This is a genomic window from Pseudomonas graminis, from assembly GCF_013201545.1.
Taxonomy (GTDB): domain Bacteria; phylum Pseudomonadota; class Gammaproteobacteria; order Pseudomonadales; family Pseudomonadaceae; genus Aquipseudomonas.
This window is the reverse complement of record NZ_CP053746.1, coordinates 2,487,170-3,357,500: the sequence shown is the minus strand read 5'-3', so window position 1 is coordinate 3,357,500 and position 870,331 is coordinate 2,487,170. Positions and strand designations below refer to the sequence as shown.

712 protein-coding genes, 16 tRNA genes, 3 rRNA genes, 13 pseudogenes and 1 riboswitch (2 of these 745 cut by a window edge) are annotated in these 870,331 nt (G+C 60.5%); of the genes and pseudogenes, 307 read left to right on the top strand and 437 right to left on the bottom strand.

The genetic code is table 11. The features are described 5' to 3' along the window. Nucleotides 1-1,342: the 5' portion of an aminopeptidase P family protein gene (locus FX982_RS14925; protein WP_172611442.1), read on the bottom strand. It extends 467 nt beyond the left edge of the window; 1,342 of the gene's 1,809 nt are visible here — the first part of the coding sequence; the start codon lies at nt 1,340-1,342; the stop codon falls past the left edge of the window. A 912-nt stretch (nt 1,343-2,254) separates the two neighbouring features. Here FX982_RS14925 and FX982_RS14920 point away from each other — a divergent pair. The 17 genes from FX982_RS14920 to ssuE all read left to right on the top strand — a co-directional run bounded on the left by FX982_RS14920 (nt 2,255) and on the right by ssuE (nt 21,803). Continuing rightward, nucleotides 2,255-3,040, top strand: a complete 786-nt coding sequence (locus FX982_RS14920) for a hypothetical protein (protein WP_172611441.1) — start codon at nt 2,255-2,257, stop codon at nt 3,038-3,040. A gap of 101 nt (nt 3,041-3,141) precedes the next feature. Beyond that, entirely contained in the window at nt 3,142-4,263 is a 1,122-nt protein-coding gene (locus tag FX982_RS14915; protein ID WP_172611440.1) for a DegT/DnrJ/EryC1/StrS family aminotransferase, read from the top strand. Between the two features lie 53 nt (nt 4,264-4,316). After that, nucleotides 4,317-5,831 carry a lipopolysaccharide biosynthesis protein gene (locus FX982_RS14910; RefSeq protein ID WP_172611439.1) on the top strand — a complete coding sequence of 505 codons (1,515 nt, stop codon included), beginning with the start codon at nt 4,317-4,319 and terminating at the stop codon, nt 5,829-5,831. A gap of 17 nt (nt 5,832-5,848) precedes the next feature. Then, nucleotides 5,849-6,778, top strand: coding sequence for a glycosyltransferase family 2 protein (locus FX982_RS14905; RefSeq protein ID WP_122624811.1), 930 nt, complete (start codon nt 5,849-5,851; stop codon nt 6,776-6,778). Next, the gene (locus FX982_RS14900) at nt 6,768-7,220 is read left to right on the top strand and encodes a low molecular weight protein-tyrosine-phosphatase (RefSeq protein ID WP_172611438.1); all 453 of its coding nucleotides are present in this window, start codon (nt 6,768-6,770) and stop codon (nt 7,218-7,220) included. The genes FX982_RS14905 and FX982_RS14900 overlap by 11 nt, the downstream gene beginning before the upstream one ends. Next, nucleotides 7,221-9,437 carry a polysaccharide biosynthesis tyrosine autokinase gene (locus FX982_RS14895; protein ID WP_122537786.1) on the top strand — a complete coding sequence of 739 codons (2,217 nt, stop codon included), beginning with the start codon at nt 7,221-7,223 and terminating at the stop codon, nt 9,435-9,437. It abuts the gene before it with no gap. A gap of 27 nt (nt 9,438-9,464) precedes the next feature. Beyond that, entirely contained in the window at nt 9,465-10,265 is an 801-nt protein-coding gene (locus FX982_RS14890) for a WbqC family protein (protein ID WP_172611437.1), read from the top strand. A 5-nt stretch (nt 10,266-10,270) separates the two neighbouring features. Then, nucleotides 10,271-10,795 carry a transcription/translation regulatory transformer protein RfaH gene (gene rfaH / locus FX982_RS14885; RefSeq protein WP_172611436.1) on the top strand — a complete coding sequence of 175 codons (525 nt, stop codon included), beginning with the start codon at nt 10,271-10,273 and terminating at the stop codon, nt 10,793-10,795. 106 nt (nt 10,796-10,901) lie between these two features. After that, nucleotides 10,902-11,903 carry a glycosyltransferase gene (locus FX982_RS14880; protein ID WP_172611435.1) on the top strand — a complete coding sequence of 334 codons (1,002 nt, stop codon included), beginning with the start codon at nt 10,902-10,904 and terminating at the stop codon, nt 11,901-11,903. Further along, entirely contained in the window at nt 11,900-13,153 is a 1,254-nt protein-coding gene (locus tag FX982_RS14875; protein WP_172611434.1) for a glycosyltransferase family 4 protein, read from the top strand. The genes FX982_RS14880 and FX982_RS14875 overlap by 4 nt, the downstream gene beginning before the upstream one ends. A gap of 100 nt (nt 13,154-13,253) precedes the next feature. Next, the gene (locus tag FX982_RS14870) at nt 13,254-14,576 is read left to right on the top strand and encodes a hypothetical protein (RefSeq protein WP_172611433.1); all 1,323 of its coding nucleotides are present in this window, start codon (nt 13,254-13,256) and stop codon (nt 14,574-14,576) included. 123 nt (nt 14,577-14,699) lie between these two features. Continuing rightward, a complete protein-coding gene (locus tag FX982_RS14865; protein ID WP_122537780.1) occupies nt 14,700-15,821 on the top strand; it encodes a glycosyltransferase family 4 protein in 1,122 nt (373 codons plus the stop codon). 9 nt (nt 15,822-15,830) lie between these two features. Next, nucleotides 15,831-16,871, top strand: a complete 1,041-nt coding sequence (locus tag FX982_RS14860) for an acyltransferase family protein (RefSeq protein WP_122537779.1) — start codon at nt 15,831-15,833, stop codon at nt 16,869-16,871. Nucleotides 16,872-16,966: 95 nt separating this feature from the next. Continuing rightward, a complete protein-coding gene (locus FX982_RS14855; protein WP_172611432.1) occupies nt 16,967-18,190 on the top strand; it encodes a glycosyltransferase family 4 protein in 1,224 nt (407 codons plus the stop codon). A gap of 13 nt (nt 18,191-18,203) precedes the next feature. Continuing rightward, the gene (locus tag FX982_RS14850) at nt 18,204-19,616 is read left to right on the top strand and encodes an undecaprenyl-phosphate glucose phosphotransferase (RefSeq protein WP_172611431.1); all 1,413 of its coding nucleotides are present in this window, start codon (nt 18,204-18,206) and stop codon (nt 19,614-19,616) included. A 164-nt stretch (nt 19,617-19,780) separates the two neighbouring features. Continuing rightward, nucleotides 19,781-20,863, top strand: a complete 1,083-nt coding sequence (locus tag FX982_RS14845) for a polysaccharide biosynthesis/export family protein (RefSeq protein WP_122537776.1) — start codon at nt 19,781-19,783, stop codon at nt 20,861-20,863. A 358-nt stretch (nt 20,864-21,221) separates the two neighbouring features. Continuing rightward, nucleotides 21,222-21,803, top strand: a complete 582-nt coding sequence (ssuE, locus tag FX982_RS14840; RefSeq protein WP_172611430.1) for an NADPH-dependent FMN reductase — start codon at nt 21,222-21,224, stop codon at nt 21,801-21,803. Nucleotides 21,804-21,812: 9 nt separating this feature from the next. Here ssuE and FX982_RS14835 read toward each other — a convergent pair whose 3' ends face one another. The 3 genes from FX982_RS14835 to FX982_RS14825 all read right to left on the bottom strand — a co-directional run bounded on the left by FX982_RS14835 (nt 21,813) and on the right by FX982_RS14825 (nt 24,878). After that, the gene (locus FX982_RS14835; protein WP_122537774.1) at nt 21,813-22,088 is read right to left on the bottom strand and encodes a hypothetical protein; all 276 of its coding nucleotides are present in this window, start codon (nt 22,086-22,088) and stop codon (nt 21,813-21,815) included. 342 nt (nt 22,089-22,430) lie between these two features. Beyond that, a complete protein-coding gene (locus FX982_RS14830; protein WP_172611429.1) occupies nt 22,431-23,801 on the bottom strand; it encodes a GntT/GntP/DsdX family permease in 1,371 nt (456 codons plus the stop codon). 153 nt (nt 23,802-23,954) lie between these two features. Continuing rightward, on the bottom strand, nt 23,955-24,878 hold the full coding sequence (locus FX982_RS14825) for a LysR family transcriptional regulator (protein WP_172611428.1): 924 nt from the start codon (nt 24,876-24,878) through the stop codon (nt 23,955-23,957). A 130-nt stretch (nt 24,879-25,008) separates the two neighbouring features. Here FX982_RS14825 and FX982_RS14820 point away from each other — a divergent pair, with 130 nt between their 5' ends. The 3 genes from FX982_RS14820 to FX982_RS14810 all read left to right on the top strand — a co-directional run bounded on the left by FX982_RS14820 (nt 25,009) and on the right by FX982_RS14810 (nt 28,095). Then, the gene (locus FX982_RS14820; protein ID WP_172611427.1) at nt 25,009-25,710 is read left to right on the top strand and encodes a CoA transferase subunit A; all 702 of its coding nucleotides are present in this window, start codon (nt 25,009-25,011) and stop codon (nt 25,708-25,710) included. Nucleotides 25,711-25,801: 91 nt separating this feature from the next. Beyond that, nucleotides 25,802-26,458 carry a CoA transferase subunit B gene (locus FX982_RS14815; RefSeq protein ID WP_172611426.1) on the top strand — a complete coding sequence of 219 codons (657 nt, stop codon included), beginning with the start codon at nt 25,802-25,804 and terminating at the stop codon, nt 26,456-26,458. 218 nt (nt 26,459-26,676) lie between these two features. Further along, nucleotides 26,677-28,095, top strand: coding sequence for a short-chain fatty acid transporter (locus FX982_RS14810; protein ID WP_065986241.1), 1,419 nt, complete (start codon nt 26,677-26,679; stop codon nt 28,093-28,095). Nucleotides 28,096-28,248: 153 nt separating this feature from the next. On the opposite strand, the gene FX982_RS14805 is transcribed toward FX982_RS14810, so the two are convergent. Next, nucleotides 28,249-28,953, bottom strand: coding sequence for a CTP synthase C-terminal region-related (seleno)protein (locus tag FX982_RS14805; protein WP_172611425.1), 705 nt, complete (start codon nt 28,951-28,953; stop codon nt 28,249-28,251). A gap of 29 nt (nt 28,954-28,982) precedes the next feature. On the opposite strand from FX982_RS14805, the gene FX982_RS14800 reads away from it, so the two are divergent. Further along, nucleotides 28,983-29,921, top strand: coding sequence for a LysR family transcriptional regulator (locus FX982_RS14800; protein WP_172611424.1), 939 nt, complete (start codon nt 28,983-28,985; stop codon nt 29,919-29,921). 183 nt (nt 29,922-30,104) lie between these two features. On the opposite strand, the gene FX982_RS14795 is transcribed toward FX982_RS14800, so the two are convergent. The 4 genes from FX982_RS14795 to FX982_RS14780 form a co-directional block, all read right to left on the bottom strand. Further along, entirely contained in the window at nt 30,105-31,007 is a 903-nt protein-coding gene (locus FX982_RS14795; RefSeq protein WP_172611423.1) for a helix-turn-helix transcriptional regulator, read from the bottom strand. A 96-nt stretch (nt 31,008-31,103) separates the two neighbouring features. Then, nucleotides 31,104-31,793 carry a fumarylacetoacetate hydrolase family protein gene (locus FX982_RS14790; RefSeq protein ID WP_172611422.1) on the bottom strand — a complete coding sequence of 230 codons (690 nt, stop codon included), beginning with the start codon at nt 31,791-31,793 and terminating at the stop codon, nt 31,104-31,106. A gap of 120 nt (nt 31,794-31,913) precedes the next feature. Next, a complete protein-coding gene (locus FX982_RS14785) occupies nt 31,914-32,678 on the bottom strand; it encodes an SDR family oxidoreductase (protein WP_172611421.1) in 765 nt (254 codons plus the stop codon). Nucleotides 32,679-32,722: 44 nt separating this feature from the next. After that, nucleotides 32,723-33,655 (bottom strand): 2-hydroxyacid dehydrogenase, encoded by a 933-nt coding sequence (locus FX982_RS14780; RefSeq protein WP_172611420.1) that lies wholly within the window; start codon nt 33,653-33,655, stop codon nt 32,723-32,725. A 366-nt stretch (nt 33,656-34,021) separates the two neighbouring features. Between FX982_RS14780 and FX982_RS14775 the strand changes: the two genes are divergently transcribed. Beyond that, the gene (locus FX982_RS14775) at nt 34,022-35,161 is read left to right on the top strand and encodes a glycerophosphodiester phosphodiesterase (RefSeq protein WP_254074798.1); all 1,140 of its coding nucleotides are present in this window, start codon (nt 34,022-34,024) and stop codon (nt 35,159-35,161) included. A 264-nt stretch (nt 35,162-35,425) separates the two neighbouring features. Here FX982_RS14775 and FX982_RS14770 read toward each other — a convergent pair whose 3' ends face one another. Next, entirely contained in the window at nt 35,426-36,757 is a 1,332-nt protein-coding gene (locus FX982_RS14770) for an IS110 family transposase (protein ID WP_172611418.1), read from the bottom strand. A gap of 336 nt (nt 36,758-37,093) precedes the next feature. Then, the gene (gene pyrF, locus FX982_RS14765) at nt 37,094-37,792 is read right to left on the bottom strand and encodes an orotidine-5'-phosphate decarboxylase (RefSeq protein WP_163022158.1); all 699 of its coding nucleotides are present in this window, start codon (nt 37,790-37,792) and stop codon (nt 37,094-37,096) included. A 175-nt stretch (nt 37,793-37,967) separates the two neighbouring features. On the opposite strand from pyrF, the gene FX982_RS14760 reads away from it, so the two are divergent. After that, nucleotides 37,968-38,135, top strand: coding sequence for a DUF2897 family protein (locus FX982_RS14760; protein WP_122537759.1), 168 nt, complete (start codon nt 37,968-37,970; stop codon nt 38,133-38,135). A gap of 134 nt (nt 38,136-38,269) precedes the next feature. On the opposite strand, the gene FX982_RS14755 is transcribed toward FX982_RS14760, so the two are convergent. Then, nucleotides 38,270-39,100: a substrate-binding periplasmic protein gene (locus FX982_RS14755; RefSeq protein ID WP_172611417.1), complete on the bottom strand. Its 831-nt coding sequence runs from the start codon at nt 39,098-39,100 to the stop codon at nt 38,270-38,272. Between the two features lie 455 nt (nt 39,101-39,555). On the opposite strand from FX982_RS14755, the gene FX982_RS14750 reads away from it, so the two are divergent. Further along, entirely contained in the window at nt 39,556-40,098 is a 543-nt protein-coding gene (locus tag FX982_RS14750; protein ID WP_172611416.1) for an exonuclease domain-containing protein, read from the top strand. A gap of 90 nt (nt 40,099-40,188) precedes the next feature. Next, entirely contained in the window at nt 40,189-40,476 is a 288-nt protein-coding gene (locus tag FX982_RS14745) for a pyrimidine/purine nucleoside phosphorylase (RefSeq protein WP_172611415.1), read from the top strand. Between the two features lie 21 nt (nt 40,477-40,497). Here the strand turns inward: FX982_RS14745 and FX982_RS14740 are convergent, their stop codons facing one another. Next, a complete protein-coding gene (locus FX982_RS14740; RefSeq protein WP_172611414.1) occupies nt 40,498-42,276 on the bottom strand; it encodes an ABC transporter transmembrane domain-containing protein in 1,779 nt (592 codons plus the stop codon). A gap of 172 nt (nt 42,277-42,448) precedes the next feature. Here FX982_RS14740 and FX982_RS14735 point away from each other — a divergent pair, with 172 nt between their 5' ends. Both FX982_RS14735 and FX982_RS14730 read left to right on the top strand, forming a co-directional pair. Further along, entirely contained in the window at nt 42,449-42,625 is a 177-nt protein-coding gene (locus FX982_RS14735) for a PA1571 family protein (protein ID WP_172611413.1), read from the top strand. 164 nt (nt 42,626-42,789) lie between these two features. After that, a complete protein-coding gene (locus FX982_RS14730) occupies nt 42,790-43,770 on the top strand; it encodes a zeta toxin family protein (RefSeq protein WP_172611412.1) in 981 nt (326 codons plus the stop codon). Nucleotide 43,771: 1 nt separating this feature from the next. Here the strand turns inward: FX982_RS14730 and pdxB are convergent, their stop codons facing one another. After that, nucleotides 43,772-44,920, bottom strand: coding sequence for a 4-phosphoerythronate dehydrogenase PdxB (pdxB, locus tag FX982_RS14725; RefSeq protein WP_172611411.1), 1,149 nt, complete (start codon nt 44,918-44,920; stop codon nt 43,772-43,774). A gap of 89 nt (nt 44,921-45,009) precedes the next feature. Then, nucleotides 45,010-45,264, bottom strand: a complete 255-nt coding sequence (gene tusA / locus FX982_RS14720) for a sulfurtransferase TusA (RefSeq protein WP_065986265.1) — start codon at nt 45,262-45,264, stop codon at nt 45,010-45,012. A gap of 271 nt (nt 45,265-45,535) precedes the next feature. Between tusA and FX982_RS14715 the strand changes: the two genes are divergently transcribed. Genes FX982_RS14715 through FX982_RS14690 form a run of 6 tightly spaced genes read left to right on the top strand, consistent with a single transcriptional unit; the run spans nt 45,536 to nt 51,620 of the window. Next, nucleotides 45,536-48,478 (top strand): monovalent cation/H+ antiporter subunit A, encoded by a 2,943-nt coding sequence (locus FX982_RS14715; protein ID WP_172611410.1) that lies wholly within the window; start codon nt 45,536-45,538, stop codon nt 48,476-48,478. Beyond that, nucleotides 48,478-48,822, top strand: coding sequence for a Na+/H+ antiporter subunit C (locus FX982_RS14710; protein WP_065986226.1), 345 nt, complete (start codon nt 48,478-48,480; stop codon nt 48,820-48,822). Before FX982_RS14715 ends, FX982_RS14710 begins: the two co-directional genes overlap by 1 nt. Next, the gene (locus FX982_RS14705) at nt 48,819-50,498 is read left to right on the top strand and encodes a monovalent cation/H+ antiporter subunit D (RefSeq protein ID WP_172611409.1); all 1,680 of its coding nucleotides are present in this window, start codon (nt 48,819-48,821) and stop codon (nt 50,496-50,498) included. The genes FX982_RS14710 and FX982_RS14705 overlap by 4 nt, the downstream gene beginning before the upstream one ends. After that, nucleotides 50,495-50,983 (top strand): Na+/H+ antiporter subunit E, encoded by a 489-nt coding sequence (locus FX982_RS14700; RefSeq protein ID WP_172611408.1) that lies wholly within the window; start codon nt 50,495-50,497, stop codon nt 50,981-50,983. The genes FX982_RS14705 and FX982_RS14700 overlap by 4 nt, the downstream gene beginning before the upstream one ends. Then, nucleotides 50,980-51,258, top strand: coding sequence for a K+/H+ antiporter subunit F (locus FX982_RS14695; RefSeq protein WP_172611407.1), 279 nt, complete (start codon nt 50,980-50,982; stop codon nt 51,256-51,258). Before FX982_RS14700 ends, FX982_RS14695 begins: the two co-directional genes overlap by 4 nt. Continuing rightward, nucleotides 51,255-51,620, top strand: coding sequence for a Na+/H+ antiporter subunit G (locus FX982_RS14690; protein ID WP_172611406.1), 366 nt, complete (start codon nt 51,255-51,257; stop codon nt 51,618-51,620). The genes FX982_RS14695 and FX982_RS14690 overlap by 4 nt, the downstream gene beginning before the upstream one ends. A gap of 105 nt (nt 51,621-51,725) precedes the next feature. Here the strand turns inward: FX982_RS14690 and FX982_RS14685 are convergent, their stop codons facing one another. After that, nucleotides 51,726-52,193 (bottom strand): hypothetical protein, encoded by a 468-nt coding sequence (locus FX982_RS14685; RefSeq protein ID WP_172611405.1) that lies wholly within the window; start codon nt 52,191-52,193, stop codon nt 51,726-51,728. A 451-nt stretch (nt 52,194-52,644) separates the two neighbouring features. Between FX982_RS14685 and FX982_RS14680 the strand changes: the two genes are divergently transcribed. Continuing rightward, nucleotides 52,645-52,881, top strand: a complete 237-nt coding sequence (locus tag FX982_RS14680) for a DUF2789 domain-containing protein (RefSeq protein ID WP_172611404.1) — start codon at nt 52,645-52,647, stop codon at nt 52,879-52,881. A gap of 91 nt (nt 52,882-52,972) precedes the next feature. Here the strand turns inward: FX982_RS14680 and FX982_RS14675 are convergent, their stop codons facing one another. The 12 genes from FX982_RS14675 to FX982_RS14620 form a co-directional block, all read right to left on the bottom strand. Further along, nucleotides 52,973-54,445 carry a T6SS phospholipase effector Tle1-like catalytic domain-containing protein gene (locus FX982_RS14675; RefSeq protein WP_438826284.1) on the bottom strand — a complete coding sequence of 491 codons (1,473 nt, stop codon included), beginning with the start codon at nt 54,443-54,445 and terminating at the stop codon, nt 52,973-52,975. Nucleotides 54,446-54,723: 278 nt separating this feature from the next. After that, nucleotides 54,724-56,211 carry a methyl-accepting chemotaxis protein gene (locus FX982_RS14670; RefSeq protein WP_254074930.1) on the bottom strand — a complete coding sequence of 496 codons (1,488 nt, stop codon included), beginning with the start codon at nt 56,209-56,211 and terminating at the stop codon, nt 54,724-54,726. Nucleotides 56,212-56,529: 318 nt separating this feature from the next. Beyond that, the gene (locus FX982_RS14665; protein WP_122537744.1) at nt 56,530-56,934 is read right to left on the bottom strand and encodes a TraR/DksA family transcriptional regulator; all 405 of its coding nucleotides are present in this window, start codon (nt 56,932-56,934) and stop codon (nt 56,530-56,532) included. A gap of 346 nt (nt 56,935-57,280) precedes the next feature. Further along, on the bottom strand, nt 57,281-58,303 hold the full coding sequence (locus tag FX982_RS14660; RefSeq protein ID WP_172613062.1) for an ABC transporter permease: 1,023 nt from the start codon (nt 58,301-58,303) through the stop codon (nt 57,281-57,283). Between the two features lie 82 nt (nt 58,304-58,385). Continuing rightward, complete coding sequence (locus FX982_RS14655; RefSeq protein ID WP_172611401.1) at nt 58,386-59,948, bottom strand: sugar ABC transporter ATP-binding protein; 1,563 nt, start codon at nt 59,946-59,948, stop codon at nt 58,386-58,388. Nucleotides 59,949-60,033: 85 nt separating this feature from the next. Further along, entirely contained in the window at nt 60,034-60,960 is a 927-nt protein-coding gene (locus FX982_RS14650; protein WP_172611400.1) for a sugar ABC transporter substrate-binding protein, read from the bottom strand. Between the two features lie 523 nt (nt 60,961-61,483). Next, on the bottom strand, nt 61,484-62,527 hold the full coding sequence (locus FX982_RS14645; protein WP_172611399.1) for a Gfo/Idh/MocA family protein: 1,044 nt from the start codon (nt 62,525-62,527) through the stop codon (nt 61,484-61,486). Nucleotides 62,528-62,558: 31 nt separating this feature from the next. Then, on the bottom strand, nt 62,559-64,490 hold the full coding sequence (iolD, locus tag FX982_RS14640) for a 3D-(3,5/4)-trihydroxycyclohexane-1,2-dione acylhydrolase (decyclizing) (RefSeq protein ID WP_172611398.1): 1,932 nt from the start codon (nt 64,488-64,490) through the stop codon (nt 62,559-62,561). A gap of 110 nt (nt 64,491-64,600) precedes the next feature. Next, on the bottom strand, nt 64,601-66,100 hold the full coding sequence (locus tag FX982_RS14635; RefSeq protein ID WP_172611397.1) for a CoA-acylating methylmalonate-semialdehyde dehydrogenase: 1,500 nt from the start codon (nt 66,098-66,100) through the stop codon (nt 64,601-64,603). A gap of 27 nt (nt 66,101-66,127) precedes the next feature. After that, entirely contained in the window at nt 66,128-66,937 is an 810-nt protein-coding gene (gene iolB, locus FX982_RS14630) for a 5-deoxy-glucuronate isomerase (protein ID WP_172611396.1), read from the bottom strand. Nucleotides 66,938-66,939: 2 nt separating this feature from the next. After that, the gene (iolE, locus tag FX982_RS14625) at nt 66,940-67,893 is read right to left on the bottom strand and encodes a myo-inosose-2 dehydratase (RefSeq protein WP_254074797.1); all 954 of its coding nucleotides are present in this window, start codon (nt 67,891-67,893) and stop codon (nt 66,940-66,942) included. Between the two features lie 60 nt (nt 67,894-67,953). Beyond that, nucleotides 67,954-69,891, bottom strand: coding sequence for a bifunctional 5-dehydro-2-deoxygluconokinase/5-dehydro-2-deoxyphosphogluconate aldolase (locus FX982_RS14620; RefSeq protein WP_172611395.1), 1,938 nt, complete (start codon nt 69,889-69,891; stop codon nt 67,954-67,956). A gap of 246 nt (nt 69,892-70,137) precedes the next feature. Here FX982_RS14620 and FX982_RS14615 point away from each other — a divergent pair, with 246 nt between their 5' ends. The 3 genes and pseudogenes from FX982_RS14615 to FX982_RS24815 all read left to right on the top strand — a co-directional run bounded on the left by FX982_RS14615 (nt 70,138) and on the right by FX982_RS24815 (nt 72,548). Continuing rightward, on the top strand, nt 70,138-71,064 hold the full coding sequence (locus FX982_RS14615) for a MurR/RpiR family transcriptional regulator (RefSeq protein WP_172611394.1): 927 nt from the start codon (nt 70,138-70,140) through the stop codon (nt 71,062-71,064). Between the two features lie 170 nt (nt 71,065-71,234). Further along, nucleotides 71,235-71,963 (top strand): annotated as a pseudogene (locus FX982_RS24820) (PAS domain-containing protein); the annotation flags it as partial. Next, on the top strand, nt 71,946-72,548 hold the full coding sequence (locus FX982_RS24815) for a methyl-accepting chemotaxis protein (RefSeq protein ID WP_438826329.1): 603 nt from the start codon (nt 71,946-71,948) through the stop codon (nt 72,546-72,548). The pseudogene FX982_RS24820 and the gene FX982_RS24815, both read left to right, overlap by 18 nt. Before the next feature lie 618 nt (nt 72,549-73,166). On the opposite strand, the gene FX982_RS14605 is transcribed toward FX982_RS24815, so the two are convergent. The 8 genes from FX982_RS14605 to FX982_RS14570 all read right to left on the bottom strand — a co-directional run bounded on the left by FX982_RS14605 (nt 73,167) and on the right by FX982_RS14570 (nt 83,209). Continuing rightward, nucleotides 73,167-74,168, bottom strand: a complete 1,002-nt coding sequence (locus FX982_RS14605; protein ID WP_172611392.1) for a lysylphosphatidylglycerol synthase domain-containing protein — start codon at nt 74,166-74,168, stop codon at nt 73,167-73,169. Then, the gene (clsB, locus tag FX982_RS14600) at nt 74,165-75,397 is read right to left on the bottom strand and encodes a cardiolipin synthase ClsB (RefSeq protein WP_241043632.1); all 1,233 of its coding nucleotides are present in this window, start codon (nt 75,395-75,397) and stop codon (nt 74,165-74,167) included. The genes FX982_RS14605 and clsB overlap by 4 nt, the downstream gene beginning before the upstream one ends. Before the next feature lie 23 nt (nt 75,398-75,420). After that, complete coding sequence (locus FX982_RS14595; protein ID WP_438826283.1) at nt 75,421-76,215, bottom strand: endonuclease/exonuclease/phosphatase family protein; 795 nt, start codon at nt 76,213-76,215, stop codon at nt 75,421-75,423. Then, the gene (locus FX982_RS14590) at nt 76,212-77,129 is read right to left on the bottom strand and encodes a DUF72 domain-containing protein (protein WP_172611391.1); all 918 of its coding nucleotides are present in this window, start codon (nt 77,127-77,129) and stop codon (nt 76,212-76,214) included. The genes FX982_RS14595 and FX982_RS14590 overlap by 4 nt, the downstream gene beginning before the upstream one ends. 142 nt (nt 77,130-77,271) lie before the next feature. Continuing rightward, the gene (locus tag FX982_RS14585; RefSeq protein WP_172611390.1) at nt 77,272-77,907 is read right to left on the bottom strand and encodes a CGNR zinc finger domain-containing protein; all 636 of its coding nucleotides are present in this window, start codon (nt 77,905-77,907) and stop codon (nt 77,272-77,274) included. A 116-nt stretch (nt 77,908-78,023) separates the two neighbouring features. Further along, the gene (locus tag FX982_RS14580; protein WP_254074928.1) at nt 78,024-81,443 is read right to left on the bottom strand and encodes a PAS domain S-box protein; all 3,420 of its coding nucleotides are present in this window, start codon (nt 81,441-81,443) and stop codon (nt 78,024-78,026) included. 270 nt (nt 81,444-81,713) lie between these two features. Beyond that, entirely contained in the window at nt 81,714-82,622 is a 909-nt protein-coding gene (gene glsB, locus FX982_RS14575; protein WP_172611387.1) for a glutaminase B, read from the bottom strand. 287 nt (nt 82,623-82,909) lie between these two features. Next, nucleotides 82,910-83,209 (bottom strand): DUF1330 domain-containing protein, encoded by a 300-nt coding sequence (locus tag FX982_RS14570; RefSeq protein WP_254074796.1) that lies wholly within the window; start codon nt 83,207-83,209, stop codon nt 82,910-82,912. Between the two features lie 481 nt (nt 83,210-83,690). Here FX982_RS14570 and paoA point away from each other — a divergent pair, with 481 nt between their 5' ends. Genes paoA through FX982_RS14550 form a run of 4 tightly spaced genes read left to right on the top strand, consistent with a single transcriptional unit; the run spans nt 83,691 to nt 88,510 of the window. Continuing rightward, nucleotides 83,691-84,359: an aldehyde dehydrogenase iron-sulfur subunit PaoA gene (gene paoA, locus FX982_RS14565; RefSeq protein WP_438826282.1), complete on the top strand. Its 669-nt coding sequence runs from the start codon at nt 83,691-83,693 to the stop codon at nt 84,357-84,359. Continuing rightward, nucleotides 84,356-85,303, top strand: coding sequence for an FAD binding domain-containing protein (locus tag FX982_RS14560; RefSeq protein ID WP_172611385.1), 948 nt, complete (start codon nt 84,356-84,358; stop codon nt 85,301-85,303). Before paoA ends, FX982_RS14560 begins: the two co-directional genes overlap by 4 nt. A gap of 52 nt (nt 85,304-85,355) precedes the next feature. Next, nucleotides 85,356-87,566: an aldehyde oxidoreductase molybdenum-binding subunit PaoC gene (gene paoC, locus FX982_RS14555; RefSeq protein WP_172611383.1), complete on the top strand. Its 2,211-nt coding sequence runs from the start codon at nt 85,356-85,358 to the stop codon at nt 87,564-87,566. A 29-nt stretch (nt 87,567-87,595) separates the two neighbouring features. Continuing rightward, nucleotides 87,596-88,510: a LysR family transcriptional regulator gene (locus FX982_RS14550; protein ID WP_172611381.1), complete on the top strand. Its 915-nt coding sequence runs from the start codon at nt 87,596-87,598 to the stop codon at nt 88,508-88,510. 4 nt (nt 88,511-88,514) lie between these two features. Here FX982_RS14550 and FX982_RS14545 read toward each other — a convergent pair whose 3' ends face one another. Both FX982_RS14545 and FX982_RS24550 read right to left on the bottom strand, forming a co-directional pair. Further along, nucleotides 88,515-89,303, bottom strand: a complete 789-nt coding sequence (locus tag FX982_RS14545) for a carboxymuconolactone decarboxylase family protein (protein WP_367948759.1) — start codon at nt 89,301-89,303, stop codon at nt 88,515-88,517. Then, nucleotides 89,300-89,425, bottom strand: a pseudogene (locus FX982_RS24550) ((R)-mandelonitrile lyase); the annotation flags it as partial. The gene FX982_RS14545 and the pseudogene FX982_RS24550, both read right to left, overlap by 4 nt. A gap of 265 nt (nt 89,426-89,690) precedes the next feature. Between FX982_RS24550 and FX982_RS14540 the strand changes: the two are divergent. After that, on the top strand, nt 89,691-90,461 hold the full coding sequence (locus tag FX982_RS14540; protein ID WP_172611378.1) for an SDR family NAD(P)-dependent oxidoreductase: 771 nt from the start codon (nt 89,691-89,693) through the stop codon (nt 90,459-90,461). A 67-nt stretch (nt 90,462-90,528) separates the two neighbouring features. On the opposite strand, the gene FX982_RS14535 is transcribed toward FX982_RS14540, so the two are convergent. The 10 genes from FX982_RS14535 to FX982_RS14490 form a co-directional block, all read right to left on the bottom strand. Continuing rightward, nucleotides 90,529-91,329: a hypothetical protein gene (locus FX982_RS14535; protein WP_172611376.1), complete on the bottom strand. Its 801-nt coding sequence runs from the start codon at nt 91,327-91,329 to the stop codon at nt 90,529-90,531. 199 nt (nt 91,330-91,528) lie between these two features. Continuing rightward, nucleotides 91,529-92,392: an alpha/beta fold hydrolase gene (locus FX982_RS14530; protein WP_172611374.1), complete on the bottom strand. Its 864-nt coding sequence runs from the start codon at nt 92,390-92,392 to the stop codon at nt 91,529-91,531. Nucleotides 92,393-92,493: 101 nt separating this feature from the next. Next, nucleotides 92,494-93,612 (bottom strand): MFS transporter, encoded by a 1,119-nt coding sequence (locus FX982_RS14525; protein WP_254074795.1) that lies wholly within the window; start codon nt 93,610-93,612, stop codon nt 92,494-92,496. A gap of 105 nt (nt 93,613-93,717) precedes the next feature. Further along, nucleotides 93,718-94,416: a haloacid dehalogenase type II gene (locus FX982_RS14520; protein ID WP_172611370.1), complete on the bottom strand. Its 699-nt coding sequence runs from the start codon at nt 94,414-94,416 to the stop codon at nt 93,718-93,720. A gap of 369 nt (nt 94,417-94,785) precedes the next feature. Then, nucleotides 94,786-95,391 carry an adenylyl-sulfate kinase gene (cysC, locus tag FX982_RS14515; RefSeq protein ID WP_172611368.1) on the bottom strand — a complete coding sequence of 202 codons (606 nt, stop codon included), beginning with the start codon at nt 95,389-95,391 and terminating at the stop codon, nt 94,786-94,788. Nucleotides 95,392-95,416: 25 nt separating this feature from the next. Further along, the gene (locus FX982_RS14510; protein WP_172611367.1) at nt 95,417-96,199 is read right to left on the bottom strand and encodes a class I SAM-dependent methyltransferase; all 783 of its coding nucleotides are present in this window, start codon (nt 96,197-96,199) and stop codon (nt 95,417-95,419) included. Then, the gene (locus FX982_RS14505) at nt 96,168-97,370 is read right to left on the bottom strand and encodes a hypothetical protein (RefSeq protein WP_254074794.1); all 1,203 of its coding nucleotides are present in this window, start codon (nt 97,368-97,370) and stop codon (nt 96,168-96,170) included. Before FX982_RS14505 ends, FX982_RS14510 begins: the two co-directional genes overlap by 32 nt. A gap of 45 nt (nt 97,371-97,415) precedes the next feature. Continuing rightward, nucleotides 97,416-98,171: an SDR family NAD(P)-dependent oxidoreductase gene (locus tag FX982_RS14500; RefSeq protein WP_172611365.1), complete on the bottom strand. Its 756-nt coding sequence runs from the start codon at nt 98,169-98,171 to the stop codon at nt 97,416-97,418. Beyond that, on the bottom strand, nt 98,168-98,905 hold the full coding sequence (locus FX982_RS14495) for a sulfotransferase family protein (RefSeq protein ID WP_172611364.1): 738 nt from the start codon (nt 98,903-98,905) through the stop codon (nt 98,168-98,170). The genes FX982_RS14500 and FX982_RS14495 overlap by 4 nt, the downstream gene beginning before the upstream one ends. Continuing rightward, nucleotides 98,902-100,005, bottom strand: a complete 1,104-nt coding sequence (locus tag FX982_RS14490; protein WP_172611362.1) for a transaldolase family protein — start codon at nt 100,003-100,005, stop codon at nt 98,902-98,904. Before FX982_RS14490 ends, FX982_RS14495 begins: the two co-directional genes overlap by 4 nt. A 736-nt stretch (nt 100,006-100,741) precedes the next feature. Here FX982_RS14490 and FX982_RS14485 point away from each other — a divergent pair. Further along, nucleotides 100,742-101,224: a cytochrome b gene (locus tag FX982_RS14485; protein WP_438826328.1), complete on the top strand. Its 483-nt coding sequence runs from the start codon at nt 100,742-100,744 to the stop codon at nt 101,222-101,224. A gap of 10 nt (nt 101,225-101,234) precedes the next feature. On the opposite strand, the gene FX982_RS14480 is transcribed toward FX982_RS14485, so the two are convergent. The 4 genes from FX982_RS14480 to FX982_RS14465 all read right to left on the bottom strand — a co-directional run bounded on the left by FX982_RS14480 (nt 101,235) and on the right by FX982_RS14465 (nt 106,861). Further along, nucleotides 101,235-102,467, bottom strand: coding sequence for a cytochrome c biogenesis protein DipZ (locus FX982_RS14480; protein ID WP_172611359.1), 1,233 nt, complete (start codon nt 102,465-102,467; stop codon nt 101,235-101,237). 237 nt (nt 102,468-102,704) lie between these two features. Then, complete coding sequence (locus FX982_RS14475; protein WP_254074926.1) at nt 102,705-103,820, bottom strand: HlyD family secretion protein; 1,116 nt, start codon at nt 103,818-103,820, stop codon at nt 102,705-102,707. Nucleotides 103,821-103,927: 107 nt separating this feature from the next. Next, nucleotides 103,928-105,607, bottom strand: coding sequence for an MFS transporter (locus FX982_RS14470; RefSeq protein WP_172611355.1), 1,680 nt, complete (start codon nt 105,605-105,607; stop codon nt 103,928-103,930). Between the two features lie 81 nt (nt 105,608-105,688). Beyond that, entirely contained in the window at nt 105,689-106,861 is a 1,173-nt protein-coding gene (locus tag FX982_RS14465) for an XdhC family protein (protein ID WP_172611353.1), read from the bottom strand. A 459-nt stretch (nt 106,862-107,320) separates the two neighbouring features. On the opposite strand from FX982_RS14465, the gene egtB reads away from it, so the two are divergent. From egtB to FX982_RS14450, 3 genes are all read left to right on the top strand, one after another. Then, entirely contained in the window at nt 107,321-109,468 is a 2,148-nt protein-coding gene (gene egtB, locus FX982_RS14460) for an ergothioneine biosynthesis protein EgtB (protein WP_172611351.1), read from the top strand. A gap of 168 nt (nt 109,469-109,636) precedes the next feature. Then, a complete protein-coding gene (locus tag FX982_RS14455; protein WP_172611349.1) occupies nt 109,637-110,734 on the top strand; it encodes an enoyl-CoA hydratase/isomerase family protein in 1,098 nt (365 codons plus the stop codon). Between the two features lie 3 nt (nt 110,735-110,737). Beyond that, nucleotides 110,738-111,889 (top strand): acyl-CoA dehydrogenase family protein, encoded by a 1,152-nt coding sequence (locus FX982_RS14450; protein WP_172611347.1) that lies wholly within the window; start codon nt 110,738-110,740, stop codon nt 111,887-111,889. A gap of 81 nt (nt 111,890-111,970) precedes the next feature. Here the strand turns inward: FX982_RS14450 and FX982_RS14445 are convergent, their stop codons facing one another. Continuing rightward, the gene (locus FX982_RS14445) at nt 111,971-117,268 is read right to left on the bottom strand and encodes a dermonecrotic toxin domain-containing protein (RefSeq protein ID WP_172611345.1); all 5,298 of its coding nucleotides are present in this window, start codon (nt 117,266-117,268) and stop codon (nt 111,971-111,973) included. 226 nt (nt 117,269-117,494) lie between these two features. Further along, nucleotides 117,495-118,058, bottom strand: a complete 564-nt coding sequence (locus tag FX982_RS14440) for an NADPH-dependent FMN reductase (protein WP_172611344.1) — start codon at nt 118,056-118,058, stop codon at nt 117,495-117,497. Nucleotides 118,059-118,396: 338 nt separating this feature from the next. Between FX982_RS14440 and FX982_RS14435 the strand changes: the two genes are divergently transcribed. Next, the gene (locus FX982_RS14435) at nt 118,397-118,609 is read left to right on the top strand and encodes a hypothetical protein (protein ID WP_172611342.1); all 213 of its coding nucleotides are present in this window, start codon (nt 118,397-118,399) and stop codon (nt 118,607-118,609) included. Between the two features lie 62 nt (nt 118,610-118,671). Here the strand turns inward: FX982_RS14435 and FX982_RS14430 are convergent, their stop codons facing one another. The 4 genes from FX982_RS14430 to FX982_RS14415 all read right to left on the bottom strand — a co-directional run bounded on the left by FX982_RS14430 (nt 118,672) and on the right by FX982_RS14415 (nt 121,671). After that, on the bottom strand, nt 118,672-119,259 hold the full coding sequence (locus FX982_RS14430; RefSeq protein ID WP_438826280.1) for a GNAT family N-acetyltransferase: 588 nt from the start codon (nt 119,257-119,259) through the stop codon (nt 118,672-118,674). Nucleotides 119,260-119,453: 194 nt separating this feature from the next. Beyond that, nucleotides 119,454-120,206: a DNA polymerase III subunit epsilon gene (gene dnaQ / locus FX982_RS14425; protein ID WP_172613058.1), complete on the bottom strand. Its 753-nt coding sequence runs from the start codon at nt 120,204-120,206 to the stop codon at nt 119,454-119,456. Between the two features lie 208 nt (nt 120,207-120,414). Continuing rightward, nucleotides 120,415-120,867: a ribonuclease HI gene (gene rnhA, locus FX982_RS14420; protein ID WP_172611340.1), complete on the bottom strand. Its 453-nt coding sequence runs from the start codon at nt 120,865-120,867 to the stop codon at nt 120,415-120,417. 45 nt (nt 120,868-120,912) lie between these two features. After that, nucleotides 120,913-121,671 carry a class I SAM-dependent methyltransferase gene (locus tag FX982_RS14415; protein WP_065986459.1) on the bottom strand — a complete coding sequence of 253 codons (759 nt, stop codon included), beginning with the start codon at nt 121,669-121,671 and terminating at the stop codon, nt 120,913-120,915. A gap of 99 nt (nt 121,672-121,770) precedes the next feature. On the opposite strand from FX982_RS14415, the gene gloB reads away from it, so the two are divergent. From gloB to fabI, 9 genes and pseudogenes are all read left to right on the top strand, one after another. Beyond that, entirely contained in the window at nt 121,771-122,550 is a 780-nt protein-coding gene (gene gloB / locus FX982_RS14410; RefSeq protein ID WP_172611338.1) for a hydroxyacylglutathione hydrolase, read from the top strand. Between the two features lie 99 nt (nt 122,551-122,649). Then, a pseudogene (locus tag FX982_RS24810) lies at nt 122,650-122,761 on the top strand (lytic transglycosylase domain-containing protein); the annotation flags it as partial. Between the two features lie 65 nt (nt 122,762-122,826). Beyond that, nucleotides 122,827-124,263, top strand: coding sequence for a LysM peptidoglycan-binding domain-containing protein (locus FX982_RS14405; protein WP_438826327.1), 1,437 nt, complete (start codon nt 122,827-122,829; stop codon nt 124,261-124,263). Nucleotides 124,264-124,384: 121 nt separating this feature from the next. Further along, the gene (locus tag FX982_RS14400; protein ID WP_172611334.1) at nt 124,385-126,214 is read left to right on the top strand and encodes an extracellular solute-binding protein; all 1,830 of its coding nucleotides are present in this window, start codon (nt 124,385-124,387) and stop codon (nt 126,212-126,214) included. Then, nucleotides 126,211-128,121, top strand: a complete 1,911-nt coding sequence (locus FX982_RS14395; protein ID WP_172611332.1) for an extracellular solute-binding protein — start codon at nt 126,211-126,213, stop codon at nt 128,119-128,121. The genes FX982_RS14400 and FX982_RS14395 overlap by 4 nt, the downstream gene beginning before the upstream one ends. A 1-nt stretch (nt 128,122) precedes the next feature. Then, nucleotides 128,123-129,196 (top strand): microcin C ABC transporter permease YejB, encoded by a 1,074-nt coding sequence (locus FX982_RS14390; protein WP_172611330.1) that lies wholly within the window; start codon nt 128,123-128,125, stop codon nt 129,194-129,196. Between the two features lies 1 nt (nt 129,197). Beyond that, the gene (locus FX982_RS14385; RefSeq protein ID WP_172611328.1) at nt 129,198-130,217 is read left to right on the top strand and encodes an ABC transporter permease; all 1,020 of its coding nucleotides are present in this window, start codon (nt 129,198-129,200) and stop codon (nt 130,215-130,217) included. A gap of 1 nt (nt 130,218) precedes the next feature. Beyond that, on the top strand, nt 130,219-131,829 hold the full coding sequence (locus FX982_RS14380) for an ABC transporter ATP-binding protein (RefSeq protein WP_172611327.1): 1,611 nt from the start codon (nt 130,219-130,221) through the stop codon (nt 131,827-131,829). Between the two features lie 19 nt (nt 131,830-131,848). Continuing rightward, the gene (gene fabI, locus FX982_RS14375; protein ID WP_037013635.1) at nt 131,849-132,643 is read left to right on the top strand and encodes an enoyl-ACP reductase FabI; all 795 of its coding nucleotides are present in this window, start codon (nt 131,849-131,851) and stop codon (nt 132,641-132,643) included. Nucleotides 132,644-133,620: 977 nt separating this feature from the next. On the opposite strand, the gene FX982_RS14370 is transcribed toward fabI, so the two are convergent. From FX982_RS14370 to FX982_RS14330, 9 genes are all read right to left on the bottom strand, one after another. Further along, nucleotides 133,621-135,495: a SurA N-terminal domain-containing protein gene (locus tag FX982_RS14370; protein ID WP_172611325.1), complete on the bottom strand. Its 1,875-nt coding sequence runs from the start codon at nt 135,493-135,495 to the stop codon at nt 133,621-133,623. Between the two features lie 239 nt (nt 135,496-135,734). Then, nucleotides 135,735-136,007: an HU family DNA-binding protein gene (locus tag FX982_RS14365; RefSeq protein WP_003183171.1), complete on the bottom strand. Its 273-nt coding sequence runs from the start codon at nt 136,005-136,007 to the stop codon at nt 135,735-135,737. A 135-nt stretch (nt 136,008-136,142) separates the two neighbouring features. Then, a complete protein-coding gene (gene lon / locus FX982_RS14360) occupies nt 136,143-138,539 on the bottom strand; it encodes an endopeptidase La (protein WP_122537615.1) in 2,397 nt (798 codons plus the stop codon). A gap of 201 nt (nt 138,540-138,740) precedes the next feature. Then, entirely contained in the window at nt 138,741-140,024 is a 1,284-nt protein-coding gene (clpX, locus tag FX982_RS14355; protein WP_037013640.1) for an ATP-dependent Clp protease ATP-binding subunit ClpX, read from the bottom strand. Between the two features lie 115 nt (nt 140,025-140,139). Beyond that, nucleotides 140,140-140,781: an ATP-dependent Clp endopeptidase proteolytic subunit ClpP gene (gene clpP / locus FX982_RS14350; protein ID WP_122537614.1), complete on the bottom strand. Its 642-nt coding sequence runs from the start codon at nt 140,779-140,781 to the stop codon at nt 140,140-140,142. A gap of 91 nt (nt 140,782-140,872) precedes the next feature. Next, nucleotides 140,873-142,183 carry a trigger factor gene (gene tig / locus FX982_RS14345; protein WP_172611323.1) on the bottom strand — a complete coding sequence of 437 codons (1,311 nt, stop codon included), beginning with the start codon at nt 142,181-142,183 and terminating at the stop codon, nt 140,873-140,875. A gap of 373 nt (nt 142,184-142,556) precedes the next feature. Next, a tRNA-Leu gene (locus FX982_RS14340) sits at nt 142,557-142,641 on the bottom strand. Between the two features lie 57 nt (nt 142,642-142,698). After that, a tRNA-His gene (locus tag FX982_RS14335) sits at nt 142,699-142,774 on the bottom strand. 59 nt (nt 142,775-142,833) lie between these two features. Beyond that, a tRNA-Arg gene (locus FX982_RS14330) sits at nt 142,834-142,910 on the bottom strand. Nucleotides 142,911-143,220: 310 nt separating this feature from the next. Between FX982_RS14330 and folD the strand changes: the two genes are divergently transcribed. Further along, complete coding sequence (folD, locus tag FX982_RS14325; RefSeq protein ID WP_133776580.1) at nt 143,221-144,075, top strand: bifunctional methylenetetrahydrofolate dehydrogenase/methenyltetrahydrofolate cyclohydrolase FolD; 855 nt, start codon at nt 143,221-143,223, stop codon at nt 144,073-144,075. A gap of 91 nt (nt 144,076-144,166) precedes the next feature. On the opposite strand, the gene FX982_RS14320 is transcribed toward folD, so the two are convergent. Genes FX982_RS14320 through FX982_RS14295 form a run of 6 tightly spaced genes read right to left on the bottom strand, consistent with a single transcriptional unit; the run spans nt 144,167 to nt 150,194 of the window. Further along, nucleotides 144,167-145,939, bottom strand: coding sequence for an ABC transporter substrate-binding protein (locus FX982_RS14320; RefSeq protein ID WP_172611321.1), 1,773 nt, complete (start codon nt 145,937-145,939; stop codon nt 144,167-144,169). 59 nt (nt 145,940-145,998) lie between these two features. Next, a complete protein-coding gene (locus tag FX982_RS14315) occupies nt 145,999-146,271 on the bottom strand; it encodes a DUF2160 domain-containing protein (protein WP_065986436.1) in 273 nt (90 codons plus the stop codon). Between the two features lie 11 nt (nt 146,272-146,282). Beyond that, the gene (locus tag FX982_RS14310; protein WP_074892149.1) at nt 146,283-147,083 is read right to left on the bottom strand and encodes a carbohydrate ABC transporter permease; all 801 of its coding nucleotides are present in this window, start codon (nt 147,081-147,083) and stop codon (nt 146,283-146,285) included. A gap of 27 nt (nt 147,084-147,110) precedes the next feature. Beyond that, a complete protein-coding gene (locus tag FX982_RS14305; protein WP_065986434.1) occupies nt 147,111-147,977 on the bottom strand; it encodes a carbohydrate ABC transporter permease in 867 nt (288 codons plus the stop codon). Beyond that, nucleotides 147,970-149,100, bottom strand: coding sequence for an ABC transporter ATP-binding protein (locus FX982_RS14300; RefSeq protein ID WP_172611320.1), 1,131 nt, complete (start codon nt 149,098-149,100; stop codon nt 147,970-147,972). The genes FX982_RS14305 and FX982_RS14300 overlap by 8 nt, the downstream gene beginning before the upstream one ends. Continuing rightward, the gene (locus FX982_RS14295; RefSeq protein ID WP_074892082.1) at nt 149,100-150,194 is read right to left on the bottom strand and encodes an ABC transporter ATP-binding protein; all 1,095 of its coding nucleotides are present in this window, start codon (nt 150,192-150,194) and stop codon (nt 149,100-149,102) included. Before FX982_RS14295 ends, FX982_RS14300 begins: the two co-directional genes overlap by 1 nt. 355 nt (nt 150,195-150,549) lie before the next feature. Between FX982_RS14295 and FX982_RS14290 the strand changes: the two genes are divergently transcribed. Continuing rightward, nucleotides 150,550-152,409, top strand: a complete 1,860-nt coding sequence (locus tag FX982_RS14290; protein WP_172611318.1) for a sigma-54-dependent Fis family transcriptional regulator — start codon at nt 150,550-150,552, stop codon at nt 152,407-152,409. A gap of 409 nt (nt 152,410-152,818) precedes the next feature. On the opposite strand, the gene cysS is transcribed toward FX982_RS14290, so the two are convergent. Together cysS and FX982_RS14280 are read right to left on the bottom strand one after the other, a co-directional pair. Further along, nucleotides 152,819-154,201 carry a cysteine--tRNA ligase gene (cysS, locus tag FX982_RS14285; protein ID WP_172611316.1) on the bottom strand — a complete coding sequence of 461 codons (1,383 nt, stop codon included), beginning with the start codon at nt 154,199-154,201 and terminating at the stop codon, nt 152,819-152,821. A gap of 10 nt (nt 154,202-154,211) precedes the next feature. Further along, nucleotides 154,212-155,909 (bottom strand): glutamine--tRNA ligase/YqeY domain fusion protein, encoded by a 1,698-nt coding sequence (locus FX982_RS14280; RefSeq protein WP_172611315.1) that lies wholly within the window; start codon nt 155,907-155,909, stop codon nt 154,212-154,214. Between the two features lie 273 nt (nt 155,910-156,182). Here FX982_RS14280 and FX982_RS14275 point away from each other — a divergent pair, with 273 nt between their 5' ends. Further along, nucleotides 156,183-156,686: a peptidylprolyl isomerase gene (locus FX982_RS14275; RefSeq protein ID WP_172611313.1), complete on the top strand. Its 504-nt coding sequence runs from the start codon at nt 156,183-156,185 to the stop codon at nt 156,684-156,686. Continuing rightward, a complete protein-coding gene (locus tag FX982_RS14270; protein WP_172611311.1) occupies nt 156,683-157,408 on the top strand; it encodes a UDP-2,3-diacylglucosamine diphosphatase in 726 nt (241 codons plus the stop codon). Before FX982_RS14275 ends, FX982_RS14270 begins: the two co-directional genes overlap by 4 nt. A gap of 166 nt (nt 157,409-157,574) precedes the next feature. Here the strand turns inward: FX982_RS14270 and FX982_RS14265 are convergent, their stop codons facing one another. From FX982_RS14265 to FX982_RS14235, 7 genes are all read right to left on the bottom strand, one after another. Further along, nucleotides 157,575-159,107 (bottom strand): DHA2 family efflux MFS transporter permease subunit, encoded by a 1,533-nt coding sequence (locus FX982_RS14265; protein WP_172611309.1) that lies wholly within the window; start codon nt 159,105-159,107, stop codon nt 157,575-157,577. A gap of 69 nt (nt 159,108-159,176) precedes the next feature. Continuing rightward, the gene (locus FX982_RS14260; RefSeq protein WP_172611308.1) at nt 159,177-160,460 is read right to left on the bottom strand and encodes an HlyD family efflux transporter periplasmic adaptor subunit; all 1,284 of its coding nucleotides are present in this window, start codon (nt 160,458-160,460) and stop codon (nt 159,177-159,179) included. 10 nt (nt 160,461-160,470) lie between these two features. After that, entirely contained in the window at nt 160,471-161,967 is a 1,497-nt protein-coding gene (locus FX982_RS14255; protein ID WP_172611306.1) for an efflux transporter outer membrane subunit, read from the bottom strand. Beyond that, complete coding sequence (locus tag FX982_RS14250) at nt 161,964-162,437, bottom strand: MarR family winged helix-turn-helix transcriptional regulator (protein ID WP_172611304.1); 474 nt, start codon at nt 162,435-162,437, stop codon at nt 161,964-161,966. Before FX982_RS14250 ends, FX982_RS14255 begins: the two co-directional genes overlap by 4 nt. A gap of 302 nt (nt 162,438-162,739) precedes the next feature. Next, nucleotides 162,740-164,071 (bottom strand): IS110 family transposase, encoded by a 1,332-nt coding sequence (locus FX982_RS14245; protein ID WP_172610219.1) that lies wholly within the window; start codon nt 164,069-164,071, stop codon nt 162,740-162,742. Between the two features lie 400 nt (nt 164,072-164,471). Beyond that, nucleotides 164,472-165,080: a tRNA-(ms[2]io[6]A)-hydroxylase gene (locus FX982_RS14240; RefSeq protein WP_122624818.1), complete on the bottom strand. Its 609-nt coding sequence runs from the start codon at nt 165,078-165,080 to the stop codon at nt 164,472-164,474. A 119-nt stretch (nt 165,081-165,199) separates the two neighbouring features. Next, nucleotides 165,200-165,673: a DUF1289 domain-containing protein gene (locus FX982_RS14235; protein ID WP_122537601.1), complete on the bottom strand. Its 474-nt coding sequence runs from the start codon at nt 165,671-165,673 to the stop codon at nt 165,200-165,202. 427 nt (nt 165,674-166,100) lie between these two features. Here FX982_RS14235 and acnB point away from each other — a divergent pair, with 427 nt between their 5' ends. Further along, a complete protein-coding gene (gene acnB / locus FX982_RS14230; protein ID WP_172611302.1) occupies nt 166,101-168,701 on the top strand; it encodes a bifunctional aconitate hydratase 2/2-methylisocitrate dehydratase in 2,601 nt (866 codons plus the stop codon). Nucleotides 168,702-169,383: 682 nt separating this feature from the next. Further along, entirely contained in the window at nt 169,384-169,887 is a 504-nt protein-coding gene (locus FX982_RS14225; RefSeq protein WP_172611300.1) for a GNAT family N-acetyltransferase, read from the top strand. Between the two features lie 401 nt (nt 169,888-170,288). Here the strand turns inward: FX982_RS14225 and FX982_RS14220 are convergent, their stop codons facing one another. After that, complete coding sequence (locus FX982_RS14220; protein ID WP_172611299.1) at nt 170,289-175,145, bottom strand: NAD-glutamate dehydrogenase; 4,857 nt, start codon at nt 175,143-175,145, stop codon at nt 170,289-170,291. Nucleotides 175,146-175,683: 538 nt separating this feature from the next. On the opposite strand from FX982_RS14220, the gene FX982_RS14215 reads away from it, so the two are divergent. After that, the gene (locus FX982_RS14215) at nt 175,684-176,043 is read left to right on the top strand and encodes a hypothetical protein (protein WP_172611297.1); all 360 of its coding nucleotides are present in this window, start codon (nt 175,684-175,686) and stop codon (nt 176,041-176,043) included. Here the strand turns inward: FX982_RS14215 and FX982_RS14210 are convergent. The 3 genes from FX982_RS14210 to FX982_RS14200 all read right to left on the bottom strand — a co-directional run bounded on the left by FX982_RS14210 (nt 176,040) and on the right by FX982_RS14200 (nt 189,815). Further along, on the bottom strand, nt 176,040-180,584 hold the full coding sequence (locus FX982_RS14210; protein WP_172611296.1) for a neuraminidase-like domain-containing protein: 4,545 nt from the start codon (nt 180,582-180,584) through the stop codon (nt 176,040-176,042). The genes FX982_RS14215 and FX982_RS14210 overlap by 4 nt on opposite strands. 61 nt (nt 180,585-180,645) lie before the next feature. Next, the gene (locus tag FX982_RS14205; protein ID WP_172611294.1) at nt 180,646-184,818 is read right to left on the bottom strand and encodes a neuraminidase-like domain-containing protein; all 4,173 of its coding nucleotides are present in this window, start codon (nt 184,816-184,818) and stop codon (nt 180,646-180,648) included. Between the two features lie 38 nt (nt 184,819-184,856). Beyond that, a complete protein-coding gene (locus FX982_RS14200; RefSeq protein ID WP_172611292.1) occupies nt 184,857-189,815 on the bottom strand; it encodes a Tc toxin subunit A in 4,959 nt (1,652 codons plus the stop codon). A gap of 399 nt (nt 189,816-190,214) precedes the next feature. Here FX982_RS14200 and FX982_RS14195 point away from each other — a divergent pair, with 399 nt between their 5' ends. The 10 genes and pseudogenes from FX982_RS14195 to FX982_RS14150 all read left to right on the top strand — a co-directional run bounded on the left by FX982_RS14195 (nt 190,215) and on the right by FX982_RS14150 (nt 203,280). Then, a complete protein-coding gene (locus FX982_RS14195) occupies nt 190,215-191,174 on the top strand; it encodes an AAA family ATPase (RefSeq protein WP_037013687.1) in 960 nt (319 codons plus the stop codon). A 4-nt stretch (nt 191,175-191,178) separates the two neighbouring features. Beyond that, complete coding sequence (locus FX982_RS14190) at nt 191,179-192,123, top strand: DUF58 domain-containing protein (protein ID WP_172611290.1); 945 nt, start codon at nt 191,179-191,181, stop codon at nt 192,121-192,123. Then, entirely contained in the window at nt 192,120-192,611 is a 492-nt protein-coding gene (locus tag FX982_RS14185; RefSeq protein WP_172611288.1) for a DUF4381 domain-containing protein, read from the top strand. Before FX982_RS14190 ends, FX982_RS14185 begins: the two co-directional genes overlap by 4 nt. Next, nucleotides 192,604-193,671 (top strand): vWA domain-containing protein, encoded by a 1,068-nt coding sequence (locus FX982_RS14180; RefSeq protein WP_172611287.1) that lies wholly within the window; start codon nt 192,604-192,606, stop codon nt 193,669-193,671. The genes FX982_RS14185 and FX982_RS14180 overlap by 8 nt, the downstream gene beginning before the upstream one ends. Next, nucleotides 193,668-195,036, top strand: a pseudogene (locus FX982_RS14175) (tetratricopeptide repeat protein); the annotation flags it as partial. The gene FX982_RS14180 and the pseudogene FX982_RS14175, both read left to right, overlap by 4 nt. A 361-nt stretch (nt 195,037-195,397) precedes the next feature. Continuing rightward, nucleotides 195,398-197,083 (top strand): BatD family protein, encoded by a 1,686-nt coding sequence (locus tag FX982_RS14170; protein ID WP_172611283.1) that lies wholly within the window; start codon nt 195,398-195,400, stop codon nt 197,081-197,083. 68 nt (nt 197,084-197,151) lie between these two features. Next, nucleotides 197,152-198,390, top strand: coding sequence for an exonuclease SbcCD subunit D C-terminal domain-containing protein (locus FX982_RS14165; protein ID WP_172611281.1), 1,239 nt, complete (start codon nt 197,152-197,154; stop codon nt 198,388-198,390). Beyond that, entirely contained in the window at nt 198,387-202,034 is a 3,648-nt protein-coding gene (locus FX982_RS14160; protein ID WP_172611280.1) for an AAA family ATPase, read from the top strand. The genes FX982_RS14165 and FX982_RS14160 overlap by 4 nt, the downstream gene beginning before the upstream one ends. A gap of 104 nt (nt 202,035-202,138) precedes the next feature. Then, nucleotides 202,139-202,648, top strand: a complete 510-nt coding sequence (locus tag FX982_RS14155) for a peptidylprolyl isomerase (RefSeq protein ID WP_172611278.1) — start codon at nt 202,139-202,141, stop codon at nt 202,646-202,648. 5 nt (nt 202,649-202,653) lie between these two features. Beyond that, a complete protein-coding gene (locus FX982_RS14150; protein ID WP_172613057.1) occupies nt 202,654-203,280 on the top strand; it encodes a glutathione S-transferase in 627 nt (208 codons plus the stop codon). 35 nt (nt 203,281-203,315) lie between these two features. Here the strand turns inward: FX982_RS14150 and FX982_RS14145 are convergent, their stop codons facing one another. The 8 genes from FX982_RS14145 to FX982_RS14110 form a co-directional block, all read right to left on the bottom strand. Further along, on the bottom strand, nt 203,316-203,546 hold the full coding sequence (locus FX982_RS14145; protein ID WP_172611276.1) for a hypothetical protein: 231 nt from the start codon (nt 203,544-203,546) through the stop codon (nt 203,316-203,318). Beyond that, nucleotides 203,543-203,734, bottom strand: a complete 192-nt coding sequence (locus FX982_RS14140) for a hypothetical protein (RefSeq protein ID WP_172611274.1) — start codon at nt 203,732-203,734, stop codon at nt 203,543-203,545. Before FX982_RS14140 ends, FX982_RS14145 begins: the two co-directional genes overlap by 4 nt. A gap of 563 nt (nt 203,735-204,297) precedes the next feature. Continuing rightward, complete coding sequence (locus FX982_RS14135; protein WP_065986171.1) at nt 204,298-204,480, bottom strand: hypothetical protein; 183 nt, start codon at nt 204,478-204,480, stop codon at nt 204,298-204,300. Between the two features lie 183 nt (nt 204,481-204,663). After that, entirely contained in the window at nt 204,664-205,833 is a 1,170-nt protein-coding gene (locus FX982_RS14130) for a lactonase family protein (protein WP_172611273.1), read from the bottom strand. Nucleotides 205,834-206,103: 270 nt separating this feature from the next. Then, the gene (locus FX982_RS14125) at nt 206,104-206,403 is read right to left on the bottom strand and encodes a DUF5629 family protein (RefSeq protein WP_172611272.1); all 300 of its coding nucleotides are present in this window, start codon (nt 206,401-206,403) and stop codon (nt 206,104-206,106) included. Between the two features lie 83 nt (nt 206,404-206,486). Beyond that, on the bottom strand, nt 206,487-207,812 hold the full coding sequence (locus FX982_RS14120) for an MFS transporter (RefSeq protein ID WP_172611270.1): 1,326 nt from the start codon (nt 207,810-207,812) through the stop codon (nt 206,487-206,489). A 216-nt stretch (nt 207,813-208,028) separates the two neighbouring features. After that, nucleotides 208,029-209,021 (bottom strand): AraD1 family protein, encoded by a 993-nt coding sequence (araD1, locus tag FX982_RS14115; RefSeq protein ID WP_172611269.1) that lies wholly within the window; start codon nt 209,019-209,021, stop codon nt 208,029-208,031. A 51-nt stretch (nt 209,022-209,072) separates the two neighbouring features. After that, a complete protein-coding gene (locus tag FX982_RS14110; RefSeq protein ID WP_172611267.1) occupies nt 209,073-210,389 on the bottom strand; it encodes an MFS transporter in 1,317 nt (438 codons plus the stop codon). A 230-nt stretch (nt 210,390-210,619) separates the two neighbouring features. Here FX982_RS14110 and FX982_RS14105 point away from each other — a divergent pair, with 230 nt between their 5' ends. Together FX982_RS14105 and FX982_RS14100 are read left to right on the top strand one after the other, a co-directional pair. After that, nucleotides 210,620-212,362, top strand: coding sequence for an IlvD/Edd family dehydratase (locus FX982_RS14105; RefSeq protein WP_172611265.1), 1,743 nt, complete (start codon nt 210,620-210,622; stop codon nt 212,360-212,362). 333 nt (nt 212,363-212,695) lie between these two features. Beyond that, nucleotides 212,696-213,418, top strand: a complete 723-nt coding sequence (locus tag FX982_RS14100) for a FadR/GntR family transcriptional regulator (protein ID WP_172611263.1) — start codon at nt 212,696-212,698, stop codon at nt 213,416-213,418. A gap of 74 nt (nt 213,419-213,492) precedes the next feature. Here the strand turns inward: FX982_RS14100 and FX982_RS14095 are convergent, their stop codons facing one another. Together FX982_RS14095 and FX982_RS14090 are read right to left on the bottom strand one after the other, a co-directional pair. Next, nucleotides 213,493-214,185 carry a sensor histidine kinase gene (locus FX982_RS14095; protein ID WP_172611262.1) on the bottom strand — a complete coding sequence of 231 codons (693 nt, stop codon included), beginning with the start codon at nt 214,183-214,185 and terminating at the stop codon, nt 213,493-213,495. Further along, nucleotides 214,182-215,786 carry a response regulator gene (locus FX982_RS14090; protein ID WP_172611260.1) on the bottom strand — a complete coding sequence of 535 codons (1,605 nt, stop codon included), beginning with the start codon at nt 215,784-215,786 and terminating at the stop codon, nt 214,182-214,184. The genes FX982_RS14095 and FX982_RS14090 overlap by 4 nt, the downstream gene beginning before the upstream one ends. Before the next feature lie 309 nt (nt 215,787-216,095). Between FX982_RS14090 and FX982_RS14085 the strand changes: the two genes are divergently transcribed. The 4 genes from FX982_RS14085 to FX982_RS14070 all read left to right on the top strand — a co-directional run bounded on the left by FX982_RS14085 (nt 216,096) and on the right by FX982_RS14070 (nt 222,157). After that, nucleotides 216,096-217,736, top strand: coding sequence for a methyl-accepting chemotaxis protein (locus FX982_RS14085; RefSeq protein WP_172611258.1), 1,641 nt, complete (start codon nt 216,096-216,098; stop codon nt 217,734-217,736). Nucleotides 217,737-218,114: 378 nt separating this feature from the next. Beyond that, nucleotides 218,115-219,755 carry a malate dehydrogenase (quinone) gene (gene mqo / locus FX982_RS14080; protein WP_172611257.1) on the top strand — a complete coding sequence of 547 codons (1,641 nt, stop codon included), beginning with the start codon at nt 218,115-218,117 and terminating at the stop codon, nt 219,753-219,755. Nucleotides 219,756-219,960: 205 nt separating this feature from the next. Beyond that, nucleotides 219,961-220,557, top strand: coding sequence for a chemotaxis protein CheB (locus FX982_RS14075; RefSeq protein WP_172611255.1), 597 nt, complete (start codon nt 219,961-219,963; stop codon nt 220,555-220,557). Nucleotides 220,558-220,579: 22 nt separating this feature from the next. Beyond that, nucleotides 220,580-222,157 carry a sensor domain-containing diguanylate cyclase gene (locus tag FX982_RS14070; protein WP_172611253.1) on the top strand — a complete coding sequence of 526 codons (1,578 nt, stop codon included), beginning with the start codon at nt 220,580-220,582 and terminating at the stop codon, nt 222,155-222,157. An 86-nt stretch (nt 222,158-222,243) separates the two neighbouring features. Here FX982_RS14070 and FX982_RS14065 read toward each other — a convergent pair. Continuing rightward, a tRNA-Arg gene (locus FX982_RS14065) sits at nt 222,244-222,315 on the bottom strand. Nucleotides 222,316-222,601: 286 nt separating this feature from the next. Here FX982_RS14065 and FX982_RS14060 point away from each other — a divergent pair. The 3 genes from FX982_RS14060 (at nt 222,602) to FX982_RS14050 (ending at nt 223,875) form a co-directional block, all read left to right on the top strand. Further along, nucleotides 222,602-222,850 (top strand): hypothetical protein, encoded by a 249-nt coding sequence (locus FX982_RS14060; RefSeq protein WP_172611252.1) that lies wholly within the window; start codon nt 222,602-222,604, stop codon nt 222,848-222,850. Nucleotides 222,851-222,922: 72 nt separating this feature from the next. Next, the gene (locus tag FX982_RS14055; protein WP_122537563.1) at nt 222,923-223,120 is read left to right on the top strand and encodes a PA3371 family protein; all 198 of its coding nucleotides are present in this window, start codon (nt 222,923-222,925) and stop codon (nt 223,118-223,120) included. Nucleotides 223,121-223,548: 428 nt separating this feature from the next. After that, a complete protein-coding gene (locus FX982_RS14050; RefSeq protein WP_065986187.1) occupies nt 223,549-223,875 on the top strand; it encodes an Arc family DNA-binding protein in 327 nt (108 codons plus the stop codon). A 125-nt stretch (nt 223,876-224,000) separates the two neighbouring features. On the opposite strand, the gene mgtE is transcribed toward FX982_RS14050, so the two are convergent. Next, complete coding sequence (mgtE, locus tag FX982_RS14045) at nt 224,001-225,443, bottom strand: magnesium transporter (RefSeq protein WP_122537562.1); 1,443 nt, start codon at nt 225,441-225,443, stop codon at nt 224,001-224,003. A gap of 321 nt (nt 225,444-225,764) precedes the next feature. On the opposite strand from mgtE, the gene FX982_RS14040 reads away from it, so the two are divergent. Then, the gene (locus FX982_RS14040) at nt 225,765-226,250 is read left to right on the top strand and encodes a DUF4124 domain-containing protein (RefSeq protein WP_172611250.1); all 486 of its coding nucleotides are present in this window, start codon (nt 225,765-225,767) and stop codon (nt 226,248-226,250) included. Nucleotides 226,251-226,291: 41 nt separating this feature from the next. Here the strand turns inward: FX982_RS14040 and FX982_RS14035 are convergent. The 7 genes from FX982_RS14035 to ltaE all read right to left on the bottom strand — a co-directional run bounded on the left by FX982_RS14035 (nt 226,292) and on the right by ltaE (nt 232,302). Then, nucleotides 226,292-226,368, bottom strand: a tRNA-Arg gene (locus tag FX982_RS14035). A gap of 139 nt (nt 226,369-226,507) precedes the next feature. Continuing rightward, a tRNA-Arg gene (locus tag FX982_RS14030) sits at nt 226,508-226,584 on the bottom strand. A 107-nt stretch (nt 226,585-226,691) separates the two neighbouring features. Beyond that, nucleotides 226,692-226,782 (bottom strand) — tRNA-Ser (locus FX982_RS14025). Nucleotides 226,783-226,844: 62 nt separating this feature from the next. Next, entirely contained in the window at nt 226,845-227,033 is a 189-nt protein-coding gene (gene csrA / locus FX982_RS14020; protein WP_122537560.1) for a carbon storage regulator CsrA, read from the bottom strand. Between the two features lie 180 nt (nt 227,034-227,213). Further along, nucleotides 227,214-228,446, bottom strand: a complete 1,233-nt coding sequence (locus FX982_RS14015) for an aspartate kinase (protein WP_065986190.1) — start codon at nt 228,444-228,446, stop codon at nt 227,214-227,216. A 90-nt stretch (nt 228,447-228,536) separates the two neighbouring features. Continuing rightward, nucleotides 228,537-231,155, bottom strand: a complete 2,619-nt coding sequence (gene alaS / locus FX982_RS14010) for an alanine--tRNA ligase (RefSeq protein WP_172611248.1) — start codon at nt 231,153-231,155, stop codon at nt 228,537-228,539. Between the two features lie 142 nt (nt 231,156-231,297). Further along, complete coding sequence (gene ltaE, locus FX982_RS14005) at nt 231,298-232,302, bottom strand: low-specificity L-threonine aldolase (protein ID WP_172611247.1); 1,005 nt, start codon at nt 232,300-232,302, stop codon at nt 231,298-231,300. A 183-nt stretch (nt 232,303-232,485) separates the two neighbouring features. Continuing rightward, nucleotides 232,486-232,645, top strand: a riboswitch (FMN riboswitch). Nucleotides 232,646-232,771: 126 nt separating this feature from the next. On the opposite strand from ltaE, the gene FX982_RS14000 reads away from it, so the two are divergent. Continuing rightward, the gene (locus FX982_RS14000) at nt 232,772-233,266 is read left to right on the top strand and encodes a 6,7-dimethyl-8-ribityllumazine synthase (RefSeq protein WP_172611245.1); all 495 of its coding nucleotides are present in this window, start codon (nt 232,772-232,774) and stop codon (nt 233,264-233,266) included. Between the two features lie 191 nt (nt 233,267-233,457). Here the strand turns inward: FX982_RS14000 and astE are convergent, their stop codons facing one another. The 15 genes from astE to acs form a co-directional block, all read right to left on the bottom strand. Continuing rightward, on the bottom strand, nt 233,458-234,465 hold the full coding sequence (gene astE, locus FX982_RS13995; protein ID WP_172611244.1) for a succinylglutamate desuccinylase: 1,008 nt from the start codon (nt 234,463-234,465) through the stop codon (nt 233,458-233,460). 21 nt (nt 234,466-234,486) lie between these two features. Further along, on the bottom strand, nt 234,487-234,780 hold the full coding sequence (locus FX982_RS13990; RefSeq protein WP_065986195.1) for a topoisomerase II: 294 nt from the start codon (nt 234,778-234,780) through the stop codon (nt 234,487-234,489). Between the two features lie 76 nt (nt 234,781-234,856). After that, entirely contained in the window at nt 234,857-236,203 is a 1,347-nt protein-coding gene (astB, locus tag FX982_RS13985) for an N-succinylarginine dihydrolase (protein ID WP_172611242.1), read from the bottom strand. Nucleotides 236,204-236,273: 70 nt separating this feature from the next. Next, nucleotides 236,274-237,743: a succinylglutamate-semialdehyde dehydrogenase gene (gene astD, locus FX982_RS13980; protein WP_172611241.1), complete on the bottom strand. Its 1,470-nt coding sequence runs from the start codon at nt 237,741-237,743 to the stop codon at nt 236,274-236,276. After that, nucleotides 237,740-238,765: an arginine N-succinyltransferase gene (gene astA, locus FX982_RS13975; RefSeq protein ID WP_065986198.1), complete on the bottom strand. Its 1,026-nt coding sequence runs from the start codon at nt 238,763-238,765 to the stop codon at nt 237,740-237,742. The genes astD and astA overlap by 4 nt, the downstream gene beginning before the upstream one ends. A 123-nt stretch (nt 238,766-238,888) precedes the next feature. Further along, on the bottom strand, nt 238,889-239,920 hold the full coding sequence (gene aruF / locus FX982_RS13970; protein WP_172611239.1) for an arginine/ornithine succinyltransferase subunit alpha: 1,032 nt from the start codon (nt 239,918-239,920) through the stop codon (nt 238,889-238,891). Nucleotides 239,921-240,134: 214 nt separating this feature from the next. Next, on the bottom strand, nt 240,135-241,355 hold the full coding sequence (locus tag FX982_RS13965) for an aspartate aminotransferase family protein (RefSeq protein ID WP_172611238.1): 1,221 nt from the start codon (nt 241,353-241,355) through the stop codon (nt 240,135-240,137). A 224-nt stretch (nt 241,356-241,579) separates the two neighbouring features. Next, nucleotides 241,580-242,563, bottom strand: coding sequence for a transcriptional regulator ArgR (gene argR / locus FX982_RS13960; protein ID WP_172611236.1), 984 nt, complete (start codon nt 242,561-242,563; stop codon nt 241,580-241,582). 149 nt (nt 242,564-242,712) lie between these two features. Next, a complete protein-coding gene (locus FX982_RS13955; protein ID WP_122537825.1) occupies nt 242,713-243,477 on the bottom strand; it encodes an ABC transporter ATP-binding protein in 765 nt (254 codons plus the stop codon). Nucleotides 243,478-243,498: 21 nt separating this feature from the next. Continuing rightward, complete coding sequence (locus FX982_RS13950) at nt 243,499-244,611, bottom strand: succinylglutamate desuccinylase/aspartoacylase family protein (protein WP_172611235.1); 1,113 nt, start codon at nt 244,609-244,611, stop codon at nt 243,499-243,501. Between the two features lies 1 nt (nt 244,612). Beyond that, entirely contained in the window at nt 244,613-245,311 is a 699-nt protein-coding gene (locus FX982_RS13945) for an ABC transporter permease (RefSeq protein WP_122537547.1), read from the bottom strand. Beyond that, nucleotides 245,308-245,997 (bottom strand): ABC transporter permease, encoded by a 690-nt coding sequence (locus tag FX982_RS13940; protein ID WP_172611233.1) that lies wholly within the window; start codon nt 245,995-245,997, stop codon nt 245,308-245,310. Before FX982_RS13940 ends, FX982_RS13945 begins: the two co-directional genes overlap by 4 nt. 91 nt (nt 245,998-246,088) lie before the next feature. Then, nucleotides 246,089-246,865 (bottom strand): ABC transporter substrate-binding protein, encoded by a 777-nt coding sequence (locus tag FX982_RS13935; RefSeq protein ID WP_172611232.1) that lies wholly within the window; start codon nt 246,863-246,865, stop codon nt 246,089-246,091. A 1,024-nt stretch (nt 246,866-247,889) separates the two neighbouring features. Beyond that, the gene (locus tag FX982_RS13930; protein ID WP_172610027.1) at nt 247,890-248,885 is read right to left on the bottom strand and encodes an IS110 family transposase; all 996 of its coding nucleotides are present in this window, start codon (nt 248,883-248,885) and stop codon (nt 247,890-247,892) included. A gap of 594 nt (nt 248,886-249,479) precedes the next feature. Beyond that, the gene (acs, locus tag FX982_RS13925; RefSeq protein WP_172611230.1) at nt 249,480-251,435 is read right to left on the bottom strand and encodes an acetate--CoA ligase; all 1,956 of its coding nucleotides are present in this window, start codon (nt 251,433-251,435) and stop codon (nt 249,480-249,482) included. A 448-nt stretch (nt 251,436-251,883) separates the two neighbouring features. On the opposite strand from acs, the gene FX982_RS13920 reads away from it, so the two are divergent. Continuing rightward, the gene (locus FX982_RS13920; RefSeq protein WP_122624628.1) at nt 251,884-252,150 is read left to right on the top strand and encodes a DUF2790 domain-containing protein; all 267 of its coding nucleotides are present in this window, start codon (nt 251,884-251,886) and stop codon (nt 252,148-252,150) included. A gap of 124 nt (nt 252,151-252,274) precedes the next feature. Here FX982_RS13920 and FX982_RS13915 read toward each other — a convergent pair whose 3' ends face one another. Next, complete coding sequence (locus FX982_RS13915) at nt 252,275-253,828, bottom strand: sigma-54-dependent transcriptional regulator (RefSeq protein WP_172611228.1); 1,554 nt, start codon at nt 253,826-253,828, stop codon at nt 252,275-252,277. 279 nt (nt 253,829-254,107) lie between these two features. Between FX982_RS13915 and phhA the strand changes: the two genes are divergently transcribed. The 5 genes from phhA (at nt 254,108) to FX982_RS13890 (ending at nt 258,279) form a co-directional block, all read left to right on the top strand. After that, nucleotides 254,108-254,896 (top strand): phenylalanine 4-monooxygenase, encoded by a 789-nt coding sequence (gene phhA / locus FX982_RS13910; protein ID WP_172611226.1) that lies wholly within the window; start codon nt 254,108-254,110, stop codon nt 254,894-254,896. A gap of 50 nt (nt 254,897-254,946) precedes the next feature. Further along, nucleotides 254,947-255,303, top strand: a complete 357-nt coding sequence (locus FX982_RS13905; protein ID WP_074890313.1) for a 4a-hydroxytetrahydrobiopterin dehydratase — start codon at nt 254,947-254,949, stop codon at nt 255,301-255,303. Next, on the top strand, nt 255,304-256,500 hold the full coding sequence (locus tag FX982_RS13900; RefSeq protein ID WP_172611225.1) for an amino acid aminotransferase: 1,197 nt from the start codon (nt 255,304-255,306) through the stop codon (nt 256,498-256,500). It begins immediately after the preceding gene. Nucleotides 256,501-256,680: 180 nt separating this feature from the next. After that, the gene (locus tag FX982_RS13895; protein WP_163023151.1) at nt 256,681-256,818 is read left to right on the top strand and encodes a hypothetical protein; all 138 of its coding nucleotides are present in this window, start codon (nt 256,681-256,683) and stop codon (nt 256,816-256,818) included. Nucleotides 256,819-257,064: 246 nt separating this feature from the next. Next, on the top strand, nt 257,065-258,279 hold the full coding sequence (locus tag FX982_RS13890) for an MFS transporter (RefSeq protein WP_172611223.1): 1,215 nt from the start codon (nt 257,065-257,067) through the stop codon (nt 258,277-258,279). A gap of 15 nt (nt 258,280-258,294) precedes the next feature. On the opposite strand, the gene arfB is transcribed toward FX982_RS13890, so the two are convergent. Beyond that, nucleotides 258,295-258,708, bottom strand: coding sequence for an alternative ribosome rescue aminoacyl-tRNA hydrolase ArfB (gene arfB, locus FX982_RS13885; protein WP_172611221.1), 414 nt, complete (start codon nt 258,706-258,708; stop codon nt 258,295-258,297). 53 nt (nt 258,709-258,761) lie between these two features. Beyond that, entirely contained in the window at nt 258,762-260,186 is a 1,425-nt protein-coding gene (locus FX982_RS13880; protein WP_172611219.1) for an amino acid permease, read from the bottom strand. A 484-nt stretch (nt 260,187-260,670) separates the two neighbouring features. On the opposite strand from FX982_RS13880, the gene FX982_RS13875 reads away from it, so the two are divergent. Then, complete coding sequence (locus FX982_RS13875; RefSeq protein ID WP_163022139.1) at nt 260,671-260,808, top strand: hypothetical protein; 138 nt, start codon at nt 260,671-260,673, stop codon at nt 260,806-260,808. Between the two features lie 69 nt (nt 260,809-260,877). Next, complete coding sequence (locus FX982_RS13870) at nt 260,878-261,846, top strand: leucyl aminopeptidase (RefSeq protein WP_172611217.1); 969 nt, start codon at nt 260,878-260,880, stop codon at nt 261,844-261,846. Nucleotides 261,847-261,929: 83 nt separating this feature from the next. On the opposite strand, the gene rluB is transcribed toward FX982_RS13870, so the two are convergent. The 6 genes from rluB to FX982_RS13840 all read right to left on the bottom strand — a co-directional run bounded on the left by rluB (nt 261,930) and on the right by FX982_RS13840 (nt 266,772). Continuing rightward, nucleotides 261,930-263,162: a 23S rRNA pseudouridine(2605) synthase RluB gene (gene rluB / locus FX982_RS13865; RefSeq protein ID WP_172611216.1), complete on the bottom strand. Its 1,233-nt coding sequence runs from the start codon at nt 263,160-263,162 to the stop codon at nt 261,930-261,932. Between the two features lie 213 nt (nt 263,163-263,375). Beyond that, complete coding sequence (locus FX982_RS13860) at nt 263,376-263,564, bottom strand: DUF1289 domain-containing protein (protein WP_163022138.1); 189 nt, start codon at nt 263,562-263,564, stop codon at nt 263,376-263,378. A 53-nt stretch (nt 263,565-263,617) separates the two neighbouring features. Further along, nucleotides 263,618-264,409 carry an SMC-Scp complex subunit ScpB gene (gene scpB / locus FX982_RS13855; protein ID WP_172611214.1) on the bottom strand — a complete coding sequence of 264 codons (792 nt, stop codon included), beginning with the start codon at nt 264,407-264,409 and terminating at the stop codon, nt 263,618-263,620. A gap of 17 nt (nt 264,410-264,426) precedes the next feature. Continuing rightward, nucleotides 264,427-265,125: a segregation and condensation protein A gene (locus FX982_RS13850; RefSeq protein ID WP_172613056.1), complete on the bottom strand. Its 699-nt coding sequence runs from the start codon at nt 265,123-265,125 to the stop codon at nt 264,427-264,429. A 140-nt stretch (nt 265,126-265,265) separates the two neighbouring features. Then, nucleotides 265,266-265,898 (bottom strand): L-threonylcarbamoyladenylate synthase, encoded by a 633-nt coding sequence (locus FX982_RS13845; protein ID WP_108121457.1) that lies wholly within the window; start codon nt 265,896-265,898, stop codon nt 265,266-265,268. A 13-nt stretch (nt 265,899-265,911) separates the two neighbouring features. Continuing rightward, nucleotides 265,912-266,772 carry a PHP domain-containing protein gene (locus FX982_RS13840; RefSeq protein ID WP_122537532.1) on the bottom strand — a complete coding sequence of 287 codons (861 nt, stop codon included), beginning with the start codon at nt 266,770-266,772 and terminating at the stop codon, nt 265,912-265,914. A gap of 65 nt (nt 266,773-266,837) precedes the next feature. Here FX982_RS13840 and FX982_RS13835 point away from each other — a divergent pair, with 65 nt between their 5' ends. From FX982_RS13835 to FX982_RS13815, 5 genes are all read left to right on the top strand, one after another. Next, nucleotides 266,838-267,446, top strand: a complete 609-nt coding sequence (locus tag FX982_RS13835; protein ID WP_172611213.1) for a septation protein A — start codon at nt 266,838-266,840, stop codon at nt 267,444-267,446. A gap of 1 nt (nt 267,447) precedes the next feature. Next, nucleotides 267,448-267,747, top strand: coding sequence for a YciI family protein (locus FX982_RS13830; RefSeq protein WP_122537530.1), 300 nt, complete (start codon nt 267,448-267,450; stop codon nt 267,745-267,747). Between the two features lie 272 nt (nt 267,748-268,019). Next, on the top strand, nt 268,020-268,697 hold the full coding sequence (locus tag FX982_RS13825) for a response regulator transcription factor (protein ID WP_122537529.1): 678 nt from the start codon (nt 268,020-268,022) through the stop codon (nt 268,695-268,697). 257 nt (nt 268,698-268,954) lie between these two features. Then, nucleotides 268,955-269,398, top strand: coding sequence for a Spy/CpxP family protein refolding chaperone (locus tag FX982_RS13820; RefSeq protein WP_172611211.1), 444 nt, complete (start codon nt 268,955-268,957; stop codon nt 269,396-269,398). A gap of 93 nt (nt 269,399-269,491) precedes the next feature. Then, complete coding sequence (locus FX982_RS13815; RefSeq protein ID WP_172611210.1) at nt 269,492-270,832, top strand: sensor histidine kinase; 1,341 nt, start codon at nt 269,492-269,494, stop codon at nt 270,830-270,832. Nucleotides 270,833-270,968: 136 nt separating this feature from the next. Here the strand turns inward: FX982_RS13815 and FX982_RS13810 are convergent, their stop codons facing one another. Continuing rightward, entirely contained in the window at nt 270,969-271,529 is a 561-nt protein-coding gene (locus tag FX982_RS13810; protein WP_172611209.1) for an NAD(P)H nitroreductase, read from the bottom strand. Nucleotides 271,530-271,703: 174 nt separating this feature from the next. Here FX982_RS13810 and FX982_RS13805 point away from each other — a divergent pair, with 174 nt between their 5' ends. Then, nucleotides 271,704-273,158, top strand: a complete 1,455-nt coding sequence (locus FX982_RS13805; protein WP_172613055.1) for a TrkH family potassium uptake protein — start codon at nt 271,704-271,706, stop codon at nt 273,156-273,158. Between the two features lie 108 nt (nt 273,159-273,266). Beyond that, the gene (locus tag FX982_RS13800) at nt 273,267-273,578 is read left to right on the top strand and encodes a DUF962 domain-containing protein (protein ID WP_172611208.1); all 312 of its coding nucleotides are present in this window, start codon (nt 273,267-273,269) and stop codon (nt 273,576-273,578) included. 67 nt (nt 273,579-273,645) lie between these two features. Here FX982_RS13800 and FX982_RS13795 read toward each other — a convergent pair whose 3' ends face one another. The 5 genes from FX982_RS13795 to recQ all read right to left on the bottom strand — a co-directional run bounded on the left by FX982_RS13795 (nt 273,646) and on the right by recQ (nt 280,093). Then, nucleotides 273,646-274,464 (bottom strand): UDP-2,3-diacylglucosamine diphosphatase, encoded by an 819-nt coding sequence (locus FX982_RS13795; RefSeq protein WP_172611206.1) that lies wholly within the window; start codon nt 274,462-274,464, stop codon nt 273,646-273,648. Nucleotides 274,465-274,582: 118 nt separating this feature from the next. Continuing rightward, complete coding sequence (locus FX982_RS13790; protein ID WP_172611205.1) at nt 274,583-274,879, bottom strand: SelT/SelW/SelH family protein; 297 nt, start codon at nt 274,877-274,879, stop codon at nt 274,583-274,585. A gap of 3 nt (nt 274,880-274,882) precedes the next feature. Beyond that, entirely contained in the window at nt 274,883-277,168 is a 2,286-nt protein-coding gene (locus FX982_RS13785; RefSeq protein ID WP_254074793.1) for a FimV/HubP family polar landmark protein, read from the bottom strand. A gap of 185 nt (nt 277,169-277,353) precedes the next feature. After that, on the bottom strand, nt 277,354-277,788 hold the full coding sequence (locus tag FX982_RS13780; RefSeq protein ID WP_122537522.1) for a MarR family transcriptional regulator: 435 nt from the start codon (nt 277,786-277,788) through the stop codon (nt 277,354-277,356). Nucleotides 277,789-277,966: 178 nt separating this feature from the next. Continuing rightward, nucleotides 277,967-280,093 (bottom strand): DNA helicase RecQ, encoded by a 2,127-nt coding sequence (gene recQ, locus FX982_RS13775; RefSeq protein WP_172611202.1) that lies wholly within the window; start codon nt 280,091-280,093, stop codon nt 277,967-277,969. A 210-nt stretch (nt 280,094-280,303) separates the two neighbouring features. Here recQ and FX982_RS13770 point away from each other — a divergent pair, with 210 nt between their 5' ends. Continuing rightward, the gene (locus FX982_RS13770; RefSeq protein WP_172611200.1) at nt 280,304-280,891 is read left to right on the top strand and encodes a YecA family protein; all 588 of its coding nucleotides are present in this window, start codon (nt 280,304-280,306) and stop codon (nt 280,889-280,891) included. 65 nt (nt 280,892-280,956) lie between these two features. On the opposite strand, the gene pap is transcribed toward FX982_RS13770, so the two are convergent. Together pap and FX982_RS13760 are read right to left on the bottom strand one after the other, a co-directional pair. Next, nucleotides 280,957-282,459, bottom strand: coding sequence for a polyphosphate:AMP phosphotransferase (gene pap, locus FX982_RS13765; RefSeq protein WP_172611198.1), 1,503 nt, complete (start codon nt 282,457-282,459; stop codon nt 280,957-280,959). 157 nt (nt 282,460-282,616) lie between these two features. Continuing rightward, entirely contained in the window at nt 282,617-286,915 is a 4,299-nt protein-coding gene (locus FX982_RS13760) for a dermonecrotic toxin domain-containing protein (protein WP_172611197.1), read from the bottom strand. Between the two features lie 136 nt (nt 286,916-287,051). Here FX982_RS13760 and mnmC point away from each other — a divergent pair, with 136 nt between their 5' ends. The 9 genes from mnmC to FX982_RS13715 all read left to right on the top strand — a co-directional run bounded on the left by mnmC (nt 287,052) and on the right by FX982_RS13715 (nt 299,385). Next, nucleotides 287,052-289,070, top strand: coding sequence for a bifunctional tRNA (5-methylaminomethyl-2-thiouridine)(34)-methyltransferase MnmD/FAD-dependent 5-carboxymethylaminomethyl-2-thiouridine(34) oxidoreductase MnmC (gene mnmC, locus FX982_RS13755; RefSeq protein WP_172611195.1), 2,019 nt, complete (start codon nt 287,052-287,054; stop codon nt 289,068-289,070). Nucleotides 289,071-289,219: 149 nt separating this feature from the next. Beyond that, the gene (locus tag FX982_RS13750; protein WP_172611193.1) at nt 289,220-289,888 is read left to right on the top strand and encodes an ABC transporter ATP-binding protein; all 669 of its coding nucleotides are present in this window, start codon (nt 289,220-289,222) and stop codon (nt 289,886-289,888) included. Nucleotide 289,889: 1 nt separating this feature from the next. Next, the gene (locus FX982_RS13745; RefSeq protein ID WP_172611191.1) at nt 289,890-292,370 is read left to right on the top strand and encodes an ABC transporter permease; all 2,481 of its coding nucleotides are present in this window, start codon (nt 289,890-289,892) and stop codon (nt 292,368-292,370) included. Next, the gene (locus FX982_RS13740; protein WP_172611189.1) at nt 292,360-293,457 is read left to right on the top strand and encodes a lipocalin-like domain-containing protein; all 1,098 of its coding nucleotides are present in this window, start codon (nt 292,360-292,362) and stop codon (nt 293,455-293,457) included. The genes FX982_RS13745 and FX982_RS13740 overlap by 11 nt, the downstream gene beginning before the upstream one ends. 135 nt (nt 293,458-293,592) lie before the next feature. Then, nucleotides 293,593-293,820: a hypothetical protein gene (locus tag FX982_RS13735; RefSeq protein ID WP_172611188.1), complete on the top strand. Its 228-nt coding sequence runs from the start codon at nt 293,593-293,595 to the stop codon at nt 293,818-293,820. A 433-nt stretch (nt 293,821-294,253) separates the two neighbouring features. After that, a complete protein-coding gene (locus FX982_RS13730) occupies nt 294,254-296,026 on the top strand; it encodes an N-acetylglutaminylglutamine amidotransferase (protein WP_172611186.1) in 1,773 nt (590 codons plus the stop codon). A 3-nt stretch (nt 296,027-296,029) separates the two neighbouring features. After that, complete coding sequence (gene ngg, locus FX982_RS13725; RefSeq protein WP_172611185.1) at nt 296,030-297,778, top strand: N-acetylglutaminylglutamine synthetase; 1,749 nt, start codon at nt 296,030-296,032, stop codon at nt 297,776-297,778. A 127-nt stretch (nt 297,779-297,905) separates the two neighbouring features. Beyond that, entirely contained in the window at nt 297,906-299,090 is a 1,185-nt protein-coding gene (locus FX982_RS13720; protein ID WP_172611183.1) for an osmoprotectant NAGGN system M42 family peptidase, read from the top strand. 64 nt (nt 299,091-299,154) lie between these two features. Further along, the gene (locus tag FX982_RS13715; RefSeq protein WP_122537509.1) at nt 299,155-299,385 is read left to right on the top strand and encodes a YheU family protein; all 231 of its coding nucleotides are present in this window, start codon (nt 299,155-299,157) and stop codon (nt 299,383-299,385) included. Nucleotides 299,386-299,391: 6 nt separating this feature from the next. On the opposite strand, the gene csrA (FX982_RS13710) is transcribed toward FX982_RS13715, so the two are convergent. From csrA (FX982_RS13710) to FX982_RS13700, 3 genes are all read right to left on the bottom strand, one after another. Next, nucleotides 299,392-299,589, bottom strand: coding sequence for a carbon storage regulator CsrA (gene csrA / locus FX982_RS13710; protein WP_172611181.1), 198 nt, complete (start codon nt 299,587-299,589; stop codon nt 299,392-299,394). 202 nt (nt 299,590-299,791) lie between these two features. Next, nucleotides 299,792-300,124, bottom strand: a complete 333-nt coding sequence (locus tag FX982_RS13705) for a YnfA family protein (protein WP_172611179.1) — start codon at nt 300,122-300,124, stop codon at nt 299,792-299,794. A 77-nt stretch (nt 300,125-300,201) separates the two neighbouring features. Beyond that, nucleotides 300,202-301,008: an SDR family oxidoreductase gene (locus tag FX982_RS13700; RefSeq protein ID WP_172611177.1), complete on the bottom strand. Its 807-nt coding sequence runs from the start codon at nt 301,006-301,008 to the stop codon at nt 300,202-300,204. 447 nt (nt 301,009-301,455) lie between these two features. Here FX982_RS13700 and FX982_RS13695 point away from each other — a divergent pair, with 447 nt between their 5' ends. After that, nucleotides 301,456-301,614, top strand: coding sequence for a DUF3309 family protein (locus FX982_RS13695; protein WP_092410703.1), 159 nt, complete (start codon nt 301,456-301,458; stop codon nt 301,612-301,614). A 193-nt stretch (nt 301,615-301,807) separates the two neighbouring features. Then, entirely contained in the window at nt 301,808-302,932 is a 1,125-nt protein-coding gene (locus FX982_RS13690) for an IS481 family transposase (RefSeq protein WP_172611176.1), read from the top strand. A 563-nt stretch (nt 302,933-303,495) separates the two neighbouring features. Here the strand turns inward: FX982_RS13690 and FX982_RS13685 are convergent. The 4 genes from FX982_RS13685 to FX982_RS13670 form a co-directional block, all read right to left on the bottom strand. Further along, on the bottom strand, nt 303,496-303,765 hold the full coding sequence (locus FX982_RS13685; protein WP_172611174.1) for a hypothetical protein: 270 nt from the start codon (nt 303,763-303,765) through the stop codon (nt 303,496-303,498). A gap of 556 nt (nt 303,766-304,321) precedes the next feature. Beyond that, complete coding sequence (locus FX982_RS13680; RefSeq protein ID WP_172611171.1) at nt 304,322-305,980, bottom strand: cation acetate symporter; 1,659 nt, start codon at nt 305,978-305,980, stop codon at nt 304,322-304,324. Then, nucleotides 305,977-306,288, bottom strand: coding sequence for a DUF485 domain-containing protein (locus FX982_RS13675; RefSeq protein ID WP_074890233.1), 312 nt, complete (start codon nt 306,286-306,288; stop codon nt 305,977-305,979). Before FX982_RS13675 ends, FX982_RS13680 begins: the two co-directional genes overlap by 4 nt. A 219-nt stretch (nt 306,289-306,507) precedes the next feature. Then, nucleotides 306,508-307,365, bottom strand: a complete 858-nt coding sequence (locus FX982_RS13670) for a glycine betaine ABC transporter substrate-binding protein (RefSeq protein WP_122537502.1) — start codon at nt 307,363-307,365, stop codon at nt 306,508-306,510. Nucleotides 307,366-307,726: 361 nt separating this feature from the next. Here FX982_RS13670 and FX982_RS13665 point away from each other — a divergent pair, with 361 nt between their 5' ends. After that, nucleotides 307,727-309,325, top strand: coding sequence for a glycosyl hydrolase family 17 protein (locus FX982_RS13665; protein ID WP_172611170.1), 1,599 nt, complete (start codon nt 307,727-307,729; stop codon nt 309,323-309,325). 606 nt (nt 309,326-309,931) lie between these two features. Here the strand turns inward: FX982_RS13665 and FX982_RS13660 are convergent. Continuing rightward, entirely contained in the window at nt 309,932-310,297 is a 366-nt protein-coding gene (locus FX982_RS13660; protein ID WP_172611168.1) for a hypothetical protein, read from the bottom strand. Nucleotides 310,298-310,518: 221 nt separating this feature from the next. On the opposite strand from FX982_RS13660, the gene FX982_RS13655 reads away from it, so the two are divergent. The 3 genes from FX982_RS13655 (at nt 310,519) to FX982_RS13645 (ending at nt 313,848) form a co-directional block, all read left to right on the top strand. Then, the gene (locus tag FX982_RS13655) at nt 310,519-311,817 is read left to right on the top strand and encodes a serine/threonine protein kinase (protein WP_065986875.1); all 1,299 of its coding nucleotides are present in this window, start codon (nt 310,519-310,521) and stop codon (nt 311,815-311,817) included. After that, nucleotides 311,810-312,613, top strand: a complete 804-nt coding sequence (locus tag FX982_RS13650; RefSeq protein WP_172611166.1) for an MlaA family lipoprotein — start codon at nt 311,810-311,812, stop codon at nt 312,611-312,613. Before FX982_RS13655 ends, FX982_RS13650 begins: the two co-directional genes overlap by 8 nt. Nucleotides 312,614-312,993: 380 nt before the next feature. After that, nucleotides 312,994-313,848 (top strand): pirin family protein, encoded by an 855-nt coding sequence (locus FX982_RS13645; protein WP_172611165.1) that lies wholly within the window; start codon nt 312,994-312,996, stop codon nt 313,846-313,848. A gap of 30 nt (nt 313,849-313,878) precedes the next feature. Here the strand turns inward: FX982_RS13645 and FX982_RS13640 are convergent, their stop codons facing one another. Together FX982_RS13640 and FX982_RS13635 are read right to left on the bottom strand one after the other, a co-directional pair. Further along, entirely contained in the window at nt 313,879-315,111 is a 1,233-nt protein-coding gene (locus FX982_RS13640) for a patatin-like phospholipase family protein (RefSeq protein WP_172611163.1), read from the bottom strand. Nucleotides 315,112-315,130: 19 nt separating this feature from the next. After that, nucleotides 315,131-316,063 (bottom strand): lipid A biosynthesis lauroyl acyltransferase, encoded by a 933-nt coding sequence (locus tag FX982_RS13635; RefSeq protein ID WP_172611162.1) that lies wholly within the window; start codon nt 316,061-316,063, stop codon nt 315,131-315,133. Between the two features lie 142 nt (nt 316,064-316,205). Between FX982_RS13635 and minC the strand changes: the two genes are divergently transcribed. From minC to FX982_RS13605, 6 genes are all read left to right on the top strand, one after another. After that, complete coding sequence (minC, locus tag FX982_RS13630) at nt 316,206-316,952, top strand: septum site-determining protein MinC (protein WP_122537815.1); 747 nt, start codon at nt 316,206-316,208, stop codon at nt 316,950-316,952. Nucleotides 316,953-317,153: 201 nt separating this feature from the next. After that, nucleotides 317,154-317,966, top strand: coding sequence for a septum site-determining protein MinD (gene minD, locus FX982_RS13625; protein ID WP_037013830.1), 813 nt, complete (start codon nt 317,154-317,156; stop codon nt 317,964-317,966). Then, a complete protein-coding gene (gene minE, locus FX982_RS13620) occupies nt 317,966-318,220 on the top strand; it encodes a cell division topological specificity factor MinE (protein WP_037013831.1) in 255 nt (84 codons plus the stop codon). The genes minD and minE overlap by 1 nt, the downstream gene beginning before the upstream one ends. A 151-nt stretch (nt 318,221-318,371) precedes the next feature. Continuing rightward, complete coding sequence (locus FX982_RS13615) at nt 318,372-319,007, top strand: RluA family pseudouridine synthase (protein WP_172611160.1); 636 nt, start codon at nt 318,372-318,374, stop codon at nt 319,005-319,007. Nucleotides 319,008-319,825: 818 nt separating this feature from the next. Continuing rightward, the gene (locus tag FX982_RS13610; protein WP_108122029.1) at nt 319,826-321,115 is read left to right on the top strand and encodes a M18 family aminopeptidase; all 1,290 of its coding nucleotides are present in this window, start codon (nt 319,826-319,828) and stop codon (nt 321,113-321,115) included. 202 nt (nt 321,116-321,317) lie between these two features. Continuing rightward, complete coding sequence (locus FX982_RS13605; RefSeq protein ID WP_254074792.1) at nt 321,318-323,507, top strand: mechanosensitive ion channel domain-containing protein; 2,190 nt, start codon at nt 321,318-321,320, stop codon at nt 323,505-323,507. Nucleotides 323,508-323,513: 6 nt separating this feature from the next. Here the strand turns inward: FX982_RS13605 and FX982_RS13600 are convergent, their stop codons facing one another. Then, entirely contained in the window at nt 323,514-324,233 is a 720-nt protein-coding gene (locus FX982_RS13600) for a UTRA domain-containing protein (RefSeq protein WP_172611159.1), read from the bottom strand. A 360-nt stretch (nt 324,234-324,593) separates the two neighbouring features. Here FX982_RS13600 and FX982_RS13595 point away from each other — a divergent pair, with 360 nt between their 5' ends. From FX982_RS13595 to FX982_RS13560, 8 genes are all read left to right on the top strand, one after another. Then, a complete protein-coding gene (locus tag FX982_RS13595; protein ID WP_172611157.1) occupies nt 324,594-325,661 on the top strand; it encodes an ABC transporter substrate-binding protein in 1,068 nt (355 codons plus the stop codon). Between the two features lie 148 nt (nt 325,662-325,809). Beyond that, nucleotides 325,810-326,616 carry an alkaline phosphatase family protein gene (locus FX982_RS13590; RefSeq protein WP_172611156.1) on the top strand — a complete coding sequence of 269 codons (807 nt, stop codon included), beginning with the start codon at nt 325,810-325,812 and terminating at the stop codon, nt 326,614-326,616. Next, nucleotides 326,613-327,455 (top strand): ABC transporter permease, encoded by an 843-nt coding sequence (locus tag FX982_RS13585; protein WP_172611154.1) that lies wholly within the window; start codon nt 326,613-326,615, stop codon nt 327,453-327,455. The genes FX982_RS13590 and FX982_RS13585 overlap by 4 nt, the downstream gene beginning before the upstream one ends. After that, on the top strand, nt 327,442-328,239 hold the full coding sequence (locus FX982_RS13580) for an ABC transporter permease (RefSeq protein WP_122537490.1): 798 nt from the start codon (nt 327,442-327,444) through the stop codon (nt 328,237-328,239). Before FX982_RS13585 ends, FX982_RS13580 begins: the two co-directional genes overlap by 14 nt. 1 nt (nt 328,240) lies before the next feature. After that, on the top strand, nt 328,241-329,227 hold the full coding sequence (locus tag FX982_RS13575) for an ABC transporter ATP-binding protein (RefSeq protein ID WP_172611153.1): 987 nt from the start codon (nt 328,241-328,243) through the stop codon (nt 329,225-329,227). Between the two features lie 133 nt (nt 329,228-329,360). Continuing rightward, a complete protein-coding gene (locus FX982_RS13570) occupies nt 329,361-330,014 on the top strand; it encodes an HAD family hydrolase (RefSeq protein WP_172611151.1) in 654 nt (217 codons plus the stop codon). A 131-nt stretch (nt 330,015-330,145) separates the two neighbouring features. Further along, nucleotides 330,146-333,235, top strand: a complete 3,090-nt coding sequence (locus tag FX982_RS13565; RefSeq protein WP_172611149.1) for a hypothetical protein — start codon at nt 330,146-330,148, stop codon at nt 333,233-333,235. A 258-nt stretch (nt 333,236-333,493) separates the two neighbouring features. Next, a complete protein-coding gene (locus FX982_RS13560) occupies nt 333,494-339,145 on the top strand; it encodes a hypothetical protein (protein ID WP_172611147.1) in 5,652 nt (1,883 codons plus the stop codon). A 61-nt stretch (nt 339,146-339,206) separates the two neighbouring features. Here the strand turns inward: FX982_RS13560 and FX982_RS24805 are convergent. The 4 genes and pseudogenes from FX982_RS24805 to FX982_RS13540 all read right to left on the bottom strand — a co-directional run. Then, nucleotides 339,207-340,580 (bottom strand): annotated as a pseudogene (locus FX982_RS24805) (autotransporter outer membrane beta-barrel domain-containing protein); the annotation flags it as partial. A gap of 2,121 nt (nt 340,581-342,701) precedes the next feature. Then, entirely contained in the window at nt 342,702-344,720 is a 2,019-nt protein-coding gene (locus tag FX982_RS13550; protein WP_172611145.1) for a hypothetical protein, read from the bottom strand. A gap of 60 nt (nt 344,721-344,780) precedes the next feature. Continuing rightward, nucleotides 344,781-346,205: a hypothetical protein gene (locus tag FX982_RS13545; protein WP_172611144.1), complete on the bottom strand. Its 1,425-nt coding sequence runs from the start codon at nt 346,203-346,205 to the stop codon at nt 344,781-344,783. An 88-nt stretch (nt 346,206-346,293) separates the two neighbouring features. Beyond that, nucleotides 346,294-347,256, bottom strand: coding sequence for an NAD(P)H-quinone oxidoreductase (locus FX982_RS13540; RefSeq protein ID WP_172611142.1), 963 nt, complete (start codon nt 347,254-347,256; stop codon nt 346,294-346,296). A 145-nt stretch (nt 347,257-347,401) separates the two neighbouring features. Here FX982_RS13540 and FX982_RS13535 point away from each other — a divergent pair, with 145 nt between their 5' ends. Both FX982_RS13535 and FX982_RS13530 read left to right on the top strand, forming a co-directional pair. After that, the gene (locus FX982_RS13535) at nt 347,402-349,483 is read left to right on the top strand and encodes a carboxy terminal-processing peptidase (protein WP_172611140.1); all 2,082 of its coding nucleotides are present in this window, start codon (nt 347,402-347,404) and stop codon (nt 349,481-349,483) included. Between the two features lie 119 nt (nt 349,484-349,602). After that, complete coding sequence (locus FX982_RS13530; protein WP_172611139.1) at nt 349,603-351,393, top strand: bifunctional diguanylate cyclase/phosphodiesterase; 1,791 nt, start codon at nt 349,603-349,605, stop codon at nt 351,391-351,393. 310 nt (nt 351,394-351,703) lie between these two features. On the opposite strand, the gene FX982_RS13525 is transcribed toward FX982_RS13530, so the two are convergent. The 5 genes from FX982_RS13525 to FX982_RS13505 form a co-directional block, all read right to left on the bottom strand. Then, nucleotides 351,704-352,078 carry a hypothetical protein gene (locus FX982_RS13525; RefSeq protein ID WP_172611137.1) on the bottom strand — a complete coding sequence of 125 codons (375 nt, stop codon included), beginning with the start codon at nt 352,076-352,078 and terminating at the stop codon, nt 351,704-351,706. Next, nucleotides 352,075-352,431 carry a helix-turn-helix domain-containing protein gene (locus FX982_RS13520; RefSeq protein ID WP_172611135.1) on the bottom strand — a complete coding sequence of 119 codons (357 nt, stop codon included), beginning with the start codon at nt 352,429-352,431 and terminating at the stop codon, nt 352,075-352,077. Before FX982_RS13520 ends, FX982_RS13525 begins: the two co-directional genes overlap by 4 nt. 144 nt (nt 352,432-352,575) lie before the next feature. Continuing rightward, entirely contained in the window at nt 352,576-353,025 is a 450-nt protein-coding gene (locus FX982_RS13515; protein ID WP_122537479.1) for a YkvA family protein, read from the bottom strand. Between the two features lie 415 nt (nt 353,026-353,440). Then, nucleotides 353,441-354,226 carry an FKBP-type peptidyl-prolyl cis-trans isomerase gene (locus tag FX982_RS13510; RefSeq protein ID WP_122537478.1) on the bottom strand — a complete coding sequence of 262 codons (786 nt, stop codon included), beginning with the start codon at nt 354,224-354,226 and terminating at the stop codon, nt 353,441-353,443. A gap of 192 nt (nt 354,227-354,418) precedes the next feature. Next, nucleotides 354,419-358,225, bottom strand: coding sequence for a bifunctional nitrate reductase/sulfite reductase flavoprotein subunit alpha (locus tag FX982_RS13505; protein ID WP_172611134.1), 3,807 nt, complete (start codon nt 358,223-358,225; stop codon nt 354,419-354,421). A gap of 592 nt (nt 358,226-358,817) precedes the next feature. On the opposite strand from FX982_RS13505, the gene nirB reads away from it, so the two are divergent. Together nirB and nirD are read left to right on the top strand one after the other, a co-directional pair. Continuing rightward, nucleotides 358,818-361,379 carry a nitrite reductase large subunit NirB gene (nirB, locus tag FX982_RS13500; protein WP_172611132.1) on the top strand — a complete coding sequence of 854 codons (2,562 nt, stop codon included), beginning with the start codon at nt 358,818-358,820 and terminating at the stop codon, nt 361,377-361,379. Continuing rightward, nucleotides 361,376-361,753, top strand: a complete 378-nt coding sequence (nirD, locus tag FX982_RS13495) for a nitrite reductase small subunit NirD (RefSeq protein ID WP_172611130.1) — start codon at nt 361,376-361,378, stop codon at nt 361,751-361,753. The genes nirB and nirD overlap by 4 nt, the downstream gene beginning before the upstream one ends. Nucleotides 361,754-362,367: 614 nt before the next feature. On the opposite strand, the gene FX982_RS13490 is transcribed toward nirD, so the two are convergent. Together FX982_RS13490 and FX982_RS13485 are read right to left on the bottom strand one after the other, a co-directional pair. Further along, nucleotides 362,368-362,444 (bottom strand) — tRNA-Asp (locus FX982_RS13490). A 19-nt stretch (nt 362,445-362,463) separates the two neighbouring features. Next, a tRNA-Val gene (locus tag FX982_RS13485) sits at nt 362,464-362,539 on the bottom strand. A 159-nt stretch (nt 362,540-362,698) separates the two neighbouring features. On the opposite strand from FX982_RS13485, the gene rdgC reads away from it, so the two are divergent. Next, nucleotides 362,699-363,619, top strand: a complete 921-nt coding sequence (rdgC, locus tag FX982_RS13480) for a recombination-associated protein RdgC (RefSeq protein WP_065986824.1) — start codon at nt 362,699-362,701, stop codon at nt 363,617-363,619. Nucleotides 363,620-363,762: 143 nt separating this feature from the next. Continuing rightward, nucleotides 363,763-364,725 carry a bile acid:sodium symporter family protein gene (locus FX982_RS13475; protein WP_172611129.1) on the top strand — a complete coding sequence of 321 codons (963 nt, stop codon included), beginning with the start codon at nt 363,763-363,765 and terminating at the stop codon, nt 364,723-364,725. A gap of 236 nt (nt 364,726-364,961) precedes the next feature. Here the strand turns inward: FX982_RS13475 and FX982_RS13470 are convergent, their stop codons facing one another. Both FX982_RS13470 and FX982_RS13465 read right to left on the bottom strand, forming a co-directional pair. Beyond that, nucleotides 364,962-366,833 (bottom strand): MFS transporter, encoded by a 1,872-nt coding sequence (locus FX982_RS13470; protein WP_172611126.1) that lies wholly within the window; start codon nt 366,831-366,833, stop codon nt 364,962-364,964. Nucleotides 366,834-366,975: 142 nt separating this feature from the next. Then, entirely contained in the window at nt 366,976-368,118 is a 1,143-nt protein-coding gene (locus tag FX982_RS13465; RefSeq protein ID WP_172611124.1) for a TDT family transporter, read from the bottom strand. A gap of 248 nt (nt 368,119-368,366) precedes the next feature. Here FX982_RS13465 and FX982_RS13460 point away from each other — a divergent pair, with 248 nt between their 5' ends. Beyond that, nucleotides 368,367-371,840, top strand: coding sequence for a hybrid sensor histidine kinase/response regulator (locus tag FX982_RS13460; protein WP_172611122.1), 3,474 nt, complete (start codon nt 368,367-368,369; stop codon nt 371,838-371,840). 855 nt (nt 371,841-372,695) lie between these two features. Here FX982_RS13460 and FX982_RS13455 read toward each other — a convergent pair. The 5 genes from FX982_RS13455 to cysK form a co-directional block, all read right to left on the bottom strand. After that, on the bottom strand, nt 372,696-373,550 hold the full coding sequence (locus tag FX982_RS13455; RefSeq protein ID WP_172611120.1) for a DMT family transporter: 855 nt from the start codon (nt 373,548-373,550) through the stop codon (nt 372,696-372,698). 411 nt (nt 373,551-373,961) lie between these two features. Further along, nucleotides 373,962-375,371 (bottom strand): alginate export family protein, encoded by a 1,410-nt coding sequence (locus FX982_RS13450; RefSeq protein ID WP_172611119.1) that lies wholly within the window; start codon nt 375,369-375,371, stop codon nt 373,962-373,964. A 3-nt stretch (nt 375,372-375,374) separates the two neighbouring features. Further along, nucleotides 375,375-376,232 carry a glyoxalase gene (locus FX982_RS13445; RefSeq protein ID WP_172613052.1) on the bottom strand — a complete coding sequence of 286 codons (858 nt, stop codon included), beginning with the start codon at nt 376,230-376,232 and terminating at the stop codon, nt 375,375-375,377. 209 nt (nt 376,233-376,441) lie between these two features. Further along, complete coding sequence (locus tag FX982_RS13440; protein WP_122537467.1) at nt 376,442-377,380, bottom strand: aspartyl/asparaginyl beta-hydroxylase domain-containing protein; 939 nt, start codon at nt 377,378-377,380, stop codon at nt 376,442-376,444. 158 nt (nt 377,381-377,538) lie between these two features. After that, complete coding sequence (gene cysK, locus FX982_RS13435) at nt 377,539-378,513, bottom strand: cysteine synthase A (protein ID WP_172611117.1); 975 nt, start codon at nt 378,511-378,513, stop codon at nt 377,539-377,541. Between the two features lie 126 nt (nt 378,514-378,639). On the opposite strand from cysK, the gene FX982_RS13430 reads away from it, so the two are divergent. Then, a complete protein-coding gene (locus FX982_RS13430; RefSeq protein WP_172611116.1) occupies nt 378,640-379,713 on the top strand; it encodes a DUF748 domain-containing protein in 1,074 nt (357 codons plus the stop codon). A 154-nt stretch (nt 379,714-379,867) separates the two neighbouring features. Here the strand turns inward: FX982_RS13430 and FX982_RS13425 are convergent, their stop codons facing one another. After that, complete coding sequence (locus FX982_RS13425; RefSeq protein ID WP_172611114.1) at nt 379,868-380,380, bottom strand: DUF2442 domain-containing protein; 513 nt, start codon at nt 380,378-380,380, stop codon at nt 379,868-379,870. Continuing rightward, nucleotides 380,377-380,607 carry a DUF4160 domain-containing protein gene (locus tag FX982_RS13420; protein ID WP_172611112.1) on the bottom strand — a complete coding sequence of 77 codons (231 nt, stop codon included), beginning with the start codon at nt 380,605-380,607 and terminating at the stop codon, nt 380,377-380,379. Before FX982_RS13420 ends, FX982_RS13425 begins: the two co-directional genes overlap by 4 nt. A gap of 207 nt (nt 380,608-380,814) precedes the next feature. Between FX982_RS13420 and FX982_RS13415 the strand changes: the two genes are divergently transcribed. Further along, nucleotides 380,815-381,660, top strand: coding sequence for an AAA family ATPase (locus FX982_RS13415; RefSeq protein WP_122537462.1), 846 nt, complete (start codon nt 380,815-380,817; stop codon nt 381,658-381,660). A 45-nt stretch (nt 381,661-381,705) separates the two neighbouring features. Next, nucleotides 381,706-382,884, top strand: coding sequence for a vWA domain-containing protein (locus tag FX982_RS13410; RefSeq protein WP_122537461.1), 1,179 nt, complete (start codon nt 381,706-381,708; stop codon nt 382,882-382,884). A gap of 130 nt (nt 382,885-383,014) precedes the next feature. Here FX982_RS13410 and FX982_RS13405 read toward each other — a convergent pair whose 3' ends face one another. The 6 genes from FX982_RS13405 to FX982_RS13380 all read right to left on the bottom strand — a co-directional run bounded on the left by FX982_RS13405 (nt 383,015) and on the right by FX982_RS13380 (nt 387,609). After that, the gene (locus tag FX982_RS13405; protein ID WP_172611109.1) at nt 383,015-383,935 is read right to left on the bottom strand and encodes a biotin-dependent carboxyltransferase family protein; all 921 of its coding nucleotides are present in this window, start codon (nt 383,933-383,935) and stop codon (nt 383,015-383,017) included. Beyond that, nucleotides 383,932-384,636: a 5-oxoprolinase subunit B family protein gene (locus tag FX982_RS13400; RefSeq protein ID WP_172611108.1), complete on the bottom strand. Its 705-nt coding sequence runs from the start codon at nt 384,634-384,636 to the stop codon at nt 383,932-383,934. Before FX982_RS13400 ends, FX982_RS13405 begins: the two co-directional genes overlap by 4 nt. After that, on the bottom strand, nt 384,633-385,397 hold the full coding sequence (locus FX982_RS13395) for a 5-oxoprolinase subunit PxpA (protein ID WP_172611106.1): 765 nt from the start codon (nt 385,395-385,397) through the stop codon (nt 384,633-384,635). Before FX982_RS13395 ends, FX982_RS13400 begins: the two co-directional genes overlap by 4 nt. A gap of 345 nt (nt 385,398-385,742) precedes the next feature. Next, nucleotides 385,743-386,267, bottom strand: coding sequence for a DUF2937 family protein (locus FX982_RS13390; RefSeq protein ID WP_172611104.1), 525 nt, complete (start codon nt 386,265-386,267; stop codon nt 385,743-385,745). A gap of 13 nt (nt 386,268-386,280) precedes the next feature. Further along, nucleotides 386,281-387,054, bottom strand: coding sequence for a class II glutamine amidotransferase (locus tag FX982_RS13385; protein WP_172611102.1), 774 nt, complete (start codon nt 387,052-387,054; stop codon nt 386,281-386,283). Between the two features lie 51 nt (nt 387,055-387,105). Next, nucleotides 387,106-387,609 (bottom strand): MFS transporter, encoded by a 504-nt coding sequence (locus FX982_RS13380; protein ID WP_254074790.1) that lies wholly within the window; start codon nt 387,607-387,609, stop codon nt 387,106-387,108. Between the two features lie 151 nt (nt 387,610-387,760). On the opposite strand from FX982_RS13380, the gene FX982_RS13375 reads away from it, so the two are divergent. Both FX982_RS13375 and FX982_RS13370 read left to right on the top strand, forming a co-directional pair. Further along, nucleotides 387,761-389,818: a S9 family peptidase gene (locus FX982_RS13375; RefSeq protein WP_172611101.1), complete on the top strand. Its 2,058-nt coding sequence runs from the start codon at nt 387,761-387,763 to the stop codon at nt 389,816-389,818. A gap of 116 nt (nt 389,819-389,934) precedes the next feature. Then, complete coding sequence (locus tag FX982_RS13370; RefSeq protein WP_172611099.1) at nt 389,935-390,417, top strand: Crp/Fnr family transcriptional regulator; 483 nt, start codon at nt 389,935-389,937, stop codon at nt 390,415-390,417. Nucleotides 390,418-390,429: 12 nt separating this feature from the next. Here the strand turns inward: FX982_RS13370 and FX982_RS13365 are convergent, their stop codons facing one another. Beyond that, entirely contained in the window at nt 390,430-390,717 is a 288-nt protein-coding gene (locus FX982_RS13365) for a hypothetical protein (protein ID WP_122537453.1), read from the bottom strand. 111 nt (nt 390,718-390,828) lie between these two features. Here FX982_RS13365 and FX982_RS13360 point away from each other — a divergent pair, with 111 nt between their 5' ends. The 4 genes from FX982_RS13360 to FX982_RS13345 all read left to right on the top strand — a co-directional run bounded on the left by FX982_RS13360 (nt 390,829) and on the right by FX982_RS13345 (nt 393,116). Next, the gene (locus FX982_RS13360) at nt 390,829-391,515 is read left to right on the top strand and encodes a spermidine synthase (RefSeq protein ID WP_122623072.1); all 687 of its coding nucleotides are present in this window, start codon (nt 390,829-390,831) and stop codon (nt 391,513-391,515) included. A 70-nt stretch (nt 391,516-391,585) separates the two neighbouring features. Next, nucleotides 391,586-391,957 (top strand): YajD family HNH nuclease, encoded by a 372-nt coding sequence (locus FX982_RS13355; protein ID WP_074890657.1) that lies wholly within the window; start codon nt 391,586-391,588, stop codon nt 391,955-391,957. A gap of 212 nt (nt 391,958-392,169) precedes the next feature. Next, nucleotides 392,170-392,658, top strand: coding sequence for an RNA methyltransferase (locus tag FX982_RS13350; protein ID WP_065986778.1), 489 nt, complete (start codon nt 392,170-392,172; stop codon nt 392,656-392,658). 86 nt (nt 392,659-392,744) lie between these two features. Beyond that, complete coding sequence (locus FX982_RS13345; RefSeq protein ID WP_108122086.1) at nt 392,745-393,116, top strand: YgaP family membrane protein; 372 nt, start codon at nt 392,745-392,747, stop codon at nt 393,114-393,116. 62 nt (nt 393,117-393,178) lie between these two features. On the opposite strand, the gene FX982_RS13340 is transcribed toward FX982_RS13345, so the two are convergent. Continuing rightward, entirely contained in the window at nt 393,179-393,628 is a 450-nt protein-coding gene (locus tag FX982_RS13340; protein WP_172611098.1) for a YcgN family cysteine cluster protein, read from the bottom strand. Between the two features lie 303 nt (nt 393,629-393,931). On the opposite strand from FX982_RS13340, the gene FX982_RS13335 reads away from it, so the two are divergent. Further along, the gene (locus tag FX982_RS13335) at nt 393,932-394,525 is read left to right on the top strand and encodes a nitroreductase family protein (protein WP_172611096.1); all 594 of its coding nucleotides are present in this window, start codon (nt 393,932-393,934) and stop codon (nt 394,523-394,525) included. A gap of 158 nt (nt 394,526-394,683) precedes the next feature. On the opposite strand, the gene FX982_RS13330 is transcribed toward FX982_RS13335, so the two are convergent. The 5 genes from FX982_RS13330 to FX982_RS13310 form a co-directional block, all read right to left on the bottom strand. Next, nucleotides 394,684-395,616, bottom strand: coding sequence for a D-2-hydroxyacid dehydrogenase (locus tag FX982_RS13330; protein ID WP_172611094.1), 933 nt, complete (start codon nt 395,614-395,616; stop codon nt 394,684-394,686). A gap of 131 nt (nt 395,617-395,747) precedes the next feature. Further along, nucleotides 395,748-396,041, bottom strand: a complete 294-nt coding sequence (locus tag FX982_RS13325) for a YcgL domain-containing protein (RefSeq protein WP_122537448.1) — start codon at nt 396,039-396,041, stop codon at nt 395,748-395,750. Further along, nucleotides 396,038-397,171, bottom strand: a complete 1,134-nt coding sequence (gene rnd, locus FX982_RS13320) for a ribonuclease D (RefSeq protein WP_172611093.1) — start codon at nt 397,169-397,171, stop codon at nt 396,038-396,040. The genes FX982_RS13325 and rnd overlap by 4 nt, the downstream gene beginning before the upstream one ends. A 147-nt stretch (nt 397,172-397,318) precedes the next feature. Beyond that, nucleotides 397,319-397,978: a class I SAM-dependent methyltransferase gene (locus tag FX982_RS13315; RefSeq protein WP_172611091.1), complete on the bottom strand. Its 660-nt coding sequence runs from the start codon at nt 397,976-397,978 to the stop codon at nt 397,319-397,321. Next, complete coding sequence (locus FX982_RS13310) at nt 397,971-399,620, bottom strand: phosphoethanolamine transferase (protein WP_172611089.1); 1,650 nt, start codon at nt 399,618-399,620, stop codon at nt 397,971-397,973. Before FX982_RS13310 ends, FX982_RS13315 begins: the two co-directional genes overlap by 8 nt. 152 nt (nt 399,621-399,772) lie before the next feature. Here FX982_RS13310 and FX982_RS13305 point away from each other — a divergent pair. Beyond that, nucleotides 399,773-399,967, top strand: a pseudogene (locus FX982_RS13305) (toxin); the annotation flags it as partial. Continuing rightward, on the top strand, nt 399,964-400,281 hold the full coding sequence (locus FX982_RS13300; RefSeq protein ID WP_122623063.1) for a helix-turn-helix domain-containing protein: 318 nt from the start codon (nt 399,964-399,966) through the stop codon (nt 400,279-400,281). The pseudogene FX982_RS13305 and the gene FX982_RS13300, both read left to right, overlap by 4 nt. Nucleotides 400,282-400,306: 25 nt before the next feature. Here FX982_RS13300 and FX982_RS13295 read toward each other — a convergent pair whose 3' ends face one another. Continuing rightward, the gene (locus tag FX982_RS13295) at nt 400,307-401,983 is read right to left on the bottom strand and encodes a GMC family oxidoreductase (protein ID WP_172611085.1); all 1,677 of its coding nucleotides are present in this window, start codon (nt 401,981-401,983) and stop codon (nt 400,307-400,309) included. Between the two features lie 131 nt (nt 401,984-402,114). Then, nucleotides 402,115-403,803 carry an NAD-dependent malic enzyme gene (locus tag FX982_RS13290; protein WP_172611084.1) on the bottom strand — a complete coding sequence of 563 codons (1,689 nt, stop codon included), beginning with the start codon at nt 403,801-403,803 and terminating at the stop codon, nt 402,115-402,117. A 397-nt stretch (nt 403,804-404,200) separates the two neighbouring features. On the opposite strand from FX982_RS13290, the gene FX982_RS13285 reads away from it, so the two are divergent. Then, nucleotides 404,201-404,431: a DUF6555 family protein gene (locus FX982_RS13285; protein ID WP_122623060.1), complete on the top strand. Its 231-nt coding sequence runs from the start codon at nt 404,201-404,203 to the stop codon at nt 404,429-404,431. Between the two features lie 113 nt (nt 404,432-404,544). Here FX982_RS13285 and FX982_RS13280 read toward each other — a convergent pair. From FX982_RS13280 to dapA, 5 genes are all read right to left on the bottom strand, one after another. Next, nucleotides 404,545-404,634, bottom strand: a tRNA-Ser gene (locus FX982_RS13280). Nucleotides 404,635-404,738: 104 nt separating this feature from the next. Continuing rightward, complete coding sequence (purC, locus tag FX982_RS13275) at nt 404,739-405,452, bottom strand: phosphoribosylaminoimidazolesuccinocarboxamide synthase (protein ID WP_122623059.1); 714 nt, start codon at nt 405,450-405,452, stop codon at nt 404,739-404,741. Between the two features lie 61 nt (nt 405,453-405,513). Then, complete coding sequence (locus FX982_RS13270; protein ID WP_172611082.1) at nt 405,514-406,272, bottom strand: MBL fold metallo-hydrolase; 759 nt, start codon at nt 406,270-406,272, stop codon at nt 405,514-405,516. Next, nucleotides 406,273-407,388: an outer membrane protein assembly factor BamC gene (bamC, locus tag FX982_RS13265; RefSeq protein WP_122537439.1), complete on the bottom strand. Its 1,116-nt coding sequence runs from the start codon at nt 407,386-407,388 to the stop codon at nt 406,273-406,275. A 17-nt stretch (nt 407,389-407,405) separates the two neighbouring features. After that, on the bottom strand, nt 407,406-408,284 hold the full coding sequence (gene dapA / locus FX982_RS13260) for a 4-hydroxy-tetrahydrodipicolinate synthase (RefSeq protein WP_122623058.1): 879 nt from the start codon (nt 408,282-408,284) through the stop codon (nt 407,406-407,408). 313 nt (nt 408,285-408,597) lie between these two features. Between dapA and FX982_RS13255 the strand changes: the two genes are divergently transcribed. Together FX982_RS13255 and FX982_RS13250 are read left to right on the top strand one after the other, a co-directional pair. Further along, nucleotides 408,598-409,161 (top strand): glycine cleavage system protein R, encoded by a 564-nt coding sequence (locus FX982_RS13255; protein WP_037014004.1) that lies wholly within the window; start codon nt 408,598-408,600, stop codon nt 409,159-409,161. A gap of 10 nt (nt 409,162-409,171) precedes the next feature. Beyond that, on the top strand, nt 409,172-409,645 hold the full coding sequence (locus tag FX982_RS13250; RefSeq protein ID WP_172611080.1) for a peroxiredoxin: 474 nt from the start codon (nt 409,172-409,174) through the stop codon (nt 409,643-409,645). Nucleotides 409,646-409,757: 112 nt separating this feature from the next. Here FX982_RS13250 and FX982_RS13245 read toward each other — a convergent pair whose 3' ends face one another. After that, complete coding sequence (locus tag FX982_RS13245) at nt 409,758-410,828, bottom strand: AI-2E family transporter (protein ID WP_172611078.1); 1,071 nt, start codon at nt 410,826-410,828, stop codon at nt 409,758-409,760. 37 nt (nt 410,829-410,865) lie between these two features. After that, nucleotides 410,866-411,117 carry a sulfurtransferase TusA family protein gene (locus tag FX982_RS13240; RefSeq protein ID WP_172611077.1) on the bottom strand — a complete coding sequence of 84 codons (252 nt, stop codon included), beginning with the start codon at nt 411,115-411,117 and terminating at the stop codon, nt 410,866-410,868. Between the two features lie 146 nt (nt 411,118-411,263). On the opposite strand from FX982_RS13240, the gene FX982_RS13235 reads away from it, so the two are divergent. Then, complete coding sequence (locus FX982_RS13235) at nt 411,264-412,700, top strand: M48 family metalloprotease (protein WP_172611075.1); 1,437 nt, start codon at nt 411,264-411,266, stop codon at nt 412,698-412,700. A gap of 221 nt (nt 412,701-412,921) precedes the next feature. On the opposite strand, the gene nadA is transcribed toward FX982_RS13235, so the two are convergent. Next, nucleotides 412,922-413,980 (bottom strand): quinolinate synthase NadA, encoded by a 1,059-nt coding sequence (nadA, locus tag FX982_RS13230; RefSeq protein WP_172611073.1) that lies wholly within the window; start codon nt 413,978-413,980, stop codon nt 412,922-412,924. A 252-nt stretch (nt 413,981-414,232) separates the two neighbouring features. Here nadA and FX982_RS13225 point away from each other — a divergent pair, with 252 nt between their 5' ends. The 5 genes from FX982_RS13225 to FX982_RS13205 all read left to right on the top strand — a co-directional run bounded on the left by FX982_RS13225 (nt 414,233) and on the right by FX982_RS13205 (nt 420,414). After that, nucleotides 414,233-416,092, top strand: a complete 1,860-nt coding sequence (locus FX982_RS13225) for an ABC transporter ATP-binding protein (RefSeq protein ID WP_122623054.1) — start codon at nt 414,233-414,235, stop codon at nt 416,090-416,092. Between the two features lie 141 nt (nt 416,093-416,233). Next, nucleotides 416,234-416,836 carry a TetR/AcrR family transcriptional regulator gene (locus FX982_RS13220; protein WP_172611072.1) on the top strand — a complete coding sequence of 201 codons (603 nt, stop codon included), beginning with the start codon at nt 416,234-416,236 and terminating at the stop codon, nt 416,834-416,836. Between the two features lie 218 nt (nt 416,837-417,054). Continuing rightward, a complete protein-coding gene (locus FX982_RS13215; protein ID WP_172611060.1) occupies nt 417,055-417,828 on the top strand; it encodes an alpha/beta fold hydrolase in 774 nt (257 codons plus the stop codon). A 111-nt stretch (nt 417,829-417,939) separates the two neighbouring features. Further along, the gene (locus tag FX982_RS13210; protein ID WP_172611051.1) at nt 417,940-418,629 is read left to right on the top strand and encodes a type 1 glutamine amidotransferase domain-containing protein; all 690 of its coding nucleotides are present in this window, start codon (nt 417,940-417,942) and stop codon (nt 418,627-418,629) included. A 282-nt stretch (nt 418,630-418,911) separates the two neighbouring features. After that, nucleotides 418,912-420,414, top strand: coding sequence for a M10 family metallopeptidase C-terminal domain-containing protein (locus FX982_RS13205; RefSeq protein WP_172611049.1), 1,503 nt, complete (start codon nt 418,912-418,914; stop codon nt 420,412-420,414). Nucleotides 420,415-420,531: 117 nt separating this feature from the next. On the opposite strand, the gene FX982_RS13200 is transcribed toward FX982_RS13205, so the two are convergent. The 4 genes from FX982_RS13200 to FX982_RS13185 all read right to left on the bottom strand — a co-directional run bounded on the left by FX982_RS13200 (nt 420,532) and on the right by FX982_RS13185 (nt 425,857). Then, on the bottom strand, nt 420,532-421,929 hold the full coding sequence (locus FX982_RS13200; RefSeq protein ID WP_438826326.1) for an NAD-dependent succinate-semialdehyde dehydrogenase: 1,398 nt from the start codon (nt 421,927-421,929) through the stop codon (nt 420,532-420,534). Between the two features lie 105 nt (nt 421,930-422,034). Beyond that, nucleotides 422,035-422,844 carry a helix-turn-helix transcriptional regulator gene (locus FX982_RS13195; protein WP_172611046.1) on the bottom strand — a complete coding sequence of 270 codons (810 nt, stop codon included), beginning with the start codon at nt 422,842-422,844 and terminating at the stop codon, nt 422,035-422,037. 53 nt (nt 422,845-422,897) lie between these two features. Next, nucleotides 422,898-424,925, bottom strand: a complete 2,028-nt coding sequence (locus tag FX982_RS13190) for a methyl-accepting chemotaxis protein (RefSeq protein ID WP_172611044.1) — start codon at nt 424,923-424,925, stop codon at nt 422,898-422,900. Nucleotides 424,926-425,071: 146 nt separating this feature from the next. Continuing rightward, on the bottom strand, nt 425,072-425,857 hold the full coding sequence (locus FX982_RS13185; protein WP_172611042.1) for an NAD(P)H-dependent oxidoreductase: 786 nt from the start codon (nt 425,855-425,857) through the stop codon (nt 425,072-425,074). 85 nt (nt 425,858-425,942) lie between these two features. On the opposite strand from FX982_RS13185, the gene FX982_RS13180 reads away from it, so the two are divergent. The 3 genes from FX982_RS13180 to FX982_RS13170 all read left to right on the top strand — a co-directional run bounded on the left by FX982_RS13180 (nt 425,943) and on the right by FX982_RS13170 (nt 428,526). Next, on the top strand, nt 425,943-426,863 hold the full coding sequence (locus tag FX982_RS13180; protein WP_172611041.1) for a LysR family transcriptional regulator: 921 nt from the start codon (nt 425,943-425,945) through the stop codon (nt 426,861-426,863). Nucleotides 426,864-426,996: 133 nt separating this feature from the next. Next, nucleotides 426,997-427,311: a DUF7693 family protein gene (locus FX982_RS13175; protein ID WP_172611039.1), complete on the top strand. Its 315-nt coding sequence runs from the start codon at nt 426,997-426,999 to the stop codon at nt 427,309-427,311. 117 nt (nt 427,312-427,428) lie between these two features. After that, on the top strand, nt 427,429-428,526 hold the full coding sequence (locus FX982_RS13170; RefSeq protein ID WP_172611037.1) for a hypothetical protein: 1,098 nt from the start codon (nt 427,429-427,431) through the stop codon (nt 428,524-428,526). A gap of 109 nt (nt 428,527-428,635) precedes the next feature. Here the strand turns inward: FX982_RS13170 and FX982_RS13165 are convergent. The 17 genes from FX982_RS13165 to FX982_RS13085 form a co-directional block, all read right to left on the bottom strand. After that, nucleotides 428,636-428,711, bottom strand: a tRNA-Lys gene (locus FX982_RS13165). A 63-nt stretch (nt 428,712-428,774) separates the two neighbouring features. Next, nucleotides 428,775-429,449: a 7-cyano-7-deazaguanine synthase QueC gene (queC, locus tag FX982_RS13160; protein WP_172611036.1), complete on the bottom strand. Its 675-nt coding sequence runs from the start codon at nt 429,447-429,449 to the stop codon at nt 428,775-428,777. 15 nt (nt 429,450-429,464) lie between these two features. After that, a complete protein-coding gene (gene queE, locus FX982_RS13155; protein ID WP_172611034.1) occupies nt 429,465-430,112 on the bottom strand; it encodes a 7-carboxy-7-deazaguanine synthase QueE in 648 nt (215 codons plus the stop codon). A gap of 179 nt (nt 430,113-430,291) precedes the next feature. Continuing rightward, the gene (ybgF, locus tag FX982_RS13150) at nt 430,292-431,110 is read right to left on the bottom strand and encodes a tol-pal system protein YbgF (RefSeq protein ID WP_172611032.1); all 819 of its coding nucleotides are present in this window, start codon (nt 431,108-431,110) and stop codon (nt 430,292-430,294) included. A 6-nt stretch (nt 431,111-431,116) separates the two neighbouring features. Continuing rightward, nucleotides 431,117-431,620, bottom strand: a complete 504-nt coding sequence (gene pal, locus FX982_RS13145) for a peptidoglycan-associated lipoprotein Pal (protein ID WP_065989719.1) — start codon at nt 431,618-431,620, stop codon at nt 431,117-431,119. Between the two features lie 53 nt (nt 431,621-431,673). Further along, on the bottom strand, nt 431,674-432,954 hold the full coding sequence (tolB, locus tag FX982_RS13140; protein WP_172613050.1) for a Tol-Pal system beta propeller repeat protein TolB: 1,281 nt from the start codon (nt 432,952-432,954) through the stop codon (nt 431,674-431,676). A 17-nt stretch (nt 432,955-432,971) separates the two neighbouring features. Next, nucleotides 432,972-434,063 carry a cell envelope integrity protein TolA gene (tolA, locus tag FX982_RS13135; protein ID WP_172611030.1) on the bottom strand — a complete coding sequence of 364 codons (1,092 nt, stop codon included), beginning with the start codon at nt 434,061-434,063 and terminating at the stop codon, nt 432,972-432,974. Next, nucleotides 434,063-434,527, bottom strand: a complete 465-nt coding sequence (gene tolR, locus FX982_RS13130; RefSeq protein ID WP_037014073.1) for a protein TolR — start codon at nt 434,525-434,527, stop codon at nt 434,063-434,065. Before tolR ends, tolA begins: the two co-directional genes overlap by 1 nt. A 14-nt stretch (nt 434,528-434,541) precedes the next feature. After that, nucleotides 434,542-435,237: a protein TolQ gene (gene tolQ, locus FX982_RS13125; protein ID WP_122537415.1), complete on the bottom strand. Its 696-nt coding sequence runs from the start codon at nt 435,235-435,237 to the stop codon at nt 434,542-434,544. Next, nucleotides 435,227-435,697, bottom strand: coding sequence for a tol-pal system-associated acyl-CoA thioesterase (gene ybgC / locus FX982_RS13120; protein ID WP_074893268.1), 471 nt, complete (start codon nt 435,695-435,697; stop codon nt 435,227-435,229). Before ybgC ends, tolQ begins: the two co-directional genes overlap by 11 nt. A 137-nt stretch (nt 435,698-435,834) precedes the next feature. Then, on the bottom strand, nt 435,835-436,890 hold the full coding sequence (gene ruvB, locus FX982_RS13115; RefSeq protein ID WP_172611028.1) for a Holliday junction branch migration DNA helicase RuvB: 1,056 nt from the start codon (nt 436,888-436,890) through the stop codon (nt 435,835-435,837). Continuing rightward, nucleotides 436,891-437,499 (bottom strand): Holliday junction branch migration protein RuvA, encoded by a 609-nt coding sequence (ruvA, locus tag FX982_RS13110; protein WP_122537412.1) that lies wholly within the window; start codon nt 437,497-437,499, stop codon nt 436,891-436,893. It lies immediately after the preceding gene. 61 nt (nt 437,500-437,560) lie between these two features. Beyond that, on the bottom strand, nt 437,561-438,085 hold the full coding sequence (gene ruvC, locus FX982_RS13105; RefSeq protein ID WP_065989739.1) for a crossover junction endodeoxyribonuclease RuvC: 525 nt from the start codon (nt 438,083-438,085) through the stop codon (nt 437,561-437,563). Nucleotides 438,086-438,209: 124 nt separating this feature from the next. Further along, a complete protein-coding gene (locus tag FX982_RS13100) occupies nt 438,210-438,956 on the bottom strand; it encodes a YebC/PmpR family DNA-binding transcriptional regulator (protein WP_172611027.1) in 747 nt (248 codons plus the stop codon). Nucleotides 438,957-439,103: 147 nt separating this feature from the next. Then, on the bottom strand, nt 439,104-440,879 hold the full coding sequence (gene aspS, locus FX982_RS13095) for an aspartate--tRNA ligase (RefSeq protein ID WP_172611025.1): 1,776 nt from the start codon (nt 440,877-440,879) through the stop codon (nt 439,104-439,106). A 259-nt stretch (nt 440,880-441,138) separates the two neighbouring features. Then, complete coding sequence (locus tag FX982_RS13090) at nt 441,139-441,486, bottom strand: ribbon-helix-helix domain-containing protein (protein ID WP_122537410.1); 348 nt, start codon at nt 441,484-441,486, stop codon at nt 441,139-441,141. Between the two features lie 408 nt (nt 441,487-441,894). After that, nucleotides 441,895-442,368, bottom strand: a complete 474-nt coding sequence (locus FX982_RS13085; RefSeq protein ID WP_074893279.1) for a Dps family protein — start codon at nt 442,366-442,368, stop codon at nt 441,895-441,897. A gap of 425 nt (nt 442,369-442,793) precedes the next feature. Between FX982_RS13085 and FX982_RS24800 the strand changes: the two are divergent. Together FX982_RS24800 and FX982_RS24795 are read left to right on the top strand one after the other, a co-directional pair. Further along, nucleotides 442,794-443,069: pseudogene (locus FX982_RS24800) on the top strand (cold shock domain-containing protein membrane protein); the annotation flags it as partial. A gap of 108 nt (nt 443,070-443,177) precedes the next feature. Next, on the top strand, nt 443,178-443,399 hold the full coding sequence (locus FX982_RS24795) for a cold shock domain-containing protein (protein ID WP_004667445.1): 222 nt from the start codon (nt 443,178-443,180) through the stop codon (nt 443,397-443,399). 74 nt (nt 443,400-443,473) lie between these two features. Here the strand turns inward: FX982_RS24795 and FX982_RS13075 are convergent, their stop codons facing one another. Both FX982_RS13075 and FX982_RS13070 read right to left on the bottom strand, forming a co-directional pair. Next, a complete protein-coding gene (locus tag FX982_RS13075) occupies nt 443,474-443,680 on the bottom strand; it encodes a SlyX family protein (RefSeq protein WP_172611023.1) in 207 nt (68 codons plus the stop codon). A gap of 2 nt (nt 443,681-443,682) precedes the next feature. Next, nucleotides 443,683-444,108 (bottom strand): HIT domain-containing protein, encoded by a 426-nt coding sequence (locus FX982_RS13070; RefSeq protein ID WP_172611021.1) that lies wholly within the window; start codon nt 444,106-444,108, stop codon nt 443,683-443,685. 988 nt (nt 444,109-445,096) lie between these two features. Here FX982_RS13070 and FX982_RS13065 point away from each other — a divergent pair. The 3 genes from FX982_RS13065 (at nt 445,097) to FX982_RS13055 (ending at nt 449,369) form a co-directional block, all read left to right on the top strand. Then, the gene (locus FX982_RS13065; protein WP_172611019.1) at nt 445,097-446,440 is read left to right on the top strand and encodes an OprD family porin; all 1,344 of its coding nucleotides are present in this window, start codon (nt 445,097-445,099) and stop codon (nt 446,438-446,440) included. 173 nt (nt 446,441-446,613) lie between these two features. Beyond that, complete coding sequence (locus FX982_RS13060; RefSeq protein ID WP_172611018.1) at nt 446,614-448,329, top strand: proline--tRNA ligase; 1,716 nt, start codon at nt 446,614-446,616, stop codon at nt 448,327-448,329. A gap of 83 nt (nt 448,330-448,412) precedes the next feature. After that, the gene (locus FX982_RS13055; protein ID WP_172611016.1) at nt 448,413-449,369 is read left to right on the top strand and encodes a hypothetical protein; all 957 of its coding nucleotides are present in this window, start codon (nt 448,413-448,415) and stop codon (nt 449,367-449,369) included. 2 nt (nt 449,370-449,371) lie between these two features. Here FX982_RS13055 and dinB read toward each other — a convergent pair whose 3' ends face one another. After that, nucleotides 449,372-450,430, bottom strand: a complete 1,059-nt coding sequence (dinB, locus tag FX982_RS13050) for a DNA polymerase IV (protein WP_122623036.1) — start codon at nt 450,428-450,430, stop codon at nt 449,372-449,374. A 238-nt stretch (nt 450,431-450,668) separates the two neighbouring features. On the opposite strand from dinB, the gene FX982_RS13045 reads away from it, so the two are divergent. The 4 genes from FX982_RS13045 to FX982_RS13030 all read left to right on the top strand — a co-directional run bounded on the left by FX982_RS13045 (nt 450,669) and on the right by FX982_RS13030 (nt 455,354). Further along, nucleotides 450,669-450,745: transfer RNA gene (locus tag FX982_RS13045), tRNA-Met, on the top strand. 268 nt (nt 450,746-451,013) lie between these two features. Continuing rightward, nucleotides 451,014-451,090: transfer RNA gene (locus tag FX982_RS13040), tRNA-Met, on the top strand. A gap of 329 nt (nt 451,091-451,419) precedes the next feature. Then, complete coding sequence (mprF, locus tag FX982_RS13035) at nt 451,420-454,062, top strand: bifunctional lysylphosphatidylglycerol flippase/synthetase MprF (RefSeq protein ID WP_172611014.1); 2,643 nt, start codon at nt 451,420-451,422, stop codon at nt 454,060-454,062. Beyond that, nucleotides 454,062-455,354 carry a virulence factor family protein gene (locus FX982_RS13030; RefSeq protein ID WP_172611012.1) on the top strand — a complete coding sequence of 431 codons (1,293 nt, stop codon included), beginning with the start codon at nt 454,062-454,064 and terminating at the stop codon, nt 455,352-455,354. Before mprF ends, FX982_RS13030 begins: the two co-directional genes overlap by 1 nt. A 346-nt stretch (nt 455,355-455,700) precedes the next feature. Here the strand turns inward: FX982_RS13030 and FX982_RS13025 are convergent, their stop codons facing one another. Further along, nucleotides 455,701-457,599, bottom strand: coding sequence for a potassium transporter Kup (locus tag FX982_RS13025; RefSeq protein WP_172611011.1), 1,899 nt, complete (start codon nt 457,597-457,599; stop codon nt 455,701-455,703). Between the two features lie 270 nt (nt 457,600-457,869). Here FX982_RS13025 and rimO point away from each other — a divergent pair, with 270 nt between their 5' ends. Next, nucleotides 457,870-459,207, top strand: a complete 1,338-nt coding sequence (gene rimO, locus FX982_RS13020; protein ID WP_065989766.1) for a 30S ribosomal protein S12 methylthiotransferase RimO — start codon at nt 457,870-457,872, stop codon at nt 459,205-459,207. A gap of 121 nt (nt 459,208-459,328) precedes the next feature. Next, the gene (locus FX982_RS13015) at nt 459,329-459,781 is read left to right on the top strand and encodes a GNAT family N-acetyltransferase (protein WP_172611009.1); all 453 of its coding nucleotides are present in this window, start codon (nt 459,329-459,331) and stop codon (nt 459,779-459,781) included. 12 nt (nt 459,782-459,793) lie between these two features. Here the strand turns inward: FX982_RS13015 and FX982_RS13010 are convergent, their stop codons facing one another. Continuing rightward, nucleotides 459,794-460,789: an alpha/beta fold hydrolase gene (locus FX982_RS13010; RefSeq protein ID WP_172611007.1), complete on the bottom strand. Its 996-nt coding sequence runs from the start codon at nt 460,787-460,789 to the stop codon at nt 459,794-459,796. A 162-nt stretch (nt 460,790-460,951) separates the two neighbouring features. On the opposite strand from FX982_RS13010, the gene FX982_RS13005 reads away from it, so the two are divergent. The 3 genes from FX982_RS13005 (at nt 460,952) to tsaA (ending at nt 462,919) form a co-directional block, all read left to right on the top strand. Next, a complete protein-coding gene (locus FX982_RS13005; RefSeq protein WP_172611005.1) occupies nt 460,952-461,662 on the top strand; it encodes an rRNA pseudouridine synthase in 711 nt (236 codons plus the stop codon). 70 nt (nt 461,663-461,732) lie between these two features. Beyond that, nucleotides 461,733-462,194 carry a DUF1456 family protein gene (locus tag FX982_RS13000; protein ID WP_172611003.1) on the top strand — a complete coding sequence of 154 codons (462 nt, stop codon included), beginning with the start codon at nt 461,733-461,735 and terminating at the stop codon, nt 462,192-462,194. 17 nt (nt 462,195-462,211) lie between these two features. Continuing rightward, nucleotides 462,212-462,919, top strand: a complete 708-nt coding sequence (tsaA, locus tag FX982_RS12995; protein WP_122623032.1) for a tRNA (N6-threonylcarbamoyladenosine(37)-N6)-methyltransferase TrmO — start codon at nt 462,212-462,214, stop codon at nt 462,917-462,919. A 165-nt stretch (nt 462,920-463,084) separates the two neighbouring features. Here the strand turns inward: tsaA and fpr are convergent, their stop codons facing one another. Beyond that, complete coding sequence (fpr, locus tag FX982_RS12990) at nt 463,085-463,864, bottom strand: ferredoxin-NADP reductase (protein WP_065989778.1); 780 nt, start codon at nt 463,862-463,864, stop codon at nt 463,085-463,087. Between the two features lie 122 nt (nt 463,865-463,986). Here fpr and FX982_RS12985 point away from each other — a divergent pair, with 122 nt between their 5' ends. Continuing rightward, nucleotides 463,987-464,913, top strand: a complete 927-nt coding sequence (locus tag FX982_RS12985; protein ID WP_065989779.1) for a LysR family transcriptional regulator — start codon at nt 463,987-463,989, stop codon at nt 464,911-464,913. A 29-nt stretch (nt 464,914-464,942) separates the two neighbouring features. On the opposite strand, the gene FX982_RS12980 is transcribed toward FX982_RS12985, so the two are convergent. Both FX982_RS12980 and erdR read right to left on the bottom strand, forming a co-directional pair. Further along, a complete protein-coding gene (locus tag FX982_RS12980; RefSeq protein WP_172611002.1) occupies nt 464,943-465,311 on the bottom strand; it encodes a diacylglycerol kinase in 369 nt (122 codons plus the stop codon). Between the two features lie 106 nt (nt 465,312-465,417). Further along, nucleotides 465,418-466,065 carry a response regulator transcription factor ErdR gene (erdR, locus tag FX982_RS12975; protein ID WP_122537393.1) on the bottom strand — a complete coding sequence of 216 codons (648 nt, stop codon included), beginning with the start codon at nt 466,063-466,065 and terminating at the stop codon, nt 465,418-465,420. A 175-nt stretch (nt 466,066-466,240) separates the two neighbouring features. On the opposite strand from erdR, the gene FX982_RS12970 reads away from it, so the two are divergent. Further along, nucleotides 466,241-467,125 carry a DMT family transporter gene (locus FX982_RS12970; RefSeq protein WP_172611000.1) on the top strand — a complete coding sequence of 295 codons (885 nt, stop codon included), beginning with the start codon at nt 466,241-466,243 and terminating at the stop codon, nt 467,123-467,125. Between the two features lie 58 nt (nt 467,126-467,183). On the opposite strand, the gene FX982_RS12965 is transcribed toward FX982_RS12970, so the two are convergent. Beyond that, complete coding sequence (locus FX982_RS12965) at nt 467,184-467,915, bottom strand: tRNA-uridine aminocarboxypropyltransferase (RefSeq protein WP_172613048.1); 732 nt, start codon at nt 467,913-467,915, stop codon at nt 467,184-467,186. Nucleotides 467,916-468,133: 218 nt separating this feature from the next. Here FX982_RS12965 and FX982_RS12960 point away from each other — a divergent pair, with 218 nt between their 5' ends. Further along, nucleotides 468,134-468,559, top strand: a complete 426-nt coding sequence (locus tag FX982_RS12960; protein WP_172610999.1) for a quorum-sensing-regulated virulence factor family protein — start codon at nt 468,134-468,136, stop codon at nt 468,557-468,559. Between the two features lie 377 nt (nt 468,560-468,936). Continuing rightward, on the top strand, nt 468,937-470,052 hold the full coding sequence (locus FX982_RS12955) for an LOG family protein (protein ID WP_172610998.1): 1,116 nt from the start codon (nt 468,937-468,939) through the stop codon (nt 470,050-470,052). A 48-nt stretch (nt 470,053-470,100) separates the two neighbouring features. Here the strand turns inward: FX982_RS12955 and recX are convergent, their stop codons facing one another. The 3 genes from recX to FX982_RS12940 all read right to left on the bottom strand — a co-directional run bounded on the left by recX (nt 470,101) and on the right by FX982_RS12940 (nt 472,227). Then, complete coding sequence (gene recX, locus FX982_RS12950) at nt 470,101-470,568, bottom strand: recombination regulator RecX (RefSeq protein ID WP_172610996.1); 468 nt, start codon at nt 470,566-470,568, stop codon at nt 470,101-470,103. An 8-nt stretch (nt 470,569-470,576) separates the two neighbouring features. Continuing rightward, complete coding sequence (gene recA / locus FX982_RS12945; protein ID WP_065989790.1) at nt 470,577-471,641, bottom strand: recombinase RecA; 1,065 nt, start codon at nt 471,639-471,641, stop codon at nt 470,577-470,579. An 85-nt stretch (nt 471,642-471,726) separates the two neighbouring features. Beyond that, a complete protein-coding gene (locus FX982_RS12940; RefSeq protein ID WP_172610994.1) occupies nt 471,727-472,227 on the bottom strand; it encodes a CinA family protein in 501 nt (166 codons plus the stop codon). Between the two features lie 496 nt (nt 472,228-472,723). Here FX982_RS12940 and mutS point away from each other — a divergent pair, with 496 nt between their 5' ends. Then, nucleotides 472,724-475,291 carry a DNA mismatch repair protein MutS gene (gene mutS, locus FX982_RS12935; protein WP_172613047.1) on the top strand — a complete coding sequence of 856 codons (2,568 nt, stop codon included), beginning with the start codon at nt 472,724-472,726 and terminating at the stop codon, nt 475,289-475,291. 239 nt (nt 475,292-475,530) lie between these two features. Beyond that, the gene (fdxA, locus tag FX982_RS12930; protein WP_065989796.1) at nt 475,531-475,854 is read left to right on the top strand and encodes a ferredoxin FdxA; all 324 of its coding nucleotides are present in this window, start codon (nt 475,531-475,533) and stop codon (nt 475,852-475,854) included. Nucleotides 475,855-476,431: 577 nt separating this feature from the next. On the opposite strand, the gene rpoS is transcribed toward fdxA, so the two are convergent. The 8 genes from rpoS to FX982_RS12890 all read right to left on the bottom strand — a co-directional run bounded on the left by rpoS (nt 476,432) and on the right by FX982_RS12890 (nt 483,713). Continuing rightward, a complete protein-coding gene (gene rpoS, locus FX982_RS12925; RefSeq protein WP_122537386.1) occupies nt 476,432-477,436 on the bottom strand; it encodes an RNA polymerase sigma factor RpoS in 1,005 nt (334 codons plus the stop codon). Nucleotides 477,437-477,539: 103 nt separating this feature from the next. Then, a complete protein-coding gene (locus FX982_RS12920) occupies nt 477,540-478,433 on the bottom strand; it encodes a peptidoglycan DD-metalloendopeptidase family protein (RefSeq protein WP_172610993.1) in 894 nt (297 codons plus the stop codon). A gap of 178 nt (nt 478,434-478,611) precedes the next feature. Next, complete coding sequence (locus FX982_RS12915; protein WP_172610991.1) at nt 478,612-479,247, bottom strand: protein-L-isoaspartate(D-aspartate) O-methyltransferase; 636 nt, start codon at nt 479,245-479,247, stop codon at nt 478,612-478,614. 41 nt (nt 479,248-479,288) lie between these two features. Then, nucleotides 479,289-480,038, bottom strand: coding sequence for a 5'/3'-nucleotidase SurE (surE, locus tag FX982_RS12910; RefSeq protein WP_172610990.1), 750 nt, complete (start codon nt 480,036-480,038; stop codon nt 479,289-479,291). Then, the gene (gene truD / locus FX982_RS12905; protein ID WP_172610988.1) at nt 480,026-481,084 is read right to left on the bottom strand and encodes a tRNA pseudouridine(13) synthase TruD; all 1,059 of its coding nucleotides are present in this window, start codon (nt 481,082-481,084) and stop codon (nt 480,026-480,028) included. Before truD ends, surE begins: the two co-directional genes overlap by 13 nt. After that, complete coding sequence (gene ispF, locus FX982_RS12900; RefSeq protein ID WP_122622973.1) at nt 481,081-481,554, bottom strand: 2-C-methyl-D-erythritol 2,4-cyclodiphosphate synthase; 474 nt, start codon at nt 481,552-481,554, stop codon at nt 481,081-481,083. Before ispF ends, truD begins: the two co-directional genes overlap by 4 nt. 106 nt (nt 481,555-481,660) lie before the next feature. Continuing rightward, entirely contained in the window at nt 481,661-482,506 is an 846-nt protein-coding gene (gene fghA, locus FX982_RS12895; protein WP_172610986.1) for an S-formylglutathione hydrolase, read from the bottom strand. 94 nt (nt 482,507-482,600) lie between these two features. Beyond that, nucleotides 482,601-483,713: an S-(hydroxymethyl)glutathione dehydrogenase/class III alcohol dehydrogenase gene (locus FX982_RS12890; protein ID WP_122622971.1), complete on the bottom strand. Its 1,113-nt coding sequence runs from the start codon at nt 483,711-483,713 to the stop codon at nt 482,601-482,603. 103 nt (nt 483,714-483,816) lie between these two features. On the opposite strand from FX982_RS12890, the gene FX982_RS12885 reads away from it, so the two are divergent. Next, complete coding sequence (locus tag FX982_RS12885; RefSeq protein ID WP_172610984.1) at nt 483,817-484,713, top strand: LysR substrate-binding domain-containing protein; 897 nt, start codon at nt 483,817-483,819, stop codon at nt 484,711-484,713. Between the two features lie 5 nt (nt 484,714-484,718). On the opposite strand, the gene ispD is transcribed toward FX982_RS12885, so the two are convergent. The 23 genes from ispD to rpsB all read right to left on the bottom strand — a co-directional run bounded on the left by ispD (nt 484,719) and on the right by rpsB (nt 510,895). Then, on the bottom strand, nt 484,719-485,429 hold the full coding sequence (gene ispD, locus FX982_RS12880) for a 2-C-methyl-D-erythritol 4-phosphate cytidylyltransferase (RefSeq protein WP_172610982.1): 711 nt from the start codon (nt 485,427-485,429) through the stop codon (nt 484,719-484,721). Nucleotides 485,430-485,439: 10 nt separating this feature from the next. After that, nucleotides 485,440-485,718: a cell division protein FtsB gene (gene ftsB / locus FX982_RS12875; protein WP_037014212.1), complete on the bottom strand. Its 279-nt coding sequence runs from the start codon at nt 485,716-485,718 to the stop codon at nt 485,440-485,442. A gap of 159 nt (nt 485,719-485,877) precedes the next feature. Continuing rightward, a complete protein-coding gene (eno, locus tag FX982_RS12870) occupies nt 485,878-487,164 on the bottom strand; it encodes a phosphopyruvate hydratase (RefSeq protein ID WP_122537377.1) in 1,287 nt (428 codons plus the stop codon). A 170-nt stretch (nt 487,165-487,334) separates the two neighbouring features. Continuing rightward, on the bottom strand, nt 487,335-488,180 hold the full coding sequence (gene kdsA, locus FX982_RS12865; protein ID WP_122622970.1) for a 3-deoxy-8-phosphooctulonate synthase: 846 nt from the start codon (nt 488,178-488,180) through the stop codon (nt 487,335-487,337). Between the two features lie 15 nt (nt 488,181-488,195). Continuing rightward, on the bottom strand, nt 488,196-489,827 hold the full coding sequence (locus FX982_RS12860) for a CTP synthase (protein ID WP_122537375.1): 1,632 nt from the start codon (nt 489,825-489,827) through the stop codon (nt 488,196-488,198). Nucleotides 489,828-490,098: 271 nt separating this feature from the next. Next, complete coding sequence (tilS, locus tag FX982_RS12855; protein ID WP_172610980.1) at nt 490,099-491,436, bottom strand: tRNA lysidine(34) synthetase TilS; 1,338 nt, start codon at nt 491,434-491,436, stop codon at nt 490,099-490,101. Nucleotides 491,437-491,516: 80 nt separating this feature from the next. Further along, nucleotides 491,517-492,464 carry an acetyl-CoA carboxylase carboxyltransferase subunit alpha gene (locus tag FX982_RS12850; RefSeq protein ID WP_172610979.1) on the bottom strand — a complete coding sequence of 316 codons (948 nt, stop codon included), beginning with the start codon at nt 492,462-492,464 and terminating at the stop codon, nt 491,517-491,519. Between the two features lie 128 nt (nt 492,465-492,592). Continuing rightward, a complete protein-coding gene (dnaE, locus tag FX982_RS12845; RefSeq protein ID WP_172610977.1) occupies nt 492,593-496,114 on the bottom strand; it encodes a DNA polymerase III subunit alpha in 3,522 nt (1,173 codons plus the stop codon). Between the two features lie 71 nt (nt 496,115-496,185). Continuing rightward, entirely contained in the window at nt 496,186-496,827 is a 642-nt protein-coding gene (gene rnhB / locus FX982_RS12840; protein WP_172610975.1) for a ribonuclease HII, read from the bottom strand. 11 nt (nt 496,828-496,838) lie between these two features. After that, complete coding sequence (lpxB, locus tag FX982_RS12835) at nt 496,839-497,975, bottom strand: lipid-A-disaccharide synthase (protein ID WP_172610973.1); 1,137 nt, start codon at nt 497,973-497,975, stop codon at nt 496,839-496,841. Between the two features lie 2 nt (nt 497,976-497,977). Beyond that, a complete protein-coding gene (gene lpxA, locus FX982_RS12830) occupies nt 497,978-498,754 on the bottom strand; it encodes an acyl-ACP--UDP-N-acetylglucosamine O-acyltransferase (protein ID WP_122537369.1) in 777 nt (258 codons plus the stop codon). Then, nucleotides 498,751-499,191 carry a 3-hydroxyacyl-ACP dehydratase FabZ gene (gene fabZ / locus FX982_RS12825; RefSeq protein WP_037014232.1) on the bottom strand — a complete coding sequence of 147 codons (441 nt, stop codon included), beginning with the start codon at nt 499,189-499,191 and terminating at the stop codon, nt 498,751-498,753. Before fabZ ends, lpxA begins: the two co-directional genes overlap by 4 nt. 112 nt (nt 499,192-499,303) lie before the next feature. Then, a complete protein-coding gene (gene lpxD / locus FX982_RS12820; RefSeq protein ID WP_172610971.1) occupies nt 499,304-500,359 on the bottom strand; it encodes a UDP-3-O-(3-hydroxymyristoyl)glucosamine N-acyltransferase in 1,056 nt (351 codons plus the stop codon). Nucleotides 500,360-500,363: 4 nt separating this feature from the next. Then, nucleotides 500,364-500,867: an OmpH family outer membrane protein gene (locus FX982_RS12815; protein ID WP_037014235.1), complete on the bottom strand. Its 504-nt coding sequence runs from the start codon at nt 500,865-500,867 to the stop codon at nt 500,364-500,366. A gap of 46 nt (nt 500,868-500,913) precedes the next feature. Beyond that, entirely contained in the window at nt 500,914-503,292 is a 2,379-nt protein-coding gene (bamA, locus tag FX982_RS12810; RefSeq protein WP_172610970.1) for an outer membrane protein assembly factor BamA, read from the bottom strand. Between the two features lie 75 nt (nt 503,293-503,367). Then, nucleotides 503,368-504,720: an RIP metalloprotease RseP gene (gene rseP, locus FX982_RS12805; RefSeq protein ID WP_172610968.1), complete on the bottom strand. Its 1,353-nt coding sequence runs from the start codon at nt 504,718-504,720 to the stop codon at nt 503,368-503,370. Nucleotides 504,721-504,807: 87 nt separating this feature from the next. After that, nucleotides 504,808-505,998, bottom strand: a complete 1,191-nt coding sequence (gene ispC / locus FX982_RS12800) for a 1-deoxy-D-xylulose-5-phosphate reductoisomerase (protein WP_172610966.1) — start codon at nt 505,996-505,998, stop codon at nt 504,808-504,810. Next, a complete protein-coding gene (locus FX982_RS12795) occupies nt 505,995-506,813 on the bottom strand; it encodes a phosphatidate cytidylyltransferase (protein ID WP_172610965.1) in 819 nt (272 codons plus the stop codon). Before FX982_RS12795 ends, ispC begins: the two co-directional genes overlap by 4 nt. After that, a complete protein-coding gene (uppS, locus tag FX982_RS12790) occupies nt 506,813-507,568 on the bottom strand; it encodes a polyprenyl diphosphate synthase (protein ID WP_074891303.1) in 756 nt (251 codons plus the stop codon). Before uppS ends, FX982_RS12795 begins: the two co-directional genes overlap by 1 nt. Nucleotides 507,569-507,584: 16 nt before the next feature. After that, on the bottom strand, nt 507,585-508,142 hold the full coding sequence (gene frr / locus FX982_RS12785) for a ribosome recycling factor (protein WP_122537363.1): 558 nt from the start codon (nt 508,140-508,142) through the stop codon (nt 507,585-507,587). Further along, on the bottom strand, nt 508,139-508,882 hold the full coding sequence (gene pyrH, locus FX982_RS12780; RefSeq protein WP_037014256.1) for a UMP kinase: 744 nt from the start codon (nt 508,880-508,882) through the stop codon (nt 508,139-508,141). Before pyrH ends, frr begins: the two co-directional genes overlap by 4 nt. 221 nt (nt 508,883-509,103) lie before the next feature. Continuing rightward, on the bottom strand, nt 509,104-509,967 hold the full coding sequence (tsf, locus tag FX982_RS12775; RefSeq protein WP_172610963.1) for a translation elongation factor Ts: 864 nt from the start codon (nt 509,965-509,967) through the stop codon (nt 509,104-509,106). A 187-nt stretch (nt 509,968-510,154) separates the two neighbouring features. Next, nucleotides 510,155-510,895 (bottom strand): 30S ribosomal protein S2, encoded by a 741-nt coding sequence (gene rpsB, locus FX982_RS12770; RefSeq protein ID WP_037014262.1) that lies wholly within the window; start codon nt 510,893-510,895, stop codon nt 510,155-510,157. Nucleotides 510,896-511,234: 339 nt separating this feature from the next. Between rpsB and map the strand changes: the two genes are divergently transcribed. From map to dapC, 3 genes are all read left to right on the top strand, one after another. Continuing rightward, a complete protein-coding gene (map, locus tag FX982_RS12765; RefSeq protein WP_108120923.1) occupies nt 511,235-512,017 on the top strand; it encodes a type I methionyl aminopeptidase in 783 nt (260 codons plus the stop codon). An 84-nt stretch (nt 512,018-512,101) separates the two neighbouring features. After that, on the top strand, nt 512,102-514,801 hold the full coding sequence (locus FX982_RS12760; RefSeq protein WP_172610961.1) for a [protein-PII] uridylyltransferase: 2,700 nt from the start codon (nt 512,102-512,104) through the stop codon (nt 514,799-514,801). 96 nt (nt 514,802-514,897) lie between these two features. Next, complete coding sequence (dapC, locus tag FX982_RS12755) at nt 514,898-516,094, top strand: succinyldiaminopimelate transaminase (RefSeq protein ID WP_172610960.1); 1,197 nt, start codon at nt 514,898-514,900, stop codon at nt 516,092-516,094. Nucleotides 516,095-516,124: 30 nt separating this feature from the next. On the opposite strand, the gene FX982_RS12750 is transcribed toward dapC, so the two are convergent. Next, nucleotides 516,125-517,771, bottom strand: a complete 1,647-nt coding sequence (locus FX982_RS12750) for a Na+/H+ antiporter (protein WP_172613046.1) — start codon at nt 517,769-517,771, stop codon at nt 516,125-516,127. A gap of 253 nt (nt 517,772-518,024) precedes the next feature. On the opposite strand from FX982_RS12750, the gene FX982_RS12745 reads away from it, so the two are divergent. The 4 genes from FX982_RS12745 to FX982_RS12730 all read left to right on the top strand — a co-directional run bounded on the left by FX982_RS12745 (nt 518,025) and on the right by FX982_RS12730 (nt 521,125). Then, nucleotides 518,025-518,387, top strand: a complete 363-nt coding sequence (locus tag FX982_RS12745) for an ArsC family reductase (protein ID WP_133772712.1) — start codon at nt 518,025-518,027, stop codon at nt 518,385-518,387. 31 nt (nt 518,388-518,418) lie between these two features. Continuing rightward, nucleotides 518,419-519,453: a 2,3,4,5-tetrahydropyridine-2,6-dicarboxylate N-succinyltransferase gene (dapD, locus tag FX982_RS12740; RefSeq protein WP_122622956.1), complete on the top strand. Its 1,035-nt coding sequence runs from the start codon at nt 518,419-518,421 to the stop codon at nt 519,451-519,453. A gap of 65 nt (nt 519,454-519,518) precedes the next feature. Then, nucleotides 519,519-520,724, top strand: a complete 1,206-nt coding sequence (locus FX982_RS12735; protein ID WP_172610958.1) for an aminotransferase class V-fold PLP-dependent enzyme — start codon at nt 519,519-519,521, stop codon at nt 520,722-520,724. Further along, entirely contained in the window at nt 520,721-521,125 is a 405-nt protein-coding gene (locus FX982_RS12730) for a SufE family protein (protein WP_172610956.1), read from the top strand. Before FX982_RS12735 ends, FX982_RS12730 begins: the two co-directional genes overlap by 4 nt. 86 nt (nt 521,126-521,211) lie before the next feature. Here the strand turns inward: FX982_RS12730 and tcdA are convergent, their stop codons facing one another. Further along, nucleotides 521,212-522,018 carry a tRNA cyclic N6-threonylcarbamoyladenosine(37) synthase TcdA gene (tcdA, locus tag FX982_RS12725; protein ID WP_172610954.1) on the bottom strand — a complete coding sequence of 269 codons (807 nt, stop codon included), beginning with the start codon at nt 522,016-522,018 and terminating at the stop codon, nt 521,212-521,214. Between the two features lie 233 nt (nt 522,019-522,251). On the opposite strand from tcdA, the gene FX982_RS12720 reads away from it, so the two are divergent. The 7 genes from FX982_RS12720 (at nt 522,252) to FX982_RS12690 (ending at nt 531,112) form a co-directional block, all read left to right on the top strand. Then, nucleotides 522,252-524,840 carry a glycosyltransferase family 2 protein gene (locus FX982_RS12720; protein ID WP_172610952.1) on the top strand — a complete coding sequence of 863 codons (2,589 nt, stop codon included), beginning with the start codon at nt 522,252-522,254 and terminating at the stop codon, nt 524,838-524,840. Between the two features lie 102 nt (nt 524,841-524,942). After that, nucleotides 524,943-526,094: a succinyl-diaminopimelate desuccinylase gene (gene dapE, locus FX982_RS12715; RefSeq protein WP_172610951.1), complete on the top strand. Its 1,152-nt coding sequence runs from the start codon at nt 524,943-524,945 to the stop codon at nt 526,092-526,094. Continuing rightward, nucleotides 526,094-526,903: a putative RNA methyltransferase gene (locus FX982_RS12710; protein WP_172610949.1), complete on the top strand. Its 810-nt coding sequence runs from the start codon at nt 526,094-526,096 to the stop codon at nt 526,901-526,903. Before dapE ends, FX982_RS12710 begins: the two co-directional genes overlap by 1 nt. A 65-nt stretch (nt 526,904-526,968) precedes the next feature. Beyond that, on the top strand, nt 526,969-527,346 hold the full coding sequence (locus FX982_RS12705) for a hypothetical protein (protein WP_172610947.1): 378 nt from the start codon (nt 526,969-526,971) through the stop codon (nt 527,344-527,346). A gap of 97 nt (nt 527,347-527,443) precedes the next feature. Further along, nucleotides 527,444-529,936, top strand: a complete 2,493-nt coding sequence (gene plsB, locus FX982_RS12700) for a glycerol-3-phosphate 1-O-acyltransferase PlsB (protein WP_172610945.1) — start codon at nt 527,444-527,446, stop codon at nt 529,934-529,936. A gap of 48 nt (nt 529,937-529,984) precedes the next feature. Further along, entirely contained in the window at nt 529,985-530,383 is a 399-nt protein-coding gene (locus FX982_RS12695) for a YbaY family lipoprotein (protein WP_122537349.1), read from the top strand. A gap of 39 nt (nt 530,384-530,422) precedes the next feature. Then, nucleotides 530,423-531,112 carry a DUF4197 domain-containing protein gene (locus tag FX982_RS12690; protein WP_172610944.1) on the top strand — a complete coding sequence of 230 codons (690 nt, stop codon included), beginning with the start codon at nt 530,423-530,425 and terminating at the stop codon, nt 531,110-531,112. A 24-nt stretch (nt 531,113-531,136) separates the two neighbouring features. Here the strand turns inward: FX982_RS12690 and FX982_RS12685 are convergent, their stop codons facing one another. Together FX982_RS12685 and FX982_RS12680 are read right to left on the bottom strand one after the other, a co-directional pair. Further along, nucleotides 531,137-534,217: an efflux RND transporter permease subunit gene (locus FX982_RS12685; protein ID WP_172610942.1), complete on the bottom strand. Its 3,081-nt coding sequence runs from the start codon at nt 534,215-534,217 to the stop codon at nt 531,137-531,139. 4 nt (nt 534,218-534,221) lie between these two features. Then, nucleotides 534,222-535,322 (bottom strand): efflux RND transporter periplasmic adaptor subunit, encoded by a 1,101-nt coding sequence (locus tag FX982_RS12680; protein ID WP_172610940.1) that lies wholly within the window; start codon nt 535,320-535,322, stop codon nt 534,222-534,224. A gap of 106 nt (nt 535,323-535,428) precedes the next feature. Here FX982_RS12680 and FX982_RS12675 point away from each other — a divergent pair, with 106 nt between their 5' ends. Next, nucleotides 535,429-536,061 (top strand): TetR/AcrR family transcriptional regulator, encoded by a 633-nt coding sequence (locus tag FX982_RS12675; protein WP_172610938.1) that lies wholly within the window; start codon nt 535,429-535,431, stop codon nt 536,059-536,061. 90 nt (nt 536,062-536,151) lie between these two features. Here FX982_RS12675 and FX982_RS12670 read toward each other — a convergent pair whose 3' ends face one another. Next, nucleotides 536,152-537,240 carry a catalase family protein gene (locus FX982_RS12670; RefSeq protein WP_172610937.1) on the bottom strand — a complete coding sequence of 363 codons (1,089 nt, stop codon included), beginning with the start codon at nt 537,238-537,240 and terminating at the stop codon, nt 536,152-536,154. A gap of 128 nt (nt 537,241-537,368) precedes the next feature. After that, nucleotides 537,369-538,160, bottom strand: coding sequence for a class I SAM-dependent methyltransferase (locus FX982_RS12665; protein ID WP_172610935.1), 792 nt, complete (start codon nt 538,158-538,160; stop codon nt 537,369-537,371). Between the two features lie 98 nt (nt 538,161-538,258). Here FX982_RS12665 and FX982_RS12660 point away from each other — a divergent pair, with 98 nt between their 5' ends. Next, entirely contained in the window at nt 538,259-538,888 is a 630-nt protein-coding gene (locus FX982_RS12660) for an energy transducer TonB (RefSeq protein ID WP_172610933.1), read from the top strand. Between the two features lie 45 nt (nt 538,889-538,933). Here the strand turns inward: FX982_RS12660 and FX982_RS12655 are convergent, their stop codons facing one another. The 6 genes from FX982_RS12655 to ppc all read right to left on the bottom strand — a co-directional run bounded on the left by FX982_RS12655 (nt 538,934) and on the right by ppc (nt 545,509). Further along, on the bottom strand, nt 538,934-539,632 hold the full coding sequence (locus FX982_RS12655; protein WP_172610931.1) for an extensin-like domain-containing protein: 699 nt from the start codon (nt 539,630-539,632) through the stop codon (nt 538,934-538,936). Between the two features lie 49 nt (nt 539,633-539,681). Beyond that, on the bottom strand, nt 539,682-540,554 hold the full coding sequence (locus tag FX982_RS12650; RefSeq protein ID WP_438826278.1) for a DUF72 domain-containing protein: 873 nt from the start codon (nt 540,552-540,554) through the stop codon (nt 539,682-539,684). After that, entirely contained in the window at nt 540,551-540,841 is a 291-nt protein-coding gene (locus tag FX982_RS12645) for a hypothetical protein (RefSeq protein ID WP_172613045.1), read from the bottom strand. Before FX982_RS12645 ends, FX982_RS12650 begins: the two co-directional genes overlap by 4 nt. A gap of 334 nt (nt 540,842-541,175) precedes the next feature. Next, nucleotides 541,176-541,850 (bottom strand): tRNA (adenosine(37)-N6)-threonylcarbamoyltransferase complex dimerization subunit type 1 TsaB, encoded by a 675-nt coding sequence (gene tsaB / locus FX982_RS12640; RefSeq protein ID WP_172610927.1) that lies wholly within the window; start codon nt 541,848-541,850, stop codon nt 541,176-541,178. A gap of 90 nt (nt 541,851-541,940) precedes the next feature. Then, complete coding sequence (gene adk, locus FX982_RS12635) at nt 541,941-542,588, bottom strand: adenylate kinase (protein WP_172610925.1); 648 nt, start codon at nt 542,586-542,588, stop codon at nt 541,941-541,943. A gap of 284 nt (nt 542,589-542,872) precedes the next feature. Then, nucleotides 542,873-545,509, bottom strand: coding sequence for a phosphoenolpyruvate carboxylase (gene ppc, locus FX982_RS12630; protein WP_172610923.1), 2,637 nt, complete (start codon nt 545,507-545,509; stop codon nt 542,873-542,875). A 243-nt stretch (nt 545,510-545,752) separates the two neighbouring features. Between ppc and FX982_RS12625 the strand changes: the two genes are divergently transcribed. The 3 genes from FX982_RS12625 (at nt 545,753) to FX982_RS12615 (ending at nt 547,633) form a co-directional block, all read left to right on the top strand. Beyond that, nucleotides 545,753-546,088 (top strand): pilin assembly protein, encoded by a 336-nt coding sequence (locus tag FX982_RS12625; protein WP_122537336.1) that lies wholly within the window; start codon nt 545,753-545,755, stop codon nt 546,086-546,088. Nucleotides 546,089-546,376: 288 nt separating this feature from the next. Further along, entirely contained in the window at nt 546,377-546,802 is a 426-nt protein-coding gene (locus tag FX982_RS12620; protein WP_074893253.1) for a DUF4398 domain-containing protein, read from the top strand. Nucleotides 546,803-546,850: 48 nt separating this feature from the next. Further along, complete coding sequence (locus tag FX982_RS12615; RefSeq protein WP_172610922.1) at nt 546,851-547,633, top strand: OmpA family protein; 783 nt, start codon at nt 546,851-546,853, stop codon at nt 547,631-547,633. A gap of 231 nt (nt 547,634-547,864) precedes the next feature. On the opposite strand, the gene FX982_RS12610 is transcribed toward FX982_RS12615, so the two are convergent. The 14 genes from FX982_RS12610 to FX982_RS12545 all read right to left on the bottom strand — a co-directional run bounded on the left by FX982_RS12610 (nt 547,865) and on the right by FX982_RS12545 (nt 564,037). After that, nucleotides 547,865-548,776, bottom strand: coding sequence for an alpha/beta hydrolase (locus tag FX982_RS12610; protein WP_172610920.1), 912 nt, complete (start codon nt 548,774-548,776; stop codon nt 547,865-547,867). Between the two features lie 27 nt (nt 548,777-548,803). After that, on the bottom strand, nt 548,804-550,081 hold the full coding sequence (locus FX982_RS12605) for a flavohemoglobin expression-modulating QEGLA motif protein (RefSeq protein WP_122535091.1): 1,278 nt from the start codon (nt 550,079-550,081) through the stop codon (nt 548,804-548,806). A 26-nt stretch (nt 550,082-550,107) separates the two neighbouring features. Beyond that, on the bottom strand, nt 550,108-550,665 hold the full coding sequence (locus FX982_RS12600) for a cache domain-containing protein (RefSeq protein ID WP_172610918.1): 558 nt from the start codon (nt 550,663-550,665) through the stop codon (nt 550,108-550,110). An 18-nt stretch (nt 550,666-550,683) separates the two neighbouring features. Beyond that, nucleotides 550,684-551,415, bottom strand: coding sequence for a TetR/AcrR family transcriptional regulator (locus FX982_RS12595; protein WP_172610917.1), 732 nt, complete (start codon nt 551,413-551,415; stop codon nt 550,684-550,686). A gap of 71 nt (nt 551,416-551,486) precedes the next feature. Further along, a complete protein-coding gene (gene lysS / locus FX982_RS12590; RefSeq protein ID WP_122535100.1) occupies nt 551,487-552,989 on the bottom strand; it encodes a lysine--tRNA ligase in 1,503 nt (500 codons plus the stop codon). A gap of 114 nt (nt 552,990-553,103) precedes the next feature. Then, nucleotides 553,104-554,199 (bottom strand): peptide chain release factor 2 gene (prfB, locus tag FX982_RS12585; RefSeq protein ID WP_108120905.1). Its coding sequence is split into 2 segments (ribosomal slippage): nt 553,104-554,126 and nt 554,128-554,199, totalling 1,095 coding nucleotides; the frame shifts between segments, so codons are not numbered across the junction. Nucleotides 554,200-554,359: 160 nt separating this feature from the next. Next, nucleotides 554,360-555,364 (bottom strand): response regulator, encoded by a 1,005-nt coding sequence (locus tag FX982_RS12580; RefSeq protein ID WP_172610915.1) that lies wholly within the window; start codon nt 555,362-555,364, stop codon nt 554,360-554,362. 45 nt (nt 555,365-555,409) lie between these two features. Beyond that, a complete protein-coding gene (locus FX982_RS12575) occupies nt 555,410-556,420 on the bottom strand; it encodes a chemotaxis response regulator protein-glutamate methylesterase (protein ID WP_172610913.1) in 1,011 nt (336 codons plus the stop codon). Further along, a complete protein-coding gene (locus FX982_RS12570; protein ID WP_172610911.1) occupies nt 556,417-558,753 on the bottom strand; it encodes a hybrid sensor histidine kinase/response regulator in 2,337 nt (778 codons plus the stop codon). Before FX982_RS12570 ends, FX982_RS12575 begins: the two co-directional genes overlap by 4 nt. Continuing rightward, on the bottom strand, nt 558,750-559,433 hold the full coding sequence (locus tag FX982_RS12565) for a chemotaxis protein CheW (protein ID WP_122535085.1): 684 nt from the start codon (nt 559,431-559,433) through the stop codon (nt 558,750-558,752). The genes FX982_RS12570 and FX982_RS12565 overlap by 4 nt, the downstream gene beginning before the upstream one ends. Continuing rightward, nucleotides 559,430-560,770, bottom strand: coding sequence for a CheR family methyltransferase (locus FX982_RS12560; RefSeq protein ID WP_172610909.1), 1,341 nt, complete (start codon nt 560,768-560,770; stop codon nt 559,430-559,432). The genes FX982_RS12565 and FX982_RS12560 overlap by 4 nt, the downstream gene beginning before the upstream one ends. Further along, nucleotides 560,767-561,303 (bottom strand): chemotaxis protein CheW, encoded by a 537-nt coding sequence (locus tag FX982_RS12555; RefSeq protein ID WP_172610908.1) that lies wholly within the window; start codon nt 561,301-561,303, stop codon nt 560,767-560,769. Before FX982_RS12555 ends, FX982_RS12560 begins: the two co-directional genes overlap by 4 nt. Before the next feature lie 9 nt (nt 561,304-561,312). Continuing rightward, nucleotides 561,313-562,935, bottom strand: a complete 1,623-nt coding sequence (locus FX982_RS12550) for a methyl-accepting chemotaxis protein (protein WP_172610906.1) — start codon at nt 562,933-562,935, stop codon at nt 561,313-561,315. A 340-nt stretch (nt 562,936-563,275) separates the two neighbouring features. Next, entirely contained in the window at nt 563,276-564,037 is a 762-nt protein-coding gene (locus tag FX982_RS12545) for a tellurite resistance TerB family protein (RefSeq protein WP_172610904.1), read from the bottom strand. Nucleotides 564,038-564,298: 261 nt separating this feature from the next. Between FX982_RS12545 and ydcS the strand changes: the two genes are divergently transcribed. The 6 genes and pseudogenes from ydcS to FX982_RS12520 all read left to right on the top strand — a co-directional run bounded on the left by ydcS (nt 564,299) and on the right by FX982_RS12520 (nt 568,747). After that, nucleotides 564,299-565,450: a putative ABC transporter substrate-binding protein YdcS gene (gene ydcS, locus FX982_RS12540; RefSeq protein ID WP_172610902.1), complete on the top strand. Its 1,152-nt coding sequence runs from the start codon at nt 564,299-564,301 to the stop codon at nt 565,448-565,450. Between the two features lie 3 nt (nt 565,451-565,453). Continuing rightward, nucleotides 565,454-566,491 (top strand): ABC transporter ATP-binding protein, encoded by a 1,038-nt coding sequence (locus FX982_RS12535; protein ID WP_172610900.1) that lies wholly within the window; start codon nt 565,454-565,456, stop codon nt 566,489-566,491. A gap of 1 nt (nt 566,492) precedes the next feature. Further along, the gene (locus FX982_RS12530; protein WP_172610898.1) at nt 566,493-567,443 is read left to right on the top strand and encodes an ABC transporter permease; all 951 of its coding nucleotides are present in this window, start codon (nt 566,493-566,495) and stop codon (nt 567,441-567,443) included. Further along, nucleotides 567,433-568,242 (top strand): ABC transporter permease, encoded by an 810-nt coding sequence (locus FX982_RS12525; RefSeq protein ID WP_172610896.1) that lies wholly within the window; start codon nt 567,433-567,435, stop codon nt 568,240-568,242. Before FX982_RS12530 ends, FX982_RS12525 begins: the two co-directional genes overlap by 11 nt. 86 nt (nt 568,243-568,328) lie before the next feature. Further along, nucleotides 568,329-568,424: pseudogene (locus FX982_RS24790) on the top strand (type II toxin-antitoxin system HicA family toxin); the annotation flags it as partial. Then, on the top strand, nt 568,421-568,747 hold the full coding sequence (locus FX982_RS12520) for a type II toxin-antitoxin system HicB family antitoxin (RefSeq protein WP_172610895.1): 327 nt from the start codon (nt 568,421-568,423) through the stop codon (nt 568,745-568,747). The pseudogene FX982_RS24790 and the gene FX982_RS12520, both read left to right, overlap by 4 nt. Before the next feature lie 49 nt (nt 568,748-568,796). Here the strand turns inward: FX982_RS12520 and FX982_RS12515 are convergent, their stop codons facing one another. The 3 genes from FX982_RS12515 to FX982_RS12505 form a co-directional block, all read right to left on the bottom strand. Next, nucleotides 568,797-569,903, bottom strand: a complete 1,107-nt coding sequence (locus tag FX982_RS12515) for an NADH:flavin oxidoreductase/NADH oxidase (protein ID WP_172610893.1) — start codon at nt 569,901-569,903, stop codon at nt 568,797-568,799. Nucleotides 569,904-570,203: 300 nt separating this feature from the next. Then, entirely contained in the window at nt 570,204-571,913 is a 1,710-nt protein-coding gene (gene recJ, locus FX982_RS12510) for a single-stranded-DNA-specific exonuclease RecJ (RefSeq protein WP_172610891.1), read from the bottom strand. A gap of 101 nt (nt 571,914-572,014) precedes the next feature. Then, nucleotides 572,015-572,557: a YaeQ family protein gene (locus FX982_RS12505; RefSeq protein ID WP_065989944.1), complete on the bottom strand. Its 543-nt coding sequence runs from the start codon at nt 572,555-572,557 to the stop codon at nt 572,015-572,017. 238 nt (nt 572,558-572,795) lie between these two features. On the opposite strand from FX982_RS12505, the gene FX982_RS12500 reads away from it, so the two are divergent. Further along, nucleotides 572,796-573,653 carry a TIGR02285 family protein gene (locus FX982_RS12500; protein WP_172610889.1) on the top strand — a complete coding sequence of 286 codons (858 nt, stop codon included), beginning with the start codon at nt 572,796-572,798 and terminating at the stop codon, nt 573,651-573,653. A 193-nt stretch (nt 573,654-573,846) separates the two neighbouring features. Here FX982_RS12500 and FX982_RS12495 read toward each other — a convergent pair whose 3' ends face one another. The 11 genes and pseudogenes from FX982_RS12495 to ffh all read right to left on the bottom strand — a co-directional run bounded on the left by FX982_RS12495 (nt 573,847) and on the right by ffh (nt 585,098). After that, entirely contained in the window at nt 573,847-574,143 is a 297-nt protein-coding gene (locus FX982_RS12495; RefSeq protein WP_122535073.1) for a DUF3509 domain-containing protein, read from the bottom strand. 213 nt (nt 574,144-574,356) lie between these two features. Next, nucleotides 574,357-576,441, bottom strand: a pseudogene (locus FX982_RS12490) (transporter substrate-binding domain-containing protein); the annotation flags it as partial. Nucleotides 576,442-576,600: 159 nt separating this feature from the next. Next, nucleotides 576,601-578,010, bottom strand: coding sequence for a threonine synthase (gene thrC, locus FX982_RS12485; protein ID WP_172610887.1), 1,410 nt, complete (start codon nt 578,008-578,010; stop codon nt 576,601-576,603). Between the two features lie 150 nt (nt 578,011-578,160). Further along, entirely contained in the window at nt 578,161-579,465 is a 1,305-nt protein-coding gene (locus FX982_RS12480) for a homoserine dehydrogenase (protein ID WP_172610885.1), read from the bottom strand. 132 nt (nt 579,466-579,597) lie between these two features. Further along, nucleotides 579,598-580,338: a bifunctional protein-disulfide isomerase/oxidoreductase DsbC gene (gene dsbC, locus FX982_RS12475; RefSeq protein WP_122535070.1), complete on the bottom strand. Its 741-nt coding sequence runs from the start codon at nt 580,336-580,338 to the stop codon at nt 579,598-579,600. 167 nt (nt 580,339-580,505) lie between these two features. Next, nucleotides 580,506-581,402 (bottom strand): site-specific tyrosine recombinase XerD, encoded by an 897-nt coding sequence (gene xerD, locus FX982_RS12470; RefSeq protein ID WP_172610883.1) that lies wholly within the window; start codon nt 581,400-581,402, stop codon nt 580,506-580,508. Nucleotides 581,403-581,531: 129 nt separating this feature from the next. Beyond that, nucleotides 581,532-581,882 (bottom strand): 50S ribosomal protein L19, encoded by a 351-nt coding sequence (gene rplS, locus FX982_RS12465; RefSeq protein WP_037012438.1) that lies wholly within the window; start codon nt 581,880-581,882, stop codon nt 581,532-581,534. 43 nt (nt 581,883-581,925) lie between these two features. Beyond that, a complete protein-coding gene (gene trmD, locus FX982_RS12460) occupies nt 581,926-582,678 on the bottom strand; it encodes a tRNA (guanosine(37)-N1)-methyltransferase TrmD (RefSeq protein ID WP_172610881.1) in 753 nt (250 codons plus the stop codon). A gap of 3 nt (nt 582,679-582,681) precedes the next feature. After that, the gene (rimM, locus tag FX982_RS12455) at nt 582,682-583,218 is read right to left on the bottom strand and encodes a ribosome maturation factor RimM (RefSeq protein ID WP_037012440.1); all 537 of its coding nucleotides are present in this window, start codon (nt 583,216-583,218) and stop codon (nt 582,682-582,684) included. Between the two features lie 5 nt (nt 583,219-583,223). Beyond that, a complete protein-coding gene (gene rpsP / locus FX982_RS12450) occupies nt 583,224-583,475 on the bottom strand; it encodes a 30S ribosomal protein S16 (protein ID WP_037012442.1) in 252 nt (83 codons plus the stop codon). 246 nt (nt 583,476-583,721) lie between these two features. Further along, entirely contained in the window at nt 583,722-585,098 is a 1,377-nt protein-coding gene (ffh, locus tag FX982_RS12445; RefSeq protein WP_172610879.1) for a signal recognition particle protein, read from the bottom strand. Nucleotides 585,099-585,388: 290 nt separating this feature from the next. Between ffh and FX982_RS12440 the strand changes: the two genes are divergently transcribed. The 3 genes from FX982_RS12440 to FX982_RS12430 all read left to right on the top strand — a co-directional run bounded on the left by FX982_RS12440 (nt 585,389) and on the right by FX982_RS12430 (nt 589,076). Beyond that, nucleotides 585,389-586,201: a cytochrome C assembly family protein gene (locus FX982_RS12440; RefSeq protein WP_122623423.1), complete on the top strand. Its 813-nt coding sequence runs from the start codon at nt 585,389-585,391 to the stop codon at nt 586,199-586,201. Between the two features lie 12 nt (nt 586,202-586,213). After that, on the top strand, nt 586,214-587,452 hold the full coding sequence (locus FX982_RS12435) for a CNNM domain-containing protein (protein WP_172610877.1): 1,239 nt from the start codon (nt 586,214-586,216) through the stop codon (nt 587,450-587,452). 301 nt (nt 587,453-587,753) lie between these two features. Next, nucleotides 587,754-589,076: an MFS transporter gene (locus tag FX982_RS12430; protein WP_172610876.1), complete on the top strand. Its 1,323-nt coding sequence runs from the start codon at nt 587,754-587,756 to the stop codon at nt 589,074-589,076. Nucleotides 589,077-589,156: 80 nt separating this feature from the next. On the opposite strand, the gene purT is transcribed toward FX982_RS12430, so the two are convergent. The 4 genes from purT to FX982_RS12410 all read right to left on the bottom strand — a co-directional run bounded on the left by purT (nt 589,157) and on the right by FX982_RS12410 (nt 591,903). Beyond that, entirely contained in the window at nt 589,157-590,338 is a 1,182-nt protein-coding gene (purT, locus tag FX982_RS12425; protein WP_172610874.1) for a formate-dependent phosphoribosylglycinamide formyltransferase, read from the bottom strand. 117 nt (nt 590,339-590,455) lie between these two features. Continuing rightward, the gene (locus tag FX982_RS12420; protein ID WP_172610873.1) at nt 590,456-590,719 is read right to left on the bottom strand and encodes a DUF1289 domain-containing protein; all 264 of its coding nucleotides are present in this window, start codon (nt 590,717-590,719) and stop codon (nt 590,456-590,458) included. Beyond that, a complete protein-coding gene (locus FX982_RS12415) occupies nt 590,719-591,243 on the bottom strand; it encodes a gamma carbonic anhydrase family protein (RefSeq protein WP_172610871.1) in 525 nt (174 codons plus the stop codon). The genes FX982_RS12420 and FX982_RS12415 overlap by 1 nt, the downstream gene beginning before the upstream one ends. Before the next feature lie 48 nt (nt 591,244-591,291). After that, the gene (locus FX982_RS12410; protein WP_172610869.1) at nt 591,292-591,903 is read right to left on the bottom strand and encodes a CoA pyrophosphatase; all 612 of its coding nucleotides are present in this window, start codon (nt 591,901-591,903) and stop codon (nt 591,292-591,294) included. A gap of 154 nt (nt 591,904-592,057) precedes the next feature. On the opposite strand from FX982_RS12410, the gene FX982_RS12405 reads away from it, so the two are divergent. Both FX982_RS12405 and FX982_RS12400 read left to right on the top strand, forming a co-directional pair. Continuing rightward, nucleotides 592,058-592,609, top strand: coding sequence for an NUDIX hydrolase (locus FX982_RS12405; protein WP_172610868.1), 552 nt, complete (start codon nt 592,058-592,060; stop codon nt 592,607-592,609). Nucleotides 592,610-592,659: 50 nt separating this feature from the next. Beyond that, nucleotides 592,660-593,223 carry a L,D-transpeptidase family protein gene (locus FX982_RS12400; protein ID WP_074892288.1) on the top strand — a complete coding sequence of 188 codons (564 nt, stop codon included), beginning with the start codon at nt 592,660-592,662 and terminating at the stop codon, nt 593,221-593,223. 54 nt (nt 593,224-593,277) lie between these two features. Here FX982_RS12400 and FX982_RS12395 read toward each other — a convergent pair whose 3' ends face one another. Both FX982_RS12395 and purL read right to left on the bottom strand, forming a co-directional pair. Next, a complete protein-coding gene (locus FX982_RS12395) occupies nt 593,278-593,589 on the bottom strand; it encodes a Nif3-like dinuclear metal center hexameric protein (protein WP_172610866.1) in 312 nt (103 codons plus the stop codon). 6 nt (nt 593,590-593,595) lie between these two features. Further along, nucleotides 593,596-597,495 carry a phosphoribosylformylglycinamidine synthase gene (gene purL / locus FX982_RS12390; RefSeq protein WP_172610864.1) on the bottom strand — a complete coding sequence of 1,300 codons (3,900 nt, stop codon included), beginning with the start codon at nt 597,493-597,495 and terminating at the stop codon, nt 593,596-593,598. Nucleotides 597,496-597,707: 212 nt separating this feature from the next. On the opposite strand from purL, the gene mltF reads away from it, so the two are divergent. After that, nucleotides 597,708-599,168, top strand: a complete 1,461-nt coding sequence (gene mltF / locus FX982_RS12385; RefSeq protein WP_163022058.1) for a membrane-bound lytic murein transglycosylase MltF — start codon at nt 597,708-597,710, stop codon at nt 599,166-599,168. Between the two features lie 32 nt (nt 599,169-599,200). On the opposite strand, the gene tadA is transcribed toward mltF, so the two are convergent. After that, complete coding sequence (gene tadA / locus FX982_RS12380; protein WP_172610862.1) at nt 599,201-599,683, bottom strand: tRNA adenosine(34) deaminase TadA; 483 nt, start codon at nt 599,681-599,683, stop codon at nt 599,201-599,203. Then, the gene (locus FX982_RS12375; RefSeq protein ID WP_172610861.1) at nt 599,683-601,056 is read right to left on the bottom strand and encodes a multicopper oxidase family protein; all 1,374 of its coding nucleotides are present in this window, start codon (nt 601,054-601,056) and stop codon (nt 599,683-599,685) included. Before FX982_RS12375 ends, tadA begins: the two co-directional genes overlap by 1 nt. A 171-nt stretch (nt 601,057-601,227) precedes the next feature. Here FX982_RS12375 and FX982_RS12370 point away from each other — a divergent pair, with 171 nt between their 5' ends. Continuing rightward, on the top strand, nt 601,228-604,161 hold the full coding sequence (locus tag FX982_RS12370; protein ID WP_172610859.1) for a membrane-targeted effector domain-containing toxin: 2,934 nt from the start codon (nt 601,228-601,230) through the stop codon (nt 604,159-604,161). Between the two features lie 96 nt (nt 604,162-604,257). Here FX982_RS12370 and guaA read toward each other — a convergent pair whose 3' ends face one another. The 3 genes from guaA to FX982_RS12355 form a co-directional block, all read right to left on the bottom strand. Then, nucleotides 604,258-605,835: a glutamine-hydrolyzing GMP synthase gene (gene guaA, locus FX982_RS12365; protein WP_172610857.1), complete on the bottom strand. Its 1,578-nt coding sequence runs from the start codon at nt 605,833-605,835 to the stop codon at nt 604,258-604,260. Nucleotides 605,836-605,933: 98 nt separating this feature from the next. Continuing rightward, nucleotides 605,934-607,403 carry an IMP dehydrogenase gene (guaB, locus tag FX982_RS12360; RefSeq protein WP_172610855.1) on the bottom strand — a complete coding sequence of 490 codons (1,470 nt, stop codon included), beginning with the start codon at nt 607,401-607,403 and terminating at the stop codon, nt 605,934-605,936. Nucleotides 607,404-607,529: 126 nt separating this feature from the next. Further along, nucleotides 607,530-608,078 carry a sugar ABC transporter ATPase gene (locus tag FX982_RS12355; RefSeq protein ID WP_172610854.1) on the bottom strand — a complete coding sequence of 183 codons (549 nt, stop codon included), beginning with the start codon at nt 608,076-608,078 and terminating at the stop codon, nt 607,530-607,532. A 136-nt stretch (nt 608,079-608,214) separates the two neighbouring features. On the opposite strand from FX982_RS12355, the gene xseA reads away from it, so the two are divergent. Beyond that, nucleotides 608,215-609,594 (top strand): exodeoxyribonuclease VII large subunit, encoded by a 1,380-nt coding sequence (xseA, locus tag FX982_RS12350; protein ID WP_172610852.1) that lies wholly within the window; start codon nt 608,215-608,217, stop codon nt 609,592-609,594. Nucleotides 609,595-609,642: 48 nt separating this feature from the next. Further along, the gene (locus FX982_RS12345; protein WP_172613043.1) at nt 609,643-610,440 is read left to right on the top strand and encodes a peptidoglycan DD-metalloendopeptidase family protein; all 798 of its coding nucleotides are present in this window, start codon (nt 609,643-609,645) and stop codon (nt 610,438-610,440) included. Nucleotides 610,441-610,523: 83 nt separating this feature from the next. Here the strand turns inward: FX982_RS12345 and FX982_RS12340 are convergent, their stop codons facing one another. Beyond that, nucleotides 610,524-610,844, bottom strand: a complete 321-nt coding sequence (locus FX982_RS12340) for a peptide ABC transporter substrate-binding protein (protein WP_172610850.1) — start codon at nt 610,842-610,844, stop codon at nt 610,524-610,526. A 382-nt stretch (nt 610,845-611,226) separates the two neighbouring features. Between FX982_RS12340 and leuA the strand changes: the two genes are divergently transcribed. Then, nucleotides 611,227-612,909 carry a 2-isopropylmalate synthase gene (gene leuA / locus FX982_RS12335; protein ID WP_172610849.1) on the top strand — a complete coding sequence of 561 codons (1,683 nt, stop codon included), beginning with the start codon at nt 611,227-611,229 and terminating at the stop codon, nt 612,907-612,909. Between the two features lie 92 nt (nt 612,910-613,001). Here the strand turns inward: leuA and FX982_RS12330 are convergent, their stop codons facing one another. From FX982_RS12330 to trmJ, 23 genes are all read right to left on the bottom strand, one after another. Further along, nucleotides 613,002-613,409: a hypothetical protein gene (locus tag FX982_RS12330; protein WP_172610847.1), complete on the bottom strand. Its 408-nt coding sequence runs from the start codon at nt 613,407-613,409 to the stop codon at nt 613,002-613,004. Between the two features lie 125 nt (nt 613,410-613,534). Further along, a complete protein-coding gene (locus tag FX982_RS12325) occupies nt 613,535-613,966 on the bottom strand; it encodes a hypothetical protein (protein ID WP_172610845.1) in 432 nt (143 codons plus the stop codon). Nucleotides 613,967-614,024: 58 nt separating this feature from the next. Next, a complete protein-coding gene (locus FX982_RS12320) occupies nt 614,025-614,816 on the bottom strand; it encodes an amidohydrolase (protein ID WP_172610844.1) in 792 nt (263 codons plus the stop codon). Continuing rightward, a complete protein-coding gene (locus FX982_RS12315) occupies nt 614,804-615,952 on the bottom strand; it encodes a pyridoxal phosphate-dependent aminotransferase (RefSeq protein WP_172610842.1) in 1,149 nt (382 codons plus the stop codon). The genes FX982_RS12320 and FX982_RS12315 overlap by 13 nt, the downstream gene beginning before the upstream one ends. Before the next feature lie 117 nt (nt 615,953-616,069). After that, a complete protein-coding gene (der, locus tag FX982_RS12310; RefSeq protein ID WP_172610840.1) occupies nt 616,070-617,551 on the bottom strand; it encodes a ribosome biogenesis GTPase Der in 1,482 nt (493 codons plus the stop codon). Between the two features lie 149 nt (nt 617,552-617,700). Next, the gene (bamB, locus tag FX982_RS12305; RefSeq protein ID WP_122535029.1) at nt 617,701-618,852 is read right to left on the bottom strand and encodes an outer membrane protein assembly factor BamB; all 1,152 of its coding nucleotides are present in this window, start codon (nt 618,850-618,852) and stop codon (nt 617,701-617,703) included. Further along, nucleotides 618,845-619,486: a tetratricopeptide repeat protein gene (locus FX982_RS12300; RefSeq protein WP_172610838.1), complete on the bottom strand. Its 642-nt coding sequence runs from the start codon at nt 619,484-619,486 to the stop codon at nt 618,845-618,847. Before FX982_RS12300 ends, bamB begins: the two co-directional genes overlap by 8 nt. A 38-nt stretch (nt 619,487-619,524) precedes the next feature. Next, nucleotides 619,525-620,814, bottom strand: coding sequence for a histidine--tRNA ligase (gene hisS, locus FX982_RS12295; protein WP_122623406.1), 1,290 nt, complete (start codon nt 620,812-620,814; stop codon nt 619,525-619,527). Nucleotides 620,815-620,835: 21 nt separating this feature from the next. Beyond that, on the bottom strand, nt 620,836-621,945 hold the full coding sequence (ispG, locus tag FX982_RS12290) for a flavodoxin-dependent (E)-4-hydroxy-3-methylbut-2-enyl-diphosphate synthase (RefSeq protein ID WP_065990008.1): 1,110 nt from the start codon (nt 621,943-621,945) through the stop codon (nt 620,836-620,838). 3 nt (nt 621,946-621,948) lie between these two features. Next, the gene (locus FX982_RS12285; protein ID WP_172610837.1) at nt 621,949-622,983 is read right to left on the bottom strand and encodes a RodZ domain-containing protein; all 1,035 of its coding nucleotides are present in this window, start codon (nt 622,981-622,983) and stop codon (nt 621,949-621,951) included. Beyond that, the gene (pilW, locus tag FX982_RS12280) at nt 622,983-623,741 is read right to left on the bottom strand and encodes a type IV pilus biogenesis/stability protein PilW (RefSeq protein WP_122535025.1); all 759 of its coding nucleotides are present in this window, start codon (nt 623,739-623,741) and stop codon (nt 622,983-622,985) included. The genes FX982_RS12285 and pilW overlap by 1 nt, the downstream gene beginning before the upstream one ends. Before the next feature lie 26 nt (nt 623,742-623,767). Next, nucleotides 623,768-624,916 (bottom strand): 23S rRNA (adenine(2503)-C(2))-methyltransferase RlmN, encoded by a 1,149-nt coding sequence (gene rlmN, locus FX982_RS12275; protein ID WP_172610835.1) that lies wholly within the window; start codon nt 624,914-624,916, stop codon nt 623,768-623,770. 27 nt (nt 624,917-624,943) lie between these two features. After that, a complete protein-coding gene (gene ndk, locus FX982_RS12270; RefSeq protein ID WP_007916882.1) occupies nt 624,944-625,369 on the bottom strand; it encodes a nucleoside-diphosphate kinase in 426 nt (141 codons plus the stop codon). A gap of 90 nt (nt 625,370-625,459) precedes the next feature. Continuing rightward, nucleotides 625,460-625,660, bottom strand: a complete 201-nt coding sequence (gene iscX / locus FX982_RS12265; RefSeq protein WP_172610833.1) for a Fe-S cluster assembly protein IscX — start codon at nt 625,658-625,660, stop codon at nt 625,460-625,462. A 13-nt stretch (nt 625,661-625,673) separates the two neighbouring features. Then, on the bottom strand, nt 625,674-626,015 hold the full coding sequence (gene fdx / locus FX982_RS12260; RefSeq protein ID WP_065990018.1) for an ISC system 2Fe-2S type ferredoxin: 342 nt from the start codon (nt 626,013-626,015) through the stop codon (nt 625,674-625,676). A gap of 3 nt (nt 626,016-626,018) precedes the next feature. Then, nucleotides 626,019-627,881 (bottom strand): Fe-S protein assembly chaperone HscA, encoded by a 1,863-nt coding sequence (hscA, locus tag FX982_RS12255; RefSeq protein WP_172610832.1) that lies wholly within the window; start codon nt 627,879-627,881, stop codon nt 626,019-626,021. Nucleotides 627,882-627,929: 48 nt separating this feature from the next. Beyond that, entirely contained in the window at nt 627,930-628,448 is a 519-nt protein-coding gene (hscB, locus tag FX982_RS12250; protein ID WP_172610830.1) for a co-chaperone HscB, read from the bottom strand. Nucleotides 628,449-628,456: 8 nt separating this feature from the next. Further along, nucleotides 628,457-628,780 carry an iron-sulfur cluster assembly protein IscA gene (gene iscA, locus FX982_RS12245; RefSeq protein ID WP_065990022.1) on the bottom strand — a complete coding sequence of 108 codons (324 nt, stop codon included), beginning with the start codon at nt 628,778-628,780 and terminating at the stop codon, nt 628,457-628,459. A 51-nt stretch (nt 628,781-628,831) separates the two neighbouring features. After that, on the bottom strand, nt 628,832-629,218 hold the full coding sequence (gene iscU, locus FX982_RS12240; RefSeq protein ID WP_062383507.1) for a Fe-S cluster assembly scaffold IscU: 387 nt from the start codon (nt 629,216-629,218) through the stop codon (nt 628,832-628,834). Between the two features lie 89 nt (nt 629,219-629,307). Next, entirely contained in the window at nt 629,308-630,522 is a 1,215-nt protein-coding gene (locus FX982_RS12235; RefSeq protein WP_172610828.1) for an IscS subfamily cysteine desulfurase, read from the bottom strand. Nucleotides 630,523-630,566: 44 nt separating this feature from the next. Further along, the gene (iscR, locus tag FX982_RS12230; protein WP_172610826.1) at nt 630,567-631,058 is read right to left on the bottom strand and encodes a Fe-S cluster assembly transcriptional regulator IscR; all 492 of its coding nucleotides are present in this window, start codon (nt 631,056-631,058) and stop codon (nt 630,567-630,569) included. 168 nt (nt 631,059-631,226) lie between these two features. Beyond that, nucleotides 631,227-632,009: a serine O-acetyltransferase gene (gene cysE / locus FX982_RS12225; protein WP_172610818.1), complete on the bottom strand. Its 783-nt coding sequence runs from the start codon at nt 632,007-632,009 to the stop codon at nt 631,227-631,229. Further along, on the bottom strand, nt 632,009-632,782 hold the full coding sequence (trmJ, locus tag FX982_RS12220; protein ID WP_122623401.1) for a tRNA (cytosine(32)/uridine(32)-2'-O)-methyltransferase TrmJ: 774 nt from the start codon (nt 632,780-632,782) through the stop codon (nt 632,009-632,011). Before trmJ ends, cysE begins: the two co-directional genes overlap by 1 nt. A 235-nt stretch (nt 632,783-633,017) precedes the next feature. Between trmJ and suhB the strand changes: the two genes are divergently transcribed. Beyond that, entirely contained in the window at nt 633,018-633,833 is an 816-nt protein-coding gene (gene suhB / locus FX982_RS12215) for a type III secretion system regulator SuhB (protein ID WP_065990032.1), read from the top strand. Nucleotides 633,834-633,875: 42 nt separating this feature from the next. Here the strand turns inward: suhB and FX982_RS12210 are convergent, their stop codons facing one another. Continuing rightward, nucleotides 633,876-634,805, bottom strand: a complete 930-nt coding sequence (locus FX982_RS12210; RefSeq protein ID WP_172610817.1) for a LysR substrate-binding domain-containing protein — start codon at nt 634,803-634,805, stop codon at nt 633,876-633,878. 129 nt (nt 634,806-634,934) lie between these two features. Here FX982_RS12210 and FX982_RS12205 point away from each other — a divergent pair, with 129 nt between their 5' ends. Next, entirely contained in the window at nt 634,935-636,179 is a 1,245-nt protein-coding gene (locus tag FX982_RS12205; protein ID WP_172610816.1) for a cation:dicarboxylate symporter family transporter, read from the top strand. Nucleotides 636,180-636,256: 77 nt separating this feature from the next. Here FX982_RS12205 and FX982_RS12200 read toward each other — a convergent pair whose 3' ends face one another. The 8 genes from FX982_RS12200 to queA form a co-directional block, all read right to left on the bottom strand. Continuing rightward, a complete protein-coding gene (locus FX982_RS12200; protein WP_172610815.1) occupies nt 636,257-637,855 on the bottom strand; it encodes an argininosuccinate lyase in 1,599 nt (532 codons plus the stop codon). Nucleotides 637,856-637,921: 66 nt separating this feature from the next. After that, nucleotides 637,922-639,163 (bottom strand): OprD family porin, encoded by a 1,242-nt coding sequence (locus FX982_RS12195; protein ID WP_172610814.1) that lies wholly within the window; start codon nt 639,161-639,163, stop codon nt 637,922-637,924. A 250-nt stretch (nt 639,164-639,413) separates the two neighbouring features. Continuing rightward, nucleotides 639,414-639,959 (bottom strand): glycine zipper 2TM domain-containing protein, encoded by a 546-nt coding sequence (locus FX982_RS12190; RefSeq protein WP_172610813.1) that lies wholly within the window; start codon nt 639,957-639,959, stop codon nt 639,414-639,416. 118 nt (nt 639,960-640,077) lie between these two features. Beyond that, nucleotides 640,078-640,989: a protein translocase subunit SecF gene (gene secF / locus FX982_RS12185; protein WP_172610812.1), complete on the bottom strand. Its 912-nt coding sequence runs from the start codon at nt 640,987-640,989 to the stop codon at nt 640,078-640,080. Nucleotides 640,990-640,998: 9 nt separating this feature from the next. Beyond that, nucleotides 640,999-642,867, bottom strand: a complete 1,869-nt coding sequence (gene secD / locus FX982_RS12180) for a protein translocase subunit SecD (protein ID WP_122535015.1) — start codon at nt 642,865-642,867, stop codon at nt 640,999-641,001. A 62-nt stretch (nt 642,868-642,929) separates the two neighbouring features. After that, nucleotides 642,930-643,268, bottom strand: a complete 339-nt coding sequence (gene yajC, locus FX982_RS12175) for a preprotein translocase subunit YajC (RefSeq protein WP_037012510.1) — start codon at nt 643,266-643,268, stop codon at nt 642,930-642,932. Nucleotides 643,269-643,321: 53 nt separating this feature from the next. After that, nucleotides 643,322-644,437 (bottom strand): tRNA guanosine(34) transglycosylase Tgt, encoded by a 1,116-nt coding sequence (tgt, locus tag FX982_RS12170; RefSeq protein WP_163022061.1) that lies wholly within the window; start codon nt 644,435-644,437, stop codon nt 643,322-643,324. A 14-nt stretch (nt 644,438-644,451) separates the two neighbouring features. Further along, nucleotides 644,452-645,531 (bottom strand): tRNA preQ1(34) S-adenosylmethionine ribosyltransferase-isomerase QueA, encoded by a 1,080-nt coding sequence (gene queA / locus FX982_RS12165; protein ID WP_172610811.1) that lies wholly within the window; start codon nt 645,529-645,531, stop codon nt 644,452-644,454. Between the two features lie 108 nt (nt 645,532-645,639). Between queA and FX982_RS12160 the strand changes: the two genes are divergently transcribed. The 4 genes from FX982_RS12160 to FX982_RS12145 all read left to right on the top strand — a co-directional run bounded on the left by FX982_RS12160 (nt 645,640) and on the right by FX982_RS12145 (nt 649,996). After that, nucleotides 645,640-645,724, top strand: a tRNA-Leu gene (locus FX982_RS12160). Between the two features lie 338 nt (nt 645,725-646,062). Then, a complete protein-coding gene (locus FX982_RS12155; protein WP_172610810.1) occupies nt 646,063-647,511 on the top strand; it encodes an OmpA family protein in 1,449 nt (482 codons plus the stop codon). A gap of 24 nt (nt 647,512-647,535) precedes the next feature. Then, on the top strand, nt 647,536-649,158 hold the full coding sequence (locus FX982_RS12150) for a hypothetical protein (protein ID WP_172610809.1): 1,623 nt from the start codon (nt 647,536-647,538) through the stop codon (nt 649,156-649,158). Between the two features lies 1 nt (nt 649,159). Continuing rightward, the gene (locus tag FX982_RS12145) at nt 649,160-649,996 is read left to right on the top strand and encodes a hypothetical protein (protein ID WP_172610808.1); all 837 of its coding nucleotides are present in this window, start codon (nt 649,160-649,162) and stop codon (nt 649,994-649,996) included. A gap of 199 nt (nt 649,997-650,195) precedes the next feature. Here FX982_RS12145 and FX982_RS12140 read toward each other — a convergent pair whose 3' ends face one another. After that, nucleotides 650,196-650,939 carry an SDR family oxidoreductase gene (locus FX982_RS12140; protein ID WP_122535009.1) on the bottom strand — a complete coding sequence of 248 codons (744 nt, stop codon included), beginning with the start codon at nt 650,937-650,939 and terminating at the stop codon, nt 650,196-650,198. Between the two features lie 136 nt (nt 650,940-651,075). Between FX982_RS12140 and FX982_RS12135 the strand changes: the two genes are divergently transcribed. The 4 genes and pseudogenes from FX982_RS12135 to FX982_RS12120 all read left to right on the top strand — a co-directional run bounded on the left by FX982_RS12135 (nt 651,076) and on the right by FX982_RS12120 (nt 654,441). After that, entirely contained in the window at nt 651,076-651,963 is an 888-nt protein-coding gene (locus tag FX982_RS12135) for a LysR family transcriptional regulator (protein WP_254074901.1), read from the top strand. A 143-nt stretch (nt 651,964-652,106) separates the two neighbouring features. After that, a pseudogene (locus FX982_RS12130) lies at nt 652,107-652,552 on the top strand (DedA family protein). A 67-nt stretch (nt 652,553-652,619) separates the two neighbouring features. Then, nucleotides 652,620-653,405 (top strand): transporter substrate-binding domain-containing protein, encoded by a 786-nt coding sequence (locus FX982_RS12125; RefSeq protein ID WP_172610806.1) that lies wholly within the window; start codon nt 652,620-652,622, stop codon nt 653,403-653,405. 49 nt (nt 653,406-653,454) lie between these two features. Then, on the top strand, nt 653,455-654,441 hold the full coding sequence (locus FX982_RS12120; protein ID WP_172610805.1) for an ATPase: 987 nt from the start codon (nt 653,455-653,457) through the stop codon (nt 654,439-654,441). 79 nt (nt 654,442-654,520) lie between these two features. Here the strand turns inward: FX982_RS12120 and cyoE are convergent, their stop codons facing one another. The 7 genes from cyoE to hmpA form a co-directional block, all read right to left on the bottom strand. Then, nucleotides 654,521-655,411, bottom strand: coding sequence for a heme o synthase (cyoE, locus tag FX982_RS12115; protein WP_122623309.1), 891 nt, complete (start codon nt 655,409-655,411; stop codon nt 654,521-654,523). Nucleotides 655,412-655,421: 10 nt separating this feature from the next. Next, complete coding sequence (gene cyoD, locus FX982_RS12110; protein WP_122535004.1) at nt 655,422-655,769, bottom strand: cytochrome o ubiquinol oxidase subunit IV; 348 nt, start codon at nt 655,767-655,769, stop codon at nt 655,422-655,424. After that, entirely contained in the window at nt 655,770-656,402 is a 633-nt protein-coding gene (locus FX982_RS12105; protein ID WP_074886388.1) for a cytochrome o ubiquinol oxidase subunit III, read from the bottom strand. Between the two features lie 3 nt (nt 656,403-656,405). Continuing rightward, complete coding sequence (cyoB, locus tag FX982_RS12100) at nt 656,406-658,424, bottom strand: cytochrome o ubiquinol oxidase subunit I (RefSeq protein WP_172610804.1); 2,019 nt, start codon at nt 658,422-658,424, stop codon at nt 656,406-656,408. A 3-nt stretch (nt 658,425-658,427) separates the two neighbouring features. Then, the gene (gene cyoA, locus FX982_RS12095) at nt 658,428-659,363 is read right to left on the bottom strand and encodes a ubiquinol oxidase subunit II (protein WP_122535002.1); all 936 of its coding nucleotides are present in this window, start codon (nt 659,361-659,363) and stop codon (nt 658,428-658,430) included. A 469-nt stretch (nt 659,364-659,832) separates the two neighbouring features. Next, the gene (locus FX982_RS12090) at nt 659,833-660,342 is read right to left on the bottom strand and encodes a disulfide bond formation protein B (RefSeq protein WP_172610803.1); all 510 of its coding nucleotides are present in this window, start codon (nt 660,340-660,342) and stop codon (nt 659,833-659,835) included. A 336-nt stretch (nt 660,343-660,678) separates the two neighbouring features. Next, complete coding sequence (hmpA, locus tag FX982_RS12085) at nt 660,679-661,860, bottom strand: NO-inducible flavohemoprotein (protein WP_172610802.1); 1,182 nt, start codon at nt 661,858-661,860, stop codon at nt 660,679-660,681. Nucleotides 661,861-662,148: 288 nt separating this feature from the next. On the opposite strand from hmpA, the gene FX982_RS12080 reads away from it, so the two are divergent. The 4 genes from FX982_RS12080 (at nt 662,149) to FX982_RS12065 (ending at nt 664,990) form a co-directional block, all read left to right on the top strand. Further along, nucleotides 662,149-663,045 (top strand): chemotaxis protein CheV, encoded by an 897-nt coding sequence (locus tag FX982_RS12080; protein ID WP_172610801.1) that lies wholly within the window; start codon nt 662,149-662,151, stop codon nt 663,043-663,045. Nucleotides 663,046-663,086: 41 nt separating this feature from the next. Further along, entirely contained in the window at nt 663,087-663,548 is a 462-nt protein-coding gene (locus FX982_RS12075) for a GNAT family N-acetyltransferase (RefSeq protein WP_172610800.1), read from the top strand. Between the two features lie 48 nt (nt 663,549-663,596). Next, complete coding sequence (locus tag FX982_RS12070) at nt 663,597-663,923, top strand: hypothetical protein (protein ID WP_172610799.1); 327 nt, start codon at nt 663,597-663,599, stop codon at nt 663,921-663,923. Nucleotides 663,924-664,027: 104 nt separating this feature from the next. Then, on the top strand, nt 664,028-664,990 hold the full coding sequence (locus FX982_RS12065; protein WP_172610798.1) for a GlxA family transcriptional regulator: 963 nt from the start codon (nt 664,028-664,030) through the stop codon (nt 664,988-664,990). 49 nt (nt 664,991-665,039) lie between these two features. On the opposite strand, the gene FX982_RS12060 is transcribed toward FX982_RS12065, so the two are convergent. From FX982_RS12060 to FX982_RS12030, 7 genes are all read right to left on the bottom strand, one after another. Next, complete coding sequence (locus FX982_RS12060; protein WP_172610797.1) at nt 665,040-665,273, bottom strand: hypothetical protein; 234 nt, start codon at nt 665,271-665,273, stop codon at nt 665,040-665,042. 110 nt (nt 665,274-665,383) lie between these two features. Beyond that, nucleotides 665,384-666,376 (bottom strand): fimbrial protein, encoded by a 993-nt coding sequence (locus tag FX982_RS12055; RefSeq protein WP_172610796.1) that lies wholly within the window; start codon nt 666,374-666,376, stop codon nt 665,384-665,386. Between the two features lies 1 nt (nt 666,377). Further along, nucleotides 666,378-667,151, bottom strand: coding sequence for a fimbrial biogenesis chaperone (locus tag FX982_RS12050; protein WP_254074900.1), 774 nt, complete (start codon nt 667,149-667,151; stop codon nt 666,378-666,380). After that, entirely contained in the window at nt 667,148-669,574 is a 2,427-nt protein-coding gene (locus FX982_RS12045; protein ID WP_172610795.1) for a fimbria/pilus outer membrane usher protein, read from the bottom strand. Before FX982_RS12045 ends, FX982_RS12050 begins: the two co-directional genes overlap by 4 nt. A gap of 288 nt (nt 669,575-669,862) precedes the next feature. Then, complete coding sequence (locus FX982_RS12040; protein ID WP_172610794.1) at nt 669,863-670,606, bottom strand: fimbrial biogenesis chaperone; 744 nt, start codon at nt 670,604-670,606, stop codon at nt 669,863-669,865. Between the two features lie 72 nt (nt 670,607-670,678). Continuing rightward, nucleotides 670,679-671,263 (bottom strand): fimbrial protein, encoded by a 585-nt coding sequence (locus FX982_RS12035; RefSeq protein ID WP_172610793.1) that lies wholly within the window; start codon nt 671,261-671,263, stop codon nt 670,679-670,681. A gap of 338 nt (nt 671,264-671,601) precedes the next feature. Next, nucleotides 671,602-671,931, bottom strand: a complete 330-nt coding sequence (locus FX982_RS12030; protein WP_172610792.1) for a hypothetical protein — start codon at nt 671,929-671,931, stop codon at nt 671,602-671,604. A gap of 297 nt (nt 671,932-672,228) precedes the next feature. On the opposite strand from FX982_RS12030, the gene FX982_RS12025 reads away from it, so the two are divergent. From FX982_RS12025 to FX982_RS12010, 4 genes are read left to right on the top strand one after another with little or no spacing between them, the layout of a single operon-like run. Continuing rightward, a complete protein-coding gene (locus FX982_RS12025; RefSeq protein WP_172610791.1) occupies nt 672,229-673,389 on the top strand; it encodes an efflux RND transporter periplasmic adaptor subunit in 1,161 nt (386 codons plus the stop codon). Then, a complete protein-coding gene (locus FX982_RS12020; RefSeq protein WP_172610790.1) occupies nt 673,386-676,526 on the top strand; it encodes a multidrug efflux RND transporter permease subunit in 3,141 nt (1,046 codons plus the stop codon). Before FX982_RS12025 ends, FX982_RS12020 begins: the two co-directional genes overlap by 4 nt. Before the next feature lie 53 nt (nt 676,527-676,579). Beyond that, nucleotides 676,580-677,257: a heavy metal response regulator transcription factor gene (locus tag FX982_RS12015; RefSeq protein ID WP_122534987.1), complete on the top strand. Its 678-nt coding sequence runs from the start codon at nt 676,580-676,582 to the stop codon at nt 677,255-677,257. Further along, nucleotides 677,247-678,611: a heavy metal sensor histidine kinase gene (locus FX982_RS12010; RefSeq protein ID WP_122623292.1), complete on the top strand. Its 1,365-nt coding sequence runs from the start codon at nt 677,247-677,249 to the stop codon at nt 678,609-678,611. Before FX982_RS12015 ends, FX982_RS12010 begins: the two co-directional genes overlap by 11 nt. Before the next feature lie 84 nt (nt 678,612-678,695). Here FX982_RS12010 and FX982_RS12005 read toward each other — a convergent pair whose 3' ends face one another. After that, entirely contained in the window at nt 678,696-679,037 is a 342-nt protein-coding gene (locus FX982_RS12005; protein WP_065990097.1) for a zinc ribbon domain-containing protein YjdM, read from the bottom strand. Between the two features lie 152 nt (nt 679,038-679,189). On the opposite strand from FX982_RS12005, the gene FX982_RS12000 reads away from it, so the two are divergent. Then, on the top strand, nt 679,190-679,612 hold the full coding sequence (locus FX982_RS12000; RefSeq protein ID WP_172610789.1) for a DUF1810 domain-containing protein: 423 nt from the start codon (nt 679,190-679,192) through the stop codon (nt 679,610-679,612). A gap of 24 nt (nt 679,613-679,636) precedes the next feature. Here FX982_RS12000 and FX982_RS11995 read toward each other — a convergent pair whose 3' ends face one another. The 5 genes from FX982_RS11995 to pmbA form a co-directional block, all read right to left on the bottom strand. After that, nucleotides 679,637-680,524, bottom strand: coding sequence for a ZIP family metal transporter (locus tag FX982_RS11995; protein ID WP_172610788.1), 888 nt, complete (start codon nt 680,522-680,524; stop codon nt 679,637-679,639). Between the two features lie 29 nt (nt 680,525-680,553). Continuing rightward, nucleotides 680,554-681,165, bottom strand: coding sequence for a superoxide dismutase (locus FX982_RS11990; protein ID WP_172610787.1), 612 nt, complete (start codon nt 681,163-681,165; stop codon nt 680,554-680,556). A 1-nt stretch (nt 681,166) separates the two neighbouring features. Then, nucleotides 681,167-681,628, bottom strand: coding sequence for a hypothetical protein (locus tag FX982_RS11985; RefSeq protein WP_172610786.1), 462 nt, complete (start codon nt 681,626-681,628; stop codon nt 681,167-681,169). An 11-nt stretch (nt 681,629-681,639) separates the two neighbouring features. Further along, on the bottom strand, nt 681,640-682,071 hold the full coding sequence (locus tag FX982_RS11980; RefSeq protein WP_254074899.1) for a FagA protein: 432 nt from the start codon (nt 682,069-682,071) through the stop codon (nt 681,640-681,642). Nucleotides 682,072-682,237: 166 nt separating this feature from the next. Continuing rightward, nucleotides 682,238-683,584 carry a metalloprotease PmbA gene (pmbA, locus tag FX982_RS11975; protein WP_172610785.1) on the bottom strand — a complete coding sequence of 449 codons (1,347 nt, stop codon included), beginning with the start codon at nt 683,582-683,584 and terminating at the stop codon, nt 682,238-682,240. A 93-nt stretch (nt 683,585-683,677) separates the two neighbouring features. Between pmbA and yjgA the strand changes: the two genes are divergently transcribed. Further along, the gene (gene yjgA / locus FX982_RS11970) at nt 683,678-684,199 is read left to right on the top strand and encodes a ribosome biogenesis factor YjgA (protein WP_065990105.1); all 522 of its coding nucleotides are present in this window, start codon (nt 683,678-683,680) and stop codon (nt 684,197-684,199) included. A 48-nt stretch (nt 684,200-684,247) separates the two neighbouring features. On the opposite strand, the gene tldD is transcribed toward yjgA, so the two are convergent. From tldD to mreB, 8 genes are all read right to left on the bottom strand, one after another. Next, nucleotides 684,248-685,690: a metalloprotease TldD gene (tldD, locus tag FX982_RS11965; protein ID WP_122623286.1), complete on the bottom strand. Its 1,443-nt coding sequence runs from the start codon at nt 685,688-685,690 to the stop codon at nt 684,248-684,250. A 2-nt stretch (nt 685,691-685,692) separates the two neighbouring features. Beyond that, nucleotides 685,693-686,544, bottom strand: coding sequence for a carbon-nitrogen hydrolase family protein (locus FX982_RS11960; protein ID WP_172610784.1), 852 nt, complete (start codon nt 686,542-686,544; stop codon nt 685,693-685,695). Between the two features lie 257 nt (nt 686,545-686,801). Further along, a complete protein-coding gene (locus FX982_RS11955; protein WP_172610783.1) occupies nt 686,802-690,617 on the bottom strand; it encodes a YhdP family protein in 3,816 nt (1,271 codons plus the stop codon). Between the two features lie 190 nt (nt 690,618-690,807). Then, complete coding sequence (rng, locus tag FX982_RS11950) at nt 690,808-692,265, bottom strand: ribonuclease G (RefSeq protein WP_037012596.1); 1,458 nt, start codon at nt 692,263-692,265, stop codon at nt 690,808-690,810. Further along, on the bottom strand, nt 692,262-692,873 hold the full coding sequence (locus FX982_RS11945) for a Maf family protein (protein WP_172610782.1): 612 nt from the start codon (nt 692,871-692,873) through the stop codon (nt 692,262-692,264). Before FX982_RS11945 ends, rng begins: the two co-directional genes overlap by 4 nt. Nucleotides 692,874-693,145: 272 nt before the next feature. Next, the gene (gene mreD / locus FX982_RS11940; protein ID WP_065990112.1) at nt 693,146-693,637 is read right to left on the bottom strand and encodes a rod shape-determining protein MreD; all 492 of its coding nucleotides are present in this window, start codon (nt 693,635-693,637) and stop codon (nt 693,146-693,148) included. Next, nucleotides 693,637-694,779, bottom strand: coding sequence for a rod shape-determining protein MreC (gene mreC / locus FX982_RS11935; protein WP_254074923.1), 1,143 nt, complete (start codon nt 694,777-694,779; stop codon nt 693,637-693,639). The genes mreD and mreC overlap by 1 nt, the downstream gene beginning before the upstream one ends. A gap of 222 nt (nt 694,780-695,001) precedes the next feature. Continuing rightward, nucleotides 695,002-696,039 carry a rod shape-determining protein MreB gene (gene mreB / locus FX982_RS11930; protein ID WP_020292894.1) on the bottom strand — a complete coding sequence of 346 codons (1,038 nt, stop codon included), beginning with the start codon at nt 696,037-696,039 and terminating at the stop codon, nt 695,002-695,004. Between the two features lie 207 nt (nt 696,040-696,246). Here mreB and gatC point away from each other — a divergent pair, with 207 nt between their 5' ends. The 5 genes from gatC to FX982_RS11905 all read left to right on the top strand — a co-directional run bounded on the left by gatC (nt 696,247) and on the right by FX982_RS11905 (nt 701,110). Then, nucleotides 696,247-696,534 carry an Asp-tRNA(Asn)/Glu-tRNA(Gln) amidotransferase subunit GatC gene (gene gatC / locus FX982_RS11925; RefSeq protein WP_172610781.1) on the top strand — a complete coding sequence of 96 codons (288 nt, stop codon included), beginning with the start codon at nt 696,247-696,249 and terminating at the stop codon, nt 696,532-696,534. 15 nt (nt 696,535-696,549) lie between these two features. Next, nucleotides 696,550-698,001, top strand: coding sequence for an Asp-tRNA(Asn)/Glu-tRNA(Gln) amidotransferase subunit GatA (gene gatA / locus FX982_RS11920; RefSeq protein WP_172610780.1), 1,452 nt, complete (start codon nt 696,550-696,552; stop codon nt 697,999-698,001). Between the two features lie 11 nt (nt 698,002-698,012). Beyond that, on the top strand, nt 698,013-699,458 hold the full coding sequence (gatB, locus tag FX982_RS11915) for an Asp-tRNA(Asn)/Glu-tRNA(Gln) amidotransferase subunit GatB (protein ID WP_172610779.1): 1,446 nt from the start codon (nt 698,013-698,015) through the stop codon (nt 699,456-699,458). Nucleotides 699,459-699,637: 179 nt separating this feature from the next. Continuing rightward, nucleotides 699,638-700,012 carry a septal ring lytic transglycosylase RlpA family protein gene (locus FX982_RS11910; RefSeq protein ID WP_172610778.1) on the top strand — a complete coding sequence of 125 codons (375 nt, stop codon included), beginning with the start codon at nt 699,638-699,640 and terminating at the stop codon, nt 700,010-700,012. Nucleotides 700,013-700,057: 45 nt separating this feature from the next. Beyond that, a complete protein-coding gene (locus FX982_RS11905) occupies nt 700,058-701,110 on the top strand; it encodes a calcium/sodium antiporter (protein WP_172613040.1) in 1,053 nt (350 codons plus the stop codon). A gap of 193 nt (nt 701,111-701,303) precedes the next feature. Here the strand turns inward: FX982_RS11905 and FX982_RS11900 are convergent, their stop codons facing one another. The 5 genes and pseudogenes from FX982_RS11900 to ptsP all read right to left on the bottom strand — a co-directional run bounded on the left by FX982_RS11900 (nt 701,304) and on the right by ptsP (nt 709,906). Beyond that, on the bottom strand, nt 701,304-702,245 hold the full coding sequence (locus FX982_RS11900; protein WP_122534970.1) for an AEC family transporter: 942 nt from the start codon (nt 702,243-702,245) through the stop codon (nt 701,304-701,306). A 101-nt stretch (nt 702,246-702,346) separates the two neighbouring features. After that, nucleotides 702,347-703,909 (bottom strand): annotated as a pseudogene (locus FX982_RS11895) (alkaline phosphatase D family protein). Between the two features lie 450 nt (nt 703,910-704,359). Further along, on the bottom strand, nt 704,360-706,090 hold the full coding sequence (locus FX982_RS11890) for a PTS fructose-like transporter subunit IIB (protein WP_172610777.1): 1,731 nt from the start codon (nt 706,088-706,090) through the stop codon (nt 704,360-704,362). A gap of 16 nt (nt 706,091-706,106) precedes the next feature. Beyond that, complete coding sequence (gene pfkB / locus FX982_RS11885; RefSeq protein WP_172610776.1) at nt 706,107-707,045, bottom strand: 1-phosphofructokinase; 939 nt, start codon at nt 707,043-707,045, stop codon at nt 706,107-706,109. Continuing rightward, nucleotides 707,045-709,906 carry a phosphoenolpyruvate--protein phosphotransferase gene (gene ptsP / locus FX982_RS11880; RefSeq protein WP_172610775.1) on the bottom strand — a complete coding sequence of 954 codons (2,862 nt, stop codon included), beginning with the start codon at nt 709,904-709,906 and terminating at the stop codon, nt 707,045-707,047. Before ptsP ends, pfkB begins: the two co-directional genes overlap by 1 nt. A 384-nt stretch (nt 709,907-710,290) precedes the next feature. Between ptsP and cra the strand changes: the two genes are divergently transcribed. From cra to FX982_RS11865, 3 genes are all read left to right on the top strand, one after another. Then, nucleotides 710,291-711,286 (top strand): catabolite repressor/activator, encoded by a 996-nt coding sequence (gene cra, locus FX982_RS11875; protein WP_172610774.1) that lies wholly within the window; start codon nt 710,291-710,293, stop codon nt 711,284-711,286. A 5-nt stretch (nt 711,287-711,291) separates the two neighbouring features. After that, nucleotides 711,292-712,071, top strand: coding sequence for a TatD family hydrolase (locus FX982_RS11870; RefSeq protein ID WP_172610773.1), 780 nt, complete (start codon nt 711,292-711,294; stop codon nt 712,069-712,071). Nucleotides 712,072-712,161: 90 nt separating this feature from the next. Further along, entirely contained in the window at nt 712,162-712,590 is a 429-nt protein-coding gene (locus FX982_RS11865) for a low affinity iron permease family protein (protein WP_172610772.1), read from the top strand. Nucleotides 712,591-712,751: 161 nt separating this feature from the next. On the opposite strand, the gene garD is transcribed toward FX982_RS11865, so the two are convergent. The 7 genes from garD to FX982_RS11830 form a co-directional block, all read right to left on the bottom strand. Next, on the bottom strand, nt 712,752-714,305 hold the full coding sequence (gene garD, locus FX982_RS11860) for a galactarate dehydratase (RefSeq protein WP_172610771.1): 1,554 nt from the start codon (nt 714,303-714,305) through the stop codon (nt 712,752-712,754). A 12-nt stretch (nt 714,306-714,317) separates the two neighbouring features. After that, nucleotides 714,318-715,688 (bottom strand): MFS transporter, encoded by a 1,371-nt coding sequence (locus FX982_RS11855; protein WP_172610770.1) that lies wholly within the window; start codon nt 715,686-715,688, stop codon nt 714,318-714,320. A gap of 175 nt (nt 715,689-715,863) precedes the next feature. Next, entirely contained in the window at nt 715,864-716,775 is a 912-nt protein-coding gene (gene kdgD / locus FX982_RS11850) for a 5-dehydro-4-deoxyglucarate dehydratase (protein WP_122534960.1), read from the bottom strand. A 448-nt stretch (nt 716,776-717,223) separates the two neighbouring features. After that, entirely contained in the window at nt 717,224-717,973 is a 750-nt protein-coding gene (locus FX982_RS11845) for a FadR/GntR family transcriptional regulator (RefSeq protein WP_108120830.1), read from the bottom strand. A gap of 120 nt (nt 717,974-718,093) precedes the next feature. Continuing rightward, on the bottom strand, nt 718,094-719,830 hold the full coding sequence (locus tag FX982_RS11840; protein WP_172610769.1) for an ABC transporter ATP-binding protein/permease: 1,737 nt from the start codon (nt 719,828-719,830) through the stop codon (nt 718,094-718,096). Nucleotides 719,831-719,929: 99 nt separating this feature from the next. Then, nucleotides 719,930-720,490 (bottom strand): response regulator transcription factor, encoded by a 561-nt coding sequence (locus FX982_RS11835; protein ID WP_065990162.1) that lies wholly within the window; start codon nt 720,488-720,490, stop codon nt 719,930-719,932. Next, nucleotides 720,487-721,743, bottom strand: a complete 1,257-nt coding sequence (locus FX982_RS11830) for an ATP-binding protein (protein WP_172610768.1) — start codon at nt 721,741-721,743, stop codon at nt 720,487-720,489. Before FX982_RS11830 ends, FX982_RS11835 begins: the two co-directional genes overlap by 4 nt. A 207-nt stretch (nt 721,744-721,950) precedes the next feature. Between FX982_RS11830 and FX982_RS11825 the strand changes: the two genes are divergently transcribed. The 11 genes from FX982_RS11825 (at nt 721,951) to FX982_RS11775 (ending at nt 737,844) form a co-directional block, all read left to right on the top strand. Beyond that, nucleotides 721,951-722,667 (top strand): SIMPL domain-containing protein, encoded by a 717-nt coding sequence (locus FX982_RS11825; RefSeq protein WP_172610767.1) that lies wholly within the window; start codon nt 721,951-721,953, stop codon nt 722,665-722,667. Between the two features lie 248 nt (nt 722,668-722,915). Continuing rightward, on the top strand, nt 722,916-725,087 hold the full coding sequence (locus FX982_RS11820; RefSeq protein WP_172610766.1) for an HET-C-related protein: 2,172 nt from the start codon (nt 722,916-722,918) through the stop codon (nt 725,085-725,087). Between the two features lie 112 nt (nt 725,088-725,199). Then, nucleotides 725,200-726,798 (top strand): ABC transporter substrate-binding protein, encoded by a 1,599-nt coding sequence (locus FX982_RS11815; RefSeq protein ID WP_172610765.1) that lies wholly within the window; start codon nt 725,200-725,202, stop codon nt 726,796-726,798. Nucleotides 726,799-727,081: 283 nt separating this feature from the next. Then, nucleotides 727,082-728,710, top strand: coding sequence for an ABC transporter substrate-binding protein (locus FX982_RS11810; protein WP_172610764.1), 1,629 nt, complete (start codon nt 727,082-727,084; stop codon nt 728,708-728,710). 340 nt (nt 728,711-729,050) lie between these two features. Further along, nucleotides 729,051-730,652, top strand: a complete 1,602-nt coding sequence (locus FX982_RS11805) for an ABC transporter substrate-binding protein (RefSeq protein WP_172610763.1) — start codon at nt 729,051-729,053, stop codon at nt 730,650-730,652. Between the two features lie 156 nt (nt 730,653-730,808). Next, entirely contained in the window at nt 730,809-732,188 is a 1,380-nt protein-coding gene (locus FX982_RS11800) for an OprD family porin (RefSeq protein ID WP_122623265.1), read from the top strand. Nucleotides 732,189-732,285: 97 nt separating this feature from the next. Next, nucleotides 732,286-733,893 carry an ABC transporter substrate-binding protein gene (locus FX982_RS11795; RefSeq protein WP_172610762.1) on the top strand — a complete coding sequence of 536 codons (1,608 nt, stop codon included), beginning with the start codon at nt 732,286-732,288 and terminating at the stop codon, nt 733,891-733,893. Nucleotides 733,894-733,957: 64 nt separating this feature from the next. Further along, entirely contained in the window at nt 733,958-734,968 is a 1,011-nt protein-coding gene (locus tag FX982_RS11790) for an ABC transporter permease subunit (protein ID WP_065990182.1), read from the top strand. Nucleotides 734,969-734,979: 11 nt separating this feature from the next. Then, the gene (locus tag FX982_RS11785; protein ID WP_122534949.1) at nt 734,980-735,891 is read left to right on the top strand and encodes an ABC transporter permease subunit; all 912 of its coding nucleotides are present in this window, start codon (nt 734,980-734,982) and stop codon (nt 735,889-735,891) included. Between the two features lie 10 nt (nt 735,892-735,901). After that, nucleotides 735,902-736,870 carry an ABC transporter ATP-binding protein gene (locus tag FX982_RS11780; protein ID WP_172610761.1) on the top strand — a complete coding sequence of 323 codons (969 nt, stop codon included), beginning with the start codon at nt 735,902-735,904 and terminating at the stop codon, nt 736,868-736,870. Continuing rightward, nucleotides 736,870-737,844 (top strand): peptide ABC transporter ATP-binding protein, encoded by a 975-nt coding sequence (locus FX982_RS11775; RefSeq protein ID WP_122534948.1) that lies wholly within the window; start codon nt 736,870-736,872, stop codon nt 737,842-737,844. The genes FX982_RS11780 and FX982_RS11775 overlap by 1 nt, the downstream gene beginning before the upstream one ends. A 199-nt stretch (nt 737,845-738,043) precedes the next feature. On the opposite strand, the gene FX982_RS11770 is transcribed toward FX982_RS11775, so the two are convergent. Continuing rightward, a complete protein-coding gene (locus tag FX982_RS11770; RefSeq protein ID WP_172613039.1) occupies nt 738,044-740,599 on the bottom strand; it encodes a sulfite reductase flavoprotein subunit alpha in 2,556 nt (851 codons plus the stop codon). A 253-nt stretch (nt 740,600-740,852) separates the two neighbouring features. Next, nucleotides 740,853-743,105 (bottom strand): TonB-dependent receptor, encoded by a 2,253-nt coding sequence (locus FX982_RS11765; RefSeq protein WP_172610760.1) that lies wholly within the window; start codon nt 743,103-743,105, stop codon nt 740,853-740,855. Nucleotides 743,106-743,300: 195 nt separating this feature from the next. On the opposite strand from FX982_RS11765, the gene FX982_RS11760 reads away from it, so the two are divergent. The 6 genes from FX982_RS11760 to FX982_RS11735 all read left to right on the top strand — a co-directional run bounded on the left by FX982_RS11760 (nt 743,301) and on the right by FX982_RS11735 (nt 749,377). Beyond that, nucleotides 743,301-743,981, top strand: a complete 681-nt coding sequence (locus FX982_RS11760; protein ID WP_172610759.1) for a Fe2+-dependent dioxygenase — start codon at nt 743,301-743,303, stop codon at nt 743,979-743,981. A 3-nt stretch (nt 743,982-743,984) separates the two neighbouring features. After that, nucleotides 743,985-744,779 (top strand): tetratricopeptide repeat protein, encoded by a 795-nt coding sequence (locus tag FX982_RS11755; RefSeq protein ID WP_172610758.1) that lies wholly within the window; start codon nt 743,985-743,987, stop codon nt 744,777-744,779. 258 nt (nt 744,780-745,037) lie between these two features. Beyond that, a complete protein-coding gene (locus FX982_RS11750; protein ID WP_172610757.1) occupies nt 745,038-746,225 on the top strand; it encodes an alpha-xenorhabdolysin family binary toxin subunit A in 1,188 nt (395 codons plus the stop codon). Between the two features lie 2 nt (nt 746,226-746,227). Further along, complete coding sequence (locus FX982_RS11745) at nt 746,228-747,226, top strand: alpha-xenorhabdolysin family binary toxin subunit B (protein WP_172610756.1); 999 nt, start codon at nt 746,228-746,230, stop codon at nt 747,224-747,226. A gap of 131 nt (nt 747,227-747,357) precedes the next feature. Further along, the gene (locus FX982_RS11740; protein WP_172610755.1) at nt 747,358-748,503 is read left to right on the top strand and encodes an alpha-xenorhabdolysin family binary toxin subunit A; all 1,146 of its coding nucleotides are present in this window, start codon (nt 747,358-747,360) and stop codon (nt 748,501-748,503) included. A gap of 97 nt (nt 748,504-748,600) precedes the next feature. Further along, complete coding sequence (locus FX982_RS11735) at nt 748,601-749,377, top strand: hypothetical protein (RefSeq protein ID WP_172610754.1); 777 nt, start codon at nt 748,601-748,603, stop codon at nt 749,375-749,377. Between the two features lie 51 nt (nt 749,378-749,428). Here FX982_RS11735 and FX982_RS11730 read toward each other — a convergent pair whose 3' ends face one another. Further along, entirely contained in the window at nt 749,429-750,592 is a 1,164-nt protein-coding gene (locus FX982_RS11730; RefSeq protein WP_122534941.1) for a type III PLP-dependent enzyme, read from the bottom strand. 854 nt (nt 750,593-751,446) lie between these two features. Between FX982_RS11730 and FX982_RS24535 the strand changes: the two genes are divergently transcribed. The 3 genes from FX982_RS24535 (at nt 751,447) to FX982_RS11715 (ending at nt 753,956) form a co-directional block, all read left to right on the top strand. After that, entirely contained in the window at nt 751,447-751,617 is a 171-nt protein-coding gene (locus tag FX982_RS24535; protein ID WP_254074898.1) for a hypothetical protein, read from the top strand. A 3-nt stretch (nt 751,618-751,620) separates the two neighbouring features. Then, entirely contained in the window at nt 751,621-752,955 is a 1,335-nt protein-coding gene (locus FX982_RS11720; protein WP_172610753.1) for an N-acetylmuramoyl-L-alanine amidase, read from the top strand. Between the two features lie 83 nt (nt 752,956-753,038). Then, nucleotides 753,039-753,956, top strand: coding sequence for a hypothetical protein (locus FX982_RS11715; protein ID WP_172610752.1), 918 nt, complete (start codon nt 753,039-753,041; stop codon nt 753,954-753,956). Nucleotides 753,957-754,016: 60 nt separating this feature from the next. Here the strand turns inward: FX982_RS11715 and FX982_RS11710 are convergent, their stop codons facing one another. Genes FX982_RS11710 through FX982_RS11695 form a run of 4 tightly spaced genes read right to left on the bottom strand, consistent with a single transcriptional unit; the run spans nt 754,017 to nt 757,558 of the window. After that, a complete protein-coding gene (locus FX982_RS11710; protein WP_172613037.1) occupies nt 754,017-755,186 on the bottom strand; it encodes an osmoprotectant ABC transporter ATP-binding protein OsmV in 1,170 nt (389 codons plus the stop codon). Nucleotides 755,187-755,197: 11 nt separating this feature from the next. Continuing rightward, entirely contained in the window at nt 755,198-755,851 is a 654-nt protein-coding gene (locus FX982_RS11705) for an ABC transporter permease (RefSeq protein ID WP_065990219.1), read from the bottom strand. Further along, the gene (locus FX982_RS11700) at nt 755,848-756,816 is read right to left on the bottom strand and encodes a glycine betaine ABC transporter substrate-binding protein (protein ID WP_122623251.1); all 969 of its coding nucleotides are present in this window, start codon (nt 756,814-756,816) and stop codon (nt 755,848-755,850) included. The genes FX982_RS11705 and FX982_RS11700 overlap by 4 nt, the downstream gene beginning before the upstream one ends. A gap of 28 nt (nt 756,817-756,844) precedes the next feature. Then, a complete protein-coding gene (locus tag FX982_RS11695; RefSeq protein ID WP_172610751.1) occupies nt 756,845-757,558 on the bottom strand; it encodes an ABC transporter permease in 714 nt (237 codons plus the stop codon). Nucleotides 757,559-757,891: 333 nt separating this feature from the next. On the opposite strand from FX982_RS11695, the gene FX982_RS11690 reads away from it, so the two are divergent. Continuing rightward, a complete protein-coding gene (locus FX982_RS11690; protein ID WP_172610750.1) occupies nt 757,892-759,475 on the top strand; it encodes a peptide chain release factor 3 in 1,584 nt (527 codons plus the stop codon). A gap of 135 nt (nt 759,476-759,610) precedes the next feature. Here FX982_RS11690 and ggt read toward each other — a convergent pair whose 3' ends face one another. Continuing rightward, nucleotides 759,611-761,278, bottom strand: a complete 1,668-nt coding sequence (gene ggt / locus FX982_RS11685) for a gamma-glutamyltransferase (RefSeq protein WP_172610749.1) — start codon at nt 761,276-761,278, stop codon at nt 759,611-759,613. A gap of 122 nt (nt 761,279-761,400) precedes the next feature. After that, nucleotides 761,401-762,363 carry a DMT family transporter gene (locus FX982_RS11680; protein WP_172613036.1) on the bottom strand — a complete coding sequence of 321 codons (963 nt, stop codon included), beginning with the start codon at nt 762,361-762,363 and terminating at the stop codon, nt 761,401-761,403. A gap of 118 nt (nt 762,364-762,481) precedes the next feature. On the opposite strand from FX982_RS11680, the gene FX982_RS11675 reads away from it, so the two are divergent. After that, on the top strand, nt 762,482-763,360 hold the full coding sequence (locus tag FX982_RS11675) for a LysR family transcriptional regulator (RefSeq protein ID WP_172610748.1): 879 nt from the start codon (nt 762,482-762,484) through the stop codon (nt 763,358-763,360). A gap of 4 nt (nt 763,361-763,364) precedes the next feature. Here the strand turns inward: FX982_RS11675 and FX982_RS11670 are convergent, their stop codons facing one another. From FX982_RS11670 to FX982_RS11660, 3 genes are all read right to left on the bottom strand, one after another. Next, complete coding sequence (locus FX982_RS11670; protein WP_172610747.1) at nt 763,365-764,261, bottom strand: LysR family transcriptional regulator; 897 nt, start codon at nt 764,259-764,261, stop codon at nt 763,365-763,367. Between the two features lie 152 nt (nt 764,262-764,413). After that, the gene (locus tag FX982_RS11665) at nt 764,414-764,998 is read right to left on the bottom strand and encodes an NAD(P)H-dependent oxidoreductase (protein WP_172610746.1); all 585 of its coding nucleotides are present in this window, start codon (nt 764,996-764,998) and stop codon (nt 764,414-764,416) included. A 212-nt stretch (nt 764,999-765,210) separates the two neighbouring features. Next, nucleotides 765,211-765,975: a sulfite exporter TauE/SafE family protein gene (locus FX982_RS11660; protein ID WP_172610745.1), complete on the bottom strand. Its 765-nt coding sequence runs from the start codon at nt 765,973-765,975 to the stop codon at nt 765,211-765,213. Between the two features lie 261 nt (nt 765,976-766,236). Between FX982_RS11660 and argH the strand changes: the two genes are divergently transcribed. After that, nucleotides 766,237-767,664 carry an argininosuccinate lyase gene (gene argH, locus FX982_RS11655; RefSeq protein ID WP_172610744.1) on the top strand — a complete coding sequence of 476 codons (1,428 nt, stop codon included), beginning with the start codon at nt 766,237-766,239 and terminating at the stop codon, nt 767,662-767,664. Between the two features lie 179 nt (nt 767,665-767,843). On the opposite strand, the gene mmsB is transcribed toward argH, so the two are convergent. The 3 genes from mmsB to FX982_RS11640 all read right to left on the bottom strand — a co-directional run bounded on the left by mmsB (nt 767,844) and on the right by FX982_RS11640 (nt 771,799). Continuing rightward, nucleotides 767,844-768,734, bottom strand: coding sequence for a 3-hydroxyisobutyrate dehydrogenase (gene mmsB / locus FX982_RS11650; protein WP_172610743.1), 891 nt, complete (start codon nt 768,732-768,734; stop codon nt 767,844-767,846). Nucleotides 768,735-768,886: 152 nt separating this feature from the next. After that, nucleotides 768,887-770,413 carry a CoA-acylating methylmalonate-semialdehyde dehydrogenase gene (locus tag FX982_RS11645; protein WP_172610742.1) on the bottom strand — a complete coding sequence of 509 codons (1,527 nt, stop codon included), beginning with the start codon at nt 770,411-770,413 and terminating at the stop codon, nt 768,887-768,889. A 57-nt stretch (nt 770,414-770,470) separates the two neighbouring features. Continuing rightward, nucleotides 770,471-771,799 carry an MFS transporter gene (locus FX982_RS11640; protein WP_172610741.1) on the bottom strand — a complete coding sequence of 443 codons (1,329 nt, stop codon included), beginning with the start codon at nt 771,797-771,799 and terminating at the stop codon, nt 770,471-770,473. A gap of 186 nt (nt 771,800-771,985) precedes the next feature. Here FX982_RS11640 and FX982_RS11635 point away from each other — a divergent pair, with 186 nt between their 5' ends. From FX982_RS11635 to FX982_RS11615, 5 genes are all read left to right on the top strand, one after another. Next, entirely contained in the window at nt 771,986-772,933 is a 948-nt protein-coding gene (locus FX982_RS11635; RefSeq protein WP_172610740.1) for a LysR family transcriptional regulator, read from the top strand. Nucleotides 772,934-773,347: 414 nt separating this feature from the next. Next, nucleotides 773,348-774,199 (top strand): sugar phosphate isomerase/epimerase family protein, encoded by an 852-nt coding sequence (locus FX982_RS11630; RefSeq protein WP_172610739.1) that lies wholly within the window; start codon nt 773,348-773,350, stop codon nt 774,197-774,199. A 13-nt stretch (nt 774,200-774,212) separates the two neighbouring features. Further along, nucleotides 774,213-775,277 carry an isopenicillin N synthase family dioxygenase gene (locus tag FX982_RS11625; protein WP_172610738.1) on the top strand — a complete coding sequence of 355 codons (1,065 nt, stop codon included), beginning with the start codon at nt 774,213-774,215 and terminating at the stop codon, nt 775,275-775,277. Between the two features lie 73 nt (nt 775,278-775,350). Next, a complete protein-coding gene (locus FX982_RS11620) occupies nt 775,351-776,169 on the top strand; it encodes an ABC transporter substrate-binding protein (RefSeq protein WP_172610737.1) in 819 nt (272 codons plus the stop codon). A 168-nt stretch (nt 776,170-776,337) separates the two neighbouring features. Further along, entirely contained in the window at nt 776,338-777,888 is a 1,551-nt protein-coding gene (locus FX982_RS11615; protein WP_172610736.1) for an amino acid ABC transporter permease/ATP-binding protein, read from the top strand. 3 nt (nt 777,889-777,891) lie between these two features. Here FX982_RS11615 and recD read toward each other — a convergent pair whose 3' ends face one another. The 10 genes from recD to FX982_RS11565 all read right to left on the bottom strand — a co-directional run bounded on the left by recD (nt 777,892) and on the right by FX982_RS11565 (nt 796,052). Then, complete coding sequence (recD, locus tag FX982_RS11610; protein WP_172610735.1) at nt 777,892-779,979, bottom strand: exodeoxyribonuclease V subunit alpha; 2,088 nt, start codon at nt 779,977-779,979, stop codon at nt 777,892-777,894. Further along, nucleotides 779,976-783,674 carry an exodeoxyribonuclease V subunit beta gene (recB, locus tag FX982_RS11605; RefSeq protein ID WP_172610734.1) on the bottom strand — a complete coding sequence of 1,233 codons (3,699 nt, stop codon included), beginning with the start codon at nt 783,672-783,674 and terminating at the stop codon, nt 779,976-779,978. Before recB ends, recD begins: the two co-directional genes overlap by 4 nt. Further along, nucleotides 783,671-787,156 carry an exodeoxyribonuclease V subunit gamma gene (gene recC, locus FX982_RS11600; RefSeq protein ID WP_172610733.1) on the bottom strand — a complete coding sequence of 1,162 codons (3,486 nt, stop codon included), beginning with the start codon at nt 787,154-787,156 and terminating at the stop codon, nt 783,671-783,673. The genes recB and recC overlap by 4 nt, the downstream gene beginning before the upstream one ends. A gap of 208 nt (nt 787,157-787,364) precedes the next feature. Next, nucleotides 787,365-787,480, bottom strand: a 5S ribosomal RNA gene (gene rrf / locus FX982_RS11595). Nucleotides 787,481-787,626: 146 nt separating this feature from the next. Beyond that, a 23S ribosomal RNA gene (locus FX982_RS11590) occupies nt 787,627-790,515 on the bottom strand. Between the two features lie 233 nt (nt 790,516-790,748). Beyond that, nucleotides 790,749-790,824, bottom strand: a tRNA-Ala gene (locus FX982_RS11585). A 10-nt stretch (nt 790,825-790,834) separates the two neighbouring features. Next, nucleotides 790,835-790,911: transfer RNA gene (locus FX982_RS11580), tRNA-Ile, on the bottom strand. A gap of 121 nt (nt 790,912-791,032) precedes the next feature. Next, a 16S ribosomal RNA gene (locus FX982_RS11575) occupies nt 791,033-792,569 on the bottom strand. The 16S, 23S and 5S rRNA genes sit together here with 2 tRNA genes alongside, the layout of an rRNA operon. 575 nt (nt 792,570-793,144) lie before the next feature. Beyond that, nucleotides 793,145-794,638: a CoA-acylating methylmalonate-semialdehyde dehydrogenase gene (locus FX982_RS11570; RefSeq protein ID WP_172610732.1), complete on the bottom strand. Its 1,494-nt coding sequence runs from the start codon at nt 794,636-794,638 to the stop codon at nt 793,145-793,147. Between the two features lie 67 nt (nt 794,639-794,705). Beyond that, nucleotides 794,706-796,052 (bottom strand): aspartate aminotransferase family protein, encoded by a 1,347-nt coding sequence (locus FX982_RS11565; RefSeq protein WP_172610731.1) that lies wholly within the window; start codon nt 796,050-796,052, stop codon nt 794,706-794,708. 141 nt (nt 796,053-796,193) lie between these two features. On the opposite strand from FX982_RS11565, the gene FX982_RS11560 reads away from it, so the two are divergent. The 6 genes from FX982_RS11560 to FX982_RS11535 all read left to right on the top strand — a co-directional run bounded on the left by FX982_RS11560 (nt 796,194) and on the right by FX982_RS11535 (nt 802,860). Then, the gene (locus FX982_RS11560; RefSeq protein ID WP_172610730.1) at nt 796,194-797,114 is read left to right on the top strand and encodes a LysR family transcriptional regulator; all 921 of its coding nucleotides are present in this window, start codon (nt 796,194-796,196) and stop codon (nt 797,112-797,114) included. Between the two features lie 174 nt (nt 797,115-797,288). After that, nucleotides 797,289-798,680 carry a uracil-xanthine permease family protein gene (locus FX982_RS11555; RefSeq protein ID WP_172610729.1) on the top strand — a complete coding sequence of 464 codons (1,392 nt, stop codon included), beginning with the start codon at nt 797,289-797,291 and terminating at the stop codon, nt 798,678-798,680. 84 nt (nt 798,681-798,764) lie between these two features. Further along, complete coding sequence (locus FX982_RS11550) at nt 798,765-799,424, top strand: TetR/AcrR family transcriptional regulator (protein ID WP_122536703.1); 660 nt, start codon at nt 798,765-798,767, stop codon at nt 799,422-799,424. Between the two features lie 33 nt (nt 799,425-799,457). Next, nucleotides 799,458-800,045 (top strand): IMPACT family protein, encoded by a 588-nt coding sequence (locus tag FX982_RS11545; protein WP_172610728.1) that lies wholly within the window; start codon nt 799,458-799,460, stop codon nt 800,043-800,045. 602 nt (nt 800,046-800,647) lie between these two features. Then, nucleotides 800,648-801,334, top strand: coding sequence for an SDR family oxidoreductase (locus FX982_RS11540; RefSeq protein ID WP_172610727.1), 687 nt, complete (start codon nt 800,648-800,650; stop codon nt 801,332-801,334). A gap of 170 nt (nt 801,335-801,504) precedes the next feature. Then, the gene (locus FX982_RS11535) at nt 801,505-802,860 is read left to right on the top strand and encodes an 8-oxoguanine deaminase (protein WP_172610726.1); all 1,356 of its coding nucleotides are present in this window, start codon (nt 801,505-801,507) and stop codon (nt 802,858-802,860) included. Nucleotides 802,861-802,934: 74 nt separating this feature from the next. Here the strand turns inward: FX982_RS11535 and FX982_RS11530 are convergent, their stop codons facing one another. Next, nucleotides 802,935-804,026, bottom strand: coding sequence for a calcium:proton antiporter (locus FX982_RS11530; protein WP_172610725.1), 1,092 nt, complete (start codon nt 804,024-804,026; stop codon nt 802,935-802,937). 327 nt (nt 804,027-804,353) lie between these two features. On the opposite strand from FX982_RS11530, the gene FX982_RS11525 reads away from it, so the two are divergent. Beyond that, nucleotides 804,354-805,307: an adenosine deaminase gene (locus FX982_RS11525; RefSeq protein ID WP_172610724.1), complete on the top strand. Its 954-nt coding sequence runs from the start codon at nt 804,354-804,356 to the stop codon at nt 805,305-805,307. A gap of 55 nt (nt 805,308-805,362) precedes the next feature. Here FX982_RS11525 and FX982_RS11520 read toward each other — a convergent pair whose 3' ends face one another. Then, nucleotides 805,363-806,055, bottom strand: a complete 693-nt coding sequence (locus tag FX982_RS11520) for an ArsR/SmtB family transcription factor (RefSeq protein WP_172610723.1) — start codon at nt 806,053-806,055, stop codon at nt 805,363-805,365. A 707-nt stretch (nt 806,056-806,762) separates the two neighbouring features. After that, nucleotides 806,763-807,971 (bottom strand): multidrug effflux MFS transporter, encoded by a 1,209-nt coding sequence (locus FX982_RS11515; RefSeq protein WP_172610722.1) that lies wholly within the window; start codon nt 807,969-807,971, stop codon nt 806,763-806,765. A gap of 224 nt (nt 807,972-808,195) precedes the next feature. Between FX982_RS11515 and FX982_RS11510 the strand changes: the two genes are divergently transcribed. Further along, nucleotides 808,196-808,555 (top strand): hypothetical protein, encoded by a 360-nt coding sequence (locus FX982_RS11510; protein WP_172613035.1) that lies wholly within the window; start codon nt 808,196-808,198, stop codon nt 808,553-808,555. Nucleotides 808,556-808,640: 85 nt separating this feature from the next. After that, entirely contained in the window at nt 808,641-809,135 is a 495-nt protein-coding gene (locus FX982_RS11505) for a GreA/GreB family elongation factor (RefSeq protein WP_172610721.1), read from the top strand. A 74-nt stretch (nt 809,136-809,209) separates the two neighbouring features. Here the strand turns inward: FX982_RS11505 and ettA are convergent, their stop codons facing one another. Beyond that, complete coding sequence (gene ettA, locus FX982_RS11500; RefSeq protein WP_065987538.1) at nt 809,210-810,874, bottom strand: energy-dependent translational throttle protein EttA; 1,665 nt, start codon at nt 810,872-810,874, stop codon at nt 809,210-809,212. Nucleotides 810,875-811,288: 414 nt separating this feature from the next. Here ettA and FX982_RS11495 point away from each other — a divergent pair, with 414 nt between their 5' ends. Then, nucleotides 811,289-815,110: a sensor domain-containing protein gene (locus tag FX982_RS11495; RefSeq protein ID WP_438826325.1), complete on the top strand. Its 3,822-nt coding sequence runs from the start codon at nt 811,289-811,291 to the stop codon at nt 815,108-815,110. A 210-nt stretch (nt 815,111-815,320) separates the two neighbouring features. Continuing rightward, nucleotides 815,321-816,574, top strand: a complete 1,254-nt coding sequence (gene glyA, locus FX982_RS11490; protein WP_172610719.1) for a serine hydroxymethyltransferase — start codon at nt 815,321-815,323, stop codon at nt 816,572-816,574. Nucleotides 816,575-816,760: 186 nt separating this feature from the next. Here the strand turns inward: glyA and yjiA are convergent, their stop codons facing one another. The 3 genes from yjiA to FX982_RS11475 all read right to left on the bottom strand — a co-directional run bounded on the left by yjiA (nt 816,761) and on the right by FX982_RS11475 (nt 820,159). Continuing rightward, nucleotides 816,761-817,732: a GTPase gene (yjiA, locus tag FX982_RS11485; protein WP_172610718.1), complete on the bottom strand. Its 972-nt coding sequence runs from the start codon at nt 817,730-817,732 to the stop codon at nt 816,761-816,763. 133 nt (nt 817,733-817,865) lie between these two features. Then, nucleotides 817,866-818,063 carry a YbdD/YjiX family protein gene (locus FX982_RS11480; RefSeq protein ID WP_065987541.1) on the bottom strand — a complete coding sequence of 66 codons (198 nt, stop codon included), beginning with the start codon at nt 818,061-818,063 and terminating at the stop codon, nt 817,866-817,868. A gap of 26 nt (nt 818,064-818,089) precedes the next feature. Then, nucleotides 818,090-820,159: a carbon starvation CstA family protein gene (locus FX982_RS11475; RefSeq protein ID WP_172610717.1), complete on the bottom strand. Its 2,070-nt coding sequence runs from the start codon at nt 820,157-820,159 to the stop codon at nt 818,090-818,092. A gap of 152 nt (nt 820,160-820,311) precedes the next feature. Here FX982_RS11475 and FX982_RS11470 point away from each other — a divergent pair, with 152 nt between their 5' ends. Continuing rightward, nucleotides 820,312-820,680 carry a PilZ domain-containing protein gene (locus FX982_RS11470; RefSeq protein WP_172610716.1) on the top strand — a complete coding sequence of 123 codons (369 nt, stop codon included), beginning with the start codon at nt 820,312-820,314 and terminating at the stop codon, nt 820,678-820,680. Between the two features lie 40 nt (nt 820,681-820,720). Here the strand turns inward: FX982_RS11470 and FX982_RS11465 are convergent, their stop codons facing one another. The 3 genes from FX982_RS11465 to radA all read right to left on the bottom strand — a co-directional run bounded on the left by FX982_RS11465 (nt 820,721) and on the right by radA (nt 823,506). Beyond that, entirely contained in the window at nt 820,721-821,302 is a 582-nt protein-coding gene (locus FX982_RS11465) for a hypothetical protein (RefSeq protein ID WP_172610715.1), read from the bottom strand. Nucleotides 821,303-821,318: 16 nt separating this feature from the next. Beyond that, nucleotides 821,319-821,927 carry a hypothetical protein gene (locus FX982_RS11460; protein ID WP_172610714.1) on the bottom strand — a complete coding sequence of 203 codons (609 nt, stop codon included), beginning with the start codon at nt 821,925-821,927 and terminating at the stop codon, nt 821,319-821,321. Nucleotides 821,928-822,135: 208 nt separating this feature from the next. Continuing rightward, a complete protein-coding gene (radA, locus tag FX982_RS11455) occupies nt 822,136-823,506 on the bottom strand; it encodes a DNA repair protein RadA (protein ID WP_172610713.1) in 1,371 nt (456 codons plus the stop codon). Nucleotides 823,507-823,705: 199 nt separating this feature from the next. Here radA and mscL point away from each other — a divergent pair, with 199 nt between their 5' ends. Then, on the top strand, nt 823,706-824,155 hold the full coding sequence (gene mscL / locus FX982_RS11450; RefSeq protein WP_172610712.1) for a large-conductance mechanosensitive channel protein MscL: 450 nt from the start codon (nt 823,706-823,708) through the stop codon (nt 824,153-824,155). A gap of 235 nt (nt 824,156-824,390) precedes the next feature. Here mscL and FX982_RS11445 read toward each other — a convergent pair whose 3' ends face one another. Next, complete coding sequence (locus FX982_RS11445) at nt 824,391-825,167, bottom strand: ferredoxin--NADP reductase (protein WP_172610711.1); 777 nt, start codon at nt 825,165-825,167, stop codon at nt 824,391-824,393. Nucleotides 825,168-825,487: 320 nt separating this feature from the next. Between FX982_RS11445 and FX982_RS11440 the strand changes: the two genes are divergently transcribed. Both FX982_RS11440 and FX982_RS11435 read left to right on the top strand, forming a co-directional pair. Further along, nucleotides 825,488-825,736 (top strand): helix-turn-helix transcriptional regulator, encoded by a 249-nt coding sequence (locus tag FX982_RS11440; protein WP_254074896.1) that lies wholly within the window; start codon nt 825,488-825,490, stop codon nt 825,734-825,736. Between the two features lie 146 nt (nt 825,737-825,882). Beyond that, nucleotides 825,883-827,007: a methyltransferase gene (locus FX982_RS11435; RefSeq protein ID WP_172610710.1), complete on the top strand. Its 1,125-nt coding sequence runs from the start codon at nt 825,883-825,885 to the stop codon at nt 827,005-827,007. An 82-nt stretch (nt 827,008-827,089) separates the two neighbouring features. Here FX982_RS11435 and FX982_RS11430 read toward each other — a convergent pair whose 3' ends face one another. From FX982_RS11430 to FX982_RS11395, 8 genes are all read right to left on the bottom strand, one after another. Continuing rightward, a complete protein-coding gene (locus FX982_RS11430; RefSeq protein WP_172610709.1) occupies nt 827,090-827,290 on the bottom strand; it encodes a DUF2474 domain-containing protein in 201 nt (66 codons plus the stop codon). A gap of 57 nt (nt 827,291-827,347) precedes the next feature. Beyond that, nucleotides 827,348-828,355: a cytochrome d ubiquinol oxidase subunit II gene (gene cydB, locus FX982_RS11425; protein WP_122536680.1), complete on the bottom strand. Its 1,008-nt coding sequence runs from the start codon at nt 828,353-828,355 to the stop codon at nt 827,348-827,350. A gap of 3 nt (nt 828,356-828,358) precedes the next feature. Beyond that, the gene (locus FX982_RS11420) at nt 828,359-829,798 is read right to left on the bottom strand and encodes a cytochrome ubiquinol oxidase subunit I (RefSeq protein ID WP_122536679.1); all 1,440 of its coding nucleotides are present in this window, start codon (nt 829,796-829,798) and stop codon (nt 828,359-828,361) included. A gap of 335 nt (nt 829,799-830,133) precedes the next feature. Continuing rightward, a complete protein-coding gene (locus FX982_RS11415) occupies nt 830,134-831,069 on the bottom strand; it encodes an alpha/beta hydrolase (RefSeq protein ID WP_172610708.1) in 936 nt (311 codons plus the stop codon). Between the two features lie 39 nt (nt 831,070-831,108). After that, complete coding sequence (gene choX / locus FX982_RS11410) at nt 831,109-832,050, bottom strand: choline ABC transporter substrate-binding protein (RefSeq protein WP_172610707.1); 942 nt, start codon at nt 832,048-832,050, stop codon at nt 831,109-831,111. Nucleotides 832,051-832,356: 306 nt separating this feature from the next. Further along, on the bottom strand, nt 832,357-834,525 hold the full coding sequence (locus tag FX982_RS11405) for a xanthine dehydrogenase family protein molybdopterin-binding subunit (protein WP_438826324.1): 2,169 nt from the start codon (nt 834,523-834,525) through the stop codon (nt 832,357-832,359). 47 nt (nt 834,526-834,572) lie between these two features. Further along, a complete protein-coding gene (locus FX982_RS11400; protein ID WP_172610705.1) occupies nt 834,573-835,559 on the bottom strand; it encodes an FAD binding domain-containing protein in 987 nt (328 codons plus the stop codon). Then, a complete protein-coding gene (locus FX982_RS11395) occupies nt 835,556-836,080 on the bottom strand; it encodes a (2Fe-2S)-binding protein (protein ID WP_122536674.1) in 525 nt (174 codons plus the stop codon). The genes FX982_RS11400 and FX982_RS11395 overlap by 4 nt, the downstream gene beginning before the upstream one ends. Nucleotides 836,081-836,387: 307 nt before the next feature. Here FX982_RS11395 and FX982_RS11390 point away from each other — a divergent pair, with 307 nt between their 5' ends. The 5 genes from FX982_RS11390 (at nt 836,388) to FX982_RS11370 (ending at nt 842,382) form a co-directional block, all read left to right on the top strand. Further along, entirely contained in the window at nt 836,388-837,680 is a 1,293-nt protein-coding gene (locus FX982_RS11390; RefSeq protein ID WP_122536673.1) for an NCS2 family permease, read from the top strand. Next, on the top strand, nt 837,677-838,762 hold the full coding sequence (gene trmA / locus FX982_RS11385; protein ID WP_172610704.1) for a tRNA (uridine(54)-C5)-methyltransferase TrmA: 1,086 nt from the start codon (nt 837,677-837,679) through the stop codon (nt 838,760-838,762). The genes FX982_RS11390 and trmA overlap by 4 nt, the downstream gene beginning before the upstream one ends. Nucleotides 838,763-838,980: 218 nt before the next feature. Beyond that, the gene (locus FX982_RS11380; RefSeq protein ID WP_172610703.1) at nt 838,981-840,273 is read left to right on the top strand and encodes an MFS transporter; all 1,293 of its coding nucleotides are present in this window, start codon (nt 838,981-838,983) and stop codon (nt 840,271-840,273) included. A 221-nt stretch (nt 840,274-840,494) separates the two neighbouring features. Further along, nucleotides 840,495-841,388: a KPN_02809 family neutral zinc metallopeptidase gene (gene ypfJ, locus FX982_RS11375; RefSeq protein WP_172610702.1), complete on the top strand. Its 894-nt coding sequence runs from the start codon at nt 840,495-840,497 to the stop codon at nt 841,386-841,388. A gap of 4 nt (nt 841,389-841,392) precedes the next feature. After that, a complete protein-coding gene (locus FX982_RS11370; protein WP_172610701.1) occupies nt 841,393-842,382 on the top strand; it encodes an alpha/beta hydrolase in 990 nt (329 codons plus the stop codon). 169 nt (nt 842,383-842,551) lie between these two features. On the opposite strand, the gene FX982_RS11365 is transcribed toward FX982_RS11370, so the two are convergent. The 3 genes from FX982_RS11365 to FX982_RS11355 form a co-directional block, all read right to left on the bottom strand. Continuing rightward, entirely contained in the window at nt 842,552-843,151 is a 600-nt protein-coding gene (locus FX982_RS11365; protein WP_172610700.1) for an HAD family hydrolase, read from the bottom strand. Further along, the gene (tesB, locus tag FX982_RS11360; RefSeq protein ID WP_172610699.1) at nt 843,148-844,017 is read right to left on the bottom strand and encodes an acyl-CoA thioesterase II; all 870 of its coding nucleotides are present in this window, start codon (nt 844,015-844,017) and stop codon (nt 843,148-843,150) included. The genes FX982_RS11365 and tesB overlap by 4 nt, the downstream gene beginning before the upstream one ends. A 128-nt stretch (nt 844,018-844,145) precedes the next feature. Continuing rightward, a complete protein-coding gene (locus FX982_RS11355) occupies nt 844,146-844,709 on the bottom strand; it encodes a GNAT family N-acetyltransferase (protein ID WP_172610698.1) in 564 nt (187 codons plus the stop codon). Nucleotides 844,710-844,837: 128 nt separating this feature from the next. Here FX982_RS11355 and FX982_RS11350 point away from each other — a divergent pair, with 128 nt between their 5' ends. Then, a complete protein-coding gene (locus FX982_RS11350) occupies nt 844,838-845,755 on the top strand; it encodes a histone deacetylase family protein (protein WP_172610697.1) in 918 nt (305 codons plus the stop codon). Nucleotides 845,756-845,980: 225 nt separating this feature from the next. Further along, nucleotides 845,981-847,219 (top strand): TIGR03862 family flavoprotein, encoded by a 1,239-nt coding sequence (locus FX982_RS11345; protein ID WP_172610696.1) that lies wholly within the window; start codon nt 845,981-845,983, stop codon nt 847,217-847,219. A 23-nt stretch (nt 847,220-847,242) separates the two neighbouring features. Here the strand turns inward: FX982_RS11345 and FX982_RS11340 are convergent, their stop codons facing one another. Further along, complete coding sequence (locus tag FX982_RS11340) at nt 847,243-848,418, bottom strand: acyltransferase family protein (RefSeq protein WP_172610695.1); 1,176 nt, start codon at nt 848,416-848,418, stop codon at nt 847,243-847,245. Between the two features lie 404 nt (nt 848,419-848,822). On the opposite strand from FX982_RS11340, the pseudogene FX982_RS24785 reads away from it, so the two are divergent. From FX982_RS24785 to FX982_RS24775, 3 genes and pseudogenes are all read left to right on the top strand, one after another. Beyond that, nucleotides 848,823-849,164, top strand: a pseudogene (locus FX982_RS24785) (hypothetical protein); the annotation flags it as partial. Nucleotides 849,165-849,601: 437 nt separating this feature from the next. Further along, nucleotides 849,602-850,699: pseudogene (locus FX982_RS24780) on the top strand (methyl-accepting chemotaxis protein); the annotation flags it as partial. After that, nucleotides 850,685-851,602 (top strand): methyl-accepting chemotaxis protein, encoded by a 918-nt coding sequence (locus FX982_RS24775; RefSeq protein WP_438826323.1) that lies wholly within the window; start codon nt 850,685-850,687, stop codon nt 851,600-851,602. The pseudogene FX982_RS24780 and the gene FX982_RS24775, both read left to right, overlap by 15 nt. On the opposite strand, the gene FX982_RS11325 is transcribed toward FX982_RS24775, so the two are convergent. Beyond that, on the bottom strand, nt 851,587-851,841 hold the full coding sequence (locus FX982_RS11325; protein ID WP_172609164.1) for a hypothetical protein: 255 nt from the start codon (nt 851,839-851,841) through the stop codon (nt 851,587-851,589). The genes FX982_RS24775 and FX982_RS11325 overlap by 16 nt on opposite strands. Here FX982_RS11325 and FX982_RS11320 point away from each other — a divergent pair. Continuing rightward, the gene (locus FX982_RS11320) at nt 851,776-852,567 is read left to right on the top strand and encodes a substrate-binding domain-containing protein (protein ID WP_172610693.1); all 792 of its coding nucleotides are present in this window, start codon (nt 851,776-851,778) and stop codon (nt 852,565-852,567) included. The two genes, FX982_RS11325 and FX982_RS11320, sit on opposite strands and share 66 nt — an antisense overlap. A gap of 138 nt (nt 852,568-852,705) precedes the next feature. Here FX982_RS11320 and FX982_RS11315 read toward each other — a convergent pair whose 3' ends face one another. Beyond that, entirely contained in the window at nt 852,706-853,173 is a 468-nt protein-coding gene (locus tag FX982_RS11315) for a metallophosphoesterase family protein (protein WP_172610692.1), read from the bottom strand. Nucleotides 853,174-853,176: 3 nt separating this feature from the next. Further along, nucleotides 853,177-854,382 carry an MFS transporter gene (locus FX982_RS11310; protein WP_172610691.1) on the bottom strand — a complete coding sequence of 402 codons (1,206 nt, stop codon included), beginning with the start codon at nt 854,380-854,382 and terminating at the stop codon, nt 853,177-853,179. Between the two features lie 395 nt (nt 854,383-854,777). On the opposite strand from FX982_RS11310, the gene FX982_RS11305 reads away from it, so the two are divergent. Both FX982_RS11305 and FX982_RS11300 read left to right on the top strand, forming a co-directional pair. Then, a complete protein-coding gene (locus FX982_RS11305; RefSeq protein WP_172610690.1) occupies nt 854,778-855,461 on the top strand; it encodes a hypothetical protein in 684 nt (227 codons plus the stop codon). A 189-nt stretch (nt 855,462-855,650) separates the two neighbouring features. Next, the gene (locus FX982_RS11300) at nt 855,651-856,667 is read left to right on the top strand and encodes a LacI family DNA-binding transcriptional regulator (RefSeq protein ID WP_172610689.1); all 1,017 of its coding nucleotides are present in this window, start codon (nt 855,651-855,653) and stop codon (nt 856,665-856,667) included. A 495-nt stretch (nt 856,668-857,162) separates the two neighbouring features. Here FX982_RS11300 and FX982_RS11290 read toward each other — a convergent pair whose 3' ends face one another. The 6 genes from FX982_RS11290 to FX982_RS11265 form a co-directional block, all read right to left on the bottom strand. Further along, the gene (locus FX982_RS11290) at nt 857,163-857,900 is read right to left on the bottom strand and encodes an SDR family oxidoreductase (protein WP_172610688.1); all 738 of its coding nucleotides are present in this window, start codon (nt 857,898-857,900) and stop codon (nt 857,163-857,165) included. Nucleotides 857,901-857,902: 2 nt separating this feature from the next. After that, nucleotides 857,903-859,435: an FGGY-family carbohydrate kinase gene (locus FX982_RS11285; RefSeq protein ID WP_172610687.1), complete on the bottom strand. Its 1,533-nt coding sequence runs from the start codon at nt 859,433-859,435 to the stop codon at nt 857,903-857,905. Nucleotides 859,436-859,585: 150 nt separating this feature from the next. Continuing rightward, entirely contained in the window at nt 859,586-860,674 is a 1,089-nt protein-coding gene (locus tag FX982_RS11280) for an alcohol dehydrogenase catalytic domain-containing protein (protein ID WP_172610686.1), read from the bottom strand. 266 nt (nt 860,675-860,940) lie between these two features. Then, the gene (locus FX982_RS11275; protein WP_172613032.1) at nt 860,941-861,900 is read right to left on the bottom strand and encodes an ABC transporter permease; all 960 of its coding nucleotides are present in this window, start codon (nt 861,898-861,900) and stop codon (nt 860,941-860,943) included. 4 nt (nt 861,901-861,904) lie between these two features. Next, on the bottom strand, nt 861,905-863,416 hold the full coding sequence (locus tag FX982_RS11270; protein ID WP_172610685.1) for a sugar ABC transporter ATP-binding protein: 1,512 nt from the start codon (nt 863,414-863,416) through the stop codon (nt 861,905-861,907). Between the two features lie 98 nt (nt 863,417-863,514). Next, a complete protein-coding gene (locus FX982_RS11265) occupies nt 863,515-864,462 on the bottom strand; it encodes a substrate-binding domain-containing protein (protein WP_172610684.1) in 948 nt (315 codons plus the stop codon). Nucleotides 864,463-864,972: 510 nt separating this feature from the next. On the opposite strand from FX982_RS11265, the gene FX982_RS11260 reads away from it, so the two are divergent. The 6 genes from FX982_RS11260 to FX982_RS11235 form a co-directional block, all read left to right on the top strand. After that, nucleotides 864,973-866,229, top strand: a complete 1,257-nt coding sequence (locus FX982_RS11260) for an OprD family porin (RefSeq protein WP_172610683.1) — start codon at nt 864,973-864,975, stop codon at nt 866,227-866,229. A gap of 373 nt (nt 866,230-866,602) precedes the next feature. Next, nucleotides 866,603-867,427, top strand: a complete 825-nt coding sequence (locus FX982_RS11255) for an NAD-dependent epimerase/dehydratase family protein (protein WP_172610682.1) — start codon at nt 866,603-866,605, stop codon at nt 867,425-867,427. Between the two features lie 66 nt (nt 867,428-867,493). Continuing rightward, on the top strand, nt 867,494-868,381 hold the full coding sequence (locus FX982_RS11250) for an SMP-30/gluconolactonase/LRE family protein (RefSeq protein ID WP_172610681.1): 888 nt from the start codon (nt 867,494-867,496) through the stop codon (nt 868,379-868,381). A gap of 82 nt (nt 868,382-868,463) precedes the next feature. After that, nucleotides 868,464-869,447: a TRAP transporter substrate-binding protein gene (locus FX982_RS11245; RefSeq protein ID WP_172610680.1), complete on the top strand. Its 984-nt coding sequence runs from the start codon at nt 868,464-868,466 to the stop codon at nt 869,445-869,447. 63 nt (nt 869,448-869,510) lie between these two features. Next, nucleotides 869,511-870,038, top strand: coding sequence for a TRAP transporter small permease (locus FX982_RS11240; protein ID WP_172610679.1), 528 nt, complete (start codon nt 869,511-869,513; stop codon nt 870,036-870,038). Continuing rightward, nucleotides 870,038-870,331, top strand: partial view of a TRAP transporter large permease gene (locus FX982_RS11235; protein ID WP_172613031.1) — the 5' end (the start) only. The gene runs 987 nt beyond the window's last position; only the first 294 of its 1,281 coding nucleotides appear in the window; the start codon lies at nt 870,038-870,040; its stop codon lies beyond the right edge, outside the window. Before FX982_RS11240 ends, FX982_RS11235 begins: the two co-directional genes overlap by 1 nt.

The following is an 870,331-nucleotide window of genomic DNA, read 5'->3' as shown; positions in this document are numbered from 1 at the left end:
GAAAGTGCGCACGAGACAACGCGATGACGCCCTTCAGAACGCGCGTGCAGTCGCGCTTCTGCTCAGCCGTCGGCGTGCCGATGGGTACCATGCGGGTGATATCGGTCGTGCCGCCCAGGTATTGGCCGCCGGAATCGATGAGCAGCAAGCCATCACCTTCGATTTGCGCGTGCTCTTCTTCGGTGGCGCGGTAGTGAGGCATCGCCCCGTTACCGTTGAAGCCGGCAATGGTAGCGAAACTCTGGGACACGTAGCTCGGACGACGGGCCCGCGCCGCGCTGAGCTTCTCGTCGATGGTCAGTTCGCTGACGGGCTCGTTACCCAGCGCTGAATCCAGCCAGGCGAAGAACTCGCACAGCGCCGCGCCGTCCTGCTCCATCGCCTGGCGGATATGCCGGGTGTCGGCAGCACTCTTCTGCGACTTGAACAGCGTGGTCGGGTTCAAACCTTCGACCAGCGTGACTTCGCTGTCCAGGTAATCCAGCAGGCCACAGGTGACCCGCGCCGGATCCACCAGCAATCGGGCGTCCTTGGGCACGTTGCGCAACGCAGTGCCGATGCGCGTGTATTCATGCAGGGTGATGCCTTCTTGCTCCAGCGTGCTTCGCAGCGCGGCATCGACTTTTTCTGATGCGACAAACAGATTGATGCTGTTCGGGCCGATCAGGGCGAAGGAGATGAACACCGGGTTGTAGGAGACATCGGCGCCACGCAGGTTAAACAGCCAGGCGATGTCGTCCAGCGTCGCGAGGAAATGCCAGTCTGCGCCGCGCTCGGCCATCACTGTGCGCAGTCGAGTGAGTTTGTCGGTGCGGGTTTCGGTAGCGTGGGGCGCCGCGTGCTCATAGACAGGCTGGGCCGGCAACGCAGGCCGGTCGTTCCACAGCTCCGTTAAAGGGTCGAGGTCGGTGCGAAGCCGCGCGCCTTTTTCGTACAAGTTGGCAGCCAACGTACGCGACGACGCTACGGCTAATACCGCACCATCCACAGCGACGACGGAATCCGCCTTTGCCTGGCCAGCCAGCCATTCAAGTGGGCCGGTCTGGCCGGGCTGCAGCTTGACCAGTTCGATACCGCTGCCTGCCAGTTCCTTGCTCGCCTGCTCCCAATAACGGCTGTCTGCCCAGAGGCCGGCGAAGTCCTGGGTGATGATCAAGGTGCCGACGGAACCGTGGAAGCCGGACAGCCACTGCCGCCCTTGCCAGTAACCCGGCAGATATTCAGAGAGATGAGGGTCGGCCGACGGCACCAGCCAAGCGTCGATGCCTTCACGGCTCATCAGGGCGCGCGCCTGCGCAAGGCGTTGCATCGCCACTCCAGTGGTTTTCGACTGCGTATTCATTGAATCTCCTGGTGACCCGAATTGTTTGCATCGCAGACCCGGATAATGGAGCAGCGATCAAAGCTGAGCAACCGCAGCGCCGCCTCCACTGTCGGGCGCAGTAATGGCACGTAGGGTCCACTGCCTGGCGCACTGATGAAAGCTTCGTCATATCAATCACTTCACCCGCCTCGATTTATATATAACCGAACACAGTTCCATCTATAAAACTGCAACACCGCTGTGGTCGCTTAATTACACACTTACCGCTCAGTGGATTAGTTACTCAACCGCACCATTACGTTTGTATGACGGGATTCAATCCTTGAGCGCCATAAAACCGTTAACCCCACCCGCGCCCAAGTTCTGACGTTGGAAAAACGTCTTCCCGGTTATTTTTGACGGCCAGTTGGGTGGTCGTCAGGAGTGCCTAAAAAGCGTCGCGCACCACGACGGGGCAATGATGTTTTATTGACTCCAAATAAAATCAATGACTTAGCGATGCTGACGGCCCGCCTATCAAAAAACTAACAGAATGATGGCGAAATAATTTGACAGAAACTCCGCCTCCGTCGATATATAGGCACGTCCAATGTTTTCCCGTTTTTGCAGTGCGGCCCTAGAGCTGTGCGCCGAGAGCATTCCGACTTAATTACCCTGCGACTGCCCAAAAAGTTGACGATTCAAACGGTATGAAATCAGCGCCGGTGGGCAGTTTTTGGTTCAAAGAAAGGTTTTTTCGAATTACTGAATTTGCTCGGTGGGGCGGTAGCTTTGCCCAACGCTTTAGTCAGCCAGTGCTGAATAAGGCCGCCGTTTGAATGCACGCCTAATTAATACAACGGCAGGATCTGCAGATTCGGGCGGTAGCGTGCCTGAAGCGCAATCTACCCCCTGCCCTGCACTCCTCACTCTCTCCGAGGGCCTGATGCAATGCCTTTATCTTTCGACATGGATGAGCAGCTGGTTCAGCGACTGGCTGACGAAATCGATACCAACGGCTTTGCAAAACTGAACGCGGCCGTTCCGGACTCGGACCTGCAGCAGCTACAGGCCTGGACTGACGAGCAGGCGCAGAAACACCGGGGCGAATACTTTGCCTACCACGGCGAAGCTGCACTGAGCGAAAGCCTGCTGGCGAGCTACTGGTCTGACCCGCGTTTCAAGGCGCTGCTGGGTCGTCTCTATAAGCATGCAGCCCGCCGCGACGCTGCGAGTGACCGCATCTTCCCGGTCCTGCGCTGCGTGCAGGGCAATCAGGGCAAGCGCGAATCCAACAGCTTCCATTACGACGCCAGCCTGGTGACCGCGCTGATCCCCGTGTTTATCCCCAGCGAAGGCGAAGGACGCGGCGATCTGATGCTGTTTCCCAACATCCGTCGGGTGCGCTCATGGGTGTTGTTCAACGTGATCGAGAAAGCTCTGCTGCAGAACAAGATCACCCGCGGCTGGATCATCAAAGGCATGCAGCGCAACTGGCTTAAGCCATATGTCCTGCGCCTGGAGCCGGGCAGCGTTTATTTCTTCTGGGGTTATCGCAGCCTGCACGCCAATCAGGCCTGCCGGCCGGACGTGAAGCGCGCCACCGCGCTCTTCCACTTCGGTGACCCCCATACCGGCAGCCTGGCCACCCGGTTGATCCTGAAAATCAATCAAGGCCGCGCGCGGCGGATGAGCAACAAGGCAGGCAACCCGCCGCCGGCATCCACCCCCAACTGATTCCCCTTGAACCTGGCGTTGACGGCCCGGCGTCAGACCGGCGCCACCGCATCACTGCCCAAAAGCCTTTTAAAAGCTTTGCATCTGAAATGGAGAATTCGATGATCAACGTCACCAAGACTTACCTGGGCGATATCGACAAGTTCAAGGGCTACGTCGAGGGCATTTATGCGCGCGGCTGGCTGACCAACCACGGGCCGCTGGTGTGCGAGCTCGAACAACGCCTGAAAGAATATCTGGGCGTCAAACACGTCATCCTCACCAACAACGGCACCCTCGCCCTGCAGGTCGCTTATCGCGCGCTGGGCCTGAGCGGCAGCGCAGTGACCACGCCGTTCAGCTTCGTCGCGACCAGCAGTTCGCTGCAGTGGGAAGGCATTCGACCGATCTTCGCTGACATCGACGCCCAGACCTGGAACATCTCGCCCGACCACATCGAAAGCCGCATCGTCTCCGACACCACTGCCATTGTCGGCACCCACGTGTTCGGCAATCCGTGCGCTGTCGAGCGCATCGAAGAGATCGCCCGTCGGCGCAATCTGAAAGTCGTGTACGACGGCGCCCATGCCTTCGCCGTGCGCCACGCTGGCCAGTCGGTGCTCAACTGGGGCGACATCAGCACCCTGAGCTTCCACGCCACCAAGCTGTTTCACACCATCGAAGGCGGCGCGATCATCACCAACGATGACGAAACAGCGCGCCGGGTTCACCTGCTGTGCAACTTCGGCATCGTTGACGTCGACAAGATCGAAGGCATCGGCATCAACGCCAAGCTCAACGAATTCTCCGCCGCGATGGGCCTGTGCATTCTCGACGACATCGAGAACATTCTTCAGGAACGTGCCGAAATCGCTGACCGCTACACCACCCGCCTGGGCGATTACGTCGACCTGCAGCGGCCGGAAAACAACAGCCAGCTCAATCACAGCTATTACCCAATCGCCCTGAGCGACGAACAGCAACTGCTGCGTTTGCGTTCAGCGCTGAACACCAACGGGATCAACCCGCGTCGTTACTTCTATCCCTCGCTGGACACCCTTGAGTACTTGCAGCCGCAAGCGGCACAAACCGCTTCGCGTTCATTGAGCGAGCGCGTGCTGTGTCTGCCGATTTACCCAGGCCTGCTGCGCGACGATCAGGACCGCGTGATCAGCACGGTGATCGCCGAAACCAGCGGCGCCCACTCGCCCTACCGTGTGCCGTCCCTCGCGCAGGTCATGTAACACCGCCGGGCCAGCCATTGCGCCATTCACCTGTTTCGCCGGAAGGACTTTCGATGCAAACCAAGCGCTCAGTCATACGCAACACTGCGTTGAGCTATGCAGGCCAGGCCTACACGCTGCTCGTAGGGATCCTGATCATGCCGTTCTATCTCGGCCACATGGGCGCCGAGGCATACGGGCTGATCGGGTTCTTCTCAGTGCTGCAGGCCTGGCTGCAATTGCTGGATGCGGGGTTGTCGCCAAGTCTGGTCAGGGCAGTGGCGCATCGACAAGGCAGTGAGGGACTGGATCGCTACACAGGCCGCCTGCTGCGCTCGTTCGAAATCATTTTCCTGCCACTGGCGGGGTTCTGCTGCGTGGCGATGTACGCCGGCAGCGAATGGATCGCCGTGCACTGGCTCAATGCTCAGCAATTGTCGACCGAAACGCTGGTGCAGTGCATCGGGCTGATGGGCATCGTCATCGCCCTGCGCCTGTTTTCAACGCTCTATAAAAGCGGGATTCAAGGCCTTGAGCAGCATGCATGGCTGAACATCGCCAACGTTATCATCGCCACGCTGCGCTACTTCGGTGGCCTGCTGCTGGTGAGCACGATTTCCCACGACCCGGTGCACTTCTTCGAATTCCAGGCGCTGGTGGGCCTGATCGAAGCTGTGATCTTCGCGGCCCGTGCCTATCAGCAGATGCCGACGCCATCGCCGCTGACCGGTTTTGACTGGGATCTGGTCAAGCCGATCATCCCGTTCGCGGCGAGCATGTCCGGCACCGCGGTGCTGTGGATCGTGCTGACCCAGATCGACAAGGTGCTGCTCTCCGAGCTGCTGCCGCTCAATGAATATGGTTACTTCTCGCTGGTGGCGCTGATCACCACCGGGATCATGATGCTCTCCAACCCGCTGGCGCAGACGCTGCTGCCCCGCCTCACCGTTTTGATGGCCGAAGGGCGCCGGGACGACATGCATCAGCTGTATCTGGCGGCTAACCGGTTTGTGTGCACGTTCCTGTTCCCGCTCGCGGCGCTGATCGCGCTGCACGCCGACGAAATGGTCTTTGCCTGGTCGGGGGATCGCCCTGCTGCCGACTGGAGCCGAACGATTCTGCCGTGGTACTCGCTGGGCAGCGCCATCATGGCCGTCAGCGCTTTCCAGTTTTACCTGCAATACGCCTACGGGCGCATGCACCTGCATGTCTGGTACAGCATCGTTTCGGCGCTGATCACGGTGCCGGTGATGTTTCTGGCGATTCGTGGCTATGGCGCTTACGGCGCGGCGATCGCCTGGTTCGTGTTGCGCGTCGTGTCCTTCGCCGTCTGGCCGGTCATCGTCCACCAGCGCCTGGCCCCGGGCATTCACAGCCAATGGCTGCGCGACATCATCCGCATCAGCGTGATGACCGGCGTGGGCCTTGCGATCACCGAGCCCTTGCTACGCCTGATCGCCAATGAAAACCGCATCAGCATCTTCTTGGGTCTGGCCGTCAGCGGCCTGCTCACGCTGCTGATTGTGGCCGCCAGCTACAAGCCGCTAGTCATGAAGATTTCCGTTCTGTTCAGCAAACCCAGTGTTTAACTCCGAGTACCCAAGCCATGGATGCTAATAGCAATAAGACGAGCACCTCGCCGTCCGCCGCGCCCTTGGTCAGCATCGTCTGTCCAGCCTACAACCAGGAAGCCTACGTCGCCCAGACGCTGGAAGGCTTCCTGATGCAGCAAACCACGTTCGCCTTCGAAATCCTGGTGAACGACGATGCCTCCACGGATGGTACTGCCCGTATCATTGCCGATTACGCCAAGCGCTTCCCGACGCTGATCCGGCCCTTCTATCACGAGACCAATCAGTACTCGCAGAACAACCCGCCGGTGCCGCGCCTGTTCGGCGAAGCGCGTGGCCGCTACATCGCTTACTGCGAAGGCGACGATTACTGGACTGACCCGCGCAAGCTGCAGATCCAGGTGGACTTCCTCGAAAACAACCCGGATTACGTGCTGACCTACCACGACGCGATCCCCTTCGACATCAGCGGCCAGTACCCTATCCAGCTGCAAGGCAAGCTGCGCGGGGATGCCACGGCGCTGGAGCTGCAGAAGGCGCGGCCGATCTCGACATTGACCACGGTATTCCGCAACGTCTTCGATTCGTTGCCGCCCGAGCTGCGCGCCGCGCCACTCAATGATCTGGTCTGGTGGTCGCTGCTCGGTGCCTACGGCAAGGGCAAATTCATGGGTGAGGTCAAGCCGGCGATGTATCGGTTGCACCCGGGAGGCGTGTTTTCCATGCGCTCCAACAAACGCAAGCTGCACATGGCGCTGCAGACCTCCGGCGCCCTGGCCAACTACTACAACCGACTCGGTAATCAGGAGCTGTATGAGCACTTCCTGATGGAGCTGGTCGAGTACTCGCTGTCGGCGATTACCCCGAAGCGCAAGATGCAGACGCTCCTGGCGGTCGGGCAGAACTTCAGCACCAACATCAGCAAGAGACTGATGACGAGCCTCAGCAAAGGTCATGTTCAGTAACGTACTGGTGGTCTGCGTCGGCAATATCTGTCGCAGCCCCATGGCCGAAGCCATGTTCCGACAACGGGTGCCGAACGCGCGCGTCCAGATCTCGTCGGCCGGGACCCACGCCATGCTCAGTTCCACCATTGACCCGCTGGCTCAGGCCGTGCTGCTGGTCAATGACGTCCCCGCCCACAAACATCGAAGCCGTCAGATCGATCGGCAGATGCTCCACGAAGCAGAGCTGATTCTGGTCATGGAGCATCGTCAGACCCAGAGCGTCCTCAAGCTGGCCCCCGAGGTACGCGGCAAGACGTTTCTGATTGGCAAATGGCAACACGCGCTGGAAATCGCCGACCCCTACCGGCGCCCGAAACTAGCCTTTGAACAGACCTACGAGCAGCTTTCGCGTTGCGTCGACGACTGGCTTCCTTATCTTCAGTCAGGAGATCCAAGATAAATGACCGCTATGAACCGTACTTCTCTGGACGAGGTCCAGGACTCCCGGATCGATCTGGCGACTATCTTGCGCACACTTTTCGATCACAAAGGATTGATTGCGTCGATTGTCGGCATCTGCGTCCTGCTCGGCGCCACCTACGCCATTCTCGCCACGCCGATCTTCCAGGCCAACGCGATGATTCAGATCGAGCCGCGCAAAGTCGGCATCGAGGGCCGCACCGAAGTCTCCAGCAAGCCGCTGTCGGTTTCCCAGGCGACCACCGAAATCGAGCTGATCAAATCCCGCGCGGTGCTGGGCAAGGTCGTTGATGACCTCAAGTTGTACATCGTGCAGAAGCCCAAATACATCCCGGGGCTGGGCAGCTACATGGCGCGTCGGTTCAAGCCCGAGCGTGAAGGCGCGCTGGCTGATCCGATGTTCGGCCTGAACAGCTACGCCTGGGGCGGCGAAAAAATCGACGTCTTTCAGCTAGACGTGCCGGACGCACTGCTTGGCGAAAAGATGACCATGGTGGCGGGCAAACCGGGCACCTTCACCCTGTATGACGAAGACCGTAACAAACTGCTCAGCGGCCCTGTCGGTCAGACGGTCGAAGGCAGCGGCATCAAAATCCAGGTGGCTGCGCTCAACGCCCGTCCGGGCACCGAGTTCACCGTGGTGCGTCAACGCACCCTGACCGCCGCGCTGGATTATCAGGACCGTCTGAAAATCATGGAAGCGGGCAAGGACTCCGGGATCGTCTACCTGTCGATTCAGGACCCCGACCCGGCACTGGCCAAGCGCATCCTCAACGAAGTCAGTCGCCTGTATGTGCGCCAGAACGTCGAGCGCAGTTCGGCCGAAGCCGCCCAGCGTCTGGAATTCCTGCGTTCGCAACTGCCTGCCGTGCGCAAGCAGCTGGAACAGTCGGAAATCGCGCTGAACAACTTCCAGATGGGCGCCAAGTCGGTTGACCTGAGCGTTGAGACCAAATCGGTTCTGGATCAGGTGGTCAAGCTGGAAGGCACCCTGTCGGACCTGAAAATGAAGCGCGTCGACGTCGAGCGTCTGTACACGCCGGAGCATCCGACCTACCGAGCCCTGATGACTCAGATCGGCCAGGTTGAGGCACAGAAAACTGCGCTGCTGAAGAAGATCGAAGCCCTGCCTGCCACGCAACAAGAGCTGCTGCGCCTGAACCGTGACATGCAGGTCACCTCGCAGACCTACACCCTGTTGCTGGACAAGAGCCAGGAGCAGGACATTCTGCGCGCCGGCAGCATCGGCAACGTTCGCATCATCGACAACGCAGACGCCAACGTCGAAGAGCCGGTCAAGCCGATGCGCAAAATCATCGTGCTGGTCGCCGCCCTGATCGGTTTGCTGCTGGCCGTTGCCACCGTGTTTGTGCGCCAGGCGTTCTATCGCGGCGTGGACAACCCGGAAGTCATCGAAAACCTCGGCATGCCGGTGTACGCGTCGCTGCCGTATTCGCGACTGCAGGAACGCATGGAAAAGGCCGCCCAGAGCCGTTCGACAAGCAAGGAGCCACGCCTGCTGAGCGTCAGCGCGCCGACGGAACTGGCGATCGAAGCATTGCGCAGCCTGCGCACCAGCCTGCACTTCGCCATGCTCGAAGCCCGCAACAACGTGCTGATGATTTCCAGCCCGACGCCGGGCGTGGGCAAGTCGTTCGTCTCCAGCAACCTGGCGGTGATCATTGCGCAGACCGGCAAACGCGTGTTGCTGATCGACGCCGACATGCGCAAAGGCTACCTGCACAAGATGTTCAACCTGACGCCCAAGCATGGTTTGTCGGACACCCTCGCTGCGCGTCTGGGCAGCAAGGAAGTCATCAACCACACCGAAGTGCGGAACCTGGATTTCATCTCCTGCGGTTACGCGGCGCCGAACCCGTCCGAGCTGTTGATGCACGACAACTTCAACAAAATGATCAGCGAGCTGTCGCCGCTGTATGACCTGGTGATCATCGACACCCCGCCGATTCTGGCCGTGACCGATGCCACGCTGGTCGGCCGTCAGTCCGGCACCTGCCTGCTGGTGACCCGCTTCGGCCTGAGCACCGCCAAGGAAATCGAAGCGTGCAAACGCCGCCTGATGCACAACGGCATTCTGATCAAGGGTGCGATTTTCAACGGCGTCCTGCGCAAGGCGTCGACCGCCGACTACGACTGCGCCGCATACGGTTACGACTACACCACGGTCCGCAAGTAAATCGACACGCACGCCAAGGAGAAACACATGGCCAGGACCCTTGCAGTGATGCAGCCCTACTTGTTCCCGTACCTGGGCTACTTTCAGCTCATCGCTGCTGCAGACGTCTTCGTCCTGGGAGATGATCTGCAGTATGTGCGGTCCGGCTGGGTCAATCGCAATCGCATCCTGCACAACGGCGCGGCCAGGCTGATCAGCTTCCCGTTGAAGAAAGACCGCTTTCAGCTGCAGATCAATCAGCGTCAACTGTGTGAGCACTTCAGCGATGAAGCGCCACGGCTGATCGATCTGCTCGCCGAGAGCTACCGAGAGGCGCCCTACTTCGCGCAGGTCATGCCGCTGCTGGAACGGTTGATCCGTTTCCCCCAGCAGAACATCGCGCTGTATGCCGAACACGCCATCCGTGAAATGTGTGCTTATCTCCACATCGTAACGCCGATCCTGCGCAGCTCGGACCTGATATTAGGTAGCGCTGCGGACAAGCAAGAGCGCATTATCCGCATCGCTCACACGTTTGAAGCCACCACGTTCATTACCCCGGAAGGCGGCTCGGTGCTCTACGACCGTGATCACTTTGCCCGCAACGGTTTGCTGGTGCGGTTTTTCCGGATGAACCCGGTGGTGTATCGGCAGTTCAGGCAACCTTTCGTCGCCAACCTGTCGATCATCGATGTGCTGATGTTCAACTGCGTCGAGCAGGTGCAGCAACTGTTGACCGAATACGGGCTGGACAAAAATCCACCCTGCGCAAGGCCCGTCATGATGCACGGGCTGGCGCAAAAACCTGACGTTGTCCTGACCGGGTCGCACCGGATCGCAGTGGAGTGAAGTGTATGTCTGAAGTCGTCAATAGCTCCGGTGGCTCCGCACGCTGGTACCTCATCCAGACCAAACCCCGTCAGGAAGCACGTGCCGCAGAGCACCTGCAACGTCAGCAGTTCGAGTGCTACCGCCCGGTCAAGCGCGGTGAGAAAAAACGCGGCTCACGGGCGCCAGCCGAAGAAGAGCTGTTCCCCGGTTACCTGTTCATCCACATGGACCAGGCCAGCGACAACTGGTACCCGATCCGCTCGACCCGGGGCGTGGCGCGCATCGTTACGTTCGGCGGCATGCCGGTTCCGGTGCAGGATGCGTTGATCGAGCAGATTCGCCAGCGTCTGTTGGCGCCGCCGGCCAGGGTCGCCTTTCAAGAGGGCGAAACGGTGCGGGTCACGGCCGAGGGCTTCAACGACGTCGAAGCGATCTTCCTGGCTGCCGACGGTGATGAACGTGCGGTGATTCTGCTCAACCTGCTGCAACGCGAGCAAAAGGTCACCCTGCCGGTCAGCAGCCTGTCACGGATGCAAGCGCGGGCGTGAGCCGTTAGCGTTGTCCGTGCTGATCCACACATTTTGACCCACACATCCTGATTCCCACGGGGCTGATGCTTTCAGCCTCTTGACCCCCCTTCGCCCGGAACTCGCCATGACCCAGAAAACCACGCTGGTGACGCTCACCTATGGTGATCGTTTCAACTACCTGCACACGCTGGTCAGCCGCTCGCTGGAAAGCCCGCTGATCGACCGTGTGATCATTGTCAGCAACGCATCCACCGCGCCGCTGGACACCCTGCGCCGCAACTGGCCGAACCAGGTCAGCGTGATCTACATGCATGAGAACACCGGTTCGGCGCGGGGCTATTCGGTGGGGATTCAGGCCGCGCTGGACGCCGGGGCCGAGCACATCTGGCTGATGGACGACGACAACGCGCCGACCATCAACGCCATTGCCACGCTGCATCAGGTGCTCGAAGAACGTAAACGCGTCGACGGCGAAGACAAGGCCGCCGTACTGGGCTTTCGTCCGACCCATCAGGCGGATATCGCCGCCGGCGTGCCGAATCGCTTCGCCATCCAGCGCCGTTCGAGCTTTTTCGGTTTTCACATCGCGCAGCTGCCGTACAAGGTCTGGCGTCGCCTGCCGTGGGGCGCGCCGCAAAGCCCCCATCGCAAACTGCCGATGGTGCAATTGCCATTCGCTACCTACGGCGGCCTGCTCGCCCATCGCAACCTGTATCGCCGCATCGGCCTGCCTCTGGATGCGTTGATGCTCTATGCCGACGACAGCGAATACACCTTTCGCATCACCGCCGGTGGCGGCCGGATCTTCCTGGTGCCGGATGCCTTGCTCGATGACCTGGAAAGCTCGTGGAACATCAAGGCGCGCACCAACAACATCTACGAGAGCTTCCTGCTGGGCGGCTCGGACTTGCGCGCCTACTACGGCGCGCGCAACCAGGCCTGGTTCGACAAGAACATCTGGGCCAATTCGTCGCTGCTGTACGGCCTCAACCGCTGGGTGTTCTTCCGCCTGCTGCGGCTGATCGCCAAGCGACGCGGTGCCGAGGAACGCCTGGGCCTGATCGAAAAAGCCATCCGTGACGGTGAGTCCGGGGTACTGGGTCTGAATCAGTCGTATCCATTATGAAAATACTGTTCATCAGCAGCCTGTATGCCCCTCACATTGGAGGCGGCGCGGAAATCATTCTTCAGCGTACCGTCGAAGGCCTGCAGCAGCGCGGCTGTGAAGTCAGCGTGCTAGTGACCGGCCCCGACGCAGGTTTGAGCGTTGAAGCGGTGAACGGCGTCAAGGTCTACCGCGCCGGCCTGCGTAACTTCTACTGGCATTTCGGTGCGCAGCGGCCTGGCCGTCTGGCGCGCCTGGGCTGGCATCTGCGCGACCGCTACAACGGCGCGATGCGCAGCTACGTTAAAAAGGTCATCGGCAACGCGCAGCCGCAACTGGTGGTCTGCCATAACCTGGCCGGCTGGTCGGTGTCGGTCTGGGACGAGATCACCGCTGCAAAGCTGCCGATCGTCCAGGTGCTGCATGACATGTACCTGATGTGCCCGAGCAGCAACATGTTCAAACGCGGCCAATGCTGCCAGCAGCAATGCGGCAGCTGCCAGACCTTTCGCAAGGGCCACGATGTTCGGTCAGCGCAGGTCGCGGCGGTGGTCGGGGTCAGTCGATTCATTCTTGAAAAGCTGCAGTTGCGCGGATATTTCAGCAACGCCAGCCCGTACGTCGTGCACAACGCCAGCCCGTTCACCCCGCCGACCGCCTCGCCCCATCAGCGGCGGCAAACGGATCTCGCAGTGAAAAAAGCGCCGTTGCGCTTCGGCTACATGGGCACGCTGTCCCATCAGAAAGGCGTGGCCTGGCTGATCGAGCAATTTCAGCGACTGCCCTTCGACGCCACGCTGCAGATCGCAGGACGTGGCCAGACGGATGACGAAGCCACGTTCAAGGCCCTGGCGAATTCGTCGAAGATCAGCTTCGTCGGTTATCAGACGCCTGAAACGTTCTACCGCCAGATCGATGTCGCCGTGGTGCCTTCGCTGTGGAACGAGCCGTTCGGCATGGTTGCCGTCGAAGCCTGCGCCCACTCGGTGCCGGTGATTGCCAGCCGCATGGGCGGTTTGCCTGAAATCATTCAGGACCCGCTAAACGGTTTGCTGTGCGACCCGCAGGATCCCGACTCACTGGGCCAGGCGATGTTGCGGTTGCACCAGAACCCGGAATTACTGGCGCGTCTGAGCGGTGAGGCGCGGGTCAGCGTGGCGTCGTTACTGAACCTGGAGCTGATGCTCGACAGTTACCAAAGTATTTTCGACCAGACGCTGCTGGACGATGTCGCCCAGCGCAACCGGCAGACACTGCCGCACCCCGTTTGAACACAGCGGCATGCCTGTACGCGATGCCGACATTACCGCCGACGGCCCGCGACCTACCTGAGCAAGCGCTCCGGACCGTGCCTCTTCATTGAGACAAGCCATGTTTATCCCTTACCTGCCCCGGTTACGACGACCCTCGGCGGTCCTGTTGCTAGGGTTGTTGATCAGCTGCATCACGCGGGCGGACGAAGCGTTCATCATCGGCGTGGACACGCACTTGATGAACAAGCCCGGCACCTCCGTCCGCGCGTTGCAACTGCTGAAAGCGGCGGGTGTCGACTCGGTGCGCGACGATGCCTATTGGTCCAGCGCCGAGCCCCGACGAGGGTCGTTGAAGATCGAGCCTTCGTGGCAGTCATTCCTGAGCGCCGCCCAGGAAAACCGTTTGCGACCGCTGTTGGTGCTGGGCTACGGCAACCCGTTTTACGAGAACTACGCCAAACCGCGAAAACCCTCGGTGCGCGATGCTTACGGCAACTACGCCAGCTTCGTCACCCGCCAGCTCACCGACAGCGTGGACTTCTACGAGATCTGGAACGAGTGGGACAAGGAAAACCCGGTCGACCCGGCGTTCGCCAGGGACTACAGCCTGCTCATCGAGCAAACGGCCAAGCGCATTCGCGCCAACCAACGGCCGATGGTGATTCTGGCCGGCGCCGTGACCAGTCAGGGCATGGACCTGGGATTCGCCGACCGGCTGGTGGAATCGGGGCTGCTGAACCATGTCGACGGGTTGTCGCTTCATCCGTATGTGTATTGCCGTTCGGATGAGCGCAATACCCCGGAAAACTGGATTGCCTGGCTGCGACGAATCAGCGAGGACCTGACGGACAGGAACCGCAACAAAGGCCCGGTGCCGCTGTACCTCACCGAGATGGGCTGGCCCAGCAACGACGGGCGTTGCGGCGGTGACGAGAAGACCCAGGCAGCGTTCCTGGCGCGCAGTTTCTTCCTTGCGCAGACGATGCCCAACATCAAGGGCATGTGGTGGAACGGCCTGCTCAACGACGGTCCCGACGGCACTGATCCTGAGCAGAACTTCGGCCTGCTCAATCAGGACCTGAGCATCAAACAGGCGTACCTGACGTTGAAGGCCATCAGCCCGACGCTGCATCAGTTCCGCTACGACGCTGAAAAGAGTCGCGAAATCGACTCGCAATACCTGCTGCGATTCGCCAAGGGGTCAGAGCAGATCATGGTCGCCTGGACCGCCGGGCTGCCGCGATCGATCAAGGTCGACGCCAGTAGTGTGCTGCGCGGCAACGTGCAATACATCGACACCCGCCAGCCACAACGGGGGCAGGTCGACAGCGGTATCCCGTGGAACTGCAACGACGGGCGTTGCTCGGCGCAAGTGCCGATTGATGACTTCCCGAAAATAATAAGCCTGGGCACACGCCCGGCACTGTTTGCCTTGCCCTGAATTCTGCCTTTTTTTTGGCCCGCCTTTCGAGCGCCCCTTCATTCAGGGTGCTGACGGCTCTTGACTGAGCGCGCTGAAGGCGCCTGCGCACGACCCCTTTATCTCTTCTACAGGTCGACCACAATGATTGTGATCAATGCACGTTTCCTGACCCAGGAATTGCGTGGCGTTCAACGCTTCGCCGAACAGATCTGCCTGGCCCTCAAGCAACTGCGCGACGACGTGGTGTTTGTGGCCCCCCACGGCATTCAGATGCACGAGAGCGCCAAAGCCCTCGACGTGCAATGCATCGGCAGTCACAGCGGCCACCTGTGGGAGCAACTGGACCTGCCGCTGTACCTGCGCCGTCAGGGCAACCCGCTGCTGATTTCGCTGTGCAGCACCGCGCCGCTGCTGTACGGCAATCAGATCGCGACCCACCACGACGTCACCTATGTGCGTCACCCGGAAAGCTACACGCGCACCTTTCGCCTGCTCTACCGGACCATGACGCCGATCATGCTGTCGCGGATCAAGTCGCTGCTGACGGTGAGCGCCTTCTCCAAGGGCGAGATCTCGCAGTTCTACAAATTCCCGGAGAAGAAAATTTTCGTGGTGCCCAATGCCGTGAGCGGTGCGTTTCAACCGGGGCCGCCCCTTAAAGAGCAACAGGATTACTTGCTGGCGGTGTCTTCGCCCAGCGCCCACAAGAATTTCAGCCGGATGATTCAGGCGTTCCTGCTGCTGCGCGGCCACGATGATCTGCAGCTGCGCATTGTCGGTGGCGCCAGCGGGATTTTCAGCGACGACAACCTGCAACGCCTGGCCAGTCGTGACCCGCGCATCCGCTTTCTGGGTCGCCTGAGCGATGACGAACTGATCAGCCAGTACCAGGGCGCAACGGCGTTTGTGTTTCCGTCGCTGTACGAAGGCTTCGGCATTCCGCCCCTGGAAGCACAGGCCTGTGGTTGCCCGGTGCTGGCGGCCAACGCGGCGTCGATCCCTGAAGTGCTGCAGGCCAGCGCGCTGTATTTCGACCCGCTGGACATTGAGCACATGGCCGCCGCCATGGAACGCATCCTGACGGACATGCCGCTGCGCCAGTCGCTGCGTCGGCGCGGACTGAACAACGTAGCGCGGTTTTCCTGGGAAGAGTCGGCACGCCAGGTTTCCCAACGCATCGACGCGCTGCTGAGTCCGGCCAGAGACCGGCGCAGCAGCCAGGGCAGCGATGCCCTGGGTCGCGAATCTTCCAGCAAGCTCTGAGGCATTGCCATGAAACGCCTTGCCTATCTCGACGCATTGCGCGGCATCGCCGCCTTGATGGTGGTTTTCACCCATTTGTATGCACCGGTCATTGGTCACGTCTGGGTGCTGGATTACCTGATCGACCCCGGCAAGTTGGGGGTGTTGTGGTTTTTCATGATCAGCGGCGTAGTGATTCCCTACAGCCTGAAGCCGGTCCCCGATGGCGCCCGGCGTTTTCTGATCTCACGCTTCATGCGCTTGTACCCGGCCTACTGGCTGTCACTGGTGCTGTTTGTGCTGATGCTTCAGTTGAGCGGCGCGCCGTTGCCGTCCTGGCCGCAGATCGTCGCGAACCTGACCATGGTGCAGGCGGCGCTGGGCTTCGACGACGTGGTCGGCCTGTACTGGACGCTGTTCATCGAACTGGTGTTCTACGGCCTGTGCCTGGCGTTGTTTATCGCCGGCAAGCTGTATGACCTGGCGTTCCGGGCGCGCTGTTCGCTGGTGTTTCTGCTCGCAGCGCTGGCGATGAGCGTGGCCCGCGCGCTGACTGAACACAAACTGCCGGTGGCCCTTCCGCTCGCGTTGTCGCTGATGTTCTTTGGCTCCGTGTGGCGCCAGTGGTTGCTGGCGGAACACAGCCCGGCGCTGACGCGGAACCTGAAAATGCTGTTCGTGGCCTTCGCCGTGCTGTTACCGCCGACGCTGATCATGGCTTACAGCAAGGACATGGGCACCGGCGAAACCTGGGGCCGTTACTGCTTCACCTACGCGGTGGCCATTGTCAGCTTCGTGCTGCTGACCCGCAGTGTGCGTCTGAACCACCCGGCGCTGGTCTGGCTGGGCGCAGTGAGTTACTCGCTGTACCTGCTGCACCCGTCGATGGGCATGCTCAGCGAATTCCTGCTGCGCGGCACCGACGCGCCGGGCCTGCTGGTGGCGATGGTCGCGACAGTGCTGACCCTGGGCGCTGCCCATCTGTGCTTCCGCTACATCGAACACCCTTTCATACAGCTCGGAAAACGCCTTAATAACCGCAACGCCGAGACGCAGCCTGTCAGCGTCTGATTTAGCGCCTGCGCACATGGATAGGCATGGGATGGCCCTCGCGAGCCTGGCTCGACGTATCGGGCGTCCCTCAGCCGTTAATGCAGAGAATTTCAATGAAGATTGCAATCGTCCACGACTGGTTGGTGACGTACGCCGGTGCCGAAAGGGTTTTGGCATCGCTGATCAAAATCTGGCCCGAGGCGGATCTGTTCTCCGTCATCGATTTCCTCAGCGACCAGGACCGCGCACAGCTGGGCGGCAAAGTCGCGAAGACCACGTTCATACAGCGCCTGCCCAAGGCCAAAACCAAATACCAGCGCTACCTGCCGCTGATGCCGATGGCCATCGAGCAACTGGACCTGTCCGGTTACGACCTGATCATCAGCAGCAGCCACGCGGTGGCCAAAGGCGTCCTGTGCGGCCCGGACCAGTTGCACGTCAGCTACGTGCACTCGCCGATCCGCTACGCCTGGGACCTGCAGCATCAGTACCTCAAAGAGGCGAACCTGAGCACAGGCCTGAAAGGCAAAGTGGCGCGGATGATCCTGCACTACATGCGCATGTGGGATCAGCGCACGGCCGCAGGCGTCGATGACTTCATCGCCAACTCGCACTTCATTGGCGCGCGCATCACCAAGGCCTACCGCCGTGAATCCACGGTGATCTACCCGCCGGTGGACACCCGGGGTTTCGCCCTGCAGGAAGAGAAGCAGGATTACTACTTCACCGCCTCGCGCATGGTGCCGTACAAGCGCATGCCGATGATCATCGAAGCCTTCGCGGCCATGCCGGGCAAGCGTCTGGTGGTGATCGGCGACGGTCCGGAAATGGAAAAGGCCAAGGCCGCTGCGGTCAACGCGCCGAACGTCACCCTGCTGGGTTATCAACCGTTTGCGGTGTTGCAGGAACACATGAGCAACGCCAAGGCGTTCGTGTTTGCCGCCGAAGAAGATTTCGGCATCAGCCCGGTGGAGGCCCAGGCCTGCGGCACGCCGGTCATCGCGTTCGCCAAGGGTGGCGTGGTGGAAACGGTTTGCGGGCTGGATCATCCGCAGCCGACCGGGGTGCTCTACCCGGAGCAAAGCGTGGCGTCGCTGATGGCCGCCATCGAGACGTTCGAGATCAACGGTTCACGCATCACCGCACAAGCCTGCCGGACCAACGCCGAACGCTTCAGCGAAGCCCGCTTCGAACTGGAAATGCGCCAGTTCGTCGAGACCCGCCTGAGTGCAGCTCGTCAAAGCCGCCAGCCTGCGCACATCCGGCCGGTCCAGACCGCGCCGACACTGGTCAGCAACGACCTTTCCGCCCGCGTTGTTCCGATCAAATCCGTCTGAGCGAGCCCAGCCTATGCGCACTCCATTAAGGGGCATTCTGCATGCCCATTCATCGTCGCTGTCCGTCGCTCACCGGTTGCTCGATCTGGCGGTCATCGCGGTCGGCGGTTACGGCGTCAACCTGCTCACCGGTATGCCGATGAGCAGCGAAGCCTGGATGCAGATTCTGCTGGCGGCGGTGGCCTTTCACTGGCTGGCCGAATACCACCAGTTGTACGGCTCGTGGCGTGGCGAGCGCATTGCGCGCGAGCTGCTGAAGGTCGCCAATTACTGGGGCCTGGCCTTCGTGCTGCTGCTGTTCGTCGACTACCTGCTGTTGCAGCCCGACGATCTGGCGGACAACAGCCAGATGGCCTGGTTTGCCGTCGTGCTGGTGGCATTGTGTGGCTATCGCCTGGCGATCCGCAGCGTGCTGCACACCTTGCGCGCCCAGGGTTTCAACACCCGCCGCGTGGCGATTGTCGGCACCGGCCATTGCGGCGAACGCCTGGCAATGTCCATCGAACGCGCGCCGTGGATGGGCCTGAACCTGCTGGGTTTCTATGACGAAGCGCCGCAGCAGATCGACCTGGCGCGCATCGGCCGACGCATTTCGGTGCTGGGCGATCTGGATCAACTGATCCAGGACGCCCGCGACGGCAAGATCGACAAGGTGTACATCACCCTCGAACTGGGCGCGCAGGCGCGTCTGCAGGAGTTGATCAAAGGCTTGAGCGACACCACCGCGTCGGTCTACGTGATCCCCGACGTGTTCATGTTCGAGTTGCTGCACGCCCGCAGCGAGAGCATCAACGGTTTGCCGAGCATCAGCATTTTCGACTCGCCAATGGATGGCGCGTGGAGCGTGGTCAAGCGTCTGGAAGACATCGTGCTGTCGAGCCTCATTCTGACGATGATCGCCCTGCCGCTGATGCTGATCGCTCTGGCGATCAAGCTCACCTCGCCAGGCCCGGTGCTGTTCCGTCAACGCCGTTATGGGCTGGACGGTCGGCCGATCATGGTCTGGAAATTCCGCAGCATGAGCGTGCAGGAAAACGGCGCCGTGGTGACCCAGGCCACGCGCAACGACAGCCGCATCACGCCGCTGGGCGCTTTCCTGCGTCGCACTTCGCTGGACGAGCTGCCGCAGTTCTTCAATGTGCTGCTCGGCGATATGTCCGTCGTCGGCCCGCGCCCCCATGCCGTGGCGCACAACGAGCAATACCGCAAGCAGGTGTCGGGCTACATGCTGCGGCACAAGGTCAAGCCGGGCATCACCGGCTGGGCACAGATCAACGGCTGGCGTGGCGAAACAGACACGCTGGACAAGATGCAGAAACGCGTTGAATTCGACCTGCAGTACATCGAGCACTGGTCGGTCTGGCTGGACTTGAAAATCATCCTGCTGACGCTCTTCAAAGGCTTCGTCAACAAGAACGCCTTTTAAAAAAAATCTGCCAATTACAACAAACATGGCCAAGGGCTAGTAAGCTCGGCGGGAGGTGCACGGGTGCATGAGCGAATGTGATCCGATGTTCGGTGTAAGTAAGGGATGCAAAGAAATCACTGCGGTGCCAGTACGCACCTATTAGGATTAGAAGGAACATTCATATGAAAGTAACGTTAGCGGTCGTGCTGCTTTCCAGTCTGGTGTTGCAAGGCTGCGCATTCGCCCCCGGTCAGTACATGTCTTACAGCGATGTCACCGACAAAGACCCCGACGGTCCCGAGGTCACGCTGATCAACATCACCCCCGCCACGCTTGCGCAGCAGCAGAAAACCGCGGACGCAGCGGCCAAACCGCTGCCACCAGAATTGCTGAGCTACAAGACGCCTGAATACGTCGTAGGCCCCGGCGACGCCTTGCTGGTGACCGTGTTCGAACACCCTGAACTGACCGCGCCGGGCTCCCAGGAACAACTGGATGCCAACAGCCGCGAAGTGCTGAACGACGGTACCGTGTTCTTCCCGTACGTGGGCCGTATCCAGGCCGCCGGCAAGACCGTTTCACAGATCCGCGACCAACTGCGCATGGGTCTGGCACCGCAGTACACCGAAGTGAAAGTCGACGTCAAAGTGCTGCGTTACAACAGCCAGCGCGTTCTGCTCTCGGGTGCCTTCAAATCGGCGGGCCCGCAACCGATCACCAACATTCCGCTGAGCCTGGTTCAGGCCATCAGCCAGGCCGGTCTTGATTCGACCGACGCCAACCTTGCCGGTCTGACCCTGCGTCGCGACGGCAAGGATTACGTGATCGACGTTGACTCGCTGAACCGCAAGGATTCGCAGATCAGCAAGATCTTCCTGAAGGACGGCGATTACCTGCACCTCAACAGCAACTCGAAGAACAAGATCTACGTACTGGGCGAAGTTCAGCGCCCACAGGTGATCTCGTTCAGCACCACCAGCGTGACGTTGCTGGAAGCCCTCGGCACCTCCGGCGGCCTGAGCCCCGATGCGGCAGATGGCGACGCGGTGTATGTGATTCGTGCACAGGATGCCACCCACGGTGCGACGGTTTTTCACCTGGCGGCGAAGAAGCCGACCAGTTATGCGCTGGCGAAAGGCTTCGAGCTGGCGGCTCAGGACGTGGTGTTTGTCGGCCCGGCCAACATCACTCGCTGGAGCCGTTACGTGAGCCAGTTGCTGGGCTCGAACAACATCATCCAGACGGGTGCGATGTTCAGGAATTGATAGGGCAGGCAGCTTCAAGCGGCAAGTGTGAAGCTTCAAGCTGACAGCAGAGCAACAGAGAAATCCCCGCAGTGGTCCGACTGCGGGGATTTTTTTTGGGCTTGATTTGATGAGGGCAAGTGTCGCTGGGGAAACAGTGGATCAACAGTCGCTTGCGCCTGGATCAACAGTTTGGGGTGGTTGGCAGGATTGCAGCTGTGGGTGCTCGCTGGATTGACGGGGGCGGCGGGCGATGGAGAGCGCTGGCACGCATGCTGCTTCAGTCCTGGCAAAGGGTCTTCACGCCCATTACTTTCGCGTTGAACGCGGCCTGCTCGGTGCCTTGCACCTCGGGTGACTGACCCTAAGGAAACAACCCATGTTAGTAGTCTCGATTTCAGGTAGCCCGTCCACCCGATCGCGCTCGGGCGTAGTGCTGCAACATGCCGCGCACTGGCTCAAGGACCGTGGCGTGGACGTGAACGGTGTGCGCATTCAGGATTTTGCTGCCGAGGATCTGCTCTACGCAAAATTCGACAGCCCGCAGGTCGTGGCTTTCATCGAAGCGGTGGCGAAGGCCGACGGCTTGCTGATCGGCACGCCAGTGTACAAGGCGTCGTTTTCGGGGGCGCTGAAGACGTTGCTCGACCTGCTGCCGGAGCGTTCGCTGCACGGCAAAGTGGTTTTACCGATCGCCACGGGCGGGAGCATCGCCCACATGCTGGCGGTGGACTACGCACTTAAACCGGTGCTGTCCGCGCTGAAATGCCAGGAAGTGCTGCATGGCGTGTTCGCCATCGACAGCCAGATCAGCTACGGCGAAAACGCGTTGGGCGGTGAGTTGGATGAACTGCTGACCCAGCGTCTGCATGACGGTCTGGATCACTTCTTACTGGGCCTGCAACACCGGACCCAGGCGCGTCACAAGGAAGCGGGCGGGCATTTGAAGCTGGCGTTGTAAGCCTTCGACTTAACCCTGACGTGCTTTCGAAGGGAGGCTGACTTCGGCGTTCACTTCGCCACGGTTATCGAACTCGTGGGCGCGTTGCAGCTGTGGCTGTTCCATCAGTTGGGCTTTGCGGGCCTGAAATTCGTCGTAGGACAAGCCGCGACGGTTAAGGTCTTCGAGGGCCAACTGGTGGGTTTCCTCTGCGCTATAGGGGCGCAGTTCAGGATGATTGCCAGCGGCACAACCGGCGAGAACGGAGGCGGAGAGTAACAGGGAGAGGGCAAGAAGACGGTTCATTGGGAGCCTCCATTCGGCTCGTTTCTGGAATGAAGCCAAGGCTACGCGCCGGGCCTTTCCAGCAGAAATCAGTCGTCTTGATAGTGGCTATCGGGTTTGGCGCGTATGCGGGGTTGCCCCGGCGCATCTGCCTGCATAGAACCTGCGGGCTCTGATCATAATCACACCGAAGATGTATCTGACGGCGCAGATCCTGTGGGAGCGAGCTTGCTCGCGCATGCATTCTGCCTGCGACGAATCAATCGCCTGACACGCCACCTTCGCGAGCAAGCTCGCTCCCACATCTACAGTGTTCGCACGACGGGGATCCCCCCCATGGATCTGCGTGAGACCGGAAGATCGTCAGACCAGGAAATGCCACAACAGCGACGTACCGATCAGCCCCACCACCGAGACAATCGTCTGCAGCACCGACCACACCCAGATGGTCTGCTTCAGTTGCAGGCCGAAATACTCGCGGACCATCCAGAACCCGGCGTCGTTGACGTGGCAGAAGAACACCGAGCCTGCGCCGATCACCAGCGCCACCAGTGACGCTTCAACCGGCGCCAGCCCGGCCATCATCGGCGCGAGAATGCCCGCCGTGGTGGTAGTAGCAACGGTGGCCGAGCCGGTCGCCTGCCGCAGCGCGACCGCAATCAACCACGCCAGCAGCAGATACGGCATGTGCGCGCCTTCGGCCACTTTACTGATGGTCTGGCTGACACCGGCGTCCAGCAGCGTTTGCTTCAAGCCGCCGCCGGCGCCGATGGTCAACAGCAGCACGGCAATCGGCGCCAGGCTTTTACGCAGCGTGCCGCCCACGTGCTCGCGGGAAATGCCGTTGGCCCAGCCCAGACACACTGTCGCGGCCAGCACCGCAATGCCCAGCGCCACCAGCGGTTCACCGAGGAATTTCAGGGTCAGCGCGATGTTGCTTTCCGGCTCCATGGCGATTTTCGCCAGGGTGCTGCCGAGCATCAGGATCACCGGCAGCAGAATGATCAGCAATGAGATGCCGAAACTCGGCTGGCGCATGGCACTGGGTTTGGCCGAGAACAGTTCGCCCAGCTCCGCCGGCTCCTCAATGTGCATGCGCTTTGACAGCCAGTTGCCGTACAGCGGACCGGCCAGAATCACCGCCGGCACTGCCACGCAGAAACCCAGCAACATGGTCAGGCCGAGATCGGCGTGTAACGCGCTGACAGCGATCAGCGGCCCAGGGTGCGGCGGCATCAGGGCGTGCAGCGTGGTCATGCCGGCCAACGCCGGAATCGCGATTTTCAGCAGCGGCTGATTCGACTGGCGGGCCATGACGAAGATGATCGGCACCATCATCACCAGACCCACTTCGAAGAACAGCGGCAGGCCGATGACCATGGCCACCAGGGCCATGACCCACGGCAGCGCCTTGCCCTTGCCCAGCCCCAGCAGCGTCGACGCGATGCGGTCCGCCGCGCCCGACTCGGCCATCAGCGCACCAAGCATGGCGCCCAGGGCAATGATGATCCCGGCCTCACCGAGAATCCCGCCCGCGCCCTTGCTGAACGCCTTCGCCACTGCCTCCGCTGGCAACCCCGCGCCTATGCCTGCGATGAATGTACCCACCAGAATCGACAGAAACGGCGGAAGTTTGGTAGCGCTGATCAGCACGATGATGGTGGCAATGGCGATCAGGCAGCAGATGATCAGACGAGTGTCATGAAACACCCAGGCAGCAGACGACAGATCCAACGCGGAACCCCTTATCGTTCGGTTTTTATTTCAGGAAGGTTTGAAACAATATGTTTCAACCGGCCGAACCATACCGGATGCGGCATTGCGTCGCAGTTAAATTTTTCACAGGATCTGGCCGTTTCGCCACCGGTCCCTACTTGAAACGCGGCATCATCCTGTGGGTGCGAGCTTGCTCGCGAAGGCCGCATTTGAGTCACGCGCGCATTCGATCAGAACCTCGCGTAACCCCTGAGCGGCTGCCGACAACTGGTGGTCCGCCTGGGTCATCAAGCCAATACGACGCTCGATGCGCGGGCCTTCCAATGCGATGCAGCGGGCGCCGAGTTCTTCCATCTGCGCGATGCACAGCGACGGCACCGCGCTGACGCCCAGGCCATTGGCGACCATGCGTCCGACCGTCGACAGCTGATGGCTTTCAAACGCCACCGAGAGTTTGCCGTGCTGGCTTTGCAGGTCCTGCTCCAGCAGCAAGCGCACGGCGGACGGGCGTTGCAGGGTGATGAAGTCGTGACGCAGCAGCTCGTCCCAACTCATTTCGCGGCGTTCGGCCAGTGGCGAATCCTTCGGCACCACCGCTACAAAACGATCCATGTAAAACGGCGTGAAGATCAGGTTGTTGCCCGCTTCGGGCTCAAAGCCGATGCCCAGCTCGACGCGCCTATGCCCGACCATTTCCACCACCTGCTCGTTGATCACGTCGTGCACCGCGACGTTTACCCGAGGGTAGCGCTCGCGAAAAATCTTCAGCGCGATCGGCAGCGAATTGCCCGCGTAGGACGGCATGGCGGCCACCGACACTTTGCCCATCTGCAGGGTGAAACGCTGTCGCAGCAGCTCTTCGGTGTTGTCCCAGTCGGCGAGCAACTGCCGGGCCAGCGGCAGCAAGGCCTCGCCCTCGGGCGTCAGGCTGACATTGCGCGTGGTACGGGTCAGCAACTGCCCGCCCAGGTCTTCCTCCAGCGCCTTAATGGTCAGGCTTAATGCTGGTTGCGACACATGCAGCCGTTCGCCGGCCTGAGCGAAACTCAAGCACTGCGCCACTGCCAGAAACGCGCGAAGCTGTTTCACGTTCATATATTTGGATTACTTATCAATCGAATAAAAAAACAAAATTAACAAATCAGTGCACGCGAGAGAAGATGCGGCCAACGCTCTCCGATGCTTACATTGTCGGACACAACTACAAATAAGGCGGGATCTCACCATGGCTGGACTCGACAAACGCGTGGCAACCTACGCTGAAGCCCTCGCCGGGCTGACTGACAACATGACGGTGCTCTCCGGCGGCTTCGGACTCTGCGGCATTCCCGAAAACCTCATCGCCGAAATCAAGCGCATGGGCGTGAAAGGCCTGACGGTGGTTTCCAACAACTGCGGCGTCGACGGATTTGGCCTCGGCATCCTTCTGGAAGACCGGCAGATTTGCAAAATGGTCGCGTCCTACGTGGGCGAAAACGCCCTGTTCGAGCGCCAGTTGCTCAGCGGCGAGCTGGAAGTCGAGCTCACCCCCCAAGGTACCCTGGCGGAAAAAATGCGCGCAGGCGGCGCCGGCATTCCTGCGTTCTACACCGCCACCGGCTACGGCACCCCCGTTGCGGAAGGCAAGGAAACCCGCCAGTTCAATGGCCGCAACGTGATCTTGGAAGAAGCCATCACCGGCGACTTCGCTATCGTCAAAGGCTGGAAGGCCGACCACTTCGGTAACGTGGTCTACCGTCACACCGCACAGAACTTCAATCCGGTCGTGGCCACCGCCGGCAAGATCACCGTGGTGGAAGTCGAAGAAATCGTCGAGCCCGGCGTGCTGCTGCCCACCGAGATCCACACCCCCGGCATCTATGTCGATCGCGTGATCCTGGGCACGTTCGAGAAGCGCATCGAGCAGCGAACCGTCAGAAAAGCCTGACGTCAGCGTCGTACTCGAACCGATTTCCCCCTTTGTATCTCCGGCGCCGGGGCTTCCCACGGACCGGACAGAATAAAAGAGACCCAAGACCATGGCACTCTCCCGCGAACAAATGGCAAAGCGCGTCGCGCGCGAACTGCAAGACGGCTTCTACGTGAACCTGGGCATCGGCATTCCCACCCTGGTCGCCAACTACGTCCCGGACGGCATCGACGTGATGCTGCAATCGGAAAACGGCCTGCTCGGTATGGGCGCCTTCCCGACTGAAGAGACTATCGACGCCGACATGATCAACGCCGGCAAACAAACCGTGACCGCGCGCAAGGGCGCGTCGATTTTCTCATCCGCCGAGTCCTTCGCCATGATCCGTGGCGGCCACGTCGACCTGACCGTGCTCGGCGCCTTCGAAGTGGACGTCGAAGGCAACATTGCCTCGTGGATGATCCCCGGCAAGCTGGTCAAGGGCATGGGTGGCGCGATGGACCTGGTGGCCGGCGCCGAGAACATCATTGTCACCATGACCCATGCGTCCAAGGACGGCGATTCCAAGCTGCTGTCGCGCTGCAGCCTGCCGTTGACCGGCGCCGGCTGCATCAAGAAAGTGCTGACCGATCTCGCCTACCTGGAGATCGAAAACGGCGCTTTCGTGCTGCGCGAAACCGCACCGGGCGTGACCGTCGACGAAATCATCGCCAAGACTGCCGGCAAACTGATCGTGCCGGATGACGTGGTGGAAATGACGTTCTGATCAGCCCGGCAATGGCGCGGTTCTGCAGGATCCGCGTCATGCCCCACGTTGCCGCCACGGCTTAAGCGTTTGCCACACCCGCACCTTTCGTCAGACCACCCTGCCCCTTCAGCGATGAAGGGGCTTTGCTGTATCTGAAGCGGTGCTTTTCGCGTCACCGTCAACACTTGAAACCGCCGTCCAAAAAACCTGAACAATAACTAAAAGAGGTAACACACGTGGCCGCCGACATCGAAGAAAGCCGCTCCGCCCGCTTTGCCCTGCGTTGCGCCAAATGGGCGGAACGCTGGTTCCCGGACTCGTGGGTATTCGCCGCCCTGGCCGTGGTCATCGTCACCCTCGCCACGCTGGTCATCGGCGCCAAACCCGCCGACACCGCCAAAGCCTTCGGCGACGGCTTCTGGAGCCTGATCCCGTTCACCATGCAAATGGCCTTCGTGGTCATCGGCGGCTATGTCGTCGCCAGTTCGCCGCCGGCGGTCAAGCTGATCGACCGCCTGGCCCGCCTCCCGAAAAACGGCCGTTCGGCCGTGGCCTGGGTCGCGCTGATCAGCATGGTGGCGTCGCTGCTCAACTGGGGCTTGTCGCTGGTCTTCGGCGGCTTGCTGGTGCGTGCCCTCGCCCGGCGTACCGATCTGAAAATGGACTACCGCGCCGCCGGTGCCGCCGCTTATCTGGGCCTGGGCGCGGTGTGGGCCTTGGGCCTGTCGTCGTCCGCCGCGCAGTTGCAAGCCAACCCCGCGAGCCTGCCGCCGTCGATTCTGGCGATCACCGGGGTGATTCCGTTCACCCAGACGATCTTCCTCTGGCAGTCCGGCGTGATGCTGCTGGCCTTGGTGGTGGTCTCGATCATCGTCGCCTACGCCACGGCGCCCGGTCCGGCCAACGCCCGCGATGCCAAGGAGTGCGGGATTGACCCGAGCTTCAGCCTGCCACCGTTGCCGCCGCGCACCCGCCCGGGGGAATGGCTGGAGTACAGCCCGCTGCTGATCATTCTGATGGTCGCGCTGGCGTCCGGCTGGTTGTACAACGAATTCAGCACCAAGCCGGCGATTACCGCGATTTCCGGCCTGAACACCTATAACTTCCTGTTCATCATGGTCGGCGCGCTGTTGCACTGGCGTCCGCGCAGTTTCCTCGACGCCGTGGCTCGCGCCGTGCCGACCACCACCGGCGTGCTGATCCAGTTTCCGTTGTACGGCTCGATCGCCGCGCTGCTGACCACGGTCAAGGGCGGCGATGCGCAAACCGTCGCGCACCACATCTCGACGTTCTTCACCAGCATCGCGTCCCATGACACCTATGCGCTGCTGATGGGTGTGTACTCGGCGATTTTGGGGTTCTTCATTCCGTCCGGCGGCGGCAAATGGATCATCGAAGCGCCGTACGTGATGCAGGTCGCCAACGATCTCAAATACCACCTCGGCTGGGCGGTGCAGATCTACAACGCCGCCGAAGCCCTGCCGAACCTGATCAACCCCTTCTACATGCTGCCGCTGCTGGGCGTGCTCGGCCTGAAAGCGCGGGATTTGATCGGTTTCTCGTTCGTGCAGTTACTGGTGCACACGCCGCTGGTGTTGTTTCTGCTGTGGGTGCTGGGCACGACGTTGGCGTACATCCCGCCGGTCATGCCTTGATTGGATAAGTAGGACCGGCTTTAGCCGGGAAGACGTTAATGGTCACACCATGAGACTGATGGTGCCGACACCGGCCCCTTCCCGGCTGAAGCCGGTCCCACTCACAGGGCCTTCGCGAGCAAGCTCGCTCCCACAGGAACGGCGTTTACGGCGTTAGATTGCCGCGCAGGCCAGGACAAACGCTTTCACCAGTGGCGGGGTGCTGCCCTCCAGCGCGGCGCGTTCCGGTTGAAACAACGTCGCGACGAAGAACGGATGACCGTCGAGCTCCATCGCGCGGACCTCGTCGTCTTCGTCATAGCCCGACACTTTAAGCGGGCCGGCAAACACGTCGGCCTCCAGTTCCTTGCGCAAACCATAGCGGCAGCGGTAGCGCTCCTGCGTTTCCAGCGCGTCGTAAGCGGCGGCAACCCGCGAACCCGGCCGCAGACGGATCGGCGCGAAGGCTTCGACCAGCGAGCAACTCAAGGGCGTGATGATGGCGTTCTCCGATTCCGGCGCAGTCTCGGCGTGCTCGGCATCGGCCCAACCCAGATAATTGCGCGCGTACTCCAGCAACGCATGCTGAAAGCCGCCGCATGTGCCGAGGAAGGGAACCTGCCGCTCGCGGGCGAAACGAATTGCCGTCAGCGCGCCGTCCATGTTGCGGTAGGGGCTGGCCGGCACACACCAGATGCCATCGAACGCCTGCAAGCCCACACCATCCCCGATCTCCGTCGTCGGCACCCACGTTGCCTGAACGTTGAGCCCGGTTTCGCTCGCCACCCTGTCCAGCGCCACCGGTATCGCCTGATGCGCTGGCACACTCGGTTCGTAGTCACCTACCAACGCGATCTGGATTTTTTGCCCTTGAGTCATGTGTGCTCCCTGATATCAAAACGCTTTGCATGAGGTCCGGGGGCGACTATAAGCTTGTCGTTCTGCAATCAGAATTGGCGTCCAGGCAAGTGATCAATGCAGCCGCGCACTATCGAATCAATCATGCCGACCTCACCCTCATCCTCGCGCTGGTGCGTGGGCGGACGCTGGCCAAGGCCGCTGAGCTGCTGAAGGTCGATGTCTCGACGGTATTCCGCGCAGTGCGTCGGATGGAGAAAGCGGTGGGCACGGCGCTCTTCGACAAGAGCCGCGCGGGGTATGTGCCGACCAGCGCAGCCCTGGCGCTCGCCCAGCAGGCCGAAAGCGCCGAGAACGCCCTGGCGCTGGCGCAATTGAGTCTTGAGCAGGGCCGACAGGTTGTCAGTGGCACCGTGCGGCTGACCTGCACGGAAGCCGTATTGCAAAGCCTGCTGCTCCCCGCCTTGAGCCGTTTCATGCCGGATTACCCGGGCCTGCGTCTGGAGCTGAACACCTCCAGCACCTTCGCCAACCTGAGCCGCCGCGACGCCGACATTGCGCTACGGCTGACCAACACACCGCCTGAGCATCTGGTTGGCACTCGACTGGGCACGGTTGCGTATCGGATCTGTTCGAGCGCGGCCTACGCGGGACGCATCGGTGATCTGGCCCTCGACGACATGGCCTGGATCGCCCCCGACGATTTCCTCCCTGATCACCCGACCGTGATGTGGCGGCGGCAGCAGCTGCCCGGCGTGAACCTCGCCTACCGCTGCAGCTCCATGCTGGCCGTGGCCCAACTGGTGCGCGCAGGCATGGGCGTAGCAGCCCTGCCGGATTTCATGCTGAAGGACAGCGAGGTTCAGCCCATCAGCGAAGCAATCGAAGGGCATGACACCGGGCTGTGGCTGCTGACGCGGCCGGATTGCCGGGCGCTACGCTCGGTGTCGGCGTTGTTCAGCGAACTGACCAGGGCGATTGAGCTGTAAAAAGTGTCTCGCGCCTGCGAAACAAAAACCTGTGAGAGTGAGCTTGCTCACGAAGGGGCCGGTACATCTGCTAAATCACTGGCGGATGGAAGGCAGCCTTCGCGAGCAAGCTCTCTCCCACAAGGGCCGCGTTCGCTGAAGATAGATGTGGAGTGGAACCGATCAACAACTCGTCAACCCCGTTCAACCACCCCGCCGCTCCCGGCGAAACTGCCCCGGCGGCATGCCGTGGGCTTTGCGGAAGCGCCGCGAAAAATACGCTTCGTCGGCAAACCCGCAGATCTCGGCGATGTGGCTCAAGGGTTTGCTGCTCATCAAATGCGTCCGCGCCAGCCGCATACGCCGCTCCAGGACCAGTTCGGAAAAGGTGCTGCCGGTTTCCTTGCGTAGCAGGTGGGTCAGGTAATTGGGCGACAGAAAGGCCGCCGCCGCCGCATCGGTAAGGGTCATGGCCGGATCGGCGATGTGTTCGCGAATGTAGTCGGTCACCCGGCTCATCGCGTCGCGCCGTCCACGCCGCTCAGCCTTGTTCGCCGACAGCGCCAGCAACTGCGCTTCGTAGCGATTGCACACCGTGCCGATCAATTGCAGCAGGCATCCCCGCAGGATGGCGCCTGAGCCCAATTGCCTGGCGCGATCCATCTCGCGCATCTGCGCCAGCAGCGCGGTCACTTCGGCGAAGTCGGTGTCATCGAGGGTGAAATCCAGATGTTCCTGAAAGCGGAACGGCGCCAGTTCAGGCGCCTCGGCGACGGGCACGTCTTCAATGTCCATCGGGTCGCACTGCAGGTGTTGCAGGAGAAATTCCTGAGAAAAGTTGATGACGACAAAATTGCCTTCTTCCGGGTGCGGAATCACATGCAGGCGATGGGGCAGGATGAACGCCAGGGTGTTGCGCGGAAACGGCCTGACCGCGCCACCGATGTGCTGCACGGTGTCGCCACCGAGGTTGATCTGGATCTGGAAATATTCGTGACGATGGGGCGCGGTCAGCGCGGGTCGGGCGGACTTGTCACGGATGTAGAAATCCATGCGGTCGCTGCGCTGCTGCATGCCATAGGTCTGGATGCGGGAGGGATGGGCCATCGCTGAAACACCTGAAATCGCCGGTTCGGACTGCCCCATGGTAGGGCAACGACGGCAGCCGAACCAAAGGATTCTCAGGCGGGCTTGAACCTGGACTCAGCCAATCGTCACACTCAGTTCGGCAAGGCCTTCGATCCCGGCGCTGACCACATCGCCGCGCTGCAACGCGCCCACCCCGGCTGGCGTTCCGGTATAGATCAGGTCGCCCGCCTTGACCCCGACCGACTGCGACAGGTACGCGATCACGTCCCTGACCGCCCAGATCTGGTCAGACAGATCGCCACGCTGGCGGCGCTCGCCATTGACGTCGAGCCAGATCGCACCGGCTTCCGGGTGGCCGATCTCGCTGACCGGGCGCAGCGGCGTGGCGGGCGCGGAGGCGTCGAATGCTTTGGCCCACTCCCACGGCCGGCCCATTTTCTTGGCCTGCGCCTGTAAATCGCGGCGGGTCAGGTCCAGACCGACGCCGTAGCCCCAGACGTGGGTCAGGGCGTCCTGCGGGTCGATGTTCACACCGTCCTTGCCGATCGCAACGACCAGCTCAATCTCGTGATGCAGGTCCTCGGTGAGCGGCGGGTAAGCGATGTAGCCTTCGGCGGGCACCACGGCGTCGGCCGGCTTCATGAAGAAGAATGGCGGCTCGCGGTCAGGGTCATGGCCCATTTCCCGGGCGTGATCGGAGTAATTGCGGCCGACGCAGAAAACCCGACGAATCGGAAAGCGGCTGGCAGTCCCGGCAACGGCCAGGGACGGTGTGGCAACGGGGGCGATAACGAACTCGGTCATGGCGGTGTCCTCGATTCAAGGTGGCTCGGCATGGGTTGAGTGTGGCGATTGATCGCTTAGCCAGGTTGGACGGATCCCACCAGGTTTTGGACAAAACAACGCAACCACTTGAACCGATGATCAGCCGCGGCCCACAAACGGCATGCCGCTGGCCATGACGGTCATGTTCAGCACGTTGGCGGACAATGGCAGCCCGGCCATGTAGCTCACCGCGTCGGCCACATGCTGCACGTTCATGGTCGGCTCGACCTGCAGATCACCGTTGGGCTGCAACACGCCTTTGGTCATGCGGTCGGTCATTTCGGTGAGGGCGTTGCCAATGTCGATCTGGCCGCAGGCGATGTTGAACTGCCGACCGTCCAGCGCGGTACTTTTGGTCAGGCCCAGCACGGCGTGTTTGCTGGACGTATAAGGCGAGCTGAACAACCGGGGCGTGTGCGCCGAAATCGAGCCGTTGTTGATGATCCGGCCACCTTGAGGCACCTGACGCCGCATCAAGCCGAACGCGGCGCGCACGCACAAAAACATCCCGGTGACGTTGGTGTCGATGACGTTCTTCCACTGCTCGACCGACAACTCGTCCATCGGCACGGCCGGTGCGCCAATGCCGGCGTTATTGAACGACATGTCCAGTCGACCGAACGTGCTTTCAATGGTCGCGAACAGCGCTTCGACGCTGGCCGGGTCGCGCACATCCGTCGGCACCGCCAGCGCCTGCTGTCCGGCAGCCTCGGCCTGATCGACCAACGCCTGCAATGGCTCGGGCCGACGTCCGGCCAGCACCACGGCAAAACCGTCAGCCAGCAGTTGCAGCGCCACGGCACGGCCAATGCCACTGCCGGCGCCCGTCACCAGAGCGACTTTCAACACCGAAGATCGAGACATACGCGGTTCCTTGTTCTTGTCAGGGAGGGTTCTGTGGTTAATCGTCAGCTGTGAACAGGGGTCAACACCGGCTGCCCGGCGTAAAACGCCAGCAGGTTGTCGGCGACCATTTTCACGGTGTCGCGCGACGCTTCCGGCGACAACCCCGCCAAGTGCGGCGTGAGAACCACGTTGTTCAACGCTTTCAGGGCATCGGGGACGTGGGGCTCGTCGTCGAATACGTCCAGGGCCGCCCCGGCCAGGCGCCCCTGTTTGAGCGCATCGATCAGCGCATCGGTGTCGACGACGCTGGCCCGCGCGATGTTGACGAGGAAGCCCTCGGCGCCCAGCGCTTCGATGGCCGCCTTGTCGATGAGGTGCCGCGTCGACCCGCCGCCCGGCGTCGCCACCACCAGAAAGTCCGACGCTTCGGCCAGTGCCAGCGGGGTCGCGCAATAGTTGAAATCCACGCCCGCGCGCGGCGAGCGGCTGTGATAGTGGATGACCATGTCAAACCCCAGCCCGCGCTTGGCGATGGCCATCCCCACCGAACCAAGACCGAGAATGCCCAGGCGTTTGCCGGCGAACGAGGGCCGTGTGACCTTGCGCCATTCGTTGCGGCGCACCGACACGTCGGCCTGAGGAATGTCGCGAACCGCCGCCAGCAGCAAGGCCATCGCGTGGTCCGCCACCGTCGGGGCATTCACCCCTGCCCCGTTGGTCACCACGATGCCCCGCGCCTCGGCGGCTTCGAGGTCGACACGTTCGTAGCCCGCGCCAATCACACAGATGATGCCGAGCTTCGGCAGCGCGGCCATTTCCTCGGCAGTGAACCCCAGAGGCCCGCGGGTCAGCACGGCGTCAATCTCCTCGCCCCCATTCGCCACCGCCTCGGCACGCATCGCCGGCGTCGGCGCCAGAATCAGGCGAAAGCCGCTGCTTTCCAAGATCGGCAAATACATGTTCACGCTTTCAACCAGCACCAACACCGTCTTCATCATCCCTCCGCCAGGCAAAATTCGTGGTGCTGACAGTAGCGCGAGTGAGAGCGGTTGGGCAGAGGCTGACATGAAAATCCAGTGTCCTGACAAAACGCGTTAGCCCGGCAGACCCATTAACGTCACAAGGCACGCGGACACTTTCACGCACCCGATACCGAATGAACGGAGCAGCCGAGGCCTTTACGATCTCCTTCAAAACGACAGCAATCCCCCTCGCAACGACAATCCCGGTTGCCCGAGACGCGCTTTGCTGTTTAAGGTCTGAGCCCTGCGACACCTGATTTTTCACCACAAAACGATGTGCCACGCGGTGCGGCAACGGCTGCGCCATGAACGGACATGCAGAAAAGGAACGTCAGAACCATGTTGAAAGGATTATCCAGAACGATTAGCGGCGCCGCGATTGCCGGTGTGTTGTTGTCATCCGCCGTGGCCCTGGCCGCCGCTGACACCGGCAAGGAACCGGGTCGGGCGCTGGCGGCGAAGATCGGCGTGCCGTGGCCGGCAGTGATCGCCCATCGTGGCGCATCGTTCAATGCACCCGAAGAAACGGTTCCTTCCTACACCCTGGCTCGCGAGCTGGGCGCGGATTACCTGGAGATGGACATCCAGCGCACCAAGGACGGCGTGCTCATCGCGCTGCACGACAACACGCTGGAGCGCACGACGAATATCGCGGAGGTCTACCCGCAACGTGCCAAGGACCCGCTGAATACTTTTACGCTGGAAGAAATCAAGCGCCTGGACGCTGGCTCCTGGTTCAACAAGGCCTACCCCGATCGCGCCCGCGCCACCTACGCCGGGCTGAAGATTCTGACGCTGGACGAGGTCATCGACATCGCCGAACGCGGCAAGAACAAGCCCGGTCTGTACATCGAAACCAAAGTGCCGGCGCAGTTTCCGGGCATCGAGGAAGATTTGAAGAAAAAGCTCGATCAGCGCGGTTGGCTGACCCAGCGTCCTGCCGCCGAGAAAGGCTACGTCAACGTCGCCCACATGCCAGGCCGCGTGGTGCTGCAGACCTTTGAAAAACCAAGCCTGGAACTGCTGCAGAAGAGCATGCCCGACACGCCGAAAGTCCTGCTGCTGTGGCTCGGTGACGGCTCCATCGAAACGGCGTCGGGCAAGACGTTCAAGGATTCGGGGGCCAAGGACAAAGCCAGCTTTTACGCCAGCCAGCAGGTGAAATCCAAAGAAGAGTTTGCCGCCTGGATGGATTGGGCCAAAGCCCACGGCGCCGTAGGGACCGGGCCGTCGGCAGCGCTGAAGAACGGCGGTGACCAGAGCTACAGTGACTTGGTGCAGCCGTGGATGAACAAGATGGCCCATGATCGCGGGATGATCGTCCACCCGTACACCGTCGATGACGCGGTGGATTTCAAAGCGATCAGCGAACAGGGCGTGGACGGGTTCTTTACCAACCGTGCTTCGGAACTGCTGAAATTCTACGGTCGACCGTCGAAGGAAAGCATGGACTCGATCCTGAAACGCAGCGGCTTTTGAGCTAGAGACCGCAGCGTGATTTGTAAAGCGCGCGGCAGTGGGAGTGACCGTGTTTAATTCCCGGCCGCGCGGCGTCTGCGCGATGGTTCTCTCATACGACTTGACGCTGCTTGCCGATATTTCACGCCGATCAAAACTGTGGGAGTGAGCTTGCTCGCGAAGAGTCCGGTATGGGCGCTAAATATTCAGCGGCCGAAATACTGCCTTCGCGAGCAAGCTCACTCTCATCAAACAAAAAATAAGCCTTTGATTTTGTTGCACAATTCAAGAGGCCTTCACCAAGTCTAATCCCAGTTTTCGTGCCTTGCGCAGCAAGGCACGAAACTGCTTTTCTTTGCTCCGTTCTTCAAACGCTTCGATCCCCTGCTCAACATATGGCTGGCCCTTGGTCAACATGGCGTAGATCAGCCGTGCAAGCTGATGAGCCGTGGCCTTGATCGCGCAACTGGTGTCCATCCGCGCCAGTCGGGCTCTATGGCTGGCGCCGATGAAGCTTTTATCGTTTCGCGCGTTGGAGGCCGCCTGCTTGAGCGCCTGAGCTGCGTTATTGCGGGTTTTCTGACTTTTACCCGACAGTTGGCGACCACCAGAAATCCGTGTCGGTGGCGCCACACCTAGCCATGAGCAGAAATGCTCCATCGTAGGAAATCGGGACAAATCCGGGCCAATTTCGCCGGCAATGATCAGGGCCGTATCGACGCCTATGGTTGGTATGGCGGTGAGATCAACGCCCATGACGCGCCAAAGTGACTGATGTAGGGCCGCCTGATCTGCTGCGCAGCGGTGAGGGCTACGCAGGATTTTTCGTGAGGGTTGCGGGGCTTCTTCGCGCTCGGGCAACTGACTCAGCGCGTCCGTAATTGCCTTGTCGCACGCGCCAATCTGCTGTTCAAAAAAGTCGTAGCACTGCACTTCTTGCTCAAGCGCATGTAGATGTTCCAGGCGCCAATTACCGTGCAGGCTGCGGGCGATGGTCTCTTTGCTGGCCTTGATACGCCGATCAGTCAACTCGGCCAGAGCAGCCGGATCGCGCTCGCCGGCAATAATTGCACGAAGGATTTTCATGCCGGTCACGCCCGAAATATCGCTAATGACGTTGGCGAGCTGAATGTTCATCTGGCTCAGCGCTTTTTGCATACGGTTCAATGTCTGGGCCTGATTGCGAACCTTGCCGGCTCGTTGGCGAATGAGCGCCCGCATGGAACAGATGGCATCGTCAGGGCGAAAGGCTCCGCGTAGCAGGCCATGGCTCATCAGTTGACATATCCACTGGCAATCGAGGACATCGGATTTACGACCGGAAATCTGCCGAGTTGCGCGTGAGTTGACCAGATAGACCTTGAAGCCTCGCGCATCAAGAAGCTCAAACAGTGGAATCCAGTAGACGCCGGTGGCTTCCATGGCCACGACCTCTATCTTCAGACTTTCAAGCCAGTCGGCCAGCTTGATGAGGTCGTCGGTGAAGGAGGAAAAGCTGCGTACCGATTGCTTGTGGTCACGATCAACGGCGACCCAATGCTCACGGCTGCCGATGTCGATACCGGCACAATGCGGATGGACCCGTTCAAAACGCTGTCTGGATTGCTTGCGCGCCATGCTAATTCCTCGCAGGATGATGGGCGCGCGGGGCACACGGTGGCGAAAGGGTTCACTCTCTCATACGTGGTCACGGCTAGCCGTGCCGACAAGGACTCCACGCCGATACCGTGCGGGCCACTCTCCCACGCGGGTGCTGTCCACACCAATGTGAGTACCGGCCTCTGTCCCGCGCTCCTGAATCCTAGAAAAGCACAGAGCGGCTGCCCCTGAGGGGGCAGCCGCTCTGTGCTTTTCAAAGTATCAGCGTCACAACAGGGATGAGTCGAGCACCCAGTTTGCTGCGCGACAGCGCGGCGCGTAGCGGCGGGACGACTCCCACAAGGCTCGACGTTCTTACGCCAGCTCTGCCACCACCGCTGCCAACGCTTTCGCCGGATCGGCCGCCTGGCTGATCGGGCGGCCGATGACCAGATAGTCGGAGCCTGCATCCAGCGCCTGGCGCGGCGTCAGAATGCGGCGCTGATCGTCCAGCGCGCTGCCGGCGGGGCGAATGCCCGGGGTGACCAGTTGCAGCGACGGATGCGCGGCTTTCAGCGCCTGAGCTTCCAGCGCGGAACACACCAGACCGTCCATCCCGGCTTTTTCCGCCAGCGCCGCCAACCGAAGCACCTGCTCCTGGGGCTCGATGTCCAGACCGATCCCGGCCAGGTCTTCGCGCTCCATGCTGGTCAGCACGGTGACCCCGATCAACAGCGGCTTGGGGCCGGTACGCTGATCCAGCACGTCACGGCAGGCCGCCATCATGCGCAGGCCGCCGGAGCAATGCACATTGACCATCCAGACGCCCATTTCAGCGGCAGCCTTGACCGCCATCGCCGTGGTATTGGGAATGTCGTGGAATTTGAGGTCCAGGAACACCTCGAAGCCTTTGGCGTTGAGGGTTTCAACGATGTCCGATGCGCAGCTGGTGAACAGCTCTTTGCCTACTTTGACCCGGCACAGTTTGGGGTCCAGTTGATCAGCCAGGTTCAACGCGGCTTCGCGGGTCGGAAAATCCAGGGCGACGATGATGGGGGTCTGGCAGGCGGACATGAGCGGGTTCTCTGGCAAGTCGAAATCGGCGCGCATTGTAGCCGAACATCCCGCAGGGCGGGACCCGGCAATCGGTAAATGCCTGCCCCATGCGCGCCAGGCGTCGGGCATCTCCTACAATTGAACCACTGGACAGCGTCGCTGCTCCAACCCTTATCACAAGAAGGAGAGCGTTATGCCCTGGTATGCCTGGTTAATTCTGCTCGTTGCAATCGGCTCGATCGTCGGCGGTCTGCTGATGCTCAAGGATTCAGCGAAGAAACTGCCCCTGACCGATGAACAACTCAAACGCGTCCACGAGCGCAATGCCGAGATGGACGCAAAAGAAGCGCGAGATCGCTGAGTCACTTTGGCGACGCTGACCAACATCGTTCAAGCACTTGGTGGGAGCGCGCATTCAGCGCGCTCCCACCAAGTGCTCGCCAATCATCCGCGAATCACCCGCCGCGCGTCCCCAGTCGGTAATGCGTGCCTTCATCAGTCCCTTTCCCGATCTTCGCCCTGAGCCACCGCGTGATGAGTTGCCTGCGGTGTCACAGCGATCCGAAACGGCTGGAAGATCTTGAACATTTCCCCGTTCTCCCGAAGCTGCCGGAGCAATTCGCTGAAGCGCTCGCCGCTAATGGGTGCATCCGGGCGCAGCAGCGCATAGTGCCGATACACCTGGTCCACGCGGTCCGAGACCAGGAACTGTTCGGCGTCCTGCGGGTTGTTCGACATGAACGTGCTCAGATAGGAGCGCGTCACCAGCGCGATGTCCGCACGGTCACGCAGCACCATCAGCAGGTTGCTGTCGTGGGAATAGGTCAGCGTGGCGTTGTAGTTATCGGCCAGAAATTTAGGGTCGGCGTCGAAGCGCGCGAACGCGTAGTGATAGCCGCTGAACAGCGCGAGGCGCTTGCCGTGCAGCTCATCGAAATACGTCTGGGTCCTGCCCTGCAAGCGGTGGGCGACAAACACTTCGGCGTCTTCGAGACCCATGTCGACATCTTGATGGGGAATGCCTTTCCAGCCCCAGGCGGGGTTTTCGAAAATGGCCATGTCGAAGCGCGCCTGCTGGAAATCGCGAAACCGGCGGGGGATGGAAGTGGGCACTGCCTCGAAGCGGTAGTCGTTCTGCATTGCGTTCAGTGCGCTGATCATCTGCGGCAGCAATCCAGTGTCTTCGCCGCGCTCGGGACGAATCGTATACGGCGGAAAATGCGCCGCACCAATGCGCACGATCTGCGTCGCACCCGCCTGCCAGGCCCACAGTGTGGTGGTCGTGAACAGCAGGGTTTTAAAAGCCATCCGCATCGGCGTGGACATCAAGACAGGGCACCTCAGGCGAAACGGAGTGCGTAAGCTATGCGTTCGCGATCAATTAGACAACGGTCAAACGGAAGCTAGATCGCCTCTCGTTCCAATTCTCGCCCTCCTTGCGCCTTGCTGCCCCCTTTCCCTTGCGGCCTTTCCGGCCCTTTCCCGGCTGAAGCCGGTCCTGCCAAAAGCGCTGAAGCTGTCCGTGTCCTTTGCGTTATCGACCGCGCCGCGCTTTATATGAGGACCGGACGCACATGCAATTTATGCCGAGCCGCGTTGGCCAGGCAAGCGCTGTCCCGGCCATATGCGGGTCAGGGGCTACAAAAGACGCTGCGCCTGCAAACCTTCCGGCATGTCACGAGTCCCAATCATGGATCATCTGCGCCGGGCAGTTGGACGTGACGGCCGTCATCTGGCTACGCTCCAGGGCGCTGCCGCAGGTTACGAAACAGGAGTTGAAGATGTCCTACTGGCTGGTGATAGACCTGGAGGCCACCACCGAAGAGGGCGGATGGCCGGTGGCGGAGATGGAAATCATCGAAATCGGTGCGTCACTGGTCAATCAGGACGGGCGGGAAATCGATCATTTCGAACGTTTCGTGCGGCCCGTACGCCGGCCCTTGCTGACGCCCTTCTGCCGTGAGCTGACGCACATTCAGCAGAGCTTCATCGACAGCGCCTCGACGCTGCCCGCTGTATGGCCACAGTTCGAACGGTGGATTGCTCAACACCGGGAGCGGCTGGTCGCCTGGACAAGCTGGGGGGATTACGACCGTCAGCAGCTACAACAGGATTGGCGTCAGCACCAGCTCACCAGCGAACTGGCTACCCTGCCCCACATCAACCTGAAACAACGTTTCGCCAAAGCACGTCACCTGCAAAAACCCTGCGGCCTTAACGCCGCGCTGCAACTGGCGGGAATGCATTTCAACGGTCCGCAACACCGGGCACTGTCGGACGCGCGCAATACCGCACGCTTGTTACCGCTGGTGATGCCAGGCTGAAGGGTGGCGCATTTACCAAAGCGGATGACGGCCTTTTGTACGTTCGGCATACTGTCCGGCCTTTTCCAGCCCTTTCCAAGGAGATCAGCCATGTTCAAGGTCAACGAGTATTTCGACGGTACCGTCAAATCCATCGCCTTCAAGCAAGCAGAAGGCGACGCGACCATCGGCGTCATGGCTCCCGGAAAATACAACTTCGGCACCAGCGACCGAGAAATCATGCATGTGATTTCAGGCGAGCTGAAGGTGCTGCTACCGGGCGCTGATGATTGGGAAACCTTCGAAGCCGGCACGGATTTCAAGATTCCGGCGAACGTCAAATTCGACGTCGAAGCGACCGAAGAAACCGCCTACCTCTGTGAATACCGCAAGGACTGATACGCAGATGCAGGTCGGCACTCAGTCGACCTGCTCCACCCCGGCATTGAACTGCAAGGCGGCCAGCCGCGCGTACAGCGGGTTGCTGGCAATCAGCCCACGGTGGGTTCCCACCGCGACCAATTTCCCCTGATCCATCACCGCAATGCGGTCTGCGTTCTGCACCGTCGCCAGCCGATGGGCGATCACCAGGGTCGTGCGGCCCTTCATCAACGTCGGCAGTGCCTGCTGAATCAGGTACTCGCTCTGGGCATCCAGTGCGCTGGTGGCTTCGTCGAGCAGCAGAATCGGCGCATCGGCCAGCAAGGCCCGAGCAATCGCCAGACGTTGACGCTGCCCGCCCGACAAGCCCATGCCGCCGTCCCCCAGATGGGTCTGATAACCCTGTGGCAGCAGCTGAATGAACTCATGGGCATGGGCAATCCGCGCTGCCGCTTCCACTTGCTCGACGCTGGCCGCCGGGTTGCCGTAGCGAATGTTGTCCTCCACCGAGCCGAAAAACAGCGCGGGGGTTTGCGACACCCAAGCGAAGCAACGGCGCAAGTCCAGCGGGTCCAGGCGTTCGGCGGGGATGCCCTCGATCAACACGCGTCCCTGCTGCGGGTCGTAAAAACGCAGCAGCAGGTCGAATAGCGTCGACTTGCCCGCACCTGAAGGCCCGACCAGCGCCAGGGTTTCCCCCGCTTCGACGGTCAGGCTCAAGCCGTCCACCGCATTGCGCTCCGGCCGTGAGGGGTAGGCGAAACTGAGGTTTTCCAGCGCCAGGCGACCACTGATGCGTTCGGGCAGCGTAAGCAGATCGCTGGCGGGCGCGGTGATTTCGCTGCGCGCCTGCAGCAATTCGGTGATGCGCTCTGCTGCGCCCGCTGCCCGTTGCATCTCACCGATGACCTCGCTGAGGGTGCCGAACGCGCTGCCGACGATCAAGCTGTAGAACACGAACGCCGCCAGCTCGCCGCCTGAGATACGGCCGGCAATCACATCCATGCCGCCGACCCAGAGCATCACGCCGACCGCGCCCAGCACCAGCACGATCACCAGGGTAATCAGCCACGAGCGCTGCAGAATCCGTTTGCGCGCCGTCTCGAACGCGTCTTCGGCGGTCTGCGCGAAACGCTGACGATCCTGCTCCTGATGGTTGTAGGCCTGAACGGTCTTGATTTGCCCCAGCGCCTCGGACACGTAGCTGCCGACGTCCGCGACGCGGTCCTGGCTCTGCCGCGACAGGCTGCGCACACGGCGCCCGAAAATCAGGATCGGCGCGATCACCAGCGGCAACGCCACGACCACGATGCTGGTCAGCTTGGGGTTGGTGAAGAACAGGAGAATGATGCCGCCGATGACCATCAGCGCGTTACGCAGGAACATCGACAGCGACGAGCCGATCACCGATTGCAGCAGCGTGGTGTCGGCCGTCAGGCGCGACTGGATTTCCGAGCTGCGATTGTTCTCGTAGAAACCGGGATGCAGGCTGACGAGGTGGTCGAACACCTGCTTGCGCAAATCGGCGACCACCCGTTCGCCAATCCACGACACCAGATAAAAGCGCGCGAAGGTGCCGACCGCGAGGGCGACCACCAGTCCCATGAACAGGCCGATGGTTTCATTGAGCAGGGTCGGTGAACGGGTCATGAAGCCCTGATCGACCATCAGCCGGATACCTTGCCCCATGGACAGCGTGATGCCCGCAGTGACCACCAGTGCGAGCAACGCGCCGATGGCTTGCTTGCGGTACGGCGCGATCATGCGCAGGGCAAGACGAATGGCATGCCGCTGACGGCCGGAAAAGACTGAAGCCATGGAAGACACCCGGTAGACGAATCAGCCGCAGAGCCTACACCTCCCTCCCCGTGTACGCTCGTCAGCTTTCGCTGAACTCTGCAGGCGGGTTTCAGTCAAGGAATGCTGTCACGGCCTGGTCATGCAGCCGTGATTACTATCGACGCGCACGTACCTGATGAGGAGACAGGCCATGACCTTGCACAGCAGCAGCAATCAAGAACCCGTGTTCCGCCCTCAGCCCGAGCTGCAACTGGGCGGCGCGATTCTCGATAGAAACGGGCAGGAAATCCTGATCACTGAAGAAATGGTTCTGGCAGCCTGCCAGGAATGCGAGAAGTACTGGGTGCAGCCCGACAAACAAGATTGATGTGCAGATTTGCTTGAAACCCGGCCACCGCGCCGGGTTTTTTATGGGCGTATTAAACATCCTGCAATACACAGTGCGTTTATCCCCATTGCCTATCCACTACTGCTCCTATTACGTCCTTGAGACTTCAACAGTCAATCTGACTTCACTCAAGGAAACTTCGTATGCGCGCTACCCATTACAACTACACCCCACAAGAACTTGAATCCGTATTCCAGGCCATCGTGACGACAATGTTCGATGTTCCGAAGGACATCGCAGACGACGGAAGTCCCGCCCCGAAAATTCTCGTAGTCGCCGGCGTGCAGGGTTCCGGCAAAACGTACATGCTCAACAACACGCTGCTCAAAACCCCGGGCTACGGCAACTACGTGCATCTATACCAGGAGAATTTCCGCGAGCTGCACCCTCGCTACGCGGACTTCGCCGATCAGGACGTGACGCGCCGCTACAAACACACGGAGACGTTCATCTGGGAGCTGTGCAGCCGCATCTTTGCCTACGCCCACAGCAACAAGTTCAACATCGTGATGGAAACCGCGCTGGACACCAAAGCATTCGCCACGGTGATCTCAGGCCAGGAGCTGGCTGACTACCAGTTTGACGTTCACCTGATCGGCTGCAAGAAGGACTTCGTTCATCTTTCAACCATCAAGCGGGCATTTGACGCGCTGGAAGCCGGGACTCTGGAGCGCTTTGTCGATATCGCCACGATCGAAACGAGCATCGAAAACGCCGAGGTGATTCTCAACGCGTTCGAAGAGGCCTGTATGAGGGTCAGCGGCTCCACTATCAGCCTGTACGAGCGAGGTTTCGGTGAACTGAGGAACCGTAAAAAACTGTGCAGCAGCCGCTGTGACCGGGTCAGTTCGCTGACCCCATACGTGTTCACCGACGAACAAGGCGTGGCGATCACCGTGCAGGAACAGGTGCACCGGATCGAGCGCAGCGAAGCATTGCCGATCCCTTGCAGTTTCGCCAGCTTCATCGCGCTGATCGAAGCCCCTGTCACCCGCGCTGAAGATCGCGAGGAGGCCTGGCGAGAGGCCTATAACGCACTCCCGAGAATGCGCCGATTCTGGCAGCACGTTCCGCAACGACTGCCCGAGACCTTGTGGTCTTACATCAAGAAATACACCGTGTGAATCAATCGGCGATCAACGTTGCGCCGAGGGCCTCGACGATCTGACGCAGGGCCGCCGACTCGCCGTTGATCCGAACCTGCAGGCCGTCGATTTCCCGACGCGGCGGGTAATGCTTGCGCAACGCATCGAAGGCCAGCCGCTGGCTCTCGGCATCGCCCACCAGACTGCGGCGGAAATCGGCGTCGTCGCGGCGAGGATCGTACACGCCGCGACACAGCGTATTCAGCGCCCACACCGGGTCGGTGGCGACATCCAAAGTGACCTGCGCCAGCCAAGGCTTGGGCAGCAGGTCTTCAAGCCTGATGCTCGCCGGTTGGCCGAGGTGCGCGCACAGGGCCTGATAGATCTGCGCCGTACCGCGCTGGCGCCCGTCGAGGCTGTAGCCGGCGATGTGCGGCGTGCCGATGACGCACAGCTCGGCCAGTTCGACGTCGACCGCCGGTTCTTTCTCCCAGACGTCCAGCACCGCTTGCAGGTCTTCACGTTCCAGCAGCACTTCGCGCAGGGCGCTGTTGTCGACCACCGGGCCGCGCGCGGCGTTGATCAGCCAGGCACCTGGCTTGAGCTGCTGCAAACGGACGCGGTCGAACAGGTGCCAGGTGGGCGTGTCGCCGGTTTTATCCAACGGTGTGTGCAGGCTGATCACATCGCAACGGGCGATGATCTCGTCGAGGCTGACGTAATCGCCGCCTTCGCTGGCCTGTCGGGGCGGGTCGCAGACCAGCACGTTCCAGCCCAGGCCGCGCAAGACCTTGATCAAGCGACCGCCGACCTGCCCCGCCCCCACGACGCCGTAGGTGCGGCTGGCAAGCTCGACGCCTTCGATTTCCGCCAGGGTCAGCAGGCTGCCCAGCACGTAGTCCACCACGCCACGGGCGTTGCAGCCCGGGGCGCTGGACCATTGAATGCCGGCTTCCTTGAAGTAGTCGAGGTCGAGGTGATCGGTGCCGATGGTGCAGGTGCCGACAAAGCGCACCGGCGTCCCTTCGAGCAATGCCCGGTCGACCCGGGTCACCGAGCGCACCAGCAGAATATCGGCCTCGGCGACGGCAGCGCGGTCGAGCGTACGGCCCGGATAACGCTGGATATCACCAACGCCTGCGAAAAAAGCATCGAGCAAGGGAATGTTTTCGTCGGCAACTATGCGCATGTCAGGGCTCCTGGAGTGGCCGCAGTGTAGGCGCCAGCGCCCCGACGAGCCAGCGGGATGCGAAACGCGTCAGCGGAGGCAGAACCTGATCAGTCGAGCTTTTTGCGAATCCAGTAGAGGAACTCACCGTCACCGGCCTGTTTGTCCACCAGCTCGTGGCCGAGGAACACACAGAATTTGGGGATATCGCGCTGTGTGGACGGATCGGTGGCGATCACTTTCAGCAAGCCGCCGGGCGGCAGGTCACGCACCTTCTGGTGCAGCATCATCACCGGCTCGGGGCAGTTGAGGCCGGTGGCGTCGAGGACGGCATCGACGGCGGGGCTTTCAATGGGATCAGACATGGGGGTGATCGAATCAGACATGAGGGGGGCTCCGAAAACAGGCCGGCATTGTCGCCTAATCGGTACAGGTCGCCAATCGGCACTTTGCCCCGGCCCCTTCGCGAGCAAGCTCGCTCCCACGGTAGGGCAGATAGCCGCCAACGTTACGCGACACAGACTGTCAACTACGCTGCTGCCTACAAACTTTGTAGGATTCTGCGACATCTTGGCGTTTGGTCATCCCGGACCCGGCACGTATGATCCTTGACATTTCTGCGCAGATTAGAAACCTATGTCCCTGATAGTTCTACTGCTTCTGCCTTTCATCGGCAGCTGTCTGGCGGCGCTTTTGCCGCACAACGCACGCAACAGTGAATCCCTCCTCGCCGGCCTGATCGCCTTGATCGGCGCGGTGCAGGTGGCACTGTGGTATCCACAGATCGCCCACGGCGGGGTCATCCGAGAAGAGTTTTTCTGGCTGCCCAGCCTGGGCCTGAACTTCGTCCTGCGCCTGGACGGCTTTGCCTGGCTGTTCTCGATGCTGGTGCTGGGGATCGGCGCGCTGGTGTCGCTGTATGCGCGTTATTACATGTCGCCGGACGACCCGGTGCCGCGCTTCTTCTCCTTCTTTCTGGCGTTCATGGGCGCCATGCTCGGGCTGGTCATGTCCGGCAACCTCATTCAGATCGTGTTTTTCTGGGAGCTGACCAGCGTTTTCTCGTTCCTGTTGATCGGCTACTGGCACCACCGCGCCGACGCCCGGCGCGGCGCTTACATGGCGTTGATGGTCACCGGCGCCGGCGGCCTCGCGCTGCTGGTGGGGATGATGCTGCTCGGGCACGTCGTCGGCAGCTATGACCTTGATCGCGTGCTGGCGTCGGGCGATGCGATTCGCGCCCACGCGCTGTACCCGGTGCTGCTGACGCTGATCCTGATCGGCGCGCTGAGCAAGAGCGCGCAATTCCCCTTCCATTTCTGGCTGCCCCACGCCATGGCGGCGCCGACGCCGGTGTCGGCGTATCTGCACTCGGCGACGATGGTCAAGGCGGGGGTGTTCCTGCTCGCGCGCCTGTGGCCGTCGTTATCGGGGAGCGAACAGTGGTTCTGGATCGTCAGCGGCGCAGGGGCCGCCACGCTGGTCATCGGCGCTTATTCGGCGATGTTTCAAAACGACCTCAAGGGCCTGCTGGCTTATTCCACCATCAGTCACCTGGGGCTGATCACTCTGCTGCTGGGCCTGAACAGTCCCCTGGCCGCCGTCGCTGCCGTGTTTCACATCCTCAACCACGCCACGTTCAAGGCGTCGCTGTTCATGGCAGCGGGCATCATCGACCACGAAAGCGGCACCCGCGACATCCGCAAACTCAGCGGGCTGATCAAGCTGATGCCGTACACCGCAACGCTGGCCATGGTCGCCAGCGCGTCAATGGCCGGGGTGCCGCTGCTCAACGGTTTCCTGTCCAAGGAAATGTTCTTCGCGGAAACGGTGTTCATCACCTCGACCGACTGGGTCGAGATTGCCCTGCCGGTGATCGCCACGATCGCCGGGATCTTCAGCGTGGCCTATTCCCTGCGCTTTACCGTCGACGTGTTCTTCGGCCCGAAAGCCACGCGCCTGCCCCATACGCCCCATGAGCCGCCGCGCTGGATGCGCCTGCCGGTGGAACTGTTGGTGCTGGCCTGTCTGATCGTCGGCATTTTTCCCACGCACTCCGTTGGCCCGTTGCTGGCCGCTGCGGCACAGCCGGTGGTGGGCGGGGAATTGCCCGAATACAGTCTGGCGATCTGGCACGGGCTGAACGCGCCGATGGTCATGAGCCTCATTGCCATGGCGGCTGGCATCGTTCTGTATCTGTTGCTCCGCGGCCCGATCAAGCGCAAGCAAGTCAATGGGCCGCCGCTGATGTGGCGTCTCAACGGCAAGCGCATGTTCGAGCGCGTGCTGGTGTGGAAGATGCGCGGCGCCCGCCGACTGATGAGGCTGCTGACCACACGCCGTTTGCAGGCGCAGCTTTTCCTGATGGTTCTGGTCGCGCTGGTCGCCGGTTTCGTGCCGATGTACGAGAGCGGGCTGAGTTGGGGTGATCGACCGAAGATCCCCGGTTCCGGCGTATTTGTGATGCTCTGGCTGATCGCGATTGCCTGCGCCGTCGGCGCTGCGTGGCAGGCCAAATATCACCGGCTGGCGGCCGTGACCATGGTCAGCGTCTGTGGGCTGATGACCTGTGTGACCTTTGTCTGGTTCTCCGCGCCGGACCTGGCACTGACCCAACTGGCGGTGGAAGTCGTCACCACGGTGTTGATCCTGCTGGGCCTGCGCTGGCTGCCGCGGCGCAACGAAAACGTGCCGCCACCGTCCCAGGCGCGACGCCGGGCCAAGGTGCGGCGGATCCGCGATTTCGTCCTGGCTGTGGCGGTGGGCGGCGGCATGGCGGTGTTGTCCTACGCGATGCTGACGCGGCCGACGCCGAACGCCATTTCCGAGTTTTACCTGAGTCGCGCCCTGGCCCAAGGCGGCGGCACCAATGCCGTCAACGTCATGCTGGTGGACTTCCGTGGCTTCGATACTTTCGGCGAGATTACCGTGCTGGCGTTAGTGGCGTTGACCGTCTTCGCGCTGCTGCGCCGCTTCCGTCCGCCGAAAGAGAGCATTGCCCTGCCAGCTCAACAGCGCTTGCTGGCCCGTGACGTCGTCACCGATCTGGTCAACCCGCGTCACGCTGCCGACACGGCACTGGGCTTCATGATGGTGCCGGCGGTGCTGGTGCGCCTGTTGCTGCCAGTGGCTTTCGTGGTGTCGATGTACCTGTTCATGCGCGGGCATAACCAGCCGGGTGGCGGTTTCGTCGCCGGGCTGGTGATGTCGGTGGCGTTCATCCTGCAATACATGGTCGCCGGCACCCAGTGGGTCGAGGCCAACATGAGCCTGCGGCCGTTGCGCTGGATGGGCACCGGTCTGTTCTTCGCGCTGGCGACGGGGCTGGGTTCGATGGCCCTCGGTTATCCGTTCATGACCACCCACACCGCCCATGTGGTCCTGCCGATACTGGGTGACCTGCACATCGCCAGCGCCCTGTTTTTCGACATCGGCGTGTACGCCGTGGTGGTCGGCTCGACCCTGTTGATCCTCACGGCGCTGGCTCACCAGTCGGTGCGCAGCCATCGCCCGACGTCACTGCCGCAGCCCATTGAACCGGTCCCGGCCGATAGCCCGATTTCACAAGGAGCCATCTGATGGAAGAAGTCATCGCCATTGCCATCGGCGTGCTCGCCGCCTCCGGCGTCTGGCTGATCCTGCGTCCACGGACCTTTCAGGTCGTCATGGGCCTGTGCCTGCTGTCCTATGGCGTCAATCTGTTCATCTTCAGCATGGGCAGCCTGTTCATCGGCAAGGAGCCGATCATCAAGGACGGCGTGCCCCAGGACCTGCTCAACTACACCGACCCCCTGCCCCAGGCGCTGGTGCTGACGGCCATCGTCATCAGCTTCGCCATGACCGCGCTGTTTCTGGTGGTGCTGCTGGCGTCGCGCGGCCTGACCGGCAACGACCACGTCGACGGCCGGGAGCTGGGTGAATGAGTGTGATGAATCAACTGATCGTCGCGCCGATCCTGTTGCCGGTGCTCACCGCTGCGCTGGTGCTGTGGCTCGGCGAGAAACACCGCCCGCTGAAAGCGCGGATCAACCTGTTCTCCACCGGCCTTGGCTTGGCGATCGCCATCACGCTGATGATGTGGGTGCAGAAAACCGGCACCACCGGTTCCATCGGCGTGTACCTGCCGGGCAACTGGGAAGCGCCGTTCGGCATCGTGCTGGTGGTCGATCACTTGTCAGCATTGATGCTGGTGCTGACCGGCATCGTCGCCTTCAGCGCGCTGCTCTTCGCCCTCGCCCGCTGGGATCGCGCCGGCGCCAGCTTCCACGCCCTGTTTCAGATTCAGCTCATGGGGCTGTATGGCGCGTTTCTCACCGCCGACCTGTTCAACCTGTTCGTGTTCTTCGAAGTCCTGCTGGCCGCATCCTACGGCCTGATGCTGCACGGCTCGGGACGGGCGCGGGTGTCGGCGGGCCTGCATTACATCACCATCAACCTGCTGGCCTCGTCGCTGTTTCTGATCGGCGCGGCGCTGATCTACGGCGTCACCGGCACGCTGAACCTGGCCGACCTGGCGGTGAAAATTCCTCAGGTGCCGGACGGCGATTTGGGCTTGCTGCACGCAGGCGCGGCCATTCTGGCGGTCGCGTTTCTGGCCAAGGCCGGCATGTGGCCGCTGAATTTCTGGCTGGTGCCGGCGTATTCCGCTGCCAGCGCACCGGTGGCGGCGCTGTTCGCGATCATGACCAAAGTCGGCTTCTACACCCTGCTGCGGTTGTGGACGCTGCTGTTTTCCGGTCAGGCCGGCGCCTCGGCGTTCTTCGGCGGGGACTGGCTGATCTGGGGCGGCATGGCGACCGTTACTGTGGCGGCGATTTCCGTGGTGGCTGCCCAGCGCTTGGAGCGCATGGCCAGTCTGAGCATTCTGGTGTCGGCGGGCATTCTGCTCTCGGCGGTCGGTTTCGCGCAGCCGAGCCTGACCGCTGGCGCGCTGTTTTATCTGGTCAGCTCGACATTGGCGCTGAGCGCGCTGTTCCTGCTGGCGGAGCTGATCGAACGCTCGCGCTCGGCCAACGACATCGCCCTCGACGACGACGCCGACCAGTTGCCCAAGGCGCTGGAGTCGCTGCACCCGGTGCCGGGCACGAACCTGGATGACGAGCAGAAAGCCGTGGTCGGCCACGTGATCCCGTGGACCATGGCGTTTCTGGGCTTGAGTTTCATTGCCTGCGCGCTATTGATCATCGGCATGCCGCCGCTGTCGGGTTTCCTTGGCAAGCTGACGCTGATCAGCGCCCTGCTCAATCCGCTGGGCCTTGATGTGGCGAAGGCCGAAGCCATTCGCGGTGACAGTTGGACGCTGGTGGCCCTGCTGATTATTTCCGGCTTGACGTCGCTGTTTGCGTTTGTGCGTGTAGGCATCAAGCGTTTCTGGACGCCTCAGGAACACGCGGCGCCGCTGCTGCGGCTCAACGAATGCCTGCCGATCGCCTTGCTGGTGGGTTGCGCCATTGTGCTGACGTTCAAGGCTCAAGCGCTGTTGCACTACACCCAGGACACCGCACAGGCGCTGCATGATCCGCAGCAATACGTGCTGTCAGTCAAGGCAGCCAGACCGATACCGGGGCCTGCTTCGGCAGCGGCGGAGGTGCAGCCATGAAGCGCCTGTTTCCCGCGCCGCTGTTATCGCTGTGCCTGTGGGGTTTGTGGCTGTTGCTCAATTTGTCCCTGAGCCCGGGCAACCTGCTGCTGGGCGCACTGCTCGGCTTTTTCGCGCCCTACATTTTCGCGCCGTTGCGCCCGTCGCCGTCGCGAATTCGCAAACCCGGTGTCGCCCTGCGCCTGTTCCTGCTGGTCGGTCGCGATGTGGTGGTGTCCAATCTGGCCGTCGCCTGGGGCGTGCTGCGCGCAGGGCGTCGTCCGCCCCGCTCGGCTTTCGTCAAGGTCCCGCTGGAGCTTCACGATGCCCACGGTCTGGCGGCGCTGGCGATGATCTGCACGGTGGTGCCGGGCACGGTCTGGTCCGAACTGGCGCTGGATCGCAGCGTGCTGCTGATGCACGTGTTCGACCTGGACGACGAAGCGCGCTTCATCGCGCATTTCAAAAGCACGTACGAACGGCCACTGATGGAGATTTTCCAATGAGCGCCCTGCTCACCAACGCGATTCTGTTTACGTTGTCGGTGTTCACCCTTGCCATGGTCCTGACCCTGATTCGCCTGTTCCAAGGCCCGTCGGCGCAGGACCGGGTACTGGCGCTGGACTACCTGTACATCCTGGCGATGCTGATGATGCTGGTGCTGGGCATTCGTTACGCCAGTGACACCTACTTCGAGGCCGCGCTGCTGATCGCGCTGTTCGGCTTCGTCGGCTCATTCGCGCTGGCCAAATTTCTGTTGCGCGGCGAGGTGATCGAATGAATTCGTTGCAGGTTCTGCCGTTCTGGGTCGAAGTGCTGACCGCCGCCCTGCTGGTGCTCAGCAGTCTGTTCGGCCTGATCGGCGCGTTGGGTCTGTTGCGCCTGAAGGACTTTTTCCAGCGCATGCACCCGCCCGCGCTGGCCTCGACCCTCGGCGCATGGTGCGTGGCGCTGGCGTCGATCATCTACTTCTCGGCACTGAAGGACGGGCCCGTGTTGCATGCCTGGCTGATCCCGATCCTGCTCGCAATCACCGTCCCCGTGACCACTTTGCTGCTGGCGCGCACCGGGCTGTTCCGCAAGCGCATGGCCGGTGACGACGTGCCACCCGAGGTCAGCGACGGCAGACAGCAGGGGCATTGAGCCCGGTCTGCGGATTTTCATCGCGCAGGCGGCCCCGTCACCCGCCGCTTGGTACGTGGGGGATGTGGGCGCGGTCCGTGTGCAGGTTCTGCTGAAGGGGTGCTCTTATTCGCTGGCCTTGAACGTCAGTTCGCCCTTGCGCCATTTGGCTGCTTTGGCGGTCGCTGCTTTGAGGACTTTGCTCAGGCCGGACTGGATCTGTTCGTGGGCGGCAAACACCATGAAGATGCTGTGGGACTCTTTGAAGACGATGCCGTGGCCTTCGGGGACTTCGACAAACGCGTATTCGCCCAGGCCGTAGATGGTCATCTTGATGTCACGGAAACGGATTTCGAACTTGCCGCCCTCGCGGCTGGGCAACACCGAAGCACGGAAGTGGTCGCCCACCTTCAAGTCCAGCCCGGGTTTGTCATCGACCACCAGTGCGGTTTCGGTGTCGATCTCAGACATGTAGATGCCTTCAGGGGATTGTTCGATGACATAAACGAATCGCGCCTGGAACAGCTTCACCAACTTTGCGCGCACGTCGCCGAGCACGAATAACGCATGGGTATCCAGATTACCTACTGCCAATGTACAAACTCCCAACATGATAGGAACTCGCCCGTACAGCGAACCGGGCGAGAAAGAAACGAGAAAGGGTGCGCCCTGAAACCGGACGCTGGCGTGTGCATGGATTCTACCGGCAGTGAGTCTATAGGGGATATATCCCTTTCGTCCGCAGTGATGACGTTTTTGACGCCGTAGGGTGTTTCAGTTGACCTGACTCCACACAGTAAGACGCTATGGAATGTTTTAGTGGGACCGGCTTCAGCCGGGAAGAAGCCTGATTGGACACCCTCGATTTCGCGGTGTGACACCTGACGCTTTCCCGGCTAACGCCAGTCCTGCTAAAAGCGCGTGGTGCGTCGGCGGCCCTTCAGGCAATCAGTTAGAACTCTTGTCCGTTCCGGGCACTCCCATGCAACAGAAGGTTACTCACTGACCACGCCAATCCGGGTCCTCGACCCGTCCGGGAGAAAAAATGGAAATCATGACACCGTCGCTTGAGCTGTTGTTTGAACAACTGGGGCTGGAGTCCGATGAGGCCAGCATCGACGCATTCGTCTCCGAGCATCAGCTGCCTGAAGGTGTGAAAGTGTCCGAAGCCGAGTTCTGGACGCCGAATCAAGGTGCGCTGCTCAAGGAAAAAATCCAGCTGGATGACGATTGGGCGCCCATCGTCGACGAGCTGAACGTGTTGCTGCACACACCGACCTGACACGTCGCACGTATAAAAATGACGGCCCTGGAGGCCGTCATTTTTTTCCTGATCCGCCATCATCGCCACCGGTTGGTTTGATGCGCTCTGCTCACTGTGGATAACCGGGCTGACCCATATTGGTAAACATCTGCCGCCCTTCGAGCGCAGGGGCATGCACGAACAACCCGTCCACCAGCGCGTCGCGTCGGGCATTGTTCCAGTGGGCCGAGCGATGGATGTAGCGCCGGTACAACAGGGTTCGCTCGGCATCACTCAACGCACCGCCCTCACCTTTAGCGTGACTCAGCAGCTTGGCGGCAATGGGACGCAACTCCGGTGGCAGGCTTATTTCCGCGGAGTCCTTGATGGGCACGAACGGCACGCCCTCTTCGCTCGCCAGCGCGTGCATCACCCGCAGATAAACCAGCGCAAGATGGTTGTAGACACGGCGTTCCAGCGTCACTGTCGCGACGACTGTCTTGACGCCTCGTGAGGTGCTGCCGAACCGCTCGAAACACTCCACCCCCAGCGAGGCGCTTTCATCCGCAGGGTCGAGCAAGCGTTGTGCATCGAGCGTTGACAGCTCGGCGTGGGCCTGCTGCCAGGCATCTGTGGCGTCGTACGGCGTGTTGACGCTGACCAGACTGCGGCGAGGCCGGAACAACGACACTTTCTCCACTTCCTGGGGCTGGTAGCCGCCGCCGATGTCCGAATGGCTGCCGGGGAGCACGATTTCCCGGGGCCAGTCGGGCTTGACGCTGTTAAGCACAAAGTTGCGCCGATGCTCGTCGCCGGCGACCAGGTGCAGCACCTGCTGCGCACACCCTGGCGGCAGAAACAGATTGACCCGTTTATTGACGGCATCGCGAACGCTACCCAGGTCGGAAATCCCGCCCACGGCGGCCACCGTATCGAACAGCCCAATGACCTTCAGCCGCACGCTGCCGCTGGCCCATGAAAAGCTGTCCGACAGCGGCAGCTTGCGGGGATCGAGGACCGGGTCCAGCGCGCCCCGGGATTTTTTCAGCACTTCGTTGGCCAGATGCCGGGCCGACGCCGCACCCCGACTGAAGCCAAACACGTCCAGTTCCAGCGCCCCGATGACACAACCCGGGTTATCGCTCTCAAACATGTGGAGTTCGTCGGCAAGTTTTTTGATGCCCCACGACACTTTCGCCACCACGCCGGTAGTACCGCGCCCAAAGCCCTGACCCGACAGGCGGGAATCGCGCCCGCCAGAGGTAGTACCAACACCACTGACATACACCGCGCCGTACACATAAGCGCCATCGGCGTTAATGATCGCCTTGCGTTGGCGTGCATATAAGCCGGCCAGTCTCGCGATATTGGTGAGGCTGTTGCTGTAACTGCTGCCAGGGTCAGTGTGTCGCCCCCCGCACTCTTTTGTATGCACGCCGCCATTCACTTCCGCCATGGCTTGGCAGTCGGCGCCTATCTGGCTATTGACCCGATTATTACCGGTCCCGTCGAAGAACACGCCGAGGCGAACGGTGACTTGGGGCGCGTCGGTGCGGGAATCGCTTGCTACGTGGGTATTGGATATTTTTGTCATTTGATTCATCCGTGAGTACTGACATGAGTCCCGAACAAGTACTTACATATTCGGACATATACTCACAGGATGATCGCAGTTGACGCTCCGTCAACCGATGGAACTGCACTTCAGACGCGTCCTACTCCAATATCGGACGGTTAAATAATTAAAGGGCCTAGTTCGCACAACTAACGCTCCGCGAAGAGCTGCAAGCTTCAAGCGGCAAGCCACAAGCCACAAGACGCTCGATCATCGCTCATTGCTCTTCACTTGCAGCTTGCAGCTTGCAGCTTGCAGCTTGATATTCAGCTTTTCTCCGGCCTATAGCCCAGCCGCAGCCCGCCCCAATGCCGGCCCTTGACGATGATGGGCACGGAAAGATCGTGCATCAGTTCGCCGGTGTCGCGGGTGTAGGTCTGCAACAGAACCGGCTGCTGGTGACTGCCGCAGCGGATGCCGGTGCGGTCGTCGAATTTGCGTTTGGTACGGTTGTTTATCGCGTCGACCGCCGTGTCGCCCGTCAACGGTCGGCTGAACACCTGATTGTGGGTCGGCACGTAACCCTGCTGGGTGCAAGCGATGGCAAAAACCAGCCCTTCATGACGGGTCAGCAGCGGCTCTTGAATGGCCGGCAGCGTCTGATCGGTGTAGCGGTCGAAGCGCGTCTGATACTTGGCCGGCGAAGTGTTGGCGATGGGCTGATAGGTGCGGTCGAACAGGTCGGTCAGGCTGACCCGGCCCTGATCGATGTCTTGCTCGAACTTCGCGGCAATCTGGCCGGCGCCTTCCCGGGCAAGGTCATAAATGCGCTGGTGGTAGTCATCGAGGCCGACCTGGGCCAGGCGTTCGCTGATGGTTTCCGCCTGTTCTTCCATTTGCAACGCCGACTGCGCCAGGCGCCGGGTCTGGTCATCGCTGACGGCAAGGTCGCTGCGCATTTGCTCGACGGCCACGAACAGGCTGCTCAATTGTTCCTGATTGGTCTGGGCGCCCCGTGCGATTTCACCGACCTGTTGCTCGACGCCAACGGCCAGCTCGGCGATGTTCGCCAACTGCTTCCCGGTGGATTCAACCTGGGCCACGCCGCCACTCAAGTCGCCCGACAACTGGCGAATCTGCTCGACCACCTGACGGGTGCGCTGCTGAATATCAACCACCATCTCCCCTACCTCATTGGTCGCCGTCGCGGTGCGCCCGGCCAGCCCGCGCACTTCATCGGCCACCACGGCAAAGCCACGGCCGTGTTCACCGGCGCGCGCGGCTTCGATGGCAGCGTTCAGGGCGAGCAGATTGGTCTGGCTGGCGATGGACTGGATCACCGCCGTGACACGCTGAATGTCTTCGCTGCGCTGGCTGAGTGCTTCGATCAGTTCACGGCTGCTGTCGGCCCGTTCACTCAGTTGGTGCATCAGACCAATGGATTCATTGAGGACGCTGAGCCCGGCACCGCTGCTCTCCCGCGCCTGACTGGCGGCGCTGAGCGCTTGCTGGCTCAGGGTCGACGTGGCGCGCTCGGTGGTGATCATCACATCAGCGCTGCTGACGATTTGCTCGGCCGCATTGACCTGGGACTGCAGCTTGCCCGCCAGTTGCCTGACGGAAAACGCTACGGCCGCAGCAGACAACGCGTTGTGACTGGTGCTTCGGGACAGATCCTGGGTCAGACGTGTCATGCCGTCTTCGCTCGTACCTGCCACGGTCTCTGGCGTTCGTTTGGCGAACAGCGCTGGTAACCACAAGACCAACAGCGCAACGGGCAGACTCACATAGACAGATACATCGAACCAGGCCATCGCCGCAAACAGCAGGCACAGACCAAGGCTTTGCAGGGCGGGCGTCAGCCAGCGCGAACCGGTACGAACCTGCCCGTCAGCAGACGCGTGCGCGGGGTGGGAGGGTGTTGCTGCGTGACGACCTTTCGCATCCATGTCCGGGACCTGCCCTGCTTTCATTATTGTGAAAGCATTAGACGCCCAAATAGCGGCCATGCGCCATGAGTCATTGGTGGTGGTCGGTCGGAATGTGCGGTGACGGGGAACTTGAATGGGCGCAGTAGACGGTGCGCAATGGAACGGCTCGACCACCCGTTGCAGGCGGTCGAACCCGAGGGATCACGCCTGACGCTGGTGGCGGTCGATTTGCTCGTGGCGTTCCTGAGCTTCGATGCAGTACTTGGTGGTCGGGCTGATCAGCAGGCGCTTGAGGCCAATCGGCTCGCCGCTGTCTTCGCACCAGCCGAAGCTGTCGTCAGCGATGCGGCTCAAGGCCATTTCCAGTTGAGGCAGCATGCGCTGGTCACGGTCAATCACGTTCACCAGCCAGTGACGCTCTTCTTCCACGGAAGCGGCGTCGGCTGGGTCAGCCGGGGTGTCCAGGCTTTCGATCGCGATACGGCTCTGCTCGATGCGCTCGTGGATTTCGACTTTCATGGCTTGCAACAGGTCGACGAAGAACGCGTGCTGCTCGGCGTTCATGTAGTCATCGGCCGGCATCGCCAGCAACTTTTCCTTGGTCATTGATTTCTCTATAAAAAAACGTGCATTAAGGCGATCTCAAAGGTGCGCCTCAACCTGGCATAAAGAGCGCCGTAGTCTCGAAGCGCCACTTGGCACTCAATTTACGAGGGGCGGCAGTCTAAGGCCGGGTTCGGTACTCGGCAACATAATTGATCAGGATTCGTCCAACAAGGGCTTGAATACCCGACGGCATTGGGTCGCGCCGGGATTTCAACACATGCTCGCCCGGTCGGGGTGCGCTCGAAAAGCGGCAGATGGTGTCTGACCGGCCATTGCGTGATCGGTTCAAACCGATGAAAAACGAAAAGGGCCTGATATCAGGCCCTTTAAGCAGCACGTCTATAGCTTAGCGCTTGAGCTTGCGCTTGTTGCGGTACTGATCGATGACCACGGCGACGACGATGATCAGGCCCTTGATGATGTCCTGGACGTAGGCATCGACGCCGACGAAGGTGAAGCCGCTGGCCATGACACCGAGAATCAAGGCGCCGATGACCGTGCCGGTGATCCGCCCGACGCCCCCGGCCAGACTCGTGCCGCCGATGACCGCAGCGGCAATGGCGTCCAGTTCGTAGGAAACGCCCATGCCGGCCTGCCCGGTGGCTGCCCGCGCCGACGCCACTACCCCGGCCAGCCCTGCCAACAGACCGGCGATGCTGTAGACAATGATCAGGTGACGCTTGACGTTGATCCCCGAGGTGCGCGCCGCCTGCATGTTGCCGCCGATGGCGTAGGTGTATTTGCCGTACTTGGTGTAACGCAGGGCGATGTGAAAAATCACCGCCACCACCAGAAAGATGATGACAGGCATGGCGCCCTGGCCGATCGCCGTGTAGGAATCATTCAGCATGCTCACCGGCTGACCACCCGTGTAGTAGCGGGCCAGGCCCCGCGCCGAGACCATCATCCCCAGTGTGGCAATGAATGGCGGGATGCCGGTGATGGCGATGATGCTGCCGTTGATCGCACCAGCAAGCAGCCCCACCCCGAGCCCCGCGATCACCGGCGCCCACACTGGCAGATCGGTCAGCGACGGAAACACCGCGCGGGTGTAGTCCGACGACTGCGCCAGGCTGGCAGCAATCATCGCTGACAGCGCCAGCACCGAGCCTGACGACAAGTCGATGCCGGTGGTGATGATGACTTGGGTCACGCCGATCGCCAGCAGGCCGATGATCGACACCTGCAAAATCATCAGCACCAGCCGCTGGGAATTCATCAGAAAGCTCTGATCGCGGACGATCCAGCCGAACAGCTCGAAAATCAGGCCAATGCCGATCAGCACCAGGAAAATGCTCAGTTCGGTGGGCAGCCGGCGCTTGTGCTTGCGGGGCGCCAGCGCAGGTTTGTTTTCCAGCATCGCGTTCATCTTCATGTGTGCCTCTTGTTCTTTTTCGACCCTACTGGGGGCGTGGCGCAGTGCTCGAATTGGAGCTTCAACAGCCCGAAATTCAGTGAACAGGGTTTCCGGACGCCAGGTGCATGACCCGTTCCTGAGTGGCCTCGGCGCGGTCGAGGGTGCCCATCATTTCGCCTTCGTGCATGACCATGACCCGGTCGCTCATGCCCAGCACTTCCGGCAGCTCGGACGAAATCATGATCACCGCCATGCCTTCGCTGGCGAGCAGGGAAATCAGCCGGTAGATCTCGGCCTTGGCGCCGACGTCGATGCCACGGGTCGGCTCATCGAGAATCAGCACCCGCGGGTTGGTCATCAGCCAGCGCGCCAGCAACGCCTTCTGCTGATTGCCGCCGGACAGCGTATCGATGCACTGCTCCAGGGACGGCGTCTTTACCCGCAGCTTTTTGCACATGTCTTCGCACAGCACGCGCAGGGCTTTCTGATGGACAAAGCCGTTGCCCACATAATGGCGCAGCACGGCCATTTCCATGTTTTCCAGCACCGACAGGCATGGAAACAGGCCGCTGAGCTTGCGGTCTTCGGTGAGCAGCGCGAAGCCTTTCTCGATGGCAAAGTGCGGGTCGCTGACACGGATCGGCGTGCCGTCGAGGAGGATTTCCCCGCGCGTGCTCGGGGTGATGCCGAAGATCGTTTCAGCGACGTTGGTGCGTCCCGAGCCCATCAGCCCGGCGATGCCAAGCACCTCCCCCGCGTGCAGATCAAACGACACGCCGTCGAACACACCGTCCAGCGCCAGGTCGCGCACCGACAGCAGTAGCTTGCCCACGGGCTGGTCGCGTTCAGGAAACAACTGGGTCAGTTCACGGCCGACCATCATGGAAATCAGGCTGTCGCCGTTCATGCTGTCGGCTCGCTGCAGGCCGATGTAGGCGCCGTCGCGGAACACCGCCACTTCATCGGCAATGGCGAACACTTCGTTCATCTTGTGGGTGATGTAGATGATGCCCTTACCCTGGGCGCGCAGGTCGGCAATGATCGAAAACAGGTGGGCCACCTCCGTCTCGGTGATGGCGGACGTCGGCTCGTCCATGATCAGCACGTCGGAGTCGTAGGAAACGGCCTTGGCGATCTCGACCATCTGCCGCTCGGCGATGCTCAGGTTGCCGACCATTTCTTCCGGATCGAGGTTGATGCGCAGGCGTTCGAGCAATTCTTCCGTGCAGCGATGCATCGCGCGGTGATCGACCATGTGCAGGCCGTTAAGCTGCTCGCGGCCGATCCAGATGTTCTCGGCAATGCTCATGTGCGGCATCAGGTTGAGCTCCTGATGGATCATGGCAATGCCCGATTGCAGCGCCGCCAGCGGCGACTGAAACACCACCGGCTTGCCGCGCAGGCGGATTTCGCCGGTGTCGGGCTGGTAGATGCCGGCGATGATCTTCATCAGCGTGGACTTGCCCGCGCCGTTCTCGCCCATCAGCGCCAAGACGCTGCCGGGCCGCATGCGCAGTTGCACATTGTCCAGCGCTACCACCCCGGGGAAACCCTTGCTGATGTTGGTGATTTCCAGCAGATAAGAGGGCTCGGCTTCGTTCGCCGCCCCGGAGACGGGCGGGTGCGTTGAAGCCGAAGCGGTTGTGGAAGAGAACATGGTCACAGGCTCCTCGGGTGACAGGGTCGGCAGAGGCACGGCCAGGCGGTGCTCTGCCGGTTGTCAGTCGGTGTGAGGTCAGCGGTTATTTGAAGGTGTTGACGTTGTCCGGCGTGATCAGCTTGAAAGGAATCACGATGGCCTGTTCGGGCAGCGTTTCCTTCTTCGCCAGTTTCACGGCAGCATCAATTGCACCCTCGCCCTGCCCCTTGGCATCCTGGAACACCGAGACGGAGAGGTCGCCTTTCTTGACGGCGCTCAGGCCGTCGGGCGTGCCATCGACACCGGCGACGAACACCTCACCCTTTTTACCGGCCTGCTTGAGGGCCATGGCGGCGCCGATGGCCATTTCGTCGTTGTTGGAGATGACCGCCTTGAAGTCGCGGCCCTGGGTCAGCCAGTCATTGGTGACGTCCATGCCTTTCTGCCGCTGCCAGGCGCCGGTCTGCTCGTGGGTCACCTTGATATTGGGGTAGTTTTTCAGGACTTCCTTGACCCCTGCAGTGCGGTCGCGTGTCGAATTGTTCGCCAGCTCACCGAGCAAGATGACGACGTTGCCTTTGCCGTCCATTTTCTTGGCCAGATACTCCATCTGCATGCGACCGGCTTCTTTGTCGTCGGAGGTCACAGAGGCGACGCCTGCGGGCAGCTTCGGATCGTCCGGCCGGCGGTTGACGTAGACCAGCGGAATGCCGGCATCTGTGGCGGCCTTGGTGATTTTTACGGTGGCTTCGGTGTCGACGGGGTTGACGATCAGTGCGTCGACCTTCTTGCCAATCAGCTCCTGCACCTGATCGAGCTGTTTGTTCACGTCATTGCGGCCATCGACGAACTGCAGATCGACGCCGCCCATGGCTTTGACTTTCTTGTCCATGTCCTCGCGCATGTAGGTCAGGTAGGTGTCATCGAACTGCGACATGGACACGCCGATCTTCAGGTCGGCGGCCAGGGCGGCGCCGCTGCTCAGCATCAGGGCCAGGGCGAGTGAGGTAAAACGGACTTGGGTATTCATGAACGGTCTGTCTCCAGATTCTTGTTGTTGTAATGGCAGGGCTGACGACTGCTGGAGGTGCTGAGACTCAGCGCGGAGCGGTTGGCGCCGTGTCTGCAAGGTGCGCGACCGACCCGCTCGATGCCCCGCACACCACAACGCCGCGGCTTTGAACGCAGAGCACGCGGGCGATGGTTTCGAGGGCGGATTCGAACGCGGGGGCAGCGTTGACCAGCGTGCGGGAAGCTGCGTGGGAAACAGCGCGGCGAAGGGCGGGAAGCGCGAGTAAGAAGGGACGGCAAGCCTTGGCGGCTGATCTGAAGATATTCATCGGCGGTACCTGTCTGCGATTGGCTTTCTTGTTTTTGTGTCGCTCGTTCGGCCTGCTGCCGGAAGACCCGACTTCAGGCGCTGACGGCGAGAATCGGCAACCTGGAAAGGACTCTATTGGAAAATAATTTCTACTTCAACAGCTTTTAGAATTAATTTCTATTTTCGTTTTGCTGCGCCACGTTCGGACTATTGGTGGGTGCAGCGCAGTGCGTCACAGGGCATCTGCGTGTGCTTTTAACAGCACCACCACCCTGCCCTCCATCGCGCTGATTCTCGCGGCATCCAGCACCCTGGCCGAGGCCACCGCCCCGTTGGCATCCACAGGATTGCGCCCCTGATTCATCACCGCCTCCTGCCATTGCCGGTAGAACTCGGTCCAGCAGCCACGCTCCGACGGGACCCGCTCACGGTGCTCGCCCTGCTCGAACCAGCCCCAGCGTCGATGTTCTTCCACGCCCCAGCGTTCGCCTTCGGATCGGGGGGACAACCCGGCCAGCGCAGCAGCTTCCTGACCGTCAAGGCCCTCCACGGTATAGCAGCCCTGTGCACCATTGACCCGAAATCGCGGGCCCTGGGCGTTTTGCAGACAGTTGCCCCAGAGGTGCGAAACCACGCCGCTGTTATGGGTCAGTGACATGAAGAAGCCGTGATCGGTCTTTTGCTCAGGGGTCGCAAATTCAAGCTCGGCGTACACCCGCTTCACCGGCCCGAATAGCAATAACGCCTGATCCACCAGATGGCTGCCGAGATCGCGGAGAATACCGCCGCCGCTTTCCTTGCCCACCGAGGACGGCGAATAGCGTTCGACCCGCGACTCGAAGCGGCTGACGTTGCCGAGAACACCCTGATGGATCAGCTTGCGCACGGTGAGAAAATCCGAGTCCCAGCGACGATTCTGGTACACACCCAACAACACGCCTCGGCGTTCGGCGGCGTCCACCAGTTCCTGTGCCGCCTGGGCATCCGGCGCGAAGGGCTTGTCGCTGACCACGGGGACGCCGAGCTCAATGGCCTCGAGGATCAATGCACGCCGGGAGGCCAGCGGCGTCGAGATCACCACCGCATCGACACCGGCGGCGATCAGATCGGCCAGGCTGTCGAAAGCCGGGACCTTGGGGTAATCGTTGCGCAGGTCTTGGCGGCGTTCCGGCGAACGGGTGACCACGCCGGCAAACGTCACGCCGGGCTGGCTGGCAATCAGCGGCGCGTGAAAGTAGCGCCCGCCTTTGCCGTAGCCGATGAGTCCGATTTTCATGGGTGGAATTCCTATTCCTGCTGGAGCCTGTTCAATACTGACGGGCCTTGGCCAACGCCGCTTTTTGTCGCTCGTACGCTTCGGCGGTCGTGCCCGTGGTGGAGACCTGCGCCACACCCACGCGCCACCACGACAGGTAGCCATGGATCATGGTTTTCGGCAGCACCTTGATGTCGATCAGGGTGGAAACCGTCTGCGTGCGGGCGTCGGCCAGTGCCGCTTCCAGCTCCGGGGCGTTGCTGACTTTGTACGTCTTGCAGCCATAGGCCGCGGCACTCATGGCGAAATCCACCGGCACGAAGTCGCCATCCAGCTGACCCGTTTCGGGATTGCGATACCTGAACTCGGTGCCGAAACTGCCCATGCCGTTGCCCATCTGCAAGTTGTTGATGCAGCCGAAGGCCATGTTGTCGAGCAGCACCACGTTGATCTTGCGCCGTTCCTGAATCGACGTGGCCAGCTCCGAGTGCAGCATCATGTAGGATCCGTCGCCGACCAGCGCGTACACCTCGCGCGCCGGCGCCGCCATTTTCACGCCCAACGCGGCGTTGACCTCGTAGCCCATGCAGGAATAGCCGTACTCGACGTGATAATTGTCGACACTGGTGCTGCGCCATGCCCGCTGCAAATCACCGGGCAGACTGCCGGCCGCCGCGACGATCACCGCGTCCGCTGGCAATTGCTGATTGAGCACCCCCAGTACCCGGCTCTGGGTCAGGCACGAACCGGTCATCTCGATGAAGTCGCGCAGCACTTGCGGGTCAAGGTGGCCGCTGACTTCCGGCTCGAAATCCTCGGTCTGGTATTCCACGGCGTACAGCCGATCCACCTCCGCGTCCAGGGCGGCCCTCGCCTCTCGCGGCTGATCGCCCCATTGCGCGCGATAGTTGCCCAACCGACTCGCCAACGACTGCAGCGCCAGGCGCGCATCGGCCAGCACCTGCACGCCATCGAGCTTCTGCACATCGAAGGCGCCGACGTTGAGGTTGAGGAACTGCACGTCAGGGTTTTGAAAAAGGGATTTCGAGCCGGTGGTGAAGTCGCTGTAACGGGTGCCGACGCCAATAATCAGGTCCGCTTCTCGCGCCAGGGTATTCGCCGCCAGGCTGCCGGTCTCGCCGATGCCGCCCATGTTCAGCGGATGGGCGGAGACGATGGCGCTTTTGCCCGCCTGGGTTTCGCTGAACGGAATGCCGAAGCGCTCGGCGAACGCCTGCAACTCTGCAGCCGCGCCGGAATAGCGCACGCCGCCACCGCAGATCAGCAGCGGTTTGCGTTTGCCCTTCAGCAGCGCAACGGCGTCATTGAGCATTGCCTCGGTGGGCGGACGGCGGTCGATGCGGTGCACGCGTTTTTGCAGGAATGAATCGGGGTAGTCGTAGGCTTCGGCCTGCACGTCCTGGGGCAGCGCCAGGGTGACGGCGCCGGTTTCGGCGGGGTCGGTGAGCACGCGCATGGCATTGAGGGCGGCGCTCATCAGCTGCTCGGGGCGGTTGATGCGGTCCCAGTATTTGCTCACGGCCTTGAAGGCGTCGTTGGTGCTGATGCTGAGGTCGTGGAACTGCTCGATCTGTTGCAGCACCGGATCGGGCTGGCGACTGGCGTAGACATCGCCGGGCAGCAACAGCAGCGGAATTCGGTTGGCCGACGCGGTGGCCGCGGCGGTGATCATGTTGGCGGCGCCGGGGCCGACCGATGAGCTGCAGGCGTAGATCTTGCGCCGCAGGTGTTGCTTGGCAAAACCCATGGCGGCGTGGCACATGCCCTGTTCGTTGCGCCCTTGAGGCACGATGAGGTCGCCGCTGTCCTGCTCCAGCGCCTGGCCCAGGCCAAGGACGTTGCCGTGACCAAAAATGGTGAACACCCCGGCGACGAACTTGCTCTGCACGCCGTCGACCTCGACGTACTGGTTATCGAGAAACTTCACCAGGGCCTGGGCCATGGTCAATCGAGTCGTGGTCATGCTTGCACCTTGTTGTTATTGGCGGTGATGAAAGCCTGCACAATTTCAGTTGGCAAAATGCGGTCACCTGTGGGAGTGACCGCGTGCGACAGACGGTGAGCGCAAATTCTCTACTTCGCCGTCGGCATGCTGAATTCAGCGCCCTTGGCGATGCTGTCCGGCCAGCGCTGCATGACGCTCTTGTAGCGGCTGTAAAAGCGCAGGCCTTCTTCGCCGTAGGCATGGTGATCGCCGAACAGTGAGCGCTTCCAGCCGCCAAACGAATGCCAGGCCATCGGCACCGGGATCGGCACGTTGATGCCCACCATGCCGACCTTGATGTTGCGCGCGAACGCCCGGGCGATGCCGCCGTCGCTGGTGAAGCACGACACGCCGTTGCCGAATTCGTGGGCGTTGATCAGCTCGACCGCCGAGGCGAAATCCGGCATATGGACGATGCCCAGCACCGGCCCGAAGATTTCTTCCTTATAGATAGTCATCTCCGGCGTCACTTCATCGAACAGCGTGGCGCCGACGAAGAAGCCCTGCTCCGCGCCCGGTACGGTGAAGTTGCGCCCGTCGACGATCAGCTTCGCGCCTTCCTGCACGCCCTGGGCGATGTAGCCCTCGACCTTGGCCTTGTGCACCGCAGTCACCAGCGGGCCCATGTCCGAATCGGCGTTCATGCCGTTGCCGACCTTGAGCGCATCGATGCGCGGCAGCAGTTTGTCGATGAGTTTGTGCCCCACGTCCCCCACCACCACGGCGATGGATATTGCCATGCAGCGCTCGCCCGCCGAACCGTAGGCTGCGCCGATCAATGCGTCGGCGGCCTGATCCAGATCGGCATCGGGCATGACGATCATGTGGTTTTTCGCACCGCCGAGGGCCTGCACCCGCTTGCCGTGAGCTGTGCCCTGTTGATGAATGTATTCGGCGATGGGCGTGGAGCCGACAAACGAAATGGCCTCGATGCCCTTGTGTTGCAACAGCGCATCCACGGCCACCTTGTCGCCCTGCACCACGTTGAACACACCATCCGGCAGGCCCGCCTGTTTCAACAGTTGCGCCATCAGCAGGCTCGCCGACGGGTCGCGCTCGGACGGCTTGAGGATGAAACAATTGCCGGTCACCAGCGCCATGGGGATCATCCACAGCGGCACCATCACCGGGAAGTTGAACGGCGTGACGCCGGCGCAAACACCCAGTGGCTGACGCAGGTTCCAGTTGTCGATGCCGCCACCGATGTTGTCGCTGTAGTCGCTTTTCAGCAGGCTCGGCGCCCCGCAGGCGAACTCGACGATCTCGATGCCACGGACCACTTCGCCCTTGGCATCGGAAAACACCTTGCCGTGCTCGCGGCAGATAATGGCGGCCAGCTCGTCATGGTGCTGGTCGAGCAATTCCTTGAACTTGAACATCACCCGTGCACGCCGCAGGGACGACTGATCCGCCCACGCGGGAAACGCCGCCTGGGCCGCGGCGACGGCTTCATCGACGGTTTTCAGGTCGGCCAGCGCCACGCGGGCCTGCACGGCGCCAGTGGCCGGATTGAACACATCACTGAAACGCCCGGCGCTGTCGTGAGTCTGGCCGTTGATGTAGTGGCCGATGATCGGGGCGGTGCTCATTGCGGGCTCCTTAAAATAAGCGGGGAATTACAAGTCGAGCAGCCAACTGTGCTGCGGATCGTTATGGAATTGCCAGGCGCGCTTCGGCCCGGCCATCACGTTCAAATAATAGGACTCGTAGCCGTACGGCACGCTGACCGGGTGATAGCCCTTGGGCACCGTGACCAGGTCATTGTTCTCCACGGCCATGGCCTGATCGATGCTGCGATCGTCGGTGTACACGCGCTGGAACACATAGCCCTGGGGCGGGTTGACCTGATGATAATAGGTTTCTTCGAGAAAGCTCTGGTGGGGTAAATCATCTGTGTCGTGCTTGTGCGGCGGGTAGCTCGATGAGTGGCCCGAGGGCGTGCGCACCTCCACCACCAGCAATGAATGCGCCGGCTCGGAATCGGGGAGGATGTCGCAGACGTAACGGGTGTTGGCCGCCCGGCCGCGCACGCTGCGTTTCATGGTGTCGGGGGTAATCACGCGCGCCGGCAAGTCTTTGGACGCATCCCCCGGCGCGGCGCACACGGCAATCTGCACCGCGCTCAGCGCCGTGACGTCGGCCTGACTGCCCGGCGGCAGATACACCGCAAAGGGCGATTTGTCCTCGAACACGGATTGCCGATCGCCGAGGTTTTCCCAGTTGAAACCGCCCTGCCCCGGCGCCTCGCCGCTGACGCTGATGCGGCCGCTGAGCAGCACCAGGCAGATTTCCTTGTCGCCCGTACTCACCGGCAGCCGTTCGCCGACGCTCAACCGGTGGGCGGAGAACCCGACGTACGTCAGCACGCCGTCGGCCAGCGCTACCACGTCGCGCCCTTCCGGCTTGCTCTTGACCAAAAGATTCATGTTCACAGGCTCCTCTGTTCAAGGGGATGTTGAAGTGCGTTCTGTTGGTCAGCCACGCTGTTCACCTGCGCGGCGGCCAGCAGCGTGCGCAGGGTTTCGTAGCCCTTCTTCGCGTAGGCATAACTCGGCGCGACGGCCGGGTCTTGTTCCGCCTCGACTACCAGCCAGCCTTGGTAACCGGCCTGCATCAACACGTCCAGCAGCGCAGCGAAATCGATGTCGCCATCGCCGGGCACGGTGAAGGTGCCGTTGACGATGCAGTCCGGAAAGCTCCACAAGTTGTTGCGCGCCAGCTGCACCACCGGCTTGCGCACGTCCTTGAAATGCACGTGGCAGACGCGACCAATGTGCTGGCTCAGCACCTGCAGCGGTTCGCCGCCGCCCATGTAGCAGTGGCCGGAATCGAACAGCAGGCCGACTTCATCGCCAGTCAGGGCCATCAGCATGTCGATGTCCTGCGGCGATTCCACGTACGCGCCCATGTGGTGGTGATAGGCCAGACGCACGCCCTGAGACAAGGTAAATCGGGCCAGCTCTGTGAGCTTGTCGGCGTAGGCCTGCCAGGCACTGGCGCTGTGGAAGCGCGGTCGCTCGACCAGCCGGATGCGCTGCCCCTGAATCGAATCGGCCACTTCGCCGTAGACCAGCACCGTGGCGCCGTTGTGTTTGAGCAGTTCGACGTGACTGGCGATGGCGTCGACTTCCTCGGCCGCCGAGCGGCTGGCCAGTCGACCGGAATACCAGCCCGACACCAGCGCCAGGTCATACGGGCGCAACACATCGGCGACGCCTTGAGCGGTCTTCGGGAATTTGCCGTTGAGCTCGAAGCCCTCGTAGCCAATCTCCTTGCCCTCACTGAGCGCAGTGCTCAGAGGCGTTTCGCCGCCGAGGGTCGGCAGGTCGTCGTTGCTCCAGGAAATCGGGTTGATGCCAATTCGGATTGCAGAAGCGGGCATGGCTGCACCTTTATTGTTGTTATCACGTTCAACTGAACTCACAGGCCTCAGGTTCTGACTTCAAGCCCGGGCGTCGCGCCAGGACTCGATCAGGAACACGAAATTGCTCTGCACCCGCGTGATCAGGTCCGCGTCATCGATTTCGCCCTCCAGCCAGGCTCGGCTGGGTTCGTGAAAAATCGTCCGGCCCACGGCAAAACCCCGGCAGGTGGTGCTTCTCGCCGCCTGACGAAAGCCGGCTGCGAGGGTTTCGGCAGGCGCGTTCAGCCCCAGCAACACCACGCCCCGGCAGTACGGATCGCGTTCGTGGATCAGCGCGTCGAGCTGTTCCCAGACCTCGGCGGGCTGCGACTCGATTTTCCACCAGGCCGGGTAAATGCCGAGGTTATAGAGGCGCTTGAGGGAACGAAGGATGACGTCCGGATGAGTCGAAGGATGATCCTTGGGCGGGATAACCTCCAGCAGCAGTTCGTGACCGCTGGCCAGCGCCGCCTGATACAGCCCCAACAACTGCGCTTCCTGCTCCAGTCGCAGCATGGGCTCGTCATCCGGGTGGTATTGCACCAGGCACTTGATGATCTGTTCCTGAGGCCAGGCCAGTAACGTGCTGCCCACCGAACGCCCATGCTCGAATGCCAGCGGCCGCGAGCCTTGCACTTCCACCGGCCGCGCCACCCACCAGCCGCGGCCGCTGGCGGCATTCAGCGAATCCTGACCAAAGCGCTGATCCGCCAGCACCCCAACATCAGCGGCGATGCCGCGCTTGTGCAAATCGGCCTCGACCCGGGCGACCGCCTGAACGAACAACTGCTTGAGCTGGCCGATGCAGGCCGGATCGCGCCCGGCCTTTTGCGCCAGTTCTACCAGTTGCCCCCGGTGATCGAAGGCGAAGATAAACAGCGGCTGCCATTCCCGACGGGGCACGCTGACGCGGTGCAGTCGCTGCAGCACCGCGTCCTGATCGGGTCGGGTAATCGGCACCGGGCTGTTGAACAGGTATTCCAGCTCGACCAGCGTGGGCATGGCCGGCGCGCAGGCATGGCGCGATACCACCAGACCGCCGCAGGCATTGGCCAACTGGCAGCAGCGCTCGTCGCTCTCGTCGTTGAGCCAGCCCTTGAGAAAGCCGGACATGAACGCGTCGCCCGCGCCCAGCACATTGAGTACTTCCACGCGCACGCCGGGGTAAATCGCGCCATCTTCCAGCTTCGCCGGTATCGCCCCGTGAATCACCGTGCAGCCTTGGGGCCCGAGCTTCACCACCAGGGTCGCGGCACTGAGCTCGCGGACCCGGCGCAAGGCACTGAGCAAATCGGTCGAGCCGCCGGCGATGAGGAATTCTTCTTCGGTGCCGACGATCAGGTCGAAGCGCGGCAGGATACGCTGCACGTGCTGGCTGACGGTGTCGTTGGCGACGAAGCGTGTCTCGCCGTCAGCTTTGCCGGCCAGACCCCAGAGCACCGGGCGGTAATCAATATCGAGCACCCGTTTGACGTTGTGTTTTTCGGCGTAATCCAGCGCCTGACTGCTCGCACGGAACACCTGATCGGTCGAGAAATGCGTGCCGGTGATCAGCAGTGCCTTGCTGGAGGCGATCTGCGCTTCGTGGATGTCTTCGGGTTGCAGCGCCATGTCGGCGCAGTTCTCGCGGTAGAACACCAGCGGAAAGGTTTCGCGGTCCTTGATGCCGAGCAGGACCATGGCGGTCAGGCGTTCACTGTCGACTTTGATACCGCTGACGTCGCAGCCCTCCCGCGCCAGGGATTCCACCAGAAATCGGCCCATGTGATCGTCGCCGACGCGGGTCAGCATGGCCGACTTCACGCCCAGCCGTGCGGTGCCGAACGCGATGTTGGCGGAGGAGCCGCCGAGGTATTTGGCGAAACTGCTCACGTCCTCCAGGCGCGCGCCGATCTGCTGCGCGTAGAGATCGACGCCAAGGCGCCCGAGACAAATCACGTCCAGCTGACGCCCAGTGGCAAAACGAGTCTGGCCCATGCCGGCCCCTCTTCTTTTATTGTTATTGAGTTGATTGCTCATGGTCCCGCTTGAAAGCGAGGTGCATGCAAGCGAGTTCGTGGGTGCAGACTAGAACGCCGCCGGGGCTTGATCAATGAATTTTTCTAAATTATTTTCAGGTGGAATATTTATTCCACTTTGCAATGCGGGTCGCAGCCTGCAAAACTGCCTGCCTGTCGTCCCGAACACTCCACAACGCAACACCCCGCCAAAGGATTCGCATTTATGTCCAGCCTTGATCAGCCAGGCTCGCCCGATACCGGAGCCGACGGTGCAACGGCCGTTACCGCCGCGCCGGAGACCGCCGATGCACTGCTCAAGTTGATCACGGCCGAATACGAAAGCCTGCCGCGCCAGCTCAAGCGCATTGCCAGCTACATGAGCCAGCAGAGCGACCGGATCATGGTCGACCGCATCAGTGACATCGCCCGGGAATGCGAAGTGCATCCTTCCGCCATCGTGAGGTTCTCCCAGCGCTTCGGCTTCAGCGGCTTCAGCGAAATGCAGGCGCTGTTCCGCGAGGCCTACACCCACAAAGCCACGCCGGTGCAGAACTACCAGCAACGCATTCGCAGCATGATCGCTAACAAATCCCAGAAGGCCAGCGTGGGCGACCTGGCCCGCGAATGCGTGAACGCCACCCTGTCGGGGCTGGAGCGCCTGGCACTGGAACTGGACGACGAAGCCTTCGAGAACGCCGTGGACCTGGTGGTCAACGCCGACAATATCTACGTGGTCGGGGTACGACGTTCGTTCGCCGTCGCCGACTATCTGGTCTACAACCTGCAACACACCAACAAGCGCATCCATCTGATTTCCGGGCTTGGCGGCAGTTACCGCGAGCAGATGCGCAGCGTACGCGCCAACGATCTGGTGATCGCCATCAGCTTCACGCCCTACGGCAAGGAAACCCAGCACTGTCTGCGCATCGCCCAGCATCATCAGGCCAAGACGTTGATTATTACTGACAGCAATCTGTCGCCCCTGGCCAAGCGCGCCAATGCGGTGCTGCTGGTCAACGAAGGCAGTTCATTTGCGTTTCGCTCCCTCAGCGCCACGCTGTGTTTGTGTCAGGCACTGTTCATTGCCGTGGCCTACCGCCTGGAGTTGAAGGTGGACGAGATCTCCGAGCAGGCGGGATTCGAGGACTGACAACAGACAACCTTGTACAAAACCGACGAGCTGTATAACTATGGTATAGCTTTTTAACATCACGTGCGTGATGATCCGCTGCACTGCACACGGAATACGCATCTGAGCTGCCTCGCGCTCGCAAGGTCATGGATAGGACCGCTCCTCATCCATTTGCCTGAGCCGCCATCATGTTTTTCGACTCGTCCAAGAACAAAATCATCCAGGACCTGCAACTGACCGTCGCCCATCAGGCCAGTCTGCTGGAGGCGATCAATCGCTCAATGGCCAGCATCGAATTCGATCTGAACGGTGTGGTGCTCAAGGCAAACGACAACTTCTTCAAAACCATGCGCTACCGGCCCGAGCAGGTCATCGGCAAGGAACACCGCATGTTCTGCACGCCGGAGCACGCGCGCAGCCCCGAGTACGCACAATTGTGGTCGCGCCTGCGCAACGGCGAATTCGTGTCGTCGACGTTCCAGCGCGTGGCGGGCGATGGCAGCACCGTATGGCTGGAGGCCAATTACAACCCGGTCAGGGACTCGGACGGCAAGGTCACCCGGGTGGTCAAATACGCGATGGACGTCACCGCCAAACTTCAGGCCGAGAGCGAAGCCCACAATAAGCTGCAGGCCATCGACCGCGCCATGGCAGTCATCGAGTTCGATCTGGACGGCACGATCATCGCTGCCAACGACAACCTGTTGCGCTTGCTGGGCTACAGCCGGCAAGAGCTGCTGGGTAAAAGCCACAAGTTGCTCTGCCCCCCTGAGTTCACCAAAAGCACCGAGTATCAGGACTTTTGGCGTCGGTTGAACAAGGGTGAGTTTTTCAGCGATCAGTTCAAGCGCGTCGGCAAGCACGGCCAGACCCTCTGGCTGGAAGCGTCCTATAACCCGGTGTACGACGCCGCCGGCAAGCTGTGGAAGGTGGTCAAGTTTGCGTCGGACGTGACCGCGCGCATCGAAAAGCACGAGCAGGATTCCCACAGCGCTGCGCAGGCGTATCACATTTCGGTGCAGACGCAGAAATTTGCCGAGCAGGGCACGCTGGTGATTCAGCAGGCGGCCAGTGAGATGCGTCAGATCTCGCAGAATATCGATGATTCGTCGCGGATCATTGGTCAGCTGGGTGAGCGGTCGGAGCAGATCACGGCGATCGTGAATACGATTCGCAGTATTGCGGATCAGACGAATTTGCTGGCGTTGAATGCGGCGATCGAGGCGGCCCGGGCCGGTGATCAGGGCCGTGGCTTTGCGGTGGTGGCCGATGAGGTTCGGCAGTTGGCGGGACGCACGAGCCGTTCGACGCAGGAGATTTCGGAGATGATTCAGGTGATTCAGACCGAGACGCGGCAGGCGATTGTGAGTATGGACAATACGCGGAGCACGGCGGTGAAGGGTGTGGATCTGGCGGATCAGGCGGGGGATGCGATTGTGCAGATCAGTTCGGGGACGAATGATGCGGTGGATGCCGTCAGGATGTTCGCGGGCCGCGATTGACCCTTAAGATCAAGTGCGTTTGCCTAACGGCAAACATTTCGCCTTCGGGGAGTTACTTGGAAAAGCACCCCTAGTAACTGAGGGTGCTTGCTCCTGATTGGGCCCTTCCTTCGTCAGGGTACCCTCACTCCGACGACGCTCCGTGGGCCCGCGCCGAACGGACATCCATGTCCTGACGGCGCTCTCGCCGCATCCATGCGGCTCGGCCCACTCCGCGTCGTCTGCGTTCGGCCTGCACCCAAGTCGCGATTGGCGGTGTTTGAACCTTCTCTGTATGAGATCAAAAGCAAAAGCTTCCCGGCTGAAGCCGGTCCTACTGACTGCACGCGCTGCTTTTTGTGGGACCGGCTTTAGCCGGGAAGAGGCCAGTTCAGGCGCTGGCGATTTCAGGATCTTCGCTGATCGTGCCCACGCTCCGCGTGGGCATGCATACCGTGACGCTCCGCGTCACCCGACACCGGTTCCACTGAGTGTACGCGGTGTTTTTGTGGGACTGGCTTTAGCCGGGAAGGGGCCAGTCCGGGCAACACTTTTTTGGACTGAGTTAAGCGACTGATTTATCTACGACGCCTCACTGCAAATTCATCAGTCCCCGAGCTCCCGCGTCACCCTTCCCACTCATAACTGCCCTTCATTCCTGAGCCGCATAGCCTTCGCGCGCTTCTCCAGTACCACATACACCACCAGCGCGATCATCAGCGGGATGAGGAAGTAGATCACCCGATAGCCGATCAGCGCGGCCAGCAATTGGCCTTTGCTGAATTGGTGTTGCATGAGGGTGATGAAGACGGTTTCGAGCACGCCAAGCCCGGCGGGGATGTGGGCGATGACGCCGGCGATGCTGCTGATGAGCAATATCCCGAGCACGGCCGGGTAGAAGGCCTTTTCCGGCAGCAGGACATAGATGAGTAGCGCCATCAGTCCCCAGTTCAGCGCGCCCAGCAAGGCTTGGCGCAGTGCCTGGTTGAGTGAGGGCAGGACGAGTTGTTGCTTGCGAATGGTCCAGGTGCGTTTTTTGGAGAAACGGCAGGCCAGGAAGTACGCCAGGCAGACCGCCAGCAAGACGAAGCCGATCAGTTGTAGCGTGGTGTCGCCGATCTTCCAGCCTTCCGGGAGGTCAACGAAATCACCCGCGAAGACAAACCCGGCCAACAGCATGTAGCCCAGCCAGTTGGTGATCAAGCTCAGGCTGAGGATCCGGGTGATGGTCGGCACGTCCAGGCCCAGCCGCGAATACAGGCGATAACGAAGCGCAATGCCACCGACCCATGAACTCAGGTTCAGGTTGAAGGCATAGCAAACAAACGTCACCGGGATGATCTGTTTTATGGCCAATTTGTGTTCGGTGTAGCGCCGGGCCAGGACGTCGAAGCAGCAGTACGTCAGGTAGCTGCCTGCGGCGATGACGAAGCCCAGCGCCAGGGTGCTGAGCTTGTAGGACTCCAGCGCGTGCATCACCTCGTTCCAGTCGAGGTTCTTCATCAGCGTGAACAGCAGGACCGGCACGGCGATGAAGAAGAACAGCGTAAACGCACGTTTGGCCCACTTCAGCCACGGACGATTCTTGCTGGCCTCGGCCGGTTTCTGCTGGTGGGTGGAAGCTTGGGAGACGCCTGTCATAAGGATTTCTCCTGATCGGTCGGCAGGTCGTTTTTAAGGGCGGCGGCTTCCGGCAGTGTTTCCGGTGCGCGCAGGGGTTTCAGCCGAGGGCCGTGTACCGGGAACAGGCCGGCAATGGCCGGAAAGTGCCGCAGGAAGTGGAAGCTCAGGAAAATCATCGGCGCACGCCACCATTGCCCTTTTGCCAGGCCCTTGAGGTTGACCTGTTTGCTGTGGGCCACCGCGAGGTCGCGCAGGTGTTCGTGCAAGCGCTGGTTCAATGCGTGGTCGCGGATGAACAAATTGGCTTCCAGGTTCAGCGCGAGGCTCAGCGGATCGAGGTTACTGGAACCCACGGTGGACCACTCGTGGTCGATCAATGCGACCTTGCCGTGCAGCGCCCGTTGTTTGTATTCATGAATCACCACGCCTTCGCGCAGCAGCCAGGTGTAGGTCAGGCGCGAGCACACGCGCACAAACGGCATGTCTGGCTTGCCTTGAAGGATCAGCGTGACCTTCACCCCGCGACGGGCTGCGTTGCGCAGTTCACGCAAGAACCGGTAGCTGGGAAAGAAGTACGCGTTGGCGATGGTGATGCGCTGAGTCGCATTGCGCATCGCCAGCAGGTATTGCTCTTCGATATCGGTGGTGTGATGACGATTGTCGCGTTCGGCGAGAAGCATCCGCGCGCTGCCGGCCTGACGCGTCACCGGCTTGAGCGGCGTGAAGGTCTTGCGCACGGCCGGGCCGAGCATGCTCAGCGTCGAGCGATAGATGTCGGCGACAATCGGCCCGCGCACCAGCACGGCGTAGTCCTGCTTGGCGGTGATGCCGGTATCGGCCATGTGGTCGACGCTGTAGTTGATGCCGCCCATGAACGACGTCTCGCCGTCGATGACCACCACCTTGCGGTGCAGGCGCCGAAACAGGTTGGTGCGCATGCCCATCAGTTTAGGGCGCGGGTCGAACAGCTGAATCTGCACGCCGGCTTCGATCATCTTGCTGACGAACGCGGTGCTCAGGTCGCTGGTGCCGTAGTCGTCCACCGTAATAATCACCCGCACGCCACGGCTGGCCGCTTCGATCACGGCCTGCTGCAAACCCTCACCGACGCGGTCTTCGAAGATGATGAAGGTCTCGATCAGCACCTCTTCGCGCGCCCCTCGAATGGCGTCGAACACCCGGGCGAAAAAGTCCTCGCCATTGATCAGCAACTCCACCGAGTTGCCGTCCCGCCAAAGGCCACACATGGCGCCCATCGCTCTCATACCCCTCAAAGCGTTACCTCCACCGCCAACGGCGCATGATCGGAAAGGTGCGACCAGGGACGATTCGACATCACCCTGGGCGACCGGATGTGCGCGTTGCGCACGTAAATACGGTCCAGGCGCAACAACGGAAAGCGCGCCGGGAAGCTTTTCGCCGGCGCGCCAAATGACTCAACAAAAACCTCGCGCAGCCCGGCAGGATTCAACACGTCATCGGCCTTCTGCCGCCAATCGTTAAAATCCCCCGCCACAATCACCGGCGCATCGGCCGGTAAACGCCCCACCAGGTCGGCGAGCAATTTCAGCTGCTGCTGGCGATGAACCTCCTTCAGGCCCAGGTGCACGCACACTGCGTGCAGCTCGCCGAAATGCGGCACGTCCAGTACGCAATGCAGCAGACCGCGTTCCTCAGTGCCGTGGATCGAGATGTCGAGGTTCTCATGGCGGAGGATCGGGTACTTGGACAGCAGCGCATTACCGTGGTGGCCATGGGGATACACGGCATTGCGGCCGTAGGCGAAGTCCTTCCACATGCTGTCGGCAAGGAATTCGTACTGCGAAGTGGTCGGCCAGTTCTTCACGTTCTGCGCGTGGTCCTGATGCTCGCCGTGGACTTCTTGCAGGAAAACGATATCGGCCGACACTGAGCGCACTGCATCACGCAGTTCCGGCAGGATGAACCGCTTATTGAGGAAGCCGAAGCCCATGTGCATGTTCATGGTCAGCACGTTAAGCGTGACCGAGGCCGACGCGCTTTGTCGCTGGCCATTGAGGTCTTCGGGGATCAGGGCACTGGTCACAACGTGGCTCCATGCAAATCGCCTGGCGCAACTTCCAGGTTTTCAGTGAGATTGAAACGTTCAAGCAACCGGCGCGCGTCGTAAGGGGCGCGGACCTTGATGTCGTTGTCGAAATAGCAATAAACGTCGCGGGACTTCCGCGCTCGGGGGGCTTTGTCCACGATCAACTGAGCATCCTTGGGCTGCGCGCCCCGTTGCCAGGCATCAATGCGATCACCCCAGTGCTTGATCGCCTCGTCGGAATACCCGCTGGCATAGAGTTCCTTGTCACCGTGCAGGCGCACGTAGACGAAATCGGTGGCAAGGTCCTCAACGTGGGGCCACTTGCCGGCGGTGTCCGCGACCACCAGCGCCACCTTGTATTTGCGCAGCAGCGCGACAAACTCAGGCACCAGAAAGCTTTCATGGCGGATTTCAACGGCGTGACGCAGCTTCAGGCGCGCCGGAATGTCCAGATAACCCGGCTGCTGCAGCCGTTCTGCGCATTGGCTGGCGCAGGCCTTGGCGGCTTTACCGTCGTGGGGCAGCAGTTTGAGAAAGTGCTCGAAGCGCTCGGCGTCGAATTTGAAGTTGGGCGCGAACTGCCAGAGGATTGGCCCCAGTTTTTCCTTGAGCTGAAAAACACCGGAGGCAAAGAAGTTGGCGACAGGCTCGTCGATTTCCTTGAGGCGGCGGACATGGGTGATGTAACGCGGGCCCTTGACGCTGAAGACAAAGCCCTTCGGCGTATCGTCGTACCAGCGCGCATAGAGGTCAGGCGACTGCAGCGAATAGAACGAGCCGTTGATCTCGATGCTGTTCACAGCCCTGGAGGCGAATTTCAACTCGTTTTTCTGCGTCAGGCCCTCGGGATAGAAATCCCCGCGCCATGGCGTGTAACGCCAGCCTGAAATGCCGATACGGATGTCGCCCATGCCTGCGCTCTCTCGTGTCCTGCCGCGGCACCTGCCGCGACACTTCTGAACTAGAGATAAGAAGCTTGGGAACCCGGCAGGTTCCCTGGCTTTTTGCGGGCGTTGTCGCACAGATTGCCGCAGGCTGCGCCACTACCTGCGCTCAGGACGCAGCCATGGCCCTTTTGACCTTTTCCCGCGCGCCGCAGACATTCATCTGGCACCACCGGCGGCGGCCGTTTTTAGAAGTATCGAGGAACAGCCAGTCGCAGTCCGGGGTGGCGCACGCCCTGAGACGCGACAGATCGCCGGAGGTGAGCAGTATGGATGCCTGAACCGCAAGCCGGCCGATAAACCCGGCCGTCATCGAGCCCAGATCATCGCCGACCCGCCAGCGCCAGATCACACCCGCTGGCGTCAATACCAGCAGGCGCTGGTCGGCCGTGTCGGCCAGCGCCTGATTCAACGCATCGAGGCTGACTTGATCGGCGCTGTGGTCCAGCGCCATAGGAAGCAATAACCGATACAGCGCTTCGCGGAAATCGATCAATTGTTCAAATGCCGTCACCGTGTGCCAGGAAGAACGGCGCACGACGGCAACGAAGTGCTGGTGCTCCAGATCGTCGATCAGGTCGGCGTGGCGGAACCAGTGGACGATGTCCTCCAGGTTGCTCAGCTTGTCGACGACCTCCAGCAACCCCGTGCCCGGGCGGCGGCCGTCACAGGTATTGAGGTAATTCAGCACAGCCGACCCGCCGACGAGGCGGATGGCGTTGATCTTCAGTTGTCCGATAGACATGGAATGCCCTCAGCTTGAGGCGATGAGGGAATCATGGCAGAGATGTGAGGGGTTGCTGAAATTTCGGACGGTCTGGGCTGGATCGCAAAAACCCCATGGAACTCGCGCCCGATTTGTCAGGCCGTCCCCCCAAGCTGAGAAAGACTCGCCGCCAGCTCGCTCTTGCGGAAAGGTTTGGTCAGGCGGGGCAAATCCGGGTCCAGCCCTTCATGTTCCGCATACCCCGAGACAAGCAGGATTGCAGTCCCGGGCCGGGCGTTACGGACCCGTCTGGCCAGGTCGGTGCCACTGATGCCGGGCATGAGATGGTCCGTGACGATCAGGTCGACGTGCTGCCCGGTCCCCAGCAGTTGCAGGGCCTCCTCGCCAGACGAGGCCTCGATCACCCGGTAGCCCAGGTCGGCCAGCATGTACGACGTGCTGGCACGCACAAGCTCTTCATCGTCTACAAGCAGCGCGATCCCTCGCAGCGAGTGCCGCTCCTGCGCGTCGTCGATACGCGACGCCGAGGTCGGCAGGGTCATGCTGCGTGGCAGCCAAAGCTCTACGTTTGTCCCAAGCCCTGGCGAACTCTGAATGGTCAGCGCGCCGTTCAGCTGGGACGCCAGGCCGTGCACCATCGACAGACCCAGCCCCGTGCCTTTGCCGACGCCCTTGGTCGAAAAGAACGGTTCCACCGCCCGCGCAAGGGTGGGCGCATCCATACCAATGCCGGTGTCCGCAACGGAGAGGCACAGGTAGTCGCCGGTCGGCAGCCTGGAACGGTGGTCCCTGCTCACCCACTCGGTGCAGGCAGATATCCGCATTGTCCCGCCCTCCGGCATGGCGTCGCGCGCGTTCACGGAGAGATTAAGCAGCGCCATCTCAAGCTGATTCGGGTCCGCGATTGCCGCTGGCAGATCCGGCGGGGCATCGACCACGACCCGGATCTGCGGCCCGGTGGTGCTGGCGACGAGATCGCCCATGCCGTTCACCAGTTTCGCCACGTCGACCGACACCGGCTGCAGCGGCTGACGGCGCGCGAAGGCCAGCAACCGCTGCACCAGCGTCCTTGCACGATCGGCTGACTGCACGGCGCCGGAGATCAACCGCTGCTCACGTTCACCGCCCACGCCTCGGCGCTGGAGCATGTCGAGGGTGCCGACGATCGGGGTGAGCAGGTTATTGAAGTCATGGGCCACGCCGCCTGTCAGCTGACCCATGGCTTCCATCTTCTGACTCTGGCGCAGCGCCGCCTGGACTTCTTCCCGCTCGGCGACAGCCTGGGCAATTCGTCCTTCCAGCGTGGCGTTGAGTTCCCGCAGCCCCTCCTCGGCCTCTTTGCGGGCGGTCACCTCGACGGCCGTGCCGGTAACGCGCAGGCAGCGGCCGGCGTCGTCGAACACGCCCCGCCCCTTGGCGGCGACCCAGCGAATCACGCCATCGTCCCTGCCGACGGTGCGGTAGTCGACGTCATACAGGGCACGGCGTTCGGGGTCGATGGCCGCCGTGAACGCCTCGATCGTTGCGTCCCGGTCCTGGGGATGCAGACCGTCATAAAAGTCTTGAATCGTGACCGGCACGTCAGCCTGGATGCCGAACATCGCTTTGGTTCTGGGCGGCCAGATCAGCGTGTCGTTAACGATGTCCACGTCCCAGAAGCCGATGTCGGCGTGTTCGACGGCAAGGCGCAGACGCTCTTCGCTTTCGCGCATGCGCATCTCGGCGCCGACCCGCTCGACATGTGCCCAGCAGCGTTCGACGACTTCCCTGACGAGCAGGACTTCCGAGGGCAGCCAGTCGCGAGGCTGATCCTGATGAACCGCCATCATGGCGGTCAGCCGGCCGTTCTTGACCAGCGGGCAGCAGATGATCGCGTCGATGCCAATGCCCCGAAACATCTCCAGGCCTTCGCTGGGACCGAGCTCGGCGACGACGTCGCGCACGATCAGCGTGCGGCCTTCGCGCATGTCGGCAGCCGTCCGCGGGCCGAAAAGATCGAGGCTGTAGGTTCCGGCAGAGCTCTGGATGCCCGCGGCGTTGTAGTCGCTGCGAATCCAGAAGCGGTCATTATCGACGTCGACATCCGCGTAGGCGCAGCGCGACACGTTGAGCCGGCGCCCGAGCAACCCGGTTGCAACGAGCAGAGCCTCTTCGGCTCGGCGGATATTGAAAAGGCGGCTGTCGAGCTCATCAAAAAAGCTCAGTCGCTCCGCGCTCTCCTGCAGCGCCGCATCCGCCTGATGCTCGGCCGTGCGGTCGCGGAAGATTTTGACAAAACCGCCCTGATCCGTCGCCAGCGGCATCATCAAACCCGAGCCCCAGAAGCGCGCACCGTCTTTATCAACGTGCCAACGTTCGTTGACGGCCCGCCCCTGTTCCACCGCGACTGCGAGCTCGCTCTGAAACACCCGCTCGGCCTGGTCGGTTTCGGTGTAGAAAAGATCGCCATCGCGGCCCATGACTTCCTCGGCGGGATAACCAACGATGCGCCGGGCGCCGATGTTCCACCCCGTGACCTTGCCTTGGGCATCAAAAGTGATGATCGCAAAGTCCTCTGCGCCTTCGACGATCTGGCGGAAACGCGCCTCGCTGCTGCGAATCGCTGCCTCAGCCCGAGCACGGTGCACGACCAGTCCCACGGTCTTGACCACGAAGTCGCCGATCTCGATATCCGCCGGCAGCGGCTCGCGCCGTTCAGGGTGATACATGACGAACGTGCCGAGCATGGCGCCCTGTGCCGATCGGATCGGAATGGACCCGCACACCTGCAAACCGTGTCCGATGGCGAGCGCCCGGAACTCGGCCCAACGCGGGTCGTTCGCGATGTCGGACGCCACCGCCCACGGGTTCGGGATCGTCGAGGTAATACCGGAATCTGCGCTCAGCCCGACAGTGACGCGTTCGACCGCGTCGGTGTAAGCGTGGGGAAGGCTGGGTCCTGCGCACTGCTGCAGCTGACTGCCCTCCTCGTTCAGCAGCAGGATGCTGCCAAGGAAACGGGAGGGCGACAGCGCTTCCACCTCTCGGACGATCGCGTCGAGCGCGGCACTCAGCGGTGTCTCTTCGACAGCCAGCTCAAGGATACGGTTCTGGGCGGCCCCAAGGGCTGCCGCGCGATTGCGGGCCTGGGTGAGGCGCGCATTCTCGATGGCAATCGTTGCCAGCCGCGCCAGGCTTTCCAGCCGTTTGACCGTATCGTCGTCGTGAGTGCGGACCTGCGACCAATAGGCGCCGAGCGCCGCGACCGGAACAGGTCGACCAATAGGCGCCATGACCAGGCTACGGACGAACGTCGGCGCGTAGGCGTCCTGAGGGATGCGCGGATCGAGCCGGACGTCGCGGATCGCAACCGTCTCGCCGCGACGCATCACCCACCCTGAAATGCAGTGTTCGGCCGGGAAGCTATGGCCCTCCCAGAGCGGAGAAACCGCATCCTCCGCCATATAAGAACAGTACCCGCCATTTTGGATCACGATCGCAACGCCATCCGCTCCTACAGCGGCACGGGCCACATCGCGCAGGATAGCGACGACCTCGTCCACTGATTCCGCCATCACCAGCCGCTCACTGGCATTCAGCACATGAGACAGGCGCTCATCGCCGCTAGGATCGACCGGATTGGTAGTCAAACGGATCTCCCGACATCGCCACGGCATCAACATCCCGCAGACTGGTTCGAACTGGACAGGGCTAAAGCGGCATTGTATCGGTTAACCCTTCGCCCTCGACACGGCCCGCATCAGTTTTTTCGGCGAAGCGACCCACGCGCAAACAGCTCACCCTTTTGCATGATTCAGCAAACCTGAAACGATGAAGCCCCGCAGTCAGAAAACAGACCAGCCTATCCGCGAACTCAACAATTCCAGTGCCGCCATCCCGGCAAGCGAATTCCCTGCTGCATTGAGTTCCGGCGACCACACGCACACCGTAAATTGCCCCGGCACGATCGCCACGATTCCGCCCCCTACCCCGCTCTTGCCCGGCAAGCCCACGCGGTAGGCGAAATTGCCGGCTTCGTCATACAGCCCGCTGGTGGCCATGATCGAGTTCACTTGCTGGGTCTGGCGTGGGGTGAGGATCTGCTCGCCGCTGTGCTTGCAGAACCCGTTGTTCGCCAAAAAGCAGAACGCCCGGGCCAGATCCAGGCAGCTCATCTTCAGCGCGCAGCAACTGAAATAACTGCGCAGCACGGTTTCAACCTCGTTATGGAAATTGCCGAAGGACTGCATCAGGTACGCCATTGCCGCATTACGCGCGCGGAACTGGTACTCGGAATCCGCCACGCGGGCATCAATCAAGACCTGGGGATTACCCGACAGCCGCCGGACGAAATCGCGCATGGACAAAGTCGGCGCGGCGAAGCGCGACTGATTGATGTCGCAGATCACCAAAGCGCCGGCATTGATAAAGGGATTACGGGGCCGCCCGCGCTCGAACTCCAGCTGCACCAGCGAGTTGAACGGCTGGCCCGAGGGTTCATGACCCAGGCGCTCCCAAATGGCTTCGCCGGAATGGCCGATCGCCTGAACCAGGCTGAACACCTTGGAAATGCTTTGCACCGAAAACGGCTCCAGTGCATCGCCCGCGCAGTGATAGGTGCCATCGTTGCCATACACGGCAATGCCCAACTGCTGCGCCGGCACGTCCGCCAGCGCGGGAATGTAATCAGCCACCTTGCCCTGGCCGATCAAGGGACGGACTTCGTCGAGAATCTCGTTCAACAGCGTTTGCATGGAGGGTCCTGGTGTCGATCCCCTGACGGCAGCAGGGGTTAGGGTTCATGACGAATGCTGGAGGGGCGGGATCACACAATTGGCCAGGATTTTGGTTTTTGCTGCGGGTGAGCTTGCACGTCTGGGTGGGATGGCTTCCACATCTCCCGCAAAAAAACCAATAGATAATGCGGGTGATAACAACTTTCCTGAATTGACTACGGAGCCAGTGCTCCCTCGATCAAGTAGACATCTGTCTTGGCCGAGCGCTGGCGGATTTTTCTCAACGCGGTGTACTCGGCAGAGTTCTACCAAGCCTGCGCATTATTCACGCTCGGAAACTCAATCACGACGCGTCGACGCTGTGGCGCCACACCTTCGAGCGAAATAATCTTGCCGCCACGGACGATGAAATGACCACCATAAGGCTTGAATGTTGATTCCACCTGAGCGCTGTAAGGCCTCATCCCCTCCGGATCGGTGATTTCAAATTCGGCAACATAGTAGGCCGGCGGCGACTTCGCTTCTGCTGCCATTAACCGACCGCAGGATGCGGCGACAAAAACCAGCCCCGCCATTGCAAGGAAATTAACCTTGAAGTGTTTCATCACCTTCCTCCATCAAAAAACCAGTTTGCTTAGTCTGAGAGTGCACTACAGACACGTACTTGCAGAAACCGTCAACGTCTGGCTTGAGTGCTGAGTTGAACCGGATCGGTTTCAATTAACACGTTGGACACGATCATTGTCTGAGTGACTTTCATAGATTTATGAAAGTGCGCAGACGCAACATGGCTTTGGTGTTCATTAGCACATCGGAAAGCCGAGAGCGATGAGCTGCGGCTGCGAGTGAGTCCGCATTGGAGTCGTGAGTCCCGCCAGGCCGCGCTACACGTGGATTGCTGAGCGCTGCTCACGGATTCATTCTCCAAACACCCGTTATCACCAGCAACCTGGTGACATAGGCTCCCGTCTTAATAGTCCAGCAGCATTGTTCCCTCACCGAGTGCATGGTCATGAACGTTATGCATCGGGGTGGAGTCCTCAACCGCGGCCGGCTTCAGCAACCAAAACTGTGACGGAGACATTGATGAACCGTATGAACCCCACCGGTAATGGAGCTGGAATAGAGTTGTCTCGACGCCAAGTGCTCATAGGCACCGCAGGCACGGCAGTCACAGCCGTGTTCGCGAAGGTCGATGATGCCCGGGCCGCTGCCGGCACGAAAGCAGCAGCGCCCAGCCCGCCGGACAGCCAGGTAAACCTGGTAGTCAATGGGGAGCGAGTTGCGCTCAATGTCGATAACCGCACCACCCTCTTGGACGTGCTTCGAGAAAGACTCCATTTGACCGGCACCAAAAAGGGCTGCGACCACGGTCAGTGCGGGGCCTGCACGGTGATAGTAGAAGGACGACGAATAAATGCGTGCCTCACGCTTGCAGTCATGCACGAAGGTGACAGCATCACCACCATTGAAGGCCTCGGCACACCGGGCAACCTGCACCCCCTCCAATCGTCTTTCATCAAGCACGACGGCTACCAATGTGGTTATTGCACGCCAGGGCAGATCTGCTCGGCCGTCGCGATGCTGGAGGAAATAAAGGCCGACATCCCCAGCCATGCAAGCGGCGATTTAGAGGCTAAAAGCACTGTCACAGTCGCCGAAATCCGCGAGCGCATGAGTGGCAACATCTGCCGTTGCGGCGCCTACTCCAACATCGTCGACGCCATTCAAGAAGTAGCCGGGGGCGAGGCATGAAATCTTTTACTTACGAACGCGCCACCTCTGTGCAGCAAGCGGTGGACGCTGCAGCGAGTCACCCGGGTTCGCGATTCATCGCGGGCGGCACTAACTTGCTTGATCTGATGAAACTGGAAATAGAAACGCCACAGCACCTGATTGATGTAAACGGACTCGCGCTCGACAAGATCACCTCGACAGAGGATGGCGGGATAAGAATTGGTGCCTTGATGCGTAACACCGACTTGGCCGCCGCGCCCCAAGTTCGGCGGGATTACGCCGTACTGTCGAGAGCGCTACTGGCGGGAGCGTCAGGCCAACTCCGAAACAAAGCCACAACGGCCGGCAATCTTTTGCAACGCACCCGGTGTGCCTATTTTTACGATCCCGATCAACCCTGCAACAAGCGGCGCCCCGGTGCCGGCTGTTCTGCAATCGGGGGCGCCAGTCGGCAACAAGCGATCATCGGCGTCAGCGATGCGTGTATCGCCAGCCATCCCAGCGACATGGCGGTGGCGATGCAGGCATTGGACGCAAGGGTGGAAACCCTCAATCCGGAGGGCCAGACACGGACGATTGCTCTCGCTGATCTGTACACCGCTCCCGGAACGACACCGAATATTGAAAACACCCTGGGAAATGCCGAACTGATTACTGCCGTGACCCTGCCTAAACCCGTGGGAGGCAAGCACATCTACTACAAGGTTCGTGACCGCGCGTCTTACGCGTTTGCGCTGGTGTCTGTCGCAGCGATCGTGCTGCCAGACCAGACAGGTCGGATTGCCCTGGGGGGAGTGGCGTACAAACCCTGGCGAAGTGAAGAGGCGGAAGCTCATCTCCCTGACGGTGCAAAAGCCGTCGCAGAGCGTTTGCTGGCTGACGCTCATCCTACCGCGCAAAACGCTTTCAAAATCAAACTGGCAGAACGGACGATCGGTCTGGCTCTTTCCAGCGCCTCTTAAGCAAAACCACCGGCATGGAACGGCCGCGGTCGATTGATCAGGAGTGACCCTCATGAAGTTTGATACCCCTGCGAACACCAATCCCATCGACCAAATGAAGGTGATTGGACAGCCAAAAGACCGTGTTGAAGGCAAGCTGAAAACGACGGGCACGGCGACCTATGCCTATGAGCAACAGGCCTCCGTCAGTCCTCCCGCCTACGGCTATGTAGTGGGCTCATCCATCAGTAAGGGCCGGATCACCTCGATTGATTCCAGCGAAGCACGTCAAGCCAGCGGCGTTATCGCAGTCGTCACCCACGAGAATGCAGGTCAGCTGGACAGAGGCGAATTTTACGTTGACCGCGCACTGGCCGGTCCCCAGGTGGATCACTATCACCAGGCAGTGGCAATCGTCGTCGCACAGACGTTCGAACAAGCCAGAGCCGCGTCGGCCTTGCTGCGCGTCTATTACGTCAGAGAGCCCGGCGCCTACGATCTGGCCGCGCAGCGAGCGTCAGCCACGACCCCCGCGCCAGGTGCATTTGGCCCTCCTCCACAGACGGCCATCGGGGATTTCGATGGCGCGTTCAAGGAGGCAGCTTTCACACTCGACGGCCGCTACAGCACCCCGGATCATGCCCACGCGATGATGGAACCCCACGCGACCATCGCTCAGTGGCAGGGGGAGAAACTGACGCTGTGGACGTCTATCCAGCAAATAAACTGGGGCGTCAGAGATCTGGCTAAAACGCTGGGTATTTCCAAAGACAACATTCACGTGATCTCGCCTTATATTGGTGGCGGCTTTGGCGGGAAAGGCACCATTCTGTGTGACGCCGTATTGGCCTCACTGGCGGCAAGAGCAGCCGGGCGGCCCGTTAAAGTGGCGCTTCCACGCCCGCTTATGTTTAACAACCTGACGCACAGGCCAGCGACGATCCAAAGGATACGTCTGGGTGCCAATACGGACGGCACGCTCACCGCAATCGGGCACGAGAGTTGGTCGGGCAACCTGCGCGGGGGTCGCACCGAGGCGGCTACCGCATCGACCCGAACGTTGTATGCGGGCGCGAACCGTATGACCCGTTTGTACCTTGCCCAGCTTGACCTTGCTGAAGGCAGCGCCATGCGTGCACCCGGTGAAGCACCCGGCATGATGGCGCTTGAAATCGCAATGGACGAAATGGCTGAAAAACTCGGTATGGATCCTGTGAAATTTCGTGTTCTGAACGACACTCAGGTAGACCCGGAACAGCCTGATCGCCCGTTCTCCCAACGTCAGCTCGTCGAATGCCTGACCACCGGCGCTGATCGGTTCGGCTGGGCTACACGCACTCCCCTTCCCGGTAAGCAATTGCACGACGGCTGGTACATCGGCATGGGCATGGCGTCCGCCAGTCGTGGCGCACCCACGACGAAATCCGGTGCTCGAGTCCGGCTTGACCGCAAAGGTTTGGTCACCGTCGAAACCGACATGACAGACATTGGCACCGGCTCTTACACGATCATTGCCCAGACTGCGGCTGAAATGCTGGGCGTTGAAATGGATAAGGTGATCGTCAACCTAGGGGATTCGCGATTTCCGGAATCATCGGGTTCAGGTGGCCAGTGGGGAGCAGCCTCGTCCACCGCGGGCGTTTATGCTGCTTGCGTGAAGCTCAGGGAAGTCATTGCTGCGAAGCTAGGCCTCGATCCCGCCAAAACAGAATTCATCGACGGCTACGTTCGTGACGGTTCGAAAAACCTGCGACTGGCCGAGGCCACCCGGGATGGCGATCTGTTGGCCGAAGACGTGATGGAATTCGGCGACCTGGCCAAGCAGTATGCCCAGCAGACCTTTGGTGCTCACTTCGTCGAGGTGGGTGTAAACGCTGCGACAGGGGAAATCCGCATTCGCCGTCAGTTGGCGGTGTGTGCAGCAGGAAGAATACTCAACCCCAAAACAGCTCGCAGTCAGATCATCGGGGGAATGACCATGGGCGCGGGCGCAGCGCTTATGGAAGAAATGATTGTGGATCATCGCCTGGGTTTTTTTGTTAATCACGACTTGGCCGGCTACGAAGTCCCGGTGCATGCTGACATCCCTCATCAAGAGGTGATTTTTCTGGATGAAGTAGACCCCTACGCAACCCCGCTCAAGGCCAAGGGTGTCGGCGAGCTCGGTATTTCCGGAGCGGCAGCGGCCATTGCCAATGCCGTCTATAACGCTACCGGCATCAGGGTTCGGGATTACCCCATCACACTCGACAAGCTGATTGATCATTTGCCCGCTGTGGGCTGACCTTACCGCTCTTCGCTTCGGAGTCATCCATGCAGCTCAGCCGCACGAACCTGGCAGATATTATTTATTTCCTCGCCATCGCTCGGCATCAAAGCTTCAGAAAGGCGGGTCTGGAAGTGGGGATCAGCGCCTCCGCGCTGAGCCATGCCATGAAAGGGCTGGAGACGCGGCTTGGCGTCAGGCTGCTCAATCGCACCACTCGAAGCGTGACCCTGACGGCCGCAGGCGAGGAGTTGCAGGGCCTCATAAGCGCGCCAGTCAACGACATCGGTCAGGCACTGGAAACCCTCAACCGGCTACGGGATGAACCTGCCGGACGCATCCGGCTCAACGTGTTGAGCGACGGCGCAAAGCTATTGCTGGGCCCGGTTCTTCCCGTTTTCGTTGATCGCTATCCGGACGTTGAGATTGACCTGACCGTGACCAACCGAATGGTTGATATTATCGGCGACGGGCATGATGCAGGTATCCGGTTCGGCGGGACGGTTCCCGAAGACATGATTTCTCAACGACTCTCTCCCGATGTGGCTTGGGCAGTGGTGGGAACGGCTGATTACCTTGCGCGATTCGGTACCCCGAGCCATCCCGAAGACCTTTACCAGCATCGTTGCCTGCGCGTGCGCCTGGGTAATGCCCGCATCTATCACTGGCAATTCTCGAAAGACGGTCACCAGATGGAAATAGACGCGCCAGGCGCCATCACCATCGACGAAACCCGCGTCGGTGTAGCGATGGCGATGCGCGGCGTCGGCTTGATGTACGTTCCCGCCTATGTGGTCAGACGGCAGCTTGCCGAAGGCTCCTTGCAGCGCGTGTTGGAGGACTGGACTCACCACGACCCAGGGTTTCATATCTATTACTCAAGTTTCAGACAGGTTCCTGTAGGCCTGCGACTGCTCATCGAGCTCATCCGCGAACTCCAACCCATGGGACCGCTCCCCTAGCGACCTAGCTCTCCTGCCGCTTGTTGAAGACATCATTGAAGGCTGGCACCGCGGAAAACGCATTTGGCCAGCCCGCATAGAAAGCAAGGTGCGACAGCAGTTCGGAGGCCTCGGTCTGCGTCAGGCCGTTGTCCATCGCACGATTGAGGTGGTAGCCGATCTGGGCGACCTGACCGTTCGCCACCAACGTGGTAACCGTAATCAGGCTTCGGTCTCTGGGGGCAAGACCCGGCCGTAGCCACAGATCGTTGAAGAGCGCGCTGGTGGTGTATTGCACCAACCCGGGCGAAACCGGCCCGACGGACTTATCGACACTGGCAGCGCGCGCATCTTCGGCGATCTGATCGATAGGCAGCAGGTCGGGCGACACAGGCGCCAGTTGGTCAGGTGTTACGCCGTACCTGCCAAAGACTTCGGTGGCAATCGGTGCCGCGCCGGCGGCATTGCCCCACCCTGAATAGAACGCGAGGTGGTTGATTGCTTCGGATAGCTCCAGGGGCGTCACTCCATTCTTCAAGGCCAGATCAAAGTGCGCGGCAAGCTCGGCAGTCTGGCCGCGTGCGATCATTACTGCGACGGTTGCCAGGCTCCGATCGCGGGGAGACAGTTGCGTGCGTTGCCAGACTTGACCCAGGAGCAAGGTGTCCATGTTGTGAGCCATTGCCGGTGAGGCAGCACGTATATCGGCTGAAGTAGGCATTTGAGAAACTTCCTTCGTCATCACGCCCTTTGGGGTGGCGCATGCAAATAAACACATCGCTAAGCTGACTGCTGCAGATGTGCGAATAATCATAGTGAGGCGTCGTACTGAGCATTGCTAACGGGCTCAAGCCAATCGACATTTTTTCCGTCAAGCATCTGCTGGATGGCCATGTGGGTAACCCCGGTCGTACTCGTTGCACCATGCCCATGCTTATTGAACGCACTGCCAGCCAGCAACACCCATGCAGGCACGGTTGCTCTCTGCCACATAGCTCACCTCTCGCTGATGAATAGGGTTGCAACCAAGCTAATTCATGGCTGTGCATTCATCTACCGCGCTTTCGGTTCATGCCCCAATGAGCGGCACTCACCAATAGCCAATGCCACGGTGTGCAATCTGTCAGCAACCTCCCACCTGAACGTCATGCCGTATTCCGAAGTCATAAAAACACTTCAGCCATGCCCCTCAAGGTGCCTTATGCGTTTGATACCGGAACTTAACAGTGGAGCACACGTGCTGATATGCGGGGCCAGCCGAGGGATCGGCCTGGCACTGTGCGCAGCGTTGCTCGCTCGCGATGATGTTACTCAGCTGTGGGCAGTATCGCGGGAAGCGACCACCTCTGCGGGGTTGGCAAAGCTCGCAGAGCAATATGGCGACCGTCTGAAACGCGTCGACTGCGACGCCCGGGATGAGCCATCCCTCGAAGCACTGGTGAGCGAGACGCTTGCAGGGTGCGATCATCTGCACCTCGTCATCAGTGCGCTGGGCATTCTTCATCAGGACGGCGCCAAAGCCGAAAAGGGTCTGGCGCAACTGACGATGGCCGGCCTGCAAGCGAGCTTCGCGACCAACACCTTTGCGCCGATCCTGCTGCTCAAACACCTGCTTCCGTTATTGCGCAGGCAACCTTCGACGTTCGCGGCGCTGTCCGCGAGGGTTGGCTCTATTGGCGATAACCGATTGGGCGGCTGGTACAGCTACCGAGCCAGCAAAGCGGCGCTCAACCAGCTGCTGCACACGGCCAGTATCGAACTGAAACGCTTGAACCCTGCTTCTACCGTCCTCGCCATACACCCGGGCACAACGGATACCGACCTGTCCCGGCCATTCCAGACGAATGTGCCTGAGGGTCAACTATTTGAAGCGGGTTTCTCGGCGGATCGCATTCTTGAGGTGGTAGGCGCACATGGGCCAGCGGACAGCGGGACATTTTGGGCCTGGGACGACAAACCCATTGTCTGGTGACGTGTTTCGGTCGAGAAATCCCTGCCAGGCATGTTCCCCCCAAGAGGAAACATGCGGCAGGAATCGTTTAGAGCATGCCCGCTGCGTTGCGCACCCCTTCAGGGGCAGCTTTGGTTTCAGACAACGCCCCGCCATAAGCACCAGCCGCCATGGCGACCGGGTTGCCGCCACCGCCGATAAGGCCGACGGCTGCGCCTTTCGCAGTGTCCACTGCGCCTCCGACGCCGCCTTTGAGCATCCCGCCGACACTGCCGTCGGACTCGCCTATGCCAGTCATCACGTTACTCAAACCGGGCACCATCCACAGTGCTTTCCCGACTTGCCCAGCGGCTCCGGCTAAACCGTCCTTGTTATGGCTCTGCTCGGCCACAGGCGTGTCCTTGGTGTGCGTGGGGGCAGCATCGCCGCCGGCAGGTTGCTTACTCGCCCCGCCGCCGACTGACTGCAACAGCGCCCCAATCAACTTATCCAGCAGCTGCAGAAGCGGTGAGTTCTGCGTCGACTGCTCACCTGCGTTGCCCAGTCCCGGGCTCTGCTGAGCCAGGGACTGGTTTTGCAGACCCGACGGCCCGCCACTCCCGGCAGGGCCGCCATAGTTCACTGCGCCCGTGGTGGATTGCGTGGCGTATTGAGAATTCTGCGTGCTCTGGTCAGCCCGATAAATGGCCGCGCCGCCGCTGGCCAGAGCGCCCGTACCTTGGGCGACATTGCTGAAGTTGCCGGTAGCACGGCTGCCGCCGTTACCGGAATCGGTAGGGGTATTCGATGGTTTGCCCGCGTCGGGCGTCGGCTTGGCGTCCGGCTTGGAAGCATGGGGAGTGATGTCTGGTGTCTTGGGCGACGAGGCGCCGAGTCCGGGTAATTTCACGTTTTTCTCCAAACTGAAAGGTCGGTTGGCAGTGCCCCAGGCCCACTCTGGACCGCTTGCACGGATGCAGGCGTGTTGGATGTTGTAACGGGGCGATCGCTGTGAGGTTCGCGTGGGAGTGGGTAGCCCTTGTGTGGCGCCTTACGGCAGATCGGTTCCGCAGAAATAAATGGGCCGGTCTGCAGCGGGGTCCCGATCTTCACTTCGCAGCAAAAAACGCCTTCAGCGCGCTCGCCAGTTCAGCCGGCGCCTCCTCCGCCATGTGGTGGCCGCTCTCGATTCCCATGCCGGTGACCTTCTGTTGTGCCCATGGCTGCCAAACAGAAATCACGTCGCCGTAGAGGAATTCGAGGTCATCCTTCAACGACCAGATGACGTGAAGCGGGCATTGAATCCGGCGACCGGCCTCGCGGTCTTCCTTATCATGCACGTGGTCCAGGGCGAGGCCTGCGCGATAATCACCGAGCATTCCGATAACCGTTTCGGGGTCCTGGATCGCGGCCTGAAAATCCTCGAAATTCTCCTGGCCCATCGATTCGGCGCTGCCTCCGTACCAGGCTTTGGGGTCGGCGAAAATGGCCCGTTCAGGCTTGTCGGGTTGAGCATAGAAAAACCAGTGCCACCAGCTGGAAGCAAACCGCGATCCACACCGTTCGAGCGCTTCCAGGATGGGCACGCCATCCAGAATCGCCAATTTCAGCACCCGAGAGGGATGGTCAAGGGCCAGACGAAACGCCGCGTAACTGCCCCGGTCATGACCTGCCACACGAAATTTATCGAAACCGAGGCGATCCATCAGGGCGATGCAATCACGCGCTTTTGCTCGTTTTGAGAACGCCTCGTGGTCATGGGCGTCGGCGGGCTTGCTGGACTGCCCAAAACCCCTGAGGTCAGGGCAGATCACCGTAAAAGAGTCTGCCAGCAGTGGCGCCACCTGATGCCAGGTCGTGTGGGTCCGTGGATGACCATGAAGCAACAGCAACGGAGGACCAGAGCCACCGTAGCGAACCCGTAGCGTCGCCTCAGGCAGATCAATCATCGCGAGTTGGAAACCTTCGAACATGTTCACCTCCTGGTGACCTCCCACGGTAGTGCAGGCACCGCTGGCGTGCGCCCGCTTCAGGCTCACCGACTACAGTCGGCCGTGCGCAACTTCCTGACAGCTCAGAAACGATCCCTCGGCCCGGAGATTCCACGCAGCAACACCGCGGAAGCAACAAACGCCAACGACGCCACCAGCACGTTCGCGAAATACCCGGCGTTCAAGCCATACAGCCAGGCACTCAACAATCCACCCAACGTCCCACCCGTTTGATACACCGCGTTGAGCGATGAATTAAGACTTCCTCTTCGAGAAGCTTCAACCAGCCCCATGGCATCGCCCAATATCAACGCCAGCATCAGGTCTCGCCCGAACGCGAAGCCCATGTAGGCAGCGCCTTGTGCAAACGGTGAGCCCTCGCCCCATGGGATCATCTGGATCACTGCCGCGATCGCCATCGAGGCGACAGCGCACAGCCGCAATGGATTGTTGAATCGACTGGCAAGCCTGGCGGAAAGCATCGCGCCGAAGAGTCCACCGACCTCACCGATGAAGATAACCGAGCCCACGGCATCGACGCCAAATGATGAAAGGCCGTGTTGCACAAGCCAGCTCGGGTACAGCCCCAGAAAAACGTACACGCCAATCGACCAGCAAAAGTACGCCGCCATCAACGGGCGGGTGCCGGGACTGGCCGACAGCGACGTCAACCGCTCCTTGTACATGGCCCAACTTATTTTCGAAGACGACAGCGAAGCTTGCGGCGGTGTCGGAAAGGTGAGCTCCAGCCCGGCAAGGGTGGCGCACACGACCGCCAGGCCGACGACGGTGACTTGCCAGGACAGCAGCCCCCCGACGACAACACCCATCGAGAGTGAGCACAGAAAGGCGATCGGCGCGGCGGTGGTGACATACCCCGCCGCCCGGGCGCGTTTGGGCTCGGGGACATAGTCCGCCAGGGCGGCGAAGATAGATGCGCCGATCATCGGCATGAACAGCCCTGTCGCAGCCCGGCTCAATACGATCATGGAAGCGCTTTGGGATGCGGCGGTGAACAGCAGCGTCAGGCAGCAAGCAACACCACCCACGGTGATGAACAGCTTTCTGCCGAAGCGATCAATCAACGGGCCAAGCGCCAGATTACTGATCAGCGCCACGACCGGAAACGCGGCCAATATCCACCCGGACTCACTGGGAGAAAGGTGCAGATCCCGCTGAATAAAAGGCAGCAGCGGAATCATCATCACCACGTTGAAGTTGATGATGAAAAACGCTATCCAGAGAATCCCGGTAACAAGCATGCGTGACCCCTTATCGGGTGGGGGACCGACAGCCGAGCCGGGATGTCAGGACGGCGTCAGCAACTGCGGCAGCCCGGAAAGGTCCTTCAATACAGCGTCAGGTTGCCATGCGGGGTCCAGGGGTTCGCCCTCTCGGTCGATCCAGACGGACCGAATGCCCAGTTCCTGGCAGACCTTCAGATCACTGACCTGGCCCATGGCGACATGGATCGTTTCATCTTTCGTAACACCCATCGCGGCGTAAGCGTGGTGGAAGAGCGCGTGATCGGGCTTGTACGCACGCGCCTGTTGGGCCGTGATGACGAAATCGATCGGTGTACCGATGGCGGTGATGGTGTCGGCAATCAGGTGATCCGAGGTGTTGCTGATGACGGCGATCCGGTAATGCTCGCGCAATCGGGCAAGCGCTTCGGGTACGTCGGGGTGGGGCTCGATCCTTCCCAGGGTCGCGAGCAAGGTCTCAAGGTCTGCCGCCGTGGCGTCATGACCGGTTTCGCGCAACGCCTGGTTCAGGCTCGCATCGAGTACCGCTTCGTAGTCACGAAACGGCGATTGCTGCTGATGCTCCATCGCAATCTCACGCAGGCGCGCCGCGAAACTGGCGACACTGTCCGTGGAGGCATGGGCCGACAGATGTCGCTCAAGGATGGACGCCGCCGCTCGCCGAACAGCGTCATGCCACTGCACAAGGGTGCCGTAACAATCGAAGGTAATGACTTTGATGCGGGAATCGAGCTCAAGCATGGAAGTGTTCTCCGAAGGCTGCGCAACGATGCCGCGTGTGGATCACAAAAGGGACTGACCCGGCGGAACGCGCTAAAACTCAGTGTCCGGGTTGTTCAAAGAGTTCCACCGGAATACGCCGCCTGGCAGGCGCCACGCCCACGTAGTGATCGTGGAAAAGAAAGCGGGTGCGAATTTTGGGTGCTGTGTTCCACCGACTTTACCTACCAATACGGCCGGGTCGGGATGCCCGAAATTTTGTGGAACAGTGCGGCCTCGATCAAGAAGCGACCGAAGCATTTGCCTATGGCAACTGGACGCGGTTGATCAGCGGCTTGCCAGCTTGAAGAGGTGCGGATGACCACGGGTGGTTATCCGCACCTCTTCCCCCTACCCTCGCGCCAACAACCACTCATCAATCATTTTCACCGCCCGCCCCACATCAACCTGATCACTGCGAATGTGCAGCTCGGGAAACACCGGCGGTTCATACGCTGAATCCACCCCGGTAAACCCTGTGATTCCCCCCGCCCGCGCACGCCGGTACAACCCCTTCGGGTCCCGGGCTTCAGCCACCGCCAGCGGCACATCGACAAACACCTCTACAAACCGCGCACTGCCCACAATCGAGCGGGCCAGCTGCCGGGCCGAGCGCGTGGGCGAGATCAACGCCACCATCACCGTCAACCCTGCTTCAACCATCAACGCCGCGACTTCCGCCACCCGGCGCACGTTCTCTTCACGATCTTCGGCAGAGAAACTCAAGTCGCGGCACAGACCGGTGCGTACCGAATCGCCGTCCAGAATGCAGGTCGTCAACCCGCGAGCACTGAGCACCGGCCCGAGGTTGTCGACGATGGTGGATTTCCCCGCCGCCGACAGCCCGGTCAACCAGATGACCCGGGGTCTGGCGCCGGGCCTGGCCGAGGTGATTTCGCTAAACGGGTACGGCACCAGGTTGTTGTGCTGCGTCAGGCAAGGGGTATGGGTGATCATGACAATGCTCCTCCTTGAGTCGGCGTCAGGCGTGGGCCTGGTGGATGATGAAGTCCACGTTCATGACGTCGTAGATTGGTTTGAAATCGCCGTACGCATGGGGGGCGCGGAACCCCGCCGCGCGCAGTTCGTCCTGCAACTGGCGCGGGCGAATCGGGCACACGCGCAGCCGATATTGCGCCCCGTCGGCAAAGCGATAGACGAACTCGCACACCGACTCGTCCAGTTCGCCAAGGGTGACGCTGGCGGTGTCGCCGCAGTAGTAATAGCGCCCCGATGACCTGAAGCGGCCGGCGAGGATGGCTTCGAAATTGCGCTGATCGACCAACAGCAGCCCACCGGGTTTGAGCATCTGCCGAAACCGCTTCAACACGGCGATGCGCGCCTCGCGGTCGAACAAATGGCATAGCGAGCTGCCGAGGCACAGCACTGCGTCGAACTTGCCCAGTACGCGGGCGTCCAGCGCTTGCCAGTCGCAACGATGGAGCGGAACGTCGACCCCCAGCCGCGCGAAGTTGCGGCGGGCGCGATCCACCATGGTCGGGCTGCCGTCACAGGCAGTGACGTCAAACCCGGCCTTGTGCAGCTGGGCGGCATGGAAGCCGCTGCCGGTGGCGGCATCCAGCACCCGCCAGGCACCGGCGGGGCGCAGCAGATCGTATAAGAAAGAGCCCTCGCCAGCCGCACGTTTGTCCCAGTCGATGAGTTCGTCCCAGCGCTCGACGAAATCCGCCGCGTACTGCCGCGCATAGTCCTCATCGGCATTGCCTGATCGGTCAGCAGGCGAAAGCGCGATAACCGGCGTCATGGGCGGCGACTCCTGCGTGATGGCTGTTGGTGTGGTGGCTCGCGTCGGCGTACGCCCGGTATTTACTGCCCAGTTCCTCCGCCCACGCTGCAGAGTCGCAAACGCGCATCTCGGCCATGGCGAAATTCAGTTCACGCTGCATGACCTGCATCTGCGCCTCGCCGAACACCGCCGTGCCATCGGCGCGAATCAGGCTGATGCCGTCCAGGCGCTGCCCTGCTTCATTGACCTTGATGGCTTCTTCGCGCGTCACGCCGTAGGGCAGGTCGAGCAGCACCTTGCCCATGCCGACCTTGACCGGATAGCCACCGGGCAACCCGTGGGGACCGGGGGCGTGAACCCGCACCTCGTGATCGGCGTACAGGTTTTCCAGCACGGTCACCGCAGACATGGCGGTGAGGTACTGCCCGTCGACGCCGCCGAGCCTACTGAATTCACGGGCGACGGAGCCAAAAATAGCTTCCGCCGTGTGCCCGTCGGTGCGCTCTTCGCCATCAATCCAGTAGGTCAGGTTGAAGCTCGCGTCGAGCTGCTGCGGCGGCAGGCCATGGCGGGGCGCGCTGTGACTGAAATAGTGATGGCCGATGAGTTTGGCGCAAACCTGTGTCGGCAGGCAGTCGGTCAGATGCGCGATGGCGCTGCGCGTGGCCGGAACCAGGTTGGCGATGTTGCCGATGCCGACATCCGGCGCCATGCCGACCTTGTAGAGGATCGGGTTGACGGCGTCCGGAAACGCCGCGTTGACCACCAGACTTTTCGGGCACGCCTGTTTGACGGCGCGCATCAGCGCGTAGGCAGGCGCCAGGTGCATCGGTAGCCAGGGCCCGAGCTGCGCCTGATCGAGGGCAGCGAAACGCTCGGCCGGCAATTGCGTGATCACTCGCCAGGATTGCAGCGAGGCACAGTTGATAATGATGTCCGGACGAATCTTCAGGAGCATCTCGGCATTGCGGTTGATGCACGACTCGCGCAGGTCCATCTCATGGCTGTGAATCTGAATCGCGACGTTTTGTTGAAGCGCGGCCAGTCGGATCAGATTGCACATCCGCGTGGCCTTTTCGAGATCGCGGCTGGCGACGTGGAATTCGAACTGATTGCGCGGGGCCAGGACCTGCAGGATTTGCAGGCACAAATTGCCGCCGCCAACGATGAGCAGTTTCTTGCGGTGCATGGTGTTCTCCCTGAAATGCGTGAGGGACTGCGGTGTTCCTGATCGCTAGCGCGGGTAGGCGCCGTTATCCACTGCGATGACTTTTCCGGTCAGGTGACGGCTCTTTTCCGAGAGCAGGAACAGAATGACGTCGGCCACGCCGTCTGGCTGGATGGGCGCCTTGATGATTTCCTGCCGCTCGTACTCCTTAAGGCGCGGCTCCGGAATACGGTCATGAATCGAGGTGTCGCGAATCAGCCCCGGGGACACGGCGTTCACCCGGATCCGGGGGGCAAAATTCCAGGCATTGGCCTTGGTCAGGCCAATCACCCCAGCCTTGGTCAGGCCAATCACCCCAGCCTTCGTCGCGCCGTACAACGCGTCCATACTGCCGACCTCACCGGCAACCGACGTAACGTTGACGATGCTGCGCAAGTGCGTCGCGCCGGACTCACGCCGGGCGAAATCCTTCGACAGGTAAACCAGCGACTTCAGATTGACCGCCCATATTTCCTCCATCTCCTCGTCGCTGTAGTCATAGACGCTCTTGCCGTGATAGATCCCGGCATTGTTCACCAGCGCCTCAAGTGCGTTGTGTCGGTGGCGGTCATAGAGGTCGCCGATGAATGACTGATAGACCTGCGGCTGAGAAAAGTCCGCCAGATGCGTTTCCAGCCGATGCGTGGGCAAACGGGCCTGTAAGGCTTGCAGCCCCAGGCGATCCTTGTCAGCGGCGATGACGTAATAACCCGCCTCTACACAAGCAATGGCGGTGGCCTTGCCGATGCCGTTGGCGGCACCGGTGATGACGATTTTTTTCATGGCTGTCCCTGCTCGGTGAACTGATTCATGCGCTCATAAAACGGTCGATGAAGCTGGTAGTAGGTCAGCAAGCGCGAATCAGCGTGCAGAGGACGCTCGTCGAAGTCGGCGCTGCCGGCTGTGATGGTGGTGCTGTTTTCCGCGTCCTTGTGCCAGCCGCGCCAAGTCTTCCATTGTTCGGGACATTTCGCGTTCCAGTTCAAGGCATCGGGCATGAAGTCCAGCTGCAGGTGGTCACACAGCCTGCGCACGGTATGTTCCGGGCGGCTGGCAAGGTCCTCGGCGTTGATCACCCAAGGGGTTTTGCCGGTCAGCCGCCTGACTTCGCAGAATATTTCGTACAGCGCCTGGTGACCGATCGCCTGCACCGGCATCTGCGGGAAGATCGCGTAATGGGAAAGAATCGCCCGGGCCGGGTCGCGGATGATGAAGACGTTCTGCTGCTCCATTAAAAACTCGGCATCAGCCTTCAACGGGGCGATACAGTGGTAGCACATGTCCTTGTGCAGGACAGACGAGCGCTGGCGGGCGTTGCGCAACAGGGCCTTGATCGCTTCGTAGTCACGGGGTACTGCGCCGTTGAGGTCGCCATGGGGAATGGCCGAATGCTCATCGAAGGCCATGTGCGAAAAAGGCTCGTGGAACACCTCGAAGTCACCGCGCTCGATGAACACCCTTTCCAGCACCGTCGAACGCGACCGAGGATGGGCCCACAGGGCAATCATACGGTTCATGCCCGGCCTTCCAGGGCCGCTTGCCGAAACGCTGACCGACGCACGAAACCTGGCGGATCGAGGGTGTCGGTGATAAAGCCTTGCAAGCGTTGCATACCCAGGCGCACGTCATTGCCTGCGGTGAGGAACGCCGGATGACGAGCGTATTCGTCCTGGGTCAGGCCGCCTTCAAAATACGCCTGGTTGAAATAGGGAATGGCCAGAAGACGATCGAGGACTTTGCCGGGAATCTGCACCCACTCGGTAGCCGGTACGATGCTGCGCCCGGCCTGCTGGCGACGCACGATAAACTCGATGAGCTGAGGCGTCAGCGTGTACAGCGTGGTGTCGGCGCCGGTGCGCTGCAGGTGCCAGCAATGCTCGCGGCCGCGTGCATCGGTGTCGACCTTGATGCTGCACAGCAACAGTTGCGCCGGGGTCTCGCGCCGTCGCATCAGCGCCTGCATCGCCTGATACACCGCAAGCTCGGCCCAGCGTTTATCCGTGCGGCTGAGGTTGATACGACTGCCCCGCGCCTGCCGCTCGAACTCCGTTTCCGCACCCAGCCGACCAATCATGAAGCTGACCACATAACGCGCCCGCTCCGTGCTCACGCCGTTGGCGAGTGCCCGCTGACGCCCGGCGTGGATGGCCTTGAGGCAGGACTCCAGCTGGGAAACGGTAAAACACAAGGTGTTGTTGATCGAGCAGCCCCGCGCCACCAACTGCTCTATGGCGCGATAGCCCTGGGCGCTGCCGGGGACCTTGATCATGATGTTCGGCGCCAGCGCCGCCAGTTCCAGCCCCCGCGCCACCAGCGCGTCCTGATTCATCCAGTGCCCGCCCTCGATTTGTGCCGACAGCCAGCCGTATCGGTGTCTTGAACGCTTGAACAGCGGCAGCAACGGTTGGGCGCTGTCGATGATTACCTGGTCGTAGAGCTGTCGCAGCCGGGGTTCGACCGACATCGACGTCGGCAAGGTGTGAAGGAAATCACGGTAGTGGGCTGCATTGCTCATGACAGCCTGACCAATCAGCGAAGGGTTGGTAGTGGCCCCGCTGACCCCGACATCTGAACTACCCGGTTCATCGGGCAACAGTCCGGTAATAACATCGCGCATGTCCGGATAATCCCGCACCAACTTGTTGGCGCAGTCTTTATATACAGTCGGCGACGAATCAAACCACACTTGCGCATCGGAGTTATGACGTTTTAACAGATCAACAAAGCCCGAAGCATCCATGTAAATGCCCTTCCCTTTTCGTTAAACCCAGGAAAAATCGAGGGCCCCATTGCATACGGGCAAAATGCCAGCTTTTTCAAGCTGATAGTCAGGAATCTGAGCCGTCGAGGCATTAAGATGGATCCATGCAGATGACCTGTCAAACTGATTTAGACAGTTTTTTAATGCCAATTCAGAATAAGAAGTCGACATGCATATAACTAATATTAAGATGAATGATTATTCAGCGTTTTCCCGCTATTTGAATTTACTCAAACGAATGACATTTAATTTAAGTATCAGCATTAGTGCAAATCAGTATTAAGCAAGTCAGCCCATTAACTTTCGAAGCCGCGATCTCTGAAATAATTAGTCATACCAATTATGAGGGATGGAACTGTTTCGTAGTGGAGGCGATAACGCTGCGGACATGTTTCAGGCGTAAACGGGTGATGCTCCAGGTGCAGGTCGACTCGCACGTTGTCCTCGACGACCACCCGCCATTGGGTTATGAAAGCGCTGCGGCAGTGATTGCGCCGCGCCAGATCACAAAAACAGACCAAGAGACCTGACCGTGAGCAAACCTTCCGCTACCGAACGCTACAGCTATAAAGCCCGCTGGTTTCACTGGGTGATGGCGATCCTGATTGTGCTCGCCTATGCGCTCATCCTGAGCCGTACCCAACTGGCCCGCGGCAGTGACGCGCGGACTTTCGTGGTGCAAACGCATTTCTGGGTCGGTATCGTCGTATTGGTCATGGCATTTTTCCGCATCGCCGAGCGCCACCGCCACACGCCGCCCGGCATCACTCCGCCTCTGGAAGGCGCGTTGCGTCTGGCCGCCACCTTGTCCCATTACGCGCTGTACGCCTTCCTGTTCGCGCAACCCCTGCTGGGTCTGTTCACAGTGCTGCTGGAACGTGGCGCCTTGCCAATTCCCCTGACCTCGCTGAGTATTCCGGCGCCGTTCGACCTCTCCAAGGACACCGCCGAAACACTGGAGCATTACCACGTCCTGCTGGGTACGATTTTCTACTACGTCATCGGCCTGCACGTGATCGCGGCGATCTGGCACCACGTTGTGCGCAAGGACAACACCGTCAGACGCATGGTGTAAGCGCGACCTTTCATTCGTCAGCGCCTCTCGCTTCAGCCTTTCCATGGGCCTCGTCGAGGAGCTGGCGAATGACATGCTCCTGGGTGTCGTAGGCGCCTTCGCCAAAGTGGCTGTAACGGATCTGCCCCCGGGCGTCGATGAGGTAATGCGCGGGCCAGTACTGATTGTCGAAAGCGCGCCAGATGGTGTAGTCATTGTCGACAGCGATCGGGTAATTCAGGCTCAGCCTGGCGACGTTCTTGCGCACATTGTCGATGTCCCGTTCGTACGGGTATTCAGGCGTGTGCACGCCGATCACCACCAGGCCATCCTTCTCGTACTTCTTCGCCCACTCATTGACGTGAGGAACGCTGTGCTGGCAGTTGATGCAGTCGAAGGTCCAGAAATCGACCAGCACCACCTTCCCGCGCAGGGATTCATCATCCAGCGGCGGCGCGTTTAGCCATGCCGTTGCGCCGGAGAGTGAAGGCATCGCGCCCTGGCTGCCGAGATTCGGTGCGGCGGCAGCGTTGACGCGGGTGACGACGTAGTCGATGGCTTTGGGCACGGCGCTGAGCAGGCCCTTTTCCACCGCGGCTGCGCCTTCAGACGTGGTGCCGGCGAGCAACTGATTCTGCGAGCCGGTGGCAAGGGTCACGGCCACCAGCAATGCAGCGAAGCCAACGCCACGCCGCAGCCAGGCAGTGACCGGCAGCGACAGTTTCAGCCGCGCGAGCAACCCGCGTCCGGCGAAGATCAGTACCCCCAACGACACCGCACTGCCGAGCCCGTACGCCAGCAGCAACAGGCTGGTCTGCGCATTCGGCCCCTGCAGCATCGCGCCGGTGAGAATGATCCCCAGAATCGGACCGGCACATGGCGCCCATAGCAAACCGGTCGCAACACCGATCGCCACTGACGCACAAGGACCGGACAGGCGCCGCGTAGCCGGGTCGAGCCGATTGCCCAGCGCCACCAGCGGCAGCATCAGCCAGTGACCCACGCGGGCGGAAAGCAGCGACAGGGCAAACAGTGTCAGGATGACCAGCGCGATGTCGCGACCGATACCGTTTGCCGCCACCACCCAGTCGCTGCTGACCACGGCCAGGCTTGAGACCAGCGCAAACGTCAGGGTCAGCCCCAGCAGGGTCATCAGCACCGACGACGCCGACCGATCGGCCCGGGCAAACAGAAAGGGGATGACCGGCAGGATGCAGGGGCTGAGCACCGTGACGATGCCGCCCAGAAACGCGATCAGAAACATGGCCGGTCACCCACATCGCTGACGAGCGTGGCGGACAGGAAGGCTGTGGTGAAGTTTTTCCAGTTCATGGCGGGCTCCGGGCACTGGGCACGTTGGATGTGAGAACGGCCGAGGCGTGTTGCCTCGGAGCCGCCATTCAACGTGCGAGAGGTGTCGCCGGTGTGTGGGAGATATCAGTCAACGAATCGGCACGTATCTGTCACGGGACGGGATACACGGCGATACAGGCGGGCCGATTCAGCGACCGTTCACCGAGTCCACCTTGCCATCCACCGGGTCCGGCGGTACGGCGCCGTCCTGGCTGGTGTCGATGCTGACCACCACCGACATCCCCGGCCGCAGGCGGTCGACGTCGTGCTGGTCGTCGTCGATGGTGATGCGCACCGGAATGCGCTGGGCGATCTTGACGAAGTTGCCGGTAGCGTTGTCGGCAGGCAGCAGGCTGAACTCGGACCCCGCTGCGGGGGAAATGCGCTGCACCCGGCCGCGCATCTTCAGATTTTCCAGGGCATCGATGGTGAAACTCACCGGCTGACCCAGACGCACGTTGGCCATCTGGGTTTCTTTCATGTTGGCGATGATCCAGCGCGGGCGCGGCACCAGCGCCATCAACTGTGCGCCGGAATTGACGTACGCACCCAGGCGCACCCCGATCTGACCCAGCTGACCGTCCCGAGGTGCGGTGATGCGCGTGTTGGTCAGATCGATCCGCGCCAGCTCAATGGCCGCCTCGGCATTCTTCACCGAGGCCTCCAGCGAGCCGCGATTGACGATCACCGTCTGCAGGTCCTGGCGGGAAATCTCCAGCGCCGCTTTGGCCTCGGCCAGCGCCGCCTTCGCTTGCGCATCTGCGGCACGGGTCACATCGAATTCGCTTTTCGACACTGAGCCATCAGTCACCAGCGCCTGCCCGCGGCGAAGGTCGGCAGCGGCCTTGTCACTCTGCGCCTGGGCATTCGCGATAGCAGCCTGCCGCTGGGCGATAGTGGCTTCGGCGCTGCGCCGTTGCTGCAGATTGTTGGCCAGTGCGGCCTTCTGGACGCCCAACTGCGCAATGCCCTGATCGAGGTGCTGCTGGTAGATCCGGTCGTCAATGCGCACCAGCAGGTCCCCCTGCTTGACCCACTGGAAATCCTGCACCGGCACTTCGTACACGTAGCCACTCAGTTGCGGGCCGATGATCGTGGTCTGCCCGCGAATCAGGGCGTTCTCGGTGCTTTCGATCGGGCTGCTGAACGGCGGCAACTGCCACGCATACAGCACGACCAGCACACCCGCCAAGGCGATGCCGCCGAACAGAATGGAGGACACCAGGCGTATACGCGCCGACCGCGGTTGCGTGGTGGCCGGCATCACCGCCGGCGCGGGCGCCGGAGCACTCGCCGAGGAAGGTGCAGGGTTGCCTGAAGCGCCGGGCGTCGTATCGCCAGTAGCGTTGCCAGAAGGTTTGCCGGGTTCTGTCATGAAGGTTGAGCGCCAGAAGGTGTTAAGGGAGATGCCGCAGGGGTCGCCGGCGTAAACGGCGCGACCGGCTCGGTGGTGATCCACAGCCAGGTGGCGCGGCTGGTGATCCAGATCATGGTCAGCACCGCGATGACCGCAATCAGCATGAATACATCGTTATAGGCCAAGGTATTGGCTTCGCGGGTGGCGGCCGTCGCCAGCGAGCGAATACCCAGACTGGTGCGCGCCGCCGGATCGGCGATGGCGGAAATATAGGCCCCGCTCGCGCTTTGCAGGCGCGACTGCACCTGAGCATCAATCAGCGTGACGTGCTCGACGATATGCGCCGAATGGAATTTCTCGCGCCAGACCTGAAAGGTGCCCAGCAACGCCGAGCCGATCAGGCTGCCGACGTTTTGAGTGATCCCGAACATCACCGAAAAACTGACCATGTTGCGCGGGTTGCTGATCACCCCGCTGATGCCCAGTACCAGGGTCGGCCCAAGAAAGAAGGTGCCACCGAACGCCAGCAAAAACTGGCTGAAATACATCTGCGGGCCGCGGGTCAGGCTGGTTGAAAAGCTGTCCATGCTCGAACCGATCGCCATCAGCGCCAGGGAAATGATCAATGGCTTGAACAGGTGCTGCGGATCGATCGTCAGCGCGCTGACCGCCAGGCCGGCGACGCTGCCCAGCAGCATGAACAGGTACAGCGTGTGCAGCTGCTCGGTGCCCTGATTCATCCCCTGAAGAAAACCTACCGCGCCGGTGGATTGCTCCGACAGCACGATCCGCGTCAGCAGCACGCCGAAGGCGAAGCGGATCATCCGGCCACTGCCCAGCCAGCGGGTGATCAACAACGGTCGGGTGCGATTGTGCTCGATACACAGTCCGGCAAGGATCAGCACGATGGACGACGCGAGAGCGATGCCGATCCACGGTTCTTCAAGCCACCACTCGATTCGCCCCAGCGACAACGCCGCGCACAGTGCCGCGAAGCCTGATGCCAGCAAAGCGAAGGTCAGAAAATCGAGTTTTTCGAAAGCCTTGAAGCGGTCGCCCGGTGGCAACTTGAGAATCAGCACGCAGCCCAGGGACAGCAGGCACATGCCCAGTTCGAACAGGTAAAGCCCACGCCATTCGGCAATCTGCAACAGGTCTTCGGAGACCAGTCGCGCCAGCGGTGTCGCCAGCTGCGCCGTGCCGAGGCCCAGTACCAGCGCTTTCATCCGCCACTTCTGCGGGAAGGCCTGAATCATGTAGTACAGGCCCAGCGAACTCAGTGCCGCGCCGACCATGCCGTGGGCAGCACGAACGGCGATGGCTGACTCGATGTCGTTGACGAAGAGGTGGGCGAAGGTGACCAGCGCGTACAAGACCAGGAACACTTCAGTGAAAGCCCGCAGACCAAACTGCTGGCGAAACTTCACCAGCAGCAGGTTCATCGAAACGTTGGTCATGACGTAAGCAGCGGGCAGCCAGGCGATCTCGGCCTGGGTGGCGCCCAGCGAGCCTTGCAGGTATTGAAGGTTGGCGACCACCAGCGCGTTGCCCAGCCCGCCGGTCAAGGCCACGATCACGCCGACGATGGCGTAGGCCCAGCGCTTTGGCGTTGCGTGCAAGGGCGTCGACGGCGACCCCGGCAACGTTGGTCGCTCGTGGGGGGCCCAGTCGTGGGGTTTGTACTTGTCGTTCATTGAGCGAACCTGATGGATGCCGTGCCGAGATCACTGAGAAGCGAGGGAGGCCATTCCTGCAAGAATGGTTCCCCTTTAAAACTAGCTGATCATTCTCAGTTCCCGCGCCTGCTCCAACGTCACATCCACCGCATGAATGCTTGCCTGTCGATGCTTGAGCATCCCGCCGCTGCGGCGGTTGAACACCGCGTTGATCTCCGCCAGGATCGACAAGGCCACGCTGTGCGGCGCATCGCCGCCCAAGTCGAGGCCGACCGGGTAATGCAGGCTGGCCTGAGCAGCGGCTTCACGGGCCTGATCCGGCAGCTCGTCGAGTAAGCGCTCGGTACGGCTGCGTGGTCCAAGCTGGCCAATGTAGCGTGGCGTCGATTGCAGAACCTGCCCCAGCCAGTGGCGGTCCTGGCTCAGGCTGTGGGTCATCACCACCACGGCGGCATCGGCGACCATCGCATGGAGTTCGGGCATCGGTTGCAGGGGCGCTGAAAGCACCTGATCAGCATCCGGAAAACGTTGGGGCCGGGCGAAATGCGAGCGCGCATCGATCACCGTGATGTGCCAGCCCTGCAACCGCGCCATGCTGACCAGCGGCATGGCGTCATGTCCGGCACCGAAGACCACCAGCCGACGCGGCGCTGCGATGTACTCCAGCAGCACTTCAACGGCGCCGTCCGCGCTGTCGTAGGTACGGGTGGCCGAGCGGCGGGCATCGAGCACCGTTTTCAGGTCCTCGGCCACCGCCGTCGCCAGCCAGCGTTCGCGCATTTCAATCTGCACCCGCCCGGATGAACGAATCGCCACCCGTTCACCCAGCGCGGTGTGACGTTCGCTTTGTGTGCCGATCACCGTCGCCAGCGCAGCGCCAGTGCCGCTGGCCTTGACCTCACGCAGCACGTCGACCACCAGACTCGCCGCGTGAGGATCTATCCGTTCGAAGAGGATGTGCACCGTGCCGTTGCAACCCAGCCCGAAGCTGAGCTCGGCGTCTTCGAGCTCGTCGTCGTCCTCGCCCGTGCTGTATGTGCGCATGGACGGCTTGCCATTGGCCGTCAGCCACCAGGCCTTTTTGCTGACGTCGCTTTCCAGGCAACCGCCGCTGACGGTGCCGGTCGACTCGCCCAGCGGCGCGATGATCATCCGCGCACCCGGGCGTCGGTAAGCCGAACCCTCGACCTTGACCACCGTGGCGATCACCACTTCCTGCTGCCCGGTCTGCGCCTCATCAAGCGCCTCCAGCAGACTGGATAGATCATTCATGTGCGTCCCCAAAAACCGGTTCATTCATCTGGCGTGATTCGTTTGTCACCTGACACATAGCCTGAAAAGCCACTGCCGTCTGTGACGCAAGTGCTGTTGTGCAGACTGCGAGTCGCCGCGCAGGTTCAGGTTTTGCCCACGAAACACGCGTCGTGCGCAGCGCACTTGCAGCGATTGGCCAGCAGGTTACCGCAGACGGCGCGCGGGTTGGCCATCGGTCACCAACCGAGCAAATCAGCCCGCGGCGGGACTACACTCGAAGCTTGCCGTCAAATCCATGCAAAACGCTGATAATCCAGGGCATCAACGTACTCGTGGACAAGGGCCATCCTTCGTTTGGATATTTCGGTTGAACATTCCGACCGACCCGAGTCTCAAACCCTGAATCGCCGTACCGCCTGGCTGCGTGGAATCAGTCCACCGGGTCCACCGGGCATCGGCTACGCCGGAGAGCACCTGATGACGCGCCAATTACGCCAGCTTCGCGAAACATCCTCCACTCACACCCTGTGCCAGCGCTTTCAGAGCGTGCGCGACCGTACCGAATTTCTGGTCGAACCGCTGAGCGCCGAGGACATGGTGGTGCAGTCGATGCCGGACGCCAGCCCGGCCAAGTGGCACATGGCGCACACCACGTGGTTCTTCGAGACATTCCTGCTGATCCCGAACCTGTCGGCCTACGAGCCCTTCGATCCGACATTCGGCTACCTGTTCAACTCCTATTACGAAGCCGTCGGCCCGCGCCACCCGCGTCCGCAACGCGGCCTGATGACCCGGCCGAGCGTGGATCAGGTCCTGGCTTACCGCAGGCACGTCGACGAAAACATGACCACGCTGCTGATGACGCCGCTGAGCGACGAAATGACCAGCCTGATCGAACTCGGCCTCGCCCACGAAGAGCAGCATCAGGAACTGCTGCTGATGGACATTCTCCATCTGTTCAGCCTGTCGTCGCTGAAACCGGCCTATAGCCCACGCTGGCCGAAGGACCTGTCCGGACGCCGCGGTCATTTCAAGCCGCTGAGCGCCGGATTGACCGAGATCGGCCACGACGGCGACGGCTTTTCGTTTGACAACGAAGGCCCACGCCACACCACCTACCTGCAGTCCTTCGAGATCAGCGACCGGCTGGTGACCAATGGGGAATGGCTGAGCTTTATTGCCGACGGCGGCTATCACACCGCTGCGTTGTGGCTGTCCGAAGGCTGGACGCTGGTGCAGGAACACGGCTGGAATTCACCGATGTACTGGCAGCACGACGAGAACGGCTGGAAGCGCATGAGCCTGCGCGGTCTTGAGTCGATCGACCCGTCAGCGCCGGTCACCCACATCAGTTATTACGAAGCCGCCGCATTTGCACTGTGGGCCGATGCGCGCCTGCCCACCGAAGCCGAATGGGAAGCCGCTGCCCGCGCCGGTCTGCTGGAGCAAGTGGACGACGTCGCCTGGCAGTGGACCCAAAGCGCCTACAGCGCCTACCCCGGTTTCAAGCCGTCGGTGGGCGCCGTCGGCGAGTACAACGGCAAGTTCATGGTTAATCAGATGGTCCTGCGCGGCGGTGCCAGCATCACGTCGCCCGATCACTGCCGACTGACCTATCGCAACTTCTTCCACGCCGACAAGCGCTGGATGGTTTCGGGCCTGCGCCTGGCCCGTGACAGCCGTCAGCCCGGCGTGGTTGACCCGAACGACAGCGAGTTTGCCCGCGACGTCGTGGCCGGTCTCGGCGCCCCGGAGAAAACCCTGTCGCCCAAGTATTTCTACGACGCAGCGGGTTCCGACCTGTTCGAAGCCATCTGCGAAACGCCTGAGTACTACCCCACCCGCGCTGAAACCGGGCTGCTGAAAAGCATCGCCGGGCAGATCGCCGCGACCATCCCACACGGCGCAGCGCTGGTGGAATTCGGCAGCGGCGCCAGTGAGAAGACGCGCCTGGTGCTCGATGCCGCGCCGCACATCGCCGTGTACGTGCCGATCGACATAAGTGCAACCGCGCTGAACAAGGCCGCACGGTCATTGCGCCAGCGCTACCCTTCACTGATCGTGGCGCCGCAAGTGGACGATTTCACCCGGGTGCTTACGCTGCCTGAAGAGGCCAACGGCCACACCCGTGTGGGTTTCTTTCCGGGTTCCACCATCGGCAACTTCAGCCACGAGCAGGCCGTGGATTTCCTCCACAGCGCTCACGACGTGCTGGGCGAAAATGCCCATTTCATTGTAGGGGTCGACCTGGTCAAGGATGAGCAGACGCTGGTGGCCGCGTACGACGATGCCGAAGGGGTGACCGCGCAGTTCAACAAGAACCTGCTGACCCGCATCAATCGCGAGCTGCACGCCGACTTCGACGTTTCCGCCTTTGATCACCTGGCTGTCTGGAACGCCGATCAAGCCTGCATGGAAATGCACCTGGTCAGCCGCAAACAGCAGAGCGTCACCGTCGCCGGCCACACCTTCCGTTTCGCTGCCGGCGAACGGCTGCACACCGAGAACTCCCACAAGTTTACCGTCGAGTCGTTCACTGAACTGGCGGCCCGTGCAGGGTGGACCGTCAGCGAATGCTGGATCAGCGAAGCGCCGGAAATGGCGCTGTTCAGTTTGCAGGCTTGATGGAGATTACTGTTCTCCCACGATTGCGGTCGGTTGATGCTTAGACATTCTCACAGGATTCTCCAGTGTCATTTGCAAAATGGCGCTGGTAGCATCCGTTAGCACCCTCACGGATCCCGGCGGTTCAGCCGGGGATTGAGCACAACAATAATCAACAGGGAGTCAGCGATGACGGCTCAGGTCTTACCTGCCGAATACGCGGGCCAGCAATCAGCCTGCGTGAGCGTTCTGTCCGACGTTCGCAATCACATTGGTCACCTCACCCTCAACCGCCCCCAGGGCCTCAACGCCATCGACCTGCACATGGTCCGGCAGCTGCAGTTTCAGCTGGACGCCTGGGCGAAGGATGACGACGTCTACGCCGTGGTCCTGCGCGGCGTCGGCGAAAAGGCGTTCTGCGCCGGCGGCGACATCCGCTCGCTGTACGACAGCTTCCACGCCGGTCGAACCGAGCACCTGGACTTCTTGGTCGAAGAATACGCGTTGGACCTCACGCTGCATCGTTACCGCAAACCCGTCGTCGCCCTGATGGACGGCTTCGTGCTGGGCGGCGGCATGGGGCTGGCGCAAGGCGCAGACCTGCGCGTCGTCACTGAACGTAGCCGTCTGGCGATGCCGGAAGTGGCGATCGGTTATTTCCCTGACGTCGGCGGCAGCTACTTTCTGTCCCGGGTCCCCGGCGAGCTGGGAATCTATCTGGGCGTCACCGGTGTGCAGATCCAGGCTGCCGACGCGCTGTATTGCGGTCTGGCGAACTGGTACCTCGACGGCGAACGCCTCGATGACCTCGATCTGCAGCTGGACAACCTGAAGTGGAGCCTGACCCCGCTCAAGGACTTGCAGGGCGCGCTGGCGAAACTCGGCGTGCAGCATCTGCCCGCCCCGCCGCTGGCCCGGTTGCGGCCAGCCATCGATCACTTCTTCGCCCTGCCAGACGTCCCGAGCATCATCGAGCAACTGCTGGAAGTGAGTGTCTTCGACACCCATGCCTGGGCCATCGACACCGCTCACCTGATGCAAACCCGCTCCCCGCTGGCCATGGCAGTGACCCTGGAGCTGCTGCGCCGCGGCCGGCACTTGCCGCTGGAGCGCTGTTTCGCCCTGGAGCTGCACCTGGACCGCCAGTGGTTTGAACGCGGTGACCTGATCGAAGGCGTTCGTGCCTTGATCGTCGACAAAGACAAGAAACCGCAATGGAGCCCTTCCAGCGTGCAGGCCCTGGACGCCGAGCACGTGGCAAGCTTCTTCAGCGGTCATGAGGGGTGACCTATGCAAGATCTTGAACTGACCGAAGAACAAGTGATGATCCGCGACATGGCGCGAGACTTCGCGCGCAACGAAATCGCGCCCCATGCTCAAGCCTGGGAAAAAGCCGGCTGGATCGACGACGGGCTGGTGGCCAAGATGGGCGAACTGGGCCTGCTTGGCATGATCGTTCCGGACGCATGGGGCGGCAGCTACATCGACTACGTCGCCTACGCGCTGGCGGTAGAAGAGATCTCCGCCGCCGACGGCGCCACCGGCACACTGATGAGCGTGCACAGCTCAGTGGGATGCGGGCCAGTGCTCAACTACGGCAGCGACACGCAGAAACAACAGTGGCTTGAAAAACTCGCCAGCGGCCAAGCCATCGGTTGCTTCTGCCTGACCGAACCCCAGGCCGGCTCCGAAGCTCACAACCTGCGCACCCGCGCGGAGCTGAAAGACGGCGAATGGGTGCTCAATGGCGCCAAGCAGTTCGTCAGCAATGGCAAGCGCGCGCAGTTGGCGATCGTCTTCGCCGTCACCGACCCGGAGCTGGGCAAGCGCGGCTTGTCGGCGTTTCTGGTGCCCACCGACAATCCCGGCTACAGCGTCGACCGCATGGAACACAAAATGGGTATCCGCGCCTCCGACACCTGCGCGGTGACCCTGAACGACTGCCGGATTCCGGCGGAGAACCTGTTGGGTGAACGGGGCAAGGGGCTTTCGATTGCCCTTTCGAACCTGGAAGGCGGGCGCATCGGCATTGCCGCCCAGGCCCTGGGCATCGCTCGCGCCGCATTCGACGCCGCGCTGGGGTACGCCCGCGAGCGGGTGCAGTTCGACAAGCCGATCATCGAACACCAGAGCGTCGCCAATCTGCTGGCCGACATGCACACCCGCATCAACGCCTCGCGGTTGCTGGTCCTGCACGCTGCACGCCTGAGAACGGCGGGCAAACCCTGCCTGTCGGAAGCGTCCCAGGCGAAGCTGTTCGCCTCCGAAATGGCCGAGTGGGTCTGCTCCAAGGCCGTGCAGATTCATGGTGGCTACGGCTATCTGGAAGATTACCCGGTGGAGAAATACTACCGGGACGCGCGGATCACTCAGATCTACGAGGGCTCTAGCGAAATCCAGCGTTTGCTGATCGCCCGCGAGCTGCGGCACTACGCGCTGTAAGGGTCAGCCGGTTCGCCGGCACGCCCTCGCCTGCTCACCACCCAACGAACGCCGAGCCCCTCAACGCTCGGCGTTTGTCACTCAGCGGCCGCCCGGCGAAGAGGCTGGCACGACAAAGCTGCGACGCCCCAGGCGCAAAATCAGCAGGGTCACCGAGTCGGCATTGGCCAGGAGAATCCGACTGCGTTTGCGTGCATCGCTGAGAAACGCCTCACGGGCTTCATCCATGGTTTTGCTGCGAGTAAGCTTCAGGATTGCATCATGCTCGAAGCCCTCCTCCTCATCAAAATCACGCCACTCGCCCTCCTTCAAATGCAGAAACAGCTCATTGCGCGTGCTCAGATGGGACAAGCCATAGGTTTGCAGGCGCTCGATGTCCGCCTTCAGCTTGATGTTGTTGGCGTTGTTCTCTAGTAGCAGGTCGGGATACGGCGCCGTAGTCTCCAGATAGGCGATGTCGTGAGTATCGAGCACCAGGTGCGAGAGTTCGTGGATCAACGTGGCGGCACGGTAATGGGCAGGGCAATCGAAGCCCTGGGCGGCCGCCTCGGATGTGAGCGGGAACGGCGGTGCATCGAAATAGCGATCGGTCAGAAACACGCGCTTTTTCGGGTCCCGCTTGATGACGAAGCCCATGGTCCCTGAATGGCCTGCTCGACTGGTACCCACCACAAACCGCGGTGATGAATACGGCGACAGCGACGCATCCATGACCTCATCGAACAGCGCCTTGATCGCGCGCTCGGTCTCGACCAATAGCTCGGGATCGGGCTGACTGACGCCAAAAAAGTCACCGATGATTTGCGTGACACGCGGGTGCAGCGGAGCGCCGGGTTCATGCACGTTCAGGTTATCCAACGCGTTTTCAAGGTAGCGTTTGGCCTGCAGGTGAGCCTCGCCGATATGCTGCGCGCGTTCGCGAAAGAACTGGCGTATCTCCGGCATGCCAGTGGCTTCGATGAGCAAGACGTCATCGGCGCTGACGTCCGCAGCGTGTGTACGCAACTTGGTCATTGCCCCGCCGCCGCCCTTGAGACCGGACTCAATGTCCAGCTGCCAGCGTTGCTTGTCATCCAGCCTGATGAGCGGGCCGGAGGTCCGGTCCGCGCCAATGATCATCCATCTGCCGTTATTGGCCTCGCGTCGCACTTCATATACCCGTCCGGCGACGGCTGCATAAGCCCTTCCGTTGGTCGGGTCCATGAACAGACTCAGCAATTCATCGCGACGCAGATTTTTGAGCGAGATGTTCCGGGCTTCCAGCGCCTGCAGGCGTTTTAGCTGCTCGGCGGTGAGTGTGACCCCACCCCAGGAAAAGTCCGAGGGCGTCAAGTCATCGTCCGTTACCAGGTCGCCGCCGATCAACTCGTCCTTTTCGGCCTGCTCTCTGGCCGTCACCATCACGCCCAGCGCAGCAGAGAATTCGGAAATGGCCTCGCCCCAGTGACGCCCGGCCGCAGACGCCGCCGAAGCACGAAACAGCGTATGGCTCTGCCAGAACGCAACCATGGTGGCGAGCTTGCCGGGCACGATGCTCAGTGCCTGCTCCAAGCCCAGCGAAGCCAGGAATTTGCGGGACGACTGATCGGCCTCCTCGGTCGTGACCGTATCGGACGTGCCAATGTCCACCAGCAGGCTGACGGTGTCGGTGAACATGAACTGCAGCGAGTTGCCTTTTTCTTCATCCAGCGAAACCGTGATCGGCCCCGGGGTGTTAGTGGGCACATCCCCTGGCCCCTGGTAGAAGAAAGGCAGATGAGGCTCGACGAACCCGCCATGCGCATATCGCTTGCGCACCTCCGGGTCCAGTCGTTCGAGCACCAGTTGTTGCAGTGTCGTGTCGGTGCGCAGATCGGCCAGCAGGGCTGACAGGCTGGCGTATTCGCGGAAGACCAGATCAGGGTGGAACACGGCGTGCAAAATCACCGGGCCGCTGTCAGGATCCTCGGCGCAGATCAGATAAACGCCCTTGACGGGGTCGGGGGTCATGCCTTCATCGGCGACCAGTCGCAAGGCACTGATGATCGTACGCTCACCGTCGAAGGGTTCGCGGGCAATACCGTCGGGCATTTCAACCACCTGCGAGATGAATTCGCAGGCTCGGAAACTCAACTTCCCTTGCAGCTTATGCTGCATCGCCACGGCCTGCATCATCGGTGGAAGTTGGTTGACGAAGAGAGTGTTGCGCTTTTCCCAGTTGGCATCCGCCGGATTCAACGTCTGCCGCAGCAGTGTTCGGAACCCTGCGCCGACGTCCAGCCGACGGACAGTCCTGCGCACATAATCCGGCGTCATCAGGCGGCTGACATCGGGAAATTCGGTGGAGTGGATAGTCAACGCCGCCTCCGGAAAATCAACGAAGCGATTGATGGCGTAATCAGTCAGTGACTCGCTGTGCTCAAGTGTGGCGGCGGGAATCGCTGAAGGGATTTGCCCAACGCCGGGTGGCGCGGCGACGTAGCGACGCTGGGTGACGATAATCTGGTCGGGGTCCAGGTTGCGTCCGACGAAATCGCTGTTCATCTGATCAAGGAGTTTGGTGCGCGCGTATTCAGTAAGCGTCGGGACGCCAAAGAGAAAGTCCTCGCCCCCTTCGCTGGCAACAAAGAAACGACGCCATATCGCGTTATAGGCTCGAATGTCGCTGACCGATGCGGTCTTGAACCAGTCCGGCAACAGCTCTTCAAACAGCGTGTTGTCGATTCGGACCGCGAGCGCGTCAAGCATGTCGACCAGTTGCGTATCCAGTTCGGTGGCACGGGCGACGCCGCTAAAGAGCCCGGCTTCAAACCGACAACGCCGGGCACGGGCGCACAGTGCCTGGAGATTCTGTAACTGGCGGTTAAACACGCTCTGCTGTAACGCCTCGATTGCATGGCCGTCGCAACGACTGTAATCAACGCGAAGCTGCGCCTGCGGTTGTGTGCGCAGTTGGTTGCGCAGCAGCGCCCGGTCACGTTCCCCCAGCAGACCCAACCAACGCTCGCTGTGCACACTGCGCAGTCGACTGTCTATCTGGTCGACCAATGCCTGCGCGGAGGGGAAATGCTCCCAACCCAGCAGGCTGCTCCAGAACATCAAACCTGCACCGGTCTGCAGCGGCTGCCAGAGCACCATCGCATCACTGAGGGTGGCACAGGCCTCAGGTCCGTAGGCCAGCGAGAGCGAAAACACGTCAGTCATCGAAGGGCCCGATTCTGTCCTCTGCGCACGGACTGGCGCGTTGAGCACTTGCATGACCATGCGCGCCGGATCGCTTGTGACCAACTCCATTCGCTGCCTCAGCGCCAGGTCCAGCCGCAACGCGTCTTCCCTGAGCACCAGTGCCATGGCAACCGGTTGCAGCTGCCTGTCGCCCAGGCGCGCAAGGGCAACGCGTGACTGCTCAAACCGATCCAGGTAGCGTTCGACGAAGTCCTCGGCAATGCGCTTGAGCATGAAGTTGATCAGTTCGATATCAAGGTGCGCCCCGGCCGCTTGGGAAGTGACCAGCACCTGCGCCGTGTGTACGAGGGGATCAGGTCGGTGACCACTCACGCGCTCAAGCAACAACGCCACCAGATCCATTGACGTCGCGCGTAAGGATTCACTGATGGCGACAGAGGTCGGCTCGACGTCGGAGGCGGCAATTGGCAGCGATTCCAGCCAGCGCACCCGTACCTCACCCGCGCGCAGACCACGTGCCGAGGCCGCGCAGAGATAGCTCTGCAGTGCCTGCTCGGCGTAGCTGACCAGAACGTTGTCCAACTGGCGCAGATGCGCCGCGTTGGCATCGGATGCCTGAGTTCTTTCCAGCCAGGACGGGGGCGACGGCTGGAGCACGGGTGGCTGGGAAGGCCCGGAGGGCGAGGGTTCAAGGAGGGCGCTCTCAGGCTCCGGCGCAAGGGCCACCTGAACCAGATCGTCCGCGGCGCTGCTGCACCAGACGGCGGCGAAGTCCATGGGCTGATCGTGCCGCCAGCGCCCGGCAGTGAAATGGACCTGACGCGGATCGATCAGGTAACGCACGTCCAGCGCATCGTCATACATCGCCGACACCTTCACGGACTCAGCTGACAAACCTGTGACGTACTGCAGATTGCGCAGTTGAAGCGCAAGGATGGAATCCACCCGTTCGCGAAGCAATGGCCCGCCGATCGTATCCAGCGAAAGGGTCAAGGGACCTTCACGCAGCAACAATGGCTGGTCCACCAGCGCCAGCGTCGGGCGCAGCAGCTCGCGTCCTTCCGGGGTTGAGCAGAATGAACTCAGCGACATCAGGGTGGCGAACCGGCGCAGGCCATGCTCCGGCGTAAACCACAGCAGCGGCAGGTCGGCCGGACTGAAATCGAAAATTAGTGTGCCGGCCAGTTTTGTAACGGTCCCGTCAGCCAGGTGCAGCACAAGACGTCTGCAGCGCACTTGAGCGTCTGACGAGATATAGAGCGGCGCCGAGATGAGCAACGGCTTCAGCCTTTCGTACTCTTGCCGAGTGAGGTTGCCCTCGTGGCCGTACCGGTACAGCTCATGGCACAGGCTGGTGGCGTAGACCTGAATAGCCATGTCGCGGCAGGAACCGGTCGCGCGTTGCTGGCTCCAGTACTCGCGCAGCAGCGCGGCGAAGCGGTCGGGCAGCGCTGGAATCGTGTCGGCGAATGCCTGAGCGAATAGTTGGGCATCGCGATCGCTCACCACCCGCCCCTGCGCATCCAGAAATTGCTGTGTCACCCCCGCAGTCTGCTCGGCATGGCAAAACGCTTCAAACGCCGTTTGCGCCAGGGTTTGAGTCATCAGCACCAACTCTTCGTCAGCGCTAAAAGCAGGTTGCACCATGCGCATAAGGTGCTTCGCCGGATCAATGAGCTGATCAGGCAACAGCCGACGCAGTTGCAGGGCCAGAGTGGAAGTCACAGCGCCGACCAGGTCCGGCGTCAACTTCAGTTGTTCGGTGAACTGCCTCACCGACTGCGCCTGATACTCAACGATGGCCTGCATCTGCGCCTGAAAAATGTCCTCGTCGATTTTTTCGTACTCGAACGCCGCGGAGGGGTCGTTGTTTGCAAAACGCCCAAGCAGCGTTTCAAGCAACTGCTGGCGACCGTCAAAGGCCTCGACCCCGGACGCCAGGGTAAACAGAAAAATCCGTGGGTCGGGGGTCTGACCGTGGCTGAACATCAGCGCAGCGCTGAGCTCAAGCGACGTGGGCGGGCCGTCATTGAGCAACAGCCGATCGACCCTGACCGGATCGGAATCATCGGCAGCCATCGCGCCTGCTGCGCGTCTGAGCCAGGTTTGTTCGGATGAGCCGAGCACGCCGGCAGCGAAAGCGTGGTCGAGTTCGTCGAGAAAGCGCTGTCGCAGTGACGCGCTGTTGAAGTACGTGGTGGTAACGGTGGACATGACAGCTCCTTGAGCACAAGCGCCCACGGCTGGCGTTGGCCGGCTGTGGGCAGAAAGGCTGGGAGCGTAGGGAAGAAATCCACCGCGACTGCGGTACATAACGCTGTACACGGGAAGGAAAATTCAGGATTGACTGGCGAAGGCGCGGCGACGTCAGGCCATGAATGCGAAAGGCCCACACGTCGAGTGGCGTGCGGGCCTTTTGATCAGAAGACAGTCCAGCCAATCAGGCTTTCAACGTGCGCTCAACGTGGCCGGCGAACGCATCAATGATGTTCTGCAGGAACGGCCGGGTTTTCTCGCTCAGTTTGCCGTGCTCGTCAAAGAAGGTGCCGGCGTTGCCCAGATACGCTTCCGGCTGCTGCATGCACAGCACGTCGAGGAACACGAAGCACTGGCGCAGATGCTGATTGGCGCCGAAACCGCCGATCGCTCCAGGCGACGCACTGACCACCCCCGCCGGCTTTGCTTTGCCCCACGCGCTTTTGCCATAAGGGCGCGAGCCGACGTCGATGGCGTTCTTCAGCGCGCCCGGTACCGAGCGGTTGTATTCAGGGGTGACGAACAGAAAGCCGTCCGCGCCCTGCAAGGCTTCACGGAACGCGGTGTACGCGGCAGGCGGCGAATCGAGGTCGATGTCTTCGTTGTACAACGGCAGGTCGCCGATTTCGACGATGCTCAGCTTCAGGCTTGGCGGCGCCAGTTCGGCCAGTGCACGGGCCACTTTGCGGTTGATGGAGTCTTTCCTCAAGCTGCCGACGATGACTGCAATCGAATGAACCTGGCTCATGAAACGGACCTTCTGCTGTGGGAGGAAACAACAGTTATAGATGAAACAGGTGCGACATTCTGCGTTGTTTTTCCGTTGCTGATCATCGAAAGGTTCGATCCTGAAGCGTTGGCCTTCAGCGCGTTCATCGACAGGGCCCTCGATCCCGGCGCTACCGTTGGTCGCGACTATTTTTTACGCGGCGAAAACTACCTCTTGAAACGGCGGTCTGACTGCCTTAGGCGAATAAGGTCCCTGTAGAAATTTAGGAATTACCTTACAAGCGGCCACGGTTTATTCACTCGCGGTGTTAGGATGCGAGCGAAAACGAGCAGTTATTTCCAGAGGTTACAAAGCAAATGGCTTCAGTTCTAGTTGGGCAATTTCATGCGAGGGATGCGGAGGGTCGCGTTTACTCGGTGCATGAATTCCGTGAATCACAGCCTGACGAGGTTGATGGCAAGGAGCCCGTTTCCACCTATCGCCTGGCCATTGGCGACCGCGTCAAACATTTGGGCGGAGAGGAATTCGAGTTGATTCAGGGCAAGGTCAAGCTCATACGAGAGCATTGAAACACCCTGCAAGCCCGCCTCTCTCCCCACAGGCCGCGCAACTCGCGCGGCCACGAGTCCGGTTAGAGGGGCTTGCCACAGTGATCGACGCCCGGCACGTCGAACAGCAGGTACCAGAAAATAGCCGTTTCCTGCGTCGCCGGATCTATCGCGCGATAACGCAGATGATCCACCCCGCCGACCACAAATCCGTAGCGCTCATATAGCCGGCACGCCTCCAGATTATTGTTCTGGGTTTCCAGGGTGATGCCCGGCAGACCGCGCTTGCGGCTCCAGAACTGAGCCACGTCCAGCAGCTTTCGCGCCACGCCATTGCGCCGCGCCCCAGTGTCCACTGCCAGCTCATCGATATGGGCGAAGCCATTCCAGTGCTGACTGACCACCACATGCCCCACAGGCTGTTCGTCAAGCCAGGCCACCAGCACAGTGCTGTCGGCGGCGTCCCGATAATCGCAGAACTCTTCTGAATCGATGCCGTAGTTTTTCAGGTAAGGCTCGACCGCATCGACGTGCCAGTGCGCTACTGGCTCGCCGATCTGCACCCGTGCGTAACCGGTGACGGTGAAGGTGAATTCGCTGTTGAGGATGTAGTCTTCGAAGCACTCGTCAGCAACACGAATGCTGAACGTCGGGCTGGACGTGTTCACCATGGGCCTCTCTCATCGAACAACCGCAGATGTATTTGCCGACTGATGACTTGTGGCAGCTAGCTTGCTCGCGAAGAGGCCCTCACATCCGGTACATCCGTAGCGCCTGGAATACCGTCTTCGTGAACAAGGTGGAGCGCCACCTCGGTCACCCCCACACTTGCTGTGTTTGCTCCGAGAGTGCGCGGCGTTCATCGTCAGGCTTCGGCCTGGGCTTGATGCTGGGCTTCGAGCAACTGGGTCCACAGCGCCGGGGCACCGGCGGATTTGGCGATAACAGCCAGGCGCGCCTCGTGCTCCGCCAACTCTGACTCGCTGGCGATGATGATGCGGCCCGGCGTGCGATTGGCGATCCGTCGGATCTCGGAAGGACGGTCGGCGCCGCCCTCACCGTCGTTGTTGCCGGCCAGCGACAGGGTCGTCTGGCCACCGGTCATCGCCAGATAGACTTCGGCGAGAATCTCGGAGTCGAGCAAGGCGCCGTGCAGCTCGCGGCCAGAGTTGTCGACGTCGTAGCGTTTGCACAGCGCATCGAGGCTGTTGCGCTGGCCCGGGTGACGTTCGCGGGCCATCGCCAGGGTGTCGAGGATCGTGCAGTAATTGCTCAGGTTGGCGCGATCGTGCTGGCCGATCAGGGCGAATTCGTTGTTCAGAAAGCCAACGTCGAACGCCGCGTTGTGGATGATCAGCTGAGCGCCTTTGACGAACTCGAAGAATTCGTCGGCCACTTCAGCGAAACGCGGCTTGCCGATCAGGAACTGGTCGGTGATGCCGTGAACGCCAATGGCGCCCTCGTCACTCTCCCGGTCCGGTTGCAGGTAAACGTGGAAATGCCGCCCGGTCAGACGTCGGCCAATCAGCTCGACGCAGCCGATTTCGATAACCCGGTGGCCGTCGGTGACGGGCATACCGGTGGTCTCGGTATCGAGGACAACCCTTCGTTCAGTGATGATGTTTTGTACAGTCATTGCCTACCGCCTCAGCTTCAGGCGCGGATATTAGCATGGGGGTTTTGGGATGTGCGCTCCCCTCGGGCGACGGACACCACTGTAGTAGCGACCATAATCTTCAGCGCACGCAAAAATCTGTGGAAGCGCATTCACTGCCGTACAACGCGGCGTTCGATCGACAGAGATCTCCTGCAATACTCAATGCAAGCTAGGCGTGCTTGATACCGCGCACTTCATCCACGCCGCGGTTCGCCAACTGGTCGGCGCGTTCGTTGCCCGGGTGGCCAATGTGCCCGCGCACCCACTTCCAGCTCACGTTGTGCCGACTGACCTGCTCGTCCAGCTGTTTCCACAGATCGGCGTTTTTCACCGGTTCCTTCGCTGCGGTCTTCCAGCCGCGTTTCTTCCAGTTGGTCATCCACTCGGTGATGCCTTTCATCACGTACTGCGAGTCGGTCACCAGGATCACTTCACACGGCCGCTTCAGCTCCTCCAGTCCGCGAATGGCGCCGAGCAGCTCCATGCGGTTGTTGGTGGTGTTGGCTTCACCGCCCCAGAGTTCTTTCTCGACGCCTTTGCACACCAGCAGCGCGCCCCAGCCACCGGGCCCCGGGTTGCCCTTGCAGGCGCCATCGGTGAAGAGTTCTACGGTATCGCTCATTACGATGTTTCCAGAAATTGAGAAAGCGTGGCGCCCGCCGATGGATCAAGGCTCGGGCGTGCGCCGATTGACCTTGGCCATCGGCAGCGGCAGCAATTTGCCCATCGGCTCGCGGCGCGGCATGCGCACAGGTCGCAGCCCTACGCTCATTTTGCGTGCGATCAATAGATAGAAGCCGCCGCCGGGACTTTGCCAGCCATCGCCGAGACGTTCGAGTCCGGCCAGACGGGCCTGCCACTTGGGCGAAGCAAGCGGCGGACGATAGCACCCGAAGCGGCGTTTCTCCAGCGCGAAGCCCAGCAGGTTGAGCCAGTCACCAACCCGCGAAGGCGAGATGCAACGCGCCCTGCGCAGGGCGTCGTTGGCGAAAAAATGACGAATGCCCCAAGTGCTCCAGGGGTTGATGCCGACGATCACCAGGTGCCCGCCGGGCCGCACGCTGCTGGCGGCTTCGCGCAACAGGCCGTGGGGCGACAGGCAGAAATCCAGGCCATGCTGCATGACCACCACATCGGCGGCGTGCTCGCTCAACGGCCAGGCCTGCTCTTCGCAGACAATCTCGACACCCGGCAACGGTGCGCCGAGCCGTACGTTGCGCTGCACCTGCTTTGCGGCCGGCGGGGTTTGCGCGGACGGACCGTAATGCACCAGATAGCCGCCGAAAAAACGCTCGAGCTCTTGCTCCAGCACGCGGCTTTCTTCTTCCAGCAACAACTGCCCCAGGGGCCCGGACAGCCAGTCGCGGGCGGCGCTGATCAGCTCAAGCCACTCGGGATCGGCCTGGGCGAACGCTTCATCGGTCATTTCCGGTCTCCATGAGAAGGTCATTGCGATAGAGACTCGCCTCGAGTCAGTTCAGACCCTAAGATGCTTCTCTATGTTTCCAGCCAAGCGAACCGCGCCATGATACAGGTCGATGCCCTGCCCGCTTTCAGCGATAACTACATCTGGTTGTTACAAGACAATGCCGCCAAGTGCTGCGCCGTGGTTGACCCGGGCGACGCCGCTCCGGTCATTGCCTGGCTTGAGCGCAACCCGGACTGGCGCCTGACCGACATACTCATCACTCACCACCACGCCGACCACACCGGCGGCGTCGCGCAACTCAAAACGCTCACCGGCGCCAAGGTGTACGGCCCGGCCAACGAGAACATTCCGGCGCGGGACGTGGCCCTGTCCGACAACGATCAGCTCACCGTACTCGGCCTGACATGTGTCGTCCATGCGGTTCCCGGCCACACCCTGGGCCACATCGCCTTTTACCATGCCGACGCAGAACAGCCGCTGCTGTTCTGCGGCGACACACTGTTCGCCGCCGGTTGCGGCCGCTTGTTCGAAGGCACCCCGCAGCAGATGCACCATTCCCTCAGCCGACTCGCCGAGCTGCCCGACAGCACCCTCGTCTACTGCGCCCACGAATACACCCTGAGCAATCTGCGCTTTGCTGTCGCGGTCGAGCCGGACAACGCCGACGTGCTGCAACGTTTCGAGCAAGTAACGCAATGGCGTGCGCAAAATCGCATCAGCGTGCCGTCGACACTGGCACTGGAGCGCAAAACCAATCCGTTTCTGCGCGCCGCCGTCATCTCCGTGAAACAAAAAGCAGACGAACGGAGCGGAACCCTCAACGTAACGCCCACAGAGGTCTTTGCCGTGCTGCGGGCATGGAAAGATAAGTTCTAAACGGGCTGCGAATCAGCACGGAAATTCTGAAAGGTTGACCGTTCAGCAGCCACTTTCTAGAATCGCCCGACATTTTCGCCTGGAACTATCCCCCAGCCAATGTCGTCATCTATACGTAAAACCTTCAATTCCGACACATTGACTCGGTTGGCCCAGGCGATCGCGGTGGTCGCGAGCGCGACACTGGCAGGCTGCCAGAGCACCGGCAGCCTCGAATCCGGGCATGGCAGCAGCACGTCTCATCCCGTCGCCAGTACCAAGCCGAAACCTGTTTATATTGCGCGCAAACCTGTGCCGCTGGCCCCGCCCCACGATGTCTGGGAGCGAATGCGTCAGGGTTTCCAGCTGCAGGACGGCAACGACCAGAACCCACGTATCGATCAACAGCGTCTCTGGTACGCCAACAATCCGTCGTTCCTCGAAACGGCCGGTAACCGTGGCAGCCTGTACATGCACTACATCGTCGAGCGACTGGAAGAGCGCAATATGCCCCTCGAACTGGCGCTGCTGCCGGTGATCGAGAGCGCATACAACCCGATGGCCTTGTCACGCAGCGATGCGGCGGGGATCTGGCAGTTCATTCCATCCACCGGCCGCTACTTCAACCTGCGTCAGACCAATTTCTACGACGGCCGTCGGGACATCACGGCGTCCACCACGGCAGCGCTGGACTACCTGACCAAGCTGCACGACATGTTCAACGGCGACTGGCTGCTGGCCCTGGCGGCCTATAACGCCGGCGAAGGCACAGTCAGCCGCGCCATCGAGCGCAACGACAAGCTCAACCTGCCCACCGATTACTGGAACCTGCCGCTGCCACAGGAAACCCGCGACTACGTGCCCAAGCTGCTGGCGCTGTCCCAGGTGGTCATGTCGCCGGATGCTTACGGCGTCAACCTCAGCCCGATCGACAACAAGCCGTACTTTCAGGTGGTCGAGCTGAATCAGCGCATGGACCTGTCGAAGGTCGCCGCCATGGCGAACATCGATGAAGACGAGCTGGTGCAGCTCAACCCGGCGTTCAAGAAGCGCCTGACCATCGACGGCCCGCAACACCTGCTGGTGCCAACCTCGAAATCCCAGTTGCTGACCACCAACCTGTCGAACATGAAGCCTGAAGAGCTAGTCGACTGGCAGCAGTACCGCGTGCGTCCGGGCGACAGCCTGGCCAGCATCGCCAGCCGCTACAAGGTGTCGACCAGCACGCTCAAGGACATCAACAAGCTGTCCGGCAACCAGGTGAAACGCGGCCAGGCGCTGACGATTCCGGTACAACCGGGCATGCAATTTGCGATGCCAGTGTTCGAAGAAGTCGCCGAGGTGGACGAGAAGCCCGCGCGCACCCGCAGCTACAGGGTGAAGAAGGGCGACAACCTAGTGCAGATCGCGCGCATCAACAGGGTAGACGTCAAGGATTTGCAGCACTGGAACAAGCTGTCCGGCCAGAACCTTAAGGTCGGCCAGACGCTGGTCATGCAGGACAACAGCAAACTGGCGAAAGCCAGCTCCCGCGCCGTGGCCAAGGCCGACAACAGCGCCAGGGGCGAAGACGCCGGCAAGAAATCGATGCAGTACAAGATCCAGAAAGGCGATTCGATGTACCTCGTCGCCAAGCGCTTCAACGTCGAAATGCAGCACCTCAAGCGCTGGAACCCGCGCAGCGGCCAGGCCCTCAAGCCAGGGCAGACGTTGACGGTGTACCTGCCGCATTGATCTAACGCCCTCCGCGCCGTCGCTCCGTCCAGGAGCGTCGGCCTGACACCTCCGCCCCACCCTTTTTCCAGCCGATACAAGCTGTTACTGTGACCGACCGCTGCCTGGATCGACCGCCGACTTGATACGTCACCTGCTGCTGACTTTCAGCCTGGTCTTGAGCACGACAGCCGCCGCGACCATCAGCGAAAGCCATGGTTACGCACAATTCGGCGTCCTCAAGTACCCTGCCAGTTTCACGCATTTCGACTGGGTCAATCCTGAGGCGCCGAAAGCTGGCACCCTGCGAATCATGGCCAACGGCACGTTCGACACCCTCAACCCCTACACCTTCAAGGGCAGCAGCCCGATTTCGACGGCCAACTTCGGCCAATACGGCGTCAGCGAACTCAACGAACCGCTGATGGTCGGCACAGGCCAATACGACCCGTCCGGCGATGAACCCACCTCCAGCTATGGCCTGATCGCCAAGACCGTCGAGTACAGCGACGACCGCAGCTGGGTGGTGTTCAACCTGCGCCCCGAAGCGCGCTTTCACGACGGCAAGCGGATTACCGCCTACGACGTGGCGTTTTCCTACCGGACGCTGTTGAAGGACGGCCACCCGCAGTACCGCACCGCGCTTCAGGAAGTGCAGCGGGTGGACATCCTCAACCGCCACCGCATTCGTTTTGTGTTCAAGCGCGCCGGCAACCCATTATTGATTTTGCGCCTCGGCGAGCTGCCGGTTCTGCCACAGCATTACTGGAAGAACCGCGACTTCAAGGCCACCTCCTTCGAGCCCCCGCTGGGCAGCGGCCCCTATCGCATCACCCAGGTGCGGCCGGGGCGCAGTCTGGTGTTCGAGCGCGTGAAGGATTATTGGGGCAAGGACCTGCCGGTCAACCGCGGCAAGTACAACTTCAATCGGGTGGAAGTGGAGTTCTACCGCGACGCCGACGTGGCGTTCGAAGCGTTCAAGGCGGGCGAGTTCGACATCTACATTGAGCATCAGGCGAAAAACTGGCTCACCGGCTATGACTTTCCGGCGGTAACCGAGGGCAAGGTGATCAAGGCGCAGATCCCGCACCAGATCCCCACGCAGACCCAAGGGCTGTTCATGAACACCCGCCGCGGCGCGTTCGCCGACATCCGCGTGCGCGAGGCCCTGGGGCTGATGTTCAACTTCGAATGGACCAACCGCACGCTGTTCAACGACGCCTACATGCGCTCGACCAGCTACTACCCCAACAGCGAATTCACCTCCAGCGGACTGCCCGCCGGCCGAGAATTCCTCATGCTCGCGCCCTACCGCGAACAACTGCCGGCCAGGCTGTTCACCCAGCCCTTCGCCGTGTCAAAAACCGACGGCGGCGGCGTGCCCCGGGATTCCATTCGCAAGGCGCTGGGGCTGCTGGCCGACGCAGGCTGGACGTTCACCGAGCGCGGCTTGACCAACCGCGCGGGCCAGCCGTTGCGTTTCGAAATACTTCTGGTCAATCCCAATCTAGAACGAATCCTGCAGCCTTACATCGAAGACCTCACGCGGATCGGCGTCGACGCCCACCTGCGCACCGTCGACCGCGCCCAGTACAAACAGCGGCTGGACCAGTTCGATTTCGACATGATTCTGATGACCCTGAACCAGACCCTCAGTCCGGGGCTGGAGCAATGGCAGTATTTCCATTCCAGCCAGGCCAACATCAAAGGCAGCAAAAATTACGCGGGTGTTGCCAACCCGGTGGTCGACAACCTGCTCAACCAGTTGCTGGCGGCAAAAACCCGGGATGACCAGGTGGCGGCCACCCGCGCCCTGGATCGCGTGTTGCTGTGGCAGCACTACATGATCCCCAACTGGTACCTCAATAATCATCGTCTGGCGTACCGCAACCGGTTCGCCATGGTCACCACCCCGCCCTATACCCTGGGCCTGCGTGCGTGGTGGCTCAAGCCTTCGGAGAAAACCCAATGACTGCCCTGCGCTCCCTCACCCGCGCCGGCGGCCTGTTTCTGAGTCCGTTCGTGCTGGCCCCGCTGCTGCTGGGCGTGACCTGTGCAGCCCAGGCGGCTCCGCAACACGCCATCACCCTGTACAACGAAGCGCCGAAGTACCCGGCCGACTTCAAGCACTTCGATTACGTGAACCCGGACGCGCCCAAAGGCGGAATCCTGCGCAGCGCCGGTTTTGGCGGCTTCGACAGCCTCAACCCGTTCATCAGCAAAGGCGTGCCCGCCGACGACATCGGCTTGATCTACGACACACTCGCCCGCCAGGGCCTGGACGAGCCGTTCACCGAGTACGGCCTGATCGCCGGCAAAATCGAAAAGGCCCCGGACAACAGCTGGGTGCGTTTCTACCTGCGCCCCGAAGCGAAGTTCAACGACGGCCACCCGGTGCGCGCCGAAGACGTGGTGTTCAGCTTCGAGACCCTGATCAAGGACGGCTCGCCGCTGTACCGCAGTTACTATGCGGACGTGGATCAGGCCGTCGCCGAAAACCCGACCACGGTGCTGTTCAAGTTCAAGCACAACAACAACCGCGAATTGCCGCTGATCCTCGGCCAGTTGCCGGTATTGCCAAAACATTGGTGGGCCACCCGCGACTTCAGCAAGGGCAACCTGGAAATTCCGCTGGGCAGCGGGCCGTACAAGGTGGTCGAGGTCAAGGCCGGCCGCTCGGTGCGCTACGAGCGGGTCAAGGATTACTGGGGCAAGGACCTGCCGATCAACAAGGGCTTCTACAACTTCGACCGGTTGTCCACTGACTACTACCGCGACAACACGGTCGCCCTCGAAGCATTGAAAGCGGGTGCTTTCGACTTCTGGCAGGAAATGGCGGCGAAGAACTGGGCCACGGCCTACGACGTACCGGCGGTCAGAGAAGGCCGTCTGATCAAGGAAGAAATTCCCAACGGCAACCCTCAGGGCATGCAGGGCTTTATCTTCAACCTGCGCAAGCCGATGTTCCAGGACGTGCGCGTGCGCCAGGCCCTCAGCCTGTTGCTCGACTTCGAGTGGACCAACAAGCAGCTGTTCTTCGGCAGCTACACCCGCACCAAAAGCTATTTCGACAACTCCGACATGGGCGCCACAGGCCTGCCGACGCCTGCCGAGCTGAAGATTCTCGAGCCCTTGCGCGGCAAGCTGCCGGAATCGGTGTTCACCGAGGCGTTCAAGCTGCCGGTCACCGATGGCAGCGGCATCATCCGCGAGCAGCAGCGCAAGGCGTTTCAGTTGCTCAAGGAGGCTGGCTGGAAAATCGTCGGTGACAAGATGGTCGACGCCGACGGCAAGCCGGTCACCATCGAGTTCCTCCTCGCCCAAACCGAGTTCGAGCGTGTGCTGCTGCCGTACAAACGCAACCTGGCCGACATCGGCATCGACCTGGAAATCCGCCGGGTCGACGTTTCGCAGTACATCACCCGCCGCCGCTCACGGGACTACGACATGATCGTCGGCAGCTTCCCGCAATCGAGCTCGCCGGGTAACGAGCAGCGCGAATACTGGGATTCCTCCGCCGCCGACAAGCCGGGCAGCTACAACGTGATCGGCCTCAAGGACCCGGCGGTCGACGCGCTGGTCAACGGCCTGATCAACGCCGACTCGCGCCAGAGCCTGATCGACCACACCCGCGCCCTCGACCGTGCGCTGCTGTGGGGCTACTACGTGATCCCGAACTGGCACATCAAGACCTGGCGCTTGGCGTACTGGGATCACCTGGGTCACCCGGGCAAAACCCCGCTCTACGACATCGGCACCGTGACCTGGTGGGTCAAACCCGACGCGAAGCCGGCGATTCCCGTCCAGGTCGCGCCGGACGCCGCCGAGCCTGAACCAGCCCAGCCTGAAACCGACCAGCCAAAAGGCACGGAGCGATAACATGCTGGCCTACATTCTGCGGCGTCTGCTGCTGATCATCCCGACCCTGTTCGGCATCTTGCTGATCAACTTCGTCATCATCCAGGCAGCGCCCGGCGGTCCGGTGGAGCAGATGATTGCCAAGCTCGAAGGCTTCGAAGGCGCCACCAGCCGCATCGCCGGCGGCGGCGCGGAAGTCTCGGTGGCCGGTTCGACCTATCGTGGCGCCCAGGGCCTGGACCCGGCGCTGATCAAGGAAATCGAGCACATGTACGGCTTCGACAAGTCGGCGCCAGAACGCTTGTGGATCATGGTCAAGAACTACGCCCGACTAGACTTCGGTGACAGCTTCTTCCGCGACGCCAAGGTCATCGACCTGATCGTCGAGAAGATGCCGGTGTCGATCTCTCTCGGGCTGTGGAGCACGCTGATCATGTACCTGGTGTCGATCCCCCTGGGGATCGCCAAAGCCACGCGCCACGGCAGCCATTTCGACGTCTGGACCAGCTCGGCAATCATCGTCGGCTACGCCATTCCGGCGTTCCTGTTCGCCATCCTGCTGATCGTGGTGTTCGCCGGCGGCAGTTACTTCGACTGGTTCCCGTTGCGCGGGCTGACGTCGAGCAACTTCGATGAGATGAGCTGGCTGGGCAAGGTGGGCGACTACTTCTGGCACCTGGTGCTGCCGATCACCGCGCTGGTCATCGGCAACTTCGCCACCATGACCCTGCTGACGAAAAACAGCTTTCTCGACGAGATCGGCAAGCAATACGTGATCACCGCCAAGGCCAAGGGCCTGACTCAGCACCGCGTGCTGTACGGCCACGTGTTCCGTAACGCCATGCTGCTGGTGATCGCGGGTTTCCCGTCGGCGTTCATTGGCATCTTCTTCACCGGCTCCCTGCTGGTGGAAGTGATCTTTTCCCTCGACGGCCTTGGCCTGATGAGTTTTGAAGCCGCGATCAACCGCGATTACCCGGTGGTATTCGGGACACTGTTCATCTTCACCCTGCTGGGGCTGGTGGTGAAACTGATTGGTGACCTGACCTATACGCTGGTTGACCCACGCATCGACTTCGACCGCAGGGATCATTGATATGACGCTGTCCCCTCTCAATCGACGCCGTTTCGAACGTTTCAAGGCCAACAAGCGTGGCTGGTGGTCGCTGTGGCTGTTTCTGATCCTGTTCGGCGCCAGCCTTGGCGCCGAGCTCATCGCCAACGACAAACCCCTGGCCGTGCGCTACGACGGCGAGTGGTACTTCCCGGTGTTCAAGCGCTACGCGGAAACCACCTTCGGCGGCGAATTCCCGCTGGAAGCCAACTACAAGAGCCCGTACATCAAGGAGCTGCTGGCGGCCAAAGACGGCTGGACGCTGTGGGCGCCGATTCCGTTCAGCTACCAGAGCATCAACTACGACCTGAAAGTCCCCGCCCCGGCCCCGCCTTCGCGCGAGAACCTGCTGGGCACCGACGATCAGGGCCGTGACGTGCTGGCGCGGGTGATCTACGGCTTCCGCGTGTCGGTGCTGTTCGCCCTGACGCTGACCATCCTCAGCTCGATCATCGGCGTGATCGCCGGGGCGCTACAGGGTTTCTACGGCGGCTGGGTGGACTTGATCGGCCAGCGCTTTCTGGAAATCTGGTCCGGGCTGCCGGTGTTGTATCTGCTGATCATCCTCGCCAGCTTCGTCCAGCCCAACTTCTGGTGGCTACTCGGGATCATGTTGCTGTTTTCGTGGATGAGCCTGGTGGACGTGGTGCGCGCCGAGTTTCTGCGTGGCCGCAACCTCGAATACGTGCGCGCCGCCCGGGCGCTGGGCATGGAGAACGGCGCGATCATGTTCCGCCACATCCTGCCCAACGCGATGGTGTCGACCATGACCTTCATGCCGTTCATTCTCACTGGCGCGATCGGCACGCTGACCGCGCTGGACTTCCTCGGCTTCGGCCTGCCCGCTGGCTCACCGTCTCTGGGCGAACTGGTCGCGCAGGGCAAATCCAACCTGCAGGCGCCATGGCTGGGCATCAGCGCCTTCGCCGTGCTGGCGATCATGTTGAGCCTGCTGGTGTTTATCGGCGAATCCGCCCGCGACGCATTCGACCCGAGGAAATGAGATGAATCAGGACAATCTGGTCGAAATCCGCGACCTCTCCGTCGAATTCGTGAACGGCACCAACGTCCAGCGGGTGGTCGAGGGCATCAGCTTCGACATCCGCAAGGGCGAAACCCTGGCGCTGGTCGGAGAAAGCGGATCGGGCAAGTCAGTCACCGCCCACTCGATCCTGCGGCTGCTGCCCTATCCCCTCGCGCGGCATCCGAGCGGGACGATTCGCTACGCCGGTGACGACCTGCTGAAAGTCAGTGAGAAGCGCCTGCGCGGTATTCGCGGCAATCGCATTGCGATGATCTTCCAGGAGCCGATGACCTCACTGAACCCGCTGCAGTCCATCGAAAAACAGATCAACGAAGTGCTCGGCCTGCACAAGGGCCTGTCCGGCAAAGCCGCGACGCGACGGACGCTGGAGCTGCTGGAACTGGTGGGCATTCCGGAACCGGCCAAGCGCTTGAAGGCCCTGCCCCATGAACTGTCCGGCGGCCAGCGGCAGCGGGTGATGATCGCGATGGCTCTGGCCAACGAGCCAGAGCTGTTGATCGCCGATGAACCCACCACTGCGCTGGACGTCACGGTGCAGCTGAAAATCCTCGAGCTGCTCAAGGAATTGCAGGCCCGGCTGGGCATGGCCTTGCTGCTGATCAGCCACGATTTGAACGTCGTCAGGCAAATTGCCAACCGAGTATGTGTCATGCAGCGCGGTTGCATCGTCGAACAGGCATCGTGCGAAGAGCTGTTCCGCGCGCCGCAGCATCCGTACACCCGGGAACTGCTTAGCGCAGAGCCCAAAGGCGGGCCGGCGAACAACCCGCCGGGCGCGCCGATGCTGGAAGTCGAGGACCTGCGGGTCTGGTTTCCGATCAAGAAAGGCGTGTTCAAGCGCACGGTCGATCACGTCAAGGCCGTCGACGGCATTCACTTCAGCCTGCCCAAAGGTCAGACGCTGGGGATTGTCGGCGAAAGCGGCTCGGGCAAATCGACGCTCGGCCTGGCCATCCTGCGGTTGATTCGCAGCGAAGGCGCGATACGCTTTCATGGCCACGCGCTGGACGGGCTCACACAGCACCAGGTCAGGCCGCTGCGCCGCCAGATGCAGGTGGTGTTTCAGGACCCGTTCGGCAGCCTGAGCCCGCGCATGTCGGTGTGTGACATCGTCGGCGAAGGCCTGCGGATCCACAAAATGGGCACGCCGGTCGAACAGGAAGCGGCGGTGATTGAAGCGCTCAAGGAAGTGGGTCTTGATCCGGCGACCCGGCACCGCTACCCCCATGAGTTTTCCGGGGGACAACGGCAAAGGATCGCCATTGCCCGGGCATTAGTGTTAAAACCGGCGCTGATTTTGCTGGACGAGCCGACTTCGGCCCTCGACCGCACCGTTCAGCGTCAAGTGGTGGAGCTGTTACGCTCCCTGCAAACGAAGTACAACCTGACGTATTTATTCATCAGCCATGATCTGGCGGTGGTCAAGGCGTTAAGCCACCAACTGATGGTGGTGAAGCAAGGCCAAGTGGTCGAACAGGGTGTGGCAGAAGACATCTTCGCCGCGCCGCAACATCCTTATACACAGCAGCTGCTGGAGGCCGCCTTCTTGGCGCCGGCAGCTGTCGATTAACCTGAAGAGGAACAAAACAATGGGTTTTCTCGCCGGTAAGCGCGTCCTGATCGTCGGTGTCGCCAGCAAATTGTCCATCGCATCCGGTATCGCTGCCGCCATGCACCGCGAGGGCGCTGAGCTTGCCTTCACGTATCAGAACGAAAAACTCAAGAAGCGCGTCGAGGAATTCGCCGAGAGCTGGGGTTCGAACGCTGATCTGTGCTTCCCTTGCGACGTCGCCAGCGACGAAGAAATCGCCAAGGTTTTCGAAGAACTGAGCAAGAAGTGGGACGGCCTGGACTGCATCGTGCACTCCGTGGGCTTCGCGCCGGGCGACCAACTGGACGGTGACTTCACCCAAGCCACCACCCGTGAAGGTTTCCGCATCGCTCACGACATCAGCGCCTACAGCTTCGTGGCCCTGGCCAAAGCCGGCCGCGACCTGATGAAGGGCCGCAATGGCAGCCTGTTGACGCTGTCGTATCTGGGCGCCGAGCGCACCATGCCGAACTACAACGTGATGGGTATGGCCAAGGCCAGCCTTGAAGCCGGTGTCCGTTACCTGGCCCGCAGCCTCGGCCCGGAAGGTACACGCGTCAACGCAGTATCAGCTGGTCCGATCCGTACCCTCGCCGCTTCGGGTATTTCGAACTTCCGCAAGATGCTGGCGGCGAACGAGGCGCAGACACCATTGCGTCGCAACGTGACCATCGAAGAAGTGGGTAACGCTGGCGCGTTCCTGTGCTCGGACCTGGCGTCCGGTGTCAGCGGCGAGATCATGTACGTCGACGGTGGTTTCAACACCACGGCGATGGGCGATCTGGAAGGTTGATGGTTGCCTGCCCGTTTTCAGCGTGATGACGCGCTGAAAACGGGCGCAAGACCTGCAAGCGCCGGCTAGCTGGCAAAAGCGGTGGATCAGACGGCCCTGAGGGCTGAATGATCTGCCGTTTTTTTTTGGGCTTGTGCATTGGCGCTGAGAGTAGCGTCAGAATCCTATGCGACGGGTGGCGCTTGCAGGATCTGCCTGATGGCAGATATTTCGCCTTCGGCGAGTTACTTGGAAAAGTCGAAAGTCGCACCATCCCCAAGTAACCAAGGGTGCTTGCTCTCGGTTGGGCCCTTCCTTCGTCAGGGTTCCCTCACTCCGACGACGCTCCGTGGGCCCGCGCCGAACGGACATCCATGTCCTAGCGGCGCTCTCGCGGCATCCATGCCGCTCGGCCCACTCCGAGTCGTCTGCGTTCGGCCTGCACCCAAGTCGCGTTCTGGGGTGTCCGGGCTACCGCGTAGAAGATCAACAGCAACAGCAACAGCTTCCCGGCTAAAGCCGGTCCCACTAAAAAGCACACTTCGTCCCCTGTAGGACCGGCTTCAGCCGGGAAGCCTTTGATCTGCTTTTGATCTGCTTTTGATCTGCTTTTGATCTTCGAACACAGAAAGCTCAGACACCGCAGAACGCGACTTGGGTGCAGGCTGAACGGAGGTCTCGCGCAGTGGGCCGAGCGGCATGGATGCCGCGAGAGCCGCCCCCCGCCATGGATGGCGGATGGCGGCGGGCCCACGGAGCGAGACCGGAGTGAAGGAACCCCGACGCAGGAGGGGCCAAACCGAGAGCAAGCACCCTTGGTTACTTGGGGTGCTTTTCCAAGTAACTCGCCGAAGGCGAAATGTCTGCCGTTAGGCAGGCGCTTGTGATCTTCATATGCCACGCCGCAGATCTCTGTAAGCACGAACGCCGAATACTGGACACAAAAAAGCCCCGACTCTCGCGAGTCGGGGCTTTCTGTTAACAGCGTTCTAAGTCGATCAATACTTCTCGATCTTCGCCGCCGCTTCCAACTGCTTACGGTAGGCCGCGAAATCCTGCTGACCCTCACGGGATGACAGGAAACGACGGTACTGACTCTTCTCCTCATCCGACGCCGGCGCCGCCTGATTCACGCCGTTCAGACGCACAATCACAAAACTGCCATCCGCCGCCGTCAGGCTGCCATATACCGGCTTTTCCTTGCCTTCAGGCTTCGGCATACGGAACACCGCCTGGAGTACCTGAGGATCGACACCTTCCTGGCTGCGTGAGGCCGCTTCCACGACCTTCCAGCTCTGGCCTTCCTGCTTGGTCGCCGCATACGGCACCTTGCCGTCACGCAGGCCTGTCAGGAGCGCCTCGCCCTTGGCCTTCACCGCATCGCTGGCATGTTCTTTCGCCAGTTGCGCACGAATCGGCGCCGACACCGCTTCCAGTGGCAATTGCTCAGGCTGACGGTGCTCCTTGGCATGCACCACCACCACAGTCTCCGGATCCAGTTCCAGCGCAGAACTGTTGGAACCCTCTTCCATCACTTCGGGGCTGAACGCCGCTTGAATCACCGCGCGGTTGGCTGCAATCCCTTCGCCACCCTCGCGACCGAACGGCGCGGTCGTCTGCACTTTCAGACCCAGATCCTGAGCCGGTTGAGACAGGTCGGACGCTTCGAACGCAGCGTCTTCAAGCTTCTTGCTCGCATCAACGAACTTCTGCTCGACCTGCTGAGACTTCAGCTCGTGGGTCAGCTTCTCCTTCAGGCTGGCGAACGTCGGCACCGACGGCGCTTCAACGCCCAGCAGCTTGATCAAGTGCCAGCCGAACTGACTGCGAACAGGTGCCGAAACCTGATCCTTGTTCAGCGCGTACAGTGCGTCTTCAAAGGCCGGATCGTAGACGCCCTTGCCGGCGTAGCCCAGGTCACCACCTTTGGTCGACGAGCCCGGATCCTGAGAGAATTCTTTTGCCAGCGCCGCGAAATCTTCGCCTTTGGCCACGCGCTGCTGGATCTCTTCGATCTTGGCCTTCGCCTGCGCGTCCGTGGTCTTGTCGTTGACTTCGATCAGGATGTGCGCCGCACGGCGTTGTTCGGCCAGGTTGGCGATCTCTTTCTGATAGGCCGCTTGCAGGTCTTCGTCCTTCACCGAAACCTTGTCGAAGAAGGAAGACTTCTTCAGTTCGATGTAGTCGAGCACCACTTGCTCAGGGCTCAGGAACTCTTTCGCGTGTTGATCGTAGTGCGCCTTGATCTCGTCGTCGGTGACTTTAACGCTCGACGGATCGGCCGGAAGGGTCAGCGTAGCGAAATCGCGGGTCTGTTTTTCCAGGCGGGCGAACGCGTCGACCTGGGCGTCAGTCACGAACGCACTGCCGCCGATGCCGGCACGAATCTGACCGATCAGCATTTCCTGGCCCAGGATCTGGCGGAACTGCAGGCGGGTGTAACCAAGCTGGCGAATGACCTGATCGAAGCGATCGGCGTTGAATTTACCGTCGACCTGGAATTCCGGCGTCAGCAACATCTGCTGATCCAGCGCAGCTTCGGAGAAGCCGAATTTGGAATCAGCGGCGCCCTGCAACAGCAGCTTGCGATCGATCAGGCCTTTGAGGGCCGAGTCACGCAGCATCTTTTCGTTGAGCATTGCAGGATCGAAATCCTTGCCCAGCTGTTGCATCAGCTGGCGGCGCTGCATTTCAACCGCTTGACCCAGTTCAGCCTGGGTGACTTCCTCGCCATTGACCTTCGCAGCGTCCTGAGAATGGCTGGTAGCCCGAAAAATGGCATCGAAGCCGGTCAGGGCCATCAGGGCGATGATGACCCCGATGATGGTTTTGGCAATCCAGCCCTGTGAATTGTCCCTGATATTCTGCAGCATGTATCCCCCAGAGGGTTGTACTCGACTCACCAGGCTGCTGCACACGGTAACGCGGAGCGTGGGTTGAATCCGGATAGAAGAAAGGCGCATCCGAGGATGCGCCTTCTCGTAACTTGCAGAGCGGACGGGGTTCGATGTGCGTTCCCCGAGTGACAGTCCAGCGCTTGACCAACCGCACGTACCGCTTCACGCCCCGAACAGAGATAACGCTGTCCTGGACGGGCAAAGTAAAAAGAAACTTAGTTGACGGCTTCTTTCAGAGCTTTACCGGCTTTGAAGCCTGGTTTCTTGGCCGCTGGAATTTCCAGGGTTTTACCGGTCTGAGGGTTACGGCCGGTACGGGCAGGACGATCAGTGACGGAGAAAGTGCCGAAGCCCACCAGTACAACAGAGTCGCCAGCCTTGAGAGCGCCAGTGACGGATTCGATTACAGCGTCCAGCGCACGGCCAGCAGCAGCTTTCGGGATGTCAGCGGATGCGGCGATGGCATCAATCAGTTCCGACTTGTTCACTCTAAGTCCCCTTATATATTTGAGTATTTCTAAGTTTTTTTGGTGTAACCAAACGAACACTGAGCGGCCTGAACAGGCTTGAAGAGCCGCTTTATAGCAAGGGCCCCAAAAACCTGTCAAGGAAGGCCTCCCAGACTAATGCGTGCTGATCCTCTCCTTGGCATCAGACTCGCGCTTTTCATCCTTGGCAACCATCTCGGGAGCCACATCCGGCAAGGGCTGCGGCGCGTATTGCAGCGCAATTTGGAGGACCTCGTCAATCCATTTAACCGGTTTGATCTGCAGGTCTGCCTTGATGTTGTCCGGAATCTCCTTCAGATCGCGAACGTTCTCTTCCGGGATGATCACTGTCTTGATGCCACCACGGTGAGCGGCCAGCAATTTCTCCTTGAGACCACCGATGGCCAGCACCTGTCCACGCAGGGTGATTTCACCCGTCATGGCGACGTCAGCACGGACAGGAATCCCCGTTAGGGCCGACACCAGTGCCGTGCACATGCCTACGCCTGCGCTTGGGCCGTCTTTTGGCGTCGCACCTTCCGGCATATGGATGTGCGTGTCGCGTTTCTCGTGGAAGTCCAGAGGAATGCCCAGGCTCTTCGCACGGCTGCGCACAACAGTCAGCGCTGCCGTGATCGATTCGACCATGACATCGCCCAGCGAGCCGGTCTTGATCAATTGACCCTTGCCCGGAACAACTGCCGCTTCGATGGTCAGCAACTCGCCACCCACCTGCGTCCAGGCCAGACCGGTCACCTGACCGACCTGATCCTGCTGCTCGGCCAGGCCATAACGGAATTTGCGCACGCCCAGGAAGTTCTCGAGCATATCCGCCGTAACGACCACGGAAAAACGCTTCTCGTGGGCGTGTTCCTTGACCGCCTTGCGGCATACCTTGGCGATCTGACGCTCAAGGCTACGCACGCCCGCTTCACGGGTGTAGTAGCGGATGATGTCGCGAATCGCCTCGACTTCGAACTCGATCTCCCCTTTCTTCAAGCCGTTGGCAGCGATCTGCTTGGGCGAGAGGTACTTGGTCGCGATGTTGATCTTCTCGTCTTCGGTGTAGCCGGGCAGACGGATGACTTCCATACGGTCGAGCAACGCCGGCGGAATGTTCATCGAGTTGGCGGTACATAGGAACATGACGTCGGACAGGTCGTAATCGACTTCCAGGTAATGGTCGTTGAAGTTGTGGTTCTGCTCGGGGTCGAGCACTTCCAGCAACGCCGACGCCGGGTCACCACGCATGTCGCTGCCCATCTTGTCGATTTCATCGAGCAGGAACAGCGGGTTGCGAACGCCGACCTTGGTCATTTTCTGGATCAGACGACCTGGCATCGAACCGATGTAGGTGCGACGGTGACCGCGAATTTCAGCTTCATCGCGCACGCCGCCCAGAGCCATACGCACGAACTTGCGATTGGTGGCGTGGGCGATCGACTCGGCCAGCGAGGTTTTACCCACGCCAGGAGGGCCAACCAGACACAACACCGGGCCACGAATCTTCTTCACGCGCTTTTGCACGGCGAGGTATTCAAGGATCCGCTCTTTGACTTCTTCCAGACCGTAGTGGTCAGCGTCAAGGATGTCCTCAGCGCGGGCGAGGTCAAGACGCACCTTGCTCTGGGCCTTCCACGGCACCTGGACCAGCCAGTCGATGTAGGAGCGAACGACAGTGGCCTCTGCTGACATCGGCGACATCTGCTTGAGCTTGTTCAGCTCGGCGGTGGCTTTGGTCATCGCGTCCTTGGGCAGGCCGGCGGCATCGATGCGCTTTTTCAGCTCTTCAATTTCGTTGTGGCCTTCTTCGCTGTCACCGAGCTCCTTCTGAATGGCCTTCATCTGCTCATTCAGGTAGTACTCGCGCTGACTGCGCTCCATCTGCTTTTTCACGCGACCGCGGATGCGCTTTTCGACCTGCAGCAAGTCGATTTCGGCATCCAGCAACGCCAGCACGTGTTCGACACGGGCTGGCAGGTCAATAATCTCGAGGATCTCCTGCTTTTGCTCGATCTTCAGCGCCATGTGGGCAGCCATGGTGTCGACCAGACGACCCGGCTCATCGATGCTGTTGAGGGAGGAAAGCACTTCAGCCGGGACTTTTTTGCCCAGCTGTACGTATTGTTCGAACTGAGCCAGCAGGCTGCGAACGAAGACTTCGGATTCACGATCCGGCGCGTCGACTTCATCGATCAACGCAACCTCGGCGCGGCAGTGGCCGTCCACCTCAATGAAGCGCTCGACCGAGCCACGCTGCTCGCCTTCGACCAGCACCTTCACGGTACCGTCCGGCAGCTTCAACAGTTGCAGCACGGTGGCAACGGTGCCGACGTTGTACAGCGCGTCTTCGCCGGGATCGTCGTCCGCCGGGTTTCGTTGCGCCAGCAGCAGGATCTGCTTGTCGCCGGTCATCGCCGCTTCCAGGGCCTCGATCGACTTCTCGCGCCCCACGAACAGCGGGATAACCATATGCGGGTAAACCACAACATCGCGCAATGGCAAGAGAGGCAGTTCAATGGTCGTCTTCATGATTTCGCCTCTACGGCGGCCTTCAGGCCATGGACAGATATAAATAAGCTGAAAATCAAGATGGGGGTAGAACCTTAAAAAAACAAGCGCCGGGTTGAGTTAAAACGAAAGGATGCTTAAACACAGACCGGCTTCGAAAGAAACGCGAAAAGGGCCCGAGGGCCCTTTTCGTTTCCAGTCGCCCGGTACGTTGCCAGCAGGCTACGCGTCGGGTGCCGCCTTGGCAGGTGGCTCGCTGTTTTCGTAAATCAACAGCGGCTTGGAGGTGCCCTCGATCACGCTCTCGTCGATCACCACCTTGCTCACGTCGGACTGCGACGGGATCTCGTACATGGTGTCGAGCAGAACGCCCTCAAGGATGGAGCGCAGACCGCGAGCACCGGTCTTGCGCTCAAGCGCACGACGGGCAACCGATTTCAGCGCATCCGGGCGGAACTCAAGGTCCACGCCTTCCATCTCGAACAGCTTGCCGTATTGCTTCGTCAGCGCGTTCTTAGGCTCGGTCAGAATCTGCATCAACGCAGCTTCGTCCAGTTCGTCTAGCGTCGCTAATACAGGCAGACGACCCACGAATTCCGGGATCAGACCGAACTTGACCAGATCGTCAGGCTCGACTTCACGCAGGGACTCGCCGACCTTCTTGCCCTCTTCCTTGCTGCGTACTTCGGCGTTAAAGCCGATGCCGCCTTTGGTGGAGCGATTCTGGATGACCTTTTCCAGGCCAGAGAACGCACCGCCACAGATGAAGAGGATATTGCGCGTGTCCACCTGCAGGAATTCCTGCTGTGGGTGCTTGCGACCACCTTGAGGCGGAACGGAAGCCACGGTGCCTTCAATCAGCTTCAGCAAGGCTTGCTGCACGCCTTCGCCCGACACATCACGGGTGATGGAAGGGTTGTCAGACTTGCGCGAAATCTTGTCGATTTCGTCGATGTAGACAATACCCATCTGGGCCTTCTCGACATCGTAATCGCACTTCTGCAACAGCTTCTGGATGATGTTCTCAACGTCCTCCCCCACATAACCGGCTTCGGTCAGGGTGGTGGCGTCGGCGATGGTGAACGGGACGTTGAGCAAACGAGCCAGCGTTTCCGCCAGCAGAGTCTTGCCGGAGCCCGTCGGGCCGATCAGCAGGATGTTGCTCTTGCCCAGTTCAACGTCGTCGTTTTTCTTGTCGCGCTGGTTCAGCCGCTTGTAGTGGTTGTACACCGCTACTGCGAGAACCTTTTTGGCACGTTCCTGACCAATGACGTACTGGTCAAGGATGCCGCTGATTTCTTTAGGCGATGGCAGTTTATGCGCGCTGCTCTCGGCCTGTGCTTCCTGCACCTCCTCGCGGATGATGTCGTTGCACAGGTCGACGCACTCGTCACAAACAAATACCGAGGGGCCGGCAATCAACTTGCGCACTTCATGCTGGCTTTTGCCGCAGAAGGAGCAATAAAGCAGTTTGCCGTTGTCCTCGCCGTTGCGGGTGTCAGTCATTCGATCGATCCAATCCGGTAGGCTTGCAACACAAGATGAGGGCAATTGCTCGATTTTTCAAGTCCACAGGCGGCAGGGATGTATCAGCCGCCCGGGATCATTGCCCGTCACGCAGTCATTTGGTCATTTGACGCCGATCGATGACCGAGTCCACCAGACCGTATTCAGCAGCGCGTTCTGCGCTCATGAAGTTGTCGCGGTTGGTGTCGCGTTCGATCGCTTCCAGCGTCTGGCCAGTGTGGTGCGCCAGCAGTTCGTTCAGACGTTGACGGATGAACAGGATTTCTTTCGCGTGGATGTCAATGTCCGACGCCTGCCCCTGAAAACCGCCCAACGGCTGGTGAATCATGACGCGAGAGTTCGGCAGTGCGAAACGCTTGCCCTTGGCACCACCGGCCAACAGGAAAGCGCCCATGCTGCACGCCTGACCCATGACGGTCGTCGAAACGTCCGGCTTGATGAACTGCATGGTGTCGTAGATCGCCATGCCCGCAGTCACCGAACCGCCTGGGGAGTTGATGTAAAGATGGATGTCCTTGTCCGGGTTTTCCGCTTCAAGGAACAGCAACTGCGCCGAGATGAGGTTGGCCATGTAGTCTTCAACCGGACCGACCAGGAAGATGACGCGTTCCTTGAGCAGGCGGGAGTAGATGTCATAGGCGCGCTCGCCACGGGCGGACTGCTCGATAACCATCGGGACCAGGCCGCCAGCGGCCTGGATGTCAGAGTTCTGCTGAATATAAGAATTGCGGGACATGTCTCGCATTCACTCCCAAATAGTCATGTCTTGAATACGCATAAGCCAGCGCGAAGGCTGGCTTATGGTGTTTTCGAACGAGAGAAGGAAATCAGTCGGCTTGTGGAGCTTCAACCGGCTTGACTGCCTCTTCGTACGAGACCGCTTTGTCGGTCACGCTCGCTTTCTGCAAAACAGTATCCACAACTTGCTCTTCCAGCACAACCGAACGAACTTCGTTCATTTGCTGTTCGTTCTTGTAGTACCACGCCACAACCTGCTCTGGCTCTTGGTAGGCGGAAGCCATTTCCTGGATCAGCTCGCGAACGCGGGTGTCGTCAGGCTTGAGGTCGAATTGCTTGACGACTTCAGCCACGATCAGGCCCAGTTCAACGCGGCGCTTGGCCTGCTCTTCGAACAGCTCTGCCGGCAGTTGGTCAGGCTTGATATTGCCGCCGAACTGCTGAACAGCCTGAACGCGCAGACGGTTCACTTCGTTTTCCAGCAGCGCTTTAGGCACTTCGATCGGGTTGGCGGCCAGCAGACCGTCCATTACCTGATTCTTGACCTTGGACTTGATGGCCTGACGCAGCTCGCGCTCCATGTTCTTGCGAACTTCGGTGCGGAAGCCTTCGATGTTGGTTTCCTTGATGCCGAACTGCTTGAAGAACGTTTCGTTCAGCTCTGGCAGGGTCGGTGCCGACACGGTGTTGACCGTGACGGTGAACTCGGCGGTTTTGCCAGCCAGTTCCAGATTCTGATAATCCTCTGGGAAGGTCAGGTTCAGAACGCGCTCTTCGCCGGCTTTGGCGCCAACCAGACCGTCTTCGAAACCCGGGATCATGCGGCCCGAACCCAGCACCAGCTGAGTACCGGTGGCTGAACCGCCAGCGAACGCTTCACCGTCGATCTTGCCGACGAAGTCGATGTTCAGCTGGTCTTCGTTTTGTGCAGCACGGTCGGCTACTTCAAAGCTGACGTTCTGCTTGCGCAGGATTTCCAGCATGTTGTCCAGATCGGAGTCAGCGACGTCAGCCGACAGACGCTCGACGGAAATGGACTCGAAACCGGCAACGGTGAACTCAGGGAACACTTCGAAAGTAGCGATGTACTCGAGGTCCTTGCCCTTTTCGAAGGTTTTAGGTTCGACGGAAGGTGCGCCGGCCGGGTTCAGCTTTTGCTCGACGACTGCTTCGTAGAAGGTCGCCTGGATCAGGTCGCCCAGTGCTTCTTGACGAGCACCGTCTTCGTAACGCTGGCGGATCACGCTCATAGGCACTTTGCCTGGGCGGAAGCCCGGGATCTTGGCTTTACGTGCGGTCTGCTGCAGACGCTTGTTGACTTCAGTCTCGATGCGCTCAGCGGGCACGCCAATGGTCATGCGGCGCTCGAGAGCGGAAGTGTTTTCAACAGAAACTTGCATGGATATTCCTCGTTGCACAGACGTTAGCCGGCCGTTTCCGACCCCAGAATCAAGGGCAAGCATTCTAGTGGGTCAAACTCAAGAAGTCACCCTACTGAACAAGGGTAAATAAAGTGGCATGCAGCCCGGGAATCGCAGACGAATGTTTCAACCTGCGGGAGGTGTCTGGAACGCACCTGATACGCCCCTATATAAAGGAAGCAAAAGGACGACCGAAACATGATCCAGTCCCTGGAAGCACACCGGACGAGCCCTGTGTCATGGACCCATCAAGCTCGCACCGCGTTAAAAAGCAGCACGCTGAAACAAAAAAAGCCGCACTAGGCGGCTTTCTTTCGCCCCTCAACACCCGAGGTGTTGCGAGACTTGTAACTGGTGCGGACGGAGAGACTCGAACTCTCACACCTTTCGGCGCTGGAACCTAAATCCAGTGTGTCTACCAATTCCACCACATCCGCGTTTTGAAGCGCTTAAAGCAAAGGCGCCAGATCAAGAATCTGGCGCCTTTTCGAATATGGGGTGGACGAAGGGGATCGAACCCTCGACAACGGGAGTCACAATCCCGTGCTCTACCAACTGAGCTACGCCCACCATATTGCGTTGTAACCGACGCATTCAAACTGAATGCTACTTGTGCCAAAGCTGCCTAATGGCGCACCCGGCAGGACTCGAACCTGCGACCATCCGCTTAGAAGGCGGATGCTCTATCCAGCTGAGCTACGGGCACTTATTTCATTTGCCTTCGTGAGACTGCAAATTAAGAGCTTTCAATCACGCTGAGCCGATCTTAACTCTACCTGACTTATTCAACCTTTCAACCTGATCTACCGCTTCCGGCTTATCCTGTATGGGGTTGTGCCCGACAAGTGCGACGAATCTTATAGACGCCCCAAAAGGTCGTCAACACTTTTTTCTAAAAAATTCAGTTAATTAAAGGGCTTAGCTTATTAAGCGGACCAACCGTCTTTGCCCGTGCGTCAGGTCATGCGAGAATGCGCGCTCTTTTTCCCTCCCCTTCCGATGGTTAATCACGCGTAATGACTGCAAAACTAATAGACGGCAAAGCGATCGCAGCCAACCTGCGCCAGCAGATCGCCCAACGAGTCGCCCAGCGTCGCGAGCAAGGCCTGCGCACGCCCGGCCTCGCGGTGATTCTGGTCGGCAGCGACCCCGCCTCTCAGGTTTACGTCTCGCACAAACGCAAAGACTGCGAAGAGGTCGGCTTCATCTCCCAGGCCTATGACCTGCCCAGTGAAACCACCCAGACCGAACTGACCGATCTGATTGATCGCCTCAACGACGATCCGGCCATCGACGGCATCCTGCTGCAACTGCCGCTGCCCGAGCACCTGGAATCGTCCAGCCTGCTGGAGCGCATCCGTCCGGACAAAGACGTCGACGGCTTCCACCCCTACAACGTGGGCCGGCTGGCCCAGCGCATTCCGCTGCTGCGCCCCTGCACCCCCAAGGGCATCATGACTCTGCTGGAAAGCACCGGCGTTGATCTGTACGGCAAGGACGCAGTCGTCGTAGGCGCTTCCAATATCGTCGGTCGCCCGATGGCGATGGAGCTGCTGCTGGCGGGCTGCACCGTGACCGTGACCCATCGCTTCACCCAGGATCTGGCCGGACACGTCGGCCGTGCCGATCTGGTGGTCGTGGCAGCGGGCAAGCCGGGCCTGGTCAAGGGCGAATGGATCAAGGAAGGCGCCATCGTCATCGATGTCGGCATCAACCGTCAGGATGACGGCAAGCTGGTGGGCGATGTCGTGTATGAAACCGCCCTGCCCCGCGCCGGCTGGATCACGCCGGTGCCCGGAGGCGTCGGCCCGATGACCCGCGCCTGCCTGCTGGAAAACACGCTATATGCGGCAGAAACGCTGCACGGCTGATTTCCCAAGCCCTGAGCGCCAAAGCGCGCACATGAAAAACGGCACCCGAGGGTGCCGTTTTTTTTATGCGCCGAACGTAGAAGCGTGCAGCTTACTTCTTCGCGGCTTCCCAGCTCTTCAAGAGGTCCGAGTAAGCGATGGTTTCGCCCTTCGGTTTCTCGTTGGCCAGTTTGCGTTGTGGCGCGAGGAACGCACCGTTGCTCTTCTCGGCTTTGGTGTACCACTCTTCGGCCGAGGTTTCCGGGTTCATCTTCGGCGCGCAACCGCTTGGTTCCTGAACCTTGGAGCGCTCGATGCGGGTCATGATTGCATCCTGATCCTTGGCCAGACCGTCGAGGGCCGCCTGCGCGGTTTTCTCGCCGGTAACGGCTTCAGCCACGTGACTCCACCACAACTGAGCCAGCTTCGGATAATCCGGAACGTTGGTGCCGGTTGGCGACCATTGCACGCGGGCCGGGCTGCGGTAGAACTCGACCAGACCACCCAGTTTCGGCGCCAGGGCGGTCATCTCTTTGGAGTTGATGTCCGATTCACGAATCGGCGTCAGGCCCACGATGGTTTTCTTCAGCGAGACGGACTTCGATGTCACGAACTGCGCGTAGAGCCAGGCGGCCAGGCGTTTCTTCTCTTCGGTCGACTTGAGGAAGGTCCAGGAGCCCACGTCCTGATAACCCAGCTTCATGCCCTCTTTCCAGTAAGGACCCTTAGGCGATGGCGCCATCCGCCATTTCGGCGTGCCGTCGGCGTTCATGACCGGCAGACCTGGCTTGGTCATGTCAGCGGTGAAAGCGGTGTACCAGAAGATCTGCTGTGCGACGTTACCCTGGGACGGCACCGGACCGGACTCGGAGAAGGTCATGCCTGCAGCTTCAGGCGGCGCGTAGGCCTTGAGCCAGTCGATGTACTTCTGAGTAGCGTACACAGCGGCCGGGCCGTTGGTGTCGCCGCCGCGGGTGATGCTCGAACCGACCGGGTGGCACGCTTCAACGCGGATGCCCCACTCGTCGACCGGCAGACCATTGGGCAAGCCTTTGTCGCCACTGCCGGCCATGGAGAACCAGGCATCGGTGAAGCGCCAGCCCAGGGACGGGTCTTTCTTGCCATAGTCCATGTGGCCGTAGACTTTCTTGCCGTCGAGTTCCTTGACGTCTTCGCTGAAGAACTTGGCGATGTCTTCATAGGCGGACCAGTTCACCGGCACGCCCAGCTCGTAGCCGTATTTGGCCTTGAATTTCTCTTTCAGGTCAGGACGGTCAAACCAGTCGGCGCGGAACCAGTACAGGTTGGCAAATTGCTGGTCAGGCAGTTGATAAAGCTTGCCGTCCGGCGCGGTGGTAAAGGACGTACCGATGAAGTCCTTGAGGTCAAGCGTCGGAGAAGTGACTTTCGCCCCTTCCGGGCTGGCCATCAGGTCCGTCAGAGACATCGCCTTGCCGTAGCGGAAGTGCGTACCGATCAGGTCGGAGTCGTTGACCCAGCCGTCGTAGATACTCTGGTTGGACTGCATGGCGGTCTGCAATTTCTCGATCACGTCGCCTTCCTGCAGCAGGTCGTGGGTGACCTTGATGCCGGTGATTTCGGTAAACGCCTTGGCCAGGGTTTTGGATTCGTATTCATGGGTGGTCAAGGTTTCGGAAACCACCTTGATGTCCATGCCGCGGAACGGCTCGGCGGCCTTGATGAACCACTCCAGTTCCTTGAGCTTATCGGCATCGGAGAGCGTGCTCGGCTTGAACTCGCTGTCGGCCCATTTCTTCGCCGCATCCTCGTACTGATCGGCCCAGGCTGACACGCTCAAGCCACTGAGCATTACCATCGTTGCTACCGTCACACTATGTCGCAGCTTGTTTTTCTTATTGAACATAGACACCTCTTGTGTTGAATCTTATGTGATCCCGCGTTTCAACCTTCTCTAAAGCCTTCTCAACCCCAACGCATCACCACCAACAGCCAGACCAGGGATAACCCGGAGGCCACCCAGATATCCCAGCTCGTCGCGCCGATGACCAGCAGGTGCAGGTAAGCGCTTCCGAGCAGGCCGATGAACAGACGATCGCCGCGCGTGGTGGCAATCGGCAAAAAACCGCGACGCTCAATGCTCGCCGAACGCAGTTCCCAGGCCGTCATCGCGACCAGAATCGCAGCGATGGACGCAAAGAAAATAGCAGTTGGCAGGGTCCAGGACATCCACTCCATTTTTCGACTCCTCAGACACGACCAAGAGCAAAGCCCTTGACCACGTGATTACGAACGAACCAGATAACCAGCATGCCCGGCAGAATGGTCAACACCCCCGCCGCAGCCAGCACCCCCCAATCGATCCCCGATGCCGAAACGGTACGGGTCATGACCGCCGCGATCGGCTTGGCGTTGACCGAAGTCAGCGTCCGCGCCAGCAGCAATTCGACCCAGGAGAACATGAAGCAGAAGAACGCCGTGACACCGATGCCCGAGCCGATCAGCGGGATGAAAATCTTGCCGAAGAACTTGGGAAAGCTATAGCCATCGATGTAGGCCGTTTCGTCAATTTCCTTGGGAACTCCGGACATGAAGCCTTCCAGAATCCACACCGCCAGCGGCACGTTGAACAGGCAGTGCGCCAACGCTACCGCGATGTGCGTGTCGAACAGGCCGATGGACGAATACAGCTGGAAGAACGGCAGCAGGAAAACCGCAGGTGGCGCCATCCGGTTGGTCAGGAGCCAGAAGAACAAGTGTTTGTCGCCGAGGAAACGATAGCGTGAAAACGCGTAGGCCGCAGGCAATGCGACGCTCAGCGATATCACCATATTCAGGCAGACGTAGTACAGCGAGTTGATGTAGCCGCTGTACCAGCTTTCGTCGGTGAAGATCACCTTGTAGTTCGCCAGCGTGAAGTCCTGTGGGAACAGGGTCAGGCCGCCGAGGATTTCGGTGTTGGTCTTGAACGACATGTTGACCAGCCAGTAGATCGGCACCAGCAGAAACAGCAGGTAGATCCACAGCGGTATGAGCTTTTTGAACGACACTTTCTCGCGCTTGTTCATGGGCGCTCCTCAGTTCTTTTCGCTGTGGGTCATGGCGGTGTAGAACACCCACGACACCAACAGAATGATCAGGAAATACACCAGCGAGAACGCTGCCGCAGGGCCCAGGTCGAACTGGCCCAGCGCCATGGTCGTCAGGGTCTGGCTGAGGAAGGTCGTCGAGTTGCCCGGACCGCCACCGGTGAGCACGAACGGCTCGGTGTAGATCATGAAGCTGTCCATGAAGCGCAGCATCACCGCGATCAGCAGCACGCTCTTCATCTTCGGCAGCTGGATGTGTCGGAACACCGCCCAGTTCGACGCCCGATCAATTCGCGCGGCCTGGTAGTACACGTCCGGAATGGCGCGCAGACCCGAGTAGCACAGCAACGCCACCAGTGAGGTCCAGTGCCAGACGTCGATGACTAGCACGGTCACCCAGGCGTCCGACGCATTGGCTGCGTAGTTGTAGCTGATGCCCAGCACATCGTTGAGGACCCAGCCCAGCAGACCGATGTCGCCACGGCCGAAAATCTGCCAGATGGTGCCGACCACGTTGAAGGGAATCAGCAACGGAATGGTCATGACGATCAGGCACAGCGACGACCAGCGTCCCTTGGTCGGCATGGTCAGGGCGATGCCAATGCCCAGCGGGATTTCGATCAGCAGCACGCAGGCGGAGTAGATGAACTGGCGCAGCAGGGAGTCATGCAGGCGCGGGTCCTGCAGCACTTGCCGGAACCAGTCGGCGCCGACGAAGTAACGGCTGGACTGATCGAAGATGTCCTGCACCGAATAGTTGACCACGGTCATCATCGGAATGATGGCGCTGAACGCCACCAGCAGGAACACCGGCAGCACCAGCCACCAAGCCTTGTTGTTTTGCACTTTAGTCATGGGACACCTCGCTGGCCGACAGTGTGTTGGTCGCGGCCTCCAGCAGAAATTCATCGGCGTAGAGCATCAGCCATTGCGCAGGGAAACTGACCCAGGCCTGACCCTGAGGCACGGGCTTGTCTTCCTGCAGGCGTACTTTCAACAGTTGGCCGGCCAGCTTGAGGGTGAGGATCTTGTAGGTCCCCAAGTCCTCGACGTAGGTGACTTCAGCCTGCATGGCGTCATCGACCGGGCCGTCCCAGACGTGCACGAACTCGGGACGAATCCCGACTTTCAACGTGCTCCATTTAGTGGCTGCCAAGCGCTGCTGCAAGGCGTCGGACAACGGCAGATGAATGCCACCAAAGCCCACGCCGCCGGCTTCAGGCTTGACCTCGATGAGATTCATACCCGGGCTGCCGATGAAGTAGCCGACGAAGGTGTGGTGCGGTTTTTCGAACAGCTCGCGCGGGGTGCCGAACTGAACGATCTGGCCGCCGTACATCACCGCAATCTTGTCGGCGAAAGTCGACGCCTCCAGCTGATCGTGGGTGACATAGACCATGGTGATGTTGAACTGCTCGTGAATCTGCTTGAGCTTGCGGCGCAGTTTCCACTTCAGGTGCGGGTCGATCACAGTGAGCGGTTCGTCGAACAGAATCGCTGACACGTCATCGCGAACCAGCCCGCGGCCCATGGAGACTTTCTGTTTTTCGTCAGCGGTAAGGCCTTTGGCTTTCTTCTTCAGCAACGGCTGCAGATCCAGCACGTCGGCGATTTCCTGCACCTTGATCTTCACTTTCGCTTCCGGCATGCCCTGATTGCGCAGCGGGAAGGCGAGGTTGTCGTACACCGTCATGGTGTCGTAGACCACCGGGAACTGGAAAACCTGAGCGATGTTGCGCTCTTCCGGCGACATGTCGTTGACCACGGTGGTGTCGAACAGGACCTTGCCTTCAGACGGACTGAGCAGGCCGGAAATAATGTTGAGCAGGGTCGATTTGCCGCAGCCGGACGGGCCGAGCAAGGCATACGCGCCGCCCTGCTCCCAGATGTGGGTCATTTCACGGATGGCATAGTCTTCAGGGCCGGTCGGATTGGCGCTGTAGCTGTGCGCGAGTTGTTGCAAGCGGATCTCGGCCATCAGGCAACCCTCGCCATACGCAGGCCCGGTGCCTGAATCAGGCCGCCCTGCTGATCGAATACGAACAGTTTGTGAGTCGGGATGTACACGCGAATAGGCGTGTCCACGTCGTACTCATGGACGCCCGGCAGATGCAGCACCAGCGAGAAGTGCTCGTTGCGCACGTGCAGGAAAGTTTCCGAACCACTGATCTCGGCGAGTTCGACGGTGACCGCCAACTCAAGGTCATCGTCGTTGGAAGGCACCAGGCTCAGGTGGCTCGGGCGCACGCCAAAGCGGTACTCGCCGTCGCCGATGGTGCGCAGGTCGACGTTCAGCGGAAAGTGCACGAAGTTGGCGAAGCTGACTTCGTTGCCTTCGATGCGGCCTGGCATCAGGTTGATCGGCGGCTCGGAGAACAGCTCGGCGGCCAGCACGGTTTTTGGCTGGTGATACACCTCGGGCGTCCGGCCGCTCTGAATCACGCGACCTTCGTGCAGAATCGTGGTGGTCCCGCCCAGCGCCAGCGCTTCGTTCGGCTCGGTGGTGGCGTAGATAGCAATGGTGTTACGCGTCTCGAACAGCTGGCGCATTTCCTGACGCAGCTCTTCGCGCAGCTTGTAGTCGAGGTTGACCAGCGGCTCATCGAACAGAATCAGTTCGGCATCCTTGACCAGCGCCCGCGCCATCGCCGTGCGCTGCTGCTGGCCGCCGGACAATTCGAGCGGATGGCGGCTGAGGAATTTTTCGATGCGCAACATCTTCGCGGTTTCGCGAACGCGACGGTCGATTTCGTCTTTCGACATCTTGGCCTGGCGCAGTGGCGAGGCGATGTTGTCGTAGACGGTCATGCTCGGATAGTTGATGAACTGCTGATAAACCATGGAGACGTTGCGATGACGCACCGCGACCTGGGTGACATCTTTGCCATTCATCAGTACCCGGCCGCTGTCTGGCTTGTCCAGACCGGCCATCAAGCGCATCAGGCTGGTTTTGCCTGATAAGGTGCGCCCCAGCAATACGTTGAATGAGCCGGGTTCAAAGCTCAGCGAAGCATCGTCGATCCAGATCTGACCGTCGACGGCGCGGCTGACGTGCTCAAGCGTGAGAGACATGGCGTGCCCTTTTTATTTGTTTTGTTCGGGGTGTTGCGTGATTGCCGTATGGCAGGTCGTGACATCCGTTGACCGATTGTGCTGACCGCTTGTTGGATAGCGACAATCGTGCCAACCAGCCTGCTCAGGCGCTTTCTGGCTGGAATACGCGGACTAGAGCGGTCGCGACAATTTGTCGCACGGGTCGGCATTCGTTGATGAACATAAATGAACAGCAAAGGCTGAACACCTGAACAAAATGAACGTTGACTTTGAACAATCCTGAACAACAATGGGTGGACGTTTTCGAGCAGGGATGCTCTGCCTAGCGGCATCTCGACAACAATAAATAAAAGTACTCGGACGGAGCCATTTCATGGCCACACCAGGCGCATCCCCCAGCCACGACACCATCATTCAGGACTCTTGGGCCCGTTGCCGCGAGTTCGGCCTCGACCATCAGTCGCGCCCGTCTTTCGGCCGGCTGCCCGATCAGCAGGTGTCGCAACTGCTCGAGCGCCATCATTCTCTGGTGCAGACCACCCACCAGCAGGTGCTGCCCTTCTACGAAAACATCCTGAGCAACTCCAATTGCCTGATCCTGCTCGCCGATCAGCAGGGCCAGGTGCTGAATTCCTGGGGCAACAAGCGCTTCGTCGAGCCAGATCAACAACCGGGTTTCGTCGCCGGGGCCAGCTGGCTGGAGCAAAGCGCCGGCACCAATGCCATTGGCACGGCCCTGGCGTGTGAACAGGCTGTTCACATTGAACACGATGAACACTTTCTCAAGGCCAACCGTTTCATGACCGGGTCGGCGGCGCCGATTTTTGATGCGTCGCGGCGGATGATCGCAGTGCTCGATGTGTCCAGCGACAGCTTCCTGCCGCCCTCCCACACCCTTGGGATGGTCAAGATGATGGGCCAGACCATCGAAAACCGGTTGATCCTCGACCAATTCCAGCACAGCCATTTCCAGCTGGTGTTCAATACCGGCCTGAACAACCTCGACAGCCAGTGGGCCGGGCTGCTGGTGTTCGACGAAAGCGGCCGGGTGCTCTGTGCCAACCGCCGCGCCGACAACCTTTTGGGCGTCAGCCTGCTCAACGCCAACATCGAAAACCTGTTCAAGGCGCCCATCGCCGACCTGCTTGATCAACCGGAAGGCCAGCCTTTCCCGCTTCAGGCGTCGGGGCATAACCGTTTTCATTGTGTGCTGAAGCGGCCGAAAGCGCCGGTGCTCAAGCTCAGGACGGTGCCGACGCCAATGCCGGTTCAGGTTGCCTCACGGCCTGTCACTGTCAGCGCCATTGAGCCAGGTCTGGGGGATGAGCGTGTCGAGAAAGCCGCCCGTCAGGGGCAACGATTGCTGGAGAAGAACGTTCCGCTGTTGATCCTCGGCGAAACGGGTGTGGGCAAGGAAGTTTTCGTCAAAGCCCTGCACCGCGCCAGCTCCCGCGCCGATCAGCCGATGATCGCCGTGAACTGCGCGGCGATTCCGTCGGAGTTGGTCGAGGCGGAATTGTTTGGCTACGAAAGAGGCGCGTTCACCGGGGCTCACCATAAAGGCAGCATTGGGCTGATCCGCAAGGCAGACAAAGGCACGCTGTTTCTCGACGAGATCGGCGACATGCCGCTGCCGGTTCAGGCGCGTCTGCTGCGGGTGTTGCAGGAGCGGTGCGTGCAGCCGGTGGGCAGCAGCGAGTTGTACCCGGTGGATATCCGGGTGATTTCCGCGACGCACTGCTCATTGCGCGAACATGTGCAGAACGGACGATTTCGTCAGGATTTGTACTACCGCATCAGCGGCCTGAACCTGGAATTGCCGCCGTTGCGTGATCGCAGCGACAAGCCCGCGTTGGTGCGTGCCATCTGGGAACAGCACCGCGAACCGCAGCAGACAGCGGGCTTTGAGACCCAGGTAATGGAGTTGTTCGAGCGGCACCCCTGGCCGGGGAACCTGCGGCAGTTGAGTAACGTGATTCAGGTGGCGTTGGCGCTGGCGGACGACCAGCCGATTTCTACCGAGCATCTGCCGGAAGACTTTTTCGCGGACCTGGCGATGGGTTGTGAACGCGTCGAGCCCGAGACAGTGCTCAACCGCAAGGCCGCGCTGGACACACCGGAAGAGCTGAGTGAGTTGTTGCAGGCGGCGGGCGGGAACATCTCGCAGTTGGCGAAGCGACTGGGGGTGAGCCGGAATACGCTGTACAAGCGGCTGCGGGAGCAGGGGTTCTGAAGGCTTAGATGGTTCCCACGCTCCGCGTGGGAACCCAGCCCAAGACGCTCCGCGTCAAATTAGACGCGGAGCGTCAGACGATGCATTCCCACGCAGAGCGTGGGAACGATCACCCTCTGTGCCAGCTGAACTTCGGCGCCCTGATCGTTTCCACGAAAAGCGGTGACGATCACCGGAGATGTAACGGCTGACAGATCACCTGTGGGAGCGAGCTTGCTCGCGAAGAGGCCTGGACATTCAGCGACTTTCTTTGGTGGCTTAAGTCAGCCTTCGCGAGCAAGCTCGCTCCCACGGGATGGTGGTTCGGTTTGAGATTTCTGCCACTCCGTCGGACCTGCGGGAGCGCCACCCCGGTCACTCCCACATTAACCGTGTTTCCAGCGCGACATCGTAGCGTCTGGACGGCCGATCAATCCGCCAGGCGCCAGGTTGTGCTGCCTTTGCTGTCTTCCAGCACCACGCCCATGACGGTGAGCTGGTCGCGGATGCGGTCGCCCTCAGCCCAGTTCTTGTCAGCGCGCGCTTGCAGGCGTGCGGCGATAAGCGCTTCGACTGCAGCAGCATCCACACGCCCTTCGGCGCCGGCGCGCAGGAAGTCGTCGGCTTCCATTTGCAACACGCCCAGCACACTGGCCAGTTCCTTCAGACGCGCCGCCAGCCCTGCCGCAGCCTGGACATCGCTGTCACGCAGGCGGTTGATCTCGCGAACCATCTCGAACAGCACGGCGCACGCTTCCGGGGTCCCGAAGTCGTCGTTCATCGCCGTCGAAAAACGCTCGACGTACGCCTCGCCACCCGCAGGCTCGGCGACCGGCAGACCCTTGAGCGCGTGATAGAACCGCTCCAGCGCGCCTTTGGATTCCTTCAGGCTGTCTTCGGAATAGTTGATCGCGCTGCGGTAGTGGCTCGACACCAGCAGGTAACGCACCACTTCCGGGTGGTATTTATCCAGCACGTCGCGAATGGTGAAGAAGTTGTTCAAAGACTTGGACATCTTCTCGCCATTGATGCGGATCATGCCGCAGTGCAGCCAGGCGTTGGCGTAGGTCTTGCCGGTCGCGGCTTCGCTCTGGGCAATCTCGTTTTCGTGGTGCGGGAATTCGAGGTCGCTGCCGCCGCCATGAATGTCGAAGGTCTCACCCAGGCAGCAGGTGGACATCACCGAGCACTCGATGTGCCAGCCCGGACGCCCTGCGCCCCACGGCGATTCCCAGCTCGGCTCGCCCGGCTTGACGCCTTTCCACAGCACGAAGTCCAGCGGGTCGTCCTTGGCTTCGTCGACCTCGATCCGCGCACCGATGCGCAGGTCTTCGATCTTCTTGCGCGACAGCTTGCCGTAACCGAGGAATTTGCCGACGCGGTAGTACACGTCGCCATTGCCCGGTGCGTAGGCATAGCCCTTGTCGATCAGGCGCTGAATCATGTCGTGCATGCCGCCGATGTAATCGGTGGCGCGCGGCTCCATGTCCGGCTTGAGGATGTTCAGGCGCGCTTCGTCCTCGTGCATCGCGTCGATCATGCGCGCGGTCAGGGCATCGAACGCTTCACCGTTTTCACGGGCGCGGTTGATGATCTTGTCGTCGATGTCGGTGATGTTGCGCACGTAGGTCAGGTCGTAGCCGCTGAAACGCAGCCAGCGGGTGACGACGTCGAACGCCACCATGCTGCGGCCGTGGCCCAGGTGGCAGTAGTCGTACACGGTCATCCCGCAGACGTACATGCGCACCTTGTTGCCGTCCAGCGGTTTGAAGACTTCTTTGCTCTTGCTGAGCGTGTTGTAGATAGAAAGCACGTTGCCTACCTTAGCTCCACGAATCGCGGAGCGTCACAGTCCGGTTAAAGACCGGATGACCGGGTCTCGAGTCCTTCAGATCCGCGCTGAAATAGCCTTCGCGTTCGAACTGGAAACGGTCTTCCGGCTGAGCGTCAGCCAACGACGGTTCAGCGCGACAACCGGTCAACACCTGCAAGGAGCCCGGGTTGATGTTGTCCAGGAAGGTCTTGCCCTCTTCTGCTTTCTCAGGGTTCGCCGAGAGGAACAGACGGTCGTACAGACGCACTTCGCATTCGATGCTTTCCGCTGCCGGCACCCAGTGCACAACGCCTTTGACCTTGCGGCCTTCAGGGTTCTTGCCGAGGGTTTCCGGGTCGTAGGAGCAGCGCAGCTCGACGATGTTGCCGTCGGCGTCCTTGATCGCTTCGTCGGCGCGAATCACGTAGCTGCCACGCAGGCGCACTTCGCCGTTGGGCTCCAGACGCTTGTAGCCCTTCGGCGGCTCTTCCATGAAGTCTTCACGGTCGATGTAGATCTCGCGGGAGAACGGCAGCTTGCGCACGCCGAGCTCTTCCTTCTGCGGATGGCGCGGCAGTTCGAGGTGGTCGACCTGGCCTTCCGGGTAATTGGTGATCACGACTTTCAGCGGACGCAGCACGCACATGGCGCGCGGGGCGTTGTGGTCCAGGTCCTGGCGGATGCTGAATTCCAGCATGCCGAAATCGACCACGCCGTCGGAACGGTTGGTGCCGATCATTTCGCAGAAGTTGCGGATCGACGCCGGGGTGTAACCGCGACGGCGGAAGCCCGAGAGCGTCGACATGCGCGGATCGTCCCAGCCGTGCACGTGCTTTTCATCGACCAGTTGCTTGAGCTTGCGCTTGCTGGTGATGGTGTAGTTCAGGTTCAGGCGCGAGAACTCGTACTGGCGCGGTTTGCACGGCACCGGCAAGTTGTCGAGGAACCACTCGTAGAGCGGGCGATGGCTCTCGAATTCCAAAGTGCAGATCGAATGGGTGATGCCTTCGATGGCGTCCGATTGACCGTGGGTGAAATCGTAGATCGGGTAGATGCACCACTTATCACCGGTCTGGTGGTGGTGGGCGTGACGAATGCGGTAGAGGATCGGATCGCGCAGGTTCATGTTCGGCGACGCCATGTCGATCTTGGCGCGCAGTACGCGGGCGCCGTCTTCGAACTCGCCGGCTTTCATGCGGCTGAACAGGTCGATGTTCTCTTCGACGCTGCGATCGCGAAACGGGCTATTCTTGCCCGGCTCGGTCAGGGTGCCGCGGTATTCGCGGGCCTGCTCGGGGGTCAGGTCATCGACATAGGCCTTGCCCGTCTCGATGAGATGGACCGCCCAGGCGTACAGCTGGTCGAAGTATTGCGAGGCATAACGCACTTCGCCGGACCACTCGAAGCCCAGCCATTTGACGTCGGCTTCGATGGCATCGATGTATTCCTGGTCTTCCTTCGCCGGATTGGTGTCGTCGAAGCGCAGATGCGTGACGCCGCCGAATTCCTGAGCCAGACCAAAGTTGACGCAGATCGACTTGGCATGACCGATGTGCAGGTAGCCGTTGGGCTCCGGCGGGAAGCGGGTCACGATCTGGGTGTGCTTGCCCGAATCCAGGTCCGCCTGCACGATGGGGCGCAGGAAGTTGGTTGGAATGGCAGGGCCTGCCTTGGAATTCGCAGCGGCATCTTGAGTGGGCTTGCTCATAGGATCCTTGTACGGGTCGCGGCCAGGAAGGCCGGTTAAATCAAAGCGCCTATCATAGCCGAAGCTGTCAAGCCCCTGACAGCGCGCTGTGACAAAACTGCCGAGATGGACGTGTACCTAGCGAGAACCGCCGGGGCAATCCCAACTACCCGAGCGACGGCTACCCTCTGTAAACTGCGCGCCTGGTGTGATCAACGGAGCAGGCCTCGCACCCCGATGACCGACTGCTGCGATCACCGCCCCTCACCACAGACTTCAAAGAGCGAGCTGACCATGTCGAAAGTAAAGCTGACCACCAACCACGGTGAAATCGTTCTGCAATTGAACGCAGAGAAGGCGCCGCTCACCGTCGCCAACTTCATCGAATACGTCAAAGCCGGCCACTACGAAAACACCGTATTCCACCGTGTGATCGGCAACTTCATGATCCAGGGCGGCGGCTTCGAGCCGGGCATGAAAGAGAAGAAAGACAAGCGCCCGAGCATTCAGAACGAAGCCGACAACGGCCTGCCGAACAAGAAGTACTCAGTGGCCATGGCCCGCACCATGGAGCCCCATTCAGCCTCGGCGCAGTTCTTCATCAACGTCGCCGACAACGACTTCCTCAACCACAGCGCCAAGACCGTGCAGGGCTGGGGTTACGCCGTGTTCGCTGAAGTGGTTGAGGGCACTGACGTGGTCGACAAGATCAAGGGCGTCGCCACCACGTCCAAGGCGGGTCATCAAGACGTGCCGGCTGACGACGTGATCATCGAGAAAGCCGAGATCGTTGAGTGATATTGCTGATCTCCGATCTTCACCTGGAGGAGGGACGCCCGGACATTACCCGGGCGTTTCTCGATCTGCTGAATGGGCGCGCTCGTGGGGCCGAGTCGCTGTACATCCTCGGGGACTTTTTCGAGGCCTGGATTGGCGATGACGCCATGTCGCCCTTCCAGCGATCGATCTGCCAGGCGCTGCGCATATTAAGCGACAGCGGCACGCGGGTGTTCCTGATGCATGGCAATCGCGACTTCATGATCGGCCATGGGTTTTGCAAGGCGGCGGGCTGCACGCTGCTCAAGGACCCGAGCGTCGTGAATTTCAACGGCGAGCCGGTGTTGCTGATGCACGGCGACAGTCTGTGCACGCGGGACGAAGCGTACATGCGTATGCGCCGTTATCTGCGCCATCCGCTGACGCTGTGGGTGCTGCGTCATCTGCCGTTGAGCACCCGGCACAAGCTGGCCCGCAAGCTACGCAGCGAAAGCCGCGCGCAAACACGAATGAAGGCCAACGACATTGTCGACGTCACGCCGGAAGAAGTGCCTCGGGTGATGAACGAGTCTGGCGTGAAGACGCTGATCCACGGGCACACTCATCGGCCCGCGGTTCACCAGGTCCAGCTTGGCGGAACCACGGCGCAGCGCATCGTGCTAGGGGATTGGGATCGCGAGGGGTGGTTGCTGCAGATCGATGGATCGGGCTTTCATCTGGAGTCGTTTGCGTTCGAGGCCTGACAGTCAGGACTGAACACCGATGATTGTCGGACGGGGAACCTGTGGGAGTGAGCTTGCTCGCGAAAAGGCCAGTACATTCGCTGCATCTTTAGCGGCTGAAATACCGTCTTCGTGAGCAAGCTCACTCCCACATGACCTGTGTCTGACGCCGACAGCGCGGCGTCAATCAATGCCCTCCCCCAGGCGCCGCCTTCGCGGTAAACGGTGGTTTGGCCAGCCAGATGATCAGGATCAGCGACAGGAAGATCCAACCCATCATGTAGAAATAGTCCACCGTGGACATCATGTAGGCCTGACTGGTCACCATCGAATCGAGCTGTGCATACGCCTGATTGCTCGCCCCGCCCAGGGTCTCCAGCGCATGCCGCGTTGTCGGCTCGTAGGCGTTCACGTTTTCGCTCAAGTAAGCATGATGCTGATTGGCGCGGCGGATCCAGATCCAGGTGGTCAATGAGGCTGCGAAGCTGCCGCCCAGGTTACGCAGGAACGTCGCCAGCCCCGAGCCGTCGGCAATCTGCGACGGCGGCAGATCCGACAGCAGGATGCTCAAGGTCGGCATGAAGAACAGCGCAACGCCCGCCCCCATGAACAACTGCACCAGCGCGATGTGGGTGAAATCCACCTGACTGGTGAAATCCGCACGCATGAAGCAGCTCAGGCCGATCGCCAGAAACGCCAGACCGGCCAACACACGCAAGTCGAACTTATGCGCGTAACGGCCCACAAAGGGCGACATCAACACCGGCAGCACGCCCAGTGGCGCCACCGCCAGCCCTGCATAGGTCGCCGTATAACCCATCTGCGTTTGCAGCCACTGCGGCAGAATCAGGTTGATCCCGAAGAACCCCGCATAGCCCGCCACCAGACAGATCGTTCCGTAGCGAAAGTTGCGGAACGCAAACAGCCGCAGGTTGACCACGGGATGGTCATCGGTCATTTCCCAGATGACAAATGCCGCCAGGCCAATCGCCGAAATCGCCGAACCGATAATGATGAAATTCGACTCGAACCAGTCCAGGTCATTGCCTTTGTCGAGCACGATCTGCAGCGCACCCACGCCGATGATCAGCGTGATAAGCCCCACGTAGTCCATGGGCTGGCGACTGGTGCTGACCGGTCGCGTGGCCATCTGCTGACGCACGACGAACGCCGCGAACAGGCCGATCGGCACGTTGATGAAGAAGATCCACGGCCAGCTGTAACTGTCGGTGATCCAGCCGCCGAGAATCGGCCCGGCAATCGGCGCCACAACCGTCACCATCGCCAGCAATGCCAATGCCATCCCCCGTTTCGCGGGGGGATATACGGCAATCAGGAGCGTCTGGGTCATCGGGTACAACGGCCCGGCGACCATGCCCTGCAGCACCCGAAAGCCCACCAGCTCAGGCATCGAGGTGGAAATGCCGCAGAGGAACGAAGCGGTCACAAACAGCAGCGTGGCCCATAGAAACAGCTTCACTTCGCCGAAGCGCCGGCTCAGCCAGCCGGTCAGCGGCAGCGCGATGGCGTTACTGACCGCGAACGAGGTGATGACCCACGTGCCCTGCTCCGAACTCACACCGAGGTTGCCGGAAATGGTCGGCAAGGCCACGTTGGCGATGGTCGTGTCGAGCACTTGCATGAAAGTCGCCAGCGACAGGCCGATGGTGGTCAGCAACAGGCTTGGCGGCGTGAAAGAAGCGGGAGCGTTATTACTCATCGCGAATCCTTTGACACTCGAAGATCACCCCGGTCAGCAGCAGCGGGCCGGGGCAGATGGATTGGCGAATCAGCGCTGGGCCGTCTTGCCGCTGGTTGACGCGCTGTTCTCATGGATCACGCGGGCAATCATCGTGTCGGCGTCGGCCAGTTGTTTGGCGTAGACATCGGTGGTGAACAGCGGCTGCTTCGGCGGTTGCTGCGCCAGCACCGGACCGCTCTGGTCGTGCAGGTTGACGTCAACGGTGGTCGACAGGCCGATGCGCAGCGGATGCCTGGCCAGTTCGTCGGCGTTGATGTGAATCCGCACCGGCACACGCTGGACGATCTTGATCCAGTTACCGGTGGCGTTCTGTGCGGGCAACAATGCAAACGCACTGCCGGTACCGGCGCCGACGCTGTCCACGGTGCCGCTGTACTTGATGTCGCCGCCGTACAGGTCTGCTTCGATGTCCACCGGCTGGCCAATGCGCATCTGCCCAAGCTGGGTTTCCTTGAAGTTGGCGTCGATCCACAGCTGGTCAAGGGGAATCACCGCCATCAGCGCAGTGCCCGGCTGAACCCGCTGGCCCAGTTGCACGGTGCGCTTGGCGACGTAACCGGTGACCGGCGCAATCAGCGTACTGCGCGCGTTGCTCAGGTAGGCCTGGCGCAGTTGCGCGGCCGCCGATTTGACGTCCGGGTGCGAGGAAACCTGGGTGTCGTCCACCAGCGCGGTGCTGGTTGCCAACTGCTGCTGGATGTTGGTCAACGCGTTCTGCGCGGTGGTCAGGTCATCCTTGGCGTGGGACAGCTCTTCCTGGGAAATCGCACCGCCCGCCGCCAGGCTGCGACGACGGTTGTAGTTGTCCTGGGCTCTCTGCACTTCGGCGCGCTGGGCCGCCAGTTGCGCCTTCATGCCGTCGACGTTGCTGTACAAACCACGCACCTGACGCACCACTTTGGCCAGATTGGCTTCGGCACTTTGCAGCGCCACTTCGGCGTCGTTCGGGTCGAACTGGACGAGCACCTGACCTTCACGCACCAGGTCGCCGTCGTCGGCACCGATGCTCACCACAGTACCGGTGACTTGCGGGGTGATCTCCACGACGTTGCCGTTCACGTAGGCGTCGTCGGTGCTCTCGCTCCAGCGACCATACATTTCGTACCAGGCCCAGACGCCAATCACGCCGAGCACCACGATCAGCAGCAAGCCGAGCAGCAGCAACTTGCGCTTGCGCGGGTTTTTGGTCGGTGTGGTCTGCCCGGCGCCCTTCTCGGCCGGTTTGCCGGCTGGCTTGTCAGCGGCCTTGTCGGGCGCCGAAGCGTTGACGTCCTTTTCTTCGTTTGTAGCGTTGTTGTCGGTAGTGGCCATGACGATTACCTTAATGAGTCAGCGAAGCAGTTGACGGGACGACCGGGGCGGCGTTGTCGCCGGGCTTGCTGTCTTCGAAGCCTCCCCCGAGGGCCTGCATCAACTGGATCGAAAGATCGATTCGTTCCGCGTTGAGATCAGCCTGTTGGCGTTGCGATTGCAGCAGTTGTTGCTCGACGCTCAGCACGTCCAGGTAATTACCGATCCCCGAGGAGTAGCGCTGAACGACGGTGTCGTAGGATTTCTGAATCACGTCGGTCGCCTGCTGGCGCGCTTCGATCTGACGGCGGATGTCGCGCAACTGACCGATGCCATCGCTGACATCACCCAGCGCCCGGACCAGCGTCTTGTTGTACTGCGCCACGGCGAGGTCGTAGTCGGCGTCCCGCGCATCAAGGTCGGCACGGCGACGGCCACCGTCGAAGATCGGCAGCGACACCGTCGGCGCCACGTTGAAGAATCGACTGGCCGAGCCGAACATCGCATCACCCAGCAGCGACTCCGCCCCTGCCGAGGCGCTCAGGTTGAGGTTCGGGTAGAAGTTGGTCTTGCTGACGTCGATGTTCTTGCTCGCCGCTTCAACCCGCCAGCGCGCGGCAACCAGATCCGGGCGACGGCCCAGCAATTCCGCAGGCACCACCGACGGCAAGGCCACCGCAGCGGGTTGCAACACGGCAGGCCGGCTCAACTGTTCGCCGCGGTCCGGGCCTTTGCCCATGAGCACGGCCAGCTGGATCCTGGCGCTGCGCAGGCTTTTTTCCGCGTCCGCCAACGACTCGCGAGAGTTGGCTTCCAGGCTCTGGGTCTGCTCGTACTGGTACTCGCTGTCGATGCCCGACTTGAAGCGCCGCGATCCCAGGTCAAGCAATTGACTTGTGCGCTTGAGGTCTTCAGCCGCCAGGTCACGGACGATGTAGGCCTGGCCCAGGTCGCTGTAAGCGCGGGCGACATCGGCGGCGAGGGTCAATTGCGCTGCTTGCTGATCGACTTCACTGGCACGGGCCTGGCCCAACGCCGCTTCCCAGGCCGCACGCTGGCCGCCCCACAGGTCAAAGTTGTAATTGAAGCCGGCGCTCAGGCTGCGCAAAGTGCTGTAGCGCCCGCCTGCCCCGGTCGGGTCCTGATCACGGGCCAGGCGCGAACGGCTGACGCTGGCGTCGGCATCGACGGTCGGCATGCGTTCGGCGTCGGCGGCGTACGCCTGGGCATTGGCCTGATGGGTGCGGGCAGCGGCGATCTGCATGTCCGGGCTGTCGCGCAGCGCTTCGGCGATCAGGCTATTGAGCTGCGGATCGCCCAGGCTGGTCCACCAATCGGACTTTGGCCAGGCCGCGGGGGACAGGGTGATGCCGTTGAGGCTCTGGGCCGCCTGCAGCGTGTTGGCATCAATGCCGACGCCTTCGGTTTTCAGGCCTTTGGAACTGGCGCAACCGGCCAGCACCAGTGCCACGACTATCAGGCTCAGGGACGTGCGCAGGGTCGAGCCCCGCTGAAGGTGAGTGATCATTGTTCGGCAATCCGGGCAATCGTGATGGGGTCGCCCGAGGCAACCAGAATTTTCGTCAGAATCTTTTCCAGGGCCAGCAGCTCGCTGTCTTCCAGCACGCCGACCATCTCGTTCATCGCGTGTGCGCCGATTTCCGGCAACAGGTCAGAGAGCGCCTTGCCTTCATCGGTCAGCACTAACTGCACCTGGCGTCGATCGGATTCCGAGCGCGCGCGGGACAGCAGGTTTTTCTGTTCAAGGCGATCAAGCATGCGGGTCATCGAGCCACTGTCGAGGTTCAACATGCGACAGATGTCGGCCGGGGTCTCGGCGCAGAACCGCGCGATCATCACCAGCACTTTGAACTGCTGCGCGGTGACGCCATGGGGCTCGAGATGCCGGTCGAGGATGCGGTTTTTCAGCTGTTCAGTCCGGCCCAGCAACATGCCCAGCAGACTGTCGTGAAAGTTTTCGGGAGTGAAATGCGCCATTGATAGCCAACCATTATCTGCTTAGGCAGTGAATGGAGCGGATCTTACTGCCTAGGCAGTGAACACACAATGAAACAATATTTAAGGTGCACGAAATCGGACGAACGTGATTCGCCTGCTGACGCGGAGGCTTTGATGATGTGGGGATTTAACGCATTTAATGCGGATGAGAAGCTGTGGGAGTGAGGCTGCTCGCGAAGTGGTACGTACATCCGCTAGATATTCAGCGGATGTAACGCCGTCTTCGTGAGCAAGCTCACTCTCATCAAACAAAAAATAAGCCTTTGATTTTGTTGCACAATTCAAGAGGCCTTCACCAAGTCTAATCCCAGTTTTCGTGCCTTGCGCAGCAAGGCACGAAACTGCTTTTCTTTGCTCCGTTCTTCAAACGCTTCGATCCCCTGCTCAACATAGGGCTGGCCCTTGGTCAACATGGCGTAGATCAGCCGTGCAAGCTGATGAGCCGTGGCCTTGATCGCGCAACTGGTGTCCATCCGCGCCAGTCGGGCTCTATGGCTGGCGCCGATAAAGCTTTTATCGTTTCGCGCGTTGGACGCCGCTTGCTTGAGTGCCTGGGCTGCGTTGTTGAGGGTTTTCTGACTTTTACCCGACAGTGGGCGACCACCCGAAATCCGTGTCGGTGGTGCCACGCCCAGCCATGAGCAGAAATGCTCCATCGTGGGAAATCGGGACAGATCAGGTCCAATCTCACCGGCAATGACCAAGGCTGTATCGACGCCGATGGTCGGTATGGCGGTGAGATCAACGCCCATGACGCGCCAAAGTGACTGATGTAGGGCCGCCTGATCTGCTGCGCAGCGGTGAGGGCTACGCAGGATTTTTCGTGAGGGTTGCGGGGCTTCTTCGCGCTCGGGCAACTGACTCAGCGCGTCCGTAATTGCCTTGTCGCACGCGCCAATCTGCTGTTCAAAAAAGTCGTAGCACTGCACTTCTTGCTCAAGCGCATGTAGATGTTCCAGGCGCCAATTACCGTGCAGGCTGCGGGCGATGGTCTCTTTGCTGGCCTTGATACGCCGATCAGTCAACTCGGCCAGAGCAGCCGGATCGCGCTCGCCGGCAATAATTGCACGAAGGATTTTCATGCCGGTCACGCCCGAAATATCGCTAATGACGTTGGCGAGCTGAATGTTCATCTGGCTCAGCGCTTTTTGCATACGGTTCAATGTCTGGGCCTGATTGCGAACCTTGCCGGCTCGTTGGCGAATGAGCGCCCGCATGGAACAGATGGCATCGTCAGGGCGAAAGGCTCCGCGTAGCAGGCCATGGCTCATCAGTTGACATATCCACTGGCAATCGAGGACATCGGATTTACGACCGGAAATCTGCCGAGTTGCGCGTGAGTTGACCAGATAGACCTTGAAGCCTCGCGCATCAAGAAGCTCAAACAGTGGAATCCAGTAGACGCCGGTGGCTTCCATGGCCACGACCTCTATCTTCAGACTTTCAAGCCAGTCGGCCAGCTTGATGAGGTCGTCGGTGAAGGAGGAAAAGCTGCGTACCGATTGCTTGTGGTCACGATCAACGGCGACCCAATGCTCACGGCTGCCGATGTCGATACCGGCACAATGCGGATGGACCCGTTCAAAACGCTGTCTGGATTGCTTGCGCGCCATGCTAATTCCTCGCAGGATGATGGGCGCGCGGGGCACACGGTGGCGAAAGGGTTCACTCTCTCATACGTGGTCACGGCTAGCCGTGCCGACAAGGACTCTACGCCGATACCGTGCGGGCCACTCTCCCACGCGGGTGCTGTCACACCAATGTGAGTACCGGCCTCTGTCCCGCGCTCCTCAATCCTAGCAAAGCAAGAGCGGCTGCCCCTGACGGGGCAGCCGCTCTTCGCTTTTCAAGGTATTCGCATCACCACAGGAGATGAGTCGTGCACCCTGTTTGCTGCGCGACAGCGCGGCGCGTAGCGGCGGGACGGCTCCCACATGGACGTTGATTGCTGCCGACAGCGCGGCGCCTTAATAATGAGGAGACGCCTGAAATTACGCGTTAACCAAAGACGATTTAAAGCGCCGGCACGCCGCTGTGAAAGCGGAAATCTTCGTCCGGGCTCAGGATCAGCTCGCGCTCGGCCAGGCGGATTTCTTCGATTTTGGCGTCGACGTCCGCTTCAGTGCCGTAGGTGTAGGCGAGCTTCAGGTAATCCTGAAAATGCCGGGCTTCGGACTTGAGCAGGCTGGCGTAGAACTTCGACAGGTCTTCATCCAGATGCGGCACCAGCGCAGCGAAGCGTTCGCACGAGCGCGCTTCGACGATGGCGCCGACGATCAGCGCGTCGGTCAGTCGATAGGGGTTATGGGTGCGAACGAGTTTGCGCAGCGAACCGGCATAGCGCGCTGAACTGATGTTGGCCATCGGGATGTTGCGTTTCTTGATGATGCCGATCACTTGCTCGAAGTGCCGCAGCTCTTCGCGCGCCAGCCGCGACATCTTGGCCAGCAGATCGAACTTGTCGTTGTACTGGAACATGAATTGAAAGGCCGCACCGGCGGCTTTCTTTTCATTGTTGGCGTGATCAATCAGCAGGATATCCAGATTCTGCAAAGCAGCCTGAACCCAACTGTCGGGCGTGGGGCAAAGCAGGAAGGCGTCGATTTCTGGATAAATCTGCATGGGTTCACGGATGGCTGGCTGGGCAAGGCGCAGCATTATACGGAGCCTGACCGGCAGAGCCAGCCTGCGCAGATGAAAAGCGCAGGATTTACCGCGCAAGCGCGCGATTCACGGCGTTGTCAAACAGCGCCCATCGCATCCTTGAGGAAGCCCGGCGCGATGTAGCGTTCGTAGTGCGCCTCGGACAGCAGGAAGAATTCCCGATCAATGGCATCGCGCAGTTCAGGCAGCGACCAGTCGCGAAATTCCGGCAGCAGCACCATGCCGTAGGCGTCCAGTTGGTTGATCACCCGCGCGCCCCGCGCAATTAGCTGGTACGCCCAGCAATATTCCGACTGATGGGGGACGAAGCGGATCTTGCGCTGCTCCAGTTGCGCCCGAAGCCTGGCCGGATCGAAGACCTCGACTTTCCCCGCCATCACCTGCACCAGCAGCTGTTCCAGACGCAGCCAGACGGCGCGCTTTGCCTCTTCGTCGTAGCCGTTCCAGTGAATCACTTCGTGGTGGAAGCGCTTGCATCCCCGGCACACGAGGTCGCCGTAGACAGTGGAGCACAGGCCCACGCAGGGCGTTTTGATGATTTGATTGGGCATGACGGAGCAACACGGCGGCGAACGAAACAAGCCGGCATGTTAGCCCTTTGTCTAACGAGGTACACCCTTCAACCTGTAGGGGCTAACTTACCTTCAGCGGTTTTTTACCGTAGAATCACCGGGCCTTTTAAGGCGCCAATGTCCGTTGGAAGCTGTTTTCAAAGCGTCACGAGCACAGTCAGGGCTTTTTACGATGAGTCGGCCAGCCACCCGTCGCACAAAGCCCGCCCCGCAGTCCGGTCCGACGCGAGTTCGCTTGCGTCCCCCCCTCGACCGATCATGCAGGCGTAAAACTTTGAAAACAGCTTCTGTTGGAGATCGTCAGCTTCCTGCCAAGAAACTTTAAAAAGTTCGAGAGCGCCGATGCGGACCTTCTCTGGATGAGCGTCCCGGACACCCATTTGGGACCACTGATGAGGGTAATACTGTGCTTGAAGCCTACCGTAAACACATCGAAGAGCGTGCCGCCCAGGGTATCGTGCCCCAGCCGCTTAACGCCGAACAAACTGCAGGCCTGGTCGAGCTGCTGAAAAACCCACCGGCTGGCGAAGAAGCTTTCCTGCTTGACCTGATCACCAATCGCGTTCCACCAGGCGTTGACGAAGCTGCCTACGTCAAAGCCGGTTTCCTTTCTGCCCTGGCCAAGGGCGAAGTTCATTCCCCTCTGCTGGACAAGAAGCGCGCCGTCGAACTGCTCGGCACCATGCAGGGCGGCTACAACATCGTGACCATGGTTGACCTGCTGGACGATGCCGACCTGGCACCGGTCGCCGCAGAGCAACTGAAGCACACCCTGCTGATGTTCGACGCCTTCCACGACGTCGCTGAAAAAGCCAAGAATGGCAACGCTCACGCCCAAGGCGTGCTGCAGTCCTGGGCTGACGGCGAGTGGTTCCAGAAGCGCCCGACCCTGGCCGAGAAGATCAGCCTGCGCGTCTTCAAGGTCACCGGGGAAACCAACACCGACGACCTGTCCCCTGCCCCTGACGCCTGGTCCCGCCCGGACATCCCGCTGCACGCCCTGGCCATGCTGAAAATGGCTCGCGACGGCATCGTGCCTGACGTGCAAGGCTCCATCGGCCCGATGAAGCAGATCGAAGACATGCGCAGCCAGGGCTTCCCTATCGCCTACGTCGGTGACGTGGTCGGTACCGGCTCCTCGCGTAAATCCGCCACCAACTCGGTGCTGTGGTTCTTCGGCGACGACATTCCGAACGTGCCGAACAAGCGCGCGGGCGGCTTCTGCTTCGGCAGCAAAATCGCTCCGATCTTCTACAACACCATGGAAGATGCCGGCGCCCTGCCGATCGAGTTCGACGTGTCGAACATCAACATGGGCGACGTGATCGACGTTTACCCGTATGCCGGCAAAGTCACCAAACACGGCACCGATGAAGTGCTGGCGACCTTCGAACTGAAGACGCCGGTGCTGCTCGACGAAGTCCGCGCCGGCGGCCGTATTCCGCTGATCATCGGCCGTGGCCTGACCGGCAAGGCGCGCGCCGAGCTGGGTCTGCCGCCTTCGACGCTGTTCAAGCTGCCTGACGTTCCGGTTGCCAGCACCAAGGGTTTCACCCTGGCGCAGAAGATGGTCGGCAAGGCCTGCGGCACCGACGGTATCCGCCCGGGCACTTACTGCGAGCCGAAGATGACCACCGTCGGTTCTCAGGACACCACCGGTCCCATGACCCGTGACGAACTGAAAGACCTGGCGTGCCTGGGCTTCTCGACCGATCTGGTGATGCAGTCGTTCTGCCACACCGCGGCGTACCCGAAGCCGATCGACGTCAAGACTCACCACACGCTGCCTGACTTCATCATGACCCGTGGCGGCGTATCGCTGCGTCCGGGCGACGGCATCATCCACAGCTGGCTGAACCGCATGCTGCTGCCGGACACCGTCGGTACCGGTGGCGACTCCCATACCCGTTTCCCGATCGGTATCTCGTTCCCGGCCGGTTCCGGTCTGGTCGCGTTCGCCGCTGCCACCGGCGTCATGCCGCTGGACATGCCGGAGTCGATCCTGGTTCGCTTCAAAGGCAAGCTGCAACCCGGCGTCACCCTGCGTGACCTGGTTCATGCGATTCCGTACTACGCCATTCAGAAAGGCCTGCTGACGGTCGAGAAGAAAGGCAAGAAGAACGCTTTCTCCGGTCGCATTCTGGAGATCGAAGGTCTGGAAACCCTGACCGTCGAACAGGCTTTCGAACTGTCCGACGCTTCGGCCGAACGCTCTGCTGCCGGTTGCACCATCAAGCTGTCGAAAGAGTCGATCGCCGAGTACCTGAAGTCGAACATCACCCTGCTGCGCTGGATGATCGGCGAAGGCTACGGCGACCCGCGTACTCTGGAGCGTCGTGCTCAGGCCATGGAAGCCTGGGTGGCCAATCCAGAACTGCTGGAAGCCGATGCTGACGCGGAATACGCTGAAATCATCGAGATCGATCTGGCCGACGTGAAAGAGCCTGTGCTCTGCGCGCCGAACGATCCGGACGATGCCCGTCTGCTGTCGAGCGTAGCTGGCGAGAAGATCGACGAGGTGTTCATCGGTTCGTGCATGACCAACATTGGTCACTTCCGCGCTGCCGGCAAGTTGCTGGAGCAGGTGAAGGGTCAGTTGCCGACGCGTCTGTGGCTGTCGCCGCCGACGAAGATGGATGCCCATCAGTTGACCGAGGAAGGTTACTACGGCATTTACGGCAAGGCTGGCGCGCGCATGGAAATGCCGGGCTGCTCGCTGTGCATGGGTAACCAGGCACGTGTGGAGCCGAATTCGACGGTGGTGTCGACGTCGACCCGTAACTTCCCGAACCGTTTGGGTGATGGGGCGAACGTGTATCTGGCGTCGGCTGAGTTGGCGTCTGTGGCGTCGATTCTGGGTCGTCTGCCGACGGTCGAGGAGTACATGGAGTACGCGGGCAAGATCGACAGTATGGCTGCCGATGTTTACCGTTACTTGAGCTTCGATCAGATCGCGGAATTCCGTGAGGCTGCGGCGAACGCTAATATCCCGGTTGTTCAGGCTTAATAGCTGAGACCGTGTTGAGAAAACCCCGCTTCGGCGGGGTTTTTTGTTTTTAAGATCAAGGGCGTCTGCCTGGGGGCAGACTGTTTCGCCTTCGGCGACTTACTTTTGAAAAGCACCAAAAGTAAGCAAAAGTGCCTGCTCCTGGTTGGGTTCCTCCTTCGTCGGAATACCCTCACTTCGACGACGCTCCGTGGGCCCGCGCCGAACGGACATCCATGTCCTGACGGCGCTCTCGCCGCATCCATGCGGCTCGCCCCACTGCGCGCCGTCTGCGTTCGGCCTGCACCCAAGTCGCGTTTGGCGGTGACTGAGCTTTTTGCGTATGAAGATCAAAAGCGCAAAGCAGATCAAAAGCAGATCAAAAGCTTCCCGACTGAAGCCGGTCCGGATGACTGGACGCATTGCTGTTAGTGGGACCGGCTTCAGCCGGGAAGACGACCCTACTGACTGTATGCGTTGCTGTTAGTGGGACCGGCTTCAGCCGGGAAGGGGCCGGTGTGGGCGACGGCAATTTCACGGCCTGACACATTGATCGTTCCCACGCTCTGCGTGGGCATGCATCCAGTGACGCTCTGCGTCACAACGCACGCTGTCCACGCTGTTGGGCGCTGGTCGCCGTAGCCAGGTGCGCAATTGGCCCCTTAGACTGTCTCCCTCTTTCTGTTTTCAAAGGACGAATCCAGTGAATGTTGCTGTCGATCAAGTGGTGATCCATCGTTTTACCGACGCCCATATCGAGGGCGTGACTGCGTTGTATAACGACCCCGAGGTGTGTCGTCAGGTGCTTCAGATGCCGTATCAGTCCGCCGATGTCTGGCGCAAGCGGCTGGCGGGGGCGGACGACCGGTCTGTGAAGCTTGTCGCTTTGCATCAGGGTCAGGTGATCGGCAACATAGGTCTGGAGCAATACGCGCGCATTCGCCAGCGCCATGTCGGCGCGATCGGCATGGGCGTAGCGGCGGCGTGGCAGGGCAAAGGGGTGGGGTCGCGGCTGATGGCTGCCGTGCTGGAAGTCGCGGACAACTGGATGAACCTGCACCGGGTTGAACTGACGGTGTTCGCCGACAACGAAGCCGCCCTGGCGCTGTACCGCAAATTCGGCTTCGAAACCGAAGGCCGCCTGCGGGACTACGCCATACGCGACGGCGTCCTCGTCGACGCCATCAGCATGGCGCGATTGAAATAACGCTCAGCCCTTTGGAAGAGCGACGCAGAGCGTCCGGGAATGCATACCCACGCAGAGCGTAGGAACGATCAACAGCATTCGCGAGCAAGCTCGCTCCCACAGGGTGTCCGACCAGCAAAACTGCCAGCGTCCACACTGGCCTCTTCCCGGCTAAAGCCGGTCCCACTAAAAAACGCATGCATCCAGCGGGATGGGCGCCGACTGTAGGACCGGCTTTAGCCGGGAAGCTGTTGTTCTGCCTTGCTTTTGATCTTTCTACGCAAATAGTCCAGACACCGCAGAACGCGACTTGGGTGCAGGCTGAACGCAGGCAGACGCCCTTGACCCTGATCTCCCCACGCAAAAACAAAAAAGCCCCGCGTCTCTCAACGCGGGGCTTCCGATTACAAACGACTAAACCATCAAACCACAGCCGTCTGCCCACTCATTGCCAGATCCAGCAACTCACGGTTAGCGACCGCATACATCGCATAATCGTGACCACTCGCTGCACGCAACTCCACCAACATCGCGCGCCAGCGCTCGACCATCGGCAAATGCTGCTCCAGCCACAGATTCAAACGCTCCTCGACGTCCGCAGGACCATTCGCCATCTGCAACACAGACACTGTGATCGCCCGCTGCTGCCAATCGATATCATCGCGGAACGCCTCACGGGCCAGCGCCTGCCAATTGTTCTCCACCGGCAACGCACTGATCTGCTGCAGATACCACGTCACATCCAGCGAACTGCCCACCGCGAAATACACCTTCGCCACGTCCGCTGCATTCTGACCGGTCACGTCCGACGCCTCGATGATCGGCAACAGCGTGTACAGGTGACTCGTACCCGCCACCATCCGCGCCAGCAACTCCGGCACGCCGGCTGCCACGTACTCCTGATATCGCGTCTGCCAGACCTCACGGGTCGGGCCTTCCAGCAACTCGTCCAGCTTCAGACCCAGTGCCGCGATGTGCGGACCGAAGTGCGCCACGTCACGCGCCGCGTCCAGTTCGTTGCGACGGCTGCGCAGGAACCAGCGCGTCGCGCGACGGCCCAGACGCATCAGCTCATCCATCAACGCCAGCTGAATCTCGGCCGGGACCTTGTAGTCCAGCGCTTCGATCTGACGGAACCAGTGCGGGAGGTGGAAGATGTCACGCACGATCACGTAAGCACCGGCCACGTTGGCGGCGGTCATGCCCGTCGACTCTTTGAGTCGCTGCACGAACGTGATGCCCATGTGGTTGACCAGATCGTTGGCGATCTGAGTGCTGACGATTTCGCGCTTCAAACGGTGACGACGCATCGACTCGGAGAACTTCGCGCCCAGCGACGGCGGGAACGCGGTTTCCATGTCGCGGGCCAGGTAATCGTCGTCCGGAACGCGGGACTCCAGCAGCGCTTCCTTGAGGTCGATCTTGCTGTAGGAAATCAGCACCGACAGCTCGGCCCGGGTCAGGCCCTTCTTCTCGGAAATGCGCTCGGCCAGCTGATCTTCCGCCGGCAGGAACTCGATGGCGCGGTCCAGCTTGCCCCGCGCTTCCAGGTCGCTCATCAAGCGCTTGTACTCGGCGATGCGCTCGTAGGCACGGCGCTCCGCCAGGGACAGAGCCTGGGTCTGCTTGTAGTTGTTGCCGAGGACGAGATTGCCCACTTCGTCGGTCATGCTTTCGAGCAGCAGGTTGCGCTGCTTCTCGGTCATGTCGCCGGCCTGAACCACTTCGTTCAGCAGGATCTTGATGTTCACTTCGTGGTCGGAGCAGTCCACGCCACCGGCGTTGTCGATGAAGTCGGTGTTGGTAGCGCCGCCCATCAGGCCGAACTCGACACGGCCCAGTTGGGTCATGCCGAGGTTGCCGCCCTCGCCCACCACTTTGCAACGCAGCTGATTGCCGTTGACGCGCAGCGCGTCGTTGGCTTTGTCGCCGACGTCTGCATGGGATTCGGTGCTGGCCTTGACGTAGGTGCCGATGCCGCCGTTCCACAACAGATCCACCGGCGCCTTGAGCAGCGCGTGCATCAGTTCGGTCGGGGTCAGCTTGTCAGCGGTGATGTCAAAACGCGCTTTCATCTGCGGGGTGATCGCGATGCTTTTCGCGCTGCGCGGGTAGATACCGCCACCTGCGGACATCAGGCTGGTGTCGTAATCGGTCCACGCCGAACGCGGCAGGTCGAACAGACGCTGACGCTCGACGAAGCTGCTGGCCGGATCCGGATTAGGGTCGATGAAGATGTGCAGGTGGTTGAAGGCCGCCACCAGTTGCAGCTTGTCGGACATCAACAGGCCGTTACCGAACACGTCACCGGCCATGTCGCCGACGCCGATCACGCTGATGCTGTCCTGCTGCACGTTGATGCCGCGCTCGCGGAAGTGCCGCTGTACGCCGACCCACGCGCCCTTGGCGGTAATGCCCATTTTCTTGTGGTCGTAACCCGCCGAGCCGCCGGAAGCGAAGGCGTCGCCGAGCCAGAAGCCGTAATCGATGGCGATGCCGTTGGCGATGTCGGAGAAGGTCGCGGTGCCTTTGTCGGCGGCCACCACCAGGTACGGGTCATCGTCGTCGTGACGCACGACGTTGGCCGGCGGTACCAGCGCGCCTTCTTTCAGGTTGTCGGTGATGTCCAGCAGACCGGAAATGAAGAGGCGATAGCAGGCGATGGCTTCAGCCTGAATCTCGTCGCGGGTCCCGGTGGTCGGCAGACGACGGGGCAGGAAGCCGCCCTTGGCGCCGACCGGCACGATGACCGAGTTTTTAACCTGCTGGGCTTTGACCAGACCCAGCACTTCGGTGCGGAAGTCTTCTTCACGGTCGGACCAGCGCAGGCCGCCACGGGCTACGTTGCCGAAACGCAGGTGTACGCCTTCGACGCGCGGCGAGTAGACGAAGATTTCGAACTTCGGCACCGGCTTCGGCAGCTCGGGGATCAGGCGCGGGTTGAACTTGAAGCTGAAGTAGCTCTTGCTCTGACCGTTGGCGTCGCTCTGGTAGAAGTTGGTGCGCATGGTCGCCTTGATCAGGTCAAGGTAGCGACGCAGGATGCGGTCTTCGTTGAGCACTTGTACGCCGTCCAGCGCAGTCAGAATGGCTTGCTCCAGACGCTGCTGCATGTCGTCGAGGTCGCCGCCGCTGAGCTTGCGCGCCAGGTAGAAGCGGGTTTTGAACAGACGCGTCAGCTCGCGGGCGATGTCGGCGTGGTTGTTCAGCGTGCTGGCGATGTAACCCAGGTCGAAGCCCAGACGGATCTGTTTCAGGTAACGGGCGTAGGCCCGCAGCAACGCCACGTCGCGCCACGGCAAACCGGCCGTCAGCACCAGGCGGTTGAAGGCGTCGTTTTCGGCTTCGCCACGAACAATGTGGACGAAGGCGTCCTGCAACGTGTCGTTGAGCTGTTGCAGGTCCAGCTTCAGGCCTTCGCCGTAAGTGAACGCAAAATCGTGAATCCAGAATTCGCGGCCATTGGTGTGGCGCAGGCGATACGGGAATTCACCGAGCACGCGCAGGCCCAGATTCTCCAGAATCGGCAGAACGTCGGACAGCGCCAGCGGCGTGTCAGCGTGGTACAGCTTGCAGTGCAGCTGCGCCTTGTCGCCCGACAGCGGCTGATAGAAGCTCATCACCAGCGGATTGGCTTCGGACAGGCTCAGCACGTGTTGCATGTCGACCACGGCAGAGTGCGCGGCGAAACGCTCGCGGTAGCCTGCCGGAAAACCTTTCGGGAAGTCGGCCAGGACATTGGTGCCCTGGGCTTCGCCGAAGCTTTCGATGACCAGACTGGCGTAGTCGTCTTTCCACGAACGGCAGGCCTGAACGACTTCGTTTTCCAGCTGCTGCGGGTCGATGTCGAGGGTGACTTTCGGGTCCACCCGCAGGATCAGCTGCACGCGCGCCAGTACCGATTCGGAGAAGAAGGTCCAGAACTCGCAGTCGGTGGCTTTCAGGCGATCCATCAGCACTTGCTGGATCTTCTGACGGACTTCGGTGGAGTACACGTCGCGCGGCACGTAGGCCAGGCAGTAGCAGAAACGACCGTACGGGTCTTTGCGCAGGAACACGCGAATCTTGTTGCGCTCCTGGATCTGCACGATCGACATGACGGTGGTGAACAACTCGTCCACCGGGGTCTGGAACAGGTCGTCGCGCGGCAGCACTTCAACCACTTGCGCCAGTTCCTTGCCCAGGTGCGCCTTGGCGTCGAACCCGGAACGACGCTCGACTTCGGCGACCTTGCGGCGGATGTAGGGAATGGCGCGCACGCTTTCTCCGTACACCGACGAGGTGTACAGGCCCATGAAGCGCGACTCCTTGATGACTTTGCCGTCGGCGTCGATCTGGCGGATCGACACGTAGTCCGGGTACGCCGGGCGATGCACGCGGCTTGGGTGCGCGGCCTTGGCAAACGACAACAAGCTCGGCTCCTGCAGGTACTTCACTGCATAGCCTTCGATGTGCAGGTCTTCGGCGGTGAGCCCCGCGCGCAGCAGTTTGGTCAGGCCGAGGAAGGACGACGGGTCGTACTGGAGCTGACCGCCCTCGCCTTCGTCACTGACGGTGAATTCTTCGTAACCGAGGAAGGTGAAGTGGTTGTTCACCAGCCATTCGAGGAACACCTTGACCTCGGATTTCTCCTCGGGGTCAATGTTGTACTCGGTGGCGTCGATGCCGGCCAGCAGCTCGTGGAGCTTGGCTTTCATCGGCTCGAAGTCTTCCACCGCGACGCGGACTTCCCCCAGCACCTGCTCCAGTTCGCGGGCCAGCACGTTCAGCTCCGCAGCATTGGCGCAACGGTCGATCTCCAGGTACATCAACGATTCTTGCAGCACATCTTCGCCGCTGGTGCCTTTGGGCAGCAGTTCGACCAGTTGGCCACGGGCATCGCGTCGCACACTCAGTACGGTGGTTTGCAAGGTGTGGATGCTGTAGCCGCGGCGGTTGAGCTCGGTCCGCACCGAGTCCACCAGAAACGGCAGGTCGTGGTGCAGGACTTCCACGGCGGTGTGCGTGGATTGCCAGCCGTGGCGCTCGTAATCGGGGTTGTAGACCCGCACTTGCGGGCTGGAATGTTCAAAGCGCTCAAGCAAACGCCAGGCAGAAAGGGTACAGCCTGCCAGATCGGAGAGCCGACGCTGGGTCAGCTCGTCCAGGGAAATGATGCCGAAGAACTGCTCAGCGAACAGCGCCACTTGTGGCAGTGCCTGTTCACTGATGTGCTGGGCCAGTGCCGCTTGCAGTTGGTGCTGGAAGTCGGACTTGCTGGCTGCGGTGAAGAACGCCATCTTTGGTACTCCGCTTGGGCTTTTATATACGGTCTTAGGAGAGATGCGTGGTGCCGGGTCGAGTGTCGCGTTTACCGCTGCACGAGGATAGTCAGGAAAACGTGACTACGGGCAAAGCGTATCGCTTTGCTTAAGTACTAACGCTTGTCGTGTGTGCGCCGTCACATCTGGCCGACCCGAATGAACCGCGTACACCGTCGCCCAGGCAGGCTCGGCTGTACAGCGTTTCATCTGCTGCGCAGCTTAACGAGACCCGCTGCGCGCCTGCTTGCGATGCTGCGACATATTCGGACATCGGGTTGCTACGGAATGTTGCGAGAACGGCGGAGGCGCCACCTGACTCAGATGACAACCCAGACCCCGAAGGAGTGAGCTTGCTCGCGAAGCGGTGGTGGGCACCTTGAAGATGCGTTGACAGTACTGGCGCCATCGCGAGCAAGCTCACTCCTACAGGGATGGGCAGTCAGCGAGTGGGCAAATGTGCGCGAACACTGGCAAAATCCCGCTCAGCCCCCCGACACCCTCAAGGAATATCCCCATGCTCATGACCACCGACAGTTTCATCTACAACCCCTGTGACGAGGAGGAAGATGACATGGCGCTGGCGTGTTGCCATGGGTCAAACGGCGACCTGTTCATGCTGGCGCGCTTTCCGGACGAGGACGAAGTCGACATCACCTTCCGCGACGACACCATTCACGTCGACGAGCAGATCATCGTTACCTTCAGCGCCACCCGCCTGATGTTGGAGATTGACGCCGGGGACGCCATCCATCTGGGCGGAGATACGTCCTACGAAATCCTGCACAGCACGCCGGCCAGTGAGCTGGCCGATCTGGATGCAACGTTGCGAATCATCCTCAAGGATGTAGGGGCATACATCAGCGAAATCCGCTAGTGAGTGACCCGGTCGTGGCGTGCACCCGGCGGTGCGCGACGACTGGCCTCCCCTTCTTCGACCGACGCCACCAACGCCTCGACCTCATCACTGAACGCTTTTCCGCCGTCGAGCGCCATGTATCGCACATGCAAGATGACGTCGGTCAGCGTTGCAAGCATAGCCTGCTGACTCTCGGATTCATGGTTGGGGAAACTCAGCGTCCAGCTAGAGATGGCGCCCGTGCCTTCAAACGGGAAATAACGCTCATCGCCAAAGTCCAGCGTAGCCATGCCGTGGTCATCAACACCGCTGGAAAGACCAATCTGCTGATTGGATCGCGGGTTAAAGACGATCTGGTCCTGACGAATATCTTCGTCGCCTTCTGCCAGCTCCCCAGCCTGTTGATAAAGGTATTTCACATTGCCAATCTGCGGCTTCAACAGGTAGCTGCTGGACTGCTGGCTCAGCGTTGCATGAATGTCCTGATAGGGTTGGAGCACGACTGGCAATGACACCGATACCCGCACCAGTTGGCGCAAGTAATGGCCGGGGTAGTCCTTGTCGAATGTCGAGGACTTGAGCTGAAAATTGATTTCACCCTCGGCCCGCAGAGTCTCGACCACCGCGTCCCAACCCGTGGCAGCTGTCTGCGACGAGAAAGCAGCGCCTGGATCGTAATCCTGCAATAGCGCTTTGAGCGACACGGTTTTTGTCAGTTCAAGGCGCCGCTCATGACGACTCATATACGCCGACTCCATCTGCAGCAAGCCCAATTTAAGGGACTCGCCCGCTGTCAACCCGAAGCGGTTATCAGCCCAGGCGGTGGTCGAGATAAACCGCGTATCGCGGTCGCCGATTTCATACTGCCAACAGGCTTCGGTGCTCAAGCACATCGAGAGCACGGCGTCGTAGGCCTGGAAATACAGCGTCGACATCTGGCTCAACAACCATTGATACAGCCCAGCGCCGCAGGCCCGCCCTTTGATGAAGGCGTACATCGCTTGCGCCTGTTCCCGCGCTTTGGTGGCCTGTTCCAGACTGGTTGTGGCCGACTGCATGTTCACTTCCTGCGCCTGGATCTGCTGATCGAGTATTTCCAGCTCGAACTCAGCCTGTTTGGCCATGAACTGCCACTCGTCACGACGGCGATTTTGCATGTCAGTGGTCAGTTGTACCTGGGCCAGCTCCGACAATACTGCAGCGGCACTTTCGGCTAATTCCGCCGGGCCAAAAGCAGCGCCGCCCCAGTGCATGCCACCGGTGGCACCACCGAACAGGTTAGGTGCCAGGTTGGCGAAGTGTCCCGCGGCACCCAGCGCCCGGGCAGCAACGGTAGAGCCCATCGCAGCCATACGCTTGCCATGGGCAGATTTCTCCAGCGCGCTGACATCCTTGCGCACTAACGCGTCGTAATACGCCTTGCGCGCGGCGACACCGCGACGACTTGCTTGCAACGCGTCGCGGCTTTTGCCGGCCTCATCGATGGCATTTTGTTGCAGCCGCTCGGCAAAGGTCGCCAGATCATCGACGATCTGCCCCTGCTGCAGTTCATCCTGCTCGGCGCGGTCCCGGGATTCCATGTGGTTGAGCACTAGCTGGGCAAAACGGATCAACATTTCCACCGCGTATTGGGTGCGTGGCAGCATGGCGCGAAAACGATACGGCGGGATGATTGCCAGCGAGCCCAGGCGCCGCTGGCTCAGGCTCGAGCCGCTCAACTGCGCACGCAGCAGGTCCAGCGGATTCGCCGGGGCTTCGTACAGCGCCAATTGCATCGGCTTGCCATCCAGCGTCAGGTTGTTCCGCAGGTTGAACAGCCGTTGCTCCAGCTGGCTCCACAGGTCCAGCAACTGGCTGTTGACCGGCAGTCGGAAGGCCGGGAGATCAAGCAGACGCAGCCAGGGTGCGCCGTCGTCGCGCAGCGGGATCAAGTCACGCAGCGCGTCAAGCATGGACGACTCGAGCAAGGCAAAGGAACGCTTCTCCGGTTCCAGCACAGCAGACAGGGTCGCGGGCGTCCAGCGGCTGATACTGCGGCCCTTCGACAACGGGCCTAACAGGGAGCCTGCCCGAACGTACAGCAGCTTGGCCTCGTTGAGGGTGTCGCGGGTGACCTGGCGATACAGCATGTCGCCCCAGGTCATGAGGTTGTTCACGTAGAGCATGAATATCGCTTTGCGGTAGTGCGACGGCGCCCCTCGCGCGATGGCGTCAGGATTGCCCAAACCTTCCAGCTCGGGGTTGAAGCGATCAGGCAGGCCCAGCGGACGGCAACTCCAATAAGGCAACCAATCTGTCGTTGAAGGCGGCGGGTAAAGGGGAGCAACGCGCATTTGCGGATTGAACAGACGCTCCAGCCAGGCCTGCGCTTCTGAGTAGTCGAACTCCTGCTGTAAGCGCCAGGCGACCAAGTGCGAGACGTGAAAGAAAATCTCCCAGAAATAAAGGCCATTGGCGCCGTCGAAGTCCAGGTAAACCGGCGCGGTCTGGCCGGGTAATTCAGGTTCCACCGTGTGCTGGGTTTCCCAGGACAAAGCACTTTCCAGCGAGAAAGCAGCCTTGTGCGACAGTTCCTTGGCGAAAAGGGTGTTGAGGCGGATGGAAGCGGCGCTGGCATCGATGCCGATGGTGCTGAGATCAAGGTAATGCGCGCCAGCTGGGGTTGTCATGATCAGTGGAGCGGGGGTGGATACAGGCACCAGCTCCACCTTGAATGCGTTTGCGCCGAACCTCACGTCATCACCCAGTTTTTCACCCCACTGATACACACGATTATGGTCAAAACCCGTCGCCCATTCGTGATTGAGCAAGAGCGTCTTGGCAGCGCCATTTAAAACTAATTTCCCACCTCCTACCGATATATTAGGATTGAAGCGGCGGATAACCCACTCCATCTCCGCCGGTTGGTAATTAGGCTTGTAGTGAGCACAATCCAGTGGCCAGTCCATGCTATCGCTAATGTTGGCGATGAACTCACCGTCACTGCCCGTCAATTCAAACGCCTCTTGATCAAACTTAATAACTTTCTGTGCCTGCATATAACTGAAGTACTCGTCAGGGTGGTCCGCGAAGTCGGCTTCAGTAACGGTACAGAGCACCTCTCCAGCATAAATGAGTGATGCGCTTATAGGAGGAATCTCCAGGTGCTTGTCGATGAACCTGATCACGCTGAAGGTTAAATCGCCGATACCTGAGATGACGTCCACATGAAATCCATACCGCTGACTGTAGTCGATGGATTTACTATAAATAAAATCACTGTCTCGCTTTACATTGACTGCCTTATTGCAGAACCCTTGAAGGGTCCCGACTCCGTTTTTCCAATCGACGTGAAGTGTCAAGTTTTGATTGACCGCCAACTCTCCTCTCCCGAGTACAGTTCCCTCGCTTGTTTGATCCCACGTTATCGGCGCAATCGTATACCTGCTGGCCACATCGTCGAAGGCGAACTGAACCCGACGGCTGTCTACACCAAGCATTGCATCCATGCTCCCGGACAGATCAATGTTGACAGAATTTAAAAGACTGTCGCGTACCAGGTGAATATTGATATCAGGCTCGAATCCTTGTGAGACAAAGTGTACCGCTAACAGTCGGCGACCATCAGTGGCCCGGTCAGTGCCAACACCGAGTCGATAGCCTTTTGTAACAACACCCTCGGCACTCACCTCATTGGCGAGCAACTCATCCGGTGCCACGCCCGACTGAAGATGAATTGGCACACTCCAGCCATTATCAAGCCTTCGATATGCCAGCTTCAGATGATATTCGAACTCACCGGTGGTAGCCCCGGCATCGTCATACATCGCTTTCCCGCATTCAGCCCAGACCGCATATAACCGCCCATCCATCACAACCGGCCGACAATGTTTTATATGTGCACCCGAGACCGAGTCAATCGGCAACCACTGTGTCCAGCCCGCCATGGTCGGTTTGGTTGCATCGTCTCCCGGATATAAATGCGCCTTGCGCCAATAAAACCCAAACGGCTCGATGCTTTGCCGCCCTATAAAATAGTAATCGGCATCCAAAAACTTCGTGCTGTCCACATAACAACCGGTGATCTGCAGATTGCTGATCAGCTCGAATGCCTGCAGGTAGTTGCCCAACGCGCTTTGAACCGAATCCCGAGACAACCGGGCCTGGGCGATTTCTGATTCGAAGGTCTCGAACAGGGTCGTCTTGTCGAGTCGCAGCGTCGGGTCAAGATAGTTTTCGGGGTAATCCGCAAGCATCTGGTAGCCCGCCCACACGCTGTACTGCGACATGCCCTCGCGCCAGAGCGTCAGCGATTCGCGGGATGCATTGGCGTAGCCTGGCTCCATGCCATTGTAGATGGCATGAATATGTTGCTGGACGCTGGCAATGCTCTGCGCCACTCGACTGGTGTCCACCTGACCGGTGACCTGATTGTCGATCAGCAGATACTCGTATAGATCGTCTTGGGTCAGCGCCGGACTCAACGCCGCGTTTCCCTGGGGAGCGAGCTGGCCCAGGTAGTAGGCGACCAAAGCATCCCGTCGTTGTTCTTCCAGAACCCCAATAATTGCCTGGCTCATGGCCTTGCCCTCATCATCCGTTGATGTGCGTACGCCGCGCCGCCGGAGCGGCACTATCCTGTTAAAGGCTGGCCGCCAGCGTCGCCGCTAAACGACACCGGTCAGGGGGTGGCAGCAGCGCCTTGACCTGTTCGGCAAACACTTTTCCACCGTCCCTAGCGCGATAGCGCAGGTGGATGATGATGTCCTGCAAGTCATCGAACATTCGTTGCTGCGTGACACATTCATGTCGCGCAAACGTCAGCGTCCAGCTCGATACCGCGCCAGTACCCTCAAAGGGCAGGTAACGCTCATCGCCCGCCAGGGGCGTATGCAGACCGCTGTCTTCGGTATCACCGGAGATCGCGATCTGCTGCCCTGATCTGGGATTGGCGATGACAAACCCGGGATTGACGTCATCGTGCTCGCCCGGCAACTCATTGGCCTGCTGATACATGTGTTTGCAACCACCCAAATCAGCCTTCAACAAGTAGCTGTTAGTGAGCTGTCCAAGCACCGCCCGGGCGTTTTCGAACGGCCCCAGCACACCGGACAGCGACAGGGTCACCTGTTCCAGTTGACGCAAGTAGTGGCCCGGATAATCCCGGTCGAACAGCGATGGCTTCAAGGCAAAATCAAGGGTGCCAGACGTACGCAACTGGGCGATCACGGAAGGCCAGCCTGCCTCGTTCCCGTCGGTTTGGTAGTCGGCCAGCAAGCGTCTTAGCGATACAGTTTTTGCCAGGTCAAGGGACCGCTCATTGCGCACAAGGAAGGCCGACTCCATTTGCATCAGCCCCAGTCCCAGGCTTTCTCCGGCCGTAAGCCCGTGGCGGTTGTCCTGCCACGTATTGACCGGTATGAAGCGCGTGTTGCCATCTCCGATCTCGTATTGCCAGCATGCTTCGGTGGCCAGGCACAGCGAAAACACGGCGTCGTAGGCCTGAAAATAAAGCGTGGCCATCTGCCCGCCCAGCCACTGATACAGGGCCGCATTGGTGGCGCGGTTTTGGATAAATGCATACAGCGCCTGCGCCGCTTCACTGGATTTGCGAGAGCGATTGCGTTTCAGTTGTGCTGAACGAATCAACATCTGCTGCAGTTCATCCTGCAGGGCGAGCGCCTCGACCTGCTTTTGCGCCTCGTCCTTGAGGAACGCCCACTCGGTGCGCCGCCGCTCACGGGCATCGGCACGCATCTGCGCTTCGGCACTGTCCGAAAAATAGATGGCCGCACCCTCCAGCAGTGAAGCCGCCGCCCAGGGCGGCCCTCCCCACGTCCAGCCACCCGGTATCGGGATAGGCACCGGGACGCACATCAAGGTGATGGTGTTGGGAAGCGCGCTCAACGCGCTGCCGGCTGAGCGCAACCCGGCCGCTACCATCCGTGAGGCACTGGCTCCGGCGAGCATCTGTTCCGCCGCCAACTCCGCATCGCTGACATCCTCTTCCAGCCATTTGTCGTAGGACGCGACTTTGGCGTGCAGTTGCTCACGGCGCGACTTCAACGCTGCCAAGTTAAATTCCGCCTGCTGGATGGCCTGAGTGTCGAAGGTTTCCACGAACTGGGTCAGCTCCAGCAGATGAGCCTGTTGCAGGCTCTGCTGTTCGGCGCGGTCGCGGTTTTCCATATGCGCCTGCAGTTGATTGCCAAACGCCATAAGCGTGTCCACCGCCGACCGCGCACGCATCAGCATCGCTGAAAAGCGGTAAGGCGCAATGATCGCCAGTGCACCCAGACGCCGGACGGCGGCGCTGCTGCCTGCCAGTTGAGCACGCAGAAGGTCCTGCGGGTTGGCCGGGGCCTCATACAACGCCAACTTCATCGGCCGGCCATCCAGCGTCAGGTTGTTGCGCAGGTTGGAGAGGCGCGCGTCCAGCTGGTCCCACACGTCCAGCAGGCGGGTATTGACCGGCAGGCGAAACCAGGGAGCGTCGATCAGGCGAAGCCAGGATTCGGCACCCAGAGACGCGCTAGTCACGTGTTCGAGGGACGCGGCGGGAGATACCTCGAAAGCTGCCAAGGCGTCATCCTCATGACGGGCGGCTTGAGCCAGGGTTTGCGGCGCCCATTGGCTGATGCTGCGCCCCTTGGACAGAGGCCCCAGCAGCGACAGTGCACGGACGTAATGCAGCTGGGCTTCGTTCAAGGTGTCGCGCGTCACCTGCCGGTAAAGCGAGTCGCCCCAGGCAATGAGGTTGTCCACATAGAGCATGAAAATGGCTTTGCGATAGTGTGAAGGCGCGCCATACGCGATGGTGTCCGGGTCCCGGGGCGCTGCGGTGTCGCGCGACGGGTCATCGGCGAACGCCAACGGTCGGCTGGTCCAGTAGGGCAGCCAGTCCACAAGCGCAGGAGCGGGATGTAACGGCGCCACCCGCGCCTGTGGATTGAACAGATAATGCAGCCAATGTTCAGCGCCCGCGTAGTCGAACGACTGATGCAAACGCGTCGCGACCAGGTGTGGAAGGTGAAAGAACAATTCCCAGAAGTACCGCCCGTTGGCGCCATTGAAATCGACGGGCTGGGGCTGCTTGCCCGGTGGAGCGCCTTCGAGCATGTGCTGTGCCTCCCAGCCCAGCGCTGCCTCCACAGAGACCTCGGCCCTGCGCACCAGCTCACCGGCGAAGGCGGTGTTGAGCCGCACGTAACGCAGAGACGGCACCAACAGGCATTCCAGATCGATGAACTGGCTACCATCGGCGGTCGTGACGATAGTGGGCATCGCATCGGAACGTTCTTTGCGGGTGATGGTGAATTCGTTGTAGCCCAAGCCGGAGGTGGTGCTTTGCATGCCGAAATGGACGGTCATCTTATTTTCCTGACCTGAAAATGATTTAGGTCTGATTTTCGTCCTTGCGCGGCCGTTCAAGGTCAGCGAGCTAGACATTACCCCAGTGTAATCCCATACCGCAAAGTTGAGCTTGGCGGGTTGGAGCGTATTAGTTTCATACCAGGGTTTGTCGCATATCCCAACAGTTTCAACGCCCCATTTTCCACTAATCTGACGGACTTTGACTTCTACATCAAGGTATGCGCTCAGCGGCCCGCAATAGTTATCGCCTGTTGGCGTCCACTCTACGCTTTCGATGGCCCATATTTGTCCGTCCGTATCGGCCACCTCCATAACCATCTGTGCGCGGGCGCTGTCTATACCCAGCTGGCGGACAGCTGCCTCTCTTACCTGCAGACTTGGAGATACAGACTTCCAATACCTATCTTTGACCAATACGAAAGCATACCCCTGGAGTGAAGCAACTGTTCTCTTCATGAATGCGATCACAAGCCTGGGCCCAGAATATGAGCTTCGGTAATCAGCGAATGCGCACAGTCCGTAGTCATCCGCTTCGATCGTCTCGACAGAGGGCATCAGGGGCTCTTTCAAACTGATCGATGCACTCCATTGCCCATTAGACTGCAAGTAACTGACCTTCAATCGATAGATAAAACTGTCAGCCATGGGCTTATCATTTTCGTCCAGTCCTTCTCGTAGTTGTTCCAGCCACACCACATGCAGACGCCCCTCCACCACCACCGGGCGGATATGAGTAACTTTTCCAGACGTTTGCGTTTCGATCTTTTTCCACTCAGTCCACGCAGACGGTGGCACCACCGGGCTGCTCCCATCCAGATCAATGGCCGCCTTGCGCCAGTAACAAGCGAATGGCTCCACTGTCTGGCGGCCGATAAAGTAATAGTCGGACTGGCGGAAATCCACGCCGTCGATGTAACAGGCCACCGTATTGAGGTTGCTGACTTCTTCGAACAGCGTCAGGTAGTTGCCCAACGCTTTTTGCACCGTATCGGTTGTCAGTCGCGCCTGCGCCAGATCCCCTTCCAGCGCCTTGAACGCCTCGGTCTTGCCCAGTCGCAAGGACGGGTCGAGATAGTTTTCCGGATAGTCGGCCAGCATCTGGTAACCCGCCCAGGTGCTGTATTCACTCATGCCCTCACGCCACAATTGCTGCGTACGAGTGTGCTCGGCGAGATCGGGAATCTTCCCGAACCCCGGCTCCATGCCGTTATAGATCGCATGCACATGCTGTTGAATGCTGGCAATACCTTGCGCAACCCGACTCGTGTCTACTTCGGCGCTGACCTGATTGTCGATCAGCAGGTATTCGTAGAGGTCGTCCGGGGTGATGATGTTGTCAGGTGCAGGAAACTCCGAACGTGGAACAAGTTGGCCGAGGTAGTAGGCGACGAGGGCGTCGCGGTGTTGTTCTTGAAACCTGCCCATGTGCTGGGTATCCATAGCAATATCCTCGGCCTGTCGGGTTAGCAGCTGTTGGTTCAATCAAACGGTATTTCGCACGCTTGAAGCACAACATAGCCATTTTCCCCAACAGCTCGCGCCGCGACCATTTTGATAATACCTCCCACACTGCCGAACTCACATTTCAACACTGGGCCACTGAGTTCATGAACAGGCCGATAGGATATTAACGGCACATCATCCAAAACTAATGACGAACCCGCTGTAACAGCGACTTGGCATTTTACATCCCAGCTAAAAACAACGGGCATATCTGTGACGCTAGCCGGTGTATTTATCGGATTATAGTATATGAAAACTGTGTTTTTACCGTCTCCCGAATATAGTCTACGGGTGCGATACTTGAGGACCACTCCTTTTTTGTACTGCGCCTCCCAGTCTCCTCCCCCCCTGGAACGGAGTCGGAGCTTTAAATCCCCAATTTTCGTCACACTTTCATATGGGAGATAAATTTCGCCCGTTCCCACCAGAAAACTTCTACCTTCAAGCGGTATGGCCATCCAGACATCCCTATCTGGGATAGTGACATCCAAAAGCTCCGGTGCTGTGCCGAAGGACTCCAGCATTACGTAAGCTTCGACAGGATTGCCGCCACCATCAAGCGCCTTGACGTGCAACTGATATGCAATACCTACGCTTAGCAAGTCTGGCGCCAATTCGTCCCTTTCACCTTCCAACTCAACTTCCAGAGTAAACCAGGGGCTTGCGTACACGACGAATTCGACCTCTGCGTCTCCGACGGCAGCCTTCACTCGGTGCTCTCCTAACGCAAACGTGGAGCTAAAATCTGCCCTGCCGGTCGCAGCGCTTGAATAAGTTATATGCTCCCCTGCGCCATCAATCGTCCACTTGACGGGCGTCCTGCCAGGGCTGGCACCGTCAACTTCAAGAAACACTGAAAACACTATCGGATCAGGACTTCCAACCGTGTAATACTCGCTGGACGCTTCACCATTGACCAGTTCTATCTGAGGGTAAATGCTTGTGGCTTCACTCGACTTATTTTCCGACCCCTCGGCGGCTACAGTGACCACTACTTTCCCCGGCTCAGTTGCTTTGAATCTTGCTACCGCAATACCCTCTGCATCTGTGACTGATGAAACGTCTAGCAATCCGTCGAAATCCGACGACCACGAAATCGGCACATTCGCGCCTACAGAAGCACCATTAAGCTCAACCAACCTGCATTCGATCAGCACCTCCTCATTGACGAGAATGGTGTTTGAAAATTTAACGTACTGAAAATATGGAATACTCAAAAACTCGACCGGTTGAAAATCCCACCTCTGGCCATTTATATAGTTCGCCGCCACGCTTGCAAGCCCTTCAGCGCTACTGCGAAGTTCAGCAACACTTACACCATTGGCATCTGTATAAGTCTGCGGACGCTGAAACAAACCTAATGTCGTGCTCCATTCAACAGCACGATCAGCACCTTTATTTTCATAATCATCAATTAACGTTACCGCATATTGGATGCTTTCCAAAAAGTTTGACAAGGCTGTATCAGACGACCACTCACCCTCTATGAAATGCAAAGTGCCTTCATCGCAATCGATTACTACGGGCGGCGCTGTCACGGTTTCTCCCAAACCAAACCGTGCAACAATATTGGCGACGCCCATGGTGCTCCCGCTCTGAAGTGTCGTAGAACTTCTGCCTGCGTCATCGGTAGTTGTTTGTGCCGGGCTCAGCTCGCCTAAATCTGTACTCCACATCACTTTGACCCCAGCAAACGGCTGATCCATGGCATCCAGCAACGTGATCGTATAAGTCGCGGCGTCACTTGGACGATTTGCAACCAGATAATCCGGAGTCACCATAATCACGCTGTTAAGACTTTGCCCGACCTCTTCCACTAAACTGGCCTGCGACAGTTCGGTGACACAACTCAACGCCAGCTGCGCCGCCGCGCGGTACAGCTCAACAGAGGTCGTGGGCGTTAGTAGATGCAGCGCAAGCAATGCGTTGGCGTCAAGGTGGGTGCTTCGACTGAGCTGGGAAAGCCGAACAGCTATGTCGAACTCGCGCAACGTGAAGATGACACCGTCTTGCGGTTGGACGTGCAAGGCAACCGACAGCACTTCACGTACACCCCAGCGCAGAAAGCCGGCCAGCTTGTAGGCGGCGCTATCCCGGATCAGCCTCTTGTCGCCTTCCGTTGCCGAGCCCCACAACGTATTGATCAGTCGGAAATAATCCAGCACCGTGTCTTCGTTTTGCTCACTGAGGCGCAAATTGGTGGCGTATTGAGTGAGATGGAATACCAACTGCAATGACAGTCCGGCATTAACCAAGCCAAACCACTGCGGATTTTCAACCAGTTGACTGATCAACGCTGGGCTCAAGCCCAGGTGCGAGGAGATCACCGCGCGTTTTGCCAGCGCTTCGAGCACCAGCAACACCTCGTCACCAATTTCCACCCTCGCCAGACCGGACGCTCCGTAAACCCTGAGCACTTCGCGCAGCAGTTGATAACGAGTGCCGTCCGTCCAGCCCAACAACGCTTTCGCAAGATCTGCAGATATAGTCAGATAATCGCCGAGACCTTCCATGAGCAACGCTTCCTGCGCCCCTCGAGCACGCATGATCATGTTGGTGATTTTAGGATGAAGCTCTTCGACGAGCAGTCCTCGGTTTTCCAGCAAGGTCTTGACAGCGCTACTCAATGCATCTTCAAACGTCTTCTCGGTCTCGAGATTGAGAATCTTGACCAAACCTCTGGCACCCGGCTGTGTCTCCCCGTTGTCGATGTAGGTATTCAGCTCAAAAATCCAGTCAATCGGCGCGCTGTCATAAACTTCCTTGCCCCGCTCGTCACGTGCCACGGTCAGTGATACGGCCGGCGCCCCGACCTGAGCGAAGCTGCTTTCAGTGATCAGCGCCGCCGTCAAGCGCGAATGTATCTGCTGCAGCAGGCCGTATTCGGCATCCGCGGCAACGGGCTGGGCGATCGGGGGCAATACCAGCTGGCACAGCTGGGCGACTGTCCATTTATTGTCCTTGAGCCAGACGCTGGAATCGATCAGAGCATGCAGCACGCTCAATGTGTCGGTATTCGGTGAAGCGTAGTACGTCGCGATCTGCGTGACGCCAGCCAGCTTGGAGACCAGATGACTGCCGCCGCCGTCCAGCAACTCCAGCAGCGCCAGTGCTTCAACAGTATTGAGGTCCAGATAACGCGGCAGTTTTACCAGGCGATAAAACGCTGAAACCACCTCGCGGGACCAGCTCAACGACTGCCCGGCGTAGGTCTGTCGCACCACCTTGGCGACATAGCGAAACACCTCGTAGGTCATCCCCAGCGCCGCACACAAGTGATTGATCTTCTGCCGCTCAGCCTCGTTCTCGGGGATGATCGAAAACGGCTGGTCGTCGAGAATCAGCGGCACCTCAAACAACGCCTGGCCGTTAAACACCCGATCGAATTGCGACGCCGTCTTGCCCCGTCCATACACGCCCAGCCCGTACAGCAGCGCGGCAAAATCTTCGGCGGTTGCGCCAAAGCGTTTACGCACGATCTGAAACAGGCCCAGCGAGCGCAGTGTGTTCTGGGTGATGTGGTAGGGGTTCGAGTCGCCTGCCTTGACTCTGCGCGTGACAGTGGATGCCTGTTGCTCGGCTTGCAACGAGGCCACCAGCAGCAGGTCCACTTCATGAAATGGCAGCTCAAGCCAGCGCGATAAGCGGATCATCCGGTTCATGCGATCAAATCGATCAGGCGAGCTGCCGGTGAGGCGATGCCTTGGTCCTGGACCGCCGTCCTGCGCTGGCAGCGTTTCAATGCCCATCGGCGGCAATGCGCCAGCGTTGATGTAGACCGAACCGGACAGGCTGCCATCCACCGCCTGCCCCGCGCCCTGAGTGACGTTGGATGAACGGGTCGTTGCGAACGCACCGACGGACAATAAGGCTTCAAGTTCCTCGGTGGTAAGCCCGGTGCGAAGGCAAAACGTCTGGGTGTCCTCCAAATCGGTAAAACCGCCCACACCAAAGTTGTCCAGATAAAACGTTGTGGGGGCGCCCAGGTCTGTTCCATCGCGTAACAGGCGGGTGCGCGGATCGATGCGGCCTCGGCTTGAACTCAGCGGATGTGCCGGGGCACTGTCTTGAGGAAAATACGGTGCTTCGAGCAGCAACCCCTGCTGCACCGGACCAAGCCCGGTGTCCTGAATCAGCGCGATGTCCGACAGCAAGGAATGCACACCGGGCTCCTTGAAGTACGGATAATCAGGGTCCGCCGCCCGTATGGCATCGCCCAGGGTGTAATTCTTGCGGCCGAGGGCGTAGTTGATCTGGCTGGTGTAGCGCTCGAACGGCAGCGCATTGGGGTAGCGCGCCTCCAGTAGCGCATCGTCGACCGGCTTGTCCTCAAGCGAGATGCCGTCCAGATAACCACGGATCGAGTTCTCAAGAATCTCGTTGACCAACACGATGGTCGGCTCTACGCGGTTGAGCGCTGTGTGGTCGAGCAGCAGGTTCTTCAGATCAGGCCGCCGCGCGTCGAGGCTGATGATTGCGCTCTGATCACCGGAGGCCTCCAACTCCAGCGCGAACCGATACAGATCCGCCAGATAGGCAACGGGTGAAGTGGTGGCTTCAATGGCATCCGGCGGACAGTGATTGGCCCAGTCCGGGTTGAACATGTCTGTGTAGGTAGGGCCATCCACCAAACCTTTGATTCCGGACGGCGGTCGATTAGCCTGGCGCACCGAGGCCGTCAGGCGTTGCTCACGAAACTGTCGGGCAATCACGACAGACATCGCCTGCGCACGCGCATGGATATCGCGGGCTTCAGTGATGTGCATCTGCGGGTTTTGCTTCATCAAGCGGGGAATATTGGCTTGGGCCAGGCTCAGAACCGAACTGAACTGCTGGGTCAGCGCAGAAATTCCAGCCTTGGTCTGCCGTGTATTGCCCAGCAGCATATCCAGGGCCGAAACGGACTTGGCGGAATTCTTGACGATCTTCTTCATGACGGTCCTCATCCTGAGATAACGCTTCCATTAACGGATCACCGCACAAGATCCCTAAAATAAGTCAAGCAGACCCACGCCAATCCGCCGGTCAGAACCGACTAACGGCGTAGTCATACAAGAGGCCTCAGCCTGCGACCCACGACTACAGAGGGTAAGTACCCGTAAAAAAGTCTGAGCAATGTGCGGGCAGCTCTGAAAAATAATTTCTGTTGGCGCTGACGAGCCGGGCGAGGATTCGTATCCTTCAACCAATTCACCACTTTGCGACACCCTTCCCTGAAAATCCTGCAAAAACCCCCTTCGCCGTTAGTCGCCAGCCCCCGGATCGATTAAAGTAACGCCCCCAGCTTCGGTGCCGACTTGGCGCTGCTGCGAACCTGCCAGGAACTGTCATCGATGGAACATCGTGAAGCGTTGATCGCGCTGCGGACCTTTCTCTCCACCCAGATTCTCGGGCAGGAGAAACTGGTTGAGCGCTTGCTGATCGCGCTGCTGGCCGACGGCCACATGCTGGTCGAAGGTGCCCCGGGCCTGGCCAAGACCAAGGCGATCAAAGAGCTGGCCGAAGGCATCGAAGCGCAATTCCATCGCATCCAGTTCACCCCTGACCTGCTGCCCGCCGACATCACCGGCACCGAGATTTATCGTCCGGAAACCGGCAGTTTCGTGTTCCAGCAAGGCCCTATCTTCCACAACCTGGTGCTCGCCGACGAAATCAACCGCGCGCCGGCCAAGGTGCAATCTGCCTTGCTGGAGGCCATGGCCGAGCGTCAGGTCAGCGTCGGGCGCAGCACTTACGACCTGTCGCCGCTGTTTCTGGTGATGGCGACGCAGAACCCCATCGAGCAGGAAGGCACCTACCCGCTGCCCGAGGCGCAGCTCGATCGTTTTCTCATGCACGTCAAAATTGGTTTTCCGGACGCCACCGTCGAACGCAAGATTCTCCAGCAGGCCCGGGGCGAAGCGCTCAACGGCGAGACCAAGCCGGAACGGCGGGTCAGCCAGCAGGCGATTTTTGCCGCGCGCAAGGAAATCCTCGGTCTGTACATGGCCGATGCCGTTGAGGAATATCTGGTGCAACTGGTGATGGCGACCCGCACGCCGGCCAAGTTCGATGCCGAGCTGGCCGAGTGGATCGGTTATGGCGCGAGCCCGCGGGGCTCGATTTCCCTGGACCGCTGCGCCCGGGCCCACGCCTGGCTGGCCGGGCGCGATTTCGTCAGCCCGGAAGACATCCAGGCGATGGTGTTCGACGTGTTGCGCCACCGCATCATTCTGTCGTTCGAAGCGGAAGCGGCGGGCATTGATCAAGACCGCGTGATCCAGCGCATTCTCGACGTTGTGGCCGTCGCCTGACCCCATGCAACCCTATCTGATCTCCCAACCGGGCATCCGCATCAGCCTCGCCGACCTGATTGAGATGCGTCATCGCGTGCGGGAAGTGCAGCTGTTTTCAACGCCCAGCCAGCGCAGCCCGTTGATCGGTCTGCACCACTCCAAGCTGCGGGGGCGCGGGGTCGACTTCGATCAGGTCAGGGTGTATCAGGCCGGGGACGACGTCAGGACCATCGACTGGCGCGTCACCGCCCGCACGCAAGAGCCCCACACCAAACTGTTTCACGAAGAACGCGAGCGACCGATTTTCATCATGGTCGAGCAAAGCCGCCGTCTGTTTTTCGGGTCCGGGCTGATGTTCAAGTCAGTCCTCGCTGCCCAAGCCGCCGCATTGGTGGGATGGGCAGCGCTGGGCCACAACGACCGGGTCGGCGGGCTGGTGTTTGGTGACAACGAGCATTACGAAATCAAACCGCGACGCAGCAAACAAAGCCTGCTGCAATTGCTGAACCGGCTGGTGCGGGTCAATCAGTCGCTGCACACCGAGGCCGCTGCCGACCGCGACACGTTCGGCGTGGCGCTGCGCCGCGCGCGGGAAGTGATGCGTCCTGGCAGTCTGGCGATCATCCTGTGCGATGAGCGCGCGCTGTCCGATTCGGCTGAACAACAACTGACATTGCTGTCACGGCATTGCGATCTGTTGCTGCTGCCGCTGTCCGATCCGCTGGATCACGCCTTGCCCGCTGCCGGCCTGCTGCGCTTCGCTGATCGCGGCGCGCACCTGGAACTCGACACGCTGAACGCCGACTTGCGCCAGAGCTACCGCGCCCAGGGCGAGGCGCGTCAGGCACGTTGGGAACTGCTGGCGCAAAAGCTGCGCGTGCTGATGATGCCGCTGAGCACCCAGCGGGAAATGGTCGAGCAACTGCGCGAATACCTCAACGGCCAGCGTCCGGTGAAACAGCCATGAGTGCGCTGGACCAGTTGCAACCGCTGATTCTCCCCGAGCCGGTCGGTTTCTGGCCGCCCGCGCCGGGTTGGTGGCTGTTGCTGATTCTGCTGCCGGCGCTGGGCTACGGCGTGTGGCGCGCGCGCGCGCTGCTGCCGAAAAAGGCCAGCAGCGAAACCGTCGAGCCATTGGACCCTTTGCGCCAGGCCGCGCTGGTCGAACTCGCGCAGATGCCCAAACCCTACGACGGCGCCCCGGCCGGTGCCTGGCTGCAACAGATCAATGGCCTGCTCAAGCGCCTGTGCCGCAATCACTACCCCTACAGCCAGAGCCACACCCTCAACGGCCGCAAATGGCTGGCGTTTCTCGACAACCGCTGCCCGGCCGCCGGCCTGACGCGCTGGATGATCCTCGTAGAGGGCGCCTACAAACCGGAATGCAAGCTCGACGACAAGGCCATCAACGGCCTGACCCAGTCGGTCGAGACCTGGATTCGCAAGCATGTTTGAATTCGCTTGGCCGTGGCTTTTCGCCCTGCTCCCGCTGCCGTGGGTGATGCGCTTCGTGCTACCCGCCGCAGACAGCGGCGAAGCGGCGTTGAAAATCAGCTTTCTCCCCGAGCTCGAAGGCCTCGCTGGTCGCCGCGCCCGAAACCGTTTGCCGGGCTGGCGGCGTCAGTTGCCGTTCATTACCGTCTGGCTCCTGCTGCTGGTCGCAGCCGCCCGACCGCAATGGCTCGGCGAGCCGTTACCGGTTGCCGCCAGCGGGCGCGATCTGCTGGTGGCGGTGGACGTGTCGGGCTCGATGGATTACCCGGACATGGTCTGGAAAAACGACGAGGTCAGCCGGCTGACCTTGGTGAAAACCCTGCTAGGGGACTTTCTTGAGCACCGTCAGGGCGATCGCATCGGCCTGATTCTGTTCGGCAGCCAAGCGTACCTGCAGGCGCCGCTGACCTTCGACCGCAAGACCGTGCGCGTCTGGCTGGACGAAGCGCGCATCGGCATCGCCGGCAAGAACACCGCCATCGGCGACGCGATCGGCCTGGCTTTGAAGCGTCTGCGCCAGCGTCCGGCCGAGAGCCGTGTGCTGATTCTGGTCACCGACGGCGCCAACAATGCGGGCCAGATCGACCCAAGAACCGCCGCGCGCCTGGCCGCCAGCGAAGGCGTGAAAATCTACCCGATCGGCATCGGCGCCGACCCTGACAAAGGCGCCACCAGCATTCTCGGCCTCAACCCCAGCCTGGATCTGGACGAGCCTGCGCTGCGGGAAATCGCCGCGGTCAGCGGTGGGCAGTATTTCCGCGCGCGCAACGGCGCCGAACTCGCCGGCATCGGCAAGGCGCTGGACCGGCTGGAGCCTGTCGCGCAACAACCCACCCAGGCACGTCCGGCGCGGGCGCTTTATCACGTACCGCTGACGATGGCGCTGTTGTTGAGCCTGCTGCTGGTGGTTCAGGAGCGCTGGCCGAACAACGCGGTTTATCGCTTCTTCGCGCGCCGGCCGACGATTGTGTGGCGTACGCAGTGGCGTCAGCACTTGAAGCGCCTGACGAGGCGCCCATGATCGAATTCCTTTCCAGTCTATGGCCCCATTGGTCGCGCCCGGGGTGGCTGCTGATGCTGCCGGCGCTTGGCTGGCTGTTGTGGCGGTTATGGAATCGGCAGAAGCGCGTCGGGCGCTGGCAGATGATTATTCCCAGCGCCTTCCATTCTGCTTTGCTCAGCGGTGGCGGCGGTCGGGAAAGCAAATTGCCGTGGGTGGTGCTGGGCCTTGGCTGGTTGCTGGCGGTGTTGGCACTGCACGGGCCGAGCTGGCAGCGGGTTGAGCAGAACAGCCAGCGGCCGGTCGATCCGTTGGTGGTGATGATCGAGTTGACCCCGGAAATGCTCGCGGCTGACAGCCCGCCCACCCGACTCGAACAGGCGCGGCGCAAGTTGCTCGATCTGCTGCAGGCGCGCAGCGATTCACAGACCGCGATCATCGTGTACGCCGGCAGCGCCCACACGTTGGTGCCGCTGTCCGATGACCTGGCGACCAGCAAAAACCTGCTGGATGCGATCAAGCCAGCGATCATGCCTGAAGCCGGCCAGCGCGCAGACCTCGCCGTGCGCAAGGCGCTGGATTTGCTGGAACAGGGCGACCTGGGCCAGGGGCGACTGCTGTGGGTCGGTTCGTCCCTCAGCGACGCCGAACGTCAGGGGATTCGCGCCGCGATGACCGGACGCGATGCCCCCCCTTTGTTAATGCTCGGTGTCGGCACGGCGGAAGGCACGCCAGTCACGCAAGAGAAAGGCGGTTTCCTGAAGGACGCCCAAGGCGGCATTCTCGTGCCGCGTCTGGACGGGCCTGTGCTCAAGGATTTCGCCGACAGCCTGGGCGGTCGCTACACCGCGCTGCGCCTGGACAATCAGGACCTCGACGAACTCGGCCTGCTGGAAGGCCCGAAGAGCCTGATCAGCCAGGGCCAGAAAGTGCGGCTCGACCGCTGGGCGGATCAGGGCTACTGGTTGCTGCTGCCGCTTCTGCTGCTGGCCGGTTGCGCCGGGCGTCGCGGCTGGCTGTTGGGTTTGCCGTTGCTGTTGATGGCCGTGCCGCAACCCAGCTACGCGTTTGGTTTCGAAGACTTGTGGCGCCGTCCCGATCAACAGGGCGATCACCTGCTCAAGCGGCATCATCCGGCAGAAGCCGCGCGGCACTTCGAAGACCCGCAGTGGCAAGGCATTGCCCTCTATCAGGCCGGTGACTATGCCGGCGCCGTCCAGCGCTTTGCCCAGGGCAGCAGCGCCGCCGACCATTACAATCGTGGTAATGCACTGGCCCGGAGTGGTGAGCTGGAAGGCGCCATTGACGCTTATGAACAGGCGCTGGAGCGTCAACCGGACTTCCCGGCGGCGTTGGCCAACAAGGCGTTGGTGGAAAAGCTCCTGGAGCAAAGCAAAGCGTCGGATCAGGCAAAAGCAGACGAGAAGGCGAAGACTGACGAGAACGCCGACAATGCCCGCCAAGGCAATGCCGGACAGACGTCATCGAACGCGCAGTCAGCGCCGCAGGATGCCAATGCCGACCGCTCGGCCAGCGATCAGGAAGCCTCGGCCGACGAGCAGGCTTCCGGCGCAGGATCCGACAGCGATGAGCCTGCCCGCGCTTCCGGCAAACCGGGGGACGGGCAAATCGATGGCGAGCAAAAACAGGCGCTCGAACAATGGCTGCGACAGATCCCCGACGAACCCGGTGAGCTGTTGCGGCGCAAATTCTGGTACGAACAACAGCAGCATCAGGAAAAGACCCGATGAGTCGTCTGCACAGGTTGCTGATCGCAGGAATGTGGTGCCTGTTTGCCCTGGTGGCGCAGGCCGACAGTGCAGGCTCCACGCTGCAATCCAGCGTCGATCGCACGCGCGTCAACACTGGCGAAACCGTCGAACTGACCCTTGAGACCGACGACGCGACCGTCTTCGGCCGTCCGGACATGAGTGCGCTGGACGCCGACTTCGAGGTCCGCGACACCCGCCAGCTCAACAGCCTGACCACGCTGGAAGGCAACGTGCACGCGACGACCCGCTGGCTGATCACGCTGATGCCGCGCCACAGCGGTTCGATCGAAATCCCGTCCTTGAAACTGGGCGAAATGACCAGCCAGCCGATCGTGCTGCAAGTGGTCGATGTCGGCCCTGCCGCCCAGGGTCAGGAGCAGAAGCTCGCCCCGGTGTTCATGGAGGCGAGCCTTGATCAGGACAGTGTGTATGTTCAGGCGCAGGTCTTGCTCACCGTGCGCATTTACCATTCGGTGTCGCTGTTCGACGACAGCAGCCTGACACCGCTGCAAGTGCCCGACGCGCGCATCGAAAAGCTTGGTGACACGCGCACGTACGAGAAGCAGATCAATGGCATTCGCCACGGCGTGATCGAAATGCGCTATGCGCTTTACCCGCAGCACAGCGGCGCGCTGACCATCCCCGCCCAGGCGTTCAGCGCCACGCTGGTTCAGGACACCACCGACGCCGCTGCGGCCGCCGCCATGGCGCCCGGCGCGATGGCCAGCGGGCCGAAACCCGGCCGACTGATGCACGTGACGTCGCTGCCCCTGACCCTCGACGTCAAGCCGCAACCGGCGCACTACCCCGCCGATACGCCATGGCTGCCGGCGCGCAGCGTCAGCCTCAGTGAAAACTGGAGCCCGGAACCTGCCCACAGCCAGGTCGGCGATTCCCTCACCCGCACCCTGCAATTGAAGGCCGAAGGGCTGTCCAGCGCGCAGTTGCCGCCGCTGCCCGCCACCGACGTCAGCGCGTTGCGGCGCTACCCGGACCAGCCGCAACTGAGCAATCAGGCCGGTGAGCGCGGCTTGACCGGCGTGCGTGAGGAACGCGAGGCGCTGGTGCCCAATCGTCCCGGCGCCATCGAGATTCCCGCTGTCGATCTGGTCTGGTGGAACACCCAGGAAGATCACCTGGAGCACAGCGCCCTGCCCGCCCGCACCTTGCAGGTCAGCCTCAATCCGGCGTTCGCCGTGGACACGCCCGTGAGCGACAACGGTAATGTGACGGTGATTGGCCCGCCGGTGTGGCCGTGGCAGTTGAGCACGGTGCTGTTGAGTTTCACCACGCTGCTGGGCTTCGGCCTGTGGTGGCGCGGGCGCTGGCAACCGGCGCTGGCCCGGGTCGCGCAAACGGGGCCGAGTCCGCGTACAGTGCTCGACGACCTGAAACGCGCGTGCCTGGCCAACGACCCCCACGCCACCCGCCAGGCGCTGGACGCCTGGGCCCGTCAACAACCGGAAACTCTGGCCGACATGGCCGCGCGCTTCGTGCCGCTGTCCCATGCGCTGGACGGATTGAATGGCGCGCTGTACAGCGAGACCGAAAAACTGTGGCTGGGCGAAGACCTCTGGCGCGCCGTCAAAGCGCTGCCCGCCATCGAGAACCCCCAGGACCCGAACGGAGGCGACAGCCTGCCGCCGCTGTATCCAAAATGATTTCCATCGATCAGCGCGTTTTCCGGCAACGCTGGAAAACAGGCTGATCGTTAAACCAAGGTACCCCCATGCGTCTGTTCCACACCTCCGACTGGCACCTCGGCCAGAACCTTCATGGTCAGGAGCGAGATTTCGAACATGCCAGCTTTCTGACCTGGCTCCTGGCCCGTCTGGCCGAGCGCAATCCGGATGTCCTGCTGATTGCCGGCGACATCTTTGACACGGTCAATCCGCCGGTCAAATCACAGGAGCGCCTGTACGACTTCATCGTCAGCGCCCACGAACAGAATCCGCAGCTGACCATCGTCATGATCGCCGGCAACCACGACTCCGGCTCGCGCATCGAACTGCCCGCGCCGCTGATGCGACGCCTGCGCACCCACGCTCTGGGCCGGGTGCTGTGGCTCGACGATGGCGTGCTCGATGTCGATCGCCTGTTGCTGCCGCTGACCAACGCCAAGGGCAAAATCGTCGGCTGGTGCCTGGCGCTGCCCTTCCTGCGGCCGGCTGAAGTGACCGGCGCGGCGTTGGGCGACAACTATTTGCGTGGCATCGGTCAGGTCCATGAAATGCTCATCGCCGCCGCGAACCAGCGGCGCAAGAAAGGCCAGGCGCTGATTGCCATCAGCCACGCGCACATGGCCGGCGGCTCGGTGTCGGAAGACTCCGAACGCAGCCTGATCATCGGCAACGCCGAGGCCCTGCCCGCCAGCCTGTTCGGCGACAGCATCACCTACGTCGCGCTGGGTCATCTGCACAAGCCACAGCGGATTAACGGCGAAGACCGCATTCGCTACAGCGGCTCGCCCATTCCCCTGTCGTTTTCGGAAATCGGCTACCAGCATCAGATCCTCGAAATCGAGTGCGACGGTGACAAGCTGGTCAGCGTGAAACCGCTGTTAATACCCCGCGCCGTCAATCTGCAAAGGGTCGGCCCGGCGCCACTGGCCGAGCTGTTGCTGCAACTGCGGGATCTGCCGGACATCGACCTGCTCGCCGACGTCGACCGCCAGCCGTGGCTCGAAGTCCGCGTGCGCCTGGACGAACCGCAGCCCGACCTGCGCAACCAGATCGAGGCCGCGCTGGAAGGCAAGGCCGTTCGGCTGGTGCGGATCGCCGCCGAATACGCCGGCAAGGGCAGCCGCGAAGACGCCAACCAGGACCTGATCGAACTGGACCAGTTGAGCCCGCAGGAACTGTTCAGCCGCGCCTGGCAGGACAGCTACGGCAGCGAGGTCGACGAACAGACGCTGCAGGATTTCGCGACCCTGCTTCAGGACGTTCAGCTGGAGAGCGAGCAGCCATGAAAATCCTCTCCATTCGCCTGAAAAACCTCGCCTCGCTGGCCGGTCCGTTCGAGCTGGATTTCACCGCCGAGCCCCTCGCCAGCGCCGGCCTGTTCGCCATCACCGGCCCCACCGGCGCGGGCAAAAGCACGCTGCTGGACGCCCTCTGTCTGGCGCTGTTCGGCGCGATTCCCCGGCTGAACAACATTGGCCAGTCCCGCGTGCCGGAGATCGACGGCGACATCAGCACCAACGACCCGCGCAACCTGCTGCGTCGCGGCACCGGCAGCGGTTACGCCGAGGTGGATTTCGTCGGCATCGACAAGCGTCGTTATCGCGCGCGCTGGGAAGCCAACCGAGCCCGCGACAACGCCACGAAAAAACTCCAGGCCAGCCGCCAGACGCTGATCGATCTGGACAGCGAACAGATTCTCAGCACGCAGAACAAGACCGAGTACAAGACCCTGCTGGAAGCGCGCCTGGGGCTGAACTTCGAGCAGTTCACCCGCGCGGTGATGCTGGCGCAAAGCGAATTCAGTGCCTTCCTCAAGGCCGACGACAAAGACCGCAGCGAGCTGCTGGAAAAGCTCACCGACACGGCGATCTACAGCCAGTTGGGCCGCCGCGCCTACAGCAAAAGCAAGGAAGCCGAAGAGGCGCTGAAAACCCTTCAGGCCCAGGCCGGCACGCTCACGCCGATGGAGCCGGAGCAGCGCGCCGAGCTTGAGCAGCGCTGCAACGAAGCCCGGCAGGAGCTGAAACTGCAACAGGCGCAACTGCGCCAGCTGGAGCTCAAGCAGCAATGGTTCAAGGAATTGAATCGCCTGGGCGACAGCCATCATGCCGCCAACGAACAGCTCGCCAGCGCCCAACAGACATGGGACGCCCACAGTGCCGATCGCCAGCGGCTTGCGCTGTTGGAGCGTCTGGCGCCACAGCGGCATCTGTTCGGTCAGCGCGCCCGGCTTCAGGCTCAGCTCGCGCCGCTCACCGCTGCGATTCAAGCCGATCAGCTCAAGCAAACCGGACTGGATGCGCGCATTGCCGAGCTGGACAGCAAGCGCATCAACGCAGACAGCGCGTTGCAGCAGGCGCAGGAACAACTGATCAACGCGCGGCCCGCCCTGAGTGAAGCGTTCGAGCAGCAGGCCAAGCTCAATCATTTGAATCAGGAGCTGCAACAGCTCGACGAGCAGGCACGCGCCGCGCAACAGGCCAGCACCGAGGGGCAGTCGACCCTCGATCAACTGGCCGAGCAGCAGCGCCAAGTCGAGTCGCGCTTGCAGTCCATCGCCGAGCAACTGGAGCAGAGCGCGTCGCTGACCACCTTGAGTCAGTCGTGGAGCGCCTACCGGCCGCGTCTTCAGCAAACCGTGCAGCTCAGCGCGCGCCTGATTCAGGGCCGTGCCGAGCTGCCGCAGCTGGAAAAAAACGCCACACTCGCCGAGCAGACACTAAGCGAGCGCCGCAGCGCGTTGCAGGCGCTGTACGACGACGCCGAGGTCAAGGCCGACGCGGTCAGCCACGACATCGAGCGGCTGGGACAACTGCTGCAGGATAACCGTCAGCAGCACAGCGCCAGCGACTCCCTCGAACGCTTGTGGCAGCGCCATCAGGACGTCGCCGGCCGGTTGCTGGACGTGCAAACCCGCCAGCAGCAGGCCACCGAGCGTCGCGCCCAAGGCATCGCCCAAGGCCTGAAACTCAAGGCCGAACACGAAGCCGCCGAGCAGGCGCTGAAGGTCACCGTTGAACTGCTGCAACGCCAGCGCCTGGCCCGCAGCGCCAGTGTCGAGCAACTGCGCGAGCAATTGGTCGATCAACAACCGTGCCCGGTGTGCGGCAGTGAAGAACATCCGTATCACCAGTCCGCTGCGTTGCTGGAAGCGCTGTCGGGCCATGACGATGGCGAAGAGGCGCGCGCCCGGCAAACCGTCGGGCAGCTCAGCGAAAAGCTCGCCGAGCTGCGCGCCGAAGTCGCTGAGCTCAATAACCAGCTCAAGCAGTCCAAGCCGCAGCAGGACCAACTGGCCGAACAGCTGCAAACCCTGGCACCTGAGCTGGAAGCTCACCCGCTGTATCCGCGCTTGCTGGAGCAACCCGAGCACTTGCGCGGGGACTGGCTGAGCGAACGCCTGCATCAACTGGCCCAGGACATCCTCAGCGCCGAGCAGCGCCAGACCCGACTACTTAAAGTGCAGCGGGATGCTGAGTCCCTGCAGCAGCAAGTGCTTGAGGCGCGCGAGGCCAGTCAGCAGGCCATGAAGCTGCTGGACGATCAGCAACGCCATATCGCGCTGGACAACCAGGATTTCGAAGCAGCGTTGCAGGAGTTCGAGCCCCTGCTACCCGCCGAAAGCCTGAGCCAGTGGCGCGAGTCGGCGACCCAGAGCTTCATGCAGCTGGATAACGACATTGCCGCCCGCGTCGAGCAGCTCGATCAGCAGAAGAACGAGCAGCAGGAGCACAGCGAGCGGGCGCAAAAACTGGAGCGCGAGCAGGTTGCGCAGCAGAGTCGCGAGACAGAACATCAGAAGGTGCAGGCGCAACTCGCTGCCCGTCAGCAGCAGCAACAGACGGTGCAACAGCGCCTGGCACAGACCCTCGGCGATCATGCGTCCCCCGAGCGCTGGCAGCACGCCCTTGAACAGGCGGTCGAGCAGGCCCGTGAGGCTCAGGCCGCCATCGCCTACGAACTGCAAGCGGCGCGCAGCGAACTGATCAAGCTGACCGCCGAACTGGAGGGTGAGCAACAGCGCTTGCAGGCCCTTGAACAGGAATTGGCAGAACTCGAACGGCAGATCGCCGAGTGGCGCAGCAGCCACAGCGAGCTGGATGATGCCGCGCTTGAGGCCTTGCTGGGGATGAGCGACGACAGTGTTGGCGAGTTACGTCAGCAATTGCAGTCCAGCGAAAAGGCGCTGGAGCAAGCCAGGGTGTTGGTGGAGGAGCGTGCGGCGCAGTTGCAACAACATCAGGCCCAGCACAGCGACAGTGGCGATGCCGAGCAGTTACTGACCGCGTTGACCGAAGCGCAGGCGCAATCGGTCATTCAGGATCAGCTATGCGCCGACTTGCGCGCTCAGGTCAGCGAAGACAACCGCCGTCGCGACGCCAGCAGCGCACTGCAGGAACGCATCGCCCAGGCGCAGTCCGACTATCAGCGCTGGGGCCGGCTCAACGCGCTGATCGGCTCCGCCACCGGCGACACGTTCCGCAAGATCGCCCAGGCGTACAACCTTGATTTGCTGGTGCACCACGCCAACGCGCAGCTCAAGCAGCTGGTGCGACGCTATCGCCTGAAACGCGGCGGCAGCATGCTCGGCTTGCTGGTGATGGACACCGAGATGGGCGACGAACTGCGCTCGGTTCACTCGCTGTCGGGCGGGGAAACGTTCCTGGTGTCCCTCGCCCTGGCGCTGGGCCTGGCCTCCATGGCGTCAAGCACGCTGAAGATTGAATCGCTGTTCATCGACGAAGGCTTCGGCAGCCTCGATCCTGAATCCCTGCAACTGGCCATGGACGCCCTTGACGGGCTGCAAGCCCAGGGCCGCAAGGTCGGCGTCATCTCCCACGTACAGGAAATGCACGAGCGCATCCCCGTGCAGATTCAAGTGCGGCGTCAGGGCAATGGCCTGAGCACGGTCGAGGTCAGCAGCGGCTGATCCGTTTTTTCACGACGCACGGACACGCCCGATGGCGTTTCTGTGCAACCCTGTATCCCTTGCGCGGCAGCAGTCGCGCCAAACTCGAAAGAAGGTAAAACCACGTGGCAAACTCAAAAGTATTCTTCGACATCACTGCAGACGGCGAGAAAATGGGCCGCATCGTCATGGAGCTGCACAACGACGTCGTTCCGAAAACCGCTGAAAACTTCCGCGCGCTGTGCACCGGCGAAAAAGGCGACGGCCTGAGCTACAAGGGTTCGTCGTTCCACCGCGTGATCCAGAACTTCATGCTGCAGGGCGGTGACTTCACCAACCACAACGGCACCGGCGGCAAGTCGATTTACGGCAACAAGTTCGAAGACGAAAACTTCACCCTCAAGCACACCGCCCCAGGTGACCTGTCGATGGCCAACGCTGGCCCGAACACCAACGGCAGCCAGTTCTTCATCACCACCATCGTCACCGAGTGGCTGGACGGCAAGCACGTCGTGTTCGGCAAAGTCGTTGAAGGCATGGACGTGGTCAAGGCCATCGAAGCGCTGGGTTCGCAATCCGGCCGCACCAGCAAGAAAGTCGTCATCGCCGATTGCGGCGAACTGACCGAGGCCTGAGCATGATGTCGGCGCTTCACGCTGAATCGATGGCGCCGACGCTCTACTCGTTTCGCCGCTGCCCCTACGCCATGCGCGCCCGCATGGCGCTGGGGTATTGCGGCGTACCGGTGACCACGGTGGAAGTCAGCCTCAAGGCCAAACCGGCGGAGATGCTTGAACGCTCACCCAAAGGCACGGTGCCGGTTCTGGTCCTGCAAGACCGGGTGCTGGAGCAGAGCCTGGACATCATGGGCTGGGCCCTGGCGCAGCATGACCCGGACGATTGGTCCCTGGCCCAGGACCCTGACGGGCAGCGGCAGATCGCCGCGCTGATCGCGGAAAACGACGGCAGGTTCAAGCAGGATCTGGATCACTACAAATACGCCGTGCGTTATCCCGAATTCACCCAGGACGACTACCGCCAGCGGGGAGAGAGGTTTCTGCGCAGGCTGAACGAATCACTGGCTTCACGGGACTTTCTGATCACCGATCGACTGACCCTGGCCGACATCGCCATTGCGCCGTTCGTACGGCAGTTTTGCGCGGTGGATGCGGACTGGTTCTGGCAAAGCCCCTACCCTCACCTGCAGCGCTGGTTACAGCGATTTCTGGCATCGGACCTGTTCATCACGGCGATGGCCAAGCGCTGATTGCGACCGCATTGGTTGCTGGCTGAACCCCTTCGCTACACCACGTCCAGCTGAAAGATCGGTGAAATCATCTCGCTGTGCCGTGGCGGAGGATTACCCGCGTTAAGCTTCTGCGAGCGCTGCATCTCGACCGCTTCAGCGACCTCGGTCTTGAACTCCATGCTGCGTGCCACACCACCCACCGAACCTTCGCCATGGCCGAGCAATGAGCAGCCGTTGTTGATCAACGCGAAAAACACAATCACCCAGAAGTTCGCGCCTTTCACGATGCACGCCCCTGGGACTGAACAGCCGCGCGATTGAGTTCAACGGACGCTGTTTGCGTCGACATCTGCGACGGGGCATTGAGTTGTGGGTTCGTGCTGATGACGGTGACCACTGCGATGAAAACAACATACAACGCGATGGCGGTATAAGCGCCGTGTTTAATTGAAGTGAGGATGGCAGTGGCCATGTGTGTAGCTCCGGGACGTGTCTGTTTCAGGCGCCCAGAATGCTTGAAGTGAGTGCTATTAAAAAACGATGGCTGGCGATTCAAAAGATCGATGGGGTTGATTATTCAAGAAGTTAATCAGGCTAATAGACCAACGCATTGGTTATATTTACATCAATCCAAGTGGAGCGAGCTTGCTCGCGAATAGGCTGGGACATCCACTAAATCTCCAGAGGTTGAAATGCAGTCTTCGCGAGCAAGCTCGCTCCCACAGGATCGGTGCCTGCTGTCGGAAACCGGGCGTCGCCCCCTTGAATCCAACCCACAAAAAAATCCCCATCGCTTATTCAGCAGACGGGGCCGAGGAAGGGAATTCAGCGCTTTCGCGAACAAGCTCGCCGGCACTTGATGCATGGCCTGACACGCAGTGGTCAGTGGGTCGCATCAACCTGTAGAAGACGAAGTTGCTCGCGAAAGCGTTTTCCGGCTTTCACAAAGTTGCAGATCAAATCAGGTTCTTACAAATCCATTCCCCGGCAACGATACGTTCGTTAACGGGGAATGGATTCACTTCGAATTTCTATTCATTGTTGAATCTTGTGATCCAGAGCGGCATAGAAGTTGGCGCTTTGTTGCAGGTACTTCGGGGTGTAACTCTGGGTCGAGCTGACTTTCTTGTCGGTCGCTTCAACGCTGGCACTGGCAGGCAATGCAACGGTGGCGGAGATGGCGGACGCGGCGATGATGGAGAAGAGATTGAAGTTCATGGTGGGTACCTCGCTGTGGTGTGTCGTTTCAAGTCTTGACCGTCGTGGCCGTGGAATGAAAGTTACGCCCGAGGATGATTTGGAAAAAATCTTTTCTGGCACTAGCCCTTATCACTTGAATTGATACACCGGCTGAGCCATTGAAAATCAAGGGCTCAGCCTGCGTCAAAGCGTCACGGGATGTCAGTGCGCGGTAAGGAAATGGAAGTCAGACGGCGAATCGAAGTCGACTTTCTGCACGGTGTCACCCAGCAGACCGGTTTTCGGGTCAACGCGGACGGTCACGATCTGGTTGCTCTTCTGGTTGGCAATCAGCACGAAGTGGCCGCTCGGGTCGAAGGCGAACTCGCGCGGTTCCTTGCCTTCCACGGCGCGGCGCTGGATTTCCTTGAGCTGGCCGTTGGCAGCATTAATGCTGAACACCAGCAGCTCATTCACTTCGCCACGGTTGGCAACGTAGAGGAATTTGCCGTCCGGCGAGGTGTGCAGGCCACCGGCAGCGCGGTTTTGCTGACCTTCCTTGTTGGCGAGGTCCACCAGTTGGGTCTGCTTGAACACGCCGTCGTGATAGTCAAACACCGCCACTTGCGCCGTCATTTCCATGGTCAGCCAGGCGTGTTTGCCGTCTTTGCTGAAGGTCAGGTGGCGCGGACCGCTGCCCGGTGGCAGGTCGATTGCAGGCACCTTCGCCGGTTGCAGCGGCTGCGGCTTGGTGGCGTCGTAGTTGAAGACAAACATCTTGTCAGCGCCCAGGTCCATGGCGATCAGGTACTTGCCGTCAGGCGTGGGTACCGCTGCGTGGACGTGAGACGAAGCCTGGCGCTCCGGATTGACCTTGCTGGCTTCGTGGGTGGCGGTCTGCACCACCGGCGCCAGTTTGCCGTCCTTGCCGACCGGCACGACCGCCAGTACGCCACCCGGATCAGGGTGTACGGCGTAGTTGGCAACGAACAGGAAACGCCCGTCCAGGCTCAGGCTGGAATGGGTCGGCTCGTCACTTTTGGTGTCAACCTGATTGAGAAACGACACCGCATGGGTCTTGGGATCGATTGAGTAGCTGCTGACCCTGCCGACGACGTCGGTCTGGCCCGGGCCGTTTTCGTTGACCGCGAACATATGGCGCTGGTCCTTGGAGAGCGTCAGCCAGGACGGGTTTTCAGTCTGGATGACCTGACGCGGCTTGGCGTCGAGCTGGCCGGTCTGGGTGTTGAAGCCGAAGCGGTAAATGCCTTCGCTGGCGCCGGCGGTATAGGAACCGACCAGTACGTCGTAATCAGTCATGGGTTTGGCCTGAACAGAGAGCGCGGAAAGGCTGCTGGCGAGCGCTAACCACGGCAGAATTCTGGGAGTCATTGGGGTGTTCTCTTGTTGGAGTTGTTGGCGCGCCATGCACGCGGAATGTCACGGCTATGACAGCGTATTGCGGAAAGTAGTTGCCTGGCGGGGACAGCGTAGGCGACCCGTCAGGCTGAAACTGCGGCGTCACTTGGCTAAACACAATCACTGTGGGGGTGAGCTTGCTCACGAAGACGGTTCATCTGGTAACCATCCATGGGGTGGATGCTGCCTTCGCGAGCAAGCTCGCTTCCACAGACAAGCCTTCTGCGGTGCGTTAGTACGCGATTACTCCTGTTCGCCCTCTTCATCCTCGTCACTCGCCGAGATTCCATTGAGCACAACGATGCGGTGGTCGGCGTTGCCGTCATTGATGACCCAGCTCTGCAGCGCGGCATCGAATTCGGCAGCGTCGATCTGCGCCAGAGAGAAGCGCCAGACCTTGCGCTCGCGGCCGTCCATGCTTTCGATCTGGAGCATTTCGTCGAGGGTGAATTCGAAGGCGTGCAGGCCGTCGATTTCCAGCATGCTGTGGGCGGTCAGCGCGGCCTGGAGTTTAGTGCGCAGGGATTGAGGTGTGGTGGTCATGGCAGTGATTCGCATCAGTGAAAGCGCGAATGATAGGTGAAAAGACGCCGAGGCGCTGGCCTCGGCGTCCGATGACCGCAGGTTCAGTCCTGAACCGCTTCCTTCGCGTAATAGCGCGACGGGATGCCCCAGACGATCAGCGCGATGGCCAGCACGCTGACGCCGAACAACGCGAACAGCGCCGGCGTCGCCGTGCCGGTGAGGTCCTTGATGCGGCCGACCATGAACGGCGCGATGATCCCGCCCAGTTGCCCGAGGGAGTTGATCAGCGCGATGCCCGCAGCGGCAGCGATGCCAGTCAGGAAGCGCGGCGGGATGGTCCAGAAAATCGGCATCCAGGCGATGATGCCGGTCATGATCATGGTCATGCCGATCACCAAAGGCACCAGTTGCCCGGGAAACAACGCACAGACCAGATAGCCCGCAGCGGTCAGCGTCGCGCAGCCCGCCATGTGCCAGCGCCGCTCGCCGTGGCGGTCGGAGCTGGCGCCTATCAGCAGATTGCCAATCACCGCGCCCACATAGGGAATCACTGTCAGCAAGCCAATGTTCAGGGTGTCGGTCACGCCAGCGGTTTTGATCAACTGCGGCATCCAGAACAACAGCCCGGTCAGCGCCATGACCAGACACAGATAAATGCCTGACATCACGTAGGTGGTCGGGTGTCTCCAGATGTCCTTTACGGTTTGTTTAACGACGGGCTTGGCCTCTTTCGCCATGCGCGCCAGTACCACCTGTTTCTCCTGATCACTTAACCAGGTGGCGTCTTCGATACGGTCTTTGACCAGCCAGAACACCACGCCGCCGAGCAGGATGGACGGGATGCCTTCGATCAGGAACAGCCAGCGCCAGCCGGCCAGGCCCATGACGCCGTCGAAGTGACCGAGGATCAGCCCGGCAATCGGACCGCCGACGATCCCGCACAGGCAGATGGAGCTTTTGAAGTAGGAGTTGACCCGCGCCCGACGTGAGCCGGGATACCACTGGGTGAAGAAATACAGGACGCCGGGGACGAAGCCGGCTTCCATTACGCCGATCAGAAAGCGCAGCGTGTAGAACCAGAATTCGGTCTGCACGAACATCATGCAGGCGGAGGCGATGCCCCACGAGACCATGATCCGCGCGATCCAGATTCGCGCGCCGATCTTGTGCAGCAACACGTTGCTCGGCACTTCGAACAGGAAGTAGCCGACGAAGAACAGGCTCGCGCCCAGGCCGTAAACGGTTTCGCTGAATCCCAGGTCGCTGGCCATCTGCAGCTTGGCAAAGCTGATGTTGACGCGGTCCAAATAGGCAAACAGGAAACAGGCGATGAACAACGGCACGATTCGCCAGCTCACCTTGCGATAGATGCTGTCCTCAAGGGCGTCGGCATCAAGGCGTTCCAGCGGGATGGCAGTGGCGGTCATGGGTCGCACCTCGTTTTGTTTTTATGGGTGTCGTATCGAGCGCAGCAGCCAGCCACTGTAGGAGTGAGCTTGCTCGCGATAGCGAAATTCCGGTCACCCCTTTCAGTGACTGGATCACCGCTTCGCGAGCAAGCTCACTCCTACAGGATTTCTGCAACGCGGCGAATCACCACGCATGCAGTCCTGGCCATTCAAGCGTTCCGCAAGAGCGGGACATCAAAGCTGCTTGATGCCACCCGGCTGGAAAACCGCCTCGGCCGGCGCAATGCCGTTGATCAACGGCGCGCCAAACTCATGCTGGCTGATCTCGAACTTGTCCCCCGGCTGGGTCTTGATGCCATCGGCAAATGACAGCGTCGCGGTGCCGAAGAAATGCACATGCACATCCCCCGGCCGCAGGAACTGGGCGTATTTGAAGTGGTGGTATTCGAGGTTTTCCAGGCTGTGGCACATGTTGGCCTCACCGCTCAGGAATTCCTTCTCCCACAGCACTTGCCCGTCGCGGCGGATGCGGCTGGTGCCCGCCAGATTCTGCGGCAGCTCGCCAACCCGCAGTTCCGGGCCGAAGGAGCAGGCGCGCAGTTTGGAATGGGCGAGGTACAGGTAGTTCTTGCGCTCCATGATGTGATCGGAGAATTCATTGCCGATGGCGAAGCCCAAACGGTAAGGCTTGCCATCGTGACCGATCACGTACAGGCCACTCAGCTCAGGCTCTTCGCCGGCGTCTTCGGAAAACGGCGGCTGCGGGAACGACTCACCCGGACGGATGACGATGCTGCCGTCGCCCTTGTAGAACCATTCCGGCTGCACGCCCGGCTGACCGGCTGCCGGTTTGCCGCCTTCCAGGCCCCATTTGAAGATGCGCATGGTGTCGGTCATGGCCGCTTCGTCATTGCCCTGCTGGTGCATTTTGTCCCGGGCCGAGGCGCTGCCCAGATGGGTCAGGCCCGTGCCGCTGACCAACAAGTGCGCCGGATCGGGGTGATCCAGTGGCGGCAAAATCATCAGATCGGCGCGCAGCTGCGAGTAATCGTGGTTGTCGCCCAGGCCCAGACTGTCGACCTGCTCGGCGAGGGAGATCTTCTTGTCGATGGCCGCCAGGGCCAGATCACGGGTGCTGGTCGCGCCCTGGATTTCGCGCACCAGGGGGCCGTCCACCAGACCGACGCGACGCTGGCCATTGCCCAGCTCGAACTGTACTAAATGCATGGGATTCTCCTGTTTGGGGTCTACACGGCCGCCCCAGAGAGCGGCCTGAGGTTAACGAGAGCCGCGCGCGCTGGCGGCGAATTTGGACTCGGGCAAGGCGTGCTTGCGTTCCAGGACACGGTAGACCACGCCGGTCAGAATCAAACCGCAGATCATCACGCCCGAAAGGAAGTACAAGCCGCTGGCCAGATTTCCGGTCAGTTCTTTCAGCCAGCCGATGACGAAGGGGCCGATGTAGCCGCCCAGATTGCCCACCGAGTTGATCAACGCAATGCCCGCCGCGGCACTGGCGCCGGCGAAGAAACGACCGGGCAAGGTCCAGAACACTGCGGTGCAGGAAAACAGTGAGAACGCCACCAGCGACAGCGCCGCCAGTTGCAGCACCGGCACGGTCAGGTATGCGCTGAGAAACAAACCAATAGCGCCGATGACATATAGCACCGCCAAGTGACCATAGCGGTCATTGAGCCGGTCGGAGCTGCGCGGGACGATCAACAGGCCGACGATGCCGAAGATGTAGGGCACAGCAGAAATGAAGCCAGTGGTCAGGTCGCTGCCGCCAAACTGTTTGATCAGCGTCGGCAGCCACAGGCCCAGGCCATAAATGCTCAGGGTGACCGGAAGGTAGAACAGCGCCAGCAGCAGAACGCGTTTGTCTTTAAGCGCGTGCAGCGGATTGCCGTGGCGGGTCTGGCCGTATTCTTCCAGGTCCTTTTTCAGCTCGCCGGCAAGCCACTGTTTCTCGACCGGATCCATCCACTTCACGTCTTTCGGGCCGTCAGGCAACCAGCGCAAGACCGGCAGGGTCAGCACAATCGCCGGCGCGCCGATGCACAGGAACAGCCACTGCCAGCCGTGCAAACCGGCCACCCCTTCCATGCCCAGCAGACCGCCGGAAATCGGGCCGGTGATCATCATCGCGATGGGTTGGGAAAGAATGAACAGGCCGAGGATCTTGCCGCGATGGCGAACCGGGAACCATTGAGTGATGTAGTACAGAACGCCCGGGAAGAAGCCCGCTTCGGCCGCGCCCAGCAGAAAGCGCATGACGTAGAAGCTGGTCGGGCCCTGGACGAACGCCATGCCCATGGTGATGGCGCCCCAGGTGAGCATGATCCGGGCGAACCAGCGCCGCGCGCCGAAGCGTTCGAGCATCAGGTTGCTGGGGATCTCCAACAGGAAATAGCCAATGAAGAACAGGCCGGCGCCCATGCCATAGGCCGCGTCGCCGATGCCCACGTCCGCGCCCATGTGCAGCTTGGCGAAGCCGACGGCGGAACGATCCACATAAGCGATCAGGTAGAGCAGGATCAGAAAGGGAATAAGTTTCAGGGTGATGCGACGAATAAGCCTGAGTTCCTGGCTCATGGATGCGGTCCTCATTGTTTTTGTTATGGAAGCCTGCGGGGATCGCCTCTGCCTTCGTGTGCGCATTGCTGCGGAAGAAGCCGGCAGGGTCGTCCCTCGGTCGAGATCGACTATATAGTATTACTATTTAAGGTTACAACTCTTCCACTCGCGACATTTTCGGCCTATTTTAGTCATCACCTGCAGCCTTTAGTCTTACAAATAAGCCCTAACAATAAGAGTGCTGATTTATGTCCGATTCCAATAACAAACCCGTGCTGCGCTCCGCCCAGTGGTTCGGTACCGCTGATAAGAACGGCTTCATGTACCGCAGCTGGATGAAGAACCAGGGCATCGCCGACCATCAGTTCCAGGGCAAGCCGATCATCGGCATCTGTAACACCTGGTCCGAGCTCACTCCCTGCAACGCCCACTTCCGCACCATCGCCGAACACGTCAAGCGCGGCGTGATCGAGGCCGGTGGTTTCCCGGTGGAATTCCCGGTCTTCTCCAACGGCGAATCGAACCTGCGCCCCACCGCGATGCTGACCCGCAACCTGGCGAGCATGGACGTCGAAGAGGCGATTCGCGGCAACCCCATCGACGGCGTGGTGCTGCTCACCGGTTGCGACAAGACCACCCCTGCCCTGTTGATGGGCGCCGCCAGCTGTGACATCCCGGCCATCGTCGTCACCGGCGGGCCGATGCTCAACGGCAAGCACAAGGGCAAGGACATCGGCGCTGGCACCATCGTCTGGCAGATGCACGAATCCTACAAAGCCGGGCAGATCAGCCTCGACGAATTTCTCTCCGCCGAATCGGGCATGTCCCGCTCGGCCGGTACTTGCAACACCATGGGCACCGCCTCGACCATGGCGTGCATGGCCGAAGCGCTGGGTACTTCGTTGCCGCACAACGCTGCGATTCCTGCCGTCGATTCCCGTCGTTATGTACTGGCGCACATGTCCGGCATGCGCGCGGTGCAGATGGTCAACGAAGACCTGCGCCTGTCGAAAATCCTGACCCGCGAAGCCTTCGAAAACGCCATTCGCGTCAACGCGGCCATCGGCGGCTCGACTAACGCGGTTATCCACCTCAAGGCCATCGCCGGTCGTATTGGCGTGGACCTGGAACTGGACGACTGGACCCGCATCGGTCGCGGCACGCCAACGTTGGTGGACCTGCAGCCTTCCGGGCGCTTCCTGATGGAAGAGTTCTACTACGCCGGCGGCCTGCCTGCGGTGTTGCGTCGTCTGGGCGAGAACAACCTGATTCCCCACCCCGAGGCCTTGACCGCCAACGGCAAGACGCTCTGGGAAAACGTGCAAAACTCGCCGATCTATGGCGACGATGAAGTGATCCGCGCCATCGACAATCCGCTGGTGGCCGATGGCGGTATCTGCGTGCTGCGCGGCAACCTTGCACCATTGGGCGCAGTGCTCAAGCCGTCCGCCGCCACGCCTGCGCTGATGAAGCATCGGGGCCGTGCGGTGGTGTTCGAGAACTTCGACATGTACAAGGCGCGCATCAACGATCCGGATCTGGACGTCGACGCCAGCAGCATTCTGGTGATGAAGAACTGCGGGCCGAAGGGTTATCCGGGCATGGCCGAAGTTGGGAACATGGGTCTGCCGGCCAAATTGCTGGCCCAGGGCGTGACCGACATGGTGCGGATTTCCGATGCACGCATGAGCGGCACGGCGTACGGCACGGTGGTGTTGCACGTGGCGCCCGAAGCGGCTGCCGGCGGTCCGCTGGCGGTGGTGCAGGAAGGTGACTTCATCGAACTGGATTGTGCAACCGGCCGCTTGCACCTGGACATCCCGGAAGCGGAACTGGCCGCGCGCCTGGCCGATTGGCAAGCGCCGCCACAGTTGTTGATAGGCGGATACCGTCAGCTGTACATCGACCACGTGATGCAGGCGGATCAGGGTTGCGATTTCGACTTCCTGGTCGGCATGCGCGGCTCGGAAGTGCCACGGCATTCGCATTAATTGAAAGCACCGCCTTGCTCGCGACTGCTGATTTTCAGCCACTGGAGAGCCGACGACTGGAAATAAGCGTTCGTGAGCAAGCTCACTCCCATAGGTCCTCGGCATGGCTCGAAATCTCAAGTCAGCCACGGTCTGGTGGGAGCGAGCTTGCTCGCGAAGACGTCAGTCCAGCCGCTGCATCTCTGGCGGCTGGACATAAGCTTTCGCGAGCAAGCTCGCTCCCACAGGTTCGGTGTTCAGCCGAACAATCTCAGGTCATTTCGAGCGGCGCGCCTCATTGTCCGCCAATGCTATGATGCGCCGCATTCACCGCTCAGGATCGCCCCGCGCACCATGGATTACCGTAAGCCCTCCGACCGTAAAAGCATGCACTCGCGCATTGTCCAGGACATCGGCATGCAGATTGTCTCGGGCCGCTTCAAGCCCGACGACAAGCTCCCCGCCGAAGCCTTGCTCTGTGAAGAATATGCGGTCAGCCGTCCGGTGCTGCGCGAAGCCACGCGGGTGTTGGTCGCCAAAGGGCTGGTGTATTCCCGGCCGCGGGTGGGCACGGTGGTCAAGCCGCGGCGCGAATGGCACATCCTCGATCCGGACGTTCTGCACTGGCTGATGCAAAGCTCGCCGCAGAATGAATTTTTCGCCCTGCTCACCAGCGTGCGCAGCATCATCGAACCGGCCGCCGCCGCCCTCGCCGCGCAACATGCGACCCCCGAAGACCTCACCGCCATTAGCGAAGCCTACGAGCGCATGGCTGCGGCGCCGACCGTCGAAGACGTGCTGCAACCCGACCTCGATTTCCACAGCCGCATCGCCGACGCTACACACAACGACCTGCTCGCGCACCTGTGCAACATGCTGTCGCTGGCACTGCGCGAGGCGTTGAAGCATTCCAACAAGCGCCCGAACCTGCACGAACTGGCATTACCTCGCCATCGCGCTATCCTCACCGCCATCGAAAACCGCGATGCACTGGGCGCCCATCACGCCACGCTGGTACAACTGGACGATGCGCGCAACGCGCTGAATGTGGTGCTCGGAAAAGGCGTGAAGCTTTAATTGGCAGACGCTCCTACCGTGTCCACCATCAGGCGGCTTACGCTCCCACAGATTCGCCCACAGCGTCATTGTTGTCAGGGCAGATAAATACTGAACAACCCGCCACCCAAGGCGCCGCCGTTGGCAATTTCGATGTGGCCGGGGACGCCTTTGCGCTGATGCTGCCGGGCAATGTTCGCCGCGAAATACAAACCCAACCCCGTGCTGCCGCTGTTCTGGTTGATCCCCAGCACGTAGTCGGTCTGCTCCTCGATCATGCGCGCGGGAAAGCCCGGGCCGTCGTCGTTGATGCTGATCACCAGTTGCTCGCCGACCTGTCCTGCCGTAATCAGCACTTCGCTGCGCGCAAAGCGAATGGCGTTGATGACCACGTTGGACACCACCGAGCCCACCAGCTCGCGATCAAAGAAACCCGGCAAATCGAAAGCATCGACGGTAAAGCGGGCAGAGATGCCGCGACTGACGAGAACTTCCTGATGGAAGGCCAGCTGTGCTTCGATGAAATCGTCCAGCTCGTGATAATCCGGGCGCAACGGCAACTGGTTGACCCCCAGCTTGTACAGCCCAAGCAGTTGCACCAGCATGCCGTTCAGGTGGGCGAATTCGTAATCGATGACACCCTGATCCGGCGTACCACGACAGTTCTCGGGAAGCTGCCTGACCCATTGACCGTGGGCCTGAATCAACGAACCCAGCGAGTTCTTCATGTCATGGACAGTGGAAGCAATCACCATAGAGAAGTCGAGCCCGAGATCCTGATCTTTCATTCGCCGAAAGCCCTCAGCCGCAGTTTCTGGAAGCGCTCGAAGCGCGGGTCGGTCTCTGGCATCTTGCCGACCATCTTGAGACTGTTCTGGCATTCCGCCAAGCTCGCCGCGTCGAGGTTCTGAACGCCCATGTGCAGCAGCGACTGCGCCATGTTCAGGGCGATACTGATGTTCTTCGGTTGCAGGGCCAGGCCCTGGCGGAATAGATCCTGCGCCTCGCCGAGCTTGCCGGCGCGGTAGCAGCGAATGCCCTGAACGTTGAAGTCGATAGCCGCTTTGCCCGCACCGAGAATCTCGGGATCGTCGGTCTGCTTCGCGATGTTCTGCATGACCACCGGATCGTCGCCGTAAATCTCGGCACAGCTTTTCAGAATGCCCGCGCCGGCGTTTTCCTGGCCGAGGGCCTTGAGCTGCGACGCCACTGCCAGCGCCGCATCGGCGCTGAGAAACTGCTCCATGCCCTCAAGCCGCTCCATCGCCTGCTCGGTCAGCTTGGCGGCCATGTCCGGATCGGAAGACGCGACGCTGGTGGCTTTCATCAGACGCGCGCGCACCTGCAGGCCGGCATCGTTGCCGTTCTCTTTGGCGACTTCGGTCAGGGTCTGGTTGATCTCCACACGAGTGCGCGCATCCAGTCCGCGCTCGCCGCCACGGCTGATCAATGCCTGAGCAAAACCCAGGTTGGTTTCCGGGTCCTTGAAGCGAGAAAACTGGCCCTGGGAAACGGCCTGACGATACGCTTTGGACGCACCGTCGAAGTCCTCATTTTCCAGCGCCAGCTTGCCCAGCAAACGCTGACGGCGAACGGCGTAGGGCGACAAGCGCACCGCCTCTTCCAGCATCTTCTGGGCGCGCTTGTTGTCGCCGCTGGCCACCAACACATCGGCCAGCCCGTCGTACAACACTGGCATGGCGTTGAAGGCGCGAATCGCTTCTTCGTACACGGCTTGCGCTTCGGCATTGCGGCCGCGCTTGAACAGCAGCCTGCCCAATGCCGCATACGCCCAGGGTTGCGGGCGGTCCGCGAGGATCGACTTGAGAAAGGCTTCCAGCGGCTCGTGCTGGTTGAGGTCACGCAGTGCGTCGGCCTTGTAGCGCAGGCACAGCGGCGCAAAACGGGGGTCCTGTTTGGTCAGCGCGAGGCAGGCCGCCAGCACTTCGGTGGGGTTGCTGCGATCGAGCGCTTGCAGGATCGGTTTGAGCAGGGTCTTGCGCTGGACGATCTTCTCCAGACGCTGAGCCAGGCTCGCGCGGTTGAACGGCTTGGTGAGGTACGCATCGGGCTCCCACTCCAGGGCGCTCATCACCATCGCCTGGCTGTTTTCAGCGGTGACCATGACGAACACGCTTTCATGGCTGATCAGCCGATCGGTCATCAGGTCTTCAAGCACCTGCTGGCCGTTTTTCTTGCCATCGCCCAAATTGAAGTCGTGGAGGATGAAGTCGTAGCGCTTCTGCGCGCACATCTTCAGCGCCTCTTCGCCGGTGTCGGCAGTGTCCACTGCCCTGACGCCCAGCTCGCGCAGCATCGAGCGGACCGAACTGCGGAAGTCGGAAAAATCGTCGACGATCAGAAAGGTTTTTTGGTTCCACGCCAGCATCGAGATTCCTGTCACCGGATAAATAGTCGGCCCTGAGGCACTTGCAAGGGCGGCGGTCTCGTTCCCAACGTCCGGGCAGAGACGGCCAATAGAGTTGCGGCATGACGCCGCTTGTCCGAGTTATCGGCGGCTGCAGGGCAAAGCTTAGGCACGCCGCACGGGAAAAGTGACGAGGCGTGCGCCGGGTTGACGGGGCATCGACGCCGAAAGAGGCGTACACGGCCGGGTAAAGTCCTTGAGCGTGCCGCCGATATCCAGTCATGCAACGCGTAGCCAACAGCAACAACCCATTCCCTTCGAGTGCACCCCATGTCCTGGCTGACCGACCTGAAATTGAAGACCAAGCTCCTTTCGGCTTTCTGCCTGTGTGCGCTGATCACCGTGGTCGTGGGCGTGCTGGGTCAGAGCGGTATCTCGCGGCTTTACGAGCTGTTTGAAAACACGGTAAGCGACAATCTGGTATCGATCGCCAAAGTCGATTCGGTGAAGGCCAACGTCATCGCCACCAACCGCGACTTTTTCAAGGCCATCGGACTGAGCGCCCTCAAGGCCAACCCGGACGACATCAACGCGGCGATCCAGTCACTGAAAGAAAATCAGGCCCAGGCCGAGACCGACTTCAAGGCCTATCGCTCAACGCCGCTTGATCCGGATGAAAAAGCCGCAGGCGATGACTTCGAACGCGACTGGGCCGCTTACATCAGCGCCGCCCTCAATGCGCTGTCTGTGGCGCAGAGCGGCGACCTGGAGCAAGCCAGCAAACTGGCGGCCACCAGCGTGACGCCCAGCTATCGCAAGACCATGGGTGAACTGAAACTCATGATCGAATCCAACATGCGTCAGGCCAACGAACAGGCACAGGCGGGGGTTGAAACGGACAAGCAGGTCACTTGGACGCTGATCATCGGTTCGTTGATCGCGGTGGTGTGCGCAATCACGTTGGGGCTGATCGTCACGCGAATGATCACCCGGCCTATTTACCAATCGGTGGCCAGCGCCACCCGGGTGGCGGCGGGTGATTTGAGTCAGTCCATCCAGGGTGGCGGCCAGGATGAAACCGGTCAGTTGCTCAAGGCGCTGTCCAACATGCAGGGCAGCCTCAAAGGCACGGTTCAGCAGATCGCCACCGCGTCGGACCAACTGGCGTCCGCCGCTGAAGAACTGACCATGGTCACTGACGACAGCACCCGCGGGCTCATGCGTCAGAACGATGAAATCCAGCAAGCCGCCACGGCCGTCAACGAGATGACCGCTGCGGTGGAAGAAGTGGCGCGCAACGCCGCCAGCGCGTCGCAGGTGTCTGCGCAGACCTCCGAAGATGCCATCAAGGGCCAGCAACAAGTGCAACAGGCTGTCACCGCGATGAACACCATGACCGTGGAAATCACCGACTCGACCCAACGCGTCGAAGCGCTGGCCGGGCAGATCCGCGACATCACAAAAGTGCTCGACGTGATCCGCGGGATCGCCGAGCAGACCAACCTGCTGGCGCTCAATGCCGCCATCGAAGCCGCCCGCGCCGGCGAGCAGGGCCGAGGCTTTGCGGTGGTGGCGGACGAAGTACGTGCCCTCGCCCACCGCACTCAGACCTCCACCGGCGAAATCGAGTCGATGATCACCAAGGTGCGCAATGGCGCCGACGAAGCCGTACAGGCCATGGGCAAGAGTCAGGCAATCGCCGTGCACACTCAGTCGCTGGCGACCGAGGCCGGCCGCGCACTGGAACGCATCAGCGAAGGCGTCAGCCAGATGAACGAACGCAACCTGGTCATCGCCAGCGCCGCGGAAGAGCAGGCGCAAGTGGCTCGCGAAGTAGACCGCAATCTGGTGAACATCCAGGACCTGTCGACGCAGACCGCCGCGGGTGCCAACCAGACCAGCGCGTCGAGTCAGGCGCTGTCGCGACTGGCCGTGTCATTCCACGCCATGGTGGGCAAATTCACCCTGTAACCGGCTTGGCGTTTCGGCGCCCGGCCAGCTAATCGCCACCCTGAGACAAAATGGCGTATTGACTAATTTGACACCCGATTTGTCGAAAATGACATTTCGGGTACAATCCCCGCCCGCCGCAGGGGATGGGCCTGATGACCAGGTTCTGCGGTGGATGATGTTTACTCAAGCTGCTGATTCCAATGATCGAATAAAAAGCACAGCACCGAGGGACATAGAACACGAGGTCGACCTGTTCACTGGCCTCTTGACCCTTCCTCCTCGTTTTCCGAGAGCGAAGCCTGTCTGACGTTCGCGCCGCACACTGGCGCCCGGCACTGCAGGACGTTGCGCGACGAATGCTGCAGGCGGATAACTTTCTATCTATTGGATGATTCGATGTTCAAGAAAACGAGCACCGCTCTACTGGGCCTCGCGATTTCGGCCACCTTCCTGCAAGCCCACGGCGCAGAAAGCAAAAAAGTCGATGTACTGCTGATCGGCGGCGGCATCATGAGTTCGACCCTGGGCGTCTGGCTCAATGAACTCGAGCCGAGCTGGTCGATGGAAATGGTCGAGCGTCTTGATGCGGTCGCCGAAGAAAGCTCCAACGGCTGGAACAACGCAGGCACCGGTCACTCCGGCCTCGCCGAGCTGAACTACACGCCTGAAGACAAAGACGGCAAGGTCAACATCTCCAAAGCCATCGAAATCAACGAAGCCTTCCAGGTTACCCGTCAGTTCCTGTCATGGCAGGTCCGCCAGAGCGTCCTGAAGAACCCGCCTTCGTTCATCAACACCACACCGCACATGAGCTTCGTGTGGGGCGATGACAACATCAAGTTCCTGAAAAAGCGTTATGACGCGCTGCAAGCCAGCCCGCTGTTCCGCCCGATGCAGTACTCCGAAGACCCGGCGCAGATCGCCAAGTGGGTCCCGCTGATGATGGAAGGCCGTGATCCTTCGCAGAAGCTGGCGACCACTTGGACGCCAATCGGCACCGACGTCAACTGGGGTGAAGTGACCCGCCAGTACGTGTCGTACCTGCAGACTCGCCCGAACTTCGACTTGAAGCTGTCCAGCGAAGTCAACGACATCACCCGCAACGACGACGGCTCGTGGCACGTCGAATACAAGAACCTGAAAGACGGCACTACCACCGGTACCGACGCCAAGTTCCTGTTCATCGGTGCAGGCGGCGGCGCGTTGAAGCTGTTGCAGAAATCCGGCATTCCCGAAGCCCAGGAGTACGCAGGCTTCCCGGTTGGCGGTTCGTTCCTGGTGACCGAGAACCCGACCGTTGCCATGCAGCACATGGCCAAGGCCTACGGCATCGCCTCCACCGGCGCGCCGCCCATGTCGGTTCCGCACCTGGACACCCGCGTGCTCGACGGCAAGCGCGTGATTCTGTTTGGCCCGTTCGCCACCTTCTCCACCAAGTTCCTGAAAGAAGGTTCGTACTTCGACCTGTTCAGCAGCATGACCACCCACAACTTTTGGCCGATGACCAAAGTGGGCATCGAGCAGTACCCGCTGGTCGAGTACCTCGCCGGTCAGTTGATGCTGTCTGACGACGACCGTTTCAAGGCGTTGCAGGAATACTTTCCGCACGCCAAGAAAGAAGACTGGCGCCTGTGGCAAGCCGGTCAGCGCGTGCAGATCATCAAGCGTGACGCGGACAAGGGCGGCGTGCTGAAACTGGGCACCGAAGTCGTTTCCTCCCAGGACGGCACCATCGCTGCCCTGCTGGGCGCATCGCCAGGCGCGTCGACCGCTGCACCGATCATGCTCAACGTCCTGGAAAAGCTCTTCAAAACCCAGGTCGCGACGCCTGAGTGGCAAGCGAAGATCCATCAGATTGTGCCGAGCTATGGCACCAAGCTGAATGAATCGCCAGCCGCCGTTCAGCAGGAGTGGAACTACACCGCCGAAGTGCTGCAACTGGGCAAGCCGCCGGTGCTCGATCCGAGCGTCGGCACCAGCACTGCTGCGCCGGGCAAGCCTGCTGAAAGCAAGCCCGCCAGCGACATGGCGCTGTAAGCACGCCTGACCGTTTGCATCGATTCCGCTGCAGCCGTTCACGAAAGCCACGAGACTCCGCGTCTCGTGGCTTCTTTACTGCCTGTTGACCCGCCCAAGGGCCTTGCGGATTGCCTGAAGAGCGTCGGCAACCGCTGATGAGGTAAAAGGGAACGGCAAGCGCTTGCGTCGGGTCCATCCTGTAGAACCAGTCAGGGAGAAAGGTATGGACGCCACAAATACACACGTGCTGAGGGACGTCGTCGTCATCGCAGGTTCACGAGGCGCGACCGAAGCCCTGCGGCACCTGCTCGCCAAGCTGCCAGCGGATTTCTCCGCTGCAGTGCTCATCGTGATTCACACGCTCCCCTCAGGTCCGGACTACATGGCCTCAGTGCTCGGTCGCTACTCGACGCTGCCTGTAGGCTATGGTGAGGAAGGCGAGCCGGTGCTGCCTGGCCGTGTGTACCTCGCCCCTCCTGACCGGCATCTGGAAATCGTCTCCCCCGGGATCATTCATCTCGACGACGGACCCAAGCTGCACCTCGCACGTCCTGCCGCCGATCGCCTGTTCACCACTGCTGCCGAGGTTTTTCGCGAGCGAGTGATCAGTCTGGTGCTGTCAGGCGGCGACTCCGATGGTGCGGAGGGTGCGGTAGCGGTCAAGAACGCCGGCGGATTGAGTTTTGTCCAGCGCCCCGAGGAGGCGCCGGTGCCCAGCATGCCGATCGAGACGATGCGAAAAACCATATTGAGCCCTCAACTGAGTGCGGAAGAAATGGCAGACGCGCTGATCAAAGCGGTCGGCAGCGTCCACAGCTGACCTATCACAGGAGACCGCGAGCATGCCAGGAGGCGAACAGCATCCACCGCCGTCAGGCGCCTTCGATCTGCTGGACCTGGGCCCGGGGCGCAACACGGCGGTGTTTCGCCTGACCCTTGCGTTCATGATTCTGGTGCTGCTGACGTTCATCTCGGTCGAGGGGTGGCGCGCCTGGCGCGACTACAACCACGCGTACGACTTCGCCCGGGACTCGGTCAGCAATCTGGCCCGTGCCACGGCGCAGCACGCTGAGGACGCCATCAGGCAGGTCGACATCCTGACCTACGCTCTGGGTGAGCGGGTCGAAGGCGACGGCCTGGCCAATATCAACGTTCCGCGCATTCACGCCCTGATGGTACAGCAATCGAGGCTCATGCCTCAGCTCCACGGGCTGTTCATCTACGGCCCCGACGGTCGATGGATCGTCACGGACAAAGACATCACCCCGGAGACTGCAAACAATGCAGACCGAGATTACTTTAACTATCACCGGACCCATACCGATCACCGTGTGCGCATCAGCAACGTGGTCAAGAGCCGGTCCACCGGCGAGCTGATTATCCCGGTCTCCCGACGGCTGAATAACCCGGACGGTTCGTTCGCGGGCGTGCTGCTGGGAACCATCAAGCTCAGCTACTTCATGGATTACTACGGCGACTTCAAAATTGATGATCGTGGTGCGCTGGTCCTGGCGATGCGCGACGGCACTATCCTGATCAGGCGCCCTTTCATGGATTCGATGGTGGGGCAAAGCCTGGCCGACAGCGAGATATTCAAACGCTACCTGCCGACCGCCGACGAAGGGGTCGCGGAAGTCAAAGCCATCGTGGACGGCACGTACCGGCTGTACGCTTACCGCGCCCTGTCCAGCTACCCGCTGGTGGTCGAAGCGGGGCTGTCGAGAGAATCCTTCGTAGGGCCGTGGCGTCGCGACCTGTTCAAGTCCGGACTCGTGCTGTTGGTTCTGGTTGCCGGGTTTATCGGATTTGCCTTCATCGTACTCACTCAGTTGCGCCGCCGCATGGCCATGGAAAGTGAAATACGCCTCGCCCACCAGGCGGTCAAAGACATGGCACTGACCGACAGCCTGACCGGGCTGGGCAACCGGCGGCGCCTCGACATGGCACTCCACAGCGAAATCGGGCGCGCGAAACGTCAGCGCTACCCACTTGCCCTGATCATGCTCGACATCGATTACTTCAAACGCTTCAACGACCGCTACGGCCACGGCGCGGGTGACGACTGCCTCCAGCAGGTCGCTCAGGCCATCAGCGGCGTGCTGAAACGCCCTGCGGACCTCGCCGTTCGTTACGGTGGCGAGGAATTCACGATATTGCTCCCGGACACCGACATCCACGGTGCAGGGCGTCTTGCGGAGGACATCCTGCAGGCCATCCGTGGACTCGCGCTGGAACATGCCGATCATCCTGAGCAAATCGTCACCGCAAGCGCTGGCGTCACAGCCAGGTTTCCTGCGCAGGAAGACACGACCCCCGCCGGCATGATCAAAGCGGCGGATGCCTATCTCTACTACGCGAAAAATAATGGTCGCAATCGCTGGTATGCAGATCAGCACGCTCAAGCGAGCACGCAGGCATGAATGACAGATGGGTTTGAATGGCCGGCGGCCGGGACGCGTTACCGGGAAGGAACGGTGTTCTGGCGGGAATGGAAGTGGATCAGATATGTCCCCTGCAGGAATCGAACCTGCATCTAGCCCTTAGGAGGGGCTCGTTCTATCCGTTGAACTAAGAGGACACTAAAACGGACGGCGTGCATCTTAACGGCAAGGCGCATGCTTGTCATGTCGTCATTATCAACGGGAGCTGTAGGCCGCTGGCTGTCCGTCACATCGAAGGGCCATCGTGCAGAATGCAACGACGGCAATAGGCCATATTGCAAAACGCAACCCTACAATCCGCTAAATTCGCCGTATGCTATTGATTTATATCGAATTTATTCGTCTTCGAGATTGGCATGCAGGCTGCAATACTTTTCTTCGCAAATTACCCCTCTGTACGCCATCCCTGCGAAGGTACCCGAGATGAACATGACCCTGCCCCTGCTTAACGCTGCCGCGCTCGTCGCATTGGTCGCCTTCCACTTCCAGGATGATGGCAGCAAGTCAGAGGCGGTCCGGTCAGGGAGCTTCGCCGTACAGGCGCAGCCTCATTACCTCATGCAGCAAGCTCCCAGGTTCGCAGCCATGCCGAGCCAGGGTACAGAAGCTATTCTGGCTAATGACAGTGAAGAGGCGGTACCCGTTAACCGCCCGGACCGTTGGGTATTCTGAAAAAATCGCTGATCGGTAGTTTCAAAGAGTTCGATGAGCTCTCTTCCAGAGAGCACCCATTAGAGAGCAACCATGTCCAAAGCAGCAATTTCATTCCTGATCCTGGCCCTGATGGCCCTTGCCGCAGACCAGCTACTGGTGCCCTCCATGGAAACCATGAGCACCTTGGCGAAAGCCGCGGCAGGCGTTTTTGCCAGCCTGTTCGTTGCAGCACTGTTCGTAGGGCGCCGCATCAAGTTCGACCCGATCTTGCGGCAAGCCAAGCCCTGACGCCTCGCCAGCCCCACGCTGGTCTGCTTTCAAGGTTAATCGCCGTCTCCAAGGCGGCTGAGGCGTATGCAAAACGGTCACGCCGCAGCCGACCCTTCGTCTTTTTATTCACTCCCTCCTCGTATTTTGCTTATTCTCCCACTACGCTGGAGACAGATAGCCATCACGGCGCAGGCCCAGTACCATCAGGCCGCTAGCGATCGCACTTTGCAAACCAGCACGCAATTCGGATAATTGGTGCTGGCTAAAAGCCTTTATCTAGTTCAATATTGTCACACATTTGACGCCAAGGATTCGACGCATTGATGCAGGATGTCGGTCCTTTATGCGGGCTGGTTGAACATTTCGTCTAAAAGACAGTCAGAGCATGACATCTCGCGGCCTAATGCAAGAACCGCCTCTCTCTTTGAACTAATTCGGTTAAATATATGAGCCCTATGAAACAGGCCAATTATTCCAGTCGCACAGCTGACAAGTTCGTAGTTCGTCTACCGGAAGGCATGCGCGAGCGTATTGCGGACGTCGCCAAACAGCACCACCGCAGCATGAACTCGGAAATCATTGCGCGTATTGAGCAGAGTCTGATTCAAGAAGGCGCGCTGGGTGATGAGCCAAGTCTGCGTCTGGACAGCCCGGAGCTTTCGCTCCACGAACGTGAGCTGTTGCAGCGCTTCCGTCAGTTGGCTCATCGCCAACAAAACGCGCTGGTTTCCCTGATTGCACATGACACTAGCCTGGCAAACGACGACGAATAAGTCGCGCAAGCCAGAGACTTAAAGGCCAGCGCTCTGCTGGCTTTTTTGTGCCTGAAATTAGGTCAATACCTTGTCTGCGCGCATTAAAAAACCGCCTTGAAGGCGGTTTCGATTGAAGCGATGGATCAAAGCAAAAACACAGTCGCCAGCCCGAGAAAGATAAAGAACCCGCCACTGTCGGTCATGGCCGTGATCATCACACTGGCGCCCATGGCCGGATCGCGCCCGAGCCGCGCCAGGGTCATCGGGATCAGCACACCCATCAACGCCGCCAATAGCAGATTCAATGTCATGGCGACGGTCATCACCACCCCAAGGGACCAACTGTTGTAGAGAAGATAAGCAACGATCCCTATCACCCCGCCCCACACCAGACCGTTGATGAGCGCAACAGCCAGCTCTTTGCGCATCAGGCGTGAGGTGTTGCCGGTGTTGACCTGATCGAGAGCCATGGCCCGAACGATCATGGTGATGGTCTGATTGCCCGAGTTGCCCCCAATCCCTGCCACGATCGGCATCAATGCCGCCAGCGCCACCAGCTTTTCGATGGAGCCTTCGAAGAGACCGATCACTCGCGAGGCGAGAAAGGCTGTAATCAGGTTGACGGCCAGCCAGGACCAGCGGTTGCGCAGCGAACGCCAGACCGACGCGAAGATGTCTTCTTCTTCGCGCAGACCCGCCATGTTGAGCACTTCGGTCTCGCTCTCCTCGCGGATGAGGTCGACCATCTCGTCGATGGTCAGACGGCCGATGAGCTTGCCGTTCTTGTCGACCACCGGGGAGGAAATCAAGTCGTAACGCTCGAACGCCTGGGCGGCTTCATATGCATCGCCATCAGGATGGAAGCTCACCGGGTCGCTGGCCATGACCTCCGACACCTGCTTCTCCGGGTCGTTGACCAGCAGACGCTTGATGGGCAGCACGCCCTTGAGCACGCCATCGGAATCGACAACAAACAGCTTGTCGGTGTGGCCGGGCAGCTCTTTGAGACGGCGCAGATAACGCAGAACGACTTCCAGGCTGACATCCTCACGGATGGTCACCATCTCGAAGTCCATCAGGGCACCGACCTGCTCCTCGTCGTAGGACAGAGCAGAGCGCACGCGCTCGCGCTGCTGACTGTCCAGCGCCTCCATCAACTCGTGGACAACGTCGCGCGGCAGCTCTGGAGCAAGGTCGGCGAGCTCGTCGGCGTCCATTTCCTTGGCGGCGGCCAGCAGCTCATGATCATCCATGTCGGCGATCAGGGTTTCCCGAACGGAGTCGGACACTTCGAGAAGGATGTCGCCGTCACGCTCGGCCTTCACCAGCTGCCAGACCGTCAGACGGTCTTCGAGGGGAAGTGCTTCGAGGATGTAGGCAACGTCGGCAGAGTGCAGATCGTCGAGCTTACGCTGCAGCTCGACGAGGTTCTGCCGGTGAACGAGGTTTTCGACACGATCCTGGTGCTGGCCTTCCTGACGGTGTGTCAGGTCTTCGACGATGCGCTGACGCTGCAGCAAGTCGATGACTTGGGCGAGACGATCCTGAAGGCTTTCCTGCGTCTTTTTTACTTCGATTTGGGTCATAGGCGAACTCCACTCCCAGCAGTGGAACCCGCCAGAAGATCAATCAGTCGATTCTTGATTGGTGAAACTTAGTATTGAGTTGCTACTGGGTAAGTCCATGGAGGTAGTCCACAAGCCCCGGCGGGGCTGACGGGCGCAATCATACACCGCTTGCCGTGACGGGAGGCTAAAAATTCAACGTGAAACAATCGGTTGCAACGCATCCCTAACCGTTGTCCGAGTCCCTGATCTCGCGCCGTCACATCCGGTGAACAAAACTCGCTCGCCGTGAGAAATCCTCATCGCTACCCTTTGCGGACACAGGTCAGGGAGGACATCGCGATGCCGCTGAACACTGAAAAGCTCTTCATCACCCTGCTACTGCTTTTGCCATTCGGCGCAGGTGCCTCCACCGTCAATCGCTGCCAGGATCAAAGCGGCAGCGTGACCTTTACCACGCTGAGCTGCCCCAGCGGCCAAACGACAACGCCACAGGGTATCAACCCGGCATCAGGCATGACTTTCACGCCCCCTCCTCCAACTTCAAAAGCTGAGGAGACGAAAGATCGCAAAAGCCGAGAGGTGGTGGTCGTGGGTCAGCGCGATGATGGTTGCGGAAATATCCTGAGCGCAGAGCAGCGCCGCAAGGCAATCATCAATCGGCAGACGCCAACGGGGATGAGCAAACGTGATGTGGAAAATTTGCTCGGACGACCGGACAAGATCATCAGCCGGAACGCTGAAGTCCGATATGTGTATGAGGAAAAGAAGGGACGCAGCCGACAGGTGTCATTCGATGAGCACGGCTGTGTAAAAGGCAAACGCTAGAAAGCAAAAAGCCCGCATTTGCATGCGGGCTTTTCGTCTTATGGTGCACTCGACAGGATTCGAACCTGTGACCGCTCGGTTCGTAGCCGAGTACTCTATCCAGCTGAGCTACGAGTGCAGATGGCGCTTTTTAAACCAGTTCACCTCTGGGCATCGCATTTTACTTCTGGAAGTGAGTGGTGCTTCCGAAGACCTGTTGAAGCCAGGCTCTTTCTAACTTAAGACTGTTATTCGTATCACTACAAACAACGCTTAAATGGTGCACTCGACAGGATTCGAACCTGTGACCGCTCGGTTCGTAGCCGAGTACTCTATCCAGCTGAGCTACGAGTGCATTTGTTGCCGCGCATTATAGGCCGTCAAATCTCTTGGTCAAGCACTTTTTCTAGTAAATTCAACAACTTACCGATCAAGCCAGATTACAACGTACTACGCAAATAATGGCGGAGAACGGGGGATTCGAACCCCCGACACCCTTTTGAGGTGTACTCCCTTAGCAGGGGAGCGCCTTCGGCCACTCGGCCAGCTCTCCGCAACACGGGGCGTATAATAACCACCCTTTTCCCCGTTTGCAAACCAAAAATTCAATAAAAATTAATGGCTTGGTTCTTCGTCCTTCTCTTTCTTTATACGCAGGTAAATCTCTTCGCGGTGAACAGCTACTTCCTTGGGCGCGTTGACCCCAATACGTACTTGATTGCCTTTTACGCCGAGCACGGTCACGGTGACTTCACCATCACCAATGATCAGGCTTTCCGCGCACCGGCGAGTCAGAATCAGCATACCTATCTCCTTACGGCTTACATTCAAGGGACTACAGTCTGCACAGACAAACGGCATGATCCCGGCCGGAAGCGGCCGCTGGTCCATGCCTCAGTATCGACCAGCGCCGGAAAAAGAATAGCGACTTGCGCACACCCACTCGCAGAAGGCGCAGCAGAAACCGCGCCCTCTGCCCAAGGCTTACTCGCCCTGACGCGGTGCGTCGAGTTCGAAGGCAGTGTGCAGTGCGCGCACGGCCAGCTCCAGGTACTTCTCCTCGATCACCACCGAGACCTTGATTTCGGATGTCGAGATCATCTGAATGTTGATGCTCTCCTTGGCCAGCGCTTCGAACATGCGGCTGGCAACCCCGGCATGGGAACGCATGCCGACACCGACGATGGAAACCTTGGCGATCTTGGTGTCGCCAATGACTTCGCGAGCGCCGATTTCGTTGGCGGTGTTCTGCAGAACCTGCAGCGCGGCCTGGTAATCATTGCGGTGAACGGTGAAGGTGAAATCGGTGGTGTTATCGTGCGAAACGTTCTGCACGATCATATCGACTTCGATGTTCGCGCCACTAATGGGACCGAGAATCTTGAACGCAACGCCCGGGGTGTCTGGCACGCCACGGATGGTCAGCTTGGCTTCGTCGCGGTTGAAGGCGATGCCCGAAATGATCGGCTGTTCCATGGATTCCTCTTCATCAATGGTAATGAGGGTGCCTGGACCCTCCTTGAAGCTGTGCAGTACGCGCAGCGGGACGTTGTACTTGCCGGCGAACTCGACCGCGCGGATCTGCAGGACCTTTGAGCCAAGGCTCGCCATCTCCAGCATTTCTTCGAAGGTGATCTTGTCCAGACGCTGGGCCTGCGAAACAACGCGCGGGTCAGTCGTATAGACGCCATCGACGTCGGTGTAGATCTGGCATTCATCGGCTTTCAAGGCCGCGGCCAGTGCCACGCCGGTGGTGTCGGATCCGCCACGACCCAGGGTCGTGATGTTGCCGTCTTCATCGACGCCCTGGAATCCGGCGACCACCACCACACGACCGGCCTTCAGGTCGGCGCGGATTTTCTGATCGTCGATCTGCAGAATACGCGCCTTGTTATGGGCGCTGTCGGTGAGGATGCGGACCTGATTGCCGGTGTACGAAACCGCCGGCACGCCACGCTTGATCAGCGCCATGGCCAGTAGAGCGATGGTGACCTGCTCGCCGGTGGAAACGATGACGTCCAGCTCACGTGGCACCGGTTGATCGCTGATCTGCCGGGCCAGTTCGATCAGGCGATTGGTTTCGCCGCTCATGGCCGACAGCACCACCACCAGATCATCGCCCGCATCACGGAATTTCTTGACCTTGTCGGCCACCTGTTCGATGCGCTCGACCGAGCCCACCGAGGTGCCGCCAAACTTTTGTACGATTAAAGCCATCTCAAAGCCGCCTCAGCCCATGAAGGGCGCCCGTTATCATTCAAACCGCGAAGCGCCGGAACCCGAATGACGGGCCCCGGGTGGGTCGACTTAAATACCTTGCTCGGCGAACGGAACAGCCAGTGCCAGCGCTGCTTCGAGTCCGGCAGCATCAACACCGCCGCCTTGCGCCATGTCAGGACGACCGCCGCCTTTACCGCCTACTGCGGCAGCCGCCTGCTTCATCAAATCACCGGCTTTGAGTTGGCCAGTCAGGTCTTTGGTGACGCCTGCCACCAGCACGACCTTGTCTTCATGCACCCCGCCGAGCAGGATCACTGCGCGGCCGAGCTTGTTCTTCAATTGATCAACCAGGGCCAGCAGCGCCTTGCCATCCTGACCATCGAGACGGGCAGCGAGAACCTTGGCGCCCTTGACGTCCACTGCCGAGCCAGACAGATCGTCGCCCGCAGCACTGGCCGCCTTGGCCTGCAGTTGTTCCAGCTGTTTTTCCAGCAGCCGATTGCGTTCCAGCACCGCCGAAAGCTTGTCCAGAACGTTGTCGCGATTCCCTTTGACCAGGTTCGCGGCTTCCTTCAGTTGCTCTTCAGCGGCGTTCAGGTATTCCAGCGCCACGGCGCCGGTCACCGCTTCGATACGGCGCACGCCTGCGGCCACACCGCTTTCGCTGATGATCTTGAAAAGCGCAATGTCGCCGGTGCGGTTGGCGTGAATGCCGCCGCACAGCTCCACCGAGAAACCGCCGCCCATGCTCAGCACGCGAACGCTGTCGCCGTACTTCTCGCCGAACAGCGCCATGGCGCCCTTCTGCTTGGCGGTCTCGATGTCGGTTTCTTCAGTCTCGACGGCCGTGTTCTTGCGTACTTCGGCGTTGACGATGTCTTCAAGCGCCTTGATCTGCTCGGGCTTGATGGCTTCGAAGTGGCTGAAGTCGAAACGCAGGCGCTGACTATCGACCAGCGAGCCTTTCTGCTGGACGTGATCGCCCAGCACTTGGCGCAATGCAGCGTGCAGCAGGTGCGTGGCGGAGTGGTTCAGCGAAGTGGCTTGGCGAACTTCGGCGGCAACTTCGGTGCTGACGGTAGTGCCGACTTTCAGGCTGCCCGACACTTGAACACCGTGGTGCAGGAACGCGCCGCCGGTCTTGGTGGTGTCGCTCACGTCGAAGCGCGCATCGCCCACGGTCAGGTAGCCACTGTCGCCAATCTGGCCGCCGGACTCTGCGTAGAACGGGGTCTGGTCGAGGATGACCACGCCATCCTCGCCTTCGCTCAATTGCTCGACCGCGATACCGTCTTTGTACAGGGCGACGACCTTGGCCTCGCCTGCGGTGGCTTTGTAACCGGTGAACTGCGTGGCCACGTCGACTTTGACCAGGCTGTTGTAGTCCATGCCGAATGAGCTGGCGGAACGCGCGCGTTCACGCTGGGCGTCCATCTCACGCTCGAAACCGGCCTGGTCAAGGGTCAGGTTGCGTTCGCGGGCGATGTCGCCGGTCAGGTCCATCGGGAAACCGTAGGTGTCATAGAGCTTGAACACCACGTCGCCGGGGACGATGGTGCCTTTCAGTTCGGCGAGATCCTGCTCGAGGATCTTCAAGCCTTGCTCCAGGGTCTTGGCGAACTGCTCTTCTTCAGCCTTGAGCACGCGCTCGATGTGGGCCTGCTGGTTTTTCAGCTCGGGGAAGGCTTCGCCCATTTCGGCGACCAGTGCAGCGACGATCTGGTAGAAGAAGCTGCCCTTGGCGCCCAGCTTGTTGCCGTGACGGCAGGCACGACGAATGATGCGGCGCAGCACGTAGCCGCGGCCTTCGTTGGATGGCAGCACGCCGTCGGCAATCAGGAAGCCGCACGAGCGGATGTGGTCGGCGACGACTTTCAGGGACGCCTGATTGTCGTTGCTGCAACCGATGGCTTTTGCAGCAGCGGCCAGCAGGCTCTGGAACAGGTCGATTTCGTAATTGGAATTGACGTGTTGCAGGACGGCGCTGACGCGCTCAAGGCCCATGCCGGTGTCGACCGATGGCGCTGGCAGCGGGTGCAGAACGCCGTCGGCCGTGCGGTTGAACTGCATGAACACGTTGTTCCAGATCTCGATGTAACGGTCGCCGTCTTCTTCCGGCGAACCCGGCGGGCCACCCCAGATGTCGGCGCCGTGGTCGTAGAAGATCTCAGTGCATGGGCCGCACGGACCGGTGTCGCCCATGGTCCAGAAGTTGTCGGAGGCGTAAGGCGCGCCTTTGTTGTCACCGATGCGTACCATGCGCTCGGCCGGCACGCCGATTTCCTTGGTCCAGATGTCGTAGGCTTCGTCGTCCGAGGCGTAAACCGTGACCCAGAGTTTTTCCTTGGGCAGTTTCAGCACGCCGGTGAGGAAGGTCCAGGCGTAGGTGATCGCGTCGCGCTTGAAATAATCACCGAAGCTGAAGTTGCCCAGCATTTCGAAGAAGGTGTGGTGACGCGCGGTGTAGCCGACGTTTTCCAGGTCGTTGTGCTTGCCACCGGCACGCACACACTTCTGACTGCTCACGGCGCGGGTGTAGGCCCTTTTTTCCTGGCCTAGGAAGCAATCCTTGAACTGGTTCATGCCTGCGTTAGTGAACAGCAGGGTCGGGTCGTTGCCCGGGATCAGGGAGCTGGAGGCAACTCGGGTGTGGCCTTGCTCTTCGAAGAAGCGAAGGAAGGCTTCACGGATTTCTGCGCTTTTCATAGGTTCTTCCACGGAAACTGCGGCCTGGCACATGCATAGCGTCGTTCGACGCAGCGACGGCAAAGGGCCGCATTATATAGGCGTTGTACGCTCGGTACAGCGTGTTATTCGATAGAAACCGGCAATCGGGCTGATCACCCGATCAGCGAACGCCAAATTCGGCAAAGGCCGCCACCACCTTGTCCAGATGCGCAGCGGTCACATCAAGATGGGTAACCATGCGCAATCGCGGCGCGGCGCTCAGCACGATACCGCGCTCGGCACACAGGGCGTTGAGCGCCTGGGCGCGATCGCCGATCCGTACGTAAACCATGTTGGTCTGCACCGGCTCGACGTCAAAACCGAGGTCCGCGAGCGCTTTGCCCAAGGCGGTGGCATTGGCATGATCGTCGGCCAGGCGCTCGACCTGATGCTCCAGCGCGTACAACCCCGCGGCTGCCAGGATGCCGGCCTGGCGCATGCCGCCGCCGACCATCTTGCGCAAGCGCCGCGCCTTCGCGATGAACTCATTTGAGCCGCACAGCACCGAGCCGACCGGCGCGCCGAGCCCTTTGGACAAGCACACGGAAACTGAATCGAAATGCCGGGTGATCTCCCGCGCGTCCATGCCCAGTTTGACGGAGGCGTTGTACAGGCGAGCGCCGTCGAGGTGCAGGCTCAGGCCTTTTTCGCGAGTGAAAGCGCGGGCCGCCGCGAGGTACTCCATTGGCAGGACTTTGCCCTGCATGGTGTTTTCCAGGGCCAGCAACCGGGTGCGGGCGAAATGAAAGTCGTCGGCCTTGATGGCGGCGGCGACCTGATTCAGGTCCAGCGATCCGTCCGCCTGATTGTCCAGGGGCTGAGGCTGTATCGAGCCGAGCACCGCCGCGCCGCCGCCTTCATATTTGTAGGTATGTGCCTGCTGGCCGACGATGTATTCGTCGCCGCGCTCACAGTGGGCCATCAGGCCGAGCAGGTTGCTCATGGTGCCGGTCGGCACGAACAGCGCGGCTGCAAACCCAAGACGCTCGGCCAGCCATGATTCCAGCCGATTGACCGTCGGGTCTTCGCCGTACACGTCATCGCCAAGGGGCGCGCTGGCCATGGCGTCGCGCATGCCGGCCGAGGGTTGGGTCACGGTGTCACTGCGCAGATCGATAACCGCCACGATGAAGCTCCCACTGATTAGGGTCGAGCCTCAGTTCTGAGGCCCGGGGCATCGATAATCAAGGCTTGGGACAGGAATGCCAAGACGCCTTATAAGAAAAGCTGATGAAAACCATCAAAAAGGCTCCAAGCGAATCCGGGAAATGTATGTTACAAACTGCACGCCGACGCAAAACGCCGTTGGCAACGTTCTCAGGGCGGGGTGAGATTCCCCACCGGCGGTAATGGCGCGCAATGCGTCTAGCCCGCGAGCGCTTGCAGCGAGCTGAAGCTCGATGCAAGGTCAGCAGACCCGGTGTGATCCCGGGGCCGACGGTCATAGTCCGGATGAAGAGAGAACGGGACTGGCACAACAGGATCGTTTCAAGACAGCCCCAGGCGCTTGGCGTCGGGGACGGTTTCGCACGTACCCTGGCATCCCATTCGATCCAAAACGCCCTGTTTTTTTCATTAAACAGGAGTCAGAACACATGCAACCTACCGCCATTCACGCTCACGAGCGCATCGCTTTCATTCAAGCCTGTTGGCACAAGGCAATCGTCGATCAGGCGCGTAAAGGTTTTGTCGCCGAGATGGCGCAACACGGTTACGCCGAGACCGACATCGATTTCTTTGAAGTCGGCGGCGCGTTCGAAATCCCGCTTCACGCCAAATTGCTCGCCAAGTCGGGTCGCTACGGCGGCGTCGTGGCGGCCGGTCTGGTAGTCGACGGGGGTATCTATCGCCACGAGTTCGTGGCGCAATCGGTGATCAGCGCGCTGATGCAGGTTCAGCTGGAAACCGAAGTGCCGGTGTTCTCGGTCGTGCTGACCCCGCACCATTTCCACGCCGGTGAAGAGCACCAGAAGTTTTTCTTCGACCACTTCGTGCACAAGGGCCAGGAAGCGGCCAAGACCTGCGCGGACACGCTGACAAAGCTGCGTGCAGTGCGTCGGGTCGGTGAGGTGCAGAAAGCGGCGGGTTGATCAAACCGACGGCAGTTCATCCGCCAGAAAATCAGCGGATGTACCGGCCCCTGTGGGAGTGACCGGGGTGGCGCTCCACCTTGCTCACGAAGACGGCATTCCAGCCGCTAGAAATGTAGCGGATGTACCGGCCTCTTCGCGAGCAAGCTCGCTCCCACAGTTCGGTCTTCGGCGGGACAGATACCGGCGCGTCAGGCCAGCGACTCTTCCGTCGCCGGCACGATCAGAATCCCCGCCCGCAGTCCGTTTTTGACGTTCGGGTTGGGGAAGATGATCCGGGCGCCCTCTTCTTCTATCACCCAGCGTGAATCGGCCAGGTCTTCGGCCAGCACGTAACCTTTTTCCAGTTCCGTGAAGTTCTCGATGTCCGCCGGCAGGTGCAAGCGGAAGGCGTCACTGTGCTTGATGACTTCCCGGGCCACGCTGAACAGCTGCAAGCCGTCCAGATCGGCAGGCTGATCGGCGTTGGTGCCGGCGATCAGGTGTTCGAGGCAGGACTTCAGCTTGTCCAGATTGACCTGCTGGTTCTGCCCGAACGGGCGCGCCTTGCCCAGTTCCAGGGTGAAGGCTTCGGCGTCGAGCTTGTCGTAGGTGTAGGCGCTGAACACGATCGACGCCTTGTTCTGCAGCAGCACCGCTTCCATGCCCGCCGTGCGCAGACGGGCAAGTTCACGGCGGGAGTGGGCGCGACCTTCTTTCCACGGGTACAGCGCAAACTGCTCGATTCTGGAGCCGCGAATCGCGGTGTGCAGGTCGTAGTGCAGGCGGTAGCGGCCCGGAATATTGAAGAAGCTGGCGGCCAGACGCTCGAGTTCGCAGGCGCGCAAGGCTTCGCTGCCGCCGCTGTGCTCGTGACGGCCGTTGAACAGCCGGTTGACGTCCTGCTCGACGTATCGCTCGCCGCGACGCATCGCTTCGGGGTTGCCAAACAGGAACAGAATACGCGCGCGAGGCTTGAGTTCGCCCCGGGCGATGGCGTGAATCAGCGTGTCGAGCAGTTCGATCGGCGCGGTTTCATTGCCGTGGATGCCGGCGGACAGCAGCAGGTCGGTGCCATTGTCGCGTGCTTCGGGAGGCCGGACTTCCAGCGCCCCCTCAGCGAGCCAGCGCATGCGAACGCCGTCGACGGTCAGCTGAGTCTTTTCCGCGGGTTCGCGACCCGCGAGGGTCAGTTCAAGCAGTTTGCCGAGGGCGAGCATGGGGAAGCTTCCTGCGCAGGCTTAGTCGTGGGTGCAGTCTGGGCCGTGCACGTGGCCTTCTTCGTCGTCGCCGCTCATGTCAGCCGGCTCCATTTCCAGCTGCAGGCTGACCAGGTTGGTCGCCAATGGACGCAGCAGCAGGTTGGCGTATTCGGCATCGCCCTCTTCGACGTCAACGCCGATCAGCAACTGGCCACGGCCGTCCTGTTGAATCCAGACCTCTTTGCCCTGCCAGATAACGGCAAGACGGGTGCAGGACGTTTCCAGCTGAGTGCCGTCGGTGTCTTCAAGGATCAAACGCAGCGCGTCGGTCATGGCAAAACTCTCTCTGTAAAAGCAAAAACATCGTCGCCTGACGCCGCTCGGGCGCAGGCGTAACGGATGGGGTGCATCAGTTGATCTGGAAAGGATAGACCGCGCCCAGTTTCAGGTGCTGCGTCAGCTCGTCCAGCGCCGTGCGGCATTCGGTCAGCAACTGCGGATCGGCCAGATCACTGTCGCTCATGCGGTCGCGATAGTGCTTGTCGACCCACTGCGTCAGCGTGTCGTACAGCGGCGCGGTCATGATAACGCCTGGATTGACCGCCGCCAGTTCGGTTTCATTCAAGGCCACGCGAAGACGCAGGCACGCCGGGCCGCCGCCGTTCTGCATGCTCTGCTTGAGGTCGAACACCTTGACCTCGCGAATAGGGCTGTCGTCCGCCAGCAGGCGCTGCAGGTAATGCCACACGCGCTCGTTGCTGCGGCACTCTTCCGGCACGATCAACAGCATCGAACCGTCGGCGCGGGACAGCAACTGGCTGTTGAACAGGTACGAACGCACCGCATCTTCCACCGCCACTTCACTGCGCGGCACGCAGATGGCCTGGAAGCGACCGCCGCGTTGACCGAGTTTGGCGTGCAGCTCGGCGAGCATGGGCTCGGTATTGAGGAACGCATCTTCGTGGAAGAACAGAACTTCACCGTTGCCCACCGAGATCACGTCGTTGTGGAACACGCCCTGATCGATCACGGCCGGGTTCTGCTGGGCGAAGACCACGCCCTCGGCGCTCAGGCCATGCAAACGCGCAACGGCCTGGGACGCTTCGAGGGTCTGGCGTGCCGGGTATTTCTGCGGCGCGGGGAAACGGCTGTCGAACGCGGCGCGGCCGTAAACGAAAAACTCGACGCCAGGCTCCCCGTAGCTGCGGCAGAAGCGCGTGTGGTTGGCCGCGCCCTCGTCACCGAACTGGGCCACGGCAGGCAACGCCGCATGGTGGGCGAAATGCTGTTGATCAGCGAACATCGCGCCGAGCACGCGGCTGGTGGTCGGGTGCTCGATGCTGCGGTGGTATTTGCAGTTGAGGTTGGCGGCGGTGAAATGCACGCGGCCGTCGGCGGTGTCGGCGCTCGGGCTGACCGTGGCGGCGTTCGCTACCCACATGCTCGACGCCGAGCAACTGGCCGCCAGCAGCGGCATGGACTCTTTGGCGGCGCGCTCGATCACCTGTGCGTCGCTGCCGCTGAAGCCCAGCTTGCGCAGACCGGCCACGTCGGGACGTTCCTGCGGGGCCAGCACGCCCTGGGTGAACCCCATCTCCATCAGCGCTTTCATTTTGGCCAGCCCCTGCAAAGCGGCCTCGCGCGGATTGGAGGATTGCTGGCAGTTGTTCTGGGACGCGACATTGCCGTAGGACAGCCCACCGTAGTTGTGGGTCGGGCCCACTAGACCGTCAAAGTTGACTTCACAGGATTTCATCGGTGAGGCTCCGTGGATCTGTTTTTATGTGCACATTCTTCGATGTGCGCTGCGCTATCAAGGAGCGCGTTCAGTTCAGGGTGATGCCGGGCGTCAGGCTGGCAGGCAGCGCCAGGGTTTCCGTCTCCAGCGACGCGACCGGGTACGCGCAATAATCCGCCGCGTAATAAGCGCTGGCGCGATGGTTACCCGAGGCGCCGACACCCCCGAACGGTGCGGTACTGGCCGCGCCGGTCAGTTGCTTGTTCCAGTTCACGATGCCTGCACGGCTCTGCAGCCAGAACTGCTGATAGCGCGCTTCGGAATCCGACAACAACCCTGCCGCCAAGCCGTACTGCGTGGCGTTGGCCTCTTCGATGGCTGCGTCGAAATCAGCGTAGCGAATCACCTGCAACAACGGGCCGAACAGTTCTTCATCCTCACGATCCGCCACGTCACTGACGTCGATGATGCCCGGCGTCAGCAGCGCCGATTGCGCGGCAGGCTGGGTCATTTCGAGCAGGGCCACTGCGCCGTTGGCCAGCATCACTTCCTGGGCATCGAGCAGCGCTTGCGCAGCGCCAAGGGAAATCACCGAGCCCATGAACGGCGCCGGTTGTTGATCGAAGGCGCCGACCTGAATGGTCGAGGTCACTTCCACCAGCCGCGCCAGGAATGCATCACCCCATGCCCCTTGGGGCACCAGCAGACGGCGAGCGCAGGTGCAGCGCTGGCCGGCGGAAATGAAGGCCGACTGAATCACGGTGTAGACCGCGGCATCGACATCGGCGACCTGATCGACCACCAGCGGGTTGTTGCCACCCATTTCCAGGGCAAGAATTTTGTCCGGGCGACCGGCGAACTGTTGATGCAGGGAATTGCCGGTGCGGCTCGAACCGGTGAAAAACAACCCGTCGATGCCCCCATGACCCGCCAATGCGATACCGGTTTCCCTCGCGCCTTGCAGCAGATTGAGCACGCCCGCCGGCAGACCGGCCTCGATCCAGCACTGCACGGTCAGCTCGGCGACTTTAGGCGTCAGTTCGCTGGGTTTGAATACGACGGTATTGCCCGCCAGCAGCGCCGGGACGATGTGGCCGTTAGGCAAGTGGCCCGGGAAGTTGTAAGGACCGAACACCGCTACCACGCCATGGGGCTTGTGCCGCAGCACGGCGGTGGAGTCGCCTAGCGGACCGCTCTTCTCGCCGGTCCGCTCGCGGTAGCTTTGAATGGAGATCGCCACTTTGTTGGCCATGCTGGTGACCTCAGTCGCCGATTCCCACAGTGGCTTGCCAGTTTCCTCACCGATGCAACGGGCGATTTCATCGGCGCGGTTCTTCAGCGCAGCGGCGAAGGCTTCAAGCACGGCAATGCGCTCGTCCAGGCTGCGCGTCGCCCAGGCCGGAAACACCTGACGGGCCGATTTGACCGCCGCATCAACCTGTTCAGCCGTTGCGCTTTTGCCCGACCAGATCACTTGCTGGCTCACCGGGTTCAGGGACTCGAATGCGTCACCCTGGCCGTCCTGCCAGGCACCGCCGATATACAAGGTGTTCATCAAATACTCTCCCGGGCAGGCGACAGGGGCACGGCGCGAACCTGATCACCGGCGCTGAGGCGCAAGCGCTTGGCGGTCTGTGGATCGACCACCAGGGTGCCGGCGGCGAAACGCGCAGGGGCAGCGGTCACGCGGCAGTCTTCGCGCTTGCGGTTGTGGATAAGGAAGGGCGTCGCGTCGTCACCCGGCGTGCCGACGGCCAGCACCAGCGCCTGGCTGTCGCGGACCGCGCGGATCTTGCTGGTTTCGCACTCGATGGCAGGGCCGGCGTCGAAGATGTCGACGTATCCCTGATAGCTGAAGCCTTCAGCCTTGAGCATCGCCAGCGCCGGTTCAGTGCTGACGTGCACGCGGCCGATGACCTCGCGCGCGGCTTCTGAGAGGAAGCAGCTGTACAGCGGAAACTTGGGCATCAGCTCGGCGATGAACGCGCGGTTGCCGACTCCGGTGAGGTAGTCGGCCTGGCTGAATTCCATTTTGAAGAAGTGCCGACCCAGGCTTTCCCAGAACGGCGAATGACCCTGCTCGTCGGAGATGCCGCGCATTTCAGCGATGGTCTTGGTGCCGAACAGCTCCGGAAACTCGGCAATGAACAGCATCCGCGCCTTGGACAGCAAGCGGCCATTGAGGCCATTGCGGTAGTCGGCGTGAAGGAACAGCGAACACAGCTCGGAGTTGCCGGTGAGGTCGTTGGCCAGGAACAGCGTCGGGATCTCGCGATAGATGTTCAACTCTTGGGACGCGCTGACCGTCAGGCCTACCCGGTAGTTGTACCAGGGCTCACGCAAACCCACTGCGCCGGCCACCGCAGAAATGCCCACGACTTTCTCGTCGTCATCCTCGAGCACGAACAGGTAATCAGCATCGCCCCGCCCCGCCTCGCCACGGAAGGTTTTCTCGGCCCAGCCGACCCGGTGTGCCAGACGCTCTTCATTGGCCGGCAAGGTGGTCAGGCCTGCGCCGGTGCTGCGCGCCAGCTCGATCAGCGCCGGAAGGTCACTGCTGCGTACGGGACGAACGATCATGCTTTCTCCTCATGCCGGGGGTTCTGCAACCCCCGGCGAACTCGCTAACCTGCTTTACGGCGTCGGCCTGCCATTGCATCGCCGGTCGCCGTCAACTCATCTCAACCCAACTTGAGCCGGTTGTCAGACTGCGACGATGCGCACGCTGGCGCCTTCGCCGACGCCCAGCGCTTCGGCCGCAGTCAGACTCAAAGCGACCGGCTTGCCGGGCACCCAGTCCAGTTCCAGCATCACGGCGCGGTAATCCTGCAGCTGGCCATTGGAAACCAGATAAGGCCGCCCGCCTTTGACCGCATCACCGGTACTGACCGTGTCGACCTTGACCGGCACGACGCGGCTCTGGGCGATGGAACGAATGCCCGAGACCCGCGCGTGCAGGGTCGGCCCGCCGTCGAAGATGTCGATGTAATGATCGGTCTCGAAGCCTTCGCGCATCAGGATGTCGAAGGTGATCTGGGCGCGCGGATGGACCTGGCCCATGGCTTCCTGCGCTTCATCGGGAAGCAGCGGCACGTAGATCGGGTAATGGGGCATCAGCTCGGCGAGGAAAGTCCGGCTTTTCAGCCCGCACAGGCGCTCGGCTTCGGCGTAGTTGATGTCGAAGAAGTTGCGCCCGATGGCGTCCCAGAACGGCGAGTCGCCGTGGTCGTCGCTGTAGCCGACGATCTCGGTCACCACCGAATCGGCGAAGCGCTCTGGATGGCTGGCGACGAACAGCAGACGGCCGCGGGAATTGAGTTCCGACCACAGCGTGCCGACCAGTTCGGGCAGCACGTAGAAGCTGGTCAGCAGGCTGTTGCCGGTGAGGTCGTGGCACTGCGAGAGCACGTGAATCTTGTTGTGGATCTTCAGTTCACGGGAGGCGTGGACGAAGGTTTCGTTGCGAAAGCTGTAGAACGGCTCGGAATAGCCCGCCGAGGCGACGATCCCGGAACAGCCCACCAGACGGCCTGCTTCTGTGTCTTCGAGGACAAAGAAGTAGGTTTCTTCGCCGTTGAAACTGACTTCTGCCGAGAACGAGGCTTCGGACGCAGCAATCTTGTCACTCAGACGTCCAGCGTCATCCGGCAGGGACGTGACACCAATCGGGCTGTCTGCCGCGAGTCGTTGAACCTCGCTCAGATCCGCCATTTGCGCGGGGCGCATCACCAGCATGGTGTCACTCCTTGAGAAAAAAATCGGGCCGGTAGTCCGGCAGGAAAAACAAAAAGATGAAGCGCGTTCGACCTTGTAGGAGTGAGCTTGCTCGCGATAGCGGTGGTCCAGAGAAACATCTGCACCTGACCCAACGCGTTCGCGAGCAAGCTCACTCCTACAGGGAATGCGTACGCCAATCAGCCAAAGAGCGTGTCCCGGCCGACCGAGGAACTTACGCCCCGGCCAGCTTGGCAACCGCCCGTTCGAAGCGGTTCAGGCCTTCTTCGATATCGGCGTCTTCCACCACCAGACTCGGCGCGAAACGCACCACGTCGGGACCGGCCTGGAGCACCATCACGCCTTCCTGTTCGGCAGCGTTGAAGAAGTCTTTGGCTTTGCCTTTCCAGGCGTCGGTCAGCACGCAACCGATCAACAGGCCCATGCCGCGCACCTGGCTGAACACGCCGTATTGCTGACCGATCTTCTCCAGACGCGCCTTGAACAATTCATGCTTGGCCTTCACGCCCGCCAGCACTTCCGGGGTGTTGACCACATCGATGACCGCTTCGCCCACTGCGCACGCCAGCGGGTTGCCGCCGTAGGTGGTGCCGTGAACGCCAACGGCCAGGTGCTTGGCGAGTTTTTCAGTGGTGAGCATGGCCGCCATCGGGAAGCCGCCGCCGATGCTTTTCGCGCTGGAGAGGATGTCCGGCGTCACCCCGTAATGCATGTACGCGAACAGATGACCGCTGCGCCCCATGCCGCTCTGAACTTCGTCGAAGACCAGCAGCGCGTTGTGGTCGTCGCACAATTTGCGCGCGCCTTGCAGGTATTCGAGTTCGGCAGGCAGTACGCCGCCCTCGCCCTGGATCGGCTCCAGTACCACCGCGCAGGTCTTGTCCGAGACAGCGGCTTTCAGCGCGTCAAGGTCATTGAACGGGACGTGGGTGATGCCAGTGATTTTCGGCCCGAAGCCGTCGGAGTATTTCGGCTGACCGCCGACGCTCACCGTGAACAGGGTACGACCGTGAAAACTGTTCAGGGCCGCGACGATTTCGTACTTGTCCGGGCCGTACAGATCGTGGGCCACGCGGCGGGCGAGTTTGAAAGCAGCCTCGTTGGCTTCGGCGCCGGAGTTACAGAAGAACACGCGGTCGGCAAAGGTGGCGTCAACCAGCTTCTTGGCAAAACGCAGCGCCGGTTCGTTGGTGAAGACATTGGAGACATGCCACAGCTTGTTGGCCTGTTCGGTCAGCGCGCCCACCAGCGCAGGGTGCGCGTGGCCCAGCACGTTGACCGCGATGCCGCCGGAGAAATCAACCAGTTCGCGACCCGACTGATCCCAGACGCGAGAACCCTGACCGCGCACGGGGATAAACGCTGCCGGGGCATAGTTGGGGACCATCACCTGGTCGAAATCGGCACGTTGCACCGGTACTTGCTCAACGGACATCGGAGTCTCCTGAAGAGGAACGCCTGCCTGGGACAGGCGAGCGATGGAAGGATTGTAAGGACTGATTCGGGCCGGGCCTTGCCGCCAAGCGACAACTTCTTACAGCGCCAAACCGGCTTTTTACGGGGTTTGCGGCAATGCGACAAATTGCGTCACAAAGGCGCAGTTTAACCGGTGGCGTGCGCGTATTGCAGTGCAGGATCTAAACAGCCCACAGCTAATGCTCAACCACGCTCGGCGGGCACCGACGACAATTCGAATGGGCTGCTGCTGCGACGCTGGTTGCGGTCTTCACGGGGTGTGGCGCCGAAGAAGTTGCGGTAGGCGCTGGAGAAATGCGGCCCCGAGGAGAACCCGCAGGACAAGCCGATCTGAATGATCGACTTGCTGGTCTGCATCAGCATCTGGCGCGCCTTGTTCAGGCGCAGTTCGAGGTAATACTGGCTCGGCACGCGATTGAGGTACTGCTTGAAGATGCGCTCCAGCTGACGTCGCGACACGCACACGTGCTGGGCGATTTCGTCGGTGGTCAGTGGCTCTTCGATGTTGGCTTCCATCAACAGCACTGCCTGGGTCAGCTTCGGGTGGCTGGAACCCAGACGGTTCTGCAACGGAATCCGCTGACGCTCGCCGCCTTCACGGATGCGCTCCACCACCAGTTCTTCCGACACCGCGCCGGCCAGCTCGGCGCCATGATCACGGGCCAGCACCGCGAGCAACAGATCCAATACGGACATCCCGCCGCAGGCGGTCAGGCGATCGCGATCCCAATCGAACAGATGACTGGTGGCGATGACCTTGGGGAAGCGCTCGGCGAAATCGTCCTGCCAGCGCCAGTGCACCGCAGCACGGTAACCGTCGAGCAAACCCAATTGCGCCAGCGGATACACACCCGCCGACAACCCACCGATCACGCAGCCGGCGCGGACCAGCTGCTTGAGCGCGCCACCGAGGGCTGAGGACATCGGCGCCGGCGGCTCGTCAGCCAGCAGAAACAGCTTCTGAAACCCTTCCACACGACCGACCCACGGCTCGCCCGGCAACTGCCAACCGGCGCCGTCAACGGGGGGCTCGGCCTGCAGAAACGACAGTTCGTAAACCACTTCGGGGTGAACGCGCTGAGCAACACGCAGGGCTTCCTCCGCCAGCGCCAGGGTCAAGGCTTTGGTGCCGGGCCAGATGAGAAATCCGATTCGATGGGCAGTCATGGCGTGCAATCCGAAACGTGTCGCTAAAAGGGGTCGCACGCCTGGCATGCGATGGGATTCTGTAACCTTCAGTCAATGGCTGCGGTCTGAATGACGCGCAGCATGAACCGTTCTGAAGCAAAACGCACCGCACTCACATGGCGGGCTCGTTACTTCAAACTGCCGGACAGGAACTGCTGCAAACGCTCGGATTTCGGATTGACCAGCACTTCACGGGGGTTGCCGCTTTCTTCGACCAGGCCCTTGTGCAGGAAAATCAACTGGTTCGACACTTCACGGGCGAAGCCCATTTCATGGGTCACTACCACCATGGTCCGGCCTTCCTGGGCCAGTGCCTGCATGACCTTCAGTACGTCGCCGACCAGCTCGGGGTCCAGCGCGGAAGTCGGTTCGTCAAACAGCATGACTTCCGGCTCCACCGCCAACGCCCGGGCAATCGCCACGCGCTGCTGTTCGCCGCCGGACATGTGCCCCGGGTAAGCGTCCTTGCGGTGATACACGCCGACCTTGTTCAGATAATGTTCGGCCTTTTCCAGGGCCTCTTTCTTCGGCACGCCCAGGACATGCACCGGCGCTTCGATGATGTTTTCCAGTGCGGTCATGTGCGACCACAGGTTGAAGTGCTGAAACACCATCGACAGGCGCGAACGCATGCGCTGCAGCTGTTTCGGGTCAGCCGCTTTCAGACCACCGTTCTTGTTGGAGACGAGCTTCAGCTCTTCATTGTTGAGCAGGATGCGCCCTGATTTCGGCTGCTCCAGCAGGTTGATACAGCGCAGAAACGTACTCTTCCCCGAGCCGCTGGAGCCGATGATGCTGATGACATCACCGGCCTTGGCGGTCAGCGAGACGCCTTTCAGCACTTCGTGACTGCCATAGCACTTGTGCAGGTCCTGGACTTCCAGTTTGTTCATGATGTCGGTTCTCACAAGTAATCAGTCACTGAGCAGGCGGCCGCTGCGCAACGGTGTGCGGCCGGCCACTTTGGCCATCCAGAAACCCGGCTGGGCGTAACGCAGTTTTTCGATGGCGAACAGCACCCCGGCGGTACCGGCACAGACGGTGGTGGCGCGATCGGTCAACGGGTCGATGACTTCGAACAGCGGCTCGCCTGATTCGACCCAGCCCCCCGCCGGACGCAAGAAAGTCAGCACGCCGGGATGGGGCGCGTAAATCATTTCGGTGCCTTCGAAGGGCATGCCTTCGCAGGCTTCATGGCCAGCTTGCGGCCACTCGCCACTGATCAGGCCCTGCTCGGCGAGAAACGCCAGAATGCCCACGGCGTAGGCCTCGGCTTCAGCCTTGCCGGTGTTGGTCTGGCCGCCCAGTTCCAGCGTGGTCGCCAGGCAGGCCAGCGGAATCTGCGCGTCCGGGAACTGCTTGGACAAACGCAGCCACGGCAGGGAACAGGCTTCGTCGAACGAACTGCCGCCGGAATCTTCAGCCAGCAGCGCAACCGTGACCCCCAGATGCGCCGACAACGACCGCCATTGCGGCCAGTGCTGGGGCAAGGCGTACATGTGCAGCGAAGCGTCGGTGTCGCAATGCAGGTCCAGCACCACGTCGGCGTTGCAGGCGTGACCCAGCAAGACGCGCTGCATGCCGGCCAGTTCGCTGCCAGCCGGCGGTAACTGCTCAAGCACGTCGGCCATGGCCTGACGAACCAGTTTGACGTTGGCGTGGGGGTCGTCACCGAGCTTGCCTGCCAGCGCCTGAGCCACCGGCTCGCTCAATTCGGTGAAATCGCGATTGAAATTCTTGCCGCTGCCGTACTCGAAACGGCCCTGATGGTTGCCCTGCAGCAACTGGCCCAGACCGATTGGGTTGGCGACCGGCACCAGCTCGATGACGCCCTTGAGCAGGCCCTGTTCTTCCAGCTGGGTCAGGCGTTTCTTCAATTCCCAGGCGGTGCGCATGCCCGGCAGCTCATCGGCGTGCAGGCTGGCCTGTATGTAGGCCTTGCGCTCGCCCTGACCGAAACGGAACACACTCAGGGTGCGCTGGGTGCCGAGGTTGCCCCACGGCAAATCGTGATCGATGCGCTGCATATCAGTGCTTCCTCGGGGCGAGGTAACTGAGCCAGCGGCGCTCGGCCAGCTTGAACAGTTTCACCAGAATGAACGTCAGGCACAGGTAGAAAACGCCTGCGGTAATGTAGGCCTCGAACGGCAGGTAGAACTGAGCGTTCACAGCGCGCGCCGCACCGGTGATGTCCATCAGCGTGACGATGGACGCCAGACTGGTGGTCTGCAGCATCATGATCACTTCGTTGCTGTACTGCGGCAGCGCCCGGCGCAGGGCCGACGGCAGCAGAATGCGGCGGTACATTTTGGCTTTCGACATACCCATCGCCCGCGCCGCCTCGATCTCGCCCGGCGGCGTGGACTTCAGGCTGCCGGCGATGATTTCAGCGGTGTAGGCGCTGGTGTTGATGGCGAAGGCCAGGCACGCGCAAAAGGTGGCGCTCGACAGCCACGGCCACAGAATGCTTTCGCGCACCGCTTCGAATTGCGCCAGCCCGTAGTAGATCAGGAACAGCTGCACCAGCATCGGCGTGCCGCGAATGACGTAGGTATAACTCCAGGCCAGCAGATTGACCCAGGCGATTTTCGACACGCGCATCAGGCCCAGTGGCAGTGCAGCGAGCAAGCCGAAAAACAGCGACAGCGCGAGCAGTTTGAGGGTGATCAGCAGGCCGCCGAAATACAGCGGCAGGCTTTCCCAGACGACGTTGTAATCGAAAATCATAGGTCTGCCACCCTTACGCCGGCCGAGTAACGTTTTTCGATGTAGCGCAGTATCAGCAGCGAGACACTGGTGATCACCAGGTACATGGCCGCGACTGCGAGGAAGAAAGTGAAGGGTTCGCGGGTGGCATCGGCCGCCTGCTTGGCCTTGAACATCATGTCCTGCAGACCGACCACGGAAATCAGTGCGGTGGCCTTGGTCAGTACCAGCCAGTTATTGGTGAAACCGGGGATCGCCAGACGGATCATCTGGGGTACCAGAATGCGGAAGAACACCCGGCCACTGCTCATGCCGTAGGCCATGCCCGCTTCGGCCTGGCCTTTCGGGATGGCCATGAACGCGCCGCGGAAGGTCTCCGACAGGTACGCGCCAAAAATGAAACCCAGCGTGCCGATACCGGCCACCAGCGGGTTCAGGTCAATGTAGTCGTCGTGACCGAGCAACGGCGCAACGCGGTTGAGCAGGTCCTGACCGCCGTAGAAAATCAGCAGAATCAGCACCAGATCGGGAATGCCGCGGATCACGGTGGAGTACAGATCGCCCAGCCAGGCCAGCCAGCGCACCGGCGACAGCCGCAATGCCACGCCGATCAGGCCGAGCACGATCGCCAGCGCCATGGAGCACAGAGCGAGCTGCAAGGTCAGCCATGCACCGTCGAGGATGACGGCTCCGTAACCTTTCAACATGTTGTTTGGCCCTCAAGCGCGGGATAGAAAAATGGCGCAATCAGTCGGTGCGGTGACCGGCTGTTTGCGCCATTGACGGCTTTAAACCAACTTACTTGCCGTAGATGTCGAAGTCGAAGTACTTGTCCTGAATGGCTTTGTATTTGCCATTGGCACGGATGGCCGCGATGGCGGCGTTGAGCTTGTCCAGGTCCGCCTTGTCGCCTTTGCGCACGGCAATGCCGACGCCATCGCCGAAGTAGTTGACGTCGGTGAAGGCCGGGCCGACGAACGCGTAGCCTTTGCCGGATTCGGTGTTCAGGAAGCCGTCCTGCAGCAGGGTGGCATCCGCCACGGTGCCATCGAGACGACCGGCGCCGATGTCCAGATAGACTTCGTTCTGCGAGCTGTACGGCTTGATTTCAGCACCCAGCGGGGCCAGGACTTCCTTGGCGAAACGCTCGTGGATCGAGCCACGCTGCACGCCGATGTTCTTGCCTTTGAGCTCGGTCAGGGCGTCGCTGACGACGGTGCCCTGCTTCATGACCAGGCGGGCCGGGGTGTTGTAGTACTTGTTGGTGAAGTCGACCGACTTCTTACGGTCTTCGGTGATGGACATCGAGGACAGGATGGCGTCGATCTTGCGCACTTTCAGCGCCGGGATCAGGCCGTCGAATTCCTGTTCGACCCACACGCACTTGACCTTCATCTCTTCGCACAGGGCGTTGCCGATGTCGTAGTCGAAGCCGACGATGCTGCCGTCCGGCGCCTTCGAGGCAAACGGAGGGTATGCCGCTTCGATGCCGATCTTCATGGGCTTTTCATCGGCGAACACGGGCTGTGCCAATACGGTCAGTGCCAGCGCACCCAGCAGCATGAGCTTTTTCATTTCTTGGAACTCCATCGGTATAACGCGACAAATGGCAGTGAGCGAGACGCTCAATGAACAGGAGGAATCAGAAATTGCGACGCGAGGTGCCGGCGGGTCTCTGGACCCGACTAGCCTACGGCGAGTGGTCGGCATTTTAGCGGCAGGCTGAAAGTCGATATTTCTTCAATGCGACAACTAGTTACAGAAGCGCATGAAATCGTATTCAGGCTAATTGACATCCAAAAAGCTTTATGCAAGTGCCAGAGCTGGCAAACCTATCAACGAAGCAAATAACGCGCCCATTATTGGCAAAGCCTTATGATCCGGCAAGTCCAGCGTAGGAGCGGGTTGATGCGGGACGATGAAATGCCTGGTTTTCGGGTGGAAATGCCCCACCGGGGCGAGGGAGGTTACCCGGGCGGATGCGCGGTAACAAATCGATATTTCTCGATTCTTGAGCCTGGGAAACGTGAAGATCAAGAGCGTCCGCCTGGGGGCGGACTGTTTCGCCTTCGGCGAGTTACTTGGAAAAGTCGAAAGTCGCACCATCCCCAAGTAACCAAAGGTGCTTGCTCCTGGTTTGGCCCTCCTTCGTCGGGTTCCCTCACTCCGACGAAGCTCCGTGGGCCCGCGCCGAACGGACATCCATGTCCTAGCGGCGCTCTCGCGGCATCCATGCCGCTCGGCCCACTCCGCGTCGTCTGCGTTCGGCCTGCACCCAAGTCGCGATTGGCGGTGTTTGAGCCTCTTGCGTATGAAGATCAAAAGCAGATCAAAAGCAGATCAAAGGCAGATCGAGGGCGGATCAGGGCCGGATTGCGGGCTAAGGATACTGGGGGACTTGTGGGAGCGAGCTTGCTCGCGAAGGCATTGGCACCTCCACCAAATAATTGGTGTTTGAAATGCAGCATTCGCGAGCAAGCTCACTCCCACAAGGACGGGGGTGCGATCAGCATAATTGTTGGCGCCTGGACTGGCCTCTTCCCGGCTAAAGCCGGTCCCACTAACAGACCGCGCGCCCCCGTAGATACTCTGTTCCCGATCAAGCTTTTTGCAGATGTTTTTCGCTGAAAAGCTTGGCCGTATTGAAGTCTTCGCCGCTGCGCATGCAAGCCCACAAACCTGTCAGGTATTTACGCATCACCGCGCAGATCGCTTGCATCTTACGTTTGCCTCGGCCCACCAGAGCCTCGTAAAAACCCTTCACATAGGGATCGCAGCGGATCGCAGTCAGCGCTGGCATGTACATTGAACAGCGTAAGTAAGCGTTGCCGCATTTGCTGAGCCTGCCAGGCTTGTCGATGCTCGTTCCAGACTGAGTCAGCCGTACATCCAGCCCTGCATGGCGGCTTACCTGGCCTGACTTCAAGGTCGTTGGCAGGGTCGCCATTTCGGCAAGCGCGGCCAGCGTGGAGACCTCGCCCATGCCGGGGGCCGCCAGCATATTATCGAACTGACCTTGCAGCACCGGACAGCTGGCAACCAGATCCAGTCCAGCCTTTCTGAAGCGTTCAATACGCTTGTCAAAGGCTGCGATGGCCTCTTCTTCGTCTTCGATCAGCAGTGCCGAGGACGTGTCAGTCGCCTTAAGCGCGTGCAACTCATTTTTCGCCTGGGTACGGTGGTCGACCAAACGATTGATGTGCCGGCCGATAGCCCGCAGCTCAAGCTGGGCGGAAGTTGGCGGAGTCCACAAGCTAGGCGTCATACGCTCGCCATATTCGGCAAGCAACTGGGCATCGATTGCATCCGTCTTGCTGTGCTGAAGCTTCAGCCTGGCAAAATTACGGGAGCTTTTCGGGTTAATCACCGACACCGGCAAACCCGCTGCACTCAGCTCTATCGCCAGATCCAGGTAATAGATACCGGTGGCTTCCATGACAACGCTGAGCGGTTTGAGGGCCAGGAGTTTCTTGACGGCAGCCTTGCGGCCTTTAGGTGTTTGAGCAATTACCCACGCGCCGGCTGATCGACCCTTATCGCGCCATCCCATAGCCGTCGTGCGTGAACCAACATCAAGACCGACGTGAATAGCCATGGCTTTCATCTCCAGAAAAACTGGGTAATGATGGCTCTGGTTCCCCTGACCTCGAACTTCATGCCGCTGCAACCTTGTAATGCGAAGTCCGACTTGTCGGCTTCTCGATACTCTACGTGGTGGGCAATGAGGCGGGGGGACCTCTCTACGGACAAGGTCAGGATTAACGTCTGCCTTAGGGACCGATCGGTCTCCCCCAGAACACATCTTTTTGGTTATGCATCCAGAAGACTAGCGAGTCTGAGCGGGTGTGTGAGAAACATACAAGGACCGGCTTTAGCCGGGAAGCCTTTGATCTGCTTTTGCTCTTCAAACACAAAAAGCCCAGACACCACCAAACGCGACTTTGGTGCAGGCTGAACGGAGGTCTCGCGGAGTGGGCCGAGCCGCAGGGATGCGGCGAGAGCGCCGTCAGGACATGAATGTCCGTTCGGCGCGGGCCCACGGAGCGAGGCCGGAGTGAAGGAACCCGACGAAGTCGGGCCCAACCGAGAGCAGGCACCCTTGGTTACTTGGGGTGCTTTTCCAAGTAACTCGCCGAAGGCGAAACAGAGGCCGTTAGGCCGACGCCCTTGATCTTACGAAGCAAGACCGTCAGGCCGCAGTCATGGTCTTGTGGGTTTCCACCAGATGCGCAACCACACTCGGATCAGCCAGCGTCGAGATATCGCCCAGCGCGTCGTACTCCCCGGTCGCGATCTTGCGCAGGATGCGTCGCATGATCTTCCCGGAACGGGTCTTCGGCAGACCCGGCGCCCACTGAATCACATCCGGCGAAGCGATCGGGCCGATCTCCTTGCGCACCCAGTTGCGCAGCTCGATGCGCAACGCTTCGTCCGGCACCTCACCGCCATTGAGCGTGACGTAGACGTAGATGCCCTGCCCTTTCAAATCGTGAGGCACACCCACGACCGCCGCTTCGGCCACTTTCGGGTGAGCCACCATCGCGCTCTCGATTTCGGCGGTGCCCATGCGGTGGCCGGACACATTGAGCACGTCGTCGACGCGGCCGGTGATCCAGTAGTAACCGTCTTCGTCGCGACGGGCGCCGTCACCGGTGAAATACATGCCGCGGAAGGTCTTGAAGTACGTGTCGACAAAACGGTCGTGGTCGCCGTACAGGCTGCGCGACTGACCCGGCCACGAGTCGAGAATCACCAGATTGCCTTCCGCCGCGCCTTCGATGAGGTTGCCCAGGTTATCCACCAGGGCCGGGATCACGCCGAAGAACGGACGCGTCGCCGAACCCGGCTTCAAGGCAATGGCGCCAGGCAGCGGGCTGATCAGAATGCCGCCGGTTTCGGTTTGCCACCAAGTGTCGACGATCGGGCAATTCTTGTTGCCGACGGTGTTGTAGTACCAGTTCCAGGCTTCCGGATTGATCGGCTCGCCGACTGAACCCAAGAGACGCAGGCTCGAACCATCAGCACCGTCTACGGCCTTCGTGCCTTCAGCCATCATGGCGCGAATGGCGGTCGGCGCGGTGTAGAGGATGTTGACCTTGTGCTTGTCGACAATTTTCGACACGCGGGTGATGTCCGGGTAGTTCGGCACGCCCTCGAACAGCAGCGTGGTCGCGCCATTGGCCAGCGGGCCGTAGACGATGTAGCTGTGGCCGGTGACCCAGCCGACGTCCGCGGTGCACCAGTACACTTCGCCCGGACGGTAATCGAACACGCGCTCGTGGGTCAGCGCCGCGTACAGCAAATAGCCCGCTGTGGTGTGCAGCACGCCCTTCGGCTTGCCGGTGGAACCTGAGGTGTAGAGGATGAACAGCGATTCTTCGGCGCCCATTTCTTTCGGCGCGCAGGTGCTTGAGGCCACGTCCAGCAGCGAGTGGTACCAGATGTCGCGATGACGGTTCCACTCGATATCGCCGCCGGTGCGCTTGCACACGATGACCTTCTGTACGCTCGCTGTTTCCGGGTTGGTCAGGGCACGGTCGACGTTCGCCTTCATGGCGGTTTTCTTGCCGCCACGGAGCCCTTCGTCAGCGGTGATCACCACTTTCGACTTGCAGTCGATGATGCGACCGGCCAGTGCTTCAGGTGAAAAGCCGCCGAACACCACCGAATGAATCGCACCGATGCGCGCGCAGGCCAGCATGGCCACCACGGCTTCCGGGATCATCGGCATATAGATAGTGACGACATCGCCGCGATGGACATCCTGCCCGCGCAGCGCGTTGGCGAACTTGCAGACTTCTTCGTGCAGTTCGCGGTAGGTAATGTTGCGGCTCTCGGAAGGATCGTCGCCTTCCCAGATGATCGCGATTGAATCACCGCGCTCGGCCAGATGGCGGTCGAGGCAGTTGTAGGAAACGTTCAGGGTGCCGTCGGCGAACCACTTGATGTCGACGCGGTGGTCGTCGAAGGAGGTCTGTTTGACGGTGGTGAATGGCTTGATCCAGTCAAGGCGCTGGGCTTGTTCGCGCCAGAAGCCATCGGGATTGACCACCGACTGCTGGTACATCGCCTTGTAGGTCGCCTCGTCAGTCAGCGTGTTGGCTGCCACTTCAGGGCGGACGGGGTACAGGGAAGCCGCACTCATCTTTCTTACCTCGGTGGAAATGTTGTTGTTTTATGACCCTGTTGTATCCGCCGATGGCTGCAAAGGCCATTCGACGATGGTCTTACCGACTCCGAGCATAGCGCCGAAAGCAGCTGAGGTGCCCGGTTTCAGGCAAATCTTCATGTCCCGGCTACGACTAAAGAACCCGTCGAGCCCTGCCAACAACCGAATAACAGCGATTGTTGCCGATTTGCTCAACAGACTTTATCAGAATGGTTTCTATATGAATTCCGGACAGGGGCATAGAATCCGTTCCGCCAACACGGCAAATGATTGATTAACAACAGCCCCCACGCTGGAATATCGATCAACTAAACCCACCCGGTCATCATTCGCTTCACCCAGAGCCCCACAAGGATTCTGCGCACCCTGTCGACCGCACTTTCTGCGTCGCAGTGTTAATGAAGCAACTTAGAGGAAATGAGTAATGAAAGCTGCACTGGTTGTAATGGCTCTTTGTGGTTTCAGCGCCATGGCAATGGCAGAAGAATCCGGCGCAAAAGTGGCCGCCCAGCAACAGCGTGTCGAGGAATACACCTACTCCACCAAGCTGGATATCGCGAAGGTTATTTCGGTGGATGAAGTGCCGAACGTCTGCCAGGTCGTCCCACAGCATATGACCTACGTTGACTCTCAGGGCAAACGCCACGTGCTTGAGTATCAGGTCATGGGCAACGGTTGCAGCAACGGCTGATCAGTTGCGCTCGCCGCTTGCTTGCAAGAGCGCTTGCCCGCGAATCGCGGTGTATGAGTTTATATATCCGCTAACAGCATTACCGATTCGCGGGTAAGCGTGCCTCTACAGTCATGAACAACTTTTAACTTTGGCCTATTCCGTAGTGCTTCAACTTATTGGCGACGGTTGTATGGGAAACACTCAATCGCTTGCCTAATAAACGGCTGCTCGGGTGCGCCGCATATAGCTGCTCAAGTACTGCTTTCTCGAACCGCCCGACAATGTCTTCCAGCCCCCCTTCCAGGGAAAACGCTCCCAAGGGTTGTCGCACGCCGTAATCCGGCAGGCGAATATGTTCAGCTTTCACCAGTTTTCCGTCGCACAGCGAAACAGCCTGGAACAATACGTTTTCCAGCTGCCGCACATTGCCCGGCCAGTGGTATTGGCTGAGCCGCTCCATTGCCGCTGGCGCCAGCCGGGGTAAGGCGCAACCAATCTGCCGACTGGCCTGATCAATAAAGTGCTCAACCAGCGGCGCGAGACCGTCCAGGCAGTCGCGCAGGGGCGGAATGTGCAGCGACAGCACGTTGAGCCGGTGGTAGAGGTCCTGGCGGAATTCGCCCCGGGTGCAGAGTTCGGACAAGTCCACTTGCGTGGCACAGATGATGCGCACGTCTAGGTACACCTCCTCGTCGCTGCCGACCCTCCGAAAGCACCCTTCCTGTAAGTAGCGCAGCAGTTTCGCCTGCAACCGTCCACTCATCTCCGCGACCCCGTCGAGAAACAACGTCCCCCCCGAGGTCAATTCGAGCAGCCCCAGCTTGCCATCGGCTCGTGCACCTTCAAATGCGCCGGGGCCGTAGCCGAACAGCTCGGTCTCAGCCATGGATTCGGAAAACCCCGCGCAGTTGAGCGCCATCATCGGCGACTGGCCGCGCGGGCTGGCCAGGTGACAGGCCCGCGCCAGCAGTTCTTTACCCGTGCCGGTTTCGCCTTCGATCAACAACGGCGCATCCAGCGGGGCCATGCGGCGGGCCTCCCGAACCACCGCGGCCATCACCTTCGAACTCTGAAAAATACTGTCGAAACCGCGCAGCTCCTGCTTGCGCACGTTATAGATGTGCTCGCCGACCCGGTCGGCGCGGTGCAGTGTCAGCACGGCGCCGGCCATGGCCTCGCTGTCTTCGTGCTCGGATTGCAGGGGCGCGATGTCAGCCAGAAAGATGTCGCCTTTGACCTTCACGCGCAGACCGTTGATGCGCGAGCGATTGGCGCGCACCAGTTGCGGCAGGTCGAAATCCTCGGCGTAACGGGACAGCGGAATGCCCGGTACTTCATCAACCCGCACGCCCAGCAGCTGCGCGGCGGCGCGGTTGGCCGCAACGATGGAGCCGCCCATGTCGATGGAGAGCACCGGGAATTCAAGTGCGCCGAGCAAAGCATTGAGCTCCATGTGCCGACGCTCGCTGGGCATCAATCCCACACGCTTGACGCCGAATACCCCGGCGACGGTCTCGAACTTCGGCACCAGCGCCTGGAACTGCAGATTGATCAGGTTCGGGCAACGCAGGTAAATGGCGTCGCCATGCTCACCGCCCACTTCGCCGCCGGAGACGTTGACGCCGTAAGCCACCAGCAACTCGAGGATGTCGCGCAGGATACCGACGCGGTTCTGGCAATGGACTTTGATACGCATGGAGGGCTCGCGAACGTGGCATCGATTTCGGATTAGGCCGAGTTTATCGTCAAGAATACGTTACAGCGCAAGCATTGGATGAAGCGCAATGGTGGTGCATATGAGTAAGCAACGGCTAGGCGTCACGATTTCTTTACAGATCCGCGAGCATTGCGGCGCTGATCGAACGGCAAACCTGCACTTCAAGAGCGCCAAATCAGCTATCAATGGCTCAATCGGATTTAACCTCCCTACATACATCGCTTGCTCCATATAAGAAAAAACCATCAGGAGAGCCCCATGAGTACGCAGTACGTCGCCCGCGAGCCGGACGCCACCGGATTCATTGATTACTCGGAAGCCGAGCATAGAATCTGGAACACCCTCATCACCCGGCAGCTCAAAGTCGTCGAGGGCCGTGCGTGCCAGGAGTATCTGGATGGGATCGAGCAACTCGCCCTGCCCCACGACCGTATTCCGCAGCTCGGCGAGATCAACCGCGTCCTCGGCGCTACAACGGGTTGGCAAGTCGAGCGCGTACCGGCGCTGATCCCTTTTCAAACGTTCTTCGAGTTGCTGGCGAGCAAGCGATTTCCAGTCGCTACGTTCATTCGCAGCGAAGAAGAGCTCGACTACCTGCAAGAGCCCGACATCTTTCACGAGGTTTTCGGACACTGCCCGCTACTGACCAACCCCTGGTTTGCAGAATTCACCCACACCTACGGCAAGCTCGGTCTGGCAGCCAGCAAAGAGCAGCGCGTGTATCTTGCCCGCCTCTACTGGATGACCATCGAGTTCGGCCTGGTCGACACGCCCCAAGGGCGCAAGATCTACGGCGGCGGCATCCTTTCCTCGCCCAAGGAAACCGTTTACAGCGTGTCATCAACCCCTGAACATCAACCCTTCGACCCGATTGAAGCCATGCGCACGCCCTACCGCATCGACATTCTGCAGCCGCTGTATTTTGTGCTGCCGGATCTCAAGCGCCTGTTCGACCTTGCCCACGAAGACATCATGGGCATGGCCCGCACGGCGTCCGAACGGGGGCTGCACGCGCCGAAGTTCGCCGCCAAGACCAAAGCCGCCTAAAACAAAAGCTGCCTGAAACAGCAGCCCGAACCCGATCAAGGAATCTCCCAATGACCGCTCTCAATCAATCCCAGTGCGAAGCCTGCCGCGCCGACGCCCCACAGGTCAGTGACGCCGAGCTGCCGGATTTGCTCAAGCAGATCCCGGACTGGAACATCGAAGTGCGTGACGGCGTCATGCAGCTGGAAAAAGTCTTTCTGTTCAAGAATTTCAAATTTGCACTGGCGTTTACCAACGCGGTCGGCGAAATTGCCGAGGCCGAAGGTCACCACCCGGGTCTGCTGACCGAATGGGGCAAAGTGACCGTGACCTGGTGGAGCCATTCCATCAAGGGGCTGCACCGCAACGATTTCATCATGGCCTCCCGCACAGACGAGGTGGCCAAAAGCGCCGAGGGCCGTAAGTAAATGCATTTTTCACAGATCCAGCGCGTACCGGACGATCCCATCCTGGGCCTGATTCAGGCCTATGCCAAAGACCCGAATCCGAACAAGTTCGACTTGGGCGTGGGCGTCTATAAGGATGCGCAGGGCCTCACCACTATTCCCCGTGCGGTGAAAATCGCCGAGCAGCGGCTGGTCGACTCGCAACCCACCAAAAGTTACATCGGTGGCCATGGCGAACCGCGGTTCGGCACGCTGATCTGTGAGCTGGTCATGGGCGCCGACTCACCGCTGATCGCCAGCAAGCGCGTTGGCGCCACCCAGACACCCGGCGGCACCGGCGCGCTGCGTTTGAGCGCGGACTTCATTGCCAATTGCCTGCCGGGCAAGGGCATCTGGCTGAGTGATCCGACCTGGCCGATTCACGAAACCATCTACGCCGCGGCGGGCCTGAAAGTCAGTCACTACCCCTACGTGGGCAGTGACAACACGCTCAACGTGCCGGCCATGCTGGAGACGTTGAGGACCATTCCCGAGGGCGACGTCGTCCTGTTGCATGCCTGCTGCCACAACCCGACCGGGTTCGACCTGTCCCGTGATGACTGGTACGCGGTGCTGGAAATCGTCAAGCAACGCAACCTGCTGCCCTTGATCGATTTCGCGTATCAGGGTTTTGGTGACGGCCTTGAGGAGGACGCCTGGGCGGTTCGCCTGTTTGCCGGCGAACTGCCTGAGTTGCTTATCACCAGTTCCTGCTCGAAAAATTTCGGCCTGTACCGCGAGCGCACCGGCGCCTTGCTGGTCTGCGCCGACACCACCGACAAGCTGCTGGATGTGCGCAGTCAGCTGTCGGCGACGGCCCGTAATCTGTGGTCGAATCCACCGGATCATGGCGCTGCCGTCGTCGCCGAAATCCTCGGCGATCCTGAGTTGAAAGCCCTGTGGGCTGAGGAAGTCGAAGAGATGCGCAGCCGCATTGCGCACCTTCGGGTCGGGCTGGTCGAGGCACTCACGCCGCTGGGTCTGGGTGAACGTTTCGCCCACATCGCCGTGCAGCGCGGCATGTTTTCCTACACCGGCATGAACGACGATCAGGTGGCGCGTCTGCGCAACGAACACAGCGTGTACATGGTGGCGGCGGGTCGCGCCAACGTGGCGGGGATTGACGCCACGCGACTGACTGAGCTGGCAGCGGCATTTGCAGCGGTTTGCGAGGACTGAGGCGATCACCGCTCCCGCACTTTTTCAGGGCCGCGCGCATGTTGTAGGAACCCATGCTCACTACATGACCGGCGGCCCGCATTTAAAAGTCTGATTGTCATTTGTACTGCTGTATCCTCCCTGAGCGTTTTAAGACGCGCTGTTCAATTCAGCCGCAACACACTTGTGAGGAGCGATGATATGCATGAAATCCCGAACTTCCCCTTCCCAAGCCAAACCCAGCAAAGTGCAGCAGCCCGCCAGGAACTCGGTCAGCCGATCGAGATGAAAGCCAGCGGTAAGAGTAACGACAGCAGCAAAGCCCAAAGCCCGCGCTGAAGGCCGAGTTACCGCTGACTGTTCAGCCCCTATGGAAGAGCGTCTTCAAGGTGTATTTCCATAAGGGCTGAATCATTCGCAACAGGCTTCACCTCTGCTTGACCCCGAATCAGATCCGCCCATCCGCTGCTGCCATGAACCGCTATGCCTCATTATCATGTGCCCTCGCACGGATTCAAGCGTCTACGCTTCAACCCGATTGCCCCCTCGCCTTTCTATTTCCGTCGTAACCGTGGATCTATGCCCATGCCAGACGCTTCGAGCGCTGCCCCTCAACGTCCTATGGCTGTCACGCTGCAGGTTGTTTCCATCGTGCTGTTCACCTTCATCGGCTACCTGAACATCGGTATCCCGCTGGCCGTATTGCCGGGCTATGTGCACACCGACCTAGGCTTCGGCGCGGTGGCCGCCGGGCTGGTCATCAGCGTGCAATACCTCGCCACACTGCTCAGCCGCCCCTTTGCCGGGCGCTTCATCGACACCCGAGGCCCGAAAAAGGCCGTCATCATCGGCCTGTTCGGCTGCGGGTTGAGCGGCGTGTTCATGCTCCTCGCCGACTGGCTCGACGCCTGGCCGATGGTCAGTCTGGTCAGCTTGTTCGTGGGCCGTCTGGTGCTCGGCAGCGCAGAAAGTCTGGTTGGCTCCGGCTCGATTGGCTGGGGCATCGGCCGCGTCGGCGCTGCCAACACGGCCAAAGTGATTTCCTGGAACGGTATCGCCAGCTACGGCGCACTGGCCATCGGCGCGCCACTGGGTGTGCTGCTGGTCAGCGCGCTGGGGCTGTGGAGCATGGGCGTCAGTATCATGCTGCTGGCGGCGCTGGGGATTTCCCTGGCCTGGAAGAAAACCCCGGCGCCGCTGGTGCATGGGGAACGTTTGCCCTTCCTTCACGTGCTAGGGCGTGTGCTGCCCCACGGCACCGGGCTGGCGCTGGGTTCGATCGGCTTCGGCACCATCGCGACGTTTATCACCCTGTATTACGCCAGCCACACCTGGCCGAATGCGGTGTTGTGCCTGAGCCTGTTCGGCGCCTGTTTCATCGGCGCACGCCTGCTGTTCGGCAACCTGATCAACCGCATCGGCGGCTTCCGCGTGGCGATTGCCTGCCTGTCAGTGGAGACGTTGGGGTTGCTGCTGCTGTGGCTGGCGCCCAACCCGAATCTGGCGCTGGCCGGTGCGGCGCTGACTGGCTTCGGCTTCTCGCTGGTGTTCCCGGCGCTCGGCGTCGAAGCAGTCAATCTGGTTCCGCCGGCCAGTCGCGGTGCGGCAGTGGGGGCTTATTCGCTGTTCATCGACCTGTCGCTGGGAATTACCGGGCCGGTGGCGGGCGCCGTGGCGGCAGGTTTCGGCTTTGCGTCGATCTTCCTGTTCGCCGCGTTGGCTTCGGTGAGCGGGCTGGGGCTGAGTGTGTATCTGTACAAGCACGCGAACAGGACTCGGGAAAAGCCGGTCACCAGCTGATCACGTCAACGCTGTTTAAAAATCGACCTTGCCCCGCCCTGCCTTGATCGACCCGCGCTTGGTCTTTGATTCCAGCCGGCGGGTCTTCGAGCCCAGGGTCGGTTTGGTCGGCCGACGCTTCTTCTCGACCTTCCCCGCACTGACGATCAGCTCACTCAAACGCTCCAGCGCATCGGCACGGTTCTGTTCCTGCGTCCGGTACTGCTGCGCTTTGATGACGAGCACGCCGTCGCTGGTGATACGACTGTCACGCAGCGCCAGAAGTCGTTCCTTGTAGAACGGCGGCAGCGACGAGGCGTTGATGTCGAAGCGCAGGTGCATGGCGCTGGAAACCTTGTTGACGTTCTGACCACCCGCACCCTGGGCACGGATGGCGGTCAGCTCGACGTCGCTGTCCGGCAGATGGATGTTGTTGGAGATGATCAGCATTGCAACCTATGTCCTGGTTCAAAGCCGCCGCGATTTCACCGGCGGCTCTCGCCTCATTTGATGATCGACGTGCGCTGGGCCATCGACTCGCTGTTGGCCCGGCGCTTGTTCTTGATCAGGTAGAACACCCACATCGCCGCCAGCCAGACCGGGATCGCGTACACCGAAACCCGGATGCCGGGAATCATCAGCATGATCCCCAGAATCAGCACCACAAACGCCAGACAGACGTAGTTGCCATACGGGTACCACAGCGCCTTGAACAACGGCTGCTGGCCGATGCGGCTCAGGTGTTGGCGGAATTTGAGGTGGGAATAGCTGATCATCGCCCAGTTGATCACCAGCGTCGCGACCACCAGCGACATCAACAGCTCGAGGGCGTTTTGCGGCATCAGGTAGTTGAGCAGCACAGCAATCAGCGTCACCGCCGCCGACACCAGAATCGCCCGCACCGGAACACCCCGACTGTCGACCCGCGCCAGTGACTGCGGCGCATCGCCCTGCTCGGCCATGCCGAACAGCATGCGTGCGTTGCAATAAGTGCCGCTGTTGTAGACCGACAAAGCCGCCGTCAGCACGACGAAGTTAAGAATGTGCGCCGCCGTTGTGCTGCCCAGCATCGAGAAAACATGCACGAACGGGCTGCCGCTGTAGGCATCGCCGGACGCATTGAGGTCGACCAGCAAGGCGTCCCACGGCGTCAGTGACAGCAGCACCACCAGCGAGCCGATGTAGAAAATCAGAATCCGGTAGATGACCTGGTTGATGGCCTTCGGAATGATGGTGCGCGGCTGGTCCGCTTCCGCAGCGGTGAAGCCGAGCATTTCCAGGCCCCCGAACGAGAACATGATGAACGCCAGCGCCATGACGAGCCCGCTCACGCCATGGGGGAAGAAGCCACCCCGATCCCACAGATTGCTCACCGACGCTTGCGGGCCACCCTCGCCGCTCACCAGCAGATAACTGCCCAGGGCGATCATCCCCAGGATCGCCACGACCTTGATGATCGCGAACCAGAATTCGGCCTCGCCGAAGACTTTCACATTGGCCAGGTTAATGACGTTGATCATCACGAAGAACACGGCTGCCGAGGCCCACGCAGGGACTTCGGGCCACCAGTACTGAATGTATTTGCCGACGGCGGTCAGCTCGGACATGCCCACCAGAATGTACAAAACCCAGCAGTTCCAGCCCGACAGGAAGCCGGCAAAGCCGCCCCAGTATTTGTGGGCGAAATGGCTGAACGACCCGGCCACCGGCTCTTCGACGATCATCTCGCCCAGCTGGCGCATGATCATGAAGGCGATGAAGCCGCAGACGGCGTAGCCAAGGATCATCGACGGGCCAGCGGACTTCAGCACCCCTGCCGAGCCCAGAAACAGACCCGTGCCGATCGCGCCACCGAGGGCGATCAGCTGGATGTGTCGGTTCTTCAGACCACGCTTCAAGTCACCCGAATGGGACATGTTTTCACTCATTGGCAAACCACCTTGGCGCGCTTGTCTGTGACGGAATCGAACCCGACGCGCTCATGACGCGGCGGAGGGAAACGGAGTGGGTAACCCCGAGGGATTGGCGTCCATACGCCGGTGGATCACAGAAAAAACGGGCGCGCATTGTACACCGCTCACACCGGATTGCGCGGAAGAGTAGGACCGGTTTTAGCCGGGAATCTGTTATTGACTGGGCTCTCAATCACTCTGCCGACACAATTCTGTCGCAAAAATAATTCCCCGAAATCGAAAGCTCCCTAACGTTGTTTTCGCAGGAAGTTTCGATAATTCCGGCGAAATGCCAGCATTTATCTCCCCTTTTTTATTTTGCAACACTCCGGTTATTGCACTAGTTTTTTCAGTGCTTGCTGGCCACGAAGGTCAGTGTGCTTCCATGACGAGGACTTAAGGCGATGCCCTTTCGTCCTCGCTGCATTCGGCAAGTACGTCATTCTCAGGAGATTCACCTATGCAAACAGTTGAACTGGCTCTGGAAGAAGAACTGCAATTGGACGATTGGTTTGAAGCACCGACTCATGATGCCGCTGTGGAAATGATGCAGGCTGACGCCGTCGTGCCGTTTGGCACCGCGATGTGGCCGTTCTAAAACAGCTGAAGGGCGAACGTGGCTAACGCGTTCGCCCTCTTGTTTTAAGCATTCGGAGCGGAGCGCACTATGGATAACAGCAGCGCAATCGAACATTTCCTGTATTACCTGCAACGCCACCCCGCCATCGCCGGCATGAACACTCCCCAAGTACTACTGGCCCATACCCCGGAATACCGCAGCATCGTCAATGGCATCATCGAAAGCGCTACGGCGCGGGATTTCTTCCGGTTCAGCACTATGCCGCTGGACACCACCCCGGTCGGCGAACTGACAGAAGCCATCACCCATTCCGATCTCTATGTCCTGTTCTACGATTCCTCAACGCTGCCCAACCCGCGCGCCGAAGGACCGGCTTTCATTCGTCAGTTGCAGGAGGTGATGTCGGCGCAGTGGAAGAAGTCTCTGCTGTTCAAGGATTACGGCGACTATTTCTACGACACGTTCAGCGTTGAGCCAGAGCGCATCGCGCAGCTGAATGCGGCGTTGATCGACACCATGAACGAAGGCGAGACCCTCAGCTTCAGTGACGAGCACGGCTCGTACTTCGAGGCACCGCTGCGCGAACTGAAGAAGTGGACCAACATCAACGGCGTCGGCAACTACGACCTGGCACCCGGTGAGATCGCCACCCACAGCGAATCCATCAACGGTCATGTGCGGTTCCTCGGCACCTTTCTCAGCACCATCCCTTTCGCGCGCAAGTACGGGATCATCGAATCGCCACTGGAACTGTGGATCGAGAACTCCGTGGTGACCCGCATCGCTACTGACGTACCGGGGCTGGAGCATGACTTCAATAAGTACCTGGACGCCAATCCTTCGAACCGGCGCATCGAAGAACTGGGGATCGGCACCAACGAAGGCGTCAGTCAGCTGTACGCGCGCAACGCGGGGTTCGAAGAGCGTCACTGCGGGCTGCATCTGGGCCTGGGCGGCGGCGCCAAGGGCAGCCATCACATGGACCTGATCTTCAACAGCGGTTCACTGGCCGTGGACAAGCGCGTGGTGTTCGATGGGACCGCCTACGTCGTCTGACTCATAAGCGCGTATAAAAAAACGCCAGTCTCTCGACTGGCGTTTTTCGTAGTGCAGACCGCTGTCAGTGTTTCACAACGCCGTTACTCAGGCTTGCGACGACCGAAGCCTGGACGCTGACCGGAGCCGCTTGGCGGGCCGCGGCGTTTGCCGGACGGGGTCTTGTCGTCCACCAGACCGATGCCGGGACGCGAAGGCTTCGGCTTGGCAGGACGCTTGTTCATGTCGCTCGGACGTTCCGCCACCGGCGTGCCACGACCGCTTTCGCTGCGGGCGCTGTCGCCACGGGCAGTGTCGCCACGACCACCGATGGCCGGACGCGGGGTGCGCGCCGGACGACCGCTTTCCGCAGGTTTGCGCGCCGGGCGCTCGCCATCCGCAAGACGCGGCTCGCGGGCCGGACGATCCGGAGACACCGCATCCTTGGCCGGACGAACCTGACGCACACGCTCGCCTTTGCCCAACGGACGGGACGACTGGCGCTGCAAACGCTCCAGCTTGTCTTTGGTCTTGGCGGTCATCTGCGGCATCGCGACCGGCGTCAGGCCGACCTCGGCACTGAGGATGTCGACTTCCTGCTGGCTCATTTCGCGCCAGCGACCCATTGGCAGGTCGGAATTGAGGAACACCGGACCGAAACGCACGCGCTTCAGGCGGCTGACCACCAACCCCTGGGATTCCCACAACCGGCGAACTTCACGGTTGCGGCCTTCCATGACCACACAGTGGTACCAGTGGTTGAAGCCTTCGCCACCCGGCGCCTGCTGAATGTCGGTGAAACGCGCAGGGCCGTCTTCCAGCACCACGCCAGCCTTCAGGCGCGCCAGCATGTCGTCGTCGACTTCGCCACGGACGCGCACGGCGTACTCGCGGTCCATCTCGAACGAGGGGTGCATCAGGCGGTTGGCCAGTTCACCGTCGGTGGTGAACATCAGCAGGCCGGTGGTGTTGATGTCCAGACGACCGATATTGATCCAGCGGCCTTCTTTCGGGCGCGGCAGGCGATCAAATACAGTCGGACGGCCTTCAGGGTCGTCACGGGTGCAGATTTCACCATCCGGCTTGTTGTACATGACGACGCGGCGAACGGTTTCGGCGGCTTCTTCGCGGCGGATCACGCGACCGTCGACCGTGATGGCGTCGTGCAGGTCAACGCGCTGACCGAGCGTGGCCTGAACGCCGTTGACCTTGATGCGGCCTTCGCCGATCCAGGCTTCAACGTCGCGACGGGAACCGACGCCAATGCGCGCCAGGACCTTCTGCAGTTTTTCGCCTGCTGGGCCGATCTCTTTGTCTTGCTTGTCTTGTTCACTCATCTGGGCACCTCCCGGTGTGTCGAATCAGGGCATGCGCGAGTGGGCATGGCCTGTGGCCCGGCTCTCTGGACGAGAGCGGCTCCGGATCAGAACAACTCTGAAGCGGAACGGGCAGAAAACTGAAATCCCTGGCGCGTGTGGATCGCCAAAAGGTCGCGAATCATACGCGCCTGACGCGCGTTGCGCATCAAAGACTAGGTGAAAAAATCAGGCTCACTTCTTTTTCCGCCGACTGGCGCCCTTGAGCTTGATCAGCCGAAGGGCCGATTCGGCGAGCACCGAGCGCTTTTCGTCCTTTTCCATCTTCTTCCAGGATTTGATCTCGCGCTTGCTACGACCGCAGCCGAGGCAAATCTCTTCGTCGAACTTGCAGAGGCTGATGCAGGGATTCTTGGTGCTCATGGGTTCGCCTGAGTGAGGAATTGGGGCTGCGGACATTTCCGCCGCAGCCATCGTCACCGCGGATCTTCATCGTCCTGCGGCGGTTCTTCCAATTCAGACTCTTTATCGGCCTCATCGAGCAATAAATCGTCGAAGTCGATTTTCAGGCCCTGCTCCATGGTATCCAACTCGGCCAGCAGGCTGCGGAAACTGGTCTCATCCCGAGGGGTTTCAGGCTCTGCGTCGGGATCAACTTCCAGGCTGGCATCGGCCAACGCCTGCAAATGCGCAGGCACTGGCGCGTCGTCGAATTCCAGCACCGGCTCGGTTTCCATCTCGCGCAAGTCGGCCAGCGGCGGCAGTTCGTCGAGGTTCTTCAGGTTGAAATGATCAAGAAAGGCTTTGGTGGTGGCGAACATCGCAGGCTTGCCGGGCACGTCGCGGTAACCGACGATCCTGATCCACTCGCGCTCCATCAGGGTCTTGACGATGTTGGTATTGACCGCGACGCCGCGCACGTCCTCGATCTCGCCCCGGGTGATCGGCTGGCGATAGGCGATAAGCGCCATGGTTTCCAGCAGGGCCCGTGAATAACGCTGGGGCCGTTCTTCCCACAGACGCCCGACCCAGGGCGCGAACTTCTCGCGGATCTGCAAGCGATAGCCGGTGGCGACTTCTTTCAGTTCAAAGGCGCGGTTGTCGCAGGACTTGCCCAGTAACGTCAGCGCCTTTTTGAACACCGGCGGTTCGGGCCGCTCGCCCTCTTCGAACAGCTCATAGAGGCGCTCCAGGGATTGCGGTTTTCCGGAGGCGAGCAGAAACGCTTCGAGCAACGGCGCCAGATCGCGGGGTTCATTCAGGTTCATTGATCAGTTCTTGCTCTTTATTCGGCTCGCGCCCGCACATGAATGACGGCGAAGGCTTCGTTTTGCACCAGCTCCACCAGTTGCTCCTTGACCAGTTCCAGCACAGCCATAAACGTCACCACCACACCCAGCCGCCCCTCTTCTGCCGTGAATAGCTCGGCGAAGGGCACGAAACCCGCGCCTTTCAAGCGCTCCAGCACATCGCTCATGCGCTCGCGGGTGGACAGTGCTTCGCGGCTGACCTGGTGGCTTTCAAACATGTCGCCACGACGCAGCACGTCGGCCATCGACATCAACAGCTCTTCGAGGGCGACATCCGGCAACAACTTGCGCACCCGCGCTTCGGGGGCCTCCAGCCTGGGCACCAGTACGTCACGGCCCACGCGAGACAGCTGATCGATGCTTTCTGCCGCCGCCTTGAACCGCTCATATTGCTGCAAGCGGCGGATCAGTTCGGCGCGGGGGTCGCCCTCTTCCTCTTCGGCCATTTCCGAGCGGGGCAACAACATGCGCGATTTGATCTCGGCGAGCATGGCCGCCATGACCAGGTACTCGGCGGCGAGCTCCAGGCGCACGGTTTTCATCAGCTCGACGTAACCCATGTACTGACGGGTGATTTCCGCCACCGGGATGTCGAGGATGTTGATGTTCTGTTTGCGAATCAGGTAAAGCAGGAGGTCCAGCGGGCCTTCGAAGGCTTCGAGGAACACTTCCAGCGCATCCGGCGGGATGTACAGGTCGACCGGCATCTGTGTGACGGCCTGACCGTAGACCATGGCAAACGGCAGCTCCTGCTGGGCGTTGGCCTGCGGGTCGATGTGAGCGTCGGTCTGAACATCCGGCGTTTGCGCCTCGGTCACTCGACTTCGACCCCGAACGGCGTCGGATCGCCGCAACCCACGCGCACCACCTGCGGCTCGCCATCGGTCAGGTTGACAACGGTCGAAGCCGAAATGCCGCCCTCGCCTGCGTCGATGATCAGGTCCACCTGATGCTCGAGGATCCCGCGCATCTCGTAAGGGTCACTCATCGGAATGGTCTCGCCGGGCATGATCAGGCTCACGCTCATCAGCGGCTCGCCCAGTTCCTGCAGCAGCGCCTGGGCGATGGGATGACCCGGCACGCGCAGGCCGATGGTCCGACGCTTGGGGTGCAGGACCAGACGCGGCACGTCACGGGTGGCGCCGAGGATGAAGGTGTACGGCCCCGGCGTATGCGCCTTGAGCACGCGGAACGCCGCCGTGTCGACCTTGGCGAACAACCCCAGTTGGGACAGGTCGCTGCACATCAGCGTGAAATTGTGTTTGTCATCGAGTTGACGCAGGCGACGGATGCGTTCGACGGCCGTCTTGTCGCCCATCTGGCAACCCAATGCGTAGGACGAATCGGTGGGATACACCACCAGACCGCCCGCCCGGATGATTTCCACGGCCTGCTTGATCAGGCGCGCTTGCGGATTCTCCGGGTGGACCTGGAAAAATTGACTCACGGTAATTTCCTGTTCAGACGGCAGTAGGCTGGTCATGTTTGAACCGACACCAAAGGGGCGGCAGGTCTTCGGGCAATGGGCGATAAACGCCGATTTCAGACCATGCGCCTGGGGCATGAAAATCACTGCCGGCACTGACCAGCAGACCGAACTCACGGGCCAGAATCGCCAGACTGCCGACCTGATCGGCAGGCTGCAGGCCGTTGACCACTTCTATTGCGTGGCCGCCGGCCTGGATGAAGTCGGCGACCAGCTTGCGACGCTTGCTGCGAGTGAAATCGTAATGCGAAGGGTGCGCAAGGCTGATCCAGGCCCCGGCGGCGCGCAGGGTCGCCACCGTTTCCTCAAGGGTCGGCCAGTGTTGCTTGACGTCGCCCAGTTTGCCCGCACCAAGCCATTTGCGGAACGCTTCGGCGCGATCTTTGACGAAACCCTGATTGACCAGAAAGTCGGCAAAATGCGGTCGGGCCGGCGCATTGCCGCTGTCGCCCAGCGCCTGCTGCACCGCGCGCGCACCTTCGAGCGCGCCGGGCATACCTTTCATCGCCAACTTTCGGCTTATTTCTTCGGCCCGCAACCAGCGACCCGTATGCAACTGCTCGATGGCCTCACGCAATTGCGGGGCATCTACGTCGAATCCGTAGCCCAGTACGTGAATGGTGGCACCACCCCAAGTGCAGGACAATTCGATGCCATCAATCAGCTGCATACCCAGCGCAAGCGCCGCAGCACGGGCCTCGGCCAGGCCTTCAAGGGTGTCGTGATCGGTCAGCGCGAGGACTTTGACGCCGTGCTCGTGGGCACGCGCGACAAGTACCGCGGGCGCAAGGGCGCCATCGGAAGCGGTACTGTGGCAGTGCAGATCGACGTTCATAGGGGCGCTTTCGCAGTCATTGATGTTTGTTATTATGCCGTCACATCCAGCTTCTGGCTCTTACTGTGAAACAATTCATCGACTTCATCCCGCTCATCCTGTTCTTCATCGTTTACAAAATCAGCCCGCAAGCCGTCGATGTCCTTGGCCACAGCTTCATGGTAGGCGGGATTTACAGCGCCACCGCGATGCTGATCGCCAGTTCCCTAGTGGTCTACGGCGTCCTTTATGTCCGTCAGGGCAAACTGGAAAAAAGTCAGTGGCTGACGCTGATTGCCTGTCTGGTCTTCGGTAGCCTGACCCTGGCCTTCCACAGCGAAACCTTCCTGAAGTGGAAAGCACCAGTCGTCAATTGGGTCTTCGCGCTGATCTTCGCCGGCAGTCACTTCATTGGCGACCGTCTGTTGATTCAACGCATCATGGGTCACGCGCTGACCCTGCCGCAGGCGGTCTGGACCAAGCTGAACATCGCCTGGATCGTGTTCTTCCTGTTCTGCGGCGCGGCCAATCTCTATGTGGCGTTTACCTATCAAGAATTCTGGGTCGACTTCAAGGTGTTCGGCAGCCTGGGGATGACCCTGCTGTTCCTGGTCGGCCAGGGCATCTTCCTCGCCCGCCATATCCATGACGCCGACCCGTCCACCCAGCCTTCAAACAAAAAAAGAGAGGACTGACATGCTCTACGCAATCGTGGCAACCGACGTCGCCAACTCGCTGGAAAAACGCCTGGCCGCACGCCCTGCGCATCTGGAGCGTTTGAACGCAATGAAAGCCGAGGGCCGCATCGTCCTTGCGGGCCCGATGCCTGCGATAGACAGTATCGACCCGGGCACGGCAGGGTTTACCGGCAGCCTGATCGTCGCCGAATTCGAGTCGCTCAAGGACGCCCAAGCCTGGGCCGATGCTGATCCCTACGTCGCAGCGGGTGTCTACGCTGGCGTGGTCGTCAAACCCTTCAAGCAAGTCCTTCCCTGATACGTCAGTCGAGCACCCGGCTTTTTTCACGAGTCGGGCCGCCTTCAACCCGCACGCTAAAGCTCACCCTTCGCACCGCCCTGCCGATACGTTGCTAGAACCAAAGGCTTTAACTGCGGCTCAAAGAGGCACGGGCGGTCATGCCTTGTGGGTGTTGATCGAACAATAATGGTTTGTCGCGAGGGGTCACGCAGCAAGGGTGGCCCTCCAGTGCGGTATCTTTGCCAGCGGCTGGCGTAGACGTCGTCGGCACTGGCTAAATTGAGTGAGTCATGAGCGAGCTGTTACTTATTGATGATGACCAGGAGCTCTGTGAGCTTCTGAGCAGTTGGTTGAGTCAGGAAGGGTTCGCCGTGCGCGCCTGCCACGATGGCCAGAGCGCGCGCAAGGCGCTCGCTGAATTTGCACCCGCTGCGGTGGTGCTGGACGTGATGCTCCCCGACGGCAGCGGTCTGGAACTGCTCAAACAATTGCGCACCGATCACCCAGACCTCCCCGTGCTGATGCTCTCGGCGCGCGGCGAACCGCTGGACCGTATCCTCGGTCTGGAGCTGGGCGCCGACGATTACTTGGCCAAGCCCTGCGACCCACGCGAACTGACCGCACGTCTGCGTGCCGTGTTGCGCCGCAGCCACCCCACGGCGGTGTCGTCCCAGATCGAGCTGGGTGACCTGTGCTTCAGTCCGGCGCGCGGTGTGGTCACGATTGACGAGCAGGAATTCACCCTCACCGTTTCCGAAGCGCGCCTTCTTGAAGCCTTGCTTGGTCAGCCCGGCGAGCCGCTGGAAAAGCAGGAGCTGGCGCAACTGGCCCTGGGTCGCAAGCTTACCCTCTACGACCGCAGCCTTGATATGCACGTCAGCAACCTGCGCAAGAAGATCGGTCCTCACGCCGACGGCCGCCCGCGCATCGTGGCCCTGCGCAGCCGTGGGTATTATTACAGCCTCTAGCGAGGCAGCTGATAGTGGCAAGCTTCAAGCTGCAAGTAAAAGCGACAGCATCGGCAGCGACGCCGGACCGCTTCTGGCTTGAAGCTTGTGGCTTGCCGCTTACAGCTGGGCGCGCACTCGGTAGCAGGCACACTACGTCAACACGCCAGCGCGCCCCCTTTACCCAAGCTTTACCGACGCCTGACCTCGCTTGACCTTGATCTCCCTAAACTGGCCTCAACCGGCACAGAGCCGAAATCGAGACAAGGAGATTCACCATGCGCAAGACTTTGATGGCTTTGATGTTCGCCGCAGCCCTGCCTACCGTCGCAATGGCCATGCCTCCGGAAGGCGGCCCGATGGGTGGCCCTGGCGGCCCAGGCTTCGATGGCCCCGGCATGCATCACCGTAAAGGCCCGATGGACAAGCTGAACCTGACCCCGGAACAACGTCAGCAAGTCGACAGGCTGATGGGCGCTCAATGGCACGGCCGCAACGAGATCACCCAGAAGTACCTGGCCAAGCTGTCGGCTGCCGACCAGAAGGCGATGAAGGATGAACAGGACGCCGCCCGTGCTAAAACGCAGTCCGACATCCGCGCCCTGCTGACGCCGGAGCAACAGAAGACCTTCGACCAGGTCCAGAAAGACGAAGCCCAGCGCCGCGCGGACCGCGCCGAGTTCGAAGCCTGGAAAGCGCAGAAAGCGCAAAAAACCCAGTAACTGCCTGCTGGCGCGGCATTACACTTCCCCCAACCCGACACGCTTCCCGGCGTGTCGGGTTTTCTGTTTGACGAACCGGGTTGAGGGCAGCACGTGCGTTCATTGTTCTGGAGAATCCTGGCGAGCTTCTGGCTGGCCATCGCGTTGGTGGCGGGCCTGTCGATTCTGATGGGCCATGTGCTCAATCAGGACGCCTGGATTCTCAGTCGTCATCCCGGTCTGCATAACTTGCCGCAGAAATGGGTCGAGCTGTACGAAGGCCAAGGTGAGAAATCTGCCCAGGACTATCTGCAAGACCTCAAGCGCAAATACCACATCGACGTTCAGGTGCTGAACGACAGCGGCGAAGCGGTGATCCCCGGCACCTTCCCGCCCCGCGCGGCGGCTTTTGAAGAGCGGCAGAAAGACGACACACGCCCATTGCCGTGGCGGCGCCTGACCAGCGAATACACCAGCGAAAAAACCGGTGAAACCTACCTGCTGATTTACCGTATCCCCCACCCGGAGCTGGACGCGTGGCACCGCGACAGTCTGGTCTGGCCGCTGAGTGCGCTGGGTATCGCGCTGGTGGTGCTGACGTTGTTCAGCCTGATGGTGACGCTGTCGATTACCCGCCCGTTAAGCCGTCTGCGCGGCGCGGTGCATGATCTCGGCCAGACCACCTACCAGCAAAACAGCCTGGCGCAACTGGCTAATCGACGGGATGAATTCGGCGTGCTGGCAAATGACTTCAACCGCATGGGCGCCCGGCTGCAGAGTCAGATCAGCAGCCAGCGGCAGTTGCTGCGTGACGTTTCCCATGAACTGCGCTCTCCCCTGGCCCGGCTGCGGATTGCCCTGGCGCTGGCCGAACGTGCCGAACCGGTCGAGCGAGACAAGCTGTGGCCGCGCCTGACGCGCGAGTGCGACCGGCTGGAAGAGTTGATCAGCGAGATTCTGGCGCTGGCACGACTGGACGCCGACATGGGCAGCGCCACGGCGGTGGATCTGTCAGGGCTGTTGCACCATCTGCAGGCCGAGACGGAGATGGGCATCGGCGAACAGACGGTTTCGGTGTCGGTGGAGCCAGGCGTGCAGTTGCAGGGCTGGCCGAGCGTGCTGGAACGGGCGCTGGATAATCTGCTGCGCAACGCGCTGCGTTTCAATCCGGCAGGTCAGCCGATCGAGTTGAGCGCGAGCATTGAGGGGGATGAACTGCGCCTTAGCGTGCGGGATCATGGTCCCGGCGCCAACCCGGAGCATCTGGCGCAGTTGGGCGAGCCCTTCTATCGCGCGCCGAACCAGACCGCACCAGGTTACGGGCTGGGTCTGGCGATCGCCAAACGCGCCGCCGAGAAGCACGGCGGAACCCTGGTGCTGGGCAATCACCCGCAGGGCGGGTTCGTGGCCAGCATCGTCGTGCCGCGCGAGCTGATCGCTACGCAGCCCCGCTGAAGGGGTGCGGTGGTTAGTAGGACCGGCTTCAGCCGGGAAGAGGCCAGTGTAGGCGCCATCCATCTTGCAGCGTAACGTAGAACGCCTTCCCGGCTAAAGCCGGTCCTACAAATCGGGGCCGGCTATAACGGTTACATCACCCTTCCCACGCGCTCACAAAATCAGCCACCTCCGGCTTCGCGGGTTCACGCGGCGGGTTTTGGGGCGTGCCCAGGTAGAGAAAGCCGACGACTTCTTCTTCGCCTGTCAGACCCAACCCTTCGGCGACGTGGCGAGAGTACGACAAATCCCCCGAGCGCCAGACCGCGCCGATACCCATCGCGTAGGCAGCCAGCAGGATTCCGTGGGCGGCACATCCTGCGGTGATCACTTGTTCCTTTTTCGGCACCTTGAAGTGATCGGTCAGCCTGGCGATGACCACGACCACCAACGGTGCGCGAAGCGGGCCGTTACGGGCCTTGTCCAGCGCTTTGGCGTCGACGTCGCCGCCTTTGTCGATCAACGCCTGGGCCAGCAATTCGCCCATGCGATGACGGGCATCGCCTTCGACGGTCAAAAAGCGATAAGGCCGCAACACGCCGTGGTCAGGCGCGCGCAGGGCGGCGCCAAAGAGGATCTCGCGCTGCTCGGCGTCCGGGGCGGGTTCGATCAAGCGGGGCACGGACACGCGATTAAGCAATACGTCGAGCGCTTCCATTAAGTCGTCTCCAGGAAAAATGACGGGCCATTGTAGTGCCCTCGGTGCAGTCTTGAACTTCAATAACGATTAACCCGGGCAATTACTTACAACACTCTCGGAAATGCCTCGGTTTACACCAACGGGCTCGCGAGTAGAATGGCCGCCCTCTTACTTCCTGATCAGAGCGACTGCATGGCGTTGCCGACCCTCCGCATCATCGGTTTCATTATCGGCATCTTCCTGATTACCCTGGCCATCGCCATGGTGGTGCCGATGATCACCTTGATGATCTTCCACCGCACCGCCGACATGCCGTCGTTTCTGTGGTCGAGCCTGATCACCTTCGTGTCCGGGCTGGCATTGGTGGGCCAGGGCCGGCCAGAGCATGTGCAACTGCGCCCGCGCGACATGTACCTGCTGACGGTCAGCAGTTGGGTCATTGTGTGCATCTTCGCGGCGCTGCCGTTTTTGCTGACCCAACACATCAGCTACACCGACTCCTTCTTCGAAAGCATGTCCGGCATCACCGCGACGGGTTCCACCGTGCTCAGCGGCCTGGACACCATGTCCCCCGGCATCCTCATCTGGCGTTCGTTGCTGCACTGGCTCGGCGGCATCGGCTTCATCGGCATGGCGGTGGCGATTCTGCCGCTGTTGCGCATCGGCGGCATGCGCCTGTTCCAGACCGAGTCGTCGGACCGTTCCGAAAAAGTCATGCCGCGTTCCCACATGGTCGCCAAGTTCATCGTCCTGGTTTACCTCGGCATTACCGTGCTCGGCACGCTCGCATTCTGGTGGGCCGGCATGAGCCTGTTCGACGCCATCAATCACGCGATGTCGGCGATATCGACGGGAGGGTTCTCCACCTCTGACCAGTCACTGGCGAAATGGCCACAACCCGCCGTCCATTGGGTGGCGATCGTCGTGATGATCCTCGGCGCCCTGCCGTTCACCCTGTACGTGGCGACACTGCGGGGCAATCGCGGCGCTCTGCTCAAGGATCAGCAGGTGCAGGGTTTCCTCGTCCTGCTGCTGGTCACGTGGCTGGTGATGGGAGCCTGGTACTGGGCGACGACCGATCTGCCGTGGTACGACGCGTTGCGTCATGTCGCGCTGAACGTGACCTCGGTGGTGACCACCACCGGCTTTGCGCTGGGGGATTACAGCCTGTGGGGCAACTTCGCGCTGATGCTGTTCTTCTATCTGGGGTTCATCGGCGGATGTTCGGGGTCGACGGCGGGCGGGGTGAAAGTCTTCCGCTTTCAGGTCGCGTACATTTTGCTGCGCGCCAACCTGCACCAACTGATTCACCCGCGCGCGGTGATCAAGCAGAAATACAACGGGCACCGGCTGGATGACGAGATCGTGCGCTCGATTCTGACCTTCTCGTTTTTCTTCACCTTCACCATCTGCCTGATCGCGCTGATGCTGTCGCTGCTGGGGCTGGACTGGATGACCGCGCTGACGGGCGCCGCCAGTACCGTGTCGGGCGTAGGGCCAGGGCTCGGTGAAACTATCGGGCCGGCGGGTAATTTCTCGACGCTGCCGGACGCCGCCAAGTGGATTCTGTCCCTGGGCATGCTGCTCGGGCGGCTGGAGATCATCACGGTGCTGGTGCTGTGCATCCCGGCGTTCTGGCGTCACTAGAACACTGCAGGCCGGGCAACATCCCTGGCGGCGGCGTTAGAAATTTCACCCAGGGCGGCGGGGGCTCGACTAAGCTCAGCCAACACCTTGGCCGCAGAGCAAAACCTTGTGGAAACCCTGAAGACTTTCGACCGGTTTGCAGATTTCTATCCGTATTACCTGCATGAACACCGCGACAGCACCTGCCGTCGTTTGCATTTCATCGGCACCAGCCTGGTCATCCTGATCCTGGCATTCGCCGTGCTCAGCGCAAACTGGACGTTATTGTGGGTCTTGCCGTTGGCGGGTTACGCGTTTGCCTGGGTCGGCCACTTCTTTTTCGAAAAGAACCGTCCGGCCACGTTCAAGCATCCGTTCTACAGCCTGCTCGGCGATTTCGTCATGTACAAGGACATGCTCAGGGGCAAAGTGCCGTTTTGACCCCCCGTTATCGGCGTCGCTCATGACGCCTTGCTGCCGCGCCGCTTGAGCAAAAAGCTGCCGGCGCTCAGACCGTCTCGCCCACCGGCTCCGGGGCTTGCGGGCTTTTAACCTTGACGTGGGCATCGGCCAGGCGGAACAGCTCGATCGTGCCATCCCAGTGCTCGATCAAGGCCGTGCAGGACTCCACCCAGTCGCCGCAGTTGAGGTACTCCACGCCGCCCACCTCACGGATTTCGGCGTGGTGAATGTGTCCGCACACCACGCCATCGAGCCCGCGCTTGACGCACTCGTGGGCGATGGCTTCCTCGAAGTCGCTGATGAAATTCACCGCAGTCTTGACCTTGTGTTTCAGGTACGCCGACAGCGACCAATAGCCGTAGCCGTATTTGGCGCGCCAGTGGTTGAGCCAGCGATTGAGGGTCAGGGTGAATTCGTAGGCCGAGTCGCCAAGGAAGGCGAGCCAGCGGTGATAGCGGGTGATGACGTCGAACTGGTCACCGTGGATCACCAGCAGACGACGACCATCGGCGGTGAGGTGCACGGCCTCATCAACCAGCTGGATGTTGCCCAGAATGAGTTTTGAATAGCGGCGCAGAAATTCGTCGTGGTTGCCGGTGACATAGATGACTTCTGTCCCGCGCTTGCTCATGGTCAGCAGGCGGCGGATGACGTTGGTGTGCGCCTGGGGCCAGTACATGCCGCCACGCATCTTCCAGCCGTCGATGATGTCGCCGACCAGGTACACCTTGTCGGCATGGTATTGCTTGAGAAATGCGGAGAGGTGTTCGGCCTGGCAGTCCCGGGTTCCCAGATGCACGTCAGAGATCCACAAGGTCCGGACACGTTGTTTGCGGCTGGGTTTCGCGTTCTCGGCAATGCTCATGGACCACCTCCACTTTGGTTTTCCCAAGCGTGGACGTGGTCAGTGATATGAACATGACGACTGTGTTTAGCTTTGATGACATGACATATCGATTAACACTTGGCTACGCCCGACGTAGTCAGGTGTCCAGGCCGGCGTGACGATCGTTGTGTCCGAGGTCCCGGTCCGGATCGATTTGATCACGCACACGCTGCTTGAGAATCTTGGCCTCGGGAAACCCGCCGTCGGCCTTGCGCTCCCAGATCTGCACGTCATTGCAAGTAATGCGGAACACACCGCCGGTGCCCGGGCTCAGCGACACCTTGCCGAGATCGTCGGCGAAGGTGCTTAGCAGTTCTTGAGCCAGCCAGGCGGCACGCAACAGCCAATGGCATTGTGTGCAGTAGGTGATGGTGATTTCAGGCTTGGCTGACATTGATCAGCCCAACCCTGCCAGCAGGTCACGGGCCGTTTGCTGCGGGCCATCGTCGGAACCGTCGATCACTTCCTGCAACAAGCGACGGGCCTCGTCGATGTTGCCCTCGTCAATCAGCACCTGCGCCTCGTTGATCTTGCTCAGCGGCTCTTCGTCCAGGCTCAGCAGATCAAAGCCGCCCTCCTCGATCATGAAACTGTCAAGAAAAGCGTCATCCAGTAAGTCGCTGTTGCTCTGCACGATGGCTGCCGGGCCCGGCTCGAACTGCACGTCCATTTCCGGGGGCGTTTCCTCTTCGGCAAAATCGCTGAGGAACTGCTCTTCCGGCATCTCGAAGACCTCGGGCAGTTGGGTGAGGTCGGACGAGAACGAGGTGTCCAGTTCAGGTTCAGCTTCAGGTGCCGGGACGGGTGTGCGGGGCGCGGGCGTGCTATCGAACGGATCGACCAGCTCCCAGTCGGCGTCCATGGAAAGGTCGTCGAGGTTGAGTTGAAAATCGTCCGCAGGGTCAACCGGGTTCAGCGACGCGGCCGCATTTTCGTCCAACCGGGCGGGCTCCGTGAGGCTGAGCTCCGCCCGGTCTTCTGATGCTTGACTGGCCGAGGCTGTTTGACCAGCCAGCATTGCCGCAGCACCCAGCGCAGCTACAGGGGCTGCCGCCGAGGTCATGGCAGGCGACGCGACCGGCGCGGACGGCGCTTCGGGCGCAACAGGCTCGGGTTTCAGTTTCGGATAACGATTGCGGATGTCCTGGAGCTTCTGTGCGTCGACGCCCTGGCTCAGCAGAACGCGCTCTTCCTCGTCATACGCTTCCACGTCGCCCTGTTCGCCGAGCAGTTCGAGGATGCGCAGGCGTACATCGGTACGTTCGGGCTGTTTGTCCAGCGCATCGCGCAGAATGGCCAGGGCTTCGGCGAAGCGACCGTAGGCAATGTAAATGCTCGCGCCATCCAGCGCATCGGTGGCGGCACCGGCCAGGCGCTGGCCGGCAGGCGCTGAAGAGGCCGAACGCGCAGGGGTGACCGCCGGCACCTCGAAGACTGGCGTGACCGTGGCGGCAGATCTCACCACCGGTTCCATGGGCACAGGTTCGAGGGCCAGCTGATTTTTGATCCGGTTGCGGCGCACCGACCAGACCAGCGCGAGGAGCAGCATTATCACCAACAAAGCTGCCAGGACCGTCGTCCAGGGGAAGTCGTCGTCTTCGGCGGCAACCGGCACCGGCGCTTGTAAAGGAGTGGCTACCGGAGCGGGTGCGGCTGGCGTTGCAGCTGCCGGGTCAACTGGGGTCGTCGCCACTGCAGAGGGGGCGGAAGCAACTGGCGCAGGCTTGGCCGATTGGGCCTTGAGTTCGGCGAGTTGTGTCTGCAGTTCGATGATCTGCTTGTCCTTGTCGGCCTCCTCGACCGTGGACGTCTGGACTTGCTGCTTGAGGTCATCCAGCGTCTTGCTCAACTGCTGGTTTTCAAGCGCCGTCGCCGCCAGCTGTTCGCCGACGTTCTCGGTCGCTGCGGGAGAGGCCGCTGCCGACGTGGTACTACCCGCAGCGGCAGGTGCACGGGCAGTCTTCGGTTCAACGGCGTTGTCCGGCAGCAACAGGCTCTGCCCGACCTTCAACTGGCTGCGCTCGCCATTGGCAAACGCTTGCGGATTGAGCGCCACCACACCTTTTATCAACTCGGCAGAAGAGGTCTTGCTGCCCGGCGCCTGCACCTGGCGGGCAATACCCGCCAGCGTGTCGCCGGACACAACCGTGTAATGCTTGCCCTGTCGAGCCTGGGGCGGCGCGACCGGCAGACGCGACTCATCATTCTTTGCACCAGCCGCCGGCGATTGAGTACGGCTGCGCGTCGCGGCTAACCCTGTCGGCGACGTCGGCGGGTCAAGCAACACGGTGTATTCATGCAGCTGGTCCCCGTTTGGCCGTACCAGCCTGACAAGGAAATTCAGATACGGCTCGGTGACCGCCTTGTGCGATTCGATGTGAATAACACTGCGGCTGCCACGGATCACCGGGGTGAAGCGCAGGTCGTTGAGAAAAAAGACGCGCTCCACGCCAGCCTTGGCAAAAGCCTCGGGCGGCGCGAGCCCGACGACGATTTCTTCAGGACTCAGCCCGCCCGCTTCAATCAGTTCGATATCGGCGTTGAAGGGTTGCCCGAGGGCGGAATGCAGGCTGATCTCGCCCAGCCCCAGCGCAGCCGCCACGGAGCTGTGCAGCAGCGCGGCGGAGGCAAGCCCGATGGCCAGCAAACCCGAACGAAGACCTGACTGAACGCGAAGGGGCACCCCCCCTTCACGACGACTACCGGCCTGAAAACTCTTCAGCATGCGAACCCTTTTGAAGACGAGGCAGGCGTCCCTGCACATTCGGTACGCCCGGACACGTCATCCGGGCAGCATCAGTATGGGTGCAAATAGAACAGGATGTTTCGCCCGCATCAATGTATTTGTCGCGGGCGTTCGCGCGGTTTTCAGGATTTTTCGAGATTCGCCAGGATTTTCGAATGAACACGCATGCACAGGTGCAGTTCTTCCTCGTCGATGCCAGCAAAAAGCTCGTGACGCAAGGCCGTGGCGATGGTTTCGATTTTCTCGATCAGGGGCCGTGCGGGGTCACAGAGGACGATCTTTTTCGCTCGACGATCTTCGAGCACCGCCTGCCTGAGCACCAGTCCCTGATTTTCCAGACTGTCCAGCAACCGGGCCAGGGTCGGGCCTTCAACGCCTACGCTCTGGGCCAGTTCACGTTGAGTCGGCGGCGTCTTGAAACGTGCCAGATGCAGTAAAACCAGCCAGCGCGCCTGGGACAATCCCAGATCAGCCAGCCGGCGATCCAGCTCCGCACGCCAGCCCCGGGACATATGGGCCAGCTGCATGCCAAAGCGGTGTTCTTCGGTTAACGGCATAGGTAACTCGACGGTTAAAGGCAATTCCTAATTAATAGGCAGCTAACCATGGAGCCCGGCAGGAGGCAAGCGCCTGAGCGCGGTGATTCGTCGCAGAGGCTGAGAGGGGCCGGGATGCGGCGGGTATGCCTTGGGGTTGCTTGAATGCAGGCGCGCAGTACGCCGCGATGGCGGCGGGTTAAACTTCAAACTCCGACTGCAGCGCCGCGCGCACGCAATACAGCACGCCTTCGGGAACGCGGCCGCTGAACAGTTCGGCAATGGCGGTGACAGGGGGCAGTTCGCCTTCGCCGTCGAGGAATGCGTCCTGGATCTCGGTCATCAGGTCTTCGGGCAGGTCCAGCGCCTGATCCAGAGAAAGCTGCTGTTTGCCAATGGCTTCGGCGAGCATCGTGTAGACGTTTTTCTCCGAGCATTGCAGTTGACCGGCGATCTGCATCGGCGTCATGCCGGCGCGGGCGAGGCTGATAAGCTCATGCCGCACATCGGCAACCACACGCGGCGCCGGTGCAGCACCGCCGAGCACTTCAAGAAATGCCTCACCGTAACGCTCCAGCTTGCGAGCGCCTACCCCGCTGACCCGGCCCATTTCGGCCATCGTGCCCGGCTGGCTGCGCAGCATTTCGAGCAGGGTTGAATCCGGGAAGATGACGTAAGGCGGCACGCCATGTTCTTCCGCCAGCTTGCGCCGCAAGGCACGCAGCGCTTCCCACTGTTCGCGCTCTTCACCGCGCACCAGTTGGCTCGCCGGGCTGCCGGAGGCTTTCGCGGTGGTCTGCGGTTTCAGGTCACGACGCAGCTGCAAAGTGACTTCGCCACGCAACAGCGGCCGACACGTGTCGCTCAGGCGCAAGCCGCCGTAGCCTTCCAGATCGATGTCGGCCAGACCACGGGCCACCAGTTGACGGAACAATGAACGCCATTCGCCTTCGCTGCGGCTCTTGCCGACACCGAACACCGCCAGCTTCTGGTGACCGAAGCTCTGCACCTTGTCGTTTTCCTTGCCCAGCAAGACGTCGACCAGATGCCCCACGCCGTAGCGCTGGCCAGTCCGATAGATCGCTGAAAGCGCCTGTCTCGCAGGCTCAGTGGCGTCCCAGGTCTGCACGCCGTCGACGCAGTTGTCACAATGCCCACAGGGGTTGGGCATGATTTCGTCGAAGTAGGCCAGCAGCGACTGACGTCGGCAGCGGGTTTCTTCACACAGCGCCAGCATTGCGTCGAGTTTGTGCTGCTCGACGCGCTTGTGGCGCTCGTCGCCTTCGGAGTTCTGCAGCATCTGCTTGAGCATCAATACATCTTGCAGACCGTACGCCATCCACGCATCGGCCGGCAGACCGTCCCGCCCTGCCCGGCCGGTCTCCTGATAATAGGCTTCCAGCGATTTGGGCAGATCCATGTGCGCCACGAACCGCACGTTGGGTTTATCGATGCCCATGCCGAACGCGATCGTCGCCACCATGATCAGCCCTTCCTCATTGAGGAAGCGCCGTTGATTGCCGGAGCGGGTTTCGATGGGCAAACCGGCGTGGTACGGCAGCGCCGGGTAGCCGTTGTCGCTGAGGAACGCTGCGGTCTCTTCGACCTTCTTTCGCGACAGGCAATAGACGATGCCGGCGTCGCTACGCCGCTCGGACAGGAACGCCAGCAGCTGCTTGCGCGGCTGTTCCTTGGGCACGATGCGGTAAAAAATATTCGGGCGGTCGAAGCTCGACAAAAATCGCTCAGCGTTCTGCAAGTGCAGACGCTCGACGATCTCTTCACGGGTGCGCTTGTCGGCCGTAGCAGTCAGGGCAATGCGCGGCACATCCGGAAACAGCTCGGCCAGTTGCCCCAGTTGCAGGTATTCCGGACGGAAATCATGACCCCATTGCGACACGCAGTGGGCTTCGTCGATGGCGAACAGGGCAATTTTGAGGTTCTGCAAAAACGACAGCATGCGCGGCTGGACCAGACGTTCCGGCGCCAGGTACAGCATCTTGATTTCGCCCAGACGAATGCGATTGGCGAGGTCGCGCTGCTGCTCGGCGCTGAGCGTGGAGTTGAGCGCTGCGGCTGAGACACCGAGTTCTTCCAGCGTTGCGACCTGATCGTCCATCAACGCGATGAGCGGCGAAACCACCACCGCGAGGCCATCGCGCAACAGACCGGGCACCTGGAAGCACAGGGACTTGCCGCCGCCGGTGGGCATCAGCACCAATGCATCACCGCCACTGGCAACGCGCTCGATAATGGCACCCTGGCGACCACGGAAGCTGTCGTAGCCGAAGATGTCTTTAAGTACGCGTTGAGCCTGGTCGAGCATAAATACCCCGGATGGTGCCGCAACAGCGGTCGAGAATCGCTGTGAAAATCGCAAAGCGCGGCAGTATACCGGAGCGCTCCGACAGATTGGACTGCGGCGACACCGGCGGTCGAAATTAACCGGAATAGTGATTCCAGTGGCCTCGCCGCTGGCGCCGGGCGGCCTCAGGGCCTAGAATTCAGCATCGTTTATTCCCAAGGTAGTCTGTCAATGTCCTTCGCTGAGCAATTACACCGCCTGCAAGCCTTCCTCGATGCCGATGAGCTGCATGACGAAGCGCTGGACTATGTAGCCGCCCATGGCTATTTGACCGCGCTGTCCATTTGCGCCGAAACCGTGCCGGACCGTGAGTGGATCGACGCACTGTTCGCCGAGCCGCCGCATTACGCCGACGACGCGCAGCATCAGGAAATCGAAGCCACGCTGATCCAGCTCAAAGCGCACATCGCTCGCCAACTGGCGTCGGACGAAGAGTTCGAACTGCCGTGCGACCTGGACCTGGGCGATGACCCCGACGACTCCGAGCTGCGCGGCTGGTGCATCGGCTTCATGGAAGGCGTGTTCCTGCGCGAGTCAGCCTGGTTCGAAAACGACGAAGAGGAAGTCAGCGAGATGCTGCTGCCGATCATGGTCGGTTCCGGTCTGTTCGACGAACAGCCAGAGTTCGCCGACATCGCTGCCGACGCCAACCTGATGGACGACATGATCGTGCAGATCCCGGAAGCGCTGACCGCCCTGTATCTGCTGCTGCAAGCCCCGGATGAAAAGCCGGCGATCCTCAAGCCCCGCCATCACTAAGCCTCGCGGTGAGGCGATGACGACTGTGTGCGTGCCGACATCGGCCCGCACACTCCCTTCCCTCGCTACTTGTGCTTCTTGTCACTCTTCCTGAATGCCGCTTCGATCGCTTCGTTGATCGTGCGCAGTACCTTCACCCGCGCCCAGCGTTTGTCGTTGGCCTCGACCAGCGTCCACGGGGCAATTTCAGTGCTGGTGCGATCCACCATGTCACTCACTGCCTCGCGATACAGCGGCCACTTGCTGCGGTTGCGCCAGTCATCTTCAGTGATTTTGTGGCGCTTGAACGGCACCTTCTCCCGCGCCTGAAAACGCTCCAGCTGGGTCTTGTCGTCAATCGCGAGCCAGAACTTCACCACCACGACGCCGAAGTCGGTGAGCTGTTCTTCGAAGTCGTTGATCTCGCTGTAAGCCCTCAGCCAGTCCGCCTCGGAACAGAAACCTTCAACCCGCTCAACCAGCACACGCCCATACCATGACCGATCGAACACGGTGAATTTCCCGCGCGCCGGGATCTGCCGCCAAAAGCGCCACAGATACGGCTGGGCCAGTTCGTCCTGGCTGGGCGCGGCAATTGGCACGATGTGGTACTGCCTCGGATCGAGGGCGCCGGCTACCCGTTTGATCGCGCCGCCCTTGCCCGCTGCATCATTACCTTCGAACACCGCCACCAACGAGTGACGGCGCATGCGCTTGTCGCGCATGAGCCCGGAAAGCCGCGCCTGTTCGGTGATGAGTTGCTCGTCGTAGTCGTCCTTCTCCAGCGCCAGGGTCATGTCGAGGTTGTCGAGCAGGCTCAGCTCCTTGCTGTTGTTGGGCAAAGGGCCGAGTCCGACAAGATGGGTCGCCCCTTCAGGCGTCTTCAGGGCGTTTTGCAAACCTTCGAGCAGCAAGCGGCCGACGGTCAGACTCCGGTAGTTCGGGTCGACGCCTTCGATGACGTGCCAGGGCGCGTAGTCGCGACTGGTGCGACGCAGCACGCGCTCGCCAAAACGCACAAAGCGGTCGTAGGTCTTCGATTGCTGCCAGTCCAGCGGGCTGATCCGCCAGCTGTGCAACGGATCATCCTTGAGGGTTTTGAGGCGCAGCTTCATCTGCCGCTTGGACAGGTGAAACCAGAACTTGAAGATCACCGCGCCTTCGTCAACCAGCATCTTCTCCAGACGCTCGGCGCCGTTGATGGCCTGATCCAGGACCGGGTCCTTGAACCGCTTGTGCACCCGCCCCTGAATCATCTGGCTGTACCAGTTCCCGAAAAACACGCCAATGCGGCCCTTCGGCGGCAACTGGCGCCAGTAACGCCAGACCGGCGGATGGGCCAGCTCCTCATCGGTTTGCTGATCGAAGGTGCGCACTTCGATGTAACGCGGATCCATCCATTCATTGAGCAATTTGACGGTTTCGCCCTTGCCGGCGCCTTCGATGCCGTTGATCAACACGATGATCTGGCGCTTGCCTTGCTCATGCAGCTCGTACTGAGCCTCCAGTAGCGCTTCGCGCAGGGCCGGGACTTCAGCGCTGTAGGTTTCGTCGTCGATGGTGTGGCCGATTTCAGCGGATTCGAACATGCAGGGCTCCCTTCAGGATCGCTCAAGACTAGCAGGCGACAGGCGGCGTCGATGCAGGTTATGACCGCCAATCGCTGCGATGGATCACTGCATCGAGAAACATTCGGTTGCAGTAGCACCGAGGCGGCGGCATCACGCGGCCACCTCGATGCGCGCGTTACCAGCCCGCTCGGTACAGATCCGTCAATTGGGTGAGCAGCAGCGTTTCGGCCGCTTCGCGCTCGGCGATCAGCGCCAGGCCCTGTCTGTGGTACTCGTCGGGATCAACCGGTGGATGATCTTCGAGCGCCGCCATGCGAGTGTGCACTGACGCAGTGGCCGCAGCCAGTGCCGGCGCATGCTCGGAGCGCAAACGCGCGTTCCACTGCCGGTCACCGACGGCAAACTGCAGGAAAGCCGGGCCGCGCTCCGCCTCCAGCACCTGGCGACTGGCATCCAGCAGTGCCCCACGATCAACTGCCGCCAGTCGCGCCCAGACCATGCGGTAAGGCTGGCCGGGCAGCCCGAGCTCATCCGCGAGCCCGACGCGGTAGGCCAGTCGCACCTCGGCATGATCCAGCGCCATGCCCAGGGCTTCGCGCCGTGCGATTTCCACATCCGCAATTGCCTGCACCTCGTTTAGGCGAAAAAGCTGACGAAGAACACCCAGCAACGCATCCGTGCGTTGGCTTTCTGCAACGCCCTGCATCGATCCATGGCTGTAAACCGCGACCTGAATATCACTGAAAATCAGACGCGCACCGTCCTGACAGGTCTGGTTGGCTCCAAATAAGCGGTCGTTGGCCATGACCTCGATCTGCCCCCGCAACACGGCATCCTGCCCGGCCGTTTCCAGGACCGTGAGCACCTCACTGGCAAGCTCGGCGTGGAACTGGCGGAAGTCCGGGGTTTCCCTCAGGCGTTGCAACAGCATCAAAAGATGAGGCGCATCGGCGGCTTGTTCAACCTGCGCCCAGGCCGCGAGCAACCGCTGATTCAGCACATCCTCACCCGGGCGCAACCACGCCTGCGCGGAGGGTCTGCCAGCCCTCGCGCTCGGACCCGCGCGGTGGCCATGGGATTCGGATTCGTCGTCCGATGCCTCGGAGTCTGTGTCCATCGGCGCGCCTTCGACATGGATCTCGCGGATGTCTTCGGGAAAGTCGTAATCAAGCTGATAGCGGTGACCGTAGCCGGTGTCGTTGCGCCAGTAATCCTCAAGCGCCTGGTGAGTGAACGGATTGTTGTAGGCGTAGATCACCGTGTGCCGGCTGTCGTCCATGGGGTTTTCGATGACTTCGGGCGGGATGTCGGTGATCTGGTTGTCACTGATGTCCAGCTCGCCAAGCCCCAGCGTATGGGTCCACTCCGGCCACTGCGTGAGGCCTGTGTTATTGATCCAGAGGGTCGATAGGTTAAAGCGGCTGGTGTCGGTGAATTCACCCAACTGGCTGCCGGCCAGACTCAGGGAGTTCAGCGCAGGCATATCCATCAACGTATTCATGGCGGGCTGGTCCAGCGTCCACGACATATTTTCCAGCGTCAGATGATGCAAAGACTGAAACTGCGGCAAGACGTCCGGAAGCGCGGTGAAGCTGCCGCGAACGTTCAAATGGGTCATGTTCGGGAAATTGGCCAGAAAAGCATTGGCAGCGCCCGTATCAAACTGCACGTTATTGAGCTCGATCTGTGTGATGTCGGCGTAGAAGCTATGCAACGGCGGTAAGTCCGGCATTGTCAGGTATTCGAGCGTCAGCCAATGGGTACCCCGGGGTGCGTCATCATGGCTGTAGCGCCAGGCCCGACCCAGCGCATTGGCCACCCGGCGCCGCGCCAGACGTTCACCGTCATTGAGCAACACGCTGATATCGTCGGCCTCAGCCCAGGCGACCAGGCTCATGTGCAATTGGCCGTAGGCGACAGCGCGTGCACGCGTCGCGCTCAGCAGGTGTTCCAGTGATCGCCCCCGTCGCGCCATAGCCTGCACCTGGGCCGCCAGTTCGACACTTTCCGGGTAGAGGTGCGTCATTGCCTGGATCAATTGCTGTTGAATCGCACTTTCAGCCATAGGCAACCCGCGCCCGCTGAGTGGATAACCGATGCGCCCGTCAAGCAAGCGCTGCGGGGGCCTGAACTCGGTCGGTAAGGTCCATTGCCCCAATTGCTCGGCCGCCCATTTCGGTTGCGACCGGACCCAATTGAAAATGCGGCGCTTGAACACCTTTGCCGCCGTTTCCAGATCGTTGAACCCCATCGCCTGGCGACTGCTTTCGGGCAGCGCACGCAAGAGCGCGGCAAACAAGCTGACTTTTTTTTCGGGCGCCTCGGTACCCTCTACCTGAAAGCCTTTGTCGCCCTTGATCAATACGCGGCGTCGGGCGGCGTCTTTCGCACCAATGCTGTCCAGCAAGGACCCGGTGGCGCTGCCGTCCCTCAGTTCGATGCGAAGGTCAGCCGGCCATCCCGGGAATGTTTCAAGGCTGCGCAACGTCAGGCGCTGAAGATCATCATTGGCCGTACTGGGCGTCAGGAAAAAGCCTTCCAGCGCGCGGCTCATGCGGGTCTGACGCAAATGCCCACGAACCTTTCCTGCCATTTCCAGCGGGATGCGCCGAGTGTCCAGCATGGCAACCCTTTGTTCGCCCGAGGTCTCCGCGATCAGCTCTCGGCCTGCTGCCAGCGTAAGGGAGGGAAAATCCCGTCTGAGCAGGGTAATCAGCGGGTCGCTTGACTGCTCGGTGGCGAGGTAGGCCGCGTTGAAAGCATCGGCGGAGTCTGCCGCCTGCTGACTCAGGCGAAAACGCTTGGCGGTATCGAGCAGCGCTGCCGGCGCAGGTTGATTGCCGATGTGCAATGCCGCGAGCTCTTCTTCGTCTACCCCGCTGACTGCCATTATCCGGCCGACGGCTTTGTCGTCGATGTCCGCAAGTTCCGGATGGAGGCGACGCAGGGCCACGCTCACGTTGGTCAGGCGTAGACGACCCGCTGCATCCCGGGCCGGAATAGTACGTTTGATGAACGACGGTGGCTGGGGATCGGCAGCTTCCGCAGCCATTGCGCCCGTGACCGTACCTGCGACACCCAGCGCCCCCATGAATGCGAGGTTTTGCGCGACATTGCCCAAGTGATCCAGTGCTTCATCCATCTCGCCATGGCGCCACGCGTCAATGCCTTCGAAGGTCTCGTCCAGCAATTGCGCGCCCGCAACAACCATCATGACTTCGCCAAGACCGGGAACGAACAGCGCGGCGATATTGAGCGCGTCCATGCCGTAGTCCAGCCAGTCAGCGAGGCGCTGGTCGCGGGTTTTCTGGTCCTCGTCGTCAGTGGGGACCGCCAGCACGCGAGCGTCGTCTTTCATTCGCAGCAGTTGATGAAGATAGAAAACATCACCCAGCGCACCTCCGACCTCGATGGTTTCCAGATCGAGAAAAGCATTCTGATCCACCTCGGAAACGCTGATCAGCTGTCGGTGAAAACCTTTGCCACGGGCAACGCTGTGCAGGACATGGGGCGCAAGGCGCTCGTGCAGACGTTTGAAGAAAGCCCCTTTGCTGCGCTCGGGAACGAAGCGGTCGAAGTAGCGTTGATACGCCTCGCAGCGCAGTTTGGTCCGCAACGCCTGTATGAAATGTTCCAGCGAGGCATAGGACTGGATAGCGCTATCGGCTCCACCAGGCAGGTACACCACGCAACGCGTCTGCTCGGCGGCTTTAAATACCAGCGGCCCGCGCAGCCTGCAGCCCAACAGTTGCAGGGTGGACACATGATCCGCGGGGCCGGATGCGTCAACCCGCAGCAGCATCTGGTACTCCGCCTCGTTAATGCCGCCCTTGAGGCGTGCGATGTGGGAGTCCACCCGCAAGGCCAGACGGGTGTGCTCGATAATGCGCGCCTTGATGTCATCGCTGCCCAGGCTACCGGGAACGTCCGGCCTAGCGACCGGATGCAGTACATGATGCAGGTGCCGCTGATACTGGCCGCCGAGGTCAAGCCGGCGACACAGTTCGATGAAGCGACCGGGGCTTACGTTCAATGAATGAACGCTTTCTGGCCCCGCAGATCTATCCGGCGTGCCGCCAAGGATGGCCGAGTTGCTTTCGCGATCGGCGTCCGTCGCTTCGACCGCTTCAAAGTTTTGCAGGGCGGCGGCCAGCAGCGAACGCGTGCTGGAACCCTGAGGCGAAGCACGACCTGTCAGCCAGTCGCGCTGGAATCTGGCGTGGAAGAAGCGGTCGCGGTCGACATCGAGACCCGGACCGAATTCGGCGTCAAGGGCCTGGGTCAGCAACGGCCGCGCAAATGACGGCAGGTCCTGAATGCGCTGGAGCACCTGATTGAGGTCTTCGCGGGCGGCCTGTGCGAGGGTCATGTCCTGACGCAGGGCATCGCGCATCGCCGGGGTCGCCTGGATGAACCATTGCGGTAGAGTGTTCTGAATAAATGAAGTCGTGAGAGCCTGACTGGCGGTGTTCATCTTACGTCCTTGTTTCTGCGTGTGATCAAAGGCGCATAGATAAACAGGAACGCACCCGCAAAGTGGCATACATATGTAGTGCACGGGCCCCCGGACGCTGGAGTAACATCGCCACCTCGCCCGTCCCGAGCCGAACATGACTACCATTGACCCCACCCAGATCGCCGGGATTGTCCACGGCCCCGCGCAGATCGACTGGGACGAACACGGCAATCCGCATTCGCGGGTGTTCTCCGACGTCTATTTCTCGACCGAATCAGGTCTGGATGAAACCCGCCATGTGTTCCTGACCCAGAACGAGCTGCCCGAGCGCTTTGCCGCTTTGCCGGCGGGCGAGCGGCTGGTCATCGGCGAAACCGGGTTTGGTACCGGGCTGAATTTCCTGTGTGCCTGGCAGCTGTTCAACGCCAGCGCAGTCGCAGACGCCCGCCTGCATTTCGTCAGCGTCGAAAAATACCCTTTGAGCCGGGCTGATCTGCAGCGCGCGCTGAGTTTGTGGCCCGAGCTAAAGGAGCAGGCGGACCAGCTGCTGGGCCAATACGTGGCAGTCCATCAGGGCTTCCAGCGGCTGGCCTTCGATGGTGGCCGCGTCACGCTGACCTTGCTGATCGGCGACGCGCTGGACATGCTGCCGCAACTCGACGGGCAGATCGACGCGTGGTTTCTCGACGGTTTCGCGCCCGCGAAAAACCCTGAAATGTGGACGCCCGAACTGTTTGCCGAGTTGGCGCGGCTGGCGGCACCGGGCTCGACCATCGGCACCTTTACCAGCACCGGCTGGGTGCGCAGGGCATTGAACGCAGCCGGTTTCAAAATGAAGCGCGTGCCGGGGATCGGGCATAAGTGGGAGGTGCTTAAAGGCCGCTTTATCGGTTGGCCCGCAGACGTGGCAACGCCCCCACGTGACAAGCCCTGGTTTGCCCGACCTCGTTCAATGCCCCGTTCACCGGACACCCCTCGCACCGCATTGGTCATCGGCGCAGGCCTGGCAGGCTGCGCCACCGCGTCGAGTCTGGCCGCGCGCGGTTGGCGCGTCAGTCTGTTGGAACGTCACGGGGATCTGGCGCAAGAAGCATCGGGCAATCCACAAGGCGTGCTCTACCTGAAGCTGTCGGCCCACGGCACCGCGCTGTCGCAGCTGATCTTGAGCGGATTTGGTCACACCCGACGTTTGCTGGAGCGGCTGCAACGGGGCATCGACTGGGACGATTGCGGCGTGCTGCAGTTGGCCTTCGATGAGAAAGAGCGTAAGCGTCAGGCGCAACTCGCCGCGGCCTTTCCCGACGACCTGCTGCATGTCCTGGACCGGGCCGACGCTGAGGCGCGGGCCGGTGTGGTGTTAAAAAGCGGCGGCTTGTTTTACCCGCAAGGTGGCTGGGTCCATCCGCCGGCGTTGTGTCGCGATCAGGCCAGCGCAAGCAACATTGAGCTGCTAAGCCACAGCGAGGTGGTCGAGCTGCGGCGCGACGGCGTGCTGTGGCAAGCGTGGGATGGCGAGCGACTGTTGGCTTGCGCTCCCGTCGTCGTGCTGGCGGGGGCAGCCGAGATCAAACGCTTCCCGCCCAGCGCCGACCTGCCACTCAAGCGGATTCGCGGGCAGATCACTCGACTGACTGCAACCCCGGAAAGCCAGGCGTTGACGACTGTCGTGTGCGCCGAGGGTTACGTGGCGCCCGCGCGCGATGGCGAACATACGCTGGGCGCAAGCTTCGCCTTCAACAGCGATGACCTGACGCCGAGCACGGCTGAGCATCTCGGCAATCTCGAATTGCTGCGGGAAATCTCCGAGGACCTGACCGAGCGGCTGAATGCCGACGCGCTGCCCACCGAGGAGCTGCAAGGTCGCGCCGCGTTTCGCTGCACCAGCCCGGATTACCTGCCCATCATCGGGCCGCTCGCGGACCGCGCAGCATTCCTTGAAACGTACGCCGTGCTGCGCAAGGACGCGCGCCGGACGCCGGATACCGAATGCCCATGGCTCGACGGTTTATATGTAAACAGCGGTCACGGCTCTCGCGGCCTGATCACTGCTCCGCTGTCAGGCGAACTGATCGCCGCCTGGCTGAATGACGAACCGCTGCCACTGCCGCGAAGCGTGGCCGAAGCCTGTCACCCCAACCGATTCGCGCTGCGCGGGCTGATTCGAGGGAAATAGATAAACCTGCGATAGCGGGCGCCCAGCGCTCGGCGCCGCGATCCAACGCAACTTCTTCGTCCTGCGGAAGATCCACTGTCTCGCCAGCTACATCGGCTCCGATCAATATCGTTATCCTGCAACCCGTCCCTCCAATCAGGTGAGTGTCAATGCTGCAAGTCCAGGGTGTGTACAAGAGCTATGCCACGGCCCAGGGCCCATTGGCCGTTTTGCGTGGGGCGGATTTGCAGCTTGATAAGGGCGGCAGTCTGGCGCTGATGGGTGAGTCCGGCAGTGGCAAAAGCACCTTGCTGCATCTGGTGGCCGGTCTGGACCACGTGGACAAGGGCAGCATCGAGATCGCCGGGCAGCGTCTCGACCAGATGAACGAAGCGCAGCTGGCCAACTGGCGACGCACGGAAATCGGTCTGGTTTTCCAGCAGTTCAACCTCATCGGCAGTCTGAAGGTCGAAGACAACCTGGCATTTCAGGCGCGTCTGGCGGGGCGTTATCAGCCTGAATGGCAGGCTGAACTCACTGAGCGGCTGGGCCTGGGCGCGCTGCTCAAGCGCTACCCCGAACAGCTGTCCGGCGGTCAGCAGCAGCGCGTTGCGATTGGCCGGGCACTCGCCTCGCGCCCAGCCATGCTGCTCGCTGATGAACCCACCGGCAACCTTGACGAAGCCACCAGCGATGAAGTGCTGCAGTTGCTGCTTGACCTCCTGGCCGACAGCACCACCAGCCTGCTGATGGTGACTCACAGCCCGAGAGTGGCGGCGCGATTGCAGCGTCAGGCCGTGCTGCACCTGGGTAGGCTGGTCAGCGAAGGCGAACGCTGAGATGTCGGTCTTCTACTGGACGTTAAAAGCGTTGCTAAGCCACTGGCGGCGCCATCCCGTGCAGTTTTTCAGCGTGCTCACGGGCCTGTGGCTGGCAACCAGCCTGCTCACCGGCGTGCAGGCGCTGAACAGCCAGGCCCGTGAAAGTTACGCCAAGGCCAGCCAGATGATCGGCGGCGAGCCGCAAAAAATTCTGGTCTCGCCCAACGGCGCCAACTTTTCCCAGGACCTGTTCGTGACTCTGCGCCGCGCCGGCTGGCCGGTCTCCCCAGCATTGCGCGGTCGGGTCACCCTGAAGCAAGCGCCGGAGCAGCGTTTGACGGTGCTCGGCATAGAGCCGGTCTCGCTGCCGGTGAACACAGCGCTGGCCGGGCAGTCGCTGGACACCGAGCAGATCGTCGACTTCTTCACCCCTCCCGGCACCACGTGGATTTCACCGCAGACCCTCGCGGCCCTCGGCCTGCATGAAGGCCAGCAGCCGGTCATCGACTCCGGCAAGGTGCTGCCGCCGATGCGTGCGAAAACCGACATGGCGCCGGGCGTGCTGCTCATGGACATCGGTTTCGCCCAGCAACTGCTCAATCAGCCGAATCAGATCTCGCGGCTGGTGCTGCCCAAGGATGTTGCCGATAACGCCCCTGCGTTGCCGGCCGAGCTGAATGGCGAGCTGGTGCTGCGCAAAAGTGGCGAAGACAACGATCTGGGCAGGCTGACCGAAAGCTTCCACCTGAACCTCGACGCGTTGGGTTTCCTGTCGTTCGTGGTCGGTCTGTTCATCGTGCATGCGGCGATTGGTCTGGCACTTGAACAGCGTCGCGGGCTGCTGCGCAACCTGCGCGCGTGCGGGGTTAGCGCGCGTGGGTTGATGGCGAGTCTGGTGGTCGAGCTCGGCGTGCTGGCCCTGCTCGGTGGCATCGCCGGCGTCATCAGTGGTTACTGGCTGGCGAGCGCGCTGTTGCCCGATGTCGCGGCGAGTCTGCGCGGGCTGTACGGGGCTGAAGTCGCCGGGCATCTGAACCTCAACATCTGGTGGTGGTTGAGTGGTCTGGGCGTCAGTCTGCTCGGCGCGTTTCTCGCAGGCGCCAGCAGCCTGCTGCGTGCCGCACGCCTGCCTTTGCTGGCGCTGGCCAATGCCCAGGCGTGGCATGAAACCCACGCCAAATGGCTGCGACGGCAAGGCTGGGTCGCCGGGATTTCAGCGCTGATTGCGGTATTAGCCGGACTGTTTGGCGATAGCCTGGCGCTGGGCTTCGTGTTGATGGCGAGTCTCCTGCTGAGCGCGGCACTGGGTCTGCCAGTGCTGCTCAATCTGCTGCTCAACGCACTGTTGGGCAGGAGCCGCTCGGTGCTGGGGCAGTGGTTTCTCGCTGACTGCCGCCAGCAACTGCCGGCCCTGAGTCTGGCGCTGATGGCACTGTTACTGGCCATGGCCGCGAACATCGGCGCAGGCAGCATGACGTCGGGGTTCCGCCAGACATTCACTCACTGGCTGGAACAACGCCTCAGCGCAGAGCTGTATATCAATCCGCAGAATCCGGCCCAGGCCGCACCTTTGCAGCAGTGGCTGAGTCAGCAACCGCTGACGTCAGCGGTGCTGCCCAACTGGCAGGTTTCAGTGCAACTGCATGGCTGGCCAGCCGAGCTGTATGGCGTGATCGACCATCCGCACTATCGCCAGCACTGGCCGCTGCTGGAATCGGCGAGAGGGGATGCGTGGAAGCAACTGGCGCAGGAAGACACGCTGATGCTTAGCGAACAGCTGGCGCGCCGTCTGGACGTCAGCGTTGGCGATGAAGTCAGACTGCCCGCGCCGGACGGGCCGTGGCCGCTACGCGTTGTCGGTATTTACGCCGACTACGGCAACCCCAAGGGCCACATGTTGGTGAACGCCGACCACCTGCTTAAACACTGGCCGCAACTGACGCCCAACCGCTTCAATCTGCGCATCGATCCCAAAGCCATCCCGCAGCTGCTGCGGGTGCTGCACAACAAATTCACCATCGATGACAACCGCATCGTCGATCAGATCCAGCTCAAGGCCTGGTCGCAGCAGGTTTTCGAACGCACCTTCGCCGCCACCGCCGCGTTGAACAGCCTGACGTTGATGGTCGCTGGTGTCGCCCTCTTCATCAGCTTGCTGACCCAGAGCCAAAGCCGCCTCGCGCAACTGGCGCCGTTATGGGCGCTGGGTGTGACGCGACGGCAATTGATGCTGCTCAATCTGGCGCAAACATGGTTGCTGGCGGTGCTGACGCTGGTGCTGGCGATTCCGCTGGGGCTGTTGCTGGCGTGGTGCCTGGATGCTGTGATCAACGTGCAAGCCTTCGGCTGGCGCCTGCCGCTGCAGGTGTTCCCCATGCAGCTACTGCGCCTGACGCTGTTGGCGATGCTCGCCACACTGCTGGCCTCGGCGTGGCCGCTCTACCGTTTGTACCGCACCCGCCCCGCCGATTTGCTGAGGACTTTCGCCAATGAAGGTTAAGGCCCTGATCCTCTTCGCTGGGCTACTGCTCATCACGCTGCTGAGCGGCTGCGATGACAAACCCGAGGAAGAGAAAGGCTTCGCCGGCCTTGCCGACGACGCTTCAAGCTACGCACAGGTTACGCTGGACAGGCACTTCTTGTTTCCCGACGACCACGGCCCCCACGATGACTTCCGCATCGAGTGGTGGTACGTCACCGCCAATCTCAAGGATGCCGAAGGCCAGTCGTTTGGCGTGCAATGGACCCTGTTTCGCAATGCCCTCCCCCGCGCGAAAGGGCTGCAAGGCGACGGCTCTGGCTGGAGCAATCGCAACCTGTGGATGGGCCACGCGGCAGTGACGTCCCGGGACGACCACTTCGCAGCGGAACGCTACGCCCGTGGCGGCGTGCAGCAGGCCGGCGTGACACTGGCGCCGTTAGCGGCCTGGATCGATGACTGGTCCTTTACCAGCCAGTCTGCCAACAATGACCCGCTGGCGGACATGCAGTTGCAGGCCAGCGGTCCGCAGTTCAACTATCGCCTGCACCTGAAAGCCACGAAGCCATTGGTGCTGCAGGGCACACAGGGCTTCAGTCAGAAGTCCGAGCAAGGCCAGGCGTCGTACTACTACAGCCAGCCTTTTTTTCAGGCGGACGGCAGCATCGAGATTGACGGCAAAACCTATCAGGTGTCCGGGCCTGCATGGCTGGACCGGGAGTGGAGCAGCCAGCCGCTCACGGACAATCAGACAGGCTGGGACTGGTTCTCGCTGCATCTGGGTGATGGCACCGAAGTCATGCTGTATCGCATGCGGCAAAGGGACGGTGAACCGTACCTGACCGGGACATGGATCAACGCCGATGGCAGCACCGAACAACTGGCGGCGAAGGACATAGAACTGGTACCGGAAGACACCACTGACGTTGAAGGCCGCGACATCCCCACACGCTGGTCGGTGAAAATCCCGTCGAAGGCCGTGGACATTACCGTCGAAGCGCTCAACCCGCAGGCATGGATGAACTTGCAGATCCCCTATTGGGAAGGGCCGGTCACCCTGAACGGTAGCCATGAGGGTGTGGGGTATCTGGAGATGACGGGCTACTGACACGCCGCCGCGACCGACCCTGAGAATCATCTAAAGTTTCCTGACGGCTGCCGATAAACAAGGAATCGGACAGTGAACCCGATATCCCAACCCCGTCAGGCCAGGACGCCTGCTTCAATAGCGTCTGGAGCCTCGATGTCTACATTAAGCTTGAAAGATATGCAGCTGGATCTCGAAGATTCGGCGGCTTACTTTGACTCTCTGTCGCAATTTCTCGAAGGTCATGCCATCTACCTGAAGGCTCAGAAAGTCGTGTGTCGACAAGAGGACCTCATGCTCCTCGAAAGTCACGCCGGCAACCTTGCCAACTCGGTGAGGTACATCAAAACCGCGGCTTTACGGATCGCCAACCGCTCGCGTTGAGTCGGGCGAGATATGCGCTTCCCAGACATCACGTGGGCAGCGCTTCTTGAACCTGTGAGCAAGTCGACACCCCACGAAAAACGTCGTCGGTGACTAAACACCCGGCCACACCTCCCTCGCCTGCAATGTTTTTTATTGAACGATCCACGCCTGCCTGCACTCGATAAAGCTAGGCCGCTGACGGCAGCGCGCCCTGATTATGTATCCGCCTTTTAAGGAAGCGGGTTCACGTCAGGGTCTTATCCGCGCCGAAACAGGGCCGAAACGTTACTGGCTGAGTGCATTGCGCGAGCTCGGGATTAGACAGCGCAGGATGTACGCCACGCGCCACACGTACGCAACCATGCGCCTGATGTCCGGAATGAACCCGGCATTCACCGCCGCGCAATCCCGGTAACGCCAAACACGCCGAAACATAAAGGGTTTAGGACTGATGTGCGGATTAGCTGGCGAACTACGCTTTGACAATCAACCTGCGGATCTCGCCGCAGTAGAACGTATCACCCATCATCTCGCGGCCCGCGGCCCGGATGCGTGGGGGTTTCATAGCCAGGGGCCGATTGCCCTGGGCCACCGTCGTTTGAAAATCATGGACCTGTCGGACGGTTCGGCTCAGCCGATGATCGACAGCCACTTGGGTTTGTCCCTGGCCTTCAACGGCGCTATCTACAACTTCCCGGAGCTGCGTGCCGAGCTTGAAAGCCTTGGCTACCAGTTCCACTCCGGCGGCGACACCGAAGTGCTGCTCAAGGGCTACCACGCCTGGGGCCCTGACATGCTGCCCAAGCTGAACGGCATGTTCGCGTTCGCCATCTGGGAACGCGACAACAGAAGCCTGTTCATCGCCCGCGACCGTCTTGGCGTCAAGCCGCTGTACCTGTCGCGCACCGACAAGCGCCTGCGTTTCGCTTCCGCCCTGCCCGCCTTGCTGAAAGGTGGCGACATCAGCCCGATGCTCGACCCGGTCGCACTCAATCACTACCTCAATTTCCATGCCGTTGTGCCTGCGCCACGCACGTTGGTGGCCGGCATCGAGAAACTGCCGCCGGCGTCCTGGATGCGCGTGAGTGCCGAAGGCAAGGTCGAGCAGAAGGTCTGGTGGACGCTGCCTTATGGCCCGCACGCCGACGAAGCCAATCTGACCCTCGAAGACTGGCGCGACCGCGTGCTCGACAGCACCCGCGAAGCCGTTGCCATCCGTCAACGCGCTGCGGTGGACGTCGGCGTGCTGCTGTCCGGCGGCGTTGACTCAAGCATGCTCGTCGGCCTGCTGCGCGAAGTGGGCGTTAAGGATCTGTCGACCTTCTCCATCGGTTTCCAGGATGCGGGCGGCGAACGCGGTGACGAATTCCAGTATTCGGACCTGATCGCCAAACACTACGGCACCAACCACCATCAGCTGCGCATCAAGGAAAGCGAAATCATCGAGCAACTGCCCGCCGCATTTCGGGCAATGAGCGAGCCGATGGTCAGCCATGACTGCATCGCCTTCTACCTGCTGTCTCGCGAAGTGGCCAAGCACTGCAAGGTGGTTCAGAGCGGTCAGGGCGCGGACGAGTTGTTCGCCGGTTATCACTGGTACCCGCAAGTGGACGGCGCCAGCGACCCCTACGCCGCCTATCGCGATGCGTTTTTCGACCGCAGTTACGCCGAATACGCCGACACCGTTACGCCGAAGTGGCTGACGGCGAATGACGCCGCCGGCGATTTCGTGCGCGAGCATTTCGCGATGCCGGGCGCTGATGCGGCCGTGGACAAAGCCCTGCGACTGGACAGCACGGTCATGCTGGTGGATGACCCGGTCAAACGCGTCGACAACATGACCATGGCCTGGGGCCTCGAAGCGCGCACCCCATTCCTCGATTATCGACTGGTCGAGCTGTCGGCTCGGGTTCCGGGCCGCTTCAAGTTGCCGGACGGCGGCAAGCAGGTGCTCAAGGAAGCGGCGCGACTGGTGATTCCGTCCGAAGTCATTGATCGCAAGAAAGGTTATTTCCCGGTGCCGGGCCTCAAGCATCTGGAAGGCGATACGCTGAACTGGGTCCGCGATCTGCTGCTCGATCCAAGCCAGGACCGTGGCCTGTTCAACCCGGTCATGCTCGACAAACTGCTCACCGATCCACAGGGTCAACTGACGCCCCTGCGCGGCTCCAAGCTGTGGCAGCTCGCAGCGCTGAACCTGTGGCTCAGCGAACAAGGACTCTGACCGATGAAAGCCAACGCTTCGATTCATAACCAGCGTTTGTTGCGCGGCCAGGCGCCGTCGTACGAGCGCTTGCAGGCTCGCCTTGCCGAAGACGGCAGCACGCCTGAGACAGAACCGCTGGCTCTGCATTGCGGCTGGGGGCGGCTGTTGATTGGCCATACCTACCCCGACCCGGCGTCCCTCGCTCACGAGTTGCTCAACGAAAAACAGGGTGAGCGCGACATCGCCCTGTATGTCGCCGCACCGCAACAGGTGCTGGCGCAATCGCCGCAACAGTTGTTTCTCGATCCGTCAGACACGCTGCGCCTGTGGTTCAGCGATTACCGCCCGGCCCAGCGGGTGTTTCGAGGTTTCAGGATTCGTCGGGCACAAAGCGAGGGCGACTGGAACTCGATCAACAATTTGTACATCGCCCGTGGCATGTTGCCCATCGACCCTGCCCTGCTGACGCCTCGGCACCAAGGCGGCCCGGTCTACTGGATTGCTGAAGACGAGACTACCAACGCCGTGATCGGTAGCGTCATGGGCCTGAATCACCAAAAGGCGTTCAACGATCCCGAAAACGGCAGCAGCCTGTGGTGCCTGGCGGTTGACCCGCAATGCACACGGCCTGGCGTCGGCGAAGTGCTGGTGCGTCATCTGGTCGAGCACTTCCAGAGCCGGGGTCTGGCGTACCTGGATCTGTCGGTGCTGCACGACAACGAACAAGCAAAAAGCCTGTACGGCAAGCTGGGCTTCCGCAATCTGCCAACCTTCGCCATCAAGCGAAAAAACGGCATCAACGAGAAGCTGTTTCTCGGCCCAGGCCCCCAAGCAGACTTCAACCCGTACGCGCGGATCATCGTCGAAGAAGCCCATCGTCGCGGTATTGAGGTGCAGGTGGACGACGCCGAGGCCGGACTGTTCACGCTGATTCATGGCAGCCGCCGGGTGCGCTGCCGCGAGTCGTTGAGCGACCTGACCACCGCCGTCAGCATGACGCTGTGCCAGGACAAGCGCATGACCCTGAAGACGCTGAAGGCGGCGGGGCTGGAAGTGCCGGTGCAGCAACTGGCGGGAAACGGCGACGACAACCTGGCGTTTCTCGAGGAACACCAGCGCGTCGTGGTCAAGCCGGTCGATGGCGAACAGGGTCAGGGCGTGGCCGTGGACCTTCGTACGATCGAAGATGTCCAGGCGGCGGTCGAGCGTGCTCGCCAGTTCGACAGCCGTGTGCTGCTAGAAAGCTTCCACCAAGGGCTTGACCTGCGCATCGTCGTGATTGGTTTTGAGGTCGTCGCTGCGGCCATCCGCCGTCCTGCCGAAATCATCGGCGATGGCCGTCACACCGTGGGTCAGCTGATCGAGGCGCAAAGTCGACGTCGTTCTGCAGCCACGGGCGGCGAGAGCAAGATTCCGGTGGACGATGAAACCCACCGCACCGTAGAGGACGCGGGTTTCAGCTTCGACAGCGTGTTACCGGCCGATCAGCGTCTGGCCGTGCGCCGCACCGCGAACCTGCACACCGGCGGCTGTCTGGAAGACGTCACCGCGATTCTTCACCCGGTGCTGCAGGACGCCGCCGTGCGTGCCGCCCGCGCCCTCGACATCCCGGTGGTGGGTCTGGACCTGATGGTGCCCGCCGCCGATCAGCCGGAGTATGTGTTTATCGAAGCGAACGAGCGCTGCGGCCTGGCCAATCACGAGCCACAACCGACGGCCGAGCGTTTCGTCGATCTGTTGTTTCCCCACAGCCAGCCTGCCCATGGCTAAGGCGCAACCGCTGTAGCCCTGAGCCTGCCCGCGACAGGTCTGGTCGGGCGACGAATTCGTCGACACCAGACCCGTCCCGCGAGCGAGTCCGCTCTCAGCTTAATCTGCGCCACACATTGAGGTCCCTATGACGACTGCAAACATCCTTGAACCGGATCTGAATTACCTGCAGAAAGTCCTGCTGGAAATGCTCGCGATCCCGAGCCCCACCGGTTTTACCGACACCATCGTGCGCTACGTCGCCGAGCGGCTTGAAGAACTGGGCATTCCGTTCGAACTGACCCGTCGCGGCACCATCCGCGCCACGTTGAAAGGCAAACAGAACAGCCCCGATCGTGCCGTTTCCGCGCACTTGGACACCATCGGTGCCAGCGTTCGTGAAGTGAAAGACAACGGCCGACTGGGCCTGGCCCCGGTGGGTTGCTGGTCCAGTCGCTTTGCCGAAGGCAGCCGCGTCAGCGTGTTCACCGACACCGGCGTGATCCGCGGCAGCGTGCTGCCATTGATGGCGTCGGGGCATGCGTTCAATACCGCCGTCGACACCATGCCCATCAGCTGGGACCACGTTGAGGTGCGTCTGGACGCCTACAGCGCCACTCGCGCGGACTGCGAATCGGTGGGCATCAACATTGGCGATTTCGTGGCGTTTGACCCGTTGCCCGAATTCACCGACAGCGGCCACATCAGCGCTCGCCATCTGGACGACAAGGCCGGCGTCGCCGCTCTGCTCGCAGCCCTCAAAGCCATCGTCGACAGCGGCGTCGAGCCCCTGATCGATTGCCACCCGCTGTTCACCATTACCGAAGAAACCGGCAGCGGCGCTGCGGGAAGTCTGCCGTGGGACGTCAGCGAGTTCGTGGGGATCGACATCGCGCCTGTCGCGCCCGGCCAGCACTCGAGCGAACACGCGGTCAGCGTGGCGATGCAGGATTCCGGCGGCCCGTATGACTATCATCTGTCGCGACATCTGTTGCGCCTGGGTGAGCAAAACGATCTGTCCGTGCGCCGCGACCTGTTCCGCTATTACTACAGCGACGCGCACTCGGCGATCACTGCCGGTTACGACACGCGCACGGCCCTTCTGGCTTTCGGTTGCGACGCGACCCATGGCTATGAACGCACACACATCGACAGCTTGAACACGCTGAGCCGTCTGCTCACCGCCTACATCATGAGCCCGCCGGTGTTCGCCAGCGATGCGCATCCGTCCAATGCGTCTCTGGAGAATTTCAGCCATCAGCTGGAGCACGACGCGCAGATGGAGAGCGACACCCGCGTACCGTCGGTGGATACATTGGTGGGGCAGCGGTAGCCTGCCCGCACGGGGCGCGATAGCATCGCCGCCCCGTGTATATTTTGTGATGGCCGAGAAACCTATGCTGATCCCTTACGACCAACTCGAAGCCGACACCCTGACGCGCCTGATCGAGGACTTCGTGACCCGCGATGGTACTGACAACGGTGATGACACTCCCCTTGAAACCCGCGTGTTACGGGTACGTCATGCGCTAAGCAAAGGTCAGGCGGTGATTTTCTTCGACATGGACAGCCAGCAATGCCAGCTGATGCTCAAGCGCGAAGTGCCGAAGGAATATTTCGAGGAATAAAGGGAATCACGTTCCCGGCGAGCGGTTGGCGAGTTGTTGCAGCCGTGAGGCGATTCTTCGGAATACCTCTGCGCGGTGAATCCTTACATGCTGCGGCGCATCGATTCCCAGCCGGACCTGATTGCCGGTGATGCCCAGCACCTTCACGGTAATGTCATCGCCAATGTTGAAGGTCTCTCCGATTTCCCGCGTCAATACCAGCATACGTCCTACTCCTTGGCTGTGACCGAGGGAGCAGGTTGACGCTCACACCCCGACGCTTCAATGCGCCAGAGCAAAATCAGTAACGTCCTTCAATCCTTCAAGACCACGACTGACGGACGCTTCCTACGCGCCCGACCCTTTCCGGCCGGCACCTCAGAGAAAGGTCCGGCAGACGTCAGTTTTTTCATTCCGGCCGGGAAGATCAGGCGGCTGACCAGCGCGGCCCGAACAGAATGATGGTTGCGCCCATCACGCATAAGCCAACGCCGATCCAGTCCGACATGAGCGGTCGCACACGCTCGATAACGCCTAGCCAGGTAATGGAGGCAATGATGTAGATGCCGCCGTATGCCGCATAGGCGCGCCCGGCGTACGTGGCTTCAATTCGAGTCAACAGCAGGGCGAACAGCGTCAAGCTGATCAGCGCCGGAAGGGCCCACAGCGCGCTCTTGCCTTGACGCAGCCACATCCAGAAGGCGTAACAACCGGCTATTTCGAACAGCGCGGCAAGAAAAAACCAGAGGTAATTGAGCACGATGAGCCTCGTCCAGGGCAGCCGGAAAATGCCGGCAACCCTATCAGAAAAGAGCCTGGGGAATGTCTGGCTCCGCTTCAGGCCTTCGCTTTGGCACGCATCTTCTCCGCCATGTTTGCCATCTCGTCGTACAGCAACTGCGGATTTTTCTGTTTGAGCTGCCAGGCCATTCGACCTTGCTCATGGGGCAGGATCATGAATTCACCGCTGGCAACTTGCTGGTAGATGTAGTCGGCGATGTCCTTCGCGCTGATGGGCGAACTCTCCAGCAGCTTGCCGACCTGGGCTTTCATCGCCGGCGTGGGGCCACGAAAGGAATCCAGCAGGTTGGTCTGGAAGAACGATGGACACACCACATGCACACCGATTTCCTGCTGGCGCAGCTCGATCAGCAGGCTCTCAGACAACGCCACCACGCCGGCTTTGGCGACGTTGTAATTGCTCATCGCCGGCCCCTGCATCAACGCCGCCATGGAGGCGATGTTGATGATCTTGCCTTTGCTCTGTTCCAGCAGCGGCAAAAACGCCTTGCAGCCTTTGACGACGCCCATCAGGTTGATCGCGATCTGCCAGTCCCAATCTTCCAGGGACAGTTCGCCAAAGAATCCACCTGAGGCAACGCCGGCGTTGTTGACGATCACATCGATGCCACCGAATTTCTGTTCGCAGGCCTGGGCGAAAGCGGTGAGCTGGCTGTAGTCCCGAACATCACAGCGCTGAACGAAACCGTCCCCACCCGCTTCGCGCACCAGCCCCAGTGTTTCCTGAAGGCCGCTGTCGCTGATGTCCGACAGCGCCAGCTGCCAACCTTCGCGCGCCCAGCGCAGCGCGATCTCACGTCCCAGCCCGGACCCTGCGCCGGTAATCATGATGCGATTGTGCATAGCAGACGCCTTGTCGATTACGAAGAAGTGGCTAGAGTGTAAACAGGAGGATTGTCCGACAAACCCTTCATCAGATCGCTGAATATGAGAGGCAAACCGAATGCTTTGAGTGCTAATCACTCTTTTGGGTGCATTTAGCTGATTAGTATTTGCAGGACGAACTCTAATATCGAATCCGGCGACCCGTTACTTACTGCTTGGTTCCACACTAAGCGAGGTACTTTTCGCACGTTTTGTAGTCAGGGCTTGAAAAGATCACGACGTACTCTTAACGCTCAACCGTTTGATTCCCATGGTATTTTCTGGAGGTGTTAATTTTTATTTCTGAAGTCCAGAACCTTTTGATTAGTGCGACAGTCGGATTCATCAAGCAGCACAATGATTAGCCGTAGTGGCGACCTCTTGAACTGCATAGCCATCTTCCAAGAACACTAGAAGGAACTCGTCATGGGCATCGGCACAATTCTGATCATCATCCTTATCCTGCTGTTGATCGGTGGGCTCCCGGTATTTCCGCACTCCCGGAGCTGGGGCTACGGTCCATCGGGCATTATCGGTACGATTCTGGTGATCCTGCTGATATTGGTGTTGCTGGGCAGGATTTAACTGCTAAAGCTGCCATAAAAAAGAACCGCGCTTAGGCGCGGTTTTTTTATGGAAGTGGTTCTGCTGGTGCAGAACTGTTTCGCCTTCGGCGAGTTACTTTTAAAAAGCACTGTACGGACCGGACACATCGTTTACACGTGTACGGGGACATGGTTAACACTTTCTGGCGTACCCACTTCGCCGGAAAGCCATCATGCCTTGGAATACGAGAGACGCCATGAGCCTGAAAACTGAGTTTGTTGCACTGGCTTTGCAACCTGGCAGCAATAAAAGAGAGCTGTGCCGACGCTTCGGTATCAGCCCTCCTACGGCATACAAGTGGCTAAAACGCTTTGAACTGGATGGGGTTCAAGGCTTGCAGGCGCAGTCACGGCGCCCGCTTTCCAACCCAAAATTGACCCAGGCTGATTTGGAAGCGGAGGTTGTAAAACTTCGGAGGGATCAACCAGCATGGGGTGGACGCAAGATTAGTAATTTGCTGGATAAACGCATTGCTCCCAGCACGGTTACCAACGTTTTGCATCGGCACGGACTGATTTTGCCGTCGGAGAATTTGCTGCAGGCGTCAGGCAAACGCTTCGAACACGAGGCGCCGAACGATCTTTGGCAAATGGACTTCAAAGGGCATTTTGCGATTCAGCAGGGTCGTTGCCAGCCACTGACATTGCTGGATGATCACTCTCGTTTCAACTTGGCGATCGAGGCCTGTGCCAATCAACAAAAGGGCACGGTGCAGCAAAAACTGACCCAAATATTCCGCCATTTTGGCCTGCCTGCAAGGCTCAATCTGGACAACGGAGCGCCTTGGGGCTCGCCGAGAAATCCCGGAGAGCTCTCGGAACTGAGCATCTGGTTGGTCCGCCTGGGCATTCGGGTGAGCTTCAGCCGTCCTCGCCATCCGCAAACCAATGGCAAGCTGGAGCGTTTCCACCGTTCACTCAAAGCCGAGGTTCTCAATGGACGCCACTACTGCACACTTGCCGACGCCCAAGCGGCCTTTGACCGGTGGCGTGAGATCTATAACCACCAACGACCTCATGAAGCGCTAGGCCTCAAAGCCCCTATGAGTCGATATCGGGCCAGTCCTTGGGCCTTCCCCGAGCAACTGTCTGAGTTTGAATACGGGCCGGATGACGTAGTAGCCAAGGTCTATCACAGCCGATTTCGCTTTCGAAAGCATTACTTCAGCATCGCTAAAGGCCTTGTTGGGCAACTGATCGCAATACGACCCGACCCGCAGAGCGAAGAGCTGTTCAAGATCTACTTCTGCCATCACCTGCTGCGGACGATCAACATCAACCAACCGGACTATGACTGATGATGTGTAAACGATGTGCCCGCACAGGCGTAAACGATGTATCCGGTCTATACAAAAAGCACTAAAAGTAACCAAAAGTGCCTGCTCTCGGTTGGGCCCTTCCTTCGTCAGGGTTCCTTCACTCCGGTCCCGCTCCGTGGGCCCGCGCCGAACGGACATCCATGTCTTAACGGCGCTCTCACCGCATCCCTGCGGCTCGGCCCACTGCGCGAGACCTGCGTTCAGCCTGCACCAAAGTCGCGATTGGCGGTGACTGGGCTTTTTGCGTTTGAAGATCAAAAGCAGATCAAGAGCTTCCCGGCTAAAGCCGGTCTACGGGTATAGGCGGTATCCGGTGTACCCGGTGTACCCGGCGTATGCGGTGTTTGCGGTGTTTGTGAGTAGGACCGGCTTTAGCCGGGAAGGGGCCGGTTTGAACACCGTAATTTCTAAACGTGCGTTCACCCATCAGCGGCTGCGACTGCGACTGCGCGTTGAGGAGATCAGCGGGAGGGAGGATTTACAGCAACCGAACAGGACGTTCTGAAGAAGCTAGGGCGTAACGCCCTAGCAGATAGCGGGCATCACTTTTTCTTTTTTGCAGGCTTGTCAGCCTTTTCTGCCTTGTCTGATTTCTTGGCTTTCTCTGGCTTGCTATCAGCTTTCTTTGCAGCTTTCTTTGGCTCAGCTGCTTTTTTGGTGTCTTTCTTGGTGTCTTTCTTTTCGGAAGACTTCGAAAGAGCCGATGCCGCCGCTGATTTCTTTTCTGGTGAGGACTTTTTGTCTTTCAAGTCCTTGCTGGCTTTCGAAGCTTCGCCTTTGGTTTTCTTGTCGTCTTTAGCCACGTTAACCACCTCTCAAAGAGTGCCGGTATTAGCACAAGGCCTGTGGGAATATCCACACGCTGATCATTAGGCGAAGCGGCTTGAAAGCGGTTCAATCTTTTTAAGCACCGAACGCAAAAATGATATCTGCCTCAGATTCAACCACGCGTGAACTGGCCCCTTCCCGGCTAAAGCCGGTCCTACACCGGACGCGCTTGTGATCTTCATCTTCCTACGCAGAAAGTTCAGACGACACCAATCGCGACTTGGGTGCAGGCTGAACGCAGGTCTTGCGCAGTGGGCCGAGCGGCATGGATGCCGCGAGAGCGCCGTTGCGGACATGGATGTCCGTTCGGCGCGGGCCCACGGAGCGAGACCGGAGTGAAGGAACCCCGACGCAGGAGGGGCCCAACCAGGAGCAAGCACCCTTGGTTAGTTGGGGATGGTGCGACTTTCGACTTTTCCAAGTAACTCGCCGAAGGCGAAACGTCTGCCCCCAGGCAGACGCCCTTGATCTTGATCTTAAGCGCTTTTAAAACAAAAACGCCCCGAAGACCGGGGCGTTTTCGCACAGCACTACCTCAAATCAATGCGACACGGCACCACTGGCCCCCAGGCCCGTCTGCGAACGCACAAACTGCGGGAAGAACAACGCACGCTCACCCTCCGCCGCCTTCGACTTATCCGTAATCGAGAAAAACCAGATCCCGACAAACGCAATCGCAATCGAAAACAACGCCGGATACTCGTACGGGAAAATCGCCTTCTCATGATGCAGAATCTGCACCCAAATCGTTGGGCCCAGAATCATCAACACCACCGCACTGATCAAGCCCATCCAGCCGCCAATCATCGCGCCGCGAGTGGTCAGGTTCTTCCAGTACATCGAAAGCAACAACACCGGGAAGTTACAGCTCGCGGCAATCGAGAACGCCAGGCCCACCATGAACGCAATGTTCTGACTTTCGAACGCAATACCCAACAGGATCGCCACGACCGCCAACGCCACCGTGGTGTACTTCGACACGCGGATCTCGTCTTTTTCGTTGGCCTTGCCCGCCTTGATCACACTGGCATACAAGTCGTGGGACACCGCCGATGCACCGGCCAGGGTCAGACCTGCCACCACCGCCAGGATGGTCGCGAACGCCACCGCCGAGATAAAGCCCAGGAACAGGCTGCCACCGACCGCATCGGCCAGGTGAACCGCCGCCATGTTATTGCCGCCGAGCAACGCGCCCGCCGCGTCCTTGAACGCCGGATTGGTGCTGACCAAGAGGATCGCGCCAAAACCGATGATGAAGGTCAGGATGTAGAAGTAGCCGATGAAACCGGTCGCGTAGAGTACCGACTTACGGGCTTCCTTCGCATCACTCACGGTGAAGAAGCGCATCAGGATGTGTGGCAGGCCCGCGGTGCCGAACATCAGCGCCAGACCCAGGGAAAACGCCGAGATCGGATCCTTCACCAGACCGCCCGGGCTCATGATCGCCTCACCTTTCGGGTGAACCTTCACAGCCTCGGAGAACAGCACGTTGAAGTCGAAGTTGACGTGCTTCATCACCATCAACGCCATGAACGACGCGCCGGAGAGCAGCATCACCGCCTTGATGATCTGTACCCATGTGGTCGCCAGCATGCCGCCGAACAGCACGTATAGGCACATCAGAATACCGACGAGCACCACCGCCACCGCATAGTCCAGGCCGAACAGCAGCTGGATCAGCTTGCCGGCGCCGACCATCTGCGCGATCAGGTAGAACGCCACGACCACCAGCGAACCGCAGGCCGACAAGGTACGGATTTCCTTCTGCTTGAGGCGATAGGACGCCACGTCAGCGAAGGTGTACTTGCCCAGGTTACGCAGGCGCTCGGCGATCAGGAACAGGATGATCGGCCAGCCCACGAGGAAGCCGATGGAGTAGATCAGACCGTCGTAGCCGGAGGTGTAGACCAGCGCGGAAATCCCCAGGAAAGACGCCGCCGACATGTAATCACCGGCAATGGCCAGACCGTTCTGGAAACCGGTGATCTTGCCGCCTGCCGAGTAATAGTCCGACGCTGTCTTGTTCTTTTTCGACGCCCAGTACGTGATGTAAAGCGTGAACCCGACGAAGACCACAAACATGACGATGGCCGACACGTTCAACGGTTGCTTCTGTACCGCACCGGTCAGCGCGTCGGCTGCCCAGAGTGTCGGTGCGAAAGCGGCAAGGCCGAAGGCCGCAAGCAAGCGCCGGATCATTGCTGCGCCTCCTTCAGGATGGCGTTGTTCAGGTCATCGAATTCACCGTTTGCGCGGCGAACATAGATGGCGGTCAGAACGAACGCGGACACAATCAGCCCGACGCCGATCGGCATTCCCCAGGTGATGGTTGATGTGGCGCTGATTTTGGCGCCGAGAATCTGAGGCCCATACGCAATCAGAAGGATGAATGCGGCATAGAGCCCAAGCATGATTGCCGAGAGAATCCAGGCGAATCGTTCCCTTTTCGAGACCAGCTCCTTGAAGCGCGGGCTGTTCTGAATCGAGAGGTAAATGCTGTCGTTCATTGTTTTTGTCCTCGCAGCACAGATGGATGTCACGGTTTGCACTTTAGTCCGCTCTGCGTTGCACTCCAGACGACCTTAGTATTAGAACGACATTAGTTGATGTTCGAGGGATTGCCTCTTTTAGCCGCGGTTGAGTGCGCCTACAGGTAGCGGCAATAAAAAACCGCCGGGCGATGACTCGCCAGGCGGTTTGATAAGACGTTAAATCTTTGTGACGGATTACTTACCGGTCCACTCTTTCACGCGATCCGGGTGCTTCGCGACCCAGTCCTTGGCCGCCGCTTCAGGCTTGGCGCCGTCCTGGATGGCGAGCATGACTTCGCCGATTTCATCCTTGTTGGCCCACTGGAATTTCTTCAGGAAATCCGCAACGTCAGGGGCCTTTTTCGCCAGATCCAGGCTACCGATGTTGTCGACGGTTTCAGCCGCACCATAAACGCCCTTCGGGTCTTCCAGGAATTTGAGCTTCCATTTCGCGAACATCCAGTGCGGTACCCAGCCGGTCACGGCAATGGATTCTTTCTTGTTCTCAGCGCGGGTCAGCTCGGCGATCATGCCGGCGCCGGAGCTGGCCTGCAGCTTGTAACCGTCGAGGCCGTAATCCTTGATCGCCTGATCGGTCTTGATCATCACGCCTGAACCGGCATCGATGCCGACGATTTTCTTCTTGAAGGATTCGTCGGTCTTGAGGTCCGCCACCGAGTTGGCTTTCACGTACTCGGGCACGATCAGGCCGATTTTCGCGTCTTTGAAGTTTGGGCCGTAGTCGGTGACCTTGTCCTTGTTCTTGGTCCAGTACTCGCCGTGGGTGACGGGCAGCCAGGCAGACAGGATCATGTCCAGCTTTCCGGTCGCGACGCCCTGCCACATGATGCCGGCGGCAACGGCCTGCAACTTCACCGGATAACCCAGTTTCTGCTTGATCACCTCGGCGGCGACGTTGGTGGTGGCAACACTGTCGGACCAGCCATCGACGTAACCGATGCTCAGCTCGGGTTTGGCGTCGGCATGGGCCAGCGTGGAACTGATGGCCAGTGCCAGCGCGGCACCGACACCCAGGATTTTTCGCATCGTCATTTTAACTTCCCCGGTAGTCCAGAGCCCGACAGCGGTCGGGCGTCGTTAACGTTCTTATAACGTCGCACTTGCGCCCTGGTTCGGGGCAAGCCACGCGTTTCACGCTTCCACCACGTGCCTGCGCAGACGCAATCGCTGCGTGGACGATTGATCATCAACCCCCATACACCTCGTGCCTTTCCTGCCAGCGACACCCAGCCACCCAGTAAACGACATCACCGCGCCATCAACGACAGCCAGGTCGTAAAGAGGCTATGAAACCGTCCGAAAATTGCATGGTGTGCAAAAGCGCCGAGAGGATGAGGTGTGTAACTGCGTCATCTTGCTACTATGCCGACCTTTGCCCCAATTCGGCCCCATCATGTCCGCACCCTCCCGCTCGCCTGTCGTTCTTTATCTTTTCTCCTGTGTGATTGCCCTGCTTGGCCTGTGCGGCTATTGGTACTGGCTGGGCAAGCCGGTGATGCTGCCGGACGCCGCCACGCCGACCCACAAACTGCAATGCGCGTCCTACACGCCGTTCGACAAAGACCAGTCCCCGTTCGACCAGCCCTTCACCCTGCGCCCCGCGCGGATGGATGCTGACCTGGCGCTCCTCGCGACGCGCTTCGACTGCGTGCGCACCTATTCAATGACCGGCATGGAGGCGATTCCCGACATCGCTCGCAAGTACGGCCTCAAGCTGATGCTCGGTGCCTGGGTCAACGGCAACCCGGTCGACACCGCCAAGGAAATCAAGGCACTGGTGACGGCCGCGAATACCCACCCGGATGTGGTGACGGCGGTGATCGTCGGTAACGAGAGCCTGTTGCGCAAGGAAGTCACCGGCGCTCAACTGGCCACGCTGATTCGTCAGGTGAAGGCGCAGGTCAAACAGCCGGTCACTTATGCAGACGTCTGGGAATACTGGCTGCAATACCCGGAAGTCGCGCCGGTTGTGGATTTCCTGACGATCCATCTGCTGCCGTACTGGGAAGACGACCCCACCGGCATCGACAAGGCCCTGGCCCACGTCGCGCAGATCCGTGAAACGTTCGGCAAGCAATTCGCGCCCAAGGACATTCTCATTGGCGAGACCGGCTGGCCCAGCGAAGGCCGTCAGCGTGAAACCGCGCTGCCCAGCCGGGTCAACGAGGCCAAGTTCATTCGCAGTTTCGTCGCGATGGCCGAGCAGCACGGTTGGCATTACAACCTGATCGAGGCGTTCGACCAGCCGTGGAAGCGCCAGTCCGAAGGCGCGGTAGGCGGTTATTGGGGCCTGTTCGATGCGGATCGCCAGGACAAAGGCGTGCTGGCCGGACCGGTGTCGAACCTGCCGCTGTGGCCATCCTGGCTGACGGTCAGTGGCGCGATCGCCCTGATGGCGCTGGCGTGGGCGGGTCGTGTCAGTCACGCACGCAGCGCGCTGATGCTGCCGTTGCTGGCAGCGTTCGCCGGTTGCTGCATCGGCACCTGGGGTGAACTGGCCCGGGTGACCAGCCGCTTCGCCGGTGAATACCTGTGGGCAGTGGCGCTGGTGGCGCTGAATCTGCTGGTGCTCGCCCACGCCGCGCTGGCGTTATCAGCCCGCGCAGGCTGGCGCGAGCGCGTGTTCGTGTGGCTGGAGGCTCGGGCCGGGTGGTGGTTGTACGCCAGCGGGTTCGCCGCGGCGGTGATGATGCTGGCGATGGTCTTTGACCCGCGCTACCGCAGCTTCGCGACGGCAACGTTGTGGCTGCCGGCGCTGGTCTACCTGATCCGCCCGGTGGCGGCACCACGCCGAGAGATCGGTCTGCTGATGTTCATCGTCGGCGCCGGCATCGTGCCGCAGCTGTTTCGCGAAGGCTTGAGCAATCCCCAGGCCTGGGCGTGGGCGGCCGTGAGTGTGCTGATGGCGCTGGCACTGTGGCGCAGCGTGCGCATTGGCGCACCTGTAAACGCGCGGAGCACTGCGCAGCAGAGCACTGTTGACGCTGTGTAGCCAATGCTGTGTAACCGAGTGTGCGTTGGGACGGATACATTGTGTTACCGCCGAGGGACTGAAAGGCTCGAAGGCGGGTAACACGGAAACAAAAATCCGTTACTCAGGAGGGGTACCAGTTGATCGGAATCTGCAAGGCATTGATTTATAACGTATTGCAAAAGTTGGCACGCACCCTGCTATATCTCCTGCATAACAAGAACAAAATGTGAAAACCCAATAAAAATAAGATGAATCGGCTCTGACATAACAAGAACAACGGCACAGAGACGCAGCCAACAGATTTTTTTGGAGTAGAAACGCTTTACCGAGGCCCCGGCCTCGCAGCCCGACCGAGAATAATAAAACTACCCTCAGGTAGCGGCCAGAACGGGTTGGATCACCTCTCGCAGAAGAGGAATCAAAGCAGGTCAGCGCTCAAAAAAATACGTTTGCTCTTGTATCCCGTATGGGGATCACCGAAGACGCTGTAGAGGGACCGGTTGCCAATAACAACAACAGACCGCCCTACAACAATAAGAAAGAGCACGTGCAACGATTTAAAGGGGAGCCTCGGCTCCCCTTTATGCTGCCTGAGATTTAGCGTTCAGTTCTCGGTTTTCATAATCAAGCCTGCTGAGCGCGCACCAGCCGCAACCCGGCAATCACCACCGCGAACACCGCCAGACTGGCCGTGTAAAGCACCAGCGCCAATATCCCCAGCAGCAAGCCAAGGACTGCGAGCGCTCGGCCGACCTGACGCGGAATAAAGAACGCGATCAGCGATGTGATCAGCGCGCCCCATCCGAACACACCGAAGTGAATCCACAGGCCCAGGTTCGAGCGCAACTGGCACTGCCATTTCGACGCCTCGTCCGCGCAGATTCCTACCCACTGCACGTCTTCCATCAGCCCGTAACGCAAGCCGTAACTGACGGCGAGCCACAGCGCCAGAACGAAAAACAGCACCACCAACGGCAGACGACGGGACACGACACACTCCAGAAAATAACCAACGGCGCGCAGCATAGCCGCAGCGGCCGGGACAAAACCATCCGGGCAATAAAAAGCACGAGCGGACAGGTCAGAAGTGCCATAACCTGTATCGTCGAAGAGGGTCATGCGAGAGTCGCTTGCCGTCACGGCACTTTGGCACTACACCCGTGTCATAGCCTGCGTATTTCAACAGCACATCATTCCCAAGGGATTCAGTCATGCTTCGTTTTCTGCGCCTCGCCGCCTTATCAGGCGGCCTGTTTTTGAGTGCGTCCGTGATGGCGGTCGATATCGATCCGTCCAGCTATGGCTTCCCCTTGACCAATCCGTTCGAAGCGACCATCGCCACGACCCCACCGGATTTGCGTGCCAAGGTGCCTGAAGACGCCGACATCGATCAGGACGATTACAGCCTCACCATGCGTCCGGAGCGCGAGTTCACACTGCCGGATAACTTCTGGGCCGTGAAAAAACTGCGTTACCGCCTCGCCAAACAAGACCACCCTGCGCCCCTGATCTTCCTGATCGCCGGCACCGGCGCGCCTTATAACAGCACCCTTAATGAATACCTGAAGAAGCTGTACTACGGCGCCGGTTACAACGTCGTGCAGCTTTCGTCGCCAACCAGCTACGACTTCATGAGCGCCGCCTCACGTTTCGCCACCCCGGGCGTGACCAAGGAAGACGCCGAAGACTTGTACCGCGTCATGCAGGCCGTTCGCGCCCAGCAGTCCAAGCTGCAGGTCACCGAGTATTACCTGACCGGTTATAGCCTCGGCGCACTGGATGCGGCGTTCGTCAGCAAACTCGACGAAACCCGCCGCAGCTTCAACTTCAAGAAAGTGCTGCTGATCAACCCACCGGTGAACCTCTACACGTCGATCACCAACCTCGACAAGATGGTGCAGACCGACGTCAAAGGCATCACCAACAGCACCACCTTCTATGAACTGGTGCTGCAGAAGCTGACCCGTTACTTCCGTGAAAAAGGCTACATCGACCTGAACGATGCGCTGCTGTATGACTTTCAGCAGTCCAAGCAGCACCTGTCCAATGAACAGATGGCCATGCTGATCGGCACCTCGTTCCGGTTCTCTGCAGCCGACATCGCCTTCACCTCCGACCTGATCAACCGTCGCGGCCTGATTACCCCGCCGAAGACCCCGATCAGCGAAGGCACCAGCCTGACGCCGTTCCTCAAGCGCGCGCTGCAATGCGATTTCGACTGCTACGTGACCGAGCAGGTTATCCCGATGTGGCGTGCCCGTACCGACGGCGGCAGCCTGCTGCAACTGGTTGATCAGGTCAGCCTGTACGCGCTGAAGGATTACCTGGCGAGCAGCAAGAAGATCGCCGTGATGCACAACGCCGACGACGTGATCCTCGGCCCGGGCGACCTCGGTTTCCTGCGCAAGACTTTTGGCGATCGCCTGACCGTTTACCCTTACGGCGGTCACTGCGGCAACATGAACTATCGCGTCAACAGCGACGCCATGCTGGAGTTTTTCCGTGGCTAAACGTCTATTGCTTATCGCCGCCCTCCTCTGCGCTGGCGCCGTCCACGCGGCCGACGCGCCGATCATTTCCCAGGCAGCCCCGGTCCAACGCATCGATAACCCGGACGGGTTCACCGAGCCGTTGAAGTCGCTGAAATTCAACCCGGGTCTGGATGCTCAGGAGTTCGAGCGCTCGTCCCTCAACGCGCTGAACGTCTATGACCCGCTGGAATCCTGGAACCGCCGGGTCTACCACTTCAACTATCGCTTCGATGAGTGGGTGTTCCTGCCGGTGGTCAACGGCTACAAATACGTAACACCGAGCTTCGTGCGCACCGGCGTCAGCAACTTCTTCGGCAACCTGGGCGATGTCCCGAACCTGCTGAACAGCCTGCTGCAGTTCAAGGGCAAGCGTTCGATGGAAACCACCGGCCGCCTGATCGTCAACACCACGCTGGGCATTGCCGGGCTGTGGGACCCGGCGACCCTGATGGGCCTGAAGAAACAAAGCGAAGACTTCGGTCAGACCCTGGGTTTCTATGGCGTACCGGCCGGCCCGTACCTGGTGCTGCCGATCCTCGGTCCATCGAACCTGCGTGACACCGGCGGCCTGGTCTTCGACTTCACCGCTGAATCGCAGATCAACTTCCTCAACGTTGCCCAGGTCAGCGAAGACCACCCTGAGCTGTACCTGCTGCGCGCCATCGACCGTCGCTACACCACCAGCTTCCGCTACGGTCAGATGGATTCGCCGTTCGAGTACGAGAAAGTCCGTTACGTGTACACCGAAGCCCGCAAGCTGCAGGTGTCCGAGTAACGTGATCTGAAAGCTGCCGGCACTGCCGGCAGCAGAACCTGTGGGACTGGCTTCAGCCGGGAAGAGGCCCGTCGGCACGCCATCACATTCGTGGTGTTAATGCCGGCGTTTTCCCGGCTAAAGCCAGTCCTACAAGTGCGTGGTCCGGCCGCTGGAGATCTAGCGGCCGCTCACACCTCTTCGCGAGCAAGCTCGCTCCCACATGGACAATGTTTGCTGCTCGACCTTACGGCGCTCGGATGAAGGGGCTCCCCGACAGTATCCGGAACAAGCCCCAGATCCATCGCCAAACCCGATCATTCCCCCGCAAAAACGTCACCCATCCATCGCCTCAACAGGCCTACCATAGGCGCCATTCCCCTTTTGCCGGAGTGAGCCCCATGCCCCCATTTCGTAAAGTGCTGTCGATCCAGGCCGGCCAACCGACGTCCGACGGTGCCGGCGTTAAGCTGACCCGTGTGTTCGGCGGGCCCGGCATCGAAGCCTTCGACCCGTTCCTGATGCTCGACGAGTTCGGCTCCGAGAACCCCGACGAGTACATCGCCGGCTTTCCGCCCCATCCCCATCGCGGCTTTGAAACCGTGACCTACATGCTCGAAGGTCGCATGCGCCATGAAGACCACATGGGCAACGTCGGCTTGCTGCAAGGCGGCGGCGTGCAGTGGATGACCGCTGCGCGCGGCGTGATTCACAGCGAAATGCCCGAGCAGGAGAAAGGCGCCATGCGCGGCTTCCAGCTGTGGCTCAACCTGCCGGCCAAATCGAAGATGGGCGACGCCGGTTACGACGACATTCAGCCCGAGCGCATTCCGCGCATCACCACGCAGAACGGCGTCGAGGTCGTGGTCATCGCCGGACAGTTCGACGACGGTCACACGTCCCAGGCAGGCGCCGTGCAGCGTCCGGACACCGAGCCGCAGTATTTCGATTTCCACATGCCTGCCGGCAGCCTCATCAGCCCGCGCGTCGCCGAGGGCCATCGCGTGCTGTTGTACGTGTACGAAGGTGAAGTCGAGATCGCAGGACAGCCACAGAAACTGGGTACGAGCCGTCTCGCGCGATTGTCGGAAAGCGGTGAGATTCAGCTAAATACCCAGGCGGGCGCACGCGTGTTGCTGATCGCTGGCAAGCCGCTGGGCGAACCGATCGTGCAATACGGCCCGTTCGTGATGAACAGTCGGGAAGAAATCGAACAGGCCCTGCGGGATTTTCGGGATGACAAGCTTACGGCGTGATCGCCCTGGACCCGGCATTCGGCAGAGCAACTACTCCAACTGCAGGAACCGCATCAACTCATCCTTCTGGGCCATCGCGTCGCGGCGGCCCAGTTCGATGAGCTCACTGCAATAACCCGATTCGAACAACAGATAACTCAATACCCCTGCCCCACTGGTCTTCGTCGCACCGGGCCCGCGCAGAAACGTGCGCAGCGCCGGCGGCAATTCGCGGCGATGGCGAGCGGCGATTTCGTCGATGGGCTGGCTGGGCGAAATCACCAGCACCTCAACCGGCGCCAGGGATTGAATGGGCGTCGAGTCTGAGGACTGCGGCTTTGGCACGTCGGGCCCGGGCAGCATGCGGCTGACGATGTTCAGCCGCTCCAGCAGTTCGATATCGCTTTCGAGGCTGTCAATAAATGTGCTGTTGAGCATGTGCCCACCGATCTGCGCGAGACTCGGTTGCACGCCACGGACCGCGCGCGGCACGGGCGGGTTTGCGCCAGGGCCACGGGGGTTGCCGCTGACGCCCACCACCAGCACGCGGTTGGCGCCCAGGTGCAGCGCCGGACTGATCGGCGCCGATTGCCGCACCGCGCCGTCACCAAAATATTCCTGTCCCAGCTTCACCGGCGCGAACAGCAACGGAATCGCGGAACTGGCCAGCAGATGGTCAATGGTCAAGCGCGTAGGCAGGCCGATCCGGCGATGCCGCAGCCAGGAATCGATCGTGCCCTTGCCCTGATAAAACGTGACCGCCTGCCCCGACTCGTAACCGAATGCGGTGATCGCCACCGCGCGCAGATGCCTGGCTTCAATGGCTTCGTCGATGCCGTCGAGGTTGAGCCGCGCGGTCAGCAGGTCCTTGAGCGGCGAACTGTTGAGCAGCGCCACCGGGACCTGTTGGCGACCGATGCCCAACAGGCTGCGACCGAAGAATCGCGCGGCCTGCCGGACGACGCCGAGCCAGTCGCTGCGCAACACTTGATGGCTGCGAAAGCCCTGCCAGAAGTCAGTGAGTTCGTGGATTGCCGTACGAAACTGCGCGGCGCCGCTGGCCAGCTTCACGGCATTGATCGCGCCGGCGGAGGTGCCGACGATGACCGGAAAAGGATTCTTGGCGCCGACAGGCAGCAGGTCAGCGATGCCGGCCAGTACGCCCACCTGATAGGCCGCGCGGGCACCGCCACCGGACAGAATCAGCCCGGTGACAGGCTCGACGCCGGGGGCTAGGGCTGAGCCGTGGCGCACCGCTTGTTGTTCTGTGGCGCTTGTCGTCATGGGGATTGAGCTCTTGGTTTCAGCCACGCTTCTTGTACAGCTTCGGCTCACCCGGCGGTCGACTCTTGAAACGCCGGTGCGCCCACAGGTATTGCTCGGGGCATTCGGTGACCGCGCGCTCGACCCATTGATTGATGCGGATGCAGTCTGCCTCGTCGCTCTCCCCCGGAAAGTCGCTCAGGGGCGGATGGATCACCAGCTTGTAACCACTGCCATCGGCCAGGCGCTCCTGAGTAAACGGCACCACCAGGGCGTGGCCGAGCTTGGCGAATTTGCTGGTGGCCGGCACGGTGGCGGCCTGAATGCCGAACAGCGGCACGAAGATGCTTTGCTTGGCGCCGTAGTCCTGATCTGGCGCGTACCAGATCGCCCGGCCCTTGCGCAGTTGCTTGATCATGCCGCGCACGTCTTCGCGCTCGACCGCGATGGAATCCATGTTGTGGCGCTCGCGGCCGCGGCGCTGCACGTAATCGAACAGCGCATTCTTGTGCTGGCGGTACATGCCGTCGATGGTGTGCTGCTGCCCGAGCAGGGCGGCGCCGATTTCCAGTGTCGTGAAGTGCAGCGCCATGAGGATGACGCCATGGCCGTCCAGCTGCGCCTGCTTTAAATGATGCAGGCCTTCGATGTGCGCCAGCCGCGCGAGACGGGGCTTGCTCCACCACCAGCTCATGGCCATCTCGAAAAAAGCGATGCCGGTGGAGGCGAAATTTTTCTTGAGCAGGCGTTTGCGCTCGGCTTTCGAATACTGTGGGAAACACAGTTCGAGGTTACGCGCGGCGATCACCCGTCGATCGGTCGCCTGGTAATACATGACCCAGCCCAAAGCACGACCGATCACCAGCAACACGCGAAACGGCAACTGCACGATCAGCCAGAGCAAGCCCAGCCCCAGCCACAGCAGCCAGAAGCGGGGATGAAGAAAGTGAGCTCGAAAACGCGGGCGATCCATTACAGCTTCCGTCAGGACAAAGGCGGGCATTCTACATCGGTTCGCGCGGATCGTGCCGCCGTCGGTTGCGCCTCCCTTGCGGCTGGCGGGCGTTATCGTTATAAGTCTCGGCACTTTTAGCGACAAGCCGCTGTATGCCGACATGAGCCAAATCGAATTGCAAGACAAGGAACCCGTGTTCCAGCTAAAGGGCAGCATGCTGGCCATCACTGTGCTGGAACTGGCCCGCAACAACCTCGAAGCGCTGGATCGTCAACTGGCGGCAAAAGTCGCCCAGGCGCCGAACTTCTTCAGCAATACACCGCTGGTGCTGGCGCTCGACAAGTTGCCGCCGGATGAAGGCGCGATCGATCTGCCGGCAATGATGCGCATCTGCCGCCAGCACGGGTTGCGCACTCTGGCCATTCGCGCCAACCGGATTGAAGACATTGCCGCCGCCATTTCCATCGACCTGCCGGTGCTGCCGCCGTCGGGTGCGCGCGAGCGACCGCTCGATCCGACGGAAGGCGAAATCAAGAAGAAGCCGGAAATTATTGAAAAGCCGCCCGAGCCGCTGATCAAGCCCACCAAGATCATCACCGCCCCCGTGCGCGGTGGTCAGCAGATCTACGCCCAGGGCTCGGATCTGGTGGTAATTTCCTCGGTCAGCCCCGGCGCCGAACTGCTCGCGGACGGCAACATTCACGTATACGGCCCGATGCGCGGCCGCGCGCTGGCGGGGATCAAAGGCGATACCAAGGCACGGATTTTCTGCCAGCAGATGGTCGCCGAACTGATCTCCATCGCCGGCCAGTACAAGGTGTCCGAAGACCTGCGCCGGGATCCGCTGTGGGGCGCCGGTGTGCAGATCAGTCTCTCCGGCGACGTGTTGAACATCACCCGTCTTTAACGGATACTGCGCCATTTTTAAGCCACTCTGATTCGTCGCGAAAACGACGCGAAGGCACCGAGACGTTCGGGCTATTTTTTTGTTCTCCCGAACAGGAATTCCGTCACGGGTTCCGATCACCGCCCTCGCCCGCTTTGGTTGCGCCGTCACGAGGGGCTCTTCAGGGACTTCAACGTCCTTTTCCTCTAGGGGTGATACACCTTGGCCAAGATTCTCGTGGTTACATCCGGCAAGGGTGGTGTGGGCAAGACCACCACCAGCGCCGCCATCGGTACCGGTCTCGCACTGCGCGGCCACAAGACAGTAATCGTCGACTTCGACGTCGGCCTGCGTAACCTCGACCTGATCATGGGTTGCGAGCGTCGCGTCGTTTATGACTTCGTCAACGTAGTGAACGGCGAAGCCAACCTGCAGCAAGCGCTGATCAAGGACAAGAAGATCGAAGGTCTTTACGTCCTCGCGGCCAGCCAGACCCGTGACAAAGACGCGCTGACCAAGGAAGGCGTTGAAAAAGTACTGATGGAACTCAAGGAAACCTTCGAGTACGTGGTCTGCGACTCCCCTGCCGGTATCGAAACGGGCGCTCACCTGGCGATGTATTTCGCCGACGAAGCCATCGTCGTGACCAACCCGGAAGTGTCCTCGGTTCGTGACTCGGACCGCATGCTGGGCCTGCTGGCCAGCAAGTCCCGCCGCGCCGAGCGTGGTGAAGATCCGATCAAGGAGCACTTGCTCCTGACCCGTTACAACCCTGAGCGCGTGAGCAAAGGCGAGATGCTGGGCGTTGAAGACGTCAAGGAAATCCTCGCGGTGACCCTGCTGGGCGTGATTCCAGAGTCCCAGGCCGTACTCAAGGCGTCCAACCAAGGCGTGCCGGTCATCCTTGATGACCAGAGCGACGCCGGCCAGGCGTACAGCGATGCCGTTGACCGTCTGTTGGGCAAGGACCGTGAGCACCGCTTCCTGGACGTACAGAAAAAAGGATTTTTCGAACGCCTGTTCGGGGGTAACTGATGAGCATTTTTGACTTCTTTCGTGCCAACAAAAAGCCCAGCACCGCGTCGGTAGCGAAAGAGCGTCTACAGATCATCGTGGCGCATGAACGCGGCCAACGCAGCACCCCGGATTACCTGCCCGCCTTGCAGAAGGAGCTGGTCGAGGTGATCCGCAAGTACGTCAATATCGGTAACGATGACGTGCATGTCGCCCTTGAAAACGACGGCAGCTGCTCGATTCTGGAACTGAATATCACCCTGCCTGATCGTTGATCGAGAAGGCAGTCGCCACGGCGGCCCGGTTGCCTGAAGCCCTTTGCGGGATCAGGTGAGCGCGCCGCCGTTGGCGTTCCTGAAGACCTGTTTTCTGCGCCGCGATGGCTGTTTCGATCGTGCTGCGCCTGTTTGAGTGATGAGGCTTTCAATGCCGCTGTCCAACGTTCATATCCTCCATCAGGACGACGCTGTCCTGGTGGTGAACAAGCCTACCCTGCTGCTTTCGGTCCCCGGTCGCGCTGACGATAACAAGGACTGTCTGATTACCCGCCTGCAGGAAAACGGCTACCCCGAGGCGAGAATCGTCCACCGGCTGGACTGGGAAACGTCCGGGATCATTTTGCTGGCCCGTGACGCGGACACCCACCGTGAGTTGTCTCGGCAGTTTCATGACCGCGAGACGGAGAAGGCCTACACGGCACTGGCCTGGGGTCAGCCGGCACTGGACAGTGGCAGTATCGATTTGCCGTTGCGCTACGATCCGCCGACCAAGCCGCGTCATGTGGTGGATCATGAATTGGGCAAGCATGCGTTGACGTTCTGGAAGGTGCTGGAGCGGTATGACTCGCATTGTCGGGTTGAGCTGACGCCGATTACAGGGCGGTCGCATCAGTTGCGGGTGCACATGTTGTCGATCGGGCATCCGTTGCTGGGCGATGGCTTGTATGCGCATCCGGAGGCGCTGGCGGCGTATCCGCGGCTGTGTCTGCATGCAAGCATGCTGGCGTTTACCCATCCGGGGACGGGCGAGCGTGTTCGGTTCGAGTGCCCGGCGCCGTTTTGATCGTTGTTAGTCAGTACAGACTTAAGATCAAGAGCATCTGCCTAACGGCGGATCATTTCGCCTTCGGCGAGTTACTTGGAAAAGCACCCCAAGTAACCAAGGGTGCCTGCTCTCGGTTTGTCCCCTCGTTCCTCGGGGTCCCTTCACTCCGGTCCCGCTCCGTTCAGCCTGCACCAAAGTCGCGTTTTGCGGTGTCTGGACTTTTTGTGTAGGAAGATCAAAAGCACAGCAACAGCAACAGCATTCGCGAGCAAGCTCGCTCCCACACGGAAAGGGGCGGTCTGCAAAACTACCAGCGCACATACTGGCCTCTTCCCGGCTAAAGCCGGTCCTACCAGGAAATCGCATGCATCAATGGGATTGGCCTCGACTGTGGGATTGGCCTCGACTGTGGGATTGGCGCCGACTGTGGGATTGGCGCCGACTGTAGGACCGGCTTCAGCCGGGAAGCTTTTGATCTTGATCTTGATCTTCAACCACAAGAATCCCAGACGACATCAATCGCGACTTGGGTGCAGGCTGAACGCAGGTCTCGCGCAGTGGGCCGAGCCGCATGGATGCGGCGAGAGCGCCGTCAGGACATGGATGTCCGTTCGGCGCGGGCCCACGGAGCGAGACCGGAGTGAAGGCACTCCGACGAAGGAGGAGCCCAACCAGGAGCACAAGCCCTTGGTTACTTGGGGCTTTATCAAGTAACTCGCCGAAGGCGAAACAGTCTGCCCCCAGGCAGACGCTCTTGACGTTGATCTTGATCTCAGGCGCTCGCCCGTACTGAAATTGGCCTGTAAACTCCCGCCCATTGCTGCCTGGAGTAACCTATGCGCGAAGAGTTGAATCAGGGCCTTATCGATTTCCTGAAGGCCTCCCCCACCCCCTTTCATGCCACCGCCAGCCTCGTCCAACGCCTCGAAGGCGCCGGCTACCAGCGCCTCGACGAACGCGAGCCCTGGTACACCGAAGCCGGCGGCCGCTACTACGTCACCCGCAACGACTCCTCCATCGTCGCCTTCAAACTCGGTCGCCTGTCGCCCCTCACCGGCGGCATTCGCCTCGTAGGTGCCCACACCGACAGCCCGTGCCTGCGCGTCAAACCACAACCCGAACTGCAACGTCAGGGCTTCTGGCAACTAGGCGTCGAAGTCTACGGCGGCGCCCTGCTTGCGCCGTGGTTCGACCGCGACCTCTCCCTCGCCGGCCGTGTCACCTTCCGCCGCGACGGCAAAGTCGAAAGCCAGCTGATCGACTTCAAGCTGCCGATCGCGATCATCCCCAACCTCGCGATCCACCTCAATCGCACTGCCAACGAAGGCTGGGCAATCAACCCGCAGACCGAACTGCCACCGATCCTGGCCCAGGTCGCCGGTGACGAGCGCCCCGACTTCCGCGCCCTGCTGACTGATCAACTGGCTCGCGAACACGGCCTGAACGCTGACGTCGTCCTCGATTACGAACTAAGCTTCTACGACACTCAGAGTGCCGCGGTCATCGGCCTCAACGGTGACTTCATCGCCGGCGCCCGCCTGGACAACTTGCTGTCCTGCTTCGCCGGGCTGCAAGCGCTGCTCAATGCCGACGGCGACGAAACCTGCCTGCTGATCTGCACCGACCACGAAGAAGTCGGCTCGACGTCCGCGTGCGGCGCCGACGGCCCGATGCTCGAGCAAGTGCTGCAACGGCTGCTGCCGGAAGGCGACGACTACGTGCGCACGATTCAGAAGTCCCTCCTGATCTCCGCCGACAACGCCCACGGCGTGCACCCGAATTACGCTGAGAAGCACGACGCCAACCACGGCCCGAAACTCAACGCCGGCCCGGTGATCAAGGTCAACAGCAACCAGCGCTACGCCACCAACAGCGAAACCGCCGGTTTCTTCCGTCACCTGTGCATGGCCGAAGAAGTCCCGGTGCAAAGCTTCGTCGTGCGCAGCGACATGGCCTGCGGCTCGACCATCGGCCCGATCACTGCCGGCCACCTTGGCGTGCGCACCGTCGACATCGGCCTGCCGACCTTCGCCATGCACTCGATCCGCGAACTGGCGGGCAGCCAGGACCTGGCGCATCTGGTGAAGGTGCTGTCGGCGTTCTACGCGAGTGCCGAGTTGCCTTGATCTCAAGCCACAATTAAGAGCGGGCCGATCCATGTCCTTCACAGGTCATGGAAACGGCCTGCACATCGCGCTGTCCCGGACTTCACAATTCCCCCTCGCCACACCCCCCATCCCCTCGTAAACTCATCCGCCTCTGCTTGACCCTGCACGGCTCCCATACCGCGCTACTCCAAGCGCCTGTCTATTCGAGGTTTGTTTCCAGGTGATCGCTCCCACCCGCCTTTCCCTTCTGCCCCGCCTCTTCCTGCTTTGCCTGCTGGCGCTGTTCCCGTTTGCGTTGACCCACGCCGCTGGCTTGCCGAGTCTGCTGAGTGGCGGTGACAAAACGCAGCCTCAGGCCCAGGAACCGTTGGGACAGTCGCTGGACGAGGTCATTACGTCGCTGGAAAACGATCAACAGCGCAGCAAGTTGCTCGATGACCTGAAGAAACTGCGGGACGCCACCAAGAAAGCGCAGCCGACGGTGGAGCAAGGCGTGCTGGGCCTCATCGGCAGCTCGCTTGCCGAGCTGGAAAAACAGTTCACCGGCGCAGACAGCCCGCTCAGCCGCTGGGCGGACGAGGCGGGTATGGCGGAGGACGAGCTGATGGCGCTGATGCTGCCGGCCAACCAGTGGTGGCCGATCATCTGGGGCTTTGCCGTGGTCCTGGCGATCTGGGGGCTGCTGGCGGCAGCGCTGATCTGGCTAGGCCACAAGGTTCGTTTGCGCTTCGGCCTGTCTGCCGAGCTTCCGCAGCACCCGCGCCTGTCGGACATGCTGCGTTTCGCGTTGCGCAAGCTGGGCCCGTGGCTGGTGGCGCTGGTGATCACGATCTACCTGAGTTACTCGCTGCCGCCGTCCCTGGGCCGGGATCTGGCGATGGTGCTCGCCTACGCGCTGGTGGTCGGCACGCTGTTCTCGGCGGTGTGTGTCATCGCGTTTTCTCTGCTGGACGGCCCGCACCGGCACCGGGCGCTTTATATCCTGCGGCATCAGGCATTTCGGCCGTTGTGGTGGATTGGCAGCTTTGCCGCGTTCGGCGAGGCGTTGAGCGACCCGCGTCTGGTCGCCAGCCTCGGCGTGCACCTGGCGCACACCGCCGCGACCCTGGCCAATGTCATGGCCGCGCTTTCTACCGGCCTGTTCATCATCCGCTTCCGTCGCCCGATCGCCCATTTGATCCGAAACCAGGCACTTGAGCGTCGCCTCAAACGCCGCGCCCTGAGTGACAGCATCGAGGTTCTCGGCACGTTCTGGTACCTGCCAGCGCTGGTGCTGGTGGGCGTTTCGCTGTTCGCCACGTTTTTCTCTGCGGGCGACACCAGCACCGCATTGCGTCAGGCCCTGATCTGCACCGTGCTGCTGGTGATGTGCATGGTGATCAACGGCCTGGTACGGCGTCATTCGCTCAAGCCAAGCCACGCTCACAAGCGCCACGCGCTGTATTCGGACCGCCTGAAGAACTTCTTCTATACGGTCGCGCATTTGCTCATCTGGCTGGTGTTCATCGAACTGGGCCTGCGGGTATGGGGCTTGTCGTTGATCCGCTTCGCCGAGGGCGACGGCCACGACATCAGCGTCAGGCTCATTGGCCTGGCGGCCACGCTGATGTTCGCCTGGCTGATCTGGATTCTCGCCGACACAGCCATTCACCACGCCCTCACCCGCTCGCGTAAAGGCCTGGCGAATACCCGCGCGCAAACCATGATGCCGCTGATCCGCAACGTGCTGTTCGTAACCATTTTCATCATCGCGCTGATCGTCGCCTTGGCGAACATGGGCATGAACGTAACGCCGTTGCTGGCCGGTGCGGGTGTGATCGGTCTGGCCATCGGTTTCGGCGCGCAGTCGCTGGTGGCGGATTTGATCACCGGGCTGTTCATCATCATCGAAGACTCGCTGGCCATCGACGATTACGTGGACGTCGGCGGTCACTTGGGCACTGTGGAAGGGCTGACGATCCGCACCGTGCGCCTGCGCGACATCGACGGCATCGTCCACACCATCCCGTTCAGCGAGATCAAAAGCATTCAGAACTACTCGCGGGAGTTCGGGTACGCGATTTTCCGCATCGCGATTCCGGCGAGCATGAACATCGACGACGCTCTGAAGATGATCCGCGACGTCGGCCAGAAGATGCGCACCGACCCGCTGCAACGACGCAACATCTGGTCGCCGCTGGAGATTCAGGGGGTAGAGAGTTTCGACTCGGGCAACGCCATTCTGCGCGCACGCTTCAAGACCGCGCCGATCAAGCAGTGGGAAGTGTCGCGGGCATTCAACCTGTCGCTCAAGCGTTATCTGGATGAGGCCGGCATGGACCTGGCGACGCCGCGCCTGAACGTGCAGGTCAGCACCAGTGGCGGGCGTGTGAATAAGGTACGTGAGAAGAAGGACGATGCGTCGGTGTAAGCCGGCCTAGATATCCGCCACCACCGCGCTTACGTGAATCGCGTCATGGCGCCAGTATTCCAGATCGCAATCGATCAGCCGCCCGCGCTGGTCGTGGTTGACCCGAACAATGCGCAGGCCCGGGCTGCCAATGGAGACTTTCAGCGCCCCTGCCGCTTCCACGGGTAACGCCGTGGGTACCATTTCGAAACGCACCTGGCCATAGCGAATGTCGTAATGGCTGGCGTAGAGCTCGGTGAGCGACTGGCTCAGGTCGAGATCGAGGATCTGCGGGAAGTAATCGGGGTTGAGGTAGTGCTCGACGTAGAGCACCAGCCGTTCATCGATGCGACGGGCGCGGCAGATCTGGATCACGCTGGACAACGCCGGCAATTGCAGCAGCCCGCAAATCACGGCCGAAGCCGGTTGCAGCCGTGCGGAAATCACTTGGGTCGCAGGCACTCGGCCCTGAGCCTGAACCATCGCGTGAAAGTGGCTGCGGCGCATCAGGTCATAGGCCAGTCGCGGCGGCGAAATGAACCAGCCACGCCGCTCCTCGCGGTAGATCAAACCCCGAGCTTCGAGTTGCACCAACGCTTCGCGCAAGGTGATGCGTGTGGTGTCGAAGACCTCGCTCAGCTTGCGCTCAGCCGGCAACTTGCTGCCCGGCGGCAACAGACCATGTTCGATCTGTTCTTGCAGCGCGTTGCAAATGGTCGTCACCGCTCGGGGTATTTCATCGCGCATTGCGTTACCTATCTGGACTAGACCAGCGCTATTAAAGGGCGAAGTTGCTCGTTGACTGGCCCGTTTCGGTGCTCCAGAGCCTAGGCAGCCTAGATGACCATTGCGTGACATTCCAGCCAGGAACGACTGCAACGCCAGCACCCGTGGATACATCAGAGCCTTTCAGATCAAGCGGTTGAGCATGGTCTACGCTCATTCCACAACACCCGCCCGGGCTGTGTCTTGCCCCAGCAAGAGTCGGTCCAGACACGAAAGCGTCATGTAACTCGCCTAACTTGGCTCAGGTATTGCTGACCTAGACCAACCATCCGCAACGAACACTTCTATGAGTCCGTCGAGAAGTGCACAAAGGAGCTTCGAATGAAACACCTTTTGCTGGCATCACTCCTGGGTTCGGCCATCGCGCTGAGCACGTCGGCCATGGCCGCCGACACCGACCTCAAAACACTCGAAGCCGCCGCCAAGGCTGAAGGCGCGGTCAACAGCGTGGGCATGCCCGATGACTGGGCGAACTGGAAAGGCACCTGGACCGACCTGACCGCCAAGTACGGTCTGGTGCACATGGACACCGACATGAGCTCGGCTCAGGAAGTGGCCAAGTTCGATGCGGAAAAGGACAACGCCAGCGCCGACATCGGCGACGTGGGTGCAGCGTTCGGCCCGATCGCTGTGGCGAAGGGCGTGACCCAACCTTACAAGCCGAGCACTTGGGCGCAAGTGCCGGAGTGGGCCAAGGACAAAGACGGTCACTGGGCGCTGGCCTACACCGGCACCATCGCTTTCATCGTCAACAAAAAGCTGTTGCACGGCTCGGACGTACCTACCAAATGGGCTGACCTGAAGAACGGTAAATACAAAGTCACCATCGGTGATGTCAGCACTGCGGCCCAGGCTGCAAACGGCGTATTGGCCGCTGCGATCTCCATGAAAGGCGATGAAACCAACCTCGCGCCGGGCCTGCAGTTATTCACCGAACTGGCCAAACAGAAGCGCCTGGGCATCAACAACCCGTCGATTCAGTCGATGGAAAAAGGCGAAGTGGAAGTGGGCGTGGTCTGGGACTTCAACGGCCTGAGCTACAAGGCCAAGATGTCCAATCCTGACGACTACGTTGTGCTGATCCCGTCCGACGGTTCGGTGATCTCGGGCTACACCACGATCATCAACAAATACGCCAAGCACCCGAACGCTGCCAAGCTGGCCCGTGAGTACATCTTCAGCGACGCTGGCCAGATCAACCTGGCCAAAGGCAACGCGCGCCCGATCCGCGCCGAACACCTGACCCTGCCGCCAGACGTGCAAGCCAAGCTGCTGCCTAACGAGCAGTACAAGAACGTGACGCCGATCAAAGACGCGGCAGCCTGGGAACAAACCTCGAAAGCCCTGCCACAACTGTGGAACGAGCAAGTCATCGTCGAGATGCAGTGATCCTTTACTGCTGATGCAGGCCCCTTGCAGGAGTGAGCTTGCTCGCGATTTCGGTGTGTCAGTCAACCTGTCTGTCGCAGGCATACCGCGATCGCGAGCAAGCTCACTCCTACAGTAATGTTTGGCGATTTACCCTCCGGAGCGGCACATGAAACACAACGTCATCCTCATCCTGCTGGACGGCTTGAGTTACAGCGTGGCGCACCATGCGATGGGGCATTTGCTGGCCTACCGAAACGCAGGCCGTGCGGCGTTGTACAAGCTCGAATGCGAACTGCCGTCGCTGTCACGCCCGCTGTATGAGTGCATCCTGACCGGCGTGGCGCCCATCGACAGCGGCATCGTGCACAACCAGGTTTCACGGCTGTCCAGCCAGCGCAGCGTGTTTCATTACGCCACCGACGCCGGACTGACCACCGCCGCCGCGGCGTATCACTGGGTCAGTGAGCTGTACAACCGCAGCCCGTTTATTGCCGCGCGCGACCGCCACACTGACGACGTCGACTTGCCGATTCAGCACGGGCATTTCTACTACGTCGATCACTACCCCGATTCCCACCTGTTCGACGACGCCGAACATCTTCGAACCGCCCACGCGCCGCACTTCTTGTTCGTCCACCCGATGAACATCGATGACGCCGGCCACAAGCACGGCCTCGACACCCCGCAGTACCGCAACAGCGCGCGCTCCGCCGACATCCTTCTCGCCGAGTACCTGCAGCGCTGGCTCGATGCGGGCTATCAAGTGCTGGTGACCGCCGACCACGGCATGAACAACGACCGTTCACATAACGGCGTGCTGCCGGAAGAACGCGAAGTCCCGCTGTTCGTGCTCGGTGACGCCTTCAGCCTCGACCCCGACGCGCAACCGAAACAGACCGAGATCTGCGGCACCGTCTGCGAGCTGCTCGGTGTGCCCCACGACAAACCTGTGTGCAAAGAGGTGCTCAAGTGAATTCACAAAGCCGCGGCAAATGGCTGGCGCTGTTGTGCCTCGTGCCGTTTGCGGTGTTCTTCATCGCGTTTCAGATCGCGCCGCTGGCCTGGGTGGCGATCAACAGCCTGCAATCGGACGCCGGCTGGGGCATCGACAACTTTGTCAAAGCGTTCAATTCCCGCTTCTACCGCCAGGCCATGCAATACAGCCTGGAGGTGAGCTTCTGGTCGAGCCTGATCGGCATCGTCATCGCGATCCTCGGCAGTTATTCACTGCGCAAGGTCCCGTCGAGGCTGAGGGACTTCGTCAGCGCCTTCGCCAACATGACCAGCAACTTTTCCGGCGTGCCGCTGGCGTTTGCCTTCATCATCCTGCTCGGTTTCAACGGCGCGCTGACGCTGATTCTCAAGCAGGCCGGGATCATCGATGACTTCAATCTGTACTCGAAAACCGGCCTGATCATTCTCTATACCTACTTCCAGATCCCCCTGGGCGTCCTGCTGCTCTACCCGGCCTTCGACGCGCTGCGGGAAGACTGGCGTGAGTCGGCCTCCTTGTTGGGTGCCAGCGGCTGGGATTTCTGGCGCCACATCGGGATTCCGGTGCTGACACCCGCGCTGCTCGGCACCTTCGTGATCCTGCTGGCCAACGCGCTGGGCGCCTACGCCACGGTCTACGCGCTGACCACCGGCAATTTCAACGTGCTGCCGATCCGCATCGCGGCGATGGTCGCGGGCGACATCACGCTGGACCCGAACATGGCCAGCGCCCTGGCGATGATTCTCGTGGGGATGATGACGCTGGTGACGGTCGTGCATCAGTGGCTGTTGAAGAGGAGCTACCATGTCTCGCGCTGAACGCCGCCCGCCGGGGCTTTACCACCGCGTCGTGGTCTACCTGCTGTTTCTGATTCTGCTCGCGCCGCTGCTGGGCACCTTTGTGTATTCGATCGCCACCAGTTGGTCGGCGACCATTCTGCCCGACGGGCTGACCTACAAATGGTACGTCGCGCTGTGGAGCGATCCGCGTTTTCTCCGCGCGTTCGGCCAGTCGCTGCTGGTGTGCGTCGGCGCGCTGGTGCTCTCGGTGGTGCTGATTCTGCCGCTGCTGTTCGTCGTGCATTACCACTTCCCCAAACTCGACGCGCTGATGAACATCCTCATCCTGCTGCCTTTCGCGGTGCCGCCGGTGGTGTCCTCGGTGGGTCTGTTGCAGCTCTACGGTTCGGGGCCACTGGCGATGGTCGGCACGCCGTGGATTCTGATCGGCTGCTACTTCACGGTGGCACTGCCGTTCATGTACCGGGCGATCACCAACAACTTGCAAGCGATCAACCTGGTTGACCTGATGGACGCGGCCCAGTTGCTCGGCGCCAATACCTTTCAGGCGGCGTTTCTGGTGGTGCTGCCGAACCTGCGCAAGGGCCTGATGATTGCCCTGCTGCTGTCGTTCTCGTTCCTGTTCGGCGAATTCGTGTTCGCCAATCTTTTGGTTGGCACCCGCTACGAGACCCTGCAGGTGTACCTCAACAACATGCGCAACAGCAGCGGTCACTTCAACAGCGCGCTGGTGATTTCCTACTTCTTTTTCGTACTGCTGCTGACGTGGGCGGCCAACCGACTGAACAAGGACAAAGACTGATATGAGCTTCGTCAGTGTCGAAAACCTGCAGAAGAATTACGGCAGCACAGCGGTCTTCAGCGACATCAATTGCGACATCCACAAAGGCGAATTCGTCACCCTGCTCGGCCCGTCCGGCTGCGGCAAGTCCACCCTGCTGCGCTGCATCGCGGGGCTGACGTCGGTGACCAGCGGCAGGATCTTCCTCGACGGCAAAGACCTGGTGCCGGTGTCACCGCAGAAACGCGGCATCGGCATGGTGTTCCAGAGCTACGCGCTGTTTCCCAACATGAACGTGGAGCAGAACGTCGCCTTCGGCCTGCGCATGCAGAAAGTCAGTACCGACGAAATGAAGCAGCGGGTGGGCGAGGTGCTGAAGCTGGTGGAGCTGAACGAGTTCGCCGCGCGCTATCCGCATCAGCTGTCGGGCGGGCAATGTCAGCGTGTGGCATTGGCGCGTTCACTGGTGACCCGTCCTCGCCTGCTGCTGCTCGATGAGCCGCTGTCGGCCCTCGATGCGCGCATCCGCAAGCACCTGCGCGAGCAGATCCGCGCCATTCAGCAGGAGCTGGGCCTGACGACGATCTTCGTGACCCACGATCAGGAAGAAGCGCTGACCATGTCCGACCGGATTTTCCTGATGAATCAGGGCCGGATCGTGCAGAGCGGCGACGCCGAAACCCTGTACACCGCCCCGGTCGACGCCTTCGCCGCAGGCTTCATCGGTAACTACAATCTGCTGGAAGCCGACGCCGCCAGCCGCTTGATGCAACGCCCGATCAACAGCCGCGTAGCGATTCGCCCGGAAGCCATTCAATTGAGCCTCACCGGCTCGCTGGAGGGCGAGGTGCGCAGCCACAGCCTGCTGGGCAACGTGATTCGCTATCGCGTCGAGGCTAGAGGCGTGGATCTGGTGGTCGACGTGCTCAACCGCTCGGCCAGCGACTTGCACCCGAACGGCCAGCGCGTCACCCTGCACATCGAAGCGTCGGCGTTATGTGCTGTTTGAAGCGGCAAGCTTCAAGCGACAAGCTGCAAGAAAAAGCTGGATCACCGCCGCTCCCTCTTGCAGCTTGCCGCTTGAAACTTGTAGCTGCGCGCCAGACGCCGACCGAATCCACACTGATTAATGGAGCGCGCGCGTGTCTTTAGCAATTTTCGATCTGGACGAAACCCTGATCCACGGTGACTGCTCCAGCCTGTGGAGCGAGCAGATGGGCCGGCTGGGCTGGGTCGATCCGGAGTGGTTCATGAAGAAGGACCACGAACTGATGGAAGCCTACGGCAAGGGCGAGCTGGCCATGGAAGATTACATGGCGTTCAGCCTGGACCCGATGATCGGGCGCACGCCGGAGGAAGTGGATTTTCTGGTGGGGCCGTGGGTCGAGGATTACATCGAACCGATCATTTTCAGCGACGCTACCAAGGCCATCGCCGAACACCGCGCCGCCGGTGACCGCATTCTGATCATCTCCGCGTCGGGCGTGCACCTGGTCAAGCCCATTGCCGAGCGCATCGGCGTTGATGAGGTGCTGGCCATCGATCTGGAGCTCGCCCATGGTGTGTACACCGGCCAGACCACCGGCGTGCTCACCTACCGCGAAGGCAAAATCACCCGCTTGATGGCATGGCTGGATCAGGAAGGCGAGAACCTCGAAGGCGCTAGTTTCTATTCAGATTCGCGCAACGATTTGCCCCTGCTGCTGAAAGTGGATTTCCCCCACGCGGTGAACCCCGACGCGACGCTGCGTGAACACGCCGAAAAGGCCGGCTGGCCGATTCATCACTGGAAGTAGCTGTCTCAGCCGCCTCCGCCGCCGCCCAAACCGACCGGAGGCAGCAAAACCTGTCATTTCTGACAGTAGCCAACTTCCCTGATCCGGCGCTCAATGACTCCTGGCATCCACCGACAGGAGTCATACCCGCCATGGCCACATCGTCGCAAGACCTGAATCCGAACACCTCCCATCCCGACGCGCTCATCGATCTGGAGATCCCCGGCAACACAGGTCCGCTGCCGGTCCCGCCGGCGCAGTCCGGGGAAAGGCTCCTGGGGATCAACCATGGCGCTGCGATGGATAACTTTCCAGAGCAAGGTTTGCAGCTCTATCTACCGGTCTGGTCCGTAATGTCCGAAGGCGACAGCGTCAAGGTGTTGCTCGATGACGTGCCCGTTGCGACCGAGTTCATCGCAGCAGCGGAGGTCGGGCAACGGGTCACTACCTTTATCAACGCCGCCCGCCTTGCCCCCGGCGCACACACCGTGAAATACGTCGTGACCCGAGTCGGCCAGTCTCCGGAGACGTCCAGCGAATCCCGGATATGGGTCAAGCTCACCCGCCCCGGCGGCCAGGATCAGGACGGCGACACCCCTGGGCACTCGGCGTTGCAACTGACGTTGACTGAGGACGTCATCAATAACGGCGTGGATGCAGACGCCGCCGCGGCGGGCGTACCCGTCACGATCGAACCGTACCCGGACATGAGCGAGAAGGACAATGTCAGGCTTTCCTGGGGTGGCTGGTTTGTGGAACATACAGTCACAGAACCCGAGGTCAACAACCCCATAGAAATAATGGTCGAGGAGTCGGTCATTCTGGCGGCAGGAGACTCCGGCGCGGATGGCCTGGCGGTGACCTACGAGGTGTATGACGTGGTCAAGAACCGCTCCGAGGACTGGGCGGCTGAAAAGCGCATCGTAGTGGATACCGGCAACTCACGGTTGGAGGCCCCCTTTGTTGATGAAGCTATCAACAACGTGCTGGACCTCGACACGCTAGGCAACAACCCGGTGACTCTCCAGGTTGTGGCGATGGGTCGCTTCCAATTTTTCGCTCAATTCACTGCCTTGCTGGGCAAAAAGCTGACGGCACAGCTGGAAGCCTCTCTGGGCAAGGGTGCTTTAAAAAGCCTTGCCCCCCTCAGAGCCGACTTCGCGGTGGGTGACAAGATCTTCTTAAAATTAACCGGGACCACCGCAGACGGCGAACCCCATCTGTACGAAGCGGAACCGATCACGATCGACCGCGTGGGGCATATCTTCGAGATACTGGTGCCCAATGCGCAGATCCGGCGACTGGCCAAGACCCAGGCTGTGTTTACCTACGACTTGAAGGACACCACAGACACGTTGAAAGCCGCCTCCAAAGGTGCATTCATCAACGTCATCGGGGAAACCGTGCGCATGGCGGCGCCCGTCGCGCTGGATGCCCAGCAAGGCGCACTCGATCCCGACCTGCCGCAGACCACCGTACAAATCCCGTGGGATGACAGCATGGCGGCGGGCGATGTGATCACCTTGAAATGGATCGGCACGCGCCCTGACTTGACGATCTACGATCCGGAATTGCCCGCTCATGTCATCAGCAATCGAGAGGCCACCAATAAATACGCGCTCAATTTCACGGTTCCCGGTACGCACCTGACACCAATTGACGGTGGGACGCTGGTGTTGCACTTCCTTCTGACCCACGACGACAACGGCACGATTATCGAACGCAAGTCCGCCCTGTCGGCAACGCTCACCGTAGGCGAAGCGCGTGCCGAACTGCCAGCACCCGAGGTCAAGGACGTAGTGAACGGCGTGCTCGATCCGGCCTTGCCGGGAACCACCCTGACCGTGCCGGTTTACCCGGAGATGGCGGCGCTCGACAAGGTCGTGTACCTGTGGAAAGGCAGCCTGGGCGGCGAGGTCCAGGACTTCATCACGCTCACGTCGGCCACAGTGAACAAACCGGTGGTCTTCAGCCTTTACCCCGAAGACATTTCCAGCAACGACGGCGGCACCGTTGACGCGTCCTACTGGGTAGAACGCTTCGGTGGGAGGAGCAGCTATTCAGACATCAACCACTTTAATGTCGGCAAGCCGATTGTGCTGGACCCGCCAGCGATTACTGGCATCAAGGACTCCAACGGGCAGGATATTCCCGACGGTGGTGTCACCGCCGATACCCGCGTGACCCTCAGCGGCACTGCCCCAGCCAGTCAGGCGGTGGAGCTCTTTGATGGTGCGCAGTCAAAAGGCCAGGCGACGGCCGGCGCTGACGGAACGTTGACTAAGGAACTCACTGATCTGGCGGTAGGCTCGCATGCCTTGAAAGCCAAAGCGCTTTACGGCGATGGCGCGGAGTCGGTGGTGCGTGGGTTTACCGTGGCCGCCGTCGTCGCACCCACTATCTCCAGTATCAAAGCCGCCAGCGGCGCTGAAATTCCGGCCGGTGGGATAACGGTCGAAACGAGTGTGACGGTGACGGGTGCTGCAAGCGCCGGGCTCGAAGTGGAAGTCTTCGATGGCATTGCTTCTAAAGGCAAAGCCACGGCCAACACCAACGGACAATGGACCTTCGCAATTACCGGTCTGGCGGTTGCGGCTCATGCGATCAAAGCCAAGGCTTTATATGGCGGTGGCGTTGAGTCGGCAGTGCGTGGGTTTACTGTGGCCGCCGTCGTCGCACCCACTATCTCCAGTATCAAAGCCGCCAGCGGCGCTGAAATTCCGGCCGGTGGGATAACGGTCGAAACGAGTGTGACGGTGACGGGTGCTGCAAGCGCCGGGCTCGAAGTGGAAGTCTTCGATGGCAGTGCTTCTAAAGGCAAAGCCATGGCCAACACCAACGGACAATGGACCTTCGCAATCACCGGTCTGGCGGATGGGGCTCATGCGATCAAAGCCAAGGCGCAATACGGCAACGGCGGCGAGTCGGCAGTACGTAGCTTTAGCGTCTTTGATGCGTTCCCGACGATCATCAGCATCAGGGACTCTAATGGGGTAGAAATTCCTGAAAACACTTTAACCCGCGATCCCATACTGACCATATCCGGTGTCTCATTCGTTAATCAGACGGGCGTTCTTATTGCGCTCGTGAACGGTGTACAGCAACAGCTTGCTACCGTCATAGTCGGCGCCAGTGGCGCATGGTCAGTCACGCCGACGCTTTCAGTGACGGGGGAGTATTTCGTGCAGCTTAGAAGTGGGGGCTCCCACTCGGTGCTAAGACAATTCAGACTTTTTATATAGCGCGTCGGACAGAAGCAGAGCACTTAGCATTTTGCTTACAAAGGCTTCGCAGTCGCACCCGTCAGGCATGGGCCCAAGACGACTGCGAAGCTAGTGGAAACCAACCTTCTATTCAGGTTGATTATTCGTCAGCCCCGCCGGCTGTGTATGGATCGTCCAAGCGGGGTTAACCCACGCAGCAATCATCACCCGATCACGATCCGCCGCGCCTTCGACGATTGACACGCTAACTTTCAGAAATGAACAAGGACGCTCACCATGAAACGCAACTCACGCACCCTCTTTCCCCCGCTGGAACGTGACTACTCTGTCATGGCGCTACGGCCGTTATGGATCAGCGGGATGGTGACGCCCGTTGAACACGGTGACGGCGGGATCAACATTGCCATCGTGGAGGACAATCCCAGCGGCATGTTGAGCGCCGTTGATCCCTGGCTGCGCATGCAGGAGGGGGATCGAATCGAGGTGTACTGGGACGGTGTAATGATCGCAGATCACGACGTCGTCGCTGCCGATCTGGACAAGCGCATCATTTTCTTTCTGCCTGGCAGTGCCGCCGTTGCGGGGTGGGCCGAAGCTGTCATGTATCGCCTGACCCGTGCTGGCGCCACCTCGACGGAAGACTCGGTGCCGTTGCGCCTGAGGGTCAAGCTCGACCGGCCGGCGGGCATTGACCGCGACCCGCACCTGCCTGGTCACTCAGAACTGGCGGCGCCGCAACTGCCACAGGATGTGATCGAAAACGGCGTGGACGCCGAGTCGGCCGCTGAAGGCATTCCGGTCACCATTGCCACCTACCCCGGACGCGCCGCGCGCGACACGCTCGAACTGCGATGGGGATCGGTATCGCTGCGGCGACAAATCAGCGAAGACGAAGCAGCGGGCAGTGACCCGATTGAGATCATCGTCGATCAGGCCACGGTGCTGGCGGCCGGCGATGCCGAGAGCCTGCTGGTGCACTATCAGGTGTACGACGAGGTCTGGAATTTTTCCACCGACTGGTCCCTGCAAACCAAGGTGCCCGTGGAGGCCGGCGCCTGGAAACTGGACGCACCTATCATCGCGCAAGCCTTGAATGGCGTTATTGATCTGGGCACCCTCGCCAGCGCCGATGTCACGGTACAGATCCCCGTATCCGGGGCCCCTTTCGAACGCGGTGACACGCTGACCATGACTTGGCTGGGGACCACGGCGCAAGGTGAGGAACTGACGTATACCGAGTCGGTCGTACTGGGCAATATTCCGTCCGTCTACGACACCACCGTGCCCAATGCACGGGTGCGCGCGCTCCTCGACGGGAAAGCCGAGGCCTCTTATGTGCTGACCAAAGCCAACGGTGATCCACCGCAGTCCTCCAAGCGCGCGCCAGCTCGCATCACTGGCACCCTACCGTTGAAAATTCCGAGCATTCTGGAGCTGATCGGCGATGTGCTCAGCCCTCTGGAGGAACGTGCCCATGTGGAAATTCCGGTGTACGAGTACATGGCCAACGGCGACCTGATCGATCTTATCTGGCTGGGAACCCGGGTGGATGGCACGCCTTACCTGTACGAAGCCCAGCACATCGTCACCGCCAACGAGGCAGGAAATGTGGTCTACATCCCGGTGATGGGCGAGCACATTGCCCCGCTGGAGAACGGCACGCTGGATGTCAGTTATCGGGTTTCCAATGACGCCTGGCAGGTGCTGGATGTCCGCGTTTCGGAGCACCTGCACGTGCGAGTCGGGCAACATTCGGCGTCCCTGCCCGCCCCCTCCATCCTGGAAGCCGAGGCCGGCGTACTCGATCCCGAACTGCACCCGGGAGACATCACGTTACGGGTCAGCTATACCGGCACGCTGGCCGGCGACATCCTGACCTGGTACTGGCTTGGTCTTCCTCTGGAGGGCAGTGGCAGTGACTCAATCCCCATCACCACCACCATCGCCGGCAAACCGGTGGATTTCACGCTCCCGCGCGCAATCGTCGAGCCCAACATCAACAACGAAGTGAGGGTGCTGTACACGCTAAGGCGCGGCTCGCCAGCCTCCTACCAGTACTCGGCGACGCTGAATCTGATCATTGGCAAACTGATTGGCGACCTTCCCGCCCCCACCGTGCTGCAGGCCAGCAATGGCGTGCTCGATCCGATGGATGCATTGAATGGCGTCACCGTACGCGTGAGCTACGCCAGCATGGAGGACGCGGATCTGGCGACCCTCATGTGGTTGGGTACCCCGGGAACAGGATCCCCCGCCGATCAGGAAAAACCGGGCAGCAGCAGCGGGCAAGTCGAATACACCGTGCCCGCGCCAGTGATCGGCGCCAACATTGGCCGAGACGTCAGTGTCAGCTATCGGGTCAAGCGTTACATGGCCGAGAAGCAGTCGGACATATTGCGCCTGCCGGTGCTGCCGTTCGGTGAGCCCGACAAAGACCTGCCCCACCCCGTCATCACCCAAGCCGATAGCCAGACCCTGACGCTCAATCTGGCAACCTTCACCGGCAATGGCACTGCGACCGTTACGAAATGGCCGTTCATTGCTGCAGGGCAGCGCGTGTGGTTCAGGCTCGAAGGGGAAACGAGCAGTGGCGGTTTGCACACGATCACGCTGCTCGACGGTGTGGAGCTGACCAGTGCCCAGGCGACTGCCGGCCTGTCGCAAAGCGTTTTGCGCACTGAACTGGAGCGGCTGGGGCAAGACACCCGCGTGACGGTGATCTGCAACGTGGCCTTCGACGGCGTCGCCAGCGAGAGTGCTGCCGTGCCGCTTCCGCGAACGGTCTACACCTTCAAGCTTCATCACGACTGGGTCAGCCCGCAGATCGTCAGTGTCAAGGACAGTAAAGGCGAAGTCGCCGAGGGCGGGATCACCTTCGACACCCAGCTCGCGCTAACCGGTACGTCCACTCTGGAGGCTGAGCTTGAAATCCTCGATGGCAGCACACGCCTGACCACTGCCCGCGCAAATGGCAGCGGCGCCTGGAACACCAACCTGTCGGGATTGCAGATAAAAAACTACAGCGTGACTGCCCATGCCCTGGACGGCAGCGGCCTGGTTTCACAGCCCCGCCGGTTTGAAGTGCTAGCCAACCTGACACCGACCATCACTCAGGTGGTTGACTCCAGCGGACCTGTCAGCAACGGCGGCACCACCGTCGAAACCAGTGTCACGATCACCGGCCAGGGCAGTCCCGATCAGCAGATCGAACTGTTTGACGGCAACGCCTCCAAAGGCACGGCGCGCACCAACAGCGCGGGCACCTGGTCGTTGACCGTTTCGGGACTGACAGTGGCCTCGCATCCCTTCAAGGCCAAAGCGCTGTATGGCTCTCAGCCTGAATCCATCGTGTGGACAGTTACAGTGGCACAAAACGTCATACCCACCATTACTAGCGTGGAGGATTCAAATAACGCAGATATACCGGATCGTGGTTACACCGTTGATACCAGTGTTACGCTGAGGGGCGCCGCTTCGGCGAACTTCGACGTGCAGATACTCGATGGCGCTACTGTCATAGGCACGGCAAAGGCTGACGCCGGTGGCCAATGGACACTCAGCCTGACCGGTCTGAGCGTGGCGGCGCATGCCGTGAAGGCCAAAGCACTGTATGGCAGCGGACAAGAATCGCTGGTACGGACTTTTACCGTCACAGCCTCGGTTGCACCAACGATCACCAGCATCAAGGATTCTCAAGGCCAGGAAATTCCTGACAAAGGAGCAACCGCTGATACTCAAGTCACCCTGACCGGTGCGGCGAGTAGGGGTCTGAATATCCAGGTCCTTGACGGCGCGACCGTCAAGGGCACGGCCACGGCGGACGCCAACGGAACGTGGTCATTGCTGTTGACTGGCTTGAGCGTGGCGTCCCATGCCATGAAAGCCAAAGCCGTGTACGGCGCGGGCGCCGAATCGGCGGTACGTAGTTTCACCATCATTGCCTCCGTCGCCCCAACGATCACCAGCATCAAGGACTCGAATAACGTCGAGATCCCACCCAACGGGTTCACTGTGGAAACCGACGTAGTGCTGACAGGCAGTGCCAGCGAAAATCTGGAGGTGGAAATTTTCGATGGCGCACTATCGCAAGGCAAAGTCAGGGCCAACGCAGCCGGAGAATGGACGCTCAGCCTGACCGGTCTGAGCGTGGCGGCGCATGCCGTGAAGGCCAAAGCACTGTATGGCAGCGGACAAGAATCGCTGGTAAGGACTTTTACCGTCACAGCCTCGGTTGCACCAACGATCACCAGCATCAAGGATTCTCAAGGCCAGGAAATTCCTGACAACGGCTCAACCGCTGATACTCAAGTTACTCTGACCGGTAGGGCGAGTATGGGTCTGAATGTCCAGGTCCTTGACGGCGCGACCGTCAAGGGCACGGCCACGGCGGACGCCAACGGAAACTGGTCATTGCTGTTGACTGGCTTGAGCGTGGCGCCCCATGCCATGAAGGCCAAGGCCATGTACGGCGCGGGCGCCGAATCGGCGGTACGCAGTTTCACCATCATTGCCGCTGTCACCCCAACGATCACCTCCATCAAGGACTCGAAAAACGTCGAAATCCCGCCCAACGGGTTCACCGTGGACACCAACGTGGTACTGACGGGCAGTGCCAACGCGAATCTGGAGGTGGAAATTTTCGATGGCACAACATCGCGAGGCACCGTCAGGGCCAACGCGGGCGGACAATGGACCCTCAGCCTGACCGGTCTGAGCGTGGCGGCGCATGCCATGAAAGCCCGCGCCAATTACGCAAATAACCCGGAATCACCGGTGCGTACGTTCACGGTCACGGCTGTCGTAAGCCCGACCATCACTCAGGTGGTGGAACCCAACGGCACGCCGGTGGCCAACAATGGCTCGACGTTCGCCAATACCCTGACCCTGTCGGGCAAGGCGTCGATCAATCAGTCGGTGGAAATATATGATGGAGCGACCTCCAAAGGCACTGCCGACGTGAACGCGAACGGCGACTGGTCGCGGCAGGTCAGTGGCTTGGGCAGTGGCAGCCACAGCCTCACGGCCAAGGCGCTCTATGCCAGCAACCCGGTTTCATCGCCCTGGACGGTTAATGTGCTTGCCGCAACCGTGCCTACCGTGACGAGCGTGCGGGATTCCCAGAAGGAGATTTCCAATGGAGGCAAAACCACCGAGACAGCGGTGACGGTCAAGGGCAATGCGGCCGCGAATCAGCAGGTTGAAGTGTTCGACAATTCCACCTCCAAGGGCAAGGTATCGGTCACAGGCGCGGGTGAATGGACCCAGTCTGTCAGCGGGCTGGCGTTGGGCGGGCACAGCATCAAGGCCGTTGCGCGGTACGGGGATGAGCCGGAGTCCAACGTCCGGACGTTTACGGTGGAATCGCCGGTGCCGCCTTTGGTCATCGACCCGTCTACCGTTGCACTGAGCAGCAAACTTTATCGGCCAACCGCAGATCTGTCGGTTGATCCGGTGAGCTGGCCCGCCAACTCGACCTCACGAAGAACCCCCAGCAGTGGTGCTCCACCGTACACCTACACTTCGAGCAATTCAGCGATCGTCAAGGTTGCGGGAGACGGCACGATCTATTCCCAGAGCAACGGCAACGCAACCATTACCGTTCGCGACAGCCAGGGTCGGTCCGGTAGCTATCCAGTCAGTGTTTCCGGAGTGATCCTTGTACATTTGCTGGGCAACACTACTTATAAGGCAGGGCTGAAACTGGCGGCTGCAAATGGAAAGCGGATTCCAAGCCTTGGCGAGCTGCGTGAAATCCATGCTCAATACGGTAATCGGTGGCCGCAAGGCGAAGCCAGATTTTACTCGTGGTCCACTGATGGAGCTGGGCTTTACAAAAACTGGGTAAAAAATCTGGTGACGTCGGATGAGCTTGCGTTCGACATCAAGTTTGAAAATTTCGGTAGCTATGCGCACACACACGCGATGTAAGCTGTTTTGAGGTTGAGGCACCTTGTATCGGACAGCGCGGTGATACAAGGTGCCTCGGACATCACCAGCTATACCGCAACCCCACATTCGCCCCGAACGGCTGTTCAATGCTCTCACCGTTGGAGTAATCGAAATCAGCATGCACCTGCAGGCTGTCGGAGAACGCCACCGCTACACCCGCCCCCAACTCACCTCGCGAGCCGGACAGGTCGTTGTTGAAGACGTTGTTGTTGACCTGCACTTCGTTGTTTTTGGCGAACTCATGGGCACCGGCCACTCGCACATAGGGCTGCACGACACTGCCGCTGTCCAGGGTGAAGTTGCGCCCGGCCGTCACACCCACTTTGCCCAGCAACGAGCGTGTCCGGTCGCCCTCGGCCTGCATGCCGTTGTCCAGATCGTAGTCCTTGCCGCCGATGACGACCGCGGACAGTTGCGTGAAGGGTTCGACGAAGTAGCCGTTATCGAGCTTGATGTGCCGGCCAAATTCCACCGAACCGCCCACGCCGGCGTTGTCATAGTCGCCCTTGGAACGCGTGCCGTCGCTCATGCTGACTTTCGAGTCGTTACGGAAGCGGTTGTACTTGAGGACGCCGTCAAAATAGTAACCGCTGGCCTGATCCAGCCAGGTGGTATACACCCCGGCGTAATAGCTCTTCACCGTGCCCGACGTACCGCGACTGAGATCAAGATCGGACTTGCTGTGCCCGGCCAGTACACCCACCAGCCACTGCCCGTCGCCGACTGGCAACGGAGCATCGGCGCCGAGGGACAGGCCCTGCTGCGTCTGCTGATACCCCGCACCCGACGCTTCGTCGACGTTGTATTTGTTCCCGTAAGTGCGCACCCAGCCACCGGACTTGCCGCCGTTGAAGCGCAGTTCGCCCATGCGGCTGCGCAACGACGTCAGCTCGCCGTACCAAACCGTCGGCGCCGTGTTGAACAACGCCAGCACCGAGCGTGTGCCGGGGCTGATCGTCGCGGTATTCGGGTCCAGAAACCAGTCGGTTCCGCCTGCGCCATTGCTGGCCGACGTCAGTTGATAGGAATAGGTCCCCACGTCAACCGCACCGTCGCCCGCCAGCGCAAAGGTCGCGTTACCGCCTGCAGTTTGAACAACGGTCAAGGGCTGTGGTGACGTCGGGTCGACGCCGGAACCTGCGATCAGCAAGGTATGGCTGCCCGTTGCAGAGCCGGTCACATTGAGCAGGTCGTGCTCGTTGGTGAGGTAATCGGCGTCCATGACAAAGGTGCCGTTGCCGGACAGCGCGCCGACGGTGAGCTGGTAGAACGCGTTGGTTGCGCCAAACCTCACCGTGCTGTCATTCATCGCAAGGGAGTTGAGGGTATTGGAACCCACCATATCCCAGGTGGAGGAACCAGCGAGGGTGGCGCTGTCGACATTGATCAAGTTGCCGGTGAACACCGAGTTGTTGGCCAGCGAAACAACCCCGCCACCTGAGGTGATATCGCCGAACATCGAACTGGCATCCAGGCTGACATTACTGCTGCTGACATCGCCTTTCAGCGTTGAGCCGCCCAGCAACCTCAGCACACCTCCACCGCCGGTCGACGTGACATTGCCGACGATCGAACTGGCGTCGAGACTGACGTTGTCGCTGCCGACATTACCCTCCAGCACGGAGCCTGCCACCAGGGACACCACGCCTGCATTGCCCGTCGACGTGACATTGCCCGTTATTGAACTGGCGTCGAGACTGACGTTGTTGCTGTTTACGTTGCCTCTCACCAGAGAGCGGCGAACCAGCTTGACGGCACCTGCTCCGCTGGCCGAAGTGACATCGCCGACAACCGAGCTGGCGTCAAGACTGACGTTGTCACCGATAACCTGACCTTCTACAGTGGACCCTGCGATGAGCGATACAACGCCGGTGTTGCTGGTCGACGTGATGTCACCCTTCATTGAACTGGCGTTCAGGCTGACGTTATCGCTGCTGACATTACCCTCCAGTACGGAGCCTGCTACCAGGGACACTACGCCTGCGCTGCTCGTCGACGTGATGTCGCCAATCATCTGACTGGCATCCAGGCTGATGTTGTCGCCGTTGACGTTGCCTTCCAGCACTGAACTGCCGACGAGCGATACGACGCCGGCACTGCTCATCGACGTGATGTCGCCCTTCATCTGACTGGCATCCAGGCTGACGTTGTCGCTGTTGACGTTGCCTTCCAGCACTGACCCGTTAGCCAGCGAAACCACGCCGGCGTTGCTGGCCGAGGTCACGTTTCCGGTAATGGAACTCGCATTCAGACTAACCGTATCAATACCGGTGACATCGCCCGTGAGCGCCGAGTTATTGTTCAGGGCCAGGGTGCCGCTGCTGGTGGCATCCGCCGAAACGTTACCGATCAACCGGCCCTGATCGAAGGTCAGGTTGGCAATGCTGCCGTTGGAGAGGCCGAAATTACCGGTCACTTCACTGTTTTGCAGCAGCACATTCGCCGTCGCCGTATTGGTAACTTCCAAAACGTTGCCGTTGCCACCGGTAAGGGTTGTGCCATTGAGCAGATTGAAGTTGGCGACCAGCCCCCCGCCCTGGCCATTGACCAGAATCGCGGCACCGTTGGTACCTTCTATATGTGAGCCTTCGATATTGACCGTACCCTGGCGCACATTGGCCGTATCCACCCGATAGACGAGGCCGTTCAAGCCGCCGGTGACGGTACTGCCGCGCAGGGAAATGTCCGAGCCGAAACCGCGGACCCCGTAGCTGTTTGCGCCGGTGCCGGTGATCACGGCGCCCGTTGCGTCCAGCGTACTGCGGGAGGAAAGCGTCGCGCCCCCCGCGCCACCGCTGATGGTGCCCCCATTGATCTGGAACGCGCTGCCAGTGCCGCCTTGAAACTGTGCACCACTGAGACCGAGGCCGGTGCCGCTGGTAATGGTAGCGTTCGTCAGGACCGCCTGGCTGTCGCCGAGCATCAAGGCGGTCGAATTGCCGGCGGCATTAACGCTGGCACCGTTGACGTTCGCCACGGCGCCCGCTGCGCTGAGATTGATGCCTGTGGTTGAACTGCCCTCATTGAAATTGACCACGGCACCTGCGCCACCGCCGAAAATCGTCAGGGCTTGGGCGCCGCTGCTCACCGTCAGCGAGGAACCGGGCGCCAACGTCCAGGCTTCGGGCGTGTCGCCCTGGTTAACCACCGCAGATTCGTCAGGCGACAGTGTGCGGCCCTGGGCGGCGGTGCTTATGCACAGCGCGAGGGAAATAAAGGTTGAGGGGTTGAAATAACGAGAGTGTGTGAAACGCGACGCAGCCATGCCTAGCTCCTTGGGAATATCGCCATTCCCACGGAGTAGAGAGAAGCTCCGCAGGACAAAGGCGCGAAGACTACATTCTTCAAATTGTTATTCGTGTAGGACGTTTCCTAACCTATTGAGCGTAGTTTCCTACAATTAGCATTAACTACCGCTCATCGTAAAAATGCGGAAACAAGCCTGAGAAAACGACAAGGCCGTTTAGCGCGGCCTTGTCTTTTATCACCCCAACTAAAGAATCTGTACATTCGATCTCAAGTTGAGCTCACTCACTTAACAGCCGCATCCACCCGCCCCAAATGCACGAAGGGTATTAGGCGGACATTGGCCCGCTGCGTTCAGACCCGATGCTCTGATCAGCGTCTCCCCCTGCATCGGCGGCGTGGTAACAGACACATACGTCACTCTGATCGACCCGTTCAAGCCGGTTGGCAGGACGTACTCATCAAACGGCCCTTGATCGAATGTAAAACCGTCAGCGACCTGCTCCGCAGTGATGGTCTTCGAGAATGTCGACGCGGCGCCCGCCGGTTGTGTCCCTGCTCTGTCGGTGTAGCACTGCCAAGTGAAGTCAAGCGTTTCACCACCCTGCAGGTTTGGATTTGCAGGGATGCGCACACGAACCAACTGTTCAGGGCCGAAGTGCGTACTGCAGTTGAGAATGGGTGTTCCGTCCGGCGCCCGGGCCGCGAGGGGAAACTCGGGATTGGCGAGCTTGATCGGCAGCGCTGCGCTGACATCTACCAAAGTCGGCACGCAGGCCTCGATATTGCCGGGGGGAGTAATACGCCCAACGGTATAGAACACCGGCACTGCCGTGCTGCTGGGCAGGTCCTTGATCGCGTCCCAATCCAGAACGAAATCGTAGTCATCACCCGCCGTCCCCACTACAGGGCTGAGCCTGGCGACCTCTTTCGTGGAATCACCCCAAAACAGGACCATCTCCTCGCCGGTCCCGATAGGGTCGTACAGCTTGAGCGTTACCGTAACGTCGCCGCCGACGTCGACATCCGTCAGCACGTTAGGGACTGTAGAAACCGCGCCCTTTACCGTGACTCTTGGCAGGTCGGGGTTTACTGGATCCGGCCGATCCGGGTTCACGGGTCCAGGGACGAAGAAATCCACATTGATGGTGGCGGTGTCCGAGGCGAACGTTTTGTCGCCACGCTCGACGACGTAGCTCACCGGGGTCGGCAGCACCGTGGTCGCCGTGCCATAGGCAGGCTTCAGTATGGTTTCGTAGGGAACATTGAGGAAGATCGTCGCAAAAGGGTCCGTGATCCTGTGAGTCACCTTGAGTGCCGCACTGCCCCAAGTGAGAACGAGAAGGTCGTTTTCAAGCGCGTTCGGGTACGGATCAATTTCAACCAAGGCGACATTTACCAGATCAATGTCGGCAAGTTGCAGAACGCTGTCATCCACGATTTTGGGCACGCTGGGTGCGGCCAGTGGAGCAATCGGAAGCGGATTGAGAAAGAGGCCGGCTGTCGCGTTATCCGCGGGAGCGCCTTTGTTACCCACCTTGTCGACCAGTCGGTAGGACACATAGATGAGGCCATCCAGCAAACCGGAAAAGGCATCAGCCGGTACCATGATCTGCCGGCTCGAATCAATCACCCCGGTAAACACTGGCTTAGTCGGGCTTGTGCCGACCTCATGAACATAAACCTCCAGGTTATCGCCCGGCTGTTCGTCTTGATAGGCCGGGATGACCAGCTCCAGCCCGCCATGGGCATCCAGGTAATCCTGTGTGATGCCGTCGCTGATGACGACAGGGTCTACAAACGTCGCCGCATCCGGCGCCTGACCATAGTTGGGTGCAGTCTTGTCAATGATGAATTGGGTAATATCCGATTCTGCGGTATTGCCCGCCTCGTTCGTGACGGTGTAGCGCAAGTCGAAGGTGCCTTGAACAGCAAAGTTGGATTTGCTCAACTGCAGCTCCATGGGGAAGTCACCGGGTTGCAATGGACCTGCAATCGGGATCACGCCCTGGGCACTCTGCCACGTCCCCGAGGTTGACAGTTTCCACTCGAACTGAAGGTAGTCGTTCTCACCCTGGCCTGCGCCGTTAGGCCACTGGGGGATGTTGATCGGCATGTCCTTTTCCTGCTCATCCCGAGGCACCAGGCCTGCGAAGGCAGGGTCGCCGCCCCACCAGACCGGCGCAATCGGCGCACTCAGGTTCGCTAGTGTAGACAGGCGTTTCTTACTGGCCTGGTCCTGCTGGTTGACGGCACGCGCCAGTGCACTGGCCAGCACACGGGTCTGCTTGCTTGATAAGTTGCTCATGTCTTTTCTCCTTGAGTTGACTCGCGCCTATCCCGCCTGGCGCGTCTTGGGTTTCCAGCGTTACTGCCCTTTGCCGCCACGCCCGAGCGTCTGCAACACGCGGGCGATGAATCGAGTGAACAGACGACAGGCCTTGCACCCGCCCTCCCTGCGCGAGCCAGACTGAACAGCCTGCATCACGGGGCCGCAGATCTCGCCGCTGGGCAACGTGCGATTGATCTTCACTAGCCCCTCGTAGGACGCGCCCGAGTGCCCGCCGACTTTCGTCAACCGGTAACTGGCCAGCGCCGATCCTTCAAGGATGGGTTCGATGTGGGGAATGAAAGGCTCGACCAAAATGTCCAGATAACCGTCTGTCACGTTCTTCACGCTGACCGTTCTGGCAAATACGCCCTCGGTGCCCGCGATCGGATCGTGGCCGTTCAACGTGTGATAGCCCTGCCAATACAGTGTGATCTGGTCCTGGTACTCGAACAGGTTACGAACGAAGGTGACCCGTACCGTAATGCCATTCCAGGGCTCGTTATTGCAGTTGATGTAGCCGTAGATATCCGCTTCCGGAAAATCGGGCTCGGGGAGATCGCCCCCCGGCAGCGGCTTCAGCGCAACGGCAGCGGGCGTTTCACGGGAGAACGAGTCGGTCTCGTTGCCGGCACGGTCTCGTACTTTGTAAGTGGCGTAGAAATTGCCATCCCGGTCCGGTGCGCGCACGGCGTCGCCGGGCAGGCTGATGCGGATATCGTCTGCCTCGATCTGCGCCTGGGTCACCGTCACGCTGGCCACAACCGATGTCGTTGGCGGGTTGTCCTGTGACCAGTAAAGGTCAACGACATCGCCTTCTTTCGCGTCGAGATACACAGGGCTCGGCAGGCGCAGCTCTACCTGATCGCCATGACTGGCCAGGTACGCTTCGTTGATCACCCCGCCCACCAGATCATCAGGTAACAACAAGGGCATCAACTGCTGGTTATAGCTGGGCGGGCGGGTGTCGATGGTGACGGTACGACGCTCGGAAGGTGCAGTGTCATTCGCGTCAGTAGTGACCGTGTACCAGAGCTGGTACTGGCCGTCCGGTTGCAGAATGTTTTTGTCGGCTTTCAAGGAGAAAGGAAAGGTTGCGGGATCGACCGGTCCAGGAAAATTCGCAGTGGCCACGGGTGTATCACTGGTCACACCGCTCCAGAACAGGTCCAGTCGGTCGATATCCCCCGGTCCGGCCGGAAACGGCCAAAGCGGCACCAGCACCTCTAGATCATTGACCTGGGTACCGGTGGAAACCAAGCCTTCAGGATCGTTTGGATCAATGATTGCCGGCACTTCAGGCATTGCCAGCAGTGCTTTTGATCCATCCCCTGTTCGTCGTGTTAGCGACTGCGCTTTCCGATCCCTGGCCATCCTGTCCTCACCTCGTCCGATGAACGTTCTCAGCCGGCACCCGCCGACCAAGCAACGCAACAAGGCTTTATTGAGAACCGAATGGGCCAAACTGACTACTGTCAGGAATGACAGTACGGGTCACCACCGGTCGGTAGACGAGGTACTGCCATACAGAACGGAAACGGCAAAAGCAGGGTCACATCAAACGGTCGTCGATCACCAGCACGACCTTGCCCGACACCTGATTGGTGGCGAGCTCTGCGTAGGCCGCTTCGGCTTCGCTGATCGGAAAGCTGCGCGCCAGTTGCGGCTTCAAGCGGCCTTCGGTGAACAGCGGCATGACGTGCTGGCCCAGATCGCTGAGCAGGTCGGCCTTGAACTGGTCGTCGCGGCTGCGCAGGGTCGAGCCGAGGATATGGATGCGCTTGCCCAGCACCTTTGCGAAATCCAGCTCGGACTTGCTTCCGCCCATCAGCCCGATGAGTACCAGACGACCGTCAACGCCAAGCACCTTGAGGTTCAGCGCCGCGTAATTGGCGCCCACCGGGTCAAGGATGACGTTGAACGGCGCAAAGTCGTTCAACGCGTCGAGGTTCTCATTGCGCAGCACACCGCCCTGGGCGCCGAGGGATTCGCAATACGCCAGCCGCTCCGCCGAGCCCACGGTGACCCAGACCGGGTTGCCGAACGCCTTGCACAGCTGAATGGCAGCTGAACCAACGCCACTTGCTCCGGCGTGCAGCAACACTTTTTCGCCGGGCTGGAGACCGGCCAGCTGGAACAGATTCAGCCAGGCGGTGGCGTACACCTCGGGAATCCCCGCCGCTTCGTGCAGCGAAATCCCCTCGGGCACCGGCAGCACATGCCGGGCGTCGACCACGACTTCTTCGGCCATTGCACCGCCCGCAACCAGCGCGCACACGCGGTCGCCGACTTCCCAGGCGCAGCCCGGGCCAACCTCGGCAATCACACCTGAACATTCCATGCCGAGGATTTCCGTCACACCCGGCGGTGGCGGGTAATGCCCCGAGCGTTGCAGCAAATCGGCACGATTAAGTCCGGCGGCTGCCACCTTGATGCGGACTTGTCCTACATCCAGCGTCGGCGATGGCTCATCAACCCATTCCACACGACCTTCCACGCCTTGCAATGCTTTCACGGTGCCTCCATAGTGAGTCTTGACTGAGCCCGATGTGCCTCACGGCCATTGGGCTTTTTGCATTATGCGACCGTGTTCTGACCGAACCGGCGACCTCCAAAGACGGCCTAATATGCGTTATCAATTGTCCCCGCGTCGAATCAGCATGAAGCATTTCTTACCCAGCACCACCCTTGCATTACTCGTTGGCCTGACTGTCCTGCCAATGTCGGCCAGTTCGTTCGCCGCCAACAGCTGGGATAATCTTCAACCTGATCGCGATGAAGTCATCGCCAGTCTGAATGTCGTGGAACTGCTCAAGCGCCACCACTACAGCAAGCCGCCGCTGGACGACAAGCGCTCGGAAATCATCTATCAGAGCTACCTCAAACTTCTCGATCCTGCGCGCAGCTACTTCCTCGCCAGTGACATCGCCGAGTTCGACAAGTGGCGTTTCCAGTTCGACGACTTCCTCAAAAGCGGCGACCTGGCCCCAGGTTTCACTATCTATAAGCGTTATCTGGACCGCATCAAGTCGCGTCTGGATTTCGCCCTGGCGCAGCTGAACAAGGGTGTCGACAAGATCGACCTGAACACCCAGGAAACCTTGCTGGTTGATCGCAAGGACGCGCCATGGGCCAAGAACGAAGCCGAACTCGACGACCTCTGGCGCAAGCGCGTCAAGGATGAGGTTCTGCGTCTGAAGATCGCCGGCAAAGACCCGGCGAAGATCCAGGAAACCCTGACCAAGCGCTACAAGAACCAACTCGCCCGTCTGGGCCAGACCCGTAGCGAGGACGTGTTCCAGGCGTACCTGAATACCTTCGCGATGTCCTACGACCCGCACACCAACTACCTTTCACCGGACAGTGCGGAAAACTTCGACATCAACATGAGCCTTTCCCTTGAAGGGATCGGCGCTGTCCTGCAGAGCGACAACGACAACGTCAAAATCGTCCGCCTGGTGCCGGCCGGCCCTGCCGCCAAGACCAAGCAAGTGGCGACCGCCGACAAGATCATCGGCGTTGCCCAGGGCGACAAAGAGATGGTCGACGTGATCGGCTGGCGTCTGGATGAAGTGGTCAAACTGATCCGCGGTCCGAAAGGCTCGGTCGTGCGTCTGGAAATCGTCCCGGCCAGCAATGCGCCAAGCGACCAGACCACCAAAATCGTCTCGATCACCCGCGAAGCGGTGAAGCTCGAGGAGCAAGCGGCGAAGAAGTCCATCCTGCACCTGAATCAGGACGGCAAGGATTACAAACTGGGCGTCATCGAGATTCCTGCTTTCTACCTGGACTTCAAGGCCTACCGCGCTGGCGATCCCGAGTACAAGAGCACGACCCGCGACGTCAAGAAACTGCTGACCGAATTGCAGTCCGAGAAAGTCGACGGCGTAGTCATCGACCTGCGTAACAACGGCGGTGGTTCGCTGCAGGAAGCCACTGAGCTGACCAGTCTGTTCATCGACAAAGGCCCGACCGTTCTGGTGCGTAACGCCGACGGCAAGGTCGATGTGCTGGAAGACGAGAACAGCGGTGCGTTCTACAAAGGCCCGATGGCGTTGCTGGTCAACCGCCTCTCGGCCTCGGCTTCGGAGATTTTCGCCGGCGCCATGCAGGACTATCACCGCGCGCTGATCATCGGCGGCCAGACCTTCGGCAAAGGCACCGTGCAGACCATTCAGCCGCTGAACCATGGCGAACTGAAACTCACGCTGGCCAAGTTCTACCGGGTTTCCGGCCAGAGCACCCAGCATCAGGGCGTGCTGCCGGACATTGGTTATCCATCGATCATCGACACCAAGGAAATCGGCGAAAGCGCGCTGCCTGAGGCGATGACCTACGACACCATCAAGCCGGCGATCAAGCCCGCGGTGGATCCGTTCAAACCGTTCCTCGCCCAGCTGCAATCGCGTCACGACGTGCGTTCGGCCAAGGACGCCGAGTTTGTTTTCATCGAAGAAAAACTCGCGCTGGCGAAGAAGCTGATGAGCGAAAAAACCGTTAGCCTCAATGAAGCCGAACGCCGCAAGCAACACGCTGATATCGAGAGCCAGCAGTTGGCGATGGAGAACGTGCGTCGCAAAGCCAAGGGCGAAGAGCCGCTGAAAGAGCTGAAGAAGGAAGACGAAGACGCGCTGCCTTCAGACGACGACAAGACTAAACCCGAGGATGACGCCTACCTGGCCGAAACCGGGCGTATCTTGCTCGACTATCTGGGCTTGAGCGGTTCAGTGGCAAAGAAGTAAACAGCATTAAACATGACTAAATGATGGCAAATCGTCATCAAATAGTCATGAATCTGTCGTGAAATAGCGGGGCTCGGCGCCACAGGCGTCCAGCCCCTTTTTCTTGCCCCGAGATTGCCATGACCGTGACTGAACAGCTGGGCGCTTTGAGTTCGATCCTGACTCACGGCGACTTGCACAGCCTGTTCCAACCGATTGTGTCGCTATCGGATCGGCGCATTCTCGGCTACGAAGCCCTGACTCGCGGCCCTTCCAACAGCGCGCTGCATTCCCCTCTGAACCTGTTCGCCGTGGCCCGTCAGGCCGGGCGCCTGAGCGAACTGGAACTCGCCTGCCGCGAGTCGGCCTGTCGTCGCTTCAGCCAACAGAAGCTGGAGGGCAAGCTGTTTCTCAACATCTCGCCGGAGTCGCTGCTGGAAGCCTCGCACCCGCCGGGGCGCACCTTGCAGCTGTTGCAGCGATACGGGATCCCGCCCAGCCGCGTGGTCATCGAACTGACCGAGCAAACACCAACCGATGACTTCGGTCTGCTCTACAACGCGCTGTATCACTATCGGGACATGGGCTTTTCCATTGCCCTCGATGACTTGGGCGCAGGCTATTCGAGCCTGCGGCTGTGGTCCGAGTTGCGCCCGGATTACGTGAAGATCGACCGGCATTTCATCGATGGCATTCATCAGGACGCGGTCAAGCGCGAGTTTGTCGGTTCCATGTTGCAGATGGCCAAGGCCTCGCGGGCGCTGGTGATCGCCGAAGGCATCGAGTTGCAGGAAGAACTCGCCGTGTTGATCGACATGGGCGTCGAGCTGGTTCAGGGCTATTTGCTCTGCCGACCCCAAGAGTTTCCGCCCCGGGACGCCCGTGCGCTGCTGCCGAAAATCGACCCTTCCGCCGCGACCCTGACCGAGGAAACCAGTGACCTCAGCGCCCTGCTCAACGAGCAGCCGGCGGTGGTGCAGACCACGCCCACGGCCACAGTGCTGGAAGCGTTTCGAAAGCAGGCCAATCTCAACTCGCTGGCGGTACTGGATGAGCAGCATCAGCCGATCGGCATCGTCCACCGCCACTCGCTGTCCGACGTGCTGCTGCAGCCGTTCGCCACCGAGCTGTACGCGCGCAAGCCGATCAGCCGGTTAATGAGCGATGATTTTCTTGCCGTCGAGTTGAGTCAGTCGCTGCAACAGGTCAGCCGACTGATCACCAGTCGGGCGCGGCAACGCATCGAAGAAGATTTCATCATCATGCAGAACGGCGCCTACCTCGGGCTGGGCCGAGTCATCGATGTGCTCAAGTTGATCACCGAGGTGAAGATTCAACAGGCGCGCTACGCCAATCCGCTGACCCTGCTGCCGGGCAACGTGCCGATTCAGCAATGCCTGACCCGTCTATTGCAGCAGGGCCGCGAATCAATGATCTGCTACGTGGACATCGACAGCTTCAAGCCTTTCAACGACATCTATGGCTACGGGCGCGGCGACGAGGTGTTGCTGTGCCTGGCGCAATGCCTGAACGACCGGATCGACCAGAGTCGCGACTTTGTCGGCCACATCGGCGGCGATGATTTCCTGATGGTGCTGGGCTCGGACGACTGGCGCAAACGTTTGTACATGCTGCTGGAAGACTTTCAGAACCAGTGCCGACGCTTCTACCGTGCCGAACATCTGGAGGCCGGTTGCTTCGTGGCACTCAACCGCCAGGGCCAGCGCCAGGAATTCCCGCTGCTGTCGCTGTCCATCGGCGTCGTGCATCTGTATCCGGAAGTCTGCACGACGCTCGACGCCAGCCAACTCGCCGAACTGGCCTCACAGGCCAAGCACCACGCCAAGGAGGTGATGGGTGCGAGTGTGCATGTGATCAATACGCGAGAGGCGGAGGTGATGGCGACGTTGAATCAGGCGGTTTTGGGGTGAGTTGCCGGTATTACGAAATCGGGTTGAGGGTGGGAGTCAATCTCGAAATCCCGAGTGCGACACTGACCCTGCAGGAGTGAGCTCGCTCGCGAAGGCGTTCTTTCAGCCGCTAAATTTCCAGCGAGTGTGATGGCCTCTTCGTGAGCAAGCTCACTCCCACAGGTCCGAGATCAAACCTTGACCCTAAGTCAGCCTTGATCACTTCCAGGGATCCGAGATCAGACCGGAATCCTGAGTACAGCCCAGATCATGTGGGAGCGAGCTTGCTCGCGAAGGCGATAGTCCGGCAAGTCTCAAACCAGAACCTGCTCTATTCAGGCTTCACCGGTTGCGGGTACTCAAATTCGAAGACTCGGGCCACTTCCGAGGCGTGCCAGGAGGCAGCAGCGATGCCGTCAGAGGGGCCGGAGAAACGGCCAAGACGTTCGACGCATTCAAAGAAACCCGTGCGTGGCAGGCGGCTGGCGCCCTGGCTGATGACCAACGCGCTGCGCAATGGCTGCTCGGCGCGGGCGTCGAGGGCGGCGAGGTGTTCAAGGGCGGCGGTCAGGGTTTGCATGGCGGGAGTGGGCAACTGTAACCGCTCAAGCAATGCGCGATAGGTCACCAGATGACGCTGGCGACGGGCAAGGTCCAGTTCGGCGAGCAACCCGTCCCAATGCTGGCGACTGATGCGCACGCTCATGCCTCACCCCGCCAGCCCGCAACACCCAGTTCCCACGCCAGACTCCGGCGAATGGCCGCGTCCGGCTCACGGGCGCCGCTTTCAATCAGGTTCAGATAAGACGGGCTGATGCCAACTGCGCGGGCCAGCTGCGCCACTTCCAGGCCCTTGGCCTCGCGCAGGGCACCTAGCTGATCGAAAGAAGGAAGGTCAACTGCGGCAGCAGGCTGTTCGCGATGGCCCTCAGCGTGAGTGGCAGACTCGGACTCCGGGCCATGCGCAACACCCGCCGCGCGCAACAGGGCCTGATACTGCGCCCATGGCAGCACCGCATATTCCGGCTCTCCATCGCGCGAAATAACCTGAAGATCCATACCAACACCCCTGTAGGACAAAAACGCGCTTCACGTAGTATTTTTCTAAGTATGGGCGGCATCTTAACAGCGGTCAGCGACGACTGGCGTGTGCGGAATCAATGAGTGCTGCCGCCGCCACTGATCAGCGACGCAAGGCCGTCTTCAAATCTTCTTCTCATGCTCCAGCAAGACAGGCGTTGCCGGCAAACGCTCAACCACCGCGAGCTTTTCCGGGTTCTGCAACGCGCGCCAGGCACGAAACGCGCTGAGTTCGGCTTCGAGGTGCTTCATCACCCACGCCAGCACGGCGATGTCGTCCAGCATCCCCAGACCCGGAATCCAGTCAGGAATTGCATCCAGAGGGCTGATGAAATACATCAGGCCGGCCACGATCGAGAGAATCGCCTTACCGCTGATGGCGCGATATTCCCCGCGCCAGTAAGCCAGGCACAACGCTTGAAGCAGTTTCAGATCGTCTTTTATCTTCCCCAGTCGACCGCCTTCACTGGCCGTTTTGCCTGCCACGGCAAACAGCAATGCGGGCAAACGACCTGCCGCCATCAAGCGCTTGGCCATGGGCAGATAACGAATGAGATTCCAGGGTGCTTTCATATCCACTCCACAATTACCGATAAAAATCGACCTGCTGTCTCACGTGTATGGTGTTGAAGCCTACCGACCCGGCAGCCGATTCTGCGCCCAAAGGTTATCCACACAAATTGTGGATAACCTTGTGAACAGACCTGCTTTTCGAGCCCGGAACGCCCGTTCTACCGGGCCTGGGCTTAGATCGCGCGTTTTTTACACACATAAAAACCCGCAAAAACCGTTGACTCATTCGGTCTGTGAGGCTAGCTACGGCTCAATAAATGCCTCTCAGCCTCCGACAAATCCCGGCTTAACACACCGTTACTGACCGACATGGGACTCTGCTCTTTCAAGCCGGTTCGATCAAATAGGCCCGGAAATGAAAATGCCCCGTCGAGACGGGGCATTTCTTTCAAGCGGTAATCAGGCGGTCGAATGATTACTTCTTGGCGGCTGGCTTGGCCGGTTCGGCGGCCGGGGCAGCCTCTTCTTCTTCATCAGCGCCAGCAGCATCATTGGCGCCTGCAGCAGCAGGGTCCTTGATGCCCAGCAGTTCCAGGTCGAAGACCAGAACCGAGTTTGCCGGGATGGTTGGGCTAGGGCTTTGTGCGCCGTAGGCCAATTCGCTAGGGATGTAGAGTTTGACCTTCTCGCCAACGTGCATCAGCTGCAGACCTTCGACCCAACCCGGGATCACGCCGCTCACTGGCAGATCGATCGGGCTGCCGCGTTCAACAGAGCTGTCGAACACTTTGCCATCAGTCAGCTTGCCTTCGTAGTGAACGGTCACGACATCAGTCGGCTTCGGTACTGGACCGTCGGCTTTCTTGATGATTTCGTACTGCAGACCGGAAGCGGTGGTGGTGACTTCCTTACGCTTGCCGTTTTCTTCGAGGAACTTCTTGCCGGCGGCTGCCGACTCTTCGCTCATCTTGGCCATGCGCTCTTCAGCGCGCTTTTGCAGGTCGCCAAACGCTGCAACCAACTCTTCGTCTTTGAGCTTCTGCTCTTTCTTGCCAACGGCGTCTTCGATACCCAGCGCTACCGCTTTGGAATCCAGATCGTCCATGCCTTCCTGAGCCAGGCTTTTGCCCATGTTCAGGCCGATGCCGTAAGAGGCTTTCTGGGCCGGGGTTTTCAGCTCAACGGTGCTGGCTTGCTTGTCACAGCCCGCGAGTACCAGACCGACCAGGGCAATCGCCGCTGCCAACCGATGCTGTTTCATTCTGTTTCCTTGTTCATGCGCCAATAGGGCAAACGAGTAAAGCCGCGAGCTTATCAGGCTGCCGCGATCAATGGCTACCGGCATGAGAGGGAGAAAAGGCAGATAAGTTCAGGTATCCAAAGGTTTTCTTGTTTGATCGAGAAATCCGTTCAGTTACGGTTCAGCCGCCAACCGCAGGGTGAGTGAACGGGGCTAATACACGTCCCGCAGGTAGCGCTTTTGCTCGGTCAGACAGCGCAACTGTTCGGCCGCTTTTTCCAGGCTGACGCCGCCCTGTTCGCTGATCACGCGACGCAGCGCCTGATCGACATCCCGCGCCATCCGCGAAGCATCACCGCAGATGTACAGGTGCGCACCCTCCTCCAGCCACCGCCAGAGTTCAGCGCCCTGCTCCTGTATGCGCTGCTGAACGTAGATCTTCTCCGCCTGATCCCGCGAAAACGCCAGGCTCAGCCGGGTCAGCAGGCCGTCCTGCTGCAGGCCTTGCAGTTCGTCGCGGTAGTAAAAGTCGGTGGCCTGATGCTGCTCGCCGAAGAACAGCCAGTTACGGCCCCGGTCGCCGCGGGCGCGCCGCTCCTGTAGAAACGCCCGGAACGGCGCCACCCCGGTGCCTGGGCCGATCATGATCATCGGCACATCTCCATCCAGCGGAGGGCGAAAATGCCGCGTAGGTTGCAGGAAAATTGGCACCTTGCAATTGCCCGCACGATCCGCCAGGAAGGTCGATGAAACGCCTTTGCGCAGACCGAAGCGCACGGCGGAAACCGTCAGGTGGACTTCATCGGGATGCGCCTTGGCGCTCGACGAGATCGAATAAAGCCGGGGCTGCAGCGGTTTGAGATGGTCAAGCCATTCCTCCGCAGAGCAGGCGATGGGGAACTCGCGCAACACGTCGGTCAACTGTCGGCCCCACAACCAGTCCTTCAGCTCGCTTTTGAACGGCTCGGTCAGGAGTGTTTTCAGGTCATTGCTGCCGTTACGCTCGGCGATGAACGCCAAGGTGTCTGCGCCAGGTCGCGCGATTTCGAATTGCTCGGCCAACGCCTGACCCAGCGGCACGTCGCCAGCCTTTATGCCGCGCACCGGTTGGTCGGCGTTCAGCCCCGTGAGTTCGAGCAGTTCGTTCACCAGCTCAGGGCAATTGCGCGGCCAGACCCCCAAGGCATCGCCCGCTTCATAGGTCATCCCCGAGTCCTCAAGGCTCAGCCCCAGTTGCCGCGTGTCCTTGGCGGCACCGTGCCCATTCAGTCGCCGATTGAGCGACAAACGCGCGAGATGGGGCTGTGTTCTTGAAGGCTGGTTCCCACAAAGCTGCGCTTCATCGCTGATCGACGGGGTAGGAAGATTCAGCGACAGCGCCTGCTGCAACCCGGTGAACCAGCTGTCTGCGTGGGCCTGGTATTCGCCGTCGCACTCGACTCTGGCGATCAGCCGTGAAGCGCCCAGCTGTTGCAGGCGCTGGTCGAGGTTCTTGCCGTGCTGGCAAAAGCGGTCGTAACTCGAATCACCGAGCGCCAGAACGGCGTAGCGCAGCGACTCCAGACGCTCGTTCCGGGCAGCCAGTATTTGCCAGAATCGTTGCCCATTGTCGGGAGATTCGCCATCGCCAAACGTGCTACTGATCAGCGCGACGTTCTGCAGCTGGTCCAGACGCTCGGAAGAAAAACTGTCCATCGCCGCCACCTGAACCGGCACACCGGCAGTCTTCAACCGGTCGCCGAACTGCCGGGCCAACGCTTCGGCATTCCCGGTCTGGGATGCCCAAAGCAGCGTCAACAGCGGCGCATGATTGGGTGCCGTCTGCGTCTCGGCCGCCGCTTGGGGCAAATCGAGGAAGCGATGCCCGATCAGCTCGACCTTGCGCAAGGCGACCGCGCAGCACTTGAATTCGGGCTGCCGGGAGATCGGGTCGACGGCGTCGTTGGTCACGGCGTTGATCGCCAGCTTTTCGCCGTACACGTCATTCCAGTGAAAGGGCGCGAAGCAGTTGCCCGGCAGGACACGGTTGCTGATCACCGCAGGCAACACCGCCAGCCCCCGTGCGGAACGGATTTCCACGCCATCGCCTTCGCGGATGCCCAGCGCAAGGGCATCGTCAGGGTGCAGTTCGACGAACGGGCGTGCATTCAGCGCGTTCAGCGTCGGCACTTTCCCGGTCTTGGTCAGGGTGTGCCATTGGTGCTGCAGGCGGCCGGTGTTGAGCACCATGGGAAATGCATCGTTAGGCAGTTCAGCCGGCGGCATGTGCGGACGTGGGAAAAATACCGCCTTGCCGTTTGCGGTGGGAAATATAATCGGCCGCCGTGGCGTGACGCCTTCCTTGACTGGGCCCGCACCGCTATCGCTGAGGTAGCGAATCGGACTGCGCACGGTCTCGTCATCTGGCGCGCACGGCCACTGCAAAGACTGATCCCGCAGCCGCCCATAACTTGCGCCGCGAATGTCGTAGCCCGTGGCGGGGTTCCAGGCCTGTTTGATTTCTTCGAACACCTCCTCTACCGAGGCGTAACTGAAGGCGTCGGCGAAGCCCATTTCACAGGCGACGCTGGCGATGATCTGCCAGTCGGGCAAGGCCTGCCCCGGCGCATCGACGGCTTTCTGTGTCAGGTTAAGGGTGCGCTCGGAGTTGATCATCACCCCTTCCCCTTCCGCCCAGAGCGCGCCCGGCAACAAGATGTCGGCGTAGCGATTGGTTTCGGTGTCGAGGAAGGCGTCCTGAGTAATGACCAGCTCGGCGGTTTTCAGGGCGTCGATGACCGTGGTGCGGTTGGCGACACTGGCCACCGGGTTGGTGCAGATGATCCAGCAGGCCTTGATCACGCCGTCGCGCATCTGCTCAAACAGGTCGATGGTGCCGCCGCCGGGCTGGTGCGGAATGCTGCCCTCGGGGATGCGCCAGAGGTCTTCGATGAAGCGGCGGTCGGCGTCCACTAACACCGAGCGCTGTCCGGGAAGTCCTGGGCCCATGTAGCCCATTTCCCTTCCGCCCATGGCATTCGGTTGGCCGGTCAGGGAAAACGGACCGCTGCCGGACCGACAGATCGCCCCGGTCGCCAGGTGCAAGTTGCACAACGCATTGGTGTTCCAGGTGCCGTGGGTACTCTGGTTCAGGCCCATGGTCCAGCAACTCATCCACTCCTGCGCCGCGCCGATCATCTGCGCGGCCTGACGGATTTCTGCTTCGCCCAGGCCGGTGATCTGTGCGACGTACGCGGGCGTGTACGCGGCGAGGAAGCCGGGCATGACGTCCCAGCCCTGGGTGAACGAGGCGATGAAATCGGCGTCGGTGTCGCCGTTCTCCACCAGCAAGTGCAACAGGCCATTGAGCAGCGCGAGGTCAGTACCCGGTTTGATTTGCAGGAACAGGCCGGCCTTGTCGGCAGTGGCACTGCGCCGGGGGTCGACGACGATCAGCTTCGCCCCGGCCTTGACCCGGTCCATCATGCGCAGGAACAGGATCGGATGACAGTCAGCCATATTCGCGCCGACCACGAAAAACAGATCGGCTTTGTCGAAATCATCGTAGGACCCGGGCGGGCCGTCCGCGCCCAACGAGAGCTTGTAGCCGCTGCCCGCGCTGGCCATGCACAGCCGCGAGTTGGACTCGATATTGGCGGTGCGCACAAAACCTTTGGCGAGTTTGTTGGCCAGGTATTGCGCCTCCAGGGACATCTGCCCCGAGACGTAGAACGCCAATGCGCCCGGGCCGTCGCGATCCAGAATCCCGCGCAGGCGCCGGGCGCTTTCGCTGATCACTGCGTCCATGGCAGCGCGCACCGGCTCGTGGCTGCGCTGACGGCGGATGTACGCGAACTCCATCCGTCCCGACTCGGCAATCGCCTGGCCGCAGGTGATGCCTTTGGTGCACAGACGGCCGAAATTGCTCGGGTGAGTCTTGTCGCCGACCACCTTGATGACTCGGTTGTCCTCGACCTGCAGGACGATGCCGCAACCGACGCCACAATAAGGACACACGCTCTTTACGCTGCTGCTCGCCATATTCCGTTTCCTGAAAGCAAAAAAAGACGCCCTGTTCTCATCCGTTGAAAAACGGAGAGCACACGGCGCCTTTGTCGTGAATATGGCAATCGGCGTTGATTGCCTGTGGACACGGTGTTGCAAACGACAGGCCAGCCTGGCTGGAAGACGTGCAGCGGAGGTTTTCAGTGGATTTCACTGATGTGATGACTGGACGCTGAGCTTCACAGTGGGGCGCACCAGGGTAAATCGCACCCTTTTCGAGCCGGCACCGTTCGCTATCAAGGGCGATGAGATCGAATGACGATCACGCTTATGGCCCGTCAAACCTTCGCGTCTGGCGGGGACGAAAGGCGTCCGACACCTGGACATTCTCCACTGGCACAGCCATTGCTACGTCTTATCAAGTCCAGCCTGAACACACGGTTGGCAGCCCTGGCCGGTCAACGCGGACCGCCAGCCGTTCGCGGCATCGGGCTCACCAGGTTGGCGTCGACACTGTGGTCGGGCGGCAACCCTTAAAAGAACAGGCAAAGGCGCCTGGAACCGAGAGGTTCCGGGCGCCTTTTTTTTTGCTCTCGAAAAACCTGATTGGCCTTGGCCGGGACTCGATATGAACACCACAGTCGCCCCACTCAACGACGTCCAAACCCTGATCGTCATCGGCAACGGCATGGTGGGTCACCACTGCGTCGAGCAGCTGATCGCCGCCGGCGCCCTTGAGCGCTACCGCATTCATGTGTTCGGTGAGGAAGGCCAGCGCGCCTACGACCGCGTGCATCTGTCCGAATACTTTGGCGGTCGCGACGCCGAGTCACTGGCGATGAGCGCTGCTTCTTTATATGAGCAGACCGGGCTTGCGCTGCACCTGGGTGTGCCGGTGCTGGAAATCGACCGGGCGCGGCGCGAAGTGGTGACCGCCAAGGGCCACTTCAGTTACGACAAACTGGTGCTGGCGACGGGTTCCTACCCTTTCGTGCCGCCCATCGAAGGCGCTGAAGGCCATTCGCGACTGGTCTACCGCACGCTGGATGACCTCGACACCATTCGCGCCGCGGCCAGTCAGGCGAAACGCGGTGTGGTGGTCGGCGGCGGGCTGCTGGGACTGGAAGCGGCCAACGCGCTGAAGTCACTGGGACTGGAAGCCCACGTGGTGGAATTCGCGCCGCGCCTGATGCCGGTTCAGCTGGACGATCACGGCGGCGCCGCCCTGAAGGCGCGCATCGAAGCGCTGGGGGTTGGCGTGCATCTGTCTCGCGCGACGCAATCCATCAGCGCGGGTGCGGAATACCGCTACCGGATGAATTTTGCCGGCGATGAATTCCTCGAAACCGACCTGATCGTTTTCTCCGCCGGCATTCGTCCGCAAGACGCCCTCGCCCGTCAGTGTGAGCTGGCGCTGGGCCCGCGCGGCGGCATCGCCATCGACGAACATTGCCGCACCAGTGACGCCGACATTTTCGCCATCGGCGAGTGCGCGGCCTGGAACGGCAGCGTTTTCGGCCTCGTCGCGCCGGGTTATCAAATGGCCCGCAACGTCGCGGCGCAATTGTGCGATCTGGACGCCGAGCCGTTCTTCGGGGCGGACATGTCGACCAAACTCAAACTGCTCGGCGTCGACGTCGGTTCCATTGGCGATGCCCATGGCGCGCTGACGGGCGCGCGCAGTTACCGGTATATCGATGAGGCCACCGGCAGTTATCGCCGCCTGGTGGTGTCCGCCGATGGCAAAAAAGTGCTCGGCGCCGTGCTGGTGGGCGACAACAGTTATTACGACACCTTGCTGCAATACGCACAGAACGGCATCAAGCTGCCCGCCGATCCTTCGAGCCTGATCCTGCCCCACAGCGACGGCGCGCCGACCCTTGGCGCTGACGCCCTGCCCGCCACGGCAACCGTTTGCTCATGCCACAACGTGAGCAAGGCGTCGATCTGTTCGGCCATCGACGGCGGCTGCACGGACCTCGCCGGGCTCAAGGCCTGCACCAAGGCGGCCACCGGTTGCGGCGGTTGTGCAGCGCTGCTGAAAAGCGTGTTCGAGCACGAACTGATTGCCCGCGGCGTCACCGTCGATAAAAGCCTGTGCGAGCACTTCGCGTTCACGCGTCAGGAGCTGTACGCCTTCGCCCGCGTTGAAAACATTGAAAGCTTTGACGAGATGCTTGCCCGCCACGGCAAAGGTCATCTGGGTTGCGACATCTGCAAACCCACCGTCGGCTCGATCCTCGCCTCGTGCTGGAACCGGCCGATCATGGACCCGTCGCTGGTGCCGCTGCAGGACACCAACGACACCTTCATGGCCAACATGCAGAAGAACGGCACGTACTCCGTGGTGCCGCGCATCCCGGCGGGTGAAATCACCGCGGACGGCTTGATCGCTATCGGCGCGGTCGCGAAGAAATACGACCTGTACACCAAGATCACCGGCGGCCAGCGCATTGACCTGTTCGGCGCGCAGTTGCACGAGCTGCCGGACATCTGGGCCGAGCTGATCGCTGCCGGATTCGAGACCGGCCATGCCTACGGCAAATCGACACGGACGGTGAAGTCCTGTGTCGGCAGCACCTGGTGCCGTTACGGCGTTCAGGACAGTGTACAAATGGCGCTCAACATCGAGGACCGCTACAAAGGCCTGCGCTCGCCGCACAAGCTGAAGTTCGCGGTGTCCGGCTGCACCCGCGAATGCGCCGAAGCCCAGAGCAAGGACATCGGCGTGATCGCCACGGAGAACGGCTGGAATCTGTACGTGTGCGGCAACGGTGGCATGCGCCCGCGCCACGCCGAGCTGTTCGCCACCGATCTGGACGACGAGACGCTGATTCGCTACATCGACCGGGTGCTGATGTTTTACATCCGCACCGCTGACAAGTTGCAGCGGACGTCGGTCTGGCGCGAGTCCCTTGAAGGCGGGCTGGATTTTTTGAAAGCGGTGGTGGTCGAGGACAGCCTTGGGCTCGCTGCCGAACTGGAGGCGCAGATGCAGTTGGTGGTCGACCGTTATGAATGCGAGTGGGCGAACGCGCTGAAGAGCCCGGAGAAACTCAAGCGCTTCCGCACGTTCGTCAATGACAAGGCCGCTGACCCGGACATTCATTTCGTCAAGGAGCGCAGCCAGCGTCGTCCGGCTCGCGCTGAAGAGCTGAATCTGATTGCCGCTGTGGAGGTTGCACGATGAGCCAGGCCAATGCTGCAGTAATGGAGATGCCGAAGACTCAGGTGTGGCGCGCGGTGTGTGCGCGTGAGGATCTGGTGCTGAATTCCGGCGTGGTTGCGTTGGTGGGCACTGCGCAGGTGGCGTTGTTTTATGTGGCGTCCATTGGTGGCGCGCCGCAGGTGTTTGCGATGGACAATCGTGATCCGGTCACGGGGGTGAATGTGATTGGTCGGGGGTTGATCGGCAGTTTGGGCGGGGATCTTGTGATCGCTTCGCCTTTATATAAGCAGCATTACCGACTCAAGGACGGTACGTGTCTGGAGGATGCGGCGTTGCGGCTGCGGACTTGGCCGGTGCGGCTGGTGGGCGATGTGGTCGAGGTAAATGTCGGATAAGTTCGCTGGAGTCTGGATCCGCGGCGTGGCTTAGAAAGATCCAGGGCGTCTGCCTAACGGCAGACTGTTTCGCCTTCGGCGAGTTACTTGGAAAAGCACCCCAAGTAACCAAGGGTGCCTGCTCTCGGTTGGGCCCGACTTCGTCGGGTTCCTTCACTCCGGCCTCGCTCCGTGGGCCCGCGCCGAACGGACATCCATGTCCTGACGGCGCTCTCGCCGCATCCATGCGGCTCGGCCCACTGCGCGAGACCTGCGTTCAGCCTGCACCCAAGTCGCGATTGGCGGTGACTGAGCCTTTTGTGTAGGAAGATCAAAAGCAGATCACAAGCAGATCAACAGCTTCCCGGCTGAAGCCGGTCCTACAGCCGGGATCGACGCCACTTCTGCTGGATGCACGCGCCGCTTTTAGTGGGACCGGCTTTAGCCGGGAAGAGGTCGGTGTGAGCGATTCCAGATTCTCGGGGTGAACCTGATCGTTCCCACGCTCCGCGTGGTAACGCAGCCCGGACGCTCTGCGTCCTGCGGGCACTCACCAAATCCCGGGCACAAAAAAAGCGACCCGAAGGTCGCTCTCTTTGTCGTTACGAGGAGTTCAAGGGCCTCGTAACTCAATATGGCGCAGCGGACGGGACTCGAACCCGCGACCCCCGGCGTGACAGGCCGGTATTCTAACCGACTGAACTACCGCTGCGCGTAACACTTGAAACGAATGGTGGGTGATGACGGGATCGAACCGCCGACATTCTGCTTGTAAGGCAGACGCTCTCCCAGCTGAGCTAATCACCCTTCGCTTCGGTGTGGCGCGCATTCTACGGAGCGATCAAAAAGCTGGCAAGCACTTTTTGAAATAAATTTTATAATCCTTCCAAAGGCTTACATCAGGGTTGGCCGCAGGGTCGCAGCAGCGAATAATGCCCCCCTTTGTATAAAGGAGAGATGTACCCCATGTGGTTCAAAAACCTGCTTGTCTATCGCCTGACCCAGGACCTGCCATTTGACGCCGAGGCGCTGGAAACCGCGTTGGCGACCAAGCCTGCACGTGCCTGTGCCAGCCAGGAGTTGACCACTTACGGTTTCATCGCCCCGTTCGGCAAGGGCGAAGACGCGCCACTGGTGCACGTCAGCGGTGATTTCATGCTGATCTCGGCGCGCAAGGAGGAACGCATCCTGCCCGGCAGCGTGGTCAACGATGCATTGAAAGAGAAAGTCGAAGAGATCGAGACCGAGCAGATGCGCAAGGTCTACAAGAAGGAACGCGACCAGCTCAAGGATGAAATCATCCAGGCCTTCCTGCCCCGCGCCTTTATCCGTCGCTCGGCGACCTTCGCTGCCATCGCCCCCAAGCAAGGCGTGATTCTGGTCAACGCTTCCAGCCCGAAGCGCGCCGAAGACCTGCTGTCGACCCTGCGTGAAGTGGTGGGCTCGCTGCCCGTCCGCCCCGTCACCGTCAAAACAGCGCCAACCGCCGTGATGACCGAATGGGTCAAGACCGGCGAAACCGCCGAGCACTTCTTTGTGCTGGACGAATGCGAACTGCGCGACACCCACGAAGACGGCGGCGTTGTGAAGTGCAAACGTCAGGACCTGACCAGCGACGAAATCCAGCTGCACCTGAGCACCGGCAAAGTCGTCACTCAGCTGTCGCTGGCGTGGCAGGACAAGCTGTCGTTCGTGCTGGACGACAAGCTCGGCATCAAACGCCTGAAGTTCGAAGACCTGCTGCAGGATGAAGCCGAGCAGAACGGCGGCGACGATGCGCTGGGTCAGCAGGACGCCAGCTTCACCCTGATGATGCTGACGTTCGGCGAGTTCCTGCCGCAATTGATGGAGGCACTGGGCGGCGAAGAGATTCCACAGGGGATCTGATTTCACCTTTCTCTGTAGGAAAAAGGCTTGCTGGCGAACGCATCACGTCAGATCACTTAAATGTTGCTGATACACCGCGTTCGCCAGCAACCCGGCTCCTACAGTTTCCGCGTCCACTTCATACAAATAAAAAGGAGCAGGCTATGCGCGCCCTGGCTGCGTTGAGTCGTTTTGTCGGTAATACCTTCGCGTACTGGGTGCTGCTGTTCGCCGTGCTGGCGTTCCTGTTCCCGTCCTGGTTCATCGGCCTCAAGTCGTACATCGTGCCGTTGCTCGGACTGGTGATGTTCGGCATGGGCCTGACCCTCAAGCTCGATGATTTTTCTGAAGTCGTGCGCCATCCCTGGCGCGTGGCTCTGGGTGTGGTCGCGCACTTCGTGATCATGCCCGGCGTGGCCTGGCTGCTTTGCCAGCTGTTTCACCTGCCGCCAGAAATCGCCGTGGGGGTGATTCTGGTGGGCTGCTGCCCGAGCGGCACCTCGTCCAATGTCATGACCTGGCTGGCGAAAGGCGATCTGGCGCTGTCGGTGGCCATCGCCGCCGTCACCACCCTTCTCGCCCCGCTGCTGACCCCGGCGCTGATCTGGCTGCTGGCGTCGGCGTGGTTGCCGGTGTCCTTCATGGAAATGTTCTGGTCGATCCTGCAGCTAGTGATGCTGCCGATCGTGCTCGGCGTCATCGCTCAGCGCCTGCTGGGCGCCAAGGTGAGTTTTGCCGTCGACGTGCTGCCGCTGGTGTCGGTGGTGAGTATCGTGATGATCGTCTGTGCGGTGGTGGCGGCGAGTCAGGCGAAGATCGCCGAATCGGGCCTGTTGATCATGGCCGTGGTGATCCTGCACAACAGCTTCGGCTTTCTGCTGGGTTACTTCACCGGCAAGCTGTTCAAACTGCCGCTGGCCCAGCGCAAATCGCTGTCTCTGGAAGTCGGCATGCAGAACTCAGGCCTCGGCGCCGCCCTGGCCGCCGCGCACTTTTCGCCACTGGCGGCGGTGCCAAGCGCGCTGTTCAGTGTGTGGCACAACATCTCCGGCGCGCTGCTTTCGACGTACTTCCGGAAGATGACGCCGGATGCGGTGGTTGCGGAAGAGAAGCCAGTGGTGGGTTGATCAGTCGTGCAGCTGGCTTGCTCTTTGTGGGAGATTCCCGGTCGCCCACGAGTCGTTCAGCAAATGCGGCCCCTGTGGGAGCGAGCTTGCTCGCGAAGACGATATTCCTACCGCTGAAGGTTTAGCGGAAGTACCAACCTCTTCGTGAGCAAGCTCACTCCCACAGGTCCTCTGTCGCAGCTCAACCAGCAGTCTCCCACAAGGTATTCCGATAGCTCGAAACATCCGGCTTCCGGCTAACGCACCGCCCCCCGCAACTCCGCCACCCGCTCACGCACCCGCGCCGGTTGCGATTGCTCACCCGTCAACGCTGGCCCGGCCACCAGGGTCACTCGGGACCACAGTCTGCGGAACACACCCTTATTCGGGTCGCGGCTGAAAAAGCTTCCCCACAACCCCTGTAATGCCAGCGGAATCACCGGCACGTCAGTCTCCTGCAAGACCCGGGTCATGCCGCTTTTAAAGGTGTCGATCTCGCCGTCGGTGGTCAGTTTTCCTTCCGGGAAGATGCACACCAGCTCGCCTTCCTTGAGGTAATGAGCGATGCGTTCAAACGCTCTGTCGAACACCGCCTTGTCCTCCTTGATACCGGCGATCGGGATCGCACCGGCCGTGCGGAACACAAAATTCAGCACCGGCAGATTGAAGATCTTGTAGTACATGACGAAGCGGATCGGCCGGCGCACAGAACCTGCAATCAACAGCGCATCGACGAACGAGACATGGTTGCAGACCAGCAACGCCGCGCCTTCATCGGGGATCAGGTCGAGGTCACGATGCTCAACGCGGTACATGGAATGGCTGAGCAGCCAGATCATGAAGCGCATGGTGAACTCGGGCACGATCTTGAAGATGTAGGTGTTGACCGCGATGTTCATCAGCGACACCACAAGGAACAGCTGCGGGATCGACAGCTTCACCACGCTCAACAGCACGATCGAGACAATCGCCGAGACCACCATGAACAACGCGTTGAGGATGTTGTTGGACGCAATGACCCGCGAGCGCTCTTTCTCCGGTGTTCGCGACTGGATCAGCGCGTACAGCGGCACGATGTAAAAGCCGCCAAAGACGCCGATGCCAAGGATGTCCAGCAACACCCACCACGCCTGCCCGTAACCCAGAATCGCCAGCCAGTTGTTGGCCTGCACGTCCTGTGGGAAATCACCGGAATGCCACCAGAGCAACAAGCCGAAAACTGTCAGACCCATGGAGCCGAACGGCACCAGGCCAATTTCCACTTTGCGCCCGGACAGTCGTTCGCAGAGCATGGAGCCGGCGGCAATGCCGATGGAGAATACGGTCAGAATCAGGGTGACGACGGTTTCATCGCCGTACAGAAAGTCCTTGGCGTAGGCCGGAATCTGCGTCAGGTAAATCGCGCCGACGAACCAGAACCACGAGTTGCCGACGATGGAACGCGACACCGCTTTGGTCTGCCCCAGGCCGAGTTTCAGGGTGGCCCAGGATTCGCTGAAGATGTTCCAGTTCAGGCGCATGTCCGGCGAAGCGGCGGCTGCCGGCGGAATGCCCCGGCTGGCGAGATAACCCAGGCACGCCACCGAAACCATCGCTGCCGCCACGATGGGCGCGTAGTGGGTCGCCGACATCATCACCCCGGCGCCTATGGTGCCGGCCAGGATCGCCAGAAACGTGCCCATTTCCACCAGACCGTTACCGCCCACCAGTTCGTTCTCATGCAGGTGCTGCGGCAGGATCGAGTACTTCACCGGCCCGAACAACGCCGAGTGGGTGCCCATGGCGAACAGCGCGGCCAGCATCAGCGACAGGTGATTGAAGAGAAATCCGATTGCTCCCACGACCATGATCACGATCTCCAGGACCTTGATCATGCGGATCAGTTTGTCCTTGGGGTACTTCTCGCCGAACTGCCCGGCCAGCGCCGAGAACAGAAAGAACGGCAGGATGAACAGCAAGGCGCAGAGGTTGACGTAGATGGACCGGTCCCCGTCGATGCTCAGCTTGTAGAGAATGGCGAGGATCAGCGACTGCTTGAAGATGTTGTCGTTGAACGCCCCGAGGGACTGGGTCACGAAAAACGGCAGAAAACGCCGCTTACCCAACAAACTGAACTGCGACTGACTCATCTTCCCTGGTCCTGAGTGGCGCCGGTGCCGGCTTTCGGATGGGAACGCCGAATGGCGGTTCCGGGCCACATTGAAGACGACACCGGCGGCAAAGTCGAGCACCCGCTCGAACGCATAGCCCGTTAGAGCGAGCGAGCGTTATCTAGCGTAGGCCCGCGATGCACGGCGAAACGAACAGGTCGCCCTTATAGGCCCCGCTCACGGTGCGCTTCATGATCACCAGCCACAGGACAGTCAGTGCGGCGACCAGCACGCTGCCGAGCACCGCGAAGAACCCGAGATGAAGCAGCGCGCCCAGCTTCAGGGTGGTCAGCGCGAACACGCCCAGCGGAAAGGTAAAACCCCACCAGCCCAGATTGAACGGGATGCCGTTACGCAGGTAACGCGCAGTAATCAGCAGCGCCATCAGGCACCACCACACGCCGACACCCCATAAAATCACGCCGCCGATCAGGCCAAGGCCCGAGGCGATTTCGCCGACGCCGGGCAGGCCGTTGGCGTTAAAGATCAGCGGAGAGTCTGCGCCCAGCACGATCAGGCCGAATGCCCCGGAGCTGATCGGTCCGAGGGCCAGCCAGCTCGAAGCAGCCATGCTTTCGTGGGGCAATTTGTGCAGGGCCATGCGCAGCAACAGGATGGTCAGAATGCTGAAGGCCACCGGCACCGACATCGCCCACAGCACGTAACTGGTGATGAGCACGCCGATTTGGCTGTGGCTGTCAGCCAGATGCGGCGCCAGCAGTCCGCCGCTCACCGCTGCCACTTCGCAGGCCACCAGCGGCAAGAGCCAGACGGCGGTCATCTGGTCGATGCGGTGTTCCTGGCGGGTGAACATCAAAAACGGGATGAGCACGCCGCAGGCCAGGGACATCGCCACGTCCAGCCACCACAACAGTTCGGCAAGCGGCAACACGGCGTCGCCCCAGCGTGGCAGGCCGAAAGTCAGCAACCCGTTAATGAGCGTCGCCAGGCCCATGGGAATCGTGCCGAAAAACATCGACACCGTGGAATGCCCGAACACCCGCCGCGCCTCGTCGAAAAACATCACCCAGCGAGCGATATAGAGGGCGCTGAAGGTCAGGAACAACACGATGTTGAGCAGCCACAAGGCTTCGGCGAGCTGGAACAGACCGGACACGGCCACCGGAAGCTGCACCAGCACCGCCGAAAGAATGCCGGTGCCCATGGTCGCGGCGAACCAGTTGGGGGTGAATTGGCGGATCACTTCCCGAGGGTGGCTCAGTTGGCTGAAGGGTCTTTGCGGGAAGAACATGGCGTGGGTCATGGCGGGCTCCTGTCCTCGTGTGAGGTGGTACCCATAGTAGGACGGCAGTTGATATCGACTAAGCGGGTAATTTAGCTATGGGTCATAGATTTACCCGATATGCACCGATCATGGGATTCATCGCGGCCCTGCGACACCGCGCCGCTCAGACCATGGTCGAAACAGACGAACCCCACGCGGCGTGCGAGACTGTCCGGCCGGCGAGGGATCGCCACCGAAACCGCTCGCCGCTTGTCTCTGGAGTTCCCATGTCGCTGTCCAGCGGGTTGATCGCTGCGGTCGCCCTGGCCTATATGGCCATCATGTTCGCCATCGCCTTTTACGGTGACCGTCGCAGCAAACCGCTGCCGCCGCGCCTGCGCGCCTGGGTGTACAGCCTGTCGCTGGCGGTGTACTGCACCAGTTGGACGTTTTTCGGCTCTGTCGGCCAGGCTGCCGAGCAACTGTGGTCGTTTCTGCCGATCTACCTCGGGCCGATCCTGCTGTTGCTTCTGGCGCCCTGGGTGCTGCAGAAAATGGTGCTGATCAGCAAACAGGAAAACATCACGTCCATCGCCGACTTCATCGCCGCCCGCTACGGCAAGTCGCAAACCCTCGCCGTCGTGGTCGCGCTGATCTGCCTGATCGGCGTGCTGCCCTACATCGCGCTGCAGCTCAAAGGCATCGTGCTGGGAGTAAACATCTTGATTGGTGCCGGCGCCGACGCCACCGGGACCCGCGCCCAGGACACCGCGCTGATCGTCTCGCTGGTGCTGGCGCTGTTCACCATCGTCTTCGGCACCCGCAACCTCGACGCCACCGAGCACCACCGCGGCATGGTCCTGGCGATTGCGTTCGAGTCGCTGGTCAAGCTGTTCGCCTTCATGGCCGTCGGGGCGTTCGTGACCTTTGGCCTGTACGACGGCGTGGATGACCTGTTCAACCAGGCCATGCTCGCGCCGCGCCTGGAGGAATACTGGAAGGAAACGGTCAACTGGCCGTCGATGGTGGTGCAGACCGGCGTCGCCATGATGGCGATCATCTGCCTGCCCCGGCAATTTCACGTCACCGTGGTGGAGAACATCGAGCCTCAGGATCTGCGCCTGGCCAAATGGGTGTTCCCGGCATACTTGGTGCTGGCGGCGGTGTTCGTGGTGCCGATTGCGCTGGCCGGGCAGATGCTGCTGCCGGCCTCGGTGCTGCCTGACTCGTTCGTGATCAGCGTGCCGTTGGCCCACGCCCACCCGACGCTGGCGATGCTGGCGTTCATCGGGGGCGCCTCGGCGGCCACCGGCATGGTGATCGTCGCCAGCGTCGCGCTGTCGACCATGGTCTCCAACGACATGCTGCTGCCATGGCTGCTGCGGCGCAAAACCGCCGAGCGCCCGTTTGAGGTGTTCCGCCACTGGATGCTCTCGGTGCGCCGGGTCAGCATCGTCGTCATTCTGTTGCTCGCCTACGTCAGCTACCGGTTGCTGGGATCGACCGCGAGCCTGGCGACCATCGGCCAGATCGCCTTCGCCGCCATCACGCAGTTGATGCCGGCGATGATTGGCGCGCTGTACTGGAAGCCGGCCAATCGGCGCGGGGTGTTTGCCGGGCTTGCGGCCGGGGTGTTCATCTGGTTTTACACCCTGGTGCTGCCGATCATTGCCCACAGCATGGGCTGGTCGCTGAGCAGTTTTCCGCTGCTGGCGTGGCTGCACAGCAATCCCTTCAATCTACCGATCAGCCCGCTGACCCAGGGTGTGGTCCTGTCGATGCTGGGCAACCTGGCGCTGTTTGTGTGGGTCTCGCTGCTGTCGCGAACGCGGGTGTCCGAACACTGGCAGGCGGGGCGTTTCATCGGTCAGGAATTGCAGGCGCGGCCTAACAATCGCTCGCTGCTGGCAGTGCAGATCGAAGACTTGCTCAAGCTCTCGGCGCGTTTTGTCGGAGAAGAGCGAGCGCAACAAAGCTTCATCCGCTTCGCCTACCGACAGGGCAAAGGCTTCAATCCCAACCAGAACGCCACCGGCGAATGGATCGCCCACACCGAACGCTTGCTGGCGGGGGTGCTGGGCACGTCGTCGACACGGGCGGTGGTCAAGGCGGCGATCGAAGGCCGCGACATGCAGCTCGAAGATGTGGTGCGCATCGCCGACGAAGCCTCCGAAGTGCTGCAGTTCAATCGCGCCCTGTTGCAAGGCGCCATCGAGAACATCACCCAGGGCATCAGTGTGGTGGACCAGTCCCTGCGGCTGGTGGCCTGGAACGCACGCTATCTGGAGCTGTTCAGCTACCCGGAAGGCTTGATCAGCGTGGGCCGGCCCATCGCCGACATCATCCGCTACAACGCCGAGCGCGGCCTGCTCGGGCCCGGCGAGGCCGAGGTGCACGTTGCCCGACGGCTGCACTGGATGCGTCAGGGCCGCGCGCATACCTCCGAGCGATTGTTTCCCAATGGGCAGGTGATTGAGCTGATCGGCAACCCGATGCCCGGCGGAGGCTTCGTGATGAGCTTCACTGACATCACCGCCTTCCGCGAGGCCGAGCATGCTCTCAAGGGCGCCAATGAAAGCCTCGAACAGCGCGTGGCTGAACGGACGCGGGAGCTGTCGCAGCTGAACACGGCGCTGAGCGAAGCCAAGGCCCATGCGGAAGCCGCCAATCAGTCGAAAACGCGCTTTCTCGCCGCCGTCAGCCACGACCTGATGCAGCCCATGAACGCGGCGCGTTTGTTCTCCGCCGCCTTGTTGCACAACGACGACAACGTGCCGGCGGAAGCGAAGCAGCTGATCCAGCACCTGGACAGCTCCCTGCGTTCGGCCGAAGACCTGATCAGCGACTTGCTGGATATTTCGCGCCTGGAGAGCGGCAAGTTCACGCCGACCATCACGCCGTTCGCCCTGAATAACCTGTTTGAAACCCTCGGCGCTGAATTCAAGGCCCTTGCCCAGGAGCAGGGTCTGGACTTCCGCGTGCGCGGCAGCACGTTGCGCGTGGCCAGCGATGCCAAACTGCTGCGGCGGGTGCTGCAGAACTTCCTGACCAACGCGTTTCGTTACGCCAAGGGGCCGATTCTGCTGGGGGTGCGGCGCCGGAACGGGCAGCTGAGCCTGGAGGTCTGGGACCGTGGGCCGGGCATTCCCGAGGACAAGCGGCAGGTGATTTTCGAGGAATTCAAACGGCTGGACAGCCATCAGACCCGCGCCGAGAAAGGGCTGGGATTGGGCCTGGCGATCGCCGATGGTCTGTGCCGTGTGCTCGGTCATTCGCTGGAAGTGCGTTCATGGCCGGGCCGGGGCAGCGTGTTCAGCGTTACGGTACCGCTGGCGCCCGCATTGCCGATGCCGGCCGCTGCGCCGAGCGAGCCTTTGCGGGCCGTGCTGAACGGCACGCAGATTCTGTGCGTCGACAATGAAGACAGCATTCTGATCGGCATGAATAGCCTGCTCAGCCGCTGGGGTTGTCAGGTCTGGACCGCGCGCAATCGCGAGGAATGCCAGGCCCTGCTCAACGACGGCATTCGCCCGCACCTGGCGTTGGTGGATTACCACCTGGACCACGGCGAAATCGGCACCGAACTGATGGCTTGGCTGCGTACGCAGCTGGGTGAGCCCGTCCCCGGGGTGGTCATCAGCGCCGACGGCCGCCCGGAGCTAATCGCCCAAGTGCATGCCGCGGGCCTGGAATACCTGGCCAAACCGGTGAAGCCCGCAGCCCTGCGAGCGTTGTTGAGTCGGCATGTGCGGCTGGGTTGAGGCTGGCTGGTGTCGTCAAGATGGGAACGATGACCCACTGTAGGCGTGAGCTTGCTCGCGATCGGCTGCGCAGCAGTCGTCAAACCTGACACCCCGGTACTGCCTGCCACACCGCATGCACCGGTTTGCTGCCGCTGCGCGCCAGATCGCGAGCAAGCTCACTCTTACAGTTTTTGCAGCGTCCAAAGAATTCGCCCCAGGCCACAGATCGTGCCTGACCGTGCGCAGATTCCGCGTCAGACGACGATCAATGTAGGAGTGAGTTTGCTCGCGATCGGCTGCGCAGCAGTCGTCAAACCTGACACCCCGGTACTGCCTGACACACCGCGTGCACCGGTTTGCTGCCGCTGCACGCCAGATCGCGAGCAAGCTCACTCTTACAGTTTTTGCAGCGTCCAAAGAATTCGCCCCAGACCACAAATCGTGCCTGACCGTGCGCAGATTCCGCGCCAGACGACGATCAATGTAGGAGTGAGCTTGCTCGCGATCGGCTGCGCAGCAGTCGTCAAACCTGACACCCCGGTACTGCCTGACACACCGCGTGCACCGGTCTGCTGCCGCTGCACGCCAGATCGCGAGCAAGCTCACTCTTACAGTTTTTGCAGCGTCCAAAGAATTCGCCCCAGACCACAAATCGTGCCTGACCGTGCGCAGATTCCGCGCCAGACGACGATCAATGTAGGCGTGAGCTTGCTCGCGATCGGCTGCGCAGCAGTCGTCTAACCCGACACCCCGGTAATGCCTGACACACCGCATTCACCAATCTGCTGCCGCTTCGCGCCAGATCGCGAGCAAGCTCACTCCTACAGTTTTCTTCCGCATTGCCCGAAGCATTCGCCGCAGGAGTGGACGGCTCTACTCAGCTTTCCTGAACACAAACATCAACCCCACCACGATCAGCACCATCCCCAGCAAACTCATCAGCGCGAGGCGGTTGCCGTAGATCAGGTAATCCATGATCGCGGTGACGCCGGGCACCAGGTAAAACAGGCTGGTGACGTTGACCAGATTGCCCTGGGCGATCAGGCGATACAGCAGAAACGTCGCCAGCACGGACACCACCAGCCCCATATACAGCACCGGCAGGTAGAAGCCGATGCTGTGCTCGAAATGAAAAGGCTGAAACGGCACGAAGACGGCGCACACTACCGTTCCCGCCAGGTACTGCACCGGCAACGTGCCGAGGGGGTTGTCGGTGATGCGTTTCTGCATGATCGAGCCGCCGGTCATGCTCAACATGCCCAGTACGCCGAATGCCATGCCGGCCAGCGATCCGCCGTCGCCGATGCCTTGCCAGACCACCAGCACCAGGCCGACCAGCCCCATACTCAGGCCAAACAGGCGTGACCCCGAGCGGCTGCGTTCGACCAGCACGGCCGTGAGAATCGGTTGCACGCCCATGATCGTGGCCATGACGCCGGGCGCGACCTTCATGTCCAGCGCCAACAGGTAGCAGATCTGATACGCCCCCAGCAGCACAGCGCCCGTCAGCAACGCGAAGCCCATCGAGGCGCGGGTGGCGGGAAGCTTGTAACCCAACGCAGGGATCAGGATCGCCAGCGCAACAAGCGCCAGCAGGAAACGAAACAGCAGAAACGCAAAGGGTGAAGCGTGGGTCAGGCCCCACTTGGAAACGATCGCGCCGCTGCTCCAGAGCAGGACAAACAGCGTCGTTGTGGCCATCGAGGCCAAAGCTTTGTTAGCGAACATGAGTCACCTGTGATTCAGACAAAATCGGACCCGGCACGAACCGGATTCACGGATTTTTTGCGGGCGTTTGCAGGCCTGGACCGACAGCGTTGAGGCAGTCGATCAGCCGAGCACAACGACCCTTGGCGGTGCAACGGCGCACACGACAGGACTGTTCACAGGTGGGGGTGGCGGGTAGTGCGTGATGACGGCGACTTGCATGCAGCTGCACGGTTCCGCAACAGCGTAAGCCGTGGCGGAAAAAGCGAACCGTTTGCTGAATGCAGGCATCGTGCTCATCTTCTGGAAGGAGTGACTCGGTGTTGCCAGGTGTTACGGCAACGAGGCCGACTATAACCAGCGATCGGTGCCTCGTGCAATGCCATAGCGCGACGTCGTGAATGACCCTGATGCGCTACTACCAAAAGAGCCCTACCAGGACAGCTTCAGCTCAACGCCGAGGTAGTTGCTGTCGTGCCCGCCGGCATCGCGCACTGACTGGCCGACGTCGTAGTGCACCGCTTCGATCGCGCCGCTCAGATTGCCGGTGAACGCGTAGTCCGTGCGCACCTGCCCATAGGCGCCGGTCCAGCGACTGCCCTGCCCCGCGGTTCCGGCCACTGCTATGTTGGGTTGCACGTAAACGGCATCTTCAGTCGTTTCCCGCCATTGCAGGCCGAGCGCCGTCTGAATGCTCAGCTTGGCGATGGGCTTGATGGTAATCGACGGTTTGACGTGCAGGATGTTGGCGTAGCCGGTGTAGCCGCCCAGCGAAAAGTAATAGCCGTTGGGGAACAGCGGATTGAAGGTGCCCAGCGTGCCATCACCGTTGTTACGGTCGCCCGAGGCCGCGTCCAGTTGCAGGCCCAACCGCGGCGTCCAACTGATGTCGGCAAACGTGTAGCCCACGCGACTGCCCGCTGCCCAGGCACGAATGCTTTTGGCGCCGACCGAGCCGGTCTGCCCCATCGCCTCCAGGTCCCAGTCGTAGCCATCGGCCGCGCCGCCGAGCCGTGCGTCAAAGATATTCCGGTGCTCAGCGCCGCTGGCATCGAGGTAACTGGCGTCGTCGCGTTCATACAGCCCGACGTAAGCCGACAGCTCGTTACTGCCGCCCACCAACCGCTCGGCGCGCAGCATGTGAAAGCGAAACTCGTGGTTGGAGCGATCGTCGAAGTGGCGCTCGTCCTGATACTGCACCGGTCGACTGGCAATCGCGATGAAGCGCCACAAGCCGGTCTCCCAGTCCGCCCACAACGCATCGAACGACTGGCGCACGTTCGGCCCGTCGCGGGAAGAAATAAAACGCTGCAAATCGAAGGCGAAATCCTGCCGCCCGACCCGCGCCTTGAACGTGTTGTCCCCCAGCTTTTTGGTGTATTCCAGAAACGCCAGGCGCAGGTCGGTACGGTTCTGATCAGCGCCGCCAATCGTGGTTTTGTCGTACGCGCGCACGTCCTCCAGCTGGGTGAACACGCGCCAGTTCTCGTTGAAGTGCAGATCGGCGTGGACCTGAAAGCGCTGCAGCAGATACCTGTCGCGGGCCACATTGCGGGTGCCGAACGCGCTGGCGTCGTTCATCTCGAAACGTTCACGCAGGGTGCTGCCCAACGACAGGTACGTCTGGGGGTTGTCCGAAGACAGCGAGATGTACTTCAGGCTGTCCAGCGGCGCCGTCCTGAGGGTCGGATTGGCGAGCACCGACCAATCCTCCTGCCAGCGATTGGTCTTGATCGCCGGCCTTGACTCAGTCGTATCGGCATTGACTTGGGCACTCACCATCGGCAACGCCACGGCCAGGCATACACCACTCAAACCTGAGGCGAATCGAGCACTCGCCATCGGTCAACCGGCCGCAGCGGTCTGATGAATTTCAGCGACGTAGCCACCCGGAAACTCAACAACTGCCGCCGTACGTCCTGCGCTGGTAAAGGGCTCGACGAGCACGTTCACGCCAGCCGCCTTGGCTTTGCTCAACGTATCCTGCAGATTGCCAACCTCATAGCCGGTGTTCTCGTGGCCGAACGGGTACGGCAGATGGCCGTCGGTGGCCAGCACGACCATCTTGCCGAACGGGGACTCGATGCGAATGCGGTGGAAAGTGGCATCGGCGCGACCGATCTCGATGCCCGGCGCTTTCTTCTCGTCGCTGACAACTTTGCCGTGGGAGAACGCGATAAACGCTTTTACGAACGCGGCAGCCCGGTCGTTGGACACGTAGACGCGATTCTCGGGAATGGTCTGGAACGGCGCGTAACTCGGCACTTTGGTGTGCCAGTAAAGCTGCATGTTCACGCCACCCGGCCACTGCACGACGGCGTCGCGACCGATGGGGTCCGGGAAGTCCGAAACGATGACGTCGGCGCCGGCCTGACGCGCTTCTTTGATCGCCAGGTCCATGTCCTGGACCAGATAGCCGTTGCGCTCATCGCCAAATGGACGCGGGATCGGGGTCTTGAAACCGAACAGCGAAACCGTGCCGACCGGGGTCTGAATCAGTTGGGACGTGGTGCTGCTCGGCACCGGCAACACGTTGACCACCACCTGCGGCGTGCTCTGTCCGCCAAACGTGGCGGTAAAACTCTGAACGAAGCGGTCCACGTCTGCTGGGGCCACGTACACATGGGTGGTGTCGTATTGCGGCGCAACGGCCACGGCGGCGGACTGGGCAAAGGCAACGGTGGGTGCAACCACGGCCGCCATCGGACCGGCCAGGCCGAACAGCGTGGCGGAAAGCATCAGGAATCTGGCGCGCATGAACAACGTCTCCGGGTAAAAGGGCTGGACGCAGGGTCCGCCGACTGGCCCGAAGAGGATTGAATAGACGTGCTATTTGCCGGTTATGCCTTGGTGCCAGGCATAAAAAAAGCGCCGCTGCACAGGGTGCAACGGCGCTTGATAAAGCCGTTCGTTCAGCCGAACAGCCAGTAGCCCAGCAGCGTCAGCACGAGCACTGCCAGCACCGGACGCAAGATGCGATAGGCCTTGGGGTTGGCGCGTTTGAACTGCTTGACCTTGCCGCTGAAGCTGTTGCTGAACCGCTTGCTGAAGGCATAAGCCTGATTGATCCCGCCGACGCGCTCGTCATCGGTGTTCTGCGGCGCGGTGGCGCGACCGAGAAATGCGCTGACGCGACGGTTGACGGCGGTCATGAAGCGATTGCTCAGCGGCCGCTCGATGTCGCAGAACAGAATCACGCGGGTGACGTCGGTTTCGTTCTTGACCCAGTGCACGTAGGTTTCGTCGAACATCACGTCGTCACCGTCGCGCCAGGCGTACACCTGACCGTCAACGAAGATGCGGCAATCGTCGGAGTTCGGCGTCGACAAGCCCAGGTGATAACGCAGCGAGCCGGCGAACGGGTCGCGGTGCGGATTCAGGTGGCTGCCGCCGGGCAACAGGGCGAACATCGCGCCTTTGACATTGGGAATACGGCTGACCAGTTCGACGGTCTTGGGGCACAACGCCTCGGCCGATGGCAGCGGTTTGTCATACCACTTCAGGTAAAAACGCTTCCAGCCTTTCTTGAAGAACGACCCGAAACCCGCGTCGTTGTCCTTGGCGGCGGCACGGATATAGCCTTCGTCGAACAGGTGCATGGCTTCGTCACGAATGGTTTCCCAGTTGTCGCGCAGCACATCGAGCTCGGGAAACTTGCTGCGGTCCAGGTACGGCTTGGACGGCACGCTGGAGAACAGGTACATCAAGGCGTTGTAGGGGGCGAACAGCGCGGAGTGATTCACGAACTGGCGCAATACCGGCAAACGCGCCTTGCCGCGCAGATGCACGTACAGCGTGCTGCCGACAAACAGCAGCAGAATCGCCGCTTTGACAGCAAAAGAAAGGGTCATGAAACTCTCCTTGGAACAGGGCCGAACGGCGCGGCCCGAAGCTTACGCTGCTGAAACCGCTGCCGGATGACCTGGGACAATCTTCCGGCGGGTTTCGAATGGCGGCCATCATAAGCTTTAGTCCGCCGGGTAAAAAGCCGAAGCGGCCGCGGACACGACTATTGGGTCAGCTCGCGTTCAGTAAACAGGTCGCTGAAGAGCATGCTCGACAGGTAACGTTCACCCGAATCCGGCAGCACCACTACGATGGTCTTGCCCTGCATTTCCGGCTTCTCGGCCAGGCGCACCGCTGCGTGCATGGCCGCGCCGCAAGAAATACCGCAGAGAATCCCCTCCTCCTGCATCAGACGCAGGGCCATGGCCTTGGCCTCTTCATCACTGACCAGTTCGACGCGGTCGACAATCGAGAGATCGAGGTTTTTCGGGATGAAACCCGCGCCAATGCCCTGAATCTTGTGGGGGCTGGGTTTTATCTCTTCGCCGGCCATTGCCTGGGTGATGATCGGCGAGCCCATAGGCTCGACCGCTACCGAAATGATCGGCTTGCCCATGGCGTGCTTGATGTAGCGCGAGACGCCGGTGATCGTGCCGCCAGTGCCGACGCCCGCGACCAGCACGTCGATGGCGCCGTCGGTGTCGTTCCAGATTTCCGGCCCGGTGGTCTTCTCGTGAATGGCCGGGTTGGCCGGGTTCTCGAACTGCGCCGGCATGAAGTACGTGTCGGGATCACTGGCAAGCAGCTCCTCGGCTTTGGCGATGGAGCCTTTCATCCCCAGCGCTGGCTCGGTCAGGACCAGTTCGGCGCCAAGGGCCTTGAGCACCTTGCGCCGCTCTATACTCATGGAGGCCGGCATGGTCAGGGTCAGCTTGTAACCACGGGCAGCGGCGACAAATGCCAGGCCGATGCCGGTATTGCCGGACGTCGGTTCAACGATGGTCATGCCGGGTTTGAGTCTGCCGCTGCTTTCGGCGTCCCAGATCATGTTCGCGCCGATCCGGCATTTGACGGAATACCCGGGATTACGCCCCTCGATCTTGGCCAGGATGGTGACCCCGCGCGGCGCGATTCGATTGATCTGCACCAGTGGCGTGTTGCCGATGGAATGGGCGTTATCTGCGTAAATACGGCTCATGACCGGGTCCTTGTGCAGGTTTGGAAAAGCTTAAAGCCTATGCCTTGAGCCGGTGCAACGTCCAGTCGAAGCGAACCGATCACATCGCCAGCAGTCAACAAAACTACGTGACTGGAGGGTGGAAACATGAAACGTCGTTACAGCTGGCCGTTATGGACAATTGTTGGCCTGGTGGTGCTGCTCATCGCGGTGCATATCGCGCTGCCGTACGTGGTGCGCAATTATCTCAATGACAAGCTGGCAGACATGGGCGACTACCGCGGTCAGCTCACCGATGTGGACCTGGCCCTGTGGCGCGGGGCGTACCGGATCAACGGTCTGAAAATCGTCAAGGTCGACGGCAAGGTCCCGGTGCCGCTGCTGGATGCCCCGGTCATCGACCTCGCTGTCAGCTGGCATTCGCTCTGGTACGACCATGCCGTGGTCGCCGAGGTCGCGTTCGTCAGCCCCGAACTCAACTTCGTCGACGGTGGCCCGGACAAGCGCCAGTCCCAGACCGGTGCGGGCACTGACTGGCGCGCTCAGCTGGACAAGCTGCTGCCGATCACCCTCAACGAGCTGCGCATTCAGGACGGCAAGATTACCTTCAGCAATTTCAACTCGACGCCGAAAGTGAAAATCGATGCCGATAACATCAACGCCAGCATCTATAACCTGACCAACGTCGAAGACAAGGCCGGCAAGCGTGATGCCCGTTTCGAGGGCAAGGCCATGCTGCTGGGGCACGCGCCGCTGGAAAGCACTGCAACCTTCGACCCGTTCAGCCTGGAGGACTTTGACTTCAAGCTGCGCGCGACCGGTATCCAGCTCAAGCGCCTGAACGACTTCGCCTCGGCGTACGGTAAATTCGACTTCAACGCGGGCGACGGCGATGTGGTCGTCGAAGCGCAGGCCACCAATGGCCAGCTCAGCGGCTACATAAAGCCCCTGCTGCGTAACGTCGATGTATTCGACTGGCAACAGGATGTCGAGAATCAGAACAAAGGCTTCTTCCGCTCGATCTGGGAAGCCGTGGTCGGCGGCGGCGAAACGGTCCTCAAGAATCAAGGCAAGAACCAGTTCGCGACCCGCGTCGAACTTAGCGGCAGTGTTCACAAGCAGGACATCAATGCGTTCGAGGCGTTTTTGCAGATCCTGCGCAATGCCTTCGTGAAGGCGTTCAACACGCGCTATGACAGTGGCAAGAGCGAGGCGAAGTAAGCCTGTCGCTCGGTAAGTCGTGTTTGAGAGGCTACCCGTCTTGTCGATGCCGGGTTGTGACGCGACACGCGCGGTCAATGTGGGAGCGAGCTTGCTTGCGAAGCGTTATTTCAGCGATACGTAATGGCTGAAATAACGCCATTGCTTGCCTGGCTCACGCCTCACCTTCCCCGCTCGGTTTATCAACGCCATAAGCCGCACGCTTTTCCGCCAGCAACACGCCGTTTTCTGCCTGATTCTGCAACGCATCCCATCCCAGGCACGCCAGCGCCAACGTGCGCGGTGCTGCCTCGCTGCCGTTGGTGTAGCGGGTGATGCTGCGCGTGCTGACCCCCAGTGCCTCGGCCGCCAAGGCCAGCGGCAGCCCGGTGCGCGCGCGCCAGCCGATGAAGATCCGCGTGTTTTCGTCGGTGGCAGCCTGCGCCTTGGCGTCCAGGTAAAGGGTGTCGGCGCCGATCTGGATGTCGGGCCCCGCCCACTCGACGGTCCAGCCGTCGTCGCCGATCTGAGCCTGCTTGAACACGCTCGGATCCTTGAGCGGTTGCAGCCCCGGAAATGCAGCGATGTCGCCGCTCAGGTCGAGGACATATTTCACGTCGTTGATAAATGTCAGCGCCAATTTTTGGTGAGCCAACGCCTCTACGGTCTTGAGGCGTGGACGTTTCATGGATGCCATCGTTTCCATTCCTCCAGTAATTCTGTTTGGTGGGCCCTTACCCATTCAAGCGCCTCCCTGAGTACGGCGGCCGGGGCGTGGCCGAGCATGGGTTCAACCAACTGCAGACAGATCAACACATCCAGCCCGCCACCGGTGAGGTGCACGTGGGGCGGCAGGTGATCCTTTTCCCGCAGTTGAATCCTGTACTTGTCCCTGAATCTGTATTTGGTCGACATGCGCAGCAAGGTATCGCTATTTTGGCGATACCTCAATGGGAGTTACAAATTTTGGCCCGGTCAGACCGTGACGCTCCATTCAGATACTGAATAAAGCGTCTGCGTTCACAGTGGCGCGGGGTGCGCGGTATAGTCGCTGCATTCTTTGCGCCCCATCTTGCGCGGTGCAGGCCTCCGGTCTGTCCGTTTTGTTCGAGGATTTTCCCGATGAAATTCGAAGGCACCCACGCCTACGTCGCCACCGACGATCTGAAGCTTGCGGTCAATGCCGCCATCACCCTGGAGCGCCCGCTGCTGGTCAAGGGCGAGCCCGGCACCGGCAAGACCATGCTCGCCGAGCAACTGGCCGAGTCCTTCGGCGCGCGGCTGATCACCTGGCACATCAAATCGACCACCAAGGCGCACCAAGGCCTCTACGAGTACGACGCGGTCAGCCGCCTGCGCGACTCGCAACTGGGCGTCGACAAAGTCCACGACGTGCGCAATTACCTGAAGAAGGGCAAGCTCTGGGAAGCCTTTGAATCCGAAGAGCGGGTCATTCTGTTGATCGACGAGATCGACAAAGCAGACATCGAATTCCCCAACGACTTGCTGCAAGAACTCGACAAAATGGAGTTCTACGTTTACGAGATCGACGAGACGATCAAGGCGAAAAAGCGCCCGATCATCATCATTACCTCCAACAACGAAAAAGAGCTGCCGGATGCTTTTCTGCGCCGCTGCTTCTTTCACTACATCGCGTTTCCCGATCGCAGCACCCTGCAGAAGATCGTCGACGTGCATTACCCGGACATCAAAAAGGACCTGGTCAGCGAGGCGCTGGACGTGTTCTTCGACGTGCGCAAAGTCCCGGGCCTGAAGAAAAAACCATCGACTTCCGAGCTGGTGGACTGGCTCAAATTGCTGATGGCCGACAACATCGGCGAAGCGGTACTGCGCGAGCGCGACCCTACTAAAGCCATCCCGCCGCTGGCCGGTGCGCTGGTCAAGAACGAGCAGGACGTGCACCTGCTTGAGCGCTTGGCGTTCATGAGCCGTCGCGGCAATCGCTGAGCCTTTTTGGTCAAGCTCAATTAGATCAAGCGCGGGACGCCGACTATGTTGCTCAACCTGTTCAACGAAATGCGTGCGGCCAAAGTGCCGGTTTCGTTGCGTGAACTGCTCGACCTCATCAACGCGCTGAAGCAGCGCGTGACGTTCGCTGACATGGACGAGTTCTATTACCTGTCGCGCACGATTCTGGTGAAGGACGAGCGCCATTTCGACAAGTTTGACCGGGCGTTCGGCGCTTACTTCAATGGCCTGGAAAAGCTCGACGATCACCTGCAGGCACTGATCCCCGAAGACTGGCTGCGCAAGGAGTTCGAGCGCTCGCTGACCGCTGAAGAGCGCGCGCAGATCCAGTCCCTGGGTGGCCTGGACAAGCTGATCGAAGAATTCAAGAAGCGTCTGGAAGAGCAAAAGGAGCGCCACGCCGGTGGCAACAAATGGATCGGCACCGGCGGCACCAGCCCGTTCGGCTCAGGCGGTTATAACCCCGAAGGGATTCGAGTGGGCGACGCCGGCCAGCGTCAGGGCAAGGCGGCGAAGGTCTGGGACCAGCGCGAGTACAAGAACCTCGACGACGGGGTTGAACTGGGCACGCGCAACATCAAAGTGGCCCTGCGGCGCCTGCGCAAGTTCGCGCGCCAGGGTGCGGCGGACGAGCTGGACATCGACGGCACCATCGATCACACCGCCCGTGACGCCGGCCTGCTGAACATCCAGATGCGCCCGGAACGTCGCAACACCATCAAGCTGTTGCTGCTGTTCGACATCGGCGGCTCGATGGACGCCCACGTGAAGATCTGCGAAGAACTCTTTTCAGCCTGCAAGACGGAGTTCAAGCACATGGAGTACTTCTACTTCCATAACTTCGTCTACGAATCGGTGTGGAAGAACAACCAGCGCCGCACCTCCGAGCGCACCGCCACCCAGGACCTGCTGCATAAATACGGCGCCGACTACAAAGTGATCTTCATCGGCGACGCCGCCATGGCGCCCTACGAAATCACCCAACCGGGCGGCAGCGTCGAGCACTGGAACGAAGAAGCGGGCTACGTCTGGATGCAGCGGTTCATGGCCAAGTTCAAGAAAATCATCTGGATCAACCCGTACCCCAAAGACGCCTGGGCCTACACCACCTCCACCAACATCGTGCGCGACTTGATCGAAGATCAGATGTACCCGCTGACGTTGCGCGGGCTGGAGGAAGGGATGCGGTATTTGGCGAAATAGCGGCTGCTGGCCTTTCCACGAATAGCCGTAGGAGCCGGCTTGCTGGCGAACGCGTCGGGGCAGCTACATCTAGGTTTGCTGTCACAGCGGGTTCGCCAGCAAGCCGGCTCCTACAGAGTGATGTCCGCGCCTACCTGTGTAGCGTCTTCAAACACCCCACCTGCTCCCGATGCGCCACGTCCTGCACCACTGCCCTCATCCGCACCACACTCCCCGGCAGCTTTTGCGCCAGCCGGGCCAGTGACATCGGCGTCAGTGCGCCGAGTCTTGGGTAGCCGCCGATGGTCTGGCGGTCGTTAAGCAGGATGATCGGCTGGCCATCCGGCGGGACCTGAATCGCGCCGAGCGGGATGCCTTCCGAGATCATCGGCTTGCCCTGGTAAACCAGCTCCGGCCCCAGCAGGCGCATGCCCATGCGGTCGGCGCGGCTGTCGAGGGTCCAGTCGCTGTTGAACGCATCGAATAAGCTCAAGCCGCTGAACTGGCCGATCTGTGCACCCAGCACCACGTCCAGCGGACGCTGATCGGAAACGTCGGGAATAAGATGATCGGGCAGCGCGTGAAGCTGAAACGACGCCCCTGAATAAGTCAGTTGATCGCCTTCAACCAAAGCTTTGCCGCTTCCTTCGAGCCCACCCAGCCCTTCTCGTGCGACGGTGGCACAGCTGCCGAGCACATCGACCGCCGCGAAGCCGCCGGGCGCAGCGAGATACGCCCGCGCACCGGTGATGGGCCGGGTAAAACGCAGCTGCTGGCCTTTGCGAACGAAGAAGCTGCGCCCCGGCGCAATCGGTCGGTCGTCGAGCACGGCGTTCAGATCCGCACCGGCCAGCGCCAGGCAGCAGTCGGATTGGGCCAGCAGCGTCAGACCGCCCAAGGTCACTTCGATAACGGCAGCGTTCAGTGGGTTATTCAGCAACCTGTTGGCCCACGACATCGACACCCAATCCAGCGCCCCGCCCTGTGTCACGCCGAGGTGCCTTACGCCGAACCGTCCAAAGTCCTGCAACAGGCACAGCGGCGTGCTGCTTTTGACCGTCAACGCGCTCATGCCAGGCCCTCCAGCGGCGTGTCGTCGCCGCCGAGACGTATGAACTCGGCGTGATCAACGGCGGCAAACCGCACGGTATCGCCGGGCTGCATCAAGCTGTAGCCGTCGATTTCGCGATCAAAGAGTTTGGCTGGGGTGCGCCCGAGGATGTTCCAGCCGCCGGGCGACTCCAGCGGATAGGCCGCGGTTTGCCGCTCGGCGATGCCGACGCTTCCCGCCGCCACGCGCTTGCGGGGGGTCTTGATGCGCGGCGCGGCGAGGACTTCTTCCACCAGCCCCATGAACGCGAACCCCGGTGCGAAACCCAGCGCGAAGACTTGATACTCGCGCTGGCTGTGGCGGCGAATCACCTCGTCCACCGACAACCCGCTTCGCCCGGACAACAGGCTTAACTCGGGCCCGACGCTTAAGTCGTACCAGACCGGCAACACATGCTGCCGACCGTTTTGGGTTGCGTCGGGTGTGAGATCAGTCAGCGCCTCGGTAATGATTGCCCGAGCCTGTGTTGGACTCAGCGCCAACAGATCGTAATGCACCATCAGCGTGGTGTAGGACGGCACCAGATCAATCAAATGCGCAGCGAAACCCTCGCGCAGACGCAACGTCGCGGCGAGCATCCAGGGCATGTTGGCCTCGTCGATGGCGTCGAACAGGCGGACCATCAGGCAATCAATGGCGACGACTTCGATGCGCAGGTTCACAGGGCGGACGGTCCGGTGTCAGCGCTGTTCAACGCCTGACGAATGCGCTGGACCGCGTCGATGGAGCTGGCGTTGTCGCCGTGCACGCACAGGGTGTGGGGCGTGAGTCGCAGCTCGCTGCCATCGCTGGCAATCAACGCTTCGCCTCGGGACAAGGTCATGGCCTGGGCGATGATGACTTCTGCATCGTGATGCACAGCTCCCGGCAGATTGCGGGAGACCAGACGCCCTACGCTGTCGTACGCGCGATCGGCGAAGGCTTCGAACCACAGCGTGACGCCGAATTCATCGGCAATGACCTGCGCCGCCGAGTTGTCGCGCATGGCCAGCAGCATCAGCGGCAGTTCCGGGTTGTAACGGGCGATGGCTTCGATGACCGCGCGCAGTTGGGTCGGGTTGGCCATCATGTCGTTGTACATCGCGCCGTGGGGTTTGACGTAGCTGACGTGACTGCCCTGGGCGCGGCAAACGCCGTCGAGTGCGCCGATCTGGTAATGCAGCAGGTCTTGAATCTCTTGCGCAGAACAGGCCATCGAGCGACGGCCGAAACCCACCAGATCCTGATAAGCCGGGTGCGCGCCAATGGTGACATTGTTGGCCAACGCCAGCGCGACGGTCTTGCGCATGACGCTCGGGTCACCGGCATGAAAGCCGCAGGCGATGTTGGCGCAATCGATGTAGGGCATGACCTCGGCGTCCAGACCCATGGTCCAGGCGCCGTAGCTTTCGCCGATATCACAATTCAATAACAGGCGGCTCAATGGCGTGACTCCTGTGCGAACGAAACGGGGAGAAGCTCGAGTGTACGCGCGGGGTTGTCAGGTTGGCAGCGCGGGAACACAGGGCTGTGCGGATGGGAGCATTCTTCGGCGCGGATGGCCGAAGCGTCCAACTAATAAAAGCGCGGTGGGAGGATAAGAAAAAGTGAACGGTGCGGGGGATCTTTGCTGACCGGGACGGCCCCTTCCCGGCTAAAGCCGGTCCCACTTGGCACGCGGCGTGTCGGGAAGTCCCAATGGGCACGCGCGGTCTTTAGTGGGACCGGCTTTAGCCGGGAAGGCGTCAGCGAGACCACTGCTCAATCAAGCAAATGCCGGCAACTCGCCTCAGCGCCAGTCGCGACCCACCGGTCGCACGTGATGCCGACCCACAAACACCCAATCAATGAACACCACAATGCTTTCGATGACCAGCGAGAATAGCAGCGCGCACAGCAGGCCCCAGCCGATGACTTCCGGCGACAACAACACCTGCCAGGTGTAGCCATTCCAGGTCTCAGTGCGGATATTGGTATCGGCAGCGGTCAGCACATGCCAGGCGCGGGCATACCACGGGCCTTGCAGGGCCAGCCATTCGCGGTCGAGTGTCTGATTGCGGGTGAGCAGGTTACTGATGTTGTCGGCGTCGGTGCGGAACACCGGGTCATCGCTGGTGCGGTAATGCTGGATCAGCGCTTGCACGTCGCCATTGAAGAACCGCAGGGCAGTCTCGTTGTAGCCGCGCAGGCTCTGCTGAGCTTCCAGCATGTGCGCTTCGACGCGCTTGGTGTAGTCGCTGATAAACCCCGGAATCTGCACGCCTATCAACAGGCCTGCAGTGAACAACACCAGTCGTATATAGCTGCGCAGCATAGATCCCTCTCTTTCAGGCCGAACCTTCGACGACGCATTCGCCGCGGCGCCAAAGACTCCAGTGACCTGGCTCGTAGCGGTTCCAGGTCTCGTTTTCGGTCAGTGGCTCGGTGGCGATCACCGTCACCACATCGTTGGGCGTGGTCTCCGCCTGGAAATCGACGATAACGTCGACGTCTTTGAGGCGCGCCGGCCCGAACGGGGCGCGGCGGGTGATGTGCACCAGCTTGGTCGAACAGTAGCAAAACAGCCAGTCGCCATCACTGAGCAGTGCATTGAACACGCCTTTGCTGCGGTATTCGCTGCAGGCCTCCACCAGTGTCGGCAGCAACTGCTCGATCTCGACCGGCTCGGGAAATGCTTCGCGCACCCGGTTGAGCAGATCGCAGAATGCCGCTTCGCTGTCGGTATCGCCCACCGGCCGATAGAACGTAGCGCCGGGATAGAAATCCGCGAGCTGACCGTTATGGGCGAAACACCAGTTGCGCCCCCACAGTTCGCGCACGAAAGGATGGGTGTTGGACAGGCAGACCTTGCCTACGTTGGCCTGACGAATGTGGCCGATGACCACCTCGCTCTTGATCGGGTAACGCTGCACCAGTTGCGCGACTTCCGACTCGCTGCTCGCGGCAGGGTCCTGAAACAGACGCAGGCCCCGGCCTTCGTAGAAACCGATGCCCCACCCGTCGCGGTGCGGACCGGTGCGACCACCGCGCTGCATCAGCCCGGTGAAGCTGAACACGATGTCCGTCGGTACGTTGGCACTCATGCCCAGGAGTTCACACATGCTCAGGTCTCGGTGCGTTGAAGCACGCGTCTGGGAGAATGCCGGTCACCATCACAGTTTGGGTTCGACGCGATAGCGGCCGCTGGGTGCAGGCGCCGGCGTTGAAGCGGGAGACTGGCTGGCGAAGCGCCCTGCGTCTGGGTCTGCATAAGGCTCGTCGTGTTCCTTCTGCTCGGCGGCAGCTTGGGCAGCGGCGGCTTCGGCGTGGGCCAGACGGGCTTTTTTCTTGCGCAGGAACGGCAAGCGGATCAAAGCGAAGATGACGTAGAGCCCCAGGGCGATGGCGCCGTAGGTGGCGAGGTCGAGCACGGCGCGCCAGACGTTGTTGCCGACCTTGAGCGCCAGGTCCAGCACGCTGATCGCCAGCGCCGGGGCGTATTGGTCTTTGGCGGGATCAACGATCGTCGGGCAGAACAACAGCACGGCGCCGATCACGCGCAAGGGTTCGCGCAGGTAGCGCCACATCCAGCCGGTCAGCTTGAACCACACCAACAGACAGCCCAACGCGGCGAACGCGTAAAGGCCCCAGGCAATCAGATAGTCGTTGTCGGTCATGACGTCCGTGGTAAGGCAGGTAAAGAGGCGCTTATGATAACGGCTTTTCACCAGCCCGGCTTCCCCGGCTTCAGTTATCGGTCTGCGGTATGTCCGGCACCGGGCAGCACGACCGATCCCTTTTAAATGAGCCCACGTGAGAGAGCCCAGCATGCCTTCCGCCCCACACACTTCCAGCGCCCCCGTCGCCCGCAAGGCTGACGGCGCCGACCCGTACGTCTGGCTGCAAAACCGCGACACCGATGAAGTGCTCGATTACCTCAAGGCCGAAAATGCCTGGCAGGAACAGCAGCTCGCGGACCTGCAGCCGTTGCGCGAAACCCTGTTTCAGGAGATCAAGGGCCGCATCCTCGAAACCGACCTGTCACTGCCCTCCCCCTGGGGCCCGTATCTTTACTACACCCGCACCACCGAGGGCGACGAATACGCCCGTCACTACCGCTGCCCGCGTCCGGCCGATGACTCCCAGACCCTCGACGAAAGCGCTGAAGAGTTGCTGCTCGACCCCAACGAACTGGCCGGCGGTGGCTTCTTCTCCCTCGGTGCGTTCAGCATCAGCCCCGACCATCAACGCCTGGCCTACAGCCTCGACACCAGCGGCGAAGAGGTTTATCAGCTCTACGTCAAGGAGCTGAGCAGCGGCGTGGTCAGCAGCCTGCCATTCGAAGACTGCGACGGCAGCATGACCTGGGCGAACGACAGCCAGACGCTGTTCTTCGGCGAGCTGGACGATACCCATCGTCCGCACAAGCTGTACCGCCATAAACTGGGCGAAGCATCCGCCGAGCTGGTGTTCACCGAGCCCGACGGGCGCTTCTTCCTGCATTGCTACCGCAGCAGCTCGGAGCGGCAGTTAATTGTGGGGCTGGACAGCAAAACCACCAGCGAGGCCTGGGTGCTGGACGCCGACACACCCCAGCAGAAGTTCGTGTGCATGGCGCCGCGCAGCGAGGGGCACGAATACTCAGTGGATCACGGCCTGATTGAGGGCAAGTGGAGCTGGGTCATCCGCAGCAATCAGGACGGCATCAACTTTGCGCTGTACCACGCGCCTGAAAAACCCGAGGGCGTCCCGGAACGGAGCGACTGGCAGAACCTGATTGCCCACAGCAAGACGGTGATGCTCGACGGCTTCAGCCTCAACGCCAAAGGCCTGACCTTGAGCCTGCGGGAAGGCGGCCTGCCGATCGTCGAAGTGCATCCCCAAGGTCTCCCGGCGTATCGCGTGCAACTGCCGGATGCGGCGTACAACCTGTATGTGCAGGACACCCTTGAGTTCGAGAGCGACAACATTCGCCTGCGCTATCAATCGCTGAACCGTCCGCCGCAGGTCTGGCAATTGTCGCTGGCCACCGGGGAACAAATCGTACTCAAGGAAACGCCCGTACTGGGTGTGTTCGACGCCGATGCCTACGTCAGCCAGCGGTTGTGGGCGACAGCCGCCGACGGTACGCAAGTGCCCATCAGCCTGGTGGTCAAACGCGAGTTGGCCGGTCAGACCGTTCCGCTGTATCTGTACGGCTATGGTGCGTACGGCGAAAGCCTGGACCCGTGGTTTTCCCACGCGCGGCTGAGTTTGCTTGATCGCGGCATCGCTTTCGCGATCGCTCACGTGCGCGGCGGCGGTGAGCTGGGCGAGGCCTGGTACCGGAACGGCAAGCAGGAGCACAAGCAGAACACCTTCAGCGACTTCATCGCCTGTGCCGAACACTTGATCGCGGAAAACATCACCACGGCCGAACAACTGGTGATCAGTGGCGGCAGCGCCGGCGGCCTGTTGATTGGCGCGGTGGTGAACCAGCGTCCGCAGCTGTTCAAGGCTGCCATCGCTGAAGTACCGTTCGTCGATGTACTGAACACCATGCTCGACCCCGATCTGCCGCTGACCGTCACTGAATATGACGAATGGGGCAATCCGCAAGAGCCAGACGTCCACGCGCGGATCAAGGCGTACGCGCCTTATGAAAACGTCGCAGCGCAGCATTACCCGGCCATGCTGGTCATTGCGGGCTATAACGACAGCCGAGTGCAGTATTGGGAAGCGGCCAAGTGGGTGGCGAAACTGCGTGATCGCAAAACCGACGATAACCTGCTGTTGCTCAAGACCGAACTGGGCGCAGGCCACGGCGGCATGAGCGGGCGTTATCAGGGATTGCGTGACGTAGCCCTCGAATACGGGTTTATTCTGAAAGTGCTGAAAATGGCCTGACGACATCTGCGCGGGCGGTGTGTCACATGACAAGCCCGGACCCTGTAAAGTCCGGGCTGCTTTCACGGCAGCCCGTGCTTAACGCAACCCTCTAGAACACTCAACAAGAACTCGCCATGTCTACATTGCTCAACTCTTCGTCACTCAATAAGGAAATCCGCGACAAGCTGATGGACTGCGGTCTGTTCCTCGCCCTGACGCCGGCTGAATTTGCCGCCGCTGCGGGGTACTTCAGCATCAGCAGCATTGAAAAGGGCGAAGCGATCTTCAACGAAGGCGACGCGGGCACGTTCATGTGCATCCTGCACTCGGGCACGGTGTCGGTGCAGAAGCTCAACGGTGACGGCCATCCGGTGGAGACCGCCATCCTGCGCAGCGGCAGAGCGTTCGGCGAAATGGCGGTGCTGGATGGCGAACGTCGCTCGGCCACGTGCATCGCCGCTTCATCGTGCTATTTGCTGAACCTGGGCAAGGACTCGCTGGACAAGATGCTCAACGACGCGCCGAAAGTGGCAGCGAAGATCATCCGAGCGATCGCGGTGGCGATGTCCAAACGGCTGCGCATGATGGACGGTCAGGTCGTGGCGCAGCAGGATTAAGCAGAACGGCCTTCAGGGAGTCGGCTTGGCCGAAGGCTGCAAGCCCGGCAATGGCTCATCTTCCTTCGGCGGTCCTGGCTGGGGGATCTTCGGCAGCAGCGGCGGGTTGCCCTGTCCGCCTGCATGGGGAATGCCCGGCGGTGCCACTTGCGGATAGGGTGTGGGCGTTGCGGTACCGGGCGAACCGGCCGACGCCGCGATGGGCTCGGGCGTATTCAGAACAGGTTGCAGGCTCTCGGCAGACGCTTGCGACACGCCGAGCACAGTGATGACAATCGTCAGTAGAATGGAGCACTTCATCGTTGGCCTCCCCTGCCAATCTTTCGCTTATCGCTCAGGCTACTCCTGCGCAACCCATCGCGCTCTGACAAATTGCGCTGTATGCGGCCCAACCCTTTTGACGAGTTATCCATGAAACGTTTTGTTCTGCTCGACACCACTCCGATCCCCGATAACGGCGGCGCCTTGTGCCTGTTCGAGTACGGCGAGGATTTTGTCATCAAGATCCAGGGTGGCGACGGCGGCCAGTTGATGAACACGCGCATGCATGGTTCCGAAGACGCCCTGGCGGAAATTCCCTGCAAGAAGGTCGCGGCGCGCCTCAACCCTCGGGTGCTGATCGGCGGGCTGGGCATGGGCTTTACCCTGGCGTCAGCGCTCAAGCACCTGGGCAAGAACGGCGAAGTGGTGGTCGCCGAGCTGGTGCCCGGCGTGGTGGAGTGGAATCGCGGTGCCCTGGGCGAAAAATCGGGCAATCCGCTGCAGGACCCACGCGCCAAGGTGGTGGTGCAGGACGTCGCTCAGGTTCTCAAGGCAGAACCACAAGGCTTTGACGCGATCATGCTCGACGTTGACAACGGTCCTGAAGGCCTGACGCAAAAATCCAACAGCTGGCTGTATTCGGCCGGCGGTCTTGCGGCCTGTGCCAGCGCGCTGCGCCCCAAAGGCGTGCTGGCCGTATGGTCCGCCAGCGCCGACGCCGCTTTCAGCGACAAGCTGCGCAAGGCCGGCTTCAAGGCCGAAGAGGTCAAGGTCTACGCCCATGGCAACAAGGGCACACGGCATACCATCTGGATCGCCGAAAAACTGAAGGGCTGATCGACGGGCAAAGCGCTAGACTTGCCTGCATTGCTCTCCATCGCCAACAGAACATGAATCAGGTGACGCCATGAGTTCGGCCAACACGCCAACCAACACTTCCAAACTGGACCGCATCCTCGCCGACAACCAGCGTGACCGAGAAATGGGTTACCGCGACAAAGCCCTGCGCATGTACCCGCACGTCTGCGGCCGCTGCGCCCGGGAATTTGCTGGCAAACGCCTCAGCGAGCTGACCGTGCACCACCGCGACCACAACCACGACAACAATCCCCAGGACGGCTCCAACTGGGAGCTGCTGTGCCTGTACTGCCACGACAACGAACACTCGCGTTACACCGATCAGCAATACTTCTCGGAAAGCTCGACCAGCAGCCCGAAAACCGCCAAGGCGACCCACAACCCGTTCGCCGCGCTGGCCGGGTTGATGAAGAAGGACTAGAAGACGAGCTGCAAGTTTTGAGCGGCAAGCGGCAAGTAAAAGCACAGCGGCGTTTGTCGGGCCACCGGTCACCGCCTCTTGCAGCTTGTGGCTTGTGGCTTGTGGCTTGTGGCTTGTGGCTTGTGGCTTGTGGCTTGTGGCTTGTGGCTTAAAGCTTAAAGCTGCCTCTTTCCCCTATACTCCCGCGCTTTCTCTGATGAGCACCCTCCCCCGTGGCCAACAAACGCTATGCCTGCATCGGCTTGTTCAATCCCAAATCCCCGGAAAACGTCGGTTCGGTGATGCGCGCAGCGGGCTGCTATGGCGTGGCGTCGGTGTTCTACACCGGCAAGCGCTACGAGCGTGCGCGTGATTTCGTTACCGACACCAAGAAGATCCACCAGGACATTCCGCTGATCGGCATTGATGACCTGCGCAAGATCATCCCGCTGGGCTGCGTGCCGGTGGCCGTGGAATTGGTCGAGGGCGCACGTGCGCTGCCCGAGTACACCCACCCGGACCGGGCGATCTATATCTTCGGGCCGGAAGACGGTTCGCTGGATAAAGAGATCCGCGATTGGTGCGAAGACGTGGTGTACATCCCCACGACGGGCTGCATGAACCTCGCCGCGACCGTCAACGTCGTGCTTTACGACCGGATGGCCAAAGGCATCAATACCCGCTCTGGCCCGCAGTTCGGACGGGAAACCGATCGCACCTGACGTCCGCGCGCTGACAAAACGCATTGAACAGTTTGCGCTGCTGACAGTCAGCTTTAAGGACCCCAACCTTTCACGGAGAACGCATCATGAGCGACACCCCGATCATTGAACGCATCGAACGACCTTTGCACGATTACCCGGAGCAGAACGTACAAGGCTGGGAGCGCATCGGCTCGCTGGCAGGTGGTGTCCTGATGATGGGCAAAGGCCTGCGCCGCGGCGGGATCTTCGGTCTGGTGCAACTGGCAATCGGCGGCGCCGTTCTGGCCCGTGGCATCACCGGCCACTGCTCGGCCAAAGCGCTGATCGACAAAAGTCGCAGCGAGATGGACGTGGCCCGTTCGCGCATCGAAGAAGCCGGCGCAGAACTGAGCAAGCTGAAAACCAAGGCTGAAGTGGCTGTAGAAGATGCTGTCGACACCGGCGTCGACGCGTTGAAAGGTCCGAAAGGCGTCTGATCGACGCTGCATCGCAAGCAAGCTCGTGACGGCTGAACCGACAGCCTCACGAGCTTTTTGCGTTAGCCCGCACGAAAAATCAGGTAATCCTCCCAGTCGTCCTCAGCCACGCTGCCTTCGCTGAGCATGCGTCCTGACTGAGAAATACGCTGTTTATGCACCTGTTCCCGGTCCCCGCACACCAGATGGTGCCAGAGCGGCAGGTCCTTGCCCTCGCTGACCAGCCGATAGCCGCAGGTGGGCGGCAGCCATTTGAATTCGTCAGCCTTACCGGGCGTCAGCTGAATGCAGTCCGGGACCTGGGCGCGGCGATTCGGGTAGTCAGTGCAGGCGCAGGTCTTCAGGTCCAGCAGCTTGCAGGCGATGCGCGTGTAATAAACGCTGCCGTCGTCCTCGTCCTCGAGCTTTTGCAGGCAGCACAAACCGCAGCCGTCACACAGCGATTCCCACTCGACGGCATCGAGCTGCTCGAGGGTTTTGCGTATCCAGAAGGGTTCTACGATAGCGGCCATGGTTCTCGCGCATACAGCTGTGGGCAATGAAAGGCCGCCAGTCTAGAGGTACAGGCCCGTTGGGCCAAGCACGGGCGACTGTCGGTCGACGGGCGCGGCAGATGGAAGCGGCTATAACTCCGAAATGCGCAGGCTTGTCAGCAGCGAAGCGGCGCAGTAGCTTTAGGCCCTCGCGGGCAGGTCTGCCATTGCCCGCGCTGCCCCACCCCCCCTTTGCGACGATGCCTGCCGTCAACGGCCCATCTGAATGATCCCGCCGCCTGCTGCAGGCGAGCGGTTTATCTCTCTTTCAGGATCGAATCCATGAGCGCCAATCCACGTGTTGCCGAATACGCCATCGACCCGCAATTCATCGAACGCTGGTCGCCGCGCGCGTTCAGCGGCGAGAGCATCCCGCAGGAAACCCTGCTGAGCTTTTTCGAAGCCGCGCGCTGGGCACCTTCGGCTTACAACTCACAGCCATGGCGCTTTCTCTACGCGCGCCGTGACACGCCCAACTGGGAGCGTTTCCTCGGCCTGCTGAATGAATTCAATCGGGGCTGGGCACAGCATGCCTCGGCGCTGGTGATCATTATTTCCAAAACCACCTTCACCGCCCCCGGCGCGACGGAAGAAACGCCGGCGCTGTGGCACACCTTCGACGCCGGTTCGGCGTGGGGATACCTGGCGCTGCAAGCAAGTCTCAGCGGTTGGCACACCCACGGCATGGCGGGTTTTGACCAGGAACTGACTCGCCAGGCGCTGAAGATTCCGGAGGGTTATGCGGTGCATGCGGCCGTGGCGATCGGCAAGCTGGGGGATAAATTGACGCTGGCCGAATACCTTCAGGCTCGGGAAATGCCGAGCCCGCGTCGGCCGCTGGCTGAATTGGCGGCCGAGGGGGATTTCAGTTTGTAAGAACGGGACGCTGCGTTTTAGTGGGACCGGCTTTAGCCGGGAAGACGTCTGCAGCCACGCCGCAAAATGGATGGCGTAAAAACCGGCCTCTTCCCGGCTGAAGCCGGTCCCACTCAGTGCGCGTCGTGTCAGTAGAACCGGTTTCAGCCGGGAAGTGCTCAATACCCCTTGGCGAAGTCCACTTCGCCGCGCAACGCCTCGCCGGCGGTATAGGCCTTGAGGTTGTCCACGAACAGCTGGGTCATCGCCGGCGGCGACGTCGGCGCCGAGCTGTGACCGGTGAGCAACAGGCCCCACGCCGTCCAGAACGGGTGACGCTGAGGCAGCGGTTCCTGACGGCAGACGTCGATGACCGCCCCGGCCAGATGCCCTTCTTTCAGCGCCTCTACCAGATCCGCATCCACCACCGCCGTACCCCGACCGACGTTGATGAACAACGCCGAAGGCTTGAAGCAGGCAAACAGTTTGGCGTTGTAGAGATCCTGGGTCTGCGGCGTGTTGGGCAGCAGGTTGATGACGAAATCAACCTCGGCCACAAGACGCGGCAGGTCCTCCAGCGCAGCCACTTCAACGAACGGCGCTTCAGTCCGCGCGCTCGACGCAATGCCATACAGCTCGACGCCGAACGGCACGAGGAACTGCGCCACGCACCGGCCAATGTCGCCCGTCCCGACGATCAACGCCTTGCGCCCGGACAGGCTGCGGCCCATGCGGTTGTCCCACTTGCGCTCGACCTGACTGACCAACCGCGCCAGCACTTCACGTTCATGCACCAGCATGTAGGTCAGCACGAACTCGGCCATCACCTGACCGAAGATGCCAACCGCGCGGGTGAGTTGATAGTCGCGGTACAGGCCGTCAGCCAGCAGCGGCGTGATGCCAGCCCAGGTCGATTGCAGCCATTTCGGTTTGTGGCCCTGGCGCAGCAGATTCGCCAACAGGTCAGGCTGGCCAAGCCAGATCGGCGCCTCGGCGGCCATTTTCGACAGTTCGGCGGAGTTACCGCTGCTCAACACTTCGATCTCGGGGGCTGTCTGGCGGAGCAGTTCGGTGTAAACGGGGTAATCGTGTTCGGCGATCAGAACGCGCATGGATTCAAAACTCGAATAAACGGGGCATGCGACCGCGCAGCGTTCCGGACCGCGCTCGGTTGAGCCGGTCAGGTCTGACGCATGCGACGGTCCGGTGTACCCCTGCGATGGATTGCAGGGTCAGAAATCGATCACATCGGATCGTTGCGGCGCAGCAGCTCTTCGGGCAAGTGCTCGATGTAATCGTCTTCGGCCGGTGGCATCTGCAGGTGGTAACCCTGCTTGTCCAGATTGGCGAGCACCGCGTGAATGTCTTCGCGGGCCAGGGCGCGCTCCGGCGACAGGACCAGATTGAAGGCGTGCTGCGGCTTGCCGAACGCGGTCAGCAATTCCTCGGGCACACGCTCCAGGGCGTCGCTCTTGAGGACATACAGGTACATTTCGTTCCTGCGCGGGCTGCGGTAGATGGAGCAAATACGTTTCAAGGCTGTTCTCCGGCGTTGGCCAGGCTGTCGAGCAGCATCTGACCCATCAATTCGCGGCGCCAGCCACGCAGCGAATCGGGCAGTTTATAGGGACCGTCTGGGTAACCGGTCTTGAGCAGGGCTTCGAGGGTCTTTTTGCGCAGCATCAATTCCGGCGCCATGTCGAGGCGCTCGGCTTGCTGCTGGCCAATGGCGCGCAAACTCTTGAGCACATTGGAGGCCTCGATCGGCAGCGGCTCCGGCAGTGCGGGCGGCCACAGATCCGGCGACACGCTGCCGGCTTTCTTGATCAGGTCGAGCAGAAACTCGCCGTCCTGACGCACGGTCTTGGGGTGCATGTCGTCGATTTTCGCCAGCGCAGCGAGGTTGTCGGGCTGGGATTTGGCCAGCGGCCACAGCGAATGTTCGCGCAGGATGCGATTGCGTGGCTGATTACGCAGGCGCGCCTGTTGCTCGCGCCAGGCGCAGAGCTCACGCAGCACGGCGAGTTGCGCCCGGGACAGCTTCCACGCCAGCTTGGCGTCGCGGTAAGCGTCATAGGGATCGGTTTCGCGGCGCAGGTTGGCGACCAGTTCGGCACCATCCTCCAGCACCCATGCGTACTTTTCATCGGACAGACGCGGGCGCAGCAGGTTGTACACCTCGGCCAGGTGCACGGCGTCTTCGGCGGCGTAGCTGATCTGGGTTTCCGAGAGGGGGCGTTGCAGCCAGTCCGAACGCGTCTCGCCTTTCGGCAGATCGATGTTCAGCACTTCCTGAACCAGACGCGAATAGCCCATCGAGAACCCGAGGTTCAGATAGGCCGCGGCCAGTTGGGTGTCGAACAGCGGCGCAGGCAGGCTGCCGGTCAGGCGCAACAGCACCTCAAGGTCCTCGCTGCAGGCGTGAACGACTTTGATGACGTCAGGGTTTTCCAGCAGCGCGGCCAGAGGTTTCCAGTCGCTTATCAGCAACGGGTCGATCAGGTATGCGCGTGAACCATCGCCGATCTGCAACAACGCGGCGATGGGATAGAAGGTGTCGACCCGCATGAATTCGGTGTCGAGCGCGACGTAGGGCAGTGTCTGCCACTGTGCGCAATGTTCGGCGAGGCTATGGTCGTCGCGAATCCAGTGAATATCGATGGCCACACGGCTCTCCCTCGAAGAATGGCGCGCAGTATATATCGCTACAAGCGGTTACCGGGCATCCGTCCTGCAAGTCTCGATCAACTTCATCTTCCAAGCGCGCAGATAGCCGCCGTGGCGACGACCGTCCATCCGATCACTGCTCACTGCTCACCGGCCCGCCTTGCGCAGCACGTACACCCGCCACATGTCGTAGCCGGGAAGAAAGTCGTGGTGATCGATGATCCTGAAGCCCGCCTGCGCGAACTCGGATTCGATGTCGCTGCGGCACACCACATACCGATTGCGTGGCGCGGATACTTCAACGTCCAGTCGACCTTGCTGACGTTTGCGGCGCCACGACTTCACGTTGCCGTCCACCCACAGCGCGACGATGGCCGTGTCGCGGGTCACCCGGTGAAACTCGTCGAGAATCGCGCCGCGTTTTTCGCTGTCGGCCAGGTGATGGAACAACCGCATGCAGAAAATGCAGTCCACGGCGTTGGCGGACAGGCCGATGGAGAACGCGGAGCTCTGAAAGGTGCGGATGCGCTTGCGGACCTCGTTGGACGATTGCGCCTCGGCGAACGCGAGCATGTCGGTGGAAGGATCGGCCGCAAGGATGACCCGATTGGCGTGTTCTGCCAGTACCGGCCAGAAACGGCCGGAGCCCGACGGCAAGTCCAGCACCAGCCCGGGCTCGCCCGCATCGCGCAAGGCCCTGCGCGCCAGTTGCGCATCGCGCCAGAGACTCAGACGTCGGCTGAGGGTGTGTTCATGCCGACGCACGTACTCCTCGACGTTTGCCTCTTTGCCGAGGGGCTTATTCATTGGCCAGTACCCCGTCCGTATAAATCCCCCGACAACCCGCGAACATGTCCAGCGCCGGGTTATAGACGCTTGTGCGCACTTGCAGCAGGCCCAGCATCGAATGGAAAAGATTGTCCTGACTAAGCGGCGCATTCCGCTCTTTTTGCAGGCAATGGGTATCCACGGCAAATGACTGCTGATAGTTCTCGGAGAACCAGGCAATCATCGGGACATGTTTCTGTTGATCGGGCGCCAGCATATAAGGCGTGCCATGCAGGAACAGGTTGTATTCACCCAACGACTCGCCGTGGTCGGAAAGATAAACCATGGCCGTGTCTGCTTTGCCCTGATTGTTGCGCAGGATGTCGATCAACGTTGCGAGTACATGGTCGGTGTACAGCAATGTATTGTCGTAACCGTTGACGATACTTTCCCGGGAGCAATTGTTGAGCGCATTGCTTTCGCACACCGGCGTAAACTTCTCGAATTCTTGTGGATAACGCTTGAAGTACTCAGGGCCATGACTGCCCATCTGGTGAAGTACCAGCACGGTGTCTTTGTCCAGTGTGTCGATGAAGTGCTGCAGGCCCTGCAACAGGATTTCATCGCGGCACTCGTTGTTGGCGCACAGCGCCGGGTCCTTGAGATTGCTGACATCCTGCAACGTCACCCGGTCGCAAGTGCCTTTGCAGCCCGACTGGTTGTCGCGCCAGATCACATCCAGCCCAGCGCGTTTCAACACATCAAGCATGCCTTCTTCATTGCGGGCGGTGGTTGCGTTGTAATCCTTGCGGCCCATGTTGGAGAACATGCACGGCACCGACACCGCCGTCTCCGTGCCACAGGAATGCACATCCGTAAACGTGAGCAGGCCCTGCTCCTTGCTCAACTGCGGCGTGGTATCGCGGTTGTAGCCGAGGATGCCGAAGTTCTCGGCCCGCGCACTTTCACCCACTACCAGCACAGTCAGCGACTTGCGCTTGTGCTGCTGCCAGTCGCTGGCCAGTTTGGCGTCCTGACCGATGTTCACGAACGGCCGCTGCGCCGACTTGATCTGCTCGCTCAAATAACCCACGGACGCCGCCAGGTAGTTGCTCGGCACGACCATCAGGCGCAACTCGTGATGATTGCGAAACAGCGACGACAGCCCCTGGTAGTTCATCAGCGCCACACCGCCAATGGCGACTGCGCACACAACCGACACCAGCGCCTTGCTGAGCAACTCACGGGGCCAGCGACGATAGGCAATCGGTGTTTTTAAAAGAATCAACGACGGCACAACGCCCAGAAAAAGCAAATAACCGAGTAACTTCACAGAAAGAAGGTCGCGCACTTCTGTGACATTGGTTTCAGCGAAGTTCCTGAACATCCCCGCGTCAATCATCACGCCGTACTGGCTCATGAAATAAGCCACGCCGGCGCTGACGAAAAAGATAACAACCAACACCGGTTTCAATACGCGTTTGAACGCTAACAGCGTAAAGAAAATATTAAACGCACAGAACACCATCAATGCGAAAGCACAACGCAGCAACAGGCCCTTACCGTCCGAGTCGGTAATTGCAAATAGATGCTGCCAGAGGGTCAGGTTAAACCCGATCAATAAAAAGGCACTGGCAAGCAGTGTCACAAACTCGGGACGAACTGCTTTTACGTTCAGCATAAAAGTCTGCTTGGCTGGAAATGAGAATATCTACGCGGGAGGAACCCCGCCGATGCCGCGAACTTTAGGCATCTGGCCATCAATTTTTTGTGAAAAGGATGAGAACGATTGGTGGGGTGGGTTTGTTGTGTCGGATTGAATCGACACAGGCGCGCTGGCACGATGACCGTCGAGGCAAAGGCAAGCGTGGCGGCCTGCGGGTTATCTATTATTGGCTGATCAATGATCGCCAGATCTGGATGTTTTCGATCTATGACAAGGATGAGGTCTCGAACTTGACCGCTGATCAGCAGCGTCAATTGAAGGCCGCTATCGACGCAGAGCTGCGCAAGAGAGGCAAACGATGAGCAAGAAGCGCGACCTGTTCGCAGAAATGATGGAGGGCGTTGAGGAAATGTCTGCACACCGAGAAGGGAAGCTCACCCTTCGCGGCGATACCTTTGAAGACAGGCCTGCGCCTGAGATTTCTGCTCAGGAAATAGTGGCCTTGAGGCAAAGGCTGCACATGTCTCAGAACGTTTTTGCGCGGCGGATCCGGACCAGCACGAGCACCCTGCGCAACTGGGAGCAGGAGAAGTCCAAACCCAATGCACAGGCTGCTTTGCTGATCAAACTGGTCGAAAAATTCCCTGACATGGTTGACCGCCTGAGCGCGGTTTAGGCGTTTGCTTGTAGAGCAATAGAGTTCAGCGCTCGCCCAAATCAACCTCGGTTTCAAGAGAGGTGGTCAGGCTCGTTATTTCTGGCATTCCGTTCCTCAATTGATCCTCAATAATCATCTGCGCCGCCTTCTCGGCGATCATCACGGTCGGCGAGCAGGTGTTGCCGGAGGTGATGTTCGGCATGATCGACGCGTCCACCACGCGCAGGCCGGCGATGCCGTGCACGCGCAGACGTTCGTCTACCACGGCGTCGCGGCCCTGCCCCATCTTGCAGGTGCCGACCGGGTGAAAGATCGTCGTGCCGACAACGCTGGCCGCCTCGCGCAATTCTTCCTCGGTTTGCAGGCTCGCGCCGGGCAGGTACTCGACCGGTTCGAAGGGAGCGAGGGCGGGTGCCGCGGCGATGCGACGGGTCAGGCGAATGGCGTCGGCAGCGACTTTGAGATCGGTCTCGTGACTTAAATAATTCGGCCGAATGACCGGCGCGGCATCGGCCAGCGCCGAACGGATCTCCACCGTGCCACGGCTCTGCGGGCGCAGATCGCACACGGACGCAGTGAACGCGGGGAAGCCGTGAAGCGGCTCGCCGAAGCGCTCAAGGGACAAGGGCTGCACGTGGTATTCAAGATTGGCGCTTGCCTGCTCCGGCCCCGAGCGTGCAAACGCGCCCAACTGACTCGGCGCCATCGCCAACGGACCGCTACGATTGAAGGCATAGCGCAGACCCATGTTCATCTTGCCCCACAGGCTGCCGGCCATCTGGTTCAGCGTCTGGCCGTTGCTGACCTTGTAGATCAGGCGCAACTGCAGGTGATCCTGCAGCTTCGCGCCAACGCCGGGCAGCGCATGCCGAACGCCGATGCCGAGCTTTTCCAGCAGTGGACGCGGCCCGATGCCTGAGCGCTGCAACACCATGGGCGACCCGATGGCGCCGCAGCAGAGGATGATCTCCCGCCGGGCGCGAAGCGTCTGTTCCTGCCCGTTGACGCGAACAATCACTCCGCTGGCGCGGTTGTTTTCAAAAAACACGCGCGACACTTCTGCACCCGTGATCACCGTCAGATTGGGGCGTTTTAACGCCGGTCTGAGAAATGCCTTGGACGCGTTCCAGCGCACACCGCGCCGCTGATTGACCTGAAAATAACTGCACCCTTCGTTGTCGCCGCCATTGAAGTCGGGGATCGACGGGATGCCGGTTTGCGCCGCCGCCTCACGGAACGCATCCAGCAACGTCCATGAGAGGCGCTGCTGCTCGACGCGCCACTCACCTTTCGCGCTGTGAAGGTCCGAGTCGCCGGCGTAGTGGTTTTCCGAGCGCTTGAAGATCGGCAAGACGTCTTTCCAGCCCCAGCCCATATTGCCCTGCGCCGCCCACCCGTCGTAGTCCCTGGCCTGGCCACGCATGTAGATCATGCCGTTGATGGACGAACATCCTCCCAGTACTTTGCCGCGAGGATAGTTGAGCGCGCGCCCACCGAGGCCGGGCTCCGCTTCGGTTTTGAAACACCAGTCGGTGCGCGGATTGCCGATGCAGTAGAGGTAGCCCACCGGCACATGAATCCAGGCGTAATTGTCTTGGCCGCCGGCTTCGAGCAACAGGACCCGGTGGGCAGGATTCTGCGACAGCCGATTGGCCAGCAGGCAGCCCGCCGGGCCTGCGCCGACGATGATGTAGTCATGGAGACCGACGTCCGTTTGCATGCGTCCCTCGCTGATATTTTTTGTTTTTATGCAGAGCCCATCCTGAAGTTATTCGCCACAAAACAAAAGACCGCCGCATGTTTCCATGGGGCAGTCCGGGGTGAAGCGTTTGCCGTCAGTGGCGGGGATGTTTACACCGCGCTGCGGCGGTAGCTGCGGTAGTTCGGCATCCAGAAGTTATGCTCGATGGCTTCGACGAGCATTTCTTCGGTGGTCTCCAGGGCCATGCCTTCAGCCTGAGCCTGCTTGGCCACGGCCAGGGCAATCTTCTTGCTCACCTGCTGAATCTCTTTCAACGGCGGCAGGACCGCATCACCCTTGCCCGTCACCATTGGCGAGCACTCCGCCAGCGCATTGGACGCGGCCATCAGCATTTTGTCGGTGATGCGCGTGGCTTTCGACGCCACAACACCCAGGCCGATGCCGGGGAATATGTAGGAGTTGTTGCACTGCGCGATGTGGAACGTACGATCGCCTACGGTGACCGGGGCAAACGGACTGCCGGTCGCGACCAGCGCGTCGCCGTTGGTCCAGGTCAGCACTTCCTGCGGCGTGACTTCGACCTTCGAGGTCGGGTTAGACAAAGGCATGACCAGCGGCTTGGCGCAGTGCTTGTGCATCTCGCGGATAACCTGCTCGGTGAACAGCCCGCGCTGGCCGGACACGCCGATCAGCACCGTCGGCTTGCCATTGGCGACCACGTCCAGCAACTCGGGCGAGCCCTCTCCGCTCGACCAGCCCGACACGTCGACAGACTTCTGTGCGAGGTTCTTCTGGAAGTCCAGCAGGTTGTCCATGCTGTCAGTCAGCAGCCCGAAGCGGTCGACCATCATCACGCGTTTGCGCGCTTCGGCTTCGCTCAAGCCTTCGATGACCATGGCCGCAATGATGTGCTCTGCAATCCCGCAACCTGCCGAACCTGCGCCCAGGAACACTACCCGCTGCTGGCCCAGGGTTTCGTGCTTGGCCTTGCACGCCGCCAGCAAGGTGCCCACGGCAACCGAAGCGGTGCCCTGAATGTCATCGTTGAAGCAGCACAGCTCATCGCGATACTTCTCCAGCAACGGCATGGCGTTGGTCTGGGCGAAGTCTTCGAACTGCAGCAGCACGTCCGGCCAGCGGCGCTGAACGGCCTCGATGAACAGCGCAATGAAGTCCTCGTATTCCTTGCCGGTGACGCGCCCATGGCGCCAGCCCATGTACATCGGGTCGTCCAGCAGCTCTTTGTTATTGGTGCCAACATCGAGCACGATCGGCAAGGTGTAGGCCGGGCTAATACCGCCGCACGCGGTGTACAGCGACAGCTTGCCAATCGGAATGCCCATGCCGCCGATGCCCTGATCGCCCAGGCCGAGGATGCGCTCGCTGTCCGTTACCACGATGATTTTGATGCGATCTTTCGTTGCGCTGCGCAGGATATCGTCGATGCGATCGCGCTCGGGGTAAGAGATGAACAGCCCGCGGTGGGTACGGTAGATCTTCGAAAATTCCTGGCACGCCTGACCCACGGTCGGGGTGTAGATGATCGGCAGCATCTCGTCGAGGTGCGAATCCAGCAGGCGGAAGAACAGGGTTTCGTTGTTGTCCTGGATCGAGCGCAGATAAATGTGTTTATCCAGATCGCTCGCGCATTGCTGGTACTGGTTGTAAACGCGAGTGACCTGCTCTTCGATGGTTTCGACGTTCTGCGGCAGCAGGCCGACCAGGTTGAAATCGATGCGCTCTTGCGGTGTGAACGCACTGCCCTTGTTGAGCAGCGGCATCTCCAGCAACGAAGGGCCGGCATAGGAAATATATAAAGGTCGCGAGGTCTTGGTCATTTGCAGTGATCGCCTTTTCTCTGTTTGCTCTATCAATACGTCGTCGACACGATGCCCCGGAGGTCGATGTATACGACGCTCAACGCAGGATCCGTCCGAAAAAATAGGGGGGTAAAAACAGGGTGCCTATCTTACTCGCCTGAAAACGATTGCGACATTTTGTCGCCCGTCGATTGCGAAATGGTGGCGCCCAGTCGTCCACAGGGTCAGGAAACACCCCTGCATTGGGAACAAAAATCGCGCACTGGGTCACAGTAAAAACGCCGGTATGGCGAGTTGCCCGTTTTAAGAAAAGGGCTTTCGATCATGGTCACCCTGGATCAAGGGACGAACTGCATTACACATTGAACTGGCGATACGCCATTGCAGTCACATTGATATCAATCCGGAGATATTAATGTCAGGCCAGCGCATCTTTCGTATCCACTACCGCTTTCTGGGCGAGCAACGTGTCTTTCTCCAACCCGATTCGGCGCTGAACGAAGTTGATGCCTGGTACTACGCCTGCCTGCACGCAGGTATCGGCGTACTGCACAACCTGTCCAAGACCCGGGAAGAGCTAACGGCGCTGATCGCCCATGGGCGGCGATATGGTTTGACGGACGTGCGCTGGGGGGAATGGGCGTGATCTCGAAGCACGTCCGATCCGCGTTGTGCGGATTCATCGAAAGATAGGCCGTGCACGTAAACGCCAGAAACGAAAAAGCCCCAGAAGCATAACTTCTGGGGCTTTTCAAATAATGGCGGAGAGATAGGGATTTGAACCCTAGGTACTGTCGCCAGTACAACGGATTTCGAATCCGTCCCGTTCGGCCACTCCGGCATCTCTCCAACGGCGCGCATCATAACAGTTCGTTCAAAGAACGCGAACCCTTTTTAAGGATTTTTTCGCGTTCTTTCAGATGCTTGCAGCGCTTTCCGCTTGATTCGTTGGATCAGAGCGGTACGCCGAGACGCTGGGCGACTTCTTCGTAGGCTTCGATGACATCGCCCAGGCCCTGACGGAAGCGGTCCTTGTCCATTTTCTTCCGGGTCTCTTTGTCCCACAGGCGGCAGCCGTCCGGGCTGAACTCGTCACCCAGGACGATCGAGCCGTCGCTGAACACGCCGAATTCCAGCTTGAAGTCGACCAGCAGCAGGCCGGCGTCGTCGAACAGCTTGGTCAGGACTTCATTGACCTTCAGCGACAGTTCTTTCATGCGAACCAGTTGCTCGGCGGTGCCCCAACCGAACGCGACAACGTGGGAGTCGTTGATGAACGGGTCGCCCTTGGCGTCGTCCTTCAGAAACAGCTCGAACGTGTAAGGGTTGAGCTTCATGCCCTCTTCCACGCCCAGGCGCTTGACCAGGCTGCCTGCGGCATAGTTACGCACGACGCATTCGACCGGGATCATGTCGAGCTTCTTGACCAGCACTTCGTTGTCGCCCAGCAGTTTGTCGAATTGGGTCGGAACGCCTGCGGCTTCCAGCTTCTGCATGATGAAGGCGTTGAACTTGTTGTTCACCATGCCCTTGCGGTCGAGCTGTTCGATGCGCTTGCCGTCGAACGCCGAAGTGTCGTTGCGGAACACAAGGATCAAGCGGTCAGCGTCGTCGGTCTTGTAAACCGACTTGGCTTTGCCGCGGTAGAGTTCTTCACGTTTTTCCATGATGGGCTCCGCTTGCTGAATCTGGCTGAATAGTGGGGGGGCAAGTCGCCCGTTTGGGACGCTAGGCGATTTCGCGCCAGTCGAGCCCTGAATCCTGATCGGCCAATTGTAGCCAGTCCTCGTCGCACCCAAGGGTGTCGACGAAACATTGCCGGGCCAGATGCGGCAGGTTGTTCTTGCTGCTCAGATGGGCCAGCACCAGGTGCTGCAGATCCTGCCATCCCAACTCGTTCACCAGACTGGCAGCCTGATGATTGTTCAAATGACCGTGATCGCCGCCCACCCGCTGCTTGAGAAAGTACGGGTACTGACCCCGCGCAAGCAGATCGCGGCAGTGGTTGGACTCGACCATGAGCGCGTCGAGCCCGCGGTAGCTGTCGAGCACCATCGGGCAGTACGAACCAAGGTCGGTCAACAAGCCGAAGCGCCGGCGCCCGTCGTTGAACACGAACTGCGTGGGCTCCAGCGCATCATGAGCCACCGACACCACGTCGATGCCCAGACCGCCAATGCGCAGACCCTGCCCGCCCACCAGCCGAAAACCCGCTTCGACCGGTTTGCGCATGCCGCGCAGCGTGCCGTCGCTGAGGTACACCGGCACATCGTAGCGCCGAGACAGCAAACCCACGCCATGCACATGATCGGCATGCTCGTGGGTTACCAGAATGGCGCTCAGTTGTTTACCGCTGACGCCCAGCCTGTCGAGCCGCCGTTCGGTTTCCCGCAGGGAGAAACCGCAATCGACCAGCACGTACGTGTCGTTGCTCGCAACCAGCGTGGCATTGCCGCGACTGCCGCTGCCCAGAACCGCGAAGCGCACTTAACCCAGGTTGTCCTGAATGACGCTCAACACGCGACGAGCGACTTCCGTCGGCGCCACGGTGTTGATGTTCTTCTCGACCGTGACCTGAACGTTCTCGCCGACCTTGCTCAGGCGAACCTGATAACGCTCGGCGCGGGCTTCTTTCTCTTCCTTGGACTCTTCACTGCCGAACACGCGGCTGAGGAAGCCAGGCTTGTTTTCAGGCTTGTCGGGCTTTTCCGCCACGTTGATGTAGTACAGGCCCAGGCTGCGGTTGATGTCTTCAACGCGCCAGTCGCCCTGGTTAAGCGCACGACCGACGCTCGACCAGGCGCGATCCAGGTCCGCGCCCAGGTTCAGCACCGGGTTGCCGCTGCCGTCTTCGCTGAGGGAAACGCGGCTCGGGGTGTCGAAATCACGCGCCGCCAGCAGGGAGACAGAACCGCCCTTCTCGGCAGTGCGGGTGAGGCTTGCGAGCATGTCGTCGGTCAGCACAGAGTCGAGGCCGACGTTAGTGCTGCGCGACGGGAACGCAGGATCATCGTTGCTGCCCGCCGGGCGTTGCACGCTGACGACGTATATTTCACTGGTGTTGCGCTGCACGCCCGGCTCGATGCGAACGCGGACACGGGTTTCGGTGTTGGCAGCATCGCCACTCGAACCCATACGCTTGGCAACCGATGCGGACAACTCGTCCATGCGTTGCCAGGTGGTGTTGAATTCACCGGTTTGCGGACGATCTTCGGCGATGCGGAAGCCGTTGTCTTCGAAGTACTGATGCGCCACAGGCCAGACTTCAGCCGGTGCGCGCTGGGCGAGAATCCAGCGGTTGTCGCCGCTCTTCTGCAGGGTGTAGTCGCCGGAGTCCTGAGCAGTGGTCAGCGGCTGCGGACGCGGCACATTGAACTCACCCTTCTGGGTGTCGTCGGCAACGTTGCGCGGGATCGGCAGCAACGGGTCCAGGCGTTTGACTTCCTGAACGCCCTCGGGCAATTGCATCGGCGGCTTCTGGGTCGCTTCCAGGTAATCGCTGCTGCGATCGCGGAAATAACCGTCCTGGCCAAAAAGCCAGCTGCAACCGCTGGTGCTGGAGATAATCAAGGCTAGTGCGGAAAGTCCGGCCAGTCGCTTCATTGCGTAATGCTTCCTCATTAGACCAATACACCGGACTGGCGCAGGGCCTGACGCAGCGGCTCGTGGCAGGACTCGCTGAGCCAGGTGAGCGGCAGACGAATACCGTCTGGCATCAAACCCATCTCATGCAGGGCCCATTTCACGGGAATAGGGTTCGATTCGATGAACAGGGTCTTGTTCAGCGGCATCAGTTTTTCGTGGATGGCGCGGGCGGTGTCGGCGTCACCATCCATCGCGGCCTTGCACAGGTCAGCCATGGCGCGCGGGGCAACGTTGGCAGTGACCGAAATATTGCCTTTGCCGCCGAGCAGCATCAGCTCGACTGCGGTCGCATCGTCGCCGGAATACACCAGGAAGTCGCTGCTCACGCCGGCAAGAATATCCTTGGCGCGCTGCAGGTCTCCGGTGGCTTCCTTGATGGCGATGATGTTTTTGACTTTCGACAGGCGGATAACGGTCTCGGCTGACATGTCGCAAGCGGTACGGCCTGGCACGTTATATAGAATCTGCGGGATGTCGACGGCTTCGGCGATGTGCTTGAAGTGCTGGTACAAGCCTTCCTGGGTCGGCTTGTTGTAGTACGGGGTGACCAGCAGGCAGGCATCGGCACCGGCGTTCTTTGCGTTGGTGGTCAGTTCGACCGCCTCGCGGGTGGAGTTGGCGCCCGTGCCGGCGATGACCGGAATGCGGCCAGCGACCTGCTGAACCACGCGGCGGATGACTTCGATGTGCTCGTTGACGTCCAGCGTCGCGGATTCACCGGTGGTGCCGACGGCAACAATGGCGTTGGTGCCCTCTTGCAGGTGAAAGTCCACCAGTTTGCTCAGGCTGTCCCAGTCGAGACGACCTTGTGCATCCATGGGTGTGACCAGTGCCACCATACTGCCCGCAATCATGCAAACCGCTCCTGCCGGAAAAAGAGAGCGGTAATGGTACTGGCGCCATGATCCTTGCACAAGGCGAGCATTCCCCTCGGCGCCGGTTTTCGCTACCCTTCGGTCTTTGATCGGTACGGGTCATCTGCCCGGCTCGTTCGACTGCTCGATTTTGTCGTCACTTACCCCGCCCTGCGTCGTTATCGCGCGCCATGACAGGCTCATGGACGCGATTGACGGCTGTGGGTCGGGGCGACGTCACGATGCCTTCGTCCGTCGAACCCGCCGGCACAGGCCTGCTGCGTACCGACCGCTCATCGTTTAGGAATGCTGCATGTCATCCATCCCCACAGTTCGCGAACAATTCCTTGTCATCAGTGCCCTTGGCGCCAACCCAATGGAGCTGACCAACGTCCTGTGCCGCGCCAGTAACGAAAGCCGTTGCTCGGTCGTCAGCTCACGCCTCACCCGCCACGGTGAGTGCAGCGCCCTGATCCTGCAGATCTCCGGCAGTTGGGACGCGCTGGCGCGTCTGGAAACGGGTCTGCCCAATCTGGCCAAGAAACACGCCTTCACCGTCAATGTGGTGCGCAGCGCTTCGCTGGAAAACCGCCCGGAAGCCCTGCCCTACGTGGCCTACGTCAGTTCGGCGTATCGCCCGGACATCATCAACGAGCTGTGCCAGTTCTTCATCGACCACAACGTCGAGCTGGAAAACCTGATTTGCGACACCTATCAGGCACCGCAGACCGGCGGCACCATGCTCAACGCGACGTTCACCGTGACATTGCCGGCCGGCACCCAGATCAGCTGGCTGCGTGACCAGTTCCTGGACTTCGCCGACGCCCTCAACCTTGATGCGCTGATCGAACCATGGCGCCCTCAAGCACCGATGTAAGGAGTCCCGAATGGCTGTAGAACTCGACCAACCCGTTGCCGACTTCCAAGTGCAGGCCACGAGCGAACAGGCGGTCAGCCTGTCGGCGCTGAAAGGTCAGCACGTCGTGCTTTATTTCTACCCGAAGGACAGCACCCCTGGCTGCACCACCCAGGGCCAGGGCTTCCGCGATCATCACGCCGACTTCAAGGCCGCCAACACAGCAGTGTTCGGTGTTTCGCGTGACAGCCTGAAATCCCACGAGAACTTCAAGGCCAAGCAGGAATTCCCGTTCGAGCTGATTTCGGACAAGGATGAATCGCTGTGCCAGCTGTTCGATGTGATCAAGCTGAAAAAGCTGTACGGCAAGGAATACTTGGGCGTCGACCGCAGCACCTTCCTGATCGACAAGGACGGCGTACTGCGTAAAGAGTGGCGCGGCGTGAAAGTGCCGGGGCATGTGGCGGCAGTATTGGAAGCGGCTCAGGCGTTGAACAAGGCTTGACCGCCATGATGTAGGAGTGAGCTTGCTCGCGATCGGGTTCTTTTAGGCTCGTATGTTGACCAGAACCACGCCGATCGCGAGCAAGCTCACTCCTGCTAAAGCAAGGTAACGCCTATAACAACGGCGCCACCGTCGGCTCATTCCGTGGCCACGCATCCAGCACGGCCTTGAACAGGGTCGCCAGCGGGATCGCAAAGAAAATCCCCCAGAAACCCCACAGCCCGCCGAACAACAGCACGGCGCAGATGATCGCCACCGGGTGCAGGCTCACGGTCTGGGAGAACAGCAGCGGCACCAGCACATTGCCGTCCAGGGTCTGGATGATGCCGTAGACCGCCATCAGATAGATGAACTGATCGCTCCAGCCCCACTGGAACAGCGCGATGAACGCCACCGGCACCGTCACCACCACAGCGCCCACATAGGGTACTACCACTGAAATCCCCACCAGCATCGCCAGCAACGCCGAATAATTCAGGCCCATGGTCACGAAGGCGATGTAGGTCACCCCGCCACAGATGAAGATCTCGATGACCTTGCCGCGAATGTAGTTGGCGATCTGCCGGTTCATTTCCTCGGCCACATGGGTAATCAGCGTGCGTTCGCGGGGCAGATAGCCCCTCGCCCAGCGGCTGATCATCCGACGGTCCTTGAGGAAGAAGAACACCAGGATCGGCACCAGCACCAGGTAGATCATCATGTTGACCAACAGCGGCAAGCTGGACAGGGAAAACGTCAGTGCCCATTGCCCGAACTTTCCGACCTCACCGCGAGCCACTTCTATTGCCTGCAAGACCTGCTCGTCCGACACCAGATGCGGGTAGCGCTCCGGCAGCAGCAACAGCAACGACTGCCATTTGGCGAGCATCCCAGGCAATTCGTTGAACAAGGTAATGAGCTGGCGCCACAGCAAAGGCACGAGCACCAGCAGAAACAGCGCCAGCGCCCCCATGGATAAAGCGAAGACCAGCCCCACTGCGCCACCTTCCGGCACCCGCAGGCGTTCAAGCAGATTGACCAGCCCCTGCATCAGAAAAGCGAGCACCAACCCGGCCAACACCGGCGCGAGCATGCCGCCGAGGGTGAGCACAACGGTAAATCCGAGAACCAACAGCACTGCCAGCACCACCGCTTCCTCATCGGAAAAGTAGCGCTGTATCCAGTCGCGAAGCACTTTGAACATCAAGAATCCTAAAGGGGTTGCGAGGGGTCAGAAACGCTCAGGCCTTGCGCAGCCAATACCGATAAATGCCGTCAGCGTCTTCTTCATGCAGCAGCACATGCCCGGCCAGTTTTGCGAATGTACGGAAGTCGCGCTGCGAACCGGCATCGGTGGCCGTCACTTTGAGGACCGCGCCGCTGGCCAGACGGTTGAGTTCCATCTTGGCCTTGAGCAAGGGAAGCGGGCAGTTGAGACCGCTGGCGTCGAGCTCTGCATCGCAGGTAGCGGGGTGTCCTACAGCGTCAGACATCGTTTCTCTCCGGATAGACACATCCGCCCTCGCACAAAAGCAAACGGGCGGAAGAACATTCTCACAAGTTTTCCAGAATACCCCACTCTGGTCAGCAAGCCATTGAGCCAGCTACAGTGACGCCTTTCTGCCCCAGAGTTTCGTGCATGAATTTTTTGCGCCCCACGCTGCTGACCCTCGCCTGCCTGCTGGCAGCGCCGAGCTTTGCAGAAGATGACCTGCCCTCCCTCGGCGACGCGAGTTCATCCATCGTTTCTCCCCAGCAAGAACACGACCTGGGGCGCGCCTGGCTCGGGCTGTTGCGTTCTGAAGTGGCGCAGCTGTCCGACCCACTGCTCAAGGACTACGTCGAGTCTTCAGTTTATCGGCTCGCCGAAACCAGCCAGGTGCAGGACCGCAGGCTCGAATTCATCCTGATCAACACGCCAGAGATCAACGCCTTCGCAGCGCCCGGCGGGATCATCGGGGTCAACGGCGGGCTGTTCCTCCACGCGGAGACTGAAGGCGAATACGCCGCGGTCCTCGCCCACGAACTGGCTCACTTGTCGCAACGGCACTTCGCCAGGGGCGTGCAGGCGCAACAGCGCATGCAAGTGCCGGTGATGGCGGCGATGCTCGCCGGTATTGTCATGGCGGCAGCGGGTGCAGGCGATGCGGGAATCGCCGCCATTGCCAGCACCCAGGCCGCTGCAATTCAGGAGCAGGCCCGATTCTCCCGGCAAAACGAAGCAGAAGCAGACCGCATCGGCATCCTCAATCTGGAAAAGGCCGGCTACGACCCGCGCAATATGCCGACCATGTTCGAGCGTTTGGCGCGCCAATATCGCTACGACGCCAAGCCGCCGGAATTCCTGATGAGCCACCCGGTGACCGAGTCCCGTATCGCCGATACCCGCAACCGCGCCGAGCAAGCCAAACCCGGCGGCAAGGAAGACAGCCCCACGTATCAGCTGATGCGCGCGCGCACTGTGCTGATTTACGAAGAAACCCCCGGCATGGCCGCCAAGCGTTTCCGCGCGCAACTGGCCGAGAACCCGAAAAACGACGCGGCTCGCTACGGCCTGGCACTGGCCCAGACCAAAGCGGGGCAACTGAATGAAGGGCGCGAGACGCTGAAGCCTTTGCTCGACAAGGCGCCGGACAACATTGCCTATAACCTCGCTGCCGTGAATCTGGACATCTCCAACAACCGCCTGCCCGATGCTCAGCAGCGGGTGGACCGAATGCTGAACCTGTACCCCGACAACTACCCGCTCAATCAGGCGAAAGTCGATGTCTTGCTCAAGCAGTCCAAGGCGCCCGAGGCGCTGAAGTCTCTGGAAATTTTGCTGAAGAGCCGCCCGGACGATCCGGACATATGGAACCAGGTGGCTGACACCCGCGGTCTGTCGGGCAACACCATCGGCCTGCACCAGGCCCGTGCGGAATACTTCGCGCTGATGGGCGATTTCAAGCAGGCGATTCAGCAGCTTGAATTCGCCAAGCGCCGGGCGAACAACAACTTCCAGCTGGCCTCACGCATCGACGCGCGGCAGCAGGAGATCATCGCCCAGGAACGGGCGGTGAAGGACATGATGAACTGAAGCGAGCTACGAGCGGCAAGCTATAAGCTGCAAGCTGAAATGCGGCGAGTTGGCTTTTCGCTTTTCGCTTTTCGCTTTTCGCTTTTCGCTTTTCGCTTTTCGCTTTTCGCTTTTCGCTTTTCGCTTTTCGCTTTTCGCTTTTCGCTTTTCGCTTTTCGCTTTTCGCTTGAAGCTTGAAGCTTGAAGCTTGAAGCTTGAAGCTTGAAGCTTGCGGCTGTTACTCAAGCATTACCCGAGCTTTTCATGCGTGCCGCCTGGGTAAAGTCGAGCATGCGCTGCAACGGCCGAACGGCGTGAGGAATGACAGCCGGGTCGACGAAGATCTCATTGATGCCTTCGCGCAAACACTGAAGCGTGCGCGCCAGGGTGTTCATCGCCATCCACGGGCAATGGGCACAACTGCGGCAGGCGGCGCCATTGCCGGCCGTGGGCGCTTCGATGAAGACCTTGTCCGGGCACAGCTGCTGCATCTTGTAGAAGATGCCGCGATCGGTAGCGACGATGAAGGTGGTGTTCGGCAGCGTCTGCGCCGCCTTGATCAGCTGGCTAGTCGAGCCCACCGCGTCCGCCAGATCAATGACCGACTCGGGCGATTCCGGGTGCACCAGAATGGCCGCATCCGGGTACAAGGCCTTCATGTCCTCCAACTGCCGGGATTTAAACTCCTCGTGCACGATGCAGGCGCCGTCCCACAACAGCATGTCGGCGCCGGTTTCGCGCTGGATGTAACGGCCCAGATGCTTGTCGGGCGCCCAGATGATCTTCTCGCCGTTGTCCATCAGGCTCTCGACGATCTCCAGCGCGCAACTGGACGTCACCACCCAGTCGGCACGGGCTTTTACGGCGGCGGAGGTGTTGGCGTAAACCACCACGGTGCGCTCGGGATGCTGATCGCAGAACGTAGCAAACTCATCGACCGGGCAACCGAGGTCCAGTGAGCAGGTCGCTTCGAGGGTCGGCATCAGGATGCGTTTTTCGGGGGTCAGAATTTTTGCGGTTTCGCCCATGAAACGCACCCCGGCGACCAGCACGGTTTTCGCCGGATGGTTTTTGCCGAAACGCGCCATCTCTAGAGAGTCCGAGACGCAACCGCCGGTTTCTTCCGCCAGCGCCTGAATCACCGGATCGCAGTAGTAGTGCGCCACCAGCACAGCGTCCTGAGCCTTAAGCTCGGCGGCGATCAAGCGGCGGTACTCCGCTTCCTCGTCCGCACTCAGGATTTTGGGCTGTTTGGCGTCCAGGTGCGCTTGGACCAGGAGGCGTTCAGAAATGTGTGTCATGTCGATAGACCTGAATGCGCGGACGGAGAGTCAGCATGATAAGAAAACGGCCGGGAAGTTAGCACGGGATCTGTTGAGCGATCACTTACCGGCGGTCCCACTGAATTAACGCAGGCGCCAATACCTCAACCCTGGGACAACGCGAAAAAGCGCACGTAATGGTTGGAACGAGTCACCCAAAAAAGCACCGAAACCCTCAAGCCCGCCATTCAATGGCAGAATCTGCGTCAATGGACAGTTTTGGAGCCCCTCATGCTGAGCGTATTTGAACGACGACTCGACCCCTTCCCACCCGACGAAGCACCCCCGCCGCCTGTGGGGCTGGTTCGGTTTCTGTGGGCCTGCACCCGGGGAGCGCGTGGTTACATTCTCGCCCTTGCAGTGCTCAGCGCCTGTGTGTCGCTCTACGAAGCCTGGCTTTTTTCGTTCCTCGGCCAAGTGGTCGATCTGCTGTCGACCTGGAAGGACGGCGGCGCCACTGCGGGTGAGGAAAGTAGGGCGCTGTGGGGCATCGGCATTGTGCTGGTGATCAGCGTCGGGCTGGTGGCCTTGCGCACGATGGTTCAGCACCAGGTGCTGGCGATCAACCTGCCGCTGCGACTGCGCTGGGACTTTCACCGCCTGATGCTGCGGCAAAGCCTGTCGTTCTTTTCCGATGAATTTTCCGGCCGAGTCACCACCAAGGTCATGCAGACCGCGCTGGCGGTGCGGGACGTGCTGTTCACCCTGATTGAAATCGCGCCTGGCATCGGCGTTTATTTCATCGCCATCATCGCGCTGGCCGGCGGATTCGCCTTGAAGCTGATGCTACCGTTCCTTGCCTGGATCGTGTTGTTCGGCCTGGCCATGCTGTATTTCGTGCCGCGCCTGGGCAAAGTCGGTCAGGAGCAGGCCAACGCGCGGTCGTCGATGACCGGGCGAATTTCCGATGCCTACACCAACATCACCACGGTGAAGCTGTTCTCCCACTCCAAACGCGAAGCGCAGTTTGCCCGCGCGGCGATGGAGGACTTCAAGCAGACCGGCTTTCGCCAGATGCGTCTGGTGAGCCAGTTCGAGATCGTCAATCAGGCGCTGGTGGTGGCGTTGATTCTGGGCGCGGGCGGTTATGCCCTGTGGCTGTGGCATCAGGGCGATGTGGGCACCGGCGCGGTGGCGGCAATTACCGCCATGGCGCTGCGGATCAACGGCATGTCCCACTGGATCATGTGGCAGATGACGTCGTTGTTCGAGAACATCGGCACGGTGCAGGACGGCATGGCGACGCTGACTCAGGGCCCCAAAGTGCAGGACGCGCCAGATGCAGCGGTGTTGAAGAGCAACGGCGGCGCGGTAACCTTCGACAACGTCAGCTTCAATTACAACGGCGAGCGTCAGGTGCTGGACGGTTTGAACCTGGCGATCCGGCCGGGCGAGAAGATCGGGCTGGTCGGCCGCTCAGGTGCCGGCAAATCCACGCTGATCAATCTGCTGTTGCGCTTCTATGACGTGGACAGCGGCGAGATTCGCATTGATGGGCAGAACATCAGGCAGGTCACGCAGGACAGCCTGCGCAGCGCCATCGGCATGGTCACGCAAGATACGTCGCTGCTGCATCGGTCCATTCGCGACAACATCGCGTATGGCCGACCTGATGCCACCGATGAGGAAATCCACACCGCTGCGGCTAACGCTCAAGCAGATGGCTTCATCGCCCAGCTCAGCGACAAGCATGGTCACAGCGGCTACGACACGCTGGTCGGTGAGCGCGGCATCAAGCTGTCGGGCGGCCAGCGCCAACGGGTTGCCATTGCGCGCGTGATGCTGAAGAACGCGCCGATCCTGTTGCTGGACGAAGCCACCAGCGCGCTGGATTCGGAAGTCGAAGTGGCCATTCAGGAAAGCCTCGACGAAATGATGAAGGGCAAGACCGTGATCGCCATTGCTCACCGGCTGTCGACCATTGCGGCCATGGACCGGCTCATCGTGATGGACGACGGGCGCATCATCGAACAGGGCACCCACGCTGAACTGCTCAACAAGAACGGCACATACGCGCGGCTGTGGCATCACCAGAGCGGCGGGTTTCTGGGGGAAGATCAGGGCGTGCCAGAAGCGGTGGATCAGGTATAGCGGGCACGCTCGCGATAGAACTGCGTCCAACGACGGCTCTCGGGCAACGCCGTCGTTGGAGGTCGCCCCCGCCGACACAGAACATCATCGCTCATCAGAATCAGCTAGTAGACCGACTTACTAGGATGTATTCTCCGAGCCATGAATACTCCTCAAACACGTGGTTCATCTGATGTCCGTCAAGGAATCCTCGACGTCGGCCAACGCATCATGGCCGCAAAGGGGTATTCCGGCGTAGGCCTGAACGAAATTCTTGCCGCCGCGGGCGTGCCGAAAGGCTCCTTCTATCATTACTTCGGCTCCAAGGATGCCTTCGGCGAGGCGTTGCTCGAACACTATTTCGACGACTACCTCGCTGATATCGATCGCATCCTCGGCGAGCCCGGGCTGCCCATGGGCGAGCGCCTGATGAATTACTGGCGGGTCTGGCAAGACACGCAGTCGTTCCAGGAATGCCAGGGCAAATGCCTGGCCGTGAAGCTTGGCGTTGAAGTGGCCGATCTGTCGGAGACCATGCGTGCCGTCCTCAAGCGCGGAACGTCCGGGATTACTGACCGCCTTGGCAGCGCGATCGAGGCTGGCGTTGCCGACGGCTCGCTGCCCGCCTGCGACAACCCTTACGCTGTTGCGCAAAGCCTGTACCAGCTGTGGGTCGGTGCCAGCGTGATGGTCAAGATCGAAAGAAGCCTCGCGCCCTTCGAGACGGCCATGGCCACCACGCGCACGATCCTGCGCCTTAACTGATCAGCCCCCCAGTGTCCCGCCGTTCTCTTTGGCTTCGTTTCAAATCTGCATAGCGCCCGCCGGTCTCTCCTGACCGGCTTTGTATCGTCGACGCCCCCCCACGACTGAGCACCTCGAAAAAAAGGCCCTCTGAAATAATTTGAAAATAACTATAGACGACTGGTCTACTCAGAGTTAAGGTGTACCCACATTAACCCGCCGCCACAAGGACTGACGTGATGAAAACCAGAACAACGATCACCGCTCTCGCCACTGCCGTGACACTGCTTGCAGCCGCTGGATTCGCGTCAGCCCAAGATCGCCCTGCCACTCCGCTGACCGCCAAGACAGTAGTGCTGGTACACGGCGCTTTCGCCGACGGCTCTTCCTGGAACAAAGTGATTCCGCTGCTGGAAAAAGCCGGTCTGAATGTGGTGGCGGTGCAGAACCCGTTGGACTCCCTGGACGGCGATGTCGCTGTCACCAAGCGCGCCATTGCCGCTGCGCAGGGTCCGGTGGTTCTCGTGGGCCATTCCTGGGCAGGCGCAGTCATCACCGACGCTGGCGTCAACGACAAAGTCCGCTCGCTGGTGTACGTCGCCGCTTACGCCCCGGATGATGGCCAGTCAGTGTTCGATGCCGTGAAAGGCTATCCCGACATGCCCGGCCAGGCCTCCTTCGTGAAAGACGCAGATGGCTACGTGAAAGTCAGCGACGAAGGCGTCGCCAAATTCTTCGCCCCTGATCTGCCCCGCGCCGAACAGAAACTTGTCGCCGCCACCCAAGGTGCGCTGAACATCAAAGCGCTGAGCCAGCCCATCCCCCACGCTGCCTGGCACAAGGTGCCCTCCTTTGCGGTGGTCGCCACAAACGACCAGATCATCTCGCCACAATTGCAGCGCGATCAGGTGAAGCGCCTGCACGCCGACTCCATCGAGGTCCCTTCAAGCCACGTTGCGATGCTGGCCTATCCCAAGGCCGTGGCTGACTTGATCATAAAAGCTGCCAAGTGATTTCGAATTACCGTTGAACTAGACGACTAGTCTATTAATCCAAGTGAATGATGCTTTACCTTTTGGCTGCTGCTCGGCAGTCGCATACCTAAATCGAAAAGGAAATAACCGATGAAAGTTCTTATGGTTCTGACTTCCCATGACACCCTCGGCAACACCGGCCGCCCTACCGGCTTCTGGCTGGAAGAGCTGGCAGCGCCCTACTATGCGTTCAGCGACATCAACGCCGAAATCGTTCTGGCTTCGCCACAGGGCGGGCAACCTCCGCTGGACCCGAAGAGCAACGAGCCTGACTTCCAGACCGACCTGACCCGTCGTTTCGAGAAAGACGAAACCGCCAAAGCCCTGCTCGCCAACACCGTTCGCCTGGACAGCGTGTCCCAGGCAGATTTCGACGCTGTGTTCTACCCAGGCGGCCATGGTCCTCTGTGGGATCTGGCTGAAGACAAAAATTCCGTCCAGCTTATTGAATCGTTCATCGCCGCCAACAAGCCTGTCGCCGTCGTATGTCATGCCCCTGGCGTGCTGCGCCACGTGCAGAACGCCGACGGCACGCCGCTGGTTAAGGGCAAAAAGGTCACCGGCTTTGCCAACAGCGAAGAGGAAGCCGTAGGCCTGACCAATGTGGTGCCTTTCCTGGTGGAAGACGAGCTGAAATCACTGGGCGGCGTCTACTCCAAAGGTCCGGATTGGGCTTCGTACGTCCTCACCGATGGTCTGCTGATCACCGGCCAGAACCCTGCTTCCTCCGGCCCTGTGGCAGACGTGCTGATCAAGGCACTGCAAAACAAATCGGCCTGATCGCCGCCCGGCGCGAGGGGTGTTCGCACCCCTCCCCGCTTTTCACCTTTGCACCGAGATAACCGCCATGAACTGGTAATGAACGGATTCAACCCGACCCCAGGCCCGACTTTATGTCGGGCTTTTGTCGTTTCTGGAGGGAGGCGAATAATCAAACAAACACGGCTTCGACGGGTCTACCACGCCAGTGACGGGCATTGATGAACGCTCACGATGCCCGATGCAACTGGATCTGCCGTTGACGGCGGTGGCAGTGCCAAACCCTCTATCGCGAGAAAAATAATGGCTCAGGCAAAGAAAACAGCACTGCAAAGTGAAGCGGATGCGGCGGTTGTCATGACCCCCCATGGCACCTATGACAGCTACACCGGCACAGCCCATAACGACACCATCACGGGTACCACAAAGCGGGACTTCATCTTTGGCGGCGGTGGCGACGACATCCTCATCGGTCAGGGAGGGGATCCCGATCCGTTCAGCAACGCACAGGATCGCTACAACGGCGGCGCAGGCGTCGATACGATCACCAGCCACTCCGCCTATGTCTACGGGAACACGTTCGTCTACACCTCGGTGACGGACAGCTACTTCGACAAACAGGGTTCCCATTCGGACTTGATCAAAAACTTCCAATCCACTGACGTACTTGACCTGACGGCCCTCGGGCTGGAGCGCGTTGGCAATGGCCACAACGGCGATCTGGCAGTGACCTACAACGCCGACGAGGACATTACCTATGTTCGCTCGCTGGATAAAAACGTCCAGGGCCAGGCATTCGAAGTACGACTGGAAGGCGATCACGCGGCTGAGCTTGGCACGCAAAATTTCGCCCTGCGTTACGACCTGACTGCAGAAAGCAATGGCCGCGAGCATGGGCTAAGCAACAAGCAATACGTCATCACCGGGACCGATGGCGACGACTTTCTGGTCGTTCCCCGCTCCGGCAACATCGTGACCGGTGGAGGTGGCGCGGACGACATGTCTGGCGGCGGTTCCCGTAACACGTTTGTCTTCGAGCATCTCACCGATAGCTTCGTGAACGACGGCACAGGCCAATCCAGCGTTGACCTCATCCACAATTTCAGACTCGGTGACGGTGATCTGCTGGACGTTTCGGCACTGGGGTTCACCGGCCTTGGTAATGGCTACAACGGCACGCTCAATTACAGCTACGACAATGAAGCTGGTTACGCGATTGCCCAATCCTTTGAAGCCGATGAAGATGGCAACCGATTCGCCGTGCACCTGACACAATACGACCGGGATCCGCTCACCGGTCTGCAGGACATGGATCGCTTCACCTTTGCCGGAGACAGTGCAGCAGATCGCGCCAGCCAGACGCTGACCGGCGATAACCACCGTGACACGTTCACCAATTCGACCGCAGGCGGCATCCTCGTCGGAGGCGGTGATGATGATCTGTTGGTGGGCAACACCGGGGTCGACACCTTCCGATACGTGGAGAAGAGCGACAGCTTCCGGGGCAATTCGGACTTCATCAAAAACTTCGACGCCACTCAGGATCGCATCGATGTTTCAGCGCTGGGTTACACAGGGCTTGGCGATGGCACCGATGGCACGCTCAAGGTGATCTACGACACCGCCCTGAACCGCACCTATCTCAAGGATTACGAAGCGGACGCTGACGGTAACCGATTCGAGATCAGTATCGTCAAGAACGTCGCCAAGGATTTCAGCGCCGATAACCTGATCGTGGCCGACCCGAACGCTGCGCACATCGAGCTTGTGGGTCTGGCCCCCGCCGACCTGCATCCGATCGGCTGAACCCGGAAACGCCCTTCCATATGGCAGGCATGAAAAAGCCGTCGCGGGTGCGACGGCTTTTTTGCAGCATGGGGCGCTGACAAAGGTTCTCCCCATGCTGGTATCGCTCACTGAATCTCAGTCAACGCTTTTGGCCCATACCGCTTGGGCGTTGGTGAACTCGCGCAGCCCGAAGTGGGACAGCTCGCGACCGTAACCACTCTTTTTGACGCCGCCCACCGGGATCCGCGCGTTGGTGGCCGGGAAACCATTGATGAACACGCCGCCGGTCTCAAGACGCCGGGCGATGCGTTGCGCGCGCGGGATGTCCTGGGTCCACAGGCTGCCGCCCAATCCGTAATCACTGGTGTTCGCCAGCACGATCGCCTCTTCGGCGTTGGCGGCAATGGTGATCGCGGCGACCGGGCCGAAGGTTTCTTCGTCGAATGCGGCCATGCCTGGCTTCACATCAGCCAGCACGGTGGGCGCGTAGAAGTTGCCGGGGCCGTCGATCTTCTTCCCGCCCAGCAGCAACGTCGCGCCGGCTGCAATCGTGCGTTGAACCTGACCATCCAGCTCATCGCGCAGATCAGCGCGGGCCATCGGGCCAACGTTGATTGCGCTGTCCAGCGGGTCGCCAATTTTCAGCTGCCCGACCGCTGTCACGAATTGACGCGTGAATTGCTCGGCGATCGGCGCCTCCAGAATGAAGCGCTTGGCCGCCAGACAGACCTGGCCGGCGTTCTGGAAACGCGCCTCGACGGCGGCCTTCACCGCAAGGTCGATATTGGCGTCAGCCAGCACAATAAAGGCGTCCGAACCGCCCAGCTCCAGCAGGCTCTTCTTGAGCGCCTTGCCCGCCGTGGCTGCCACGGCAGAACCTGCGCGCATGCTGCCCGTCAGGGTAACGGCGGCGATGCGCGGGTCTTCGATGGTGCGGGCCACGGTGTCGTTGTCAGCGATGAGGTTGGTGAACAGCCCTTTCGGAAAGCCCGCTGCTTCATACGCTTCTTGCAGCGCATAAGCCGAGCCCATGACGTTCGGCGCGTGCTTGAGCATGAAGCCATTGCCCGACAGCATGATCGGCCCGGACGCACGAATCACCTGCCACAGCGGGAAATTCCACGGCATCACCGCCAGCACGGTGCCGATCGGCAAGAAAGACACGTGGACCTCGTCGTCGCTGCCTACATTGACGGGCTCATCGGCAAGAATCCCCGGGCCGTTGTCGGCAATCCACTCAATGGTGGCCGCGCACTTCTCCACTTCTCCACGGGCCGCCGCCAGGGTCTTGCCCATTTCAGCGGTGATGAGCGCAGCGAAGGATTCCGAGCGCTCACGCAGGGTGTCCGCCAGACGGCGATAGGCCGCCACGCGCTCGCGCATCGGCGTGGCACGCCACAAACGAAAGGCCGCAGCATTCACATCCAGCAATTGCTCGACGTCGGTTTGCGTCTGGAAGGGGTAAGTGGCAATCAGCTCACCGGTGGCCGGGTTGCGTGATGTAGCGACGTTTGCGGGGGAGATCGGGCTCAGGTCAGACATCGTGATTACCTCGTTGGCGGTCGGTGCAGCACATGTGCGCTGCGATGACCGTCACTCTAGGCAAGCCCGAAAAAGCCAGTAAGGCGTCTTGTTATCCTATGACCGTGAGTCATAGGCAGTGTGGCGAGGAATGTAAGTCACCAGCGAGAGATCCGGCCGTCCTTCAGGCGTCAGCGCGACATAGGTGAAATCGATATGGCCGCTGATAGGATGCAGCAGACGCTTGCGACCCTCTTCAAAACCTTTGACCTCGGTGTCCTGCCACCACTCTTTGAATTCGGGGCTCAGGCCCGAAAGTTCTTCGATCAGGCTGTCGAACGGTGCCTTGTCCTGGGCCAGCGCGCGCGATGCCCGAAACGCACTGATCATGCCGCGCGCCATCTGCTCCCAATCCAGAATGATGGTTCGGTACGGGATGTACAGAAAAAGCAGACGCAGCGTGTTGCGCTCATGGGGCTGCAACGAACCGTAGTCGACAAACAGCTCGGCGATGGCGTCGTTCCACGCCAGAATGTCGAGCCGGGCGTTGCGCACATACGCTGGAATGGGGTTGATCGCCTGCACCAGCATTTCCAGGCCGGCCGTTACCCCGCCCCCGGTCGCAGCAGCCGGCACCTCCAGTGAGGACAGCGCATACAGATGCGCAGACTCCACACGATCAAGCTTGAGGACTTTGGAGATCCGTTGCAGCGCGTCCGGCGAGGGCTGAATGTCGCGGCCCTGTTCAAGCCAGGTGTACCAGCTGACGCTGACCCCGGCGAGCGCCGCTACCTCTTCGCGACGCAATCCGGGCGTGCGCCGCGGCCCTTCCGGCAGACCGAAGTCCTTCGGATCAAGCCGCGCCCGCCGGCTGGACAGGAAATTGCCGAACTCGCGGCGCTGCTCTATCGACGGTCTTTTCGCCATAACTCACTCTTGATCCCTGCGGTCGTTGATCGCCGACAATCAGGCATCGTGGGTCAAGCTCTGGCGTGGGTCAAGCCGGTCAGGGTATCGGCGATGGCTTTAGTGCGCCGGGCCGTGCCTTCGGTGGCCTGGTTAGAATGTTCCAGAGAGTCGAGCATTTCGCGCAGCGCGCCGACGCCGGTGGACTGGTCCTCGATCTGCTGCGCCACCCGCTGGATCTCGCTGGAGAGCAGGTCGATGTCGACGCCGATTTCCGCCGCGTTCTTGCGGGTGATTTCCGCCAGCTTGCGCACTTCGTCGGCGACCACCGCAAAGCCTCGGCCCAGATCCCCTGCCCGTGCGGCTTCAATGGCGGCGTTGAGCGCCAGCAGATTGGTCTGGCCGGCGATCTGTTGAATCACCTGCACGATGGACTGGATGCGCAGGCTCGATTCCGCAAGGGCTCGTGCGCCGACCACTGCTTCGTCCGCCTGGCTGACCAGCGCTACAACGGTATTGCCGGCGTTTGTCGAGACGGTGTTCTGCTGGTCAATCGTACCGGCGAGATCGTCCATCGACAGGTGCAGCTCGCCGGAGTAGTGCTTGATTTGCGTGGACATCTCTTCCTGCTGCTGACCGGCCTGGGCAAGCACCCGACCCAGTGCGGCGAGGCCTTCGAAGACAGGCAGGATTTTGGTATCCAGCCCGCGGGTATCCAGGGCGTTGTTGAAATCGTTGAGCTTGAACGACTCGATCTGCTTCACGATGACGTGATTCAAGCCCACCATTTTCTTGAGCTGACGGCGCAGGAAAAACGCCTTGAATTCGCCATAGTGGGCAATGAAATTGTCCACGTACTCATCCGTGAATGACGCGCCTTTTGCCACGCGAAAGAAGAAGATCGCGGTGAGCGTCTGGTTTAGGTTCAGGCCGAGAATTTCACCAAAGGTCGAGAAACCCACCAGCGGTACGTCACCGAACAATCCGGTCATGCTGCCCAGGTCCTTGCCGTTGTTGGCCCGACGCAAGATGCAGTCGTTGAGGATCGCCGCGACGGGCTGCCCGCCTTTGCCGCGCAGGAATTGCTCGTAATCCACGCGGGTGGCTTCGCGCAACGGCGTGCGCTTGACCATTACCAGTTCCTCGCCGGGAGCCACGTCGCAGAACAGCTGAATGATCTGCTGCGCATGGTCGATGCGGGCGATGGAGCGCACGAACAACTCGCTGCCCACCCGAATGGCAAAGGAGTAATCAGCCAGGTTCTTCTCGAGGGCGTGGGCGTCACAATCGAAGGCGTTACACAGCGCCTGGACCATGCTCATGATGTTGCCCTTGCTGTCGATCACCTGATCGATAGTGCGGTCTTCGACAGATGCGGTCAGGACACTGAAGGTCAGCCCGGCGGGCTGGAAATTCTGACTTTTGAACACGCCAAACCGTATGTCGGCGGCGGTCTTGATGAAGACAATCTGCGCATGATTCTGATAGCTGCGCTGGCCGTCGTGGATCAGCGTCTTCTTGAAATCCGACTTGCCGCCGGCGGAGCCTCCTACAAAGAGGCAGGGAAAGCGCCCGGATTCATACAGCGCTTCCATGAAGAACGATTCGGACGCTGACAAGCCATCGAACACCACATAGGCCAAGGTGTCGCGATGATCGATGGTGGTGCTGACCTGCGCACGCTTGATGTTGTTGACCAGTTTTTCGATGCGCTCACGCATCTCCATGCGCTTGCCTCCGCCGCGGATGTCTTCGCATTCCAGCGGCACCATCACCACTTCAGCGGAGGCAATTACGCTGCGTTCGAAGAGCTGCAGAACGATGCGGTCCCATCGATCGCCGGTCGCACAATACAAACCGGTCGCACTGTTGCACAGCTCGCCGGAGGTGGTGCACAGGCTCAGCACGCTGTCGGGAAAGCGCTGCTTGATACGCGCAGCGACTTGATCGATATCCAGGTGCGGAGAGACGAAGCCTGTCACCAGAACGGGAGCCGAACGCACGGCCGCGAGGGCACGGTCCAGTTCGCCAGCAGTGCAATTAATGCTGATCGCTTCCTGGCGGTTGGCACGGGTTCGGTTAAAGAGATTGAATGGGTTCATCGTCGGCTCGCTAGAAAGGATCGCTGAGCGGATGCGTGCATACGCGACAGCTTTCCTCTGTATCGGCCGTGGAAAATCTGACTTGAAGGACAGGACGTGGCGTTGGTCGGAGGGTTCGAACCGAGGTCCGCACGATTGCTTCAGTTTTAATCGCCGTCGGTGTAATGGATCCCAAAGTCGTGGCGCCCCGGCGCCAGGTGCGGCTTGAGCGTGAGCGCCGGGATCTCATAATCGCCGGCATTCTGTCGACGAAACGGCAGTGGCGGATCGGTGAAGAGGTTATCCAGCCGCGTCGCATATTCAGCGCACAGCTGGTCGAACCGGACAGCGTCGACCTTGCCGGTTTTATAGATCGGGAAAGGCGGCAGGACTGTAAACCCGGGGTAAAACAGCACCCCGTGCTGTATCGGAAAGAGCACGTCATTCAACGCACCGTTCACCCCGCGTTTGCTGTAGTGAGACTCCCATCCGCCCATAGTGACCGCGAGCATCGCGCGCTTCCCGGCCATCCGGCCCTCGCCGTAGCGATCACCCCAATGGCTTTCACTGTGCTCGCCCACACCATAGGCAAAACCATAGGCATACACTCGATCGACCCAGCCCTTGAGGATCGCCGGCATCGAAAACCACCACAGTGGAAACTGGAACACCACGGCATCAGCCCACTGTAACTTGGCTTGCTCAATCTCGATGTCGTGGGGCTGGACACCGGCGGAGAACACTCGGTGTGACTCAACGGCGGGATTGAAAGGCGTGCTGGGGTCGTAACCAGGTGCGTCGTCAGGGTCAAGCGCCGCCTTCCACTTCATTTTGTAGAGATCCGATATTTCCACTTCATGGCCAGCCGCCTTGAGATGGGCGATCGCAAAGTCCCTCAGCGAGCCATTGAGAGAGCGAGATTCAGGGTGGGCGTAGATCAACAGTATGTTCACAAGAGGCTCCGGATGGGATGGATGCCTCACCGTAGCGGCGATCGCGCTATGCTAGAAATGAATTCCCGAAACAGCTGGTATTTGCATGCACAATATCTTGCGCCGACTGGACCTCAATCTGCTGCTGACGCTCGATGTCTTGCTGGCTGAACTGAATGTGACGCGCGCGGCACGCGTCCTCAACCTATCGCAGCCAACTGTCAGCCTGCAGTTGGGCAGGCTCAGGGAGATGCTGGCCGATCCTCTGCTCTTGCCAGGCCCCCGAGGCATGCTGCCCACGGAACGCGCCCGCGAATTGCGCAAGCCGTTGAGCGAAGCGCTGGCAGCCTTGAACAGCGCATTGAGCCCTGCTGATGCATTTGACCCCGGATCCTCAAATCAAACCTGGAAAGTAGCCGCCAGCGACTACGCCACCACCGCTCTTGTCTGGCCGTCGCTGCGACGGATCAGGAACATCGCGCCGAAGACTCGGTTGGCGCTGCTGAACAAGCACCCTCTCGACCTTGCCAGCGACCTGGAAGGTGGTCGTCTCGATCTCGCTCTGCACATTCGCGACGAAGCTCCGCCGACGTTGCGTCAACGCTCGCTGGTCCACGAACGCTACGTCCTGGCCGGCCGGCACGGGCACCCAGCCTTCCAGTCAAAGCTGACCCTCAAAGCGTTTTGCGCCCTTGAACACGCCATCATGTCCCCCAACGGCGCAGGCTTTACTGGCACCACTGATCAGGCATTGGCGATCAAAGGTCTGCAACGCCAAGTGGTGTTGTCGGTGCCCAACTTCAACTCACTTATTTCGGCCCTGACGCACAGTGATCTGGTGGCAGTCGTGCCGCAGAGGATGGTGCAAGACGAGGCTGCCTTGCATGTCCAGGATCCTCCTCTCGTTATCCCCGGGTTTGAAATGTTGATGCTATGGCCAGAGCGCCTGCACCGCGATCCCGCGCACATGTGGCTGCGCGACCTCATCGCTTCAACGGTTGAAACGACTTCCTGCCTGCGGCACTGACACTGAGCTCTGCATCAGTCATGGACAATCCAAAAAATGACGCGGAGCTATCAAAACGATGCCACTGGCACGTACCTTGGGTAGACATTTTCAAGTAACCGCCCTTCAAGCTGAGCCATCAAGGAAAGTCCATTTGACAGCAAAGCCTCTTACTTCCCGTGACACCTGTCAGGTGCTGCGTGACATCGCCCTCGGCATTCGGGTGATGCGTCGGGTGGGCGGCGACGCTCAAGTCGACATCGACAGCGGCCTGATGACCGTAGAGGTTGATGGCTGGCTGGTCACGTTTTACAAAGAGCACAATGCCCTGGATCACTGCGACCGCTGCCTCAGCCCCGAAGGCCGTCTCTACATGTTTGACGCCCGCCAACGCTACGCCACTGATCCGCTTGAGCTGCTGAGCACTTGGGAACGCGGTCAGCTGGAAACGCTGCTCTCCCTTATCTAAGCGAACGCTCATACACCGCGCGTCAAAAGAAACGGCCTTGGCCCCATAGCATGGGACGATGGAACCAAAGCGGATCCGGTGCCACACACGCGGTATAAAGTCCAGAGCGGGTGGCGTATGTCGACGAAAGTGAGTGGGCCTGTTGATCAGATGTTCGGCTTGCATAACAGCGATTTTGGCTCGCCCCAAGGGCGTTTCGCTGATCAACGGCAAGCGGGCGCAGGCATCGATTTTGGTGCGTCGCCCGGTGCCGGTGCGCAGTCGGTGAGCTTCGGCGGACCCTCGCCGCACCACAGTGACAGCCGAGTGAATGCCAGCGAGCGCGCGGCCAATCCCACCGATCAGGACCTCGCTGCATCGGTACGTAATCTGGTCGAGCAAATCATGCAGGCGCTCGCACAGTTCATGCAGCAAAGTCGGGGCGATACGGGCGCATCTTCCCCAGGCGGTGGCAGTCCGCAAGGCAAGTCAGCGGCAGTCTCGGCAGCTGGTCAGCCGATGGCAGCGAACGCTGTGTCCCAACAGCCGGCTGCAACGCCAGGGTTAACCCAGGCGCAATCGACCGCTCCTCATGCCTCCATTCCTGCGCCGGACACGTTGACGGCCTCCAAGCCCGCAACTGCGCCTGAATCCGTAGGCAAGCCGGGCGCTGTGGGCGACGCCGCCACCGCTGGCAGCGGGCCTTACTCGCTCAATATCACCAATACTCAAGACCACGCGATAAAGATTGGCCAGTTCGACAAGAATGAAAAACTGGTAGGCGAACTGTCACTCGAGCCTGGGCAGAGAGGGACGATGAAGTACGAGGCAGATACGACGGGCCTGCTCAAACAGGCCGACGCGGACGGCAACTACAAGCCTGATGCGAGCCGCCTGGAGTTCTACAACGGCTTCATCAATACCAGCGACATCGATGGCCGCAACGCGGCAATCCATGCGACTGACGGCAAAGGGTTTGAGGTCGGTGACAAGCAAAGTATTGCTGACAACGCACCTGACAGCATCACGTCCCTGGACTCCGCCGGGAACAAAACAATCGCCGGATGGTACGACGGGTCCACGGAGAAGATGAAACAGGGGGGCGCGTTCCTGACCAAAGCACTGGGCACTGGAATGACCTATCAGCATCCAAATGACGACACCTTGGGCCAGGGCAGCAACCCTATGCGGCACACTGACTCGATGTCCCTGGACGTGACGTTCGGCAAGGCGTGAGATTGATGCGAGGGGCGATGAGTTTTTGAGTCAGGCCCGGCGCTGCTTTCAGGCAGGCAAAAAAAAATCTGGAAATCCGCATTTGCATGGGCCTTCCAGATTTTCGAAATGGTGGGTCGTGTGGGATTCGAACCTACGACCAATTGGTTAAAAGCCAACTGCTCTACCAACTGAGCTAACGACCCGCTTCGTTGTGGCGCGTATATTACTGATATTTCACAGTAATTCAACACCCAAGCGAAAATAATTTAAAAATAACGCGTTGGGTCCGTCACGCCAGCCGCCGCGAAGCCCTCAGCGCGCAATCGGCAGCTGTCGCATTTCCCGCACGCACGTCCCTGCTCGTCGGCCTGATAGCAGGAAACCGTCAATGCGTAATCCACACCCAGACGCGTACCGGTTTTGACGATATCGGCCTTGCTTAGCATCTGCAGCGGCGCCTGTATCGTGAAGCCCTCACCTTCGACACCAGCCTTTGTGGCGAGATTGGCCATGCGCTCGAACGACTCGACGAACTCCGGACGGCAATCCGGGTAGCCGGAGTAATCCACGGCGTTGACGCCAATGAAGATGTCCCGGGCACCAAGCACTTCCGCCCAGCCCAACGCGAGAGAGAGGAAAACGGTATTGCGCGCCGGCACGTACGTGACCGGAATGCCCTCGCCCGGCGTCTCCGGCACCGCGATGTTGCTGTCGGTCAGCGCGGAACCGCCAATGCCATTGAGGTTAAGGCCGATGACCTTGTGTTCGACCACGCCCATATCCGCTGCTACACGCTCCGCCGCCTGCAGCTCGGCACGATGCCGTTGGCCGTAGTCAAAACTCATCGTGTAGCAGCTGAAGCCATCGGCCTTGGCCATCGCCACCACGGTGGCCGAGTCCAGCCCGCCAGACAGCAGGATTACCGCTCTTTTCTCAGTCATCGGTTGCTCACTCATTTATCGCCCCGGCTCGTCGTTCCACAGGATTTTGTGCAACTGCAACTGCAGACGCACCGGAAGGTTGTCGGCCACGATCCAGTCGGCCAGGTCTCTGACGTTCAGATCGCGGTGGACAGGGGAAAACAGCACTTCGCCGGCACGACGGTCCAAACCGTACTGAATGATCTTCGAGACGGCCCAGTCGTAGTCTTCTCGCGAACAAATCACGAATTTGATCTGGTCGTTGGACGTGAGCAGCTCGATATTTTCGTATCGATTGCGCGCCACTTCTTTTGAACCCGGGGTTTTCAGGTCGACGACACGGCTCACGCGGGGATCGACCTTGGAGATGTCCAGCGCGCCACTGGTTTCCAGCGAAACCTCGTAGCCCGCGTCACACAGCCGCTGAAGCAAAGGGATGGCGTTTGGCTGCGCCAAGGGCTCGCCGCCTGTGACGCAGACGTAGCGCGGGCGGTAGCTGGCAACCTGCTCCATCAGTGAATCGAGAGTCTGGATGGTTCCGCCCGTGAAGGCGTATTCGCTGTCGCAATAACCGCAACGCAATGGACAGCCGGTGAGACGCACGAAAACGGTAGGCAAGCCTGCCGTGCGCGTTTCACCCTGCAAAGAGTAGAAAACTTCGGTGATGCGTAATGTGTCTTGCATAAGGGCCACGGGCGTAACGGCTAAACAGGCCATCCGCCTCCGTCAGGCACTTCTGTACACCCTGCACACGCAGAATCCACGGAAGCGTAGTCAATACCGGAATTTCGGGGGCGGAATTCTAACGAAGAAAGCCGCGCAATGCGCGGCTTTCTTGAATCAGCGGTCAGATTGCCTGGCAATCAGAGACGCTGCAGGTCCCGCTGTGCCAGCTGAGCGGCTGAACTGGCCGGGTACTGAGCAACAACTTGCTGAAGGATACCCTTCACTTTGTCGGTGTGACCCAGGCGACGTTCAACGTCCGCCAACTTGTACAGGGAATCAGGCACTTTGGCGTGCTTTGGGTAGAGCTGACTGACCTTTGCAAAGGCCTGACCGGCACCTTGAAGGTCGCCTTTGGCCAGGTTCACTTCGCCCAACCAGTATTGGGCGTTGCCCGCATACTGGCTGTTCGGGTATTTGCGCAAGAAAGCCGCAAACGCCTGACTGGCCTTGTCGAAATCCTTCGCTTTGATCAAGTCGAAAGCAGCGTCGTAATAGAGCTTTTCTTTCGCTGGGTCACCGGGCTCGCTGCTCGCCTGAGGCGCTTGAGCGGTTGATGACGCGGGTGCTCCGCCGGCATTGCTGCCGCCGTCGGAAGCAGAATTGTTGGCAGCTGATGGGGCAGATGCGCCTCCAGCTCCGATTCGGGAGTCGAGATCCTTATAACGATCCAGCGCTTCTTGCTTCATCTGCTGGATATCGTTCTGCTGGACTTCCACCATTCCACGCAAGCGCGAAATTTCGTCCTGCATTTGCTGCAACTGCATGAACAGCTGACCTTGCGCCGAAGGCGCGGCCGTAGCCGCACCTCCGGCGTAGGCGCCAGACGTACCATAACCCGATGGCGGATAACTGCTACCAGCAGAGCCAGAGTTGTCATCGACCACAGGAACCGCACCCATCGCTGCAAGAGGAAGGGTGAGAGCCAAAACGGTTAAAGCACGTCGGCACGTTCGCATGTCAAATTACTTACGCAGTTCGACGCGACGGTTTTGAGCCCACGATTGCTCGTCGTTACCGGTAGCAACTGGACGCTCTTCACCGTAGGAAACGAGTTCCAGCTGAGCTGGCGAAACGCCCTGCAGAACCAGGTAGCGTTGAACGGCTTTCGCACGACGCTCGCCCAGTGCCAGGTTGTATTCGCGAGTACCGCGTTCGTCGGTGTTGCCTTCCAGAACTACGCGAGCGCCGTTGGCTTTCAGGTCTTTGGCGTGAACGTCCAGAGCGCGCATGGCTTCTGGTTTCAGGTCAGAACTGTCGTATTCGAAGTAGAAAGTAGTGATAGCGCGCAGAGCAGCTTCTTCGCTCAAGCTGCCATCAACAGCGCCAGAGTTAGCGCCGTAACCAGCGTTAGGATCTACAGCAGCGCCGCCAGCACCGGCATTGTCGCCGCCTTTGGACGAGCAACCTACAGCTACGGCCATGGCCAGAGCCAGCGCAGCAAATTTACCAAACTTCAGCATTTCCATCGTAAAACTCCTAATGAACCCCAAGTGTGTTAAGTACAACGTAAAGCGCCGCGTCAGTTCAGGTAAGGGGACCAGGAAGGTTCTCTGACTTCGCCTTGAGCGGTAGGAAGCGGGAGCCTTACGCGTCCATTAATGGACACGAGCATCAAGACTCCCCGGCCCTGCTGGCGGGTGGCGTAGATTACCATGGTGCCGTTAGGCGCAACAGTAGGCGACTCATCAAGGTTGCTGTCTGTGAGGATTTTTACGCTACCGCGCTGCAAATCCTGAGCCGCCACCTTGAAGTTGGTGAAGCCATCTTGACGATGGATCATCACCAGAGTCTTTTCATCCGCCGATAACTTAGGGTTGGCATTGTAGTTACCGATGAAAGTAACGCGCTCTGCCCCTCCGCCATTAATATTGGTTTTATAAATTTGTGGCTTGCCGCCGCGATCAGACGTGAAGTAAAGCGTCGAGCCGTCTTTACCGAAGAACGGTTCTGTATCAATGGAGGAATCGTTGGTCACTCGCGACAATTGACGCGACGCCAGATTCATCACATAGATTTCCGGGTTGCCATCTTTCGACAAGACCATCGCCAGCTTGCTGCCGTCCGGGGACCACGCAGGCGCGCCGTTCAGGCCTTCGAAGTTGGTGATTTGCTCGCGGCGACCGGTGTCGATGTGCTGAACGAAAATGCGCGGACGCTTCTGCTCAAACGACACATAGGCAATGCGCTTGCCGTCCGGCGCAAAGCGTGGCGACAGGATCGGTTCACGGGACTGCAGCAGTGTCACCGCGCGGGCGCCGTCGTAGTCCGAACGCTGCAGCGTGTAGCGAGTGTTGTCAGTGGAGAAACGCTCGGCAGTCACGTACAGCATACGGGTCGAAAACGCACCCTTGATGCCGGTCAGTTTTTCGAACGACTGGTCGGCGATGTAGTGCGACATATCACGCAGCTGGTCAGCTGTGCCCGAAACGTTGCCGGTCAGAACCTGCTGCTCGGTGGCCACGTTGAACAGTGCGTATTGGACCTGCAGGCGACCGCCCGAAGGAACGATGCTGCCGACCATCACGTACTGCGCGCCCAGTGCTTTCCAGTCGCGGAAGATGACTTCGCTGGCCTGGCTTGGCTGGCTGATCATGTTTTCCTTTGGAATCGGCGAGTAGTAGCCCGAGTTCTGCAGGTCGTTGCCAATGATCTTGGCCATGTCTTCCGGCAGTACGCTGCCGCCCTGCAAGCCAAAAGGTACGACCGCGATAGGCGTGGCGCGGTCACTGCCGCTTGTTACCAGAATGTTCTTTTCGTCGGCAGCGGCGAAACCCGCTGCGCAACACAGAACGACAAGCATTCCTCGAAGAAGGTTAATCACAAGGCTAGGTCCTCAGGTGTGAATGTCATCTTGAATGAACGGTAAGGCGCGAAGTCCGAAGGCTTCATCCCCTGCATCTCTGTCAAACGACCAATATTCTTGACCGCCGCTACTGCTGAACTGTCGAAAGGACCATCGCCGCTGGACTTGCTCACCGTGACCGAAGTCAAGGTGCCGTCCGGCAACATGTTGATCTGCAGGACGACCGTCATGCCCTTGCGCGCAGAAGGTGGACGTGCCCAGCCTTCAGCGGCTCGAGAGCGAATCAAGTCATCGAAGCTGCCAGCCACTTCATCGCCACGCTCATCGGCCAGCGCCTGCTGGCGTTCCGGCTTATCGGAAAGCAGGTCGGCCAGTGCTTGCGCCTTCTTGTCTTCCGCCGATTTGCGGGCAGCGTCCTGCGCCTTCTTCTTCGCGTCCTCGGCCGACTTCTTCTTGGCATCCTCAGCCGCTTTCTTCTTCGCGTCTTCAGCAGCCTTTTTCTTGGCGTCGTCCGCAGCCTGCTTCTTCGCGTCCTCGGCAGCCTGTTTCTTGGCTTCCTCAGCGGCCGCACGCTTGGCGTCTTCCTCGGCTTTCTTCTTCGCGTCGTCTTCGGCTTTCTTCTTGGCTATATCAGCCAATTGTTTCTCTTCGGCGGTTTTCTTCGCGTCATCCGCTTTTTTGGCTTCGGCTTTCTTGGCGTCTTCCGCAGCCTTTTTAGCGTCATCGGCTTTTTTGGCGTCGTCAGCTTTCTTCGCTTCCTCGGCCTTTTGTTCTTCGGCTTTTTGAGCGGCATCGGCTTTCTTTTGTTCCGCCGCCTTCACCGCCTCTTGCTCAACTTTTTTCTGCTCCATCTGCTCGACTTCGGTTTGTCGCGCAGCGGATTTCTTCGCCTCACCGGCAAGCTTCTGGTTGGTCTGGGTGGTTGCCTGACTTTTTGATTTCAACTGATAGAGCGTTGCCTGGACAATCGGCCTGGCTTCAGGAAGCTCAGGCGTCATTGCGAAGCTGACGAACAACAAACCAAAAATCAGGACGTGCAGTCCTACCGCCCAGACGGACGGCCAGAAGTAGCTTTCCGAGGCGGACGGCTCTCGAATCGGCTGCATCAGGGGGCCTCGGTAATCAAACCAACGTTCCCGACCCCGGCCTTCTGCAACCCGCCCATCGTGCCCATCACGGCGCCGTAGTCGACCGTCTTGTCGCCACGGATGAACACTTGAGTCTGCTTGCCAGCGTCACGACCGGCAGCAATGATTTTGGTCACTGCGCTGGTCAGTTGCGGCAAGGTCATCGCCTTGTCCATTTGCTTGTCGGTGTCGACTTCGCTGCCAAGGTTCCAGTAATAGGTCTTGTCAGCCTTGATCGAGATCGTCAGGACCTGATTGTTGTTGTCCTGCGGCAAAGCCTCGCTGGAGACCTTGGGCAGATCAACTTTCACGCCCTGGTTGATCATCGGAGCCGTCACCATGAAGATGACCAGCAGCACCAGCATCACGTCGATGTACGGCACCACGTTCATTTCGGCGACCGGCTTGCGCTTGTTGCGTCGGCCGCGAGCGATTAAAGCCATTGGGAAATACCTGCTTATTCTTCGCTGGTGTGCACTTTACGGTGCAGGATCGCCTGGAACTCGTCGGCGAATGTGTAGTAGCGACCGATCAGGTTCTCGCCACGAGCGGCGAAGCGGTTGTAAGCGATGACCGCAGGGATCGCTGCGAACAGGCCGATAGCGGTGGCAATCAGTGCTTCGGCGATACCCGGTGCGACCGTGGCCAGAGTGGCTTGCTGCGCAGTGGCCAGACCGCGGAAGGAGTTCATGATGCCCCATACGGTACCGAACAGACCGATGTACGGGCTGGTGGAACCGACGGTTGCCAGGAACGGCAGGCTCTGCTCGAGCTTTTCTTCTTCACGGGAGATGGCAACGCGCATGGCACGGGCAACACCTTCCATCACCGCATCCGGATCGACGCCGGCCTGCTGACGCAGACGGGAGAACTCTTTGAAGCCCGCGCGGAAGATCTGCTCTACGCCGGAGTCAGGGTCCGGGTTGCTGCCAGCCTGACGGTAAAGCTTGGACAGATCGATGCCTGACCAGAAGCGCTCCTCGAAGCTGTCCAAGGCCTTACGCCCGGCGCGCAACATGGCGCTGCGCTGAAAAATCATGATCCACGAGGTGACCGAGGCGGCCACCAGGATCAGCATTACCAACTGCACAACCACGCTGGCATTGCTGACCAAACTCCACATGGAGGAATGGTCGACGACGTTAGCTTCCACGCTGTATCTCCTGCTCTGAATGTGTACCCGCGCCGCCCTGCCCGGCAAAGGCCGTGCGCAGAGCTTCGGGAATGGCCCGGGGTTTCAAACTGTCGGCGCGCACACACGCCACCAAAAACTGCCCTTCGCAGAGCAGCACATCATCCGCAGCCCGCCTGACCTGTTGCTGAAAGCGCAGGCTGGCGCGGTTCAATTCGATTACTTCGGCGCTGATCAGCAGTTCGTCGTCCAGCCGCGCGGGCTTGTGGTACCGAGCCTCGCTTGAATGCACGACGAACAACAGGTTCTCGATACCCGCCATTGCGGATTGGGCAAAGCCCAGTTCCCGCAGTCGCTCGGTTCGAGCCCGCTCCATGAATTTCAGGTAATTGACGTAATAAACGATGCCGCCGGCATCGGTGTCCTCGTAATAAACGCGACAACGATGTGCGAACGACTGAGCCCCGTTTTGCGCGCGCATACTCTAGTGCTTACTCCTCAGGTTGCCAATCCGGCCAGGCAACTGTTTTTCATCGTTTTTACTGCCTGCGCCACATCACTTTGCGGTGACTGCCCGTCAGACCACCAAACACCCGAATAAATCGGTTGATCGTGCATTTATTCGTCAGGGTCTTCGATCGGTTCATCCAGCACCGCACGGTCGCCCAGGCGCGAGGGGATGTTCAGACCGAAGTGCAAATACGCATGCCGCGTGACCATGCGACCGCGAGGTGTGCGCATCATATAGCCTTGCTGAATCAAATAGGGCTCCAGCACATCTTCAATTGTGTGTCGTTCTTCGCTGATGGCCGCCGCAAGGTTATCCACCCCGACCGGCCCGCCGTCGAACTTCTCGATCATCGTCAGCAGCAAGCGTCGATCCTGGTGATCGAATCCGCGCTCGTCGACGTCCAGCAGGTTCAGCGCGAGATCCGCAATGGCTTTGGTGATCTCGCCCTTGGCGCGTACTTCGGCGAAATCCCTCACCCGACGCAGCAGCCGATTGGCGATCCGCGGCGTACCCCGTGCACGACGGGCAATCTCGAATGCGCCTTCGTCCTCGATGTACAGCCCGAGAATTTTCGCCGAGCGCGACACAATCGTGGCCAGATCCGCAGTGCTGTAGAACTCAAGACGCTGCACGATACCGAAGCGGTCACGCAGCGGATTGGTCAGCATGCCTGCGCGAGTCGTCGCGCCGACCAGTGTGAACGGCGGCAGATCAAGCTTGATGGAGCGCGCCGCAGGGCCCTCACCGATCATGATGTCCAGCTGGAAATCTTCCATCGCCGGGTACAGCACTTCCTCAACGATGGGTGACAGACGGTGGATTTCATCGATGAACAGCACGTCGTGGGGCTCAAGATTGGTGAGAATCGCCGCAAGATCACCCGGTCGTTCAAGCACGGGGCCCGAGGTGCTCTTGATCGATACTCCCATTTCCTGGGCGATGATATGCGCCAGTGTGGTTTTACCCAGGCCTGGCGGACCGAAGATCAGCGTGTGATCCAGCGCTTCACTGCGCCCGCGCGCCGCCTGAATGAACAGTTCCATCTGCTCACGCACGGTGGGCTGACCAATGTAATCGGCCAGGCTCAGCGGCCGAATCGCACGGTCCAGTTGCTCGTCACGGTCACGCCCGGTCGCGGCGATCAGACGGTCGGCGTCTATCACTTACAGCATCCCCTTCAGTGCGCGGCGAATGAGGTCTTCGCTGCTGAGATTCTTGTCTTTTATCGCGGTCACCGCTTTGCTCGCCTCCTGGGGCTTGTAGCCCAGGGAAATCAACGCGCTGACAGCATCCGACTCGGCCGTCGCCACTGGAATCGGCGCGCCCGGCCCGTCCGACACGAGCGCGAAGGTACCTGGCAACGAATCCCACGCCTTGAAGCGATCCTTCAGCTCAACCAGCAACCGCTCGGCGGTCTTCTTGCCAACGCCCGGGACGCGGGTCAGCGCGGAGGTGTCCTGCGCCTGCACACAACGCACCAATTCGTCCACTTCCAGCGTCGACATCAGGGCCAGCGCCAGCTTCGGCCCGACGCCGTTCAGGCGAATCAGCTCGCGAAACATCTCGCGGTCACGCTTTTCGTAGAAACCGAACAGCAGGTGCGCGTCTTCGCGGACCACCAGATGGATATGCAGCGTCACGATTTCGCCCAGATGAGGCAGGCGATAGAGCGTGGTCATGGGCACTTCGACCTCGTAACCAACGCCGTTGACATCCAGTACCAGATGCGGCGGCTGCTTCTCGACCAACGTACCGCGTAGACGTCCAATCACGAATCAAATCCTTTCCAGATGCCCATCGCCAGGACGGGCCGTACTAACGCGAATAATGCCATCACAGCCGCAGACGTCCGCCACGACTGCGCGCCGTATTCAGGCCGTGAGGGATGAGGCTGGATCGGGTATGCGCGTGACACATGGCGATTGCCAGTGCATCCGACGCATCCACTTGAGGCTTGGTGGTCAGCTTGAGCAGGTGCATGACCATCATCATCACCTGATCCTTGTTGGCGCCGCCCGTTCCGGCGACGGCCTGCTTGACCTGAGTCGCGGTGTACTCGGCGATCTCCAGCCCTTCTTCGGCACCCGCAACAATCGCCGCACCGCGGGCCTGACCCAGCTTCAAGGCCGAGTCCGGGTTGCGCGCCATGAACACCTTCTCGATGCCCATCGTCACCGGGCCGTACGTCTGGATGACTTCGCGCACGCCGCGATACACGATCTGCAGCCGCTCATGGAGCAAGCCTGTGCCCGTGCGAATGCAGCCCGAGGCCACGTACTCGCAGCCGCGCCCGGTATCACGCACCACGCCAAACCCGGTAATTCTTGAACCGGGGTCGATACCTAAAATAAGAGTCATAACGCCTGCAGCTTGAGAGGTAACGCAAACAATTGGACGCAGCATAAAGGCAGAAGCCGGAGGCCGATAGCGTTGATCATCAACGCTTCGTGCGCTCCGGCCTCAAGTTCGAGCGGGCAAAGGATCAGCCGAGCTGCTCCAGCACCTCGTCCGGGATTTCAGCGTTGGAATAGACGTTCTGCACGTCATCCAGGTCTTCCAGCATATCGATCAGCTTGAGGACCTTTTCCGCCATGTCCAGATCGAGCACCGCACTGGTGGTCGGTTGCATCACGATTTCCGCATCGGCGGGCGTGAAACCAGCGGCTTCCAGCGCGTTGCGCACGGCATAGAAACTGGAGAACGAAGTGAACACGTCAATGGAGCCATCTTCGTGGGTGACTACGTCGTCAGCATCCGTTTCCATCGCAGCTTCGATCAGCGCGTCTTCATCCACGCCCGGTGCGAAGGATATCTGCCCCTTGCGCTCGAACAGATAAGACACCGAGCCGTCAGTCCCCAGGTTGCCGCCGCACTTGCTGAACGCATGACGCACGGCAGCCGCGGTCCGGTTGCGGTTATCAGTCATGGTTTCGACCATGACCGCAACGCCGCCGGGGCCGTAACCTTCGTAACCCAGTTCGACCATATCATCGGCATCGGCGGCGCCGGCACCACGAGCGATGGCGCGGTCGATGATGTCGCGACTCATGTTCGCGCCAAGGGCCTTGTCCTGCGCCAGACGCAAGCGCGGGTTCGACGCCGGATCACCGCCGCCCTGACGGGCAGCGACCGTCAGTTCGCGAATCCACTTGGTGAAGATCTTGCCTTTCTTGGCATCCTGACGCTCTTTGCGGTGCTTGATGTTCGCCCACTTGGAATGACCAGCCATAACACGCTCCAAACCTTGAAACACGCACGCACGCGCTTGATCGCTCAAACGCAGACGCTTTACTCGAATCAGTGCCCGAAATGGACGAGGCTCAGGGCGGACCGAATAGTCGGTCCGCCGAGCCCATGCCTAAAAGGCCGACACGGCTTACTCTGCCTTTGGCGTTTCGCGCAGGCGGATGTGCAGCTCGCGCAGTGCCTTGGCATCGACCACGCCCGGTGCCTGGGTCATCACATCCGCAGCACTCTGGGTTTTCGGGAAGGCAATGACTTCACGAATGGACTGAGCGCCGGTCATCAGCATAACCAGACGATCCAGACCGAACGCCAGACCACCGTGGGGCGGCGCGCCGTACTTCAGTGCGTCGAGCAGGAAGCCGAACTTCTCCTGCTGCTCGTCTTCGGAAATGCCCAGCAGACGGAACACGGCCTGCTGCATTTCCTTGCGGTGGATACGGATCGAACCGCCGCCCAACTCAGTGCCGTTCAGCACCATGTCGTACGCGCGGGACAGCGCGGTGGCAGGGTTGGCCTCAAGCTCTTCAGGCGAGCATTTCGGCGCGGTGAACGGGTGGTGCAGCGCGGAGAAGCTGCCGTCGTCGTTTTCCTCGAACATCGGGAAATCAACGACCCACATCGGCGCCCATTCACGGGTGAGCAGGTTCAGGTCGTGGCCCAGCTTGATGCGCAGAGCGCCCAGTGCTTCGCTGACGATTTTGAATTTGTCCGCGCCGAAGAACACGATGTCGCCGTCCACTGCGCCCACGCGATCGAGGATCACGTTGAGGCTGGCTTCCGGGATGTTCTTGACGATCGGCGACTGCAGGCCTTCGACGCCCTTGGCGCGCTCGTTGACCTTGATGTAGGCCAGACCTTTGGCGCCGTAGATGCCGACGAACTTGGTGTACTCGTCGATCTTGCTGCGCGGCATGCTTGCACCGCCGGGAACGCGCAGCGCCGTCACACGGCACTTCGGATCGTTGGCAGGACCGCTGAACACTTTGAAATCCACGGCCTGAAGCTGATCGGCAACGTCAACCAGTTCCAGCGGGTTACGCAGGTCTGGTTTGTCCGAGCCATAGCGGCGCATGGCTTCTTCGAAGGTCATGTGGGGGAAGTCATCGAACTCCACATCCAGCACTTCCTTGAAGAGCTTGCGGACCATGGTCTCGGTGATGCCCATGATGTCCTCTTCGTTGAGGAAGCTGGTCTCGATGTCGATCTGAGTGAATTCAGGCTGACGGTCGGCACGCAGGTCTTCGTCGCGGAAGCACTTGGCGATCTGGTAGTAACGGTCGAAACCGGCAACCATTAGCAGCTGTTTGAACAGCTGGGGCGATTGCGGCAAGGCGAAGAAGCTGCCTGGGTGGGTACGGCTTGGCACCAGATAGTCGCGAGCGCCTTCGGGCGTGGCGCGAGTGAGGATCGGCGTCTCGACATCGAGGAAGCCGTTGCCGTCCAGAAAGCCACGGATGCTGGAGGTGATGCGCGAGCGAAGACGCAGCTTTTCAGCCATCTCCGGACGACGCAGGTCGATGAAGCGATACCGCAGGCGGGTTTCTTCGCCGACGTCGGAGTATTCGTTAAGCGGGAACGGCGGGGTTTCCGACTCGTTGAGGACTTCCAGCTCATAGCCCAGCACTTCGATCGCGCCCGACGCCATGTTCGGGTTTACGGCGCCGGCAGGACGCGCACGTACCTTGCCGGTCAGCTTGACCACGTATTCGCTGCGAACACGGTCGGCGATGGCGAAGGTGTCCGCACGATCCGGATCGAAAACCACTTGGGCCAGACCTTCACGATCGCGAATGTCGAGGAAAATCACCCCCCCGTGGTCGCGACGGCGATGGACCCATCCGCAAAGGGTAATTTCCTGACCTTCCAGGCTCTCGTTCAGTTGGCCGCAATAATGGCTGCGCATCATGATCGTGTGTTCACTTCTCGTAATTCGGAATTCGATGGAGCTTTCGCCCGTCGCCGGTGCAAGGGTGCGCAAGCTTTGGCATGCAGTCCGACCTGACGGTCAGTTCCTGCCTTCCACAGTAAGGCGGGGGATTATATAGGGATAATCATCGCTGTGCAGCCGCGCAGCCCGATACCGGGCAAGAAGATGTCGGCGCGCGGCGCGGATGCCGTGCCACCAGCGAATGCAGGCCCGCCGCAACGGGCCCGCTGAAATCAGGTCATGTCGGGGACGGCGTCAACCGCAGGCCCTCGGCACTCAATACGTGCGCCACGCACACGACGCGGATCAGGCCGCTGAAATTCTTGACGCCGCCGTAACGCAGGTGAACCTCGCGATCCACGTAGGACAGCACGGCGTTGATGGAGCAATCGTTGAAACGTGCCATTTCGGACAGAATATTCCAGTACACCTCCTCAAGTCGCAAGCATGTGGCCAGCCCATTCAGCCTCACCGATCTGGCGTGCGGCTGGGCCAGGCTCATGTTGAAATTTTCGATAAACGGGTCGCCCCGGGCGTTCAGACAATGGGTCGGCTCCCACCCCTCTCGGGCAGTATTCAGGTTCATGCAGGTCCCCCATGTTGCGATCACGGATAGGGCATCGACACCTTCGCAATCAGTTGAAAAGAGGTGTCTATCAAGCCGTATTCCACAAGGCGCAACCAGCAGAAGGAGCACTCTGAACCTGTAGGAGATCACCACGCTGCAGGGGTGATTTTCGAGAGCCGGCAAACGGCCCAGCCCCAATACCCGTCGAGGTGTTAGATATGTATTTTTTGCGGATTTATTTCTTCCCGTTCAGCCGATTGTCGTATTCAGCCCGACTCGAAAAAAGGGGGAATGCGTATTACAGGTGAGCGCTTTGAGCGGAGGGATTTGATTCAGGAGGGGACTGTCGTGCAAGGCGGGGGACAGCAGTGCGGAGCGGGCACTCGTTACGCTGCCCGCGCCTGTGTTTCGTTGATCAGCTGATGATTACTGGGCTTCGAGCATCGAGCGCAGCATCCAGGCGGTTTTCTCATGCACCTGCATGCGCTGGGTCAGCAGGTCTGCCGTTGGCTCGTCGCTGACTTTATCCAGCAACGGGAAAATCCCACGGGCAGTACGGGTGACCGCTTCCTGCCCCTGAACCAGCGAACGAATCATGTCCTCGGCCGCAGGTACGCCCTCTTCTTCCTTGATCGACGACAAGCGCGCGTAGGTCGAATAGGTCCCCGGCGCCGGGAAGCCCAGCGCGCGAATCCGCTCTGCGATCTGATCGACCGCCAGTGCCAGTTCGTTGTATTGCTCTTCAAACATCAGGTGCAGCGTACGAAAAGCCGGGCCAGTCACGTTCCAGTGAAAGTTATGGGTTTTCAGATACAACACGTAGGTGTCTGCCAGCAGGCGGGAAAGACCGTCCACGATGGACTTGCGATCTTCTTCGCTGATGCCGATATCGATTGCCATGTTCAGCCCTCTTCTATGATGGTTTATTGTCAAACGACTGCCGACCACTCTACCAAGACCATTGACCCTGCGCAGCCATCTGTCGGGATTAGTTCAGCGACAACCATCGCAGTCCGACCCCACTTCCTTTAATAGAGACCATCGGCCTGGCGCGTTGTTAATCCCGGCCGCTCTGGCGCGAGCCTTTGACCAGAACAAAAAAACCGACATACAGCCACCCTCACCGGCCAACACGTGAGCTAAGCGCTTGATTTGAGTAGCTCTCGGCTTTGCTGTTAAATACAGACGCGCTGCCGCCAAAGTGCCGTCCGGCGGCAGTGCATAGGCAGGACCGACACTCGTGCATCACGCCTCCCTTTTTTCTCGAAGCGTACCGAAGGTCACCCGCTATTTCCTTGTGATCCATCTTAATGTGAGTCATCGAAATGTTGAAAATAGTCCACCTGCTAACGGGCGCAGCTGCCCTGCTGCTGTCTTTCATCCCCAGCCTGCGTAGTGAAGCGCTGTCTTCTTACCTGTCCCAACCGGATGCGCTGTATCTGGCGCTCTTCGGCCTCATCAACCTGGTGCTTGCGCCAGTGATTCCTTACTGGAACAAAGGTCCACGTCATCAACTGCAAAACCTGGTCAGCGGCTTGCTCGTGCTGGCCGTCGTGCTTCAAATCCTCACGCTGCTCGTTCCGCTCGAAACCATTGCTGGCCAACCGGCCGTTCTGGTCAGCCTGCTCGCCGTCGTCGTTGCCGTGGCATTGCACCTGGCGGTCAGCTTCTACCGGTCCTCACCTGCGCCTGCCGCTCAGTCCCAGGATCTGGGCAACCGCGATACAGGCACGGTGAAGTGGTTCAACACCTCCAAAGGCTTCGGATTCATTTCCCGGGATTCGGGCGACGACATCTTCGTGCACTTTCGCGCCATTCGCGGTGAAGGCCACCGCGTTCTGGTCGAAGGCCAGCGTGTCGAGTTTTCGGTGATGAACCGCGACAAGGGCCTGCAAGCGGAAGACGTCATCGCTGCGCTCCCGCGCCGTTAACTTCGCCGCATAAAAAAACCGCGCTGAGAGGCGCGGTTTTTTTTGGCTGAAACTCCTGCCCGGCTCTCTTCCCTTTAATAATGAGGAGGGCGAGAGTCTTCAACGAAATCGTCGCCCTGCCCGCCCATTTCCTCCTGACGCTTGATCAGGGCTGCGATCTGTAACTCCAGACGATCAAGGCTACGCTGCTGGGTGACCAACACGTCGTTGAGCGCTTGAATGGTATCGTCCTGAAAGGCCAGTCGACTCTCCAGTTCCATGACACGCGATTCGAGATCCATGGTCAGCCCTCTTTAAAGATAAATGTTCCGGTCAATTCGGACTTCAGTTGCGCGTTGATCCGCGCAACCTCCTCCGGCGTATATGGCTTGGCCGGATGCTTGCCCCACACTGGCGCTGGCCAGGCCGCGTCGCCGACACGGCGAACGATGACGTGCATATGCAGCTGATTGACCACATTACCCAGCGCAGCAACGTTCATCTTGTCCGCCTGAAACGTGCGATCAAGTACCGCCGAGAGGGTGGTGGTTTCTTTCCATAACTGCATCTGGTCCGTTTCGGACAGTTGGAACACTTCACTGATATCTGCACGCTTGGGCACCAGAATGAACCAGGGGTAACTGGAATCATTGGACAGCAGCAGCGTGCATAGCGGGAAGTCGCCGATCGGTAGTGTGTCTTGCAGCAAGCGCGGATCTAGAACAAACACGAAAAATTACTCCTGATCGCCGATTTGATTCATCGAGCCGATTGACTGGCCCGAAAAGAAAGTCTTGGGTAGCGGGAAGAATACGCGCGAATTCCTGAGGATTCATCCGGCACAGCGGTTCAGAGCATTTTGCGGATTTGCTGTTGATCGATGATCACCGCAATCCCACCCCGCACTGGTAGTGAGCGAAAAAAAAGGCCGCGCACCGACATGAAGCAGCTTACCGCTGGCGCAGACCGCGGAAAATCAGCTAGCAGATTCCGGGCAACGCCAGTCAATCCGGGGCTGCAGGACGCATTTCGGGAGCAGGGCTGCGTGCAGCATGCTCGCCAACTCGCCGGACTCGGCTCCAAGGAACCAAACGCAGGCAGTTGTGCGGCACGGCGCACCAAAAAGACTCAGATCAAGCCCGAATATGTGACAGCCATCCGCGAATTACCCACTTTTGAGGGGTGACAGGTAACGTCAGTGACACCTGCCCGCGCTATTCTCAACAAAATCGCCGTTGCAAAGCAGGCTATCTAAAATATTTTTATCATTTATATTCAATAGCTTGGCGCTGACATCGAATGTTTTTACAGCGCTTTCGACATTTTTTTCATGTTCGTCGAAATTTTGTGCACGGTTGTTGCTTTGTCACACACAAGCTTGAAGGCGAGCGCGTCGCAAGACGGGCCAGGACCGAAGGGATGCAGCGATGCTTAGCAAGGTAGCTGGAGAGGCTGGACTCGATGAGGGTGTGAGCGAGTCCAGCGTTGAACGTGACCCGGTAGTTGCACGATTGAAGAATTTGGAGCTGTTCAGTAGCGACATGGACAGAGCGGGCGGCGACAAGGCCGTAAAGAAATAGAAAGGATAGGTTTGTCACTATCGCCATTAATGTCAGCGTGTTGTAGATTTCGCCGACACCAAAAAGAAAGAAGCCGGCCAGATAAAAAAACAGGTGGACGGCAGTACTCTTCTTAAAAACCAAAGGAGCAAAGTCACGATGAGAGTGATGAAGTGGAGCGCAATCGCACTGGCCGTTACTGCAGCCAGCACCCAATTGGCATCGGCTGCGGCATTCGTAAGCGATCAGTCCGAAGCAACTGGTTTTGTAGAGGGGAGCAAGCTCGACGTTAAGGCTCGTAACTACTACTTCAACCGCCACATCCTGCATGACGAAGGTCGCAAAGACCAACGCGACTGGACCCAAGGTTTCTGGGGCAACTTCACCTCGGGTTACACCCAGGGCCTGATCGGCGTAGGTGTCGATGCGTTCGGCTATGCCGGCTTCAAGCTTAGCGGCGACGACAAGCACTCTGGTTCCGGCAACCTGACGCTGGACACCACACCCAATTCTGACGGCTTCCGCGACAACCACGACAGCTTCGGCAAAGCCGGTGCCGCCGCCAAGTTCCGGATTTCGAAAACCGAACTCAAAATCGGTGACATGCAGCCTCAGAACCCAGTGTTTGCCGTGGGCGGCTCGCGCCTCTTGCCACAGACTGCAAGCGGCCTGAGCCTGCAGAGCAGCGAAATCTCGGGCCTGGATGTTGAAGCCGGCCACTTTTATTCGGGTACCAGCCAAAACGACACCAGCCATGACGGCGGTATTTTTGCAACTTACGCAGCGGTGGAAGCAAAATCTGCCGACTTCGGCGGCGGTAAATACTCCATTACCGACAACTTGGGCGTTGGTTTCTACTACGCCAAATTGGAAGACGTGTGGAACCAGTACTACGGCAACATCAACTACGCACTGCCGTTGACTGACGACCAGGCCCTCGCCTTCGACTTCAACATCTATAACACCAAAGATACCGGCAGTGCCAAAGCCGGGGCGATCAGCAACACCGCATGGTCGGGTTCGGCTGCTTACTCCTTCCTGGCGGCGCACACGTTGACACTGGCATTCCAGAAAGTTAACGGTAACACTCCGTTCGACTACATCGGTATCGGTGACAACAACAAAGGCGGCGACTCGATCTTCCTCGCGAACTCGATTCAATACTCCGACTTTAACGCTCCTGGCGAAAGATCGTGGCAAGGTCGTTACGACTTGAACATGGCCACCTACGGCACGCCGGGCCTGAGCTTCATGGCCCGTTACGTCAGCGGTACCAACATCGACGGCACCCGTGGCAACAACGCTATTTACTCAGGCCTTTACGGCGCTGACGGCAGCCACCACGAAACCAACGTTGAGGCCAAGTACGTCGTTCAGGCTGGCCCTGCAAAAGACCTGTCGTTCCGTATTCGTCAAGCATGGCACCGTGCCAATGCCGACGAAGGCGAAGGCGATGTCAACGAGTTCCGTCTGATCGTCGACTACCCGATTTCGGTCCTGTAATCGCACTGTCTGACACTCGTTAACGAAAAGCCCGGCCCTCGCGCCGGGCTTTTTCATGGGGGCATGTTTGACATTCCCTCCGCTCGCAACGCCCGCCCGGCCTGTACTCAGCGATACCACCACCGTACAATCCCGAATCATTTCCCAGCCACCGCAACCGACAACGGCCGACCATGCGTACCAGTCAATATTTGCTCGCCACACAGAAAGAAACGCCATCCGATGCGGTCGTGATCAGCCATCAGCTGATGCTTCGTGCCGGCATGATTCGCAAACTTGCCTCCGGTCTCTATACCTGGCTGCCCATGGGCCTGCGGGTATTGCGCAAGGTCGAAGCGGTGGTTCGTGAAGAGATGAACGCAGCGGGCGCGCTGGAAGTGTTGATGCCGGGCATTCAGCCAGCGGAGCTGTGGCAGGAGTCGGGGCGCTGGGAACAATACGGCCCGGAGCTGCTGCGCCTGAAAGACCGCCACGATCGTGACTTCTGCGCGGGCCCGACCCACGAAGAAGTCATCACCGATCTGGCTCGCAACGAACTCAACAGCTATAAACAGCTGCCGATCAATATGTACCAGATCCAGACCAAATTCCGTGACGAAATCCGTCCGCGCTTCGGTTTGATGCGCGGCCGCGAATTCATCATGAAGGACGCCTATTCCTTCCATGCGACCCAGGATTCCCTTCAGGAAACCTACGACCGCATGCATCAGGCGTACTGCAACGTGTTCACCCGCCTGGGCCTGAATTTCCGCCCTGTGGTGGCTGACAACGGTTCCATCGGCGGCGCGGGCTCCCATGAGTTCCACGTGCTGGCCGAGTCCGGCGAAGACGACATCGTGTTCAGCGACACCTCGGACTACGCAGCAAACATCGAAAAAGCCGAAGCCATTCCACGCGAAACCAGCCGCCCTGCGCCGACTGAAGAGCTGCGCCTTGTCGACACCCCGGACGCCAAGACCATCGCGGCGCTGGTCGAGCAGTTCAATCTGCCGATCGAAAAGACCGTCAAGACCCTCGTCGTGCACGCTGCTGAAGAAGGCAAGCTGATTGCGCTGATCATCCGTGGCGATCACGAGCTCAACGAAATCAAGGCCTCCAATCTGGAGAAGGTCGCCAGCCCGCTGGTCATGGCCTCAGAAGCCGAACTGCGTGACGCCATTGGCGCCGGCGCGGGTTCGCTCGGGCCGTTGAATCTGCCTCTGCCGTGCATCATCGACCGCTCGGTTGAACTGATGAGCGACTTCGGCATTGGCGCCAACATCGATGACAAGCACTACTTCGGCGTTAATTGGGAGCGGGACCTGCCGGTTCCGACCGTGGCTGACCTGCGCAACGTCGTCGCCGGCGACCCAAGCCCGGATGGTCAAGGCAATGTGATCATCAAGCGCGGGATCGAAGTCGGGCACATCTTCCAGCTGGGTACCAAGTACAGCGACGCGATGAAGTGCCAGGTGCTGGGCGAAAACGGCAAGCCGGTCACGCTGACCATGGGCTGCTACGGGATTGGTGTGTCGCGTGTTGTGGCGGCCGCGATCGAGCAGAATAACGACGCAAACGGCATCATCTGGAGCGACGCACTCGCGCCTTTCCAGATTGCCCTCGTGCCGCTGCGTTACGAAACCGATGCCGTTAAAGAGGCCACCGACAAGCTGTACGCCGAACTGACGGCTGCGGGCTTCGAAGTGTTGCTGGATGACCGTGACAAGAAGACCAGTCCGGGGATCAAGTTCGCCGACATGGAACTGATCGGCATTCCGCACCGTATCGTGGTCAGCGACCGTGGCCTCGCCGAGGGTAACCTCGAATACAAGAGCCGCACCGAAGCCGAAGCGCAGGCCCTGCCTGTTGCCGATGTGTTGTCTTTCATCAAGGACCGGATCAAGCGCTGACCGGGTTGCGCGCCTGCGACTATGCAGGCGCGCATTCATCCGCCACGCCTCTGCGATGCGCCTTACCTGCACCTAGAGATCTCATGTTCAAGCGAAATCCCTCACGTCTCGCAGGCGCTGTGTTGTGCACCAGCCTGTTTCTCGGCGGCTGTGCCAATCAACTGTCTCAACGCAGCGAGCATGAAGAACGTGTCGAGCGCAAACTGCTCGACCACAGTTTTCAGGTCGACCTCGGCGAGCCCAAGACGCTGGAATTGCCCCAGCGCCGGATACGCATCCACGAGTTGAAAACCTTCGACATCACCGAATTCGAAGTCACCCGGCACTACGACCGATACACGCCGTATCAGCCGTGGCGGGAAGTCTATGAAATCCCGCTGGGCGCCGTCGCCATCGTTGCGGGCATTGGCGCGAACGTGGTCAACGTGTTGACGTTCGGCAGCCTGCCCGACAGCGTGACCAGGGACTGGCTCACTTACGGCGTCGCCGGCGTCAACCCGTTCATGAACGCACCCTCCCATGGCCGTGCGCAGCAAAACCTGGCCGGTATCGACGAGGTCCAGCGCGACCATCGCGTCGAGCATTCAAGCCTGCCCTGGAGTGAAGCGCCGGTTGAAGTCACTGCGGGCAAAGAGACCCATGAACTGACGACGGACCGTAACGGCGGGCTGCGCGTCAACCTGCTGGACAGCCCGTTCGCCGAGCAGAACCTCAGTTATGTCACCCAACTGAACATCAAAGTGCAGGATGACCAGAGCAACGTCCAGGCAACCGCCACGTTGCCACTGAGCAAATCACTGCGCGGCAAGCTGATCGAGGCACACGACCTGATCTACGACGACCTGGAAGACGACGAGGTGAGCCAGTGGGTGCATCGCGTCAAGCGTCTGTCGGAACTAGGCCTTGAAGACGAAGCGAGTGAGCTGGAACAGTCCCTGATCGAGCTGACCCGCAACGATCCGCAACTGCAGCACGAATTCCTTCGGTCACTGGCCAAAGACGCTGGCCGACTGGTCGCGGTACCGCCGGGCAGCGAATAACCTCAGCTGAACAGCTCCAACTGCTCGTGGGCAGCCCGAAGGTCATGAAGGCGCACGCCAATTCCCAGCAATCGCACCGGTTTGCCGCCGCGTGCGAAGGCCTGGGTCAAGAGTTGCTCGTAACTGCTCAAGTCCCGCCCTGCTCCCGCCTGCTCCAGCGTTGTCTGAGTGAAGTCGTGAAACTTGACCTTCACGAACGGCTTGCCGGGGCGGTAAAGGCTATCGATCCGCGCAATCCGGTCGTTCAACGTTTCCAACAATGCCGGCAGCCTCAACAGGCAACTGGCGAGGTCCGGCAGATCGGTGTCGTAGGTGTTTTCGACGCTGACCGACTGGCGCCGATTGTCGTTCTGCACGGGCCGCTCATCGACGCCATGGGCCAGGTTCCACAGCCGCTCGCCGAATGAGCCGAACTCCCGCACCAGCGACAGCTTGCTCCAGCTGCGTAAATCGGTGCAGGTGACAATGCCGAGACGGCCAAGCTTGTCGGCAGTCACCTTGCCAACGCCGTGCAGTTTGGACACCGGCAACTGGGAGACAAAGTCTTCGATTTGATCAGGCGTGATCACGAACAGCCCGTTCGGCTTTTTCCAGTCGCTGGCGATCTTGGCCAAAAACTTGTTTGGGGCGACGCCGGCGGAAACCGTGATGTGCAACTGATTGGAGACCCGGCGGCGAATGTCCTGGGCGATACGCGTTGCGCTGCCGGCGAAGTGCTCGCATTCCGTGACATCCAGGTAAGCCTCATCCAGCGACAGCGGCTCGATCAGGTCGGTGTAATCGCGGAAGATGGTCTGGATCTCTTTCGAGGCCTCTTTATAGGCATCCATCCTCGGCTTGACGATGGTGAGGTCCGGGCACAGCGTCAGCGCATGCCTGGACGACATCGCCGAGCGGATGCCGTAGGCCCGGGCCTCGTAGTTGCAGGTGGCGATCACGCCCCGCCGTTCTGCCGACCCACCGACTGCCAACGGCTTGCCAGCCAGACGCGGGTCGTCGCGCATCTCAATAGCGGCGTAGAAGCAATCACAATCGATATGGATGATTTTGCGCTGCGGCATCACATAGGGTCGTAGGAAAACAGGCGCGCAGTATCTCATTCATGGGCCTGTCTGACACTGAATATGCCTGATTCCCTATGGAATGTACCCTTCACTAAACCCGCCCCAAACGTGCTGAAAGCGAGGCGCGCCGTAGCTGGCCGCCACACCCTCAATGCTAACCGCTTGAAGAAAAAGCATTTTTTTCTGCCGTTTGCTTGACAGCCCCGCGATCCTCTGTAGAATGCCGCCACACAGACGCGGGATGGAGCAGTCTGGTAGCTCGTCGGGCTCATAACCCGAAGGTCGTCGGTTCAAATCCGGCTCCCGCAACCAAACATCAAAAAAGGCTACTCGAAAGAGTGGCCTTTTTTGTGGGCGTCATTTGAGCGAGCCTGCTCCCTTCGCTATCTCCCTCTCCCCCTTCATATAAATGAAACAAGGCCCGCGGATGATGCCCACCTGTCTTTAGGCGCGGATTGCGATAAAAGCCTTGTCCAACCGCCACTTAGGCCTACTGACGCCGCCGATTCGGTTATTTTTTCGATCTCTGGCATTAAAGGTTGACACTTTGTCGTTCGACTGTAGAATGCCGCCACACAGACGCGGGATGGAGCAGTCTGGTAGCTCGTCGGGCTCATAACCCGAAGGTCGTCGGTTCAAATCCGGCTCCCGCAACCAACATCTAAAAAGGCTACTCGAAAGAGTGGCCTTTTTTTTGCCTCGCTGAAAGTTCACGAACAGCGAGCCGGAATCCTTGTCACATCCCCACTACCGGGGTGCGTTCATCCGAGAGGTCTTGTTACTGTATGTTGCCGGGCGATAGTTTTGATCTCCCCTGCCGATACGCTGGCCAGCGACTGAACCTAGACTGAACGGCCACCGATACGTATCCGTGGTATTCGCCCGTTAGACGTTGAAGCGCTAACATCCTGAATTATTTTTTGCGTAGGGATTGGTAACTTGGCTGTATACCTCCATCCTGTCGCGCACGATCCAAGGAGTGATTGATGCGCGCCAACCCGTCCGACACAAATGAAGCAGTGACGGAGAATCCTCCGACTCCCCCAAAACGACTGCGTCTACGCGAACTGGTGAGCAAGTATCGTCAACCCATCGGCTTGGGCGTCACGATCCTTCTGTTTGCCGTTGCCCTGATCGCCTGCCGGCACATGCTGACCGAGCTGGACATCTACGCGCTTCAGGACTCGCTGCTCAGTGTGCCTGTGCCTTCTCTGGCTGGCGCGGTGCTCGCGACAGCCATCGGTTTCGTGATTCTGCTGGGCTACGAGTGGTCCGCCAGTCGCTACGCCAATGTCGATCTGCCGCCGAAGTCGCTGATTATGGGCGGGTTTTGCGCGTTCGCCATCGGTAACGCAGTAGGCCTGTCGATGCTGTCCGGCGGCTCGGTTCGCTACCGTCTCTACTCGCGATTGGGACTGGGTGCGGGCGAAGTTGCCCACATGACGCTCTTTGCCAGCCTGTCATTGGGTTGCGCACTTCCTCCACTGGCTGCACTCGCAACCTTGAGTGACCTGCCCTCCGCTTCGCTGGCGCTGCATGTGTCGGTGCCGGTATTGGCAACCGCAGCGGTTGCGGTGCTGGCGATCAGCGTAATCCTGGGTTACGCGATCTATCGCCGACGCTTGCCGGAACAGACAATCCCGCATAATTTGCTGGTCCGCGCCGGACGCCGCACCCTGCGTCTGCCGGGCGTACGGCTGACCCTGATGCAGCTGGCGATCACCGCGCTGGACGTCGCCGCCGCTGCCGCAGTCCTTTATCTATTGCTGCCTTCTGCCCCGCCCTTCGGCGCGTTCCTGCTGGTTTACCTGCTGGCCCTGGCCGCCGGCGTTCTCAGCCACGTGCCCGGTGGCGTCGGCGTCTTTGAAGCCATTCTGCTCGCCGCCTTTGCCGATGAACTGGGCGCCGCACCGTTGGCCGCCGCACTCCTGCTGTACCGGCTGATCTATGTGGTGATGCCGCTGCTCATCGCCTGTCTGGTTCTGCTTTACAGCGAGGCCAAGCGCCTGTTGTTCGCGCAGCAGGCCATGCGCGTTGCTTCCGGGCTTGGCGCCCCGATTCTGGCGCTGCTGGTGTTTCTCTCTGGCGTGGTGTTGCTGTTTTCTGGCTCGACTCCCGAGATCGACACCCGTCTGGAGAGCCTCGGATTTCTCATTCCCCATCGACTGATCGACGCTTCGCACTTCGGCGCCAGCCTGATTGGCGTGCTTTGCCTGTTGCTCGCACAGGGTCTGCGTCGTCGTCTTTCGGCGGCGTGGATGCTCACCACCATCCTGTTGTTTGTGGGCTCCATTCTGTCGATCCTCAAGGGTTTCGACTGGGAGGAAGCAAGCCTGCTGCTGCTGACCGCGTGCCTGCTGGCGATTTTCCGTCGCTCGTTCTACCGGCCGAGCCGCTTGCTGGAACTGCCGTTTTCGCCGCTTTATCTGGTCGCCAGTGTCTGCGTACTGGGCGCTTCGATCTGGCTGCTGCTGTTCGCCTATCAGGACGTGCCGTACAGCCATCAGTTGTGGTGGCAGTTCACGCTGGACGCCGATGCCCCTCGCGGCCTGCGTTCGGCGCTGGGCAGCGCGGTGCTGCTGCTGATCGTCTCGCTGACCTGGCTGCTGCGCACCGCACGCCCTGTGATCAACCTGCCGGACGAAGCGCAGCTGGCCAAAGCGGCGGAGATCATCAAAGCGTCCAGCCAGCCCGATGGCGGCCTGGTGCTGACCGGCGACAAAGCCGTGCTGATGCACCCGGACGGCAACGCTTTTCTGATGTACGCCCATCGCGGCCGCAGTCTTGTTGCGCTGTACGATCCGATCGGCCCGACCCAGCAACGGGCCGAGCTGATCTGGCAGTTCCGCGATCTGTGCGACGTTCACCATGCCCGCCCCGTGTTCTATCAGGTACGTGCCGAGAACCTGCCGTTCTATATGGATATCGGCCTGACCGCGATCAAGCTGGGCGAAGAAGCCAGGGTCGATCTGCACAAGTTCGACATCGAAGCCAAGGGCAAGGAAATGAAAGACCTGCGCTACACCTGGAATCGGGGCGGGCGCGACGGCCTTTCGCTGGAAATCTACGAAGTGGGCCAGGCGCCCATGGAAGAGCTGAAAGTGATTTCCGATGCGTGGCTGTTGGGCAAGAACGTGCGCGAGAAGGGCTTCTCGCTGGGCCGCTTCAGCCTGGATTACCTCAAGCATTTCCGCATCGCCATCGTCCACTTCCAGGGCAAACCGGTCGCGTTCTCCAATCTGCTGGAGACCTCGCGCAACGATCTGGCGAGCCTGGACCTCATGCGCTCGCACCCGGAAGCGCCAAAGCTGACCATGGAGTTCATGATGGTCGGGCTGATCCTGCATTACAAAAAAGAAGGTTACGCCCGCTTCAGCCTCGGCATGGTGCCGTTGTCCGGGTTGCAACCACGACGGGGCGCACCCCTGACCCAGCGTTTGGGTTCGATGGTGTTCAGTCGCGGCGAGCAGCTCTACAACTTCCAGGGCCTGCGCCGTTTCAAAGACAAATTCCAGCCTGACTGGGAACCTCGTTATATGGCCGTGCCCGCAGGACTTGATCCGCTGGTGGCACTGGCAGATACCGCCGCCCTCATCGCGGGCGGCCTGACTGGATTGGTGAAACGCTGATGATTCGACGCTACTGGCGCCTTTTGCTCGCAGCCCTGGTAATCCTGCTGGTGGTGGCAGGGGGATTCTGGCTGTGGAACCGCCCCGCCGCGCAACCTACTCTGGAACACATCACGCTGGATGACGGCTCTGCGCTGATCCGCGTAGTGCCCTCGACCAAAGTGAAAACCCAGGTCGCGCTGGCCGTTACCACCGAAGAATCGCTGACCGAGAAACAACTGCTCGCCTTGAGCTACGACGCTTCGGCCCGGGTCATTCAAGTGACGCTGCCCAAGGACGACTGCCAGCTTCAGGCGAAGACTTTCAATGCGGCACTGCAAAAGCTCGACGGCGCACCGGATCTGGTCGCAGGGGTCGGATCAGGCGCTTCCCTGGCTTGGCGCTGGCTGGCCGGCCAAAGCAACGATAACGCCCGGGCCATCTCGGTCGGCTTCGTCCGCGATCAGCCGGGCTGTACCGATCCTGTGCCGAAAGCCGCTGCCCACGGCAAATGGACGGTCGCCTGGAACGATGGCCCCGACGACGAGAGCGCCACGCTGGTACGGGACGCACCCAACACCGAAACGAGCATCAGCGACTACGACATCAAGTACCCGCAGGTGCTGAACAACGAAGTGCGCCGCCGCCTGATTGGGGGTGACGACAACGGCGGCCTGAACATACCTGTGGTTGAGGTGCCGTCTTCGCAGCCCTCTGACACGGTGACGCTGTTCCTCTCCGGCGACGGTGGCTGGCGCGACCTGGACAAGGACGTGGCGGGCGACATGGCGAAAATGGGCGGCTACCCGGTGGTTGGCATCGACACCCTGCGTTACTACTGGGAGCACAAATCGCCTGAACAAACCGCCGCTGACCTGACTGAGCTGATGGCCCATTACCGGCAGAAATGGGGTGCCAAGCACTTTGTGCTGGCTGGCTATTCCTTCGGTGCCGACGTGCTGCCCGCTATCTACAACCGCCTGCCCGAAGAAGACAAGGCGCGAGTCGACGGGATTATCCTGTTGGCGTTCGCCCGCACCGGCAGCTTCGAGATTGCCGTCGAAGGCTGGCTGGGCGCTGCCGGTAAAGAAGCGGCGACAGGGCCTGAAATGGCCAAGCTGCCCGGCGACAAGGTGCTGTGCGTCTACGGCATCGAAGAGAAAGATGAAAGCGGCTGCACCGAAGCCACCGCGCCTGGCGAGAAGATGCAACTGCCCGGCGGCCATCACTTCGACGAAGACTACCCTGCCCTGGCCAAGCGCTTGAGCGCGGTGATCGACAAGTGGAAGGGCAAAGAGCCCGCCGCCGAGTAATCCCCCACCCATAAAAAAATCCCCGCTCTCTTGCGATTGCGGGGATTTTTTTGTTTTCGGGGTCTGCCCAAGCCGGGTACCACCTGGAATACGCGCCATCCTTGTGGGACCGGCTTCAGCCGGGAAGAGGCCTGTATGTACGCCATCAATCTCGCGTCGTACCGCCTGGCGCCTTCCCGGCTAAAGCCGGCCCTACAATGGCCGGTTGCGCCAATCCTATTGGATGCACGCACTTCCCGTAGGACCGGCTTTAGCCGGGAAGAGGCCGGTGCATACACCATCAATCCTGCAGCGCGGCACCAAACGCCTTCCCGGCTAAAGGCGGTCCCACAAAAGCCGGAGTTGCTTACATCTCCACCTGCGTACCCAGTTCGATCACGCGGTTGAACGGCAGCTTGAAGAAACGCAAATTGCCGTTGGCGTTCTTCAACATGAACGAGAACAGACCCTCGCGCCAGCGGGCCATGCCCACCAGTTTCGAGGAGACCACGGTTTCGCGGCTGAGGAAATAGGTCGTGCGCATCGGACTGAAATCCAGTTCCGACAAGTGACACAGGCTCAGCGCCGCCGGCACGTCCGGCTCGTCGATGAAACCGAAATGCAGGATCACCCGATAGAAGCCCTCGCCAAACACCTCGACCTCGAAACGCTGCGCAGCGGGCACCCGCGGGGTGTCTTCGTACACAACGGTCAGCAACACTACCTGCTCATGCAGCACCTGGTTGTGCAGCAGGTTATGCAACAACGCATGGGGGACGGCGTCCGCACGCGCCGTGAGAAACACTGCCGTGCCCTGAACGCGATGGGGCGGCTGCACGCGAATGCTGCTGATGAAAATGGGCAGCGGCAGACCGCCTTCGTCGATGCGGTCCACCAGCAGCTGTTTGCCGCGCTTCCAGGTGGTCATCAGGATGAACAGCGCGATCCCGGCCAGGAACGGGAACGCCCCGCCCTGAATGACTTTTGGCACGTTAGCCGCGAAGAACAGGCCATCAACGAACAGACATCCGACCAAAATCGGCACCGCGATCAGCGGCGGCCATTTCCAGGCCAGCAGCATGACCGACGCCACCAGAATCGTCGTGCAAAGCATCGTACCGGTCACCGCCACGCCGTAGGCGGAGGCCAGCGCGCCGGAGGATTCGAAGCCCAGCACCAGTAGGATTACTCCCACCATCAGCGCCCAGTTCACCGCACCGATGTAGATCTGCCCTTGGGCGTCGCTCGACGTGTGCTGGATGTACATGCGCGGGATGTAGCCGAGCTGAATCGCCTGCAGCGTCATCGAGAACGCCCCGGAAATCACGGCCTGGGAAGCAATAATGGTTGCCAGCGTCGACAGGGCGATCAAAGGCAACAAGGCCCAGCTCGGCGCCAGCAGGTAGAACGGGTTGCGCACCGCTTCAGGGTCCTGAATCACCAGGGCGCCCTGACCAAAGTAGTTCAGCACCAGCGCCGGCAAGACCAGTGCGAACCACGCGCGGGAGATCGGCTTGCGACCGAAGTGCCCCATGTCCGCGTAGAGCGCCTCGGCACCGGTCAGTGCGAGCACCACAGCGCCCAGGACCGAAACGCCAATGCCGGGATGATCAATAAAGAAGCGAACCGCCCACACCGGATTGACCGCGTGCAGCACTTCCGGCTGCTGGAGGATGCCGTGAACGCCGAGTACCCCGAGGGTCACGAACCACAGCACCATGATCGGGCCGAACATCACGCCGATCCGCGCAGTGCCGTGACGCTGAATCAAAAACAGCGCTACCAGCACGACCAACGCGATCGGCACCACCCAGTGCTCCAGTCCGTCAAAGGCCAGCTCCATGCCCTCGACCGCGGACAGCACCGAAATTGCCGGGGTAATCATGCTGTCGCCGTAAAACAGCGCCGCGCCGAACAGGCCGAAGACGATCATGCTCGCCTGCAGCTTCGGGTATTTTGCCGATGCCCGCCGCGCCAACGCCGTCAGCGCCATGATGCCGCCTTCGCCGTCGTTGTCGGCGCGCATCACCAAGGCCATGTATTTGAAGGAGACCACCCAGATCAGTGACCAGAAGATCAGTGACAGAATGCCCAGCACGGCATCGTGGCCGGCTTGCACGCCATAGCCGCCGACAAATACCTCTTTAATGGTGTAAAGCGGGCTGGTACCGATGTCGCCATAGGCTACACCCACCGCGCCCACCAGCAGACTCAACGGTTTCGCCGAAGAATGCCCGACCTCTGCCTGACTCGTTGCGTGACCCATTTACCACTCCTGAAACCATGACTCGAGCACCGCGATCCGGCGTTGTCGGATTGACCCACGCCGCACCGGTAAATTCCGATGTGCCCGGCTCCCTTGGGGTGCCGGGCGTAGCGCCGCGAAGCATAGCGCAGCACTCGTCGTAATTCTCTGTATAACACTGGTCAATCGTTTGATGCGCCGCTAGAATTGCGCACTTTTTGATCAGAGGCGCCCCAAGCGCCCAGTCAGTGGCTCGGCCAAATGCCGGGCATCCTACGCCGAGGTTAGTCAATGTCCACCGTCACCACGTCTGCCGCCCCCAAGGTCGGCTTTGTCAGCCTCGGTTGCCCGAAGGCCCTGGTCGATTCCGAACGCATCCTGACCCAGCTGCGCATGGAAGGCTATCAGGTCGTTCCGACCTACCAGGACGCTGACGTGGTCGTGGTCAACACCTGCGGTTTCATCGACAGCGCCAAGGCTGAATCCCTCGAGACCATTGGCGAGGCGCTGGCCGAGAACGGCAAAGTGATCGTCACCGGCTGCATGGGCGTGGACGAAAGCGTGATCCGCAATGTCCATCCGAGCGTGCTGGCCGTCACCGGTCCGCAGCAATACGAGCAAGTGGTCAATGCCGTCCACGACGCCGCCCCGCCGAAGCTCGATCACAACCCGCTGATCGATCTGGTGCCGCCGCAAGGGGTCAAGCTGACCCCGCGTCATTACGCGTACCTGAAGATTTCCGAAGGCTGCAATCACAGCTGCAGCTTCTGCATCATCCCGTCCATGCGCGGCAAGCTGGTCAGCCGCCCGATTGGCGATGTGCTCGACGAAGCCCAGCGTCTGGTCAAAGCCGGTGTGAAAGAGCTGCTGGTGATCTCCCAGGACACCAGCGCCTACGGCGTCGACATCAAGTACCGCACCGGTTTCTGGAACGGCCAGCCGGTCCGCACGCGCATGACCGAGCTGTGCCAGGCCCTGAGCTCGTTGGGTGTGTGGGTACGCCTGCACTACGTTTACCCGTACCCGCACGTCGACGAGATCATTCCGTTGATGGCGGCGGGCAAGATCCTGCCGTACCTGGACATCCCGTTCCAGCACGCCAGCCCGAAGATTCTCAAGCTGATGAAACGCCCGGCCTTCGAAGACAAGACCCTGGCGCGCATCAAGAACTGGCGCGAACAGTGCCCGGACCTGATCATCCGTTCGACCTTCATCGTCGGCTTCCCGGGTGAGACCGAAGAAGACTTCCAGTACCTGCTGGACTGGCTGACTGAAGCACAGCTCGATCGCGTCGGCTGCTTCCAGTACTCCCCTGTCGAAGGTGCGCCGGCGAACCTGCTGGATGCGCCGATCGTTCCGGACGACATCAAGCAGGATCGCTGGGACCGCTTCATGGCGCACCAGCAAGCCATCAGTGCCGCACGCCTGCAGATGAAAATCGGCAAGGAAATCGAAGTGCTGATCGACGAAGTGGACGAGCAGGGCTTCGTCGGCCGTTCGTTCTTCGATGCGCCGGAAATCGACGGCAACGTCTTCGTCGAAAGCGACCGTGATTTCAAACCGGGCGACAAGGTCATGTGCCGCGTGGTGGATGCCGATGAGTACGACCTGTGGGCTGAGCCGATCTAACGCTCAAGCGCCGGTTCCAACACCGTTCCGCTTCAAACAGCCCCGCCCGTAAGACGGCGGGGTTTGTTTTTTCTGGCTATCGTCCCCACATCAGGATCACTACCCAGGGAGCAGCGGCAACGTGACTCACCCATCGGTCATTTATCTGCCCAGGCAGCACGACTTCGCCGAACTCACCCGGGTCTGGGAAGCCTCCGTGCGCGCGACCCATGACTTTCTGGCCGAGAACTACATCACGCTGCTCCGGCACCTGCTGGAAACCCAGTACCTGGGCGCCGTGAACCTGTTCTGCACCCGCGACTCCCACCTGCACATCACCGGTTTTGCCGGCACCACGCCAGGCAAGCTCGAAATGCTGTTCATCGCCCCCGATCACCGCGGCATGGGACTGGGCAAGCAACTGCTGGACTATGCGATCGAGCACTTCCACATCACCGAGCTGGACGTGAACGAACAGAATGCCCAGGCGCTGGGCTTTTATGAACGACAGGGGTTTGAGGTGGTGGGACGGGCGGAGGTCGATGGGCTCGGTCGGCCGCATCCGATGTTACGGATGCGGCTGAAGGTCAGGTGAAGCGAATTCGCATCAACGCTGCAGGCTTTCCAGCAGTACCTTGTTGAACTGCTGCGGGTCCTGAATCTGCGGCGCATGGCCCAATCCCGCAAACTCCACCAGCGTCGCCTGAGGAATGCGCTTGGCCGCAGCCTTGCCCAGCTCCGGGTAATTACCCAGTGTCTTGCGTAACGCCTCGGGCGCCGCGTCCTTGGCAATGGCGGTGTTGTCCTTCTGCCCGATTAGCAGCACGGTGGGCATCTTCAGTTTCTCGAAGTCGTAGAACACCGGCTGATTGAAGATCATCCCGTAGGTCTGCGCTGACGCCCGCGCCACCTCCTCTTTGCCTTTGCCGTTGAACATCCCGGCCTGCATGTCGACCCAATGATCGAACTCGGGCCGCCATTCATTGGCGTAGTAGGTCGACTGCTGATACTTGCGAATGCTCTCGGCACTGGTCTTCAACTCCCGGGCGTACCAGTCATCAAAGCTGCGATCCGGCACGCCTTTGGCTTTCCAGTCTTCCAGACCGATAGGGTTGACCAGCAGCAACTGGTCCACTTGGTCGGGGTACATCAGCGCAAAGCGCGTCGCCAGCATGCCTCCCATGGAATGCCCGACCACCGTGACGTGATCGATGCCCAGTTGGGTCAGCAGCGCGTTGGTGTTTTGCGCCAACTGTTCGAAGGAGTATTTGTAGTCCGCCGGTTTGCTGGAGCGACAGAAGCCGATCTGATCCGGCGCGACCACCCGATACCCCGCGCCCGTCAACGCCTTGATGGTGCCTTCCCACGTGGCGCCGCAAAAGTTCTTGCCGTGCAGCAGCACCACGCTGCGACCATTGGCGGTACCGGTCGGCTTGATGTCCATGTAACCCATCTGCACCGGTGCGCCCTGGGACTCAAACGTGAAATTCTGCGCCGGGAACGGATACTGAAAGCCTTCCAGCTGTGGGCCGTAAGACGGTGATTGCGCAGCGAGCAGCGGCAGGCTGACAGTCATCAGCAGTGCGGGTAGCCATTTGGTCATGAATTCGCTCCAGACAGTGTAGGAATAGAGAGCAGACCTGCGTCACTCCCGGAAAAATCCATCGAGTGGAGGCTTATTCACCCACCAATTTCAATGTGGCCGCGATTAACGGTGCATGCGCGGGTACAATAGGCGCCTTTCCATTTTGTTACGGCTTTTCTCATGACTGATCCCATTCGCCTTTCCAAACGCCTGATCGAGCTGGTCGGCTGCTCTCGCCGCGAAGCCGAGCTGTTCATCGAAGGCGGCTGGGTCACGGTGGACGGCGTGGTGGTAGACGAGCCGCAGTTCAAGGTCGAAAACCAGACCGTGGTGCTGAACGCTGAGGCGAAAGCCGATACACCTGAATCCGTCACCCTTCTGTTCAACGCACCGGCGGGCATGGCCCCCGAAAGTGCCCTGGCGTTGATCACCCCAGGTACGCTTTCGGCGGACCACAGCATCGGCCGACGTCCCCTCAAAGGGCACTTTCTGCGCCTGGAAGCGATTTCCACGCTGCAAGCCAATGCCAGCGGCCTGATGGTCTTCAGCCAGGACTGGAAAATCCTGCGCAAACTCACCGACGACCGCAGCAAGATCGAGCAGGAATACGTCGTCGAGATCTCGGGCGACATGGTTGCCCACGGCCTCAACCGCCTGAACCACGGCATGACCTATAAGGGCAAGGAGCTGCCGAAGGTCAAAGCCAGTTGGCAGAACGAAAACCGCCTGCGCTTCGCCATGAAAAACCCTCAGCCCGGTGTCATCGTCCAACTGTGCGAAGCGGTGGGTCTCAAGGTTGTTTCGGTGCGGCGCATTCGTATCGGCGGCGTGTCCATCGGCAAGGTGCCTGAAGGCCAGTGGCGCTACATGACCGACAAAGAAAAATTCTGACTCCCCTATGTGAGCGCCGCATCCAGTCTCGCGTGCGCTCATCTGCGAATCTCCAGGAACTACACGCACCATGATGAACAACGATGTACTGCGCAGCATCCGTTACATGCTTGATATCAACGACGCAAAAGTGGTCGAGATCATCAAGCTCGGCGGATTCGACGCGACCAAAGCCGATGTCGCGGCCTACATGAAGAAAGACGAAGAAGAAGGCTTCGTGCCGTGCAGCGACGAAGTCATGGCGCACTTTCTCGACGGCCTGGTGTTCTTCAAGCGTGGCAAGGACGAAAGCCGTCCGCCACTGCCTGTCGAGCTGCCGATCACCAACAACATCGTCCTGAAGAAGCTGCGGGTGGCGTTCGAGCTGAAAGAAGACGACATGCACGCGATCCTCAAGGCGTCCGAGTTCCCGGTGTCCAAGCCTGAACTCAGCGCCCTGTTCCGCAAGGCGGGTCACACCAACTACCGCGTCTGCGGTGACCAGCTGCTGCGCAACTTCCTGCGCGGCCTGACTCTGCGCGTACGCGGCTAAGCGCTGCGGCTACGTCGATGACCCAAGGCTATAGCGTCTCGCCGATCGGCTTCATGCGCTCGTGCTTCAAAGAGAAGTTCGCCATTCCCCGGCAGCCGCAACTGGCGCCTGCCGCCCGGGGCGTGCTGGAGTTGGTTGCGCCTTTCGATCAGGGTGACGCCGTCCAGGGCCTGGAACAGGTCAGCCATGTCTGGCTGCTGTTTCTGTTTCATCAGGCCCTGGAGGACAAGCCGCGACTCAAGGTGCGCCCTCCTCGCTTGGGCGGCAATCAGTCGATGGGCGTGTTCGCCACGCGCGCGACCCATCGGCCCAACGGCATCGGTCAGTCGGTGGTCAAGCTGGACAAGGTCGAAGCCGGGCGCCTGTGGTTGTCAGGCATCGACCTGCTGGACGGCACGCCGGTGCTGGACGTCAAACCCTACGTGCCCTACGCCGATGTCATCGCTGATGCGCGCAACGGCATGGCCGCCGCCGCGCCGGAGCTGATTCCGGTGCAGTGGGGGGATGCGGCGCTGGCGCAGGCCCGCGAACACGGGGTGCGCCTCGAAGAACCGCTGATCGAACTGATCGAGCAGTGCCTGGCTCAAGACCCGCGACCGGCCTACCAGACGCCCACGCCGGAACGACGCTACGGCGCGCAGTTCTGGGACCTGGACGTTCGCTGGCACTATCCACAGCCCGGCGTCATTTGCGTGCTGGAAGTGGTGCCTGCCGTCGGTTCATAAACGCGTTACGCCCGCCCACAAAAAAACCGCCTGGTCCGTGACCTCCAGGCGGTTTTTTTCAGACCCCAAAAACGCGGGTGCCTGTACTGACCTATTCGCCGATGACGTCACCCTCGCAGTGCTGCGAGGATGATTCATCGGCGATTGGGTCATATCTGTGAGCGGTTACTTCTCGACGAATGCGCGCTCGATCAGGTAATCACCCGGCTCGCGCATACGTGGCGAAACGGTCAGGCCGAAGCTGTTGAGCACTTCGCTGGTTTCGTCGAGCATGCTCGGGCTGCCGCACAGCATGGCGCGGTCGTCCTGCGGGTTGATCGGTGGCAGACCGATGTCGCTGAACAGCTTGCCGCTGCGCATCAGATCAGTCAGGCGGCCTTCGTTTTCAAACGGCTCGCGGGTCACGGTCGGGTAATAGATCAGCTTGTCGCGCAGCATCTCGCCGAAGAATTCGTTCTGCGGCAAGTGCTCGGTGATGAACTCGCGGTAAGCCACTTCGTTCACATAACGCACGCCGTGGCACAGGATGACCTTCTCGAAACGCTCGTAGGTTTCGGGGTCCTGGATCACGCTCATGAACGGCGCCAGACCGGTACCGGTGCTGAGCAGGTAAAGATGCTTGCCCGGCTTAAGGTCATCCAGCACCAGCGTGCCCGTAGGCTTCTTGCTGATGATGATCTCGTCGCCTTCCTTCAGATGCTGCAGCTGCGAGGTCAGCGGGCCGTCCGGCACCTTGATGCTGAAGAACTCCAGATGCTCTTCCCAGTTCGGGCTGGCAATGGAGTAGGCACGCATGAGCGGGCGCCCGTTTGGCTGCTGCAGACCGATCATGACGAACTGACCGTTCTCGAAGCGCAGGCCAGGATCACGGGTGCACTTGAAACTGAAGAGGGTGTCGTTCCAGTGATGAACGCTGAGGACACGCTCGTGATTCATGTTGCTCATGGTACGTGGGAGCTCCTGATAAATAACGTGCGCCAGTCAATGCGCCATTGCGCGACATTCTAGTGGCAGACACAATATCTGTTAACTGAATTATCAAGATATGGGTTATCGGTTATATAGATATGCGATTTACTCTTCGTCAACTCCAGGTGTTCGTCGCCGTCGCCCAGCAGGAAAGCGTTTCCCGCGCCGCGGTGCTGTTGTCCTTGTCGCAATCGGCGGCGAGCACTTCCATTACTGAACTGGAACGCCAGTCCAGCTGCCAGCTATTTGACCGGGCGGGTAAACGGCTGAGCCTCAACGCGACCGGCCGGCAACTCTTACCTCAGGCCGTTGCCCTGCTCGATCAGGCCAAGGAGATCGAAGACCTGCTTAACGGCAAGTCCGGCTTCGGCTCGCTGGCGGTCGGTGCAACGCTCACCATCGGCAACTACCTGGCGACCCTGCTGATCGGCAGCTTCATGCAGCGCCACCCTGAAAGCCAGGTGAAGCTGCACGTGCAAAACACGGCGAACATCGTTCAGCAGGTCGCCCATTACGAGATTGATCTGGGCTTGATCGAAGGCGACTGCAGCCACCCCGACATCGAAGTGCAGACCTGGGTCGAAGATGAACTGGTGGTGTTCTGCGCCCCTCAGCACCCGCTGGCCAAGAAAGGCCGGGCGTCCCTGGAGGAATTAACGCGCGAGGCGTGGATCTTGCGTGAACAGGGCTCGGGGACGCGGCTGACCTTCGATCAGGCCATGCGTCATCACCTGAACAGCCTGAACGTGAGGCTGGAGCTGGAACACACCGAGGCCATCAAGCGCGCCGTTGAGTCCGGGCTGGGGATCGGCTGTATTTCGCGTCTGGCCCTGCGGGACGCCTTTCGCCGGGGCAGCCTCGTGGCCGTTGAAACACCGGAGCTGGACCTGGTGCGCCAGTTCTACTTCATCTGGCACAAGCAGAAATATCAGACGTCGGCTATCCGCGAGTTTCTCGACCTCTGTCGCTCCTTCACCGCCGGTGTTAACCGCAGCGACGAAATCGTCCTGCCGAGCATTGCCTGAGGCGCCGCTAGGCCTAATCCACACACTTGTCAGCCCAGCAGAATCAGGCCCCAGACCACGGCGATCATGCTCAGCGCCACAAACTGTGCGGCGCTGCCCATGTCTTTGGCGTTCTTCGACAGCGGGTGGCGGTCGAGGGAGATTCGGTCAATCGCGGCTTCGATCGCCGAGTTCAACAGTTCGACAATCAGTGCCAACAGACACACCGCGATCAGGATCGCGCGCTCGCCTCGGCTGACGTGAAACACGAAGGAAAGCGGGATCAGTATGACGTTGAGCAGCACCAGCTGACGGAAGGCGGCTTCGCCTTTGAATGCAGCGGTCAAGCCGTCGAGGGAATAGCCGGAGGCGTTGAGAATGCGTTTCAGGCCAGTCTGGCCTTTGAATGGGGACGTCATAGGAAAACTACTGATGAATGAAAGCGGTGGAGGCTAGTGCGGCGACGGTCAAAAAAGTGTGAAGGTCGGCCGCGCAAAGCCTGGGGCTGAGCCTGATTCCGGGGAATCAGCTCTGCGGAATGGATTCCAATTGTTGCAGCAGTAAGGCCGCCTGGGTTCGGGTGCGCACATTGAGCTTGCGAAAGATCGCCGTGACGTGGGCCTTGATCGTCGCCTCCGACACGCTCAGCTCGTAGGCGATCTGCTTGTTCAGCAGCCCCTCGCAGACCATCGTCAACACACGGAACTGCTGGGGCGTCAGGCTGGCGAGGCCTTCGCTGGCGGCTTTGGCTTCAGCGGATACGCTGATGCTTTCATTAACCTGCGGGGGCCACCAGACATCGCCATCCAGCACCGTTCGTACGGCTTTCTGAATGGTTTCAAGGGAACTGGATTTAGGGATGAAACCGCTGGCGCCGAATTCCCGAGACTTGACCACGACCGCGGCCTCCTCCTGGGCAGACACCATCACCACCGGCACTTGCGGGTACTGGCCGCGCAACAACACCAGCCCCGAAAAGCCATAAGCGCCGGGCATGTTCAGGTCCAGCAGGACCAGATCCCAGTCGGACTTCTCGGTCAGTCGCGCTTCCAGATCAGCGATGCTCTCGGCCTCGACCAGCCTTGCGTCCGGCCCGAGCCCCAGGCTCAGCGCCTGATGCAAGGCGCTGCGAAACAGGGGATGGTCGTCGGCAATCAGGATTTCGTATGGCATTTCATGATCCTTTAAGTGACTCAGCGCCGACGAATTCAACACCCAATGAGGCAGCCCGCGACATCTTGACACAGGGACCGTACGTGAGCGGCGCCAAGGATGCCCAGCGAAGTCGGGGTGGTCAAGCCTGAAGCTTTGCGGCAAAGTCTGCGCCCCCGACCTGACGAGTGCCACCATGCCAAACCATGCCCTGCGAGCAGACCTGCTCATGCTCCTGACCGCATTGATCTGGGGCACCGGCTTTGTCGCTCAAACCGCCGGGATGGATCACATCGGTCCGTACCTGTTCTCGGGCCTGCGCTTCGCGCTCGGCTCCCTCTGCCTGATCCCGCTGATTCTGCGCAACGCCAAAACAGCGCGCGTGCCGGAGCCCTTGCTCAATCGCGGCATGCTGCGCGCCGGCATCATCATGGGGCTGGCGCTGGCACTGGGCATCAACCTGCAACAGGTCGGCCTGCTGTTTACCAGCGTGACCAACTCCGGCTTCATCACCGGCCTGTACGTGATTGTAGTTCCGTTGCTGGGCTTGCTACTTGGTCATAAAACCGGGCTGGGCACCTGGCTGGGCTGCCTGCTGGCAGTGGTCGGCATGTGCCTGCTGAGCATTGGCGATAACTTTCATGTCGCTTCGGGGGATTGGCTGCAGCTGATCGGCGCGTTCGTGTGGGGCGGCCACGTGGTGTTGGTCAGCCTGTTCGCCAGCCGCCACGACCCGATCCGTCTGGCCTTTCTGCAGTTCGCCACCTGTTCGGTGGTGAGTCTGCTGCTGGCAGTGCTCTTCGAACCGATCGCCCTCAACGCGATCATCGACGCGGGCCCTGCCCTGCTCTACGGCGGCATCGTCGCCGTCGGCGTGGGTTACACGCTGCAAGTGGTCGCGCAAAAACACGCCATCGCCTCCCACGCGGCCATCATCCTTTCGCTGGAGGCCGTGTTCGCCGCCATCGCCGGGGCCTGGATTCTCGGAGAGGCGTTGCAACTGCGCGGCTATATCGGTTGCGGATTGATGCTGGCCGGGATGCTGCTGGCGCAGTTGTGGCCGAAGAAAACCCTTGCCTGATATCTGCTGCTATGCGAGCCGTCTTGATACGGCTCACTGGCGCCAGCCTTACTGATGACTACTCAAGATAGCCCTTGAGCTCTTGATGAGCATCGCTTAGCAAGTCGAGGGGCAACTGATTTTTGGCACCTAGATAGTGCTGACTGAACACATCGAAGTAGCAGCTTAGAGCCGAAGCTGCTTCAGTGTCGCCGGCCAGATCGAAACACAGTGCGGCCACTTCAGCGGTACAGAGATGTTCGCTGCGCGTGGAACGTCTTAGCTTGTACCGTGAAAGCTTTTCAGGGATCAGGCTCAAAATGGGGATGGAGTCAAAATAAGCGCTTTTACGGAAGATTTTCCTCGCTTCAGTCCATGTAGCGTCAAGCAGCACGAACAGCGGTCTCTTATTCGGATTAATCGTCACGGTATTGGTGACGCGCTCGGCCGCTACATATTCCCCCGGAAACACCAGATACGGTTGCCACTGCGGATCGTTGAGCAATGCAATCAGCTTCTCATCGACTTCGGTGCGTGACCACACAAACGCATGGTTATCCTTGATCACGTCTGCGATCAGCCAACCCGTATTGCTGGGTTTGAAGACCTCTTTTGTCGTCATGATCAGGCACACCCCTGATTTTGCCTCGACCTTGGGACGCCACCTGCACAGGCAGTGACTTTCGATCACTCGACAGTACGGGCACCTCGGCGCACGTGATCCGCGAGCAAGGTAAGGCTTGGTACTCTCATCCTCCCGCTCATCTCTCAGACATGCGACAGAGTTTCTGTGAAAAAGAGTCGGGGTCATCGAAGGGTAAGAAGGCAGTGACACGAGGGTATCCGGCAGGTCGAAATGTCGCGGCATTCTATCAGACCCGCCCGACGCGCCGTGTTCTCTGGTGTCCGCCAAGGCTCCTCCCCTATACTGCCCGGCCCTGAGAGCTCACTCCCCCAGTGAACGCCTCGGGATGTCGCCGGTCCAACGGCCAGCCTCTGCATCACCCGTCTACGCACCAGGAGAATTCAATGCTGCGCCTCATCGCCCCCACTCTCACGCTTTTGCTCGTCGCTCCACTGTGCGCCAACGCGGCGTCCAAGCAGGATTACGAACTGAGCCAGATGCTTGATAAAGTCGCGAAGGAAAGCAGTGTCGGCACGCCACGCGCCATCAACGAAGACATCCTCGACGAGGGCTACACCGTTGAAGGCAAGATGCTGATCAATCACCTGAGTGTACAGTCTGGCCAGGCCGCTCAAATGCGTGAACACCCGGACGATGTCCGCGGTCAGCTGGGCGGCAGCGTGTGCCGCAACGCCGGTTACCGTCAACTTATGGCCAAGGGCGCGATCCTGCGTTACCAGTTCACCGAATACAAAACCAACAAGCTCATCACGACTCAGGAAATCAAAGCGGCGGACTGCGCTGCCAAACCCCCTGCCCACAAGAAGTGATGTAACCGGCTCTACGGGCTGCGTGTTTTGAGATCTTTTCAACGCGCAGCCTTGCTCTCCCCTCCCCGCTATAGACGCCATCCAAACTCCCGCCAATCAGCACGTCCCGCCCGCTGCTTGATCGCTGATCCTGATGCCTGATTTTCGTTTGGCCGTGCCCGTTCTGCCTCATCACATTTTGCATGCAAGAAAGGGTTGCCTGCGGCGCCGGTTGCCATCACTGTTTTCTCTTTTCACCATGGATTAGTCCAGAATCGGGCGCCGCGCAGGTCTGATGCCTCCCTTACCTTCGGATGCGCTGCGCACGCCGACGCATGAAGCGTCGCGATCCCGCCCCCTGGCGGCGGTCAATGATTCTGCAGAAGGAGAAAGCGTGAATGCCGTACGTACCCAGTGACGCGTTGTCTCAACACTTTCAGAGCAACGGAATCGACCTCACCCCCAAAGTCGAAGAACTCCTCGGTTCGGTCGCCCCGGACAGCCCCAACCTTCCGCCCTACCGCGACATGATTCTGACCGTCCTGCGCATGGCCCAGGACGACCTGAATCGCTGGAATGCCAAAATCACCCTGCAAGCGCTGCGCGAGCTGGAGAATGCCTTCCGGGTGCTCGAACGCTTCAAAGGCCGGCGCAAGGTCACCGTGTTCGGTTCCGCCCGTACCCCTTTGGAACATCCTGTTTATGCGCTGGCCCGTGAACTGGGCAAGCAACTGGCAGCCTCCGACCTGATGGTCATCACCGGCGCCGGTGGCGGGATCATGGCCGCGGCCCACGAAGGCGCCGGCCTGGATCATAGCCTGGGCTTCAACATCACCCTGCCGTTCGAGCAGCACGCCAATGCGACCGTGGATGGCACCGGTAATCTGCTGCCGTTCCACTTCTTCTTCACACGTAAGCTGTTTTTCGTCAAAGAGGCCGATGCGCTGGTGCTCTGCCCGGGCGGGTTTGGCACCCTTGATGAAGCACTGGAAGTGCTGACGCTGATCCAGACCGGCAAAAGCCCGCTGGTTCCTATCGTGCTGCTGGATGCACCGGGAGGCACGTTCTGGGAAGGCGCGCTCGGTTTCATCAAGAATGAGCTGGAGGCGAACAAATACATTTTGCCCACGGACATGAACCTGATGAAGCTGGTGTACAGCGCCGATGAGGCCGTCGCCGAGATCAACCGTTTTTACAGCAACTTCCACTCCAGCCGCTGGCTGAAGAACACCTTCGTCATCCGCATGCACCATGCGTTGAGCGAACAGGCGCTGAACGCCCTGCAGGACAGGTTCGCCGATCTACGGTTAAGCGGCGACTTCCAGCAATACGGCCATCAAGACGAATATGACGATGCGCAGTTCAGCCATCTCACGCGTCTGGCGTTTGCCTTTAACGGCCGTAATCACGGCCGTTTGCGCGAGTTGGTGGACTGCATAAACCTTGAGGAGAACTGGGTAGGACCTGCGCATTCCCAGCGGGCCCATGAGCCCGAGCCTGTCAAATCGATGTGATGCTGAATGCTTGAGGGCGTGCTTTAGCGCCTTCAAGCCCATCGCGCATCAGTCGTCGTTGCCCTTCCCACTCAACAAACGCCCGATGAGCTCCGGCGGGTACCCGCGATAGCTCAGAAAGCGCATCTGCTGCCCACGTTCGCGGGCATCCTTGGGCAGTTGGCCGCTGAACTTGCGCTGCCACAGCGCTTCCAGTTTTTCCCACCAGTCCACGCCGCACTCGCGCAGCGCCTGCTCAATGTCCGGGCGCGGCAAACCGCGTTGCCCCAGCTCCTCGCGGATACGCAAAGGGCCGTGGCCAGAACGGGCACGGTAGGAAACAAAGCTTTCGAGGTATCGGGATTCAGACAGCAGACCCTCTTCCGTCAGACGGTCGAGCGCTGCATCAATCAATTCGGGAGGTGCGCCGCGCTGACGCAACTTGCGCGTCAGCTCGACACGACCGTGCTCGCGTCGTGCGAGCAGGTCCATTGCAGTACGCCTTACAGCGACGGGCGTATCAAGCACAGCCGGCATGGCGGGGATCAGATATCCGCGTCAGCTTCAACTTCAGCCACATCGTCTGCCGCTACGCGGGACGACTGGGCCTTCACATCAGGCGCTGCCGTCAGCAGCTTCTCGCGAATCTGCCGTTCGAGGGTGGTGCCGATTTCCGGGTTGTCCGCCAGGAACTTCGCGGAGTTGGCTTTACCCTGACCGATCTTGCTGCCCTGGTAGCTGTACCAGGCGCCGGATTTCTCCAGCAGACCGTGCAGCACGCCGAGATCGATGATCTCGCCGTTACGGTAGATGCCCTTGCCGTAGAGAATCTGGAACTCAGCCTGACGGAACGGCGGGGCCACCTTGTTCTTGACGACTTTGACGCGGGTTTCGCTACCGACGACTTCGTCGCCTTCCTTGACCGCGCCTGTACGGCGGATGTCCAGACGGACCGACGCGTAGAACTTCAGGGCGTTACCACCGGTTGTTGTTTCCGGGCTGCCGAACATCACGCCGATCTTCATACGGATCTGGTTGATGAAGATAACGAGGCAGTTGGCAGTCTTGATGTTACCGGTGATCTTACGCAGCGCCTGGGACATCAATCGGGCTTGCAGGCCGACGTGCATGTCGCCCATTTCGCCTTCGATTTCAGCCTTCGGAACGAGGGCGGCAACGGAGTCGACGACGATGACGTCGATTGCGTTCGAACGCACCAGCATGTCGGTGATTTCGAGGGCCTGTTCGCCGGTGTCTGGCTGGGAGACCAGCAGGTCGTCGACGTTGACGCCCAGCTTGCCGGCGTACTCTGGATCGAGCGCGTGCTCGGCGTCGACGAATGCGCAGGTGGCGCCCATTTTCTGGGCTTCTGCGATGACGGACAGAGTGAGGGTGGTCTTACCCGAAGATTCCGGGCCGTAGATTTCAACGATCCGGCCTTTTGGCAGGCCACCGATACCAAGTGCGATATCGAGACCCAGCGAACCGGTGGAGATAGCAGGAATAGCCTGGCGATCATGGTCACCCATGCGCATTACGGCACCTTTGCCGAATTGACGCTCGATCTGACCCAAGGCCGCAGCCAAGGCTTTCTTCTTGTTGTCGTCCATTGAATCCTCTCGTAATAGGTTAGGCCTTGACGGCCGATATAACTGTATAAGTAGCCAGTATTATTCCACAGGGCCTGACGCGCGCCTACCCCTGATTTGGTATTTCTCCGCGAGAGAGGCGGACAAGCCCCTCTAGCGCGGCGCTCACCGTTTGTCGGCGAACCGCATCACGGTCACCTGCAAATAGAAAGCACTCGGCGATCAATCGTTCCGCCACGCCCCAGCAGACCCACACAGTGCCAACGGGTTTCTCCGCCGAGCCACCGTCCGGTCCGGCCACGCCGCTGACCGCGACCGAAAACTGCGCGCCGCTATTAGCCTGCGCGCCCTTCGCCATGGCCTCGACCACTTCGCGACTGACGGCGCCGACCTGGGCGAACAGCGCTTCCGGCACCGCCAGTTGACGGGTCTTCTGCCGGTTGGAGTAGGTGACATAGCCGGCTTCGAACCAAGCCGAACTCCCGGGGATACGGGTGATGGCTTCGGCGATGCCGCCTCCGGTGCAGGATTCGGCCGTGCTGACCTGCGCGCCCGCGGCCAACAGTTGCTGGCCCAGGGTTGCTGCCAGATGAGTAATGTCATTCACGGGAGATTCTCCGTATCGGTCGAGGCGAAGCAGACACGCTACACCAGCCGGGTCGATGTGCAACACAGGGCGCGATCCGAATCCGGTTCACGCCTGCGAGCCCTCTATTTGCGCTCCGGTTTCTCGGGGCAGGGTTTCTTGACGGTTTCCACGATGGTTTCCCGTGGCCTTCGCTTGGCCTCCTCCAAAGGGATGAAGCGGCCGTTGGTTGAATCTCGTCCTCGCTTGCGTGGCATAGGGCAATCCTTGTCGATGATGCCGCCTCCCGTCGGGCGGTGCTCGACATCCTAGCCAGCTCGAAGCGCTTCGTGTCGGTTCGGAAACGCGCCGTGACGAATCAGCCGGACCTGCGGCCCGCGAACGTGCGTGGTAACCTTGCCGCCATCGCAAAATCAATCGGATCCGACGTCGAGCCACGTAGGTGGAATCCCCGCCGTCGCCCGAAACTTGCCTCAATTCCCTATAGAATTTGCCTAAATAACTGATGAATAAAGCAATTTCCGACCTGTCCTCGCATACCCCGATGATGCAGCAATACTGGCGGTTGAAAAATCAGCATCCCGATCAGCTGATGTTCTATCGCATGGGTGACTTCTACGAGATCTTCTATGAAGACGCCAAGAAGGCGGCCAAGCTGCTCGACATCACGCTGACTGCGCGGGGCCAGTCAGCGGGGCAAAGCATTCCCATGTGCGGCATCCCCTATCACGCAGCGGAAGGCTATCTGGCCAAGCTGGTGAAGCTCGGCGAGTCAGTCGTCATCTGCGAACAGATTGGCGATCCGGCCACCAGCAAAGGCCCGGTCGATCGTCAGGTGGTGCGCATCATCACGCCGGGCACCGTCAGCGACGAAGCCTTGCTGGACGAGCGTCGGGATAACCTGATCGCCGCCGTGCTGGGTGACGAACGCCTGTTCGGCCTCGCCGTGCTGGACATCACCAGCGGCAATTTCACCGTGCTGGAAATCAAGGGCTGGGAAAACCTGCTGGCCGAGCTTGAGCGGATCAATCCGGTCGAGCTGCTGATTCCCGATGACTGGCCCCAAGGGTTGCCCGCAGAGAAACGCCGCGGTGCCCGTCGTCGCGCGCCATGGGACTTCGAGCGCGATTCGGCGCACAAAAGCCTGTGCCAGCAGTTCTCCACTCAGGATCTCAAAGGCTTCGGCTGCGAGAACCTCACCCTGGCGATCGGCGCGGCCGGCTGCCTGCTGAGCTACGCCAAAGAAACCCAGCGCACCGCATTGCCACACCTGCGCAGCCTGCGCCATGAGCGCCTCGACGACACGGTGATTCTGGACGGCGCCAGCCGCCGCAATCTGGAACTCGACACCAACCTGGCGGGCGGGCGCGACAACACGCTGCAGTCGGTGATGGATCGCTGTCAGACCGCCATGGCAACGCGCCTGCTGACCCGCTGGCTGAACCGTCCCCTGCGCGATCTGCACATCCTTCAGGCCCGCCAAGAGTCCATTGGCTGCTTCCTCGAGCGTTACCGCTTCGAGAACCTGCAGCCGCAGCTGAAAGAGATCGGCGACATCGAGCGCATTCTCGCGCGTATCGGCCTGCGCAATGCCCGTCCTCGGGACCTGGCGCGTCTGCGTGATGCCCTGAGCGCGTTGCCCGAATTGCAACTGGCCCTGGCCGAGCTTGAAGCGCCGCACATTCAGCAATTGGCGAAAACCGCGAGCACCTACCCGGAGCTGGCCGACCTGCTGCAACGCGCGATCATCGACAATCCGCCTGCGGTGATTCGAGACGGTGGCGTCCTGAAGACCGGTTACGACGCCGAGCTCGATGAATTGCTGTCCCTGAGCGAGAACGCCGGGCAGTTCCTCATCGATCTGGAAACCCGCGAAAAGGCACGCACCGGCCTGGCCAACCTCAAGGTCGGCTACAACCGCGTGCATGGTTACTTCATCGAGCTGCCGAGCAAGCAGGCCGAACAGGCGCCGGCCGATTACATCCGCCGCCAGACGCTTAAAGGCGCCGAGCGTTTCATCACCCCGGAGCTCAAGGAATTCGAAGACAAGGCGTTGTCGGCCAAGAGCCGCGCGCTGGCTCGGGAAAAGATGCTCTATGAGACGCTGCTGGAAGACCTGATCGGGCACCTTGCGCCGCTGCAGGACACTGCCGCCGCGCTGGCCGAGCTGGATGTGCTGAGCAACCTGGCCGAGCGTGCGCTGAACCTGGACCTCAACCGTCCGCGTTTCACCGATGAGCCGTGCATGCGCATCGAGCAAGGTCGGCATCCGGTGGTGGAGCAGGTGTTGTCGTCGCCGTTCGTGGCCAACGACCTTGATCTGAACGACAACACGCGCATGCTGGTGATCACCGGTCCAAACATGGGCGGTAAATCCACCTACATGCGCCAGACTGCTTTGATCGTGCTGCTGGCGCATATCGGCAGCTTCGTGCCGGCGGCGAGCTGCGAGCTGTCGCTGGTGGACCGTATCTTCACGCGTATCGGTTCAAGCGATGACCTGGCCGGCGGACGCTCCACTTTCATGGTGGAGATGAGCGAGACCGCGAACATTCTGCACAACGCCACGGACAAAAGCCTGGTGCTGATGGATGAAGTCGGACGCGGCACCAGCACATTCGACGGGCTTTCGCTGGCGTGGGCTGCGGCGGAATGCCTCGCCCAGCTTCGTGCGTACACGCTGTTCGCCACCCATTATTTCGAGCTGACCGTGTTGCCGGAGAGCGAGCCGCTGGTGGCCAACGTGCACCTGAATGCCACCGAGCACAACGAGCGCATTGTCTTTCTGCACCGCGTGCTGCCGGGGCCGGCGAGCCAGAGTTATGGTCTTGCCGTGGCGCAACTGGCTGGCGTGCCGGGGCGCGTCATCACGCGGGCCAAGGAGCATCTGCTGCGCCTGGAGACCACCAGCCTGCCCCACGAACAGCCCAAGGCCAAGCCGGGAAAACCGCCGCTGCCGATGCAGAGCGACATGTTTGCAAGCTTGCCGCACCCTGTTCTGGACGAGTTGTCGAACCTGAAGATCGACGACCTGACGCCGCGCCAGGCGCTTGAGTTGTTGTATTCGATGAAGACACGCATCTAACGTGATTCGTAACAAGCTGTTAGAATCCCGCGCGGTTCGGGACGCTGTGAGCTTTTAGCCTGGCTTCACAGCGCACCTGGCCGCGTTTGAACGCAGCGAACCAAGGTCGGACATCGCCGCGCAGGACACCTTGCCTGCCGCGTTGCTCGAGAAGCTGAGTTTTACGGTGGGGGGACGTCCCGTACCTGGCAAGCCGGACTGAACGGCCTTGCTGCCGCCGCCTGAGGAGAGAATTAGAAATGACCTTCGTCGTCACCGACAACTGCATCAAGTGCAAGTACACCGACTGCGTAGAAGTCTGTCCGGTGGACTGCTTTTACGAAGGCCCGAACTTCCTGGTGATTCACCCGGACGAGTGCATCGACTGCGCCCTGTGCGAGCCTGAATGCCCTGCGAATGCGATCTTCTCCGAAGACGAGATTCCGGCCGGCATGGAGAATTTCATTCAGCTGAACGCAGAGCTGGCTGACGTCTGGCCCAACATCACGGAACGCAAGGACGCGCTGCCGGATGCGGCACAGTGGGATGGCAAGACCGGCAAGATAGCCGATCTGGAGCGCTAAGCTTCTGAAACGTCGAACACCCTGCTGACGCAAAAGGCCCCTCGGGGCCTTTTTGCATTGTCGAGGTGGTTGCAGCCGCACTTTTCTACAGACGAAAAAAGGGGCGGTATGACCCGCCCACATTTTTTCCTTAATCCCTTCAATCCGTGTTCATCATCCTGATGAATCGCGTCCTGCGATGTCCTTGAGCAGTCTTCCTTGACCGCCTGTACCAATCCGTCGGTACAGGACTGATCTTAGTGATTTAAACGGTCAGGGCAAGGGCCGAGAGTTTTCAGGAAAATTCAGCCGCTGACTGACGCTAGTTTTAAATTGCCAACTAAATCAACGGGATAACTATCGGCTTTCACCTGACGGAGACATGATCAGCCAAAGAAGAGACGATAACTCACAGGACGCGTAAGAAACTGCTTACAGCATGAGTAAGCATCACTTACCTGATTGTGAAAAAGATCATCGACCTCTCAAGACGCTGTCATGAGACGTCCATCTAACTCACGTTGGATCGACATAAAAAAAGCCCCGACTCGTCGGGGCTTTCATACCGCTTGATATAACGTACACCCACTCTCTCGTCTTACTGGAAGAGTGACTCGCTGGATAGGCCATTCTTCTCGAGTATCTCGCGAAGGCGCTTTAACCCCTCCACTTGAATCTGCCGTACACGCTCACGAGTCAGGCCGATTTCCAGCCCGACGTCCTCAAGCGTGCTGCTTTCATGCCCGCGCAGCCCGAATCGACGGACGACGACTTCACGCTGTTTGTCGGTCAACTCTGAAAGCCACTGATCGATGCTCTGGGACAGATCATCGTCCTGCAGCAGTTCGCAGGGATCGGTAGGACGATCATCCGTCAGCGTGTCGAGCAGCGTCTTGTCTGAATCAGGGCCCAGCGACACATCCACCGAAGACACCCGCTCGTTGAGGCCGAGCATGCGCTTGACCTCACCGACCGGCTTCTCCAGCAGGTTGGCAATTTCTTCGGGAGAGGGTTCATGGTCAAGCTTTTGCGTCAGCTCCCGCGCGGCGCGCAGGTAGACGTTGAGCTCTTTGACCACATGGATCGGGAGGCGGATCGTTCGCGTCTGATTCATGATCGCGCGTTCGATGGTTTGACGAATCCACCAAGTGGCGTAGGTCGAGAACCGGAATCCGCGCTCCGGATCGAATTTTTCGACCGCTCGAATGAGGCCCAAATTGCCCTCCTCGATCAGGTCCAGCAATGACAGACCACGATTGACGTAGCGCCTGGCGATTTTCACGACCAGCCGCAGATTGCTCTCAATCATGCGTTTGCGCCCAGCCGGATCGCCGCTTTGCGACAGTCGCGCAAAATGGACTTCTTCTTCCGGGGAGAGCAAGGGGGAAAAGCCGATTTCATTGAGGTACAGCTGCGTAGCATCCAGTGCACGAGTGTAGTCAATGTACTTATGCTGTTTGAGCGCTGCAGAGTTTTTGGGTTTCGCACGAACGGAAGGTGTAGCTGGCTTCTCATCCGTTGCAGAATCCAGGACGATTGCGGGTTCCATAAGGAGCACCTCGTCGTCTATGTCAAACTCCGGCACTTCTTTGCTGAGAGCCATTGTTATAGTCCTTTGGTGAGTTCGACCTCAAGCTCCAGTGACGCCTTCTTCCGTGGCAGCACTTGAGCCTGTCCCCTCTACGCAGGAACAGGCTGACAACCGATCAGCGACGTGGCAAGAATTCCAGTGGATCTACCGGTTTACCCTGGCGGCGAATCTCGAAATGCAGTTTCACCCGGTCAGTTCCCGTTGATCCCATCTCGGCAATACTTTGCCCTGCCTTGACCTGTTGTCCCTCCCGAACCAAGAGCCGACGGTTATGTCCGTATGCACTGACGTAGGTATCGCTGTGTTTGATGATGACCAATTCGCCGTAGCCCCTTAATCCACTTCCGGCGTATACCACTGCCCCATCAGACGCGGCCAAAACAGGCTGTCCCAAATCACCAGCGATATCAATTCCTTTATTCAAACTACCGTTTGAAGAGAACTTGCTGATCAAAACGCCGCTCGTCGGCCATGTCCAGCCGCTTGGAGAACGAGCGCCGGTCACCACGGTTGTATTGACCGGCGTCGTCGTCGAGTTGCTGGTCGGCGGTGGCGTCGTGGCGGCGACAGCCCCTACCGGCCTTGAAATGACAGTGGTTTTCAGCGACCCGGAAGAGGATGTCGAGCTGCTCGTGGTGGTCTGCGGAACGCGTGCGGAGCCAGCGGCCACCGCCGTAGACGGCGAGTTGGCGCGCCCATCGAAGCGGATCGTCTGACCGACATGAATGGTGAAGGGCTCTGGAATGCTGTTGCGTGCGGCCAGCGCCTTCCAGTCCCAGCCGTAACGAAACGCAATGGAAAAAAGCGTATCGCCACGCTTCACGACGTACTGACCTGTGGTCACAGGCTGACGCGTCGGCACCGTCGATTTGCCGTTGCGGTCGACAACGCGTACGCCGCCCGATGGCGTGCTGGAGCAGCCGACCAGAAGGATACTCAAGGCAACTCCAATCACCAGACGCTGAAAGCTTGTTGAAGAACTACGCTGCCGAATGACTGTGAGACTCACCCGCCACTCCCTTTACCGGTGACTGAAGAAGAAACTGTCCTGCGTCGTGAAAGACCAGGCAGCCATGAAAAACAGGGTGTAAGACGGCGCTGCGGGAGTTAACCGAAGCATCGTTGCAAAACGCCAGCCTGTAGACCGGCTGCGTCTTCGGGAATTCATTGCCGCCAAAAAATAGCGCTTACGCCAGCGGGCCGTTGAGCAGCGGGACAAAACGGACAGCGCCCAACACATGCCGGGAGAAGCCGTTTTCCTCGCGGATGATCAGCATCAGCTGCTGCACCTCGCCCGAACCCACCGGAATGACCAACCGCCCACCGGGTGCCAGCTGGTCCAGCAAGGCCTGAGGTACGTCGGTGGCAACCGCAGTGACAATGATGCCGTTGTAAGGCGCGAGCGCCGGCCAGCCTTCCCAGCCGTCGCCCCAACGAAACACCATGTTGCGCAGGTTCAGTTCGACGAGGCGTTCCTTTGCGCGATCCTGCAGCACCTTGATCCGCTCAACGGAGAAAACCCGCTCCACCAGTTGCGCCAGCACGGCGGTCTGGTAACCCGAGCCGGTGCCGATCTCCAGCACTTTATCCAGCGGGCCCGCCGCCAACAGCAGTTCGCTCATGCGCGCCACCATGTAAGGCTGGGAGATCGTCTGGTTGTTGCCGATCGGCAGCGCGGTGTCTTCGTACGCGCGGTGCGCGAGGGCCTCGTCGACAAACAGGTGTCGAGGGGTCTTGCGAATGACGTCCAGCACCTGGGTGTTGGCGATACCTTCTTCGCACAACCGTTGAATCAGACGCTCGCGGGTACGCTGGGAAGTCATTCCCACGCCACGTCGTAATAGATCATCTTGCTCACGCGACATCAGGCCATTCCCTCCAGCCATGCGTTCAGGCTGTTGAAACCGTCCTGATAAGTACGATCCAGCTGCAACGGGGTGATCGACACATAACCCTGCATCACGGCGTGGAAATCGGTGCCCGGCCCGCCGTCTTCGGCATCTCCTGCGGCAGCAATCCAGTAACCGGCCTTCCCACGCGGATCGACCACGCGCACAGGCGCCGCCGCACGGGTGCGATGGCCAAGACGGGTCAGCTGAATTCCGCGCACATGTGCCAGCGGCAGGTTAGGGATATTCACATTCAATACGGTACGGGGTGGAAGGTCGAGGCGTTCATGGGCTTCGACCAGAAGCCGCGCGTAATGCGCAGCGGTTGCCAGGTTATCGACCTGACGTGACAAAAATGAAAAGGCAAATGACGGGCGTTGCAGAAAACGACCTTCCAGCGCCGCAGCAACGGTGCCCGAATACAGCACATCGTCACCCAGGTTGGCGCCGAGGTTGATCCCCGAAACAACCATGTCCGGCTCATCGGGCAGCAGACCGTTGAGCCCAAGGTGGACGCAATCGGTGGGCGTGCCGTTAACGCTGATGAAGCCGTTGTCCAGGGTGTGCGGGTGCAAGGGCCGGTCCAGCGTCAGCGAACTGCTCGCGCCGCTCTTGTCTTGATCGGGCGCAATCACCACGCACTCGGCGTACCCCGCCAGCGCGCCATGCAGCGCAGCAAGCCCGGGCGCCATGACCCCGTCATCATTTGAAATCAGAATACGCATGAGCTGTCCGTCTGCCCTGCCGGGGCGAGATCGACGAGTTCGCGCACCAATGCGGTGGCGAAGCATCCGGCCGGCAGGACGAATTCCAGTTGCAGAATGTCAGGCTCGGGATAATGCCACGTCAACCGCCCGATGGGCAGTCGCAGGATGCGCCGTTCGTGTTCCATTCCCGCTTTTATCAACCAGTTACAGAGCGACGCCTCGCGCACCGCGATGCTGTTTTCAAGCGCGGCAGTGGCGCCGGCGGCCGGGGAATCACCCTCACCCCACTGCGGCCCGGTCGGGTGCAGATCGAGGATCGCCAATCGCGGGTCGCTGCACTCGGCTTCGCCTGCGGGGAAGAAACTGCGGCTGTCAGTGAACGCCAGCAGATCGCCCACTTGCGCCCGTTGCCAGCTGCCATCGGCGACCCGCGCGGCCAGGACCTGATTGAACACGTAGCTGCGCGCCGTGGAGAGCAAGCGAGAGCGCACATTGCGCTGCTCGGGCAGGGCCTGACGCTCGGCATAATTACGGGCTTCACCCAGATTCCCGCCCTCGTAGCCGAAACGCTGAGGACCGAAATAGTTGGGGATGCCGTGTTGTTTGATCAACTCAAGACGTGCGTCGAGCCCGGCCTTGTCGGCCTGCAATTGCGTGAGACGCAGCGTAAAACCATTGGCGGCGTGGGCGCCCCGTTGCAGCTTGCGTTTATGGCGTGTGCTGTCGAGGATTTTCAGGGAATCGTTTTCAGCCACCGACATGTCCGGATCAGCCTTGCCCGGCAGCTGAATGCTGAACCACTGCCGGGTCAACGCCTGACGATCCTTCAAACCGGCGTAGGCGACGGTTCGCAACGGCACGCCGGCCGCCTTGGCCAGACGCCGGGCGGCTTCCTCGGTATTCAAGCCGCGCTTTTCGACCCACAGCCACAGGTGCTCGCCATCCCCGGAAAGCGGGATGTCGAGGACTTCATCGACCTGAAAGTCTTCAGCGGTAGCCTTCAGCACGGCAGTACCCAACGCGTCGCCGTAGGCTCTCGGGCCCAGAAGTTCGAGCTCGGTCATGCGCTGATCAACAGTGCGACGGCGTGCACGGCGATGCCTTCTTCGCGGCCGGTGAAGCCCAGCTTTTCAGTGGTGGTGGCCTTGACGTTGACCTGGTCGATGTCGACTTGCAGGTCTTCGGCAATCAAGGCGCGCATGCTTTCAATGTGCGGGGCCATCTTCGGCGCCTGGGCAACGATGGTCGCGTCGACGTTGCCGACCTTCCAGCCCTTGCCCTGAACTTGCTTGAGCACGTGACGAAGCAGCACCCGGCTGTCGGCGCCCTTGAATTGCGGATCGGTGTCAGGGAAGTGCTTGCCGATGTCGCCCAGGGCGGCAGCGCCCAGGAGAGCATCGCTCAACGCGTGCAGCACTACATCGCCATCGGAATGCGCGAGCAAACCCGACGTGTGCGCAATCCGCACGCCGCCCAAGGTAATGAAATCGCCTTCAGCGAAACGGTGCACATCATAGCCGTGGCCAATACGCATAAAAAAACGCCCTGAAAAAGTCAGGGCGTGATTCTACCTACTTTGACCGACATTAGGGCCGGCCCGCGCGCAATTGCCCGAGACGCTGCAATTGAAGGCGGAGACTTCAGCCGGCCAGGGCTCGGGCGTGGTGGCGCAGGTGGTCTTCGATGAAACTGGCGATGAAGTAATAGCTGTGGTCGTACCCCGGCTGCATGCGCAATTCCAGGGGATGACCGGCCGCCTTCGCCGCCTGAACCAATGATTCCGGCTTGAGCTGATTGCCGAGGAAGTCGTCGCGATCGCCTTGATCCACCAGCAATGGCAGGCGCTCGGTGGCCTCGGCGATGAGCACGCTGGCGTCCCATTCACGCCAGCGCGAACGGTCTTCGCCCAGATAGCGCGAGAAGGCTTTCTGCCCCCACGGGCAATCCATCGGGTTGCAGATGGGCGAGAACGCCGACACCGATTTATAGCGGCCCGGGTTGCGCAACGCGCCGACCAGTGCGCCGTGGCCGCCCATGGAATGCCCGCTGATGCTGCGTTTGTCCGAGGCCGGGAAGTGCGCCTCGATCAACGCCGGCAGCTCGCTGATCACGTAATCGTACATGCGGTAGTGCCGCGCCCACGGCTGTTCGGTGGCGTTCAGATAAAAGCCGGCGCCCAGTCCGAAGTCATAGGCCTTGTCCGGGTCATCCGGCACGTCGGCGCCGCGTGGGCTGGTGTCCGGCGCCACGATGATCAGCCCCAGCTCGGCAGCAACCCGCAGTGCACCGGCCTTCTGCATGAAGTTCTCATCGGTGCAGGTCAGCCCTGACAACCAATAGACCACCGGCAGCTTGCCGCCCTGCTCTGCCTGAGGAGGCAGATACACCGCGAACACCATGTCGCAGCCAAGCACATCAGAGTGATGTTTGTAACGCTTGTGCCAGCCGCCGAAGCTTTTCTGGCACGAGATGTTTTCCAGACTCATAGGCTTCTCCGGGCGGCAAGCTGCAAGCCTCGAGCGGCAAGAGGTCATGACACGTGCCTCTTGCCGCGCACAGCTTGAAGCTTGCCGCTACTCCTCAGAAATGAATGACGGTACGGATGCTTTTGCCTTCGTGCATCAGGTCAAACGCTTCGTTGATCCGGTCCAGGCCCATGGTGTGGGTGATGAAGGTGTCCAGCGGGATCTCGCCGGCCTGCGCTTTTTCGACGTAGCTTGGCAGTTCGGTGCGGCCTTTGACGCCGCCGAAGGCCGAACCGCGCCAGACGCGACCGGTCACCAGCTGGAACGGACGGGTAGAGATTTCCTGACCCGCACCGGCGACGCCGATGATCACCGATTCGCCCCAGCCCTTGTGGCACGACTCCAGGGCCGCGCGCATCAGGTTCACGTTGCCTACGCACTCGAAGCTGTAATCCACGCCGCCGTCGGTCATTTCGACGATCACTTCCTGAATCGGCTTGTCGTGATCCTTGGGATTGACGAACTCGGTCGCCCCCAATTCACGGGCCACGTCGAATTTGGACGGGTTGATGTCGACCGCGATGATGCGCGAGGCCTTGGCCATTTTTGCGCCGATGATCGCCGCCAGGCCGATACCGCCGAGACCGAAGACCGCCACAGTGGCGCCCTCTTCGACCTTGGCCGTGTTCAGCACTGCGCCAATGCCGGTTGTCACGCCGCAACCCAGCAGGCAAACCTTCTCCAGCGGCGCTTCCTTGGGGATTTTGGCGAGGGAGATTTCCGGGACCACGGTGTATTCGGAGAACGTCGAGCAGCCCATGTAGTGGTAGATCGGCTGGCCGTTGTAGCTGAAGCGGGTGGTGCCGTCGGGCATCAGCCCTTTGCCCTGGGTGGCGCGGACTTTCTGGCAGAGGTTGGTCTTGCCGGATTTGCAGAACTTGCACTCGCGGCATTCGGCGGTGTACAGCGGGATGACGTGGTCGCCCACGGCCAGGGAGGTGACGCCTTCGCCGACAGCTTCAACGACGCCGCCGCCTTCGTGACCGAGGATGCACGGGAAAACGCCTTCGGAATCAGCACCGGACAAGGTGTAGGCATCGGTGTGACAAACGCCGGATGCCACGGTACGAATCAACACTTCGCCAGCTTTCGGGGCTTCAACGTCCACTTCGACGATCTGCAGTGGCTCATTGGGCGCGAAAGCTACGGCAGCACGTGACTTGATCATCATGATCTCCAGCTAAATAAATACGAGCCCGGAGTGTAATACAGTGCTCGCTGATGAATAATCCGCCTGAAAGCAAAACATTAATGCTGTGCAGGGACAATCGATGCAGGTCAATCGCTGGGAAGGTCTGGACGAGTTTGTCGCCGTCGCCGAGTGCGGGCAGTTCACCGCTGCCGCTGAGCGTCTGGGGGTGTCGTCATCGCACATCAGTCGGCAGATCGCGCGACTCGAAGAACGCTTGCAGACGCGGTTGCTGTATCGCAGCACCCGGAAGGTAGCGCTGACCGAAGCCGGCCAGACGTTTCTGCATCACTGCCAACGCCTGCAGGATGGACGCGAGGAAGCATTGCGCGCGGTGACCGACCTGACCAGCGAGCCGAAGGGGTTGCTGCGGATGACCTGCGCCGTGGCTTACGGCGAGCGGTTCATCGCCCCGCTGGTGACGCGTTTCATGGAGGATTACCCGCAACTGCGCGTGGATATCGAGCTGACCAACAACACGCTGGATCTGGTGCATGAAGGCCTGGACCTGGCGATCCGGCTGGGCCGCTTGCAGGAATCACGACTGGTGGCCGCCCGACTGGCGCCGCGCAAAATGTACCTGTGCGCCTCCCCCGCCTATCTCGAACGGTACGGCCGGCCCCATAGCGTGTCCGAACTGGCCCGACACAATTGCCTGATCGGCAGCTCGGACAGTTGGTTGTTGCAGCAAAACGGGCGGGAATTTTCCCAGCGGGTGCAAGGCAACTGGCGCTGCAACAGTGGGCAGGCGGTGCTGGATGCGGCGTTGCGTGGGGTCGGGCTGTGTCAGCTACCGGATTACTACGTGCTGGAGCATCTCAAGCGCGGCGCGCTGGTCTCGTTGCTGGATGCCCATCAGCCGCCGAACACCGCCGTCTGGGCGTTGTACCCGCAGCAGCGGCATCTGTCGCCCAAGGTGAGAAAGCTGGTGGATTATCTGAAGGCGGGACTGGCGTCGCGGGAGGAATACAGCGTGTAGGCGGATCAGCCGTTGAATTCCACCCGACGCTGGCGCAGCCATTCGAGGTCTTCAGGGCGGGTGACCTTGATGTTATCCGCGCGCCCTTCGATCAGACGCGGCGATTGCCCGGCCCACTCGATAGCGGAAGCTTCATCGGTGATCGCCACGTTGGACACCAGACTGTCCGCCAGCGCGCGGTGCAGCGCACCCAGACGAAACATCTGCGGCGTATAGGCCTGCCAGATCAGACTGCGGTCCACGGTTTCGGTCACACGGCCATTGGCGTCGGCGCGCTTGAGGGTGTCTTTGGCCGGCACTGCCAGCAAGCCGCCGACCGGATCATCCGCCAGCTCGCCAAGCAGATTATCGAGGTCCGAACGCGCCAGGTTCGGGCGCGCTGCGTCATGTACCAGCACCCAATCGTTGTCATCGGCGCCGTTGGCGTGCAGGTGCAGCAGTGCATTGAGCACCGAGTCCGCACGCTCTTTGCCGCCCGCGACCTGCTGAATCCGGGAATCCAGCGCGCAAGGCAACGTAGGCCAATAAGGGTCATCCACAGCCAGACTGACCACCAGGCCCTTGAGCCGGGGATGATCGAGAAAGCAAAGCAGGCTGTGTTCAAGAATCGTGAGGCCGCCCAGTTGCAGGTACTGCTTGGGACGGTCTGCCGCCATGCGCGCGCCAACGCCCGCTGCGGGAATCACTGCCCAGAAGGCAGGAAGGGATTGAGTCATTACACCAACGTCACTGTGCCAACTGATAAAGGGTTTCGCCGTCTTTGACCATGCCCAATTCATGACGGGCACGCTCTTCAACGGTTTCGAGGCCTTTTTTCAGCTCCAGCACTTCCGCGTCGAGGACCCGGTTGCGCTCCAGCAGAGCATCGTTTTCGGCGTGTTGATCGGCGATTTGCTGCGTCAGACTGGCCACCTGCGCGAGACTGCCGTTACCTACCCATAGGCGATACTGCAAGCCAGCGAGCATCAAAAGCAGAACGAGGAACAACCAGTTAGGACTGCGCATTGTGAATATCTGTTACCCGGCGAATAAAGACAGCAAAACCGACCATTTCAAATGCCCATAAGCCCGGTGGTCACCGGGCTCATGGATCAGGACGACAAGAGCGGTCACCTTTCGGTGACTTCTCCTACAACGCCTGCTGCCTTTTTACCATCTTTGCAATCAGCCGCGAAACTCGCCGCGACCACGGTACACCGCTTTGGCGCCCAGTTGCTCTTCGATACGCAGCAGCTGGTTGTACTTGGCGATACGGTCGGAACGGCTCAACGAACCGGTCTTGATCTGGCCGGCGGCGGTGCCCACGGCCAGGTCGGCAATGGTGGAGTCTTCAGTTTCGCCGGAACGGTGCGAGATCACGGCGGTATAACCCGCGGCCTTGGCCATCTGGATGGCTTCCAGCGTTTCGGTGAGCGTGCCGATCTGGTTGAACTTGATCAGGATCGAGTTACCGATCTTCTTGTCGATGCCTTCTTTCAGGATCTTGGTGTTGGTCACGAACAGGTCGTCACCCACCAGCTGGATCTTGTCGCCGATCTTGTCGGTGAGGACTTTCCAGCCATCCCAGTCCGACTCGTCCAGACCGTCTTCGATAGAAATGATCGGGTGCTTGCTGACCAGATCAGCCAGGTAGTCGGCGAAACCGGCGGAGTCGTACTCGCCTTCTTCGCTCAGAACGTACTTGCCGTTCTTGTAGAACTCGCTTGCCGCGCAGTCCAGCGCCAGGGTCACGTCGGTGCCCAGCTTGTAGCCCGCGTTGGCAACGGCTTCAGCGATGGCATCCAGCGCGTCGCCGTTGGAGTTCAGGTTCGGCGCGAACCCACCTTCGTCACCCACGGCAGTGTTCAGACCGCGCGCTTTCAACACCGCTTTGAGGTGGTGGAAAATCTCGGTGCCCCAGCGCAGGCCCTCGGAGAAGGTCTTGGCGCCCACAGGCTGAATCATGAATTCCTGGATGTCGATGTTGTTATCAGCGTGCTCGCCACCGTTGATGATGTTCATCATCGGCACCGGCATCGAATAAACACCCGGTGTGCCGTTCAGGTTGGCGATGTGCGCGTACAACGGCAGGTCCTGATCCTGAGCAGCTGCTTTGGCTGCAGCCAGCGACACAGCGAGGATCGCGTTGGCGCCCAGGCTAGCTTTGTTCTCGGTGCCGTCCAGCTGAATCATCGCGTGATCCAGGGCTTTCTGGTCAACCGGGTCTTTGCCCAGCAACAGGTCGCGGATCGGGCCATTGATGTTGGCCACAGCTTTCAGAACGCCCTTGCCCATGTAACGGCTCTTGTCGCCATCACGCAGCTCCAGCGCTTCACGCGAGCCGGTGGAAGCACCGGACGGCGCACAGGCGCTGCCGATGATGCCGTTGTCGAGGAGCACGTCTGCTTCCACGGTGGGATTGCCACGGGAGTCGAGAACTTCACGACCTTTGATGTCGACGATTTTTGCCATTGTTGTTAACACTCCAAGATTGACGAAAACGACGCAGCTGGGAAAACGATTCGGCGTCTCAGGGCTCTAGGACAACGGGCAGGGCCTGAAACGACAATTTTCCCGACCCTTTGGTCGGGAAAACAACGAACGGCACTCTACCGGAGGGCTCGGCGCCGGAGAAGCGGGTTTTACGCCGTTTCGATCGTCGGGAAGCTTTTAACGAGTTCGTCGAGCGCCTTGAGCTGGGCCAGGAACGGCTCCAGCTTGTCCAGGCGCAGGGCGCAGGGACCGTCGCACTTGGCGTTGTCCGGATCCGGGTGAGCTTCCAGAAACAGACCGGCCAGGCCCTGGCTCATGCCGGCCTTGGCCAGATCCGTCACCTGGGCACGACGGCCACCGGCGGAATCGGAGCGACCACCTGGCATCTGCAGGGCGTGGGTCACGTCGAAGAACACCGGGTATTCGAACGATTTCATGATGCCGAAACCGAGCATGTCGACAACCAGGTTGTTGTAGCCGAAGCTCGAACCGCGCTCGCAGAGGATCAACTGATCGTTACCCGCTTCGACGCACTTGGCCAGGATGTGTTTCATCTCGTGGGGCGCGAGGAACTGGGCTTTCTTGATGTTGATCACTGCGCCGGTCTTGGCCATGGCCACGACCAGGTCGGTCTGGCGGGACAGGAAAGCCGGCAACTGAATGATGTCGCAGACTTCCGCCACCGCAGCGGCCTGCTCAGGCTCGTGCACGTCGGTGATGATCGGCACGCCAAAGGCTTGCTTGATGTCCTGGAAAATCCGCATGCCTTCTTCAAGACCCGGGCCGCGGTAGGAAGTCACCGAGGAGCGGTTGGCCTTGTCGAAGCTGGCCTTGAACACGTACGGAATGCCGAGCTTCTCGGTCACTCGCACGTATTCTTCGCAGACCTGCATCGCCATGTCTCGCGACTCCAGGACGTTCATGCCGCCGAACAGGACCATGGGTTTGTCGTTGGCGATGTCGATGGAGCCGACGCGGATGATTTTCTGTGCCATGTGATGGATTCCCTATCAACCGTTCTTCTGGTGTTGAGCAAGCGCTGCTTTCACGAAACCACTGAACAACGGGTGGCCATCGCGGGGCGTAGAGGTGAACTCGGGGTGGAACTGGCAAGCCACAAACCATGGATGGTCAGGAGACTCCACCACTTCAACCAGCGCGCCGTCACCCGAACGACCGGAGATTTTCAGGCCGGCTTCGACCAGTTGCGGCAGCAGCTTGTTGTTCACTTCATAACGGTGGCGATGGCGCTCGACGATGACGTCGTTCGCGTAGCAATCGTGCACCAGAGAGCCCGGCTCAAGCAGGCATTCCTGGGCACCCAGACGCATGGTGCCGCCCAGGTCCGAAGTTTCGGTCCGGGTTTCGACAGCACCGGTGGCGTCTTCCCACTCGGTGATCAGACCGACGACAGGGTGCTGGCTGGCACGATCGAACTCGGTGGAGTTGGCGTCTGTCCAGCCCAGCACGTTACGGGCGAACTCGATGACCGCCACCTGCATGCCCAGGCAGATGCCCAGGTATGGAACCTTGTTTTCGCGAGCGAACTGCACGGCCGTGATCTTGCCCTCGACACCGCGCAGACCGAAGCCGCCCGGAACGAGAATCGCGTCAACGCCCTCAAGCAAACCAGTGCCCTGATTCTCGATGTCTTCGGAATCGATGTAGCGCAGATTGACCTTGGTACGGTTGCTGATGCCGGCGTGACTCATGGCTTCGATCAGCGACTTGTAGGCATCCAGCAGCTCCATGTACTTGCCGACCATCGCGATGGTGACTTCGTGTTCCGGATTGAGCTTGGCGTCGACGACCTTTTCCCACTCGGACAGATCGGCGCTGCCGCACTGCAGGCCGAAGCGCTCGACGACGAAATCGTCGAGGCCCTGGGAATGCAGGATGCCCGGGATCTTGTAAATGGTGTCGGCGTCTTCGAGGGCGATGACCGCGCGCTCTTCAACGTTGGTGAACTGCGCGATCTTGCGGCGCGACGAGATGTCGATCGGGTGGTCGGAACGGCAGACCAGTACGTCTGGCTGCAGGCCGATCGAACGGAGTTCTTTCACCGAATGCTGAGTCGGCTTGGTCTTGGTCTCGCCCGCGGTGGCGATATACGGAACCAGCGTCAGGTGCATGAGCATGGCGCGCTTGGCGCCCACTTCGAAACGCAGCTGACGGATCGCCTCGAGGAACGGTTGCGACTCGATGTCGCCCACGGTGCCGCCGATTTCGACCATGGCGACGTCGGCATCGCCGGCGCCCTTGATGATGCGACGCTTGATTTCGTCGGTGATGTGCGGGATCACCTGAATGGTCGCGCCCAGATAATCACCACGGCGCTCTTTGCGCAGGACGTGTTCATACACACGGCCAGTGGTGAAGTTGTTGTTCTGGGTCATGGTGGTGCGAATGAAACGCTCGTAGTGACCCAGGTCCAGGTCAGTTTCGGCGCCGTCGTGGGTGACGAACACCTCACCGTGCTGAAACGGACTCATGGTGCCGGGATCGACGTTGATGTAGGGGTCCAGCTTGAGCATGGTGACCTTAAGTCCCCTCGCCTCCAGGATGGCCGCCAATGAAGCCGAGGCGATGCCTTTCCCCAATGAAGAAACAACACCGCCCGTGACGAAGATGTAGCGCGTCATGAAAAACCCTAGAAGTCTGCGTTAAAGCGGTCAGAGCCGCCGGGGAAAGCGAAGGAAGGCCGAAGCCCCCGATAACCTGCGTTTTTCACTGTGCATTTCGAATCTGTCGCGCCCAAATCAACGACCGGCCTTGAAAAGGTCTGTCCGTGGATCGCCACATTTTTGAGAATCGCCCAGTAAAGACTGGCTGGTAATCGGCAACTTGCGTCGTTCCGGAAGGATCGACATAAGCTGTATCAAGAAGGGAGCGTAGTCTACCGGAAAGGCCCTTTCAGCTCAAACTTTGGTCATTCGTCGGTGGCAACCAGTGCAATCGCCAGTCGCCACGGGGGCTGGCGTCCAGTCCCGGAAGGTTTGCCACGGCCAATAACTGCTCGCCGCGGTACAACAGCGGCAATCGGCCGCGCAGAAACACCGGCACGCCCTTCTCGTTGAGCAGCCTTTTCAGGTCGCGTCGGCCTCTGTCCGGCACATCGAAAGTTTCGCCGCCCTGGCGGTAGTGCACATGCAAGCCACCCGCAGGCGCAGCGCCGAGGATCTGCAGCATGCCGTTGCCCGGCAGCGCGAGAGGTTGCGACGCCATGGACCAGTGCTGCGAGCCGGCGACGTTTTTCAGCCAGATCCCCGACAGCCACCAGATACGCCCTTCGGCTCGGTGCATCTGACCATCGGCCAGTCGCCAGATGGGGCGACCGTCCGGCCCGGCGTCGCGCAACGAGTCCCAGCCCACCCAGTGATCGGTGTCCGGCAATCGAGTGAGCGGCGCCAGCCAGTGGCGCAGTGCGTTGCGTTGCCGGGCGGGTGACAGCGCTTCGAGCGGCGCCAGTTCAAGGGAGGGCATGTCGAGCCACGGCCAGGGGCATGGCGTGTCAGCGAGTGCGAGGTCCTGCATCGCCAGCTCGTCCAGCAACTGCTGGGCTTCGGCCAGATGCGCGGCGCTGCGGGCCATGCTCGCGATCGCTTGCGGCCAGCGCGTTGTCACCAGCGGCAGTACATGACTGCGCAGGTAGTTGCGCGAAAAGCGGCTGTCTTTGTTGCTCGGGTCCTCGATCCAGCTCAACCCCTGTTCCCGGGCATAAGCCTCGAGGGTGGCGCGGGATTCATCCAGCAGCGGCCGAAATAACTGTCCTGCGCCCAAAGGACGCTGCGCCGGCATCGCGGCCAGCCCGCGCACCCCGGCGCCACGCAATAGACGGAACAGCAGTGTCTCGGCCTGATCGTCACGGTGCTGGGCGGTAAGCAGCACTTCGCCGGGCCCGAGGGTTGAGTTGAACGCGGCGTAACGAGCGTCACGCGCGGCTTGTTCGAGGCTGGCACCGGGGCGCACCTGGACGTCGATGACCTCCATCGGCACCCCCAGAATCTGACACATCTGCCGGCAATGCACCGGCCACGAAGCAGCCACCGCCTGAAGGCCATGGTTGACGTGAACAGCGGTCAGCGGAGGAAGCGCGTGAACCCTGGCAAGTTCCGCCAGCAGGTGAAGCAGGACAGTGGAATCGAGCCCACCGGAGAATGCGACGCGCCAGGCGACGGCAGCGCGCCAGGGTTCGAGGCGCGACAGCAGACGTCTGGAGAGTGCGAGTGTGATGCTGTCCGGTTTGCTCATGCTGGTTAACCCTGCTTAAAGCTCGCCGGACCGGTGAGCGTCACCGGGTTCGGTGACACTCCTGTTGCAGAACGGTCCGGTTAAAGGCCATAGCTCATCAGGCGGTCGTAACGACGGGCCAGCAGCGCGTCATTATCGAACTTCTGAAGCATGCTCAGCTGGCTGCTCAGTTCTTCGCGGATCAAGGCAGCGGCAGCGGCCGGATCACGGTGCGCGCCACCCAGAGGCTCGCTGATCACCTTGTCAACGATGCCCAAGCCCTTCAGACGCTCGGCAGTGATGCCCATTGCTTCGGCCGCATCCGGCGCCTTTTCGGCGGTTTTCCACAGGATGGAAGCACAGCCTTCCGGCGAAATCACCGCGTAGGTCGAGTACTGCAGCATGTTCAGTTGATCGCACACGCCAATGGCCAGTGCGCCGCCCGAACCGCCTTCGCCAATCACGGTGGCAATGATCGGGGTCTTCAGGCGCGCCATGACGCGCAGGTTCCAGGCGATCGCTTCGCTCTGGTTACGCTCTTCGGCGTCGATGCCCGGATAGGCGCCCGGCGTGTCGATGAAGGTCAGGATCGGCATTTTGAAGCGCTCGGCCATTTCCATCAGGCGGCAGGCCTTGCGGTAGCCTTCAGGACGCGGCATGCCGAAGTTGCGGCGAACCTTCTCGCGCACTTCGCGGCCTTTCTGATGACCGATCACCATCACCGGCTGCTCGTTCAAGCGGGCAATACCGCCGACGATGGCAGCGTCATCGGAGAAGTGGCGATCGCCATGCAGCTCGTCGAACTCGGTGAAGATGTGTTGAATGTAGTCCAGCGTATACGGACGACGCGGATGACGCGCCATGCGCGCGATCTGCCAACTGGTCAGGTTGCCGAAAATGCTTTCGGTGAGCGTATTGCTCTTCTCTTGCAGTCGAGAGATTTCGTCGCCGATGTTCAGCGAGTTGTCATTGCCCACCAGACGCAGCTCTTCAATCTTGGCTTGCAGGTCAGCAATCGGCTGTTCGAAATCCAGAAAATTCGGGTTCATAGGCATCCGTCTTGGGTCGACGGCCAAGAGGCCGGCCGGTTGATCCGATAAGCGCCATACCTTAATGGAGCGGGCGCCTTTCGGTCGAGTTTAAAGTGTCGAGGTCATCAATATTGAGCTGATCGGTGTCAGCGATACTGCAGGAAGACGTTCTCTCGTCCGAACTGGTCACGCAGCGCCTGAATCAGGCTGTCTGCGGGATCGATCCGCCACGCTTCGCCGAACTGCAGCAATGCCTTGGCTTCCTGCCCGGTGTAGTCGAGGGTGATTGGGCACGCGCCGCGGTGCTTCTTGCACAGCTCGCCCAGCCAGCGCAGCCGGTCGCCCTTGAGCGCTTCGGCCCGCACGTTCAGGCGCAGACTTTCCGCCAGCCCGGTGCGCGCTTCTTCCAGGCTCATCACCCGTTTGGCGCGCAACCGCAGGCCCCCGGAGAAGTCGTCGGTGCTGACTTCCCCTTCCACCACCACCATCGCATCGGTTTGCAGCAGCGACTGAGCCGCCTGGAACGAATCGGCAAACAGCGACGCTTCGATACGTCCGGAACGGTCGTCCAGGGTGATGAAGCCCATCTTGTCGCCCTTTTTGTTCTTCATCACCCGCAGCGCAATGATCAGCCCGGCGATGGTCTGGGTCTCCCGCGAGGGCTTCAGATCGACGATGCGCTGACGCGCGAAGCGGCGGATCTCACCTTCGTATTCGTCGATCGGGTGCCCGGTCAGGTACAGGCCCAGGGTTTCTTTTTCGCCACGCAGCCGTTCCTTGAGAGTGACGTCTTTGGCGCTGCGGTGGTTCGCGTAAACGTCGGCGTCGGCTTCAACGAACAGGCCGCCGAAGAGATCGGCATGGCCGCTGTCGTGACTGCGGGCGGTCTGCTCGGCGGCCTGAATGGCTTCTTCGAGTGCGGCCAGCAGGACACCGCGGTTACGGTCGATATTGGCTTGATACTGTTTTGGCTCGTCATAGAAGAACGGGCCGAGACGGTCCAAGGCACCGCTGCGAATCAGGCCATCGAGGGTGCGCTTGTTGACGCGCTTGAGGTCGATGCGGGCGCAGAAATCGAACAGGTCGGCGAACGGGCCTTCCTGACGCGCTTCGGTGATCGCTTCCACCGGGCCTTCGCCGACGCCTTTGATCGCGCCGAGGCCATAGACGATGCGGCCGTCGTCGTTCACGGTGAACTTGAACTCGGAGTTGTTCACGTCCGGCGCATCCAGGCGCAGCTTCATGATCCGCACTTCTTCGATCAAGGTCACGACCTTGTCGGTGTTGTGCATGTCCGCTGAAAGCACCGCCGCCATGAACGGCGCCGGGTAGTGACGCTTGAGCCAGGCGGTCTGGTACGACACCAGCCCGTAGGCCGCCGAGTGCGACTTGTTGAAACCGTAACCGGCGAATTTCTCTACCAGGTCGAAAATGTTACCGGCCAGGTCAGGGTCGATGTTGTTGGTCTTGCAACCTTCGATGAAACCGCCGCGCTGCTTGGCCATTTCCTCGGGCTTCTTCTTGCCCATTGCACGACGCAACATGTCAGCGCCGCCAAGGGTGTAACCGGCCATGACCTGAGCAATCTGCATCACCTGTTCCTGATACAGGATGATGCCGTAGGTCGGCGCAAGCACCGGCTTGAGGCCTTCGTACTGGTAATCGACGTGGGGATACGACAGCTCCGCACGACCGTGTTTACGGTTGATGAAGTCGTCAACCATGCCCGATTGCAAAGGACCGGGACGGAACAGCGCCACCAGTGCGATCAAGTCTTCCAGGCAGTCGGGCTTGAGCTTTTTGATCAGCTCTTTCATGCCGCGGGATTCAAGCTGGAAGACGGCCGTGGTTTCGGCGCGCTGCAGCAGCTCGTAGGTCGGCATGTCATCCAGCGGGATGAACGCGATGTCGAGGGGTTCTTCGTCGACCTTGGCGCGGTCGCGGTTAATCGTCTTCAGTGCCCAGTCGATGATGGTCAGGGTGCGCAGACCGAGGAAGTCGAACTTCACCAGACCAGCGGCCTCGACGTCATCCTTGTCGAACTGGGTGACCAGGCCACCGCCCTCTTCATCGCAGTAGATCGCCGAGAAGTCAGTCAGCTTGGTAGGCGCGATGACCACACCACCGGCGTGCTTGCCGACGTTACGCACAACGCCTTCGAGCTTGCGCGCCATTTCCCAGATCTCAGCCGCTTCCTCGTCGACCTTGAGGAAGTCGCGCAGGATCTCTTCCTGCTCGTAGGCTTTTTCCAGTGTCATGCCGACTTCGAAGGGAATCATCTTCGACAGACGATCCGCCAATCCGTAGGACTTGCCCTGCACCCGCGCGACGTCCCGGACCACCGCTTTCGCGGCCATGGAGCCGAAGGTGATGATCTGGCTGACCGCGTTGCGGCCGTATTTCTCGGCCACGTACTCGATGACCCGGTCGCGACCATCCATACAGAAGTCGACGTCGAAGTCGGGCATGGAGACCCGCTCGGGGTTGAGGAAACGTTCGAACAGCAGGTCGTATTCCAGCGGGTCGAGGTCGGTGATCTTCTGCACGTAGGCCACCAGCGAACCGGCACCCGACCCCCGGCCCGGACCCACCGGCACGCCGTTGTTCTTGGCCCACTGGATGAAGTCCATAACGATCAGGAAGTAACCGGGGAATCCCATCTGGATGATGATATCCAGCTCGAAATTCAGGCGGTCGACGTACACCTGCCGCTTGGCCTCGTAGTCCGGCGTGGTTTCTTTCGGCCAGAGCACGGCAAGGCGCTCCTCCAGCCCCTCGAAGGACACCTTGCGGAAATACTCGTCGATGGTCATGCCATCGGGAATCGGGAAGTTGGGCAGAAAGTGCGTGCCCAGCTTGACGTCGATGTTGCAGCGCTTGGCGATCTCGACGGTGTTGGCGAGGGCGTCAGGCAGATCGCTGAACAGCTCGGCCATCTCCTCCGCGCTCTTCAGGTACTGCTGATCGCTGTAGTTGTGCGAGCGACGCGGATCGTCCAGCGCCCGGCCTTCGCCGATGCACACGCGGGTTTCGTGGGCTTCGAAATCTTCCTGCTTGATGAAACGCACGTCGTTGCTGGCCACCAGCGGCACGCCATGGCGTTCGGCCAGGGCGACGGCGGCGTGCAGATGTTCTTCATCATTGATGCGGTTGGTGCGCTGGACTTCGATGTAGAAGCGGTCCGGAAAAACCGTCAGCCACTCTTTCAGCAACTCGTCGGCTTCGGCCGGATTGCCACCGAGCAGGGCCATGCCGATCTCGCCTTCCTTCGCCGCAGACAGGGCAATCAGCCCTTCGCTGGCCTCGGCCACCCACTCGCGCTCGATAACGACCAGGCCGTTGCGCTGGCCATGCATGAAGCCACGTGAAATCAGTTCGGTGAGGTTCAGGTAGCCTTTGGGGTTCATCACCAGCAGGCTCAGACGGCTGAGCGGTGCATCCCGATCACGCCCCGCCAGCCAGATGTCGGCGCCGCAGATCGGCTTGATCCCCGCACCCATGGCGGCTTTATAGAACTTCACCAACGAACACATGTTGTGTTGGTCGGTCACCGCCACGGCCGGCATGTTCATGGCCGTGAGCGCCTTCACCAAGGGTTTTACACGGACCAGACCATCAACGAGGGAGTATTCGGTGTGCAGGCGTAGATGAACGAAAGAAGCCGGCATGGTTGATCCTATGGTGCAGAAAAAACGAAGGCCGGATTGTACCGGCCATTCAGAAAAACATCAGCCCGCGATCAACTGAGTGGCAGCGACATGAAGCCGGTGGCGACCATCATGTCCCGCGCCGCCCAGGCCTGACGGACCGGGCCGAAGGAGCGCCGGTGAATGGGCGTCGGGCCCAAACGCGCAAGGGCCTCAAGGTGCACGGCCGTGGGATAACCCTTGTGGCCGCCAATGCCGTAGCCCGGATAGAGCAGCTCCATGCGCGCCATTTCCCGGTCGCGACTGACCTTGGCCAGAATCGACGCGGCGGCAATGGCCGGCACATGGGCGTCACCCTGAATGACAGGCGCGCTGGGCACCGACAGCTGCGGGCAGCGGTTGCCGTCGATCAGCGCCAGTTTCGGCGTGATGATCAAGCCTTCTACCGCGCGCTTCATCGCCAGCATGGTGGCGTGAAGAATATTCAGCTCGTCGATCTCTTCGACTTCAGCCCGCGCGATGTGCCAGCACAGCGCCTTCTCGCAGATCTCGTCGAACAGTCGTTCGCGCTTGGCTTCCGTAAGCTTCTTCGAATCGTTCAGGCCCAGAATCGGGCGCTTGGGGTCAAGAATGACCGCCGCAGTGACCACGGCGCCACACAGTGGGCCGCGACCGACTTCGTCGACACCGGCGACCAGATCCTCGACAAGATTGAAGTCCAGACCCATTTGCATTGATTGCCTGCTCATTGTGAAGGCGTTACGCCAATCAGGTTCAGCACCGCTTCGGCGGCCTGATTGGAAGCATCGCGACGCAAGGTTCGGTGAATCGCGTCGAAGCCGGCCGTCTGTGCGTCGCCGTTTTCCAGCAACGGCAACAGCGTCTGCGCCAGGGCCTCGGCGGTCGCCGCGTCCTGCAGAAGCTCCGGAACCAGCAAGCGCTGGGCCAGCAAATTCGGCAGCGACACGTACGGGCTTTTCACCATCCGCTTGAGTATCCAGTAGGTCAGTGGTGCCAGACGATAGGCAACCACCATCGGTCGTTTGTACAGCAGCGCTTCGAGGGTCGCGGTCCCGGAAGCGATCAGCACGGCATTGCAGGCTGCCAACGCCACGTGGGACCGGCCGTCGAGCAAAGTCAGTGGAAGATCGCGCTCTTGCAGCAGTTGCTCGATCTGCTCACGGCGTTGAGGGCTGGCACAGGGCAGCACGAAACGGATGTCGGGACGCGCGGCGAGAAGGCGTTCGGCCGCGTCGAAAAACAGCGCACCGAGACGCCCGACTTCACCACCGCGACTGCCCGGCATCAACGCGACCACCGGGCCTTCGCCCAGGCCAAGTTCGGCGCGCGCCGCCAGTTGATCCGCCTGCAGTGGAATGGTGTCGGCCAACGGGTGCCCGACGAAACGCACTGGCACGCCTTGCTCTTCATAGAAACGGGCTTCGAACGGCAGCAACGTCAGCATCAGGTCGCAGCCTTCGCGGATCTTCAGAACACGCTTCTGCCGCCACGCCCATACGGACGGGCTGACGTAATGAACGGTCTTGATCCCGGCCTGACGCAGTTTGAGCTCGATATTGAGGGTGAAATCCGGGGCATCGATGCCGATGAACACGTCGGGCTTCTCGTCAATGAGGGTCTGAATCAGCAACTTGCGACGGGCGAGCAGCTCTTTGAGCCGGCCGAGCACTTCCACCAGCCCCATGACTGACAGGCGCTCCATCGGAAAATACGACGTCATGCCCTGGGCTTCCATGAGCGGACCGCCGACACCAATAAATTCGGCGTCCGGATGCCGCGCCTTGATTGCACGCATCAAACCGGAGCCGAGAATGTCGCCGGAGGCCTCTCCGGCCACCAGCGCAATACGCAAGCGGGCCATGGTCAGCGGGTGATGCCGCGGGTCGAGGACTGGATGGACTTGAGGAAAAGCTCCACTTCAGGGAACTGCGCAGCAGGTTCGCTTAGCTCGACGATCGCCTGCTCCACGGTCAGGCCCTGACGGTAGACGGTCTTGTAGGCGCGGCGCAGCGCGTGAATCGACTCTTCGGAGAAGCCGCGACGACGCATGCCTTCGAAGTTCATGCTGCGGGCTTCGGCCGGGTTGCCGAACACGGTGACGAACGCCGGAACATCCTTGCCGATCGCAGTGCCCATGCCGGAAAAGCTGTGCGCGCCGATGTGGCAGTACTGATGCACCAGGGTGAACCCGGACAGAATCGCCCAGTCATCCACGTGCACATGGCCAGCCAACGCGGTGTTGTTGACCAGAATGCAGTGATTGCCGATGACGCTGTCATGCCCGATGTGCGCGTAGGCCATGATCAGGTTGTGGTCGCCGAGCGTGGTTTCGGCGCGGTCTTGAATGGTGCCACGGTGAATCGTCACGCCTTCGCGGATGACGTTGTGGTCACCGATCACCAGACGCGTCGCTTCACCTTTGTATTTCAGATCAGGCGTGTCCTCACCTACCGAGGAAAACTGGTAGATGTGGTTGTGTTTGCCGATCCTGGTCGGGCCGCGCAGGATCACATGCGGACCGATCACTGTACCCTCGCCGATTTCCACACCAGGTCCGACGATCGACCACGGGCCGACCTCCACATTGTCGGCCAGTACGGCCGTCGGATCGATGATTGCGCGAGAGTCAATCAAACTCATAGTTTGCGTTCCGCGCAGATGATTTCAGCCGAGCACACCGGCTTGCCATCAACCGACGCCTGACATTCGAACTTCCAGATCTGACGCTTGCAGCTGAGGAATTTTGCTTCAAGGATCAGCTGGTCGCCCGGCAGTACTGGCTGGCGGAAGCGCAGCTTGTCGGAGCCGACGAAGTAATAAAGGGTGCCATCGGCAGGCTTCACATCGAGCATCTTGAAGCCCAGGATGCCGGCCGCTTGAGCCATGGCCTCAATGATCAGCACGCCCGGCATGATCGGGTGCTGAGGAAAGTGGCCATTGAAGAAAGGCTCATTGATGCTGACATTCTTGTAGGCACGAATGCTTTTGGTCTCGACATCCAGCTCCACCACACGGTCCACAAGCAGGAACGGGTAACGGTGCGGCAGATATTCACGGATTTCGTTGATGTCCATCATTTCGAAGGGAAGCCTGTAGTAAAGATTGGGAGGGCGCGACTAACGCGCGTCACTCCTCTAGCAAATCAAGGAGGCAGTTTATCGGCTGTGCACGCTTGATAAGAAAAAAGTATCAGCCATCAGATGAAGCTTTACCGCCTGAGGTCACTGCCTCGACAATCTTTTCCAGGTGCTGCAGGCGCCGCGCCATGTCGTCGAGATGACGCATGCGTGCCGCGCTCTTGCGCCACTCTGCCGCCGGCTGCATCGCCGTTCCCGAAGAATAGGAGCCGGGCTCGGTGATCGACCGCGTGACCATGGTCATGCCGGTGACGAAAACCCCGTCGCAGATCTCGATATGGCCCACCAGCCCGACACCGCCGGCAAGCATGCAATGCTTGCCGATCTTCGCGCTGCCCGAAATGCCGACGCACGCGGCCATGGCCGTGTGATCGCCGATCTGGACGTTGTGAGCGATCTGAATCTGGTTATCCAGCTTCACGCCATTGCCGATGCGGGTGTCATCCATGGCGCCGCGGTCAATGGCGGTGTTTACGCCAATCTCGACATCATCACCGATGGTCACACCGCCAATCTGCGCGATCTTCTGCCAGACGCCTTTCTCATTGGCGAAACCAAAACCTTCACCGCCCAACACTGCGCCGGACTGGATAACCACGCGCTGCCCGATACGGACGTCGTGATACAGCGTGACGCGCGGGGCAAGCCAGCCGCCCTCGCCAATTACGCTGCGCGCACCGATGAAGCAATGAGCGCCGATGGTCACGCCGGCCGCAATCCGTGCGCCGCTTTCGATGACCGCATAGGCGCCAACGCTGGCCGCCGGGTCGACGAAAGCATCCGCCGCCACCACGGCTGTTGGATGAACACCAACAGCAGCCTTCGGCTTCGGATCGAACAGATGGGAAATACGGGCGTAGGCCAAATACGGATCAGGCACCAGCAACGCGTCGGCGGCATACCCTTCCGCATCTGTCGGCTTGAGCAGCACGGCAGCGGCCTGGGTGGTCGCGAGGAATTTTCGGTACTGAGGATTGGCCAGAAAACTGACCTGATCAGGACCGGCTTCCTGCAAGGTTGCCAGTCCTGTGATTTGCTTGTCCGCCGGGCCACGCAGGGTGGCGCCGAGGAACTCGGCCAATTGGCCGAGTGTGATGGTCGCAGTCATTAACTTACTTCAGCTGATTCATGCGCTCGATAACCTGGCGAGTGACGTCATATTGTGGCTTGACGTCAATCACGGCACCGCGCTCGAACACCAGGTCAAAACCACCTTTCTTGATGACTTCTTCTACCGCCTGGTCCAGCTTCGGCTTGAGTTGCTTGAGCATGTCGCGGTCAGCAACAGCCTTGGCTTCGTTCAGCTCCTTGGACTGGAACTGGAAGTCACGGGCCTTTTGCTTGAAGTCCAGCTCCAGACGCTCGCGCTCAGGCTGGGCCATCTTGTCACCACCGGCGACCAGACGATCCTGGATACCTTTGGCGCTGCTCTCAAGAGCCTTCAGTTTGGTCAGCTGAGGACCGAATTTTTTCTCTGCATCTACTGCATACCGTTTGGCTGCGTCGGATTCAAGCAAGGCCATCTGGTAGTTCAGTACTGCGATTTTCATGTCAGCAAATGCCGGGCCTGCGATCAGAACCGTTGCCAGCAATGCCAATTGGGTCAACTTACGCACGATGTAACTCCTACAGAATCCGTTGTCGTTAGCAGTGATCAGACCCTTAGAAGGTCTGACCGAGGGAGAATTGGAAGACCTGGGTTTCGGTGCTGTCGTCCGGTTTCTTGACCGGCATCGCCAGGGCGAAACTCAACGGACCCAAGGCAGTGACCCATGTCACGCCGACACCGACGGAACTGGCCAGGCCCGACAGCTCTGGACCATTACACTCGACCTTCTGACCATCGGTCGTGGTCTTCTGCGAACCGCAGTTGGTGTTGAAAACGTTACCCACGTCCCAGAACAGCGAGGTACGCAGCGAACGCTGGTCCTTGATGAACGGCAGCGGGAACAGGATCTCGGCACCGCCGGTGATCAGGACGTTACCACCGAACGGCAGCGGATCCTGGTCCGGGTCAGCAAGGGTGCCACTGCCTGCACGGCCGCTACTTGGTGTACTGCGCGGACCGAGCGTGCTGTCCTTGAAGCCACGTACCGAGTTGAAGCCACCGGCGTAGTAGTTCTCGTAGAACGGCAGACCAGACGTCGAGCCATAACCGTCGCCATAACCCAGTTCCGAGTGCAGACGCAGGGTGTAGTTGCTGGTGATCGGGTGGAACAACTGGCCGCGATAATCAAGTTTATAGAACGACAGGTCGCTGCCCGGAATAGTCGTTTCCAGGGTCAGGCTCTGGGAGCTGCCACGGGTCGGCAACGTGCCTTTGTTCAACGTCGACTCGGACCAGCCCACCGACGCTTTGAAGTTGGTGAAGCTGTCGCCTTCCTGCTCGATGAAGTCGAAAATTTCGTCAACGGTGTACTTACCGGTGCTCAGCTCATCCTTCTGTACCGACAGGCCGAAGTTCAGGCGAGAGGTTTCGCTGATCGGGTAGCCCATGTTGATACCGGCACCCAGGCTGTCGACCGAGTAGCTCGCGACGTCGACGTCGAGGTCGTCGTAGTCGGTCTTGCGGTAGAACGCGCTGTAGCCAAGGCTCACACCGTCAGGCGTGAAGTACGGGTCGACGTAGCTGAAGTTGTAACGGGTCTGGTATTCGCTTTTGGTCAGGCCGATGCTGACCTTGTTACCGGTACCCAGGAAGTTGTTCTGGCTGATGGAACCACCGAGGATCAGACCGGCGCTCTGCGCAAAGCCGACGCTGGCGGTGATCGAACCGGACGCCTGCTCTTCTACTGCGTAGTTCACATCAACCTGATCGTCGGTGCCAGGCACCGCCGGGGTTTCAACGTTCACTTCCTTGAAGAAGCCTAGACGGTCAAGACGGGTCTTGGACTGGTCGATCAGGTAAGTGGATGCCCAGCCGCCTTCCATCTGGCGCATTTCGCGACGCAGCACTTCGTCCGCTGTCTTGGTGTTGCCACGGAAGTTGATGCGGTTGACGTATGCACGCTTGCCCGGATCGACAACAAAGGTAATGTCGACGGTGTGGTCTTCGTCATTCGGCGTTGGCACACCGTTGACGTTGGCAAAGGTGTAACCCTCGTTACCCAGACGGCGGGTGATCAGCTCGGAGGTCGTGGTCATCACCTTGCGGGAGAACACCTGGCCCGGCTTGACCAGCAACAGCGACTTGACCTGATCTTCGGGCACCTTGAGGTCACCGCTCAGCTTGACCGACTTCACGCTGTACTTCTCGCCCTCATGAATGTTGACGGTGATGTACACGCTTTTCTTGTCGGGCGTGATGGATACCTGGGTCGAGGCGATATCCATGTTGATATAGCCACGGTCGAGGTAATACGAACGCAGACGTTCCAGGTCGCCGGAGAGTTTCTCACGGGCGTATTTGTCGTCGTTCTTGAAGAAGGAAAGCCAGTTGGTGGTTTTCAGTTCGAACAGATCGACCAGATCGTCTTCAGGGAAAACCGAGTTACCCACCACGTTGATGTGCTGAATGGCGGCGACTGCGCCTTCGTTGATGTTGATCTTCAGACCCACACGGTTGCGCGGCTGCGGCACGACTTCGGTGGCGACTTCTGCAGAATAGCGGCCCTGAGCCACGTACTGACGTTGCAGCTCGTTGCGGACGCCTTCCAGCGTGGCGCGCTGGAAAATCTCGCCTTCGGCCAGACCCGACTGCTTCAGACCCTTCATCAGGTCCTCAGTGGTGATCGCTTTGTTGCCTTCGATCTCGATACTCGAAACCGACGGACGCTCGACAACTGTGATGACCAGGACGTTACCGTCGCGGCCCAGCTGGATGTCCTGGAAAAATCCGGTTTTGAACAGCGCACGAGTTGCGTCGACAAGACGCCCATCATCGGCCTGTTCACCCACGTTCAACGGCAGCGCGCCAAACACGCTGCCGGCGGAAACCCGCTGCAGACCGTTGACACGAATATCGGAGATAGTGAAGGACTCGGCGTGAACTTCGGCGATCATCAGTACGGCAAGAACCGCAGTTAGCAGCAGACGTTTCATGAAGTCCTTTCTTATTCCAACTGGCAATAAACAAACTGCCGCAAAATGCGGCAGATTCACAATTCGGCGTAGCTTTTACAGTCGTCCCAGATCGTTGACCAGTGCGAGCAACATCACTCCAACCACCAGACTGACACCGATCTGAACCCCCCAGCCCTGCACCTTCTCTGACAGTGGTCGACCACGCGCCCACTCGATCAGATAAAACAGCAAGTGCCCCCCATCCAGTACCGGTATGGGCAGCAAATTGAGAACACCCAGGCTTATGCTCAGATAAGCGAGGAAATTCAGGAAGTCACCTACGCCTGACTGGGCCGAAGCGCCCGCCACTTTAGCAATGGTTATCGGTCCGCTCAAGTTTTTTACCGAGAGCTCGCCGAACAACATTTTCTTCAGCGAATCGAGGGTCAGCACGCTCATCGTCCAGGTACGCCGCGCGCCTTCTGCGACGGCGGCTACAGGACCGTAACTGACCTCGCGCAACATCTCCGGTGGCCAATCCACACCTTTAACGCCGGCGCCGAGATATCCCGTCGCGGCAGTGCCTTCGCCCCGTGCAACCAGATCAACGGGCACATCCAGCCGCGCGCCGTCACGCTCCACGCCCACCGAAATCCGCGTATCCGGATGGACACGTACCCAATCCACGACCTTTTGCCATTCGTCGACCGGCTCGCCATTGAGGGCAAGCAAGCGGTCGCCGGTCTTAAGACCTGCGGCCTGCGCAGGGCCTTTCGGATCAAGCTCCGCCAACAGCGGCGGCAGGGCCGGACGCCACGGGCGGATACCCAGCGAACGGATCGGGTCCGGCTCGGCTGCGCCCTTGAGCCAGTCGTTGAGCACCAGCGAGCGCGGGGTTTCCACGTCGTAACCCTGATCGCGAACGTTCAGCGCAATGCTGCCGCTTTCACCCAGACGGCGGACCAGCTGCAAGTTCACGCCCGCCCATCCGGTGACGGCCTCACCATCAACGGAGACGATTTCCTGACCGGAACTCAGCCCGGCCTTTTCCGCAATGCTGCCTGGCTCAACGCCGCCGACGACGGGTCGGACCTGCTGGCTGCCCAGCATGGCGAGTACCCAGAAAAACACAATCGCCAGCAGAAAATTGGCGACCGGGCCGGCGATCACGATGGCGATGCGCTGATAAACCGACTTGCGATTGAAGGATTGATCCGCCAGCTCGGGGGGAACGTCGCCCTCCCGTTCGTCGAGCATTTTCACGTAGCCGCCGAGGGGAATCGCCGCAACGACGTATTCGGTGCCCTTGCGATCACTCCAGCGCAGCAACGGCATGCCAAAGCCCACTGAAAAACGCAGGACCTTGACGCCACACCGACGCGCCACCCAGAAGTGACCGAATTCGTGAAACGTTACCAGCACGCCCAACGCAACCAGGGTGCCGACAATCATGTATAGCGCGCTCATCGCTGCTCTCCGGGTACCGATCTAGCGGTGCGTTGAAGCCCACATTGCGTGCAATTCGTTGAAATCATCAGTGCCTGAACCGACTGCCTAGCGACCATTGCGACCTAGCCACTGCTCGGCCAGCGCCCGCGCCCGCGCATCGATCTCGAACACTGTCTCCAGTTCGGACACGGCAACGACAGGCTCAAGGTTCAAAACCTCGTCGATCATACTCGCGATTTCCGGGTAGCGAATGCGCTTGTCGAGAAACGCGGCGACTGCGACTTCATTGGCAGCATTCAGCACTGCGGGTGCACTGTCTCCCGCCTCGGCAGCTTGCCGCGCCAGACGCAGGCATGGGAAGCGCACTTCGTCCGGTGCTTCGAAGTCCAGCCGGGCGATGCTGAACAGATCCAGCGGCGCAACGCCGGAATCAATGCGCTCAGGCCAGGCCAGCGCGTGGGCAATCGGCGTGCGCATGTCAGGATTACCCAGTTGCGCCAGCACCGAGCCGTCGACGTAATCGACCATCGAATGGATCACGCTCTGAGGGTGAATTACCACCTCGATCCGCGCGGGCGTCGTATCGAACAGCCAGCAGGCTTCGATCAGCTCAAGGCCCTTGTTCATCATGCTGGCGGAATCGACGGAAATCTTGCGACCCATGGACCAGTTGGGATGCGCACACGCCTGATCCGGCGAGACGTGTTCCAGGTCGGCGAGCGGTGTCTGCCGGAACGGACCACCGGAGGCAGTCAACAGAATGCGCCGGACGCCGACCTTCTCGAGGCCGCTTTCGTAATTACGCGGCAAGCACTGGAAGATCGCGTTGTGCTCGCTGTCGAGGGGCAGCAGTACCGTGCCACTGCGGCGGACAGCCTGCATGAACAAGGCGCCGGACATGACCAGCGCTTCCTTGTTGGCCAGCAGGACCTTCTTGCCCGCCTCGACTGCGGCAAGGGTCGGGCGCAAACCGGCGGCACCCACGATAGCCGCCAGCACCGTATCCACCAGAGGGTGCGCAGACACTTCGCAGAGCCCGCCCTCCCCCACCAGCACACGCGTATCCAGACCGGCGGCACGAAGGTCGTCCTGCAACTGGCGGGCGGCGGCCGTCGTCGGCACCACGGCAAACTGCGGGGTATGGCGAACGCACAATGCCAGCAGTTCGGCCATACGTGTATGACCCGTCAGGGCAAACACCTGGTACCGCGACGGGTGGCGCGCGATGACGTCCAGCGTGCTTAACCCGACCGAGCCCGTTGCGCCAAGTACCGTAATGAGCTGAGGCGTACTCACATCACGCCCCAGTCTTTGGCGGCCCAGAGCAACAAGGCGAACACCGGAATGGCGGCGGTCAGGCTGTCGATGCGATCCAGCACGCCGCCATGGCCCGGTAGCAGGTTGCTACTGTCCTTGACTCCGGATTTGCGCTTGAACATGCTTTCGGTGAGATCGCCTACGACCGAGATAAGCACGACGATCGCTGCAGACACCAGGGCGAAGATGATTTCACCCAGTGACCAGCCGCGGTAGACACCCACCACCGCTGTGATCAGCAGGCATGCTGCCAGGCCTCCATAAAGGCCCTCCCAGCTTTTACCCGGGCTGACCTTCGGCGCAAGCTTGCGCTTGCCGAATGCCTTGCCGGAAAAGTAGGCGCCAATGTCGGCGCCCCACACCAGGATCATCACCGAGAGGATCAGCCAGTTGCCCAGCGGCATTTGCTTGATCAGTACCAGCCCCTGCCACGCCGGCAGCAATATCAGCAGGCCGATCACCAGCTTGCAGATGGCACTGGCCCAATGCGCGCTGGACTCGGGAAAGGTGAGCACCAGCCAGGTTGCCATCAGCCACCAGATCAGTGCCGCCACCAGCAACCATGGCGCAAGGTCCGGCAGCAGGTACAGCAGAAACAGCAGCGCAGCGACCACCACGGCGTACAGAATGCGGGACGATTGCGCTTCAAAGCCTGATAGGCGAGCCCATTCCCAGCCGCCAAGCACGACCACCGCGCCGATGAACAAGGCAAAGCTGCCGCCTTCGAGCAGGAAGAAACCGCACAGGGCCAGCGGCGCAAGGATCAACGCAGTGATGATTCGTTGTTTAAGCATTAAGCGCGGGCTCCAGCTTCTACCTGCTCGCTGGTTTTCCCGAAGCGGCGTTGGCGAGAAGCGAAATCGGCCAGCGCAGTGCGCATGGCATCGTGTTTGAAGTCCGGCCAGAACAGGTCGGAGAAATACAGCTCGGCATAGGCCAGCTGCCAGAGCAGGAAATTGCTGATGCGGTGCTCGCCGCCCGTGCGGATGCAGAGATCGGGCAACGGCAGGTCACCAGTGGCCAGGCACGTTTGCAGCAGTTCCGGGGTGATGTCCTCCGGACGCAGATGGCCGGCCTGAACTTCGCGCGCCAGCCGCTGGGCCGCCTGCGCGATATCCCACTGACCGCCGTAGTTGGCGGCGATCTGCAGAACGAAGCGGCTGTTTTCAGCCGTGCGCTGCTCCGCTTCGCGGATGGCAGCCTGCAGTTCAGGGTGAAACCTCGAACGGTCACCAATGATGCGCAGACTGATGCCGTTCTCGTTGAGGCGCTTGGTCTCGCGGCGAAGCGCCGTGAAAAACAACTCCATCAGCGCGCCGACTTCTTCCGCCGGGCGCTGCCAGTTCTCGCTGGAAAACGCGAACAAGGTCAGCACCTCGACCTTGGCCTCGGCACAGACCTCAATCACCGCACGAACAGCGTCGACGCCGGCTTTGTGGCCTGCTACACCCGGTAGCAGGCGCTTCTTGGCCCAGCGGTTGTTCCCATCCATGATGATCGCGACATGACGCGGCACCGATGCCGGCGCAGCCAGCTTTGTCTTATCCATGAAAGCTTCCCGGCCCTTATACGGCCATCAGGTCCGCTTCTTTGGACTTGGTCGCGGCGTCGATGTCCGCCTCAGCCTTGTCCGTCAGCTTCTGGATGTCGGCAGCGGCGCGGCGCTCTTCGTCTTCGCTGATTTCCTTGTCCTTGACCAGCTTCTTCAGCTCACCCAACGCGTCACGGCGAATGTTACGCACGGCAACGCGGGCGTCTTCTGCGGCGCTGCGTGCCTGCTTGGTGAAGCCCTTGCGGGTCTCTTCCGTCAGGGCAGGCATGGAGATCAACAGCATCTCGCCCAGGTTGGTCGGGTTGAGGTTCAGGCCAGCGCTCTGGATAGCCTTGTCGACCGCAGCGAGCATGTTGCGCTCGAACGCCACGACCTGCAGCGTACGGGAGTCCTTCACGGTGACGTTGGCGACGCCGCTCAGAGGGGTGTCGGAACCGTAGTACGGCACCATGACGCTGCCGAGAATGCTCGGGTGCGCCTTACCGGTGCGGATCTGGCCGAATGCATGGGCCAGGGACTCAAGGGATTTCTTCATCCGCTCTTGAGCGTCTTTCTTTATTTCGTTGATCATTGTTCGCCTTCCTCGATCAAAGTACCTTCCGCGCCGCCATGCACAATGTTCAGCAGGGCGCCGGGCTTGTTCATATTGAAGACACGCAGTGGCATCTTGTGGTCACGACACAGACAGATGGCTGTCAGATCCATTACACCCAGCTTGCGATCCAGCACTTCGTCATAGGTCAGACGATCGAACTTCTCGGCATGCGGGTCCTTGAATGGATCGGCAGTGTACACACCATCGACCTTGGTTGCCTTCAGCACGACATCAGCGTCGATCTCGATCGCGCGCAGGCACGCTGCCGAATCCGTGGTGAAGAACGGATTGCCAGTACCGGCGGCGAAGATCACGACTTCCTTGGCATTCAGGTGACGCATGGCTTTGCGACGATCGTAGTGATCGGTCACACCCACCATGGAAATGGCGGACATTACGATGGCCGAGATGTTGGCCCGCTCCAGCGCGTCACGCATGGCCAGCGCGTTCATCACGGTGGCCAGCATGCCCATGTGGTCGCCCGTGACCCGATCCATGCCGGCCGCGCTCAGCGCTGCACCGCGGAACAGGTTACCGCCACCGATGACCAGGCCGACCTGAACGCCGATGCCGACCAGCTGACCGACTTCAAGGGCCATGCGATCCAGCACCTTGGGGTCGATGCCGAACTCTTCCGACCCCATCAGGGCCTCGCCGCTGAGCTTGAGTAGAATGCGTTTATAGCGAGCTTGATAGCCACTGCCCTGCTGAGCCATTGCGAATCTCTCCTGCGGCGTTTGAAAAAAATCGTTCGAGTTGCGGGCCATTTTCGGCCTGCGCTCACTCTAGGTCACTGCTTCAGGGAAATGCAGCCTCGTAGGCCCAACCCCTGCAAAAACAAATTCAGTGCAGCAATGACAATTCCGCGTACCGCTTTGACAAAGAGGCTGCGCGCGTTAGCGGGCAGCCTCTTCGGGGCGACAGTTGGAAAACCGTCTTATTGCTTGCTTGCAGCTACTTGAGCAGCGACTTCTTCAGCGAAGTTGTCGACTGGCTTCTCGATGCCTTCGCCTACTTTGAAGTAGGTGAAGGAAACGATTTCAGCGCCGGCTTTCCTGGCCAGTTCACCGACCTTGATTTCCGGGTTCTTGACGAACGCTTGCTCGACCAGGCTGGCTTCAGCCAGGAACTTGCTGATACGACCGCCAACCATCTTCTCGGCGATTTCAGCAGGCTTGCCTTTCAGCTTGTCTTCGTTCAACTGCATGAAGACATTCTTCTCGCGCTCGATCGCTTCCGGGGAAACGTCCGAAGGCAGCAGGAACTCAGGGTTGGTCGCTGCTACGTGCATGGCGATGTCCTTCGCCAGCTCTGCATCGCCGCCCTTGAGGACAACAACCACGCCAATCTTGTTCCCGTGCAGGTACGAACCCAGCACGTCGCCTTCGATACGCGCCAGACGACGAATGTTGACGTTCTCGCCAACCTTGCCGACCAGAACCAGACGATCAGCTTCCATCGCTTCAACCAGAGGCTCAACGGTGGTCAGCTTGTCAGCGAAGGCTTTCTCGACGCTCTTGGCGACGAATGCCTTGAAGTCATCCTGCAGAGCCAGGAAGTCGGTCTGGGAGTTGACTTCGATCAGGACTGCGGCTTTGCCGTCGTCCTTGATGGAGATGGCGCCTTCAGCAGCAACGTTGCCTGCTTTCTTGGCGGCCTTGATTGCGCCCGAAGCACGCATATCGTCGATGGCTTTTTCGATGTCGCCGCCAGCCTTGGTCAAGGCCTTTTTGCAATCCATCATGCCTTCGCCGGTACGCTCGCGCAGTTCTTTGACCAACGCTGCAGTAATCTCTGCCATTTCAAAATCCTCTTGGATAGGTCTTCAACCATTCCACCCGCAAGACGGGCGTTCAAATTCTTGAAAATCCATGGTGACTGCTGCACATGACAATAAGATCGATGGCAACGTCAGATGGTTTTCGAGGTGGCAAAAAGGGGGCCAAGCCCCCTTTTTGCGTACTGAGTCAACGCCAGGCGTTTGTTACTCAGCCTTCAACAGTTGCCGCTGGAGCTTCTTCAGCGTAAACGTCGGTGCCGCCAGCGTTGTTGTTGCGACCACGGATCACAGCGTCAGCCATCGAACCCATGTACAACTGAATGGCGCGGATTGCGTCATCGTTGCCCGGGATGATGTAGTCAACGCCTTCAGGGCTGCTGTTGGTGTCGACAACGCCGATGACCGGGATACCCAGCTTGTTGGCTTCGGTGATCGCGATGCGCTCGTGATCAACGTCGATAACGAACAGAGCGTCTGGCAGACCGCCCATGTCCTTGATACCACCCAGGCTACGATCCAGCTTTTCCAGATCGCGAGTGCGCATCAGCGCCTCTTTCTTGGTCAGCTTGGTGAACGTGCCGTCTTCTGCCTGGATTTCAAGATCACGCAGACGCTTGATGGAAGCGCGGATGGTCTTGAAGTTGGTCAGCATGCCGCCCAACCAGCGGTGATCGACGTACGGCGAACCGCAACGTGCTGCTTCTTCAGCAACGATCTTGCCAGCGGAACGCTTGGTGCCGACGAACAGGATCTTGTTTTTGCCCTGAGCCAGGCGCTCAACGAAAGTCAAAGCTTCGTTGAACATAGGCAGGGTTTTTTCAAGGTTGATGATGTGGATCTTGTTGCGCGCGCCGAAAATGTATTTACCCATTTTCGGGTTCCAGTAACGGGTCTGGTGACCGAAGTGCACACCGGCCTTCAGCATATCGCGCATGTTGACTTGGGACATGATAGTTCCTTGATAAGTCGGGTTAGGCCTCCACGTATCCCAATGACCAACCAGCGACTTGAGCCGAAGGCACCCAGGTCATCGTGTCGACACGTGTGTGGGTTAGAGCTTTCGGGGCAGACCCCGTAAAGCGGCGCATTTTATATCACAAAAGACTGGATAACGGAACTCGAAATAAGAGCCTGTTTTTCCGACGCTTTTGACCCCTTCATGCCTGCGGTCGGACACCCTGCCCGCATCGATGGAGGACGCGATGATAACCCGCCTGACGACGGTCTGGTAGAATCGCGTTTTTTCCGTATCAAGCCGTGGCCCCGCCGCGCCGAGAGAGCCTGTTTAATGACCGTGACACTGAAAACCCCCGAAGACATCGAAAAGATGCGCATTGCCGGCCGCCTGGCTGCCGACGTGTTGGAAATGATCGGCGATTATGTAAAGCCTGGCGTGACCACCGAAGAACTGGACCGCATCTGCCACGACTACATCGTCAACGAGCAAAAGGCCATTCCGGCGCCGCTGAATTACAAGGGTTTCCCTAAATCCATCTGCACCTCCATCAACCACGTGGTCTGCCACGGCATCCCGAACGAGAAGCCGCTGAAGAATGGCGACGTGCTGAACATCGACGTGACCGTCATCAAGGACGGCTACCACGGCGACACCAGCAAGATGTTCCACGTCGGCAAAGTGCCGGAGTGGGCCGAGCGTCTGTCCCGCGTCACTCAAGAGTGCCTTTATAAAGGCATCGAAGTGGTCAAGCCCGGCGCGCACCTGGGCGATATCGGTGAAGTGATCCAGAAGCACGCTGAAAAGAACGGCTTCTCTGTCGTCCGCGAATACTGCGGTCACGGCATCGGCAGGGTCTTCCATGAAGAGCCACAAGTGCTGCACTACGGCGAGGCCGGTGATGGCATGGAGCTGAAAGAAGGCATGACCTTCACCATCGAGCCGATGATCAACCAGGGCAAGGCTGACACCCGCCTGCTGGGCGACGGCTGGACAGCCATCACCAAGGATCGCAAGCTGTCGGCCCAGTGGGAGCACACCATTCTGGTGACCGCGACCGGCTACGAAATCTTCACCTTGCGCAGTGATGACACCATCGCCCGCACCTCGGTCTGATCGCGAAGTCACTTGCGATAAGAGCCGGTACAGCCAGCACGGTCGGTTTAGCACGGTCGGTATAGATAGAAGGAAAGCAGTTCGATGCCGCAGGTGGACCCAGATTTGTTCGATCGCGGCCAGTTTCAGGCCGAGCTGGCACTGAAGGCCAGCCCCATACCCGCCTTCAAGAAAGCCATCCGTCAGGCGCGTGAAGTGCTGGACGGACGCTTCAAATCCGGCCGCGAGATCCGCCGCCTGATCGAAGACCGTGCCTGGTTCGTCGATAACATCCTGCAACAGGCCTGGGATCAGTTCGATTGGAGCGAAGATGCCGATATCGCCTTGCTGGCGGTCGGCGGCTACGGTCGCGGCGAACTGCACCCCTATTCCGATATCGACCTGCTGATCCTGCTGGACAGCGCCGACCATGAAGTTTTCCGCGATTCCATCGAACGCTTTCTGACACTGCTGTGGGACATCGGCCTGGAAGTCGGTCAGAGCGTGCGTTCGGTGGATGAATGCGTCACAGAAGCCCGGGCGGATCTGACGGTCATCACGAATTTGATGGAGAGCCGCACGATTGCCGGTCCCGAGCGACTGCGTCAGCGCATGCTCGCCGTCACCAGCACCCGCGAGATGTGGCCGAGCAAGGAGTTCTTCCTGGCCAAACGCGCCGAGCAGAAGAACCGCCATCACAAGTATTTCGACACTGAGTACAACCTCGAGCCCAACGTTAAAGGTTCGCCCGGCGGGCTGCGCGATATTCAGACCATTCTCTGGGTCGCCCGTCGCCAGTACGGCACGCTGAATCTGCATGCCCTGGCAGACGAGGGTTTTCTGCTGGAGAGCGAAAACGCGCTGCTGGCGTCTTCCCAGGAGTTTCTCTGGAAGGTCCGCTACGCGTTGCACATGCTCGCCGGTCGTTCCGAAGACCGTCTGCTCTTCGATTACCAGACAGGCATCGCGCGCTTGCTGGGCTACGAAGACACCGACGCCAAGCTGGCCATCGAACGCTTCATGCAAAAGTATTACCGGGTGGTCATGAGCATCGCGCAGCTCAGCGACCTGATCATCCAGCACTTCGAAGAAGTCATCCTCGCGGACGACGACGGCACGGTCACCGAGACCATCAACTCGCGTTTCCAGCTGCATGACGGCTACATCGAGGCGACCCATCCGAACGTGTTCAAGCGCACGCCGTTCGCGATGATCGAGATCTTCGTGCTGATGGCGCAGCGCCCCGAAATAAAGGGCGTGCGGGCCGACACCATCCGGCTGCTGCGCGAGCATCTATACCTGATCAACGACGATTTCCGCAACGATATCCGCAACACCAGCCTGTTCATCGAGCTGTTCAAATGCGAGATCGGCATCCATCGCAATCTGCGGCGGATGAACCGCTACGGTATTCTCGGGCTGTACCTGCCGGAGTTCGGCCACATCGTTGGGCAGATGCAGCACGACCTGTTCCACATCTACACGGTCGACGCTCACACGCTGAACCTGATCAAGCATCTGCGTAAGTTGCAATACACGCAGGTGTCAGAGAAATTCCCGCTCGCCAGCAAGCTCATGGCCAGACTGCCCAAGCCCGAGCTTATTTATCTGGCCGGGCTTTACCACGACATCGGCAAGGGCCGCGGCGGCGATCACTCGGAACTGGGCGCGATCGACGCAGAGGCGTTTGGTACCCGTCACCACTTGCCACAGTGGGACACCCAGCTGATTGTCTGGCTGGTGCAGAACCATCTGGTGATGTCGACCACCGCCCAGCGCAAGGACCTGTCCGACCCGCAGGTGATCCACGACTTTGCCCAGTTCGTCGGCGATGAAGTGCATCTGGACTACCTGTACGTGCTGACCATCGCGGACATCAACGCGACCAACCCGACGTTATGGAATTCCTGGCGTGCCAGCCTGTTGCGCCAGCTGTACACCGAGACCAAGCGCGCGCTCAAACGTGGGCTGGAAAACCCGGTCGACCGCGAGGAGCAGATCCGTCGCACGCAAAGCGCCGCCCTGGATATTCTGGTGCGCAGTGGCACCGATCCCGACGACGTCGAGCAGTTATGGTCGCAACTGGGTGATGACTATTTCCTGCGTCACACCGCAGGCGACGTGGCGTGGCACAGCGACGCGATTTTGCAGCAGCCGGCCGATGGTGGCCCGCTGGTGCTGATCAAGGAAACCACCCAGCGCGAGTTCGAAGGCGGCACGCAGATCTTCATTTATGCGCCCGACCAGCACGACTTTTTCGCCGTGACCGTGGCGGCGATGGACCAGCTAAACCTGAACATTCACGACGCCCGGGTCATCACCTCCACCAGCCAGTTCACTCTCGACACCTACATCGTGCTCGACAGCGAAGGCGGTTCGATCGGTGAAAACCCGGAGCGTATCAAGGCCATTCGCGATGGACTGACCGATGCGCTGCGCAACCCCGACGACTACCCGACCATCATCAAACGTCGTGTCCCACGTCAGCTGAAGCACTTTGCGTTCGCGCCCGTGGTGACGATTTCCAATGACGCTCAAAGGCCGGTCACGGTGCTGGAACTCAGCGCGCCGGATCGCCCCGGGCTGCTGGCGCGACTGGGCAAGATCTTCCTGGAGTTCGATCTGTCATTGCAGAACGCCAAGATCGCCACGCTGGGCGAGCGCGTAGAAGACGTGTTTTTCCTGACCGATGAAAACCACCAGCCGCTGTCCGATCCGCAGCTGTGCCGACGCCTTCAGGATGAAATCGTCGAGCAGCTCAGCGTCAACCCCGAGCCCGGCAGCGAATTGCGCATCAGCATTTGAACCGGCCAGGACGGCACGACTTAACGACTTGATTCAACGGCGCCTTGCCACCTCGTGAACACGAGTGCGGGCGCCCAGCCTTGAGAACGATTCGACATGAATAACGCCCTGCAGCAGCTCCAGCCCTACCCTTTCGAGAAACTTCGCGCGTTGCTCGGTGCCGTTACACCGAATCCGGACAAACGTCCGATCGCCCTGTCGATCGGCGAACCCAAGCACAAATCGCCGGAATTCGTCGCCAAGGCGCTGGCCGACAATCTCGATCAAATGGCGGTCTATCCGACCACAGCCGGGATTCCTGCATTGCGTGAAGCCATCGCCAACTGGTGCGAACGCCGTTTCAGCGTGCCGGCCGGCTGGCTGGATGCAGCGAAACATGTGCTGCCGGTCAACGGCACCCGCGAGGCGTTGTTCGCGTTTACCCAGACGGTCGTCAATCGCGCTGACAACGGCCTGGTGGTCAGCCCCAACCCGTTCTACCAAATCTATGAAGGTGCGGCGTTTCTGGCCGGTGCCACACCGCACTACCTGCCCTGCCTGGCCGAGCACGGTTTCAATCCGGATTTCGACGCCGTCAGCGCTGACGTCTGGGATCGCTGCCAGATTCTATTCCTGTGCTCGCCGGGCAACCCGACCGGTGCGCTGATCCCGCTGGATACCCTGAAGAAACTCATCGCCCTGGCCGACAAGCACGATTTTGTGATCGCGGCGGACGAGTGCTACAGCGAATTGTATTTCGACGAAGCGACCCCGCCGGCCGGCCTGCTCAGCGCCTGCGCCGAACTGGGTCGTCAGGATTTCAAGCGTTGCGTGGTGTTCCACAGCCTGTCCAAGCGCTCGAACCTGCCGGGCCTGCGCTCGGGGTTTGTCGCCGGCGATGCCGACATTCTCAAGGCATTTCTGCTGTATCGCACTTACCACGGCTGTGCGATGCCGGTGCAGACGCAACTGGCGAGCATCGCGGCCTGGAGCGACGAAGAACACGTGCGCGCCAACCGCACGCTGTACCGGGAAAAGTTTGACGCCGTGCTGGAAATCCTAAGCCCGGTCATGGACGTACAGCGTCCCGACGGCGGCTTCTATCTGTGGCCCAACGTCGGGACTGACGATGCGAAGTTCTGCCGGGATCTGTTCGTCACCGAGCACGTGACCGTGGTGCCGGGGTCATACCTGTCCCGCGATGTCGACGGGTTCAACCCCGGCACCGGCCGCGTGCGCATGGCACTGGTTGCACCGCTGGCCGAGTGCATCGAAGCCGCTCAGCGTATTCGCGAGTTTGTGACGAGCCGCTGACATCCCGCCGACTGAGGCTGGCTACAGGCCTCAGTGCGCCAGCCCCAGATTGGCTTCATTGAGATCGAGTTCCGCCAGCACCAGGCGCAGCACGTCATCGCCAATCTGGTGGTGACGGTGCAGGTTGTACAGTTCCAGACGCTGGGCACGCAGGGCGTTGAGGCGCATGCGTTTCTCCAGTTGTTCCATCTGGAATGCCAAGGCCTGGGCTTCGGCGGTGTCGTTGAAGATATCCAGACGCTGGCGGTATTCGGACATGATCCGCGCCTTTACTTCTATCGCGAGCACAGCCTGCGCGGCCTCGGGTGAATCCGTGGCCGCCGGGATCGCTTCGTTCTCCAGTGTCTTGATTGCCGCCTGGGCCGTACGCTTCCAGGCGTCCCTCACTTCGCGCTTCATGCGCATGTCCGGTTCATTGACCTGCCCACGCAGCAGCAGTGGCAAACCGATGCTCGCCGACACCAGCGACAGCAGGATCACCCCGGCAGCAATGAAAATCAGCAAGTCACGCTCGGGAAAGTCGACGCCCGCACTGATCAGCATCGGCACCGACAATGTACCTGCCAGTGTGACGGCACCGCGCACCCCGCCCACGGTCAGCAGCAATGACGAGCGTGTCGACAGATCCAGCGTGCCATCGCCCCTGCCGCGCCAGCGCCGAATCTGGATCATCAGCCGCCAGACGCTTTGCACCCAGATGTAACGCAACACCGCCAGCACGACGAAGATCGCCAGCACATCCAGGCAACGCCACAACAAGGTCGGCCACAGCGTGGCTTCATGGTGGGTAACGGCGGTGATGATGTCAGGCAGCTGCAAGCCGAGCAGCAGGAAGATCAGGCCGTTGAATGCAAATTCCAACAGGGTCCACACGCTGCGATTGAGCAGTCGGGTGGTGGTCTGGCGGGGCAGCAGATCGACCCAGCTTTGCATCATCCCCGCCGCCACCGCCGAGAGAATTCCGGACAGTTCAAGCCGCTCGGCAAGGACGTAAGCGGCGAACGGCAGCAGCAACATGAAGACCACGTGGGTCGCCGGATCATCCCAGCCCCGGGTGATCATCCAGCTGCGAAGACGCCCCACCATCCAGCTGAGCGCAACGCCAACGGCCAGACCGCCACAGGCCACCAGCACAAAATTCAGGCTGGCATCGGTCAGGGAAAACACCCCGGTGATGGCAGCTGCGAGGGCAAACTTGAAGGTGACCAGGCCGGTTGCGTCATTCATCAATGCTTCGCCCTGGAGCATGCGCATGATCGGCGCAGGCAGCCGGTCCTGGGCGATGGCCGAGACCGCCACGGCGTCGGTCGGGGACAGCACCGCTGCCAACGCAAAGGCGACAGGCAGGGGAATGGAAGGCAGCAGCCAGTGGATGAAGTAGCCGGCGCCGATCACGGTGAAAATCACCAGCCCGACCGCGAGGGTCAGAATGGCGCCGCGGTAGCGCCAAAGGTCGCGCTTGGGCATCCGCCACCCATCTGAAAACAGCAGCGGCGGCAGGAACAGAAACAGAAACAGCTCAGGGTCGAGTGCCACGTGCAGGCCCAGCGTCGGCCAGGCGAGCAAGGCACCCGCAGCGATTTGCACCAGCGGCAGCGGCAGCGGAATCACTCGGGCCAGCAATCGCGAGACACCTACCAGCGTCAACAAGATAAGGACGGTATAGGCTGTTTGCATTGCGTGTTTCCCCAAGCGTTGACTCATGACTGACATCGGCAACAGACCGGATGCGTCCGGCAAAGTGCCCATATTTACGGCCGGAAAGGTCATGGTGTTCTGATACATCTGCAGCGGCAGGCCGTCGTCGCCAGCATTCATGGCGGGCAATACGGCCTCAAATGGACAAAGCGTCGGCGCGCCGCGCTTACCCTGCGTGTACGTGGCATAATCCTCCACCGTTTTTTTCAACCGTCCCGAAAGGAGCAGGCCGATGGCCAAGGAAACCCACACGTTGCACCTGTTTGGGATCAAGGCGTGCGACACGATGAAGAAGGCGCGCACCTGGCTCGATGAAAAATCGGTGAATTACGATTTCCACGACTACAAGACCCAAGGCATCGACCGCGACCACCTGACCCGTTGGTGCAACGAGCATGGCTGGCAGACGGTACTCAACCGCGCCGGCACGACCTTTCGCAAACTGGACGAGGCGCAGAAAGCCGACCTCGATCAGGAAAAGGCCATTGAGCTGATGCTCGCTCAGCCGTCGATGATCAAGCGCCCGGTGCTGGATCTTGGCGACAAAACCCTGATTGGCTTCAAACCCGAACTGTACGCTGCGGCTATCGCCTGATTGAGATAGCCCTAAATAACGAGGTATCTGCATGTCCACTTCTCTGTTCAGCCTGGCCTTTGGCGTTGGCACACAAAACCGTCAAGGCACCTGGCTGGAAGTTTTCTACGCCCTGCCACTGCTCAACCCGTCGGCTGAAATCGTCGCCGCGGTCGCACCGATCCTGGGCTACACCGGTGGCAATCAGGCCATCGCATTCAACACCGATCTGTCCTCGCGTCTGGCCAATGCCCTCAAAGGCATCGACGACGCCCAGGCCGCGCTGCTGACCCGACTGGCCGAGAGCCACAACCCGCTGGTCGCCACGCTGCTGGCCGAAGACGCCGCGCTGACCTCCACCCCCGAGGCCTACCTCAAGCTGCATTTGCTCTCCCATCGACTGGTCAAGCCCCACGGCTTGAGCCTGGCCGGCGTGTTCCCGCTGCTGCCGAACGTCGCGTGGACCAGCCAGGGCGCCATTGATCTGGGCGAGCTGGCCGAGCGTCAGCTGGAAGCCCGCCTGAAAGGCCAGTTTCTGGAGGTCTTCTCGGTGGACAAATTCCCGAAAATGACCGACTACGTCGTGCCGGCCGGTGTGCGCATCGCTGACACCGCGCGCGTGCGTCTGGGCGCCTACATCGGCGAAGGTACCACCGTGATGCACGAAGGTTTCGTCAACTTCAACGGCGGCACCGAAGGCCCGGGCATGATCGAAGGCCGTGTGTCGGCTGGCGTATTCGTCGGCAAAGGTTCGGACCTGGGCGGCGGTTGCTCGACCATGGGCACGCTGTCGGGCGGCGGCAACATGGTGATCAAGGTCGGCGAAGGCTGCCTGATCGGCGCGAACGCCGGCATCGGCATTCCGTTGGGCGATCGCAACACGGTTGAAGCCGGTCTCTACGTCACTGCGGGCACCAAAGTGGCGCTGCTGGACGACAAGAACGAGCTGGTCAAGGTCGTGAAGGCACGTGAACTGGCCGGTCAACCGGACCTGCTGTTCCGTCGCAACTCGCAGACCGGCGCGGTGGAATGCAAATCCCACAAGTCGGCCATCGAGCTGAACGAAGCGCTGCACGCTCACAACTGATCGATGCTGCGTGCGGGTTCGGTGTCCCCCTGGGCACCGAACCCGCCTCAACGAGCGTGACTGATATGCCCCTCATTTCTCCCTGGCGCGCTGACTTTCCGGCCATCGACGCCCTGCAACGGCAAGGCCAGACCTATCTGGACAGCGCCGCAACCGCACAAAAGCCCCACGCCCTGATCGACGCCACGGTGCATTACTACGCCAACGGCGCAGCGAATGTGCATCGCGCTCAGCACCTGCCGGGCGCCATGGCGACCCAGACCTTTGAGGACACGCGGCGCAAGGCCGGCGAATGGCTGAATGCCGGAGCGTCCGGGCAGATCGTGTTCACCCACGGCGCCACGTCCGCGTTCAACCTGCTCGCCTATGGCCTGGAGCACGTGTTTCAGGCCGGCGACGAGATTGTCATCAGCGCGCTGGAGCACCACGCCAATCTGTTGCCCTGGCAGCAACTGGCCCTGCGTCGCAACCTGAAACTGGTTGTACTGCCCGTTACCGACGCCGGCGTGATAGATGTTGAGGCCGCCGCCGAACTGATCACACCACGCACCCGTTTGCTGGCGGTCAGTCAGTTGTCCAATGTGCTCGGCACCTGGCAGCCGGTCCGGCAGCTCGTTGCGCTGGCCCAGGCACAGGGCGCGCTGACGGTGATTGATGGCGCTCAGGGCGTCGTCCATGGCCGACACGATGTGCAGGACATCGGCTGCGATTTCTACGTGTTTTCCAGCCATAAGCTCTATGGCCCGGATGGCGTGGGCGTCCTGTTCGGCAGACATCAGGCGCTGGCGCAGTTGCAGCATTGGCAGTTCGGCGGCGAGATGGTCCTGCAGACCGGTTACCGGACAGCCACGTTCCGCCCCGCGCCGCTGGGCTTCGAAGCGGGCACGCCGCCCATCAGCGCGGTGATCGGCCTCGGCGCGACGCTGGATTATCTCAACGGCCTGAATCAGTCCGCCGTCGCCGAATACGAAGCGTGCCTGCATGAGCGGTTGCGCGCCGGGTTGATGCTGCGCGACGGTGTGCAGGTGCTGGGCGATCCCCATGTGGCGCTGGTGAGTTTCGTGGTCGAGGGCGTACACAACGCCGATCTTGCGCACCTGCTGACCGAGCAAGGCGTCGCCGTTCGCGCCGGTCACCACTGCGCCATCCCGTTGATCAGTAGCTTGGGCCTCTCCGGGGCAATCCGCGTGTCGCTGGGGTTGTACAACGATTCCGAGGACCTGGAGCGGTTTTTCAGCGCTCTGGATGGGGCATTGGAGGTATTGCGATGAGCCTGCCGATCGAGGCGCACACGGCGCTGGAAACCTTCAACGGGTCATTGAGCTGGGAGCAGCGGGCGCGGCTATTGATGCAATGGGGCGACCGCCTGCCGCCCATGAGAGACGACGAAAAGACCGACGAGCGTCTGGTGGACGGCTGCGAGAGCAAGGTCTGGCTGGTGGGAGATGTCGTCGACGGTCATTGGCAGTTCCGCGCCGCCAGCGATGCGCGGTTGATTCGGGGGCTGGTGGCGTTGCTGCTGGCCCGGGTCAATGGCCTGTCGTCCCAAGCGCTGCAGCAAGTAGATCTGGCTGAGTGGTTCACGAAGCTGGGATTGAGCCGTCAGCTGTCGGCATCCCGCAGCAACGGGCTGAATGCGGTGTTGCAGAAGATGCGGCAACTTACTCTGTAGGAGCCGGCTTGCTGGCGAACTCAGTGGGTCAGGCACATTAGTGGCGGCTGACACAGCTGTCGCCAGCAAGCCGGTTCCTGCAGATCCTATGAAGGACGGCGCTCCGACGGCCGTCGCACGCCGGCGACGATTTTGTCCACGGCCTTGGTCGCGGCGACCATCCCGAAGGTGGCAGTGACCATCATCACCGCGCCAAACCCGCCCGCGCAATCAAGCTTCACGCCATCGCCGACGAAGCTTTTCTGCAGGCAGATGCTGCCGTCCGGCTTGGGGTAGCGCAGTTGCTCGGTAGAGAACACGCACGGCACGCTGTAATGCCGAGTGACCGTGCGGGAAAAGCCGTAATCGCGGCGCAGGGTCGAACGCACTTTGGACGCGAGCGGATCGTTGAATGTCCGGTTGAGGTCGCAGACCTGAATCAGGGTCGGGTCGATCTGCCCGCCCGCGCCACCGGTGGTGATGATCTGGATCTTGCGGCGTTTGCACCAGGCGATCAGCGCGGCCTTGGCGTTGACGCTGTCGATGCAATCGAGCACGCAGTCGATGTCAGGCGTGATGTATTCGGCCATGGTCTCGCGGGTGACGAAGTCGGCGACGGCATGGACCACACAATCAGGATTGATCTCACGCAGGCGGTCGGCCATGACCTCGATCTTGGCGCGGCCAACGGTGCTGCTCAGGGCGTGCAACTGGCGGTTGCTATTGCTGACGCAGACGTCGTCCAGATCAAACAGGGATATCTCGCCTACGCCACAGCGCGCCATGGCTTCCGCCGCCCAGGAACCCACGCCGCCAATCCCGACCACCGCCACGTGGGCCGCGCGCAGGCGTTCCAGACCCTCAATGCCGTACAGGCGGGCAACGCCAGCGAAACGCGGATCTTCTGTACTCATGACCAATACCCCAAAAAACCGGCGCGCATTATAGGCCCTGACGGCGATTCGCAAAGCGCTGAGTGGCAGGCGTTTGGTCTGAAAGTCCCCTCTTTCCCCGCCTGCCCAATGCAGGACAGGTAACGGCCTACGAGCCTGGCCGAACAGAACTTCAACACGTGTCGGTTGCCAAAGTTTCGGCCCGCTGTACCCTGTCACTCCTCCCCGTTCCCCTCTTGGAACCTGAAGCACCTATGTCATCGCGTAAATTTGGACTCAACCTTGTTGTCGTCGTGGCGATTGCTGCGCTGTTCACCGGCTTCTGGGCGCTGATCAACCGCCCCGTCACCGCCCCCAACTGGCCTGAACAGATCTCCGGCTTCTCCTATTCGCCTTTCCGCCTGGGGCAGAATCCACAGAAAGATTCCTACCCATCCGACGAAGAAATGCGTCAGGACCTGGAGCTGATGAGCAAGCAGACGGACAACATCCGTATCTATTCAGTGGACGGCACGCTCAAGGACATCCCCAAGCTGGCCGAGGAGTTCGGCCTGCGGGTGACCCTCGGCATCTGGATCAGTCCGGACCTGGAGCGAAACGAGCGCGAAATCACCACGGCGATCGAACTGGCGAACACCTCGCGCAGCGTCGTTCGCGTGGTGGTCGGCAACGAGGCGCTGTACCGCGAAGAGATCAAACCCAAGGACCTGATGGCCGCCCTCGACCGCGTGCGCGCCGCCGTCAAAGTCCCGGTGACCACGTCCGAGCAGTGGCATATCTGGGAAAAGTACCCGGAACTGGCCAAGCACGTTGACCTGGTCGCCGCGCACATCCTGCCGTACTGGGAATACATCCCGATGGATAAAGCCGGTCAGTACGTGCTTGATCGTGCCCGCGAACTGAAACGCATGTTCCCGAAAAAGCCGCTGCTGCTCTCTGAAGTCGGCTGGCCGAGCAACGGCCACATGCGCGGCGGTGCGGACGCCACCCAGGCGGATCAGGCGGTCTACCTGCGCACGCTGGTCAACAAGCTCAACCGTCAAGGCTTCAACTACTTTGTGATCGAAGCCTTCGACCAGCCGTGGAAAGCCAGCGACGAAGGATCGGTTGGTGCCTATTGGGGCGTGTACAACGCCGCCCGCCAGCAGAAATTCAACTTCGAAGGCCCGGTCGTTGCGATCCCGCAGTGGCGTGTATTGGCGATCGGTTCCGCGGTGTTGGCGATGCTTGCCCTCGCCTTGTTGCTGATTGATGGCTCGGCGCTGCGTCAGCGTGGCCGGACATTCCTGACCTTTATTGCTTTCCTGTGTGGATCTGTCCTGGTCTGGATCGGCTACGACTACAGCCAGCAATACAGCACCTGGTTCAGTCTGCTCGTAGGATTTTTACTGGCGCTCGGCGCATTCGGCGTCTTTATCGTCTTGTTGACCGAGGCCCACGAGCTGGCCGAAGCGGTGTGGACGCACAAACGCCGCCGCGAATTCCTGCCCGTTGAAGGGGATTCGGCCTACAGACCGAAAGTGTCCATTCACGTGCCCTGCTACAACGAGCCGCCGGAAATGGTCAAACAGACCCTCAACGCCCTGGCGGCGCTGGATTATCCGGATTTCGAAGTGTTGCTGATCGACAACAACACCAAGGACCCCGCCGTGTGGGAGCCGGTCAAGGCCCACTGCGAAATGCTCGGGCCGCGCTTCAAGTTTTTCCACGTCGCGCCGCTGGCCGGCTTCAAGGGCGGCGCCCTGAACTACCTGATCCCGCACACCGCGCCGGATGCCGAAGTAATTGCCGTGATTGACTCGGACTACTGCGTCGACCGCAACTGGCTCAAGCACATGGTTCCGCACTTCGCCGATCCGAAAATCGCTGTGGTGCAGTCGCCGCAGGACTACCGCGACCAGCACGAAAGTGCGTTCAAGAAGCTCTGTTACTCCGAATACAAAGGCTTCTTCTACATCGGCATGGTCACCCGCAATGACCGCGATGCGATCATTCAGCACGGCACCATGACCATGACCCGTCGCTCGGTTCTGGAAGAACTGGGCTGGGCGGACTGGTGCATCTGTGAAGACGCCGAGCTGGGCCTTCGCGTGTTCGAAAAAGGCTATTCGGCAGCGTACGCGCACAATAGCTTCGGCAAGGGCTTGATGCCCGACACCTTCATCGACTTCAAAAAGCAGCGTTTCCGCTGGGCCTATGGCGCGATTCAGATTATCAAGCGTCACGCCGCCAGCCTGCTGCGCGGCAAGGACACTGAGCTGACCCGCGGCCAGCGCTATCACTTCCTCGCGGGCTGGCTGCCGTGGGTGGCCGATGGGATGAACATCTTCTTTACGGTCGGCGCACTGCTCTGGTCGTCGGCGATGATCATCGTGCCCAACCGTGTTGATCCACCGCTGCTGATTTTCGCGATTCCGCCGCTGGCGCTGTTCTTCTTCAAGGTCGGCAAGATCATCTTCCTGTACCGTCGCGCCGTTGGCGTGAACCTCACGGACGCGTTCTACGCAGCGCTCGCGGGGCTGGCGCTGTCTCACACCATCGCCAAAGCGGTGCTGTACGGGTTCTTCACCACCAGCATCCCGTTCTTCCGCACCCCGAAAAACGCCGAAAGCCATGGCTTGCTGGTGGCGATTTCCGAGGCCCGCGAAGAGTTGTTCATCATGCTGATGCTGTGGGGCGCTGCATTGGGGATCTGTCTGGTACAGGGTCTGCCGAGCAACGACATGCGCTTCTGGGTCATCATGCTGCTGGTGCAATCGCTGCCGTATCTGGCGGCGTTGATCATGGCGTTTCTGTCGTCGCTGCCGAAACCGAAACCGGCAGACGAACCCGCTACCGCCTGAAACAATGGGGCGCTGTACTAAACGGCGGCCTTCGGGTCGCCGTTTTGCTTTAAGCTATTCGCCGGTTTATGCCTTGCCTTCACTCAATATCTCGGACCTTTCATGACAGCCCCAGCTGACCTCTCGCCCACGCTGCAACTCGCCTGCGACTTGATCCGTCGCCCATCCGTCACGCCACTGGACGCCGACTGCCAGGCCGTGATGATGAAACGCCTGAGCGATGCCGGTTTTGCGCTGGAGCCAATGCGTATTCAGGATGTGGATAACTTCTGGGCCACCCACGGCAGCCAGGACGGTCCGGTGCTGTGTTTTGCCGGTCACACCGACGTGGTGCCGACCGGACCGGTTCAGGCCTGGCAGAATGATCCGTTCAGCGCGCTGATCGACGAAGACGGCATGCTCTGCGGCCGTGGCGCGGCGGACATGAAAGGCAGCCTGGCGTCGATGATTGTCGCCACCGAGCGTTTCGTCGCCGATCACCCGAACCACAAGGGCAAAGTGGCCTATCTGATCACCAGCGACGAAGAAGGCCCGGCGCACCACGGCACCAAAGCAGTGGTCGAGCGTCTGGCGGCGCGCAACGAACGGCTCGACTGGTGCATCGTCGGCGAACCATCGAGCACGACGCTGGTGGGCGATGTGGTCAAGAACGGCCGTCGCGGTTCACTGGGCGCAACCCTCACCGTCAAAGGCATTCAGGGCCATGTCGCCTACCCGCATCTGGCGAAGAACCCCATTCATCTGGCAGCACCGGCGCTGGCTGAGCTGGCCGCCGAGCACTGGGACAACGGCAATGATTTCTTCCCGCCGACCAGCTTCCAGATCTCCAACCTGAATTCCGGCACCGGCGCCACCAATGTGATCCCGGGGGATCTGATGGCCGTGTTCAATTTCCGTTTCTCCACCGAATCCACCGTCGAAGGCCTCAAGCAACGCGTCGCCGCTATTCTCGACAAACACGATCTGGACTGGCACGTGGAATGGGCGCTGTCCGGCCTGCCGTTCCTCACCGAACCGGGCGCACTGCTGGACGCAGTGTCGGCGAGCATCAAACACGTCACCGGCCGCGACACCCGTGCGTCGACCAGCGGCGGCACCTCGGACGGTCGCTTCATCGCCACCCTCGGCACCCAAGTGGTCGAACTGGGGCCGGTCAATGCGACGATCCATCAAGTCAACGAACGCATCCTCGCCAGCGATCTCGACGTGCTGACCGAGATCTACTACCAGACCCTGGTCAAGTTGCTCGCCTGATGCTGACCTGCCCGATCTGCTCCGCCCCGCTCGATTCAGCGGATAACGGTGTCGTGTGCCCGGCCGGGCACCGCTTCGACCGCGCCCGTCAGGGGTATCTGAATCTGCTGCCCGTGCAGCACAAGAACAGCCGCGACCCCGGCGACAATCAGGCGATGGTCGAGGCGCGCCGCGACTTTCTCAACGCCGGGCATTACGCGCCAGTCGCCAGGCGTCTCGCCGAACTGGCCGCCGAGCGTGCCCCCGCGCACTGGCTCGACATTGGGTGTGGCGAGGGTTATTACACCGCGCAGATCGCCCAGAGCCTGCCCGACGCCGACGGCTACGCGCTGGACATCTCCCGCGAAGCGGTGAAGCGCGCCTGCAAACGCGACCCGAACATCACCTGGTTGATTGCCAGCATGGCGCGCGTGCCACTGCCGGATGCGAGCATGCAGTTCATCGCCAGCGTGTTCAGCCCGCTGGACTGGGCCGAGGCCAAGCGTCTGCTTTCGCCGGGCGGTGGCCTGATGCGTGTAGGACCGACCAACGATCACCTGATGGAATTGCGTCAGCGCCTGTACGACGAAGTCCGCGATTACAGCGATGACAAGCACTTGGCCCTGGTGCCGGAAGGCATGAGCCTGCAGCACAGCGAAACCCTGCGTTTCACCCTGACACTGGCGGACGGCCAGGCCCGCGCCAATCTGCTGGCCATGACGCCCCACGGCTGGCGCGCCAGTGCCGAGCGCCGCGCGAACGTGATCGAGCAGGCCGAGCCGTTCGAGGTCACGGTGTCCATGCGCTACGATTATTTCGTCCTGAACTGACGGCTTGAAGCACCCGAACAGACTGAATCCGCGAGTGGATTTTCCAGCACAACCAAGAGGCATCCATGCGCCAACCCGATATCGAGATTTACCTGAAAGACGCTGACGTCGACCATAAGGCAATCACCGCATGGCTGACTCAAGCCATCGGCCCTTGCACCGAATGGGCACAGAAAGGCCAGACGTGGAAATGCCAGGCGGACAACGTGCCCGTGACCTGGATTCCCAAGGCCGTCGGCAAGTGGAACAGCCTGTGCCTGGACAGCGACAAAACCCCGTGGGAAGACGACATCGCCTGCGCCCGTGCCGCCTTCGCCGCGTTGAAGGTCGAAGTGCGTTGCGCCCCGGGGACATGGGTCGAAGAAGAGAGTGACGCCGAAGCCGATCAATGGATCCGCATCAGCGTGGATGGTGAGGAAGAAATCACCTGGCATACGTCCTGATACATCATCCTGACGGGCGCCCGCGCCGCTTTGCCCATCCCCGCCATATGCGGCAAACTGGCGGCCTCGCGGGCGTCGCCCCTCTCAGCAGAACTCTATGACCCGTTCCCCGTTTCGCCGTCTTGTATTCGGCACCGTGCGCCGCCTGCTTTACCTGTGGGTGCGCTCGGAGACGATCAACCAGTCGTCCTTCACCCTCAATCTCGACCGCAGCCGCCCGGTTTTTTATGCGCTGCAACACCCTTCAATGAGCGACCTCGCCGTCCTCGATACCGAGTGCCGCAAGGCCGGTCTGCCGCGCCCGGTACTCTCCGTGGCGGTCGGCAATCTGACCGAGCCGGCCGCGTTTTTCTACCTGACGCCCGAGCCTGACTGGCTGGGGCGCCACGACAAACGCGGCGCACCGCCGACCCTTGAACGTCTGGTCGGCGCGGTCACACAGAACGCTACGGAAGACGCGCAAGTCATTCCGGTCAGCGTCTTCTGGGGCCAGTCCCCGGACAAGGAGGACAGCCCGTGGAAACTGCTGTTTGCCGACAGTTGGAAGGTGACCGGGCGTCTGCGTCGCTTTGTGACCATTCTGATCCTGGGCCGCAAGACCCGCGTGCAGTTCTCGGCACCGGTTCATCTGCGTGAGCTGGTCGATCAGAACAAGGGTTACGAGCGCACGGTGCGCATGGCTCAACGCCTGCTGCGGGTGCATTTCCGCAACCTGAAGACGTCCGTGATCGGCCCGGACCTTTCCCACCGTCGCCATCTGGTCAAAGGGCTGGTGGCGGATCCGCTGGTCAGGCAGGCCATTCTCGACGAGGCCGCACGGGAGAAAATCACCGAAGCCAAGGCCCGGGACAAAGCGCTGCATTATGGCAACGAAATCGCCTCGGACTACACCTACACCGCCATCCGGTTTCTGGAAGTGGTGCTGAGCTGGTTCTGGAACAAGATTTACGACGGCATCAAGGTCAGTCACCTGGAGGGCGTGCAGAACGTCGCCCAGGGCAACGAGATCATTTATGTGCCGTGCCACCGCAGCCACATCGATTATCTGCTGCTGTCGTACCTGCTGTTTCGCAACGGCCTGACCCCGCCGCATATCGCTGCAGGTATCAACCTCAACATGCCGGTGATCGGTGGCCTGCTGCGGCGCGGCGGCGCGTTTTTCATGCGCCGCACGTTCAAGGGCAATCCGCTGTACACCGCGGTGTTCAACGAATACCTGCACACCCTGTTCACCAAAGGTTTCCCGGTGGAGTACTTCGTCGAAGGCGGACGTTCGCGCACCGGGCGCATGTTGCAGCCGAAGACCGGAATGCTGGCGATCACCCTGCGCAGTTTCCTGCGCAATTCGCGCATGCCCATCGTGTTCGTGCCGGTGTACATCGGCTATGAACGGGTGCTGGAAGGCCGGACCTACCTGGGTGAACTGCGCGGTGCAGCGAAGAAGAAAGAGTCGATCTTCGACATTTTCAAAGTCATCGGCGCGCTAAAGCAGCGCTTCGGCCAGGTGTCGGTGAATTTCGGTGAGCCGATCAAGCTGACCGAATTTCTCGACCATGAGCAGCCGGACTGGCGCACTCAGGAACTGGGCCCGGTGTTCAAACCGGCCTGGCTAAACGAGACCACTCACCGTCTGGGCGAACGCGTGGCCCGCCACCTGAACGAAGCGGCGGCGATCAATCCGGTGAATCTGGTGGCGCTGGCGTTGCTGTCGACCGCCAAACACGCGCTGGACGATCAAGCTCTGGCGCGGGTGCTCGATCTGTACCTGACGCTGTTGCGCACCGTGCCCTACTCGCCCCATACCACGCTGCCGGACGGCGATGGTCGCGCCCTGATCGAGCACGTCAAGGACATGAAGCTGCTCTCGGAACTCAGCGATGCGCTGGGCAAGATTCTGTACCTGGACGAGCAAAACGCCGTCCTGATGACCTACTACCGGAACAACGTGCTGCACATTTTCGCGCTGCCTTCGTTGCTGGCCTGCTTCTTCCAGAGCTCGTCGCGGATGAGCCGCGAGCAGATTCTGCGGTATACCCGGGCGCTATATCCGTACCTGCAATCGGAGCTGTTCATCCGCTGGTCGCTGGACGATCTGGATGAGGTCATCGATCAGTGGCTGGCGGCGTTTGTGGAGCAGGGCTTGTTGCGATTCGAGAACGGCGTCTACCTGCGCCCGGCGCCAAGCTCGCGGGCTTTCGTGCTGCTGACGGTGCTGTCGCGGGCGATTGCCCAGACCCTGCAGCGTTTCTACATGGCGATCTCGCTGCTGCTCAACAGCGGTCAGCACACGCTCACTGCCGAGGGGCTTGAGGAGTTATGCACGACGATGGCCCAGCGGTTATCGATCCTGCACGGCCTGAACGCGCCGGAATTTTTCGACAAAAGTCTGTTCCGGCATTTCATCCAGACGCTGCTGGATCAGGGCGTCTTGCGCACCGACGCCGCCGACAAACTGAGCTATCACGATATGTTGGGGGATCTGGCGGAAGGCGCCGCCAAACGCGTACTGCCAGCGGAAATCAGGCTGTCGATCCGCCAGGTGGCGCTGCACCGCAGTGATGAAGTCGTCGGGGCCGCGCCGATCGCCTGAGCGACGACGCACGCCTTACCTAACGTTTCACATGACAAGGAAATTCACATGAAACACATCCTGCTCACCCTCATGACCACCGTGCTCGCCGCTTGCGCCCATGGGCCGGACAACCTGCCGGGCTCGGTGGATGGCGAGGTGTTTTACCTGCAGCGCATGGCGCTTCCGCCTACCGCTACGCTTAAGGTTACGCTGCAGGACGTGACGCTGGCCGACGCGCCCGCGCAGATCCTCGCCAGCCAGAATGGCCCGATCAAAGGCCAGGTGCCGCTGCCGTTTCACCTGACCTACGATCAGAAGCAGGTCCAGGCGGGACACACCTACTCGGTCAGCGCGCGCATCGAAGTGGACGGCAAGCTGCTGATGATCAGCACCGAGCGCTACACGGTGGACCTGACGCTGGACGAAAAACCGCCCGTCAAAATTCGTTTGAGCCCGGCCCGTTGATCGGGCGTGGATCACAGACCGCTGAAAAGGACATTACCCATGTTGCGTCGCTCTCTTTCGTTCACTGGCGTGTGCGCCGGCCTGCTGTTGTCGGCCAGAGCCTTCGCGCTGTCGCTCAATGATCTGTCTCAATCGGACGCCACCGGCGGGCTGAAGGATGCCCTGACCCAAAGCGCGCAGGTCGCCGTCAAGCAACTGGGCGTGCCCGGCGGGTTCAGCAACAACAAGGACGTGCGCATCGAACTGCCCGGCAACCTGGGCAAGGTCGCCAAGAAGATGAAGCAGTTCGGCATGGGCGCGCAGGTCGATCAGCTGGAAAACAGCATGAACCAGGCGGCGGAAGCAGCAATGCCCCAGGCGCAGACGTTGCTGGTCGACGCCGTGAAAAAGATGAGCGTGTCGGACGCCAAGGCCATCCTCGGCGGCGGCAAGGACTCCGCCACCCAGTACCTGAGCACCTCCAGCCGCGAACAGATCCGCGCCAAATTCCTGCCCATCATCAAACAGGCCACTGACAAAGTCGGCCTGGCGCAGAAATACAACGCCTTCGCCGGACAGGCCGCGACCCTGGGCGTGCTGGACGCGAAGAGCTCAAACATTGAAGGCTACGTCACCGAGAAGGCGTTGAACGGATTGTTCGAGATGATCGCCAAACAGGAGGAAACCATCCGCGCCAACCCGGCAGCGGCGGCGACCGGTCTGGCGAAGAAGGTGTTCGGCGCGTTATGAGACGCGCCGTGGCGGGTTAAGCGATCAAACCTCGACCCGCTCATCCTTTTTCACCCTGAACCACGCCGCATACAGTGCGGGCAAAAACAGCAGGGTGAGTGCGGTAGCGACGATCAGGCCGCCCATGATGGCGACGGCCATGGGCCCGAAAAACACGCTGCGTGACAGCGGAATCATCGCCAGCACCGCCGCCAGCGCGGTGAGCACGATAGGCCGGAAGCGCCGCACCGTCGCTTCGATGATCGCCTGCCAGCGGTCCAGACCCGCCGCGATGTCCTGCTCGATCTGGTCGACCAGAATCACCGAGTTACGCATGATCATCCCCGACAGCGCGATGGTGCCCAGCATCGCCACAAAGCCGAATGGTTGGTTGAACAGCAGCAGAAACAGCGTTACCCCAATAAGCCCCAGGGGCGCGGTCAGAAACACCATGAACGTGCGGGAGAAACTGCGCAGCTGAATCATCAGCAAGGTCAGTACCACCACGATGAACAGCGGCACCCCGGCGTTCACCGAGTTCTGCCCGCGGGCCGAATCTTCCACCGTGCCGCCCACCTCCAGCAGGTAACCGTCCGGCAACTCGGCGCGCACGTCTTCCAGCGTCGGCAGAATCTGTTTGACCAGCGTTGCCGGTTGCTCCTTGCCGTAGATGTCAGCGCGCACCGTCACGTTCGGCAGCCGGTTGCGGTGCCAGATGATGCCCTCCTCAAAACCGTATTCCAGGGTCGCCACCTGGGACAGCGCGACACTGCTGCCGTTGCTGGTCGGCACCGACAGGCTGGCGAGGCTGCCCAGTTCATGGCGCTCCTGCTCCGTGCCGCGCAGCAGGATTTCGATCAGCTCGTCGTCCTCGCGGTACTGGCTCACGCTCGACCCGGTCAACTGGCTTTGCAGGAAACGCGACAGGTCGGCAGTGGTTACGCCCAGCGCCCTGGCCCGATCCTGATCGACATTCAGGTAGACGACCTTGCTCGGCTCCTCCCAGTCCAGATGCACATTGACCACATGGGGGTTTTCCCGGACCTTCGCCGCCACCTTGCGGGCCAGCGCGCGCACCTCGTCGATGTGCTCGCCCGTGACGCGAAACTGCACCGGATAGCCCACGGGCGGGCCGTTTTCCAGGCGGGTGACGCGGGGCCGCAGCATCGGGAATTGCTCATCCAGCGTCTGGATCAACCAGGTGCGCAGCGCCTCGCGGTCTTCGATGGTTTTCGCGAGCACAACGAACTGGGCAAAACTGGCCGCGGGCAATTGCTGATCCAGGGGCAGGTAAAACCGCGGAGAACCGGTGCCGACATAGGCCACGTAATTTTCGACGCCGGCGTGGTCCTTGATCATCGCTTCCAGCCGCTTGACCTGCTCGGCGGTGCTGGTCAGCGAGGCACCTTCAGCAAGCTTCAAGTCGACCATCAACTCCAGCCGGCCCGATGCCGGGAAGAACTGTTGTGGCACGAAGCGGAACATGAAAATCGACAGGGCAAATAGCGCAATAGTCAGCACGATGACCGTTTTGCGGCGGCGCACACACCAGCCCACCAGCCCGCGAACACGTCGGTAGAACGGCGTGCCGTAAGGATCCGGCGCGTGGGCACCGACGCCATGTTTGGCGGCATGGATTTTTGCCAGGTCCGGCAACAGCCGCGCGCCCAGATACGGCACGAACACCACCGCAGCAATCCACGAGGCGATCAGCGCAATGGTGACCACCTGAAAGATCGAGCGGGTGTACTCGCCGGTGCTCGACTGCGCGGTGGCGATGGGCAGGAAACCTGCTGCGGTGATCAGCGTGCCGGTAAGCATCGGGAACGCGGTGCTGGTCCAGGCGAAGCTGGCGGCCTTCAGCCGGTCGTAACCCTGCTCCATTTTGATCGCCATCATTTCCACGGCGATGATTGCGTCGTCCACCAACAAGCCCAACGCCAGCACCAATGCGCCGAGGGATATCTTGTGCAGGCCGATGCCCAGGTAATACATGCAGGCGAATGTCATCGCCAGCACCAGCGGAATCGCCAGTGCCACCACCATCCCGGTGCGCACGCCCAGAGAGAAAAAGCTCACCAGCAGCACAATGCCCAACGCCTCGGCGAGCACCTGCACAAATTCGCCAACGCTGGTCTTCACCGCCGCTGGCTGGTCCGAGACTTTGCGCAGCTGCATGCCGGCAGGAAGGTTGTTCTGTAAGCGCACGAACTCCGTCTCCAGCGCACGGCCGAGCACCAGAATGTCACCGCCGTCTTTCATGGCGACGGCGAGCCCGATGGCGTCCTGACCCATGAAACGCATTTGCGGCGCGGGCGGATCGTTGAAGCCACGGCGCACATCGGCCAGATCACTGATGCGGAACGTGCGATCACCCACGCGAATCGGGAAGCTGCGAATCTCGTCGACGGTCTGAAAACGCCCGGTCACGCGCAATTGAACACGCTCGCTGGGCGTCTCGAAAAAGCTCGCCGCCACCACGGCGTTCTGCGCTTCCAGCGCTTGCTGCACCGATTGCATCGGCAGGCCTAGGGTCGCGAGTTTGACATTGGAGAGTTCGATCCAGATCTTCTCGTCCTGTAGACCGAGCAACTCGACCTTGCCGACGTCCTTGACCCGCTGCAGCTGGATCTGGATGCGATCGGCGTAGTCCTTCAGCACTGCGTAATCGAACCCCTCCCCCGTCAGCGCGTAGATATTGCCGAACGTGGTGCCGAATTCATCGTTGAAGAACGGGCCCTGCACGCCGGCCGGAAGGTTCTGACGGATGTCGCTGATCTTCTTGCGGATCTGATACCAGAGTTCCGGCAGCCGCGCGGAAACCAATGAGTCTCGGGCGACAAACGTGACCTGGGATTCACCGGGCCGCGAGAACGAGACAATGCGCTCGTAATCGCCGGTTTCCATCAACTTCTTTTCAATTCGATCAGTGACTTGTCGCGACACCTCTTCGGCACTCGCGCCCGGCCAGAGCGTACGAATGACCATGGCTTTGAAGGTGAAGGGCGGGTCCTCACTCTGGCCCAGTTTGGTGTAGGACAGCGCACCGACTGCGGCCAGCAGGATCATGAGATACAGGACCATCTGCCGATTACGCAGGGCCCATTCGGAAAGATTGAAACGCATGCCCCTACTCCTTCGCCGCCAGCTTCACCGCCCGATTACTGCGGTCGACCGGGCGCACCTGCTCGCCCTCGTGGAGCACGTGCACACCCGCTGCGACGACCCAGTCGCTGGCCTGCAAGCCGCTGAGCACCGGCACGGTTTCCTGGCCGTAGGCGCCGACCTGCACTGGCGTGCGTTTCAGGGTGGCATCGCTTTGCAGACGCCAGACATAGGTCACGCCGTTTTCGGCGGTCAGCGCGGAAAGCGGCACGGACAACGGAACAGCGTGTTCGGACTGGATGTAAACCCGAGCGCTCTGGCCCAGCTCGGCCGGGACCTTCCCGCTGGCGAAAGCGATGCGCGCGGCGAAGGTGCGCGAACGTGGATCGGCAGCGGGCGAGAGCTCACGGATGCGGCCCGGAAAACGCTGCTCGCGCTGGGTCCAGAGTTCGACGGAAACCGGATCACCGATCTTGAAGCGGCCGTAATTCTGCTCCGGAAGGCTGATCGACACTTCGCGCTCGCCGTCAGCGGCCAGAGTGAAGACGGTCTGCCCGGCCGCCACCACCTGACCGACTTCCACCAATCGTCTGGCGATGACACCGTTTTGCGACGCACGAAGCACGGCGTAGCCGGTCTGATTGTCGGCAACGGTCAATTCAGCCTTGAGCTGTCTAAGACGGGCGTCTGCGGCGCGGTAGGTGTTTTCGGCATTGTCGTACAGCGACTTGCTGACCATCTGCCGGTCCATCAGCGTTTTGTAGCGGTCGCGCTCGGAGCGGACTGTCTGCAGGTTGGCGTCGGCAGCGGCAACCTGAGCGCGGGTGGCGTCCTGCTGCAAGCGCACGTCCTGGGCATCGAGCTCGGCCAGCGGCTCATTGACGGTGACCCGCTCGCCTTCTTCGACCAGACGCTTGCTGACCTTGCCAGAAATGCGGAAAGCAAGTTCCGGCTCAAAGCGAGCGCGGACCTCGCCCGGATAGCTGTCCATGGACTGGGCAGACGGCAACGGTTGCACCACCATGGCAGGCCGCACTGCGGCGGTCACCGGTGCCTCCTTGCCGCAACCGGAAAGTGCCACCATGAGACTGACCGGCAGGGCAAGAAGCAGGGCATCGCGGAGCATGATGAGGCACCTTGGCAAGAGAGCTTTGAATAATTGTACCGGCGAGTATATTTAAAATTACCGAACTGAACAGTCCACTAATCAAACGAAGACGCCTGACAACGCCATGACTGACTCGACCTCCTCCACCGGACCCGGCCGCCCCAAGGATCTGGCCAAGCGCCAGGCTATTCTCGAAGCCGCCAAAAACCTGTTCGTCCGCAATGGTTACGCCAACACCAGCATGGATGCCGTTGCCGCTGAAGCCGGAGTTTCCAAGCTCACGGTGTACAGCCACTTCACCGACAAGGAGACATTGTTTTCCTGCGCGGTGGTTGCGCGCTGTGAGGAGCAGGTGCCGGGGTTGTTCGTGGATGTGCCGATGGGTGAGCCCGTCGAGAAAGTATTGCTGGGTATTGCCAGAGGATTTCAGACGCTGATCAACAGCCCTGAGTCCATCGATTTGCATCGCCTGATGATCACCCTGGGAACCCAAGGGTCTTCATTGTCTCAAGTATTTTTCGAAGCGGGACCACAGCGCATCCTGCATGAGATGGAACGGTTTCTGACCAAACTGAACGGCACGAACGGTCTGCGCTTCGAATCGCCTGCTGGCGCAGCGGGGCACTTTTTGTGTTTGATCAAAGGGGTGTGCAATTTCAGGCTGCTGATCGGCACCGGCGAACTGCCGGATGAGCAGACCGCGGAGCACCATGTGCGGGAAGTGGTAGCGTTGTTTCTCAAGGCGTATCGGGTTTAGGGCGATAACTACGAGGGTGCGCACGCGGGCCTCTTCCCGGCTGAAGCCGGTCCTACAACACCGCGCGCGCCCGTGGGACTGGCGGAGGGATCAGCGAGGCTCGTGCATCGGGCAGCCGTTGTGGCTGGCGCGGAAGCCTGAAGACAGCTCATAGGACGGCTTGCGAACCCGCATGACGCCGCCGAGTGGCCGGTGTTCGACCACGCCATGCCAGGGGCTGAAGGCCATGCCGTCGTCGATTTCCTGCTGGCGTTCTTCCGACCAGCTGTCCTGGAGCGGCACTTCAATACGGGCCACGGTCACGAACGGGCTCAGCTCTGCCGGCCATTCCACCGAAGCATCTTCAATCGGCATTTTTTCAAGGTCGGTGGCGAGCTGGATACGCACGTCCCACACCCCTCCCTTGCTCGCGAAGTGACTGCGCACCGCTTCGCGCAAACCGTCGGGATGGTCATTCAGGTCCACCTTCTGGTCGGTCAACGCGGTGAGCTCGGGGGAGACAGGCACCACGCTCAGCTTGGCGTAATGGCGGCCGTAAAGAAACGGCACCACAGTGTTATAGGTTTCACCCAGTAAGTGGGTCATCGGATGCCCGCCCAGTGATTTGAGCGTGCCACTCTCCCCGCCCATCGCTTCGACCGTCGACTCCAGGCCACGAAACAACGCCGACAGCGCTTTCTTCATGTTGGGCACTTTGTCGGTGGTCTTGGCCAGCAGCTTCAAGGTCTTGAGAAAATCCTTCGGCGTGGCGGCCGTGAACGCCTTGGCGTTCTGCATCACGAAGTCCTGGGTAACCTGCCCTTCACTGCCCGGCAGGCGTGCGCCCTGCACACCGACCAGCTTGATGGCCAGACCGCGCGGCGTTGACACTTTGTCGTCGAGCACATCCCCGGGATTGGTTGAAAAGCGCATCTTCACGTCCAGCGTGCCGGGATAGGCGAAGACACCCTGCGCCAACTCGGGCGGCAGATTATCCAGAATGTGGATCTGCCCATGCAGCAATCCATGGGCTTTGGCATGCACGCTGCGTATGGCATGGCCGCCATCCTTGTAGGTGGTTTCCAGAATACTGTGCATGGCCTCGGCGAGTTCTTTGCTCGTCTGAGCCTCGTCATCGGGTATCTGCTCGAAGTGCGGCTCGAACGGCAATGGGGTTACAGACAAAGTGGAAGCGCTCATCGGTTATCTCCGGCTACGGATCAGGTCAGGTTTGTCTCCGACGAGCCCACTCATACGGTGGATTTTCTGGCATCGGCACAGCAGATGACTGCGCCGATGATTGCCGGGTTCATCTAATCGGATGAAGTTCACGGCCGCGCGATTTTCAACGCCTTGATCGGGTAAATGTCGTAGCGGCTGGATTTGCCGTCCAGCGCGTAGGACGGCTTGGCGCCTTCGATGCTTGGCGCCTTGCGAGGGCGTTTGACCACGACGCGGTGGCTGGCCAGCGCCAGCGCCGCTTCCAGCAACGCCGGAGCGTCCATGTCATCGCCCACCAGAGGCCGGAACAGGCGCATTTCCTTTTTCACCAGCGCGGTTTTTTCCCGATGAGGAAACATCGGATCAAGGTAAATGACCTGGGGCGGCTCGCCTTCCCATTGGCGAATCAGCTCAATGGAATTGCCGGTCAACAGGCGCATCTGCGCGATGATCCCGCCCACCTCCAGGTCCCTCACCCCACGCGCCAGGCCGTCTTCAAGCAGCGCGGCGATGATCGGCTGCCGCTCGATCAGGCTCACTTCGCAGCCCAGACTCGCCAGCACAAAGGCGTCCTTGCCCAGCCCCGCCGTGGCATCCAGCACCCGAGGCCGCACGCCCGGCTGAATGCCCACGGCCTTGGCGATCATCTGCCCGCTGCCGCCGCCAAACAGACGCCGATGGGCCGCCTTGCCCTCGATGAAATCCACTCGGACCGGGCCCGGCGCGTCGTCACCCAGTTGCTGCAATTGCAGGCCGTCTTCGGCCACTTGCAGGGCGAAATCCGCGTCGGCGTCGGCCAGCGGCAAACCCAGTCGCTGCGCCCATTGCGCTGCGGTGTCCTGCCCGTCGGAGGTCAGGCTGTCGACCCGAATGCGGCTGCCCGCGTGTTGCTCAGTCATTGTCTCTATACGCTCAAATATTCTTAATGATTGGCAACGGCTGCCGATAACAAAAGTATCCGGCATTTTGCCAGACCCACGGGCTGTACTGAGCGCTTATGTCAGACATTCAGCAAACCTCCTCGATAGGCTATTTGACGTACGCAGGCGACTACAGCGTACGCAATACCCAAACCCTGAGCGGCGTCACGCAGCTCTGGCAGGACGCGTTTGCTCGTGCGATGGCTCAACAGGTCGATGACAACGCAGGCGAAACCCCGGAATACAGCGCCGTTGCCGCGACGGACAACCAGACCGGCGAGCCGATTGCCGGTGCTACCGCGCTGGACAAGATCGTCGAGCAACGTGAATGCCCGGTTCAGGACAAGGAAATCGCGCCGCCGGAGCCGCTGTTCCTGCCGATCGCCGAGTTCGAATGGGACCTGGCCGACAAGCCCGCCAAGCCGTTCACCGCGTTGGAAATGATCGAGCAGCAGCGCAACCTCGAATTCGATGACAACTGGGTTCGCCCGACCGTCCTCAACCCGTACGATGACAGCGTAGAACCCGGCCCGGGCCCTCAGCCTCGCCCACTGTTCCTGCCGATTGCCGAGTTCGAGTGGAACCTGGCCGACAAGCCTGCGACGCCTTTCAGCACTGAAGAAATGACCGAGCAGCAGCGTCATCTGGCCTTCGATAACGGCTGGGCGCGGCCGATTGTGCTGCAGAACCTTCGTCTCGCGGCCTGACGCCTGGTTTAACCCAACCGAACCGCGCAACCTCGTTCGCTGCCTTTAGCGACACACCCGCCAGCGTCCCATGTCCAGGTGAAAGTGGTTTCGGTGCGCGGCGTTGTAGTCCGGGCTCAGCACCGTATTGAATTGCTGGCAGGCGCCATCCCGCACCAACCGCAGAAAACGCCCCTCGTCGCCGTCGTCTTTCCAGTCCTTGAGCACCGAAATCCGGCGCCCGTCTGCCAGGCGAAATCCGGCGATGTCCAGCGCGTTGGCGGTGGCGTGCTGGCTCAGGCGGCCTTCGCTGCGGTTGTAGATGTTGCGGCAGGCAAAGCTGCCGAGGTGATCGACCCGCGCGACCTTTTGCCCGAATACGGCCTGGGCCGCTGGCTGCAGTTGATGAATATCGAACAGCGCATACGCCACCGCCAGGCGACAACTGGACAGAAAACTGCTGCTCAGCGCGACGTCGCCGCCCTGGATCCGCAAGGTGTTGGTCAGCGGGCATTTGGCGTCGGCGGCACTGTCGGCCTGGTGCGTGTAACGCAGGGTCGAGGTGTGCAGCGCGGCCTCGCACAACGCCGGATCCTCCTGCAATCGCCAGAGCTTGAACGGCGTAATGAGATTGGGCTCGTCCTGCACATTCAACGGCGCCCACGGGTTCCAGCGGTCAGCGACAGGCAACCAGCCACGCCAGATCGATACCGCGACCGCCGCGCCGATCAAAATCAGTAGAAGAAAGAGGGTCGAGCCGCGCATGCAGGGAGGTTCTCGTCTGACGGAGGGATGAGTCCACCCTATCTCGACCTCAGAGCAGCCCGAGTTGCTCCACTTGCCGACCGCGATCGAGTTGCGGCAGATCGGGCAGGCCCGGCAGCAGGGTCATCAACTGACGGTGAAAACGACGGGCCAGTTGGGGCGAGGCGATGTTGTCAGGGGTGTGCAGGAACACCGAGGGCGTACGCCCCTCCTCGATCCAGCCGGCCACCTTTTCCGCCCATTGCACGATGAAGCCTTCGTTGATCGCCTCATCCGGCCCGCCAATAAAGCGCACTTGGGGAAAGGACGTCAGCGCCGCCGGCCGCGGCGGCACTTTGGGCTTCTTCGATTGCGCATGAAGCACGGCAGGCTCACTGGAAACGCAACTGAACAGCGGCCGGGAATCCAGACAGATGCGCTCGACGCCGCGGTCGCGCAACAGGCGGTTGAGCTGGCGCTCGTCTTCGCCCTTGGTGAAAAACGCCATGTTGCGCACTTCCACCGCCAGCGGCCGGCCTTCCAGCGCATCAATGAACGCGCCCAGCTCATTCAGTCGATGGGGGCCGAAACTGGCCGATAGCTGCAGCCACAGCGGTTCAAGCCTCGACCCCAATGGCGCCAGCAGTTGCAGGAAATCCTCCACCGCGCCCAAGTGCTCGCGCAGGTCGCCGGCATGGCTGATGTCACGGGGAATTTTGGCGCTGAAGCGGAAGTGCTCGGGCAAGGCGTCCGCCCAACGCTGGACGATCTCGGGTTTGGGACGGGCGTAGAACGTGGTGTTGCCTTCGACGGCATTGAAGACCTGCGCGTACAACCCAAGCAAATCCAGGTCTGGGGCGTCCGGCGGGTACAGGGACTCACGCCAGGCTTTTTCGCTCCAGGACGGGCAACCGATGTAGTAAGGCGGGTGGGCGAGGTTCAAACGTGGAGGTCGAGCCCGGAGACTTCGAGGTCCCATTCGACGAAGGTCGAGGTCATCAAGTAACTGCTCAACGCATGGGCGACGCGGGTGCTCATGGCACGGGGGAAGATAATGTCTTGCTGACGCGCGGGCACATTGGCCGTGGTCCCGGTCTGGCGACGGGCCACTTGCGGGTTCACCTCGATCTCATCGTTCACTTCCTCGAACGAGCCTTCCAGCGCCGCAGAATCCTTGCGCGTCTTGCGCTTGATCGGGTAGGTACGTGGTGAAGGACCGGTGATTCGCATCATGCTTACTCGGCGTCTAATAGTGGCAATTTAATCTCACAGTAAGCCCTTAAGCAAACATGCGAACGATAACTAGACCACACTTATTGCGAATTGTTTAAAGCAGCCGGAATTTTCTGCGGATTTATCGCCGAACGGTCATCAACGGTGTGACTTGGTTCGCAGATCCGGCGTACAGCCATGCATTTAGGGGCGGTGGATGCCAGCAATCAGTGAGAGGCGCCTTGCTGGCGAACGCAAATCATCCCGTTACTGCAGTGGTAGTAAATGGCCCAGGTTCGCCAGCAAGCCGGCGCCTACAGATTGATGATCGTGCGTGTACCTGATGTCACGCTCAGCGCGCCTTGGGCGTGGCGACTTTATCGCGCAGGTAAACAGGTTGGGCGTTGTCGGCGACGATGGCTTCGCCACGGTGCCAGGCGAACGTACCGAGGGTCAGCAAGTCCTGCGCGTGGGGCAACAGTGTGGCGTCCCGGGCACTGACAACGGCGGCAATACGCTCGGCATAACCCCAGCCTGTGCCGGCGCCGAACCAGTCGCCCGTTGCAGCGCCTGGCAAAGCGGCCAGCTCCGGCGCCATGACCGCCTCTTCACCCACCGGCTTCATCTCTCCCGCCACTTCGTGGTAGCAACCCCAATAGACTTCGTCCATCCGCGCGTCGATGGCGGCCGCGACCTGAGTGGCGCCCTGCTCACGCAAGGCCCGTTGCGCGAGGGCCGCGAGGTTTGAGACCGGCAGCACCGGGCGATCCAGACCGAAGGCCAGCCCCTGCACCACCCCGATGGCGATGCGCACGCCCGTAAACGCGCCCGGGCCCCGGCCGAATGCGATGGCGTCCAGCGCCGACAGGCCAATGCCCGCCTCGGCCAGCAAGGCCTTGATCATCGGCAGGAGTTTTTGCGCGTGCAGGCGCGGGATCACCTCGTAATGAGTCAGCACTTTGCCGTCATGCAGCAAAGCGACTGAACAGGCTTCAGTGGCGGTGTCCAGGGCCAGCAAGGTGGTCATCGGGGTTTCCATCGTTGTGCGAAAAAAGTGCCGCATTATAAACAACAACGACCCGCAAGCGGGCCGTTGTTCAATGCCGTGAGACGCGAATCAGCTCAGGGCTTCAAGCACCTTGGCGGTGATCTGCTCGACCGTGCCCACGCCTTCGATGTGGCTGCACTTCGGTGTGCCGTCCTGCGTCTGCAGCTTGGTGTAGAAATCTACCAGCGGCTTGGTCTGAGAGTGGTAGACCGACAGGCGATGGCGAACAGTGGCTTCGACGTCGTCCTTGCGCTGAACCAGTGGCTCGCCGGTAACGTCGTCCACACCGTCAACCTTCGGCGGGTTGTACAGGGTGTGGTAAACGCGGCCGGAGCCTTCGTGAACGCGGCGACCGGAGATGCGCTTGACGATCTCTTCGTCATCGACCTTGATCTCGATGACGTGATCGATGGCCAGGCCGGCTTTCTTCAGGGCTTCTGCCTGAGGAATGGTGCGCGGGAAGCCGTCGAACAGGCAACCGCCAGCGCAATCAGGCTCGGACAGGCGATCCTTGATCAGGCCGATGATCAGGTCATCGGAGACCAGGCCGCCGCTGTCCATGACGCTTTTGGCTTGCAGGCCCAGCTCGGTACCGGCCTTGACCGCAGCGCGCAGCATGTCGCCGGTGGAAATCTGCGGAATGTTGAATTTCTCAGTGATGAACTTTGCCTGAGTACCTTTGCCGGCCCCGGGAGCTCCCAGCAGAATCACGCGCATTGTTGTGCTCCTCAAATTTTTATAGAGATATCGTCGGATTCGCCTAAATGGGGCCAATCGCAAAATTTTACTGACCCAACGGCCAAAGGCTGATCAAGATACACAGCCGATTCATGCCGCACAAGACGCCGAAAGTCGCAGTAACCCGCGAAAAACCAGTAGCTTGGCATCGATCGGCGCAAGGGCGGGACGACGTGCAACTCGGTAAGGCTGCACTGCTCGCAACGCATCCGGCGCGCCCGAATCAACACCCTCGTCCTGATTCGGTCGCGCGCGCTGCCCCGTCAGCCGGTGTTGCGCAATCCGGCGGCAATGCCTGCGACAGACACCAGCAGCGCCTGCACCAGCGGACTGTCCAGACTCGCTTCCTGCTGGCGGGAGCGTGCCAGCAACTCCGCCTGCAATAAATGAAGCGGGTCGAGGTAGGTGTTGCGCAGGCTGATGAACTTCAGCGTTTCAGGGCTATGGGCCAACAGCCGGGACTGACCCGTAAGGCCAAGAACCACGTCACACGCCTGCGACAATAGGCCGCGCAAATGCCCCCCCAAATGCAGCAGTTTCGGCTCCACCAGACGTTCGTCGTAGAGCTGGGCGATGTCACTGTCGGCCTTGGCCAGCACCATTTCCAGCATGTCGATGCGGGTGCGGAAGAACGGCCATTGTTCACGCATCTCGGCGAGCAGATCGCCCTGACCGCGCTCCAGCGCCTTGCTCAACGCGTTTTCCCAGCCCAGCCATGCGGGCAGCATGAGGCGCGTCTGGGTCCAGGCAAAAATCCACGGAATCGCGCGCAGACTTTCGACCCCGCCTTCGCGGCGCTTGGCCGGTCGGCTGCCCAAGGGCAAGCGTCCCAATTCCTGTTCCGGCGTGGCCTGACGGAAGTATTCGACGAACTCCGGGTCTTCCCGCACCACGGCGCGGTAGGCTTTCACGCCATCTGCCGCCAGTTCGTCCATCACTTGGCGCCAGGCCGGTTGCGGCATCGGCGGCGGTTGCAGCGTGGCCTCCAGGACCGCGGCCAGATACAGGTTGAGGTTCTGCTCGGCGATGTCCGGCAGGCCGAATTTGAAGCGGATCATCTCGCCCTGTTCGGTGGTCCGGAAACGCCCCGCCACCGAGCCGGGCGGCTGCGACAGAATCGCTGCGTGGGCAGGGCCGCCGCCTCGACCGACCGTACCGCCGCGACCGTGGAACAGCAGCAGCTCAACCTCTTGCGCGCGGCAGATCTCAACCAGTTTTTCCTGCGCCCGGTACTGCGCCCAGGCCGCGGCGGTGGTGCCGGCGTCCTTGGCCGAATCCGAGTAACCGATCATGACTTCCTGCGGACCTTCCAGGCTTCGGCGGTAGGCCGGAATGCTCAACAGCTGCTCAATCACCGGGCCGGCGTTGTCCAGGTCGGCGAGGGTTTCGAACAGCGGCACGACGCGCATGGAGCGCTGCAGCCCGGCTTCCTTCAATAACAGTTGAACGGTGAGCACATCGGAGGCCGCGCCGGCCATGGAAATCACATACGACCCCAGCGACGCCGCCGGCGCAGCCGCTACTTCACGGCAGGTCGCCAACACTTCGGCGGTGTCCGCTTCAGGGCTGAAATGCGCGGGCAGCAGCGGGCGCTTGTTGTCCAGTTCTCGCAGCAGGAAGTCGATGCGGGTCGGCTCATCCCACTCGTCATAGCGGCCGAGCCCGAGGTATTCGGTGATCTCGCTCATGGCCGAGCTGTGCCGCGTGGAATCCTGGCGCACGTCGAGCTTCACCAGGAACAGGCCAAAGGTCACCGCGCGGCGCAAACAGTCGAGCAGCGGGCCATCAGCGATCACCCCCATGCCGCATTCATGCAGTGAGTCGAAACACAGTTGCAGCGGCTCGAGCAGCTCGCGGTTGTCGTGCAAAACGTCTTCCGGTGCGACCTGGGTGACACTCAATGAGGCATGGGCCCAGTTGCGCGTGGCCCGAAGCCGCTCGCGCAGCTGTTTCAGAACACTGCGGTAAGGTTCGGCGCTGTCGCCCGCCGCTTCCATCAGCGCAGGGCTGGCTTGCTGCATCGACAACTCGGCGGCCAGTTGATCGACGTCGCGCAAGTACAAATCGGCGGCCATCCAGCGCGCCAGTAGCAACACTTCACGGGTGACAGCGGCGGTCACATTGGGGTTACCGTCGCGGTCACCGCCCATCCAGGAAGCGAAGCGAATCGGCGCCGCTTCCAACGGCAGGTGCAGGCCGGTCGCGGCGTGCAGCGCCTGATCGGCCTTGCGCAGGTAGTTGGGAATCGCTTGCCACAGGGAATTCTCGATGACCGCAAACCCCCACTTCGCCTCGTCGACAGGGGTGGGGCGAACGCGGCGGATTTCTTCGGTGTGCCACGCCTCGGCAATGAGTCGCTGCAAGCGCTCGGTGATCTGCTCACGCTCGTGGCGATTCAAATCGCGATGATCAAGGGCGGCCAGTTGCGCAGCGATGGCGTCGTACTTCTGAATCAGCGTGCGCCGCGCGACTTCGGTGGGGTGCGCGGTGAGCACCAGCTCGATTTCCAGCGTGGTCAATTGCCGCGCCAGCGCCTCTGGCGTCTGCCCGGCCTGCTTCAGGCGTTCCAGCAGCTCAGGCAGCACGCGGGATTCAAACGGCTGCGGCTTGCTGTCATCGCGACGATGAATCAGCTGATATTGCTCGGCGATGTTCGCCAGATTGAGGAATTGGTTAAACGCACGCGCGACCGGCAGCAACTCATCTTCGCCCAGACCCTCAAGACTGGAGCTAAGCTGCTCAGTGCCTTGAGTCGACGCGTGTCGGTCTGCCTTCGCGCTTTTACGGATGCGCTCGATCTTCTCGAGGAAATCAGCACCGTGCTGATCACGAATGGTGTTGCCCAACAGCTCACCCAGCAGGTGAACGTCCTCGCGCAATCGTGCATCGATATCAGCCATCCAGCCCTCTCCTTCAGCTTTATTGTTTTTACCGGCGAGTCCTTGCAGGGGTCCATTCGCTGCTGCCGAACGGAACGCCCTGCGGGGTTTCGTTTCTATTGGTGTGTATAGAGCGACAAATTGATGTCCCTACGCAACCCTCGACGCACGTTCACCGCCGGGGAAGCCCGTCTCAGTCACGCCTGACTGTGGCTCAGGCCCACGTCCAACGCCCGCCGTGCTGCGGGCAATGATGAGGTATTCATGAAGATCCGAGAGCTCGCCGAACAGTGGGAACAGAACGCCAAGGGCCGTCTGACCGAGACCGCCTACGCTATTCATTTGGATGTCGAGGCTGCCGCGCGGCTGGCGGCGATCGCCGAGATGTACCCCAAGCGCACGCCCGAGGAGTTGCTCGGCGAGTTGATCGGCGCGGCGCTGGAGGAACTGGAGGCGAGCTTCCCATACGTGCGCGGCCAGCATGTCGTTGCCACCGATGAGGAAGGCAACCCGCTTTACGAAGACGTCGGCCCCACGCCTCGGTTTCTCGAACTGTCTCGGCGCCACCTTCAGGAAATATCCGATCGGGAAGGCTCTTGAGGGTTGCGTCTGCGACGTCGGTTTCTGACACGTCGAATCCGCTACGAGCGGCGTCAGGCCGGCAATGTCAGGAGCAAACCGGCGTCATTTTTTTGAGCGTCAATTTTACAACACGTAACAAAAGCTGACCGGAAGTTTAAAAAAATGTCTGAACTATTCAAAAAACGCAGCGGTCCGACCAGTTAGCCATTGCAGTAAAGCCGTCAGATGACAGCGGAAGTGACGCAACACCATCCATCCGCGTGGGCTGCTGCTGAAATGGAACAACCAGTTTTCAGGAGTAAAGAAATGGAGTTGACCACCATGAACACCAGCACTGCCAAACCAACGTTCAATCGCCTGCGCGGGCTGAAGATGGCTGCACTGGCACTGGGCACCAGCGTTCTTCTGGCTGGTTGCGCAGGTAATCCTCCAAGCGAGCAGTACGCCGTGACCCAATCGGCCGTCAATGCCGCTGTCACCGCCGGCGCTACCGAATACGCCGCTGTTGAAATGAAGTCCGCCCAGGACAAGTTCAAGCAAGCCGAACTGGCGATGCAGGAAAAGAAATACGACGAAGCTCGTAAATACGCCGAACAGGCCGAGTGGGATGCACGTGTAGCCGAGCGTAAGGCTCAGGCCGCGAAGGCACAGAAAGCAGTGCAGGACGCTCGTCAAGGCGTCAATGAGTTGCGTGAAGAAGGCATGCGTCAGGTTCAGCCTGTCACTCAGTAACGCTTCGCAATTCAAGCATTGGCCATTGAGTTAAAGGACGAAAATATTATGCGTAAACAAGTACTTATCCCTGCCCTGCTGGCTTTGAGCGTTGGTCTGGCGGCATGCTCGTCGCAACCGAACGTGAACCTGGAGCAAGCCCGCACCAACTACTCCGCGCTGCAAAGCAATCCGAAATCCACCGAGCTGGCTGCGCTGGAAACCAAAGACGCCAGCGAGTGGCTGGACAAGGCTGACGCTGCGTACCGCAACAATGATGATCAGAAGAAGGTCGATCAGTTGGCCTACCTGACCAATCAGCGCGTTGAACTGGCCAAGCAGACCATCAACCTGAAGACCGCTGAGAATGATCTGAAAGGCGCTGCGGCCCAGCGTGCGCAAGCGCGTCTGGATGCTCGCGATGCTCAGATCAAGGCCCTGCAGAACAGCCTGAACGCCAAGCAGACCGAACGCGGTACGCTGGTGACTTTTGGCGACGTACTGTTTGACCTGAACAAGGCTGAGCTCAAGTCATCCGGTCTGGTCAACGTCAACAAGCTGGCCCAGTTCCTACAAGAAAACCCTGATCGCAAGGTCATCGTTGAAGGCTACACCGACAGCACCGGCTCGGCTGCCTACAACGATTCGCTGTCCGAGCGCCGCGCCAACTCCGTGCGCATGGCGCTGATCAAGATGGGCGTAGGCCCGGAGCGTATCGTTGCTCAGGGTTACGGCAAGGAATACCCGGTGGCTGACAACGCCAGCGCCTCGGGCCGTGCGATGAACCGTCGTGTGGAAGTCACCATCTCCAACGACAACCAGCCAGTAGCACCGCGCTCTTCCATGAAGTAATGCGGTTGTAGCGGCACATAAAGAGCCCCGCCTGTTGAGAGACAGGCGGGGCTTTTTTTGTGGTGCTTTCAGACTGCGAGTACTCCGAAATGACGAGCCTTGCGGGAGCGAGCTTGCTCGTGAATAAGCCTGTTCAGAAGCTGAAGAGGCACGCGTATGTGCCGGCCTCTTCGTGAGCGAGCTCACTCCCACAAATTCTGATCGCGCAGACTGTCACTCATGCTGTTCCGCTCACGGTTGAGACGACGGAGCCGCCTTGCCGGTTTGAGGATCAGGATAATTCGGAATTTCCCCCAGCCTGCGCAACCCGTTGAAGTGCTGCGGATCATCCAGGTAGCGAACCATCACCTCGCGCCAGGTAGGGTCGCCGAACGTCTGCACGTGCGGCCCGCGGGTCAGTTGCAGCACACGCGGTGGTGGTGCGGCCTTATACAGGCTGATGCCGTTGTGCAGCGGCACTTGCGTGTCGTCCAGGCTCTGGAACAGCAGCATCGGCGTGCCCTCGAGCTGGGGCATGCCGTTGATGGCGCTGTCGCCGTCGGGGATCACCCACGACAGCGGCCTCTTGAAAGCCCAAGTCAGCCACGAGGTGCCGAGGGTATACCGCGCGACCTCGCGGTAGCTCGCCGGCACGCCATCGAGCACCAGCGCCTTGACCCGCGCTCGCTGCTGCGGATGTTCGGACAGGTAATGCACGGCCAGCGCCCCGCCGATGCTTTGGCCGAGTACCACCAGCGGTTTGCCCTGCACGTCGGGCGCAGTGTTCAGCCAGTCGAACGCCGCGTCGATGTCCTGATAAATGGCCGGCAGACTTGGCTCACCTTCGGACCGGCCATAGCCGCGATAGTCCACCAGCAGCACTTGATAGCCCTGCTCCGGCAACCACCAGCTACCCGCCAGATGCCAGGCCATGTTGCCGCCGTTGCCATGCAGGTGCAGCACCGTTCCCTTCACCGGCACGCCAGGCTTGGCCGGCAGAAACCACGCATTCAGGCGGGTGCCGTCGGCCGCCGTGAGGGTGACATCGCGCCAGGCCAGGTGCGCTTTATCTGGCGTCAATGGCAGACCGCGTTCCGGGTAGAACAGCAATTCGCTGCAGCCGCTGAGGGAGATGACCACAAGCAAGGCAAGAAGACGCTTCAAGCGATGTCCTTCAATTTAGGATAGGGGTCACAGAATATTCGAATAATCCGCTTCGATCCGGTCCAGGCTCAGGTGGTTGAGGAAGTTGGAGAAGCACATCCACGCCGACAGCGCATTCATGTCGCGGAACTGGTCGGGCAGGTACTTGGGCGGTACCACCAGACCTTCGTCCACCAACTGGCGCAACGTGCGCATGTCCTCCAGCGTGGTCTTGCCGCAGAACAGCAGCGGCACCTGCTCCAACTTGCCCTTTCTCACGGCCAACTGAATGTAGTTGTAGACCATGATAAAGCCCTTGAGGTAGGACAGATCCTTGGTGAATGGCAGCCCATTCGGCACCGAGCCGCGGAATACCCGACTGGCGTTGCCGTAGCTTTCCGACATGCCAAAGCCCTGCTCACGATAGAACTCGAACACCTGCAAAAAGTCGGCGCCCTCCTCGGCCATATGTATGGCGCGCGTACGATTGGTCAGCTTGCGCAGGCGGCTCGGGTAGGACGCAAAACCGATGATCTCCATCAGAATCGCCAGGCCTTCCTGGGTCACCGTCGACGAGGGCGGGCCTTTGGACAGGAAGGTGCAGATCGGCTGGTTCTGCCCATTAAGCGTGGTGCCGACGTGGACCAGGCCTTCGTGGACCTCCAGCGCCCGCACGTCGCGCTCGTTGAACATCGCATCGCTGCGGATCTTGATGTAATCGGCGCCAGCTGCAGCGTCGGCCACGATGCCGTCGGATTCGAACACCCGGATCGTCTCTTCGGCTTCACCGAACGTGCGATTGAGCCGGGTCTGCAGCATGGCAACGGCGTCTTTAGCCGTCAGGATTTTTGGCTCATCCTTGAGGTCACCGCGACCGGCGATGTTGTTCAGGTAATCGGAGAGCATCATGCCGAGGTCGGACAGCGTCGGATCACCGGCGTGGAAAGCATCGGACGCCGCGCCGTACAACTCCTGAGAGATCAGGCCGAAGTCCGGGGTGCCGCGCGCCTCGAGCATGCGGATGACCATCCGGTACTCTTTGCACATGCGGCGCATGATCTGCCCGACCGGGTTGAACTGACCCAGCTGCCGAGTGATGTCACGCTCGATGTTCTGGAACTCCAGCTTCACCGCGCCAGAATCAAATCCCAGTGGGCGATTCTCGTAGTACGCGCGATCCACTTCCGGCAGGTGCTTGCCCTTGCCGTCGAGGAAAGTCTTGCGGATGTTGTCATCCCATTTCACGGCATCGAGGACGCGGATCGGCGTCTGCGCCACCACGATACGATCGGACAACGTGCGAATAGTCTGTTGGTATTCGTCCACCCGGTACCCCTTATTGAAACGTCGCGCTATTTGGTCATGCGCTGATATTGAGCTGCTTTGAGAAAGACGTCGGAATTGGCCGGGTCGTCGAGGTAGGCAAACACCCTGTCCACGGGGCTTGAGATCAGCATGCCGTCGCCCTTTACCGTATCGACCCGCTCGCCGTCGAGCACCTTCTGCTCGACCAACTGCTGAAACCGCTCCAGGTCGAGGTCATAGACCACCAATTCGTCGGCGCCGTTCTCGTTATCCATCAGGTCAAACCCGGCGATGACGTAATTGCCGCCGTATTTGTCAGGCAGCGCAGCGGACACGTACCAACGGCTGCCGTGGCGCGACACGGTGAAGGCGTACTCGTCACGGTTCTTGCGATCGCCTTTGCGGTAGCTCACTGCTTTGTAGCGGTCGGGGCCAGCGCGGCTGATTTCCAGTTCGAGCGGCTCGCCCCAGGCATTTTTGCTGCTCCAGGTGCCGAGCAATTTGGGCGGGGCGGTATTACTGGCCGGAATCGGGTCTTTGAACGTCACCAGGCATCCGCTCAACAGCGCGAACGACAGGGCGAGCAAAACGCTCCAGACTCTCATCGGGTTCTCCTTGAGGTATCAGCCAGCCGTAGGCTTGGCGGTGCCCAGTACCAGATGCATCTGGCGAGTAAGAATAGCGAGCATTTCTTCGTCTGCGCCGGGTTGAGGCCCGTTGAGCAGCCCCTGATATTCCATCCGGCAGATGAGCCCCGTCAACACTTGGGCGTCCAGTTCCGGCTGAACCGACCCCATGACTTCGAGAAACTGGGCGCTGCCCTGCAACAAAATCTGCTGATGGGCGCTCACCAGTGGCGCAAGCCGCGGGTTGATCAGCGCTTCGAGGTGGAAGGCGTGCTCGGCAATGAGCTGGTCGCGACGGGTCAGCAGTTGATGGCGCACGTACTCCATGGTCATCCGCGCGATCTCATCCGCCAGCCGGGCGCGGGCTTCGGCGCTGCCGTCATTGCGCGCGACCATCTCGCGCAGCAGCGCCTCGGTGTTGCTCCACAGCTTGGCCATGTAGGCCGCGCTGCGTTCAACGTACTGCGCAAAGGCATCGGTGAGCAGGTCATCAATGTCTTTGAAGTAGTAGGTGGTGGCGGAGAGCGGCACTTGCGCTTCGGCTGCCACCGCGCGATGACGCACAGCCCGGACGCCGTCACGAATGAGGATGCGCATGGCCGCATCAAGAATCTGTTGCCGACGCTGTTCACTTCCCTGTCGACTCGCCTTGCGGCCCTGGTACTGAACACTCTGTGCGACTGCCGTGGCCAGGCCAGCGGCTCCCTTTTGAGCGATCGTGCGGTTCACAACGGGATTTCCTTTTCTCTCAACGAACAGACAAAAAAAAGCCGCCCTGCGCAGGCGGCTTGTTTTGACGCTTAGGCTTGCGGCCGCATGTGCGGGAACAGGATGACGTCACGTATGGACGGCGAATTGGTCAGCAGCATGACCAGACGGTCGATGCCGATGCCCTCGCCCGCTGTCGGCGGCATGCCGTATTCCAGGGCCCGGACGAAGTCTGCATCGTAGTGCATGGCCTCATCGTCGCCCGCGTCCTTGTCCGCCACCTGAGCCATGAAGCGCTCGGCCTGGTCTTCCGCGTCGTTCAACTCGGAATAGGCGTTGGCGATTTCGCGGCCGCCGATGAACAGCTCGAAGCGGTCGGTGACGTTCGGGTTGTCATCGTTGCGACGGGCCAGCGGCGACACTTCGAACGGGTACTGGGTGATGAAGTGCGGCTGCTCCAGCTTGTGCTCGACCAGCTCTTCGAAAATCATCACTTGCAGCTTGCCCAGACCTTCGAAGCCCAGCACCTTGGCGCCGGCTTTCTTGGCGATGGCGCGGGCCTTGTCGATGTCGTTCAGGTCATCGGCGGTCAGCTCGGGGTTGTACTTGAGGATCGAGTCGAACACCGACAGACGCGCAAACGGCTCGCCGAAGTGGAACACCTTGTCGCCGTACGGCACGTCGGTGCTGCCAAGAACCAGCTGGGCCAGTTCGCGGAACAGTTCCTCGGTCAGGTCCATGTTGTCTTCGTAATCAGCGTAGGCCTGGTAGAACTCGAGCATGGTGAACTCGGGGTTGTGCCGGGTCGAAACGCCTTCGTTACGGAAGTTGCGGTTGATCTCGAACACCTTCTCGAACCCACCGACAACCAGACGCTTGAGGTAAAGCTCCGGCGCGATACGCAGGAACATTTCCAGGTCCAGCGCGTTATGGTGCGTCTCGAACGGCTTGGCCGCAGCGCCACCCGGAATGGTCTGCAGCATCGGCGTTTCGACTTCGAGGAAGTCGCGTTGCATGAGGAAGCTGCGGATGTGGGCGATGACCTTCGAGCGAACGCGGAAGGTTTCGCGCACGTCTTCGTTGACGATCAGGTCGACGTAACGCTGGCGATAACGCTGCTCGGTATCAACGAGACCATGGTGCTTGTCGGGCAGCGGACGCAGGGACTTGGTCAGTAGGCGGACGTTAGTCATTTCGACGTACAGATCGCCCTTGCCGGAACGCGCCAGGGTGCCTTCGGCCGCAATGATGTCACCCATGTCCCAGGTTTTCACCGAGGCCAGGGTTTCTTCGGGCAGCGTCTTGCGGTTGACGTAGACCTGGATGCGCCCGGTCATGTCCTGAATCACCATGAACGAGCCACGGTTAAGCATGATGCGCCCGGCAACCTTGACCGGAATCGCCGCCTCAGCCAGCTCTTCCTTGGTCTTGTCCGCGTATTGTTTCTGCAGGTCGTTGCAGTAGTTTTCGCGACGGAAGTCGTTCGGGAAGGCATTGCCCTTGGCGCGCTCGGCCGCAAGTTTTTCCTTGCGCAGGGCGATCAGGCTGTTTTCTTCCTGTTGCTGGGCTTGCGGGTCGAGTTGTTGGTCGCTCATGTCTTGATTATCCATCACAGGTTCGTGGCCCTTCGTCTGGCCGGGAAGCGCGACAAAGGATCGCGGGCGGCGACGTCATGATGACGCGCCCGACCCGCAACAGTGGTGTGGCGATTACAGGCCCTGTTTGAGGCTCGCGATCAGGTATTCGTCGATGTCGCCATCGAGCACCTTGTCGCAATCGCTGCGTTCGACGCTGGTGCGCAGGTCCTTGATGCGCGAGGCATCAAGCACATACGAGCGGATCTGGTGACCCCAGCCGATGTCCGACTTGGTGTCTTCCAGCGCTTGCGAGGCCGCGTTGCGCTTCTGCACTTCCTGCTCGTACAAGCGCGCCCGCAGCATCTTCATCGCGGTGTCTTTGTTGGCGTGCTGGGAACGTTCGTTCTGGCAACTGACCACGGTATTGGTCGGAACGTGGGTGATCCGGACCGCCGAGTCAGTGGTGTTGACGTGCTGACCACCGGCGCCGGAGGAGCGGTAGGTGTCGATGCGCAGGTCCGACGGGTTGATGTCGATTTCGATGTTGTCATCGATTTCCGGCGAAACGAACACCGCCGAGAACGAGGTGTGACGGCGGTTGCCGGAGTCAAACGGGCTCTTGCGGACCAGACGGTGGACACCGATTTCGGTGCGCAACCAGCCGAATGCGTACTCGCCCTTGATGTGCACCGTGGCGCCTTTGATACCGGCGACTTCACCGGCCGACAATTCCATGATGGTCGCGTCGAAGCCGCGCTTGTCGGCCCAGCGCAGGTACATACGCAGAAGGATGTTCGCCCAGTCCTGGGCTTCGGTGCCGCCGGAACCGGCCTGGATGTCCAGGTAGGCGTTGTTCTGGTCCATCTCGCCGCTGAACATGCGACGGAATTCCAGTTTTTCCAGGGCTTCGCGAAGACGCTCGACTTCAGCAGCAACGTCGTCGACGGCGGCCTGGTCTTCTTCTTCGGCGGACATCAGCAACAGGTCCTTGGCGTCCACCAGGCCGGTGCTCATCTCGTCGAGGGTGTCGACGATCTGCGCCAGCAGCGAACGCTCGCGGCCCAGTTCCTGGGCGTAAGACGGGTTGTTCCAGACGTTTGGATCTTCGAGCTCGCGGTTAACTTCGGTCAGACGATCATGTTTGTGATCGTAGTCAAAGATACCCCCGAATGGTTTCGGAGCGCTCGGACAGGTCCTTGATGCTGTTTAGGATCGGGTTGATTTCCATGGTAGGCAGCACTCGCAGGCGATTTTCACAAAGCCGGCGAGTATAGCGCAGCCAATCCAGCGATGGCAGTCCGTTGGGCGGGGGTGAGCCGTGTTCATTGTTCTTGACGAGTCACCAACCCGGTGACGGCCAGGGAGCGCAGGAGCGTGAATCCCCCGCCCTACCCCACCGCCACCTGATTGCGGCCATTGTGCTTGGCCGCATACAACCCCTGATCCGCACTCTGGATCAGCTGGCGACTGTGGCTGCCCACTTGCGGCACCATGGTGGCCAGGCCAATGCTGACGGTCAGGCTCGAGCCTTGGCTCGGGGCGACGTGGGGGATGTTCATGCCGGCGATGGTCTGGCGCAGCTTTTCTGCCAGCAGGCGTGCGCCACCCGGTGATGTGCTGGGCAGTACCAGCGCAAATTCTTCGCCGCCATACCGCGCAGGCAGGTCGGAGGGACGGCTGGAGTTGGCACGGATCGCTTTGGCGACCTGACGCAACGCCTCGTCACCTTCGAGATGGCCGAAGGCGTCGTTGTAGGCCTTGAAGTAATCCACGTCGATCATCAGCAGCGAGATCTGCGTCTGCTCCCGGGTGGAACGGCGCCATTCCAGTTCCAGGTACTCGTCGAAGTGTCGGCGATTGGACAGGCCGGTCAAGCCGTCTGAGTTCATCAGGCGTTGCAGCACCAGATTGGTGTCGAGCAGCTGTTGCTGGCTGACACGCAACGCACGGTAGGCTTCGTCGCGCTGCAGCAGCGTCATGTACGAGCGCGAGTGGTAGCGAATGCGCGCGACCAGTTCGATGTTGTCCGGCAGTTTGACCAGGTAATCGTTGGCGCCGGCGGCAAAGGCGGCGCTCTTGATCAACGGGTCTTCCTTGGTCGAGAGCACGATGATCGGGATGTCACGGGTCTTCGGGTTGTTGCGGTATTCACGCACCAGCGTCAGGCCATCTAGGCCGGGCATCACCAGGTCCTGAAGAATCACGGTAGGTTTGATGAGAATCGCTTGCGCGATCGCTTGATGCGGGTCCGCGCAGAAGTGAAAGTCGATATTTTCTTCGTGAGCCAGCCCGCGTCGGACGGCCTCGCCGATCATGGCCTGATCGTCGACGAGCAACACCATGGCAGCGTTTTCATCCGTGGCGTTCAGATCGTCCAGTTGCAAATCATGCATGCGGGGTCTCCTGGTCACAGGCGGGCTGTGAGATCACCTGGAAATTCATTGGGTGAATACCTCCTTCAAGCGAGGTGCGATCGATTCCAGTGAGCGAATTTCCATGGCGGCGTCGATCGCCGCAGCCGCTTTGGGCATGCCGTATACCGCGCAGCTCGCCTGATCCTGAGCGATGGTGAGAAAGCCTCGCTGACGCATCAGTTTGAGCCCCTGCGCACCATCACGGCCCATGCCGGTCAACAAAACACCCACTGCATCACCATTCCAATAGCTGGCCACACTTTCGAAAAACACGTCGATGGACGGCCTGTAAATTTCGTTAACCGGCTCTGCGGTGTACGCCAGTGTGCCGTTCCTGAGCAGACGGATATGATGGTTGGTGCCTGCGAGCAGCACCGTGCCCACTTGCGGCGGCTCGCCATCGCGCGCCAGCCTGACTTCCAGCCCCGAAGCGCTGCTCAGCCATTGCGCCATCCCCTCGGCAAACACCTGATCCACGTGCTGCACCAGCACGATCGCTGCCGGGAAATCCGCAGGCAGCGCTTTAAGCAGTATTTCCAGCGCGGCGGGCCCGCCGGCCGATGAGCCGATCGCGATTAACCGCTGACGCTGTGCCGATTCGCGCACCGGTGGCGGCGCGGGGCGGACCCGCGTGTCCCGCTCGCCAATGAGCCAGCCTATATTAAGGATCTTGCGCAACAAAGGCGCGGCTGCATCCTTGGGATTGCCGGCCCCCAGCGCGGGCGTGTCGACCACGTCCAGCGCGCCATGCCCCATGGCTTCGAACACCCGATGCACATTCTGCTCGCGGTCCACGGTGACGATGACGATGGCGCACGGCGTCGCCGCCATGATACGTCGAGTCGCCTCCACACCGTCCATCACCGGCATGATCAGGTCCATCAATATCAAGTCAGGCGTCAGCTGGGCGCAACGCTCCACCGCCTCGGCGCCGTTGCTGGCCACCCAGACGATCTGGTGCGCCGGCTCGAAGGCCAGCGCGCGGCGCAACGCCTCCACCGCCATGGCCATGTCATTGACGATGGCAATCTTCATCCCTGCGCATCTCCTATCAACTCAACGACTGCATCGAGCAGCGCATCGTCATGGAAACTGGCCTTGGCCAGATAATAATCGGCACCGGCGTCCAGGCCGCGACGGCGGTCTTCTTCACGGTCCTTGTACGACACCACCATCACCGGCAGCGATTGCAGGCGGCTGTCGCGACGCACCAGCGTCACCAGCTCGATACCGTCCATGCGCGGCATGTCGATGTCGGTGATGAGCAAGTCGAAATCCTCACCGCGCAGGGCGTTCCAGCCGTCCATGCCATCCACGGCCACCGCCACTTCATAGCCACGACTGAGCAACAATTTGCGTTCCAGTTCGCGCACCGTCAGCGAGTCGTCGACCACCAGCACGCGCTTGCGCACCCGGGTGTCGGCCTGACGACTGCGCCGGTCAATGCGCTCCAGGCGCCCGGTATTGAGGAGTTTCTCCACCGAACGCAGCATGTCCTCGACGTCGATGATCAACACCGCTGAGCCGTCGTCGAGCAAAGCGCCGGCGGAGATGTCCTGAACCTTGCCCAGGCGCGGATCCAGCGGCAGAACCACTAGCGTGCGTTCGCCGATGAAGCGTTCCACGGCGACGCCATACACGGCATCGCGCTCGCGGATGACCACCACTTTGAGCACGTCTTCACTGTGCTGGCTGGCAGGACGATTAAGTAGCTGAGTGGCCGCAACCAGCCCGACATGCCGCTCCTCGTGCCAGAAATGCTGACGGCCTTCCAATTGCACGATCTCATCGGCACGCACGTCCCGCATGCGCTCGATGTGCGCCAGCGGAAAGGCATACGCTTCGCCGCCGACGTCCACCACCAGGCTGCGCACCACCGACAAGGTCAGCGGCACTTCCAGATGGAAACGGCTGCCCTGCCCGGCGCGCTGATCCATTTCAACGCCGCCACGCAGTTGCCGAATCATGTGCTGAACCGCGTCCAGACCAACCCCTCGTCCGGACACTTCGGTGACCTTGTCGCGCATGCTGAAACCGGGCAGGAACAGGAAGCTCAACAATTCTTCTTCGCTCAACTGCGCGGCGGTTTCGGCAGGCGAAAGTTTGCGCTCGATGATGCTCAGGCGCAGGCGTTCGAGGTCAACGCCGGCGCCGTCGTCGATCAGCTCGACCACCAGCAGCCCGGCCTGGTGCGAGGCCTTCAGTTGAATCAGCCCCTCGGCCGGCTTGCCGCAGGCGATGCGCTGTGCGGGCAGTTCGATGCCGTGGTCGACGGCGTTGCGCAGCAGATGGGTCAGGGGCGCTTCAAGTTTTTCCAGCACGTCGCGGTCGACCTGGGTCTTTTCGCCGTCGATTTCCAGGCGCACCTGTTTGCCCAGCGAACGGCCCAGATCACGGACCATCCGCGCCTGCCCCGCCAGCACATCGGCAAACGGTCGCATGCGGCAGGCCAGCGCGGTGTCGTAGAGCAGTTGCGCGCGTTGCGACGCCTGCCAGCCGAACTCGTCGAGGTCAGCCGTTTGTTGAATCAGCAAATGCTGCGCTTCGCCGAGCAGACGCCGCGCTTCGTCCAGCGCCTTTTGCGCGTCGGGATCGGTGTTGGCGGCGAGCAAGGCTTCAAGACTGTCCAGCGCCCTTGTTGCGCCGGTCTGGGTGCGTTTGACCCGCTGCATTGCCGCCAGATACGGCTTCAGGCGCTGGGTCTCGACCAGCGACTTGCTCGACAGGTCCAGCAGGTTGTTCAAACGTTCGGCGGTGACGCGCAGGACCCGCTCGCCGGTTTCGGCAACGCGTCGCTCGCCAGGGCCATCCGCTTTGAGCGCCGGGTCCGGCGCGGGTTCGACAACGGAGGCTGCCAGCTCTTCGGCCGCCGAATCCTGCGCAGATTGAAGCGAGGTGACCAGCGACTGCGCGTTGGCGAGCAGGATGTCCTCAAGCGAAGGTAGCGCAGTGGGCACCAGCATGGCTTTCATGGCCGGATCGTCGCTGACCATGTTGTTCATCAGCGCCACGTAACCGTCCACATCCGCCTGGGGCACGCTGGCGCCAGGCGTGGCGATGCGCATCAGCAGATCGGTGCCCATCAACAAGGCGTCGATGTGCTCGGGCAGCAGGTGCAATCGCCCTTCCTGAGCGCTGACCAGGCAATCTTCCATGACGTGGGAGACGCTGACACCGGCGTTGACCCCGACAATCCGCGCCGCGCCTTTCAGCGAATGGGCCGCGCGCATGCACGCCTCCAGGTGATCGGCCTGGGTCGGGTTGCGCTCGAGGGCCAGCAGGCCGGCGCTCAACACCTGGGTCTGAGCTTCAGCCTCCAGGGTGAAGAGTTCGAACAGCGACGCGTCGCGCATTTGATCGGGCGTCATGTCAGGCTCCGGTTCACGGCCGACAACAGCTGGTCTTCATCGAGCAGGCGCAAGCTGCGGTTTTTCCATTGCACGACGCCTCGGGTAAAGCGCGCGTTGCTGTTCTGCGCCGACGCCGAGGCCGTATCCAGCAGGCGCGCTTCGATGGCATGAATGCCGTCGACCTCATCCACTGGCACCACCACCGGGCCGCCGTCTGCCGAAACGATCAGCATGCGCGGCAATGTTCGGGCATCACCGACCGGCGCAACCGACGGATCCAGCCCGAGCAACTCGACGAACGACAGGCACGCCACCAGCGCGCCGCGCACATTGGCAACGCCCAGCAGGGCACGGGATCGCTGGTGCGGAAGGGAATGAATGGCTTGCACCGGCGATACTTCCACCAGACACCGCGTCGGCAGACCGAGCCACTCTTCGCCGAGACGGAACACCACCGTCGAGCGGGTCTGGACGTCAGCGGCAAGCGCATCGCTGTGCACAGACACACGCTGTTCCTGGGCCAGGGAGTAACGGTCGAGCAAGCGCGTTGCCGCGGCCGAATACACCGAGCAGTTGCGGCAATGAATGTGATCGGCAAGCAGCGGGCAGGACCGGTCGCCATGGATGCCGATGCGATTCCAGCAGTCGTCGATCGCCGCGGCGTCGTCGCTGACCAGCTCTGTGTGTACGCGACTCATCCGCTGCGTCCTTCTTTAGTGACACCCCTTGCCGCGCGCTCCTGCAGCCGCCGGGCCCCTGCGCTGTCGCCTTGGGCGGCGAGCAGCGCGGCCAGTTGCGCCAGAGTTTCCGGATGCTGTGGTTGCAGATACAACGCCTTGCGATAAAACCCTTGTGCCGCGCTCGCCTCCCCCGCCACTTCGCTGAGCAGACCCAGCCAGTAGAACACCGGCGCAACGGGTTCGAAGCGCTTGAGGTACTGCTCACCAGCAGCCTTTGCCTCCGTCGTGCGGCCTTCATTGGCAAGGGCCGCGATGCTGCGCAATAACTCGGCAGCTTCGCCGTTGCCAGAACCCGTCGCCGCCACCGCTTTGATGTCGGGTCTGAGCGCAGCCCTGCGTTCTTCGGTCAGCGCAGGATCACTCAATAACCTTCGCGCAAAGGGCTGAGGTTTATGGGCGCCGCGCGACAGGGCCGATGTTGGGTGAGCAGACAATGAATCGCTTCGCGACGGCTGCATGGCTGGGGCAGTCACGACACTGTGGGGTTCGGCAATGGCCTCGTCACGCCGACGAAAGGCGAAGGACTGCGCGATGCCAATCGACACCATGCCCATGCGCCCGAGCAGGCTGCCCTCGGCGGGGCCGATAAACAACACGCCGTCTTCGCGGGTCATGCGTTTCAGCGCCTCGAAGCCCTGACGCTGGGTGTCGACGTCGAAGTAGATCAGCAGATTGCGGCAGAACACAAAGTCGTACGCCGACTGCGCCACCGCCATCGCAGGGTCGAGCAGATTGCCTGATTGAAAGCGGACCTGATCCCGCACCCGCTCCTCCAGGCGATAGCCCTCCTCGGCCGCGCTGAAAAAACGTTCCCGAAAGCCCAGTTGATCGCCGCGAAAGGAGTTCTTGCCATACACGCCCTGGCGCGCGCGCTGGATCGAAAGCGGGCTGATGTCCACTGCTTCAACGCTGAACTGCGGCCCTCGAAGACCGGCGTCGAACAGCGCCATGGCGATGGAATAAGGTTCCTCGCCGGTGGAGCACGGCAGGCTGAGAATGCGCAGCGGGCGTACGCCATTGAGCTGCGCCAGTCGGGCATTGGCCAGCTTGCCGAGGGTGACGAACGATTCCGGATAACGAAAAAACCACGTCTCGGGGACGATCACCGCTTCGATCAGCGCCTGTTGTTCGTCCGCCGAACCCAGCAGCAGGTGCCAGTAGTCGTCGTGGTCCCGCGCTTTGGACAGCGTGCAGCGCTGACGCACGGCGCGCTCGATGATCGCCTCGCCCACCGATGCGACGTCGAGCCCGATGCGGTCTTTGAGAAAGGCGAAGAAACGCGCGTCGCTGCTCATGGCGCGGCCTCGAAAGCATCGAGGCTCATGGGCTGCTCGGGAAACAACAGTTCGCGCACAGCGTCACTGAGCAAGTCATCCACACGTATCCATTGCAGCAGGCCTTGTTCGTCTTCGCGCACCGGGCCCAGATACGGCGCTTGTGAGTTGTCCAGGCCGTAGGCCTTGAATTCATGGGGCGAGCAGCGCAGCGTGTCGGTCGCCTGTTCGAGGATCAAACCCAGTTCCCGCGCCGGACGATCACAGCCAAGGCGGTAATGCACCAGCACCAGCCGCGTGCTGGTGCGCAGTTGCGCGGGATGGCCGAAGGTCAGCGCGCTGAGGTCGATGACCGGGACGATGGCGCCACGGTGGGCAAACACACCGGCGACCCAGTGCGGCGCCTGTGCGATGGGCTTGAGCACCAGCCGCGGCAGCACTTCGGCGACTTCCGTCGCTTGCAGCGCATAGCGTTCCGCACCGATGCGAAATAGCAGAAACAGCTTGTTCTTCGGCAACACCGTAGCGTTGCGCCTGGCTGAATGCTCGATCATGGGCCTGGCTCAGACCTTGAAACGCGAAACGCCGCTACGCAGCCCCACCGCCACCTGACTCAGTTCATCAATGGCGAAGCTGGCCTGACGCAGGGATTCCACAGTCTGACTGCTGGCATCGCCCAGCTGCACCAGCGCCTGGTTGATCTGTTCGGCGCCCGTGGCCTGGGCCTGCATGCCTTCGTTGACCATCAACACACGCGGCGCCAAGGCCTGCACTTGATGGATGATCTGCGAAAGCTGCTCGCCGACCTGGGTCACTTCGTACATGCCACGACGCACTTCTTCGGAAAACTTGTCCATGCCCATGACGCCCGCCGACACCGCCGACTGGATCTCGCGAACCATTTGCTCGATATCGTAAGTGGCAACGGCGGTCTGGTCGGCCAGGCGGCGGACTTCGGTGGCGACCACGGCGAAACCACGGCCGTATTCACCGGCTTTTTCCGCTTCGATCGCGGCGTTGAGCGACAGCAGGTTCGTCTGGTCGGCGACTTTGACGATGGTCACCACAACCTGATTGATGTTGCCGGCCTTCTCATTGAGGATCGCCAGCTTGGAGTTGACCAGATCGGCCGCGCCCATGACCGAGTGCATGGTTTCTTCCATGCGCGCCAGGCCTTGCTGACCGGAGCCCGCCAGGACCGAAGCCTGATCCGCCGCCGACGTCACTTCGGTCATGGTGCGCACCAGATCCCGGGACGTCGCGGCAATCTCGCGGGACGTAGCGCCGATTTCCGTGGTGGTCGCGGCGGTCTCGGTGGCGGTTGCCTGTTGCTGCTTGGAGGTGGCGGCGATCTCGGTCACCGAGGTGGTCACCTGAATCGACGAGCGCTGGGCCTGGGACACTAACGCGGCCAGTTCGGCGACCATGTCGTTGAAACCGGTCTGCACCGATCCGAACTCATCGTTGCGGTCCAGCGCCAGTCGTGTGCTCAGGTCGCCAGTGCGCATGGTGTCGAGGATCTGCACGATGCGATTCATCGGCGCCAGAATCGCGCGCATCAGCAACAGACCGCACGCGGCGGCCGCCAGCAATGCGATGATCAGCGAGATACCGAGGGTGATTTTGGCGCTGGAAACAGCGGCCTGGATGGCGTCGGATGCCTTGTCGGCGACCACCTTGTTCTTGGCGCCGAGTGCGTTGAGCTGTTTGCGACCCTCAAACCACGCGGGCGTAAGTTGCTCGGTGAACATCCGTTGGGCCAGCGCGTAGTTATCGCCCTGGTAAGCCGCTAGCACCCCGTTGAGTACCAGTTGGTAGCGTTCGCGCAATTGCAGAAACTGGGCGAAGTCGTTGCGATCCGATTCGTCGAAGATGCTTTTCTGGTAATTGACGATCTGCGCCTGCAGGCGATCTTCGAATTCTTTGTACTGGTCTTCTTCAGCGCTGGTGAGGTCGCGACCCGCGCCTTCAACCAGCAGATGCTGGGTGGCTACGTAGCTTTCAACCCAGGCGCCGCGCACGGTGCTGCTGTAGAAAACGCCGGGGAGCGCGTCCAGCCTCACCGCGTCTCCGCTGTTTTCGATGACCAACAGGCGATTGAAAGCCGCAACCACCATCAACAGCATGATGGCGATGATGACAGCGAAGCTCGCCAAAATCCGTTGACGCAACGTCCAGTTCTTCACAGTCAGCCCTCAAGGGTTCAACGCCGGCATGACCGGGTTCAAGAAGCGGACCGACGAACGGTCCAAAACGAGCGGGAGTATAGCTTAGTGACTTCCCAATAAACGGGCCGTTTCCGACAAGGAAAACGCCATATCGCACAGCCAGATCGGAAGTGTCTTACACGCTATCGGCTTGATGTGGCGTTGCTTGATGGTACGAATGCGTTGAAGGCGGATGTATGAATGGGACTTTTGGAGTGCGGGAGAGGAATGCGGGTCAGTCTCCAATGATTATGGGGGCTGACCCGGGGGACTTGCAGGCACTCAGTTTTTTGTAACCGATGCGGCAGAGACTGACCGCTTACGGCTGCGCCTGCCGAACCTGATGCTCAAGCTCGGTTTTGAGCGCCGGATCGAGTTTCAACTGCTTGGCGAGTTCGTCCAGGTAAGCACGCTCCATGAAGTGTTCTTCGTCGACCATCATCACACTGGCCAGGTACATCTCGGCGGCGATTTCCGGGGTTCGCGCTGCGCGGGCCACGTCGGCAGGGTCCAGCGGTTTGTTGAGTTCAGCGTGCAGCCATTGCTGCAGTTCGTTGTCGCCGGTGATGCGGGTGAATTCGCCTTCGATGAGTTCGCGTTCACGCTCGTCGACATGCCCGTCCGACTTGGCCGCTGCCACCAGCGCCCGCAAGATGGCCTCGCTGTGCTGTTCGACCTGGGCCGGGGGCACGCGGTCCACGGTTTGCGGCTCAGCCGGTTGCGCCACACCCTGACTCGCCTGCCAGTTGCCGTAGGCCTTGTAGGCCAGCACGCCCAGGGCCGCGAGCCCGCCGTAGGTGAGCGCTTTGCCACCCAGCTTGCGTGCGCCTTTGTTGCCCATCAGCAAGCCCATCGCGCCTGCCGCCAATGCACCGCCACCGGCACCGGAGAGCAGCCCGCCCAGCCCACCGCCCAAATTCCCGCCCATGCCACTGCCCAACTTGCCGCCGCTGACTTTTCCAAGCAGATCACCTAGACCGCCCTGCCCGTTGTTGCCGCTCTTGTCGTGGGCGCCGGCCTTGTTTTGCAGCAGGTCCTGGCCGGATTTCAAGAGTTGATCGAGTAAACCACGAGTGTTCATGACTTCACCTTTAGAAGAGGGACAGACGATTCGACCCGCAGGTTAAGACGAAGGCACCTGCGCCCGTTGGGCCGGTTTGCTTCTGAATGTTGCGGCGGCCGGGTGTCCTGCGCCGGGTGACGAAGGGTTTTCACTGAAGCGCCTCAGCCTGCTGGAATGGGCTCGGTATTTGCTGCATCAAAGTTTGTCGAGGATCGAACTGGGCACTACGCTCTGCACCACCGATCTCTGCCCAAACAACCACCAAGAGGCAACCCCACCATGTCCGTGCACAAGACCGCGATTCTGAGCGCCGTGATCAGCGCCCTATTCACCAGTGGTGCGGTGCAGGCCGCTGAAGCACTCACGGCAGTGGGCGATGGCGAGGGACAACTGGATATCGTGGCGTGGCCGGGGTATATCGAGCGCGGCGAAAGCGACAAGGCCTACGACTGGGTGACCGGCTTCGAACAGGAGACTGGCTGCAAGGTCAACGTCAAGACCGCCGCGACCTCCGACGAGATGGTCAGCCTGATGACCAAGGGCGGCTATGACCTGGTCACCGCCTCGGGAGACGCGTCCTTGCGCCTGATCGCCGGCAAGCGGGTGCAGCCCATCGACCCCACGCTGATCCCGAACTGGAAAACCCTCGACCCGCGCCTGAAAGACGGGCCCTGGTACACAGTCGAGAACAAAACGTACGGCACGCCCTACCAGTGGGGCCCGAACGTGCTGATGTACAACACCAACGTATTCAAGACGCCGCCGGTGAGCTGGAGCGTGGTGTTCGAGCCACAGGATTTGCCCGACGGCAAAACGAACAAGGGTCGGGTCCAGGCTTACGACGGGCCGATCTACATCGCCGACGCCGCGCTGTATCTGAAGACCGCCAAGCCGGAATTGAACATTGTCGACCCTTACCAGCTCACCGAGACCCAGTACAAAGCCGTGCTCGACCTGCTTCGCGCCCAGCAGCCGCTGGTTCATCGCTACTGGCATGACGCGACGGTGCAGATGAGCGACGTGAAAAACGAAGGCGTGGCGGCGTCCAGTTCGTGGGGTTACATGGTCAACGGGCTGGTCGCCGACAAGCAGCCCGTCGCCTCGACCATCCCCCAGGAAGGCGCCACCGGCTGGGCCGATACGACGATGTTGCACGCCGAGGCCAAACACCCCAACTGCGCCTACAAATGGATGAACTGGTCGCTGCAACCGAAAGTTCAGGGCGACGTTGCGGCCTGGTTCGGCTCCCTGCCGGTGGTGCCTGAAGCGTGCAAGGGCAACGAACTGCTGGGCGCCGAGGGCTGCGAGACCAACGGATTCGACCTGTTCGACAAGATCGCCTTCTGGAAAACACCCCAGGCCGAGGGCGGCAAATACGTGCCGTATAGCCGCTGGACTCAGGATTACATTGCGATCATGGGTGGGCGTTAGGCGATGACTCACGCTGTCCAGTTCACTCAGGTCTCTCGGCTGTTCGGCGCGGTGAAAGCCGTGGACCGGGTGTCCATCGATATCGAGGACGGCGAGTTCTTTTCCATGCTCGGCCCCTCGGGCTCCGGCAAGACCACCTGCCTGCGCCTGATCGCCGGCTTCGAGCAACCCAGCGCCGGCTCGATCCGCATTCATGGCCAGGAAGCGGCCGGGTTGCCGCCCTATCAGCGTGACGTCAACACCGTGTTTCAGGACTACGCGTTGTTCCCGCACATGAACGTACGGGACAACGTCGCCTACGGCCTGAAAGTCAAAGGCGTCGGCAAGGCCGAACGAATCAAGCGGGCCGACGAGGCCCTGAACATGGTCGCGCTCGATGGCTATGGTGCGCGCAAACCCGTGCAACTGTCCGGCGGCCAGCGCCAGCGTGTGGCCCTGGCGCGCGCGCTGGTCAATCGGCCGCGGGTGCTCCTGCTCGACGAACCCCTCGGCGCCCTCGACCTGAAGTTGCGCGAACAAATGCAGAGCGAGCTGAAGAAACTGCAGCGCCAGCTGGGCATCACGTTCATCTTCGTCACCCACGACCAGACCGAAGCGCTGTCGATGTCGGACCGGGTCGCGGTGTTCAATAAGGGCCGTATCGAACAAGTTGATACGCCGCGCAATCTGTACATGAAACCAGCGACGACCTTTGTGGCGGAATTCGTGGGCACCTCCAACGTTGTGCGCGGCGAACTGGCCCAGGCGTTGAGCGGCAGCCCGGGCGCGTTTTCCATTCGGCCGGAGCATATTCGGTTTGCCGAGGGCGTTGGGGCGAGCCACGAGGTTCAGGTCAGCGGCGTGCTGCACGACGTTCAATATCAGGGCAGTGCCACCCGCTACGAGGTCAAACTGGACAACGGCCAGACGCTCACAGTCAGCCAGGCCAACGATCAGTGGCTGGACACCGGCGCGCGCTACCCGTCGGGGCAACGCGTTACCGTTCGCTGGGCGCGGGAGGCGATGGTTGCGCTGCATGACGCGCCGGGCGAGGCGCATTGAGATGGTTCAGACGTTCACTGGCTCGGCGCCGACGCAACGGCAATCGCCACTCCGGCGTTTTTCCGGCCTGCTGTATCGACGCCCGAATCTGTACCTGTCGCTTCTGCTGATCCCGCCGCTGCTCTGGTTTGGCGCGATTTACCTCGGCTCGCTGCTGGGCCTGTTGTGGCAAGGCCTCTATACCTTCGACGACTTCAGCATGACCGTGACGCCGGACCTGACCCTGGCTAACGTCGGCGCGCTGTTCAACCCGGCCAACTTCGACGTCATCCGGCGCACCCTGACCATGGCGGTCGCGGTGTCCATCGCCAGCGCGGTCGTCGCCTTCCCCATCGCGTACTACATGGCGCGCTACACCACCGGCAAAACCAAGGCGTTTTTCTACATCGCGGTGATGATGCCGATGTGGGCCAGTTACATCGTCAAGGCATACGCATGGACACTGCTGCTCGCCAAGGGCGGCGTCGCGCAATGGTTCGTACAGCATCTGGGGTTGGCGCCGGTGTTGCAGTGGCTGTTGAGCGTGCCCGGCGTCGGCGGCAGCACGTTATCGACCTCGCACCTGGGGCGCTTTCTGGTGTTCGTCTACATTTGGCTGCCGTTCATGATCCTGCCGATTCAGGCCTCCCTCGAACGCCTGCCGCCTTCACTGCTGCACGCCTCCGCCGACCTCGGCGCCACGCCTCGGCAGACGTTCACGCACGTGATTCTGCCGATGTCGGTGCCGGGCATTGCGGCGGGCTCGATCTTCACGTTTTCGCTGACGCTGGGGGATTTCATCGTGCCGCAACTGATCGGCCCGCCGGGCTACTTCATTGGCAGCATGGTGTACGCCCAGCAAGGCGCCATCGGCAACATGCCCATGGCGGCGGCGTTCACGCTGGTGCCTATTGTGCTGATCGCGGTCTATCTCGCTATCGTCAAACGACTGGGGGCTTTCGATGCACTCTGAAAAAGCGTCGTGGGGCCTGAAGATCGCCGCCTGGGGCGGACTGGTGTTTCTGCACTTTCCGATCCTGATCATCTTCGTCTACGCCTTCAACACCGAAGACGCCGCTTTCAGTTTCCCGCCGAAAGGCTTCACCCTGAAGTGGATCAGCGTGGCGTTCGCGCGGCCTGACGTGCTGGAGTCGATCAAGCTGTCGCTGCAAATCGCCTGCGCTGCCACGCTGATCGCACTGATGCTCGGCACGCTGGCGTCGGCGGCGTTGTACAGAAGGGACTTCTTCGGCAAGGACGGCATTTCGCTGATGCTGATTCTGCCCATCGCCCTGCCCGGCATCATCACCGGGCTGGCCTTGTTGTCGGCATTCAAGACCCTGGGGATCGAGCCGGGCCTGTTCACCATCATTGTCGGCCACGCGACCTTCTGTGTGGTGATCGTCTACAACAACGTCATCGCCCGCCTGCGCCGCACGTCCCACAGCCTGATCGAAGCGTCGATGGACCTCGGCGCCGACGGCTGGCAGACATTCCGCTACATCATCATGCCCAACCTTGGCTCGGCGCTGCTGGCCGGCGGCATGCTGGCGTTTGCCCTGTCGTTCGACGAAATCATCGTCACCACCTTCACCGCCGGGCATGAGCGCACGCTGCCCCTCTGGCTGCTCAACCAACTCAGCCGCCCACGGGACGTGCCGGTGACCAATGTGGTGGCGATGCTCGTAATGATGGTGACCATGCTGCCGATCCTCGGCGCGTACTACCTGACTCGGGGCGGGGAAAGCGTGGCGGGGAGTGGGGGCAAGTGAGGGTATCGATAGATTCGGAAGGCAGAGCGTTGACCCGTCCCCTTTTCCTACAGCATGTCCCTAGGCGGAGGCTTGTCAGTATCATGTTTACCTTCCACCGCCCGCATCCAGATAAGAAGGCGAAACCCTACCAGGTTCGAGACGCGCGAGTGTTCCTTGAGCACGCAGGAGTCAACCCATGAACATCATGAATTACAAAGGCTACTCAGCCCGGATCAATTACAGCGATGAGGACGGCCTGTTCGTAGGTCATGTAGCGGGCGTCAAAGGCGTGATTGGCTTTCACGGCCAGTCGGTACAGGAGCTTCGCGCAGCCTTCGAGGAGGCGGTAGACGATTATCTGGACGTCTGCAAACGCTTGGGGCGCGAACCTCAAAAAACCTACTCCGGGAAGCTGAGCTTACGGCTGGAACCTGAGTTGCATGCGAGCGTGGCGTCACAGGCGGAGTTGGCACACAAAAGTATCAACCAATGGGTCAGTGACCTGCTTCGGCAAGCCATCTGACCCTATATCTATCAGAGAAGAGCCTATACAGGCGTCCCGAGGCTGCGCCTCAATCCCGCAAATCCGACTCATGAATCGGCTGGTCGCGGTGCGTTGCACGCTGGTATTGCGCAGGCCATGTGGCCTGGCGTCCACCGAGGGCTTCGTCGGCCTGCAGCGGCCAGTACGGATCGCGCAGCAGCTCACGGGCGAGGAAAATCAGGTCGGCTTGACCCGTCCGCAGAATGGTGTCGGCCTGGGTGGGTTCGGTGATCATGCCCACGGTGCCGGTGGCAATGCCGGATTCACTGCGCACTCGAGCGGCGAACTCGGTTTGATAACCCGGGCCCACTGGAATCTCGGCTTTGGCTGCAGTACCGCCGGAAGACACGTCAACCAGATCGACGTCCAACTCTTTCAGGCGCTTGGCCAGTTCGACGGTTTCATCCGCGTTCCACCCCCCCTCCACCCAATCGGTGGCCGAGACACGCACGAACACCGGCAGCTCCGCGGGCCAGACTTCACGCACGGCTTTGGTGATTTCCAGGGTCAGACGAATGCGGTTTTCGAAGGAGCCACCGTATTGATCCTGACGCTGGTTGCTCAGCGGCGACAGGAACTGATGCAGCAGATAACCGTGGGCAGCGTGGATTTCGACCACTTTGAAACCTGCGGTCAAGGCACGTTTGGCACCGTCAGCGAAGGCTTTGATGACCTCCTGAATCTGGGCTTCATCCAGCGCAGTGGGCGTGGTGTAACTCGGATCGAAAGCGATGTCCGACGGACCCCAGGTCGCCCAGCCGCCCTGGTCGGCAGGGATAGCGCCGCTCTGGCTCACCCACGGACGCCATGTGCTGGCCTTGCGTCCGGCATGGGACAGCTGAATACCGGCCACCGCGCCTTGCGCCTCGATGAAGCGAGTAATGCGTTGCAGCGGTGCGATCTGCTCGTCGTTCCAGATGCCGAGGTCTTCCGGAGTGATACGACCGTCCTGGGTAACTGCCGCCGCTTCGGTAAAGATCAGCCCGGCGCCGCCAACCGCGCGGCTGCCCAGATGGACCAGATGCCAGTCGTTGGCCAGGCCCTCGGCGCAGGAGTACTGACACATTGGCGAAACCACAATGCGATTGCGCAGTGTCAGTTGGCGAAGGGTATAGGGTTCAAGCAGCAGGCTCATAGGGACCTCTCAGATCGTGTGGCAGGTTCCATAGGTTGCGAACCTTGAGCCTAGTCGACAACCCGAGAGAAGTGAGGGTTCAGTCGTTTACCGGCTGAAGCCGGTCCTGCTGACACACCCCGTGCACCTGTAGGACTGGCTTTGGCCGGAAAAGGCGTCGGGGGTCGCGCTGCGAAACTGAGGGTGCTCAAACAGGCCTCTTCCCGGCTAAAGCCGGTCCCACTAAAAAGCAACGCGTGCACCCGTGGAACCGGCTTTAGCCGGGAAAGCGTCAGTAGCACACCGCACGTTGATCGGGGCTCAGCGTGGTGAGAGGTGAACCACCATCAATTGCACGGTTTCGTTGCCGCGAAATTCGTTCAGGTCCAACTTGTACGCCAGCTCGACCCAGCGCACCGTCGGGTTGGGCCATACCTCGCGATCGACGCTGAAGGCGATGCCTTCAAGCTTCACGCTGCCGCACTCGGTCTTGAGTACCATCTTCAGATGACGCTCGCCGACCACTCGCTGCTCCACCAGCTGAAACACGCCATGGAACAACGGTTCGGGAAAATGCTGTCCCCATGGGCCGGCGTTGCGCAGGGCACGGGCCAGTTCCAGATGAAATTCTTCCACCGCCAGGGTGCCGTCGGACAACAGCCGGCCGGTCAGGTCCTCTTCCTTGAGCTGGCGGCGAACCTCGGTGTCGAAGGCCTCGGCAAATGCCGGGAAGTTGCCCTCCGGCAGCGACAGCCCGGCCGCCATCGCGTGGCCGCCGAACTTGCTGATCAGCTCGGGATGCCTCGCCGCCACGGCATCGAGTGCATCGCGGATGTGAAAGCCCGGCACCGAACGCGCCGAGCCTTTCAGCACCCCCTCGCCGGCGCTGGCGAATGCAATGGTCGGGCGGTGATAACGCTCTTTCATGCGCGAGGCCAGAATGCCGATCACGCCCTGGTGCCACTCGGGCTCGAACAGACACAGCCCGAACGGCATCGACTCCAGCGGCAGGTCCTTGAGCTGGGCCAGCGCTTCTCGTTGCATGCCCTGTTCGATGGATTTGCGGTCCTGATTGAGCTCGTCAAGGCGCACGGCCATTTCCCGCGCCTCGGTCTCGTCATCACACAGCAGGCATTCGATGCCCAGGCTCATGTCATCCAGACGCCCGGCGGCGTTCAGGCGCGGGCCGATGATGAAGCCCAGGTCGGTGGAGGTGATCCGCGAGGCCTCGCGACGGGCCACTTCGAGAATGGCGCGCAACCCCGGACGCGCACGCCCGGCGCGGATGCGCATCAATCCCTGGTGCACCAGAATCCGATTGTTGGCATCCAGCGGCACCACGTCAGCGACGCTACCCAGCGCCACCAGATCCAGCAACTCGCCCAGATTGGGTTGAGCGCGGCCCTCGAACCAGCCGATGTCTCGCAGTCGCGCGCGCAAGGCCATCAACACATAAAAGATCACGCCGACACCGGCCAGCGACTTGCTCGGGAACGTGCAGCCGGGCTGGTTCGGGTTGACGATGGCGTCGGCCGCCGGCAATTCGTGACCAGGCAAATGATGGTCGGTGACCAATACCTGCAAGCCTGCTGCTTTCGCTGCCGCCACACCTTCGACGCTGGAAATGCCGTTGTCCACGGTCATCAACAGCTCGGGCTGGCGCTCAAGCGCGACCTGAACGATTTCCGGTGTCAGGCCGTAACCGAATTCGAAACGGTTTGGCACCAGGTAGTCCACATGCGCCGCACCCAGCAGGCGCAGGCCCAACACGCCGACCGTGCTGGCCGTCGCGCCGTCGGCATCGAAGTCTCCGACGATGAGGATGCGCTGACGCTGCTGAAAGGCCGTCACCAGCAGATCGACGGCGGCGTCGATGCCTTTGAGCTGTTGATAGGGGATCAACCGGGCTAGGCCCTTGTCGAGCTCTGCCTCCGAGGCCACACCGCGTGCTGCGTACAACCGGGTGAGCAAGGGCGGCAGATCGCCAAGAAAAGGCAAGGTGTCAGGTAACTCGCGTGGTTCGATGCGCATTCAGGTTCCGCTGGGATTCTCGTTGGGACTGGCAGGAGGTAGCGATGCCGTCGCGATGCCTTGGCAACAGCATTGCGAGGCCGTCGCGGTGCAGGCGTGAATCAGCCCCGCTCGCCTGCCAGCCACTGCAATTGCACTTCGTGCTGGCCGCGATCATCGGTGACGAAGATCGTGCCTTCGCTGATCATCACGTCCCACTTGATCACCCGAGGCATGTCTTTGGACAGGACTTCCAGCGCTTCTTGGGGGACCGACGCGATGTTGACGTTCTTCAGTGTCTTGATCGCCGGGATGACCTTGCCTTCCCACACCCGCAGACTGCCGTAGGCCAGCAGGCTGGTGCGTTCGGTGCGGCGCGAGCACCAGGTCAGGCGGTCGGCATCAGGCTGGCCCACTTCGATCCAGTGCAGAACGCGATCGTCCAGACTCTTTTCCCACAAGGCAGGTTCGTCGACGTCGGACAGACCCCGGCCGAACGACAGGTGCTCGTTGTACCAGAAGGCGTAGGCCAGCAGGCGCACGGTCATGCGCTCTTCGGTTTCCGAAGGATGACGGGCGATGGTCTGCTTGACGGTTTCATAGACACCGCGATCAAGGTCGGTGAGATTGAGTTCGAACTTGTAGGTCGTGGACGGCTGGGCCATGAACGGGCTTCTAGAGAGACGGGAAAGGCGGCAAGTCTACCCGATGCAGCCCCGTTGAACGACCGAACTCGATGAGCGATGCGGGTCGCCCTTCGAATGGGGGATGGGGCACAACATTCGCGAGGGGTTACTCAAGCCCGTACGACATGTGTTAAATAAATGAAGCACATCACCGATTCCTTGCTGCGAGACGCTGTCGATGAGGGTCAACGGTTCCATGCATGACACCGGTTCCCGAATGCGCGCCTTGCTGATCGTCGCGCTGTTCGCCTGCCTGCCCGCTACCGCGTCGGCGCGTGAAACGCTGATCTGGCTGCTGCGCGATTTCCCGCCCCTGACCATATTTTCCGGCCCACTCGCGGGCCAGGGGGCCATCGACAAGCTGATGCCCGAGCTGACGGCACGGATGCCGGAATACGATCATCAGATCATGCACGTCAACCGCGCGCGCGGAACGCAGATGCTCAATGACCCCGATGTGTTCGCCTGCGACCCCACCCTGCTATGGACGCCGGAGCGGGACAAAACCATTCTGTTTTCCATCCCTGCGTACGCCACGCCCAGTAATGGCGTGACCATCGAACGCAGGCGTCAGGCATTCTTCGCGGCGTTCATGGATGCCGACGGGCGTCTGGACCTTGCCGCCTTGCTGGCCAGCGACAGCGTCGATGTCGGCATCGTCGGTGGACGCAGTTACGGCCCGGTCATCGACAAAGTGCTGCGCGAGACCACTCACCCCAATCGACTGATCCTGCACTACGGCAACGCGGCGGTCGGCAGCATGCTGGAGATGGAACGACTGGATCGCTTTCAGGCGATCATCAGTTACTGGCCGGAGGCGCGCTTTCACGCCCAGCAACAAGGCATCCCCCTGGAGGACCTGGAGTTTCTGCCGGTCAAGGGCGTGCCCAAATACCAGTTCGCTCACATTGCCTGTTCAAAAACAGACAAGGGACGCGCGGCGATGGACATCATCAACCGGGAAATGCGCGTGCTGCGAGTGACGCGACTGATCGGGTTTTATGCGGAGTGGATGGTCAAGAAGGAGGAGTATCTTCGCGACGCCCAGACGTTCTTCGAGGAGCCGCCGAATTGACGCGGGGTAAACCGCTGTCTGGCGCGAAAAGCCGAATTTCAGACAAAAGAAACCCCGAGCAGCGGGGAGACTGCTCGGGGTCAACCGCGGTCCATCTTGGACCGGCACGGCAGGCAGCATGAACACCGGAGCACAATGCCTGCGCCTACCGTAACTGATAGGAGCCTACTGAATTGAGAAGGTTCCCCGCAGCTCAGACAAAAGGTCGAGCTGCAGCATAAGCGGCGGACTGCGAAACATTGCGCAAGGCGGCGATTACGCAAGGCTCGATGCGCCCTTCTGCCACCATCAAGTCACGGTGCAGACCATCTACCACGTCCGTCAGCTGACGCTTGTCGCCCAATTGCGATGCAGAGAAAACACGTTCGATTACCATCGCACCCGCTGGATTTTTCAGCGTCACCAGGCGCTCGCCCAGGATACCGGCAGGGCCAATATTCACCTGATAAGGGGACAGCGCTTCGCTCAGTAGCAAGCTGATATTTTCCATCCGGATCACCACTCAACAGTTTGAATGCAAAGGTGCTAACCAATGACCATTGGCAGCAGTGAAAAGTTCGAGAGCCGGAATGCGCGAACTCAAGCGCACCTGATTCCGGCAGTCTGATCCCCGAGCATGCCTGCCGATTGTGACAGGCGGAATTCACTCCTCCGGAGCCTTTGCCTGCCCTATGCCGTCGAGCAGCGCGCGCAACTGCCCTGCCGCCTCCTCCGCTGCCGTGCGCGCGTCACGCAACTCAGACTCAAGGCGCTTGCGCTCGCTGATGTCGATCCAGCCGCCGAGCAAACCATGCAACTGACCGTCGCCGCGGTGGTAGGGCACCGCCCATTGCCAGGCATGGATCTGTCGCCCGGCAAGCGTAAGGGTGCGCTCGGTAAATGCGGGCTGCTGCGTGTCCAGCAGCTTCATGTAATCAGCGTGCATTTGCTCGGCGAGGTCGCCAGGAACGAGATCGACATCGATCAGGCGCCGTCCCTGCAGTTGCTCGTAACCGATGCCAAAGCTTTCCTCATAACTGCGATTGCAGGCAATCAGCCGCCCCTGAAGATCACGTACGTAAATCGGGTTCGGGATGCTGTTGAGCAGCGTGCGTTTGAAGGCCAACTGATCACCCAGCTGTTCTTCCGCGCGCTGGCGTTGGTGAATTTGAAATTTCAGACGGCTGCTCCAGGCCAGAGACACAATGCCCAGCAGCAGCGAAACGCTCATGACCCAGTAAATCCACGCCGGTATACGATTCCAGACCGAGGGTGGAACGGCGCCCGCGCCAAGCCATTTGAGGCGGATCGCACGCATTTCAGCCACAGGAAATTCTTCCAGCGCCTTGTTCAGAATGCTGAGCAATTCGGGATGGGTCTTGACCACGGAAAATCTGTCCGGCGACCACAGGCCTTCGACGCTGCGCCCCACTTTCAGTTCGCCAGGAGAGATCCATGCACCCGCCTCGTTCTGCAGCGTTGCGTCCGCCTCGCCCTCCTCGACCAACTGTCGCGCCTCAGCATAAGTGGGCACAAGCCGCAAGCGGATGTCGGGATAGCGCTTCTGGATGAACTCCAGCAACGCATGCTGCGCAGGAAGTGCCAGCACCTTGCCGGCCATGTCCGACAATTGCAGGGACGCGTCGCTGTCGGCGCGCAACAGAAATACCCAGCTGTTGCCGCCGAAGGCATAGGTGAAATCCAGCAGCTTCTTGCGCGCCGGGTTTTCGGCCAGCGTGGTGTTCATGTGTGCACCGCCGTCTGCCAATGTCTCCAGCAGCGCATGGGTGGAAGCCGCGTCCTCGTACACGAACTGCAGTCCGGTCAGACGCGAAATGCGCGACAGCAGATCGACGTTCAACCCCACCCATCGCCCTCGAGCGTCTTTGTAGACATACGGAGGGTGCTGGGTTGACGCCACGATGACCCGCGGATGCTTGCGAATCCATAGCTGTTCGCCGGCGCTGAAACTGACTTGCCGATGATCCGGATCTGCGCCGAGGCCAACGGTCCATCGCCCGTGGATTTCACGGTTCAGTGATTCATCCATGTCCGCCAGGGCAAGGCCAAAAAGCTGCAGCAGCTTTGGCTCCTGTTCACGAAATGCGAAGGAAAATCCCACGGGCGGCAACAGACTGTCGAACTTGATCTGTAACCCAAGATAGGGCCGCAACACGCTGTAGGACTGGACCATCAGCTCATTCGCGATCAGTGCGTCGGCATCCTCGTGAGCCAGTGCCTCCATGGCGCTGTAAAGCGTGGGGGCAAGCACGATCTCGCTTTTGGGGTAGGTTCGCTGCACCACTGCAGCATCGGCATAGCCATCCAGCAATAGCACGCGCTTGTTCTCGAGCGATGGCTTGAGGCCAATGTCGTTGCCGCGTCCGACCACCACCGCACGGTCCGGCACGTATTCAGGCGTGAACGCCAGCCCGGCTGTGTTTCGCTCGAACCCGCTGGCGCTGGTCAGCACGTCGATTTCTCCGGCCAGCAACGCGTCCACCGCGTGTGCACGCTTGGCAAACCCTTGCACATGGGTGGGAATCCCCAACCGGGCAGTGACCACGCTGAGGTAATCCGCACTGATGCCCTGATACCGATTACGGTCGGCGGTGATGTCGACGGGCTCGTGATCGGCGACGGAAATACCGACCCGAAGCACTTTTCGTGCGTCCAGCCATTGGCGGTCCGCGTCATCAAGCGCCAACGGCTGTTGCGCAAGGAATGGCGCGCCCAAAGCGAAAGGCAGGTTTTCAGAGGTATGGCCGACGCGGCTGTAGAGACACACAAGCAGGAGCACCGCCCACAGCGCCGGTCCGAAATCAAGGTGACGGCCGTTGAATACCGTTGAGTAAAAATGTTTAACAACCACAGGCTTATCCGAGAATTAAAATTCTTCGGAAGTGTGGCACGCAGAAAAAACAAGGCCCGCTGCGAGGCGGGCCTTAGTTGTTACACGACGATACCGTCAGAGAGGTTTGCCACGATTACCGTGCTGGCTGACAAAGGCCTGTACGGCCTTGAGATCATTTGGCAGGACAGTGCAGCGTTCGTCTCGCTCAAACAAATCAGACAAATGTGCAGGCAGCTCGAGCGCTTTTCCTACACCGGCTTTTAGCACGGCGTCCGGGAACTTGACCGGATGCGCTGTGCCCAGAATCACCATCGGCGTGTCCAGACTGCGGCGGCAGTCCCGCGCGGCTTTTACGCCGATCGCGGTGTGCGGATCCAGCAACTCGCCGGTGCTGGCGAACACTTCAGCGATGGTTTTGCAGGTGTCTTCGTCACTGACCGCCAGGGAATCAAACAGCTTGCGGGTCTCGGTCCACCGCTCTTCCTCGACGCTGAAACCGCCGCCCTGCCTGAAGTTGGCCATGAGCTCGGCAATCGCGCCGCCGTTGCGACCATGCATGTCGAACAGCAGACGCTCGAAGTTGGACGACACCATGATGTCCATCGACGGCGACAGCGTGGCGTGCAGGGTTTCCTTGACGTACTGATTGCCGCTCATGAAGCGATGCAGGATGTCGTTGCGGTTGGTGGCAACCACTAGTTGGCTGATCGGCAAGCCCATGTTGCGGGCCAGGTAACCGGCGAAGATGTCGCCGAAGTTGCCGGTCGGCACGGAGAACGCCACCGAACGCGCCGGACCACCCAGCTGCAGGGCCGCGTGGAAGTAGTAGACGATCTGGGCCATGATCCGCGCCCAGTTGATCGAGTTCACCGCCACCAGACGCGTGCCCTTGAGGAAGCCCTGATCAGCGAAGCTGTTCTTGACCATTTCCTGGCAGTCGTCGAAGTTGCCTTCGATCGCGATGTTATGGATGTTCTCACCGAAGATGGTGGTCATCTGGCGGCGCTGAACATCGGACACGCGGTTGTTCGGGTGCAGGATGAAGATGTCGACGTTATCGCAACGACGGCAGCCTTCGATGGCGGCCGAGCCAGTGTCACCCGAGGTGGCGCCGATGATGACCACGCGTTCGCCGCGCTTTTCGAGCACGTAATCCAGCAGACGACCCAGCAGTTGCAGGGCGAAATCCTTGAACGCCAGGGTCGGGCCGTGAAACAGCTCCAATACCCACTCGTTGCCGTTCAGCTGGCGCAGCGGCGCCACCGCAGTGTGGGAGAAAACGCCGTAGGTTTCTTCGAGAATCTTTTTGAAATCCGCGTCGGGGATGCTGCCCGTCACGAACGGACGCATCACGCGAAAAGCCAGCTCGTGATAAGGCAGTCCGGCCCAGGACGCGATCTCTTCCTGAGTAAAGCGCGGCAGGTTTTCCGGCACATACAGACCGCCATCGCTTGCCAGACCGGTCAGCAGCACGTCTTCGAAATTCAGGGCCGGTGCCTGGCCGCGGGTACTGATATAGCGCATTGTTCAAACCTTCGGTTTGGGCGGCAAGCTCCGAGAGGCGAGCTGCAAGTCAAAACGCTTTGTGTTTGACCTACAGCCCGGGGCTCGAGGCTCATCGCGATATAAGTTTGCTGTTAAGTGCAGCTTGCCGCTTAACGCTTGCGGCTCGTCTCAGTTCAGATGCTCGACGCGGATGCGCACAACCGGACCGGCGACATCTTCGAGCGCCTCCAACGCTTCGATCGCATCGTTCATGCGTTTCTCGACCACGCGGTGGGTCAGCAGAATCATCGGCACCAGGCCGTCATGTTCTTCGACTTCTTTCTGCATGATCGATTCGATGTTGATGCCACGCTCGGACAGGATACTCGCCACCTGCGCCAGCACGCCGGGATGATCCTTGGCCTGAATGCGCAGGTAGTAGGCGCTTTCGCACGCGTCGATCGGCAGGATCGGGTGGGCCGACAGCGAATCGGGCTGAAAGGCCAGATGCGGGACGCGATTTTCAGGGTCGGTGGTCAGGGCACGGACCACGTCGACCAGATCGGCCACGACGGACGAAGCGGTGGGCTCCATGCCGGCACCTGCGCCGTAGAACAATGTCGAGCCGGCCGCGTCGCCGTTGACCATCACGGCGTTCATCACACCGTTGACGTTGGCGATCAGGCGATCCGCCGGGATCAGGGTCGGGTGCACCCGCAGCTCGATACCGCTCGGCGTGCTGCGGGCGACGCCCAGGTGTTTGATCCGGTAGCCCAGCGCTTCGGCGTAATTGACGTCGGCGGTGGTCAGCCTGGTGATGCCTTCGGTGTAGGCCTTGTCGAACTGCAGCGGGATGCCAAAGGCGATGGACGCCAGAATCGTCAGCTTATGCGCCGCGTCGATGCCTTCGACGTCGAAGGTCGGATCGGCTTCTGCATAGCCCAGCGCCTGCGCTTCAGCGAGGACGTCCGGGAAGGTGCGGCCTTTTTCGCGCATCTCGGTGAGGATGAAGTTGCCGGTGCCGTTGATGATGCCGGCGACCCAGTTGATGCGGTTGGCAGACAGGCCTTCACGAATGGCCTTGATCACCGGAATACCGCCTGCCACCGCCGCTTCGAAAGCCACGATGACGCCCTTCTCCCGGGCCTTGGCGAAAATCTCGTTGCCGTGCACGGCGATCAGCGCCTTGTTGGCGGTGACCACATGCTTGCCGTTTTCGATGGCTTTGAGCACCAGTTCGCGGGCGATGGTATAGCCGCCGATCAGCTCGATGACGATGTCGATTTCAGGGTTGCTCGCCACGTCGAATACGTCGGTCGTGGTCGGGGTACCGGTAATCTGGCAATTGGGGTTTGGTGTACGCATGGCAATTTGCGCCACTTCGATTCCACGCCCGGCACGGCGGGCAATTTCCTCGGCGTTACGCTTTAGCACATTGAAGGTACCGCCACCGACAGTACCCAGCCCACAGATGCCTACTTTGACCGGTTTCACTATGAACTCCCCATAAAACGGCCGACGCAAGGCCGGCCGTGGAATCAGCCGCATTCAGCACGGCTCGCTATTGATGAAGCGCTGGTGACAGGCCGCTTCAGTGTTGACCGCAGGAGGCTGCCATAAACGAAATTACTTGGCACTCAGCGCCAGTTTGGCCACTTGCGGCGCTGGCTGATAGCCCGGAATCAGCTGACCGTCAGCCAACACGATGGCCGGTGTGCCGTTCACGCCGATGGACTGGCCGATCTCGAACTGCTTGGTGACCGGGTTGTCGCACTTGGGCGCCTGAATATTCTTGCCATCGACCATGCGGTCCATGGCACCGCGGCGGTCCTTGGAGCACCAGACTGCCTGGAGTTGCTCGTCGCCCGGCGAACCCAGGCCCTGACGCGGGAACGCCACATAACGCACTTCAATGCCGCGCTTGTTCAGCTCCGGCACTTCGGCGTGCAGTTTGTGGCAGTACGGGCAGGTGGTGTCGGTGAACACCGTGATATGGGATTTGGTCTCGCCCACGGCGGGGTAGACGACCATCTCGGCGGCAGGAATGCCATTGATGGTCTTGGAAATCGCCTGACGCTCAACCTTTTCGGTCAGGTTGACCGGCTTGCCGGCCTGCATCTGGTACAGGTTGCCCTGCATCACGAACTGGCCGTCGCCGCTGGCATACAGCACACGACCGCCTTTCAGATTGACTTCGTAGAGGCCGTTCAGCGGACTGCTGGAAATGCTCTCGACGGGAATTTCCAGATTGAGCGATTCCAGGGTCTTGCGAATGGCTTTGTCAGACGCCTCGTCGGCGTGGGCAAAAAGGCTGAAAGAGCTGGCCAGCGCTACAACGGCAGCACCGAGAAAACGAGTGACGCGCATGAAAACTCCTCGAGCGGTGAGCAGACGGGCCGGGCTGAAAACGGGTGGCAAAAAAGCACCGGGATGTTTTCAGGGCCCTGATCTGCGAAACCGGCAAAGCCTATCACATAAGGCTCGCGAGGCCGACGCTCGCTGATGTAAGACAGGTCGTAAATTCATGAAGTCCGCTACCCCCTCGGGTGGTGCTTCGCATGCATGTCCTGCAACCGCGCGCGGGCGACGTGGGTGTAGATTTGCGTCGTCGACAGGTCGCTGTGGCCGAGGAGCATCTGCACGACGCGCAGGTCGGCGCCGTGGTTAAGCAGGTGGGTGGCGAAGGCGTGACGCAGGGTGTGAGGGGAAAGGGATTTGCCGATGCCGGCGACTTTGGCCTGATGCTTGATGCGGTGCCAGAAGGTCTGGCGGGTCATCTGCTCACCGCGCTGGCTGGGAAACAGCACATCGCTGGGCCGACCATTGAGCAACTCATGGCGAGCGTCGCGCATGTAGCGCTCAACCCAGACGATCGATTCCTCCCCCATCGGCACCAGACGCTCCTTGCTGCCCTTGCCCATGATGCGCAAGACGCCCTGGCGCAAGTTGACCTGCTCCAGCGTCAGGCTGATCAGTTCGGTTACCCGCAGTCCGCAGGCATAGAGCACTTCCAGCATGGCCCGGTCGCGCTGACCGATGGCGTCGCTCAGGTCCGGCGCGGCCAGCAATGCTTCAACGTCGGCTTCGGACAAGGATTTGGGCAGTGGCTTACCCAACTGCGGCATGTCGACCTGCAACGTCGGGTCGACCGCGATCAGCTTCTCCCTAAGGAGGTAGCGATAGAAGCCGCGCACACCGGAAAGCAGTCGCGCCGTCGAGCGAGGTTTGTAGCCATTGTCGACCCGCCACCCCAGGTGGTCGAGAATCGCTTCCCGACTGACACTCATCAGGTCCACGCCTTTTTCCTGCAACCAGCCGTTGAACAATGCAAGGTCACTGCGATAGGCATCGCGCGTATTGTCCGACAGCCCTTTCTCCAGCCACAGGGCGTCGAGGAAGCGGTCGATCATGGGATGGTCAATGGCGGGCATGGGTTCTGACTTGAGTGGTGAAAAGCGAGGGGGAGTTTTTCATACCTGCGAATGCGGGACAAAACCCAATGCCAGAAAGCAAAAAAGCAGCCCGTAGGCTGCTTTTTCATTCGCATGGGAAGACTGGGATTAAACCAGTTTTTCCTTGATGCGAGCTGCTTTACCGGACAGGTCACGCAGGTAGTACAGCTTGGCCTTGCGAACGTCGCCGCGACGTTTCACAGCCATGCTGTCGATTTGCGGGCTGTAGGTCTGGAAAGTACGTTCAACGCCAACACCGTTGGAGATTTTACGAACAGTGAAAGCACTGTTCACACCACGGTTACGCTTGGCGATAACAACGCCTTCGAACGCCTGCAGACGAGCGCGGTCGCCTTCCTTCACTTTCACCTGAACGACAATGGTGTCGCCCGGGGCAAAGGGAGGGATCTCTTTGGTCATCTGCTCTGCTTCGAGTGCAAGGATGATTTTGTTAGTCATGCTGTGCTCCTAAGGTAAACCGGTTGGATTTACCATCGATACGTTAACTATCGTCCCGCTCGCGGAGGTATTCCGCCAGCAGCTTCTTCTCTTCTCCAGAAAGCGAGCGGCTTTCCAGAAGATCGGCGCGTCGTTCATAGGTCCGCCCAAGGGACTGCTGTAAACGCCAACGCCGGATGTGTGCGTGATTGCCACTAAGCAATACGTCGGGAACACGCTGATCCGCATACACCTCCGGTCGGGTGTAATGCGGGCAATCCAGCAGACCATCCGTGAAGGAATCTTCCTCCGCGGAATCTACATGCCCTAAAGCTCCAGGCAGCAGTCGCGTAACCGCATCTATCAGGACCATGGCCGGCAGCTCACCGCCAGATAACACATAGTCGCCAATCGACCACTCTTCATCGACATGAGCTTCAATGAAACGCTCGTCGACGCCTTCATAACGACCGGCAATCAGGATAAGTGCTTCTTCCTGCGCCAGTTCGCGTACCGCAGACTGATCCAGCTTGCGGCCTTGTGGCGACAGGTAAATCACCTTCGCCGCATCCCCCGCCGCCTGCCTGGCCTGAGCCAGAGCATCTTCGAGGGGCTTGATCTTCATCACCATGCCAGGGCCACCGCCAAACGGGCGATCGTCTACAGTGTGATGTCGATCAGTGGTGTAGTCCCGCGGATTCCAACAGGTGAGCTGCAACAGCTCCTGTTTCACCGCACGGCTGGTAATGCCGTATTCGCTGATGGCGGAAAACATCTCGGGAAACAGCGTGATGACGTCTATGCGCAGGCTGGCCATTGCTTAGAAATCCGCGTCCCATTCCACCTTCATCTCGCCTGCAACCAGATCAACTGCCAACACGCATTGCTCCGTATAGGGCAAAAGGCGTTCACGATCGTCCAGACTGCCTGCGCAGGGTTTGACCACCATTACATCGTTGGCGCCGGTTTCCAGAAGATGATCGACCTTCCCGAGCAACTGCCCAAGACCGTCAATGACCTTCAGACCTTCAAGCTGATACCAGTAGTATTCGCCGTCGGTCAGTTCAGGGAACAGGTTGCGTGGCACACAGATCTCGTAACCGGCCAGAAGACGAGCTTCTTCACGATCATCAAGACCCTTGAGCTTGGCGACCAGGAACTTGTCGTTCCCGCGTCCACTGACCAGCTCGACCTGTTTCACATTCCCTTCGCGCTTGAGCGTCCAGGTTTTGTACTGCAACAGGTTTTCGGTTGGATCAGTAAAGGAATACACCTTCACTTCGCCGCGAACGCCGTGTACCGAATAAATCTTGCCGATGACGATCAGATCGTCGGCGGAAGCTGGCGTCGCGTTCATATTGCTCAGGCCGCAGCCTTGGCAGATTCCTTCAACAGCGAAGCAACACGCTCAGAAGGTTGTGCACCAACGCTCAGCCAGTAGGCCAGACGCTCTTGGTTCACGGACAGACGGATTTCCTGACCACGGGCAACCGGGTTGAAGAAACCGATTTGTTCCTTGTGGGAACCGTCACGTGGGTTGCGGCTGTCAGTGACAGTCAGGTGGTAGAACGGGCGCTTTTTAGAGCCGCCAAGGGCAAGACGGATTGTTAGCATTGAACAATTTTCCTGTAGTCGGTGCTGCAAATCTAAGATGCACAGCGGGCATGGGTGCCCGAAAGGCCGCATATTCTAAGGAATATCCGGATTTTTGCAAATGACTTTTTCCGGCGTACGCCGTCGGGCCATCTAGATCTGCCATGGAGCCGTCAGCGATGACGGCGTTGAGTGCCTGCCTGAGCAAGCCACCGGGACGGTCGCCCCAATGAAGAACGCGCGGGAATAGCGCCCGCGCGTTGCGATTTACATTTTGGGCATACCGCCGCCGGGCAACATTCCGCCCATGCCGCGCATCATTTTGGCCATGCCGCCCTTGGTCGAAAACTTCTTCATCATCTTCTGCATCTGTTTGTGTTGCTTGATCAGACGACCGATGTCCTGCACCTGGGTCCCCGAACCCATGGCGATGCGGCGCTTGCGTGAACCGCTGATCAGCTCAGGGTCGCGACGCTCGGCCGGGGTCATCGAGTTGATGATGGCTTCCATCTGCTTGAACTGCTTTTCGGCGGCGTTTTGTGCGTTGCCCATCTGCGACAGGTTGACGCCGCCGATGCTTGGCAGTTTGTCCATGAGCCCGCCCAGGCCGCCCATGTTCTTCATTTGCTGCAGCTGGTCGCGGAAGTCTTCGAGGTCGAAGCCTTTGCCCTTCTTCAGCTTCTTGGCCAGTTTGTCGGCCTTGTCCTTGTCGAGAGTCTGTTCAGCCTGCTCGATCAGGCTGAGAACGTCGCCCATCCCGAGAATGCGCGATGCGATACGGTCCGGATGGAATGGCTCCAGCGCCTCGCTCTTCTCGCCCATACCGATGAACTTGATCGGCTTGCCGGTGATGGCGCGCACCGACAGCGCAGCACCGCCACGGGCGTCGCCGTCAACCTTGGTCAGGATCACGCCGGTCAGCGGCAGCGCATCACCGAACGCCTTGGCCGTGTTGGCGGCATCCTGGCCGGTCATGGCGTCGACGACGAACAGCGTCTCGGCCGGCTTGACCGCCGCATGCAGCGCCTGAATCTCGCCCATCATCTCGGCATCAATGTGCAGACGACCGGCGGTGTCGAGGATCACGACATCGATGAACTTGAGCTTGGCTTCTTTAATAGCCGCTTCGGCAATGTCGACCGGCTTCTGGCTGATGTCGGACGGGAAGAACGTCACGCCGATGTCGTTGGCCAGTGTTTCCAACTGCTTGATCGCGGCCGGACGATAGACGTCCGCCGACACCAGCATCACGGTTTTCTTTTTGCGTTCTTTCAGGAATCGGGCGAGCTTGCCGGCAGTGGTGGTCTTGCCCGCACCTTGCAGACCGGCCATCAGAATGACCGCAGGCGGCGTGACGTTGAGGGTCAGCTCTTCGTTGGCCGCCCCCATCATCTCTTCCAGCTCGGCCTGGACGATCTTCACGAACGCCTGGCCCGGCGTCAGGCTGCGCGACACCTCGGTGCCGACGGCGCGTTCCTTGATGCGATTGACGAAGTCTTTGACAACCGGCAGGGCGACGTCGGCTTCAAGCAGCGCCATACGCACTTCACGCAGTGTGTCCTTGATGTTGTCCTCGGTCAGCTTGGCCTTGCCAGTGACCTGGCGCAGCGTCTGCGAGAGACGATCTGTCAGATTTTCAAACATGCGTGATCCTTTGGGTTCGTGCTGAACCCCGATTGATGCGGCCCGGCCCGTAGCGGCCGTTCAGTCGGCTGCCGAAATCGCGACGCCTGCTCTTTACAGCATCGCTATTGATAATAGTGACGCTATAAAAGCGGCTGAAACAGCGATCGGCAAGCCTGTGGCTTGAGCAGGTCGCGGATTATAGCGAAGACTCCGGCGCACGGACACCACGGCGTCTGCTTCTGTAGTCTTTCGTGAAATGCGCGTTTTATGCCAAACTCACCGGCTTTCGGGCATGCCCAACAGGATCTATGTTCCCTTTGTCACCGAGTTTGCTCTTCAGCCTCGCCGCCGCTGTCTTCTACGCCGCTGCGACCGTCTACCAGGGTATGCGCCTGCGCCAGGGCCAGAAGGCCGACAAATGGCTGCTGTGCCTGATCGGCACCCTTGCCGTCGCCTGCCAGGCCAGTGCGCTTTTCGGCCAACTGGTGCGCCCTATCGGCCTGGGTCTGGACTTTTTCAGTGCCGCCAGCCTGATCGCTGTTTCAGTCATCATCGTGACCATGCTCGCGTGCATTCGCCTGCCGGTGGAAATCCTCCTGATTCTCCTCTTCCCACTGGGCCTGCTCACGACCCTGATGGCGCAGTTCGCGCCTTCCGGCACACTGCAGCCGATCATTGAAGAACACGGCATTATCAGCCACATCCTGTTGTCGATTCTCGCCTACGGGATGTTCACCATCGCGGTCTTCCAGTCCTTGCTCCTGTTGCTGCAGGATCATCAACTGAAAAACAAGCATCCCCTTGGCCTGATCAAAAGCTTCCCGCCGCTGCAAACCATGGAAAGCCTGCTCTTCGGTTTTCTCTGGGCCGGCTGGGTGTTGCTGTCGATGTCGCTGATTTCCGGCTGGTTGTTCGTCGAAAACCTCTTTGCCCAGCATCTGGTGCATAAAACCTTGCTGTCGATTCTCGCGTGGATCGTCTTCAGTGTGCTGCTCTGGGGCCGCCATCATCTGGGCTGGCGGGGTCACAAAGCGATTCGCTGGACACTGGGTGGATTTCTGCTGTTGATGCTGGCCTACTTCGGCAGCAAGCTCGTTCGTGAATACATTCTGCATATCTGACGAGCGCTGATCATGGACAACCTGCCGGTCGGCACAATGCTTACGCTCCTGGCCCTGCTGACGCTCTGGTCGGGGCTGTTCAGCGCGGTCGAGGCTGCGCACCACAATCTTCGGGCGATGCCGGTCAATCCCCGCTCCAACGAGCCACTGAAGCCGGTGCTCGCGTTCAACCTCAACAGCCTTATCCTCGGCAATACGCTGCTCAAAACGCTGATTACCGTCCTCGCCACTCTTCTTGCCATCGGGCACTGGTATTTCCACGGGCCGCTGATTGCCTGGCTGGGTGTTGCCAGCGTGCTGGTCGTGATAACCGAGTTCATCCCGCGAAAGCTGGCGGCGCGTCGCCCCGAATCCATTCTGCTGCTGGGCAACAACGTGCTGCGTATCCCGGTTCGGCTGTTGCAGCCGCTGACCTGGATCTACAAGAACATCGCCAAAACGCTGTTGCGCCCTTTTCTGTCAAAGCGTCGGCCTGACACCCACGATGACGAAGACGACACGCACCCGACGGTCTATCAGGACAACGAAAGCCAGTATGGCCGCGCCCATGTGATCTCCGGGATTTACGCGCTGGATCGCATGACTGTGAACGATATCCTCGTGCCGCGCAGCGAAGTCGACGGCATTAACCTCGACGACACCATTGAGGAGATCGTCGACAAGCTGATCATTTCCCGCCACACCCGTCTGCCCGTTTACCACAACGACATCAATCAGGTGGAAGGCGTGCTCAACACGCGGATGATCAGCCACCTGCTCCCGCGCAACGAGCTGACCAAAGAGGCGCTGCAGGCCGCCTGTTACGAACCGTACTTCGTACCAGAGAGCACGCCGCTGCAGATGCAGTTGCTCAACTTCCACAAGCAGCAGCGGCGCATGGGCGTGGTGGTCGATGAATACGGCGAGGTGCTGGGCATCGTCAGCCTTGAGGACATTCTTGAAGAGATCGTGGGCGAGTTCGAAAGCGAGCAAGCCCTCGATAACCCGCACATCCACCCGCAGCCTGACGGGCGGCTGGTGATCGACGGCGCGGCGTCGATTCGCGATCTGAATAAAAGCCTCGCCTGGCATCTGCCCTCCGATGGCCCTAAAACCCTCAACGGGCTGATCACCGAAGCGCTGGAGACAATCCCTAACAGCGCGGTCTGCCTGAAGATCGGGCCCTACCGCCTGGAAATCCTCGAGACCGAAGACAACCGCGTCAGCCGGGCGTTGGTGTGGTTGAACACCCGCACCAAAGACGTGATCTGAGAAGGCAGGCGGCGCCCTGAAACACTTGTTTCCGCGCCAATCCCCTTCCTATAATCGATCCGCTTACCCAGCCCCGCCGATCCGCGTGCTACCCGCACAATGCGCGATCCGGCCAGTCACACAGCCTGACCGCTCACGCGACACCCTGGCCTTCGCTCCCATCCCGAGCACGCCACGCGCCTTGCCCGCATCCGGGCTAGTCTGTTCAGCGCTGGACCAAAAAAACAATTAACGATTGCCGCAGCGCGCGTACGAATCTTCGTTTCCCGCTGACAGGCGATACGACTGCCAGGGATTTCCCATGACCACGACTTCTGCCTGTCCAACCCGTGACGAGAGCGAGGCCCGCCCCGCCAACTCTGCGGCCCGCGTCGCCACGGCCAGCTTCATCGGTACCGCCATCGAGTTCTATGATTTCTACGTGTACGCCACCGCCGCCGCGCTGGTGATCGGGCCGGTGTTCTTCCCACAAACGTCCAGTACCGCACAGATGCTCTCGGCGTTTCTGACATTCGGGATCGCCTTTCTCGCACGTCCGTTGGGCTCGGCGCTGTTCGGTCACTTCGGTGACCGTGTCGGCCGCAAATCGACATTGGTGGCCTCGCTACTGCTCATGGGCGTCTGCACCACGCTGATTGGCGTACTGCCGGGTTACGACGCCATCGGGTCGTGGGCGCCGATCCTGCTCTGCGTACTGCGCTTCGGCCAAGGCCTTGGACTGGGCGGCGAATGGGGCGGGGCCGCATTACTGGCGACCGAGAACGCCCCCAAGGGCAAACGGGCGTGGTTCGGCATGTTCCCGCAGCTGGGCCCATCGATCGGCTTCCTCGCGGCAAACGGGCTGTTTCTGACCCTGGCGATGACGCTGGATGACGAGCAATTCCGCTCCTGGGGCTGGCGCGTGCCGTTTCTGCTCAGCGCCGTGCTGGTGATCATTGGCTTGTATGTGCGCCTGAAGCTTGAGGAAACGCCTGTTTTCGCCAAGGCCATCGCCCGCCATGAGCGTGTGAAATTGCCGATTGCCGAGCTGTTCGGTCAATACTGGAAACCGATGCTGCTGGGCGCGGCGTCGATGGTGGTGTGCTACGCGCTGTTCTATATCTCCACCGTCTTCTCGCTGAGCTATGGCGTAAAAACCCTGGGTTACAGCCGCGAGTCGTTCCTCGCGATGCTGTGTTTTGCGGTGCTGTTCATGGCCCTGGCGACACCGCTTTCCGCGTTGGCAAGTGATCGATTTGGTCGCAAGCCGGTGCTGGTCATCGGCGGCGTGCTGGCGATCCTGTCGGGCTTCCTGATGGAGCCCTTGCTGACCCACGGCACGACCTGGGCGGTGACGCTGTTCCTGTCGATCGAGCTGTTCCTGATGGGCGTCACCTTTGCGCCGATGGGGGCGATGTTGCCGGAGCTTTTTCCGACGCGTGTGCGGTATACCGGCGCGTCGGCGGCCTACAACATCGGAGGTATCGTCGGTGCCTCGGTCGCGCCTTTCTTCGCGCAGAAGCTGGTGGAAATGGGTGGCCTGAGCTGGGTCGGTGGGTATGTCTCGGCGGCGGCACTGATCAGCGTGATCGCCGTGCTGTGCCTGAAAGAAACCCGGCACGCGGACCTGGATACGATTGCCTGAGCAAACCGGACATCGACGGTGCGTGATCGCGAAACAAAAACGGCGCCCCTGAAGGCGCCGTTTCTTATTCAGCGTGACGCTTACAACTGAACCTTCACCGCCATCGACGCGCGAGTGGCCTTGCGACGGGCAGCTTCGATCGACTCGTCGCGCGCCAGGGCAACGCCCATGCGGCGCTGTCCATTGACCTCGGGCTTGCCGAACAGGCGCAGCGCGGTGTCCGGTTCGCTCAAGGCCTGCTCCAGGTTGGCGAACGCCGTCTGGGTCGACTGGCCTTCTACCAGAATCACCGCCGACGCCGATGGCCCGAACTGGCGAATCAACGGAATCGGCAGACCGAGAATGGCGCGGGCGTGCAGGGCGAACTGCGACAGGTCCTGAGAGATCAGCGTGACCAGACCGGTGTCGTGGGGGCGTGGCGAGACTTCACTGAACCAGACCTGATCGCCCTTGATGAACAACTCGACGCCGAACAGACCGCGGCCACCCAGCGCCTCGGTCACCGCTTTGGCGACGCGCTCGGACTCGGCCAATGCCACCGGGCTCATGGCCTGGGGCTGCCACGATTCCTGATAATCGCCCTTCTCCTGACGATGGCCAACCGGCGCACAAAAGGTCGTGCCGCCGACGTGACGCACGGTCAGCAAAGTGATTTCGTAATCGAAATCAATGAAACCTTCGATGATCACCCGACCTTTGCCGGCACGACCGCCTTCCTGGGCATAATCCCAGGCCTTCTGGATATCCGCGTCGGTTTTCAGCAGGCTCTGGCCTTTGCCCGACGAGCTCATCACCGGCTTGACCACGCACGGGAAGCCGAGGTCTTCGACGGCTTTTTTGTAGTCCTCGAAGGTGTCGGCGAAGTGGTAGGGCGAGGTCGGCAGGTCCAGTTCTTCAGCGGCCAGACGACGAATACCTTCGCGGTTCATGGTCAACTGCGCGGCACGGGCCGTCGGAATGACCGTGAAGCCTTCGGACTCCAGTTCCACCAGGGTCGCGGTGGCAATGGCTTCGATTTCCGGGACGATGTAATGGGGCTTCTCGGACTCGATGACCGCACGCAAGGCGGCGCCGTCGAGCATATTGATCACGTGGCTGCGGTGCGCGACCTGCATCGCCGGAGCGTTGGCGTAACGGTCGACGGCAATCACTTCAACGCCAAGGCGTTGCAGCTCGATCACCACTTCCTTGCCAAGCTCGCCGCAACCGCAGAGCAAAACGCGGGTCGCGGTCGGCGACAGTGGAGTTCCGATTTGAGTCATCTCAGGTCCTCGTGGAGCAGGTCGAGGGTCGCTCGGCGTGTGCAAGCAACCGCAGGTAGAAAGGCGCGCAATTTAACATGAAGGCCGGGAAATGGGATGCAGCGGCGCGGGCTTGATTCACCGCCGAGGGCTGTTGCCACTGACTTGAAACATCATCCCGCCGGCCCTCGCCCTTTCATCACAGGCGATCAAGACAGCGCGGCGTTGCTGATTGTCCATTCGGCTCCAGCCGGTGATCTCAGCCACGGTGCGCTGGCAACCCGTGCAGATGTCGGCGTCGTCCAGTGCGCAAATGCTCACACAGGGCGAGCGGACCGGCTTTTCATGGATCGGCGCTTCATCGACGGGTGCTGCATGGATGGGGGGTTTGGCGCTGGACATCAATCTTCCTGTGGGGCCAGGTCACGCGCGTAGCGTTGGGCGTTCTGGACGTAGTGGGCGGCGCTGGCGTCAAGCATCTGCTTCTGGGCATCTGTCAGCTCGCGGACGATTTTGCCGGGCGAACCCATGACCAGCGAACCGTCAGGGATGACTTTGCCTTCGCCGATCAGCGAATTCGCGCCGATGATGCAATGTTTGCCAATCTGCGCGCCGTTCAGGATGACTGAGTTGATGCCGATGAGCGTGCCGTCACCCACGCTGCAACCATGCAGCATCGCGTTGTGCCCGATGGTGACATTGCGGCCAATGGTCAGCGGCGACCCCATGTCGGTGTGCATCACCGTGCCGTCCTGCACGTTGCTGTTCTCGCCGATGTCGATCAGCTCGTTGTCGCCACGCAACACAGCGCCAAACCAGACGCTGGCATTGGCCTGCAAACGCACATTGCCGATGACGGTGGCTGTCGGCGCGATCCAGCTGCTGGCGTGCGCATCGACGCGGGCGTCGCCCAGACGGTATTTCATGGTTTGCTCCTCATGGCTCAGTCCTCATGCTCGGGCGGCGGCTGCGGGTCAGGATTTCAGCGTGTGGATGATCGATCGTTTGGGCGGCTCGTTAAGGTCGATGCCGCTGTCGAAAAGCAGGTTCATCAGTTCGACGATCATGATCGCGGTCAGGCCCCAGATCTTGTACTCCCCAAAGCGATAACTCGGCACGTACCAGCTGCGCCCTTCATAGTCGATGCGATGGGTGTGTTCGCGCGCATCCTGACGGAAGAAGTCCAGTGGCACGCTGAACACGGCCGCGATTTCGCCATCGTTGGGTGTGTATTCGACGAAATCAGGAATAACGCCGACATAGGGCGTCACCCTTATACCGTGTTTGGAGATCAACGGACTCAGGGGACCGACCACTTCGACGAGACCAGGCGGCAAACCGATCTCCTCCTGGGCTTCGCGCAGCGCCGTGAAGATCAGGTCCGGGTCTTCCGGATCACGCCGCCCGCCCGGGAAGGCCACCTCGCCGCCGTGGGTCGACAGGCCACTGGCGCGCAGCGTCAGCACCAGTTCAGGTTCTGCGTTGCGGGTAATGGGTAGAAGCACGGCGGCCTCGGGGAAGCGCGCGTCCGTTTCCAGCATCACCGGCGTGTAGCTGCTCATACGGTGAAGTAGCTCATCCAGCATGGGAATTCTCGATCGGTTGCCTGCCCGGCATCATGCACCAAAGCGACGACGCGCCCAAGTCTTGTAGGACAACCCCGCGCGCGCAAGACGCCTCTTGCCGTCCACCCGCGCTACAGCTCAAGATAGCCGCTGCCAACAGGAACCCGATTCGATCATGAAATTCTGCAGCAACTGCGGCAAACAGGTCATCCAGCGTATTCCCGAGGGCGACAGCCGCCTGCGTTACGTGTGTGAACATTGCGACACCATTCACTACCAGAACCCCAACATCGTGGCCGGCGTCGTGCCGGTGTGGGGCGAAAAGGTGTTGCTGTGCCGTCGAGCCATCGAGCCACGAATGGGCTACTGGACGCTGCCCGCAGGGTTCATGGAAAACGGCGAAAGCGTCGAGCAGGCCGCCCGCCGGGAAACCCTTGAAGAGGCGTGTGCAGAGGTCGAGGACCTGCAGCTGTATTCGATGATCGACGTGCCGCACATCAATCAGGTGCATATCTTCTACCGCTCGAATCTGGTCAAACCGGAGTACGCTGCCGGTATCGAAAGCCTTGAAGTGAAGTTGTTCGACGAAGCGGATATCCCGTGGTCGGAGCTGGCGTTCAATACGGTCAGGCGAACCCTGGAGTGTTTTTTCCGCGACCGGCGGCATCAAGATTTCCAGGTACGCACCGATTGTCTGTCTGTCACACCGCCGCTCAAGACCCTTTGATCGAAACGATGATGCGCGATTGCCGCGCAGGCTTCAGGGATACCCTTTTCATGCGTTGGTTGCTTGCCGTTTTATGCCTGTCGGTGGTGCCGCTGTCCCAGGCTGCGTTCACTCAGACCATCGTGCCCAAAGGCAGCGAACAGAAGTTCGTTGGCGGGAAGGTCGTCGACACCCAGAACATCGCGGACCGCACCATCGATAAGGTGCTGGTCCTCAAATCCGCACATCAGTTGCAGCTGATCAGCCGTGGCGAGGCGCTGAAGACCTACCGGATATCACTGGGCAAGGCGCCCAACGGACCCAAGCTGCAGGAAGGCGACCAGCGCACGCCGGAGGGTTTCTACTGGCTCGATTGGCGCAAGACCAGCGACGCCTACAACCTGTCGATGCACATTTCCTACCCCAACATTTCCGATGCCGCACGCGCCCGCCGCGAAGGCGTGAAACCGGGCAGCATGATCATGATTCACGGCACGCCGATCAACGACGATTACCCGGAGTGGTATTTCCACACGCTTGACTGGACGAACGGCTGCATTGCCATGCGCAACAGCGACATTCGCGAGGTGTGGGATCTGGTGAAGGACGGCACGATGATAGAGATTCGGCCGTAAGATTTTGCGGGGGTGATGCAGATCGCTCCAATCTCGAGCCATGCTGCAGGGAAGCTAGATATCTTCCAGCTTCCAGACATCGTAAGCCGGTACTTCATAGGGATGACTGTTCTTCAGCGCAGCAACCGCCTGCCTGATCAGCTCATCTGACACGACAAGCTCGACCTTCCATTCCTGAACCTGCTCGACCTCGCCTGCCTGCCCGATGAACGGCTGACTGCCGTCCAGCGGACGAAACTGGCCTTGCCCGAGCACCTGCCATGAGCAGCAGTCATACGCGCCGATTCGCCCCGCACCGGCGGCGAACAACGCGTTTTTGACCTGCTCCACATGGCTCGGTGGCACAAAGAAGGCCAGCTTGTACATCAGCTATCAGTCCACCCAAACGCGCGCATTGCGGAACATGCGCATCCACGCGCCATCCTCTTCCCACTCATCCGGGCGCCACGAGTTGGTCACGGCGCGGAACACGCGCTCGGGGTGCGGCATCATGATCGTCACGCGACCGTCGAGGGTGGTGAGACCCGCGATACCACGGGGCGAACCGTTCGGGTTGGCCGGATAGGTTTCGGTGACCTTGCCGTGGTTGTCGACGAAACGCACGGCAACAGTGCCGGACAGATCGGTTTCAATCAGCAACTCAGGGGTCTTGAACTCAGCGTGACCTTCACCGTGGGCAATGGCGATCGGCATGTGCGAGCCGGCCATGCCTTGCAGGAAGATCGACGCCGACTTCTGGATTTCGACCATCGCCACGCGCGCTTCAAACTGCTCCGAGCGGTTGCGCACAAAGTGCGGCCAGAACTCGCTGCCCGGGATCAGCTCGCTCAGGTTGGACATCATCTGGCAACCGTTGCAAACGCCCAGCGCGAAGCTGTCGCTGCGGGCGAAGAAGCCCTGGAACGCATCCCGTGCACGGCTGTTGAACAACGCCGACTTGGCCCAGCCTTCGCCGGCACCCAGCACGTCGCCGTAGGAGAAACCACCGCACGCCACCAGACCTTTGAAGTCGTTGAGGTCGACGCGACCGGCGAGGATGTCGCTCATGTGCACGTCAACCGAGGCGAAGCCGGCTCGGTCAAACGCAGCCGCCATTTCAACCTGACCGTTGACGCCCTGCTCACGCAGCACCGCCACTTGTGGGCGCACGCCCTTCTTGATGTAAGGCGCAGCGATGTCGTCGTTGACGTCGTAGCCCAGCTTCACGTTCAGGCCCGGGTTGTCTTCTTCCAGCAGCGCATCGAATTCCTGATCGGCGCAATCGGCGTTATCACGCAGGCGCTGGATCTGATAGCTGGTTTCGCTCCACTGACGCTGCAGCAGGCGACGATCGCCTTTGAACACGGTGTCGCCGCTCAGGCTGATGATGACATCGCTGTTGTTGATCGGCTTGCCGATCACCGCAACGCAATCTTCGCCCAGGCCGGCAGCGCTGAACTGTGCGAGCACGAGCGGCGTGGCGTCCTGGCGAACCTGGATCACCGCACCCAGCTCTTCGTTGAAGAGAATGGCTGCGACTTTTTCGCGCTTGGCAGTCAGCGTGTCGAGTTCGAGGTTCAGGCCACAATGGCCTGCGAACGCCATTTCAAGCACGGTCGCCATCAAGCCCCCGTCGGAACGGTCGTGATAGGCCAGCAGGTGGTCGTCGGCGTTCAGGCCCTGGATCACGGCGAAGAAAGCTTTCAGGTCTTCAGCGTCATCGACGTCCGGCGCAACGCTGCCGAGCTTGCCGTGGGTCTGGGCGAGAATCGACGCGCCCATGCGGTTCTGGCCACGGCCCAGGTCGATCAGGATCAGATCGGTCAGGCCCTTGTCCATGCGCAGTTGCGGGGTCAAAGTCTTGCGAATGTCGGTGACCGGCGCGAAACCGGTCACGATCAGCGACAGCGGCGAGGTCACGGTTTTCTCGGTGCCCTCATCGCTCCAGCGGGTCTTCATGGACATTGAGTCCTTGCCCACCGGAATGGTAATGCCCAGCTCGGGGCACAGCTCCATGCCCACGGCTTTCACGGTGTCGTACAGACGCGCGTCTTCGCCCGGGTGGCCGGCAGCGGACATCCAGTTGGCGGACAGCTTGATGTCGGAAAGCTTGCCGATGCTCGACGCTGCGATATTGGTCAGGGTCTCGCCAATCGCCATGCGGCCGGAAGCCGGAGCGTCCAGCAACGCCAGCGGAGTGCGCTCGCCCATCGCCATGGCTTCGCCGGTGTACACATCAAAACTGGTTGCCGTGACGGCGACGTCCGCCACCGGCACTTGCCACGGGCCAACCATTTGGTCGCGATTGACCATACCGGTGATGCTGCGGTCGCCAATGGTAATAAGGAAGCTTTTGCTCGCCACGGCCGGGTGATGCAGCACGCGCTGCACGCTTTCTTCGATGTCGAGGGTGCCCGGATCGAAGTCGTCGCCCAGCTCTGTTTCACGCTCGGCCGACCGGTGCATGCGCGGGGCCTTGCCCAGCAGCACTTCCAGCGGCATGTCGACAGGGCTGTTGCCGAAGTGACTGTCGGTGACGGTCAGTTGCGGCTCTTCAGTCGCCTCACCTACGACCGCAAACGGGCAACGCTCACGTTCGCAGATCGCTTTGAACCGTTCGAAGTCAGGGGCGCTGACGGCCAGGACGTAACGTTCCTGGGACTCGTTGCTCCAGATTTCCAGCGGGGCCATGCCCGGCTCGTCGTTCGGCACGTTGCGCAGCTCGAAGCGGCCACCGCGACCGCCGTCGTTCACCAGTTCCGGGAAAGCGTTGGACAGACCGCCCGCGCCGACGTCATGGATGAACGCGATAGGGTTGGCGTCGCCCAGCTGCCAGCAGCGGTCGATGACCTCCTGGCAACGGCGTTCCATTTCCGGGTTTTCACGCTGCACCGAGGCAAAATCCAGGTCAGCCGAGCTGGTGCCCGTCGCCATGGAAGAAGCCGCGCCGCCGCCCAGACCGATCAGCATCGCCGGGCCGCCGAGCACGATCAGCTTGGCGCCAACGGTGATTTCGGCTTTCTGCACGTGCTCTTCGCGGATGTTGCCCATGCCGCCAGCGAGCATGATCGGCTTGTGGTAGCCGCGAACTTCATCGCCGTGTGGCGTGCTGATCGACTGCTCGAAGGTACGGAAATAACCGGTCAGCGCCGGGCGACCGAACTCATTGTTGAACGCCGCGCCACCCAGCGGGCCTTCGATCATGATGTCCAGCGGCGTCACGATGCGCTCGGGTTTGCCATACGGCTTTTCCCAAGGCTGCTCGAAACCCGGAATGTTCAGGTTGGACACCGTAAAACCGGTGAGGCCGGCTTTCGGCTTGGCACCACGGCCGGTCGCGCCCTCGTCGCGGATCTCGCCGCCGGAACCGGTGGCTGCGCCCGGAAACGGAGCGATCGCCGTCGGGTGGTTGTGGGTTTCGACCTTCATCAGAATGTGCACCGGCTCCTGAACAGCACCATACTCGCGGCTTTCAGGATTCGGGAAGAAGCGGCCGGCCACGCTGCCGACGATCACCGAGGCGTTGTCCTTATAAGCGGACAGCACGCCTTCGTTGTGCATCTGGTAGGTGTTCTTGATCATGCCGAACAGGCTTTTTTCCTGGCTCTGGCCGTCGATATCCCAACTGGCGTTGAAGATCTTGTGACGGCAGTGCTCGGAGTTGGCCTGCGCGAACATCATCAATTCGATGTCGTGGGGGTTGCGCTTGAGCCCGGTGAACGCGTTCACCAGGTAATCGATTTCGTCTTCGGCCAGGGCCAGACCCAGTTCGACGTTGGCTTTTTCCAGGGCCGCGCGGCCGCCACCCAGTACGTCGATGGCGATCAGCGGCTTGGGCTCAGCGTGGCTGAACAGACTGGCGGCCTCTTCCAGCGCGCCCAGTACGATCTGGGTCATGCGGTCGTGTAGCGCGTCGGCGATCAGCTGTGCGTCGGCGTCGCTGAACTGGCCTTCTACATAAAAGGCAATGCCGCGCTCAAGGCGCTGGATCTTGGTCAGGCTGCAATTGCGCGCGATGTCGGTGGCCTTGCTCGACCATGGCGAAATGGTGCCGAAACGCGGGAGGACCAGGAACAGGCGGCCCGCAGGCTCCTGAACCGGTACGCTCGGGCCGTATTTCAGCAGGCGGGCAAGCACTTGCTGCTCGTCTTCGGTCAGGACGCCATTGACCTCAGCGAAGTGGGCGAATTCAGCGTACAGGCCACTGACAGCCGGAACTTTATCGTTCAGCTGCGCAAGTAATTTCTTGTGGCGGAAGGCGGAAAGGGCGGGAGCACCACGCAGGATCAACATCGTCGGGACAGCCTCGGGAAGGGGTGTGCTTTGAGGCCGTGCATTCTAGCCTAATCAGTCTGCGTCGGCACCCGAAACCACGGCATGGGATGCACCCGAATGTCGGCTCCGGGCGCTTGCCTGCGCCGGAAGGTAAAAATTCCTCGGCTCTATCAGACGGGACCCGCGCTGTCGAGATATGGCGGTATGGCTCCTTTGCGTATACTGCACCGATGTTTTCCCTATCAGATTTCCGCCCACGCTGTGCCAAGTGGCTCATCGCAACCGGAATCTTCCTGCTGCTCGGCGCGTGTGTGGAGAAACCCAACACGCTGGAACGAGTCAAGGAGGATGGCGTTCTGCGCGTCGTCACCCGCAACAGCCCGGCGACCTATTTTCAGGACCGCAACGGTGAAACCGGTTTCGAGTACGAACTGGTGAAGCGTTTCGCCGATGATCTGGGCGTTGAACTGAAAATCGAAGCCGCCGACAACCTCGACGACCTGTTCGATCAGATGGGCAAACCCGGCGGCCCGGTGCTGGCGGCCGCGGGCCTGGTCAGCAGCGAAAACCGCGCGAAGCAGGTAAGGTTTTCCCATTCCTATCTTGAAGTCACCCCGCAGGTCATTTACCGCAACGGCCAGTCGCGTCCCACCGACCCGGGCGATCTGGTCGGCAAGCGCATCCTCGTGCTTAAAGGCAGCAGCCACGCCGAGCAGCTGGCAGCGCTGAAGGTCAAGTACCCCGGCATTAACTATGAAGAGTCCGATCAGGTCGAAGTCGTCGACCTGCTGCGCATGGTGGATGAGGGACAAATCGACCTGACCCTGGTGGATTCCAACGAACTGGCGATGAATCAAGTGTATTTCCCCAACGTACGCGTCGGCTTCGACCTCGGCGATGGCCGCGATCAGCGTTGGGCCGTGGCGTTGGGCGATGACAACAGCCTGCTCAACGAGATCAACGCCTATCTCGACAAGATGCAGAAGAACGGCATGCTGCAGCGACTCAAAGACCGCTATTACGGGCATGTCGACGTGCTCGGTTACGTCGGCGCCTACACCTTCGCTCAGCATTTGCAGGAACGCCTGCCCAAGTACGAGAAGCACTTCCAGACCGCCGCCAAGGCTGAACAGGTTGACTGGCGCCTGCTGGCGGCGATCGGTTATCAGGAATCCTTGTGGCAGCCGGGCGTGACCTCGAAGACCGGCGTGCGCGGCTTGATGATGCTGACACAGAGCACGGCCCAGGCGATGGGCGTGTCCAATCGGCTCGACGCAAAACAGAGTATTCAGGGCGGCGCCAAGTATTTCGCCTACGTCAAGGAACAGCTCGACGACTCGATTCAGGAGCCGGATCGCACTTGGCTGGCGCTGGCGTCCTACAACATCGGCAGCGGCCACCTGGATGACGCGCGCAAGCTGGCGGAAACCGAAGGGCTTAACCCGAACAAATGGCTGGACGTGAAGAAGATGCTGCCGCGTCTGTCGCAGAAAAAATGGTACAGCAAGACCCGCTACGGCTATGCCCGAGGCGGCGAACCGGTCAGCTTCGTCGCCAACATCCGCCGTTATTACGACATCCTCACGTGGGTGACGCAGCCGCAGATGGAAGGCGGCCAGGTCGCGGAAGGCTCGTTGCATGTGCCCGGCGTGGACAAGACCAAGCCGTCTGAGGAGAAAGCGCCGCTCTAGTCAGCGCCAGAACCGCTCGCCATCGCACTGAACTAGCCCTTCGCCCGCCTCATCCTGAAAAACTCACTCAGCATCTTCCCGCACTCCTCCCCCAGCACCCCGCCTTCAAACAGCACGCGATGATTCAGGAAAGGCTGCGTGAAGAACTGCCCCTGACTCTGCACCACCCCCGCTTTCGGCTCGGTTGCGCCATACACCACGCGGGTGATGCGCGAGTGGACGATCAAACCCGCGCACATGCTGCAGGGTTCCAAGGTCACGTACAGCGTGCTGCCCGGCAGGCGGTAATTACTCAGTGACTGCGCCGCCGCACGAATGGCGACCATCTCCGCGTGGGCACTGGGATCGCTGCCGCTGATGGGGCAATTGAAGCCGCGGCCCACGATTTCACCGTCCTGCACCACCACCGCGCCGACCGGCACCTCGCCGAGCAACGCACCTTCGGCGGCCAGTGCCAGCGCTTCGCGCATGAAGTGCTGATCGCGACTGCGATCGATGATGGGGGGCTGACGCATTACGAAACCTCGATAGCGGCCATGAGACCGGTTTCCATGTGGTCGATCACATGGCAGTGAAACATCCACACGCCGGGATTATCCGCGACCAGGGCGACGCGCGCGCGCTCGTTGCGCCCCAGCAGATAGGTGTCCGTGAAGTACGGAACCACCTTCTTTCGATTGGAAGCGATGACCTTGAAGCTCATGCCGTGCAAGTGAATGGGATGCTGATACTGCGTCATGTTCTTCAGCTCAAAGATGTAACTCTTGCCTCGTCCGAGCTTGGCGATTGGCCGGTCCGCGCAGGTCTTGTCGGTAATGTCCCAGGCCTGGCCATTGATCTGCCACAAGCTAGGCGGTTTGCCGTTGTCGACATTCACCGATACCGAACCAACCCACTCGAAATTGAAATTGAGCTTCTCGGCGTTGGCCAGATCCGGCTCGGCGACCGGGTTCGCCGGCAGCTCAGGTGGCCATTCACCCGCCGCATCGTTGTTGGCGACCGAGCGGAATGTGCCCAGCCGCACCGGGCCGTTGCGCAGGGAGATTTCTTCACCGGCGGCAGGCGCCTTGATCGCCAGACAGATGCGCATGCCCGGCCCCAGCCAGTAATCCTTGCCCAGCGCGCGCGGTTTGACCGGGTTGCCGTCCAGGGCGTAGATCATCGCCTCCGCGCCCGGCAGATTCAGGCGATAGGTCACCGTGTTGTCGAGATTGAGAATGCGCACCCGGGTGATTTGCCCGGCAGGCAGCTCGACGACGCCTTGTGGCACGCCATTGATCGTCGACAGGCGCCCGGCCGTGCCCTCGCGTGCGGCTTCGCGGATGACGCTGAAGTCGGTGAAAGCGCCCTCCTCGTCCACATGCCAGCTCTTCAGGCTGACCACGCGTTCGTGGGTAAACCCCGTCGGCTCGCGCTCCTCGACGATCAGCGGCCCCACCAGCCCGCGCCCCAGCTCTTCGCTGCTGCTGACATGGGGGTGATACCAATAGCTGCCGGCGTCCGGCACTCGGAATTTATAGTCGAAGTACTCGCCCGGCTTGACCGGCAATTGCGAGACGTAAGGCACGCCGTCCATCTCCAGGGGCAGCCTGATGCCGTGCCAATGAATGGTGGTTTCAACGGGCAGATGATTGATGAAGCGCACCCGTAGCCACTCGCCCTGCCTGACGCGTAGCTCAGTGCCCGGTGCCGAACCGCCGAATGCCCAGGCGGGCGTCTGGTGCCCGGCCACCAGTTCAACGTCGAGCGGCGCGGCGATCAGTTCGTAATCATGCCCTTCCCCCGGCCCGCGCTTGCCCAGCCAATACCTTGAGGCGCCGCCCGCCCCAAGCCCGACCACGGCAAGACCGGCCAGACCTCCGAGTATCTGTCGACGGGTAAAAGACATGTACGAAAAAACCTCAAACGACGGGTCGCATCCGTGAGCGATGCGAGGGGCGGACACGATACACCTGCCCTTACAGAAATTTAAGGAGACCGCGTACGCAATACATATTTAGTGCCAAATGAATCGGCGATCACGCCAAGCTTGTCTTCCCGTTCATCAAGGAAGACGAATATGACCGTTGCACCCGCCCACCCGCCCGCCGCATCCCCGAGCCACGCCCGAACCGCCCTCATCTGCATGAGTGAGCGTCTGGTCGAGGCCTGCCCGGACATGCGCGAAATGGCCCGCAGCATCGCTCGAGAAATTCTCTTGCGCCAGACCGGTCACGACGCCGAGCCAGATACGGTTTACTGGCACCGCTTCCACACGGCGGTCAGCAGTCCACGATCATTCAATGGCTGGCAGCACCGCGATGCGCCCTGGCAATCGATGACCCTTCCGCAGTTGGTCATGCACCGTTTCAACCCCCGTGATCAGGACAATCCCGACACCCTGCAGATGCTCAGCGGCTTCTATACCGCAGGCGCCGATGCCGACGCATTCGACGAGCGTAACGAGATCAGGATGCTGCCCGCGCAGGTCATGAGCGACTTCTGGGCCGTGGATTTCAAGTCCCGCTATCAAGCGAAGTTGAAGACGTTCTGGCGCGACTTCGCTGATGATTTTCGCACCCTGGCCAAGACCAACTTCATCGCCAGCGCCTTTGAAGACCATCAAGCGGGCTGGCTCAGCGAAGAGGATCTGCGAAGCGTCTTACGTGCGGCGAACGTAGAACCGTCCGAGGCACCGAGCCTGCAAACCCTGCGAGCCTGCGCTCCGGCCAGTGCTGATGCGAAAGTCTGGACCTTCGACGTGATCGGCTACGAGGCCAGCGATATCCTGCGCATCGTGACCGCGGGCGGCCGGCAGATTCTCTACACCCCCGGCGAAGTGCAGGCGTTTCATGCCTTCGCCACGCCCGAAGACCTGCATGGGTGGCTGCTGTCGCAAAACAACCGCCCGGAGCGGCGCGCACATTTCATGGGCCACTTCCCGTTGTCAGCCCACGGCGAGGCTGACGACAACATCGGGTTGTTTCACGGCCTGGACGTGCTTTACACCACATGGGGCGCAGCGAATCCCGGCGTGATCAATCAACACAGCCAGCACGTGTCGGGCGACCCGTTCACTCATCTGCGCGACTCGATCCGCACGCGGATGTTTGCCGACGCTGACCTGGCACTGCATTCCAACGGCGACCTGCGCAAGCAGATGTGGATCGGCTATCTGCGGTCGTTCTCGCAACTGTCCGGCGCGCTGGCGGCGATTGACTGGCCGATTGCGCTGGCAGCCGTGGGTGCCGGCCTCGCCGACATGGGCCTCAACATTGATCAGGCTGTGAACGGCGCGAGCACGGCGGAGCGCAAGGCGGGGGTCATCGGCGCCGTGACGGCCAGCATCGACGTCTTGTTCAACAGCACCTTTCTTATCGGCGGAGAGGCGATGCCGGACGGCGAGTTGCTGCAGCCTGAACCCGAGGGACAGTCAGTACCCGAAGTCGATGGGCCTACTGATGGGTTCGTTGAAACGCCGGGCTTCGAACCCGAATCCGTTTACACCTTTGAACGCAACGATAAGCTGGCCTCCTTCGAGACCAATATGCTGCTGGATGCCTTCGAGCCCATACGTGAAGAGGGCAGGATGAACGGCATCTACCTGACCGATCAGGGCGAAACCTTCATCGAGATCGATGGCTTCGCCTACGCCGTTCGCTACATTAACGAGCTGAAATGCTGGGCCATCACCGCCCCGACAAACCCCTACTCGTTTTACCGAAACATGCCTGTGCGCCTTAACGCTGCTGGCACCTGGGAGCCCGTCACCTCCTTGAACCTGTCAGGCGGCGGAAAGGTGCTCGGCAAGATGGGTCCCGGTCGTGGGGTCGGCGTTTCTCCCCAGACGACCACCCTCCCCAGCCCATACGAAGTGCCAGCGGCGCTGAGGACTGATGTCATGGATGGCGCGCAATATGGCGGCCGCTTTGTCGACGATCGCTATCACAGCGCCGATTTTGACAAACCCGATCCCTACGACGATTTCAAGCGCATCCGTCGCAATCTCCGCGATGACGCCAACGCATTCTTCAACACGCTCGAACTGCCGAGGCGTCCAGCGATGCCAGAGCTGCCTGCCAACGCACCGCTCAAAAGTGTTCTCAAGACGATATTCAAACGCTCATCGGGCCTAATCATCGGCGAGAGTCATGCGGGGATCGGCAGCAAACAGTTTTTGATCGAACAGATGCCGCTGCTCACCAAGCTCAAGGTGAAAACCCTGTATATGGAGCACCTGCTGACCGACTTTCACCAAGCGGATCTGGACGCCTTTTCGAAGTCCGGCGAGTTGTCACCAACGCTTGAGGCTTACGTCGAGTCCCTGGACAAGGGCCACAGGACCGACCCCACAGGCAAGTACACCTTCATGACGGTATTGAAAGCAGCGCGAGAAAACCGCGTCCGCGTCCGGGCTATCGACTGCATGGCCAGCTATCGCATCGGCCGAATCGAAGGCGCGGATCACACGCTGCGACAGAAAATGATGAATTACTACGCCAAGGGCGTTATCGACGCAGATCAGTCGGTGCAGATCGGTGGTAACTGGGTGGCACTGGTGGGTAATTCCCACGCCAATACGTATCAGGGCGTCCCCGGTCTCGCGGAACTGGAAGGTGCTGTAGGGCTGCGCATTGAAGACGTTCGTGCGGATGATTCGGCGGGAATAACGCCGGACCCCGGCGTTGAAACGACCGACACGGTGGGCCGTCGTGCGGGACGGGTACAAAGCGATCTGCGGCTGCAGGTTCTTGTCGACGCGCCCCGGATTGAGATCAGCCTGGAGAACAAACTGCCTCGAGCGGGCATGTTCACCCTCGATGAAAGTGATGGTCAACTGAGCATCGTCCACCGCAGCAACGAAGGCATTGCGGTTCGTACCGAGATCAAGCGAGAGGGCAAGCGCGTCTATATCGATCGGCCTAAATGGCAGCGAGTGAGCGGACGTCGGTTTGAGACGCTGGCGGATTTGACGTCGGCGCTGGAGCTGATGGGGATGACGTTGGTGCGGTGAGGCTTTGACGCTTGAATGCAAAAAAGCCGGGGGATGCGTTGATGCCCCCCCGGCCTTTAGGCTACGACGTTATAAAGCGTTCAGATCAGAAGTTGATCATTCCCACTCAATCGTCGCAGGCGGCTTGCTCGACACGTCATACGTCACGCGCGAAATACCTTCGATCTCATTGATGATCCGGCCACTGACCGTTTCCAGCAACTCGTAAGGCAGGTGTGCCCAACGTGCGGTCATGAAGTCGATGGTTTCTACGGCGCGCAGGGCGACGACCCAGGCGTAACGACGACCGTCGCCGACCACGCCAACCGATTTCACCGGCTGGAACACAACGAATGCCTGGCTGACCTTGTGGTACCAGTCGGCTTTGCGCAGTTCTTCGATAAAGATGTGGTCGGCGCGACGCAGCAGGTCGGCGTATTCCTTCTTCACTTCACCGAGGATGCGCACGCCCAGGCCCGGGCCCGGGAATGGGTGGCGGTAGACCATGTCGTACGGCAGGCCGAGTTCGAGGCCCAGGCGACGGACTTCGTCCTTGAACAGTTCGCGCAGTGGCTCGACCAGTTTCAGGTTCATCTCTTCCGGCAGGCCGCCCACGTTGTGGTGCGACTTGATGACGTGGGCCTTGCCGCTTTTGGCGCCAGCGGACTCGATCACGTCAGGGTAGATGGTGCCCTGGGCCAGGAACTTGATGTTGTCGAGCTTGGTCGACTCGGCGTCGAACACGTCGATGAAGGTGCGCCCGATGATCTTGCGCTTCTTCTCTGGATCGCTCTCGCCGGCCAGGTTGTTGAGGAACTGGTCTTCGGCGTTGGCGCGGATCACCTTCACGCCCATGTTCTCGGCGAACATGGCCATGACTTGCTCGCCTTCGTGCAGGCGCAGCAGGCCGTTGTCGACGAAGACGCAGGTCAGTTGGTCGCCGATGGCTTTGTGCAGCAGCGCTGCGACCACCGAGGAGTCAACACCGCCGGACAGGCCCAGCAGCACGTTGTCGGTACCCACTTGGGCGCGAACCTGAGCGATGGCGTCTTCAGCGATCTTCGACGGGGTCCACAATGCTTCGCAGCCGCAGATGTCGAGGATGAAGCGCGACAGGATGCGACCGCCCTGCTTGGTGTGGGTTACTTCCGGGTGGAACTGCACGCCGTAGTAACCGCGGGTGTCGTCGGCCATGCCGGCGATCGGGCAGCTAGGGGTGCTGGCCAGTACGTGGAAGCCTTCCGGGATCTCGGTGACTTTGTCGCCGTGGCTCATCCATACGTCGAGACCGAAAACGCCATCGGCGTCGACGTGGTCTTCGATGCCGTCCAGCACGCGGCTCTTGCCGACGATGTCGACACGGGCATAGCCGAATTCACGCAGTTCGGAACCGGCGACGCGGCCGCCGAGCTGCTCGGCCATGGTCTGCATGCCGTAGCAGATGCCGAAGATCGGCACGTTCAGGTCGAACACGGCCTGGGGAGCACGAGGGCTGTCGGCCACGTGTACGGACTCGGGGCCGCCGGCGAGGATGATGCCTTTCGGGGCGAATTCGCGGATCGCTTCGTCCGACATGTCGAACGGGTGAAGCTCGCAGTACACGCCGATTTCGCGAACGCGACGGGCGATCAGCTGGGTGTACTGGGAACCGAAGTCCAGGATCAGGATGCGGTGGGCGTGAATGTCGAGGGCCATAGTCATTCTCGTCGAAAATCAGAAACAAGACGGGGCTGTCATGAACAGCCCCGGTAAACAATTCGTGAAGCGCGCCTGAGTCATCAGGCGCGTTCCGATCAACCTACGCGGTAGTTCGGCGCTTCCTTGGTGATCTGCACGTCGTGAACGTGAGACTCGGCCATGCCGGCACCGGTGATGCGCACGAACTCAGGCTTGGTGCGCATTTCGTGGATGTCGGCGCTGCCGGTGTAACCCATCGACGAGCGCAGGCCGCCCATCAACTGGTGAACGATGGCAGTCAGCGAACCCTTGTACGCAACGCGGCCTTCGATACCTTCCGGTACGAGTTTTTCCGCGCCATCGGATGAGTCCTGGAAGTAACGGTCCGACGAGCCTTGGGCCTGGGACATTGCGCCCAGCGAACCCATGCCGCGATAGGCCTTGTAAGAACGGCCTTGGAACAGCTCGATCTCGCCCGGTGCTTCTTCAGTACCGGCAAACATCGAACCCATCATCACGCAGTACGCACCGGCAACGATGGCCTTGGACAGGTCACCCGAGAAACGGATGCCTCCGTCGGCGATCAGGGGAACGTCTGTGCCTTCCAGTGCCGAGGCCACGTTGGCAATGGCGCTGATCTGCGGGACGCCCACGCCAGCGACGATACGGGTGGTGCAGATGGAGCCAGGACCGATGCCGACCTTGACGCCGTCAGCGCCGGCTTCGACCAGTGCCCGTGCAGCGGCGCCGGTGGCGATATTGCCGCCGATGACTTGCACGTCAGGGAAATTCTGTTTAACCCAGCGAACGCGGTCGATCACGCCTTTGGAGTGGCCATGTGCGGTATCGACAACGATGACGTCCACGCCCGCAGCAACCAGCGCGCTGACGCGTTCGCCGGTGTCTTTACCGGTGCCGACTGCAGCGCCGACCCGCAGGCGACCCTGGTCGTCCTTGCTCGCCAGAGGCCAGGCTTTGGATTTCTCGATGTCCTTGACGGTCATCATGCCCTTGAGCGCGAACTTGTCGTCGACGATCAGGACTTTTTCCAGGCGGTGCTTGTGCAGCAGATCGCGCACTTCGTACTTGTCGGCGCCTTCACGGACGGTGACAAGACGCTCTTTCGGCGTCATCACTTCACGGACAGGGATATCGAGGCGGGTTTCAAAGCGGACGTCGCGGGAGGTCACGATGCCGACGAGCTCGCCGTCATGCAGGACCGGAACGCCGGAGATGTTGTGTTGACGGGTCAGTTCGAACAGGTCGCGAACGGTGGCGTCAGCCTCAATGGTGATCGGATCCTTGACCACACCCGCTTCGAACTTCTTGACCTTGCGCACTTCGGCAGCTTGCTGCTCGACGGTCATGTTCTTGTGGATGATGCCGATGCCGCCTTCCTGAGCCATGGCGATCGCCAGACGGGCTTCAGTGACGGTGTCCATAGCGGCGGAAACGAGGGGGATGTTGAGTTCGATGCCACGGGTCAATCGTGTTTTCAGACTGACTTCGTTGGGAAGCACCTCGGAATAACCGGGCACAAGGAGAATGTCGTCGAATGTAAGGGCTTCTTGGCTGATACGCAGCATCGCTGGGCTCCCGAGCGGGAAAATGGAAGCGCGCCATTGTACCCAGACACCTGCAGTATCTCAATGTAAAGATCAGGCTATTTACTAATGAACCGGATTAATGCGCCCAATGACGGCGGCGAAGATCTACATCCTGACTTTGACATGGGACACCGGACGGTCCATGCGCTCGGCAAACGCCTCGATAAAGCTGCTTTTAAAGCCGGCGTCCAGCCAGTTATTGAAGATGAATCCCAGATTCGAGAACCCGCACGGCTCCAGAAACAGGAAGCCGTTGATGTCGTCCTCATGGCGGCATTCGGGGCACATGAAGTTGTCGGTGTGGCCCGGCATCCAGTCTTCCAGACTGTCGAACAGGGCTTCGCCGATCTCGCGCCGGCATTCAGGGCAACCGGCCTCCTCCTTGAAGCCCTGCTGCGGCGTATAGATGCAGCGCTTGAGGACGATTTCCAGACCGTTGACCGGCTGACCGAACGGCAAGGCGTCAGGGTTTTCAACGAAGCGTCGCGCGCCGGGCGCAATCGCGTAAGCCATGCGATTGAAGCTGCGGCCGCAGGTGGTCAGTGATTCTTCGACGACGTTCAGCTTCACCAGCCAGCGCAGGATCGCCCGCGCCTTCGCTTCGTGCGCAGGAAAGCTGGAGATTTGCGGGACGATGATGCTTTGGGTGTCCATGAAGGGCCTGTCTGACGAGTAATCGGGGGGCGGCAGCTTAATCGCGCTGTCGGTGACGTCAAGTATGGCCGTCGATGCGCCGGCCGTCAGCGATCTGATGTGGTGACCCGTGCCCCAATGCCTTTATGATGCCGCCATGATCAAAGACCCCTTCGCAAGACTCGGCCTTGACCGGGACGTCCTCACTGTCAGCCAGCTCAACGGCCGCGCACGCGTGCTGCTGGAGGATGTGTTTTCCAGCATCTGGGTCGAGGGCGAGATTTCCAACCTCTCGCGTCCCGCCTCAGGGCACGTTTACTTCACGCTGAAGGACTCCGGCGCCCAGGTGCGTTGCGCGTTGTTTCGCAGCAACGCAGCGCGGGTACGTCAGGCGTTGAAGGACGGCCTGGCGGTCAAGGTACGCGGCAAGGTCTCGCTGTTTGAAGGTCGCGGCGACTATCAGCTGATTCTCGACACCGTCGAGCCTGCTGGCGATGGCGCGCTGCGTCTGGCCTTCGATGCGTTGAAGGAAAAGCTCAGCGCCGAAGGCATGTTCAGCGCCGAGCGCAAGGTCGCCCTGCCGCTGCACCCTAAGCGCATCGGCATCATCAGTTCCCCGACCGGTGCGGTGATTCGCGACATCATCAGCGTGTTTCGCCGTCGCGCGCCCCAGGTTGAACTCACCCTGATCCCCACTGCCGTGCAGGGCCGCGAAGCCATCGGCCAGATTGTCCGCGCGTTGAAGCTCGCCGACGGCCGAGGCTTCGATGCGTTGATCCTCGCCCGGGGCGGCGGTTCGCTGGAGGACCTCTGGTGCTTCAACGAGGAAGCCGTCGCCCGCGCCATCGATGCGTGCGTGACGCCGATCGTCAGCGCCGTCGGCCACGAAACCGACGTGTCGATCAGTGACTTCGTCGCCGACGTGCGCGCGCCGACGCCCTCCGCCGCCGCTGAATTGCTGGCGCCGGATTCAAGCGATCTGCACCGTCGGGTCGACAGCCTGGAGCGCCGACTGATCAGCCGCATGCAGGACCGGTTGATGCGCGAGCAATTGCGACTGGACGGGATTTCCCGCCGCTTGCGTCACCCCGGTGAACGGTTACGCCAGCGCGCTCAGCGCCTCGACGATCTGGACATGCGCATGCGCCGGGCCTTCGAGCAGCAGATGCACAAGCGCCAAGTGCGCATGAGCCATCTGGAAAGTCGCCTGGCCGCGCAACATCCGGGACGCACGCTGATGTTTCTGCGGCAGCGCCTGGCGGTATTGGCCGAGCGGCTGCCCCGTGCGATCAAGGAGAACCTCAAGAGCCGTCGCTTGCAGCTGCAAAGTCAGGTGCAGACGCTCAACGTGGTCAGCCCGCTGGCGACCCTTGGCCGTGGTTACAGTATTTTGCTGGATGAACGCGGCAGGGCCGTTCGCGCTGCCGAGCAAACGCATCAGGGTCAGCGCCTGACGGCAAAACTGGCAGACGGCGAGCTGCAAGTGCGTGTTGAAGACAATCATCTAACGCCTGTCACCCTTTCACTTCTGGATTGATCAATGCCTTCTTTTCTAACCCGTTCGTTGGCAACTGCTGCATTGGTCATGTGTGCTGCCCTGCCCGCCTACGCTGACAGCTACATTTCCCGCCTGCTCAACAAGCCCGTGCCCGGCGGCGTGGCGGTGGTCGATCTGGGCCCTGCGGCACAAGCGCCCAAAGCAACCTGGCAGGGCAAACCCGTGCTGGTGGTCAAGGATCAGGACGCGCGCTGGCTGGCCATCGTCGGCATTCCGCTGAGCGTCAAGCCAGGCACTGCGCAGCAGGTCAGCAGCGGCGGCCGCAACCTGCCTTTCGTGGTGGGCAACAAGAAGTACCCGGAGCAGCGCATCACGCTGAAGAATCAGCGTCAGGTTAATCCGAACCCGGACGACCTCAAGCGCATCGAGCAGGAACTCGACGTGCAGGTTCGCGCCTACCGCACGTTCAGTCCCGTGACACCGAGCAACCTGTTGCTGGACAAGCCGGTGGACGGGCCGCTCTCCAGCAAATTCGGCGTGCGGCGCTTCTTCAACGGCGAGGAGCGCAACCCTCACGCCGGACTGGACTTCGCGGTCCCTGCGGGCACGCCTATCAAATCGCCAGCGGCCGGCAAAGTGATTCTGATCGGCAACTACTTCTTTAACGGCAACACAGTGTTCGTCGATCACGGTCAGGGCTTTATCAGCATGTTCTGCCATATGTCGAAGATCGACGTGAAGGTTGGCGATGCCGTTCCGCGCGGTGGTGTGGTCGGGCGCGTCGGTTCGACCGGTCGCGCAACGGGGCCGCACATGCACTGGAACGTCAGCCTGAATGACGCGCGGGTGGATCCGGCGATTTTCATTAATGCGTTTCAGCCGTAACACCTTTTGACGGGACTCTTAGCGGCGTGCCATCAAGTACGCAAACCGAACCGCATGCGAACAGGGATGAAGTCAGCTCTGCTTCACCCCTCGCGCCACAGTTTTAGCCGATCCTGGACTTCATCGCTGAACTGCCGCAGCTCCTCATCAGTAATCAGATCCTCCGCGACCAGCGCATAGAGGTGAAAACTGAAATTACTTCTTGAAAAGTTGGTGGAGTCGAACACCTTAGCCACAAGTTTATCGCCCTTGTTAGCCACATCCCTGACACCTTGGACGCGGTCTCGAGCATCTTTGTCCGTTACCGCTGTTTTTTTCAGAATGTCCTGCCAGATACGCTCGTAAAGGCGCTCCACGGCTAGAGGTCTTAGTCGGCTGAGAATTTTCCAGTCTGCTTCTTTCATGGGATGGTCCTCTACACGGGTTGTTGTGGTGATCGGGTGTGGGAGTGCAATTGGGAGCTACGCGTTGCTTGGAGTCAACGGCACGAGCAACGGACCAGCGACAAACTGGAGAAAATCGCGATCAAAACCCGGATAATGCAATTACGCGAGATTATTCATCAATTTCCCGCAACCGCTTGCCACCTTTCACCTCATTGGTTACGTTTGGCGACATGAAAACCTCTCACACCCTCATTCTGATGCGTCAACATCGCTGCCTCTGCCTCGTCAGTGCACGACTGCAAAGCTGAACGCGGTGCCTCGACGCTCACCCGCAGTGCTACTCTCGCATCAACCGGCTGGCCGCCTTCTTTCGGCCCTGAGTACAACAAGGATTATTCACATGACCATGCTCAAAGATCCCTCGACCAAGTACCGCGCCTTTCCTGTCATCGACCTGCCTGACCGCACCTGGCCTTCCAAGACCATCACTGCGGCGCCGATCTGGTGCAGTTCCGACTTGCGTGACGGTAACCAGTCGCTGATCGAGCCCATGGATGCGGTCAAAAAGCTGCGTTTCTGGAAGACCCTCGTTCAAGTCGGCGTGAAGGAAATCGAAGCCTCCTTCCCTTCCGCCTCGCAAACCGATTTCGACTTCGTGCGCACGCTCATCGAAGACGGCCATATCCCGGACGACACCACCATTCAGGTGCTGACTCAGGCCCGCGAAGACCTGATCGCGCGGACGTTCGAGTCCCTGCGCGGTGCGAAAAAAGCCATCGTCCATCTTTACAACGCCACCTGCCCGTCCTTCCGCCGCATCGTCTTCAACCAGGACAAAGCGGGCGTGAAAGCCATCGCCGTGAATGCTGCTCAGCTGTTCGTCAAATACGCCGCCCTGCAGCCAGAAACCCAATGGCAGTTCGAGTACTCGCCTGAGACGTTCAGCGCCACCGAGCTGGAGTTCGCCAAGGAAGTCTGCGACGCCGTCATCGAAGTGTGGAACGCGACGCCGCAGAACAAGGTGATCCTCAATCTGCCAGCCACCGTCGAAGTCGCCACCCCGAACATTTACGCCGACCAGATCGAATGGTTCTGCCGCAACATTTCCCGTCGTGACAGCGTGATCATCAGCCTGCACACCCACAATGACCGTGGCACCGGCGTCGCCGCGACCGAGCTGGGCCTGATGGCCGGCGCGGATCGTGTTGAAGGCTGCCTGTTCGGCAATGGCGAGCGCACCGGCAACGTCGACCTCGTGACCGTCGCGCTGAACATGTACACCCAGGGCCTGAATCCGCAGCTGGATTTCTCCGACATCGACGGCGTGCGCAAGGTGGTCGAGGAATGCAACCAGATTCCGGTACACCCGCGTCATCCGTACGTCGGCGATCTGGTGCACACCGCGTTTTCCGGCTCTCACCAGGACGCGATCCGCAAGGGCTTCACCCAGCAGAAGGACGGCACGCTGTGGGAAGTGCCTTACCTGCCGATCGACCCGGCTGATATTGGCCGCAGCTACGAGGCGGTCATCCGCGTCAACAGCCAGTCTGGTAAAGGCGGGATCACTTACCTGCTCGAACAGGAATACGGCATTTCCCTGCCCCGTCGCATGCAGATCGAATTCAGCCAGGTGGTTCAGGGCGAGACCGATCGTTTGGGTCTGGAGATGACGGCTCAGCAGATTTACTCGCTGTTCAAGCGTGAATACCTGCAGGCCAACAAGCCCTACGCGTTGGTCAGCCATCGCTTGCAGGAAGAGAACGGTAACAGCGCCGTGGAAGTGGTCGTGACCGGCATGGGCGACAGCGAGAGCAACCTGCGCTGGAAAGGCACGGGCAACGGTGCACTGGAAGCGCTGGTCGCCGGCCTGCCGGTTTCGGCCGAGATCATGGATTACAACGAACATGCCATTGGCGCAGGTACTACCGCCAAGGCCGCCGCCTACATCGAGTTGCGTGTAGATGGCGACCGCGCGGTGCATGGCGTCGGTATCGACGAGAACATCACCACCGCGAGCTTCAAGGCGCTGTTCAGCGCGCTCAATCGTGGCTTGCTGCAGGCTGACGCGACGAAGGCGGCGTAATCGCCGGCAAGCACGCTGCGTGGTAAAACCCGTAGCGACAAAAAAAGGCCCTGAAGTGCAAGCTTCAGGGCCTTTTGTTTAACGCCGGATTGTCAGGCCGTGGTGTCGACTTTGACTTTCATCAAGTTCAACAGAGAAGCCTGCAGTGCGCCCAGTTGAGCCATGGTCCCGGAAATCTGCTGTTGGATAGCCATGACCTGCGTCGCCTTCAGCTCATCCGGCGCCTTGCTGCCTTGAGCCGCGGCCAGCTGAGCCTGCTGCTGCTGGAGAATCTTCTGGGTTCGCTGAATCTGCTCCTGCAACTGCTTGATCATCTCCTCCTTCATGCTCGGCGCGTCGCCTGACTCAGTGGCGCCAGACGCCTTGGAGTCTCCATACACATTGCCACGCAGCTCGACACTGGCAGCCTTGGCATCGCTCTTGGTGGCGTCGTCGGTCTTGACGGCAGCCGTGAACACGCTGGAGTAAGCACCCAAGGAACTGGTGTTGATAGTGGTCATGATGAACTCCTTATGAGGTGCACGTTGTATCGGCCAGCGTACAAACATCTGAAGTCGAATTTATTGCACCCACAGGAACGCCCCACGACCGAGGTCATGGAGCGTTTGGTCTCTGAATCAGTGAATCAGGCCGTGGTGTTGATGCTGCCGGACTTCTGCAGTTGCAAGAGGGCCGCCTGCTCAGTGGCCAGGCTGGCGGTGGACGACGAGATCTGTCCCTGAATCGCCATCACGCGCGCAGACTTTTCCTCGTCGGTGCCAGAGCTGGCCTGGGCGGCAGCGAGCTGCTGTTGCTGCTCCTGCAAGCGCTTCTGGGTTTCCTTGATCTGCTCTTCCAGTTTCGCGATGGCCTGCTCGCTGGTGCTGGAAGAGTCTGACGCGCCACCTGCCCCGCCGGCACCGCCGGCGCTACCCGCAGCGGTCGCCGGCGTTGCAGACGCTGACGCAGCCTCTGTGGTGGTAGAGGTGTCAGCCACTTCAGCCGTGGCGTCTTTCTTGACCGCAACCGTGAAGCTGGTGGAGTACGAACTCAATGAGGATGTGCTGATGGTGGTCATACCGATCTCCTGTCTGGGTACAACCGCTATCGACCACCCGTCCGTTAACTCTATGACGTTACTGTATCTCGAATGTATCAGCGTCGAGACAGGCCGGGAATTTCTCGCGGTACGCCGCCAGGCTCTGCGCTGACAAGCTGACCTGAAACACCCCGTCTGCCTCGCCGATGTTGAGCAGGCTCTCGCCCTGGAAATCCAGCACCTGACTGTCGCCGGTGTAGGCAAAGCCCTTGCCATCGATGCCCACGCGATTCACCGCCGCGACGTAACAGAGGTTCTCGATGGCCCGCGCTGGCAGCAGGCGATTCCAGTGCAGACGGCGAGCGCCCGGCCAATTGGCGGTGTACAGCAGCAAATCGGTATTCTGGGCGTCACGGCTCCACACCGGAAAACGCAGGTCGTAGCAGATCAGCGGACGAATCCGCCAGCCCTTAAGCTCGAACTGCACCTGGCGCTCGCCCGGGCTGTAATGCTCGTGTTCCCCGGCCATTCTGAACAGATGGCGCTTGTCGTAATGCAGCAGCTCGCCGTCCGGTCGCGCCCACAGCAGGCGATTGCGATGGCTGCCGTCAGCGTCGCGAATGATCACGCTGCCGGTCACCACGGCATCCAGTTGCCTGGCCTGCGCCAGGATCCACTGGGCAGTCGGGCCGTCTTCGGGCTCGGCGAGCAGTTCGGATTCCATCGAAAACCCAGTGGTGAACATCTCCGGCAGGATCACCAGATCCGCGCCTTGGGCTTGGGCCAGCAATTCTTCGAAGTGGGCGTGGTTCGCCGGGGCGTCGTGCCAAACCAGCGTGGTCTGGACCAACGCGATGTTCAGATTGGGCAGCGTGCTCAGATCGCGCATAGTTTTTCCGCTGCTTGACGCAGCGTCTCCTCACGCTTGGGAAAGCACAGCCGGATCAGGCGCTGGCCTTCAGGCGGATTCTGGTAGAACACCGAAATCGGAATGCTCGCTACACCGTGTTCGCGGGTCATCCACAGCGACATGTCGACGTCATTGAGGTCCGGGCGGATCCGCGAATAATCAACGAGCTGAAAGTACGTGCCGCTGGCGCGCGTGAACGTAAAGCGCGAGGCTTCCAGGCGATCGCAGAAATAATCGCGCTTGGCCTGATAGAACGCCGGCAGTTCGTCGACATGTTCAGGGTGCGCCGCCATGAAATCGGCCAGCGCCCATTGCAGCGGTGTCACGCCGCAGAACGCAACAAATTGGTGGACCTTGCGCGCTTCGGCGGTCAGTGCCGGCGGCGCGACAAGGTAGCCGGTTTTCCAGCCGGTGACGTGGTAGGTCTTGCCGAACGAGCTGACCACGAAAGCGCGCTGGTAGAGTTCGTCATGGGCCAGCACGCTGGCGTGCTGCAGGCCGTCGAACACCAGGTGTTCGTAGACTTCATCGCTGAGCACGTAGATGTCCCGGTCCCGGATCAACGCAGCCAGGCGATCCAGTTCCTCGCGGGTGATCAGCGCGCCGCTGGGGTTGTGCGGCGTGTTGATAACGATCATTCGAGTGCGAGGGCTCAACGCAGCGCTGAGCTTTTCCCAGTCGATGGCGAAGTCACCGTCCTTGAGCTGAACATGGACGCAGCGTCCACTGGCCAGTTCCACCGAAGGCGCGTAACTGTCGTAGCACGGGTCGAAGACGATGACTTCATCGCCGGCTCTGACAACCGCCTGGATGGCGCAGAAGATGGCGTGGGTGGCGCCGGGCGTGATCGTGATTTCGCTGTCGACGCCGACCTGACGGCCATAGCAGCGAGCGATCTTGGCGGCGACTTGCTCGCGCAATGCCGGCAGCCCGGCCATCGGCGCGTATTGGTTGTTGCCGTCCATGACGCGGCGGCACAAGGCTTCACGCAGTGCGTCGGGCCCATCGAAATCGGGAAAACCCTGGGACAGATTGATCGCCCCTGTTTCGGCGGCAAGCTGAGACATCACAGTAAAAATGGTGGTGCCAACGTTCGGCAGTTTGCTGGTGATCATGGGTTTTCCTGCTCCACTCCCGATACCTGAAGGGCTCGGGGACTGGCAGGATAGCCCAGATATCGCGCACAAAAAAAGGCGCCACTGGCGCCTTTTCCGAGAAAGACCTTTACACGATCAGCGCTTGTCGCGGCGCTTCTTGTCGGCCTTCTTGTGGTGCGACATCATTCGACGCTTCTTGTTGACCTGGCGGTCGGTCAGCGTGTTCTTGTTGCCTTCGTACGGGTTTTCGCCGCCCTTGAACTCGATGCGGATCGGCGTACCGACCAGCTTTAGCACGCGGCGATAGGTGTTCTCGAGGTACCGAACGTACGACTTCGGTACTTTCTCGACCTGGTTACCGTGGATAACGATCAACGGCGGGTTGGCGCCACCCAAGTGGGCATAACGCAGCTTGATGCGGCGGCTGCCGACCATGGGCGGTGCGTGCTCGCTGACGGCGTCTTCAAGGATCTGGGTCAGGCGGCTGGTCGGCCAGCGGGTCACAGCGGATTTGAACGAGTTCTGCACCGACTGATACAGGTTACCCACGCCGGTGCCGTGCAGCGCCGAGATGAAGTGGATGTCGGCGAAGTCGACGAAGAACAGCCGACGCTCCAGCTCAACCTTCACATAGTCGCGCTCGCTCGGCACCATGCCATCCCACTTGTTGAGTGCGATGACCAGCGCCCGACCGGACTCAAGGGCAAAGCCCAGCAGGTTCAGGTCGTGGTCGACGACGCCTTCACGGGCGTCCATCACGAAGATCACCACGTTGGCGTCTTTGATCGCCTGCAGCGTTTTGACCACGGAGAACTTTTCGACTTCTTCGTGGATCTTGCCGCGCTTGCGCACACCAGCAGTGTCGATCAGCGTGTACTTTTCCTCGTTGCGTTCGAACGGGATGTAAATGCTGTCGCGGGTGGTGCCGGGCTCGTCGTAGACGATAACGCGGTCTTCACCGAGCATGCGGTTGACCAGCGTCGACTTGCCGACGTTAGGACGACCGATGATCGCGATCTTGATCCCGTCCTTCTCGCTCGGACCCGGAATGCGCTTGGCTTCCTGACCTTCGGCGACAACTTCCTCTTCTTCGCCTTCTTCGCCTTCTTCGACTTCGTCAGCGTCTTTCGGGAAATCGCGCAGGGCGATTTCAAGCATCTGGGTGATGCCGCGTCCGTGAGCGCCGGCCACCGGAATCGCGTCACCCATGCCCAGCGGTGCAAACTCGGCGCGGGCCATGTCAGGGTCGATGTTGTCGACCTTATTGGCGACGACGTAGGACGTCTTGTTGCGCTTGCGCAGGTGCTCGCCAATCATCTGGTCGGCGGCAGTAAAGCCTGCTTTGGCGTCAACGAGGAACAACACGACATCGGCTTCTTCGATGGCCAGCAGCGACTGCTCGGCCATCTTTTCGTCCATGCCGTGTTCGTCACCGGAGATACCGCCGGTGTCGATCAGGATGTAGGAGCGCCCTTGCCACTTGGCCTCACCGTATTGGCGATCACGGGTCAGACCGGACAAGTCGCCGACGATGGCGTCGCGAGTCCTGGTCAGGCGGTTGAACAAGGTGGACTTGCCGACGTTCGGTCGACCCACCAGGGCGATTACGGGAACCATGCGGCTCTCCACTTCGTTATTTCAGAAAATACAAAAGCCGCTGCAAGGCAGCGGCCGGAGTTCGGAGCGACACCGAAGCGTCGCAGGCCCCACGAAAGCGGGGCCGCCTGGGGAAGTCGAAGCTCGACCTCCTCAAGCATAGACAGCCACTACTTGATCGTCAGCGCTTCCAGCTTGCCGCTGTTGCCGAAGACGTAAATGGTGCTGCCGGAGACCAGCGGGCGTGCACGCAGGCCATCGCTGTCAATCTTTTCACGGGCGACGAAATGGCCGTCGACCTGGCTCAGCAGGTGCAGATAGCCTTCCATGTCACCCACCGCGACGTAGCTGGAGAACACTTCCGGCGCGCCGAGTTGACGACGGGCCAGCGAGTCGTTGCTCCACAGACCGGTGGACGAGCGCTCATCGATGCCTTCCACGGTGCCGTTGGCCAGCGAAACGTAAACGCTGCCGAAGCCCTGCGCCACACCCGAATAGCTCGATGCATCACGCTGCCACAGCACGCGACCGCTCTGCAGTTCCAGACCGGCTACGCGGCCCTGATAGGTCGCGACATACAGCGTGTTGCCGGAAAGCAGCAAGCCGCCGTCAATGTCGACCACACGATCAAGCTCGGAGCGACCTGTCGGAACGGCAACGCGCTGCTCCCAGGCCGGGACGCCGTTGTTGATATCCAGCGCCACGACCTTACCGGTCGACAGCCCGGCAATGGCCAGCGAATTGGTGGCAATCGGTGCGCCGGTGCCACGAAGTGTCAGAACCGCAGGACTGCTCTCGTAGATCCAGCGCTGATCGCCAGTGATGGCGTCATAACCGATAACCCGGTCGTCCTGAGTCTGGGCAACCACGACACTGCCGTTGGTGGCCGGAGCGGACAGCACTTCGCTGGTTGCCTTGGATTTCCACTTCTGCTCGCCGGTGGCCTCGTCGAGGACGATGACTTCGCCGCGCAACGTGCCCAGCATGACCAGACCGAAACCTACACCGACGGCGCCGGAGACCGGTTGCTCAAGCTCTTTTTTCCAGACCACGTCACCGTTGCTGCGATTGATCGCCATGACCAGACCGTTCGCGTCGGCAGCGTAAATGTTCTCGCCGTCGATGGCCGGGACCAGCATGTTGTATATATCGCCCTGACCGTCACCGACGGAGCGGCTCCACAACTTCTGCAGGGTCACTTCTTCCTTGAAGTCGACGAGCTCTGCCGGAGGCAGCTCTTTTTTGCTGTTGCTGCTGCAACCCGCGGCCAGAATGGCCAGAGCCAGCAATGCTGCATGTTTCCAACGAATCACGTCACGCATCCCCTTTCGCCAGATCGTCGAGCTTCATTTGCAGACCGCCAACAGCCGCTTCTTCAGAAAGCGCCGCCTTGGCCTTTTTGTATGCAGCATAGGCATCATCGGTACGACCCAGCTGCACCAGCAGGTCACCACGGAGCTCTTCACGGCTGGCCGCGAACGACGTGTCGGCCTGACCGTCGAGCAACTTCAGCGCATCTTCAGCCTTGTTCTGTGCGGCAAGCACGCGAGCCAGACGCTGACGGGCGATCTCACCCAGAGTCGTATTGGCCGGCTTGTCGGCCACGGATTTCAGCTCGTTCGCAGCGTCATCCAGCTTGCCCGTGTCTACGGCCACCTTGGCCACGAACAGGCTGCCGTACTGAGCGTACGCGGTGCCGCCGAACTCGCTCTTGAGCTTGCCGGCGATCTCGGCCACACGGCCTGCATCAGCCTGGCCGCTAGGCGTCAGTGCGGTTTCCAGCAATTGCTGATATAGCGCCGAACCACCCTGTGCCTGGTTGTTCTGATAGCGCTGCCAGCCTTGCCAGCCCAACACCACGATCACCGCCAGCAGGCCGCCGGTCACCAGAGGCTTGCCGTTACGCTGCCACCAGTCCTTTACGGCAACCAGCTCATCATCATCGGTACTCGACACCCCAATACTCCTATTCGCTAAATCGGCTTTTGTCTGCTTCAACCCTGCGAGATGCAGGTGGCCAGGTGCTCGGACAGAGCATCCCAGGCAATATTTTGTTGTTCGCCCTGACCACGCAGCGGCTTGACGCCCACTTCCTTGCGCGCCAGCTCTTCATCGCCAAGGATCAGCGCGTACAGTGCGCCGCTCTTGTCGGCCTTCTTGAACTGGCTCTTGAAGCTGCCAGCCCCGGCATTGACATGCAGGCGCAGGTTCGGCGCCTGATCGCGCAAACGCTCGGACAAGGTCAGCGCTGCCAGCTCGGCGGCCTCGCCAAAGGCGCAGACGTAAACGTCGACCGTACGGGCGATGTCTTCGGGCACCTGCTCCAGGGTTTCCAGCAGCAGCACCAGACGTTCAATGCCCATGGCAAAGCCCACGCCTGATGTCGGCTTGCCGCCCATCTGCTCGACCAGACCGTCGTAACGGCCGCCCGCGCAGACAGTGCCCTGAGCGCCGAGTTGGTCAGTGACCCACTCGAATACGGTTTTGCTGTAGTAATCCAGGCCGCGAACCAGCTTCGGGTTGATCACGTAAGGAATGCCCGCCGCGTCGAGACGCGCCTTCAGGCCTTCGAAGTGAACCCGGGATTCGTCGTCCAGGTAATCGGCCAGCTTGGGTGCATCGACCAGCACAGCCTGGGTTTCAGGGTGTTTGGTATCGAGCACACGCAGCGGGTTGGTCTTCAGGCGGCGCTGGCTGTCTTCGTCCAGTTGCTCGTGACGCGCAGAGAGATACTCGACCAGCGCTTCACGATAACGGCCGCGGGCTTCACTGGTGCCCAGGCTGTTGAGTTCCAGTTTGACGGCATTGCGGATACCCAGCAGGCCCCACAGGCGCCAGGTCAGGACGATCAGCTCGGCGTCGATGTCCGGACCATCGAGGTTGAACACCTCGACACCGATCTGGTGAAACTGACGATAACGGCCTTTTTGCGGACGCTCGTGGCGGAACATCGGGCCGATGTACCACAGCTTCTGCACCTGACCGCCGCCGGTGATGCCGTGTTCGAGGACCGCACGAACGCAGGCCGCTGTGCCTTCAGGGCGCAGGGTCAGCGAATCGCCATTGCGGTCGGCGAAGGTGTACATCTCTTTTTCGACGATGTCGGTGACTTCGCCGATGGAGCGTTTGAACAGGTCGGTGAACTCGACGATCGGCATGCGGATCTGGCGATAACCGTAGTTATCCAGCAAACGCGATACGGTGCCTTCGAAGTAGCGCCACAGCGGCGTTTGATCCGGCAGGATGTCGTTCATGCCACGAATGGCTTGCAGAGACTTACTCACAAATATTCCTTGGAAACTGGGTTAGCCGCGCGCGATCAGCGCTGCGTCGGCCTCGACCTTTTCGGCCGCTCTCTGACGGATCAAGCGTTCAAGCTGTTCCACCAGATTGTCATTTGTCAGCTTTTGCGCCGGCTTGCCATCGATGTAGATCAGGTTCGGCGTGCCACCGGTCAGACCAACGTGGGCTTCCTTTGCCTCGCCGGGACCGTTTACCACGCAGCCGATCACCGCAACATCCAGCGGGACCAGCAAATCTTCAAGGCGCCCTTCCAGCTCGTTCATGGTTTTAACCACATCGAAATTCTGCCGCGAGCAGCTCGGGCAGGCGATGAAGTTGATGCCACGGGAACGCAGGCGCAGCGACTTGAGGATGTCGTAACCGACCTTCACTTCTTCCACCGGATCGGCAGCCAGAGAAATCCGAATGGTATCGCCGATTCCTTCGGCCAGCAGCATACCTAGGCCGACGGCCGATTTCACTGTGCCTGAGCGCAAACCGCCCGCTTCAGTGATACCCAGGTGCAACGGCTGGATGATTTGTTTGGCCAGGAGGCGATAAGCCTCGACCGCCATGAACACATCGGAGGCCTTGACGCTGACCTTGAAGTCCTGGAAATCCAGACGGTCCAGATGCTCGACGTGGCGCAGTGCTGACTCGACCAAAGCCGCCGGCGTTGGCTCGCCGTACTTCTTTTGCAGGTCCTTTTCCAGCGAACCGGCGTTGACGCCGATACGGATAGGAATGCCGCGATCACGGGCCGCCTCCACCACCGCGCGGACACGGTCTTCGCGGCCGATGTTGCCCGGATTGATCCGCAGGCAATCGACGCCTAGCTCGGCAACGCGCAGGGCGATTCGGTAATCGAAATGGATGTCAGCGACCAGGGGGACCTTGACCAGCTGCTTGATACGGCCGAAAGCCTCGGCAGCGTCCATGTCCGGTACCGAGACGCGAACGATGTCCACACCAGCGGCTTCCAGACGGTTGATCTGGGCCACGGTGGCCGCGACGTCATTGGTGTCGCTGTTGGTCATGCTCTGCACTGCGATCGGGGCATCGCCACCGACCGGCACCGAGCCGACCCAGATTTTACGAGATTCGCGACGTTTGATCGGAGATTCGCCGTGCATGACTTATTGCCCTAGCTTCAGGCGAGCAGTTTCGCCACTGGTGAAAGGTGCCACATCAACCGGCTGACCGTTGTAGCTCACTTGCGCGCCACGAGCGAAGCCCAGGCGCAGGGTCAGCGGCGGCTTGCCATTGACGTCCAGGCTGTCGCCTTTTTTCTTGAGCCCGCTCATCAGCACTTTGCCGTTGCCATCGGTGACCTGGGTCCAGCAATCATTCACAAACTGAACCTGCACGCGGCCAGCACCTACCGGTACAGGCGCGGCGTCAGCGGTTGCGCTCGGCGCGCTGTTGACGGGCGCGGTTGTCGCAGGCGTTGGCGCTACGGTTGTGACCGGCGCTGTTGGCGTCGACGCGGTATGCGCAGGCGTTACCGGAGCGGTGGTAGATGTGCTATGGGGAACAACAGCGCCTGCAACCGTGCCCGTGGTGGTGGTTGCACTGCTGGATGCAGCGGGCGCTTCAGGCGCGGACGCCGGCTCGGCGTTATTCAACGGCAGCGCGGTCTGGCCTTGAGCGACAGCTTGATCTTCCGGCTCGTCAAGCGGATGGATCTGGGTGGTGCCGTCAGCACTTTCGACTTCGACGTGTTCCATGCCCAGATTGGTCGGCTCCTTGCCGCGCAGCGTGGCTTGATCCTGCCACCACACGAAGCCGCCGCCGATCAATGCGATGAGCAGCAACAGGCTGACGATGCGCAGAATGTTGTGAGACAGGCGCACCGGCTCTTCGATTCGGCCCAGCGCATGAACGCTACTGCCCTTGCCGTCAGTGCCGGTGTACTGATCGAACGCACTGACCAATGCCGCTTGATCAAGGTCCAGCAGCTTGGCGTAGGCGCGTACATAGCCGCGGGCAAAGGTATGGCCGGGGAGCTTGTCAAAATCGCCCGCTTCCAGATGAGTCAGGGACGCCACGGTGAGGTTAAGCCTCAACGCCACATCTGGCAGCGACCAGTTCTTGCTCTCGCGGGCCTGACGCAATGTTTCGCCTGGGTTCGTGCGAGTGGCTGCTACAACTTCGGGATGCGCCGCTTTCATCATTGCTCCGACAGGTATTGCTGATATTCCGGCGTACCGGGATAGAGTCTTTTTAGAAGCAACCCGTAACTGGCCGCCTTGTTGCGATCATCAAACACCTTCGCCAGCCGCGTACCGAGCAACAGGCTCCGCGCATTCTGCTCGCTCAACTGGCTGAAACGCTCGTAGTAATCGCGCGCTGGCACATAATGCCTGTCTTCGTACGACAACTCAGCCATTTCCAGCAACGCGCGTGGCTGCTGACGATCGAGACGCAGCGCCTTGTCGAAATGCTCACGGGCGGTTACGCGATCGCCCAGCATCACCGCGGTCATGCCGAGATTCTCGAAAACCCGGGCGCGCTCTGCGTAGAGGTTATCCTCGGCGGCCTGCTCGAAGCGCTCGTAGGCTTCCTTGTAACGCTTCTGCTGGTAGAGAAAGCTGCCGTAGTTGTTGAGGATCCGCGCGTCTTTGGAACGTGCCGACAACGCTTTCTCGTAATACTGGTTCGCCAGCTCCGGTTCCATCTCGGCTTGAAACACCAGAGCCAGCGCGGCATTGGCGTCTGCGTCGGAGCCATTGAGCTCAAGCGCTTTTTTCAGAGGTGCCTTCGCACGCTCCATCTGGCCCTGCTGAAGATAGCCCAATCCCAACTGCACATAAGCCTGACGAGCCTCGTCACGTCCCTTGCTGGTACTCAGCGGATCGACGTTGCCGGTGGACACACAACCAACCAGCAGCGTGGCAAAACAGAGCAGCAGCGCAACGCGCAGGAGCATAGAGATCCTCTCAGTCAAATTCGCATTCAATTGCGAGCGGAAGCGACCTGCACCACCTCGGCATCGGCACTGAGCTCCCGCACGGCAATATAACGCTCGCTGCGACGGGTGCGGTCCATGACCTGCCCGACCAACTGGCCGCAGGCAGCATCGATGTCCTCACCGCGCGTGGTGCGCACGGTGACGTTGAAACCGGCTTGATGCAGGAGATCCTGGAAACGACGGATCGCATTATTGCTGGGGCGCTCATAGCCCGAATGCGGAAACGGGTTGAACGGGATCAGGTTGACCTTGCACGGCGTATCCTTGAGCAGCTCGATCATCTCGACCGCGTGCTCAGGCCTGTCGTTGATGTCCTTGAGCAGCGTGTACTCGATGGTCAGCACACGCTTCTCGCCCAACGCAGCCATGTAGTTGCGGCAGGACTCGAGGAGCATCTTCAAGGGGTACTTTTTATTGATCGGCACCAACTGGTTTCGCAGCGCGTCGTTGGGCGCGTGCAGCGAAAGGGCCAGCGAGACGTCGATGTGCTTGGACAGCTCATCGATCATTGGCACCACGCCGGAGGTGGACAGCGTCACCCGGCGCTTGGAAATGCCATACCCCAGGTCATCCATCATCAGATGCATGGCGGCAATGACATTGTCGAAGTTCAGCAATGGCTCGCCCATCCCCATCATCACCACGTTGGTGATGGCACGGTCGACGGTAGCCGGGACACTGCCGAAAGATTTGTTGGCAATCCACACCTGACCGATGACTTCGGCGGCGGTGAGGTTGCTGTTGAAGCCTTGTTTGCCGGTGGAGCAGAAACTGCAATCCAGCGCACAGCCCGCCTGGGACGAGACACATAGCGTGCCGCGTTTGCCTTGCGGAATGTAAACGGTCTCGACGCAGCTGCCGGACTCGACACGAACGACCCATTTACGGGTGCCGTCGGTGGAGATGTCCTCGCTGACGACTTCAGGACCGCGAATTTCGGCACGGCTCTGCAGCTTTTCGCGCAGGGCCTTGCCGACGTTCGTCATGGCATCGAAGTTATCGACGCCAAAGTGGTGAATCCACTTCATGACCTGACCGGCACGGAAGCGCTTCTCCCCGATAGACTCGAAGAATTTTTCCATTTCCAGCCGGGTCAGACCCAACAGGTTGATTTTGCCAGTTGATTCAGTCATGGATTCACCCTCACTCGCAGCAATAGCTTAGCGAGTGGTTACCTCGGTAGCAGCGAAGAAGTACGAGATTTCACGAGCAGCAGCGGCTTCGGAGTCGGAGCCGTGAACAGCGTTGGCGTCGATGGAATCAGCGAAGTCAGCACGGATGGTGCCGGCAGCTGCTTCTTTAGGGTTGGTAGCGCCCATCAGCTCGCGGTTCAGAGCGATAGCGTTTTCGCCTTCCAGAACCTGTACGACAACCGGGCCGGAGATCATGAATGCAACCAGATCACCGAAGAAACCACGGGCGCTGTGCTCAGCGTAGAAACCTTCTGCTTCGGCCTTGGACAGTTGCTTCAGTTTCGAAGCGACAACGCGCAGACCGGCTTTTTCGAAACGGGTGGTGATTTCGCCGATGACGTTTTTGGCAACAGCATCAGGCTTGATGATCGAGAAAGTACGTTGAACAGCCATGGTGTAACTCCAGAAGCAGTGATTATTGCGAAAAATTAAACCCGCGAATTATACGCGGGTTTGATGTTATTGCCTAACGTGCAAATCTGATCAGTCGATTTCGTCGGCCCAGAGCGTCTGCACCGCCTCGAGCACTTTCTCGCCGACGCGGCCAGAAGTGTCGTCGAAATCAGGCAGTTGCTTGATCATCAATTGCAGCCTGGTAAACCCTACCGAATAAGGGTCGACGCCGGGGTGGGTCTCGGCGAGTTCTTCAGCGATGCGTTGTACGTCATTCCAACCGTAACTCATGACAGCTTCTCGATCAGTGCGGCGCTTCGGCAGCGTGGTTAAGCGAATATTTCGGGATTTCGACGGTCAGGTCTTCGGTGCCGACCTTGGCCTGGCAGGCCAGACGGGACTGAGCTTCCAGACCCCACGCACGATCAAGATAGTCCTCTTCCAGCTCGTCCGCTTCTTCGAGGGAGTTGAACCCCGCACGAATGATGCAGTGGCAGGTGGTGCAGGCGCAGACGCCGCCGCACGCGCTTTCGATCTCGATGTGGTGATCGTGGGCGAGCTCCAGAATCGACTTGCCGACTTCAGCCTCGACAACCATTCCGTCCGGGCAATGCTCGGCGTGTGGCAGAAATGTAACCTGCGGCATCAGTTATTCCTCAATCTCATTCAGGTTGCGCCCTGACAGCGCGGCTTTCACCGTCGAGTCCAGGCGGCGGGCGGCGAACGCATCAGTCACCTGCGACAGACGTTTGGTCTGCAGCTCGATGGCCGGGCCGTCATTGCCCTTCATCAATTCACGTAGCTCTTCCATCTGCAGGTCGATGACCATGCGCTCTTCGGCGTCGAGCAAGCGATCGCCATCGGCCTGCAACGCGCCTTCAACGGCTTCGAGCAAACGCTGGGCGTCGACCTGCTGTTCACGCAACGCGCGAGCCACCATGTCGTCACCGGCGTACTGGAAGGAGTCCTTGAGCATGCGGGTGATTTCACCGTCAGTCAGCCCATACGAAGGCTTGACCTGAATGCTCGACTCAACGCCGGATGCCAGCTCGCGGGCGGACACGCTGAGCAGGCCATCGGCGTCGACCTGGAAGGTCACGCGGATTTTCGCGGCGCCGGCGACCATCGCGGGAATGCCACGCAGGTCAAAACGCGCCAGTGAACGGCAGTCGCTGATCAATTCACGCTCGCCTTGCAGCACGTGAATCATCATGGCCGACTGGCCGTCTTTGTAAGTGGTGAATTCCTGGGCGCGGGCCACCGGGATCGTGGTGTTGCGCGGAATGACCTTCTCCATCAGGCCACCCATGGTCTCCAGCCCCAGGGACAACGGGATCACGTCGAGCAGCAGCAGCTCACCGCCATCGCGCTTGTTGCCTGCCAGCGTATCGGCCTGGATCGCAGCGCCGATGGCGACTACCTGATCCGGGTCGATCTCGGTCAACGGTTGACGGCCAAAGAGTTCGGCCACCGCTTCGCGAACTCGCGGCACACGGGTGGAGCCGCCCACCATGACCACGGCTTCGACTTCATCCAGCTCAATGCCGCAATCACGAACGGCGCGACGGCAGGCTTTAAGGCTGCGGGCGATCATTGGCTCAATGAGGGCATCGAATGCGGCGCGGGTCAGTACACCCTGCCAGTCGCCATGGACGACATCGACCGAATCGGCGTCAGTCAGGGATTCTTTCGCCGCGCATGCCGTCTGCATCAGACGGCGCTGGGCAGCCGGGTCGAGATCGTCGGACAGACCGGCTTCAGCAATGATCCAGGTCGCGATGGCGTGGTCGAAATCATCACCGCCCAGCGCGCTGTCGCCACCGGTCGCCATGACTTCAAATACGCCGCCGGTCAGGCGCAGAATCGAGATATCGAAGGTGCCGCCACCCAGATCGTAAATAGCAACCACACCTTCGGCGTTTTGATCCAGCCCGTACGCCACGGCAGCCGCCGTGGGCTCGTTAAGCAGGCGAAGAACGGTAAGGCCCGCCAGCTTTGCGGCGTCTTTGGTGGCCTGACGCTGGGCGTCATCGAAATAAGCGGGAACGGTGATGACCGCGCCGACCAGCTCGCCACCCAGGGTTTCCTCAGCACGCTGACGCAGCACCTTGAGGATGTCAGCCGACACTTCAACCGGGCTCTTCGGGCCCTGCACGGTTTCAATGAACGGCATGTGGGACTCGCCGCCGGTGAAGCGGTAAGGCAACTGCCCACCCAAATGCTTCACATCGGAGATCCCGCGACCCATGAGGCGTTTGACGGAAATGATGGTGTTCAGCGGATCGGTCGCCGCAGCGTCCTTCGCCGACTGGCCCACTTCGACGCGCTCGGCGTGATAGCGAACGGCAGACGGCAGGATGACCTGGCCGCCTGCGTCGGGAAGCGGCTCACTGATGCCGCTGCGCAGGGCAGCCACCAGCGAATTGGTGGTGCCGAGGTCAATCCCGACAGCCAGGCGACGCTGATGAGGTTTTGGAGCTTGGCCGGGTTCGGCGATCTGCAGTAGAGCCATTGCTTTTCTGATATCACTGGCGTGCCGCCCCAGAAGGACGGCGCGGGGTTAATCGTCGAGGCGCTCTTCGAGCTGGCGCACTTCGTAGGAGAGTTTGTCGAGGAACTGCATGCGACGCATCAGCCTTTCGGCCTGCTCTCGCTGTGCAGCATCGTCCCAACAAGCCGCGAAGCTTTCGTTCAGTTCTTCCTGGGCAACCTTGAGCCGGCGCTTGAATACCGCGACACCCGCCAGATCCGCGTCGTCCTGAAGATCTTCGAGCTCTTCGCGCCATTGCATCTGCTGCATCAGAAACTCGGGATCCTGGACGGTGACCTCCAGCGGAACTTCGCCCTTCAGCGCCAGCAGGTAACGCGCCCTTTTAGGCGCATTCTTCAGCGTTTGGTAGGCGTCGTTCAGACTGGCAGAGCGCTCCAGCGCAACCCTTTGCTCCGCCTCGGGGGCGTCGGCAAAACGGTCGGGGTGCACGCTCCGTGCGAGCTCACGGTAACGCGTCGCCAGCAGGTCGAGATCCAGATTGAAGCCCGGCTGCAGGTCGAATAAAGCAAAGTGACAAGGAGTACCCACAATAAGCCTCAGACGTTGAAGCTTTCGCCGCAGCCACATTCACCGCGCGAGTTGGGATTGTTGAACTTGAAGCCTTCGTTCAACCCTTCCTTGACGAAATCGAGCTCGGTGCCGTCAAGATAGACCAGGCTTTTGGGATCGATGATCACCTTGACGCCGTGGTACTCGAACACCGTGTCTTCGCTTTCAGGCTCATCGACGAACTCGAGCACGTACGCAAGGCCTGAACAACCGGTCGTGCGAACGCCCAGACGAATGCCGTCACCCTTGCCGCGCCCATCGAGGGAGCGACGCACATGGTTGGCGGCTGCTTCGGTCATGCTGATAGCCATCGGAACTCCTTACCTCACGCAAGTTACTTAACGCAGCGGAACATGCTCTGTTTAGAGCAGGCCTTTCTTCTGCTTGTAGTCGCGAACGGCCGCCTTGATGGCGTCTTCAGCGAGTACGGAGCAGTGGATTTTCACTGGCGGCAGGGCCAGTTCTTCGGCCAGCTGAGTGTTCTTGATGGTCTCTGCTTCATCCAGAGTCTTGCCTTTCATCCACTCGGTGGCCAGGGAGCTCGACGCGATGGCAGAGCCGCAGCCGTAGGTCTTGAACTTGGCGTCTTCGATGATGCCCTGCTCGTTGACTTTGATCTGCAGACGCATGACGTCGCCGCACGCCGGCGCGCCGACCATGCCGGTGCCGACATCAGGGTCCTCCGCATTCATCTTGCCGACGTTGCGGGGATTTTCGTAGTGGTCGATGACCTTTTCGCTGTAAGCCATGGTGCAATCCTCATCAGATACAACACGTCGCTCTCACGACACTTGGAAAACCCGGTTTTCAAAGTGCCGCATGAAATGGCGACTTTGAATTAGTGCGCCGCCCACTCGATCTTAGAGATGTCGACGCCGTCTTTGAACATGTCCCACAGCGGCGACAAGGCGCGCAGCTTGGTGACAGCCTCGCAGACTTTCTGCGCGGCGTAGTCGATCTCTTCTTCAGTGGTGAAGCGACCGAAGGTGAAACGGATCGAGCTGTGTGCCAGCTCATCGTTACGACCCAGGGCGCGCAGCACGTAGGAAGGTTCGAGCGAAGCCGAGGTGCATGCGGAGCCGGACGATACCGCCAGATCCTTGAGCGCCATGATCAGCGACTCGCCTTCCACATAGTTGAAGCTCAGGTTGAGATTGTGCGGCACACGGGCAGTCATGCTGCCGTTGACGTACAACTCTTCCAGATGCGCAACCTGCTGATAGAAGCGATCACTCAAGGCTTTGATGCGAACGTTCTCGGCAGCCATGTCTTCCTTGGCAACGCGGAACGCTTCGCCCATGCCGACGATCTGGTGCGTTGCCAGCGTACCGGAACGCATGCCACGCTCGTGACCGCCACCGTGCATTTCGGCTTCGATGCGGACACGTGGCTTGCGGCTGACCCACAGTGCGCCAATGCCTTTAGGACCGTAGGTCTTGTGGGCCGAGAACGACATCAGATCAACTTTGAGGTTGGCGAGGTCGATTTCAACCTTGCCGGTGGCCTGCGCTGCGTCGACGTGGAAGAGCACACCGCGGGAACGGGTCATCTCGCCAATCGCTGCGATGTCGTTGACCGTACCGATCTCGTTGTTGACGTGCATGATCGAGACCAGAACGGTGTCGTCGCGCAGGACAGCTTCGATCATGGCCGGAGTGATCAGGCCATCTTCGGTCGGCTCGAGGTAGGTGACTTCAAAGCCTTCACGCTCAAGCTGACGCATGGTGTCGAGCACGGCTTTGTGTTCGATTTTGCTGGTGATCAGGTGCTTGCCTTTGGAGGCATAGAAATGCGCAGCGCCCTTGATCGCGAGGTTGTTGGACTCGGTGGCACCGGAAGTCCAGACGATTTCGCGCGGGTCGGCGTTGACCAGATCGGCGACCTGACGACGCGCGTTCTCTACCGCCTCTTCAGCCTTCCAGCCAAAGACGTGGGAGCGCGACGCCGGGTTACCGAAGTTGCCATCCACCAGCAAGCAGTCGCTCATTTTCTGCGCAACACGCGGATCGACCGGGGTGGTTGCGGAATAATCGAGGTAAATCGGCAATCTCATTGAATATCTCCTATCGGGCAGGCGCGCCGCGCGTTCATCTGCGTTCACTCAACGGCGGATGTTTCAATCTTGTCCAGTGGCTGCGTCTTGCTACCGCAACGGCGCAGATCCTGACGTTGGGCGACTTCTTGCACTTCACGGCGAGTGACGAGGTCGGCCAGGCTGATACCGCTTAGAAATTCGTGAATCTGCTGACTGAGGTCGCACCACAAGTGGTGGGTCAGACAGGTGTCGCCAGCATGGCAATCACCGAGCCCCTGGCAGCGCGTCGCGTCAACCGATTCGTTGACCGCGTCAATCACCTGCGCCACCTGAATGCCCTGCATGTCGCGGGACAACTGATAACCGCCGCCGGGACCGCGTACGCTGGAAACAAGGTTGCCGCGGCGCAGCTTGGCGAACAGTTGCTCGAGGTAGGAAAGGGAAATCCCTTGCCGCTCGGAGATATCGGCCAGGGACACTGGCCCATGCTGCGCATGCAATGCCAGATCAAGCATGGCAGTGACAGCGTATCGGCCTTTTGTAGTCAGTCGCATGACGTGTACCGCGGAGGTTCGGAATGAGGGCGAGTATGCTATTCCCGAGTATTTAAGTCAACTATAAGACCTAGTGGAACAGTCGGGATTACCCGCAAAATCGCGGCCGCATCATAGCAAAACGCGGCGGGGATTGGCACATGTGCCGCCTGCAACCGCGCCGCTGCTTCATTTCCGGGGAGCATCAGCCTGGCAAGGCTCTTTCATGCAGTCGAAGACTTCCTGACGCAACTCCGGCAATTCCTTCTCGCGATATTCACCGCCCAGGCTCTTCAATGCCTTGCCCATGTCTTCCACACGAACGTCCATCGCTTGCAGGTGATCGAGCAATTGCCCGATCGCGCGCGCCACTGGATCAGGCATGTCCTCGCTGACGCCATAGGCATCGAAGCCGAGCTTTTCGGCGATCGCCTTGCGCTTGGCTTCGGCTTCATCGTCAGACTTGACGATGATTCGTCCGGGAATGCCCACCACCGTCGCACCCGCCGGCACGGGCTTGGTCACCACCGCGTTGGAACCGACCTTCGCCCCGGCACCCACTGTGAATGGCCCGAGTACCTTCGCACCCGCGCCCACCACAACACCGGACTCCAGAGTCGGATGGCGTTTACCCTTGTTCCAACTTGTGCCGCCCAGCGTCACGCCTTGGTAAAGGGTCACGTCATCGCCGATCTCGGCGGTCTCGCCGATGACGATGCCCATACCGTGATCGATGAAAAAACGCCGGCCGACTTTAGCGCCGGGATGGATTTCAATGCCGGTCAACCAGCGACCGAAGTTGGAAACCATGCGCGCTGGCCACTTCAGGTCGTTGCGCCACAGCCAGCCGGACAGCCGATGCAGCCAGATCGCGTGCATGCCGGGATAGCAGGTGAGCACTTCAAAGGCATTTCGTGCCGCCGGGTCACGATGGAACACGCTTTGGATGTCTTCCCGCAGACGCTCGAACATCACTGATCCTTCCGCTTGTAGGGTTCGCCGTTGGCCGCTTTCTGGGTCTCGGTGAGGATGCCGCGCAAGATGCTCATCTCGGATCGATTGACCGCAGAGCGCCCGTACAAACGACGCAGCCGGGCCATCAGATGGCGCGGCTTCTCGGGATCAAGGAAGCCGATGGTGACCAGCGTGGACTGAAGATGCTCATAGAATTTCTCCATCTCATCCATGGTCGCCAGCTCGGTACTGCGCACCGAGTTGACCTCGAACTTCTCCACCTTGCTTGCCTGCCCGTCCGCCGCGAGCCAGGCCATGCGGGTTTCGTAACTCAACACCTGCACGGCGGCAGCCAGATTCAACGAACTGAATTCCGGGTCCGAAGGAATGTGCACGTGGTAATGGCAGCGCTGCAGCTCTTCATTGGTGAGGCCGGCGTATTCACGGCCGAACACCAGTGCGATCTCTTCGCCCAGCGCGGCGTGCTCCACGGTCTTGACGCCCGCTTCGCGAGGGTCGAGCAGCGGCCAGGGAATGCGGCGATCCCGGGCGCTGGTGCCCAATACCAGGTTGCAGCCTACCAACGCATCTTCCAGCGTCGCCACGACCTGCGCGCCTTCCAGGATGTCGCCCGCGCCAGACGCCCGTGCATCGGCTTCATGGTGGGGAAACATGGCGGGATCAACCAGCACCAGACGGGAAAGGCCCATGTTTTTCATGGCACGCGCGGCGCCACCGATATTTCCGGGATGACTGGTACCGACCAGGACGACACGAATATTTTGCAGCACTGGTGAAGTCTCGCTAGCAGGTGAAAAGGGGGGCGAATGTTACAGAAGCGCTTCCATCGGCGCCACGAACCTTGCGCCTCACGCACGGGATGCGCCACTAAAAGGTGACAGGGCACCGCTGACCTGCGCACGCCAAGCCGACCGGACGCGCGGCAAAGTCTGCACTCGCGCTGGAAATCATCCAAGAGAACCAATAGAATGGCCGGCTCTCTTTAACGACCTAGGTGATCCATCCATGCAGCCCATGCTGAATATCGCGCTGCGCGCCGCCCGCAGCGCCAGCGAATTGATTTTCCGCTCCATCGAGCGCCTGGATACCATCAAGGTCGACGAAAAAGACGCGAAAGATTACGTAACCGAAATCGATCGCGCCGCCGAGCAGAGCATCATCACTGCATTGCGCAAGGCGTATCCAACCCACGGCATCCTTGGCGAAGAAAGCGGCCTGCATGAAGGCAGCGGCGAAGGCACCGACTACCTCTGGATCATCGATCCGCTCGACGGCACCACCAACTTCGTGCGTGGCGTTCCTCACTTCGCCGTCAGCATCGCGTGCAAATACCGCGGTCGCCTGGAACACGCCGTTGTTCTGGACCCGGTCCGTCAGGAAGAATTCACCGCCAGCCGCGGTCGGGGCGCTGCCCTGAACGGCCGTCGTCTGCGCGTCAGCCCGCGCAAGAGCCTTGAAGGCGCACTGCTCGGCACAGGTTTCCCGTTCCGTGAGAACCAACTCGACAACCTCGACAACTACATGAACATGTTCCGTTCGCTGGTAGGCCAGACTGCGGGCATCCGTCGCGCCGGCGCCGCGAGCCTGGACCTGGCTTACGTGGCTGCGGGCCGTTTCGATGCGTTCTGGGAATCGGGTCTGTCGGAGTGGGACATGGCCGCAGGCGCCCTGCTGATTCAGGAAGCAGGCGGTCTGGTCAGTGACTTCAACGGCGGTCACGACTTCCTTGAAAAGGGCCACATCGTTGCGGGCAACACCAAATGCTTCAAAGCGGTGCTGACCTCGATCGCTCCGTTTGTGCCGACGTCGCTGAAGCGTTAAGCCAAGCGGACTGTACAAAAAACCGGCCATGTGCCGGTTTTTTTATTGCGTAATTCTCCGCCCGCTCAGCTCTTGCGACAGGGCAACGAAGTTGCGCAGCGGCGGCTGTGGATTAAAGCTTGGGCATACCAGCGTTATTGGTGCGTGCAACCGAGGCTTTGCGTCAGCGATCCGGCAATACACTACGCTTTCCTTGTGCACATCGCGCATCGACCCCGGCACGATAGAGATGCCCGCGCCCGCGGCGACAAGGCTGACGTTGGTGAGCATACGCTCAACCTCAAAGGCGACCTTCGGATTGAAACCGGCGTTCAAACAGGCCTTGATCAGGTTGGCGTACATCCCGGGGGCACCCGGACGACGGACCAGGATGAATTGCTCTTCGGCCAGATCGAGGAGCGAAATAACAGGCGGCCCCTGGTCTGCCTGATGCCCGGTCAACAAGCGATGCCCTACCGGTAACGTCAGCAGCATCTCTTCGTTCAGCAGCCGGTAAAAAGCGATGCTTTGATGTCGGCTGACGGGCGCCCGCAAAATGCCGACGTCAACGCTGCCATCAATGGCTGACTCGGTCAGCTGCTGCGCGCTGCCCTCCCTCAGTGAAACCGCCACGCCAGGGAAACGCTCACGGTAAGCACGAATGATCCGGGGAATCAGCGGATGGGCAGCGGCCGAGCTGGTGAAACCGATGGTCAGGTGCCCCTCGATGCCGTGGGCGGCGCGCGAAGCCTTGAGCGAACCTTCCTTGACCCTCGCCAGAATGTCCTGCGCCTCTTGCAGGAAAACCTGCCCGCCTGCGGTGAGATCCACCCCTTTGGGATGGCGCTTGAACAGCTCGAAACCCAGCTCGTCCTCCAGCGCCCGGATCTGCTGGCTCAGCGGCGGCTGCTGCATATTCAGGCGTGCTGCGGCGCGGGTGAAATGTCGTTCCTCAGCCACCATGACGAAATAGCGCAGATGACGAAGCTCCATGATGGTCTATCTCGCTACGGGGTTTATGATTGCCGTCGATCTACGCGACGTTGGCCAGCAAGCGTGCCCAATCGCCAAACCACTGGCAAGGCGCGCTCATAACAATAAACATGCCCACTCCGGAACCCGATGCCTCTCAGGCTTCTGCGCAGCACAACTCTGCATCTTCTTGTCGCCATCCTCAGTGGCGCGCTGCTTGGCGCCCTCAATCCGCCGCTCGCGGTAGAGATGAAACCGTTGAGCGACGGCTTCATTCGCGTTATTGGCTGGCTGATGCCATTTATGATGTTTCTGCTGATCGCATCCGGCGTCGCGGGTTTGCGCCTCGGACAACGGGGGCTGGCAGCCAGGCTATTGGTCTATTTTCAAGCCATGGCGCTGTTGTCGCTGTCCCTGGCATGCGTGATCGCCGGCTTGATGCAACCCGGCAGCCACGCGGCGTCGGAGGCTTCCTGGCTGCCGAACAGTCTGGATAGACTGCGCGCCTCTTCGACAACCCTCTCATGGACAGGGATTGGCGCCACCCTTGCCGACGCACTCATGCACAATCCCGTCTTGCAAATCATGCTCGCAGGCCTGCTGACCGGAGCATGGATAGCGCACGCCCGCGGCGATACACGGGCGGACGCGCTGCGACTCCTGCTGGAACGAATCGTCGAGCAGCTCTTCAGGTGCCTGAGGCTGATACTGCGCTTCGCTCCCCTCGCCGCTTTCGGCGCCATTGCTTTTACCATCGGCAAGTTCGGGCTCGGTTCAGCGTTGCCGCTGCTCAAGTTTGTCGCGGTCATGTACCTGGCCTGTGGCGCGTTCGTTCTACTGGTACTCGCGCCGATAGCGCGGGCCTCGGGGACTTCGCTGTGTTCACTGGTGCTGCACCTGAAGGATGACTTGCTGCTGGTGACTTTCACGGGTTCTTCGGTAGCGGCGCTTCCCGGCCTGATCGAAAAGATGCAGGGCCTGGGGTGTGAGCGGCAGTTGAGCCGCCTGGTGTTGACCACCGGTTATACCTTCAACCTCGCCGGTTCGAATATCTACCTGATCACAGCCGTGCTTTTTCTGGCTCAGATGTCGGGCATCGACCTGACGGCGGCGAACTGGATGACCTTGCTGCTGATTTCAATGGTGACCTGCCTGGGGTCGACCAGCATGGCGGGGTCGGCATTTTTTACGTTGATTGCCACCCTGAATCTGTTCCACATGGTGCCCGTGGAGAGTGTCGGTTTGCTGTTGGGGGTGGAGCGACTGATGAAGTGCCGCGTGCTGACCAACGTGTTGGGGAATTGCGTGGCCTGCCTCGCCATCGCACGGTGGCAAAACACATCGCGGGTTGATTCAGCCCCTACGGCGATTCACGGCGAAGCACCGCAGGACTGACCTGCTTGCCCAGGCACTGAGATAAACGGCTACAAGCCGGGGCGCAGCAACGATTCCTCGATACGCCCCTTCACCATTCACCCCTTGGATGAAAGCAACTTCTCGAACGCTCGATCCAGGTTTCCTTCGGCCTGGGTCAGCTTTTCGCGGCGCTCACGCAACCATGCCTGGTCCCCATCGAGGGTTTTGTGCGCTTCAGCCAGCATGCGCTTGACCTCCTCCGGCTGCGGACCGCCAGTGCCCTTTCGTGTCTTCACCATGTTCTCCGGCGAGAGTGAAGCGCGGAACGTTGCCTCATCCAGCGGCAAGGTGTTTTGCTTCCACTGATACTTGTCCGCCGCCTGGGTGTAGAGCTTCTGTGCATCGGCGTAGGGGAAGGTCTTCGGAGTAAGCCCTTCACTGCGGGCCTGTTCGACGATCAACGACGCGAAACTATGGCCGATCCGAAAGGGAACCTTCTGCGTGCGTTCCAGCGTGTCGGCCAGCTCCATGGAGGTCGTCCACTCATTCTCCAGCTCTTCCCGCGCTCGCTGGGGATTGACCTGCAGCGCATCGATCACTGCGTCCATTGCCCCAAACATCTCCTTGGTCGAATCGAACACGCCCAGGGAATCGAAAGCGAATTTATAGTCGGTCATGCCGGTAGTAACGTTATGGGCCCGCAGCGTGACCGTCTGCGCCAGTCCCACGACGTCCGACGCCGATTCACGGGCACGCATGAGCAACCCCGGATTGCGCTTCTGCGGCATCGCACTGCTGGTGTAGGTCTTTTCCTCATCCAGTAGCAACCACGGACGAATCTGGTGGTAATGCGTGTGGATATCGCCAATCAGTGCGCCTACCCGGATGGCCGACGAGGACGCGATGCCCACAGCCTCGATCGGGATGTCGTACGTCGACACCTGACTCGAATCCAGTGAGTTCTCCCGCACGCCGTCGAAGCCCAATAGTTCGGCGAGCCGCTCGCGGTTAAGCGGGTAGGCTGAGTTCGCCAGTACTGCCGTGCCCATCGGACTTTGATTCAAGCGCTGGTACAACTCGCGAATGCGCTGTCCGTCACGATCAAACGCCGCTTCGTACGCCAGCAGGTAATGCGCGTAGGTGATCGGCATGGCCTGAACGCCGTTGGTATAGGCCGGAATCAGCGTGTCGATATTCTTGTCGGCGAGATCCAACAAGCGCTTGCGCGTGGCATTCAGCGCTTCGCTGTACGCCAGCACATCGGAGCGCAACTTCGCCAGACGATAAGTGGCCAGCATGTCCTGGCGACTGCGGCCGGAGTGGATAAGCGAGGCCTCGGGCCCGATCTTGTCGGTCATGATTGCTTCAAGCTGCAACACATCGGTGGGCCGCTTGCCATTGGGCTGGTCCGCCTGATCGATGGCGAAGCGCACACCCGTAGCGATCTTCTGACCCATCTCGGGCTTGACGATGCCTTCTTCAGTGAGCATCACGATCGACGCCTTGTTAATCCTGTTCAGCCATGAAAACTGGCTGTCGGTGTTGCTGCCTCGGGCTTTCGATTTTTCAACGGTCGCCCCGATTTTCGCGGCCTGAGCGGCACATTCCTCGGTGGTTTTGCAGGACACCTCGGCGGTGTTGGCTGCGTACGCGCCATAACTGGTGCTCAATACGCAGGCGACGGCCAGATGAAGAAGGGTTTTTGTTGTGGGCATTTCAGGCTCCAGTGCGGCAGTTGCCGAGGGTGCGTTGTCGTGATGAGTGCGGAGGATGCGCAGCGGCTATAGCAGCGGCAGCGTGTAGCTGACGATGACGCGGTTCTGGTCGATGTCGTTGCCGCCATTACTGCGGTAGCTGCCGTTGCGCCACTTCAGTTCGAGGTTCTTCAACGCACCGCTCTGGAATACATAGGCGATGTCGGTGTTGCGCTCCCACTCGGTGCCTTCTCTGGCGCCGCGGGCAAAGTTGTCGCCTTTGAGGTAGCGACTCATGAAGCTCAGGCCGGGCAGTCCGACCGCTGCAAAGTCATAGTCGTATCGCGCCTGCCAGGAACGCTCTTCGGGGTTGGCAAAGTCCGGGGAAATCATGACGTAGTTGACGAGAAACGAGTCGGTTCCGGCCAGGTGGGGAAACCCGGTCTCGCCGTTCATGCGCTGGTACGCAACGCCGAAGCCATGACCACCGACGCTGTAGGTGAACTTCGCGCCAACGGCTGTGTTGTCGATGTTCGTATTGCCGTCCTTGAGCGAACGGGCGTATCGAAGATCGCTCTTGAGCGACTGCGACTCACCAAGCGGGACGCTGTGCAGCAGCGTCACGATGTGCTGCTTGTAGTTGTTTTCCAGACCGCCATAGTTATAGGACGTGGTGAGGCCTTTGCTCCAGTTGTAGCTGGCGCTGGCGAAGTCGAACTTGTCGCTGGGACGACCGCCCTTGATACCCTTGGCCTCGGCCTCGATGTCTTCATGGCCACTGTCGTTGCGCTCGGTATTGCTGGTCAGCCGCCCCACATTGAGCGTCATGTCGGACACGTCTTTTGAGGTCAGCTGGGCGCCACGAAAGGTCTGCGGCAGCAGGCGTCCGTCGTTGGGCAGGACGGTCGGCAGCTTGGGCAACAAGGTGCCCACGCGCAGCACGCTTTTGGCCATCCGCGCTTTTGCGGTCACGCCTGATCGGCCGTAATCGTCGGGCGCCTTGTCGTCACCGACCGGCAGAAGTCCACTGTTGCGGCGGTCAGGTCCGGAGTCCAGTTTCAAACCGAAGAGGCCAATGGCATCCACGCCGAACCCTACCGTGCCATCGGTAAATCCCGACTCATAGTTGAGGATCAGACCTTGCGCCCACTCGTCGCGCTTGGACTGAGGCGCGCCGTCCTGGTGGTAATCGCTGTTGAAATAGAAGTTTCGAAATTCCAGATCCGCTTTGCTGTCTTCAAAAAAGTCAGCTTCGGCGAAACCGGGTAAAGCAAGGCTCAGTCCGAGGGCAGCAGACGTGAGTCCTAGAGACATTGGGCTTTTGTGCATTGTTATATCCCGTTGGGTCCAGCTCGTTTTTATTAGAGTTATTCAGGTGGAATGGCGACTGTAGGAGTCCCCTACCACCGAACGAGCTTACCGGCCGGGAATTTTGATTAAAAATATATAGTTACTACCCACACGAGACTTAATAAGTATGGCTGTGGGTGCGAAGGAACCTCGGCGTCTTCAGTGCGTTTATTCCAGGCAAAAAAACACCCCTGCATGAGGGGCGTTTTTTTGAGCGTTGAATCAGGGCTTACTGGCCGGCCTGGCTCAACTCCAGCTGACCGTCCTTGTTAACAGGGATCTGGCTGCCTGGATCACGATCCATACGCACCTGCCCGACTTTGTCGTTGAGCTTGTACTTCACGTTGTAGCCAACCACCTTGTCGCTGATGTCGTTGACAGTGTTGCAGCGCGACTCGGTGGTTGTGTAGGTGTCGCGGTTCTGCATGCCTTCCTGAACCTTGTTACCGGCGTAACCACCACCCACCGCACCGGCGACCGTGGCGATCTTCTTACCATTACCGCCACCCACCTGGTTGCCGAGCAGGCCACCCGCTACGGCACCGATGACACTCCCCACGATCTGATGCTCGTCCTTCACCGGGGCGCGGTGAGTGACGGCAACGTCCTTGCAGACTTGGCGCGGGGTTTTGATTTGTTCTTTCACAGGCTCGACGGCAAGTACGTCTGCGTACTCTGGGCCGCTTTGTTTTACGAGGCTATAGGTGGCCAAAGCACCACCGGCGGTTACACCGACAGCACCCAATACTGCACCAATAAGCAACGACTTGTTCACGTGAACCTCCTGACGATATTCAGCGCGATTGCTCGCGCTACTCCCAGCCTTGGAGCATAAAAAAAGGCGCGAGTTCACACTCGCGCCTTTTTAGGTGATGGCCGGTTACCAGTATCGGTTACGGACGGTCATCCACCTTGTCGACGGTGACCGGTGGCAGCAAGTCTTCGCTACGCAGGTTCAGCCAGATCAGCACCACGTTGGCGATGTAGATCGACGAGTACGTACCCGCCAGCACCCCGATGAACAGCGCCACCGAGAACCCGTGCAGGCTATCGCCGCCGAAGATCCACAGCGCGACGATCGCCAGCAAGGTGGAGATCGAGGTGGCCATGGTCCGCAGCAGCGTCTGCGTGGTGGAGATGTTGATGTTCTCGATCAGCGAAGCCTTGCGCAGCAGACGGAAGTTCTCGCGAACCCGGTCGAATACCACGATGGTGTCGTTGAGCGAGTAACCGATGATCGCCAGCACTGCAGCCAGTACAGTCAGATCGAAGGTCACCTGGAAGAACGACAGGATACCCATCGTCACCACCACGTCGTGTATCAGCGAGACGATGGCACCCACTGCGAACTTCCACTGGAAGCGGAAGGCCAGGTAAATGAGAACGCCGCCCAGCGCCAGCAGCATGCCGAGGCCGCCCTGGTCGCGAAGCTCTTCACCCACTTGCGGACCGACGAACTCGACGCGCTTGACGGTCACCGGATTATCGGCACCTGTCTTGCGCAGCGCGTCGGCAACCTGTGTGCCCAGCTGCGGGTCTTCACCCGGCATGCGAACGAGCAGATCAGTCGTCGCACCAAAGCTTTGCACAACCGCTTCGGTGTAACCCGACGCAACCAGCTCTTCGCGCACTTTGTGCAGATCGGCCGGACGCTCGTAGGTCAGCTCGATCAGCGTGCCGCCAGTGAAATCCAGACCGAAGTTCAGCCCTTTATAGAACCAGCTGAACAACGCCAGAACGGTAAGGAGCATGGTAATGGCGAACGCAATGTTGCGAACGCCCATGAAGTTGATCGTACGTTTCATGGCAGCCCCTTAAATCCACAACTTCTTGAAGTCACGACCGCCAAAGATCAGGTTGACCATTGCGCGGGTCACCATGATGGCTGTGAACATCGAGGTAAAGATCCCGAGGGACATGGTGACCGCAAACCCCTTCACCGGGCCTGTGCCCATCGCGAAGAGGATGCCGCCGACCAGCAGCGTCGTCAGGTTGGCGTCGAGGATCGCGGTATACGCGCGGTCGAAGCCCTCATTGATTGCACGCTGGACCGTCATGCCGTTGGCAATCTCTTCACGAATCCGCGAGAAGATCAGCACGTTCGCATCGACCGCCATACCCATCGTCAAGACGATACCGGCGATGCCCGGCAGGGTCAGCGTTGCACCCAGCAGCGACATCAGTGCCAGCAGCATGACCATGTTGAAGGCCAGCGCCACCGTCGCGATCAGACCGAAGAAACGGTAGATGGCGAGGATGAACAGCGAGACGAACAGCATGCCCCACAGGGATGCATCGATACCCTTGGTGATGTTGTCGGCACCCAGGCTCGGGCCAATGGTGCGCTCTTCAGCGAAGTACATCGGAGCAGCCAGACCACCGGCACGCAGCAACAGCGCCAGCTCGGAAGACTCACCCGCGCCGTTCAGGCCGGTGATGCGGAATTGAGCACCCAGCGGCGACTGAATGGTCGCCAGGCTGATGATCTTCTTCTCTTCCTTGAACGTCTGGACCGGCACGTCTTTTTCGACGCCGTTGACCATCTGCTTGGTGTAGGTGGTGGTCGGCTTCTGCTCGATGAAGATCACCGCCATGCTGCGACCGACGTTCGCGCGGGTGGCGCGGCTCATCAGATCACCACCATGGCCGTCCAGCTTGATGTTCACCTGAGGACGGCCGTGCTCGTCAAAGCCGGCCTTGGCGTCGGTCACCTGGTCACCGGTGATGATCAGACCACGCTCGACCGGCGCCGCAGGACGACCGCCCTCGCGGAACTCGAACATCTCGGTGGTGGCTTTGTTGTCATCGGGACCTGCGCCCAGACGGAACTCAAGGTTGGCCGTCTTGCCGAGAATACGCTTGGCTTCGGCGGTGTCCTGAACACCTGGCAGCTCAACCACGATGCGGTTGGCACCCTGACGCTGAACCAGCGGCTCGGCAACACCCAGCTCGTTGACCCGGTTACGCACGGTGGTCAGGTTTTGCTTGATCGAGTATTCGCGGATTTCAGCGATCTTGGCTGGCGTCATGGCCAGGCGCAGGATCGGCATTTCGCCGCGATCACTCGTGGTGATATCGAAATCGGTGTAGTCCTTGCGGATCAGCGCACGGGCCTGTTCGCGGGTATCAGCATCGCTGAAGCCCAGCTGGATGGCGCCGTTGTCCTGGGGCAGGCTGCGATAGCGCACTTTTTCCTTGCGCAGCAAGCTCTTCACTTCGCCTTCGTAGACATTCAGACGCGCACTCAGCGCCTTGTCCATGTCGACTTCGAGCAGGAAGTGCACGCCACCGGACAGGTCGAGACCCAGCTTCATCGGCGTAGCGCCAATGCTGCGCAGCCATTTCGGCGTGGTCTGAGCCAGGTTGAGCGCGACGACGTAATCGTCGCCCAGCGCCTTGCGTGCGACATCTTTGGCTGGCAGCTGGTCTTCCTGTTTGGTCAGACGCAACAAACCGCCCTTGCCGTTCTCGGCCAGAGACGCGCCCTTGACCGCGATGCCAGCATCGGTAAGCGCCTTGCTTACGCGATCCAGATCAGCCTGATTGACCTGCAGCGCAGTGCTTGCGCCGGTGACTTGAATAGCCGGGTCATCAGGGTAGAGATTGGGTGCGGAATAAATAAAACCGATCACCAGCACTGCCAGGATCAGGATGTATTTCCACAGAGGGTATTTGTTCAACATCACGCCGCCTGCTTATAACGCGGGGCGCCTTGCGCGCCCCGTCGATTGGTAAAAGACTGGAATCAGATGGCTTTCAGAGTGCCCTTGGGCAGGGTGGCAGCGATTGCGCCCTTCTGGATCTTCAGCTCTACGGTGTCGGAGACTTCGATAACAACGAAGTCATCAGTCACTTTATTGATCTTGCCTGCGATACCGCCGGTAGTGACGACTTCGTCACCCTTCTGCAAGTTGCCCAGCAAGTTCTTTTGCTCTTTGGCGCGCTTGGCCTGTGGACGCCAGATCATCAGGTAGAAGATGACCAGAAAGCCGACCAGGAAAATCCACTCGAAGCCGCCGCCCATAGGGCCTGCAGCGGCAGGGGCAGCCGCATCCGCGAAAGCGGAAGAGATGAAAAAGCTCATTTAACACTCCAGTTGCATATTTTAATAATAGGAAGCGAAAGACCGGATGTCGCTCAGTCCAACAGCGGCGTAGCAAGCCCGCGTTTGGCATAGAACGTGTCGACAAAGGCGGCCAATGTACCCTGTTGAATAGCCTCGCGCAAACCAGCCATAAGCAGCTGATAATGGCGCAAATTGTGGATCGTATTGAGCATGCTACCCAGCATTTCGCCGCACTTGTCCAGGTGATGCAGATAGGCGCGGGAGAAGTTTTTGCAGGTGTAGCAATCGCAGGTCGGATCCAGCGGCGACTCATCGTAACGATGAAACGCATTACGGATTTTCAGCACACCGGTGTCGATGAACAGATGACCGTTGCGCGCATTGCGCGTAGGCATCACGCAGTCGAACATGTCGACGCCGCGGCGGACACCTTCAACCAGGTCCTCGGGCTTGCCTACACCCATAAGGTAACGAGGTTTGTCAGCCGGCATACGGCCCGGCAGGTAGTCCAGCACCTTGATCATCTCGTCCTTGGGTTCGCCCACCGAAAGGCCGCCGATCGCCAGGCCGTCGAAGTCGAGTTCGTTCAGGCCTTCGAGGGAGCGCATGCGCAGGTTCTCGTGCATGCCGCCCTGAACGATGCCAAACAGCGCCGCCGTGTTTTCGCCATGGGCGATCTTGGAGCGCTTGGCCCAGCGCAGCGACAACTCCATGGAGGTGCGCGCAACCTCTTCGTCGGCCGGGTACGGCGTGCATTCGTCAAAGATCATCACGACGTCGGAACCGAGGTCGCGCTGAACCTGCATCGATTCTTCAGGCCCCATGAACACTTTTGCGCCGTCGACCGGAGAGGCGAAGGTCACGCCCTCCTCTTTGATCTTGCGCATCGCGCCCAGGCTGAACACCTGGAAACCGCCCGAATCGGTCAGAATCGGGCCTTTCCACTGCATGAAATCATGAAGGTCGCCGTGGCCTTTGATGACTTCAGTGCCCGGACGCAGCCACAGGTGAAAGGTGTTGCCGAGGATCATCTGAGCGCCAGTGGCCTCAATGTCCCGAGGCAGCATGCCCTTGACCGTGCCGTAGGTGCCGACCGGCATGAACGCAGGCGTTTCGACAACGCCGCGAGGAAAGGTCAAACGACCGCGACGCGCTTTGCCATCGGTGGCCAGCAGCTCGAAAGACATACGACAGGTGCGACTCATGCTTGATCCTCTGGGGCCGAGTCCGTCGGGGTGGATTCCCCGGGAGCGGTCGGCGCGGGATTGCGGGTGATGAACATGGCATCCCCGTAACTGAAGAAGCGGTAACCGTGCGCCACCGCAGCCGCATAGGCCGCCATGGTTTCGGGATAACCGGCGAATGCCGAAACCAGCATCAAGAGCGTCGATTCCGGCAAGTGGAAGTTGGTGACCAGCGCGTCGACCACATGAAAAGGTCGGCCCGGGTAAATAAAGATATCGGTGTCACCACTGAAGGGCTTGAGCACGCCATCGCGTGCGGCACTTTCCAGCGAACGCACGCTGGTCGTGCCCACGGCGATCACCCGACCACCGCGTGCGCGACACGCCGCCACGGCATCGACCACTTCCTGAGTGACTTCGAGCCACTCGTTGTGCATGTGGTGATCTTCAATGCGCTCAACGCGCACCGGCTGAAACGTACCCGCGCCGACGTGCAGCGTCACGAATGCGGTCTCGACGCCCTTCTCGGCAATCGCGGCCATCATGGTCCGGTCGAAATGCAGACCTGCCGTCGGCGCCGCCACCGCACCGGCGCGCTGGGCGTACACGGTCTGATAGCGCTCGCGATCGGCATCGTCGTCCGGGCGGTCTATATAAGGAGGCAATGGCATGTGCCCGACGCGCTCGAGCAGCGGCAGCACCGGCTCGGCAAAGCACAGTTCGAACAACGCATCATGGCGCGCGACCATTTCGGCCTCGCCACCGCCATCGATGAGAATTGTCGAACCCGGCTTGGGCGACTTGCTGGAGCGCACATGGGCCAGCACACGGTGCTGATCGAGAACGCGCTCAACGAGGATTTCCAGCTTGCCGCCCGAGGCTTTTTGCCCGAACAGCCGCGCCGGAATCACCCGGGTGTTGTTGAAAACCATCAGATCGCCAGGGCGCAAATGCTCCAGCAAATCAGTGAATTGGCGGTGTGCCAGCGCGCCGCTTGGCCCGTCGAGGGTCAGCAAACGGCTGCTGCGTCGCTCCGCCAAAGGATGGCGAGCGATCAATGAATCCGGGAGCTCGAAGGTAAAGTCAGCGACACGCATGATGGGGTTCGTCTAGCAGGGCCGGGAAGTTTAGCCGAATAAGTGAAAATTGACCATGAAACATGATTGACCAACGGTAGGCTCATCTCTATACTTCGCCGCCATTGAGCCCTGATGGCGGAATTGGTAGACGCGGCGGATTCAAAATCCGTTTTCGAAAGAAGTGGGAGTTCGATTCTCCCTCGGGGCACCAAACAGCAACACCTTCAAGTGGTTACGTGACTTGAAGCACAAAAAAACCGGCCAGATTTGAGCCGGTTTTTTTGTGGGCGGAGTTTATTGAACGTATGAGCATCCGCATCAATCACCCGCGTCCTCAGCACATCGCCAGCCTCGGCTGATCCCTCAGCAAGAATTCCCGAAACCAAACGGGAATGGCCCTTTGACATTGAATCCCCTGCCCCGCTGTGGTGAAATCCCACACCTGAAAAATCGGATCCATTGAAGGCTTTTCATCACGGACGAAGACGGGCGATTGGGCCGGGTCATTTGTGTCCGTGCGTCTTCGCAGTCTCACAAGGAGCGTACGCATTGAAGTCTTTTCATCCCGGCAAGCTGACAGTGCTGGCACTGGCAGTGACGCTGAGCAGTTGCGCCACGTTCGATCAGGCAGGCCGTGATTACGGCACGGCGATAGGGTGCGCAGGCGGGGCATTGCTCGGCGCGGGCTTGATCTACGCGGCTACGGGCAATGCGGGTAAAGCCGTGGCAGGCGGCGTGGTTGGCGGTGCAGCGGGTTGCGCGGTGGGCCATGTCTGGCAGAACCGTCAGCAGGAACTGCAGCGGATCGCGCAGGAAGAACACCTGAAGATGCAGATCGACACGCTGCAAGCGCAGGCCCCCGCGCAGAATGGCAAGCCCGCAGTGATGGCCGATGCAGGCATCGTCGCTCAGGTCGAAGACCAGGGCATGTTCCCCACAGGTAGCGACCAATTGACGGCCGATGGCCTGCGCCAGGTGCGCAAGCTCGCCAATGCGTTCAAGCCGGCACAAGGTCAGTCCAGCGCCCAGCCGCAAGCGGTTCTGGTGGTCGGGCATACCGACGCGACCGGCTCGGCTGATTTCAACCAGCAACTTTCCGACCGTCGTGCGCGCAGCGTAGGTAAAGTCCTGGCCGAGGCCGGTATTTCAGCTCAGAGTCTGTACTTCCAAGGTGTAGGCGCTGCTCGCCCCCTCGCCGATAACACCACTGCCGAAGGGCGCGCCCAGAATCGGCGGGTCGAAATCGTCCAGCTGGAGTCCACGGCGCTGCTGGAACAACGCGTCAAACAGGAGCGCAGCAACCCGCGCTACCTGGCCCATGGCACTCGCAACCAATCCACGTCCAAAGCTAAAGTCGCTGCGTCTGCACCTCAAGCTAAGGCGCCGACAAAATCTGTCGAGCAACCGGTTGCCGCGTCTCCCTCGAACTTCGTCGATTTCGGCGGAAGCCCCGCCAGCGCTGATACCAATCAGTTGGCCCGCTTGGTCAAACCGATGGAGTCCACGGGCTTCACGCTGATCAGCAAAGCCAATGCAAGCGTGCCGGTCGCGAGCTGTGAAGCGGACCGCCCACGGGTTGCCGGCGCGGTGAAGAACCTTGCGAGCGGGCAAGAACTGGCCGAGCACGAGACCACCGATTACTTGCCCGGTTACAACGGCAGAGTCTGGGCCAACAACGTCAACGGCAACCTGGTGACCATCACGCCAATCGCCGTGCTGCGCAACAACGCAGAGATTGCCAAGCAGCCCCGTATCCAACTGGTTAAAGGCTACGACCAGAACAAGAAAAGCAAGGCGACCACACTCGCCGCTGTTGCCAACACCTTCGAAGGACAGGACACCGTGCTCTATCGCGTATTCATCGACGACGACCAGGCGCCGGTGAACTGCATGGACATAGTTCTGGATAAGAATGGTGGCAAGGCCGTAGACGGCAAATTGTTCTATGACAAAACCGGCGAGAGCTACGTCGCAAAATTCGTCCCTATTCGCACCTGAAGTACGTAACGCTCGAGGAACAACATGGAACAGTTTTCAATGGACGCCCTGACTGCTTTTCTTGTACTGCACCGCGTGGCAGTGGGTTTGATCCTGAGCACGATGGTGCTCTTGGTTGCCATCAAGATCTGGTGGTCGAAGGTCAGTTACTTCTATATGAACGTAGCGTATGCGCTGCCGCTCGTAGGTCGAATCAGTCGCTGGAGCAGCAAGCCACCCATCACTAATGCGGATGGCTGGATGGACAGTGAAACGCGCCTTTGCGCCGACTATTACTCTTATTACCATGAGCTGAACAAAAGCCCGGACTTCTATGACAAGTGCCGTGATTACCTGAACAAGGTTCACGAGACCGGCCGACGAGAGAAAGGCTTCCTCATGTGGATGCTGATCATCGGGCTGATCTTCTTTGAGGCCGTTGGTTTTGCCTATGTCCTCGCGCCGTTTATGGTGCAGAACATATCCGCCAATGTCGCTGGCATGCTGGCGTGGTTCACGGCCTTTCTGCTCTCTGTCGCTGCTGTATTTTTCACCGAGATGGCAGGCCGCGAGATGCATCACAGCAGCCTGATTACCAAAATTCGCACCTGGTATGAACAGTCGCGCACGCCGCGAGATCTGGAGGCGGACACCAAAGTTGATATCGACAATACCTACCGCGACGACGACGAACCCAACTATCTGAAAGTGCTTAACCGCACTGACCACAACGCGCGCGTCACGCCTAAATACACCTGGACAACGGTCTGCCTGATTTATGTGCTGGCGATTGCGATTGGTGCCTTTGTCATCCGTAACTACAGCCTCAAATCCATGGAAGTTGATTTGGTCAGCAACCCGGATGCCTTCAGCCAGACTCAGTCGGGCAACAACAAACTGCCGGACTCACCATTCGAGTTGCCGGCCGAAAGCGCGCAGGAAAATCAGAGTGCCGATCAGACCTCGGCTCACGACAAAATGGAAGCCATCCGTGCTGCGTCGCTGACGACTTACATTATTCTCTCGGTGATTTTCCTGGGCATTCAGGGCGTGGGCATCGTGCTATCCAATCGGTTCTCCTTCGCGGGGAAACAGTCGGGACAAGCGTGGCAATACACGCGTGGGTTCAATAATGCCGAAGAGTTTGCGGCTCACTATCAGAATCTTCGCGAACGGGTCGCCCGGGATGCGCAGGCCAAACTGACGGCATTACAAAGTCGGCTTGCCAATCGTATTACCACCTCGGGCCATGAGCGAGAGCATTTGCTCAAAGGGTTTGGCCATCGCAACTTCGATACTTATGTGACCAAGCGCCATGAGGGTTTCCGCAAGAGCGACGACAGCCGTCTGGAGCAAGACCGTCTGCGCCGCGAGCAGCTGAGCACAGACCAGGCGTACGAGCGTGCGAGGGCAAAGCCGGCGGTTACTCAACCAGCGACGGCCGAGTTGGCGATGGCAACGCCCACCGCGATTCCAGAAGCGACCCCAGTTGCACTGAAGTCTGCAGTCGCACTTGACCCGGACAACTTTGACGATCTGAATGACTTCGACGACGACGAACTGGCATTCCTCGCTGGCAAGTACCAGGTGACTGTCGAGCAGTTGAAGAAAGTCCAGAAACTGCAACGGATGGCCGCAAAAGCCACCCAAACCCGTCAGGAGCAGTGAGATGATCGGGCGCGCCTTGCTGGCAAGCAGTTTCCTGTTACTGGACACGCCGTTATTGCACGCGGCTGAGCGCAATGACCTGCCCAGTTGCTATGAGTTTGCAAAACTGTCCGAATACCGGCCCGCTTCCTCAGGACGCGAGTTGACTATCATCGTCGACCAGACGGTTCAGTTGCCAAAGGACCTGAAGGACTCGACTTACAGTCACGCGCTGCGTTACGTCAAACCGGGTGACAGCGTTCGGCTGTACCAGTTTTCGGCCTACTTGCCCGGCAATTACATGAAGCTGATGTATACCGGGCAACTTGAAGACAAGCTGGACGAGAAGAAACGCGACGATATCGGCATGAACAGTTTGCGTCAGCTGGACAGCTGCCTGACCAAACAAGTCGATTTCTTCCGCAAAACGCTTGGCCAGAAACTGGTGGAAAGTTTTGCGAAGCCGGGCGAGGACATCGCCAAGAGCGAGATCTTTTTCAGTCTCAAGCAGATAGGCGAAGACATCGCCCCACGGCCTGCGCGAGAGAAGGTGGTGTTGTTGGTTTCGGACATGCTGGAGAACAGCGACTTCGGAAGCTTCTACGCCAGCAACCAGATCCGCGCCATTGACCCGGCTGCCGAGCTGAAGAAGGTCGAGCAGAAGAAACTGTTTGCCGACCTGGGCGGTGCCAAGGTGTATGTATTGGGTGCAGGTCTGGTGCCCGGGACTGCCAAGAATGGTTATCGGTCGGGCAATACGGTGCAGAAGCTGGAGAGTTTCTGGAGCGGATATTTGAGCCAGTCCAACGCGCAACTGGTGAGTTTCGGGGCGCCGTCGCTGACGGTTGATTTGCAGTAAGGCGCTGACTCTTGCGCTTAGCAAGGCCGGATTTAGCCGGGCGGATGATATGTGACATGTCGCAATCTGCTTGCGATTAAACCGGCCTCGTCCCGGCTGAAGCCGGTCCCACTAAAGCAACGCGTGCACTTAATGGGACTGGCTTTAGCATTCGCCGCGGTATCACGACCTATCCACCCCAGCCGCAATACCCTCCCAATCAAAAGTCCTGCGAAGTCGGCCGCAGCACGATCTCGTTGATGTCCACATCCCCCGGCTGCTCAATCGCGTAGGCAATTGCGCGGGCGACGGACTCGGCGGGGATCGCCTGCTTGTAGAACTCTTTGACCACATCCGCGCTCGGCTGATGGCCGCTGCCCAGTTTCAACTCGGAATCCACGGCACCGGGTTCGATGGTGGTGGTGCGGATCTTGCCGCCGACTTCGTGGCGCAGGCCGTCGGAGATCGCGCGGACGGCGTACTTGGTGCCGCTGTAGACGGAGCCGCCCGGGCTGAAGACTTTGATGCCGGCCACCGACGAGATGTTGATGAAGTGCCCGGAGCCCTGCGCTTCGAACTTCGGCAGTGCGGCGGCGATTCCGTAGAGCACGCCTTTGACGTTGATGTCGATCATGCGGTCCCATTCGTCGACGCGCAATTCCGCGATCGGCGCGATGGCCATGAGCCCGGCGTTATTGATCATGACGTCGATGCGGCCGAAGTCGCGAATGGCGTTTTCAACGAGTGCTGACAGGTCGTCTCGGCGAGTGACGTCAACGGTGTAGGCCGATGCTTCACCGCCGTTGGCCTTGATGTCGCGGACGATGACGTCCATGCGCTCCTGACGGCGCGCGCCGAGGACGACCTTGGCGCCCAGTTTTGCCAGATGCCGCGCGGTGGCTTCGCCGAGTCCGCTGCTTGCGCCGGTGATGACGACGACTTTGCCTTGAATGCCATTGCTCATTGCAGTTCTCCTGACGCATGGGAAGTTGATGGGAGCGAGTTTGCGCTGGATATTCCTGCCACAAAATGGAAGAGTTCGGTTTTGAGAATTCCACTTTCTGGAATACGAGTGGCCTGACATGCTTAACCGAATGGAAATGCTGCGTATCTTTCTGGTGGCCGTTGACGCGCCTACGTTTCGGGAAGCCGCGACTCGCCTCGGTACCTCGCCACAAAAGGTTACGCGTGCCATCAAAGAGCTCGAGCGAACCTTCGCCGAGCCGTTGTTTCATCGCAGCACACGACAGGCCCATGTCACGGCGTACGGCGCAGAGGTTGCGCGACAGGCGCGTGATACCCTCGACCAATTTGATCGCTTGTTCGCCGCCCACACGAAAAATCCAGCGGCGGATGTGGTGGGCCGCGTGGGCATTACAGCGCCGCACTCGATCGGGAAGCTCTATCTGGCCGGTTTTCTCCAGCCATTGATGCAGCAACATCCCGGCCTGCGGATCGAGTTAAGCCTGGACGACCAGCTCACCGACGCCGTCGCCTCGAGGATCGACATCGGCATTCGCATCGGCACGGTCCGGGACCGGCGCTACGTCGCGCGGGCGGTGGCGCATGTGCCGTTGAAGATCGTGGCAGCGCCGGCACTGATTGCCGCAGTCGGGATGCCGGCCACACTCGAAGACTTGAAAGCACTGCCGCTGTCGACGTTGATTGACCGTAACAACGGACGACCCTGGCCGTGGTTTCTGTCCGAAGGCCAAAGCTACTTGCCGCCCTCCCCCGCCTTTAGTTGTGATGACCCGGAGACTGAGCTGGAATTCGTGCTGGCGGGTGTCACATTTGCGCAGATGCCCCATTACCTGGCCGAGGCGCATCTTCGTGACGGGCGTCTGGTCGAGGTGTTGCCGACAGTGGCGCCGCCGCCCATGGACCTATCCGTGTACCGGACGCAGTCAGGGCCGGTGCCGAGCAGGGTACGACTTGTCTACGATCACCTGATCCACTGCCTGAGCGACCCACAGACCTTTCCCTGACGGTGCGGCGCCGGAAGATTCGACTCAAAGCGACCGAACCGATGACGACCGGCTTCGGTCGAACGGCGTGCAATGTGTCCCCCAAGGCGCACACTGCTGGACTTTTCAGCAGGCATCCATTCACCGAAAACCACCGGCCTTCCATGTTCGAACACATCGACTTCAACTATCTGCTTTCAAACTACGGTTACTGGGCCGTGTTCATCGGCTGCCTGCTGGAAGGGGAAACCATCCTGATCCTCGGCGCTACCCCACGGCGTCCATTTTCTCGGTGCGCTTTCTCTACGGCATGCGTTTGATCGGGCCTTTGGTCATCGGCGCAAGTCGCTTGTCGCCTATCCGTTTTGCGGTGATCAACCTGATCGGCGCGGCAGTCTGGGCGAGCCTGTTTCTGGCCGCCGGCTATTGGGCGGGCGGTTTCCTGGAGAACATGCTCGGCAACCTGAAGCCTTATAAAATGCCGATCTTCATCGGCGTGGTTGTGGTGGGCGCAGCTGTCGCGCTGTATCGGCATCGTCGCGCGAAAACGCGCCCCGCCCGCCAGGCAGCCAAGCGGGCGAAAGACGTCCCGCCCTCCTCTGCGGGATAACGCTTCCCATCTGCGGCGACCGCCTCTATAACGGCAGACAGGCATTTGACGCAGAGGGATCGACTCGATGAACACACGCATCACCGCCGGTTTGCTGTTGAGCATGGTCAGCATCGCACAGGCTCAAGCCGCTGAGACGCCGTCGCACCTGGACACCGTCATGCAGAAGGGCCAACTGGCCGTTTGCACGACCGGGGACTACAAGCCGTACACCTTTCTCAAGCCAGACGGCCAGTACGAAGGCATCGACATCGAGCTGGCGCAGTCGCTGGCTCAGAGCCTCGGTGTGAAGATCGAGTGGGTCCCGACCACCTGGAAAACCCTGATGCCCGACTTCACGGCCGGCAAATGCGACATGGCCGTCGGCGGTATCTCGGTCACCCTGGAGCGGCAGAAGAAGGCGGCGTTCAGCAGCACGCTGGACATCGACGGCAAGGTGCCATTGGTACGTTGCGAAGATGAATCGAAGTACCAGACGCTTGAGCAGATCAATCAGCCCGGCGTTCGACTGATCGAGCCTCAAGGTGGCACCAACGAAGCCTTCGCCCATGCCTACCTGCCCAAGGCCAGTCTGGCCTTCCACGACAACAAAACCATTTTCCAGCAGTTGCTCGACAAGCAAGCCGACGTGATGATCACCGACGCGTCCGAAGCGCTGTACCAGCAGAAACGCATCCCCGGCTTGTGCACGGTCAATCCGTCGAATTATATGCAGTACGGCGAAAAGGCCTACCTGCTGCCGCGGGATGACGTGGCCTGGAAGGCGTACGTTGATCAATGGCTGCATCTCACCAAAGCCACCGGCGCCTACAAGAAAGTGGTTGGCGAATGGCTGGCGATGCCCACAGAGTGACAACGCGCAGCACGCCCGCAAGACTTCGGCACAGGACCCCGCCGTATCCATGAAAACCAACAGAACCATTACTCGCGCGTTTTGCATCGAGCTGCAGCAAGAGCTTTCCATCGTGGCGGCGCGACGCGAGTATTTTTCTCAAGAGCCACCTCGGGCGCGCTTCAGTTTCCTGTGCTCGTCCGAACCGTGTCGCGCGCTGGGCGTCAAGATCACCGGGGTTCGCTATGACGTGAAGCCCCAGGAGCATCCGACCTTCGTCGCCGCGCACTACCGGGCCAACCCCAACTACGAACATCACGCCGATTGCGAGTGGGTGGATGAAGCCGTCAAGACGCCGGTTGCGCAGGAAAACGAAACCGAAGCTGAAAGCGAGTTGCGCAAGCTCAAGCGCAAGCTGGATGACTACATCGACGTCTTCGATCCCACCCCGAAGGAACGCGTAAAATCCACGTCGCCGACAGACAAGCCTGACGCCGAGCCGACCGAGAAGGCCGAAGACGCCACGCTCCCAGCTGACGCGTTGAAGGCCAAACAGGACAAGCAGAATCGCACCAGCAATCTGGAGCGTCTGGTCGACAGCTTTCGTCAGGCCCAGGCCTCGTTGACCAAGGAAGAACTGGCTCTGCTCACCTTGCGCATTCCGGGTCAGGGCGAGGTGTCATTGCGCGCCTATTTTCGCCATATCAAATTCGCTCAGCTCAATGACGAGCGTCGGGTGCTGTATGGCGGCGGTCTGGTCGAGCGCTATGGGACGGGCTTCAAATTCAAGTTCTTCGATCGCTTGCAAGGCAAGTTGGTGACCTTGTACGTGTCGCCCGCGCAGATGCAGGCCTACCGCTCCAGCCGCTACCTCAGCGAGCTGCTGAGCCATGCGGATGAGGTGCGCTTCTTCACCGTATTTGCCCTGGGCAAACTGGTCGCCAGCCCTTCCGGGAAAAGCGTCAGCGTGGAGATCGAAGACTTGCGCCATCTGGCCATCGTGCTCGGGCCAGCCAAGGACGCCGAGGAGGTCGCTGCGAAAGGGCCGGCAAGCTAACCCAAAGACTTTATTCAGCTCGAAAAAAAAACCGGTTTCTCTCACGAGCAACCGGGTTTTCTTCGTTTCATTCAGTCGACTAAGGCGCTGCGTATGTGACCAACAGTTCCTTAGTTACCTGAAAATCCAGCGACATGGCCACGCTCAAGGCAGTGATCGTGAAGATGGAGAACACGAACAGCTTGCGTGCCCAAACAGTGTCGTCTTTGGCTTTGTAGCCGGTCCAGGCCATGTACAACCAGTACATGCCCATCGCCGCCGCAACGGCCAGATAATTGAGCCCGGCGTAACCGCCGAACGTCAGCATCAAGGTCGCCAGCAGGAAAGCCAAAATGTAGATCAGGATATGCCGCTTGGCGACCCGGATACCACGCTTGACCGGCAGGACCGGAATCGACGCAGCCCGATAGTCGTTGAAGCGGAAAATCGCGATGGCGTACGAGTGAGGCATCTGCCACAGGCTGAACATCACCAGCAAGGTCAGCGCCGCAAGGTCAAACGTGTTGCTGACCGCGACGTAACCAATCACCGGCGGCATCGCGCCTGACAGGCTGCCTACCAAGGTGCCATGAACCGACCTGCGCTTCAGGTACAGGCTGTAAAAGCCGACGTAGATCACGAAGCCGATCACGGCAAACAGCGCCGCCAGTGCGTTGGCCTTGGTGTACAGCAGGCCAACGCCGACAACGCCCAGCACGGTAGCGTAGATCAGTGCCAGTTTCAGTGACACCAACCCCTGCACCAGCACCCGATTCTTGGTGCGTTCCATCTTCACATCGATATCGCGATCGATGCAGTTGTTGAAAACGCAACCAGAAGCCACCACCAGCGAAGTCCCGATCACGGCTGCCAGGAACAGGCCGATGTCGACATGTCCCTTGGACGCCAGAAAAAAGCCACCTGCCACCGAAAGCACGTTACCGAAAATGATCCCCGGTTTGGTGATTTGGATAAAGTGCTTCAGTGACATCAGGTTTTCCTCACTTCGCCATCATGGCGGTGTGGATGCTGAACATGATCCAGGTGCTCAAACCAACCAGCAGCACGATCACAAGGCCAGCGAAGGCAAACGCGATGACGTTGTTGCGCTGTGCCGCCGAGCGGTCAAGGTGCAGGAAGTACACCAGGTGAACCAAAACCTGCACGACTGCGAAGATCAGAACGACCCACAGCGTGGCCACTTTCGAGATCGTCGGGAACATCACCAGACCGAAAGGAACCGCGGTCAGGATGATCGACAGTACGAAACCGACCATGTACGACTTGAAGCTGCCGTGGGCGGCAGGTTCATGGCTGGCAGCGTCATTTGAGTGATGTGAATTCGCCATTTAAATGGTCCCCATCAGATAGACAACGGTGAACACGCAAATCCAGACAACGTCCAGGAAGTGCCAGAACAGGCTGAGCATGCTCAGGCGAGTCTGGTTGGTCCCGGTCAGACCGTGCTTGGAGACCTGATACATCATGATCGCCATCCAGATCAGGCCGCTGGTCACGTGAAGACCGTGGGTGCCGACCAGCGTGAAGAACGCCGACAGGAAACCGCTGCGGTTAGGACCGTAACCTTCGGAGATCAGCAGGTGGAACTCGTTGATCTCCATGCCGATGAAGCCCAGGCCGAACAGGAAGGTCACGAACAACCAACCCAGAACGCCCGACTTGTTGCCCTTGTGCATCGCCAGCATGGCGAAGCCGTAGGTGATCGAGCTGAGCAACAGGCAGGCGGTTTCGCCAAGCACGTAAGGCAGTTCGAAGATGTCGTGGCCCGCAGGACCACCCGCTACGTTGTTAACCAGTACCGCGTAAATGGCGAAGATCGACGCAAACAGAATGCAGTCGGTCATCAGGTAGATCCAGAAGCCGTAGATCTTCATCTCGCCGGCGTCATGGTGACCATGGTCGTGCTCGTGGTCATGACCGTGGTCGTGACCCTTCGCACCATCAAATACTAAGTTCGACATTGTTTATGCCTGCTCCAGCTTGTTGACAGGAGAGTTTGTCTGACCATTGCGAACACGAGCCAGGATCGCGTGTTGCTCGCCTTCGATACGTGCCACCTCGGATGCAGGAACCATGTAGCCCTGATCGTCACGTGCCGCGTGAATCACGAAGTAAACGATCGTGCCGATCAGGCTGACAGCGGCCAGCCAGAAGATGTGCCAGATCATCGCGAAACCGAAGACGGTCAGCAGGAGGCCCATCACCATGCCCGTTGCCGTGTTGTTCGGCATGTGGATGTCGGAGTACTTGGCCGGAACCTTGTAGGCCTCGCCATCACGCTTGGCGGCATACCACGGGTCGATCTCGTTGGCTTTCGGCATTTCTGCAAAGTTGTAGAAAGGCGGTGGCGACGAGGTGGACCATTCCAGGGTGTGGCCATTCCATGGGTCACCGGTCAGATCGCGGTTCTGCTCGCGGTCACGGATACTCACGAAGATCTGGATCAGCTGGCAGGCGATACCGACAGCGATCAGCAACGCACCGACGAACGCGACGTGCAGGTATGGCGTCCAGTCCGGGTTGTCAGTGGTGTTCAGACGACGGGTCATGCCCATGAAGCCCAATGCGTACAGCGGCATGAAGGCGACGTAGAAACCCGATATCCAGAACCAGAACGCTGCCTTGCCCCACTTCTCGTTCAGCTTGAAGCCGAACGCTTTAGGGAACCAGAACGCGAAGCCGGCGATGTAACCGAACACAGCACCACCGATGATCACGTTATGGAAGTGCGCGATCACGAACAGGCTGTTGTGCAGAACGAAGTCAGCACCCGGGATAGCCAGCAGTACGCCGGTCATACCACCGATGGAGAAGGTGACCATGAAGCCCAGGGTCCACAAGACTGGCGCGGTGAAGCGCAGACGTCCCTGGTAGATCGTGAACAGCCAGTTGAACAGCTTCACACCCGTCGGGATGGAAATCAGCATCGTCGCCAGACCGAAGAAGGCGTTGACGCTTGCACCCGAACCCATGGTGAAGAAGTGGTGCAGCCAGACCATAAAGCCGAGGATCGAGATCGCACCGGAGGCGTAGATCATCGAGTGGTGGCCGAACAGACGCTTGCCGGTGAAGGTCGAGATGACTTCGGAGAAGACCCCGAACGCCGGCAGAATCAGGATGTAAACCTCAGGGTGACCCCACGCCCAGAACAGGTTCACGTACATCATCGGGTTACCACCCAATTCGTTCGTGAAGATGTGGAAGTCCAGGTAACGGTCAAGGGTCAGGAACGCCAGGGTGCCTGTCAGGATCGGGAACGAAGCCACGATCAGGACGTTGGCCCAGGTGCAGGTCCAGGTGAAGATCGGCATGTCCATCAGTTTCATGCCAGGGGTACGCATCTTCAGCACGGTGACCAGGAAGTTGACCCCGGTTAACGTTGTCCCCAGTCCTGACAGCTGCAGTGCCCAGATGTAGTAATCCACACCCACGCCCGGGCTATAGCCCAGTTCCGACAGCGGTGGATAGGCAACCCAACCGGTACGTGCGAACTCGCCGACGCCCAGAGACACGTTGACCAGAATCACGCCGGAGATCAGCAGATAGAGGCTCAAGGAGTTCAGGAACGGGAAGGCAACGTCGCGAGCGCCAATCTGCAGAGGCACGACGATGTTCATCAGGCCGGTGAAGAACGGCATCGCCATGAAGATGATCATGATCACGCCGTGAGCGGTGAAGATCTGGTCATAGTGCTCAGGCGGCAAGTAGCCGGGTGAGCCTTCAGTGGCCATGGCCAATTGCGAACGCATCAGCACTGCGTCGGCAAAGCCGCGCAGCAGCATGACCATTGCAATGATGATGTACATGACACCGATTTTCTTGTGGTCGACAGACGTCAGCCACTCGGTGTAGAGGTAAGTCCACTTCTTGAAGTACGTGATCAGACCCAGCAACGCCGCACCACCGATCGCGATCATGGCGACCGTGATCATGACTATCGGCTCGTGGAACGGAATCGCGTCCAGACTTAATTTACCAAACATCGTTTACTCCTCTGCCTGCGCAGCTGAATGCTTACCCATGTCCATCCCTTCCGTACCTGCTACTTCTTTCTTCTCGTGGACAATCTTGCCCGGCTTCATACCTTCATACTTGTCGATGATGATCTGGAACAGGTTCGGAGTGACCGAGGAGTAGAGTTCAACGGGGTTACGTTCGCTAGGCTTGGCCAGCGCGGCGTATTCGGCCGTTGCCAGTGTTTTAGGTGAATTCTTGACGTCGGCAACCCAAGCGTCGAAATCAGCCTGTGAGGTGGCAGTCGCCTTGAATTTCATGCCGGTGAAGCCTGCGCCACTGTAGTTGGCGGAGATCCCATCGAACTCGCCGTTTTCATTGGCGATCAGGTGCAGCTTGGTCTGCATGCCGGCCATCGCGTAGATCTGGCCGCCCAGCGCAGGGATAAAGAACGAGTTCATGACCGAATCGGAAGTGATGCGGAAATTGATCGGCGTATTGGCCGGGAACACGATCTTGTTGACGGTGGCGATGCCCTGTTCCGGATAGATGAACAGCCATTTCCAGTCCAGTGCGACCACTTCAATGGTCACCGGCTTGACGTCGGACTCGAGCGGACGGTAAGGATCCAGCGCGTGGGTCGACTTGTAGGTCACATAGCCGAGCACAATGATGATGGCCAATGGAACCAGCCAGACCACCAGCTCAATCCGGGTCGAATGCGCCCAGTCAGGCGTGTACGTCGCGCTCTTGTTGGTAGCGCGATACTTCCAGGCGAAGATGATGGTCATGAAAATGACCGGCACCACCACCAGCAGCATCAGCAAGGTAGCAGTGATGATCAGGTCACGCTCTTGAACGCCCACATGGCCTTTGGGATCCAGCAGGGTGTAATCGCACCCGCTGAGCAGGAGCATGCTGAAAAGGGCCAAGAAGCCAAAAAACCTGGGGTACCTTTTTTTACTCATCTCACGACCTCTAAAAGCAGCTTTCGCATCGCAGTTGGGTTTCGACCGCCAACACTTCACCCTGCCAGGTGCTGGCAAATGCTTGGATTGAAAAGGGGCCTGTCAGGAAGCATGGGGCCTCACAACAAATCCGGGTTGAGCTTTGGTTTCTTATTCGAATGGTGGCACCCGCTAATGCGGACCCTATCCCTTGGCGCAGACATTCAGAACGTGACTCGGGAGGCCATTCGAACCGCGTCTACTAGAGCGAAAAGACGCTCCATAACCTCGATTTACACCGTCCCGCAAATGAGGGGGGGCGTGAATTGGGGGCGATTGTAGATACGTAAAGTTTTATTGACTATAAGTTTCTGCGCAACAGTTAATTTCACGATCCGTAAAAATGCGGTGTTATGTCGCACCCTGAAACTGCGCAAAGCCCCGGTTCTGTTGAAGGATTTCCGGGACTTTGTTACGCAACGCTTTGTAATCAGCGTGCTTTCATCCGGTTACGAATGATTCCCACCGGCACCAGCACAACGGTCAGTACAAATGCCACGAGTGCCCATTGCGCCAGAGACAGACCGAGAACTGGCGGATATGGCGTCTCGCAGAAACCGCCTACCTGAAAGCCTAGCGGAAATAGAGACGCCAGGGGCAGACCGTCGACAATCGGGTGCAGCACATCGATGCCGCAGCTCTCGGTCGGGTGGGTCTGGATGTACACATGGCGCCCGGCCGTAACCAGCCCGCCCACTGCGCTCAACACCACCAGCGCTTCGCAGATGGTCAGGCTCAGACGGCCCGGCATTGCTGCGCCAATGAACGCGAATACCGCGATGAACAACAGCGCATACCGCTGCAGGATGCACAGCGGGCAAGGCGCCTCGCCCAGCACCACCTGCATGTACAAGGCGCCGCCGATCAACGCCAGGCAGATGATGCCCAGCAACACCAGAAGCTGCTTTTCACGCCGCAGGTACAACATCTCTTCAGTCATTCACATGTCCTTTGAATTGGAGTCATCCGGATCGACGGATGTGGAGTGTTGCGGCCCGGACGCCCCGCAAAGGCGGCGATTCTATCACCGTCGAGACAGCCCGTTCACGCAGTGCCATTCGCGACCGAACGTAACCGCCTTCCGGTCCACCGTCGTATCCCGCGCAATGGTGAACACGGCTGCATTAGCCGAGCGTTAACATTCCAATTCAAACGCTAGTGTGAGCGCTCCTGTTTCCTGCCTATATATAGAAGAGTGCGGCTTTTTGTCGCATACACGGATCGCCGCGTTGGGCCCTTCTATATATATGTAGGATGCGTCTAATTGTCGCAGCGATTATTCCAACGCTGACGCAGGACCGAAGAATTCATAACGCGCCTGTGCCTCGGGCACCCCGGCCGCTTTCAGTTGACGCTTGATCGCCGCCATGAAGCCTTTCGGCCCCAGGAAGTACGCATCGACGTCGCGATTCTCCGGCAGCCACTGTTCCAGGCGTGTCTGATCGAGCAGACCCGTCCCATGAGCCGCCGGGCTGACGCCGTCATCTTCGGCATAGCAATAGAAACGCTTGAGCTGAGGATGCTTGCTCGCCAGGCTCTCGATCCAGTCGCGAAATGCATGGACCGAGCCGTTGCGTGCGCAGTGGATGAAGTAAATCGGCCGCTGGGTCGGCAACGCTGCCTCAAGCATCGTCAGGGTTGGGGTGATGCCGACACCCCCGCTGATGAGCACCAGCGGTTTGTCGCTGTCGGTCAGCGTGAACTCCCCCGATGGCGGATACAGATTGATGCTGTCGCCAATCTGCAGGTGATCGTGCAGGTAGTTGGAAGCGAGACCGTCCGGTTCGCGCTTGACGCTGATGCGGTACTGGTTATTGCCGGCCAGCGCCGACAACGAGTAGTTGCGGCGGATTTCTTCGCCCTCCACCTGCAACTGCAGGCCGATGTACTGGCCGGCAGTGAACTGCAAAATCGGCTGGCCGTCTGCAGGGGCGAAGTAGAACGAGGTGATTTCTGAGCTCTCCCGTGTCTTGGCGACGACCTTGAATTCCCGCGCGCCACGCCAGCCGCCCACTGCCTGGGCCTTTTCGTCGTAGATGGTTTTTTCTGCGCCGATCAAAATGTCGGCCAGCTGTCCGTAGGCGTTGCCCCACGCCGTAATCACCTCGTCAGTGGCAATCTCGGCCCCCAGCACTTGGCGGATGGACTCGAGCAGGCATTCCCCGACAAGAGGGTAGTGCTCGGGCAGAATCTGAAGGGCCACGTGCTTGTTTATGATTTTGGCGACCAGATCGCCCAGTTGATCAAGCTGATCGATATGCCGCGCGTACATCAACACCCCGTTCGCCAGTGCGCGAGGCTGATCACCGCTGGCCTGATGTGCCTGATTGAACAGAGGACGGACTTGTGGGTATCGATCGAGCAGCATTTTGTAGAAATGGGTAATCAGCGCTTCTCCGCCGCTTTCCAGCAGTGGCACTGTTGACTTGACGATGGCACGATCCGATGCGGACAACATAAAGAACTCCCGAGAGGTGATGAGGATGCGTTACCTCGGTAGTTCAGGAATCGTGCCAGCGACTCCAAGGCCCGAATTCAAGGGCTTGGCCAACGCACAGTCAATATGACTCGAGAAAACCGTAGGTCAAAGTGACCTGAGCGAAGTCAAATTGACTGCAATTCGGACGGGCCACACGGTTGGGAAAAACCGAAAGGGTTAAAGCCTGCCTTCAGCGGGTCGATAAACCGTCATCGAAAGCTGTTGGCCGATTCCATGCGGCCAGGCAACGCATCACAGAAGGTTTATATGTCCAAGAACGTCCGTGCGGATTCACTCTCGCTTCTGCTGTTCACGTTACGCAGCGGAAAGCTGATGGCGATCAACCTGCTAAAAGTCAGTGAAATCATTCCCTGCCCTCCCCTCACGCGTCTGCCGGAATCCCATCCACACGTCAAAGGCGTCGCCACCTTGCGCGGCAATCCGCTGTCAGTGATCGACCTGAGTCGTGCCATTGGCGAGCGCCCGTTGGTGGACCCGGATGGCGGCTGCCTGATCGTCACCGATGTCAGCCGCTCCAAGCAGGGGCTGCACGTGCAGGCCGTCAGCAAGATCGTTCACTGCCTGACCACCGACATTCGTCCGCCTCCGTTTGGCTCCGGCCACAAGTCATTCATCACCGGCGTGACACAGGTGGACGGGACGCTGGTTCAGGTGCTGGACATCGAGAAGGTGATTCACGGTATCGCCCCGCCGCGAGTTGTTGCAGAGCCCGCGGAGCTGCGCCCTGAAGATGCCGAAGTGCTCGCCAAGGCACGCATTCTGGTGGTCGATGACAGTCAGGTGGCGCTGCAGCAATCGGTGATCACTCTGCGCAATCTGGGCGTCGAATGCCACACGGCCCGCAGCGCGCGGGAAGCCATTGATCAACTGCTTGAACTGCAAGGCACCGCACAGCAGATCAACGTGGTGGTGTCCGACATCGAGATGTCGGAAATGGACGGCTACGCGCTCACTCGTACACTTCGGGAAACGCCGGACTTCCAGGAGCTGTACGTGCTGCTGCACACTTCACTGGACAGCGCGATGAACGCCGAAAAAGCCAACGCCGCCGGCGCCAACGCGGTTCTGACAAAATTTTCCTCGCCCGAGCTGACACGATGCTTGATCGAAGCCGCCCGCACGGTCGAAGCTCAGGGCATCTGAGACCGACCGCAGGCGATGCCTCCACCGCGCATTACTGGCTGATGCGCCGCGATCTCGGCCCGACCCTTGATGATCCGGGGTGGCCGGCCGCCGTGCGCCCCGTTGAATTCACCGCGCAAAACGCGCCTTTGGTGCACCAATTGTTGGTGCTGGGCCGCGAGCACGGTGGCGGTCGCGTCGCGGATTACCCGGCATGGCTTGATGCCTTCGAGACTGATCCTGAGTGTGATCGGGCGCTGTGTTTCGTGCTGGAGGACGCACAGGGTGTGGTCGCGGTTGCGCAATGCTGGACCAGCGCGTTCATCCGCAACCTGGTGGTTCACCCTCGCGCGCGCAATCAGGGCTTGGGTCTCACGCTGCTCGATCAGGTGTTTGAAGCCTTTCGCCAGCGCGGTGAGGGCCACGTCGACCTCAAGGTGATGGAAAGCAATCTCGGCGCACGCCGGCTGTATGAGCGCGCCGGTATGCAATATATTCAGCGCCACGAACTCGAACCGCGCTGATTCTGCGCCGGGCCGCGTTCACCCCTCACGCCATGGAGATGCCTACCCGTGAAGATGCACACCGCGCTGCTGCTCGTACTAACCGCCGCCGCTGCTGGTCAGGCCAATGCCTCCAGCCCGGACGCCTGGACCGCCTTCAACAAAACCCTGGTCGACAGTTGTGTCAGCGCCAGCTCCCTGAAGAACGCCAAACCTGCCGGCGCCGACGCTGCCTTCGATGACAGCGTCGGCTTCAACGCGCTGTTGATCAAAGGTCAGTACAAACAGGCGCTCATGAAGAACAAGACGGGAACCGAGCTCTGCCTCTACGACCGCAAGAACAAGAAAGCGCTGATTACTGAGTGGGACAACGTCACCACGTTGCCGAAGAAGTAAGGCGACTTGCGCTCGGACCGTTCGCGGCGTGTGCCTGGCTGGCGGGATAATTCCCACAGCAACCCTCGCCTTCGAGCCTCCCCTTTCGGTCCGGGTGTGCCAGCATGAAGCGCGTCGCGATCGTGCTGTTTCCCAACGTTCAGTCCCTGGACGTGGCCGGGCCGCTCGACGTTTTCGCCGAAGCCAACCGCTTCCTGCCCGAGGGTGATGGCTACGAGATCGTCACCATCGGCTCGGCGCCCTACCCGATCATTGCGTCCAACGGCATGCCGCTGGGTGCGCAGTATTCCCTGGCGGACGCGCCTAAGCCGTTCGACACCCTCCTGATTCCCGGCGGCCCTTCGCTGCCGGACGCCGCGGAAATGCCCGCCCTTACCCAGTGGCTGCTGCAAGCCGTGCCCCAGGCGCGACGCTACGGTTCGATCTGCACCGGGGCGTTCATCCTCGGGCACGCCGGTTTGCTGGATGGCCGGCAGGCTGCTACCCACTGGAGCCACGCTCGGCAACTCGCCGACCGGTTCCCCCACGCGAGGGTTGAGCCTGATCGCATTTACGTTCGCGACGGCGCGCTGATGACATCAGCCGGGGTCACAGCGGGCATCGACATGGCGCTGGCATTGGTGGCGGAGGATCACGGCCCGTCAATTTCCCTCGCGGTGGCCAAGCGTCTGCTGGTGGTCGCCCAGCGTCAGGGCGGGCAGTCGCAATTCAGCCCGTACCTCACGGCGTCGGCAGACGACGATTCGCCCGTGGCCAAGGTGCAGCGCTATGTGATGGAGCACATCGGCGAACCGTTTTCAGTGGAGCGGCTGGCCGACGTGGTGGCGATGAGTCCGCGCACGTTCGCCCGGGTATTTGCCCGCGACGCCAAGGTCACCCCTGCAGAGTTCGTGCAGCGCGCGCGCATCGACGCTGCCCGGCACTTGCTGGAAGGCAGCGAAATGGTGATCAAGGCGGTGGCGTATCACTGCGGGTTTGGCAGCGCCGCGCGGATGCGGCTGATCTTCAGCCAGCGTCTGGGAGTGACGCCGACTCAATACCGGGACAGTTTTCGCAAGGACGCATGAGCATGGCGGGCGGAGAATGATCCTGCAGCGCGCGTCAGCGAAAGCGTAATCAGCGCTTGCCCATCGACCGACGTGTGCCTGATGGCGCAACGCCCGGACGCTTGTCGTGGTTCGATTTGCCTGAACCCTTGTAGTGCTGCTGATCCTTCTTCGCCTGCAACAACTCGCCCGGTTTGAACGGGAAGCTGAAGGCGGGAATCGCAGGTTTTGTATCCGCCGGGACAGCGTTGATGTCGACCGACGTGTCCAGTTCAGGAGCGGGCGTGTGTTCGGGGGTGGTCATGAAAGCTCCGGGATGGCAGACGGTCGAGGAATACGGGCGGCGCCCGAGGGCCGCGCAGCATACCTGAATCGCCGCCGGATCGCTGCTGCCAACAGACCGGCTGCGCCCGCCTATTTGTAGAACAGATCCACCATCACTTCCGCTGAAAAAGGCCCCGCGGTCGGCGTGCTGGTTTGCCACAGCAGTTCGGCGTTGAAGTCGGCCGTGTCCGAGTAGTTGCCTTCCAGAAGATCGGTCAGGTGAAAGGGTTCGTGGAACGGTACGGGCGAGCGGTCGCGGGCCTGGGTGATCCGAATGCCGATGCTGTCGTTGTCGACCGGCACCAGCACATCGCCCTTGAGTATCCCGGACACCGGGGTAATTCGCGCATTGAGGCTGAACGGCGATTCGCAGGTCCGGCTGGTGGCCAGGGCAAAGCGCTGAAATGTCGCCATCTCTCCCACTCGCACATTGCGAATGGCAACGTCGCCGAAGTCCACCGTCTCGGGCATGACGCGCAATTCGGCGTCGCACGCCACAAAGCGCAAGCCCATCAGGTTGTTGATGACGTAGCTCAACTTGCCGTCAGCCCCGGGGTTCGGCCCGTCGCGGCCATCCAGTTGAAACATCCGATAGTCGTACAGATCACTGGCGACGCCGGAGGGCGGGGTCGGGCCGTACTTCTCTATGAACACTGAAAACGGCAGGTTGAACGTGACGCTCGGGCAGCCCGAGCTTGCATCCGTGCAGGCAGGCGCCTGCTGTTGCGTAGGAATACGCCCGCTGTTTTGCACGTAATCAACGCTACTTAACGTGAGTCCGGCGCGAATCCCTTCCCCGATCTGCAAGTTTTCAGGGTTCAGGTACATGAACACGTCTTCAGGGCCGCCCGCTTCGTCCCGCGCACACTCGACGGCAAGGTTCAATCGCTCCGAGCGCCAGACCACGCTGCCATCGGGCAGGTTCGCAGGAATGGCAACGGTGCTGCTCAGGTCCGCGCGAACCACTGACTCACCAGCGCCCTGGGTCTTGCAGGTCAGCGCCAGTGCGAGGCCAGGCATCAGCAGCGTCATCAGCAACGTGATTGGCAGCATCAGCCACTTTCGGATAATGGATGTTTTCATGTCAGCATTTTCCTGTGAGTGAGTGTGAATCCGGCTTGCCCAGCGGCACAGTGAACGGCTGCCCTTCCCGATATGGCGCGCAGTACTCACGCTGCCCGCCGTAATCGGTCATGGCCTTGAAGCTCAGGGTTTCGGGCAGTGTGCCCTTCGTACCGAGGACAGGCGGCGTCAGTGATGCGTCCGAAAAAGGCGGCAGCAACCGGTGGTCCGCGACCTTGATTCCATTGATGCGCAGGTCCTGCAGCGAAACGTGATACGGCGTCGGGTTGCGCAGGGACAGCGCAGCGTTGGCCGACGGAACGCGTTGCCAGATCAGCGATTGCGGGGCATCCGCCGGATCGCCGGCCAGCCCCGCCGGGCGGTAGAACACGTTGATGCGCTGGCGTATGGCAATGCTCAGTTGCTGAACCGCCGGGCTGCGCCGTGGGATTTCCAGCACGTACAGATGCAGCATCGACTCCCGGTCCTGGGGCATGCCAATGCCTTCATAGAGCAGGCGCAAGGTTTGTTTGTTCTTTGCCGGGATGCGCGCCAGATGCGGGGTCAACGCGAACGGCAGATCAGCTGAGGGCCCATTGCCTGGTTGATCGTCCCCGCGCGGCGTATCGAGCCAGGCTTGAATGAGAGCCTCGGAAGCTCCGCGGTTACTGACCTCGATCGTCGCCTCGTTGTAGCGACCGTCGAAGATCAACCGGGTGCCTGACAGCGACACCGCGCCTTGGGCCATGCCGCTGATCAAGACCAGCAAAATACCTGACAGGCAAGCGCGGTTCATTGGCACTGCACCTTCAGGCGATCGTAGCTGCGGTGGGCTTCTTTCGGCGGCAGCACGAAGGTTGCGCGGCACTGTTGACCGGTCCATTTGACGATGAGCTCGCCGCTGTCCCGTTCGCTCAGTACCAGTGCTCGCCCGCTCGGATCGACGGTCGCCAGCGGCTTGCCCTGCTCGTCCTCCACCGCTGCGCCCATTGGCACGCGGCTGCCATCGGCCCGCTCCAGGTCGAATTGCACACGCCGGCCAATTGCCGTGCGAAAGCTGACCAAGGGCGCCGCGCCACGGCGGGGCACGACTTGATCCACGGCATTCTCCAGCTCGACGTCGGCACCTAACTGACGCGTGTCGAGGTTGACCCAGTTGGTCCGATACGGCTGAGCGTAAGGCAGGATGGCGTAGCCGTTATCGGCGGTTTCGACGTTGCTGAAATTGCTCAGCCGCGCACCGCTGACGTCTTTTACCTGCACCAGGGCGAAGGTCTCGCCCAGGGGCTGACCGAAATTCACCCCGCCCGCGTGAGCAACCACCGAACCTGAAGCGCCCATGCTCAGCGCCTGATAATCCCTGCCCTGCCCGTACCCCGCGTCGAAACGCCCGTAGGCCGTGGTGGTGCTGAGTTTGCCGAAGCCCGATGAGCCCGACGCACTGTCGTGCCCGGCCTGCAGCGAGTAGAAGCTGTTGCGGTCGTCGAACAGCTGACCGTTCAAGCCGGACTGCAGGCTGGACGCGCCGGCGCTGTCACGAACGGCATTGGCAAACAGCCGCGACGAACCGGAATCGCTTCCCAGCGGCAGGCTCACTGTCAGCGCAATGCGGTTGTCGGACTGGCTTTCTCCGCTGCGTTCGAAGGTCTGATTGCGCTCCACCGACACGTTGTAGCTAAGGCTACGCCACGCCGAGTTCCACGACAGATAAAGCTGTCGCGTCTTGCTGCCTCTGTCCCAGTAGCGCTGCTCGGATCCAGTAAAGCTCAGCGACGCAGACTGCTCCGGCAGCGCCTGGGTCAGGCTGATTTCGATGCGATCTTTGGCGCGCGCGCGGGCTGACCCGTCATCTGCTTGCAACGCATCGACGTGATCGTCGAACGTCAGGTATTGATCCGTTGAATAGCGATAACCGGCCACGGCGAGGGTGGTGTTGGTCAGGTCCAGCGTATTGGCGTAGCGCAGGCGCAGGCTCTGTCCGCTGTAGCGTTGCTCGCGCTGTCGGCTGAGGGACTGGGTCAGGTCCAGCGACACCGCGCCCAGCCCGGTATTGACCCCCGCGCCGATGTTGCCGGCCTGATAATCCTCGGCGGTTTGCACGCCACCCGCAGCCGTCACCCGTTCGGTCAGGCCATACACCAGCGTGCCACTGGCAAACGAGGGTGAAAGGCCGTCTTCAGTGTTGCTGTCGTGTTGGCCGGCGGCGAGGCTGTAGCGCAACGCGCCTTTCGGCACCATGATGGGCAGTGACGCATAGGGCTGCACGAACACGCGCCTGCTGCCGTCGGCTTCGACCACCGTCACTTCCAGATCGCCGTTCGACCCGCTGGGGTAGATGTCGGTGATTTCGAACGGCCCCGGCGAGACGTTGCCGCTGTAAAGCATGAAACCGTTCTGCCGCACTTCCACCAAGGCGTTGGTGTCGGCGATGCCACGAATGACCGGCGCGAATAGACGCTCGCTGTCAGGCAGCATGCCCTCATCGGACATCACCATGGCGCCGAGGAACCGAACGCTGTCGAACACTTGCGAATCGGTAAAGGTCTCGCCCAGGGTCAGCTGGCTTTTCAGCGAGGTGATGTCACGCTGCATGAACGTCCGATTGCTGCGAAAGCGATAAGGCTGATCATTGCCATAGGTCAGCGAAGACTCGTTGCGTAGCCGCCAGGCACCCAGATTCATGCCGTTGCGCAGGCTCAGGTAATACTGATCCTGCGCTTGAGATCGACCTTGGTCGCTGCGGTGACGGCGCGCGCCGCTGAAGTTGTAATTGACGAAACCGACGGTCTCGCCTTCGTCCCATAATTCCGGCGGCACGTAGCCGCGAGCGCTGCGCGACATCATCGCCTGAGGAATGCTGATGTTCAGGCGCAAACTCGCCGGCTGGTAATCGACGCGGGCAAATTCGACACGCGCCGGGAGATCGAAGCACGCTGTTGGCGAGGTGTCGCCGGCTTGCACAGCCTCTGCGTTCATGCCGAACTGGCGGAGCATGTCCAAGGTGAGACAGGGTTCGACGGAGCCTTTTCCAGCATTGGGGACAAAGTTGATGTCGCGCCGCCCGCTCAGGACACGGTTGACGTAGACGTCCACCCGATAGCTTCCGGGGACCACGCTGTTGCCATGCAGAAACGTCGCGAGATCGGCAGGCTGATCGGTGCCCTGAATGAACGAGGTATTGAATTTCACGTCGGTCGCGGCGCTTTTTTGATCAGTCATTGCCGTCGCAGACGAGACCAGCGCCAGCCCTGCCGATGCGAGGATGATCCTCGCCAACGGGTTCAGCAGGAACGGCCGGCGTGCCTGATGTCTGCGGTCGACGGGGGAAAAGCATGCTGCGGTCCGTGCATGTCCCTTGGTGTGATCTCGGGGTTCCATTGGCTGGTTTCACTCGTGTTCTCGATTCCGACGCGCTGGCAAAATCATGTTTGGCAGGCGCAAGGCGCTGGAGCCGCATGACTGCGACCGAAGAAAGACCTGGGCAAAATTCCACCCGCAACCGAGTGGCTACTCGGCGTGGGTCACGACATTGGCGGCCTTGATGGCTTGGGTCGGCTGTCCACCGGACACCTTTGCGGTGTACGGCTCCTGCGCGCCGAAATCGTTGATGCTGATGAACCGAAGGTCCACCGCCTGACCGCTGGCCGTCTGCTTGAGCGGCAACTGCACGGTCTGCAGGGGCGCCAGCATCCGGCTGTCGGCGGTGAACAGCGTCTTGCCCTGCTGTCGGGCGTCGATCTGGATCATCGACACGTGATAGGGCGTCGGATTGCTGACTTCCAGCTGGCCGTCGTGCACGCGCCATCGCAGGTTTTTTGCAGCGTCGAGCGGGTCGCCACTCAATGCGGCGGGACGGTAAAAAAGCTTGATACGCTGGCGAATCGCGATCTGCAGCTGGTTGTCTTTCGCCGATTGCGGGATCTCCTGGACGTTGAGCCAGAACACCGACTCGCGGTCCTGAGGCAAACCTTCGCCGGCGTAGATCACCCGAATCATTTGCCGCGTACTGCCCGCCATTCGCGCCAGCGGCGGGGTGACGACGAAGGGCAGGTTCTCGGTGTCGCTCTGCGCTTCGAGCCAGGACTGGGCAAGGATGTCAGCCGTGCCGCTGTTGTTCACAACGAAACTGACCTCCTTGTCCGTGGCCTGGTAGATGACACGCGTAGTGTTGAGCACGATACCCGCCTGCGCCGGGGCAGCCAGAAGCAACCCCAGCCAGATGGCGGAGCAACGAATGAAATCAGGAAGCATGATGAGACCGTCTCGGGTTTGGAAGTGAGCGCGTGAGGAAGGCGAGCGAGCAGCGCCCGCTCGCCTGCTACATCACTGGTAATCCATCACGAACGGCAGGAAGCCGTCAGCGTTACCCGGATTGGTCGGCGCGCCATTGAGAACGTAAACCGCGCCGAAGTTGATCTCGGCGGTAGCGCCATCGGCGCCGTCCTTGATTAGCGGCGTGTCGATGGTTTCGTTGCCGCTCAGGTCCATCAACTGGTTGGATGCATTGAGCAGGCCGATGCCCACACCGTCTGCCGCACCGGTCGCACGCAGCAGTTTCTGATCGAGGTTATCCAGACCGCTGCCCTGACGGGCAACGAAGCGCATGTTGACAGTGTTGTATTGAGCGGCGCCGCCGGTGCAGTTGACCAACAGCTGGATAGGCGAAGCGGTTTCAAGTTTGTTATCGGCAAAGAGCCCGATGTCGGAGAAAGAGACGTTGCCGAGGTCTACGTTGATCTCGCCCGGGTTGTTGCCGGGGGTTGCGCCAGTCCCGGCGCCGATGTCACACGTGATGTTGGTCAGGGTGCCGGTGAAAACAAGTTTGCCGTTGTTGGCAGCATTCGCGGTACCGGAAATGCCGAGGCCGAACGCGGCCACGATAGCCAGGGTAAGAGAAAGCTTTTTCATATAACGACGTTCCTTGTGTCGATTCGTGTGTGCCCAAAAGGACGAGACGAACTATAAGCAGCGCTTCCAAGGGCGGCTGTCAGGCGCTCTACTTCCTATGGACAGAAAGCACAGTGGGGCGCGTCGGACTTTTCAGTAGGAGGTTACGCTTTTGTGTCACACCTCCCGTAGGCCGGGGCTTGCGTGATTGAGCCTCCAGAAAACCTGGTACGAACGTTTGCACCGTGCTCCGAAAGGCCTGGCCGCAGAAGGGCGCCTTAGAAGCCTTCACTCACAAAAAACCCGGCTCGATTGAGCCGGGTTCGTCAGCGAATGTTTTAGGGGAAGCTAGAAACCGCCTATTGGTACGTCAGCGTGACGATGCCCGCGTGAATATCCGGCCCGGCTGCGGACAGCTCGTTGAAAGTGACCTGTACGGGCCCAACTCGCTGAGCGCACGTGTCGTCACCACCGCTATCGCCCACGGTCAGATAAGTGTCGGCTCGCAAGGTTTTAAAAGAGCCGGTTGAAGACGGAGCGCTATAAACCTGCGCGTCGCACGTCGCATTGGTCACGCTGCCGTGAAACATTAGCGCGCCTTGGGTAGCCCAGGCGGCCGGCACTGTCATGGCACACGCACCGATGACCGTGATCGAGAAAAACAGCGAAACAGCCTTTTGGCTTTTCATCGCAAACACTCCGGAGTAGGCCCGGCTCACAAAGTAAGTCCCGGCCTGTGAACAAGCATTTAGAACTCACGAAGTTTATGTAGGAATTTTCCCCGTCACAGTAGAACTCGTTCATCGAAACTCGTGGCTTCTACTTGGGTATCGCCCTGCGGCGCTGTTTCTTTACCCACGTTCATCGTCTGCCCTTATTCACCTGACAATATTGACAGGTAGCAGTCATTTTGCTGACCGGGTCAAAGGGTTATAAAGGACGCTTCCGGTTACCCGCCCCTCATTCACTGGTTGGCCTGTCCCTGTATGCAGAAGAAGAACAAAGTGGTGGTGCTCGCGACCGTGTTGGTCGTGCTGGTGGCGATAGGCGTCTGGGCGATGACCCGCCCCGCTGCGAAAAAGGTCAGCGCTCCCGTTGCCGTGCCGGTGCGCGTCATCAACGTCATGCAGGAAGACGTGCCCCGTTATGTCACCGGCATAGGCTCGGTGCTGTCGCTGCAAAGCGTGGTGATCCGCCCGCAGGTGGACGGCATCCTGACCAAAGTGCTGGTCAAGGAAGGGCAGCAGGTCAAGGCGGGTGATCTGCTGGCAACCATCGATGATCGCTCGATCCGCGCCGCCCTCGAACAGACCAAAGCGCTGTTGACCCAGAGCCAGGCGCAGCTGAACGTGGCCAACGTCGACCTCAAGCGCTACAAGCTGCTCACCGTCGACAACAGCATTTCCAGGCAGCAATACGATCAACAGCAAGCGCTGGTCGACCAACTCAAGGCCACGGCACTGGGCAATCAGGCGTCGATCAATGCCTCGCAAGTGCAGCTTTCCTACACGCAAATACGCTCGCCCGTGACGGGCCGGGTCGGCATCCGCAACGTCGATGAGGGCAACTTCCTGCGCGTCAGCGACGCGACCGGGCTGTTCTCGGTGACGCAGATCGACCCGGTGTCAGTGGAGTTTTCCCTGCCGCAGCAGATGCTGCCCACGCTGCATGATCTGATTGCTTCCAGCACGCCCGCGCCGGTCAACGCCTACCTCGGCGAAGGGGCGACCGGCACGCTGCTGGGTCAGGGCAAGTTGCTGTTGATCGACAATCAGGTGGCCGCTAGCACTGGCACCATCCGCGCCAAGGCGATATTCGACAATGCGCAGGAGAAGCTATGGCCCGGGCAATTGGTGACCGTGCGGATTCAGACCGCCATCGACCGCGGAGCCCTGAAGGTCCCGCCGCAAGTGGTGCAGCGCGGCATCGACCAGCATTACGTGTATCGGATCAAAGGCGACACTGCCGAGGTGGTGCCGGTCAAGGTGCTGTATCAGGACAGCGACCTGATGTTGATCAGCGGGGTGGAGGCCAATGACGTGCTGGTCAGCGACGGTCAGTCGCGCCTGAAAAACGGCACGCGCATCGAGGTGGTCAAGGGTGATCCTGTGGATGCCCTTGCCGACGCCACCGGGGCGGCGAAATGAACAGCCGCGGGTCTATTTCCGCCTGGTGCGTCAATCACCCGATTGCCACAGTCCTGCTGACCTTCGCGCTGGTGCTGCTGGGCTGCATCGCCTTCCCTCGCCTGCCAGTGGCGCCGCTGCCGGAAGCCGAATTTCCGACGATTCAGGTCGCGGCCCAGTTGCCCGGTGCCAGCCCCGAAACCATGGCGTCATCGGTGGCAACACCGCTTGAAGTGCAATTCAGCGCCATTCCCGGCATGACCCAGATGACCTCGAGCAGCGCACTGGGCTCCACCAACCTGACCCTGCAATTCACCCTTAACAAAAGCATCGACACCGCCGCGCAGGAAGTGCAGGCAGCGATCAACACGGCGGCTGGACGTTTGCCCGCAGACCTGCCGACGCTGCCGACCTGGCGTAAGGTCAACCCGGCGGACAGCCCGGTGCTGATCCTCAGCGTCAGCTCGAACCTGATGCCCGGCACCGAACTCAGCGACGTCACCGAATCCCTGCTGGCGCGCCAGTTGAGTCAGATCGATGGCGTCGGACAGGTCAACATCACTGGCCAGCAACGTCCGGCAATTCGCGTCCAGGCGGCGCCTGAAAAACTGGCGTCCATCGGGCTGACCCTCGCCGATCTGCGGGAATCCCTGCAGCAGACCAGCCTCAACCTGGCCAAGGGCGCGCTGTATGGCAAAGACAGCATTTCCACCCTCGCCTCCAACGACCAACTGTTTCAGGCAAAGGACTACGAACAACTGATTGTTTCCTACAAAGACGGCGCCCCGGTTCATCTGCGTGACGTGGCGAAAGTCATCAACGGTTCTGAAAACGCCTACGTGCGGGCCTGGTCCGGGGATCAACAGGGCGTGAACATCGTGGTGTTCCGCCAGCCCGGCGCGAACATCGTCGAGACGGTCGATCGCGTGCTCGGCCAGTTGCCCAAATTGCAGGAAATGCTCCCGGCGTCGGTGGACGTTTCGGTGCTCAGCGACCGCACCAAAACCATTCGTGCGTCGCTGCATGAAGTGGAAATGACGTTGCTGATTGCCATCGCGCTGGTGATTGCGGTCATGGCGCTGTTCCTGCGCCAGCTCTCTGCGACGCTGATCGTGACTGCCGTGCTGGGCGTGTCCCTCGTCGCCAGCTTCGCGCTGATGTACGTGCTCGGCTTCAGCCTGAATAACCTGACGCTGGTGGCCATCGTGGTCGCGGTGGGGTTTGTCGTCGACGATGCGATTGTCGTGGTGGAGAACATCCATCGACACCTGGAAGCCGGCGAAAGCAAGCGCGACGCGGCGATCAAAGGGTCCAGCGAAATCGGCTTTACCGTGGTGTCGATCAGCTTTTCGCTGGTCGCCGCCTTCATTCCGCTGCTGTTCATGGGCGGCGTGGTCGGCAGGCTGTTCAAGGAGTTCGCGCTGACGGCGACGTCGACCATTCTGATCTCGGTGGTGGTCTCGCTGACCCTGGCACCCACCCTGGCGGCGCTGTTCATGCGCGCGCCGAAGCACGATCCCCACGCCAAACCCGGCTTCGGCGAACGACTGCTGGCGCGGTATGCCCGCGGCGTGCGCTTCGCCCTCGCCCACGAGCGATTGATGATGGGGATATTTGGCCTGACTCTGGTGCTGGCGGTTGTCGGCTATGTGCTGATCCCCAAAGGTTTCTTCCCGGTGCAGGACACCGGCATGGTGCTGGGCACGAGCGAAGCGGCGGCGGATATTTCCTTCCCGGACATGATCGAGAAACACAAACAGCTGGCGAAAATCATCGCGGCCGATCCGGCGGTCAAGGCGTTTTCCCACTCGGTGGGGGTCAGCGGCAGCAACCAGACGATCGCCAACGGCCGGGTGTGGATCGCCCTCAAGGACCGTGCAGACCGTGACGTTTCCGCCAGTCAGTTCATCGACCGGATCCGGCCGAAACTGGCGCAGATCCCCGGCATCGTCCTGTACCTGCGCGCGGGGCAGGACATCAACCTGAGTTCCGGGCCGAGCCGCGCGCAGTACCAATACGTGCTCAAGAGCAACGACGGCGCGCTGCTGAATGTCTGGACGCAGAAGCTGACCGATAAGCTGAAAACACTGCCGGCTTTCCGCGACCTCTCCAACGACTTGCAACTGGGCGGCAGCGTCACGCATCTGGACATCGACCGCAGCGCCGCCGCGCGCTTCGGCCTGACCACAGCAGATGTCGATCAGGCGCTGTACGACGCCTTTGGTCAGCGCCAGATCAACGAATACCAGACCGACATCAACCAGTACAAAGTCATTCTGGAGCTGGAGCCGCAACAGCGCGGCAAGGCCGAAAGCCTGAACTACTTTTACCTGCGCTCGCCGCTGACCAATGAAATGGTGCCGCTGTCGGCGCTGGCCAAGGTCGGTGCGCCGAGGATGGGCCCGTTGTCGATCAGCCATGACGGGATGTTCCCGGCCGCGAACCTGTCCTTCAACCTGTCGGCGGGCGTGGCGCTGGGCGATGCCGTGGTGTTGCTCGATCAGGCGAAGAACGAGATCGGCATGCCGGCCTCGATCATCGGCAACTTCCAGGGCGCGGCCCAGGCATTTCAGAGCTCGCTGGCGAACCAGCCGTGGCTGATTCTCGCCGCGCTGGTGGCGGTGTACATCATTCTGGGCGTGCTGTATGAAAGCTTCGTCCATCCGCTGACGATCATTTCCACCCTGCCCTCCGCCGGTATCGGCGCACTGTTGCTGCTGTGGCTGATGGGTCAGGACTTTTCGATCATGGGCCTGATCGGCATCGTGCTGCTGATCGGCATCGTCAAGAAAAACGGCATCCTGCTGGTGGACTTCGCGCTGGACGCCCAGCGCAATCGCGGGATGTCCCCGCGCGACGCTATCTATGAAGCGTGTCTGACGCGCTTTCGGCCCATCATCATGACCACGCTGGCCGCATTGCTCGGCGCGCTGCCCTTGATGCTCGGTTATGGTGTCGGCGCTGAGCTGCGTCAGCCGTTGGGCATCGCCGTGGTAGGAGGATTGCTGGTGAGCCAGGCGTTGACGCTGTTCACCACGCCGGTGATCTACCTGCAACTGGAGCGAATTTTCCATCGCCAGCGTCCAACGCCGGGCTCGGTAGCATCAGGTTCAACAGTTTCCAGGCCGGCTGCGGCCGACCTGGTTGCTGAAAAATAAGCGGTTGAACCCAAGCACCTAATAAGCAAGCAGCGAAAAGTGAGCGTGGACCGATGCGTGTCCTGATTATCGAAGACGAAGAGAAAACCGCCGATTACCTGCACCGGGGCCTGACCGAGCAGGGTTACACCACCGACGTCGCGCGCGAAGGCATCGAAGGCCTGCACATGGCGCTGGAAAGCGAATACGCGGTGATCATTCTCGACGTCATGCTGCCGGGCCTGGACGGTTATGGCGTGCTGCGCGCCCTGCGTGCGCGTAAACAGACGCCGGTGATCATGCTCACCGCCCGCGAGAACGTCGACGATCGCATACGCGGCCTGCGCGAAGGCGCCGACGATTACCTAGGCAAGCCGTTCTCGTTTCTGGAACTGGTTGCGCGTCTGCAAGCCCTGACCCGGCGCAGCGGCGGCCACGAGCCGGTGCAGATCAGTGTCGCCGATTTGTGGATCGACCTGATCAGCCGCAAAGCCACCCGTGCCGGCGTGCGTCTGGACCTCACCGCCAAGGAGTTTTCGCTGCTCAGCGTACTGGCCCGGCGTCAGGGGGAAATCCTGTCGAAGACGTCGATTGCCGAGATGGTCTGGGACGTGAATTTCGACAGCGACGCCAACGTCGTCGAAGTCGCGATCAAACGACTGCGGGCCAAGCTCGACGGGCCGTTCGAGCAAAAATTGCTGCACACCATCCGCGGCATGGGTTACGTGCTGGAGAGCCGTCGTGTCGACTAATTCCATCGCCCTGCGCCTGAGCGGCATGTTCGCCCTCGTGGCGCTGCTGGTGTTTCTGTTGATCGGCTGGGCGCTCTACCTGCAAGTGGATAAAAGCCTCGGCCTGTTGCCGGAAGCGGAGGTCGACGCCCGTTACAGCGTGCTCGAATCCGCCGTGCAGCGTTACGGAAACCCGGAACACTGGGCCAAGATCAACGCCAAGCTCAGGCTGCTTAGCGAGGAAGACAAACGCCTGCGCTTCTGGGTGGTCAGCGACAACCCGACCTACGAATTCGGCGACCCGGACGCCGAGATCCGTGCCTTTGCCAACGGCCCGCTGGGCATGCGCGACTTGAACCTGAGGGGCCATGATTACCCGTTCAAGGTGCTGGTCAGTCAGTTCCCGGCGAAAGATCAACGCCCGCCGCTGCGTTTTCTGACAGCGGTCGACACCGAAACCTTCTGGCAGACCCAACATTCCCTGCTGATCGCGCTGATCAGTCTGGCGGCCATCGGCATCCTGCTCGCATCTGCATTGGGTTACTGGGTGGCGCGTATCGGCCTGAAACCGCTGACGGAGTTGTCCCTGGAGGCGCGCAAGCTGACACCGCCACGACTGAGCGGGCGCCTGAAGTTGTCGCCGCTGCCGCCGGAACTGGATCAGTTCGTGACCTCCTTCAACTCAACGCTGGATCGGGTGGAGCAGGCGTATTCGCGGCTGGAGTCGTTCAACGCCGACGTTGCCCACGAATTGCGCTCGCCGCTGACCAATCTCATCGGCCAGACCCAAGTAGCGCTGACCCGAGGGCGATCCGCCGAGCATTACTTCGAGGTGCTGCAATCCAATCTCGAAGAGCTCGAACGGCTGCGCTCGATCATCAACGACATGCTGTTTCTCGCCAGCGCCGATCAGGGCAGCAAGGCGACGCAACTGACCCAGGCCTCGCTCGCCCAAGAAGTGGCGAAGACCCTGGACTATCTGGATTTCATTCTCGAGGACGCCCAGGTCCAGGTTGAAGTGCGTGGGGATGCCAACGCGCCGATCGAAACCGCGCACTTGCGCCGGGCGCTGATCAATCTGCTGCACAACGCGGTGCAGCACACCTCGCCGGGGCAGTTGATTCAGGTGGATATTCGCGATGAGGGTGATCACGTCAGTATTGGCGTGACCAATCCCGGCGCGCCGATTGCTGGCGAGCATCTGCCGAAACTGTTCGAGCGCTTCTATCGCGTCGACGCCTCGCGCAGCAACAGCGGCGCCAACCACGGGCTGGGCCTGGCGATCGTCAAAGCCATCGCCCTGATGCACGGCGGCACCGTGTTCGTGCGCAGTGAGCATGGGGTGAATACGTTCGGGATCAATTTGCCGAGCTGAGGCGGAGGCGTGTTGCCCCACTATGATCGTTCCCACGCGGAGCGTGAGGAACGATCATAGTGGGTAGCCAGCGGATTTGCGGGATCAACCCTTTTTCACAAACTCGGACTTCAACTTCATCGCGCCGATGCCGTCGATTTTGCAGTCGATATCGTGATCGCCGTCCACCAGGCGGATGTTTTTGACCTTGGTGCCGACCTTGACCACCAGCGACGAGCCTTTGACCTTCAGGTCCTTGATGACCGTAACGGTGTCGCCGTCCTGCAGGGTGTTACCCACTGCGTCCTTGATGACCTTTGTGTCATCGCCCGCTTCGGCGCTGGCGCCATCAGCCGACCACTCGTGGGCGCATTCCGGGCACACGAGCTGGCTGCCATCTTCATAGGTGTACTCGGAACTGCATTTTGGGCACGGCGGTAAGCTCACGGCGGATCTCGCATCAGATGAATAGGCGCAGGATTATAAGGGTTTTTATCCACCTGGGGAGTCGGCGCCTCAAAGAGCTGGAAACATCGCCCGCTGCTGTAGTCTCAATCTCAGGAACGGCGGGGTGCCGTGGTCAGGACGAGGTGAGTGAAATGAGCGATCCATTTGACCTGCAGCGATTTGTCGAGGCGCAAGCGTCAATGCATGAACGGGCATTGGCGGAACTCAAGTCCGGGCGTAAACAGTCGCACTGGATGTGGTTCGTCTTCCCGCAGCTGGCCGGCCTGGGCCACAGCGACATGGCCCGGCGGTATGGCATCAGTGGCCGTGAAGAGGCGATCGCTTATGTGCAGCATCCGGTATTGGGCGATCGGCTAGCGCGCTGCTGCGAAGCGTTGCTTCAGTGGAAAGACCGCAGCGCCACGCAGATCATGGGCTCACCGGATGACATGAAGCTGCGATCAAGCATGACGCTGTTTGCAGCGGTCGCGCCGGACACGCCAGTGTTTCAGCAAGTGCTTGAAGCGTTTTTTGATGGCAAGCCGGATGCCGTGACGCTGTCGAAGCTGGGCTGAGGCAGACCTTCACCTGCGCGCTCCTCAGGCCAGCGCGGTGTCCATCACCATCATCAGGCAGAACCCGACCAGCAATCCGAAGCTGGCGATCTTTTCGTGACCATTGCGACGGGATTCGGGGATGATTTCGTGGGTCACCACCAGCAGCATCGCCCCGGCCGCCAACGCCAGTCCCACCGGCAACAGCGATGCGGCGACTTCCACCAGCCAGGCGCACAGCACCGCGAATACCGGCTCGACCAGTCCGGACGCCGCGCCGATCAGGAACGCCTTGAGACGCGACATGCCGGCGGACGCCAGCACCAGCGCGATAACCAGTCCTTCCGGGACGTCCTGCAAAGCGATGCCCATCGCCAGGCTGTCGGCGTGGGCCAGACCGCCGCCTGCCGACACCCCCACTGCCATGCCTTCCGGAATGTTGTGGGCAATGATGGCAATCACAAACAGCCAGATGTTCGAAGGGATCGCCGGTTTCCCGGCCACCTCCGATAACTGCGGCCCTCTGGAGACCAGCGTATCCACCAGAAACAAACCCGCCGCCCCGAGCAGTATCCCGAAGCTGACCAAGGCTCCGGCGCCCCATGGGGTAAAGCCCAGGTCATGAGCCGCGCCCAGGCCCGGCACGATCAACGAAAAGGCTGTCGCCGCCAGCATGATGCCGGCGCCGAAACCCAGGAGGCCGTCGGACACCGCCACCGGCATGCCACGGATCACCAGCACCGGCACGGCCCCCAGCGCGGTGCCCAACGCACAGATGGCGCCGCCTTCCAGCGCTCGTAACATTCTGGGCTCAAGCGCCACCCACGAGAGGCCCTGGGCGACCAGCAACGCTGTGCCTACGATGACCAGAATCAAGCCCAATGCCAGGCGCAGTAACCGCACGCTGCCGAGAGCCAGTATGTCCGAGCGCATAAATCGCCTTATCCGAGTTCTGAGAGTTTTCAGCCGAGTGCTGCTGCGTAGCGCCTGGCAACTTCATCCCAGTTGACAACGTTGTAGAACGCAGCGATGTATTCCGGCCGACGGTTCTGGTAGCGCAGGTAATAAGCGTGCTCCCAGACGTCCAGCCCGAGGATCGGCGTGTTGCCGTTCATGAGGGGGCTGTCCTGATTGCCGCTGCTTTCCACCACGAGCTTTTTGTCCGGGGTGACGCTCAGCCAGGCCCAGCCGCTGCCGAAACGTGTCAGCGCCGCCTTGGTGAAGGCATCCTTGAACGCTTCGAAGCCGCCCAGTTGCCCGTCGATTGCTGACGCCAGCACACCGCTTGGCACGCCGCCGCCCTGGGCGCTCATCACTTCCCAGAATAGAGAATGGTTGGCATGACCGCCGCCCTGATTGATGACCGCCGGGCGCATTTTTTCCGGAAGTTCGGCGACGCTGGCGACCAACCTCTCGATGGGCCACTCGGCGTATTCAGTGCCGTCGACCGCCGCGTTGAGGTTATTGATGTAGGTCTGGTGGTGCTTGCTGTAGTGGATTTCCATGGTCTGAGCATCGATGTGGGGTTCGAGCGCATCGTAGGCATAGGGCAAGGCTGGCAAAGTAAAGGGCATGTCAGTGGACTCCGAACGAGAGGGTGCCGGCACGAGCAGCAGGGTGCTGAAGCGCCGAGCGGGAATGTTCGCCATTGCTGTTGAGCAGGCGTTGGGTACGTGGGTACTCGCCGTATTGGCCGACGAAACCCAAAAGTTCGCTGTAGGTTTTATTACTGTGCCGCAGCGCTGCCTGTCGCAGGGCCGGTGCCATTTGCGAGTCTTGAATCACATTCAGCAGGCGCTGATGGACGGTGCAGAGGTATTCGGCGCTCTCCTCCGGCTGCCCCAGACTCAGGTGGAGATCCGCCAGGTTGTGATGAGAAATCACGTACGCCGCCACGGCTTCATCGGCGACGCGCCATCGGTCGAAGAGCACCTGCGCCAGGGCGAGAGCTTGCAGGTACAGCTCGCGCGCATCGATCAGGTCGCCTCGGTTGAAGCAACTGTTACCGCTCAGGATGGTACGTTTCCATTGCTCCATGGCGCAGGTCCTCACGGGTGGCGCCGGCGATCAGATGCCGTCGGCAGGGCGTTTTGCGGATTCGATGGCGCGGGTTCTGCCAGAGGCATCGACGGCAGCAGCGCGCAGTTCGCGAGGCGCCGGGCGAAAGCCTGGACGCGTTGCTGTTGCGCAGCCGACTCGGCGAGCGACTGCATGTCACGCAGCGGACGCCATGCCTGATCCAGGCACAGGCATCGCCAGTGCCAGGGCAGCGCGGTGTCGCTGGCGGTGTCGATCAGCAGGCGGAAGGTGCTTTCACAGATGAGGGATTTGGGCGTGGCGGTAAAGCGCGCCAGATAGCGGCCTTCCGCAAGGTAGTGTTCGATGAGCCGCGGCTCGTCCGGATCCAGCGCGCAACGAATCCGCAGACTCAATGCGCGCCAGTGCTCCAGGTACGGCGACTCGTGCAGAACAGTGCCCATGACCAAGGCCCACTTAACGAATGAGATTCATTATTAAATGAGTTTAAGAATCAAAACAACCCCGCCGATGGATTGAGTTAACGCGCTGAGCCAAAACGCGCCCACTAAAAAGGCCCGCACCGGGATCGGGGCAGGCCTTGGGATGAAGCGGTGAAACACAGCGAACTTAGCTACCCGCCACCATCATTTTCTCGATCAGCACGGAACCGGTGCGGATGTTGCTGCGCAGCTCCAGATCACTGCCCACGGCGACGATCTGCTTGAACATGTCGCGCATGTTGCCGGCAATGGTCACTTCCTGAACCGCGAACTGGATCTCGCCGTTCTCGACCCAGAAACCCGCCGCGCCGCGGGAATAGTCCCCGGTGACCATGTTCAACCCGCTGCCCATCAACTCGGTGACCAACAGCCCGCGTCCCATGCGACGGATCAGCGCTGCCTGGTCTTCGGTGCCGTGGCTGACGAAAAGGTTATGCACACCACCGGCGTTCGCGGTGCTCGGCAGGCCCAGTTTGCGGCCTGAATAGGTGCTGAGGATGTAGGAAACCAGGTCGCCATTTTCGACAAACGGCTTGGCGTAGGTCGCCAGGCCATCGCCGTCGAACGCAGAACTGCCCATGGCGCCAACCAGATGCGGCCGCTCGTCGATGGTCATCCATTCGGGGAACAGACGCTGACCCATCGCGCCTTCGAGAAACGAAGACTTCCGGTACAGGTTGCCGCCGGAAATCGCGCCCATAAAGCTGCCGAACAGACCGCCCGCCAGTTCTGCCGAGAACAGCACCGGCACTTCGCAGGTCGGCACCGGTCGTGCGCCCAGTCGGCTCGCCGCGCGTTCGGCAGCTTTCTGGCCAATCAGTTTGGCGTCCATCAGCAGCTCGCCGCGACGGTTGACGTCATACCAGTAGTCGCGCTGCATCTGCCCCTCGCCTTCGGCAATCATCACGCAGCTCAGGCTGTGGCGGGTCGACGCGTAGCCGCCAATGAAACCATGACTGTTGCCATACACGCGGCAGCCCTGATGCACGTTCAGCGTGGTGCCGTCGGCGTTCTTGATCCGGCTGTCGGCGTCGAAGGCAGCGGCTTCACAGATCAGCGCGCGCTCGATGGCCTGCTCGGGAGTGATGTCCCACGGGTGATAAAGATCAAAATCCGGCTGGTCTTTCGCCATCAGCGCAGCGTCGGCGAGACCCGAGGCCTCGTCTTCCGACGTGTGTTTGGCAATGGCCAGGGCCGCGGCAACGGTTTCACGAATGGCGTCGGGGCCGCTCGCGGAGGTGCTGGCCGAACCCTTCCGATGGCCCACGTACAAGGTGATGCCGAAACCCTGATCACGGTTGAATTCGACCGTCTCGACTTCGCGCTGGCGAACCGTGGTCGACAGGCCCTGCTCCAGCGACACGGCCACTTCGCACGCGGTCGCGCCCTGACGCTTGGCTTCAGCGACGATCTGCTCGACCTGCTGCTGCAATGCCGGCAAAGCCTGCGGGCCGACGCTTTCTGATGCACTCATGACGTTCTCCATCAAATTCTGATTTCAGCAGCCGGGCCGGACAACCGGGCCCTGACTGGTTATCATGGCGGCGTTTATTTGCGGACGGCCCCCATGGTTGATTCTTACGACGACTCCTTCGACGGAGAGAAAAGCAAAACCCAGGTCAAACGAGAGCTTCACGCTCTGGTGGAGCTGGGCGAACGCTTGACGACATTCAAGCCCGATGTGCTGGCCAAGCTGCCTCTGACCGACCCTCTGCGTCGGGCACTGGCCGATGCTCCCAAGCACACCGCGCACATTGCGCGCAAACGCCATATCCAATTCATCGGCAAGCTGATGCGCGATCAGGATCTGGATGAAATCCTGGTGCTGCTCGATCAGCTTGACGCCTCTACGCGCCAGTACAACGAGCGCTTTCACAATCTGGAACGCTGGCGTGATCGCCTGGTGACCGGCACTGACGACGTGCTTGAGCAATTCGTCAGTGAATACCCGGACGCCGACCGCCAGCAACTGCGCTCCCTGATCCGTCAGGCTCAGCACGAAGCTGCGCAGAACAAGGCCCCTACCGCGACCCGCAAAATCTTCAAATACATCCGCGAGCTAGACGAAAGCAAACGCGGACTGCGCTAGAACCGCTGCGCCGTTTGAAACACTCAACCGGCGCAAGCCCCTCGACTATCAAGCCCCGCCAGTGCCACCAACGGTGATCGCATCGATCTTCAACGTGGGCTGACCGACGCCTACCGGAACCGATTGACCGTCTTTGCCGCAGGTGCCAACGCCGCTGTCCAGAGACAGATCGTTGCCCACCATCGACACGCGGCTCATGCATTCCGGGCCGTTGCCAATCAGCGTGGCGCCTTTGACCGGTGCGGTGATTTTGCCATCTTCGATCAGATAGGCCTCGCTGGTGGAGAAGACGAACTTGCCGCTGGTGATGTCTACCTGTCCACCGCCGAGGTTGGCGCAGTAGATCCCGCGCTTGACGGAGGCGATGATTTCCGCCGGATCGCTCTGGCCGCCGAGCATGTAGGTGTTGGTCATGCGCGGCATCGGCAGGTGAGCGTAGGATTCGCGACGACCGTTACCCGTACGCGCCACGCCCATCAGCCGTGCGTTGAGCTTGTCTTGCATGTAACCCTTGAGCACGCCGTTTTCGATCAACGTGGTGCACTCGGTCGGGGTACCTTCGTCATCGACGGTGAGAGAACCGCGGCGATCGGCCAGCGTGCCGTCATCGACAATGGTGCAGAGTTTCGACGCGACCATCTCGCCCATGCGACCGCTGTAGGCCGAGCTGCCCTTGCGGTTGAAGTCGCCCTCAAGGCCGTGGCCGACCGCTTCGTGCAGCAGCACGCCGGACCAGCCGGAACCCAACACCACCGGCAAGGTGCCCGCCGGCGCCGGAATGGCTTCGAGATTGACCAGCGCCTGACGCAACGCTTCGCGGGCATAGCCCATGGCACGGTCGTCGCTGAGGAAATAACGGTAATCGGTACGACCGCCGCCGCCATGACCGCCGCGCTCACGACGGCCGTTCTGCTCGACGATCACGCTGACGTTGAAGCGCACCAGCGGACGTACGTCGGCGGCAAGACCGCCATCTGTGGACGCCACGAGAATGCGTTCCCAGACACCGGCCATGCTCACGGTGACCTGCTGAATACGCGGGTCCAGCGCACGGGTGGCGGCGTCAACGCGCTTGAGCAGCTCGACCTTCTCGGCGCGGGTCATGACCTCCAGCGGGTTGTCCGGAGCATACAGCTGGGCGACGTCCTGAGTGGTGAACGCTTGAACCTGGCCATTCTGGCCTGCGCGTGAAATCGAGCGCGCGGCACGGGCCGCCTGGGTCAGTGCTTCCGGGGTGATGGCGTTGCTGTAGGCGAAGCCGGTTTTCTCGCCCGACTGCGCGCGTACGCCGACGCCCTGGTCCAGGTTGAAGCTGCCTTCCTTGACGATGCCGTCTTCCAGCGCCCAGGACTCGGAAATCTGCCCCTGGAAATACAGGTCGGCCGCGTCGATGCCTGGACCGGCCAGCTCGCCGAGCACCGATTGCAGGCTGTCGATGCTCAGGCCGCCGGGTGCCAGAAGGTGTTCGCTGACAGAGGACAAGTGGCTCATATTCACTCCGGGGTATTGGCAGGTCGCACAGCGGCCTGCGAAAAAAATCGCCGGTGATTCGATACCGGCATGCGCGTCCGTATGGACGCTTGTTCTACGCTGTCTCGCTCGGCCAGCAGCACGGCTTCACCCTGTGCCTGCTCGGCCAGCACGCGGCCCCATGGATCTATGATCGCCGCGTGCCCAAATGTTTCTCTCGGTCCCGGATGAATTCCGCCCTGCGCGGCCGCCAGCACATAGCACTGGGTTTCGATGGCCCGGGCGCGCAGCAGAATCTCCCAGTGCGCCGCGCCGGTCACAGCGGTGAAGGCCGACGGCGCGGTGATCAATTCAGCCCCCGCTTCCCGCAGCGCGGTGTACAGCTCGGGAAAACGCAGGTCGTAACACACCGAAAGCCCCAGACGCCCCACGGGTGTGTCGGCCACCACCACGTTGTTGCCATGGGCGTAATCGTCGGATTCCCGATAGCGCCCTCGGGCATCGGCGACGTCGACATCGAACAGGTGCAGCTTGTCGTAACGGGCGACTTGCCGGCCCTGATCGTCAATCAGCAACGAACACGCCGTGACCTTGCCATCAGGCTGACCTTCAGGGGGCAGCGGCAATGTCCCGGCCACTATCCATAATGTGAGGTCGCGAGCAGCCAGTTTCAACCATGGCAGGATCGGTCCTTCACAAAGGGCCTCGGCGCGGCCGATGGCAGCGACATCACGACGGCCCATGGCAGCGAAGTTTTCCGGGAGCACGGCCAGCTTCGCACCCGACGCCGCGGCCTGTTCCAGCAACCTGCGCGCCTGGGCCAGATTGCCGAGCACATCGCTCTGGCTGACCATCTGAATGACTGCTAAGGACATAAGCGCTCCCTGATCGATAGAACTGCACTCTACTCCAGGCACCGATGATTGGGCTTGTTCGACACGCTGATTTCAACTTAGTGGGACCGGCCTTAGCCGGGAAAGCGTCGGGCGTCACACCACAAAATTGAGGGCGCCAACACCGGCCCCTTCCCGGCTGAAGCCGGTCCTACACACGGTGCGCGCCCTGTAGGACTGGCTTTAGCCGGGAACGCGTCGGGCGTCACGCCACAGATTCATTTGCCTGGCGTCATCCCTCACTGCCGCTTCTCGAACGGTTTGTCGAAGGTGATCTTGGGTTCTTTCCATGGCCCTTCAACCTTGTACTGCACGCTGGCGAAGCGCGATACGCGATCCCCGAGCAGCTTGTCGACGAGAAACAACGCGCCGCCGATTGCTGGCGCGCCGACGATCAACGCGGCAATCGGCAGGTTATTGGTCACCGGCAGCGTGACCAATAGCTTGGCGTCGACGCGGTCGCGGACCATGTCCAGCGTGCCGTCGAGCTCCAGATTGGTGGACGGGCCGGTCATGGTGATCGGATCGCGAGTGACGTAGACACCATCGCTCGCCACCAACAGCCCCTTCACTTTGTCGTAGCTCAGGCCCTTGCCCAGCAGGTCGGAGAAGTCCAGGCGCAGACGCCGGCCAATCGAATTGAAGTTGAGCAGGCCGAACACCCGCAACGCCTGCGCGCCGCCCTCGACCTCAACGAACTGGCCGTTCTTCAGCGTCGCATCCAGGCTGCCGGAGTAACGCTTCAAGCCCACCCACGCGGGCGAGCCCGGCCAGCGACCGTCAGCGTTCAGCTCGAATTCCTGACTGGTAACGGTGGGCGCGAAACCCCAGGCTTTCAGCACGTCAGCGAGATTCTTGCCGCTCACCTGGCCCTTGAACCAACTGCTGGTCGTCCCCGGCGTACCTTCCCAGCCGCCGTTGCCCAGCAGCGCAATGCCTTTGAGGCCCAGATTCATGTCGGCCATCTGGATGCCGTTCGGCGTCGGGCGGACCTTGAGCGACCACGCGCCCATCAATTGATCGCCCTGAAACAGCTGGGTGATCTTGATGTTCAGCGCAGGGATCTTGCGCGGGTCGACGTCCGCCAACGGGTCCGGCGCGTTTTCAACGACCGCCGCGGTCGGGTCCGGCGCCGGCAAGCGCACATACAGCAGGCTGATGTCGATAGGCGCGGTTTTGCTGTCCGGCAACGTTGCCGTGCCTTTCACCTTCGAGCTGTCCAGCGACAGGGCCCATGCGGCGCTACTGCGTTGAAGCTGAACCCCCACCTGCTCCAGGGTCGTGCCCATCGCGGTCAGCTTGCCAATCTGCAAATCGACGCTGTTGAGTAACTGCTTGGCGCTGCCGCCCGGGTCATTGCCAGCGTAGCGCTCAGCCATGGCTTGCCAGGGCGCGATGTCCAGTTCCGGCAACGAGCCGCGAACGCGCAGGCCCTTGCTGTCCGGCACGATTGCCCCGCCTTCGCCGAGGAACAGCTCGCCACGCCCGTCACCAAACGCGCCCGGCGGTGATGCGAACGCGAGGTTAGCGATGTTGCTGTAGCCGACGTCAATGCGCCGCTCCGGCCCTTGCAGGTTCATACGGAAATCAGTGTCGCGCGCCTCATCAGAGGTTTTGCCGAACGGCGCCGGCAGATCAACCGCCAGCCCTTTCAGGTTCGAATTGATCTGCAGCTGACTGGCGTTGCCGCTCAACGTCAACTGCAGCTGATAGGGCAGATCCCCCGAGATCGGCAGCGACTGCGTAACGCCCAGCCAATCGGTCAGGCGTTTGCTGGCGATCTGGCTGCTGGCGGTAATGCGCGTCACCGGCGCCCCCGGCTTGCCTTCGGCAAAAATCTCGGCGTTCACCGGCTTGTCGAACGCGACGGCCTTGATGTTCTTGCCGCTCAAGCCTTTGGTGTAATCGAATCGGAAGTCGCCGCGCAGTTGCGTCAGCTCCAGCACCGGATCGGCGAGCTTGAGCCGCGCGCTGTCGGTACTGAAATCCATCACGACCTTGGGGTCCTGCCCCTTGACCAGCGGAATATCCAGATTGAGATGCCCCTGCAACGGCCCTTCCGCCTGCCAGCCCGCAAAAGTCTGGGCGGTGCCGATCGGCGCTTCCTGAAGAATCTTCATACCGTCCTGGAGGCTGCCTTTCAGATCCGCATCCACCAACAGATGGCTGGACTGGCCCGCCGGCACGTGGGGAATGTCCACATCGACGTTGCTGACCTGAGTGTTCAGCAATTGACCTTTGTTGGCACGAATGCGCACGCCGCTGTTTTCGACGAACACATCGCCGTCGACATTGTTCAGCTGCGGCCATCCCGGCTGAAAGGCCAGGCTCGCGTTGCGCACCTTGAAGAACAGGCTGATGACCCGGGCCACATCAGGCGCGTCCTTGTTGATCGAGCCTTGGTACTGGAAGAAACCCTGATCGACGTTACCCCCCAGAATCGCGGTGCGCAGCCACTGATCGAGGGCCGGGCTGAGCACGGCAGGCAGGTACTTGGAGGTATAGCGACCGTCGCCGTCGACCAGCCCGACGCGCAGGTCCATGTAGTCTTCCTGGCTGTGATCGAAGTGCAGGCGGATCAGGAAATCACTGGCAATGCTGCCCTCTTCCCCCTCGACCTTGATGTACGGCGCAATCAGCGTGAAGCCCTGATCGTCCAGCGACCACGTCAGCTTTGCATTGGCATGAAGGTACTTCCATTCGTTACGGAAGATCGGGTCCAGGTGCAGCATGAAATCGTCGGTGTCGAGGCGCAGTTCGCCCTGGCCGAGATCACCACTGATAGCGCCGCTGACGTTCCCCGCCGCCGGTGCGCCGTGGTAGGCGTCGAAACCGACCTTGTCCAGATTGGCGGCGAAGCTCACCCGCTTGGGCGGCTCGGCCTGCGGTCGGTAATCGACCAGCACGTTGCGCAGCCCGCCGGTGACTTTCAGGCGGTCGACCGCCACCATGACCTCGTCGGGCAACGGCGCCAGTGAGTCGAGCAGCGGCGTGATCGGCGACAGATCAAGCCGGTCGGCCTGAAACTGCCACAGTTCTTCGGCGTCGGCCGTCGCGGCGGTCTGCTGCAAGTGAACGTGGCTTTCCCAACGCTTGCTGTTCAGGTCCATCGCCAGCGGGTCGAGCGTGGCGCTAAAGCCTTTTTCGTCGCGCTGAAACCAGGCGTTGAGGGCAAGATTATCGATACTTGCAGGTTTGCGGTCGGCGTACGCGCCTTTGAACTGCGGCGCATTCAGGCGCGCAACCGCGCTCTGAAGATTGCCTTTGCCCCAGTTCAGCCACAACTCACCGCCGGCCTTGAGCTTCTGGATCTTCCAGTCGCGGGTGAGGCTTTTCGGCAGCCACTTCGACCAGTCGCTTTGCGGGAGGCTCAGGTACGCTTCGGCCGCACCGTCCCGCCACTCATGGGCGCGCACGGTGGAGCGAACATTCAGCGACAACGGCTGGCCGTCAGGCAGGTTCAGGCGGGCGTCGAGGCGCTGATGCAGACTGCCGGTCTTCAGCGTCAGGCTCACGTAGGTCAGCGTCAGAGGCGAGTGGTCATACGGCTGCAAGGTGATCTGGCTGTCGAACAGCGACAGCTGCGAAACCATCTGCATCTGGTTGAGGATTTTCTCGGGATCGGCAATCTGATCGGGCTGCACCGGAAGCCCTTGCAGTGCCCAGTGGCCGTTCTGGTCTTCTTTCAGGCCGATCTGCAGGCCGTCCAGCTCAAGCCGTTCAAGGCGCACTTCACGGGTTCGCAGGCTGGAGAGCAGGTCAGGCATGGCCCGCACATGATCGAGCCGAACGGCGTTGCCGCCTTCACCGATCATCACGTCACGCGCAACGAAGACAGGGGCGAAGCCGCTCCAGCTGCCTTCCAGTCGGCCAATGCTTACCGGCATGCCCAGCGCGGCCTGAGCCTTGGCTTCGACGTCGGCGCGGTATTCGGCCACCATCGGCACCAACTGGCGTCCGACGCTCACGTACAGCGCAACCAGCACCACGATAAGGGCGCACAGGCTCAGCCCCCAACGGGTCAGCACAGCCAGAAAGCGGGTCAGACGCTCCATGTCGCAGCGCCTCCGCAAAAACTGCCTGCAAGTGGAATCCGGCCCAATCGTGCAGGTGCGGGTACGTCCAGGTTGTGCTCAATCGCCACGCGGTGTTCTCTTTGGACGGCATCCGTTCCGTCTGCCTCAAGGGCACTGTTTTCTGTCTTCAACTGCACCGCCACTCGGCAGCGCGGCGCATCACGCACTCTCAGAGCAGCACGACGTCATATTGTTCCTGGGAGTACATGGTCTCGACCTGAAAACGAATGGTTCTGCCGATGAACACTTCCAGCTCGGCCACGTTGCCGGATTCTTCGTCAAGCAGCCGGTCGACCACCTTCTGATTCGCCAGCACGCGATAACCCACCGCCTGATAAGCGCGGGCTTCACGCAGGATCTCGCGGAATATCTCGTAGCAGATGGTTTCCGGGGTCTTCAGCTTGCCACGGCCCTGGCAACTGCTGCACGGCTCGCACAGCACTTGCTCCAGACTTTCCCGGGTGCGCTTGCGCGTCATCTGCACCAGACCCAGTTCGGTGATGCCGATGATGTTGGTTTTCGCGTGATCGCGCTCGAGCTGTTTTTCGAGGGTCCGCAGCACCTGACGCTGGTGCTCGGCGTCTTCCATGTCGATGAAATCGATGATGATGATGCCGCCGATATTGCGCAGCCGCAGCTGTCGGGCAATGGCAGTCGCCGCTTCAAGATTGGTCTTGAAGATGGTCTCTTCGAGGTTGCGATGGCCGACGAACGCACCGGTGTTGACGTCGATGGTGGTCATGGCTTCGGCAGGATCGATCACCAGATAACCGCCGGACTTGAGCGGCACCTTGCGGTCCAGCGCCCGCTGAATTTCGTCCTCGACGCCATACAGGTCGAAGATCGGCCGCTCGCCAGGGTAGTGCTCAAGACGGTCGGCGATTTCCGGCATCAGCTCGGCGACGAACTGGGTGGTCTTCTGGAACGTCTCGCGGGAATCGATGCGGATCTTTTCGGTGCGCGGGCTGACCAGATCGCGCAACGTGCGCAGCGCCAGGCCCAGGTCTTCGTAGATCACGCTGGCCGGGCTGATGGTTTTGATCTGCTCGCCAATCTGGTCCCACAGCCTGCGCAGGTAGCGGATGTCCATCATGATCTCGTCGGCGCCCGCCCCTTCGGCCGCCGTGCGCAGGATGAACCCGCCCTTCTCCTTGATCCCTTCCTTGGCGACGCAATCGCTGACCACTTGTTTCAGGCGCTCGCGTTCGGCTTCGTCTTCGATTTTCAGGGAAATGCCGACATGGGCCGTGCGTGGCATGTACACGAGGTAGCGCGACGGAATCGACAGTTGAGTCGTCAGCCGTGCGCCTTTGCTGCCGATCGGGTCTTTGGTGACCTGCACCACCAGACTCTGGCCGTCGTGGACCAGCGAGCTGATGGTCTCCACGGCCGGCCCTTCGCGCATGGAGATTTCCGAGGCGTGAATGAACGCCGCGCGGTCCAGACCGATGTCGATGAACGCCGCCTGCATGCCAGGCAGCACGCGCACGACCTTGCCCTTGTAGATATTGCCCACGATCCCGCGACGCTGGGTGCGTTCGACGTGCACCTCTTGCAACACCCCGTTCTCAACGACCGCCACGCGCGATTCCATCGGCGTGATGTTGATCAGAATCTCTTCACTCATGACTTGTCACCTTCCGGGCGTTGCCAACAGGGTATGCCGAAACGCTGGAGGATTTCTGCGGTTTCGCACAAGGGCAAACCGACCACGGCGGAATAACTGCCACTGAGGTTTTCCACGAACACCGCGCCCAGGCCTTGAATACCGTAGCCGCCGGCCTTGTCGCAGGGCTCGCCGCTGGCCCAGTAACGGCGGGCCTCGTCCTCCGGGATCGCCCGGAAACGGACACGGCTGGTGACGGTTCGGGTTTCGCAGCGCTCTTCATGGACCACGGCGATGGCGGTCAGGACTTCGTGTTCTCGGTTCGAGAGTGCGGCAAGCATCGCCAGCGCCTCGGCTTCGTCCGCCGGTTTGCCGAGGATGTGGCCGTCGAGGACCACGGCGGTGTCGGCGCCGAGGACGCAGGCGGTCGGGTAAGCAGGGTCGTTGGCGAGCTGCAGCAGGCCGGCGTCCGCCTTGCCACGGGCCAGCCGCAGGACGTACGCGGCAGGGGTTTCGTTGGCCAGAGGGGTCTCGTCGATGTCGGCGCTGAGGGGCGTGAACGGCACGCCGATCTGGGTCAGCAGCTCACGACGGCGCGGAGAGCCGGAGGCTAGAAGAAGTTGGGGCATGGGACGTCTCCGTGTCGTTGATCACAAGCGTAGCCTTGGTGCATGCCGCTAACGTGATGGTGGTCACACCGGCCTCTTCCCGGCTGAAGCCGGTCCCACTAAAAACAGATCGCGCACTCAGACCCGGTCTCACTGATGCGACGCGTACTTGTAGGACCGGCTTTAGCCGGGAAAGCGTCAGGTGTCACACCGCAGAACTGATGGCGCCCATACCGGCCCCTTCCCGGCTGAAGCCGGTCCTACAAAAACTGACAGATGCCGTTCCCAATTACTCAGTTGATCTTCAACCGCAGGCGCAATCCGCGCAGGCCGTAGCTGACCCATGGCCAGAGCAATGCGCTGACCAACGCCGGCAAGACCAGCGCCAGGGTCGGCTGACGGTTGCCAGTCAGGGCGCTGAGCCACAGCTGCACCAGCTGCGCGAGGCCGAAAATCACCAGGATCACCAAGCACTGCTGCCACATGGGGAACATGCGCAAACGTTGCTGCAACGAGAGCACCAGAAAGGTAATCAGCGTAAGGATCAACGCGTTCTGCCCCAGCAACGTGCCGTACAGCACGTCCTCGGCCAGCCCGAGCATCCACGCCGTGACCATGCCGATCTTGTGCGGCAGCGCCAACGCCCAGAAGGCCAGCAGCAGCGCGAGCCACAGTGGTCGAAATATTTCCATGAACTGCGGCAGCGGCGAGACGCTGAGCAGCAGGCCGATGGCGAAGGTCAACCAGACCACCCAGCCGTTTCGTGCGGGAGCGTGACGCGCCATTATTCTTCCCTCTCGCGTGGGGCGGCCGGGGTCGCAGCAGGGGTCGCCGGTCGGGTGGCGACGGGTTTCGCCGCAGGTTTGGCGGGCGGCTTGCTGGTCGCGGGCTTGGCAGGCGTGGCCGCCGGTGGTGCGGTGGTCGTCGGAGCCGCTGCGCCATTGGCGTTGGCGGGCGTCGATGAAGCACTGTGCCCGGCAGGCTTCGGCACGGTGGCCGGAACGACCGGTTTGTTCGGCGTGGCGGCTGGGGCAGCACCGGGCACAGTGGCCGATGGCACCGCTGACGGATCAGCCGTCTGACGATCAAGGGATTCCTGCTGCTGCGCTGCGTCGGCAGCGCGTTCTTCTGGAGAACGGCCGTCCGAGAACACCAACAGCAGATAGCGGCTGCGATTCAGCGCAGCCGTCGGCACCGCTCGCACGATGGCGAAGGGCTGGCCGGAGTCGTGAATCACTTCCTTGACCGTCGCCACCGGATAGCCTGCCGGGAACCGCTGACCCAGACCGGAGCTCACCAGCAGGTCGCCTTCCTTGATGTCGGCGGTGTCCGCCACATGGCGCAACTCAAGACGTTCCGGGTTGCCGGTGCCGCTGGCAATCGCGCGCAGGCCGTTACGGTTCACCTGCACCGGAATGCTGTGGGTGGTGTCGGTCAGCAGCAGCACGCGAGACGTGTACGGCATCAACTCGACCACCTGCCCCATCAGGCCGCGCGCATCGAGCACCGGTTGACCGAGGACCACGCCGTCGCGCTCACCCTTGTTGATGATGATCCGGTGGGTGAACGGGTTCGGGTCCATGCCGATCAGCTCGGCGACTTCGACTTTCTCGTTGACCAGTGCCGACGAATTCAGCAGCTCGCGCAGGCGCACGTTCTGCTCGGTCAGGGCGGCCAGCTTTTGCAGGCGGCCTTGGAGCAGCAGGTTCTCGGTCTTGAGTTTTTCGTTTTCGGCGGCGAGTTCGGTGCGGCTGCCAAACTGGCTGGCGACGCCCTGATACAGGCGCTCGGGCAGATCGGCAATCCAGTAAGACTGCATCAGCACCAGCGACATCTGGCTGCGGACAGGCTTGAGCAGGGTGAAACGCGCGTCCACGACCATGATGGCCACAGACAGCACGACCAGCACCAGTAGACGGACGCCCAGGGACGGGCCCTTGGAGAAAAGCGGTTTAATGGGCCGCTCCTTCCAGAGATGCGTGAGTGTGACTGTGCTTATTCATGCGACATGAAACCGGCCTGATGCGGGTTGATGGAAATGCAGGGCGTCAGACTTGCAACATCGCTGCGCGACGTCAACAGGTCAGACACGAACAGGCAGCACGGTGAGGTGCTGCCCGTTAAGCGCAACATGCTGCGTTCCGGCGACTTATTCGCTGGAGAGCAGGTCCATGGTGTGCTTGTCCATCATTTCCAGCGCACGACCACCGCCGCGAGCGACGCAGGTCAGCGGGTCTTCAGCCACGATCACCGGCAGACCGGTTTCCTGGGCCAGCAGCTTGTCGAGGTCACGCAGCAACGCGCCACCACCGGTCAGCACCAGACCGCGCTCGGCGATGTCCGAGGCCAACTCTGGCGGAGACTGCTCCAGCGCGCTCTTCACGGCCTGAACGATGGTTGCGAGGGATTCCTGCAACGCTTCCAGCACTTCATTGGAGTTCAGGGTGAAGGCACGTGGCACGCCTTCCGCCAGGTTGCGACCGCGCACATCGACTTCACGCACTTCGCCGCCCGGGTAGGCCGTGCCGATTTCCTGCTTGATGCGCTCGGCGGTGGATTCGCCGATCAGACTGCCGTAGTTGCGGCGCACGTACGTGATGATCGCTTCGTCGAAACGGTCGCCACCCACACGGACGGACTCGGCATAGACCACACCGTTCAGGGAGATCAACGCGATTTCAGTGGTACCGCCACCGATGTCGACGACCATCGAACCGCGGGCCTCTTCAACCGGCAGGCCGGCACCGATGGCCGCAGCCATTGGCTCTTCGATCAGGAATACTTCACGTGCACCGGCACCCAGAGCGGATTCGCGGATGGCGCGACGCTCGACCTGGGTCGATTTGCAGGGAACGCAGATCAGCACACGAGGGCTTGGCTGCAGGAAGCTGTTCTCGTGAACCTTGTTGATGAAGTACTGAAGCATTTTTTCGCAGACGCTGAAATCGGCGATGACGCCGTCTTTCATCGGGCGAATGGCGGCGATGTTGCCCGGGGTACGGCCCAGCATCCGCTTGGCTTCCATCCCGACCGCAACAACGCTCTTCTGATTTCCGTGGGTCCGAATGGCCACAACTGATGGCTCATTCAGCACAATGCCGCGCTCACGCACGTAAATAAGGGTGTTGGCAGTGCCCAGGTCGATGGAAAGATCGCTGGAAAACATGCCACGCAGTTTCTTGAACATGGGGAAAGGACCCTAGGCAACGCGTGGGTAAAAAAGTGCGGCAAACTCTAACAACGACAGGGATTTTGGGCAAGGAGCCAATATGTTAAATTGGCGGTTTTTCCGAGCACTACCCTGGTAGATCGCGGCCTTATGACCGTTTAAAGGGCGTAGTGTTCCGCAATCTGACGTACGGCTCGCGCCGTGCGCATTCCACTGGAGAACCCCATGGCGCTTGATCGCTCCGACGTGGAAAAAATCGCTCATCTGGCCCGACTGGGCCTTAATGACGCCGATATCCCGCGTACTACTGAAGCACTGAACAGCATTCTCGGGCTGATTGACCAGATGCAGGCGGTCGATACCGCCGGCATCGAGCCCCTCGCGCATCCCCTTGAAGCCTCGCAACGCCTGCGTGTAGACGCCGTTACCGAGGTCAATCATCGCGACGCCTATCAAGCCATCGCACCAGCGGTCCAAGACGGCCTTTATCTGGTTCCGAAAGTCCTCGACTAAGGGAATGTGCCTGCAATGCATCAAATGACTCTGGCAGAGATCGCTCGCGGACTCGCCGATAAAAAGTTTTCTTCCGAAGAATTGACCCGCAATCTGCTGGCGCGCATCGCCCAGCTGGATCCGCAGCTCAATAGCTTCATTACCGTCACCGAAGACCTGGCGATCACCCAGGCTCAGGCCGCCGACGCCCGTCGCGCGGCGGGCGAAACCGGTGCGCTGCTGGGCGCTCCCCTGGCGCACAAGGACCTCTTCTGCACCAAGGGCATTCGCACCAGTTGCGCGTCGAAGATGCTCGACAACTTCAAGGCGCCCTATGACGCCACTGTGGTTGCCAGGCTCGCCGCAGCTGGCACTGTGACTCTGGGCAAGACCAACATGGACGAATTCGCCATGGGGTCGGCCAACGAATCCAGCCATTACGGCGCGGTGAAAAACCCGTGGAACCTGGAACACGTTCCGGGCGGCTCGTCCGGCGGTTCTGCTGCGGCCGTTGCCGCGCGTCTGCTGCCCGGCGCCACCGGCACCGACACCGGCGGTTCCATTCGCCAGCCTGCCGCACTGACCAACCTGACTGGCCTGAAGCCGACTTATGGTCGCGTGTCGCGCTGGGGCATGATCGCCTACGCCTCCAGTCTCGATCAGGCTGGCCCAATGGCACGCACCGCTGAAGACTGCGCGCTGTTGCTGCAAGGTATGGCCGGTTTCGACGTCAACGATTCCACCAGCATCGACGAACCCGTGCCGGATTACAGCGCCGGCCTCAATGCCTCGCTGCAAGGCCTGCGTATTGGCGTGCCGAAGGAATACTTCAGCGCCGGTCTCGACCCGCGCATCGCCGATCTGGTCATGGCCAGCGTCGAGGAGTTGAAAAAGCTCGGCGCCGTGGTCAAGGAAATCAGCCTGCCGAACCTGCAACACGCAATCCCGGCCTACTACGTGATCGCGCCGGCCGAGGCCTCCTCGAACCTGTCGCGTTTCGACGGCGTACGCTTCGGCTATCGCTGCGAAGACCCTAAAGACCTCACTGATCTGTACAAGCGTTCCCGCGGCGAAGGCTTCGGCCCCGAAGTGCAGCGCCGGATCATGGTCGGCGCCTACGCGCTGTCGGCCGGTTACTACGACGCTTACTACTTGCAGGCGCAGAAGATCCGCCGCCTGATCAAGAACGACTTCATGAACGCGTTTGCCGAAGTCGACGTGATCCTCGGCCCGACCACGCCGAACCCGGCCTGGAAAATCGGCGCCAAGAACGCCGACCCGATCGCCGAGTACCTGGAAGACTTCTACACCATCACCGCCAACCTTGCGGGCCTGCCGGGTCTGTCGATGCCTGCCGGTTTCGCCGACGGCCTGCCGGTGGGCGTGCAATTGCTGGCGCCGTATTTCCAGGAAGGCCGCTTGCTGAACGTTGCCCATCAATATCAGCAAGTAACCGATTGGCACACCCGCTCGCCGGCTGGCTTCTAAGGAGAAAACACATGCAATGGGAAGTCGTCATCGGGCTGGAGATTCACACCCAGCTCACCACCCAATCGAAGATTTTCTCCGGTAGCGCCACCACGTTCGGCTCCGAGCCCAACACTCAGGCCAGCCTCGTCGACCTGGGCATGCCCGGTACGTTGCCGGTGCTGAACCAGGAAGCCGTGCAGATGGCGGTCAAGTTCGGCCTGGCCATCGATGCCGAGATCGGTCAGCACAACGTGTTCGCCCGCAAGAATTACTTCTACCCGGACCTGCCGAAGGGTTATCAGATCAGTCAGATGGAATTGCCGATCGTTGGCAAAGGCCATCTGGACATCACCCTGGAAGACGGCACCATCAAGCGCATCGGCGTGACCCGCGCCCACCTTGAAGAAGACGCCGGCAAGAGCCTGCACGAAGACTACAGCGGCATGACCGGCATCGATCTGAACCGCGCCGGTACGCCGTTGCTGGAAATCGTTTCCGAGCCGGACATGCGTTCGGCCAAAGAAGCGGTCGCCTACGTCAAAGCGATGCACGCGCTGGTTCGCTACCTCGGCATCTGCGACGGCAACATGGCCGAAGGCTCGCTGCGTTGCGACTGCAACGTATCGATTCGCCCGAAAGGCCAGGTTGAGTACGGAACGCGCTGCGAGATCAAGAACGTCAACTCGTTCCGGTTTATCGAGAAGGCGATCAACAGCGAGATCCAGCGCCAGATCGATCTGATCGAAGACGGCGGCAAGGTCATTCAGCAGACCCGCCTGTACGACCCGAACACCAACGAAACCCGTGCCATGCGCAGTAAAGAGGAAGCCAACGACTACCGTTACTTCCCCGATCCTGACCTGTTGCCAGTGATCATCGAAGACGCATTCCTGGAGCATACCCGCGCCACGCTGCCGGAACTGCCGCCGCAGAAACGCGAGCGCTTCCAGTCGCAGTTCGGCCTGTCGCTGTACGACGCCAGCGTCCTGGCGTCCAGCCGCGAGCAGGCGGACTTCTTCGAGAAGGTGGTCAGCATTTCCGGGGACGCGAAGCTCGCGGCCAACTGGGTGATGGTCGAGTTGGGTTCGTTGCTGAACAAGCAAGGCGTCGAGATCGACGAGTCGCCGGTCAGCGCCGAACAGTTGGGCGGCATGCTGCTGCGGATCAAGGACAACACCATTTCCGGCAAGATCGCCAAGATGGTGTTTGAGGGCATGGCCAATGGTGAAGGCAGCGCCGACGAGATCATCGAGCAGCGCGGCCTGAAGCAAGTCACCGACAGCGGCGCCATCGAGTCGATGCTGGACGATGTCCTGGCGGCCAACGCCGAGCAGGTCGAGCAATATCGCGCGGCCGACGAAGCCAAACGCGGCAAGATGTTCGGCTTCTTCGTCGGGCAAGCGATGAAAGCATCGAAAGGCAAGGCCAACCCGGCTCAGGTCAACGAACTGCTGAAGCGCAAGCTGGAAGGCTGAGTGCAGAACCGGTGAGAGCGAGCGGCTCGCGAACACGTTAGTACAGTCGCTATGTTTTTAGCGACTGACACGCCGTCTTCGCGAGCAAGCTCGCTCCCACATATCCTCGCACCTACCTTATTGATCCAGTCCACGTTCTGCACGGGAACGATCATCACATTCTGTAGGGACCCTGCCCCATGCAGCGAATCCTCGGCGCTTGCGCCCTGCTCTCTCTGCTGGCCGGCTGCGCCAGTGACGGCCTCATCGACCCCCACGGCTACAACGCCACCGGCGGCGCCTCGTACTACGGCTCGCAACACCACGGTCAGCGCACCGCCAGCGGTGAACGCTTCGACGCCAATTCCCTGACCGCCGCGCACCGGCAACTGCCGTTCGGCACGCGCGTGCAAGTCACCAACCTGGACAACGACTGCAAGGTCATTGTCCGTATCAACGACCGCGGCCCGCACACCCGGGGGCGGCTGATCGATGTGTCACGCGCAGCCGCCGCGCAATTGGGTATGCTGCGCAGCGGAACCGCCCAAGTGCGGGTACAAGCCCTCGACGACTGACTGGTGCCCTGAATTCTCGCCCTAACGAATCTGCCCTTGCCCACCCTGATCGAGTTGGTGAGCGGCCTGCTGCTGATGATCATCGGCGCGCAAATGTCGGTGCGCGCTGCCGTGGCCCTGGCCGCCCTGCTCAAGACCCGCCCGCTGTTCCTCGGCCTGACCGTCGTCGCGCTGGGCAGCAGCGCCCCGCAACTGGCGGTCGGGCTGCAAGCGGCATTCACCGACAGCACCGACATTGCGGTCGGCAGCGTCATCGGCAGCAATATTTTCAACATATTGGTCACGCTGGGGCTGTCCGCCCTGATCATCCCGCTGCGCGTGGCCCGGCAACTGGTGCGCGTTGATCTGCCGCTGATGATCGCTGCCACCGCCCTGGTCGCGGCGCTGGCGTGGAATGGCGAGCTGAGCGCGCTGGATGGCGTCGTGCTGTTGCTGGGCATGGCGGCGTATCTGTTCGTTGTGGTCCGTCAGTTCGCCCACGGTGCGCGGCATGTGCCGAGAACAGACCTTGAGCCGCGCCGGCGCATCTGGCCGTTGCTGGGCCGTCTGGCACTCATGGCCTGCGGCCTGGCGCTGCTGACGTTTGGCAGTTATCTGCTGGTCGGCGCGGCGGTCTCGGTCGCGCTGGATCTGGGCCTGTCGGAGCGGGTGATCGGCCTGACCGTGATCGCCGTCGCAACCTCGCTGCCCGCGCTGATGACCTCGCTCATCGCAGCACTGCGTGGCGAGCGCGATATCGCCGTGGGCAACATCATCGGCAGCAACCTGTTCAACCTGCTGGGCGGGCTCGGCATCACGGCGTTGATTTCCACCGGGCCGTTGTCGATCTCGCCCAATGCGCTGGATTTCGATTTGCCGGTGATGCTGGGCGTCGCGGCGCTGTGCGTGCCGCTGTTCTACTCGGGGTACCGAATCACCCGGCTGGAGGGGCTATTGATGCTTGGGCTTTACGCGGTGTACGGGCTGCACATCGTGTCGTTTACCACGGGCATGCCGCTGGCCGAGCGGCTGGAACGACTGATGATCCATTACGCGCTGCCGGTGATTGCGGTGTGCATTGTGGTGGGTACGGTGCGAGCGTGGCGGCGTCAGCACTAAGCCCTGACAAATCGTAGGGGCGCGCGAATGGTGGGAGCGAGCTTGCTCGCGAATGCGCAGGGACATCCGCCAAATCTTCAGCGGCTGAAGTGACGTCTTCGTGAGCAAGTTCACTCCCACACGGACAGTGATTGCTGCGCGAAAGCTCGGCGTACGGACGACAGCTATCTCCCACCTTTCAGCGCCGGGATACCTAAATCCACCCGCCCCACTGCAGGATGAAAATCCCGATATTGGTGGTGACCGCCGCTGCCAGGGTGGTCATGACGATGATCGACGCAGCCAACTCATGATTGCCATTGGCCGCGCGGACCATGACGAAACTGGCCGACGCCGTCGGAGCGCCGAAATACAGAAACAGAATCCCCAGCTCCGCATGCCGGAAGCCCAGCAGCCACGCACCCAGCGTGCAGATCAGCGGCAGCCAGACCATCTTCATCAGGCTCGCGCTGATCGCCAACGTCCCGCTCTCTCGCAACGACTTCAACGACAGCGTGCCGCCGATGCACATCAGCGCCAGCGGCAGAGTCATCTGCGCCAGATAGCTGCCGGACGTGTCGAGCCATTTGGGGAGCGGGATCTGGAAGTAGGCGAACGGCGCCGCAATGACAATGCTGATGATCAGCGGATTGGCCATGACGCTCTTGGTGATGCTCCACGGGTCGGACTTGATCACCGGGCTGTAAACCGCCAGCACCACGGTGGACAGGGTGTTGTAGAACAGGATGACCAGCGCGGCGAGGATGGCACCCAGGGAAATGCCGTAGTCGCCGTACATGCTCGCGGCCAGGGCGAGGCCAATCACACCGTTGTTACCGCGAAACGCGCCTTGGGTGTACGTGCCTCGTTCGGCGAACGGCACGCGGTAGATGGCCCAGCCCCACGACAACGCAAAACCCGCTAGCGTGGCGACGATGAAGTAGATCAACACGCCTGGCTGAAACGCCGCGTGGAGGTCAGCGTGAATGATCCCCAGAAACAGCAGCGCCGGCATGGTGCAGTTGAACACCAACGAGGAAGCGGTGTGAATGAAGCTGTCGTTGATCCAGCCCACGCGCTTGAGCAATACGCCGAGAAACAACATCGCAAAGACCGGCGCGGTGATGTTCAGGGTTTCCAGAAAGATTGCCAGCATGCACGCCAAACCCTGAGCCGTCGTTAGGTGGCTAATGATAGGCCAGCGGCGCGGGAAGTGTTACCGGCAATTACGCAGTGGTCGTACAACCCAAGGCTGCGTCAGGCGATGGGCGCGGGTTGCAGCGTCTTCTCAAACACTGAAACCCCGTCCAGATCCCGCAGCGTCACGGTCATCTCCCCGCTCTGGCCATCGATGTTCACCTCACCAAAAAACTGAAACCCGGCAAACGGCGAGGTGTTCTGCGCCGGCGGCGCCTTCTGGAACACCAGTTCAGGCCCGAACGTCTTGTCCAGGGTATTGGGTCAGAAACTGCCCGCATTGAGTGGCCCCGCGACAAACTCCCAGAACGGGTCGAAATCCTGGAACACCGCTTGATCCGGGAGGTAGTGGTGTGCCGCGCAGTAATGCACATCGGCCGTCAGCCAGACGGTGTCGCGCACCTTCTGCTGGCGCAGGAAACCCAGCAGCTCGGCGACCTCCAGTTCGCGGCCCTTTGGCGCGCCATTCTCACCGTTGGCGATCGCCTCCCAGCGCATCACGCCGGGGCTGATCTCGCCGTCGGGCACGCCGAGGCCGATAGGCATGTCGGCGGCAATGACTTTCCACTGAGCGCCGGAAGCTTGAAGTTCACGCTTGAGCCAGTCCAGTTGCTCGCGGCCGAGAAACGCGGTGGTCGGCCCGGCCTTGTCGGCCAGATTGGCGTCGTTGCCATCACGGTAGCTGCGCATGTCGAGCACGAACACGTCCAGCATCGGGCCGTAAGGGATCTTGCGATAAACACGACCGCCGTTGTCGGCACTCTGCAAGCGCATCGGCGCGTATTCGAGAAACGCCTGACGCCCGCGGGATGCCAACAGCTGGATGTCTTTGACCTTGTAGCGATCGTCGAGCTGTTTGCTCGGTGACCAGTTGTTGGTCACTTCGTGGTCGTCCCACTGCCAGATCTGCGGGACCTCGGCGTTGAAGCGCCGCAGGTTCTCGTCCATCAGGTTGTAGCGGTAGGCGCCGCGGTATTCGTCGAGGGTTTCGGCGACCTTGCTCTTCTCTTCCGTGGTGATGTTGCGCCAGATGCGCCCGCCTTCGGTGACCACTTCGGCGGGCACCGGGCCGTCGGCGTAGATGGTGTCGCCGCTGTGGATGAAGAAGTCCGGCAAGCGCAGGCGCATGGCCTCATAGATGCGCATGCCGCCGATCTCGGGGTTGATGCCGAAGCCCTGGCCGACGGTGTCGCCGCTCCAGACGAAGCGGATGTTGCGGCGATTGACCGGCACGCTGCGCAGGTGGCCGAACCAGGGTTCGCTGGCGACGCCGGTTTGCGCGTCTTCGAAGAACACCCGGTAGAAGATGGCTTGATCCGCCGGCAGACCGGTAAGTTCGACGCGGGCGGTGAAGTCAGTGCGCTGGTCGGCGAGCAGCGAGACCGTGCGGCGGGGGTTGGTGAACATGCTGCGGGTGTCCCATTCGACCACCATGCGCGCCGGCCGGTCGCTGCGACTCCAGACCATGGCGCGGTCGCCGAGCACATCGCCGGACTGCACGCCGTCGGTCATCTTCGGGCGATCCTTCACCGAGGCAAGGACCGCCGGCGCAAGCCCCGGCAACAACAATCCGGCGCCAGCGGCCTGGATGATACGGCGGCGAGTCAGGTCGAACCGGGACATGTTTATCCTCCTCAAGGGAATCCAAAAGGAGGACGCTAGCAGCGGATTGTTTGCGGGAGATGACAGGGAACTAGATGGCAGGCTTAACGCACACCTGTAGGAGCGCGCTTGCCCGCGAAGAGGCCGGTACATCCGACACATCTTCAGCGCCTGGGATATCGCCTTCGCGAGCAAGCTCACTCCTACAATTGATCGTGTTCGGCAGCAGAATTCCGGGCCGCACTCAGCCTTCTGTAGGAGTGAGCTTGCTCGCGAAGAGGCCCTGACATTCAACCCATCACTGCATGACAAACCGCGCACTTGTAGGGCTGGCTTTAGCCGGGAAGGCGTCGGTAGTCACACCAAAGTTCAGATGGCGGGCACACCGGCCTCTTCCCGGCTGAAGCCGGTCCCACTAAAAGCATCGCGTGCATCCCGTGGAACCGGTTATAGGCGGGGAAACGCCAGCGATTACGCGCCGGCGGGCACCGCATCCAGCTCGGCGGGTTCAGGTCGTTTCAGCAGCGCGTACAGCACGCCGGTAACGACGCTGCCCGCCACGATCGCCAGCAGATACAGCAGCGCATGGTTAATCGCGTTCGGGATCAGCAGCACGAACAACCCACCGTGGGGCGCCATGAGTTTGCAGCCGAAGAACATCGACAGGGCACCGGTCAGCGCGCCACCGACGATGCTCGCCGGAATCACCCGCAGCGGGTCTTTCGCCGCAAACGGAATCGCGCCTTCGGAGATGAAGCACAGCCCCAGCACGAACGCCGCTTTGCCCGCCTCACGCTCGCTCTGGGCAAACTTGCGCCGGGCGATCAATGCCGCGATGCCCATGCCGATCGGCGGGACCATGCCGGCCGCCATTGTTGCCGCCATCGGCGCGCCGCTGCTCGAGGCCAGCAAGCCCACCGAAAACGCATAGGACGCCTTATTGATCGGCCCACCCAGATCCACGCACATCATCGCGCCCAGCAGCACGCCGAGCAGCACCGCGTTGGCCGTGCCCATGGTGTCGAGGAAGTGGGTCAGCCCTTCGAGCATGCCGGCGACCGGCTTGCCCACCACGTAAATCATTACCAACCCGGTGAACAGGCTCGCCAGCAGCGGAATGATCAGAATCGGCTTCAGCGCTTCGACACTTGCCGGCAACTTCGCGTAGCGATTCACCGCCCAGGCGCTGTAACCCGCCAGGAATCCCGCGATGATGCCGCCAATGAAGCCCGCGCCCAAGGTGCTCGCCAGCAGACCACCGATCATCCCCGGCGCAAGGCCCGGACGGTCGGCAATGGAATACGCGATGTAACCGGCCAGCAACGGCACCATCAACTGGAACGCCGCGCCCGCGCCGATCTGTTTCAAGGCTGCCGCCAGCGTGCCCGGTTCTTCCGCCGCGTGAATGCCGAACACGAACGACAGTGCGATCAGCAAACCGCCCGCCACCACCATCGGCAGCATGAACGACACGCCGGTGAGCAGGTGTTTGTAGACGCCGGTCTTTTCCTTTTTGGAAGAGGCCTTGGACGTTGAAGCCGTTGACTCAACTTCCGCCTCCGCCAGCGCTTTCTTCAGCGTCGTTTCAGCTTGCTTGAGCGCAATACCGGTGCCGCAGCGAAAGATGCGCTTGCCGGCAAAACGCTCGGTGGCGACTTCGATATCACACGCCAGCAGCACCACATCGGCGTCGGCGATGGCCTGGGCGCTGAGCGGATTACGCGCACCGACCGAGCCCTGGGTTTCCACCTGCAGTTCATAGCCGAGCTTTTTGGCTGCCTGCTGAATCGCCTCGGCCGCCATAAAGGTGTGAGCGACGCCGGTCGGGCACGCCGTCACCGCCACCAGACGCGGTTGCGCGCTGGAAGCAGTCGGCGCAGCAGAAGTCGCGGTGTGCTCGGCCGCCAGCGCCGCCGCTGAACGCAGAAAGCCGTCGGCGTCCTGCAACGCTTGCGCGGGCGTGGCCTGATACAGGCGCTTGCCGGCGAAACGCGCCAGGTCCAGCGCGCCGGTGTTGACCACCAGCACCCAGTCGGCCGCTTCGATGTCGCCCGGCGACAGTTGCTTCTCCGGGTGGCGCGGATCATGGATCTCGACGCTGGTGCTCCAACCCTGGCGCTGGGCCGCCGCATCCAGCAGACGGGCACTGAGGACGCTGCTGATTTTGCCGTTCGGACAGGCCGTAACGATGGCTAACTTCATCACACTTCCTCTCTTGTTATGCCGTCAGGGCGCGGACGTTGACACCGCTTTCCAGACGTTTCAATTGCGCCGGATCATTGATGCCGAAGCCGATCTGAGTCACGGCCATGGCCGCAATGGCCGTGGCAGTTCGCAAGGTTTGCTCGGGTTTGTGCCCAGACAGCAAGCCGTGGACCATCCCGGCCAGCAGCGAATCCCCCGCGCCGACGGTGCTGGCGACGGTGACTTTGGGCGGCAGTGCCTGCAACGCGACGTTGGAACTGAACCAGTGAACGCCCTCCGAGCCTTGGGAAATCACCACGTGCTCGATGCCACGCTGGCGCAGATCGGCCGCTGCCTCGGCTTGCGCGGCGATGGAAATGATCGGCGCATCAAGGGCGTCGGCCAGTTCTTCGGTGTTGGGCTTGATCATCCACGGCGACGCTTCCAGGCCGGCGCGCAACGCTTCGCCGCTGGTGTCCAGCGCCACTTTCAAACCCATGGCGTTGAGGCGCAGCAACAACGTTTTCAGCCACTGCGCACTGACGCCGCGGGGCAGACTGCCAGCCACGACCACCGCATCAAAACCCGCCGCGATCTGTTCAACCCGAGCGGCCAGCGCCTGTTGCGCCTGGAGGCTGACTTCCGGGCCCGGGCCGTTGAGGTCGGTGATGCGCCCGCTGCTTTCCGCCAGCTTGATGTTGCTGCGCGTCTCGCCTGGTACCCGCACGAACTCATCGACGAAGCCGCGCTTGGCGAACAGGGTTTCGAACGGCTGCTGGTTATCGACGCCGAGGAAGCCCGCGACGGTCAGCTCGTGCCCCAAATCAGCCAACACCTGGGCGACGTTGATGCCCTTGCCCGCCGCGTGGCTGAGCATGGCGTCGCTGCGGTTGACCTGGCCGATCTGTAAGGGGCCCAACTGCACGGTCAGGTCCAGCGCCGGGTTCATGGTCAATGTCAGAATTTTCGCCATTACAGCCCCTCCACGAGGGCACGCACGTCCGCCGCGCTGCCAACGGCCAGGGCCGCCTGCGCAAGTTTCCGGGCTTCGATCAGATTCAATTCACGGACGCAGGCTTTGACTTCGCCGATGCTCCGCGCCGAGACGCTCAATTCATCCACACCCAGACCGACCAGCACCGGCACGGCCAGCGGGTCGGCGGCCAGTTCGCCGCAGACGCCTACCCATTTACCGTTGGCGTGAGCGGCGCGCACGGTGATGTCGATCAGTTGCAACACCGCCGGGTGCAGACCGTCGGCCTGGGCGGACAACGTCGGGTGACCGCGATCGATGGCCATCGTGTACTGGGTCAGGTCGTTGGTGCCGACGCTGAAGAAATCCACTTCTTTCGCCAGCACCGGTGCCAGCAACGCCGCCGACGGCACTTCGATCATGATCCCCAGTTGCAGGTCGGCAACCGGGATCTCCAGACGCAGACGCTCGGTCATGTCGCGGGCCTGGCGCCATTCTTCAACGGTGCCCACCATCGGAAACATGATGCGCAACGGGCGATTGTCCGCCGCACGCAGCAACGCACGCAGCTGGCTTTCCATGATGTCCGGGCGTTGCAAGGTCAGGCGAATGCCGCGCACGCCGAGAAACGGGTTTTCTTCTTTATCGATGGGCCAGTACGGCAGCGGCTTGTCGCCGCCGACGTCGAGGGTGCGAACCACCAGCGGGCGACCGTCGAGGTCGTTGAGCACGCGTCGGTATTCCGCTTCCTGTGTCGCTTCATCGGGCGCGGAACTGTGGGCCATGAACAGCAATTCGGTGCGCAGCAGGCCAATCCCTTCGGCGCCCTGCTCCACTGCTGCCGGCGTGCCGGCGCTGTCACCGATGTTGGCGAAGACCTCAACGGTGTGGCCGTCCTGGGTGATCGCTGGCTCCATGCGCAGGGCAGCGGCAGCCTTGAGGCGTTGCTCGCGGGTGTCACGGTCTTGCAAGGCACGCTGCAGGGTCGCTTCGTCGGGCGCAACGTCGAGACGCCCGCGCTGGCCGTCAATCAACAACTGGGTGCCGGATTTGATCAGCAACACCGCATCGCCCGCACCTACAAGGGCGGGGATGCCCAGCGCCCGGGCGACGATGGCGCTGTGGGCCGTGGCGCCGCCGCGGGCGGTGAGAATGCCGGCGACACGGGCAGGGTCCAGACGCGCGACGTCGGATGGACCGACTTCGTCCATCACCAGAATGTAAGGTTCTTCCGGCTCAACCAGGTCTTCGACGCCGCAGATTTGCGCCAGCACCCGGCGGCCGACATCCCGCAAGTCAGCGGCGCGCTCGGCCAGCAGCGCGTCTTTCAGCTGTTCCTGCTGACGCGCGGCGGCCTCGATCACGTTCATCCACGCGGCAGCGGCGCTTTCGCCTTGTTTCAGACGCTGGGCCACTTCGTCGACCAGCTCGGGGTCGGCGAGCATTTCCTGGTGGGTGACGAAAATCTCGCGAATGGCCTTCGCCGTGCTGCGTTGAATCAATTGCTCGATGTCGACGCGCACCTGCGCCAGCGCGCTGTGCAGACGTTCGTGTTCGACGCTTTGCGATTCGCCCTGTGCCGGGTAATCGAACACCGGCAGAACATGCACGTGGGCCGGGCCGACGGCGATGCCGGGCGCAGCAGGCACGGCCGGAATCTGAGTGCCTGCAGCGGGGGCGCTGAGGGTTTTTTCAACAACCGCCGTGGCTGGCTTGACTTCGGTATGGGTCGGCAACGGCTCGATTTCTTCGCCCAGGCCTTCGAGCACCGCAGCGATCAACGCAGGCAAGGCGTCGGCAGCAATGGTCGGCTCGGCGATGAACTCAAGGGACTGACCGCGCTGCACGCCGAGGCTCAGCAGTTTACTCAGGCTCTTGGCCGACACAGGATTTTCGGTGCCATCGACGATGCGCACGCGAATGTCGCCGTCAAAGCCCTTGGCCAGTTGCGCGAGGATTTTCGCGGGACGCGCATGCAGGCCGTGGGCATTGGCCAGGGTCACGCGCTCACTCGGCCAGTCGGGCGGCACTTCGCCGCCCAATGCCTGAAGCACCGCGCGACTGCTGGTCGCTTCACCCAGTACGTGGCCGCGACCTTCGATCAGCAAGGCGCACAAACGTTCGAGCAACGCCTGGTGGGACTCACCCAGACTTGCCAGACAGAACAGCCCGGTCAGCGACTGGCCCAGATGACGCATGGGTTTGTCCGGCGTAACGAAGGCCAGGCCGGGCTTGTTGACCATCTGCTCACTGTGCAGCCACCAGAGGCCTTCGCCCAACGGCAGCGGCTCGACCTGCTGCAGCACCGCCGCGAAACCGTTGTTCACGCACTCGGCTTTGCGCAGCAAACGCGCGCCGCGCCAGACGAGCTCTTCGAAATCATCGACCATGACGCCCAGGCTGATCATCTGAGCATCGAGGGCCAGTTCCTGCGGCGCGCCTTGCAGCAGTTTGAGCAGAGACTCGGGATCCTTCGACTGACGCAGCGCCTCGCCCAGGTCGTTTTCACCCAGGGCGCGGGTCAGCAACTGAAGCAACCGCAAATGCTCGTCGGACTTGGCAGCGATGCCGATGGCCAGATAGACCATTTGCCCGTCACCCCAGTCCACCCCCTCGGGGAATTGCATCAGGCGCACGCCGGTGGCGAACACCTGGTCGCGGGTCTGCGGCGTGCCGTGGGGAATGGCGATGCCTTGCCCCAGAAAAGTCGAACCCTGTTGCTCGCGCGCCTGCAAGCCTGCAAGGTAGCCGGGAGCCACCAGGCCATCGGCGACAAGCAAGTCAGCCAGCAGTTGCAACGCGGCGGGCTTGTCCACCGCCGACTGGTCCATGGAAATTTGCTCTATGGTCAGCTCGAGCATTGCGTTCTCCTGTGCTGCGCGGGGTCGCGCCAGATTCTTGTTGTAGGACCGGTCGTACACACCGATGACGTACGGTTTGCTTAATAATGAATGCGAAAACTCACATTGATACTTCGACTCAGGGCCCGCCTTGGGCAAAAAGCAGGGCAAAAGGCGCCATAAACCGGCCTGCTGAATCGTTTAATCTAGCGTGCCGCGCACGTTACTTGATAATCCATGCGGATTGAAGCTCATCCGGTCGAATCGTGTAGGAAACATCCTTCGCGGCACACACGCTTCCTACGAGACAACGGTCTGCTGTCATGATGGCTGTTAATCGGTGAAAATCCCTGCCACGGTAGTTCAGCTCTCACTTCTGCTTCTCATCACGAAAGGATGCCCGGCTTGAAACTCAGTGATATTGCGCGTCTGGCCGGTGTTTCTGTGACCACGGCCAGCTACGTGATCAACGGAAAGGCCGAACAGCAACGCATCAGCAGCGCGACGGTCGAGCGCGTGCGCGCGGTGGTCGACGCCCACGGCTTCCGGCCCAACCCGCAGGCGGCCGGGCTGCGCAGCCGGCATACCCGGACCCTTGGCTTCATCCTGCCCGACCTCGAGAACCCCAGTTACGCGCGCATCGCCAAGCAACTGGAACAGGGTGCCCGCGCGCGTGGTTACCAATTGCTGATCGCCAGTTCAGACGACGATCCCATCAGCGAGTTGCAGTTGTTGCAGCTGTTTCGCGCGCGACGCTGCGATGCGCTGTTCGTCGCCAGTTGCCTGCCGGCCAGTGATGACAGCTACCGCGCGCTGCAACAGCAAGGGACGCCGGTCATCGCCATCGACCGGGAGATGGACCCGGCGCACTTCTGTTCGGTGGTCAGCGATGACCATGACGCCAGCCAGCAACTGACCCGCAGCCTGCTGGAGATCAAGCCGCGGCACATCGCCCTGATCGGCGCGCGGCCGGAGCTGAGCGTCAGTCAGGCGCGGGCCAGTGGTTTCGAAGATGCGCTGGAGGGTTTCGAAGGCTCGGTGATCATCGAACACGGCGACGCGTTCAGCCGTGACTGCGGCCAGCAACTGGCCAGCGACATGTTTGATCGCCTGGGGTATTTCCCCGACGCGCTGATTACGACGTCCTATGTCCTGCTGCAAGGGGTGTTCGATTTGCTGCACCAGCGCCGCCTGAACCCGGACCAGCTTCATCTGGGCACATTCGGTGACACGCAATTGCTGGATTTCCTGCCGTTGCCGGTCAATGCCATGGCTCAGCAGCACCATCTGATCGCTGAAAAAGCCTTGGCCCTGGCGTTGTCGGCCATCGAGCAGGATCAGTACGAGCCAGGCGTGCATGCCATCGTGCGGACATTCAAACAACGGATTCACGAGGCGTAAGCAACGTGCGACTGATCGACACTCACACGCACCTGGATTTCGACAACTTCGACGCCGACCGCGACGCCGTCCTCGCCAACAGCCGGCAGTTGGGTGTCGATCGCATCGTGGTGCTGGGCGTCTATCAGCGCAATCTGCAACGGGTGTGGGATCTGGCGATCAGCGAACCCTCGGTGTACGCCGCGCTGGGTCTGCACCCTGTGTTCCTCGAAGAGCATCAGCCCGAGCATGTGCAGCAGATGCGCGACTGGCTGACGCGTCTGGCCGGGCATCCCAAGCTCTGCGCCGTGGGTGAAATCGGTCTGGATTACTACATCGAATCCCTGGACCGCCCGCGGCAACAGACGTTGCTTGACCAGCAGTTGCAGCTGGCCGCCGACTTCAACCTCCCTGCCCTGCTCCACGTGCGCCGCAGCCACGCCGACACCATTGCCGCGCTCAAGCGCTTCAAGCTCAAGCGCTGCGGCATCATTCACGCCTTCGCCGGCAGCCGCGAAGAAGCCCGGGAATACATCAAGCTGGGTTACAAGCTGGGGCTGGGCGGTGCGGCGACGTGGCCGCAGGCGTTGCGCATGCACCGGGTGATCGCCGATCTGCCGTTGGAAAGCGTCGTGCTGGAAACCGACTCCCCGGACATGGCGCCGGCAATGTTTCCGGGCCTGCGCAACAGCCCCGAGCATCTACCCGATATCTGCGCGGCCATCGCCAAGCTGATGAACATCCCCGCCGACGCACTGGCCGCCGCGAGCACCGCCAACGCCTGTGAGGTATTCGGCTGGAGCTGATCCTGTCGCCGATTTCATGTTGCGAGAAGAAATTTCAAAGACGCAGCGCGGTCCCTTGGGTATCTCTATTGCTTAACCAAGGAACCGTTCATGACATTCTCGAAGTTCGCGCAGGCCTTGTCGCAATGGTCTGGCAGCCCACGAACCTTCCTCGTTGCGATTGCGCTGATCTGCGTGTGGGCCGCCACCGGGCCGCTCTTCCATTTCAACGACACCTGGCAACTGATCATCAACACGTCTACGACGATCATTACCTTTCTGATGGTTTTCCTGATCCAGAACACCCAGAACCGCGATACCGATGAGCTGCATATCAAGATCGACGAACTGCTGCGGGTGACCAAAGACGCGCAGAACGCCGTGCTGAGCCTGGATAACCTCGACCAGAAGGAACTGCACGCGCTGCGCAAGAAGTACAAGGCGATGGGCGAAGGCATCGAGTTTGATCACACCGAGGCGTTTCCGGAGCCGGAGCCTGAGGCGGGTGAGGAGAAAGCAGAGTTGGTGACTGGCCGCTGATGCCTTTGACTCTTCAGCGGCAAAAGTGGCGTATTCGCGAGCAAGCTCGCTCCCACAGGGGCTGAGTACGGCGCAGAAACCTGTGGCGACACAATCACTCCCACATGGACCATGCACCAGCCGGACTAACAAGCCCGGCTGGTAGAGGGCTGAATTCCGGCTTAGGTAATCGGCGCCGGGTTGAACAACGTAATGTCGTTGTGCAAACGATACTTCTCGGTCCAGGTCGTCTTCTTTCCGCTGGCCACGTCCAGATAGAAGTGAAAAAGCTCCCATCCCAAGTCCTCGATGCTGGCGCGCCCGGTTGCAATGCGCCCTGCATCAACATCGATCAGATCGGGCCAGCGCTGGGCCAGCTCGGTGCGGGTCGACACCTTCACCACCGGTGACATCGCCAAACCATACGGCGTGCCGCGCCCTGTAGTGAACACGTGCAGGTTCATCCCGGCCGCCAGTTGCAGCGTCCCGCAAACAAAGTCGCTCGCCGGCGTCGCGCAGAAGATCAGGCCTTTGCGCGTCACCCGCTCGCCGGGGCCAAGCACCCCGTTGATCGCGCTGCTGCCGGATTTGACAATCGACCCCAGCGACTTCTCGACGATGTTCGACAGCCCGCCCTTCTTGTTCCCCGGCGTGGTGTTGGCGCTGCGGTCCGCTTCGCCCTTGGCCAGGTAACGGTCGTACCAGTCCATTTCGCGAACCAGGCCTTCAGCGACTTCCATGTTTTCGGCACGGGAGGTCAGCAGGTAGATCGCATCACGCACTTCGGTCACTTCCGAAAACATCACGGTTGCGCCCGCGCGCAGCAACAGGTCCGAGGCATAACCCAGCGCGGGGTTGGCGGTGATGCCGGAAAACGCATCGCTGCCGCCGCACTGCATGCCCAGAATCAATTCCGACGCCGGCACGGTTTCGCGACGACGCTGGTCGAGCTTCTTCAAGCGTGTCTCGGCCAATTCCATGATCTGCTCGATCATTTCGTTGAAGCCGTGCTTGGAGTCTTGCAAGCGATACAGCCAGGGCTCGCTCAGGTCGACCGAGGCGTCGCCAGTGTGCATGACCTGATCGGCCTGCAGCTTCTCGCAGCCGAGGCTGATCACTAGCGCCTCGCCACCCAGGTTCGGGTTGCGCGCCAGGTTGCGCACCGTGCGAATCGGGATGTACGCGTCTTTGGCAGTGATGGCGACGCCGCAGCCGTAGCTGTGGGTCAGCGCCACCACGTCATCGACGTTCGGGTACTTGGGCAGCAATTCCTCGCGGATGCGCTTGACGGCGATATCCAGAACCCCGGTGACGCACTGCACCGTCGTTGTGATGCCCAGGATATTGCGCGTGCCAACGGTGCCGTCGGCGTTGCGGTAACCCTCGAAGGTGAAGCCTTCCAGCGGCTCACCCCTGACCGGCACGGCGTCTGACATCGGCAGGCTGTCCAGCGCCGGCGCTGATGGCATGCGCAGCTGATCTTCCTTGACCCAACTGCCTTTCGGGATCGGCTGCAGCGCATAGCCGATGGTGTGGCCGTAACGAATGATCGGCTCCCCTTCGGCGATGTCCACGGTGTTCACCTTGTGGCTCTGCGGCACATTGTCGACGGTCACCAGACCGTTATCGAATTCAGTCCCCGCCGGTACGCCCTGGTCATTGACCACGACGACGACGTTATCAAGCGCATGCAGGCGAATGTAACGCGGCGAGTCGGCATGTTGGATCAAGTTCATCACGGTTTTTCCTCAGAGTTTCGCTTGAGAAAGCTCGGCTTCACTGGCCGGCAAGGCACCCTTCTGTGGGGTTTCCTTGAGTTCTACACGTTTGATTTCACCGACGATGAAGATGTAGCTGATCACCGCCACCAGCGCGTTGGCGCCGACGAACACCAAGGCCCATTTGAACGAACCGGTGGTGCTGATGATGTAACCGATGACAATCGGGGTGGTGATGGAAGCGATGTTACCGAACATGTTGAACAGACCGCCGCTCAAACCGGCGATTTGTTTCGGCGATGCGTCGGACATGACCGCCCAGCCCAGTGCGCCAACGCCCTTGCCGAAGAAGGCCAGTGCCATGAAGCCCACGACGACCCATTCGATGTCGACGTAGTTGCACGTCACGATCGAGGTCGACAGCAGCAGGCCACCAATGATTGGCGCCTTGCGAGCGACGGTCAGCGAGTGGCCTTTGCGCAGCAGGTAGTCGGAAATGATCCCGCCCAGTACGCCGCCGATGAATCCGCAAATGGCCGGCAGCGAAGCGATGAAGCCCGCCTTGAGGATGGTCATGCCGCGTTCTTGAACCAGGTACACCGGGAACCAGGTCAGGAAGAAGTAGGTGATGCCGTTGATGCAGTATTGAGCCAGGTAAATGCCCAGCATCATGCGGTTGGTCAGCAACTGACGCACATAGTCCCATTTCGGCCCGCTGGCAGAGCCTTTGCCCTTGTCCTGATCCATGTCGACCATGCCGCCGTTGTTGGCGATGTGATCGAATTCTTCCTTGTTGATTTTCGGGTGGTTGCGCGGGCTGTGGATAACTTTCAGCCAGATCAGGGAGAACAGGATGCCGATGCTGCCCATCACGATGAACACGTGCTGCCAGCCGAAGGTGTAAACGATCCAGCCCATGATCGGGGCGAACAGAACGGTGGCGAAGTATTGTGCCGAGTTGAAGATCGCCGAGGCCGTGCCGCGCTCAGACGTCGGGAACCAGGCCGCCACGATACGGGCGTTGCCGGGGAACGACGGTGCTTCGGCGAGGCCGACCATGAAGCGCAGGGCGAACAGCAGGAAGATGGCGGTGGAGAGACCGAATTCGCCGACGTAGCCTTGCAGCACGGTGAACAGCGACCAGGTGAAGATGCTCAATGCGTAGACTTTCTTGGAGCCGTAGCGGTCCAGAAGCCAGCCGCCTGGGATCTGGCCGGCGACGTAGGCCCAACCAAATGCGGAGAAGATGAAACCGAGGGTAACGGCGTCGATGCCGAGGCTTTTCTGCAGGCTGGAGCCCGCGATGGCGATGGTTGCACGGTCGGCGTAGTTGATCGTGGTCACCAGAAACAGCATGAGCAAGATCAAATAGCGGACGTGCGTCGGCTTGGTTTTCTGCATGTTCGAAACTCCCACTAGTTATTTTTTTTGCGCGGGTAAACGATCTTATGTGTGTGCTGCTCGCCTCTGCCCCTAAAACAGATGCGATGTGAAGCTGTGCTGCGAGCTGTCCGTTAGCGAAGCCCCGAGGGCAAAAAACCGCTGATCGCTCAGCGGTTTTGCGGGAACTGGGCGATTACTGCTTGCCCTGCTTGTCCATCAACGCAGCCAGCATGTCGACTTCGTCCGACGTCAGGTCAGTCAGCGGCGCGCGGACAGGGCCTGCGTCGTAACCGGCAAGCTTGGCGCCCGCCTTGACGATGCTCACCGCGTAGCCGTGTTTGCGGTTACGGATGTCCAGGTACGGCAGGAAGAAATCGTCGATCAGCTTGCCGACGGTCTCGTGATCGTCTTTGGCGATGGCGTGGTAGAAGTCCATCGCCATTTTCGGCAGGAAGTTGAACACCGCCGAGGAGTAAACCGGCACGCCCAGCGCCTTGTAGGCAGCGGCGTAGACTTCTGCCGTTGGCAGACCACCCAGGTACGAGAAGCGGTCGCCCAGACGACGGCGGATCGAAACCATCAGCTCGATATCACCCAGGCCGTCCTTGTAGCCGATCAGGTTAGGGCAGCGCTCGGCCAATTGTTCCAGCAGCGAAGGGGTCAGGCGGCAGACGTTACGGTTGTAGACAACAACGCCGATCTTGACCGATTTGCAGACCGCTTCAACGTGGAGGGCGACGCCGTCCTGGCTGGCTTCGGTCAGGTAGTGAGGCAGCAGCAGCAGGCCTTTGGCCCCCAGACGCTCGGCTTCTTGAGCCATCTGAATCGCCTGGCGGGTCGGACCACCGACGCCAGCCAGAATCGGCACGCTGGTTTCGCAGGTGTCGACGGCAGTCTTGATGATTTCGGAGTATTCGTCGCCGGTCAGTGAGAAGAACTCACCTGTACCGCCTGCGGCGAACAGCGCGGAAGCGCCATACGGGGCGAGCCATTCCAGACGCTTGATGTAGCCAGCGCGGTGGAAGTCGCCTTGGGCATTGAAATCGGTAACCGGGAAGGAAAGCAGACCGTGAGAGAGGATGGACTTCAGTTCTTGTGGATTCATTATTCGAACACCCTGGGGAGCTATTTTTGTGGATGAAGCACCAGTCCTGCGCTGATGTCGTAAGTCATCGTACAACTGAGAGGGAGATCACTCAATAGCGTTTTGAAATATTTATGACTGGGGAGGATGAGTGGTGCCTGCTGATGCTGGCAGGGTGCAAAGCCCGGTTATGAGATGCCGCAGTCGCTACAGAGGTGTGCTATATGGCGCGATTTGTAGGAGTGAGCTTGCTCGCGATCTGGCGCAAAGCGGCAGCATTCTTGGTGATGCGGCGCGTCTGAAAGCACCGCAGCGTCAGTTTACGACTGTTGCGCAGCCGATCGCGAGCAAGCTCACTCCTACGGCCTCCGGCCAGAGTCAACGAGCCGACGTCCAAGCCTGAATCACCGACCCGCGCAAACACCTTAGAGGGCAGCGCAGCTATGCCCTACCCTTCTAACAACGTGTCTCAAGCCCGCTGCGATTCAGCCTCTTCATGGGCATGACGCAGCCGTTCGCGGCTATTGGTCAGGTGCAGGCGCATGGCGGCGCGGGCGGCATCGGAATCCTGGCGCGCGATGGCGTCGTAGATTTCCTCGTGCTCGCGGCTCAGGCGGCTCATGTAATGCTGGTTGTCGTCGTGGGCCAGGCGCGCAGAATTCAGACGGGTACGGGGAATGATGCTAGTGCCCAGGTGATTCATGATGTCGGTGAAGTAGCGGTTGCCGGTCGACAGGGCAATTGCCATGTGGAACTGGAAATCGGCGCCGACAGCATCGCTGGCATGGGCCGCGCTCTCGCTGAGTGCGTCGAGGGCGGCGCGCATATCGGCCAGTTGCTCGGCGGATCGGCGTTGGGCGGCCAGGCCGGCTGATTCGACTTCGAGACTGATGCGCAGCTCGAGGATCGCCAGGACGTCACGGAGGGTGACGATGGTGGCCGGATCGATACGGAAACCGCTCGGGCTCGGCGTGTCCAGAACGAATGTGCCGATACCATGCCGGGTTTCGACGAGTCCGGAGGCCTGGAGGCGAGAGATGGCTTCGCGAACAACCGTGCGGCTGACGCCCTGCTCTTCCATGATTGCAGACTCGGTAGGCAACTTGTCCCCGCGCTTTAGCCCGCCAGTGCGGATCCGCTCGGAGAGTTCAGTCACCAGTTCCTGTGCGAGACTGCGGTGCTTTCTGCGTGCGCGAGGCGGAGCGCTCTGATTTTCCATATCCAACATGCATCTCTAAATACACTGAACGCTGATGATAGCTCACCGGGTTGTGCGATCACACAACAACCCCGGCGAAGCACCTGGTTTACGACACTTTATCGCTTCAGCACTCTACGCTTAAAGTGCCGATTCGGTTAGCGGCTGCTCGTGCAACTGGCCACCGTCGATGCGCACGTGGCGACCATGGAAGCGCTTGAGGCTGCTGCGGTGGCCGATGCTGAGCAGGGTCACGCCCGGTAGGTCGTCCAGCAACGCCTGATACAGCGCGGCCTCATCCTCTTCGTCCATCGCGGATGTGGCTTCATCCAGGTAAAGCCAGTCCGGCGCGAACAGTAATGCTCGGGCAAAAGCGACGCGTTGTTGCTCACCCGGTGACAGCATGCGCTGCCAATGTTCGCTCTCGTCCAGTCGCGGGATGAGATGACCCAGGCGGCAGGTGTCCAGCACTTGAGCAAAACGCTCGACAGGATAGACCTCGGGCGCTTGGGGATAACTCAGCGCCTCCCGCAGCGTACCAATGGGCAGATACGGTTTTTGCGGCAGGAAGAACGCGCGTTTGGCGGGTAGCTTCACTGCACCATGTCCTTCTTTCCACAATCCGCCCATCGCCCGCAGCAGCGTACTTTTGCCACTGCCGGATCGGCCGCTGAGCATGACTTTTTCGCCTGCCGCAATGCGAATGTTGGCATTGTTCAGCAACTGGCGACCGCCGGCGAGAGACAGCGCCAGGCCATCGAGCTGCAAGGCATCGCTCTCATGACTGACCTTGATGGCCGGCACGCGCGCTTCGTTTTCGTCCATGGCCTGACGGAAGCTGAGCAGACGATCACAGGTGGCGCGCCACGACGCCAGCTGGGTGTATGCGTCGATGAACCAGCTGAAATTTTCCTGCACATTGCCGAACGCCGAGTTGATCTGCATCAGCTCGCCCAGTTCGATCTTGCCAGCGAAGTAACGCGGTGCAGCCACGACAAAGGCGAAGACGATGGCGATCTGTGAGTAACCGGCGGTAAAGAACGTCAGGCGCTTCTGCACCTTCATGATCGTCCAGAAGTTGCTCCAGACCATGCCGAACCGTGCGCTCAGGCGCTGATTCTCGTTGGCCTCCCCGTCGGACAGGGCGATGCTTTCGGCGTTCTCGCGAACGCGCACCAGAGAGAAACGCATGTCGGCCTCGTAACGCTGTTGCTGGTTGCTCAGCACGATCAAGCGTTTGCCGATCAGGTGAGTCAGCAAGCTGCCGACCGCGGCATAAATAAGCGCGGCCCAGAACATGTAGCCCGGAATGGTGATGCCAAACAGCTCGATGCTGCCGGACACGCCCCACAGGATCACCGAGAACGACACCAGGCTGACCACGGTGCGCAGCAGGCCAAGGCTCAGGCTGAGGGTGTCGGACGTGAAGTTATTGAGGTCTTCGGACAGACGCTGGTCAGGGTTATCGGTGTAACCGCCCTGCTCCAGCCGGTAGTAATTCTTGTGCGCGAGCCATTTGGCAAAATGCTGTTCGGTCAGCCAGCGACGCCAGCGGATGGTCAGCATCTGGGTCAGATAGAGGCGATACACCGCGCCGAGAATGGCGATGGCGGCAATGCCGCAGAAGTACAGAATCAGGTGGGTGAAGGCGCCCAGATCCTTATTCTGCAGGGCGTTGTAAAAGTCACGGTACCAGCTGTTGACCAGCACCGAGATAAACACACTGAACAGCGACAGCACGATCACTGCGATGAGCAGCACCCAGGCCATGCCTTTTTCTTCGCTGCGCCAGTAGGGCGTCACCAGCTTCCAGACCCGGGAAAAGAAATTCCCGTTTACAGCGTCATTGACCCTGGATTCGTCTACATCAAAATTCATGGCAAAAGCTCGGCAGCAGGCAATTAAAGGCGTTGGCGCCAATGTGCCAGACGCCACAGACGATCTTCCATGAATAAATGTTTAAGAAGCAGTCCCTGCTTAGCGACGAACCGGGCGCTTCTGCAACTTGCGCTGCAAGGTACGTCGATGCATGCCCAGCGCACGCGCCGTTGCGGAAATATTGCCCTCGTGTTCGGTCAACACGCGCTGAATATGCTCCCACTGCAAGCGGTCAACGGACATCGGGTTTTCCGGCACCAGTGTGTCCAGGTCGGCGTGTTCGGACAGCAGCGCTGCCAGCACGTCATCGGCATCGGCGGGTTTGCACAGGTAGTTGCAGGCGCCGCGCTTGATCGCCTCGACGGCCGTGGCGATGCTCGAATAACCGGTCAGGATCAGCACGCGCATTTCCGGGTCCAGTTCCAGCAGCTTAGGCAACAGCACCAGCCCCGAGTCCCCTTCCATTTTCAGGTCGACGGCGGCGTAGTCCGGAATGTCCTGCTGCGCGAGGGCCAGGCCCTCATCGGCGGAGCCGGCGGTGCTCACGCGAAAACCGCGGCGCGCCATGGCCCGCGCCATCACGCGGGTGAAGGTGGCGTCGTCGTCCACCAGCAGCAGGTGCGGCAGCTCTTCGCCTTCAACCTGGATTTCGTCAGTCATGCTTCATCTCCTCGTGCGTCACGGGGCAGGCGCAGCTCGGTCAGCGTGCCGCCTTCCTCGTGAGGATAGAGTTTCACCGAGCCGCCCGCGCGGGTCACGCTGGCCTTACTCAAGAACAGGCCAAGGCCGAAGCCTTTGCCCTTGGTGGTAAAAAACGGTTTACCGATCTGCTCGGCGATGGCCAACGGAACGCCGGCCCCATGATCGCGGATGCTGATGCGAATCTCGGTGGCGGTCCAGTCCAGATTCACCTCGAGCCCTTCGGCGCAGGCATCGGCGGCATTGTTGAGCAGGTTCAGCAGCGCCTGAGTGAGATCCGGCGGCGGCGCCAGCATCGGCACGTCGCCCTGCCCCAGCCGCTGAAAGCGATAAGTGGCTTCCGGGCGCATCAGGTGCCAGCGGTTGAGCGCCTGATCGAGCCAGTGCGTGACGGTCTGTTCCTGCACTGAAAGCCGGCGATTGGCTTCGGCGGCGCGCACCAGTTGCTGCAGCGTCTCCTTGCACAGCTTGACCTGATCCTGCAGCACCGAAAGATCTTCCTGCAGCGCAGGGTCCTTGTGGTCCTGTTGCATCTCCTTGAGCAGCACGCTCATGGTCGCCAGCGGCGTGCCGAGTTCATGGGCGGCGCCGGCAGCTTCGGTCGCTACCGCCAGCAGTTGCTGATCGCGCGCCCCTTCTTCGCGGCGCAAGGCACGCATGTGTTCCTGACGGCGCAGCTCTTCGGCCATGCGCGCGGCGAAGAAGGTGATTACACCAGCCGCCAGCGCAAAGCTCAGCCACATGCCGTAGATCTGCATGTTCTCGCGGGCCACAAACGCATCCAGCGGGAAGAACTTGGCCAGCATCAGCGTGTACAGCGCCAGCGCGATGCCCGACAGGATCAGCGAATAACGCCACGGCAGCGTCACGGCGGCGATGGTCAGCGGCACCAGGTAATAAGAAACGAACGGGTTGGTCGAGCCGCCGGAGAAGTACAGCAGCGCGCTGTGGATAAACAGGTCGAATGCCAGTTGCACGGCGTATTCGAGTTCGGTCACCGGCCACGAGGTGCGCAAACGGATGGCCGTCAGCAGGCAGACGATCGCCGAGAAACCCAGGGTGATGTCCAGCTGCAGCCAGGGCAGCGGCAGCATATCGAACAGATAGGCAAACCCCACTGAGCCCGCCTGTGCACCCAGCACCAGAATGCGGATGAACGTCAGGCGCCAGAGGTTCTGACGGGTGGCAGAAAGCAGTTGCAAGGGGGCGAGCATGAGCTCTCCTGATGAGCGCTCCAGGCGAATCGGAGCGAGTATAACCAATGCGACAACAGTTGCCGTCAAAGTGCGTCAAACCGCCACATCCATTTGACCTCCGCCCAATGGCGCAGGAACAAGCCTCCGGGTTCACAGTCTCATGGGCATCCGTCCGCCGAGGACTTGCCACATCCCTCGGGACGGTTCGCCAAACAAGGAGTTTTTATGTTCAGCCTTCGCCCTACTGCTGCACTGTTCACCCTCGGCGCACTCGCGCTGGCCAGCACCCCTGCCCTCGCCGACGACGTTCACTACAACCAGGTTTCGGTCCGCGCCGAAGTCAGCCAGGAAGTGCAGCGCGACCTGATGACCGTCACCCTCTACACCGAATCGCAGAACACCGACCCGGCCAAGCTGGCGTCCGGCGTCACTGAAACCCTGAACAAAGCCCTGGGCGAAGCGCGTCAGGTCAAAGACATCAACATCCGTCAGGGCAGCCGCAACAGCTACCCGATCTATGACGATAAAGGCCAGAAGATCACTGGCTGGCGTGAACACGCCGAACTGCGCCTGGAAAGCGCCGACTTTGCCGCCCTCTCCAAGTTGACCGGCGACCTGCTGGGTGGCGACATGAAAATGGGCGGCATGGACTTCTCCATTTCCAACCCCGCACGCAAGACCAGCGAAGACGCATTGCTCAAAGACGCGGTGACAGCATTCCGTGCTCGCGCGAAATTGGTGACCGACGCACTGGGCGGTACCGGCTACAAGCTGGTCAACCTGAACCTGAACACCTCCGGTTTTCCGCAGCCGTATCTGCGCGCGCCAGTCATGATGATGAAGGCCGCGCGTGCCGACGCCGCACCAACGCCAGATGTCGAGGCCGGCACCAGTCAGGTCAGTGTGGCAGCAGATGGCGTGATCGAAGTCGCTATCCCTTGATGCACACGGCGGCAGCCAAGGGCTGCCGCCTTTTCCCTCCCCCGTCCCCGCTTTATTACGGCCATCCCGTGGCCGCTTCCCCATCAGCGCAGCTCCTATCTCCTACGTCCCGGGGCGATTCGGCCGATTTTCACGCTGCCCGAAATAAATAGAATTGTCCGCAGCAAAACACACCTGACGCGCACTCAAGGCCGCCAGCCCCAAGGGCACGGCCGTGCGCGGCCAATGATTCAAGGAAGAATCCGATCATGCCTTTTCAAGCTCAAACCGTTATTCCTGTCGACGTGTCTACCCGCACGTTGCGCAGTACATTCGCGCTGGATCTACTGACCCACGTGGCCGAAACGCTCGCGCCAGAATCTTTTGCCATTGAGATGGGCAACGTCTTCGGTAACGACATTCCGCCTCACCTCTATACGAAGCTGCGGGACAAACTGCTGGCGGGTGAGGTGCATAACCCTGCCGTGCTTCTCTCCTGGGAGCTGGGCTTCGAAGCCGACTATGACAACCGCGAGCGGGTCATCCGTGTCGATTGGTCATTCTTCGCGCGTACGACCGCCCATCCGCAGCACTACTGGTGGTTGCTCACCGCACTGCTCCACGAATTCGGCCACCACATCGACAACGTCCTGCGCCATGAACTGGCTGATGAAAACGCGCCATTGGCGAACGATGCCCCATTCGAGGAAGGCCATCTGTTCACCTTGTGGTTGACCGAAGCAGCCTCCCCGTCACGAGACGACCTGAGCTTCGCCACGTATTCCGAAGTGGCCTCCAGCGATCGTGAGTACGCGATGTCCTGGAAGAACGCTTGCGAAGCCATCCGCGACTATCTGGCCTCGACCGATCTGCGCATCGAGCCTTCCCACAGCAATTCCGACCGCGAAGCCTTCGAAGCCGGCAACGCAGAGGCGAAAGGCAGCACCCACCAGACGATTGAATGGGTTCTGCAGGATTTCAAATTCAGCCGAACGGAAATCGACGCCGTTTATTTCGGCAACTGGCTACGGGATTACTCTCAGGTCGTTGATCCCAAGATCACCCGTGCACCCGACATGCCAAAAGAATTCCCGGCGACACTGTCCCGCGAGGGCTGGACGAATCTGGTCGACGTGCTGGCAGCCAAGAAATTCTTCGACCTGCGGATGCGCTATCCGAACGAAATGAAGGTCACGCCCAAAAAACTGGGTGTTTACCGGCCAACGGAACACATCGACAATCCGCTGGTGACCAATCCGCCGTTCCCGGACCCGAAAGTGCGTGACCCGGACTTCGAAGCCTGGGTGCTATCCGGTGATCCGTCCCTTGGCGCGGACTTGGCCACGTCGATGAAACGCTACATCGGCAACGCGGTGGGCTACATGGAGCAGGAGCTGCGCCTGGCCATGGAACAGGGCCGTTCCCTCGACGGACTGCGCAGCTTCGGCGCCGCGCTGCATGTGCTCGAAGACCTGTTCGCCCATTCAAACTTCGCAGAACTGAGCCTGATCAAGGCCGGCCATGTCAGGGTTCTACCCTGGACAACGCCTGTTCACGTCAAATGGAACCTGCCTCTGGTCACGGGCACATTCGGGGCCACCGACGTCATCGCCAGTCTGGCGGGACCGCTGGGCAAAATCCTCTTTTCCACCCAGGAGCTTGAGTTCGAGCTCACTCAGCCGGGTTATCGTTCGGACAGAGATAAAGTGATGCTGGTGTTGCTGAGCGAACACCCTGATCAGGATTATTTCAACGCATTCAACGCGCTGCTGACGGCCAGGGACGGCCTGGTGACGCTCGCCAAAAAAATGGGCGTAGACACCCTGAAGTTCTATCGCTGGCTGATCAACACCCCGGCGGGCATTTTGCTGAACGCGTACAACAGCGCGGCACAAGGTGTACTGACCTGGATCGGCAACAGCGTCGACGATGCGCAGACTCTGCTGGGCAGTGACCCGAACACCGATCCGACGCTGGAGCCGAGCCACTCGCAACTCTCCAAGGACCACGCCGAGCACCCGCTCCACGATTTGGCCGCGCTGCTCGCTACCGAAGCCGTGCGCAAAGTTGCCCAGTCCATGGTCGATTACTGGGCTGGCAAACCTGAGGCAGATCCGGTCGCCGTCGCGTCGGCATTCTTCTGCCATCCTGCCGACAGCGAATGGCAGTACCCGATCGTCAACGCATGGGCCGCCAGCAATCCGGCGGAAGTGGCACGCAGTGAATCGAAGAGCGAGCTGGACGAGACCCAGCAAGCGGCAATCGACGAACTGCGCGCCATCCAGAACACACTCATCAAAGACAGCCAGAGCTATTTGAACTACGTGTTCAACAGCAAAACCTCCCAGGCCTCGGGCTTGCAGGGCTTTCTGGAGCAGGGATTCATGAAAGTGGTTTCCGGCACCGCCTGGTGGAAGGAGTTGCAGAACTTCATTAAGTAATAAGCTTATGAATTTACCTGGCTTGTTGCCCGAGTGAGCCGTGCGGCATTCTTGGCGGTCTATCATCCCGTCGATGAATTCAGGCATGAGTGCCGCACTTAATGAGGTTCACATGGACACAACCTTCAAACCCCTGCTCCTGGCAGCCGCAATGGCGCTGTGCGTTCCCTCGGTGCAGGCGGCCAGCACCCTTGTCTATTGCTCGGAAGCCAGCCCTGCCGGCTTCGATCCCAGTCAGTACACCAGCGGCACCGAGTTCGATGCGTCAGCGGAAACAGTCTTCAATCGCCTGACCCAGTTCAAGCGCGGCGGCACCGATGTCGAGCCGGGCCTGGCAACTAAATGGGACGTGTCCGAAGACGGCTTGAGCTACACCTTTCACTTGCGGCCTGGCGTGAAATTCCACACCACGGACTATTTCAAACCGACCCGCGACTTCAACGCCGATGACGTGCTGTTCACTTTCAATCGTCTGCTGAACCCGGACGACCCGTTCCGAAAGGCGTACCCGTCGGAGTCGCCGTACTTCACCGACATGGGCATGAACGCCACCATCAAGCAGGTCGAAAAGGTCGACGATCAAACCGTCCGCTTCCAGCTGAATAACATCGACGCGGCATTCATCCAGAACCTGGCGATGAGCTTCGCCTCGATTCAGTCGGCTGAATACGCCGCCCAATTGATCAAGCAAGGCAAGGCAGGCGACATCAACCTGAAACCGATCGGTACAGGGCCGTTTGTGTTCAAGCGTTATCAGAAAGACGCGCAGATCCGTTACGTCGGCAACACGGAATACTGGAAGCCGGAGGACGTGAAGCTCGACAACCTGATCTTCTCGATCAACACCGACGCCGCCACCCGCCTGCAGAAGCTGAAGACCGGCGAGTGCCAGATCAGTGGGTATCCGCGCCCACAGGACATCGAAGAAGCGCAGAAGGACCCGAACCTCAAGGTGCTGAGCCAGGCCGGTTTCAACCTGGGCTTTCTTGCGTATAACGTGACCCATCCGCCGCTGGATCAACTGAAGGTGCGTCAGGCGCTGGACATGGCCATCGACAAGCCGGCCATCATCAAGGCGGTTTACCAGGGCGCCGGTCAGCTGGCACAGAACGCTCTGCCGCCTGCGCAATGGAGCTTTGATCCGAACATCAAGGACGCGCCCCACGATCCGGCAAAAGCCAAGCAGTTGCTCAAGGAGGCCGGCGTTGCGCCAGGCACGCAGATCAACCTGTGGGCGATGACCGTGCAGCGCGCGTCCAACCCCAACGCACGCATGTCGGCGCAGATGATCCAGTCGGACTGGGCGAAGATTGGTATCAAGGCCAACATCGTCAGCTATGAATGGGGCGAGTACATCAAGCGCGCCAAGGCCGGCGAGCACGACGTGATGATCTACGGGTGGACCGGTGACAATGGTGACCCTGACAACTGGCTCGGCGTGCTGTACAGCTGTGGCGCGGTGAAGGGCAGCAACTACGCGAAATGGTGCAACCCCAGCTACGACAAACTGGTCACCCAGGCCAAGCTGACCAGCAACCGCGATGAGCGCATCAAGCTGTACCAGCAAGCGCAGAACATTCTGAAAAACGACGTGCCGATCACCCCGATCGCCAATTCCAAGGTCTTTCAGCCGATGCGTAAAGAGGTTCAGGACTTCAAACTCAGCCCGTTTGGCCTGACGCCTTTCTACGGTGTAAGCCTGGCCAAGTAACTCGCTGAAACCAACAGCGAAGTAACACTCGATGACCGAAGCGGGTGCAATCGCCACGTTGCGATGCACCCTTTTGGTGCTACAAAGATATCGATATGCGACACGCAAACGTTCAACAGCGTCAGAAATTACACTTATGCGACATTCGTGTACGTTCGTGCCACTGTTTGACACCTTGCTGGCGCCAACATCTTGCTTTGGGTATGGCGCCTGCATAAGTATCCGTGGGACCGGCTCAAAAGGCCGTACCCTCAATCAAAAAATGACAACAACTGAGGCCACCATGCTCAAAAAAGCGGTCATTCCGTTTCTTCTCGGCGCAGGTTTGATCGCCAGCGCTCCCTTCGCCCATGCAGCATCGAATCTGGTGTTCTGCTCCGAAGGCAGCCCTGCTGGTTTCGATCCAGGTCAATACACCACCGGTACCGACTTCGATGCTTCGGCCGAGACCGTTTTCAACCGTTTGAGCCAGTTCGAACGTGGCGGCACCGCTGTCATTCCAGGCCTGGCCACCAGCTGGGACGTTGCCCCGGACGGCCTGACCTACACCTTCCACCTGCGTGAAGGTGTGAAATTCCATACCACGCCGTACTTCAAACCGACGCGTACCTTCAATGCCGATGACGTGCTGTTCACGTTCAACCGCATGATCAACAAGGACGACCCGTTCCGTAAGGCGTACCCGACCGAATTCCCGTACTTCACCGACATGGCGATGGACACCAACATCAAAAAGATCGAGAAGGTCGACGACCACACCGTCAAAATGACCCTCGGCACTGTTGATGCTGCGTTCATCCAGAACCTGGCGATGAGCTTCGCGTCCATTCAGTCCGCTGAATATGCTGCCCAGCTGCTGAAAGAAGGCAAGCCGGAAGACATCAACCAGAAGCCGATCGGCACTGGCCCGTTCGTGTTCAAGAGCTACCAGAAAGACTCCAACATCCGCTTCACCGGGAACAAGGATTACTGGAAGCCTGAAGACGTCAAAGTCGACAACCTGATTTTCGCCATCACCACCGACGCCTCGGTTCGTGCGCAGAAGTTGAAGAAAGGCGAATGCCAGATCACCGCTTACCCGCGTCCGGCTGACCTCGCTCCGCTGAAAGCCGACCCTGCGTTGAAGATGCCTGATCAGGCCGGCTTCAACCTGGGTTACATCGCCTACAACGTGATGCCCAAGATCAAGGGCGAAGACAAGCCGAACCCGCTGGCTGACCTCAAAGTGCGTCAAGCGCTGGACATGGCAGTCAACAAGAAATCCATCATCGATGCCGTGTATCAAGGCGCGGGCCAACTGGCGACCAACGCCATGCCGCCGACCCAATGGTCCTACGACACCACCATCAAAGATGCACCGTTCGATATCGCCAAGGCCAAGGACCTGCTCAAGCAGGCGGGCGTGAAGGAAGGCACCGAGATTACCCTGTGGGCGATGCCGGTTCAGCGTCCTTACAACCCGAACGCCAAGCTGATGGCCGAGATGCTCCAGAACGACTGGAAGAAGATCGGCATCAACGCCAAGATCGTTTCCTATGAATGGGGCGAATACATCAAGCGCGCCAAGGCCGGCGAAAACGGCGCAATGCTGATTGGCTGGAGCGGCGACAACGGTGACCCGGACAACTGGCTGGGTACCCTGTTTGGCTGTGATGCCCTCAACGGCAACAACTTCGCCAAATGGTGTGACAAGCCGTTCGATACCTTGATCCACCAGGCCAAGGAAACCACCGATCAGGCCAAACGCACCGAGCTTTACAAGCAGGCTCAACACCTGCTCAAAGACGCGGTCCCTATGACCCCAATTGCTCACTCGACTGTTTATCAGCCGATGCGCAAGGAAGTTCAGGACTTCAAGATCAGCCCGTTCGGTCTGAACTCGTTTTACGGCGTCAGCGTCAGCGGCAAGTAATATCTTTAAATGACCACCCGGTCGCGTTGCCCCAGGGCGACGCGACCGCGTTGTTATGTGCACGAGTGTTAAATGAAAATGCCTATCGTTAGATGAGTAGCGACCGGATTACAGTTATTGCCTACTAACGATAAGCACTTTTCCTACAAACTTTGAAGCATGCGTAACTATGGACTGTGCGGCGTCAGAGACATACCGTCTGACAAGCCGCACATACGGTCCGTTGTTTATCTTGAACAGTGGGATTTTTTTCCAGGCGTTGACTCTCCATTTGCGCAAACGATTGCAATGGATCGCGCAGGCATTCGCAGTTAATGCGCCTCTCACGATAAGGAATATCATGCGTACGAATATCGTTGTGCCATCACTTATTGCCGCCGGCCTTTTGGCGATGACGCCTGTCGTTCAGGCCGCCAGCAAAAGCCTGGTCTTCTGTTCGGAAGGCAGCCCGGCCGGGTTTGATATCGGTCAGTACACCTCGGGCACTGACAATGATGCCGCTGAGCCGATCTATAACCGTCTCGCCGAGTTCGCACGCGGTGAGACCACGGTGGTACCTGCTCTCGCCACCCGCTGGGATATCTCCCCTGACAACCTGACCTATACGTTCCATCTGCGTGAAGGCGTCAAGTTCCACAGCAACAAGATCTTCACGCCCACGCGCGATTTCAACGCCGACGACGTGCTGTTCACCTTCAATCGCATGCTGCACAAGGACCATCCGTTCCGCGTGGCGTATCCGACGGAGTTTCCGTTCTTCACCAGCATGGGCCTGGACAAGAACATCAAGTCGGTGGAAAAGACCGACCCGATGACCGTCGTGTTCACACTCAACAAAGTTGATGCGGCGTTCATCCAGAACGTTTCCATGAACTTCGCGTCAATTCTGTCCGCCGAATATGCCGACAAATTGATGGCTTCGGGCGATGTCCGCGATATTAACCAGGCGCCTATTGGCACGGGTCCTTTTGTATTTCAACGCTATCAAAAAGATTCTCAGATTCGCTATGTGAGAAACACACAGTTCTGGGACCCGAGTCGGGTCAAGATTGATCAGTTGATCTTCGCCATCAATACAGATGCTTCGGTGCGCATTCAAAAACTCAAAAAAGACGAGTGCCAGGTGACGCTTAATCCGCGTCCGGCTGATGTCGCGTCGATCGAGGCGGATAAGGACCTGCAGGTCATCAAAAAGCCCGGCTTCAATCTCGGTTACATCACCTACAACGTGCGCCACGCCCCGCTGGACAACTTGCAGGTTCGTCAGGCGCTGGACATGGCGGTGGATAAGAAAGCGATCATCGAGGCGGTGTACCAGGGCGCCGGGCAACTGGCCCAGAACTCCATGCCACCGACCCAGTGGTCTTACGACGACACGGTCAAGGACGCGCCCTACAGCCCGGAAAAAGCCCGCGAGTTGCTGCGCGCCGCCGGCGTCAAGGAAGGCACCGAACTGACCCTGTGGGCCATGCCGGTCCAGCGCCCCTACAACCCCAACGCCAAGCTGATGGCCCAGATGCTTCAGGCCGACTGGGCGAAGGTGGGCATCAAGGCAACCATCGTCAGTTACGAGTGGGGCGAATATCTCAAGCGCAGCAAGAACGGCGAGCATGACATTTCGCTGATCGGCTGGACCGGTGACAACGGTGACCCGGACAACTGGATGGGCACGCTGTACAGCTGCGCCTCCATCGGGGGCAATAACTACTCGATGTGGTGCGACGAAAAATATGACGCACTGGTCAAGGCCGCTGTTTCGAACACGAACAAGGACGAGCGCATTGCGCTGTACAAACAGGCTCAGCATTACCTGAAAGAACAGGTACCCATTACGCCGATTGCCCACTCGACGGTGATCCAGCCGCTGCGTAAGGAAGTGCAAGGTTTCCTGGTCAGCCCGTTCAACCGCAACAACTTCTCGGGCGTCAGCATCGCCGAATAATTCAAAACTTGCCTGGGGCGCAACCACGCCCTTTGGCATTGCTTTATCCGCGTTTAGCCGGATAGGCAAGAAACTGGCCCATAGGGCCGCACCATCGAGCGGGCTACACCATAAAAAGCCCGCCTCTAAAAAAGCAGCAATCGGGAGCTTCAAAACGTGAAAAAAGCCAGCACTGCTGTATTCGCCTTATCCGTACTCGCCATCAGCGTCGCGGCCCAGGCAGAGCCGACCAGTCAGGAATTCGTTCCGACCACATTGGCCACCAGCAACCTCCAGGGCGAAGCCAAGGGCTTCCTGGAAGACTCGAAGCTGACCGGTTCGACCAAGAACTGGTACGCCAACGAACTGTTGCGCCGTGGCGGCGAGTTCACCCGCAAAGAGAACGGCGTTGTGGTCGACAGCGACCCGCGCCGGATCAACTGGGTTCAGGGCACCATCGTTGACTACAGCTCGGGCTTCACCCAGGGCACTGTCGGTTTTGCCACACAAATGGCGGTCTACAACGCCGTTGCGCTGGACCGTGACAAAGACGACCTGATGGGCGGCGCCAACCGTACGCTGACCGAGAACAACGGCGACCCTGTCGGGCAGTGGAGCAAGATGGGCCTGGCCAACATCAAGGCGCGCGTTTCCAACACGACCCTGACCGCCGGCCGTCAGTCGATGAACACCCCGGTGCTGGCCTACATCGGCAACCGCGCACTTCCTTCGAGCTTCGAAGGTGTGAGCATCCTGAGCGAAGAGTTCAACAACATCTCGATCCAGGCCGGCAGCTTCGACCGCGTGTCGCCACGTACCGAGCAGAGCCTGACCAAGTTCCGCTCCGAGTACACCAACAACACCGCCACCGCCGACCGCGTTGACATGGCAGGCGTGGATTACAAACCGTTCAAGAGCCTGACCACCAGCTTCTACGCCTCCAATGTCGAAGACTTCTGGCATCAGTACTACTTCGCCTTCACCCACGAACTGGGTGACCCCGATGTACTGGGCTTGAGCACCAACCTGAACTACTACAAGACCAAGGATTCCGGTCAGAAGAAGATGGGCGAAATCGACAACGACACCTACAGCCTGTCGTTGACCGCCACTCACAAGGCGCACAGTTTCAGCGTCGCGTACCAGGAAGTCGAAGGCGACACCTACTTCGACTACGTCCACGACACCAACGCCATCTTCCTGGCCAACTCCCTGCTCTCGGACTTCAACGGCCCGAACGAGAAGTCGGTTCAGCTGAGCTACCTGCTGAACATGGCCGACTACGGTGTGCCAGGCCTGAAATTCAACATCTATCAGGCGCGCGGTTTCGACATCGACGGTACCCATTACAAAGGCACCGCCTATGACGTCTCGCGAATGGACGGCGAAACTCACTACGAATACGGTGTTGGCTCGTCGTACACCCTGCAGTCTGGCCCGCTCAAGGCGTCGACCATGCGTGCGACCTACACCACTCACCGCGCGAGCGCCAATCAGGCTGACGGCAGCATCAACGAGTTCCGTCTGGTGACCACGATTCCATTCAACATTATGTAATCAGCATGATCGATCGGGCCTCACGGTGCGGTTTATACCGAACTTCGGGGCCCGATACCGACTCACTAATGGCTTCATCACTTGCGGAGTGCGTTACTTGAAATCGACATTCAAACTCGCAACATTGCGCAGCGCGATCGCACTGGCGGTATTCAGCGTTGCGGTCGGCGTATCGGCCAAGCCTCTGGTGGTCTGCACCGAAGCCAGTCCGGAAGGTTTCGACACGGCGCTCTACACCACCGCCGTGACCGCCGATGCGTCGGCGGAAACCATTTACAACCGTCTGGTGGATTTCAAGCCGGGCACCACCGAGATTGTTCCCGCGCTGGCTGAGACGTGGGAGATCAGCGATGACGGCCTGACCTACACGTTCCATCTGCGCAAGGGCGTCAAGTTTCACACCACCGAATACTTCAAACCGACCCGCGACATGAACGCCGATGACGTGGTCTGGAGCTTCCAGCGTCAACTGGACCCCAACCACCCTTGGCACAAACAGTCGATGGTCGGTTACCCGTACTTCGAAAGCATGGGTTTCAAAGAGCTGCTGAAGAGCGTCGAGAAAGTGGACGACAGCACCGTCAAGTTCACCCTGACCCGCCGCGAAGCGCCGTTCCTAGCGGACGTCGCCATGGCATTCGCTTCGGTGTACTCGGCGGAATACGCCGATCAGTTGCTCAAGACCAACAAGACCGACAACCTCAACAGCCAGCCCATCGGCACCGGTCCGTTCGTCTTCCAGCGCTACGCCAAGGACGCTCAGGTTCGCTTCAAGGCCAACCCGGATTACTTCCGCGGCAAGCCGCCGGCTGACACCCTTATCTTTGCGATCGCCACCGATAACAACGTGCGCCTGCAGAAGCTCAAGGCCAACGAGTGCCAGATCGCCCTGTATCCGAAGCCGGACGACATCCCGAGCATCAAGAAAGACACCAACCTCAAGGTTGATGAGCTGAACGCGATGACCACCGCGTACATTGCCATGAACACCACGCACAAATACATGAGCGACGTGCGGGTGCGTAAGGCCATCGAAATCGCATTTGATAAAGAAGCCTACGTCAACGCCCTGTTCGGCAAAGGCAACGCCACCGTCGCCGTGAATCCGTATCCGGACACGCTGCTGGGTTACAACAAAGAGCTGAAAAACCCTGCCCACGATCTGGACAAGGCCCGCGCCTTGCTCAAGGAAGCGGGTGTCCCTGAAGGCACGGTACTGACCCTGTTCACGCGCAACGGCGGCGGTCCGACCAACCCGAACCCAATGCTCGGCGCACAAATGATGCAGGCCGATCTGGCCAAAGTCGGCATTAAGTTAGATATACGCGTCATGGAATGGGGCGAAATGCTTAAACGTGCCAAAAACGGCGAACACGACATGGTGTCGGCCGGCTGGGCAGGTGACAATGGCGACCCTGATAACTTCCTGACCCCGAACCTCAGTTGCGAGGCCGCCAAAAACGGCGAAAACTACGCGCGCTGGTGTAATCAGAAGTTCCAGACGTTGATCGATCAGGCTCGGGAAAAAACCGACCCGGCCGAACGCGCTTCGCTCTACGAGCAAGCTCAGGTGATCTTCAATCAGGACCTGCCATGGATCAGCATGGCGCACACCAAGATGTTCACTGCAATGCGCAACAACGTGGAGGGTTACCACATCAGCCCTCTCACCACTAATAACTTCGCTACCACCCAAGCGAAGTAGAAGAAGAATCCGGCGGGCTCTGCTACCCAGAGACTCGCCGGTACCTGATGAGGTACACGAGAAGATGTTTAGTTTTATCGCTCGCCGAGTGGGGTTGCTCATACCCACCTTCTTCGGCATCACCTTGCTGACCTTCGCCTTGATTCGCCTGATTCCGGGCGACCCTGTCGAAGTCATGATGGGTGAACGCCGGGTCGATCCGGAAATGCACGCCCAAGCCATGGAACGTCTTGGCCTGAACAAACCCCTTTATGCGCAATACATCGATTACGTCGGCAAGCTCGCCCATGGCGACCTGGGCGAATCGCTGCGTACGCGCACGAGCGTGTGGTCCGAATTCACTTCGCTGTTCCCGGCAACACTGGAACTGTCGATTGCGGCGCTGATCTTCGCAGGCATTCTCGGGCTGCTGGCCGGTGTCATTGCAGCACTGAAGCGAGGGTCCCTGTTCGACCATGGGGTCATGGGTATCTCCCTGGCGGGGTACTCGATGCCGATCTTCTGGTGGGGCCTGATCCTGATCATGTTCTTCTCGGTATCCCTGGGCTGGACCCCGGTATCGGGGCGTATCGACCTGCTCTACGACATTCCCCCGAAAACCGGCTTCATGCTGATCGACACCTTGCTCAGCGATGAAGAAGGTTCGTTCATGGACGCCCTGCGTCACCTGATTCTGCCGGCCATCGTGCTGGGCACCATTCCGCTGGCGGTCATCGCCCGGATGACCCGCTCCTCGATGCTCGAAGTCCTGCGTGAAGACTACGTGCGCACGGCGCGCGCCAAGGGCCTTTCGCCGGCTCGCGTGGTGTTCGTTCACGGCTTGCGCAACGCGCTGATCCCGGTGCTGACGGTTTTCGGTCTGCAAGTGGGCACGCTGCTGGCCGGTGCGGTTCTGACCGAAACGATCTTCTCCTGGCCGGGCATCGGCAAGTGGCTGATCGAAGCCATCGGCGCCCGTGACTACCCTGTCGTGCAAAACGGCATCCTGCTAATCGCCTGCCTGGTGATTCTGGTCAACTTCGTGGTGGACATCCTCTACGGCTTTGCCAACCCACGCATTCGTCATCAGCGCTGAGATCCCTTTTTATGAGCACACCTACTCCCGTAGTAGCAGTCGATCAAAGCCTGCTCTACCCGTCCGTTTACAAAGAGTTCTGGCAGCACTTCGCCAAGAACAAAGGCGCCGTCGCGGGCCTCTTGTTCATGCTGGTGATCGTGTTCTGCGCCCTGTTCGCGCCGTGGGTTGCCCCCCATGACCCGAGCGAGCAATACCGTGATTTCCTGCTGACCCCGCCGGTCTGGCTTGAAGGCGGCCAATGGCAGTTTCTCTTGGGCACCGATGAACTGGGCCGCGACCTGCTGTCGCGTCTGATCCAGGGTTCGCGCCTGTCGCTGCTCATCGGTCTGTCGTCGGTGGTGATGTCGCTGATTCCGGGGATCCTCATGGGTCTGCTGGCCGGCTTCTTCCCGAAGATCCTGGGCCCGACCATCATGCGTCTGATGGACATCATGCTGGCACTGCCATCGCTGCTGCTGGCTGTGGCCATCGTCGCGATCCTCGGCCCTGGCCTGATCAATACCGTCATAGCCATCGCCATCGTTTCGCTGCCGTCGTACGTGCGTCTGACCCGTGCTGCGGTCATGGGCGAGCTGAACCGTGACTATGTGACCGCCGCGCGTCTGGCCGGCGCAACGCTGCCGCGCCTGATGTTCATCACCGTGCTGCCCAACTGCATGGCGCCGCTGATCGTTCAGGCCACGTTGAGTTTCTCCTCGGCGATCCTCGACGCTGCGGCGCTGGGCTTCCTGGGTCTGGGTGTACAACCGCCGACGCCTGAGTGGGGCACCATGCTCGCTTCGGCCCGCGACTACATCGAACGCGCCTGGTGGGTGGTGAGCCTCCCGGGTCTGACCATTTTGCTCAGCGTGCTGGCAATCAACCTGATGGGCGACGGTCTGCGCGATGCGCTGGACCCGAAACTCAAGAACGCCGCCTGAGGACGTCCGAATGTCTCTTTTAAACATCAAGAACCTCAACGTGCGCTTCGGCGACGCCACGGCCACCCCGGTCGTCGATGGCCTGGACCTGGCCGTCGACAAGGGCGAAGTGCTGGCAATCGTGGGCGAATCGGGTTCGGGTAAATCCGTGACCATGATGGCGCTCATGGGCCTGATCGAGCACCCCGGCATCGTCACCGCCGACGCTCTGGTCTTCGACGGCAAGGACATGCTCACGCTGAATGCACGCCAGCGTCGCAAGATCGTCGGCAAAGACATGTCGATGGTCTTTCAGGACCCGATGACCGCGCTGAACCCGAGCTACACCGTGGGCTTCCAGATCAAGGAAGTGCTCAAGCAGCACTTGGGTCTGTCTGGTCGTGCTGCCCATCAGCGCGCACTGGAATTGCTGCAGAAGGTTGAAATCCCGGGCGCTGCACAGCGTCTGGACGCCTACCCGCATCAACTCTCGGGGGGCATGAGCCAGCGCGTTGCAATCGCCATGGCCATCGCCGGCGAGCCAAAGCTGCTGATCGCCGACGAACCGACCACCGCGCTGGACGTGACCATTCAGGCGCAGATCATGGACCTGCTGCTGGCTCTGCAAAAAGAGCAGGACATGGCGCTGGTGCTCATCACCCACGACCTTGCGGTGGTGGCTGAAACCGCTCAGCGGGTCTGCGTGATGTATGCCGGGCAGGCGGTGGAAGTGGGTCAGGTCCCCCAACTGTTCGACATCCCGGCGCACCCGTACAGCGAAGCATTGCTGGCAGCGATCCCCGAACACAGCATGGGCGCCGCGCGCCTGTCGACGCTGCCGGGCATCGTGCCGGGTCGCTATGACCGTCCAAGTGGTTGCCTGCTCTCGCCGCGCTGCCCGTACGTCCAGGACAAATGCCGCCAGCAGCGCCCGGGCCTCGACCCGAAAGCCCATAGCCTGGCGCGTTGCTTCTTTCCGCTGAATCAGGAGGTGGCGTAATGAGCGAAATCGTACTGACCGCTCGTGACCTTACTCGTCACTATGATGTGTCCCGTGGGCTGTTCAAGCCCCATGCAACCGTGCGCGCGCTCAACGGCGTGTCGTTCGAACTCGAAGCCGGCAAGACCCTGGCGGTGGTCGGTGAGTCCGGCTGCGGCAAGTCCACCCTCGCCCGCGCGCTGACGCTGATCGAAGAGCCTTCTTCGGGCTCGCTGAAAATCGCCGGCCAGGAAGTCACCGGCGCGACCAAGGCGCAACGCAAGCAGCTGCGCAAAGACGTGCAGATGGTGTTCCAGAGCCCGTACGCATCGCTCAATCCGCGGCAGAAAGTCGGTGATCAACTGGGTGAGCCGCTGCTGATCAACACCAGCCTTTCCGCCGCAGAACGCCGCGAGAAAGTGCAGGCGATGATGGCTCAGGTCGGCCTGCGTCCCGAGCACTATCAGCGCTACCCGCACATGTTCTCCGGCGGTCAGCGTCAACGTATCGCGCTGGCGCGGGCGATGATGCTGCAGCCCAAAGTGCTGGTGGCGGACGAACCGACTTCCGCGCTCGACGTGTCGATTCAGGCCCAGGTGCTGAACCTGTTCATGGATCTGCAGCAAGAGTTCAACACCGGTTACGTGTTCATCTCCCATAACCTGGCAGTGGTACGTCACGTCGCCGACACGGTGTTGGTGATGTACCTCGGTCGCCCGGCCGAAATGGGTCCCAAGGAAGAGATCTACAACCGTCCGCTGCACCCGTACACCCAGGCCCTGCTGTCTGCGACTCCGACGATCCACCCGGACCCGTCGAAGCCGAAGATCAAAATCGTCGGCGAATTGCCTAACCCGCTGAACCCGCCGTCCGGCTGCGCGTTCCACAAGCGCTGCCCGTACGCGACCGAACGCTGCGCCGTCGAAGTGCCGGAGCTGCGCTGGGTCGACAACCGCCAGGTTGCTTGCCATTACGCGGAACAGTTTGTGGCGTGATAGTTGAGTAAGGAAAAGGCCGTTGCGTGCGAGCGCAACGGCCTTTTTTTGCTGGATGCAGCGGCCTCGTCCTTGTGGGAGTGAGCTTGCTCACGAAGACGGCATTTCAACCGCTGAAAATTTAGCTAATGTTAAGGCGTCTTTGCGAGCAAGGTGGAGCGCCACCCCGGTCGCTCCCACGATTCCATCTTCGGCAGAGTCAATACACATCCCGCCGATACCGCCCCTGCTCGATCAACTTCCGCACCGCGTCCTCACCCAGCAGAGCGTTCAACGTTTCATCCACGCCAGCCGCCATGCCTTCCAAACTGCCGCAGATGTAAATCACAGCGCCTTCATTCAGCCAGCGACGCAGCTCATCAGCCGCCTCACGCAACCGGTCCTGCACATAGATTTTTTCCGCCTGATCCCGGGAAAACGCGAGGTCCAGACGCGCCAGATTCCCACTCGCCAGCCAGCCATTAAGATCGTTCGCGCAGTGGAAATCGTGCGCCCTGTTTCGCTCGCCAAACAGCAACCAGTTGCGCTGCTCACCTGAAACGACGCGCGCTTTGAGCAAGCTGCGCAGGCCTGCCAGCCCGGTGCCGTTGCCAATCAAAATCATCGGCACCGACTCGGCCGGCTGATGGAAACCACTGTTGCGACGCACCCGCACACTGACCGCGCCGCCCACGGCGACATGCTCGGTCAACCAGCCCGAACACAGCCCGAGACTGCCATCGGGGTGCAGTTCCTGACGCACGATCAGCTGCAACACACCGTCCTCGGCAATCGACGCGATTGAATACTCGCGCATCGCCAGGGGCACCAGCGCATCGACCAATGCCTGCGCATGCAGGCCGACCAGATGACTGCGATTGACCGGCAACTGACGCGTGGACAAGGCTTGGCTGAGGGTCTCGCTCAGGCCGTCGACGGTGACTTGCGTGTCGGCAGCAATACCCAACCCGGACAGGAACTGCTCGACCGCAGAGGCCGGGTTGCGCGGCAATACCTCCACCAGATCGCCGGCCTCCCAGCGAGTCGCCGACCCACACGCCAGGCCGAGCAAGAACACTTTCGATCCCACGCTCCCGGGGTTCAGCCATTCCCGAGCCACCAGCGTCCAGTTCTGATACTCCGGCGCTTGCCAGACCGTTGTCGGCGTCGAGCCCGTCAACTGGCCCAACTGCTGTTGCCAGTGTTGCAGCGCTTCACCGTCACCGCTGTCCACTTCAACCGGTGCGAACAGCGTGCGCCCGCCACGCTCGGCCAGCCAGCCGTGCAGCCGCTGAGCGAAACCACAGAACTGTTGATACTGGCGATCGCCCAGCCCAAGCACCGCGTAGTTGAGGTTATCCAGCGCCAGCGGCCGGCCCAGCACTTTGCGCTCGAACCCGCGGGCGCTGTCCGGTGCCTCGCCGTCGCCAAAGGTACTGACGACGAACAGCGCGTTGCGGCTCTGGTGCAGGTCCTGCTCGGTGATGTCGCCCAGACGCTGCACCTTCACCGGCACGCCGGCGGTCTGCAGCTGGCTGGCCGTCTGCCAGGCAAGTTGCTCGGCGAATCCGCTCTGGCTGGCGAAGCCGATCAGCCAGGCCGCGCCCTGCTCGCCTGTCGTCGCCGACACGTCACCGCGGGCGTTGCGGATCTCGCGCTTCTTGCGTCGGCGGTCCAGGTAGAGCAACCAGCCGGTGATGAAGAACAGCGGCATCAGCAACGCGGCCACGGTCACGACGATGCGCCCGATCAGGCCAAAGTAGCTGCCGGTGTGCAGCGCGTAGTTGCTAATGAGCAACTGGGCGCCGAGGCTTTTCTCGGTGTAACGCGACACTGCCTTGAGCGTACCGTCGGCCGGATCGAGGGTGATCTGGTTCAACGCGCGGGGGTGCGGCGCGGATTTGAGGAGGTAGAACACCGTCGCCATCTGGCCCGGTGCCTGAGGCATGCGCAGGTTGTAAGTCTTGAGGTCCGGTCCGGCCGCGCTCTGAATGGTCTGCCAGATCGCGTCGTAATCCGGGGCCGACGCCGTGAGTTGTTCCTTAGGCGCCTCTTTCACAGCAGGACCTGGACGCGGCCCTCCGCCACGGCGTTGTTCGCCCGCCACGGGAGGATCGCCAATCAGCTTGGTCATGCCGTTGCTGAACCAGTCGTAGGACCACATCAGCCCGGTGATCGCCAGCAGCAGATAGATGATCAGGCACCAGGTGCCGAACACCGAATGCAGGTCCCAGTTGAAACTGCGTCCCTTCTTCGCCCAGTCCATGGTCAGCCAGACGCGCCAGTTCAGCGGCTTGCGCGGCCAGCGCAGATACAGCCCTGACAGGCAGAAGAAAATGAGGATAAGCGTGCAGGCCGCGGTGACTTGTTTGCCATATTCCCCTGCGGCAAGGAATCGGTGCAGGTTAAGGATGAAGCCGAAGAAGTCCTGACCTGTGGCGTCCTCGGTGAATGCGCCGGTGTAGGGGTTGAAGTTGTGCATCTCGCCGCGGCGCTGGCCCGGAGGGGGCTTGAACCAGACCTGGGCGACCTTGTCGCTGTCGACATCAATGCGAAACATCGCCACCGTGTCTTTGCCCTGGGCTTCTACCTTGCTGACCATTTCCGCCAGAGACAGGTGACGCCCCTGAGGCTGCACGAACAACACATCGGGGTTGAGCACGTCGAGTATTTCGTCCTCGAAGGAATACAGCGCGCCAGTGATCCCCATCAGGGCAAGCACCAGACCGGCCGTGATTCCGAAGAACCAGTGCACTTGAAACAGGACTTTCTTCAACACCCTCGACACCTCACTCACCCGCTACGGCGCGCATTATGCGCACAAACGGCATACATTCTCATCTGTGGCTGATTCTTGATGCGAAGATGTGGGGTGAACGCGTCCTGACACCCCGCGCTCATCCGGCCAACTTACATCCTGTAGGAGTGAGCTTGCTCGCGAAGAGGCCGGGACATCCGCTGGATACCCAGCGGTCGATTCCGCCTTCGCGAGCAGGCTCGCTCCCACAGGTGTCGGGTTCGCTTTCAGATCAGAAGTGGAAGCTGGCACTCATCAGCGCGGTACGCCCGGCGGCCATGTGGGCGTAGTGAGTGGTGAAGACCTGGTCGTAATAACGCTTGTCGGTCAGGTTCTGCACGTTTAGTTGCAGGTCGACGTTCTTGGTCAGCGCGTACGTGGCCATGGCGTCGTAGCGCCAGTAGGACGGCACTTCCACCGAGTTGGCTTCGTTGCCGAAACGGGAATCGACGAACGTCGCGCCGCCGCCCACGGTCAGCTTCGGCATCAGTTCGTAGGTCGACCAGAAATTGAAGCTGTTACGCGGCGTGCTCGGCATGTGATTGCCCTCATCCGCCTTGCTGGTTGCACTGACGATCTCACTCTCCATGTAGGTGTAGCCGCCGTAGACTTTCCATTTGCCGGTGATGTTGCCGCTGTAGGTCAGCTCCAGACCATCAACACGCTGCTCGCCGTCCAGCACCTGGAACGTCGCGTTGTCAGGGTCAGTGACCCGCGCGTTGGTCTTCTCGGTGCGGAACAGCGCGGCGGTCAGCGACAGGTTATCGTCGAAGAAATCCCACTTGGTGCCCAGCTCGTAGTTGCGGTTTTTTTCCGGATCGAGGTTGGCGTTGTTCGCCGCAATTTCCAGACCACCGTTGCCGCTGGTCTCACCCGACGGGTTGCTGGACGTCGACCACGCCGCGTAGATGCTGCCGTTCGGCAGTGGCTTGTAGGTTACGCCGACCTGGTAATTCCACAGCTGGCTGGTGTTTTCACGCTTGAAGCTGCCCGCCACCGAGCCCCGGCCACCGGTGCTGTAACCGCTGGAGCGCACGTCGTAATCGTCGTAACGCAGGCCGAGGTTCAACGACCACTGTTCGTTGAATTTCAGCGTGTCGAAGACGTAGGCGGCACTGGTTTTGGTGTCGGTATCGGTGTACGCCTGGCTGTCGGTGATGGTGCCGTTCCAGTCGTCTTTCGGCGACGGGTTGGACAGGCTGGTGCAGTCGCCGGACGCCAAGAGCGCTGCGTTACACGTCGAGCCGATGGTCCCGCCACTGGCACTGAGCACGTTGTAGCCGCGGTTGTGGGTGTCCTGATACGAAAACTCGAGGCCGGTCACCAGGCTGTGCTGAATGAAACCGGTGTCGAATTTCGCTTGCAGGTCGGTCTGGTTGACGAAGCCGCTGGAGGTGGAATTGCGGCTCTTCGCCGAGCGCGAGACCAGGCCCCTGGCGACGTTGCCGCGGCTGTCGTCCGGGTTGGTGACAATGTAGTCCAGCGTCGAGCGCGACATGCGGAAGCTGTTGGAGATCGTCAGGTTGTCGTTGAGGTCGTGTTCGAGGCGGATCGTGCCGCTGTCGTTGACACTCTTGCGGTAATCGCGGTCGGTCAGGCCGTAGAAGTTGTTTTCGTTGACGTGGGCCGGCTTGTCGACCACGTACTTGCTGCGGCCGGTGGTGTTGGTCAGCGGAATGCCATAGTCGGGCATGTCGTCCGTGGACAGGTGGTAGTAGTCGACTTTGACCCGTGTGTCGGTGCCCAGACCGAACGCGAACGAAGGTGCAACGCCCCAGCGGCTGTTGTCGACATCGTTGCGGCCGGCGACGTTGGAGTCGTGCTTCATCAGGTTCAGGCGGAAGGCCGAGGTGTCGGTCATCTGCTTGTTGACGTCGAGGGTGTAGCGCTGGGTCTGGTCCGAACCGAAGGTGTAGCCGCCGTTGAAGGCATCGCCCAGGTGGGCGCCTTTGGTGATCAGGTTCAAGCTGCCACCCGTGGAACCTGCACCCGTGAACGCCGAGCCCGGGCCTTTGCTGACCTCGACGGATTCAACGTTGAAAATCTCCCGACTCTGCGCCGCTACGTCGCGCATGCCGTCGACGAACACATCGCTCTCTGCGTTGAAGCCACGAATGATCGGGCGATCCGCATTCGGGTTGCCGCCCTCGCCCGCACCAAAGGTAATGCCGGGGGTCGTGCGCAACGCGTCCGCCAGGCTCGTCGCTGCGGTGTCGCGGATGACTTGCTGCGGGATCACCGTGACGCTCTTCGGCGTCTCGCGCAGGGGTGCGGTGTACTTTTTCGAGGCCGACTCTTCGGCCTTGTAGGCCGTATCGGCGCGCTCGCCGTCAATGTTGGTGGCCCCGAGATTCAGCGCGTTGTCCGATGCGGGTTCCGCGGCCTGCACCATGTGGGCGGCTGACATCGCTGCAAGGGCGACGCCGACGGCGCTGACGATGGAACGCTGCGAATGTGCGGTAACCGGTTGTGCTTGGCGCGACATTTTCCTTCCCCAAGGAAACAATAAGGCGGCGGAATATAGTTGAGACTGCTTCGCATTCGCAGAAAACTTACATTCTTTACACTTTCCCATTACTCAATTTTCACATCTGTCCATTCACGCGCGCAGGCGACGTTTTACACAGCCAATAAGAATCACTATCATCCGCCGCTTCATTCTTCCCGCAGGTCGCGACTCATGCTCCTACATATCCCCGGTCTGTTTTCACCCGAGGAGGTGCGACGCATCCGACAGGCGCTGGAAGAAACCGAATGGGCCGACGGCAAGATCACCGCAGGCCACCAATCGGCGAAAGCCAAGCACAACCTGCAGTTGCCGGAGGGCCATCCGCTTGCCGTGGAGATTGGCGCGGCGATGCTTGAGCGGCTGTGGCAGAACCCGCTGTTCATGTCCGCCGCACTGCCCCACAAGGTCTTCCCGCCATTGGTGAATTGCTACACCGGCGGCGGCAGTTTCGATTTTCATATCGACAACGCCGTGCGTCAGGCCAAGGGCAGCACCGAGCGAGTGCGCACGGATCTTTCATCGACGCTGTTCTTCAGCGATCCCGATGATTACGACGGCGGTGAGCTGGTGATTCAGGACACGTTCGGCACCCGTCAGGTGAAGCTGCCGGCGGGCGACCTGCTGCTTTATCCGGCCAGCAGCCTGCACAAGGTCAACGCCGTCACACGGGGGGCGCGGTACGCCTCGTTCTTCTGGACCCAAAGCCTGGTGCGGGACGATGGCCGCCGCACGTTGCTATTCGAAATGGACACGGCCATCCAGCAACTCAGCCGCGATGTGCCTGATCACCCCTCGCTGCTTCAACTCACCGGCACCTATCACAACCTGCTGCGGCAGTGGGTCGAGGTCTGAGTCATGACCTGGAATCTGCGACGTGAAGAGGTGCTCGATGGCGACCAGTTGCGCGCCATGCTGGAAGAGAGCCCGGCCAGTGCCGCAAAGGCGATTCTGAGCGCGGCGCAGGCCAATATCGTCGACGCCCAGGCGCTGCTCGGACAGATATTGCTCGACGGTAGCGGCATCGAATGCGACCCGGCGCTGGCGCTGGTCTGGTTTCAGATTGCGGCCCGTCGCGGCCACGCCATGGCGCAGAACATGGCCGGCCGATGCCACGAGCATGGGTGGGGCTGCGAGCCGGACGCCGCAAAGGCTGCCGAGCATTATCGTCTCGCCGCCGAAGCCGGACTTGATTGGGGTTTTTATAACTATGGCAATCTTCTGGCAACCGGCCGTGGCGTCAATAAAGACCAGGCCCGCGCGTTGGCGTGTTACCGCAAGGCGGCAGAGCTGGGTCATGCGAAGTCGATGAACCTGGTGGGGCGTTATCTGGAAGAAGGTCTGTGCTGCGAGCGGGATCTTGCCGCTGCCCATGAGTGGTATAGACGGTCAGCGGAAGGTGGGGATTTTCGTGGGCAGTTTAGCCATGCGGGTGTACTCGCTGATCACGGGCGCATCACAGAAGCCGTCGGATGGCTGAAAACTGCCTTACAGAATGGCAATCTCAACTTCCTGCGGGTCATTCGCAAGATGCTCTTGCAAGCGCCCCATCCTCAGTTTCGAGCGCTGGCACTGGATTACCATGAGCGAGCAGCGCATTTGGGAAATGAAGCAGACGCAGCGCAATATCGTGCAGTACTGAACGCTATATAACCGCCAATTGTAAGTATCATTTTCCAGACACCGTTGCACAAGCAGCCCTGAATCGTGTTTACGCCCCCATTTCCGGGCATAACTCAGACGCTGTGCATATTCGGGCGGGAATCTTCCTACTTACTCAGACCGCCTTTCCTCTTTGACCGCCCCAAAAACAAAACTTACTCTCCCTCTTGTGCAGACCACTCAACCATTCTGCATCTGAAGTTTTTACTCACTTCAGACATTAACACGCATCATTAAAGGATTAATGATATGTCTCAACTTACGGAAAATCTCGTCACCGACGCAGCGAGTGATCCTGCGAGCCTTTTTGGTCTATCGGTAGCAACAACCGGGAGCGATACCCGGGACACCGGGCTGATCCTGACCAAAGAGCAAGTCAAAAACCTCAAGAAGTATGAAATCGCCGGCTTGGCCCTTCCTACCGATCTGGATAAAGTTATTGCCTATCTGGGTTACGAAAATGGCGCGGGTGTTGGCCTTGACGCCGTTGACTTCCAGCAGACGTTCAAGCTCGTCAACGGCCACGCCAGACTGTGGAATCCGTTGCGCACTGACCTGCTGACCGTTAACACCAAGCTCGTGGTGTTCGCCGGCTCCATGCAGGTCTATGGCGTAAGCATGAACGATGTATTCGATGACATAGAAACATTGGGCTTGATCGAAAAATACAACATTAAAACACTTGAAGATCTGCGCAAAGTCGAACTTGAGCTGGGAATAAAATTCCCCGACATTGAAGCTGAGGATCGCAATGACCTGGGTTATTACCTGGATCAGATACTCAAGAAAGTGAATGAACAAGAGGCCGAAGCGCTTGTCATCAAAGGGCGCCTGGATTCATTCGGCCTACAATTGGCTCAGCAGGTTGGCCCTGCCATCAAGCTCAAATTGTCGATCATCGACAACAACGCCCTGAGCAGTGAAATCAAGGCGCTTCAGGTGCAGATCGATAACCGTGCGTTGGCCATTGAAGAGAAGAACAAAGAATACAAAGAGCTGGTCAAACAGGCCATCGGTGCAGTCGTTGGCAATCTGGTCATGCTGATTTACTCCAGCGTTCAGGCCGAGAAAATCCGAAAGGAACGCAACACGCTCACCGAAGCGCAGGAAAAAGATATCGCGCTGATGGCGAAGAAAAACCAGATCCTGGCGTCGTTGGGTCGTATACGGATGGACTTCCAGAACCTCGATCTGATTGTGATCGATGCCGACATCGCTACCAAAAACCTGATCAATGTCTGGAATTCGTTAGGCACGTTCATCGCTGCTTCCGCGACTGAGGTCGGCGGCATCCACGACGGACTGTCCATGCGCAGGTTCCGTAACCAATTCAATCTGGTGGTTGAACCGTGGAAAACCATCGAAGTAGATGCCAAAAAGTTAGAACGCGTGTTTGCAGAAGCAGACCGCGAATTCAGGGAAGAGTACGGAGTTTAAAAATGAATAACATTTCTCAATTTCCAGGCAACCCCGATTACCCGGAGCTGGACGTTCCAGCGTTCAAGCAGGCAAAAGCCAAAGCAAGCGATGCAACCATTGAAGTGAAGAGGCTCTTCATCCAGACACAATACCTGCCGTCGTTGCACAGCCGAGTCTCTGAACTGGACCAGGCAATGGGTAACGCTGACGCCAGCCTTCGAGAGACCGCTCAATCGCTGGACACCGTTTTAGGTATCCAGGTGGGTACCCTCAGAGAACTTCAAAAGGAGTTCCAGAGCGCGCGCGAGTCTGACAGGGAAGAAATCATCGAAGACATCGTCCTTCGGATTCAGAGCATCCTGGACACCGTGGGTAAGGGCGAGCTGACGCTCCAAGACCTGATCCCGGCCATGGCAAGCCCGATTGATCGAGCGGCCACGGGCAACTACATCACGCAGCTTGAAGCCGATCAGGCGCGCTTGCCGGCAGAAGTACTGGAGATCAAAGAACGGCAGGACGCGCTGGAAGCAAAACGCAAAGCGCTGACTGACGCAATGGCATTGATCGAAGCCAAGGGATTTACCGAACTGGCCAAAGACACAGCGCTGACGGCTCAGGAACTGGTCAAAGTGGGCATGACCCCACCCCAGTTGATCGCCGTCGAGGCCGCAATCGCCCTTGCGCAACAGATCCTGGAACGGGCCGAAAGCCTGATCAACTACCTGAATATGGTTGAAGCCCGTAACACCCTGCGTAAACAGATTGATGATCTCATCAACAGCACTTATGCAAAGACCAGTGAGTTGCGTCTGGTCACGTTGAAAAAAGAGCTGATCACGGAGAGCTACAGTTTCGACGACCAGCGAGCGCAATACATCGCCGAGTTCGGGAAATGCGTCACAGCCATGCGCTCCTTCCTCACCACTCGCAACGACGTGGACGGTGGCGATCAGGACGCGGTCGCTCAGTTCAGCGTAGACGCACTGTCGCTGGCAAAATACCTGAAAGTCATGGCCTGATTCGTCTGCCAATGCGCGACAGCGCAGGCCGGGAAGTACAACGAGTGCTCTTCCCGGCCCGCTACGCGAAGCGCCTGACTCAAGTCAGGCCTCCCCTTCCACGCACTTCATCTCATTAAAGGATTAACGATATGAAAGCATCCGGAGCAATGGACGACGCTCCCGTTCGCGATGAGAAACTTGACCTGGCAGAGCGCCTGCCTGGCACTCTGATTTCCGCAGCAGCGGGCACGGCAGAAGAAGTGATTCGTGCGCCAGGACTCATCCTGACCGAAGCACAACTGATTGACTTAATGCGCTATGCAACCCACGGCCTTGCGCTTCCAACCAGACTTAAAGATGTTGTCTGGTATCTTGGCTATGAGACAGGCGCCGGACTGAACCTTGAAGCCAGGGATTTTCAGGAAAGTTTCAACCGCATCCACCTTCATGCCATGCAATGGAATCCACTTCGAACCGACCTGATGAACGTCGGCAGCGAGTTGTGGGTATTCGCCGATCAGATGCAAGTTTACGGAAACGGCGTAAGGCAGCTCTATGACGAAATCAAGTCAAAGGCTGCCGAGACGCTTGACCCGGAAGATCACCAGGATTTTCAGCATTACATTGAGCAGGTCGCAGCGCTCGTGCTGGAACGTCGCAGTACAACCGAGGCACTCAAGGGTAGGCTCGATGCCTTTGCGCACGAGTTGTCGACAACAGTGATGCCCGACGTGCAGCTTAAGCTGCGGAGCATCGACACCAACAATGTATCGACTGAAATCAGAACGCTGAACGACGCCATCAACAGACGCGCCGCAGAGATTGAAGAAAAGCAGCAGGAATACAAGACGCTGATCCAGAAGTCGGCGGGGGCAAGTTTTCCCCTGATCGGTCTGGGTATTTACAACCACAGCGAAGCAGACGAAGTGCGCAAAAAGATCAGTGCATTGCGCCAGGATCAAGAGAACAGCATTGGTTTACTGGGGCAGAAAAACAAAATTCACGCGTCACTGCAGCGCGTGCGTCATGACCTGCATGATCTGAGCCTGGTCATTCTGGATGCCGACATTGCTACACAGAACATGGTTGTCGTGTGGAACGGCCTTCATATCTACCTGACCCACTCGATTCAAGAGGCGGGCAAAATTGATAGCGCGTTGTCTCTGCGCCGTCTCATGAACGCTTTCAATCTGGTGGCTGAACCCTGGGGCCAGATTAAGCGGGATGCGGACACGTTGCTCAAAGTCTTCAAAGAGGCAGACCTTAAGTTCCGCAGAAATTATGGACATCAATGACATAGGTAATTCGAAGATTTTCGATCTGGCAACATGCTGCGCCACGTCGCAGTGGCGACGCATCGAGTTCGCACAGTAACGCCATGGAGGGCAAAAAATGACAACACATCTCATCGAATACGACGACGTCGCTTATCTGGGATTCAACATCGGCTATCTGGAAAAGCTTCCCGAATATATCGAAGCCTTCAAAATCAAACTCGATTTGGTGCCTGAGGCCGAATACGGCAAATACATGGAGCCCGTGATGGATCAGACCGTCGCCGCCGCGCGGAAAGGCAGCCCGTTCTGGTCCGCCAGGGCGAAGCAGATTCGCGCGCTCCATGAGGACACCAAAAAGACACTGACCGACATGATCACAGTGTTGGACAGCAATCCGTTTGACAGCCGAATCGCGCAGCTCACCCAGGATACGCTGCGCCACGGGGCCGAGTTCAAGCGGCAACAGGAAGAATGCGAGGGCATCATCGAATGCGCCATGCAGACCATTCCTCGGTTCATGGACTTCATGAACGTTAGAACGTATGAATACGCGGAAAGAAAAGGGCTGCTGGTCAAAGGACAATCCAGCAAAGTACCGCAAACGCTGAGCAGCGCGATCACGGACGAAAGCAGTCTTGCTTCGGCGAGAAGCAGCCTGGAATGGCATCGTCGCGCCTACAACACGACGATCCTCTCGGCGGGGAATATAGGGGCCTATTGTTCGCGGCTTTCCGGCCTCCTGAACGCCACCGTCCGGGAAATCCAGGCGCTCAAGGCCAATCAGCCCGCTCGGGGCATGGCGGTATCCTGTCAGTCAGCGGCCAGCTCCGCACGCGAGGCCCAGCGCCTGATCCATCACACCTTCGACAATATCCTTCGATTCAGTATTTGAGCCGCATAAAAACGGCCCCCACTGGGTGCCGTTTTCTCATTACGCTGACCTTTATACGTAGTAAGACTTCAGCGGCGGGAAGCCGTTAAATTCCACAGCGCTGTAGCTGGTGGTGTACGCACCCGTGGACAGCCAGTACAAACGATCACCGATGGCCAGGTTCAATGGCAGGCCGTACTTGTAGTTTTCGTACATGATGTCGGCGCTGTCGCAGGTCGGGCCGGCAATAACCACTTCTTCCACTTCGCCTTTCTTCTCGGTCCAGATCGGGAACTTGATGGCTTCGTCCATGGTTTCGATCAGGCCGGAGAACTTGCCCACATCCGTGTACACCCAACGCTCGACAGCAGTGCGGGATTTACGCGACACCAATACCACTTCGCTGACCAGAATACCGGCGTTGGCGATCAACGAACGGCCCGGCTCCAGAATAATTTCCGGCAGGTCATCACCGAAGTCTTCTTTCAGGTAGCGAATGATTTCTTCAGCGTAGGTTTCCAGGCTGTTGGTGCGGGTGATGTAGTTGGCCGGGAAGCCGCCGCCCATGTTGATCAGCTTGAGAACGATGCCGTCTTCTTCTTTCAGACGCTCGAAGATCACTTTCACTTTGGCGATCGCGGCGTCCCAGACGCTGATGTCACGCTGCTGCGAACCAACGTGGAACGAGATGCCGTAAGGGACCAGGCCCAGTTCACGGGCAAGGATCAGCAGGTCCATCGCCATGTCGGTCTGGCAGCCAAACTTGCGTGACAGCGGCCAGTCAGCCGTGGTCGAGCCTTCGGTGAGGATGCGCACGTAGACTTTCGAGCCCGGCGCAGCCTTGGCGATGTTGCGCAGGTCGGCTTCGGAGTCGGTGGAGAACAGACGCACGCCCTTCTCGTAGAAGTAGCGAATGTCTCTGGATTTTTTGATGGTGTTGCCGTAGCTGATGCGATCCGGGCTGACACCGCGATCCATCACCTTGTCCAGCTCGTAGATCGAGGCGATGTCGAAGCTCGAGCCCTTGTCCTTCAGCAGGTCGATGATTTCGACCGCCGGGTTGGCTTTAACCGCGTAATACACTTTGGCAAATTCGAAGCCTGCACGCAGGTCGTCGTAGGCCTTGCTGATCATCGCGGTGTCGATGACCACGAACGGGGTTTCTTGCTTGTCGGCAAACGCCTTCATTTTATCGAAGGTGCTTTTCTCGAAATAATCTTCGACCTGGATCGACATGCGGGGACTCCTGTTGGCAAACGGTAAAAAACAATGGGTGTGAGCGCGCGGCTCGTGAACGTCCTCCGTATCCCCACTTTGGTTCGCCTACTTCCCAAGGCTGCTCGGCCGAAAGCAAAAAGGCCATCCGGTGACAGGTCACGGCTGGCCTTGCTGTCTCGTCGTCAGTACTTGAGCCGGATGGATCGTTTCCAGCATGGACGTTCGGCGCGAACTGTAGGACCTGAGGGGCCGGAGATCAACTAAAAATGTCGCGTTTCTGCCCGTTTTTGCCAGACGGGAATCCGCGCACGTTCAATCAACCCGTAGTAACCGACCGACATGACAGGGTGATGTTCCCGGTGGGTGGCAAATGGGCAATCCGTCACGAAAGCCACCTGTCCGTCAGACATCGGCTACCTGATCACCCGAAATGCCCTACGCACCGGATCTCTCTCCCCCACGTATCCCATTGATCCTGATCACTAGGGTTGGCGTCCAATCGCCTCGCACGAACTGTGCGAGGAGCTGGATCAACCTGACCAAGGATCAAAGTCATACACAAGACTGCCTATTCCCCGCTGTACAACAATGACGTCACCTCCGAGTACCTGCGTGATCTGGATCGACCGCCCTTTTCGGAAGAGGCGCTGACCACGTTCAGTCCGGCAGCGCTGGCTCAGGTGAGAGAGAGTGAGGCTTACAAGCAAGCCCACCCCTGCACCGGCATTTTCCGAGTGGCGGCGGAAGGCAGCCAGACCCGCGATGGCGGTGTGATCGTGAGAGGCGCCCTTGGCGTGGAGTTCAGACTGGCGGACGGAAGCAAGGTCGCAGGTGCTCGCGTCGGTGACTGCGCCGTTTACCCCGATGGCACCATGGCCCAGGTCGTCACTGGTGCAGGAAAGGCGAACAGCCAAATGGCGCTGGTGGGCAGCCGCTTGAGCAACGGCGACGAGATCATCAACACGTCGCAGGGTTCTCTTCTTCTGCTCCAGCGCAAGGATGTCGCCTGGCCGGATGACTTTCTGCCCGACGTGGAGAATTGAAGCATGAAAATCTTCGATATCAACGGCCGGGAGCAAGGCCTCGACGGCGACCTAACCACCACCGGCGCCATCTGCCACGCCAGCCTTGTTCAAACTTCGCTGGAAGATGGCCGCATGGCATTGCGGCTCGGCGACAAGACCAGCTCCTGCGGCGTGTGTGGGCAAGTTGGCGAAATTGTCGAAGGGGACGACAGCTTCACGTGGGATGGCATTCCGACCGCCGTGCACGACGCGCTTGTATTGTGTGCATGTCCGCCGGGCACCAATCGATTGATTGCCTCGCGGTCAGGACGCGCGGGGGCCAGTCGAGCGGCACCGGACGCCGCTGCGGCGCCACACCCCACTATGCCCACGCCGAATACCCCGTCTTCTCTTTATCCACACACCACTCCGGCGCCGGGGAAAGTCTTCGCCCGTGCGTTCGCCATCCGCGACAGCGAAACGGGGCAGCCCCTCGCGAACCGCACATTCACGGCGACGGTGGATGGTCAGCAAAAGTCAGGTACCACCGACAGCAACGGAATGGCGCGCGTTGAGGGTTCTTCAGCAGATTCTGTCGTTTCCCTCCACGTCATGTTCCGCTCGCCCGCGCGCGAGTTGAACGAGCTTGCGGGAATGACGACGCGGGAAGTGACCACTACGACGCGGGTCGAGACGTTGATCCACGGGGACACGCCCAAGCCCATGGTGATCACCGTGAATGATCGGGCCGCGACGCGCGACGCGATCATTCGGAAGGTGCGTGAGTTGGGGCATGGGTTTGTTGAGCGGTCGGAGTGGCATGCGCAGCCGCCTAAAAAGCCGTTGGACCGTGACTGGGATTACACAATGATTGCGCTTCATCACGCTGGAAGGAGTTATTCGTGTGGTGTGGGGAATGAGCAAATGCTGGACACTCAGGCGAAGCAACAAGGCAAGATATTTGACGACTTCAGTTACCACTTTGCAATTGATTGTGCGGGCATCATTTACGAAGGAAGGGACATTCGCTTCAAAGGCGAGCATCTAATTCTCTATAACTCGAATGCCATCGGCATCGTCTTGTTGAACAACTTGACGACCGAGGAGGAAGGGGCTGACTTCATTGCAAAGGCCCGAATCACTTTGAATCATATCGGGCTCAGCACTACCAACGAACTCCCCATCCCTCAAAAGAGCGCAACTATAAACCTGATCACCGCACTGAAAAGCGCGTTCTCGATTAATTTCTTCGGCGGCCATAGGGAGTTTCCTCGTCAAGACACAAAAGAAGCCAAAATCTGCCCAGGAAACATTGGGATGGGTTTCGTTAACGTGGTACGCGCCACCACCGGCCTACACAGACCACTACGAGAATAAAAATATCACCTTCTATCAGTGCTCACTCAAAACCAAAAAACACATACAACCGAACCTCACATCTACGGCGCATTGACTCGCTTATGACCAAATCCATACCACTAGGCCTGACTACACTAATCCTATTTGTATTCAGCAATGCCATGATGATGAACTACATCACTTACAAGCAAAACGTGGACCTGGCACCCATCGTCCTTGCCAGCGTCGCATCGCTGGCATCTATCATCATAGCGTTACCCTTGTTCCTGTTTAACCGCGCGCCGCTACTCACTGCTGTCTATTCAAAAAAACTGATCAAGCCTTACCTCTGGATCACCTTGTTCACGTTTACCTGCTGGACCAGCGGCTATACCGCCTTGTTAAATCTCAACCCCGCCGCCTTTGCCGCCATCGCCCTATCCGTCAGCGCGCTCATTATGGCTTTGACGGACGTACAAAAGCCGGGAAGGCTGGGCATAGTCGGCTTTATGCTTAAATTGGGCACAGTTTGGGTGCTGTCGACTTCATATAGCTCAGTAATACAAGGCGCAGGCCTACATGATGACTACGAGCTAGAAACAGGCGTGACGTTTTCAATAACGTGCGGCATCTCGCTTTATCTCATCGGACTCATAACCAAGCGACTCAACGATCTCGGCCAACCCTTTCACAAGATACTGGCACGTCGATCATTGTTTGCGTTCCTAGTGTGCGCAACGATCGGATTGCTGGATGGCGCCCTCGTGACCATCGTATCTGAGGCGCCTCAGTTGGCGGCGCTGACGGTGCTCTTCCTGTTCTTGATGCAATCAGCACTTGTGCTGTCCATAAGAACAATCAGCCAACCTATCCTGACGGTGGGTTTTGCTGGGACCGCCGTTTACACGCTGATCGCGCAGCTAGCGTTTTTTCAACAGTCCGTTGACTCACTCATGGTCATCACGATTTTGGGGAACGCCTTGGGCTTGGTCCTCATGTCGTTCGTGCAGACCAGGAGCAAGCTGACGTGTCAGCGGTGACGAGTCAGCGGCACCACCGTCAAAAAAGGCCCGGGCACCAAAGCACCCAGGCCATTCACCTCAAGCCGAAGCAGCCTGCTCCACCAACTCCGCCGGCGAAACAATGCTGGTCTTCATCCCGCGCGACTGGCCGGAACTCAGGTACGCCGCGATTGACTCCTGCGTCACTTCACCCAGGAACACATTCTCGGCATCCAGCACCGGCAGCCACGAGCGGTTGAACTCGTACATGCGCGACAGCAGGATGCGCAGGTGCTCGTCGTAGGCGGCGGTGGCGTTGAATGGGCGCAGGTATTGGTCGCAGGTGCCGGCCTGGCGGTGCAGGTCGCGGCGGCGGACGTAGCCCATCGCCTTGTTTGCGGCATCGGTGACCACCACATAGCGGCGGTCGTTTTCGTCCATGATTTCCAGCGCATCGGCGACGGGCGTTTCCGGGCTCACGGATGGCGCGTTGTCCGCGGCGTCTTCGGCCTTGACCAGCAGCAGGCGCTTGAGCGTGCTGTCCTGGCCCACGAAGTTGCTGACGAAATCATCCGCCGGGTGCGCCAGCAGCGTGTCCGGATGGTCGATCTGCAGCAGCTTTCCGGCGCGAAAGATGGCGATCTTGTCGCCCAGTTTGATGGCTTCGTCGATGTCGTGGCTGACCATGATCACGGTCTTGTTCAGCGCGCGCTGCATCTCGAAAAACTCGTTCTGGATCATCTCGCGGTTGATCGGGTCGACCGCACCGAACGGCTCGTCCATCAGCAGCAGCGGCGCGTCTGCCGCAAGCGCACGAATCACGCCGATCCGCTGTTGCTGACCACCCGACAACTCGCGTGGATAGCGATGCAGGTATTGCTTGGGTTCCAGCTTGATCATGCTCATCAGTTCGCGGGCACGGTCGTGGCACTTCTGCTTGTCCCAACCCAGGAGCTTGGGCACGACCACGATGTTTTCTTCGATGGTCATGTTGGGGAACAGGCCGATCTGCTGAATCACGTAGCCGATGTTGCGGCGCAGGGTGACCTCGTCGAGACCGGTGGTGTCCTCGCCGTTGATCAGCACTTTGCCGGAGGTCGGCATGATCAGCCGGTTGATCATTTTCAGCGTTGTACTTTTGCCGCAACCCGACGGACCCAGGAACACGCAGATCTCGCCTTCATTGACGGTCAGGCTCACTGAGTCGACGGCCTTCACTTCCTTGCCGTTGCTCTGGAAAGTCTTGGTGAGGTTCTGCAGCTCAATCATTTGTTTGGCGATCATTTCAGGAGTCCTTTTGGAGTCAGCGAGCGTTGCAGCCATTGCAGAAGCAGGTCGGCGAAGATGGCCAGAATGCTGACCAGAACGGCGCCGACGATCAGCATCGACATATCGCTGCGGCTGATGGAAGCGAGGATGAGTACGCCCAGACCGCCCGCGCCGATAGTGGCGGCGATGGTCATGACACCGATGTTCATGACCACGGCAGTGCGTACGCCAGCGAGGATCACCGGCACGGCGATCGGCAGTTCAACCATGCGCAGGCGCTGGCCGAAGGTCATGCCGATGCCCTTGGCGGCTTCACGGATGCCGGGCTCGACGCCGGTGAGCGCCAGATAGGTGTTGCGCATGATCGGCAGCAGTGAGTAGAGAAACACTGCGGTGATCGCCGGCATCGGGCCGAGGCCCTGACCGAACTTGGAGTAGAACGGCAGCAGCAAGCCGAACAGGGCAATCGACGGGATGGTCAGCAGCACCGTGGCGCTGGCCTGCAACGGACCGGCGAGGGTCGGAAAGCGCGTCATCAACACGCCCAATGGCACGCCAACCACGATCGCCAGCGTCACCGCGATGCCGACCAAGGTGATGTGTTGCAGCGTCAGGTGCATGACCTGATTCCAGTCCAGATGGGAGAAAGCGCTGAGGAAACTCATGGTTTCTCCTCCTGTTTTGCCGCTGGCGCCGGTGGGACCGGCACGCTGTCGGCGGAAGGATTGATTGGATGCTCGCGCAGGAATTCAGCCGCCACCACGGTAGGACTTTCGTGGTCGACGTCGATGCGCGCGTTCAGCGTGCGCATGGTCTGGTTATCCAGCAGCGCGGCGAGGGGCTTGAGCAAATCGGCCAGTTCCGGGTGCTTGTCCAGGTATTCTTTGCGAATGACTGGCGCCGCGGTGTAGTCCGGGAAGTAGTGCTTGTCGTCCTCCAGAACCTTGAGTTTGAACGCGTTCAGACGGCCGTCGGTGGTGTAGACGAGCCCTGCAAAAACCTGCCCGTTGCGCAGCGCGGTGTAGACCAGGCCAGCGTCCATCTGACGGGTGTTTTCACGCCCCAGGTTCATGCCGTAATGCTTGACCATGCCCACCAGCCCGTCGGAACGGTTGGCGAATTCGGTGTCCAGCGCGACGATGTGACCCTTGTCGGCCTCGGCCTTCAGCACCGTGGTCAGGTCAGACATGTTGTTGACCTGCGGGTACTGCTGGGCAATTTTGTCCGGCAGCGCCAACGCATAGGTGTTGTTGAACTTGGACGGTGACAACCAGACCAGCCCCTTCTTGGCGTCCAGCTCCTTGACGCGCTGATAGGTCTGATCGCTGTCGAGCTTTTCGTCGACATGGTTGTAGGCAACCAGCGACACGCCGGTGTACTCCCACAGCAGATCCAACTGGCCGGTTTCCTGGGCACTGCGCGCCAGGTTGCTGCCAAGGCCGCCAGTGATCTGAACCTGATAGCCCTTGTCGCGCAGGTATTGCGCCGTCAGTTCGGCGAGCATGGTCTGTTCGGTGAACACCCGCGCGCCGATGCGCAGCACGGGCATTTCGGCCGGTGCATCCGCGGCCTGGACGAAACCGGACAGCAACATCCCGACGCCCATGATTAATGTGCATAACTTCTTCATAGCAATTCCTTTCTCAGCGGGGCTCGATTTATCGAGCCAGGCCGCGTTCCAGCCAGAGACGGCTTGCCAGGGTCACGGCGCCATCGAGCAACAGCGCGAGCAACGCGGTACACGCGGCGCCCAGCACCAGTTGCGGCTGATTGTTCAGGGCGATGCCGGGGAAAATCAGGCTGCCCAGGCTGTTCGCGCCAATGAGGAACGCCAGCGGCGCGGTCCCGACGTTGATCGCCAGGGCCACGCGCACGCCGCCGATGATGATCGGCACGGCATTGGGCAGCTCGACGCGCCACAACACCTGGCGCGGTGTCATGCCAATGCCGCGAGCAGCTTCTTTAAGGGAACCCTGAACGTTTTTCAGGCCTTCGTAGGTGTTGCGCACGATGGGCAACAACGAAGCGAGGAACAAAGCGAAGATCGCCGGACCGCTGCCGATGCCCAGAATACCCAGAGCGATGGCCAGCACGGCGAGAGGAGGAACGGTGTTACCGATGTTGAAGATCTGCATGAAGCGTTCGGCGCGGCCAACCATGCTCGGTCGGCTAAGGACAATGCCGGTCGGGATCCCGACCACCAGTGCCGCCAGCATCGAAGCCAGCACAAGCCAGACGTGGGCTTGCAGATAAAACAGCAGATCATCCTGATATTGCCTGATGGTACTGATGCCGATCCATTGGACCAGCAGGGCCAGGAGTGCGATGACAATCACACCTCCCAACAGCCCCTTGCCATAGCGATTTGCCACGGGCGGACTCCTTATTTCAGTCGGCGAACGTCTGGCGTGGAACTGGCCTCTTCAGGCAGCACGCGAACGTTCGCGAAGAGCAGCGGGTGGGTCGCCGGAAAGGTTGATACCTCGGCGAAAACACAAGCCATGAGCGCAGCTTCGTCAAGCTAACTTGCTGATTTTGCAACCCTTGGCGTGTAGCGATACCAGGGAATGGACGTCTCCTTAACCGCAAAGGTTCCCACGTGCGATGGTATCTGGCCACCCCTTATCGACTGAACGGTTCGGTTATTGCTCTGGTTTGGGCTATAATCGCCGCCCTTTTTTGAATCACCTCTCGGGCGATTTCCCATGACCAGACAGGCCGCCGAAGTCGCGAAACGCCGCACTTTCGCCATCATTTCCCACCCCGATGCGGGTAAGACCACCATCACTGAAAAGCTGTTGCTGATGGGCAAGGCCATTTCCGTCGCCGGTACAGTGAAGTCGCGTAAATCCGACCGTCACGCCACCTCCGACTGGATGGAAATGGAGAAGCAGCGCGGCATTTCCATCACCACCTCGGTCATGCAGTTCCCGTATCGCGATCACATGATCAACCTGCTCGACACCCCGGGCCACGAAGACTTCTCCGAAGACACCTACCGCACGTTGACCGCCGTCGACTCGGCGCTGATGGTGCTCGATGGCGGTAAAGGGGTTGAGCCCCGCACCATCGCACTGATGGACGTCTGCCGCCTGCGCGACACGCCGATCGTGAGCTTCATCAACAAGCTTGACCGCGACATTCGCGACCCGATCGAGCTGCTCGACGAGATCGAAGCGGTCCTGAAGATCAAGGCCGCGCCCATCACCTGGCCGATCGGTTGCTACCGCGACTTCAAGGGTGTGTATCACCTCGCCGACGACTACATCATCGTGTACACCGCCGGTCATGGTCATGAGCGCACCGAGGTGAAAATCATCAAGAAGCTCGACTCGGACGAGGCCCGCGCCCACCTGGGCGATGAGTACGATCGCTTTGTCGATCAGCTGGAACTGGTTCAGGGCGCCTGTCATGAATTCAACCAGCAGGAATTCCTCGACGGCCAGCTGACGCCGGTGTTTTTCGGTACGGCACTCGGCAACTTCGGGGTCGACCATGTGCTCGATGCCGTGGTCGACTGGGCGCCGAAGCCACTGGCCCGCGTCGCCAACGAGCGCACGGTAGAGCCGGTCGAGGAAAAATTCAGCGGCTTCGTGTTCAAGATCCAGGCGAACATGGACCCCAAGCACCGCGACCGCATCGCGTTCATGCGCATCTGTTCGGGCAAGTACGACAAGGGCATGAAAATGCGCCATGTGCGCACCGGCAAGGACGTGCGCATCGGTGACGCGCTGACGTTCTTTTCCAGCGAGCGTGAACAATTGGAACAAGCCTACGCCGGCGACATCATCGGCCTGCACAACCACGGCACGATTCAGATCGGCGATACGTTCAGCGAAGGCGAGGCCTTGGGCTTCACCGGCATCCCGCACTTTGCCCCTGAGCTGTTCCGTCGCGTACGCCTGAAGGATCCGCTGAAATCCAAGCAGCTGCGTCAGGGTCTGCAGCAGCTGGCCGAGGAAGGCGCCACGCAGGTGTTTTTCCCGCAGCGCAGCAACGACATCATCCTCGGCGCCGTCGGTGTGCTGCAGTTCGATGTGGTCGCCAGCCGCCTGAAGGAAGAATACAAGGTCGAATGCGCCTACGAGCCGATCACCGTGTGGTCAGCCCGCTGGATCGACTGCAGCGACAAGAAGAAGCTCGAGGAATTCGAGAACAAGGCGGTGGAAAACCTGGCAGTGGACGGCGGCGGTCACCTGACCTACCTCGCCCCCACCCGGGTCAACCTGGCCTTGATGGAAGAGCGCTGGCCCGACGTGAAATTCCGCGCGACGCGGGAGCATCACTAAGGCTCATCACCGTCTAGTGATCGTTCCCACGCTCTGCGTGGGAATGCCGCTACTGACGCTCCGCGTCAGCCAACTGCGGACGCGGAGCGACCAGGGATGCATTCCCACGCGGAGCGTGGGAACGATTAGTTCCCCCTACTTCACCACCATCCCCACGCCCCGCCCGCGCGGATCGGACGCAGTTTCGACTTTCGTGCCGTCGATCTTGATCGCCTGCACATTGCCCATCGACCAGCCCTGATCCTTCAATGTGTAACCCATGGCGGTAAGCTCGTCGGCCACCGGGGTTGCCAGCGGTGCAAATTTCTCGGTGTAGATCGTGTCTTTCGGCAGCAACTGGTGATGAACCCGCTGCGCCGCGACGGCGTCTTTCAGCGGCATGTGGAAGTCATAGATATTGTTCAGCACCTGAAACACCGTGGTGAAAATCCGTGAGCCACCCGGCGTGCCCAGCACCAGCGTCACTGCGCCGTCGCGGGTGACCAGGCTGGGGCTCATTGACGACAACATGCGCTTGCCGGGCTGGATGGCGTTGGCATCCCCGCCCACCACGCCGAACGCATTGGCAACGCCCGGCTTGGAGCTGAAATCATCCATCTCGTCGTTCAGCAAAAAGCCTGCGCCCTTGACCACCACGCCGCTGCCGTAATCCCAGTTCAGGGTGTAGGTGTTGCTGACCGCGTTGCCCTTGGCATCGACGATGGAAAAATGCGTGGTCTGGTGCGACTCAAGCCCGGCCTTCACGTTCTCCGTGGGCGAAATTGCCGTCGGGTTGACCTCGTGGGCGCGCTTGGCCAGATAGGCGTTGTCGGTCAGCTGATTCACCGGCGCCACGGAAAAGTCCGGATCACCCAGGTAGTTGGCGCGATCGGCGAACACGCGCTTTTCAATTTCTGCCAACAAGTGGATGTAGCGCGCCGAGTTGAGCGGCACGTCTTTGAAATCATCGGAAAGCAGCTGCTTCATGCCAATCAGTTGCGCCAGCGCAATGCCGCCGGAACTGGGCAGCGGCGCGGTATAAAGCGTGTTGCCGTTGAAATTCACGTGCAGCGGCTTGCGCCAGATCGCCTTGTAATCCTGCAGGTCCTCTTTGGTGATCAGGCCGTTGTCGTGCTGCATCTGCGACACCAAAAGGTCAGCCGTCTGCCCTTGGTAAAACTCATTGGCACCCTTGTTGGCGATGCGTTCCAGGGTCTTGGCCAACTCAGGTTGGCGGAAGGTCTCGCCGGTCTTCATGTCGCCGAAGTAATCGGCAAAATTGGTTTTGCCGTTGAGCTCCTTGATCGCTTCGGCACCATACATGTACTGCTTGTCAGCGACCTTGAAACCATTTTTGGCGTAACCAATGGCCGGCGTCAGCAGCTCGGCCCACGGCAGCTTGCCGAATTTCTGATGGGCTTCCCACAGCCCCATCACCGTGCCGGGAACGCCTGAAGCACGTGCGCCCACCAGGCTCATGCCCGGGATAACCTCACCCTTGTCGTCCAGGTACATGTTGCGCGTCGCCGCTTTTGGCGCGGCTTCGCGGTAGTCAAGAAAGTACGGTCGGCCGTTCATGAACAGGGTCATGAAGCCACCGCCGCCGATGTTGCCCGCTTCCGGGTAGGTGACCGCCAGGGTAAACGCCGTGGCGACCGCAGCGTCGACTGCGTTCCCGCCCTTTTTCAGAATCTGCGCAGCGACCTGAGCACCGTATTGGTCCGGGGCCGCAACGGCGCCGCCTTCCAGTACCACGGCATACACTGGCGAACTCGCGGCGAAGATCACCGACAGGGCAAGGGTTTTGAAGGTCACTGCACGCATGGGGCTTCCTTGATGACAAATGCGACAGCTTGAAACTGATGGGCTGTCTGGAGGCTGAAGAGACTAACGGTCCGGCTGCACATTAATGATGAAACTTGCCACAAACGCAAACAGCCAGGCCCCTAAACCGGGGCACGCTCAGGTTCATCCCGGACGGGAAACACCACCGCCCTCTCCCGCCGCAGATTGAGCGCCAAGACACTCGCCAGCACCACAATGGAGCCTACGATGACTCGCTGCGAAGGCAACTCGCCCAGCATCACCGAGGCAATAGCGATGGCCATCGGCGGCGTCAGGTACAAACTCATCGACGCACGGCTGACGTCCATATGCTTCAAGACGTACGCCCAGGCCAGGTACGCCAGTGCGCTCGGGAACAGCCCCAATACCCCCACAGCCACATTGACCCGCAGCGGCGCGTTGAGGATCTCGCCGATCAGCCCCGGCAGGTAAACCAGCAGAAACACCGTGCCGGCCCAGACCGTGTAACAGACCATGGTCAGGCCGTCGTAGCGGTGGCTGTGACGCTTCTGCAGCGAGAAATACACGCTCCAGGAAAACGCCGCCGCCAGAATCAGCAGCCCGCGTGCGTCCATGTGGCCGATGCCGCGATCACCGGTGACGACAATCGCGGCGCCCATCAGGCCGAGGGCCACACAGCCCCAACGCCAGGCGCTGACCCGCTCTTTGAACACGAAATGCGCCAGCAGCGCGGTAAACAATGGCGTCGACTGCACCAGCACGCTGGAAGCCCCGGCACTCACCCCGGCCTGGCCAAAGTTGAGGGCGATGTGATGCAGGCTAACGGCGAAGAAACCCAGCACCGCGAGCAACGGCAGGTCCTTCAGGCGCGGCAACGTGATGCGTTGCGATGAGGCGATTAGCAGCATGAACACCGACGCGATCAGAAAACGAAGCAGCGCCAGATGCCCTGGATCGTAGGCTTGCAAACCGATACGAATGCCGGTTGGCGAGAAGCCCCAGCAGGCGACCACGAAGAACGTGGCAAAGGCGATTTTCAGCCCTTGCCAAGGCACCGCACCATTAACCGCGATATCCGAATCAACAACCGGCTCAGCCACCATGCGCATCTCGATACTCCCGCCGACAAGCCCGACGCCTGCCCATGGCTGCGAGTATCGAAACAACTTATGCTCACCACAACCGAACAATAATGACTCAACCCCTCACTTTTGGTGATGAATGGAACTGGCTCAGATTCGCATGTTCAAGACCGTTGTCGACACCGGCAGCATTGCCCGCGCTGCGGAGGTGTTGCATTGCGTGCCATCGAACATCACCGCGCGGATCAAGGCGCTGGAGGCGGAGTTGAGCACCGAGCTGTTTTACCGCCAGGGCCGCGGTTTGCGCATCAGCCCGGCGGGGGAAATCTTCCTGACCTACGCCGGCAAAATGCTCAGCCTCGCCGACGAAGCCAAACGCGCGGTGCATCCGGATGCGGCGCCATCCGGGCCGTTGCGCATTGGCGCCATCGAGTCCTCGGCCACGGCGCGGCTGCCGAGACTGCTGGCGCGTTTTCATGCGCGTTACCCACAAGTGTCGCTGGAGCTGACCACCGGCACCGGCACGCAACTGCTCGACGCGACGCTCAACCAGAAGCTCGATGGCGCCATTGTTGCCATCGACGTCAAACGCCCACGGCTCAAGCGCACGTCGATGTACCGGGAGGATCTGGTGCTGATTGCGGCAGAGTCGTTGGGGCCGATTTCCAGTGCCGCAGATCTGCAGGGCAAATCGATTTTCATGTGGCCCGAGGGCTGCCCTTACCGCGCAGCGCTTGAACGCTGGTTGCAGAACGACGGCCAGACCCAGCCCATCGTCAGCATCGCCAATTACGGCACCATCGTCGGTTGCGTCAGCGCCGGGGCCGGGGTGGCGCTGGTGCCCAAGGGGGTTTATGAGCAGTACCGGAAAGGCTCGGGCTGGGTCGGTTATGAATTCCCTGAACTGACCTCCATCGACAACCTGTTTTACTGGCACGAGAGCGCCGAGCATCACCCGGCGCGGGAGGCGTTTGTGGAGATGTTGCGGGCGGAGTTCAGCGGGGTGGGCGAGGCGTGACGCGTCAGGCGGCGTACACCGCCAGTTTCTCCTGAATGAAATCCAGAAAGCACTGAATCCGCAACGCCAGCTGCGAGTTGCGGTAGTAAACGGCGTGGATCGGCTGGCGATAGCCGCTGTTGGCCTGGGGCAGAATGACGTTAAGGCGGCCCTGGCGGATGTCTTCGTGGGTCATGAAGTGCGACAGGCAGACGATGCCCTCACCCGCCAACGCCAACTGGCGCAACGTCTCGCCACTGGAAGCGGAGACCGTCGGCTGAATGAACAGCCGATCCCCGTCGGGGTGGCGCAACGGCCAGTGATTGAGGGTTTCGGTCTGGGTGAAGCCGAGCAGCGAATGTCCGCTTAGCGCCTCCACGGTTTTCGGCGTGCCGTGTTTTTCGAGGTATTCCGGGCTGGCGAGGATGTTCAGCGGGCTGCTGCCGAGTGGCCTTGCGTGCAGCGTGGAATCGGCCAGCACGCCAATGCGGATTGCTACATCGGTGCTCTGTTCCAGCAGATCAATGATCAGATCATTGCTGTTCAGCTCCAGCTGGATGTCCGGGTACCGCGCGCGAAACTCCGCGACGTACGGAACAATGGAATGCAACATGAAGGGCGAGGCCGCGTTGATCCGCAAGCGGCCGGAGGGTGTCTGCTGGCGCACCGACATGCGCTCTTCCAGCTCTTCCATCTGATCCAGAATCTGCCTGGCCCGCTCGAGGAAATACTTGCCCTCCTCGGTCAGGTCCATGCGCCGGGTGGTGCGGTTGATCAACGTCGTGCCCAGCTTGCCTTCCAGTCGCGACAGCGTGCGGCTGATCGCCGAGGGCGTCTGCCCGACCTGCTCGGCAGCGGCGGAAATCGAACCGCTCTCGATCACCGTGACAAACACCTGCAACTCATCCGACCTGGCTTTCACTGTGGTCTCCCGCTCACAAGAGACTGGATATTAGCGCGCTTGGGGGCGAGCTATAAGCTGCAAGCTGCAAGCTACAAGCTGCAAGCCGTAAGTGAGCCGTGAGCCGTGAGCTTGAAGCTTGCCGCTTGCCGCTTGTAGCTCGCTCCTCCCCCTCACATCCCGAACACCGACCCCAAGTGCGCTTCATACCGCTTCACGTCTGCGTCGACATTCGGCATCTTCATCACGTCCACGGCCAGGAAGGTTGGAAGGCCGGTCATGCCCAGGAACTGGTTGGCCTTGTGGAACGGGAAGTACACGGCATCCACGCCCTTGGCTTCGAAGAAGTCGGCCGGGTCGTCGAACGCTTGCTGCGGCGCATTCCAGGTGGCCGAAATCATGTATTGCTTGCCGTGCAGCAAGCCGCCGCTGCCGTACCGCCGGGACGCATCGGAACGGGTGCGACCGTCGTTGGCGTACAGGCTGCCGTGACCTTCGGTGAACACTTCGTCGATGTACTTTTTCACCGTCCACGGCGCGCCCATCCACCAGCCCGGCATCTGCCAGATGATCACGTCAGCCCAGAGAAACTTCTGCACTTCCTCGGCCACGTCATAGCCACCGTCGATGAAAGTCTGCTGCACGTCAAACCCGGCGCGGTCCAGAAACGCCATGCCGGCTTCATGCAGGGTGGAGTTGTAGCGGCCATCGGAATGCGCGAATTGTTTGCCGCCGTTCAGGAACAGTACTTTTTTCATATCAAGCCTCGTCCGCCGTCAATGCAGCCCGCGGTTCAGCGGCACTGGATTGAGGGTCTTCAATTGGAATGGACGGCAGAATATCGGTTGCATCAGGCGCGAATAAGCCGGGGGCGGGCAAAATACCTTTGCGTGCCAATCACGAATGAAACGCTGATTCATGAATCCAGGTTGTCGCGCACGCAGATGAACGTTTTAGCCGGAGCGAGTATTCAGCCAGCAATCATCAGGTGCGCACCCAGCAGCGCCATGCCGATAAAGAACATTCGCTTGAACACCAATGCGCTGATGCGCTGGCGCAGCCATTGACCGAACATCATGCCCAGCAACGCGGGAAGCAGCGCCAGCAATGAGGCGCCCATTTCGGCGCTGCCCACCGCCCCGTTCCAGAACAGACCGGCGCCCAGCGCCAGGGTAGAGACGGTGAAGGACAGCCCCAGCGCCTGCACCAGTTCATTGCGATCCAGCCCAAGGCCCTGAATGTAGGGCACCGCCGGAATGACGAAAACGCCGGTGGCCGAGGTGACCAGGCCGGTGATGAAGCCGCACAACGGCCCGAGCCAGTCCTCCGCAGCGGACGGCACTTTGAGCGTCGGCAGAAACAAGCCGCATAACGCGTAGACAAACAGCGCGCCGCCCAGCGCCCGCGCCATGCCGTGCCCGTTGCCGAGGCCCAACGCGTATGAGCCGAGCAGCGTGCCGATGACGATCATCAACAGCAACGGCCACAACCGCACGCACAATCCGCGCAGATGCCCGCCGGTTGCCAGCTGCCAAAGGTTGGTGAGTGTCGAGGGGATCAGCAGCAACGCCGCCGCCTGGCTTGGCAGCATCATCACCCCCAGCAGGCCCATCGCAACCGTCGGCAGCCCCATGCCGATCACGCCCTTGACCGTCCCCGCCAGCAGAAACGTCAGCAGCGCCAGCGCTGACAAGGTCCAGCCAAGGTTCTGATAGAGCGATAGAAAATCAGTCATGGGCGCATCCTGCGATAGGTCGACGATGGGCAACAACGAGCGTTGCAATCGGCGCCACTTCACCACATTCCGGCGCCTGAGGTAATGGAAAAAATGCTCAGCACCACGCTTCTGCTCAGCAGGCCGAACCAGACAGCTTTCCATTTCTGCCAACCCGACTTGCCATTTGTGACGTTTCATCGGCAGCGGGTTTTTCCTAGGATCCCCTGACGTCGCCGACGCCTGGCTCGCCAGCCATCACATGTTTGAGGGGGAATGCTTATGTCCGATGCAACTGAGCGTCTGTGGGGCGCGCGCTTTAAATCAGCGCCAGCCGAAGCGATGGCCAACCTGTCACGCTCGCCCGCCGTCTATTTCCGCATGACGCCCTATGACGTCGCGGGGTCCAAGGCCCACGCCCATGAACTGGAGCGCGCCGGTTTGCTGGATGCCGACGAAACGCGGCGCATCATCGAGGCGCTGCAATCGATCGACGAGGACTTTTCCGCCGGCACGATTCAGCCCATTCCCGCCGACGAGGACGTACACACCTTCATCGAGCGCCTGCTCACTGAACGCCTCGGCGCACTGGGCGGCAAGCTTCGCGCCGGACGCTCGCGCAACGATCAGACGGCCAACGACATGCGGCTGTTTCTGCGTGACCGCATTCGCGTGCTGACCCTATCGATACTTGATCTGCAGCAGGCGTTGGTGGGTCAGGCCGAAGCGCACATCGACACCATCGCGCCCGGTTTCACCCACTTGCAGCAAGCGCAGCCGATTGTCTTCGGTCACCATTTGATGGCGCACGCCCAGGCGATTCATCGTGACATCCAGCGCCTGCAGGATTGGGATCAGCGCTTTAACCTGTCGCCCCTCGGCGCCGCCGCCATGGCCGGTTCCGCCATCGCCCGCGACCCGCAACGTTCGGCGGCGGAAATGGGCTACGCCGGCCCGTGTGAGAACTCCATCGACGCCGTCGCCAGCCGCGATCACGTGGCCGAGTTTCTGTTCTGCGCGAGCATGCTGGGGATCAACATTTCGCGCATGGCCGAGGAGTTCTGCATCTGGACGTCGCGACAGTTTCGCTGGGTCGAGCTGGACGATGCCTACGCCACGGGCAGCTCGATCATGCCGCAGAAGAAGAACCCGGACATCGCTGAACTGGCTCGGGGTAAATCCGGTCGGTTGATCGGCTCGCTGACAGCGATTCTGTCGGTGCTCAAGGCGCAGCCGCTGTCGTACAACCGCGACTTGAGCGAAGACAAACACGCGATCTTCGACGCGCTGGACACGCTGAATCTGGTGCTGCCCGCTTTCGCCGGCATGGTCCGGACGATGACGGTGCGCAAGGACGAATTGCTGCGTCAGGCGCCATTGGGTTTTACCTTGGCGACGGAGATTGCGGACTGGCTGGCCGTTCGCGGCGTGCCGTTCAAGGAAGCCCACGAGATCACCGGGCAACTGGTTCAGCTGTGCGAGACGCAGGACATCGGGCTGCCGGAGTTGACGCCAAAGATGCTCGCCGACACCGACCCGCGCCTGACGCCGGAGGTGCTGGAAAGCCTGACCTTGGAAGCTGCACTGGCGGCGCGCAGTGGGTGGGGCGGGACGTCACCGGTGCGAGTGGCCGAGCAAATCGCGCGGTTCAAACAGCAATTGGTAGCGCAAGAGCAGTGGGCCAAAGATTACAACGGCCCGCGGGCCTAGTTCTCGGTGGGACTGCGTACATTTAGTGGGACCGGCTTTAGCCGGGAAGGCGTCGGATGTCACGCCGCGAAATTGCGGTGTTTGTGCTGGCCTCTTCCCGGCTGAAGCCGGTCCCACTGACTGGCCGCGTGCATTTAGTGGGACCGGCTTTAGCCGGGAAGAGGCCGGGGTGTGCGCCATCAGTTTTCCTTCTTGATGTACGCCTCAACCACCGCCGAGAAGTCTTTGCCACCGTCACCGCGCAGGCTCATCGCCTGATACAGCTGCTGTGCCAGCGCGCCCATGAGCACCGGTTGGTGTGCGGCTTTGGCGGCCTCCGTTGCCAGGCCCAGATCCTTGAGCATCAGCTCCGCACCAAAGCCTCCGGTGTAGCCCCGCGACGCCGGGGCGGTTTCCACGACGCCGGGCCACGGGTTGTACATTTCCGAACTCCAGCAGCGCCCGGTCGAGCTGTTGATGATGGTCGCCAGCACCCCAGTGTCGATGCCCAGGCTATTGCCCAGCGCCATGGCTTCTGCCACGCCAATCATGGAAATGCCCAACAGCATGTTGTTGCAGATCTTCGCGATCTGACCAGTGCCGACATCGCCGCAATGGACGATGTTGCGGCCCATCTGCGCCAGGATCGGCTTGAGCACCGTAAAGTGCTCAAGACTCGCGCCGACCATGAACGTCAGCGTTCCGGCCTGCGCCCCGCCCGTGCCGCCGGACACCGGCGCATCGCCGACCACCACGCCTTGTTTCGCCGCGGCGGCCGCCACATCGCGGATGGTCTGCGGATCGATGGTGCTGCAGTCCACCGCCGGCACCCCTGCGCTGATGCCAGCCAACACGCCGTCGTCATTCAGATAAACCGCGCGAACGTGAGCCGCCGCTGGGAGCATGGTGATGACCAGGTCGGCACCCTGAGCAGCATGTTTGGGCGACTCACTGATGCGGCTGCCCAATTCGGCCAGTTCGGCCAGCACCTGTTGGTTCAGGTCGAACAAATGCAGCTGATGCCCGGCACGGATCAGATTCCGCGCCATCGGCGCCCCCATATTGCCCAGGCCGATGAATGCGATTTTCATTTGTTGTTCTCCTTGTTCAGTTCCAGTTCCACAGGTGACGCAGGCCCCTTGTGGGAGCGAGCTTGCTCGCGAAGCGATCGTTCAGATGGCAAAACGCTGAATGACGCAACGCGATCGCGAGCAGGCGAAGGCCCGCTCAAAGCGCATCGCAATCAACGCAAGTTGATCGTCGTATTCACGCCGTCATTCACGCTGTCGTCATCGAACCAGCGGCTGGTGACGGTCTTGGTCTGAGTGTAGAACTGCACCACCTGTTTGCCGTACGGCCCCAGATCCCCCAGCTTCGAACCACGCGAACCGGTGAAGCTGAAGAATGGCACCGGCACGGGAATCGGAATGTTGATGCCGACCTGACCCACGTCGATCTCACTCTGGAATTTGCGTGCCGCCGCACCGCTCTGGGTGAACAGCCCGACGCCGTTGCCGAACGGGTTGGCGTTGACCAGCGCGATGGCCTGATCCAGCGTGTCGACTTCCAGCACCACAAGCACTGGCCCGAAGATTTCCTGCGTGTATATCTGCATTTCGGTGGTCACGCCGGTGAAAAGCGTCGGCCCGACGAAGTTGCCGTCCTCGTAGCCCGCCACCGTGATGTCGCGCCCGTCCAGTCCGAGGGTGGCGCCTTCCTGAACGCCGCTTTCGATCAGATCAAGAATTCGCTGTTTCGCGCGCCTGGAAATCACCGGCCCGACATCGGTGCCCGGCTCGCTTCCCGCATTCACCTTGAGCTTCTGCGCCAGCGCCTTCAGATCGGGAATCCACTGCTTCGCCGCGCCGACCATCACCACCGCCGACGTCGCCATACAGCGCTGACCCGCCGCACCGAAACCGGCGCCGACCAGCGCGTTGAGGGTCTGCTCGCGATTGGCATCAGGCAGCACAACGGCATGGTTCTTCGCGCCCATCATCGACTGCACACGTTTGCCGTGTTTGCCCGCCAGCTCGTAAACGTGAGTGCCCACCGCCGTCGAGCCGACGAAGGACACCGCCTTGATGTCCTTGTGGGTGCAGATCCCGTCGACCACTTCTTTGCCGCCGTGCACGACATTGAGCACGCCCGCCGGCACACCCGCCTCAACCGCCAGTTCCACCAGCAGCATGGTCGACATCGGGTCTTGCTCGGACGGCTTGAGCACGAAGGTGTTGCCGCAGGCGATGGCCATCGGGAACATCCACAGCGGGATCATCGCCGGGAAGTTGAAAGGCGTGATCCCCGCGCAGACGCCGATGGGTTGACGCAGCGTGTAGGTGTCGACGCCACCGGCTACGTTTTCAGCGAATTCGCCCATCTGCAGCGTACCGATGGAGCACGCGTGCTCGACCACTTCCAGACCGCGGAAGATATCGCCCTCGGCATCCGCAATGGTCTTGCCCTGTTCGGCGCTGAGCACGACGGCGATGCGCTTGGAATGTTCGCGAATCAGCGCCTGCAACTTGAGCATGATGCGCATGCGGGCGCCAATCGGCGTGTGCCGCCAGGTGGTGAATGCCTTCTGCGCAGCGGCGACAGCGGCATCGACCTCAGCGGCCGTGGCGAACGGCACGTGGGCCAGCACTTCCTGGGTGGCGGGGTTGACCACGTCGAGCCACTCGGTGGTTTGCGACTCAACCCATTCGCCGCCGATCAGCAGCTTCACGCGGGCCACGGTGGTGTTGTTTTTGTTCAGTGACACGTTCATTGCCATTGCTCCATTCAAGGCAGCGCGCCAGCGTGGGCGCGCTGAAAAAAGTCGATTTCAGGCAGCGCGATGGCGGGGCGGATCACGCTTCATCAGCGCGGTACAGACCAATGCCACCAACGCCATGCCGATCAGGTAAACGATCACGTAGTGCGGACTGCCGCCGCCCATGGCCAGCAATTGCGTGGCGATCATTGGCGCAAATCCGCCGCCCAGGACGCCCGCTAACTGCACCGAGACGGAGATGCCGCTGTAGCGAATTTCCGCCGGAAACTGCCGGGCAAATAAGAGGGATTCCGGCGCATACAGGATCGGGAAGACCACGCCCACCGCCAGCACCATCGCCCACCACACCATCTGCGGTTCGCGGGTGCCAAGCATGGCGAAGAACGGATAAACGAAGGCGCAGAGCAGCAGAAGCCCGGCGAAATAAAGACGTTTCTGACCGACCTTGTCGGACAGGTGCCCACACAGCGGCATTGTCACCAGGGACAGCGCAGCGCCGGCAGTGATCGCGCTCAGCACGTCGGCGCGGGGGATGAGCAACTGGTTGGCGGCGTACGCCAGTGCGAAGGTCACCGACATGTAAAACCAGGCGTTCTCGGCCGTGCGCGCGCCGATGATGGTCAGGGTTTCTTTCGGGTGTTCGCGGAACACTTTGAACAGCGGCACCTTGACGGCGATGTTGTCCTTCTTGAGCTTCTCGAAATCGGGCGACTCCGGGACTTTCAGGCGAATCAACCAGCCCACGCCCAGCAGCACGACGCTGGCCAGAAACGGAATGCGCCAACCCCAACTCAACATGTCGGCCTCTGGCAATTTGGCGACCATGCCCATGGCCAGGGACGCCAGCACCAGCCCTGCGCCAACGCCGGTTTGCGGCAGGCTGCCGTAGAAACCCTTGCGGCCTTCGGGCGCATGTTCGACGGCCATCAGCACCGCCCCGCCCCACTCGCCGCCGACCGCCATGCCCTGCAAGAAACGCATCGCGACGAGCAACACTGCGGCCCAATAGCCGATCTGCTCGTAGGTCGGGATCAGGCCGATGATGATGGTTGGAATACCCATCAGCATCAGCGTGAACAGGAGCATGGACTTGCGCCCGATCTTGTCGCCGAAATGGCCGAACACGATGCCGCCCAGTGGCCGGCCGAGAAAGCCCACGGCGTAGGTGGCGAACGCCGCCAGCACACCGATGATCGGGTCCAGTGCAGGGAAGAAAATCTTGTTGAAGATCAGTGCGGCAGCAGTGCCGTAGAGGAAAAAGTCGTACCACTCGATGGTCGTGCCAGCCATGCTCGCCGCGCCGGCAAGCCGGTAGGATCGAGCGTTTTTTACGGGGCCGGCATTGAGTGCGCCAGCGTCCGCCGTAATAGCGTTCTTCATAAACTCCTCCGCTTATTTATTGTTGTGCAGGGTGTTATGGCATGTGGGATGGGGCGATTTGCCGGGGCGTTACCTCGTTGGTTTCAGCAGCTGCAACAGGCGTTGACGGGCAGGTTGGATCCGGCCGCGCTTCGGAGTATAGATGTGCAAACTTCTAATAAGAACGCACATAAAAGCAGGTTCAACATGCAAAAAAACATCACGTCCCTGAGCGCACTGAACTGGGATGACCTGAAGTTTTTTCTCGAAGTGGCGCGCACGCGCAAGGCCAGTTCCGCGGCCAATCGCCTGGCGGTGGACTACACCACGGTGTCGCGACGGATCAGCTCTCTAGAGACTTCACTGGGCACGTTGCTGTTCGAGAAATCCCGCAACAACGGCTTCATCCTCACCGCTGAAGGCCAGCGATTACTGGGCGCGGCCGAGTCCATCGAAAGCACGCTGCACCTGGCCTGCGAGCAGGTTTCCGGCTCCGGCGTCGCGTTGTCGGGGCATGTGCGCATGGGCTGTACCGAAGGCTTCGGCAGCTTCTTCATCACCCCGCAACTCAGTCACTTCACCGACACGTACCCGGCCATCTCTGTCGACATCCTGCCGCTGCCGCACTTCATCAGCCTGTCCAAGCGCGAGGCCGATATCGTCATCGCGCTGGAGCGTCCGGAGCACGGGCCTTACGTGTGCTGCAAACTGTGCGACTACAGCCTCAGGCTCTACGCCACCCAGGATTATCTCGACAACCACGCGCCGATTCTCAGGACCGAAGACCTCGCCGACCATCCGTTCATCAGCTACGTCGACGACCTGGCCTTCAGTTCGGAATTGCTCTACCTCAGCAACCTGCTCCCCGGCGCCCACGCCACCCTGCGCAGCACCAGTGTCATCGCCCAATACGTCGCCGCATTGCAGGGACGAGCGCTGGCGATCCTGCCGTGCTTTCTGGCGGCACAGGATTCACGGCTGCTGCCGATGCTGGAAAGTGAGGTGGATATCACGCGGCAGTTCTGGATGTATTGCCGGGAGGACTTGAGGAAGCTCAAGCGGATCACGTTGTTGTGGGATTACATCCGTGAGGCTACCGAGCGCAATCAGGGGTTTCTGTTGGGCGAGGCGGATCGGATGACGTTTGTGGATTGAATGCTAAGTCGGCTGCAGATAGGGGTAGCGCCCAACTTGCCTGCGGATGAAACGCGATCCTGTGGGAGTGAGCTTGCTCACGAATGCAGCAGTTCAGGCGCTGAAGATGCGGTGGACCTATTCGCGAGCAAGCTCGCTCCCACGAACGTCGCATGCCTGAAGTCTGCGTCTACCTCGCACCTCCCGACCATAGTTCAGAAATCTCTGAACTATGCATTTGAGCTTTCCTATTCTTCCCGTTCATCGGCCGAATCTAAGATCGGCCGCAATAAAGGAGCCCGTCCAGTAGAGACACGGCCCGAAGATTGCCTTTTCTGATGTGACTGCCGCTGTACCCCGTTTCGGCCTGTGCCGTGGCGAAGCCCTGTCTCGAGTCACACGTCAGCCGCTTGATGCAATCTTTGAGGACGTTCGATGAAACTGGAAATCTTCCGCACGCTCTGGGGCTATCGCGCCAGCAAGGCCCAGGCGCTGGATGAGCTGCTGGAAGCCGGGTTCGACGGCATGGAAGCACGCCTGCCACTGACGCCTGTCGAGCGTGCGGAATTCGGTGCCTTCCTGCGCGCCAATCACGTGCCTTACATCGCCACCGTTTTCACCGCCTACGACGTCCTCCCAGAACAATCAGCGACCACCGCGGAACACCTCACCGACCTGGAACAGAAGCTCGCCTGGTCAACCGAACTGGCGCCGCGCTTCGTCAACGTGCTGGCCGGCAACGACCGTTGGCAATTGCCGCAGCAGGTGGAATTCTTCGGTCGGGCACTGGAGGTGGCGCGCAAGCACGGGCAGACCGTCACTTTCGAAACCCATCGCGCCCGCTCGCTGTTCAATCCGTGGGTCACCCTTGAGCTGATCCGCCAACTGCCCGATCTACGCTTCACCAGCGACATCAGCCACTGGATCGTCACTTGCGAGCGTTTGCTCGACGACCCGGAAGACGACCTCAGCGCGTTTGTCGAACGCGTCCATCACATTCAGGCCCGAGTCGGCTACGACCAGGGTCCGCAAGTCCCTCATCCGGCTGCCCCCGAGTACGCCCGAGAACTGGCTTTCCATCAGCAGCACTGGGAAGCCGTGTGGACATCCCAGCAGGCCCGCGGTTATCAGGTCAGCACGATGACGCCTGAATTCGGCGCCGACGGCTATCTGCATCATCTGCCCTTCACCAATGTGCCGGTGGCCGATCTCTGGTCGCTGAACGTGGGGATGGGCCAGACCGAACGCGAACATTTCCAGCGCTTCACCCACACCACAAGCCGATAAGGAGCGTGTCGTCATGCCAGATCCGTCGCACACGGCAGCCCCGAAGGTCGCCAATTTCAGCAGCATCCCGGTGGTCGATATCGCGGGGTTGCTCAGCCCCGACATCGCACTGCGTCAGGCCGTGGCCGACGAACTGGGCAAGGCGGCGCGGGAAGTGGGCTTTCTGTACGTCAGGAATCACGGCATCGCGCGGTCTTTGATCGACGGTCTGCGTCAGGCGGCAAAGGACCTGTTCGCCCAATCCCTGGATTACAAAATGCAGCACTACATCGGCACTTCACGCAGCCACAAAGGCTTCGTACCCGAGGGCGAAGAGGTGTACGCCAAGGGCAAGCCGGATCACAAAGAGGCGTTCGATATCGGTTTTGAAGTGGGCGATGACGACCCGCTGGTGATCGCCAAAACCCCGCTCATCGGCGCTAACGAGTGGCCGGACTTGCCCGGCTTTCGCCCTGCGGTCGAAGCGTATTACGCGGCGGTATTTGCCCTGGGCCGCCGCCTGTTCGACGGCTTTGCGCTGGCGCTGGGCCTGGAGGAAGGCTACTTCGAGGCGATGGTCACCCGTCCGCCGTCGAAGCTGCGACTGATTCATTACCCGTTCGACGGCGCCGCTCAGGACGCGCCCGGAATTGGTGCGCACACCGATTACGAGTGCTTCACCATGCTGCTGGCCGACAAGCCCGGGCTGGAAGTGATGAACGACCTTGGGCAGTGGATCGACGCGCCCCCGGTGGAGGGCGCGTTTGTGGTCAACATCGGCGACATGCTGGAGGTCATGACCGCTGGTACGTTCGTTGCTACGGCTCATCGGGTACGCACGGTCAGCGAGGAGCGCTATTCGTTTCCGCTGTTCTTCGCCTGCGACTTCCACACCCAGATCAAGCCCCTTCCGCAGTTCGACAAGGGCACGGCCGACTACGAAGAGATCACCATCGGCGAGCACATGTTCGGTCAGGCGTTGCAGACCTACCAGTACCTGCGGCGCAAGGTCGAGAACGGCGAAATCAAGTTGTACGAAAAGGCCCGCAAGCCGTCGAGCTTCGGCCACCTGAAGAACCAGACACGGGCCCCATCGTGATGCGATGCGTCGCCCTGCCTCATCCGAACTTTCAGCACACCCAGCCTACCTTCCTGACGTGGAGTCACCGACGATGCGCAACACTCTGAACACTGCTGTCCGCTTGACCGTGCTTGCCTCTGCGGTGCTCGGCGCATCCCTGTTTGCGGCAACCGCCGCTCAGGCTGCCACCACGGTCACGCCCGGGCAGTTCAAGGTCGGCATGGAGATCACCTACCCGCCATTCGAGTCCTACGACGAGAAGAAGAACGTCGTCGGTGCCGACCCTGACCTCTCGCGCCTGCTCGCCAAGCACATGGACCTCAAAGCGGAGTTTGTCGACACCAAGTTCTCCAGCCTGATCCTCAGCCTCAATGCCGGTCACTACGACGCGATCATTTCGGGCATGTACATCACGCCGGAGCGCCAGACCCAGGCCCAGACCATCCCCTACGCCGTAACCGGCGCGGCGATCATGGTGCTCAAGGACAGCCCGCTCAAACCCAAGGTGCCGGAAGACTTGTGCGGACTGAAAATCGGCCTTGAAAAAGGCACCACGTGGGTCACCCAGTTCAACAAGCTGTCCGCCGAATACTGCGTGCCGAAGGGCAAAGGCCCGGTCACCGTCAGCGAATTCCCGTCTGCGCCGGAAGTCACCCAGGCGCTGCTGTCGGGCAACGTGCAGGCGCAAGTGGAAATCGACGGCGCCGCCGGCATGATCGCCGAACGCACCAAGGGCCGCGTGGTGGTCAGCACCGAGCATTCCATCTATCAGCAGACGCTTGGCATCTACGTCAAGAAGGGCAATGACGAGCTGTATCAGGCGTTGCTCAAGGCCTTCGACGAGACCAAAAAATCCGGCGAATACGCTGCGCTGTTGAAGAAATACAACCTGGAAGCGCCCGCCAACTGACGGTTTGATGCTTAACCCAGTGTAGGAGTGAGCTTGCTCGCGATTGGCCGTGCCAGACGATGAAGGTGTGTCGGCTGTACCGAAGTCATCGCGAGCAAGCTCACTCCTACAGGGTTAGCGCGTCCGATAAGAGAATCCCGCCGGGCCCCGCCCTGCTGAGGTGTGTGTATGCAATTCGAATGGTCCTACTTTTTTTCTTTGTTCTCGGTCGCTGACTTCTGGGAATCCTGCATCACCGTGATCGAGCTCAGCGCCCTGGGCTGGTTTATCGGCATGCTGCTGGGTTTCCTGCTGGCCTCGGCCAAGCTGTCGACCGCGCGCTGGATCAGCGTTCCGGCGTCGATTTATATCTGGTTCTTCCGCAGTGTTCCGCTGCTGGTGCTGGTGGTGTTTACCTACAACCTGCCGCAGATGTTTCCGGTCACCCGCGACGTGCTGTCCAACCCTTTCTATTCCGGCCTTCTCGCGCTGGTGGTCACGGAAGCGGCGTACATGGCGGAGATTCACCGCGGCGGCCTGATCTCCGTCGCCAAGGGCCAGAAAGAAGCCGGCCGCGCCCTGGGTGTCGGCCTGATCGGCATGCAGCGTCTGATCGTCATTCCCCAGGCGTTCCGTATCTCCCTGCCAACGCTGGTGAATGAATACATCACCGTGGTGAAACTGACCTCGCTCGTGTCAGTGATTTCCCTCACCGAACTGCTGACCGTGGGCCAACGCCTGTACGCGCAAAACTTTCTGGTGATGGAAACGCTGTCGGCCGTCGCGGTGTATTACGTGATGATTGTGACGGTATTCGGCTGGCTGTTTCACTGGCTGGAGCAGCACCTTGAGCTGAGCAATCGCAAGCCGCAGACCCTCGACGACACCGCCCTGACTCACCTGCGCGCCAGCCTGGTCGCGCAGCCCGCGGTAGTACGCCAGCCGATAACAGGACCGGGGTCGGCGCCGGCGCTGAAGCTGGTCAACATCCACAAAAGCTACGGGCAGCATGAAGTGCTCAAGGGCATCAATCTGGAGGTGGAGGCCGGGCAGGTCATCTCCATCATCGGCCCGTCGGGCTCGGGCAAGACGTCGCTGATTCGCACGGTCAACAGCCTGGAGACCATCGACAAGGGCGAGATCATCCTGTTTGGCGAAGGCTATATTCACGCCGGCGACAACCCCAACGCGCCGCAGATCCGCCGGGGCGTGCAGCGCATCGGTATGGTGTTTCAGAACTTCAACCTGTTCCCCCACCGCACCATTCTCGACAACGTGACCCTCGCGCCGCGCTATCACGGCCGCGACCGGGACGTCAGCGAGCAACGCGCCTACGCATTGCTCGACAAGGTCGGGCTGCTGGCCCATGCGCACAAATACCCCCATCAGTTATCCGGCGGTCAGCAACAGCGCGTGGCGATTGCCCGGGCACTGGCGATGGACCCGCAGATCATGCTGTTCGACGAGCCGACTTCTGCGCTGGACCCGGAGTTGGTGGGCGATGTGCTCAAGGTCATCGACGACCTGGCGAAGGAAGGCATGACGATGCTCATCGTCACCCATGAGATGGACTTCGCCCTGTCGATTTCCGACCGGGTGATCTTCATGGAAAACGGCATCGTGCAGGTCGACGCCGCGCCGCAGACGATTCTTGCCGATCAGTGCGGCGAGCGCGTGCGCAGGTTCATGGGGCTGGATCACGCCGTGACGCAACAAACGCCTGCGCTCAAAGAAGCTTGAGCCTCACAGCCCCAACATCAAACCGCTCAGGCGCTTGACCTTGCGCCGCAGCGCCTCTTCAAACACGCCCTGACGCGGCTCGATCAGGCTGAACCAGTGCTTGGCCCGGGTGATGCCTGTGTAGATCAACTCCTTGGTCAGCACCGGGTTCAGCGCTTCGGGCAGGATCAGCGCCGTGTGCGCGAACTCCGAGCCCTGGGATTTGTGCACCGTCATCGCGTACACCGTTTCCACGTCATTGAGCCGGCTCGGCAGCACGAAGCGCACCCCGCCGCTGCCGTCGTTACGCGGGAACGCAACACGCAGCGCCTGACGGTTCTCCTCAACCGGCCCCTCGGGCAGACGCAGGGCAATGCCGATGTCGCCGTTCATCAAACCCAGCCCGTAATCGTTGCGTGTCATCAACACCGGGCGCCCCTCGTACCACTGATGATCGCTCTCGATCAGTCCGGCGCTGAACAGCGTTTCAGTGATCCGTCGATTCAACCCTTCCACGCCCCACGGCCCTTTGCGCACGGCACACAGCAGCTGGAACTCATCGAACGCATTGAGCACCTGCCGCGCCCACTCGACACTGCGCAGGTCTTCGATCTGCGTCAGATTTTGCGGCCGCTGCGCGTGCATCACGCCCAAATAATGGCGATAGCCTTGCGGGCCGTCGCCGTGACCGTCGAGCAGCAGTCGCGACAGCGCGCGGTCCTGCTCACCCTTGAGCACCAGGGAAAACAGGTCCGGGTACTGGCGAGCCGCGAGCAATGCGCGCGCTTCCTGGTCCTGCTGCTGATTGACCAGCTTCGCCAACTGACCGATGCCGCTGCCCGCCACGAAACGCCGAGAGTGGCGCAGCATCACCACCTGTTGCGCCAAGGCGTGATGCTGATCGTCGCCCTGCTGCAAACCGCTCCTGGAAAGATCTTCGCCGCTGACCGATTCCAGCCACGCTTGGGTCTGCGGGCTGTACATCCCCGCCTCCGCGTCGCGGCACAAATCGCCCAGCACGGCGCCAGCCTCAACTGACGCCAGTTGATCCTTGTCGCCCAGCAACACCATCCGTGCATGGGGCGGCAATGCGTCGAGCAGGTTGGCCATCATTTCCAGGTCTATCATTGAAGCTTCGTCGACCACCAGCACGTCCAGCGGCAACGGGTTGCCCGCGTGATGACGAAAATGCCGTGTGCCCGGACGGCTGCCCAGCAAACGGTGAACCGTCGTGACTTCACTGGGGATTTTCTGCCGCACGTCTTCCGGCACTTGCAGCGACTGCACCTGATGACTGATCGACTCGGTCAGGCGTGCCGCGGCCTTGCCGGTCGGTGCCGCCAGACGAATACGCAACGGCTTGCCGCGCTCAACCGCTGGCGATTGCAGCAGTGCCAGCAAACGCACGACCGTGGTCGTCTTGCCCGTGCCGGGGCCGCCGGTGATGATGCTGAACGCGCCTCGGGTTGCCAGGGCGCACGCCAACTTTTGCCAGTCGATCAAGGCGTCAGGCGCATGGTTGGCCGGGCCGAACAGCGCATCCAGACGCTGGGGCAAATCGCTGAACCCCGTTTCCACCTGAGCCAGTCGACGACGCAACGCCGCATCGATCCGCCGTTCATACGTCCAGTAACGGCGCAGGTACAGGCGCCGATCGGATAAAACCAACGGCCTCTGTGCTGCTGCTTCGCTGAGGTCCCCTGCGTGGGCCACCAGCGCGCTGGCTTCCAGCGCCTTGCACCACGTCGCGCCGTCGAGGGATTTGAGCAGCGAGGACGGCAGCAGCATCGGCGTCGACAACACATCGCCCTCCGGCGGCAGCGACAGGGCGAAGTCCGGCTCTTTCAGGGTTTCATAGAGGTCCAGACAGACGTGCCCGTGGCCCAACTGGTGGCTGGTCAGCGTGGCCGCCAACAGCACCAGCGAATCGGCGGCAGGATCAAGGTCCGCCAGAAACGCCACGAAGGCCTTATCCAGCGCTCGCAGCCAGCCGCGCTCGACCCAGCGTTGCAGCAACAGCAGCAAGTCATCCACGCGGCTGAGGGGCTTCAGCTCGGCCAGGCTGTCGGCGTCCAGCGCCGAGGGCATCAAGTGAGCGAAGGTCCGGTTCATACGAGGTCTCCTGACAGCACGTCGGCCGTGATCGGCGCTCGGCCCTGAAACAGCAGATCGAGACTTTCGATCAACTCACGGGGCGGTCGGGTGAACCACGCACCCTGACTCGCCGCGCGGCTGCCGCGCACGAACAGGTACACCGCGCCGCCCATGTGCCGGTCGTAATCGTAATCGGCGAGCCGCGCCTTGAGCTGACGGTGCAAGGCCAGCAGGTAAAGCACGTATTGCAGGTCGTAGCGGTTGTCCAGAATCGAGTTTTCCATCGCCTGCTCGGTGTAGGCATCGTCGTCGACGCCCAGCCAGTTGGATTTGTAGTCCGCAACGAAGTAACGACCTTCGTGCTCGAACGTCAGGTCGATGAAGCCCTTGAACATGCCGTTCAGCGAAACCGTTTCTGCCGCCGCCCTCGGCGCACCGTTGTGGGTGTATCGGCGAACCAGCGCGTCCATCTGCGCCACATCGACTTTCGAGCAGGCGAACCAGAACTCCATTTCGACGCGGTACTGGTTCGGCTGATCCAGCTCACACAAGGCCATGGGCTGCACCTCTGTGCCCAAACGCAGCGGCAGGGTCAACAGATGCTGCAGCCAGTCGGTCAGCGTGTTGATCCAGCCTTTCCAGTCGCGCCTATTGCAGCGTTGGGCGACGACTTTCTCCAGCGCAAGCGGATCGGCAGCCGCCTCGGCAAAGCCCTTCTCACCGGCCCACTCCAACAGCCCGTGCAGGAAGGTGCCGGGGTTGGGGCCACGCGGGAATCGGTGGATATCGCCGCCGCTGACCATGACCTCGCGCGGCGCATCCGGGTCGAGACGCTCATCGTCGAACAGCTTCTGCGCTTGCGGGCTGTCCGGCGACTGATCGCCGCTGTCGGTGATGGTGTCGCCGATGCGCAGCGCGCTGTAGGAAGCAATCCACCAGTTCTCCCGGGCGCTGCGCCGGGGCACGCGCGGCTTGCTCAATGCGACCTCGTTGCGCGGCGCGCTGAAGGACTCGGTGGTGGGCAGTGGAACGGGTTCAACTTTCACGGCCGGGTGGTCCTCTGCCAGCGAGCGCAGCCATTGGCCCAATGCCACTGACTCAGCCAGCTTCTGCCCGCCGCCGAGCAAATAACCCAGGGCGGAACGATGGAGTATCGAGGCGCTGTTGCTGCCGCGTTTGAGATCGGCAACGCCCAGCCAGCACGCGTGTTGAGCGCGGGTCAGGGCCACATAAAGCAGACGCAGGTCTTCCGCCAGACGCTCGTCATCCGCTTGCTCGATCAGCGCCGGCGTGGGTTTGAGACTGATCTGCGCGTGGCCTTCGGCGTCATGGAAGTGCAGCGGCAAACGGCTGCCGTCCACCGGCTTCGTCGAACATATGAAGGGCAGGAACACCAGCGGATATTCCAGGCCTTTGGATTTGTGGATGGTCACGACCTTGACCAGTTGTTCATCGCTTTCGAGGCGCAGGATCTGCTCTTCTCCCGCTTGACCTGACAGCGCCAAGTGCTCGCTCAGATGACGAATCAGCGCCTGCTCGCCATCCAACTCGGCGGCGGCCTGCTGCATCAGTTCGCTGAGGTGCAGCAGGTTGGTCAGCACACGCTCGCCATCGGTTCGCTGAACCAGCGCTTGGGGCAATTTGAAGTCGTGCAGCAGCCGACGCAGCATGGGCAGCACGCCTTGGGTGCGCCAGATGCGTCGGTAATCGCGGAACTGCATGACGCGGTTTTCCCACGCCAGCTCGTCCTGATTCAGCAGCTCAAGTTCGGCCAGCGGCAACGCAAGAGTGATGCAGGCCAAGGCCGCGCGCAGGGTTCGCTCGGCGTCAGGCTCGGCGCAGGCCTTGAGCCAGGCGAGCAGGTCATGGGCTTCTTGCGCGGCGAACACCGAGTCCTTGTCCGAGAGATACACACTGCGCACACCCCGCGCCGACAACTCGCCACGCACCGCCTGGGCTTCCTTGGCATCACGCACCAGAATTGCGATGTCGGCGGGCAGCAGTTGTCTCAATGGCTCTCCAGCTTTGGCAAAGCCCGCTTGCCCTTGTTGCCCGGCGTTGAGCAAACGCACGATCTCACTGGCGCAACTCGCCGCCAGTTGCGCTCGATACACCGTGCCCGACACTGGCTGATCGGTTTCCAGCTGCCAGACGTTGAGCGCCGCAAGCACCTGACCGTCGACCTGCAAAGTCTCTTTACGGCCTTGAGACCCGACTGCCAGAAACGGCACGGGATTGTCCTCAGGCGTGCGGAACAGGAACGCCCCGCGACCGGCCTCGCTCGTCTCCGCGCGCGTAAACACGTGGTTCACCGCATCGACCATCGCGTGGCTGGAACGGAAGTTGGTGCCCAGCGTGTGCAACCGCCCGGTGGTGGCCTGACGGGCGCGCAGGTAGGTATAGATGTCGGCACCACGGAACGCGTAGATCGCCTGCTTCGGGTCGCCGATGAGGAACAGGCCGGTGCTCTCGTCGTTGGCCTCAAGCCGGTAGATGCTGTCGAAAATGCGGTACTGCACGGGGTCCGTGTCTTGGAATTCATCGATCAACGCGACCGGAAACTGCTCGCGGATCAACGTCGCCAGGCGCTCGCCGCCGCTGCCGCGCAATGCAGCGTCCAGCCGCAGCAGCATGTCGTCGAAACCCATCTCGGCGCGGCGGCGCTTCTCTTCTTCAAAGCGGGCGCCGACCCATTGGGCCGCGTGTTCGAGCACCGCTGCATCGGGCGTTGGCAGCGTGTCCAGCGCCACCTTGAGCTCGACCATCGCCTCGAACGCGGGGTGCGACGGGGGATTGTTCTTCCACGCTTCGGCAATGCCATCGGGCGTTAGCCGGGTGAAACCGGTGCCGAGGTCGAGTTGCTCTTGCTCGTCGTCATTGGCCCAGGCAATCAGCTTGTCGAACCACGGGCGGAAGTAGCGCTCCTGCATCTTGCGGCCATCGACCACTTTGCAGGCGACGCCGTCGATGCAGATCGCATGCAGCTCCGCGGCCCAGTTGGCCCATGGCGCCTTGAGCTGGCGGAGGGTTTCGCGCCGCTCCTGAATCGACTGCTCGATGATCTGCGTCGGGGTTTGCGTCACACTCGCCCGCTCACTGCCGAACAATGCGCGCACCCTTGGCAGTAGCGCCGCGGGTCCGCCCCAGTTCTCGCGCACCCATAGCAGCGCGTCGCCGCTCATGGGGTAACAGAACTTGCGCCAGTAATCGCGCAGCACTTCGCTCAGCAAATCGGTGTGATCGGTTTCCAGGCTCTGGGTGAACAGGCTGCCGCTGTCGAAGGCGTGTTCGCGCAGCATGCGCTGACACCAGCTGTGGATGGTCGAGACCGCCGCTTCGTCCATCCACTGCGCCGCGATGTCGAGACGGCTGGCGCAGCCGGGCCATTGCTCAATGGCGAACTCGTCCCGCAACCCAGCGATCAACGCATCAGGCGCTTCGATTTCTTCACGAAAGAACCGCGCGGCCTCGGCCAGTCGCGTGCGAATACGGTCGCGCAGTTCCTTGGTCGCTGCGTCGGTGAACGTCACCACCAGAATCTGCGGCGGTAACAGCTCTCGGCCGAAGCCAGAAATCTCGCTGCCATGCCCCAACACCAGACGCAGGTACAGCGCCGAGATGGTGAACGTCTTGCCGGTGCCGGCGCTGGCTTCAATCAGCTGGCTGCCTTTCAGCGGGAAGCGCAGGGCCAATGGTTGTTTTCCGTCACTCATGCGCCGGCCTCCTCGCGAGAAAGTGCCTGCCAGGGCGCTTCAAAAATCGGTTTGTACAATGCCTCGCACCAGCCCACGAACTCTTCGCTGCCCAGCAGCGCGTCGAAGTCCGGGAACTGACGCGCCAGGGCAGTGCTTTCGGCACGCTCGCCCTTGGTGTTCTGGCCATCCCCTTCATAGGCCTTGCGCGCGGCGGCTTCGGCTTTGACTTCATCGTTCTGCCCCAGCCAGGCGAATGCTGTTTTCACCGCAATCGGCAGCGGTCGCTGCATGCCTTGGTGCCAGGCCAGCAGCAGGTCGTTGAGGGTGCGCGTGGCGGTGTCTTTGTCCAGCGGCGGCAGCAAGAGGGTTTCGTCGCTGGCCACCAGCGCGGTGGTCAACGGCAGATCGCACGCGCACGCCACCAGATGGTTCACCCACGGCTTGGTCAGACGATGCCACTTGCGCGTCTTCTTGCTGGCAATGGCATTGGGGATAGCGGTGATCGCAAGTAAGTCGTTCTGAGGGTTCTGATAAAGCCCATCAACCCATCCATCGAGTTCGACGACCTGATGCTCATAACTGACCGGCAGCGCGCTGTGCAGCCGCACCGGCCAGCGAACCAGCAAGTCGTGGTAGCGGGCGACCAGATCCGGCAGCGGTTCGATCAGCTCATCCTGCAACAAGGTACCGAACCCCGCCATCGGCAGCAGTCCGCTGCCCTGCAAGCGCGTCGCTTGAGCCGTGAGCGATTCATGAATGTGCTCGGGATCCGTGAGCGCTGCTTGCAACAGGCTGTCGCTGAGGCCATACCGCTCAAGCGCGTCGAGCACGAAAGGCTCCTCGTCCGCCAAGGGCGCTTCGGCAACCTCGAAGAATATCTTCAAGCGCTGACTGAAAAAGTGCTTGACCGGATTGCGCAGGAAATCCTGCAACTGCATCAGGCTAAGCGGCTCTTCCTGCAAGTGCTTTTGCAGTGCTTTTGTTTCCCCTGCTTCGGTGACAGCTTCGTGCAGCACCTGCCACTCGCGGGCAAAGCTGAAGAACTCCGGGTTCTCCTGGAAGTATTTGGCACTGAACGGCTGCAGCGGATGCTCGACGGTGAGTTTGTGCAGCAACTGCTGCCCCGGATCGCGCTTTTTATCATCTTCGGGCTTGATGGCGTCGGCCAGCCGCCAACCGCTGGACAGATGATCGCGCAGCTGCCCGATGAGCACCGAAGCTGGCCGCTCAGAGTTGTCGCGAATGCTGCGCCCCACCCAACTGATGTACAGCTGATCACGGGCGGACAACAGGGCTTCCAACAACAGATAACGATCATCCTCGCGTCGGGAACGGTCGCCGGGACGGTAGTCGCTGCCCATCAGATCGAAATCCAGCGGGGGCTGGGCTCGGGGGTAATCGCCGTCGTTCATGCCCAGCAGGCAGACAATTTTGAAAGGAATCGCGCGCATCGGCATCAGCGTGCAGAAGTTGACCGATCCGGCCAGAAAGCGTTGGGACAAGCGGCCTTGATCCAGCCCCGCCAGCCAGGCTTCACGCACGACCGTCAACGGCAGCTCTTCTTCAAGGCCAACGTTCTCGCAGGTCTGCAGCCAGGTTTCACGCAGGGTTTCCAGCTGACTGAGCAAGTAGTCGTCGTGCTCACTGTCGGCCATGAAGAACAGCTGCATGATCGCCTGAAGGCGCGCCCCCCACATCGCGGGCGTCGCAGGCAGTGAGAGTTCATTGTGTGCAACCTGAAGCGCGTCGATCAGGGATACGAGAGGGCCAATCAGGGCCGCATCCAGCCCGCCGATTTCGTCATACGGCTGAATGCCGTCGTAAGCCGCGCCCGCACCGACGGCGTAGCCCAGCAACATGCGACGCAGACCAAAATGCCAGCTATTCTGCTCGAGCTGTTCCGGCAGCCCCAGCCCTTCACGCTGCTTCGCATTGAGCCCCCATCGGATACCCGCTCCTTCAATCCAGCGGTGCAGGGTTGGCAGGTCTCGCTCATCAATGCCAAATCGCGCTCGTAATGCGGGGACGTCCAATAGATCGAGGATTTCACTGACCGGGAACCGACTTTCCGGAATCTTTAGCAAGTGCTCCACGGCGATCAGCAGCGGATCACGGCCACGTTGGCCTTGGTCGGCGAGGGTGAACGGAATAAAGCGGCGGTCGTCGCGATCCAGTTGGCCGAAGACTGCGCGAATGTGGGGGGCGTAGCTGTCGATGTCCGGCACCATGACGATGACGTCCCGAGGACGAAGGTCCGGATCTTTGCTGAAGCGCGCGAGCAGTTGGTCATGCAGCACCTCCACTTCGCGCTGGGCGCTGTGGGCGACATGAAAGCGGATTGAGCGGTCGGTCTTGATATCCACGGGCGGCCAGACTTCGCGGGTCTCGCTCAAGGGGCGCAGCTCGAGGATATCGTCCTGGAGTTGGTTCAGAAGGGTTGTAGGCTCGCTCTCGCTGAACAGGTCGATGCGCCCGTCGCGAAAGATCGAACGATAGCTATTCGGGTCATCATGGCTGTCGAGGAGATTGATGTAGTCACGACCCTGCTTGCCCCACGCAGCCAGCAACGGATGAGCATGCTGGTGCAGTGCATCAGGGTTTAGCACCACTGGCATGCCGGGTTTCCGCGATTGACGTTTGTATTCGTGACGCAGGAGATCCTTGTCAGCCACGATGTCCGCCCAGTGATGGCGGCAAGGGTTGTGAACGCAAAGCAGAACCTGGCTGAAACGGGCCAGCCCGGCCAGCGCTTCCAGTGCCTGGGCTGGCAATGAGGAAATACCGAAAACGATCACTCGCGCCGGTAAACCGGCCGGCGCCTCGACCAGGCTATTAATGCGCTCGATGTAACGTTGATGCACGCCGGCCCGGCTCTGGGCCATGCCCTCTGCACCGACATCATGGAGCAGTGCACCCCACAGTTCGGCTTGCCAGCAGTTCTCTGCTTTCAGCGGCTTTGGTTCTCCCCGGCCGGTCCTGAGTTGATGCTTGCCAGCAGCCCAATCTTCCAACCAGTCGGCGCGGTACACCTGATATTGGTCGAACAGGTCAGCGAGTCGCTCGGAGAGCTGGCAGCGCTTGCGCAGGTCTGTATCGGCCGTCAGGAATCGCTGCAGCGGCTCGAAATGTGGTTGGTTGATCAGGCCGGGGAGCAGTCGCATCAGTCGCCAGGTCAGGGGCGCTTTATCAAGCAACGAGGTTTCTGGAATCTCGGCTTTACCCAACACCGCACGGTACAGCTGCCACATAAAGCTGCCAGGGAGCTGCACATCGATCGCAGCGGCAATGCCGCAACCCCCTTGATCGTCGTCCTGTGCATCTTCTGCCAAAGCGAGCTTCAGCCACTGCGCAATGCCGTTGCTTTGTACCAGCGCTACCTCGTTTTCAAGGGGCGTCAGGGGATAACGTCGCATCCATGACACCACAAGGCCACGCAGCTCATCCAGGCGATTCCCATGGACCACCATAAACCCGGGGTTGAGATTGGATGTCACCGGCATAGCTGCGTCCCTTGGTCTTTCAAAAGAGGGAGAAGACTAACAGAGGGAGAGGATTCGTTAGCGGTCGATCTTGTGAGGGCGACAGGGAAACGTACTTTCGTGGTGGTGATGCGGGGGCCGAGTACTTGGCAACTTTCCCGCGCTGAGAAGTTTCCGCGCGCAAAAACAAAACCCCATCTGCTTTCGCAGATGGGGTTTCGGAATTTAATCTTGACGATGACCTACTCTCACATGGGGAAACCCCACACTACCATCGGCGATGCATCGTTTCACTGCTGAGTTCGGGATGGGATCAGGTGGTTCCAACGCTCTATGGTCGTCAAGAAATTCGGGTACTGACTCGTCCTCTCGAACGCTTCAGCAAATCGGGTATGTGATCAAGGTACAGCTTGTGTGTTCGCAAACTTTCGTCTTCATGCGTCTTCACACACCGCAACCTGCTGTCTCTCTGCAGATTGCTTGGGTGTTATATGGTCAAGCCTCACGGGCAATTAGTATTGGTTAGCTCAACGCCTCACAGCGCTTACACACCCAACCTATCAACGTCGTAGTCTTCGACGGCCCTTCAGGGAACTCAAGGTTCCAGTGAGATCTCATCTTGAGGCAAGTTTCCCGCTTAGATGCTTTCAGCGGTTATCTTTTCCGAACATAGCTACCCGGCAATGCCACTGGCGTGACAACCGGAACACCAGAGGTTCGTCCACTCCGGTCCTCTCGTACTAGGAGCAGCCCCTCTCAAATCTCAAACGTCCACGGCAGATAGGGACCGAACTGTCTCACGACGTTCTAAACCCAGCTCGCGTACCACTTTAAATGGCGAACAGCCATACCCTTGGGACCGGCTTCAGCCCCAGGATGTGATGAGCCGACATCGAGGTGCCAAACACCGCCGTCGATATGAACTCTTGGGCGGTATCAGCCTGTTATCCCCGGAGTACCTTTTATCCGTTGAGCGATGGCCCTTCCATACAGAACCACCGGATCACTAAGACCTACTTTCGTACCTGCTCGACGTGTCTGTCTCGCAGTCAAGCGCGCTTTTGCCTTTATACTCTACGACCGATTTCCGACCGGTCTGAGCGCACCTTCGTACTCCTCCGTTACTCTTTAGGAGGAGACCGCCCCAGTCAAACTACCCACCATACACTGTCCTCGATCCGGATAACGGACCTGAGTTAGAACCTCAAAGTTGCCAGGGTGGTATTTCAAGGTTGGCTCCACGCAGACTGGCGTCCACGCTTCAAAGCCTCCCACCTATCCTACACAAGCAAATTCAAAGTCCAGTGCAAAGCTATAGTAAAGGTTCACGGGTCTTTCCGTCTAGCCGCGGATACACTGCATCTTCACAGCGATTTCAATTTCACTGAGTCTCGGGTGGAGACAGCGCCGCCATCGTTACGCCATTCGTGCAGGTCGGAACTTACCCGACAAGGAATTTCGCTACCTTAGGACCGTTATAGTTACGGCCGCCGTTTACCGGGGCTTCGATCAAGAGCTTCGCGTTAGCTAACCCCATCAATTAACCTTCCGGCACCGGGCAGGCGTCACACCCTATACGTCCACTTTCGTGTTTGCAGAGTGCTGTGTTTTTAATAAACAGTCGCAGCGGCCTGGTATCTTCGACCGGCATGAGCTTACGGAGCAAGTCCTTCACCCTCACCGGCGCACCTTCTCCCGAAGTTACGGTGCCATTTTGCCTAGTTCCTTCACCCGAGTTCTCTCAAGCGCCTTGGTATTCTCTACCCAACCACCTGTGTCGGTTTGGGGTACGGTTCCTGGTTACCTGAAGCTTAGAAGCTTTTCTTGGAAGCATGGCATCAACCACTTCGTGTTCTAAAGAACACTCGTCATCAGCTCTCGGCCTTGAAACCCCGGATTTACCTAAGATTTCAGCCTACCACCTTAAACCTGGACAACCAACGCCAGGCTGGCCTAGCCTTCTCCGTCCCTCCATCGCAATAACCAGAAGTACAGGAATATTAACCTGTTTTCCATCGACTACGCTTTTCAGCCTCGCCTTAGGGACCGACTAACCCTGCGTCGATTAACGTTGCGCAGGAAACCTTGGTCTTTCGGCGTGGGTGTTTTTCACACCCATTGTCGTTACTCATGTCAGCATTCGCACTTCTGATACCTCCAGCAAGCTTCTCAACTCACCTTCACAGGCTTACAGAACGCTCCTCTACCGCATCACTTGCGTGATACCCGTAGCTTCGGTGCATGGTTTGAGCCCCGTTACATCTTCCGCGCAGGCCGACTCGACTAGTGAGCTATTACGCTTTCTTTAAAGGGTGGCTGCTTCTAAGCCAACCTCCTAGCTGTCTAAGCCTTCCCACATCGTTTCCCACTTAACCATGACTTTGGGACCTTAGCTGACGGTCTGGGTTGTTTCCCTTTTCACGACGGACGTTAGCACCCGCCGTGTGTCTCCCATGCTCGGCACTTGTAGGTATTCGGAGTTTGCATCGGTTTGGTAAGTCGGGATGACCCCTAGCCGAAACAGTGCTCTACCCCCTACAGTGATACATGAGGCGCTACCTAAATAGCTTTCGAGGAGAACCAGCTATCTCCGAGCTTGATTAGCCTTTCACTCCGATCCACAGGTCATCCGCTAACTTTTCAACGGTAGTCGGTTCGGTCCTCCAGTTAGTGTTACCCAACCTTCAACCTGCCCATGGATAGATCGCCCGGTTTCGGGTCTATTCCCAGCGACTAGACGCCCTATTAAGACTCGCTTTCGCTACGCCTCCCCTATTCGGTTAAGCTCGCCACTGAAAATAAGTCGCTGACCCATTATACAAAAGGTACGCAGTCACCCAACAAAGTGGGCTCCCACTGCTTGTACGCATACGGTTTCAGGATCTATTTCACTCCGCTCTCCGCGGTTCTTTTCGCCTTTCCCTCACGGTACTGGTTCACTATCGGTCAGTCAGTAGTATTTAGCCTTGGAGGATGGTCCCCCCATGTTCAGACAAGGTTTCTCGTGCCCCGTCCTACTCGATTTCATTGACAAGAGATTTTCGCGTACAGGGCTATCACCCACTATGGCCGCACTTTCCAGAGCGTTCCGCTAATCTCAAATCAACTTAAGGGCTGGTCCCCGTTCGCTCGCCACTACTAAGGGAATCTCGGTTGATTTCTTTTCCTCAGGGTACTTAGATGTTTCAGTTCCCCTGGTTCGCTCCATACACCTATGTATTCAGTGTAAGGTAACCATCTTATGATGGCTGGGTTCCCCCATTCAGACATCTCCGGATCACAGTCTGTTTGCCGACTCCCCGAAGCTTTTCGCAGGCTACCACGTCTTTCATCGCCTCTGACTGCCAAGGCATCCACCGTATGCGCTTCTTCACTTGACCATATAACCCCAAGCAATCTGGTTATACTGTGAAGACGACATTCGCCGAAAGTTTGCATTTCACAAACTTTACCTTAGCCTGGACACGCACCAGTGAAAGAGGTGCCCAGTCTATATTTCAATCACATACCCAAATTTTTAAAGAACGATCCAGTCAAAAGACCAGAAATCAACACTCATCATCCCAGCGGATGGAGCGCTCATTTCTAAGCTTTCAGCAATCAGAAGCAGTTATGGTGGAGCCAAACGGGATCGAACCGTTGACCTCCTGCGTGCAAGGCAGGCGCTCTCCCAGCTGAGCTATGGCCCCATAACAAAATTGGTGGGTCTGGGCAGATTCGAACTGCCGACCTCACCCTTATCAGGGGTGCGCTCTAACCAACTGAGCTACAGACCCAATTTCGAGCTTGTAACTGTTAGCGTGAGCTATCAGCTTGGAGCTTAAAGCTGCTTCTATCGTCTTCTTCAATGAATCAAGCAATTCGTGTGGGAACTTGCGAAGAAGCTGAGTCTTCGATTAAGGAGGTGATCCAGCCGCAGGTTCCCCTACGGCTACCTTGTTACGACTTCACCCCAGTCATGAATCACACCGTGGTAACCGTCCTCCCGAAGGTTAGACTAGCTACTTCTGGTGCAACCCACTCCCATGGTGTGACGGGCGGTGTGTACAAGGCCCGGGAACGTATTCACCGCGACATTCTGATTCGCGATTACTAGCGATTCCGACTTCACGCAGTCGAGTTGCAGACTGCGATCCGGACTACGATCGGTTTTCTGGGATTAGCTCCACCTCGCGGCTTGGCAACCCTCTGTACCGACCATTGTAGCACGTGTGTAGCCCAGGCCGTAAGGGCCATGATGACTTGACGTCATCCCCACCTTCCTCCGGTTTGTCACCGGCAGTCTCCTTAGAGTGCCCACCTTAACGTGCTGGTAACTAAGGACAAGGGTTGCGCTCGTTACGGGACTTAACCCAACATCTCACGACACGAGCTGACGACAGCCATGCAGCACCTGTCTCAATGTTCCCGAAGGCACCAATCCATCTCTGGAAAGTTCATTGGATGTCAAGGCCTGGTAAGGTTCTTCGCGTTGCTTCGAATTAAACCACATGCTCCACCGCTTGTGCGGGCCCCCGTCAATTCATTTGAGTTTTAACCTTGCGGCCGTACTCCCCAGGCGGTCAACTTAATGCGTTAGCTGCGCCACTAAAAGCTCAAGGCTTCCAACGGCTAGTTGACATCGTTTACGGCGTGGACTACCAGGGTATCTAATCCTGTTTGCTCCCCACGCTTTCGCACCTCAGTGTCAGTATGAGCCCAGGTGGTCGCCTTCGCCACTGGTGTTCCTTCCTATATCTACGCATTTCACCGCTACACAGGAAATTCCACCACCCTCTGCCCTACTCTAGCTTGCCAGTTTTGGATGCAGTTCCCAGGTTGAGCCCGGGGATTTCACATTCAACTTAACAAACCACCTACGCGCGCTTTACGCCCAGTAATTCCGATTAACGCTTGCACCCTCTGTATTACCGCGGCTGCTGGCACAGAGTTAGCCGGTGCTTATTCTGTCGGTAACGTCAAAACAGCAAGGTATTCGCTTACTGCCCTTCCTCCCAACTTAAAGTGCTTTACAATCCGAAGACCTTCTTCACACACGCGGCATGGCTGGATCAGGCTTTCGCCCATTGTCCAATATTCCCCACTGCTGCCTCCCGTAGGAGTCTGGACCGTGTCTCAGTTCCAGTGTGACTGATCATCCTCTCAGACCAGTTACGGATCGTCGCCTTGGTGAGCCATTACCTCACCAACTAGCTAATCCGACCTAGGCTCATCTGATAGCGCAAGGCCCGAAGGTCCCCTGCTTTCTCCCGTAGGACGTATGCGGTATTAGCGTCCCTTTCGAGACGTTGTCCCCCACTACCAGGCAGATTCCTAGGCATTACTCACCCGTCCGCCGCTGAATCAGAGAGCAAGCTCTCTTCATCCGCTCGACTTGCATGTGTTAGGCCTGCCGCCAGCGTTCAATCTGAGCCATGATCAAACTCTTCAGTTCAATACTGCAATTAGGTTTTGAGAAAACCTTATAAACTTGGCTCAGCAATCGTTGGTTAAACCATGATTTCTCGTGGAGCAACTTGCGATGCTGATAATCTTGCGACTTCAGTCTTACAGCACAAGCACCCACACGAATTGCTTGATTCAGTTGTTAAAGAGCGGGTGGTTAAGATCTTTCGTCTCAACCGAGGCGCGCATTCTACAGCGTCTCTAGTTCCTGTCAAGCGGTTATTTTAAGAAGTTTTCAAAGTTTCCTTATCAACTTCAACCACTTGCGCTTCGTTCGACTTAACGTCTCACGTCAGCGGGAGGCGAATTCTACAGCGTTACAACCTGCTGTCAACTGCCTTTTTCACCGCTGTCGATTCAAGCATCTGAACCGAAGCATTCCACGCTGCTTACTTCGTCCAACTCTTTGATTATCAAGGAGTTTTCCGTTTCGTCTGCGCCGGAAGTGGGGCGAATTATAGACAGATCCAGAGGGGCGTCAAGCACTTATTTAACGAAACTGTCATATCGGTCAAAAATGGCTGACAGGGAAGGCAAATCAGCAAACTTGCCTTCCCTAAAGCCTTAGAGACTGGGGAAAGCGAACTGGGAGGCCTCATGGCTGGAGCGCTGCGGCCACCGCTGTGTAATGGCTTTGCGACGGGTATAAAAGCGAACGCCATCCGGGCCATAGGCATGCAAGTCACCAAACAGCGACCGCTTCCATCCGCCAAAGCTGTGATAAGCCACAGGTACAGGCAGCGGCACGTTCACCCCAACCATGCCCACCTCGATCTCATCGCAGAACAAGCGGGCCACTTCACCATCGCGGGTGAAGATGCAGGTTCCATTGCCGTATTCATGGTCGTTAATTAACTGCATCGCATGTTCAAGACTGTCCACACGCACAATGCAAAGCACCGGACCGAATATCTCTTCTTTATAGATGCGCATCTCGGCCGTGACATGGTCGAACAGGCATCCACCCAGGAAGAATCCATCTTCGTGTCCGGGCACCGTGAGCCCACGACCATCCACCACCAGCTTCGCACCTGCACCCACGCCGTCTTCTATATAGCTGCTGACTTTGTCGCGATGCTGCCCGGTAACCAGAGGCCCCATATCCAGCCCGCTGGAAGTCCCGGCGCCGATCTTCAATCCATTGATCTGCGGCACCAGCTTGGCGACCAGCGCGTCGGCAACCTGGTCACCGACGCACACTGCAACCGAGATCGCCATGCAGCGCTCGCCGCACGAACCATAGGCCGCTCCCATCAATGCGCTCACGGCGTTATACAGGTCCGCGTCGGGCATCAGCACCGCGTGGTTCTTCGCTCCACCCAATGCCTGTACCCGCTTACCGCGTGCGGTGGCTTCTTTATAGATGTACTCGGCGATCGGGGTGGAGCCGACAAAACTCAGCGCCTTGACTTCAGGGGCTTGGATTAATGCATCAACTGCCACCTTGTCGCCGTGCACGACATTCAGTACCCCCTTCGGCAACCCGGCTTCATGCAGCAACTCCGCGATCAACAAGGTTGAGCTTGGATCGCGCTCGGAGGGCTTGAGGATAAAACAGTTGCCGCAGGCGATTGCCAAGGGGTACATCCACAGGGGCACCATCGCGGGGAAGTTGAACGGGGTGATGCCCGCCACTACGCCAAGCGGCTGAAAGTCAGACCACGCATCAATGTTTGGTCCGACGTTGCGGCTGTACTCGCCCTTGAGGATCTCAGGCGCCGCACTGGCGTATTCCACATTCTCGATGCCACGTTTGAGTTCTCCCGCCGCGTCTTCGAGGGTCTTGCCGTGCTCTTCGCTGATCAGCCGGGCAATACGTGCCTCGTTCTGTTCCAGCAGCTGCTTGAAGCGGAACATGACCTGCGCCCGCTTGGCAGGAGGGGTATTGCGCCACGCCGGGAAAGCAGCCTTCGCAGAGTCGATCGCTTGTTGAACGGTTTCGCGACTGGCGAGAGGTACTTTACGAATCACTTGGCCGGTTGACGGATTGAACACATCGGCAGTGCGGCCATTTTCACTGACCAGGTCGCCATGAATCAGGTGCTGAATGTTGCTCATGCATAACTCCGGAAAACGTTAGCCCGCAGGCGCAGCCGGACTGCGCCTGTGAGCAAATAAAAGATGATCAGTCGATTTGATTAAGGGCCTGGCCGACTGCGTCAAACATGCGATCGAGGTCTTCAGGCTTGCTGTTAAAGGTCGGGCCGAACTGCAAGGTATCGCCGCCGAAGCGCACATAGAAACCGGCCTTCCACAGCTTCATGGCCGTCTCAAACGGACGCACGATCGCATCACCGTCGCGCGGTGCAATCTGAATGGCGCCGGCGAGACCGTAATTGCGAATATCGACAACATTCTTGCTGCCCTTCAACGCATGCAAATAGCCTTCGAAATGCGGCGCAGTTTCAGCGACCTGCTGCACCAGGTTCTCGCGCTGAATGATTTCCAGCGCGGCGAGGCCGGCGGCGCAGGCAACGGGATGCGCTGAATAGGTGTAGCCATGGGGAAACTCCACGGCGTACTCGGGCGTCGGCTGACTCATGAACGTCTGATAGATCTCGGTGCTGGCAATGACAGCCCCCATCGGGATCGCACCGTTGGTGATCTGCTTGGCAATGCACATCAGGTCGGGCGTCACGCCGAAGCTGTCTGCGCCGAACATAGAACCGGTACGCCCGAACCCCGTGATCACTTCATCGAAAATCAGCAGAATGTTGTGCTGATCACAGATTTCACGCAGCCGCTTGAGATACCCCTGCGGCGGAACGATCACCCCTGCAGAGCCTGCCATGGGCTCTACGATCACCGCTGCAATGTTCGAAGCGTCGTGCAGTTCGATCAGCTTGAGCATCTCATCGGCCAGCGCAATGCCGCCCTGCTCCGGCATGCCCCGTGAATAGGCGTTGCTGGCAAGCAACGTATGAGGCAGATGATCGACGTCCATCAATTGCCCGAACATCTTGCGGTTGCCGTTGACGCCACCCAGGCTGGTGCCCGCGATATTCACGCCGTGATAGCCACGGGCGCGGCCGATCATCTTGGTTTTGGTCGCCTGGCCTTTCAAACGCCAGTAAGCCCGCACCATCTTGACCGCAGTATCAGCGCACTCCGATCCAGAGTCGGTATAGAAGACGTGATTCAGCTTGCCGGGTGTCAGATCGGTGATCTTTTCAGCCAGCTGAAACGACAGCGGGTGTCCGAACTGGAATCCTGGCGAGTAGTCCAGCGTGCCCAACTGGCGGGAAACCGCTTCCTGAATCTCCTTGCGTGTATGCCCTGCCCCACACGTCCACAGCCCCGACAGACCGTCGTAAATTTTGCGGCCTTTGTCGTCCGTGAGATAGCTGCCTTCGGCGGCGACGATCAGCCGTGGATCGCGATGAAAGTTTCGGTTCGCCGTGTAAGGCATCCAGTGGGCATCAAGTTTGAGCTGGCTAGCCAGAGACATGTCGGACGATTCGGGCATATTCATCGGAATTAACCTCACTGATCGTGGGGGCCTGACTTCCCATTGAAGTGCGGGCGGGTGCGGGCCGGTTGCAGCTAAAGTGCCACGGGCATAAAGTCTGGAAAATGCTGCTTTTACGATCTTCAGTTGACCGGCCACTAAACTATGAGCACCCGCCGTAATGATCCGCTGGCACAAGTCAGCGATTTTGATATTCGTCTGTTGCGCATTTTTCGTAGCGTGGTCGAGTCCGGTGGATTTTCGGCAGCGGAAAGCGCGCTGGGTATTGGTCGCTCTGCCATCAGTCAGCAAATGAGTGATCTCGAGCAGCGCCTGGGACTGCGTCTTTGCCAACGGGGCCGTGCGGGGTTTTCCCTGACGGAGGAAGGCCGCGAGGTCTATCAGTCATCGCTGCAGTTATTGAGCGCCCTCGAAAGTTTTCGTACGGAGGTGAATGGTCTTCACCGACACCTGCGCGGCGAGCTGAACATCGGGCTGACGGACAATCTGGTCACACTCCCCCACATGCGCATCACCCACGCGCTTTCCCAACTGAAAGAACGTGGTCCGGACGTGCACATCAATATCCGCATGATCGCGCCCAATGAAGTCGAGCAGGGTGTGCTCGACGGCAGTTTGCACGTTGGCGTCGTACCCCAGGCCAGCGCCCTGTCGGGACTGGAATATCAGCCGCTGTATAGCGAACGTTCGCTGCTGTATTGCGCCGTCGGTCATCCGCTGTTTTACGTGGATGATGCGCAGCTTGATGACGATCGACTGTCCGCGCAGGAGACCATAGCGCCGACGTTTCGCCTGCCGAGTGAGATCCAGGCCCATTATCAGGCGCTGAAATGCACCGCGAGCGCATCGGACCGGGAAGGCATGGCGTTTCTGATTCTGACCGGGCGTTACATCGGCTATCTGCCCGATCATTACGCCAGCCTTTGGGTGCAGCAGGGTCGACTGCGTGCGCTGAAGCCCAAGTCGCGGTTCTACGATGTGAGCCTGGTGACCGTCACGCGCAAAGGCCGCCGCCCCCATTTGGTGCTGGAAAGTTTTCTGGAGAGTCTGGCCGCCACACGATGAAGCCGACCCTACTCAGTCAGCTTCCCAATGACGCGCAGTCAAACGGCCGAGATATCCGACCAGCCCCTTGATAGACGGGCATGTACAGCGAATCGGCACGCACGTAACTGATCAGTTGGACAGGTTTTTGCAGTAAGGCTGAATGTCGAAGTCCACACAGAATCGAGAGCCAGCATGCAGCCTGAAGCGCCAGACAATAACGACCTCATCTACGGCCTCAATGACCGGCCGAGCATCGGGCCGGCAACCTTGGCTGCTGTCCAGCATGTGCTTGCTGCATTCGTGGGCATCATTACGCCGCCGCTGATTATCGGATCGGCGCTCGGGCTTGGCGCATACATGCCTTATCTGATCAGCATGGCGTTGATGGTGTCGGGTGTGGGCACGTTCATTCAGGCGCGCCGCCCGTTCGGTATCGGCGCCGGCATGATTTGCCTGCAAGGCACCAGTTTCGCGTTTCTCGGCGCGGTGCTGTCGGCAGGCTTCATCGTCAAGCAGCGCGGTGGCAGCCCGGAAGACATCATGGCCATGGTATTCGGAGTATGTTTCTTTGGCGCCATCGTGCAGATTGTGCTCAGCCGTTTCATCGGACAGCTGCGTCGAGTGATCACGCCACTGGTAACCGGCATCGTCATCACGCTAATCGGCGTCAGCTTGATCAAGGTCGGCGTGACTGATCTGGGAGGCGGCTTCAATGCCCCGGACTTCGGCGAGCCGGTCAATCTGGCCCTTGGCGTTTTCGTGCTGGCAGTAATCGTGGTGCTCAACCGCTCAAGCGCCCCCTGGTTGAGGCTGTCGGCCATCATTATCGGGCTCGCGATTGGCAGCCTTGCAGCCTGGTTCAGCGGCAAGCTCGTGCCTCATTCCATTGCCGACGTTGCGCTGGTCAGCATTCCGGTGCCCTTTCGGTTCGGATTCAGCTTCGACTGGGCAGCATTCCTACCGGTGGCGCTGATTTACCTGATCAGCAGCATCGAAACCGTTGGCGACCTTACCGCTAATTGCATGCTCTCCCGCGAGCCCATCAAGGGCCCAGGCTACATTGCCCGGCTGAAGGGCGGCGTATTGGGCGACGGCGTCAGCTGCATGATCGCGGCGACATTCAGCGCCTTCCCCAATACGACCTTCGCCCAGAACAACGGCGTGATTCAGCTCACCGGCGTGGCCAGTCGGTATGTGGGTCTGTACATTGGGGCAATCCTGTTTCTACTCGGACTGTTCCCGGTGATCGGTGCGATGCTTCAGCAGATTCCTAAGCCGGTGCTTGGCGGCGCGACATTGGTGATGTTCGGCAGCGTTGCAGCGGCAGGCGTGCGGATCCTCGCGCAAGCGCCGCTGGATCGCCGCAGCATGTTGATCATCGCCACCTCGTTCGGAGTAGGACTGGGCATCGCGGCGCAACCGACGCTGCTGCATCATCTGCCGCAATGGGTGCAAAGCCTGTTCGACTCGGCGATCACCAGCGGCGGGCTCACGGCCATCGTGATGAGCCTGATGCTTCCGGAAGCCAAAGAAACAAATGAAACGGGCGAAGCCAAAAAACAGACAACGGAATCCTTTGACTGATTTACGAGGGCAACGCTTGTCGGATCCTCGCGGGTGCGCTATGTGTTCATCGCGTCGCACCCAATGATCCGTCTGGAACCGCACATGACCCTTGAAGTCCCCGCTCACAGCCCCAGCGCCACCAAACCGGCCAGCCGCATTCGCCAGAAAAACGAAGAAGCGATCTTGAAGGCGGCTGAGGACGAATTCGCTCGTCATGGTTTCAAGGGCACCAGCATGAACACGATCGCGCAGAATGCCGGCCTGCCCAAAGCCAACCTGCATTATTACTTCACCAATAAGCTGGGTCTCTATATCGCGGTGCTGAGCAACATCATCGAGTTATGGGACAGCACGTTTAACAACCTGAGCGCAGACGACGATCCGGCACAGGCGCTGACGCACTACATCCGCGCCAAGATGGAGTTCTCACGACGCCAGCCACAGGCCTCGCGCATTTTCGCGATGGAGATCATCAGTGGCGGCGAGTGCCTGAATCAGTATTTCAGCCAGGACTACCGCGAATGGTTTCAGGGGCGTGCCGCCGTTTTCCAGGCCTGGATCGACGCCGGGAAAATGGACCCGGTCGATCCGGTGCATTTGATTTTCCTGCTGTGGGGCAGCACCCAGCATTACGCTGACTTCGCCACCCAGATTTGCCAGGTCACCGGCCGTTCGAAGCTGACCAAGCAGGACATGGAGGCTGCTGGGGATAACCTGATCCGCATCATTCTCAAGGGCTGCGGACTCACGCCTGCTGTATAACGCCTGAAAACCCAAGCGCAGTCTGGAAACTCAATGCCTTTTACGCTCACCGGCCCCTGCGAGTTTCGCGAAGAGATTCGCAAGAGCCGATTCATTACCCTCGCGGCCCCCATCGACACTGCTGCCGATGCTCAAGCGTTCATCGAGCAGCACAGTGATCTCGACGCCACTCACAATTGCTGGGCCTGGAAACTGGGCGCGCAGTACCGCAGCAACGACGATGGCGAACCAGGTGGCACGGCCGGGCGGCCGATACTCGCGGCCATTGATGCTCAGGATTTTGATCGAGTCGTTGTGCTGGTCATTCGCTGGTACGGCGGGACTCAACTGGGCACCGGCGGGCTCGCGAGGGCCTATGGTGGGGGGGCGAACAAATGCCTGCAGCAGGCGGATCGGATGCCGTTGGTCAACCGAGTGCCGTTGCAATTCGATTGCAGCTTCAGCGAACTGGTGCTGATAAAGCTGCGAGTGGCTGAACTCAACGGGCTTGTGGAGGATGAGCGCTTCAACGCAAACGGCGTCACGCTATCAATCTCGCTAGGGCCTGATCAGGTTGAGACCCTTCAGCGCCAATTGTCCGACATCAGTCGCGGGCGGATCGTGTTGCAGCAGGCGCAGTAGTCGATCGACGGCCACATCGACGCCTTCCCGGTTAAGACTGGCGATGCACGGAAACGCAATGGATGTAATCGCAGTGGCATTTGCTCACATCTACTGTGCACCCGCCTGTGGACAAGCTGAGCGCACATCGCCGCAGGCCTTGATAAATAAGGCTTTGCGCTGCTTGATCATTTTTTATCCAAAAGCGTTCGTTGTGAATAAAAGGAGCGGGAAAACAGGACGTTAGCGCCCTTTATGCCGATGCGGCGCTCGTTTACGGCGCGTTATATCCCTGATCCGCAACTACCCACATTACCTGTGGAGCAATCTGTGGATAACCCGTGCAAGCCTTCGCAGAGCGCCTGGTACGACACGCATTGGGCAGAGCTGGATGTTTTTTATACAGACACACCACCAGGCGGTGGTCGATCGTGCGCCATCCTGACCGCCTGACATTCATATCGGAAACGTTCACTCACATATGTCGTAAGCCTCCGTCATCCTCTGCCGCTAGCTTATGCGCCTTGCGGCAACTCAGCGCTTCAAGAAACCAAATTCTCGCCGCGTCGCGATGTCCATCGATTGAGTGAAATTTTTCGTTTGTCTGTACAGGAGTCATTCCAATGTCCACCCCTAAAACAGCTCTGATCATCGGAGCGTCACGCGGCCTTGGCCTCGGATTGGTGAAACGTCTGACGGAACTGGGCTGGGAAGTCACCGCCACCGTCCGCGACGCTCAGAAGGCCGACGAGCTGAAAGCACTGCAGAATGTGCAACTACAGACACTGGACATCGACGAGCCGTCTTCCCTCGAAGTGCTGACTCATAACCTCAAAGGCCAGACGTATGACCTGCTGTTCGTCAACGCCGGCGTGATGGGCCCGATGCATCCCAACCCGACCGACGCGACGTCCGGCGAACTGGGTCAGCTGTTTCTCACCAACGCCGTCGCGCCCATCCGCCTGGCCAAACGCTTCGTCAACCAGATCCGTCCCGAGACCGGTGTGATTGCGTTCATGAGCTCGGTGCTCGGCAGCGTCACCATGCCGGACGCCCCGGAGATGGCGTTGTACAAAGCCAGCAAAGCCGCGCTGAACTCAATGACCAACAGCTTCGTGACGCAGATGGGCGAGAACAAACCGACAGTGCTGTCAATGCACCCCGGTTGGGTCCGCACGGCGATGGGCGGTGAAGGCGCCGATATCGACGTCGAAACCAGCGTACGCGGGATTGTCGAGCAGCTTGAGCGCTTTGCGGGGAAAGGCGGTCATCACTTCGTGAACTACAAGGGTGAGACGATTCCCTGGTGATCGAGATGCACGTCGCGGCAGCCTGAGCCGTCGCGACTTGCCGACGCCCGCCACAACACTCTAGAATCCGCCCTCGCCTCGTAGCGCGTTCGTTGCTGCGGCGACCCTGGATCAGCAGACAGGGCAACACTGAGCTGGCGACCTGAACCCACTTTCAGAGGAGCCGGCCAATGCCCGCGATCCGTACCTGGTTGAAAAATCCCCTTGCCGTTTTCACGGCCAATGATCTCGATGCTCGAGGCGGTCTGGTGGTCGAGGGCGGGGTTATCGTTGAGATGCTCTTGCCAGGCCAACTGCCCGCACAACCTTGCGAACACGTGTTCGATGCACGCGAGCATGTCTTGCTGCCCGGCCTGATCAACACTCACCACCACTTTTATCAAACCCTCACCCGCGCCTGGGGCCCGGTGGTCAATCAGCCGTTATTCCCCTGGCTGAAAACGCTTTACCCAGTGTGGGCGCGGCTGACGCCGGAAAAACTTGCACTGGCCAGCAAGGTCGCCCTGACCGAGTTGCTGCTGTCAGGCTGCACCACCGCCGCCGACCATCATTATCTGTTCCCGCAAGGTCTGGATGACGCCATTGATGTTCAGGTGAAAAGCGTCCGCGAACTGGGTATGCGCGCGATGCTGACGCGGGGTTCGATGACCCTGGGCGAGGCAGACGGCGGCCTGCCACCCCAGCAAACCGTCCAGCAGGGCCAGGTAATTCTCGACGACAGCGTGCGCTTGATCGAGACCTACCACGAGCGGGGTGACGGCGCGCAGATCCAGATTGCGCTGGCGCCGTGCTCACCGTTTTCGGTGACGACCGAGATCATGGCGGAAAGCGCAGCCCTGGCCGAAAAACACGATGTGCGCCTGCACACGCATCTGGCCGAAACCCTGGACGAAGAGGACTTCTGCCTGCAGCGCTTCGGCCTGAGGACAGTCGACTATCTAGACAGCGTCGGCTGGCTCGGCCCTCGCACATGGCTGGCCCACGGTATTCATTTCAACAGCGAAGAGATCGCTCGCCTCGGCCAGGCCGGCACGGGGGTCTGTCATTGCCCGAGTTCGAACATGCGCCTTGCGTCAGGCATCTGTCCCACGCTGGAGCTGCTTGCCGCAGGCGCCCCGATCGGTCTGGGCGTTGACGGTTCTGCGTCAAATGACGCCTCGAACATGATGCTTGAAGCCAAGCAGGCGCTTTACCTGCAGCGCTTGCGTTACGGGGCGGAGAAAATCACGCCCGAGTTGGCATTGGGCTGGGCGATTAAGGGCTCAGCGCAATTGCTGGGCCGCCGTGACATCGGCGAGTTGGCGGTGGGAAAACAGGCTGATCTGGCCTTGTTCAAGCTGGACGAGTTGCGCTTCTCCGGCAGCCACGATCCGATCTCGGCGCTGCTGCTGTGCGGCGCTGATCGCGCAGACCGGGTGATGATCGGCGGCACATGGCGGGTGATTGAAGGTCAGGTCGAAGGGCTCGATCTGAAGGGGCTGATTGCAGACCATCGCCAGGCAGCCGCGGAATTAATCAGGGGCTGACACGCGGTTTGGCTGGCGCCGCGGGGGAGTGAAACGGCTGACTCCCCCGCTGCTGCTTTCAGGCGAAAGCCAAGTTATAGCCCCATCAGCGACAGCATGATGAACGTGGCAAACAGCACAAAATGCGTCATGCCTTCGATCGCGTTGGTCTCGCCGTCGTTGAGGTTGATGGCGCAAACCAGCAAGGTGACGAAGATCATGATGGTCTGCACGGGCGTCATCGCCATCTGGAAGGCCTGGCCGCTGTAAAGCGCCATGCCTTCCATAACCGGCACGGTCAGAATCACCGTCGACAGCGAAGCACCGAGGGCGATATTGACCACCGACTGCATGCGGTTGGCCAGCGCGGCTCGCAATGCGGTCAGGATCTCCGGCGCTGCCGAGATCGCCGCCACCAGAATCGCCGTCATGACAGGCGGCGCGCCGCTGCCTTCCAGGCCCAGATCGACGGTTTTCGACATAACTTCGGCCAACGCGCCAATGACCACTACGCCGAAAACCAGCGTGGCGATCGAACGCGTCAGGTTGACGGGCTCGTGCGCTTCTTCGGCCTCACCCTTGCGGCGCTTCTTATCCGGGTAGCTGTAGCTGAAGAAGTAACTGTGCGGTCCGACCTGCATACGCAGAAACAGCGCATACAGCAGGATCATCGCGCCAATGGTGAAGGCCGAATACAGTTTCCATTTCCCTTCGGGAATGAATTCCGGCACCACCATCGACACCGCCATGGCAGTCAGAATCATCACGCTGTAAGACCGCGCGGAGTCATCGTTGTAGGACTGCTCACCGTGCTTGAGCCCGCCCATCAACGCGGCAAGACCCAGGATCCCGTTGATGTCGAGCATCACGGCCGAGTAGATGGTGTCGCGCACCAGCGTGGGTGAAGGCTCGTTGCTCATCATGATCGCCAGAATCACGACCTCAACCAGCACCGCCGACAAGGTAAGGATCATGGTGCCGTATGGATCGCCGACCTTTTCCGCCAACAGCTCGGCGTGGTGAGCCACCCGCAACGACGCGCAGATGATGAACCCCACCAGGGCGATGCCCGCGATCAGCGCGACGGTATGACCGTGGCTGAGCAATTGGTGTTCGTAGAAGTAGGCGAAAAAGGTCGCAATGACCGCCAGTAGAAGAAACTTTTCCTGCTTGAGAATTGTGCCCATCGCTGCATTTAGCCCCTTGCGACCCTGGCCGCACATCCATGAAGTGAAGTTTACTGAAGCGCTTGAGAGTGTTGATGTAAACAAAGGTTTCAAGACAGCCTAGCAGCGGGTCGCGACAGATCGTCGCGCCGCCGCATCAAATTGCCATTCATCCTGACGCTGATCCGGACATCCAGACGCCAAGAACGCCTGCAGCTGCGGGCCCGCATCGCCGATACCTGTGGCGATGAGAGCCACGCAGCGTGTGAACCGTCCGGTCAGGTTTTATTCGGCCCGCGAGCCTGACTCTGTAGAATGCCCGCCATTGCACCTTACGAGACAAAGCCCATGTACGACTGGTTAAACGCCCTGCCCAAGGCAGAACTGCACCTGCATCTGGAGGGCTCACTTGAGCCGGAACTCTTGTTCGCTCTGGCTGAGCGCAACAAGATCGCCCTGCCCTGGGCAGATGTCGAAACCCTGCGCAAGGCCTACGCCTTCAATAATCTTCAGGAGTTTCTCGACCTGTATTACCGCGGCGCCGACGTGCTGCGAACCGAGCAGGATTTTTACGACCTGACCTGGGCATACCTGGAGCGCTGCAAAGCGCAGAACGTTATTCACACCGAACCGTTCTTCGATCCTCAGACCCATACCGACCGCGGCATTCCCTTTGAAGTCGTGCTTAACGGCATAGCCGGCGCCTTGAAAGACGGCAACGAAAAACTCGGGATCGGCAGCGGCCTGATCCTGAGCTTCCTGCGCCACTTGAGTGAGGACGAAGCGCAGAAGACCCTCGACATGGCGCTGCCCTATCGTGACACCTTCGTGGCCGTCGGCCTGGACAGCTCGGAAATGGGCCACCCACCGAGCAAGTTCAAGCGCGTCTTTGATCGGGCTCGCGGCGAAGGCTTCCTGACCGTTGCCCACGCAGGTGAAGAAGGTCCGCCGGAGTACATCTGGGAGGCACTGGATTTGTTGAAAATCCAGCGTATCGACCACGGCGTGCGCGCCATCGAGGACGAGCGCCTGATGCAGCGCATCATCGATGAGCAGATCCCGCTGACGGTCTGCCCGCTGTCCAACACCAAGCTTTGCGTTTTCGACCACATGGGTCAGCACAATATTCTCGATATGCTCGAGCGCGGCGTGAAAGTGACTGTCAACTCCGATGACCCTGCGTACTTCGGTGGCTATGTGACCGAGAACTTCCACGCGCTGCACACCCACTTGGGCATGACCCAGGATCAGGCCAGTCGCCTCGCGCAAAACAGCCTCGACGCCCGTCTGATCAAGCCCTGATCAGCAGCAGCGTGTGGACGTTCTGCTCCACACGCCGCGCGTCCATTTCGCGCCGTCACGCCGCCGAGGCGATCTTGCTGATTTCCCGCTGGCCGTTGGATGAGACCTGCAACGTGCAGGCCTCTTCTGTCGTGCGCAGCCAACCCAACTGCAAGAACAGTTGCAAAAGCCCCGCCCCTAAGGCGCCCCCCAGATGGGGTCGGCGTTCATGGCGATCAACACAGGCGCACACGGCTTCGCGTCGTCTGTGGGCCAGCGCGGGAATAAAAATGCCACGTTCGGCAAAGCGCGAGATGCCGACACTGGTGACCTCAAGCCGGTGTTCGGACTGTTCAATCCAGCCTGCCCCCAACATCCGCAAATACAGCTCAGCGCCCATCTCGCCCCCCAGATGGTCTGCACACACACTGGCTCTGCATAACGGCAGGGGCGGCAACGGTTGCGCCATGCTGCGACTGATCAGTTCCGCGCTGACCATGGATGCACTGACCAACGCCTGGACGGCGGTCCGGACTTCCGGCGCAGCGAGTCTGAAGTAGCGCTTGCGGGCGCGGACTTCGTGGCGCAGCAACCCGCCTGCGGCGAGACGCGCCAGATGCGCACCGGCGGAAGAAGTGGAGAGACCTACCAGCAAAGCCACTTCATCAGCAGCCCGGGATGTTCCGTCCATCAACGCCCACACGATCGCGCTGCGTTTGGGGTCGGCGAGCAACGCAGCGATCTGGCTGATGCAAGGTACATATTCCATGTCTTCACTCCCTGTTGAACATTGTCTAAGCGGACCGGTGCCGGTGCGCAGATCAAGGCATGCCTTTGCGTGGAATCACGGGCGTAATCCGGTAAAGCGCAAGGCCGTTGCTGCGGTCAGCATCATCGTTGTTTAAGCCGAACACAGACTTTGATTTAAATCACATCACGCGAACTCTGATCCCTGGAACTTGCACGCCATACAGATAATTGCGCCTGAGCCATACAGTTAGAAAAGAGAATTAAATCGGATCCATGACGGCGCTTAGTATAAGACCTGGATTCGGTCGGTGGATCAACTTGTCCATCGACTCACCCTTTGTTTGTGGGCCGTATTGGCAAATGTTCAGCACAATCGGTATGCCCATACATGGCGTGATTGCGATCGGATAGCTCGAACCCCCTTTAATCACGGGGGCTTGCGCGGAGGATGGCGGCTCGTGGGTCTGAGGTCGAGGCGATTGCCTACATCGAAAACGCAGAAAACCTTCAAGAAAATAATCTGTGCCAAAGGCGTATGAAGGGTGAACTTGTCGCGATCAAGCACGGCAGTCAGGATCGGTATTTTTAGTGCTGTAAGAAGTTTCCAATTAAGGAGTAGTAAAAGGCCGTATATAAACCGCTCATTTTCGACAGACTAAACATGCTTAGACAGGTGCACATTAAACATAAGAAAAATCGGCAACGCCCGCGCGTTGCCGACGTCGATCAGATACGCACATCCGCGTGGGGCATCAGCGCATCTCGTTTCAGTTGCGCGCGGCGAGTGATCACCGCCAGGGTCACGGCCAGCACGCCGCACAGCGTAATGACGGTCGCCATCGGCACCGCCGTTCCGTCATGCAGCACGCCGACCAATGCCGCCGCACCTGCTGCGACACTGAACTGCAGGCACCCCAACAACGCCGACGCGCTGCCTGCCCGTTTACCCTGCCCGCCCATCGCGCACGCGGAAGCGTTGGGGATGATGCAGCCCAGGCTGGCGATATAGATAAACAGCGGAATCAGCAGCGGCCACAGCTTTTCGGTGTGCAGCGATGCGATGGTCAGCAGCACGACGGCAGCAGCGAGATAGATCCAGACAGTCCGCGACAGCAACCACGCCGGCCCATAGCGGCCAACAAGGCGGGCGTTCACCTGGGCGATGAGGATGAAGCCGGCGGCGTTGATGCCGAACAGCCATCCGTAGTGTTCCGCCGGGACGCCGTAGAGCTTGATGAAAACGAAAGGTGAACCCGCGATGTAGGAGAACATCCCGGCCATGGCGATCCCGCCGGTGAGCGCATGGCCCAGGAAGATCCGGTCGCCCAGCAGATTCCAGTACGACCCGAGCGCGCCCGAGAGCGGCAGTCGCGGGTGGCCGGCCGGCATGCTTTCCGGCAAGCCCCTGAAAACCGCCACTGCGGTGAGTGCGCTGAACACCGTCAAGGACAGGAAGATGGCCTGCCAACCCACAACGTTGACCAACAGCCCGCCCAGCATCGGGGCCAGAATCGGCGCCAGGCCCATGACCAGCATCAATTGCGAGAACACCTTGGCCGAGTCAACCGGCGAACACTTGTCGCTGACGATCGCCCGTGACAGCACCATGCCAGCACATCCGCCCAACGCTTGTACAAAGCGGGCCGCAATCAGCCATTCAAGCGAAGGCGCCAGGGCGCACGCCAGCGATGCAAGGGTGAACAAGCCGACGCCAAATAACAGCGGGATCCGGCGACCGAAGCGATCGGCGATCGGGCCGTAGGCGAGCTGGCCGATGCTCAGGCCGAGGAAATAAGAGGCCAGGGTCAGCTGAACGTGTTTCTCGTCGGTGCCGAACGCCAAAGCGATGGCCGGGAAACCTGGCAGGTAAAAGTCGATGGCCAACGGGCCAAAGGCGCTGAGTGCGCCGAGGATCAGAATCGTTCTGAGGTTCATCAATCTTCCTAAACGGTTTTGCGCAGCGCGACAGTTTAACAACCTTGGATCTGCGCGGCCCGGTCACGGGAAAATTACCAGAAGTTTTTTCAAGACGTCGCTCAGTAAAAAAGGTGGAACTTATTACGCGCGACCGAGCATCGGTTAATGGATTTCCTACAACGTTTTTACCAATAACTCACAGAAGCGCTTCTAAGCTTTTCTCAAGCAGTGAGGAAATCAAAATGAATGCGCGATGGGCTGTCTTGTGGTGCGTTGTCGTTGTCGCCGGATGTCAGTCTACCCACGACCAGTTATTGGCCGAAGGTTACCCACCGGCATTCGCGGATGGTTTTCAGGATGGCTGCGGAAGCGGGCGGCAGTCCGTTGATGTCATCAAAGGTCAATTCAAAAAGGACGTGCCACGCTATTTGCGTGACACGCTGTATGCGCAAGGTTGGTCGGACGGGTTTCGCCAGTGCCAGGCGCAACTGGCCAACAGCAATGTTCAGGATCAAGGTCGGGACAGTATTTGGAATGACCGCGACCGCGACTGGGACCGCCAGAGAACCCAGGACGCCGCTAAAGCCTACCGCTCTCATTAAACGACGGTCGCGGCTGCATAACGGGTGAAACTATCGGGGACCGCACATGGCCCAATGTGACTAAGCCATGAACAGGAGCCCCGCCATGAGTCGAGCCTTCGTCAACGAAGACAACGCCGCTGCGCAAATCGACCCGCCGGTTGAACGGCAGATCAGCGTCCAGACCAACTACGTCACCCAGCGCGGCCTTGATCAATTGCACGATCAGGTCGAGCAGCTGCAAGCCCAATACAGCGAACAGAACGCCCGAGGCGATGAAGGCGACAAACAGCGCATGGCCGAAATCGAGCGGGACCTGCGTTACTTCAACCAGCGCCTGCAAAGCGCCCAAGTGGTCAGCAGCACGTCCGATGACAAGGTTCAGATCGGCAGTTGGGTGACCTTTGCCGACGAGGAAAACGTTGAACAGCGCATGCAATTGGTCGGCGAGGATCAGGCCGATGCAGGCAGTCAGTTGATCAACTGGGCATCACCGCTGGGCAAGGCATTACTGGGCGCCAAGGTCGGGGATGAAGTCACCTGGCAGCGGCCGGTGGGCGATGCCGTGATCGAGGTGGTGCGCATCGAAGCCGGCGACTGAGGTCGTCGACCAACAATCGGCCAGACACAAAAAACGGAGCCCAACGGCTCCGTTTTTCATGACGCCCAACCGTATCAGGCGAGCTTCTTGTGACGCACGCGGTGCGGCTGAGCGGCGGCATCGCCAAGGCGTTTCTTGCGATCGGCCTCGTACTCGGTGTAGTTGCCTTCGAAGAACACCGCCTGCGAATCGTCTTCGTACGCGAGGATGTGAGTGGCAACGCGGTCAAGGAACCACCGATCGTGAGAGATCACAATGGCAGCGCCAGGGAAGTCCAGCAGGGCTTCTTCGAGCGAACGCAGGGTTTCAACGTCGAGGTCGTTTGACGGTTCGTCGAGCAGCAAGACGTTGCCACCCTCCTTCAACGTCAGCGCGAGGTGCAGACGACCGCGCTCACCGCCAGACAGGTCCTTCACGAACTTCTGCTGATCGCCGCCCTTGAAGTTGAAACGGCCGACATAGGTGCGCGACGGGATTTCGTAGTTGCCGATCTTGATCTGATCGGAGCCGTCGGAAATCTGCGCGAACACGGTCTTGCTGCCGTCCAGGTCGTCGCGGCTCTGATCGACACACGCCAGCTGTACGGTTTCGCCGACTTCAATGGAGCCGGAGTCCGGTTGCTCCTTGCCCATCAGCATGCGGAACAGCGTCGATTTACCGGCACCGTTACCGCCGATCACGCCAACGATGGCGCCTTTAGGCATGGAGAACGAAAGGTTGTCGATCAGCACGCGATCGCCGTAACCCTTGGTGACGTTCTTGAATTCGATGACTTTGTCGCCCAGACGCGGACCGGCCGGGATGTAGATCTCGTTGGTCTCGCTGCGCTTCTGGAATTCCTGGGACTGAAGCTCTTCGAAGCGTTGCAGACGAGCCTTGGATTTCGACTGGCGCGCTTTGGCACCTTTACGGACCCACTCGAGCTCTTCTTTCATGGCCTTTTCATGGGCCGACTGCTGCTTGGACTCGGCCGCCAGACGATCAGACTTGGCTTCAAGCCAGCCGGAATAGTTGCCTTCGTACGGAATGCCCGCGCCGCGGTCGAGTTCCAGAATCCAGCCAGCGACGTTGTCGAGGAAGTACCGGTCGTGGGTGATCGCAACCACGGTGCCCGGGAAATCGTGCAGGAAATGCTCGAGCCAGGCGACGGAATCGGCATCCAGGTGGTTGGTCGGTTCGTCGAGCAGCAGCATGTCAGGGGCGGACAGCAGCAGACGGCACAGGGCCACGCGACGTTTCTCACCACCGGACAAGTGTTCAACCTTGGCGTCCCAGGCCGGCAGGCGCAGCGCATCGGCGGCCACTTCGAGCTGGCGCTCCAGGTTGTGGCCATCGCTGGCTTGCAGGATCGACTCGAGCTTGGCCTGTTCGGCCGCCAGCTTGTCGAAATCGGCGTCCGGCTCCGCGTAAGCGGCATAGACTTCGTCCAGCCGTGCTTGAGCGTCCTTGATCACGCTGACAGCTTCTTCGACCACTTCACGTACGGTCTTGGTCGGGTCGAGCTGCGGCTCTTGCGGCAGGTAGCCGATATTCAGCTCGGGCATCGGGCGTGCTTCACCGTCAAATTCGGTGTCGACACCGGCCATGATTTTCAGCAGCGTGGATTTACCCGAGCCGTTAAGGCCGAGGACGCCGATCTTGGCGCCGGGGAAAAACGAGAGGGAGATGTTTTTCAGGATTTCCCGCTTCGGCGGAACAACTTTGCTCAGCCGATGCATGGTAAAGACGTATTGAGCCATGGAATGAAAACCTGGAATGAGACTGTGAATTAAGGTGCGAGCTTAGTGCTGCGTCGCAAAAAATGCGTTTATCTTCGCGCCGCAACTTGCCTTGGCGCGATTCCGGGCCTTGAATTGATCAGAGCCAGACCGGCGCGGCAGGGACAAACTTCCGAGGGCCGGTATTAAAGCTGGAGCAATGCTTGCAGGCCTTTTAAATCATGCAAGCATGCCGTGCAGAAACCGGCGCGTCGCGCGTGGCGCAAAGCTACCCGAATGCACGCAACAGGGCAAACCGTCCGGCCCATTAGCGCTGGCACTTAGCCACAGCTCGGTGGCATGCTAGCCGCCTTTTGCGCACCGGGCTTATAGTGCGTTTCGCACATGCTGATTCAGTCCAGTAGTCAGGATCACAGTTTGCTCAAACCGACCCCCATCTCACCCCTGCGCCCATCCGATAGCGCAACGACCGTGCCTTTAAGGGGCGTGCTCAGGGGTGCGCTCGCGGTCCTGGTTCTGATGATGTTGATGCTGTTGTTATGGCAGATGATCGAGCAGTTCCAGCAGTCCCAGGAACGCCAGCACAAGCGCAGCATCGACTACAGCGTGCAGCTCGCCGATCGGCTGAGCCTGAACATGGCGCTGGACGCTCAGGTGGCGCTGAATGTGCTTAACGAAACCCAGGACACTTCGCAACCCGTTGACGATCCAGAGGCCGTGCTGGCGAACCTTGGTCAATCGATGCCGGCCGTTAAAAGTCTGGTCTGGCTCGACATTGACGGAAATGTCACTGCCGAAAGCGAGGGTGACACCCGTGATGTCGGCTTTCTGACCCAGATGCATTCGGTCATCCAGGGCCATCCGTACTTCTATGCCAGCGACCCAGGCGCCTCCACGTTTTATCTATTCATCCGTCAGCCAGGCACCGGCAATCAACGCTACTGGGCGCTGCGGCTCCAGCCCGACATCCTGAAGTCCCTGACCCGCCAGAGCGATCTGGATTACCAACCCGTCTGGCTGCTGGAAGATATCAGCAGTCAACGCCCCCTCTACAAAAACCTGCCAGGCGCCGGCCAGTCCGCTGACAACGAGTTGCAGACCGTGCACCTGCAACCACTGACCCACAGCGACTGGCAAGTGCGTGGCCTGTTCGATCCGCAGAAAGCCCGGCAGGCGCAGCTCTTGCCGCTCATCGGTGAATGCCTGCTCGCCCTGCTCTGTTCCATTATTCCGCTGTTCGCGCTGCGCAGCCTGCGCCGCCGCCAACTGCAGCTGCATCAAAGCCGTCGCCGCTACAAAGACATCTTTGAAGGCACCGGGGTCGCGCTCTGCGTACTGGACCTCTCCGGCCTGCCGGCTTACCTCAAGCAGCTGCAAGTGAACAGCGGCGAGGAACTGAATGCACGCCTGAGCAGCCAGCCCGAGTTAATCAACGGCCTGCTTCAGCAATTGCGCATCACTGAGGTCAATCAGGTCGCCGCTCAACTGTTGCGCGCCGATTCGGCACAACATGTCTGGCAACAGTTGATCGAAGGCTGCCCTCGCGCCGGAAACGGCATCGGCCTGCAGATACTCCAGGCGGTCCTCGAGGGTCAACGCCAGTTGGAACTCGAAATTCTGAACCCCGACGCGCAAAGCGGTGACCAACACCTGTGGTTGGTCATGCGCCTGCCTGAGCAACCTGAAGATTTCAACGCCGTCATTCTCAGCATCAGTGATTTCACCAACCGCAAGCAGGCCGAGCTGTCGCTGCAGGAGCGGGAACAGTTCTGGTCGGATGTCGTGCGTACCGTGCCGGACTATCTCTGCGTTCTGGACGCGGCCACGCGGCGGATCATTTACAGCAACCATAATCTGGGCCTGGCCCTTGGTTATGAGTCGGCCGAGCTGGACGAGATGGGCGAGCATTTCTGGGAAACGCTGCTGCATCCGGACGATATCGGTGCTTATGAGCAGTTGCGCCTTGCACGCACCGAGCACGGCCGCAGCGACCTGATCCAGTGCCAGTTGCGGTTCCGCGCGCGACAGGGCAACTGGCGTCGCTTCGATATCTGCGAACAGGCGCTTGCGGCGGACACTGACGGGCAGATCCGGCGCATCGTGGGCGTCGCCAAAGACATCACCGACCAAGTGGAGGCCAGCCAGTCCCTGCGCGAAAGCGAGCAGCGATACCGGATGCTCGCGGAAAGCATCAGCGACGTGATTTTCTCCACCGATCGCCAGTTGCACGCCAACTACTTCAGCCCCTCGGTCAATACCGTGCTGGGTTATAGCGCCGAGTGGATTCTGCAGAACGGCTGGAGGGCAATCATCGCCAATCCTCAGCAGCTCAGCGGCTTTTATGCGCTGCTGCAGAGGATCAGTAAAGCGTCGAGCAAGCCCGAGGCGCTGGCGGACCTGCGCAGGGAGATCACCACCCAGTTGTTCCTGTTCGATTGCTTACGCGCCGATGGTCGCAAGATTCCCGTAGAGCTTCGTGTGGTGCTGGTGTGGGATGACTCCGGAACGTTTGAAGGCGTTCTCGGCGTTGGACGCGATGTCAGTCAGCAGCGGCGCGCCGAGAAAGACCTGCGCATGGCGGCCACGGTCTTTGAACACTCGACCTCGGCCATTCTGATCACCGACCCTGCGGGCTACATCGTGCAGGCCAACGACGCCTTCACCCGGGTCAGTGGCTACGCCGTGTCCCAAGTGCTGGATCAACTGCCGATGATGCTGACCGTCGAGAACCAGCAGGCAGCGCACCTGGGTTACATCCTCAAGCAGTTGAGCCAGCGCGGCAGTTGGGAGGGTGAGTTGTGGCTCAAGCGCCGCGACGGTGAGCACTATCCGGCTTGGGTCGGGATTACCGCGGTGCTCGATGATGAGGGCGACCTGGCCAGCTATGTGTGCTTTTTCAGCGACATCAGCGAGCGCAAGGCCAGCGAGCAGCGCATTCACCGGCTGGCTTATTACGACGCACTGACCCATCTTCCCAACCGCACGCTGTTTCAGGATCGGCTGCACAGCGCGTTGCAACATGCCGAGCGTCAACACACTTGGGTGGTGTTGATGTTCCTCGACCTGGATCGCTTCAAGCCGATCAACGATTCACTGGGCCATGCCGCCGGCGACCGCATGCTGAAGGAAATGGCTTTGCGCCTGCTCGCATGCGTTGACGAAGACGACACCGTTGCGCGCATGGGCGGCGACGAATTCACGCTGCTGCTGCAACCCCGCCCCACCCAACAGGCCGCACTGAACCGGGCAATTCATGTGGCCGAGCAGATTCTCGCCAGCCTGGTGAAACCCTTCGTGCTGGAAGGCCGCGAGTTTTTCGTCACAGCCAGTATCGGTATCGCGCTCAGCCCTCAGGACGGTAGCGAACTGAGCCAGTTGATGAAGAACGCCGACACGGCGATGTATCACGCCAAGGAACGCGGCAAGAACAACTTCCAGTTTTACCAGACCGACATGAATGCCAGCGCCCTTGAGCGTCTGGAGCTGGAAAGTGACCTGCGCCATGCCTTGGAGCAGGGCGAGTTCACGCTGTATTACCAGCCGCAGTTCAGTGGCGACGGCAAGCGCCTGACCGGCGCCGAGGCCTTGCTGCGCTGGCGTCACCCGCGTCGTGGCCTGGTGCCGCCAGTAGACTTCATCCCGGTGCTGGAAGAACTAGGGCTGGTGGTCGAAGTCGGCGAGTGGGTGCTCAAGGAGGCCTGCCGCCAGTTGCGCGAGTGGCATCTGGCGCGGGTTCGCGTGCCGAAGGTGTCGGTGAATATTTCCGCACGGCAGTTCTCGGACGGTCAGTTGGGCACGCGCATCGCCGGTATTCTGCAGGAAATCGGCCTGCCGCCCGCCTGCCTCGAACTTGAACTGACTGAAAGCATCCTGATGCGCGAGGTGAGCGAAGCCATGCAGATCCTGGCCGGACTCAAGCGGCTGGGCCTGAGCATCGCGGTCGATGACTTCGGCACCGGCTACTCGTCGCTGAACTACCTGAAGCAGTTCCCCATCGACGTACTGAAGATCGACCGCACCTTCGTCGATGGCCTGCCGTCCGGCGAACAGGACGCGCAGATCGCCCGGGCAATCATCGCCATGGCCCACAGCCTCAATCTGTCGGTGATCGCCGAGGGCGTGGAAACCCACGAGCAGTTGGAGTTCCTGCGCGAACATGGCTGCGATGAAGTTCAGGGTTACCTGTTCGGCCGCCCCATGCCGGCGGCGCGGTTCGAGGCCCAGTTCAGCAACGATGCGCTGTTTATGCTGGACTAGCAGCGGCAAGCGGCAAGCGGCGAGCTACAAGCAGAAGCCGCGCCGCATTCAGCTTGAAGCTTACGGCTTGAGGCTTGAGGCTTGAGGCTTGCAGCTAAGCTTTAGCCTTGCATCGCGCTCATCACGCACATGACCCGCTTTCATATGCCAGATAAAACCCGATGGGTTAGAATGCCCCCCTTTTCTACTGCCCGATCCCCGAGGACCGCCATGTTCAGCCGCAATTTGACCATCGCCAAGTACGACGCCGACCTGTACGCCGCCATGGAACAGGAAGCCAAGCGTCAGGAAGATCACATCGAGCTGATCGCCTCGGAGAACTACACCAGCCCGGCGGTCATGGAAGCCCAGGGCTCGGTCCTCACCAACAAATACGCCGAAGGCTACCCAGGCAAGCGTTACTACGGTGGCTGCGAATACGTCGATATCGTTGAGCAATTGGCCATCGACCGCGCCAAAGAACTGTTCGGCGCCGATTACGCCAACGTCCAGCCACACGCAGGTTCCCAGGCTAACAGCGCGGTGTACCTGGCGCTGCTCAACGCTGGCGACACCATCCTGGGCATGAGCCTGGCCCACGGCGGTCACCTGACCCACGGTGCGAGCGTTTCTTCCTCCGGCAAGCTGTACAACGCCGTTCAGTACGGCATCGACGGCAACGGCCTGATCGATTACGACGAAGTCGAGCGACTGGCGGTCGAGCACAAGCCGAAGATGATCGTCGCCGGTTTCTCCGCCTACTCGCAGATCCTCGACTTCCCGCGCTTCCGCGCCATCGCTGACAAGGTTGGCGCTTACCTGTTCGTCGACATGGCTCACGTAGCCGGTCTGGTCGCTGCAGGCGTTTACCCGAACCCGGTTCCATTCGCTGACGTCGTCACCACCACTACTCACAAAACCCTGCGCGGCCCGCGCGGTGGCCTGATCCTGGCCCGCGCCAACGCCGACATCGAGAAGAAGCTGAACTCCGCTGTTTTCCCGGGCGGCCAGGGCGGTCCTCTGGAGCACGTCATCGCGGCCAAGGCGATCTGCTTCAAGGAAGCACTGCAGCCTGAGTTCAAGACCTATCAGGAACAAGTGGTGAAAAACGCCAAGGCCATGGCCGGCGTGTTCATTGAGCGCGGGTTCGACGTGGTGTCCGGCGGTACTGAAAACCACCTGTTCCTGCTGTCGCTGATCAAGCAGGACATCTCCGGTAAAGACGCCGACGCCGCACTGGGCAAAGCCTTCATCACCGTGAACAAGAACTCGGTACCCAACGATCCGCGCTCCCCGTTCGTCACCTCCGGCCTGCGCTTCGGCACCCCGGCCGTGACCACCCGCGGCTTCAAGGAAGCAGAGTGCAAGGAACTGGCCGGCTGGATTTGCGACATCCTGGCAGACCTGAACAACGAAGCGGTGATCAACGCCGTACGTGAGAAGGTCCAGGCCATCTGCGCCAAGTTGCCGGTTTACGGCGCTTGATAGCGGTTGCTTGATGTGAAAAAGCCCGGCTCTTGAGCCGGGCTTTTTTGTAGCTGACGAGTGAAGATCAAACCTGTGGGAGCGAGCTTGCTCGCGAAGGCGTCGGTTCAGTCCCATCGAGTTTGTCTGGCCTGGCACTTTCGCGAGCAAGCTCGCGCCCACAAGGATTGTGTACATCCCAAAATGTCAATCCGCCGCCACCTTCGAAAACCCCGATCGGATCTTGTCCTCCGGCAGCTCATCAGCAATAAACACGATCACGCTCTCGCGCTTCTCGCCTTCTGCCCACTCCACATCGAAGTCAAATCCGTAGAGCTTCAACACCCCCTGAAAGACCAGCTTGCGATCCTCGCCGGCGATATTCAGCACGCCTTTGTAACGCAGCAGTTGTTTGCCGTGCTCTTCCAGCAGGTCGTTCATGAAGGTGCTGAGCTTGTCGATGTCCAGCGGCTGGTCACTGCGCAGGACCAGGCTGCTGATCCGGTCGATGGAGCGGCCTGCCGGGGCTGCCGGGCGCAGTGTCATGCCGCCGATGTCAGCGTTCAGGTTGAAGCCGCGCACATCCAGCAGCTCGGCCAGATCGATCTTGCCGTGCTCGACCACCCGGATCGGCGCGCGACGGTTGATGCGGGTCAAGCGCTCGCTTAATGCATTGAAGGTTGCTTCATCCACCAGATCGGTCTTGCTGACCAGCAGACGATCCGCGAAGCCGATCTGCGCCTGGGCGATGGTCTGCTCCAGGTGCGTGTCGGCATGGGCGGCGTCGACCAACGTAATGATGCCGTCGAGGATGTAGCGCTCGCGCAGATCCTCGTCGATGAAGAAGGTCTGCGCAACCGGTGCGGGGTCTGCCAGGCCAGTACATTCGATGACCAGCCGATCAAACGCGATCTCGCCACTGTCGAGGCTCTCCAGCAGCAGATACAGCGCTTTGGTCAGGTCGGCGTGGATGGTGCAGCAGACGCAGCCGTTGGACAGGGTCATCACCTGCACCGGCTCGTCGCCCAGCAATTGGGTGTCAACGCCGGCGTCGCTGAATTCGTTCTCGATCACGGCGATCTTCAGGCCGTGCTCTTCCTTGAGCAAGTGGCGCAGCAAGGTGGTTTTGCCGGCGCCGAGAAAACCGCTGAGGATGGTGACGGGGATAGGTGTGAACAAAAAAAAGACCTCGATTCGCTGAAAAAAAAACAGGAGTGAGGTTGCGGGCGATTCGAAATGTCAGTCAGTACAGCGGCGACTGAATTAACGCATCGCGAGCAAGCTCACTCCTGCATGACCAAGGGTCACTTCATTAGCAACACTTGGGCCCGCCCTTCCCGCCGTAACGGGCGTCCTGGCGTTCCCGGAAGAACGCTTCGTAGGACATCACCGGCTTGTCCGGGTGGGTCTTCTGCATATGCTCAACGTAATTGTCGTAATCCGGCATGCCCACCATAAGGCGGGCGGCCTGACCGAGATACTTACCCAGGCGACTCAGATCGTTGAACATAGGCAGCTCCTCGCGTTACAGCGCACTCAATGGGTTTCCGGGAACGCCTGGAATGGCGATTCCTTGTCGGTACGCTCCTTCTTGATCCACGCCGCACGCCCCACTTTCAGCGCATAGAACAGAATGCTCAGGACCACGAACAGGAACAGCGTGGTCAGGGTGGCGTTGGTGTAGGCATTGAAGATCACGTGCTGCATCTGGTCCATGGTCTTGGCCGGCGCCAGCACCTGACCGGCATCTGCCGCCGCGCTGTATTTCTTCGCCAGGGCCAGGAAGCCCACCGCAGGGCTCGGGTCGAACAACTTGATGAAGCCTGCGGTCACTGTGCAGATCAGCAGCCACGAAGCCGGCAGGATGGTGACCCAGACGTACTGTTGACGCTTCATTTTGATCAGCACGACGGTCGCCAGCATCAGCGCGATACCCGCGAGCATCTGGTTGGAGATACCAAACAGTGGCCACAACGTGTTGATCCCGCCCAGTGGATCGATCACGCCCTGATACAGCAGATACCCCCACAGCGCGACGCAACCACCGGTACCGATGGCGTTTGCGGTCCAGGACTCGGTGCGTTTCAGCGCAGGTACGAAGCTGCCCAGTAGGTCCTGCAGCATGAAGCGGCCGGCACGGGTACCGGCATCCACTGCGGTCAGGATGAACAGCGCTTCAAACAGAATCGCGAAGTGGTACCAGAACGCCATAGTGTTCTGACCCGGGAAGGCCTGGTGCAGGATCTGCGCGATACCCACGGCCAGTGTCGGCGCACCACCGGCACGGGCCAGCACAGTATTTTCGCCGATGTCTTTCGCCACAGCGGTCAGTTGATCCGGCGTGATGAGGAAGCCCCAGCTGCTGACCATCTGCGCGACCGAGTTGACGTCAGAGCCGACGATCGCCGCAGGACTGTTCATCGCGAAGTACACGCCTGGCTCGATGACCGAAGCCGCGACCATGGCCATGATCGCCACGAACGACTCCATCAGCATGCCGCCGTAACCGATGTAACGGGCGTTGACTTCGTTATCCAGCAGCTTCGGTGTGGTGCCCGAAGAAATCAGCGCGTGGAAACCGGAGACGGCGCCACAGGCAATGGTGATGAACAGGAACGGGAACAGGGTTCCTTTCCAGACCGGACCGGTGCCGTCGGTGAACTGTGTCAGCGCAGGCATTTTCAGCTCAGGCGCAAGAATCAGGATGCCGATCGCCAGCGCGATGATGGTGCCGATTTTCAGGAACGTGGACAGATAGTCGCGAGGCGCCAGTACCAGCCAGACCGGCAGCATGGCCGCGACAAACCCGTAACCGACCAGCATCCAGGTGATCTGCACGCCGGTGAACGTGAACATCGGCGCCCACTCAGGACTCGCTGCGACCAGACCACCGACCCAGATCGACAGCAGCAACAGCACGACGCCCACCACCGAGATCTCGCCGATACGGCCCGGGCGGATGAAGCGCATGTAGATGCCCATGAACATCGCGATCGGAATTGTCGCCATGACCGTGAACATGCCCCATGGGCTCTCGGCCAGTGCCTTGACCACAATCAGCGCCAGCACCGCGAGGATGATGATCATGATCAGGAAACAGCCGAACAACGCGATGGTGCCGGGAATGCGGCCCATTTCTTCGCGGACCATGTCGCCCAACGAGCGACCGTTACGGCGCGTGGAAAGGAACAGGATCATGAAGTCCTGCACCGCCCCCGCCAGCACGACACCGGCAATCAGCCACAGCGTACCGGGCAGATAGCCCATCTGCGCGGCGAGCACAGGACCGACCAGGGGACCTGCGCCGGCAATGGCAGCGAAGTGGTGACCGAAGAGAATGTGTTTGTTGGTAGGAACGTAGTCGAGCCCGTCGTTCTTGAGCACCGCAGGGGTGGCCCGGGTCGGGTCGAGTTGCATGACCTTGGTAGCGATGAACAGGCTGTAGTAGCGATAAGCGACCAGATAAATGGCCACTGCGGCCACCACAATCCAGAGTGCGTTGATCGCCTCCCCGCGACGCAATGCAACCACTCCCAGAGCCCAGGCCCCAAGGATCGCAACAATCAGCCAGGGCACGTGGCGCAGCAGACCATTATTGTTTTTCATTTTTTTGTTTCCAACTGAGTGGACTTATTGTTGTTCAGCAAGCGGAGTTTAGCGCCGCCCGAGCGAAAGGCTACCCCCACGATGGTCTAGCGCGATATTTGTCCTATAGTCAGTGCAGCGGGCGCTTGAGGCGCTAAAGGAGTAGTTGCGTAATGACCGATAACCACACAGAACGTCGTCGCTTCAAACGCGTTGCATTCGACGCGAAAACCATACTCAACCAAGGCGACCAGACCTGGACGGTTCAGTTGATCGACCTGTCGCTCAAGGGACTGCTGATCGAGAAGCCCTCGCCGTGGGGAGGCGATACCAATGAGCGTTTCATGGTCGACATCGAGTTGCAGGAGGGCATTGATGTCGTGATGGAAGTGCAGCTGACCCACGACGACCACAATCACCTGGGGTTTGTCTGCAAGCACATTGAGCTCGACTCAGTGACGCACCTGCGTCGACTTATCGAGCTCAATATTGCCGATCACGATGAACTGGAGCGCGAGCTGGGCGCGCTGATGGGGGGCTGATTCTGAGAGAGGCGCCGGGCGGATTCCGGCACCTGATGGGTTAAATCAGTTTTTGCCTGACGGCTTCCTCAAGCGTGCTCTGGGTCAGGTGCTGAATGACGCCCTCGGCCGACTGGTTGAACGGCAGCGCGAACACCAGCAGCAGTTGCATCCAGGTCGTCACGGTTTCGCTTTTCTCGATCCGCCCCAATACTTTCCCATCGCGGTCTTTGTAGACCGTTTCCAGCACCAGCCGGTTGTGGGCAACGGTCGGGATCACCAATAACGTGATGCCGGACAGAATGGCACTGCCCGTGTTGCCGGTTTCTTCATTGCGTAAGCTGGCATACACGTAAACGTCGGACTCTACCTTGTCAGTCGTGACACGCTGAAAACGCCCCGACTGGTTGAAGTTGTCGATTAACACCTTCTCCCAGGCACTGACATTGGTGCCGCCGGCTCTCTGCTCGCCGTTAAATGTGTGGAGCGCCGTAAAGCGCACATACGCCGCAGGCTTAGTCGATTTTTGCTGGCTTGCCAGCGGCCAGTTTTCCACGGCCGGCAAATCATGTTGCGAGTAGGACACGCAGCCGCCCAGCGATACGCCGAGTATCAACACCAGCGCTTTAATCATGGATTTCATGGTGTTCTGATTCCTTTCAACGGGTATTCAATTGAGTGACTGCGGCATCGGTCAGCTTGGCGATCAGGTCACGGAGCTGTCGACTGCCCAGGCCGGGCGCGGCGTAGTCGGCGTCATACAGGCCGACATTGTGGGGCTCGTCGACTCTCTCCATGGCTTTGGCCAGCGTCTTGCCAGTGCGGTCTTCAATGGTCAGCTCACCTGCAAGATCGTAGGTGTCGACGTAGATCGGCCCGTTGACCCAGATGTAGATCGTCAGGGTCAGCAATGCACCGGGGAAGTACGCAGGGTGAGTCGAGCGCTTGCCGTGCAGCGAGGTCAGGTTGAATTTCAACATCACGTCCTGATCACCCAGCCTGGCAGGAAATACCGAGACATCTTTGAAGTAGCCGGCACTTTCGATGTAGTGGTTGATTTGCTCCGTCAATTGCCGGCTGACGTTCTTGCGCAGTTCATCGTTGATCTTCGGCACCGATACGACCACGTCCGCCATCTGTGCAACCCGCGGACTGGTGACCACTGCTGCCCTGTCCGGCTCGCCGATCGGGCCGTAGGTATTGAAAGAAAAACAACCGGTCAGCGACAACAACGCGCCAAGCAAAAGCACATGTGCAATCCGTTTCAAACCAACATCCTTAATTTCGGGCGAACGGCCGCACTCCGGTCCAGGTGAACCGCAGCAGAATCATTCGAATTTTCAGGGAAACGTCGCCGCAGCCGCACATCAAGGGTGAGCAAGCGGAAACGAGGCGGCGATACTAATGCGCCATCATTATGACGTCAATTTCCGTTTCCGATATTTTTAAGGGCCGGCGCTCTAGCGCCGGCTCTTCTTACTCCTCGAATAACGCGTCCAGAGCTTGATCCAGGCGAGTCACGCCAATCACTGTCAGGCCCGGCGGGGACTCTTTCGGGGCGTTGCCCTTGGGCACGATGGCGCGTTTGAAGCCGTGCTTGGCCGCTTCCTTGAGTCGCTCCTGACCGCTGGGGACGGGGCGCACCTCGCCGGACAAGCCCACTTCGCCGAACACCAGCAAGTCGCCCGGCAGCGCGCGGTTACGCAGGCTGGACATGACCGCGGCCATCAAGGCCAGGTCGGACGCGGTTTCCAGCACTTTCACCCCGCCCACGACGTTGAGAAACACATCCTGGTCATGGGTAGGGATACCGCCGTGGCGGTGCAGTACTGCGAGCAACATGGCGAGCCGGTTTTGATCCAGACCTAACGTCACGCGTCGCGGATTGGAAAGGTGGCTGTCATCGACCAGCGCTTGCACCTCCACCAGCATCGGCCGGGTGCCCTCCCATGTGGCCATGACCACACTGCCCGCGACTTCTTCCTGCGCGCGTGTGAGAAAGATCGCCGAAGGGTTCGAGACTTCCTTCAGCCCTCTGTCGGTCATGCCGAAGACGCCCAGTTCGTTGACGGCACCAAAACGGTTTTTGACCGCACGCAGCAAACGCAGGCGGCCATCGGATTCGCCTTCGAAATACAACACGGTGTCGACCATGTGCTCCAGCACCCGAGGCCCGGCCAGCGCGCCTTCTTTGGTGACGTGGCCGACGAGAAAGATCGCGGTCCCGCTCTGCTTGGCGTAGCGCACCAGCAGCGCTGCGCTCTCGCGAACCTGGGATACACCGCCGGGCGCTGACTGCAGCTGCTCGGTGAAGATGGTCTGAATCGAGTCGATCACCATGACCTTCGGCTGCTCGATGCGCGCCGTGGCAATAATGGTTTCGATGCAGGTCTCGGTCATGACCCGCAGTTTGTCCTGGGGCAAGCCGAGGCGACGGGCACGCATCGCGACCTGCTGCTGCGATTCTTCGCCGGTAACGTACAGCGCCGGCATGCGCTCGGCGATGGCGCAGAGGGTCTGCAACAGAATGGTCGATTTGCCGATGCCGGGGTCGCCGCCGATCAACACCACCGAACCATCCACCAGGCCGCCGCCGAGAACCCGGTCCAGCTCAGTGGAGTTGGTGGAAAAGCGCGGGATTTCTTCGACACTGACTTCGGCCAGGGTTTTGATCTGTGCCTGTTGGCCGGTCCAGCCGGAACGACCGCTGGGCGCCGCCGCCGTGCTGTTGTCGATCACGGTTTCAACGAGGGTATTCCAGGCGCCGCATTCGCTGCACTGGCCGGCCCACTTGGGAAACGTCGAACCGCACTCGGTGCAGCCGTACATGCGTTTGGCCTTGGCCATGACACCCCCGATGTAAAAAGGGGGCAATCATACCCGATGCGTCAAACCGTCGGGCGCAGCGCTACCAGCCACCCATGTTTTTGGAGGATTGAATAAAACTTACAAGGACGTACCCGGTCGATTGCATGGATTAAGCGAGATGCAGCTAGCTGACTTACACTGCATTGACCACTCTCATCTGTAACAAAGGAATACACCCATGAGCGTACTAAGCGAGTTCAAAGCCTTTGCCGTAAAAGGAAACGTCGTCGACATGGCCGTCGGGATCATCATCGGCGCGGCATTCGGCAAGATCGTTTCGTCGTTCGTCGGCGATGTAATCATGCCGCCACTCGGCTTGCTGATCGGCGGCGTGGACTTCAGTGATCTGGCCATCATGCTGCGGCCCGCCGAAGGGACCGCCCCTGCAGTGGTGCTGGCTTACGGCAAGTTCATCCAGACCGTGATCGACTTCATCATTGTGGCATTCGCCATCTTCATGGGCGTCAAGGCGATCAACCGCCTGAAGCGCGAAGAGGCCAAGGCGCCGACCCTGCCGCCAACGCCATCGAAGGAAGAGGTGCTGCTGGGCGAAATCCGCGACCTGCTGAAAGAGCAAAACAACAAGCCGGCTGCGCCACTGCCAGTGACGCCTGATCGGTTCGTTTAACGGCTGAGGGCTGCCAGCATCCGGCTGTTTCTCTGCGTACTGAACGCGGGCTTCGCGAGCAAGCTCGCTCCCACAGGATCGGGGGATGGCTCGAAATCACCGCTCGCCGCTGGACGTGTGGGAGCGAGCTTGCTCGCGAAGATGGCATACCCGCCGCTGGAGACTTGGCGGATGTGCCCGCTTCTTCGCGAGCAAGCTCGCTTCCACAGGGTTTTGCGTTCGCCCCGTTGTTCAACTACCAGTAATTCTCCACCGCAATCTGACCCGGCTTGCGCGTCAATGCCAGGCGCATGTCGCGGGTTTTGAGTATCGCGCGGGTGTCTTCGATCATCTGCGGGTTGCCGCAAATCATCACCCGTGAATGTTCAGGCGTCAGCTCGACGCCGGCCGCTTTCTCCAATTCACCGTTCTCGATCAGCGTGGTAATGCGCCCGTTAAGCGCACCCGGATGCGGCTTCCGCGTGACGGTGGCAATGAACGTGAACTTGTGCGCGTACTCGGCCAGATACTCGCGCCGGGTCAGCTCGGCGATGAGCTGCTGATAGGCCAGTTCCCGGGACTCGCGGACGCTGTACACCAGAATGATGCGCTCGAATTTCTCCCAGACCTCGAAGTCCTGCAAGATCGACAGGAACGGCGCCACGCCGGTGCCTGTGGACAACATCCAGAGGTCGCGACCGTCCGTGAAGCGATCGAGGGTCAGGTAACCCACCGCCTGTTTTTCCACCATCAGCGTGTCGCCCTGACGAAGCCGGCTCAACTCGCTGGTGAATTCGCCATTGGGCACGACGATGGAGAAGAACTCGAGAAACTCATCGAAGGGCGAGGACACCACTGAATAGGCCCGCCACACCGTCGTTCCGTCAGGCTTGGTCACGCCCAGTCGTGCGAATTGTCCTGCCGTAAAGCGGAAGCCGGGGTCGCGGGTGGTGCGAAAGGTAAAGAGACTGGGAGTCAGCGGCGTAACGTCCAGCAGCGTTTGCCGGGTGAATTTTTCTGCACTGGCAGTCATGGGGCGCTCCTGGCTCCTGTCTCACAAAAAAGGGTGGTCAGTGTCCCGCAAACACGCTGCGATAAACACCGCCGGTTTGTAGTGACATCTACAGCGGTCTCGCCAATTTTTAGAGTATTTGGCTATCAGCGTTATCGCAAAGCGGTCCGAACTAGGACGCCAGCGGATCTTAAGCTGCTGATTTCGCTAAGTTTTACAGCGCTAGTCGCCCAGTGACTTCGGTGTCACTGCGGCGCGACCGCAAATCTTGCCGCGTTCAAGGGGGCGATTATTTCCTAGACTTCGATCAGGACGATCAACACCGAGCATGGAGGCACACGATGGATATTAGGAAGATGGGCGAAGACTGCAGCGCCTGCGGGGAGAGTCTGGGCTACAAAGGCCTGACGATCCGAGAGGTGGAGGTGTTGAAGTGGTGCGCTACAGGCAAGACGGCTGCAGAGGTCGCGTTGATCCTTGATGTGACAGCGCGCACCGTTAATTTCCACATTGGCAAAGCCATCCATAAAATCGGCGCTTGCAACAAGATGTCGGCCGTGGTCCAGGCGACGAAAGACGGGGTGATCTAGGCACGGGCAAAGCAAGGGTGAAAAGCCCGGTGCATACGGGCAAAAACACGTAAAATCGCCGGCTTCGCGAACCTGGACACGCCGGCGCACGTGTAATTTCCGCTGACATGCCGGTAGTGCCATCTACGACTGGAACCGCTCCGCCCATGCCCCTGCTTACCACACCGTTTGCCCAGCTCGACCTGATCCGCCAACCGGAGCAGCCGGATGAGCCTTTGCAGGCCTTCGATGCCGCCGACGAGTACCTGCTCAATCACATTGCTGAGCAGGGGGTGACGCTGCAAACACGGGTGCTGGTGCTCAACGACAGTTTCGGCGCGCTCGCCACGAGCCTCGCCCCCCATGCCACGGTGGTCAGCAGCACGGATTCGTTTCTCGGTGCTCAAGCCCTGGGAAAAAACCTGGTGCGCAACGGCCTGACCTATGACGCCGTCCCGGTGGTCCCCGCCAGTGAGCCACTGACCGGCCCCTTCGACTGGGTGCTGATTCGCGTCCCGAAAACCCTCGCCTTGCTGGAAGAACAGCTGATTCGTTTACAGGACCAACTGGCCCCAAACGCAAAAGTCGTCGCTGCCGGCATGATCAAACACCTGCCCCGCTCGGCAGGCGAGCTGATGGAAGAGTACATCGGTCCCGTGCAGGCATCGCTTGCCGTAAAGAAGGCCCGACTGCTGCTGTGCACCCCTGAAGCCAAAACCGTTCAACCCTCGCCCTACCCCACCCGTTACACGCTGGACGAGCCGAAGATCGAGTTGATCAACCACGCCAACGTGTTCTGCCGCGACGGGCTGGACATCGGTACCCGCGCCTTCCTGCCGTACTTGCCCAAGGGCCTGGGCTCAGCACGGGTCGCCGATCTGGGGTGCGGCAATGGCGTGCTCGCCATCGCCAGCGCGCTGAACAATCCCGACGCGCACTACACGCTGGTGGACGAGTCGTTCATGGCGGTGCAATCGGCTCAGGAAAACTGGAGACTGGCCCTCGGCGAGCGGCCGGTGGTGATTCACGCAGGTGACGGGCTGGCGGCGCAGGAACCTGAATCGCTGGACGTGGTTCTGTGCAATCCGCCGTTTCACCAACAGCAAGTGGTCGGCGATTTCCTCGCCTGGCGAATGTTCCAGCAGGCGCGCTCGGCGCTGGTCACCGGCGGCGCGCTGTACATCGTCGGCAACCGTCATCTGGGCTATCACAGCAAACTGGCGCGACTGTTTCGGGGGGTGGAACAAGTGGCGGCGACGCCGAAGTTCGTGATTCTCAAGGCGCGTAAATAGCTCGCTGGGCTTGTCGTGTAGCCTTCACAGATGAAGCCAAAAAAACCCGCCGAAGCGGGTTTTTTTATTGAGGGAGCATCACTCAGTGCGACTTCATGCCTGCCGCTGTCATGAACATGCGCAGCAGCATGGCGACCACGAACAGCGCCAGCACGCTGCCGGTCCAGATGACCACCAGCCAGCCGATGCGCTGCCACAGTGGTTTGCCCTTCGCTGGATCAACCTCGCGCCTGTGCTCATCCGGGTTCCGGGCGTCGTGCTGAACAGATTCTTTAACCGACATCGCTAAACCCTCTTATCGCGCAGTCCGGCCCCGGCGATACACCGGGGCCGCGACCTGCTAGTGATAGCCGTGTTCGTGGGTGACTTTGCCGCGGAATACGTAGTAGCTCCAGAACGTGTAACCCAGGATCAGCGGAATGATGAACAGCGTACCGACCAGCATGAAGCCCTGACTCTGTGGCGGCGACGCGGCGGCCCAGATCGACACAGTCGGCGGGATGATATTCGGCCACAGGCTGATGCCCAGCCCGCTGTAGCCGAGGAAGATCAGCACCAGCGTCAACAGGAACGGTGCGTAGTTGGCATTGCGCGCCACTGCTTTGAACAAGCCGTACATGGTCAGCATGACCAGCGCTGGCACTGGCATGAACCAGAGCAGGTTGGGCAGGCTGAACCAGCGATCGGCGATTGCCTGATGGGCCAGCGGCGTCCACAGACTGACGATCGCCATGACCACCAACGTGGCGAGGGCCAAGGGTCGTGCCAGATCATGCATGGCTTTCTGCAGCGGCCCTTCGGTCTTCATGATCAGCCAGGTGCAGCCGAGCAAGGCATAGGCCACGATCAGCGCCAGACCGCAGAAGACCGAGAACGGCGTCAGCCAGTCCAGTCCACCGCCGGCATAGGCACGATCGACCACGGGAATGCCGTCGATGTACGCGCCCAGTGCCACGCCCTGGAAGAACGTCGCCACCAGCGAACCACCGATGAATGCCTTGTCCCACAGGTGCCGCTTGACGTCGGTGGCCTTGAAGCGGAATTCGAAGGCCACGCCGCGGAAGATCAGCCCGAACAGCATGAAGATCAACGGCAGGTACAGCGCTTCGAGTACAACCGAGTAGGCCAGCGGGAAGGCGCCGAACAAGCCGGCCCCGCCGAGCACCAGCCAGGTTTCGTTGCCGTCCCAGACCGGCGCGACGGTGTTCATCATCACGTCGCGGTCGGTCTTGTCCTTCATGAACGGGAACAGTATCCCGATGCCCAGATCGAAGCCGTCCATGATGACGTACATCATGACGCCGAAGATGATGATTACGGCCCAGATCAGCGGAAGATCGATACCCATGGCTCAGTTCCCCTCAGTCAGGCTGTCTTTGCGGTGGTCCGTGCTGCTTTCATCAGCAGCAGAAAGAGGACGCGCCGGGGTGCGTTTCTGGCCTGGTCCGCCGTAGGTCGCGTTATCACCTTCGTGGGTTTTAGGCCCTTTGCGTACCAGACGCATCATGTAGCCAAAGCCGGTGCCGAACAGCAGGAAATACACCACGACGAACAACACCAGGGTAATGCTCAACTGCTCAACACTGTGCCGGGACGCCGCATTCGCGGTGCGCATCAACCCATAGACCACCCACGGCTGACGTCCGATTTCAGTGGTGAACCAGCCCGCGAGCATCGCAATCAGACCCGCCGGCCCCATGCACATGACCAGACGCAAGAACCAGCGATTGGTGTACAGCCCGCCGCGCCAGCGCAGCCAGGCGCTCCACAGACCCACCGCGATCATCAACATGCCTAGGGCCACCATCACGCGGAATGACCAGAACACGATCAGCGAATTCGGACGGTCTTCCGGTGGGAAGGATTTCAGCGCCGGGATTTGCTTGTCCAGGCTGTGTGTGAGGATCAGGCTGCCCAGATACGGAATCTCGACCGCGTACTTGGTGCGCTCTTCCTTCATGTCCGGGATGCCGAACAGAATCAGCGGGGTCGGCTCGTCACCGACGTTTTCCCAGTGACCTTCGATGGCTGCGATCTTGGCCGGTTGGTGCTCAAGGGTGTTCAAGCCGTGAGCGTCGCCCACCATCGCCTGAATCGGCGCAACGATCAGCGCCATCCACATGGCCATGGACAGCATTCTGCGAATCGCCGGATTATCGCGGCCACGCAACAGGTGCCAGGCCGCCGAAGCGCCGACGAAGAAAGCCGTAGCAACAAAGGCGGCGATTGCCATGTGCGTCAGACGATACGGGAACGACGGATTGAAGATCACCGCGAACCAGTCCACCGGAATCACCCGGCCATCAACGATCTCGAAACCCTGCGGCGTTTGCATCCAGCTGTTGGAAGCCAGAATCCAGAAGGTCGAAATCAAAGTGCCTACGGCCACCATGGAGGTGGCGAAGAAGTGCAGGCCGCGGCCGACACGGTTCCAGCCGAACAACATGACGCCGAGGAAGCCCGCTTCAAGGAAGAACGCCGTCAGGACCTCATAGGTCAGCAAGGGCCCGGTCACCGCGCCGGCGAAGTCGGAGAAGCGGCTCCAGTTGGTGCCGAACTCGTACGCCATGACCAGACCCGAAACCACACCCATGCCGAAGTTGACGGCAAAGATCTTCGACCAGAAGTGATAAAGGTCGCGGTAGGTGTTGTCATGGGTTTTCAGCCACAAGCCTTCGAGCACCGCAAGGAAGCTCGCCAGACCAATGGTGATGGCAGGGAAAAGAATGTGAAATGAAACGGTGAACGCAAACTGGATTCGGGCGAGATCGAGCGCCTCTAAGCCGAACATAGGTCTTCCTCTATCAGGTGGAACTGGCTTCAGACTCAGGGCCTTCAGCGACTGCCCCCGGTGTATTGAGTACGAGGTGTGGCGTTTGTTCTCTTGGATTCGTGCTCGGGTCGGCGACCGGGGGATGCGTCAGGCGGCCAGTTCGATCAATACAGGCCAGAGCATTGATCCAGGTCAGCTGACGTTGAAAGAGTAGTCCCATTTCGGCACTTGCTCTGCGTGGTCTTTTGTCGCGTGGCGAGTTGACTCACCTTTCAGGGCGGTGCAGTGGGCGGGAAGCAGAACAGAGTGCGCGAAGTTGCAGCACGGCACTTACAACGATGGCATACGCCGACCTACAACGGATCGCGAATAAAGCCCAACAGCGCAGAGACCAGTCGCTGATAAAGCGCATCCACTTCCGGTACCTGGCCTTTAGCCCTGAGACTGCCGTGGAGCAGCCCGAGGCCGGGCTCGAACTCAGTGCGCACGCCCGCTTCACGCAGCGCGCGCTCGTAGCCGACGCCGTCATCGCGCAATGGGTCAAACTGCGCGACGGCGATGAACGCAGGCGCCAGATTGTGGAACTCTCCGGCGTTGAGTGGCCGGGCATACGCCGACTGTTCGTCCGCCATCATGTACAGCTGCCGGTAATACCCGAGCTCATCGGCAGAAAGAAGCGGTGCGTCGGCACATTCACGCCGGGAAGGCAGATCACTGGCGCCGCCCAGTTCCGGGTAAATCAGCGCCTGCCCGACCGGCTGACGCTCACCGGCATCGCGCAGCGCCAGACACACGGCCGCAGCGAGATTGCCACCGGCGCTGTCCCCGGCGATGGCGATGCGGTGCGGGTCGATGTCCAGCCGTTGCGCCTGGATCTGCAGGGCGTGCCAGACCGCCAGACAGTCGCCGAAGCCGGCGGGAAAGGGGTGTTCGGGCGCCAGCCGGTAATTCACGGCGACGACCACGGCATTGAGGTCGGCCGCCAATGCTGCGGTCAGGAAGTCATGGGAATCGAGATCGCCAACGACCCAGCCGCCGCCGTGAATGTACACGACACACGGCGCCGGATGTTCGAGGGACAGCCGCTGAGGCCGGTAACTGCGCACCGCCACGCCGCCGAGGGCGAAATCCCGTACATCAAGGTGCGCCGGACGGGTGGGCGTGAACGCTTCACTCATCCGGGAATACGCGCGACGCTGCTCGTCGATGTCCTCGGAGGCGCTACTGAAACTCAGCGTTTTGGTCACAAACGCCAACATCTCGAGGGACAGCGGGTAAGACGTAGGCATTGGCTACTCCAGCCTGAGCCCTTGGCCAGGCCCGCTTGCTTATTTGTTCACCGCCACCTGCACGGCAGCCATTGCATCTTTGCCATCGAAGGTCGTCACGCCATCCAGCCAGCGCTTCATGTCTTCAGGATGATCCTTGAGCCACTGGCGAGCAACGTCGTTCGGCACCTTGCGGTTCATGATCGGCACCATCATCTGGCTTTCCTGAGCGGCGGTGAACTTCAGGTTGCTCATCAGTTTGCTGACGTTCGGGCATCGAGATGCGTAATCCGGGGCTGTCACCACGGAAACGGTCGCCGCGCCTTCACTCGGGCCGAACACGTCTTCACTGCCGGTCAGGTAGGCGATCTTCATGTTGATGTTCATCGGGTGCGGGGTCCAGCCGACGAATACCACCCATTCATTACGCTTGATCGCACGCTGCACCGCTGCGAGCATGCCCGCCTCGCCGGACTCGACCAGCTGGAAACCGCCGAGCCCGAACTGGTTTTTCTCGATCATGCCCTTGATGTTGGCGTTGGCACCGGTGCCAGGCTCGATGCCGTAGATCTTGCCACCGAGTTTGTCCTTGAATTTGGCAATATCGCCGAAGGTTTTCAGCCCGCCCGACGCCACATAATCCGGCACCGCGAGCGTCGCCTGGGCATCGCTCATGCTGGGCACGTCGAGCACCTTGACCTGGTTGGCTGCCACAAAGGGCGCGATGTTCTTGTCCATGGCCGGTTTCCAGTAACCCATGAACACGTCGAGCCGATCGTCACGCAGGCCGCCAAAAATGATTTGCTGGGCGGCGCTGGTCTGTTTGACCTCGTATCCCATGTTTTGCAACAGCACTTCGGCGACTGCGCTGGTGGCAACGACGTCAGTCCAGTTGACCACGCCCATGCGCACGTTCTGGCACTTGGCAGGTTCCGCAGCCAGCAGGACGCCGCTGCTCAGCATCAACGCAGCGCAACTGATATGACGGATAAATGAGTTCATGGATGCTCCTCGGGTCAGCGCGTTATTTTATTCAGCTCTTTTCGGCAGTTTTTCAAGGCTTGAAGACCCACGGCAATTCGGTGGCTGCCGCGTTGATGCAAAGTACGCAGCAGGCCTGAGCATCAAGCGCACCAGCGCGACCTGTGCTTGCACTGGGGCGACATTGAATGAGGAAGGGTTCAGCAGATGATCGTTCCCACGCTCCGCGTGGTAATGCAGTTCATGACGCTCTCCGTCATTAGGTACACGGAGCGTCCGGGGAGGCGTTCCCACGCAGGGCGTGGGAACGATCAGGTACGGCGCGGGTTAAAGCACCTTATCCAGCGTAATCGGGAATTCCCGAACGCGCTTGCCCGTGGCGTGGTAGATGGCATTGGCGATGGCAGAGGCCACGCCGACGATGCCGATCTCGCCCACACCCTTGGAACCCAGGTCGTTGACGATGCTGTCGTTCTCTTCCACGAACAGCACGTCGATCTCGCCGATATCGGCGTTCACCGGGATGTGGTACTCCGCCAGGCTGTGGTTCATGAAGCGCCCGAGGGTGTGGTCGGTCTGGCTCTCTTCCTGCAACGCCTGACCAATCCCCCAGACCACGCCGCCGAGAATCTGGCTGCGCGCCGTTTTCGGATTGACCACACGGCCCGCCGCAACAGCATCCACTACCCGATTCACACGAATAGTGCCCAGGTCTTCGTCCACCAGCACTTCGACGAATACCGCCGAGTGGGTCGCCGTCGAATAACCTTCGCGCTTGTCGTCAGGCTTGGCGTCAATCTGCACCTCCAGCGTGTCGTGGGACGATTCGCGGACGATGTCGGCGTACGCAAAACGCTGATCATCGATGAGCAGATAACCGTCGCCATAACCGACATCAGCCATGTCCACCACCGCGTATTGCGGATGCGCCATGCGCACGGCGTCGAGCAACTTGGCGCGCAATGCGCGGCAGGCCTGCTGCACCGCGGTGCCCACGGACGACACGGTGAACGAGCCGCCCTGCAACGGCGAGGTCGGCAGCGACGAATCGCCCAGCACGAACGTGACGTCTGCCGGATTTACGCCAGCGGCCTCGGCGGCGATCTGGGTCATGACCGTGTAAGTACCGGTGCCGATGTCAGTGGTGGCGCTGCTGACAGTGATCTTGCCGCTGCTGTCGATACTGGCTTTGGCGCTGGCCGGCATTTGCATGGCTTCCCACACACCGCCGGCCATGCCCCAACCCACCAGTTGCCGGCCCTGGCGCATGCTGCGTGGTTCAGGATTGCGCTTGCTCCAGCCGAAGCGCTCGGCGCCTTGCTCATAACAGGCCAGCAGTTCTTTGCTGGAATACGGCTTGCCTTCGTTACCGTTGCTGTCGGCGAAATTGACGATCCGCAGCTGCAGGGGATCGACGCCGGCGGCAATTGCCAGCTCGTCCATCGCACATTCCAGCGCGACCATGCCGGAAGCGGCGCCCGGAGCGCGCATGTCCAGCGGCGTGTACACGTCCAGCGGCGCCAGCTTGTAGCTCAACTGCACGTTGTCGCACTGATAGAGCATGCCGCTCCATTCAACGACGTGCTCGGTGAAGTCTTCGAAGCGAGAAGTCTGGCCGATAGTGTCGTGGGCAATCGCTGTCAGCTTGCCGTCTTTGGAAGCGCCCAGGCGCATGTGCTGCAGCGTCTGTGGACGGTAGCCGAAGGTGAACATCTGCTGGCGGGTCAGCGTCAGTCGCACCGAACGCTGGAGTTTCAGCGATGCCATGACGGCAAGAGGCAGCTGATATTGCGGGCGCAGGCCGGAGCCGAACGCACCACCGACGAAGGCGGCGAGGACGCGAATCTTTTCTTTCTCCAGGCCGAATACGCTGTGCAGGTAGTCCTGGCAGTTCTGCGTGCCCTGGGTTTTATCGTGAATCTCCAGGCTGCCGTCGGCCTTGTAAAACACCGTCGACGCGTGGGGCTCCATCGGGTTGTGGTGCTCGTTGGGCGTGCTGTAGTGGGTGTCGACAGTCACTGCGGACTGGGCGAATGCGCCTGAAAAATCCCCGCGCGGCTTTGGCGTTTCCGCCGGCGCGGTGTGGGCGTCACTCTGGCCGACGCTGAGGTCGGTCTGGTGCGAATCGGTTTCGTATTCGATGCGCACGAGGGAACCGGCATGCCGCGCCAGCTCAAGGGTGTCCGCCACCACCAGCGCCAGAGGCTGGCCGCTGTAGAGCACGCGGTCGTTGTAGAACGGCCGGAACGGCGAGCCTTCCGCAGAGTCGGCGTCCTGATAGTCCTCGTCATAACTGGCGATGTGCGGGCGGTTGGTGTGATCGATGACCGCCACCACGCCGGGCACCGCCAGCGCCTGGGAGGCATCAATGCTGACAACCCGGCCGGAGGCGATAGTGCTGGAAACCACGCTGCCGTGCAGCAACCCGGCCTCTGAGTACTCACCGGCATAGCGGGCCTGGCCGGTGACTTTCAGGCGTCCGTCGACGCGGTCCATCGGTTGGCCCAGCGCGGAGCATCCCGGGATTGGTGTGTTGGCGTTCATTAAACAGTCCCTCCCAAGGTGGCGTCGCTCAAGGCGCGAACGATCGCGCGGCGGGCCAGCTTGATCTTGAAAGCGTTGTGCGCCAGCGGCTGAGCGTCGCGCAGCATCGCGTCGGCAGCAGCAACGAAGTTTTCCCGCGAGACCGGCTGACCCTTGAGCGACTGCTCGACGGCCGTGTCACGCCAAGGCTTGTGGGCGACGCCGCCGAGGGCGATGCGCACATCACGAATGACGTCGCCATCGAGCTCGACGGCAGCGGCTACCGAGATCAGGGCAAAGGCGTAAGACGCGCGGTCACGGATCTTCAAATAGTGGCTGTGCTGCTGGAAACGCGGCGCAGGCAGTTCGACGGCGGTGATCAGCTCATCATCGGCGAGTTGGTTGTCCCGTTGCGGCGCATCCCCCGGCAAGCGGTGGAAGTCAGCGAACTCGATGACCCGGGCACCGGCGCGACCCTGAACGTGGACGCGCGCCTCCAGCGCAGCCAGCGCGACACACATGTCCGAGGGGTGCGTCGCGACGCAGGCATCGCTGGCACCGAGAATCGCATGGATGCGGTTCAGGCCCTCTTTGGCCGGACAGCCCGTGCCAGGCTCGCGCTTGTTGCACGGCACGGTAGAGTCGTAGAAGTAGTAGCAGCGGGTGCGCTGCAACAGGTTGCCACCGGTGCTCGCCATGTTGCGCAACTGCGGCGATGCGCCCGCCAGAATGGCTTGGGACAACAATGGGTAATCTCGTTCGATCAACGGGTGCCACGCCAGATCAGCGTTGCTCACCAACGCGCCAATCATCACGCCACCGCTGTCAGTGGCGCGGACGTCCTTGAGCGGCAGCCCGGTAATGTCGATGAGGTGTTCAGGGCGAGCGATGTTTTCTTTCATCAAATCCAGCAGGTTCGTACCGCCAGCAATGAAACGGCTGGCAGGCCCTGCGAGATTGACCGCCTGAGCGATATCCGATGGCTTGCTGTAGCTGAAGGGATTCATTGGCCACGCCCTCCCTGATCCGGTGCAGCATTCATCGATGGCAAGACCTCCACCACCGCAGCGCGGATATTGCTGTAGGCGCCGCAACGGCAGAGGTTGCCGCTCATCAGCTCTTTCACTTCGTCATCGGTGCTGGCGCGGCCTTCATTGGCCAGGCCCACCGCCGAGCAGATCTGCCCGGGCGTGCAGTAGCCGCACTGAAACGCATCATGCTTGATGAACGCTTGCTGCATCGGGTGCAGCGTGTCGCCGTTGGCGAGCCCTTCGATCGTGGTCAGCTCGGCGCCGTCACACATGATCGCCAGGGTCAGGCACGCATTGATGCGTTTGCCGTCGCGCAGCACGGTGCATGCACCGCATTGGCCGTGGTCGCAGCCTTTTTTGGTGCCCACCAGATCCAACTGCTCGCGCAGCAAATCCAGTAGGGTGGTCCAGGGCTGTACGTCCACTTGTCGGGTCTGGCCATTCAACGTCAGAGCGATGGAATGCCCTGCGAACGCCTGTTCATTGGTTGCACTCATGGGAAGCCTCACGGTAGGTACTCGATCAGCGCAGTGATCTGCGTCTTAAGGGGTACGACTTGTGCGGTTTCGGAAACGTTCAGGGTTTGTGACGGGCGTTTTGACGCAGCGCAGCGTCGGCTTGGGGCAAGGTCAATCCAGACATTTGCAATCAGACGACAACCGCCCGGCCCCATCGCCCGGAGCTGCTGGTATGATGCGCGGCTTTTTGCAACTGGCAGAATTTGTGCAAGCCGTTTCGGTGAGCTGTGCTTTGCTGTTTCAGTCGACTACATAAATGACGCGGAGCGTCACCGGGGAGCCTTAAATGCTGGAGCGGTTGTTTCAACTCAGGGCACATAACACCAATGTGCGCACCGAAATTCTGGCCGGGGTCACGACCTTTCTGGCCATGGCCTACATTCTGTTCGTGAACCCGAGCATCCTTGGCGAGACCGGCATGGACAAGGGCGCGATCTTCGTCGCCACCTGTCTGGCCGCCGCCATCGGCTCAACCGTCATGGGCCTGATCGCCAACTACCCGATCGCCCTCGCGCCGGGCATGGGCCTGAACGCCTTCTTCACCTACACCGTCGTGCTGCACATGGGCCACACCTGGCAAGTGGCGCTGGGCGCGGTGTTCATTTCGGCCGTGATGTTTTTCCTGCTGTCGATCTTCCGCATCCGCGAATGGATCATTAACAGCATCCCGCTGCCGTTACGCTCGGCCATCGCTGCCGGTATCGGCCTGTTCCTGGCGCTGATTGCGCTGCACAACGCTGAAATCGTGGTGACCAACCCGGCCACCATGGTCGGCCTGGGCGATCTGGCCAAACCGGCACCGATTCTTGCGGCGCTGGGTTTCGCGCTGATCGTGGCGCTCGAAGCGCTGAAAGTGCGCGGCGCCGTGCTGATCGGCATTCTGGCCGTCACCATCGTCTCTATTGTCATGGGCTTCTCGCCGTTTGGCGGCGTGGTGTCGATGCCGCCTTCGCTGGCGCCGACCTTCCTGCAGCTGGACATTCCCGGCGCACTGAACATCGGCCTGGTCAGCGTGATTTTCTCCTTCCTGTTCGTCGACCTGTTCGACAACTCCGGCACCCTGATCGGCGTCGCCAAGCGCGCGGGCCTGATGGGCAAGGACGGCCACATGCCGAAGATGGGCCGTGCGCTGATCGCCGACAGCACCGCCGCGATGGCTGGCTCTCTGCTGGGCACGTCGACCACCACCAGTTACATCGAATCGGCTGCGGGCGTGAGTGCTGGTGGGCGAACCGGTCTGACGGCCATTGTGGTTGCCGTGCTGTTTCTTTTGGCGCTGTTTTTCGCACCGCTGGCCGGCAGCGTTCCGGCATTCGCCACCGCCCCTGCCCTGCTGTTCGTGGCCGTGCTGATGACCTCGGGCCTTGCCGAAATCAACTGGGATGACATCACTGAAGCGGCACCGGTCGTCATTACCGCGCTGGCGATGCCATTCACCTATTCGATCGCCAACGGCATCGCCTTTGGCTTCATTTCCTGGACCGTGATCAAGCTGTTGTCGGGTCGGGGCCGCGAGCTGAATTCGGCGCTGGTGGTGCTGTCGATTCTGTTCGTGATCAAGCTGGGCTTTTATCCATGAGTTCTACGTTCGACCCTGCAAACTACAACGTTCAGCTCGATGAGAAGGCCGCGCGCCTGCGCGAGTTGCTGGCGCCTTTCGAGGCGCCCGAGCCTCAGGTCTTCGACTCGCCGCGTGAGCATTACCGCCTGCGCGCCGAGTTTCGCCTGTGGCGCGACGACGGCAAGCGTCACTACGCCATGTTCGCGCCGGGCGACAAGCACACGCCGATCCTGATCAACGACTTCCCCATCGCCAGCCAGCAGATCAACGCGCTGATGCCAGTGCTGCGGGATCGTTGGGAAGCGAGCAAGACGCTCAATCACAAACTGTTCCAGGTGGATTTTCTGACCACGCTGGCCGGTGACGGCATGATCACCCTGTGCTATCACCGCCCGCTGGACGACGCCTGGCAAGTCGAGGCCGAGCAATTGGCCGCCGACCTGAATGTCAGCGTGATTGGTCGTTCGAAGGGGCAGCGTCTGGTGATCGGTCGCGATTATGTGACCGAGCGGTTGGACGTCGCTGGCCGGACCTTCAGCTATCGCCAGCCGGAAGGCGCGTTCACCCAGCCCAACGGCACAGTGAATCAGAAAATGCTGAGTTGGGCGTACGACGCGCTGGGCGATCGCGACGATGATTTGCTGGAGCTGTATTGCGGCAACGGCAACTTCACGCTGCCGTTGGCGACCCGCGTGCGCAAGGTGCTGGCGACCGAGATCAGCAAGACGTCGGTCAATGCTGCACTGAGCAACCTGGCGGACAACGGTGTGGATAACGTGTCGCTGGTGCGCCTGTCGGCTGAAGAGCTGACTGAAGCCCTGAATGAGGTGCGCCCGTTCCGTCGTCTGGCCGGTGTCGATTTGAAAAGCTACGACTTTGGCAGCGTGTTCGTCGACCCACCCCGCGCCGGCATGGACCCGGACACCTGCGAGCTAACGCGGCGTTTCGAACGCATCCTGTACATCTCATGCAACCCGGAAACCCTGGCCGCGAATATCGCACAGCTGCACGACACCCACCGGGTCGATCGCTGCGCGCTGTTTGATCAGTTTCCGTACACACATCACATGGAGTCAGGGGTTTTGCTTGTTCGTCGGTGACGGCGCGGCATCAACCCTTCCCCGCTAAAAAGCCGGTCCTACTATCATCAGTAGGACCGGCTTCAGCCGGGAACAGGCCCTCAGACGTTTCAACTGAGCTCCATGCACACGCAGCATATCCGGCGCCATCCATCATTAAATTCCTGACAGCTAGCGGCGAACGGCGCCAGACCGGTGTATAACTCTCGGCCGTCTTTCGCTTCGATGGATGCCTTGCCTTGAGCCCCGAATCGCCCGCCCCGTCCTCTGAATCCTCCGCTAAAAGCGCCTTGCGGCTGCCCGGCTTTTTTGCCTTCCTGACTGCGCGCCTCGCTGCCGTCTTTGCCATGCAGATTCAGGCAGTGGTTGTCGCCTGGCAGGTCTACGACATGACCCGCAGCCCGATCTCCCTGGCCTATGTGGGTCTGGCGCAGTTCATTCCCATGTTGCTGCTGTTGATGCCGGCCGGCGACCTGATCGACCGCTATGATCGCAAGATGATCCTGACCATCAGTTGGTCGGTGCAAGCGGTGTGCAGCCTGATGCTGATGCTGTTTTCAGTGACACACCATCAGGATACGCGGCTCATTTACGCCACCCTCGCCCTGTTCGGCTGCGCCCGCGCCTTTACCGGGCCTGCGTTGCAGAGCCTCCTGCCACAAGTCGTCCCGCGTGAAAAACTCGCGTCGGCCATTGCGACGAACAGCATGATCATGCGCATCGCCACCATCGCCGGGCCTCTGGTCGGCGGTGGCCTGTATGCGGCAGGCGGCGGTGGGCTGACCTACTCGGTGTGCATGGCCAGTTTCATCGCCGGTGTGCTGTTGTTGATCCGCGTGCCGGTGCTCTACGCCGGCAAAAAACAGATCCTCGAGTCCACGGCCTGGAAGCGCTTTACCGCAGGCATTGCGTTCATCCGCTCGAGGCCGATCATCCTCGGCACCATTTCCCTCGACCTGTTCGCCGTGCTGCTCGGTGGCGTCGTGGCGCTGCTGCCGATTTATGCCCACGAAGTGCTGCACCTGGGGCCGCAAGGCCTGGGTGCGCTGCGCAGTGCGATGAGCCTGGGCGAGGTCGGCACCGGGCTGTACCTGAGCTTCCGGCCTTTTGATCGACATGTCGGCCTGGTCATGTTCATCGCCGTCGCGGTGTTCGGAGTCGCCAATCTGGTGTTCGCGCTGTCGACGCTGTTCTGGCTGTCGCTGCTGGCCTTGATGATCGCCGGTGCGGCGGACATGGTCAGCGTCTACATCCGCTCCACGCTGGTGCAGTTCTCTACGCCGGACGACATGCGCGGGCGGGTCAACGCGGTGAATATGCTGTTCATCGGCTCGTCCAACGAACTGGGCGAATTCCGCGCCGGCAGCAGCGCAGCACTGTGGGGCGCCGTGCCCGCCGCAATCATCGGTGGCCTGTGCACACTGGGTGTTGTGGGCGCCTGGATGGTCGGCTTCAAGGCGCTGCGCCAGGTCAACCACTTCGCCGACGCCTCGCCGGTCGAAATGACGGAAAAGCAGACTGCGCGGGTCTGAACCAGCCGCTGAATCTCGGGGGCGGGCTCCAATTACGCTCGTCCCCTTCGCAGCTTCGTCACCCTTCCAAAAACAATGGACGGCGGCTAGACGTCTAAACGCAGGTTCCCGGTATCTCATCGCCTGAACCATTCCCCCTCCTCTCCTCTCTTAGTCCAGCAGACCAGACGGCGCACGCCCGCCGTCTACACTTCCCACACGACCAAAAGAGGATTCCCCCAATGCTATGGAAAAAAGGACGTCGCAGTGACAACGTCGTGGACGCACGCGGCGAAACCGGGGGTGGCGGTGGCGGCGGGATGCGCATTGGCGGCAAGGGGCTGGGGCTTGGCGGGATCGTGATCATCGTCGCGATCGGTCTGCTGACCGGGCAGGACCCGATGCGGATTCTGGGTGAGATCACCGGCCAGATGGGTTCGGAGCAGACCGCAGCGGTCAATCCGCAGACGCGCCAGGCGCCACCGGCCAATGACGAGCAGGCCGATTTCGTCCGCGCCGTCCTGGGCGACACCGAGGACACGTGGCAGCAGGTGTTCCAGCAAATGGGGAGTCAGTACAAGGCGCCGACGCTGATTCTGTTCAGCGGACGGGTGCAGTCGGCATGCGGCTCGGCGTCTTCAGCGAGCGGCCCGTTCTACTGCCCGGCTGACCAGCGCGTGTACCTGGACATGGAGTTTTTCCGTGAAATGAGCCAGCGCTTCAAAGCAGCGGGCGATTTCGCCCAGGCGTACGTGATTGCTCACGAAGTCGGCCATCATGTGCAGACCTTGCTGGGGGTTTCGGCTAAAGTTGACGCCGCCCGCCAGCGTGGCATGAAAATGGAAGGCGACAACGGTTTGCTGGTGCGTCAGGAGCTGCAAGCTGACTGCCTGGCAGGCGTTTGGGCCAACAACGCACAAAAGCGTTTGAACTGGCTGGAGCCGGGTGATATTGAAGAGGCGCTGAACGCCGCCAACGCCATTGGCGACGACCGCTTGCAGCAGCAGGGTCAGGGCCGGGTCGTGCCAGACTCGTTTACCCACGGCACCTCTGCCCAGCGTGTCCGCTGGTTCAAGACAGGTTTTGCCCAGGGACAAATCAACCAATGCGACACGTTCGCCGCCAAGAGCCTTTGATCACATGATGAAACCGCTTTCGATCCTGTTGTTGGGCACCCTGATGAGCCTCAATGCTCATGCAGCGGATCAAGCGGTCAAGTCCATCAGCCCCGACCGGCTGCAGATCAACGGGACGACCCAGGCCACCCTCGGTCTGAGTCAGAATTGGGTACATCCCAGTCCGCAGGTCCAGCGGGTGGTCATTGTGTTTCACGGTCGGCTGCGCAACGCGCAAACCTACCTGCGCAGTGTCGAGCGCGCCGCCAACCAGTCACGGCAGCGCGCGAAAACCCTGCTGATCGCCCCTCAGTTTCTTGACGAAAAAGACATCGCAGCACACCGTCTGCCCGATTCCGTGCTGCGCTGGCACGCCAATGACTGGATGGCGGGCGAGAAGTCACTGGGGGCGAAGCCGGTCAGCTCTTTCGTGGTGATCGATCACATCCTCAAGCGTCTGAGCGACAGCAAGCTGTTCCCCAACCTGAAGGAGATCGTCATCGCTGGCCATTCCGGCGGTGCTCAGGTGGTGCAGCGTTACGCGATGATTGGTGGCAAGGAAGATGCGTTGCTGAAGAAGGAAGGCATCAAGCTGCGTTATGTGATCGCTAACCCTTCCTCCTACGCCTATTTCGACGCGACGCGGCCTGTGGCGGTTGATGCGGCAAGCTGCCCGACCTTCGACACATGGAAGTACGGGCTGAACAAGCTGCCTGCCTATGCCGGCAAGGAAACACCGGCCGAGCTTGAGGCCGCGTACGTGAAGCGGGACATTACGTATCTGTTGGGCGAACTGGACACCGATCCTGAGCACCCGGCCCTGGACAAGGATTGCGGTGCCGAAGCGCAGGGCCCCCAGCGCCTGGCCCGGGGTCACAACTATTTCGATTACCTGACCAAGCGTCATCCGGAAGGTTTGAATCAGCGGTTGGTGGAAGTGAAAAACGTCGGCCACAACGGCGACGCGATCTTCACCTCGCCTGAAGGGCAGACTGCGTTGTTCAAGGCGAACTGATATCGGTTAAAGGCTGGCTCATTCCCGGCTGAAGCCGGTCCCACTGTCTAGACGCGGCATTATGTAGGACCGGCTTTAGCCGGGAAGAGGCCGGTTTTCACACCATCAATTTGGCGGTGTAGCGCCAGACGCCTTCCCGGCTGAAGCCGGTCCTACCAGAAGGGTGGAATCAGCTCTTCGCGCCAATCATCTTCTTTAACGCCACGCAATCCGCTGCATGCCAGTCAGTCAGTTCCGGCCACGGGTTTTCCGGGAGATTGACCAGCACCGTCCGGGCGCCGGCCGCTCGACCACAGGCCAGGTCGAACTGATAGTCACCCACCATCACCATGTCCGACGGCTGCACGTTCCAGGCGCTCGCGAGCTTCAGCAGGCCACCCGGATCGGGTTTCGGCGCAGCTTCGTCACGACCGAGCACATCGTCTACCGCAAAGCAGTCAGCGATGCCGATGGCCTTCAGCGTCACGTGGGCAAGCTCGCGGGCGTTACGGGTCAGAATGCCGAGACGATAACCCCGCCCTGCCAGCTCCCTCACCAACTCGACAGCACCTGTCGCGGGTTTGGATTCGATTGCCAACGCGCGCTCGTGCTCCAGCAGCCAGGCGTGTTTGGCCGCCGCAACATCCGTCGGCAACGCCGCGAGATGCCCGAGGATGTCATCCTCCTGAGGGATATCCAGCGCACGCTTGATCGCTGGAAAATCATGGGCAGCAACGGTCAGCGTACCGTCCATGTCGAATACCCAGTGGCGTACTTGATTGAGGCTCATGACCAATCCTTGCGATGGCGAATCAAACCTTCTTGACTGACAGACGCCACAAGTTTGCCCTCGCGATTGAATACGCTGCCTCGGGAGAACCCGCGCGAATTACCGGCCCATGGGCTGTCCATGGCGTAAAGCAGCCAGTCATCAGCGCGCAGTTCACCGTGGAACCACAGCGAATGGTCAAGGCTGGCGATCTGCATGTCTTTTTGCCAAACCGTCTTGCCATGGGGCAGCAGCGAGGTGGTCAACAGATTGAAGTCCGAGGCGTAGGCAAGCATGTAGCGGTGCAGGGCGGGGATGTCGGGCAGCGTGCCGTCGGCGCGAAACCAGATGTATTTAACCGGGTCGGCAGGCTTCGGGTTATAGGGGTCGGACTCGGTCACCGGCCTGAACTCGATCGGCTTGGGGCACAGGAGTTTGTCCTTCATGTGCTCCGGAATCAGCTGCTCGCGCTGGCGCATCAGCTCAAGCTCGGACGGCAGGTTTTCCGGGCCGACCACCTGCGGCATCTGGGTCTGGTGTTCGAAGCCCTCTTCGTCGTACTGAAACGAGGCGCTGCAGGTGAAAATCGGATGACCTTTCTGGATCGCCGTCACGCGGCGCGTGCTGAAACTGCCGCCGTCACGGACCCGGTCGACCTGATACACCACGGGCAGGTGGGCGTCGCCGGGGCGCAAAAAATAACCATGGAGCGAATGCACATGGCGCGCGTCTTCGACCGTTTTGCTCGCCGCCGACAGCGACTGACCCAGCACCTGACCGCCAAACAGCTGGCGAAAACCAAGGTCCTGGCTGCGTCCGCGGAAGAGGTTTTCTTCGATGGGCTCCAGGCTCAACAGCGACACCAGATCATCCAGCACGTGGCTCATTCGGGGTTCCTTACACGGTCGTCTCGCCGACCGTTATTACATCAATCAGGCCATGGGCGCCGAAGGTCGGCGCAGATGGAAGTGGGACGAAATGATACAGAGGTTTGTAGCCCGATTCCCGCAGCGAATCACAGCGTCGCCAGCCAGCCCGCCCGGTTGATTCGATACAGCACATGGGGCCTGAGCGGATGGCCGTTGGGTAATTTCGGATGGTCGAAGTTGTCAGCCGGATCGTTGCGCATGCCGATGGCCTGCATGACCTTCTGCGAGGGCAGATTGTTGACCGCCGCGAACGCCACGATTTCATCCAGATCCAGGTGCTCGAAACCGCAGCCGAGGACGGTCCAGGCGGCTTCGCTGGCATAGCCCAATCCCCAATGCTCGCGGGCCAGGCGCCAGCCGATCTCCACCGCAGGCGTAAATCCTGCCTCGAAGCCCACCTCGGCCAGGCCGGTGAAGCCGATGAATTCCCCGGTGTCCTTGCGCTCCAGGGCCCAGAACCCAAAGCCATACTCGGCAAAATGCCCGCGCACTCGGCCGATCAGTTTGGCGCTCTCCAAGCGGCTCAAGGGCTGCGGAAAGTAGCGCATTACGTGTGGATCGGCGCACATCTGCGCGAAGGCTGGCAAATCATCATCTCGCCATTGACGCATCAACAAGCGTGCGCTGTTGAGCTCAAGAATCGGCTCCATCGATCGTCTCCCTTGTGCCTCGCCTTTCACATTGCCCGCCGACTGGCGATCTCCCCGCCCAGGCAAATCGCTGTGCGGTGATCGTCAGAACTGGCAAGATTCCCCTTCGAACCAGACGCGTGCCCACCATGCCCCTGCCCCTCATTTATCACGAAGACTACAGCCCGGACTTTCCGCCCGACCATCGTTTCCCGATGGACAAGTTCCGGCTTCTGCGCGACCACCTTATCGACACCGGCCTGACCACAGATGCTCAATTGTTTCGCCCTCAGGTCTGCCCAACGGACATCCTCGCGCTGGCCCATGACCCCGGTTACATCAGTCGCTACATGGAAGGCGCCCTGTCGCGGGAAGATCAACGTCGCCTTGGCCTGCCCTGGACCGAGGATCTGGCCCGACGTACGGTACGCGCGGTAGGTGGCTCTTTGCTGACAGCGGAGCTCGCGCTGCAACACGGACTGGCCTGTCACCTCGCCGGCGGCACCCACCATGCACACTTCGATTATCCGGCCGGGTTTTGCATCTTCAACGACCTGGCGATCATCAGTCAGTACCTGCTGCAAAGCGGGCGCGTCGACCGGGTGCTGATTTTTGATTGCGACGTGCACCAGGGCGACGGCACCGCACGGATCCTCGAACACACCGATGACGCGATCACGGTCTCGCTGCATTGCGAAAAGAACTTCCCGGCGCGCAAAGCCCAAAGTGACTGGGACATTCCGCTGCCGATGGGCATGGGCGATGACGATTACCTGAAGGTGGTCGACGACACGCTCAATTACCTACTCCCGCTGTACCAGCCCGATCTGGTGCTGTACGACGCCGGGGTGGATGTGCACAAGGACGACGCGTTGGGGTATTTGCAGCTGACCGATGCAGGGGTTGCCCGCCGTGACGAAGCGGTGATGCGCCACTGTCTGGGCCGGGACATTCCGGTGATGGGCGTAATTGGCGGTGGCTATAGCAAGGATCGAGAAGCGCTCGCCCGGCGGCACGGGATTTTGCACCACAGCGCCCAGCGAGTATGGATGGAGCGCGGACTTTGAATGACCGCTGAAACGCATTCGCCAGCATGATCGCTCCCCAGACTTACTCACATCCTCTGTGGAACTGCCTGTGGATAACCTGAGTGCAAGGCTACATTCCCCTGACAACACTGGGTCCGGCGCGCACTGTACGTTTTTTGATCGATAAGTTTTCCACAGGCTGGCCGCGTTTCACGAAGCTCGCGTAGAATGCGCGCCCCTCACCCAACCAGTGTCCGCTTAACCATGACGTCAACCGCCACCTCAAGCACCCAGACAGTCGCCATCATTGGCGGCGGCCCTGCCGGCCTGATGGCCGCTGAAGTGCTGAGCCACGCCGGTTTCAAGGTGGATCTCTACGACGCCATGCCTTCGGTCGGGCGTAAGTTTTTGCTGGCCGGCGTGGGCGGCATGAACATCACCCACTCCGAGCCGTCGCCTGCGTTCGTTTCCCGCTACGCCGAACGCGCCGCGGTAATCGCGCCCTTGCTGCGCAGCTTCGGCGCCCAGGCGCTGTGCGAGTGGATTCACGGCCTGGGCATCCAGACATTCGTCGGCAGTTCAGGACGCGTGTTCCCCACCGACATGAAAGCCGCGCCGCTGCTGCGCGCCTGGCTCAAGCGCCTGCGTGAGTCCGGCGTGGTTATCCACACCCGTCATCGGTGGCTGGGCTGGAATTCCGACAACAGCGTGCTGATCGCCGGTCCCGACGGTGAAGTGGCCCTGAACCCTGACGCCACGCTGCTGGCGTTGGGCGGAGCAAGCTGGTCGCGGCTGGGTTCGGACGGTGCGTGGGTACCGCTGCTTGAACAACGCGGGGTCAACGTCGCGCCGCTGCAAGCCGCCAATTGCGGGTTCGAAGTCTCGGCCTGGAGCGAACTGCTGCGCAGCAAATTCGCCGGTGCGCCGCTGAAGAACATCGCGATGGGCGTGGAGGGGCAAACCCTGCGGCTGGGGGAATGCGTGGTCACGCAGAGCGGTGTCGAGGGCAGCCTCGTTTACGCCTTGTCCGCGCAGATCCGTGATGCGATCAATCAGTCGGGGTCGGCCACGGTCGAGATTGATCTGCTGCCCGGCAAAACCATCGCCGAGGTACAAAAGGCCCTGAGCAAACCCCGCGGTTCACGCTCGATGTCCAAGCATCTGCACAGCCAGTTGGGCCTCGACGGGGTGAAAGCGGCGCTGTTACGTGAGCTTACCCCCGCAGCGGCATTCGCTGATCCGGCCCTGCTCGCGCTTGCGATCAAGGCCTTGCCGCTGACGCTGATCAAGCCGCGTCCGCTGGATGAAGCCATCAGCACGGCGGGCGGGGTGACGTTTGAAGCACTGAACGAGCACCTGATGATCCCGTCGCTGCCCGGCGTCTTCTGCGCCGGTGAGATGCTCGACTGGGAAGCGCCCACCGGCGGCTATCTGCTGACCGCCTGCTTCGCCAGCGGCCGCGCGGCAGGGTTGGGAATGGTGGACTGGTTGCGCCGCAAGTAAGGCTCGACGCAACGCTTGGACACTCAGGCTGCACGGTCAATCTGCGGCTTCAGGCCACTGCTGATCGTTTGATTGACCGGCGCCTTGCCGTTCGATGCTCCGGTAACCCACTTGCCCAACTCGACGCCCTTCAGCTCGATGTACTTATGAGCCAGGGCAGCCAGGCCAATCGCCACGAGCGTCACGGCGACCACCAGCGCGTTGTTGCCCAGCTCCGACCCGGTGTCCATGAAACGCTGGCCGTTGATCATCGGCGACAGATCGCGGCCGGTGAGCTTCTGCGCCACGATGAACACCGTCGACAGGCAAAACAGCAGCGCGGCATGGGTCATGTAGATGGAGTACGACAATTTGCCCAGCAGCCTGAACACCGCGGTTTTCAGGAAAGTCGATACCAGCCCGGCCTCGAACGCGAACACCAGCACCAGTACGCAGAACGTCAGACTGGCGATGGGCGAGCGATCACTGAAGTCGTTCATCACCATCCAGTATGTGGCGTAGGTCAGCGCCACTTCGAACACCGTCATCAACCAGCGCACCGGCACGAATCTGTCGCGAACCAGCAGGTAAGCCAGGTACGTGATGTTACCAGCAAAGAAACAGGACAGCCCCAGCATCGCGCGCCAGACCAGCGGTTCGTTCTCGGTGAAGATCATCGTGAACGCGACGACGGCCACGCAGGCAAACATCAGAAAGCGGTTTCTCAACGAAAGCAGGCACAAGGCGCCGAACAGCATGTAGATGTAGAACTCGATGCTGATGCTCCAGGACGGGTAGTTAAACGACATGGTTTCGGTGAGCGTGGTCCAGGCTTGCACCAGCAGCAGATTGGGCAGGATCTCTGAAGGGTCGAACAGCCCTGTGAACGGCACGTTGTTCAGGGAAAAGCCCTTTTTGTACGCGGCCCAGCGCACCAGTTCAAAGAGGATGAACACCAGCAGCATCACGACGTGCAGCGGGTAAAGACGAAACACGCGGGAGACGATAAAGCGCTTGAAGCCGAATCCCGCCTTCATGCCATAAGAGTGGGCAAGGACAAAACCGCTGAGCACGAAGAAGAAGTTGAGCAGGATCTCCGCTCTGCGAAAAAAAGGCAGCTCGATGAACGCGCCCACGACATGCAGGTGATAGAACACCACCAGCAGCGCAAACACGCCTCTGAAGCTGTCTAGCGTGGTGAATCGCTGAACTGATCCCATGGCCCAACGTCCCGTCCTGATTGAGAAAACGCCCTTGGCGGCAGCGAAGTCTCGCGGCCTTTACACGGTAGGGGGTGGGCCGAGTTATCGACAGTTGAAATATTTCATGTCCGATACAAACGACGGCGCAAAGTTTGACGCCAGCGTTTGGCGTAGGTGACCCATGAGTCACGCTGAGGATGAGAGGTCGCTGCATGAGCGACGCCCGTCAATGTTTTGTTGCCAGCTTTCGCCACCGGGCTACGTGGAGGTCAACAGCCCTGGCAGCGAGATGAGCCGCCCGCGGGTCAACTATCAACGCCGACGATGTTCGCTACCACTCGTATTGAGTTCTGATTAATTTTGCGGCGAGTAACATCAACTCCATACCGAGTTACCCACTCAAACGTACTGGAGCAACCCTCATGAAAACCAACACACTGATCCTTGGCCTGGCCTTCTCTGTACTGGCAACCAGCGCGTTCGCCCTGCCCGCTGCTGACTCAAGCCCAATTGCAAACGCACCGATCGTGGCTGAAAACGGTGCTTCCCACACCAACGTCAATCGCGTTGCTGCTGATGGTGCTGATCGCGTTGGTGCAAACCGTGTCGCTGCCGACGGTGCTGATCGCGTTGGTGCAAACCGTGTTGCTGCCGACGGCGCTGATCGCGTTGGTGCAAACCGTGTCGCTGCCGACGGCGCTGATCGCGTTGGTGCAAACCGTGTTGCTGCCGACGGCGCTGATCGCGTTGGTGCAAACCGTGTCGCTGCCGACGGCGCTGATCGCGTTGGTGCAAACCGTGTCGCTGCTGATGGTACTGATCGCGTCGGTGCAAACCGTGTCGCTGCTGATGGTGCTGATCGCGTCGGTGCAAACCGTGTTGCTGCTGATGGTGCTGATCGCGTCGGTGCAAACCGTGTTGCTGCTGATGGTGCTGATCGCGTCGGTGCAAACCGTGTTGCTGAAAACGGTTCGTCGCACACCCAACTGGGTCGTATTGCCGCTGACGGTGCAGACCACGTAGGTGCCAGCCGCCTGAGCTGATCGACACCCCGCTCCTTCCCCAGCCCGGCCATTGCCGGGCTTGATTGTTTCTGGGCCACGCGTTTTTTCTACTGCCTGTACCTCTCCTCTCACACGACTGTCGGACAATTCTGATATCGGTTTCAGATTCTCCCCAGCCTGCCGATGCATTCGTACACATGAATGTTGTGCTGGTTTCCATAACAAAAACCCTCCAGCTGACGATTTCAAATATTTACGGATTCTGGAGAAATGGAATGAACAGCTGGTTTGCAAACATCAGCGTCAACGTGAAGTTGGCCCTCGGCTTTGGCGTGGTGCTTGTATTGACCGCCCTGCTGGCCGTCGTGGGCTGGAACAGCCTCGGCAACATGACCTACCGCAGCGACCGCGTTGCCGACATCAACAAGCTTGGCCAGAAGCTGACAGACCTGCGGGTATCACGCCTGCAGTACATGCTCAGCAATGGCGACGAAACCGCAGCGCAGACTGTGCAGACCGCGCTTGACGGCTTCAAGGCGCAGCAGCAATTCCTGCAGAGCACCTTCACTCACCCACTGAACGTCCCGCCCATCAAGGCGATGGGTGAGCAGATCAGTGCGTATCAGTCGTCGCTGAACAAGATGCGCGAGGCCTATCAGGCGAGCGCCAAGGTTCGCGCCGACATGGGTGTCGACGCGGTGAAAGCGGCGGACCTGATCGCTGCGATCAACGACGATGTGATGAAACTTGAGCCGACTGACGAACGTCGTTTCGAGCAGTACGAGGCGGTGATCAAAGCCAAAGAGGACGTGATGCTGGTGCGCTACGAAGTGCGCGGCTACACCGCCAATGTTTCTGCCAAGACGGAAAACACGGCGACGCGTCAGTTGACCAGCGCCATCGACGGTCTCGCTCCGCTGAACGCCATGTTCGGCGGTACTCAGGCCGAGCGTCTGAAGCAACTGGAAGGGGCACTGCAGGGGTATCGCACCTCGGTGCAGGGCTTCAAGGTCGCGGTCGACAACATCAACGCCGCGCGCACCGAGATGACCGAAGAGCAGAGCGCCATCATCAAACTGGCGCAGCAGTTGAATGACTTGCAGATCACCCTGGGGCAGGCCGACAGCCAGCAAGCCCGTACGCTGCAGTTGGCCGGCACGCTGCTTGCGCTGATTCTCGGCACACTGGCGGCGATCATCATCACCCGTCAGATCACCCGTCCGCTTCAGCAGACCCTGGCCGTCGTTGATCGCATTGCCTCTGGCGATTTGTCCCACGACATGGTCGTGACTCGCAAAGATGAACTGGGTGTCTTGCAGATGGGTATCCAGCGCATGGGCGCCACGCTGCGCGAACTGATCGGCGGCATCCGTGATAGCGTCACGCAGATCGCCAGTGCCGCTGAAGAACTGTCGGCCGTGACTGAACAGACCAGCGCCGGGGTCAACAGCCAGAAAGTGGAAACCGACCAGGTCGCCACCGCGATGCACGAAATGTCAGCCACCGTTCACGAGGTGGCGCGCAACGCCGAGCAGGCCTCGGTCGCTGCCTCTGCCGCTGACAAGCAGGCACGGGAAGGCGACAAAGTAGTGGGTGAAGCGATCACACAAATCGAGAAGCTGGCCAGCGAAGTGGTTCGTTCCACTGACGCGATGTCCGTGCTGGAACAGGAAAGCGACAAGATCGGCAAGGTCATGGACGTGATCAAGGCCGTCGCCGAGCAGACCAATCTGCTGGCCCTCAACGCGGCCATCGAGGCCGCGCGTGCGGGTGAAGCCGGTCGCGGTTTTGCCGTGGTCGCCGATGAAGTGCGTGGCCTGGCGCAACGCACTCAGCAATCGACCGAGGAGATCGAAGGACTGGTCGCCGCGCTGCAGAACGGCACACGCCAGGTTTCGGAGATCATGCTCAGCAGCCGCAACCTGACGGACAGCTCCGTTGCCCTGACCCGCAAGGCCGGTACTTCGCTGGAAAGCATTACCCAGACAGTGTCGAACATTCAGGCCATGAACCAGCAGATCGCCGCTGCCGCGGAGCAGCAGAGCTCGGTGGCCGAAGAGATCAGCCGCAGCATCGTGAACGTGCGCGACGTGTCTGAACAGACGGCCGCGGCCAGCGAAGAAACCGCCGCGTCCAGCGTCGAACTCGCACGGCTGGGCAATCAGCTGCAAATGCTGGTCAGTCACTTCAAGGTGTAAACCCGCTTTATCTGCGTCGGGCGAAAAGCCGCTCGACGCAGGCGGTGCATGGGTTTGAAGACGAAAAGCGCAAGCGCATCGGCAAGAAAGGGATTTACTGATCCCACAATTGCCACATACTGCCCGCGCTGTTTTATTTCGTCATATTCATCTCCAACGCCGGGTTTATCTCCATGAAAAGAATGTTGCCTTACCTCCTCAGTGCCGCCCTTTCCCTCGTTCCAGTCGCTTTTTCCCATGCCGCTACGGCACCTGCCCCTGTTCAACTGATCGTCCTGAGTTCCGGCGGGATCATGGGTGCGTTCAAAGCTGTAGCCCCCGATTACGAACAGCGGGCCGGCGTGAAGCTGCAGGGTGAAGTGGCGCCTTCAATGGGCGCGACGCCCCAGGCGATTCCCAACCGACTGGCCCGCCACGAGCCGGCCGACGTGGTGCTGATGGTGGGTGCGGCGCTGGACAAGTTGATCAAGGACGGCAAGGTCGATCCGAAAACCCGCGTCGATCTGGGCAAGTCCTACATCGCCATGGCCGTGCGCCATGGCGCGCCGCACCCTGACATCAGCACCATGGAAGCCTTCAAGCAGACCCTGCTGGACGCCAAAAGCATCGCCTATTCGGACAGCGCCAGCGGCGTGTACCTGTCTCGCGTGCTGTTTAGCCAGATGCACATCGCCGACCGGATTCAGAGCAAAAGCCGCATGATCCCCGCCCAGCCTGTCGGAGAAGTCGTCGCAGGCGGAGACGCCGAGATCGGCTTTCAACAGTTGAGCGAGCTAAAGCCGGTAGACGGCATCGACATCATCGGTCTGATCCCCGACCAGGCGCAGCAGATGACCCTCTACTCGGCGGGCGTCGTAACCCAGAGCAAACACCCTGAACAGGCGAAACAGTTTCTGGAGTTTCTGAGCTCAACCGCAGCTGCACCGGCGATTAAAGCCAGCGGTCTGGACCCGATCGCGAAGTAGCGCGCAATCAACTATGTAGGAGCCGGCTTGCTGGCGAACGCGGCGTGTCAGGCAATCGATTCGTCACTGACCGATTGCGTTCGCGGGCAAGCGCGCTCCTAAGCCTGTCGGCAGAAGCGGTGCCAGGAAACGCCGGGCTTATTTAAGCGCCAGCTCAATTAACTCACCGCGCACTTGATCACCCTCGATGTGCAGCATGCCCACCGTGATCGGCAATTTGAACCGTCGCGGTCCGGCGCTGCCCGGGTTAATGAACAGCACGCCATCGCGCGTCTGCTGCACAGGCCGATGGGAGTGCCCGGTGACCACCACTCGCACCCCGTCCGGTAAAGAGGCCGGCACATCGGCCAGTATGTGCGTGGTGTAAATCGCGACATCACCGATACGCAAAACCGCTTGATGAGGCACGTCGCGAGCCCAGGCATCATCGGTATCGTTATTGCCTCGTACCACCGTCAGTGGCGCGATGGTTTTCAATGCGTCGAGGATTTCCGGCTTGCCGATGTCGCCGCCGTGGATCAGGTAATCGCAGCCCTGCAACGCCTCCAGTGCCTGAGGGCGCAGCAGACCGTGGGTATCCGAGATCAAGCCGACTTTTACGCTCATTCTTCAGCTCCCCGGCGCCGACAGGGCGGCCTGCTTCGATTGCACGCGTTTCATGCTGATCATCGCCAACAACGCGACGACGGCCACCAGCGAGGCGAAGAACTCGCCCACATGCTCCAGGCCAAACACCCGCACGCTGAAACCAACCGCCACCACCGGCACCGAGATCGACACGTAAAGCACCACGAAGAAGGCAGACGTGACCCCTGCCTTCTGATCAGTCGGGCTGCTGGCGGTGACCGCACCCATGCCGGCGCGCAGGATCATGCCCTGGCCAACGCCTGCCACCAGCCCCGCGGCGATCAATAGCCCCAACTGCGACGTGGCAATGCTCAGCCCCAGACAGATCATCCCGACAATCAGCCCGACGCAGCCGAGGGTCATGTGCCGGTCCTTCGGCAGCACCTGCAGCAACGCCTGGCCGATGATCGACGCAACGAAAAACAACCCGATCACGGCGCCGATCAACAACCCGCCTTGCTCGTGCATGATGTGGATCATCACCGACGGGACCATGCTGGTGAACAGTCCCGCCACGCTGAAACCCGCCAGCCCGGCGATGGAAGCGGAGATAAACACGCTGCGCACGGACGCCGGAACGGAAGGCTTCTGAATACCCAGTTTCAGCGTGTGCGGGCGCTGCACGGTCTCCCGAATCAGGGCGATACCGACAGTCGCCAGCACCAGCATTACCAGGTGCACGTAGAACACCAGATGCAGCGCATCCGGCAGAAACTGCGAGGTAAAGCCGGCCAGCAAAGGCCCGATGCCGAGGCCGAACATATTGGCGGCCGTGGCCACCAGCGTGGCATTTTTCCAGGTCTTGGGAGCCAGTTCGATGACAGCAACCGTTGCCGTGCCGGTCATGATGCCCGCGCTGAAACCGGAGAAAAGCCGTCCGATCAGCAGGCCGCCAATCGAATCGCTGAACAGAAAGATAACCGCGCTAATCGCCCCCATTGCCAGCCCTGCCAGCAACAGCGGCTTGCGCCCCAGTTGATCGGACCAACTCCCGACCGCCAGCAACGCTGCGATCACGCCCGCTGCGTAGATTGAGAAAATGATGGTCAGCCAGCTTGCGTCGAAGCCGAGGCGTTGTTGATAGAGGGCATACAGCGGCGTGGGCAGCGTGGTGCCGACCATGGCGATGAGCAAAGCGCAGGCGGCGAAGATGAAGTCGCGCGATGAAGTTGAAGCAGGCAGGGACATGAGCGCTCCGGGCACTGTATGAACAAGACACGCAGTGTCGCTGATACCGATCAGGCAAGGTAGACCTGCGAGCGCCGTCGGAGGCTTGTGCTCAGGCAGTTTTGACGAATACGTGAACATATTCATCATCATGTTAAACACTTTGACTTTGCGCGCCTCTCGCCTCTTCTACCTGATAAGCCCCCCGACAAGGCCATACTGTGGCGGTAATCAAGGCCAATACGACAGATTTAAAAAACTGCAATACCGGAGACAACAAAAGACTTTTACTGAATGGAAGAATAATTAAAAGCGTGCACTAAGCCGCTGTTTGGCTAACCCGGGAAAGTTCTTTAGAGTCGCGCCCTTAATACCGGCTCAACAGTGAAAAACGTGTGAATAACGATCTACAACTTGTGAAATCAGCACTGGCGCGATTTGGCGTCATGCTGGCGCTTACGCTCTTTAGTATCGGCATGGTGTTCATCGACATCTTCGTCGCCAAGACCGACATCCTCGAAACCTCGTTCACCGAGGTCAGCCAGGAAGTCATGCTGGCAATCATCGCCGGTCTGTTCTGGCTTTCGGCGCGTCAGCCGGGGCAACGTGGCGTCGGCATCCTGATTGGCGGCTTTTTCGCCTGCATGCTGATCCGTGAGCTGGACGGGCTGTTCGACCCGATCAGTCACAGTTTCTGGCTGTGGCCTGCGCTGCTCACCGCTGGCACATGCGTCTATAAGGCCTTGGGTTACAAGAACGCGTGGCGCGACGTGGTCTCCGGGCTCGCCCGTTTTTCCCTGCGTCCGGCGTTCGGTTTCATCATGGCCGGTTTGTTGGTGCTGATCTTCTCGCGACTCTTCGGCATGGGCTCGCTGTGGCACGGCATCCTTCAGGGCGGCTACGCGCGGCTGGCGAAAACCACCGTTGAAGAAGGCGTCGAACTGCTGGCCTACAGCATCTGTATGGGCGGCGCGCTTGACTACTTTCTGGAGCTGCGCCGGGATCTCTCGCGCTTTGACGAACTCACCGAATTGCAGATTTCCATGCCTGTCAAAGCCCGACGTCGCGCTGTCGCCGAGGCAATGGAAACAAGCGTCTGACTCTGGCGGCCGGGTATCGACCGAGCGTCATCAGACACTCACCCAGCCCCCGAAAATAAAGGCGTCGGTTTGCATGCCCGCGCCGACACTGGCATCCCTTTCGCGCCCTCCATCGTGCTAGCCTTGGCACTCTTTGGAGGGATGCGACTGCCCCGCAGGTTGTCCCGGATTTCAGGCAGCCAATCGCCCATGAGCAAGAAAACCCCCGTCACCATTTCTGACATCGCCCGTCGTGTGAACATGACCCCTGTCACTGTTTCCCGGGCGCTGAACAAACCCGATCTGGTCAAGCCCGCCACGCTGGCGCGCATCCTGGAAGTGGCGCACGAACTCGATTACGTTCCCAATGCGTTTGCCCGCAGCCTCAAGCGCAGCGAGAGCATGATCATCGGCGTTATTACCGCGTCTGTGGACAACCCCTTCTACAGCGAGATGATCAAGGCGATCTCCCGCGAGGCGAAAACCCGCGGTTACACCATCATGCTGGTGGACACCGACGGCTCCGAAGAACTCGAAGCCAAGGCGGTGGATACGCTGCTCAGTTACCGCGTGGCTGGCATCGTGCTGTCGCCGGTGTCGGACGAGCCGGCGTACCAGCCGGTCTATCTCAGCCGCCTCAGTAACGGCGACATTCCCGTGGTGCAACTGGACCGCGCATTGCCTGCCAGCCCGTTCAGTCATGTGGTGCTCGACAACTATCACAGCGGCCTAAAGGGCGCGCGTTACCTGCTGGCGCAGAGCCCGGCCATGGGACGCATGCTGGTGCTGACCGGACCCGCCCATTCGCGGATTTCCGAGGAACGTCTGAAGGGCGTGAAGGCCGCGATTGCCGGGAGCGGCAAGCCGGTACAGCTGGATGTGTTTGCCGGGGACTACACCCTGGAACCGTCGCACCAGAGCACGCTGGATTACTTGCGCGACCACCCGCTGCCGGACGCGATTTTCGGCTTCAACCAGCTCATCACGCTGGGCGCCATGAAAGCCCTGCGCGACCGAGATATTGCCCATCACAGCGTGGCCATCTGCGGCATCGACCGGTTGCCGTTCGCCGACATCTTCGGCATCCCCATCGCCTGCATCGCCCACGACGCCTCGCTGGCCGGAAGCAGCGCGGTAAAACTGCTGCTGGAGCGGATCGAGGATCGGCATCTGCCGAAGGCGCAGGTGGTGATTGTCGGAGAGCTGGAGAATGGCGTCGGCGGGTGATGTTTCATCCGCAACCCTCGCTGTGAAACCTACCAGCTCTCAGGGCAGATGCAGATCTTGTGGGAGTGAGCTTGCTCACGAAGGCGGCAGTCCAGCCATTGCATTTCTAGCGGCTGGAAGTCAGCCTTCGCGAGCAAGCTCGCTCCCACAGGAAGTGTGGCTGATCCGCAATACTGTCGGCGCCTCGACTAACCTCTTCCCGGCTAAAGCCGGTCCCACTAAAAGCAGCGCGTGCATTCTGTGGGACCGGCTTCAGCCGGGAAGCTTTTGATCTTGATCGTTCCCCCGCTCTGCGTGGGAATGCATCCCGTGACGCTCCGCGTCACCTCCCCCGGCCTGAATGCGCGTCGTCTGCCGGACGCGGAGCGTCCGAGGCGGCGTTACCACGCGGAGCGTGGGAACGATCAAAAGGGGGATTTTGGCTTGATGGCAACCATAGAATCTTCCACTAGAGGCTCGTATCAAGCCTCAACACTTGCGTCAAAACCGAGCGTCCTAGCGGCTCGTGTACCCCCCATCAATCGGCAGCGACACGCCACTGATCATCGACGCCGCGCTGCTCAGCAGGAACAGGATCGGCGCTGCGACTTCTGCGGTTTCGGCGAAGCGGCCGAGGGGGATCGCCGCCAGCGCGGGGTCGCGTTTGCTCGGCTCGCTCCAGGCCATCTGCGCCATGGGCGTCAGCGTCACGGTGGGGTTGACGCTGTTGACGCGAATCCTGTGCCGACCCCATTCGCCACACTGCACACGAGTCATGGCATCCATCGCGCCCTTTGACGCGCAATAGCTCAAGTGATCGTCCAACGCCACCAATGAGGCCTGGCTCGACACGTTGACGATGCTCCCCACCACGCCTTCGCCGATCATCTTCTTCGCCACCGCCCCCGCGATCATCGCCGCCGCCCGCACGTTGACCGCCATGACCTGATCGAATGCCAAAGCGCTTACCTCGGTCGCGGATTCCAGTATGGAAATCCCCGCGCAGTTGACCAGGCCGTGCATCACTGGCAAGTCCGCCAACAGTGCGGCCAATGACGGCTGATCGGCCACGTCCACACGCAAGACCTGACAGCCCTGCCCCGCCAGTTTCTCCAGAGCCGATGCGTCGCGACCCAGGGCATAGACCTCGGCGCCACTGTTCAGCAGTTGCTGCGCGACCTCCCAGCCGATGCCGCTGCTGGCGCCGGTGACCAGAATGCGCTGGCCGCTGAAATCAAATTGAGCCGTGTTCACAGTCACGCTCCCTGCAAACGATGCATGATCGGTTTCAGCGCCGGGTACAGCGCCACGTAATCGGCGAACAGTCGCGAATACAACTCGACGTTCTCCGCTTGAGGCTCGGCCCGGCGCTCCAGTTGGACCCAGCCTTTGTGAACCTGCGCTTCATCCACCAGCCCGACCGCGTGGGCCGCCAGCAAGGCTGCACCGAGCGCCGCCTCGACCTCCTGAACGATGGTGTAGACCGGGAAGTGGGTGACGTCAGCGATGATCTGCATCCACAGGTCCGAGTGGCTGGCGCCGCCGACCACAATCAGCCGAGGGTCCAGGGATTGCGCGCCTTTGGTGCCCGCTTCGATGTTGTGGCGAAGCGCAAAAGAGACGCCTTCGAGCACCGCGCGGTAAAGGTGAATCCGGCTATGATAGAGGCTCAGGCCGACAAAACTGCCGCTGGCTTTAGCGTCCCACACCGGGCTGCGCTCGCCCATCAGGTACGGCTGGAACAGCACGCCGTCGCTGCCTGCCGGGATCTTCATCGCCGCGCGTTCGAGAATGACATGACTGTCTTCGCCGGTCTCGCGCCCCTGCTGCTCTTCGGCCTGACAGAACTGCTCGCGAAACCAACTGACCGAGGCGCCGGCGGTGATCGCGCCGCCGAAGATGTAGAGGTCTTTGGCGCCGTTGAAGACGTGGGGGAAACTGACCAGACCGTGCCGGGCCTCGACCTGCTGATTGAGGTAGCCCCAGCACATGCTGGTGCCGATCATCGCCACATGGTTGCCGGCCTGAGTAACGCCCGCGGCGAAGGTCGCCATGGCGGCATCGACACCGCCACCAAGCAGCGGAATGTCAGGGCTAAGCCCAAGGCGGTCGGCCCATTCGGGCAACAGGCCGCCGACCACATCACCGGAGTGAACCAGGCGCTCGGGCATCATCGACGCCGGGATGCCCAGCGCATCGAGCATTTCTGCCGACCAGCCCCGCGCCTGGACGTCATAGACCCCGCCGATGTTGCCGGCAGAGCTGTGATCCACCGCGACCTCGCCGGTCAGGCAGTAATTGATGTAGCTGTTAGGCGGCAGCAGATAGCGCGTGTCAGCCCAGACCTGCGGCTGTTTGTCCTTGAGCCAGAGCATTTTGGTAAAGCCGTAATAACTGTCCACCGAGTTGCCGGTGATCGTGTAAAGCCGCTCGAGATCCACGTGCCGATTGACCCACTCCACCTGTGCTTCGGCGCGGCGGTCCATCCAGATCAGACACGGATACAAGGGTTTGATTTGCGCATCGACCGCAATGCCGGAGCCGCCATACAGGCTGCTGACACACAGGGCTTTGACGCTGTCCCTGGGCAACGCGCTCTTGCGCATGCACGCCGCAACGCAGATTTCCACGGCGTCGAGCCAGATCTGCGGCCATTGCTCGGCCCAGCGCGGTTTGGGGGTGTCGACCTTATAACTGTGGCTGTGCTGCGCGATGATCCGGCCTTGGCCATCGACCAGCAATGCCTTGGTGCTTTGGGTGCCAATGTCGACACCGATGACGTAATCCATCCGGGTGCGCTCTTGTTGTTATGGGGTTGCTTGAGGTGTGCCACCGTCCCTTGCAGGAGCCATCGGAGGTCACGACGGACGCGAAAGCGTTGTGTCAGGTAAACCGCATCGCGACTGTCGTAAACGCCGATGGCTCCTACAGAGACAGCGTTATCCGTTAACCGGTTTGAGCAGCACCTTGATCGACTTGGTCGAGTCCGCCAGGGCGAACGCTTCGGCGTAGTCGTCCAGACCAAAGTCGTGGGTGACGATGCCTTCGGACGTCACCAGCCCGCGCTCGAACAGGTCGATGGCGATCGGGTAGCAATACGGGCCCAAGTGAGCGCCGCGTACGTCGAGTTCTTTGCGATCGCCGATGATCGACCAGTCAGCGCTGGTCTCGGCGCCGAACACACTGAACTCAACAAACCGGCCCAGCTTGCGGATCAGATCAAGACCTTGGGTAACGCCGATCGGCACGCCCGTGGTCTCGATGTAAACGTCGCAGCCGTAGCCGTCGGTGAGGCCATTGATGATCTCTTTGGCGTTGTCGCGACTCGGGTTGATTACCACGTCGGCGCCAAATTTTTTCGCCAGCTCCAGACGCTCGTCGACCATGTCGATAACCACCAGCTTCTTCGGCGTTTTCAACGCAGCGACTTGCACCATGCATAGGCCCAGGGTACCGGCGCCGGCGATCACCAGCACGTCATCGAGCTGAACATCACCGCGGTTGACGGTGTGAATCGAACAGGCCATTGGCTCGATCAACGCCGAATCTTCCAGCGACACCGACTCGGGGATGTGATGCACGATGGCGGTTTTCGGGATGCGCATGTACTGCGCCATGCCGCCCTCGGCGACGTCCTTCTGGAAGCCGAAAATGTTGTGCACTTCGCACATCCAGTACTTGCCGGATTTGCAGAACTTGCACTTCTCGCACGGGACGATTTGCTCGGCGATAACCTTGTCACCCACCTTCACGCCGAAGTGCTCTTCAGCGCCCTCGCCCACCGAATCGACGTAGCCAAAGAACTCGTGCCCCGGCACCACAGGCGCCTTGACCCACGGGCTCTCGCCGCCCCAGAACATCGCTGCGCCCGAGTGGCATTTGCAGTCACTGGCGCAGATCCCGCAGGCACCGATGCGGATCACCAGTTCATTGGCACGGGCGACGGGCTTGCTGATCTGCTCCAGACGGTAGTCTTTCGGCGCATGGCAGACGACGGCTTGCATGGTGTTTGTTGTGTTTTGTTCCATGTCGGTTCACCTGTTTGTGTAGTTAGGTGGCGAATATCGCGCCACCGTTTTTCATCTCGGATTCGTGAATGCCAGGGCCGGCCCCTTCGTGAGCAAGGTGGAGCGCCACCCCGGTCACTCCCACAATGGGCAAGTGCTGCCGCGTCACATATCTCCCTGACCTCGAACCTGTAGGAGGTGTCAGGTGGCGCAGCGGATTTGTCCACACCACCGATCCTGTGGGAGCGAGCTTGCTCGCGAAGAGGCCAGCGCAGTCACCCCACACCTTATTTGTGCCGCTGCCGACTGATGAAAATCGCCAGCAAAATGATTCCGCCCTTGATCACGCTTTGCACATAGGGCGAGACGCCCAGCATGTTCAAGCCGTTGTTCAGCACGCCCAGGAGCATCGCGCCCACCAGCGTGCCGATGATTACGCCGCGACCGCCGGCAATCGACGCGCCGCCCAGTACCACGGCTGCGATGGCATCCAGCTCGAAACCGACGCCGGCATTCGGTTGCCCGCTCATCAGCCGCGACGACAACACCAGCCCCGCAATCGCCGCCGTCAGCCCGCTGATCGAGTACACCAGCAGCTTGAACCGCGAGGCGCGCACGCCGGACAGACGCACGGCTTCTTCGTTGCCGCCGATGGCGTAAACGTAGCGGCCCACCCGCGTGTGCTGCAGCAGCACCCAGGCGAAGAAGTAGGTCGCCAGCATGATCAGGATCGGCACCTGAATGCCGAACAGCGTGCCGCGCCCGAACCAGGCGAACCAGTCCGGCATGCCTGCAATCGGGTAGCCGTCGGTGTACATCAGGCCCAGCCCGCGGGCGATGCCCATGGTCGCCAGCGTGACGATGATCGGCGGCATTTTCAGGTACGCGACGAAGATGCCGTTGCCCACTCCGAAGCCCACGCCAATCAGCAAACCGATGAGGATCGCGATCGGCGCCGGGACGCCTGCGACCATCAGCCCGGTGGTCAGCGTGCCGGACAAGGCCATCACCGGACCCACCGACAAATCGATTCCGCCGGTGAGGATCACGCAAGTCATGCCGACCGCGATGATGGCGTTGATCGACACTTGGCGGGCGATGTTTTCCAGATTCGCGCCGGTGAGAAACTTGTCGCTGGCGAAGATCATGAAGACCGTCACCACCACCAGGCCAACGAACGGGTAGAAGGCTGGCGAGCGAATCAATCGAGCGAAGTTGAGCTTCATCCGGTTGGGCTGCACGGTCATCGTTTTAATGGAGGTGTTCACTGTTCAGGCTCCCGGTGGCGTGGCGCATCACTTCCTGCGGATTGATGGCCGAAGCCTCCAGCACGTTGACGATAGCGCCCTTGTTGAAAACGGCCACGCGGTCGCACATGCCGATGATTTCCGGCAGTTCCGAAGAGATCATGATGATCGCGAAGCCTTGTTCGGTGAGTGTGCGCATCAGGGTGTAGATCTCCGCTTTCGCGCCGACGTCGATGCCTCGGGTCGGCTCGTCGAAGATCAGGATGTCGCAGTGGTGATTGATCCAGCGCGCGATCACCACCTTCTGTTGATTGCCGCCACTGAGATTGATGACCCGGCTTTCACAGCTCGGCGCCTTGATCGACAGCTGCTTCATCAGCTCGGCGGTGGTGGTGTCTTCCTTGTACCGGTCGAGCAGGTGCGCCGCGCCTTCATACTTGCCCAGATTGTTCAGGGAGATGTTCTCGCGAATGGTGAAATCCACGATCAGCCCTTCGCTCTTGCGGCTTTCCGGCAACAGGCCGATGCCACTGGCCAGCGCTTGCGCCGGGTCATTGAGGTGCGCCGGCTGACCGCGCAACAGCACGTCCTTGCTGACCACCGGCAACGCGCCGATCACGCCCAGCGCCAGTTCCGTACGCCCGGACCCTACCAGCCCGGCGAAGCCGAGAATCTCGCCCTTGTGCAGATTGAAGCTGTTGTGCGGGCCATTACGGGTCAGCTGAATGTCACGCACTTGCAGCACCACTTCGCCTTGGGCGCGGGACTGCTTGGGCGGAAAGTTCGCTTCCAGACGCCGCCCCACCATCATCTCCACCAGCGTGTCGATGTCACTGTTGGCGACGGTCAAGGCGCCGACGTTGGCGCCATCACGCAGCACGCTGATGCGGTCGCAGACCTGAAAGATTTCCTCCAGGTGGTGGGAGATGAAGATCACCGCCACGCCCTGGCTTTTCAGCTCGCGCATGATGTCGAACAACAGCTCGGCCTCGGACGGGGTCAGGGTGGCGGTGGGTTCGTCGAGAATCAGCAAACGCGCTTCAAGGGCCAACGCCTTGGCGATCTCGACAAACTGCTGCTCGGCCACGCTCAAGTGCTGCACCGAACAATCCAGATTAATCTTCACGCCGAGGCGGTCGAACAGCCCGCTGGCTTTCTCGCGCATCTCGCCTTTGCGCAGCAAGCCGAAGCCGTTGACGATCTCGTGACCGAGGAAAATATTCTCCACGGCATTGAGATAGGGGATCAGGCTGAATTCCTGAAAGACGATACCGATGCCGGCGGCAATGGCTTCGTTGTAGGTCGCGAAATACTGTTCCGCGCCATCAATGAGAATGCTGCCTTTGTCCTGATGCTCGACGCCCGCGAGGATCTTCATCAGGGTCGATTTACCCGCACCATTTTCGCCGAGCAGCGCGTGAATTTCGCCGCGTTCGACCTGCAGGTTGATCGACTTGAGCGCCTGCACGCCGGGGTAGCTTTTACAGATGTTTTCCAATTGCAGAAGGCAGCTCATGGGCACCTCGTCGCAGCAGAACATCGCTGCGCAACTCACATCAATCCGTGGCGCCCGCCTGGGCCAAAAAAAGTCTCAGGCGAGCAGCGCCACGCCCGTTACCAGGTGAAGGTTTTCGCCTTCGCCTGATCCACCAGCAGGATGTCGACCGGAATGGTCGCCGGGACTTGTGAGCCCCACTTCTTGGCGAGCGCCAGCCCCAGCGCCAGCCGTACCTGGTCGCGAGGGTACTGAGCGGAAGTGGCGATGAACTTGCTGTTGGGCTTCTGGATTTCCTTGATGGCTTCGGGCGCGCCGTCGACGCTGGTCAGCTTGACGTCCATGCCGCTGGACTCGATGGCCGCCAGGGCGCCGAGGGACCCGTTGTCGTTGACGCTGAACAGGCCTTTGAGATTGGGCTGCGCCTGCAGCATGTTTTCAGTCACAGTCAGCGCTTGATCACGCTCCTGCTTGCCGTTCTGAATGCTGACAATCTTGATGTCCTTGTACTTGCCCAAGGCTTCCTTGCAGCCGCGTACGCGCTCAAGAATCGGCACCACCGCGATGCCGTCGAGAATCCCGACGTCACCCTTCTCGCCAATGTGCTTGGCCAGGTAATCGCAGGCCTGCACGCCGGCGTCGAAGTTCTTCGAGCCGACGAAAGAGTCCAGCGGGCCATTGGCCTGAGCGTCCACCGCGACGACCACCACGCCTTTGTCATGGGCCTGCTTGACGGCGGACTGAACGCCGACCGAATCGGTCGGGTTGATGATCAGGATATCGATGCCTTTCTGCAGCATGTCTTCGATGTCGCTGATCTGCTTGGACACATCATGACGCGCATCAGTGACCAGCAGCGTGGCACCGATGCTGGTAGTGGCGTCCTGAAGGGCGTCTTTCATGGTCACGAAATAGGGGTTGTTGATCTCTTGAAACGAGGCGCCGATTTTCAATGGGCCGGTCTTGGCGGCGTCTGCGGCCTGGACATTGATGGCGCTGCCGCAGGCGACGGCCACGGCGAGTGAACAGAGAGCGGCGGAAAAGCCCTTCTTGAGGCGAGTTGTCATAGCGAAAAATCCCGTTGTTTTTATTGTTAAAGCGGAAATGTCATCGTTAACATTTTTGAAATTAGCAGAGAAACAGGGGGTTCGCAATATCCGCCCGTGACCGTTGGTAAGCCTGGGAGGACGACCGCTGGCGAGTTTCCCGAGCTGGCGCGTTGACAGCGTACAGATCTCTGCCGATACTCCAAATCGCGTTGTACGACAACGCATAACCGATAACAAAAATAAAAAGGAATGCTTCCATGACGATGACAGTCAATCGGCGCCTGTCGCCCCGCGTTATCCGCCACACCTCCCCCTCTCTTTGTGTTCCACCTGCCTCTCTCGTGCCTGTGCGCGCGTGTGTTTTCGCCGACGCACCCGCGAGCGATTGATCAGCGACGGCCGTTTCGATCAGGCAGTGAGCCTCATTCAAAACCGGTGACGTGAGCACCCCCGTCCACACCTGCGGCGCCTCGGCGGCGACCTTCGGTGCGGGACCGTTTTGTCAGCAGAAAGGGAGAACAATAAGAAATGAAGATCCAGACCAACCGTTCGTGGCTGTTGCTTGGCGCTGGCAGCGTCGCCTTCAGCCTGCCATTGATGAGCCTCGCTGAAGGTTTTATCGATGACACCAAGGCCACGCTCAACCTGCGCAATGCCTACTTCAACCGCAACTTCACCAACGCGGCGAACCCGCAGAACTACGCCGAAGAATGGACGCAAAACTTCATTCTCGATGTGAAATCGGGCTTTACCCCGGGCACGGTTGGCTTCGGCCTCGATGTGCTGGGCCTGTACTCGCAAAAACTCGACGGCGGCAAAGGCACCGGCGGTACTCAACTGTTGCCTATCCATGATGACGGACGCCCCGCCGACAACTTCGGCCGCCTCGGTGTGGCAGCAAAGGCGCGGCTTTCCAATACGGAATTGAAGATTGGCGAATGGATGCCAGTGTTGCCGATACTGCGTTCCGATGACGGCCGGTCGCTGCCGCAAACCTTTCGCGGCGGGCAGATCACCTCCAAGGAAATCGCCGGCCTCACGCTGTACGGCGGCCAGTTCCGCGGCAACAGCCCACGCAACGACGCGAGCATGGAAGACATGTTCATGAACGGTAAATCCGCCGCGTTCAAGTCGGACCGCTTTAACTTCGGCGGCGGCGAATACACCTTCAACGAGAAGCGCACCCAGGTCGGGCTCTGGTACGCGCAGCTGGAAGACGTCTATCAGCAGGAGTTTCTGAACCTCATCCACAAGCAGCCAATCGGTGACTGGACCCTGGGCGCCAACCTGGGCTACTTCCTCGGCAAAGAGGACGGCAACAAGCTGGCCGGCGAGCTGGATAACAAGACCGCCTACGCGATGCTGTCCGCCAACTACGAAGGCAACACCGTCTACCTCGGCCTGCAGAAGGTCTATGGCGATGACCAGTGGATGCGCGTCAATGGCACCAGCGGCGGCACCCTGGCCAACGACAGTTACAACTCCAGCTACGACAATGCCAAGGAGCGCTCCTGGCAACTGCGTCACGACCTGGACTTCGCGATATTCGGCATCCCCGGCCTGACGATGATGAACCGCTACATCAGCGGCGATAACGTGCACACCGGCACCGTGACTGACGGCAAGGAGTGGGGACGCGAGTCCGAGCTGGCCTATACGGTCCAGAGCGGCACGTTCAAGAGCCTCAACGTGCGGTGGCGAAACTCGTCGATGCGGCGTGACTACAGCACCAACGAGTTCGACGAAAACCGGGTCTTTGTGAGCTATCCAATCTCGCTGATGTAAGAGGCTCAAACGTCGTTGCGCGCAGCCAGTGGAACCGGCTTTAGCCGAGAAGACCTTGGGCGTCACTCCGCAAAGGTGATGCTGCTCGAACTGGCCTCTTCCCGGCCGAAGCCGGTTCCACCATCGGCATGCATACCCCTGGTCCCTGGTGGGACCGGGTTTAGCCGGGAAAGCGTCGGGCGTCGCAGTGCAACGTGACGGCGCGGCATTCTCTGGGCATCTGCGCAGTTCGGACGGACATTTCAGACAGGCGTCAGAAGGCTTACACCTTCGTCGCGTTGACAAAATTTGCGGGCCCTGTTGATAATCCCGCAAGCGTCATACGACAACCGATGACACCATAAAAACAACATCAGAATCAGGGCTTCCCACGATGACTGAATTCAACGCCCAGGCCCCGCTCAACCGCATTTTGCTGACGGGCGCCGCTGGCGGCCTCGGTAAAGTCCTGCGCGAAAGCCTGCGTCCGTTTGCCAAGATCCTGCGTCTCTCCGATATCGCCGACATGGCACCGGCGGCCGGCCCCCGCGAAGAAATCCAGATCTGCGACCTGGCCGACAAAAACGCAGTCCACCAGTTGGTCGAAGGCGTGGACGCCATCGTCCACTTTGGCGGCGTCTCGGTAGAGCGCCCTTTCGAAGAGATCCTCGGCCCGAACATCTGCGGCATCTTCCACATCTACGAAGCGGCGCGCCGACATGGCGTGAAGCGGGTGATCTTCGCCAGCTCTAACCACGTCATCGGTTTCTACCGTCAGGATGAAGTCATCGACGCCAGCGCCATGCGTCGCCCGGACAGCTACTACGGTCTGTCGAAGTCCTACGGCGAAGACATGGCCAGCTTCTACTTTGATCGCTACGGCATCGAGACCGTCAGCATCCGCATCGGCTCCTCATTCCCTGAAGCACAGAACCGCCGCATGCTCGCCAGTTGGCTGAGCTACGGCGACCTGACCCAGCTGATCGAACGCGGACTGTTCACTCCGAACGTCGGCCACACCATCGTTTATGGCGCTTCGGACAACAGCACGGTCTGGTGGGACAACCGCCTGGCCAATCACTTGGGCTATCAGCCGAAAGACAGTTCCGAGCAGTTTCGCGCCAAGGTCGAAGCGCAGCCGATGCCGGCTTCCGACGACCCCGCCATGGTGTACCAGGGCGGTGCGTTCGTGGCGTCCGGGCCGTTTGGCGACGAGTAAGACTCAACGACGACCAGGCCAACTGTGAAGTCGGCCTCTTATAATAAAAATCACGGAATGATCGTCATGGACGCAGAGCTGATTCTCGATGCACGTAACGCGACCGGTGAATCGCCGGTCTGGAACGCCCAGGAACAGGCGCTCTACTGGGTCGACATTCCGGCCCGTCGCCTCCATCGCTGGAGCCCGCAAGACGGTCTCACCACGAGTTGGGAAACGCCGGAGATGCTCGCCTGCATCGCTCGCTACGGGGACGGCAGCTGGCTGGCCGGCATGGAGAGCGGCCTGTTCCGCCTTCATCTCCAGGACGATGGCACTGTCACCACGCAACTGCTCAGCAGCGTCGAGCACGCGAATGACAACATGCGCTTCAACGACGGTCGCTGCGATCGCCAGGGCCGCTTCTGGGCCGGCACCATGTTCATGGACATGACGAAGGCACTGGCCGTGGGTTCGCTGTATCGCTACAGCGCCGGCCAGACCGAGCCGCTGACTGCCCAGCTTGCCGACATGATTGTACCCAACGGCCTGGGCTTCAGCCCGGACGGCCGCGTCATGTACCTCTCCGATTCACACCCTTCCGTGCAGAAGATCTGGGCGTTTGATTACGACACCGACACCGGCACGCCGCACAACCGCCGCCTGTTCGTGGACATGAATCAACACGCCGGCCGCCCCGACGGCGCAGCGGTGGACGCCGAGGGCTGCTACTGGATCTGCGGCAACGATGAAGGCGTGATCCATCGTTTTACGCCTGCGGGCGAGCTGGATCGCTCGCTGAGTGTGCCGGTGAAAAAGCCCGCCATGTGCGCCTTCGGCGGCTCGAATCTGGACACCCTGTACGTCACGTCCATCCGCCCCGGCGGCGACCTCAGCGACCAGCCCCTGGCCGGTGGCGTGTTTGCGCTAAACCCTGGCGTCAAGGGACTCGAAGAACCCCTGTTCAAGGGCTGAGCCACACATTCGGCCACCGCTACGCCGCAGCACCGCTTCACCGTTCGATCTGAAAAAACAATAACAACACCGGAGAACATCCATGGACTTCAAACGCAAGTTGCTCCTCGCCGCACTCCCTTTCGCGCTGTGCCTCTCGAACACAGCGCTGGCGGACATCAAAATCAAATTCGCTGAAGTGCACCCCGCAGGTTATCCGCCCGTTGTCGCTGAACAGGACATGGGCAAAAAGCTGGTAGAGCAAAGCAAAGGCGAGATCAGCTTCAAGATGTTCGCTGGCGGCGTGCTTGGCTCCGAGAAGGAAGTCGTGGAACAGGTCCAGGCCAACGCCGTCCAGATGACCCGCATCAGCCTCGGCATCGTCGGGCCGGTGGTACCGGACGTGAACGTATTTAACCTACCTTTCGTGTTCCGCGATCACGCCCACATGCGCCACGTGATTGATGGCCCGATCGGCCAGGAGATGCTCGACAAGATCACTAACTCCGAAGCCAAACTGGTCGCACTGGCCTGGATGGACGGCGGCACACGCAACCTCTACACCAAGAAACCGGTACGCACCCTCGCCGACCTCAAGGGCATGAAGATCCGCGTGCAAGGCAACCCCGTGTTCATCGACACCATCAACGCAATGGGCGGCAACGGCATTGCCATGGCGACAGGCGAGATTTTCAGCGCGCTGCAGACTGGCGTGATCGACGGCGCTGAAAACAACATGCCAACCCTGCTCGAACACAACCACTATCAGAACGCCAAGTTCTACACCCTCACCGAGCATCTGATCCTGCCGGAGCCGGTGGTGATGTCCAAAGCCGCCTGGGAAAAGCTGAACCCGGAGCAACAGACGCTGGTGAAGAAGCTGGCGGTCGAAGCCCAGGCTGAAGAACGCGTGCTGTGGGACAAGAAGTCAGCCGAGAGCGAGGCCAAGCTGAAGGCGGCGGGCGTCGAGTTCATCACGCTGACGCCTGACCAGAAGAAAGCCTTCTATGACGCGACAGCCGAGGTGCGGGCCAAACATGGCGCGCCTTACGCTGACCTGATGAAGCGCATCGAAGCCGTTCAATAAGTCCTTCAGCCCGATAGCACTGCGGTGGCGGCCCCGGCCGTTCACCGTCGTTGTGGTGAGCCTATGAAAAACACGATTCTGCGCTTCAATGACGCACTGTATCGCCTCTGCATCGGGATCGCGGGCCTGTCGATGCTGACCATGGCGCTGATCATTCCGTGGGGCATCTTCGCCCGCTACGTCCTGGGCACCGGCTCCAGCTGGCCGGAACCGACCGCCATTCTGCTGATGGTGGTGTTCACCTTTTTCGGCGCCGCCGCGAGTTATCGGGCCGGCGCGCACATGGCCGTGAATATGGCCACCGACCGCTTGCCGGAAGCCGCGCGTAACGCCGCCGCTGTGCTGGTGCAACTTCTCATGGCGGTGGTCTGCGTGTTCATGGCGGTCAAGGGCATGAAGCTGTGCCTGAACACCTGGAACCAGTTTCTGGGCGAGATGCCTGCGCTGCGGGTTGGCATCTCCTATCTGCCGATTCCCATCGGCGGCGTACTGACGCTGATTTTCGTTTTGGAGAAGCTGTTTCTGGGGGACCAGCGTCACCGTCGGGTGGTGAGTTACGACGTGGTCGAATCCAGCGAAGAGGCAGCATGATGGACGCATTTATTCTGTTGGGCAGCTTCATCGCACTGATCCTGATCGGCATGCCGGTGGCGTTCGCCCTCGGCCTGTCTGCACTGATCGGCGCGTGGTGGATCGAGATCCCGTTCGACGCGCTGATGATTCAAGTCGCGGGTGGCGTGAACAAGTTCTCGTTGCTGGCGATCCCGTTCTTCGTACTGGCCGGCGCGATCATGGCCGAGGGCGGGATGTCCCGTCGGCTCGTGGCGTTCGCCGGTGTTCTGGTGGGCTTCGTGCGCGGCGGCCTGTCGCTGGTGAACATCGTT

What these genes read in the sequence shown, in the direction of transcription:
- FX982_RS14920 (WP_172611441.1), top strand. Translation starts at nt 2,255, where the DNA reads ATGCCTTTATCTTTCGACATGGATGAGCAGCTGGTTCAGCGACTGGCT.
- FX982_RS14915 (WP_172611440.1), top strand. Translation starts at nt 3,142, where the DNA reads ATGATCAACGTCACCAAGACTTACCTGGGCGATATCGACAAGTTCAAG.
- FX982_RS14910 (WP_172611439.1), top strand. Translation starts at nt 4,317, where the DNA reads ATGCAAACCAAGCGCTCAGTCATACGCAACACTGCGTTGAGCTATGCA.
- FX982_RS14905 (WP_122624811.1), top strand. Translation starts at nt 5,849, where the DNA reads ATGGATGCTAATAGCAATAAGACGAGCACCTCGCCGTCCGCCGCGCCC.
- FX982_RS14900 (WP_172611438.1), top strand. Translation starts at nt 6,768, where the DNA reads ATGTTCAGTAACGTACTGGTGGTCTGCGTCGGCAATATCTGTCGCAGC.
- FX982_RS14895 (WP_122537786.1), top strand. Translation starts at nt 7,221, where the DNA reads ATGACCGCTATGAACCGTACTTCTCTGGACGAGGTCCAGGACTCCCGG.
- FX982_RS14890 (WP_172611437.1), top strand. Translation starts at nt 9,465, where the DNA reads ATGGCCAGGACCCTTGCAGTGATGCAGCCCTACTTGTTCCCGTACCTG.
- rfaH (WP_172611436.1), top strand. Translation starts at nt 10,271, where the DNA reads ATGTCTGAAGTCGTCAATAGCTCCGGTGGCTCCGCACGCTGGTACCTC.
- FX982_RS14880 (WP_172611435.1), top strand. Translation starts at nt 10,902, where the DNA reads ATGACCCAGAAAACCACGCTGGTGACGCTCACCTATGGTGATCGTTTC.
- FX982_RS14875 (WP_172611434.1), top strand. Translation starts at nt 11,900, where the DNA reads ATGAAAATACTGTTCATCAGCAGCCTGTATGCCCCTCACATTGGAGGC.
- FX982_RS14870 (WP_172611433.1), top strand. Translation starts at nt 13,254, where the DNA reads ATGTTTATCCCTTACCTGCCCCGGTTACGACGACCCTCGGCGGTCCTG.
- FX982_RS14865 (WP_122537780.1), top strand. Translation starts at nt 14,700, where the DNA reads ATGATTGTGATCAATGCACGTTTCCTGACCCAGGAATTGCGTGGCGTT.
- FX982_RS14860 (WP_122537779.1), top strand. Translation starts at nt 15,831, where the DNA reads ATGAAACGCCTTGCCTATCTCGACGCATTGCGCGGCATCGCCGCCTTG.
- FX982_RS14855 (WP_172611432.1), top strand. Translation starts at nt 16,967, where the DNA reads ATGAAGATTGCAATCGTCCACGACTGGTTGGTGACGTACGCCGGTGCC.
- FX982_RS14850 (WP_172611431.1), top strand. Translation starts at nt 18,204, where the DNA reads ATGCGCACTCCATTAAGGGGCATTCTGCATGCCCATTCATCGTCGCTG.
- FX982_RS14845 (WP_122537776.1), top strand. Translation starts at nt 19,781, where the DNA reads ATGAAAGTAACGTTAGCGGTCGTGCTGCTTTCCAGTCTGGTGTTGCAA.
- ssuE (WP_172611430.1), top strand. Translation starts at nt 21,222, where the DNA reads ATGTTAGTAGTCTCGATTTCAGGTAGCCCGTCCACCCGATCGCGCTCG.
- FX982_RS14835 (WP_122537774.1), bottom strand. Translation starts at nt 22,088, where the DNA reads ATGAACCGTCTTCTTGCCCTCTCCCTGTTACTCTCCGCCTCCGTTCTC.
- FX982_RS14825 (WP_172611428.1), bottom strand. Translation starts at nt 24,878, where the DNA reads ATGAACGTGAAACAGCTTCGCGCGTTTCTGGCAGTGGCGCAGTGCTTG.
- FX982_RS14820 (WP_172611427.1), top strand. Translation starts at nt 25,009, where the DNA reads ATGGCTGGACTCGACAAACGCGTGGCAACCTACGCTGAAGCCCTCGCC.
- FX982_RS14815 (WP_172611426.1), top strand. Translation starts at nt 25,802, where the DNA reads ATGGCACTCTCCCGCGAACAAATGGCAAAGCGCGTCGCGCGCGAACTG.
- FX982_RS14805 (WP_172611425.1), bottom strand. Translation starts at nt 28,953, where the DNA reads ATGACTCAAGGGCAAAAAATCCAGATCGCGTTGGTAGGTGACTACGAA.
- FX982_RS14800 (WP_172611424.1), top strand. Translation starts at nt 28,983, where the DNA reads ATGAGGTCCGGGGGCGACTATAAGCTTGTCGTTCTGCAATCAGAATTG.
- FX982_RS14795 (WP_172611423.1), bottom strand. Translation starts at nt 31,007, where the DNA reads ATGGCCCATCCCTCCCGCATCCAGACCTATGGCATGCAGCAGCGCAGC.
- FX982_RS14790 (WP_172611422.1), bottom strand. Translation starts at nt 31,793, where the DNA reads ATGACCGAGTTCGTTATCGCCCCCGTTGCCACACCGTCCCTGGCCGTT.
- FX982_RS14785 (WP_172611421.1), bottom strand. Translation starts at nt 32,678, where the DNA reads ATGTCTCGATCTTCGGTGTTGAAAGTCGCTCTGGTGACGGGCGCCGGC.
- FX982_RS14780 (WP_172611420.1), bottom strand. Translation starts at nt 33,655, where the DNA reads ATGAAGACGGTGTTGGTGCTGGTTGAAAGCGTGAACATGTATTTGCCG.
- FX982_RS14775 (WP_254074798.1), top strand. Translation starts at nt 34,022, where the DNA reads ATGTTGAAAGGATTATCCAGAACGATTAGCGGCGCCGCGATTGCCGGT.
- FX982_RS14770 (WP_172611418.1), bottom strand. Translation starts at nt 36,757, where the DNA reads ATGGCGCGCAAGCAATCCAGACAGCGTTTTGAACGGGTCCATCCGCAT.
- pyrF (WP_163022158.1), bottom strand. Translation starts at nt 37,792, where the DNA reads ATGTCCGCCTGCCAGACCCCCATCATCGTCGCCCTGGATTTTCCGACC.
- FX982_RS14760 (WP_122537759.1), top strand. Translation starts at nt 37,968, where the DNA reads ATGCCCTGGTATGCCTGGTTAATTCTGCTCGTTGCAATCGGCTCGATC.
- FX982_RS14755 (WP_172611417.1), bottom strand. Translation starts at nt 39,100, where the DNA reads ATGTCCACGCCGATGCGGATGGCTTTTAAAACCCTGCTGTTCACGACC.
- FX982_RS14750 (WP_172611416.1), top strand. Translation starts at nt 39,556, where the DNA reads ATGTCCTACTGGCTGGTGATAGACCTGGAGGCCACCACCGAAGAGGGC.
- FX982_RS14745 (WP_172611415.1), top strand. Translation starts at nt 40,189, where the DNA reads ATGTTCAAGGTCAACGAGTATTTCGACGGTACCGTCAAATCCATCGCC.
- FX982_RS14740 (WP_172611414.1), bottom strand. Translation starts at nt 42,276, where the DNA reads ATGGCTTCAGTCTTTTCCGGCCGTCAGCGGCATGCCATTCGTCTTGCC.
- FX982_RS14735 (WP_172611413.1), top strand. Translation starts at nt 42,449, where the DNA reads ATGACCTTGCACAGCAGCAGCAATCAAGAACCCGTGTTCCGCCCTCAG.
- FX982_RS14730 (WP_172611412.1), top strand. Translation starts at nt 42,790, where the DNA reads ATGCGCGCTACCCATTACAACTACACCCCACAAGAACTTGAATCCGTA.
- pdxB (WP_172611411.1), bottom strand. Translation starts at nt 44,920, where the DNA reads ATGCGCATAGTTGCCGACGAAAACATTCCCTTGCTCGATGCTTTTTTC.
- tusA (WP_065986265.1), bottom strand. Translation starts at nt 45,264, where the DNA reads ATGTCTGATCCCATTGAAAGCCCCGCCGTCGATGCCGTCCTCGACGCC.
- FX982_RS14715 (WP_172611410.1), top strand. Translation starts at nt 45,536, where the DNA reads ATGTCCCTGATAGTTCTACTGCTTCTGCCTTTCATCGGCAGCTGTCTG.
- FX982_RS14710 (WP_065986226.1), top strand. Translation starts at nt 48,478, where the DNA reads ATGGAAGAAGTCATCGCCATTGCCATCGGCGTGCTCGCCGCCTCCGGC.
- FX982_RS14705 (WP_172611409.1), top strand. Translation starts at nt 48,819, where the DNA reads ATGAGTGTGATGAATCAACTGATCGTCGCGCCGATCCTGTTGCCGGTG.
- FX982_RS14700 (WP_172611408.1), top strand. Translation starts at nt 50,495, where the DNA reads ATGAAGCGCCTGTTTCCCGCGCCGCTGTTATCGCTGTGCCTGTGGGGT.
- FX982_RS14695 (WP_172611407.1), top strand. Translation starts at nt 50,980, where the DNA reads ATGAGCGCCCTGCTCACCAACGCGATTCTGTTTACGTTGTCGGTGTTC.
- FX982_RS14690 (WP_172611406.1), top strand. Translation starts at nt 51,255, where the DNA reads ATGAATTCGTTGCAGGTTCTGCCGTTCTGGGTCGAAGTGCTGACCGCC.
- FX982_RS14680 (WP_172611404.1), top strand. Translation starts at nt 52,645, where the DNA reads ATGGAAATCATGACACCGTCGCTTGAGCTGTTGTTTGAACAACTGGGG.
- FX982_RS14675 (WP_438826284.1), bottom strand. Translation starts at nt 54,445, where the DNA reads ATGAATCAAATGACAAAAATATCCAATACCCACGTAGCAAGCGATTCC.
- FX982_RS14670 (WP_254074930.1), bottom strand. Translation starts at nt 56,211, where the DNA reads ATGGCCTGGTTCGATGTATCTGTCTATGTGAGTCTGCCCGTTGCGCTG.
- FX982_RS14665 (WP_122537744.1), bottom strand. Translation starts at nt 56,934, where the DNA reads ATGACCAAGGAAAAGTTGCTGGCGATGCCGGCCGATGACTACATGAAC.
- FX982_RS14660 (WP_172613062.1), bottom strand. Translation starts at nt 58,303, where the DNA reads ATGAACGCGATGCTGGAAAACAAACCTGCGCTGGCGCCCCGCAAGCAC.
- FX982_RS14655 (WP_172611401.1), bottom strand. Translation starts at nt 59,948, where the DNA reads ATGTTCTCTTCCACAACCGCTTCGGCTTCAACGCACCCGCCCGTCTCC.
- FX982_RS14650 (WP_172611400.1), bottom strand. Translation starts at nt 60,960, where the DNA reads ATGAATACCCAAGTCCGTTTTACCTCACTCGCCCTGGCCCTGATGCTG.
- FX982_RS14645 (WP_172611399.1), bottom strand. Translation starts at nt 62,527, where the DNA reads ATGAAAATCGGACTCATCGGCTACGGCAAAGGCGGGCGCTACTTTCAC.
- iolD (WP_172611398.1), bottom strand. Translation starts at nt 64,490, where the DNA reads ATGACCACGACTCGATTGACCATGGCCCAGGCCCTGGTGAAGTTTCTC.
- FX982_RS14635 (WP_172611397.1), bottom strand. Translation starts at nt 66,100, where the DNA reads ATGAGCACCGCCCCGATCATCGGCCACTACATCAACGGCCAGACTCAC.
- iolB (WP_172611396.1), bottom strand. Translation starts at nt 66,937, where the DNA reads ATGAATCTTTTGGTCAAGAGCAAGCCGGAAGGGCGCGACGTGGTAGCG.
- iolE (WP_254074797.1), bottom strand. Translation starts at nt 67,893, where the DNA reads ATGCCCGCTTCTGCAATCCGAATTGGCATCAACCCGATTTCCTGGAGC.
- FX982_RS14620 (WP_172611395.1), bottom strand. Translation starts at nt 69,891, where the DNA reads ATGGGCCAGACTCGTTTTGCCACTGGGCGTCAGCTGGACGTGATTTGT.
- FX982_RS14615 (WP_172611394.1), top strand. Translation starts at nt 70,138, where the DNA reads ATGTCCAGCCTTGATCAGCCAGGCTCGCCCGATACCGGAGCCGACGGT.
- FX982_RS14605 (WP_172611392.1), bottom strand. Translation starts at nt 74,168, where the DNA reads ATGACAGGCGTCTCCCAAGCTTCCACCCACCAGCAGAAACCGGCCGAG.
- clsB (WP_241043632.1), bottom strand. Translation starts at nt 75,397, where the DNA reads ATGTGTGGCCTTTGGCGGGACGGCAACTCGGTGGAGTTGCTGATCAAT.
- FX982_RS14590 (WP_172611391.1), bottom strand. Translation starts at nt 77,129, where the DNA reads ATGGGCGACATCCGTATCGGCATTTCAGGCTGGCGTTACACGCCATGG.
- FX982_RS14585 (WP_172611390.1), bottom strand. Translation starts at nt 77,907, where the DNA reads ATGTCTATCGGACAACTGAAGATCAACGCCATCCGCCTCGTCGGCGGG.
- FX982_RS14580 (WP_254074928.1), bottom strand. Translation starts at nt 81,443, where the DNA reads ATGGCGGAATCAGTGGACGAGGTCGTCGCTATCCTGCGCGATGTGGCC.
- glsB (WP_172611387.1), bottom strand. Translation starts at nt 82,622, where the DNA reads ATGCAAACGCTGTTGAACGAGATTCTCGACGAAGTCCGTCCCTTGATC.
- FX982_RS14570 (WP_254074796.1), bottom strand. Translation starts at nt 83,209, where the DNA reads ATGAAACACTTCAAGGTTAATTTCCTTGCAATGGCGGGGCTGGTTTTT.
- paoA (WP_438826282.1), top strand. Translation starts at nt 83,691, where the DNA reads ATGAACCGTATGAACCCCACCGGTAATGGAGCTGGAATAGAGTTGTCT.
- FX982_RS14560 (WP_172611385.1), top strand. Translation starts at nt 84,356, where the DNA reads ATGAAATCTTTTACTTACGAACGCGCCACCTCTGTGCAGCAAGCGGTG.
- paoC (WP_172611383.1), top strand. Translation starts at nt 85,356, where the DNA reads ATGAAGTTTGATACCCCTGCGAACACCAATCCCATCGACCAAATGAAG.
- FX982_RS14550 (WP_172611381.1), top strand. Translation starts at nt 87,596, where the DNA reads ATGCAGCTCAGCCGCACGAACCTGGCAGATATTATTTATTTCCTCGCC.
- FX982_RS14545 (WP_367948759.1), bottom strand. Translation starts at nt 89,303, where the DNA reads ATGATTATTCGCACATCTGCAGCAGTCAGCTTAGCGATGTGTTTATTT.
- FX982_RS14540 (WP_172611378.1), top strand. Translation starts at nt 89,691, where the DNA reads ATGCGTTTGATACCGGAACTTAACAGTGGAGCACACGTGCTGATATGC.
- FX982_RS14530 (WP_172611374.1), bottom strand. Translation starts at nt 92,392, where the DNA reads ATGTTCGAAGGTTTCCAACTCGCGATGATTGATCTGCCTGAGGCGACG.
- FX982_RS14525 (WP_254074795.1), bottom strand. Translation starts at nt 93,612, where the DNA reads ATGATTCCGCTGCTGCCTTTTATTCAGCGGGATCTGCACCTTTCTCCC.
- FX982_RS14520 (WP_172611370.1), bottom strand. Translation starts at nt 94,416, where the DNA reads ATGCTTGAGCTCGATTCCCGCATCAAAGTCATTACCTTCGATTGTTAC.
- cysC (WP_172611368.1), bottom strand. Translation starts at nt 95,391, where the DNA reads ATGATCACCCATACCCCTTGCCTGACGCAGCACAACAACCTGGTGCCG.
- FX982_RS14510 (WP_172611367.1), bottom strand. Translation starts at nt 96,199, where the DNA reads ATGACGCCGGTTATCGCGCTTTCGCCTGCTGACCGATCAGGCAATGCC.
- FX982_RS14505 (WP_254074794.1), bottom strand. Translation starts at nt 97,370, where the DNA reads ATGCACCGCAAGAAACTGCTCATCGTTGGCGGCGGCAATTTGTGCCTG.
- FX982_RS14500 (WP_172611365.1), bottom strand. Translation starts at nt 98,171, where the DNA reads ATGAAAAAAATCGTCATCACCGGTGCCGCCAACGGCATCGGCAAGGCC.
- FX982_RS14495 (WP_172611364.1), bottom strand. Translation starts at nt 98,905, where the DNA reads ATGAACCGTATGATTGCCCTGTGGGCCCATCCTCGGTCGCGTTCGACG.
- FX982_RS14490 (WP_172611362.1), bottom strand. Translation starts at nt 100,005, where the DNA reads ATGCGCGATGTTATTACCGGACTGTTGCCCGATGAACCGGGTAGTTCA.
- FX982_RS14485 (WP_438826328.1), top strand. Translation starts at nt 100,742, where the DNA reads ATGGCGATCCTGATTGTGCTCGCCTATGCGCTCATCCTGAGCCGTACC.
- FX982_RS14480 (WP_172611359.1), bottom strand. Translation starts at nt 102,467, where the DNA reads ATGTTTCTGATCGCGTTTCTGGGCGGCATCGTCACGGTGCTCAGCCCC.
- FX982_RS14475 (WP_254074926.1), bottom strand. Translation starts at nt 103,820, where the DNA reads ATGCCGGCCACCACGCAACCGCGGTCGGCGCGTATACGCCTGGTGTCC.
- FX982_RS14470 (WP_172611355.1), bottom strand. Translation starts at nt 105,607, where the DNA reads ATGAACGACAAGTACAAACCCCACGACTGGGCCCCCCACGAGCGACCA.
- FX982_RS14465 (WP_172611353.1), bottom strand. Translation starts at nt 106,861, where the DNA reads ATGAATGATCTATCCAGTCTGCTGGAGGCGCTTGATGAGGCGCAGACC.
- egtB (WP_172611351.1), top strand. Translation starts at nt 107,321, where the DNA reads ATGACGCGCCAATTACGCCAGCTTCGCGAAACATCCTCCACTCACACC.
- FX982_RS14455 (WP_172611349.1), top strand. Translation starts at nt 109,637, where the DNA reads ATGACGGCTCAGGTCTTACCTGCCGAATACGCGGGCCAGCAATCAGCC.
- FX982_RS14450 (WP_172611347.1), top strand. Translation starts at nt 110,738, where the DNA reads ATGCAAGATCTTGAACTGACCGAAGAACAAGTGATGATCCGCGACATG.
- FX982_RS14445 (WP_172611345.1), bottom strand. Translation starts at nt 117,268, where the DNA reads ATGTCCACCGTTACCACCACGTACTTCAACAGCGCGTCACTGCGACAG.
- FX982_RS14440 (WP_172611344.1), bottom strand. Translation starts at nt 118,058, where the DNA reads ATGAGCCAGGTTCATTCGATTGCAGTCATCGTCGGCAGCTTGAGGAAA.
- FX982_RS14435 (WP_172611342.1), top strand. Translation starts at nt 118,397, where the DNA reads ATGGCTTCAGTTCTAGTTGGGCAATTTCATGCGAGGGATGCGGAGGGT.
- FX982_RS14430 (WP_438826280.1), bottom strand. Translation starts at nt 119,259, where the DNA reads ATGGTGAACACGTCCAGCCCGACGTTCAGCATTCGTGTTGCTGACGAG.
- rnhA (WP_172611340.1), bottom strand. Translation starts at nt 120,867, where the DNA reads ATGAGCGATACCGTAGAACTCTTCACCGATGGCGCCTGCAAGGGCAAC.
- FX982_RS14415 (WP_065986459.1), bottom strand. Translation starts at nt 121,671, where the DNA reads ATGACCGATGAAGCGTTCGCCCAGGCCGATCCCGAGTGGCTTGAGCTG.
- gloB (WP_172611338.1), top strand. Translation starts at nt 121,771, where the DNA reads ATGATACAGGTCGATGCCCTGCCCGCTTTCAGCGATAACTACATCTGG.
- FX982_RS14395 (WP_172611332.1), top strand. Translation starts at nt 126,211, where the DNA reads ATGACTGCCCTGCGCTCCCTCACCCGCGCCGGCGGCCTGTTTCTGAGT.
- FX982_RS14390 (WP_172611330.1), top strand. Translation starts at nt 128,123, where the DNA reads ATGCTGGCCTACATTCTGCGGCGTCTGCTGCTGATCATCCCGACCCTG.
- FX982_RS14385 (WP_172611328.1), top strand. Translation starts at nt 129,198, where the DNA reads ATGACGCTGTCCCCTCTCAATCGACGCCGTTTCGAACGTTTCAAGGCC.
- FX982_RS14380 (WP_172611327.1), top strand. Translation starts at nt 130,219, where the DNA reads ATGAATCAGGACAATCTGGTCGAAATCCGCGACCTCTCCGTCGAATTC.
- fabI (WP_037013635.1), top strand. Translation starts at nt 131,849, where the DNA reads ATGGGTTTTCTCGCCGGTAAGCGCGTCCTGATCGTCGGTGTCGCCAGC.
- FX982_RS14370 (WP_172611325.1), bottom strand. Translation starts at nt 135,495, where the DNA reads ATGCTGCAGAATATCAGGGACAATTCACAGGGCTGGATTGCCAAAACC.
- lon (WP_122537615.1), bottom strand. Translation starts at nt 138,539, where the DNA reads ATGAAGACGACCATTGAACTGCCTCTCTTGCCATTGCGCGATGTTGTG.
- clpX (WP_037013640.1), bottom strand. Translation starts at nt 140,024, where the DNA reads ATGACTGACACCCGCAACGGCGAGGACAACGGCAAACTGCTTTATTGC.
- clpP (WP_122537614.1), bottom strand. Translation starts at nt 140,781, where the DNA reads ATGTCCCGCAATTCTTATATTCAGCAGAACTCTGACATCCAGGCCGCT.
- tig (WP_172611323.1), bottom strand. Translation starts at nt 142,183, where the DNA reads ATGCAAGTTTCTGTTGAAAACACTTCCGCTCTCGAGCGCCGCATGACC.
- folD (WP_133776580.1), top strand. Translation starts at nt 143,221, where the DNA reads ATGACTGCAAAACTAATAGACGGCAAAGCGATCGCAGCCAACCTGCGC.
- FX982_RS14320 (WP_172611321.1), bottom strand. Translation starts at nt 145,939, where the DNA reads ATGTTCAATAAGAAAAACAAGCTGCGACATAGTGTGACGGTAGCAACG.
- FX982_RS14315 (WP_065986436.1), bottom strand. Translation starts at nt 146,271, where the DNA reads ATGGAGTGGATGTCCTGGACCCTGCCAACTGCTATTTTCTTTGCGTCC.
- FX982_RS14305 (WP_065986434.1), bottom strand. Translation starts at nt 147,977, where the DNA reads ATGACTAAAGTGCAAAACAACAAGGCTTGGTGGCTGGTGCTGCCGGTG.
- FX982_RS14300 (WP_172611320.1), bottom strand. Translation starts at nt 149,100, where the DNA reads ATGGCCGAGATCCGCTTGCAACAACTCGCGCACAGCTACAGCGCCAAT.
- FX982_RS14295 (WP_074892082.1), bottom strand. Translation starts at nt 150,194, where the DNA reads ATGTCTCTCACGCTTGAGCACGTCAGCCGCGCCGTCGACGGTCAGATC.
- FX982_RS14290 (WP_172611318.1), top strand. Translation starts at nt 150,550, where the DNA reads ATGGCCACACCAGGCGCATCCCCCAGCCACGACACCATCATTCAGGAC.
- FX982_RS14280 (WP_172611315.1), bottom strand. Translation starts at nt 155,909, where the DNA reads ATGAGCAAGCCCACTCAAGATGCCGCTGCGAATTCCAAGGCAGGCCCT.
- FX982_RS14275 (WP_172611313.1), top strand. Translation starts at nt 156,183, where the DNA reads ATGTCGAAAGTAAAGCTGACCACCAACCACGGTGAAATCGTTCTGCAA.
- FX982_RS14265 (WP_172611309.1), bottom strand. Translation starts at nt 159,107, where the DNA reads ATGAGTAATAACGCTCCCGCTTCTTTCACGCCGCCAAGCCTGTTGCTG.
- FX982_RS14260 (WP_172611308.1), bottom strand. Translation starts at nt 160,460, where the DNA reads ATGGCCACTACCGACAACAACGCTACAAACGAAGAAAAGGACGTCAAC.
- FX982_RS14255 (WP_172611306.1), bottom strand. Translation starts at nt 161,967, where the DNA reads ATGATCACTCACCTTCAGCGGGGCTCGACCCTGCGCACGTCCCTGAGC.
- FX982_RS14250 (WP_172611304.1), bottom strand. Translation starts at nt 162,437, where the DNA reads ATGGCGCATTTCACTCCCGAAAACTTTCACGACAGTCTGCTGGGCATG.
- FX982_RS14245 (WP_172610219.1), bottom strand. Translation starts at nt 164,071, where the DNA reads ATGGCGCGCAAGCAATCCAGACAGCGTTTTGAACGGGTCCATCCGCAT.
- FX982_RS14240 (WP_122624818.1), bottom strand. Translation starts at nt 165,080, where the DNA reads ATGCAGATTTATCCAGAAATCGACGCCTTCCTGCTTTGCCCCACGCCC.
- FX982_RS14235 (WP_122537601.1), bottom strand. Translation starts at nt 165,673, where the DNA reads ATGCCCAATCAAATCATCAAAACGCCCTGCGTGGGCCTGTGCTCCACT.
- FX982_RS14220 (WP_172611299.1), bottom strand. Translation starts at nt 175,145, where the DNA reads ATGGCGTTCTTCACCGCAGCCAGCAAGTCCGACTTCCAGCACCAACTG.
- FX982_RS14215 (WP_172611297.1), top strand. Translation starts at nt 175,684, where the DNA reads ATGCTCATGACCACCGACAGTTTCATCTACAACCCCTGTGACGAGGAG.
- FX982_RS14210 (WP_172611296.1), bottom strand. Translation starts at nt 180,584, where the DNA reads ATGAGCCAGGCAATTATTGGGGTTCTGGAAGAACAACGACGGGATGCT.
- FX982_RS14205 (WP_172611294.1), bottom strand. Translation starts at nt 184,818, where the DNA reads ATGGATACCCAGCACATGGGCAGGTTTCAAGAACAACACCGCGACGCC.
- FX982_RS14200 (WP_172611292.1), bottom strand. Translation starts at nt 189,815, where the DNA reads ATGAAGAAGATCGTCAAGAATTCCGCCAAGTCCGTTTCGGCCCTGGAT.
- FX982_RS14195 (WP_037013687.1), top strand. Translation starts at nt 190,215, where the DNA reads ATGGAACATCGTGAAGCGTTGATCGCGCTGCGGACCTTTCTCTCCACC.
- FX982_RS14190 (WP_172611290.1), top strand. Translation starts at nt 191,179, where the DNA reads ATGCAACCCTATCTGATCTCCCAACCGGGCATCCGCATCAGCCTCGCC.
- FX982_RS14185 (WP_172611288.1), top strand. Translation starts at nt 192,120, where the DNA reads ATGAGTGCGCTGGACCAGTTGCAACCGCTGATTCTCCCCGAGCCGGTC.
- FX982_RS14180 (WP_172611287.1), top strand. Translation starts at nt 192,604, where the DNA reads ATGTTTGAATTCGCTTGGCCGTGGCTTTTCGCCCTGCTCCCGCTGCCG.
- FX982_RS14170 (WP_172611283.1), top strand. Translation starts at nt 195,398, where the DNA reads ATGAGTCGTCTGCACAGGTTGCTGATCGCAGGAATGTGGTGCCTGTTT.
- FX982_RS14165 (WP_172611281.1), top strand. Translation starts at nt 197,152, where the DNA reads ATGCGTCTGTTCCACACCTCCGACTGGCACCTCGGCCAGAACCTTCAT.
- FX982_RS14160 (WP_172611280.1), top strand. Translation starts at nt 198,387, where the DNA reads ATGAAAATCCTCTCCATTCGCCTGAAAAACCTCGCCTCGCTGGCCGGT.
- FX982_RS14150 (WP_172613057.1), top strand. Translation starts at nt 202,654, where the DNA reads ATGTCGGCGCTTCACGCTGAATCGATGGCGCCGACGCTCTACTCGTTT.
- FX982_RS14140 (WP_172611274.1), bottom strand. Translation starts at nt 203,734, where the DNA reads ATGGCCACTGCCATCCTCACTTCAATTAAACACGGCGCTTATACCGCC.
- FX982_RS14135 (WP_065986171.1), bottom strand. Translation starts at nt 204,480, where the DNA reads ATGAACTTCAATCTCTTCTCCATCATCGCCGCGTCCGCCATCTCCGCC.
- FX982_RS14130 (WP_172611273.1), bottom strand. Translation starts at nt 205,833, where the DNA reads ATGACTCCCAGAATTCTGCCGTGGTTAGCGCTCGCCAGCAGCCTTTCC.
- FX982_RS14125 (WP_172611272.1), bottom strand. Translation starts at nt 206,403, where the DNA reads ATGACCACCACACCTCAATCCCTGCGCACTAAACTCCAGGCCGCGCTG.
- FX982_RS14120 (WP_172611270.1), bottom strand. Translation starts at nt 207,812, where the DNA reads ATGACCGCCACTGCCATCCCGCTGGAACGCCTTGATGCCGACGCCCTT.
- araD1 (WP_172611269.1), bottom strand. Translation starts at nt 209,021, where the DNA reads ATGCATTTAGTACAGTTCGAGCTGGGCAATGGCCAGCGTCGCGTCGGT.
- FX982_RS14110 (WP_172611267.1), bottom strand. Translation starts at nt 210,389, where the DNA reads ATGAGCCAGGAACTCAGGCTTATTCGTCGCATCACCCTGAAACTTATT.
- FX982_RS14105 (WP_172611265.1), top strand. Translation starts at nt 210,620, where the DNA reads ATGTCCGATTCCAATAACAAACCCGTGCTGCGCTCCGCCCAGTGGTTC.
- FX982_RS14100 (WP_172611263.1), top strand. Translation starts at nt 212,696, where the DNA reads ATGGATTACCGTAAGCCCTCCGACCGTAAAAGCATGCACTCGCGCATT.
- FX982_RS14095 (WP_172611262.1), bottom strand. Translation starts at nt 214,185, where the DNA reads ATGAAAGATCAGGATCTCGGGCTCGACTTCTCTATGGTGATTGCTTCC.
- FX982_RS14090 (WP_172611260.1), bottom strand. Translation starts at nt 215,786, where the DNA reads ATGCTGGCGTGGAACCAAAAAACCTTTCTGATCGTCGACGATTTTTCC.
- FX982_RS14085 (WP_172611258.1), top strand. Translation starts at nt 216,096, where the DNA reads ATGTCCTGGCTGACCGACCTGAAATTGAAGACCAAGCTCCTTTCGGCT.
- mqo (WP_172611257.1), top strand. Translation starts at nt 218,115, where the DNA reads ATGTTCAAGAAAACGAGCACCGCTCTACTGGGCCTCGCGATTTCGGCC.
- FX982_RS14075 (WP_172611255.1), top strand. Translation starts at nt 219,961, where the DNA reads ATGGACGCCACAAATACACACGTGCTGAGGGACGTCGTCGTCATCGCA.
- FX982_RS14070 (WP_172611253.1), top strand. Translation starts at nt 220,580, where the DNA reads ATGCCAGGAGGCGAACAGCATCCACCGCCGTCAGGCGCCTTCGATCTG.
- FX982_RS14060 (WP_172611252.1), top strand. Translation starts at nt 222,602, where the DNA reads ATGAACATGACCCTGCCCCTGCTTAACGCTGCCGCGCTCGTCGCATTG.
- FX982_RS14055 (WP_122537563.1), top strand. Translation starts at nt 222,923, where the DNA reads ATGTCCAAAGCAGCAATTTCATTCCTGATCCTGGCCCTGATGGCCCTT.
- FX982_RS14050 (WP_065986187.1), top strand. Translation starts at nt 223,549, where the DNA reads ATGAGCCCTATGAAACAGGCCAATTATTCCAGTCGCACAGCTGACAAG.
- mgtE (WP_122537562.1), bottom strand. Translation starts at nt 225,443, where the DNA reads ATGACCCAAATCGAAGTAAAAAAGACGCAGGAAAGCCTTCAGGATCGT.
- FX982_RS14040 (WP_172611250.1), top strand. Translation starts at nt 225,765, where the DNA reads ATGCCGCTGAACACTGAAAAGCTCTTCATCACCCTGCTACTGCTTTTG.
- csrA (WP_122537560.1), bottom strand. Translation starts at nt 227,033, where the DNA reads ATGCTGATTCTGACTCGCCGGTGCGCGGAAAGCCTGATCATTGGTGAT.
- FX982_RS14015 (WP_065986190.1), bottom strand. Translation starts at nt 228,446, where the DNA reads ATGGCTTTAATCGTACAAAAGTTTGGCGGCACCTCGGTGGGCTCGGTC.
- alaS (WP_172611248.1), bottom strand. Translation starts at nt 231,155, where the DNA reads ATGAAAAGCGCAGAAATCCGTGAAGCCTTCCTTCGCTTCTTCGAAGAG.
- FX982_RS14000 (WP_172611245.1), top strand. Translation starts at nt 232,772, where the DNA reads ATGCAACCTACCGCCATTCACGCTCACGAGCGCATCGCTTTCATTCAA.
- astE (WP_172611244.1), bottom strand. Translation starts at nt 234,465, where the DNA reads ATGCTCGCCCTCGGCAAACTGCTTGAACTGACCCTCGCGGGTCGCGAA.
- FX982_RS13990 (WP_065986195.1), bottom strand. Translation starts at nt 234,780, where the DNA reads ATGACCGACGCGCTGCGTTTGATCCTTGAAGACACCGACGGCACTCAG.
- astB (WP_172611242.1), bottom strand. Translation starts at nt 236,203, where the DNA reads ATGAAATCCTGTGAAGTCAACTTTGACGGTCTAGTGGGCCCGACCCAC.
- astA (WP_065986198.1), bottom strand. Translation starts at nt 238,765, where the DNA reads ATGATCGTTCGTCCCGTACGCAGCAGTGACCTTCCGGCGCTGATCGAG.
- aruF (WP_172611239.1), bottom strand. Translation starts at nt 239,920, where the DNA reads ATGCTGGTGATGCGCCCCGCGCAAATGGCGGATCTGAGCGAGGTTCAA.
- FX982_RS13965 (WP_172611238.1), bottom strand. Translation starts at nt 241,355, where the DNA reads ATGTCCGTTGAGCAAGTACCGGTGCAACGTGCCGATTTCGACCAGGTG.
- argR (WP_172611236.1), bottom strand. Translation starts at nt 242,563, where the DNA reads ATGACTGCCCATCGAATCGGATTTCTCATCTGGCCCGGCACCAAAGCC.
- FX982_RS13955 (WP_122537825.1), bottom strand. Translation starts at nt 243,477, where the DNA reads ATGAACAAACTGGAAGTCCAGGACCTGCACAAGTGCTATGGCAGTCAC.
- FX982_RS13950 (WP_172611235.1), bottom strand. Translation starts at nt 244,611, where the DNA reads ATGCAGCGCATCGATCACGATTTGCCGTGGGGCAACCTCGGCACCCAG.
- FX982_RS13945 (WP_122537547.1), bottom strand. Translation starts at nt 245,311, where the DNA reads ATGATTTTCGATTACAACGTCGTCTGGGAAAGCCTGCCGCTGTATTTC.
- FX982_RS13940 (WP_172611233.1), bottom strand. Translation starts at nt 245,997, where the DNA reads ATGTTGAAAGGTTACGGAGCCGTCATCCTCGACGGTGCATGGCTGACC.
- FX982_RS13935 (WP_172611232.1), bottom strand. Translation starts at nt 246,865, where the DNA reads ATGAAAAAGCTCATGCTGCTGGGTGCGCTGGCACTGACCGTATTGGCA.
- FX982_RS13930 (WP_172610027.1), bottom strand. Translation starts at nt 248,885, where the DNA reads ATGGCTATTCACGTCGGTCTTGATGTTGGTTCACGCACGACGGCTATG.
- acs (WP_172611230.1), bottom strand. Translation starts at nt 251,435, where the DNA reads ATGAGTGCGGCTTCCCTGTACCCCGTCCGCCCTGAAGTGGCAGCCAAC.
- FX982_RS13920 (WP_122624628.1), top strand. Translation starts at nt 251,884, where the DNA reads ATGAAAGCTGCACTGGTTGTAATGGCTCTTTGTGGTTTCAGCGCCATG.
- FX982_RS13915 (WP_172611228.1), bottom strand. Translation starts at nt 253,828, where the DNA reads ATGCGTATCAAAGTCCATTGCCAGAACCGCGTCGGTATCCTGCGCGAC.
- phhA (WP_172611226.1), top strand. Translation starts at nt 254,108, where the DNA reads ATGAGTACGCAGTACGTCGCCCGCGAGCCGGACGCCACCGGATTCATT.
- FX982_RS13905 (WP_074890313.1), top strand. Translation starts at nt 254,947, where the DNA reads ATGACCGCTCTCAATCAATCCCAGTGCGAAGCCTGCCGCGCCGACGCC.
- FX982_RS13900 (WP_172611225.1), top strand. Translation starts at nt 255,304, where the DNA reads ATGCATTTTTCACAGATCCAGCGCGTACCGGACGATCCCATCCTGGGC.
- FX982_RS13895 (WP_163023151.1), top strand. Translation starts at nt 256,681, where the DNA reads ATGCATGAAATCCCGAACTTCCCCTTCCCAAGCCAAACCCAGCAAAGT.
- FX982_RS13890 (WP_172611223.1), top strand. Translation starts at nt 257,065, where the DNA reads ATGCCAGACGCTTCGAGCGCTGCCCCTCAACGTCCTATGGCTGTCACG.
- arfB (WP_172611221.1), bottom strand. Translation starts at nt 258,708, where the DNA reads ATGCTGATCATCTCCAACAACATCCATCTGCCGGACAGCGACGTCGAG.
- FX982_RS13880 (WP_172611219.1), bottom strand. Translation starts at nt 260,186, where the DNA reads ATGAGTGAAAACATGTCCCATTCGGGTGACTTGAAGCGTGGTCTGAAG.
- FX982_RS13875 (WP_163022139.1), top strand. Translation starts at nt 260,671, where the DNA reads ATGCAAACAGTTGAACTGGCTCTGGAAGAAGAACTGCAATTGGACGAT.
- FX982_RS13870 (WP_172611217.1), top strand. Translation starts at nt 260,878, where the DNA reads ATGGATAACAGCAGCGCAATCGAACATTTCCTGTATTACCTGCAACGC.
- rluB (WP_172611216.1), bottom strand. Translation starts at nt 263,162, where the DNA reads ATGAGTGAACAAGACAAGCAAGACAAAGAGATCGGCCCAGCAGGCGAA.
- FX982_RS13860 (WP_163022138.1), bottom strand. Translation starts at nt 263,564, where the DNA reads ATGAGCACCAAGAATCCCTGCATCAGCCTCTGCAAGTTCGACGAAGAG.
- scpB (WP_172611214.1), bottom strand. Translation starts at nt 264,409, where the DNA reads ATGAACCTGAATGAACCCCGCGATCTGGCGCCGTTGCTCGAAGCGTTT.
- FX982_RS13840 (WP_122537532.1), bottom strand. Translation starts at nt 266,772, where the DNA reads ATGAACGTCGATCTGCACTGCCACAGTACCGCTTCCGATGGCGCCCTT.
- FX982_RS13830 (WP_122537530.1), top strand. Translation starts at nt 267,448, where the DNA reads ATGCTCTACGCAATCGTGGCAACCGACGTCGCCAACTCGCTGGAAAAA.
- FX982_RS13825 (WP_122537529.1), top strand. Translation starts at nt 268,020, where the DNA reads ATGAGCGAGCTGTTACTTATTGATGATGACCAGGAGCTCTGTGAGCTT.
- FX982_RS13820 (WP_172611211.1), top strand. Translation starts at nt 268,955, where the DNA reads ATGCGCAAGACTTTGATGGCTTTGATGTTCGCCGCAGCCCTGCCTACC.
- FX982_RS13810 (WP_172611209.1), bottom strand. Translation starts at nt 271,529, where the DNA reads ATGGAAGCGCTCGACGTATTGCTTAATCGCGTGTCCGTGCCCCGCTTG.
- FX982_RS13805 (WP_172613055.1), top strand. Translation starts at nt 271,704, where the DNA reads ATGGCGTTGCCGACCCTCCGCATCATCGGTTTCATTATCGGCATCTTC.
- FX982_RS13795 (WP_172611206.1), bottom strand. Translation starts at nt 274,464, where the DNA reads ATGAGCATTGCCGAGAACGCGAAACCCAGCCGCAAACAACGTGTCCGG.
- FX982_RS13790 (WP_172611205.1), bottom strand. Translation starts at nt 274,879, where the DNA reads ATGTCAGCCAAGCCTGAAATCACCATCACCTACTGCACACAATGCCAT.
- FX982_RS13780 (WP_122537522.1), bottom strand. Translation starts at nt 277,788, where the DNA reads ATGCCGTTAACCGAAGAACACCGCTTTGGCATGCAGCTGGCCCATATG.
- recQ (WP_172611202.1), bottom strand. Translation starts at nt 280,093, where the DNA reads ATGCTCGACCAGGCTCAACGCGTACTTAAAGACATCTTCGGCTACGAC.
- FX982_RS13770 (WP_172611200.1), top strand. Translation starts at nt 280,304, where the DNA reads ATGTCCTTCGCTGAGCAATTACACCGCCTGCAAGCCTTCCTCGATGCC.
- pap (WP_172611198.1), bottom strand. Translation starts at nt 282,459, where the DNA reads ATGTTCGAATCCGCTGAAATCGGCCACACCATCGACGACGAAACCTAC.
- FX982_RS13760 (WP_172611197.1), bottom strand. Translation starts at nt 286,915, where the DNA reads ATGAACACCGCCAGTCAGGCTCTCACGACTTCATTTATTCAGAACACT.
- mnmC (WP_172611195.1), top strand. Translation starts at nt 287,052, where the DNA reads ATGACTACCATTGACCCCACCCAGATCGCCGGGATTGTCCACGGCCCC.
- FX982_RS13750 (WP_172611193.1), top strand. Translation starts at nt 289,220, where the DNA reads ATGCTGCAAGTCCAGGGTGTGTACAAGAGCTATGCCACGGCCCAGGGC.
- FX982_RS13745 (WP_172611191.1), top strand. Translation starts at nt 289,890, where the DNA reads ATGTCGGTCTTCTACTGGACGTTAAAAGCGTTGCTAAGCCACTGGCGG.
- FX982_RS13740 (WP_172611189.1), top strand. Translation starts at nt 292,360, where the DNA reads ATGAAGGTTAAGGCCCTGATCCTCTTCGCTGGGCTACTGCTCATCACG.
- FX982_RS13735 (WP_172611188.1), top strand. Translation starts at nt 293,593, where the DNA reads ATGTCTACATTAAGCTTGAAAGATATGCAGCTGGATCTCGAAGATTCG.
- FX982_RS13730 (WP_172611186.1), top strand. Translation starts at nt 294,254, where the DNA reads ATGTGCGGATTAGCTGGCGAACTACGCTTTGACAATCAACCTGCGGAT.
- ngg (WP_172611185.1), top strand. Translation starts at nt 296,030, where the DNA reads ATGAAAGCCAACGCTTCGATTCATAACCAGCGTTTGTTGCGCGGCCAG.
- FX982_RS13720 (WP_172611183.1), top strand. Translation starts at nt 297,906, where the DNA reads ATGACGACTGCAAACATCCTTGAACCGGATCTGAATTACCTGCAGAAA.
- FX982_RS13715 (WP_122537509.1), top strand. Translation starts at nt 299,155, where the DNA reads ATGCTGATCCCTTACGACCAACTCGAAGCCGACACCCTGACGCGCCTG.
- csrA (WP_172611181.1), bottom strand. Translation starts at nt 299,589, where the DNA reads ATGCTGGTATTGACGCGGGAAATCGGAGAGACCTTCAACATTGGCGAT.
- FX982_RS13700 (WP_172611177.1), bottom strand. Translation starts at nt 301,008, where the DNA reads ATGCACAATCGCATCATGATTACCGGCGCAGGGTCCGGGCTGGGACGT.
- FX982_RS13695 (WP_092410703.1), top strand. Translation starts at nt 301,456, where the DNA reads ATGGGCATCGGCACAATTCTGATCATCATCCTTATCCTGCTGTTGATC.
- FX982_RS13690 (WP_172611176.1), top strand. Translation starts at nt 301,808, where the DNA reads ATGCCTTGGAATACGAGAGACGCCATGAGCCTGAAAACTGAGTTTGTT.
- FX982_RS13680 (WP_172611171.1), bottom strand. Translation starts at nt 305,980, where the DNA reads ATGATCCGGCGCTTGCTTGCGGCCTTCGGCCTTGCCGCTTTCGCACCG.
- FX982_RS13675 (WP_074890233.1), bottom strand. Translation starts at nt 306,288, where the DNA reads ATGAACGACAGCATTTACCTCTCGATTCAGAACAGCCCGCGCTTCAAG.
- FX982_RS13670 (WP_122537502.1), bottom strand. Translation starts at nt 307,365, where the DNA reads ATGACGATGCGAAAAATCCTGGGTGTCGGTGCCGCGCTGGCACTGGCC.
- FX982_RS13665 (WP_172611170.1), top strand. Translation starts at nt 307,727, where the DNA reads ATGTCCGCACCCTCCCGCTCGCCTGTCGTTCTTTATCTTTTCTCCTGT.
- FX982_RS13655 (WP_065986875.1), top strand. Translation starts at nt 310,519, where the DNA reads ATGCTTCGTTTTCTGCGCCTCGCCGCCTTATCAGGCGGCCTGTTTTTG.
- FX982_RS13645 (WP_172611165.1), top strand. Translation starts at nt 312,994, where the DNA reads ATGCCCCCATTTCGTAAAGTGCTGTCGATCCAGGCCGGCCAACCGACG.
- FX982_RS13640 (WP_172611163.1), bottom strand. Translation starts at nt 315,111, where the DNA reads ATGACGACAAGCGCCACAGAACAACAAGCGGTGCGCCACGGCTCAGCC.
- FX982_RS13635 (WP_172611162.1), bottom strand. Translation starts at nt 316,063, where the DNA reads ATGGATCGCCCGCGTTTTCGAGCTCACTTTCTTCATCCCCGCTTCTGG.
- minC (WP_122537815.1), top strand. Translation starts at nt 316,206, where the DNA reads ATGAGCCAAATCGAATTGCAAGACAAGGAACCCGTGTTCCAGCTAAAG.
- minE (WP_037013831.1), top strand. Translation starts at nt 317,966, where the DNA reads ATGAGCATTTTTGACTTCTTTCGTGCCAACAAAAAGCCCAGCACCGCG.
- FX982_RS13615 (WP_172611160.1), top strand. Translation starts at nt 318,372, where the DNA reads ATGCCGCTGTCCAACGTTCATATCCTCCATCAGGACGACGCTGTCCTG.
- FX982_RS13610 (WP_108122029.1), top strand. Translation starts at nt 319,826, where the DNA reads ATGCGCGAAGAGTTGAATCAGGGCCTTATCGATTTCCTGAAGGCCTCC.
- FX982_RS13600 (WP_172611159.1), bottom strand. Translation starts at nt 324,233, where the DNA reads ATGCGCGATGAAATACCCCGAGCGGTGACGACCATTTGCAACGCGCTG.
- FX982_RS13595 (WP_172611157.1), top strand. Translation starts at nt 324,594, where the DNA reads ATGAAACACCTTTTGCTGGCATCACTCCTGGGTTCGGCCATCGCGCTG.
- FX982_RS13590 (WP_172611156.1), top strand. Translation starts at nt 325,810, where the DNA reads ATGAAACACAACGTCATCCTCATCCTGCTGGACGGCTTGAGTTACAGC.
- FX982_RS13580 (WP_122537490.1), top strand. Translation starts at nt 327,442, where the DNA reads ATGTCTCGCGCTGAACGCCGCCCGCCGGGGCTTTACCACCGCGTCGTG.
- FX982_RS13575 (WP_172611153.1), top strand. Translation starts at nt 328,241, where the DNA reads ATGAGCTTCGTCAGTGTCGAAAACCTGCAGAAGAATTACGGCAGCACA.
- FX982_RS13565 (WP_172611149.1), top strand. Translation starts at nt 330,146, where the DNA reads ATGGCCACATCGTCGCAAGACCTGAATCCGAACACCTCCCATCCCGAC.
- FX982_RS13560 (WP_172611147.1), top strand. Translation starts at nt 333,494, where the DNA reads ATGAAACGCAACTCACGCACCCTCTTTCCCCCGCTGGAACGTGACTAC.
- FX982_RS13550 (WP_172611145.1), bottom strand. Translation starts at nt 344,720, where the DNA reads ATGAGCAACTTATCAAGCAAGCAGACCCGTGTGCTGGCCAGTGCACTG.
- FX982_RS13535 (WP_172611140.1), top strand. Translation starts at nt 347,402, where the DNA reads ATGAAGCATTTCTTACCCAGCACCACCCTTGCATTACTCGTTGGCCTG.
- FX982_RS13530 (WP_172611139.1), top strand. Translation starts at nt 349,603, where the DNA reads ATGACCGTGACTGAACAGCTGGGCGCTTTGAGTTCGATCCTGACTCAC.
- FX982_RS13525 (WP_172611137.1), bottom strand. Translation starts at nt 352,078, where the DNA reads ATGAGCGTGCGCATCAGTCGCCAGCATTGGGACGGGTTGCTCGCCGAA.
- FX982_RS13520 (WP_172611135.1), bottom strand. Translation starts at nt 352,431, where the DNA reads ATGGATCTTCAGGTTATTTCGCGCGATGGAGAGCCGGAATATGCGGTG.
- FX982_RS13515 (WP_122537479.1), bottom strand. Translation starts at nt 353,025, where the DNA reads ATGAAAGCACCCTGGAATCTCATTCGTTATCTGCCCATGGCCAAGCGC.
- FX982_RS13510 (WP_122537478.1), bottom strand. Translation starts at nt 354,226, where the DNA reads ATGAAACAGCATCGGTTGGCAGCGGCGATTGCCCTGGTCGGTCTGGTA.
- FX982_RS13505 (WP_172611134.1), bottom strand. Translation starts at nt 358,225, where the DNA reads ATGGCGAGCAGCAGCGTAAAGAGCGTGTGTCCTTATTGTGGCGTCGGT.
- nirB (WP_172611132.1), top strand. Translation starts at nt 358,818, where the DNA reads ATGAACACCACAGTCGCCCCACTCAACGACGTCCAAACCCTGATCGTC.
- nirD (WP_172611130.1), top strand. Translation starts at nt 361,376, where the DNA reads ATGAGCCAGGCCAATGCTGCAGTAATGGAGATGCCGAAGACTCAGGTG.
- rdgC (WP_065986824.1), top strand. Translation starts at nt 362,699, where the DNA reads ATGTGGTTCAAAAACCTGCTTGTCTATCGCCTGACCCAGGACCTGCCA.
- FX982_RS13475 (WP_172611129.1), top strand. Translation starts at nt 363,763, where the DNA reads ATGCGCGCCCTGGCTGCGTTGAGTCGTTTTGTCGGTAATACCTTCGCG.
- FX982_RS13470 (WP_172611126.1), bottom strand. Translation starts at nt 366,833, where the DNA reads ATGAGTCAGTCGCAGTTCAGTTTGTTGGGTAAGCGGCGTTTTCTGCCG.
- FX982_RS13465 (WP_172611124.1), bottom strand. Translation starts at nt 368,118, where the DNA reads ATGACCCACGCCATGTTCTTCCCGCAAAGACCCTTCAGCCAACTGAGC.
- FX982_RS13460 (WP_172611122.1), top strand. Translation starts at nt 368,367, where the DNA reads ATGTCGCTGTCCAGCGGGTTGATCGCTGCGGTCGCCCTGGCCTATATG.
- FX982_RS13455 (WP_172611120.1), bottom strand. Translation starts at nt 373,550, where the DNA reads ATGTTCGCTAACAAAGCTTTGGCCTCGATGGCCACAACGACGCTGTTT.
- FX982_RS13450 (WP_172611119.1), bottom strand. Translation starts at nt 375,371, where the DNA reads ATGGCGAGTGCTCGATTCGCCTCAGGTTTGAGTGGTGTATGCCTGGCC.
- FX982_RS13445 (WP_172613052.1), bottom strand. Translation starts at nt 376,232, where the DNA reads ATGGCGGCCGTGGTTGCACCCACCGTTGCCTTTGCCCAGTCCGCCGCC.
- FX982_RS13440 (WP_122537467.1), bottom strand. Translation starts at nt 377,380, where the DNA reads ATGACCCTTTCTTTTGCTGTCAAAGCGGCGATTCTGCTGCTGTTTGTC.
- cysK (WP_172611117.1), bottom strand. Translation starts at nt 378,513, where the DNA reads ATGAGCCGTATTTACGCAGATAACGCCCATTCCATCGGCAACACGCCA.
- FX982_RS13430 (WP_172611116.1), top strand. Translation starts at nt 378,640, where the DNA reads ATGAAACGTCGTTACAGCTGGCCGTTATGGACAATTGTTGGCCTGGTG.
- FX982_RS13425 (WP_172611114.1), bottom strand. Translation starts at nt 380,380, where the DNA reads ATGAAACGTCCACGCCTCAAGACCGTAGAGGCGTTGGCTCACCAAAAA.
- FX982_RS13420 (WP_172611112.1), bottom strand. Translation starts at nt 380,607, where the DNA reads ATGTCGACCAAATACAGATTCAGGGACAAGTACAGGATTCAACTGCGG.
- FX982_RS13415 (WP_122537462.1), top strand. Translation starts at nt 380,815, where the DNA reads ATGAAATTCGAAGGCACCCACGCCTACGTCGCCACCGACGATCTGAAG.
- FX982_RS13410 (WP_122537461.1), top strand. Translation starts at nt 381,706, where the DNA reads ATGTTGCTCAACCTGTTCAACGAAATGCGTGCGGCCAAAGTGCCGGTT.
- FX982_RS13405 (WP_172611109.1), bottom strand. Translation starts at nt 383,935, where the DNA reads ATGAGCGCGTTGACGGTCAAAAGCAGCACGCCGCTGTGCCTGTTGCAG.
- FX982_RS13390 (WP_172611104.1), bottom strand. Translation starts at nt 386,267, where the DNA reads ATGCTGCGCAGCTATATACGACTGGTGTTGTTCACTGCAGGCCTGTTG.
- FX982_RS13385 (WP_172611102.1), bottom strand. Translation starts at nt 387,054, where the DNA reads ATGTGTGAACTCCTGGGCATGAGTGCCAACGTACCGACGGACATCGTG.
- FX982_RS13380 (WP_254074790.1), bottom strand. Translation starts at nt 387,609, where the DNA reads ATGACCGACAACGACTATCTGATTGCCTGGGGCCTTTACGCGTTCGCC.
- FX982_RS13375 (WP_172611101.1), top strand. Translation starts at nt 387,761, where the DNA reads ATGCCTTCCGCCCCACACACTTCCAGCGCCCCCGTCGCCCGCAAGGCT.
- FX982_RS13370 (WP_172611099.1), top strand. Translation starts at nt 389,935, where the DNA reads ATGTCTACATTGCTCAACTCTTCGTCACTCAATAAGGAAATCCGCGAC.
- FX982_RS13365 (WP_122537453.1), bottom strand. Translation starts at nt 390,717, where the DNA reads ATGAAGTGCTCCATTCTACTGACGATTGTCATCACTGTGCTCGGCGTG.
- FX982_RS13360 (WP_122623072.1), top strand. Translation starts at nt 390,829, where the DNA reads ATGAAACGTTTTGTTCTGCTCGACACCACTCCGATCCCCGATAACGGC.
- FX982_RS13355 (WP_074890657.1), top strand. Translation starts at nt 391,586, where the DNA reads ATGAGTTCGGCCAACACGCCAACCAACACTTCCAAACTGGACCGCATC.
- FX982_RS13345 (WP_108122086.1), top strand. Translation starts at nt 392,745, where the DNA reads ATGAGCGACACCCCGATCATTGAACGCATCGAACGACCTTTGCACGAT.
- FX982_RS13340 (WP_172611098.1), bottom strand. Translation starts at nt 393,628, where the DNA reads ATGGCCGCTATCGTAGAACCCTTCTGGATACGCAAAACCCTCGAGCAG.
- FX982_RS13335 (WP_172611096.1), top strand. Translation starts at nt 393,932, where the DNA reads ATGAGCGCCAATCCACGTGTTGCCGAATACGCCATCGACCCGCAATTC.
- FX982_RS13330 (WP_172611094.1), bottom strand. Translation starts at nt 395,616, where the DNA reads ATGCGCGTTCTGATCGCCGAACACGATTACCCCGTTTACACCGAACTG.
- FX982_RS13315 (WP_172611091.1), bottom strand. Translation starts at nt 397,978, where the DNA reads ATGAATAAGCCCCTCGGCAAAGAGGCAAACGTCGAGGAGTACGTGCGT.
- FX982_RS13310 (WP_172611089.1), bottom strand. Translation starts at nt 399,620, where the DNA reads ATGCTGAACGTAAAAGCAGTTCGTCCCGAGTTTGTGACACTGCTTGCC.
- FX982_RS13300 (WP_122623063.1), top strand. Translation starts at nt 399,964, where the DNA reads ATGAGCAAGAAGCGCGACCTGTTCGCAGAAATGATGGAGGGCGTTGAG.
- FX982_RS13295 (WP_172611085.1), bottom strand. Translation starts at nt 401,983, where the DNA reads ATGCAAACGGACGTCGGTCTCCATGACTACATCATCGTCGGCGCAGGC.
- FX982_RS13290 (WP_172611084.1), bottom strand. Translation starts at nt 403,803, where the DNA reads ATGACCAAGACCTCGCGACCTTTATATATTTCCTATGCCGGCCCTTCG.
- FX982_RS13285 (WP_122623060.1), top strand. Translation starts at nt 404,201, where the DNA reads ATGTCAGGCCAGCGCATCTTTCGTATCCACTACCGCTTTCTGGGCGAG.
- purC (WP_122623059.1), bottom strand. Translation starts at nt 405,452, where the DNA reads ATGGAAAAACGTGAAGAACTCTACCGCGGCAAAGCCAAGTCGGTTTAC.
- bamC (WP_122537439.1), bottom strand. Translation starts at nt 407,388, where the DNA reads ATGAAGCGACTGGCCGGACTTTCCGCACTAGCCTTGATTATCTCCAGC.
- dapA (WP_122623058.1), bottom strand. Translation starts at nt 408,284, where the DNA reads ATGATTGCGGGCAGTATGGTGGCACTGGTCACACCCATGGATGCACAA.
- FX982_RS13255 (WP_037014004.1), top strand. Translation starts at nt 408,598, where the DNA reads ATGTCATCCATCCCCACAGTTCGCGAACAATTCCTTGTCATCAGTGCC.
- FX982_RS13250 (WP_172611080.1), top strand. Translation starts at nt 409,172, where the DNA reads ATGGCTGTAGAACTCGACCAACCCGTTGCCGACTTCCAAGTGCAGGCC.
- FX982_RS13245 (WP_172611078.1), bottom strand. Translation starts at nt 410,828, where the DNA reads ATGTTCAAAGTGCTTCGCGACTGGATACAGCGCTACTTTTCCGATGAG.
- FX982_RS13240 (WP_172611077.1), bottom strand. Translation starts at nt 411,117, where the DNA reads ATGTCTGACGCTGTAGGACACCCCGCTACCTGCGATGCAGAGCTCGAC.
- FX982_RS13235 (WP_172611075.1), top strand. Translation starts at nt 411,264, where the DNA reads ATGAATTTTTTGCGCCCCACGCTGCTGACCCTCGCCTGCCTGCTGGCA.
- nadA (WP_172611073.1), bottom strand. Translation starts at nt 413,980, where the DNA reads ATGACACACATTTCTGAACGCCTCCTGGTCCAAGCGCACCTGGACGCC.
- FX982_RS13225 (WP_122623054.1), top strand. Translation starts at nt 414,233, where the DNA reads ATGCTGAGCGTATTTGAACGACGACTCGACCCCTTCCCACCCGACGAA.
- FX982_RS13220 (WP_172611072.1), top strand. Translation starts at nt 416,234, where the DNA reads ATGAATACTCCTCAAACACGTGGTTCATCTGATGTCCGTCAAGGAATC.
- FX982_RS13215 (WP_172611060.1), top strand. Translation starts at nt 417,055, where the DNA reads ATGAAAACCAGAACAACGATCACCGCTCTCGCCACTGCCGTGACACTG.
- FX982_RS13210 (WP_172611051.1), top strand. Translation starts at nt 417,940, where the DNA reads ATGAAAGTTCTTATGGTTCTGACTTCCCATGACACCCTCGGCAACACC.
- FX982_RS13205 (WP_172611049.1), top strand. Translation starts at nt 418,912, where the DNA reads ATGGCTCAGGCAAAGAAAACAGCACTGCAAAGTGAAGCGGATGCGGCG.
- FX982_RS13195 (WP_172611046.1), bottom strand. Translation starts at nt 422,844, where the DNA reads ATGGCGAAAAGACCGTCGATAGAGCAGCGCCGCGAGTTCGGCAATTTC.
- FX982_RS13190 (WP_172611044.1), bottom strand. Translation starts at nt 424,925, where the DNA reads ATGAACCCATTCAATCTCTTTAACCGAACCCGTGCCAACCGCCAGGAA.
- FX982_RS13180 (WP_172611041.1), top strand. Translation starts at nt 425,943, where the DNA reads ATGCACAATATCTTGCGCCGACTGGACCTCAATCTGCTGCTGACGCTC.
- FX982_RS13170 (WP_172611037.1), top strand. Translation starts at nt 427,429, where the DNA reads ATGTCGACGAAAGTGAGTGGGCCTGTTGATCAGATGTTCGGCTTGCAT.
- queC (WP_172611036.1), bottom strand. Translation starts at nt 429,449, where the DNA reads ATGACTGAGAAAAGAGCGGTAATCCTGCTGTCTGGCGGGCTGGACTCG.
- queE (WP_172611034.1), bottom strand. Translation starts at nt 430,112, where the DNA reads ATGCAAGACACATTACGCATCACCGAAGTTTTCTACTCTTTGCAGGGT.
- ybgF (WP_172611032.1), bottom strand. Translation starts at nt 431,110, where the DNA reads ATGCGAACGTGCCGACGTGCTTTAACCGTTTTGGCTCTCACCCTTCCT.
- pal (WP_065989719.1), bottom strand. Translation starts at nt 431,620, where the DNA reads ATGGAAATGCTGAAGTTTGGTAAATTTGCTGCGCTGGCTCTGGCCATG.
- tolB (WP_172613050.1), bottom strand. Translation starts at nt 432,954, where the DNA reads ATGCTTGTCGTTCTGTGTTGCGCAGCGGGTTTCGCCGCTGCCGACGAA.
- tolA (WP_172611030.1), bottom strand. Translation starts at nt 434,063, where the DNA reads ATGCAGCCGATTCGAGAGCCGTCCGCCTCGGAAAGCTACTTCTGGCCG.
- tolR (WP_037014073.1), bottom strand. Translation starts at nt 434,527, where the DNA reads ATGGCTTTAATCGCTCGCGGCCGACGCAACAAGCGCAAGCCGGTCGCC.
- ybgC (WP_074893268.1), bottom strand. Translation starts at nt 435,697, where the DNA reads ATGCGCGCGCAAAACGGGGCTCAGTCGTTCGCACATCGTTGTCGCGTT.
- ruvC (WP_065989739.1), bottom strand. Translation starts at nt 438,085, where the DNA reads ATGACTCTTATTTTAGGTATCGACCCCGGTTCAAGAATTACCGGGTTT.
- FX982_RS13100 (WP_172611027.1), bottom strand. Translation starts at nt 438,956, where the DNA reads ATGGCTGGTCATTCCAAGTGGGCGAACATCAAGCACCGCAAAGAGCGT.
- aspS (WP_172611025.1), bottom strand. Translation starts at nt 440,879, where the DNA reads ATGATGCGCAGCCATTATTGCGGCCAACTGAACGAGAGCCTGGAAGGT.
- FX982_RS13090 (WP_122537410.1), bottom strand. Translation starts at nt 441,486, where the DNA reads ATGAACCTGAATACTGCCCGAGAGGGGTGGGAGCCGACCCATTGTCTG.
- FX982_RS13085 (WP_074893279.1), bottom strand. Translation starts at nt 442,368, where the DNA reads ATGGCAATCGATATCGGCATCAGCGAAGAAGATCGCAAGTCCATCGTG.
- FX982_RS13075 (WP_172611023.1), bottom strand. Translation starts at nt 443,680, where the DNA reads ATGGATCTCGAATCGCGTGTCATGGAACTGGAGAGTCGACTGGCCTTT.
- FX982_RS13065 (WP_172611019.1), top strand. Translation starts at nt 445,097, where the DNA reads ATGAGAGTGATGAAGTGGAGCGCAATCGCACTGGCCGTTACTGCAGCC.
- FX982_RS13060 (WP_172611018.1), top strand. Translation starts at nt 446,614, where the DNA reads ATGCGTACCAGTCAATATTTGCTCGCCACACAGAAAGAAACGCCATCC.
- FX982_RS13055 (WP_172611016.1), top strand. Translation starts at nt 448,413, where the DNA reads ATGTTCAAGCGAAATCCCTCACGTCTCGCAGGCGCTGTGTTGTGCACC.
- dinB (WP_122623036.1), bottom strand. Translation starts at nt 450,430, where the DNA reads ATGCCGCAGCGCAAAATCATCCATATCGATTGTGATTGCTTCTACGCC.
- mprF (WP_172611014.1), top strand. Translation starts at nt 451,420, where the DNA reads ATGCGCGCCAACCCGTCCGACACAAATGAAGCAGTGACGGAGAATCCT.
- FX982_RS13030 (WP_172611012.1), top strand. Translation starts at nt 454,062, where the DNA reads ATGATTCGACGCTACTGGCGCCTTTTGCTCGCAGCCCTGGTAATCCTG.
- FX982_RS13025 (WP_172611011.1), bottom strand. Translation starts at nt 457,599, where the DNA reads ATGGGTCACGCAACGAGTCAGGCAGAGGTCGGGCATTCTTCGGCGAAA.
- rimO (WP_065989766.1), top strand. Translation starts at nt 457,870, where the DNA reads ATGTCCACCGTCACCACGTCTGCCGCCCCCAAGGTCGGCTTTGTCAGC.
- FX982_RS13010 (WP_172611007.1), bottom strand. Translation starts at nt 460,789, where the DNA reads ATGACCAAATGGCTACCCGCACTGCTGATGACTGTCAGCCTGCCGCTG.
- FX982_RS13005 (WP_172611005.1), top strand. Translation starts at nt 460,952, where the DNA reads ATGACTGATCCCATTCGCCTTTCCAAACGCCTGATCGAGCTGGTCGGC.
- FX982_RS13000 (WP_172611003.1), top strand. Translation starts at nt 461,733, where the DNA reads ATGATGAACAACGATGTACTGCGCAGCATCCGTTACATGCTTGATATC.
- tsaA (WP_122623032.1), top strand. Translation starts at nt 462,212, where the DNA reads ATGACCCAAGGCTATAGCGTCTCGCCGATCGGCTTCATGCGCTCGTGC.
- fpr (WP_065989778.1), bottom strand. Translation starts at nt 463,864, where the DNA reads ATGAGCAACATGAATCACGAGCGTGTCCTCAGCGTTCATCACTGGAAC.
- FX982_RS12985 (WP_065989779.1), top strand. Translation starts at nt 463,987, where the DNA reads ATGCGATTTACTCTTCGTCAACTCCAGGTGTTCGTCGCCGTCGCCCAG.
- FX982_RS12980 (WP_172611002.1), bottom strand. Translation starts at nt 465,311, where the DNA reads ATGACGTCCCCATTCAAAGGCCAGACTGGCCTGAAACGCATTCTCAAC.
- erdR (WP_122537393.1), bottom strand. Translation starts at nt 466,065, where the DNA reads ATGCCATACGAAATCCTGATTGCCGACGACCATCCCCTGTTTCGCAGC.
- FX982_RS12970 (WP_172611000.1), top strand. Translation starts at nt 466,241, where the DNA reads ATGCCAAACCATGCCCTGCGAGCAGACCTGCTCATGCTCCTGACCGCA.
- FX982_RS12965 (WP_172613048.1), bottom strand. Translation starts at nt 467,915, where the DNA reads ATGACCCCGACTCTTTTTCACAGAAACTCTGTCGCATGTCTGAGAGAT.
- FX982_RS12960 (WP_172610999.1), top strand. Translation starts at nt 468,134, where the DNA reads ATGCTGCGCCTCATCGCCCCCACTCTCACGCTTTTGCTCGTCGCTCCA.
- FX982_RS12955 (WP_172610998.1), top strand. Translation starts at nt 468,937, where the DNA reads ATGCCGTACGTACCCAGTGACGCGTTGTCTCAACACTTTCAGAGCAAC.
- recX (WP_172610996.1), bottom strand. Translation starts at nt 470,568, where the DNA reads ATGCCGGCTGTGCTTGATACGCCCGTCGCTGTAAGGCGTACTGCAATG.
- recA (WP_065989790.1), bottom strand. Translation starts at nt 471,641, where the DNA reads ATGGACGACAACAAGAAGAAAGCCTTGGCTGCGGCCTTGGGTCAGATC.
- fdxA (WP_065989796.1), top strand. Translation starts at nt 475,531, where the DNA reads ATGACCTTCGTCGTCACCGACAACTGCATCAAGTGCAAGTACACCGAC.
- rpoS (WP_122537386.1), bottom strand. Translation starts at nt 477,436, where the DNA reads ATGGCTCTCAGCAAAGAAGTGCCGGAGTTTGACATAGACGACGAGGTG.
- FX982_RS12915 (WP_172610991.1), bottom strand. Translation starts at nt 479,247, where the DNA reads ATGACTTCCCAGCGTACCCGCGAGCGTCTGATTCAACGGTTGTGCGAA.
- surE (WP_172610990.1), bottom strand. Translation starts at nt 480,038, where the DNA reads ATGCGTATTCTGATTTCAAATGATGACGGGGTCATGGCGCCCGGGCTT.
- truD (WP_172610988.1), bottom strand. Translation starts at nt 481,084, where the DNA reads ATGACCGAGCTCGAACTTCTGGGCCCGAGAGCCTACGGCGACGCGTTG.
- ispF (WP_122622973.1), bottom strand. Translation starts at nt 481,554, where the DNA reads ATGCGTATTGGCCACGGCTATGATGTGCACCGTTTCGCTGAAGGCGAT.
- fghA (WP_172610986.1), bottom strand. Translation starts at nt 482,506, where the DNA reads ATGAGTCTGGAAAACATCTCGTGCCAGAAAAGCTTCGGCGGCTGGCAC.
- FX982_RS12890 (WP_122622971.1), bottom strand. Translation starts at nt 483,713, where the DNA reads ATGATCAAGTCACGTGCTGCCGTAGCTTTCGCGCCCAATGAGCCACTG.
- FX982_RS12885 (WP_172610984.1), top strand. Translation starts at nt 483,817, where the DNA reads ATGCAGGTCAATCGCTGGGAAGGTCTGGACGAGTTTGTCGCCGTCGCC.
- ispD (WP_172610982.1), bottom strand. Translation starts at nt 485,429, where the DNA reads ATGACTCAATCCCTTCCTGCCTTCTGGGCAGTGATTCCCGCAGCGGGC.
- ftsB (WP_037014212.1), bottom strand. Translation starts at nt 485,718, where the DNA reads ATGCGCAGTCCTAACTGGTTGTTCCTCGTTCTGCTTTTGATGCTCGCT.
- eno (WP_122537377.1), bottom strand. Translation starts at nt 487,164, where the DNA reads ATGGCAAAAATCGTCGACATCAAAGGTCGTGAAGTTCTCGACTCCCGT.
- kdsA (WP_122622970.1), bottom strand. Translation starts at nt 488,180, where the DNA reads ATGGCACAGAAAATCATCCGCGTCGGCTCCATCGACATCGCCAACGAC.
- FX982_RS12860 (WP_122537375.1), bottom strand. Translation starts at nt 489,827, where the DNA reads ATGACGCGCTACATCTTCGTCACGGGCGGTGTTGTTTCTTCATTGGGG.
- tilS (WP_172610980.1), bottom strand. Translation starts at nt 491,436, where the DNA reads ATGAGCAAACCGGACAGCATCACACTCGCACTCTCCAGACGTCTGCTG.
- FX982_RS12850 (WP_172610979.1), bottom strand. Translation starts at nt 492,464, where the DNA reads ATGAACCCGAATTTTCTGGATTTCGAACAGCCGATTGCTGACCTGCAA.
- dnaE (WP_172610977.1), bottom strand. Translation starts at nt 496,114, where the DNA reads ATGCCGGCTTCTTTCGTTCATCTACGCCTGCACACCGAATACTCCCTC.
- rnhB (WP_172610975.1), bottom strand. Translation starts at nt 496,827, where the DNA reads ATGCAAATGGGTCTGGACTTCAATCTTGTCGAGGATCTGGTCGCCGGT.
- lpxB (WP_172610973.1), bottom strand. Translation starts at nt 497,975, where the DNA reads ATGGCCCGCTTGCGTATTGCGCTGGTGGCCGGAGAGGCCTCCGGCGAC.
- lpxA (WP_122537369.1), bottom strand. Translation starts at nt 498,754, where the DNA reads ATGAGTTTGATTGACTCTCGCGCAATCATCGATCCGACGGCCGTACTG.
- fabZ (WP_037014232.1), bottom strand. Translation starts at nt 499,191, where the DNA reads ATGATGGACATCAACGAAATCCGTGAATATCTGCCGCACCGTTACCCG.
- lpxD (WP_172610971.1), bottom strand. Translation starts at nt 500,359, where the DNA reads ATGACTGCGACCATCACACTCGGCCAATTGGCCGAGTTCCTCGGCGCC.
- bamA (WP_172610970.1), bottom strand. Translation starts at nt 503,292, where the DNA reads ATGAAACGTCTGCTGCTAACTGCGGTTCTTGCCGTACTGATGATCGCC.
- rseP (WP_172610968.1), bottom strand. Translation starts at nt 504,720, where the DNA reads ATGAGCGCGCTATACATGATTGTCGGCACCCTGGTTGCGTTGGGCGTG.
- FX982_RS12795 (WP_172610965.1), bottom strand. Translation starts at nt 506,813, where the DNA reads ATGCTTAAACAACGAATCATCACTGCGTTGATCCTTGCGCCGCTGGCC.
- uppS (WP_074891303.1), bottom strand. Translation starts at nt 507,568, where the DNA reads ATGGATAAGACAAAGCTGGCTGCGCCGGCATCGGTGCCGCGTCATGTC.
- frr (WP_122537363.1), bottom strand. Translation starts at nt 508,142, where the DNA reads ATGATCAACGAAATAAAGAAAGACGCTCAAGAGCGGATGAAGAAATCC.
- pyrH (WP_037014256.1), bottom strand. Translation starts at nt 508,882, where the DNA reads ATGGCTCAGCAGGGCAGTGGCTATCAAGCTCGCTATAAACGCATTCTA.
- tsf (WP_172610963.1), bottom strand. Translation starts at nt 509,967, where the DNA reads ATGGCAGAGATTACTGCAGCGTTGGTCAAAGAACTGCGCGAGCGTACC.
- rpsB (WP_037014262.1), bottom strand. Translation starts at nt 510,895, where the DNA reads ATGTCCCAAGTCAACATGCGCGATATGCTGAAGGCCGGTGTGCACTTC.
- map (WP_108120923.1), top strand. Translation starts at nt 511,235, where the DNA reads ATGACCGTGACACTGAAAACCCCCGAAGACATCGAAAAGATGCGCATT.
- FX982_RS12760 (WP_172610961.1), top strand. Translation starts at nt 512,102, where the DNA reads ATGCCGCAGGTGGACCCAGATTTGTTCGATCGCGGCCAGTTTCAGGCC.
- dapC (WP_172610960.1), top strand. Translation starts at nt 514,898, where the DNA reads ATGAATAACGCCCTGCAGCAGCTCCAGCCCTACCCTTTCGAGAAACTT.
- FX982_RS12750 (WP_172613046.1), bottom strand. Translation starts at nt 517,771, where the DNA reads ATGCAAACAGCCTATACCGTCCTTATCTTGTTGACGCTGGTAGGTGTC.
- FX982_RS12745 (WP_133772712.1), top strand. Translation starts at nt 518,025, where the DNA reads ATGGCCAAGGAAACCCACACGTTGCACCTGTTTGGGATCAAGGCGTGC.
- dapD (WP_122622956.1), top strand. Translation starts at nt 518,419, where the DNA reads ATGTCCACTTCTCTGTTCAGCCTGGCCTTTGGCGTTGGCACACAAAAC.
- FX982_RS12735 (WP_172610958.1), top strand. Translation starts at nt 519,519, where the DNA reads ATGCCCCTCATTTCTCCCTGGCGCGCTGACTTTCCGGCCATCGACGCC.
- FX982_RS12730 (WP_172610956.1), top strand. Translation starts at nt 520,721, where the DNA reads ATGAGCCTGCCGATCGAGGCGCACACGGCGCTGGAAACCTTCAACGGG.
- tcdA (WP_172610954.1), bottom strand. Translation starts at nt 522,018, where the DNA reads ATGAGTACAGAAGATCCGCGTTTCGCTGGCGTTGCCCGCCTGTACGGC.
- FX982_RS12720 (WP_172610952.1), top strand. Translation starts at nt 522,252, where the DNA reads ATGTCATCGCGTAAATTTGGACTCAACCTTGTTGTCGTCGTGGCGATT.
- dapE (WP_172610951.1), top strand. Translation starts at nt 524,943, where the DNA reads ATGACAGCCCCAGCTGACCTCTCGCCCACGCTGCAACTCGCCTGCGAC.
- FX982_RS12710 (WP_172610949.1), top strand. Translation starts at nt 526,094, where the DNA reads ATGCTGACCTGCCCGATCTGCTCCGCCCCGCTCGATTCAGCGGATAAC.
- FX982_RS12705 (WP_172610947.1), top strand. Translation starts at nt 526,969, where the DNA reads ATGCGCCAACCCGATATCGAGATTTACCTGAAAGACGCTGACGTCGAC.
- plsB (WP_172610945.1), top strand. Translation starts at nt 527,444, where the DNA reads ATGACCCGTTCCCCGTTTCGCCGTCTTGTATTCGGCACCGTGCGCCGC.
- FX982_RS12695 (WP_122537349.1), top strand. Translation starts at nt 529,985, where the DNA reads ATGAAACACATCCTGCTCACCCTCATGACCACCGTGCTCGCCGCTTGC.
- FX982_RS12690 (WP_172610944.1), top strand. Translation starts at nt 530,423, where the DNA reads ATGTTGCGTCGCTCTCTTTCGTTCACTGGCGTGTGCGCCGGCCTGCTG.
- FX982_RS12685 (WP_172610942.1), bottom strand. Translation starts at nt 534,217, where the DNA reads ATGCGTTTCAATCTTTCCGAATGGGCCCTGCGTAATCGGCAGATGGTC.
- FX982_RS12680 (WP_172610940.1), bottom strand. Translation starts at nt 535,322, where the DNA reads ATGCTCCGCGATGCCCTGCTTCTTGCCCTGCCGGTCAGTCTCATGGTG.
- FX982_RS12675 (WP_172610938.1), top strand. Translation starts at nt 535,429, where the DNA reads ATGACTGACTCGACCTCCTCCACCGGACCCGGCCGCCCCAAGGATCTG.
- FX982_RS12670 (WP_172610937.1), bottom strand. Translation starts at nt 537,240, where the DNA reads ATGAGCGCTTCCACTTTGTCTGTAACCCCATTGCCGTTCGAGCCGCAC.
- FX982_RS12665 (WP_172610935.1), bottom strand. Translation starts at nt 538,160, where the DNA reads ATGACTGAGCAACACGCGGGCAGCCGCATTCGGGTCGACAGCCTGACC.
- FX982_RS12660 (WP_172610933.1), top strand. Translation starts at nt 538,259, where the DNA reads ATGTCAGACATTCAGCAAACCTCCTCGATAGGCTATTTGACGTACGCA.
- FX982_RS12655 (WP_172610931.1), bottom strand. Translation starts at nt 539,632, where the DNA reads ATGCGCGGCTCGACCCTCTTTCTTCTACTGATTTTGATCGGCGCGGCG.
- FX982_RS12645 (WP_172613045.1), bottom strand. Translation starts at nt 540,841, where the DNA reads ATGCGAATCACCGGTCCTTCACCACGTACCTACCCGATCAAGCGCAAG.
- tsaB (WP_172610927.1), bottom strand. Translation starts at nt 541,850, where the DNA reads ATGACCACCTTGCTGGCCCTGGACACCGCCACTGAAGCCTGTTCAGTC.
- adk (WP_172610925.1), bottom strand. Translation starts at nt 542,588, where the DNA reads ATGCGCGTGATTCTGCTGGGAGCTCCCGGGGCCGGCAAAGGTACTCAG.
- ppc (WP_172610923.1), bottom strand. Translation starts at nt 545,509, where the DNA reads ATGGCTGATATCGATGCACGATTGCGCGAGGACGTTCACCTGCTGGGT.
- FX982_RS12625 (WP_122537336.1), top strand. Translation starts at nt 545,753, where the DNA reads ATGAAGATCCGAGAGCTCGCCGAACAGTGGGAACAGAACGCCAAGGGC.
- FX982_RS12620 (WP_074893253.1), top strand. Translation starts at nt 546,377, where the DNA reads ATGGAGTTGACCACCATGAACACCAGCACTGCCAAACCAACGTTCAAT.
- FX982_RS12615 (WP_172610922.1), top strand. Translation starts at nt 546,851, where the DNA reads ATGCGTAAACAAGTACTTATCCCTGCCCTGCTGGCTTTGAGCGTTGGT.
- FX982_RS12600 (WP_172610918.1), bottom strand. Translation starts at nt 550,665, where the DNA reads ATGAGAGTCTGGAGCGTTTTGCTCGCCCTGTCGTTCGCGCTGTTGAGC.
- lysS (WP_122535100.1), bottom strand. Translation starts at nt 552,989, where the DNA reads ATGAGCGACCAACAACTCGACCCGCAAGCCCAGCAACAGGAAGAAAAC.
- FX982_RS12580 (WP_172610915.1), bottom strand. Translation starts at nt 555,364, where the DNA reads ATGCATGATTTGCAACTGGACGATCTGAACGCCACGGATGAAAACGCT.
- FX982_RS12575 (WP_172610913.1), bottom strand. Translation starts at nt 556,420, where the DNA reads ATGAAGATTGCCATCGTCAATGACATGGCCATGGCGGTGGAGGCGTTG.
- FX982_RS12570 (WP_172610911.1), bottom strand. Translation starts at nt 558,753, where the DNA reads ATGACGCCCGATCAAATGCGCGACGCGTCGCTGTTCGAACTCTTCACC.
- FX982_RS12565 (WP_122535085.1), bottom strand. Translation starts at nt 559,433, where the DNA reads ATGAGTCGCGTACACACAGAGCTGGTCAGCGACGACGCCGCGGCGATC.
- FX982_RS12560 (WP_172610909.1), bottom strand. Translation starts at nt 560,770, where the DNA reads ATGAGCAGCGACGCGCGTTTCTTCGCCTTTCTCAAAGACCGCATCGGG.
- FX982_RS12555 (WP_172610908.1), bottom strand. Translation starts at nt 561,303, where the DNA reads ATGATCGAGCATTCAGCCAGGCGCAACGCTACGGTGTTGCCGAAGAAC.
- FX982_RS12545 (WP_172610904.1), bottom strand. Translation starts at nt 564,037, where the DNA reads ATGAACACTCGTGGTTTACTCGATCAACTCTTGAAATCCGGCCAGGAC.
- ydcS (WP_172610902.1), top strand. Translation starts at nt 564,299, where the DNA reads ATGTCCGTGCACAAGACCGCGATTCTGAGCGCCGTGATCAGCGCCCTA.
- FX982_RS12535 (WP_172610900.1), top strand. Translation starts at nt 565,454, where the DNA reads ATGACTCACGCTGTCCAGTTCACTCAGGTCTCTCGGCTGTTCGGCGCG.
- FX982_RS12530 (WP_172610898.1), top strand. Translation starts at nt 566,493, where the DNA reads ATGGTTCAGACGTTCACTGGCTCGGCGCCGACGCAACGGCAATCGCCA.
- FX982_RS12525 (WP_172610896.1), top strand. Translation starts at nt 567,433, where the DNA reads ATGCACTCTGAAAAAGCGTCGTGGGGCCTGAAGATCGCCGCCTGGGGC.
- FX982_RS12520 (WP_172610895.1), top strand. Translation starts at nt 568,421, where the DNA reads ATGAACATCATGAATTACAAAGGCTACTCAGCCCGGATCAATTACAGC.
- FX982_RS12515 (WP_172610893.1), bottom strand. Translation starts at nt 569,903, where the DNA reads ATGAGCCTGCTGCTTGAACCCTATACCCTTCGCCAACTGACACTGCGC.
- recJ (WP_172610891.1), bottom strand. Translation starts at nt 571,913, where the DNA reads ATGCGCATCGAACCACGCGAGTTACCTGACACCTTGCCTTTTCTTGGC.
- FX982_RS12505 (WP_065989944.1), bottom strand. Translation starts at nt 572,557, where the DNA reads ATGGCCCAGCCGTCCACGACCTACAAGTTCGAACTCAATCTCACCGAC.
- FX982_RS12500 (WP_172610889.1), top strand. Translation starts at nt 572,796, where the DNA reads ATGCGCGCCTTGCTGATCGTCGCGCTGTTCGCCTGCCTGCCCGCTACC.
- FX982_RS12495 (WP_122535073.1), bottom strand. Translation starts at nt 574,143, where the DNA reads ATGGAAAATATCAGCTTGCTACTGAGCGAAGCGCTGTCCCCTTATCAG.
- thrC (WP_172610887.1), bottom strand. Translation starts at nt 578,010, where the DNA reads ATGCGCTATATCAGTACCCGCGGCCAGGCACCGGCCCTGAATTTCGAA.
- dsbC (WP_122535070.1), bottom strand. Translation starts at nt 580,338, where the DNA reads ATGCGCGTCACTCGTTTTCTCGGTGCTGCCGTTGTAGCGCTGGCCAGC.
- xerD (WP_172610883.1), bottom strand. Translation starts at nt 581,402, where the DNA reads ATGCCCGCCATTGACCATCCCATGATCGACCGCTTCCTCGACGCCCTG.
- rplS (WP_037012438.1), bottom strand. Translation starts at nt 581,882, where the DNA reads ATGACTAACAAAATCATCCTTGCACTCGAAGCAGAGCAGATGACCAAA.
- trmD (WP_172610881.1), bottom strand. Translation starts at nt 582,678, where the DNA reads ATGGCCAGCCTGCGCATAGACGTCATCACGCTGTTTCCCGAGATGTTT.
- rimM (WP_037012440.1), bottom strand. Translation starts at nt 583,218, where the DNA reads ATGAACGCGACGCCAGCTTCCGCCGACGATCTGATCGTCATCGGCAAG.
- rpsP (WP_037012442.1), bottom strand. Translation starts at nt 583,475, where the DNA reads ATGCTAACAATCCGTCTTGCCCTTGGCGGCTCTAAAAAGCGCCCGTTC.
- ffh (WP_172610879.1), bottom strand. Translation starts at nt 585,098, where the DNA reads ATGTTTGAAAATCTGACAGATCGTCTCTCGCAGACGCTGCGCCAGGTC.
- FX982_RS12440 (WP_122623423.1), top strand. Translation starts at nt 585,389, where the DNA reads ATGTTCCCTTTGTCACCGAGTTTGCTCTTCAGCCTCGCCGCCGCTGTC.
- FX982_RS12435 (WP_172610877.1), top strand. Translation starts at nt 586,214, where the DNA reads ATGGACAACCTGCCGGTCGGCACAATGCTTACGCTCCTGGCCCTGCTG.
- FX982_RS12430 (WP_172610876.1), top strand. Translation starts at nt 587,754, where the DNA reads ATGACCACGACTTCTGCCTGTCCAACCCGTGACGAGAGCGAGGCCCGC.
- purT (WP_172610874.1), bottom strand. Translation starts at nt 590,338, where the DNA reads ATGACTCAAATCGGAACTCCACTGTCGCCGACCGCGACCCGCGTTTTG.
- FX982_RS12420 (WP_172610873.1), bottom strand. Translation starts at nt 590,719, where the DNA reads ATGTCCAGCGCCAAACCCCCCATCCATGCAGCACCCGTCGATGAAGCG.
- FX982_RS12415 (WP_172610871.1), bottom strand. Translation starts at nt 591,243, where the DNA reads ATGAAATACCGTCTGGGCGACGCCCGCGTCGATGCGCACGCCAGCAGC.
- FX982_RS12410 (WP_172610869.1), bottom strand. Translation starts at nt 591,903, where the DNA reads ATGCTGGATGAGCTACTTCACCGTATGAGCAGCTACACGCCGGTGATG.
- FX982_RS12405 (WP_172610868.1), top strand. Translation starts at nt 592,058, where the DNA reads ATGAAATTCTGCAGCAACTGCGGCAAACAGGTCATCCAGCGTATTCCC.
- FX982_RS12400 (WP_074892288.1), top strand. Translation starts at nt 592,660, where the DNA reads ATGCGTTGGTTGCTTGCCGTTTTATGCCTGTCGGTGGTGCCGCTGTCC.
- FX982_RS12395 (WP_172610866.1), bottom strand. Translation starts at nt 593,589, where the DNA reads ATGTACAAGCTGGCCTTCTTTGTGCCACCGAGCCATGTGGAGCAGGTC.
- purL (WP_172610864.1), bottom strand. Translation starts at nt 597,495, where the DNA reads ATGTTGATCCTGCGTGGTGCTCCCGCCCTTTCCGCCTTCCGCCACAAG.
- mltF (WP_163022058.1), top strand. Translation starts at nt 597,708, where the DNA reads ATGTTTTCCCTATCAGATTTCCGCCCACGCTGTGCCAAGTGGCTCATC.
- tadA (WP_172610862.1), bottom strand. Translation starts at nt 599,683, where the DNA reads ATGCGTCAGCCCCCCATCATCGATCGCAGTCGCGATCAGCACTTCATG.
- FX982_RS12375 (WP_172610861.1), bottom strand. Translation starts at nt 601,056, where the DNA reads ATGTCTTTTACCCGTCGACAGATACTCGGAGGTCTGGCCGGTCTTGCC.
- FX982_RS12370 (WP_172610859.1), top strand. Translation starts at nt 601,228, where the DNA reads ATGACCGTTGCACCCGCCCACCCGCCCGCCGCATCCCCGAGCCACGCC.
- guaA (WP_172610857.1), bottom strand. Translation starts at nt 605,835, where the DNA reads ATGGCCCTCGACATTCACGCCCACCGCATCCTGATCCTGGACTTCGGT.
- guaB (WP_172610855.1), bottom strand. Translation starts at nt 607,403, where the DNA reads ATGCTGCGTATCAGCCAAGAAGCCCTTACATTCGACGACATTCTCCTT.
- FX982_RS12355 (WP_172610854.1), bottom strand. Translation starts at nt 608,078, where the DNA reads ATGGACACCCAAAGCATCATCGTCCCGCAAATCTCCAGCTTTCCTGCG.
- xseA (WP_172610852.1), top strand. Translation starts at nt 608,215, where the DNA reads ATGATCAAAGACCCCTTCGCAAGACTCGGCCTTGACCGGGACGTCCTC.
- FX982_RS12345 (WP_172613043.1), top strand. Translation starts at nt 609,643, where the DNA reads ATGTGTGCTGCCCTGCCCGCCTACGCTGACAGCTACATTTCCCGCCTG.
- FX982_RS12340 (WP_172610850.1), bottom strand. Translation starts at nt 610,844, where the DNA reads ATGAAAGAAGCAGACTGGAAAATTCTCAGCCGACTAAGACCTCTAGCC.
- leuA (WP_172610849.1), top strand. Translation starts at nt 611,227, where the DNA reads ATGACCATGCTCAAAGATCCCTCGACCAAGTACCGCGCCTTTCCTGTC.
- FX982_RS12330 (WP_172610847.1), bottom strand. Translation starts at nt 613,409, where the DNA reads ATGACCACTATCAACACCAGTTCCTTGGGTGCTTACTCCAGCGTGTTC.
- FX982_RS12325 (WP_172610845.1), bottom strand. Translation starts at nt 613,966, where the DNA reads ATGACCACCATCAGCACATCCTCATTGAGTTCGTACTCCACCAGCTTC.
- FX982_RS12320 (WP_172610844.1), bottom strand. Translation starts at nt 614,816, where the DNA reads ATGCGCGATCTGAGCACGCTGCCCAATCTGAACATCGCGTTGGTCCAG.
- FX982_RS12315 (WP_172610842.1), bottom strand. Translation starts at nt 615,952, where the DNA reads ATGATCACCAGCAAACTGCCGAACGTTGGCACCACCATTTTTACTGTG.
- der (WP_172610840.1), bottom strand. Translation starts at nt 617,551, where the DNA reads ATGGTTCCCGTAATCGCCCTGGTGGGTCGACCGAACGTCGGCAAGTCC.
- bamB (WP_122535029.1), bottom strand. Translation starts at nt 618,852, where the DNA reads ATGCGTGACGTGATTCGTTGGAAACATGCAGCATTGCTGGCTCTGGCC.
- ispG (WP_065990008.1), bottom strand. Translation starts at nt 621,945, where the DNA reads ATGCACGGCGAATCTCCGATCAAACGTCGCGAATCTCGTAAAATCTGG.
- FX982_RS12285 (WP_172610837.1), bottom strand. Translation starts at nt 622,983, where the DNA reads ATGAAAGCGGCGCATCCCGAAGTTGTAGCAGCCACTCGCACGAACCCA.
- pilW (WP_122535025.1), bottom strand. Translation starts at nt 623,741, where the DNA reads ATGCTCCTGCGCGTTGCGCTGCTGCTCTGTTTTGCCACGCTGCTGGTT.
- rlmN (WP_172610835.1), bottom strand. Translation starts at nt 624,916, where the DNA reads ATGACTGAATCAACTGGCAAAATCAACCTGTTGGGTCTGACCCGGCTG.
- ndk (WP_007916882.1), bottom strand. Translation starts at nt 625,369, where the DNA reads ATGGCTGTTCAACGTACTTTCTCGATCATCAAGCCTGATGCTGTTGCC.
- iscX (WP_172610833.1), bottom strand. Translation starts at nt 625,660, where the DNA reads ATGAGTTACGGTTGGAATGACGTACAACGCATCGCTGAAGAACTCGCC.
- fdx (WP_065990018.1), bottom strand. Translation starts at nt 626,015, where the DNA reads ATGCCGCAGGTTACATTTCTGCCACACGCCGAGCATTGCCCGGACGGA.
- hscA (WP_172610832.1), bottom strand. Translation starts at nt 627,881, where the DNA reads ATGGCTCTACTGCAGATCGCCGAACCCGGCCAAGCTCCAAAACCTCAT.
- iscA (WP_065990022.1), bottom strand. Translation starts at nt 628,780, where the DNA reads ATGGCTATCAGCATGACCGAAGCAGCCGCCAACCATGTGCGTCGCTCC.
- iscU (WP_062383507.1), bottom strand. Translation starts at nt 629,218, where the DNA reads ATGGCTTACAGCGAAAAGGTCATCGACCACTACGAAAATCCCCGCAAC.
- FX982_RS12235 (WP_172610828.1), bottom strand. Translation starts at nt 630,522, where the DNA reads ATGAGATTGCCGATTTACCTCGATTATTCCGCAACCACCCCGGTCGAT.
- iscR (WP_172610826.1), bottom strand. Translation starts at nt 631,058, where the DNA reads ATGCGACTGACTACAAAAGGCCGATACGCTGTCACTGCCATGCTTGAT.
- cysE (WP_172610818.1), bottom strand. Translation starts at nt 632,009, where the DNA reads ATGTTCGAGCGTCTGCGGGAAGACATCCAAAGCGTGTTCCATCGTGAC.
- suhB (WP_065990032.1), top strand. Translation starts at nt 633,018, where the DNA reads ATGCAGCCCATGCTGAATATCGCGCTGCGCGCCGCCCGCAGCGCCAGC.
- FX982_RS12210 (WP_172610817.1), bottom strand. Translation starts at nt 634,805, where the DNA reads ATGGAGCTTCGTCATCTGCGCTATTTCGTCATGGTGGCTGAGGAACGA.
- FX982_RS12205 (WP_172610816.1), top strand. Translation starts at nt 634,935, where the DNA reads ATGCCTCTCAGGCTTCTGCGCAGCACAACTCTGCATCTTCTTGTCGCC.
- FX982_RS12200 (WP_172610815.1), bottom strand. Translation starts at nt 637,855, where the DNA reads ATGCCCACAACAAAAACCCTTCTTCATCTGGCCGTCGCCTGCGTATTG.
- FX982_RS12195 (WP_172610814.1), bottom strand. Translation starts at nt 639,163, where the DNA reads ATGCACAAAAGCCCAATGTCTCTAGGACTCACGTCTGCTGCCCTCGGA.
- secF (WP_172610812.1), bottom strand. Translation starts at nt 640,989, where the DNA reads ATGAAACGTACGATCAACTTCATGGGCGTTCGCAACATTGCGTTCGCC.
- secD (WP_122535015.1), bottom strand. Translation starts at nt 642,867, where the DNA reads ATGTTGAACAAATACCCTCTGTGGAAATACATCCTGATCCTGGCAGTG.
- yajC (WP_037012510.1), bottom strand. Translation starts at nt 643,268, where the DNA reads ATGAGCTTTTTCATCTCTTCCGCTTTCGCGGATGCGGCTGCCCCTGCC.
- tgt (WP_163022061.1), bottom strand. Translation starts at nt 644,437, where the DNA reads ATGTCTTTCGAGCTGCTGGCCACCGATGGCAAAGCGCGTCGCGGTCGT.
- queA (WP_172610811.1), bottom strand. Translation starts at nt 645,531, where the DNA reads ATGCGTGTCGCTGACTTTACCTTCGAGCTCCCGGATTCATTGATCGCT.
- FX982_RS12150 (WP_172610809.1), top strand. Translation starts at nt 647,536, where the DNA reads ATGGAACAGTTTTCAATGGACGCCCTGACTGCTTTTCTTGTACTGCAC.
- FX982_RS12145 (WP_172610808.1), top strand. Translation starts at nt 649,160, where the DNA reads ATGATCGGGCGCGCCTTGCTGGCAAGCAGTTTCCTGTTACTGGACACG.
- FX982_RS12140 (WP_122535009.1), bottom strand. Translation starts at nt 650,939, where the DNA reads ATGAGCAATGGCATTCAAGGCAAAGTCGTCGTCATCACCGGCGCAAGC.
- FX982_RS12135 (WP_254074901.1), top strand. Translation starts at nt 651,076, where the DNA reads ATGCTGCGTATCTTTCTGGTGGCCGTTGACGCGCCTACGTTTCGGGAA.
- FX982_RS12125 (WP_172610806.1), top strand. Translation starts at nt 652,620, where the DNA reads ATGAACACACGCATCACCGCCGGTTTGCTGTTGAGCATGGTCAGCATC.
- FX982_RS12120 (WP_172610805.1), top strand. Translation starts at nt 653,455, where the DNA reads ATGAAAACCAACAGAACCATTACTCGCGCGTTTTGCATCGAGCTGCAG.
- cyoE (WP_122623309.1), bottom strand. Translation starts at nt 655,411, where the DNA reads ATGTCACTGAAGCACTTTATCCAAATCACCAAACCGGGGATCATTTTC.
- cyoD (WP_122535004.1), bottom strand. Translation starts at nt 655,769, where the DNA reads ATGGCGAATTCACATCACTCAAATGACGCTGCCAGCCATGAACCTGCC.
- FX982_RS12105 (WP_074886388.1), bottom strand. Translation starts at nt 656,402, where the DNA reads ATGTCGAACTTAGTATTTGATGGTGCGAAGGGTCACGACCACGGTCAT.
- cyoB (WP_172610804.1), bottom strand. Translation starts at nt 658,424, where the DNA reads ATGTTTGGTAAATTAAGTCTGGACGCGATTCCGTTCCACGAGCCGATA.
- cyoA (WP_122535002.1), bottom strand. Translation starts at nt 659,363, where the DNA reads ATGAGTAAAAAAAGGTACCCCAGGTTTTTTGGCTTCTTGGCCCTTTTC.
- FX982_RS12090 (WP_172610803.1), bottom strand. Translation starts at nt 660,342, where the DNA reads ATGACTGAAGAGATGTTGTACCTGCGGCGTGAAAAGCAGCTTCTGGTG.
- hmpA (WP_172610802.1), bottom strand. Translation starts at nt 661,860, where the DNA reads ATGTTGTCCGCATCGGATCGTGCCATCGTCAAGTCAACAGTGCCACTG.
- FX982_RS12080 (WP_172610801.1), top strand. Translation starts at nt 662,149, where the DNA reads ATGTCCAAGAACGTCCGTGCGGATTCACTCTCGCTTCTGCTGTTCACG.
- FX982_RS12075 (WP_172610800.1), top strand. Translation starts at nt 663,087, where the DNA reads ATGCGCCGCGATCTCGGCCCGACCCTTGATGATCCGGGGTGGCCGGCC.
- FX982_RS12065 (WP_172610798.1), top strand. Translation starts at nt 664,028, where the DNA reads ATGAAGCGCGTCGCGATCGTGCTGTTTCCCAACGTTCAGTCCCTGGAC.
- FX982_RS12060 (WP_172610797.1), bottom strand. Translation starts at nt 665,273, where the DNA reads ATGACCACCCCCGAACACACGCCCGCTCCTGAACTGGACACGTCGGTC.
- FX982_RS12055 (WP_172610796.1), bottom strand. Translation starts at nt 666,376, where the DNA reads ATGAAAACATCCATTATCCGAAAGTGGCTGATGCTGCCAATCACGTTG.
- FX982_RS12050 (WP_254074900.1), bottom strand. Translation starts at nt 667,151, where the DNA reads ATGAACCGCGCTTGCCTGTCAGGTATTTTGCTGGTCTTGATCAGCGGC.
- FX982_RS12045 (WP_172610795.1), bottom strand. Translation starts at nt 669,574, where the DNA reads ATGACTGATCAAAAAAGCGCCGCGACCGACGTGAAATTCAATACCTCG.
- FX982_RS12040 (WP_172610794.1), bottom strand. Translation starts at nt 670,606, where the DNA reads ATGCTTCCTGATTTCATTCGTTGCTCCGCCATCTGGCTGGGGTTGCTT.
- FX982_RS12035 (WP_172610793.1), bottom strand. Translation starts at nt 671,263, where the DNA reads ATGAAAAAGCTTTCTCTTACCCTGGCTATCGTGGCCGCGTTCGGCCTC.
- FX982_RS12030 (WP_172610792.1), bottom strand. Translation starts at nt 671,931, where the DNA reads ATGAAAAGCCAAAAGGCTGTTTCGCTGTTTTTCTCGATCACGGTCATC.
- FX982_RS12025 (WP_172610791.1), top strand. Translation starts at nt 672,229, where the DNA reads ATGCAGAAGAAGAACAAAGTGGTGGTGCTCGCGACCGTGTTGGTCGTG.
- FX982_RS12020 (WP_172610790.1), top strand. Translation starts at nt 673,386, where the DNA reads ATGAACAGCCGCGGGTCTATTTCCGCCTGGTGCGTCAATCACCCGATT.
- FX982_RS12015 (WP_122534987.1), top strand. Translation starts at nt 676,580, where the DNA reads ATGCGTGTCCTGATTATCGAAGACGAAGAGAAAACCGCCGATTACCTG.
- FX982_RS12000 (WP_172610789.1), top strand. Translation starts at nt 679,190, where the DNA reads ATGAGCGATCCATTTGACCTGCAGCGATTTGTCGAGGCGCAAGCGTCA.
- FX982_RS11995 (WP_172610788.1), bottom strand. Translation starts at nt 680,524, where the DNA reads ATGCGCTCGGACATACTGGCTCTCGGCAGCGTGCGGTTACTGCGCCTG.
- FX982_RS11990 (WP_172610787.1), bottom strand. Translation starts at nt 681,165, where the DNA reads ATGCCCTTTACTTTGCCAGCCTTGCCCTATGCCTACGATGCGCTCGAA.
- FX982_RS11985 (WP_172610786.1), bottom strand. Translation starts at nt 681,628, where the DNA reads ATGGAGCAATGGAAACGTACCATCCTGAGCGGTAACAGTTGCTTCAAC.
- FX982_RS11980 (WP_254074899.1), bottom strand. Translation starts at nt 682,071, where the DNA reads ATGGGCACTGTTCTGCACGAGTCGCCGTACCTGGAGCACTGGCGCGCA.
- pmbA (WP_172610785.1), bottom strand. Translation starts at nt 683,584, where the DNA reads ATGAGTGCATCAGAAAGCGTCGGCCCGCAGGCTTTGCCGGCATTGCAG.
- yjgA (WP_065990105.1), top strand. Translation starts at nt 683,678, where the DNA reads ATGGTTGATTCTTACGACGACTCCTTCGACGGAGAGAAAAGCAAAACC.
- tldD (WP_122623286.1), bottom strand. Translation starts at nt 685,690, where the DNA reads ATGAGCCACTTGTCCTCTGTCAGCGAACACCTTCTGGCACCCGGCGGC.
- FX982_RS11960 (WP_172610784.1), bottom strand. Translation starts at nt 686,544, where the DNA reads ATGTCCTTAGCAGTCATTCAGATGGTCAGCCAGAGCGATGTGCTCGGC.
- FX982_RS11955 (WP_172610783.1), bottom strand. Translation starts at nt 690,617, where the DNA reads ATGGAGCGTCTGACCCGCTTTCTGGCTGTGCTGACCCGTTGGGGGCTG.
- rng (WP_037012596.1), bottom strand. Translation starts at nt 692,265, where the DNA reads ATGAGTGAAGAGATTCTGATCAACATCACGCCGATGGAATCGCGCGTG.
- FX982_RS11945 (WP_172610782.1), bottom strand. Translation starts at nt 692,873, where the DNA reads ATGCCCCAACTTCTTCTAGCCTCCGGCTCTCCGCGCCGTCGTGAGCTG.
- mreD (WP_065990112.1), bottom strand. Translation starts at nt 693,637, where the DNA reads ATGGCGCGTCACGCTCCCGCACGAAACGGCTGGGTGGTCTGGTTGACC.
- mreB (WP_020292894.1), bottom strand. Translation starts at nt 696,039, where the DNA reads ATGTTCAAGAAACTGCGTGGCATGTTTTCCAGCGATCTTTCCATCGAC.
- gatC (WP_172610781.1), top strand. Translation starts at nt 696,247, where the DNA reads ATGGCGCTTGATCGCTCCGACGTGGAAAAAATCGCTCATCTGGCCCGA.
- gatA (WP_172610780.1), top strand. Translation starts at nt 696,550, where the DNA reads ATGCATCAAATGACTCTGGCAGAGATCGCTCGCGGACTCGCCGATAAA.
- gatB (WP_172610779.1), top strand. Translation starts at nt 698,013, where the DNA reads ATGCAATGGGAAGTCGTCATCGGGCTGGAGATTCACACCCAGCTCACC.
- FX982_RS11910 (WP_172610778.1), top strand. Translation starts at nt 699,638, where the DNA reads ATGCAGCGAATCCTCGGCGCTTGCGCCCTGCTCTCTCTGCTGGCCGGC.
- FX982_RS11900 (WP_122534970.1), bottom strand. Translation starts at nt 702,245, where the DNA reads ATGCTGGCAATCTTTCTGGAAACCCTGAACATCACCGCGCCGGTCTTT.
- FX982_RS11890 (WP_172610777.1), bottom strand. Translation starts at nt 706,090, where the DNA reads ATGAAGTTAGCCATCGTTACGGCCTGTCCGAACGGCAAAATCAGCAGC.
- pfkB (WP_172610776.1), bottom strand. Translation starts at nt 707,045, where the DNA reads ATGGCGAAAATTCTGACATTGACCATGAACCCGGCGCTGGACCTGACC.
- ptsP (WP_172610775.1), bottom strand. Translation starts at nt 709,906, where the DNA reads ATGCTCGAGCTGACCATAGAGCAAATTTCCATGGACCAGTCGGCGGTG.
- FX982_RS11865 (WP_172610772.1), top strand. Translation starts at nt 712,162, where the DNA reads ATGACATTCTCGAAGTTCGCGCAGGCCTTGTCGCAATGGTCTGGCAGC.
- garD (WP_172610771.1), bottom strand. Translation starts at nt 714,305, where the DNA reads ATGAACTTGATCCAACATGCCGACTCGCCGCGTTACATTCGCCTGCAT.
- FX982_RS11855 (WP_172610770.1), bottom strand. Translation starts at nt 715,688, where the DNA reads ATGCAGAAAACCAAGCCGACGCACGTCCGCTATTTGATCTTGCTCATG.
- kdgD (WP_122534960.1), bottom strand. Translation starts at nt 716,775, where the DNA reads ATGAATCCACAAGAACTGAAGTCCATCCTCTCTCACGGTCTGCTTTCC.
- FX982_RS11845 (WP_108120830.1), bottom strand. Translation starts at nt 717,973, where the DNA reads ATGGAAAATCAGAGCGCTCCGCCTCGCGCACGCAGAAAGCACCGCAGT.
- FX982_RS11840 (WP_172610769.1), bottom strand. Translation starts at nt 719,830, where the DNA reads ATGAATTTTGATGTAGACGAATCCAGGGTCAATGACGCTGTAAACGGG.
- FX982_RS11835 (WP_065990162.1), bottom strand. Translation starts at nt 720,490, where the DNA reads ATGACTGACGAAATCCAGGTTGAAGGCGAAGAGCTGCCGCACCTGCTG.
- FX982_RS11830 (WP_172610768.1), bottom strand. Translation starts at nt 721,743, where the DNA reads ATGCTCGCCCCCTTGCAACTGCTTTCTGCCACCCGTCAGAACCTCTGG.
- FX982_RS11825 (WP_172610767.1), top strand. Translation starts at nt 721,951, where the DNA reads ATGTTCAGCCTTCGCCCTACTGCTGCACTGTTCACCCTCGGCGCACTC.
- FX982_RS11820 (WP_172610766.1), top strand. Translation starts at nt 722,916, where the DNA reads ATGCCTTTTCAAGCTCAAACCGTTATTCCTGTCGACGTGTCTACCCGC.
- FX982_RS11815 (WP_172610765.1), top strand. Translation starts at nt 725,200, where the DNA reads ATGGACACAACCTTCAAACCCCTGCTCCTGGCAGCCGCAATGGCGCTG.
- FX982_RS11810 (WP_172610764.1), top strand. Translation starts at nt 727,082, where the DNA reads ATGCTCAAAAAAGCGGTCATTCCGTTTCTTCTCGGCGCAGGTTTGATC.
- FX982_RS11805 (WP_172610763.1), top strand. Translation starts at nt 729,051, where the DNA reads ATGCGTACGAATATCGTTGTGCCATCACTTATTGCCGCCGGCCTTTTG.
- FX982_RS11790 (WP_065990182.1), top strand. Translation starts at nt 733,958, where the DNA reads ATGTTTAGTTTTATCGCTCGCCGAGTGGGGTTGCTCATACCCACCTTC.
- FX982_RS11785 (WP_122534949.1), top strand. Translation starts at nt 734,980, where the DNA reads ATGAGCACACCTACTCCCGTAGTAGCAGTCGATCAAAGCCTGCTCTAC.
- FX982_RS11780 (WP_172610761.1), top strand. Translation starts at nt 735,902, where the DNA reads ATGTCTCTTTTAAACATCAAGAACCTCAACGTGCGCTTCGGCGACGCC.
- FX982_RS11775 (WP_122534948.1), top strand. Translation starts at nt 736,870, where the DNA reads ATGAGCGAAATCGTACTGACCGCTCGTGACCTTACTCGTCACTATGAT.
- FX982_RS11765 (WP_172610760.1), bottom strand. Translation starts at nt 743,105, where the DNA reads ATGTCGCGCCAAGCACAACCGGTTACCGCACATTCGCAGCGTTCCATC.
- FX982_RS11760 (WP_172610759.1), top strand. Translation starts at nt 743,301, where the DNA reads ATGCTCCTACATATCCCCGGTCTGTTTTCACCCGAGGAGGTGCGACGC.
- FX982_RS11755 (WP_172610758.1), top strand. Translation starts at nt 743,985, where the DNA reads ATGACCTGGAATCTGCGACGTGAAGAGGTGCTCGATGGCGACCAGTTG.
- FX982_RS11750 (WP_172610757.1), top strand. Translation starts at nt 745,038, where the DNA reads ATGTCTCAACTTACGGAAAATCTCGTCACCGACGCAGCGAGTGATCCT.
- FX982_RS11745 (WP_172610756.1), top strand. Translation starts at nt 746,228, where the DNA reads ATGAATAACATTTCTCAATTTCCAGGCAACCCCGATTACCCGGAGCTG.
- FX982_RS11740 (WP_172610755.1), top strand. Translation starts at nt 747,358, where the DNA reads ATGAAAGCATCCGGAGCAATGGACGACGCTCCCGTTCGCGATGAGAAA.
- FX982_RS11735 (WP_172610754.1), top strand. Translation starts at nt 748,601, where the DNA reads ATGACAACACATCTCATCGAATACGACGACGTCGCTTATCTGGGATTC.
- FX982_RS11730 (WP_122534941.1), bottom strand. Translation starts at nt 750,592, where the DNA reads ATGTCGATCCAGGTCGAAGATTATTTCGAGAAAAGCACCTTCGATAAA.
- FX982_RS24535 (WP_254074898.1), top strand. Translation starts at nt 751,447, where the DNA reads ATGGCCCAGGTCGTCACTGGTGCAGGAAAGGCGAACAGCCAAATGGCG.
- FX982_RS11720 (WP_172610753.1), top strand. Translation starts at nt 751,621, where the DNA reads ATGAAAATCTTCGATATCAACGGCCGGGAGCAAGGCCTCGACGGCGAC.
- FX982_RS11715 (WP_172610752.1), top strand. Translation starts at nt 753,039, where the DNA reads ATGACCAAATCCATACCACTAGGCCTGACTACACTAATCCTATTTGTA.
- FX982_RS11710 (WP_172613037.1), bottom strand. Translation starts at nt 755,186, where the DNA reads ATGATTGAGCTGCAGAACCTCACCAAGACTTTCCAGAGCAACGGCAAG.
- FX982_RS11705 (WP_065990219.1), bottom strand. Translation starts at nt 755,851, where the DNA reads ATGAGTTTCCTCAGCGCTTTCTCCCATCTGGACTGGAATCAGGTCATG.
- FX982_RS11700 (WP_122623251.1), bottom strand. Translation starts at nt 756,816, where the DNA reads ATGAAGAAGTTATGCACATTAATCATGGGCGTCGGGATGTTGCTGTCC.
- FX982_RS11690 (WP_172610750.1), top strand. Translation starts at nt 757,892, where the DNA reads ATGACCAGACAGGCCGCCGAAGTCGCGAAACGCCGCACTTTCGCCATC.
- ggt (WP_172610749.1), bottom strand. Translation starts at nt 761,278, where the DNA reads ATGCGTGCAGTGACCTTCAAAACCCTTGCCCTGTCGGTGATCTTCGCC.
- FX982_RS11680 (WP_172613036.1), bottom strand. Translation starts at nt 762,363, where the DNA reads ATGGTGGCTGAGCCGGTTGTTGATTCGGATATCGCGGTTAATGGTGCG.
- FX982_RS11675 (WP_172610748.1), top strand. Translation starts at nt 762,482, where the DNA reads ATGGAACTGGCTCAGATTCGCATGTTCAAGACCGTTGTCGACACCGGC.
- FX982_RS11665 (WP_172610746.1), bottom strand. Translation starts at nt 764,998, where the DNA reads ATGAAAAAAGTACTGTTCCTGAACGGCGGCAAACAATTCGCGCATTCC.
- FX982_RS11660 (WP_172610745.1), bottom strand. Translation starts at nt 765,975, where the DNA reads ATGACTGATTTTCTATCGCTCTATCAGAACCTTGGCTGGACCTTGTCA.
- argH (WP_172610744.1), top strand. Translation starts at nt 766,237, where the DNA reads ATGTCCGATGCAACTGAGCGTCTGTGGGGCGCGCGCTTTAAATCAGCG.
- mmsB (WP_172610743.1), bottom strand. Translation starts at nt 768,734, where the DNA reads ATGAAAATCGCATTCATCGGCCTGGGCAATATGGGGGCGCCGATGGCG.
- FX982_RS11645 (WP_172610742.1), bottom strand. Translation starts at nt 770,413, where the DNA reads ATGAACGTGTCACTGAACAAAAACAACACCACCGTGGCCCGCGTGAAG.
- FX982_RS11640 (WP_172610741.1), bottom strand. Translation starts at nt 771,799, where the DNA reads ATGAAGAACGCTATTACGGCGGACGCTGGCGCACTCAATGCCGGCCCC.
- FX982_RS11635 (WP_172610740.1), top strand. Translation starts at nt 771,986, where the DNA reads ATGCAAAAAAACATCACGTCCCTGAGCGCACTGAACTGGGATGACCTG.
- FX982_RS11630 (WP_172610739.1), top strand. Translation starts at nt 773,348, where the DNA reads ATGAAACTGGAAATCTTCCGCACGCTCTGGGGCTATCGCGCCAGCAAG.
- FX982_RS11625 (WP_172610738.1), top strand. Translation starts at nt 774,213, where the DNA reads ATGCCAGATCCGTCGCACACGGCAGCCCCGAAGGTCGCCAATTTCAGC.
- FX982_RS11620 (WP_172610737.1), top strand. Translation starts at nt 775,351, where the DNA reads ATGCGCAACACTCTGAACACTGCTGTCCGCTTGACCGTGCTTGCCTCT.
- FX982_RS11615 (WP_172610736.1), top strand. Translation starts at nt 776,338, where the DNA reads ATGCAATTCGAATGGTCCTACTTTTTTTCTTTGTTCTCGGTCGCTGAC.
- recD (WP_172610735.1), bottom strand. Translation starts at nt 779,979, where the DNA reads ATGAACCGGACCTTCGCTCACTTGATGCCCTCGGCGCTGGACGCCGAC.
- recB (WP_172610734.1), bottom strand. Translation starts at nt 783,674, where the DNA reads ATGAGTGACGGAAAACAACCATTGGCCCTGCGCTTCCCGCTGAAAGGC.
- recC (WP_172610733.1), bottom strand. Translation starts at nt 787,156, where the DNA reads ATGCCGGTGACATCCAATCTCAACCCCGGGTTTATGGTGGTCCATGGG.
- FX982_RS11570 (WP_172610732.1), bottom strand. Translation starts at nt 794,638, where the DNA reads ATGAGCAACATTCAGCACCTGATTCATGGCGACCTGGTCAGTGAAAAT.
- FX982_RS11565 (WP_172610731.1), bottom strand. Translation starts at nt 796,052, where the DNA reads ATGAATATGCCCGAATCGTCCGACATGTCTCTGGCTAGCCAGCTCAAA.
- FX982_RS11560 (WP_172610730.1), top strand. Translation starts at nt 796,194, where the DNA reads ATGAGCACCCGCCGTAATGATCCGCTGGCACAAGTCAGCGATTTTGAT.
- FX982_RS11555 (WP_172610729.1), top strand. Translation starts at nt 797,289, where the DNA reads ATGCAGCCTGAAGCGCCAGACAATAACGACCTCATCTACGGCCTCAAT.
- FX982_RS11550 (WP_122536703.1), top strand. Translation starts at nt 798,765, where the DNA reads ATGACCCTTGAAGTCCCCGCTCACAGCCCCAGCGCCACCAAACCGGCC.
- FX982_RS11545 (WP_172610728.1), top strand. Translation starts at nt 799,458, where the DNA reads ATGCCTTTTACGCTCACCGGCCCCTGCGAGTTTCGCGAAGAGATTCGC.
- FX982_RS11540 (WP_172610727.1), top strand. Translation starts at nt 800,648, where the DNA reads ATGTCCACCCCTAAAACAGCTCTGATCATCGGAGCGTCACGCGGCCTT.
- FX982_RS11535 (WP_172610726.1), top strand. Translation starts at nt 801,505, where the DNA reads ATGCCCGCGATCCGTACCTGGTTGAAAAATCCCCTTGCCGTTTTCACG.
- FX982_RS11530 (WP_172610725.1), bottom strand. Translation starts at nt 804,026, where the DNA reads ATGGGCACAATTCTCAAGCAGGAAAAGTTTCTTCTACTGGCGGTCATT.
- FX982_RS11525 (WP_172610724.1), top strand. Translation starts at nt 804,354, where the DNA reads ATGTACGACTGGTTAAACGCCCTGCCCAAGGCAGAACTGCACCTGCAT.
- FX982_RS11520 (WP_172610723.1), bottom strand. Translation starts at nt 806,055, where the DNA reads ATGGAATATGTACCTTGCATCAGCCAGATCGCTGCGTTGCTCGCCGAC.
- FX982_RS11515 (WP_172610722.1), bottom strand. Translation starts at nt 807,971, where the DNA reads ATGAACCTCAGAACGATTCTGATCCTCGGCGCACTCAGCGCCTTTGGC.
- FX982_RS11510 (WP_172613035.1), top strand. Translation starts at nt 808,196, where the DNA reads ATGAATGCGCGATGGGCTGTCTTGTGGTGCGTTGTCGTTGTCGCCGGA.
- FX982_RS11505 (WP_172610721.1), top strand. Translation starts at nt 808,641, where the DNA reads ATGAGTCGAGCCTTCGTCAACGAAGACAACGCCGCTGCGCAAATCGAC.
- ettA (WP_065987538.1), bottom strand. Translation starts at nt 810,874, where the DNA reads ATGGCTCAATACGTCTTTACCATGCATCGGCTGAGCAAAGTTGTTCCG.
- glyA (WP_172610719.1), top strand. Translation starts at nt 815,321, where the DNA reads ATGTTCAGCCGCAATTTGACCATCGCCAAGTACGACGCCGACCTGTAC.
- FX982_RS11480 (WP_065987541.1), bottom strand. Translation starts at nt 818,063, where the DNA reads ATGTTCAACGATCTGAGTCGCCTGGGTAAGTATCTCGGTCAGGCCGCC.
- FX982_RS11475 (WP_172610717.1), bottom strand. Translation starts at nt 820,159, where the DNA reads ATGAAAAACAATAATGGTCTGCTGCGCCACGTGCCCTGGCTGATTGTT.
- FX982_RS11470 (WP_172610716.1), top strand. Translation starts at nt 820,312, where the DNA reads ATGACCGATAACCACACAGAACGTCGTCGCTTCAAACGCGTTGCATTC.
- FX982_RS11465 (WP_172610715.1), bottom strand. Translation starts at nt 821,302, where the DNA reads ATGAAATCCATGATTAAAGCGCTGGTGTTGATACTCGGCGTATCGCTG.
- radA (WP_172610713.1), bottom strand. Translation starts at nt 823,506, where the DNA reads ATGGCCAAGGCCAAACGCATGTACGGCTGCACCGAGTGCGGTTCGACG.
- mscL (WP_172610712.1), top strand. Translation starts at nt 823,706, where the DNA reads ATGAGCGTACTAAGCGAGTTCAAAGCCTTTGCCGTAAAAGGAAACGTC.
- FX982_RS11445 (WP_172610711.1), bottom strand. Translation starts at nt 825,167, where the DNA reads ATGACTGCCAGTGCAGAAAAATTCACCCGGCAAACGCTGCTGGACGTT.
- FX982_RS11440 (WP_254074896.1), top strand. Translation starts at nt 825,488, where the DNA reads ATGGATATTAGGAAGATGGGCGAAGACTGCAGCGCCTGCGGGGAGAGT.
- FX982_RS11435 (WP_172610710.1), top strand. Translation starts at nt 825,883, where the DNA reads ATGCCCCTGCTTACCACACCGTTTGCCCAGCTCGACCTGATCCGCCAA.
- FX982_RS11430 (WP_172610709.1), bottom strand. Translation starts at nt 827,290, where the DNA reads ATGTCGGTTAAAGAATCTGTTCAGCACGACGCCCGGAACCCGGATGAG.
- cydB (WP_122536680.1), bottom strand. Translation starts at nt 828,355, where the DNA reads ATGGGTATCGATCTTCCGCTGATCTGGGCCGTAATCATCATCTTCGGC.
- FX982_RS11420 (WP_122536679.1), bottom strand. Translation starts at nt 829,798, where the DNA reads ATGTTCGGCTTAGAGGCGCTCGATCTCGCCCGAATCCAGTTTGCGTTC.
- FX982_RS11415 (WP_172610708.1), bottom strand. Translation starts at nt 831,069, where the DNA reads ATGCCTACGTCTTACCCGCTGTCCCTCGAGATGTTGGCGTTTGTGACC.
- choX (WP_172610707.1), bottom strand. Translation starts at nt 832,050, where the DNA reads ATGAACTCATTTATCCGTCATATCAGTTGCGCTGCGTTGATGCTGAGC.
- FX982_RS11405 (WP_438826324.1), bottom strand. Translation starts at nt 834,525, where the DNA reads ATGGACCGCGTCGACGGACGCCTGAAAGTCACCGGCCAGGCCCGCTAT.
- FX982_RS11400 (WP_172610705.1), bottom strand. Translation starts at nt 835,559, where the DNA reads ATGAATCCCTTCAGCTACAGCAAGCCATCGGATATCGCTCAGGCGGTC.
- FX982_RS11395 (WP_122536674.1), bottom strand. Translation starts at nt 836,080, where the DNA reads ATGAGTGCAACCAATGAACAGGCGTTCGCAGGGCATTCCATCGCTCTG.
- FX982_RS11390 (WP_122536673.1), top strand. Translation starts at nt 836,388, where the DNA reads ATGCTGGAGCGGTTGTTTCAACTCAGGGCACATAACACCAATGTGCGC.
- trmA (WP_172610704.1), top strand. Translation starts at nt 837,677, where the DNA reads ATGAGTTCTACGTTCGACCCTGCAAACTACAACGTTCAGCTCGATGAG.
- ypfJ (WP_172610702.1), top strand. Translation starts at nt 840,495, where the DNA reads ATGCTATGGAAAAAAGGACGTCGCAGTGACAACGTCGTGGACGCACGC.
- FX982_RS11370 (WP_172610701.1), top strand. Translation starts at nt 841,393, where the DNA reads ATGATGAAACCGCTTTCGATCCTGTTGTTGGGCACCCTGATGAGCCTC.
- FX982_RS11365 (WP_172610700.1), bottom strand. Translation starts at nt 843,151, where the DNA reads ATGAGCCTCAATCAAGTACGCCACTGGGTATTCGACATGGACGGTACG.
- tesB (WP_172610699.1), bottom strand. Translation starts at nt 844,017, where the DNA reads ATGAGCCACGTGCTGGATGATCTGGTGTCGCTGTTGAGCCTGGAGCCC.
- FX982_RS11355 (WP_172610698.1), bottom strand. Translation starts at nt 844,709, where the DNA reads ATGGAGCCGATTCTTGAGCTCAACAGCGCACGCTTGTTGATGCGTCAA.
- FX982_RS11350 (WP_172610697.1), top strand. Translation starts at nt 844,838, where the DNA reads ATGCCCCTGCCCCTCATTTATCACGAAGACTACAGCCCGGACTTTCCG.
- FX982_RS11345 (WP_172610696.1), top strand. Translation starts at nt 845,981, where the DNA reads ATGACGTCAACCGCCACCTCAAGCACCCAGACAGTCGCCATCATTGGC.
- FX982_RS11340 (WP_172610695.1), bottom strand. Translation starts at nt 848,418, where the DNA reads ATGGGATCAGTTCAGCGATTCACCACGCTAGACAGCTTCAGAGGCGTG.
- FX982_RS24775 (WP_438826323.1), top strand. Translation starts at nt 850,685, where the DNA reads ATGGTCGTGACTCGCAAAGATGAACTGGGTGTCTTGCAGATGGGTATC.
- FX982_RS11320 (WP_172610693.1), top strand. Translation starts at nt 851,776, where the DNA reads ATGAAAAGAATGTTGCCTTACCTCCTCAGTGCCGCCCTTTCCCTCGTT.
- FX982_RS11325 (WP_172609164.1), bottom strand. Translation starts at nt 851,841, where the DNA reads ATGGGAAAAAGCGACTGGAACGAGGGAAAGGGCGGCACTGAGGAGGTA.
- FX982_RS11315 (WP_172610692.1), bottom strand. Translation starts at nt 853,173, where the DNA reads ATGAGCGTAAAAGTCGGCTTGATCTCGGATACCCACGGTCTGCTGCGC.
- FX982_RS11310 (WP_172610691.1), bottom strand. Translation starts at nt 854,382, where the DNA reads ATGTCCCTGCCTGCTTCAACTTCATCGCGCGACTTCATCTTCGCCGCC.
- FX982_RS11300 (WP_172610689.1), top strand. Translation starts at nt 855,651, where the DNA reads ATGAGCAAGAAAACCCCCGTCACCATTTCTGACATCGCCCGTCGTGTG.
- FX982_RS11285 (WP_172610687.1), bottom strand. Translation starts at nt 859,435, where the DNA reads ATGGATTACGTCATCGGTGTCGACATTGGCACCCAAAGCACCAAGGCA.
- FX982_RS11280 (WP_172610686.1), bottom strand. Translation starts at nt 860,674, where the DNA reads ATGGAACAAAACACAACAAACACCATGCAAGCCGTCGTCTGCCATGCG.
- FX982_RS11275 (WP_172613032.1), bottom strand. Translation starts at nt 861,900, where the DNA reads ATGACCGTGCAGCCCAACCGGATGAAGCTCAACTTCGCTCGATTGATT.
- FX982_RS11270 (WP_172610685.1), bottom strand. Translation starts at nt 863,416, where the DNA reads ATGAGCTGCCTTCTGCAATTGGAAAACATCTGTAAAAGCTACCCCGGC.
- FX982_RS11265 (WP_172610684.1), bottom strand. Translation starts at nt 864,462, where the DNA reads ATGACAACTCGCCTCAAGAAGGGCTTTTCCGCCGCTCTCTGTTCACTC.
- FX982_RS11260 (WP_172610683.1), top strand. Translation starts at nt 864,973, where the DNA reads ATGAAGATCCAGACCAACCGTTCGTGGCTGTTGCTTGGCGCTGGCAGC.
- FX982_RS11255 (WP_172610682.1), top strand. Translation starts at nt 866,603, where the DNA reads ATGACTGAATTCAACGCCCAGGCCCCGCTCAACCGCATTTTGCTGACG.
- FX982_RS11250 (WP_172610681.1), top strand. Translation starts at nt 867,494, where the DNA reads ATGGACGCAGAGCTGATTCTCGATGCACGTAACGCGACCGGTGAATCG.
- FX982_RS11245 (WP_172610680.1), top strand. Translation starts at nt 868,464, where the DNA reads ATGGACTTCAAACGCAAGTTGCTCCTCGCCGCACTCCCTTTCGCGCTG.
- FX982_RS11240 (WP_172610679.1), top strand. Translation starts at nt 869,511, where the DNA reads ATGAAAAACACGATTCTGCGCTTCAATGACGCACTGTATCGCCTCTGC.